803 protein-coding genes, 12 tRNA genes, 1 other RNA gene, 2 pseudogenes and 4 riboswitches (1 of these 822 only partly in view) are annotated in these 922,746 nt (G+C 39.5%); of the genes and pseudogenes, 331 read left to right on the top strand and 487 right to left on the bottom strand.

Features of this window, described 5'->3' with window-relative positions; genetic code table 11:
- From HWV00_RS08085 to HWV00_RS08075, 3 genes are all read right to left on the bottom strand, one after another.
- Positions 1 to 180, bottom strand: partial view of a GTP cyclohydrolase gene (locus HWV00_RS08085; protein WP_211685587.1) — the 5' portion only. The gene continues 390 nt to the left of window position 1, outside the view; only the first 180 of its 570 coding nucleotides appear in the window; its start codon is at positions 178 to 180; its stop codon lies beyond the left edge, outside the window.
- Between the two features lie 655 nt (positions 181 to 835).
- A complete protein-coding gene (locus HWV00_RS08080) occupies positions 836 to 1,204 on the bottom strand; it encodes a VOC family protein (RefSeq protein ID WP_006030681.1) in 369 nt (122 codons plus the stop codon).
- A gap of 64 nt (positions 1,205 to 1,268) precedes the next feature.
- Entirely contained in the window at positions 1,269 to 1,970 is a 702-nt protein-coding gene (locus HWV00_RS08075; protein ID WP_211685586.1) for a YafY family protein, read from the bottom strand.
- 426 nt (positions 1,971 to 2,396) lie between these two features.
- Between HWV00_RS08075 and HWV00_RS08070 the strand changes: the two genes are divergently transcribed.
- Positions 2,397 to 2,876 carry a GNAT family N-acetyltransferase gene (locus tag HWV00_RS08070; RefSeq protein WP_211685585.1) on the top strand — a complete coding sequence of 160 codons (480 nt, stop codon included), beginning with the start codon at positions 2,397 to 2,399 and terminating at the stop codon, positions 2,874 to 2,876.
- 390 nt (positions 2,877 to 3,266) lie between these two features.
- On the opposite strand, the gene HWV00_RS08065 is transcribed toward HWV00_RS08070, so the two are convergent.
- On the bottom strand, positions 3,267 to 4,649 hold the full coding sequence (locus tag HWV00_RS08065; RefSeq protein ID WP_211685584.1) for a GIY-YIG nuclease family protein: 1,383 nt from the start codon (positions 4,647 to 4,649) through the stop codon (positions 3,267 to 3,269).
- A 518-nt stretch (positions 4,650 to 5,167) separates the two neighbouring features.
- Between HWV00_RS08065 and HWV00_RS08060 the strand changes: the two genes are divergently transcribed.
- The gene (locus HWV00_RS08060; RefSeq protein WP_211685583.1) at positions 5,168 to 6,403 is read left to right on the top strand and encodes a hypothetical protein; all 1,236 of its coding nucleotides are present in this window, start codon (positions 5,168 to 5,170) and stop codon (positions 6,401 to 6,403) included.
- A 154-nt stretch (positions 6,404 to 6,557) separates the two neighbouring features.
- Here HWV00_RS08060 and HWV00_RS08055 read toward each other — a convergent pair whose 3' ends face one another.
- The 5 genes from HWV00_RS08055 to HWV00_RS08035 all read right to left on the bottom strand — a co-directional run bounded on the left by HWV00_RS08055 (position 6,558) and on the right by HWV00_RS08035 (position 9,456).
- Positions 6,558 to 6,848: a hypothetical protein gene (locus tag HWV00_RS08055; RefSeq protein ID WP_211685582.1), complete on the bottom strand. Its 291-nt coding sequence runs from the start codon at positions 6,846 to 6,848 to the stop codon at positions 6,558 to 6,560.
- 99 nt (positions 6,849 to 6,947) lie between these two features.
- The gene (locus HWV00_RS08050) at positions 6,948 to 7,103 is read right to left on the bottom strand and encodes a hypothetical protein (RefSeq protein WP_211685581.1); all 156 of its coding nucleotides are present in this window, start codon (positions 7,101 to 7,103) and stop codon (positions 6,948 to 6,950) included.
- Positions 7,104 to 7,130: 27 nt separating this feature from the next.
- Positions 7,131 to 7,463: a DUF2442 domain-containing protein gene (locus HWV00_RS08045; RefSeq protein WP_211685580.1), complete on the bottom strand. Its 333-nt coding sequence runs from the start codon at positions 7,461 to 7,463 to the stop codon at positions 7,131 to 7,133.
- A gap of 59 nt (positions 7,464 to 7,522) precedes the next feature.
- On the bottom strand, positions 7,523 to 8,920 hold the full coding sequence (locus tag HWV00_RS08040; RefSeq protein ID WP_211686438.1) for a DEAD/DEAH box helicase: 1,398 nt from the start codon (positions 8,918 to 8,920) through the stop codon (positions 7,523 to 7,525).
- Positions 8,920 to 9,456, bottom strand: coding sequence for a hypothetical protein (locus HWV00_RS08035; protein WP_211685579.1), 537 nt, complete (start codon positions 9,454 to 9,456; stop codon positions 8,920 to 8,922). Before HWV00_RS08035 ends, HWV00_RS08040 begins: the two co-directional genes overlap by 1 nt.
- A 110-nt stretch (positions 9,457 to 9,566) precedes the next feature.
- Here HWV00_RS08035 and HWV00_RS08030 point away from each other — a divergent pair, with 110 nt between their 5' ends.
- From HWV00_RS08030 to cas6f, 5 genes are all read left to right on the top strand, one after another.
- A complete protein-coding gene (locus HWV00_RS08030) occupies positions 9,567 to 9,773 on the top strand; it encodes a helix-turn-helix domain-containing protein (RefSeq protein ID WP_211685578.1) in 207 nt (68 codons plus the stop codon).
- Positions 9,774 to 9,936: 163 nt separating this feature from the next.
- Entirely contained in the window at positions 9,937 to 11,118 is a 1,182-nt protein-coding gene (locus HWV00_RS08025; protein ID WP_211685577.1) for a TniQ family protein, read from the top strand.
- Entirely contained in the window at positions 11,119 to 13,056 is a 1,938-nt protein-coding gene (locus HWV00_RS08020; protein ID WP_211685576.1) for a type I-F CRISPR-associated protein Csy2, read from the top strand. It begins immediately after the preceding gene.
- A complete protein-coding gene (gene csy3 / locus HWV00_RS08015; RefSeq protein ID WP_211685575.1) occupies positions 13,040 to 14,095 on the top strand; it encodes a type I-F CRISPR-associated protein Csy3 in 1,056 nt (351 codons plus the stop codon). The genes HWV00_RS08020 and csy3 overlap by 17 nt, the downstream gene beginning before the upstream one ends.
- 4 nt (positions 14,096 to 14,099) lie before the next feature.
- Positions 14,100 to 14,696 carry a type I-F CRISPR-associated endoribonuclease Cas6/Csy4 gene (gene cas6f / locus HWV00_RS08010; RefSeq protein ID WP_211685574.1) on the top strand — a complete coding sequence of 199 codons (597 nt, stop codon included), beginning with the start codon at positions 14,100 to 14,102 and terminating at the stop codon, positions 14,694 to 14,696.
- Between the two features lie 469 nt (positions 14,697 to 15,165).
- Here the strand turns inward: cas6f and HWV00_RS08005 are convergent, their stop codons facing one another.
- Positions 15,166 to 16,368: a hypothetical protein gene (locus HWV00_RS08005; RefSeq protein WP_211685573.1), complete on the bottom strand. Its 1,203-nt coding sequence runs from the start codon at positions 16,366 to 16,368 to the stop codon at positions 15,166 to 15,168.
- A 501-nt stretch (positions 16,369 to 16,869) separates the two neighbouring features.
- Here HWV00_RS08005 and HWV00_RS08000 point away from each other — a divergent pair.
- Both HWV00_RS08000 and yidZ read left to right on the top strand, forming a co-directional pair.
- On the top strand, positions 16,870 to 18,069 hold the full coding sequence (locus tag HWV00_RS08000) for an MFS transporter (protein WP_211685572.1): 1,200 nt from the start codon (positions 16,870 to 16,872) through the stop codon (positions 18,067 to 18,069).
- Positions 18,044 to 19,003 (top strand): HTH-type transcriptional regulator YidZ, encoded by a 960-nt coding sequence (gene yidZ / locus HWV00_RS07995; RefSeq protein WP_211685571.1) that lies wholly within the window; start codon positions 18,044 to 18,046, stop codon positions 19,001 to 19,003. The genes HWV00_RS08000 and yidZ overlap by 26 nt, the downstream gene beginning before the upstream one ends.
- A gap of 93 nt (positions 19,004 to 19,096) precedes the next feature.
- Here yidZ and HWV00_RS07990 read toward each other — a convergent pair whose 3' ends face one another.
- From HWV00_RS07990 to HWV00_RS07965, 6 genes are all read right to left on the bottom strand, one after another.
- A complete protein-coding gene (locus HWV00_RS07990) occupies positions 19,097 to 19,606 on the bottom strand; it encodes a GNAT family N-acetyltransferase (RefSeq protein WP_211685570.1) in 510 nt (169 codons plus the stop codon).
- A gap of 25 nt (positions 19,607 to 19,631) precedes the next feature.
- Positions 19,632 to 20,375, bottom strand: coding sequence for an SDR family NAD(P)-dependent oxidoreductase (locus HWV00_RS07985; RefSeq protein ID WP_211685569.1), 744 nt, complete (start codon positions 20,373 to 20,375; stop codon positions 19,632 to 19,634).
- A gap of 478 nt (positions 20,376 to 20,853) precedes the next feature.
- On the bottom strand, positions 20,854 to 21,315 hold the full coding sequence (locus tag HWV00_RS07980) for a hypothetical protein (RefSeq protein ID WP_211685568.1): 462 nt from the start codon (positions 21,313 to 21,315) through the stop codon (positions 20,854 to 20,856).
- Positions 21,316 to 21,468: 153 nt separating this feature from the next.
- The gene (locus HWV00_RS07975; RefSeq protein ID WP_211685567.1) at positions 21,469 to 21,855 is read right to left on the bottom strand and encodes a nuclear transport factor 2 family protein; all 387 of its coding nucleotides are present in this window, start codon (positions 21,853 to 21,855) and stop codon (positions 21,469 to 21,471) included.
- Positions 21,856 to 21,949: 94 nt separating this feature from the next.
- Entirely contained in the window at positions 21,950 to 22,681 is a 732-nt protein-coding gene (locus tag HWV00_RS07970; RefSeq protein ID WP_211685566.1) for a bifunctional 2-polyprenyl-6-hydroxyphenol methylase/3-demethylubiquinol 3-O-methyltransferase UbiG, read from the bottom strand.
- A 456-nt stretch (positions 22,682 to 23,137) separates the two neighbouring features.
- Entirely contained in the window at positions 23,138 to 24,049 is a 912-nt protein-coding gene (locus HWV00_RS07965) for a LysR family transcriptional regulator (RefSeq protein WP_211685565.1), read from the bottom strand.
- 127 nt (positions 24,050 to 24,176) lie between these two features.
- Here HWV00_RS07965 and HWV00_RS07960 point away from each other — a divergent pair, with 127 nt between their 5' ends.
- A complete protein-coding gene (locus HWV00_RS07960; RefSeq protein WP_211685564.1) occupies positions 24,177 to 25,169 on the top strand; it encodes a zinc-binding dehydrogenase in 993 nt (330 codons plus the stop codon).
- 876 nt (positions 25,170 to 26,045) lie between these two features.
- On the opposite strand, the gene HWV00_RS07955 is transcribed toward HWV00_RS07960, so the two are convergent.
- From HWV00_RS07955 to folE, 4 genes are all read right to left on the bottom strand, one after another.
- Positions 26,046 to 27,035: a TniB family NTP-binding protein gene (locus HWV00_RS07955; protein ID WP_211685563.1), complete on the bottom strand. Its 990-nt coding sequence runs from the start codon at positions 27,033 to 27,035 to the stop codon at positions 26,046 to 26,048.
- A gap of 9 nt (positions 27,036 to 27,044) precedes the next feature.
- On the bottom strand, positions 27,045 to 28,862 hold the full coding sequence (locus HWV00_RS07950) for a Mu transposase C-terminal domain-containing protein (protein WP_211685562.1): 1,818 nt from the start codon (positions 28,860 to 28,862) through the stop codon (positions 27,045 to 27,047).
- On the bottom strand, positions 28,855 to 29,544 hold the full coding sequence (locus tag HWV00_RS07945; protein WP_211685561.1) for a TnsA endonuclease N-terminal domain-containing protein: 690 nt from the start codon (positions 29,542 to 29,544) through the stop codon (positions 28,855 to 28,857). The genes HWV00_RS07950 and HWV00_RS07945 overlap by 8 nt, the downstream gene beginning before the upstream one ends.
- Positions 29,545 to 29,680: 136 nt before the next feature.
- Positions 29,681 to 30,331, bottom strand: a complete 651-nt coding sequence (gene folE / locus HWV00_RS07940; RefSeq protein ID WP_211685560.1) for a GTP cyclohydrolase I FolE — start codon at positions 30,329 to 30,331, stop codon at positions 29,681 to 29,683.
- A gap of 186 nt (positions 30,332 to 30,517) precedes the next feature.
- Between folE and moeA the strand changes: the two genes are divergently transcribed.
- On the top strand, positions 30,518 to 31,750 hold the full coding sequence (gene moeA, locus HWV00_RS07935; protein WP_211685559.1) for a molybdopterin molybdotransferase MoeA: 1,233 nt from the start codon (positions 30,518 to 30,520) through the stop codon (positions 31,748 to 31,750).
- Complete coding sequence (gene moeB / locus HWV00_RS07930) at positions 31,750 to 32,535, top strand: molybdopterin-synthase adenylyltransferase MoeB (RefSeq protein ID WP_211685558.1); 786 nt, start codon at positions 31,750 to 31,752, stop codon at positions 32,533 to 32,535. Before moeA ends, moeB begins: the two co-directional genes overlap by 1 nt.
- A gap of 93 nt (positions 32,536 to 32,628) precedes the next feature.
- Here the strand turns inward: moeB and HWV00_RS07925 are convergent, their stop codons facing one another.
- Complete coding sequence (locus tag HWV00_RS07925; RefSeq protein WP_255554968.1) at positions 32,629 to 33,327, bottom strand: hypothetical protein; 699 nt, start codon at positions 33,325 to 33,327, stop codon at positions 32,629 to 32,631.
- A 567-nt stretch (positions 33,328 to 33,894) separates the two neighbouring features.
- Between HWV00_RS07925 and HWV00_RS07920 the strand changes: the two genes are divergently transcribed.
- On the top strand, positions 33,895 to 34,161 hold the full coding sequence (locus tag HWV00_RS07920) for an acyl-CoA-binding protein (protein ID WP_211685556.1): 267 nt from the start codon (positions 33,895 to 33,897) through the stop codon (positions 34,159 to 34,161).
- A gap of 701 nt (positions 34,162 to 34,862) precedes the next feature.
- Positions 34,863 to 35,072 (top strand): cold-shock protein, encoded by a 210-nt coding sequence (locus tag HWV00_RS07915; protein WP_006030497.1) that lies wholly within the window; start codon positions 34,863 to 34,865, stop codon positions 35,070 to 35,072.
- Positions 35,073 to 35,232: 160 nt separating this feature from the next.
- Here the strand turns inward: HWV00_RS07915 and can are convergent, their stop codons facing one another.
- The 5 genes from can to HWV00_RS07890 form a co-directional block, all read right to left on the bottom strand.
- On the bottom strand, positions 35,233 to 35,856 hold the full coding sequence (can, locus tag HWV00_RS07910; protein ID WP_211685555.1) for a carbonate dehydratase: 624 nt from the start codon (positions 35,854 to 35,856) through the stop codon (positions 35,233 to 35,235).
- Positions 35,857 to 36,075: 219 nt separating this feature from the next.
- Positions 36,076 to 37,266: a Na+/H+ antiporter NhaA gene (nhaA, locus tag HWV00_RS07905; protein WP_211685554.1), complete on the bottom strand. Its 1,191-nt coding sequence runs from the start codon at positions 37,264 to 37,266 to the stop codon at positions 36,076 to 36,078.
- 631 nt (positions 37,267 to 37,897) lie between these two features.
- Complete coding sequence (gene pgl / locus HWV00_RS07900; RefSeq protein ID WP_255554965.1) at positions 37,898 to 38,617, bottom strand: 6-phosphogluconolactonase; 720 nt, start codon at positions 38,615 to 38,617, stop codon at positions 37,898 to 37,900.
- 22 nt (positions 38,618 to 38,639) lie between these two features.
- Entirely contained in the window at positions 38,640 to 40,121 is a 1,482-nt protein-coding gene (gene zwf / locus HWV00_RS07895; RefSeq protein ID WP_211685553.1) for a glucose-6-phosphate dehydrogenase, read from the bottom strand.
- A 291-nt stretch (positions 40,122 to 40,412) separates the two neighbouring features.
- Positions 40,413 to 40,919 carry a type II secretion system protein gene (locus HWV00_RS07890; RefSeq protein ID WP_211685552.1) on the bottom strand — a complete coding sequence of 169 codons (507 nt, stop codon included), beginning with the start codon at positions 40,917 to 40,919 and terminating at the stop codon, positions 40,413 to 40,415.
- A 166-nt stretch (positions 40,920 to 41,085) separates the two neighbouring features.
- On the opposite strand from HWV00_RS07890, the gene HWV00_RS07885 reads away from it, so the two are divergent.
- Positions 41,086 to 41,751, top strand: a complete 666-nt coding sequence (locus tag HWV00_RS07885) for a glutathione S-transferase (protein WP_211685551.1) — start codon at positions 41,086 to 41,088, stop codon at positions 41,749 to 41,751.
- A 71-nt stretch (positions 41,752 to 41,822) separates the two neighbouring features.
- Here the strand turns inward: HWV00_RS07885 and HWV00_RS07880 are convergent, their stop codons facing one another.
- The 5 genes from HWV00_RS07880 to HWV00_RS07860 all read right to left on the bottom strand — a co-directional run bounded on the left by HWV00_RS07880 (position 41,823) and on the right by HWV00_RS07860 (position 46,830).
- On the bottom strand, positions 41,823 to 42,212 hold the full coding sequence (locus HWV00_RS07880) for a hypothetical protein (RefSeq protein WP_255554964.1): 390 nt from the start codon (positions 42,210 to 42,212) through the stop codon (positions 41,823 to 41,825).
- Between the two features lie 157 nt (positions 42,213 to 42,369).
- Positions 42,370 to 43,131, bottom strand: a complete 762-nt coding sequence (gene udp, locus HWV00_RS07875) for a uridine phosphorylase (protein ID WP_370630519.1) — start codon at positions 43,129 to 43,131, stop codon at positions 42,370 to 42,372.
- Positions 43,132 to 43,326: 195 nt separating this feature from the next.
- Positions 43,327 to 44,469 carry a BamA/TamA family outer membrane protein gene (locus tag HWV00_RS07870; protein ID WP_255554963.1) on the bottom strand — a complete coding sequence of 381 codons (1,143 nt, stop codon included), beginning with the start codon at positions 44,467 to 44,469 and terminating at the stop codon, positions 43,327 to 43,329.
- 20 nt (positions 44,470 to 44,489) lie between these two features.
- Complete coding sequence (locus HWV00_RS07865; protein ID WP_211685548.1) at positions 44,490 to 45,764, bottom strand: DUF4056 domain-containing protein; 1,275 nt, start codon at positions 45,762 to 45,764, stop codon at positions 44,490 to 44,492.
- Positions 45,765 to 45,813: 49 nt separating this feature from the next.
- Positions 45,814 to 46,830 (bottom strand): virulence protein, encoded by a 1,017-nt coding sequence (locus tag HWV00_RS07860; protein WP_255554962.1) that lies wholly within the window; start codon positions 46,828 to 46,830, stop codon positions 45,814 to 45,816.
- Between the two features lie 298 nt (positions 46,831 to 47,128).
- On the opposite strand from HWV00_RS07860, the gene HWV00_RS07855 reads away from it, so the two are divergent.
- The 3 genes from HWV00_RS07855 (at position 47,129) to HWV00_RS07845 (ending at position 50,119) form a co-directional block, all read left to right on the top strand.
- A complete protein-coding gene (locus HWV00_RS07855) occupies positions 47,129 to 47,698 on the top strand; it encodes a type II secretion system protein (protein WP_211685547.1) in 570 nt (189 codons plus the stop codon).
- 113 nt (positions 47,699 to 47,811) lie between these two features.
- A complete protein-coding gene (locus HWV00_RS07850) occupies positions 47,812 to 48,840 on the top strand; it encodes an endonuclease/exonuclease/phosphatase family protein (protein WP_211685546.1) in 1,029 nt (342 codons plus the stop codon).
- A gap of 70 nt (positions 48,841 to 48,910) precedes the next feature.
- A riboswitch (yybP-ykoY riboswitch) is annotated at positions 48,911 to 49,013 on the top strand.
- Positions 49,014 to 49,096: 83 nt separating this feature from the next.
- Positions 49,097 to 50,119 (top strand): calcium/sodium antiporter, encoded by a 1,023-nt coding sequence (locus tag HWV00_RS07845; RefSeq protein WP_211685545.1) that lies wholly within the window; start codon positions 49,097 to 49,099, stop codon positions 50,117 to 50,119.
- Positions 50,120 to 50,178: 59 nt separating this feature from the next.
- On the opposite strand, the gene HWV00_RS07840 is transcribed toward HWV00_RS07845, so the two are convergent.
- The 3 genes from HWV00_RS07840 to HWV00_RS07830 are packed head-to-tail and all read right to left on the bottom strand — an operon-like array spanning position 50,179 to position 52,339.
- Entirely contained in the window at positions 50,179 to 51,558 is a 1,380-nt protein-coding gene (locus HWV00_RS07840) for a hypothetical protein (protein WP_211685544.1), read from the bottom strand.
- Positions 51,559 to 51,563: 5 nt separating this feature from the next.
- Complete coding sequence (locus HWV00_RS07835) at positions 51,564 to 51,905, bottom strand: DUF2249 domain-containing protein (RefSeq protein ID WP_211685543.1); 342 nt, start codon at positions 51,903 to 51,905, stop codon at positions 51,564 to 51,566.
- Entirely contained in the window at positions 51,905 to 52,339 is a 435-nt protein-coding gene (locus HWV00_RS07830) for a hemerythrin domain-containing protein (RefSeq protein WP_211685542.1), read from the bottom strand. The genes HWV00_RS07835 and HWV00_RS07830 overlap by 1 nt, the downstream gene beginning before the upstream one ends.
- 137 nt (positions 52,340 to 52,476) lie before the next feature.
- Here HWV00_RS07830 and HWV00_RS07825 point away from each other — a divergent pair, with 137 nt between their 5' ends.
- The 3 genes from HWV00_RS07825 (at position 52,477) to HWV00_RS07815 (ending at position 54,415) form a co-directional block, all read left to right on the top strand.
- Positions 52,477 to 53,280, top strand: a complete 804-nt coding sequence (locus tag HWV00_RS07825) for a sterol desaturase family protein (RefSeq protein WP_211685541.1) — start codon at positions 52,477 to 52,479, stop codon at positions 53,278 to 53,280.
- A 34-nt stretch (positions 53,281 to 53,314) separates the two neighbouring features.
- Positions 53,315 to 53,719: a hypothetical protein gene (locus HWV00_RS07820; protein ID WP_211685540.1), complete on the top strand. Its 405-nt coding sequence runs from the start codon at positions 53,315 to 53,317 to the stop codon at positions 53,717 to 53,719.
- Positions 53,720 to 53,944: 225 nt separating this feature from the next.
- Complete coding sequence (locus HWV00_RS07815) at positions 53,945 to 54,415, top strand: type II secretion system protein (protein ID WP_211685539.1); 471 nt, start codon at positions 53,945 to 53,947, stop codon at positions 54,413 to 54,415.
- A 78-nt stretch (positions 54,416 to 54,493) separates the two neighbouring features.
- Here HWV00_RS07815 and HWV00_RS07810 read toward each other — a convergent pair whose 3' ends face one another.
- The 11 genes from HWV00_RS07810 to HWV00_RS07760 form a co-directional block, all read right to left on the bottom strand.
- Positions 54,494 to 55,849, bottom strand: coding sequence for a PKD domain-containing protein (locus HWV00_RS07810; RefSeq protein ID WP_211685538.1), 1,356 nt, complete (start codon positions 55,847 to 55,849; stop codon positions 54,494 to 54,496).
- Positions 55,849 to 56,148 (bottom strand): hypothetical protein, encoded by a 300-nt coding sequence (locus HWV00_RS07805; RefSeq protein WP_211685537.1) that lies wholly within the window; start codon positions 56,146 to 56,148, stop codon positions 55,849 to 55,851. Before HWV00_RS07805 ends, HWV00_RS07810 begins: the two co-directional genes overlap by 1 nt.
- Before the next feature lie 386 nt (positions 56,149 to 56,534).
- Positions 56,535 to 57,878 carry a lipopolysaccharide assembly protein LapB gene (locus HWV00_RS07800; protein ID WP_211685536.1) on the bottom strand — a complete coding sequence of 448 codons (1,344 nt, stop codon included), beginning with the start codon at positions 57,876 to 57,878 and terminating at the stop codon, positions 56,535 to 56,537.
- Positions 57,875 to 58,489 (bottom strand): energy transducer TonB, encoded by a 615-nt coding sequence (locus HWV00_RS07795; RefSeq protein WP_211685535.1) that lies wholly within the window; start codon positions 58,487 to 58,489, stop codon positions 57,875 to 57,877. The genes HWV00_RS07800 and HWV00_RS07795 overlap by 4 nt, the downstream gene beginning before the upstream one ends.
- On the bottom strand, positions 58,489 to 58,893 hold the full coding sequence (locus tag HWV00_RS07790) for a biopolymer transporter ExbD (protein ID WP_211685534.1): 405 nt from the start codon (positions 58,891 to 58,893) through the stop codon (positions 58,489 to 58,491). The genes HWV00_RS07795 and HWV00_RS07790 overlap by 1 nt, the downstream gene beginning before the upstream one ends.
- A complete protein-coding gene (locus tag HWV00_RS07785) occupies positions 58,890 to 59,426 on the bottom strand; it encodes a MotA/TolQ/ExbB proton channel family protein (protein WP_211685533.1) in 537 nt (178 codons plus the stop codon). Before HWV00_RS07785 ends, HWV00_RS07790 begins: the two co-directional genes overlap by 4 nt.
- 3 nt (positions 59,427 to 59,429) lie before the next feature.
- The gene (locus HWV00_RS07780) at positions 59,430 to 60,887 is read right to left on the bottom strand and encodes a MotA/TolQ/ExbB proton channel family protein (RefSeq protein WP_211685532.1); all 1,458 of its coding nucleotides are present in this window, start codon (positions 60,885 to 60,887) and stop codon (positions 59,430 to 59,432) included.
- Positions 60,884 to 61,684 (bottom strand): DUF3450 domain-containing protein, encoded by an 801-nt coding sequence (locus HWV00_RS07775; protein ID WP_211685531.1) that lies wholly within the window; start codon positions 61,682 to 61,684, stop codon positions 60,884 to 60,886. Before HWV00_RS07775 ends, HWV00_RS07780 begins: the two co-directional genes overlap by 4 nt.
- A 156-nt stretch (positions 61,685 to 61,840) precedes the next feature.
- Positions 61,841 to 63,937, bottom strand: coding sequence for a TonB-dependent siderophore receptor (locus tag HWV00_RS07770; protein WP_211685530.1), 2,097 nt, complete (start codon positions 63,935 to 63,937; stop codon positions 61,841 to 61,843).
- A 250-nt stretch (positions 63,938 to 64,187) separates the two neighbouring features.
- Positions 64,188 to 65,585 (bottom strand): ATP-binding protein, encoded by a 1,398-nt coding sequence (locus tag HWV00_RS07765; protein ID WP_211685529.1) that lies wholly within the window; start codon positions 65,583 to 65,585, stop codon positions 64,188 to 64,190.
- Positions 65,582 to 66,253, bottom strand: coding sequence for a response regulator transcription factor (locus tag HWV00_RS07760; protein ID WP_211685528.1), 672 nt, complete (start codon positions 66,251 to 66,253; stop codon positions 65,582 to 65,584). Before HWV00_RS07760 ends, HWV00_RS07765 begins: the two co-directional genes overlap by 4 nt.
- A gap of 230 nt (positions 66,254 to 66,483) precedes the next feature.
- Between HWV00_RS07760 and HWV00_RS07755 the strand changes: the two genes are divergently transcribed.
- On the top strand, positions 66,484 to 66,840 hold the full coding sequence (locus HWV00_RS07755) for a PilZ domain-containing protein (RefSeq protein WP_211685527.1): 357 nt from the start codon (positions 66,484 to 66,486) through the stop codon (positions 66,838 to 66,840).
- Positions 66,841 to 66,919: 79 nt separating this feature from the next.
- On the opposite strand, the gene HWV00_RS07750 is transcribed toward HWV00_RS07755, so the two are convergent.
- The 12 genes from HWV00_RS07750 to HWV00_RS07695 all read right to left on the bottom strand — a co-directional run bounded on the left by HWV00_RS07750 (position 66,920) and on the right by HWV00_RS07695 (position 82,666).
- A complete protein-coding gene (locus HWV00_RS07750) occupies positions 66,920 to 68,179 on the bottom strand; it encodes a glycosyltransferase (RefSeq protein WP_211685526.1) in 1,260 nt (419 codons plus the stop codon).
- Between the two features lie 103 nt (positions 68,180 to 68,282).
- Entirely contained in the window at positions 68,283 to 69,488 is a 1,206-nt protein-coding gene (locus tag HWV00_RS07745; RefSeq protein WP_211685525.1) for a hypothetical protein, read from the bottom strand.
- Complete coding sequence (locus tag HWV00_RS07740) at positions 69,485 to 70,867, bottom strand: DUF3131 domain-containing protein (protein ID WP_211685524.1); 1,383 nt, start codon at positions 70,865 to 70,867, stop codon at positions 69,485 to 69,487. Before HWV00_RS07740 ends, HWV00_RS07745 begins: the two co-directional genes overlap by 4 nt.
- Positions 70,868 to 70,900: 33 nt before the next feature.
- On the bottom strand, positions 70,901 to 72,286 hold the full coding sequence (locus HWV00_RS07735) for a DUF3131 domain-containing protein (protein ID WP_211685523.1): 1,386 nt from the start codon (positions 72,284 to 72,286) through the stop codon (positions 70,901 to 70,903).
- A gap of 24 nt (positions 72,287 to 72,310) precedes the next feature.
- Entirely contained in the window at positions 72,311 to 73,627 is a 1,317-nt protein-coding gene (locus tag HWV00_RS07730) for a DUF3131 domain-containing protein (protein WP_211685522.1), read from the bottom strand.
- The gene (locus tag HWV00_RS07725) at positions 73,617 to 75,467 is read right to left on the bottom strand and encodes a glycosyltransferase (protein ID WP_211685521.1); all 1,851 of its coding nucleotides are present in this window, start codon (positions 75,465 to 75,467) and stop codon (positions 73,617 to 73,619) included. The genes HWV00_RS07730 and HWV00_RS07725 overlap by 11 nt, the downstream gene beginning before the upstream one ends.
- A 21-nt stretch (positions 75,468 to 75,488) precedes the next feature.
- Positions 75,489 to 77,147: a glycoside hydrolase family 9 protein gene (locus HWV00_RS07720; RefSeq protein ID WP_211685520.1), complete on the bottom strand. Its 1,659-nt coding sequence runs from the start codon at positions 77,145 to 77,147 to the stop codon at positions 75,489 to 75,491.
- Between the two features lie 9 nt (positions 77,148 to 77,156).
- The gene (locus HWV00_RS07715) at positions 77,157 to 79,361 is read right to left on the bottom strand and encodes a glycoside hydrolase family 2 protein (RefSeq protein WP_211685519.1); all 2,205 of its coding nucleotides are present in this window, start codon (positions 79,359 to 79,361) and stop codon (positions 77,157 to 77,159) included.
- Positions 79,362 to 79,423: 62 nt separating this feature from the next.
- Positions 79,424 to 79,879, bottom strand: a complete 456-nt coding sequence (locus HWV00_RS07710; RefSeq protein WP_211685518.1) for an ATP-binding protein — start codon at positions 79,877 to 79,879, stop codon at positions 79,424 to 79,426.
- On the bottom strand, positions 79,854 to 81,110 hold the full coding sequence (locus tag HWV00_RS07705) for a sugar phosphate nucleotidyltransferase (protein WP_211685517.1): 1,257 nt from the start codon (positions 81,108 to 81,110) through the stop codon (positions 79,854 to 79,856). Before HWV00_RS07705 ends, HWV00_RS07710 begins: the two co-directional genes overlap by 26 nt.
- Positions 81,111 to 81,122: 12 nt before the next feature.
- Positions 81,123 to 81,455, bottom strand: a complete 333-nt coding sequence (locus HWV00_RS07700; protein WP_211685516.1) for an STAS domain-containing protein — start codon at positions 81,453 to 81,455, stop codon at positions 81,123 to 81,125.
- Positions 81,407 to 82,666 carry a PP2C family protein-serine/threonine phosphatase gene (locus tag HWV00_RS07695; protein ID WP_211685515.1) on the bottom strand — a complete coding sequence of 420 codons (1,260 nt, stop codon included), beginning with the start codon at positions 82,664 to 82,666 and terminating at the stop codon, positions 81,407 to 81,409. The genes HWV00_RS07700 and HWV00_RS07695 overlap by 49 nt, the downstream gene beginning before the upstream one ends.
- Before the next feature lie 242 nt (positions 82,667 to 82,908).
- On the opposite strand from HWV00_RS07695, the gene HWV00_RS07690 reads away from it, so the two are divergent.
- Both HWV00_RS07690 and HWV00_RS21570 read left to right on the top strand, forming a co-directional pair.
- Positions 82,909 to 83,907, top strand: a complete 999-nt coding sequence (locus HWV00_RS07690) for a hypothetical protein (RefSeq protein WP_255554960.1) — start codon at positions 82,909 to 82,911, stop codon at positions 83,905 to 83,907.
- A gap of 184 nt (positions 83,908 to 84,091) precedes the next feature.
- Positions 84,092 to 88,951, top strand: coding sequence for a calcium-binding protein (locus HWV00_RS21570; RefSeq protein WP_211685514.1), 4,860 nt, complete (start codon positions 84,092 to 84,094; stop codon positions 88,949 to 88,951).
- Between the two features lie 236 nt (positions 88,952 to 89,187).
- Here HWV00_RS21570 and HWV00_RS07680 read toward each other — a convergent pair whose 3' ends face one another.
- The 4 genes from HWV00_RS07680 to HWV00_RS07665 are packed head-to-tail and all read right to left on the bottom strand — an operon-like array spanning position 89,188 to position 93,260.
- On the bottom strand, positions 89,188 to 90,003 hold the full coding sequence (locus tag HWV00_RS07680; RefSeq protein WP_211685513.1) for a hypothetical protein: 816 nt from the start codon (positions 90,001 to 90,003) through the stop codon (positions 89,188 to 89,190).
- Between the two features lie 13 nt (positions 90,004 to 90,016).
- Positions 90,017 to 90,256, bottom strand: coding sequence for a hypothetical protein (locus HWV00_RS07675; RefSeq protein WP_211685512.1), 240 nt, complete (start codon positions 90,254 to 90,256; stop codon positions 90,017 to 90,019).
- Positions 90,257 to 90,271: 15 nt separating this feature from the next.
- On the bottom strand, positions 90,272 to 91,567 hold the full coding sequence (locus tag HWV00_RS07670; RefSeq protein ID WP_211685511.1) for an HlyD family type I secretion periplasmic adaptor subunit: 1,296 nt from the start codon (positions 91,565 to 91,567) through the stop codon (positions 90,272 to 90,274).
- Positions 91,560 to 93,260 carry a type I secretion system permease/ATPase gene (locus HWV00_RS07665; protein ID WP_211685510.1) on the bottom strand — a complete coding sequence of 567 codons (1,701 nt, stop codon included), beginning with the start codon at positions 93,258 to 93,260 and terminating at the stop codon, positions 91,560 to 91,562. Before HWV00_RS07665 ends, HWV00_RS07670 begins: the two co-directional genes overlap by 8 nt.
- A gap of 350 nt (positions 93,261 to 93,610) precedes the next feature.
- On the opposite strand from HWV00_RS07665, the gene HWV00_RS07660 reads away from it, so the two are divergent.
- From HWV00_RS07660 to HWV00_RS07650, 3 genes are all read left to right on the top strand, one after another.
- Entirely contained in the window at positions 93,611 to 95,059 is a 1,449-nt protein-coding gene (locus tag HWV00_RS07660) for a DUF3131 domain-containing protein (RefSeq protein WP_211685509.1), read from the top strand.
- A gap of 68 nt (positions 95,060 to 95,127) precedes the next feature.
- A complete protein-coding gene (locus HWV00_RS07655) occupies positions 95,128 to 95,925 on the top strand; it encodes a family 16 glycosylhydrolase (RefSeq protein WP_211685508.1) in 798 nt (265 codons plus the stop codon).
- Positions 95,926 to 96,313: 388 nt separating this feature from the next.
- Positions 96,314 to 96,901: a family 16 glycosylhydrolase gene (locus tag HWV00_RS07650; protein WP_255554959.1), complete on the top strand. Its 588-nt coding sequence runs from the start codon at positions 96,314 to 96,316 to the stop codon at positions 96,899 to 96,901.
- Here the strand turns inward: HWV00_RS07650 and HWV00_RS07645 are convergent.
- A complete protein-coding gene (locus HWV00_RS07645) occupies positions 96,898 to 97,677 on the bottom strand; it encodes a DUF4377 domain-containing protein (RefSeq protein WP_211685506.1) in 780 nt (259 codons plus the stop codon). The genes HWV00_RS07650 and HWV00_RS07645 overlap by 4 nt on opposite strands.
- Positions 97,678 to 97,763: 86 nt before the next feature.
- Between HWV00_RS07645 and HWV00_RS07640 the strand changes: the two genes are divergently transcribed.
- Positions 97,764 to 98,933, top strand: coding sequence for a transporter substrate-binding domain-containing protein (locus tag HWV00_RS07640; protein ID WP_370630499.1), 1,170 nt, complete (start codon positions 97,764 to 97,766; stop codon positions 98,931 to 98,933).
- Between the two features lie 155 nt (positions 98,934 to 99,088).
- Positions 99,089 to 99,787, top strand: a complete 699-nt coding sequence (locus HWV00_RS07635) for a hypothetical protein (RefSeq protein ID WP_211685505.1) — start codon at positions 99,089 to 99,091, stop codon at positions 99,785 to 99,787.
- A gap of 84 nt (positions 99,788 to 99,871) precedes the next feature.
- On the opposite strand, the gene HWV00_RS07630 is transcribed toward HWV00_RS07635, so the two are convergent.
- Complete coding sequence (locus HWV00_RS07630) at positions 99,872 to 100,315, bottom strand: MarR family winged helix-turn-helix transcriptional regulator (protein WP_211685504.1); 444 nt, start codon at positions 100,313 to 100,315, stop codon at positions 99,872 to 99,874.
- Between the two features lie 376 nt (positions 100,316 to 100,691).
- Here HWV00_RS07630 and HWV00_RS07625 point away from each other — a divergent pair, with 376 nt between their 5' ends.
- Complete coding sequence (locus tag HWV00_RS07625; RefSeq protein WP_211685503.1) at positions 100,692 to 101,588, top strand: methyl-accepting chemotaxis protein; 897 nt, start codon at positions 100,692 to 100,694, stop codon at positions 101,586 to 101,588.
- A gap of 39 nt (positions 101,589 to 101,627) precedes the next feature.
- The gene (locus HWV00_RS07620; protein ID WP_211685502.1) at positions 101,628 to 101,927 is read left to right on the top strand and encodes an MGMT family protein; all 300 of its coding nucleotides are present in this window, start codon (positions 101,628 to 101,630) and stop codon (positions 101,925 to 101,927) included.
- A 1-nt stretch (position 101,928) separates the two neighbouring features.
- Here HWV00_RS07620 and yccX read toward each other — a convergent pair whose 3' ends face one another.
- The 4 genes from yccX to HWV00_RS07600 all read right to left on the bottom strand — a co-directional run bounded on the left by yccX (position 101,929) and on the right by HWV00_RS07600 (position 105,461).
- The gene (gene yccX / locus HWV00_RS07615; protein WP_211685501.1) at positions 101,929 to 102,201 is read right to left on the bottom strand and encodes an acylphosphatase; all 273 of its coding nucleotides are present in this window, start codon (positions 102,199 to 102,201) and stop codon (positions 101,929 to 101,931) included.
- A gap of 201 nt (positions 102,202 to 102,402) precedes the next feature.
- On the bottom strand, positions 102,403 to 103,341 hold the full coding sequence (locus HWV00_RS07610; protein WP_211685500.1) for a Gfo/Idh/MocA family protein: 939 nt from the start codon (positions 103,339 to 103,341) through the stop codon (positions 102,403 to 102,405).
- A 14-nt stretch (positions 103,342 to 103,355) separates the two neighbouring features.
- A complete protein-coding gene (locus tag HWV00_RS07605) occupies positions 103,356 to 103,895 on the bottom strand; it encodes a sugar O-acetyltransferase (RefSeq protein WP_211685499.1) in 540 nt (179 codons plus the stop codon).
- A gap of 438 nt (positions 103,896 to 104,333) precedes the next feature.
- On the bottom strand, positions 104,334 to 105,461 hold the full coding sequence (locus tag HWV00_RS07600; RefSeq protein WP_211685498.1) for a M14-type cytosolic carboxypeptidase: 1,128 nt from the start codon (positions 105,459 to 105,461) through the stop codon (positions 104,334 to 104,336).
- A 345-nt stretch (positions 105,462 to 105,806) separates the two neighbouring features.
- On the opposite strand from HWV00_RS07600, the gene HWV00_RS07595 reads away from it, so the two are divergent.
- A complete protein-coding gene (locus HWV00_RS07595; protein WP_211685497.1) occupies positions 105,807 to 106,394 on the top strand; it encodes a TetR/AcrR family transcriptional regulator in 588 nt (195 codons plus the stop codon).
- 99 nt (positions 106,395 to 106,493) lie between these two features.
- On the top strand, positions 106,494 to 107,339 hold the full coding sequence (locus tag HWV00_RS07590) for an alpha/beta fold hydrolase (RefSeq protein ID WP_211685496.1): 846 nt from the start codon (positions 106,494 to 106,496) through the stop codon (positions 107,337 to 107,339).
- A gap of 101 nt (positions 107,340 to 107,440) precedes the next feature.
- On the opposite strand, the gene HWV00_RS07585 is transcribed toward HWV00_RS07590, so the two are convergent.
- Positions 107,441 to 107,644 carry a hypothetical protein gene (locus HWV00_RS07585; protein WP_211685495.1) on the bottom strand — a complete coding sequence of 68 codons (204 nt, stop codon included), beginning with the start codon at positions 107,642 to 107,644 and terminating at the stop codon, positions 107,441 to 107,443.
- Between the two features lie 195 nt (positions 107,645 to 107,839).
- On the opposite strand from HWV00_RS07585, the gene maoP reads away from it, so the two are divergent.
- From maoP to HWV00_RS07560, 5 genes are all read left to right on the top strand, one after another.
- Positions 107,840 to 108,217: a DUF413 domain-containing protein gene (gene maoP, locus HWV00_RS07580; RefSeq protein ID WP_211685494.1), complete on the top strand. Its 378-nt coding sequence runs from the start codon at positions 107,840 to 107,842 to the stop codon at positions 108,215 to 108,217.
- A gap of 319 nt (positions 108,218 to 108,536) precedes the next feature.
- Positions 108,537 to 108,758, top strand: a complete 222-nt coding sequence (gene pspB, locus HWV00_RS07575; RefSeq protein WP_211685493.1) for an envelope stress response membrane protein PspB — start codon at positions 108,537 to 108,539, stop codon at positions 108,756 to 108,758.
- Positions 108,755 to 109,141: an envelope stress response membrane protein PspC gene (pspC, locus tag HWV00_RS07570; protein WP_211685492.1), complete on the top strand. Its 387-nt coding sequence runs from the start codon at positions 108,755 to 108,757 to the stop codon at positions 109,139 to 109,141. The genes pspB and pspC overlap by 4 nt, the downstream gene beginning before the upstream one ends.
- Before the next feature lie 168 nt (positions 109,142 to 109,309).
- Entirely contained in the window at positions 109,310 to 111,277 is a 1,968-nt protein-coding gene (locus HWV00_RS07565) for a bifunctional 2',3'-cyclic-nucleotide 2'-phosphodiesterase/3'-nucleotidase (protein WP_211685491.1), read from the top strand.
- A 125-nt stretch (positions 111,278 to 111,402) separates the two neighbouring features.
- Entirely contained in the window at positions 111,403 to 112,224 is an 822-nt protein-coding gene (locus HWV00_RS07560) for an alpha/beta fold hydrolase (protein ID WP_211685490.1), read from the top strand.
- 53 nt (positions 112,225 to 112,277) lie between these two features.
- Here the strand turns inward: HWV00_RS07560 and HWV00_RS07555 are convergent, their stop codons facing one another.
- The gene (locus HWV00_RS07555) at positions 112,278 to 114,527 is read right to left on the bottom strand and encodes an ATP-binding protein (protein WP_211685489.1); all 2,250 of its coding nucleotides are present in this window, start codon (positions 114,525 to 114,527) and stop codon (positions 112,278 to 112,280) included.
- Positions 114,528 to 114,810: 283 nt separating this feature from the next.
- Positions 114,811 to 117,981 (bottom strand): EAL domain-containing protein, encoded by a 3,171-nt coding sequence (locus HWV00_RS07550; RefSeq protein ID WP_255554957.1) that lies wholly within the window; start codon positions 117,979 to 117,981, stop codon positions 114,811 to 114,813.
- A gap of 314 nt (positions 117,982 to 118,295) precedes the next feature.
- Here HWV00_RS07550 and HWV00_RS07545 point away from each other — a divergent pair, with 314 nt between their 5' ends.
- From HWV00_RS07545 to HWV00_RS07535, 3 genes are all read left to right on the top strand, one after another.
- Entirely contained in the window at positions 118,296 to 119,150 is an 855-nt protein-coding gene (locus HWV00_RS07545; protein WP_211685488.1) for a PfkB family carbohydrate kinase, read from the top strand.
- A 145-nt stretch (positions 119,151 to 119,295) separates the two neighbouring features.
- Positions 119,296 to 120,921, top strand: coding sequence for a DUF1566 domain-containing protein (locus tag HWV00_RS07540; RefSeq protein WP_211685487.1), 1,626 nt, complete (start codon positions 119,296 to 119,298; stop codon positions 120,919 to 120,921).
- A complete protein-coding gene (locus tag HWV00_RS07535) occupies positions 120,921 to 123,491 on the top strand; it encodes a cytochrome c peroxidase (protein ID WP_211685486.1) in 2,571 nt (856 codons plus the stop codon). Before HWV00_RS07540 ends, HWV00_RS07535 begins: the two co-directional genes overlap by 1 nt.
- An 89-nt stretch (positions 123,492 to 123,580) precedes the next feature.
- On the opposite strand, the gene HWV00_RS07530 is transcribed toward HWV00_RS07535, so the two are convergent.
- From HWV00_RS07530 to HWV00_RS07490, 10 genes are all read right to left on the bottom strand, one after another.
- The gene (locus HWV00_RS07530) at positions 123,581 to 124,228 is read right to left on the bottom strand and encodes a hypothetical protein (RefSeq protein WP_211685485.1); all 648 of its coding nucleotides are present in this window, start codon (positions 124,226 to 124,228) and stop codon (positions 123,581 to 123,583) included.
- 233 nt (positions 124,229 to 124,461) lie between these two features.
- A complete protein-coding gene (locus HWV00_RS07525) occupies positions 124,462 to 124,986 on the bottom strand; it encodes a glycoside hydrolase family 108 protein (RefSeq protein WP_211685484.1) in 525 nt (174 codons plus the stop codon).
- 181 nt (positions 124,987 to 125,167) lie between these two features.
- Positions 125,168 to 126,625 (bottom strand): hypothetical protein, encoded by a 1,458-nt coding sequence (locus HWV00_RS07520; RefSeq protein ID WP_211685483.1) that lies wholly within the window; start codon positions 126,623 to 126,625, stop codon positions 125,168 to 125,170.
- An 858-nt stretch (positions 126,626 to 127,483) separates the two neighbouring features.
- Entirely contained in the window at positions 127,484 to 128,392 is a 909-nt protein-coding gene (locus HWV00_RS07515; protein ID WP_211685482.1) for a DUF726 domain-containing protein, read from the bottom strand.
- Between the two features lie 212 nt (positions 128,393 to 128,604).
- Entirely contained in the window at positions 128,605 to 128,853 is a 249-nt protein-coding gene (locus HWV00_RS07510; protein WP_211685481.1) for a hypothetical protein, read from the bottom strand.
- Between the two features lie 136 nt (positions 128,854 to 128,989).
- Positions 128,990 to 133,090, bottom strand: a complete 4,101-nt coding sequence (locus HWV00_RS07505; RefSeq protein ID WP_211685480.1) for a DUF3320 domain-containing protein — start codon at positions 133,088 to 133,090, stop codon at positions 128,990 to 128,992.
- Positions 133,091 to 133,114: 24 nt separating this feature from the next.
- Positions 133,115 to 133,792 carry a DUF4011 domain-containing protein gene (locus HWV00_RS07500; RefSeq protein WP_211685479.1) on the bottom strand — a complete coding sequence of 226 codons (678 nt, stop codon included), beginning with the start codon at positions 133,790 to 133,792 and terminating at the stop codon, positions 133,115 to 133,117.
- Positions 133,793 to 133,894: 102 nt separating this feature from the next.
- Positions 133,895 to 134,023, bottom strand: a complete 129-nt coding sequence (locus tag HWV00_RS21430) for a hypothetical protein (protein WP_255418839.1) — start codon at positions 134,021 to 134,023, stop codon at positions 133,895 to 133,897.
- 315 nt (positions 134,024 to 134,338) lie between these two features.
- Positions 134,339 to 136,063 (bottom strand): methyltransferase domain-containing protein, encoded by a 1,725-nt coding sequence (locus HWV00_RS07495; protein WP_211685478.1) that lies wholly within the window; start codon positions 136,061 to 136,063, stop codon positions 134,339 to 134,341.
- 81 nt (positions 136,064 to 136,144) lie between these two features.
- The gene (locus HWV00_RS07490) at positions 136,145 to 136,339 is read right to left on the bottom strand and encodes a YwbE family protein (RefSeq protein ID WP_211685477.1); all 195 of its coding nucleotides are present in this window, start codon (positions 136,337 to 136,339) and stop codon (positions 136,145 to 136,147) included.
- A gap of 298 nt (positions 136,340 to 136,637) precedes the next feature.
- On the opposite strand from HWV00_RS07490, the gene HWV00_RS07485 reads away from it, so the two are divergent.
- The 4 genes from HWV00_RS07485 to HWV00_RS07470 all read left to right on the top strand — a co-directional run bounded on the left by HWV00_RS07485 (position 136,638) and on the right by HWV00_RS07470 (position 141,315).
- The gene (locus tag HWV00_RS07485; protein WP_211685476.1) at positions 136,638 to 137,147 is read left to right on the top strand and encodes a hypothetical protein; all 510 of its coding nucleotides are present in this window, start codon (positions 136,638 to 136,640) and stop codon (positions 137,145 to 137,147) included.
- A 15-nt stretch (positions 137,148 to 137,162) separates the two neighbouring features.
- Positions 137,163 to 138,860, top strand: coding sequence for an LruC domain-containing protein (locus HWV00_RS07480; RefSeq protein ID WP_211685475.1), 1,698 nt, complete (start codon positions 137,163 to 137,165; stop codon positions 138,858 to 138,860).
- Between the two features lie 224 nt (positions 138,861 to 139,084).
- Positions 139,085 to 140,599 (top strand): methyl-accepting chemotaxis protein, encoded by a 1,515-nt coding sequence (locus HWV00_RS07475; protein WP_211685474.1) that lies wholly within the window; start codon positions 139,085 to 139,087, stop codon positions 140,597 to 140,599.
- Positions 140,600 to 140,820: 221 nt separating this feature from the next.
- On the top strand, positions 140,821 to 141,315 hold the full coding sequence (locus HWV00_RS07470) for a methylated-DNA--[protein]-cysteine S-methyltransferase (RefSeq protein WP_211685473.1): 495 nt from the start codon (positions 140,821 to 140,823) through the stop codon (positions 141,313 to 141,315).
- Between the two features lie 123 nt (positions 141,316 to 141,438).
- Here the strand turns inward: HWV00_RS07470 and HWV00_RS07465 are convergent, their stop codons facing one another.
- Entirely contained in the window at positions 141,439 to 142,293 is an 855-nt protein-coding gene (locus HWV00_RS07465) for an RNA polymerase sigma factor RpoD/SigA (protein ID WP_211685472.1), read from the bottom strand.
- A gap of 406 nt (positions 142,294 to 142,699) precedes the next feature.
- Here HWV00_RS07465 and HWV00_RS07460 point away from each other — a divergent pair, with 406 nt between their 5' ends.
- Positions 142,700 to 144,154 (top strand): HD-GYP domain-containing protein, encoded by a 1,455-nt coding sequence (locus tag HWV00_RS07460; RefSeq protein ID WP_211685471.1) that lies wholly within the window; start codon positions 142,700 to 142,702, stop codon positions 144,152 to 144,154.
- Between the two features lie 8 nt (positions 144,155 to 144,162).
- Positions 144,163 to 145,215, top strand: a complete 1,053-nt coding sequence (locus HWV00_RS07455; protein WP_211685470.1) for an aldo/keto reductase — start codon at positions 144,163 to 144,165, stop codon at positions 145,213 to 145,215.
- On the opposite strand, the gene HWV00_RS07450 is transcribed toward HWV00_RS07455, so the two are convergent.
- The 5 genes from HWV00_RS07450 to HWV00_RS07430 all read right to left on the bottom strand — a co-directional run bounded on the left by HWV00_RS07450 (position 145,190) and on the right by HWV00_RS07430 (position 153,078).
- Positions 145,190 to 146,497 carry a HAMP domain-containing sensor histidine kinase gene (locus tag HWV00_RS07450; RefSeq protein WP_211685469.1) on the bottom strand — a complete coding sequence of 436 codons (1,308 nt, stop codon included), beginning with the start codon at positions 146,495 to 146,497 and terminating at the stop codon, positions 145,190 to 145,192. The genes HWV00_RS07455 and HWV00_RS07450 overlap by 26 nt on opposite strands.
- A complete protein-coding gene (locus tag HWV00_RS07445) occupies positions 146,494 to 147,177 on the bottom strand; it encodes a response regulator transcription factor (protein ID WP_211685468.1) in 684 nt (227 codons plus the stop codon). Before HWV00_RS07445 ends, HWV00_RS07450 begins: the two co-directional genes overlap by 4 nt.
- A gap of 83 nt (positions 147,178 to 147,260) precedes the next feature.
- Entirely contained in the window at positions 147,261 to 150,467 is a 3,207-nt protein-coding gene (locus HWV00_RS07440; RefSeq protein ID WP_370630498.1) for an efflux RND transporter permease subunit, read from the bottom strand.
- The gene (locus HWV00_RS07435; protein WP_211685467.1) at positions 150,464 to 151,708 is read right to left on the bottom strand and encodes an efflux RND transporter periplasmic adaptor subunit; all 1,245 of its coding nucleotides are present in this window, start codon (positions 151,706 to 151,708) and stop codon (positions 150,464 to 150,466) included. Before HWV00_RS07435 ends, HWV00_RS07440 begins: the two co-directional genes overlap by 4 nt.
- A complete protein-coding gene (locus HWV00_RS07430) occupies positions 151,705 to 153,078 on the bottom strand; it encodes a TolC family protein (RefSeq protein ID WP_211685466.1) in 1,374 nt (457 codons plus the stop codon). The genes HWV00_RS07435 and HWV00_RS07430 overlap by 4 nt, the downstream gene beginning before the upstream one ends.
- A 232-nt stretch (positions 153,079 to 153,310) precedes the next feature.
- Here HWV00_RS07430 and HWV00_RS07425 point away from each other — a divergent pair, with 232 nt between their 5' ends.
- Positions 153,311 to 153,766 carry a GAF domain-containing protein gene (locus tag HWV00_RS07425; protein WP_211685465.1) on the top strand — a complete coding sequence of 152 codons (456 nt, stop codon included), beginning with the start codon at positions 153,311 to 153,313 and terminating at the stop codon, positions 153,764 to 153,766.
- A gap of 45 nt (positions 153,767 to 153,811) precedes the next feature.
- Here HWV00_RS07425 and HWV00_RS07420 read toward each other — a convergent pair whose 3' ends face one another.
- A complete protein-coding gene (locus HWV00_RS07420; protein WP_211685464.1) occupies positions 153,812 to 154,615 on the bottom strand; it encodes a GGDEF domain-containing protein in 804 nt (267 codons plus the stop codon).
- Between the two features lie 327 nt (positions 154,616 to 154,942).
- On the opposite strand from HWV00_RS07420, the gene HWV00_RS07415 reads away from it, so the two are divergent.
- Complete coding sequence (locus HWV00_RS07415; RefSeq protein ID WP_211685463.1) at positions 154,943 to 156,637, top strand: sensor histidine kinase; 1,695 nt, start codon at positions 154,943 to 154,945, stop codon at positions 156,635 to 156,637.
- A gap of 3 nt (positions 156,638 to 156,640) precedes the next feature.
- Complete coding sequence (btsR, locus tag HWV00_RS07410) at positions 156,641 to 157,354, top strand: two-component system response regulator BtsR (protein WP_211685462.1); 714 nt, start codon at positions 156,641 to 156,643, stop codon at positions 157,352 to 157,354.
- Between the two features lie 473 nt (positions 157,355 to 157,827).
- On the opposite strand, the gene HWV00_RS07405 is transcribed toward btsR, so the two are convergent.
- Entirely contained in the window at positions 157,828 to 158,160 is a 333-nt protein-coding gene (locus tag HWV00_RS07405) for a PBPRA1643 family SWIM/SEC-C metal-binding motif protein (protein ID WP_211685461.1), read from the bottom strand.
- Positions 158,161 to 158,423: 263 nt separating this feature from the next.
- Here HWV00_RS07405 and HWV00_RS07400 point away from each other — a divergent pair, with 263 nt between their 5' ends.
- Positions 158,424 to 160,340, top strand: a complete 1,917-nt coding sequence (locus HWV00_RS07400; RefSeq protein ID WP_211685460.1) for a methyl-accepting chemotaxis protein — start codon at positions 158,424 to 158,426, stop codon at positions 160,338 to 160,340.
- A 70-nt stretch (positions 160,341 to 160,410) separates the two neighbouring features.
- Here HWV00_RS07400 and HWV00_RS07395 read toward each other — a convergent pair whose 3' ends face one another.
- The 3 genes from HWV00_RS07395 to HWV00_RS07385 form a co-directional block, all read right to left on the bottom strand.
- On the bottom strand, positions 160,411 to 160,812 hold the full coding sequence (locus HWV00_RS07395) for a hypothetical protein (RefSeq protein WP_255554955.1): 402 nt from the start codon (positions 160,810 to 160,812) through the stop codon (positions 160,411 to 160,413).
- Between the two features lie 254 nt (positions 160,813 to 161,066).
- Positions 161,067 to 161,603: a DUF1439 domain-containing protein gene (locus tag HWV00_RS07390; RefSeq protein WP_211685459.1), complete on the bottom strand. Its 537-nt coding sequence runs from the start codon at positions 161,601 to 161,603 to the stop codon at positions 161,067 to 161,069.
- 18 nt (positions 161,604 to 161,621) lie between these two features.
- A complete protein-coding gene (locus HWV00_RS07385; RefSeq protein WP_211685458.1) occupies positions 161,622 to 162,323 on the bottom strand; it encodes a DNA-3-methyladenine glycosylase I in 702 nt (233 codons plus the stop codon).
- Between the two features lie 247 nt (positions 162,324 to 162,570).
- Between HWV00_RS07385 and HWV00_RS07380 the strand changes: the two genes are divergently transcribed.
- The 5 genes from HWV00_RS07380 (at position 162,571) to HWV00_RS07365 (ending at position 166,747) form a co-directional block, all read left to right on the top strand.
- Complete coding sequence (locus HWV00_RS07380) at positions 162,571 to 163,356, top strand: ABC transporter ATP-binding protein (protein ID WP_211685457.1); 786 nt, start codon at positions 162,571 to 162,573, stop codon at positions 163,354 to 163,356.
- A 26-nt stretch (positions 163,357 to 163,382) separates the two neighbouring features.
- Positions 163,383 to 164,342 carry an ABC transporter substrate-binding protein gene (locus HWV00_RS07375; RefSeq protein ID WP_211685456.1) on the top strand — a complete coding sequence of 320 codons (960 nt, stop codon included), beginning with the start codon at positions 163,383 to 163,385 and terminating at the stop codon, positions 164,340 to 164,342.
- A complete protein-coding gene (locus tag HWV00_RS07370) occupies positions 164,343 to 165,449 on the top strand; it encodes an iron ABC transporter permease (RefSeq protein ID WP_211685455.1) in 1,107 nt (368 codons plus the stop codon).
- An 82-nt stretch (positions 165,450 to 165,531) separates the two neighbouring features.
- Positions 165,532 to 165,861 (top strand): hypothetical protein, encoded by a 330-nt coding sequence (locus HWV00_RS21425; RefSeq protein WP_255554954.1) that lies wholly within the window; start codon positions 165,532 to 165,534, stop codon positions 165,859 to 165,861.
- A gap of 19 nt (positions 165,862 to 165,880) precedes the next feature.
- On the top strand, positions 165,881 to 166,747 hold the full coding sequence (locus HWV00_RS07365; protein ID WP_255554953.1) for an alpha/beta hydrolase: 867 nt from the start codon (positions 165,881 to 165,883) through the stop codon (positions 166,745 to 166,747).
- Between the two features lie 42 nt (positions 166,748 to 166,789).
- On the opposite strand, the gene HWV00_RS07360 is transcribed toward HWV00_RS07365, so the two are convergent.
- The 24 genes from HWV00_RS07360 to HWV00_RS07245 all read right to left on the bottom strand — a co-directional run bounded on the left by HWV00_RS07360 (position 166,790) and on the right by HWV00_RS07245 (position 189,903).
- On the bottom strand, positions 166,790 to 167,425 hold the full coding sequence (locus HWV00_RS07360; RefSeq protein WP_211685454.1) for an outer membrane beta-barrel protein: 636 nt from the start codon (positions 167,423 to 167,425) through the stop codon (positions 166,790 to 166,792).
- A 68-nt stretch (positions 167,426 to 167,493) separates the two neighbouring features.
- Positions 167,494 to 167,994: a hypothetical protein gene (locus HWV00_RS07355; protein ID WP_211685453.1), complete on the bottom strand. Its 501-nt coding sequence runs from the start codon at positions 167,992 to 167,994 to the stop codon at positions 167,494 to 167,496.
- A gap of 386 nt (positions 167,995 to 168,380) precedes the next feature.
- Positions 168,381 to 169,583 (bottom strand): MFS transporter, encoded by a 1,203-nt coding sequence (locus HWV00_RS07350; RefSeq protein WP_211685452.1) that lies wholly within the window; start codon positions 169,581 to 169,583, stop codon positions 168,381 to 168,383.
- A 208-nt stretch (positions 169,584 to 169,791) separates the two neighbouring features.
- Positions 169,792 to 171,015: a beta-ketoacyl-ACP synthase gene (locus tag HWV00_RS07345; RefSeq protein WP_211685451.1), complete on the bottom strand. Its 1,224-nt coding sequence runs from the start codon at positions 171,013 to 171,015 to the stop codon at positions 169,792 to 169,794.
- Positions 171,015 to 171,740, bottom strand: a complete 726-nt coding sequence (gene fabG / locus HWV00_RS07340; protein WP_211685450.1) for a 3-oxoacyl-ACP reductase FabG — start codon at positions 171,738 to 171,740, stop codon at positions 171,015 to 171,017. Before fabG ends, HWV00_RS07345 begins: the two co-directional genes overlap by 1 nt.
- Positions 171,733 to 172,194: a hotdog family protein gene (locus HWV00_RS07335; protein WP_255554952.1), complete on the bottom strand. Its 462-nt coding sequence runs from the start codon at positions 172,192 to 172,194 to the stop codon at positions 171,733 to 171,735. The genes fabG and HWV00_RS07335 overlap by 8 nt, the downstream gene beginning before the upstream one ends.
- A complete protein-coding gene (locus HWV00_RS07330) occupies positions 172,194 to 173,408 on the bottom strand; it encodes a beta-ketoacyl-ACP synthase (RefSeq protein WP_211685449.1) in 1,215 nt (404 codons plus the stop codon). The genes HWV00_RS07335 and HWV00_RS07330 overlap by 1 nt, the downstream gene beginning before the upstream one ends.
- A complete protein-coding gene (locus HWV00_RS07325) occupies positions 173,405 to 174,073 on the bottom strand; it encodes a DUF3261 domain-containing protein (protein ID WP_255554951.1) in 669 nt (222 codons plus the stop codon). Before HWV00_RS07325 ends, HWV00_RS07330 begins: the two co-directional genes overlap by 4 nt.
- A complete protein-coding gene (locus HWV00_RS07320) occupies positions 174,070 to 176,475 on the bottom strand; it encodes an MMPL family transporter (RefSeq protein ID WP_211685448.1) in 2,406 nt (801 codons plus the stop codon). Before HWV00_RS07320 ends, HWV00_RS07325 begins: the two co-directional genes overlap by 4 nt.
- Positions 176,462 to 177,154, bottom strand: coding sequence for an outer membrane lipoprotein carrier protein LolA (locus HWV00_RS07315; protein ID WP_211685447.1), 693 nt, complete (start codon positions 177,152 to 177,154; stop codon positions 176,462 to 176,464). Before HWV00_RS07315 ends, HWV00_RS07320 begins: the two co-directional genes overlap by 14 nt.
- A 16-nt stretch (positions 177,155 to 177,170) precedes the next feature.
- Complete coding sequence (locus HWV00_RS07310) at positions 177,171 to 177,599, bottom strand: thioesterase family protein (protein ID WP_211685446.1); 429 nt, start codon at positions 177,597 to 177,599, stop codon at positions 177,171 to 177,173.
- Positions 177,600 to 177,639: 40 nt separating this feature from the next.
- Positions 177,640 to 179,187 carry a histidine ammonia-lyase gene (gene hutH, locus HWV00_RS07305; protein ID WP_211685445.1) on the bottom strand — a complete coding sequence of 516 codons (1,548 nt, stop codon included), beginning with the start codon at positions 179,185 to 179,187 and terminating at the stop codon, positions 177,640 to 177,642.
- Positions 179,188 to 179,200: 13 nt separating this feature from the next.
- A complete protein-coding gene (locus HWV00_RS07300) occupies positions 179,201 to 180,145 on the bottom strand; it encodes an acyltransferase (RefSeq protein ID WP_211685444.1) in 945 nt (314 codons plus the stop codon).
- 6 nt (positions 180,146 to 180,151) lie between these two features.
- The gene (locus HWV00_RS07295) at positions 180,152 to 180,889 is read right to left on the bottom strand and encodes a glycosyltransferase family 2 protein (RefSeq protein ID WP_211685443.1); all 738 of its coding nucleotides are present in this window, start codon (positions 180,887 to 180,889) and stop codon (positions 180,152 to 180,154) included.
- Positions 180,889 to 181,308, bottom strand: a complete 420-nt coding sequence (locus HWV00_RS07290; RefSeq protein WP_211685442.1) for a hypothetical protein — start codon at positions 181,306 to 181,308, stop codon at positions 180,889 to 180,891. The genes HWV00_RS07295 and HWV00_RS07290 overlap by 1 nt, the downstream gene beginning before the upstream one ends.
- Positions 181,301 to 182,704, bottom strand: a complete 1,404-nt coding sequence (locus HWV00_RS07285) for an AMP-binding protein (RefSeq protein ID WP_211685441.1) — start codon at positions 182,702 to 182,704, stop codon at positions 181,301 to 181,303. The genes HWV00_RS07290 and HWV00_RS07285 overlap by 8 nt, the downstream gene beginning before the upstream one ends.
- Before the next feature lie 3 nt (positions 182,705 to 182,707).
- Positions 182,708 to 183,310 carry a hypothetical protein gene (locus tag HWV00_RS07280; RefSeq protein WP_211685440.1) on the bottom strand — a complete coding sequence of 201 codons (603 nt, stop codon included), beginning with the start codon at positions 183,308 to 183,310 and terminating at the stop codon, positions 182,708 to 182,710.
- Between the two features lie 37 nt (positions 183,311 to 183,347).
- On the bottom strand, positions 183,348 to 183,599 hold the full coding sequence (locus HWV00_RS07275; RefSeq protein ID WP_211685439.1) for an acyl carrier protein: 252 nt from the start codon (positions 183,597 to 183,599) through the stop codon (positions 183,348 to 183,350).
- Positions 183,600 to 183,612: 13 nt separating this feature from the next.
- Positions 183,613 to 183,876: a phosphopantetheine-binding protein gene (locus HWV00_RS07270; RefSeq protein ID WP_211685438.1), complete on the bottom strand. Its 264-nt coding sequence runs from the start codon at positions 183,874 to 183,876 to the stop codon at positions 183,613 to 183,615.
- Positions 183,869 to 184,642 carry a 1-acyl-sn-glycerol-3-phosphate acyltransferase gene (locus tag HWV00_RS07265; protein ID WP_211685437.1) on the bottom strand — a complete coding sequence of 258 codons (774 nt, stop codon included), beginning with the start codon at positions 184,640 to 184,642 and terminating at the stop codon, positions 183,869 to 183,871. The genes HWV00_RS07270 and HWV00_RS07265 overlap by 8 nt, the downstream gene beginning before the upstream one ends.
- Complete coding sequence (locus HWV00_RS07260; protein ID WP_211685436.1) at positions 184,635 to 185,420, bottom strand: beta-ketoacyl synthase chain length factor; 786 nt, start codon at positions 185,418 to 185,420, stop codon at positions 184,635 to 184,637. The genes HWV00_RS07265 and HWV00_RS07260 overlap by 8 nt, the downstream gene beginning before the upstream one ends.
- 217 nt (positions 185,421 to 185,637) lie before the next feature.
- On the bottom strand, positions 185,638 to 186,708 hold the full coding sequence (locus HWV00_RS07255) for a class I SAM-dependent methyltransferase (RefSeq protein ID WP_211686417.1): 1,071 nt from the start codon (positions 186,706 to 186,708) through the stop codon (positions 185,638 to 185,640).
- Between the two features lie 167 nt (positions 186,709 to 186,875).
- Positions 186,876 to 189,500 carry an alkaline phosphatase D family protein gene (locus HWV00_RS07250; protein ID WP_211685435.1) on the bottom strand — a complete coding sequence of 875 codons (2,625 nt, stop codon included), beginning with the start codon at positions 189,498 to 189,500 and terminating at the stop codon, positions 186,876 to 186,878.
- Positions 189,501 to 189,827: 327 nt separating this feature from the next.
- Positions 189,828 to 189,903, bottom strand: a tRNA-His gene (locus tag HWV00_RS07245).
- Between the two features lie 345 nt (positions 189,904 to 190,248).
- Here HWV00_RS07245 and HWV00_RS07240 point away from each other — a divergent pair.
- Complete coding sequence (locus tag HWV00_RS07240; RefSeq protein ID WP_211685434.1) at positions 190,249 to 191,028, top strand: hypothetical protein; 780 nt, start codon at positions 190,249 to 190,251, stop codon at positions 191,026 to 191,028.
- 5 nt (positions 191,029 to 191,033) lie between these two features.
- Here the strand turns inward: HWV00_RS07240 and HWV00_RS07235 are convergent, their stop codons facing one another.
- From HWV00_RS07235 to HWV00_RS07220, 4 genes are all read right to left on the bottom strand, one after another.
- Positions 191,034 to 191,447, bottom strand: coding sequence for a biopolymer transporter ExbD (locus HWV00_RS07235; protein ID WP_211685433.1), 414 nt, complete (start codon positions 191,445 to 191,447; stop codon positions 191,034 to 191,036).
- Complete coding sequence (locus tag HWV00_RS07230) at positions 191,444 to 192,217, bottom strand: MotA/TolQ/ExbB proton channel family protein (protein ID WP_255554950.1); 774 nt, start codon at positions 192,215 to 192,217, stop codon at positions 191,444 to 191,446. Before HWV00_RS07230 ends, HWV00_RS07235 begins: the two co-directional genes overlap by 4 nt.
- Positions 192,218 to 192,219: 2 nt before the next feature.
- On the bottom strand, positions 192,220 to 192,975 hold the full coding sequence (locus HWV00_RS07225; protein WP_211685432.1) for an energy transducer TonB: 756 nt from the start codon (positions 192,973 to 192,975) through the stop codon (positions 192,220 to 192,222).
- 180 nt (positions 192,976 to 193,155) lie between these two features.
- Positions 193,156 to 195,297: a TonB-dependent hemoglobin/transferrin/lactoferrin family receptor gene (locus HWV00_RS07220; RefSeq protein ID WP_211685431.1), complete on the bottom strand. Its 2,142-nt coding sequence runs from the start codon at positions 195,295 to 195,297 to the stop codon at positions 193,156 to 193,158.
- Positions 195,298 to 195,886: 589 nt separating this feature from the next.
- Between HWV00_RS07220 and gltS (HWV00_RS07215) the strand changes: the two genes are divergently transcribed.
- Entirely contained in the window at positions 195,887 to 197,110 is a 1,224-nt protein-coding gene (gene gltS / locus HWV00_RS07215) for a sodium/glutamate symporter (RefSeq protein ID WP_211685430.1), read from the top strand.
- Between the two features lie 68 nt (positions 197,111 to 197,178).
- On the opposite strand, the gene HWV00_RS07210 is transcribed toward gltS (HWV00_RS07215), so the two are convergent.
- The 5 genes from HWV00_RS07210 to HWV00_RS07190 all read right to left on the bottom strand — a co-directional run bounded on the left by HWV00_RS07210 (position 197,179) and on the right by HWV00_RS07190 (position 202,044).
- On the bottom strand, positions 197,179 to 197,391 hold the full coding sequence (locus HWV00_RS07210; protein ID WP_211685429.1) for a hypothetical protein: 213 nt from the start codon (positions 197,389 to 197,391) through the stop codon (positions 197,179 to 197,181).
- 18 nt (positions 197,392 to 197,409) lie between these two features.
- Positions 197,410 to 197,838 carry a hypothetical protein gene (locus tag HWV00_RS07205; protein ID WP_211685428.1) on the bottom strand — a complete coding sequence of 143 codons (429 nt, stop codon included), beginning with the start codon at positions 197,836 to 197,838 and terminating at the stop codon, positions 197,410 to 197,412.
- An 87-nt stretch (positions 197,839 to 197,925) separates the two neighbouring features.
- Positions 197,926 to 199,416, bottom strand: coding sequence for a sigma-54 dependent transcriptional regulator (locus HWV00_RS07200; RefSeq protein ID WP_211685427.1), 1,491 nt, complete (start codon positions 199,414 to 199,416; stop codon positions 197,926 to 197,928).
- A gap of 65 nt (positions 199,417 to 199,481) precedes the next feature.
- Positions 199,482 to 200,885 carry a lipopolysaccharide biosynthesis protein gene (locus HWV00_RS07195; RefSeq protein WP_211685426.1) on the bottom strand — a complete coding sequence of 468 codons (1,404 nt, stop codon included), beginning with the start codon at positions 200,883 to 200,885 and terminating at the stop codon, positions 199,482 to 199,484.
- The gene (locus HWV00_RS07190; protein ID WP_211685425.1) at positions 200,878 to 202,044 is read right to left on the bottom strand and encodes a glycosyltransferase; all 1,167 of its coding nucleotides are present in this window, start codon (positions 202,042 to 202,044) and stop codon (positions 200,878 to 200,880) included. The genes HWV00_RS07195 and HWV00_RS07190 overlap by 8 nt, the downstream gene beginning before the upstream one ends.
- A 130-nt stretch (positions 202,045 to 202,174) precedes the next feature.
- On the opposite strand from HWV00_RS07190, the gene HWV00_RS07185 reads away from it, so the two are divergent.
- Entirely contained in the window at positions 202,175 to 202,978 is an 804-nt protein-coding gene (locus HWV00_RS07185) for a class I SAM-dependent methyltransferase (protein ID WP_211685424.1), read from the top strand.
- Here the strand turns inward: HWV00_RS07185 and HWV00_RS07180 are convergent.
- The 7 genes from HWV00_RS07180 to HWV00_RS07150 form a co-directional block, all read right to left on the bottom strand.
- Positions 202,964 to 203,869 carry a metal ABC transporter permease gene (locus HWV00_RS07180; RefSeq protein ID WP_211685423.1) on the bottom strand — a complete coding sequence of 302 codons (906 nt, stop codon included), beginning with the start codon at positions 203,867 to 203,869 and terminating at the stop codon, positions 202,964 to 202,966. The two genes, HWV00_RS07185 and HWV00_RS07180, sit on opposite strands and share 15 nt — an antisense overlap.
- A gap of 14 nt (positions 203,870 to 203,883) precedes the next feature.
- A complete protein-coding gene (locus tag HWV00_RS07175) occupies positions 203,884 to 204,774 on the bottom strand; it encodes a metal ABC transporter permease (RefSeq protein WP_211685422.1) in 891 nt (296 codons plus the stop codon).
- Positions 204,768 to 205,622, bottom strand: a complete 855-nt coding sequence (locus HWV00_RS07170) for a manganese/iron ABC transporter ATP-binding protein (protein ID WP_211685421.1) — start codon at positions 205,620 to 205,622, stop codon at positions 204,768 to 204,770. The genes HWV00_RS07175 and HWV00_RS07170 overlap by 7 nt, the downstream gene beginning before the upstream one ends.
- Positions 205,619 to 206,536, bottom strand: coding sequence for a metal ABC transporter substrate-binding protein (locus HWV00_RS07165; RefSeq protein ID WP_211685420.1), 918 nt, complete (start codon positions 206,534 to 206,536; stop codon positions 205,619 to 205,621). The genes HWV00_RS07170 and HWV00_RS07165 overlap by 4 nt, the downstream gene beginning before the upstream one ends.
- A gap of 86 nt (positions 206,537 to 206,622) precedes the next feature.
- Positions 206,623 to 206,892, bottom strand: a complete 270-nt coding sequence (locus HWV00_RS07160) for a nickel-type superoxide dismutase maturation protease (protein WP_211685419.1) — start codon at positions 206,890 to 206,892, stop codon at positions 206,623 to 206,625.
- 32 nt (positions 206,893 to 206,924) lie between these two features.
- Entirely contained in the window at positions 206,925 to 207,428 is a 504-nt protein-coding gene (gene sodN / locus HWV00_RS07155) for a superoxide dismutase, Ni (RefSeq protein WP_211685418.1), read from the bottom strand.
- Between the two features lie 9 nt (positions 207,429 to 207,437).
- Positions 207,438 to 207,647: a hypothetical protein gene (locus tag HWV00_RS07150; RefSeq protein ID WP_211685417.1), complete on the bottom strand. Its 210-nt coding sequence runs from the start codon at positions 207,645 to 207,647 to the stop codon at positions 207,438 to 207,440.
- 265 nt (positions 207,648 to 207,912) lie between these two features.
- On the opposite strand from HWV00_RS07150, the gene HWV00_RS07145 reads away from it, so the two are divergent.
- Together HWV00_RS07145 and HWV00_RS07140 are read left to right on the top strand one after the other, a co-directional pair.
- A complete protein-coding gene (locus HWV00_RS07145; protein ID WP_211685416.1) occupies positions 207,913 to 208,206 on the top strand; it encodes a nitrogen fixation protein NifW in 294 nt (97 codons plus the stop codon).
- 51 nt (positions 208,207 to 208,257) lie between these two features.
- Positions 208,258 to 208,473 (top strand): acetyltransferase, encoded by a 216-nt coding sequence (locus tag HWV00_RS07140; RefSeq protein WP_211685415.1) that lies wholly within the window; start codon positions 208,258 to 208,260, stop codon positions 208,471 to 208,473.
- Between the two features lie 90 nt (positions 208,474 to 208,563).
- Here HWV00_RS07140 and emrD read toward each other — a convergent pair whose 3' ends face one another.
- Positions 208,564 to 209,784: a multidrug efflux MFS transporter EmrD gene (gene emrD / locus HWV00_RS07135; RefSeq protein WP_211685414.1), complete on the bottom strand. Its 1,221-nt coding sequence runs from the start codon at positions 209,782 to 209,784 to the stop codon at positions 208,564 to 208,566.
- A gap of 418 nt (positions 209,785 to 210,202) precedes the next feature.
- Here emrD and HWV00_RS07130 point away from each other — a divergent pair, with 418 nt between their 5' ends.
- Entirely contained in the window at positions 210,203 to 210,541 is a 339-nt protein-coding gene (locus HWV00_RS07130; protein ID WP_211685413.1) for a universal stress protein UspB, read from the top strand.
- Positions 210,542 to 210,828: 287 nt separating this feature from the next.
- Positions 210,829 to 212,427: an AMP-binding protein gene (locus tag HWV00_RS07125; RefSeq protein ID WP_211685412.1), complete on the top strand. Its 1,599-nt coding sequence runs from the start codon at positions 210,829 to 210,831 to the stop codon at positions 212,425 to 212,427.
- A gap of 83 nt (positions 212,428 to 212,510) precedes the next feature.
- Here the strand turns inward: HWV00_RS07125 and HWV00_RS07120 are convergent, their stop codons facing one another.
- Genes HWV00_RS07120 through HWV00_RS07110 form a run of 3 tightly spaced genes read right to left on the bottom strand, consistent with a single transcriptional unit; the run spans position 212,511 to position 215,863 of the window.
- A complete protein-coding gene (locus tag HWV00_RS07120) occupies positions 212,511 to 213,872 on the bottom strand; it encodes an ATP-binding protein (RefSeq protein ID WP_255554949.1) in 1,362 nt (453 codons plus the stop codon).
- Positions 213,873 to 213,909: 37 nt separating this feature from the next.
- The gene (locus tag HWV00_RS07115) at positions 213,910 to 214,608 is read right to left on the bottom strand and encodes a response regulator transcription factor (RefSeq protein ID WP_211685411.1); all 699 of its coding nucleotides are present in this window, start codon (positions 214,606 to 214,608) and stop codon (positions 213,910 to 213,912) included.
- A gap of 52 nt (positions 214,609 to 214,660) precedes the next feature.
- Positions 214,661 to 215,863 carry a hypothetical protein gene (locus HWV00_RS07110; protein ID WP_211685410.1) on the bottom strand — a complete coding sequence of 401 codons (1,203 nt, stop codon included), beginning with the start codon at positions 215,861 to 215,863 and terminating at the stop codon, positions 214,661 to 214,663.
- A 504-nt stretch (positions 215,864 to 216,367) separates the two neighbouring features.
- Here HWV00_RS07110 and dinG point away from each other — a divergent pair.
- The 3 genes from dinG to priC are packed head-to-tail and all read left to right on the top strand — an operon-like array spanning position 216,368 to position 219,812.
- Complete coding sequence (gene dinG, locus HWV00_RS07105; protein WP_211685409.1) at positions 216,368 to 218,431, top strand: ATP-dependent DNA helicase DinG; 2,064 nt, start codon at positions 216,368 to 216,370, stop codon at positions 218,429 to 218,431.
- Positions 218,431 to 219,210 (top strand): TSUP family transporter, encoded by a 780-nt coding sequence (locus HWV00_RS07100; protein WP_211685408.1) that lies wholly within the window; start codon positions 218,431 to 218,433, stop codon positions 219,208 to 219,210. Before dinG ends, HWV00_RS07100 begins: the two co-directional genes overlap by 1 nt.
- Complete coding sequence (priC, locus tag HWV00_RS07095) at positions 219,198 to 219,812, top strand: primosomal replication protein PriC (RefSeq protein WP_211685407.1); 615 nt, start codon at positions 219,198 to 219,200, stop codon at positions 219,810 to 219,812. The genes HWV00_RS07100 and priC overlap by 13 nt, the downstream gene beginning before the upstream one ends.
- A gap of 42 nt (positions 219,813 to 219,854) precedes the next feature.
- On the opposite strand, the gene HWV00_RS07090 is transcribed toward priC, so the two are convergent.
- Positions 219,855 to 220,004 carry a hypothetical protein gene (locus tag HWV00_RS07090; RefSeq protein ID WP_211685406.1) on the bottom strand — a complete coding sequence of 50 codons (150 nt, stop codon included), beginning with the start codon at positions 220,002 to 220,004 and terminating at the stop codon, positions 219,855 to 219,857.
- 145 nt (positions 220,005 to 220,149) lie between these two features.
- Between HWV00_RS07090 and rsmS the strand changes: the two genes are divergently transcribed.
- Positions 220,150 to 220,314: a pleiotropic regulatory protein RsmS gene (gene rsmS, locus HWV00_RS07085; protein WP_211685405.1), complete on the top strand. Its 165-nt coding sequence runs from the start codon at positions 220,150 to 220,152 to the stop codon at positions 220,312 to 220,314.
- 18 nt (positions 220,315 to 220,332) lie between these two features.
- On the opposite strand, the gene HWV00_RS07080 is transcribed toward rsmS, so the two are convergent.
- From HWV00_RS07080 to HWV00_RS07065, 4 genes are all read right to left on the bottom strand, one after another.
- Entirely contained in the window at positions 220,333 to 222,474 is a 2,142-nt protein-coding gene (locus HWV00_RS07080) for a UvrD-helicase domain-containing protein (protein WP_211685404.1), read from the bottom strand.
- Positions 222,475 to 222,502: 28 nt separating this feature from the next.
- On the bottom strand, positions 222,503 to 223,939 hold the full coding sequence (locus HWV00_RS07075) for an O-antigen ligase family protein (RefSeq protein ID WP_211685403.1): 1,437 nt from the start codon (positions 223,937 to 223,939) through the stop codon (positions 222,503 to 222,505).
- A 95-nt stretch (positions 223,940 to 224,034) separates the two neighbouring features.
- On the bottom strand, positions 224,035 to 224,556 hold the full coding sequence (locus HWV00_RS07070) for a hypothetical protein (RefSeq protein WP_211685402.1): 522 nt from the start codon (positions 224,554 to 224,556) through the stop codon (positions 224,035 to 224,037).
- An 87-nt stretch (positions 224,557 to 224,643) separates the two neighbouring features.
- Positions 224,644 to 226,068, bottom strand: coding sequence for a hypothetical protein (locus HWV00_RS07065; protein WP_255554948.1), 1,425 nt, complete (start codon positions 226,066 to 226,068; stop codon positions 224,644 to 224,646).
- A gap of 17 nt (positions 226,069 to 226,085) precedes the next feature.
- On the opposite strand from HWV00_RS07065, the gene HWV00_RS07060 reads away from it, so the two are divergent.
- Both HWV00_RS07060 and HWV00_RS07055 read left to right on the top strand, forming a co-directional pair.
- Entirely contained in the window at positions 226,086 to 227,261 is a 1,176-nt protein-coding gene (locus tag HWV00_RS07060; RefSeq protein ID WP_211685401.1) for a hypothetical protein, read from the top strand.
- 155 nt (positions 227,262 to 227,416) lie between these two features.
- Positions 227,417 to 230,278: a methyl-accepting chemotaxis protein gene (locus HWV00_RS07055; RefSeq protein WP_211685400.1), complete on the top strand. Its 2,862-nt coding sequence runs from the start codon at positions 227,417 to 227,419 to the stop codon at positions 230,276 to 230,278.
- Here the strand turns inward: HWV00_RS07055 and HWV00_RS07050 are convergent.
- The 4 genes from HWV00_RS07050 to HWV00_RS07035 form a co-directional block, all read right to left on the bottom strand.
- Positions 230,275 to 230,772 carry a redoxin domain-containing protein gene (locus HWV00_RS07050; protein ID WP_211685399.1) on the bottom strand — a complete coding sequence of 166 codons (498 nt, stop codon included), beginning with the start codon at positions 230,770 to 230,772 and terminating at the stop codon, positions 230,275 to 230,277. The two genes, HWV00_RS07055 and HWV00_RS07050, sit on opposite strands and share 4 nt — an antisense overlap.
- 82 nt (positions 230,773 to 230,854) lie before the next feature.
- Entirely contained in the window at positions 230,855 to 231,616 is a 762-nt protein-coding gene (locus HWV00_RS07045) for a DsbA family protein (RefSeq protein ID WP_211685398.1), read from the bottom strand.
- A gap of 145 nt (positions 231,617 to 231,761) precedes the next feature.
- Positions 231,762 to 233,846: a protein-disulfide reductase DsbD gene (locus HWV00_RS07040; protein ID WP_211685397.1), complete on the bottom strand. Its 2,085-nt coding sequence runs from the start codon at positions 233,844 to 233,846 to the stop codon at positions 231,762 to 231,764.
- Between the two features lie 198 nt (positions 233,847 to 234,044).
- Complete coding sequence (locus tag HWV00_RS07035) at positions 234,045 to 234,458, bottom strand: hypothetical protein (protein WP_211685396.1); 414 nt, start codon at positions 234,456 to 234,458, stop codon at positions 234,045 to 234,047.
- Positions 234,459 to 234,794: 336 nt separating this feature from the next.
- On the opposite strand from HWV00_RS07035, the gene HWV00_RS07030 reads away from it, so the two are divergent.
- A complete protein-coding gene (locus HWV00_RS07030) occupies positions 234,795 to 235,061 on the top strand; it encodes a DUF3622 domain-containing protein (protein ID WP_211685395.1) in 267 nt (88 codons plus the stop codon).
- A 63-nt stretch (positions 235,062 to 235,124) separates the two neighbouring features.
- On the opposite strand, the gene HWV00_RS07025 is transcribed toward HWV00_RS07030, so the two are convergent.
- The 3 genes from HWV00_RS07025 to HWV00_RS07015 form a co-directional block, all read right to left on the bottom strand.
- Positions 235,125 to 235,784, bottom strand: coding sequence for a glutaredoxin domain-containing protein (locus tag HWV00_RS07025; protein WP_211685394.1), 660 nt, complete (start codon positions 235,782 to 235,784; stop codon positions 235,125 to 235,127).
- 467 nt (positions 235,785 to 236,251) lie between these two features.
- The gene (locus HWV00_RS07020; RefSeq protein ID WP_255554946.1) at positions 236,252 to 236,482 is read right to left on the bottom strand and encodes a hypothetical protein; all 231 of its coding nucleotides are present in this window, start codon (positions 236,480 to 236,482) and stop codon (positions 236,252 to 236,254) included.
- A gap of 165 nt (positions 236,483 to 236,647) precedes the next feature.
- The gene (locus tag HWV00_RS07015) at positions 236,648 to 236,986 is read right to left on the bottom strand and encodes a DOPA 4,5-dioxygenase family protein (protein WP_211685393.1); all 339 of its coding nucleotides are present in this window, start codon (positions 236,984 to 236,986) and stop codon (positions 236,648 to 236,650) included.
- 284 nt (positions 236,987 to 237,270) lie between these two features.
- Between HWV00_RS07015 and HWV00_RS07010 the strand changes: the two genes are divergently transcribed.
- From HWV00_RS07010 to HWV00_RS06985, 6 genes are all read left to right on the top strand, one after another.
- Entirely contained in the window at positions 237,271 to 238,176 is a 906-nt protein-coding gene (locus tag HWV00_RS07010; RefSeq protein WP_211685392.1) for a siderophore ABC transporter substrate-binding protein, read from the top strand.
- Positions 238,177 to 238,188: 12 nt separating this feature from the next.
- Positions 238,189 to 239,124, top strand: a complete 936-nt coding sequence (gene vctD / locus HWV00_RS07005) for an ABC transporter permease (RefSeq protein ID WP_211685391.1) — start codon at positions 238,189 to 238,191, stop codon at positions 239,122 to 239,124.
- Positions 239,117 to 240,073 (top strand): iron chelate uptake ABC transporter family permease subunit, encoded by a 957-nt coding sequence (locus HWV00_RS07000; protein ID WP_211685390.1) that lies wholly within the window; start codon positions 239,117 to 239,119, stop codon positions 240,071 to 240,073. Before vctD ends, HWV00_RS07000 begins: the two co-directional genes overlap by 8 nt.
- 36 nt (positions 240,074 to 240,109) lie before the next feature.
- Entirely contained in the window at positions 240,110 to 240,871 is a 762-nt protein-coding gene (locus HWV00_RS06995) for an ABC transporter ATP-binding protein (protein ID WP_211685389.1), read from the top strand.
- Positions 240,872 to 240,892: 21 nt separating this feature from the next.
- The gene (locus HWV00_RS06990; protein ID WP_211685388.1) at positions 240,893 to 241,711 is read left to right on the top strand and encodes a siderophore-interacting protein; all 819 of its coding nucleotides are present in this window, start codon (positions 240,893 to 240,895) and stop codon (positions 241,709 to 241,711) included.
- A gap of 109 nt (positions 241,712 to 241,820) precedes the next feature.
- Complete coding sequence (locus tag HWV00_RS06985) at positions 241,821 to 243,059, top strand: leucine-rich repeat-containing protein kinase family protein (protein WP_211685387.1); 1,239 nt, start codon at positions 241,821 to 241,823, stop codon at positions 243,057 to 243,059.
- 117 nt (positions 243,060 to 243,176) lie between these two features.
- Here HWV00_RS06985 and HWV00_RS06980 read toward each other — a convergent pair whose 3' ends face one another.
- A complete protein-coding gene (locus HWV00_RS06980; RefSeq protein WP_211685386.1) occupies positions 243,177 to 244,667 on the bottom strand; it encodes a SulP family inorganic anion transporter in 1,491 nt (496 codons plus the stop codon).
- A 305-nt stretch (positions 244,668 to 244,972) separates the two neighbouring features.
- The gene (locus tag HWV00_RS06975; RefSeq protein ID WP_211685385.1) at positions 244,973 to 245,413 is read right to left on the bottom strand and encodes a YccF domain-containing protein; all 441 of its coding nucleotides are present in this window, start codon (positions 245,411 to 245,413) and stop codon (positions 244,973 to 244,975) included.
- 310 nt (positions 245,414 to 245,723) lie between these two features.
- Here HWV00_RS06975 and HWV00_RS06970 point away from each other — a divergent pair, with 310 nt between their 5' ends.
- Positions 245,724 to 247,001 carry a diguanylate cyclase domain-containing protein gene (locus HWV00_RS06970; protein WP_211685384.1) on the top strand — a complete coding sequence of 426 codons (1,278 nt, stop codon included), beginning with the start codon at positions 245,724 to 245,726 and terminating at the stop codon, positions 246,999 to 247,001.
- A gap of 40 nt (positions 247,002 to 247,041) precedes the next feature.
- On the opposite strand, the gene yddG is transcribed toward HWV00_RS06970, so the two are convergent.
- The 6 genes from yddG to HWV00_RS06940 form a co-directional block, all read right to left on the bottom strand.
- Positions 247,042 to 247,929, bottom strand: coding sequence for an aromatic amino acid DMT transporter YddG (gene yddG / locus HWV00_RS06965; RefSeq protein ID WP_211685383.1), 888 nt, complete (start codon positions 247,927 to 247,929; stop codon positions 247,042 to 247,044).
- A gap of 244 nt (positions 247,930 to 248,173) precedes the next feature.
- Positions 248,174 to 248,452 (bottom strand): peptidylprolyl isomerase, encoded by a 279-nt coding sequence (locus HWV00_RS06960; RefSeq protein WP_211685382.1) that lies wholly within the window; start codon positions 248,450 to 248,452, stop codon positions 248,174 to 248,176.
- Between the two features lie 90 nt (positions 248,453 to 248,542).
- On the bottom strand, positions 248,543 to 249,895 hold the full coding sequence (locus tag HWV00_RS06955) for an SPFH domain-containing protein (RefSeq protein WP_211685381.1): 1,353 nt from the start codon (positions 249,893 to 249,895) through the stop codon (positions 248,543 to 248,545).
- A 151-nt stretch (positions 249,896 to 250,046) separates the two neighbouring features.
- Positions 250,047 to 250,556 carry a GNAT family N-acetyltransferase gene (locus tag HWV00_RS06950; protein ID WP_211685380.1) on the bottom strand — a complete coding sequence of 170 codons (510 nt, stop codon included), beginning with the start codon at positions 250,554 to 250,556 and terminating at the stop codon, positions 250,047 to 250,049.
- Positions 250,557 to 250,620: 64 nt separating this feature from the next.
- Positions 250,621 to 250,926, bottom strand: a complete 306-nt coding sequence (locus tag HWV00_RS06945) for an NIPSNAP family protein (RefSeq protein WP_211685379.1) — start codon at positions 250,924 to 250,926, stop codon at positions 250,621 to 250,623.
- Positions 250,927 to 250,991: 65 nt separating this feature from the next.
- Complete coding sequence (locus tag HWV00_RS06940; RefSeq protein ID WP_211685378.1) at positions 250,992 to 253,826, bottom strand: HD domain-containing phosphohydrolase; 2,835 nt, start codon at positions 253,824 to 253,826, stop codon at positions 250,992 to 250,994.
- 266 nt (positions 253,827 to 254,092) lie between these two features.
- On the opposite strand from HWV00_RS06940, the gene HWV00_RS06935 reads away from it, so the two are divergent.
- On the top strand, positions 254,093 to 254,773 hold the full coding sequence (locus HWV00_RS06935) for a glutathione S-transferase N-terminal domain-containing protein (protein WP_211685377.1): 681 nt from the start codon (positions 254,093 to 254,095) through the stop codon (positions 254,771 to 254,773).
- 80 nt (positions 254,774 to 254,853) lie between these two features.
- Here the strand turns inward: HWV00_RS06935 and HWV00_RS06930 are convergent, their stop codons facing one another.
- From HWV00_RS06930 to sbcD, 9 genes are all read right to left on the bottom strand, one after another.
- Positions 254,854 to 255,447, bottom strand: coding sequence for an HAD-IB family hydrolase (locus HWV00_RS06930; RefSeq protein ID WP_211685376.1), 594 nt, complete (start codon positions 255,445 to 255,447; stop codon positions 254,854 to 254,856).
- 155 nt (positions 255,448 to 255,602) lie between these two features.
- A complete protein-coding gene (locus tag HWV00_RS06925; RefSeq protein ID WP_211686407.1) occupies positions 255,603 to 256,040 on the bottom strand; it encodes a YtoQ family protein in 438 nt (145 codons plus the stop codon).
- Positions 256,041 to 256,142: 102 nt separating this feature from the next.
- Complete coding sequence (locus tag HWV00_RS06920; RefSeq protein WP_370630493.1) at positions 256,143 to 256,604, bottom strand: isoprenylcysteine carboxylmethyltransferase family protein; 462 nt, start codon at positions 256,602 to 256,604, stop codon at positions 256,143 to 256,145.
- 36 nt (positions 256,605 to 256,640) lie between these two features.
- Positions 256,641 to 256,859 carry a DUF6500 family protein gene (locus tag HWV00_RS06915; protein ID WP_211686403.1) on the bottom strand — a complete coding sequence of 73 codons (219 nt, stop codon included), beginning with the start codon at positions 256,857 to 256,859 and terminating at the stop codon, positions 256,641 to 256,643.
- Positions 256,860 to 256,861: 2 nt separating this feature from the next.
- Positions 256,862 to 257,401, bottom strand: a complete 540-nt coding sequence (locus HWV00_RS06910) for an MAPEG family protein (protein WP_211685375.1) — start codon at positions 257,399 to 257,401, stop codon at positions 256,862 to 256,864.
- A 54-nt stretch (positions 257,402 to 257,455) separates the two neighbouring features.
- Positions 257,456 to 257,824: a VOC family protein gene (locus HWV00_RS06905; RefSeq protein WP_211685374.1), complete on the bottom strand. Its 369-nt coding sequence runs from the start codon at positions 257,822 to 257,824 to the stop codon at positions 257,456 to 257,458.
- A 129-nt stretch (positions 257,825 to 257,953) separates the two neighbouring features.
- Positions 257,954 to 258,391 carry an NUDIX domain-containing protein gene (locus HWV00_RS06900; RefSeq protein WP_211685373.1) on the bottom strand — a complete coding sequence of 146 codons (438 nt, stop codon included), beginning with the start codon at positions 258,389 to 258,391 and terminating at the stop codon, positions 257,954 to 257,956.
- A gap of 277 nt (positions 258,392 to 258,668) precedes the next feature.
- Positions 258,669 to 262,340: an AAA family ATPase gene (locus tag HWV00_RS06895; protein ID WP_211685372.1), complete on the bottom strand. Its 3,672-nt coding sequence runs from the start codon at positions 262,338 to 262,340 to the stop codon at positions 258,669 to 258,671.
- Positions 262,340 to 263,578 (bottom strand): exonuclease subunit SbcD, encoded by a 1,239-nt coding sequence (sbcD, locus tag HWV00_RS06890; protein WP_211685371.1) that lies wholly within the window; start codon positions 263,576 to 263,578, stop codon positions 262,340 to 262,342. Before sbcD ends, HWV00_RS06895 begins: the two co-directional genes overlap by 1 nt.
- Positions 263,579 to 263,776: 198 nt before the next feature.
- On the opposite strand from sbcD, the gene HWV00_RS06885 reads away from it, so the two are divergent.
- From HWV00_RS06885 to HWV00_RS06875, 3 genes are all read left to right on the top strand, one after another.
- A complete protein-coding gene (locus HWV00_RS06885) occupies positions 263,777 to 264,535 on the top strand; it encodes an MBL fold metallo-hydrolase (protein ID WP_211686401.1) in 759 nt (252 codons plus the stop codon).
- Positions 264,536 to 264,649: 114 nt separating this feature from the next.
- Positions 264,650 to 266,047, top strand: a complete 1,398-nt coding sequence (locus HWV00_RS06880; RefSeq protein ID WP_211685370.1) for a BamA/TamA family outer membrane protein — start codon at positions 264,650 to 264,652, stop codon at positions 266,045 to 266,047.
- Between the two features lie 142 nt (positions 266,048 to 266,189).
- Positions 266,190 to 267,515, top strand: a complete 1,326-nt coding sequence (locus HWV00_RS06875) for a DUF1214 domain-containing protein (protein ID WP_255554945.1) — start codon at positions 266,190 to 266,192, stop codon at positions 267,513 to 267,515.
- A 144-nt stretch (positions 267,516 to 267,659) separates the two neighbouring features.
- Here the strand turns inward: HWV00_RS06875 and HWV00_RS06870 are convergent, their stop codons facing one another.
- From HWV00_RS06870 to HWV00_RS06855, 4 genes are all read right to left on the bottom strand, one after another.
- On the bottom strand, positions 267,660 to 268,436 hold the full coding sequence (locus tag HWV00_RS06870) for a M48 family metallopeptidase (RefSeq protein WP_211685368.1): 777 nt from the start codon (positions 268,434 to 268,436) through the stop codon (positions 267,660 to 267,662).
- Between the two features lie 103 nt (positions 268,437 to 268,539).
- Positions 268,540 to 268,623: a DUF4250 domain-containing protein gene (locus tag HWV00_RS06865; RefSeq protein ID WP_255555022.1), complete on the bottom strand. Its 84-nt coding sequence runs from the start codon at positions 268,621 to 268,623 to the stop codon at positions 268,540 to 268,542.
- 16 nt (positions 268,624 to 268,639) lie between these two features.
- The gene (gene wecA, locus HWV00_RS06860) at positions 268,640 to 269,710 is read right to left on the bottom strand and encodes a UDP-N-acetylglucosamine--undecaprenyl-phosphate N-acetylglucosaminephosphotransferase (RefSeq protein WP_211685367.1); all 1,071 of its coding nucleotides are present in this window, start codon (positions 269,708 to 269,710) and stop codon (positions 268,640 to 268,642) included.
- Positions 269,711 to 271,045: 1,335 nt separating this feature from the next.
- Positions 271,046 to 271,222, bottom strand: coding sequence for a hypothetical protein (locus tag HWV00_RS06855; RefSeq protein ID WP_211685366.1), 177 nt, complete (start codon positions 271,220 to 271,222; stop codon positions 271,046 to 271,048).
- Positions 271,223 to 271,651: 429 nt separating this feature from the next.
- Between HWV00_RS06855 and HWV00_RS06850 the strand changes: the two genes are divergently transcribed.
- The 3 genes from HWV00_RS06850 (at position 271,652) to HWV00_RS06840 (ending at position 278,858) form a co-directional block, all read left to right on the top strand.
- The gene (locus HWV00_RS06850; protein ID WP_211685365.1) at positions 271,652 to 272,857 is read left to right on the top strand and encodes a polysaccharide export protein; all 1,206 of its coding nucleotides are present in this window, start codon (positions 271,652 to 271,654) and stop codon (positions 272,855 to 272,857) included.
- Between the two features lie 336 nt (positions 272,858 to 273,193).
- Positions 273,194 to 275,416, top strand: a complete 2,223-nt coding sequence (locus HWV00_RS06845; protein WP_211685364.1) for a polysaccharide biosynthesis tyrosine autokinase — start codon at positions 273,194 to 273,196, stop codon at positions 275,414 to 275,416.
- 790 nt (positions 275,417 to 276,206) lie between these two features.
- On the top strand, positions 276,207 to 278,858 hold the full coding sequence (locus HWV00_RS06840; protein ID WP_211685363.1) for an Ig domain-containing protein: 2,652 nt from the start codon (positions 276,207 to 276,209) through the stop codon (positions 278,856 to 278,858).
- 209 nt (positions 278,859 to 279,067) lie between these two features.
- Here the strand turns inward: HWV00_RS06840 and HWV00_RS21625 are convergent.
- Positions 279,068 to 279,194, bottom strand: a pseudogene (locus tag HWV00_RS21625) (IS481 family transposase); the annotation flags it as partial.
- 164 nt (positions 279,195 to 279,358) lie between these two features.
- Here HWV00_RS21625 and HWV00_RS21420 point away from each other — a divergent pair.
- On the top strand, positions 279,359 to 279,502 hold the full coding sequence (locus HWV00_RS21420) for a hypothetical protein (protein WP_255554944.1): 144 nt from the start codon (positions 279,359 to 279,361) through the stop codon (positions 279,500 to 279,502).
- A 382-nt stretch (positions 279,503 to 279,884) separates the two neighbouring features.
- Here the strand turns inward: HWV00_RS21420 and HWV00_RS06830 are convergent, their stop codons facing one another.
- The gene (locus HWV00_RS06830; protein WP_211685362.1) at positions 279,885 to 283,574 is read right to left on the bottom strand and encodes an Ig domain-containing protein; all 3,690 of its coding nucleotides are present in this window, start codon (positions 283,572 to 283,574) and stop codon (positions 279,885 to 279,887) included.
- Between the two features lie 471 nt (positions 283,575 to 284,045).
- Here HWV00_RS06830 and HWV00_RS06825 point away from each other — a divergent pair, with 471 nt between their 5' ends.
- Genes HWV00_RS06825 through HWV00_RS06810 form a run of 4 tightly spaced genes read left to right on the top strand, consistent with a single transcriptional unit; the run spans position 284,046 to position 288,128 of the window.
- Positions 284,046 to 285,044 (top strand): glycosyltransferase family 2 protein, encoded by a 999-nt coding sequence (locus HWV00_RS06825; RefSeq protein WP_211685361.1) that lies wholly within the window; start codon positions 284,046 to 284,048, stop codon positions 285,042 to 285,044.
- Positions 285,045 to 285,097: 53 nt separating this feature from the next.
- On the top strand, positions 285,098 to 286,258 hold the full coding sequence (locus tag HWV00_RS06820) for a LegC family aminotransferase (protein WP_211685360.1): 1,161 nt from the start codon (positions 285,098 to 285,100) through the stop codon (positions 286,256 to 286,258).
- Between the two features lie 11 nt (positions 286,259 to 286,269).
- On the top strand, positions 286,270 to 287,457 hold the full coding sequence (locus HWV00_RS06815; protein WP_211685359.1) for a UDP-N-acetylglucosamine 4,6-dehydratase: 1,188 nt from the start codon (positions 286,270 to 286,272) through the stop codon (positions 287,455 to 287,457).
- Positions 287,458 to 287,459: 2 nt separating this feature from the next.
- Positions 287,460 to 288,128: a sugar transferase gene (locus HWV00_RS06810; protein ID WP_211685358.1), complete on the top strand. Its 669-nt coding sequence runs from the start codon at positions 287,460 to 287,462 to the stop codon at positions 288,126 to 288,128.
- Between the two features lie 465 nt (positions 288,129 to 288,593).
- Here the strand turns inward: HWV00_RS06810 and HWV00_RS06805 are convergent, their stop codons facing one another.
- The 10 genes from HWV00_RS06805 to HWV00_RS06760 all read right to left on the bottom strand — a co-directional run bounded on the left by HWV00_RS06805 (position 288,594) and on the right by HWV00_RS06760 (position 299,109).
- Positions 288,594 to 289,697: a glycosyltransferase family 4 protein gene (locus HWV00_RS06805; protein ID WP_211685357.1), complete on the bottom strand. Its 1,104-nt coding sequence runs from the start codon at positions 289,695 to 289,697 to the stop codon at positions 288,594 to 288,596.
- Positions 289,698 to 289,764: 67 nt separating this feature from the next.
- Entirely contained in the window at positions 289,765 to 290,754 is a 990-nt protein-coding gene (locus tag HWV00_RS06800; RefSeq protein WP_211685356.1) for a hypothetical protein, read from the bottom strand.
- 196 nt (positions 290,755 to 290,950) lie between these two features.
- On the bottom strand, positions 290,951 to 292,153 hold the full coding sequence (locus HWV00_RS06795; RefSeq protein WP_211685355.1) for a glycosyltransferase: 1,203 nt from the start codon (positions 292,151 to 292,153) through the stop codon (positions 290,951 to 290,953).
- A complete protein-coding gene (locus HWV00_RS06790) occupies positions 292,146 to 293,390 on the bottom strand; it encodes a lipopolysaccharide biosynthesis protein (RefSeq protein ID WP_211685354.1) in 1,245 nt (414 codons plus the stop codon). Before HWV00_RS06790 ends, HWV00_RS06795 begins: the two co-directional genes overlap by 8 nt.
- 64 nt (positions 293,391 to 293,454) lie before the next feature.
- Complete coding sequence (locus HWV00_RS06785) at positions 293,455 to 294,519, bottom strand: DegT/DnrJ/EryC1/StrS aminotransferase family protein (RefSeq protein WP_211685353.1); 1,065 nt, start codon at positions 294,517 to 294,519, stop codon at positions 293,455 to 293,457.
- A gap of 2 nt (positions 294,520 to 294,521) precedes the next feature.
- Positions 294,522 to 295,103, bottom strand: a complete 582-nt coding sequence (locus HWV00_RS06780) for an acyltransferase (RefSeq protein ID WP_211685352.1) — start codon at positions 295,101 to 295,103, stop codon at positions 294,522 to 294,524.
- Between the two features lie 23 nt (positions 295,104 to 295,126).
- Entirely contained in the window at positions 295,127 to 296,071 is a 945-nt protein-coding gene (locus HWV00_RS06775) for a Gfo/Idh/MocA family oxidoreductase (RefSeq protein WP_211685351.1), read from the bottom strand.
- Positions 296,072 to 296,083: 12 nt separating this feature from the next.
- Positions 296,084 to 297,364: a Vi polysaccharide biosynthesis UDP-N-acetylglucosamine C-6 dehydrogenase TviB gene (gene tviB / locus HWV00_RS06770; protein ID WP_211685350.1), complete on the bottom strand. Its 1,281-nt coding sequence runs from the start codon at positions 297,362 to 297,364 to the stop codon at positions 296,084 to 296,086.
- A gap of 859 nt (positions 297,365 to 298,223) precedes the next feature.
- Positions 298,224 to 298,418, bottom strand: coding sequence for a DUF4250 domain-containing protein (locus HWV00_RS06765; RefSeq protein ID WP_211685349.1), 195 nt, complete (start codon positions 298,416 to 298,418; stop codon positions 298,224 to 298,226).
- A 73-nt stretch (positions 298,419 to 298,491) separates the two neighbouring features.
- Complete coding sequence (locus HWV00_RS06760; protein ID WP_211685348.1) at positions 298,492 to 299,109, bottom strand: tetratricopeptide repeat protein; 618 nt, start codon at positions 299,107 to 299,109, stop codon at positions 298,492 to 298,494.
- Positions 299,110 to 299,373: 264 nt separating this feature from the next.
- On the opposite strand from HWV00_RS06760, the gene queC reads away from it, so the two are divergent.
- Positions 299,374 to 300,102, top strand: a complete 729-nt coding sequence (gene queC, locus HWV00_RS06755) for a 7-cyano-7-deazaguanine synthase QueC (protein WP_211685347.1) — start codon at positions 299,374 to 299,376, stop codon at positions 300,100 to 300,102.
- Between the two features lie 118 nt (positions 300,103 to 300,220).
- On the opposite strand, the gene HWV00_RS06750 is transcribed toward queC, so the two are convergent.
- Positions 300,221 to 301,483 carry an HAAAP family serine/threonine permease gene (locus HWV00_RS06750; RefSeq protein ID WP_304610857.1) on the bottom strand — a complete coding sequence of 421 codons (1,263 nt, stop codon included), beginning with the start codon at positions 301,481 to 301,483 and terminating at the stop codon, positions 300,221 to 300,223.
- Between the two features lie 412 nt (positions 301,484 to 301,895).
- Between HWV00_RS06750 and HWV00_RS06745 the strand changes: the two genes are divergently transcribed.
- The 4 genes from HWV00_RS06745 (at position 301,896) to HWV00_RS06730 (ending at position 306,570) form a co-directional block, all read left to right on the top strand.
- Positions 301,896 to 303,419 carry a DUF1800 family protein gene (locus HWV00_RS06745; protein WP_211685346.1) on the top strand — a complete coding sequence of 508 codons (1,524 nt, stop codon included), beginning with the start codon at positions 301,896 to 301,898 and terminating at the stop codon, positions 303,417 to 303,419.
- 5 nt (positions 303,420 to 303,424) lie between these two features.
- The gene (locus HWV00_RS06740) at positions 303,425 to 304,771 is read left to right on the top strand and encodes a DUF1501 domain-containing protein (protein ID WP_211686397.1); all 1,347 of its coding nucleotides are present in this window, start codon (positions 303,425 to 303,427) and stop codon (positions 304,769 to 304,771) included.
- 124 nt (positions 304,772 to 304,895) lie between these two features.
- Positions 304,896 to 305,753, top strand: coding sequence for an AraC family transcriptional regulator (locus tag HWV00_RS06735; RefSeq protein ID WP_211685345.1), 858 nt, complete (start codon positions 304,896 to 304,898; stop codon positions 305,751 to 305,753).
- Positions 305,754 to 305,898: 145 nt separating this feature from the next.
- On the top strand, positions 305,899 to 306,570 hold the full coding sequence (locus HWV00_RS06730; RefSeq protein ID WP_211685344.1) for a LysE family translocator: 672 nt from the start codon (positions 305,899 to 305,901) through the stop codon (positions 306,568 to 306,570).
- 55 nt (positions 306,571 to 306,625) lie between these two features.
- Here the strand turns inward: HWV00_RS06730 and HWV00_RS06725 are convergent, their stop codons facing one another.
- Complete coding sequence (locus HWV00_RS06725; RefSeq protein ID WP_211685343.1) at positions 306,626 to 307,084, bottom strand: GNAT family N-acetyltransferase; 459 nt, start codon at positions 307,082 to 307,084, stop codon at positions 306,626 to 306,628.
- Between the two features lie 204 nt (positions 307,085 to 307,288).
- Between HWV00_RS06725 and HWV00_RS06720 the strand changes: the two genes are divergently transcribed.
- Genes HWV00_RS06720 through HWV00_RS06710 form a run of 3 tightly spaced genes read left to right on the top strand, consistent with a single transcriptional unit; the run spans position 307,289 to position 308,341 of the window.
- Complete coding sequence (locus tag HWV00_RS06720; protein ID WP_211685342.1) at positions 307,289 to 307,618, top strand: hypothetical protein; 330 nt, start codon at positions 307,289 to 307,291, stop codon at positions 307,616 to 307,618.
- Complete coding sequence (locus HWV00_RS06715; protein WP_211685341.1) at positions 307,618 to 307,911, top strand: hypothetical protein; 294 nt, start codon at positions 307,618 to 307,620, stop codon at positions 307,909 to 307,911. Before HWV00_RS06720 ends, HWV00_RS06715 begins: the two co-directional genes overlap by 1 nt.
- A gap of 49 nt (positions 307,912 to 307,960) precedes the next feature.
- Positions 307,961 to 308,341: a hypothetical protein gene (locus HWV00_RS06710; RefSeq protein WP_211685340.1), complete on the top strand. Its 381-nt coding sequence runs from the start codon at positions 307,961 to 307,963 to the stop codon at positions 308,339 to 308,341.
- A 95-nt stretch (positions 308,342 to 308,436) separates the two neighbouring features.
- Here the strand turns inward: HWV00_RS06710 and HWV00_RS06705 are convergent, their stop codons facing one another.
- From HWV00_RS06705 to HWV00_RS06695, 3 genes are all read right to left on the bottom strand, one after another.
- A complete protein-coding gene (locus tag HWV00_RS06705) occupies positions 308,437 to 308,856 on the bottom strand; it encodes a hypothetical protein (protein WP_211685339.1) in 420 nt (139 codons plus the stop codon).
- 74 nt (positions 308,857 to 308,930) lie between these two features.
- Positions 308,931 to 309,443 carry a hypothetical protein gene (locus HWV00_RS06700; protein WP_211685338.1) on the bottom strand — a complete coding sequence of 171 codons (513 nt, stop codon included), beginning with the start codon at positions 309,441 to 309,443 and terminating at the stop codon, positions 308,931 to 308,933.
- 30 nt (positions 309,444 to 309,473) lie between these two features.
- A complete protein-coding gene (locus HWV00_RS06695; RefSeq protein WP_211686395.1) occupies positions 309,474 to 309,785 on the bottom strand; it encodes a cupin domain-containing protein in 312 nt (103 codons plus the stop codon).
- 148 nt (positions 309,786 to 309,933) lie between these two features.
- Here HWV00_RS06695 and HWV00_RS06690 point away from each other — a divergent pair, with 148 nt between their 5' ends.
- Positions 309,934 to 310,887: a D-2-hydroxyacid dehydrogenase gene (locus tag HWV00_RS06690; RefSeq protein WP_211685337.1), complete on the top strand. Its 954-nt coding sequence runs from the start codon at positions 309,934 to 309,936 to the stop codon at positions 310,885 to 310,887.
- A gap of 68 nt (positions 310,888 to 310,955) precedes the next feature.
- Here HWV00_RS06690 and HWV00_RS06685 read toward each other — a convergent pair whose 3' ends face one another.
- From HWV00_RS06685 to HWV00_RS06665, 5 genes are all read right to left on the bottom strand, one after another.
- Positions 310,956 to 311,855: an FAD:protein FMN transferase gene (locus tag HWV00_RS06685; RefSeq protein ID WP_211685336.1), complete on the bottom strand. Its 900-nt coding sequence runs from the start codon at positions 311,853 to 311,855 to the stop codon at positions 310,956 to 310,958.
- Between the two features lie 30 nt (positions 311,856 to 311,885).
- Entirely contained in the window at positions 311,886 to 313,166 is a 1,281-nt protein-coding gene (locus tag HWV00_RS06680; RefSeq protein WP_211685335.1) for a DUF3570 domain-containing protein, read from the bottom strand.
- Entirely contained in the window at positions 313,157 to 313,369 is a 213-nt protein-coding gene (locus HWV00_RS06675; RefSeq protein ID WP_211685334.1) for a DUF4266 domain-containing protein, read from the bottom strand. Before HWV00_RS06675 ends, HWV00_RS06680 begins: the two co-directional genes overlap by 10 nt.
- A 41-nt stretch (positions 313,370 to 313,410) precedes the next feature.
- Positions 313,411 to 314,016, bottom strand: coding sequence for a TlpA disulfide reductase family protein (locus HWV00_RS06670; protein WP_255554943.1), 606 nt, complete (start codon positions 314,014 to 314,016; stop codon positions 313,411 to 313,413).
- A gap of 188 nt (positions 314,017 to 314,204) precedes the next feature.
- Positions 314,205 to 314,295, bottom strand: a tRNA-Ser gene (locus tag HWV00_RS06665).
- A gap of 305 nt (positions 314,296 to 314,600) precedes the next feature.
- Between HWV00_RS06665 and nrdD the strand changes: the two genes are divergently transcribed.
- The 4 genes from nrdD (at position 314,601) to HWV00_RS06645 (ending at position 320,786) form a co-directional block, all read left to right on the top strand.
- Positions 314,601 to 316,736 carry an anaerobic ribonucleoside-triphosphate reductase gene (gene nrdD, locus HWV00_RS06660; protein WP_211685333.1) on the top strand — a complete coding sequence of 712 codons (2,136 nt, stop codon included), beginning with the start codon at positions 314,601 to 314,603 and terminating at the stop codon, positions 316,734 to 316,736.
- Between the two features lie 84 nt (positions 316,737 to 316,820).
- The gene (gene nrdG / locus HWV00_RS06655) at positions 316,821 to 317,324 is read left to right on the top strand and encodes an anaerobic ribonucleoside-triphosphate reductase-activating protein (RefSeq protein WP_211685332.1); all 504 of its coding nucleotides are present in this window, start codon (positions 316,821 to 316,823) and stop codon (positions 317,322 to 317,324) included.
- Positions 317,325 to 318,150: 826 nt separating this feature from the next.
- Positions 318,151 to 320,148 (top strand): SDR family oxidoreductase, encoded by a 1,998-nt coding sequence (locus HWV00_RS06650; RefSeq protein ID WP_211685331.1) that lies wholly within the window; start codon positions 318,151 to 318,153, stop codon positions 320,146 to 320,148.
- Between the two features lie 182 nt (positions 320,149 to 320,330).
- Positions 320,331 to 320,786 (top strand): GspH/FimT family pseudopilin, encoded by a 456-nt coding sequence (locus HWV00_RS06645; protein ID WP_211685330.1) that lies wholly within the window; start codon positions 320,331 to 320,333, stop codon positions 320,784 to 320,786.
- 109 nt (positions 320,787 to 320,895) lie between these two features.
- On the opposite strand, the gene fadJ is transcribed toward HWV00_RS06645, so the two are convergent.
- Positions 320,896 to 323,028 (bottom strand): fatty acid oxidation complex subunit alpha FadJ, encoded by a 2,133-nt coding sequence (gene fadJ / locus HWV00_RS06640; RefSeq protein ID WP_211685329.1) that lies wholly within the window; start codon positions 323,026 to 323,028, stop codon positions 320,896 to 320,898.
- A complete protein-coding gene (fadI, locus tag HWV00_RS06635) occupies positions 323,028 to 324,338 on the bottom strand; it encodes an acetyl-CoA C-acyltransferase FadI (protein WP_211685328.1) in 1,311 nt (436 codons plus the stop codon). The genes fadJ and fadI overlap by 1 nt, the downstream gene beginning before the upstream one ends.
- A gap of 374 nt (positions 324,339 to 324,712) precedes the next feature.
- Here fadI and HWV00_RS06630 point away from each other — a divergent pair, with 374 nt between their 5' ends.
- The 10 genes from HWV00_RS06630 to HWV00_RS06585 all read left to right on the top strand — a co-directional run bounded on the left by HWV00_RS06630 (position 324,713) and on the right by HWV00_RS06585 (position 338,134).
- On the top strand, positions 324,713 to 325,669 hold the full coding sequence (locus HWV00_RS06630; protein ID WP_211685327.1) for a MoxR family ATPase: 957 nt from the start codon (positions 324,713 to 324,715) through the stop codon (positions 325,667 to 325,669).
- 13 nt (positions 325,670 to 325,682) lie between these two features.
- On the top strand, positions 325,683 to 326,603 hold the full coding sequence (locus tag HWV00_RS06625) for a DUF58 domain-containing protein (protein ID WP_211685326.1): 921 nt from the start codon (positions 325,683 to 325,685) through the stop codon (positions 326,601 to 326,603).
- Between the two features lie 5 nt (positions 326,604 to 326,608).
- Positions 326,609 to 327,142: a DUF4381 domain-containing protein gene (locus tag HWV00_RS06620; protein WP_211685325.1), complete on the top strand. Its 534-nt coding sequence runs from the start codon at positions 326,609 to 326,611 to the stop codon at positions 327,140 to 327,142.
- The gene (locus HWV00_RS06615) at positions 327,135 to 328,130 is read left to right on the top strand and encodes a VWA domain-containing protein (protein WP_211685324.1); all 996 of its coding nucleotides are present in this window, start codon (positions 327,135 to 327,137) and stop codon (positions 328,128 to 328,130) included. The genes HWV00_RS06620 and HWV00_RS06615 overlap by 8 nt, the downstream gene beginning before the upstream one ends.
- Positions 328,123 to 330,039, top strand: coding sequence for a VWA domain-containing protein (locus HWV00_RS06610; RefSeq protein WP_211685323.1), 1,917 nt, complete (start codon positions 328,123 to 328,125; stop codon positions 330,037 to 330,039). Before HWV00_RS06615 ends, HWV00_RS06610 begins: the two co-directional genes overlap by 8 nt.
- Positions 330,033 to 331,754: a BatD family protein gene (locus HWV00_RS06605; RefSeq protein ID WP_211685322.1), complete on the top strand. Its 1,722-nt coding sequence runs from the start codon at positions 330,033 to 330,035 to the stop codon at positions 331,752 to 331,754. The genes HWV00_RS06610 and HWV00_RS06605 overlap by 7 nt, the downstream gene beginning before the upstream one ends.
- 332 nt (positions 331,755 to 332,086) lie before the next feature.
- The gene (gene fbp, locus HWV00_RS06600) at positions 332,087 to 333,097 is read left to right on the top strand and encodes a class 1 fructose-bisphosphatase (RefSeq protein WP_211685321.1); all 1,011 of its coding nucleotides are present in this window, start codon (positions 332,087 to 332,089) and stop codon (positions 333,095 to 333,097) included.
- A gap of 550 nt (positions 333,098 to 333,647) precedes the next feature.
- The gene (locus tag HWV00_RS06595) at positions 333,648 to 334,967 is read left to right on the top strand and encodes an outer membrane protein transport protein (RefSeq protein ID WP_211685320.1); all 1,320 of its coding nucleotides are present in this window, start codon (positions 333,648 to 333,650) and stop codon (positions 334,965 to 334,967) included.
- Positions 334,968 to 335,093: 126 nt separating this feature from the next.
- Positions 335,094 to 336,386, top strand: coding sequence for an OmpP1/FadL family transporter (locus HWV00_RS06590; protein WP_211685319.1), 1,293 nt, complete (start codon positions 335,094 to 335,096; stop codon positions 336,384 to 336,386).
- A gap of 341 nt (positions 336,387 to 336,727) precedes the next feature.
- Entirely contained in the window at positions 336,728 to 338,134 is a 1,407-nt protein-coding gene (locus HWV00_RS06585) for an OmpP1/FadL family transporter (protein WP_211685318.1), read from the top strand.
- A gap of 67 nt (positions 338,135 to 338,201) precedes the next feature.
- Here the strand turns inward: HWV00_RS06585 and HWV00_RS06580 are convergent, their stop codons facing one another.
- The 9 genes from HWV00_RS06580 to sohB form a co-directional block, all read right to left on the bottom strand.
- Entirely contained in the window at positions 338,202 to 338,792 is a 591-nt protein-coding gene (locus HWV00_RS06580; protein WP_211685317.1) for a histidine phosphatase family protein, read from the bottom strand.
- A gap of 2 nt (positions 338,793 to 338,794) precedes the next feature.
- Complete coding sequence (locus HWV00_RS06575; protein ID WP_211685316.1) at positions 338,795 to 340,000, bottom strand: glycosyltransferase family 4 protein; 1,206 nt, start codon at positions 339,998 to 340,000, stop codon at positions 338,795 to 338,797.
- A complete protein-coding gene (locus HWV00_RS06570) occupies positions 339,987 to 341,216 on the bottom strand; it encodes a glycosyltransferase family 4 protein (protein WP_211685315.1) in 1,230 nt (409 codons plus the stop codon). The genes HWV00_RS06575 and HWV00_RS06570 overlap by 14 nt, the downstream gene beginning before the upstream one ends.
- A gap of 88 nt (positions 341,217 to 341,304) precedes the next feature.
- A complete protein-coding gene (locus HWV00_RS06565) occupies positions 341,305 to 342,450 on the bottom strand; it encodes a glycosyltransferase family protein (protein WP_211685314.1) in 1,146 nt (381 codons plus the stop codon).
- A 55-nt stretch (positions 342,451 to 342,505) separates the two neighbouring features.
- The gene (locus HWV00_RS06560; protein WP_211685313.1) at positions 342,506 to 343,684 is read right to left on the bottom strand and encodes a glycosyltransferase family protein; all 1,179 of its coding nucleotides are present in this window, start codon (positions 343,682 to 343,684) and stop codon (positions 342,506 to 342,508) included.
- Positions 343,685 to 343,801: 117 nt separating this feature from the next.
- On the bottom strand, positions 343,802 to 346,159 hold the full coding sequence (locus HWV00_RS06555; protein WP_211685312.1) for a mechanosensitive ion channel family protein: 2,358 nt from the start codon (positions 346,157 to 346,159) through the stop codon (positions 343,802 to 343,804).
- A 262-nt stretch (positions 346,160 to 346,421) separates the two neighbouring features.
- The gene (locus tag HWV00_RS06550) at positions 346,422 to 347,375 is read right to left on the bottom strand and encodes a porin (RefSeq protein WP_211685311.1); all 954 of its coding nucleotides are present in this window, start codon (positions 347,373 to 347,375) and stop codon (positions 346,422 to 346,424) included.
- Positions 347,376 to 348,073: 698 nt separating this feature from the next.
- Positions 348,074 to 350,740 (bottom strand): type I DNA topoisomerase, encoded by a 2,667-nt coding sequence (gene topA / locus HWV00_RS06545; protein WP_211685310.1) that lies wholly within the window; start codon positions 350,738 to 350,740, stop codon positions 348,074 to 348,076.
- 322 nt (positions 350,741 to 351,062) lie between these two features.
- Positions 351,063 to 352,139 (bottom strand): protease SohB, encoded by a 1,077-nt coding sequence (gene sohB, locus HWV00_RS06540; RefSeq protein ID WP_211685309.1) that lies wholly within the window; start codon positions 352,137 to 352,139, stop codon positions 351,063 to 351,065.
- 114 nt (positions 352,140 to 352,253) lie between these two features.
- Between sohB and HWV00_RS06535 the strand changes: the two genes are divergently transcribed.
- The 9 genes from HWV00_RS06535 to HWV00_RS06495 all read left to right on the top strand — a co-directional run bounded on the left by HWV00_RS06535 (position 352,254) and on the right by HWV00_RS06495 (position 362,698).
- Complete coding sequence (locus tag HWV00_RS06535) at positions 352,254 to 352,997, top strand: YciK family oxidoreductase (RefSeq protein WP_211685308.1); 744 nt, start codon at positions 352,254 to 352,256, stop codon at positions 352,995 to 352,997.
- Between the two features lie 217 nt (positions 352,998 to 353,214).
- Positions 353,215 to 353,955: a 5-oxoprolinase subunit PxpA gene (locus tag HWV00_RS06530; RefSeq protein ID WP_211685307.1), complete on the top strand. Its 741-nt coding sequence runs from the start codon at positions 353,215 to 353,217 to the stop codon at positions 353,953 to 353,955.
- A 3-nt stretch (positions 353,956 to 353,958) separates the two neighbouring features.
- The gene (locus HWV00_RS06525) at positions 353,959 to 354,690 is read left to right on the top strand and encodes an allophanate hydrolase subunit 1 (RefSeq protein ID WP_211685306.1); all 732 of its coding nucleotides are present in this window, start codon (positions 353,959 to 353,961) and stop codon (positions 354,688 to 354,690) included.
- On the top strand, positions 354,690 to 355,637 hold the full coding sequence (locus tag HWV00_RS06520) for a biotin-dependent carboxyltransferase family protein (protein ID WP_211685305.1): 948 nt from the start codon (positions 354,690 to 354,692) through the stop codon (positions 355,635 to 355,637). The genes HWV00_RS06525 and HWV00_RS06520 overlap by 1 nt, the downstream gene beginning before the upstream one ends.
- A 453-nt stretch (positions 355,638 to 356,090) precedes the next feature.
- Positions 356,091 to 357,074 (top strand): TAXI family TRAP transporter solute-binding subunit, encoded by a 984-nt coding sequence (locus tag HWV00_RS06515; RefSeq protein WP_211685304.1) that lies wholly within the window; start codon positions 356,091 to 356,093, stop codon positions 357,072 to 357,074.
- 258 nt (positions 357,075 to 357,332) lie between these two features.
- Positions 357,333 to 359,915, top strand: a complete 2,583-nt coding sequence (locus tag HWV00_RS06510) for a TRAP transporter permease (protein ID WP_211685303.1) — start codon at positions 357,333 to 357,335, stop codon at positions 359,913 to 359,915.
- Positions 359,916 to 359,998: 83 nt separating this feature from the next.
- Positions 359,999 to 360,433, top strand: coding sequence for a universal stress protein (locus tag HWV00_RS06505; RefSeq protein WP_211685302.1), 435 nt, complete (start codon positions 359,999 to 360,001; stop codon positions 360,431 to 360,433).
- A gap of 165 nt (positions 360,434 to 360,598) precedes the next feature.
- Positions 360,599 to 361,678: a response regulator gene (locus HWV00_RS06500; protein WP_211685301.1), complete on the top strand. Its 1,080-nt coding sequence runs from the start codon at positions 360,599 to 360,601 to the stop codon at positions 361,676 to 361,678.
- A gap of 63 nt (positions 361,679 to 361,741) precedes the next feature.
- Positions 361,742 to 362,698, top strand: a complete 957-nt coding sequence (locus tag HWV00_RS06495) for a GGDEF domain-containing protein (protein ID WP_211685300.1) — start codon at positions 361,742 to 361,744, stop codon at positions 362,696 to 362,698.
- A gap of 69 nt (positions 362,699 to 362,767) precedes the next feature.
- On the opposite strand, the gene HWV00_RS06490 is transcribed toward HWV00_RS06495, so the two are convergent.
- From HWV00_RS06490 to HWV00_RS06470, 5 genes are all read right to left on the bottom strand, one after another.
- Positions 362,768 to 362,971, bottom strand: coding sequence for a DUF2986 domain-containing protein (locus HWV00_RS06490; protein ID WP_211685299.1), 204 nt, complete (start codon positions 362,969 to 362,971; stop codon positions 362,768 to 362,770).
- Positions 362,972 to 362,978: 7 nt separating this feature from the next.
- Complete coding sequence (locus HWV00_RS06485; protein WP_211685298.1) at positions 362,979 to 363,446, bottom strand: DUF1456 family protein; 468 nt, start codon at positions 363,444 to 363,446, stop codon at positions 362,979 to 362,981.
- A gap of 178 nt (positions 363,447 to 363,624) precedes the next feature.
- On the bottom strand, positions 363,625 to 364,863 hold the full coding sequence (locus tag HWV00_RS06480) for a triacylglycerol lipase (protein WP_211685297.1): 1,239 nt from the start codon (positions 364,861 to 364,863) through the stop codon (positions 363,625 to 363,627).
- 79 nt (positions 364,864 to 364,942) lie between these two features.
- Positions 364,943 to 365,839: a DMT family transporter gene (locus tag HWV00_RS06475; RefSeq protein WP_211685296.1), complete on the bottom strand. Its 897-nt coding sequence runs from the start codon at positions 365,837 to 365,839 to the stop codon at positions 364,943 to 364,945.
- Between the two features lie 124 nt (positions 365,840 to 365,963).
- Positions 365,964 to 366,815 (bottom strand): alpha/beta fold hydrolase, encoded by an 852-nt coding sequence (locus tag HWV00_RS06470; RefSeq protein ID WP_211685295.1) that lies wholly within the window; start codon positions 366,813 to 366,815, stop codon positions 365,964 to 365,966.
- Between the two features lie 247 nt (positions 366,816 to 367,062).
- On the opposite strand from HWV00_RS06470, the gene HWV00_RS06465 reads away from it, so the two are divergent.
- Together HWV00_RS06465 and yegD are read left to right on the top strand one after the other, a co-directional pair.
- Positions 367,063 to 368,775: a formate--tetrahydrofolate ligase gene (locus tag HWV00_RS06465; RefSeq protein ID WP_211685294.1), complete on the top strand. Its 1,713-nt coding sequence runs from the start codon at positions 367,063 to 367,065 to the stop codon at positions 368,773 to 368,775.
- A 166-nt stretch (positions 368,776 to 368,941) separates the two neighbouring features.
- Positions 368,942 to 370,294, top strand: a complete 1,353-nt coding sequence (gene yegD / locus HWV00_RS06460) for a molecular chaperone (protein ID WP_211685293.1) — start codon at positions 368,942 to 368,944, stop codon at positions 370,292 to 370,294.
- Between the two features lie 92 nt (positions 370,295 to 370,386).
- Here yegD and HWV00_RS06455 read toward each other — a convergent pair whose 3' ends face one another.
- Together HWV00_RS06455 and HWV00_RS06450 are read right to left on the bottom strand one after the other, a co-directional pair.
- Positions 370,387 to 371,526: a conjugal transfer protein TraF gene (locus HWV00_RS06455; protein WP_211685292.1), complete on the bottom strand. Its 1,140-nt coding sequence runs from the start codon at positions 371,524 to 371,526 to the stop codon at positions 370,387 to 370,389.
- 138 nt (positions 371,527 to 371,664) lie between these two features.
- Positions 371,665 to 372,816, bottom strand: a complete 1,152-nt coding sequence (locus HWV00_RS06450) for a PLP-dependent aminotransferase family protein (protein WP_211685291.1) — start codon at positions 372,814 to 372,816, stop codon at positions 371,665 to 371,667.
- A 209-nt stretch (positions 372,817 to 373,025) separates the two neighbouring features.
- Between HWV00_RS06450 and HWV00_RS06445 the strand changes: the two genes are divergently transcribed.
- Positions 373,026 to 373,925, top strand: a complete 900-nt coding sequence (locus HWV00_RS06445; protein WP_255554942.1) for a GyrI-like domain-containing protein — start codon at positions 373,026 to 373,028, stop codon at positions 373,923 to 373,925.
- 82 nt (positions 373,926 to 374,007) lie between these two features.
- On the opposite strand, the gene HWV00_RS06440 is transcribed toward HWV00_RS06445, so the two are convergent.
- From HWV00_RS06440 to HWV00_RS06430, 3 genes are all read right to left on the bottom strand, one after another.
- A tRNA-Ser gene (locus HWV00_RS06440) sits at positions 374,008 to 374,098 on the bottom strand.
- Positions 374,099 to 374,225: 127 nt separating this feature from the next.
- A complete protein-coding gene (locus tag HWV00_RS06435; protein ID WP_211685290.1) occupies positions 374,226 to 376,070 on the bottom strand; it encodes a ricin-type beta-trefoil lectin domain protein in 1,845 nt (614 codons plus the stop codon).
- Between the two features lie 253 nt (positions 376,071 to 376,323).
- Positions 376,324 to 376,414 (bottom strand) — tRNA-Ser (locus HWV00_RS06430).
- Positions 376,415 to 376,701: 287 nt separating this feature from the next.
- Here HWV00_RS06430 and HWV00_RS06425 point away from each other — a divergent pair.
- Positions 376,702 to 381,378, top strand: coding sequence for an Ig-like domain-containing protein (locus tag HWV00_RS06425; RefSeq protein ID WP_211685289.1), 4,677 nt, complete (start codon positions 376,702 to 376,704; stop codon positions 381,376 to 381,378).
- A gap of 75 nt (positions 381,379 to 381,453) precedes the next feature.
- Here HWV00_RS06425 and frdD read toward each other — a convergent pair whose 3' ends face one another.
- From frdD to HWV00_RS06350, 15 genes are all read right to left on the bottom strand, one after another.
- Positions 381,454 to 381,831: a fumarate reductase subunit FrdD gene (frdD, locus tag HWV00_RS06420; RefSeq protein WP_211685288.1), complete on the bottom strand. Its 378-nt coding sequence runs from the start codon at positions 381,829 to 381,831 to the stop codon at positions 381,454 to 381,456.
- Positions 381,832 to 381,841: 10 nt separating this feature from the next.
- Positions 381,842 to 382,231 (bottom strand): fumarate reductase subunit C, encoded by a 390-nt coding sequence (locus HWV00_RS06415; RefSeq protein ID WP_211685287.1) that lies wholly within the window; start codon positions 382,229 to 382,231, stop codon positions 381,842 to 381,844.
- Between the two features lie 11 nt (positions 382,232 to 382,242).
- Positions 382,243 to 382,998, bottom strand: coding sequence for a succinate dehydrogenase/fumarate reductase iron-sulfur subunit (locus tag HWV00_RS06410; protein WP_211685286.1), 756 nt, complete (start codon positions 382,996 to 382,998; stop codon positions 382,243 to 382,245).
- Complete coding sequence (gene frdA / locus HWV00_RS06405) at positions 382,998 to 384,785, bottom strand: fumarate reductase (quinol) flavoprotein subunit (protein WP_211685285.1); 1,788 nt, start codon at positions 384,783 to 384,785, stop codon at positions 382,998 to 383,000. Before frdA ends, HWV00_RS06410 begins: the two co-directional genes overlap by 1 nt.
- Positions 384,786 to 384,937: 152 nt before the next feature.
- On the bottom strand, positions 384,938 to 386,068 hold the full coding sequence (locus tag HWV00_RS06400) for a M20 family metallopeptidase (protein WP_211685284.1): 1,131 nt from the start codon (positions 386,066 to 386,068) through the stop codon (positions 384,938 to 384,940).
- A gap of 10 nt (positions 386,069 to 386,078) precedes the next feature.
- Positions 386,079 to 386,546, bottom strand: coding sequence for a YjiG family protein (locus HWV00_RS06395; RefSeq protein WP_211685283.1), 468 nt, complete (start codon positions 386,544 to 386,546; stop codon positions 386,079 to 386,081).
- Entirely contained in the window at positions 386,546 to 387,280 is a 735-nt protein-coding gene (locus HWV00_RS06390) for a nucleoside recognition domain-containing protein (protein WP_211685282.1), read from the bottom strand. The genes HWV00_RS06395 and HWV00_RS06390 overlap by 1 nt, the downstream gene beginning before the upstream one ends.
- A 449-nt stretch (positions 387,281 to 387,729) precedes the next feature.
- Positions 387,730 to 388,284 carry a type II secretion system protein gene (locus HWV00_RS21565; protein WP_211685281.1) on the bottom strand — a complete coding sequence of 185 codons (555 nt, stop codon included), beginning with the start codon at positions 388,282 to 388,284 and terminating at the stop codon, positions 387,730 to 387,732.
- Between the two features lie 213 nt (positions 388,285 to 388,497).
- On the bottom strand, positions 388,498 to 388,890 hold the full coding sequence (locus HWV00_RS06380; protein WP_211685280.1) for a DoxX family protein: 393 nt from the start codon (positions 388,888 to 388,890) through the stop codon (positions 388,498 to 388,500).
- Position 388,891: 1 nt separating this feature from the next.
- Entirely contained in the window at positions 388,892 to 389,311 is a 420-nt protein-coding gene (locus HWV00_RS06375; RefSeq protein ID WP_211686389.1) for an organic hydroperoxide resistance protein, read from the bottom strand.
- Between the two features lie 245 nt (positions 389,312 to 389,556).
- Positions 389,557 to 390,096, bottom strand: coding sequence for a DUF3332 family protein (locus tag HWV00_RS06370; protein ID WP_211685279.1), 540 nt, complete (start codon positions 390,094 to 390,096; stop codon positions 389,557 to 389,559).
- Positions 390,097 to 390,160: 64 nt separating this feature from the next.
- Positions 390,161 to 390,997, bottom strand: a complete 837-nt coding sequence (locus HWV00_RS06365; RefSeq protein WP_211685278.1) for a YbaY family lipoprotein — start codon at positions 390,995 to 390,997, stop codon at positions 390,161 to 390,163.
- Between the two features lie 159 nt (positions 390,998 to 391,156).
- Entirely contained in the window at positions 391,157 to 393,484 is a 2,328-nt protein-coding gene (locus HWV00_RS06360) for an amidohydrolase family protein (RefSeq protein WP_211685277.1), read from the bottom strand.
- Between the two features lie 91 nt (positions 393,485 to 393,575).
- Positions 393,576 to 394,658, bottom strand: a complete 1,083-nt coding sequence (locus tag HWV00_RS06355; protein WP_211685276.1) for an alpha/beta hydrolase — start codon at positions 394,656 to 394,658, stop codon at positions 393,576 to 393,578.
- A 188-nt stretch (positions 394,659 to 394,846) separates the two neighbouring features.
- Complete coding sequence (locus tag HWV00_RS06350; protein WP_211685275.1) at positions 394,847 to 396,010, bottom strand: flagella assembly protein FlgT; 1,164 nt, start codon at positions 396,008 to 396,010, stop codon at positions 394,847 to 394,849.
- A gap of 234 nt (positions 396,011 to 396,244) precedes the next feature.
- On the opposite strand from HWV00_RS06350, the gene HWV00_RS06345 reads away from it, so the two are divergent.
- The 3 genes from HWV00_RS06345 to HWV00_RS06335 are packed head-to-tail and all read left to right on the top strand — an operon-like array spanning position 396,245 to position 397,705.
- On the top strand, positions 396,245 to 396,514 hold the full coding sequence (locus tag HWV00_RS06345) for a hypothetical protein (protein WP_211685274.1): 270 nt from the start codon (positions 396,245 to 396,247) through the stop codon (positions 396,512 to 396,514).
- Between the two features lie 39 nt (positions 396,515 to 396,553).
- The gene (locus HWV00_RS06340; RefSeq protein WP_211685273.1) at positions 396,554 to 397,237 is read left to right on the top strand and encodes a FlgO family outer membrane protein; all 684 of its coding nucleotides are present in this window, start codon (positions 396,554 to 396,556) and stop codon (positions 397,235 to 397,237) included.
- Positions 397,238 to 397,246: 9 nt separating this feature from the next.
- Positions 397,247 to 397,705, top strand: coding sequence for an LPP20 family lipoprotein (locus HWV00_RS06335; RefSeq protein ID WP_211685272.1), 459 nt, complete (start codon positions 397,247 to 397,249; stop codon positions 397,703 to 397,705).
- Positions 397,706 to 397,790: 85 nt separating this feature from the next.
- Here the strand turns inward: HWV00_RS06335 and menA are convergent, their stop codons facing one another.
- Positions 397,791 to 398,657 carry a 1,4-dihydroxy-2-naphthoate octaprenyltransferase gene (gene menA / locus HWV00_RS06330; protein WP_211685271.1) on the bottom strand — a complete coding sequence of 289 codons (867 nt, stop codon included), beginning with the start codon at positions 398,655 to 398,657 and terminating at the stop codon, positions 397,791 to 397,793.
- 136 nt (positions 398,658 to 398,793) lie between these two features.
- On the bottom strand, positions 398,794 to 401,010 hold the full coding sequence (locus HWV00_RS06325) for a transporter substrate-binding domain-containing protein (RefSeq protein ID WP_211685270.1): 2,217 nt from the start codon (positions 401,008 to 401,010) through the stop codon (positions 398,794 to 398,796).
- A gap of 105 nt (positions 401,011 to 401,115) precedes the next feature.
- Here HWV00_RS06325 and HWV00_RS06320 point away from each other — a divergent pair, with 105 nt between their 5' ends.
- On the top strand, positions 401,116 to 401,262 hold the full coding sequence (locus tag HWV00_RS06320) for a hypothetical protein (protein ID WP_211685269.1): 147 nt from the start codon (positions 401,116 to 401,118) through the stop codon (positions 401,260 to 401,262).
- A gap of 249 nt (positions 401,263 to 401,511) precedes the next feature.
- Complete coding sequence (locus HWV00_RS06315) at positions 401,512 to 402,771, top strand: dicarboxylate/amino acid:cation symporter (protein WP_211685268.1); 1,260 nt, start codon at positions 401,512 to 401,514, stop codon at positions 402,769 to 402,771.
- Between the two features lie 134 nt (positions 402,772 to 402,905).
- On the opposite strand, the gene HWV00_RS06310 is transcribed toward HWV00_RS06315, so the two are convergent.
- Both HWV00_RS06310 and uraH read right to left on the bottom strand, forming a co-directional pair.
- Positions 402,906 to 404,270, bottom strand: a complete 1,365-nt coding sequence (locus HWV00_RS06310; RefSeq protein ID WP_211686387.1) for an NCS2 family permease — start codon at positions 404,268 to 404,270, stop codon at positions 402,906 to 402,908.
- 74 nt (positions 404,271 to 404,344) lie between these two features.
- Positions 404,345 to 404,698, bottom strand: coding sequence for a hydroxyisourate hydrolase (gene uraH, locus HWV00_RS06305; RefSeq protein ID WP_211685267.1), 354 nt, complete (start codon positions 404,696 to 404,698; stop codon positions 404,345 to 404,347).
- A gap of 388 nt (positions 404,699 to 405,086) precedes the next feature.
- Here uraH and puuE point away from each other — a divergent pair, with 388 nt between their 5' ends.
- The 7 genes from puuE to HWV00_RS06270 all read left to right on the top strand — a co-directional run bounded on the left by puuE (position 405,087) and on the right by HWV00_RS06270 (position 410,790).
- A complete protein-coding gene (gene puuE / locus HWV00_RS06300) occupies positions 405,087 to 406,001 on the top strand; it encodes an allantoinase PuuE (protein WP_211685266.1) in 915 nt (304 codons plus the stop codon).
- A 1-nt stretch (position 406,002) separates the two neighbouring features.
- Positions 406,003 to 406,530: a 2-oxo-4-hydroxy-4-carboxy-5-ureidoimidazoline decarboxylase gene (gene uraD / locus HWV00_RS06295; protein ID WP_211685265.1), complete on the top strand. Its 528-nt coding sequence runs from the start codon at positions 406,003 to 406,005 to the stop codon at positions 406,528 to 406,530.
- A 14-nt stretch (positions 406,531 to 406,544) separates the two neighbouring features.
- A complete protein-coding gene (alc, locus tag HWV00_RS06290; protein ID WP_211685264.1) occupies positions 406,545 to 407,540 on the top strand; it encodes an allantoicase in 996 nt (331 codons plus the stop codon).
- Positions 407,540 to 408,064, top strand: coding sequence for an ureidoglycolate lyase (locus HWV00_RS06285; RefSeq protein ID WP_211686385.1), 525 nt, complete (start codon positions 407,540 to 407,542; stop codon positions 408,062 to 408,064). Before alc ends, HWV00_RS06285 begins: the two co-directional genes overlap by 1 nt.
- 63 nt (positions 408,065 to 408,127) lie before the next feature.
- Complete coding sequence (locus tag HWV00_RS06280; RefSeq protein WP_211685263.1) at positions 408,128 to 409,279, top strand: urate hydroxylase PuuD; 1,152 nt, start codon at positions 408,128 to 408,130, stop codon at positions 409,277 to 409,279.
- 131 nt (positions 409,280 to 409,410) lie between these two features.
- Positions 409,411 to 409,983, top strand: coding sequence for an undecaprenyl-diphosphatase (locus HWV00_RS06275; protein WP_211685262.1), 573 nt, complete (start codon positions 409,411 to 409,413; stop codon positions 409,981 to 409,983).
- Positions 409,984 to 410,451: 468 nt separating this feature from the next.
- Entirely contained in the window at positions 410,452 to 410,790 is a 339-nt protein-coding gene (locus HWV00_RS06270) for a hypothetical protein (protein ID WP_211685261.1), read from the top strand.
- Positions 410,791 to 410,943: 153 nt separating this feature from the next.
- Here the strand turns inward: HWV00_RS06270 and HWV00_RS06265 are convergent, their stop codons facing one another.
- Entirely contained in the window at positions 410,944 to 412,125 is a 1,182-nt protein-coding gene (locus tag HWV00_RS06265; RefSeq protein WP_211685260.1) for an HD-GYP domain-containing protein, read from the bottom strand.
- 91 nt (positions 412,126 to 412,216) lie between these two features.
- A complete protein-coding gene (locus HWV00_RS06260) occupies positions 412,217 to 413,212 on the bottom strand; it encodes a TDT family transporter (protein WP_211685259.1) in 996 nt (331 codons plus the stop codon).
- A gap of 97 nt (positions 413,213 to 413,309) precedes the next feature.
- On the opposite strand from HWV00_RS06260, the gene HWV00_RS06255 reads away from it, so the two are divergent.
- From HWV00_RS06255 to HWV00_RS06245, 3 genes are all read left to right on the top strand, one after another.
- The gene (locus tag HWV00_RS06255) at positions 413,310 to 414,212 is read left to right on the top strand and encodes a LysR substrate-binding domain-containing protein (RefSeq protein WP_211685258.1); all 903 of its coding nucleotides are present in this window, start codon (positions 413,310 to 413,312) and stop codon (positions 414,210 to 414,212) included.
- Between the two features lie 133 nt (positions 414,213 to 414,345).
- A complete protein-coding gene (locus tag HWV00_RS06250) occupies positions 414,346 to 415,053 on the top strand; it encodes a FimV family protein (RefSeq protein WP_211685257.1) in 708 nt (235 codons plus the stop codon).
- A gap of 374 nt (positions 415,054 to 415,427) precedes the next feature.
- Positions 415,428 to 416,066 (top strand): TetR/AcrR family transcriptional regulator, encoded by a 639-nt coding sequence (locus HWV00_RS06245; protein WP_211685256.1) that lies wholly within the window; start codon positions 415,428 to 415,430, stop codon positions 416,064 to 416,066.
- A gap of 2 nt (positions 416,067 to 416,068) precedes the next feature.
- Here HWV00_RS06245 and HWV00_RS06240 read toward each other — a convergent pair whose 3' ends face one another.
- The gene (locus HWV00_RS06240; protein ID WP_211685255.1) at positions 416,069 to 417,001 is read right to left on the bottom strand and encodes a glycosyltransferase family 2 protein; all 933 of its coding nucleotides are present in this window, start codon (positions 416,999 to 417,001) and stop codon (positions 416,069 to 416,071) included.
- A gap of 193 nt (positions 417,002 to 417,194) precedes the next feature.
- Here HWV00_RS06240 and HWV00_RS06235 point away from each other — a divergent pair, with 193 nt between their 5' ends.
- Positions 417,195 to 418,358 (top strand): glycosyltransferase family 4 protein, encoded by a 1,164-nt coding sequence (locus tag HWV00_RS06235; protein WP_211685254.1) that lies wholly within the window; start codon positions 417,195 to 417,197, stop codon positions 418,356 to 418,358.
- Positions 418,359 to 418,521: 163 nt separating this feature from the next.
- Here HWV00_RS06235 and guaD read toward each other — a convergent pair whose 3' ends face one another.
- From guaD to HWV00_RS06205, 6 genes are all read right to left on the bottom strand, one after another.
- Positions 418,522 to 419,829, bottom strand: coding sequence for a guanine deaminase (gene guaD, locus HWV00_RS06230; protein WP_211685253.1), 1,308 nt, complete (start codon positions 419,827 to 419,829; stop codon positions 418,522 to 418,524).
- A gap of 100 nt (positions 419,830 to 419,929) precedes the next feature.
- Positions 419,930 to 420,769, bottom strand: a complete 840-nt coding sequence (gene xdhC, locus HWV00_RS06225) for a xanthine dehydrogenase accessory protein XdhC (protein ID WP_255554941.1) — start codon at positions 420,767 to 420,769, stop codon at positions 419,930 to 419,932.
- Positions 420,770 to 420,793: 24 nt separating this feature from the next.
- Complete coding sequence (gene xdhB / locus HWV00_RS06220) at positions 420,794 to 423,220, bottom strand: xanthine dehydrogenase molybdopterin binding subunit (RefSeq protein WP_211685252.1); 2,427 nt, start codon at positions 423,218 to 423,220, stop codon at positions 420,794 to 420,796.
- Complete coding sequence (gene xdhA, locus HWV00_RS06215; protein ID WP_370630518.1) at positions 423,213 to 424,631, bottom strand: xanthine dehydrogenase small subunit; 1,419 nt, start codon at positions 424,629 to 424,631, stop codon at positions 423,213 to 423,215. The genes xdhB and xdhA overlap by 8 nt, the downstream gene beginning before the upstream one ends.
- Before the next feature lie 511 nt (positions 424,632 to 425,142).
- Positions 425,143 to 425,868 (bottom strand): GntR family transcriptional regulator, encoded by a 726-nt coding sequence (locus HWV00_RS06210; protein WP_211685250.1) that lies wholly within the window; start codon positions 425,866 to 425,868, stop codon positions 425,143 to 425,145.
- 167 nt (positions 425,869 to 426,035) lie between these two features.
- Positions 426,036 to 426,524 (bottom strand): VC2046/SO_2500 family protein, encoded by a 489-nt coding sequence (locus tag HWV00_RS06205; RefSeq protein WP_221344650.1) that lies wholly within the window; start codon positions 426,522 to 426,524, stop codon positions 426,036 to 426,038.
- A 201-nt stretch (positions 426,525 to 426,725) separates the two neighbouring features.
- Between HWV00_RS06205 and HWV00_RS06200 the strand changes: the two genes are divergently transcribed.
- From HWV00_RS06200 to HWV00_RS06175, 6 genes are all read left to right on the top strand, one after another.
- Positions 426,726 to 426,810: transfer RNA gene (locus tag HWV00_RS06200), tRNA-Tyr, on the top strand.
- Positions 426,811 to 426,911: 101 nt separating this feature from the next.
- Positions 426,912 to 426,996: transfer RNA gene (locus HWV00_RS06195), tRNA-Tyr, on the top strand.
- 117 nt (positions 426,997 to 427,113) lie between these two features.
- Positions 427,114 to 427,198, top strand: a tRNA-Tyr gene (locus HWV00_RS06190).
- A 117-nt stretch (positions 427,199 to 427,315) separates the two neighbouring features.
- A tRNA-Tyr gene (locus tag HWV00_RS06185) sits at positions 427,316 to 427,400 on the top strand.
- Between the two features lie 105 nt (positions 427,401 to 427,505).
- Positions 427,506 to 427,590, top strand: a tRNA-Tyr gene (locus HWV00_RS06180).
- Between the two features lie 96 nt (positions 427,591 to 427,686).
- Positions 427,687 to 427,771: transfer RNA gene (locus HWV00_RS06175), tRNA-Tyr, on the top strand.
- Positions 427,772 to 427,997: 226 nt separating this feature from the next.
- On the opposite strand, the gene HWV00_RS06170 is transcribed toward HWV00_RS06175, so the two are convergent.
- The gene (locus tag HWV00_RS06170; protein ID WP_211685249.1) at positions 427,998 to 428,513 is read right to left on the bottom strand and encodes a type II secretion system protein; all 516 of its coding nucleotides are present in this window, start codon (positions 428,511 to 428,513) and stop codon (positions 427,998 to 428,000) included.
- 296 nt (positions 428,514 to 428,809) lie between these two features.
- On the opposite strand from HWV00_RS06170, the gene HWV00_RS06165 reads away from it, so the two are divergent.
- From HWV00_RS06165 to HWV00_RS06155, 3 genes are all read left to right on the top strand, one after another.
- Entirely contained in the window at positions 428,810 to 430,459 is a 1,650-nt protein-coding gene (locus HWV00_RS06165) for a response regulator (RefSeq protein WP_211685248.1), read from the top strand.
- A 141-nt stretch (positions 430,460 to 430,600) separates the two neighbouring features.
- Positions 430,601 to 431,425 carry an exodeoxyribonuclease III gene (xthA, locus tag HWV00_RS06160; protein ID WP_211685247.1) on the top strand — a complete coding sequence of 275 codons (825 nt, stop codon included), beginning with the start codon at positions 430,601 to 430,603 and terminating at the stop codon, positions 431,423 to 431,425.
- A gap of 124 nt (positions 431,426 to 431,549) precedes the next feature.
- Complete coding sequence (locus HWV00_RS06155) at positions 431,550 to 433,058, top strand: lytic transglycosylase F (protein ID WP_211685246.1); 1,509 nt, start codon at positions 431,550 to 431,552, stop codon at positions 433,056 to 433,058.
- Between the two features lie 100 nt (positions 433,059 to 433,158).
- On the opposite strand, the gene HWV00_RS06150 is transcribed toward HWV00_RS06155, so the two are convergent.
- The 4 genes from HWV00_RS06150 to HWV00_RS06135 all read right to left on the bottom strand — a co-directional run bounded on the left by HWV00_RS06150 (position 433,159) and on the right by HWV00_RS06135 (position 436,449).
- Positions 433,159 to 433,869 carry an ABC transporter permease gene (locus HWV00_RS06150; protein ID WP_211685245.1) on the bottom strand — a complete coding sequence of 237 codons (711 nt, stop codon included), beginning with the start codon at positions 433,867 to 433,869 and terminating at the stop codon, positions 433,159 to 433,161.
- A gap of 1 nt (position 433,870) precedes the next feature.
- Positions 433,871 to 434,635: an ABC transporter permease gene (locus tag HWV00_RS06145; RefSeq protein ID WP_211685244.1), complete on the bottom strand. Its 765-nt coding sequence runs from the start codon at positions 434,633 to 434,635 to the stop codon at positions 433,871 to 433,873.
- A gap of 100 nt (positions 434,636 to 434,735) precedes the next feature.
- Positions 434,736 to 435,509, bottom strand: coding sequence for a transporter substrate-binding domain-containing protein (locus HWV00_RS06140; protein WP_211685243.1), 774 nt, complete (start codon positions 435,507 to 435,509; stop codon positions 434,736 to 434,738).
- A gap of 169 nt (positions 435,510 to 435,678) precedes the next feature.
- Complete coding sequence (locus HWV00_RS06135) at positions 435,679 to 436,449, bottom strand: ABC transporter ATP-binding protein (protein WP_211685242.1); 771 nt, start codon at positions 436,447 to 436,449, stop codon at positions 435,679 to 435,681.
- Positions 436,450 to 436,941: 492 nt separating this feature from the next.
- Here HWV00_RS06135 and focA point away from each other — a divergent pair, with 492 nt between their 5' ends.
- The 4 genes from focA to rlmA all read left to right on the top strand — a co-directional run bounded on the left by focA (position 436,942) and on the right by rlmA (position 442,001).
- The gene (gene focA, locus HWV00_RS06130; RefSeq protein ID WP_211685241.1) at positions 436,942 to 437,793 is read left to right on the top strand and encodes a formate transporter FocA; all 852 of its coding nucleotides are present in this window, start codon (positions 436,942 to 436,944) and stop codon (positions 437,791 to 437,793) included.
- 67 nt (positions 437,794 to 437,860) lie between these two features.
- Entirely contained in the window at positions 437,861 to 440,140 is a 2,280-nt protein-coding gene (gene pflB, locus HWV00_RS06125; RefSeq protein ID WP_211685240.1) for a formate C-acetyltransferase, read from the top strand.
- A 150-nt stretch (positions 440,141 to 440,290) separates the two neighbouring features.
- A complete protein-coding gene (pflA, locus tag HWV00_RS06120; protein WP_211685239.1) occupies positions 440,291 to 441,067 on the top strand; it encodes a pyruvate formate lyase 1-activating protein in 777 nt (258 codons plus the stop codon).
- A gap of 100 nt (positions 441,068 to 441,167) precedes the next feature.
- On the top strand, positions 441,168 to 442,001 hold the full coding sequence (rlmA, locus tag HWV00_RS06115) for a 23S rRNA (guanine(745)-N(1))-methyltransferase (protein ID WP_211685238.1): 834 nt from the start codon (positions 441,168 to 441,170) through the stop codon (positions 441,999 to 442,001).
- Between the two features lie 139 nt (positions 442,002 to 442,140).
- Here rlmA and yfbV read toward each other — a convergent pair whose 3' ends face one another.
- Positions 442,141 to 442,578: a terminus macrodomain insulation protein YfbV gene (yfbV, locus tag HWV00_RS06110; protein WP_211685237.1), complete on the bottom strand. Its 438-nt coding sequence runs from the start codon at positions 442,576 to 442,578 to the stop codon at positions 442,141 to 442,143.
- A 411-nt stretch (positions 442,579 to 442,989) separates the two neighbouring features.
- Here yfbV and HWV00_RS06105 point away from each other — a divergent pair, with 411 nt between their 5' ends.
- On the top strand, positions 442,990 to 444,183 hold the full coding sequence (locus HWV00_RS06105; RefSeq protein ID WP_211685236.1) for an acetate kinase: 1,194 nt from the start codon (positions 442,990 to 442,992) through the stop codon (positions 444,181 to 444,183).
- Positions 444,184 to 444,287: 104 nt separating this feature from the next.
- Entirely contained in the window at positions 444,288 to 446,417 is a 2,130-nt protein-coding gene (gene pta, locus HWV00_RS06100; RefSeq protein WP_211686379.1) for a phosphate acetyltransferase, read from the top strand.
- Positions 446,418 to 446,471: 54 nt separating this feature from the next.
- Here the strand turns inward: pta and HWV00_RS06095 are convergent, their stop codons facing one another.
- The 11 genes from HWV00_RS06095 to smc all read right to left on the bottom strand — a co-directional run bounded on the left by HWV00_RS06095 (position 446,472) and on the right by smc (position 461,476).
- The gene (locus HWV00_RS06095; protein ID WP_211685235.1) at positions 446,472 to 447,173 is read right to left on the bottom strand and encodes a tellurite resistance TerB family protein; all 702 of its coding nucleotides are present in this window, start codon (positions 447,171 to 447,173) and stop codon (positions 446,472 to 446,474) included.
- Positions 447,174 to 447,846: 673 nt separating this feature from the next.
- A complete protein-coding gene (locus tag HWV00_RS06090; protein ID WP_211686265.1) occupies positions 447,847 to 448,749 on the bottom strand; it encodes an IS3 family transposase in 903 nt (300 codons plus the stop codon).
- Positions 448,689 to 449,192, bottom strand: coding sequence for a helix-turn-helix domain-containing protein (locus tag HWV00_RS06085; protein ID WP_211681831.1), 504 nt, complete (start codon positions 449,190 to 449,192; stop codon positions 448,689 to 448,691). The genes HWV00_RS06090 and HWV00_RS06085 overlap by 61 nt, the downstream gene beginning before the upstream one ends.
- A 735-nt stretch (positions 449,193 to 449,927) precedes the next feature.
- Positions 449,928 to 450,866, bottom strand: a complete 939-nt coding sequence (locus HWV00_RS06080) for a class I SAM-dependent methyltransferase (RefSeq protein ID WP_211685234.1) — start codon at positions 450,864 to 450,866, stop codon at positions 449,928 to 449,930.
- A gap of 116 nt (positions 450,867 to 450,982) precedes the next feature.
- Entirely contained in the window at positions 450,983 to 452,023 is a 1,041-nt protein-coding gene (locus HWV00_RS06075; protein WP_211685233.1) for an AI-2E family transporter, read from the bottom strand.
- 188 nt (positions 452,024 to 452,211) lie between these two features.
- Positions 452,212 to 452,736, bottom strand: a complete 525-nt coding sequence (locus tag HWV00_RS06070; RefSeq protein ID WP_211685232.1) for a hypothetical protein — start codon at positions 452,734 to 452,736, stop codon at positions 452,212 to 452,214.
- A 268-nt stretch (positions 452,737 to 453,004) separates the two neighbouring features.
- Positions 453,005 to 453,080: transfer RNA gene (locus tag HWV00_RS06065), tRNA-Ala, on the bottom strand.
- A gap of 114 nt (positions 453,081 to 453,194) precedes the next feature.
- Complete coding sequence (gene gltX / locus HWV00_RS06060) at positions 453,195 to 454,607, bottom strand: glutamate--tRNA ligase (RefSeq protein WP_211685231.1); 1,413 nt, start codon at positions 454,605 to 454,607, stop codon at positions 453,195 to 453,197.
- A gap of 200 nt (positions 454,608 to 454,807) precedes the next feature.
- Entirely contained in the window at positions 454,808 to 456,835 is a 2,028-nt protein-coding gene (ligA, locus tag HWV00_RS06055) for an NAD-dependent DNA ligase LigA (RefSeq protein ID WP_211685230.1), read from the bottom strand.
- Positions 456,836 to 456,954: 119 nt separating this feature from the next.
- Positions 456,955 to 457,974 (bottom strand): cell division protein ZipA, encoded by a 1,020-nt coding sequence (zipA, locus tag HWV00_RS06050; protein WP_211685229.1) that lies wholly within the window; start codon positions 457,972 to 457,974, stop codon positions 456,955 to 456,957.
- A gap of 19 nt (positions 457,975 to 457,993) precedes the next feature.
- Positions 457,994 to 461,476: a chromosome segregation protein SMC gene (gene smc, locus HWV00_RS06045; RefSeq protein WP_211685228.1), complete on the bottom strand. Its 3,483-nt coding sequence runs from the start codon at positions 461,474 to 461,476 to the stop codon at positions 457,994 to 457,996.
- A gap of 185 nt (positions 461,477 to 461,661) precedes the next feature.
- On the opposite strand from smc, the gene cysZ reads away from it, so the two are divergent.
- Positions 461,662 to 462,402 (top strand): sulfate transporter CysZ, encoded by a 741-nt coding sequence (cysZ, locus tag HWV00_RS06040; RefSeq protein ID WP_211685227.1) that lies wholly within the window; start codon positions 461,662 to 461,664, stop codon positions 462,400 to 462,402.
- A gap of 113 nt (positions 462,403 to 462,515) precedes the next feature.
- On the opposite strand, the gene HWV00_RS06035 is transcribed toward cysZ, so the two are convergent.
- Positions 462,516 to 463,637 carry a beta-ketoacyl-ACP synthase III gene (locus HWV00_RS06035; protein ID WP_211685226.1) on the bottom strand — a complete coding sequence of 374 codons (1,122 nt, stop codon included), beginning with the start codon at positions 463,635 to 463,637 and terminating at the stop codon, positions 462,516 to 462,518.
- Between the two features lie 461 nt (positions 463,638 to 464,098).
- Here HWV00_RS06035 and cysK point away from each other — a divergent pair, with 461 nt between their 5' ends.
- From cysK to crr, 4 genes are all read left to right on the top strand, one after another.
- Positions 464,099 to 465,067, top strand: coding sequence for a cysteine synthase A (gene cysK / locus HWV00_RS06030; RefSeq protein ID WP_211685225.1), 969 nt, complete (start codon positions 464,099 to 464,101; stop codon positions 465,065 to 465,067).
- A gap of 345 nt (positions 465,068 to 465,412) precedes the next feature.
- Entirely contained in the window at positions 465,413 to 465,670 is a 258-nt protein-coding gene (locus HWV00_RS06025) for an HPr family phosphocarrier protein (RefSeq protein WP_211685224.1), read from the top strand.
- A 48-nt stretch (positions 465,671 to 465,718) separates the two neighbouring features.
- Positions 465,719 to 467,446: a phosphoenolpyruvate-protein phosphotransferase PtsI gene (gene ptsI / locus HWV00_RS06020; RefSeq protein ID WP_211685223.1), complete on the top strand. Its 1,728-nt coding sequence runs from the start codon at positions 465,719 to 465,721 to the stop codon at positions 467,444 to 467,446.
- A 120-nt stretch (positions 467,447 to 467,566) separates the two neighbouring features.
- Positions 467,567 to 468,079 carry a PTS glucose transporter subunit IIA gene (crr, locus tag HWV00_RS06015; protein ID WP_211685222.1) on the top strand — a complete coding sequence of 171 codons (513 nt, stop codon included), beginning with the start codon at positions 467,567 to 467,569 and terminating at the stop codon, positions 468,077 to 468,079.
- Between the two features lie 152 nt (positions 468,080 to 468,231).
- On the opposite strand, the gene HWV00_RS06010 is transcribed toward crr, so the two are convergent.
- The 4 genes from HWV00_RS06010 to HWV00_RS05995 all read right to left on the bottom strand — a co-directional run bounded on the left by HWV00_RS06010 (position 468,232) and on the right by HWV00_RS05995 (position 473,346).
- A complete protein-coding gene (locus HWV00_RS06010; protein WP_211685221.1) occupies positions 468,232 to 469,404 on the bottom strand; it encodes a GGDEF domain-containing protein in 1,173 nt (390 codons plus the stop codon).
- A gap of 150 nt (positions 469,405 to 469,554) precedes the next feature.
- Positions 469,555 to 470,403, bottom strand: coding sequence for a magnesium transporter (locus HWV00_RS06005; protein ID WP_211685220.1), 849 nt, complete (start codon positions 470,401 to 470,403; stop codon positions 469,555 to 469,557).
- A gap of 388 nt (positions 470,404 to 470,791) precedes the next feature.
- Positions 470,792 to 471,349: a hypothetical protein gene (locus tag HWV00_RS06000; RefSeq protein WP_211685219.1), complete on the bottom strand. Its 558-nt coding sequence runs from the start codon at positions 471,347 to 471,349 to the stop codon at positions 470,792 to 470,794.
- 17 nt (positions 471,350 to 471,366) lie between these two features.
- A complete protein-coding gene (locus tag HWV00_RS05995) occupies positions 471,367 to 473,346 on the bottom strand; it encodes a methyl-accepting chemotaxis protein (protein ID WP_211685218.1) in 1,980 nt (659 codons plus the stop codon).
- 500 nt (positions 473,347 to 473,846) lie between these two features.
- On the opposite strand from HWV00_RS05995, the gene HWV00_RS05990 reads away from it, so the two are divergent.
- Positions 473,847 to 475,298 (top strand): dihydrolipoyl dehydrogenase, encoded by a 1,452-nt coding sequence (locus tag HWV00_RS05990; RefSeq protein WP_211685217.1) that lies wholly within the window; start codon positions 473,847 to 473,849, stop codon positions 475,296 to 475,298.
- Positions 475,299 to 475,340: 42 nt separating this feature from the next.
- Here HWV00_RS05990 and HWV00_RS05985 read toward each other — a convergent pair whose 3' ends face one another.
- Positions 475,341 to 475,550, bottom strand: a complete 210-nt coding sequence (locus HWV00_RS05985; RefSeq protein WP_211685216.1) for a hypothetical protein — start codon at positions 475,548 to 475,550, stop codon at positions 475,341 to 475,343.
- 433 nt (positions 475,551 to 475,983) lie between these two features.
- Positions 475,984 to 476,862, bottom strand: a complete 879-nt coding sequence (locus HWV00_RS05980; RefSeq protein WP_211685215.1) for a LysR family transcriptional regulator ArgP — start codon at positions 476,860 to 476,862, stop codon at positions 475,984 to 475,986.
- 207 nt (positions 476,863 to 477,069) lie between these two features.
- Here HWV00_RS05980 and lysE point away from each other — a divergent pair, with 207 nt between their 5' ends.
- Positions 477,070 to 477,681 (top strand): L-lysine exporter, encoded by a 612-nt coding sequence (gene lysE / locus HWV00_RS05975; protein ID WP_211685214.1) that lies wholly within the window; start codon positions 477,070 to 477,072, stop codon positions 477,679 to 477,681.
- 1 nt (position 477,682) lies between these two features.
- Here the strand turns inward: lysE and HWV00_RS05970 are convergent, their stop codons facing one another.
- On the bottom strand, positions 477,683 to 478,588 hold the full coding sequence (locus HWV00_RS05970; RefSeq protein ID WP_211685213.1) for a LysR family transcriptional regulator: 906 nt from the start codon (positions 478,586 to 478,588) through the stop codon (positions 477,683 to 477,685).
- A gap of 143 nt (positions 478,589 to 478,731) precedes the next feature.
- On the opposite strand from HWV00_RS05970, the gene HWV00_RS05965 reads away from it, so the two are divergent.
- A complete protein-coding gene (locus HWV00_RS05965; protein ID WP_211685212.1) occupies positions 478,732 to 479,331 on the top strand; it encodes an FMN-dependent NADH-azoreductase in 600 nt (199 codons plus the stop codon).
- 126 nt (positions 479,332 to 479,457) lie between these two features.
- A complete protein-coding gene (rsuA, locus tag HWV00_RS05960) occupies positions 479,458 to 480,147 on the top strand; it encodes a 16S rRNA pseudouridine(516) synthase RsuA (RefSeq protein ID WP_211685211.1) in 690 nt (229 codons plus the stop codon).
- 74 nt (positions 480,148 to 480,221) lie between these two features.
- Here the strand turns inward: rsuA and HWV00_RS05955 are convergent, their stop codons facing one another.
- Positions 480,222 to 480,926 (bottom strand): metalloregulator ArsR/SmtB family transcription factor, encoded by a 705-nt coding sequence (locus tag HWV00_RS05955; RefSeq protein ID WP_211685210.1) that lies wholly within the window; start codon positions 480,924 to 480,926, stop codon positions 480,222 to 480,224.
- 200 nt (positions 480,927 to 481,126) lie between these two features.
- Here HWV00_RS05955 and HWV00_RS05950 point away from each other — a divergent pair, with 200 nt between their 5' ends.
- The 3 genes from HWV00_RS05950 to HWV00_RS05940 all read left to right on the top strand — a co-directional run bounded on the left by HWV00_RS05950 (position 481,127) and on the right by HWV00_RS05940 (position 485,063).
- Positions 481,127 to 481,744: an NADPH-dependent FMN reductase gene (locus HWV00_RS05950; protein WP_211685209.1), complete on the top strand. Its 618-nt coding sequence runs from the start codon at positions 481,127 to 481,129 to the stop codon at positions 481,742 to 481,744.
- Positions 481,745 to 481,804: 60 nt separating this feature from the next.
- Positions 481,805 to 482,221, top strand: a complete 417-nt coding sequence (locus HWV00_RS05945) for a VOC family protein (RefSeq protein WP_211685208.1) — start codon at positions 481,805 to 481,807, stop codon at positions 482,219 to 482,221.
- A 301-nt stretch (positions 482,222 to 482,522) separates the two neighbouring features.
- Complete coding sequence (locus tag HWV00_RS05940) at positions 482,523 to 485,063, top strand: EAL domain-containing protein (protein WP_211685207.1); 2,541 nt, start codon at positions 482,523 to 482,525, stop codon at positions 485,061 to 485,063.
- 4 nt (positions 485,064 to 485,067) lie between these two features.
- Here the strand turns inward: HWV00_RS05940 and HWV00_RS05935 are convergent, their stop codons facing one another.
- Positions 485,068 to 485,367, bottom strand: a complete 300-nt coding sequence (locus tag HWV00_RS05935; RefSeq protein WP_211685206.1) for a hypothetical protein — start codon at positions 485,365 to 485,367, stop codon at positions 485,068 to 485,070.
- 312 nt (positions 485,368 to 485,679) lie between these two features.
- Here HWV00_RS05935 and HWV00_RS05930 point away from each other — a divergent pair, with 312 nt between their 5' ends.
- Positions 485,680 to 486,948 (top strand): hypothetical protein, encoded by a 1,269-nt coding sequence (locus HWV00_RS05930; protein WP_211685205.1) that lies wholly within the window; start codon positions 485,680 to 485,682, stop codon positions 486,946 to 486,948.
- A 98-nt stretch (positions 486,949 to 487,046) separates the two neighbouring features.
- Here the strand turns inward: HWV00_RS05930 and gltS (HWV00_RS05925) are convergent, their stop codons facing one another.
- Together gltS (HWV00_RS05925) and HWV00_RS05920 are read right to left on the bottom strand one after the other, a co-directional pair.
- The gene (gene gltS / locus HWV00_RS05925) at positions 487,047 to 488,282 is read right to left on the bottom strand and encodes a sodium/glutamate symporter (protein ID WP_211685204.1); all 1,236 of its coding nucleotides are present in this window, start codon (positions 488,280 to 488,282) and stop codon (positions 487,047 to 487,049) included.
- A gap of 103 nt (positions 488,283 to 488,385) precedes the next feature.
- Positions 488,386 to 489,243 carry a TIGR01459 family HAD-type hydrolase gene (locus tag HWV00_RS05920; protein WP_211686376.1) on the bottom strand — a complete coding sequence of 286 codons (858 nt, stop codon included), beginning with the start codon at positions 489,241 to 489,243 and terminating at the stop codon, positions 488,386 to 488,388.
- 202 nt (positions 489,244 to 489,445) lie between these two features.
- Here HWV00_RS05920 and HWV00_RS05915 point away from each other — a divergent pair, with 202 nt between their 5' ends.
- From HWV00_RS05915 to HWV00_RS05900, 4 genes are all read left to right on the top strand, one after another.
- Positions 489,446 to 489,796 carry an ArsC family reductase gene (locus HWV00_RS05915; RefSeq protein WP_211685203.1) on the top strand — a complete coding sequence of 117 codons (351 nt, stop codon included), beginning with the start codon at positions 489,446 to 489,448 and terminating at the stop codon, positions 489,794 to 489,796.
- An 88-nt stretch (positions 489,797 to 489,884) separates the two neighbouring features.
- The gene (gene dapE, locus HWV00_RS05910) at positions 489,885 to 491,021 is read left to right on the top strand and encodes a succinyl-diaminopimelate desuccinylase (RefSeq protein ID WP_211685202.1); all 1,137 of its coding nucleotides are present in this window, start codon (positions 489,885 to 489,887) and stop codon (positions 491,019 to 491,021) included.
- 408 nt (positions 491,022 to 491,429) lie between these two features.
- Positions 491,430 to 492,374 (top strand): citrulline utilization hydrolase CtlX, encoded by a 945-nt coding sequence (gene ctlX / locus HWV00_RS05905; protein ID WP_211685201.1) that lies wholly within the window; start codon positions 491,430 to 491,432, stop codon positions 492,372 to 492,374.
- An 83-nt stretch (positions 492,375 to 492,457) separates the two neighbouring features.
- A complete protein-coding gene (locus tag HWV00_RS05900; RefSeq protein ID WP_211685200.1) occupies positions 492,458 to 493,309 on the top strand; it encodes a dimethylarginine dimethylaminohydrolase family protein in 852 nt (283 codons plus the stop codon).
- An 84-nt stretch (positions 493,310 to 493,393) separates the two neighbouring features.
- Here HWV00_RS05900 and HWV00_RS05895 read toward each other — a convergent pair whose 3' ends face one another.
- Entirely contained in the window at positions 493,394 to 494,014 is a 621-nt protein-coding gene (locus HWV00_RS05895; RefSeq protein WP_211685199.1) for a TetR/AcrR family transcriptional regulator, read from the bottom strand.
- Between the two features lie 238 nt (positions 494,015 to 494,252).
- On the opposite strand from HWV00_RS05895, the gene HWV00_RS05890 reads away from it, so the two are divergent.
- Positions 494,253 to 495,257, top strand: a complete 1,005-nt coding sequence (locus HWV00_RS05890) for an ornithine cyclodeaminase (RefSeq protein ID WP_211685198.1) — start codon at positions 494,253 to 494,255, stop codon at positions 495,255 to 495,257.
- A gap of 479 nt (positions 495,258 to 495,736) precedes the next feature.
- Positions 495,737 to 496,777, top strand: coding sequence for a GMP reductase (locus HWV00_RS05885; RefSeq protein WP_211685197.1), 1,041 nt, complete (start codon positions 495,737 to 495,739; stop codon positions 496,775 to 496,777).
- A gap of 195 nt (positions 496,778 to 496,972) precedes the next feature.
- Here HWV00_RS05885 and HWV00_RS05880 read toward each other — a convergent pair whose 3' ends face one another.
- The 3 genes from HWV00_RS05880 to HWV00_RS05870 all read right to left on the bottom strand — a co-directional run bounded on the left by HWV00_RS05880 (position 496,973) and on the right by HWV00_RS05870 (position 499,343).
- A complete protein-coding gene (locus HWV00_RS05880; RefSeq protein WP_211685196.1) occupies positions 496,973 to 497,401 on the bottom strand; it encodes a hypothetical protein in 429 nt (142 codons plus the stop codon).
- Between the two features lie 37 nt (positions 497,402 to 497,438).
- On the bottom strand, positions 497,439 to 498,518 hold the full coding sequence (locus tag HWV00_RS05875) for a cell division protein FtsZ (protein WP_211685195.1): 1,080 nt from the start codon (positions 498,516 to 498,518) through the stop codon (positions 497,439 to 497,441).
- Positions 498,519 to 498,731: 213 nt separating this feature from the next.
- Positions 498,732 to 499,343, bottom strand: a complete 612-nt coding sequence (locus HWV00_RS05870) for a hypothetical protein (RefSeq protein ID WP_211685194.1) — start codon at positions 499,341 to 499,343, stop codon at positions 498,732 to 498,734.
- A gap of 269 nt (positions 499,344 to 499,612) precedes the next feature.
- On the opposite strand from HWV00_RS05870, the gene elbB reads away from it, so the two are divergent.
- Entirely contained in the window at positions 499,613 to 500,263 is a 651-nt protein-coding gene (elbB, locus tag HWV00_RS05865; protein WP_211685193.1) for an isoprenoid biosynthesis glyoxalase ElbB, read from the top strand.
- A gap of 994 nt (positions 500,264 to 501,257) precedes the next feature.
- Positions 501,258 to 501,887, top strand: a complete 630-nt coding sequence (locus tag HWV00_RS05860) for a PEP-CTERM sorting domain-containing protein (RefSeq protein WP_211685192.1) — start codon at positions 501,258 to 501,260, stop codon at positions 501,885 to 501,887.
- Positions 501,888 to 502,713: 826 nt separating this feature from the next.
- Here the strand turns inward: HWV00_RS05860 and HWV00_RS05855 are convergent.
- The 3 genes from HWV00_RS05855 to HWV00_RS05845 all read right to left on the bottom strand — a co-directional run bounded on the left by HWV00_RS05855 (position 502,714) and on the right by HWV00_RS05845 (position 504,617).
- Positions 502,714 to 503,040, bottom strand: a complete 327-nt coding sequence (locus HWV00_RS05855) for a hypothetical protein (RefSeq protein WP_211685191.1) — start codon at positions 503,038 to 503,040, stop codon at positions 502,714 to 502,716.
- 358 nt (positions 503,041 to 503,398) lie between these two features.
- Positions 503,399 to 503,602: a YaeP family protein gene (locus tag HWV00_RS05850; RefSeq protein ID WP_211685190.1), complete on the bottom strand. Its 204-nt coding sequence runs from the start codon at positions 503,600 to 503,602 to the stop codon at positions 503,399 to 503,401.
- 277 nt (positions 503,603 to 503,879) lie between these two features.
- Positions 503,880 to 504,617: a hypothetical protein gene (locus HWV00_RS05845; RefSeq protein ID WP_211685189.1), complete on the bottom strand. Its 738-nt coding sequence runs from the start codon at positions 504,615 to 504,617 to the stop codon at positions 503,880 to 503,882.
- A 442-nt stretch (positions 504,618 to 505,059) separates the two neighbouring features.
- Between HWV00_RS05845 and HWV00_RS05840 the strand changes: the two genes are divergently transcribed.
- A complete protein-coding gene (locus tag HWV00_RS05840) occupies positions 505,060 to 505,683 on the top strand; it encodes a heme-binding beta-barrel domain-containing protein (RefSeq protein ID WP_211685188.1) in 624 nt (207 codons plus the stop codon).
- 175 nt (positions 505,684 to 505,858) lie between these two features.
- On the opposite strand, the gene HWV00_RS05835 is transcribed toward HWV00_RS05840, so the two are convergent.
- Positions 505,859 to 506,482, bottom strand: a complete 624-nt coding sequence (locus tag HWV00_RS05835) for a hypothetical protein (protein ID WP_211685187.1) — start codon at positions 506,480 to 506,482, stop codon at positions 505,859 to 505,861.
- Between the two features lie 338 nt (positions 506,483 to 506,820).
- Here HWV00_RS05835 and HWV00_RS05830 point away from each other — a divergent pair, with 338 nt between their 5' ends.
- Entirely contained in the window at positions 506,821 to 507,660 is an 840-nt protein-coding gene (locus HWV00_RS05830; protein ID WP_211685186.1) for a delta-class carbonic anhydrase, read from the top strand.
- Between the two features lie 558 nt (positions 507,661 to 508,218).
- Positions 508,219 to 509,727, top strand: a complete 1,509-nt coding sequence (locus HWV00_RS05825) for a peptide MFS transporter (protein ID WP_211685185.1) — start codon at positions 508,219 to 508,221, stop codon at positions 509,725 to 509,727.
- Positions 509,728 to 509,938: 211 nt separating this feature from the next.
- On the opposite strand, the gene HWV00_RS05820 is transcribed toward HWV00_RS05825, so the two are convergent.
- The 4 genes from HWV00_RS05820 to HWV00_RS05810 all read right to left on the bottom strand — a co-directional run bounded on the left by HWV00_RS05820 (position 509,939) and on the right by HWV00_RS05810 (position 513,017).
- Positions 509,939 to 510,310: a hypothetical protein gene (locus HWV00_RS05820; RefSeq protein WP_211685184.1), complete on the bottom strand. Its 372-nt coding sequence runs from the start codon at positions 510,308 to 510,310 to the stop codon at positions 509,939 to 509,941.
- Positions 510,311 to 510,536: 226 nt separating this feature from the next.
- Positions 510,537 to 511,376, bottom strand: coding sequence for a hypothetical protein (locus HWV00_RS05815; protein WP_211685183.1), 840 nt, complete (start codon positions 511,374 to 511,376; stop codon positions 510,537 to 510,539).
- A 275-nt stretch (positions 511,377 to 511,651) separates the two neighbouring features.
- Positions 511,652 to 511,786 carry a hypothetical protein gene (locus HWV00_RS21410; protein WP_255554940.1) on the bottom strand — a complete coding sequence of 45 codons (135 nt, stop codon included), beginning with the start codon at positions 511,784 to 511,786 and terminating at the stop codon, positions 511,652 to 511,654.
- 88 nt (positions 511,787 to 511,874) lie between these two features.
- Positions 511,875 to 513,017: an RNA-guided endonuclease TnpB family protein gene (locus tag HWV00_RS05810; RefSeq protein ID WP_211685182.1), complete on the bottom strand. Its 1,143-nt coding sequence runs from the start codon at positions 513,015 to 513,017 to the stop codon at positions 511,875 to 511,877.
- A 112-nt stretch (positions 513,018 to 513,129) separates the two neighbouring features.
- Here HWV00_RS05810 and HWV00_RS05805 point away from each other — a divergent pair.
- A pseudogene (locus HWV00_RS05805) lies at positions 513,130 to 513,654 on the top strand (methyl-accepting chemotaxis protein); the annotation flags it as partial.
- Between the two features lie 1,052 nt (positions 513,655 to 514,706).
- Positions 514,707 to 515,309, top strand: a complete 603-nt coding sequence (locus HWV00_RS05800; RefSeq protein WP_211685181.1) for a PEP-CTERM sorting domain-containing protein — start codon at positions 514,707 to 514,709, stop codon at positions 515,307 to 515,309.
- Between the two features lie 284 nt (positions 515,310 to 515,593).
- Here the strand turns inward: HWV00_RS05800 and HWV00_RS05795 are convergent, their stop codons facing one another.
- A complete protein-coding gene (locus HWV00_RS05795; protein ID WP_211685180.1) occupies positions 515,594 to 515,776 on the bottom strand; it encodes a hypothetical protein in 183 nt (60 codons plus the stop codon).
- Positions 515,777 to 515,974: 198 nt separating this feature from the next.
- On the opposite strand from HWV00_RS05795, the gene HWV00_RS05790 reads away from it, so the two are divergent.
- A complete protein-coding gene (locus HWV00_RS05790) occupies positions 515,975 to 517,810 on the top strand; it encodes an SgrR family transcriptional regulator (RefSeq protein WP_211686374.1) in 1,836 nt (611 codons plus the stop codon).
- A 57-nt stretch (positions 517,811 to 517,867) separates the two neighbouring features.
- Here HWV00_RS05790 and HWV00_RS05785 read toward each other — a convergent pair whose 3' ends face one another.
- From HWV00_RS05785 to fdhF, 3 genes are all read right to left on the bottom strand, one after another.
- Entirely contained in the window at positions 517,868 to 518,419 is a 552-nt protein-coding gene (locus HWV00_RS05785; protein ID WP_255554938.1) for a type II secretion system protein, read from the bottom strand.
- A 361-nt stretch (positions 518,420 to 518,780) separates the two neighbouring features.
- The gene (locus tag HWV00_RS05780; protein ID WP_211685179.1) at positions 518,781 to 519,011 is read right to left on the bottom strand and encodes a hypothetical protein; all 231 of its coding nucleotides are present in this window, start codon (positions 519,009 to 519,011) and stop codon (positions 518,781 to 518,783) included.
- A 206-nt stretch (positions 519,012 to 519,217) separates the two neighbouring features.
- Positions 519,218 to 523,420, bottom strand: a complete 4,203-nt coding sequence (gene fdhF, locus HWV00_RS05775) for a formate dehydrogenase subunit alpha (protein WP_211685178.1) — start codon at positions 523,418 to 523,420, stop codon at positions 519,218 to 519,220.
- 576 nt (positions 523,421 to 523,996) lie between these two features.
- Here fdhF and HWV00_RS05770 point away from each other — a divergent pair.
- Positions 523,997 to 525,325: an anaerobic C4-dicarboxylate transporter gene (locus HWV00_RS05770; RefSeq protein ID WP_211685177.1), complete on the top strand. Its 1,329-nt coding sequence runs from the start codon at positions 523,997 to 523,999 to the stop codon at positions 525,323 to 525,325.
- 70 nt (positions 525,326 to 525,395) lie between these two features.
- Here the strand turns inward: HWV00_RS05770 and HWV00_RS05765 are convergent, their stop codons facing one another.
- The 3 genes from HWV00_RS05765 to HWV00_RS05755 all read right to left on the bottom strand — a co-directional run bounded on the left by HWV00_RS05765 (position 525,396) and on the right by HWV00_RS05755 (position 530,104).
- Complete coding sequence (locus tag HWV00_RS05765) at positions 525,396 to 527,306, bottom strand: methyl-accepting chemotaxis protein (protein ID WP_211685176.1); 1,911 nt, start codon at positions 527,304 to 527,306, stop codon at positions 525,396 to 525,398.
- 317 nt (positions 527,307 to 527,623) lie between these two features.
- Positions 527,624 to 529,090, bottom strand: coding sequence for a tryptophanase (gene tnaA, locus HWV00_RS05760; protein WP_211685175.1), 1,467 nt, complete (start codon positions 529,088 to 529,090; stop codon positions 527,624 to 527,626).
- A 570-nt stretch (positions 529,091 to 529,660) separates the two neighbouring features.
- Positions 529,661 to 530,104, bottom strand: a complete 444-nt coding sequence (locus tag HWV00_RS05755; protein ID WP_211686370.1) for an Lrp/AsnC family transcriptional regulator — start codon at positions 530,102 to 530,104, stop codon at positions 529,661 to 529,663.
- Between the two features lie 110 nt (positions 530,105 to 530,214).
- Between HWV00_RS05755 and HWV00_RS05750 the strand changes: the two genes are divergently transcribed.
- From HWV00_RS05750 to HWV00_RS05725, 6 genes are all read left to right on the top strand, one after another.
- Positions 530,215 to 530,802 carry a LysE family translocator gene (locus HWV00_RS05750; RefSeq protein ID WP_211685174.1) on the top strand — a complete coding sequence of 196 codons (588 nt, stop codon included), beginning with the start codon at positions 530,215 to 530,217 and terminating at the stop codon, positions 530,800 to 530,802.
- Positions 530,803 to 531,142: 340 nt separating this feature from the next.
- Positions 531,143 to 531,355, top strand: a complete 213-nt coding sequence (locus HWV00_RS05745) for a hypothetical protein (protein ID WP_211685173.1) — start codon at positions 531,143 to 531,145, stop codon at positions 531,353 to 531,355.
- A gap of 157 nt (positions 531,356 to 531,512) precedes the next feature.
- Positions 531,513 to 531,896 (top strand): MmcQ/YjbR family DNA-binding protein, encoded by a 384-nt coding sequence (locus HWV00_RS05740; RefSeq protein WP_211685172.1) that lies wholly within the window; start codon positions 531,513 to 531,515, stop codon positions 531,894 to 531,896.
- A gap of 252 nt (positions 531,897 to 532,148) precedes the next feature.
- The gene (locus HWV00_RS05735) at positions 532,149 to 532,829 is read left to right on the top strand and encodes a TetR/AcrR family transcriptional regulator (protein ID WP_211685171.1); all 681 of its coding nucleotides are present in this window, start codon (positions 532,149 to 532,151) and stop codon (positions 532,827 to 532,829) included.
- A complete protein-coding gene (locus HWV00_RS05730; RefSeq protein WP_211685170.1) occupies positions 532,816 to 534,144 on the top strand; it encodes an efflux RND transporter periplasmic adaptor subunit in 1,329 nt (442 codons plus the stop codon). Before HWV00_RS05735 ends, HWV00_RS05730 begins: the two co-directional genes overlap by 14 nt.
- Positions 534,145 to 534,146: 2 nt before the next feature.
- Positions 534,147 to 537,251 (top strand): efflux RND transporter permease subunit, encoded by a 3,105-nt coding sequence (locus HWV00_RS05725; RefSeq protein ID WP_211685169.1) that lies wholly within the window; start codon positions 534,147 to 534,149, stop codon positions 537,249 to 537,251.
- A gap of 43 nt (positions 537,252 to 537,294) precedes the next feature.
- On the opposite strand, the gene HWV00_RS05720 is transcribed toward HWV00_RS05725, so the two are convergent.
- Both HWV00_RS05720 and HWV00_RS05715 read right to left on the bottom strand, forming a co-directional pair.
- The gene (locus tag HWV00_RS05720; RefSeq protein ID WP_255554937.1) at positions 537,295 to 538,098 is read right to left on the bottom strand and encodes an EAL domain-containing protein; all 804 of its coding nucleotides are present in this window, start codon (positions 538,096 to 538,098) and stop codon (positions 537,295 to 537,297) included.
- A 247-nt stretch (positions 538,099 to 538,345) separates the two neighbouring features.
- On the bottom strand, positions 538,346 to 538,678 hold the full coding sequence (locus HWV00_RS05715; RefSeq protein ID WP_211685167.1) for a hypothetical protein: 333 nt from the start codon (positions 538,676 to 538,678) through the stop codon (positions 538,346 to 538,348).
- A gap of 437 nt (positions 538,679 to 539,115) precedes the next feature.
- On the opposite strand from HWV00_RS05715, the gene HWV00_RS05710 reads away from it, so the two are divergent.
- The 3 genes from HWV00_RS05710 (at position 539,116) to HWV00_RS05700 (ending at position 541,906) form a co-directional block, all read left to right on the top strand.
- Positions 539,116 to 539,466, top strand: coding sequence for a phasin family protein (locus HWV00_RS05710; RefSeq protein WP_211685166.1), 351 nt, complete (start codon positions 539,116 to 539,118; stop codon positions 539,464 to 539,466).
- A 343-nt stretch (positions 539,467 to 539,809) separates the two neighbouring features.
- A riboswitch (purine riboswitch) is annotated at positions 539,810 to 539,911 on the top strand.
- A 90-nt stretch (positions 539,912 to 540,001) separates the two neighbouring features.
- On the top strand, positions 540,002 to 541,327 hold the full coding sequence (locus tag HWV00_RS05705) for an NCS2 family permease (RefSeq protein WP_211685165.1): 1,326 nt from the start codon (positions 540,002 to 540,004) through the stop codon (positions 541,325 to 541,327).
- A 15-nt stretch (positions 541,328 to 541,342) separates the two neighbouring features.
- A complete protein-coding gene (locus HWV00_RS05700) occupies positions 541,343 to 541,906 on the top strand; it encodes a xanthine phosphoribosyltransferase (RefSeq protein ID WP_211685164.1) in 564 nt (187 codons plus the stop codon).
- 66 nt (positions 541,907 to 541,972) lie between these two features.
- Here the strand turns inward: HWV00_RS05700 and HWV00_RS05695 are convergent, their stop codons facing one another.
- Positions 541,973 to 542,527 carry a type II secretion system protein gene (locus tag HWV00_RS05695; RefSeq protein WP_211685163.1) on the bottom strand — a complete coding sequence of 185 codons (555 nt, stop codon included), beginning with the start codon at positions 542,525 to 542,527 and terminating at the stop codon, positions 541,973 to 541,975.
- Positions 542,528 to 542,855: 328 nt separating this feature from the next.
- Positions 542,856 to 542,991: riboswitch (cobalamin riboswitch) on the top strand.
- Between the two features lie 112 nt (positions 542,992 to 543,103).
- On the opposite strand from HWV00_RS05695, the gene HWV00_RS05690 reads away from it, so the two are divergent.
- The 4 genes from HWV00_RS05690 to HWV00_RS05675 all read left to right on the top strand — a co-directional run bounded on the left by HWV00_RS05690 (position 543,104) and on the right by HWV00_RS05675 (position 548,086).
- On the top strand, positions 543,104 to 545,143 hold the full coding sequence (locus HWV00_RS05690) for a TonB-dependent receptor (protein WP_211685162.1): 2,040 nt from the start codon (positions 543,104 to 543,106) through the stop codon (positions 545,141 to 545,143).
- Entirely contained in the window at positions 545,144 to 546,349 is a 1,206-nt protein-coding gene (locus tag HWV00_RS05685; protein ID WP_211685161.1) for a cadherin repeat domain-containing protein, read from the top strand.
- 180 nt (positions 546,350 to 546,529) lie between these two features.
- Positions 546,530 to 547,465, top strand: a complete 936-nt coding sequence (locus tag HWV00_RS05680; RefSeq protein WP_211685160.1) for a LysR family transcriptional regulator — start codon at positions 546,530 to 546,532, stop codon at positions 547,463 to 547,465.
- 108 nt (positions 547,466 to 547,573) lie between these two features.
- Positions 547,574 to 548,086 carry a DUF481 domain-containing protein gene (locus tag HWV00_RS05675; protein ID WP_211685159.1) on the top strand — a complete coding sequence of 171 codons (513 nt, stop codon included), beginning with the start codon at positions 547,574 to 547,576 and terminating at the stop codon, positions 548,084 to 548,086.
- A gap of 16 nt (positions 548,087 to 548,102) precedes the next feature.
- Here the strand turns inward: HWV00_RS05675 and HWV00_RS05670 are convergent, their stop codons facing one another.
- The 6 genes from HWV00_RS05670 to HWV00_RS05645 form a co-directional block, all read right to left on the bottom strand.
- Positions 548,103 to 549,353, bottom strand: coding sequence for a carboxylesterase (locus tag HWV00_RS05670; protein ID WP_211685158.1), 1,251 nt, complete (start codon positions 549,351 to 549,353; stop codon positions 548,103 to 548,105).
- A 79-nt stretch (positions 549,354 to 549,432) separates the two neighbouring features.
- Positions 549,433 to 549,717 carry a hypothetical protein gene (locus tag HWV00_RS05665; protein ID WP_211685157.1) on the bottom strand — a complete coding sequence of 95 codons (285 nt, stop codon included), beginning with the start codon at positions 549,715 to 549,717 and terminating at the stop codon, positions 549,433 to 549,435.
- An 83-nt stretch (positions 549,718 to 549,800) separates the two neighbouring features.
- Positions 549,801 to 551,327, bottom strand: coding sequence for a YdiU family protein (locus tag HWV00_RS05660; RefSeq protein ID WP_211685156.1), 1,527 nt, complete (start codon positions 551,325 to 551,327; stop codon positions 549,801 to 549,803).
- A 141-nt stretch (positions 551,328 to 551,468) separates the two neighbouring features.
- The gene (gene msrB, locus HWV00_RS05655; protein WP_211685155.1) at positions 551,469 to 551,900 is read right to left on the bottom strand and encodes a peptide-methionine (R)-S-oxide reductase MsrB; all 432 of its coding nucleotides are present in this window, start codon (positions 551,898 to 551,900) and stop codon (positions 551,469 to 551,471) included.
- A gap of 19 nt (positions 551,901 to 551,919) precedes the next feature.
- Positions 551,920 to 553,758, bottom strand: a complete 1,839-nt coding sequence (locus HWV00_RS05650; protein WP_211685154.1) for an ABC transporter ATP-binding protein — start codon at positions 553,756 to 553,758, stop codon at positions 551,920 to 551,922.
- Between the two features lie 59 nt (positions 553,759 to 553,817).
- Complete coding sequence (locus tag HWV00_RS05645) at positions 553,818 to 554,396, bottom strand: VOC family protein (protein ID WP_211685153.1); 579 nt, start codon at positions 554,394 to 554,396, stop codon at positions 553,818 to 553,820.
- A 205-nt stretch (positions 554,397 to 554,601) separates the two neighbouring features.
- Between HWV00_RS05645 and HWV00_RS05640 the strand changes: the two genes are divergently transcribed.
- The 3 genes from HWV00_RS05640 (at position 554,602) to ygjK (HWV00_RS05630) (ending at position 558,850) form a co-directional block, all read left to right on the top strand.
- A complete protein-coding gene (locus HWV00_RS05640) occupies positions 554,602 to 554,904 on the top strand; it encodes a DUF496 family protein (protein WP_211685152.1) in 303 nt (100 codons plus the stop codon).
- A 469-nt stretch (positions 554,905 to 555,373) separates the two neighbouring features.
- Positions 555,374 to 556,426 (top strand): protein YgjJ, encoded by a 1,053-nt coding sequence (ygjJ, locus tag HWV00_RS05635; RefSeq protein ID WP_211685151.1) that lies wholly within the window; start codon positions 555,374 to 555,376, stop codon positions 556,424 to 556,426.
- Between the two features lie 15 nt (positions 556,427 to 556,441).
- Complete coding sequence (gene ygjK, locus HWV00_RS05630; protein ID WP_211685150.1) at positions 556,442 to 558,850, top strand: alpha-glucosidase; 2,409 nt, start codon at positions 556,442 to 556,444, stop codon at positions 558,848 to 558,850.
- A 162-nt stretch (positions 558,851 to 559,012) separates the two neighbouring features.
- Here ygjK (HWV00_RS05630) and HWV00_RS05625 read toward each other — a convergent pair whose 3' ends face one another.
- The 6 genes from HWV00_RS05625 to HWV00_RS05600 all read right to left on the bottom strand — a co-directional run bounded on the left by HWV00_RS05625 (position 559,013) and on the right by HWV00_RS05600 (position 568,780).
- A complete protein-coding gene (locus HWV00_RS05625; RefSeq protein WP_211685149.1) occupies positions 559,013 to 560,995 on the bottom strand; it encodes a lipopolysaccharide biosynthesis protein in 1,983 nt (660 codons plus the stop codon).
- A 1-nt stretch (position 560,996) separates the two neighbouring features.
- Positions 560,997 to 561,785: a hypothetical protein gene (locus HWV00_RS05620; RefSeq protein ID WP_211685148.1), complete on the bottom strand. Its 789-nt coding sequence runs from the start codon at positions 561,783 to 561,785 to the stop codon at positions 560,997 to 560,999.
- A gap of 815 nt (positions 561,786 to 562,600) precedes the next feature.
- The gene (locus HWV00_RS05615; protein WP_211685147.1) at positions 562,601 to 564,826 is read right to left on the bottom strand and encodes a polysaccharide biosynthesis tyrosine autokinase; all 2,226 of its coding nucleotides are present in this window, start codon (positions 564,824 to 564,826) and stop codon (positions 562,601 to 562,603) included.
- A 1-nt stretch (position 564,827) separates the two neighbouring features.
- Complete coding sequence (locus HWV00_RS05610) at positions 564,828 to 565,937, bottom strand: O-antigen ligase (protein ID WP_211685146.1); 1,110 nt, start codon at positions 565,935 to 565,937, stop codon at positions 564,828 to 564,830.
- 219 nt (positions 565,938 to 566,156) lie between these two features.
- Positions 566,157 to 567,257: a glycosyltransferase gene (locus HWV00_RS05605; protein WP_211685145.1), complete on the bottom strand. Its 1,101-nt coding sequence runs from the start codon at positions 567,255 to 567,257 to the stop codon at positions 566,157 to 566,159.
- 41 nt (positions 567,258 to 567,298) lie between these two features.
- The gene (locus HWV00_RS05600) at positions 567,299 to 568,780 is read right to left on the bottom strand and encodes an undecaprenyl-phosphate glucose phosphotransferase (RefSeq protein WP_211685144.1); all 1,482 of its coding nucleotides are present in this window, start codon (positions 568,778 to 568,780) and stop codon (positions 567,299 to 567,301) included.
- A gap of 667 nt (positions 568,781 to 569,447) precedes the next feature.
- Here HWV00_RS05600 and HWV00_RS05595 point away from each other — a divergent pair.
- Together HWV00_RS05595 and HWV00_RS05590 are read left to right on the top strand one after the other, a co-directional pair.
- On the top strand, positions 569,448 to 572,036 hold the full coding sequence (locus HWV00_RS05595; protein ID WP_211685143.1) for a hypothetical protein: 2,589 nt from the start codon (positions 569,448 to 569,450) through the stop codon (positions 572,034 to 572,036).
- 86 nt (positions 572,037 to 572,122) lie between these two features.
- Entirely contained in the window at positions 572,123 to 573,658 is a 1,536-nt protein-coding gene (locus HWV00_RS05590; protein WP_211685142.1) for a hypothetical protein, read from the top strand.
- 309 nt (positions 573,659 to 573,967) lie between these two features.
- Here the strand turns inward: HWV00_RS05590 and HWV00_RS05585 are convergent, their stop codons facing one another.
- On the bottom strand, positions 573,968 to 576,739 hold the full coding sequence (locus HWV00_RS05585) for a right-handed parallel beta-helix repeat-containing protein (protein WP_211685141.1): 2,772 nt from the start codon (positions 576,737 to 576,739) through the stop codon (positions 573,968 to 573,970).
- 576 nt (positions 576,740 to 577,315) lie between these two features.
- On the opposite strand from HWV00_RS05585, the gene HWV00_RS05580 reads away from it, so the two are divergent.
- Entirely contained in the window at positions 577,316 to 578,485 is a 1,170-nt protein-coding gene (locus HWV00_RS05580) for an MFS transporter (protein ID WP_211685140.1), read from the top strand.
- Between the two features lie 170 nt (positions 578,486 to 578,655).
- Positions 578,656 to 579,042: a 3D domain-containing protein gene (locus tag HWV00_RS05575; protein ID WP_211685139.1), complete on the top strand. Its 387-nt coding sequence runs from the start codon at positions 578,656 to 578,658 to the stop codon at positions 579,040 to 579,042.
- A gap of 148 nt (positions 579,043 to 579,190) precedes the next feature.
- Here the strand turns inward: HWV00_RS05575 and HWV00_RS05570 are convergent, their stop codons facing one another.
- Positions 579,191 to 580,099, bottom strand: a complete 909-nt coding sequence (locus HWV00_RS05570; RefSeq protein WP_211685138.1) for a LysR family transcriptional regulator — start codon at positions 580,097 to 580,099, stop codon at positions 579,191 to 579,193.
- Between the two features lie 131 nt (positions 580,100 to 580,230).
- Between HWV00_RS05570 and HWV00_RS05565 the strand changes: the two genes are divergently transcribed.
- A complete protein-coding gene (locus tag HWV00_RS05565; RefSeq protein WP_211685137.1) occupies positions 580,231 to 580,674 on the top strand; it encodes a PACE efflux transporter in 444 nt (147 codons plus the stop codon).
- A 124-nt stretch (positions 580,675 to 580,798) separates the two neighbouring features.
- Here HWV00_RS05565 and HWV00_RS05560 read toward each other — a convergent pair whose 3' ends face one another.
- Together HWV00_RS05560 and HWV00_RS05555 are read right to left on the bottom strand one after the other, a co-directional pair.
- Positions 580,799 to 582,382: an ABC-F family ATPase gene (locus HWV00_RS05560; RefSeq protein ID WP_211686368.1), complete on the bottom strand. Its 1,584-nt coding sequence runs from the start codon at positions 582,380 to 582,382 to the stop codon at positions 580,799 to 580,801.
- Between the two features lie 224 nt (positions 582,383 to 582,606).
- The gene (locus tag HWV00_RS05555; protein ID WP_211685136.1) at positions 582,607 to 583,251 is read right to left on the bottom strand and encodes a LysE family translocator; all 645 of its coding nucleotides are present in this window, start codon (positions 583,249 to 583,251) and stop codon (positions 582,607 to 582,609) included.
- 327 nt (positions 583,252 to 583,578) lie between these two features.
- On the opposite strand from HWV00_RS05555, the gene HWV00_RS05550 reads away from it, so the two are divergent.
- Positions 583,579 to 584,472, top strand: a complete 894-nt coding sequence (locus HWV00_RS05550; RefSeq protein ID WP_255554933.1) for a VWA domain-containing protein — start codon at positions 583,579 to 583,581, stop codon at positions 584,470 to 584,472.
- Between the two features lie 82 nt (positions 584,473 to 584,554).
- Here the strand turns inward: HWV00_RS05550 and HWV00_RS05545 are convergent, their stop codons facing one another.
- The 4 genes from HWV00_RS05545 to HWV00_RS05530 form a co-directional block, all read right to left on the bottom strand.
- Positions 584,555 to 585,457 (bottom strand): LysR family transcriptional regulator, encoded by a 903-nt coding sequence (locus HWV00_RS05545; RefSeq protein WP_211685135.1) that lies wholly within the window; start codon positions 585,455 to 585,457, stop codon positions 584,555 to 584,557.
- A 152-nt stretch (positions 585,458 to 585,609) separates the two neighbouring features.
- On the bottom strand, positions 585,610 to 586,323 hold the full coding sequence (locus HWV00_RS05540; protein WP_211685134.1) for a lactate utilization protein C: 714 nt from the start codon (positions 586,321 to 586,323) through the stop codon (positions 585,610 to 585,612).
- 2 nt (positions 586,324 to 586,325) lie between these two features.
- Entirely contained in the window at positions 586,326 to 587,816 is a 1,491-nt protein-coding gene (locus HWV00_RS05535) for a LutB/LldF family L-lactate oxidation iron-sulfur protein (protein ID WP_211685133.1), read from the bottom strand.
- A gap of 1 nt (position 587,817) precedes the next feature.
- Complete coding sequence (locus HWV00_RS05530) at positions 587,818 to 588,609, bottom strand: (Fe-S)-binding protein (RefSeq protein ID WP_255554932.1); 792 nt, start codon at positions 588,607 to 588,609, stop codon at positions 587,818 to 587,820.
- A gap of 786 nt (positions 588,610 to 589,395) precedes the next feature.
- On the opposite strand from HWV00_RS05530, the gene HWV00_RS05525 reads away from it, so the two are divergent.
- Complete coding sequence (locus HWV00_RS05525) at positions 589,396 to 590,988, top strand: L-lactate permease (RefSeq protein ID WP_211685132.1); 1,593 nt, start codon at positions 589,396 to 589,398, stop codon at positions 590,986 to 590,988.
- 129 nt (positions 590,989 to 591,117) lie between these two features.
- Here HWV00_RS05525 and HWV00_RS05520 read toward each other — a convergent pair whose 3' ends face one another.
- The 6 genes from HWV00_RS05520 to HWV00_RS05495 form a co-directional block, all read right to left on the bottom strand.
- Entirely contained in the window at positions 591,118 to 591,459 is a 342-nt protein-coding gene (locus tag HWV00_RS05520; protein WP_255554930.1) for a hypothetical protein, read from the bottom strand.
- Between the two features lie 85 nt (positions 591,460 to 591,544).
- Entirely contained in the window at positions 591,545 to 592,558 is a 1,014-nt protein-coding gene (locus tag HWV00_RS05515; protein ID WP_211685131.1) for a hypothetical protein, read from the bottom strand.
- A 187-nt stretch (positions 592,559 to 592,745) separates the two neighbouring features.
- Entirely contained in the window at positions 592,746 to 593,471 is a 726-nt protein-coding gene (locus HWV00_RS05510) for a metallophosphoesterase (RefSeq protein ID WP_211685130.1), read from the bottom strand.
- A 164-nt stretch (positions 593,472 to 593,635) separates the two neighbouring features.
- The gene (locus HWV00_RS05505) at positions 593,636 to 594,328 is read right to left on the bottom strand and encodes a hypothetical protein (protein WP_211685129.1); all 693 of its coding nucleotides are present in this window, start codon (positions 594,326 to 594,328) and stop codon (positions 593,636 to 593,638) included.
- A 373-nt stretch (positions 594,329 to 594,701) separates the two neighbouring features.
- Positions 594,702 to 595,631 carry an NAD(+) diphosphatase gene (gene nudC, locus HWV00_RS05500; protein WP_211686360.1) on the bottom strand — a complete coding sequence of 310 codons (930 nt, stop codon included), beginning with the start codon at positions 595,629 to 595,631 and terminating at the stop codon, positions 594,702 to 594,704.
- Between the two features lie 67 nt (positions 595,632 to 595,698).
- Positions 595,699 to 596,604: a LysR family transcriptional regulator gene (locus HWV00_RS05495; RefSeq protein WP_211685128.1), complete on the bottom strand. Its 906-nt coding sequence runs from the start codon at positions 596,602 to 596,604 to the stop codon at positions 595,699 to 595,701.
- 187 nt (positions 596,605 to 596,791) lie between these two features.
- Between HWV00_RS05495 and HWV00_RS05490 the strand changes: the two genes are divergently transcribed.
- Positions 596,792 to 599,641, top strand: coding sequence for an FAD-binding and (Fe-S)-binding domain-containing protein (locus HWV00_RS05490; protein WP_211685127.1), 2,850 nt, complete (start codon positions 596,792 to 596,794; stop codon positions 599,639 to 599,641).
- A 74-nt stretch (positions 599,642 to 599,715) separates the two neighbouring features.
- Here the strand turns inward: HWV00_RS05490 and HWV00_RS05485 are convergent, their stop codons facing one another.
- From HWV00_RS05485 to HWV00_RS05470, 4 genes are all read right to left on the bottom strand, one after another.
- Positions 599,716 to 600,135, bottom strand: coding sequence for a GNAT family N-acetyltransferase (locus HWV00_RS05485; RefSeq protein WP_211685126.1), 420 nt, complete (start codon positions 600,133 to 600,135; stop codon positions 599,716 to 599,718).
- Positions 600,136 to 600,168: 33 nt separating this feature from the next.
- A complete protein-coding gene (gene catB / locus HWV00_RS05480; RefSeq protein WP_211685125.1) occupies positions 600,169 to 600,813 on the bottom strand; it encodes a type B chloramphenicol O-acetyltransferase in 645 nt (214 codons plus the stop codon).
- 90 nt (positions 600,814 to 600,903) lie between these two features.
- Positions 600,904 to 601,443, bottom strand: a complete 540-nt coding sequence (locus HWV00_RS05475; RefSeq protein ID WP_211685124.1) for a GNAT family N-acetyltransferase — start codon at positions 601,441 to 601,443, stop codon at positions 600,904 to 600,906.
- Positions 601,444 to 601,913: 470 nt separating this feature from the next.
- A complete protein-coding gene (locus HWV00_RS05470; RefSeq protein ID WP_370630517.1) occupies positions 601,914 to 602,483 on the bottom strand; it encodes a helix-turn-helix domain-containing protein in 570 nt (189 codons plus the stop codon).
- A gap of 165 nt (positions 602,484 to 602,648) precedes the next feature.
- Between HWV00_RS05470 and HWV00_RS05465 the strand changes: the two genes are divergently transcribed.
- Positions 602,649 to 603,854: a benzoate/H(+) symporter BenE family transporter gene (locus HWV00_RS05465; RefSeq protein ID WP_211685123.1), complete on the top strand. Its 1,206-nt coding sequence runs from the start codon at positions 602,649 to 602,651 to the stop codon at positions 603,852 to 603,854.
- Between the two features lie 195 nt (positions 603,855 to 604,049).
- Positions 604,050 to 605,588 carry a PAS domain-containing methyl-accepting chemotaxis protein gene (locus HWV00_RS05460; protein ID WP_211685122.1) on the top strand — a complete coding sequence of 513 codons (1,539 nt, stop codon included), beginning with the start codon at positions 604,050 to 604,052 and terminating at the stop codon, positions 605,586 to 605,588.
- Between the two features lie 62 nt (positions 605,589 to 605,650).
- Here the strand turns inward: HWV00_RS05460 and aqpZ are convergent, their stop codons facing one another.
- Together aqpZ and HWV00_RS05450 are read right to left on the bottom strand one after the other, a co-directional pair.
- Positions 605,651 to 606,352: an aquaporin Z gene (gene aqpZ / locus HWV00_RS05455; protein ID WP_211685121.1), complete on the bottom strand. Its 702-nt coding sequence runs from the start codon at positions 606,350 to 606,352 to the stop codon at positions 605,651 to 605,653.
- 212 nt (positions 606,353 to 606,564) lie between these two features.
- Positions 606,565 to 607,194 carry an outer membrane beta-barrel protein gene (locus HWV00_RS05450; RefSeq protein WP_211686356.1) on the bottom strand — a complete coding sequence of 210 codons (630 nt, stop codon included), beginning with the start codon at positions 607,192 to 607,194 and terminating at the stop codon, positions 606,565 to 606,567.
- Positions 607,195 to 607,337: 143 nt separating this feature from the next.
- Between HWV00_RS05450 and HWV00_RS05445 the strand changes: the two genes are divergently transcribed.
- Positions 607,338 to 609,251 (top strand): ATP-dependent DNA helicase RecQ, encoded by a 1,914-nt coding sequence (locus HWV00_RS05445; RefSeq protein WP_211686354.1) that lies wholly within the window; start codon positions 607,338 to 607,340, stop codon positions 609,249 to 609,251.
- 121 nt (positions 609,252 to 609,372) lie between these two features.
- On the opposite strand, the gene tpx is transcribed toward HWV00_RS05445, so the two are convergent.
- Positions 609,373 to 609,870: a thiol peroxidase gene (gene tpx / locus HWV00_RS05440; protein ID WP_211685120.1), complete on the bottom strand. Its 498-nt coding sequence runs from the start codon at positions 609,868 to 609,870 to the stop codon at positions 609,373 to 609,375.
- A 278-nt stretch (positions 609,871 to 610,148) separates the two neighbouring features.
- A complete protein-coding gene (gene nagE / locus HWV00_RS05435; protein WP_211685119.1) occupies positions 610,149 to 611,603 on the bottom strand; it encodes an N-acetylglucosamine-specific PTS transporter subunit IIBC in 1,455 nt (484 codons plus the stop codon).
- 292 nt (positions 611,604 to 611,895) lie between these two features.
- On the opposite strand from nagE, the gene nagB reads away from it, so the two are divergent.
- The 4 genes from nagB to yciH all read left to right on the top strand — a co-directional run bounded on the left by nagB (position 611,896) and on the right by yciH (position 615,601).
- Positions 611,896 to 612,705, top strand: coding sequence for a glucosamine-6-phosphate deaminase (gene nagB / locus HWV00_RS05430; protein ID WP_211685118.1), 810 nt, complete (start codon positions 611,896 to 611,898; stop codon positions 612,703 to 612,705).
- 4 nt (positions 612,706 to 612,709) lie between these two features.
- Positions 612,710 to 613,846 (top strand): N-acetylglucosamine-6-phosphate deacetylase, encoded by a 1,137-nt coding sequence (gene nagA / locus HWV00_RS05425; protein WP_211685117.1) that lies wholly within the window; start codon positions 612,710 to 612,712, stop codon positions 613,844 to 613,846.
- A gap of 2 nt (positions 613,847 to 613,848) precedes the next feature.
- Entirely contained in the window at positions 613,849 to 615,075 is a 1,227-nt protein-coding gene (locus HWV00_RS05420; protein WP_211685116.1) for an ROK family protein, read from the top strand.
- Between the two features lie 184 nt (positions 615,076 to 615,259).
- The gene (gene yciH / locus HWV00_RS05415) at positions 615,260 to 615,601 is read left to right on the top strand and encodes a stress response translation initiation inhibitor YciH (RefSeq protein ID WP_255554928.1); all 342 of its coding nucleotides are present in this window, start codon (positions 615,260 to 615,262) and stop codon (positions 615,599 to 615,601) included.
- A gap of 116 nt (positions 615,602 to 615,717) precedes the next feature.
- Here yciH and HWV00_RS05410 read toward each other — a convergent pair whose 3' ends face one another.
- Positions 615,718 to 615,897 carry a hypothetical protein gene (locus tag HWV00_RS05410; RefSeq protein ID WP_211685115.1) on the bottom strand — a complete coding sequence of 60 codons (180 nt, stop codon included), beginning with the start codon at positions 615,895 to 615,897 and terminating at the stop codon, positions 615,718 to 615,720.
- Between the two features lie 183 nt (positions 615,898 to 616,080).
- A riboswitch (FMN riboswitch) is annotated at positions 616,081 to 616,307 on the top strand.
- A 109-nt stretch (positions 616,308 to 616,416) separates the two neighbouring features.
- Between HWV00_RS05410 and ribB the strand changes: the two genes are divergently transcribed.
- Positions 616,417 to 617,070: a 3,4-dihydroxy-2-butanone-4-phosphate synthase gene (gene ribB, locus HWV00_RS05405; protein ID WP_211685114.1), complete on the top strand. Its 654-nt coding sequence runs from the start codon at positions 616,417 to 616,419 to the stop codon at positions 617,068 to 617,070.
- Positions 617,071 to 617,158: 88 nt separating this feature from the next.
- Here the strand turns inward: ribB and HWV00_RS05400 are convergent, their stop codons facing one another.
- The 3 genes from HWV00_RS05400 to HWV00_RS05390 all read right to left on the bottom strand — a co-directional run bounded on the left by HWV00_RS05400 (position 617,159) and on the right by HWV00_RS05390 (position 620,561).
- Complete coding sequence (locus HWV00_RS05400) at positions 617,159 to 617,602, bottom strand: hypothetical protein (RefSeq protein ID WP_211685113.1); 444 nt, start codon at positions 617,600 to 617,602, stop codon at positions 617,159 to 617,161.
- Between the two features lie 240 nt (positions 617,603 to 617,842).
- Entirely contained in the window at positions 617,843 to 620,230 is a 2,388-nt protein-coding gene (locus tag HWV00_RS05395; RefSeq protein ID WP_255554926.1) for an EAL domain-containing protein, read from the bottom strand.
- Positions 620,231 to 620,405: 175 nt separating this feature from the next.
- Entirely contained in the window at positions 620,406 to 620,561 is a 156-nt protein-coding gene (locus HWV00_RS05390; protein ID WP_211685112.1) for a hypothetical protein, read from the bottom strand.
- Between the two features lie 273 nt (positions 620,562 to 620,834).
- Between HWV00_RS05390 and HWV00_RS05385 the strand changes: the two genes are divergently transcribed.
- The 3 genes from HWV00_RS05385 to HWV00_RS05375 are packed head-to-tail and all read left to right on the top strand — an operon-like array spanning position 620,835 to position 623,188.
- A complete protein-coding gene (locus HWV00_RS05385; protein ID WP_211685111.1) occupies positions 620,835 to 621,611 on the top strand; it encodes a hypothetical protein in 777 nt (258 codons plus the stop codon).
- Complete coding sequence (locus HWV00_RS05380) at positions 621,581 to 621,973, top strand: VOC family protein (protein WP_211685110.1); 393 nt, start codon at positions 621,581 to 621,583, stop codon at positions 621,971 to 621,973. The genes HWV00_RS05385 and HWV00_RS05380 overlap by 31 nt, the downstream gene beginning before the upstream one ends.
- Positions 621,974 to 621,982: 9 nt before the next feature.
- Positions 621,983 to 623,188 carry an MFS transporter gene (locus HWV00_RS05375; protein WP_211685109.1) on the top strand — a complete coding sequence of 402 codons (1,206 nt, stop codon included), beginning with the start codon at positions 621,983 to 621,985 and terminating at the stop codon, positions 623,186 to 623,188.
- Positions 623,189 to 623,291: 103 nt separating this feature from the next.
- Here the strand turns inward: HWV00_RS05375 and HWV00_RS05370 are convergent, their stop codons facing one another.
- The gene (locus HWV00_RS05370; RefSeq protein ID WP_211685108.1) at positions 623,292 to 625,808 is read right to left on the bottom strand and encodes an ABC transporter permease; all 2,517 of its coding nucleotides are present in this window, start codon (positions 625,806 to 625,808) and stop codon (positions 623,292 to 623,294) included.
- Positions 625,805 to 626,491, bottom strand: a complete 687-nt coding sequence (locus tag HWV00_RS05365; protein ID WP_211685107.1) for an ABC transporter ATP-binding protein — start codon at positions 626,489 to 626,491, stop codon at positions 625,805 to 625,807. The genes HWV00_RS05370 and HWV00_RS05365 overlap by 4 nt, the downstream gene beginning before the upstream one ends.
- Here HWV00_RS05365 and HWV00_RS05360 point away from each other — a divergent pair.
- A complete protein-coding gene (locus HWV00_RS05360) occupies positions 626,490 to 627,116 on the top strand; it encodes an arylesterase (protein ID WP_211685106.1) in 627 nt (208 codons plus the stop codon). The genes HWV00_RS05365 and HWV00_RS05360 overlap by 2 nt on opposite strands.
- 158 nt (positions 627,117 to 627,274) lie before the next feature.
- On the opposite strand, the gene HWV00_RS05355 is transcribed toward HWV00_RS05360, so the two are convergent.
- Positions 627,275 to 629,707: a DNA polymerase II gene (locus HWV00_RS05355; protein ID WP_211685105.1), complete on the bottom strand. Its 2,433-nt coding sequence runs from the start codon at positions 629,705 to 629,707 to the stop codon at positions 627,275 to 627,277.
- A gap of 236 nt (positions 629,708 to 629,943) precedes the next feature.
- On the opposite strand from HWV00_RS05355, the gene HWV00_RS05350 reads away from it, so the two are divergent.
- Complete coding sequence (locus HWV00_RS05350) at positions 629,944 to 632,085, top strand: MFS transporter (protein ID WP_211685104.1); 2,142 nt, start codon at positions 629,944 to 629,946, stop codon at positions 632,083 to 632,085.
- 396 nt (positions 632,086 to 632,481) lie between these two features.
- Here the strand turns inward: HWV00_RS05350 and nhaD are convergent, their stop codons facing one another.
- Entirely contained in the window at positions 632,482 to 633,918 is a 1,437-nt protein-coding gene (gene nhaD / locus HWV00_RS05345) for a sodium:proton antiporter NhaD (protein WP_211685103.1), read from the bottom strand.
- 305 nt (positions 633,919 to 634,223) lie between these two features.
- Between nhaD and HWV00_RS05340 the strand changes: the two genes are divergently transcribed.
- Positions 634,224 to 636,731 (top strand): cache domain-containing protein, encoded by a 2,508-nt coding sequence (locus HWV00_RS05340; protein WP_211685102.1) that lies wholly within the window; start codon positions 634,224 to 634,226, stop codon positions 636,729 to 636,731.
- Positions 636,732 to 636,841: 110 nt separating this feature from the next.
- Here HWV00_RS05340 and HWV00_RS05335 read toward each other — a convergent pair whose 3' ends face one another.
- The 6 genes from HWV00_RS05335 to HWV00_RS05310 form a co-directional block, all read right to left on the bottom strand.
- Positions 636,842 to 637,390, bottom strand: a complete 549-nt coding sequence (locus tag HWV00_RS05335) for a hypothetical protein (protein ID WP_211685101.1) — start codon at positions 637,388 to 637,390, stop codon at positions 636,842 to 636,844.
- A 200-nt stretch (positions 637,391 to 637,590) separates the two neighbouring features.
- Positions 637,591 to 638,592 (bottom strand): 23S rRNA pseudouridine(2605) synthase RluB, encoded by a 1,002-nt coding sequence (gene rluB / locus HWV00_RS05330; protein ID WP_211685100.1) that lies wholly within the window; start codon positions 638,590 to 638,592, stop codon positions 637,591 to 637,593.
- A 100-nt stretch (positions 638,593 to 638,692) separates the two neighbouring features.
- Positions 638,693 to 639,259, bottom strand: a complete 567-nt coding sequence (scpB, locus tag HWV00_RS05325; protein WP_370630489.1) for an SMC-Scp complex subunit ScpB — start codon at positions 639,257 to 639,259, stop codon at positions 638,693 to 638,695.
- 15 nt (positions 639,260 to 639,274) lie between these two features.
- Positions 639,275 to 640,060 (bottom strand): ScpA family protein, encoded by a 786-nt coding sequence (locus tag HWV00_RS05320; protein WP_211685099.1) that lies wholly within the window; start codon positions 640,058 to 640,060, stop codon positions 639,275 to 639,277.
- Between the two features lie 3 nt (positions 640,061 to 640,063).
- Entirely contained in the window at positions 640,064 to 640,684 is a 621-nt protein-coding gene (locus tag HWV00_RS05315; RefSeq protein ID WP_211685098.1) for an L-threonylcarbamoyladenylate synthase, read from the bottom strand.
- Positions 640,685 to 640,690: 6 nt separating this feature from the next.
- A complete protein-coding gene (locus HWV00_RS05310; protein ID WP_211685097.1) occupies positions 640,691 to 641,533 on the bottom strand; it encodes a PHP domain-containing protein in 843 nt (280 codons plus the stop codon).
- Between the two features lie 150 nt (positions 641,534 to 641,683).
- Here HWV00_RS05310 and HWV00_RS05305 point away from each other — a divergent pair, with 150 nt between their 5' ends.
- From HWV00_RS05305 to ybaK, 9 genes are all read left to right on the top strand, one after another.
- Complete coding sequence (locus tag HWV00_RS05305) at positions 641,684 to 641,905, top strand: hypothetical protein (RefSeq protein WP_211685096.1); 222 nt, start codon at positions 641,684 to 641,686, stop codon at positions 641,903 to 641,905.
- The gene (locus HWV00_RS05300; RefSeq protein WP_211685095.1) at positions 641,880 to 643,514 is read left to right on the top strand and encodes an anthranilate synthase component 1; all 1,635 of its coding nucleotides are present in this window, start codon (positions 641,880 to 641,882) and stop codon (positions 643,512 to 643,514) included. The genes HWV00_RS05305 and HWV00_RS05300 overlap by 26 nt, the downstream gene beginning before the upstream one ends.
- A 10-nt stretch (positions 643,515 to 643,524) precedes the next feature.
- A complete protein-coding gene (locus HWV00_RS05295; protein WP_211685094.1) occupies positions 643,525 to 644,109 on the top strand; it encodes an aminodeoxychorismate/anthranilate synthase component II in 585 nt (194 codons plus the stop codon).
- A gap of 24 nt (positions 644,110 to 644,133) precedes the next feature.
- Positions 644,134 to 645,156 (top strand): anthranilate phosphoribosyltransferase, encoded by a 1,023-nt coding sequence (trpD, locus tag HWV00_RS05290; RefSeq protein WP_211685093.1) that lies wholly within the window; start codon positions 644,134 to 644,136, stop codon positions 645,154 to 645,156.
- Between the two features lie 40 nt (positions 645,157 to 645,196).
- Positions 645,197 to 646,585 (top strand): bifunctional indole-3-glycerol-phosphate synthase TrpC/phosphoribosylanthranilate isomerase TrpF, encoded by a 1,389-nt coding sequence (gene trpCF / locus HWV00_RS05285; protein WP_211685092.1) that lies wholly within the window; start codon positions 645,197 to 645,199, stop codon positions 646,583 to 646,585.
- 11 nt (positions 646,586 to 646,596) lie between these two features.
- Complete coding sequence (gene trpB / locus HWV00_RS05280) at positions 646,597 to 647,787, top strand: tryptophan synthase subunit beta (RefSeq protein ID WP_211685091.1); 1,191 nt, start codon at positions 646,597 to 646,599, stop codon at positions 647,785 to 647,787.
- Complete coding sequence (gene trpA, locus HWV00_RS05275; protein ID WP_211685090.1) at positions 647,787 to 648,629, top strand: tryptophan synthase subunit alpha; 843 nt, start codon at positions 647,787 to 647,789, stop codon at positions 648,627 to 648,629. The genes trpB and trpA overlap by 1 nt, the downstream gene beginning before the upstream one ends.
- Before the next feature lie 177 nt (positions 648,630 to 648,806).
- Complete coding sequence (locus HWV00_RS05270) at positions 648,807 to 650,723, top strand: monovalent cation:proton antiporter-2 (CPA2) family protein (RefSeq protein ID WP_255554923.1); 1,917 nt, start codon at positions 648,807 to 648,809, stop codon at positions 650,721 to 650,723.
- 7 nt (positions 650,724 to 650,730) lie between these two features.
- Positions 650,731 to 651,201 carry a Cys-tRNA(Pro) deacylase gene (ybaK, locus tag HWV00_RS05265; protein WP_211685089.1) on the top strand — a complete coding sequence of 157 codons (471 nt, stop codon included), beginning with the start codon at positions 650,731 to 650,733 and terminating at the stop codon, positions 651,199 to 651,201.
- A gap of 125 nt (positions 651,202 to 651,326) precedes the next feature.
- Here ybaK and HWV00_RS05260 read toward each other — a convergent pair whose 3' ends face one another.
- Complete coding sequence (locus tag HWV00_RS05260) at positions 651,327 to 652,694, bottom strand: sodium-dependent transporter (RefSeq protein ID WP_211685088.1); 1,368 nt, start codon at positions 652,692 to 652,694, stop codon at positions 651,327 to 651,329.
- Between the two features lie 934 nt (positions 652,695 to 653,628).
- On the opposite strand from HWV00_RS05260, the gene HWV00_RS05255 reads away from it, so the two are divergent.
- Positions 653,629 to 654,969, top strand: coding sequence for an HAAAP family serine/threonine permease (locus HWV00_RS05255; RefSeq protein ID WP_211685087.1), 1,341 nt, complete (start codon positions 653,629 to 653,631; stop codon positions 654,967 to 654,969).
- 116 nt (positions 654,970 to 655,085) lie between these two features.
- Here HWV00_RS05255 and HWV00_RS05250 read toward each other — a convergent pair whose 3' ends face one another.
- From HWV00_RS05250 to HWV00_RS05240, 3 genes are all read right to left on the bottom strand, one after another.
- Positions 655,086 to 655,280, bottom strand: coding sequence for a hypothetical protein (locus HWV00_RS05250; RefSeq protein ID WP_211685086.1), 195 nt, complete (start codon positions 655,278 to 655,280; stop codon positions 655,086 to 655,088).
- Positions 655,281 to 655,465: 185 nt separating this feature from the next.
- Positions 655,466 to 655,693, bottom strand: a complete 228-nt coding sequence (locus HWV00_RS05245; protein ID WP_255554922.1) for a DUF2933 domain-containing protein — start codon at positions 655,691 to 655,693, stop codon at positions 655,466 to 655,468.
- Positions 655,694 to 655,752: 59 nt separating this feature from the next.
- Positions 655,753 to 655,947, bottom strand: coding sequence for an SHOCT domain-containing protein (locus tag HWV00_RS05240; protein ID WP_211685085.1), 195 nt, complete (start codon positions 655,945 to 655,947; stop codon positions 655,753 to 655,755).
- Positions 655,948 to 656,177: 230 nt separating this feature from the next.
- Between HWV00_RS05240 and HWV00_RS05235 the strand changes: the two genes are divergently transcribed.
- From HWV00_RS05235 to HWV00_RS05225, 3 genes are all read left to right on the top strand, one after another.
- Complete coding sequence (locus tag HWV00_RS05235) at positions 656,178 to 656,420, top strand: hypothetical protein (protein WP_211685084.1); 243 nt, start codon at positions 656,178 to 656,180, stop codon at positions 656,418 to 656,420.
- A 50-nt stretch (positions 656,421 to 656,470) separates the two neighbouring features.
- Positions 656,471 to 656,839 carry a cation transporter gene (locus tag HWV00_RS05230; protein WP_211685083.1) on the top strand — a complete coding sequence of 123 codons (369 nt, stop codon included), beginning with the start codon at positions 656,471 to 656,473 and terminating at the stop codon, positions 656,837 to 656,839.
- A gap of 405 nt (positions 656,840 to 657,244) precedes the next feature.
- Complete coding sequence (locus HWV00_RS05225; RefSeq protein ID WP_211685082.1) at positions 657,245 to 659,500, top strand: heavy metal translocating P-type ATPase; 2,256 nt, start codon at positions 657,245 to 657,247, stop codon at positions 659,498 to 659,500.
- 199 nt (positions 659,501 to 659,699) lie between these two features.
- Here HWV00_RS05225 and HWV00_RS05220 read toward each other — a convergent pair whose 3' ends face one another.
- On the bottom strand, positions 659,700 to 660,032 hold the full coding sequence (locus HWV00_RS05220) for a tRNA-binding protein (RefSeq protein WP_211685081.1): 333 nt from the start codon (positions 660,030 to 660,032) through the stop codon (positions 659,700 to 659,702).
- A 131-nt stretch (positions 660,033 to 660,163) separates the two neighbouring features.
- Here HWV00_RS05220 and HWV00_RS05215 point away from each other — a divergent pair, with 131 nt between their 5' ends.
- Positions 660,164 to 661,162: a substrate-binding domain-containing protein gene (locus tag HWV00_RS05215; RefSeq protein ID WP_211685080.1), complete on the top strand. Its 999-nt coding sequence runs from the start codon at positions 660,164 to 660,166 to the stop codon at positions 661,160 to 661,162.
- 120 nt (positions 661,163 to 661,282) lie between these two features.
- On the opposite strand, the gene galM is transcribed toward HWV00_RS05215, so the two are convergent.
- From galM to galE, 4 genes are all read right to left on the bottom strand, one after another.
- Positions 661,283 to 662,371, bottom strand: coding sequence for a galactose-1-epimerase (galM, locus tag HWV00_RS05210; RefSeq protein ID WP_211685079.1), 1,089 nt, complete (start codon positions 662,369 to 662,371; stop codon positions 661,283 to 661,285).
- Between the two features lie 40 nt (positions 662,372 to 662,411).
- Positions 662,412 to 663,572, bottom strand: coding sequence for a galactokinase (gene galK / locus HWV00_RS05205; protein ID WP_211685078.1), 1,161 nt, complete (start codon positions 663,570 to 663,572; stop codon positions 662,412 to 662,414).
- A 143-nt stretch (positions 663,573 to 663,715) separates the two neighbouring features.
- A complete protein-coding gene (locus HWV00_RS05200) occupies positions 663,716 to 664,795 on the bottom strand; it encodes a UDP-glucose--hexose-1-phosphate uridylyltransferase (protein ID WP_211685077.1) in 1,080 nt (359 codons plus the stop codon).
- 4 nt (positions 664,796 to 664,799) lie between these two features.
- Positions 664,800 to 665,810 carry a UDP-glucose 4-epimerase GalE gene (gene galE / locus HWV00_RS05195; protein ID WP_211685076.1) on the bottom strand — a complete coding sequence of 337 codons (1,011 nt, stop codon included), beginning with the start codon at positions 665,808 to 665,810 and terminating at the stop codon, positions 664,800 to 664,802.
- A 206-nt stretch (positions 665,811 to 666,016) separates the two neighbouring features.
- Between galE and ebgR the strand changes: the two genes are divergently transcribed.
- The 6 genes from ebgR (at position 666,017) to HWV00_RS05165 (ending at position 674,659) form a co-directional block, all read left to right on the top strand.
- Positions 666,017 to 667,012, top strand: a complete 996-nt coding sequence (ebgR, locus tag HWV00_RS05190) for a transcriptional regulator EbgR (protein WP_211685075.1) — start codon at positions 666,017 to 666,019, stop codon at positions 667,010 to 667,012.
- A 297-nt stretch (positions 667,013 to 667,309) separates the two neighbouring features.
- Positions 667,310 to 670,393, top strand: coding sequence for a beta-galactosidase subunit alpha (ebgA, locus tag HWV00_RS05185; protein WP_211685074.1), 3,084 nt, complete (start codon positions 667,310 to 667,312; stop codon positions 670,391 to 670,393).
- Positions 670,393 to 670,845: a beta-galactosidase subunit beta gene (locus tag HWV00_RS05180; RefSeq protein ID WP_211685073.1), complete on the top strand. Its 453-nt coding sequence runs from the start codon at positions 670,393 to 670,395 to the stop codon at positions 670,843 to 670,845. The genes ebgA and HWV00_RS05180 overlap by 1 nt, the downstream gene beginning before the upstream one ends.
- Before the next feature lie 141 nt (positions 670,846 to 670,986).
- On the top strand, positions 670,987 to 672,417 hold the full coding sequence (locus HWV00_RS05175) for an amino acid permease (protein WP_211685072.1): 1,431 nt from the start codon (positions 670,987 to 670,989) through the stop codon (positions 672,415 to 672,417).
- Between the two features lie 213 nt (positions 672,418 to 672,630).
- Positions 672,631 to 674,061 (top strand): amino acid permease, encoded by a 1,431-nt coding sequence (locus HWV00_RS05170; protein WP_211685071.1) that lies wholly within the window; start codon positions 672,631 to 672,633, stop codon positions 674,059 to 674,061.
- A 220-nt stretch (positions 674,062 to 674,281) separates the two neighbouring features.
- Positions 674,282 to 674,659, top strand: a complete 378-nt coding sequence (locus HWV00_RS05165; protein WP_211685070.1) for a nucleoside 2-deoxyribosyltransferase — start codon at positions 674,282 to 674,284, stop codon at positions 674,657 to 674,659.
- 123 nt (positions 674,660 to 674,782) lie between these two features.
- Here the strand turns inward: HWV00_RS05165 and aroC are convergent, their stop codons facing one another.
- Together aroC and prmB are read right to left on the bottom strand one after the other, a co-directional pair.
- Positions 674,783 to 675,871 carry a chorismate synthase gene (gene aroC, locus HWV00_RS05160; RefSeq protein ID WP_211685069.1) on the bottom strand — a complete coding sequence of 363 codons (1,089 nt, stop codon included), beginning with the start codon at positions 675,869 to 675,871 and terminating at the stop codon, positions 674,783 to 674,785.
- 193 nt (positions 675,872 to 676,064) lie between these two features.
- On the bottom strand, positions 676,065 to 676,994 hold the full coding sequence (gene prmB / locus HWV00_RS05155; RefSeq protein WP_211685068.1) for a 50S ribosomal protein L3 N(5)-glutamine methyltransferase: 930 nt from the start codon (positions 676,992 to 676,994) through the stop codon (positions 676,065 to 676,067).
- 76 nt (positions 676,995 to 677,070) lie between these two features.
- Here prmB and smrB point away from each other — a divergent pair, with 76 nt between their 5' ends.
- Together smrB and HWV00_RS05145 are read left to right on the top strand one after the other, a co-directional pair.
- Positions 677,071 to 677,706, top strand: a complete 636-nt coding sequence (smrB, locus tag HWV00_RS05150) for an endonuclease SmrB (RefSeq protein WP_211685067.1) — start codon at positions 677,071 to 677,073, stop codon at positions 677,704 to 677,706.
- Positions 677,706 to 677,972, top strand: coding sequence for a hypothetical protein (locus tag HWV00_RS05145; RefSeq protein WP_211685066.1), 267 nt, complete (start codon positions 677,706 to 677,708; stop codon positions 677,970 to 677,972). Before smrB ends, HWV00_RS05145 begins: the two co-directional genes overlap by 1 nt.
- A 161-nt stretch (positions 677,973 to 678,133) precedes the next feature.
- Here the strand turns inward: HWV00_RS05145 and HWV00_RS05140 are convergent, their stop codons facing one another.
- Entirely contained in the window at positions 678,134 to 678,331 is a 198-nt protein-coding gene (locus HWV00_RS05140; protein ID WP_211685065.1) for a DUF1107 family protein, read from the bottom strand.
- A gap of 159 nt (positions 678,332 to 678,490) precedes the next feature.
- Positions 678,491 to 678,958 carry a phosphohistidine phosphatase SixA gene (sixA, locus tag HWV00_RS05135; RefSeq protein WP_211685064.1) on the bottom strand — a complete coding sequence of 156 codons (468 nt, stop codon included), beginning with the start codon at positions 678,956 to 678,958 and terminating at the stop codon, positions 678,491 to 678,493.
- Positions 678,959 to 679,332: 374 nt separating this feature from the next.
- Here sixA and HWV00_RS05130 point away from each other — a divergent pair, with 374 nt between their 5' ends.
- Positions 679,333 to 682,131, top strand: coding sequence for an insulinase family protein (locus tag HWV00_RS05130; protein WP_255554920.1), 2,799 nt, complete (start codon positions 679,333 to 679,335; stop codon positions 682,129 to 682,131).
- Between the two features lie 96 nt (positions 682,132 to 682,227).
- Here the strand turns inward: HWV00_RS05130 and HWV00_RS05125 are convergent, their stop codons facing one another.
- The 5 genes from HWV00_RS05125 to traF form a co-directional block, all read right to left on the bottom strand.
- Positions 682,228 to 682,839 carry a LysE family translocator gene (locus HWV00_RS05125; protein WP_211685062.1) on the bottom strand — a complete coding sequence of 204 codons (612 nt, stop codon included), beginning with the start codon at positions 682,837 to 682,839 and terminating at the stop codon, positions 682,228 to 682,230.
- A gap of 68 nt (positions 682,840 to 682,907) precedes the next feature.
- Positions 682,908 to 683,834, bottom strand: coding sequence for a LysR family transcriptional regulator (locus tag HWV00_RS05120; protein WP_211685061.1), 927 nt, complete (start codon positions 683,832 to 683,834; stop codon positions 682,908 to 682,910).
- Complete coding sequence (locus HWV00_RS05115) at positions 683,827 to 686,280, bottom strand: bifunctional acetate--CoA ligase family protein/GNAT family N-acetyltransferase (RefSeq protein ID WP_211685060.1); 2,454 nt, start codon at positions 686,278 to 686,280, stop codon at positions 683,827 to 683,829. Before HWV00_RS05115 ends, HWV00_RS05120 begins: the two co-directional genes overlap by 8 nt.
- A gap of 17 nt (positions 686,281 to 686,297) precedes the next feature.
- The gene (locus HWV00_RS05110) at positions 686,298 to 687,119 is read right to left on the bottom strand and encodes a crotonase/enoyl-CoA hydratase family protein (protein ID WP_211685059.1); all 822 of its coding nucleotides are present in this window, start codon (positions 687,117 to 687,119) and stop codon (positions 686,298 to 686,300) included.
- Between the two features lie 220 nt (positions 687,120 to 687,339).
- Positions 687,340 to 688,431 carry a conjugal transfer protein TraF gene (gene traF / locus HWV00_RS05105; RefSeq protein ID WP_211685058.1) on the bottom strand — a complete coding sequence of 364 codons (1,092 nt, stop codon included), beginning with the start codon at positions 688,429 to 688,431 and terminating at the stop codon, positions 687,340 to 687,342.
- 288 nt (positions 688,432 to 688,719) lie between these two features.
- Here traF and HWV00_RS05100 point away from each other — a divergent pair.
- Positions 688,720 to 688,807: transfer RNA gene (locus tag HWV00_RS05100), tRNA-Ser, on the top strand.
- A 149-nt stretch (positions 688,808 to 688,956) separates the two neighbouring features.
- Here the strand turns inward: HWV00_RS05100 and HWV00_RS05095 are convergent.
- A complete protein-coding gene (locus HWV00_RS05095; protein WP_211685057.1) occupies positions 688,957 to 689,556 on the bottom strand; it encodes a hypothetical protein in 600 nt (199 codons plus the stop codon).
- Positions 689,557 to 689,961: 405 nt separating this feature from the next.
- Here HWV00_RS05095 and HWV00_RS05090 point away from each other — a divergent pair, with 405 nt between their 5' ends.
- Complete coding sequence (locus HWV00_RS05090; protein WP_211685056.1) at positions 689,962 to 690,504, top strand: hypothetical protein; 543 nt, start codon at positions 689,962 to 689,964, stop codon at positions 690,502 to 690,504.
- Between the two features lie 132 nt (positions 690,505 to 690,636).
- Here the strand turns inward: HWV00_RS05090 and HWV00_RS05085 are convergent, their stop codons facing one another.
- The 3 genes from HWV00_RS05085 to dsrO are packed head-to-tail and all read right to left on the bottom strand — an operon-like array spanning position 690,637 to position 695,626.
- A complete protein-coding gene (locus tag HWV00_RS05085) occupies positions 690,637 to 693,726 on the bottom strand; it encodes a tetrathionate reductase subunit A (RefSeq protein ID WP_211685055.1) in 3,090 nt (1,029 codons plus the stop codon).
- An 11-nt stretch (positions 693,727 to 693,737) separates the two neighbouring features.
- Positions 693,738 to 694,856, bottom strand: coding sequence for an NrfD/PsrC family molybdoenzyme membrane anchor subunit (nrfD, locus tag HWV00_RS05080; protein WP_211685054.1), 1,119 nt, complete (start codon positions 694,854 to 694,856; stop codon positions 693,738 to 693,740).
- Positions 694,853 to 695,626 carry a sulfate reduction electron transfer complex DsrMKJOP subunit DsrO gene (gene dsrO / locus HWV00_RS05075; RefSeq protein WP_211685053.1) on the bottom strand — a complete coding sequence of 258 codons (774 nt, stop codon included), beginning with the start codon at positions 695,624 to 695,626 and terminating at the stop codon, positions 694,853 to 694,855. The genes nrfD and dsrO overlap by 4 nt, the downstream gene beginning before the upstream one ends.
- A 178-nt stretch (positions 695,627 to 695,804) precedes the next feature.
- Here dsrO and HWV00_RS05070 point away from each other — a divergent pair, with 178 nt between their 5' ends.
- Positions 695,805 to 697,631 (top strand): sensor histidine kinase, encoded by a 1,827-nt coding sequence (locus tag HWV00_RS05070; RefSeq protein ID WP_255554919.1) that lies wholly within the window; start codon positions 695,805 to 695,807, stop codon positions 697,629 to 697,631.
- Between the two features lie 13 nt (positions 697,632 to 697,644).
- A complete protein-coding gene (locus HWV00_RS05065) occupies positions 697,645 to 698,262 on the top strand; it encodes a response regulator transcription factor (protein ID WP_211685052.1) in 618 nt (205 codons plus the stop codon).
- Positions 698,263 to 698,355: 93 nt separating this feature from the next.
- Here HWV00_RS05065 and HWV00_RS05060 read toward each other — a convergent pair whose 3' ends face one another.
- Positions 698,356 to 699,210, bottom strand: coding sequence for a crotonase/enoyl-CoA hydratase family protein (locus HWV00_RS05060; protein WP_211685051.1), 855 nt, complete (start codon positions 699,208 to 699,210; stop codon positions 698,356 to 698,358).
- A gap of 351 nt (positions 699,211 to 699,561) precedes the next feature.
- Here HWV00_RS05060 and HWV00_RS05055 point away from each other — a divergent pair, with 351 nt between their 5' ends.
- The 6 genes from HWV00_RS05055 to HWV00_RS05030 all read left to right on the top strand — a co-directional run bounded on the left by HWV00_RS05055 (position 699,562) and on the right by HWV00_RS05030 (position 705,817).
- Complete coding sequence (locus tag HWV00_RS05055) at positions 699,562 to 700,470, top strand: hypothetical protein (protein ID WP_211685050.1); 909 nt, start codon at positions 699,562 to 699,564, stop codon at positions 700,468 to 700,470.
- A 70-nt stretch (positions 700,471 to 700,540) separates the two neighbouring features.
- Positions 700,541 to 701,725: a DUF5692 family protein gene (locus HWV00_RS05050; RefSeq protein WP_255554917.1), complete on the top strand. Its 1,185-nt coding sequence runs from the start codon at positions 700,541 to 700,543 to the stop codon at positions 701,723 to 701,725.
- A gap of 435 nt (positions 701,726 to 702,160) precedes the next feature.
- Positions 702,161 to 702,964 (top strand): hypothetical protein, encoded by an 804-nt coding sequence (locus HWV00_RS05045; RefSeq protein ID WP_211685049.1) that lies wholly within the window; start codon positions 702,161 to 702,163, stop codon positions 702,962 to 702,964.
- Positions 702,965 to 703,075: 111 nt separating this feature from the next.
- Complete coding sequence (locus tag HWV00_RS05040; RefSeq protein WP_211685048.1) at positions 703,076 to 703,639, top strand: chalcone isomerase family protein; 564 nt, start codon at positions 703,076 to 703,078, stop codon at positions 703,637 to 703,639.
- Positions 703,640 to 703,734: 95 nt separating this feature from the next.
- Entirely contained in the window at positions 703,735 to 705,186 is a 1,452-nt protein-coding gene (locus HWV00_RS05035) for a methyl-accepting chemotaxis protein (RefSeq protein ID WP_211685047.1), read from the top strand.
- Positions 705,187 to 705,331: 145 nt separating this feature from the next.
- On the top strand, positions 705,332 to 705,817 hold the full coding sequence (locus HWV00_RS05030; RefSeq protein WP_211685046.1) for an ATP synthase subunit I: 486 nt from the start codon (positions 705,332 to 705,334) through the stop codon (positions 705,815 to 705,817).
- Between the two features lie 60 nt (positions 705,818 to 705,877).
- Here HWV00_RS05030 and HWV00_RS05025 read toward each other — a convergent pair whose 3' ends face one another.
- Together HWV00_RS05025 and HWV00_RS05020 are read right to left on the bottom strand one after the other, a co-directional pair.
- The gene (locus HWV00_RS05025; protein WP_211685045.1) at positions 705,878 to 706,537 is read right to left on the bottom strand and encodes a DUF2913 family protein; all 660 of its coding nucleotides are present in this window, start codon (positions 706,535 to 706,537) and stop codon (positions 705,878 to 705,880) included.
- Between the two features lie 18 nt (positions 706,538 to 706,555).
- A complete protein-coding gene (locus HWV00_RS05020; RefSeq protein WP_211685044.1) occupies positions 706,556 to 706,798 on the bottom strand; it encodes a hypothetical protein in 243 nt (80 codons plus the stop codon).
- Between the two features lie 191 nt (positions 706,799 to 706,989).
- On the opposite strand from HWV00_RS05020, the gene HWV00_RS05015 reads away from it, so the two are divergent.
- From HWV00_RS05015 to HWV00_RS04995, 5 genes are read left to right on the top strand one after another with little or no spacing between them, the layout of a single operon-like run.
- Entirely contained in the window at positions 706,990 to 707,433 is a 444-nt protein-coding gene (locus HWV00_RS05015; RefSeq protein ID WP_211685043.1) for a YHS domain-containing (seleno)protein, read from the top strand.
- A gap of 51 nt (positions 707,434 to 707,484) precedes the next feature.
- Positions 707,485 to 707,988 (top strand): hypothetical protein, encoded by a 504-nt coding sequence (locus HWV00_RS05010; RefSeq protein ID WP_211685042.1) that lies wholly within the window; start codon positions 707,485 to 707,487, stop codon positions 707,986 to 707,988.
- Positions 707,989 to 707,992: 4 nt separating this feature from the next.
- The gene (locus tag HWV00_RS05005) at positions 707,993 to 708,865 is read left to right on the top strand and encodes a hypothetical protein (protein WP_211685041.1); all 873 of its coding nucleotides are present in this window, start codon (positions 707,993 to 707,995) and stop codon (positions 708,863 to 708,865) included.
- Complete coding sequence (locus tag HWV00_RS05000; RefSeq protein ID WP_211685040.1) at positions 708,825 to 709,733, top strand: cyanophycin synthetase; 909 nt, start codon at positions 708,825 to 708,827, stop codon at positions 709,731 to 709,733. Before HWV00_RS05005 ends, HWV00_RS05000 begins: the two co-directional genes overlap by 41 nt.
- Positions 709,733 to 710,908: a hypothetical protein gene (locus HWV00_RS04995; RefSeq protein ID WP_211685039.1), complete on the top strand. Its 1,176-nt coding sequence runs from the start codon at positions 709,733 to 709,735 to the stop codon at positions 710,906 to 710,908. The genes HWV00_RS05000 and HWV00_RS04995 overlap by 1 nt, the downstream gene beginning before the upstream one ends.
- Before the next feature lie 137 nt (positions 710,909 to 711,045).
- Here the strand turns inward: HWV00_RS04995 and HWV00_RS04990 are convergent, their stop codons facing one another.
- Positions 711,046 to 711,915 (bottom strand): NRDE family protein, encoded by an 870-nt coding sequence (locus HWV00_RS04990; protein ID WP_211685038.1) that lies wholly within the window; start codon positions 711,913 to 711,915, stop codon positions 711,046 to 711,048.
- Positions 711,903 to 712,445 carry a hypothetical protein gene (locus tag HWV00_RS04985; RefSeq protein ID WP_211685037.1) on the bottom strand — a complete coding sequence of 181 codons (543 nt, stop codon included), beginning with the start codon at positions 712,443 to 712,445 and terminating at the stop codon, positions 711,903 to 711,905. Before HWV00_RS04985 ends, HWV00_RS04990 begins: the two co-directional genes overlap by 13 nt.
- A 229-nt stretch (positions 712,446 to 712,674) precedes the next feature.
- On the opposite strand from HWV00_RS04985, the gene HWV00_RS04980 reads away from it, so the two are divergent.
- The 3 genes from HWV00_RS04980 to HWV00_RS04970 all read left to right on the top strand — a co-directional run bounded on the left by HWV00_RS04980 (position 712,675) and on the right by HWV00_RS04970 (position 715,979).
- Positions 712,675 to 713,016, top strand: a complete 342-nt coding sequence (locus HWV00_RS04980) for a HopJ type III effector protein (protein ID WP_211685036.1) — start codon at positions 712,675 to 712,677, stop codon at positions 713,014 to 713,016.
- Between the two features lie 238 nt (positions 713,017 to 713,254).
- Positions 713,255 to 713,935, top strand: coding sequence for a hypothetical protein (locus HWV00_RS04975; RefSeq protein ID WP_211685035.1), 681 nt, complete (start codon positions 713,255 to 713,257; stop codon positions 713,933 to 713,935).
- Between the two features lie 214 nt (positions 713,936 to 714,149).
- Positions 714,150 to 715,979, top strand: coding sequence for a methyl-accepting chemotaxis protein (locus tag HWV00_RS04970; protein WP_211685034.1), 1,830 nt, complete (start codon positions 714,150 to 714,152; stop codon positions 715,977 to 715,979).
- A 111-nt stretch (positions 715,980 to 716,090) separates the two neighbouring features.
- Here the strand turns inward: HWV00_RS04970 and HWV00_RS21560 are convergent, their stop codons facing one another.
- From HWV00_RS21560 to HWV00_RS04955, 3 genes are all read right to left on the bottom strand, one after another.
- On the bottom strand, positions 716,091 to 716,696 hold the full coding sequence (locus HWV00_RS21560) for a type II secretion system protein (RefSeq protein ID WP_304610854.1): 606 nt from the start codon (positions 716,694 to 716,696) through the stop codon (positions 716,091 to 716,093).
- A gap of 138 nt (positions 716,697 to 716,834) precedes the next feature.
- On the bottom strand, positions 716,835 to 717,374 hold the full coding sequence (locus HWV00_RS04960; protein WP_211685033.1) for an acyl-CoA thioesterase: 540 nt from the start codon (positions 717,372 to 717,374) through the stop codon (positions 716,835 to 716,837).
- Positions 717,375 to 717,535: 161 nt separating this feature from the next.
- Entirely contained in the window at positions 717,536 to 718,147 is a 612-nt protein-coding gene (locus HWV00_RS04955; protein WP_255554916.1) for a LysE family translocator, read from the bottom strand.
- 112 nt (positions 718,148 to 718,259) lie between these two features.
- Between HWV00_RS04955 and HWV00_RS04950 the strand changes: the two genes are divergently transcribed.
- From HWV00_RS04950 to HWV00_RS04940, 3 genes are all read left to right on the top strand, one after another.
- A complete protein-coding gene (locus tag HWV00_RS04950; protein WP_370630487.1) occupies positions 718,260 to 719,270 on the top strand; it encodes a GlxA family transcriptional regulator in 1,011 nt (336 codons plus the stop codon).
- Between the two features lie 157 nt (positions 719,271 to 719,427).
- Positions 719,428 to 722,178 (top strand): EAL domain-containing protein, encoded by a 2,751-nt coding sequence (locus HWV00_RS04945; RefSeq protein WP_211685032.1) that lies wholly within the window; start codon positions 719,428 to 719,430, stop codon positions 722,176 to 722,178.
- Between the two features lie 373 nt (positions 722,179 to 722,551).
- Positions 722,552 to 723,844, top strand: a complete 1,293-nt coding sequence (locus HWV00_RS04940) for a serine/threonine transporter (protein WP_211685031.1) — start codon at positions 722,552 to 722,554, stop codon at positions 723,842 to 723,844.
- Positions 723,845 to 723,961: 117 nt separating this feature from the next.
- On the opposite strand, the gene HWV00_RS04935 is transcribed toward HWV00_RS04940, so the two are convergent.
- Entirely contained in the window at positions 723,962 to 724,564 is a 603-nt protein-coding gene (locus tag HWV00_RS04935; protein WP_211685030.1) for a hypothetical protein, read from the bottom strand.
- A 111-nt stretch (positions 724,565 to 724,675) separates the two neighbouring features.
- On the bottom strand, positions 724,676 to 725,362 hold the full coding sequence (yjjG, locus tag HWV00_RS04930) for a pyrimidine 5'-nucleotidase (RefSeq protein ID WP_211685029.1): 687 nt from the start codon (positions 725,360 to 725,362) through the stop codon (positions 724,676 to 724,678).
- A gap of 480 nt (positions 725,363 to 725,842) precedes the next feature.
- On the opposite strand from yjjG, the gene HWV00_RS04925 reads away from it, so the two are divergent.
- The 6 genes from HWV00_RS04925 to HWV00_RS04900 all read left to right on the top strand — a co-directional run bounded on the left by HWV00_RS04925 (position 725,843) and on the right by HWV00_RS04900 (position 730,722).
- Positions 725,843 to 726,010 carry a hypothetical protein gene (locus HWV00_RS04925; RefSeq protein ID WP_211685028.1) on the top strand — a complete coding sequence of 56 codons (168 nt, stop codon included), beginning with the start codon at positions 725,843 to 725,845 and terminating at the stop codon, positions 726,008 to 726,010.
- A gap of 1,122 nt (positions 726,011 to 727,132) precedes the next feature.
- Complete coding sequence (locus HWV00_RS04920; RefSeq protein ID WP_211685027.1) at positions 727,133 to 727,936, top strand: ABC transporter permease; 804 nt, start codon at positions 727,133 to 727,135, stop codon at positions 727,934 to 727,936.
- Positions 727,937 to 727,943: 7 nt separating this feature from the next.
- Positions 727,944 to 728,702, top strand: a complete 759-nt coding sequence (locus tag HWV00_RS04915) for an ABC transporter ATP-binding protein (RefSeq protein WP_211685026.1) — start codon at positions 727,944 to 727,946, stop codon at positions 728,700 to 728,702.
- Positions 728,703 to 728,722: 20 nt separating this feature from the next.
- Positions 728,723 to 729,175, top strand: coding sequence for an outer membrane lipid asymmetry maintenance protein MlaD (gene mlaD / locus HWV00_RS04910; protein ID WP_211685025.1), 453 nt, complete (start codon positions 728,723 to 728,725; stop codon positions 729,173 to 729,175).
- 22 nt (positions 729,176 to 729,197) lie between these two features.
- A complete protein-coding gene (locus HWV00_RS04905; protein WP_255554915.1) occupies positions 729,198 to 729,878 on the top strand; it encodes a phospholipid-binding protein MlaC in 681 nt (226 codons plus the stop codon).
- Entirely contained in the window at positions 729,868 to 730,722 is an 855-nt protein-coding gene (locus tag HWV00_RS04900; protein ID WP_211685024.1) for a VacJ family lipoprotein, read from the top strand. Before HWV00_RS04905 ends, HWV00_RS04900 begins: the two co-directional genes overlap by 11 nt.
- 36 nt (positions 730,723 to 730,758) lie before the next feature.
- Here HWV00_RS04900 and HWV00_RS04895 read toward each other — a convergent pair whose 3' ends face one another.
- Positions 730,759 to 731,238 (bottom strand): hypothetical protein, encoded by a 480-nt coding sequence (locus HWV00_RS04895; RefSeq protein WP_211685023.1) that lies wholly within the window; start codon positions 731,236 to 731,238, stop codon positions 730,759 to 730,761.
- Positions 731,239 to 731,391: 153 nt separating this feature from the next.
- Between HWV00_RS04895 and HWV00_RS04890 the strand changes: the two genes are divergently transcribed.
- The 6 genes from HWV00_RS04890 to HWV00_RS04865 all read left to right on the top strand — a co-directional run bounded on the left by HWV00_RS04890 (position 731,392) and on the right by HWV00_RS04865 (position 735,769).
- Positions 731,392 to 731,709 (top strand): DUF6172 family protein, encoded by a 318-nt coding sequence (locus tag HWV00_RS04890; protein ID WP_211685022.1) that lies wholly within the window; start codon positions 731,392 to 731,394, stop codon positions 731,707 to 731,709.
- 170 nt (positions 731,710 to 731,879) lie between these two features.
- Positions 731,880 to 732,557 carry a DUF3313 domain-containing protein gene (locus tag HWV00_RS04885; protein ID WP_211685021.1) on the top strand — a complete coding sequence of 226 codons (678 nt, stop codon included), beginning with the start codon at positions 731,880 to 731,882 and terminating at the stop codon, positions 732,555 to 732,557.
- A gap of 111 nt (positions 732,558 to 732,668) precedes the next feature.
- Positions 732,669 to 733,340, top strand: a complete 672-nt coding sequence (locus HWV00_RS04880; protein ID WP_211685020.1) for a site-specific DNA-methyltransferase — start codon at positions 732,669 to 732,671, stop codon at positions 733,338 to 733,340.
- Positions 733,340 to 733,630: a YkgJ family cysteine cluster protein gene (locus HWV00_RS04875; RefSeq protein WP_211685019.1), complete on the top strand. Its 291-nt coding sequence runs from the start codon at positions 733,340 to 733,342 to the stop codon at positions 733,628 to 733,630. Before HWV00_RS04880 ends, HWV00_RS04875 begins: the two co-directional genes overlap by 1 nt.
- Before the next feature lie 418 nt (positions 733,631 to 734,048).
- Entirely contained in the window at positions 734,049 to 734,609 is a 561-nt protein-coding gene (gene phnN / locus HWV00_RS04870; protein WP_211685018.1) for a ribose 1,5-bisphosphokinase, read from the top strand.
- Positions 734,610 to 734,914: 305 nt separating this feature from the next.
- Complete coding sequence (locus tag HWV00_RS04865) at positions 734,915 to 735,769, top strand: RNA polymerase sigma factor RpoD/SigA (protein WP_211685017.1); 855 nt, start codon at positions 734,915 to 734,917, stop codon at positions 735,767 to 735,769.
- Between the two features lie 109 nt (positions 735,770 to 735,878).
- Here HWV00_RS04865 and HWV00_RS04860 read toward each other — a convergent pair whose 3' ends face one another.
- On the bottom strand, positions 735,879 to 738,017 hold the full coding sequence (locus HWV00_RS04860) for a peptidase inhibitor family I36 protein (RefSeq protein WP_211685016.1): 2,139 nt from the start codon (positions 738,015 to 738,017) through the stop codon (positions 735,879 to 735,881).
- Between the two features lie 568 nt (positions 738,018 to 738,585).
- Between HWV00_RS04860 and HWV00_RS04855 the strand changes: the two genes are divergently transcribed.
- Positions 738,586 to 739,509, top strand: a complete 924-nt coding sequence (locus tag HWV00_RS04855) for a patatin family protein (protein WP_211685015.1) — start codon at positions 738,586 to 738,588, stop codon at positions 739,507 to 739,509.
- A 313-nt stretch (positions 739,510 to 739,822) separates the two neighbouring features.
- Here the strand turns inward: HWV00_RS04855 and HWV00_RS04850 are convergent, their stop codons facing one another.
- Positions 739,823 to 740,770 carry a YeiH family protein gene (locus tag HWV00_RS04850; RefSeq protein ID WP_211685014.1) on the bottom strand — a complete coding sequence of 316 codons (948 nt, stop codon included), beginning with the start codon at positions 740,768 to 740,770 and terminating at the stop codon, positions 739,823 to 739,825.
- Positions 740,771 to 741,053: 283 nt separating this feature from the next.
- Here HWV00_RS04850 and HWV00_RS04845 point away from each other — a divergent pair, with 283 nt between their 5' ends.
- Positions 741,054 to 741,377: a hypothetical protein gene (locus HWV00_RS04845; protein WP_211685013.1), complete on the top strand. Its 324-nt coding sequence runs from the start codon at positions 741,054 to 741,056 to the stop codon at positions 741,375 to 741,377.
- Here HWV00_RS04845 and HWV00_RS04840 read toward each other — a convergent pair.
- Together HWV00_RS04840 and HWV00_RS04835 are read right to left on the bottom strand one after the other, a co-directional pair.
- Complete coding sequence (locus HWV00_RS04840) at positions 741,346 to 742,464, bottom strand: HD domain-containing phosphohydrolase (protein WP_211685012.1); 1,119 nt, start codon at positions 742,462 to 742,464, stop codon at positions 741,346 to 741,348. The genes HWV00_RS04845 and HWV00_RS04840 overlap by 32 nt on opposite strands.
- A gap of 192 nt (positions 742,465 to 742,656) precedes the next feature.
- Positions 742,657 to 743,304 (bottom strand): hypothetical protein, encoded by a 648-nt coding sequence (locus HWV00_RS04835; RefSeq protein WP_211685011.1) that lies wholly within the window; start codon positions 743,302 to 743,304, stop codon positions 742,657 to 742,659.
- Between the two features lie 252 nt (positions 743,305 to 743,556).
- On the opposite strand from HWV00_RS04835, the gene HWV00_RS04830 reads away from it, so the two are divergent.
- A complete protein-coding gene (locus HWV00_RS04830) occupies positions 743,557 to 743,820 on the top strand; it encodes a YdcH family protein (RefSeq protein WP_211685010.1) in 264 nt (87 codons plus the stop codon).
- 69 nt (positions 743,821 to 743,889) lie between these two features.
- On the opposite strand, the gene HWV00_RS04825 is transcribed toward HWV00_RS04830, so the two are convergent.
- Both HWV00_RS04825 and HWV00_RS04820 read right to left on the bottom strand, forming a co-directional pair.
- Positions 743,890 to 744,039: a hypothetical protein gene (locus HWV00_RS04825; protein ID WP_211685009.1), complete on the bottom strand. Its 150-nt coding sequence runs from the start codon at positions 744,037 to 744,039 to the stop codon at positions 743,890 to 743,892.
- 316 nt (positions 744,040 to 744,355) lie between these two features.
- On the bottom strand, positions 744,356 to 744,502 hold the full coding sequence (locus tag HWV00_RS04820) for a hypothetical protein (RefSeq protein ID WP_211685008.1): 147 nt from the start codon (positions 744,500 to 744,502) through the stop codon (positions 744,356 to 744,358).
- 269 nt (positions 744,503 to 744,771) lie between these two features.
- Here HWV00_RS04820 and HWV00_RS04815 point away from each other — a divergent pair, with 269 nt between their 5' ends.
- The gene (locus HWV00_RS04815; RefSeq protein ID WP_211685007.1) at positions 744,772 to 745,422 is read left to right on the top strand and encodes a glutathione S-transferase; all 651 of its coding nucleotides are present in this window, start codon (positions 744,772 to 744,774) and stop codon (positions 745,420 to 745,422) included.
- Between the two features lie 70 nt (positions 745,423 to 745,492).
- Here HWV00_RS04815 and HWV00_RS04810 read toward each other — a convergent pair whose 3' ends face one another.
- The 3 genes from HWV00_RS04810 to HWV00_RS04800 form a co-directional block, all read right to left on the bottom strand.
- Positions 745,493 to 748,657, bottom strand: a complete 3,165-nt coding sequence (locus HWV00_RS04810) for a multidrug efflux RND transporter permease subunit (RefSeq protein WP_211685006.1) — start codon at positions 748,655 to 748,657, stop codon at positions 745,493 to 745,495.
- Positions 748,657 to 749,721, bottom strand: a complete 1,065-nt coding sequence (locus tag HWV00_RS04805; RefSeq protein ID WP_211685005.1) for an efflux RND transporter periplasmic adaptor subunit — start codon at positions 749,719 to 749,721, stop codon at positions 748,657 to 748,659. The genes HWV00_RS04810 and HWV00_RS04805 overlap by 1 nt, the downstream gene beginning before the upstream one ends.
- Positions 749,722 to 749,980: 259 nt before the next feature.
- Positions 749,981 to 751,048, bottom strand: a complete 1,068-nt coding sequence (locus HWV00_RS04800; protein WP_211685004.1) for a linear amide C-N hydrolase — start codon at positions 751,046 to 751,048, stop codon at positions 749,981 to 749,983.
- Positions 751,049 to 751,208: 160 nt separating this feature from the next.
- Here HWV00_RS04800 and HWV00_RS04795 point away from each other — a divergent pair, with 160 nt between their 5' ends.
- A complete protein-coding gene (locus HWV00_RS04795; protein ID WP_211685003.1) occupies positions 751,209 to 752,111 on the top strand; it encodes a LysR family transcriptional regulator in 903 nt (300 codons plus the stop codon).
- 5 nt (positions 752,112 to 752,116) lie between these two features.
- Here the strand turns inward: HWV00_RS04795 and HWV00_RS04790 are convergent, their stop codons facing one another.
- The gene (locus tag HWV00_RS04790; protein ID WP_211685002.1) at positions 752,117 to 753,643 is read right to left on the bottom strand and encodes a GGDEF domain-containing protein; all 1,527 of its coding nucleotides are present in this window, start codon (positions 753,641 to 753,643) and stop codon (positions 752,117 to 752,119) included.
- A 250-nt stretch (positions 753,644 to 753,893) separates the two neighbouring features.
- Here HWV00_RS04790 and HWV00_RS04785 point away from each other — a divergent pair, with 250 nt between their 5' ends.
- Entirely contained in the window at positions 753,894 to 755,072 is a 1,179-nt protein-coding gene (locus tag HWV00_RS04785; protein ID WP_211685001.1) for a monodechloroaminopyrrolnitrin synthase PrnB family protein, read from the top strand.
- Positions 755,073 to 755,096: 24 nt separating this feature from the next.
- A complete protein-coding gene (locus HWV00_RS04780) occupies positions 755,097 to 756,218 on the top strand; it encodes an aminotransferase class V-fold PLP-dependent enzyme (RefSeq protein ID WP_211685000.1) in 1,122 nt (373 codons plus the stop codon).
- A 118-nt stretch (positions 756,219 to 756,336) separates the two neighbouring features.
- Here the strand turns inward: HWV00_RS04780 and HWV00_RS04775 are convergent, their stop codons facing one another.
- From HWV00_RS04775 to HWV00_RS04760, 4 genes are all read right to left on the bottom strand, one after another.
- The gene (locus tag HWV00_RS04775) at positions 756,337 to 758,223 is read right to left on the bottom strand and encodes a methyl-accepting chemotaxis protein (RefSeq protein ID WP_211684999.1); all 1,887 of its coding nucleotides are present in this window, start codon (positions 758,221 to 758,223) and stop codon (positions 756,337 to 756,339) included.
- Between the two features lie 166 nt (positions 758,224 to 758,389).
- Positions 758,390 to 758,929: an HD domain-containing protein gene (locus HWV00_RS04770; RefSeq protein ID WP_211684998.1), complete on the bottom strand. Its 540-nt coding sequence runs from the start codon at positions 758,927 to 758,929 to the stop codon at positions 758,390 to 758,392.
- 2 nt (positions 758,930 to 758,931) lie between these two features.
- Positions 758,932 to 760,053, bottom strand: a complete 1,122-nt coding sequence (locus HWV00_RS04765) for a TauD/TfdA family dioxygenase (protein WP_211684997.1) — start codon at positions 760,051 to 760,053, stop codon at positions 758,932 to 758,934.
- Between the two features lie 108 nt (positions 760,054 to 760,161).
- Entirely contained in the window at positions 760,162 to 761,172 is a 1,011-nt protein-coding gene (locus HWV00_RS04760) for a putative 2-aminoethylphosphonate ABC transporter substrate-binding protein (RefSeq protein ID WP_211684996.1), read from the bottom strand.
- Positions 761,173 to 761,363: 191 nt separating this feature from the next.
- Between HWV00_RS04760 and HWV00_RS04755 the strand changes: the two genes are divergently transcribed.
- Positions 761,364 to 762,050, top strand: a complete 687-nt coding sequence (locus HWV00_RS04755) for an ureidoglycolate lyase (RefSeq protein WP_211684995.1) — start codon at positions 761,364 to 761,366, stop codon at positions 762,048 to 762,050.
- 39 nt (positions 762,051 to 762,089) lie between these two features.
- Here the strand turns inward: HWV00_RS04755 and HWV00_RS04750 are convergent, their stop codons facing one another.
- The 6 genes from HWV00_RS04750 to HWV00_RS04725 form a co-directional block, all read right to left on the bottom strand.
- Positions 762,090 to 762,725: a hypothetical protein gene (locus HWV00_RS04750; protein ID WP_211684994.1), complete on the bottom strand. Its 636-nt coding sequence runs from the start codon at positions 762,723 to 762,725 to the stop codon at positions 762,090 to 762,092.
- 51 nt (positions 762,726 to 762,776) lie between these two features.
- A complete protein-coding gene (locus tag HWV00_RS04745; RefSeq protein WP_211684993.1) occupies positions 762,777 to 763,163 on the bottom strand; it encodes a DUF3859 domain-containing protein in 387 nt (128 codons plus the stop codon).
- Between the two features lie 104 nt (positions 763,164 to 763,267).
- Positions 763,268 to 765,169, bottom strand: coding sequence for an ATP-binding protein (locus HWV00_RS04740; RefSeq protein WP_211684992.1), 1,902 nt, complete (start codon positions 765,167 to 765,169; stop codon positions 763,268 to 763,270).
- Entirely contained in the window at positions 765,159 to 765,452 is a 294-nt protein-coding gene (locus HWV00_RS04735) for a hypothetical protein (RefSeq protein WP_211684991.1), read from the bottom strand. The genes HWV00_RS04740 and HWV00_RS04735 overlap by 11 nt, the downstream gene beginning before the upstream one ends.
- Positions 765,442 to 766,644 (bottom strand): EAL domain-containing protein, encoded by a 1,203-nt coding sequence (locus tag HWV00_RS04730; RefSeq protein WP_211684990.1) that lies wholly within the window; start codon positions 766,642 to 766,644, stop codon positions 765,442 to 765,444. The genes HWV00_RS04735 and HWV00_RS04730 overlap by 11 nt, the downstream gene beginning before the upstream one ends.
- The gene (locus HWV00_RS04725; protein WP_211684989.1) at positions 766,644 to 767,603 is read right to left on the bottom strand and encodes a helix-turn-helix domain-containing protein; all 960 of its coding nucleotides are present in this window, start codon (positions 767,601 to 767,603) and stop codon (positions 766,644 to 766,646) included. The genes HWV00_RS04730 and HWV00_RS04725 overlap by 1 nt, the downstream gene beginning before the upstream one ends.
- A 335-nt stretch (positions 767,604 to 767,938) precedes the next feature.
- Here HWV00_RS04725 and HWV00_RS04720 point away from each other — a divergent pair, with 335 nt between their 5' ends.
- Together HWV00_RS04720 and HWV00_RS04715 are read left to right on the top strand one after the other, a co-directional pair.
- Entirely contained in the window at positions 767,939 to 769,360 is a 1,422-nt protein-coding gene (locus tag HWV00_RS04720) for a lytic polysaccharide monooxygenase (protein WP_211684988.1), read from the top strand.
- 99 nt (positions 769,361 to 769,459) lie between these two features.
- Complete coding sequence (locus HWV00_RS04715) at positions 769,460 to 769,978, top strand: cytochrome b (protein ID WP_211684987.1); 519 nt, start codon at positions 769,460 to 769,462, stop codon at positions 769,976 to 769,978.
- A gap of 77 nt (positions 769,979 to 770,055) precedes the next feature.
- On the opposite strand, the gene HWV00_RS04710 is transcribed toward HWV00_RS04715, so the two are convergent.
- The 3 genes from HWV00_RS04710 to HWV00_RS04700 all read right to left on the bottom strand — a co-directional run bounded on the left by HWV00_RS04710 (position 770,056) and on the right by HWV00_RS04700 (position 772,544).
- Complete coding sequence (locus tag HWV00_RS04710; protein WP_211684986.1) at positions 770,056 to 771,501, bottom strand: glutathione synthase; 1,446 nt, start codon at positions 771,499 to 771,501, stop codon at positions 770,056 to 770,058.
- A 261-nt stretch (positions 771,502 to 771,762) separates the two neighbouring features.
- Positions 771,763 to 772,086 (bottom strand): helix-turn-helix transcriptional regulator, encoded by a 324-nt coding sequence (locus HWV00_RS04705; RefSeq protein ID WP_211684985.1) that lies wholly within the window; start codon positions 772,084 to 772,086, stop codon positions 771,763 to 771,765.
- Positions 772,087 to 772,166: 80 nt separating this feature from the next.
- Positions 772,167 to 772,544, bottom strand: coding sequence for a DUF2237 family protein (locus HWV00_RS04700; RefSeq protein WP_211684984.1), 378 nt, complete (start codon positions 772,542 to 772,544; stop codon positions 772,167 to 772,169).
- A 173-nt stretch (positions 772,545 to 772,717) separates the two neighbouring features.
- Between HWV00_RS04700 and HWV00_RS04695 the strand changes: the two genes are divergently transcribed.
- Together HWV00_RS04695 and HWV00_RS04690 are read left to right on the top strand one after the other, a co-directional pair.
- On the top strand, positions 772,718 to 773,365 hold the full coding sequence (locus HWV00_RS04695) for an alpha/beta family hydrolase (RefSeq protein WP_211684983.1): 648 nt from the start codon (positions 772,718 to 772,720) through the stop codon (positions 773,363 to 773,365).
- Positions 773,366 to 773,490: 125 nt separating this feature from the next.
- Complete coding sequence (locus tag HWV00_RS04690) at positions 773,491 to 774,240, top strand: hypothetical protein (RefSeq protein WP_211684982.1); 750 nt, start codon at positions 773,491 to 773,493, stop codon at positions 774,238 to 774,240.
- 56 nt (positions 774,241 to 774,296) lie between these two features.
- On the opposite strand, the gene HWV00_RS04685 is transcribed toward HWV00_RS04690, so the two are convergent.
- Complete coding sequence (locus HWV00_RS04685; RefSeq protein ID WP_211684981.1) at positions 774,297 to 775,343, bottom strand: ChaN family lipoprotein; 1,047 nt, start codon at positions 775,341 to 775,343, stop codon at positions 774,297 to 774,299.
- Between the two features lie 110 nt (positions 775,344 to 775,453).
- Positions 775,454 to 775,639, bottom strand: coding sequence for a hypothetical protein (locus HWV00_RS21405; RefSeq protein WP_255554914.1), 186 nt, complete (start codon positions 775,637 to 775,639; stop codon positions 775,454 to 775,456).
- A 250-nt stretch (positions 775,640 to 775,889) separates the two neighbouring features.
- On the opposite strand from HWV00_RS21405, the gene HWV00_RS04675 reads away from it, so the two are divergent.
- Complete coding sequence (locus tag HWV00_RS04675) at positions 775,890 to 777,008, top strand: cytochrome-c peroxidase (RefSeq protein WP_211684980.1); 1,119 nt, start codon at positions 775,890 to 775,892, stop codon at positions 777,006 to 777,008.
- A 79-nt stretch (positions 777,009 to 777,087) separates the two neighbouring features.
- Here the strand turns inward: HWV00_RS04675 and HWV00_RS04670 are convergent, their stop codons facing one another.
- The 3 genes from HWV00_RS04670 to HWV00_RS04660 form a co-directional block, all read right to left on the bottom strand.
- Complete coding sequence (locus HWV00_RS04670; RefSeq protein WP_211684979.1) at positions 777,088 to 777,780, bottom strand: pseudouridine synthase; 693 nt, start codon at positions 777,778 to 777,780, stop codon at positions 777,088 to 777,090.
- A complete protein-coding gene (yqfB, locus tag HWV00_RS04665; protein ID WP_211684978.1) occupies positions 777,781 to 778,104 on the bottom strand; it encodes a N(4)-acetylcytidine aminohydrolase in 324 nt (107 codons plus the stop codon).
- 108 nt (positions 778,105 to 778,212) lie between these two features.
- Complete coding sequence (locus HWV00_RS04660) at positions 778,213 to 778,635, bottom strand: PACE efflux transporter (RefSeq protein WP_211684977.1); 423 nt, start codon at positions 778,633 to 778,635, stop codon at positions 778,213 to 778,215.
- Positions 778,636 to 778,961: 326 nt separating this feature from the next.
- On the opposite strand from HWV00_RS04660, the gene HWV00_RS04655 reads away from it, so the two are divergent.
- The 4 genes from HWV00_RS04655 to HWV00_RS04640 all read left to right on the top strand — a co-directional run bounded on the left by HWV00_RS04655 (position 778,962) and on the right by HWV00_RS04640 (position 781,168).
- Entirely contained in the window at positions 778,962 to 779,324 is a 363-nt protein-coding gene (locus HWV00_RS04655; protein WP_255554913.1) for a hypothetical protein, read from the top strand.
- A 10-nt stretch (positions 779,325 to 779,334) separates the two neighbouring features.
- A complete protein-coding gene (locus HWV00_RS04650) occupies positions 779,335 to 779,649 on the top strand; it encodes a hypothetical protein (RefSeq protein WP_211684975.1) in 315 nt (104 codons plus the stop codon).
- Complete coding sequence (locus tag HWV00_RS04645) at positions 779,649 to 779,969, top strand: hypothetical protein (protein WP_211684974.1); 321 nt, start codon at positions 779,649 to 779,651, stop codon at positions 779,967 to 779,969. Before HWV00_RS04650 ends, HWV00_RS04645 begins: the two co-directional genes overlap by 1 nt.
- Before the next feature lie 260 nt (positions 779,970 to 780,229).
- Positions 780,230 to 781,168: a VirK/YbjX family protein gene (locus tag HWV00_RS04640; protein ID WP_211684973.1), complete on the top strand. Its 939-nt coding sequence runs from the start codon at positions 780,230 to 780,232 to the stop codon at positions 781,166 to 781,168.
- A gap of 30 nt (positions 781,169 to 781,198) precedes the next feature.
- Here HWV00_RS04640 and HWV00_RS04635 read toward each other — a convergent pair whose 3' ends face one another.
- The 5 genes from HWV00_RS04635 to HWV00_RS21395 form a co-directional block, all read right to left on the bottom strand.
- A complete protein-coding gene (locus HWV00_RS04635) occupies positions 781,199 to 781,720 on the bottom strand; it encodes a GNAT family N-acetyltransferase (RefSeq protein ID WP_211684972.1) in 522 nt (173 codons plus the stop codon).
- A gap of 42 nt (positions 781,721 to 781,762) precedes the next feature.
- Positions 781,763 to 782,083, bottom strand: coding sequence for an AzlD domain-containing protein (locus tag HWV00_RS04630; protein ID WP_211684971.1), 321 nt, complete (start codon positions 782,081 to 782,083; stop codon positions 781,763 to 781,765).
- Positions 782,076 to 782,804: an AzlC family ABC transporter permease gene (locus tag HWV00_RS04625; RefSeq protein WP_211684970.1), complete on the bottom strand. Its 729-nt coding sequence runs from the start codon at positions 782,802 to 782,804 to the stop codon at positions 782,076 to 782,078. The genes HWV00_RS04630 and HWV00_RS04625 overlap by 8 nt, the downstream gene beginning before the upstream one ends.
- A gap of 44 nt (positions 782,805 to 782,848) precedes the next feature.
- Positions 782,849 to 783,124 carry a helix-turn-helix transcriptional regulator gene (locus HWV00_RS21400; RefSeq protein ID WP_255554912.1) on the bottom strand — a complete coding sequence of 92 codons (276 nt, stop codon included), beginning with the start codon at positions 783,122 to 783,124 and terminating at the stop codon, positions 782,849 to 782,851.
- Positions 783,125 to 783,191: 67 nt separating this feature from the next.
- Positions 783,192 to 783,695: an AraC family ligand binding domain-containing protein gene (locus tag HWV00_RS21395; RefSeq protein WP_255554911.1), complete on the bottom strand. Its 504-nt coding sequence runs from the start codon at positions 783,693 to 783,695 to the stop codon at positions 783,192 to 783,194.
- A 244-nt stretch (positions 783,696 to 783,939) separates the two neighbouring features.
- Between HWV00_RS21395 and HWV00_RS04615 the strand changes: the two genes are divergently transcribed.
- Together HWV00_RS04615 and HWV00_RS04610 are read left to right on the top strand one after the other, a co-directional pair.
- Entirely contained in the window at positions 783,940 to 784,317 is a 378-nt protein-coding gene (locus HWV00_RS04615; RefSeq protein WP_211684969.1) for a cytochrome c, read from the top strand.
- 141 nt (positions 784,318 to 784,458) lie between these two features.
- A complete protein-coding gene (locus tag HWV00_RS04610) occupies positions 784,459 to 785,436 on the top strand; it encodes a zinc-dependent alcohol dehydrogenase family protein (protein ID WP_211684968.1) in 978 nt (325 codons plus the stop codon).
- 112 nt (positions 785,437 to 785,548) lie between these two features.
- Here HWV00_RS04610 and HWV00_RS04605 read toward each other — a convergent pair whose 3' ends face one another.
- Positions 785,549 to 786,157, bottom strand: a complete 609-nt coding sequence (locus tag HWV00_RS04605; RefSeq protein WP_211684967.1) for a LysE family translocator — start codon at positions 786,155 to 786,157, stop codon at positions 785,549 to 785,551.
- Between the two features lie 85 nt (positions 786,158 to 786,242).
- Positions 786,243 to 787,193, bottom strand: a complete 951-nt coding sequence (locus tag HWV00_RS04600) for a LysR family transcriptional regulator (protein WP_211684966.1) — start codon at positions 787,191 to 787,193, stop codon at positions 786,243 to 786,245.
- A gap of 177 nt (positions 787,194 to 787,370) precedes the next feature.
- On the opposite strand from HWV00_RS04600, the gene HWV00_RS04595 reads away from it, so the two are divergent.
- The 3 genes from HWV00_RS04595 (at position 787,371) to HWV00_RS04585 (ending at position 788,992) form a co-directional block, all read left to right on the top strand.
- Positions 787,371 to 787,892 (top strand): peptide-methionine (S)-S-oxide reductase, encoded by a 522-nt coding sequence (locus HWV00_RS04595; protein WP_211684965.1) that lies wholly within the window; start codon positions 787,371 to 787,373, stop codon positions 787,890 to 787,892.
- 139 nt (positions 787,893 to 788,031) lie between these two features.
- Positions 788,032 to 788,403 (top strand): hypothetical protein, encoded by a 372-nt coding sequence (locus HWV00_RS04590; RefSeq protein WP_211684964.1) that lies wholly within the window; start codon positions 788,032 to 788,034, stop codon positions 788,401 to 788,403.
- A 25-nt stretch (positions 788,404 to 788,428) separates the two neighbouring features.
- Positions 788,429 to 788,992 (top strand): YceI family protein, encoded by a 564-nt coding sequence (locus HWV00_RS04585; protein ID WP_211684963.1) that lies wholly within the window; start codon positions 788,429 to 788,431, stop codon positions 788,990 to 788,992.
- A 72-nt stretch (positions 788,993 to 789,064) separates the two neighbouring features.
- Here HWV00_RS04585 and HWV00_RS04580 read toward each other — a convergent pair whose 3' ends face one another.
- Positions 789,065 to 789,754, bottom strand: a complete 690-nt coding sequence (locus tag HWV00_RS04580; protein WP_211686335.1) for a helix-turn-helix domain-containing protein — start codon at positions 789,752 to 789,754, stop codon at positions 789,065 to 789,067.
- Between the two features lie 191 nt (positions 789,755 to 789,945).
- On the opposite strand from HWV00_RS04580, the gene HWV00_RS04575 reads away from it, so the two are divergent.
- Positions 789,946 to 791,196 (top strand): CynX/NimT family MFS transporter, encoded by a 1,251-nt coding sequence (locus HWV00_RS04575; RefSeq protein WP_211684962.1) that lies wholly within the window; start codon positions 789,946 to 789,948, stop codon positions 791,194 to 791,196.
- A gap of 142 nt (positions 791,197 to 791,338) precedes the next feature.
- Here the strand turns inward: HWV00_RS04575 and HWV00_RS04570 are convergent, their stop codons facing one another.
- Both HWV00_RS04570 and HWV00_RS04565 read right to left on the bottom strand, forming a co-directional pair.
- Entirely contained in the window at positions 791,339 to 791,863 is a 525-nt protein-coding gene (locus HWV00_RS04570; protein WP_211684961.1) for a type II secretion system protein, read from the bottom strand.
- 105 nt (positions 791,864 to 791,968) lie between these two features.
- Positions 791,969 to 792,892 (bottom strand): permease, encoded by a 924-nt coding sequence (locus tag HWV00_RS04565; protein ID WP_211684960.1) that lies wholly within the window; start codon positions 792,890 to 792,892, stop codon positions 791,969 to 791,971.
- 357 nt (positions 792,893 to 793,249) lie between these two features.
- On the opposite strand from HWV00_RS04565, the gene HWV00_RS04560 reads away from it, so the two are divergent.
- Positions 793,250 to 794,095 (top strand): DUF417 family protein, encoded by an 846-nt coding sequence (locus tag HWV00_RS04560; protein WP_211684959.1) that lies wholly within the window; start codon positions 793,250 to 793,252, stop codon positions 794,093 to 794,095.
- 207 nt (positions 794,096 to 794,302) lie between these two features.
- A complete protein-coding gene (locus HWV00_RS04555) occupies positions 794,303 to 794,914 on the top strand; it encodes a hypothetical protein (RefSeq protein ID WP_255554910.1) in 612 nt (203 codons plus the stop codon).
- Positions 794,915 to 794,969: 55 nt separating this feature from the next.
- On the opposite strand, the gene HWV00_RS04550 is transcribed toward HWV00_RS04555, so the two are convergent.
- From HWV00_RS04550 to HWV00_RS04540, 3 genes are all read right to left on the bottom strand, one after another.
- Positions 794,970 to 796,160: a sensor histidine kinase KdpD gene (locus HWV00_RS04550; RefSeq protein ID WP_211684958.1), complete on the bottom strand. Its 1,191-nt coding sequence runs from the start codon at positions 796,158 to 796,160 to the stop codon at positions 794,970 to 794,972.
- Positions 796,157 to 796,852, bottom strand: a complete 696-nt coding sequence (locus HWV00_RS04545) for a response regulator transcription factor (protein ID WP_211684957.1) — start codon at positions 796,850 to 796,852, stop codon at positions 796,157 to 796,159. The genes HWV00_RS04550 and HWV00_RS04545 overlap by 4 nt, the downstream gene beginning before the upstream one ends.
- Before the next feature lie 284 nt (positions 796,853 to 797,136).
- On the bottom strand, positions 797,137 to 798,759 hold the full coding sequence (locus tag HWV00_RS04540; RefSeq protein ID WP_211684956.1) for a methyl-accepting chemotaxis protein: 1,623 nt from the start codon (positions 798,757 to 798,759) through the stop codon (positions 797,137 to 797,139).
- Between the two features lie 284 nt (positions 798,760 to 799,043).
- On the opposite strand from HWV00_RS04540, the gene HWV00_RS04535 reads away from it, so the two are divergent.
- Positions 799,044 to 799,349: a hypothetical protein gene (locus HWV00_RS04535; protein ID WP_211684955.1), complete on the top strand. Its 306-nt coding sequence runs from the start codon at positions 799,044 to 799,046 to the stop codon at positions 799,347 to 799,349.
- A 17-nt stretch (positions 799,350 to 799,366) separates the two neighbouring features.
- On the opposite strand, the gene HWV00_RS04530 is transcribed toward HWV00_RS04535, so the two are convergent.
- Positions 799,367 to 799,837 carry a hypothetical protein gene (locus HWV00_RS04530; protein ID WP_211684954.1) on the bottom strand — a complete coding sequence of 157 codons (471 nt, stop codon included), beginning with the start codon at positions 799,835 to 799,837 and terminating at the stop codon, positions 799,367 to 799,369.
- Between the two features lie 181 nt (positions 799,838 to 800,018).
- Between HWV00_RS04530 and HWV00_RS04525 the strand changes: the two genes are divergently transcribed.
- Positions 800,019 to 800,528: a DUF2165 family protein gene (locus HWV00_RS04525; protein ID WP_211684953.1), complete on the top strand. Its 510-nt coding sequence runs from the start codon at positions 800,019 to 800,021 to the stop codon at positions 800,526 to 800,528.
- A 92-nt stretch (positions 800,529 to 800,620) separates the two neighbouring features.
- Here HWV00_RS04525 and HWV00_RS04520 read toward each other — a convergent pair whose 3' ends face one another.
- A complete protein-coding gene (locus HWV00_RS04520; RefSeq protein ID WP_211684952.1) occupies positions 800,621 to 801,235 on the bottom strand; it encodes a LysE family translocator in 615 nt (204 codons plus the stop codon).
- A 249-nt stretch (positions 801,236 to 801,484) separates the two neighbouring features.
- On the opposite strand from HWV00_RS04520, the gene hflX reads away from it, so the two are divergent.
- Positions 801,485 to 802,828 carry a GTPase HflX gene (hflX, locus tag HWV00_RS04515; RefSeq protein ID WP_211684951.1) on the top strand — a complete coding sequence of 448 codons (1,344 nt, stop codon included), beginning with the start codon at positions 801,485 to 801,487 and terminating at the stop codon, positions 802,826 to 802,828.
- Between the two features lie 66 nt (positions 802,829 to 802,894).
- Here hflX and HWV00_RS04510 read toward each other — a convergent pair whose 3' ends face one another.
- The 4 genes from HWV00_RS04510 to ygjK (HWV00_RS04495) all read right to left on the bottom strand — a co-directional run bounded on the left by HWV00_RS04510 (position 802,895) and on the right by ygjK (HWV00_RS04495) (position 807,838).
- The gene (locus HWV00_RS04510) at positions 802,895 to 803,689 is read right to left on the bottom strand and encodes a leishmanolysin-related zinc metalloendopeptidase (protein WP_211684950.1); all 795 of its coding nucleotides are present in this window, start codon (positions 803,687 to 803,689) and stop codon (positions 802,895 to 802,897) included.
- 172 nt (positions 803,690 to 803,861) lie between these two features.
- Complete coding sequence (locus tag HWV00_RS04505; protein WP_211686265.1) at positions 803,862 to 804,764, bottom strand: IS3 family transposase; 903 nt, start codon at positions 804,762 to 804,764, stop codon at positions 803,862 to 803,864.
- Positions 804,704 to 805,207, bottom strand: coding sequence for a helix-turn-helix domain-containing protein (locus tag HWV00_RS04500; protein WP_211681831.1), 504 nt, complete (start codon positions 805,205 to 805,207; stop codon positions 804,704 to 804,706). The genes HWV00_RS04505 and HWV00_RS04500 overlap by 61 nt, the downstream gene beginning before the upstream one ends.
- A gap of 84 nt (positions 805,208 to 805,291) precedes the next feature.
- Complete coding sequence (gene ygjK / locus HWV00_RS04495) at positions 805,292 to 807,838, bottom strand: alpha-glucosidase (RefSeq protein ID WP_211684949.1); 2,547 nt, start codon at positions 807,836 to 807,838, stop codon at positions 805,292 to 805,294.
- 457 nt (positions 807,839 to 808,295) lie between these two features.
- Between ygjK (HWV00_RS04495) and HWV00_RS04490 the strand changes: the two genes are divergently transcribed.
- Positions 808,296 to 808,691, top strand: a complete 396-nt coding sequence (locus HWV00_RS04490; RefSeq protein WP_211684948.1) for a hypothetical protein — start codon at positions 808,296 to 808,298, stop codon at positions 808,689 to 808,691.
- Between the two features lie 204 nt (positions 808,692 to 808,895).
- On the top strand, positions 808,896 to 809,267 hold the full coding sequence (locus HWV00_RS04485; RefSeq protein ID WP_211684947.1) for a hypothetical protein: 372 nt from the start codon (positions 808,896 to 808,898) through the stop codon (positions 809,265 to 809,267).
- 110 nt (positions 809,268 to 809,377) lie between these two features.
- Here HWV00_RS04485 and HWV00_RS04480 read toward each other — a convergent pair whose 3' ends face one another.
- Positions 809,378 to 810,331, bottom strand: a complete 954-nt coding sequence (locus HWV00_RS04480) for an AEC family transporter (protein WP_211684946.1) — start codon at positions 810,329 to 810,331, stop codon at positions 809,378 to 809,380.
- 306 nt (positions 810,332 to 810,637) lie between these two features.
- Here HWV00_RS04480 and HWV00_RS04475 point away from each other — a divergent pair, with 306 nt between their 5' ends.
- Complete coding sequence (locus HWV00_RS04475; RefSeq protein ID WP_211684945.1) at positions 810,638 to 811,984, top strand: YjiH family protein; 1,347 nt, start codon at positions 810,638 to 810,640, stop codon at positions 811,982 to 811,984.
- 228 nt (positions 811,985 to 812,212) lie between these two features.
- The gene (locus tag HWV00_RS04470; protein WP_211684944.1) at positions 812,213 to 813,775 is read left to right on the top strand and encodes a phospholipase D family protein; all 1,563 of its coding nucleotides are present in this window, start codon (positions 812,213 to 812,215) and stop codon (positions 813,773 to 813,775) included.
- Between the two features lie 77 nt (positions 813,776 to 813,852).
- Here HWV00_RS04470 and HWV00_RS04465 read toward each other — a convergent pair whose 3' ends face one another.
- Positions 813,853 to 814,866: a DUF2235 domain-containing protein gene (locus HWV00_RS04465; RefSeq protein ID WP_211684943.1), complete on the bottom strand. Its 1,014-nt coding sequence runs from the start codon at positions 814,864 to 814,866 to the stop codon at positions 813,853 to 813,855.
- 239 nt (positions 814,867 to 815,105) lie between these two features.
- Between HWV00_RS04465 and HWV00_RS04460 the strand changes: the two genes are divergently transcribed.
- The gene (locus tag HWV00_RS04460) at positions 815,106 to 815,507 is read left to right on the top strand and encodes a hypothetical protein (RefSeq protein ID WP_211684942.1); all 402 of its coding nucleotides are present in this window, start codon (positions 815,106 to 815,108) and stop codon (positions 815,505 to 815,507) included.
- A 242-nt stretch (positions 815,508 to 815,749) separates the two neighbouring features.
- On the opposite strand, the gene HWV00_RS04455 is transcribed toward HWV00_RS04460, so the two are convergent.
- From HWV00_RS04455 to rsgA, 4 genes are all read right to left on the bottom strand, one after another.
- Positions 815,750 to 816,817, bottom strand: a complete 1,068-nt coding sequence (locus HWV00_RS04455) for a macro domain-containing protein (RefSeq protein ID WP_211684941.1) — start codon at positions 816,815 to 816,817, stop codon at positions 815,750 to 815,752.
- On the bottom strand, positions 816,817 to 817,518 hold the full coding sequence (locus tag HWV00_RS04450; RefSeq protein ID WP_255554908.1) for a DUF4433 domain-containing protein: 702 nt from the start codon (positions 817,516 to 817,518) through the stop codon (positions 816,817 to 816,819). The genes HWV00_RS04455 and HWV00_RS04450 overlap by 1 nt, the downstream gene beginning before the upstream one ends.
- A gap of 234 nt (positions 817,519 to 817,752) precedes the next feature.
- Positions 817,753 to 818,001, bottom strand: a complete 249-nt coding sequence (locus HWV00_RS21620; RefSeq protein ID WP_370630483.1) for a hypothetical protein — start codon at positions 817,999 to 818,001, stop codon at positions 817,753 to 817,755.
- Positions 817,965 to 818,678: a ribosome small subunit-dependent GTPase A gene (rsgA, locus tag HWV00_RS04445; protein ID WP_370630482.1), complete on the bottom strand. Its 714-nt coding sequence runs from the start codon at positions 818,676 to 818,678 to the stop codon at positions 817,965 to 817,967. Before rsgA ends, HWV00_RS21620 begins: the two co-directional genes overlap by 37 nt.
- A gap of 454 nt (positions 818,679 to 819,132) precedes the next feature.
- On the opposite strand from rsgA, the gene HWV00_RS04440 reads away from it, so the two are divergent.
- Positions 819,133 to 820,791 (top strand): hypothetical protein, encoded by a 1,659-nt coding sequence (locus HWV00_RS04440; protein ID WP_211684940.1) that lies wholly within the window; start codon positions 819,133 to 819,135, stop codon positions 820,789 to 820,791.
- Between the two features lie 179 nt (positions 820,792 to 820,970).
- On the opposite strand, the gene HWV00_RS04435 is transcribed toward HWV00_RS04440, so the two are convergent.
- The 3 genes from HWV00_RS04435 to HWV00_RS04425 form a co-directional block, all read right to left on the bottom strand.
- Positions 820,971 to 821,285 carry an SHOCT domain-containing protein gene (locus HWV00_RS04435; protein WP_211686742.1) on the bottom strand — a complete coding sequence of 105 codons (315 nt, stop codon included), beginning with the start codon at positions 821,283 to 821,285 and terminating at the stop codon, positions 820,971 to 820,973.
- A gap of 56 nt (positions 821,286 to 821,341) precedes the next feature.
- Complete coding sequence (locus HWV00_RS04430) at positions 821,342 to 821,731, bottom strand: hypothetical protein (protein ID WP_211684939.1); 390 nt, start codon at positions 821,729 to 821,731, stop codon at positions 821,342 to 821,344.
- 397 nt (positions 821,732 to 822,128) lie between these two features.
- The gene (locus HWV00_RS04425) at positions 822,129 to 822,743 is read right to left on the bottom strand and encodes a hypothetical protein (protein ID WP_211684938.1); all 615 of its coding nucleotides are present in this window, start codon (positions 822,741 to 822,743) and stop codon (positions 822,129 to 822,131) included.
- 1,054 nt (positions 822,744 to 823,797) lie between these two features.
- Between HWV00_RS04425 and HWV00_RS04420 the strand changes: the two genes are divergently transcribed.
- The 3 genes from HWV00_RS04420 to HWV00_RS04410 all read left to right on the top strand — a co-directional run bounded on the left by HWV00_RS04420 (position 823,798) and on the right by HWV00_RS04410 (position 826,603).
- Complete coding sequence (locus tag HWV00_RS04420) at positions 823,798 to 825,240, top strand: DUF2971 domain-containing protein (protein ID WP_211684937.1); 1,443 nt, start codon at positions 823,798 to 823,800, stop codon at positions 825,238 to 825,240.
- Between the two features lie 97 nt (positions 825,241 to 825,337).
- A complete protein-coding gene (locus HWV00_RS04415; protein WP_211684936.1) occupies positions 825,338 to 825,919 on the top strand; it encodes a hypothetical protein in 582 nt (193 codons plus the stop codon).
- 63 nt (positions 825,920 to 825,982) lie between these two features.
- Complete coding sequence (locus HWV00_RS04410) at positions 825,983 to 826,603, top strand: hypothetical protein (RefSeq protein ID WP_211684935.1); 621 nt, start codon at positions 825,983 to 825,985, stop codon at positions 826,601 to 826,603.
- Between the two features lie 110 nt (positions 826,604 to 826,713).
- Here the strand turns inward: HWV00_RS04410 and HWV00_RS04405 are convergent, their stop codons facing one another.
- The 3 genes from HWV00_RS04405 to HWV00_RS04395 all read right to left on the bottom strand — a co-directional run bounded on the left by HWV00_RS04405 (position 826,714) and on the right by HWV00_RS04395 (position 828,370).
- Positions 826,714 to 827,673 carry a DUF2971 domain-containing protein gene (locus tag HWV00_RS04405; RefSeq protein ID WP_211684934.1) on the bottom strand — a complete coding sequence of 320 codons (960 nt, stop codon included), beginning with the start codon at positions 827,671 to 827,673 and terminating at the stop codon, positions 826,714 to 826,716.
- Positions 827,674 to 827,708: 35 nt separating this feature from the next.
- Positions 827,709 to 827,921, bottom strand: coding sequence for a hypothetical protein (locus tag HWV00_RS04400; protein WP_211684933.1), 213 nt, complete (start codon positions 827,919 to 827,921; stop codon positions 827,709 to 827,711).
- 98 nt (positions 827,922 to 828,019) lie between these two features.
- Positions 828,020 to 828,370, bottom strand: a complete 351-nt coding sequence (locus HWV00_RS04395; protein WP_211684932.1) for a hypothetical protein — start codon at positions 828,368 to 828,370, stop codon at positions 828,020 to 828,022.
- Positions 828,371 to 828,874: 504 nt separating this feature from the next.
- On the opposite strand from HWV00_RS04395, the gene HWV00_RS04390 reads away from it, so the two are divergent.
- Positions 828,875 to 830,128 carry a hypothetical protein gene (locus HWV00_RS04390; RefSeq protein ID WP_211684931.1) on the top strand — a complete coding sequence of 418 codons (1,254 nt, stop codon included), beginning with the start codon at positions 828,875 to 828,877 and terminating at the stop codon, positions 830,126 to 830,128.
- Positions 830,129 to 830,268: 140 nt separating this feature from the next.
- Here HWV00_RS04390 and HWV00_RS04385 read toward each other — a convergent pair whose 3' ends face one another.
- From HWV00_RS04385 to HWV00_RS04365, 5 genes are read right to left on the bottom strand one after another with little or no spacing between them, the layout of a single operon-like run.
- A complete protein-coding gene (locus HWV00_RS04385) occupies positions 830,269 to 831,870 on the bottom strand; it encodes a TnsD family Tn7-like transposition protein (protein WP_211684930.1) in 1,602 nt (533 codons plus the stop codon).
- A 1-nt stretch (position 831,871) separates the two neighbouring features.
- Positions 831,872 to 832,822, bottom strand: a complete 951-nt coding sequence (locus tag HWV00_RS04380) for a TniQ family protein (protein WP_211684929.1) — start codon at positions 832,820 to 832,822, stop codon at positions 831,872 to 831,874.
- Positions 832,819 to 834,315 carry an ATP-binding protein gene (locus HWV00_RS04375; RefSeq protein WP_211684928.1) on the bottom strand — a complete coding sequence of 499 codons (1,497 nt, stop codon included), beginning with the start codon at positions 834,313 to 834,315 and terminating at the stop codon, positions 832,819 to 832,821. The genes HWV00_RS04380 and HWV00_RS04375 overlap by 4 nt, the downstream gene beginning before the upstream one ends.
- An 8-nt stretch (positions 834,316 to 834,323) precedes the next feature.
- Entirely contained in the window at positions 834,324 to 836,516 is a 2,193-nt protein-coding gene (locus tag HWV00_RS04370; protein WP_211684927.1) for a transposase, read from the bottom strand.
- Entirely contained in the window at positions 836,506 to 837,381 is an 876-nt protein-coding gene (locus HWV00_RS04365; protein ID WP_211684926.1) for a TnsA endonuclease N-terminal domain-containing protein, read from the bottom strand. Before HWV00_RS04365 ends, HWV00_RS04370 begins: the two co-directional genes overlap by 11 nt.
- A gap of 413 nt (positions 837,382 to 837,794) precedes the next feature.
- Here HWV00_RS04365 and HWV00_RS04360 point away from each other — a divergent pair, with 413 nt between their 5' ends.
- Positions 837,795 to 838,550 carry a hypothetical protein gene (locus HWV00_RS04360; RefSeq protein WP_211684925.1) on the top strand — a complete coding sequence of 252 codons (756 nt, stop codon included), beginning with the start codon at positions 837,795 to 837,797 and terminating at the stop codon, positions 838,548 to 838,550.
- A gap of 103 nt (positions 838,551 to 838,653) precedes the next feature.
- Here HWV00_RS04360 and HWV00_RS04355 read toward each other — a convergent pair whose 3' ends face one another.
- From HWV00_RS04355 to HWV00_RS04290, 14 genes are all read right to left on the bottom strand, one after another.
- Positions 838,654 to 839,202 (bottom strand): SLATT domain-containing protein, encoded by a 549-nt coding sequence (locus HWV00_RS04355; RefSeq protein ID WP_211684924.1) that lies wholly within the window; start codon positions 839,200 to 839,202, stop codon positions 838,654 to 838,656.
- Positions 839,203 to 839,222: 20 nt separating this feature from the next.
- Complete coding sequence (locus HWV00_RS04350) at positions 839,223 to 839,429, bottom strand: KTSC domain-containing protein (RefSeq protein WP_211684923.1); 207 nt, start codon at positions 839,427 to 839,429, stop codon at positions 839,223 to 839,225.
- Positions 839,430 to 839,443: 14 nt separating this feature from the next.
- Positions 839,444 to 841,219, bottom strand: coding sequence for an ATP-binding protein (locus HWV00_RS04345; RefSeq protein WP_211684922.1), 1,776 nt, complete (start codon positions 841,217 to 841,219; stop codon positions 839,444 to 839,446).
- Complete coding sequence (locus tag HWV00_RS04340) at positions 841,212 to 842,411, bottom strand: SIR2 family protein (RefSeq protein ID WP_211684921.1); 1,200 nt, start codon at positions 842,409 to 842,411, stop codon at positions 841,212 to 841,214. The genes HWV00_RS04345 and HWV00_RS04340 overlap by 8 nt, the downstream gene beginning before the upstream one ends.
- Positions 842,412 to 842,702: 291 nt before the next feature.
- Positions 842,703 to 843,638 carry an SIR2 family protein gene (locus HWV00_RS04335; RefSeq protein ID WP_211684920.1) on the bottom strand — a complete coding sequence of 312 codons (936 nt, stop codon included), beginning with the start codon at positions 843,636 to 843,638 and terminating at the stop codon, positions 842,703 to 842,705.
- A gap of 200 nt (positions 843,639 to 843,838) precedes the next feature.
- A complete protein-coding gene (locus HWV00_RS04330) occupies positions 843,839 to 844,774 on the bottom strand; it encodes an FRG domain-containing protein (protein WP_211684919.1) in 936 nt (311 codons plus the stop codon).
- Between the two features lie 338 nt (positions 844,775 to 845,112).
- Positions 845,113 to 848,019: an aminomethyl-transferring glycine dehydrogenase gene (gene gcvP, locus HWV00_RS04325; protein WP_211684918.1), complete on the bottom strand. Its 2,907-nt coding sequence runs from the start codon at positions 848,017 to 848,019 to the stop codon at positions 845,113 to 845,115.
- 90 nt (positions 848,020 to 848,109) lie between these two features.
- Positions 848,110 to 848,496 (bottom strand): glycine cleavage system protein GcvH, encoded by a 387-nt coding sequence (gene gcvH, locus HWV00_RS04320; protein ID WP_211684917.1) that lies wholly within the window; start codon positions 848,494 to 848,496, stop codon positions 848,110 to 848,112.
- Between the two features lie 142 nt (positions 848,497 to 848,638).
- Positions 848,639 to 849,733, bottom strand: coding sequence for a glycine cleavage system aminomethyltransferase GcvT (gcvT, locus tag HWV00_RS04315; protein WP_211684916.1), 1,095 nt, complete (start codon positions 849,731 to 849,733; stop codon positions 848,639 to 848,641).
- A gap of 437 nt (positions 849,734 to 850,170) precedes the next feature.
- Entirely contained in the window at positions 850,171 to 851,388 is a 1,218-nt protein-coding gene (locus HWV00_RS04310; protein WP_211684915.1) for an FAD-dependent 2-octaprenylphenol hydroxylase, read from the bottom strand.
- Positions 851,389 to 851,443: 55 nt separating this feature from the next.
- Positions 851,444 to 852,649, bottom strand: a complete 1,206-nt coding sequence (gene ubiH, locus HWV00_RS04305) for a 2-octaprenyl-6-methoxyphenyl hydroxylase (protein WP_211684914.1) — start codon at positions 852,647 to 852,649, stop codon at positions 851,444 to 851,446.
- Between the two features lie 79 nt (positions 852,650 to 852,728).
- Complete coding sequence (locus HWV00_RS04300; protein WP_211684913.1) at positions 852,729 to 853,496, bottom strand: tetratricopeptide repeat protein; 768 nt, start codon at positions 853,494 to 853,496, stop codon at positions 852,729 to 852,731.
- A gap of 213 nt (positions 853,497 to 853,709) precedes the next feature.
- Positions 853,710 to 854,276, bottom strand: a complete 567-nt coding sequence (locus HWV00_RS04295; RefSeq protein ID WP_211684912.1) for a UPF0149 family protein — start codon at positions 854,274 to 854,276, stop codon at positions 853,710 to 853,712.
- A 154-nt stretch (positions 854,277 to 854,430) separates the two neighbouring features.
- On the bottom strand, positions 854,431 to 855,333 hold the full coding sequence (locus HWV00_RS04290) for a LysR substrate-binding domain-containing protein (protein WP_211684911.1): 903 nt from the start codon (positions 855,331 to 855,333) through the stop codon (positions 854,431 to 854,433).
- A gap of 142 nt (positions 855,334 to 855,475) precedes the next feature.
- Between HWV00_RS04290 and HWV00_RS04285 the strand changes: the two genes are divergently transcribed.
- The 6 genes from HWV00_RS04285 to serA all read left to right on the top strand — a co-directional run bounded on the left by HWV00_RS04285 (position 855,476) and on the right by serA (position 860,247).
- The gene (locus tag HWV00_RS04285) at positions 855,476 to 856,408 is read left to right on the top strand and encodes a DMT family transporter (RefSeq protein WP_211684910.1); all 933 of its coding nucleotides are present in this window, start codon (positions 855,476 to 855,478) and stop codon (positions 856,406 to 856,408) included.
- A 315-nt stretch (positions 856,409 to 856,723) separates the two neighbouring features.
- A complete protein-coding gene (gene zapA, locus HWV00_RS04280) occupies positions 856,724 to 857,056 on the top strand; it encodes a cell division protein ZapA (RefSeq protein ID WP_211684909.1) in 333 nt (110 codons plus the stop codon).
- A gap of 4 nt (positions 857,057 to 857,060) precedes the next feature.
- Positions 857,061 to 857,245: non-coding RNA, 6S RNA (ssrS, locus tag HWV00_RS04275), on the top strand.
- A gap of 69 nt (positions 857,246 to 857,314) precedes the next feature.
- Positions 857,315 to 857,932 (top strand): 5-formyltetrahydrofolate cyclo-ligase, encoded by a 618-nt coding sequence (locus HWV00_RS04270; RefSeq protein WP_211684908.1) that lies wholly within the window; start codon positions 857,315 to 857,317, stop codon positions 857,930 to 857,932.
- Between the two features lie 122 nt (positions 857,933 to 858,054).
- On the top strand, positions 858,055 to 858,711 hold the full coding sequence (rpiA, locus tag HWV00_RS04265; protein ID WP_211684907.1) for a ribose-5-phosphate isomerase RpiA: 657 nt from the start codon (positions 858,055 to 858,057) through the stop codon (positions 858,709 to 858,711).
- A gap of 306 nt (positions 858,712 to 859,017) precedes the next feature.
- Complete coding sequence (gene serA, locus HWV00_RS04260; protein WP_211684906.1) at positions 859,018 to 860,247, top strand: phosphoglycerate dehydrogenase; 1,230 nt, start codon at positions 859,018 to 859,020, stop codon at positions 860,245 to 860,247.
- 227 nt (positions 860,248 to 860,474) lie between these two features.
- Here serA and HWV00_RS04255 read toward each other — a convergent pair whose 3' ends face one another.
- The 8 genes from HWV00_RS04255 to thrA all read right to left on the bottom strand — a co-directional run bounded on the left by HWV00_RS04255 (position 860,475) and on the right by thrA (position 872,022).
- The gene (locus tag HWV00_RS04255) at positions 860,475 to 861,989 is read right to left on the bottom strand and encodes a Na+/H+ antiporter NhaC family protein (protein ID WP_211684905.1); all 1,515 of its coding nucleotides are present in this window, start codon (positions 861,987 to 861,989) and stop codon (positions 860,475 to 860,477) included.
- Between the two features lie 376 nt (positions 861,990 to 862,365).
- Complete coding sequence (gene fbaA / locus HWV00_RS04250; RefSeq protein ID WP_211684904.1) at positions 862,366 to 863,442, bottom strand: class II fructose-bisphosphate aldolase; 1,077 nt, start codon at positions 863,440 to 863,442, stop codon at positions 862,366 to 862,368.
- A gap of 138 nt (positions 863,443 to 863,580) precedes the next feature.
- On the bottom strand, positions 863,581 to 864,747 hold the full coding sequence (locus HWV00_RS04245) for a phosphoglycerate kinase (RefSeq protein WP_211684903.1): 1,167 nt from the start codon (positions 864,745 to 864,747) through the stop codon (positions 863,581 to 863,583).
- A gap of 44 nt (positions 864,748 to 864,791) precedes the next feature.
- Positions 864,792 to 865,811 (bottom strand): erythrose-4-phosphate dehydrogenase, encoded by a 1,020-nt coding sequence (epd, locus tag HWV00_RS04240; RefSeq protein WP_211684902.1) that lies wholly within the window; start codon positions 865,809 to 865,811, stop codon positions 864,792 to 864,794.
- 193 nt (positions 865,812 to 866,004) lie between these two features.
- Positions 866,005 to 866,871 carry an acyl-CoA thioesterase II gene (gene tesB, locus HWV00_RS04235; protein WP_211684901.1) on the bottom strand — a complete coding sequence of 289 codons (867 nt, stop codon included), beginning with the start codon at positions 866,869 to 866,871 and terminating at the stop codon, positions 866,005 to 866,007.
- Positions 866,872 to 867,154: 283 nt separating this feature from the next.
- Positions 867,155 to 868,429: a threonine synthase gene (gene thrC, locus HWV00_RS04230; RefSeq protein ID WP_211684900.1), complete on the bottom strand. Its 1,275-nt coding sequence runs from the start codon at positions 868,427 to 868,429 to the stop codon at positions 867,155 to 867,157.
- A 174-nt stretch (positions 868,430 to 868,603) separates the two neighbouring features.
- Positions 868,604 to 869,560 carry a homoserine kinase gene (gene thrB / locus HWV00_RS04225; RefSeq protein WP_211684899.1) on the bottom strand — a complete coding sequence of 319 codons (957 nt, stop codon included), beginning with the start codon at positions 869,558 to 869,560 and terminating at the stop codon, positions 868,604 to 868,606.
- 2 nt (positions 869,561 to 869,562) lie between these two features.
- Positions 869,563 to 872,022, bottom strand: coding sequence for a bifunctional aspartate kinase/homoserine dehydrogenase I (gene thrA, locus HWV00_RS04220; RefSeq protein ID WP_211684898.1), 2,460 nt, complete (start codon positions 872,020 to 872,022; stop codon positions 869,563 to 869,565).
- Between the two features lie 330 nt (positions 872,023 to 872,352).
- Between thrA and aceK the strand changes: the two genes are divergently transcribed.
- A complete protein-coding gene (gene aceK / locus HWV00_RS04215; RefSeq protein WP_211684897.1) occupies positions 872,353 to 874,074 on the top strand; it encodes a bifunctional isocitrate dehydrogenase kinase/phosphatase in 1,722 nt (573 codons plus the stop codon).
- A 120-nt stretch (positions 874,075 to 874,194) separates the two neighbouring features.
- On the opposite strand, the gene HWV00_RS04210 is transcribed toward aceK, so the two are convergent.
- Positions 874,195 to 874,674 (bottom strand): putative 4-hydroxy-4-methyl-2-oxoglutarate aldolase, encoded by a 480-nt coding sequence (locus HWV00_RS04210; protein WP_211684896.1) that lies wholly within the window; start codon positions 874,672 to 874,674, stop codon positions 874,195 to 874,197.
- An 871-nt stretch (positions 874,675 to 875,545) separates the two neighbouring features.
- Here HWV00_RS04210 and arcA point away from each other — a divergent pair.
- Entirely contained in the window at positions 875,546 to 876,262 is a 717-nt protein-coding gene (gene arcA, locus HWV00_RS04205) for a two-component system response regulator ArcA (protein ID WP_211684895.1), read from the top strand.
- 112 nt (positions 876,263 to 876,374) lie between these two features.
- Here the strand turns inward: arcA and HWV00_RS04200 are convergent, their stop codons facing one another.
- Complete coding sequence (locus HWV00_RS04200) at positions 876,375 to 877,256, bottom strand: chemotaxis protein (protein WP_211684894.1); 882 nt, start codon at positions 877,254 to 877,256, stop codon at positions 876,375 to 876,377.
- A 217-nt stretch (positions 877,257 to 877,473) separates the two neighbouring features.
- Positions 877,474 to 881,367 (bottom strand): phosphoribosylformylglycinamidine synthase, encoded by a 3,894-nt coding sequence (gene purL, locus HWV00_RS04195; RefSeq protein WP_211684893.1) that lies wholly within the window; start codon positions 881,365 to 881,367, stop codon positions 877,474 to 877,476.
- Between the two features lie 288 nt (positions 881,368 to 881,655).
- On the opposite strand from purL, the gene mltF reads away from it, so the two are divergent.
- Positions 881,656 to 883,125 (top strand): membrane-bound lytic murein transglycosylase MltF, encoded by a 1,470-nt coding sequence (mltF, locus tag HWV00_RS04190; RefSeq protein ID WP_211684892.1) that lies wholly within the window; start codon positions 881,656 to 881,658, stop codon positions 883,123 to 883,125.
- Positions 883,126 to 883,416: 291 nt separating this feature from the next.
- Here mltF and tadA read toward each other — a convergent pair whose 3' ends face one another.
- Both tadA and HWV00_RS04180 read right to left on the bottom strand, forming a co-directional pair.
- Entirely contained in the window at positions 883,417 to 883,962 is a 546-nt protein-coding gene (gene tadA / locus HWV00_RS04185; protein ID WP_211686329.1) for a tRNA adenosine(34) deaminase TadA, read from the bottom strand.
- Between the two features lie 119 nt (positions 883,963 to 884,081).
- Positions 884,082 to 886,877, bottom strand: coding sequence for an ImpA family metalloprotease (locus HWV00_RS04180; RefSeq protein ID WP_255554906.1), 2,796 nt, complete (start codon positions 886,875 to 886,877; stop codon positions 884,082 to 884,084).
- Between the two features lie 270 nt (positions 886,878 to 887,147).
- On the opposite strand from HWV00_RS04180, the gene HWV00_RS04175 reads away from it, so the two are divergent.
- Positions 887,148 to 889,328: a hypothetical protein gene (locus tag HWV00_RS04175; RefSeq protein WP_211684891.1), complete on the top strand. Its 2,181-nt coding sequence runs from the start codon at positions 887,148 to 887,150 to the stop codon at positions 889,326 to 889,328.
- On the top strand, positions 889,325 to 890,527 hold the full coding sequence (locus HWV00_RS04170; RefSeq protein WP_211684890.1) for an outer membrane protein transport protein: 1,203 nt from the start codon (positions 889,325 to 889,327) through the stop codon (positions 890,525 to 890,527). The genes HWV00_RS04175 and HWV00_RS04170 overlap by 4 nt, the downstream gene beginning before the upstream one ends.
- Before the next feature lie 81 nt (positions 890,528 to 890,608).
- On the opposite strand, the gene HWV00_RS04165 is transcribed toward HWV00_RS04170, so the two are convergent.
- The 13 genes from HWV00_RS04165 to HWV00_RS04105 all read right to left on the bottom strand — a co-directional run bounded on the left by HWV00_RS04165 (position 890,609) and on the right by HWV00_RS04105 (position 902,796).
- Positions 890,609 to 891,070 (bottom strand): hypothetical protein, encoded by a 462-nt coding sequence (locus HWV00_RS04165; RefSeq protein ID WP_211684889.1) that lies wholly within the window; start codon positions 891,068 to 891,070, stop codon positions 890,609 to 890,611.
- Complete coding sequence (locus HWV00_RS04160) at positions 891,063 to 891,746, bottom strand: winged helix-turn-helix domain-containing protein (protein ID WP_211684888.1); 684 nt, start codon at positions 891,744 to 891,746, stop codon at positions 891,063 to 891,065. The genes HWV00_RS04165 and HWV00_RS04160 overlap by 8 nt, the downstream gene beginning before the upstream one ends.
- Positions 891,747 to 891,926: 180 nt before the next feature.
- Positions 891,927 to 892,952 carry an L-threonine 3-dehydrogenase gene (gene tdh, locus HWV00_RS04155; protein ID WP_211684887.1) on the bottom strand — a complete coding sequence of 342 codons (1,026 nt, stop codon included), beginning with the start codon at positions 892,950 to 892,952 and terminating at the stop codon, positions 891,927 to 891,929.
- A 34-nt stretch (positions 892,953 to 892,986) separates the two neighbouring features.
- A complete protein-coding gene (locus HWV00_RS04150) occupies positions 892,987 to 894,177 on the bottom strand; it encodes a glycine C-acetyltransferase (protein WP_211684886.1) in 1,191 nt (396 codons plus the stop codon).
- A 241-nt stretch (positions 894,178 to 894,418) separates the two neighbouring features.
- On the bottom strand, positions 894,419 to 896,107 hold the full coding sequence (locus HWV00_RS04145; protein ID WP_211684885.1) for an NAD-dependent malic enzyme: 1,689 nt from the start codon (positions 896,105 to 896,107) through the stop codon (positions 894,419 to 894,421).
- Positions 896,108 to 896,295: 188 nt separating this feature from the next.
- Entirely contained in the window at positions 896,296 to 897,150 is an 855-nt protein-coding gene (locus HWV00_RS04140) for an RNA polymerase sigma factor RpoD/SigA (protein WP_211684884.1), read from the bottom strand.
- Between the two features lie 437 nt (positions 897,151 to 897,587).
- Entirely contained in the window at positions 897,588 to 898,043 is a 456-nt protein-coding gene (yciA, locus tag HWV00_RS04135) for an acyl-CoA thioester hydrolase YciA (RefSeq protein WP_211684883.1), read from the bottom strand.
- A gap of 76 nt (positions 898,044 to 898,119) precedes the next feature.
- Complete coding sequence (ltaE, locus tag HWV00_RS04130) at positions 898,120 to 899,130, bottom strand: low-specificity L-threonine aldolase (protein ID WP_211684882.1); 1,011 nt, start codon at positions 899,128 to 899,130, stop codon at positions 898,120 to 898,122.
- Positions 899,131 to 899,400: 270 nt separating this feature from the next.
- Positions 899,401 to 900,615 (bottom strand): serine/threonine transporter SstT, encoded by a 1,215-nt coding sequence (gene sstT / locus HWV00_RS04125; RefSeq protein WP_211684881.1) that lies wholly within the window; start codon positions 900,613 to 900,615, stop codon positions 899,401 to 899,403.
- Positions 900,616 to 900,765: 150 nt separating this feature from the next.
- Positions 900,766 to 901,203, bottom strand: coding sequence for a hypothetical protein (locus HWV00_RS04120; RefSeq protein ID WP_211684880.1), 438 nt, complete (start codon positions 901,201 to 901,203; stop codon positions 900,766 to 900,768).
- Positions 901,204 to 901,617: a hypothetical protein gene (locus HWV00_RS04115; protein WP_211684879.1), complete on the bottom strand. Its 414-nt coding sequence runs from the start codon at positions 901,615 to 901,617 to the stop codon at positions 901,204 to 901,206.
- Between the two features lie 53 nt (positions 901,618 to 901,670).
- The gene (locus HWV00_RS04110; protein ID WP_255554905.1) at positions 901,671 to 902,273 is read right to left on the bottom strand and encodes a type II secretion system protein J; all 603 of its coding nucleotides are present in this window, start codon (positions 902,271 to 902,273) and stop codon (positions 901,671 to 901,673) included.
- A complete protein-coding gene (locus tag HWV00_RS04105; protein WP_211684878.1) occupies positions 902,260 to 902,796 on the bottom strand; it encodes a prepilin-type N-terminal cleavage/methylation domain-containing protein in 537 nt (178 codons plus the stop codon). The genes HWV00_RS04110 and HWV00_RS04105 overlap by 14 nt, the downstream gene beginning before the upstream one ends.
- Positions 902,797 to 903,020: 224 nt before the next feature.
- Between HWV00_RS04105 and HWV00_RS04100 the strand changes: the two genes are divergently transcribed.
- Entirely contained in the window at positions 903,021 to 903,242 is a 222-nt protein-coding gene (locus HWV00_RS04100; protein WP_211684877.1) for a hypothetical protein, read from the top strand.
- 140 nt (positions 903,243 to 903,382) lie between these two features.
- Here the strand turns inward: HWV00_RS04100 and carB are convergent, their stop codons facing one another.
- From carB to HWV00_RS04060, 8 genes are all read right to left on the bottom strand, one after another.
- Positions 903,383 to 906,601: a carbamoyl-phosphate synthase large subunit gene (carB, locus tag HWV00_RS04095; protein WP_211684876.1), complete on the bottom strand. Its 3,219-nt coding sequence runs from the start codon at positions 906,599 to 906,601 to the stop codon at positions 903,383 to 903,385.
- A gap of 27 nt (positions 906,602 to 906,628) precedes the next feature.
- Positions 906,629 to 907,774 (bottom strand): glutamine-hydrolyzing carbamoyl-phosphate synthase small subunit, encoded by a 1,146-nt coding sequence (gene carA, locus HWV00_RS04090; RefSeq protein ID WP_211684875.1) that lies wholly within the window; start codon positions 907,772 to 907,774, stop codon positions 906,629 to 906,631.
- A gap of 169 nt (positions 907,775 to 907,943) precedes the next feature.
- Positions 907,944 to 908,762, bottom strand: a complete 819-nt coding sequence (gene dapB, locus HWV00_RS04085; RefSeq protein WP_211684874.1) for a 4-hydroxy-tetrahydrodipicolinate reductase — start codon at positions 908,760 to 908,762, stop codon at positions 907,944 to 907,946.
- Between the two features lie 542 nt (positions 908,763 to 909,304).
- Positions 909,305 to 909,922 carry an FKBP-type peptidyl-prolyl cis-trans isomerase gene (locus HWV00_RS04080; RefSeq protein WP_211684873.1) on the bottom strand — a complete coding sequence of 206 codons (618 nt, stop codon included), beginning with the start codon at positions 909,920 to 909,922 and terminating at the stop codon, positions 909,305 to 909,307.
- 144 nt (positions 909,923 to 910,066) lie between these two features.
- Positions 910,067 to 910,999 carry an ROK family protein gene (locus tag HWV00_RS04075; protein ID WP_211684872.1) on the bottom strand — a complete coding sequence of 311 codons (933 nt, stop codon included), beginning with the start codon at positions 910,997 to 910,999 and terminating at the stop codon, positions 910,067 to 910,069.
- Between the two features lie 300 nt (positions 911,000 to 911,299).
- A complete protein-coding gene (dnaJ, locus tag HWV00_RS04070) occupies positions 911,300 to 912,427 on the bottom strand; it encodes a molecular chaperone DnaJ (RefSeq protein WP_211684870.1) in 1,128 nt (375 codons plus the stop codon).
- A gap of 95 nt (positions 912,428 to 912,522) precedes the next feature.
- On the bottom strand, positions 912,523 to 914,451 hold the full coding sequence (dnaK, locus tag HWV00_RS04065) for a molecular chaperone DnaK (RefSeq protein ID WP_211684868.1): 1,929 nt from the start codon (positions 914,449 to 914,451) through the stop codon (positions 912,523 to 912,525).
- A 270-nt stretch (positions 914,452 to 914,721) separates the two neighbouring features.
- Positions 914,722 to 915,609: an ABC transporter substrate binding protein gene (locus tag HWV00_RS04060; protein WP_211684866.1), complete on the bottom strand. Its 888-nt coding sequence runs from the start codon at positions 915,607 to 915,609 to the stop codon at positions 914,722 to 914,724.
- Positions 915,610 to 915,781: 172 nt separating this feature from the next.
- Here HWV00_RS04060 and HWV00_RS04055 point away from each other — a divergent pair, with 172 nt between their 5' ends.
- Entirely contained in the window at positions 915,782 to 916,243 is a 462-nt protein-coding gene (locus HWV00_RS04055; protein WP_211684865.1) for a cytochrome c, read from the top strand.
- A gap of 123 nt (positions 916,244 to 916,366) precedes the next feature.
- Here HWV00_RS04055 and HWV00_RS04050 read toward each other — a convergent pair whose 3' ends face one another.
- Positions 916,367 to 918,673 carry a response regulator gene (locus tag HWV00_RS04050; RefSeq protein ID WP_211684862.1) on the bottom strand — a complete coding sequence of 769 codons (2,307 nt, stop codon included), beginning with the start codon at positions 918,671 to 918,673 and terminating at the stop codon, positions 916,367 to 916,369.
- A gap of 80 nt (positions 918,674 to 918,753) precedes the next feature.
- Here HWV00_RS04050 and HWV00_RS04045 point away from each other — a divergent pair, with 80 nt between their 5' ends.
- Entirely contained in the window at positions 918,754 to 919,509 is a 756-nt protein-coding gene (locus HWV00_RS04045; protein ID WP_211684861.1) for an ABC transporter substrate-binding protein, read from the top strand.
- A gap of 70 nt (positions 919,510 to 919,579) precedes the next feature.
- Here HWV00_RS04045 and ribA read toward each other — a convergent pair whose 3' ends face one another.
- From ribA to HWV00_RS04030, 3 genes are all read right to left on the bottom strand, one after another.
- Positions 919,580 to 920,632, bottom strand: coding sequence for a GTP cyclohydrolase II (ribA, locus tag HWV00_RS04040; RefSeq protein WP_211684859.1), 1,053 nt, complete (start codon positions 920,630 to 920,632; stop codon positions 919,580 to 919,582).
- A 214-nt stretch (positions 920,633 to 920,846) separates the two neighbouring features.
- Positions 920,847 to 921,518 carry a cytochrome b/b6 domain-containing protein gene (locus tag HWV00_RS04035; RefSeq protein ID WP_211684857.1) on the bottom strand — a complete coding sequence of 224 codons (672 nt, stop codon included), beginning with the start codon at positions 921,516 to 921,518 and terminating at the stop codon, positions 920,847 to 920,849.
- Positions 921,519 to 921,587: 69 nt separating this feature from the next.
- Positions 921,588 to 922,556 carry a DMT family transporter gene (locus HWV00_RS04030; protein WP_211684856.1) on the bottom strand — a complete coding sequence of 323 codons (969 nt, stop codon included), beginning with the start codon at positions 922,554 to 922,556 and terminating at the stop codon, positions 921,588 to 921,590.
- Positions 922,557 to 922,746: the final 190 nt, after the last annotated feature.

Here is a 922,746-nt window from a genome sequence, read left to right as displayed (position 1 = left end):
CGATAGTTTGTCTATATCTTTCGCATAAATATTATTGGTATTAGCCACAATTAAGCTTGCGGTAACAGCCAAACAAACAAAAAAGCAACACAGTAATAATTGTTGAGAAAATGGCATGATAGCGTTATAGAAATCGTGCCTAACTTTCCATGATAGGTGCTGTTTTAATACTGTATTCATCTCAATGTGCTCATTAGTGATTAATGAAACCATTAAAACAAACAACTATGACGATTAAATTTCACAAAAATGATGAAAGAAGATGAATTATGACAAAATGTGACAATGTTGAAATGAGGGGTTACAAAATAATACTCAAACTACAGAAAGGAAGCTTTCGAGAATTGTAGTTTGAGTATGAATACACTTAACTAATCAGTCGTGTTGAAACAACCATAACTTGGTTTTTTCAAAATAATTATTCATCAATCAATTAGAAAAATTACAACCATATCTTAATTTTGACTAAAACAACCATAAGTTAATATTCTTGTAAAAATACACTTATGACAGTTCATTTATGTAAGAAACATTCTTTCAGTATTCGCTATGAACGAAAATGCTCACACCCAATATACAACTACTGGATGGATATACCGAAAGTGAAATATTAGCTTTTTACAAAGTCCCTTGGTGATCACATAGCTTAGGGTGATCGCTCTAAGCCGAAATTGCCCCGAAGTGAGTTAGAGCTTTAACTCTCTCACAATATGTTCATATCGATTTACCATACATTTGTTCATACGATGATTGTGAGTTGCTTTTCACATAACATGATTTACAAGAATGAACCGAAAATAGTGGCCAATATTACTTAGCCACGGCACACCGTTCTTTATTTATTCTGCGTAAAGACCCTAATTCGATGTCCATCAGGATCAATCGCAACAAATGTAATACCAAAAATTAACTCTACAGGAGTTTGAATGAATTTAACTCCTTTGTTTTCCCATTGTTCGTAAAGGTGGTGTAATACTTTTGAATTATCTACCATTAAGGATAGTTCTGTACCGCCACCAGTAATATGAGCTTTTGGAGAAACTTGTGCGAGTTGTTTTAACTCAACACTAACACCATCGCCTAATGAGAAAGAGATAAATGTTGGCGATAAAACCTCACCGTCACATTCAAAAGTATTGGTGTAAAAATTTTTGCTGATTTCAATATTTTCGACATAAAGAACAAAGGAATCGATTTTAAACATATAAGTTCCTAAAAAGTACAACTGATTGAGTTAGTAATATAATGAATGTGAGTGACAGTTTTTGTCAGTAGCGAATTTCTTTCTCACTAATCCCTTCTATTTCCTGCCATTGTTTCAGTAAATCACGACGATTAGGTCGGTACTTTTGCTCAAGGGACTGCCACTGTTCTATTCTATCGAGCCTAAAATTACGAAATGTATCTCTTGTCTCACACCAAGCCACTAGAACATAATGGTACTGGAATAAACCAATAAGAATAGGCCATATTATCCGTGAGCTAGGATTCCCTTGAGAATCTTGATAGTCAATCTCAGCTTTATACTGATGTTTGATGGCATCTCTAATATATGATAGCTCTGTCGTTAATTCTGGTACTTCAATGATAGAAGCTACACGCATGATATCCGGGCTTCGCTTCACAATGTGATTTTCTGGTAATACTGATGATATTTTAGCAATAGCGTTTTTTGCGGCTTTATTCAACTCACCATTGGCCTGTTTTCCAACCCAATCAGCTCCTAACAGGAGAGCCTCTAACTCTTCTGTTGAAAACATTAATGGAGGTAGCGTAAACGTCGGTTTCAATACGTAACCAAGGCCAGCTTCGCCTTCAATCTCCGCACCTTGTGCTTGTAATGTCGCTATATCACGGTAGATAGTACGAACACTTACATTCAGTTCTTGAGCTAAGTGTGCAGCTGAGACTGGGTATTTATGACAGCGTAACAGTTGGAGTAAGTCAAAGAGTCGTTGGCTTCTAGACATGAAATGAATCCATTAAAATAAATAGGAAGGCTACTGTATGGGTAACGGTGTACAGCTTAAGATACATTTTAAGTAATGCAACCCTATTCTTTGAAGCTTAAGTCCTAAGACACTTTGTCCATCAATGGCTTAGGCTGACAGCTCTAAGCCGAAACTGCCCCTTTCTGGCTTAGAGCTGTAACTCAATTGAAATATGACTATATCGATTTGCCATACATTTTTTCATGTATAACATTTGATAAATTGAGTGTGATAGACCATCGTTATGATGAATGGGGGATAGCATAATGAGAGGTTTTTATACTGTATTATCAATCTTTAGTAAGGCAGTTATTTCATATGATTATATTAATATAATCAGCTGTATAGATAGTTTATGATGTAAATGAAAGGACTCTATTTTATCTAAAATAAGTAAAGTAAATTATGAACCTCATACAACTAAATGACATCCAGCTTAAAATGCTTATTCAGTCTGGTGATAAGCCTAAAGATCTTACGTTTATTGAACATTCTATTCCGCCTATACATGTTTTGGTTCGCTCAATGGATCTTCGCCATAATTTAGTAGACGTAATTTGGGCGTTTCCTTACTTTATCCAAAAAAACACGCAAATTATTGGTGCCTGTGGCTTCAAGGATGACCCAAAAAACAGCCGTATTGAAATTGGCTATAATGTGGCTCCTGATGCCCGAGGTTTGGGTGTCGCGACTTTTGCGGTTAAACAACTCAGCCAAATTGCATTTGGTTCTACTTTAGTTAATACCGTTTTTGCTCTGATTGCGTCAGATAACAAAGCTTCGCTAAATGTCGTTCACAAAAATGGATTTTCATACAAAGAATTAGTCGTTGATTCAGATGGTGAACAATTGGAATGCTGGGAATTAAATAAAGGTTTCAGTTAATTGAGCTAATCCAAATTTAGTCATATTTTCTGTAATGCGAACCATGCCCTTGAAAGCTTAAGCACTAAGCCATTTTTGTCCAGAACTGGCTTAGAGCAGAAAGACTAACAGCGATCACCCTAAGCTATCTATAAACATAAACGTGTTAGAGAATCGATATGAAATGGTACGGTATGCATTATTAATAGTATATCTATATCAAAATTAACGCCCAAATCTGGTACGCCGTAGGCGTCACCTAGATTTTTTGGTATGTGTTTAGGCTCACTTCTTGATTAATTGTACAAAGTAGAAAAATTTGGTGCCGCAGGTAGTATGGGCTAAGCCCCCCTTGTTACGCCTTAACACCATGTAATATACTGTGTTTATTCAATAAACCATCTTGTCTTACTATTCAATGGGTTGTTGTAAATTCGGTTCAGTTTCCACTTTGGAAGTTGAACTGGCATTTAATAGTTTTGAATTGATTTTTTCTTGTAGCTCATCAATACGGTCTTGGATTGAATCAATTTTCATTTCTTCAAGGGCTGCTTCGTATTCGGTTAGTTCATCTTCGTATTTTACTTTCTTAAAGTGATTTCGAAGAAGATTGATTACCTTTTCATAGAATTTATTTGATTCATACTTAAAACCTTTATCTTGTAGTGCTTTGTTAAATCTCATTGATCCTAGCTTCTGGCCTTCCTTGAACCAAAAATTATAGATGTCTTCTAACTCGTTCCAAATTTTTAAGCGTTGTAGATACTTTTCATCAGAATCTTGCCACTGGTGCTTCCACCAGCGTTTTGACTTTCTAGCAGCGTCAGCACCAGCTTTTTTAGCTTCTTCAGTTCCCGTAACTTTAGTATTGGTAGGGTCTTTACCTTCACCGCACCAGTTAATGTAGTACCAACCAAGAAATGTAGTAGAACGAATGCGTTGTCCACCAGTGCCAGATGATAGTTTATAGTACTTTTCAGCAGTATCGATAGATGTAAACTCTTTGCCGTCAGCCATTACGTCACCTTTGTACTGACCTGACCTACGACCACTGTTAGAACGGTCTTCTGTTACATCAATGCCTTTCCATACATCAATCATTTTGATCTTTTTTGTATCAAGGAAAGTATCGATACCGATTTCATTAATGTATGACCAGTACTTAACTTCTAACTGTGTGCGTTCTTCACTTGGTAGCTTATTTTCATCACAAAACTTCCTGATTGCAGCAATACGACCACCGACCAGACCTGCTTCCCGTCCATTTAAACTACGCCCAAAGCGCTCTTCATTGGTAACAAGCTGGGTGTATTCAATGCCTAAATGGTCAGCCATAACTTTATTAAACGTCTTCCAAGAATCGATGTAATTTTCTTTGTAAAGTCGATTAGCTAATTCAAACCATGCTTCTTCCCCCATTTTGTTTTTGAACGGTTTAAAGAAATCGATAGTGCGGCTTTTCATTTCTGTTAGGGCGCTACGGTTCTTTTTATAGCCCGTGATATTAACGCATGGTTTAAAGAAATTTTGGGTGTTTGATCCCCTAGCTTTGTTGTAGGCAGGGTCGTATAGAATGATTGCGAATGATTCAACGGAAATAGCCTGATCTTCTGAAATATTGATAGCCAAATATGAATGCGTTAGACCATCTTCTTGAATAGCTTTGTGCAAGTCATCATTGTGAGCATGCTTACCATAATGCGAATCAACCCTATCACCAACACCCCTACCAATATAGACAACTTCACCATTTTCATTAGTGAAACAATAAACGTAATTGTCAGTTAAAATCATGTTTTCACCTGAGTTTTTAAGATGCCTTATTATGCCATGTTAATGGTATTCTGTTCGCTTTTGTTGTGGTGAAGCATTATTAGCCACTGTTTTAGGCTCATTCCTGAAAATTATGCATAATAAGAACTATTTAAATCACATATTATTTCAGGGTTAAATTATAACCCTAACGTACTTCGGGAAAACTGGATTAGATTCATCGTACTAGTCGATAGTAGTATTCATTAGACTTTTGGAAAAAGTAAAAGATTCTATCTGATACCCATACTCCACATAAGATCCACTGTGAAGTGGTTTATTACATTTGAGGGTATGGCTAAATTCATTGTGCCACAGCAATGTTCAATGACCTCTTACATAGTGGAAAAATTTATAGTTTCACTATAAGTTTATTTTTATGTATTACATTTCACCACTAAAACAAAAACTGATATAATTTAGTATCTTAAGAACATTGACATTGTATTTAAGTACCAGCGTGAGTTTTAACTTCTTTAAAACTACCTACGGAGCTAAAAATGCCAGAAAACAAAAAGCTTTATCAAACCAAACTCTTTAAGATTGCCATTGGTTTTCCCATTGTTTTAGCCATTACGGTCGGCCTTGCAATCCACTTCTGTACGGACGCTCCTCAATTCCTAGCAGACATTTGGGGAAACTATAAAATCCCTATGACCATAGCGTCGTTGAGTATGCCTTTGGTTGCTTGGGTCACTGCGAATCATCGTTCTGAGCAAACTGTAAAGGGACTAGAACTACAACGAGAGAAGCGCCTATATGAAATGTATTATGAGCAGCAAAAGCACTTTGAAAAAGTAATGGGTAGACGAATAAAGAACGCTAAATTCAAATACATTACAGAGGATGATTTACCTGTAATATTTTCAGAATTATATGAGTTCAACCGTCTCCAGCAGAAAAAAACAGTCTCTCTTAAGCCTGAAGCTGCAGAGCAGATAAAAAGATTTCTCTCAGAAACGAATGAAATCATTTATGGATTCTATGATAATTTTTCGAAGCATAAAGAGCAGGACCCAAGCCAAAGACGAGTTTTAGATGGATACATTCATCAAATGTATCAATTTTTACAAAGCAACTTGCATCAATTAAGTGATGAAATTGGTGTTCGCTATATAGATTTATCGGATGCAAGTGTTGAAATTTTCACAAGAGCCTATTCAGAGATCCCTCATCTTATCTACTATATGGGGGATGATTTCAAAGACGTTTGGGATGATCCTATAGAAGAAGACGGTAATACACGAAATCAAAATGCACTATATACTTTCAGTGCAATTGAAAGCGTAATTCAGACACATATGGGCATAGTCGGCAAAGCTAACTTCAGCAACCTACAGCACGATATATCATCTAGAGAAGTAATTAAAATGGGGGCCGAAACCCCTTTACAACAAATAGTTACAAATTTTTCCCGTAAGCTAGTAGATGACCTTAGAGTGCACTTAGAATTTAACGATATAAACCTATCGGAAGGTAAGTTCGAAAAATATCAATTTCCAACTAGAGATGACTGTCCTACCTTAGAGTTATGGTTTAATGAAACATCAGATACAGAGGGGCACTTAGTTATGACAACTCCTGAAACAGAACATAAAGCTAGATTAATAATTCACGATAAGAAAATAGAAGTTGATGGCGAAGAGAAAACTAAGTATACGATTGATGATGATATGGGTGTAACTTTTATCAAGAACTGTTTCGAATCGACATATATAGCACTACACAAGGTTTAATACTGAATGGATGATTTTTAACACGGCGTTAAGCCTAAGGGATTTGTCTTGTACTTTTTGTATTAACTGATAGTGATAAAGTTTATACATTCCAGTACAAATAACTAAATCCAAAAAATAAGCCCTATCAAAACCAGGTTAATAGGGCTAAACATTATTTATAAAATTGAGAACGTCTGTTTGAATTATGCTTCCAGCTTTTAGCTACATCATAAACATAAGATGGATAGTCACTCCAAGGATCTGCTAATACTTTCCCTCTAGCTGCTCTTAGCTTTATAGGATAACCTTCACATTCAATCAAATGCATATAATAAAAGCTTTTTTCTTGCTTTGTACTAAAAATTTTATGCATACCACTTCGCACATTTGGGTAGACATTCCACATATAATCGATTTTTTTATGTTTTTCAGAATTTCGATATTGTTGTTTAAGTTTCTTCATTTTCCCTCCAGGTTTAAATACCTAGAAGGGATCCTTTTCAAAATAATTCATTAAATTGTCCTCTTACATAACAAAATTAATTTACCAACATGCCTAGTATTAAGGCAAGTTAACACGCGCTGAATGATATCCTTTTCTTGTTGCATTAATAATCTCACGGATAGTTATCATCAAGCCCGAGCGAGTTTCTAAGCGTATTGCTTCTGATTTATTATCAGTAATAACATCAAAAATATTATTACATTCTAGTTTCATAGAGCCTCATTAATGCTTTCCGGTAGTTTATAATAGATCTTTAATCGTACATTCACGTTCTATCATAAAATCATCAGAAGCACTTTCTTCAGCCTTAAAAAACGAATCCCAAATATGACTATTTATAATGTCGAGTTCACATTCCAGTGTATCAGCACTAAAATCTTGACCATTTGGCCAACAGATACCCATACTTGAGTCATCAACTTCAACCAACTTTAAGTATGTTTCATTAGATAGTTCTTTAAATGTACCTTTTATGATGTAGTTACTTACATCAAACAAGCCCGTCGCTCCATCAGACAAACTTATCTGCAATTTATATGAACCAACATATCTAACACTATTCACTGTCAACATAACGCCTCACATGGTCAAAGAAATCCAAGCCTCATTTTAACTATACATACAAATATAACTTAAAATGGTGAACTAAAAGTACTTATTACCCTCTCCCTAAAATCGCCTTTAATCTCAAATGTAAGATCATCTATACAACTTTTATTTTGACCGGTTGAATAAGGTGATAATTGATGTACCGAAGCACTATCAATACCCATGCCTAGTGATAATTGTCCATTCCTTTTCCCTACGAAACCCCGTTTGTGTAACGCCTTAAAGTTAGGCTCTTTTTTAATATTGCTGTCCAATATAACTTCCACATCAGGGATCTCTTGCTGAATTCTCAATGCGAACTCACTAAGTAACGGCTCTGCAAACGTATAAAGCCATGCATCTTTATTTTTAGCATTATTCATACGTAAAATACGACCTAACACCTGTCTAAAATATAATTCAGTTTTAACGTGACTTAAGTGACAGCATACCTGCAACCGAGGTAAGTCTATGCCTTCAGATACCATATTGACTGATACGATCCATTCCGTGTCACTATGACGAAATTGATTGATAAGATACTGAGAATCGGGTTGCTTATAAGTCACTAATATCGCACTCTGCTTAAATTCAACCTCCAGAATATTCATAATATATTCTGCATGCTCAACTGAAGAGGCGACAATTAAACCGGCTGCATTTGGGTTAATACACCTTATTTCCCTTAACTTGCTGCATGATAGGCTTAATGCATAACGGATCGCAGTATCGTTAGTTATAATCGCTTGATAGGATACCGAAGGATCGTCTAATAGAGTCTGAAAGCTTGAGAATACTTTTGAAGCTTTATTTTCTTGAGTCACAGTGAGTTTTTCATTATCAATTAAAACAATTTTAGGATTTCTGCAGACCTTGTCTCTCACGGCCTCACCAAGCCCGTAGGCGTAATCACATTGAATAGCACCATCTGGCTCGATGTAATTAGAAAGAGCGATAGGAGCTTTATCTGAGCGCCATGGCGTACCTGTTAATGCTAAGGTATAGGCAGCCTGAGATTGAATCTTTAATATAATTTCCTCACCCCATGCATTTGCGTTTTCAATTGTCGAACCAGAGCAATGATGGATCTCATCAAAAATAACCAATACGCGATGATTATTCATGATTTGCCAAAAATCATCATTAAAAAACAATAAACTTTGGTATGTATATGAGCAACCTAATGCCCCGATAACACCATCAAACCGGCAGTTTAAACGTTGAGAAAACCTATCTCGAATGCTGTGGGCGACATTGATTGATGGTGAAAAGCATAAAATAAAGTCGATAAGATTAGACTCATGCAGACTCGCAGCTAGTTCTGCAGCCATCATAGTTTTACCAGCCCCAGGCGTGGCTAAACATAAAAAATGCTTGCTGGAGTGTTTAAAATGTTCAACAGCTGTAAATACACACTCTTCTTGCCAAGGCCTCAATTTCATCATTGCTTCTTCTGATATGAGATAACGCTTTTTATCGCTTTGATTTGCCCTAATAACTTAGAACTATGTTCGCGAGACTGCAGGTAATTTGACTCTAAATGCTCTTTCAATTCAGGGAGTGACTTGTATAAAGCCATGTACTCTTCAGACTCAGCAATACTTGCAATCAGGTCCACTTCACACTGCTTTAAACGTTCATCGAGTAATGATCGAGTTACCTTTTTAGGACTTTTTACAAGCATTGGACTTACTTGTTTATTCTTAATCTTCTCAGTTGTTAAACCTGCCTGGTAAAATACATTTGTTTTATTATAGCGATGCTCTTTTACGTTATCAGAATCAACCTTTTCAAGCATTCCAAGTTTTTGTAGACGCAAAATTTGTCGATAAACCATCTTTCGTGAAAGAACAGGATCTGCTTCACCGGTTGCTTCCATATAAGCACTTCTCATTTCACTGACTGTAAAATTATTCAAATCATCTGTAATAAAAATTGTATATATTGGCGTGGTAACTTTTATCGGTTTTTTAGGCATCGTTTAAAATCCAAGGGTCGCACTTAAAGTGCAGAACAAAATGCGGATTATAGTCCGTTGTTTTTGGTGTGACAAGAGCGGATAGTCTTTCATTTTTAGAATGATTTAAAATGAAAGACTTAGCGATTAATGTTGGATTGAAAATTAAAGTTAGAAGAAAAGAAATGCGTGTATCTCAAGATAAACTCGCGTTATTGGCTGATATAGATCGTTCTTATGTTGGCCGCATTGAACGTGGAGAAGTAAACATTACATTAGAAAAATTATATGAAATAGCTGAAGTATTAGAATGTGATGCTAAGGATCTATTGCCTTAAGTTTCACCTTTTCTCTAAAAATAACCACGGTATTAGATTAAAAATAAATCGCACAAGAAATATGTATTTATTCAAAGCCCCATACTACAACGTTGGTATATAATTATTTTGGTACTATATTTCTGAGATGACTTAACTATTAATCATCTAATATACAAAACTTATGTTTCGACAAAGGCCTGCCCCACACCACGATGAAAGCCTCGAGAGTTTCGTTATTCGGATAGCCAATAAAAATGGGTATGATGATGTAACTCGCTTTTTAATGGCCGTCAAGCGTCTCTTACAAAATATCGACACATATAAATTTCAAACCTTTCCAACAAATATTAGTCTACTCAATCCATTTTCTTCAAAAGCTCATTCAACCGCAAGAACAGCCGCACTTCATAAACTAGGTTCCTTAACGTTCAATGAGCCAGTAGAACTACTCGGTATTGCAATTAATAGAACATCAATTGCCTACTCTCCTAGTACTACTGGACTGATTAGAGGTTCTGAAGTTATACCTCGTTCATTGCTGCGTAAAGGGAACATACCTTGCTGCCCAGTATGCCTTCATGAGAACGGATATGCCTCCTACTACTGGCATTTTACAGCTTATGAAGCATGTCATACTCATAATGTAAGTCTCATTGATAAATGTACGTGCGGTGCTAATTATGATTACCGAAAAGATGGGTTGAGTGGTGTATGTAATCAGTGTTGTGAACCATTAGAAATTAATCAATTAGATCCAAGTGATAACTTTATCATGATTAGTAAATGGCTTACCGGCGGCATTAACCCCCCTTTACCAAATATCCCAATCTCCTATCGGTGGGGACTATTACATTGGTGGGAAAAAAATCCTGAATTAAAAATCAAATTAAATGATTTTGTACATTTATGGCACGAATGGCCTTTGGCATTTCATATTCACATCAATGATAAAATAACATTTAGCATTGAACATGCTGTAGTTAGCAAAAGTGAACTTCGTGTAAAAGATGTTTTTGATACATTACTTTTTAACGCGATACGTCTTCCTGACCGAAGTTTACGCCATAACCTTATCTTGCGAGAATTGGTTCAATTCATTGATGATCATTTATGGGAACAAGATGGCCTTATTGCTAATTTACATATGAATGCAATTGAGATCTCAGTTTTTCTAAATTGCACTCTAGAACAAGTGGCATCAATGGTTGAGCAACGTCTTATTAAACCATTTAAGCGAGTCAAACCTGGTTCCCCTCTCAATGTTACTGATTACCAGTTCTATTTAGGTGACGTATTTTGTCTTTGGCTTGCAGAATTTCAAACTGATGAATTCAACCGTTCATTTTATGTATCTAGGTGTTAAATGAAAAAAATCAAAGATTTCAATGCCGAAGAATACGAAGATCTCAACGCAGCTTTACGAAATGCTTTCAGGCCATTAAGTAAACCTATTAATATTTCTGATGATATTACATTAGCTTTAATAATATTGACTAACTTAACAGAACCAATCAAAAAGCAAAAAAACTTATTCGATAAAAGTACCAGCAAAGAAATGTTACGCTGTGATAAATGGTGGGCTTCATGTATCACTGCGTTTAAATATCGTCAGAGCCATAACGTAAAATTTCCTGATATTCGAGCCCAAGGTTCAATACGAATACAATCATTGACTGAAGTTCCTCCATACCTACTTTCTTCTGTTAAACTGCCAACAACAGATTGGTGCTATGCTCACGACTCAAAGTATATGAATACTGCTGTTTTTTTCACAAGTGAGTTTATTTGGGAAGATAAAATCACCTGCCTTGGTGACCTTCTTTCTGATTTTGATCATCCGATATGGCAACAGCTCAAAAATCTCGGTTGTTATCAAAAAACACAGCGTTCAGTGTCCAACCAACTTAAAAAAATTTCCAAAGAGATCATAGATGTAGATCTTACTTCAAACTATCTATCTCAAATCTCACTTCCTGATAATAAAAATAGTTATATCAGCCTTTCTCCTGTTGTATCACAAACCATGCAAGCTGACTGCTATCAATCACTTGAAGGCAAGTATCGAGTTCAATGTATAACAAGATATTCCCGTGCAACTAATATGGGAGTACTGCCAATGACGTGCGGAGGAGCAATTCGAATGATTCGCTCATTTCCTCAAATAGGACAAAAAAAACACAATTCTGTTAACAATACGAATCAATGGCTTAATCATCAACGCACCAGAGCTATGCAGCAGTATTTAAGTTCATATCAGTGGCTTTCACCTATTACCAAGATAAAAATTCAAAGAAAGTTATTCACTAACGAAATTAACCAAATGATTCGAGATTGGCTCATGCTGCAACCTGATTCAACACTCTCTGCACAACAGTTAACTGAATCATTAAATTACGAATTATCATTAAAAAACTATGCGAACCGTTTTGCTTATGAGCCCAAGCTAACAAGACTATTTAAGAATCAAATAACGGGCATAAAAAATACATATAAAGAGTCGAAAAAAACTGATTCTCAACCAGAAGGAAGTTGCCTTACCATACCAAATCTTAGAGTTTGTAGTGCCAATGCAATGAGCACACCTTATAGCATTGGGTTACCTTCATTAATGGCATTTTTTGGATTTATTCATGCTTTTGAAAGGCGAGTGAAAAATAAAATCGCTAATTTCAAAATACTAAGCTTTGCTATTTGTATTCATACTGCTCATGTAGAGAATAGAGGTTTAACGAAAGAGCCAGTCCAAAAAAACTTTCCTAAGCAAACAGATGTTATTAAAATCTCTACCCCTGCAACATATGATAATTGGCAATGCGATTTACAATTCAGCCTCATTCTGCATTGTGATAAGCACCAACATTTAACCTCGGAACAAATTTGTCAGCTGATTCCTAAACGTTTTGCTAGAGGGAATTTAAGTTTTGCAATCAATAACATTCATAATTTCATATATAAAGCATCCGAACAAGCTGCCATAGAGTCCATTCCCGAAACAATAGGTCAATGGATTACATCTGATACCGCTCACTCTTTAAGTGATTTTAAAGACATTATCGCGGTACTAGAAAACGATCATAAAGCAAAGGTCAATTGCTTAGGCTATGCGTTGTTAGAAACGCCACACGATAAGCCTGGTAGTTTAAGAAGTTGGCCACACGCATTATGTGAAGCAGTGATTGCAATAACTAAATTGAGCACAATCAACAATAATACCAACCTAGACTCTATTTTTTGGGAATATGAATTATCTAGTTTTGGGCCAATGCTAAAAACAAGGAAATCAAATGGAACTACCAATTAGCCTCTCTTTCACTGGCTCTATTAAGCCTACTGATGTCACGTTTCATGTATGCTGGCCTGATACTATAAGAACACCTCTAAAAAAAACGACTCGTAAAGTGTTAGGATTATTTGATGGTTCTTCTGACGGGTATGAAAGCTCAGGTAAAGTAGATGAATCGGTTAGTGAATATAAGTTAGCACAAGGTAATCCACACGAAGTCGATTTCTGTTGTGTCCCATATGGTTGTAAGTACATCGAAGCAGAATGTTCAATTACAATATCTCCAGAACTACTCAACCCTTTAAAATGCTCAGATACATACGTTAAATCCATGATTAATCAATTTGTAGAAAACTATAATTCCAGAATTGGTATGAATGAAGTTATAACGCATTATTTAATTAATATGTGTAATGGTGATTGGCTATGGAACAACAAAAAATATGCTAAGACCTTAAATATTGAAGTAATACTTTGGCCATGGAACAAACAACCATTTCATTTCAATGATATTCGTAGAAATTACTATGACGGTGAACATTTCAAACAGACACCACATTGGAATGCTCTAGTTGAACAGGTTATAAAAAGTCTCACAGTATCAGATGAACTCACGATCCTTGAGATCAAAGCAACATTGACATATCCAACAAATGCTCAGCTTTATCCTAGCCAAACATTCACAGAAAAAAACAAAAATAAAACGAGTAATCAATCCGATAATAATAAGAAGTATCAAACGACCGACATCGAAGGGATAACTTCACCAATCATAGGATGCTATAAAGTTGGTGCAGCTATCGCAACAATAGACGACTGGTATCCAAACGCGGAAAAGCCCCTGAGGGTTGGACGATATGGAGTAGACAAACAAGATGTTATTGCACGTCGTCACCCTTCTTCTGAAAAGGACTTCTTTTCTCTTTTAAGGCGTTTAGATAGCTTTAATGAGCTTCTTTTAAAAAAAGAAAAGCTTAATGATGCTGACGTAGCTGATATGCATTTTATTATAGCAAATTTGATCAAAGGTGGTCTGTTCCAGCATAAGGGGAAATAAAACAATGAATTGGTATTACATAAATATCGGCTTTTTACCTAAGCATTGCAATAATGAAGTATTGGCCGCCAAATGCATCAGAGAATTGCATCGATTCAACTATAAATATGATACCAGAAATATTGGGATCTCATTCCCACAATGGAATCAAGAGACCGTGGGAGGGACAATTACATTTGTCAGCACTAACCGAATTGAACTGGAGTTCATTATCAGTCGACAATATTTCAAAGAAATGAATGAATTAAAGAATTTTCAGATATCACAAGTTAATGAAGTTCCTCCAAATTGCTCTTTTGCTTTATTTAAACGAAATCAAAGCATTGATAAATCGACAGCTGCTGGACAAACACGTACTTCAATGCGCTTAGAAAAAAGAGCGCTAGCTAGAGGAGAGATATACAATCCTCGAAAACTTCAAAAAGATGTAACGGTTACAAAACATTACCACTCACTTGCTGAAACCAGTTCCACGAAACAAAGAAATTTCAGATTAAATATACAAATGTCTGCTAGCTCTACAATGCAAGGGTGTGGTGTATTCAGCAGTTACGGGCTTTCAAATGGCGATAAAAGATTCCAGTCCGTGCCTCTAATTTAACCATTTTTTATAACTTGAGTTTAATTCATTCATTTTATTATGGTTTTTTAAAACTTCAAAAAATTAGTTATTTTACTGAAATTTTGCTAACCACATAAAAAATAATAGCTATATTTAATTAAGTAATAGTGCACTACCGCACAGGTAGTTGATCAAGATTATGCAGTATAAGAAAGGCCGCTGGATTGGTGCACTACCGCACAGGTAGTTGATCAATATAAACGCCGACGTAATAACCCATTTGAAACATGAACTACCGCATAGGTAGCAAGGGCGATTAACTCTTTCTAGTTGAAAAAATATGAAAACAAACTGATTGAGTAATTTATACAACTGAGCAATAAGTTAATTACTCAGTCAGTTTTTAAAGACTTATTCTGTTTATAGTTATTCAGATAAGGTTTTGTATTGAAAACGTCGAAGCAAGTGGTCAAAATCACTCTGCCATACCACTCATGACGACCACTCTTTAAGATTTAATTAAATCATTCTCGAAAGTATCATATATGTCACCTAAAAGCTTTGTAAGCGGCCCAATGTCTTGTATCTGAGTATCAATATTTCTTAGCGTTTCTCTAGGCACAGCCAACTCAACTACATACCCAATGGCAAAATTAATTACTGTTCTGTTGGAATCAAGTATCTTACTTTTCCAATCACATTGTTTTCGCCAGTCATAATCTAAGTGCTCATCAAGAAGTGCTTCAATCTCGTGCCAGTTTTCTTTCGAATAACGACCTGTTTTATTCTGAAAGTTCTTCTGTGTATACAACTTCTTCTTTAGCTTATCTTCATCAAACCAAAGACCTGTCACATAACCCTGCCCTGAAAACTTGATGTGACAACCGATAGAAACAGGATATGATTTGCCATTCAAGACTACCTCTTGATTGAATTCAGGATCTTTATGGAAGATATGCCATCCCTGACCTTTCGTGTTACCAGGGTAGATAGAAGCTACTAAGTCTTCTTCTTTAGTTACGTGAAACAGCACTTCATTTGCCCAGCTCTTCGAAAAGGTTGTGCCAAGACGATCATTGTAACTAAGGAGCTCTAACCCCACTTTAGATGTCTCAAAATGCTCTACAGCCATGCGAACACGACGATATATGGCATCAGCATTAATTGAGTTAAGTGAACCGATAGGCGTAGCTGGGAGCCAATTTGGATTATGATCTTTTATTAGCTTGATGAAGTCGGTCAAAAAACGGTTCTTGTTTCCACTCATCCGCTCGAAGCTAGATACCTTTACCGCAACCGTCATTAACTTCGACCAGTTCAAATCTCTATCTGTCACCTTATCTCTGCAATCGTCGAGATTCAGACCATCCTTACGGAGGATGTTGAAGATTTGATTATACAGCTGAGCGGTACAGTCGATACAGTCCCTCTTTGCTTCAATTACTATACAAACATCGTTGATGGTGAGCACTAAATCACAAATCGGGTCGTACTCATCCACCCTTGTTTGAGCCCAGAAGTCGGTCATCTCGGTTTCACTCAAACTAACTGCATAGATATGCTTAAAGCCCTTAATATCTTTAGAGTTCTTTTGAATCGCGATTTTAAGATTCGGGAAACTATTTAAGTCTTCAAATAGTTGGTTGTAAAGCTCATCGCCAGCAAAAATAATCTTAAGTACTTCATGCAGAAATAATGCATCTTCTTGCATACATATCGCCAACGCACGAGTTAGATCGTTTTCCAATTGGTAGGCTCGTTCAGTCTTTGCGTAGGTTCTAAAGATATTTAGATGTTTATTCATATGAGAGGAAATCCTTAATATATTGCAGCGATAACTGTACCAGATACACCATCCATCCTAGAATGATGTACGCATCATAACAGATACAAAAACGCTGGTCGTATTGCCTTTTTACCGAAGATCAATATTGTGTAATTACGCCCGAAACACACCGAAAAAACGATGTTGTCAGAGTCGCTTGGTGATCACATGAGTTAGCCAGATCAGCTAACTCGTTAGTGGACATAAGTGAGTTAGAGTTATTGTACTAGCTGATAGTAATATTCATTAGATTTAGTATCAAAATAACCAAAGCTTATTTTAGTGTTTGTCGTGAATGGAAATACCTGATGTCATAAAACTCACTCGTCAGCCAATATTTACAGCACTATCATACTCATAACTAATTAATTAATTTATGAGTATGATATGTTCCGTTACCTTCTTTGTTGTTTTACGCTTGTACTACTTTATCCCACTGCCATCGATCTTTATCTTGTTGGCCTGCCACAAATTGCAGCGGATCTTCACGCAACTGAATTCCAACTGCATTTTGCTTTTTCTATCTATTTAATAGGTATGGCAACGACAATGCTTATTGCTGGGAAAGTGGCCGATTCAATAGGTCGTAAACCTGTAGCTATTACGGGAGCCATCATCTTTACAGTATCATCAATACTTGCTGGAATGGCCGAACATAGTACGCAGTTTCTTATTGCTCGATTCATCCAAGGGATTGGTGCAGGTAGCTGTTACGTGGCTGCCTTTGCAATTATCCGAGATACTTTGGACGACATCCAACGTGCTAAAGTACTTTCTATGCTCAACGGGATCACTTGTGTTATTCCTGTTATTGCCCCCGTGATTGGTTACCTTATAATGCTCAAATTCCCATGGCCAAGTCTATTTATTACGATGGCACTGATGGGGTGCGTGGTCAGCCTATTATCTTCACTGATATTAAAAGAAACTAAGCCACGCAAGCTAACTGCCATTAATAATATTCATTCAGACTGTAACCTTGTGCAAGAATCATTTTTAGAGCGCTTTTTTATCAGCCGCGTGGTTATAACTTCGCTCGGAGTGATGACCATTTTAACGTATGTCAACGTATCGCCTTTATTGATAATGGGAGAAATGGGGTTTGATAGAAGCGAGTATTCTACTATTGTGGCAGGTACCGCTTTAGTCAGTATGCTTACCTCGTTTTCAGCACCTTTTGCATTATCTATATTTAAAGAACGCAGCTTACTACTAGCATCGCAAATATTGTTTGCACTAGCTGCTGCGATGATAGCACTCACACTCTATTTGAATTTAAATAATCATTTGTATTTACTCAGTTTTGGACTGTTATGTGCGGGTTTTGCCATTGGTTTTGGTGTATCTATGAGTCAGGCTCTTAGCCCGTATTCTGTACGCGCAGGAATGGCAAGTTCATTGCTTGGTATAACTCAAGTATCTTGTTCGGCTTTGTACATTTGGTTAATGGGAGCTGCAGACATAAATGCACTGAATATGCTACTTACAACCTTGATTATAGGTAGCGTAATTAGCCTTGCTCTAATATTATGGATACCTAAACCTTCTCACGGTCATCAATATGAAAAAATCACTTGCTCAGCTTGATTTTAACTTGCTGTATACATTACAACTATTATCTAAAGAACATAGCGTATCAAGAACAGCAAAAAAGTTGAATGTCACGCCATCTACAGTGAGTAAGTCGTTGAGAAAATTACGAGATTGGTTTGATGACCCTCTGTTTGTTAAAACCCCCAAAGGATTAGCACCAACCCCTTTCACACAGAGCATGGAACAAGATCTTGCAGATTGGCTACAGATAAGTAGCCAATTACTGGAAAAACATAGTGGTGACTCGCCAAAAGGGATTCAATTTGATTTAGCGATAGAATCTCCGCTTCTGCTAACCATGCTAAATGAACTAGCTCAGAAGATTCAACAGCATTATACAGACGCTAAAATAAAAACGCATAACTGGGATTACGATTCCTTAGAATCAATTATCCGTGGTGAAACTGATATTGGTCTCACGGGAAGAGAAAGTCATCCACGCTCTAAAGAGTCATTGCATCTACTCCCTTACTTCATTGACTTTGAAATTCTTTTTTATGATCTTCCGGTTGTATATTTGCATAAAGATCATCCGGCCTTGCAAGAAAAATGGAACCTCGAGACATTCCTCAAATATCCACATATCAATATTGTTTGGGAAAAGTGTGAAACTTGGGCGTTAGATGAAGTATTAAGTGAACAGGGATTGAAACGAGATATCACGCTTACTATGGCTAGCTTTGAGCAATCATTATTCATGTCAGCTCAACCAGATCAAAATATGATCACTACAGCCCCCGCATATTGTCAACATTATACTAAGCAACAGCATCCAGATTTGTTGTGTTTACCTATCCCAGTAGACAAAACTTATCATGATAAGCTATTAATTCCCTTCACGTTGATTTGGCATAAACGTAACGCTCACAATCCGAAGTTGCTGTGGTTAAAGGAAACTATTAAATCACTTTATTGCATTAACCAATAAGAATATCGAGTTAACTCGTTTGTGGACAGAAATGGCTTAGAGTGGTCACTCAAACAAGCTTAATTAGCATTATAAAAATAAGGTAACGCCTCATTATAAAGTGAGATTTAAGGGGAGTACCTTCTCCAACCAAATTGAACTGATGTATTTTCCATTTTTCTGAGCATATTCGTTGAATACACCGACTTCTCTGAAGCCAAAACGCTTGTGTAAAGCAATGGATGCGTCATTGGGTAACGCGATGCCTGACAAGACTCTATGAACTCCTTGCGCTTCCAACTCGACAAAAAGTCGACTATATAGTGATGAACCAACTCCCTTACCTTTAGCGTTTTCGTCGAGATAAACAGTAACTTCCACTGTGCCCTCAAATGCTGATATTGACCTATATGGTTGAGAGCAAGCAAACCCTAAAACCGAATCATTCTCTATTACCACATAGATTTGATACTTTGAATTAGACTCAAATTGCTGAAACCATTCCAATCTATCTTCGTAAGAAAAAATCTGTTCTTCGAAACGAGCATTTGTGTTAATGATGTAGAAGTTAAATATGTCTGTAATAACGATTACATCGGATAGCTTTCCAAACCTTATTTCCACGTAATATCCTTATATATTTGAAACATTAAGTCAGAGATAAACCTCCGTCGACAACGAGAGTATGTCCCACAACATAGCTTGATTTATCAGAACATAACCACTCAATAGCATTCACAATTTCTGATGGAGCTGCAAACCGATTAATTGGAACTACACCTTCGACTTCACTGCGAATACTTGGATTTTGTGTTGCTTGTCTCTCCTCCCAGCGAGGTGTCCAAGTAACCCCAGGCGCAACAGCATTTATTCGAATACCATCCTTAATTGCTTCAAGTGCGACTGAATGAGTTAAACCCTCTAAGCCATGTTTTGATGCGCTATACATCGATGCATTTGGTGTTGGACGTATGCCGTTCACTGAACTGACGTTGACGATAGATGCACCTTTAGACATAAGTTGAAGCTCATGCTTTAGACATAATGCATGTGACCAAAAATCACTGACTAAGGTTTTAAATAGCGCATCGACGGCCACTTCTGAAAACGTACCACCAGAGCCTAATGCCGGAGAAGCATTATTAACCGCGATATCTAATTCACCATAGGCTGATTTAATATGAGTAAACAGGTTATCAACTTGGCTATTGTCGGATAGATCAACAATTTGAAAATCGACATCAGAAAGCTCGGGATTAGAAAAAATAACTTCACGCCAAGTCTCTATAGAGCGAGCGCACGTAATAACTGTATACCCTTGAGCAAAAAAGGTTTTAACCGTTTCTAACCCAATACCTTTGCTACCACCTGTAACCAATACTTTTTTCATCATTGAATCCTTTCATAGAAGGTTAGTCATGCGCATTACGCCGTTTTCAGCAGCGCAGTTAAATGCCACCTAGAAAAATTTGTTAAATGCTAATATTATAATTTAGTCTTGTAAATTATAAACAAGCCTAGCTATGTGATTGAGTATATTCTATTTATTTTTAGGTACAAGGCAAACCTAAGGTCTTTTGTTAAATCGTGATTCTTTTCACCAAACTACTAAAACTACAGTATAAAACCGCCTTATCTAACCATTTTATTATGTATAATATGATCAGCTCAGTTGGTCAATTTTTCATGATAAAATGTATAGTAAACCGGTATGCGCATAACGTGAGTGAGTAGAAGCTCTAACGTAATATGGGGCAATTTTGAGTTAGCCCTATTAGCTAACTCGTTCGTGGACAAAAATGGCTTAGAGCTTAAGCATCAGAGAGGACGTTTCGCATTACTGAAAGTATAGCGAAGCAGTTACAACAAGTTTATTTATGAAATTTATCAATAAGCTTTTGTAAATTAATTCCCTCAATTATAAATTTAAACTTTTGTTCATATTCCTTTTGTATTTCAAATTTTAACCTTTTGTGTAGCTGTATAGAGATAGGGTTACTCATATGTACGTAGCTTATTAACGCATTTGGCTTTTCTTTATTTAATTCTTTTGCGAATGATTTAAAGAGAGTCTTAAGTACAGCACCATCTCTATGTAAAGGGTGAACTTGTAGAGACAAAATGAAGCAGTTTCCATTTTCTAAAAAATCATACTGAATATAACCTGCTAACTGTAGACCGTTATTATATTCAACAATCTTAATCCCATCAGATATCTCTTTAATTAGCTGATTTTTTCTGGTGTCATAGGAAAACTCATCCTTAGAATTTAAAAGGATATTACTCATATTGAGTTTATCTAATTCAACAATGCCTTTGATGTTTACTTGCATGCGTACACCTCCTACAGAGCAAAGACCAACGCCATTTTAAGCGACGGGTAATAGCTTACTAAAATGTAAAACGAAGTGGAACCGAGCAAGCTGTTACGAGTCCAACTTGAAAACCCTTGTTAGATTTTGTGCACTAAACTCAATTCTACAATGTTAAGCCAGCGTTTTAGCAACTAATGCTGAATCTAAATATGCACGAACCCGTACTATTTGGCTATTCTCAAATTCGCAAACCCAACAATAACGATTATGAAACTCAGCCCCTTTTTTTGTTACTGAATTGGCAACCAATTCAATTGAAGCTGAACTCCCATCAGTAATACAAGAAACTAATTTCAATGATAAAGGTGACTCTAATACTTCATTCAATTTTGAAATTGTCCCTGAAATGAAGTCTTGCTTAGATGTAAAGATACCAGCAAGCGGATGAGTTCCAGTTACTTCCCATACAACATCATCATGGACATGTGCAAAAAATCCTTGGGGGTTTCCATTTTCCAGATGCGAAAACAATTCAATTAACCATTCACGATTGATCATAATTTCCTACTAATAATGTACAGAATTCAATAAAAATATAACGCCCAAATAATGGGTGAAAAGTGGCTTAGCATCTTGATTTTCTCATTGTAATCTAGCTTGATTTTACAGCTACGATTGTTTGGAAGCCGTTCCTATTACTTGATTCTTCAATTTTAAAGCCAATATTAGAAAGTTGTTTTTCTACCCACTCGACAGAGAGTCTGATCTTACGATAAGAACTTTTATTAAGTTCCCATTTATCATTTTTTTTGATGTAAACAATGTCATGTATCTTAACTGTTTCACGCTCATATTCTAAAAAACAGGTGAAGATGATATTTTCGTCACTTCTCACCGGAATAAACCTATCTGTATCTTTAAGTTCTGTAGATAAGTCACGAAAAGTTAGAATTAACTTCCCACCATCCTCAAGCGAACTAAATGAGTTCTGGAATATAGTTAAAGCGTCATTCTTCGATTTTAGATGCGTAATTGTATCAGTCATACAGACTATCAATTCACAATTAGTACTAAGATGGTCCCTGAAATTTAAAATATCATCATTGATGGTAACGAGTGACTTATTATTAGAGTTCGACCTTAGCTCATCCAATAATTTTGGGCTAAGGTCTATTGCTGTTACATTAAAACCGAGTTCTGCCAAAGGGATAGATTGAAAGCCAGATCCCGCACCTAAATCAAAAGCGATACCAGAAGATGAAGGAGTAATGTTTCTATTTTGAAAGAACACTAAATTACTTCTTTTTGCTTCATCAAATCCACCCATTAGCCATGTATATACATCAGATAATAGGCTTTCATAATGTTCTTCCACACTCACCATTAGTACTTCTCCTGTAGATACTTACCATTACACTCATAAATAGGTAGTTTAAATTACAGTACATTGTATTTAATTAATAGGAAAATTTAAGACTCAGTGGTCAATTTTGATGAGTAACTTTGATATACCAAATTACTCCCATTTTTCACATGATAAAATGTATGGCGAACTTCCATGAATAAAACATGCGGGAGTAAAACTCTAACTCGATTTGGGGCAAGCTAGGGTTTAAAATTGCTGCAAGACTATTGGTTCATCAACAAGGGCGTATTAACTAACGACTAGATTAAGTCGAATTCTTACGCAACTTAAGAATTCTTAAAATAATGAAGATAATCTAAGAATTCTTAAAGTGGCTAAGAACTCTATATCTAAGATGATCACGAACATCTTAGTCACAAGACTTTGATAAACAAAGGCCGTTAAGGGTGAAAAATTGAAGATGGGAACACTTTTCTATAAAACTGGCACTTGTACATGTTTAATTACAAAATCAATAAACACTCTTACTTTAGCCGCTAAGTTTTCTCTATTGGGATAATAAAGATGATAATACCTATCTTGGTCTAGGCTATGATATTGAGGTAATAAGTAAACAAGCTTGCCTGAATCTACATAGGGCTTTAAATTAAAAACATCCAAAAAGCCAATCCCCATATGTGCTAAAATTGCGTCACACATAGCGTCTTGTGTATTTACCGTTAGTACGGTGTTTTCAGTCACTGTAAAAGTCTCTTCACTTTTTTCAAATGTCCACTCTTCAACCTTACCATTGCCCGTTAACCGAAAACGTACTTGCTGATGCAAGACCAAATCTGCTGGCGAAGTTATTCTTGGTTTAGAAGCTAAATACTCAGGTGTTGCACATAAGAAGAACTGCATTGGCACCAATTTACGTGCGATTAATCCGCTTGAAGGCATACCACCACCACGAATACCGACATCGAATCCGTGGCTTATCGGATCCTTTACATTATCATCAAAAAATAGTTCGACCTCAATATGAGGAAACTTCGTTTTAAATTTAGGGATTAATGGCATTATTACATGTAGCCCGATACTTTGCGGCATACTCACGCGCAACTTTCCCGAAGGTTGCTGCTTTCTCAAATCTAACCAATCACTTGAAGAATCTAACAGCGCTAACGCGGCACGATATTTATTATATAAGTATTTACCCTCATCAGTCAGCGATAAGCTGCGAGTGGTTCTATTTAATAAACGCGTACCGAGTTGCTGCTCAAGTTTTTTTACCTGCTTACTAATCGAGGCAGGAGTTTGTTCTAAATCTTTTGCTGCTGAGGCAAAACTTCCCAATGATGCGGTTTTGACAAAGGCAGTGATTGCTTGAAGAGAATGTCTCATCATTATTCTTAACTTTTAGTTAATATAGAACGTCAATAATACCCCCTAGTGTAACTAATAGCAATTTACTACACTGTCAAACATCGAGTAAATAAGTCAGTAAGTAAGCAACTAAAATAGAGGGAAAACAATGAGAGCAATGGCGATTAATGAATACGGAAACGCAAGTGTATTTCAAGCAGTAGAGATGGCTAAACCTGACGCAAAGGTTGAGCAGTTATTAGTTAAAATTCATGCAACAAGTTTAAACCCCAAAGATGTTATGCAAAGAAGCGGTGCTTTTTATGATGCGCTACCCACAGTTCTGCATTCTGATTTTGCAGGTACTGTTGAAGTCGTTGGCGATTCAGTTGAAGGCTTTAACGTGGGTGATAAAGTTTATGGTTGTATGGGTGGTATTGCAGGCAACCAAGGCGCTTTAGCTGACTATATGGCAGTAGATGCCGTACAAGTGGCGAAAATGCCTTCAAATCTATCTTTTTCCCAAGCTGCAGCGTTACCGCTCGTTGCTATTACGGCTTGGGAAGGCTTAGTCGATAAAGCCAATGTACAACCGGGTGAACAAGTGTTAGTTCACGGTGGTACGGGTGGTGTAGGCCATGTTGTTGTTCAATTGGCTAAAGCTAAAGGTGCGATTGTTACCACGACTATTGCTAATGATGGTGCAGTCAATCTTGCTCAAACATTGGGGGCAGATAATGTTGTTAATTATAAAAATGAAAAAGTAGCTGAATACGTTGAAAGATTAACTCATGGTACTGGTTTCGATATTGTATTTGATCCTGTTGGTGGTGCTAATTTTGCTAGCTCTGTAGAAGCAACAAAACTCAATGGTCAATTGGCTAGTACACAGCTATTTGGAGAGTTTAATTTAGCAGGTGCTGCTTCTAAAGCGCTGAGTTTACACCTTATTCTAATGTTGATCCCGTTAACACAAGGCGTGGGGCGTGCTCATCATGGTGAAATTCTTAATGAAATAACCCAGTTAGTTGAAGCAGGAAAGATTAAGCCTTTAGTTCATGACGAAGTGTTTAGTTTTAGTAATGTATCCGCTGCACACCAAGCATTTGAAGACGGAAAAGTCAGAGGCAAGTTAGTGTTAGAAAACGATAGCTGGAAATAACACAGCGATTAAAGAGCAAGCTGAATTAAGCCTCTGTCTGCGACAGAGGTAACTTTCAGAGGCTCTGATGTAATGGATGTAGTGGTTTAGTGAAATTTGCTTCCTAACTGGAGGCTTTTTTGATCTTAGAATACAAATCGTTACAGTTTTACTTGACCACTACACAGGGACAAAAGCGAGTGTGTAGTCGTGATATGACAAATTCCTCACATGAGTAAATCTATTGAAAATCGACATGAACATATTATTAGTGAGTAACGACTCTAAGCCAAAAAGGGGCAGAAACGTGTTAGCGTAATCAGCACGAGTATTCAGTTAAACGGTGTTTTTCAACTTAGCCTTTTCTACAAATGTGCCATTCAAGTGTTATTACCTTCATCATTCCAATCCACCTTTTCTTGTCAGCAAATGAGCTGCTTATTTGCAAGCAACTAGTGACAACTATCTTGAAAAACACCGAGAATAATATTACTGAATTTTAATACTGTTGATAAGTAAATATAAAGCACAATCAAAAATGAGGACTATAATCCCTATTAACTACTGATAAAAGTAGTTGATAAGGATTAATGGCACACTACTGAAAAAGTAGTTGATAAAACCACGACCTCACTTGGAGGTATTTTTAAATCGAGCACTACCGAATAGGTAGATAATCACTGGGGAAATTTTAACACTTCATTCAAGAGTAAACGTTAATGCGCTTACGTTCTAGGATGAGGTGCTTAGAACTCTATTCAACTTATCCACTGATGAATCAGTTGGTTAAGACTAAATATAAGGTTTTACTACAACTATACTCGTGCAATACTTTTACTACCTAGAAAATAATATGAAATCAACTCATTTCATCAATACCTTGAAATAGGTTTTAATTCAATTAAACGCCTTACTAGGATCAAAAGGTTTACCACCTCGTTTGTTGTGTTGAATGTAGTCCTCATAGCCTAGTTCTTTCGCTGGGTCTGCTAGCATATTATCGGTAATTGTTACGCCTTTTTGGAACGGATTTTCCCAACTGGCCAATTTATTTCCTGATGTAAGTTCAGAAGCATCGCGGAAATCATCGGTAATAATAGACTCTCTCTCAGACTCTATCGCATTGACTGACGCATGAAATACTAAATTTCTCAGTGAGCGCATATTACCTCCAGAAAATGCATACAGCTTTTTAGCTAATCGGTCCTCTCCTAATCCGGACATATTATCAAACGGCAAAGCTTCATCTAACCGTTTGAGAAAACCTATAAAAACATCCTTATTATAAGCATAACTGAACGGTCTAAGATGAAACTGTATTGAAAAAAGACCATTGAGCTGACTGTTCGTGGCAAAAATAACTTGTGAATATGGCATACCAAAAAGAGCTATTGGGCATTGCGTTTTTTTTATTATAATCTTTAGCCAATCTCCGACTCTAGCTAGGATTCGATTTGATATTTTTTCAATCAGGTGTTGAAATTCGTCTATGATAATCATCTCAATTTTAAGCAAAGACACCAAGTCAATGATTCGTTTAGTTAAAATAGTAACATCGGTTTCATGCAAAGCAAGGGGGTCATTTAGCTGCAACAACATTTCTCTAGCCACATCAACTGGCTTTGCATTATCGGGGAGCTCTATATAAAAAACTGGAACGATATCCCCCCTTAATGATGAACTCCCTTCATTTGATTTTAGATATTTACGAATAATTGAAGATTTGCCTACCCCAGAAGCACCGTAAACCATCATGCATGAGGGTTCCGCATCGAAACGAGATAACTGCCTACACCGCTCAATATTTTTCAGTATTTTGGCCACGTCAGGAGTGGTGATAAACGCTTTTTTTGCCCTTTCTATTCGTTCCTGTTTATTAAGTAGCATAGATAACTCCTAAACGTAATCGATATCCCAACCAGAACTATCCTCTTGATTAGGATCACTTATGTCTTCCGATTTAGCTTTATCAAGAATATTCGGCTTTCTCGCATTTTGAGCCCTTTCAGCATTCTCTTGATATCTAGCTGCGCGGCGTTTGTTTGTTATCGTCGTTTTTTTCATCGAAATCGAAGCATCAACCATTCTATCTATGCGTAACTCAGCATCTAACTCTGCGTCTTCATCGTACTCACTGCTATTAATCATCTGTTTTAATTCTATGTTTTTCTCATGCTGCCACAGAGTAACCGTGCTAGCATATTCATAATCTACGGCTGGTACTTTAAAATATGATTCATTATCTTCGTCGAGCACCCAAATGAATCCCATATTGTCTGGATTATATTTTATTGTAACTTTATGATTTCCCTTTTTGCCTCGGTATTCCGCTAAGCGCTCGCTGCTGTAATACAACTCAGTTTTAAGTCTAATCCCTTCTTTTCGCAGAGCAACTAGAACTAACTTCGCGAAACAAAAATCTAATTCCTCATCAGTGCCTTTGAATTCATCAGGCGGCCACATTCTAGCAGCTTGTTTCCAAGCAACATTAGGGCAGTTGGTACCTCTTGTGTTTGGCTTTGCGTGAAAAATATCTACAAGCCAAATCAAGTAAATCTCTTTGATTTCATCTAACGTAAGAGAAGCTTCACTAATCGCATCATAACCCTCTCTTTGTAAATAGTTACTAAATGCTTTACCTGGGAGATCATTAAGTAAAGAGGTATTTGTAGTTCCAAATTGACGTTCGGTATGAGGTTTATTATCTGGTGTTTCAACCTTATTCTGGTGCACATTGATAAAAAGACTGTCGCATGCTCTATGAAAGTCAGCAGACAAAAATTCTTTCCCATTGTCTGTAACAAGAAGATCTGGAATACCATAACAAACCCATTCATTCTGCACCGATGGAAATAACTCTAGTAATTCCGTTTTTGGCTTAATTGCATTCTTCAGCGCAAGTGCCACTGACATATAACTTGGAGGTTCAAACCCTAAGTAGAAACCGACTACCGCCTTACTATAACAATCTACAAGTTGGGTTAGATAAGGCCGACCTATAGCTACTCGATACTTAAAATGAACTGCAAACAAGTCTAGCCAAGTATGATCGACTTCTACTCGTTCCAAAACCCTCTCTGTAAGAATCTTTTTACCCATGCGGCGAAACTCACGTTTGGCAACTCGCGTTCCCTTCTCTGCTTCAAGTTTTTCGTAAGGTGTCAGCTTTTTTACTCGCTTTCGAATAGCTTCATAAGTAGGGTATTTGTGACTAGCGCTATGAGTAAGGTTGTATTGCCGTACTTTTCTTCTAACTCGTTTAAATGCCGCATAAACATTAATTTTTTTTGCTGAAATTACCTGTTCAATAGCCTGATTCATATACCCTGATACAATTTCAGGTACCTTGATGGTTCGGTTACCACGCTGTTTAACCTTTGGAACCAGTGATGTAATATCAAACCCCGAACGTCGAAAGCACAGCCACCATCTATAAATGGAACTCGAACTAGGTATTGAACGACTTTCACCAACCTGAAGTTTAACTCTGAAAGGTTCAATACTATCTAAGCTGATATTTGCACATTCTCGAGATATTACCTTCAAAATTTTCAGTCTAAAAAGAGCTTCAGCCACGCACTTTTCATTAAATGCGGATAAATCTTGTAAATCGTCACAGTCCGCAAATTCAATGTCTTTCAATTCACCCGATAAAGCAGAGGTATTATCAGAATTTGCGCTTCCATAAAATTCAGAAAATGAATTTCTAGGCACAAACCACACCTAATTTTGTACTTTTATTAAGAGGAGAATAAAGATCTGTCTGAAACAAAGATCTAGACAGTAAGTCACAAACCATAGGGAATATACTTTGGCAGGAAAAACCGGTTAAATACATAAGATCTTCAATTTTTTTGTCCCTATTCTTCTGTAAAATACTCAATAATATTTTTTGATGTTCAGTTAATTCTTTTCGAGATGAATACCTATGCATCAACTTTAAGTTTTTGAGTAAAGGTACAATTCTTATAGCTTTTTCTTTGATTAATTCGAGGTCAACGCCAAGCAGTTTTTGTGCAGCCAACTTTTTAGCCTCAAACTCCAATTTGAAACGCTGTGAATTTGCTTCCTCATCTGTTTTCACTTCATAAAGTACGAATTCACCACAATCAAACTGAACAAGAAAATCAGGTACATAAGTATGTTCTTTGCCGTTAAGTTCGTATGAAAATCGAATTGGCTGAGAACAAAAACGAATTATTTCCTTTTGAAAATCAAAGTGGAAACAAGAGTCAAACTCAAGCGTCGACTCTACAGAAATAATACACCTCATTTTGATACTCGCGTATCGATGAATATTTTTTCCGCGTGATTTGGTTAGGCTTCTTGCTGGACAAGTAAACGCCTTTTCTAAAGCGTTGAATAGCTGATATGAAGATAAATAAGACATTGGCATAAAATTGCCTCTTTCACCATTTGTAGTAAACTTACAGAAGTATGGTAGAAAAAGAGACAATTTCAAGTTATGGTTGTGACAATTATTAGGTTATGGTTGCAATTATTAAGTTATGGTTGTTTCAACAAGTCGTACACTATCGGCAATGTAAAAACTCTGCTCTTGTTTCAGGGCGAGATTTAAAGATACCACCAAGAGATGTAGTTGTTGTTTCACTTGTTGCATCCATAACACCACGCGCCTTAACGCAATAGTGTGTAGCAGTAATACTCACTGCTACATCTTGTGAATCAAGTAAAGTTTGCAGTGCGACTAAAATTTGCTGAGTTAAACGCTCTTGAACTTGCGGACGACGTGAGAAAAACTGCACAATGCGGTTGATCTTTGATAAGCCAATCACTTTACTACGAGGAATATATGCAATTGTTGCTTTACCATCAATAGTGATAAAGTGGTGCTCACAAGTACTTGTTAATGTAATATCACTTACCTTAACCATTTCATCCACTTGCATCTTATTATCAATAAGCGTTATCTTTGGAAATGAAGCATAATCTAAACCTGAAAATATTTCATTCACATACATTTTTGCTATTCGGTGTGGCGTTTCAGCCAAGCTGTCATCACTTAAATCAAGTTCTAACAGTTTTAGAATCTCGGTAAAATGTGATTCAATACGTTCTTTCTTCTCTGCGCTGCTTAGCCCAGTTCCGATCATCGGTGTTTCTAACCCTCGCTCTTCCAAGACTGAACGGACTAATAAAGCTTCTTTACTTAGGCAGGTCATTAATTACTCCACAAACGGATCGACATTTAAAAATATGGCGCATAATAACATCTAACAATTAATAATATAAACAAATTAGCTGAATTAACGTTAATTAAGGATTTTATTGTTATAGATCCTATCGTCAACCTGCTGAGTTTGTCATAATTAACAACATAATTATAAAATAACCAACAAGGGTATACGATGGGATGTTGTGACGTACAAGGGCTAAAACCTCTGGATTTAGCTATGGAAGAAATGTTATCAAATATCAACGCAGTAACAGAAACGCTAACCGTAGATTTAGCTGATGCGCTTGATTATATTTTAGCTGAAGATATCGCCTCTCCAATTAATGTCCCACCTTTTGATAATTCAGCAATGGATGGTTATGCCGTTAGAATCTCAGATCTGACAACATCAATGACACTGCCACTTGCAGGTAAAGCATTCGCTGGTCAACCATTTAATGGCGAGTGGCCAATCGGCACGTGTATTCGTATAATGACTGGTGCGCCAGTACCAACTGGTTGTGAAGCCGTTATTATGCAAGAGAGTACGCAGGTCGACGGCGATTTAATTACTTTCGACAGTCTACCTCCAATGCATGACAATATTCGTAATGCAGCTGAAGATATCGCTATCGGTCAAGCAGTACTAACCAAAGGTCGTCGCCTTACTCCACGTGATATCCCAATGTTAGCATCCATTGGCATTGATAAAGTATCCGTTTACCGCCGTTTAAAAGTCGCTATATTCTCAACGGGTGATGAACTTAAAAGCTTAGGACAACCTTTAGCTAACGGTGATATCTACGACAGTAACCGATATAGCATTAACGCGATGTTGTCACGATTGAATTTAGATATCATTGATTTAGGCATTATTCCCGATGATGAAGCCCTACTTCGTGAAACATTTATCAAAGCAGATGCAGTCGCAGATGCAGTGATCACATCAGGCGGCGTATCTGTTGGTGAAGCCGACTATACGAAAGTATTACTTGAAGAACTTGGCGAAATTGGTTTTTGGAAATTAGCAATTAAACCGGGTAAACCTTTTGCGTTTGGTACATTACCAAATAGTAAATTCTTTGGCTTACCTGGTAATCCTGTTTCTGCAACAGTCACCTTTCACCAACTCGTAGTACCTGCATTAGCAAAAATGACCAATCAAGTTTACACACCAACACCGCGTTTTAATGCTGTTGCGGCAACCAAACTGAAAAAAGTACCAGGTCGTATGGACTTCCAACGTGCAATTTATAGTGTCAATGCCCAAGGCCAACTTGAAGTTGTTTCTACAGGTAGCCAAGGTTCTGGTGTATTCAGTAGTATGAGCCACTCAAACTGTTATGCGATTCTAGAACAAGATCGAGGTAACGTAGAAATTGGTGAAACAGTGACTATCGAACCATTTAATGAGATCTTAAATTAATGACGAACTCACCAATGGATAACAATTTGCCTTCTGAGGATATTTTATCTTCCGAAGAGGAGTTACGCTATAACCGTCAAATCGTCCTTCGCCACTTTGATTTTGATGGTCAAGAAGCGTTAAAGCAAGCTAACGTACTTATTATTGGTGCAGGTGGTCTTGGCTGTGCAAGTAGCCAATATTTGGCTTCCGCTGGTATGGGTAAGATGACATTAGTCGATTTTGACCATATCGAACTGTCTAATTTACAACGTCAATTGTTACATCGCGACAGCCGTATTGGTGAATTTAAGTCAATGTCAGCCAAACATGAACTTCAGCAGATAAACCCGCACTGTGAAGTGCAAGCTATCACGACGAAACTATCTGAAGACGAGTTAACTGATTTAATCAAACTGCATGATATTGTGCTTGATTGTACTGACAATGTGGACACCCGTGAGCAAATTAATCGCGCTTGCTTTGCATCACGAACGCCACTGGTATCCGGTGCTGCAATCCGTATGGAAGGACAGATTAGTGTCTTTACTTATGCTGACGACGAGCCTTGCTATCAATGTTTGAGCCAATTGTTTGGTAGTGGGACATTAAGCTGTGTTGAATCAGGCATCATGGCACCGATGGTCGGTATTATTGGTGCCATGCAGGCTATGGAGGCAATTAAGGTGGTTGCTCATTTTGGAGAGCCAATGACAGGAAAGGTTTTACTTGTTGATGGTCTTACCTTGTCATTTCAACAAATGAAATTGCCAAAACTACCAAGTTGTAGCGTATGTAATAACTAGCCAATAAAAATAATGAGTAGCGCGTTAACTCTGTTAATCGCGCTATATTTCATTCACTTTACTCAGATTAATACTTCAATCGCCACCATCAAACTACAAGAATATGTGCGCCAAATAAGACACGATTAAGCAATACACCACGTTCGCAATTACGCTTGCCTCTAGTCCTACAAACCAATACAGTAATCCTAACGTCGCCGATGAAATTACCGTGACGATCACACAAAAAATAATAACATTGATAGAGAATGTTGATGTCACAGCCATAATAACAAGCGCAACAAATAGCGATACGACCAGTGACGATAATCCAATCGCGCGAGTGGTCAGGTTAAACTGTGACAGCTTATTATCGTTAGCTGATAACCGAGTTATCAACAGAGATAGCGGTAACATAAATAACCCTAAATAAATTGAGCTTAGCAAAACAGCCGTCAATAGAATCAAGGGAATATCTAATGAACTAAAGATCTGGTGATATACAAGAAATGATTGTGGTAAATGAGGCTCTGCTATCACGAAAATCAAACTGCATAAAATAGCAGTCAATAAGCCAAAACAAGCACCGAATACTAACGTAACGCGTAATTCAGACAAGAAGGTCGCATTATTTTCTTCTGCTGACAATAATGGTTTCATTTTTATCGTTGAAATAATACCAAAATAAGCCGCACTCGATAACGCGAGAATGCCAATAACGGTCAACGGTGCAACGAAGTTACTCGTTAGCCCAAGTCCCATTGGTAAGTTAGAGAAGAAGAACGATGCGATATTTGCTTTTTCAGCAAACATAACTGTACCTATCACTATTAAAGCGAAAGTAAACATCAAGCAGCGTTGTAAGGTTGAATAATTATTCAATATATCCTCGAATAATGATGTCTGTGTTTGTGTTTGTTGTGCGATCATATCTTATTTTACAATAAATGAGTTTAGCGTTACTTCGTTTATAAGGTAAATAAAACTGCCACCCAAAAGGTCGTAACTACAAATGGGTAATGATATATATTATTCCGTATATATCAAGTTTAATTAACATTTTTTAACTAAGACCCCCTTCAAGCATGCGCTATATCAATATACGGCCAATGTTCATCTATTTTATACATTTCCAGTATAGTGATTAATCAGATTAGAAAAGTCATACTTAAACTTAAGTTATTAGATTGAATAATAAGGATTTTTCATTATTTAAATTCATACCTAAAATTGAAATTAAAGGGTGTAATCATTTAAAAAAAAATGTAAGATTCGCTTGTAACTTAACTACTCATTAGTAGGTGTATTGCAGCGCTAGAACGCTGTAATGATATAAGTACTTTAATTCAACAATAGAATAGCTAAATAAAGGAATATAAAATGACAGACCTACGCGCTAAATTTGAAGCTACAGTAGACCAAGTACAGAATGGCACAGCAAAGAAAAAGCCTTCTCAAGAATTGAAATTAGAGTTTTACTCATTATTTAAGCAAGCAACAGAAGGCGATGTTGCTACTAAAAAACCATCTATCTTTGATATGGTTGCTTTTGCTAAATGGACGGCTTGGAATAAATTACGTGGTTTATCTTCAGATGCTGCAATGGAAAAATACATTGCACGTGTAGAAGAAGAAAATGCAGCTTAATTGAAGAAACGTTCTATATTGTCAGTAAATATACCTATTTACTGACAACTTTTTTAATTTACCCTACTCACTAAGAAATACTTTTAAATCATTCCTCATTATTTATGAGTGAAATGTTTTTCTACTTTCTTTTGACTAAAAAACCACTGTCTACGAACACTCTTACTCATAATCATTCCTTAATTTCATCTCGAATATCGTTTATCCACCATTACTTGGTGCTCTAGTCTTACCTGCTACCATCACCAACTATAATGCTTCTACATTTAAAATAGCTCTTTTATATCAAATTCTTATACATTTAGACTGATGATTAGCACAGTCCTAAATTAGCAACAAATAATAAGTTATCAATCATTACAGCCGACAGTGATTAAAAAATCAGATGGTGCTATGGATTGGCTGTTATATGAACTAATATCGCATAAAATAAGAGTCACAAAGGCTACAAAGGCACCAAGCAAGTCCATTCTTTGTTGATTTTGCTAATGAAAACAACAATTTTATAAAAATAACGGACGAGTGTGTTGCTATGAGGCTTCAACCATGTATAATTCGTCTTAAGAAATTAGGCTAGTTTATATCGGTAGAATAATCTTTAGTTGGTACTTGTTATCTATTATTGTTTTGTATTGTTTATATAAGTTATACCCTGGTTTTTTACAATTTTTTTTAATAACGCATTTACAGGGTTTTTTAATATGTCTAATACAGTAATCGGTAAAGTAAAATTCTTCAACGAAGCTAAAGGCTTCGGTTTCATCGAACAAGAAAACGGCCCAGATGTATTCGTACATTTCAGCTCTATCTTAGTTGATGGCTTTAAAGTACTTACTGACGGTCAAAAAGTTGAGTTCACAGTAGGTCAAGGCCAAAAAGGTCCACAAGCTGAGAACGTTAAACCTCTTTAATAGTTTACTATTAATCGGTTAAACAGTTATCAAAAAAGGTGAACTTAGTTCACCTTTTTTATTACCTAAAATTTACTCGATAATATATCAATTAAAATTTAGGTAATAAAAAAGCCAATGAGTTATCTCATTGGCTTTTTTTATATCTGTATCATTATACTTACTTAGCAATAACTTCCAGTTGCTTCTCTCTAGATTCAATACTGTCCGTTAAACTTTTCAATACACCATTACTAATATTAAAGATCCAGCCATGAATCGTTAACTCAGCACCATTACGCCACGCTCGCTTCACTACTGTTGTATTACAGACATTACGCACTTGCTCAATAACATTAAGCTCACACATACGGTCAATTTTATCTTCCCCACAGACACCTTCTAGGTCATCCATATGGAAGCGTTCTACATCTTTGATATGACGAAGCCAGTTATCGATTAAACCATGCTGGCCATCACCCATAGCGGCTTTAACACCACCACAGCCATAATGTCCGCAGACAATAATATGCTTAACTTTAAGCACCTCTACAGCGTACTGGATCACTGATAAGCAGTTTAAATCTGTATGCACAACAACATTTGCAATATTGCGGTGAACAAAGACCTCCCCTGGGGGCAGAGCCATGATCTGATTTGCAGGGACACGGCTGTCAGAACAACCTATCCATAAATAGTCAGGTGTTTGTTGTTTAGAAAGTTGCTCAAAAAAGTCAGGGAACTGTTCATTAATCTGTTCTGACCATGCGCGATTACGTTCAAATATCGATTTAATTGTACTCAAGACTACGCTCTCTGATTATGAAGACTACACTTTGAACCTTTAAACTATCTTGTTTAATCAATATATTCAACTGATAAATAAGTAATCTTCGGATATAAGCCACTGGACTTATGAGTGTAACAATTGAAAAAAACACTGTACAAGCCAGATATAAAAAAAGCACCCATAGTGGGTGCTTTCTATTATCTTACGAGGTTATCACAGCTACACAGTCGTCGGTTATTTCGCTTTCTCTTGATTCGATAAGCATGATTTCAACATGAAGAAACCAATAACACCTGACAGTAATGAGCCTAAAATAATACCAAGGCGTTCATCAAACAATAAGTTTGTACCTGTTGCTTCGAAGGCAAGTGAACCAATGAATAAGCTCATTGTAAAACCAACACCACATAAGACAGCAGTACTATATAAAGAACACCAGTTCATACCTTTAGGCATTTGTGCAATTTTACATTTAATTGCTAACCAGCATAATCCAAAGATACCAATTTGCTTACCAACAAATAGACCTAGTGCGATACCCATTGGTACAGGGTGTAAAATCTGTTCCAGACCAACACCTGATAAGTTGATACCAGCATTAGCAAATGCGAATACAGGTAAGATAACAAAGGCAACAACAAAGTGTAAACCGTGTTCCATCTTCTTCAATGGTGAGAATGATTTATCTTTTGACTGCATCGGAATAAACAAAGCAAGAATAACACCCGCTAATGTCGCGTGAACACCCGATTTCAACATTGCTACCCACATCACGATACCGACAAGGATATAAAGTGTTTTAGAGTCAACATTACGTTTATTCAAGTAAGCAAGCACTGGAATACAAAGTGCTGTAACGATTAGTGCCGAGATTGAAATTTTCGATGTATAAAAGAAAGCAATAATCAAAATCGCACCGATATCATCAAAAATAGCTAATGACGTTAAGAAAATCTTCAAGCTAATTGGCACTCGAGAACCAAGTAGACTTAAGATACCTAGCGCAAATGCAATATCTGTTGCAGCAGGGATCGCCCAACCACTTAATGCTGCTGGATCATCTATATTAAAATATACATAGATAAGAGCAGGAAATAACATACCACCAATGGCGCCAACACCAGGCAAGATGATGTTACGTGGATCAGACAACTCGCCTTCCACTAATTCTCTTTTTAACTCAAGTCCAACTAAAAAGAAGAACACAGCCATTAAACCATCATTAATCCAAAGCAATAATGGTTTCGCAATTTCTAAACCACCTAGTTTAATCTCAACAGGCACTTCTAAAAATAATGCATACAATCCTTGTGCAGGGCTATTCGCTAAAATCATAGCCAAGACAGCTGAGAACATTAGAACAATGCCTCCTGCTGATTCTAGTTTAAAGAAACTAGTCAAAAATGATTCTTGTGTGTTGTTCATACTTTTCCTTTATACCAATACATTCATCTATAGACGGTCGCTCAATACTGTACAACGCTAATCCATTACACCTAATATAGAGTGAAAATATTCAAGTATTATATAAATTAATAATTATATTTAATGCAGCTAAGGCGCTTTCTAATTTAAAACGCTCTTAATGAATTCCATTATTATGCAAAATGATCAGCAGGTCGTATTTACCTTGTCATATATTAAAATTATTAATCGACTAAAACGCCTGTCTGACCCGACATAATATGACACATAACAATGAAATATTACACATATATATATCAAGGAAAAAACATAAATTAGCCATAAATGGTTATTTTATTTCAGGAATACAGCTAAAAAAGACAACTAAATTAAAATGGAACACGAAATGCAAAAAAAACATGCGTACAGACCAACCAAAAACGAGCTGTAATGACATAACTGCACAACACACAGACTTAAGTTAGCTGAAATGAAATTAACTCCTTAAATTCACTTTAAACTACTTTTCATGTGAATTAAACTTTCAGTTTATGTATAAAAAACAAACAAACGAACAAAAAAAGACCTGCTAGCGTCAACTAGCAGGTCTTTTACTCTAAGTCCTTTGGACTATAGCGATTACATATCAGTGTTAAGCACGAATTAACCTTGCAGCGGCAGCATCTAAAATCCACTCAGTTTGACCCTGAGCCGCTTTTACTTGTGCAGCTGGATAAGCAAGAGCAGCATCATCATTATCATGAATCTGCTTAATAACTTCCGCTTTACCCTCACCCATTACTAAATAGCTAATGCGCTTTGCGTTTGCTAAAAGTCGTGCCGTTTTTGAAATTCGGAACTGACCCGATTCAGGGTGCTGTGCAATAATGGCAATATTTTGATCATTATAATCCGTTTGTCCTGGAAATAATGATGCAGTATGGCCATCACCACCCATGCCTAACAAAATCCAATCAAAACATGGTAAGCCATTACTCGCAGGAATACTGTCTTTCATCTCTTGTGCAAAACGAACAACTTCTTCTTCCGGTGCATCTTCACCTAAAATACGGTGAATATTTTCTGCAGGTAATGCAACTTGAGAAAATAATAACGCCTGTGCTTCACCAAAGTTACTTTCTGCATCAGTAGGGGCAACACAACGCTCATCACCCCACCAGAAGTGTAGATTCGCCCATTCAATACTTGTAGCAAATGGTGCCTTTGCTAATACCTTGAATAGAAGTTTTGGTGTACTACCACCTGATAGCGAGATATGTACAGGTTTATCTTGCTTGCTATATTCAACAAGCGAATTAGCTAATGACTCAACAACTTGCTGAGGTGTTTCAAAAGTACGATAGTCCATCATAGCTCCACTTCTAAAGTTTAAATTAATTAATCACTTCTTCACTAGAAAAGCGCCACTCTCGACCATCCTTCTCTAGCATTTCATCTGCTTTGTTTGGACCCCAAGTACCGCACTTATAACCAAATAAAGATTTCGCTTCTTTCTTGTAGTCTAAGATTGGTTGCACATATTCCCAACATGCTTTAACAGCATCTGAACGAGCAAATAGTGTCGCATCACCCTTCATACAATCTAATAATAATCTTTCGTAAGCTGTTAACAGGTTATTTTCTTCTAAGCTATTGTAGTCAAAGTTCATTGATACTTGCTGAGCAGTAAAACCTGCACCTGGTTTTTTCAAACCAAAGTCCATCTGAATAGATTCATTTGGTTGAATACGTAAGATTAATTTATTTTCAGGTGCATTTTCACCAAAAATAGGATGTGGTGTTTTCTTAAAATGAACCACAATTTCTGTCAGACGTTCAGGCATACGTTTACCCGTTCGAACATAGAAAGGTACACCGTTCCAACGCCAGTTATCGATCATCATTTTCATGCCAACATACGTTGGTGTACGCGAGTCTTCCGCAACGTCTTTTTCATTACGGTATCCAGGCATAGCCGTACCATTAACGATATTTTTGGTGTACTGGCCTAAAACTAAGTTATCTCGTAAGTCTTTTTCTTCAAGAGGACGTAAGCTTTGAATCACTTTCACTACTTCGTTACGCATAGCATCAGCGTTAATAACAGCAGGCGGTTCCATTGCAACAAGTGCTAATACTTGTAATAAATGATTCTGTAACATGTCACGTACAGCACCAGAATGGTCATAATAACCACCACGCTCTTCTACACCTAGACTTTCAGCCGCTGTAATTTCAACATAATCAACGAAACTACGGTTCCAAAGAGGCTCAAACAAGCCATTAGAGAAACGATATACTAGCAAGTTTTGTACTGTCTCTTTACCTAAGTAATGATCAATACGATAAACCTGACGTTCACGGAAGCAAGTATGCAAATGTTCATCTAGCTCGTTTGCTGACGCAAGATCATAACCGAATGGCTTCTCAACGATTAATCGCTTCCAACCGTTACGATCTTTATTTAATTTGTGTTTTGCTAAATTAGCTGAAATCGCTGCATATAAGCTCGGCGGTGTAGCCATATAATAAATAGCATTACCAACGGTATTATGTGTCTCAGATAATGTTTCTAAGCGCTCTTTAAATGCAACATAACTGTCAGCATCTGTCATATCCATTGGTATATAATATAAATGTCTACAGAATTCTTCAGCTTGCTGCTGAGAAATACCTTCACTTAGGATTAAATCATTAGTTACTTTCTCACGGAATGAATCATCCGTGAATGCTGTTTTACTCGCACCCAAAATAGAGAAATCTTCAGGTAACAGTTCATTGACATAAAGGTGGAAAAGCGCGGGAAGTAACTTTCGTTTTGTTAAATCACCCGAAGCACCAAAAATGACAATACTGTTATTCTCAGGTTTTACCATGGTTTTATTTCCTAAAGATTTTATCGAAAAGATTAGAATATATGGCTCTAGTTTGTTTGCATCACGGCTAGATAACAGACTAGGCGCGGCATTATCACTCAAAATGACCAAGAATTAAAATGGTTTAAGTAATATACCCACTAAATACCTATAAATAGGCACTTCATTAAAGGGGCAATGCTATTTAAACGGCACTAGACTTTCGTATGAAAGAAAGAATCGAAAGTTTAGAAAGCTGTAAGGGTATCCATCTTATTAACAATTGAGTGCATTGTCAGTGCCTGTCATACCCTATTCCAAACACTCACCAACAAGTTTAATATCCGCTGATGTAATAATATCTTCATTATATCGAACCCTATAAGATAGCGTACATTCAGTCGATTCCAGCTTGTTCATTTTAATCCACGAATAACTCTTGTTTACATTCTTACAGGTATAATTACCATCAGTAGAATCCACTTCAATACCTTCGAGCAGCGCGCGACTTCTCAACCCTAAAATATGGCATATTTCTGTTGGATAAAGTGTTTGCCCTGACACGCGGTAGCTTTTTTTCGAGTCGTATTGGACAAAGACAAGCCCGTTAGCGAGAGTTTCTCTTCTAGAGTCTATATTAGATGCTGTTTTCAAGTTATCTACCGCATTCGTTAACTTACCGCGCATATCATTAAGCACCGCAATTTTAGCTTCACGATGCGTCTTGGTATATTCCGGTATAGCAAACATAGCGAGTATTGAAAGAATCACAATGACGAATGTTAATTCCAGCAATGAAAAACCCATTTTTCCATTCATTAAAATCTAATACCTTAAAGTAATCCATCAACCAACCAAATACTAACATCCATAAAAGACTAATAATACAATCATTTTGATGTATAGATCGTGATGATTTGATACAGTAAAAAAAAGGATATTAATTAATCTCAATATCTTAAATGTTTTATATTGGAGTCTATCAATGCGACCTACTCGTCCTGCTATTTTTTATTCATTTCGTCGTTGCCCATATGCAATGAGAGCTCGACTTGCGATTCACTATAGCCAAGTTGAAGTAGAACTAAGAGAAGTAGTATTAAAAGATAAGCCAACAAGCTTACTCGCTTATTCACCAAAAGGGACTGTGCCTGTTCTTGTGACGCACGATAAAAAGGTAATAGATGAGAGTCGAGACATAATGCAGTGGGCTTTATTACAAAGTGACTCTAATAATTGGTTACGTACTGAACAACCGCATTTACAGAAGCAAATCAGTTTATTGATTGATGAAAATGATAACGAATTTAAAGCTATTTTAGACAAATATAAATATGCGGATCGTCACCCAGAATATACCGAAGCAGAATATCGTGAACAGGGTAATCGCTTTCTTAACCAATTAGAGTTGCTGCTTAGTTTGCACGACAATCTCATTGATGACAAAGTGAGCCTCGCTGATATTGCTATTTTCCCTTTTATCCGTCAATTCGCGAGTGTTGATAAAGCTTGGTTTGAACAATCGCCTTACCCTAAATTACGCGAGTGGTTAACACGCTATACGAACTCAGCCTTGTTTATCGATATCATGTACAAATACCCACAGTGGTCAGCTGGTGATAAAGCGGTTTACTTCGCAAAAGTAAGTTAAAGAAACGAAAAAGCCAGACTTACGTTCGTAAGTCTGGCTTTAATATCATCGCTTTAAAATAAGTCTTTTATTTATTTCATCACAAGATAAACAGTGTCATCTTTTTCATATACTTTTGAAAGTTCATCACCTTCGCCAAGTACAACGACATTCTGACCTTTTTCAGTTGTCGGTTGACCAGTCACGGCATCAATGATGATAGCAGCACCAATCGCAGCTAATAATGGATTTTGATACCACGATGGACGTTGATAGCCATTAACAACTACCACAGGACGTCCACGATAAACTGGCGCTCTATAGTTAGGTCCACGAACAACTTTTGTTGGTTTACCAATACGTCCGTATTCACGACATTCAACGCCACCAGCACGTTTACAGCCTACAGCAGCGTCTGCAGTCGTAATTGCAGATACGTTAAGAGTAAAAAATGCAGTGATCATTATAAGTAGCTTTTTCATCGTAAATCCTCAATTGATTTGATGATGAAATAGTACTGGATAAAGCGAGGTGGGAATATTCCGTTTGAAATTTAATTATTCCAAACGAAATATTTAGTCTAATTATTTATAAGGTTCTTTATATATCAATAATTAAACCTTTAACTGAATACAGAGACTATACAGCTAGCATACGGCGCGCTGCATCAACAACGACTTTAATCGATCTTGTTTCAACAAGTTTCATTGCCGCTTCGTCAGGGATCTCTTTTTGGGTACGATTAATGATAACACCTGCAACACAACCCGCTTTCAAGCCTTGACTTGCACACATAGTAAAGAGTGTCGCAGATTCCATTTCAAAGTTTAATACGCCCATGTCTTGCCATTCTTGCATTGAACCTTGGAAACGACGTGTAACACGACCAGAGAATGTATCGTAGCGCTCTTGACCTGGGTAGAAAGTATCACTTGATGCAGTAACGCCCATGTGTACTTTAATACCTTCTGCGTCAACAGCTGCTTTCATTTCTGTTGCAACAGCAAAGTCAGCAACCGCAGGGAATTCCATTGGTGCGAAGTGAGAACTAGCGCCATCAAGACGTACAGACGCAGTTGTTACAATCATATCACCGACATTGATGTGCTCTTGAATCGCACCTGTTGTGCCAACTCTTAAAAATGTAGTCACGCCAAGTTGAGCAAGTTCTTCAACTGCAATTGATGTTGATGGACCACCAATACCTGTTGAACATACAACTACTTTTTTTCCTTCCAACTCTGCTAAATAAACTGTGTATTCACGATGGCTTGCTAAAAATTTCGGGTTTTCCATTTGCGCGGCGATCTTTTCAACACGCGCAGGGTCACCGGGAATGATTGCCAATTCGGCACCTTGTAAATCAGATTTATTAACGCCAAGGTGAAAAACATTTGCAATAGTCATAACGTATTCCTTAAAACAGGAGAAACCGTCACTATAAATATCAGTATAGAAATGACGGTGAATAATAAAGACCAATCATATCGCAGGAAACACACTCACAAAGTGATAGCTATCACATATGCAGCACTTATTAATACTATATCTTACAAAAATTACATTTTTCAGGTGATAAAGTTAATTGGCACTAAATCAAAATGCTTCATTTACATTAAAATAGAAGCCCGAATCACCATTACCAAATCCCATATCTAAACGTAGATTAACCTTAGGCTTAACTTGGAACCGATAGCCCACTCCAGCAGTAGGTAGGAGCTCATCCGTTGATAGATGTGCGAACTCATCTGCAAGTGCACCGGCACCAGCCCAAAATACCATGCCATGACGACCAGTTAAGTTTAAGCGATATTCCATTTGAGCTAATAACATTTGCTCATCTCGATAGCGGCCAGAATTATAACCACGTAATAACCCACCACCACCTAGCATAGACAATTGGTCCCAAGGCACATCCCCCTGCGTAAAGCGACCATGAACTTGCCAGGCGAATACATCCCCGCTATCACCTATACTCAGATACTCGCTATACAATAAAGATTGAACATTAAAGTCCGTTTCACTACCAAATTCTTGGCGATACCACGTAGAATCAAGTTCAACAAGACGCCCTGAACTTGGACTCAGCACGCTGTCACGACTATCATAATTAACTAATAAGTTAATCCCGATACTGCGACTACTCTCTATTAAGATACTGCTATCAACGACCGATTCTCCGCTATCAATATCATCTGTGGCTGTATAATTAAAGTCCATGCCAACACCAATAAAGCTTTGTTCAGAAATTCGTTTACGTAATGAGGGAGTAAGAGATAATTGATAGCTATCAAATGTCACCTTATTCCCGTCTTGCCTATTATCGTGATAACCCGTGCCGTAATATACATCCGGTGCATCAGCGATAACCGCATCAACATAAAGCCGTAATGAATCTTGCTGCAAGAACGTTTTATTTTCGACCGCAACCCCCAGCGCACCATTCGCAGAAGTAAAACCATTAATAATTAATGATGATAATTGACTTACTTCATCATCTTTATCAACTTGATATAAGCCAATTGCGGAAACACCAATACCAAATGACATTTCAGGGTTATAAAATGGACCCGGTAAGACACTAAAATCAATAATTTTATCTTGATTATATTCACCGTCAGCACCTAAGTTTTCTAATAAACCATCAAGCCAACTTGTTTCATTTTCTTTTGTATTAGTACCTGCATCTGCGGTTGATAACAAACTAGAAACCATCAATATAGCTGGTATGAGTAACATAATGTGTTGCTTGCTGAGTATCATGGATTATCACCGACGCGCTTTGCTTTTAACTGTTTATCATCTTCAATTTTGTTATAAGCCGAGAGTGCTAAAAACATATTACTAGTAAAGCCATTCGACCACATATCACTCGGGATGTGGCTAAAGTTAGCTTTAAACTCCTCTCCAACAAATAGCCACAACTGGGCTACTTCATCGATATCAATGCCATGGCTATATCGCGGGAGTGATAAGGACTTAGCTTTACTATCCTGTTGATAGAGCGATGCAAGTAACGGCCAATGATCATGCTCCATAGCAGCTTGTTTATCTATTAAGTAGGGTAACTGCTGGTCACCGAGTGCATAATGACGTTTCAATAGCATAAATTTATTTGGCAATGGTTCATTCGAATCCCACCAATCGCCATCAATTACATCAAATAATGCATTGGTTTGTGCGGTGGTCACTGGTTCAAGTTGATTGATTGCCGCCGTTAACCATGTATTCATGTGCTGATTAAATAAGGTTTTATTCATGGCTAAATTATTACTAATTAACGCCAATGCTATTTTTGCCCCAAGCATATTTGAATAGATGTCTTCAGGTGAGTAAGCAGACACTTCTTCAGACCAAAGCGCCCAACTGCGGTAGCCATGCCACTGCGCAATCTCATGGGATTCAGCCATAAAGTAACCCAACCTTGCCGCTATGTCTGCCGCTAAGTTCCAACGCTGTAATGGGTCAAGATTTTCTATATCAAAGGGCTTTAATTGGATATAACGAGGGCCGATTTCAGGTGGTAACTCGATTTTTGCTTCTGCGCCTAGCTGCTTATAAATTTTATAAAACAAGATAATGGTATTATCTGCAGTATCTCGTACATGCGCTAAATCAATAAACCCGCCAAGCCGCGTGTATATCTGCCCATTGTTTTCACTGCTACTCCCTCCATCTGGTGACGCTTTTACATAACTAAACGATCCGGCATCAAAAGCATGTGGGCCTATATCACTGGCATTGAGTGTATTTGCATAACGGAAGAAGGGCACCTGTAGAGTCCCTACTTTCACTTTTTGCGCATTACCAAAAGCACAACAAGGTCTTACATCTTCAGGCATGTTCAAACTTGAAAATGCATTTAGTTGCGTACTTGCAAGCACACGTCTATCAGGCTGTTTAGTTAACGCTTCAGCGACTGCTGCATCTGTCGGCAGTGAACGAATTTGCCAATCTTGACTGCAAGCGGCTAATAAAAAAATGCCAAGCGAAAGCATCGACAATTTAATCAATTGAATTACATTGAACGGCATAGATTAGCCTTAAATAATAAAAATAAGTGGCGTAGAACGAGTGACGAAATCAGAAACGATAGCCAAGACTAACCATCATGCTACGGCGAGTACCAACACCCGCCTCTAATAATAGATCGACATTATTGGTAATAGCAGCTTGACCACCAATTAAGGTATTCCATTTATCTTTAAGGTGTTGTTCGACTCTGAACTTACCATTACCAAGTGCATCAACACCATCAAGAGAAATACCAATGTCTTTTAGGTTACCAGCAAAGGTTTGTTCCACATTCTGGTACATGGTACCGGTCCATAACTGCATATCACGGCCTTTAAATTTCCAGCGATAACCCACACGTGGCGAAACTACGATTGAACTGATCTCACCATCTAAAATATCTAATGCTGTATTGGTGTAATTGACATCTAGCAACGCAAACCAATTATCAATCCCCCCTACAATCGTAGTGCCTGCACCGTAGGTAATGCCCTTAAAATTCAGTTCAAAATCGTGTGAACCTAAATCAATCGGAGGCCGATTAGGGAAGTTAGGAAATCCAAGTGTTGGGTTAACGACTGCAGTACTACTGCCCTGAGTATAACCGAGGATGCCATAGACATTTAAGAATGGCAGCACCCAAACATCACCACGTAATGTGAGTGTTTCAGACTCCTGCTGTGCCGTAGAGGTCCCAACTTTGACCCTATCATCAATAGGACCTAAGCCACTAAAGGCAACCGAATCAACAATCAAGGGTTGCTCCATTTTCATATAGGTCATACTAAAACCGTATGGCTTTGGTAGCTCGTAGCCTAAGTCGATAGCTTCTTGTGCCCAAATCGGAAAATTGCGTTCGTACCTGTCATATTCTTCAGTATTCAGTAATGCACTTTCAGGCTCAGTTAATGCCGTAGAGGATACAGCGGTACTCTCAATGCCAACGATATAGTTAATTGGGTTGTCATTAGTGGGAGCTAAGTTAGAAGGTAGCTGAGAGAATTCACTTTCACTCGTAGATGCTGCAAATACGCTACTTGGAATAAGTGAAAATGCGACTAAAAAAGACCAATTACTGTTCATCATACTACCTCTAAAGACTAACTAGGCGCGGAGTCTAACAAACAAGAACAATAAAATAATCAAGCAAGGATATAAATTACATTAAATTACAATAATCATAGATTATATAAACGCACTAACAACAATGCACTGTTTCAATTTAAACCAAAACAATGACTAACCAGCCAATCACTGTTCACAAATCAAACCGCGACTTTAACGCTATCAATTTATTTTATTCATCAAAAAGGCTACAAATCCATTATGATTCAATAGGATATTGATATAAGATACCAACAATTGAATAGTGTGGAGTAATGAAATGAAGATTAAAAGTAGTGGTTTCACCTTAATTGAACTTGTTATCGTCATAATTGTTCTTGGTGTGCTTGCTGCAACAGCATTACCAAAATTCTTAGATATAGGTCAAGATGCGCATGACGCCACAGCAAAAAGCTCATTTGCAGCTTTCGATTCGGCAGTCAAACTTTATCATAGCTGTTGGTTAACAAGTGGTGAGAGTGGTGTATCTAAAAATTTAGCGTGCTTTGGTGAAGGTAACGTAGATTCAACTAAAACAGGCTATCCTCTTGCGGTATCACCAGTAAATGACAGTGGCGCTCAATTACAAGGTAGTTATTGCGAAGAAATTTGGGGTGCGTTGTTAAACAACAACGATTTCAAACTGGAAAGTCATAATAATTCAGGTGGTTATACAAGCGATACAAGTGTTGTTTATTGGTATGCGGGACGTTTTACAGATCTTCCAAATACATATTGCTACTACAACTATATTGCCGACGATCGTACTAAAGGTGCAGTCAATTGGCAATTACGTTACTACCCAGGAGATGGTCGCACAGAAGTACATCGCAGTGCGCTCTCGTATTAATACTACCCACAATACCTCTGTCACCAGAGGTATTGTAATACTTACTTGCCCCATCCTGCTAAGCTTGTTATAACCGTAATAGTTATTTTCTTTCTATCTGGTATTTCTTACCTATGCTAAAAATTGCCACCTTTAATCTTTTCAATTACATCGAACCACCGTTTGCTTGTTATGACTTTGACCGTATTTATGACGAGCATCAATGGCAAAAAAAGCAAAAATGGATCCGTGATTACCTTGCAGAGCATCAACCTGATGTGATCGGTTTTCAAGAGGTATTCAGCCCTGACTCTTTAAAGGCATTAGTTGCTGAATGTGATTACCCCTATTTTGAAGTTGTCGACGGTGCAGATGTTATCGAAGACTATATTTATCGTAGTCCCGTCGTGGCAATTGCATCTCGTTATCCGATAACCGCTATTACCGCAGTCACACCAGATACAGCCCTTGCTGTTGATATGGGGCTAACTGCAGAGTATCAATTTAGCCGTAAGCCATTACGCGCAAGCATTGAGCTTCCTCACCTAGGGACTACCGATTGCTACGTTGTCCATTTCAAATCTAAACGCCCAATGTTAGAAAGTGAAGATACTGAACTTGCAACAACCAAAGCTGTACTTGATGCCTTCACAAAGCAGATGTGTGGCAGCTGGGGATCATCAATGCAACGCGGTTCTGAGGCTGCATTATTATTTCAGCAAATGATCCAACGCCGTCAAGAAACCAAAAATCCAATGATGTTGATGGGCGACTTTAACGATGTGCTCGACAATGACCGTGACGGTGTATTATCACACCTCACAATGAATACATTACGTTTTAATTCAGACCCTCAAGCACAAGACATTGTTAAGCAATTTAGCTTACAAGATAGTTGGCATTTATATCAACATGCAACAAATGCCTTGGCAATAAGTAATACTCCCGCCCCTCGCCCTGCGACGCATTATTTTTATAATAAAGGGTCAGTATTAGATTACATTTTATTATCGTGTGAGTTTAATGCCGAATATCAACGTAGCCTTTACGAAGTCAGTGACTATCATACTTACGATCGCCACCTCATAAACCCGATCTACGAACGCGATAGCGAAAGTACCGATCACGCTGTCGTTCAAATCAATTTACAACTAAGACATTAATCACATAATAAAATGACATATTATGCTTGTGTTCACGTCATTCTATCTTATAATGCGCCAATCTATTCGAGGGAGTAGTCGCTTCATGCAAGTGAAGGAGTACATCAACATAACTGACCCGCAGGTCATGGTGTATTCAACCTAGTGGAAGGCTAATAAGCCAAAACTAAGTTTGATGAGACTTGAACAAGTAAACACCTACTTTCGAGGGCGGGTGTCGCTTGTTTATGTCTAAAAGCCCTCGAACGAGAAAACTATGTCTTTATTACTACCTATCATCGCAGTGTTAGTTGGCTTTATCTTACTAACCCTCAGCGCCGACCGTTTGATCTTAGTATCATCAACACTCGCTAAACAATTTGGCGTTTCAGTCATGTTTATTGGCATGACAGTGATTGCGTTTGGTACGTCATTCCCAGAATTAGTTGTTAGTGCAATCGCCTCATTTAATGGTGCGGAAGGTCTTGCTGTTGGTAATGCCATTGGTTCTAACATTATTAACTGTGGTCTAGTACTAGCGCTTTGTGCTCTATTCATGCCGCTGGTTATTCAAGTACGCTTTATTAAACGTGAATTACCAATTTTAGTTGCAGCATTACTTGCGACTATCGCACTCATGTCGAATGGCTCAATTACAATGTGGGACAGCCTTGTACTTATCGTATTACTTGCGCTGTACTGTGTATATCTCGCTAAATCATCATCAGATGAAGATGTTGAAAACGAGTTAGAGTTTTTGGATATAAGCCAAACACGCGCATTAATCGAAACAATTGCAATGCTTATCATGCTATTAATCAGCTCACAAATCATGGTTTGGGGTAGTGTTCAGCTGGCTAAAGCAATGGGTGTTAGTGACTTATTAATCGGATTAACGATTGTTGCATTTGGTACGAGTCTGCCAGAGTTAGCAGCCGCTATTGCTGGTGTTCGCCGTGGTATGCCTGAAATCGCATTTGCAACTGTGATTGGTTCGAACACGTTTAACCTGTTAGGTGTACTTGCATTTCCAGGGTTAATTGGTGATGGTCTACAACTGCCAGCAGAAGTACTAAATCGTGATATTCCAATGTTATCGATTATGACAGCATTTATGGTTATCTCATTTACATTTACGTATTTTGCTGTAAACAAGCGCCGTTCTGCGTTAAAACCTGAACAACAAACAGAAGAACTGATCGCAGCGGACAGTAAATTAAACTACCAATTTGGTCGTGTTTCTGGCGCTATATTATTGGCGATGTTTATTGGCTATAGCTGGGTACTATTTACAGCTTAATCGCTTTATTTAAAATTTAGCAGTCCATACGATAACGCATCATGTACTCACGTGATGCGTTATGTTAACAACGCAACATCAATCTCTTTAGCAATAACATGATAACGATAGCTCACCCCCAGCATAAGTCCAAGTAGATAACCAAACTGCACAATGATAGCCAATGCCAACAACCCGTAATAAGCAGGGTTATATAACGTAATCAATAAAGTGATAAGACTTAATATATGGCTATACATCAAGACTTGCATACGCTGCTTACTTAATAACGTATGCATGTTCGGTAACAATGCAAATGCTTGCATATGAAAACCACATTGTCGTTGTAGATGAAGATAAGCTAAAAAAGGAACGATTTTAATGATCATCGCCATGATCACACTTAATACCCAACCATAAATAAATACAGACGCCAATGTTAACGGTGACCAACCCAATCTAAATAGCAAATCTCCCGCTGCAGGGTCGGCAGTTGTAATAACACTCATCACTAGACTCACAGTGCAACAAAATAACAAACAACTGAGTGCAATAAACCAACACCTGACGCTGGTATCTTTAATTTTTCGCTTTCGTTTGAATAGGCAGTGCATTGCTGTTATTGCATAGGCTATCAAGCCGAGTTTTAATAAACTGACACAAATAGACTGGGCTACTTGTAATATCACGGTATTTGTCAAAGTAAGTTGAGTAATAACGAATGTCAGCAAGGTGTGCAAGAGTAATACGCTGAATAGAAATACGGGTAAATAACGCGTGCACCACACTGGAAATGCTGGGGCTACGTGAAACATAGGTAATACTTGAAAGCTCACACCGATAATCACTAAGCTAACCCAACCGATGAGCCCCCAACTGGCATGGCTATCGGTCAGTTTTTTCGTGATATTGAATTGCCCTACAAATAAATAGTCCGCGAGTAGTAAACTTGCAATGATCCCGACTATCAGCACAGCAATAAAACCTAATCGCATGGCATTAATTGATACGCTAACATTATTACGCTGCCGTATTAACCATAATATCGTACCAATAAAACCGCCAAAACCAAGCGTAAATGCACCACCCGCTAGGCTAAAAAATAAATCACTATTCAAACCAAACATACTGGCTAAAAATGCAGTCATTAATGACAATGTACCCATCGATATAGAGACTAATGTTAACATTGAAATCAGAGAAACCTGAGGTAACGACTTCCCTGAAAGTACAGGTAACAGCTGGAAAATAGCGCCGCACATGATCATAGAAATAATACCAATCACGACGGCATGAGTCACAGCAAGAGTGGCAGGATGCCAGCGCGTTAACCACATAGACTCCCCTGCAAACGCAATAATAAGCGCACTAATAAATGCAAATAGTGGTGCAGCAAAAAAGAAGCGCATTGGTATTGAAAATTTAGGTATCCTTTCAAAATCTAATCCAGCCAGATTCATTACGCTTATACCTCTGCCAAAGCTGAAAGAGCCAACTCGTCTACTTTCAACGCAACACTAATCACAACAGCCAAATCTTCACAAGTGCCATCGTGATTGCTGTATTTATTCATCTGTTCATCAAAAAATGTTGATAAATCACGCTCACGACTATTTATATCAACACGATAAACGAATCCCAATTCGGTCAATTTAGGGTACAAAGGTATTGGATTTTTACGATGATAAATAATCAAACACTGACCTTGAGATAATGTCGATAATGCCAACAACACTTGCCGCATCGGTTCCGGTGCTTCTAACTCACTAACATCAAGAGAGATAACCTGCAATCCACTGTTCACCATTATAAGTGCGCTTTAACTTGCGTTAACACCATATCGGCATCAGGAAGATGGGCTTGTGTCATAGGGTATAACATCTGCTCTTCTTTCATATTGTGCTGTTGCATTAAAATCATTAAGGTTTCAGAAAGGCCTAAGAACTGAGTTTTATTCTCTACACTCAGTTGCTCGTTCATCTCTACGATCAATTGACGCATCTGTTCATGCTCAGCACGCATAACTTGGGTTGGCCCCATTGTCATGCCCGTCGCTTGCTCAAAGGCCGGAAATAAAATCATCTCTTCTTGCGCGAAATGAATATCAAGATCAGCAGTAAATATCATCCATAGGCAATTAGCCTGTGACCAGTTACCTGCAGATACAGCAAACTCGGTCGCAATAAATGAATCATCACAATGACGATGCTGTGCAGTCATAAAACTTGGAATTGTGTCCATAATAGCCTTAAAATCATAAACTGTAAGTGTATGCAGGTTATATTACTGAGCCACAATTTAGTTGTAATTGATATATGTCTATTCCAGCATAAACACCGTAAAATAAACTGCTTAAATATGATAATAAGGAATAATGTATGAGTGAATGGCTTATCGCTAACGGTAATACGCTTAGAGCAAGTGCATTTATTGGCTTGCTTATTCTACTCGCTATCAGCGAATACTATAAACCTAAGCGTCCTTTAACAAGGTCAAAATGGCAGCGCTGGAGCAACAATCTTGCAGTTGTATTCATCAACAACCTTGTACTTAAATTATTTGTTCCTTTTGTTGCGATTGATGCCGCTATTTTTGTCGAACAGCAGCAATGGGGGTTACTCTCATTAACAAGTTTAAATAGCGCTGTGATCATCGTCACTTCAGTTATGCTTCTTGATGCGGCAATTTATTTTCAACATAAAATTTTTCATCAAATACCTATGTTATGGCGTTTACATCGGATGCATCACAGTGATCTCGATATTGACGTAACGACAGCGATCCGCTTTCACCCCATTGAGATTATACTGTCGATGTTCATCAAGGTTGCAGTCATTATTGCCTTCGGCGTGCCTGTTGTTGCTGTTGTGCTATTTGAATTATTGTTAAACCTCACTGCAATGTTTAACCACAGTAATATACGTTTACCAGACAAGATCGACCGCTTTATTAGAACAATTTTAGTTACACCAGATATGCACCGAATTCACCACTCAACAGACAGTCATGAGACAAATCATAATTTTGGTTTTTGTTTACCTTGGTGGGATAGATTGTTCGGGAGTTATCAAGCACAACCTAAATTAGGTCATCAGAAAATGGAAATAGGTTTGCCTTATTTCCGCGACTCAAAAGAATGTAAAATTCAGCACATGCTCACGCAACCGTTTAGAAATAAATAAAGTAATATTAACAACATTGAAAGGTATCAATAACGTGACAACTCCTACTAACTCTTCATCAATAATCTCTAATGATGACGCTCGTAAACTCAGTCGTAAAGTCACGGCTGATATAGCAACAAAACAACTTGATGAGATTTTTATCGACAATAATGTGTCTATCGATGTACAAATCGCTGTGACTGAATATCAAGGCAGAAATCCTGAACAATATTTAACAGTGTTAAGTACTCACCTACGTCCAGCCTATTTACGGGTGATAACAGAGTCATTACAAACTCAGAACTTGACCGCATTAGATGCTAACAGCCATTATCTAAAGCTCAGTAAAACGCACAAAAACATGCTTGAAGCGTTAAAACAACAAGCTAAGTACAAACAATTAAGCGATACGCAGATTATTGAATTCGCGTTATTAGGTTTATTAAAAAATAAGTAGATTTTTATACACCTAAACATATATAAATTACACAATCATTATGTAAATTAATTGACGTATTCACATACTATAACTTTAAATAATAAAATATTAAAACAACTAAAAATCAGTGCCTTACATTTAATTTGTCTTATTTTAAAATACGTATTTTACATGTATAGTCACCAATATTCAGTCAGCGTACGTGCGCATTATCAATATTTATAATTTAAAGGTCATTTAAAAATGAAAAAGAATATAGGTTTTACACTAATTGAATTGGTGATTGTGATTATTGTTCTAGGTATCTTAGCCGCAACCGCTGTACCCAAATTTATCAATCTGCAAGATGATGCTAAAAAAGCGGTTATCGACGGTGCTGAAGCAGCATTTCACGATGCAGCAAAAATTGTCTATTCTAAAGCGGCGATCAACGGTGTTGAGCGCGACGCTAAAACGACAATTGATGGAATTAACATCGTATACGGCTCTCCAGAAGCAACATCAGACACGTTATCAAATTTAATGGAATTATCTGGTTTTACATTCGCCAACGGTGGCATTGGGTTTATTGGCATATGGGCTGATAATGCGGGGCATAATGATCCTTGCTTCGTTTATGCAGAGGCTACAGATACGACCCCTTATACAATAACAAGAAAATCGGTTGATGCGAGAACATCTACTTACGTATGTAATGGCACACCACCTAACTAAAAATAACTAAGCCCTGCATTATGCAGGGCTTATCACTATTTATTTCATGTTATATCAGTAATAAATATAACCCCATATTTATGGACACGCAGTTTCTAATACGTTCGCAGTTAGCGTTGGACGAGTACGTCTAAATGGCATATCCGTAATAAACGTACCCACTTGTTCCGCACACCAAGTCCCCGCCTGCTTCTTATCTAAAATAGGTAAGTCACTGACAAAACAACTTGCAAGTTCTTCTTCTCTGTTTGCACCACTAGAGGTTGACGTCGAGGTAACTTGACACGCAATATATTCAGGCTGCTCTATCACCGGAGCGAATACTTCGATGTCTCGAGAAACGCTATTTTCAATACCTTCTTCTGAAGTAACCGTCAGCGCGATAGTATATAAACCCGCATCAGCAAACGTATAAGTAGGATTAGCCTCACTTGATACGCTTAAGCTATCGAAGTCCCATGCATACGTCGTAATTGGACTTGTTTCATTTGATGCATCAGCCCTAAAGTTAACAGTTAAACTTGGTGACTCTTCAAGCGCATCAGAGGTAAAAGTAACGACTGGTGTTGTAGGCTCTACAGCAGGATCATAAACCGTTACCGCTTTACTATTGCTTGCCGTTGTTCCATCACTGCCCGTTACATCTAATTTTACGGTATAAGTACCACCAACAGTATAAACATGAGTTGGCGAAGCAAGCGCAGAGGATGCACTATCACCAAAGTCCCACAAATAATCCGTAATACTGCCGTTATCAACACTGGTTAAATCTGTAAATGTAGCTTCTAAGTCTGTCACTACGACACTGAAATCAGGTTGAGGATTAACAGGATCAATCACATTATCCGTGATTGTAATTGGATAAGTCACTGTATCTGTTTTATTACCCAACTCAGAAATAACACTTAACGTAACGTTATAATCACCCGATACACTATACGTATGCGAAGGAGACGCTAATGTCGATGTATTACCCGGTGCTACATCGCCAAAATTCCAACTATAACTATCAATAGTGTCATTGCTAACCGTTGAATTATCAGTAAAGGTAACCGTTAAACCATCTGAACTATAAGTAAACTCAGCCGTTGGCATACCTGGTATTTTAGCGACTGTCACATCACGCGTGATACTGGCAGTACCACCATCTTCAGTCGTGACAGTAAGTAGTACACTATAGGTGTCTGCTGTTGCGTAGGTATACACAGGATTAATATCAAAGCTATTGTCCGAATCATCACCAAAATCCCACAGATAACTGTCTATCGGACTATCTGCACTTGTCGATGTATTTGTGAAGGTTACTTTGAGATTATCTTTTTGTGTTGAAAAGTCAGCCGTTACCGCTGATGAGTTCTGATCGTCACTATCATCAGAATCACCAAAACAACCAGATAATGCACCTAATGTCATTACGAGTAATAATTTTTTCATTATTCAACCTCCTCAATCGTAACAAACACCGGACAAGTGACTTCTTCATCATAAGCAGCTTCAAGAACAGTCACTTGCACTTTTTTAGGAAACCCTATAACTGGAGAGCACGGTATAATGTAATTACTATCAACAAGCTGAACAGCATCCCCGTCTACAACAATATCAACAGCCCCGTTAGTTGCATTAATAACACCCAATACATTTTTATCATAACTCGCAGAGGTCACTTGAAGTTGTGCGATAGCAATAGTACTCGCACTCATCAATGTCACAGCAAGCAGTAACTTCTTCAACATGGTCAATATCCTTATTTAATTTTGACGATAACGTATTTAACTTTGAAGATGAACAGTCCCTATCCACCCGCAGAAAAGGTTAGCATTTACGGTAAAAGTTAAAGTGCGAACGGCATGTAAGCAGTATGATATTGAAGATAAAAGAAGTATTAGAAATGCAATTAATGGGCAAGAACAAAGTCAATCATAGCAAGTAGTTAGTTACTAAGCGTCATAAACTTAAGTAGTAAAAAGTGAATTAAAGAGATTCGAGAAGTAAGTTTAAAAACGTGACCAATCGCATCAAATAGTAAGGATAATACCGGTAATAAAACCGGTATTCCTTAAAAATAGAACGATTACTTAAATAAAGTGATTAATGACATCACAGCAAACACATACAGCGATTAACTGTTAATCTGTCGTACCTGCTGTAAGTATTTAAGCCAGCCTTTTGCACTCGCTGATGGTGCAATATGCTGTGCAAGCTTGGCATGTGTTATCGCACGATCATATTTTTCAAGTTTGTAGTAAGCACGTACTTTCGCTAACTCTATCGCGGCTTGCTCTTTTTTACTTCTATATTGCTGAATTTGCTTGTGGTTAAGTTCCACTAAAGCCGCTTCATAACGCCCTTGCTGTAATAACAACTGTGCTAATGGCCAACGATACTCCGCAGATTGGCTTTCTGACAAGCTAAGAACATCACGCCATGTGCTAATCGCACTATTCCACTCTTTCGCCATTTGCCAATACTGCGCTTGCTCTACTAACATTTTTTGACGTTCAGCATTATCAGTCGCCTCTTTGGCCAACAAGCCTAACTCACGAGCGGCTTGCTCAGGGATACCTTGTTGAGCATACAATTGCGCTAATGTACGGCGCTCTTGTACACTTAATTCAAGTCCTTGGCGTTGCGCTAAAATCAATGTCGTTAACGCCGCTTCTGGCTGTGATGTTCGTAGCTGCAAACCAGCCAATTGTTGCCACCACAATAATTTATCTGGTTCTACAGCAATGATGCGATCTAATGTATCAATTGCAGCAGGCCAGCGTTGCAGTTGCGATTGCGCTGTCAATTGTAAATTTAACGCCTGAACTTGATCGCCTTGCGTATTTAACGCGTCATAAGACTCAATAGCACTCAACACCTTATTCCATTCGCGTAATTGATAATGCGTTTGCGCGATACGTAGCCACAACTCAGTAAACTCTTTAGGCTTAATATTTGATGCTTTTTTCTTACGCGCCGATGATATTTTACCGCTATTTTCATGATCCTTTACGCTTGTATTGAGCAATACATCATCTATCAACACATAACTATCCACGAGCACATAATAGTGCGGCAAAGCTTGTTTATATGCTTGCTGACTCAATAAGATATCCGCAACCATACGCTGCGTCATCCAAGTCTGCTCAGTCGGTAATAACTGGCTTTCAACAGCTAAGGATAAATACTTTACCGCTTGTTCGGTATTTTCTTGTTGCCAATGAAATATACCCAATACACGTTGAACAAAAGCTTTGTCGTACGCTTGTCGCGGGGTCAGTTCTGCCAATAAATCAATAGCATCACTGTAACGTTCTTGCTGCTGTAACGCTTGCGCTGCTTGTATTTTACCTGCTATAAACTGCGTTAACTGTGGAGGGTTAGCATAGACAGATGATGTAAATAGCGTTGATGAAAGCAATAAGGTTAAACCAAATGCCAGCTGTACTTTTAACTTGTTTAAATAATGTAAGTTCATCGTTCTAATTTAAACTCCAAGGTCACAGTCTGGTTAACTTGCATAATCGCTTTCCCCTCTTCCAATTTGGGTTGATACTTCCATTTTCTTAATGCTTTTACTGCAGACCTTTCAAATAAACGTCTCGGTTTCGCATCCATCACTTTAATATTTGTAGGACGACCCAAGGTATCAATCGTGAACGACATTTTAACCCAGCCTTGAGCACCTTGTTTCATTGCTCGCGACGGGTAACGCGGTTCAACACGATACAATGGCATCGCTTGCTGATTCGCACTAAATTCACCAATCGCAGGTAATCCAACTTCAACACCAATACCAGCCATATCAATACCTAATACTGGCATATCAGGTAAAGCTAGAGCTTTAGTTTCAGCATTTGCAACAGGTACACTATCTGTTGGTGGTGGCGCATTTTTAGGTTGCTCAGGTAATGCTCTTTGACGACGGTTAACATCACGTTCTTGCTCAACCATGACGATATCAAATGCTTGTGCGTTTGATTCTTCAGGTTTACCAGAGTGACCATTATCAACCATCCAAGCCATTAACGTAAACAAACCTAATGTCATGCCTAAAGCTAAAGGTAGAGCAAGTAAAAAACGTAACATTAAGACTTCTCCGCCGCCAATGCGATACCTTTCACGCCTGCGCCATTTGCAGCATCCATTACTTTCACTACAGTGCCATTAAAGGCATGCTCATCAGCTTGGATAACTAACGACGCATCAGGTTGAGAGAGTAATAAGTGCTCTAATGTCGCCTGTACACGCTCAACATCCACCATACGTTTATCAATATAAATGTCATTGTTAGATGTAATGGCAATAAAGATACCCGCGCCCGCTTGGCTTACAACATTACTTGCTTGAGGACGGTTAACTTCAACCCCTGATTCACGCACAAATGAGCTTGTTACAATAAAAAAGATCAGCATGATAAAAACGATATCTAACATAGATGTCATATCAATTTGTGCATCTTCACGCGCGGCTGAGCGACGATTAAATCTCATGTTCTATTCCTCAATAATTTTTCTAATCTGTTATAGCGTATATCACAAGCTTTCGTTAATCGTGCGTGCGCAAACATACCAGCCAGTGCTGCAACCATGCCTGCCATTGTCGGTAATGTCGCTAATGAGATACCCGATGCCATTAGCTTAGGTTCACTACTGCCTAATGTCGCCATGACATCAAATACACTGATCATGCCCGTTACTGTTCCTAACAATCCCAGCATAGGGCAAATAGCCACCAGCACTTTCAAAAAACTAAGGTTCTGCTGTAATGCTTGCTGCGCCTGTAGTAACCACCCACCACGTATAGCTTGTGCATGCCATGAACCCTGTTCTGTACGAGCTTGCCAACGAATTAACAAGTCGCGCTGTAGCGAGGGAAAATAGCAATACAAATACAGCAAACGTTCCATCACGCAGAACCAACACAACATAACAACAGCGGCAAGCCAATAGAGTATTGGCCCCCCTTGTTGCATAAATTGATTGACGCTTTCGAGCCAATCAACTGACGTTATATCAAAGTGCATAACTTAGCCCACTTGTTGCGTAAGAGGTGTCACATTCGTATTATTAACAGCGGCAACAGCTAACTTTTCAGCTTCTTCTGCGACTAAGCTAATGCCCTGTTTTTCTAACGTATCGCGAATGTTATCGGCTTGCGTACTCAATATGTTATGTGCAAGTAATAACGGCATTGCGGCAACTAAGCCTAATACTGTCGTGATTAGCGCCATAGAAATACCACCGGCCATCACTTTAGGATCACCATTACCAAATTGTGTAATAACTTGGAATGTTTCAATCATGCCTGTTACCGTACCGAGTAGCCCTAACATAGGCGCTAGCGCTGCCAGTAACTTCAGCATAGATAAACCTTTCTCTAAACCTTGCTGCTCATCAACAACAACTTCCATCAAACGCAGTTCTAACGCTTCAGTACTGTTATGCAATGCCGATTTAACATTACTATCTACATACACTTGCAGAATACGTCCTAATGGGTTGTTACCTATATTGCTTGGGTTCGCTAGTTGTTGCTGGATCTTACGACGAGCAAGCAACAATTTCATGCCTTGTACCAGCGCAATCAATAAACCAACCACAAGTAATGACATGATCACGTAACCCACAGTGCCACCATTTTCTAAACGGTCTTTTAATGTTGGGGTATTCTCTAATTGTGCTAGCATCACACCACGTGACGGGTCTAATACCACAACATTACCTGTTACATCAGAGTTGATAAGATCTGCCGCAATAGGTCCTTGTTCTGGTTGTTTTAAATAAGCCGTTGCAGTTTGCTTTTCAGCACTCCAAGCGAGATAACCTTGCTCACCAACCAAACCAATACTACCCAAACGTACAGCTTGTTTATCAGCAACGACCCCAGAGCCATCAATCACAGCCACATTGACTGATTTAATTTCAGCACTTGCTTTAATTTGTTCTGATAGCGCCGACCATAGACCAGTTAACTGCGTCATTGACGGTAATTTTTTCGCAGCAACAATATCTGTCACTATCGGTGAGAACGTTTTACTGTCGATACTGGTAACAGAGCTATTTATTTCACTGTTTAATTGCTTTGCCGATTGGCGTACAACACCAAATAGCTCACCTAAGCTGCCCGTTTCCAAACGTAAGCGCGTTTCTAGTTTTGCTAGTTTTTCTTCATTGCCAGTAAACTGCTTACTTAATGATTCAGTTTCTTTTTGTAATTGACGTTGTTTAGTCAATAATGCCTGACGCTGCTGCTTAATCTCACGTTCAGTTAATTTAAATCCAGCTTCACGCTGCTTTAATGCTTTTGTGAGCTGTTTATTATCTTGCTTGGTATCACTTAATAAGGTTGCACTGACAACGTCAGCCTCATTACTAACAACCGTGTTATTCGCCGCGATAGATTGTGCACTAAAGGTTAATGCACCAACAACCAATGCCTGTGTTACCAACGATTTAGCTTGATTCATTGCTGTATATGTTTTCATTGAGCATTACCTACACGTTGAGCCGTTGTCACAGGAAGAGAGATTAAACTTGGAGCGATTTGTTTATTTGCCATTTTGAAGGCTTTATCAATTTCACTAGTGTGTTCTGAAATGACCACCCACGCCTGATTTTCATCATGCCACTGCCAATAATTTTGACTGTCTAAGCTACGTGCAATAAAGGTAATTCGACCAAGGTGCAGTAAATCAACCGTGATACGCTGTTCACCAGCAGCAAGAGCTATTTCGCTTTGGTATACACCCAACTTAGTACCGTAATCGATTTCGATTTGGTACGCTTCTAAGATACGGCGGTATTTCTCTGCATCGCTCACATCAGCCTGACCCATCATGGTATTTAACTTGGTTAAGCGTGCTAAACGTTGCTCTTTTTTAATTGGTTTACCGGTATTAATGATACTTTCTAGTCCAGTCAGCATTTTGTACATCAAAGGTACTATGCCTTGGCGTGTACTTTTTATGCCTGCTAACTGCTCATCTAAGCTCGTCAACTCTTGATTTTGATTGTTAACTAATTTAGCCAAATGGTCGCGATATACGGCTAGATTGTCGACTTCTTCTTGTAAACGTTCGATTTCAGCCTGCATGCTTAAAGTACGGTCTGCACTCTTATCAATTTTTAACTGGCTGTTAGTCGCAGTGTTATTCATCTTTTGAGTCAACGCTTGCGCATTTTCAATACTATTTTGGCTATCACTAGCTACTGCTAAATTGCTAAACGTTGCACTACCAACCGCAGCTACGAGTATCAGAGAGTAAGATTTTTTTAAAAGCATAATTAATCAACATTCGAGTTAAAATTTAAAAGGGATAAAACCACAAAAAGCAACAACCGACATCTATGGGATCCAAGAGTCGATTGCTGCTGTTTAGTAAGGCTTTAACTATCTCGCTTAAGCTTATATTTGCTTAGCATATAGCCGCCTGTATTATTAATAACGTAATTGGATTGAAGCCATGTAGTTACGACCTTCACCAATGATAGTTTTCTCTTCACCACCACCCGCTAAGTAATCTGTATCAAACAGATTTTCAATATTGAAACGTAATACCAAATCCATGTCCTTATCATAATTAATGGTGTGCGCAATACCTGTATCAAAGCGTGTATAACCATCTTTTTTATAAGTATTACCTTCATCACCAAAACGTTCACCAACATAGATAGCACCTAAATTCACATCGGTGTTGTTCGCAAACGAGTAACGACTCCATACACTTGCTGAAAATTCAGGTACATCCGCAGGACGATTACCATCAATATCACCATCAAATGCATCATGAATTTCAGCATCTAGATACGTCATTGAACCACTTAATGAAAATGCTTCTGTTACATAACCCATCGCACTGAATTCAGCACCACGGTGAACTTGTTTACCAGCTTGTGTTGTTTCAGAATCATAATCAGGGTTATTTTTAATCTTTTTACTAATCACTACATTTTCTTGAGTAATGTCAAAGATCGCACCAGATACAAATAGCTGGTTATCCATTAATTCCCATTTAGTTCCAAGCTCATATAATGTGCCTTTAACAGGATCTAGCTCCGCCCCTTCATTCATATCCTTCTCAGTTTTAGTACTAATAGGATCTTTAGGTTCAAAACTTTCAGAGTAAGTAGCATAAATAGAACCATTTTCTAGTGGATGATAAATCACACCTAATTTTGGTAATACGTTGTTATAAGTATGTTTTTCATTAACTTCACGGTCAAAACGTAAACCAGCGAGTACTTGCCACTGATCGTTAACCGTTACCATATCCTGAACATAGATACCGAATGAATCTCGCTCAGTAATACTCTTAGTACCGTTGCTATAATGAGTGCCATCAGGCTTATCAAAAGGCTGGCCAACAGTTCCTTTATAGCCTTTAGTACTATCACTTAGTTTTGAGTAGTAATAACCTAACCAGTTCGCACCAATTAATGTTTGGTGTTGCATACCTAACGCATCAAATTCACCAACAAAGTCAATAAATGCTGTATTAAATACCCAGTGATCCATACGATCATAAACCTGATAATCGACTGTACCGTCATTATTTTTAAGGTAACTTTCAGGGTCTGTGAAACTCTCGGTATCATGACGTCTGAAGTCTTGGTTGTTATAACCTAATTTCATGTTCCAGCTGTCAGATAGCTGTGCTGCGATATCAAAACCAGCATTCTCAACGTCATTCTCAATCGTTGACCACTGTGCATCCCAAATATGCTCTTCACCGAGAATTGGTTTACCGGTGTCAATATCAATATAAGCACCTGAGTCAACATTACCGTTGTCGTTTGTTTTATCGTAATGAACTGACAGTGTCACTTTGTCATTTAAGTCGTAATCAACAAATAAACCACCAACAAAACGCTCTGTCGACGGTGTGCTACCATCACCATATGTACGCCATGAGTCGTAACTTTGTTTTGAAACAACAGCACGTGCACGTAGCGTTTGTGCATCATTCAACGCACCACTTACATCAACAGTCGTGCGAGAGTCGTTATTAGAGCCTAAATCTTGGCTAATATTCACTTGCGTTTCATAAGTTGGTTTTTTAGCAACCATGTTCACTAAGCCACCTGGAGCTGACTTACCGTAAAGTAGGCCTGCAGGGCCTTTTAATACTTCAACGCGCTCTAACAGCTCAATCGGTTGACGGTAGTGCGACCAATGCTGCTTACCATCACGTAAGAAACCACTGCTACTTTCTAAATCAAAACCACGTAATTTGAATGATTCACGGTTACGGCTTACACCACCAGCAGAAATACTTGAATCATTTTTCAGTACATTACCTAATGTGCTTGCTCTTTGCTCATCAATTAGCTGTTCGTCAATAACCGTTACTTGGCCCGGAGTCTCAAGCTGAGTCGCTTCAACACGCATTGCAGTACTGTTAGTATCAACTTTAAAGCCATAGTCACGACCGACAACTTCCATGTGCTCATCTGTTTCTACCGTTTCAGTAGAGTAAGCACTTGGCGCTGCAAGTACTGTCGCAATTACGACAGCTAATCGAGTTTTACAAAACATATTCCGTTGTCTCCGATTCATTTTAATTAATTTAAATTTTGCGCCGACGACTGTAGGTCGACTTGATGAACAGGATTCTAATTGATAATCATTACCATTTGCATGAAATTTACATTCTTTGCATTAGTCATAAGTTGCCGTTTCAAAAAATTGGGCTAATAGGATATTAATTGACCAATGCTGCATATAAAAAGCGCCTATTCCATATTGAAATAAGCGCTTTCTATAAATACATTAAGATATATATCAACTAAGGGATAGGAAATCGCAATTTTACCGTGACGCCATTATTTACATTTAGTTCCGCAATCGCTTCACCGCGCATAATCAGCATAGCCTCCTTTACAATCGCCAGTCCGAGTCCATAACCGCCAGACTGTTTATTCCTTGCTTGCTCAATACGAACAAACGGATCAAAAACTCGTTCTAATTGCTGCAAAGGTATACCAATGCCATTGTCTGCAATAATGATGTCTACAAACTCCGCTTGTTCGCAGACTCTAATATCAATCGTCGCTTCATCTCCTGCGTACTTAATTGCATTCTCAAGCACGTTTTTTATCGCTCTTAAGCATAATCTGTTGTCAGCTAACACCATCGCTGTCGCATTATCTAATTCAACATTTAGCGACTGCTGTGGCTTTAAATCTATTTCATTTTGCATGACTTGGATTTGACACAAAGATTCGAGCTGTGTCGGTATCAGTTTTACTGACACATTCTCATGCTCCAAACGGCTAAACTCAAGTATCTCACTCACTAAATTATTCATTTCTGAAGATTGGCTTTCAAGTTTATCTAATAAGTCACTCACGTCATCAGGACAACGCTTACGTAACAAATGTAAAACCAAACTGTGCCTTGCTAATGGCGTTCTTAATTCATGCGATACGTCAGTGATCAGCTTCTTTTGTTTACCAATCAATTGGTGGATATGCTCAGCCATATCATCTAAATCTTGTGCAAGCTGATTAAATTCAGTAACGCTCTTACCGACTTGGTGAGATGCGCGAATACTAAAGTCACCTTCGGCTAAACTTCGACTAGCGGCTTGTAAACGATGTAGTGGCTGTTGTAAATGCCGAGCGAGTAATAATGAAAAGATTGCGAGTAATATACTGGTGATAATAAATTGGATAGCGGCGAAGTAATAAGGAAAGTTATGTGCCGGATGTTCCTTATCGGAAAACTGAACAACTAACTGATAACCCGGTCGTAGAGGCAAAGAAATGACGGGCTTACTAACACGTTTGTCTAAGATCGTATCAAGTGGGCGGAGATAACGTAATTTAAACTTAAAGTGTGGGTGCATAATACGCGTGCCCACCTCTTCAAGTTCATCATTAAGTACAAATAAATAACTCGATTGCGCCTCTTCCCACTCTGCGAGCTGATTACGGTCTAGCTTCCCTTCTGCGTCTTTATTATCAAGCAGCTTATTCGCCTGTTCGGCAAGATCTAGCATTTCAGTTTTGACGGTAGCAGGCAAATGCAGCAGCACACGGACCAACGCCATTTCTGCAATACTTTGCAAACTGAGGATCAAGATAAGGGTAATCGCAAAATAGCTGAATAAACGAAATGCCAATCCTTGGCGATCACCTAAAAAAAACCACCTTCTTGCATTTTTTACACAACTCAGGTTCATGTTGCCATACTGCCTACGTGTTCAAAAAAGCTATAGCCTTTACCGCGCACTGTTTTTATGTGCAATTTTGATAAACCTGATTGCACCATTTTTCGACGGATATTACTGATGTGCATATCAAGGTTACGATCAAACGGGCACAAGTCTTTCTTTAATACTTGTTTTTGTAATTCACTTTTTGATACGACGATTTCGTGGCGAGACACTAGATATTCAAGTAACTCCGCTTCCGTAGCGGTGAACGATAGACGCGACAGTTGAGTCAACAGTGAGCTCTCATTACCTAGATTTTGTCTTTGCTTTTCTAAGCCTACACGACGTAACATCACTTGAATACGCGTTAACAGCTCAGGTACATGATAAGGTTTAGCGATATATTGGTCAGCCCCCGCTTGTAAACAGTCAAGCATCGCGGTTTCATCAGCTAATGCAGTCAACATTAAAATCGGTGTAGCAAAGCGCTGACATATACGTCTTGCCACCTGTAATCCATTAATGTTGGGTAACATCACATCAAGTAATACCAAATCAACAGGATTAGATTGTATATAGTCTAATGCCGTTTCACCACAATGCACGCTATGCACCTCGTAGCCATCTTCAAGTAAAACTTCAGTGAGTAGTTCACACAGCTGTATATCATCATCGACAATAAGAATTTGCGACACAGTTAAAAATACCTTAATAATAACAATTCGTATTAGTATTTTAATGAAGATCGCTTGTAATCACAACAAACATTCAACTACACTTGATTAAGATCAACGTCACAAAATCGAGATAAGTGAATTACAGCTGTATTTTGTCCTGCTAACCGATTAATTTTAAGCTAAATTTAGAAGAGATAACGCCATTTTATTTGCTAGCTTGCAAATCTACATAAATATATGGATATACTATGTTTAATGTAAAAAAAGACCTCTCTTTAAAAGTAAACCGTGAACATGCACGCTTTAATTATTGGGAGCAAATGCCCATATTGTATGTGAATAAATTAGGATTTTTTGACATATTTAAGATCCCGATTGAGGTACAAAATATATCTAAATCAGGGCTACTTGCAAAAGTGAAAATAAAAGGTAAAAAAAAGGATAGATTCACCGTAAACGAAAGCTTAGTTATTGAATTTGACAACTATTTCACAGACGTAATACCGACATCTGTCGTCCGCTGGGATCCTGAGAGTCAATTACTTGCGGTGAAGTTCTGTCGAGACATAAAGTTGATAGAAAGAATTGCACTGAATATTGCGTAATATCGAACAGTACCATGAACTAAAAACCTCAACTTTTCCTTTCAATAAAGTTCATGAGGTTTTTATTAGTATTCGTTAATCAAGCTGCTTGAACTGCTTTTAACCATGCCTCTATTTCTGCTGGAGACATGACATCAGGGTCTCCGAGTTCAGAATCAGGGGTATTTTTAAGTTCCAACGGCAAGGTATCAATAATTTTCTCTAATACTTCGTGAGATGACACTTGCTGTTCGAATACTGCCGCCATTTCTTGGCTATGCGTTGCATTACGTACTCTCACCGCTTTAATTAACCCATCTAACAATGTAAACCAAGTTGTCATTGGTCCTTGGACTATCGAAGCAGACTCTGCAGCTGAATCAATAAATGCAAATGGTACAGTTACAATATCCGTTTTTAGCTCCATTGCCGCCAAAATCCAATCTGTATCAAATGAAAAGTCATACACTGTTGGTGACGCCATTATTTTTACCAGAACCTCACGACTGTATAGTTTAAATGCGGCCTGCGTATCTTTAATACCTTGACTAAATATTTGCTGACCTATCATTCTTTGCATATGGCGTAACGTCTTAATACCAACGCCCCAGCGTTCTTCTTGCTTCACTAAGATTGAATCAGAATGTTTGCGATTACCCAATACAACTTGATAATTTTCAGTCAGGTATGGTTTAAGCAATAAACCTAACTGACCAAGGTGGACTGAATTATCTGCATCTGTATAAACGACACAGTCGACATTATTCGCAAGTGCTCGCTCACAACCATAGACAATCGCGCCGCCCTTTCTAGAGTCATCCACATGTTTTAAATTTTGAAGCGGCCCTCTGTCTGTCGGAATGACATCAGCTAAACTCAATACAGATACGTTTGCTTTATCTGGATGACTCGCTAATATTTTACTTGCGATACTTGCGCTACCGTATGGACAACCATCATCAACAGGGTAAAGCTTCCAAGTCACCGGAGTGCCATTAGTGATCCAGTTTAATTGATTAATTTTTACATTAAGCGAATCTTCACCATGAGGATTATCACTGCTTTTCTGCAGAAGACGATTATGTTCTCCCCACATTGCAAAAACAATCCCTACCGTCATTGGTTTAGAAACCGTTAATAAATAGCGTTTAGATTCAACTAGCTTGATTGCTAATCGAAATTCGAGAGGACAATCATTTTCTCTCGCTAATGTTTGATAATAATCAGTTGAAATATCTTTCAAGCAATAGAGAGTATTAGCTAAACTGAGAAGGTTTTTTTGGTGTGAAGGCGCTGTTAAATCAAATTCTTGGCTTGAATTTAACAGCGCATTTTGTATGAGTTCTTTTGATGTAGTCATCGCTAATCCTTTATTAACTATGGTCCTTGGGCTTAATAATAAAGGTAGTATTTAGATGACTATCGCACATAAACATAATGAAGAAATTTGAAGTGACGCGTATTTAATTTTCACTCATTGGGGCAAAGCTACGGCGTTGTAAAGCCTCAACATTTTTATCTTCTATCGTTGCCATCGTGCCTCTTGATAACGGATTAGGCTGGCTTATTTTAACATCAACCTTTTTTACGCTATCAGAAGTAATATCAGATGTAATAGGTGTCGTAATTTTAGGATCGAACTCTTTAATTTCAACTAAAGGGATACTTTCAAATGATTCTACTTCAGCACTATCGCTCACCGATTGAGACAAACCAGAACCCACAATACGGCTAGGTATAAAGTTAGGTTGACTACTCGCTGAGGTTTTTGGCTTTGATAAAGAATCAGGCGCTATAATACGAGGAGAAATACTTTTTACATTATCCGATATAACGTCAACATCATCGACTTCAGTATTCGCAGTTTTAAGCTTAGTAGCCTCGGAAGGCTGCGCTGCTACATCTTTATCTTTATCTTTATCTTTATCTTTATCTTTATCTTTATCTTTATCTTTATCTTTATCTTTATCTTTAGGCATCACAATAATCGGACTTGGTACAACAGGTAGTGAAATAACTTTAGTCGGTGTTATTTGTTTGCCATGAAACGTTGATGTACCTAAACCTGATAACTTTTTATTCGGCTGAAAAGCCCCTTTGTAATTAACGGAAGGTTCTTGAGATAAGACCTTAATCGGGGCTGGTTTACCACTCAAACCTAACTTTGGTGTTGTAAATGCAAACAAAGACAGTTTGTCATTCCAGACTTGTAACATAGACAAATCTTGCTGCCAACGATCACTTTCATTCATAGAAAGATCATTCACCTGCATAAATGCAGATAGCTGTGTATTTGTCGCTTCAAAACGTCGATGTAGTTGTTTTTGTATTAGCGGCCAATTTGTTCCACCAGTCATTAAATAGCGCGTACTATCCGCCCAGTATTGATATGCGATGACATCATTGGCTTTATCTGCAGACATCGCAGCGAGTGCTTCTGCGAAGCCTGCATATTGCCACATTTTACGACTACCAAGCTTGGCTTCAGAGCGCAAAAATACCACACTTAACTGATGCCACTGGCTTGCTGCTAACTTAAAATTACCCTGACCAAGATAATAACTGGCTTTACTGTAATACTTTAATTCGATATCAACAGGTTGCGCACTAACGGAAGTTTGATAAAAACAGCTACATATCACTATTATCTTCATCCATGTTTTTATCATCTAAATGTCTCCACATGACATTTACCTGGGTGGTTAAAGCGAGAATTAAAGCGTACATCCCGGTATTCTTTTGCTTTACTCGGTTTATATAACTTACCATTCGCTTTATACAATAATGCTTCAAGCACACCTGCATTGGTCTTTAAGGTAATAATTTTTTCATAACTACCATTCACTTCATAACGCCCTTCATACCAACCTCGGTCTGGGTCGTACAACTCTCTTACCAACACCATTAAATGGTCTGTATAGTTCGTTTTCCATAACGCCCACATCTGAAAAGCCACACGTGTAGACACTAAAGCAAGTTCATCATAGACAGAGCCATCTTCAGCAACCGTAAGCCAAGGCGTACCTAACGCATAAATACTGTCATAAACAAAATAAGGTTCACCTTCAACTACATGTTCACCACGTGCAGTGTAAATACGTTCTTCATCCCAACGAGACTCCTGAACACGGTAAACAGAATCAGCCATTGCCGACAATACATCGTCGGTATGATAGCTATCAAGTGAAGCAGTATCACTAATGCCATCCCAGTTGAACTCGAGCCCAAGTTGTAAATAAGGCGTGCTCATGATCGGCCTGAGTACGTTATATTTACGTGGATCTCGACCATCAAACAGTAAATCAATACCATTAATTGTCGCGACTTCATAAGGATTAACATTCATACTTTTAGCCGGTACAATTTGCCAGTCTAAATAACCGTAAGAACTATACTCCTCGATGCCCAAGCGCCCCTCTTGAAAACGTTGAGGTTGCCCGTTTACAATTGAACCTGCAAATAATGAACCTTCTTCATTCACTAGCTCACAAAAATTCCAACGTAATACCGCTTTATCAATGTATTCTGAAAACTCTTGATTACGTTGCTTAACCAACGCGAGAGCGATCAACAATCGACCAATATCAACAGATGACCAGCCAATGTCATTTGGTTGCATGCCATAATCAATCATTTCACCAGAACTTGTTGAATACGCTAAATTAGGTACCGAGACTTGGCTTAGTGGCATCTCAACTAAGAACGTAATAACCAATGATAAACGCTCATCATATTCTTTACTGGTGATTAATTCGAACTCCTGTGCCGCAATTAACGCAATCAAATAATCTGCTAATGCACTCATATTTGTACTTGGAAAATTATCGAGCGAATTCACTAATCCTGTTTTTAACTGGGTATTATTTTCAACATATAGCCATGCAGTTTGCGCCCACTGCAATTCATCTTCATTTAATTCACCAAAGCGTCCCTGTCGGATGATTTGAGATGCATTAAATGATGTAATCCCCTCTTCCACGCTTTGGTATACAACCCCACATGAGGTTAATAATACTGCAGAGCATGCCACCATTAGTTTGCTCAACATGTAAACTCGTTCCTTAAGTCACCCACCACGGTATTATATTTTACGAGGTAAGCACTGCCCCTCATAACCAAATGGTGATTCTAATGCTTTATCCCATAAACTTGGTAAAGGCTTGCTCTGGTATCTCATCAATTTACCTTGTTGTTTAAACAATAATATTTCGAGTAAAATACCGTTATTATTTGATGTGAAAGTATTAATTAAGCCAGTACCGTTTTCAAAGATACCTTCATAGAAGCCTTTTTCACGATCATATAAGTGAGAAATGTGATCAAACAAGAGATCTGTATACTCTGTATCCCATAATGCCCATATCCCCATCGCACCTTTCACTGCAACCGCTGAATATTGCGGTAAAAAATCACCGTTTTCTGAGATAGTGTTCCATGCATAACCATCAGTATAAATCGTGTCATAAACAAAGTAAGGCGCGCCAGCTAACTGATGCTCCGTACGTGCGGTAATGATACCAGTCGCTTCATATCTCGCTTCCTGTACACGATATATCTGTAGTGCAAACTCTGCCATCCATTCATTTGAGTAAGACGTATCAGGACCAGAGTGATCCGTCGATAAATCCCAACCCAACTCAATCCCATCAAGTACGTAACTCTCTGTTACTACATAACTATGGGCCTTTAATTTTCGTGGATCGCGAGTATCATAAGGCACATCATAACCATATAAATTAATAGTGTTATATGGTTCTGGCATTGATGCGCGTTTGGTATCGAAGCCCCACAATTGGAATCCTTTTGCCGCATATTCTTCGTAGCCTAAACGGCCTTCTTGCAGATACTGAACAGGCTTGTCTTTTTCAAGTAATGCACCAAACATTGTGCCAGTATCGTCAACGATGTTGCAGAAATTCCAACGTAACACAGCAGAATCAATACCAGTTGCGTATTCTGGATAACGATTTTTAATTAAATGTAACCAAATTAATAAACGCCCTAAATCTAAAGCTGAATAGCCAATTTCACCGGGCTGATTGGCATAATCCACTTTTGCCGCATTTTGGGTGTTATAAGCCTTATTTGGCATCTCGCCACGGAATAAATCCATCGTATTTAGCGTGGTAACAAAACGAATGATACGACGATCAAACTCTTCTTTCTCAATAATGCCAAGCTCTAACGCACTCGTCATCCCAGCCAAATAAGAAGCGGCATCCCACCAAGTAACAGAAGGGTAATCATTTACCGCATTCACTAAACCAGTTGATTCTTGATAATTATTCTCAAAATATTTCCAGGCAATTCGCGCCATATCCATTTCTTTTTCAGTCAAGTCGCCTTGACGTGCAGGTGGGATCGACCAGTGATTTTTTCTATCAACGATGTCATCTGAAAAATTATTATATTTACTGCCACAACCAGAGACCAGTAACCCAGTCAGGCAAACAATCGCTATCCGCATATTAAACTCCCTATGATATGCAAACTATCTCGCACCAACACGTAATAAAGTACCATTTTGAACATAGGCGAGAGATTCTAGAATAATACCATTGGTATTTGCTGTAATCGCCTTGTTAAGACTGCCATCGCTTTCGTAACGACCTGAGTACCAACCTTTTTGTACTGAATACAGGTCTTTGACGCCACCTATTAATTGCTCGGTATATTCAGTATCGTACAATGCGTACCAACCGAAGGAAGCTTTTGTAGATAAAGTCTTTAAATGTGACGCATCTTCACCTGAATCTGAAATAGCATTCCATTCCTTACCATCAGAAAACACGGTGTTATAAACAAAGTAAGGAGCAACGTCGACATTATCCTCACTTACCGCGGTTAGAATACCTAAACGTTCGAAACGATTTTCTTGCGCTTTATAGACACGATAAGCAAAGATTTCTGAAATACTATCAGCGCCAAACTCTAAGCTATCCAAGATATACGATTCACTGACCACGTAGTTGTGCGCGTGATATTTAGCGGGGTCACGGCGGTCGGTTGGAATATCAACACCATCAATGTTAACCATTTCTAAATAATCAATATATTTCATTGCATTAAAAACATCTAATCCCATTAAAGATAAGGCTTTTGATGCATATTCTTCATAACCGATACGGCCTTCTTGAACCAATTCTAATCCACCTGTTTTAGCAGGACGAGAACCGTACAGATAACCTTTATCGATGAGTGTACTCACATGCCAGTGATTCAAAATATCATTCACTTGCTTGTTATAATCAGGGTATTGCCAAATAAGAATGTTCAGAGGAACTAAAATACGGCCAATATCAATAGCAGACCAACCGATACCCTCTGCAACAGGGTTATTGGCATAATCCACCATCTCTAATGTTTTCGTGTTATAGGCTTTATTTGGTAACTTGCCTTCGATCAAAGGTAAACGTGCTAATGTATGTAGTACTTTTTCCATTTTTAAATCGAATTCAGCTTGGCTAACAATATTTAACTTTTCAGCACCAATAAGTCCCATTAGATAAGACGCGGTATCCCACATTGTTGTTGACGGATAACCATCAACTGAATTAACTAACCCTGTATTTGGCTGAACATTATTATCAAAATAACGCCATGCTGTTTTTGCCCATTCATATTCTTCTTCAGTTAGAATACGGCTCTCACGTAATGGAATAGGCTCTTCTGTCGTAAAAGATAAGTTACCTAATACTTGTGTGTATTCACGTGTTTCAATCGTAAAAGCAATGACTAATGCAGTCACTAACCCACCAATAAATACAAAATGGTGGCGCGCCTTAAGTAAATTCTGTTTAAACGCCATATTCAAGTCCCTCTGCTTCTTGTTCTTGTGTTTTTTCTGTTGGTGGTGTCCAAAATGCTGCGGCGATCATGCCCCACATCGCCATCATATTATTAATAATCCAAAAACTGTTCAGTACTAATCCTCCAAATGAGTAATCTCCATAACTACCCGTTGTATAACTAATCCACGCAAAACACATACTAAATAAACTTAATACAAACACCCCTATTTGCGGTGCAACTAACTTCCAGAAGTTACCGGTCTGACGCTCTTTTGGCGTTGTAGGGAAACTAATTTTACGTCCTCTTAATACTGTCCATAACGCCCGTAAATTGACGGGGAAGAAGGATAAGAAATTGGTTTTACCTTTATAACCCGCAACCCCCCATGTACCGAGTAGCATGGCAATTTCAGCAGTAATAACAAATGGTAAGAAATGCATATAAAACGTTGTATCATATGCGCTTACCGGTGCAAGACTGGTAAGGAAATAAACGATTGGACAAAGTAAGAAAATAATATTCCATACCGCGGATAGATTTGACCAGAAACTCGCTAAGTACATCGCCTTTTGCTTTAACGACATGCCTTTTTTAAATAACGGGTTATCGTTCATAAAGATATCAATCGAGCCACCCGCATATTTGAAACGCTGAACAGTCCAGGTTTGCAGATCTTGTGGTGATAACATTTTACTTTCGACTTCAGGATGTTGTACCGAACGCCAATTACGCTCTGTATCAGAATGTAAAACAATTGATGTGTAAATATCTTCTGATACATGGAACTTATAAGGTGTAAAATCAGTATCAAAGAGGATCTCTTGACGTAAGTTAGCCGAAATATCTTTGTCGACTTCTTTTTCTTTCGTCAATTTACGGATCTGTTTTTCAATCTCATCTTGTGACTGGCTAATTTGAGCACTATAACTACGCAATGCAGCTTCCATTACAGCTTCGCGGCGGTGAATAGAACCAGCACCACAGCAGAACGATGCATTTACCCAGTTACGACGACGTTGGATCACGTCATAAAACATCTGTGGATCATTAACAAAAGGGTCTTCCCCTAATCTTACTGGTCCGTAACATTTTTCAACTAACTTACCTAGACCATAACCAACACGGCCAGCTTTACCTTGTAACCAATCAGGTAGTCGTTGTCCTTCAGGTAAATCAAAGAACCATTGCGGAGTTTGCACCCAAGCAACATCAGGGTCACGAAAGTAGCCAAGCGTATGTTCTAAAATAGTCGAAAATGGGCGTGTATCTGCATCACAAATAACAATAAAATCACCGTAACTTTGTTCTAATGCATTTTTAAGATTACCCGCTTTAAAACCTTCGTTCGTTTGACGAGTGATATACTCAATATTATATTCTGCCGCTAACGCTTCCATCGACGGTCTACGCCCGTCATCTAGAATGTAAATTTTAGTCTCAATTTCAAAAGGATAAGTAATACTTAACGCATCTTCGATACTCAAACGCACAAGGTCTGGATCTTCGTCATAAGTAGGGAAGAATACATCAACGCTAATAGGACGATCCTCTTCTGTTTCGGTCACACACTCCGCAATCTTAAATGGGGGTGATTTTTTTGGTTCATCCTGCGTTTTCCATAAGTTGAACGTAAATAATACAGAACCAATAAACGCACAGGACTCTGCAAATGCTAACGGTAGCGAAAACCACAATGCATCATAATTAAGCGCAAAACTCCAGCGCCACCATAAATACCAAACCCCCAGTGTTAAGTTACACGTCGCTAAGTATTGATAAGCCAGTTCACGGCTAAAACTATATTCAACAGGTTTTGGCGGCTTACGATGCTCAAACTCTTTGAAATAAAAATCCATCTTCTCTAACTCCAAATAAGATTAATTAAAGTACGTATGATGTACAGCCAATAAGCCGATCAGACTGGCGTTATAATCAATCGCAAATTCATTCACTGCATAGGATTTTTCGCTATCAACATAACTCATCATCCCTTCCCCTTTTGGCGCGACACCCGCTTGTGCTTTTTCATTCGGTCCACCGACCATAAAGCCAGGTAAACTAACACCCGTAGAGATCCTGTATAGATGATGTAAATTACGCACGGCATAAGTGCCTGTGTTAGTCACAAAACTCATGTTAAATGCGTTCGCACCAAGCAAATAATCAATTTGAGACTGTACAACACTGCGATAATTATTCGTGTGTGATGACGCATCGGCAGAAGCCATTAATACACCTGCTTCAGCCGTCATTTTATTTGACCCCCAGATGAACTGCTGGTTTGCTATCGAAAAAGGTGAGTTTGCTGACTGGTCAGAATAGCGTTTAGCAACCGATTGTAAATCCGTCATTAATTGCTTAGTTAGTTCCGTGCCTTCAGACGCGATAAGGTGAAATATACCCATCAAAGCTGGATTTTTCCATTCAAAAATCCCCACTAGCTCCTTGTCGTATAACTCATTAAAACGAGAGCGGTATTTGCTTTGTCCTGTGCTTAAATATAATTCAGCAAGCGCCCATAAACGATCATCGACATCCGTATCTAAAGATGCTTCGCTATCCTCGGCGTTTTTGATATAAGGGCCAGAACCACTGTCATCACCCTTCTGCCAATCAATATATTGTTCTGGTTGTTGCTCTAAATAGCGCCAAGCATGAATTGCTGATTTCAAATAATCACGTGCTAAGTTAGGACGTAGCGGCTTTAATACACGAGAAGCAAATGCCATTGTCGCTGCAAATTTAGCTGTTTCAGGTGTGCTGATACCATAGATGTAGCGTACTTGAGTATCTTGCCAAGGTACTATTTTACCAGGCCACTTAGCGCCAGAGACTTTTCGATATACAGCGCCATCTTCACGTTGCATTTTACTTAACCAATCTAATCCATAAATAGCTTCGTCAAGTACCGCAGGTAACTCACTTCCGGTGTTATTTTTAGCCGTGAACAAGTCTGGTGCTTGATTATAAGCTTCAAGTAAGCGAGCCACTGTAATAGTTGTGGTTGCTACGTACTTGCCATAGTCACCCGCATCGTACCAGCCCCCAGTCATATCTAATTGGGTACCCACTTTATGAAAATCGTCAGTACGGAAGATAACAGCATCTTGGATATGACTTTTAGGTCTGCTCATGCCCGTCGCTTGATCCTTAATAACACTACCAGAGCGTTGTAAATACAGCGCTTTAACTAAACGGTCTGTTAGCCCTTGGTAAACATTATCAACAATTTGAAAAGGAGCGGATGTTGTCGAATTACTTTGTAATTGATACCAACCAGGTTGCGTTATATCAGAGAAGTTAATCACGTTTGATTGTGGTTCTGTAGATACGGTAAAGACTTGCTTTTCGGCTTGTCCTTTAGGATCCATTGAAACCAAGCTAACCAATTCGTTAGAAGGGTTTAACCAATATGCTTTTTTATCACCATCCGGTAAATAACCTAATTGATTAACAACTAATTGGTTGCTCGTTTCACTCATTGCAGAGCTAGAAAATGCTAAACCTAATAATGTAACGATGACGGTCCTTGCCATGGTTATCTCCTAACGATCTTGAGGTAAATACTCATTTCTACTAATTTCGTTATCATTTTGATCATATAAAACAATCGTGACCCAATCTGATAAACCCACTAATGGCTGTTTTCTTAGTACTTGATGCAATGTATTCGCACCGATGTTTAAGTTATTCATGACCCAAACATCACCTTGTTTATTATCCTTAATCATCATTTTTACATGTTGATAAGCCAATAAACTGTCGTTACTAATAGTCACTGAAATCCGACTATCTTCGCCTTCATTATTACGCTGTAAAATAGCTAATAGAGGCTGATAAGCACGTTGCATTGCAACATAACCGGGTTTGGCAATACGTTCGACATCAAGTACAGACCAAGTGATTGCATTCCAACTATCGTTAAACATAAATTGATAAATTGCAGCAAGCCCCAGCCCTTTATTTAATCTTAGTTGCTCGATTGCGTACTTGGTTACTAATCGTTGATATTCCTGACTATTTATCACAAATTGTGACAGAGATTCACCTTCATAAATTTTAGCTATTTGAAGGCTTTCGCGTGGTTGATAATTGTGGTAACTGAGTTGCTCAATAACCTTTGTTGAAAGCGGCCATTCAGGTTCTTCGCCTAACATATCGATTACAGCAGCATAATCGGGCATAGCTTGAGCGCCAAACTCACTAATAATAGCCGTTTTAGGTTTATTACTATAATCCTTGTATTTGCCTGAGTACCAGCCTAACCAAGGGTGTTCTGCAGTATAGGACGCTTTACGTACAATACGACCATCGTTTACTGTTGATAATTGCTGATAGACAGCTTCTGTTAATACACGGTTCTTATCTGATTTGTATGATGGATATTTGTATTTCATCCACGTCGCATCCCAAGGTGGCTCGTTCTGCCCACACCAAAATGCAATCGACGCATGATTATAGAGCATATCGGTCATGTCTTTTGCTTGTGATACCGCTTCGTTTCTGAATTCTGGCGTGTCGCTATAACCCCATTGCAGCGGAAAATCTTGCCACACAACCATACCAAGTTTGTCAGCTTGTTGATAAAATGCTTTTCCTGCTACATGCGCATGAACACGAATACTGTTTATATTTGCTTGGCGCATTAACGCGATGTCATTGGCATAATCATCTTCACTCACACCACCAAGCCACTGACTCGCAATATAATTAGTTCCTCGAATAAAGTAAGGAAGATCATTAACGTAAAATACCCCCTCTACTTCATCAAACCGTACTTTTTTAAAACCGATATTTTGCTGACGACTATCTGATATATTGTCATTAATATTCACGTTGACTGTCAACGAATACAAACTAGGATTACCCCAGTCCCACGGCCACCAGAGTGCTCGATCTACTCGTGGTAGTTGCCAATCAATCACTTGTTTTCCTTTGATGACTTTGGCTGTTATTTGGTACTTTTCGATATTACTGTGGCGACTAAGCGCTTCTTTAGTCCCCTGTTCAAGGTTATCTAAGTTAGGTCTTAGCGTTATCTCGAATGTTATAACCCCTTGATAATCACTGTCTAATACGATAGCGACACGACCTTCTGTTTGCTGGCTGTTTACATCAGCAACTTGCGCCGTTACTTTTATGTTGTCAATCGCAACTAAACCAGTTTTACGTAATATCACATCTCCCCAAATACCACCAGAATTGCGCTCTTGTCCACGATCAGACCATGCCCCACCCGGCCGTGTATCATGGTGATTAAGTACACCTTTAATCAGGGTTTTATTTAATGACCAATCTTGAGTTAACGTTTCATTAGGGCTATCAACTAATACCTCCAATTGATTACTACCACGCTTAACCGTATCTGTAATATCAAATGAAAATGGGGCAAAATAGCCCTTATGTGATCCAACTTCACGATTATTAATTCGTACAGTGGCTGCGTAATCGACAGCAGAAAAATCTAACCAGTAGCGATGAAGATTAGTTGAAGAGGTTGTTGGTGAAATCGATTCTTTACTGATAATTAAATGAGATGTGGGGATATTAAACTGCCGACGATATACAGCCTCACCTGCATGTTCTATACCTTCATTAGCCCAGTTATTTGGTACTCGAACACGATTATTTACGTGAGTGTTATCACTTGGATTTATCAATTCGAGTTGCCAATCACCGTTAAGTGATTGGCTATATGGCGTGATGTTATTACTGAATTTAAATGTGCTACATGATGTCAATAAAAGCATTATTGACATCATAAATGCAACTTTAACGCTCACACTCATCTTTTTATTACAACCACAGCTTTTTATTGAGACCACAGCTTTTTGTGAAACTCAAAGGTGTTTTTATTATCTTCACACGTATAAATTAAACTATCCGTTAGCTCTACGATGATGATAAAACCTCTTCCAGATGTAGTCCAAGTAGACTCATCATCAGGGTCTGGCACAACAAATTCAGCATTAACAGCCGCTTGAAATTCATTGCGATCCATTGCCTGACCAAAATCAGAAACCTCAATGACTAGTTCTGAACTGTCTTTAAAGTAACAAGTCACTTCAATAGGACAGCCATCTGCTAGTTCATAAGCATGTTCGTATGCATTATTGACTAATTCAGCAATGCACAATTCGATTTGCCCCATGACATCTTCTGATACGCCACTTTCAAGTGCAAATTTATTTACATCATTGGCAATGACTCTCGCTACATCATCAGAGCTATCGTAGCACTGCCTAAAAAGCTGCTGAAGGTTCGTCATCAGTTAACTCCTTATGCGTTAATTTTGTATCGGCCAATTTATTATTTTTCTTTAGCTCATCCGCTTTTAACTGGTCTCTAATCTGAGGGAGATACAGTGCAACTTCATTACGAATTGGAATTGGGTGTTGTGTTAAACGGCGATCTTTAACAATATTAATCGCGCCCATTTCAAGTAACGATTGCGAGAAACCATCATGACTAATGAAGTAATCACCAAACACCGTTTTGTTTTCAATATGTGCAGCACTCGAGATATAAATGTAGTCACATAATAAGCTATGCTTAACAACAGCCTCTGCTTCAATTGTACAGTTTGCACCAATCACCGCAGGTCCAACGATCGTACTACCCGGTCTAATATCACAACCACTACCTATTATTAATGGCGGGGTAATATTACATTTCTCGATATCAAAGACCGTGTTAATACCAAGCCAAACACCCGGTTTAACCTGTGTCCCTGGAATAGGGTAACCCGCAACTTTTCCATTCAGGATATCTTGAGTTACTTGCCAGATATCGCTAATATTGCCTACATCTAGCCATTGAAAATCCATATCCACGGCGCAGAATTTTATTTTATTTTCAACCAATAAAGGGAATAACTGGCTGCCAATATCAAATTCTTCATTATTAGGAATATAATCAAAAATAGCGGGTTCAAAAATATAGATACCGGTATTAATTCGATTCGATAATGCATCTTCAACTGCAGGTTTCTCTTGGAAGCAAGTAACCATATCAAAATTATCTGTTACTACAACGCCATATTTATCTACTTCTTCAGGTTCAACCTGACGCGTTATAATCGTCGCGATAACGCCTTTTTCTTTGTGTCGGCGCACGGCTTCTGTTAAATCTAAATCAATCCAAGCATCACCACAAACCACAACAAATGTCTCATCAAAAAAACCTGAGAATTGTTGAATTTTATTCATGCCACCAGCAGAACCCATGGCCTTAGTTTCAAACTTACCATCCCGAACTTCACCTTCGTATGAATACGTTAATTGCACATTAAAATGATGTCCATCACCAAAGTAATTTTCGATAACTTCAGCTAAATGACTCGTATTTACCGCGATCTTATCAATACCATGAGACGCAAATAACTGGATCATAGATTCCATCACCGGCTTACCTAAAATTGGTATCATCGGCTTTGGTATCATCTGTGTGATAGGTCTAACACGGGTACCCTTACCCGCGGCAAGAATCATTCCTTTCATTTTAAACCTCCATTAAGCATCGACAGCAACTGCATCATCAATGGTTTCATAACACGTGATTAATTGATCCATACGCGTCAGCTTTAATAATTCTTTTACTGCACGTTGCGGATTAACGACACTGAGTTTTTTACCTCGTAGCATTTTATAACCCGCCATAACGGCGCCTAGTCCACTGCTATCCATAAAGCGAACTTGAGTTAAATCTAATACTAAATGTGTATCCACATTTTTAGTTAACTCTGTTAACTCTGTTCTAAAACTTGGCGCTAAACGCGCATCAAAACGTTCTTCATTTATTTGAAGAACTGTGCATTGACCTTGGTTGATAATTTCGTGTTGCATGCGTGTTTCCCTTCTGAATAACCTGTCCATTCCACTGCTAAGACACTAACATCGTCATCAAATTGTGCTGATTCTTGCCAATCTCTGACTCTGTCAACGAGCAGTTCTGTTTGGATCGTTGTTGGATGATGTTGAAAATCGATTACTGCGTTTCTAAGACCTTCTTCTGAAAATTGTGTCGTTCCTTTTTCTGCCTCCGTTAAACCATCTGAATACATCCATACTTTATCTCCCGGCTCTAACTGAATATGCGCCGTTTTATACTCAACAAAATCAAAAGCGCCCACTACAAAGCTATCTTGACCGATAAATTCTGCTGAACGCTCTTCATTGTGTAACCAAACGAGCGGCGGATGTCCTGCGACAGAAAATGATAACAAGCCTGTTTTTACATTTAAGACTGAATAAATCATAGTGAAATAAAGTAAATTCTGATCATCGGTAATATAGATGTCATTTAACTGTTTAATCACTTTATGAGGTGGTGTAATTTCATAATAAGGTGCTTGAGAGGTGGTCGTTTTTAATCGTACGCCACTGTCCGTATTAGCGGTGATACTCTGCTGGATTGAGAACGACATTAAAGCAGAAGAGACACCATGCCCCGCAACATCAAGTAAGTAAAATGCAATGTTATCTTCATCTAATTGCATATAACCCAGCATATCACCACCAATTTGAGCGCTGGGAATTGAAACATAACTTAACTCTACACCTGTAAATTTACGCTTTGTCGGGAGTAAACGTTTTACAAGTTCACCCGCTGATTCCAAATCTTTCTTAATCGTTGCATAAGCCGTATCGAGTTTATTATTTTTCTCTGTAATCTCATTATGTAAAGATAGTGTTCTAAATCCCGCTTTTACACGTGCATCAACTTCATTAATATCTGCGCTTTTAACAAAGAAATCATCTGCTCCAGCATTAATGCCTTCGATAATGGACGTTTGATCATTTTTACCTGAAAGCAAAACGAAAAAAATATAACGATTATATTTTCCTGATTTAAGTGCTTTACAAAGCTCTATACCGTCCATGTTAGGCATAATCCAGTCACTCAATACAAATTGTATCTCTGGATGTTCAGCAAGCACTTCTAGCGCTTTCACGCCATCGGCTGCTGTTATAACATTGTAGCCACGCTTTATCAGAATTTGTGTCCAAACCAATAACATAGTTCGGTTATCGTCGACTAATAATATATTTTTCATTGAAAACCTGACCACTCTGATAATTTAAAATGCCAATAAACAAAGGAGTATATCTACACCAATAGTATTAATATTCGGCTCTTAACATCAGTCTAGTTAAGCACTTAATAGCTGCATACAAATAGATCTGAAGTTTGATCTGCTCCACAAATATAATTTTTGCAAGTAAGATTAACTTGATGTTATTACTCAATTAATAAGAGGATAGGACTCGTTTAAAGCTGTCAGTATGAAATCTAACAATGTATAGAATATTATCGCTAATCATCATGATTAGTTTTACGGTGCAATCAACAGGCTATGAAACAGAATCCTCAAGACGTGCACCAGCGGCATCCTCCCCAAGCATTAGTCCCTCGGCGTCATCAACGAGGTCAAACAAAAATACAAGTGAAGATGATTTAGATGTGATTTGGCAAGGAGTGAGTAGCTCATTCGCATTGCCGTTTGATAGCTGGGTTTATCAAGAAGGCAGTAATAACGATAGTTTGTTGCATGGATTAAGCGGTAATGTGGCCCTTGGAATTCCCTTATTAAAAACAGAAGCAGCTAACCTCCCTCCTGATGTGACCAATGGGCCAACAACAACGAATGCAACGGCAACCTTGTCATTAAAATACAGTATTTTAGGTAATTGGTTTGTTTCTGGCACCGTTTATTACTATATAGATCAAGAGCAACAGCAGCCTTGGAATCCTGATTTTACCTATGTATTTGGATACAGTGATTGGCGTCCCTATACTGTGAGTCTCATGTACGCTAACTACGGCGGTAACCGTTTTAAATCAACGCCAGACCAAGCTGTCACTAATTTTGATCAAGGTACCTGGTCATTAGGCTGGAAGTTTCCCATCACGAAACCGTTTGTTAATTGGTTATCCTTTACCGACGAAGGTGCAATAGGTTGCCAAGCAAATTATAATTACACCAAAGAGTATTTTGATCTCGCATCGACAAGTTATAAAGCCAACCATCAAACCGTCAGCCTTGGCTGTAAGTACGCTATTATTGGTAATTGGTATGTCAATGCGACGGCATTCTATTACTTTGACAGTGAACAAAAACAACCTTGGAATCCAGATTTTACTTATGGCTTTGGTTATTTTGATTGGCATCCCGGGACGATTACACTGCAATATAATAACTACTCTGGTAATAGATGGAGTTCAGCCGACCGTGCAGAAGGTACTGGCCGTTTCATTGATGGTGCAATTTCAATTTCATACTCTTTTACTTTTTAAATTTCATCATTTAAGTGTTTACTATTCCCTACTTTAGCTTGTATTTTTTAATTACCTCACACTTTCAGTTTTCCATTAAAAAAATTCGCTACAACAACAAATTATCTAACTATGTTTAATAATAACCCGCAAATTTAGTATGTAAATTTGGGTATACATTATTGAACAAATAGTAGGAGTTCATATGCAAGGAACGAATAGCAACGATAAAGTCATTGGTACATCAGCAGACGATAGCATCAACGTACTTTCAGGCAATGACCAAGTTAATGCCAAAGGAGGTGATGATTTCGTCACCGGTGGTGAAGGTAGCGATCGCTTAGCAGGTGGTGAGGGTAACGACACAATCTTCGGTGATGTGGATTACGCGACAGCCCCCGCAACACAACCCAGTGCAGATGATACTTGGGGTAACTCTCAATCTGTTTATAGCTTCACAGCATCAGAAAATACCTTACCTGCTGAGGAGATTAATCACAGTGTTCGCCTTAGCAACTATTTAGTTGATGACGTAAGCTCAATCACAGCCAAATTTACATTAGAACAACAAAATACCTCAGTTTTGGTCAATCTCACTGATAGTGACGGCACAGTCATCACATCGGTGCCTGCGACAGTAAATAACAGCGGCGAACTAGAAATTGATCTTGAACTCACAGCCGAGCAACTCGCGGCAGGTGAACTCGTTACTTTTACAGTGACAGAACCAGACGGAACCCCAATTACAGCAATTGAAAGCGTTGAGTTTCTCGCTAACAATATTTATGACGATACGATTAGTGGCGGTGATGGTAATGATAGCCTTTTCGGTCAACAAGGTTCGGATTCTATCTATGGCGGCGAAGGCGATGATTTTATCGATGGTGATATCAACGATGACATCCTGCACGGAAATGAAGGCAACGATGTATTAATTGGTGGTAATGGTGACGATACGCTTTATGGTGACTCAGGTAACGACACCCTACTCGGCAGCGACGGTGATGATAAACTTGACGGAGGATCAGGTGATGACTTACTACTTGGTGAGCTAGGTGATGACATCATTGTTGGTGGTGCGGGTCACGATACATTAATCGGTGATGACGGCGAAGACCAATTATTTGGTGGTACAGGTAATGACAAACTGTTTGGTGGTAATGACAACGATACCGTTTCAGGTGGGCTCGGCGATGATGAGATTCAAGGTGAATCCGGTGATGACCACCTTGAAGGCAATGAAGGTAACGATTTCATCTTAGGTGGTGACGGTGATGATTTCATTGACGGTGGTGCCGATGATGATTTACTGCTCGGTGGCGATGGCGATGATACCTTAATCGGCGGCCAAGGTCATGATCAAGTATTTGGTGAGGTTGGTGATGATCGTATTGGCGGTGGCGCGGGTAACGATCAATTGTACGGTGGTGAAGGCAACGATCAATTAGCTGGTCATGTGGGTAACGATCAGCTATTTGGTGGTGCCGGTGACGACCGATTAGATGGTGGTGATGGTGATGATATTCTCCACGCCAATGAAGGTAATGACACCATCATTGGTGGTGCCGGTGACGACACCGTTTACGCAGGTAGTGGTGACGATTTAATCTCGACAGGTGATGGTGACGATACCGTATTTGGTGAAACAGGTAATAATACCATCCGAACCGGCGATGGTGAAGATACTGTTTACACTGATAGCGGCAACGATATCATTGGTACAGGAGCTGGTAATGATACCGTTTTTGCTGGTGAAGGTGATAACAGCATTAGTACCTTAACCGGTGACGATACTATTTATACAGCATCAGGTGCAGATTCTATTGATAGTGGCGAAGGTAACGACATTATTTACGCTGGTGATGGTGATAATACTATCTTAGCGCAAAGCGGTGATGACCAAGTATTTACCGGTTCTGGTAATGATAGCATCCAAGCCGGCATTGGTGACGATGAGGTATACGCGGGTGATGGTGTTGATACGATCAGTGCGGGTTCTGGTAATGACATAGTATATGCGGGTGCGGGTGATGATCAGATAACGGGTGATCACGGTAACAATCAACTGTACGGTGAAGACGGTAACGATACAATCATCGCGGGCAGTAACGCGAGCGCTTTATTTGGTGGACAAGGTGACGATACCCTCACCGGTTCATCTGAATCAGATCAACTATTCGGGGGGGCAGATAATGACACCCTGCTTGGTCTACACGGTGATGATTACCTCGAAGGTAACGCTGGTGATGATAATTTAGATGGCGGAACAGGTAACGATACTATCGTGGCAGGTAGTGGCGATGATGTGCTAATCGGTGGCCAAGGTAACGACATTCTTATTGGTGGCACTGGCGCAGATACCTTAACAGGTGATGCTGGTGACGACATTCTTGTCGGTGGTGCTGGTAACGATAGTCTTGATGGCGGCACTGGTGTGAGTGAATTATATGGTGATGCCGGTGATGATACATTAATCAGTGCGAATGAAAACGACATACTCGGTGGTGGCGAAGGTAACGATACGATCACTGCTAATGGTGGTGATGACACTATTTATGCCGGTACAGGTAATGATGTCATTGATGCTGGTGACGGTGCAGATACTATTTATGGTGAAGCCGGTAATAATACCATCACAGCCGGAACGGGTGACGATATGATATACGGTGGTATCAACCAAGATACCATTGATGCTGGCGATGGTAACGACAGTATTTTTGCGGGTGATGGACACGATACAATCACCGCAGGTAAAGGCGATGACCACATTGACGCTGGTGCAGGTGCTGACACACTACTTGGCGGTGAAGGTAATGATGCCCTATTTGGCGGTGCAGGTAACGATACACTTATCGGTGGTGAGGGTTACGATTTCCTCGCAGGTGGCGACGGTAATGATACCTTGGTTGATGACGGTCAAGATACACTACTTGGTGAAGGCGGTAACGATACGCTAACAGCTGCCGCAACAGGTAGTCATCAAATATACGGTGGTGCTGGTGATGATACGCTCATCGGTAGTGCACAAGCAGATACACTTTACGGTGGTGAAGATCAAGATACCATTCAATCTGGCGCGGGTGATGATATTGTTTTTGCTGGTTCGGGTGATGATAATATTGATACTGGATTAGGCGATGACATCGTCTACGGTGAAGATGGCACGAATACCATTAACCTTGGAGAAGGAGATAACATCTTATTTGGTGGTGCTGGCGCAGATACAGCCGTCGCAGGTAGTGGTGATGACCAACTCATGGGCGCAGGTGGTAACGATAATCTATCAGGTGGGACTGGTAATGACCAACTGGAAGGCGGAGCTGGTAGTGATACCTTATCGGGCGATATTGGTGATGATATCCTGCTCGGTGGCGATGGTAACGACACCCTACGCGGCGGTGATGGCGCAGATAAATTATTTGCAGGTACTGGCGATGATCAACTCTTTGGTGGTGCAGGTGCCGATGAACTGCATGCAGAAAGTGGCAATAATACGCTTTCAGGTGGTGATGATAACGACACGCTTTACGGCGCAGAAGGTAACGACGTTCTAAAAGGTGATGATGGGGATGACAGACTCGAAGGGTTCGATGGTAACGATACCCTAGAAGGCGGTGCTGGTGATGATACATTAAACGCAGGCAGTGGTGATAACCAACTTGACGGCGGCGCTGGTAACGATGAGCTGACAAGTGAAGGTGGTAATGACACCCTCTCCGGTGGCGAAGGTCACGATACTATCAACGCGGGTAACGGTCACAACACGATTAGTGGCGGTTTAGGCAGCGATATTATCACAGCAGGTGCAGGTAATGATATTATCAGTGGCGACGCTGGCAACGATACCATTAATGCAGGGAATGGTGATAACCAAATCACAGGTGGTATCGGTAACGATGTCATTTCCGCAGGGTCAGGTAACGATGCTATTAGCGGTGGCGCAGACAATGATCAAATCACCGTCAGTGGCGGTAATAATCAAATTCACGGTGATAGCGGTAATGATCAAGTCAGAACCGGTGCAGGTAGTGACCAACTATTCGGCGGTGAAGGTAACGATAAGCTTTACGCTGGTAGTGGCGATGATCTACTTGAAGGCGGGATTGGCGACGATAAGCTCTATGGTCAAAATGATAACGATCAACTTTCTGGTGGTCTTGGTGATGATTACCTAAGCGGTGGTTCAGGTACTGATACCCTACTCGGTGGCGAAGGTGATGATTATCTTCGTGGCGATAATGGTAACGATACCCTGTATGGTGGTGCTGGTGATGATACTCTCCGTGGTGCCAACCAAGATGATATCGTCTTTGGTGAAGAGGGTAACGATAGACTAACGGGTGACAACGGTAACGATCAACTTTACGGTGGTATTGGTGATGACCAACTACAAGGTGGTAGCGGTGAGGATATTCTTTCCGGTGGTCTAGGTGATGACTCACTTGATGGCGGTACCCAAAACGACAGTCTCGATGGTGGTGCTGGTAACGACCGCTTACAAGGTGGCAGCGGTGATGACCTGTTATTCGGCCAATCAGGTAATGACATATTAGATGGCGGTACCGGTAGTGATCAACTTTTTGCTGGCGCAGGTAATGATACCCTCATCTTCGATGTCACAGAAACAGAAAATACCGATGGTTCAACCGTTCACTTTAGTGGTGGCGCAGGTTTTGATGTCTTGGCGGTTGGTAGCGATGCTGATAACCAAATAATTGATATGACGCAAACAGCTTTCCAAGAGATTGAAGGCGTCGTCGTCAATGCCAGCGATGCGCAACTGAAGATATCCCTTGATAAAGTATTACTCAATGAGACTGCCGATGTAAGCAATAGCCAATTTGTTTGTACGGGTGCTGACAAACTGGATCTAAACGGCTTTAACTGGGAAGTATCCAACAGCAATGCAACTCTCAATGATGACCTACGCGATGCCTACGAAGCAAGTAACATTAATACAGATTCATTGTTCGGTTATACCTTTGCAAATAATGACGGCCAAGAAGTGACTATTTGGAGTGACAGTGAACAAGATAATATCAGCTTTAACGGTGCTGATGTTTAATCTTCAACAACAGCCTTAATCAATAATTTATTGACTAAGGCTACAGGTTATAAACTAAAAGCGGAGATATCATTCTCCGCTTTTTATATTCTCACTCCTCATACAAACTACAAACTACAAACTACAAACTACAAACTACAAACTACAAACTACAAACTACAAACTACAGGCATAAAAAAACACATAGAACCGCAATGAAAGCTGTTATATGTGTTAATTTAAAATTTCTATAGCGATTAACTACCTAGGCATAACTTCCGATTCTTCGCGGTAATCAAACTGTCATTTGAAATAACATAAAAGTAGTAATCATCTTTCATATTATTTGACTGAATATAAGTGCGAATATGATTTAAGATACTTTTGGCTTCATTATAGCGATATAAATAAGCTTTATCACATTCGTTCATGACATCTAAATCCACTTGTAAGCCATTAAACTGATTCATTAAGTCATCGACACGGGTTACATGAACAGCTTCCTTCGCTTCACTTGCATAGAGTATATCAAACGCGGCTTTTTTCTTTTCCCACGCCTCGACATCCCCTACTCGTGCTAATACTTGTTCTTCTTGTTTTTGAAGACGAGCTGACTCTAATTTCAATTGATCTCGTACTATCGCAAGCCCCGCTTGTTCAGCTTTAATTATTTTGTGCTGTTCAGCAACCGTTTTATCTAATTCTATTTGGAAGGAATTACGCAAGCGCTTAATATCACTTTCCTTTCGAGTTAACTGCGCACTCTGATACGACGATTTTAATTGCAATTCCTCAATCGTCTTACTCTGAGATCTAATTTTCTGCGTTAATTTATTATGTTCAACAGTTAATGCTTGCTTTGAACCTTGATTCGCTGACGTCAATGAGTCAATCAACACCTGCTGCTCAAGGATAATATTACTTTTCGCCACAAGTAGATCTTGGTCAGTGCTACGTTGTGAATAGTGCCAAATTGTACTACCCGCTAAACCCAAAAAAACGACCGTCGTTGTCGCCGCAAATGCCAATGCTTGATTCATTGGCATCGATAATCGATTCTGTTTCCTTTTCATCCTCACCCTCCCGTTAAGCGACATACAATTGCTTCGTTTTACATTGCGGACAGAAATAAGACTGAATATGAATACTCGAGTGGCAATGTTGGCAGATCATATGCTTTCGATCTTTACTAAAATACATACAAATAACACCGACAGGCCCCAATACGTACCCCAATAAAATACCGGCAACCAAATTACCTTTTTGATAGCCGATGTAAGTTGATAATAAGAAAAAGAATAAATAAAACCCTAACCAAAATAACATGCTACATCCTTATAATTATGTTTCTCTAAAAGCACGGTAATACGAAGTAAACAACGGGGCAGTAAAGTAATCCCACAGCGTCCTATCTTCTAATAAAATTAAGACTTCTGTCGGCATGCCGGGATACAAACTAATGTGTGTAAGCGCTTTTAGTTCCGCGTCATCCAATTTAATTTTAATACGGTAACCCGATTTTCCTTCATTATTTTCAGGGATCCGATCTGCAGCCACATAAATCACCTCCCCTGTTACAGGGGCTGTACTACGAATACTGTAAGCTGACAATCGTACTTTTGCTTTTAACCCCTGCCTGACCATATCAATGTCTTCGGACTTCACGATGGCATCAATAATCAAATTATCCCCTTCCGGAACAATCTCCATCAATACCGCACCAGCACCAACCACACCACCAACACTGTGTACATTAAGACCAACAACAGTACCTGCATGTTCACTACGTATTGTTACTTTTGAACGCGCATCACGTGCTACATTTAACGCTTGTAATACATCTCTTAGCTCTTTATTTATCACTTCCATTTGCATTGTGTATTGTTGTTTTAATTCGATATTTTCTGCTTTAAAGTCTTGCTTTAATGAGATAACTTGGCGCATCATCACTTCACTCTGAGCACTAAGCCCAGCTCTTTTCGCTATCACTTCTGCTTTATTGCGCTGCAATGCCATCACACGCGTTTTTGACACGTAACCCTTATCTAATAATCCAGATAACATCGTTAATTCTTGGTCAAGTAAATCCAATTGATTATCAATAGCAATGAGTTGATAACTCGTGCCTTTAATTTTTTCTTCTAACAATATTTTGCGTTGCGAGAATTGTTCAATACGTAATTCATTACGTAACATTTCTTGCTGATACTGCAATTGCTGACTAGCCATAATATTACTGTATTCAATACTTTCGATATCTTGAATAGTAGCTTCGGTCCACACCAAGGTACTGCTCTCATTTAGCTCCGAGGATAAACGGTCGTGCTGGGCCTGTAAAAAGGTGGCGCGTTGCTGCAATCGGAGAAAATCAGAATCAACTTGCCCACTCGCAAGCTCAAGTAAAATATCGCCCGCTTGCACTTTTTGTCCTTCAACGACATGAATTGATTTAACTAAACCACCATCAAGATGCTGCACCTTTTTATGCTGAGACTCAACAACGACAGTACCCGGAGCAATGGCTGCTGAACTCAATTTCATTGATGTGGACCAAGCTAAAAATCCACCAATAGTGACAGTAATACTTATACAGCCAGCAATAATGAGGCTACGCGTATCAAATAATTGTTTATCCATGTTTTTTCGCCTTTGTTGCTTCCATTGCAGCAGTTCCATTCATTGCACCAAGAAATTGCTCACACGTACCTGCTTTTTCTACTTTGCCGTCCTTCAATACAATGACCCAGTCCATCTGTCTTAAAAAGCCTGGACGATGACTGATCATGACGACAGTAATGTCATTTTCTTTACAATATTGCAGCACAATAGACAAAGCAACTTCACCTTCAGGATCAAGGTTTGAGTTCGGTTCATCAAGCACGAGTAATCTAGGATTAGAAAAAATAGCCCTTGCCAAGCCAATACGCTGTTTCTGACCACCAGATAACTGCAAACCTCCTTCACCTAAGTAAGTATCATAGCCCTTGGGTAACGAAATAATCAGTTCATGAATACAAGCAAGCTGTGCAGCCTGAATTATTTTTTCTGAAGGCGCATTCGAATAGCGACAGATATTTTCAGCAACAGTGCCAGCAAGTAACCCAACTTCTTGCGGTAAGAAGCCGATATGTTCACCAATTTCAAGTTCAGGCCATAACTCCATTGCGGCACCATCGATCTTTATGGATCCTACCGATGGTTTGTGTATACCCATGATCAGCGCGGCTAATGTGGATTTTCCCGACCCCGTATTCCCCATAATGGCAAGAGCCTGACCAGCTCCTAACTTAAAGTTAATATTCTGCAACACAGCTTTCTGTTGATTTGGAAATTTTAGCCCAACGTTCTCTAACCGTAATTCACCTTTAGGGACTGGTAAACTCGTTTTAGTACCCTCATCAAGCGCACCATCATTTAATAACTGCAGTCGCTTAAAGGCTTGCCAAGCACTGTACCAACCTTTCCAGCCCGCGACGGCTTGTTCAAATGGAGACAATAAACGTCCCATAATAATCGAACTCGCAATAATTGAGCCGGCACCCAATTCTTGCTGTAAAACTAACGTCACACCCACAGTCAAAATTGATACTTGTAAAAGGGTTCTAAAATAACGGCTTATCGCTAATAACTGACCTGTTCTTGCGTTCACTTGCCATTGTAGGCCCAATACTTGTTGATTCTTACCATCCCAGACTTTACCAATATTATCCGCCATTCCCATAGCTCTAAGCATCGGCGCATTTCTTAAAAAATCATTCAGTTCCATGCTTGTTTTCATCGCTAACTCTTGCGATTTGCCACTTGGCTTGCGTGCTGCATACATCATTAATAAGGCTAAAACGACAAACACCGCACTGCCAATTAAGGCCACAATGCCAAGGTAAGGGTGTAACATAAACAAGATCACAAGAAATACTGCAATCCAAGGAATATCAAAAATCGCAGATGTAGAGGGACTCACTAAAAAGTTTCTCAGCTCGGTGAGGTCTTGTAACCCTTGCTTGTGAATACAGTTATGTTTAGAAGATTGACGGATACTGTCTGCAAGTAACAATGGACTAAGTGTGAGGTCTAGATTTAGTCCTGTTTTTTGTAAAAGCAATGTACGGATGTGCTCAATCACAGCCTGCGCTGTTAATAAAACAAACGCGATAGTGAGTAACGCATACAGAGTATCTAAACTTGCGCTGCTTAGTACGCGGTCAAACAACTGTAAACTGTATATTGGTAGCGTTAGTACCAAAAAATTAATAGCGAGGCTAAATACAACAACATATACGAGGTTTTTTTTGCACGCATTAAATGCACTTTGTAGCTCATTTTTCAACAAGATAGATATCCTTAACAGCCTAAATCCCTTTTAAAAAGTATAGTAAATAAAATCGTACTATTTAATAAAATTCAGTGTTTTAAGATCAAGCTCACGTTTATGATTACTCACGAATGAAGATAGTAGGTAAAATTAAATGTCTATTCTAATATCGACATAATAAACTTTGTATTACAGGTAATTAAGAGCATTTTATATATGCTTAAGAGGTGTTTATATTCGCGCTTAATCTGAGAGTTTTCGTATTATCGATTAGCTTATGTAGCCTTAGTTCCCCTATCGCTGCAGAATCAAAACAAAACGAACAAACAAGCGAACCCGAAAAAATAAGTTTTTATGGGGGAAGAGTCGTGCCTCATATATCGGATAATGACAACCCAGTTGAAACATCAGTACCCGACAAAAAAGTCTCAAACCAACGCCGCGTGATACACCAGAATAGTGCTGTCGTGAGTACCGTCGCTATTGACGTTGATACTGATACTGATACTTCCAAGGTTACCGCACAAAAAAACAGAGTAATATCACCTACCCTATCTAACACCGACCCTACAAGTCGAATTAAAATCAACTCTGTAGTAAGTAATTCACTTAAAATTACAGTGCCACAAGTCACTTTAACGCAACAAAAAAATAGCGTCACAACAATGGCATCCACAACAGTCGTTGTTGAAAACAAAACACCATTAGATCGTAAAGAATTATTATTAGCCAAAAAAGCGCAATACTACATCGAACGTAATTGGAATAAAAAAACAGGGTTAATTGATTCAGTACAAGGCTATCACCATACAACCCTTTGGGATATAGCTAGCGGTATAGGCGCAATTCTCGCGTTAGATAATCTCGGCTTAATCACCAGTTTCGATGCAACCTCTCGACTGACCAAAACTTTAAAAACAATGATTAACATGCCACTATATAACAACGAATTACCAAATAGGGAATACAGCACGCAATCAGGTCGCCCTTCTGGTTCGCTGAGCAAAACAGCGTCTAATGGCAATGGCTGGTCTGCGCTAGACCTTGGTCGGCTACTTATCTGGTTAGAAATAACCAAACAATATAAGCCTGAATTAGCCCCGCTAATCAGTTTAATTACTGACAAATGGCAACTGAGTCGTGCCGTCGATAAACAAAGCCTATATGGTGAACTCAAAACGAAAAGATCTACATCCTACCGACAAGAAGGCCGTTTAGGTTATTTACAATATGCAGCACAAGGTTATCAATTTTTAGGACTCGATGTATCTGCCGCGTTTGAACCGAATAATGTCAACGTCATCTTGCAAGATGGTATTTCACTATATGTTGATCAACGAAACCTCCCTTTTTTCACTAGTGACAGTTATGTCCTACAAGCAATAGAATTAGGAAGTTCAGTATCCTGGTGGAATCAGCTAGATGCTGTCTATGAATTGCATAAGCAGTACTATCAACAAACCAGCACGCTGCAAATATTTGCTGAAGATTCCATGAACAGAAAACCATGGTTCTCTTATAATAATATTAATATCTATGGGCAACCTTGGCTTAGTACAAATACAAGAGGTAAACCAATATCCAACCCACAAATATTCAGTAATAAAATTGCATTTGCTTTTAGCGTATTATTTAGTGATGATTTTAGCCAACAGCTATCAGCGAAAGTTGTCTCAAATAGTTTGTCTACACGTGCAATACCAACAGGTCTATATCAAGATAGTACAACTAACACAGCGTTAAATATCAATACTAACTCGTTAATATTGGTGACATTATGGTTTAAATCACGCGGTAACATACCAATTTATCAATAGCCGGAAAGGCCAGTAATACAGACAACTGCTATACTTTTCGGTATTCAACATACATCAATTGGTGCCCCATGCCTTTCCCTGTTTTACATCAATATAAGCTTCCTTTAATGCTATTACTTTGTGGTGCTACTTTTCCGATAACGAGTCTCGCAAAGCCTGTTAGTTTTTCAGACCCACTAACCGAACTTAACTCACCAATATGGTGGCATTCAAACGGTTGGAGTAATGGCTTTCCCTTCACCAATAGTTGGGAAGATGAAGCGATTAGTTACAGTGACGAAGGCATGGCAATAAGCCTAATACCAACAAATTTCCCCGAAACAGGTTATCCCTATCAATCTGGTGAGTTACGCAGCCAAGAGTTTTACGGTTATGGTTGCTTTGAAATTGACATGAAACCAATATCTGAATCAGGTGTCATCACTTCTTTTTTCCTCTTCGCAGGTCCCTTTGATAAACCTGCGAATGGTAATAGTCAGCATAACGAGATTGATATTGAATTTTTAGGTAAGGACACTAGCATGGTTCAAATCAATTTCTGGACTAATGATGATCGTTATGAATTTGCCCACGAGCATATTATACCACTGGGGTTTGATGCATCAGAGGCGTTTCACCGCTATGGTATTGAATGGAAAAGAAAGTCCATCTCTTGGTATGTAGATGGCCAACTTGTACATAAAGTTAAACACCATAGAAGTGATCCAATTCCCCAAGTATCAAGTAGCAAGCTAAGAATCCTTGCAAATGTATGGGCGACAGACAATAGAATATCAAATTGGGCTGGATATTTTGAAGCAGATAACTTCCCACTTACGGCACATTATCGAAATGCTTCTTATCAACGAAAAGCAAGCTGTCAGTAAATCGATGTGATTGTTAGCAGCACGAAGGAAAGCGTGCTGGCAATTGCAAACACCGATAAAAATGATAGCGAGATCTTGTTTTTTATAAAAATAATCGTTAGCAACCTGCTACATATCATTTCTGGCTATACTAATGTGTACCATAAACTATTCCGTAGCGTTACCCATTATGACTATAAAAGTGACAAATTTAATTAAGTTTAGCCTCCTCATATTATGCTCAGGGTCATTGTTATTCTCCGCCTCTAGCATCGCTAAAACCGTTTCATTTGTTGATCCACTTAACAAACTAAATTCCAATCTCTGGTGGCTTTCTGATAACTGGAGTAACGGCTTTCCTTTTTTAAGCTCTTGGTCAGACGACACGGTTAAGTTCGACGAAAATGGCATGAATATCAGCATAAGAACCACATCATCCCCTGAAAGTGGATTTCCTTACGAGTCTGGAGAGCTACGTAGCCATGATTATTATGCTTACGGTTGTTTTGAAGCCGAAATAAAACCAGTAAGAGAATCTGGTGTTATCACCTCATTTTTCCTGTTTGCAGGCCCGGACGATACACCTGAAGGAGGTAACGGTAGACATAATGAGATCGATATTGAGTTTCTAGGCAATAATACCCAAATGCTACAAATTAATTACTGGACCAACGATGACAGATACGAAAATGCACATGAAGTACTTATTCATATGAACTTTGACGCGGCGGATGATTTTCATCGCTATGGTATCAAATGGACGGAAGGTGCCATATTTTGGTACATTGACGGTGAGATGGTCTATAAAGTACATGATGATAATTATGATCAAGTACCAAAGGCAAGTGACAGTAAGCTTAAAATCATCGCTAATACATGGGTTACGGACTCAAGAATTTCAGATTGGGCTGGTGAGTTCGACCCTGAAAGTTTACCACTCACCGCCTATTACCGAAATATAAGTTACACCGAAGAAGCTGAATGTAGCTTAAATTAATCCCAATCTTCAGCAACAAATTGGATCATCAGTTCATCATTTTGATACATATTTAAAAATGGCCATTGCACCTGAATCGCATTTACAACACCCAGCGCTTGCTGCAGCTTTTGCTCGACCGCATTGCTATTTTGGTCAGAACAAGCCATCAACGTTGAACCAATAGGCCCTAATTTCAATAGCGTGTTTTGTAATTGTGCATCTTCAAATAAATGCTGAACTTGACCAAACATATTATTACAGCCAGAGAACCCTGAAAAACGATCATCTGCAATAGTAATATTGGCTGGTTTATCCAGCATTAGCGGATTCACTTTACCCAAACCAACAAGCTGCTTTAGATTCCATTTTCTATTCTCAGTCAACATCGTATTATCAGCATAATGGCGTGGTGTTTTATCCACTTCTGAAATTAACTTATACGACAAGCTTGAACTGTCGGCAGCAGGGTTAGCGACTTCAGACGTTTCAACAAATAACTTATAAAAATAACCCAGTTCAAATTCAAAACCTGATATATCATTATAAAACAACTGCCATCCATTCGTTTCACCATCAATTTCTTGATTAACAACCAAACACTGCATGGGTACAACCCCCTGGCAAGCCACGCGTTCAGGCGCAACCCAATAAGTTTCAGTTACCACTACATTCGTATTTGATGCATCAACAGCAGTATCACCAACGACGCTCTGCTCACTGGTATTAGAACAGGCGCTAAGTAACCCACTAACAATTGCGGTGAGCAACAAAGGTGCCGACAATTTAAATTTCATATTGATAAACCTTCTTCCTAGATGATTTTCCACTAAACTTAATAAACAAATAGCAACACACACCTTAAAAAATACTAGGGATTGTAATGCAACCACTCTCATTTCGGATCATAAGACTGTGTGTACTCTGTTACTTATGCAGTATGGCAACATATAGTTATAGTAGTTCCGTTATTGAAAACTATAATGATCCCCTTACTGAAAACAATAGTAGTCTCCTTATTGAAAAAAATCGCCCCACGATGAACGTTGGTACCTACCATTGCCCCCCCTTTGTAATGAGCCTCGACGCAAACGGCATTCAGCAAACCACCAGCACAGGGTTAAGTATTTTATTGTGGCAACGCATCGCCAGTAGTATCGATTTACAATATAAGATGCAAGATTACACCCTAAAGGGATTATTAACCGCGGTTGAAAATGGCAGTGTCGAAGTAGGTATATCGTGTATATCTATTACACCAGAGCGCGAATTACTCATGGATTTTTCGCATTCATTTTACGAAACACACCTTGCTATCGCCGTTAAGGATAAAGGATATTTATCTTCTTTTATCGATTTAATCACGAATACAACACTACTCTTAATCGTCGGGTTAATCTTCGTCGCTGCTGGTATTATTGGTTGGGTATTTTATTTATTGGAGCATAATATTAACGATAAGCTCTACTCCATGCCAACAAAAGGGGCACAATGGTTAGAAGCCTTTATTTTAGGTTTACTGTTTATCACTAAAGGTCCCTTTAATTACTTTGAATTTAAGACCTTAAGTGGACGTGTACTGACCGTATTTTTAGCTATTACGTCAACCCTCTTTATTGCTAGTGTTACCGCAATACTTGCCAGTACCTTTACGTTGGGTTTAATGAACTCAGATATCAAAGGTCCGTACGACCTAATTAATCTTAATGTAGGCGCAAAAGTGTCTACAACATCGTCGATATACCTTGATAATCTAGGTATCGTACATCAAAAGTTTTCCAGTATCGATGCCATGCTTATTGCATTAAATAATGGTGTTGTTGACGCAATTGTTGACGATGACGCCATATTGAAATACAAGCTAAAGCAAGCAAAACAAGCAGGTCGCTATCAACAGATATCGGTACTACCTTACCAATTTGAAAAGCAGAACTATGGTTTAGCAATCAAAGGGAATAGTCCCTACACAGAACAGTTAAACCGAGCCCTCCTTAACGTGCGTCAAAGTTCAGAGTGGCAACAAGCACTTAACCAATACCTCTCAGATTATTAGCGTAGCAGTCACTTAATCCTGTTGTCATTACAACATCAGCAGCTTACACCTCCTTACATTTTATCGCCTAGCCAAACCAGACTTAGTGTTTGTTTATATGGATAATACGCCCATCGATAATTCCAGTTATTTCTCGAATTTATAATGGGTATATTATGAAAAAGTTGATTCTTTCGATACTTGCAGTAAGTGTACTTTCAGGTTGTGGTAGCGTTGCGCTAATGACTAAAACCAGTGAACTTAACGCTCAACCAGAAATGTTAATTAAAACAGAAGGGGATTTTTGGGGCCTAGGGCAAGAAGGTAGCTTTGATATTGTCGGTCAATATACCGGTAAATATGACCGTAGCTCATCTGGCTCAACTTGGTTTAATACCATCAGTACCAAAGAAGGTGACATGGTGGCTGAAATCACTCGCACCGATAACGGTAAAAAGTGGACACTAGTTTGTAGTGGTGGCGGTACAAGCATCAACGTCGGTGGTTTATCGTTTGGTGGCAATAAACCTTATCGCTGCGATATTAACCGAGACGGCGTCATGATTGGTGAATACGAAATGAAACCATCGAGCGCTGCAATTTCATTGGATGTTGCAAAATATGAATCAGGCACTGTCCGCATCAACAACGAACATTTAAATGTAAAATCAGTGCACAAATCAGATGACTTATTCATGACGGTTGAAAAGCCACTTGGTTATGTTTTTGAACAAGGGACGCAAAGTGTCGCAGCAGTACAAACCAATGGCTTATTAAGCTTACAAATGCTGCCAGATTTATCTACGGATAAACAAGATCTTATTATCGTCGGTTCAATCGCAAGTGCACTAAGCTGGCGTCCAGAAGAACATTAATTAAGATAAGATGAATAGAGCACATAAAATAAAGGGCTGTCATATTGCAGCCCTTCTGTCATTTTATAATCGTGTTCCGTTAAATTATTCCGTTAAATTATTCAATAATGCTTCACAGCTTGCTTTCATCATTAACAGCTCTTCTTTCGGTAAGCCCGCCTGACAAAACATATTAATTGGAATGTCTTTCGCTTGTTCTTTAAGCGTCAATCCTGCCTCTGTTAAACATAATATACGCGCACGCTCATCTTCTTTACTGCGATCTCGACGAATTAATCCTTTCAACTCTAATCGTTTTAGCAAGGGTGTTAATGTACCTGAATCTAGGTGCAATTGTTCACCCAAAATTTTCACACTAATTTCATCTTGCTGCCAAAAAACCAACATCGCTAAATACTGCGGATAAGTAAGATCAAGCTGTTTTAACAATGGCCTATATGCTCGAACCATCGCGTTAGTGGCGCTATACAAAGCAAAACAAACCTGATTATCTAAGTGTAACATCGTCTCTTCATTCATTTTTGACATCAGGGTAACCCTCGTAACTGTCTTGCGCACAATATACTTAGTATATACCCAAACCATTACAAGATGCTATATCTGAGACGTACAAGCTCATTCAAGTAAAAACTATTTACTCCCCTCTTCCACAAATAGTCACATTATCGTTAAATAAACGAGTTACGCTGCCGATAACATAAGAAGCAATAAATAATAAGACCTAATGAGTCGTCACATCGTCGTACCGAATATAAAAAGTAACTATATAATTAATAAGAAAAATAAATCATCTCTTATTACAATTTACGGCCTAATTATTGCTTACTAATGATTAATAGAACTCAGCGGGATCAAACTTTGCCGCTATAAATTATAAACGACTAAAATAAGGCAGATCTAAGCTATGTTTAATTTTTTCAACTCGAATAAAGTCCCTCTTGGACAAACTCTGATTTCAGAAACAGACTTAGCAGCGCTGCAAAGTAAAGCACAGCTTTTAGACCGACTACAAGATAGTGGCGCATTAGCAATGGCTCAAGAAATAACTCAAAACGCACATAGAGTGAATAAGTCATCAGCAAGTCGCCTTAATAACATTGAACAAAACTTCGATTTAATTCAAGGTTTTATGGATCAATCAAAAGGTATCGAAAACCTTTCTAATGACTCTTTTCATTCAGCGCAAAGTACAGCGAACATATCTCAAACAGGTATACAGCAACTTGAAGAATTAACGGGTAACATTACTGGTTCAGCACAATATATTGCAGAATTTACAGTACTGTTAGCAAACCTAGACGAAAACAATAAAAATATTGGTCAATTAGTTGACTCTATTAAAGGGATTGCCGACCAAACTAACCTACTTGCACTGAATGCGGCAATTGAAGCTGCGCGTGCGGGTGAACATGGCCGTGGTTTTGCCGTAGTTGCCGATGAAGTTCGTGCACTTGCGAATACAGCAAATCAATCAGCTGATCAGATCCAAGGTGAAATGAAAAAAATCATGGATATTTCTGCCGCTATCATTGATAAGCAAAAACAAGTAACCAGTATTATTGATGACAGTGTTGATATTGCGACAGTGACAATGCAGAGCCTACAAGAATTAGTATCACAAGCAAATTCGAGTTCAAGCTTAGTTGAACAAACAATCACGCAAGTTCAGCAGCAGCTAAGCCACTCCGACAATATTCGTCATGGTATGGAAGCATTAATTAGCGATACTCGTGAGGCCTTAGATGGTTCGTCAAATAACGTAAACCTTGGCGAACAACTTGTGACTAAATTACGTTTATAAGTATTAAACAATAAGATATTAAGGCCGTAATCAATAAGTATGGACAGTTTTGCACAACAGGTTTTTGCTCTCGTATATCAAGTGCCTGAAGGCAAGGTTGCAACTTACGGAGATATAGCAAAATTAGCTGGTATGTCTCGCCATGCTCGTCAGGTTGGTAAAGTGCTTAGTCGCTTACCAGCCGACAGTAAGCTGCCTTGGTATCGTATTGTTAATGCGAAAGGTCAGATATCCCTTCAAGGTGAGCGCGGTGACTATCAAAAACAACGCTTAATGGCAGAAGGGATTTCGATATCAGAACAAGGGACAATCTCACTCAAAATCTATCGTATGGTATAAATTACCCTTGTGTAAAATCTTGTATTGGTTGGTAATCAATCGTAGTGATTTCGAGTGCGTCAACCTGTGCAGTATCAGGGCCTTCACGTAGCCATAAGATTAACTTATCTCGTTCATTCTTTTCACCAAATACCTGCACTTCCACATCACCATTGACCAGATTAATTGCATGCCCTGTTAACCCTAATTGCAGCGCTTGCTTTACAGTCGCATAACGGAAGCCCACCATCTGAACTTTACCATGCACAATTATCTGACTACCTTGCTGTGACATAAACCTTATTCCTTCATCAAATTAGCCCAATCCCATTGAGTATATGACTGCATTCGCGATTTCGGCCAAATTTATTTATTCAACAAGCTGATATGCTTCACAAACTCGGTTTATTGCTGGCGCCAGATATAATAAAACCTCTATCACAGAGGCTTTATTATCCATATCACCTACTCTTAGCGTGAAATATCAACGAATAGATTAACTGATTTTTTGAGCAATAAACTCAGCTAAGAAATGAGAATGTAAATTACGCTGAGTATAAGTCAGCTCTTGCTTACCTGATTTAATAACAGACAACCAGTGATCAGTCATGCCATTAAAACCTTTACTTGTCAGCATGTGCGTCCAATCAGCGAGCTTTACTTTACGCTCAACATCATCTTGCCAATGAGTCCCTTCAACAAAAGAGTCAAACCTGTAATTCTGGTTATGATAATGAACGGAAACAGTCTCATTAGTTGCACCATTAAGCCTATTCATTGATGCATGAAAAATAGCATTGTGCTGCTGCCATTGCACATCAATACGCGCTAACTGATTTGAAACCAGACCTTGTTTATCGAACTGCGCCATTATGTGTAGGTCATCAGCTTGAACTGAAGCGTGAATGTTTACGCTATCAATAGGGTGTATAAAATCGTCAAAGATAAACGTGCGAATATCCCCTGCTAAGTTAAGGCGGTTTTTCTCCCAACGAAGAGACAGTAACGGATTATCAATATTATCCGTGCCAGATAACGTAGGTATATATTGCTTATAAAGCGGAATATACCGTCGATTAAATCCCATAAACAAAGGGGTACCCTTCTGCTCTGCAAGGTTATGAAGTTGTTCACAATGAGCATATGTTGACGCGAGAGGCTTATCTACAAATACTGGAATCCCGTGATTTAGAAAGAAACTTGCAATCTCAAAGTGAGAAGACGTCGCGCTGTGTATCATCACCGCATCCACAGAAGACTTTAATACGTCTTGGTAATGCGTATAGTAATCAGTAATACGATATTTATCCGCTAACTGCTTTAGTTTTTCTAGGTTACGAGTACAAAAAACCAACTCAACATTTTCAAGCTGAGTAAGTACCTGTAAGTGCGCTTTTTCAGCGATAGACCCTAATCCTATAACTGCTATTTTCATTTTACTCTCCATGCCTATATCTCTTTCACTGGTTTAGCAGGCGAACCCAAGCAAACCGTGTTATTCGGTAAGTTTTTAGTCACGACAGAACCCGCACCAACCACGACGTTATCTCCAATGTTAACACCGCCAAGCACGGTTACATTTGCACCCAACCAAACGTTATGACCGATCGTAATGGGCTTGGCAATCTCATAGCCTTTTACTCTTAAATCAACATCTAACGGGTGGTTAACCGTGCTTATCACAACGTGAGGAGCAAGAAGACAGTTATCACCAATCGTTACTTTTGCGCCATCTAATATCGTGCAGCCGTGATTAGCATAAAAATCTGCTCCCACGCTTATGTGTATTCCGTAATCACAATTGAACGGGCTTTCAAGGTGCGCGCTTGTTGAACTAAGTAGCGCCTTAATAATGATTTCACGTTCAGACTTATCGTTAGTCTGATTGAGCTTAAAGCAGAGGTCTTTAGCACGCCCTCTCATGGCCGTCAGTTCAGCATCAAAAGCTAAGTGAAGATCACCATTAAGCATTTTATCTAATTCCGTCACTTTTAATTTCCTTTAATAAATACAAGCCATAGCTATATTCAAAATGGACACATTGCCCAACATATTGCAGATGTGGCGAAGCTTCGCCGTAAGCGATAGTTCAAGTGCAGGTTGTATTCGGTTTGAGTAATCGAGGGGGAGGAATGGAATAGAGAGAGGAAAGTTTAGTTCGTTAACCTCGATTTTTCTTTACCCACATAATCTTCTCCGTTAAACCTTGCATTGAACATCGATTTAACGGCGTTACTTTTCCAATTTGCGACTGCTGCGTGCGCAAAAACACCGCCCAAGCATGGTCCTTTATCATTAATTAAGTTCATCATTGTATTCTCTAATTATGACTATGTATTTGTATAGTCCATATGAAACATCCCTGCAAAGGTCGCGAACAACTCTTTACAGGGATACAATTTAAAGCACTACATTATCACACTAAAATTAACGTAAATCGTCAACCACAGCTAACATAGCAACTAATGATGCTTCACCAAGCTTAATAGAACGCTCTGGTGACCAACCCATCATAGGATCAGGCAAGTTATCATTGTCTTTAAATGGCATTTCCATGGTATTAGCTAAACAGTCAAACTCTTCAGCTACCCAGTTAGTTGCCACAGTCATGTTCGCTGTACCTGGTGCGTCGATGTCATAGCCAAATTCAGATTGGAAATCTGCACTTGCCAGTTTGAACACATCAGAAAAACGATCACGTAATTTAGCTAAACGGTCGTTATAACTTGGCGTACCTTGTGAACCCGCAAGGAATACAAAAGGTAGAGCTTCATCACCGTGTACGTCATAGAATAAATCAACGCCAGTTTCTTTCATCTTGTTGATGGTATGGAATACTTCTGGGCTTTTTTCTAAGCTTGGGTTTAACCATTCACGGTTAAGGTTCACACCTAGGGCATTGGTACGTAGATGTCCACGCGCACTGCCATCTGGATTCATGTTTGGAACAATGTAGAAGTTAGCTTTGTCTAATAATGCTTTACCCGTTGGGTTATCACTATCAAGTAAGCTATGCATTAGACCGTCAACCAACCATTCCGCCATTGTCTCACCCGGATGCTGACGTGCAGTGATCCAAATGTTACGCTTGTTTTCAGCACCATCACCGATTTTAACTAATGTAAGATCACGCTTATCAATCGTTTCACCAAGGTGTTCTAGGCTTACTAGTGGGTGCATTTGCACTGCTGCAAGTAGATCTTGATGACGCTCATAGCTGTACGGTGCGAAGTAAGCAATTTGCATTGACTCACAATCCATATCAGCAATGATAGTCAATTTACCGTCTTTATAAAATGTTGGAATACGGAACCAGTGCTGGCGATCGTATGATGCAACAGCTTGATAGTTTTCCCAGCCTTCCAAATAAGCCGCTTCACCCGCATTAAGAATGTTCAGTGTATATTGTTCACCGACTACACCTTCAACACGAAAGTTAAACCATTGGAAAAACTCTTCACCCACATCAGGACGAATTGCAAGTTGAACGTCATTTTTGTCATCTAGATTAATGACTTCAATATTACCAGCATCAAAATTAGCGGTGATCCGCATACGACTTCCTTAATTCATTTTTGAAATTAACGTAAGCATAAACGATCCCAGTATAACTAGGTAGAGCAGATGTTTATTAAAAACGATAAATCACTTATTTAATACCCGTATCAGAGTAAAAATGTGACTAAATACATAAATAGTGTGTTGATAAATCGCAACAGCCTCGCTAACTAGAGAAATGACGACGTGTATTTACACTTATCAAATATTTAATACCACCTTAGTTATAAATTAAATGCTTAGTGAATATGGCGCTAGCTTTAAAAGAACGGTCGTGCTAAAAATACGTTTCAATTTGAAATATAACATTAATCACCACACTAACGGCGTAAAGTAAAACATATGAGTAAAGGTCGAATTACCCGAGAACATATTTTAAATATTGCCTTTACCATTGCCAGTGAAGCGGGATTGGATAGCTTAACGATCGGTGTACTTGCCAAGGCTTGTAGTATGTCTAAAAGTGGCTTGTTTTCGCATTTTAATTCGAAAGAAAACCTACAAGTCGCGGTAATTGAATATGCTGGAGCATGCTTTACCGAACGTGTCATTATGGCGGTAAGACGTGAAGAACATACCAACGTCAGTGAGCGTTTACATTCACTTCTACACCATTGGTTAGAGTGGAACCATTCATTCCAAGGCAGTTGTATGTTTATGGATGCTTGGCGAGAAGGTAATAACAGCCAAGATTTGTTACAGCAAGCCTTACGTAAGCAATTACATACCTGGATCAGTTATTTAGAAATGCAGATCAGCAAAGGTCAGCAAAGTGGTTTGTTCCGTGATGACTTAGTACCAAGGCAGGCTGTTTTTCAATTTTATGGTTTGTATTTAAGCAGTCACCTATTTCATTCTATTGAGCTTGAAACTGACGAGCGCACACTATTTTGGCAAGGTGTAAAACAGCTTTATAAGCAATGGCAATAACGATCTAGTAATACCCACATTAGCAGGGCGTAATGCGCCTTTTAAACACTATAAAATAGCACGACCGTTCGTTTAAAGGGTGTTATTTAAGGAATTATCATGAGCAGCAATATCTATTTCAATACTCGACGCAAGTTTACTATACGCCATAGCATGATTAATATCGGCACGCGATTACACCATAGCATAGCGCCGACCCATGCCCTGAAAACAGCCCGAAATATATTACTCACGCCAGTTCGTAGTACCTCTAATAACGAGGATCCAGTTGGCTTATTACGATCTACACATCTGACATCTGAAGGACGTCTCAATACCTATCAAATAGGTAATGGACCCGTTTGGATCTTAAGCCACGGTTGGTCAGGCAGTGCAAGTCAGTTTTTTCCATTAATGGAACACATCGCAGAACAAGGTTTTACGGCACTCGCCTATGATCATCCTGCGCACGGTCAAAGCGAAGGACGTCACGCTCACCTACCCGCGTTTGTAAAAGCATTCGATGAAATCGTTGAGAATATTGATGACGTAGCAGGCATCATTGCACATAGTATTGGGTCGACCGTTGTTTTAGAAAGCCGTCACCCGAAAGTAGAAACCTTACCCTTTTTATTAATTGCTCCTGTCTTAAACTATGTTGAAAGCTTGTATGACACCGTTGGTAGCTCTGGATATTCAATGAAATTATTTGGAGAGATGATTGAAGAAATTGAAAACCAATATGACTATAGACTCGAGACAATAAAACCTTATCAAACACTAATTTCTCGTCAGCACAAAACTATCATAGTTCATGATAAGCGAGATAGGTTTGCCAACTTTAGTACCTCAGAATTAGCGGCGAAAGAAGCGAATACTATCGACTTAGTCACAACACAAGGGCAAGGACATGGCCGAGTGATTAACTGTGATTCAACACTAGCTGCATTTGAACGTCTGGTTTAATCACCACATAAACGAACATAAATAAAAGAACACCATCAATGAAAGATAGGTCATGAACGATTAACTCATTACCTATCTATTCAATAATATTATTCCCATCATTAAAAGTGCATGTTGCTTTCGTGTGCAGACATACTTTGCTCATGCCCATACACTGTCGATGTTTCCACTAACGCATAGATATCGTCTTTTTGGCGGCTATCACGACGTGCTCGTTTATTCGCTTTACGATCAGACATCATGATCTCTTCATCATCAAAACGCTGTGCTGATTTCTTCTTAAACTTCTGATCTAATTTAGCCATGTTCATTCCTGATTATTTCTTTTATTAAAAATATAAAATTAAAATTGTGACGTCTGATTACAAAAATATTTATCGTTGTCACTAAACTGTCAACATTCACCGTTAGTTTAGAGACCAACTAAGTCTGTAGTTAAAATTATAAAGATTGAATATGACATTGCTGTTACAAAGCTGATTTAACGAAAGGTAAACGATATGAGAAGCATGGGATTATTTTTAGATGAAGTGCATTTTCCGCTAGGTTTTCAACAACAAAATGCATTTAATGACGATGAAATACAGTTACTAGAAAACTATGGTTTAACTATGCAAAAGCTGCAAGAAGGTGAGTTGTTACCGACAACAACTGACGAGCATTATTTTTTAGCTGAGATGGATGGTGAATTCGAACTCACTTCTGACTTTGCTCGCTGCTGGCGCAAATATAATCATAAAATTACGCATCCGAACACGCTACGTAATGTAAATACAAAACGTAGCGCAAAAGAGCCAAGTCGTGATTATTTTATTGATGAATTATCGACAATTGAAGACGTGGACGCGACATATGATGAACTAAATCTGGACTCATAATCGCGCACGAACTAATTCAGAACACTAGATTAGCATTTAGAATAAGCTTATTTAGATTTCAATTCGCACCTTAAACGAGGTGCGCCTTACCTTATTTAAAATTAACTACGCCGCAAGATTAATCCGACCAGCCCACTGCCTCTATGCATTCATCGTTAAATACCACAGTAGCAAGCTCGACCAAATAATAAATGTAAGACATCGCCATTTTAGGCAATACAAACTTTCAATATATGTATAAAATACAGTAATAAACTATATGTAGTTATATGCTATCCCATTGCTAAACAGTTGTTATCTGTGCACATAAGGAATTACCATGGATTTTATTCAAATACCCCTCACTGTATTTTTAGTCTTCGTCGCGCCGTTGTGGTTAATTTTAGCCTATCGTAGTAAACGTCAAACAAATCAGGGACTATCTAAGAAAGATCAAGCGAACTTAGAAACTTTGATTAGCCGAACGGAGCAACTACAAGACCGTATTATCTCACTCGAATTGATTCTAGATGAAGAGTCGCCTAAATGGAGAGAACGATGAGTCCAAAACCCTTATATCGTGATACCGAAAATGGAAAAATAGCTGGCGTTTGCGCAGGTTTGGGCGCAACCCTTGGAGCCGAAATTTGGCTAGTTCGCTTACTGTTTGTATCCTTATTTTTATTTACAGGCTTCTTTCTCGCCATTCTCATTTATGTTATCGCTTGGCTGTTATTAGAAAAGATGCCAATCCAAAAACAACAGAGAAATAGTATCTACGCGAACCATTCAATGAAGAAAAAATCATGGCAGCAAGGACATTCAGCTGAAAAAATACTGGAAAATATCACCGCAGAACTTGACGATATTGATACAGATCTCCAAAAGATGGAAGACTACGTGATCTCCTTCTCATTTAAAATGGAACGTGAATTTAAAAAATAATAAACAATCATAATATCAGTTCAATTATCCAGCTAATTATATAAAAGTAGTAATTAATATTAAACATGATAAATAAAACAATATATTATTGATGGAACGACGCTGAGCTATAAGCATAATGATCTTGGCGTTTTCTATATCTACTTCTCATCAAACTTGGAGACAACCATGTCGTTATCTATCAAACCAGTAGCTATCGCAGTACTCGGTGGCCTACTTACAATGGCAGGCCCTGCTTATGCAGAAACCATTAAACTACGTATTCTAGAAACGACGGATATCCATACCAATGTCATGGATTATGACTACTACAAAAACAAGCCGACAGCAAAAACAGGCCTTGTTCGTACAGCGACATTGGTAAGAGAAGCTCGCGCTGAAGTAACAAACAGTGTGTTGGTTGATAATGGTGATTTATTACAAGGTAGTCCAATGGGCGACTACATGGCTGATAAAGGCTTAAAAGCGGGCGATGTACATCCTGTTTACAAAGCAATGAACCAACTTGGCTATGAAGTAGGTAATTTAGGTAATCATGAATTTAACTACGGGTTAGACTTCTTAAAAGAAGCGACAAATGACGCTAACTTCCCGTATATTAACGCGAACGTTATCGATCTTAAGACCGGTAAAAACATGTTCACCCCGTACATCATCAAAACAAATACGTTTACTGATACTGACGGCGTAGAGCACCAAGTAAAAATTGGTTATATCGGCTTTGTTCCACCACAAATTTTAATCTGGGATAAGAAAAACCTAGAAGGTAAAGTTGAAGCGTTAGATATCAAACAAACTGCAGAAAAATTTGTACCACAAATGAAAGCTGAAGGCGCAGATATCATTCTTGCGATCCCACACTCAGGTGTATCTGCAGACCCGTACAAGGTAATGGCTGAAAATTCAGTTTATTACCTAACGCAAGTTCCGGGTATTGATGCGATTGCTTTTGGTCATTCACACGCAGTATTCCCAAGCGCATCATTTTCTAAGTTACCCGGTGCAGATATCGAAAAAGGTACCATCAACGGTATTCCAGCTGTGATGCCAGGCCGCTGGGGTGATCATGTTGGTATCATGGATCTTGTATTAGACAAGCAAGGTGATTCTTGGAAAGTAACAAACGCACAAACTGAAGCGCGCCCTATTTTTGATAAGTTCACTAAAAAACCATTAGTGGCTGCAGATGAAAAAATGGTTACCGCTGTAGAAGCTGACCACAAAGCAACGCGTAACTTTGTTAACCAACCGATCGGTAAAGCAAATGACGTTATGTATAGCTTCCTCGCGCTAGTACAAGACGACCCAACAATCCAAATTGTTAACCTTGCGCAAAAAGATTATGTAGAACGCTTCATCCAAGGTGACCCAGATTTAGATGGTATTCCTGTACTTTCTGCTGCTGCACCGTTTAAAGCAGGCGGTCGTGGTAATGATCCAACTAACTTCACTGAAGTTGAATCAGGCCAATTAACATTCCGTAATGCAGCCGATCTATACCTTTACCCTAATACACTTGTTGCGATGAAAGTAACCGGTAAAGAAGTAAAAGAATGGTTAGAATGCTCTGCGGGTCAGTTCAATCAAATCGACTTAAATAGCACTGCGCCACAAGGTCTGATTAACTGGGATGGTTTCCGTACTTATAACTATGATGTGATAGACGGTGTTAAATACAGTATCGATTTATCTCAACCTGCACGTTACAACGGCGACTGTCAGCTAATTAACCCTGATTCAAACCGTATCAAAGACTTAACGTTCAATGATAAAGCTGTTAACCCTGCACAGCCATTCCTTGTTGCGACTAATAACTACCGCGCTTACAGTGCTAAATTCGCTGGTACTGGTGAAGCATTTGTTGCATTTGCATCTCCTGATGAAAACCGTACCGTACTTTCTGACTACATCAGTCGTGTAAGTAAAGAAAAAGGCCAAGTAACGCCAAGTGCTGATAACAACTGGCACTTCACACCGTTACAAAGCGATAAGAAGCTAACCATTACCTTTGAAACAGCACCGGGTGAAAAAGCCGCGCAGTTCATCAAAGATAAAGGTCAATATCCAATGAAGCACGTTAAAGAAGACAAGCTTGGTTTCGCGGTATACAGCCTAGATTTACAAAACAAAAAGTAATACGTTTTGTTATTCACGTAATGAGAAGAACGTAAATAGAAATACCGCAGCCAGCCTGCGGTATTTTTTTATCTCAATTTTGCTACACTTGAATGATTACAATTCAAATTAAGACAGGACGTCATATGAATAACAAGCTAGACAATAATAATAACGTCTTACCCTGCTACTATGAACAACAAGGTAGCGGCAGCCCAATTGTGTTTATCCACGGTTCCTACGCAACGACATCAACATGGAAGAAGATAGTCCAACAGCTAGCTGAAACACACCATTGTATTTCCATCAAACTACCCGGGCACTGTGGTACACCAGATCCGAATGACTTCGCAGCACCCGATATCAATACTGAACTGCGTATTATAGAGTCAGTCGTTGCTGAGCTAACTGAACAGCCTATTCATCTTGTCGGTCATTCCTTTGGCGGCGTAGTAGCATTAGCGCTCGCACTCAAAGGGGCTGTTTCGATACGAGAGTTAACCCTATTTGAACCAGTAGCAACGTGGGTATTTAAATCTGTTGGTGATCAAGCGATGACGGCTAAGGTGAATACCTTCGTTCAAGGTTATCGTAAGGCTATTAGTAATAATGACGCTTATGTATGTGGAAAAGTGATCGATTTCTGGGGTGGTAAAGGGTCATTTGATCCCCTACCCGATTTCATCAAAGATGGGATGGTACCATTAACAGCGAACAATCATCGTCACTGGACATTATGTGAAAATACGCATAAAGCACGTGAAAACCTTAACACATTAGCTATTCCAACAAGGCTTGTTTGTGGCTCAAAATCAAACCCTGTAGCACAGGCTATTACTCGTTATTTGGGACAAGAAATCCCTAACAACAAACAATATACCATATCAGGCGCAAGTCACTTTTTAGTCACAAGTCATGCCGCTGAGTGCCTCAATATTATTGCCGATAGTTTATCAATTAAGAAGTGATATGTACTTGTAGACAATGGCAGTATCGCCTACAAGCATTACCTAACTTTTAGTTAGCTATATTTATTAATTTTCTCTCTAAATATTTCTTTCTTAAACGGCTTAGGTAAATAGTCATCCATACCAGAATCAAAACAGCGCTGGATGTCGTCTTCTAAGATACTCGCTGTTAACGCTACGATTGGAATGCGAGATAAAGAATATGTTTCTTCATATTTGCGAATACCGATTGTTGCATCAAAGCCATCCATTACCGGCATCATGCAATCCATCAAGACTAAATTAATGTCTTGATGGCGCTCAGCGTAGATATCTATCGCTTCTTGGCCATTTTTGGCCACCAGCACATCAAGCCCTAATTGATTGATATTAATCGATGCCACTTTTTGATTAATGAGATTATCTTCAACCAATAAAATCGCGCGATTGGTTTTCGAAGACACTTCATCTACATCGGATTCAATTATTAGATTAAGATCATTAATCATATTTATTAATCGAAGACCCAGCAATGGTTGCGTTATATAACCATCCACCAAATGACCATAATTAACGTGTTCGTGATGATTATGGCGAGATAATAAAATAGGCGTTTTACCGACCTTCTGACGTAATACCTGTAATTCTATTTTCGCGAGCTCAACTTCCTGCTGATTATAAATAATAATTGAGTTTGGTTTTACGCTTGCAGCGACACAATTAATATCAGCGCACTGCGTTAACGCCAAGCCACGCTGTTTTAATTCAAATTGCAAAAAATCAGTATTTTCAGCATGAATAATAATCGCACTATACTGTGATGTAGTATGTTTAGGTTGTACTTTTTCAATACCCACTTCGATGGTAAAATAGAAATCACTGCCTTCACCCTTCGTGGATGTGATAGCAATATTCCCCCCCATTAAGTTGATAATTTTTGCACTAATCGAGAGTCCTAGTCCTGTGCCGCCAAAATGACGAGTGGTATCGTTATCTTCTTGCTGAAACGCTTCGAATACTTTTTCATGCTTACTTTTATCAATACCAATACCTGTATCTTTCACCGAAAAAGACAGTGCAATATTCTCAGTATCAATCGATTTAGTCGTTAATGAGAGTACTATCTTACCACTCGCTGTAAACTTAACCGCATTAGAGGCAAGGTTCATCAGTACCTGTCTCAGTTTGTGCTCATCTAACGTCAATAGGTCTGGTAAGTCAGGGCTGATTTGTATATCAAGTTCAATCTCTTTTTCTTGTGCTTTTGCAGCAATTAATGACGCGGTATCGAACAATATTTCTTTTACATTGGATGTATGCGGCGAAATAACTAAATTACCCGACTCAATTTTTGATAAATCGAGCACATCGTTAATCAACATTAATAATGTCTGTGACGATGAATCAATCGTCGTCAGATAGTCTTTTTGAATAGGCGATAACTGCGAATCTTTTAAAATTTCAGACATCCCAATAATACCGTTTAATGGCGTTCGAATTTCATGCGACATATTCGCCAAAAATGTACTTTTTGCACGGTTGGCTTTATTGGCATTATCTTTTTCTTGCGTAATTATCGTAATATTTTGTTTTAGTTGAGTTTGCAACGCGGCAAGATGTGCAAAAGAATCTTTCATTTCATCATCGGTATTATTCTTAATACGCTTATCGTAATCACCTGCAGCGATATAACCTATATTGCGATTTAAATCATTAAGACGTGCAATAATACTGCGTTTAATCAATACATAAATACAAGTAATTGAGATGAACAAAATGGTAAATACAATTAACAGCCAAGTGAATTTTTTAAACAAGTGAATATGAAAATCATTCACCGCTTGTTCAGATGCTGCATTGATCTGATCGTACTCTTGGTTTAAGCGTTCTCTTAAAACTTGAAACTCTTGCGTAATCGCCCACGCGATAATCACTTTTGCTTCAGGGTCAGTTTCTTTCATATAATCGTCTGTTAACTGACGCCATTGAGACATTAACGAAAGAATATTATAAGTGTCCTCTTTATCAACTAAGGCAGCGTACTTATCATAACGGCTTTTAACTTGATCTAAATTATCATTGATCACCGTAAAAGACACGTCGTTAGCGTCAATCACATATTGCTGAAAAGCAGAATAAGCTTGATAGGCATCGCGGTCGGCATTTAGGATAAGGGTGCTGGCATGACGGTAGGTATTCGACTGTTGATCAACCGCTGTTTTTCCATAATCAATAAGGCGAGAGCCTTCATAAATAGAAAACAATAAACAGAATACAAAAATCCCCATAAGCAAATTTAATTTAGCGCGTATAGATATAAACATAAAAATCCTTTTAATTACACTTCTTCGCTTTGTCGGTATTTAACCTCGCTACTGTACTGCAAGTCTATGTATGACTCTGCATGCATCATGCTAAAGTATGAGCGTGAACCTAATGCTTGATGCGGTTAACTACTCTAGCATAATTTTTACATGACATAGTTGATTAAACTTACAATAGAGTTCTATTTCGAGTCATGACCTGAACCTCATCACTAATTTCAGTATAATTTATAAGAACGGAGCATTAATGGTGATTAAAAAATACTACCATCCCATTCATCAATTATATTCTTTCCAGAGGTTCAATTTCAGTTATATCTATATCAATTATCTCTATAGATGAAAGTTCTAATTTTTCAACCGCTACGGGTCTTGCAAACCAATAACCTTGGCCAAATTCGCAGCCTAATTGTGCTAAGAAATCACACTCACTTTCTTCTTCAATACCTTCTGCTACCACTTTAAGATCTAACTCTTTTGTCATTGCCACAATCGACTTAATGACTTTACGCGCATTTTCATTATCACCTATTCGAGAAATAAAACTGCGGTCAATTTTCAAATAATCAACGGGAAAATTAATCAAATATTTCAGCGATGAATAGCCCGTACCAAAATCATCTAAATGAATACGAATGCCTAGGTTGCGCAATCTAACTAATGTTTCAGCGACCAAATCGGTGTTGTCCATAAACACCCGTTCAGTGATTTCAATATGTAAGTATTCACCCGCTATATCATATTTTTGTAACTCACTCTCCACCAATTTGACTAAGTTATCAGCATGGCCAGGCGCAAACTGTTTTGACGATAAATTAATCGCAGCATGAATATAAATACCTTGCGACTGCCAAGCTTGTAACTGGATTAACGTTTGCGTGATCATCAGGTTACCAAAATCAATGACAATGCCCACTTCTTCGGCAAGATCAATAAAGTCCCCCGGATACACAAGTCCTTTTTCGGGGTGGTTCCAGCGAATTAGCGCCTCGACACCAGTAATTCTCTTGCTGTCTATTTCGAAAATTGGCTGGTAATACGAAATAAATTCATCTCGCATTAAACCACGATACAAGTCTTGCTCAAGCGACATTCGAGCCGTCACTTTTTGGTTTAATTGATGTGTGTAAAACTGGCTATTATTGCGCCCTAATTCTTTCGCGTGATACATCGCGGTATCCGCATTTTTTAGCAACGTCTCGAAATCGGTACCATCATCCGGTGTGAGTGTAATTCCGATACTCGCAGAAATAACACCATCATGCTGATTTTGTAATAGGTAGGGCTTGGATATTTCAGTGATTAACTTATCAGCTAAGACCTTCGCTTCATTAACATATTTAATCTCAGATAAGATCACGACAAATTCATCACCACCAAGTCGGCAAACGATATCAGTTGCACGTACGTGATTACGTAATCGCTCACTCACATGGCATAAGAGTTCATCGCCAGCACTATGCCCCAAACTATCATTAATCAATTTGAAGTTATCAAGATCGATAAACATAACAGCCGCCATGATACGATAGCGCTTAGAATGCTCAATAACCTGCTTTAACTTTTCCATCCCCATGTCACGGTTAGGTAGATTAGTTAATGAATCAAAGTTCGCCTTTATCCAAATCTCTTCTTCGTATTTTTTCCATTTATCTAGATTCTTTAATAAATAGATATAATGGCTGATACGATCATCTTTATCTTTAACAACCGCGACCGACATAAAAACAGAGCTATTACGGTTCGATTTATCTTTAATCTTAACTTCGCTTTCCCAGCAACCTTTAGTCAAAACAGTTTGTTTGATCAGACCATGAGTCAATTTATTATCATATTTATCAGTCAAAAAATGTAAAATGCTTTTACTTAATACATCCTGTTTTTTAAACCCTGTCATACGCGTAAAGGCAGGGTTAATCATTTCGATATTATTGTATTGATCACTAATCACCATTCCCTCGCCTGCACTATTAAAAAATGCAGTGGAAAGAAAATGCTCATGCTGGGTGACATCAATCGAGGTTACAATGTCATTAAATGTATCAACAACATCTGTTATGAGGTGCGATTCACTGTGAATATCGAGTTTTTTATTACTGCTTGCCGAATTGATTTTCTTCATTTGCTCGGTAAACATATACAGTTCTTGTAGTACTTGATGAATAGTACGATAAGCTAAGGCAACACCAATAAACACGACTGCGAATATAAGACTAACCTCAATAAGCAACTCTTGGTGTTTTTCACGTTTTACCTGTACCACCATTTCAATATATTGTTCACTTGTCGAACTAATGATTTCATCAATAATATCAATACGCTCTGTCGCCCCCTTCCACCAGTCTGCAAAACTGATATTCAGAATATCTTGACGAATTAACTCAATATTTTTTAGTGCTCGACTTTCAAGGTCAATAAAATCGTTATCAATTCTATTGACCTCTGCATTATCAATAACGTGTTTATCTAACCCATCCATCACCTGCTTGTAATGGTCCAAGATATCAAACAACACATTAATCTGCTCATTCGCATAATCCATGCTTTTATAAGCTGATAAGACGCGATATGAATCTTGGTATTGAGTCATAAACTTTTGGTAATAGACTTGGTCGCGACGTAATAAATAACCTTTAAAATAATGATTAATTAGACCAAAATAAGAGCGTGCTTCATTTAAGACGTCTTGCTTTTTACTTTCAAATTTTGCTTGGCTTATAATCTGATTTAATTTGCCATTGCGGGCATACTCTGTGATACGACTTAAATCTTGTTTAAATGTATTTGGAATCAATCGCTGTAGTTGCAAAAAAATAAGGTCTTGTTTATCACGTAGACTAAATAATTGCGAAAGTGTATTTTGATTAAAGCGGTCTGATTTATAAATACGGTGGAATGAGCCCCTTTCGATACTGGCAAACTCTTTAAACCAAACTAGCGGAATATAATAGTCCATATTAAATGACAACTGTTCACTTCGAACCTGTTCTTGCATTGCACTCACAAAGTTAAGGTTTTCAGCAATTAACTGAGTATAACGATCAAACCTAACACTATTTACACTCTCGGCTGATGTACGTATATCCGTAATAATATCTTGTTGGTTGATAATGTTTTTTTGTTGCGACAATGCTTTTACAAATGGGTGGTCTTGTACTAATTGATTAAATAAGAAAAGTTGTTGATCGGTTTGTTGGCGTTGAACAAATAGCTGCTCTTTTAGTCGAGAGCTCGGGTCAATAGTATATGCAGCACTCAATCCTCGCTCGGCCTGTATATCGTGGACAAGGGCGTTAATCGACATCGATTGCTGAATCACTAAAATAGCATTATCAGCCTCTTGAGAAGATTTAATATACTGCCAAATATAAGCACCCATAAAAACACAGATAAATACAGTGGGAAGAGCAAGCGATATAATCAACTTAGCTTTAACAGATAAGCTTCTCATCATATAATTTATAATCCTTATACAAAATATTTTAATACCTAATCCATTGATATTAAATCGTAATCAATACTCAAGATTCACTTCATACTAATACAGCCCGCATTACAAATGCAAAGTATAAAACGCTCGTTTCAATCTACAATAAAGATAATTATCAGCAAGTAACTTACGCAATGATACTTAGTGACCAAACAGTTTCAATACGCTATTTTATTGTGCTATATCACTCAATTTTATATGGTTAATGACGCTTTTACTTTCTTTTATATTTCAATAAGAGACAATTACGATCAATGTATTATTAAAGGCCATTAGTCATGTCAAATATCCTATTACTTGCCAACTTAAACTGTGATCGGGTATTACAATTAGATCGGCAGTTAGTTACAGGCGGTCGCCATTATTATGCTGACAACGGTCGACGATTAGGCGGTGGTGGGGCCAACACCGGATTGGGATTAGTCTACGCGGGACATAAAGTCGCGTTGGTGAGTCAAGTCGGTAATGATAAAACAGCAGATTGGTTATTGGCTGAAGCCAGTATTCAAGGGCTCGATTGTAGCTTATTACAACGGAATGAACTTGATACACCTGAATTATTATTAATCATGACACCGGATGGTGAGCGCACGATTATTCGTCCACAGCGACCTATTTTTACATTAGGGCCAATACCAGACTTTACACATTGGCAAGCACTCTATATTAACTCTTCTGCCGTCGGAACAGAACGCTGGGCACATGCCGCTCTAACACACACTTTAGTTATAGCGCAATTAGCAAAAGACAGCCGTGTACGCCCTTGCCACATTTTAATTTCATCTCAATCTGATATTAAACATCATGGACTAGACAATAATGACCGAGATGGTATTTGGCAATATGGACTACAGATTGCAGGACCACAATTACGCTATTTTATCATCACCAACGGAGACAAAGGCGCAATAGCTTATAGCAAAGAGACTCCTATCGTGGTTTCAGCCCTCGCAGCGAAAGTGATTGATACCACAGGTGCAGGTGACGCATTTGCCTCTGGTTTAACCCATGGGCTCTTAGCGAAGCAAGATATTGATCAAGCGATGACAACAGGTTCTGAATGGGCAGCAATCGCGGTTGCAACCTCAAGTTCAATACCAGGCAAAGAATTACAACAGCACTTAACCAAATAACCTCCCTTTCTCAAACAGCTCATCTTTCGAAAGTAGGCAATCAATTAAATGCAAATGATAACAGTTATCACTTGCATTATCTTTTATAAGTAATTATCATCCCCCACCCAATTTCCATAAAAATAAATAAAATAAACCAAATAAAATGAAAAAAACAACATTATCTATAGCTTGCATCAGCCTACTGCTCACAGCTTGTAACGGTTCTAGCTCAAATACAACACAAACAACTAAACCGGTACCTAAGCCAACGACAACAATCGCACACATTACAGCTGCGGATATAACAGCCGTATCAGCGACAGAGGTTACTTTTACAGCGCCAGGTGTTACCGCTACCAATATGAATACGGTCTCTAAGATCACCACTAATTTCGGTAGTGCACAGCTTGATATGGCTACAGGACATATTGTTTTCAAACCCTATGCTGACTTAACGTCAAGCCCGTTAAGTGCTGAAATCATTGCCGCTCAACTTAATTATAAATTTGAAATTAGTTATCAAGTAGATAACAGTATTTATAAGCTTGATGGTTCCGTATTACCGTTATATAACGATAAATCGAATACTCCTGTCATACGTTTCAGTAAAGTAAGCTTAGATGGCACCGTGTTATCGCCAGAAGATCAGGCTCGACCAGCCAATACCAGTGACTGGAGTTGCGTCACCGATAATAGCAGTGAACTCATGTGGCAAGCACCGCAAGCAAATGGCCCATATGCATTTGATGCAACTTATTACTGGGGCGATCGCGTCATTAATAACCGAGACTATGACGAATCAAGCTGCACACTTGATGGTAACTGTAATACCGATAACCTCGTCGCCGAAGCAAACAAGCAACAACTTTGCGGCCGTTCAGATTGGCGCTTAGCAACACGCACAGAATGGCAGACGCTGCTCGATAAAAAGTTATTTGATGAAGACAGCAAACAGTCTCCAATCAACAATTTCTACTTCCCTTATGTTGACTCTAATTACGATGAAGCATATTGGACTAATTCATTCACCATTTATCCAAATGGCCATGATACAAATCCTGCAGATAATGATTGGAAAGGTTCAAACGCGCTTGTAGGTGATGCTCATGTGATGTGGATGGGTGAAGATTTTGACTTTGCAAATATGCCGCCACGTTCAACAAACGAACCCCATTTTACAATGTTAGTGAACGGCACTGTTATTCCAGATAAAAAAGACAATGACGTACCGCCTTTAACGACGACATTATCACCACAAGATGTAGCAAAAGATATTGACGAAAATAGCACTTGGACATCTCGCTTTGTAAAGCATGGTTCACTTGGCCAAGTACTCGCGACACAAGAAGCGACAACATGGGGTTGTACATCAGATCAAGCATATAAATCAGCGTTACCAAACACGCAGATTTTATGGCAACGCATTAATAAAAATGCTCCGCTGAAAACCTATGCTGAAGCGGTTAAATACGTAGATCAAGTTAACCAAATTGCCTCTTGTGGACAAACAAACTGGCGCTTACCAACAGAAAATGAGTTAAAAAGCCTACTTGTAAATACACCTGCATGGGGTTATCCAAGTTTACGTGCAAGCTATGTGACCAGTGTACTTGATGATACAACCGTTGATTACGACAGCTATTACTGGACCTCGACAGCTGACACATACAAACCAAAAACAAAACAAGTCGCCGTGGCATTTCAAGATTCGTTCTCTGAAAGCAGCGGTTTAGCAAACACAGAAGCGCATCGCGTACGCCTAATCTCAACAACGAGATTACAAAAATAATGAAAATCAGTACATTAAAAAGCATAAAGTGTCAGCTAGTGGTTATCACTAGCTGTGCGCTATTGGTTGCATGTGGCAGTGATAACAATGGATCGAGCAACAACAATAGCAGCAGTACCCCGCTACAACTTGCCCCTCGAATACAGTTAACACAAGGGCAGACGACAACAAAACAGTATGCCTTAACGTCAACGCAAACGTTACAGCTTATTCAACCTGGCCTATACGGTAAGGCCAGTGTACAAGGCAATACCTTTACTTATCAGGCAAACGCAGATGCGCAAGGGTCAGACCATGTCAAAATAGCCGTGGTATCAAATAATAAAGTTGAAACCGTTAATTGGCTCATTAGAATCAATAAGCCAACACCGCGTTTTACGACATTATCACTGAAAGACAAGACTAAAAGTAAAGAATGGCAGTGCATCGCCGACAGTAACATTCACCAAGGTGTCGTGTGGGCAAGTCCATTACAACCGACAATGCAAACCTATGCATGGGGTGATTGGCAGCCGACCTTGCCAGATTTCCAAGCACAATGCCAATTCACTGATCGTGATGGAAACAGCCAAGCATGCACGACAGATACACTGGTTGATTATGCGAATCAGCAAAATTGGTGCGGCCGCAATGATTGGCGTTTACCATCAAGCTACGAAATAGAAGGACTAGTCAGTGAACAAGATTATGCGTTAGATACTAACCAAGCTGCGGTTGACCCTTATTTTTTTAGTGCGACAGGCTTTGAAACTTACTGGTTAGCGGATGATGATAATCAACAATCACATGCCGACAATATTGCGCCTACGCGAGATTTTGCAAGCGGTCGCCATACTGCAGTAGTACAAAACAAGCGTAAACCTAAATCTGTCATGCTCGTGAGTGGTGTCAAACGTGATACGACACTGCCATCAGAGCAGAAAGAACCAAAAGCAGAGAAAGATAGCTTTATACGCTTAGATAATAGTGGCTTGCCATTACCTAAATCGCAACAATCTGATGACTACGCTGATGCTCCTTGGCGTTGCTTAGATGATATGCGTGGGTTAGTACGTGATAATCTCTATTTACGTGACAAGCAATTTTCAAATGTATATTGGCTAACACCAAACCCACAAGATATGACGAACACCAATCAGCAGCTATCAATACAGACAGGTGTGCCAAGTGTGCTTGCTGATATCAACCAAGCGCAACTTTGTGGCCGTCATGACTGGCGACTACCAACAGCCGATGAACTCGCAATGTTGCTCTATAAAGGCGAGCAAGATTCTGATTATAGCTTGCTATATGAAACATCGCTCAATCAACCTGAAAGTGGAGATTACTGGGTAAAAACAACGTCTGGTTATGGTTTGTATAGCTTACCTTCCACAGTGGATTTGCAACCAAAATCAACCACCGATATTGATACTGGGCGTATTTTGTTGATTGCCACTACGTTTGAAAACAGAGCGACAGAAGACCCTCGTTCGGTCAACAACCATGGTCAACCCAACTTCAACCGTTTAAGACAAGCTTACGCAAGCAATAGTGATTATTGGCCACAACCTTTTGTTGATGATCTATCAAGTTACCAAGAGCTAGGTGTTATGCCGAAGCCAGATTTTCCTAACGATAATCCTTATAGTGAATTAAAGGTAACGTTAGGCGAAAAGCTATTTTTTGACCCCTTCTTATCCCAAGCTGGTGATGTAGCATGCTCAAGTTGTCACGACCCTAAATTAGGCTGGGGTGATGGACAAGAAGTTTCTATTGGTCATGATCGTCAACGTGGTAAACGTAATGCGCCGACTATTGTAAATAGCGCGTTTTTGCCTGTTTTATTTTGGGACAGTCGTGCTGCGACATTAGAGCAGCAAGCATTAATGCCAATTCAAGACCCTCTAGAAATGGCAGAAAGCTTGCCGCGTTTACTTTCGCGACTTAATTCGCATTCAGAATACCCTGCATTGTTCAAACAAGCATTTCCCGAAAACACGGACATAACAGAACTGCAATTAGGGATGGCACTGGCGACCTTCCAACGTACCATTATTAGTAACCCAAGTCGTTTTGATACCTTTGTTACTCAGGCTGATAATTCTGGTGATACCACAGCATTGTCTGATAAAGAGTTATGGGGGTTAGATATCTTCCGTCGTAATGGCCGTTGCGTTAATTGTCATATGGGTGCTGAATTTACAGACCATAAAATGCAAAACGTCGGGCTGACTTATTACCAAGGATTTTATGAAGATTTGGGATTGTATAATGTCGATAACAACCCAAGTAGTGTGGGTAAATTCAAAACGCCGTCATTACGTGATGTGATGAACAACCATCCGTGGTTCCACAACGGCTTACTGGATACGATGGAAGGCGTTATTTCCATGTACTCTGCAGGCATGGCAGATAACGCACCTTTTGGTTGGAATAAATATGATCCGACTTATCCGGTATTATCTGAACAGATTCGCCCCTTAAATCTAACCATAGCCGAAGCGGAAGCGCTGCAAGATTTTCTTGCTACGATCACAGCGCCAACTCGCCAAAACCCTGCAACTAAAATTGAATTAGGAATTCACTAATTCCCGCAGGTTAACGATTAGGAAATAGAGGTCCTATAAGTAGGTGCTTATTATTAGCACCTACTTATTTATTTTATAAACAACGCTGATTAACGTTCGCCAACAAGGTACAGATAAGTGTGTTTAGCACTGTACTTAGGCGACATATGCACACCGTAGTAACACGGTACTTTGTGCTCACAAACCTCATTAATGACTTCAAACCCGGCATTAATTTTTCGAATCGAAATAGGTTCTTTTGTGACAATAATCATTGCAGCAGAATCCGCAATCGAATCGTTCGCAGCAAGCGTTAATGAAGAATCTTCGCAAGAGGTTTCAAAGAAACGTAATGATTTAGAATGCGATATCAATGACGAAATATCACTAATATTAAATTTGAGCAATTGATTCTGATTAAGCATGGTTGCCATATGATAAACAAAGCGTAATGCTGTTAAACTGTCACGTTTATCTAACTCATCGATATTCAACCAAATCGTCGCAATAAAGTTATCTTCGATGATCATTCGTCTGGAAAGGTAACTCGCTTTATTTTCGTGTTTTTTCTGATAAATAACGACGATCAAGTCTGATTTTAGTAAATGTGCATCCTGCGAAATTCCATCTTTCGCGGTAACATATTGCATATTGATATCATCATTATTGGCAATATCAACTAATAATGGATGTGGTTCTATGAACGATAATACGGTGATATTTGACATATTATCATTATGACGCATCGGTTGGATCATGATTATTCCCTTTTCATATTCTCAACTGGTATGAATATTATGGGATAAAAAATAACAGCTTGTCAAAAATTATACATTAAAATAGATATTCATCTCTTTAGAGGCATGTTTTTGATGGTTTACAGAATAAAATTGAGATTTAAGTGGTAATATTGACCGATAGTTAATCATTCTTTATAGTATTTTAGTGCCATCGACTGCGTTCATCATTATGACACATAGCTACAAACTATTTACGCTAAGCTCTGTAGTGTTCTATTAATCCAACCGAGTAAAAATTTATTCTGAGTTTCATTATTGCTTACAATTTTTGCATAGCGTGTAATTTTAGCTAACGCATAATGAGAAACAAAGAAGGATTCATTACAATGATTCAGTTTAGATAACGTATTTGGTCCAACAATGCCATCAGACTTGGCATCAACGACATCCTGCGCAAGCTTTATCGCAGTATAAAGGCCCGTATTAACAGAAAAATCGAATACGCTTTCTGCTATTTTTTGACTCGCGATCATGTCGCCATTTATTTTATCCCAGAAGTGACTACGATAAAATTGGTAAACTAACTCCGTAACCTGTGGGTTTTGTTGTCCATCAACCCCGTGATTTTTTAATAATCGCCAACCCGGCCATTGAGGATGTGCATTAGCAGAAATACCAGCAAACGTTAACCCCCCACGATCACCCGCTACATGATGTAGCTTGTAACCCCCTTCATTACTTAACATTTTTTCAAACCCAAGTTTAAAATCAGCCATATATACCACTCTTATTATTAACCGCTTGTACATTAAGAATATAAAGAATGACATTGATATAGAAAAACTACTATCGGAGAAAAGTCGGAATTTAGCATTAAATTTAGTCATGAAAAAGCCTACGCAAATAATGTTAACTGCGTAGGCTAGTCTGTGTTGGAAATGTTACTGGTCGCTTAACTTAAGCGTCGTTAGCAATATATACTCTCGCTTTTTCTTCTCGTTTTCTCGCTAAGCTATTAAGATGCAATCCTGATAAGGTTAAAGCAATACCGGTAATAGAACCAATCAGTGCTAATGAGCCAAACCAAACTAAACCTACCAGCGTTAATGTTTCCGTTTTCACTTCTTTATAGTGATCCACATTATCAATGTAAGAAGCCATGCGATAAACCTGATTCGACAATGCTATCGTGTTCGCTTCAATTTCAACGACACGAATATCATAACGTAACTTCATATTAGCTTGCTTGATCTCTTTGATATAATCCTTCTCGCTAGAGAATTCTATATCCGCTTTATCACGCTTACTTTCTAACTCACGCAATGCCGTCACTTTGTCTTTGACTAATCGACTTTGTTTCACCGCTAAGTTTTTATTACTTGCACTTACTGCATTTCGATAGCTACGAGAAAGCTGTTTTACTTCCTCATTTTTCTGCTGGATCATGTCATCTTTTAACGCTAACAAATCAGCATAATAATTATCTAAGAACTTCACCGATTCTAAATTAGGGCTTTTCTCTTTACCAATAATCGTTTTGTTATTAATGTTATTGACCTGCTCTTCTACATAGCGGATCTTTTCATCGTAGTCTTTCTTAATCGCAGGTGAGGTAAAGAAGTTAGAATCATCTAAAGCCACTTTCCTATCAGCTGTCAACTTATCAAGCTGTGCAAGTAAACGGTTACGCTCTTTCTGTACTAGATCTGCGCCACCTTGATTACGCTCTATCGTTGACTTAAATCGTTGCTCTTTCTTCGCTGATAGCTCTTGTAACAGCTCTGACTTTTCAACTTTAAGCTGATTTAACTGCTCTCTTTTTTCTGCAAGAGAGCGTCTTAGCTGCGGCACATTTTTAGATAAACGCTGACTTCGTTTTAATTCACTCGCATATTCTGATTTATAATTCGCATTAACTTCATTTTTGTCGTTTTCAATTTTTTGCGTCTTAAGATTATAATTCTGTAATGCTATCGCAATATTTTCGTCATTAACTTGGATCTGATTTTCAATTTTACTGATCTCAATTTCACTTAAGTTAATTTTGCTATTAATCGACGAAAACGCTCTCTCAAAGCCATTCAGCAAGGTTTCAAATGTAATCAAGCACAAGAAAGCAATGATAAGCAGATACATTGGAAATGATTTACGTGAATGCCAAAGCCCAATAACAAATGGGATTTTGGTTAGTTCCACCAATGAAATCATCACAAATGGAGCCGATAAAGTGAAAGAACTCACTAAATTATCGCCACTTGACATTAATGATACCGAAATACAAAGACCGATAAATACGACGATAATCTCTACTAACCAGGCGATTTTACGTAAAAATCGACTATGTTTGCCTAGTTCATCGCCCTCATCATCCCTAATTTTACTGGTATTTGGACCAGTTCCCATGATATCGCTCATTTGTTTATAACACCTCAATAATAAATAAAATAATACTTCCACTTAGCTACTTCGATGTAACTGTTCAGCGTGAAGAATGACCACTGAATTTTCATTCATTAAAGACATAGTTAGACTACAGGTTGACTATAAAAATAAATTAACATGTATAAAACCATAACTCTATGCGCGCATACTAACGCTTACATAATCGTTACACTATGTCGTTTACGACAAAATTAGAAAATATAATATATTGATAAAGATCACGGTGAATATGAAAAACAACAACAAAAACTTATATTACAACGCAGTAAATATGTCATACCTATCCAAGTGATTGATATTCAGAATTCATTTTTATTACAAAAAAAACCATATAATTTTCGAAAAAATAAAAAGTGAACATACAATTGATAGTAGAGTAAAACTAAATCTTTGCACGCTCAAACATACACACCAACCAAATATAAAGTATAACTAACAATTTTATGTGCTTAGTGTGATATTAGCCAGTTCAAAATCCCGTAGTTTTCATTAGCGCCTATAGAAATCTTTAAACTTAAAATAATTCATTTATTATAAAAGAAAAAACTCTAATAAATCAATACGATAGAAGTACTACAAAACAATGGTAATAACTTTACACTCTGCTGTGATGATGGTGATACGAATGCCTAAAACCAAAATTTAATCGTATTAATGAAGATGGATGTGCTGATTACAGGTTAGTAATCAGATTGATATGATTAACAAATTTGTTTAATCGCCCTTTTTAGGAGCGATTAAAAACACATGAATAAACGTCAAATACAAAGTTTCGTCGAACGAAGGAGAGGAGACTTAGCTCTGTTACAAGATTAAATACTATTTTTGAGGTTATAGACACAGCATTGTTTTATTTTTAATGTTAGCCAATGCGCTGCCTAGTTTTTCATTTTTAAAATTCATATGCCCGAATGTAAATGTTGATACATCTAAGTTCATCACTTGCTCACTATGCTGATTTTCGATGCATGCAAGACCTGCGGGCGCATGATCAAATAACATCCCAGCACCATCCGCACTTTTTAATATGTCATCGTTATCGCTATAGCAGTTAATGAGCTGTAGTTCTGTATGTTTATTTAAAATAGACGACCATTGTTCAGCCTTTGCAGACACAGCGCCAGCCAGTAGGTAGCAAGTGGAAATTTGATTCGCGTCGAGGTGATTCAATGTCTGACAAGCAACCTTTGCGCCTAATGAATAACCCATGACAATTGAGCCATGTAAGCACGGATCATGCTGTATTATTTTTGCTAAATCATGCCCTGCGTGAAGTGTTTCATTAAACGATTTTTTCCAATGCCCGACGAGCTTGTCTGTCACGAGCTCCCCCACCAAGGCTGCGACACCTTCAGGTGTCATATTTATGGCTAACTTTGCAGCTTCAAGCAGTTTATCTGCGGCACTATCATCACGTGTCGCAATGCCATCGTCTCGTACTATGTCGGTAAAATACCCTGCATTCCAACGCACATGAATCACTTTATTGTTTGGATATACTTTATCAACAACACTCAGCCAATCTAATACTTCTTCACCGTCTTGCGATAAAAAACCATTAATAATAAGTACACTTGGTAACAGCCCTTCCCTCACTGTTACTAATGTAATAGATGATGATTCTCTTGCAATAAATTCTACGTCATTATTTTGAGTCAAAAAACCTTTAGCTTGTTCAACCACTTGATTTTGTTTTACGTCCTTGCCTGCACTAAATGCACCATCAAATAAACTTTTCACTATTAACTCATCCTAATAAGAACCTCACATCGAATAACGACAGAGATGTACACATCATGTGTGAATAGCAAAATACTACAAAATGAAGATTTATTCATATATCGTTTATAAATTAGTGTCTTAAAATGATATATTTCCATGCTACATCCCATTTTTTCATGGCGTATGGGAACGTGTAATGGTGGGGGGAGGTTTACAGATTTTTGATATTGTTAGATCTGTATCCACATATCGTCAATATCTGCCCCATTCCAGATCTCAACGACACGCTTTAGCGGAATATAATTCACTTCCATTATATGAGTATCCGGTACCATATCAGCAAGGGCGTCAATAATACTACCTGGGCACATACCATGATTTTCGCGCCAATAGACCTCAACCTCATCAAAGAACAATGCGCGCTGTAAATAATCGACGACTTCAGGGTCTGTTATTTGGTTATGCGAGGAGCGATTCATACAATAATCCTTAAAATTAAAAATTTATTATCTGTTCACACGTATTGAAAATAAAACAGCCTCTACATGAGGCTGTTTTAAACTAACTTAATGACTAACTTAATAACTCACTTAATAACTAGCCGCTAAGCATGACTTACGCTGTTTCTAAACTTAATACATCACCGCGAGAGTTAAGTATATTGTCCTGTACCATTTCATCCACCAGCTGGGTTAAGCGTTGTTTCATTTGCGCACTTAAATTACCAAAGCCGAGTAAGTCGATTGCTGACGCCATCGTGTCTTGTGTTAATATCGAGTAAGCGCCTTCAACAACAGTACGAATAGCTGCTTTTATCTCATCATCATGGATCAGGTCTAGTTTACGCTCACTGTTCGGTAATTCACCACGGTGACGAACAGTAAATGTGCGTAGGTCGTTTGCAATTTGAGAGCTATTTATTGCCGTACTGTTTATTACCGTACTGTTTATTACCGTACTGTTTATTTTCGTGCAGTGTGCTGCAGATAAAAGGTAATCACCATCTAAGATTACGTCACCTTTGCCCACCAATAATTGTGTCGCCGCTACGATAGAGCGGTTAATTTTAGCCCCCGAACGCGTTGAACCAACTGCTGATAGTAATCGCTGACCCACTTGCTTAATATGAATAGGTGACTCTACACTCACAATCTTAGCAATGTCTTGCGCAAGAACGCTGGTAGATACTTCAGGAATGGTATGATTCACCGTTAAATAAAGTTCAGCTAATGCACAACAGGTATAATTAACCTGATGATTAGTGCGCTCAACAGTTACACGCTCAATCGCTGCTTTCTCAACGACATGATTGTGATTAACGACAACAGCCGTATCTTTAGGTTGTACATCTAGCGCCTGATAAAAGGCAATGGATGCTTTAATGCTGTCATCTAATCGTTGTGTTTCTTTATGCGCATTACGAAACCAATCAGTACTCCAGATACGATGGAAACGCCAACCTAATCCCTCTAAAACATTTTGGCGAATACGATCACGATCACGAGCAGTTCGAGAACTATGATACGTCGCACCATCACATTCAACAGCGAGCATATAACGTCCCGGATTATTTGGGTCTCGCACTGCTATATCAATATAAAAGCCTGCACAGCCAACTTGCGGCTCTACCTTGTAACCCAATTGCTGTATCGCGTAGATAACTTCTTCTTCGAATGGCGAGTCTGGCGCTTTGCCGGTTTCTTCCTGTTTCACTAACACGCCTGTTTCAGCATATTGTAAGAAGTGTTTTAGGGCTCGCACACCAAATGGTGACGCATCACTGGTTCCCATATCGGTTGCAGTAAAGTTAGCAAATACTTCCATGGCCATGCGTGCACGTGATATCAATACGTTTAAGCGACGTTCACCACCATCACGGTTGAGTGGACCGAAGTTTAAGCCTAAGCGCCCTTCTGCTGTACGCCCATAACCAATACTAATGAAAATAGTGTCACGCTCATCACCCTGCACATTTTCCAAGTTTTTCACGAAAAAGTGCTCACCATCTTCACGGTTAGCAAAGAAGTGCTCTAACTCTGGTTGCTCCTTACGTAAGCGCTCAACTTCAAATAAGATCGCATTGCTTTGCGCGGTACTAAAGGCCACAACACCTAAGGTCATACTCGGCTTCGTTTCAGCATGTAACATGACGGCTTTTGCTACTGACTGTTCCTCACCTAAGTTAGTACGCGAATTACCCTTATCGTAACTGCTGTCAGCATCATGATTAAACGATAAACCTTTCGCCATTGGGTTAATGCCCGGCGATGGAAAAATCAATAACTGATTGTTATAAAATTCTTGATTCGATACCGCAATCAATGACTCGTGGCGACTACGATAGTGCCATTTCAACATACGTTCGGGAGTACCTGCCGATAAAAACATGCCCAAGATACTTTCCATATCAGCTGTTACACTGTTTTCAGCCTCTTCGTCATCCATCTCGAGTTGTTTACCAAAGAAGTCTGTCGGTGGCATCTGTTTAGTATCACCCACAACAATCACTTGTTTTGCTCGTAATATGGCACCAAGTGCATCTGCAACTTTGACTTGTGATGCTTCATCAAACACCACTAAATCAAACTCTACAACACCTGGCTGTAAGTAAGTCGCAATAGACATTGGGCTCATCATAAACACAGGTTTAATCTGTTGTACTGCTCTGCCCGCTTGGATAAGCAAACGACGTAACGGCAGTTGGCGACGCTTCTTATTAAATTCACGACGCAGTATTTCCACTTCACCTTTTGCGGTTGCATCAGGCTGATTTTCAAATAGACGACGGACCAACGCTTCTTGTGAAAAAGTGAACAACTGACTATCCACCTTTTTGTATTCTTCAATCACCTTTTCATGAGCAACACGATCGAAATAACGGATCTCGTCAATATTACCGTAAGCATAATTGATTAATTCACGGTAATAACTCAGTTCGAATTGCTGCTTGAGTAGCACTGGTTCATGCTGCCAATCTGCTGCGTTTAATACCCACTCAGCCAATTCAAGAGTCTGACATTCGGCTTTTAAACGATTGAAACGCGTCAACGCATAGACGTTATCTAAATCAACAGCCCACGCATGAGCGTCACCTGCAATCATCTTATCAATCGATGTTAACTGTAAACGAGACATCAGTAATGGCGCATCAATGTGCAATTGCACCGCTAACTCACTCAGGAGTGCTGTTATATCCGTTTGCAATCCCGTCAAACGCGCTACAAGTGCGTCGTCAAATTCTGCGGGTAATGGCGTTGAGACGTACGACTCCCATACATCACCATCAGTTTGTGTATTGGTTTGTTGATAACATTGCTGCAACCACCTTGCTGCGGTTTCGACATGTAGCCATTCTGTTTGGCTGCCTTGCCAATCGTTACCGATAGTGGTCACTAACACGGTGTTTTGTTCATTAAAACGTGTAGATGCACTTTTATACGCCAGTAAAGCATCAACTTGATTCAGCCAATCAACCGCATTACCTTGTAAGCCCTGTTTCATCATGCCAGCAAAACTTGCTTTTGCATTACGGTAATTGCCTGAACAGAATCGCCACCATTTACTGCCGTAATTAACCAGTGCAGCACGAACAGATAACCAATCAAAGTCGAACGCTGCATCAATAAAGGTCTCAGCCAACGTTTGTTTTTGCTTATCTAACTCAATACCTTGTGCAATAAGCTCGATTAATTTATCGCAATGCTTTAACCATAAGGCTTTACTGCAATCGATATCACCAAAATCTGGTTTTTCAATCATTGCAATAGTTTGTGCGATAACGGCATCGCAATCAGCCAACGATACGGGAACAGAAACAGATAACGTCGAAGTAACCTGCTGTACTTCCGCTATTAATTTGTTGGTATCAACAATCGCTTTATTTAAAGTACGCTTTGCTTGTTTTTGTAATATAGGTGAAAAATCATCAAGGCTAGTCGCACTGAAGCTGTTATGACTCGGTGCCTTATGCGCTTCTAAATGCGTGACTAGCTCTTGGATCTTACCTAGTGCCTGACTGTATTCACGTGCAGTCCATTGTGTCGCTAATGGTAAAGGCTGAGCCTCAATATCCATCGTCAAACGTTCAAACTTTAATGACTCGCCTAATGCTGTGACATATGATTTTTCACTGGCAAGAATAGAGGTATTCGCGGCTTCGCAATATTGGTCTAGCTTGGCACGCAGTTCCGTTAATTTGTGAATATCGTCGTGACGCGAAGGGCTTAATGGCTCGTCTTGTAATAAGCTTGATTCTAATGCTGATAACACTGATTTCTTATTGGCTTTATGGCTGTGTAGTTCCAGCACTGCATCACCCAAATGACAATTATCTAATCGACGTTTTACCACCTCTAACGCAGCCATCTTCTCGGCAACAAACAATACTTTTTTGTTATCAGCCAACGCTTGCGAGATGATGTTCGTAATAGTTTGTGATTTACCTGTTCCCGGAGGTCCTTGTATCACCAAGTTACTTCCCGCTTTCGCTGCGAGTACCGCTTCTGTTTGGCTTGAATCCGAATCCAAAACCAGATGTAACTTCTCGACGGTGTTTACATCCATATCTGCACTAGCAAGTTCAGTACGGTCAACTTCAAAACCCTCACCGAACAGTTTTGATATTACCCCGTGTTGGTGCGGTTTTTTTCCTTCTGGCCATGCTTCATCAGACAAGTCTTGATACATCTGGAATTTACCGAATGAGAAGAACCCCATTGCAATCTTGTTCGGTTCAAGTACTCATCTCGGTTCTGTTTTAATGGCTTTACTCACCTCATCAAAATATCCTTCTAAAGTAAATGCCTCATCCACTTCAAATGTAGGTAATGTAATCCCAAATTCAGATTTCAACTTGGCGGCTAAAGTTAGATTTGGGCCGAGGTCAGCATCCGTAAAGTTGATTTTAAATGATTCACCTGCTGCATTACGGGTCATCTCGACAGGGATAAGAACCAAAGGTGCATAACGCGGTTTATCTGATACATCACTTTCAAACCATTTGATAAAACCAGTCGCAAGGTAAAGCAGGTCGACGCCTTGCTCTTGAATAAAAGTCAGTGCATCTGCATTTAAACGAATCAGTTGTTGCTCTAACTGTCTTGTGGTTAGTTGCGTTTGTAATGAAGCATCAAGATGACGATCGTCCCCTTTGCTTTCTTCTAAATGTGTTTGCAGTGCTTTTAGTGTCAAGCCTGTGCTGTCATCAGCATCTTCGTCATCCAAGTCTGACGGGATAGGCAAAAAGTTCATTGCCTTCTTTTTCTCAACTAATAAATCGAATACTTGCGTTGATTTTTCATCGACAATATCTAAGGTTTTCGCTGATTTATTAAAACTGAGTAAGGTATTCCCCCGCAGTCCCATATCAAGCAATTCTTTACTGCTTTGTTGAAACTGCGCTTGGATGTCTTTTTGCATTAATGAGGCTCTTTGTTATGTATTTGCAGGTTGATTGGTCGCGTATTCTAAACGAACGGTACTAATTGCACATTGATGTAGTCGGTATTGATAAAGTATTCGCTAATCTTCTGTTAATAGATAGCCACAACCAAGGCAGTTAGCCATCAAATTAGGTGGCATGCAGATAATTAAGCCACATTTAGGACATAGATCACCTTGATTTAGGCTTGTGATTGATTTGATGTTCATCGATTTAATCTCCGTTTTCACTGAGCGTGATTACCATAAAATAACTCCCATAGTATATTTGATGCTGATCTTACTCTTTACAGGCTATTTGCCTATTTCGTTTATACAATAAATAGTTAAGAGGATATATTTAGAAAAGATAGCTTAATCAGATGTGTCATTTGTAAAAGTTTTAATACTAAACGACTTTTTAACACACCTTACTTTCATAAGCTTATAAAAATGAAGTGACCGAACTTGATGGCAGAGTACTCATCAGAACAAAGTTCATTAATATTGATTTAAATGATTTAGTACTAATGAAACTTTGGGATACTATCCCCACTCCCTCAACTGCTGCATTTCTTTCAGTCGCCCACGCTGTAACTCTAACGCTTCGAACAGATCATCGATTGAGGTGTTAGTCGTAGTGAGCCCAGGTAAGGCTATATTAGCTTCAGCAAAAAAGCGTATTGAGTCTGCTTGGTCATTATTCCAAGCTTGCTGCCACCATTCGATAATCAAAGGTTTCGCATTCTTGAGCTTTCTAGCAGTGGGCAGGCTATCACTTTTTTGGCCGTTAACTTTGCTGTCACTTGGCAGTAGATTCCAGAGGTCGTTATTCGGCCAGCGTGCGAATGGCATGCAGTGGTCAATAGCAAATTCTTGCTTTAATACTTTACCAGACCAAACACATTGCTGACTTTGTGTTTGCTGTAACAACTCAAGACGATTACGAATCTCGGTGGTATTGCGCTTTGCCTCTAACCAATCTAATGAGTTAACAATTGCTAGTTGCTGCTCAGGACTTTGGTTACCTTGATAGCCTTTCATCGTTTTCATCCATTCACTGACAAGCACAGGTTCAACCCAACACGCATAACGTGCAAAGGCATTCCATACTGTTTCAGGTAGTGAAAACTCACCCCATTGCGATAAAGACTCCATATCTAAAAATAAGCTGTCTTTGGCTCGTACCGTTTTACTTTCCACTTCAAATACACTGACATCACTGTTAGGCAAGGTTATATATTTACAGGGCATGTTTTTAATATTACTTACAGCCGCTGTTAACGTCCGGTGTAATGCATTTGCATCCTTTCCAACAAAGAGATGGCCAATACGATAATCTGTCGCTGAACGATGAGTTAATTGATGCCAACCATCCTCTTTCATGAATCCCATATTCGGTTTTTTATTTGGGGTTTGGTATAAGCCATGCTGGTCAATAAGGATCTTGTATTGATGACACCAATATAATGCCACCAGCCCCACAGGTAATATAACTCGGCTACCTTGCAAAGTATGCTCTCGGCGGATGACTGCCCCCGGGTGACCATCAGCAATACGTAATAATACGCGCATTAATGCCAATTTATGTGTCGCTGCTTTACCATCATTCAATGCTACATGACGAATAAAGGGAAATGCACCCGAACCATCGTCAGGTAACTGTAATACCACTGTTTGCCAATGCACAGTATCACGACCAAGTTTGTCGCTATCATGCTCAGTTTTAAGTACAACAGATAGCCCAACGGTCTTCGCCAATAACTCTAACTCTTCGGTGCTAACATCATGCATTTTACGTTCATCACCACTAGGGCCATGACGCAGAGATATAACTAATTTCGCACCTGGCTTAAGTAGGTTAGCTAATTTACGAATCGCACGAGATCGTTCGCTTTTAGGGATGTGCATCCACACAGCGCTGAGTAGGATTAGATCAAAACTGACTTCTTGGCGGCTAACAACATCTAGTGCAGGTAATGAGTCTTCTACCCACTTTACATTTAAACCTTGCGTTTGTTGCTGACCAATTTCAGCTAATAGCTTAGCTGGTTCCACAGCAACAATGCTGATGTCGTTTACTTGCCCCTGCTCAGCAAGATATTTACTATCACGCCCAGCTCCAGCACCTAAATCAAGAATACGCGCGTTAGATTTTTTTAAAATTGGAGGTAAGAATTCAGCCCATGCAGCATGTACTTCTTCGAAGGATTTTGATAGATATTGATCTGCTAACTGTTGAGCATTAACATCATAAAAATTGGCGTGCATAGCTAATCTTAACCTCAGATTTGAATGCGTGGAGACTGAGGTAGATTAGCATAATCAGTATTCTAAATATAGGTAAGGGCCCTACTCCTTAACAATCTTAACCCTACCCACATCGCCATTTTCTAAACGCACTTTAATACCGTGTGGATGATTTGGCGAATTAGTTAAAATGTCTTTTACTATCCCATCAGTCAAATTACCACTGCGTTGGTCTTGCTTTAATACAATCGATACCGCTAAACCTTTCTTAATATTCGTTCTGTTTGTGCCGTTCATAGTCATTTCCAATTAGATTTACTTAATGCGTTATTTTGTCTTATGCTTTAACACTACGTCAATACATGATCATTTCTTCTTTCTCCGATATTTGCATCCAACTTTGCATTGCAAAATGCGAATCAATAAAGCACAAATCCACACTAAAAACATAAGTCATTGTTTAATATAGCAATGACAAACTGGCACCCGCTTTGCAATAACCCTTACAAGATTCGGGGTAAACGTAATATGGATTTTCAATTTCTAAAATCTTGAGTTTTGCATTTACCGAAAATGATGAAATAAGGTGTAAACTATGAAGAAAACTCCCCTTGTATTATTTGTAACATCTATATTACTGGCCGGTTGTGGCAGTGGTGACTCTAGCCCAAATGGGAATGCAAGCAACTCCGGTACAGGTGGCCATGTAAATGGTAACTCAGGGTCTGCGCCAGCTGCTTTTTCAGATACGATAATTCCGACAGGCTTTGATTGGTCAATGGAAAACTCAGAAGTAATTAATTTAAAACACGTCAGCACAATTAGCCAAGCAAGTGGTATACCGCTTGATTACGCCGGTGAATTTTACATTGAAGTCTACAGCATAGATGAAAACAACGACACAAGTGCAGATCCCATCTTAAAAGCAATGACCAACAGAGAAGGTGAAGCGAAGGTACTGCTAACACTTTTAAATTCATGGAAAGGCATTACAGTCAAAACTAAAATAGAAGACTCCGTTTGCATTAATACAGTATATAAAGAACAAATAACAACAACGCTGGCGTTAGGTTGCGATGTGGTTCTTGATTCTGACTTATTATAAAAGGTAGATATAGATATGCATAAATTTAAATTAAATAAGCTCTGTTGTCTTGGTCTACTTGCATTATCAGGTTCAGTATTAGCAGCTGCAACAGAAGAAGGTACGGTTAATAATAGTGGTACGTATACCTACACACAAAAAATTAACTCAGCAAGTACAGCCCCACACTATACACAATCAGGATCGGGTGGTTTTGGCATTTCATCTGGACATAGCGCAGATTTCGGTTGGCAACACAGTTTTGCAGAAGTAATGAGTAATCCTTTAGTCCAAATTCAAAGTGCGACATTACTCATTCGTGCCTATGATGTAGATTCAGAAGCGTTTCATGGCCTTAATGGTGAATATGATGGTATCAGTGTTGATGGTGTCGATTTAAACCCCGGTCTATTACAAGGAACAAATGGTACTTGGTCTGAAACCTCATTTGATCTCCCAATCTCCTCCATTACCGATGATGGACTTATCAATACATTCGTTGATATTGATATGAATGCAGCAGGCTGGATCACCACCCTAGATTACAGCTTGTTAACGATTACTTACATGGAAACCAGTAACCTACCACCGTCGAAACCGACGTTATCAATGACACCGAGTACCTGTACTTTAGTTACCGATGATCTTGTTGTTGGTGTAACAGGCCCTACACCTGCTGATCCCGATGGCGACAGTGTGACCTACTCATATCGTTGGTTTGTTGATATTGGTCAAGGCAGCGTAGTAGATGACGAAGTAGCCGGTAAAACAGACCACACTGGTAATACCGTATTAGCCGCTGAAACCGTCGCAGGTGAAACATGGCGTGTACAAGTCACCGCAACAGACTCTAATGGCTTAGCGAGTGACCCAGAATTTGCAACATGGGAAGATGTGGGCGTCGATTGTGACCAAGATGGTGTAACAGATGCGAACGATGATTACCCAACCGATCCAGATCGTGCCTTTAATAACTACTCAACACAATCAACATTAGCGTTTGAAGATCTATGGCCAAACAAAGGAGATTATGATCTAAATGACTTCGTACTTCAGCATACATTTAATCGTATCACCAATGCTGCAGGCCAAGTTAAAGAAGTTACATTCACAGGTTCAGCCGTGGCTCGTGGTGCAAGTTATGCAAATGCATTCGCGATTAGTTTCCCAGGTACTGAAGCCGCGAATGTAGAAAGTTCGACCTTTATTGTTGATGGCACCCCAAGCGCAATTACGCCAGAAGCAGGTCATGCGGGTGAAACAGTCATGGTACTATTCGAGAATATTTTCGATGTATTACCTGCAAACGCTTTCCCTTATTATAATACTCAAAGCGGAGATGATAGAGCGCTCGTACCAGTCGCATTTACAATGGTATTCACAACACCTGTAGATAGTGCATCACTTGGTAGTGCACCATTTAATCCATTTATCTATCAAGTGGGTCAACGTGGCAAAGAGATTCACCTTGTTGATAAAGCACCAACAGACTTAGTTAACGTAAGCTTACTTGGCTCTGGTGATGATGCAACAAACACAGGTACAAGTACTTATTATCAAACAGCAACAGGTCATCCTTTTGCATTGAATATTCCAACAGCATGGAGTCACCCATATGAATATATCGATGTGTTACTTGCTTATCCACAAATGCAAGCATGGGCTGAAACAGGTGGTATATCTAACCCAACTTGGTATAACTTCCCTACTACAATTCATTGTTGGAAATGTTAATCATTAATTAATCAACTTAAAACTAAATGCAGCCTAGGTTAATCCCTAGGCTTTTTTGTTCCCTTCGTAATGTCCCTATCATATTAACCCTGACTGTTAATACGCCTCAATTACCATCAATTAGTTATAATTACCGCATAAACAAGAACAATCAGATGACTAACAGTAAGTTCAATGTTATTTTGTTTTTTTAACCAATTTTTTACATATAAATAGGTAACTTGATGACTGACAACTCTGCGCAATTAATTTCATTAGTAAACTGCAAGGGTGAATATACTTATGCGAACAAAGATTATTGTGATGCATTAGGCTATTCACAAGATGCATTATTAGGGAAAAGTAGCCGCGAGTTAGATTCGTCAACCATGCCTGCAGTCGTCATCGAAGAAGTCAGAAAAACCTTAGCTCAGGGCTTCTCATGGCAGGGTGTCGTTTGCAAAACGAATAAAAATGGTAAAGATTTTTGGCTTGATACCTTTATTACCCCACAATTTGAAAAGGGTAAAATTACAGGCCATCAAGAAGTCAGCACACCAGCAACGCCACAAATGATTAGCCGTGCGAGTAACGTATACAAGAAATTACAAGGAAAAAGCTTTTTGTTTGAATTCACTCGAACACAACGCTTCGCCTTCTTAACGTTAATCAGCCTTATTTCTCAAGTATTCATTTATAACTATTTAGGCTTTGCAGCATCATTAATTGCTTTCTTCTCAGCTGTCACACCCATGCTGGTTTTTTGGCAAGATATCATTCCAATGGCACAAAAAGCACAGCGTATGCAAAGCACGTTTGACAGCGTTAGTCGCCAAGTCTACTTCGGTAAAGGGACCGCCAGTGTTTTTGATTTCAATATGGGACTGCTTAAAACCAAAATTAAAGCCATTTTAGAGCGCACCCTCGATTCAACAAAACCCGTTCAAGATGTGATCATAACCGTATCGAAAGGAACAGATCAAATCAGATCGAACTTAGTTCACCAACAGCAAGAGTTAACCGAAGTCAGTACTGCAATGTCACAAATGTTAAGCTCTACAGATGAGATTGTCCGTAGTAGCGTGACGACATCTGATGAAATTGACGCGACATTTAAACTGTGTGAAACAGCGCAAAGTGGCATCAACATCACCACAATTGAAGTAAGACAATTAGCGAATGAAGTTGAACAAGCTTCGACTGCAGCAGATAAGCTAAACACCGAAGCACAAAATGTTGGTAGCTTGATGACAGATATTCAAGCCATTGCCGACCAAACCAACCTACTCGCCTTAAATGCAGCAATCGAAGCAGCCCGCGCTGGTGAACAAGGCCGTGGTTTTGCGGTTGTCGCAGACGAAGTACGTACGCTATCTTCACGAACTCAAGATACGGCAGAGCACATTCACACAAGTTTATCGACGATGTTGGAAACCATTAATGATTGGCTAGTGATGATGAAGCAAAATAAAGACAATGCGGACCAATGTGTAATAAAAGCAGAGCAATCAGATCAGGCTATTGCGATTATTCATGAAAAAATGCAGCAACTGTCACAACTATCAATGCAGATCGCAACCGCTGCTGAAGAACAGAGCGTCGTATCAAACGAGATAAATAATCACGTTATCGATATTAAACAAGGTTCTGAACTAAACTGGCAACATACCGAAACCGTTGTCACGCAAATGGATGAATTGAAAACAGACATAGATACAATCAGTAATTTAGCAAAAACCTTTATTCCGACTGCATCATAATTCCACATAACAGTGCCACATAACAGTGCCACAATAGTTTAGTCTCATCGTTAAGTATGAGACTAAACAAACCAGCAAGTTAAACCATTGGTCTGACTTGCTGGTTATGTTCATTATTATCTAGCACACTTCCATTTATCCGATCCAGATAACAATAAAATTTGTAACTTTAAACTAAACTTTAACTATCTATATTTAAAAGTTTAAGTTGTAACGTCCTTATGTATTACGATAAATTCACCGTTCAAATAACTACGCCCTCAGGTGAAGAAGATTGCCATATCATTCTAGTTGGAAATGAAGACGGTATTACGCAATTACTAATTGATAATGGCACCAAAACGATTGATATTGCGACAGGCTGGCATCACTCCAGTACTTTTTTTAATGATGCTAAATTACAGTTACGCGAATATTTTAATGGTAAACGTCAAGAATTTGATCTGAAATTAAATCCAGTGGGAACTGTATTTCAGCGTCATGCATGGCAGCAATTAACTAAGATACCTTACGGGGAAACACGCCGTTATAAAGATATTGCATCCGGCTTAGGAAATCCAAATGCATCGAGAGCTGTCGGAATGGCAAACAACAAAAACCCAATCCCGATTATCATTCCTTGCCACCGTGTTATTGGCGCGAATAACAAACTCGTTGGTTATGCTTATGGCTTAGCGCTAAAACAACAATTACTCTCGCTTGAAAACAGCCATTAATAACAGCTAAAATAGCAACGAATGCGCCATCTAAAGCAACAACAAGTCATCAATATAAACACCACATCATCTTGATATCGCTTGCCACATTCAGTCGCAAGCGATTAACTAAGACACTAGAGACTAAGAAATATAATCGTGCTGTTGCACACTATTCATTAATAACTTTGGTTTTAATTTTCTTAAACTAGTACGGATGATAGTACGGGCTTTTTCTCGAGAAATAGATAAACGCTCACCAATACGCAATAAACTCAGTGGCTCTTCGCCTGTTAGACCAAATCTAAGCTCAACAACATTCCGCTCACACGTCGGTAAGTTGTCCAATAAAGCGAGAAGATGATCACGTGTATTTCCCCCTTCAAACTCATCACTTGGGGTTACCGTTGATACGTCTTCAATAATATCGGACAGTGTTGTGACTGAATCATTATCGGTAACAATATTTTTATCTAAACTGAGTTCGTTAAAGTAATAAGATAATACGTCCATCACTTCATCAATTTCAATTTCTAATACCTTAGCAATAACAACCAGATCATTATCACTGCCCACATCAAGCCCGAGTTCTCTTGCTACTTTAGCGATGCTTTTATACATCTTACCCACGTGAATGGGAATACGGATCGTCCGAGAACTATTCATAATACAACGTTCTATATTATTCTTAATCCACCAAATAGCATATGTTGAAAATCGATAGCCTTTACTCGCATCAAATTTTTCAACCGCGCGAATTAATCCTGTATTTCCTTCTTGGATGATATCAACCAAAGGAATGGAACTGTATTGATAACGTTTAGCGACGTTAATAACTAAACGTAAATTTGCTTCGATCATGCGATTTTTCGCGCGTAAATCACCATTACCTACAGCGACCGCAACCTCGTACTCTTCTTCCTTTGTAAGTAAGGTGCTACTTCTGTTCACTTGCTGCATATATGCATCTAAAGCATTCGATTCGTGAGATAATTCCATTTCTCTGTCCTATAAAGTCTAAACGGCTTAACCTTATTTAAATACTCAACGTTCATACTGTAATCTCAGTACAAAATCATTAAAACACTCAAAGCTACCAATGACTAGGTACTCACAATGGAATAAACGAATAATGCGACAATGTTTCACGTTTATGTGCAGCGCTTCAAAGAATACAGATTAAAAATGTCTGGTCAGAGCATTAAGCCCTAGCGGATTGATCATTTAAAGCATACGAATTTACATATAAGAGCATGATTAATATAGATATAATTTACAACTAAGTATTTTATCAAGTTAGCGGTAACTAAATAAGCTATGTATCCGATTATATACAAATTGGGGGAATAGTATCTCAATCAAAACTAAGTATACTAAATGCTGTTAAACGCCAAGGAATGCACCTATGACTATGTTACTACTGACAAAAAAAACCGCAGCATGGCACTATTTTACGGCTGCGCTCGTGTTCAGCATTTATGGTGGTCGCGTATGTCCATTTATTGATTCTATTTCAATTTGGCAAACTAGCCTCTATTCTTTTATCACTTTTAGCTGCATGTTTATCGTGAGAAATAAGCTACTCCCAGATCACGCTGATTTTAAAAATGTGCTACTCGAATTAGCCATTTTCATTCTCGGTGCATCCGCGCTTGCCGCTTGGTACATAGGTTATTATGATTTCCCCATAGAGAGCAGTTTGAAAGTGCTGTTTGGGATTGGCTGTTTAGGTGCCTTAATTAGTCTCGATTTAGCCTTGCAAGCACAAATAAGACATTATCCACACGCTAAGTTCAAACAACTGCCTGAAAACATGACTCACCTGCGTCATTCGATAGCCAGTCAACTTGCAGCCTTAGTTGTATTCATCGTGATAATGCTAACAACAATCCTCGCGATGATTATGATCAAAGATGTACGTTGGTTAACCGAAAATATGGGGCGCTATGACGAGCAAGCTGCACTGATTAGTATTGTAAAAGAGTTTGTATTTGTCGCCGCAGTACTCATTGCTTATACCTGCACGATTATGTATCACTGGTTACAACTGCTGCGCTTATTATTAGATAATCAGCAACGGGTATTAATCGCTGCTGCTAAAGGTGACCTTAATGCGCGCGTACCAGTCTCACACCAAGGTGAGCTCGGTATTATTGCTTATTACACTAATGAAATGCTTAATAAACTATCACAAAGCAAAGCCGAAATTATACAAACACGTGATGTGGCAATTGTCGGATTATCAGCATTAGCCGAAGCCCGCGACAATGAAACCGGTGGTCATATTTTACGTACCCAAGAATATGTGCGAGCCTTAGCAATTCAATTACAAAATCACATCAAGTATCAAGCCTACCTCACCAATGACACTATCGAATTGCTTTATAAGTCAGCGCCTTTGCATGATATCGGTAAAGTGGGTATCCCTGATAGCATATTACTAAAACCAGGTAAACTCACTGACGACGAATTTGAAATAATGAAAACCCATGCCACCATAGGCGCAGAATCAATTGCAGTCGCCGAAAAACAGATGGGTTCAAATAGTTTTCTTGCTATTGCACGAGAAATTGCCCTCAGTCACCATGAAAAATGGGATGGTAGTGGTTATCCCTCTCAGCTAAAAGGCGATGACATTCCACTCTCTGGTCGATTAATGGCATTGGCTGACGTATATGATGCGCTCATATCAAAGCGAGTATACAAACCCGCGTTTAGCCACGATAAAGCAAAAGAGATCATCTTAGCCGGAAAAGGAACACATTTTGATCCCGCAGTTGTCGATGCATTTCTTAATTGTGAACAAATGTTTGTTAGTATTGCCTTAACCTATAATGATAATGAGAAAGAAGTAGCATAAGGATGACAATGCAATTTTCAACACTAGGTAGTAGCGGCTTATCTGTGTCACGCGTTTGCTTAGGCAGCATGACATGGGGATTTCAAAATAATCAGCAAGACGCGAATCAACAAATCGAATACGCACTCGCACAGGGCGTCAATTTTATTGATACGGCAGAGATGTATGCAGTGCCACCGTCAGCAGATACCTACGGTAAAACAGAAACCATTATCGGTAATTGGTTGGCAGCAAATCCGCATCGCCGTAAAGATATTGTATTAGCAACCAAGATAGCTGGCCCCGGCTTACCTTGGGTTCGTAACGGCGATCCCATTACTGGCGATTCGGTCGTACAAGCTGTTGATGCCTCGCTAAAACGCTTACAAACCGATTACATCGACTTATTTCAATTACACTGGCCAAACCGCCCCAACCCGCATTTTAGCCGAAACAAGCCTAATGACATTCGATTCAGTGATATAAATAGTGCTGATCATACTGCACAAATGCTTGATATATTACTTGGCTTACAACGCTGTGTAGACGCTGGTAAGATCCGGTTTTGTGGATTATCTGACGATACAACGTGGGGTATTAATACCTACCTAAAACTCAGTGATCAGCACAATTTACCACGCATGGTATCGATTCAAAATGAGTTCAGTTTATTACACGCGAAAGATTGGCCCTATCTAATCGAGAACTGTGTACATGAAGATGTTGCCTACTTACCTTGGTCACCGCTCGCCACAGGAATGCTATCAGGTAAGTATCTAAACAATGCTCGTCCTGAAGGCAGCCGATGGACGTTCTCACAACGCAACAAACTATTTAGAGATACTGAAGCAGCCCAACTTGCGACTGCTGAATACGCTGACATTGCCCGCCAATGTGGCATTACACCAGCCCAATTAGCATTAGCTTGGTGTGATCAAGTTGACGGTGTAACGTCCACTATTATTGGCGCAACGACGCTACCACAACTTACAGAAAATATTAACGCCTTTGCAACCCAACTAACACCACAGGTACTTGCAGATATCGAGTCGGTATTTAAACGTTATCCGGCACCGTTTTAGTCTCGTTCAGGGTGGTAAAGTGAACCGTTACTTTATGCCCTGAAGATTCAACTAACCGTTCGTGAGGCCAATTAAAGCGAGCGGTCAGTTTATCAGTTAGTTTTAGTCCCAACCCAAAACCGAGATCATTCGTGCTATCAGTATCGCTTGTTTCATCATCATTAACATTACGAATAATCACTTGACCTTGCTGTTGAGTAATCGTCACTACACCACGGTAAGTATGCTGAAATGCATTACGAACCAAATTAGCTAAGACAATACGACAGGCCGTTGCAGGCACCTTGACTTGCCACTCACTTGTATTGAGTTCAACACAAACCGACTTCCCGCGTAATAAATAACTTAAATCTTCAACCGTTTGCCTAATTTGAACGTCTAATTTTACCGACTCTGGTACTAACAATAAAGATTCGTCACGGCTTAACCACAACAAGGTTTCCGTTAAATGACTCATGGTAAAACCAGCACGTTCAACACGTTCTATCACTTGTTGCTGTTTTTCCGTCATCGGTGATTTACTGTTTATTTTATTGAGTAACTCTACATTAGTACGAATAACCGCAATGGGTGTACGTAATTCATGACTGGCATTGCGTAAAAACTCATGTTCTCGGTCAAGGCTTTCTTGTACTGAGTTAAGGCTGTTATGAACAATTGTAGCTAACGTATTCAGTTCTTTATATTTAAACTCCGGAGGTGGTTGCTGTAAACTCTCGGCATTTAATGATTTGGCCCAGTCACGCAATGCCTCAACAGGTGAAGCGACACGGCGCATAACCATGATCAACAATAAAGCAAAAACAACAATGCCACTTAAACCAAAAACGGGGATCCAGACAAATTGCGAACCCGGCCCATCAGATAATCGCGCATGTAAATCGCCTTTAAAAGACTTATAAATATACAATAACTGCCCCGGCTTTGTTTTCATTACCATGACAAAATGCACTTCACTAGGAGGAGAAAACAGTTCTTTTTTCACTATATGTTTATTTAATTCAAACATCTCAGTCGGTGGTTTTCCAAAGCTATCTCTCGCCTCGCGAGGTAAGTCTTGCCAACGACTCGCCACATGAAAGTCTAACAACATAATCGGTTGATTATCTTTTACTTCTATCCCTTCTGTGTCTGCAACTTCGACCATAGTGCCACGCAATACAGAATCCATTCCCTCAACAAAATAATTCACAGTCAATGCTGAAAAAGTAATGGCCATACTCACACCTAAAAACAGCATCGCGCCAAGAAAATATAATCGTAAACTAGGTCTTAGTTTCATGATGCAGTTCCATCATCATGACGCAATGCAAAACCTAAGCCTGTCACCGTATGTAACAAAGGCGGCACATCACCTGCATCCAGTTGTTTACGTAGATTATAAATATGCACTTTTAAGCTATTGCTGTCCGGTTGTTCATCACCCCACACCGCCTGCATTAATTTTTCTCGAGATACGGGATTGGGGGTCGCGCGCATTAATGTTTCAAGGATTTTCCACGCGGTGGGCGACAACTTTAATAACTGCGCTGCGCGATAGGCTTGTTTTTGCTGTAGGTCGAGTTCTAAATCGGCCAAGGTTAGACGCTTCACTTGACCACTTCGACGACGCGCTAATACTTGCATACGTACGATTAACTCCTCCATCGCAAACGGCTTCACCAAGTAATCATCAGCACCAGCATCAAACCCCACCAACTTATCGCCCAAACTGTCACGGGCGGTAAGCATCAACACTGGTGTATCAATGCCCTGCTCGCGCATATGCTTACACACCGTTAATCCGTCCATTTTTGGTAAATTAAGATCTAAAATAATGGCGTGATAGTCATTACTAATAATCATGTTTAAACCTGCCTGTCCGTTCATGGCATGATCACATTGAATGTCTTCTAATTCTAAATAATCAACCACAGCGGTCGCTAAATCTAAATCATCTTCCACTAACAACAGGTTTAACATTTTTACTTACCTTAAATTAATTATTAACGCACGACACAAATAACAGAGTTAACGTCTATTCAAGGGAGAGTCCATATTCCCCACTACCCTAAACTCGCTTCGTTACTCCCTATCATCTTAACGAAAAACTGTTTAATTTCATATTGAATGAACAGTAAAGCCGGTATCAATATCAAGGTGATCAAGGTAGCAAACAAAATACCATAACCCAATGAGGCAGCAGCAGGGATCAAGAACTGCGATTGCGTTGACGTTTCACCGAGTAAAGGAGCCAGTCCCGCAAACGTGGTCACCGATGTCAGCAATACCGCACGTAAACGACTACTACAGGCAGTTACAATCGCATCATGCAATGATAGTTTAGCGTCTTTCATCAGCTCATTAAAACGTGATACAAGCAGTAAACTGTCGTTCACAACTACCCCGCTTAACGCCAAAATACCGTTGAGAGACAAGATACTAATCGTAAGGTCATTTAGCCAATGCCCTAATATCGCGCCCACGATACCAAAAGGAATAGCAAACATGATCAGCACTGGTTGCACATACGATTTAAGCGGAATCGCTAGCAGTACGTAAATCGCGAGTAACGCACCAACAAACACAGTAACCATCGAACTAGTTGTCTCGCCTTGCTCTTCTGCTTCACCAGCAAAGTGTATATTTAGTTCTGGGAACTGACGCATTAACACGGGGACTAAGTCCTGCTGTAAGTTAACCACCAGCTCGTTTGATGCCAGTATCGATTTATCCACTGATGCGGTTAAGTACACAGTACGTAAACTATCAATACGCGTGATTTCGTCTTCTTGATATTCACTGCTAATCGTCGCAACACTGCTAAGTGGTACAACCGTACCATCCGGTGTTCTAACACGCGCCTGCATAATATCAGCTAACGTTTGGCGTTGTGCTTCTGGATAGCGAACACGCACCTTCACTTCGTCTTTATTACGTTGAAAACGCTGTACGATATCACCACCAAATGCTTGCAGTACTTGCTGTGATAATGTCGCGGTATCCATGCCTAAGCTACGGCCTTGCTCTGTTAATACAAAACGCACCTGCGGTTGACCGGGGTTAAGGTTGTCATCAATACCACTCACACCCGGTATTGATGTTAATGCTGTTTTAAATTGTTCACCAGCCGCTTTCACCGTGGCATTGTCCCACGATTTCAATTCAACCTTAAAGTTATCAACCATATGTTTACTAGAAAGAAATTTAAGTTTTTTAACCCCTTCAGGCGAACCTACTAATGCTTGCCATTCTGCCGTAAATTCATTTGATGGGTAAACAGATTCAGAGTCGAGTTCTACCGTTAATTTACCAGAACTGTCATCGTCCGCTATCACCTGCAAGCTGTTAATTGCGCTATTTTCAGCGTCGTCATACCTTGCTTGTAAGTTTTTATCTGCTTGTATTGCGGCTTGTTCTAACAACAATAAGTTAGTATTAGTCTGTCCAAAACTGGCATCATTTTGCATAACAAGATCCGCGCTCACTACTTCACCGGGAATATCAGGGAAGAAGGTCACACGAACACTACCCGTTAACGGCAAGCCAACAACCAAAATAAATAAGGCAATAAATCCTAAAATAATGGCATACCGTAATTTTAATGACCACTCAATCACATTGCGATAGATACGGACGTTGAACCACTGTAAACCTGCGTCTGCGGCACCTTGAATTCGCGCCCACAGTCCTTTAAGACCAACCGTCGATTGACGGGCCGTGTTAAGGTGCGCTAAATGTGATGGCAAAATCAGTTTAGACTCCACCATTGATAGCAATAAACAAATAGTCACCACACCCGCAAACTGCGCATAGATCTTACCGAGATTACCGTCAACATTAGCAATCGCGACAAATGCAGCCACCGTCGTCAATACACCAAACAATGTCGGTATCGCTACTTTCATCGTACCTTTAACTGTATTCGCTAACGTATCGCCCTCTTCCTTACGCGTGGTATAGATGCTTTCGCCAATCACAACCGCATCATCAACGACAATACCCAACGCCATAATAAAACCAAAGGTCGTCATTTCATTAATCGTTAAACCAACGAACGCGTCTTGCATAAAGAACAAGGTACCGAATAATACAAACGGTAAACCAGCTGCCACCCAAAATGCCACGCGAAAGTTCAAGAACAGCGCTAATACGATAAACACCAGTGCGATACCCGTTAACGCATTTTTGGTTAGCAGTGACAGGCGGTCAGTGATCGTATCGCTTTGATCGTACCAAGTAACCAGCTCTACATCTGCAGGCAGTAACCCGCGTTCATGCCATTCATCAACCACCTCTTGCGCTTGTTTTACAATCTGGGTGATATCACCGTAGTCGTCCATCACAATCTCGATTGCCATGCCATTTTGTTGGTCATAACGCGATAAACTGTAGCTGTCATCTGCAAACGTATCTGTCACAGTTGCAACATCCGCTAACGTCACCACACTGCCGTTACTGCTCGTGATAACCGGAATATTGGCAAACTCACTTTGCTGATAAGCTTGTGACGACGCTTTTAAACGCATCACTTTTTCACCGTTACGTAAACTTGTCGTTAATGGTGTTGCCGATTCGGCATTAATCACAGCTGAAATATCAGCGATAGTCAGTCCATATGCCTGTAATTTAGCCTCATCAACTTCGACAGAGATCATCGGCTCTGTTTTCGCTTTAATCTCTAAATCACGAATACCTGATTTTGCTAATAGGTCTGATTTTAGTTTTTCGGCTAAGGCCTGTAACCTTGTACGATCGGCATCACCATACAGCTGTACCCATAATGCATGATCTTGACGTCGCGCTTTGTCGATGACTGGATTTTCAGCATCGCTAGGGAAGTTATTAATCGCATCTACATTGGTTTTTACATCAGTGAGTAAGGTATCAAGTGAATAACCACTGGTTTTTTCAATACTAACGGAGCTACCATTGGCATTAGATGTCGACGTTATACGTTTAATACCTGCTACGGTTTCCAGTGCATCTTCGATTTTAATCGCGATGCCTTCTTCCGCTTGCTTCGCATCACCACTATCGTAATTAACCGATACGCGAATGGTGTCAGGTTCAATGCTTGGGAATGCTTCTTTACGTAAATTACCTAACGCCATCACACCCAATAAAATAATACTGATCAATAATAAGTTCGCTGCAACAGAATTACTGGCAAACCAACTGATCAGCCCTTGTAAAGGATTCATGGTCGTCTGCACTTGCGATTGTGATAAATGACGTTGCGGCTGTGATAACGGGTTATTGTGTTCACTCATAATTTCACACTCACATGATTGGCCGCCACACTGGAGGTTTTAATGTCTAAACGAGTAACGTCAGCAAGCTGCATGTCACTTTGATTTTTGTGCTTTGCGATAACTTGCATCCCCTGCACATAACTGTTTAACGGTCGAATGATAATATTGGCACTCTCCATCCCTTCAGCTGGCGTGATATAACTTAACTCGCCTTGAGAAAACTGTTTTTTCGCGGTGAACGTTGCTAAGTATCCGTCTGCACCGATGTACCACACGTCACCATTTTGTGAGATTGCAGTTGCAGGTAACTGCCATAAATTATTCAGCGCTTTACCTTCCACGGTGGCAGTAACAAATGTACCTGGAAATAACGGTGTTTGTTGCGCTAACGGCTGTTCGACAACAACAACTAATGAGCGCTGACGACTCGCATTATCAAGGTGTTGCTCTACACGTTCTACATAACCTTGCCACTGCGCATCTCCGGTGGTATTCGTTAAAGTAACGGGCCACTGCCCTTCTACCGCACCACTGATATCAGGTAAACTTGTCCATTGGTGCGCCGATAAGGGGATCTCAATTTCCATACGATCAGTACTGTATAGCGTGCCGATGGTATTTCCCACTTGCAGATAACTGCCTAATTGCACATCTCTACTGACCACTAATGCAGAAAAAGGGGCTGCAATCGCAGTTTTATCTAGATCGCGCTGCGCTTTTGTTAACTGACTTTGTGCATTTTTCAATGTAGCCTGTGCCGCGATTAACTGTGGTTCACGTAATACTAAAGGCGACTCTGGTTCACCTGTAATACCCGAATTCTTCCATTCAAGACGCGCTTGTTGACCTTGACGCTGTTCCTCTAACAAGGCTAATTTAGCGTCTGCCACTGTCACTTGTGCACTAGTCAAAGCTTGCTGGTAATCAATGTCATTAATTTGAATAACCGCTTCGCCCTGTTTAAATTGTTTACCTGTTGCAAAGTTCTGCCCTATTGATTCAACCTGACCACTCACTTCACTGGTTAAAGTTAACTGATAACGTGATTTTGCTTCACCATACCCAATCACTTCCGCTTGGTAGTTACCTTTCGACACAGCCATCACTGCTACTTCAGGTAACTGCACAACCGCTTTCGCTGCAACACCATGGTTCGCGTTACCCGCCGCGTCCATTTTCGCGCTGTTGTAACTAATCACAGCAAAAATGCTTGCAGCGGCGGCTAATGTGATTGCGATAGTAATAACATTTTTTTTCATGATGTCTCTCCAGCGTTGTCAGTGGTAATGCCAAGCCCTAAAGCCAGTCCTAAATCTATACGGTTAACAAGTCGGTTATATGTTGCTTGTGTTAATTGTGATTGCAGATCAAATGTTTGTTGCTGTACGGTCAGTAAATCTAAGATATCCACCAGCCCTTGACGGTATTTGGTTTGATAATTCGCTTCACTGCGCTTTGCACTGGTTAAAGCATCGTTTAAATGCAGTTGCTGACGCGCAAGGGACTTTTCTTGCCCTAGCGCATTATCAACTTCATTCACAGCTGTTAATAAACGTTCTTGATATGCCCAGTAAGCTTTCTCTGTATTCAGTTCGGCAATATCAATCTGGCTACGTAACTTCCCCCCTTGGAAGATAGGCGCAGTCAACTGACCTAACAGACTCCATGCGGGACTGGTGAATAACGCTTCACTGGGTGAGTTAGCAATGTCAGTCAAAGAAGCTGATAAACTAATGGATGGGAGTAACGCTTTATACGCCACATCTGTGCGATATTGCGCGGCACTAATTGCTGCGTAAGCCGCTTGCAAATCTGGTCGACGAGCTAAATCTTGATCCGGTAAACTCGCTAACGGCTGTAGCACTGTTGGAAATTCACTATTTGCTTCAATGGCTGTCGTTTGTCCAAGTAGCAAACCTAAGTTACGTTGGTTCTGTGCGAGTGTTTCTTGCTTATCAACTAAGGTGGCGCGAGTCTGTGCACTACTTGTTCGTGCGTTATCTAGCTCTTCAAGTGCCCCTAATCCACTACGGTAGCGACTTAAAATAAAACGTTCATTATTTTCTAATACCGCCAATCGCGATGTTTCAATCGTAATTAACTGCTGTTGTAAGTTTATTTGTAGCCAACTACGCATTATGTTCGCAGCCAATGCATCACGTGCGCCTTGATAAACAGCCTGCTCATTAGCAATATCCATATCCGCCGCTTGCACTTCATCGCTAATCTTCTGCCACAAGTCCAACTCCCAACTTACGCTAACATCCGCTTGATAGTTATCACTCTCCTCGTTAGTCTCAGCATTAAAGCCTGCGTTCACTTGTGGTATGCGTCCGCTTGTTGTTACACCCCGTTGTGCATAAGCAATTTGCAGAGTAATCGCCGTTTGTTGCAAACTTGGGTTTTGCAATATCGCTTGTTCGACTAAACTTGTCAGCTTAGGCATCGCAATAAGCTGGGTTAATTGCGTCAGCTCAACAGCATCTTGTTGCTCATATTGCCAATCAGTAACCGCTGTACGTGCTAAATCGGCATTATGTTGGTAATCAACAGCGGTGTTACTGCAACCAATAAGGGTTACTAACGTCAATGCTAATACTGAATATCGTAATGGACTCGAATAAGCCATTGTTTATCTCCTCAATTCTACTGAGGTCAGTATAAAAAATGGAGGGTTAAGGCAGGGTTAAGATGGATAAACAAAAAACAATGAATAAACACAGTTAAACATATATATAGATGATGCTTTTACTGACAGTTATTTACCGTTATTATTCAAAAAATGAGATCTAATCAACTAAAAAAACACACTTAATACGTATAATCAAAAGTAACTCCAAATAAGGATATAAGGAATCAATATGCCATTTGTTAACATCAAACAGTCATTCCCTGAATGGCAAGAGCGTTTAAACACGCTTGCAAGTAATTCAGGCTTACATTCAATCCTGATCATGGAGTCAAAACCCGACACAATGGAAGTTGTCGTTGCCAATGAACAACCTATTTATAATGTGGGTGACTGTGGTCCTAAAAGTAGACAACCAGGCTGCCACGAACTCTATTGCGAACGCGTTGTAGATACGGCACAACCAGTATTTATTCCAGATGCAAGTATTGACGATGAATGGAAAGGTAATGAAGATTACGTTAAATTTAACTTAGGTGTTTACCTTGGTTTTCCGTTAGTCGCTCAAGGTGTCGTAGTCGGCACAATCTGCGCTTTAAATGATAAGACGTTTGATTTTAATGCTGGTGAACCATCGGTTTGCAGTGAGTTAGTGCAATTGAAAACAGATCTTGAAATGGCGTTCTAGTCATTCGGTAGTTAGCAGTATGAGGTTATACTGCTAACTTTCGTATTAGCGCTTGTTTTGACGCTGCTGCTTATTCATATACAATTGTTTGTCTGCAACGCCTAGCGCGGTAGGCAAGGTAATATCTTGATGCATGACTTGCATGCCAAAGCTAAATGACATACCTAAAAATTCAGTATCTTGTTCTATCCTATCTCGTATTTGCGTCAATCGCTCAGCAATCATATTTTCATCAACACTTTCAAACACGACAACAAATTCATCTCCACCAACACGATAGACTATGTCTGAATCGCGTAATTGGTTACTAATGAATGAGGCGAACTTAATCAGCATTTCATCTCCTGTTAGATGACCATACGTATCATTAATCCGTTTAAAATTATCTAAATCCAAATACACAACAGTATTATGACTAAAAGTACGCTGCATTAATGCCGTTTTATTCGCGATCCCAGTCAAGTCATCACGCTGTAAACGTGCGGTTAAATTGTTTTCAGTCTTCACTTTCTCGGTAATGTCCCATGACAATAACGCCATAAACTCATCACCATTCTCTTTCATTATATAACGAACAGATTCGAAGCTAGTGTCATTGAAAGTTTCAATACTAGTAATGACCTTGGTTGGATCACATAAAGCCACATCATCATTCGCTTTGCACTGTAATAATAAAGCGATCACATCTTCATTTTCGATTTTACTTATAATGTCATCAAGTGTTAATCCATGCACATCAAATGGAAAAAAATTCTTATAATTCTCGTTGACGACAATATGTTCGCCACTTAATTTTTTCACCGCGATTAATCCGGGGAAGTTTTGAATAACCTGATTTATTAATGACATACTAATTCCATTTACAGTCGCGATGAATGAATTATACCTATTAGTTCGTATAAAGACTATGTATATATGGTTGAAAGTATTAACTTTATAGTGTCAGAAATGTAAAAAAACATCATCAAACTGTTTCTGATTTAGGCTAACCGCCACTTTTCGTTCGAAAAACAATTAAAACATAGCTAAACGGTTATATTTAATAGGTTTTTTTGCTAAGTGTGTAGTATGCTGCCTAACTCATAAATAAACAGCGCATTTAATACCTTACTTCTACTAATATTTCGATAAGTATCGTTACTGTTTGTTATTCATATATAAAATTGAGATGACATTATGGATTTAATCCCCTCTCTATTACAACAAATGTGTGTTTATCTGGTGCTTGCTTATCTACTCAGTAAAACACCTATATTTACACCGCTATTAAATATATCGACCCGTTGGGAAGATAAGTTTAGCTGTTACTTAATCTTCTCGATGTTTTGCATTATGGGTAGCTACTTTGGACTACAGTACCAAGATGCAATTGCGAATACTCGCGCTATAGGTGCAGTAATGGGCGGATTGTTTGGTGGCCCTCTTGTCGGATTAGCAGTGGGAATGACAGGCGGTATCCATCGCTATTTTATGGGCGGCTTTACCGACCTTGCTTGCGCAATTTCAACATCCGTTGAAGGCTTAATCGGCGGTTTACTCCATGTATATCTGCTGCATAAAAATAAAATTAATTATCTATTCAAACCGCACATTATCTTTCTAGTCACTTTATTTGCAGAACTGACACAAATGGCGATCTTGCTCGCTGTCGCGAAGCCTTATGATCAAGCCTTTCTACTGGTAAGCCAAATTGCAATCCCGATGATCACCGCTAATACAATTGGCGCGGTATTGTTTATGAGTATTATCGAGGACAGAAAATCTATTTTCGAAAAGTATTCCACCTCATTTTCGCAACGCGCATTGAGGATAGCCGATCGCAGTGTCGGTATTCTAAATCAGGGACTTAACCCCGAAAGTGCAAAAACGATTGCTCGTATCGTCTATGAAGAGACGAATGTAGCAGCTGTTGCGATTACAGATACAAATAATATATTGGCATTTATAGGTATTGGAGAACGACATCATACCACGGTCGAAATTTCCGATTACACTCAACAAGCGATTAATGAAAACCGTATCATCGATTTAAATAGCACAACCAATGTCTACCAATGCCAAATTGATAGCAAGTGCCGTTTGGGTTCAGCCTTCATTTTGCCGCTGCGCAACGGTGACAATGAAGTTGTAGGCACAATCAAATTATACGAACTACACCAGAAGCTACTTTCTAATATCAACATATCAATGGCAAAAGGGATAGCGCAATTACTCTCTAGTCAGATCCTATTGGGCCATTACCAACAGCAACAAACATTATTAACACAAGCAGAGCTAAAACTATTACAAGCCCAAGTAAACCCTCATTTTCTATTTAATGCATTAACAACGATCAGTGCGGTTACACGCCGAGAACCCGATAAAGCCAGAGCCTTAATTCAGCATCTATCGCAATTTTTCCGCAGTAACCTTAAACAGAATATTGAATCCGTGACCTTGCGAGAAGAGCTCTCCCATGTCAATGCCTACCTCACAATAGAACAAGCCAGATTAACCGACCGACTCACAGTTAACATTGATATTGAGCCTGAGTTAATGGATATAAAACTGCCTAGCTTTACCCTGCAACCTCTCATCGAAAATGCGATAAAACATGGTATTTCCACCATGTTAGGTGCCGGTAAATTAGAAATCTACAGCCAAAAGACAGAAAACGGAACACGCATATTTGTCACCGACAATGCCGGTACATTCATTACGACTGAAGAAGATAAAGCGAAAGATGGTTTAGGGCTAAAAATAGTAGATAAAAGACTGATTAATCATTTTAATGAAAACTCAAGCTTACAAATTTTAACAACAGCAAACAAACTCACTGAAGTCTCATTTTTGCTGCCAACAAGCACAATAACAACGAATAAGGAAAGCTAACTCATGCTTAATGCTATTGTCATTGACGACGAACAATACGCTCGTGAAGAGTTAATTGAATTATTACATGAAACAAAGCAGATACAAGTAATAAAGCAGGCAGAAAATGCGATTGAAGGATTGCAGTTTATTAATAAACTAAAGCCTGACATTATATTTTTAGACATTCAAATGCCGCAAATAACGGGTATTAAAATGTTATCTATGCTTAATCCAGATACCATGCCTAAAGTTGTATTCACAACCGCTTATGATCAGTATGCTTTACAAGCTTTTGAAGAAAACGCTTTTGATTACCTGCTTAAACCTGTCGATCCTGCACGTCTCGAGAAAACAGTTGAAAGACTGGTTAAATCAACAGAGCAACCCAATTATAATGCCCTCATACATAAGCAATTAGAGCATGTGCCTTGTGTAGGCCATAATCGAATACTGATCATCGCAACCGAAGACATTGAGTTTGCATACAGTGGACTATCTGGTGTGTATATTAATACCGGGCAGCAAGAAGCAACCAGCCAATTGACCCTAAAAGTATTAGAAGAAAAAACACCGCTGATTCGTTGCCATCGCCAGTACCTTGTAAACCTAAAAGCGATTAAAGAAATCCAACTTTTGGATAATAGCTTAGCTGAAATCGTAACACTCAGCGGAAAAACGTTACCAGTCAGTCGCCGCTATCTAAAGCTATTAAAGCAAAACTTAGGCATTTTATAATTTCGTTATAATTTTCCACAAAAAAATAGCCTTACCACAAATGTGAATAAGGCTATTTTTATGCTAAAGACTGAATATAAAGAAACATTACTTAAATGTGTAGAAGCACTTCTTTCACCCCTGCCAGGCTGATCTATATTCAATCTCCTTTGCATCCTTGTCAGCAACTGTGCTGTACGAGTTTAGTTGATGGACGCAAGCCACCAAAAAAAATACAACAAACTCATATAGACCTCCTTATTTATATGACCGTAATTTTAGTAACATAAGGCTATATTAATAGTACTGATTATGTCAGCGGTTGTATGGCGACTTAAGTGGCCGATGTTACCGGTAATATTGGCCGAAAATCGAAAAATGCGGATACTTTGTATATTCAGTGTCAGGGATATAAAGAAGCCTTTAATTATACAATTAAAGGCTTAATAGAAAAGACTGTAAACAATATTTTAAAATGGGGTCAGCGCGAGGGCTTAAGCACAGCACTTTTTATATTTTTTACCACTACCACATGAACAAGGCTCATTGCGGTTAGGTGTTTTTTCGAATCTTGTTGTCTTTGGCTTGTTTAACATTCCATCCAGATCAACCGTGTTTTCTTCTTTGTCTGCATTAACTTCAATGTTAGCAACAAATGTTGTTTCAGCTAAAATAGCTTCAATTTCAGCTTTACGCTCTGCAGTTTTAACAACCAAGCTTAGTGGCAACTCTTCTGTGCCAAGTTTGATATCACGCTTTGTGTTATAACCTGATTTAACGTGGTTTAGTCGCGCGTCAATACGGCCTTTGAAAAACATTTTAGACATCTTCAATTCCTAATTTTTGATTATTCTCACTTCAACCCGCTCTTATACTATAAAAATGATCAATTTTATACACAATACCACTTAATAAATTAAAACAGCACACAAACCTAGCTTATATCACTAAAGGTTTAACTAACGCTGCCGTTAACCAAGTTAGTTAACGCATAATGTTAAAAATTAATTATAATAATTCAAATTAAGGTGCTAAATCTAAAGCACTTTTTCATTTGAATCACCTATTTATCGGCCAGGACAACTACCGGATGAATTTCAGTCAATTTAGTATTAAGAAAAAACTAATCTTTACGATGATTAGTGCCGTCATTACAGCGACCTTACTTGTTGGATTTGTTAGTCAAAACCTAGCAAGAGAGGTAATAGAAACACGCTTAACCACGTCAGAGTTACCTGCAAAGTTAATGCAGATCCGTAATGAGGTCGATAAAGAAATATCAACATTACAACAAGCGGCTCAACAGTTAGCGACTAACCGCTTTGTTATCGAACGCCTGCAAGGTACAACAACACCCTCTCAAGAAGCGTTGTTAGTACAGAGCCTGAATGATGTTAAAAGCCAATATCAATTGATTGATGCATCCATTGCTAACCGCACGGATGGTAACTATTGGAATCAAAATGGTTTTTTACGTCAGCTTAATCGCCAACAAGACAACTGGTTCTTTGATTTTACCAACGGTAATAAAGCACAATCGGTTAGCATCTTTAAAGAACGCAGTGGTGAAACTAAACTATTCATCAACTACCAGCAGCTAAACGGTGTGGCAATGGCTGGACTATCAAAATCACTCGATGATATGGTTGATTTTATTAACCAGTTCAAACTTGAGCAAACGGGTTTTGTTTACCTGGTTGATGCAAATGGTACGGTACGTTTACACAACGACAATGCACAAATCGGTAACACAGATTTAAGTCGTATTTATAATCCTGAAGTTGCAAATGCCTTGTTGCAAGCAAACACTTTTAATATGAGTGAAGCGACTATTTCTGGACATGAAAGTATTATTGCCAGTAGTTACATTCCTTCTATGGATTGGTATGTAATCGCCGAACTGCCAACAAAAGAAGCCTTTGCTAGCTTGTCAGAAGCCAATAATAAGATCATGTTATGGACGCTGATGATTGCCCTTGCTTTCACGTTCATTGCTATCTGGTTAGGTAATAACATCACACGTCCGATTCAGCGTATTGCTACTGTATTTGCTGAACTTGGTCATGGTGATGGTGATCTACGCCAGCGTATTGATGTACAAGGTCAGGATGAAATTGCTCAACTATCACTAGGCTTTAATAGCTTTATTAGCAAGATTCATGATTCAATGATGGAAGTATCTCGCACAGGTGAAGCACTACAAGAAGCAGCCGCAGAGGTTGCTAGCAAAGCGCAGATCACCTTAGATAATAGTCATGACCAACGTGATCGTACCTTCCTTGTGGTAACAGCCATTAATGAAATGGGTGCGACTGTGAATGAGATTGCAAATAATGCCTCTAACGCGGCGAGTGAAGCCCATAACGCCGAGTCTGAAACTCGTGATGGTCAACAGGTAGTGACACAAGCGAGTGACGTTATTCACCAGCTTGCAGGTGATGTGGATGAAGTAAGCCAAGTTATCGATTCACTGGCCAATAATACCCAAGCGATTGGCAGTATTTTAGAAGTAATTAGCAGTATTTCAGCACAAACAAATCTACTTGCACTGAATGCCGCGATTGAAGCTGCACGTGCAGGCGAGCAAGGCCGTGGTTTCGCAGTTGTGGCTGATGAAGTACGTAATTTAGCAAGTCGTACCGATCAATCAACCAGTGAAATTCAAACCATGATTGATAATTTGCAAAATGAAGCCACAAGTGCCGTGACAGCTATGCTGAAAAGCCGTGAGCTCACCAACCAAGGTACGATTGCAACGACAGATACCTCAACAGCGTTGGTATCAATTGGTGAACGTATTTGCCTTATTTCAGATATGAACACGCAAGTTGCAACTGCAACGGAAGAGCAATCAACAGTGGTAAATGAAATCAACCAAAATATTGTAGAGATCAATGAAATCACACAGTGTACTGCGGATACAGCGGAAGGCTTAGCGAAATCAAGTCATGCGTTACGAGATCTATCTGTACGCTTAGGTGACATGGTGGGTGTATTCAAGCTATAGAGAGTTAACCGTCAGTCTTTGCTACTATCAGTCCTGCTTTAAAAGGGCTGATAGTCGTGACATTAAACGCTTACTGCAGCGTCATTACCGCCCATAAGACACTGGCGAAAATACTACTTAAAATCAATTTATTTTCTACTATTCGTTTTTTTTGTTTCGATAATAATACCGCAGCTTGTTCTTCATTCGCTATCGTGTCTATTTTTAAAGCCGCGACTTTAGCTGTTTCATGATGAGGTGTGTTATTCGCTGCATTTATCTTTTCTAAACAAATCTGGCGTGTTTCAACATCACAAGCATCACATTTATGCTTTATATCATCCATACCTAAATGCGTTAATAGCTGCGCTATATTTTCAATTTTATCACCTTTGCAGTTCACTTGCTGTGCATTATTAATGCCATCAGAATTATCACCAACACACATACCTTCTAATGCGTTAGTTGAATCTACAGACGGTTTAATTTTCACGATAAAAGCTCCTTCCATTAGAATTTAAATTCACGATAAACGAGTGTTTTTTATTAACAATCGACAACAAATACCTCAATAGGGATAATAGCGTATAGATCACAAAAATCTCAATCTTATTATGTATAAAAGTTAATTATTATTGACCATGAATAATAATTAACCATTTGTGAGTAGTTTTAGTATGTTAAGTCCAAAAAAAACCGCATAACAAGTCGCTATGCGGTTTTCAACTTTCGTTATAAATATGTAAATTAAATCACTTTAAGTGTCGCAATCAGTTCTTTATTACGTACTTCGATTGATTCGAGCACCGCTTTTAGCATTGTTTGTGTTAAATCATCTTGAAGCTTATATATTGGCATCTTATTTAATACCGGATTAACCACCTGCTCCGCCATGCTCATCACTTGTGGAGTAAATATATCAGGCATGCCTTCGACTTTAACTTCATGTACTTTCATATTCGTTACATAAAATGCAGCATCCTCAGCCTTGTAGCTCAGCGAACCGGTTAATCGTGTATACCCCCTGCTTTCTAAACCTGCCGTTAATAGTTTCACGTTTAATCGCAACTCAATGTCATTCTTGTCTTTCGCTAACGTCAGCACTGGATTGCTCAACTCAACAGATAAGAATGACGTTTGTTTAACAAGTGGCATCACAGCCAATACTTTCTCTTGCAGTTCTGCTTCAGTAAATTTAACCGTTAACGCCTGTACCGGTAATGCGAAGGTGAAAAACAACAGTAATAAAGTAAACACTGACTTACTTATTGGTTTAATCATCATTTAATATTCTCTTTAATGTTATTCAGTTTCGGCACTAAATCCAACACGGTTATCGCCAACCGAATAAGCCACGATTTGACTGAGTTCTTGCAAACTATAGCCCGACTCTTGTTGCCATTGATTAAACGTATTCTGAATTGTCGTTAAACTACGTTTTGTCATTAACCCACCATCAATAAGTTGATGTCCTCGGAAATAAGCTTCAACGTCAGTACTTAACACAAAGGTGTCTTTACCTAATCGGCGTAATGCATACGGTCCCGTATTACCGCCTAAACGACTGCCGTGTTTTTTCATGTATTGCCACAAGCCAACAACATCATCCGCTGGCCATTGCGCTAACCACTTAGCAACCGAGCCGTATTCATCACCAATTTCTTTCAACCATAGTGCATTATCACGCACTGTTTTTACCTTGGTGTAGTTACGAATAATCTTCGTATCAGCCGCTTTACGCTCTAGCATATCATCAGGCATTAATATTAACTTATCGATATCAAAGCCCCAGAACACTTCTTCAAAGCCACTCCACTTGTGCTCGATAATTCTCCACACAAATCCTGATTTGAAAATGGCGCGTGTAAATTCAGCCAATACATCTCTGTCTGCGACCGTAGCAAGCTCAGCATTGGTCAGAGGTTGCGATATTAAATACGCTAAGGCCTCTTCTCCGCCTTTTCGTTCAGCAGCTCGGTGATATATTTTGTCGAATGATTCCATGAGTCTTTATAACCTGTATTGATATATGCCTGTAGTCTATCGCAATTTTAATCTCGCTAACAAGGTTGATAGAAAATCAGTAAAGGATACCAATAGCAGAATAAAACTAAATGACAACAAAGTAGTATTAAATCAACAGTTAATGATGGTTTTATGACGTACCTCTTTGTGATTAAATTTGAGTAATGATAAGATCTAGCATGTTATGCTGCGAACGCATTTAATCTAACTGTAATGGGAATAATCTATGCATCTGCAGATTAATCAACTTCACTGGTCTGTTGCCGATAAAGCCATATTAAACAATATCAATATGACCGTTGAACAAGGTCAATTTGTCGGGCTTATCGGGCCAAATGGTTCTGGTAAGTCCTCACTATTACGCTGTGCTTATCGTCGAAATAAACCCGATTCAGGGCATGTATTATTAAACAACGTCAATATACATCACCTATCAGCCAAGCATGTTGCTCAGCATGTCGCCGTGGTATTACAAGAAATGCCCGCTGAATTCGGCTTCACCGTTAAAGAAGTGATCGCAATGGGACTAACACCTCACAGTGGCTTATTTTCAAACCCGCTCACATGCAAGAATCGAATTGATGATGCTTTACATAAAGTCAATTTGACTGCGAATAAAAACCAATGTTTCGACCTCCTCTCCGGTGGGGAGAAACAACGCTGCTTATTAGCAAGAGCCTTAGTTCAAAAACCACAATTACTCATTTTAGATGAACCAACAAATCACCTCGATATTCATTATCAATATGAGCTGTTAGATCTGATCACATCGCTTGGTATTTCGGTGTTATGCACCTTACATGATTTAAACATTGCCGCTCGTTATTGTGATCATTTATACCTGATCAATAACGGTGAAATCGTAACACAAGGCACACCAAAGCAAGTGCTAACACAGCCTACATTGAAGCAGTATTTTGCGATGGATACGATTGTGCAACAGCAAGGTGATAACAACATCCCCTACATTCGTTATTTAACACCGATTAAATCAACAACGGCCGTGTATTAACGTCACGGTGATAAGAAGAGTTAACTATGACAATAAAATTATGCTCAAGCTTAAAACAGATTTTACTCATCGCATTATTCATTCCATCATTCTCAGCGGTAGGCGTATCAATTAACGTATGCGGTGATATGGTTGACTATCCAAGCGTTCCAACACGTGCTGTACCCAACGATATTAACATGCTCAATATCATGCTCGCGCTCGACTTAAAAGAGAGCATGGCGGCCTACTCCGGCGTCACTGCATACAATAAAATATCACCCGCACTTGCAGCAAAGCTAACAAATTTATCAGAACTGGCGGCGAAGCAACCATCAGTGGAAAACCTACTGAATATCGACGCTGACTTTTTCTTTTCCGGTTGGAATTACGGTATGCCTATTGGGGGACCGACAACGCCAGACTCACTAGCGCGATTTGGGATCAAAACTTACCTGATCAAAGAATCTTGTGCACACGTACAGAACAAAGCAAGCAGCAGCCTAGAAGATACCTTTTACGACATTGATGCATTGGGTAAGATATTCAATATTGAATCTAGAGCTGACCGTTTAATCGCTTCTTTTAAGCAGCGTTTATCTGTCATCAGCACACGGTTATACGGCGTTAATAAGCCCGCAGTATTCGTTTATGACAGTGGTATAGATAAACCCTTCTCTGCCGGTGGTCTTGCTACGCCAAATGCCATTATTGAAGCCGCGGGTGGCATTAATATTCTCCATGATTTGGCTGTCAGCTGGGGAGCGGTGAGCTGGGAAACGGTTGTCGATGCAGATCCAGACCACATCGTTATCATTCACTATGAATCATCCAAAGCAGAAGACAATATTGCCTTCTTAAAACGCTTCCCTATCACAGCAAATTTAACCGCAGTCAAACAAAACCGTTTTACTATCATCAATTATACTGCGGCAACCCCCGGTATTGAAAATGTCGATGCGGTTGAACAACTCGCCCATGATTTACATCCAAAGCGTTTTAAATAGATGAATAACCCACTTTGTAGCAAAGCTATCAGCGCTGAATTACAGCCGGGCAGCCAAGAGCAAAATAAACCGCGCTTAAACAAGCAGGTCATCACCCTCGATTTTATCGTCTGTGCTTTGATATGCGCTTTACTTGTATCAATCGCAGTCAGTACAACGCTCGGTTCAACCGCCCTTGAAATAAAAACGATCACATCGATTGTCGTTAACAAATTAATACCGGACACTATTGCCGTCGATTGGAGCAAAGGGCAAGAGTCCATTGTATGGTTTATTCGGCTACCTCGAATTCTGCTTGCGGTACTTGTCGGTGCTGGTTTAGCCTTGGTAGGTACTTGCTTACAAGCCGTCACCCGCAACCCAATGGCTGACCCTTATTTATTTGGTGCATCGGCAGGTGCATCACTCGGCGCAGTATCAGTCATCTTACATGCAGGGACGTTCGCTGCGGTATTTAGCAGTGCCTTAAGTATCCCTATTGCCGCATTTATTGGTGCATTAGCGTCGATGCTAATGGTTTTGTATTTAGCAAAACAAGGGCAATCGTTATCACAGCATAAACTGATTTTAAGTGGTGTTGCCATACACTTTATGCTGATGTCTATCACCAATTATTTGATCTTTGTTGGCGATCAAAAAGTGGCAGGCTCCGCTATTTTCTGGATGTTAGGTGGCTTAGGGGCTGCGCAATGGTCACAGCTTATTTATCCATTTATAGCGTTATGTTTGGCGTTGCCCATTATGCTCTCTTGGGCAAGTGCACTTAACGCCATTATGGCTGGAGATGAAACAGCGATCACCCTTGGCGTGAACGTGAATCGCATGCGTTTTATGGTTTTCTTATTATGTGCTCTCGTCACTGGCACCATGGTTGCCTTTAGTGGTGCTATCGGATTTGTCGGTTTAATGGTGCCGCATATCGTTCGTATTTTTGTGGGCGCTGATAACAACAAAGTACTACCTATTAGTGCGTTGGTTGGCGCTTTATTACTCGTTTGGGCTGATGCGCTTGCGCGTACCTTAATCGCGCCTCAAGATTTACCTGTTGGCATTGTAACGTCTGTCATTGGCGGTGGTTTTTTTGTTTATCTTATGGCAAAAAAATAGTGTTCTCTTCTCAAATGACATTTATTCGACATTCATAACATTATATTAACGATACAACTCAAGGTTTAGGGATATAACTATAATGAGAAAATTAATCCTACCATTGCTCATGTCGTCAATGGTGACGTTTACAGCTCAAGCTGAAGACACCAATATCAACAGTCACGAAAGCTTTAAAAATAACCTAGATGTAAGCCAGAAAGATTTTTATCGTGGTTTGCGTTTTGAAGACTGGACAACATCCGGTCTCACAGAAGCTGAAATCAAAGCTGTGATGCAAAATATTAAGGGTAACGGGGAGTTAAGAGATCAGGATAATCTTAACAAACCTCAATTTTGGACTTATGAATTTTCACAAGCCGCTGATTTACTTTTAGCTCAAGCAGAACAGATCTCAGAGCCTAGAGCCTAGAGCTGCATCAGCAGCCTACATGAAAGCGTCGACTATGTATCTGATTGCCAGTTATCCTAATTTAAAACGTCCAAATGAATTATTAGCGTTAGAAAATGCGGTAAACAACTACGTTAAAGCGCTGAAGTTAGCAGGTGATAATGTCTCTTTGGTTAAATTGCCTTTATCTGGAGGTGATACAGTACCGGGGATCCTGCATCTACCAAAACAAGGTGGTCAATTTCCTGCTGTGATCTGGTCTGGTGGTGTCGATAAAACATTAATCGAACATCATGAGTCGGTATCAAAACTCATCGCAAAAGGTTATGCCGTATTAACGTTTGATATGCCCGGTGGCGGATTAGATTACAAACATGCCTTAACGGTGGGGGAACTCGACGTGTCACACCAAGCTGCATTTAAATACCTAGCAGCAAACCCTGATATTGATAATGACCGTATTGGTGTTCTCGGGTCTTCAGGTAGTGGCCCTGCATTATTGGATTTTGCGCTTAAGCAGCCAAAACTAAAAGCTGTTGTTGCACGCTGCTCACTGGTTGACGGCCCACTGCGTAACTATGGGTTATTAGACTTTATCCCAAGCATGTCTGTCGATGCCTTAATCGCACGTTTGGGTGGCGATCCGGGTGATAAAACTTATTATAAGAATAACGCCGCGCAATACTCATTAGTCACAAGAGGATATTTTGATGGGGTTGCTAAAATCGATACTCCCCTACTTGCGATCAATACCAATAAAGACCCAGTAGCTATGCCTGAAGACGTTAAAAAAACCGCGGCATTGTCATCGCAAGGTAAAGCCGTCTTTTTTGGTAAAGCAGGTCATTGCCCTGAAGGTGAAGAAGCCAGTGATTACATTATTAACTTCTTAACCCAAAATATCTAACACCTACCCTATTGCCTATTGCCTATTGCCTTAAAGCATAACCTAAAGCATAAATAGCGCAACGGGTTCTAAGTTAAGCCTGAATGATAATACAACATTGTTCAGGTTTAGCTTATCAGCTTCAGTTGCCGTCCAGTGATAACCTGCACCAACCGTCATAGCTGAATTGATGTGATATTTAACACCAACTTTAAATGCGGTTGCGTTGTACATGGATTGAATTTTATCCACTTCATGATCAAGGTTTACAATATCATAGGATACGTTGAAATCAATTTCATATACCGGTGAGGTTGAATAAGTCACACCCAATACCGAAGAGGTCAGTATCGCGACAGATTTGTCTTTTTCATGTCCGTCTACTCTTGCCACTAATGCACTGACACCAAGATTAATGGAACCGTATAGCTCCGTTGAATCACTGACTTTCAATGTTTTTGCTAATCCAACCACCATATCAGTCGATTTAGCCGATGCATCACTGACTTCTGATATATCACTTTTACTATCAATCAATGTTTTAAAATGCAGATTTTCAGACATTTCATTTTCGGTATTAAGCGTCCATGTATTCTCAGCATAGCTCAACTCTACATTGCTATGATAGAAAGACTCCGCCGCAACAAATGGGCTTAATGTCACTAAGCCTAGCGCAGATAAAATAGATTTAATCGACATCAATGTCTACTCGTAATTTCATTATAATACGAACTATTATCCACACTTAGAGCTATTACTCCATATCTTTATTCGAAGTTTAGTCGAACCGATAGCAGTACATTACCTAAATCTAATACTTTATCTTCATCAAAAGACCAGTTATAAGCAGCACCTACAGTTAGCGCTGGTAAGACATGGTAACGAACCACATCTTCAAACACTGGCGTATTGAAAACAGCTTGATCATCGTGTACTTCGTCTTCTGTATCTGCAAAATTATAAGCAGCACTAAAACCGACTTCGAGACGTTCAGATAGTGCTAATGCAACGCCTAGTTTTGGGCGGTACGAAAAGAAACGGTTCTCTTTAGCAGAAGTATTTTTAACAACTGTGCGAATACTATTTTGGCCAAAATCAAAACCGCCATAAACTTGAATATTACTACTGATTTTGTCTGCATAATACAAACCAGCACCAAAAGTCGTCACTGTTATTTTGGTGTCTTTTATTTCAGAGATGTTATCACTGCGATCAATAAAGCCTGTACCATAAACATTATCATTAAACGCATGCTCCGAATCGAACATCCAGTTATTTTCAGCGTAAGTTAGTTAATTGTGCATTAGTATGATGAAAAACTTCAGCTGATACAGTCGGGGCAATAAGAAGAAGACTTAATAGAGGTAACGAAAATTTAGTAGACATAATGCTCATTTCAAAATAAGTGCGAATATGTCAGCTATTATCGTCAGTTAAAATGATTTCTCCAGCGTATATACTCTAACTTTAGGGTTAAAACACAACATTGGATATTTAACCTGCAAACCCACAAGTTAACAGGTAAATAATTCAAACCTAGAGACTGGAAAGAAAAATTTTAGCATATAACACATAACTACATTTATTAATGATAACCACCTTTAGGTAGTTATCATTAATTGAATCTTATAATTTTTATGCTATTTATATTTCGTTAGTGTTTCACTTTAATTAAAACAATAAGTAAAGCGCTACCACCGAGTACTGCTACTGCAACTGTCCATAAACCATGATATTCCAGTGCAACAGCGCTTGCTGCTGCGATACCAGCTAGACCCTGCTGTAAAAACCCACATAACGCCATTGCATGAGCACCATTTTGTGGATGGCTATTTACCGCGATAGCCATACTGTTAGGGAATAATACTGCTTGACCAAAAATAGTGAGTACATAAAGCGTCAGGTAAATTGAAAGTAAAAATTCATACTGGTATTGCTCGCGAGCATACCAAAATAAGCTAAGCGTAAATGTTGAGATAAACACAATGATAGCCCCAATACGTAGCATTCTTTTGCTACCTATTCGTTTTATCGTTCTATTTACTAGCAATGCACCAAAAAAATAAGAAGCACCAATAAACAAACCAAATGAACCTAAGTGTTGCGCATCTAGATTAAACTGTTCTTTAAACACAAAAGGGCTCACCGCTTGCAGAGTGACTGTTATTGCAAACCCTAGACCGCCAACGAGGCAGGGCCAAAGAAACGCAGGGGTTTTAAGGATATTGTAATAAGACATCCACATACTGCCGCGATGACTGTCAATACTCTTATCTACCGGTGCATATCTCGCGAGTAAAACAGCAAGTAATCCCAATATAGACAAGATCACAAACCCTAATCGCCAATCAGAATAGTGATGAATAACACCACCAAGAAATTGACCACCACCTAAAGCAACAATAAAAGCGATAGAAAGTAGTGATAATCGTTTCGTTAATTCTTCATGTTGCCAATTATCTCGAACAAGGATCCGAGCAACAATGACGGTGCCACCAGCAGCAACACCTTGTAACATTCTTAGTAGCAGTAACTGAGTTTCAGATTGGCATAAGCTAAGAAGAACACTGGTAGTGATGAAAAGAAATAGCGATATATTTAGCGGTAATCGACGCCCATATCGGTTAACAGCTTCCCCCCAAAAAAGGGCTGGGATAGCAGCGCCAATAACAAATAACGAAATAGAGAGTTCGGTTGCGCTTCTAGTCATCCCTAACTCAGACATCACCTCAGGTAAAGAAGGCAAATAAATGGTTGTTGCCATCTGAGCCATCATCACAATAAGGCATGCTAACAGCATCACGGCTGACTTAGATTGAATATAGGGAAACTTTTGAACAATCGTTGCGTTAAACATACTAGCCTCTAAATTTACAATTCTTAACATCCATTGTTAAGATTTTGTTAAACTAGCATAAATAACGAACATAAATCATCACTTTTAGAGTAATGCAACTAAATCAATAATTTACTATAAAAAAACGCGCCACTTAATAAAAGTGAAACGCGTTTTGAATATGCCATGTATTTAACCATCACTGATTAAATACGACTTTATTTAAACATTATGACCAGCGCTTAAAGATCAATGATGTATTAATACCACCAAACGCAAAGTTGTTGCTCATGACAACATCGGTCTTGATTTCACGTCCTTCTCCGCGAATGTAATCCAGATCACCACACTCTTCAGCGACGCTATCAAGATTGATTGTTGGCGCAAACCAATTATCTTGCATCATATTGATTGATGCCCACGCTTCAATCGCACCACACGCACCAAGGGTATGACCTAAATAGCTCTTTAGTGAACTAATCGGTTTTCTACCTAAGGCATTAGCTGTTGCGTTGGTTTCAGCAATATCACCACGATCTGTCGCGGTACCATGCGCACACACATAACCAATTTCAGCAGTGTCAATATCCGCATCTTTCACCGCCTGCTCAATAGCGATTTGCATTGTTTCAGCAGTTGGCTGTGTCACGTGTTTACCATCCGAGTTACAACCAAAACCGATAATTTCAGCGTAAATCGTCGCGCCACGTTCAAGGGCATGATCTAACTCTTCTAGAATTAAAGTACAAGCACCTTCGCCAATCACTAAACCATCACGTTCAGTATCAAACGGTCGAGGGGTTAACTCTGGAGTATCATTTTTAACACTGGTTGCATATAAGGTATCAAATACTGCCGCTTCAGTAATGCAGAGTTCCTCTGCGCCACCAGCAACCATCAGATCTTGACGGCCAAATTTAATCGCTTCATACGCATAACCAATGCCTTGAGAGCCCGACGTACACGCAGAGCTCGTGGTGATAACACGGCCAGTTAAACCAAAGAATACACCCACATTCACAGGCGCTGTGTGTGACATTGTTTGAATATAACTTGTCGCAGTCACGCCAGACATATTGCCCGTGTCCATCATGCGGCTAAAGTTAACCAGTGGCTCTGTTGAACCCACCGATGAACCGTATGAAATACCTGTGCTACCATCTTTTAATGCTGGGTGATCTAATAACTGTGCTTGTTCTAACGCCAGCTCTGTTGCACGTGTCGACATCAATGATACACGGCCCATAGAACGGACTTGCTTGCGCTTATAGTGTTTTGGCTTTTCAAAATGCAATACTGGCGCAGCTAAACGTGTATTCAGCCCGTCAAGATAATCCCATTCTGGCATCACTTTAACCGCATTTTTTCCTTGTTCTAAACCTGCTTTAAACGTCGCCCAATCATCACCAAGTGCGGTAATAGCAGACATACCTGTTACAACAACTCTTCTCATTAGATAAGTCCACCGTTTACAGAGATAACTTGGCGCGTAATATACGCAGCACAGTCAGACATTAAAAATGACACCGTACCAGCCACTTCTTCTGGCTTACCCATACGTTTTAATGGGATCATTTTTTTGATTTCATCAATAGGTAAATCATTGGTCATATCAGATTCAATTAAGCCTGGTGCCACACAGTTTACCGTGATCTTACGTTTAGCCAGTTCCAGTGATAATGCTTTTGATGCCGCAATAATACCGCCTTTCGCAGCACTGTAGTTTACTTGCCCACGGTTGCCCATGATGCCAGACACTGAAGCCATCGTGACGATACGACCACCTTGTTTAGCACGTACCATTGGCATCACAGTTGGGTGAATCACATTATAAAAACCATCTAAGCCAGTACGGATAACATCATCCCAGTCTGCCCCTTCCATTGATGGAAACGCCATGTCACGGGTAATACCAGCATTACAAACTACGCCATAATAAGCACCATGCTCTGCGATATCCGCTTCAATGCTTGCTTTTGCTGCGGCTCTGTCGCAAACATCGAACTGCAATAAACTACTGCTCTGACCGAGTTCTGCAATTTTAGCGCACGTATCTTGTGCCGCTTCAACACCTGAACGGCAATGCACTGTAATATCAAACCCATCTTTGGCTAATTGCAGTGCGATTGCTTTGCCCAGTCCACGACTTGAGCCAGTTACTAGAATACGTTTACTCATGATTATCCTTTAAAAATTGTGCGGGATCTTGCGGTTGAAAAACGTTGATTTTAGCTTTTGCTAATACCGCATTATCTTCATCTTTTATAACGCAATCAAAAACACACAGTCCTGATTCGTCTTGAATTAGTTTTTTGGCTTCAATTAACAAGGTTTGTGCTAATTTGAATAGACCGACTTCTGCTTGATATTTACGAGAACCGAGTAGAAAACCGATTTTAATGCCCGCTGCATTATCGAGTGCATGCGCGCCACCATAAGCAGCAATGGTTTGAGCCATGTACTCACAACCAACGTAACTGGGTACGCCTTGTTTTGTCGTATTAAAAAATGCACTTTGTGGTGATATTGTCACACGACAACTGACGTTTTCATCGTCGTAACTCACCAATTCATCAATCAATATCATTGGTGCACTGTGTGGCAATATACTTGCTATCGGGTATGCGTTCACTACTGCTTTCCTATCACTAAGCTGATATTATTACCACCAAAAGCAAATGAATTACTCATGCAGGTTTTTAATTTTTTATGTTCCGTACGGCTTTCACTGATATCCTGTAAACTCGTGTCCATACCCGCTAAGTTAATATCAGCAAGGGTACGATCACGTTCTCCATCACTGACATTTGCAGGGATCTTTTTATCCGGATTATATTGCTCATGAAGTAATAACCAACAAATACCCGCTTCTAAAGCACCCGCAGCTCCTAATGTATGGCCTGTCATGCCTTTTGTCGATCCGCATAGAACATCGCTACCACACGCGTTAAACATGGCTTGAGATTCCATCTCATCATTTTTCGGTGTACCCGTCCCGTGCAAATTAACATAATCTATTTGCGTGCCGTCTAAATTTGCTTCTGCTAATGCAGCTTGCATTGCACGTAATGCGCCTTCGCCTTCTGGGTGTGGCGCCGATAAATGGTGTGCATCAGAGGTTTCACCCGCCCCTAATAACTGAATACCACCCAACTCTTTCGTCACAACAAATAATGCAGCGGCTTCGCCAATGTTAATACCATCACGATCTGCTGCAAACGGGTTAGTCTGAGCACTCGCTGTTGATGCCAACGCCTTAAAACCATTAACAGTCAGTTTTGCTAAACTATCTACACCACCCGCAATCACTACATCGGCCAAATCAGCTTCCAGTAATGCTTGCGCACTTACCAAGGCTTTACCGCTTGATGAACAGGCTGTAGAAATACTGTAAACAGGTCCTTTAGCTTGGCATAAGTCAGCAATAAACTGCGCTGTTGTTCCCATTTCTTGCATGCTGTAATGATAGTTCTCTGGGTATTCACCAGTCGCTACTTTATGCTTTAAAGCTTGCTCGCCATATTCAATACCCGAGGTACTGGTACCGATGACAACAGCAATACGCTGCTGACCAAACTCAGCAACCAGTGGCGCGAGAGTATCCGTTATCTGTGAATAAGCGAACTGACCCAATTGATCGTTACGCGTCAACGTCTTAGCATTACTGCTCTTTAAGCTAGCAAGTACTGAATCAGGTACACGACCGACAAATTGTGGTTCTGCGATAGGTAAATCAGCATCGAGCTGTAATCCATCGCGGCTGCCTTTTAACAGCCCAGCGATAACAGATGCTTTAGAATCACCTAGCGCACAAACGACACCAAAGTCTTTTAGACAGATACTCACAACGCCACCTTACTTAATTCTGTTATTGTTATTTGATAATCACGCAATAAATGCGTCAGGATATAACGATTATCAAATTTCTCTACAGTCAGAATAACCTGACCATTTTTTGTTAATGTACGCGTCCAGTCAGCGGCGCTTTGCACAACATCACTATCATGTTTATCTAAACGATCAACCGATGTTGCAGTCGATACTTCGGTCAATGTGTTGGCCGACGTCTCAATAAGGAGTCCCGTTGTTGCAGACTGTAATTGTTCAACCGGCCAGTTAACCCACTGCAGGTCGGCAATAACATAACTGATGTCTAATCCAGGAACCGGCACATATTGATTGATAACAGCGTCTTCAGTAACACTCCACAATACATCAAATAAAGGAATACCTGATGGTGTCATCGCGACTAATTTAATCTGTGAGTCCGTAAATTCGACTTGTGCTAATAAACTTTGTGTTTCACCATTAAACGTTGCTTCAATTAACTGGGTTTTTGCCTGCATCTGCAACGCTTTTGGCGGCGCAGTTAACTGTAACGTTACGTTGGGAGCCATTGTCACTAAATGACTTTCAGGCAAGCTAATACAGCCACTTAATAATACCGCGAATAAGACAATACAGGTTCGTCCTATCATACGCTTTAATTGCGATAAACAAGTCCACATCATTTTGCTACCTCAATACTGTTGTTATAACGATTACTGCTATTATTTTCGTCATTATCCATTTCCACACTGTCGACCTGCTTCGCACTAAGTGGAGCCAATAGAAATACTAGCAAGATCCCAAACATAACAGTTAATCCGAAACTTTCTACCGCGGGAGTCACACTTAACGCAAGTACACCAAATACCAATGCCGATGAAATAGCAGATAAGGTGATAGCTAATACGGTATTACGTTGCAACCCATGCTCTTGATAGAAGATGACATAATCAATCGCCAATGCAAGGATCAGTAACACCGCTAATAAATTGAAAATATTCAAATGCCCTAAACTTAATTGTGTTAACAATAACGCCCCACCCGCACTGACAATAATACTTAACAAGCCCAGCAAACCTTGTACTAGCCCAAAGCGAATACACAGAACGATAGTAACCACCAATACTGCACCCGCAAATAACAATAATAATGCTTGGCGATAATGGCTTAATGCGGCCGTCACTTCTGCTGGCTTATTATCAATACTCATGTCTGTTTGTGCTTCAATCCACTGCTGTAAATCATTGTTTAGCGCGACACCCGACGTTTCAACCCAAAGCGCGTACTTACGATTACCAGTGTTGTTAATCGCATGACTGCTCGTTGCATCATCCGCTTCATATTGATAAATATATATTGATGACAGCGCCTGTAACGGGCCAGAATTAAACTCTGTAAGCGTTAACGGTGTGAAATTATCAACTGAATCCACCAAGCCTAAATTGGCTAAACCTAATTCAAAACGCTGTTGTTGTTCTGCATTTTTAAGCAAGGTATTGTTGGCTTTCTGCTTCGCTATTGATGGTAATAGACTGGCGATGCTTTTCACTGTTAATTCTTGCTGTGTCTCTAGCTGCGCTAATAAGATCTCTTGACGTTGTAACAAGGATTCACTGTCACCAGCAGTAATAACAATACGCTGGCTATGCTGATAGCCCATCAACTTCGCCATACTGATCTCATTATCAATTAAAAAGGCCGGACTGGAATTAAGTAAACGAATATCATCATTGAAGTTAACATCATCAATCACAGCCACCGACACTAGCCCTAAGCTCAGTAATACAAATACGAATCGGCGCTGCTGATGTAAATGCGAAAGCCAAACATTGAGTTTATCTGTTAGTGTCCAAACACTTGGAGTAACACTAATTTTTCCACTCAGGTTCAAATAAGGCAGCAACAAAAGTACAGTTAATAATGCGCCCAGCAGACCAAAGATCATAAACACAGCCACTTGGCTAAGTAATGATAATGGCGACATAATGAGTGCAGCATAACCCAACGCAGTCGTCATAAAGCCTAAGCATAATGCGGTACGAATTGATTTGATCCCCCCTTGAGTATGCAAACTCACAAAGGCATGGAAGCAGTAATCAATCACAATACCAATTAAGGTCACTGCAAACACAAGCGTCAGTAAATGCAGTTGATTAAATAACGTCACCACTGCAGTTAATCCATAAACAACAGAAATAGCCAACACAACCAAGGCGAGGTTAACTGGTTTGGCACTGCGAAATACCATCAATATCATGAGTAGCACAGCTAACAGTGAGATAACGCCAAACGTCGACATTTCAAACTCAGCTTGCTGACTTGATTCAGCAGTATGGAATAATACGCCGCTGTAAAGTACATCTACATCAAACTGAGCTTCTAATTGTTTAAATTCGGTTTGCAACTGCTGCGAAAACGCTTGAGTTTGTTTTACAGAGAAACCATCGACAGCAACTTTGATTGGCATAATGTAATGCTTTAGTGCATTTTTATTAACGACTACAATGCCTTGTTCGGTTTCAAACGACTGTAATTCGGCTAAGCCAGAAGCTAAAAAATCAGCAAGGTTTAAACGGGGTGATATCGCTAAACTAGCACTCACAAATGGATCGCTGACCTGCGTTAATTTAGCTAAGACAAATTGACTAATCGCGTTTGGGTCTGCTAATAAAGCTTGATAACTAGCGGTAATAACACTGTCACGGTAAGGTTGGTAAAAAGCAATCACCTCATTGATATCAGGCACTGTCATTGCTTCATTTTCAATACCATCAAATGCTTTGATCGTATCTGCTAATTGTCTGTATGCGGGAATAGCTTGAGCGCCCGAAATAGCCACCAGCACACGTTGATTCGCTTGTTGGAATAACGCTGACTTGGCTTGCTGCACATTTTTTTGTTGATTTATGTGTTTCTGGCTTGTTTGGCTGTCTGACGGTAATAGGGACAAAATATTGGTCTCTATTTGCCATTGACCCCAGCCCAATTGATAGCCAGCTAGTAGCAACACAGCAACAAGTTGGATCAAATAAAATGTTAACCCAAACTTGTTACTCGATTTTTTATGGTATTCAGAATTGCGCACGTATCGCCTCTGGTAGTTCAGTCACTTCAGTTAAGTTAATATCAATCTCGGTACGATTTCCTGAAGTTTCATATAATACCAAATGGTCTACAGTCTCTTTACCGCATAGCTCAATCACACGCATCACCTTGGCTATCATCGCGTCTTTTGGCGTCAGCTCTAAACATACATTTTCTGATGTCTCTTGCGATAGTTCTGACTCTACTTCTGACTCTAACTCTAGCCCTAACTCTGGCTCTGACAATACTTTTTCGACTAACGTAAACTCGCTTTCTAACGCGGTCACATCACCTGATAACGCACTCATTAATACGGTGGCAATTGGCGTGGCATTATTGATCTTTTTCTGTTGTTGGCGATGGTCAATAGAATATAAGCCATCCTCTTTTAACAACAAGGTTGACGCTATCGGTTTACTGGTATGCCACACAAAACCCAGTGATTGATCTAAGTACAACTCACCTGTTGAGGTCACCGGATTTTTAAGTACGGTGAAATACTTATTCTGCACAAATGTACCACTGGCGATCGTCAGTGGTTTAAACTGAGATAATAATGCCAGCGGTGTTACTGGTGCTGTTGATTTAACGCTGCTTAGGCTTGAACCTTTGATATCATCGGCCGCAAATACATTGCCGGCCAATGACACTAAAAGCAGTAGGCGTAACAGATTTACCATACAAGATCCCATACAACTAGCCATTCAATTCGCCGTGTAACTTTTCAGTGACGATAGCAGGTGTTACAAACTGTAGTTCTTCGGTTTCTAAGTCCACAGCAAGTTGAATCGTTGACGCTTTAGTTAACTTCTTACCCGACTCTAAACAAGTGATCAGGTATTCCATTTTCAAGCGCGACTCCACTTCAACTAAGTGCGCATCAACTTTAATTTTCTGCGCATAACGCGCAGAACCAATATACTTCACTCGCATATCAACAATCGGCCACACATAACCTGATTTACTCATATCTTCATAATCGTAATTCATTTTACGTAGTAACGCGCTGCGCGCCACTTCAAAATAGCGCGCGTAATTACCATGCCAAACCACATTCATCGGATCGCAATCATGGAATGGAACATCAATAATCACGGATTCTGATAATAAACTGTTTTTACTCATTTATTCGACTTCCTTATGGTAAACCGTCTTATTACTCTGTTTACTGATAGAGCGCCCAACGCTGGGTTTGAATAGCGTCAATTGTAAAGCGTAATAAGCTTTCCATTGGTCGATCTTCTACTAATGGTTCGAAGAAACTACAAATGTCGTTATACATATCTTGAACAGCAATTGGTAAGCTCGTTAAGTCCAATTCTTGACGTTCAATACGAATACGTAAACCTTGCACTGTTGCCAATAATGTCGTTGCTAATACTTGTTCAGTCAACTGTAACACACGCATTGCATCACGTGACGCGATAGTACCCATGCTTACTTTGTCTTGGTTATGACATTCTGTAGAGCGTGAGAACACACTTGCAGGCATGGTTTGTTTCAATGCTTCCGCAGTGTATGCTGACGCACCAATTTGCATCGCTTTAAAACCATGGTTGATGTAACGACGAGACTCATCACTCATCGATAAGTTAGATGGCAAGCCGTTGTTATATTTAGTATCAACCAGTGATGCTAATTGACGATCAGCAAGGTCGGCTAAGTTAGCCACGGCCGTTTTCATGCTGTCCATTGCCATTGCAATATGACCGCCATAGAAATGGCCACCGTGAAGTACATGCTCACCTTGACCATCAATAATCGGGTTATCGTTAGCAGAATTTAGCTCGTTCTCAATCATTTGACGGAACCAAGGCAGTGAGTCTTGTAGTACACCGATAACGTGTGGTGCACAACGAATAGAATAACGATCTTGTAAGCGGTCTGCATTACGTGGGTGTTCCGCGTGATTTAAATCATTACGGATCCACGTAGCCACTTGCTGTTGACCTGGGTGCGGTTTAACAGAGAATAAGATCTCGTCAAAATGATGACTGTTGCCTTTAATAGACAAACTCGCCATTGCAGTAATACGCGCCGCTAGTTTAGTGAGGTACTCTGCACGATCAAAAGCTAAACATGCAACCGCTGTCATTACCGCGGTGCCATTCATGATCGCCAAGCCTTCTTTTGGTCGTAACACTAATGGTGTTAGGCCCAATTCAGCCATGACTTCACCACTGTTACGGATCTGGTCTTTATAATAAACATCACGTTCGCCCACAAGTGCGCCTGCAACATAAGATAATGGCGTCAAATCACCACTTGCTCCTACAGAACCTTCTTGCGGGATAGCAGGAATTATATCGTGTTCTAAATAGGCCGCGAGTAAATGCAGCATTTCCCAGCTTACGCCAGAATAACCTTGTGCTAAAGAATTCAGACGTGTCGCCAAAATAGCGCGACCTTCTACCGTACTAAACAATTGACCTAAACCACAGCCATGAAAACGGGTAAGGTGTAATGGTAATTCATTAACTAAACTTAGCGGTACCTTAACCGTTACCGAATCGCCATAACCCGTTGTTACACCATAAATAACGCCATCTTCTTTTAATAAGCTATCTAAGAAAGCTAAAGCAGAATCAATCTTATTGGTTAATTCTGGTGCATCACTGATGCTGACATGTTTTTCTTGTTTCGCAATTGCAACGATATCTTCAATCGTTAAACGTGATTCGCCAAACTTAATTGTTGCTTTAGTGGTAGCCACTGACTTCTCCAAACTATTTCTTACGTTCTACTTTATGGTCTTCTTGCCAAAAATCAAAAAAGTTAAACCATTGATACGGGTATTGCAGGCAAAAGTGTTCTAACCTTTGTGCATATTGATTAATTAACTCGCCAATTTCGGCTTGTCTGGTTTTTCGTGCAAACTTCAATTTATCTGATACATGTTCGAAAATAAGGCGGTATTTATCACCGTCTTTCAAACAAAACAGGTAGTACACAGGACACTCTAACAACGAGGCTAAAATAAACGGCCCTTGTGAAAACGGTGCTTGCTGACCTAAAAAATCGGCATAAACAACGCGGCCTGGCGTACTGGTGCTCGTGCGGTCACCCACAATCACAACCTTCTCACCCGCTTCAACACGTTGCTTTAGTAAAATAGCGAGATCAACACCGACATCTGTCACTTGGATAAAGTTAACATTCACATTCGGGTTAATTTTTTGCATGATCTTATTAAACTCGATCGCATGATGAGTAAACACTAACACATTAATACGGGTAGTATATTTTCCCACGCTTAACGTTCGGCATACTTCTAAATTACCCAGATGCGAGCCAATAAATACTGCACCGCGATCGTTTTCCAGTACTTGCTTAAACTTATCGCAATAATTATATTCCACTTGTTCTATGCTGATCTTGCCAGTCCAAGCGTCTATCTTATCAAATGCGCCTTGCGCAAAAGTATAGAAATGTCTAATACCTTCTCGATGCCCCGGCTGTTTTGCCCAGCCCTTACGCTTTGCTACTTTACCAAGGTAATTTAAAGATGCATTTTTACTTTCACCGCCCGTGAAATACAAATACACGATGACAGGATAAAGAATCATCGAGAAGCCAGTACGACCTAAAACACGATAGCAAAAAAGCAGTATTTTCATTCCTAAAAACGTACCGCGCTCTTGCATTTTTGACCAATGAACAGTGTCTGACATAACCCGCTACTTCCTAAATTTACGCAATAATAACTGCGGTAAACGTTTTAACATACCGAACACTAACCGTGTGTGCATCCATGAAATAGCCACATTATCTTCCCATAAACGGAAATGTGATACGCCATTTTCAGGGTAGTTCACCTTCGTTGGTAAGAATGTCGTATTCACACCATCCCAATACAAACGCACAATTATCTCGGTATCAAATGACATGTATTTCGCCATGTTTTCATTCTTAGCCAAGACGTTTAACGTTTCAGTGAGGGGATATACCCTAAACCCACACATAGTATCTTTGATATCAAACGATAATGTTTCTATCCATACCCAAACATGAGTTAAATAGCGGGCGTAATAGCGATGCTTTGGCACTGATTCATTATAAATAGGACAACCACTAATAAGTACCTGAGGTTCTGCCTGTGACAATTCAACCAGTTTATTAATATCACGAATATCATGCTGGCCATCAGCATCCACTTGGATTGCATGTGTAAAGCCCATGCTCTTCGCGTATTTTAATCCTGTGTGTACTGCTGCGCCTTTCCCTTGATTACTCTGATGATTAACCAAGGTTAGATAGCGATACTTGTCCGCCAATGTCTGCATAAATGCGGCATTGTCTTTATCACTACCATCATTCACCATGATCACGGGCAAGTTGTAGCTTGCCAATGATGCTAATAACGTATCAATGACTAATACATGGTTATAGTTGGGTATAACGATGCAATAATTCATTATTGACCTTCCAAAATCGCAGGTGCATCAGCAAAAATAAGTCGTCCTGATGAGTGAGATTTAATCGCACCAGATTGACTGTCTTGTTCCGCAGATTGATAACTAAATAGCACTTTCTCGGCTGTCTTTTTCGTTAGTTTAAGCACGATATCTTTACCCGGTAAAATCATCTCTTGGAATTTCAATACCTGTATATCCATCACCTCACCAGTATTCACATCCAAGTACTGTCTCGCAAATTCCGCAGCCCAATGCAGTTGCACAACACCCGCTAAGATTGGCGCTTGATCGAAATGACCTTTAAAGTAATCCAGATCTGTTGGGATATGCAGGCTTAATACAACCGTATCATCAAGACTCTCGACGCTAACTCGCTCTACATTCAGAATCTCTGCATTCACTTTTACTAATTCAGTCAAACAATCTCTCCAATTCTTTTATCACTAATTTGCCTTGAGAATTAAATGGCATTTGCGCTGGATAACGCCATTTCTTAGGTAAACAAATACGTTCAAATTCACCCAGTAAATGTAATTTAAAACAATCATTCAAGGTTTTCTTACCCTGCTCAATCACTAATACTTGCCCTGCCGCTGATAGCTCAATGACAGCCGCTAATACTTGTTTTTTTGCACCATTTAGCACAATAACACGTACTTCGTTTACCAACGGGTGTTGCTTTAAACAACGTTCCATGTGGTCAAGATTAATACGCTTTTCTTCATGCTTCACGGTACGGTCTGCACGACCTAGCATTTCAAAATGTCGATCATCAATACGCCTAACACGATCTTCAGTCACATAATCAGCATCGTTAATATACGGTGATGTTAAGACCAACTTTGCCGTTTCAGCCATAATGCGATAGCTAATATCAGGGAAAACTTGCCAAGGACTCGGTGTTGCCTGTTCGCATTGTCGCCATGCTATCCCACCGGTTTCGGTACTACCAAAAACTTCGATAGGTGCTTGTGACAGTTGTGAAAACAGCATTTGTGCCGTTTCAAAAAGTAATGGTCCACCCGAGCTAAACACACCTTGTAACTGCGCTTTATTCTTCATCAACACATTATCCATACTCAGCCGTTTTAAATGCGCAGGGCTGGAGATCAATAATGCGGTTAAGGTGTCATCTTCAGCTAACTTTCTATCTCGCTTTTTATTTAATTCTTCTGTTAAAAGCTGACTAATATGCTCTGGGTATTCAAAGGTATCATTAACAATCGTTAAGCCTGATTTTAGTGGCAATAACAATTTAAATAACAGCCCATAAATATGCTGATGAGAAACAGTACTTAATAACAGCTCTGAGGAATTTAAACGCGCAGTGAAAGTATTGATTAATACATCTACTTCGCAATTAAGCTGTGAAAACTGTTTTACTATCGGTTTGTGTTGACCTGTTGAACCTGAAGTAAAGAAGGTAATTTTACACGCTAATGGTGTAAATAGTTCAGCCCTACTTTTTAAGTCATCAACCGCTGTAGTGGAATCATGAGTTTCGGCGGTATTAATACGAACAAGACCGTCCACATGTATATCACCAAATGTGGCCTGACATTGTGGCGCAATATGCATGAGCGTTTGCTGCTGTGCATTTGGCGGCATTACAATATCGCGCCCTTCAAGTGCGAGCGCAAAAAAGCCTACACCAAAATGATAACTTGATTGGTGGAAGAGTAATACGCTGTCAGCATCTGTTTGACGGATAGCCAGTCGAGCATGGCTGATATCAGCACTAAACTGATTAAAACTAACGGTTTGCTTATTAATATGAAAGCAACTATCACACTGGCTGAGTGACATATTCGTCATTGCTTATGCTTCCTTTTCGGCATTATGGTCAACATCGCTATGTTTTTCGTGTTGACGCTGCACAATTAAACGTACAACAAATTCAATCGCACAAAGGCTGCCAATCAAAATATACGCAATAAAACCGTTATAGAGCGTCCACACTTTAAATGAACTATATACGGCCGTATACAATGAAATACTGGCATTAATAATGAAAAAACCACACCATACGAGCGTTACTTTGCGGATATAACTCAATGCATGATCAGGTAAATTAGGATCTTGTAATCGAGCAAACGTTTCAATAACCGTAGGAGGTTTAAGATACGAATAAGCAAATACAGCGAACATGGCAAAGTTAACCATGAGCGGATAGAGCTTAAACCCAATATCAGAATCACTGAATAACGAAGCCGTAATAGCCAATCCACCGAGCGCAGTCGCAGGTAATAACCAAGGCATTTTATCCAATACACCACGCAACATGACTAAACGTGATAGCAGCAACACTAATAAACCTAAAGCAAGCCAAAAAGGACTAACATAGTTTAGTCCGAAATAAACAGCAAAAGGGTATAGCAATAAGCATAACCCTAAGATCAATGTGAATAGTTTTTTCATCATTTATACAGTTTTCATCATTAACAAAAGTAATCTGTGATTACTTTTCTGATGTTAACTTTTCAATTTCATTAACAACATCTTCAACAGTACGCACTAATTTGAACACTTCTGGTTCGATTTTCTCGTTCGTAATGTCACGTAATTTGATCACTAAATCAATTGCGTCGATACTGTCTAAATCTAAATCTGTGTATAGATTTGCTTCTAAGCTAATATCGTCAGCTTCGATTTCAAACTCTTCAACTAAGATATCGGCTAATGTTTGATAAATCTGTTCTCTTGATTTCATGGTGAATCCTTAATTAAGCCGTTGCACGAGTCTGAGTGATAAATGCACTTAGTGCATCGATAGATGAAAAGTGATGTTTGATTTCATCAGAATTTGCATCGATCTTGATATTGTAATGTTTCTTTAAAATCAGACCCAGTTCCAACGCATCAATGCTATCTAAACCTAAACCTTCAACAAATAATGCATCTGCATCGTTAATATCTTCAACTTCAATATCTTCAAGATCTAGTTCAGCAATAATAAGCTGCTTTAGCTCTGTTTTTAATTCACTCATGGGGTAGTAGTTCCTGTTTAAAATAATTTTCAAGTTCACGGCAATAATGGCGGACTTGTTTACTCATTGGTGTTGCTTCTGCAATTGAAATTAAGGGTACATTTCGTGTTAATTGCAGCGTAAATTTAGCTTTTTCACTTGGAATTTGATACCAAGACTCAGCTTTTGTTAATGTTGTTGGCGTAACATTAATCAGTACCGTTGTAATTGGTACCTCACAACGCAAAGCGATATTCGCTGCGCCGCGCTGAAAAACGACTTCTTTTCCGGGAACAGTACGCGTTCCCTCAGGGAAAATAATCAAGTTATTACCCTGCTCTAACGATGACTTGCAGGCACTAAGCAGCGATTCAGGATCGGCATTACTGATATACCCGGTATTCTTAATGACACCGCGAATAAACGGATTACTAAATAAATGCGCTTTAACCACACAATCAGCATTCGGTATAATAGAAAGCAATACAACAACATCGATCAACGAAGGGTGATTAGCGAGAATTAACTGGCCTTGACGCTGAGCAAGCTCTGCTTTATCACGCAGGTCAAATTCGAATATTCGAGTAAATGCCATCGTGGCAATAAAAAAACGAAAGCTATAATGAACGGTTTTACGCGCCGTACGTTTTTGCGCTTGTTCACCACGAATACACAGTTTTTGAATTGGAAATACGAACAAGGTTAAAACGAGAGCGCCAGCACCAAACAAACTAAAACACATGGCCGTCGCAAATAAACGCCAAAGGTAATTAACGGATTTAAGCATCTGCAGAACCTGAAACGCGTTCGCAAGTCCAAAAGTGACGTTCTGAATTATATTGCAGCGCTGAATCTGCCGTACCTTCAAACCAATGAATAAAGGACAAGGCCGCAGGTAAGTTTAATTCAAGTAACTCAGGCTTACTTACTGCCGATTCTGCTGCTGAAAAACAAAGGTCGATACCCGCTAATGTTGTCGCTGTTGGTGTTAACGTAACGACCATAGCAACTGCATGATCAACTTGTTGTTCATCTTGAAACTGCGAATATAATGCAGGTAGCTCACGATCGACATGTACGAGAAGTATTTTATTCGTACGTCCTGATTTTAGGCGTGCATACGCATCCACAATTCCATAGAAAAAACTATCCTTTCCGGCAGAGACTGCATTAATCGCTTGCTTATTTTGTTTTAAAATACTGTATAAACCCGGTACGGCGTTATGTACCGATGTGCTAAACGCGGTCGGTGAAATATCGTTATCAGCCGTTAACTCGGTAAGTAATTCTGCGGTTTTATGTAGGTCACCATGGCGACTAGAAAAAACAATATCAACTTGATCGCTAGCTTCTGATAATCCTGACGATCCAGAGAGAGCTGACAACACATTTTCAGCCGTATAAAGCGCAATCTTAGCGAAAGGGCTTAAACGTCTACGTTGCATCGCAGGCACAAATTCTAATTTTGGCCAAGCTGATGATTTAGTTTGTGTTTTATCTAACTTATTCGCTTGTTCAGCGCAAGAGGTAGACCAAGAGCTAATACTTTCTATATATAACTTCAATGGTTTCTCCTAAAGCTAAAATGGCGACTATTTATATAGCCGCCATTTTAGTTAATCATCAATAACAAATCAACAGCTAAATTTAAAGCCAATTTATATCAATAGGTTACAATGTAAGCGTTATTATATTTTATAAAACAATAACAACTATCCGATTGTATAATCAACAATATAAACGCTTACCTTCGCTTACAAAATAACTGTTTAATTTATTCGATTATTTCTTCTTACAAGCAAGAAGTGTATGACCAAGGCCTAAATCATCAGTATCTTGATCAACATACATACCTGCTTCTTGAATTAAACGCATCATATCTTTAGAGTGATACATACGGCTATTACCATTCGCCATAGCAGTAAAGTAGATAGACGTAGCATTAACACAATAAGCACCCGCTTCGTATGGCTGGCGATCCCAGAAAGTTTCTAAGATATACAAACGACTATCAGCAGTCATTACATCAGCAGCACGCTTAAGAATACTTAAAATTTCACTTTTACTGAAACAATCTAAAAATTGACTCATCCAGATCGTGTCTGCGCCATCAAAGAAGGTACGGCTTTCATCAAGTAAATCCGTTTCATGACCATGCACACGATCAGCAACACCCGCATCTTTCGCGTTAGCCAGCGCAACATTAAGCTGCCCAGGTAAATCCATAATAGTAACATTGACGTTTTCATCGTGATTAGTACACGCTAATGACCATTTACCCGTGTTGCCACCAACATCTAGGATATGCTTTGGCTGATGTTCGAATAATAACGCCAACACTTCAGGGAACGCATGATCAGAATAGTAATGGTCAAATTCAAACCAGCTTCTTTTCGCTTCTTCTGGTAATTGACTTAGACCTGGGTAAATTGTTTTCCAATCACCAAACACATGTAAACCCGCAGGGGTACCAGTTTCAATGGCTTTATCCAAATCGAATAAACCCTGATAACAAACATGATGAGTAAAATCGAGATTCTTTAACGCCATGTCATCGTTAAGCAAAAAATCACCGACTTTATCTAAAATAAAGTTGTCACCTTGTTGCCAAACCAAACCCATGCTTAGTCCCATATCAAGCAATACACTAACGCCGTATTCACTGGTATCCAACGTATCTGTCAATGCAGATAAACTAATACCTTTGTTACCCGCTTCGTCTACTGCTTTTAAAATACCGAACTTTAATAAACAGCGCGCGACCTGAAACGCGACTGGTGCGAATGCGATTTTCTGCGCTTCAAATTTTGCATTAAACGCTGATATTTCAGCCGGTTTGTTATAAAACGTCATCATTACTCCGTGAATGAATTCAATTTTGAAAATATTTAATATAAATTACTTTATTAGTCTAACTTATTTAAGTTAAGATTTCCGATTAAAATCATAGCTATATACAAAAGCAAAAAAGCCTACTCAAAAATGAGCAGGCTTCAATTAACAGTATATTTTGTCAATCGTTAGTTATAACGCTGACCTTTTGTTAATTCCATTTGACGATTAGCGGCATCACCAGAAATTCTAAATTGGCGATGATTAATATTATCTTCAATAAAGGCTGCTGCATTATCATAATGACATTCAGTCACAAATTCAGGCTTATAAGTATAATAATTTGTTTCTACTTTTTCTGAACTTGCTTCAATGATCACAATACCGTGTTCGCTGGTATTTTTATGATGTAGGTTAGTGTTGTTTTCAATGTACTCACGTAACTCTGGTTTCATCATGGTTTCATCATCATCTTGGAATGAATAGCTAGCACCACCCGGTTGATCCGGTACTAACATTGGGTCAAGCACATCAATAATAAAGTTTTTTAGCTCTGTCAAATCTTGACCAGTGCCTTCTTCAATGCTTTCGATAATCCCTTCAATTAAGCCCGATGCTGAAGCTGAACTAATTGATGCACCGGTAAATTCAAATAACTTACCTGCATCACTGTTATGCTCTGCTACCCACGATGAGTGAATATCGCCAGACAATAAAATTGTATTATTATTTTCATTTTTATACACATTTTCTTGTAGATACTTACGTGCTAATGGCAAACCATCCCACTGATCTATCGAGATAAGTAACTTGTCATCACCCATCACTGACGGTAATACTAAACCCAGCGCTCCAAGGATAGTTTGCGCAGCTTCAATATGTCCATCTGTTATACCATTAGGATAATCACCATTTGGATATGTCTCTAGAAACCTGTCGATAGACTCAGTGCTTAAATCTACAACCATGGCTGCATTTGATACTGAGTTAGCAACGAAACGCCACTTAGCCTCAGTCATCAGCTCTTCTTCAACCCATGTTTGCTGACCTTCACCCCAAGCATTTTGCCAATCTTGTAATTGGTCTAAACCTGAAGCATCCCACTCTGTTTTATTTGTTGGCATTGAAGTACCAAATACTTTCTTCTTATTACCGCCAATACCTTCTTCTGTATAACGGCCTGCACGCAATAGCGTATATAGCTCATACCATTTTGGAGATGCAGCATAACGGGTACCAAATGAGGTAACCAGAGAACTTTTACCCATGGTGACAAATGGGATGCCTTGCGTGTCGCCGATTGTGATAGACGAACGATCAAATGACACAGAACGATCAATCGTCAGACCTAAATGGCTAATCAATCCATCTAAATACGGCACTGATAATAAACCATTAGAAAGCGCTTTTTCTGCGTTATCTTGCGCAAGAGATGGTTCAAATCCAGCTTCGATATAACGTTTAACAAGTTGTCCATAGATTGACGATTTTAAGTGAGCATTAGGATTCTGTTCTTCATCATCTTCAGAGCCTAAGTCACTCCATAAGCAATAACTAACACAATTCTTCACAAATTTCTTTTGATCACCTTTCAAGCCAGAAGCCGACATTTCAAAGCCCATCACTTCATTTAACTCAGCTTCAATCGCCATTATATGACCAGGGAAAGTATCTTCAGCAATCGGGTGGTCAGGACGGAATGAACGGTAATCGGTTGCAACCAATTTCATGGTATTACCGAAGTCAAACGAACGATGGATACGAGGATGATATTCACCAGAACCACCAATCGTGCCTTCAATCATATTTTTACCCGCAGCGATGCTATTTTCATGTCCAGATGTATCAGCCCATTCACTGTCATCAAATGGAACATATTCAATAAAAGCTTTCATCGCATTAGTACAACGATCAATAGCCTTATCACCAGTGCCCTTGCCTTTCAGTGTTGCTAACTCATCATATGTTGAATACATCTGCCACGCATCATCGGTAAACTCATGATCGTCCCAGATATCAATGATTGGAAATTTAGCTAATACTTCCTGCAAAATTTCATCATTACGATATGTTTTATAAATTTCACGGTAGTTATCTAATGATTGTGCAGCTTGGTATTCAGATTTCTCACCACCATTAATGGTAATCGCACCGTCACGGTCAGTAAATTCAATTTTACGGTCATCGGTTGAATCTTGGAATGATGGATCACCCGTTGTTTCATAAATGAAATCACCAATAAATAAAATGAAATCAGTATCATCATGATCTTGTAATAAAGTCAGGTATGAATTGTAATAACGACCGATGAAATCTTGGCATGATGCGAGTGCAAATTTTACTTTAGCATTCGATGACGTCGCTAATGCCGTTTTAGTTCTGCCCTGACGTGAAGTGTTTTGTACACCGTCATTATTGGTATATATAAACTTATAATAGTAAGTCGTGTAAGAATCTAGTCCTTCAACTTTAACACGCAGACAATAATCATCATCACTGCTCACTAATAGGTTATCGACAGCGACCGTTGGTGAATCTTCTTTACCCGCTTCCCAGACAACTAAACCAACATTTACATCAGCAGCTTCAGCATACTTCTCACTTAAACGAGTCCAAAGAATAATTGAATTTGGTTTTGGATCACCAGAAGCTACGCCATGTGGAAAGTAACTTGCTAGTGGGTCTGTATGTGGATCAGTACCTGGTGTAGTACTGCTATCAGAATCACTAGTACAACCCATTAATTGCATTGCAGCCACTGAACCTGCACCAACAACTAACGTACGTAAGAACTTTCTGCGAGAAACTATCATTTAAACATCCTGATTAATGAGCTGAGTTATTTTTAACCCGCATAATAAGGATGGTTTATGTCTAAACTGTGACAGTTTCATGTCGTTTAGATTAATTGTTCTATTTATTTAAAATTTCTTATACATTGATATGTAAATATATATATTTAATGGAAACAGTAATGTGAAACAACTTGTTGCCTTTAGATAATGCAATATAAGGGGCGTGAGAGATAGAGATAGAGATAGAGATAGAGACAGGCAGAATAGATGATATTAATAGATATGATTTATTTTACAGGAAGTAAAAACCAAAAAAGCCTGCTTATATAAGCAGGCTTTTTAATATGGGGCGACTGAAGGGATTTGAACCCTCGACAACCGGAATCACAATCCGGGGCTCTACCAACTGAGCTACAACCGCCATTAACTGTCGACATATCTCGCTAAGCATTGTTAGCCAGACCGTCTGTTGTTTCGATGGAGAGATTATGCAGTAGTTAGATTAAACATGCAAGCCTACTTATTTATCATGAACACTTTACGCCCCCTTCGAGTTAATTTTAAACAAACAAGCTAAAGTAAGTACAAAACGACCAGAATTCAACGGCATTACCCTCTATTAAACAGTAGATTATTTGGATTTACTGTCATGAACTAGCAGCAACATACTCAATTAGATATATAACTCTAGTTTTATCTAGTATAGCTATCATCATAAATAATGATTTTTCGTAAAATCTAAGCTGATATTGAGGTAACAAAGCTCATGAGTGAACAAATTCTAAATATTTCGGAGAACTTTTGGAACATACGAGGCGACTTTAAGATTGGCGGCATCTTAAATATAGGCACTCATGCCTCAATAGTTCGCTGTGCAAATGGTAAATTTGTACTGCTCGATGCCTACACACTACAGGGAAAACTAAAAAACCAAATCGATGCATTAACAAACAATGGGGCGGATCTTGAGGCTATTATTAATTTGCACCCTTTCCACACCATACATGTGAAGAAAGTGCATGAGCAATATCCCAATGCTAAACTTTATGGCACGCAGCGACATCAAGACAAATTTCCAAATCTGCCTTGGCAATCACAGTTAACCGAATCAAGCGAGTTTGCAGCACTGTTTGCAGATGATTTCGAGTTTTCAGTTCCCGCTGGTGTTGATTTTATTTCGAGTAATGAAAACCTGCATTTTTCATCGGTTCTTGCCTACCACAAAACGTCTAAGACTATTCATGCCGACGATACATTAATGTACTTGAAATTCCCGAGTATCATTGGCGTACTTAAGAAACCAGAAGTCTCATTTCACATGACGTTACCACAGACATTAGAAAAACGACCTGGCGCTGCAGCAGACTTCCGTAATTGGGCTATTCAATTAACCAAACAATGGGCTGATGCTGAAAATCTGTGTGCAGCACATTCATCAACGTTAATAGGTAACAAGAGTGTATCCCCATCGGTCGCAGAGAAAATCACACAAGCATTGCAGAAAGTAGAAAAAACACTGAAAGCGCATGAGAAGAAGTTTGGTTAACAACGCTACTCTTCTTCAATCAACAACTGGGTCGCGCTAATTTTATTTTCTTGTAAAAAGGCGAGTAATTTAACCATATGTTGAATTTGGGCAGTTTTATCTGACGCGATCACAATTTCAGCATCTGGTTTATCTGTCACCAATGTAACGAGAGCTGCTTTAAAGGAGTCCCAATCACTAAATTGCTCACCTTGCAGCGCCCAGTAAGGTGCTTGCGCTAAAATATTAATAGTCACCGATTTATTATCGACTTCACTTGTCACGGCATTATCTGAAGTCGGTAGTTCCACTTCTAACGTTTGCAACTTAATGCTAGCCGTCAGCAGTAAAAATACCATGACAATAAAGATGATATCTAATAACGGGGTTAAATCTGGCAAGATTCCGCCAGCATCATTATCTTCGCTAACTTTAATCATGCTGCATTACCTAAACCTTTATTGCTAGAGACCATATTAGTCTGCTTTGCATTTCGACATACAGCTGCAACTTCAGGGCTTGCCGTACATTGCTTATCTACAAGCTGCAAACCTTCTAACCATAGATTACAAAAATTTAAACCATGTTCTAATTTATTAATTACTTTATCAGCCCACAGCCCTAACAATTGTGATGCAGCAATCGCCGGTAACGCCACTAATAGTCCCGCTGCTGTCGTATGCATCGCAACACCCAAGCCATCTGCAAGATCATTGGGAGTCACAGCACCCGTACTTACTGCGACAGCTTTAAACATATCGATTAATCCAATGACTGTGCCTAACAGACCTAATAATGGGCTTAATACACCAATCAAAGCCAGCAGTTTTAAACCTGCACGCAGTTGTTGACGTTTTTGTTGTAGCCACATACCAGCAGCATCTTCACGTAATGACTTGGTAAAGTGACGGTGTTGAATCAGCATCGCAACACCACGGTTCATCAACCCTCGTTGCTTGCCTAATCGCTGTGCTAGTTGTGCCAATTCGTCATCATTCGTTGGTTTGTGCTGACTCAATAACTTATTAATTCGCAGCCGACCCACACGGGTAAAAACCAGAAATTGTACCAAACGCTCAAGTACTAAAGTTAACGTTATTGCTGAACATAACAATAATGGCAACGTCATTAAGCCTAACTGGCTTTGTAGGTCTAGAAAGGCTTGCGTCATTAACGCCAAGTGACTTTGTAATTCGGGAAAATTTTGCATACTTAATCCAACTTAAACTTTACAGGAACATAAACACGATGAGCAACTGCTTGACCATTAACTTTTCGAGGTAAAAACTTCCATTGTGCGATAGCTTTTGAAGCAGCCTTATCTAACATCTTCGTACCAGATGAGTCTTTTAATTTAATCTTCATTTGCTTGCCATTTTCATCAAGCCAAACCTCATATACAACAGTTCCTTCGATTCCCTTACGTTTTGCGAGTCTAGGATAACTAGGTGGTTGCGGTGGTTTAGCAAAACGTGATTCACTGACTAATTGTGGTACATCAGTCACCCCCGCTTTCGCGTCTGCGCTGGCTTGTTGTTTTACTTTAGATTCTGGTTCGGTTATTTTTTTTGATTCAGGCTTAACAGGCTGAATTTTTGGTTCTTTTTTCTCAATGATTTCTGGTTCGAGAGATTTAGACGCAACAGGATTTTGCTCTTTCGGGATAGCTGTTTTTTTCTTTTTCACGTCTGATTTTACAGGATGTGGTTTTGCTTTTTTGACTGGGTTAACTTTAGCCTCAGACTTCGCTTTAGGCTCTACCTTTTTAACTTGTTTGATCTTCTCTACTGGCGGTGTTTTTGTTTCAACAGCAGGAACGACAGGCGCTTTCATAAAGTTAACTGATACGCTATTAGATTTACTACCTACAGGCATAGCAAACATTGTGTTTTCAGGTGCTGACCACAGCATTGCACTATGCAATGTTAGTGATAACGCCCCTGCGACTAAATAACGGTTTAAATTCAAACTAATCGTCCTGAAATACTAACTTGGAATAACAATGAGAGTCATTATCATTCACATTTATAATAATAGCAATTATCATTTGCATTAAATATTCAGGACGATTTCACCTTAATTGTTTTTATATTCGTAACTTTATTAATACATAAAAATATATATATAAATAACGTTTATAGATGAATATTAAAACTTCCAATCAACCGTTACACCCCAGTTACGACCAGCTTCAGCTTTGCGATCAACACCTAGATCACCAGGTTTTACGCTACTTACGTCATCGTATAACCAGTATTGTTTATCAAAGGCATTAAATAGCCCCGCAGTAAGCGTTACATCAGTCATAGGACGGTAATATGCAGTAACATCAACAACGGCATAACCAGAAACAGATGCAATCGCGTCATCAGCCCAATCATCTTTACTTGCTACCATGTTAATATTTAACAATGAACCAAATTGACCGTTCTCAGCATCATAACCTAGACCTAAATCACTGGTTAATGGTGCGATAGTATCTAACGTTTCGTTGGTGTCTTTGTTATAACCTTCTAAATACGCAATGCTAAATTTAGTGTACATGCCTTCAGGTGCGTTAATCGCTTCGTCCAGTAATAATGTAGAACTAAATTCAACACCATAAATTTCAGCACTTGCTATATTGTCTTTCGTCGTATGGTCCTTATTACCAACTTTACCTAAGTTAACCTCAGCAATCAGATCTGTATAATCATTATAGAAAGCAACAAACTCTGTACGAACTGCATTATGTTTAGTTCGGATACCCATTTCATACGACACACTTGATTCAGGTTTAAGATCTGGATTGGCATCCACAATCGCACCCGTATTATAAAAGTAATATAGGTCATATACAGTCGGGGCTTTAAAGCCTTGACTGATTTGTGCAAAACCACTGAAGTTATCAGTAAAGTGATAAACAGAACCAAGCTTCGCAGTGAATGCATCGCTCGAGCTATCTACATATTCAGTATCAAAACCATCATTCGTTTCTGGCGACGCATCAAATGAGTCATAGCGTAAACCCGCAGTAACAATCAAACGCTCATCTAAGTAGAAACCTTGGTCTTGAACAAACATTCCCCACTGGGTTAGAGTTGCATCTGGCATATCAGTATGACCAGGCTTAGAAGTCCCATCAAGATAACTATAATCAACATTTTTAGTGCTGAAATCATTTTGTAAGAAACTAGCCCCATAAGTGATCTCGTGGTAACTACTTTCCAACTCAATTAACTTATCAAACTGCGCATCAAATTGAATTGATTCATCGTTAGCATCACGCTCACGCATGCGAGAACCTTTTGCTGGCGTAGTATCATAGTTTTTAGATAATGAATTGGTTTTTTGGAAATTAATTTTCCAATCTAATGAATCAAAAATAGCATTATTCGATACCCACTCATGTTCAACACCAATACGTAATCGCGTAGTTAGATCTTCATTATAATTATCCGTATAGACATAACCAGGCATCATTTTATAGCCTTCATTAGAAAGCTCATCTTCATCATACGTATTTGTATAATACTCAGTTATCAAACCTACGCGATGCTGGTCGTTTAATTGATAGAAAGCTTTTGCTAATAAGTTACCTACTTGCTGATCAGCTGGATTGGCAGCACCACGATCAGGGCCATTAATATCGGCGCCATTACTGTGTGTTTGATATTCGTTAGCATCTTTGTACGTCAGCATAACTAAGGTTTCGAGCTTATCTTTACGCATTGCCCAAGTGCCAGTTGTTTTGAAACTGTTATCAACACTCTTATAACCTGTTTTAATACCAAATGCGTTTTCATCACTCTTAGTTTTTAACACATCATCTGGATTTTTAGTACGCATCACAACTGCGCCACCTAGTGCATCAGAACCATATAAGGTTGACGACGGACCTTTATTTACTTCGATACTTTGCAATGTATCAACTTCAATTGAGCTCGGGAATTTGCGCTGCTCATTTGAACCGGGATTGTAAGGTACAGGTTGTGCTACCCCATCCACCATTATTTTCACTCGGCTATCATCCATGCCTCGAATATTAATACCTGACATACCAAAACGACCAGAACCATTAACCGAAACACCCGGTGTTGCTTTTAGCGTTTCTTTAATATCCGCGGCCATCGTGCTATCAATACTATCAGCTGAAACACTACTAATAGAACTTGATACATCATTAATACTCTGCTCAGTACGTGTTGCAGAAACCACAACCTCATCTAAAGATGTCACGGCTGCTGCGTAACTATTCGTTGATATGGCAAGTAAAATTGCGCTAGTTAATACATTTATTTGAGCTGACATGTTTCTTCCTTCAAGTGTCATAACTGATTTGCGAGCATACTACCAAGATCAAATGAGAATTACTATCATTCTCATTAGTATTTCTATTTATTTTTCACTAAAAGTGCACATTTAAGATAAGTAATAAAGTATTTTATTGTAATTAATGGTAAGCACATATTTTATGTGGTTTTTTAGGTGTTATTAGAGAGTCTTCTAGTTCAAATATTGTTCTTTGGCTATAAATAATGAATAAAAATGAAAATATGGTATATTCAGCAACTATTTTTTATTAAACCTATCCATAATAGATAGCTATACTGCAAACCTAACCGCTCACAGGGTTAACGTTTGTTTACGAACTTAGGTATGGCACCTAAGGTATTTAATAGGCGATTTGACACTCTGAACAAACAATCCGGTCATCACTCATGAGACTGTTGATATCAATGTCAGGATTTATTCTGTCATACAATATGTTCGGTGTTAAATCTCAACTTCAATCATAAAATCAGCATGATAGTCTGCTTACTCAATTCGGTTTCATTTCGATTTAATGTACTTTTGATTTAGTGCAGATGAGTAAGGCTGATAAAAACCAAGAGGTAATATGAATACTATTTATTCAATTGGTGAACTAGAATCTTTTTTAATCGCATTTTTAGTCTTATTTTTAGGGCATCTCGTTAATAAAAAAGTCCCCGCACTACAACGATTCAATATCCCCGAACCGATTGTCGGCGGTTTGATCGTGGCGATTATAATTACTATTTTACACTTTCAAAACATTACACTTGAATTCTCTCTTCCCTTGCAAAGTACATTAATGCTTATGTTCTTTAGCACGGTAGGACTTGCCGCTAGTTATACCCAACTACTAAAAGGCGGCTCTAAGGTTTTCCTTTTCTTAGCTGTCGCATCACTCTACATTATTATTCAGAACGGTATTGGTGTGAGTTTAGCGACAATGCTTGGCCTAGAACCTATCCTCGGGTTAATAGCTGGCTCGATTACATTATCGGGTGGTCATGGTACAGGTGCTGCGTGGTCACAAACATTCAGTGACATGTACGGAATGAATACCCTTGAACTTGCTATGGCTGCGGCAACATTTGGCTTAGTTATTGGTGGCATTATCGGTGGCCCAGTTGCACAGCGACTTATTGCCAAGAACAACTTAGAGTCAGAGTATGGCATTGGTACTAATCACCATGAGCAATTCCCGGAATTAGTGACATACAATGAATTAGAAGAAGATCGTATTACCGGTAAGAGCATCATTGAAACACTGTTCATTCTGTTAACTTGTGTCGTTGGTGCAGGTTATGTTGAACAAGCCGTTTCCTTACTTAACATCACGTGGTTAAGAATTCCTGACTTTGTATACGCATTATTTTTAGGTGTGATCTTCACAAATACAACCGAAGTAACCAAAAGTTATAAAGTAAACAGTGAAGCGGTTGATATTCTTGGTACCGTCGCCCTCTCGCTATTTTTAGCAATGGCACTCATGAACCTTAAATTGTGGAACATATTTGATTTAGCGCTACCTTTGCTTATCATTTTAGCGGTTCAAGCAGTCGTGTTAGCTATTTTTTCGTATTTTGTCACCTTTAAAATCATGGGTTCAAATTACGATGCAGCGATTATCGCTGGTGGTCATTGTGGTTTTGGTCTAGGCGCAACGCCGACAGCTGTAATGAATATGGGCTCGCTCGTATCTCGCTACGGTCCATCACCACAAGCATTTATGGTCGTACCGATTGTTGGTGCATTCTTTATTGATATCGTGAACTTAATTATCCTGCAAGGCTACATTAGCTTTATAGGGTAGATTAAATATTTATCAGGTCTGTCAATCGCAGGCCTGATAATCAGCTAACCCTTCCATTATCAACCCAACTACTTACTTTGTTTTAGTGTTATTCGATTAGCACGTCGAACACATACCGCAATATAAAGCACCGCTAAAATGACAGGGAAACTCCACAATAATTGCGTTAAACAAAGCAATACCTTATGGCTACCATAACCCGCATAAGCAAAACCTAGTGGATTAACCAAAGATAATACGAATACTAAACACACCCTTTGTAGCGCAGATATAAATCTCATATGACCTGCCAAGTATAATTAATGGATAGTTGGATGGGGATCTTTAAGCCAATCTGGCGATATTTGTAATGCGTCAAAGCAAGATTCACAAATAGGATGGCGATGACTAAAATCCAATAGTGGTATTAACGTCGTTTTTACAGCTTGCGTTGCTAAAGCCTTAAAAGAATTTGATACTGATTCGCCACGTAGCAATGACATCATCCATTGATGCGGCATGGTTAAATACCGTAGTGCGGTGTAATGCTGGCCCTGTTCTTCATATAAAGCCGCTAAGTTATGCTGACCAGATATCCACCCCATAAGCAGTTCTTCATTCTCGGGATCACTTTCCCAACTCACCGTTATCTGCTCAATTGCGTTCTGATAACAAAGTTCAGCATCAAGCCAAGATTTTTCATTAAAACAGCGGTTGCCATTTTCCATTAACACTTTCCAAGTTTGCATAAAACACCCCAAATAATAATGATTCTCATTTATATTTGAAAATCATTATCATGTAAAGCACTATTTAAACAAAAAGGATATATATTATTAATTAGCGTTAATCGAGGTTAACTGCGCCCAACTCTGTCGTTTACGATAAATAGTCGAAGCGCTAATATCAAGCAATGCAGCGGCTTTCGGAACATTACCATCACAATGTTCAATTGCATTTTCAATGATCTGTTTTTCACTTTGCCACAATGGAATGATATCCACCTCAATATCTCGGATCAGCCTTACTTTGTCTGATTTAAAATTATCATGCTCGGCAGGCATTAACGTCGATAAGTTATCACGTGGAGGTAATAAGTTTAAATAACCATCATAAGGTAACAGCTGGGCATTTTTTTTCTGAGTATCAGAGTTATTCTCTTGCAGCATTTCTATTGGTAACATGCCGACCGTGACTAATTCCGAATTATTTAAGACAACAATTTGACGAATAACATTTTGTAACATCCGAACATTACCCGGCCAAGAATAGTTCGTAATTATTTCAATCGCTTTACTATCAAAGCCCTTAAATTTTTTCCCTTCTTCGCTACTGTAATCAGCCAATAATTTCTGCGCGATAAGAAGACAATCATTATTACGCATACGTAGAGGTGGTAATTCAACAGGGATAACATGCAAGCGATAAAAAAGATCTTCACGAAAACGCCCCGCAGTTACTTCATTCCAAGGCTGTCTATTTGTTGCACTAATGAAGCGCACATCAACGCATTCTTCTTGTGAACCACCAACGCGCTGAAATACGCCGGTTTGAATGAATCGTAACAATTTACTTTGTAAATCAAGGTCCATTTCACATATTTCGTCCAAAAATAGTGTGCCACCATGAGCTCTCGTCGCTGCACCATCTCTGTTAGACGTCGCCCCTGTAAAGGCGCCTTTCATATGACCGAATATTTCACTTTCAATTAATTCTTTTGGTATTGCGGCACAATTAAGGGCAACAAAAGGTTTATTTTTACGTATACCACTATCATGTACAGCTTGTGCACACACCTCTTTACCAGTGCCACTTTCACCAACAATAAAAACAGATGCTTTACTGCTGGCAACGCAATCAATCGTTTTATATACCGCCTGCATTGCCAGTGATTCACCAATGAAGCCTTGGTAGTTGTTCTTAGGTAAACTACTTTCATAATTCGCAACCAAACTCAGTAGCTGTCGCTGCTTGAGCGCATTACGCACTGTGATAGAAAGGCGCTTTGCATCAAAGGGTTTAACAAGAAAATCAAATGCCCCTGCTCGCATCGCGTCAACAGCAATATCAATAGAGCCATAAGCAGTAATCATAATAATACTAATATCAGGATGCCGCTGCTGGACTGTCGCTAAGATATCCATGCCAGACATATCAGGTAATTGTATGTCTAAAATCAGTAAATCAGGTTGCCACTGAGTCAATTCGATTAACGCATCTCGCCCAGATTTAACATGAGTAACTTTTGCTCCTTCAGTGCGTAAATAAGCACTATAAATTGCACCAACGGAAGCGCTGTCTTCGACTAATAACGCAGTAAACCCCATGTTATGACTCCTTGTCACCTATATCTTATGATACATACCTACAACGCTAGACTCTCATAAAACGTTTAATTAGAAATGTGTCTTTGCCATTTGGTAAATTGAACTCCGCGCCACAAATCTCGATAAAAATACAATAATAACAATAAATTGACAGCGAGAAGAAGAAATTCGATAACACGATATCCTTCAACTTTACTCATATTGACTACTAGTAGCATAGTAAATATTATCCATGATGTAGCCAAATGTGACTTACAATAAGGTAAATACACCAAACGCTGACTAATCACATAAAACAGCACACCACGAATAAATACAGTCAACACCATCGTATTCAATAAACCGATAAGACCAAATTCACCAACCGCCCAATAGCCAAGCGTTAACAAATGAATTGCACAAATACCATCAATAATCGATGTCCATTTAGCACTCTGCTTCAAAAAACAGCCAATGTTCAATAACTCTGAGTGAAATCGCAATGCCATGATCAAGCACATCCAAGGTATTAAACTGATACTGTCTCGGTAACTTTCAGGTAGCATGAAATCCATTAAAACAGGAGCCATGAACAACATACCACCAGCGAATAACATGCCGACTTGTACGCCTAATATGGCATATTGAGCGCCTTGTTTTGAATCTGTTTCATGCACTTGAAACCGCCTTGCATACCACCACATTCGGAAGGGTTCGAACGCGACCGAAATCATGAGTCCAAATTGTCCTGCAGCAAAAAAGATGGCTAATTGTTGCTTACCCAAATGAATTACCACCAGCCAATTTTCAGCGCCATTAAGGCAGTAAACGAAAATGCCCGAACACACAATAAAGGCGATATATCTGTAATGGTATAGAGAGAAAGTAGCACGTGGCCCTAGCAGGTGAGAACGGAAATAAATTAATACCACAATCGCGATTGTTGAGCTACTGATCGCACTTGATAGCATCATCCCCGTTACGCCATAACCAGCAAAAAGCAGCCCTATCGAAAGTGCTGTTTGTAATATGCCTTGAGCAACCGAAAAAACCATAAAAGGCACAGCTCGGTGGGTCATTCTAAAATAACAATAAGGCACGGTAAGCAACGAAGATAACGATAAGCTAATTAACAGTAGTTGCAGATCAAATAAACGTAACGTAACGGGCAACCAGGTTAATATTAATCCACTTAAAGGGAGTGCTAAACACAAGAAGGCCGTCGCACATAGCAATGATAACCTAAAGCATTGGCGCATCACTGCATCGTTATCTTCTTTAATCTGACTGCTGGCAAAACGAAACAAGATATCACCTAAACCTAACGTCAAAAATAAGCTCATCATTGACGCAATACTCACTAAAAAATTCAGTTCTCCGTAGTCAACCTGCGTTAGCATGCGGGTGACAATTGGCATCATAATGAAGCCAAGTCCTTTCAATACAAAGATACCAAGTCCATAAATAAGCATCTCTTTAAGACTATTCATTTATTCTGGTTCCTTCGATTAACTTAGATAGCCGATGCGCTTGCACTTGTGCATTAAAGTATTGCTCGACTCGCTTCCTAGCAAGTAGTCTCATTTGCTCTCTCACGTTATGCTGACATTGTATGAAGGTTTCAATCGCAAGTTTTAAGGCGATGATATCCTTCGATGCAACAATATAGCCCGTGTCTTCAGTTACAATTTCACTACACCCCATCAAATCACTTGTAATAACAGGTAAGCCCATTGCCATTGCTTCTTTTAATACCATTGGCCCCGTATCACTATCACCATTTGCTGCAACACAAAACGGGGCGATAAAACCATCGTAATTAGCCCCCTCCTGTGCAATCCAATGTGGTGTTTTATAACCAAGCAAGCGTACAAATGCGCTTAATTTTAATTTTTTAATTAAATGATAAAGTTGCTTCTGTGAGGGGCCTTGCCCTACGATATCTAAATGAGGTCTTTTGTTCTCAGCAATAAGTGATAACGCTTCAAGTGCATAATTAATGCCTTTCTTTTCAACTAAATGCCCGACGAATAACAGCTCCAATTGCTTATGCTCAGTGCATTTATGTGACGAAAATCGGGATATATCAACACCACTATGTAACAAGTGCGTGTGCTTTGCGCCTAATTTTTGAAATGTTTCAACCATGTCTTGGCATACCGCAATACTAAAATCACAGGCTGATAACTTAAATTGAATATCAGCATTATTGGCATAAACGTCATGGCCGTGCCCTACACTTGATGTCGTAATATCAAGCCATCGACTAGCCACTAATGTATACGCCAAACTACAATGCATAAAATGACAATGAAAATGTTCACAACCATGCTTACTGGCAAGATAAGCTAACTTAGCACCGTAGAGTAATAATGATTTAGTTGAAATGGCATGTTGATTTTGGGCACAAATTAGCGCCTTCGTCATCGCCACAGGTCTTTTAGCGACAAATGCGGATACATCCTTATTTGATGCACTATTAATATCGACCACATTGACATGCTCAGGTAGTGTGATGACTAACTCTCGCTTAATGAAGCAAAACACGGTTATCTTATGCCCTGTTTTTGCCAATGCTTGAATCTCGGTGACAATAAATGTTTCAGAGGCAACTGGAAATTCGGGAACAACAATCGCGATATGTTTCATTGCTATACCTTAAATAAGAGAGTTAAAATTAAGTATAGAAATAATAATGATATTGGCATTGTTGAAGTGAATTATTGGTAGCTCTACCGTATAATATTCTGTTTTCTAGTTTGAGTGAGTGTTTCTGACCATGTATATTGATCCGCAGTGGCGTATTTTAACCGTTGGCGATGGTGACTTATCATTTTCCAATGCTTTATTTCAGCATCATGCTCCGCAGCACCTAACTGCCACTATTTATGATTCACTCAGTACTTTGCAGTCAAAGTACGGTGATGATTTTCATCAGCAATTACTCGGTCGCCATTGCCAAGTATTAACAGGGTTTGATATTACAAAACCAGAGACTTGGTCGACAGTCAGTAAGCACAGCTTTGATCTGGTTATTTTTCAATTTCCATTAGTACCAGGGTTCACATCAAAAACAGAGTTTAATGAAAAATGTGGAAACATCGGCATCAATACGCTCAATCGTCGCCTTTTACGTCACTTTTTGATTAACGCGAGTGAGCAATTATTAGATCCAGCTGGGCCACAACTCTGCTACATCACCAGCAAAGATGTTAAACCCTATTCAGAATGGAATATTGAGCACTCGCTAGTGCTTAATACCGACATAAACTATCTTGGTGAAATGAATTTTGACATTACACGTTTTCCGGGATATCGCATTCGTAATGTCGATCGTGATAAGCATGTTAAAGACACCAAAGGCATTACCTATGTGTGGAGTCCCCGCACTGCAAGTCAGCTACCAGATCCGCTCTGTTCGCAGTTAACACAACAACCAGCGCTTGGTGATGACTGCTGTCATTACTGTCAAGCAGGCCCATTTACGTCAGCAGAACACAAACAGGCCCATGAAGCCTCCCGTAAACACTTACGGATGAAGGATTTCGAACAGCAATGGCTTGCTGACTTACAAACAGCTTAGCTCCGCCACATCGTCACTCTGTAGATATTTTGATGCAGTTACCTTCGCTTGGTAACTGCTATAAATAAACACCAAAATAAAGGTGATACTTAGCAGCATAATGATCGTGGGAGCAGGTGCACTATCAAGGTAAAAGCTTAAGTAAACCCCAAAAAATGACGTCGATAACGAGATCAGCAAGGCAACGAACAACATACTTTGAAACTTACGCGTCAGTAAAAATGCAATGGCTCCCGGCGCAATGAGCATCGCAATAACCAAAATCATCCCAACTGCTTTCAGCGCACAAACGATAGTCAATGACAAAAGCGATAACAAACCATAATGAAGAATGCCAGTCGGCAGTCCAATCGCTTTCGCATGTTGATGATCAAATACGAATACCAGTAAATCTTTCCCCTTAATCAACATAAAGGCAACCACCAAAAAGGCAATAAAACTAACCTCTAATATGTCACTCCACGTAACACCAAGCACGTCACCGAAAAGGATATGATCTAAATGCACTCCCGATTCAATTTTAGTCATCAATACCAAACCTAAACCAAACATACTCGAAAATACCACCCCCATGACGGTGTCTTCTTTCAGGCGGCTATTGTCCTTAATAAAACCCGTTGCAAGTGCACAAAACATCCCCGCTACAAATGCACCTATCACATAGGGGATCGCGAGAACGTAAGCAATAACAACCCCCGGTAAAACAGAATGAGAAATAGCATCACCCATTAAGGACCAGCCTTTTAATACCAAAAAACACGACAGCAACGCCGTGGGTATAGCAACTAACATCACAATAACGAACGCTTGTTGCATAAAAGTAAATGAGAAAGGCTCTAATACAACGTTTAAAATTGTTTCAGATAACGAATCGAGTAATGTAATCATCATAGCTTCCTTGTCTATCAAGATTTGTTTTCAGATATAGGGTTTAAAAGCGCATTGCTAGCCAATGTTTGTCTCGCCTTAAACCTTGAAGCCAGATAACCATGCTTAGGGGCAAATACAAACGCAATCATAAATACGATGGCCTGTAACACCACAATGATTCCCCCTGTAGCACCATCAATAAAGTAACTAAGGTAAGCACCCACAAACGAACTTGTCGCACCAATAAGCACACTGTAGATAATGACCCGAGAAAATCGGTCACTTAATAAGTAGGCTGTAGCCCCTGGAGTCACCACCATTGCAATCACTAAAAATGCACCCACCGTTTGCAATGCAGCAACAGTGCACGCACTGAGTAACGTAAAAAATAGGATCTTTAATGCGTGTGGATTTAAGCCAATGCTACGAGCATGGTTTTCATCAAAAAATACCACCATTAAGTCTTTCCATTTCAGTATTAATACAAACAGTGAAATACCCGCGATAAGGAGTAGCTGTACAGTATCCTCAGGGGTGATCGCCAAGATATTACCTAAAACGATGGTTTGAATATTCACAGATGTCGGTGCCAGCGATACCATAAACAGGCCTAGACCAAAAAATGACGTAAAGATTAAACCAATAATGGCGTCTTCTTTTAATTTTGTACGTTGGTTCAAAAACAACATAGTCGTCGCAGCCAATCCTCCAGAGAAAAATGCCCCCAACGCAAAAGGTAAGCCCAACATATACGCTGCAGCGACACCGGGTACAATAGAATGTGATAATGCATCGCCAATTAATGACCAGCCTTTAAGCATCAAATACGCAGAGAGAAAAGCGCAAACACCACCAACCAGCGCACTAATAAAAATGGCATTAACCATATACCCATAGCTAAACGGCATTAATAATGAATCTAGCATCGTTCTCTCACCAAAGGGGTTTGTTCATCCTCACCGTAAAGCACAACAGGGCGTTCGTGATCAGATAACACTGTTACCTGCCTTGCATCATCATCGTCGTGTAACTCATCGCCAGCAAGAATGAAATGGCGTAATACACCTCCAAACGTTTTTTGCAGGTTGTCTTGAGTAAATATTTCACTCGTTAACCCTGCACCTAATATCGTGCGATTAATTAATACCGTTCTATCACAAAATTCCGGCACACTGCCTAGGTTATGGGTTGATACTAAGATCACTTTACCTTCTGCGCGTAATTCACGTAGTAGTGCCATGATCTGCTCTTCCGTTTTTACATCAACACCAGTAAAAGGTTCATCAAGTAAAATAACTTGGCTCTCTTGTGCCAAAGCTCGCGCGAGGAACACCCTCTTTTTCTGACCGCCAGATAGTTCGCCAATTTGACGGTGTTTAAATTCGCTCATGTTGACACGTTCAAGTGCCATATCGACCTTGTCATGATCATTTGTTTTTGCCATACGCAACATATTCATGTGCCCATAACGTCCCATCATCACGACATCTTTGACCAAGATAGGGAAATTCCAATCAATCTCTTCGCTTTGTGGCACATAAGCGACTAAGTTGCTTTTTAATGCCTTCTTCACGGGTAAATCTAAAATATTAACAGAGCCCTTAGCCAAGGTAACAAACCCCATAATGGCTTTAAACAAGGTTGATTTACCACTGCCATTGATACCCACCAGCGCAGTAATCGAGCCCTTAGGTAAACTAAAACTGGCATTAAATAATGCAGTATGACCATTGCGATAAGTCACACTAATATCATTTACTTCTAATCCCATCATGATTGATTTAGTCCTTTTGCTATCGTACTTAATGTCACCTTAAGCAAATCAATGTAAGTGGGCACTGGTCCATCAATCGCACTTAATGAATCAACATATAATACACCCGCATAACGACTACCCGTTTCACGTGCGACTTGCTGCGCAGGTCGGGCAGACACAGTGCTTTCACTAAAGATGGCGACAATATTATTGGCTTTCACCTCATCAATAACTTTACGTACCTGTTGAGGCGTCCCTTGTGCATCCGCATTAATTGGCCAAAGGTATAACTCTTGCAAATCGTAATCTCGCGTCAAGTAACTGAATGCACCTTCACTACTCACCAGCCAGCGCTTAGATTTTGGTACCGCTGCAATTTGTTGCTTAAATGGTTCAACAGCCGCAAGGATCTGCGCACTGTAATTTTTTGCATTTTTGTTATAAACAGCAGCATTTTCACTGTCATGTTTAACTAATGCTTGACGTATATTCTCTACGTAAACCAACGCATTAGACGCAGACATCCAAGCATGTGGATTCGGTTTACCTGAATATGGACCTTGAGAAATACCCATCGGCACTATCCCCTTCGTCACAACAACACTAGGCACATCGCGTAGATTATGGAAAAATTTATCAAACCATAACTCGAGGTTTAAACCGTTATAAATGATTAAATCAGCACCTTGTGCACGACGAATATCACCTGGTGTGGTTTGATAGTTATGAATTTCAGCATCTGGTTTGGTTATTGAAGTCACAATCGCAGCATCGCCAGCAACGTTTCTAGCCATATCAGCAATCACGGTGAACGTAGTAACAACTTTAAATGGCTTTGCCACTGTTGAAGACGAACCAGCCCAAACTGTGGTAGATAAAATAAATGAGAAGAAAAGTAATAGTGATGTTGTAAAACGAAACTGATAGAGCATGTTTATTCCTTGTTAATATTGATCCTATGCAGACAATACTAACAAGGAATAAAAAACATCTCAATACAAATGAGAATTATTATCATTTAATTATTTCTAATGCGAGGTTTGATAATAAACCAAACAACACCAATCAATTGATACTGACTGACAGGCCCCATTTCAAGCATAGATACACTACTTTCATGCTCTCCACGTAACCATAAAAACCCTTGTTCATCAATATGATCAAGGGTTTTTATTATGTCGCCATAACGCGTATGACGAACTTTAATAATCTGTTCTGGCTTTACTGATAACAAGGAAAGCCAGCCATTAACCAGCACATAACTTCCTTCGGGGATACAAGGTGACATACTTGTTCCCCGCACTCGGCTAATATGAAAACCTAACAATCTAGCTTTGGATAAATAAGTTGTTGTGCTGGCGGATATGGCGATGTGGCAGTAAAGGTATCGATGCCTTTTGTTGCCCAAAATATTTCAGCAAATCGATTTACTTTTTCCAGTAAATCCAACGTCGCCTCTTTATCAATATGTTGCTTCGCTTTTGATGCCGCAAGCATAATACTGTGTGTCAGTGCGTGTAACTCTGGAAACTGGTCCAATTGCGGTTGTTTAATATAGTCGCCCCAAATAACCCTAATTTCTTCTTTAACTTTTAAACCATGTACTTCTTTTTCGGTGATCAAACGACTAAATTGCGCTTGATCATTTAAACTAAACGAATCTTTGCAGCCAAATTCATCTAACAAATCAACCATACGTATCATAGTGAGAACAGCTAACTGTGCCGAGATTGGATCATAAATCTTACATGGAATATCACAATGGGCCGATACTTGGCTAAATGACAGTTTCTTATCCATCGCTGAAACAAGTTTGAATAACATATATTTCCCCTACTTTTTTGTTGTTTTGTTACGATTAGCACGACGAATAACAATCGCTGCATATCCAGCCGCTAATACAATTGGTGCAATCCAAGTGAGATGAATTAATCCAGATAACGGATCACTGTGATCATGTCCTGAATGTGCCAAAACCAACGGACTGGCTAGAGTAAGGGTTAAAGTAGTTAATACTTTATTTACGGTGAGAGATTGAGTCATAAACATCCTGTTTAATTGTGATTAATTACACCTAAATGATAATAAGTCTCATTTATATTTCAATTCATTTACGATGTAAAGAGATATTTATGCAAAATATAAAAAACCATACTTACTTGATCCACTGCAATCAAATCGTTAGTTTCGATTTACGCAGAAATAGAGAAGTGAGAAAATCAGCATCATTAAATGCGTTATAACTGTTATTAAATGCGTTATAACTGTTATTAACCCCCTTTCTATTTTTAAAAATACAAAAAAAACCATGCAAACAACAAAACAGATCATGACTATTGAAGATAAAATAAAACAATTAAACAGTGTTTCCGCGTTATTAGATTTTTTTGATATCGGCTTCGATAGTGGATTAATTCATGAGTGGCAAAGCGATCTACTTAAGCGATTTAATGGCTATGTCATATTAACAAAACCAGAAGATTGGTTTGATTATCGTCGCTGCTTAAAGAATGCGTATTGTAAGGTTCAACGTGGACGATTAGATCGGACTAGCAAAACACGTTCCGCTTGTCGCGGCTGTACTTCTTGTGAAAGGCGTTAACTTGCAAGCTATACTTTACTAGTATCAATCAACTAATAAGTGGAGCTAGTCATGTTTTTTAAGCATAGAGGCAATAACGATATGATAGAGGTGATAGGACAAGATGATCTTACTAATCTATTTCATAATACAGTATTAGGTCGTTATCAAGTTGGTGAAGAACAGCAAGATCCTGAATCGTTTAATAAGTCAGATTTACTCTTCCTATCAGGTGAAGAACTACCTCGTTGTTGGACTGATCCCCATTACCGACAACACAATCACTAATTTAGGCGGGAACAACCTTGTTCCCGCACTATCTATATCCAAATCTCGATACAAGCTAGCCGTTATAAACTATCTATTACAAACTATCTATTACAAACTAGGCGTCATTGCTGCATCGTTAGAGAAACGACGACGAACCCATAAAATACTAATAACCACTAAGATAGCAGCCACCAGCATGACAGAGCCCAAGTTAAATTGGTCTTTCGCCCCCATTAACGAGGCTGATAAGGTCACAAGTCCGGCACCTAAGTTTTGCATACCGCCCAATAACGCCCCCGCCGTACCAGCATGATGAGGAAAAGGTTGAATTGCAGCAGTTGTCGCTGCCGGAAATATGATCCCAGCACCAATAAATGAAACAAAGCCACCTCCAATCAGAGAGACCACAGTCACCAATCCAGCCATTCCCGGAATAAAGATAATCAATGCTCCAATGATCAGCGTTGCCATGCCAACATTAAACAGGTTGCGTTGACCGATACGTGCAGATAGCGTTGCAGACAACCATGCACCTAATAAATACCCCGGTAAAGGTAATACAAACAACCAGCTTATTGTTGTTGGATCTAATTTTAAGACACTGCCCAATAATACCCCAGCTGCGGCTTCAAATACTGCAATACCAGCAAATGTCGCGATCAAACAAAATATATAGCCTTGGAATTGACGGTTACTCAATACATAGCTATAACTTGTCCAAACTCGTTCATGACGGCGATTTTCTTTAGGTAATGTTTCATCAAACATAGTGAACATCGATAACGTCACCAAAGCACCAAAGATCAGTAGAAAAACATAACTTGCCTGCCAATCAAATGCCATTGATAAGTAACCACCAATAACAGGCGCAAGTAATGGCGAAAAAATAACCCCCATACTCACTAAACTATTTGCTCTGTGTAAGGCCGCACCATCATAACAATCACGCGTGACCGTACGTGACATAGCGCCAGCACAACCTGTACCAGACCCTTGGATAAAGCTCGCTAATAGAAAAAGTTCGAACGATGGTGCAAATAAAGCCGCTAACGTACCAAGCATAAATATCATCATGCCCATCATGATCACTGGTCGTCGACCAATGCGATCAGAGAGTGGACCATAGATAAACTGTGATAATCCATACGGGATCAAATACGCTGCCATAACGGCCTGCAAATACGTAGGTTGAACAGCAAAATCTGTGGCCATTGCTGCAATCGATGGCACATACATTGTTTGTGTCATTTGACCGACAGCAGTCAGTATTATAATTAGAAATAGTAACTTTGCCATATTGGCAGAAGACGATTGTTGTAGCACAACCATACCCTCGTAATAGTATATGAATAAAAAATCGATGTTTATGACTAAACAACGTAGTTATTAGAGTTAAACTCTATTGGATTGATAATGAAAAGATGGGTGACAGGCTAAATCCATATACGCGATATCTTACTCTGCATTTCGGGCGAGATGATAGTCTTGAAAAAACAACATAGCAAGTAATAATAGTGTATTTACACCTTACTTTTTTACGTCCGCTTGCATTAGTTTATCTAATGTATTATTTTTAATGATTCGATAGAAAATTCAAAGATTTGAAATGCCTATTACTGACCGTAAATAGTACCCTTAAGTGATATTTCTAGTTTCTGGCTACCGAAAACTAGAATATATATTAAACTCATTAAAGTAAGGTGGATTATCAGTTAGGTACAGTGAAAATAGTCACTGAGGAGATAGTATGAATAATAGTGATCTAATTTTTATCGCATTCTCTATTATTACTCTAATTAATGTCGCACGAGCAGTGTCCTCATTACGCTGCTTACTGTATAGAATGAAAGATATCGATCCGCTACTCTACCAGCGTGTGAATGGACGTGTATTCTTTAGTACTGAGGGTAACTATACAAAGCAAATGCAACTATTTCATTACATTCGTCGTGATGAACATTTGCATCATTTTGATGAGTATTTTATCTATCGCTGTAATAAGGTTAAAAAAGTATTCACCTTGGCAACCTACTTCATTGCACTTAATATCCTACTTATCCCTGTATTGATGTATCTTGATTTATAGCCAGCGACTCAAAGCGAGTATGCTTAAACGCCTAGACTCGCTACTTCTTAGCCTCTCCTTTCTGCACAGATAAACTCTGACCAGTTACCTTATTTTCAAAAACAACGAGTTGATCGTAGCAATCAATAAATCCGATAGTAATATAATAAATCATACGTATGTTTAAATTTATCATTCGAATATTTTTTGTTTAAACTATCAACTTGTAACAAGTATGTTGCAACGAATACTGTAAACAGGTGTCACCTTATACTCACAATACAACTTAATGGAATAGGAATAATTATATGTTATCGAATGCCGCTGTAGAAAAAGTCGAATTGAATGGACTCAATTGTATTGCTGATTTAATACAAGAAACATGTGAAAAATTTGCTGATAAACCTGCTTATACTTGCTTAGGTAAAACACACAGCTTTAAAGAAATCGATCAACTATCTGCCGCTTTTGCATCTTACTTACAAAATCATACCGAGCTAAAACCCGGTGATAAAATTGCGATTCAATTACCAAGCATTACGCAATTCCCAATTGCTGCCTATGGTGCAACACGAGCAGGCTTAGTACTCGTCAATACCAACCCGCTTTATACACCAAGAGAAATGTTACATCAGTTTAATAATTCAGAGGCAACGGCACTGATTATTCTATCTGACCTGCTACCAGTGGCTGAAAAGGTACTGCCTGATACCAACATAAAGACAGTCATTACCACTCATGCCGCAGACTTACTCGCACCACAGGAACAGGGTTCTGCGCAGTTAAGCACTATCTCACTACTTGATGCCATTGCATTGGGTGAAAGTACAGCTTACAAGCCAGTTACCGCTCATCTTGATGATTTGGCTGTTTTACAATACACAGGTGGCACAACAGGGTTATCAAAAGGCGCAATGCTAAGCCAGAGCAATGTACTCAGTAATACATTTCAAACAAAAAGCCGATTAACCGATGTGATCAGCGAAGGCAAAGAAACATTGGTATCGCCCCTACCGCTTTACCATATCTACGCATTTAACATTACCCTGCTACTTTATTTCAGCACGGGTGCACATTCAATATTAATACCGAACCCTCGAGATATGCCTGGCTTTATCAATGCGATTAAGACGATTAAGTTCACTGCATTCTCTGGCCTTAATACGCTATTTGTAGGTTTGTGTACGCAACCTGAATTTAAAGCGCTCGACTTTAGCCAATTAAGAATTACGACATCAGGCGGGACCGCGCTGACAACATCAACAGCGGATTTATGGAAAGAAGTCACGGGATGCGATATTTGTGAAGGTTATGGTTTATCTGAAACAGCTCCAGTTGTTACCTTTAACCGCCCAGGTGAAACCTTAATTGGTTCTATTGGTGCTGCAGTTCCAGGTACCGAGATTAAATTACTTGATGAAAATGATAACGAAGTTGGTGCTGAACAAGCAGGCGAATTAGCCGTTCGAGGCCCACAAGTCATGCAAGGCTACTGGCGCAGTGATGCCGCAACAGCAGAAGTCATGACAGCCGATGGGTACTTCAAAACAGGTGATATTGCAGAACAGCTTGATAATGGCTATTACAAAATTGTTGACCGTAAAAAAGACATGATCATTGTGTCTGGCTTTAATGTGTATCCAAACGAAGTCGAAGAAATTTTATCAAGTCACACAGGTATTTTAGAAGCAGCTGTCATTGGTGTCCAGTCAGAGAAAAGTGGTGAAGCCGTGAAAGCTTTCATTGTCAAATCTCCACAAAAACAAGATCTTGCTGAAGGCGATGTTATTGCACACTGCCGCGACTTCTTAACCTCATATAAAGTACCGAAACAAATCGTCTTTATAGATGAGCTACCAAAAACAGCCGTTGGTAAAATCTTACGTCGTGAATTACGAACCTTATAAGTGAGCATACCATTCGCTAACTAGTTCAGTGATGAAAGAAATAAAATGGCGACAATTATCCTGTCGTCATTTTATTTTACAACTCAACCTTCGTGTTTAAACTCAATAACAAACATTGCCCCGCCCAATTCGCTGGTTTCAATCCGTATTTCACCATGCATCGTTTTAACAATTGTATTCACTATCGCTAAACCCAATCCAAAGCCACCCGTTTGCCGACTTCGGCTGTTATCTAAACGTGTAAACGCATCAAGTACTTGCTCACGTTGCTGAGGGGAAATACCGTCACCATCATCTTCAACAATAATACGATAACGCAGTTCATCACTTTGAAGACTCAACTTAATTTTAGTATCCGCGTATAAGCACGCATTCTTCACTAAATTATCAACGATAAGCTGTAGGTAACGCGGGTTCGCGTCCAGCATGACTTTCTCACAGTTTGACGAGATCGATACATGAGGATATTGATGCTGAAATTCCACTTCACGGGTTTTCATCAACGCACTTAAATCAAATTTCTGATGAATTGAAGAAGGATTATGCTCTATCGTTTGAAGCATTAATATATCATTCGCTAATGCTTCCATTTCAACCGTATAACGACTCAAATCATTATGTAATTCGGTCGTATATTGATTGTGAGCTTCATCACTGAGCAAGCCCATCACTAATTGGATACGCGTTAACGGAGTACGTAATTCATGCGCAATTGCATTTGCCATTACTCTTTGCTGATGTTGTGAATGCTGTAACGAGGCCGCCATTTCATTAAAGCTTGCAGCCATCTGATTTAGAGGCGCAGGAATTCGATCATTTACCCGAGTATCCAATTGCCCGTTCGCGAGCGCTAAACTTGCTGAACTTAATCGATAAACGTGATTTGAGATATTTCGAACTGAAGAATACAGCACTAATGCGATACTTAAAAAGATAAAGCCTAATAAGAATAATTCCACGTTATCATCGACAAGATCATCAGGTCCATCGATCGGATAAAGAATTTCAGCGCTATCAATAATAAGTAATAACCCATCATTATGCGGCAAAATAACGGCAAGGCGATCATCTTCTTCATCATGTTCGTAAACAAATACGCCCCACTTACCAATACCAGCTGGTAAGGGTGGGTAGTTTTTATTCGGCTCTATGTCAACGACATCCAACAATTCATGCGCTTGGTGATACAGTAATGCATTCTTCATTGAGATATTTTTAATCGTAAAACCGGTAAACCGACTCAATAAATCCACTTCCATATTCCAACGGTCCGTATCTTCAACAAAATCATCAAGTAACTTTGCCGCAAAACTCGCATCATGAACGAAGGTGACGTCATCGAGGTTATCGTAATAATAATCCATAGAAATACTGACAATAACAATGCTGCCAATAATCACAGCAGTAATACTGAGATAAAGTTTGAAGAACAGTGTATTAGCCATATTCCGGTTAATTATTTTATTCAGATTTAAGAACATATTATTGTTTAACAAACAAGTAGCCCTTACAGCGAATCGTTTTAATGATTTGATACGGTGCGATATCATCTTTAATTTTTTTGCGTAAGCTTGATAAGCGCATATCTAACGCTCTATCCAGACCATCAAACTCAATGCCTTTTAATGCGCGATAGCACTCGTCACGACTCACGATGGTGCCAGCTTGTTTCGCTAAGTATTCGAGCATTTCATATTCAGCGCCCGTTAAAATAACTTCTTCATCATTACACTTCACTTGACGCTTTAGGGTATCGATAGTTAAACCACCGGTATGATTCAGTTCATTGTCATTTTTCTTACTTCTGCTTTCTCGACGTAATAACGCTTCAATATGAGAGAGTAAAATATGTGGTCGTAATGGTTTATGCAAATAGCCATCAGCTCCTGTATCCAAAGCAGATATTTCCGATATTTCTTCGCTACAAGCCGTCAGCATAATGATAGGACCGGTATAAGTTTCACGGCTTTTTTGACATACTTCGATACCGTTCATGCCCGGCATCATAATATCCAATACCACCAGATCAGGTTCTAACCTGATGATATCGGCGAGTCCTTCTGTACCGCTATTACTTAATGATACTTGGTACCCTTTACTGCGTAAAAACATGTCGAGAAGACGACAAATCTCTAAATCATCTTCAACAATTAAAATGTGTTTGTTGTCATTCTCTAACATGTTCAAGGAAACCTTATATCATTATAAATAAGTTAAAATATAGCGCTAATATTTACCGTTTAGATAAATTTAGCTTAATATCATTAAATTCAATCGTTTGAATATTCGTTAACGTATCACTACCGTTACGTGCATTTACTCGATCTTGAATCAAGTACCCATCACCATGATGTTCAACATCAAAATCGGCTCTTAATCCATTCACTTTATAGGTGTTTCGACCAGCTTTACCGTCAATGTTATTATCGCCTTGGTTACCCATTAAGATATTATCTTGAGCATTACCAACAATATTACTGTCGTTTGTTCCTGTTAAACGTACTGACGTTAAATACTGTGACTTGGCGGTATAAGGTAAATCTTTATCACGGCTCAAATGGAAAGTACGACCAGCTGCAAAGCTAGCGTCGATATCCATCATTGTTGTTATATACTCAGGCAAGAACTCGTGAACAATCGCAAGACCTTTCTCGTCCATCTCTGCTTGTGACTCACGAGAGTTAGCAATATAACCATCCATGCCTGTATTCTTGTGTTCCCACATACCGTAATATGCTTCAACAATAGTTGCAAAATATTCGTGAGAAGTCGTATAACCAGTTATCTCATCGCCTTCGAACTCCCAGTCATCGAGCTGGTTCTGTGTTGGATTCCAAACGCCACCTTCTATCGCAAGATTAGTTTCTTTTGCAATTATATTTTGGAACTTAGGCATAGCAGGTGCGATACCTTGAGCTTGAGTGATGTGTAACACTTCTTCAAATGTGGCATCACGTCTATTCGATGATTCAGCTAAATAATTACGATCGCCTTCAACAAATATTTCGGTCCCATAAAGAACCTGCATATTATCAAAGATAGGGTCGCTAGTAATGTCGTCATTATTTGCTACCTCCTCCATTGCATCTTCATCATCAAATATGAATAATGCTGCATTTCGATTAGCCATACTATCCGCGATGACGTCTTTATTCATTGCCATTGTGTCAGTTAAAAAAAACTGAAGTGTATTACGTGCTTTAAGCAGCTGTGCTACAGACACACCAGATTGTGAAAATATATGGATCGTCCCATCGTTTGGCGTTTTCACCGCGATATAGCGATTAAACAGACCAGTGACAACCGGACCAAACTCACTTGGTACAGTATAAGATTCACTATCTTCTGTTTTATCAGATGAGCCATTCTCAGTAGAACTATTACAGCCAGTGAGTAATATTCCAATCAACACACCGATACTAACAAACTTACGCATTTAAACCTCTTTGTTTCATAAAAATATATAAATAACTTGCGTATTATATAAAACGAAATAAAGCTTAACTTTAAGGCTCCCTAAGCTTCTTTAAGCGAAGGTAAGCTTGTCACATCAAGTTAGCCGTACTGCCTGGTTCCCGCAAACGACATGAGTGGGGTTCCAATAAAGCATAAGAGATCTAATAGTAATACTCACAAACCTCCGCATATAGACTTCTTATTTCAATGATGTCGAATTACAGCGTCATCATATAAAATGACATGTTATGTTTCAGTCGCATATTTGTCAGGTTTGTAAGGTTTGTAAGGTTTGTCAGTAACAACAAAGCGTAATTCGATATTTTAATAAACTACTGTAATTTTATCAGTGTTCTCTCTCTTAATACCTATACAGACGACATAATTACGCTAAAATAGAATAACGATAAATACAGTGCTAATAACCTTGGCTTTAAATCAAGCTTGCAGATAACAGTAAGCGAACTTGTAGATAAGAGTAAACATGCTTTCAGATAAGAGTAAAAAAGCGATTCGTGATGTTTATCAGAACATCCGTGATTCACTACCTGACTTCGCAGTCCGTCGTTCACAAAATATTCTTGTGGCAGAAATGGCAAAAACCCTCGCAGGTAATTTCGATAAAAACCGCCGTTTAATCATTGCTGAAGCGGGTACAGGTACAGGTAAATCATTAGCTTATTTGATAGCAGGTATTCCCTTAGCCACTGAAGCAAAAAAGACATTAGTCATCTCAACAGCAACGATCGCACTACAAGAACAGCTACTGCATAAAGAGCTGCCTTTCTTTCGTCGTCAATCAGGCCTAAAGTTTGAATTTGCATTAGTCAAAGGCAGACAGCGCTACTGCTGTGAACAAAAATTATCCATGCTTTCGCAAGCAGACGACCAGATTGAACTCCTTGCCGATTTAGCGACAGTCCCTAAAAAACGTGATTTACAGCTTATCAAGCGTATGTTTACCGCTTATGCAGCAGGTAAATGGAAAGGCGATATCGACAGCTGGCCAACACAAATTCCTGATGATATTTGGCAGTTAATCGTTTCAGATCGTCACAGCTGCAGTAAATCATTTAGTGCACACCGTAACTGCCCTTTTCATAAAGCCCGTGAAGCCTTAGATCAGTGCGATGTATTAATTGTTAACCACGCGCTACTACTTGCTGATTTAGAACTGGGTGGCGGTATTATTTTACCTAAACCTGAAGACTGTTATTACGTCATCGATGAAGCACATCATTTACCGCGTATTACACGTGATTTTTCATCTGCGCACGCATCCGTGTTAGGTGCAAAAGCATGGCTGCAGACAATGACCGTATCCATGAAGCAGTTAACCCAAACTATTGCCTCAAGTGAAATATCCGATCCGGTCACCAAACTGCTTAGCTCAATCAATAGCATCAACAAAGAATTAACCAAAATCCACAGCTTAATGTCTGCTAACGACCGCCAGTTTAGTGATGACTCTTGGCGTTTTGCCGATGGCGAACTCCCTGATGCACTAGACGAAAACGCCGCTAATATGAACCACGAAACGAAACGAGCCGTTTCACAAACAGCTAAAATTGTTGATATCCTTGCCGAACAGTTGAAACAAGATCAGTTACCACAAACCAAAGCGAATAAGCTCATTGCCGAAGTTGGTTTCTACTTACAACGCATCGAAAACCTCCATCAAGTATGGAACATGCTCATTAAAGAAACCAAAGGTACTCCGCTGGCTAAATGGGTAGAAAAAAGTGGTTCTCGCCAAGACGATCATATCTTTGCTGCAAGCTTGATTGATGTTGATAGTAAACTCGAACACATGTTGTGGTCACAATGTGGTGCCGCGATCCTAACATCAGCAACACTCACCTCCCTTGGTAACTTTAATTATTTCCGCCGCCAAGTAGGCTTGTTAAATGATGAATCAACACAGCACCTACAACTCAATTCACCGTTTGAATTTGAACAAGCAGAACTGTATATCCCGAACTTAGCATTGGCACCTAACGAACAAGGCTTCACCGAATTACTCGGAGAGAAACTGCCGAGCTTGTTGCCAGATAAAAAAGCATCATTAGTTTTATTTAGCTCTTACCGCCAAATGAACCAAGTGGCGGAAATTATCCGTAGTACGACTAAGCTCGAATTATTAGTACAAAAAGAGAGTTCACGCAGCGAGCAACTAGAAAAACACGCTGAAAATGTCAAAGCCAATAAAACCAGTATCTTATTTGGTACCAGTAGTCTCTCTGAAGGACTTGATTTACCAGGTGACCTGCTCACAAACTTAATTATCACCAAAATTCCATTCTCAGTGCCGACCTCACCTGTAGAGGAAGCACAGTCAGAATGGATAACTAAATCGGGTGGAAATCCATTCATGCAGGTATCAGTTCCTGAAGCCAGCAAAAAATTAATTCAATCTTGTGGCCGATTGCTGAGAAAAGAGAAAGATTCTGGTAGAATTACGCTACTTGATCGTCGAGTTGTTAGTAAACGCTATGGACCAGCATTGCTTAATTCGCTTCCCCCTTACAAAAGAAATATAGAATTTTGATGTTAGAGCTTGGTTTAGAACCTTCAGTTTTTATAATTTTATGCAGCGTTGCATTGGTCGCAGGCTTTATTGATGCGATTGCTGGCGGCGGTGGTCTGTTAACCGTACCCGCATTACTTAGCGCAGGTCTTCCACCACACCTTGCATTAGGTACAAATAAACTGGCTGCGAGTTTTGGTTCGTGTGCAGCAGCCATTACCTTCTATAAAAAGCGTTTATTTAATCCTAAGTTTTGGTGGCGGTCCTTCTTATTTACAGCCATCGGGGCAATATGTGGCACCTTAGTGGTGAATGTCATTAGTACTGCTTGGTTAGATAAGCTATTACCTGTCATCATCATCTTTACTGCTATCTATTCTATCTTTAGCAAAAGCCAAGAGCACACAGGTGAAACCCTGCCTGATGATAATCCTGCATTACACAAAAAACAGGGCTTACAAGGCTATATTATTGGTTTTTATGATGGTGTAGCAGGCCCAGGCACTGGTGCGTTTTGGACTGTGTCGACAATGGCACTATACAAACTGAATATTCTATTTGCTTCCGGTGTTGCCAAAGCAATGAATTTCACCAGTAATTTCACCTCGCTCCTGACCTTTATCTATCTTGGCCACATCAATTGGTACTTGGGATTAAGCATGGGTGTATCAATCATGATTGGTGCCATTATTGGCGCTCATACCGCGATTCATTTTGGTGCTAAATTTATTCGCCCCTTATTTATTACGGTAGTGATCATTATCGCTTGTAAACTGGCTTATCAAGCATGGCTACAATAAGTCACCAACAGCAACAACTAAACCAACTCGCTCAGCGTATTCAACAGCTGAGTGCGTTGAGTATGCAGGTTAACTCTAGCCATACCACAACCATCAACTATAAATTACGTGATAGATTCTTATTTTATCCCGGTCTATTTATCTATCGTAGCCAAGATATACACCAATATGTGAGTGAACTAGAGAAAAATATGGTTCGCCTGCAAGATTACTTTAATAAGCATAACACCCAGTCTAAACAATCACGTTCATCGGTGGCAGATAGGTTATCGATAGAAGCAGTATTATTAGAAAAAGTAGCACATCAATTTAGAGCAATTAATGGGGTATTGCAGCATTGTCATTTTAGGCAAGGCGAAGTAAAAGAAGAGCAAAAGAATTACGATGTTATTGCGAAGAAATTATTACAAAAGTCACACTATTTATATCAAAAACTCGCACAACAAATGGAATATGAACGCCGTTTGCAAGCAATGGTAGATCAACAAACCGATCCACTCCAATCACAGCAAACGAAGCAAAGGTTACAGCGTTGTCAAGCTGCGACAGCGAAAGTTCGTCAGCAATTACAACGCTATGAACAAAAGAAAGACATTAGTTAATTTACACCTAATGATCAATCACTTGAACTATAACCACATGAATTAAGCTTCGATTTGAAGAAGATCCATTACCATTAATTTACGAATCACACTTACGTACATTACGTTAATTTTTGCGATTTTAGTAATGTCAGTTAATGAGTAGCCATCACGTAGTAATTGGATAACCTGGTGTACTTGTTCTTTGTTCATATTAGCCTCAGCGTTAAGTTGTTAATCAATGAATATGGGCTAATAATACCAGCTTGATTGTATTATAATATTTCGTTACAAATTAAAAATCTTAATACGTAATATTTAACTAAAATAAGTACTAAATAATTAAGGATTCTTTATTATGTCGCTAGAAAATGCGCCGAAACATATAAAACTTGCCGTAGACCTTATCCAATTACTTGAAGAAAACCAATTACCTACTAAGACTGTACTGGACGCGTTAGCTATCGTACAACAAGATTTCCAGCGTAAGGTTGAAACTCAAACGGTTAATAGCAACAAGTAACGTGGCTAATAAGGCAAGCTATTTTGCAATTGTGATGGGGTAATCACCCGCCACAAGTTCTTCAACAAAGCTCGATGGGTTGTCTTTATTACACAATAAATAAACTTGCTGACGAGCGCGTGTGAGCGCGACGTAAAATAAACGACGCTCTTCTGCATCTGGACAAGCTGACAAATCAGGCTGTAGCATGACAGCAAAGGGATGGCGTTGTTTATGACTTGGAAAACCATGCTCTCCCGCTTCCATCGCTAACACCAGCACATAATCAGCCTCTTGCCCTTTCGAACCATGAACCGTCATTGCTTTTATATTTAACTGCGGATATTGCAAAGATAATGCAGTTAGCGTTTTGCTATCAGGTAATTGAAAATTAAAACGTGCTAACAAGAGTACAGAGCGTGTTGTGCCTTCGGCTTTGATACCTGTTGCTATTTTCGTTAGTTTTTTCTCTAGTAATAACGATATTGCATCATCATTTTCCTGATAATAGTCGATCTGAACACACGCTTTCTTGGCTTTACTGTGAGTGGTGATCTGCTTACTTATCTGTTCGGGGTTATGCATTACAAATTGCGTTGCAACCGCACTTATCTGGTCATTAAACCGGAATGTCGTATCTAAGGGTAACGTACTAGCAACGCCAAAATAGTCACTAAAGCGTGTCGTCACTGCAATATCGCTGCCTGCAAATTGATAGATAGCTTGCCAATCATCACCCACACAGAATAACTTACTGCTATCGTGTTGATTTTGTAGCTGCTTGACTAAATGTGCGCGCGCTTGTGATATATCTTGAAACTCATCGACCAATATATGCAGCCAAGGTGAACTAAACTCACCACTGCTCACATAATCACTCGCCTTTGTTATCATTTCATCAAAATCAATTTCATTATTTTCGTCTAAATACCCGTGATAATGTTCAAGCAATATAGAAACAATGTCGTGAGTGAGCGCAACAAAATTAGCATCTGGTAACGCATTCAACCTTTTTACTATTTTAACTGTTCGCGTATTTTTATATTGCATTGTTAACTCAACAAGTTGGCTTAATAATTTCTTATAACCGCCCTTGCCCGCCAACAACCGGATCACTTCTTGTTCGTGTTTCTCGCTAGGTAACTTATCCAACCATGTCAGATAGGCATAACAATACTGACTGAATAACGCTTTAAAGTCTGCATCAAGTAATAATGTGGTTAGAGTCGTTTTAAAAAATTGCTGTTTGGCATTATCACTGCTTGCCAACTTACTCACTTGTGGTTTACTGCTGTCGGCTTGCTTAATGATATCTAACGCCAGCGCATGGAATGTCTTAACGGTGATCCTAGCCCTTGGCAATTGCTCCTTTAATCGTGCTTTCATTTCTTTAGCGGCATCTTTTGCAAAGGCCAGTATTAATATCGAATCAGCTGTTGCTTGCTGCGACTCTAACAAATAAGCACAACGTCCTAACATTACGCTGGTTTTACCACATCCCGCGCCCGCGAGTACTAAATTCGCATCATTAGCCACAACACAAGCATCACGCTGCTTCTCAGTCAGTGGATGTGTTTCAAGACTATCAAATAGCGTTTTATAATGTTGTTTTTGCTTACCCATTACCGCTTGATTGTATTTATCTAAATTTTCAACCTGACTTTGCTGCCAAAAACGTAACCGCGCAAGGGGAAGTTTCAGCGATGGTGGGATCTTATTTATTTGCGGTAATATTTCAAACCAATCAGCCCAAGGTTGTAACTGAGTTTGTAGTGCAAGCCATTTTGAATGGGGAATATAACCGCGTTCAATAACTTGTGTGAGCTGTTGGTATTGTTCGAGTAACTCGGCTTCTTTTCCGGTTAAAGCATGAAAATACAAATCATCAATAAGTCCTGCGACCTCTGCTTTAGCTACGCCGTTTAAGCGCACACGCTGATCCTCCCAATTAAGCACTAAGGTATCAAAAAAAGATCCTCTAAAGTGCCTCAATTTAGGTTCGAATGAGCCCCAAGGATAATGATAAGTCTGTTGCTGCTTAGTGGTAAACACAGCGCCCTCGGGTTGAAATGATAGCGTGCGGCAATTAGCCCCAATTAGCTGAGCAAAAGTAGAAAAAGAATAGTCAGGCAATGCAGATAAACTCAATAATAAAAAGTAAAGAAAACATAGCACAAACATACCTGTTGTTTAATACTAATTACTCACTTTATCTATTATTTCCTACTTCTTTAAGCCACTTTTTTGGATCTTCGTTTGGGGTATTATGTGAAACATTAATTGCGAGTTTTTCAGATAGAATCTTAGCCAGTGCCACATTCATTGACAATAAAATGTACAACGGCCAAGTAAAGCCCTGAGTCAAAAATGTCCCTGCGATACAGAAAGCGATTAACCCTGCAAAAATACCATCATTACACGTCACAATCGTATTACGCTCGCCAATCGGCAAAGCGCGACTGTTTACTTCTGTCCGCCACAACTGTTTAAAGGTCACCGTAATAAGCGCAATAAGTAATCCTAACCCTACAAAGCCTGTTTCACCTAATACCTGAAACCACGTACTGTGTACCGCGTGGTTTTTCCCATCCCAAAAAGGACTAAAAAGATAATAGTTAAGATAAAAATTATTAATGCCCACACCCGTTAATGGATTCTCCACCGCCATTCCCCATGACGCAATCCAAGCATAAATACGCCCCATCGCCGATTCATCAATCCCTTCTTCCGCAGCACCACCAGACGAACGACCTGCAATACCAGCCACTAATAATAAAATAGGTAATAACGCTGCGGCCCCCGCTAAAACATATATCTTATTTTTGATTCGTTTAATCGCAAAATAGCCCGTCACCGCCATGATCCCCATTAGCCCGCCTCGACTTTGTGTTGCAATAATTGCCCAAAATAAAATAACGTAGGCAACCGCCAATAAGAATCGGTGAAACTTACCAATATTAGGCTGCAGCAGATTTGATAACGTAAATGACATAGGAAACAAAAGCACGAGTGAAAGATCATTTGGATCACCAATCATTGACCCTAATTCCCGTGAAATAGTCACTCGTGTTCCTTCTACAAGTCCAATGCCCTGCAGTTTATTACTGATCGCTTTTAACCCAACTAATACCCCAGCCACTACATATAGATAAGTCGCAATACGGAAATGGTGAATCGTACGTACCAACCAGCAGATCGCAATCGTCATTACCCAAATTTTAATAACAACATTTGAAAATAGTGTAATAGAAGCACCAGGGTTATAAGAAAAAAAGATCCCAAAACCAGCCCAGCCTAGGAACAAACATACAAAGGTCAGCTCTGTTGACCAATAAACTTTAATGTTGTTACTCAAATATATATGCCAACCCAACACAAAAAACGACATCAATGAAAATGCTAAAGGAATACGGAAAGGCATCAATATTGGGAAGGCTTCATGAATGCGAAAATAAGAGAAAATAATGAAGGTAATTACAATATAAAAAGGGACTCTCAATACTAAAATCAAAAACAACGGGGCAATGACTAATACTGCAGGCACCGCCCACATTTTGGTTTTATACCAAAGTAAGCCAATAGCCAGCGTAAATATGAAGCTTAATAACAATTGTAAACGCGGACTAACCGCCTCGATATTTATCATTAAACATCCCTGCTTATTGATCTAATGCTAGTGCAACATAATAAGTAAAGCAGGGATATAGAAAAATGAGGTGAGGTACGTTGAAAAAATACTGTTTATTTACTATCAAGCGCCAGCGGTATTTCTTCTAACGTCATGGTGCCTTTCGTCACGCCATCCGCCAATTTTAAATATTCACGAGTAAATATAGGGCGAAATTTCTCAGCATCCATCGCCATATAACGATTTAATTGACGATATAGTGTATACACAAAGTTATCACCGGTCGCAGCACGTTCAGCAGGACTCTTACGCTTAAACTTAAACAAACGATCATAGGCTTTATCATGGTCGGAATGACCCATGAGTACGATAGACTCACGCATAACCATATCAGCAACAACAGGCAAGCTAGGTGGAAAATCATAAGGCAGTCCATTGCTACGGCGTAATGTTGGGATCTGCTCTGCAACCTTGATGATGGCTTCTGGTGCGTATTTTGTGAATGTTAATTTCCAAATATTAAATTGCGCCGAATCATAGTCATAATTAAATGACGGAAAGCTACTCGCAAGCATGGTATACATAGTTGCAATGGCTTCTGTTTGTGGCTGAGTTAAATTAATTGTTTGTTCCATACACCCTACTCTATTTTTTTATTTTTTATTTTTTATTTTTTATTCTTTATTCTTTATTCTATTGTAGCCATATCGTGTTTTAACACGTTAGTCTTCATCATAATCGGAAAAACCCGGATCAATGAATCGCGGTGGTAATTTTTTTAAAGGTGATTGACTAACTGTTCGCTCATTCATTTTAGGCTGTGAAAAACCGCCATTTTGCTCTGTCATGCCAACCGTTAATTTACTGATACCCATATCCGCTAACGCTTTATTTAAGTTACTGTCTTTACGGCTAGCCTTACTGACATCTTGCTTACCATTTAGCGCGAGTGAAATAAGGCTGTGGACACTAGTATCATCTTTAAATAACAAGCCAAAAGCAAAATTAATCGATTGATAATAAGGGTCTACTTGTGCACCATCAATGGCTAATTTAAGATCTGCTTCAGTAAAAACCTCTAAACGTAGCAACAGCTTATCACGCTGTTCTGCTGTCATACGCAGATTAATCCCAACAGCCGTTTGCGTGCGTTCAAGCCAATAATTAAAGAGTCGTAACGCAGGGGAATCAGCTTGGCTTACTTCCATGCTATCCGCTAAGCTAATCAAACTTTCAATATTACCTGAATTAGTAAAGATATCATTAAAATTACGGCCTTTATTCACCAGGTCTCGACGGTGATCAACACCATCGACCGCACGCTTAAGTTCTGCAATAGAATGTAGCATTAACAAACTGTGCAGTTTCTCAAAATGCGCTTGTTTGGGTGCAATATACTGTGATTGCTGTAAGCGTTTAGAGCTAAACCAGTAATCATAGACCTGTTTAATATCAGCCATTTTTTGTGGGTCTTGCCTAATTTGATGATAATTCGGCATGAAACCACTTTGATTTTGGATATGACGCACACCTTGTCGATTGATTGTCGGCTGAAAAGGCTGACGCTGTTCAAAAGCAGGGTTACTCATAGGCTGAACACTTGCAGGTGCATTGACTCGGTTCACCGCTGATACATCTTTAATGTGTTGCAGTTCAGTACTATCAAGTTCATACCAATCAAACGCCGGGTTACGACTATTAAGCTGAATGCAAAGTACTTTAATATGTTCAACAGTAAAGCCTTGGCGCATAAATTCATCACACCGAACACGGAATTTACTGTTATTAAAATTAAGGCGTTTTTGCGAATACTCAGCGACCAAATCAAATACTTGCTGAAAATATTGTAAGCTTGGATCTTGTGCAGGAGCAGTCACTTCAACTTTCTCGTTAAAGTCTTCATACATAATTGCATTATTAATATACAAGCCAGTATCATCTTGCTCGAGATAGTTTTTATTAATCAGTTCAGTAATGCTATGCTGCTTATCTAATTGCAACGAAAAACGCGAAAAATCTGCAATTCGATCTTTATTCTTTTTACATAACATCCATACTAATAAGCGAAATGCAGCATCAGAAAGTGATGATGATTGCGCGATATGATCGGGCACGATAAAGTATGTGCTCTCCATTTTTCTATTCATAACTGTTTAACACCACAATGCCATATTTAATTACAACTGAGCAATACGCTAACCTAAAGTCTACCATAGAAGACTTACTTGCACCTTTTGATTCCTTTGCTTTTTCAGACTTTGTCACTGCGAATCCAGTATCTGAACTGACAGTTAAAAAAGCAGATCAACTGGTGACTGCTCAAGGTTATGAAATTACATTAGATTTATTGGAGCAAAGCGATGAGCGATACATTATCGAAGCCTATTATGATATCACTGATAACAAAAATATCTATGCGATAAATGAATATGCACAACCTATCAATTTATTAAAAAATCCCAGTTTCACCCGTACTTGTAGCATTTGTAATACCACGACAAATCGTAGTCAGGGACTTATATTTAGTCATCCACAACAAGGTGACTTCTGTGCACATTTGGCCTGTGTAAAAAAACGCTTACCCGAGCTAATGCCCTTTGTGAATTACTTGCAAAAACTACCGGCTATCGTGACTCACCTTGAGCAATTACAAAACAGTGTATTTAACCAAGCGTATTCATCTGGTGCCCCACTTCGCCTCTATTTAGCGATTGTCGAAGACGAGATCCGCCAACATGGTTTTGTTAGTAAACAAGACGCTATCCAGTTTCATCATGACTTCAAGCATGCCAGTTATAAAAAGGCTGCAACACGATATCAGTCATCTTCTTACCCTAAAGACCTGAGTTTTGAGTTTGTTGAAAAAGCGATTTTGTATACGAAACAAATGAAGTCAACCGGCTTAAATGACAAATTAAAGCAGTTATGCGAACAAAATGTATTGGCTGAAAATGAACTGGCGACAGCCGCGCTCATCATCTCTAACTATATCGTGAATAATCAAGGTTTACTCAGTCACAAATCACCACTCGCAACCAATAAAAAGCTCGCATTACATGATGATGGTAGCCATATTAGCGAGACATTACGCTTAAAAGGCAAACTTGGTGACTATATCCGTTGCCGTATCACCGTAAATAGTTGTAAATACCAAATGGTCACGAAACGCTATGATGTACGTGGTAAAGATGACCTTGGCCGCGTGGTTCAGTTTAACCACAACCAAGCAATTACCGAAAAGTCCTATATATATATTAGTGGTTTCATATCTAAATTTTATCAAAACCAATACGGCTATACAGTGTCAGTACTTAAAGGCGTTAAGCGATTATCTGCATAGCTGATATTCAGCTCAATACAATCTCCCTCTTTTTATACACAAATTATCTGTTTAACAAGATCCAGCTCGCAATAATATGATTTCTATTACTAAAGTTTCTCCAATTACCAATTTATAGCTAGTGTTGTTCATAGGAACTTATTCAGCTGGAGGCGATGGCAATGAAAATCAACATGCCAATTACAGATACAGAACAATTTATGAAAGAAGGAGACATACTTGTTTCCAAGACCGATTTAAAAGGTTCGATTACCTTCGTTAATCGTGCCTTTATTGAATTAAGTGGATTCACGGAAGCAGAGTTATTACGCAAAAGCCACAGTATTGTACGACACCCAGATATGCCACCAGCCGCCTTTAAAGATCTCTGGGAAACAATTCAGCAAGGAAACCCTTGGACAGGTATTATTAAAAATAGAGTTAAAAATGGTGATTTTTACTGGGTAGTCGCTAACGTTATTCCGATTAAGAAAAATGGTCAAGTAATAGAGTATATGTCGGTGAGAACCAAACCGACTCTGCAAGAAATCAAAAATGCAGAACTCACCTACCAAGCAATGAACGCTGATAATCAGCCCCGTAAAAACCCACTTGTTACGCTCAATAAATTATTTGTTAACGCTGGATTAAAAGCCAAGCTGTCAATATTAACCCTGTTCATCGCCTTTATTTTAATTGCAGGTGCGCTCGTTCAATATGCCAGCGTGAATAAAATTGATACAACATGGGACAACTACCAAGCGAATGTCGCGGAACGCTCATCACTCATTAAGCACATGACAGCCTCATTAGGGTATGGCGGCATCATTCACCAATTTAAAAATTATGTGCTACGCCAAGATGATCGTTACCGAGAACAGTTTATTCAAAGTTACACTACCTTGTTAGATCAAATAAACCGCTATCAAGCACTCCCTAATATCAGCTTAGAAGAACAAAGTGCATTAAAATCGATTTCCGACGTAGTTAATGAATATCGTCATAATCTGGATAATGTCCAGTCTCTCATCGCGAATAACGCCAGCGTCAGTCAAATTGATCGTAGTGTAAAAATCGATGACAAAGTGGCACTTAATGCACTTTCAGAGTTGCTACAAAGTCACACAGACCTCACTCAAGAAACAGCAAGTACACTGCATGCTCAATTGACAGACTCACTAATGAGCATTGCAATTGAACGCTCAATCACCTTCCTCATCCTCGCATTTCTTGCGGCAATGGTACTCCGTAGAGCAGTGATAAAACCTGTAAAACAACTCATCGGTATTTTCAATAACATTAATGAAGGTAAGTTTGAGAACAAATTTGAAATTCGTAATAACAATGAATTTGGTAAGCTATTTCAAGCCCTCTACACTACTCAAACCAAACTCAACTTTGATATTCAAGAGTCACGCTTAACCGCGGAAGAAGCATTACGGATCAAGAATGCGCTAGACAACGTGTCAGCGAATGTCATGGTTACAGATGGCCAACGTAATATTATTTATTTGAATGAATCGGTTCGTAAATTACTTAAGAATGCCGAAAACGATATCAAAAAAGAGTTACCTAACTTTAATGCGGATACTTTACTCGGCGATAATATCGATATATTCCACAAACAACCACAGCATCAGCAACAGCTGCTACAGGGACTCTCATCAACTCACCAAGCTAGTATTAAGATTGGAGGCAGAACGATGCAGCTAACCTTTAACCCCGTAACAAACTCAGCCAATGAGCGTTTAGGAACTGTGGTGGAATGGAATGATAAAACAGCCGAATTAGCCATTGAGCAAGAGATCGATGCGATTGTTGCCTCTGCAGTAAACGGGGATTTATCTAAACGAATTAACCTAGAAGGTAAGAATGAATTCTTTACTAAGTTAAGTAGCGGCTTGAATGAATTACTCGAAAGTTCATCATTATTTGTCAGCGATGTTGGAAGCCTGTTCTCTCGTATGGCCGAAGGTGATTTAACCCAGTCAATCGAGCAAGAGTACAATGGTGAATTTCAAAAAATCAAAAATGATGCCAATAATACTATCGATAAACTAACGACTATTATCAACCAGATCCGCACCTCTGCAGATACGGTAAATACAGCATCACACGAGATTGCATTGGGTAATACAGACCTGAGCCAACGCACAGAAGAACAAGCTTGTTCTCTAGAGCAAACAGCATCGAGTATGGAAGAAATCACGGCAACCGTGAAACAAAGTGCAGCCAATACCGACGAAGCAAATAAACTAGCCACAGAAGCTAAAAATAAAGCACAGAACGGTGGTAAAACGGTGCAAGACGCGGTTTCTGCAATGAAGGAAATTCTCACGGCGAGTAACCGTATCAATGATATTATCGGCGTCATTGATGAAATCGCATTTCAAACTAACCTACTCGCACTCAATGCCGCTGTGGAAGCAGCCCGAGCAGGTGAGCAAGGCCGTGGCTTTGCAGTGGTTGCCGCTGAAGTGAGAAATCTGTCACAGCGTTCGGCAGATGCAGCAAAAGAAATTAAAGATCTAATCCGTGACAGTGTTGAAAAAGTAAAAATAGGTTCATCACTGGTTAATGATTCAGGTGAGACTTTACAAGAAATTGTGCATTCAGTTGAACATGTAGCTAATATGATTGCAGAGGTCAGTAACGCTGCAACAGAGCAATCTAGCGGTATTGAACAAGTGAACCAAGCTGTCAATCAAATGGACGAAGTGACACAACAAAATGCATCACTGGTAGAGCAAGCGTCAGTAGCAAGTTCGGCCATGTCGGAGCAGGTTAATCATATGACGCAATTAATTCAATTCTTTAAGCTCGAACAAGCGAAGCAAGAAGAACATATGCAGACTATAGCGTCTACCTCGCAAAGACATAGACTACCCAATCAGCAGGGCTCACACCAGCAAGCAACAAATGCGAACTACAACCAAGGTCACGGACAGTCTACGGCGCCTATCACAGCGCAACAGCAGCAGTCCAATAACAAGGCAATAGCCGCATTATCAAATAACGACAATTGGGATGAATTTTAAGTAAACATTAAACGCCACCAGATCCCAGGTAAACTGGTAAATCCGGTGGTAAGCCATTTAACCTCATCATCTTTAACAATTAAGATGGTTGGGGTTACTTTTACTTTCCAAGCATTACCAAGATCATAATTTTCATCATTAATCACATCAAAATTATACTCATTGTGTTGTAAGTATTTCTTAACGCGTAGGTCTTCACCTGAACTTAATGCCACAGTAACGACAGGATAATATTCAGATAATGTATCAACCGCAGGGCTAACAAAGCTACATACAGGGCACCACGTTGCCCAAAAATAGACCACTACAGCTTGATCTTTACTTAACGCGGCAAGATCAAACTCTTCTCCTGCCAACGTTTTCCCAACTAACGCAGGTACGTTATCTTTAGGAAAGTCTTTACCACGCCATACATCGACAACAGCAGTAATAATCAAGGCTAATAATAAGAATATGACTAATTGTTTAATCCAACCAAGCAGTCGTTGTTTCATGCTCATTCCTTACTAATGATATATATAACAATCACACTCAATAACCTACCGTTATGGAATGTGATTGCCCATTACATGATTATTATTTCTTACGTTTAGCCGCAAGCGCCGCTTTAACTTGTTGCTCTAGTTGCGCATAAGGAACCAGACCACCCACAATTTGATCTGCAAAGATAAGACCCGGTGTACCACTTAAACCAAATTCACGCATCAACCCCATGCTACCATTGATAGTTGTTTCAACACTTGCAGCCGTATTATCTAACCACTCATCGGTATCTGTGATCTTACCTACTTTAGCGATAGCACCACTGTCTAAACGACTTGGGCGTGACATCAGTTTACGGTGTAATTCAGCAAACTTCTCTGGTTCATTTTCCCATACCGTCAATGCTAATTCTGTCGCTTCTTTCGAGCTTGGACCTAAGATAGGAACAAGTTTGTAAACTACACGAACTTCTGGGTATTCTTCAACTAAACGGTCTAACAGTGGTTCGATTTTTTTACAGTAAGGGCAGTTAAAATCTGTAAAGTAGGCGATTGTGAGTTCTGGGTTTTCAGCACCCATCCACGGATCCATTTTGTTATTAAATAAAGCTGCAGAATTATCTCCTAAGCTTTGCGCTTGCTGTTCTTTCACTTTATTTTGCTCGTGTGCTTGCAGCGCAATAATTGCTTCTTTTAAGATCTCTGGGTTGTTCACCAAGGTTTCTTTCACCATTTGGTTAAACTTATCCTGCTGCATGTCAGTCATATCCATCTGTGCAGGTGCAGCCCACGCCATTTGCGTTGCTAAAAGAACGGCAGAAATCGAGCTTGAGAGTGCGAGTAATTTAGTTTTCATTATTATTCCTATAATTAAATTTGTTTGATCCGTGAATGTATATTTCGATCAATTTTTTATAATTTGATCCATTACTTTATAATTTGTTCAATTTCTTTATAAATAGTCCTACCCCACGCAGTTGCGCAGGATAGAAATTAAATGATTATTCACCGCTAGCTTGCTTAATTGCATTCATCACAGCATCGTCTGTTAATATGACCGGAAGTGGTATACCGTTCGGAGACTTCGGACCGTAAACAATATTAAATGGCACGCCAAAACGACCGTTATTTTGTAAGTAATTAGTCACCTTTTCAGACCTAACCGTCCAATCACCTTCCATTGTCACCATGTTTTCAGCCTGCAATTTGCTATACACAGGATCCTGTAATATCACACCTATCTTATTGGCTTTACAGGTAATACACCAATCAGCAGTGATATTTACAAATACTGTTTTACCTTCTTTTACTTGTTCCTCGATACGTACCGTGTCAAGGTCTTGCCACACTAAATCATCAGGTAAGCCTTTTGACCATTTACTCGTCGTCAATGAAGCACCCAATACCACAACACTCCCAGCCAATAAGCCTACGCCCATACTTATCAGCACAGCACGCTTACCTTTTAACTTGACCATAAAGCCTAAGAATACCAAGCTAATCAGGGAAAAAATGCCATATATAACCAGTACCGGTAAGAAACTCGCTAATAATGTCACTAACCAAAGGCAAGTAAGCATCAGTAAACCAGCAAATACAGTTTTGACTGAGCCCATCCAACGACCCGGCTTAGGCAGTAAACCAACAAGACTTGGGAAGGTTGCAACTAATAACCATGGCAGCGCCATACCGACCGCTAACGCAGTAAAGATGACGAATAAGCTTACCGTATCAGCACCTAGTGCATAAGCAACTGCCGTACCCAAAAATGGTGCACTGCAGGGTGTAGCCAACAAGGTTGCGAACATACCTTGCAAGAAATGGCCTCGATTACTGTCATCACCCGCTGTCGCTAATTTCGTTTGTAGATTTGACGATAAACTAAATTCAAACGCACCTAGCATATTCAATGAGAACACAGCGGTAATAATCACCATGGCTGCAATGAACCACGGGCTTTGGAATTGAATACCCCAACCTATCGCTTGGCCAGATACTTTCAGCGCAAAGATGAACGTAGCAAGTAACCAAAACGACACGATGATACCGGCTGCTGACGCAAGGAATTGCTGTCTGATTTTGCCTTTCTCAACATTTGGTGCGTCAATAATTGTACTTAACTTCATCCCTAGTACTGGTAATACACAAGGCATCACATTCAGGATCAAACCACCTAGCAATGCAAATAATACGATGCCGAATAGCGATTGTCCCGCGATAGTGACTTGTCCTGAAATAACAGGTGTCGAAAATTCAAGCGCTTGATCAGCGTCTATAACGGTGAAATTTAGCGGTTTATCAATTAGCTCAACTTCACCTAACCAGCTACTCGCATTAAATACCGCAGTTAACCGATCCTCAGTATGCTCAACAGTCGCCAGTTTAAAGCTGGTATCGAGATCACCATCAATCAATAGCGTCGGATTGTCACCCCAACTGTAGCCCGATACAGTCGCTTGTAGTTGGCTGTTAGCTTGATCCCATAACAGTTCAATCGCGTTATTATCATCTACTTTTCTTGGTACTTGGGTGATGCTTTTATTATATAAAAACATTGCTTCAGCATCAGCTTGCAGATTCTGGATATCAACCGACATATTAATATCGTAATCTGTTAATACACAAATAGTCGTGCACGAAGATAACGTCAATTTACCTGACAATATTAACGGTTTGCTAAGGTCTTCTAGCTGTAATTGCATTGGAAAGCTAACCGCGTCGGTATAGCCATACGTCTCTAACCCAAGTAGTGAAAAATGCTTTGGTACCGGCCACTGCCAATCGCTATCCACAAGGTTTTCAGAATCTTGCCAATCAATGCTGGGAGCAATACCACCTTCACCTGGTGAGCGCCAATAAGTTTTCCAATCGTCAGAAAGTTTAACCTCGAGCACAGCCGGAACCGTTTTAGAAGCTTCATCCACTTGCCCTGTTAGCATAAAGCGTAATTGGATTGGTGGGTGTGATGGGTCTTGTAACCAGCCTGTTGTTTGCGCTGAAATGCTTGCTGAAATAAACAGTAAGCAAGTTACAAATAACGTTTTTAATATTTTCAAATCGTGTCTCCAAAAAGTAGTTGAAGTCATTATCTCAATGCCCCAATACCAATTGTATTTAGTCGGTTGTCAATAAACGGGTCATGCTAAGCGCACATATCATGTTTACAGATAATCATAATAGTTTTTCAAAATATCCAAGTGACCACAAATACATCAATACTATTTAATATCAAATAGTTATTAACTTATTAGCATGTAAATTATGACTTAGATATAAAAATAATATTACTCGTCGAACTTGCACAAAATGAGATGACGGCGTTGCGAGGGAACAAATGTATTGGTGAGATAGGTAAAATTCAGTGTTTGGCGCGTAAAATAATGACTAAACAGAATGATCATTAAAATGACCATCACTAGCTCATCCATGTGGGTACTAGCTTTTTGCAATAGTTTTTCAGTCAACTTACAAACACCATCACTGCTGTCTAGATAACTGGCTTCATAAAGTTCGACGTTTGTGGCCGTAGGAAAATTAGCCGTATTACCACTCTGGCTAATGAGGGTCTGGTTGTTTAACGCTTTACTATTAATAGGCTGATTAAACGCATAAGCATTGTTAACCATACAAGCAATCAAAAACACCACTATTAATAGCAGGCTAATATTGGCATTGTTTGTTGGCTTAGTGATGCGCATACGGTCTTATGGTTAAATTAATAATAGGGCTACTTTTTACCGACAATCATGAAATATAACAAGTAAGGCTAATTAAAATTACCCTTCTTTACGCAAATGCGGCTACAAATCACGGTTATATACTAAAATGTAGTGATGAATTTAATTAACTGCTGGTGTTTTTGTTATTTTAGCCTAGAATCCCGCCTTCTAATTCATTTCACTTTATCCAGTGTTGATAACAAAACGTATCGCGATGATTAAGTAGAATGAAAAAGCATAAACAAGTTACCTGAGCTAATCTTTGATAAAGTCGCTTGGGTATATAACACTGAATAATCGCTAGGAAATAGACACATGGCTAAAGGTAAAAAGTACGATTTTAATTTGGTATTAGTAGACGGTTCTTGGACTGCTGAAATCGTTAGAAAAATTACATCTAAAAAAACAGTTGTATCAAAAAGCCAAGCTGGTTTTGCTTCAGAAGCAGAAGCACAAGTTTGGGCTGAAACTGAACTAAAGGGTTTCTTAGAAAACCAAATCGAACGTAACAAACGTCGTGTTCGTCTCGTTGCAGAAAGCGTTGAAGCTGATACTGAAGAATCAGAAGAAGACGACGCTTAATATCGCCTGATATAAGCAACGCCTTTGTTCCATCGCTAATGACACTGAATTAGCGATGGAGTATCACATCAAATCATCTATCGCTTGAGATACCAACCCCATATCAAATTGCTCTATACGCCTCGTACCCACGTATAATAATGACCCATTTGACCGATTATATGCTGGCGCTAAAATGTTATACCGCGTTTTTGCTTCATTATCTTTTTCGATATCCCATTCAATATACTCAATACCATTTGAGTCGAAATCATCGCGTAAGTCATCACAATTATCGCAACCTCGACCACTGTAAATAACGACCTTTGGTTGATTAAACTCATTGAAATGCTCTTTGTAAACACGCTTATCTTTCCAGCTAAAGATGTTATCGCCTTCAACTTCATATAAAAACTCGTTATAACTACGAATATTAAAGCCGTTATAAATATTATGACCCACCACCAGTACTGGTAATGTTGTCGTATCAACAAACTGCTGTAACAGCTTTCGCCCTTCGGCATTATTTTTAACATCAATAATTTCTGCATTAACAGATTTACTTTGTAAGTGGTCTAACGCCGCATCACATGGTGCTCCGCATTCACTATGAACAAATAATATCGCTTTTGCAGACCCGCTGGCATTAAATGCCCCACCCTTTTGCCACATAACGGTAAACAGACTTGGATTATAGTGATTTACAAATGTAATCGCGGCGACAAGCACAATAAATTTAGCCATCTCTTTTAATCCTTTTCTGTGTTTATGATAATTTCCCTTATTATTAACGGTTACGATTTTGGCTTTGATTACATGAGATATAACATCAAGCAGTCAGGGCAATATCTTACAAACCGTTAATGTGCGAAAGTGTATCGAATTATAAGCAGCACAGGCAATCAGCAAAAAGTATGAGATGAGCATTAACTTTCTGTAGGTAGTATATAACTAGAAATATCGCTCTAATAACGAAGGAAATACTAACCATTTATCGAGATATATTGGCTCTAATACTCGGTCAAGGGAGAGGGAGAAGGAAAGTAAAAGGGAAAGTAAAATAGTAGTCGAATCATCAAATTGATGTGAGAAGTAATTTAGACAGGAAAATAACCGCTGGTCATCGTCATAACCAACAGTTCTTTGCGCTTAGCCAGAGGTCACGTTAAAACGACCTCATATTTGGTAGGAGCTAAGTTTGTAGTGTGTGATTAAGCTTCTTTGTCTGAATGAGTCAGAATTAAATCACTGCCGTCAATTTTGACGTCTTTGTAACCCTTTAGACTTTCAGCAAGTACATCAAGTACTTTTTCAGTAAGGGCTTCATCAGATAATTTATAAGTAGTTGTATTTTTACCAGACGTAGCATCATTTTTAACTTCAGATTGAATGCTGTTTAATAAATTTTGAAGATCATCATTATTCATATTTATACTCCACATAGACTATACGCTGTTTAAGTTTTCTTAATATCTGCATGGTAGGCTCTTTGTTCTTTTGTTTCAATATATTGTTGGAAGCAGCAAGGCCATCACGCGGCAATAACTTAAATATAGAAGAACATTAAAATATGAAAGAGTGCTAAAGCACTCACAATACCAGAGATACTAGAAACGCGATAAATCGAGTGTAATGGGCGTACCTAACCATTGCACATATTCGGTGTGATCGAGTAAGTCATCACCTGTAACTGCGTGTAATAATACTGATAGCTCTTTTCTGTTTTCAATACACCAAGGTACAAATACATCAAAATCGTCTGCAGTGAACGAAGCCTGAAAGCTCCACTGTGGATGAGGCCCTACTGGTTTAGTATTGAAATTACCAACATACAAACCCAGCTCTTTATTAATACTTGTTCTTAAGGCCTCGGCGTGTGCTTGCGATGACGCATCGAAATAAAAATGCGCATGATAGTCTGCATGGCTGTTAACGGGCGTATCCATAAATACCTCATAAATAGAGCGATAACCCTCTGTTATAAGAATGGGTTATAGAATAAAGGCTCAACATAACACAATTCGTGTATTGCTTAATATTACCTTTACGTTCTTCACATTCGGCATAAACACGTTATCACAACGGTATTTAAAACACTAAATGACGTTAATTTACAGTGCTTTACATTAATATTTACTTTACATTATTTACCTTCAATTTACTGGTCACAGCGCTTTGTTTTATATATGATAACGAAATACGAACAATTATCATTTGGATTTCGATTAATATGAAACTATCAGTTGTAGCTACTTTCTTTGGCCTATTATTCTCTGCGAATGCATTATCAGACACGATCACTGTCACTCATCAATTAGGTAAAACAACATTAGACACTAAACCTGAGCGTGTTGTCGTGATTGGCACAGGGTCGCTAGATGCCTTAGATTACTTTGGTATTAAGCCAGTTGCAGTAAGTAAAGCGACAACGATGCCAAATTACTTATTGAAGTATAAAGGCAAAGAGTTCGCGTCGTCTGGTAGCTTAAACGAACCTGATTTTGAAACCATTTACATGCAAAAACCAGATGTAATTATTATTGGCTCTCGCGCTGTCGAATCTTATAAAGAGCTGTCCAAAATTGCTCCAACAGTGATGTTCGCACCAGAATCAAATGGCTACTGGCAGAGTACCCAACAGCAATGGCGTATGCTGGGTGATATCTTTGAAATACAACCAAAAGTAGAAGCTAAGATTGCCAGTGTTGATACTCAAATCACCGAAATTGCTAGCTACAATAAAACCAACGACGTGAAAGCATTAACGGTAATGAGTGCAGGCGGTAATATCACTACGTTTGGTGCACAGTCTCGCTTCTCTGCCATCTACCGTGACTTTGGTTTCCAAGAAGCGGTACCCAATATTAAAGAATCTCGCCATGGTGATTTGATCTCGTATGAATTCATTAGCAACGTGAACCCCGCTAACCTGTTCATTATCGACAAAGACAAACTGATTAATAAAGACAAAAGTCGTACCCGTGAAGAGTTTGCCAACCCGCTGGTTAAATCAACCAAAGCCTATAAAAATAATAATCTAAATTACCTTGATATTAACGCCTGGTATATTGCACTTTCGGGCGTCACAGCTACCGATAAAATGATCCAAGATATGCAGCAATCACGCGCACTGTAATTGAGGCTCACCTTGAAAAAATTACTCTTTGTGCTGGTGTTACTCAGCATAGCATCGGTATTTATTGGCGTGGCAGACTTATCGTTAGCTGCCATTTTAGCGGACGATACGGATGCTATCGAATTACTGCTAATCAGCCGCTTACCCCGCTTACTCGCTATCTTACTCTCGGGTGCAGGGCTGAGTATTGCTGGGCTTATCATGCAGCAGATCAGTCAGAACCGATTTGCGTCACCGTCGACATCTGGCACCATTGAGTGTGCCATGCTCGGCTATGTATTAAGTTTAGTCTTTCTGGGTCATGGCGATAGTCTATTGCTTATTTTTGGCATGGCGATCGCCGGTACACTGGTATTTATTCAGTTTATCCATCGCACTCAATTTAAGAACGCTGTTTATGTGCCATTAATCGGTATCATTTTTGGCAATGTGGTGTCTTCTGCCGCTAGCTTTATCGCTTATAAATATGATGCTATACAAAATTTATCAACTTGGAAGGTAGCTAACTTTGCCAGCATTTTGCAAGGTAACTATGAGCTCCTGTATATCGCCCTACCTATTTCTGTTATTAGCTATTGGTATGCAACCCGTTTATCTGCCGTTGGCATGGGTAAAGACTTCGCCACTAATATTGGCCTGAATTACAAACAAGTGCTGTTCATCGGTATTATGCTTGTGTCTATAATGTCAGCCTCAGTGGTGATGATTGTCGGTCAACTGCCCTTCTTAGGCCTTATCGTGCCGAATTTAGTAGCGCAATTCTACGGAGATAATTTACGTAAGAATATTCCGCTTACGGCTATCATCGGCGCTATTTTGATTTTACTTTGTGATGTCATTGGTCGCGTGATCATCTTCCCTTACGAGATCCCCATTTCAATGATCATCAGCATGCTTGGTGGCGTGGTCTTTATCTTCTTCATTGTAAAGGGGAAGCAAAATGTCTGATTCCATGAAGCTCACCGCGCTGGCCGTTATCACAGTACTGTTTACATTTTTATTCATCGGGATTGGCTTAGATGCTTCAAACTATGAATACTTTTTATCTCGTCGCGTACCGAAAGTATTAGCCATGATCATTGCTAGTATTGCCATTGCGCAGTCATCATTGGTGTTTCAAACAATTACCCATAATCGTATTTTAACCCCGAGTATTATGGGTTTTGATGGCTTGTATTTGCTCACCCAAATTTTGGTCGTAGTTATCTTTGGTAGCTTTAGTGTGCTGTTATTAAATCCCTTTGTTAACTTTGCCTTGTCTGTTGCCATTATGATCGGATTTTCGTTATTACTGTTTGGTTTCTATTTCCGTAGTAACAGTGGCCAGGGTAACGTCATTACACTATTACTGCTTGGGGTTATCTTCGGCCAACTGTTTGATAATGTTTCATCGTTTTTCATGATGCTGGTTGACCCCAATGATTTTTTCACCATTCAATCAAGTATATTTGCCAGCTTTAACAATGTGAACCAAGAGCTCGTGTACTTCTGCGTGATCCCACTGCTTATCGTCAGCGCCTTGTTATTCAAACTAGCGCCTGTGCTAGATGTATTTTGGTTAGATAACGACAATGCAATTAGCTTAGGTGTTGATACTCAACGCGTCACCAAACAAGTATTGATATTGGTGGCAATCATGATCTCACTATCCACCGCCTTGGTTGGTCCCGTGATGTTTTTCGGTTTACTGGTCGCTAATTTAACCAAGGAGTTCTTCCACACCTATCGCCATCACACGCTACTTATTGCCAGCAGTTTAATGGCGATGTCGATGTTGTTATCGGGACAATGGATCATCGAAAATGTTTTTAGTTTTTCAACCACGCTTAGCGTCGTCATCAATTTCGTGGGTGGTTTGTACTTCTTATCACTGCTTGTTCGACAAAAAATTCACTAGCATTACGCTTTAATAAAGTAAGTAGGACACATAAACGTGATTTCATTAACTAATTTATCTAAATCCTTTGGCCAACACAAAGTTGTCGATCAGGCTTCAGCCTCTTTCATTAAGGGCGAGGTAACATCAATTATAGGTCCTAACGGCGCAGGTAAAAGCACCGTGCTGTCGATGGCAAGTCGCTTATTAAATAAAGACAGTGGTAGCGTCATTATCGACAACCAAGACGTATTAGATTGGGATACCAAAGCACTGGCAAAAAAACTCGCGGTATTACGTCAGTCTAACAATCTTAATATGCGCTTTACCGTACGAGAATTAGTGGCGTTTGGACGCTATCCTTATAGTCAAGGTAAGTTAACAGCTAACGACAATGACGTCATTAACAAAGCCATTGGCTATTTAGATTTAACACCGATTGAAAATAAGTATCTTGATGAGCTCAGTGGTGGCCAACGTCAATTAGCCTTTATCGCCATGGTTGTGGCACAAGATACTGACTATGTATTTTTAGATGAGCCACTCAATAACCTCGACATTAAACATTCATTACAGATCATGAAAAATATCAAAACCTTGGCGCACGAGTTAGGCAAAGCGGTTGTTATCGTGATCCATGATATTAACTTTGCGTCTTGTTATTCAGACAATATCGTCGCGCTCAAAAAAGGCAAAGTTGTCGCAAATGGTACTGTTGCAGAGATCATAAACCAAGCAACATTGTCAGCGATTTACGACACTGATTTTGATATTCACGAAATCAACGGCAAGCGAATTTGCATGTACTACGGGCAATAACGGATCATTAGGGGTAAATATATGAGTAAGAAACCAAACAGCAGATTATTAACCGTCATAGACAGCCAACAGTTAACACCGAACATGCAACGTATCAGTTTTCAGGCTGACGACTTGTCTGATTTTCCCGCTGATGCAGCAGGTGGCTACATTAAACTTCTGTTCACAGAGCAAGGTGATACTGATATTTCAACGCTTAGGGCAGATGAACGTCCAAAAATGCGCACTTATACCATCCGTCATTTACGCCAATCGCTCAATCAATTAGATGTTGATTTTGTGCGTCATGAGCACGCAGAAATTGATAATTGCAGTGGTGGGTTTGCAGCAGCATGGTCACAATCTGTAAGCATCGGAAATACTATTTCGGTTGCAGGGCCAGGAATGCTTAAACCTGTTAATATTGATACCGATTGGTACTTTTTAGTCGCAGACATGACTGCAATCCCAGCTCTATCTGCACAGCTCACTAAACTACCAACAACAGCCAATGGTTATGCGGTTATCGAAATTAACCATGAAGATGACAAGCAAGTCTTAATTAAACCTGATGGTATTGAGATAATTTGGGTTGTCGCTAATAAAACTAAAACAAATTTACTTGATCAAGTGAAAGCGTTAACTTGGCAGAAAGGTGAAGTCTCTGTTTGGTGTGCTTGTGAGTTTTCAGATATGCGCGCCCTACGTGCTTACTTCAGAAATGATAAAGACGTGGACAAAGGTAATATTTACATCAGCAGTTATTGGAAAGCAGGCTGTACTGAAGATGGACATAAGATTGCCAAACGAGATGACAACGAAGCTGAAGACTCTTTAGCTAAAAACAATGCCGTATCATAACGGATGTAGCCATGCTACTTTTGCCTAAATATCGCAGAGATTCCCCTTTTCAGTCATTTTCGAGTAAACTAGCCCGGTTTTGTATCTTTCTAACACGGGCTAAATTATTTTGCATACTCTATCTCAGCTAAAATCGGGTGAATTAACAGGTATTAAGCGTTTAGCTTTATCTGAAAACCTAACAACGTTCCCACTCGAAATCTTGTCACTGGCCGATAGCTTAGAGATCCTCGATTTATCAAATAACCAGTTAACCACGCTACCTGCTGAGATTGCCCAGTTGACTAAGTTGAAGATCTTGTTTGCATCAAACAACTTATTTGTAACCCTACCAGAAGTACTTGGTCAATGCCCGAACCTAGAAATGGTTGGCTTTAAATCAAACCAAATTAACCAAGTACCTGAAAATTCACTACCCGTGAAATTACGCTGGTTGATCTTAACAGATAACCGCATTGAGGTTTTACCAGATTCATTAGGTGAACGTCCACGCTTACAAAAGTTAGCATTAGCAGGTAACTGTTTAACAGAATTGCCTCAAACTATGTCTCAGTGTCATAACCTTGAACTGGTACGTATCTCAGCGAATCGACTAACCGCATGCCCAGAACAGTTGTTTGGCTTGCCTAAACTAGCTTGGTTTGCATTCTCGGGTAATCCGTTTAGCCAATCAGATGTATGTATTGATACTGTTCCGCAGTTAGTATCATCAAGCTATACATTACAAAACGTACTGGGCCAAGGCGCATCAGGCGTGATTTCAAAAGCCGTGTGGAATGAACAACAAACGCAATTCCCTGATGAGATCGCGGTAAAAGTATTTAAGGGCGAAGTGACCAGTGATGGTTATCCAGAAGATGAGTTACAAGCTTGCTTGAAAGTCGGTAACCACCCTAGCCTAGTACAGTCATTGGCACAGGTAAAAGAAGACGGTTACTTAGCACTGATCATGAACTTGATCCCTGCTCACTACGCTAATTTAGGTCTGCCGCCATGCTTTAACAGCTGTACGCGTGATACTTTCCCAACTGACTTTACTTTATCTATCACTCAAATTGACAAGATCGTCTCGCAAATGGATGAGGTGTTTACCCATTTACACGACAATCAAGTTTGTCACGGTGATCTGTACGCGCACAATACCTTATTTGATGTGGATGCGAATATCATCTTTGGTGATTTTGGTGCCGCAACCATGTATCACATGCTAACTGAAACACAGCAAGCGCAAGTGAAACAAATTGAGAATCGTGCTCTATTGCACTTTATTGATGATTTATTAAGTGTGTGTGCTGAGGAAGATAAAGAAAATGATGTGTTTAAGCATCTGAAACTACGTGTTGGTTAAAAATTAAAAGGGCGCTATTTTCGTCTGATATAATTATTTAATATAAAAGTGCAGCCTGATGGCTGCACAAAATAATCGATAGTCTGGTTTGTTAGGCCATTATCGAAAATAACACCACTAGTGACTCATCGCAGTGCTATTTTGTAGCTCTGGTTTATCATAAATTGCGAATTTACTGATCAGTGTTTCACTACTATCATTCATCCCTATTATGTCTACAACCGCGCCCAACTTCCTAAATTTAAATATCACCTTATCTAATGCTGCAACCGAGGTAATATCCCAAAAGTGTGCATCAGACAGATCTAGCGTGATCCTATTGGCCATCTTTTCAAATTCAAATAACCCGATAAAATGATCTGCTGAAGCAAAGAATATTTGGCCATGAACCTTATGGGTGACATGCTCATCCTCTATAATCACATCGTCTCTAACTGCCAATATATGTCGGCTTTTATTCGCATAAAATAGCGATGCCAAGACTACTCCAGCTAATACACCAAGCGCCAAGTTATGAGTGACCACAACCACTACCATCGTTGACAACATAACCATATTGGTCGATAAAGGGTGATGCTTAAGATCTGAAATCGAGTTCCAAGAGAAGGTACTAATAGCCACCATAATCATTACAGCCACCAGCGCCGACATTGGAATCAGCTTCACCCATTCACCTAAAAACACGACCATAATCAGTAAGAATATCCCTGCAGCCAAACTAGACAATCGACCTAGCCCACCCGATTTGATATTAATAATAGATTGACCAATCATCGCGCAACCAGCCATACCGCCCATTAAAGACGCACCAATATTCGCAATACCTTGGCCTTTACACTCTCTACTCTTGTCACTTAATGTATCCGTTAAGTCATCGACAATACTCGCCGTCATCATAGATTCAAGTAGTCCGACCGTCGCCAACCCTAAAGAGTAAGGTAAGATTATCCATAAGGTTTCAAGCGTGATAGGTACATCAGGCCAAAGAAATATGGGTAATGAATCCGGTAAACTCCCCAAATCACCGACAGTGCGAATATCAATACCGGTATACATGACAATAACAGTCAGTAATACGATACACACAAGTGGAGATGGGATCAGCTTACCAAGCTTAGGTATTCTCGGAAATAGATAAAGCACAGCTAACCCGAGCCCCGTCATAGCATAGACATGCCAACTTACATTGGTCAATTCAGGAAGTTGTGCCACAAGGATAAGTATCGCCAACGCATTAACGAAACCAGTAATCACAGAACGAGAAACGAACCGCATCAAGTCTGCTAATCTGAGATAGCCTATCGCTATTTGAATAATACCAGTGAGAAGTGATGCGGCCAGTAGATATTCCAAGCCATAATCTTTGACTAAAGTAACCATTAATAAGGCCATCGCACCAGTTGCTCCGGATATCATGCCAGCTCTTGCGCCAGTAAACGCAACGATAACGCAAATACTGAATGAAGCGTATAAGCCAACCTTAGGGTCAACGCCAGCAATGATAGAAAAAGCGATAGCTTCGGGAATAAGTGCAAGTGCAACGACAACGCCAGACAGCAAGTCGCCGCGGATGTTAGACATCCAATCGGTTTTGAATTGTTTAAACATTAAATCTCTACTTTTCATCAGGTAGCCGAAAGCGATTCAGGGACCTGAAAAATTAAGTTATAAATTTAGGGCGCAGGAAGTCACTGAAAAACAGTAAGACAGAGCGCGAGTGCAAGTATGATACTTGGTAGCTATAAAGCTAAAAGAGGGAAGTTCAGGGGCTAAGGCGGCGTAATTATCACGTTATTTAACAACTCCTTTCATCGTGTTTAAAGTGGATCGTATTGTAGAGCCAATATTCTACGCCTTTTACACTTAATTTCACGCCTTTTATAATATTTTATTCATTATGCTATGTATTTTTATTAAAGCTTAAATTTATTGTTTTTATAGCGCGCCATTGCCGCAACGTCTTTATCTACAATAGTTTGGCCTATTGGAGCAAGCGAGATAACCGCTAACTTCAAATGCTGTAGTGCAAACGGAATACCGATAATCGTCACGAAACATGCGATCGCTGATGCTAAATGCCCTAACGCCAACCAAACTCCCGCAAAGATAAACCACAACGCATTACCAATAAAACCGAAGCTGCCAGTACCGATATCTTCTGCACGGGTTAATTCATCACGAAATATCGCTTCTTTACCAAATGGGAAAAATGAGAATCCTGCGATTACAAAACAAGAACGTCCCCACGGAATACCAATAATACTGATAAACGCGAGTAAGCCGAAGAAAACCCACGCAAGTCCCATTACCGCACCACCAAATAAAAACCAGATTATATTGCCAAGTGTTCTCATGTTATCGCCTATTTGTTTGTTTTAACGTAACGGTTGAAACCATTAGACTGCAAAAATACGCTAAGATTCAATTTATATATTATTAGCATTTACAAAATATAACCAACAAGTGATCAACTCACACTGTCTTTTATTTCACCACTAATTTAATTGATAACAAGGTATCACAACATAATTTATGACTACGCTGTAATACCAAACAAAACTGTGTTGTCTGTCACCCCATCTGTCATCTATTCAATAATTCCCCGCTGAATCAATTACCATTGAATCAACATAATCACTTAGCCCTAAAGCGGTAACAAATAAAATGAAGATAACCCAAACTCATGCTATCGCTTTTTTCAGTATTATTTTTATGCTGATGGCCAGTATTTCTCTATTTGCAGTACAAAAATTTCAATACTCAACGACGGCCGTATTAGCAACTCGAACAGCTGAAATATTAGCGACAGCAGTCAACCAATCTCGTGTTTCGTACAGCGCACGTATAACAAAATTAAGAGCACACCCAGATATTACTGTTGAGCCCTTATATCACGGCAAGCCACTTTCAATTCCAAACCCTGCGACATTTGCAATTGAGCTAGGTGAAGACATCTCAAGTGCTGAAACAGGTATGATTGTACACACATACAGTCAGTATCCATTTAAAAGTAGAGCCTTAACCGGTGGCCCAAAAGATAGTTTTCAGCATGATGCGCTTGCCAAACTAAGTGCATCAAATCCCGTTTTTGAGCGGATTGAAACACAGGAAGGAAAATCAGTACTGCGCTACGCCAAGGCTATTTTTATGGAACCAAGCTGTGTGAATTGTCATAATTATCACCCTGACAGCCCTAAAAAGGATTGGCAAGTCGGCGACCTTCGTGGCGCGATTGGGGTAACGGTACCATTAAATGGTGATAATGAAGAGCTCACCACAATAGTTCAATACTCCTATATTATCTTCATGGCGTTTTCCGTTATTAGCTTGGTGTGCATGTTCATCACGCTAAAACGAACCCACCACCTGTCTCGAGAATTAGACCAAAAAGTTAAATTGAGAACGACAATACTCAATGAAATGGCACACACGGATTCACTCACATTAATTGCGAATCGTCGGTCATATGAAGAGTTCTGTGACGGCATCATGAATCAACATAGCCAAACACATCTACCGATGGCGATCATCATTTATGACTTAGACCACTTTAAACAAATCAATGATCGTTATGGCCACGACGTCGGTGATGAATGCTTAGTCGCAACCGTAAATGCAGTATCATCGACACTCCGACAAGGTAAAGATTTTCATGCCCGTATAGGTGGGGAAGAGTTTGCCATTATTTTAACAAATGTATCAAATAGTGAATTAGATAAAATAATTGAACGTGTACTGGTGAGCGTCAGAAAAATAGAAATACCACAGCATAAGGACATTAAAATAACCTGTAGCATAGGGTCTACTTTAGTGACTGATTTTGATGGTTCTACGATGAAAGACATGGCGAAAACTGCTGATAACGCACTCTATGAAGCAAAGAGTTCAGGCCGTGACAGATGGTGCCATCAGCCTTACAATAAGAACCGTAAACAATATTAACTACCGAACTATTAAGTTTAATGAGAAGTCCAGAATGAACCTAAGACTTCTCTCGCGTCAACCACCAGCAAATTAACGACGCGATTGTCACCATAATGACCCCTTGCCAGAACTTAGTCGTCAATTCGATATCTAATATCATGGCCGAAAAGAAAGTCGATAAGATCGGTGTGAAATAAGATAACGTGGCTAAAAACACCATATTGCCACCAATAATACCGATATTCCACAGTGCATAGCCGCTGCCCATCACAATACCCGCGAGTAACAAGTCGAAGCTAGCTTCAGTGGTAAACTCCATCGCAGGTTCATTGCTGATTAAATACTTGATCCACAACGCTATCGCAGTGCCAATAAAAAACCACGTAATACCATTCATACCGTTAGCAAGTTTCTTAGTTATATTGCAATACAGCGCCCAAATAAACGCGCCAATAAATGCCATAGAGTAACTCGCCGGATTCGTTGCTATATTACTGGCTAATTGGCTAATCGAAATACCTTCATCACCACCCACTGTCCATGCTACGCCAAAAAAGGATAAGGCAATTGCCGGATAAAGTAGTTTGTTGACGGGTTTGTTACTGATAAATACCGCAAGTAATACCGTAAGTGAAGGCCACAAATAATTAATCACGCCCATCTCTACCGCTTGGGTACCATCGTTTGCCATACCCAATGCTAACGACAAGCAAATTTCATAACTAACAAACAGTCCACCACCAATGACTAAATATCGAGGCGGGAAAAGCTTTAACTTCGGCGCACCTAAAACAATCAGCAAAAACACTGAACTAACAGTGTAAATCATCGCTGCGCCACCAATAGGTCCTAACTGTTCTGCAACGTTACGGATAAGCCCAACAATGGTGCTCCAAAGTAAAATAGCGAAGCAACCTGCTAGTGTGTATTTATGGGAGTTAATCAAAGAAATGCCTTTAAAAATAATTAAGTAGTTAGAGTAAAACTCAAAGAACGGTAAACATGCACAATAGGAAGTAATACCGTAAATATTACCCAGCTAGCATCGTTATACAAGCGGTATAGATAGAAACAAAATACGCTTTATCTTGAAACAGGGAGGCAATAAAATATCGTGCGAAGTTTAATCTTGATTTGAATAGCAGGTATATTCCTCGCATCACGAACGATGCGAGAAACATAATTTATTATTAGCTACGGCTAGTAACTTCTAATAAATGATAACCGAATTGTGTTTTCACTGGGCCTTGAACTGTGTTTACAGGCGCTGAAAATACAACTTTATCGAACTCAGGTACCATCATACCAGGACCGAACTGACCTAAATCACCGCCTTTAGCGCCTGAAGGACAGTTTGAATTTTGCTTCGCAACGTCAGCAAAATCAGCACCAGCTTCAATTTGTGCTTTTAGTTCATTACATTTTGCTTCGTCGTTTACTAAAATGTGTCGTGCAGTTGCTAGAGCCATGTTTTTTCCTTTGTTTTACTTGGGGGTATAAATTCAAAATCAGTGTAAGACAAAAAAATAAAAAAGGCGAGAAATGGTTAATATCCACCTCTACTCTTTCACTAAATTACGCTCATAACTTAACCTTTTAGCTGCGTCTAACGTAAGCATTTGCATAAAGGCTTTGGTTTCATAATCATTACCGACTGGCGCACCACCTGCACCACCACCGCTACCAAAGACATTCGTCGGTACTTGTCGCTTAGCATAAGCTTGTGCCCACAATTGTTGGATCTTAATCTCCGCATCTAGCTTTTGTGCTAACGCATTATCTGCCTGTAAGATCACCTCTTTTTGATATGCCTCTGCGTCAGCCAGTGTGCGCTGTGTTTTCGCTTCGATGATGGCTTTGTCGAAATTGATTTGTGCTGTTTCTCGATGAATTTCTGCTTCTGCTTTTAATTTTTCAGCCATCGTTATAGCCAGTTGCTTATCCGTTTCAGCTTCTGTTGTTTTTTGGATTTGATCTACTTTTGATTGTGCTTGTCGTTCAGCAACTTCACGCTCACCACGTGCTATAACGAGTAAGCGCTGTTCTTCTTCTTGTACACGTTGTTCGCGCGCAATCGCTCTGTCTGCTGATGCTTTTTGCTTCAATTGCATACGCTCGATAAACTTCTGATTCGGGTTCATGTCCGTAATTAGTGCAGATACAACCGTAATACCAAAATCAGTAAATCGCTGAGTTTTTCGCTGGGGTAAACCATCTGTATCCAGTACTTTACGAACCACAAATATCGTTTTTGTATCTTCTCCGTACTTTTCCTGATCACTACCTAATGCAGCGTTTGCAGACGCAGAAGCTGTCTTCTGAGAGCTAACCACCACCTCTTCACGTTTTACTAAATAAATTCCATTATTCATTTGATGTTCAAATTCAGAGTTAAACTCAGTACGTCCACCAGCATAGTATTCTTCGGCAGTCATTAGCGATGCATTAGCTTGTAATGTTTCCTTAAACGCAGGCAGTAACGCCGTTCGTAACAAGTTTTCAGGAGATCGATACTCATGGGCCAACTCGAGGAATCCTTCTTCATCGGAAGGAATAGAAAAACGCACGGTGGCTTCCGCTTTAGCATCCACTTGATCTAAAAACATGATACTCATTGGCGGTAAACTTGCAGATGCTGCATCTGGGTCTCTTTCAGCAGTTATTGCATGTTTAATCGAGCCTGAAGCAGCCTGTACAGTCATAGCACGCTTCCAAGAGTTATAACGACCAAATGGATAGAATTTGTAGCCAATCTCTGTGACGACAGCTTCATTACCCGTGACAGTTCGTACATGGTAGATATACCCAGGTTCGGCATAAAAGAATGATTGAGAAAGTACATAAATCATGACTAATACAACAAGTCCTGCGAGTGTACCTTTAATTATTTTTGGTTTTAATTCTGCATCCATTGCGAAGTATTCCTTGTCCGTTTGTTTGAGTAAAAGTCGAAACGAAACTATCAACATAGTGTTGAAATCACAATTGAATGGCAATAAAACCATACTTTATTGAGCCTATTAAAGGGCCGCTTAAAATATCAATATATAGGGATCATGTAATTTAACCGAGAGGATGAAGAATACACTTTTCAAAATACTGGATAGGCATGCCTTGATATACACCTTTCTCTCTCGATTCAAAACCGAGTTTGAAAAGTATATGTTGAGAAGTGATATTTTCTGATTCAGTTAGCGCTAAAACCTGCTGATAACCCAACTCACGAGCAAATCCTAATACCGCTTGGCAGGCTTCAAATGCATAACCTTTACCTCTCGCTGAAAGTGCTAAACGATAACCGAGCTCTACAGTGGCAACATTTTGATATTCGAACGACTCAATACCACAATAGCCAATTAAATCATTCGTCGATTGTTCGATCACGGCCAATTTACCAATACCGTGATACTCAAAGGCATTAAGAAGTGATTCAAAGCGGGATTCGGCTTGCGATTCGTTCATCACACCTGTTGGAGAATACGCCATAAAATCCGCATTTTTCAATAGGGAAACAACAGCACATTTATCACTTTCTACAAACAGTCGTAATATAAGTCGCTCTGTCAGTAACATCTACATTCTCCCGCGTGATCCCCTTATTATAGAACGCGCCATCTTGAATAGATGACGCATCCTGCTAATCAAATACAGGTCTAAAAAAGCTACGTTCGTAACTCACGATGCAGCTTGTTTCTTCTGCGAACTTAAACGCATTGATACACGCTTGGTCATCAAAAGATTTAATTCGATATTCTTCGTACGTGGCTAAACTTGGGAACGTAAATAACGCTAAAGCAATATTGTTCGCCCCCTCTGATGGTAAGAAGTAGCCATTATGTTGGCCCCCAAACTTTTCAACCAGTGGGATCCACATTTTTGCGTACGCTTCAAACTCTTTTATCTTCGATGCGTCAATCACATACCTTAAATAACAAGTAACCATCTATACTAACTCCTTTTAGTTATGTTGATGCTTTCTTTTTATAACAACATGTTAACAATTGTTTATCAAGCGGTTAGACACAGATAAATACAACGAATCTTATCAATGTCCACACTGTCAATTTGTTGCGCAGGTAAGTACTCCACTGCATATTGGTTATACACACCCGTTCTCAAAAACAAATCAAACAGCTCTTTATCAAGATGTCCATCCTTTACCATATTCGCCATAATGGTTAGCGCCAAACTTAACGTTTTCGCTTTCTTATACGGCCTATCAGATGCTGTTAATGCTTCGAATACATCAGCAACAGCAATAATACGACCTTGTAATGGTATCTCTTCACCTGCAAGTTCTAAGGGATAACCTTTACCGTCAATACGTTCATGATGACTGCCCGCTATAATGGGTAAATTCTTTAAATGTTCTGGATACGGCAGTTGATCTAACATGATATACGTTTGAACAATATGCTCGTTAATATTATAACGATCTTCTGCAGTTAACGTACCCGCTTTGATCCCTAGGTTGTATAATTCACCACGATCGTATTGGTACTTAGGCTGCTTAAGTTTAAACTCACGCAAGCCATTTATTTGCAGTTTCTTCTTATCCCACGCATATAAATGCTCCACTTTGTTTGCTAATACCATTTCTTTCGCTGGTAGCGATTGAGGGATTTTTTTCATTTTTTCTTGATGTGAAATACCAATATCATCAGGTAACGTGCGCATCCACGAACGTCGAGATATCTGCACTAATCGCTCAATTTTATCTTCCCCCATCAATTCACAACCCAAATTACATTCCGCAATAAAAGCAAACTCATTATCAAGAATTTGTTTTAATTGGGCACACGCTACTTTAGCTTGAGTTTTATTCTCACCTTTAAGTAATGCCTCTAAATAACAAATATCAGCATCCCGTTTCAGTACTTCATAACGCATACGAATCTCATGAATTCGGTCATAAACGGTTTCTAACTTGGTCGCTTTATCCATAATGAAATCGGGGGTGGAGACTTTACCGCAGTCATGTAACCAAGCAGCAAGCACCAACTCCTCCCACTGTTTACTGTCCATATCAAAATCAGAGAAAGCATGCTTATCTGCAACCACCTGCGCAGCTAACATTTTGGTAATCTCAGGGACTCGCTTGCAATGTTCACCGGTATAGGCTGATTTAACATCCACAGCTCTCGCCATCATGATGACAAAAGAATGGAATAACTTCGTCATCTCTTCCATCGTTTCTAGGTGCTCTAATACAATTTCATTGAAGCCAATAAACTCTTGTACAAAGTCAAGTCGACTACGCGTATCATCATCAACCTCGGCGCTAAAACAAATCAATAATGCGCCTGTGTTTTGACTATTTCTGTTCATTAAGGAGACCATAAAACAGGTGTGATGATGTTTGGAAATAAGCGCAGTTTCATCAGGCGTCAGTTCATAAATAGGCTGTGTAAATACGTCTGGGTTGGTATCGAAAAGTGCCTGTAAATGCAACGAGTTCTGCTTGCCAATATTAGCAACGAGCGAAAATTTAGATCTCGATTCGCGAGAGTTTATAAACAAGAAGCAGTCATCTGATTCTAAGATATCTTGCACCTGCGACACTAACGACAGTGAAACTTCCTTAGGGGCTGTTGAACGCGCCACACTCTTTAAGTTGTTAACGAAATCAAGTAATACCTTCTCCATCATCAACACAGTTTCATTTATCTGATCAATCTCTCTAATACCCGAACGATAATAAGGCCGAGGTTTAAAGTTAAACCGTTGAATACTTTTTAATGATTTAACTAAATACATCAAAGGGCTTACTACACGGTGAGTAGCACTAATGACAATGATTAATGACAGAACTACAATCACAATCGAGATCACTATCAGTTTGCTGTGAAACTTATTTGAGTCCGCAAGCATGTCACTCATGGAAACAACATTCACTAAATACAGCACCTCATTCTTACCTATGATCATAGGGGTTATGATCAATTGCCAAGATTGATCCTGCCATTCAACACGCCTGCTTTCCCCTTCGTTAATATTAACGCGACTTAACTGGGGGATAAGCGCACTGAGGTCTAAATCCTGAAGCAACGTCTCTTTTGTCGGGTCATCTATTTTAATCTCTTGATTACTCGCAAGTAAGCTACCTTTTTCTGTAAACAAATACGTTTTAGAATTGACTGAATAAGCCAGTTCTTTTAATGAATCGTTAAATGAATCAAGTGTGAAGTCAGCTGCAATAACACTATTTCCATCTAGCGTACGGCGTGAAAACGTAATACCAAAATGTTCAAAGAAATAGAAATAATAAGGTTCGGTAACGTTAATTTCACCATCTTGTTCCGTTTCAATAAACCAAGGTCTCACCCGTGGATCAAAATTATTATTGTCATAAAGAAAATCACGGATCACCAACATCTCTTTATCAAAAAAGATGCGTTTTTGGTCTCCATTAAATTGATTGTAATCAACCATAATGGCCGTATTTTCAGGCGCACTGAGTCTTTCTCTATCCCCTGCATCATAAATGGGTCTGACAACAAACGAGTTTCCTTGTTCATCACCAAAATACAGCGTAGAGAGATGCGGACTATTGGCTAAAATTTTAGCCAAGGTGCCAAGCCAAACCGGATCATTAACTTTTAATTCAGAGTGGACGAAGTCAGTAAACGCCAGTGTATTTAAAATAGTGGCAAGAGGCGTCGCCAGTAAATCAATTTTCCCTTTAAGCGCTTCTGCGTGACTGGCAATAATATCTTTTGAAAGGCTCGTCGCAACCTCACGAGAATGATTAATACTGACTCTAATCAGAATAACGCTTAACAATAGAACAATGGATATACAGACAACCAAAATAAATGTTCTAAACGATACCGACATTTTCATAATTAAATACTCAAATTTTGTAAAAAACAATATTAATGAGTGAAATAACATGGCAATAAAGAATAATAAACACCTAATACAAGTCTTTGTAACCTTTGTGATAAAAGCCATTATTAAAGTGAGAAAGTGTTAACTAATAGCATAAAACAGGTGGACAAATTAACTTTTGCATAGAACGCAAAACTGATGTGTTTACACTGGCTGTTCTATAATATTTTGAGCTATATAGAATAAGTGAAATCAGACACTAATTTGGATAAATAAACATGGCTAATATTCAACTGTATTCTCTCGGCTCACCGAATGGCATTAAGATACCGATTGCATTAGAAGAAATGGGACTCGATTATGATGTACATACCGTCGATATAACAAAAGGAGAGCAACACAGTGATGAGTTCAAGAAGATTAACCCGAACACAAAAATTCCCGCGATTGTTGATCTCGCAGCAGGCGAAGATATGGGCCATCCGATTATGGAATCAGGGGCTATCTTACTTTATTTAGCGGAAAAATCAGGTAAGTTACTATCTAAAAACCCAATAGCGCGCAGTGAAACGATCCAATGGTTATTTTTTCAAGCCAGTGCTATCGGCCCTATGTTTGGCGCTTTTGGTCATTTTCATACTTACAGTAAAGATAAATGTGATCATCCCTATCCAGAACAACGCTTTACCAACGAAACAACACGCTTATTAGGCATTTTAAATGATCGACTTCAACATCAAACTTATATAATCGGTAACGAATACAGTATTGCCGATATCGCTATTTTTCCTTGGGTTATATGGCTTGATGTGTTTTATAACGCATCAGTACAGCTGGAATTAAATTCATTCCCTCATGTGCTGCAATGGCTTGAGGTATGTAAGCAAAGACCTGCGACAATAAGAGGGTTTGATGTGTACGGATTTTCAGAGATAGGTAAATCGTCGTTTAAAAAGTAAGTAAGTAAGTAAGTAAGTAAGTAAGTAAACCAAGCTGTGTTATACACTAAAATACAGCTTGGCTAATGTCTATTAAATCACTACGCCACTTCACGCCATTGATAGTATTTTGTTTGCGCCAAGCCCAGCATAGGAAAATCCTCTTCGGTGTCTCCGTATGCAAAAACGGTATCAAATTCGGATAAATCAACATGGTTATTGATTAAAACCACCTTATTTTCACCACCGCAGTCACCGTGCACAAAATTACCCGTCAGCACGGTTCCTTTTGATTCCAGTTCACTGCATATCAACTCTAAACCATGTGTTTTGCACCAATGAGAGAGGTATGGATTAAGTGAAGCCGAAACGACAACAATTTTATCACCGCGTGCTTTATGCCAATCAATCCGCTTCATTGCAGTTTGTCTTGTAACTGACGGTAAATACTCGTCAGCAAACCGCTCTGCAATATCAAACACTTGTGCTTTGTTACGATTCCAAAAAGCAACTTTCGCTAATATCGGTCTTATCTTCGCAGCAGGAAATAAACCTAGCTTGTGTAATAAGATGATAGGCGATAGCAGTAACATACCAGTAATTAAGCGATGTTTTGGTGTTGCGTAGAAGATAAATTTGGTAAACGCATCTTCGTTGGTAATTGTGCCATCAAAATCAAAAAAAGCGATATTCACTGACGTTCCTTTAAATATTATTTTCCAGCGCAGTCGACTATGCAATCAAAGCCAAGTTCGTCATTAAAATATGCTTAAGCATACTGACTAGCACCCAAAAGTTAACACGCCTAAGTTCATAATAAAAACTCAAGCCTAGGTAAATATAACCTTAATTATGACGTCAGATACTCTAACACTTCAACAACTTGTGCCGGTGTCGTCGCCCAAGATTGCGCTGAACCATCAACTTCTTTTAACGCATGAATTAGAGACTCATCGTGCAGGGTAATATAAGGCTTTCCTAATGCAGCACAAAAGCCGGCATCAAATGCAGCATTCCATTGCTTGTACTTTTCACCAAATCGTATAATTGCAAGATCACATTGCTTAATCGCTGTTTGAATACGGATTGCATTTACTTTCGATGACTTATGATCTCGCCAAAATGAAGTACTTTCCTCACCTAAACAATCGCCAGCGGCATCACTTGCTTCGTGATTTGTGACAGCTGAAGTAAACTGAATATTCAGTCCTTTTTGCTCGCAGCCAGTAATAATTTGTTCACGCCAATCACTGTGTATCTCACCTGACAGATAAACAACATATTTCATCATATTTAACCTCTTATATTCCGTTATTTATAACGCTTATTCTAGAAAATCGCATACCCATATTATGGGCAACACCCTATTGTAATAGCGAGTAATAACAGATCACAACCACCGACGAACTTTTGCCTGATACTGGGTAAATTCAGGACCAAATATGCCTTTCAGTGCTCGCTCTTCAGGTACAATCTGAAATCTGTTCATATACATGACAAAGCCTAACACGCCGACACTCACCCAAGGCGACGATAAGTACACAGCCCATGCGAGTAAAAATAAGGAAAATCCAACATACATTGGATTACGTGAAATGGCATAAATGCCAGAATCGACCAACGCTGTCGTTGTTTCAGGTTTCAACGGGTTTACCGTTGTTTTAGCCTGACGAAAAGACACTACGCCAGCGAGACAAAAGAACACACCCGTAGCAATAACAACCACTGATAATACCCATCGAATAGCAGTACTCATCTCAACCGTTGGTAATAGCAATGAAATGCACCACATTACAAACGCAAATAACGCCGCGACAATAGGGGGTGGGATCTTATTTTCAAGCACTCGCATATTACTCTCCTTGTTTACATACCTTCCGATATCGCACTACAATCCGGTTTGAATCATCTTTTTAATGACTACTGCCTTAACGAAATGATCTAATTTATGCGTTTGAATCCACCAAGTCGCAGCTTCCATCAACAATTCCGGATTATCATTTTTATTCGCGAAGAAGGCGTAGAATGAAAGCCCGACATTATCGCCTTTAGTCTCTATTTTCTTATTACAAACATCGATTATTTTACTTCTTAATGCTTCTCTCATCATTAACCCATCAACTGTAGTAACTGGTAGCCTAGTAACACTAAGAACAGTATCACTGTAGAATAAAACGTAAGTGCAAAGCCAAATGCTCTCGCAGGCGCGCCATGACTATAACCAATGAAGAAACAGCCTCGCCCAATAGCAAATAATAATGAACACAAAGGGACAGCAGATAGCCAAGCAGTCGGCATCAATAGACTCCAAGCAGTGTAAACACCAAAAGCAATAACCAACTGTTCTAATGTATTTTGCAGTAAACTCTGAAGTACAGTCGCTTCATTTGTCGCTGACGTTAGCCCGCTACCATCGATATCTTCAGGGCTAAAAAATCGGAATTTAGCCAATCGACCTATGGATGCAATTAAAAATAAAGTGGGAAAAATCAGTGATAGTCCTAAGACCGTTAACCTTTCAGATACCTGAGTAATTAAATGGTAGTTAAGAGGATCAAATATAATGGCCATCACAATCGTAAGTATTGAGATCAACATTGCTGCAGACATTCCCTTAAATACACCACTTTGTTTACTTGATAGCGCCATGCTTATTCCTTTAATTCGTGAGTGCTAGACTGGGGTTATTCCGTGATTAATGCTTTAAGGCTTGCAATGAAAATTCAGTTTATTGCCATCGAGATCTCTAAAGTAAGCACAATAGAAACCACCTGAACGCACACCCGGATCACCTTCATTCTGTCCACCTAAAGCTAATGCTTTTTTATGCAGCTTATCAACCTCTTCAACCGAAGCGACATTTAAAGCAACCATAGTGCCATTGCCATAACTCGCGTCTTCACCGTCGAAAGGTGTGCCGACTGCAAGCATAGGTTTGTCTTCACCAAAGCTCCACGCTAAGAATTTTTTTGAATCCGCGACTTTCTTAGCACCCATCATATCCATTAAAGCGCTGTAAAAATAACGCGAAACGTCGATATTTTGTGAGCCTAACATTACATATCCAATCATTTATATACTCCTATTCGGTCTATTTTTGTATTACACATATTTATAATTTTATTGTTTTATGCCGGTTTAATTATTTACTCATTATCAGCATAATTTTCAATTTCGACGCATATTGTTCAAGGCTTTTCGTCATGCCTCGACCTGAAATAATGATTCTGCATTTATAACATCCTGATGATAAAGAAGGTATTTATTTAATTCGGCAATGACAGTATAAGTGGTTGGAATACAGTTACTAGGCAGATTGTCGATATCAAACCAGCAAACCTCTCGGCATAAGTGTGGTTCTGCATTTTTAATCTCCCCCTCCCAGTCATTACATATATAAACATTATGTTGAAAATTAACGTGAGGATCAGGTAGTTCAATGAGGAAATCGAGTGAGATAGGCTCAACAGCCACTTCTTCTAATGACTCACGCTTAGCACTGTCTTCAGGGGATTCCCCTAACTCCATTCTACCTGCAGGAAAAGCCCATAGCTTATTGTACGCTTCGGTATTTTGACGAAATCCAAGTAACACTTGAGAACCTCGAATGAAAATGATTTGAACGACATTCTGAGCCATTACTGATCCTTTAAAAAACATTCCATATAAGACATATAATCAAGTACTAGAAAGTAAGCCAATAATACTAACCACAAGGTTAAGACCAACAAACAGATCAAGTTCATATAAATAATTGTACGCATGATTCGAAGCTCGGTATGACGCACAATAAGCAAACATAGCAATAATGTATAACTAAACACAATTGAATGATTGGTGAAATTAGACATGAGACGACAGACCAAATCTATCGCCATTCATATCACCGCCAACTAAAACAACTAAACTAGCTAAACTAACTCACCACTTCAAACGAACTTAGCCCTAAACCACTCCCTTTGTTCACTTTAACTTGTACTGGAATACGTTCTTTCAATGCTTCTACATGGCTGATTACGCCAATCATCTTGCCTGATGCATTTAAGTTATCCAACGCATCCAAAGCAATATCCAACGTCTCAGCATCGAGCGTACCGAAGCCTTCATCAAGGAATAGCGAATCAATGCTGGTCTTGTGGCTAACCAAGTCTGATAAGCCTAATGCCAGCGCTAAACTGACTAAGAAGCTTTCACCACCCGATAGTGTTTTAGTATCACGTACCGCATCCGCTAACCACGTATCAACCACCTGTAAAGCCAGCGCTTCACTGCCAGAAGCGAGTTTACGTTGTAATTGGTAACGGCTGTGTAAACGGTCTAATTGTTGGTTAGCTAAGGTAACAAGATGATCTAATGTGAGCCCCTGCGCAAAGCGGCGGAACTTGCTACCGTCTTTCGAACCAATCAAACTTTGTAGATATGCCTTATCATCATAGTCCGCTTCACACGCTTTAATCTGCTGATAAAAATCAGCTAAATCTGTACTACGTGCGGCATCATCAGCAAGGCGTTGTTTTAACTCACCTTGGCGCTGTAACCCTTGGTTTAACTGTGCTGATGCCTCATCTAACTGAGTAACCAGAGCGGCAATATCCAATTCAGTTAATGGTGTCTGCTCCAGTGTTAGTAAACGTTCATTGGCTTGTTCAAGCAGCGCCTGACAACGAGTGAAATTAGCTGTCAATTGTGATTTTATCGCCAATAAACGTTGCTTTTCATCTGCAGGTAATAACGCCTGATTAAACTCAGCTTCAGTTACAAACGGACTCGTCGCTAACGCTTTCTCCCAAGTCACTAAACAGTCATTAGATTCTTGCTGTTGCTGCGTCAAACTTTGTTCTAATGTCGTTAACTCACCTTGCTGTGTATGCAGTTGATTCGATAATGTATTACTTTGCATTAAACAGGCTTGGTGTGCTTGTTCCGCTGTCGTTAATTGTTGCTGCATAGTTTGTCGTGCATCTGCCACGCTACACAGCCCAAATAACTGCTGACGCAGCTGCTGTTTCGCAATAAGGTCATCAGACAAATTAGATAAGGACTCTAGGGTCAGTGCTAGTGCTGACTCTAGTTTCGTCAACTGTTCACGTAATGGCATTAACTGACTTTCAGCCGCGACATATTGCTCATTCGCTGACTGTAATAACTGTGCTTGTTGTTCCCATGTTTGTAGGGCTTGCTGACATTGTTCTAACCAGTTATCAAACTGCGTCCATTCTGGTAATGTAAGGCCTAACTCGGCCACGCTATTAGCTAATACCTGTCGTAATTCGGTTAATACTAACGTTTGTTGCTGCGCTTCTTGTGTTAGTTTCAGCTCAGCGTCTTGTGCTGATTTGACATCACGATTTACCAATTCAATTTGATGTTGCAACTGTGCACTGCTCTTATCAAATTCAGTCAATGCCTGTTGCGCACGTTGTAATTCCATGTTCGCTGTTTTCAACGCTTGAATACGTTGTGACAACTGCGTTAATTGCTGGCCTTGCTGCTGGATAAATGCCTGAGTATTGGCGCTATCCGCGATCATAAGGTTGGCATTCAGTTGTTGAGCATAATCCTGCCATTGCGCTATTAAAGACGTTAACTGTGGCTGTAGTGTCGCATTACGGCAATTAAAGTTATCAAGCTTGGTATTTGCTTCTACCAAGCTGTTTTTAAGATCTCCACCATCGATTTCAATTTGTTTTAGATCCAGCTCTAATTGTGCTTTACGCTGCACAGTTAGTGAGTCGGCAATATGTTGGTATTCTTCTATTAGTGGATGCGCTGTCGAACCACATAATTGACACGCTTGCCCCGGTTCTAACTGACTACGTAATTGTTCTAGGCTAGCAATCTTCTGTTCTTGTTCTAGTAAACGCTGAACATCATTTAACTCATTCTTTTTGGTTTTAAATAGATCACGTTTGGCTGTTATCTCAACATTAATACCAGCAAGTTGCTGTGTTAATGCAGCCATATGGCCTTGATTGGCCTCAAACTCTTGCGACTCAGTTAAGTAACGCTGTTGTAAACTTGGTAGTTGTTCAACAATACCTTGTAAACGAGATTGCTGACTAAAGGCCTGTTCAAGCTCTGCTAAGTCGTCACCCGCTAGTAACTCGGATACTTGTTGCTGCGCCTGATTAACCGCGTCTTTCACTGACTGTTCACGTTCAGTATTGGCCGTCACGTTACGCGTTAACTGTTGCTGCGCTGTTAGGTTTTGCTGTAATGACTGCTGATTAGCAATCACTTGCTGCTGCAGCGTCGATACATTCGTTTGCTGTTGATTACATTGCTGTATCTGGCTTTGCCATAATGGTAATCGAATACTTAACTGCGCATCTTGTGCATGTTGCTGTTGATACGCTTGGCACGCGTTCATCGTCGTTTTGGCTGCTTCTGCCGTTTGCATTAATCCAGCTAGGTTCTGCTGGGTAGTTTGCAGTTCAATATTTTGTTGTTGCTGTTGCGACTTCAATTGCAGCTGATCTTTGCTTAGCTGCGCACATTCATTATCCAATGGCATGATCTGTTCATTGATTAATGTCTCCTGTACTTGGCTTTGCTGTTTACTGGCATCGAGTTGTGCTTGGCTAGACTGCAGTTTCAATTGGTTATCCGCGACCGCTGTTTGCGCAGAAGCCACTGACGCCTGTAATACGTGTTGCTTTTGTTCTAGCTCCACTCGCTTGGTATTTGCCTGCGTTAAATGCGTAAAAGGTAAACGCAACGCTTCTGCTGGTTCCGCCTTTTCTAGTCGCTCTAACGCTGGTTGTTGGGCTGCTGTATCTTGCTTTGCATTCGCTAAACTAGTTTGTGCATCGCTGACACTGACTTGTGCTTTTTCAAGCTGTTCTCGCCACTGTTTTTGTTGCTGTAAACTAGTTTGCTGCTGAGTAAAGTCAGTCACTAAGCTTTCTACTGTCGTTTGCTCACTGACGATCTCAGTACGCTGCTCATCACTGAGTAAGTTAACCCCATCCGCTTTCGCACGTAATTTATCTAATTCCGCTTTAGCAAGGTTGTGGCTTTCAAATACCGCTTGCGAGATCTGCCCGTAAATTTCAGTACCGGTTAATTCTTCTAATAGTTCCGCACGATCATTAGCAGGTGCATTCAAAAACGCGGCAAACTCACCTTGCGATAACAGCATTGATTTACGAAAACGAGAAAAATCTAATCCCGTGATCTCCGCTACCATCTGCTTTTTCAATTTAACTTGGCTAGCGAGAATGTCACCCGAGACAACTTCCGCCAGTTCAACTTTCATTTCTTGTAAGTTACCCTGCGCACTGTTTTTAGCACGGCGTTGACTCCAGCTAGCACGGTAACCTTTACCCTGCACTTCAAATTCAACTTCTGCGGCACACTCAGCCGTATTGCGCGTCATAATTTCATTTTGAGATTTAGATATCGCGAGGCGTGGTGTCTCATGATACAAAGCCAAACAGATCGCATCTAAAATCGTGGTTTTACCCGCCCCCGTTGGCCCAGTGATAGCAAACAAACCATTACTTAAAAACGGTTCTTGATCGAAGTTAAGCTGCCACTCGCCTTTTAACGAGTTAATATTTTTAAAGGAAAGACGTTTGATCTTCATTATTTGTCCTCCTGTGTCGCATGCTCTACTTGCTCTACAATCTGTTTAAAGGCTAATTCAATACGTGATTTACGCGCAATTTCTGCATCAGTACTAAACTCGACCCCCTCTAAGCAACGCTGAAAAACATCGTTTACCGACAATTCTGATAAGGTTTCTTTTACTTGAGTATGTAAATGTTGCTCTCTGTCTTTACGTGCGCGGCGAACTTGTAATACTTCGACAGGTAAGTCGGTTGTCATGGCTTCAATGCGCGTTTGTAGGTCGGTCAGGTAATCTTGCTCCTGCACTTCAATACTTAGCCACACGGGTAATGGATCTGTATGCGTTTTGAAATCGGCTAATTGCGCTTCGATACTTTCAAGGTTTCCTTTAATAACCTGCATCGGTTGAAACTGTGGAATAGTTAATTCCGTCACCGTATCTAGTTTACCGTCAGTAAAACTCACTAAGTTCACGCTTTTAGACTGTTTAACTTCGTCAAAACTTAATGGGATTGGCGAACCGCTGTAACGAATGTGTTCTGATTTAGCGACTTTCTGCGCACGGTGTATATGGCCAAGGGCAATGTAATCAGCGGCAGGAAATTGATTCGCCGAAAATGCTTCAAGCGTACCGATGTAAATATCACGTACCGATTCAGTTACCGATACGCCAACCGCAGTTAAATGACCCGTCGCGATAATAGGTACCGCAGACCCCTGTTCTTCACGCTTTTGCTCTGCCAATTGATATAAGTTCGCATAATGTTCGGTAATAGCCAGACCTAAGCGCTGCTGCTTTTCGCTACCTGATTGCCACGCTTCACTTTGCATCACGTCACGAGGACGTACAAACGGTACAGCGCACAATAATGCCCCTAATTCACCTTGGCGATTTTGTAATGCCAATACTTGCTGGTTTAAATCAGGCGATACGCTAGAGATTACTTGGGTATTGAGTTGTGACAATAATTGCTTTGATTCATTGAGTGTTGCCACTGAGTCATGATTACCTGCTAGAATAATTAACTGACACTGCACTTTGCTCATCGCAACAACAAAACTATTATAAAGCTCACGCGCATAGCTTGGTGGAGTACCTGTATCAAAAATATCACCCGCGACAATCACCGCATCCACTTGGTGTACTTCTATTTGTTCGAGTAACCAAGCCATGAAGCAACTGTGTTCATTAGCGCGACTTTTAGTGATGAAATGCTGGCCAAGGTGCCAATCGGAGGTGTGCAGTATTTTCATGAAACGTCGGTTTCCTAGCGGTAGAAGGTAAGCTATCGCTAGTGTAGATAAATACTGGTTTTACTTCCAGTTGTTTTGACCTTATTCAGTTAAGTTACAAAAAATTAACATCACTGTGTTTTATCAGTACAAAACTGTGCGAGAATGGTCGAATAATTAAGTACTTTAAATAAGCATTTTCTAAGGTTTGGTCACGTGATGCAAATACACCACATCGAAGGTTATATTCAAACAATTTTGTTAGTCGAATATCCAGACAAGCTATTATTGCTTGATGGCGGCTGTCGCTGTGATGTACCTGTCATAGAAGCTTTCATTACCGACACGCTACAACGTAATGTCAGCGACTTAAAGTTGGTATTGGTATCACATATGCACCCTGATCACGCAGGCGGTGCACATTTATTACGTAAAAATATTGGCTGTAAGATTGCTTCCGTTAGTTTCGACCGACAGTGGTACCAAGGGTTTAATGGCCGTGTTGCACATACGATTGACCTCATGTTGTCCTTATACGTGGCCAGTCGTAAAGGTAAGAAGTTTAAGAACATCTATTATCATCCCGATCTGAAACCCGATATTATCTTACAAGACCAAACTTGCGTGCCTGAGTTTGATGATTGGATAGTTCACTTTACCCCAGGACACACAGATCGTGATCTATCATTTTTACATCAGCCAACTCAACAGATGTATGTGGGTGATCTCATCTTAAAATTGAAAAACAAGTTTACTTCCCCCTTTCCTATCTATCAGCCCGAGACATATAAGCAATCTCTCAACAAACTGCTCGAACTCAATATCAACAAGATATTAATGGCGCATGATGGTTTCTCAGAGATTAGTCCTGATGACATCCAGCGCCTCATCGTTAAGAGTACCGTTCGACCACTAACTGTTGGAAAAGTAGTTAAGCATAAATTAAAAGGTCTAATAAAAAATAAAAAAAGTCACTAAAACCATAATAAAACATAAAAATATTTCATCTTCAGATTTTTTTTCATAAACAACATATGTTGAAGCATATCTAAGCACTATTATCGCCACTCTAAAATTCTTAGTGGTGTTATTATGAAATTGCATAATCCAACGATATTATTACTTTCTATCACTTCCGTTGTAGGTTGTGCGACTAGTCCGATCCCTTCAAGTGAAGAGATAAACCAAGCAGCAAGTGAAATTAAAACGCGATTAACAACTCAATCGCCAGATACCCTCCTTGCCGCAAAGCGTACACAATTACCCACTTTGTATGCAGAATTACCACGTTATCAATCTGAAGATGATGTACAACAGATCATCGCTAACTATAACGATGCTCAAACGTATGTTAGCAATTTAGCCGATCACGCTGAAGAACCTGAAGATAAGGCAGTATTAACGCAATACGCTGACGATCTCGATTACGCAATCAAGCCGTTACGTGAAAAGAATGGCGATAGCATGTTTAGCCTATTGGGTGGTCCAGCTTATACCCCAGAGCAAGGTGCTTTACTTGCCGGTGGTGGTTTATATTCTTTTTCTACAGACCGTACAGACCCCGACTTACAACGTTCGAGCATCACAGGCTTTTTGATGATGAACTTCCCGAACAACGGCAACATGGGTTATGGTTTTCAATCAAAACAAAACATCTTCTTTAACGAGAATAAATTTAAATACGAAGGTGTCGTTAATTTCGGTCAACAATCATCACAATATTTTGGTGTTGGTTATGATAAAGGCTCAACAGTCGAGCTAGGTGACGACACAACCTATAATTCAAACCGCGGAGAATACATAGGTAGTCTTGCATATCGATTTTTAGGTGATTGGTACTTTGGTGCGAACGCTGAAATGAATTATGTCGACGTGACTGAACAGTCAGACTACATTTTAGCGGATGATGATTTTCAAGCTTATGCTGATAAACCATTTACGCTGGGCCTAGGTTTAGTATTGGAATATGACTCTCGTGATTTTGCAGTCAATGCAAAAGAAGGCATTTACTTCAAAGCAAATTATTTGAACTTTAACGAAAAAATCGGTTCTGACAGTGATTATTTTAAAGCTAATTTCGAGTTCCGTTCGTACTATAGCTTCAATCCAACCAACACGATAGCAAGCTTTACCCAGTTCCAATCAACGAAAGGCGATGTTCCTTTTTATGATTTAGCAACAGTCGGTGGTGCAAATTCGATGCGTGGTATTTTTAAAGGTCAATTTATTGATAAGAGTGCCTTTGAAACAACGGTTGAATGGCGTCATACATTCAGTCGCTCAAATGGATTACCGTCTAATCACGGCATGACATTGTGGTCTGGCATTGGTAGTGTCGGTGAAAGTGTCGATAAACTCTCTGAGGATCTATTCTTAAGTTACGGTGTGGGTTATCGCTATCAGATCCAACCTAAAATGAATATCCGTTTAGATTTAGGCATGAGTGAATTTGGCAACGGCTTTTACTTTAATTTCACAGAAGCTTTTTAATACTATTTATAATTCCTTATAAAGGCAGCTATAGATCACACTGTAAGGACACAGAGCTGTAGTTAATCATATTTACATTGGTTAAATTGAACGAATAGGATCAATTTAACCAATGTTATTTAAAGCAAGGTTACTCAAAACAATGTTATTTAACTTAATAAACCGTCGAAAAACTAAGGCGCTAAGCAGCTTATTACTTGCAGGACTGCTCACTGCATGTGCAAACACAGCAGATACGCCATCACAAGACGAAGTCATTGCCCAACAAGAATTAGAACAAGCGTGGACTGAATTTTATAGCACACTTCGGGATGTCGAACAGCAATTCCGTGACAGTAGTATTTATCAACGTGATCCACAGCATCGCATTGAAGCGTATGAATTATTGGCTGCAATCACCAATGCAGCGATGAGCGGTGCTATCGCAGGTGGTGACGGCAGTTATCCGCATTTCCGTAACTTACTTGATCCGGGTAAACGTGTTGGTATTGATAATCCAGATACTTATTACCGCGCTGCAAATGTCAGTAATAAAGACGGTGAAAATGTATATATCGTGACAGGTAATCGTGGCACAACAGCTGATTTCTTATTAGAGTTATTTGAAGCGGCAAATCCACAAGGTGCCGTTTCTGTACTCGATGACAACAATATGACATTTGATGCAGACGGTAACTTCACCGTGACACTCAGCAAGAACCAAGTACCAGGTAACTGGATGGAACTACCACAGCAACAGCAAGATCTCATTGTGATTGCCCGTTATACCCATGCAAACTGGAACACTGAATCTGCCGGTAACATAACCATCAAACGAGTGGGTAGTGAGGGTGTGGCGAGTAAACCTTATAGTGCCGCAGGGTTAACCGAACGCATTAAAAACGCAACTTCAATGGCTAAACGACAAGGTACATTCTGGCCCGACTTTGCGGATAAAATCTCATGGTTATCAGATAATACGCTAATTTCATTCCGTCCAACGGGTGAGATCGGTATTCTAGGTCAATATAACAGTGTCGGTCATTATGATCTGAAAGAAGATGAAGCACTGATTGTTAAGTTACCTGAAATTGAGTCAGACTATAATGGTCTGCACACGATGAATTATTGGGCAGCATCACCTGATTGGGTAAATAAACAAACCAGCGTATCATGGGGTTTAAACGGTAAAGCACAAGCATACAAGAGTGAAGATGGTTACTACTATATAGTAGCATCACCACAAGATCCGGGTATCCAAGACTGGATTGATACGAGCAGCACACCAACGGGTGTATTGATGTTACGTATTCAAAGTGGTGTTGATGAGGAATTCATTACCTCGACCACACCAGAAACAACATTAGTAAAACTCAGTGAGTTACGCCAGCACCTACCCGCTGATATCCCAATGTTTACTGCTGAGCAACGTAAACAGCAAATAATGCAGCGTCAGCAACATGCGGCGAAACGTTATCAAACGTGGTAATAACAAACTGTATTAACACATAGCAATAACTTTAATACACATACAGAAAGGGCGATGATTACTTCAATAAAAAGTATTCATCGCCCTTTTCTATTTCTATCTTTTACCTTTTCGCTTTATCTTCTCGCTTTTATTAATAACCACTTAATAGGCGCAACTCAGTTCTTTAGGTTGGCGGTATTCAGCAGGTAGTTTTGCGATTGCTTTACGTAAATCTTTGATACGGGTATCGTGTGATGGATGTGTTGACAATAATTCAGGTGGTTGCTTTCCGTCTGATGCTGCAGCCATATTTTTCCACAATGCCACACTTTCTTCTGGATCAAATCCCGCTTTCGCCATCAATTCTAAACCTACAATATCGGCTTCTGATTCTTGAGTGCGTCCATAAGGCAGTACCACACCATATTGCAACCCTAAGCCAAGTGCTTGCATTGCGGTATCTTTATATTCTTGATTTTGTAATGCGTAATCGGTTACCTGCAAACCTAAGTTAGTAATTTTTGATTGCGATAGACGCTCATTACTGTGGTTCGCTGTTACATGGACGATTTCATGCCCCATTACCGCCGCTAATTGCGAGGGTGTTTTCGCCACTTTTAGCAAACCGGTATAAACACCAATATGACCACCCGGTAATGCAAAGGCATTCACTTGCGGACTGTCAAAAATAACCACATCCCAACTTGTAGGTTGATCGACATAATGCGTCAAAGTATCCGCAATACATTGCACGTAATTGTTCAGCTTAGGATCGGTATTAATTTTTTCTTGTTGTTTGATTTGATCAAATGATTGTGCGCCAAGCTGTGACATATCACCAGTCGAGTACAATAGTACTTGATTACGCCCTGTTGGCGATGCGGTGCATCCAACCACTAAGGTTGATAATACAGCTAAAGGTAAGATTGTTTTTAACATGCGCCCTCCATATTGGCTTCTGCTATTTGATAATGTATTAACTAGCATGAAACCAGTATAAGGAGGGTGTTAGGAATAGTAAAACCTAACAATCGTATCGAGACTAAAAACTTTTAAACTGATTAGTTTTTGTGTCGTAATGATAACCAAGTGTGTCTAGTTTATTTGCGAGGGCTTCGCTGGGCATGTTGTATTTACCTATCTCAGCGAAAAATTTTGACTAGCTTCCAGACATGTGAAAGAGATCGTGTATACAGAGAAAATAATATCAAAAATGATATTAATTGGATCCAATCGGGTATAGCGTACGCTGTTGTTATAATAGCGATAATATTAAACATAAGAGCTAAAAATGTAATGATAATTAGTGTCTCTGTAGAGCTAAAACCAGCTCTCAAGCAGATATGGTGTAAATGGTCTCTGTCTGGCTGAAAAGGTGAATGTCCCTTTTTAATTCGTCGAACCATAACCCCGACCATATCCATTAATGGCAACGCAATGATCCATAATGCTACAACAGGAGAAAATGAAATTACACCATCATTTAATGAATTACTTTGTGTACCGATAGCAAGTAACCAAACAATAGTAAACCCGATAAACATACTACCCGCATCCCCCATGAATATTTTTTTACTACTGAAAGTTGTTAATTGTAAATTGTAAAATAAATATGGGATGAGAACAACAAGCCAAAGAATACAGAAACACGCTGCTTCGATATTTCCAGACATAAAAAACAATACTGTTAAAGTGAAGAATGTTGCGGCACTAATTCCACCAATTAACCCATCAATTCCATCAACCATATTGTAAGCATTGATGGAAGCTAGAACTGCGAAAATAGTAAAAGGGTAACTAAAATAACCAAGATGTATTTCTCCGAAAGAGAAAAGATCACCCAAACTAAAAATTGCATCACCAGCATAGAATATCATAATTGACGCTACTGCGATTTCAATGGAAACTCTAACTTTTACACTTAAATCATAACGATCATCTAGTGCGCCAGTAATAACCATTATTAATGATGTCATTAAATAGATAACAAATTTATTTGTTTCAAGCGGATAAAAAATAAGAATCAAAATTCCTGTTATAAATAGAGATAAATAAACAGCAATCCCACCAATTAATGGAATTTCGCCCTGATGATTTTTACGTGTAGTTGGCTTATCAGTTAAACCTATTTTTACAGCTACTCTGTTTAATACCTCAATTGTAGGAAATGATACAAAAAATGCGATTACAACAAGGTAAAGATAAAGATTCATCTGATAAACCCCTCAAATTATACTAATCAAAGATACCTATACTATTAATTTAATAGCGTATTCTGATCATTTTAAATAAATACATCTATTTTATTAATCCGCCTAACTCACAATTAAATATGCTATTATCTCACATTCCCAACCACGACAGTGAATACATACAAAACGGTACCACTCGGGTTGTTAATAATTGTAAAACCTTGCCCCCCCCCTGTATATTAATAAAGGGCCCCATAACAATCCTTAGGGAAGAATAACGTCTACATTAATAATTACATTTATTTTCCAATAGCTTTGATAGAATAGGTTACCATCAAAATATTCAGTAAAATAAATGACAGTTTATTATTCATGCCATTTACCATTAGTAAATATTTAAATAGTTAGTTACAGTGATAGGAAAGTTTTTTGCGCGGGAAAAATATGGGTATTTGGTTAAAATCTATTTCTGATATTCGAGATGCGAATAATTTGTATCGTAAATCATATAAAAACATGTAGCTTCGCAAAAATATACCAAGCGGAACTAAAACATAATAATTAAATGAAAACGTATTCATCATCAGTTCCATTTTACAAAGTATTACCTGTAAATATCTCATCTTTACACCTTGAAATCATAATATTACAATATAAAATCCTTATGTTAATTCGGTCTCGACCATGGGACCGCTGAAGCCTTTTTAATAACTAATATTAAGACGCTTTATGATACTGTTCTGAACACTAAATGTTAGGCTCAGTTCCATAATATTGTTGCTACCTATACGCAGTCACTAATATTTACCTAGAATCCAACTTAGAATAGAGCACATTTTTACATTTGCCACGGGTTATGAAAAGTTACTTAATTTTTCGATAAGTTATATGTAATGATTCACTAAGAAAATGTTAAATGTAAGTATAATTTGTATTTCAATTTCAAATTAGAAAAGTTAAACCAATGAACGCACAGCTTTGCAATTAAGTTATCAAAAGGTAAACAACAGTATCAATAATGCCTAAGATCACACTCAATACCTATCATTCTACTTCTTACTGGTATCTACTATAGAGAAAACGCGTAAACAGAATAGACGTTTCCACTTGTCGAGCCAATTATAACTGGCACACGGTTCTGTGATTGAAATACTGGTAAATGTGTTACCCTATATATATATAAATGTAACCTTTATGTTAGCAAGTTAAGCTTTAGTAGGCTTTTAACTTTTAATTCTGAAATGGCATGAGCCTGCCAATACGCTGATGGATCAGAGAAATTTAGAGGGTGTTAGGCTAGTTCAAACTACTACTTTAACTGTCATTTTATATAACTATTATTAATGATAAAAATTATTACTTTATTTTACAAGTGACATCTGAAATTTCGAGTTTCCGTTGTTCTATATCTTGTCGATTCAAAGTTTCATAGTCAACCTCCCCTAAACGATCTTCTCTCCTCATCTTTTTTTTCTCGATATTAAATTTTTCTAAATCTTCAATCAACACCCATAATTTTTTAAAAACATTCATAAGTCACTTCCCTTTAACCAATTTTATAATTATTTCAAGAAACATAAAACATATGGTAATATGTAAGTTCAAGTAAAATATAGAATATCTTACTATTACAATCATCCTATATTTTTATGATTAAAAATTACAATCTAATTGTAATTTTCTAAAAGTATACTACATCTATCTTTCCGCACCTATTTAAATCGGTTATATTTTATAAAAATTAATAGCTTTCTTAATAAAGTTTTTACGTGAATATCTATATTTGATCTATTGTTTAAATTTTAGTGATAATAATCAGCTAGATATTATATAACTCAAGCAAAAACAAGAAAGTCATGCTAATAATACATATCACAAAAATAACGAATAAATTAATTTAAATTTGCACATTTCATTTTATGCCTATAATTGTTTTATGTTCCTCATTGAAAAGAACAAAAAATGAAACAAATCTATAAACATTTATTGATGATAGTATCATTTCTTATTTTGACAGCTTGTACCGTACCCGGTTCAGATTTACCTATCGGTAATAAACATGTTGTTGAAATAAATGCAGATCAATCTCAATCAGGTGGATTATCAAGTGAGCAAGTAACTATATACCCGCTGTCTCCGTCTTTTGTCGCAAGATATAATACTTTCAATTATGCTGGCGCAATCAAAACAAAAACCAATCCTAAATTGGATAAACAACTAGCAAATTACGAATATCTTATTGGTCCTAGCGATATTTTAACGATCACTATTTGGAACCACCCTGAATTAACTATTCCAGCGGGTTCATTTCGTAGTGCCCAAGAGTCTGGGACTTGGGTTCATTCAGATGGAACAATATTTTATCCTTATATCGGCTTTGTTAAGGTAGAAGGCAAGACTGCTGTTGAAATTCGTAAACTTATTTCAACCCGATTAGCGACGTTTATTGAAACTCCACAAGTGGATGTTAATCTTGCTGCATTTCGTTCCCAAAAAGCGTACCTTGTTGGCGAAATAAAAACCCCGGGGAAACAACCAATTACAAATGTGCCATTAACTCTGCTTGATGCAATCAATCAAGGAGGTGGTTTAACTGCAGATGCCGATTGGCGTAATGTTTCAATTACCAGTAATGGTAAGACTGAAATCATCTCTTTATATAAATTAATGCAACTCGGTGATCTGACTGAAAATCGCTTAATGCGTAGCGGAGATATTATTTATGTACCCAGAAATGATGCACTGAAAGTGTTTGTACAGGGCGAGGTCGTTAAAGCAGGCATGCTCACTATCGATCGAACTGGAATGACCCTAACCGAAGCTCTAAGCGCGGTCGGTGGTATTAATGAATTAAGAGCCAATGCAACTGGAATATTTATTGTTCGGAGTACTTCAAGAGATGTTAAAAACCAAACTTTCTTAGACAAATTACAAGCACAAGAAAAATTTCAGCCCCAAGATCAAACTCTCGCAAATATATATCAATTAGATCTGCATGATGCTTCAGCATTAATGACCGGAACAAAATTTGAATTAGAGCCTTATGATGTGCTGTATGTCACTACCGCTCCCATTTCACGTTGGAATAGAGTCATGGATCAATTGTTACCAACGATCTCCGCATTTAATCTGCTAACAGGAGGCGTTTTAGACGTGAAAAAATTCTAATCCAGTTTAGTATGCGTGGCGAGTATTTACGTCCCCACGACGAGAAGCTCGTACAGCACAATTCATCCACACGAGAAATAAACTTGGCGGGCACAGCCCACCTAGTCAGTAACCCACTTATAAATATTTTATTGAAATAACAAAAATGCAACTTATCAACATGTCCTTGTATGTTGCAAAAATTAATTCGATAGAAAAAGAAAAATTTCATCTCACAGAGCTTATTGAGCAAGATATATTATATAGAGCAACTTTAGCTGTTTATTCATATGTACCTAATAATGTTTTTTTATATCTCCATCAATTCAATGTAAAAATAAATGATGAGTGCTAATAATGACAAATAAAAATATACCATTCCGAAACAATCAGTCTACTAACAAGAGTGATGTTATTGACCTCGGTAAACTATTATGTATTTTACTAGATGGTAAATGGGTTGTTATTTTTGCAACTATTTTATTTATGATAGTCGGTGTTATCTATGCTTTGTCAGCAACACCGATTTATAAAGCAGATGCCTTAGTACAGGTAGAGGAAAAAAGTCGAGGTGTACCATCATTAGGTAATGATGTGGCAGATATGTTCGCGCAAGAATCATCTTCAGTGACTGAAATAGGAATCATTAAGTCTAGAATGATCTTAATCCAAACCGTTGATAAATTTAACCTTACTATATTATCTTCAGCTGATTATTGGTCTTCTGTATATACAAATATAGAAAAAATATTAAAGTTAGACTCGTTTCTTTCTTTCACACAATTGTTAGCAACAAAAACTTCAATATCTGTCTCAAAATTTGAGATACCTGAATATGCTGCGCAAGCGAAACATCAAATAGTTTTACTTGATAACGCAAAAGGTACTTATCAATTAATCAATGACCACAATATGGTTATTTTATCTGGCACGGTTGGAGTATTAGTAGAAAAAGAAGGTTATCAGTTGTTGGTTACACAGCTTAAAGGAGAGAAAAATCAAAAATATAATATTGGTAAACGCTCGCAATTAGCAGCAATCAGGTGGCTAAAAAAGTCTTTATCTGTCAGTGAAATGGGTAAAAAATCGGGTCTTTTATTATTTTCTTTTACAGGTAAAAGCAAAGCACAAATAAAAGACATAGTATACGACATCAGTACTAACTATTTTTTACAAAACCTAGCTCGCAATGCAGAAATGGCAAAAAATAGTTTAGATTTTGTAAACACACATTTACCAAAAATTAAAAATAAATTAACGGAATATGAAAATAAATTAAATAACTTTAAATCAATGAATGACTCCGTTAATTTGGGAATGGAAGCGCAATCAACCTTAGATGTGATCGTATCCTTAGAAGCACAGCTTAATGATATCACCTTTAAAGAAAGTGATATCTCGAAACTTTTCACTAAAAAACACCCTTCATATATTGCTTTATTGGATAAACGAAAAACGCTCCAAGAAAGACGTAAAGTTCTTAATGCTAAGATTCAAGCATTACCAAAAAAACAACGCGAAATATTACGTATTATGCGTGATGTAGAAGTCAATCAAGCAGTCTACTTACAGCTATTAAACAAAAAACAAGAGTTAAGTATTGTACAGGCCAGTACTGTAGGTAATGTTCGAATTTTAGATAACGCAGCAGTTTACGACGCACCAATTAAGCCTAAAAAAACGATCATAGTTGGGTTAGCGACTATGTTAGGCGGCATGTTCAGTGTTGCTTTTCTAATTGTAGCATCAGCTTTCAAGCGAGGAGTCGAGTCACCAGAGCAGATTGAAGAGATTGGTTTATCTGTTTATGCAACAATACCTAAATCCGCTCAGCAAATTGATATAAATCATAAGATAGAGCAAAATAAAAAATATAATCAAAAGACACAAATATCTCAAACTTTATTAGCAATAGCAAACCCTGCAGATCTATCCATTGAGGCACTTCGAAACCTACGTAGTAGCTTGTATTTCGCATTGATGGATGCAACAAACAATATCATTATGATATCCGGCCCATCACCCGATATTGGCAAGTCATTTGTTGCAACTAACTTAGCTGCAGTTATCTCAAAGGTAGATCAGAAAGTATTAATTATTGATGCAGACATGCGTAGAGGACGAATTGAACGGATCCTATCTCAACCTCATAAAAATGGCTTATCTGATATTCTATTAGGTGACATTTCGGTTGAACAAGGCATAAAAACATTAAATATCAAAAATGTAGACTTTATTTCTAGAGGTAAAACATTACCTAATCCATCTGAATTATTAATGCATCAAAGATTTAAACAGTTGTTAGATTGGGCATCAGATAATTACGATATTGTGATAATTGATACCCCTCCTCTGCTGGCCGTAACAGACAGTAGCATAGTTGGAAAGCATTGTGGCACAACATTGCTAATAGCTCACTTTGGGAAAACATCCATTAAAGAAATTGAAGTCACAGTGAAACGATTCGCTCAAAACGGTATAAATGTTAAGGGGGTAATCCTGAATTCGGTTGAAAAAACAGCGAGTAGTTCATATAGTTACGGCTATTATAACTACAACTATGACATTGATAAGTTCTAGGATAGAGTATGATAAGCCGCATTTAACCAAGACATCAACAGGGTTGATTGGTAATAGCCATCTAGCCCTGCCATTTATACCTTTACTTCATATCACATAAAATTGATAGCCTTGATTTTAGGTATTCAAATTCGACGCTGTCTGCTATCTGTTTCCGTACGCTCTGCATAATGTTGTTCTCCCTGAACATACATGTCATTAACGGCATTACTTTCATTACCCCTCACACACTGGTAGTTCACTTCATCTAAACAATCTTCCCCCCTCATCTTATTTTCTCTAGGTTAAACTCCTCTAACATATTTACTTATTCAGATTTAAAAATCATAATTTCGCACCTAATTAGTCAACACTTAACAAGCACAAAAAAGACCTCAGGTAAACAAAAAAAATTGCTATTTTATTACAATGGTCTATATATAGTGAAATAACCTTAAAGTTCAATAAAATACCCCCGAAAACTGATCGAATATCAAACGAAATGGACATCTAAAAGTATAAAATGCCGTGCATTCGCATAAATTTTAAGCTTTAATGCATTTTCAAGAAAGAACACATAATGAATGTTTCTTTCCTTTGAACTGGGACGTTTTAATATTTTAATGTAATAGAATATTCTCCTACATTAATTATTAACCTACTAATTGCTAAAACCACATACAGGAATTCTTTAAATTGAGTGATTTAAAACAGTTATTTATAAAACAGTTGGGATCGATCGGTATCATTAACGAATGGATAAAAATATCTAAAAACTCAATATCGTTAGATATTATTGACTGGAGAAATCATGGATAACTACAACCACGGAAGATCTTTCCTATGTTTGGGACTTTTATTTTTCAGCTATGTAACGACGAGTAATGCTGAGCAAGCATCCTTCGATGGTTTTGGTGCAGCAGAGTTCTATGGACAGTCTTGGGGCTCAGCAGCCCTTGGACCACAACGGCTTGGTGGTCCGCTAAATACATACAAGCAATCCTATCGCTTTGAAGCGACCAGTTCCAGCGCACCCGTAAAATTTCTATGGGAAAACCAAAACGGGACTGGCGGCACAAGTAGCTTCTACCATGCTGGTGATTTAGTGCCGGTTACCTTTGAAATTAAAGGAGACGATGGGTTCGGTTTTCCTGATGAAAATGGTCCTTCGTTCGGTATTGCAAAACGAGACAATCTCCTTTCGGATCCTTCGTTTTTACCTGTGTTTTTTTCGAATACTTCAGCTTTAACCGCTGGGAATATTTATCATATTGTACTTACGAATACCTCACCAGATCCTGTAAATAATTTTGTGAGCACAAATCACCTTTGGCTTCAACACGCAGAATCAGAGGTCGATACCCCGGCGTCTGGAACAGGCGGAGGAAATGATCAATACGCGGCAACCGATATGCAATGGGGACTTACCTACTTCGGGGAGGGCTACAATGGATCTTCAACTGGCGATGGAGATTTGAGATGGCATAATCGTGAAGATTATATTATCAGCAAGGATTGGGATTACCGCACCGCACGCAATACTCCAATAGGTGAGATTTGTTTGGCCAACGGTGATTGTATGGGGCAAGGGTACATTAACGGATTATCCCATGAAGCGACGCAATACAAACATCAACAACATGTGCAAGGATCTGAGATGGTGCGTCAAGTTTTCACACCTCAGGACACTCTCGATGTAAACAGCGTAGCTCTGCACGGCTGGCGAGACGGCAATCCATCAGGTCCGTTGACCTACACGCTTAAAGAATGCAGTGGTGCTGTACTCGCAACTGGATCAATGCCAGCATCTGAGTTTGATGAACCCATCATCTGGCACAATGGATCAGCTCCAAGTAATCCGACTTGGGGAGAAGCGCAAATGACTCAGGTCACATTGAATGCTGGTACGCAATATTGCTTAGAGTTTTCTGCTCCTCCGGGAGATGCCTATATGTTCCACGCGATGGAACAAGGAGGTTCTGGAGATTTATTCAGTTGTGAAACTATTTTTTGTGATGGATATGCGCAGGAATCTGATACGAATGGGTCTAACTGGAATGATTGGCCAACGTGGGGAACACCTTCTAAAAATGCTGACTTAGCTTTCTTTCTTAGGGTTGTTGATGGTTCGGATACCCCGATTATCACTCCCCCCGATGACATCGGCAGTTCAACCTATGAGGATGCAGAAGATGGAAACACATTAGGTTGGAAAATTTATGATGCGGATCCGACTGGGGCGGATATTAGCAATCTGTATGATACAGTCCGAGATAGTCGTGTGATTTCTCTGAAAGGATCGAGCACGGACAACGGTTATCGGTTGAGTAATGCTGATGGTAGCACATGGCAAAACAGCGAACAATTTGTCATTGAATGGTCGATGCAGTTCAGTGAGTCATATACAGTTTTCATCGATGTACAAACGACTGATGGACACAAATTCCTGAGTTACAAACCCGATGATAACGATCGTCTGGGGACGGGTGAATATATCTATCACGGTTTGGGAACGTCATCGATAAACGGACTGTGGCAGACTTTTACCCGAGACTTGCAAGCGGACTTGGAGGAAGCTCAGCCAGGAGTTGTTATCGAGGAGGTTAATGGGTTCCTAATTCGCGGTAGCGGTCGCTTGGATGATGTGAAGCTATTGAATACCGAGAATGCGGGTCCATTGGCGATTGAGACGGCTTCGTTATCCACGGGTTTGCTTTCAGTGCCTTATAATGCCTTTATCCAGGTTTCGGGAGGCAAGGCTCCGTATAATTGGACACTCAGTAATGGCAGTTTACCGACCGGACTGACATTAAATAGCGCAACGGGTGAAATCAGCGGTATCCCTGATGCCCTTGGCAGTTCAACGTTTAATGTGACAGTGGCTGATGACTCTCAGGGCAGTATCAACGCTTCCTTTACTATGGAGGTTGATTCTGGCCCCATCGATACGGGAGTTATCTATGAGAATGCTGAAGATGGGGACACATTAGGTTGGCGTATTTACACTGGTAATTCGGCTGGAGCGAATATTAGTAATGAGTATGATACTGACTGGGGTAGCCAGGTGATCGTTCTGAGCGGGTCAGGCCAGGATCATGGTTATAGGTTGGATAATGCCGATGGCAGCATCTGGTATAACCGAGAACAATTTGTCCTGCAATGGTCGATGCAGTATAGTGAGTCATATACAGTTTACATCGATGTGCAAACGACTGACGGACATAAGTATTTGTATTACAGACCCGATTATAACAGCCGCCTGGGGACAGATGAATATATTCATCACGGTTTGGGAACGTCATCGATAAACGGTCAGTGGCAAACCTTTACCCGGGACTTGCAAGCGGACTTGGAGGAAGCTCAGCCAGGAGTTGTTATCGAGGAAGTTAACGGGTTCCTGATCCGCGGTAGCGGTCGCTTGGATGATGTGAAGCTATTGAATGCAGAGTCAGTACGACGTTGAGACAACTTGGTTACCCAGGGCTCGTTTCCGATTCTTATTGTGTATAGTGGCACAATAATTTATGCAGTCTAATTTGTAATATTTCAGACTTTATCTGGCAGTCACTCACTTTTCTCATAGTGCCTGTCAGTTTAAATTTGAGATGAACTTTTCTCGGTCCAAATCGGTTTCCCATCAAATTATGTTCCTAGCGGTGTTCATCCAGCGCTGAAAAGTTTCGTTCTAAACGTTATTTGATAAAATTCATTGATAATCTTGATGTTCAACCCGTCCACAATATTCAATCCCTCGAACTGTCCAAATACGCTGCATAGGAAGATCATACTTCTCGAAATAATCCCCCCCGAAACACTTTACGTCTATGTATACTGGCATTATCTAAAGCGATATAAATTGGTTATCATCCTGAGTCTTTATAAACTGTTCAAACACATCAACCACAACATCTTTGTCGACCCATTACATAAAATGGTGAGAGTAACAGCGAAACCCTTGACTTTGTGCCCGCTCATATTAAAGTCATCAAAACCATTCTCCCGACATATACGCGCCGGCATTGTGAACGAAACGGTAGTGAATTGAATCCACAAGCTATATGTGGGTATATTACTGTGGAACAAATGTATTCGGCAGTAACACCATAGGAGTCGTTGCACCTACGCTTACGTTTTGTCTGCACGCAGCCAGACATAAGGAAGACTTGCTACTAAATAGAATCCATATTCGTCATAATTGGTAGTAGCCCTGAGTCTATCGCATCAAAAATAGCGACCAACCGTTTTGTTCCTTATCATTAGCTCCAGTAAGAGATCGTATCCCAAACAATATCAAAGATGTCCGCCAGCTGAGTAAGCGGCTAATTGGCGTAAATACCTGACAATTTATATGTGACAACTTAGCTCAGACTTGATCTGACACCAAGCTTGAAAAGAGAGGGTTACCAGTTTCAATGGAGGTATAAACCAAACCAAAAAACTAGTAATCCTCATGCTCAATGGTAACGGAATAATCACCGGAGCATCATATTCACAATAGCTTCACATCATCCAAGCGACCGCTACCGCGGATCAGGAACCCGTTAACTTCCTCGATAAGAACTCCTGGCTGAGCCTCCTCCAAGTCCGCTTGCAAGTCTCGGGTAAAAGTCTGCCACAGTCCGTTTATCGATGACGTTCCCAAACCGAGATGAATATATTCACCCGTCCCCAGACGGCTGTTATCATCAGGTCTGTAATACAAATACTTATGTCCGTCAGTCGTCTGCACATCGATGAAAACTGTATATGACTCACTGAACTGCATCGACCATACAATGACAAATTGTTCACTGTTCTGCCAGGTGCTGTTATCGTCATTACCCAACCTATAACCATGATCCTGGCCAGACCCGTTCAGAACAATCACCTTGCTATCCCAGTCAGTATCAAACGTATTGCTAATACTCGCTCCAGCCGAATTACCACTGTAAATACGCCAACCTAATGTGTTCCCATTCTCAGCATCCTCATAGACAACTTCTGTATTGTCAAGTTCAGTATCAACTTCCATCGTAAAGGTAGCACTGATACTGACCTGCGAGTCATCAGTCACTGTCACATCAAATGTTGAGGTTCCAAGGGTATCAGGGGTTCCGCTGATTTCGCCCGTAGCGCTATTTAATGTCAGTCCGGTCGGCAAACTGCCATTACTAAGCGTCCAATTATACGGTACCTTGCCTCCCGATACCTGAATAAACGCACTATAAGGCACGGAAAGCAAGCCACCGGATAACGAAGCCGTCTCAATCCCAAGTGGTTCTGCATTCAATAACTTGATATCATCCAATCGACCGCTGCCGCGGATCAGGAACCCGTTAACCTCCTCGATAACAACTCCTGGCTGAGCTTCCTCCAAGTCCGCTTGCAAGTCCCGGGTAAAGGTTTTCCACTGACCGTTTTTCGATGACGCTCCCAAACCGTGATGAATATATTCCCCCGTCCCCAGACGGTTATTATCATCAGGCCTGTAATACAAATACTTATGTCCGTCAGTCGTCTGCACATCGATGAAAACTGTATATGACTCACTGAACTGCATCGACCATTGCAGGACAAATTGTCCACTGTTCTGCCAGTTGCTGTTATCGTCATTACCCAATCTATAACCATGGTCCTGCGCCAATCCACTCAGAACGATCACCTTGCTACCCCGGTCAGTATCAAACACATTGCTAATAATAGCGCTGGCCGAATTACCACTATAAATACGCCAACCTAATGTGTTCCCGTCTTCAGCGTCCTCATAGACAAGTCCATTTCCAGCCTCAAGAACCGCCACTGTAAACGTGGCGCTGATACTGCCCTGCGAGTCATCTGTCACTGTCACATTAAACGTTGAACTGCCAAGGGCATCAGGGATACCGCTGATTTCGCCCGTCACGCTATTTAATGTCAACCCGGTCGGTAAACTGTTATTACTGAGCGACCAACTATACGGTGCTTTACCTCCCGAAACCTGAATAAACGCACTATAAGGCACGGAAATCAAACCACCGGATAACGAAGCAGTATCAACCCATAATGCCTCTGCATTCAATAACTTGATATCATCCAATCGACCGCTACCGCGAATCAGGAACCCATTCACCTCCTCGATAACAACTCCTGGCTGAGCTTCCCCCAAGTCCGCTTGCAAGTCTCGGGTAAACGTTTGCCACTGTCCGTTTATCGATGACGTCCCCAAACCATGATGAATATATTCACCCGTCCCCAGACGGTCCTTATCCTCGGATGTGTAATACAAATACTTATGTCCGTCAGACGTTTGTACATCGATGAAAACCGTATATAACTCACTGAACTGCATCGACCATTGCACAACAAATTGTTCACTGTTATTCCACTTAGGATCACGAAAATCATAACCGTGGTCCTGGCCAAACCCACTCAGAACAATCACCTGGCTACCTAGGTCAGTATCATACTCATTGCTAATACTCGCCCCGGCCGAATTACCAGTGTAAATTCCCCACCCTGTTGTAGTCCCATCTTCAGCATCCTCATAGGTAAGTGCCGCATCAACCAACATCGTAAAGGTGGCGCTGATATTAGTCTCTAGGTCATCAATCACTGTCACATCAAACGTTGAACTACCAAGGGCAACGGGGGTGCCACTGAGTTCGCCCGTCGCACTATTCAACGTCAGACCAGCTGGCAAACTGCCATTACTGATAGCCCAGGTATACCCAGGTTCACCACCTAAGACCCGAATAAAGCCGCTATAAAACGAACCTATAACACTATCTGGTAAGGCATTGTTTTTGAAAGTTATTGGTAACATCAGGTTAGAGAACTCACTAATTACATTGTACGTAATTTGGCTAACAGCGGCATCTGCAATTGTGTTTTGTTCGAGAGACCAAAGGCCATCTGCCCAATCAACTGTTGCGGCATTAAATACGAAGCCACCACCATTCTGGCCCTGAAATATACCCATAGTGGAATAACCTATCCCTTGTGGATCCCACCCATTAAATGCTTCCGAATAACCGAGCACTGTAAAACTCAAGGGCGTATCGTCAGTCCCCGTAACAACAGGTGTACCAACAAGCTTACCGTCAGGCCAGTCAAGTACAGCACCATCAGTTTCGTGCCCTACTATTGTGTTTTCCTGACCAAAGGAATCATAGTCTTGAAGATTTGTTCCATCATAAATCCAGTGGTAGGAATTGACGACAGTATAACCACCGTACCCATCGGCCTCAGTAAAGTAACCATGGCTATTAACATACCCCCCATTTCGCCAACTTACACCCGTCGAGGTATTTTCTGGTTCGTTCACTGGTGAAGCAAACCACAGGGTTGTAACCAGAGAATTATCAACGTCATACATAGGGTCATCTTGATAATTAGACTTATAACAAATAAGACGATCCCCTTCTATTCGTACCTGCCACCACATTGTATTGCCGCTGAGTATCACGGCATTGCCACCTCTGGAAACAAAACTATCGTAATTGTCGCGCATTTCGCGGGTCCAATACTCATTATGACCGACGAATACAACTACATTGTAATTATCGAGTAATGCAGGATCATGGTGCAGGTCAAGCATTGATGCCCATTCAACAGGAAGCTCCTGAAATTGGATCCACCTGCTCAACTTTGGTACTTCATTGCGAGTAACATTTTGCCCAGGTCTTTTTAAAGATACAAAATCAGCCTCTCCAGGCTCATTCTCAATGGTACTGGCATAAAAGGATTTCCCCCCCCAAATATTGTAGGCAACCCGGGTCGGAGCACTATCGAACACCAAAATATTAGAGGTAGACCCAAAGTCATTCTCTTTAACAACTACAGATAATTCCTCAGAAGAGCCGTTGCTCTTGAGCTTGATAAGGTAAAGACCACTTTCCCAATCAAGGGGGATACTGAGCGTATAGGCGACAGGCCAATCAGGCCCTAACCAAGCATCCTCTTCAGGTGTTGAATGATTATGATTACCTGTTATTTGCGCTATAGTTGAAATGAGTTGAAAGTCATTAATACTATCTTTGTAGATTTCGATAGAAAAGGCAGCATCACTTGTTGATGCATGAATATCTATACTCTCTCCTTGCGCAACACTAAAGGAAGATAAGTAACCTTCAATTGCCGCGGCATTACTAGCCGGTATATAACTAAATACAAAAAGTACCCAGCATAGAAGAGAATAATTCGTTCGATTATTAAGAGGCATAAGCCACTCCTATCAATTATATCCGGTCTGTGTGAGTCTTGGTTTTTAATGAACAGGCGATAATGTAACTCACTATCATGTCTTTCAAGGAGTCTAGTTGGTACACAAGGTTTTAGCCCTAAATTCGATAAGATATAAGAAATATAATTCTGTGATTAAACATAATTCAGCACTAAAACAACGACAATGCTAAACAAACAAAATATTTCCCACGGCTATGTCCTAAAACTAAACCTGAAATACGACTAACGATGATATAACCTAATAATCATCAAGCTGCACCTATTATCCAGCCCTGTACGACCTTTTTATATTTTCAACAAAATATTAAAAGTGTGATCTAGGTGCTGAGTTAGGATACTTTCACTATGCTCATAGTAACCATCATAAATAATGAGGTTACCGTTATGAATAAAGTTACTTTCTTTTCCTTTATGGAAAATTGACTTCATGCATGTAAAAGAGAAAGTTATGAAATTATCAATATTAATGCCTACATACAATGAAGAAAAATATATAGAAAACACAGTGTTAACTATTTTGAATTCAGACTTAGATATTAATGAATATGAATATGAATTACTTATTATTGATGGTAATAGTGAAGATAATACGTTGGAAATACTTAACAATCTGAGTATTAAGTATAAAAACATTAAAATATTACATAACCCTGACAGAACAGTACCCTATGCAATGAACCTAGGCATAAAAAAATCTAAGGGTCAGTTAGTTATATTACAGGGCGCTCATTCCGAATACCCTTCAGATTATTATTCAAAAATGATCCAATATCATGAAAAACTTACTGCTGATTTAATAGGTGGTGTTTTAATCACTCAAGTCAAAACTAAAAATAAAAAATCAGAATCTATAAAGAATGTTTTATCTGATAAATTAGGTATTGGCAATTCTATTTTCAGGTTGGGTGTTGACGAGATAACCAACGTCGACACTGTTGCATTCGGCTGCTATAAAAGAGAAACTTTTGAAAAATATGGCTTGTATGATGTTCGATTAGATAGGAATCAGGACATTGAATATAATAAAAGAATTGTTAATGGTGGCGGCAGCATTCTATTAGTACCGGATCTTGAACTGACCTATTTCGCCAGAGAGACTTATAGCGAGTTAGCAAGTAACAATTATTCAAATGGTAAATGGAATGTAATAACGGCTTATTGTACTAAGAGTTTAAAATCATTAAGTATACGCCATTTTATTCCGCTTATTTTTTTATTATCATTAATCATACCCTTACTATTACCTTCTGTTTTTACGTTTATTTATTTATTGTCACCATTAAGCCTTCTCCTGTATTTAATCGCAGTCATTATAAGAAGCTTTTATCTTTCCACTAAAGAAAATTCATTTATTTATCTCCTCTTAACATTTGCAGTATTACATTTCTCTTACGCGATTGGATCTTTGACAGGTTTAATCAAACTAAATTATTTATTTAGAAAATAAAAGCTTAAAACTTAGAGATATCTTATTGAAAATTTCTTATTGGAGATAATTACATGATCAATTTTGATAAATTAAACCATTACATAAAAAATGAACTCTTCGCCTACGATAGTCCAATTCTCCTTCATCGCCCTGTATTTTCTGGAAATGAAAAACAATATTTAATCGATTGCATAGACTCAAATTTTGTTTCTTCGGTTGGTCAGAAAGTCGTAGATTTTGAAAATCAGATTTTAGAATATATAGGAATTGATCATGCAGTCGCGATTGTAAATGGTACATCTGCATTACATATAGCGATGCAATTAGTGGGAGTAACCCATAATACAGAAGTAATCACTCAACCTGTTACTTTTGTGGCAACCTGTAATGCAATTTCATATTGTAATGCATCTCCTGTATTTGTAGATGTAGATAAAGATACTCTAGGATTATCCCCTGAAAAGCTGGAATCATTTTTAAAAGATAATACTAAACAAACGAGAGAAGGGCCTGTTAATAAAATCTCAGGTAAGAGAATATCAGCTTGTGTCCCTATGCATACCTTTGGTCATCCCTGCCGTATTGAAGAAATCGCAGATATCTGTAAAAAATATAACTTACCTTTAGTTGAAGATGCCGCCGAATCACTCGGTAGTTATTATAAGGGTAAGCATACTGGATCATTTGGTGACATAGGTATAGTCAGTTTTAATGGAAATAAAATAATCACAGCAGGTGGTGGCGGTATGCTGGTAACAAATAATCAGGATTTAGCTGTAAAAGCTAAACACATAACGACAACGGGTAAAATACCTCATCCCTATGAATATTATCATGAAGAAGTGGCTTACAATTATCGCTTACCCAATCTTAACGCAGCTTTAGGCTGTGCCCAAATGGAACAACTTACCGGTTTCCTTAAAGAAAAAAGAATACTCGCTGATAAATACAATGACTTTTTTCAAGACCTGGATATTCAATTTATCCGGGAACCTGAATCTTGTCATTCAAATTACTGGTTAAATGCAGTTTTACTGGCAAACCGTGAAGAGCGAGACCTATTTTTAGAATCTACAAATAAAAATGGAGTGATGACACGACCGATCTGGGCATTGATGAATAAGCTGCCCATGTTTTCTAAATGTCAGACTGGTGATCTATCTAATGCAGAGTGGTTGGAAGATCGCGTAGTAAATATTCCCAGTAGTATACCAACACCAAAAACGAAATAAAAAGGATTATTATGAACGATATTTTATCCTTAATTGGACGAACACAACCTTTGCTTGATAAAGACATCACTTCATATGAAGAACATCTTAAGGAAGTCGTTCGCAACAACCGGTTCCTTGTCATAGGTGGTGCCGGCTCGATAGGCCAGGCAGTCACTAAAGAAATATTCTCCAGAAACCCTAGCGTTCTTCATGTTGTGGATATCAGTGAAAATAACATGGTGGAACTTGTGAGGGATATTAGAAGTTCTTACGGATATATTGACGGTGACTTTAGAACTTTTGCTATTGATTGCGGTAGTAAAGAGTTTGATTCATTCTTTGAAAATGAAGGTCCTTATGATTATATTCTTAATTTGTCGGCATTGAAGCATGTCAGAAGTGAAAAAGATCCCTATACACTAATGCGAATGGTTGAAGTTAATATACTAAATACTGTTAAGACGCTTAATCATGCCATTAAATCCGGAGCAAAGAAGTATTTTTGCGTTTCAACTGACAAAGCCGCTAACCCGGTGAATATGATGGGTGCTTCAAAACGGATCATGGAAATGTATTTAATGGAGAAAAGTCTCGAAATCTCTATTTCAACCGCAAGGTTTGCAAATGTAGCCTTTTCTGATGGTAGCCTCTTACACGGTTTTAATCAGCGGATTAGTAAAAATCAGCCAATATCAGCACCGAATGACGTAAGAAGATATTTTGTTACGCCTAAAGAAGCCGGAGAGCTTTGTCTCATGTCGACAATCCTTGGAGAAAATAGAGATATATTTTTCCCGAAACTGAGTCAGGAACTGGATCTTGTGACATTCTCCAGTATTGCTGAGCGGTATCTGGAGTCCATTGGTTATAAAGCAAATCCCTGTGTTTCAGAGGCTGAAGCGAGAGAAACAGTACTTGCTCTTAAAAAACAGAAAGAGTGGTCCTGCTTCTTCTTTGAATCTGATACAACCGGTGAAAAAGATTATGAAGAATTTTTCACCGACAATGAAATTCTGGACTTTGAGAAATTTGAGAATCTTGGAGTGATAAAAAATCAACCGGATTATGATAAAAATAAATTAGAATTTTTCTCTAACTCAATTAAGGAACTCTTAGATTCGAATTGGACGAAGGAAGATATAGTACATTTGTTTTTTGAAATGCTTCCGGAGTTTAAACACAAAGAAACTGGAAAATATTTAGATGGGAGGATGTAATAATGCAGAGATTTTTTGATATTTTATTTTCAGGTTTGGCTCTCTTGTTTTTTTCACCACTTTTAGTATCTATCGCTATATTACTAAGGTTTACTGGAGAGGGTGAAGTCTTCTTTATACAACCGCGTGTAGGAAAAAATGGCAAGATGATTGGCCTTATTAAATTCGTCACTATGGTAAAAGATAGCCCGAACATGGCAATGGGAACCGTTACTGTCAAAGATGATCCTAGAGTCCTGCCAATAGGTAAATTCTTACGTAAGAGTAAAATCAACGAATTGCCGCAACTTTGGAATGTTTTTAGAGGTAATATGAGTGTAATAGGGCCAAGACCACAAGCTGAGCGTTGTTTTAATGCTTTTTCTGAAGCTGCACAAATTGCCATTAAACAAGTAAAACCAGGTCTTTCAGGTATTGGGTCTATCGTTTTTCGGGATGAAGAGTCGATCTTGGATAATCCGGATATAGATCGTCTACAATATTATGATGATGTTATTGCCCCTTATAAAGGTGAGCTTGAACAGTGGTTTATACACAATCAAGATCTTTATACCTATTTCATGCTAATCGGGCTAACGGTATGGATGTTGCTATTCCCTAAAAGTGAGCGGTACAAAGAAATGATTGTAGGTCTTCCTCAAGTACCGGAAGATTTAAAGTGTTACATTTAAAATGGTCTCGGTAGGAATATCAGTTTCCCACCACCCTGCACAGATCCGTACGCTAGCTAATAACCCGTATAAAGTGGCCAACTGATTTTGGCCACGTTTTTTATTCTAACAAGTATCTTATTTCTGTTCATTTGGGGTTAAACCACCGTTATATTGATGTGGTCTAACCTGACTCTAATATAATTCGAGATAACTCTTTTAGCTTCATCAAAACTTGAATACCCTTTAGTTATGAGCAAGTAGTTAAGCGATGAAGCCTGATATCATCAGGCATATAGCTCCCGCATTCCAAGGTAATAAATCGCTTAACTGAGCGTTTACCATTACACTTAAACGCTTTTTGGAGGCCGAGGGCTGAATTTTTCAGCCCTCGCATAGAATATGATACTGTCATTTTATAGACGCCACGTGATTTCGCTCAGTGAGAGAATGCGTCACGCTGAAAACAAATGTCTTATCGTCAATTTATAGATTTGTATACAAATATAAAAGCTTTTCTTCTTCAATCGCCCAATTGTACTTTGCTAATACTGCTTTTCTACCATTACTTCCCATTTCCATAGCTTGAGATTCATTTTCGGATAAATAATTGATTGCAGTTACTATCTCATTTATATCAAAAGGATCAACACAAATACCACAGTTAGCTTTTGAGATTATCGAGTTCCATAAAGGAATATTAGAAGCTATAACGGGGATTCCTGCAGCCATATATTCGAACATTTTTACAGGTAAAGCGTCTTGGTAATTAATAATTGGATGCAAAGTGACGATTCCTGCAATTGACTCTTTAAGATTGCGGCTAATTTCATTTCGACCTAACCAGCCTTTCTCATCAACACGCGACCATCCATTCAATGATACAACTTCTTCCCTGAGTTTGCTGCTAAAGAAAGTGCCAGCTAGAGATAATACAATATCACTATTAACATGACCCATGGCATTAACAATCTCAACAATCCCTCTTACCTTAGTAATTCCACCAACATATGTGACCTGCTTCAATTTATTAATTCCATCGTATTTCGAATTAAATTCATCAATTATCGGGTAATTATTAATATCAATTGTATTATTGTTTATTGTCGAAAATTTTTCGGCAATATGTTGCGTTGCAGCTATCACTGCATCAAACTTACTTAGGTAATAACGTTCAAACATTTTTACAAATTTAGACAAAATTCTTGCTGAATACTTAGAAAGGTACGGTTTACTAAGTAGTTGCAGTGGTAAGTCTTCATGTGCATCAAATATGACTTTAAAACCCTTTTGTTTAAGCTTTAAGCCAAGAGGCATTAGTTCTGGATCATGTAAGTGATAGATCCTTGCTCTCTGCTCTAATGCTTTATCGAAAATCAGAGCGACTGTTTTAGTCATGCGAGAGATGCGACTGCCAGTGTTTTTTCCAACATCAACTATATGAACATTATTTTTAACTTCATTGCCTAGCCCATCGGCAACAATCAAAGAAACAACATAACCATTGTCAGCTAGCGATGTGCACATTTTGATGAATATTCGTGTATCGTAACGGGGATGTACAGATGTAAGATGGCAAACATTAATCATTTTTTAACCTACTATTTTATTATAGAGTAATGAAAATATGTACTAGAGATTGGATATTTCCGACCAATTAACTAGGCGAATTGCTATAATTAATGTTTTTTTGATCAGCAACTTGTCCAGTAAAACTAGTCAGCATAAGAAAAAACCATAGCCAAAATGTAAAATCCCAATAGAATAATTTGGACAACAATATGGGGGCAGATAAAATAAGTTCGAAGTATCGTCCTTTCTTTAAGCATATATAAATTAATAATGCCATGAATAAACCTGTAAATACCAACCCAAAAACAATCGCAAAGTTCACTAACAAACCTGCATCCTGAACCGCAACTTTCCCTTTTCTGAATGTTCGACTAAATCCCTCTCCTGATAGAACGAATTGGTCTATGTCTATTAAAAAATCATTATAAACATCGTGTTTAGAAATTACAGATGTAGATTCTCCAAGTAATTTTTTTTCTGCGAAACTAAATAAATCATGATTTAAATTATTAATGAACACAGATGACAACACTATGAGGGTTAACCCCGTAAATATAACTTTACTGGTCTGAGATGAAAATTCCAATGATTTCAACCAAGCACAAAAAATAAATATTGAAATATAAATGCCAGAAAAAAGCCCCCAAACAGATGCGGTTAGTATTATTGACAATCCACCAACAATCAATAATACATTATACCTATCCCCTGAGACTAATATATACATTACCAGAAGAACATATGTCCAATTTGCATATGTACCAGGCTCAATAAATATACCTCCAGAACGATACATGTTTTCTAATATACCTGTAGGAATTTCGACTCTAGATTCACTGAACGGAAATAATATATCATGAGGCCGAAAGTCAAAGTTAAAAAAGTTATAAACTAATATTTGAACAACCAGTGCTATTATCGACAACCAAATTATATTCCCTAAGGACTTAATGAAAATAGATTTCAAATCATAATTTATGGATACAACACTAGAAACAACAAAGCCTAGTGTAATAGAAATTAAAAACACTAAATAACGAAAACTAAAACTATTAAACAAAGCAATCGTGGCCATACATATCAAAATTAAATACAGAGAAATCAAGTCATCACTAATAACTATAACCGCCCTATTTAAATATAGAAACAGAATCGTGATCAAAATTGCACTAAAACTTCTAATTATAAGCGGCAACACTCCAACCAGGCTATTTTCAAATGGAAACAAACAATAAACAAATAAGCAGCTAAGAACTATATTAAATCGCATATTAAAAAAAGTCTTTTATTATATCAGCACAAAAAACATTATAATTTTTATGTGCATCATAACTTTCAGACCAAGAATCAAATGCAGCAATTCTTTTTTCATAATCATCAAAACATTTAAAAATAGCTACGGTTATATCCTGTGCAGTAGGATTTGAACTTAATAAGCAACCTGTTTTTTCAGAAACTATTTCACTAGTACCCCCAACATCAGTAGCAATAACTGGTATTCCAAAACTTTGAACTTCCATAATGCTAACCGGTATTCCCTCAGATGCACTAGCATTAATAAATATATCTACTGGATTACATTTGTAAAACGCTAAAACATTTTTATTGCTGATACGTCCCAGAAAATTACATTTGATATTATCTTTATTAAGATTAGAAGAACTAAGAACTAAATCATCCATCAAACTACCACCTCCAATATGAGTCCATTCAACACTGATATTATTAATCAGTTTTAATGCATCAATTATTAGATGAATTCTTTTTACTGGTATCATGTTAGAACAAGATACGATGCGAAGAACCCCATCGTCGGAGCCGTAATTTCGCCCGCCAGTCAAAGTAGAACCAAGTTTGGCCACTTTCATTTTATCAGCACATTTATACTTATCCCTTAAGAATTCGTATCCATTTTCAGATATGGGGTAAATCATATCAATATTTTTAATAACTTCACTTCTGCACGGAAATTTATTAAAACCAACTACATTTGGATATAGATCACCACCATGTACACGAGTAAAAAAAGAAATTTCCTTTCCTTTATTTTTAATTTCAGAAAGTGCTATAGTTGACGCTGAAAACCAATATGTATAAAAAACGTGCATCTGTTCTTCACTCTCACAGGTGAATTTTTCAATCCAATTTTTGTACAACCCTATATAAATAGTGATTCTACTTAAATATATAGCTTCATTTAGGTTACGACAACAAAAAATATTTTTAATAAAAAACAAACTAAAGAGAGAAAAAAGCCTTTTGATATAACCTTTATTCGAATTTGCTATAGACTCATCAATTATCACATTGATAGGAATATTTCTTTTTTTATTTTTATTTTTATTTTTATTTTGGGCAGGAACAATAATTATTGTATCAAAAGCGGATGCTAAATAATTTATTTCAGTTTCTAAAAATTGTTCCCCCCCTTCGAAAGGAAACGTTGTTGTGAAAATAATGATTGTGTTAGACATTTTTATTCCCTGATAGATATATTATCCAATAAATATAAATTGAAAAATATATCATAAATACAAATGATAATAGCTGCAGTGTATCTGTAATGTTATTATGGATAATCCCACCGACAACAAATACACAAATGAAAATACCACTTTCCAGTACCCCCCAATAAAAAGCCTTAACTTGAGCGCCTATAATCAAGGGTACCATTCCAAGCGGTGACACAATAAAATGAAGGTAAATATAAGGTAACAATGCATGTGCATACCCCCCCATCTCAGACCAGGAAGGGCCAAAAACTAATACAAATAATGGTTCGGAAAAAAAAAACATTAAACATGCAGGCAACGAACTAAAAATAACAAGCTTTAAAATCATTTGCTTTACTAAGTGTTGTATATTATTACCTTTTTTATACTCTACACTTGCATCTCTATAGAAGACTTGTGCAATAGAAGCTCCGATTAATGCAGATGGAGCTTGCATAATTTGAAGTACCATAAAGTACTGACCCAGAACAGTTTCTGTGAAATTTTTAATCAAAATTATATTTACAACATTTAATTTAAATACATTCACAAATGCGTGTATAGAATTAACCATTGGGAATGTTTTATATTTTTTTGCAAGCGAATAAACCGTTTTTAATTCGCAACTTTTTAAAGTATAAAAATTAAATTTCCGACTAACACTTATTACAGACAATGATTGACCTACAATATAACCACTTACAAGACCGTATTTCGAAAGAGAAAAAGAAGGGAGTGAAAGATTGACCGCTGACATGCCTGCAGAATTAGAAAACCTACTGATAGCTATTGCTTTATACTCTTCGCACCTATTATTCCAACAACGTAAGCTCTGCACAAAACCAGAAAGCATAATAGAAACAGGTATACAATATAACCACTTTTCAATGGTACTATTCCCCAAGTATATTATTATCAAGTCACCAAATAAAAATATCACCACAAAACATATAACTGAGATCACACAAGTTATAAAAAACGACAGTAAAACTAAATGTATTGCGTCTGATTTTTTTTGAGGTAACATTATTGCTAATTCATATCGACCAGTTGCTATTACTGATATCAAAGATACTATACTAACGTATAGGGCAAAAACACCAAATGACTCTGGTGTATATATTCTAGTAATAATTGGCGTGATAGCAATCGAAATACCTTGCGCCAACGCAGTCCCTGTGATTAATGTCAAAACATTTCTTCTACTACTTGAAGCCATATTTGCTACCTTTCAATTACTAAGGGTGTAGCTCCTTTAAGTCATCGACACCAAATGACTAATACTATAAGTATGGATGCATTGGTAAACTAAATACGGACGCAGACAATTTTTGTGCAACTGGAAAAGTAACCTTCTTGTTGTTCTGGTTTAAAAATGCAGTTTGTTGATGCATACAGGTTTGATAATAAATCATAGTTGGCACCCCATGTATTTTATAGTTCAGCATTTCTTGCTCACGGTTATCCGTCAAAACTGTATATTGAGCCCAAGAACTTACATACCCCTCTGGTACTTTAGGTGTAATGAATTTGCTAGATAACTCTTGCTCATATTGATCTGCTAATATATTCCTTTTTATTAATTCTTGTGGGAATTCAGCCAGTTTCTCTAATAACACCGCTGCTTGAATGGTGTCTAAGCGACTATTCATACCGATGCGTACATTATCGTATTTATCATTGCCTTTACCATGCACTCGAAAAGAGCGTAATAGCGCTGCATATTCATCATCATTGGTAAACACAGCACCGCCATCACCATAACAACCAAGCGGTTTTGCAGGAAAGAAACTGGTTGTAGCCATATCACCAAAACTACCCGTTTTTTTTCCATTAATTGAGCCACCAAAACCTTGTGCAGCATCCTCTATTAACTTAAGGTTATATTTTCGAGCTAAACGCTCTAATTCAGGATAATTAGCCGGTAAGCCAAATAGATCAACAGCAATAATAGCTTTAGGTCTCAACAACCCATCGTCAATAACTTTCTTGATTTGTCTCTCTAAATCGACAGGGCAGATATTAAATGTTTGTTCATCGGAATCTACAAACACAGGAGTAGCGTTAGCAAAAGCGATAGCCTCTGCAGTTGCAAAAAATGTGAAGGTGGGGCAAAAAACCGCATCCCCTTTATCAATGCCTAACACCATCATACAAAGCGTTAATGCATCAGTTCCATTTGCACAGGTCACTGCATGCTTAACACCAACATACTCTGCTAACTTATCTTCCAACTCAAATACTTCCGGCCCCATGATATATTTCCCATGGTTTAAAACAGTTTGAATTCGATTATCTATTTTGTCTTTTAAATGCTGATATTGCGCAGCCAAGTCTATAAATTGCATTGTTATTTCACCAAACGGGTAAGTGTGTCACCTTCAATAACATAAGTTTCATTTGTGTACGGGCAAACGGTTGACGCTTGGCCAGATAGAGGTAAATCAAGTTTTTCACCGTAAGCACTCATCCAACCGATTTGTTTAGCGGGTACGCCGACCATAAGTGCAAATGGTTTCACATCTTTATTAACAACGGTACCAGCACCTACAAAGGCATATTCACCAATCGTTATTCCACAAACAACAGTACAATTAGCACCTAATGTGGCGCCTTTTTTAACCCGCGTATCGCGGAATTCTTCCTTTCGTTCAATCAAGGAACGTGGATTATAAACATTGGTAAATACCATGCTCGGGCCACAGAAAACCCCCTCTTCAAGATATACATTGTCATAAACAGATACATTATTTTGAACCTTGCACATATCGCCGATGGTCACTTTATTGCCGACAAAAACGTTCTGCCCTAATGACACTTTTTTACCTATAAGCGCCCCAGCACAAACGTGCACCCAATGCCATACTCTAGATTCATCACCTATCACAGCACCATCATCAACAATCGCCGTTTCATGTTTCATATAATTCATATCTATACCTGCATAAATTTCAATTACAGTAATTTATTCATTAGGGGGTGGTAATGCTCTGGGATAGCAACAACCTCTTGCACTCGAATTTTCTCCACCGTCTCAATTGCAGTTCTATTATCTTCTAGCCCGTAACCATTCCCCGCAAGTACATGTGTATAACTTTGCGTGTGTAAATCTGTAAAACCACCTGAAAACTCAAGCTCTTCATCGCCTATCATAATACTACGGTAGGTTTTCTTTTCACCTTGCACGGCATTTTCTGGTAGGTTATTCGCATCAATAGACAAGAACCATTTGACCCGTGCACGCTCATATACTAAGTAACCCGACACTGTCTGTTCATCTTTATAATGAACTTCATTCTCTTTTATCTCACCAAAAATAAAATGCAACATATCGAAGAAATGCACCCCCACATTAGTAGCGACACCACCCGACTTTTCATCAACACCTTTCCAAGATTTAAGATACCATTTACCACGCGATGTCATATACGTAAGTTCGACATCAAAAACTTCATCTTTAGCGGCCTTTTGGACTTTTTCGCGCAAAGCAATAATTGAAGGGTGAAGACGGAGCTGTAAAATACTATTCACTTTCGCGCCGTACTTTTCTTCATACAATTTTAACTTATCAATTTCGGATGAACTTAAGACCAAAGGTTTTTCACAAATAACATCAATACCATTTTTAAGGGCGAACTTCATTTGCGGTGCATGCAGGTAATTTGGAGAGCAGATGGAAATGTAATCTAATTTGTTCCCTTTTAATGCTTCGTCTTCAACATAGGCTGCAAACGCCTCAAACTCAGTAAAAAATTCAGATTCAGGAAAATGCATATCCATAATACCTACAGAATCATTCACATCCATAGCGGCCACTAACTCATGACCAGTCTCTTTAATAGCATTTAAATGTCGAGGTGCGATATAACCAGCGGCACCAATAAGTGCAAATCTTTTCATTTACGACCCCTTTTATAACCGAATATCTGACTCATTTGATGCTAATACATGTTTCACATCGTATAAAACATGTTCTTTTTTGCCAAGCATACGAAGTCTAGACTCGCCCATTTGTTTAAATTCACTGTGATCGACAGCCAACAAAATCGCATCATACTTCCCTGGTTCCAACGTATCTATTAGCTCAAGATTATATTCTCGACGGACTTCTTCAGCAGATGCCCAACAATCATATACATCGATTTCCATGTTGAAATCTTCAAGCTCTTTAATAATATTGGTGATTTTAGTATTACGGACATCAGGGCAATCACCTTTGAAGGTAAAACCTAAAATCAATATTTTTGCTGCATCAATATTGATTTTTTGACTAGCCAATTTTTTAACTAGTTGGGTTGCTATATATTCGCCCATGCCGTCATTGATACGACGTCCCGCCAAAATAACTTCTGGGCGGTAACCCATTTCTTGCGCTTTATATGTTAAATAGTACGGGTCAACACTAATGCAGTGACCGCCGACTAAACCTGGTTTAAAGGGTAAAAAGTTCCATTTAGTGCGTGCTGCCATTAATACCTCTTCTGTATCAATGTCTAATTTGTTAAATATTTTTGCAAATTCATTAATGATTGCAATATTCAAGTCTCGTTGTGTGTTTTCAATTACCTTTGCCGCTTCGGCTACTTTAATTGAAGGCGCTTTATGGGTACCCGCGGTAACGATAGAGGCATATAAATCATCCACAAAATCTGCAACCTCAAGAGTCGAACCTGAGGTGATTTTCATGATGGTTGTTAAACGATTAACCTTATCACCAGGGTTGATACGCTCCGGACTATAACCGGCAAAAAAATCTTGGTTGAATTTTAACCCTGATATCTCTTCGATAATTGGTATGCAGACTTCCTCTGTCGCACCTGGATATACTGTCGATTCAAAAATGACAACATCATCTTTTTTTATAATTTCCCCTAATGCTGCAGATGCATTCTCCAATGGAGTTAAATCAGGTACATTACTATCTGTAATCGGCGTAGGAACAGTTACAATGAAAACGTTACACCTAGCAATATCTTGCAACGTATTCGTATAGTTTAAACGGAACGCTTTAGATAACTCTTCAGGAGAGCATTCAAGTGTAGAATCTACACCAGATTTTAGCTCTTCGACACGCGTCTGTTTAATATCAAAACCAGTCGTTTGATATGTTTTACCAAACTCTACGGCTAAAGGTAACCCAACGTAACCCATACCGATAATTCCAATTTTTGTATCAACTATATTTATATTCATAATTTTTCCCAACACCCTTTGTATACATTAAAGCTATCCCATCAATAGAATGATCAAGATCTTTAAATTCTGTGTGATCAAGCAATAAGACTGCTATATCAGTTTTCATAACTAAGCAATTGTACATTTACAGCAAACTTACTTGGAAGTGAGCTAATACTTTCCATCAATCATCGATATCGAGTTTAAAAGCCAGAGCAAAAATGTAATTAGATCATCCGAGGCAATAAACAAACCGATATAGCCAGATCGATAATTAAAATTATTTAGAATAGTGCTAAATTAACGAGGTAACATTGGGGTAATTACGGGGAAATCCATTTACTGTTTTGCTCCTTTATCCATAGTTACATAAAAGTGCGATCCGAAGTCATGTTCTATAAGTACCTATTTAGATTAATTATTAAGACAATTCAGCTTAATAATCTGCTCAACCCTACTGGTTAAAATAATAAAAAACCTAAAATAAACATGCTTCACTTCACAGTATTGTACAGGTTTTCTTTTATGCAACGTGAAAGCCTAGGACTATAAAGCAGAGCTAGTACATTTAAATTACAGATATTAACAAGGTTAGAATTTACAATTCAGAGTAATTAACTAAAATATAAGATTTAGTTGGATCTATATAGGATTATTTAAAAGGGAAATAAAGTGAGTGTGAATCTGATTTGTTGAACTTTTTTGTTTCTTTATATAAACTTAAAGCAGAATAATAATCTGCATATAAAAATATCAAACCTTACATAATTTTCCACATGCTCAAACTCCTGTTGGTGATATAAAGAAACACAAGTAAATACTCACTCCATAATGAGAAGTGTGCTAAGAATAGTAAAACCTAACAATCGTATCGAGACTAAAAACTTTTAAACTGATTAGTTTTTGTGTCGTAATGATAACCAAGTGTGTCTAATTTATTTGCGAGGGCTTCACTGGGCATGTCATAGGTGGCAGACAGATCATGTAGATCCGAACATTCAAGGCGAAGTTTTTCGTTCACAATACCGAGTAGGATCGCGGTATCCATTTGTTCAAAATTACTTAAGTCCATCTTACTTACCTATCATCTAAATATTGGTATGTTAAGTTTAGAAGACTTAAGTAATTTTAACAGCTAAAAACGTTTAGGCTGACTTTTTAAACCAACTGCTGATAAAAGCAAAGCGGGTTTTCTTACGTTGTGCGAGTTTTTCTAAAATAGCTTCGTCGACCCATTGTTCCGAGAGTTTTCTGGCGTTATCGAGCGCTTTACGATCCATTTTACCTTCGATCATTTTTAGCACTTTTTTCACATCTTTACGACTTTCGCCATTGAGCTCTGCTGCGTATAACCACGCATAACCTAAACCATAATGCTGCTGAATACCTTCGGCATAAACATACATCATACCAAGTTGTACTTGTGCTTCGATATGACGCTTACGCGCAGCTTCTGCATAGAGCTTAAATGCTTGTTTTTTATCTGAGTCAGTACCTAAACCATTAAAAAACATGCTTGCAAGATTACACTCTGCAGCTGACACTTCATATTTTATCACTTCAGCTGAATACGCATTTGGATTACTGGTAAATGTGCGAACTGCAATGCTATACCAGTAAAATGCATCATCATAATCGCCTCGCGCATAAAACATATCCGCGGCAGCCAACTGAGAAAAAGGACTTCCTTGCTCTGCTTCTGAAATAATTTGTAAGCGAGGATCTTGTCGCTCTACTTGCCCGTTTTCAATATTATCTGACATGTTTGTACTTACCAATAAAAACAAAAAGTCAGCAAAAGCCGACTTATACATAAAATTGAGCGCTATATAACTATATTTTTATACAGCAGTAGATACATTCTACCGAAACAAAACCATCCTGCATAGTTGCTATTACACCGTTGTTTTTTAACCACTGCGCGGTAATTGTTTAAGCTATTTTAACAACCGATTTACCCTAGTTAACATCCAGCTGTGCTATTATCGCCTCATTAAAGCTTTACTAAGATAGATAAAGGATAAGAGATGTCACAGCAGACGACAAACAAAGCCGTTTTGGTTTTTAGCGGTGGACAAGATAGTACTACGTGTTTAGTTGATGCATTACAACGTTATGATAGCGTTGATTGTATTACCTTTGATTATGGTCAACGTCACAGCCAAGAAATAGATGTAGCGAAAAAAACAGCCGCTTATTTCGGTGTTAAAAATCATAAAATCATTAATGTTGATCTGCTCAGTGAATTGGCTATTAGCTCACTAACACGTGACGATATCGCCGTTTCTCACGAGTTAATGGACAATGGTTTACCGAATTCGTTCGTACCTGGTCGTAATATCTTATTCATGACTCTTGCTAGCATCTATGCTTATCAAGTTGGTGCAAACACAGTAATAACAGGTGTATGCGAAACAGATTTCTCTGGTTACCCTGATTGCCGTGATGAATTTATAAAATCAATTAACCACGCCTGCAACTTAGGTATGGCGAAAGACTTCAAATTTGAAACACCGTTAATGTGGTTAAATAAAGCGGAAACATGGGCACTTGCAGACTTGCATGATGAACTTGATTTTGTGACACACCAATCACTGACTTGTTATAACGGCGTTGTGGGTACAGGTTGTGGCGACTGCCCAGCATGTCTATTACGTAACAACGGGCTAAACGATTACCTCACTAACAAAACACTGCACATTACTGCGTTAAAAGAAAAGCTACCTCGACTAGCGGGTTTTAAAACGACGTCATAATATCGGTGTCACCTATTTAAAATACAAATTAGGACTCAACTGTATGTGCGATATAAACGCATGCAGTTGAGTCCTGTTTCAAGAAACTAAACATTCCTTATTTTATATACAGCTCCCTTTATAAAAACACGCTAAATAGCAGTGCAGAGATAGCTATCAATCCCATGATAGTGACGAAAATATTACTTAACGCACCACGATATTGAGCTAATGCTTCGACTTTATGCACCGCGTACATTGGCATCACAAACAAAATCATTGCAATAACTGGCCCCGAGAACATTTCCATCATATTTAAAATGCTTGGGTTCATTACCGAAACAGCCCAGATACTGGTAAATAATATAAAAATAGTCAGCTTGTTAATAGCCGCAGGTTTCATATTGACTTGTTTACGTATCAGACCATTTAGACCTTCTCGAGCACCTAAGAAGTGACCAAAAAATGAAGATGTAATAGCAATGAAAGCAATTAAAGGACCTAAAGAAGCAATTAAGGCATTATCTTTCGCATTTGCTAAGTACGATAAAACAGATATGTTTTGTATTTTAGCTTCCAACAACTGCGCTGGCGTTAAACTAAATACACAAGAAAATACAAAGAAAATAACAAATGAAATAAGCATGATTGACGTATACTTCAGGATTTGCTCTGATTTAGCACTAGCTTCTTTACCGTAATGACGCTTTTGCGCTGTGGTGAAACTTGAAATAGCAGCAGCATGGCTAAACGCAAATACGGTAACAGGTACAGCTAACCATAATGTACGAGAGAACTCAGCCATGTCCGTAGCTACGGATATATCAGGCACTTGCCAATCTTGTATCATGTAAATTGACAGTCCAGCAAGAATCAACACCAATGGATAAACAATAACTCCAAATGCTCTGAGCACTAATTTTTCGCCACCCATCATCACACCAACCATGCCTGCAACCAATACACCAGATAATAATACGCGTGAAGGAGATGCGAGATCGAGCTGATTAACGATAAAGCTATCGACTGTATTAGTCAGTCCTACACCGTAAATAAGTAAGATTGGATAAATCGATAAGAAATAAAGAACAGAGATAATGCGACCCGCATTAGAACCAAAGTGCTCTTCAACAACATCGGTGAAATCAGCATCAGGGTTATTCGAGGAAAGTACAAATCGAGACAAGCCTCGATGTGCCAAGAACGTCATAGGTCCAGCAAGCAGGGCCATAATGATAAGTGGCCAAAATCCACCAGCACCAATATTGATAGGTAAAAATAATATGCCTGCCCCTACAGCAGTGCCGAATAAACTAAGTGTCCACTTTGTATCATGGGCATTCCAGCTGCGAGAAGCTGAATTTGATTGAGAATGAGATTGACTATTTTTAATATTTAACACGTATTAATCCTTGATATGTGGAATGCAGTGTATTTGACTGGTTTTTAACTCAAATGCGGATTTCTTAACTACTTATGATCTTAAAATCAGTGTTAGGGACAATACATAGGCTTCATATCGATGTAAAGTATTGTTAACCATAATACAACATAGGTCACATCAAATTTACATCTTTGTGGGTATAAAGACATATATGGCTATGAAATAACAGTCAAATAATGGCATCATAATAAAACAATCATTATAAAAAGTTACATTCATGCTTAAATACGAACTAACCTGGCGTAGACAAAAATAAGATTTATACCATTATTTATTATTACCTCCTACGTTCGCTGTTAACATGCTTGTGTAGCTTTTATCATTTCCTTATACTTTTTAGTATGTTCCACTGTTCCTCAGGTAGCCACTTATGTCTCTAAGCACCACTCAACTCTCTCACGAACAAGCAGCACGTTTTTTATCTCGTGCAACATTTGGTGTGAAAGGCAATGATATTAACGATCTCGTTAATCTTAATATTACTGATTGGTTTACGGCACAGTTTGCGTATCCAGTAAAAAGTCACTTAACTAAAATGCGTGAATTTGCAGATGCTACAGGGGATGCCTATAACGAGAATCCCCGCATGAGTGCTTGGTGGTATTTCACCATGAATAGTCAAGATACACTACGCCAACGCCTTGCGTTCGCCTTAAGCCAAATAGTGGTAGTATCCAAAAATGGCGGTCCTAATTCTGAGGGGCTGGCTGAATACTATGACCTGTTACTTACCCACGCTTTTGGTAACTTTAAAGACCTACTCAAAGCCGTTACGCTTAGTCCTGCGATGGGGAAATTTTTAACTCTATCAGGTAGTCGTAAAGCCAATCCTACGAAAAATACATTTCCTGATGAAAACTATGCCCGTGAAGTCATGCAGTTATTTAGCCTTGGTTTATGGCAACTTACAGATGATGGGATAATTGCGACTGATGGCAACGGGGATCGTATTCCTAATTACACCCAGACGGACATTGAAGAACTTGCCCGTGTGTTAACGGGTTGGAAAATACAAGATTACCACCAATCTATGTATGCCGACGAAAAGCAGCACGATACTGATGAAAAGCAAGTATTAGGGCATACCTTCCCTGCGGGACAAACAGCAGCGCAAGACGTAGACCAAGCGGTTGAGGTACTATTCCAACATTCAAATACCCCAGTCTATATTGCAACACTACTCATTAAGCGCCTTACAATCAGCAACCCACGTCGAGAATATATCCAACGCGTTGCCAATACGTTTAAAGATAATGGCGTCGGTGTTCGCGGTGATATGCAAGCTATCATCAAAGCCATTCTGCTTGATGACGATTTATTAGCGGGCGTAGCAATGCAAGATCACCAACAATTGGGCAGCAGTCAACGGAATTTTGGTAAAATTAAAGAGCCATTAATCGCCATGGCAAACTTAGCTCGCGCATTAAATATTCAGAGTAACCACCCTGCCCGTTGGTATGATTGGATAGGAACGCGTAATAACTTTGGTCAAGCCCCATTATGCGCACCGAGTGTGTTTAATTTTTATGACCCTGACTATGCGCCAAATGGTGAGATAACCGACGTCGAACTTGTTGCTCCGGAATTCGCAATTTTAAATACCGATATTATGCGCCGAATTAACAACGCCATGTGGAACAGTATTCTATCTTATCGTAATACAAAGGAAACGCAGTGGACGTGGGATGAGAGTGAATTCATTAATAATATTGATGATGTAGATGCCTATCTTAACGTGGTCAATCAACGCCTCTTTTCAGGCTTAATGTCAGCAACGACAGCCGCAGAAATAACCCGTATCTTTCTCAGTTATAGTGCATCGAAAACCAAAAATCGCCTTCACGACACGTTATTTGTCGCTCAATGTTCCCCTGAATTCCGCTGCCAAGAGTAAACAATATGAAAGTAAGTAGACGTAATTTTATTAAAGGCAGCTTAGCACTAAGTGCCACCCCTGCACTTAGTGCCTGTAACAGCGAAACAGAGTCTTCGCCAACAAGTGATAATACTGGCCCTAAAGCATTAGTCGGTATTTTTCTATTCGGTGGTAATGACGCTTACAACATGATCATTCCACGCACGGATAATGCGTATGCACAATACCAAGCAGCTCGTCCAAATATTGCTATCGACCAAAAACAATTAATTGATACCGGTTTAAAAACTAAAACTGGACCTTTTAATGAATCGGTTGAAATAGGCTTACATCCAGCGATGTCAGCGCTAAAACCGATATTTGCACGTGGTAATGCCAATGTCATTGTCAATTCAGGCCAGCTTGTTCAACCCCTCATTAATCATGATAAAAGTAGTGCTTTATATCCTGAATTTCTCATGGCGCATAACCTGCAACAAACGATGTGGCAATCAGGCGCATTAAATATGTCTGATCGCCAAGGCTGGGCAGGTCGAATGGTAGATAAGATGAATATGGCAGGCATGTATTCACCACTAATTTCAATTAATGGTGATAAGAAATGGTTACGGAGTAACAGCCATGAACAAATGCAAATGGCGGCATCGGGCCCCGGTGATTATAAAGGCATTAACACCCAAACATTTGAGTCGATGACGACACTTTGGGATCAGTCTTATCGCAATTTATACCCTGATAATTACGGCCCCCACATGCGTAGCCGCTATTTGGAAAATGAAAACCTAAAAGACATTTTATCAACCGTTGATGCAGACAAATACGCTTACCCCGACTCTAAGCTTGGTGGTCAGTTGAATATGGTAGGTCGTTTATTACGGGCTCGTGATCAACTTGATCAAACCCATCAAATTTTTATGGTTGGTATTGGTGGTTTTGATACACATAACAATCAACTCGTCGATCATGATGCGCTATTAACACACGTAGCTGAAGCCATGGCTGCATTCCAGCAGGAATTAGAGCAAGAAGGCATTGCCGAACAAGTAACGACGTTTACCATGTCTGATTTTGGTCGACGCATCATGGCAAATAACTCAGGGACAGATCATGGCTGGGCTGGACATCAACTGATTATGGGTGGCGCTGTAAAAGGGATAAATCAAGATGACTTAGCGATTGGTCGATGGCCTGATCTTGCCCCAAACAGTGAATATGATCATAACAAAGGACGCTTGATTCCAGAAATAGCAGCAGATCAAGTCAATGCTGAATTGGCTAAGTGGTTTGGCTACCCTACCGATTCAATCAACGATCTATTTCCCAACTTACCCTATTTTAAAGATATAGAAAAACCAATACTGTTTAGATAATGACGTCGAGAGGTCGTGCAATTATTTACTATAATCAACTAGCCACTAACTGTTAAGATACACGGCAAATGGTATAGCCCATACGAATTAAAGACCGTATACCTTACATAATATGAGTGTTAAGATGAGTGCCAATGATAAAAAAATAGAACTAATCGAATATTGGCACAATCCGGCATTGCCGAATATTGAACTCAGTTCAGCAAAGGTTGAGAAATTTTCTTTTGAGCGCCATGTGCACCTTGATTACCACATTGGCATTGTGACAAGTGGCTGCCAGCAATATCTACATCAAGGCAAACAGTATCATCTTGCACCCGGTTTTATCTCCACGCTAAACCCAGATGAAGCGCACAACGGTGAAAATATTACATTAGGTGGCTATCAATCCCATGTAATGGCTTTGCCTGTTGATTATATGAATGATATTAGTCGCGAGATGAATCAAGCTGAAACCTTCTTTAACGCGCCCTTAATCAACAACACCGTGTTATCTCATGCATTTTTACATTTGCATAAACTGTTAACTACAGATCAAGAAACCGATGCACAACTGCACATTGAAACAGCCATGATGGCATTTATCACTGAGCTTTTTATACAAAATAGCGGTACACACAATGGCAGCATGCCATCACAGAAACACACATCAACAAAGCAATTATCGGCGCTGCAATTAAACTACATTAAAACGTTATTTCACGATGAACCCGGTCAAGCGTTCCAACTAGATGAATTGGCACAAAACCTTGACCTCAGCAAGTTTCAATTTTTACGCCAATTCAAGCAATCGATGGGAATGACACCGCACGCTTATTTGAAAAGGGTGCGTTTAGAGTATGCGAAAAAAGCCTTAATGAAAGGAGGAAACTTGTCTGATGTTGCCTATCAAGTTGGTTTCTTTGACCAAAGCCATTTTAATAAAGCATTCAAAAGTGCTTATCTGATTACCCCCTCTCATTTTCAGCGCCGTGTGCTTTAATACCGATGATTAACGATCTTCAGTTTTAAAAACTGCACTTTAACGACCAAAATAACGCTAAATTAATAAATACTGCAATTTTTTCCTATAGCTAACCTCTTTTACCCTGCAATATAGCGACATAATTATTATTAAAGGTTAACCCATGAACATTGAACTGCTTTTATCTCTCGCTATTATTCACGCTGTTGCATTAGCCAGCCCAGGTCCAGACTTTGCTTTAGTGGTTAAACTCGCCAGCCAAGAATCAAGAAATACAGCCATCGCCTCTGCCGTGGGCATTTCTATCGCAATTTTAATTCATACCATTTTGAGCTTAACAGGCGTTAGTTTAATTATTAAAAGCTCACAAACCTTATATATCATTGTACAAATGGTAGGTGCGAGTTATTTAGCATGGATGGGGTTTGGTGCTGTAAAAGGCGCGCTACAACATTGGAAGGCGAAAGTATCAGTAGACAATAATATGTCAAAGCTTAATCAATTGACGCCAACACAAGGCTTCATGCAAGGTCTTTGGACTAACTTATTAAATCCGAAATGTATGGTGTTTTTCATCATCTTATTCTCAGCCATGATCACGCCCGATGTGAGCTTTATGACTAAGCTGGTCGCAACCGTTATCATGCTAGTATTATCACTCATTTGGTTTGTATTTATCGCGTTAATCTTATCGAAACCAGCCATTCAACAACGTGTAAAAAAAGCAGCACCAGCAATCAATTTATGTACTGGCCTGCTCTTTATCACTGTATCAAGCGCAATCATGTATAACTTACTCGCAAGTGCGATGATATTCAGTGAAAGTACTATCTAGATCAGTGACAGTACGATCTAGATCAGTGAAAGTACTATTTAGATCGTCGATATCATTAAGCGATCTGTTTCGTCATATATAAGCTGTACGGGTCTTCACGATAGTTTGCAAACGGCGCACACTCATTAAAGCCAAAATCTCTATATAATTTTTGAGCGCGTATAAATGAATCTGGAGTGCCCGTTTCTAAACTTACTTTGGTGATACCTTGGTTTTTTGCTTCCGCCAAGATATGCGTTAATAGTCGTTGAGCAACGCCTTGTCGTAAATGCGTACTAGAGGTACGCATTGATTTTAGTTCAGCATGCCCTGCTTCAATCACTTTAATCGCACCACACCCGGCAAGTTCACCCGCGATCCACGCACTCCAAAATGTCACATCAGGTGCTTGTAATCCTGTTAAATCTAACGCGTGTACACTTTCTGCTGGTGTATGGTCTAACATGTCTTGGTGATGCTCCTGAAGTAATAAAGCAACCTCTTCGCCTTTTAGGTCATCAATTCGAATTTCCATTTCAATCATCCTTTATCGTTAACTAACAGTGAAGTATTAAGCACTGTAACACCAATAAATTAATCACGTAAGCATTCATCATTATACCTCTATATACAATGCGTTAAGTAAGTATGAAATTGAGGCTAAAAGCTGTCTGAGTGATTGTGGTACGCCGATTTTATTGTTAGTTTTTTGTTAAATCTTATATAGCAAGGAATTATCATGAAGCTTATTCAGAAGTTAACTCTTATTCTAGGGTTTGTATCATCAGCAGCGTTCGCAGTTGAATACAAGTCTCCACTTGAGCATGTAAAAGTACTTAGTACGGAATTACAAACGCTATCAATTCAAAACCTTTCCAGTGAAACGCTTGAAATAAATATTTACGGTGAGCCTCTAACACTCCCCCCTGCTTCTGGCAGCCAAATTGATTGTAAAAGTCATCACAATTTAGAACTTCAAATCATAAATAATAATCAGGATTACTTTGAAGTCCCGTGCCAATCACGAGTGATATTTACCGAACTATTTATGAATGAAGGAGAATACTAATGAAAAAATTACTCATTTTAAGTTTTGCTTTAGCGTTAAGTGCTTGTGACAGTAACGATGACGGATCATCTAAGTCAACTTATTCATCTTGTCAAATAATAGGCTCAGACGCTTCAGATGCTGGTGATAGAAGCCATGATTTAGCCCAATGCTGGAATGCCAGTGGCGATGGTTATAAAGACCTAAATGAGGCGATTCAGTGGTGCGAGCAAAAAATCAGCACCTATATGTTCGACACATATACGACTGTACATTCAATCACTTATGCAATTAAATCAACCTACTGTCCTTAGCCATTAGCTCAGTCCCTTTACTTTAATCACGAATAAGAAGGTATTTAAGTTGCTAGATAAATATAGAGAGTCAATTTACATCCGTGTAAAGAAAAACAGTTTTCATGTTTTAAATTGTAAGACCAGTTGTGAGCATACTGAAATTGCAAGTAAACCATTTTCTAGTCAGCGCTTAGCTATCGGTGATTTTTTCCCTGCGATTAAAACGCTCAATATCGCGATATCAAAAGTTGCCAAAAAGTCCATATTCAAATTGCTGCCAATCATTATTATTCAGCAGCAATATTTATCCGAAGGTGGGTTATCTCGTGTTGAAGAGAGAGTATTACTTGAGATAACCCATAATATAAAACCGTATAAAGTATATGTATGGCAAGGTGCTGAATTATCTAAACAAGATATTTTAAATAAAGCGTATAAAGAGGCATAACTGGGTATAAACCTATTTATTTGGTGGTGTGGACAAAATCAAATATGTCCTCACGCTCCAATTTACTTACATCATCCATTTGATTATTGAACAGTTTAGCGAGAATACGATCGACATCGCAGCGTTTCTCTATACAGATTAAATATCAAAACAATTGCAAAACAAGCAATGAAAGTTACAACCGCAGTTTGTATTTGATATGTCGTCACGAAACGAGTGGGTAAACCATTTAACGCCAACGCAGCCATAAACAATGGAACTTGCATAACTAGCGATGCTTTAAAATTAAATGGTGACGTCTTAAAAATAGCCTTGTAACAAGCGATACCTAGCAATGATGTCGACCCGATTATAATAAGGTCGTGCAATGCTAAGATCCAATAAGCATGACTATTGGAATCGAGTGTTGAGGTACCGACGAGATAGAAGAAAAAATCCAACTTCATCGACACCAATATTAAGTACTGTACGAAAACAATAACAAATCCTGTCAATAATGCTGATACGTACTTCATTAGAGCCCCTTGCATTTCATTACAAAAAACAAAACCATAACATACTTTATAGTTATTCCTTAAGTAATAAAAACTCAGCTGTTCATGTCTTTCAAAATACTATTATGTAAACAATCATAGGCTATATCAAGTGCTTGTTTATCAATAGACTCACCGGTAAACATCCCTTTTTTATCAACCATCTGCTCACAAGCATAATCATTGATGCTGGTTTTTAGTTGGGTCTTTTCATGCTCCCTGCTGTTTACTGAGAAACATACTTGCATAAAGTGCATATAGCACTGAAAAAACTCAACTGACCAATAAGGTTTATTCACATAAATGGATGCATCTAGCTTTAACTTAATATCTAGTATTTCATCAGGAGATAGCTCCCTCCAGTTCCCAACTCGGCGATAGAATTGATATAGTTTATGCAGTTCGGGACCGACGTCATCATAAAGCGCGATCCTTTTCTCAATCAGTTTTACGTTGATTGTCAGTTTACTGCGATAACTAGCCAGCTGCCGATTAATTAAAAAACCAAAAAAAGCTAATACCAAAGGCATTGAGATACTGCTAATAAAGTTAAGTGCGAGTTCCATCATACTCCCTATAAAATGAATAACGTCCGAATCCTAATAAAAAACAGCTAGCCAAACTGTTTCAACATCAGGATCTGTCCATGCTACTTTGTGTTTTTGGTGTGCAGGAATATTGAGATAATCCCCCGCTTTTAACGTCACAGATGGTTTGTCATCAAAGCCAATTATCGCGCTACCTGCGATAATAATCACCCATTCACTTTGTTCTTGATCGTACCAACCAACATCCGGTGACGTATGCCCTTTGGATATAATGCGTTCTATTTTAACCTTGTCACTGCTAACCAAATCTTCAAATACTTCATTGCTAAGATCTTTTGGTATCGCATCAAAAATATTATTCATCACTTATATCTCCTCATTTATACAGTTCGACTTAAAACCCTAGAGGTCATTAACCTTATCTTTTTTAAATGAAAAGATATATCATTTTGATAACGAGTTAAGTTAAATTAATCATAAATATCAGCTTTAAGGCCAAGGACTCACCTGCATGGAAACTATTGTCTTTCTCGACCGCTCTACGATCCCAGAACATATTACTATCCCCCAACCTGATACTGACTGCCACTGGCAAGAATATGCGACAACAACGCCAGAACAGGTGGTTGAACGTCTGAAAGATGCCAGCATTGTGATTACTAACAAAGTCATTTTAGATGCGCAGGTATTAAGTCAGTGCCCGCAGTTAAAAATGATCGCGGTTGCGGCGACCGGCACCAATAATATCGATTTGGATTATTGTCGTCAGCACAACATCACCGTCAGTAACATTCAAGGCTATGCCACCAATTCCGTGCCGGAGCATGTATTAGCCATGATGTTTGCACTAAAACGCAACCTAGTCGGCTACCATCAAGATATTCAAGCGGGTGTTTGGCAACAGCAAAAACAGTTCTGTTTCTTTAGCCATCCCATTTCTGATATTGCGGGATCTACGATAGGTATTATTGGCAAAGGTAGCCTAGGAAATGCTGTGGCTATATTAGCAAAAGCACTTGGGATGAAGGTTATGTTTGCAGAACGTAAAGGTGCAACTCAATGTCGTGATGGCTACACTCCATTTGAAACCGTGTTACAGCAAGCAGATGTACTTACGTTACACTGCCCACTTGCAGATCAAACGCACAACATTATCGGCAGTGACGAATTTAAGCTAATGAAAAGGTCGAGCGTGTTAATTAATGCAGGACGTGGTGGTTTAGTTGATGAAGAGGCGTTGGTAAATGCGTTACTTACTCAGCAAATCGCTGGCGCGGGTGTTGATGTATTCACTCAAGAACCTGCTGATGACAGCAACCCACTCATTGCAAATGCGCATTTGCCTAACCTGATCTTAACACCTCATGTTGCTTGGGGGTCTGACTCAGCAATTCAGACATTAGCAAATCAGTTAATTAATAATATTGAGCAATTTGTTGCAGGCACACCACAAAATCAAGTTTAAGTTAATCGCTATAATCACCCTATTCCAATAGCACTAAATAAGTATTTGGCTGTTTATCGTGATGACTATTACAGCCAATATCGGCAATCTTGCGCTTTCAAGAAGTCTTCAGCAAACTCGCCTTGTAATAACGCAATGGTTGCCAACATACCTGCTTGCACACAGTTTTGAGCATAAACGGTGACTTGAGATGGACCACCAACAATCGGGTAGCCTGTTTTGGGATTGAGAATATGGCTATAACGTTGACCATCCACTTCAATATAGCGTTGACTGTCACCACTACTAGCCAAACCACCTTGAGAGAGATTAACCATTAACTTACTGTGACCAAGATGTTTAGGGTCTTCAATAGCCACTTGCCAAGCCTCGCCATTACTGCGTAATTTATTGGCGTAAATATCACCGCCAAAATTAATCAAAAACGCACTATCAATTTGCAACTGCCCCATTTCATTTTGCAGTAACTGCGCAACCTTATCGACGGCATATTCTTTACCTATACCTCCGAGGTCAATTTGCATGCCTTTTGATAACGTTAATAACGGTGCCTTCCAATGTGCCTTTTGCCAACCGATATGCGGTAATAACGCTTGAATATCTACATCACTCGGCAGTTGTGTTTGCTGTTTAAAATGCCACAACTTACCCAAGACGCCAGAACTGATATCAAATACCCCCCCACTTAACTGAAAACATAAATCAGCTAAATTAATAAGGCGAATGCTTTCTTCATCAAGTGATATAGCACTACCCTCGGCATTGTTGAGTTGAGCCATAATATTGCCATCACGAAAACGGCTATACTTTAATTCAATACGTTTTGCTTCTGTATATGCTTGTGCGGTGAGATTATCCGCTAGTGCTTCATCTACGTTATCTAATAAGATCTGACAAGGGCTGGCCATGACGGTAAACTCACCGATAAAATAGCCAGATTGTCGCTTTAAGGTATAGTTTTTTTTCAAGCCTTATTCCTACTTGCATTCATGTCGACATTAAAAGCGATAGAAACTCTGTAACATGATGGCACTTTTGTCGGGATAAAGATCTAACCCTGCCATGCCAGCACCTTTCGCTAATGAATCATCACCCGATACCTGCGTAAGATAATATTCAAGTCGAACACTAAATTCATTCCCTGCAATCGGTAAACCGTATTTCAAACCAAAAGTATAGGTCTGCAATTCACCTAAACGGTAATCAGCCGTCATATATTCCGGTATTGCCACCCCTTCATCAAGATACACCTGATAAAAATCTACAGCTTGCTGATTGTAATAACGAATATGCGGTTCAATAAAATGACTTTTCGCTAACGGTATACGCCACTTACTATCGATAGTGTGCGAGGCCATACCCCAATCATCCCAAAAATAACGGTAACTAACATCGAATACTTGTCCAGAGGGTTGCAGGTTATATTTAGTGCGCCAAAATAAACTTTGCTTTGTACGCTGGTCAGGTCGGCTTTCGTAAACATAATCATTAGCCCAACCATCCGTATCAACTACCGATAGGATCTTAAAAGGGTCTGTTTGATAACCGCTGACATCACTTATCGAGTAATTGAATTGCATCAAGGTTTGACGGTTAATCACTTGAGTAACACCAAAAAGTAAATCAAGGGTTTGTTTGGTATCAGAATCCGTTAAACGGTTATCAGGATCGTTAACCGATACACCAGAAGCAGGAATACCACCTTCCGGTTCAATCGTATCGTAAGCATACGCAAAACCAACTGATGCAGTGGTATTGCGATTATTAAAATCACGCGCCAGTGCACTATTTATCGACAAGGCAAGATAATCATATTCTTTAGAAAGGTAAGCACCACCAGAATATAACCAAAGGCGGCTCAACTGCTGTTGGTATTGCGTGCTCAGTGCAACGCGAGTATCACGGAAGGTATCATCAAGTGGGGTTTCACCAGCGGCAGTGGTGTAAGATCCATTACCTGATGGCCGCGTAAATGTTTGCGCTCTATTTTGTGCAACAGCACCGTTGGGAGATGCACCAGTCAGCACATCAATAACACCTTTTACATTAATGCTGCGCTCATCATCAATTTGTTTAGTGATAGAAAGCGCACCTTCATAAGCCTGTACTTGGTTATTATCTTCTGCATAAATCAATAGCCCAGCATCAACGTCCCAACTATCAGCATCTGATGTTTCAGCCATGACAGGAGTAGCAAGCGCGCAAGTAGCCGCAGCAAGTGTCAGTGAAATATTAGTAAAGGTTTTGCTTTTATTTTTTATTTTGCTATTTAGTTGCATCCACAACCTCCACCAGCAAAACTACCACCGCCACTCGAACCTTCTTTACTAAAATAGGTGTGGTCATCAAACCCTATTTCCATCGGGTTCTCTGCAAGCTGCATTTCAGGTTTCGCCAACAAATCACGTTCCCAAGGTTTTACTCCCAAAGATGAACACGCTGTTAAATTCAATATGCAGGCTAATAATAAAATCCGTCTCATAAGCCACTCCAAGTATTAACTAGATACGATTATTGCAATATTTAAGGTAATAACGACAAGATTTCTGCTTCATACTTATCCAGCTCTTTTAATCTAAAGCCGACATGCTTATAAACAATCTCACCTTGTTTATTAAGTATAAATGAATTTGGTAATCCCATTATTTCGTACTGTTCAGCAACAACACCTTGCGGATCAAATGCAATGGTTAGCTTGTTTGGATAACGCTGTAGAAACTTCTCAGCTAAAACGGCTTCTTGATCCATATTAATCGCTATAATTTCAAAACCTTGCTCACCATATTTTTCAACCATTTCATCCATCCACGGGAAAGAACGAATACAAGGCGTACACCAGGATGCCCAGAAATCCACCAGTACGACCTTGCCACGATAATCAGCAAGATTTACTTGGCTATTATTTACGCCGGGTAATGAAAAGTCAGGTGCGAGTTTTGTACTACTTTCAGCAAATACCGCCGCTGAAAAAATAACGCTAAAAAGAATAGAAGCCGAAATAAAAAATGCGCGAATACTATTATGGCTACGACTATGATGGATAGTACTGTTATAGCTAGTTCTGTGATGGATAATACTGTTATGGATAGTACTGTTATAGCTAGTTCTGTGATGGATAGATTGGTTCATAAGCTAAATTCTCAAAGGGTATGGATAATATTAATTATATGCATACTAACTTAGCAAGCTAAGTATAAATGTTCAGCTATGATAATGAGTTAATGTAGAAATAGTAAAGAAAATGTCGAAATTGAGATATAAAAAAACGCTAATTGACTACTTTTATCTAGTAATCGATTAGCGCTCTCTTGAATGGATGGCGGAGGAGGAGAGATTTGAACTCTCGAGGAGCTATTAACCCCTGCTGGTTTTCAAGACCAGTGCATTCGGCCACTCTGCCACCCCTCCGCAGCAATGGAGCGAATATTAGAACAACCTCTTAGCGTTGTAAAGCTTTATTAATCATAACCCTTGTGTTGCTCATTTTACGTTTAAATATCGCTCAAAAATAAACTTACAAGAAAAATGATGCCATTTATTGATCGAGAATATATCCCGAATAAATCCTCGTTAAGGCGTAATAATTCTTGATCGAAATCAATACAACAAAAACAAACTTCAAGCCTAATACACAACATCTTGTGCCACTGGTTAATTTAACACCTATATATAGTGTCACATTATGATTTCAATTTTGCCTTAAGGAGTATTTTGTGGATTTATTTGTCATTAAACGAGATGGTTGTCGTGTGCAGTTTAACATTCGATGCATACAAGACGCCATATTCGCTGCAGCTAAGTCAGTGCAACAAGAGAGCCGCGATTATGCGGCAGAAATGGCAACTAAGGTTCATCAAGTACTCATCGAACAAGATGTATCTAGCGAACATGCTATTGAGATCCACACGATCCAAAACACCGTTGAAGATGTGTTGATGCGAGAAAGTAACAAGCTGATTGCCCGCGCCTATATCGAATATCGCCACCAGCGTGATATTGCCCGTGAAACTCAAAGTATCTTAACGAATGAAATTAAGGGACTGATCGAGCAGAGTAATGAATCATTACTTAACGAAAATGCGAATAAAGACAGTAAAGTGATCCCAACACAGCGTGATTTACTGGCTGGTATTGTTGCTAAGCATTATGCCAAACAGCATATTTTACCCCGTGATATTGTCCACGCACATGAATCGGGTGATATCCATTATCATGACCTCGATTATGCACCCTTTTTCCCGATGTTTAACTGCATGCTAATCGACCTTGATGGCATGTTAACGCGTGGATTCAAAATGGGTAATGCCGAAATTGAAACACCAAAATCAATTACGACAGCAACGGCAGTAACCGCTCAAATTATTGCACAAGTGGCGAGCCATATTTATGGTGGAACCACGATTAATCGTATTGATGAGATCTTAGCACCTTACGTAACAGCGAGTTTTCATAAAAACAATTTACTCGCAGACGAATGGTCAATCCCAAATAAAGCAGAGTTTGCACGCTCACGCACAGAAAAAGAATGTTTCGATGCCTTCCAATCACTAGAGTATGAAGTAAACACACTGCATACCGCCAACGGTCAAACTCCTTTTGTGACGTTCGGTTTTGGTTTAGGTACCAGTTGGGAAGCACGCTTAATTCAGCAATCAATTCTTAAAAATCGTATTGCTGGTTTAGGTCGAAATAGTAAAACAGCAGTGTTTCCAAAGTTGGTATTTGCAATTAAAGATGGCTTAAACCACAAGTCAGAAGATGCAAACTATGACATTAAACAACTTGCGCTTGAGTGTTCAACTAAACGCATGTATCCAGACATTCTAAATTACGATCAAGTAGTAAAAGTAACTGGATCATTTAAAACACCAATGGGCTGCCGCAGCTTCTTAGGTACTTATGAAGAAGCCGGTGAATTAATTCATGAAGGCCGTAACAACCTCGGTGTTGTCAGTCTTAATTTACCGCGTATCGCCATTCAAGCAAAAGGTGACGAGTCACGTTTCTATCAATTACTTGATGAACGCTTGATTCTGTGTAAACGCGCACTACAAACGCGAATTTCACGTCTAAAAGGTGTAAAAGCACGTGTTGCGCCAATCCTATACATGGAAGGTGCTTGTGGTGTTCGCCTGAATGAAAATGATGACGTATTAGATATTTTCAAAAATGGGCGTGCTTCTATTTCTTTAGGTTATATTGGTTTACACGAAGCAATCAATGCCCTATTTGGTAATAGTACACACCCTTACGACAGTAAAGAGTTACAACAAAAAGCCATTGCAATGCTGACCTATATGAAAGAGAACACTGCACAATGGACAGAAGAAACAGGCTATGCATTTAGCTTATATGCAACACCAAGTGAAAACTTATGTAGTCGCTTTGCGAAATTAGACAAAGTAACCTTTGGTGACATCCAAGATGTGACAGATAAAGGTTACTACACAAATAGCTTCCACCTCGATGTTGAAAAGCAAGTTAACCCATACGATAAAATTGATTTTGAAATGCCTTACCCTCCAGTAAGTAACGGCGGGTTTATCTGTTATGGCGAATACCCGAATATGCAGCATAACATTGAAGCATTGGAAGATGTATGGGACTACAGTTATTCTCGAGTGCCTTATTACGGCACTAATACACCGATTGATGAGTGTTACGAGTGTGGCTATACCGGTGAGTTTGAATGTACCAGTAAAGGTTTCACTTGTCCGAAATGCGATAATCATGATGTGGCCAAAGTATCAGTAACACGTCGAGTGTGTGGTTATTTAGGCAGTCCAGACGCACGTCCTTTCAATGACGGTAAGCAAGAAGAAGTAAAACGTCGGGTTAAACACTTATAAACGATCACTATTTATAGTCATCCGACCTCAGATTAATTAACTAGCTAGCCAATCTACATGTTGGCTAGCATTTAAGAAGTAAAAATGCACTATTCTCAATATTACCCCCTCGATGTTATCAATGGCCCAGGTACCCGAGTAACACTGTTTGTCAGTGGCTGCGAACATCAATGCAAAGGTTGCTACAACCAGTCTACATGGTCTCCAAGCAATGGTTCACTCTTTACTCAAGAAGTAGAAGATAAGATAATTAGTGACTTAAATGATACTCGCATACGTCGCAGAGGACTCAGCCTCAGTGGGGGAGACCCTCTCTTTCCTGCAAACTTAGATAGTATGTTAAAACTAGTAAAAAGAGTTAAAAAAGAGTGTGTTGGAAAAAACATTTGGCTATGGACAGGTTACACGGTAGAGCAATTAACACCGCAACAAAAACGCGTTATCCAATATATAGACTGCCTTGTAGATGGTAAATTTGAAAAGCAGCACGCCGACCCAGCCTTAGCATTCCGCGGCAGTCGCAATCAGCGCATCCTCACCATCAAAAAAAGTGATAATCCAAACGAATTTGAGTTCGCTATTAACTAAAATCTGTATTTAGTAACCACAATATATTTAGCTACATTGCAGATGACACCGCTATCACAGGCAAAAGTTAAATTTAAAAACAATAAATTGTAAAAAGATTAAATTCAGAATTTAATACTTTATGGATAGAAAGTGGGTACTGAATAATTATTCTAATATAAAAGTTCTACTATGCACGATTACTTAATTAGTAATATATGTTGAAGGGTATTTTACCCCACTCTCTCCAAGCAATATAAAATTAAGTTTATTTGACTTAAATCACGTAAAAACTATCAATCGTAACGTCCTAAAATAATGATATTTTATAATCTGTAATACAAAAGTATCACTTCCAGATCTAATTAATTAATACCTTAACTCATACCAACCAAGCATAACAAGATAAGGCACTGATTAATATCGTAATTATAATTATATTATTCACATTTCAATTCATACTAAAACACAAATTCATCACTGCCATAATAATTTAGATCTAACCACCTAAATTAAGCATTACTTTGAACGATACACGCCAATACTTGTTAATAAAATGTAACAAAGTAGACTTTAAACTTGTAAAAACTCAACGTAATTATCATTGATAAAAATGCAGCTTTTACTCTAATTGTTAATTTTTAGTTAGCAGGATCTTCAAGCCAAAAAACCGAACAATGCGTCATAAAATACTGACAACGTGTTGTTAGAAATGCTTAATATCCAGTTACGTTAACGGAACATCATTGACTTTTTTTTTAATACAAATACTATAAATACCAAATTAGTGGTACCCACTTTTAAAGATTTAACAAATATCAAACATAGTTTAGTTGAGGATAATGGAATGAAATACTTAGTTACCGGTGGTACAGGGTTTATTGGTCGATTCTTAATTGAACGTCTAGTAGAGAGAGAAGATGCACTAGTTCACGTCTTAACTCGTAAGGGCTCAGAACACAAATTCAATGCACTGCAAGACCGCGTGCATAAAAGTGTTAAAAATCGTATCAAGATGGTTACTGGTGATATCACTAAAGAAAACTTAGGGATTGATGAACAGTGGTTAGCTGAACAAACTGACCAAATTGATAACGTTTATCACCTTGCTGCAATCTACGATATGAAAGCAGATGCAGAATCTCAAGAAACGGCCAACGTTGTTGGTACACGTAATGCTGTTGAAGCATCAGTTAAAATCAAAGCAAAAAGCTTCCATCACGTAAGCTCTATTGCTGCAGCTGGTTTATTCAATGGTACTTTCTACGAAGACATGTTTGAAGAAGCTGAAAATATGGAAAACCCATATCTTCGAACTAAACATATCTCAGAGAAAGTTGTACGTGATGAGTGTTCTATCCCTTTCCGTATTTACCGTCCAGGTATGGTTGTAGGTCACTCTAAAACAGGCGAAATCGACAAAGTTGATGGCCCATATTATTTCTTCAAACTATTGAAAAAAATCCGTGAAACAATTCCAGCATGGATGCCAATGATTGGTGTTGAAGGCCGTCGTCTTAATATCGTTCCTGTTGATTACGTTGCCGATGCAATTGACTTTATTAGTCATAAAGAAGACGTTCACAGCAACTGCTTCCACCTTGTTGATCCAAAACCGTTTAAGGTTGGTGAAGTACTTAATATCTTCGCTACAGCAGGTAACGCACCAAAAACAGCATTCCGTATTGATTCACGTATTGCTAATTTCTTACCAGCGTCAGTACGCCAAGCAATTACGCATTTACCAGCAGTAAAACAGCTTACTGAAGGTGTATTAAATGACCTTGGTATACCAAAAGACGTATTAAACTTCCTAAACTACCCAACCAGCTTCGATGACCGTGAAACAGCACGTGCACTAGAAGGTTCAAATATCAAAGTGCCTCGCTTAGATGCTTATGCACCAGCGGTATGGGATTATTGGGAACGTAACCTAAATGATGATCTAATCAATGACATGACCCTGAAAGGTAATGTAAGTGGTAAAACGATTGTTATCACAGGTGCAAGTTCTGGTATTGGTGAAGCGACAGCATTAAAACTAGCACCAACAGGCGCTAAATTAATTCTTGTAGCACGTGATGTAACAAAACTTGAAGCAACACAGGCTCAAATTAAAGAACTTGGTGGTGAAGCACATATCTACTCATGTGATATTTCAGATATGGAATCATGTGATGTATTAGTTAAAAGTGTACTTGAAGAGCATAAATTTGTTGATGTGTTAATCAATAATGCGGGTCGCTCAATCCGTCGCTCAATTGATTTATCATTTGACCGTTTCCACGATTACGAAAGAACAATGCAGTTAAACTACTTTGGTTCAATTCGTTTAATCATGGGCTTCTCACCAAGCATGTTAGACCGTAAGCAAGGTCATGTTATCAACATTTCTTCAATTGGTGTGTTAACTAATGCACCGCGTTTCTCTGCTTATGTTGCATCGAAAGCAGCACTTGATGCATTTACACGTTGTGCAGCGTCAGAGTTCTCTGACCGTAACGTAAACATGACGACAATTAACATGCCGTTAGTACGTACACCAATGATTGGTCCAACAAAAGTATATGACAATGTACCGACGTTAGCGCCATCGGAAGCAGCTGACTTAATTGCTCAAGCGATTATCCGTAAGCCAAAACGTATCGCAACGAAAGTTGGTATTATGTCTGAAGTGCTTTACTCACTCTTCCCTAAAGTAAGTGAAATCATCATGAACACGGGCTACCGTATGTTTAATGATTCAGCAGCTGCTAAAGGTAAGATAGAAGACAAGGAAGAACCAACACAAGCGAGTACTGAGCAAGTTGCATTTGCAGCTATCATGCGCGGTGTGCATTGGTAATCTAACCAGTAAAAATCTCCAATAAGATAACGTAAAGGGACCACTCTATATATTCAATAGTGGTCCCTTTTTTTGATCTTTAGCTCATCGAGAACTCAATAACCTAAAACCTAATTAAAATACTTAATGCAAGCAGTCTTAACATGTTAATCTATTGTTTTCTTTAACAAGGATGTCTAAGAATGAAAAAAAATGTAGGTTTTACTCTCATCGAATTGATGATCACCATCGCTATCTTCGCCATACTCCTCGGCATTGGTATTCCTAGCTATCAAAACACCGTACAGCAAAATCGTATCGATGATGCGAGTGCATTGATTAATAGCGCTCTGAGCCATGCTAGAAATGCGGCTATTGCACATAATCGACCTTTGTATATGACTGCATCTAATAACACGCTGACCTTGGCTACAAACACTGTAGGTGCAGTTGAGATTATCAATAAAGTAACGATTGACCCTGCAAGTGATTCATATTTATCATTTAGCGATCCTGCTAAGGCAATTGTTTTTCGCGCCAACGGCACTATTAAAGCGGGAAACACGATTAACTATACTCCCGGTGATGACGGGATTAGTATGATAGTAAGTACTGATGGTAGTACAACCATGAAGAGTGCAAGTAGTACAGGTTATTAATTTTATCGTTTAACGCGTCCCGATTAAATACGGTCTCGTTAAAATAAAAAACGGCGTTAGATTAATATCTAACGCCGTTTTAAATTATATAAGCTAATGCATAATACGATTAGTTATAGAATTTTTTACCTTCTTTCGCCATTGCTGTAAGCAATTCACACGGTGCAAAACGCTCACCGTATTTATCTTGATGACGTTCAAGTTTGTCAACAAGTTCAGCAATACCGATTGAATCCATATAGTGGAATGGACCACCTAGGAATGGAGGGAAACCAATACCGAAGATTGCACCGATGTCACCATCACGCGCACTACGTAGAATACCTTCATCAAGACAACGTGCCGCTTCGTTCAGCATTAATAATACCGCACGTTCTGCAAGTGCTTTAGGATCCATTGTCGCTTCAGGTTTCAGATTGAATAGCTTGTAGATTGATTCATCAACTTGCTTTTTACCCTTCTTCGCTTTCTTACCGTAAAGGTAGAAACCTTTCTCGTTCTTACGACCTTTACGATCATCAGCCAGTAACTTATCGAATGCTGCAGGCGCTTCAAAACGGCTACCTAGCTCTTTCGTTAAGATTGGACCAATCTTAGCACCCACATCGATACCGACTTCATCAAGAAGCGTTACAGGACCAACTGGGAAACCAAAATCAACAAGGGCTTTATCAACCGCTTCGATTGGCTCTTGTTCTAAGATTACGCGTGCAGCTTCGTTCATGTAAGGCGCAAGAATACGGTTTACATAGAAACCTGCACCATCTTTAACAACGATTGGCGTTTTGCCTTGTTTACGGGCAAATTCAACAGTTGTAGAGATAGTTTGGTCAGACGTGCCTTCATGCGTAATAATTTCAGCAAGTGGCATTTTGTCTACAGGGCTGAAGTAATGCAAACCAATTACATTTTCAGGACGTTTCGCTTCAGACGCAATCTGAGTAATAGGCAAAGAAGACGTGTTTGATGCGAAAATAGTATTTTCGTTACAGTTAGCTTCAATATCCGCTACCATTTGGTGCTTCAATTTAAGATCTTCAAATACCGCTTCAATAACAATGTCAGCACTCTTCACGCCAGTATACTCAGTCGTACCAGTGATCATAGCCAGTTGACTTTGCATTTCAGCCTTAGACATAAAGCGACGTTTAACTTTCTTATTTAGAATATCATACGTGTACTTTTGTGCGTTAAGCAGACCTTGTGGTGCAATATCTTTAATACGCACAGGTACTTTCGCTTTAGTTGCAGTAACGTTAGCGATACCGCCACCCATTAAGCCGCCACCAAGTACGATTGCTTTTTTCACTTTCTTCGGTGCAACACCTTCAACACCATCTTCTTTCTTCATCTCTGTAGTAGCAAAGAAAATGCCACGTAGTGATGCTGATTCAGATGTCATTGCAAGTTCTGCAAAACGTTTTGCTTCAAGTTTTAAACCTGCTTCAAAACCTTTTTCTTGACCAACTTTAACCACTTCTAGAATAGCTTCTGGCGCTGGGTAGTTACCACGCGTTTTAGAAAACGTTTGCTTTGCAGCTTGATCGAACATGATGTTACGACCAAATTTATTCGTTTCTAATAGCTTACTAGTCAGATCACGTTTCAGTTTACGCTCAATCTTACCTTTTTTAGCAAGCTTAACAGCAACTTCAAGTAGAACTGTATTAGGTACAACTTCATCAACAAGGCCCATTTTAAGCGCTTGTTTAGCACGGATTTGTTTACCCGTCAGCATCAAATCAAGTGACTTAGCCACGCCGATTAGACGAGGTAGACGCTGTGTACCACCACTACCAGGTAATAGACCTAGCATAACTTCAGGTACACCCAATGCTGTTTTAGTACTTTCTGTACATACACGAATATGACAAGCAAGTGCTAATTCTAAACCACCACCTAAGCAAGGTCCGTGGATAGCAGCAACAACGGGAATGTTTAATGCTTCAAGTTCACCCATAACGCGGTGACCTTCAAGTGATAACTTCTCTGCATCTGCAGCCGTTTCACACGCATCAATCATAGTAACGTCAGCACCAGCAACAAAGCTGTCTTTCTTGCCACTGATCAAAACTAGACCTTGAAGGTCTGAATTTGATTTGATTTCTTTCATCAAATCAGAGATTTCATCAGCGAACTCTGCACGTAAAGTGTTCATCGTTTCGCCGGGTACGTCCATTGTTAGAACGCCAATTTTATCTTCACGGATCTCAAGTGAAAATGTTTTATCTTGCTGACTCATTACGCACTCTCCACAATCATTGCTACACCTAGACCACCAGCAGCACATGCAGCCGTTAACCCTAGACCACCACCACGACGTTTCAATTCATGCAATGTTTGCGTGATCATACGTGCGCCAGTCGCTGCAAATGGATGACCATATGCAAGTGAACCACCAAGTACGTTGAACTTACTTTCGTCGATGTTAGCAACGCGTTCTGGACGACCTAGTTTTTCCTGTGCAAACGTGTCTGACTCTAGACATTTTAGGTTTGCTAATGTCTGTGCAGCAAATGCTTCATGCATATCAAATAACGCTAAGTCGTCAAATTTAATACCTGCACGATCTAACGCTTCTGGTATCGCATATGATGGGCCGATTAGACCATCAACATCAGCAGGTACTGCAGCGTAAGCATAACTGCGAATATAACCAAGTACTTCTAGACCTAGTTCTTTCGCACGACCTTCACTCATTAATAATACCGCAGAAGCGCCATCTGTTAGTGGGGTACTTGTTGCTGCAGTAACAGTACCGTGTTTACGGTCAAATGCAGGACGCAATTTAGCGTAACCTTCAACTGTCGAGTTTTTACGAATGTTGTTATCTTCAGAAATAAATGACTTCATTGGCTCTGGATAAGCTGTCATTACTTCATCTTTTAACTTACCTTCTTCCCATGCTTTAGCTGCAAGAGAATGAGAACGGTGAGCAAATTCATCTTGCGCTTGACGCGTAATGCTATAAGACTTAGCCATTTGCTCTGCAGTTTGTCCCATCGTGATACCAGTACTGTATTCTGAAACAGCCGGAGCGACAGGTAGTAAATCTTTCAAGCTTAGCTTACGGGCAATTTTTAATTTATCACTCGTCGTCTTCGCTTTACTCAAGTTAATTAACTGATGAGCTAATTTTTTAGATACACCAATTGGCACAACTGAAGATGAATCTGCACCACCAGCAACACCACAATCAATCGAACCAGCCATAATAGACTCGGTCACATTTGAAATAGCTTGGAAACTCGTCGCACATGCACGCGACACACTGTATGCATCGGTACTTATGTCCATGCCAGTGCCTAATACGATTTCACGCGCGATGTTTGGCGCTTCTGGCATTTGAACTACTTGTCCAAATACAACTTGCTGAACAATCTTAGGATCAATGTCGTTACGAGTAAGCATCTCATTAACAACCATTTTGCCTAAATCTAATGCTGGAACCCCATGATACGCTGTTGCTTGTTTAGCAAACGGGGTACGCAATCCAGTGACCACCGCGATACGATCGCCGTTGCGGGTGGTTAGGCTTTGTACTTTAGCCATCACTTATCCTCATTCCGTTAAGTAAAAGAGGTCAGACCTCATAAAATTAAGTCAATGTTAACCTTTTAGTCACAATATTCAAACATTAGTTTGAAAATTGAGTCTTTCATCTTAGATATGTGTTCTAAAAGATAACGTTGTGTAAAAAAATAATACTAAATAATAGTCATATCAACCTAAAGAGGTTTTGTATGTAGAGATATTACTCATCATTTGTATTATAAAGTAGTCATAACCAGTAAAGTTCTGTAAAACATTTCATAAAAATCTCTATAAAATGTTTGTAAATCTTTCTAAAAAATAAATTGGAACTTTTACAGTCGCAGCATTGTCGGTAAAGTAATGTTTAAATTAACTTTATACGATAGATAATTATGCCAAAAACGAACTTTAATCAATTAAGAGGCTATCTTAACAGCCAAATCCTTGGGCAAGCTAAGCTTGTCGATAATTTATTAATAGCGCTACTCGCAGATGGTCACATATTAGTTGAGGGACCACCTGGGTTGGCTAAAACACGTGCAGTAAAAGCACTCGCCGATAGCTTAGAAGCCAATTTCCATCGTATTCAATTTACACCCGATTTACTGCCTGCGGATTTAACTGGTACTGACATTTACCGTGCCGAAACCGGCACCTTCGATTTTCAACCCGGTCCCCTATTCCACAATATTGTACTTGCAGACGAGATTAACCGTGCACCTGCTAAGGTACAGTCTGCACTGCTAGAAGCTATGGCCGAACAGCAGATAACCGTTGGCAACAAAACCATGTTATTGCCAAAGCTATTTATGGTAATGGCAACGCAGAACCCAATTGAGCAAGAAGGCACGTATCCACTACCAGAAGCCCAGCTCGATCGCTTCATGCTACATCTGGAAATTGACTACCCAGATAAAGACACTGAATTACAGATTTTACGTTTAGCAACACAAGAAGCACAGCAACATACCAGTGCTCCAATAACCCAAATAAGCCAACAAGCAATCATGCAAGCGCGAGAAGAAGTGCTCAATATTCACCTTGCTCCCGCACTCGAACATTATCTTGTTGATTTGATCATGGCGACTCGACACCCTGAAACATTAGATGCGCAACTGGCCAGCTGGATCACCTTTGGTGCAAGCCCCCGTGCAACGATATCCCTTGCCCGTTGTGTGCGTGCTCGCGCATGGTTACACGGTCGTGACCATGTATTACCAGAAGATATTCAAGCTTGCCTCTACCCAATTTTACGTCATCGCTTGTTATTAAGTTTTGAAGCAGAAGCCGATGGTATTACAGCCAATCAAGTCATTGACCGTATTTTGTCATTAATTGCACTTTCGTAAACTGAGTTAGCCTATGTCAGCAATCAATGTCACGATAAAAGAATTACAACAATACAGCTATCAAGCCAACAGTATCTTAGCGAACAAAACCTTAGCGAAAGCAAAGTTGGCGGGCGGTCATTTATCACCAATAAAAGGCCGAGGCATGGAGTTTAACGAATGTCGTCAATACCAACCCGGTGATGATATTCGCAGTATTGATTGGCGCATTACCGCTCGCACAGGTAAAACCTACTGTAAATTATTCAGTGAAGAAAAAGAACGCCCTGTTTATATGCTACTCGACCTTTCTTCAAGCATGTATTTTGGTAGTCAGTATCGATTGAAATCAGCTCAAGCTTGTCATTTGACAGCACTACTTGCGTGGGCAACAAAACATAAAAGCGATCGTGTGGGTGGGGTAATCATTGGTGCTTTTGGCCATAAAGAATTAAAACCACAGCGCCAACAGCGTGGCATTATGCAATTATTGAGTGAAGCAGTCACTTTACATAATCTACAACTAGAACCGTCATCTATAAATGATAATGAACCAAGCTCTGCAGAATCCCTTTCGGGTGCGCTCACTCGTTTACGCTTGCTGTGTAAAACCGGTAGCCATATTATGATCATCAGTGATTTTCTGAATCTTGATGACAAAGCACAAAAGCAACTCGCGTTGTTAAAACGCCATAACGAGGTTGAAGCTTGGCAGATTTACGACCCTTTAGAGCTTTCTCTCCCTCACATTTCTGGTAACGTGCGCCTCGCTGTTTCTGATGGTAAACAACAAGGCTTTGTTAGCCCGAGTAATGCAGAAAACCGTCTGAAATATCAACAGCAAGCCGATTTAAAACAACAAGCATTAAGACAAATAATGAATAGATATGGTATTCGCCACCACAGAATAAGTAGCGGTGAGTCATTATTAAGTCAAATTAAAGGTAATAAATAAAGCACATGGATCCGTTAGCACAATTAAAAGATATTCATTTGCCTGCCCCAGTATCGGCTTGGCCCTTATCATTGTATTGGTGGCTCGTTATTATAGCAGTACTATTGATGATAGGATTAACAGCCTATGGCATATCTCGCTATATCAAAAAAACACGATTAACACGCCTAGCTTTAGCTGAGTTACTCCAAATGCAACAACAGGGTTGTGATGTTAATGACCTGCATCACCTGCTTAAACGTATTACGCTAACCAGTTATTCGCGTGAAACAGTCGCCTCTTTACACGGTGAAGCCTGGCTAAACTTTCTCGACCAACAAGCCAGTTCTAAAAAGCATGTCTTTACTGCATTTTCAGAAAATACAGCATTATGGACACTTGATTTATACAGCGCAAAACCAAACGTAATCGCTAATACATTACATTTTAAAACGTGCCGAGACTGGATAAAGAAAACACCACTTATGCCTGTCGATTGCAATGTGAACAACAAGCTTAAGCACAGAGTGGAAAAAAGTGTGGAGAACAGTAATGTTTGAACTTAACTGGCCTTGGCTTCTAATTTTATTGCCATTACCCCTGCTTATTCGTTTTTTTAGCCGCGCAGGTCAACCTCAGTTACCATTAGTGTTGCCCAATCTACCTTATATTGATACAAGCACAAATACGACAGCAAAAAAGCCCCGTTCTATGCTGATTTTGACATTAGTATGGTTATGTCTTGTTATTGCATCAGCTCGACCTATGTGGATAGGTGAACCACAGTCTATCCCACAAAAGGGACGTGAAATGATGCTTTCAGTCGATTTATCGGGTTCAATGCAAATTGAAGACATGCAAATTAATAACCGGATGGTCGATCGGTTATCGTTAGTGAAAACGGTCGTTGCCGACTTCATTCAACAACGTAAAGGCGACCGTGTGGGCCTTATCTTCTTTGCTGATAATGCCTATTTACAGGCCCCGCTCACTTTTGATTTAAAAACCGTCAGTGGTTATATGGAACAAGCGGTTCTCGGGCTTGTTGGTGAACAAACTGCGATCGGTGAAGGGATTGGTTTAGCATTAAAGCGCTTTGATGCCGCAGACAACCCACAAAAAGTATTAATATTACTTACCGACGGTCAGAATAATGCTGGTGAAGTAAAGCCACTTGAGGCCGCTAAGTTTGCAAAAGAACAAGGTGTTAAGATTTATACCATTGGTATCGGTGCTGACTCTTATTACAAACGTACACTCTTTGGTAATCAAAAAGTGGACCCTTCACGCGACCTTGATGAAAAAACATTAAAAGCAATCGCTGCACAAACAGGCGGACAATACTTCCGTGCTCGTGACGCAGAGAGTTTAATGAACATCTACGCTGAACTCGACAAACTTGAGCCTGTAGAACAAGCACAGCAACAATTTAGACCCCAAACAGATCTGTTTCACTGGCCACTAGCAATCGCCCTATTATTGTCCATTTTCGCCTGCTATTTACGTCAAGGCCCACTATTTACAGCAAGGAATAAGAGCCATGACTGATTTTATGTTATTACGTCCATTATGGTTATTAGCCTTATTGCCACTTGTCGCACTTGCTTGGTATTTCCGCAAAAACAGTCAAGATAAAGGTTGGAATACAGTACTATCACCTGAAATTGCTCAATTTTTACTTGCGCAACAGCAGCCAACAACAAAAACGAATCATTTCTTTATACCGTTAGTGTCTGTTTGGGTACTGACGACCCTTGCGCTGTCAGGCCCTAGCTTTAGTTATACCGAGCGTCCGGTAGCCAGTATCTCACAAGCAAAAGTAATGGTATTAGATATGTCGCTATCAATGCGAGCAACAGATCTGAAACCAAATCGATTAGCGCAATTACGTTTTAAAAGCACAGATATTCTCAATAGTGTCAAAGAAGGCGAAATCGGCTTAGTGGCTTACGCTGGTGATGCATTCGTGATCTCCCCCTTAACAACGGACACCAGCACACTGCTTAACTTGTTACCCAATTTATCGCCTGAAATAATGCCAATAAAAGGTTCTAAACCCGAAGTTGGTATTAACCAAGCAATTGAATTATTAACAAATGCAGGCTATCAGCAAGGACAAATACTACTGATTACTGATGGCATTAGTGCTGCTCAAGCAGATAGTATCAACGCAATATTAAAAGACAGCGATTACAGTTTGTCTATTCTTGGTGTAGGTACAGCACAAGGGGCACCGATTCAGCTGAAGAATGGTCAGTTGCTCAAAAACAACCAAGGTACGATTGTTGTTCCTCAACTAGATGCTGCACTATTAAGAAAAACAGCACAAACTAACTCAGGGCAAGCGCAAGTAATTACACATGGCAGTCAAACCTTGGTAGACCTGTTTAATCACCCTTCCAGTTTTAAAAGTAGTCAAAATAGCCAAAAAACAGATCTTACAACTGTTCAACGAAATGATGATGGCATTTGGTTGCTGCCTTTAATCGCACTGCTCGCTGCCTTTAGTTTTCGTAAAGAGTTGTTTTTTAGCTTTTTATTGGTTTTTTTATTACAGCCTGAATCAAGTTATGCCGCTGAAACCTCTATTTGGAATAACAGTAACGAAAATGCTTCACTGTTATATCAAAATAAGCAATATCAACAGGCCGCGGACTCTTTCTCTGACTCAAATTGGCAAGCCAGTGCGCTATATAAGGCAGGTGAATATCAGCAGGCTATCGATCTGTGGGCAGATGAACCAAGCAGCGACGCTTCATATAATCGAGGTAATGCTTTAATGCAACTAGGTAACATTGATGATGCTGCTAAAGCCTATGAACAAGCATTAACGCTAAACCCAGAAAATACCGATGCAAAAGAGAACCTTAAACTTGCTAAGAAGATGAAACAACAACAGAAAAAACAGCAAGGCGACAAAGACAGTCAGAGCCAACAAGACAGTCAGAGCCAGCAAGACAGTCAGAGCCAGCAAGACAGTCAGAACCAACAAGACAGTCAGAACCAACAAGACAGTCAGAACCAACAAGACAGTCAGAGCCAACAAGATAGTCAGAGCCAACAAGATAGTCAGAGCCAACAAGATAGTCAGAGCCAACAAGATAGTCAGAGCCAACAAGATAGCCAGAGCCAGCAAGACAGTCAGAGCCAGCAAGACAGTCAGAACCAGCAAGACAGTCAGAACCAGCAAGACAGTCAGAACCAGCAAAAGGATCTGGAACAATCTGCCTTAGCAGAACAAAGTGAAACAGATAATGCTCCAGAAGGAAGTAGCGGTCAAAATTTGTCAGCAGCACAGCAAACACCGTTAGAAAAAGAACAACAGCAACGCTTACAGAAATGGCTACGGAATATTCCAGATGATCCTTCTCTGTTATTAAGAAATAAAATGTATATCGAAAGTCAGCAACGTAATGCTGAGTCAAATCTGAATAATAGTGCGGAGCAAATATGGTAAAGGTAGTGCACAGTAATCACCGTGCTTTTAAATTCTCATTCATGACAAATTTTCTCGTCATAGCGAGCTTGTTATTCTCGATAAGCTTTCAGGCAAATGCGGCATTAAAGATCACGGCATCTGTTAACCAGAATCCCGTTGTACAAGGGAACAGTTTCATACTTGAACTCCGTGCGAATGAAAATATTAGTGCAAGTGACTGGGATAGCTCAGCGCTACTTGCTGACTTTGTTGTGGGCAGAACATCCACAAACAGCCAAACATCCTATATGAACGGTAAAAAATCACATCTTACAACCCTCTCAACTGTATTAATGGCGAGAAATATAGGTCGTTACACTATTCCTGCATTTACAATTGAAGGAGCTAAAACACAACCAATAAAAGTAAGTGTCATTTCACCATCTACCGCGAGTAGTCGCGGGCTGGATAATCGGAATATCGAATTAAAAGTTGATGTAACAGAACAAGATATTTATGTAGGTCAGCAGTTTATTTACACTACGACTTTATATATAGCTCAAAATACAGAGATGCAAACTGGTAACTTAACCGAACCAACGACTGAAGACGGAACAATCAAACAAATTGGGAAAGATGAAAATGCAAGCCAGGTGATTAACGGCCGACGCTTCCAAACCATCACTCGCCAATATGCAATCACAATCAACTCTGCCGGACTAACAACAATATTACCAAGTCGCTTTGAAGGTCAAGTCAGCACCGCAAAACGCGGCTATCGCTTTGGCCCTTCGACACCAGTAATCATCCAAGCAAAAAAATTAAATTTGAACATCAAACCTCAGCCTATTGATTATAAGGGTGAATGGTTAATCAGTGATTTTGTGCAACTCGATGAAGAACTTCAACCATCACAAAATAGCTACCCGCAAGGAGAGCCAATCACACGAACTGTAACCCTCACTGTTGCGAATGTAGATAAGTCAGCCCTACCCAATTTAGCGGTTCACTGGCCTCAAACTGTCAAGGTCTACCCAGATAAACCACAGCTCACTAGTTTTGCACAGCAAGAGAATTACTTCTCTCAACAGATACTCAGTTTTGCTATCATTCCCAATCAACTGGGCGAACTAACACTACCAGAAATATCAGTACCTTGGTTTAATAGTAAAACGCAGCAACAAGAATGGGCAAGACTACCCGCTAAAACAATCACAATAATTGCGAATGAAAATGCCCAAGTAAGTAACCTTCCAGCGATCACCGTGGCAGATAACGAGATAAGTGCACAGAACTTATCGACAGCACCAACCGAATCTCCGATATGGCGCTGGCTGACATTTATTTTTGCTATTTTATGGTTATTAACCTGCGCCGTTTGGTTTATTTTTCATAAACAGAGTCAACAGAACCCTAAACAGGAAAAAGTCGTTACCGCTAAAACAGATAATATTTGGCCACAGTTACAAGCCGCGTTGAAGAACAATGATGCGAATCAAAGCTGCCAGCTATTAAACTTATGGTTTAAACAGCAATGGCCCGAAGTCAAAGACTCACAACTTAACTTGTTGCCAATAAGTCAGGAATGCCAACAAGCTTGCCAAGTATTATTTACATTTACTTATGGCCATAACACTGAGGCAGCGACTTGGAATGGGCAGCATTTATTAACGCTATTAAGTAAAGTTAACCGAGTTAAAGGGAAAGTAACAAAAAACCAACAAACCAACATTAAGTCACAACTTAACCCATAATATTTCCGTCTAAAAATAACGAAACTGATTTAATTAACACAAAATCAGTTTCGTTTACGAAAATAAGGTTTCACATAAATGTTCGATATGAAGCATTAAAAACCCAGCAACAAGTGCTCGAACATTAACCATCCGCGTTTAAACATGAAAATGAAACGTTCATATGAGCATTTACACCTTTCAGCTGAAAGTATTTACACGTTAACTGAAAGTTAACAAGTAAAACCACAAATTACATACATTTATCTATACTTCACACTAGAAATCCATTCTAAAAAGGCGCAAAATAGATTTAATTATCGGATTCAATTAATGCTTTATTAAGGAATGAGATGTCAATACATAAAACTCTTGGTGAATTCATCGTGGAAAATCAGTCTGATTTCCCACATGCAAAAGGTGAATTAACAGCACTATTAAGTTCAATTAAACTTGCAGCTAAAATTGTAAACCGTGAGATCAATAAAGCTGGCCTAGTTGATATAACAGGTGCGAGTGGTATTGAAAATATCCAAGGTGAAGAGCAGCAAAAACTGGATATGTATGCGAACGAAGTGTTCAAAAATGCATTGATCGCTCGTGGTGAAGTATGTGGTATCGCTTCTGAAGAAGAAGACCATTATGTATTTTTCGACAATCAAAATAGCCGTAACGCAAACTATGTAGTGCTAATGGATCCACTAGATGGTTCATCAAACATTGATGTTAACGTATCTGTTGGTACTATCTTCTCTATTTACCGTCGTGTATCACCTGTTGGCGGTCCAGTTTCGATGGATGACTTTTTACAGGTTGGCCGTAAACAAGTAGCCGCTGGTTATGTTGTATATGGTTCATCGACGATGCTTGTATTTACAACAGGTAATGGTGTTCATGGTTTCACATATGATCCATCAATCGGTGTATTCTGCTTATCGCACGAATCACTGACTTTCCCTAAATCTGGTAAAATCTATTCAATCAATGAAGGTAACTACAGTAAGTTCCCACTTGGTGTGAAGAAATACATCAAACATTGCCAAGAAGAAGATGAAGCAACAAACCGCCCTTATACTTCTCGCTATATTGGTTCTTTAGTATCTGATTTCCACCGTAACCTGCTTAAGGGTGGTATCTACATTTACCCACAAACAGCACAAGCACCAACGGGTAAATTACGCTTACTATACGAATGCAACCCGATGGCTTTCCTTGCTGAACAAGCAGGCGCGCTGGCTACAGATGGCTATACTCCAATCCTAGATCTTAAACCGACAGAATTACACCAACGTGTACCTTTCTTTACTGGTTCTATTGATATGATGGAAACAGCACACCAATTTATGGCTGAATTTAAAGAATAAGTTAAAGAAGAGGCATAGCCTGACCTCTGAAAATAAATTTAGATAAATATATTAAAGCCATTCCTATTAAGGAATGGCTTTTTGTTATATCCATCTGTATGTATTATAAACACCATTATAATAAAATGTGACGTACGTGACACTTACATAAAAATCGTCTCAAAAAACATTGACATCAATATTTGATGTGGATCACAAATTTAAACATTAACTTTGACACGATCAACATCAGAATAACTACTCTAATTAATTTGGATACCGATAACAATTTAATAACAACACGTGTACGCTCAAATATACCCAGCATTATCAAAGTCTTACATAAAATCATTCTTTAACTATTTTTTCTATTAAACGTCAAGCCTTAATAATCAAACATTACACCTTGTGATTATTATTAATTACAAAGCATGAACAAGCAGTTACTATTTACTAATACTATCTACTACTGGTCAGATGAGTGCTCAACAAAAGGAACTTTGTTTATCACTTCAACGCACTGCACCAGTGGCAACTACTTATAAAAAAATTATAAAAATGAGTGCTAACTATGTCTAAATTTCAAAAAACAACGCTTGCTACAGCCCTACTACTTGTAACTGCACAATCTTCTGCTGCAGGTTTCCAAGTAAGCGAACATTCAGCATCTGGTCTTGGACGAGCTTTTGCTGGTGAAGCTGCCGTTGCTGACAATGCATCTGTTCTTGCGCGTAACCCTGCCGCAATGTCACGCTTCAAACAAGCTGAATTATCTTTTGCTGGCTCTTACGTTGAACCTAATGTTGATATTACGGGCACGAAAGATGCGAGTATAGGTGCAGTTTTAGGTCGTGATGTAAGTGAACTGGATGCAGATGATATAGTACATAGTGCTTTTGTCCCTGCTACATATTTTATCCAACCGATTAACGACAAATTCGTTGTAGGTCTTGGAATATTTTCAAGCTATGGTGTAACAACTGAATTTTCAGATGATTACGCTGCGGGTGCTGCAGGTGGGACTACAGACTTATTAACTTTAAATATAAACCCAAGCCTTTCTTTTAAAGCAACAGATAAGCTTAGTTTAGGCTTTGGTGCTAGCCTTGTTTATGGTACTGCTACTGTTGAAAGAAACTACGGTGATTTAGCAGCTGCATCTGCTTATAAAGAATCTTTAAAATCTGGCGATAATCAATTAACAGCAATAGGTAAAGCAAGAGCAGCAAATGACCCAAGTAAATCTCTTTTCCTTTTAGAAGGTGATTCATGGGGTTTAGGTTGGAATACTGGTGCATTATATGAATTTAATGACAGTAGTCGTATCGGTATCGCTTATCGTTCACAAGTAGACCTCAGCTTTGAAGGCGACTTCACAGGGGCTACAAGTGGTGGTAAGACAGTAAGTGCTTCACTTGATCTACCATTACCAGCAACGGCTGAATTCTCTGGTTATCACGCATTAACAGAATCATTTGCTATCTCATATAGTGCTCTTTGGACTCAATGGAGTAAGTTTGAAGAACTTAGAGCTACAAGCTCATCTTGCCAAGCTGGCGAATGCTTCTTAAAAGAAGAAAGCTTTGATGACAATATGCGTTACTCAGTTGGTGCAGAATACACAATAAATAAAGTTGTATTACGTGCTGGTTTCGCTCTAGATGAGTCTGCAGGTGAAACGACTCTAAGCATCCCTGAATCAGACCGTCTATGGTATACAGCAGGTGCAACGTACAATGTAAGTAACAGCTTAAGCGTTGATGTAGGTGTTGCTTATATCGATGTTGAGACTGTTGAGTTTACTGAAGTTACAACACCAGGTGTTGAATACGGCTTTAAATCTTCAGGCGATGCAATCATTGCTTCAGCTCAAGCAAACTACCGCTTCTAAGCTGCTTAGCTAAAGTGTAGAGTTAAGTTCTATAAATAATAAAATACAGTAATAAAAATAGCGTCTTATGGCGCTATTTTTATTTTCGTCTAACCTTAAAATAAAACATTATTTTAAGGGACAAATATGAAACATAGTTGTAGTCATCATTCTACTATCACCTATCTAGGCGCCTTGCTAAGTTTCATTTCATATTATAGTCCTTCGGTACAAGCCGCATCATACCAGTCTTCAACAACGTCAGCGATAGAACTCAGTAACGCAGGCGCAGGAGCTGCAGCAGACACCAGTAACCTCGCTAATATCGCTGTGAACCCCGCGATCATCGCTGCATTTTCTTACCCCAGTATTACAATCGCAGGTATCTTCGTTAAACCAGAAAAAAATGTTAATGGTGAACATTATTCCAATGGAGCAGCAGAAGCACTCGACAGTTCAAATATTGCCGAAAATTACATCGTCCCTTCTGCTTATTTTGCATTCCCAATTAATGATAAATGGTCTTTTGGCTTTGCTACATTTTCGAACTACAACGTGCGTAACGATTATAATACTGAATACCCCGCTGGCATGCTTGCAGGACGACGCTCTTTATTTACCTATGAGATGAATCCAAACATTGCATTTAAATTAACAGAGGATATTTATATCGGGGCTGGAGTAAGTGCTATTTACAGCAATTACCAACTAACGACAAATTATGGTGCACAAAATCCGACTAATCCTAGTCAAATTTATCAAGATTTTAATGGCACAGGTCTCGGCTTCAGATTTGATCTAGGTATGATCTATAAGATAAATAAGTACCATCAATTTGGGCTGGCTTATCGCTCTGCTAGCGATATAGAAACAGAAGGTACATTCACAACACTTGCAGGAAATAACGATTTAATTTTTCAAGATACAGCAACTCTTAGCATGGCAGTACCGAGTGAATTAACGTTATCAGGGGTTCATCAGCTTGATCAGCGACTATCGATTCAATACTCATTCGCTTGGTACGGCTGGGAAAATCTAGACTCTATTTCCGTATCAGACCCGAACTGCCCTGCAAATTCAAGTTTCAATTTACCACAAGGGCAATGCTTATCAGAATCAATTGATGCTGAAGATAGTATGAAATTGGCATTTGCGGTGAACTATAAACTAAACGATGTTATCTGGTTACGTAGTGGCGCCTCAACCGAAACAAGTACAGAAAGTGCGAGTTTTTCAATGCCTTTTGATAAGAAAACAAGTTTCAGCTTTGGCCTCTCTTATTATGCCAGTCGCTCATTAAGTTTCGATATAGGCCTTACTTATGCCAAATATGAAAGTTCACGGATCAAAGATACTATTGGCCTTGACTCCTTTGATGTAAGTACCGAGGGCAATAGCACTATGCTTGGATTACAGCTAAATTATCTATTAATAGATTAATTGACGATTAAACAAAACAAGTTAGTGCATGAGCTCTAATTTATTTTAGTTTAAAATACAGTTACAACTATTATCACTAAAACATATTAGATTATATTAATACTAAATAAGCATCTTATTTACCGCACACACAAAGCATAGTAAGTACTCACTTAAAACACCTATTCAAATATCTGTAACAAGCTTATATTACTTTCTCTTCTGTCTCACATTAACCTACCACTAAATCCCTATAATAACGCCTACTCAGATAACAAACGTGTATAAGCACGCTTAGAGTACATCTGGACAGGACATGGACGTATTAACTTTAAATTCTTTATATAAGACAGGGATTAGTCATGAAAAAAGCGAGTTTATTCAAAAAAAGTGTGATATCTAAAGCTGTTATAGCAGCAACAATCATGGCCAGCGCGCAAGCATCTGCCGCTGGATTCCAAGTAAATGTACAATCAGCATCAGCCCTAGGTAATGCTAACGCAGGCTTTGCAGCGAATACGGATAACGCTGCAGTAATCGCGACAAACCCAGCTGCAGCAGCTTCATTTGATAAGTTTGCCTTTTCATTTGGTGGTGCGTATGTTGAGCCAACAGTTGAAACAACTGGAGATAACGCCCCACTAGCTCCAGGCTACAATGCTTTAAATCAACTCGTTGATAATGATTACGCAGTACCAACTAAATCAGATTATGATGTTGAAAATTCAGTAAATGCTTCCGCTATCCCATCTGTTTATGCCGTGATCCCCGTTGGTAGTAAAGTGGCAATTGGTTTAGCCGGATATACTAACTATGGTACTAACACCGAATTTCCTGACGATTATGCGGCTGGTTTACTCGGTGGTTCAACACAACTAACAACATTTAATTTAAACCCAAGCTTAGCATTCAAAGTCGGATCGAAACTACGCTTAGGTGTTGGTGCTCAAATTGTTTACGGATCTGCCGAACTAGAGCGTAATCTAGGTGATGGCGCTGCAGCGACTGCGCTTAACACCGTATTAACGGCAGCCGCTACATCTCCGGCCCCTGCCGCAACAGCGAATACCTATGTTTCAAACCCAACGGTAGATGATGCTTTATCTGGTATGGGCGCTGGCACTCAGGCATTCATCATGGAAGGCGATGATATTGGTTTTGGTTGGAACGCAGGTGTTTTACTTGATCTAAATGATAATCATAAAATTGGTGTGAGCTACCGCTCTGAAGTAGAGCTGACATTTGAGGGTGAATACTCAAACTACGTAGGTGACAATTTAACAGGCCAATTAGATCTATCACTACCAGCAATGGCTGAGTTAGGTGGCTTTCACCGCTTTGGTGATATCGCACTACAATACGGGGTTGTTTGGACAGAATGGAGCAGCTTCAGCGGTCTTAAAGGCGTATCGGCTACTGATAATAGTATAGAACTCTTTGAAAAAACGTATAACTACGAAGACAATATCCGTTATTCAGCGGGCCTATCATACTACTTAGGCGACAAAGTTATTGTACGTGCCGGTTATGCGCTAGATGAGACGGCTGGAGATACCACTATCAGTATTCCAGATTCAGAACGTCAATGGTATACAGCAGGTCTAACATTCAAAGTAACTAAGTCACTGTCTGTTGATCTTGCTGCGGCTTACATTATCGGTGAAGAAACATCATTCACTGAAACAGATAGCAATACAGGCTTAACGTATGCGTTTACGAATAAAGCCGAAGCTATAGTTGGTTCAGCACAGGTTAATTTAGTTTTCTAATAAACGGGGTTAATACCTTCAGCTAGGGCTTACGTCGAAATAGATGTAAGTCCTTAATCATCGTTCTTTAAGGGTTTTGTAACCGAATATTAAGCTCACCAATAGACCAACGTCCGTCCTCGAAGCAAAAGTACTGAGCACAGTGAAAATCTAACTTATCTCGTGGTTTACCTAGCATGTTCCAATTTGTAGCAAGCGCATAGATAGCACGAATAATACCTTTATGGCTTACACAGCCTATATGCTGCTCTACGCCATTTATATCTAATGATTGGGCCCAAGCACTGACTCTCTCAGCAACTAACCGTGGAGACTCTCCTCCTTGTGGCTGTAAATCTAATCCTCGTGCTTCCTGTTTTGCAAAATCCAGCGGATCTTGATTGCGTAACTCTTCCAGTGTTTTACCTTCCCATGCTCCCCAGTTCATCTCTATTAAACTATCTTCGGCATGAGAATCTATATCAAGTAAGTCAGCCGTTTGTCGTGTTCTTGATAAAGGACTGTGAAACCATTTTATAGACTGGAGATTACTGGATAATTGATAAGTGCTGATTTGATGTTTACCGACCTCATTTAATGGAATATCAGTACGACCTTGCAAACGCTTTTCACTATTCCACTGTGTTTGCCCATGACGAATAAAATAAACATGGATCATATCTACACCACCTTATTTGATATCGCATCTTGAATAACATCATTTAATTGAATCGCACTTGCTGCAATAGAATGATGTTGAATAACATAATGCGCTGCGGCCTGCTTCATCTGTTTTAATTGTGCAGGATTCGCCAGTAAAGCATCTATCGTGACAGACATTTCTTCAGGGTCATAAGTATCAACTAATATCCCTGTAACTTGATGCTTCACAATCGACCCCACGCCACCTTCATCACCAGCAACAACAGCTACGTTAGATTGCTGTGCTTCTAAAAATATCATGCCTAACGCTTCATTTATTGCAGGCCAGACGAGCAGGTCGAAATGAGGTAATAGCTGTCGTATTTGTTGATTATCAAGCGCACCAGCAAACTTGACCTGTTTGTGTGGTGAAAATATAGTGTGTACATCCGTTTTCATCACACCGTCACCAATAATTAATAGCTGATAAGGTTGTTCTGATTTATCAACCACACGACTTAATTGCTGATAAGAGTGATGTTTATCACCAACACGCATCATTGCGATCGTGATCAACCAAGGCAGTTTAGTGTTTAATCCATATTTACGCGCAATATCATCACGTGAAAAAGCACTTGTAGCCAACATGCTATCAGAGCCTATAACATGATTAATATTTGTAGGTAAATCATCAATGAATGCGTTCAGTGAGATTAAACGAGAGTACCTAATCGGTGGCTGATCCGCATAAAAATCAGTGAGTGCGACCTTATCTTTAGGGTTGATAGAGATCACTTTAGAGGCAATCTCTAACGCACTAGCTACTTGCCGATGATAAATAGCCCAAGGTCCATTCGCACGTTTTTCAGCCCACGAAGCTTCAGCTACAATATAAGGAATATCAAGCGCTTTACAAATAATAGGTCCGAGTAAGTCAGGCGCTTTATAATATAAATGATAACAAAACCAAGCTTGTGGCCTAAAACCTTGTTTCTGCCAACGGCGCATGACCCTTACAGCTTCTTTCTCAGCAAGGGCAATTAAACGTTGTTGTCGATGGCTATCACCTGTTTTATCAAAAGTACGTAACTGACTTGCAAGATCGACATGGAAACCGCCCTGCTCCAACGCTGCAATGAATAATCGTGCAATTTTACGATCACCTGACGGTGTCGGGTGTAATGGTGATTTCAGCGGCGCATAAAATGCAACCGCTGTTTTTGGTATCACATTAACCAAGTTCATCAAATAACTTTTCTAATTGGTCGATGCCGATTTTGACATCAAAACGTCGGTGAAGTTGCTTTTGTCCTTCCACCCCAAGACGCTCACGCTTGTCACCATCTCGTAATAAGTCTTCCAATGCGCTCGCAAGTTGATCAACATTATTTGATTTAACCAATACACCATTTTCACCACTATCAATCAGCTCTGGAATACCTGATATATCCGTTGCAAGACAACAAACAGATTGGCTTTGTGCTTCCATCAACACATTTGGCATACCGTCTCTATCTCCATCAGCAACAATCTTACTCGCTAATACAAATAAATCACTTTCACGATAGGCTTCAAGTACTTTTAACTGCGGTTGTGCACCTTGCCATTCAATGTGCTTATCAATCCCTAAATCTTGCGCTTGCTGCTGTAAACCTTTTAAGATCCCACCACCGCCAATGTGTATCAACTGCCAATGTAAATCTTGTGGTAATTTTGCTAATGCATTTAATAAATCATCGTAACCTTTTTTAGGCACCGCTCTACCTACACTGATTATTTTAACGGGGTTATCTGCAGAACTGCCATTCACACTCGCGCGAGAGATACGCTCAACATGCTGAAAACGGGTAAAATCGAGTCCATGATACACAAGGTGAACTTTACTCGGATCTTTAGCAAGGGATTGTAAGTATTCATGGTTAGCGGCTGTACAAGTTGATAACCATTGTAATTCCGTTAATTTTTCAGCGAGGTCCCATTTTTCGGTTGTCCAAATATCTTTTGCATGGGCAGAGCACGACCAAGGTAAATCATTCACTAATGCTGCATAACGGGTGACCGAAGCGGGTGTATGTAAAAAATGTGCATACATTTGCTCAATACCATCAGGCATTTCAGCCGCGAGCACTAAGCCTTGACCAAAACGACGCACTCGTCCACGACTCGTATCGCGCTTCAAGTCCAGTACAAACTGTTTAAACACTTTGCTTAACGAATAACGCTTAGCAACATGATAGAATGCTATAAGTACTCGTAATGGCTCTACATGTAAATATTCAGGTAAATACAATACATCAGCTTCAATTTGCTGGTGAATTGGGTGTGTACTGGTGTCAGTCGGATGACGTAATGAAACTAACGTAATATCAAACCCACGCAATTCTAGCGCTCGGATCTCTTGTGCGATAAATGTTTCAGAAAGGCGTGGATAGCCTTTAAGTACTAATGCTATTTTTTTCACTGCAAACTGCCTTAAACTTTATAATTCAAATGTTAACGAAACAGCACACTGCAATACATCATCAATGGTGTATCGAGTGCTTCTTTAACTAATCTCTGGCAGTTGCCCATTCAATAAGTAGTTTCGCACTTTGTGTCGCGCCCTGATTATCGATATTAACCGTCTCGGCTGTATTGGCTAATGCCTTATTAATAGCAGTCTTTAACGAGTCGATACTCAACTCATCATTTTTAACGAATTGTAATACTTTGTTTTCTGCTAATACTTCACTACGCGCTAGTTGCTCTGTTTCGCCCTCACCTTCAAATGGAATGACAACAGCAGGTACTGCGGTCAATAACAGATCCATCACCGTGTTATAACCCGCTCTTGAGATTGACACGTAGGCATGACTCAGTGCTTTTAAAAAGTCATCAGCAAGATCGACGACTTGTAAATTAGACTGCTCTTGCGCTTTAAAATAAGCTTTATCGGCAGTGTCCATATTTGGGCCCGTTATCAACAACCATTTTTTATCCGCTGCAAAGCCACTGTTATATAGCGCCATGACCGCGATTAAAATATCCTTGCCTATGCTACCACCACCAACAGACACAACGATCGTATCTCGTGTTTTTTCAGTGTCATCAGCGTTAAGTGTTGGGCAAACATAACCTGAATAGCTGATTTTATCTGCGATGAGATCAGCGACAGGAAAACTTCGTTCTAATGGATAAAAATCTTTATCACCATGCACTAATACATGTTGGTAGTATGTCTTTACAAGCTGAACGTATTCTTGCTCTCTGACAGACGAACGTCGCTGTAAAATATCACGGATAGAAGAGACAAGAACCGGAGAATTAGGTTGCGCCTTAACCCAATCAAGCAAAGGCAATAGCTCAAAACGCATTTGCCTGCGACCAAAAGGGTATGTCTCAGTCACAATAAGATCGGGCTGTAGTGTTTCACATAACCCTAACAACGCCTGTGTTCGTTCTTTTTTATCATCATCACTAACAGGGCTATTATCCGCTTTAACTAAACCACTAAATCCTGCATCAGCACTTTTTACCGCTGTAAGTTGGTGCATCGTCGCGTTACCAAAAGACATGCTAGGAACAGCCATGCCACCGAAGATGACATCAACATGAGCACCTTGTTCACATAGTGCTTGAACAATAAGAGAAGAGCGACGAACGTGACCAATACCTAATAGATACTGTACGTAAAACATAATACGCGGAGCTGACATATAAGCGGATCCTTGCAGAGAAAAATGAATAAAATACTATAGAGGCAGCTAGAGTCTAATCTGAAACCAGCTCTCCAAATCTCGCAGTAACAAAGTCTAAACCATTGAGTAATGCATCGAGTTCTTGGCTGCTTGGTTTATCTTGCTTTAGCAGATTTTGAATACCGATGACCATGGTTTCTGTTTCTCGATCTGACTCTAAATCTTGCATTGATAATAAACCTGCTTGTTCGGCATTACGCGCTCTAATCAACTGCTCTTCTCGAGGGTGACTACGTGGTAAAATCAATGCGCGTTTATCAAATGATAAGATTTCACAAAATGTATTATACCCGCCCATTGCAATAACCGCTTCAGCTTCAACCATTAAATGCTCAAGGTGATTACTAAACGTCATCATTTCAACATGCGATAATAACTCCGCACGGTGTATAAATGCGTTACGTTCAGCAGCGGCCATAAATGGACCCAGTACAAATAATGCAGGCATCAGAGTGTCACATGCTTCATAAGCACGCAGCACCCAATCAATCATCTCGACACCGTCACCACCACCACCAGGCGTAACCAGAATATAAGGTTTATCTGGAAAGTGAATAGAATCAATATCTACTTTTTTAGGCAGTTGCCTTGGTAAATACCCTGTAAATAACGTTTTATCTTTGACCACCTGCTTAATATCAAGCCCATGCAATGGATCAGATATTCCAGCAGGCCCATAGACCCAAAGCTCGTCATACAGGTTTTCTAACAATGGAAGTACATTTTTTTTCTTCCATTCTTTCTTTAATAATTCAGGCGAATCCATTACATCACGTAAGCCAAGAATACACTGGGTATCCGTATCTTGAAAATACGCGAGTGTACTAATCACTTCGTCTTTTAATCCACCCGGTTCTTTATCCACAAGAAAAATATCCGGTTTGAATACTTTTGAAGTGTTCAGGATAATAGATTCACGTAACGCAAGCGTGTCCGCCAAATCAATATGTAAGCCTAACGACGTATATTCGCCATTATGCAATTTAATGACTCCCGGTATACGAATGAAATCAACTCTGGCTTTAAAATCAAAACGCCCAATAATAGGCGAACCAGTAATAATTAAAACCGACAATCCCTTGTACCTATCAACAAGTGCATGCGCAATGGCTCTACAGCGACGCAAATGTCCAAGACCGAAAGAGTCGTGGCTGTAGATAAGCAAACGGCTATTATTTAATTTACTACGCACTCGGACTCTCTTTTACTAAATACGACAAAGACGAATAAGATTACCAAAAAAGCATAGGCTAAGATACCGCCCTGCTCACTTAACAACCCACTAATACTATTAAATATAAACACGTAATTAATTATAATCCGAGTCTATTTTATCATTCTTTTTTATCTCCGCAGATACACTCATCGCAGCTGCTGCACCTAACGTATCAGCTAATTCTTCATTTTTTTCAATCATATCTTTAATATCACCTTTCTCTTCATGCTGTGTTAACACATGTACAGAGCGATGCGCAAACTCAATGCCATTGGCTTTTAATGATTCTTGAACAAGTCTGAATGCTTCACGACGAATGACCCACTGCTCACCAGGTACACACGTAAACTTCATCCGGAAGATAAGTGCAGATTCTTCTACCCTTGTCACGCCTTGTGATTTTAACGGTAATAGGAAATGTTGCCCGTATTCAGGGTGTAATAACATCTTCTGTCCCACTTTTTTAATCAGCTTACGTACCTTTTCAACGTCGGTTCGGTAGTCTAGTCTAAATTCTAATTTCTTGGTGATCCAATCACGCGATAGATTACTAACGGTTGCGATCTCACTGAAAGGTATCGTTTGTACAGCGCCAAGGTGGTGGCGTAATGTAATTGAACGGATAGAAATACGTTCAACCGTACCACGTAGATCCGCTGCCTCAATATACTCCCCGCGACGGAATGCATCATCGAGTAAAAAGAAGATACCTGAAATAACATCTTGTACTAACTTTTGAGCACCAAAGCCGACCGCGATACCGACGATACCCGCACCAGCAAGCAGCGGGGCTATTTCGACTCCCATAATACTCAAAATCATTAATACAACACATGAGAACAAAAATACTAATAAAAACGAACGCACTAAAGGTAACAAAGTTTCAGAACGAGAAGCACCAGCGCCACCACCTTCTCCTTCTAGTGTAGAAGTACCGTTATTATCTTCGCAAATCATCTCATAAGGCAGATGGCGTTCAATAGCAGATTGAATAATCTCCCAAATAGCATAAGCACATATAATGACAATAATAATATCAACGAACATTTGAATAAAACCGCCAAGACTATTAGCAAGTTTCTCCCAAGCATTATGATCAAAGCTAGCATCGATATGATAGAAGATAACAGCCACAAATATCACTCGCAGGGCAATGATGACTCGATTAATAAATTTATCGCAACGCATTTCGAAAGAATGGCTCTGTAACCAAGTAATACGCTTTAGCTGACCAAGCATAACAAACGCCAAGCGGTCTAATATCGGATAGGTGAACGTTAGCCACCAAATCGGTGTGAAATTATCTGCTTGTTCGTAATAACCTAAAAATTCGTACGTTGCCCAAAATACCCAAGCGACAAACAACCAAATAGTAAATACTGTTGCCCAAGTTTGGCGTAAAAAGCGAGTAAATGCTGAACAGGCTTTCTTTTCATCAATAAACATACCTTCAATGGTTTTACGATTAAACCAAATAAAAGCAATCGATAAAATATTCATTATCATACCGGTCGAAGGAATGATTAATGCGAATAGAATGGTGTCTAATGAGAACAGTATGAGGATATACCAAAATGTCGTTATCGTAAGATATACAACCATGAAACTCAAAATTGACCAATATAGGCGCGTTGCAGCAGAACAGTCAATTTTAAACAAGCGATTACCTTTCGCATAAGGCGCAAAGATAAGTCGTAATATGATCGCTAATGCACGTATTTTAACAACAAGCCCTAATCCATGTAGGCTTAACACTCGAAATGGGTCTGTTTCACTATAGTTATAAATCGCAATAAGTGCGGCGGTTAAGGCAAAGATAGCAATCCCCACATATTGGAAAAAACCACGCATTAATATGTAATCAAGATTTTCTCTAAAACTAGAGTCTTTTTCGTTTGCGACTCGGTCTGAAAAAGCATCCATTTTTAAACTAACAACACGCTCAACAATGAAGCCAGATGCAAGCATCAATATAAAAATAGTAAACAAAGAGGTGAAACGCCCTACACCTTCTTCGTTCGTCAGGTTGTTTATCAATTGTTCTTGGTGTTGGGGCCACAGGGCTAAGCTGGCAAGTAATTTTTGTTTACGGTCTCTGGCATCCATTAAAAAAATAAAACGCGCCATTTCATCATTTCGATAACCGTATTCTTTTTTACGATTATGTTGTTCTGACGCCTCTACGACACGCCAGTTTCTAGCCTTATGCGCGTTTTTTCGGTCTGCAACGAAAGGTTCATCATTGTTTACAGGTTGGTAATCAGCCGACAGGTAATCACTCTCCTTACTGACAGCGCTGGTATCTACGACATCCATTGTTCCCTGCTTTAACGATAAATCCGCCGATTGCGCATAAGCAAGGCCTGTATTACTCAGCATCAAGAGCATATAAATAAATAATGTAGCGACGAATGCACGGCTAAAGACGCTTAAGGTAATACGCTGAGGCATAGTGATGACCAATTATTGATTGATAAGAATAACTATAGTATCAAAACTTTATGAACGAATGATATGAAATCAGCACATTATTAATTCATTTCATATATATAGAATTTGATTGATAAAATAAGTAGGCAGTAATAGATAGGGTTAAAATTATTTAACTGTAAATTTAGCACAGCAAGGTAATTAACAGTTGAAAAAAAACCGCTCACTTAAGTGAGCGGTTTCATTAATCAATGTTGTTATATCAACAAATCAACAGGGTTGATTAGAAGTATACACGTGCACCGATTACTAAAGCTTCATCTGAGTCAGATGAAGCTACGCCATCAGCATCAAAATCAGTTGAACTGAATTCAGCGTATGCTTTCACATCTTTAACAAGTTCATAATCAGCACCAAGAACTATGATAGAACCGTCACCAGCAAGAACACCATTAATTGATTTAGTATTAAGCTTACCATCTAATGCGTCATACATAGCGTACACACGCGCTTGACCTAGTGCGTATTCAGCACCTACACCGTATGCAGAGAAATCAGCATTACCAACTTCACTAGACTGATATTGAACACCTAACGTTAGTGCGTCAAGTGAATACTGAGCACCTACAATATATGTAGAGTTATCAGAAGTCATGTTAACAACACCAGACTCAACTTTACGGTCATTAGCGATGTTGTAAGAACCACCAAGCGTTAAGCCAGCAACTTCATACGTACCACCGATAGCGTAAGTATCTTGATCCATTAATGAAACAACTACTGTAGCGCCAGCGAATGCTTTAGAATATTTAAGTTGATCTTCAGAGTTCGAACCAAAGAAATCGTTATCTTCGTTATAAACACCTTGCTCATAAGAGAAATCATTCATAACTAAGTCATCGTTTAGACCCATTTGCTTACCAAGTGACGCAGTACCGTATACGTCATGTGATAGACCAACAATAGCTTTTTGCATATATAGTGTATCGCCGTCGCTGCCACTATATTTAACTTCTAATTCACCAAATGCTTTAAGACCATTATCTAATTCTTTTGTAGTTTTAAGATCAAAACGTGAACCAGCATCTTCAAATACAACGTCGTCAGAACCATTAATTACAACGTGACCACGGAAAGAACCACCTAGAGAGATTGAAGTGCCTTCGTTGTTATAAACTTCAGCAGCGTTTGCAGCGCCAGCTAGTAGAATTGCAGAAGCAAGAATAGTCTTTTTCATTTTTGAAATCCTTTATGATTTATAAGTTAACTCGTTCATTACTTGAATCTATCTTTAAGATGACTCTTTAAGTGGTAATGATGGGTTAAACCAAGAGTTAATGTATTCTAACAAGTAGCGAGTTAAACCAAGTATCTAGTTTAATAAAGATTTAACAACTACGCTTAAAACTTGGATTAGATTATAGTCACAATAAATTTGGTAAAACTATAAAGAAAATCAATAAGAGATCAAAAACAAGATCGCGGACACATAAATAGGTACGACAAGCACAAAGGGCTTGACATAAAAAATAATAAATACCCACTAGGAGGGGCGGATGCGACCGAAATGATTAAAAAAGAATCACTTCAGTAAAAACACTTATAGAAGAGCTCTTTTATTTAATTCCACTGTTAATCAGAGTACCCAAATAACCAAAAGTTCAATTAATACGCATCTAATTACTTAGAGTTAGTACTTAATGGTAAGGAATAGCATAGTATGAATTTTTAATAAGGCTTGTTTCTGCTATATATAGGTAACTAACAATATTGATATTAAGATCTTGCTCACGAAAACAAAAATATATACAGCGAACTTTAATGGGAAGGTCCCGTAATTAGCAGGCAAAAAAATACCCCAGCATGGCTGAGGTATTGAATAAATATAGAATAGGCTTAATCACAGGCTCAAAGCCAGATACACTAAACTATGAATTACTTTTCGGTCGCAGGTTTTTTCTTCTTCACTGCTTTCTTTTTCTCTTCTTCAACCCATTTGCCATCAATGTAATGAGCAGTCCAGCCAGTGGCTTTCTTTTCGACCTCGGTCATTACATATTGTTCTTTGGTCTTACGACTAAAGCGTACAATCGCTTTATTACCTGCAGGATCTTGCGCTGGTGCATCTGCTAAATAATAGAACTTCGATGAGATACGATCTCGGAAGCGAACTAACTCTTCAATCAGCGGAGCACGGGTCTCACGAGATTTAGGGAAAGTATTCGCCGCTAAGAAGATACCAGCAGCACCGTCACGTAGCACAAAGTAAGCATCTGACTTTTCACATTCCAATTCAGGAAGGAAAACAGGATCTTCTTTTGGCGGCGCAACTTCACCACTTTTCAGGATCTTACGAGTGTTTTTGCATTCTTCGTTAGTACAGCCCATATATTTGCCAAAACGGCCATTTTTAAGCTGCATATCAGACATACAACGATCACACTCAACCACTGGGCCATCATAGCCTTTTAGTTTGAATTCACCTTTTTCGACTTCGTAGCCTGTACATTCAGGGTTATTACCACAAACGTGCAATTTACGTGTTTCGTCAATCAGGTAGCTATCCATTGCAGTACTGCATTTAGGACAACGACGTTTTGCCATCAGCGCTTCAGTTTCAGCGTCTTCATTGAGCAAATCAATCGCTTCTTCGCCTGATACAAGGTTAATGGTTTTCTTACAACGCTCTTTCGGTGGTAAGTTATAACCAGCACAACCAAGGAATACGCCTGTCGTCGCTGTACGGATACCCATCTCACGTTGGCATGTTGGACATTCGATGTCCGTAATAACCATTTCGTTCGAGCGCATACCGCCTTCAGCTACTTCAGCACCAGCCGTTACCAACTGCTTCTTAAAGTCACCGAAGAATTCGTTAAGTACATCAATCCAGTTCAGCTTGCCTTCAGCAACGCCATCTAATTGAGACTCCATGCTCGCAGTGAAATCGAAGTTCATTAGCTCTTCAAAACTTTCGGTAAGACGTTCAGTAACAATCTCACCCATTTTTTCAGCAAAGAAACGACGGTTTTCTACTTTCACATAACCACGATCTTGAATTGTCGAGATAATAGAAGCATACGTCGATGGACGACCGATGCCACGTTTCTCTAATTCTTTTACTAACGACGCTTCATTAAAACGCGCAGGCGGCTTAGTGAAGTGTTGTAGTGGATCAACAGTAATCAGGTCAAGCGCTTCACCCACTTCAAGCACAGGTAAATTACTTTCGTCTTCAGACTTCTTGCTCATTGGTGGTAACGCTTTAGTCCAACCAGGGAAACGCATAGTACGTCCCTTCGCGGTAAGCTGATACTCGCCAGCAGCAATCGTCAATTTCGTTGAATCGTATTGTGCAGGCACCATTTGACAAGCAACAAACTGACGCCAAATTAATTCATATAATTTCTTCGCGTCATCATCCATGCCTTGTAAGTCACCAGACATAACATTGACATCAGAAGGTCGGATCGCTTCATGGGCTTCTTGCGCGCCTTTTTTAGAACCATATAAATTTGGTTCTTCTGGTAAGTAATCTTTACCGTATTTTTTTTCAATGAAGCCACGTGCACTTTCTACTGCGTCTTTACTCAAGTTTGTTGAGTCAGTACGCATATAGGTAATGTAACCACCTTCATATAAACGCTGAGCAAGTCCCATCGTACGTTTAACACCATAACTGTGACGCGTACTTGCGGCCTGCTGTAATGTAGACGTAATAAAGGGTGCTTTAGGTTTACTGCTTGTCGCTCTGTCATCACGTTTTAATAACGAGTAACTTGCGTTTTGTAAGTCAGTAACCGCTTTCGTCGCTTGCGCTTCATTAACGGGTTTAAATGCTTCACCGGCATATTTAACCGTTTCAACACGTAATGGTTCACCCAATGAAGTCACTAAATCTGTATGGACATCCCAGAATTCTTCAGGAATGAAAGCTTTAATATCTTTTTCTTTGTCTACAATCAAACGCACTGCTACCGACTGAACACGTCCAGCAGATAAACCACGTGCGATTTTTTGCCAAAGCAATGGCGACACCATATAACCAACAACACGATCGAGAAAACGACGTGCTTGCTGTGCATTTACACAAGCAATGTTCAGTTCAGATGGCTGTTTAAATGCTTCTTGGATCGCTGTTTTTGTAATTTCGTTAAACGTAACGCGCTGGAAACGTGAATCATCACCACCAATAATTTCCCGCAGGTGCCATGCAATAGCTTCCCCCTCGCGGTCTAAATCGGTTGCGAGATAAACAATATCTGCTTTTTCAGCAAGTTGTTGTAGCTCAGCAACGACTTTTTCTTTACCAGGTAAAATCTGATAGGTTGCTGCCCAGTCATTTTCTGGGTCTATTCCCATACGAGAATATAGCGCTTTTTTATCACGTTTTTGTTTAAATGCAGCTTTAGCTTCTGGCGTCATGCCTTTAGTTTGTTGAGCAAGTGTCGGAGCACCGGCTCGTTTTTTGGCTGCACCACCACTTGTCGGTAAATCACGTACGTGACCCACACTTGATTTAACAATGTAGTCTTTACCGAGATATTTATTAATGGTCTTCGCTTTTGCTGGCGATTCCACAATTACCAGAGATCTTCCCATACAGACGGATTCTTTTAATTTATGAATAATATGAAATTGATGAACACAATTGATAATTTATCGCTTAAGGATAGTCAAAAAGCATCATCTTAAATTTGTACTCTATTTATATATATACATTGAATATACTTATAGTAGTCAATAATTTTTTAATTATTTTTTTTATGTCTAGATTTCATACAAAAATATCACGCAAGCGTATCAATAATTATACAAAATAAAAGTTCACAAAAAAGATAGTTATCAAACAAATAAACTACACACTATCAAAATATGTAGTTTATATTTCAATGTATTATTTACAACATTCGTAACTTATAAACTAAAGTTGCGGGTACTTACTTTGCTGTAAAAACTTATTTAAGCTTGTCGAAATTGCCATTGATGCCGCTTGCGCTAACTTTTCAGCTAGTTTTTTACGCACTACATATTTAACGGTGTATATTGTTTTCGACTTATTCGCTTTTAATAAATAGTCATCACTCGTTTGCAATGTATCAACTAGCCCACGTTCGTGTGCATGTGTACCAAACCAATGTTCACCAGTCGCTATTTTTTCGATATCCATATCAGGTCGGTGAGCACTCACAAAATCTTTAAATAATACGTGAGTCTCTTCAAGTTCTTGCTGGAACTTTTCACGCCCTGCTTCGTCATTTTCACCAAACATCGTTAACGTACGCTTAAATTCACCCGCAGTCAGTTGTTCAACGTCAATATTGTTCTTTTTCAATAGGCGGTTGAAGTTCGGGATCTGCGCAACAACACCGATAGAACCGACGATAGCAAATGGAGCCGCAATTATGTGGTCCGCAATACACGCCATCATATAACCACCACTCGCAGCCACTTTATCGACCGCGATTGTTAGCTTAATATTAGCTTGTTTTAAACGTTCTAGCTGAGAACTAGCCAGCCCGTAACCATGTACAACACCGCCGCCACTTTCTAAACGCACCAATACTTCATCATGCTCGTTAGCAACAAACAAGATAGCTGTGATCTCTTCACGCAGTGATGCAACTTCTTTCGCATCAATACCAGCGGTAAAATCAAGCACAAACAAACGTGGCTCAACTTCTTCTTTCGCTGCATCTGCATCATTGGCTTTATCTTTATGGGCCTTTTTAAATGCTTTTAATTCTTCTTTATGTTTTTTCTTTTCTGCTTTGTGCTGCTCTTTTTCTAAAATTTTAGCTTCATCTTCAGACACAAGATGTAACTGAAGTTCATCTTCAACGTCTTTAAATTGCTCCGATAAATTGGTGATCTCTAAACGTCCATTACTCTTCTTTTGCTTAGACGTAAGACTGATAATACTGACCACTACAAATAATAATGCCAAAACGAATGTTAGCGTTTTCGCTAAAAAAATACCGTATTCATTTAAAAATTCCAAATTCTAATCCTCGGTCGGTTATATCTATTTTTGCTCTTTATAGCATTTACAGCATCGCATCTACAAGCTTTGCAGGTTACAATATTGCGAGATATGTCGATATGGAACCCAAAAATGGATTATCAAGCAGAAAAAACTTTATTAGAAAATAAAACAATTTTAGTTACAGGTGCGGGTGACGGTATTGGTCGTCAAGCTGCTTTAACCTATGCAGCACATGGCGCTACCGTGATTTTACTCGGTAAAACAGTGGCTAAACTTGAAGCTGTTTATGACGAAATTGAAGCACTTGGCGCGCCTACGCCTGCGATTATTCCGCTTGATATGAAAGGGGCCACCGTTGAAAATTATAAAGACATGGCAGATACCATCGACGCGCAATTCGGTAAACTAGATGGTTTATTGAACAATGCAGGACAATTAGGTGTGTTAGGTCCATTTCATCAAATCGATGAAAAAAGTTATGACGAAGTAATGCAAGTAAATGTTAAAGCACAATTATTTATGACAAGTGCACTTTTACCTGTACTTAAAAAAGCAGATAAAGCCTCTATTATTTTCACATCATCAAGTGTTGGTGTAAAAGGCCGCGCTTATTGGGCTGAATATGCAATTTCTAAATTTGCAACAGAAGGCATGATGCAAACACTTGCTGATGAATTCGAAAATACTAACGTGCGCGCTAACTGTATTAACCCTGGTGCAACACGTACTGGTATGCGTGCAAAAGCATTCCCTGGTGAAAACGCTGAAACACTTGTAACAGCTGAAGATATTATGCCGCTTTACCTTTATTTAATGGGTAACGACAGCGTAGCTGAAACAGGTAAGACATTCAAAGCACAACCAAACAGATAATCTATTGACTTGATTTCTCAGGCCCCAAATAATAATTTCTTATTTGGGGCCTTTTATCCTACTCACTCCTCGTTATCCCCACTTTTATTCTACGACCTTATCTATCTTCATCATAAAATAACGCGATCATATAAAACGCTTGCTATCATAAATATTTACTGCAATAACTAATCATTACTTAGTTATAAGTTCCCTTTGTTAATAAGGATATTAACCAGTGAAATTGAATTGTGATATGGGCGAAAGCTTTGGCCAGTGGCGACTTGGTATGGATGAATCTGTCATGCCATACGTTGATATGGCCAACATAGCTTGTGGTTTTCATGCTTCCGATCCACTTATTATGCAGCACACTGTCGCTCTCGCAAAACAATATAACGTCGAAGTCGGTGCACACCCCGGATATCCAGATCTAGTTGGTTTTGGTCGCCGTTCTATAAAGTGTACTCCCAGCGAAATCGAAGCACTTATTCTTTATCAAATAGGTGCGCTCGCCGCGTTTTGTCGCCAACAACATATACCTCTCAGTTATGTCAAACCTCACGGTGCGCTCTATAACGATATGATGAAAAATGAAGATATACTGGTTGCCATTCTAAAAGGGATTGCTGCTTTTGATACAGGGTTACCCCTTATGTTAATGGCCCAAGCAGATAATAGCCGTAACGAATTACTCGCTGCACAGTTTAATGTCCCTCTACTTTTTGAAGCCTTTGCAGACCGCTGCTATACCGATGACGGTTTATTACAAGATAGACAGCAGTCAGGCGCAGTATTCACCGATCACGCTCACATTATTAGCCAAGCGCTACAACTTGCGCAACAAGGTAGTGTTACAAGTAATAACGGTAACGTCATCACGTTAAATGCAGACACACTGTGTGTTCATGGTGATAATCCACATTCTATTAAAGCCATCGAAAAAATAAAGTCTGCACTGTCAAAAAATAAGAGGTGAAGTATGCAATATCAGCTCGATATCATTGGCTATGATGCCATTCTGATTCGCTTTACAGGTGCTGATAACACTCAGCTATTACCTATTATTTACGCTTTAAACCTGCGACTTAAAAACGCCGCGGATTTAAGCGCCGTAATCATTGATATTATTCCTTCATATCAAACATTACTGGTGACGTTTAATATACTTAACATTGACGCCTGTCAGATAGCAAAGATAATTGACGCTCATGTTAAGCAACAATTAAAACAGTCAGCACAAAACGTCATGAGCCCGCCTTCGTCCCCCTTATCGACAAAATATAACCATGCTCATTCAATGGCATCCCGTTTGCGCAACATTCCGGTTTGCTATCATGAAAGTCTGGCACCTGATCTTGAATCTTTATCCCAACATGCAGCAATGAGTATCGATGAAATTATCCAAATTCATTCTTCTACTATATATAGTTGTTACGCCATTGGCTTTATGCCCAATTTTGCTTATTTAGGCGATGTCGATAAACGGATACAAATACCTCGACATAGTAGCCCAAGGGCACAAGTTCCTGCAGGTAGTGTTGGTATTGCTGATAATCAAACTGCTATTTATCCTAAAACTAGCCCAGGTGGTTGGCAAATAATAGGTCAGAGCCCCGCTCTACTTGATACTTTATCGGTTGGTTGCCAAGTTAAGTTTCAACCTATCTCGCTTGATGACTTTAATGATTACAACCTAGAGGCTAATGCGTAATGACCACGACTCCAGCATTTGACGTTATCAAACCGGGAATTCACAGTTTAATTCAAGATCTTGGCCGTTTTGGCTATCAACATTTAGGTATCACACCCGGTGGTCCAGCAGATCTTCAGGCTTATTTATGGGCAAATAAGTTACTTGGTAATAGCAGTAACATGGCAAGTATTGAAATACATTATGGATTAATGACATTACAGGTATTAGCAGATACCAGTATTGCTATTTGTGGTGCCGAATTTGGCGTGAATATTAATGATAAACCTGCTTTTAATTGGCAAACACATCATGTGAAGAAAGGCGATATAATTCAGTATAACGGGGCTAAAACAGGTAAATGTGGATATTTAGCTGTTTTAGGTGGCTTTCAAACAGAGAAACACCTCAATAGCCGTAGTACCGTTGTCCGAGATAAGCTTAGTGAAGCTACAAGCACTCCCTTATATGTAGGCCAGTACTTACCTATCACGACGAGATGCACCAATGACCCTACAGCAGAATCACCAACATGTATTCGGGTTCCACGACATTATATTCCAAATTACTCAGCGCCATTAACCTTAGCCTTAATGCCTTGCTACCAATGGCAGATGCTCACATCAGAGCAGCAACAGCAACTACTCACCAATACATATCAAATAAGTACCCAAGCAAATCGCATGGGTTATCGATTAACCGGTGACAGAATTACCAATTTACCTACGTCCTTAACCTCTGAAGGTATTGCTTTGGGTAGCGTACAATTGCCAGCAGATGGACAGCCTATTATCTTACTTCAGGACAGGCAAACGATCGGAGGTTACCCGAAAGCAGGTGTGATTTCAGCGCTCGATTGCAGCAAATTATCACAACGTCAGCAAGGCTCCAACATTAGTTTTAAACTCGAAAGCCCTATTGTTTCACGTTATAAAATGCACGCATTTAAGCAATTTTTCGACTTTTAGTGAGGGTGAAATGCATTTTTATATGAGAATATTTTTATAAATGAACACAAAACACCCAATCACTTCAGTGACGAGTATCACGTTTTTAAGCATGAATTTAAATAATTAAATTATGTTATGAACATTTAACAAAATATCATATCCCTCAAAAAACGAGTCTTTCGAATTTACAAATATGTATTTTTATAAAAAAAAATCTATCTAAGAGCCCAGTCTGTACTAGAATTTAGCTTAAATTCTCTTAAAACTATAGAATGTTTGTTTTTTGTTAACCTGGTGTCACAAAGTATGGTCTAAACAGATAAAATTGGGTTATTTTGCTGTATCATAAGTATTGCATTATTTATTTTAGCTGATTAAATACACCCACTTGAATTTACGGATTCAATTTCATGGCCATAGAATGCCCTGAAGTAAAACAAGCGACTAATGACTTATAAAAAGGAACACAACATGTCTATTACAAAAACAATTGCAAAATCACTTGCTGTAGCAAGTTTAACAGTAGCTGCGGCGGCACCAAGTATCGCAACAGCAAAAGCAAGTGACTTTATTACAATCGGTACTGGTGGTGTTACAGGTGTTTACTATCCTGCCGGTGGTGCAATTTGTAAATTTGTAAACCGCAACCGTAAAGAGCACAACATCCGCTGTTCAGTAGAAAGTACTGGTGGTTCAGCTTATAACATCAACACAATGCGTGCTGGTGAACTTGATTTCGGTGTAGCACAATCTGATCAACAGTTTTATGCTTACAAAGGTTTAAACCAATACAAAAATCAAGGTGCTTACACTGACCTACGCGCAGTATTCTCACTTCACGCTGAAGCACTAACAATTGTTGCTCGTAAAGATTCAGGCATTAAAGACTTTAAAGATCTTAAAGGTAAACGTGTAAACGTAGGTAACCCAGGTTCAGGCCAACGCAGCACAATGGACGTTGTAATGAAAGCTTACAACTGGGATAACAGCGCGTTCTCACTAACATCAGAACTTAAAGCTAACGAACAATCTCAAGCACTTTGTGATAACAAAATCGACGCATTCGTATTCTTCGCTGGTTTCCCAAATGGTTCAATCAAAGAAGCAACAACAACGTGTGACGCTGTACTTGTAACGGTAAACGATTCAACTGTTGAAAAACTAATTGAAGAAAACCCGTACTACAGCCAAGTTGTTATCCCTGGTGGCACTTACACTGGTACGCCGAAAGACACAGTAACATTTGGTGCACGTGCAACAATCGTTACACCAAAATCTATGTCTAACGAAATCGTATATGAAGTAACTAAATCTGTATTCGAAAACTTCAATACGTTCAAACGTCTACACCCATCATTTGCATCGCTAACAAAAGAAGACATGGCGACAGCAGCACTTAGCGCACCAGTTCACCCTGGCGCAGCTAAATACTACAAAGAAGTTGGTCTAAAATAAAACGGCCTTAACTAAAATAATAAAGGGGACAGCGTCCCCTTTATTATTTATCGCAGATTATTGCACCCAGCTTTATAATCATAATTTAATTTTTACAACTCTTACTCAGTTACTGACTATTCTTACACTACGGACTAGTTAAGCTAATAAGCAGTACAGCCTTTCTTATATTAAGAGTTCTGTAATTATTAATTATTCTACTAACGAATAACCGAGCCACTTCTTGTGATAAAAATATCGCAGAATGATGGAGGACAAATGTCTAAAACAGAAAATCAAACCACTAGCATGGATGCTGAACTGCAGGAAATGCTTGCACAATCAGATACTGGTGCGCGCGATCCTAAAGGTATTGCTAAAAAGATATTGTTAATAGTGCCATTTATTTGGGCATTATTTCAATTATGGTATGCCTCTCCTCTGCCGTTCATTTTAAATTTTGGTATTATTAACGATACTGAAGCTCGCTCAGTTCACTTAGCCTTTGCTATTTTCTTAGCATTCACTGCATACCCTGCAATGAAATCGTCACCGCGTGACCATGTACCCTTGGCCGATTGGGTATTTGCATTAGCAGGCGCGTTCTGTGCTGGCTATCTTTTCTTATTTTATAATGAATTGGCAGATCGTGCTGGCGCACCAACTATCTTTGATACTGCCGTTGCAACAACTGGTATGTTATTACTGCTTGAAGCAACCCGCCGTTCATTAGGTCCACCACTGATGATTGTGGCAGCGGTATTTTTAACTTATACCTTTGCCGGCCCATACATGCCCGACATCATTGCCCATAAAGGTGCAAGTTTAAACAAAACGATGTCTCACCAATGGTTAACAACCGAAGGTGTATTTGGTGTGGCAGTTGGTGTATCAACGTCATTCGTATTCTTATTTGTACTATTCGGTTCACTGCTTGATAAAGCGGGCGCTGGTAACTATTTCATTAAAGTTGCATTCTCACTACTTGGCCACATGCGTGGCGGCCCTGCAAAAGCAGCCGTGGTTGCATCCGGTTTAAGTGGTTTAGTATCAGGTTCTTCAATTGCAAACGTTGTAACAACAGGTACATTTACCATTCCATTGATGAAGCGTGTTGGCTTCCCAGCAACGAAAGCGGGTGCAGTCGAAGTTGCGGCATCAACCAATGGTCAGCTAACGCCACCAATTATGGGTGCAGCTGCATTCTTGATGGTTGAATATGTTGGTATTCCTTATATCGAAGTAATTAAAGCGGCCATTTTACCTGCGCTTATTTCTTACGTAGCATTGATCTACATCGTGCATTTAGAAGCATGTAAAGCGGGTATGGAAGGTTTACCACGTCGTCACAAGCCGACGCTAGCGCAGAGCTTATTCTCGTTTATGTCTGTAGTGGTGCTCATCATCGTACTTAGTTTTGCTGTTTATTATGGTATTGGCTGGACGAAAGATGTCTTTGGTGATTCAGCTACTTGGATTGTCGGTATTGCGACTGTCGCGATTTACATCGCCTTAGTGAGATACTCAACAAAATTCCCTGAACTTGAAATTGATGATCCAGACAGCGAGCTACTTGAGTTGCCAGCTCCGGGTCCAACAGCAAAAGCAGGTTTATACTTCTTACTACCAATTGTTGTATTAGTATGGTGTTTAACAGTTGAACGTTTCTCTCCTGGTCTATCAGCATTCTGGGCAACCGTATTCATGATCTTCATTGTGATCACGCAACGTCCATTACAAGCTTACTTCAAACAAAGCCAACCAATATCACGCGCTATTAAAACTGGTTTTGTTGAATTGTTTGACGGTATGGTAACTGGTTCTCGTAACATGATCGGTATCGGTGTCGCGACAGCTGCTGCAGGTATTGTTGTTGGTACAGTGACGCTGACAGGTATCGGTCTAGTAATGACTGAGTTTGTTGAGTATATCTCTGGCGGTAACATCATGCTGATGCTGGGCTTTACTGCGCTTATTAGTTTGATCTTAGGTATGGGTTTACCGACAACAGCAAACTACATCGTTGTATCTACGCTAATGGCACCTGTTATTGTTGAATTAGGTGCTCAAAATGGCTTAATCGTACCCTTAATCGCTGTGCATTTATTTGTATTCTACTTTGGTATTCTGGCCGATGATACTCCGCCAGTTGGTCTTGCCGCTTTCGCTGCAGCCGCCATTGCAAAAGCAGATCCAATTAAAACAGGTATCCAAGGTTTCATGTACGATATTCGTACCGCGATCTTACCTTTCATGTTCATCTTTAATACGCAATTATTATTGATTGGTGTGGACTCGGTTGGTCACCTGTTACTGACAATATTCTCGGCGACAACCGCGATGTTAGTCTTCTCGGCTGCAACCCAAGGTTACTGGTTAACGAAATCAAAATGGTATGAAACGATCGGATTATTATTAATCACGTTTACCCTATTCCGCCCAGGCTTTTGGTGGGACATGGTATACCCACCAATTGAAGAAGTAAGCCCACAACACATTGAGCAAATACTTGCAGACTTACCTGTTGGCACAGATGTTCGATTACGTGTCGAAGGTGAAACTCTCGATGGTGCGTTCCAAACTAAGATTGTACAGCTACCTTTTGCTGAAGATGCGATCACAGGTGCAGAACGATTATTAAGTACTGGTTTAGAGTTACGTACTGAAGGTGATAAAACGATTGTTGATATGGTTGGATTTGATTCTCCTGCTGAAAAGTCAGGTATTGATTTTGACTGGGGTATCCTGATGGTCGAACGTCCACTAGACCGCCCAGCGAAAGAGTTCCTATTCATTCCAGCATTACTACTGCTTGCCGGTATTGCACTTGGTCAGCGTCGCCGTATTGCTAACAATAAGTAATCTTCATAGGTAACGAAGCATATATGCGGTGTACTTAGGTGCATCGCATATATACCCAAACCACTTTAAATAAGTAATTCATTATGTATAAAATTATCTTACTACCTGTTGATTTAAACGAAGAAGGCTTTAGCCATATTGCTGCTGAGCATGCCTGTGCACTAGCAAAAATGTCTGGTGCTACTATTCATTTATTGAATGTATTGCCAACTTCTCAACTACCTATGGTATCAGCGCACTTCCCTACCTCTGTTTTACAAGAGATCCGTAAATCAGCACATGCATCATTAAAAGACTTCGCCGAAAAACACATTGATGATGGTATCGCGACACAGATACATATGATGGAAGGAAAGCCGTCAAAAGAGATTATTAAAGCCGCTAATAAATACAATGCTGATTTAATTGTCATGCCAAGTCACAAACGCGCTAAATTGGAACTTGCCGTTATCGGTTCCGTTGCAGCAAAAGTCGTAAGTTCGGCTTCAATAAACGTTATGGTAGTTAAACCACAATAAAGATATTTATGGGTGGTGTTATTCACTGCCCTTAATGAATAAATCGATATGTTTATCCCCCATTATTTTCGCTTTATCCTTTCTAATTCTTTTACTTCCCTCATTTTTTAGTTATTATTGCGATCCAATTCTTTGCTATTTCACTGAAGATGAAAAAGGATATTCATGTCAGTTTCCGTACTAATCTGTGATGACTCAAACCTAGCCCGTAAACAAATGGCCAAAACACTTCCACCCTATTGGGATGTGGACGTTAGTTTTGCATCTAATGGCGCAGAAGGTCTTGATGTAATCAAAGCGGGTAAAGGTAGCATTGTGTTTCTCGATCTTAATATGCCTGTAATGGATGGTTATCAAGTTTTAGAAGCAATTCAAAAAGAACAATTAAATGCCCTTGTGATTGTCGTTTCAGGAGATATTCAAGCTGAAGCCCTGCAACGCGTTACAGCACTAGGTGCACTTGCATTTATCAAAAAGCCTGTTACCTCTCAGCAAATTGAAACCATTCTAATTAATTATGGTATTGTCGAAAAAGACGAGTTTGCACAGGCTGAAGCGCTATTCATTTCTCAGCAAGCCGCTGAAAAAAGAGAGCAAGAGTTAATAAAATCAATTCCGGATACGCTACCAACATTAGGCAACGAACTCGAACTACCACCTGAGTTTCGTGATGCGCTACAGGAAGTCGCCAATGTCGCGATGGGCCAAGCAGCAGACTTGCTCGCACGTTTACTTGATGTGTTTGTATTATTACCAGTACCAAACGTCAATGTCTTTGAAGCCAGCGAACTAACGATGGCATTATCGGCCGCATCCGAGCAAGCATCTATTTCCACTGTGTGCCAAGGCTTTATTTGTTCTGGTATTTCAGGTGAAGCACTATTGTTATTCCATGACTCAAGTTTTGATGACATGGCTAAGCTCATGGGTATTGAAGATCAGAACTCAAACTTCCAAGAGAAAGAGATTCTCATGGATACTGCCAATATCCTTATCGGTGCATTTTTACAAGGCTTTAGCCAACAACTGAATGTGAGCTTTAGTCAGGGTCACCCTTCTGTTCTTGGCCAACACAGCACAGTACAAGAGATGATTAATGCGAATAACTTCCGTAAACAAAAAACGGTTGCTATTGAGATCAATTATCAAATCGAACACCACAATGTGCAGTGCGATCTACTATTACTCTTTACTGAAAAATCGTTACCAAGTTTACTTAACAGTCTTTCTTACCTCATCGATTAACTGGTTGTCTTTTGATGATTTATTTAAATACAAATAACAATACAGTTACAAGGAATTGTTAACATGGATAATCAACATTCATTGAATGAGTTTCACTGGATCATGGATATGGTGCAAACCATTGATGCTGGTCTCGTGGTCCTAGACAGAAACTTCCAAGTTCAACTTTGGAATGGCTTTATGAGTAATCATAGTGGGTTGAGTCCAAGGTCTATACAAGACTCAAACCTGTTTACGCATTTTCCAGAGTTACCTGAAGCATGGTTACGCAGTAAAATTGAGTCCGTATTTTTATTAAAGAATAATGCGTTTACCAGTTGGGAACAGCGGCCGTATATTTTTCGCTTTAATAATTATCGTCCCGTAACAGGTATTTCTGAATTTATGTTTCAAAACATGACCATTATACCGCTGGCATCGCTGACAGGTGAAGTCACACACGTCAGCCTGATCATTTATGATGTAACCGATATTGCGATTAACCGTTTACAACTTGATAAAGCAAATGAAAAACTGGCTCGTCTAAGCCAGACAGATGCCCTAACACAACTGAATAACCGTCATCGTTGGAATGATCTTATTGGTCATGAATTTAAACGTGTGAAACGTTATGATCAGACTTCAACATTGATGATGCTCGATATTGACCATTTTAAAAATGTGAATGATACCTATGGTCATGTCGCTGGTGATAAAGTGATTGCGGCAGTATCTAAAGTAATGAGAGATAACGTCAGAGAAACTGATTTTTCAGCACGGTACGGTGGTGAAGAGTTTGCGATCTGTTTAACGAATACTTCAGCAAGCAACTCTGTGATATTAGCGGAGCGTCTACGTAAAGCGATTGAGGAAACATCGATAATAGATGATGGTAACACCATTAAAGTCACTATATCGATTGGTATGGCAGAGTTTACTGCGTCAACCGGCTGTGTTGATACTTGGACTAAGAATGCCGACTGTGCACTATATAAAAGTAAAGAAAGTGGACGAAACCAATTTTCTATATTTACCTCATAGCAGAAACAAAAAAGGTATAGCAACGCTATACCTTTTTTATATTTATCATTCTAACATTTAAGCTAAAACTTATTCTGCAGTCGCTTGCTGTTGTTCAGCACTTGATTCTTCCTGAATCTTCTCTTCTGACTGTGTAGCCTCTGCTTCTAATGCCATTTTTTCACGTTCAGCTTTAGAAATGTAACGTGGCTTATTAGAATTTGGCGCTAATTTAGCATTCGCTTTTTTAGCTTTTTTCTTTAATGTTGTAACAACTTTTTTCTTTCTATTCATTATCTTACTACTTTTCTTCAGGTCGATGCTTAATTTGTAAACCAGCAAGGAAGTTACGTAACACTTGATCTTTACATTCACGGAAATGTTTGTGATCAGGCTTACGGAAAAATGCACTTAGCTCGTGTTTGCCTAGACGGAATCCAGCAATTTCTAGTAGTTCAAGAACATCTTCATTCTTAAGGTCTAACGCAATTTTTAACTTACGTAAAATGATGTTGTTATTGATCGCGTGCTCAGGTTCAGGTTGTGGACCTTCTTTTTTACCGCGATTTGCATTAATTAGACCATTTAAAAAAGTAGCCATCTGCGTATCATTACAACGCACATATGCTGGATCATCATCTTTTTTTAACCAATCGCTGATTTCGCCACGTGTAACATTTGCTTCAGCGTGTTTAAACAAGGCAATCATCTTGTCGTCACTGAAGTTAAAAGTGTAGCGAATACGACGTAAAATATCATTATTGGTCATTAATTGGTCCTAATAAGGCTAGCGTGATGTCATTATGACTCACAATATAAGTTTATGGCGCGCAGTATAGCAGATAACCGAGAGGTAATAATAGGCAAGTTACTCTTCGATACTAATTGCATCACTCTGCCGTAATAATCACAAAGCAGAATGACACCAAAACATCACGACGTTACGTCTAAGAATCCAGTAACCATTGTTTTATTTTTCGATAGACATCAGGATGGTATAATAAATCCATGTGGTTCATATCACGTCCAATCCACTGATGCTGTTCTGGAAATTCAAGATGCAATAAATCATCGTTATGACGGCCTAATGCACTGTCTACATTCACTAAACCATCACCAATTAAGCCATCACCAACGACCGTCGATTCTTTGCTTTTAACCGCTGCAACTGTATAACAATGTACACCGTTTGGTAACGCTAATGTGCCGCGGTTGTCGATTTCATAGCGGAAGCGATCTTTGCCTTGCCAATCTTCGTCAATGATCGAGCCATAACGCAAATCAGTAATACCCGCACTGCGTATTTGTCCTAACTTAGCAAACGGTAAACTATAAGGGTTTGAACCAAGTAATACATCAATCAAGTTCCCCCCTTTTTCAAGTGCCGCACCATGATGTGGGGTACCTAAAAATACCATCTTATTTACTCTGTCTAACCAAGAATGTCCTGCTTCAGCACCATAATGGAAAGCACTACGAGAGACTAAACCACCCATGCTGTGGGCAAGTATCGACAATGATAGAGGTTGAGGTGATAGCGTCACTAAGTATTCTAATAATGCCGCAAAATCGCGTCCGTTTTCAGAAATATGGCGACCGGTATTATAATGTAAATAGATTGGTTCATAACCAAGATCACGTGCTAATTCAACACCGTGATCATGTTCATCTACCTGCCATTGTAAATCGTTCATACATAGGCCATGCACCATTAATAAAATTTTACCGTCTGACTGTTCAATCAAATGACGTAATGCAACATCAGATAACGGTTTACCATCTCGACGTAATTGCATGATAACAGCAAGCGGATTTTCGCGTTCAAGCAAGTAATCACCTAGTACACCATTAAGCATAGAGATCGCTACTTCGCGTTTTAGTGATGATTCATGTTGCCCAAATGCACTGCTTAATTGGCTTAACGAAAAATCGACTTTATCACCGACGAATGCGGTCATACTTCGAATATTACGATAAACAAAACCAGTCACTCCTTTGGTTCTTGGTTTTACTTCTTGCTTATTAAGCCCTAAGTGTAAAATAGTATAATGAAGCGCTTCAACGATATCAGTTAAACCCGTAACTGCGTCTACAGTGAGTTGATTTATACCGCGTATATCATTTGCGCGTTCTGAGTGGGATGCTTTAACTTCCAACTTTTTTGATTTTCTGCGCGTGTTAAACATACGGCACCCTTTCTATTTAGCGTTAGCAACAAATTAAGATTCTAGTTCTGTTTTAACGCTAAATATTTGAATGCACAATCTAGGTTTTGTTCGCGCTCGCCTGACGTTGTAACAATAGCGTCGCCATTGATGACAATAGAATACCGGGAATCACTTGCATACTAATAGTTTGTCCATTCACCAAAAGCGATAACAAAGCAACAACAGCAGGGTTCATGTAAATATATGCCATCACACGTGTAGGCCCTAATGCAACTGTCGTTTTTTGATACAGATATACAGTCATCAATGTAGCACCTATAACAAGATACGCCATATAAAATACAGATTCACCTTTAATCAAGTGCCACTCTAGCGGTAATCCAGATAGCAATAACGCAAGTCCCATCCAAATACAGCCACCGAGTAACGTACTAAACACCATCACGATTAATTCATCACCACGGTATAAACGTTTCATCGAAATGGAGTAACAGCACATAGAGACACTGCCAGCAATGAATAATAGATCACCATTGTTAAGTGAAAAACTCAATAATTGCGATAAATCACCATTAAAGATAACCCAGCAAGTGCCTAACGCACCCAGTAAGTAAATCATCAATTGCTGCATTTTAATTTTATCTTTAAATACAACAACACATAATAAAGCGGTAATAAAAGGAACCAGTGTATATAGCGTGCCTGTATTTAAGGCCGTGGTTATTTTTAATGATTCAAACTGAAAAATAAAAAATACTGAATAAAATAAACTAATCACCATCGAACGAGGCAATGTTCGTAATACCTTATTTCGCCATTTCTTCGTCACCAAAATAAAAGGCAGCAATAGACAGACCGCACCAGTAAATCGCAATAACGTAAGAGAAATTGGATTAACAAGCCCTGCAAGATGCGATGAAGCCAAGAATGAGCCCGCAACTAACGTAGTTGCAAGCATCACAAGAAAATGAAATTTTATATTGGATTGTGCCAAGCCTAGACCTTACTTTATAATGATAGAGCGGTATTTTTGGCAAGGTTAGCATGCAAACAACACTTGTAAAGGCTTTCTATTTAAAATTACTTTTTGTTTGATTAAAAATAATGTCTCTTCCCTATTATGAAGAAGACAATAACCAATCCGATGTTTCTTGCCATACTGACTCAGCCATTGAACGTTTGAAAAAACCAAAATGATCAATAGACTTCATACCAACTTGTTTCGGTTCAACGACAACCATATCTGATGGGGCATTTTTGAAATGACGTTGCAGTGCTTTAACACAACTCGGAGGTGAAAATCGATTATCATCAGCCATCGCATAAAACCGCATATTCCCCGTATATTGATGGTAACCGTCATGTAACTCGTTACCCTGTTCATCAGTATAGAATGGTTTACGACCAAAGCGACTCCAATCTCTGATCACATTCTTTGGTAAATACTCTGACCCTAATACCCACTTAGGTAATCCTTTGTTCAAACCATAAAACAAAGGTAGAACACAGAAAAAGAACACAACAGATAACGGCTGATCTTTCAGAACCCAATTTTTCCAATGGATTTGTTGTGCAGCGATATTTAAAAAAGACTCATAGCGATTATTATCGGGCGTCATACCAAGTAATTGACCACCAATAGAATGGCCAACACCTGACATCTTTAAGGTCGGATATTGTGCTTTAGCCCACGTTAATACCGCGTCCATATCCAGTTGACCCCAATGTACCATACTCGCAGGTTTTGCATTATCACTCGCTTTCTTGCTATCGCCAATGCCCCTAAAATCATACGTGACAAGTGTAAACCCTTGTGCACATAAGAACTCAGCGTAGGGTTTATAGTACTTACGCAATACCCCTGTCGCACCATTAATAATAATCACACGACCATTACACTTCGTCGGTATAAATTCGCTAGCCGCTAACTGGTAACCATCAGTAGTCTTAATCTCGACGGTATTCATCATGATATAAATCCCTTTACTGCAATATTCTTATTAGATACATATTATTAAAGCAAACCCTGTTCAATTTGGCATTGGCTGTAATGACAACGCAATTATCAGACTTTTTTGACCTAGATTAGAGAATAGCGCTAACACAATACGAACATCTTCTTATCTTCAATCATTTCCCTTATTATGCGCTAATCAAATACGGTTATTTAGATCTATTCATACACGACCTATAAAATAAACCTATTAGGAAGATATAATGCTCACGGATATCGAAATTTCAAATCAAGCAAGTCCTCAACCTATCTCAGATATCGCCAATGAATTAGGTATTCTTACAACTGAGTTAACATCGTTCGGTAACGCGAAAGCAAAAGTAGACCTAGCCTTACTTAAGCGCCTAACCGCAAAAGAAGAAGGTAAATTAATCATTGTAACGGCTGTGACGCCAACACCACACGGTGAAGGTAAAACAGTAACCACCATTGGTTTAACACAAGGACTTGCACATATCGGCAAAAAATCCTGTGCCTGTATTCGTCAACCAAGTATGGGACCTGTTTTTGGTGTAAAAGGTGGCGCTGCCGGTGGTGGCCATGCGCAAGTTATTCCAATGCAAGAAATGAACTTACACTTAACGGGTGATATTCACGCAGTTAGTAGTGCGCATAACCTTGCTGCTGCAGCTCTAGATGCACGCCTGTATCATGAAACACGATTAGGTGAAGCTGAATTTACACGTCAATCAGAGCAAGCAGCCCTCAATATTGACCCTGCGCAGCTTCTTTGGCGTCGAGTCATTGATCATAATGAACGTAGTCTACGCAGTATTACCGTTGGCTTAGGGCCAATAAATGGACCAGTGCACGATTCAGGTTTTGATATTACTGCCGCATCAGAATTGATGGCTATCTTAGCGTTAAGTCAGGATTTAGCCGATATGCGTAAACGTATTGGTCGCTTAGTGCTGGCGCTAGATATGTCTTCACAACCAATTACAGCAGAAGATCTTGGGGTTGCAGGTGCAATGACGGCCATTATGGTTGAAGCCATCAAGCCAACGTTAATGCAAACTCTTAATGGTCAGCCTTGCCTTATTCATGCAGGACCATTTGCGAATATCGCCCATGGTAACTCCTCGATAATCGCTGACAAGATCGCACTTAAGCTAGCGGACTTTGTTGTCACTGAAGCGGGTTTTGGTTCTGACATGGGCTTTGAAAAGTTCTGTAATATTAAAGTCAGAGAATCTGGTAAACAGCCAGATGCAGCTGTACTTGTTGTCACGTTAAAAGCACTTAAAGCGAACAGTGGTATCGCGAGTGATGCTGATATAAACCAACCAGATATGCAAAGACTGCAAGCAGGATTTGCAAACTTAAATTGGCATATCAATAATGTTGTCAAATATGGCGTGCCAGTGGTCGTTGCTATCAACCACTTCCCTACTGATACACAACAAGAGTTAGATTGGTTACAACAAGCCGTCGCTAACACGGCTGCATTTGGTTGTGAAATCAGTCAATCATTTGCACATGGTGCGAGTGGTGCAGAAAAACTTGCAAAGACAGTTGCACAGGCGACAGAACAAACAAGTCACTTTAAGTTTTTATATGATGTAAATACACCCATTATCAGTAAATTACTCACGCTAGCGGAGAGTGGTTACGGTGCAAATAGCGTCAAGCTAACACCGCTGGCCACTGAACAAATGCAGCAATTCGATGCCCTTGGGTTTTCTCATTTACCCGTGTGTATTGCAAAGACGCCAATGTCGATTAGTCATGACCCTAGCATTAAAGGTGTACCTGACAATTTTGAACTGCCAATCACTGAGTTAAGGCTAAATGCAGGTGCTGGTTTTATTACAGCACTTGTTGGCAAGGTAATGACAATGCCCGGACTCAATATTAAACCAAACTACCGTAATATCGATATTGATAATACGGGTAACATTATTGGCTTAGATTAATACAAACTGCTTATCCCTGCTACTTTAGCTATTTCTAGTGATAACAAGTAACAGGGATAAGCCCCCTAAGTTATAACTGAGCATAAACAGCCTGACATTTCAATCTGGTTTCACTTATCACAGCAGTGTACAATGCGCGGCCGGAATGATTTTATTGGAATGATTTATGTTTGTCGGTTTTGATTACGGTACTTCTAACTGCGCGGTTGGCTATGTTAACAATACTAACCCTGAGCTTGTCTCTCTTGACCAGAACAGTTCTTATCTCGCCTCTACGCTATATGCCTCACATCGTAATATGATCCCGAACTGGGTTGCACGCAATTTACCAGATTCAGTAGCAAAACCAAATTATCTACAATTACGTCGCGGTCCAATCCAAGCTGGCCGTAACTTGATAAATGATGGCTATGAAGACCAGTTATTTTTTGGCCAAGAAGCGCTGGATACTTACCTAGAAGATCCAGAGGAAGGCTATTACATCAAGTCACCAAAATCATTTTTAGGCGCAACAAGTTTAAGCTCTTCACAACTCGGTCTTATGGAAGATGTTGTAACGGCAATGATTTGTAACATTAAAAATAAAGCCGAAGCACAGTTAGATAAGCAAATTACACAAGTTGTAATGGGTAAGCCAGTTAACTTCCAAGGGCTTAAAGGCGAAGAAAGTAATCAACAAGCATTATCATTATTAACGACAGCAGCGCAACGCGCAGGCTTCAAAGATATTGAGTTTTTATATGAGCCACTTGCAGCAGGTTTTGATTATGAGCAAAGCTTAACGGCAGAAAAAACAGTGCTTGTTGTCGATATCGGTGGTGGTACAACGGATTGCTCATTACTTAAAATGGGGCCTGAAAATTACGGCCTTAGCGATCGTTTTCAGCATGTTTTAGGTTACTCAGGTGAGCGTATTGGTGGTAATGACTTCGATATTCATTTCGCTCAAAAATCATTAATGCCACTTTTTGGTCTCGGCTCTCACCTAGAAAGTGGTCTGCCGATGCCAGTAACCCCGTTTTGGGAAGCGGTTGCCATTAATGATATTGGCTGTCAGACTAACTTTTATAGTCAACGTAGCTTGATTGGCTTAAAAGACCTACACAAGAACGCAGAACAGAAAGAATTGATTGCCCGTTTACTCAATGTTCAGCAACAGAAACAAACGTATCAAGTGGTTAACCTTGCAGAACAAATGAAAAAACAACTGTCACAAGATGCCACTGCGATTGCCGATCTTAGTTTTGTTGAAAATGGATTAAGTTTACAACTAGCACGTCAAGCACTTGAAACAGCGAATGCGCCACAACTCGCTAAAATAAAAGCATTGATGGATGAAACTATTACGCAGGCTCAAACTAAGCCGGATGTTATTTTTGTGACAGGTGGTACTGCGAAATCACCGATTATCTTCCAATATATCCAACAGCATTATCCACATTGTGAAATTATTATTGGTGATCATTTCGGCAGTGTAACGAAAGGTCTAACACGTTGGGCTGAAAAGATTTTTGCTTAATGAATAGCCGTTGTTATAAGTAAAAATAACAGATAAAAAAAGGGCTGTGTCATACAGCCCTTTTTTATTGATATTAAAATGTACAATCTAGCTTAGAATGTAAAGCTTAAACTCGCAGATGCGCCAACTTGGTTATCACTACCATAAGAACCTGCAATATCAAGGTTCAGCGTACCGAATGGACTAATGCCAATACCCGCAGTTAAAGAATCTTCCATAGTACCTTGGATATCATGCTCATAACCCGCGCGTAATTGCGCCCAGTGCCAAGCGTTAAACTCAACACCAACACGTGCAAACTGGGTATTATCTTCTAATTCAACGTAACGTGTTTGTTCTGTTAAATCAACATCAACGCCAAACGTGAAATATTCCGCGGCATAAGCAAGACCCAACGTCGCTTGTGGATTTAGTTCATAGGTCATATTTGTTGTTGTCGATTGTATTTCTTGTGCTAAAACATCTTTAACTACTAATGCTGTGCGGAAGTTATTTTTCATCCAAACAGCACCTAAATCGAAGTTAAACGCAGTTACTTCAGCGTCAGCATCTTCTAACTCCACATCAAAATCATCGACATTTGTAATATCTGAATACGTTTGTAATATTTGATATTTTGGTGTCACACCAAATGAGAACGATTCACCATAAATTGTATACTGTTTAGCTAAAGCAACGCCAAATTCAGAATAACCAAAACCAGTTATGATGACATCCGTATTTCTATATCGTTGCTCAACTTGACCGTAGCTGTTACCTTTATTCTCAGCAACATCTGTATTGGCAATAGCTTCAACATAACCACGGCCAAAAATGTTAACTGAAATCACTTTACTTGGGATCGCAACAGCGAAAGCAACACCAGCTGTAACGTTAACAGGCTTATCACCTTCAAGATCATCTAAATATTGATTCATCTGATCTAGATCCGCTTGCGATGAATTCAGATTCAAAGTATCCGCAGTATCTTGCAAATCAGTAATCGTTTCTAATGAGCTGTCAGCATCCTTTACGTTCGCGCCAATAGCAGGTAATAAAATACCTACATCGTCCGACTCATGAAACACTGCAACCAATGCTGGATTGTATAATGGTGCCGCTAAATAATCAGCTGTCGCCACGCCCACATTACCCATCGCATTAGAACGACCATCAGGTGCATAACTTGCGGCTGATGACGCTAAAGATGTAAACGCGAGTGCGAGACCAAGTGAAATTCCGTTTTTCGACATATGAACAACCATTACCTATCTAATTAAAAGTAGGTACATTGTAATCCGAGATCGCACTCGATGACACCAGTATTAATGCTTTAGTTCAAATTTTTATCAAAATATCACAAAGTAATTAATACGAAAGTATTACAGGCACTATTTTACGGCTTCTAATACTTGTGCCAAGCGCTCTACAGCTAAGGCCAAGTCTGAATCACAGGCATTAGTAAAGTTTAATCGAAACGCTGATTGCTTCCCTGCTGTTGATTGATAAAAAACAGAGCTAGGTACAACGGCAACCCCAACATTAAGCATTTGTTTAGCAAGGCTATCAACATCACAATCAGGCAGTTGAAGCCAAATAAACATCCCGCCTTCAACTTGCTCAAATTGGCAGTTATTCGGTAGTTTCTCAATTAACTGATTTGCTAAATACTGACAACGCTTACGATATAGCTCTCTAAGATTGTTTAGGTGGTTCGGAAAATCATCATGCTGTAACAGATCCAATAACACCGCTTGCATTGGCTGACTCGAATGTAAATCAGCACCTTGTTTCACTCGCTCTAACGCCGATACCCACGCTTTAGGCCCTGACACTAAACCAAGACGAATACCCGGTGTCGCAATTTTAGAATACGAACGTAATACAATAGAATGTTCAGGACAAAAACTTGATACTAACGGTAATTCAGTACCTGAAAAGCGGAGTTCTCGATAAGGTGCATCTTCAATAAGTGCCACATTATACTGCTGACATAACTGCGCTACTTTTTGACGCACTTCCAGTGACCAACATACGCCAGTCGGATTATGAAAATCAGGCACCGCATAAAACATTTTGATTGTTTTATTTGCAAAGCATTGCTCTAACTCTTGTAAATCAGGACCGTCTGCACGTTGCTGAATACTTTCAATACTCGCCTGCGCTAATCCAAATACCTGTAAAGCACCTAAATAGCTAGGAGCTTCCATTACCACCTTATCGCCAGCATCTAAGAATACACGGGCAATTAAGTCTAGCCCCTGTTGAGATCCCGTACAAACGAGCGCATCTTGCTCTTTAGGTAATTGATAACATTCACGGAAATAGTCTAATAAAGGACCATAACCTGCGGTGCTGCCGTATTGAAACAATTCAGCGCGTGAACTCAATCGCTGAATGCTCTGTTCCATTAAGGCTAATGGGAAATGATCACCGTCTGGTAATCCCCCTGCTAATGAGATGACATCTGCAGAGTTAGCGACACTCAAAATTTCTCTTATATAAGATGGTTTAATTGCTTGTAATGATTGCGCTAACTGCATAGTGTATCCCTCTGGGTTATTTCTTTTAAGTAGTGTAAGTATCTAGGTTCATACGTTATAACTAGTTTTTTAGTTAACCTGACTGTTTAAGTTAATAAAAAAGTGATTAATAAAAATATGCTATACAACAATACTACGGAGATAAACTTGACATAGCATGTCCATTTATGCGCTTATAGATGTCCATTTATGCTTTTTGTAAGTCCACTATGCCTATAACTACAGCGATGAGTCAGTCTTCGAGTCAACAAACATCTCGAATCAATGATGTACTTAATTTTATCCATCGTGATATCAGTGCTGAACTACCTGCTAAACAACTTGCAAAAATAGCAGCTTATTCTGAACAGCACTTCCATCGTGTGTTTAAACATGTCGTAGGGGAATCGGTACACCAATATATTCGTCGTAGCCGTTTAGAGTTTGCAGCCAATCAATTGATGTTTGATAGTAGTAGTTCCGTTGTTACCGTCGCGACTAAATCAGGGTTTGCATCGGTTTCTTCTTTTAGCCGCGCTTTCAAAGCCACCTTTGCAATGTCTCCGGGTGAATGGCGTAGTAAAGATTTAGCAACTACCACTCCGCCCTATTTACGCGATCCTGAAATTGCAGCCGCTTACTCACGTATACAAAACCGCGAACTGCCTCCTGTACAAATCATTGAATTACCACAAAGACATGTCGCTTATGTTCGTCATCAGGGTTATGGACGTTCAATTAGGCTTGCTTGGCAAACATTGGTCGCATGGGCAAATGTCGAAGGTCGTAGTTATCAACAGCAATTTGGGTTACATCATTCTAACCCTGCTTTTGTTGGCTTAGAGCAATGTCGCTATGTCGCTTGTTTAGAAATAGATAAGCCGTTATTACGTCGTGGCACAGTGAACAGTATGGTGATACCAGGTGGCTTACATGCTGTATTCAAGTTAACGGGGAAATACGGAGAGTTATTGCCATACTTAAGTAAGATCATTGAACAGTGGCTACCCTCATCAGGGTTTAAACTACAATCAACACCTGCATATGTGCATTACCGAAAGAATCATTTTTTAGATGATGATGAGCAATTTGAATTACAGTTTTGCTTACCTGTTTCAACATTCTTTTAGTATGGCGCTTTTCAGAAAAATAAAGCGTTAGAAAGCAAAAAGCCGGAACTTAAATTAATAAGTTCCGGCTTCTCTAAATAGATGGCGGAGGAGGAGAGATTTGAACTCTCGAGGAGCTATTAACCCCTGCTGGTTTTCAAGACCAGTGCATTCGGCCACTCTGCCACCCCTCCGCAGCAATGGAGCGAATAATAGGGTAAACACCGCTGTTTGTAAACACAGGTCACAGAATTAATTATAAATTCATTTCAAATAGTTAAATAAGCAACCGATTGTATAAAAACAACACACAACATAACACTATTGCACTGTCACCGCTGATTGATACCGACCATTTTGCGAGTTTAGTTTTGCTTTCGGCCAACTCTGGAATGCAGAGCCTAATGCATCAGCCTCTTCAATCGCCATTGCTTCACTAACCTCCCCACCCTTAATCACTTTAAAGTCACCCGATGACGTTGTTGTATACAACAAGGTATTGTCATAGATGTTATTGCTTAATGGTGCGGTATACCACATCCATGTTTGATTGTTACTGCCGTAGGTTTTACATGGTGCAACCTTCAACTTCGCTTGCGAACTGTCTAAGCACAGTGCTTTATTATTCACATACACGTATTTCCTTTCCGGTGTATAAACAAATAACTGATTGGTATTCGATGAGTCACAAGGTTCGGCGGTAACATCATGGTTACTATTAACGGTAAAGCAATGCGCAGTATTGTCAGATAGATATGGATAGGTAATAACACTTGGCTCAGTACCTGCGAATATCGGGCTATCCCAGTTAACGTTTAATTGAAGCGATAATGTATAAGCGTTCTGGATATAGTCATCACCATAACCTTTGCGGCTATTCACCCCACCCCAATATAAATTGCCAATCCACCACTTTGCAAAACCTTGTAATGACATGCCACGTATATCTGTCAAGACAGTCAAAACAGACTGACCACTTGCACTTTTGTTAGTAGAGTAAGTAACCGAATATTTTGGTAAAAAACCATTACTATACGGTGTTGAATTCAGGTTATGGAACGTTTTAAAAGGCGGTTCTATGCCATCTAAATAATCCCATTCGTCTCGCGAATTATTCACTAAACCGTAATATCGATGATTATCAGAGCCATACTCTTTATTTTTATATTCAACGCTGTGTGCGGTACGTGCTGAATTAGCGTAATAATCAAAGTAGTTACCATTTTGGAACGTCATTGATTTCGATGATTCAAAACCAATTTCATTAATCGGTACTTTAGGTATGCTCACACCTAAGCTAAAACTGATTTTAGAATTATAAGTAAAACCCGCTCTGTCTTGATCATTATTACGTGGAAATGAGTCGTATAATTCAGCCTTGCTATCGCTCCAGCTTGTTGATATTTTGACTTTATCTAAATATTCCCGATACGAATATTTGAGTAACTGATGAGGGGCTGAGCTTGTTCGAATCGTCTTGTAATCAGTGCCCTCTGTTGGGTTAAAATTAATCCCACTACCGCCGACTAACGTAACGCGAACATATTTCGCATTATCACTGTTTTGATAATACGTTGGTTTAGACGCGATGGTTTCCACTTCATAATTTAAGATGGCAACATCGTTCTTTGTTGGATAAAAACCTTGATTTAATTTAACGACTTGTCTGAATCGCCAGCTATAATTTGATGATGTATTACTGGCGTCACTAAATGCCTCCCCCGCGTTACTTCTCAAACTTTCCGCCCTTGGCATATTATCAACAGTAGATAATTGCGTAGGGTTAGACACCCAGTCTGATCCCGCACTATTAATGAGGTCGACAATGACACCTTCTTCATAGGTATCAAATGTTGTGATTATTCTTTTTGATTCCACATTCGGATTACTCACTAAAACGTATGGACTCATAACGCCAATATTCAATAACTGAGTTGTAGCAGTGCTTCTAACTTGTTCTTCAACTTTCGATAGGTTGATAAAAACATACTTTTCGCACTCTGTCGTATCAAGATCAGCATTAATATCATCTGGCTCGATGTAACAGGACTCGTTATAAAATTGACTCGACATCAATCCAGCTTGGATCGTGTCTTTATTTTCAGTAGCTAAAGCGGGTAAGCAAGCACTAGAGAGTAATGCTAATACAATAACGTTTTTTTTCACGATAACCTCTATGTAAATATATTGAATAATACTAGGGCGTCGGAATGATCAACCGTTACTGAACGACGAACAAACAAAAAGATGCTGATTAATTGTTACACATTGGTTAATCACGACAAGATGTCTTAACAATGTATATTGGGTAGCTCATTATGGGTATTAGTTTAATGTAAGGGATGGGTTTGAAAAAAGAAGATTCTTAAAAGCAAAAAGCCGGAACTTAAATGAATAAGTTCCGGCTTCTCTAAATAGATGGCGGAGGAGGAGAGATTTGAACTCTCGAGGAGCTATTAACCCCTGCTGGTTTTCAAGACCAGTGCATTCGGCCACTCTGCCACCCCTCCGCAGCAATGAAACGAATAATAGGGTAACTTAGGCGGCATGTAAATACTGTTTTGTTAATTAGATCATAACTGATTCAAATACGCCTCTAATATGCCAAATAACAAACACTTTGTATAAAATTCATAAAGTCATCAAATAATTCATTTATCCATAAAACATATTAGTGAATTTACCGTCATGACCAAAACTAACCTAAAAGGGTTGTTTTATATCGTAATACAATGTTAATTATTTAATGTGACAATGTGTTCCAATGAAAAATAGACATAAGTATAAGGAAATACTCATGATACGAAATAAGTTCACCTCCTGTATTGCTCTCAGCTTCATGTTAACCGGTTGCGGCAGCGAAAAAGATACTTCACCTAACCAAAACTCAGCAATTAATCTGTCCGAAAGCACGCAACTATCATCACAAAATACGCCTATTGACCCCAACCTAGACAGTGACAACGATGGTTGGACTGACGAATTTGAACTAAACCAAGGTTCTGATCCATATATTCCAAATCTAGTCACTATCTACCCTACTATTACTGAAAATTTTCAAGAGATACAAGCTGCGGATACCAGCATCGTTGACGATACGATTTTTAATATGGTCTCGCGTAAACAGAGCGATAGACTCGCAATACAGTGGCAAAGCTATTCAGGTTCACCACTCTATGATGATGACATGGATGAATCTATTTTTGGTGACATGACATTAAGTTTTAGTACTGAATTACTTGATGCCCAATGTACAGACCCCAAATTAGATATACGTTACATGCGTTCTTCAGGCTCTGGTACGCGAACTATTGAAATTTATCAAGAGAGTGATGGATTACGATTAAAAGATTTAACAGGTATTGGCTCAATTAGTAGTTTTGTCGAAGAACAGCTCCGCCTAAATATTACCAGTACCGCCAGCGACAATATCATCTTTGTCGGACAACGCATGCTGTTAAATGAAGTCAGTTTATCTGCAACCTGCCTTACTTATGATACTGACCTTGATGGCTTGATTGATGAATTAGAAATTACGCACGGTACTGATATCCATAATCCAGATTCTGACGCAGATGGACTAAGCGATTATGAAGAAGTCATCAACCAATTAAACCCATTAGACCCTATCGACGGTGCACTTGCCGACACAGACAACGATGGTCTTAATAACGCACAAGAAATAAAGTACGGCTTCAACCCGACCAACCCGAATGATGGTGCTTATGCCGATTCGGATCACGATACAATGACAAACCTTCTTGAAATAGAGAATGGTTTAAATCCAAATAAAGATGATGCGCAAGCTGATAACGACAGTGATGGATTAACCAACGTCCAAGAAGTTTTTAATGCTTTAAATCCACTTGACCCAAGTGATGGAACAACAGATACCACTGACAGCGATAATGATGGCTGGTTTGATATCTTTGAACAGCAACAAGGTTCAGATCCATTAACATCAAATAAAGTGGCTATCACTCGTAGCATCACGGAAAACTTTCAAGAGATACAAGCGCCAGATAGCAGCAGCGTTAACGATACAATCTTTGCGATGGTAAGCCGCAAGGAAAGCAACCCACTCGCTTTACAATGGCAAACATACAGTGGCAATGTGAAATATGATGACGATAATGGCGAATCTATTTTTCACAACATGACACTTAGCTTTAATACTGAAATCTACTACGCGGATTGCCAAAATCCAAAGCTAGATATCAGTTATCAGCGTTCATCAAGTTCTGGTACGCGCAGTATTGAAGTTTATCAAGAAAGTGACGGGCTCAGATTAAAACCAACAACGGATATTCGTTATATCACCTCGTTGATAACGGAAACATTACCGCTATCAATAACGAGCGCTGTTAATGACAATATTGTCATCGTCGGGAAAAAGTTATTACTTAATAAACTGACACTATCTGCAACGTGTTCAGCTTATGATACCGACTTGGATGGTTTGATTGATGAATTAGAGCTAGTACACGGTACTGACAAGTTAAACCCTGATACTGATAATGACGGGTTATCAGACTATATTGAAATCAACAACGGCCTTAATCCTCTCGACCCAAGCGATGGCGCGACAGCTGATACCGACGGTGATGGCATTAATAACTTGCAAGAAATTAATCACGGTCTTGATCCATTTAATCATACTGACGGTGCCACATTTGATACTGACAATGACGGTATCACTAACCTTCTTGAAATCGAGAATGGTCTAGACCCACTGGTTGCTGACGCAGATTTAGATAACGATAATGATGGGTTAACAAACTTACAAGAAGTCCTAAATGGCTTAGACCCTCATGATCCAAGTGATGGCTATAATGCCGACTCTGATAATGATGGCTATAGCAACGGCTACGAAATCGAAAATCAACTCGACCCTTTATTTGCTTCAGGCCCTAATGGTGACAGTGATAATGATGGTATCAGTAACCAAGACGAAATCGCCAATGGGTCAAATCCAAATGACGATAAGATCCAACTTCCCGATAGTTTAACGGTGACACTTAATGATGGTGTAGTGGTAAACCTGAGCCGTTTCTCTTTACGTAGTGAAAAATTCACCGTCAATTTATACGACCCAGCCATAGGGACTGTACCAATGGATTACGTGCCAGAAGTACGTAGTTTCCGCGGTAAGGTTGATGGTATCCAAGATAGCACCGTCATTGCGAGCATCCGCCCTAGTTGCGAAATGTATTACCATGTATTTTATGGTTACAACGCCAAACCTAACCGGGTATATGGTGCAGATGTCAGCTTCGGTCTAGAACGTATCGATCTAACGTTACAAGGTGCATGCCAGCCAACGACATCAAGCAGTAACGCACGCTATCAGCAAGGAGATAAGCTAGACCTCTCTGACCAATCAAATATCGGAGGCTGGCCTGAAATTGATCGTAACTACTGGCCTAAAAATGGCAGTGAATATCATTTCTTTGAGTTTTCATTAGCGATGCAAATTTCTTACAGCACACTAATGGATACCAATGGTGGTGACATTTTAGATGCAGTCGCATTTGCCGACCATCAAATGAATGTCCTAAACCATGCTTACAGCCGACAATTCAACATGAAAGCGGTGATGTCTGATTTAGTGATTGAGACTGACGGAGTATCAAAAGACGATGCACCGGAAGATCGTGCCGAATACAGCAAAGCGTGGAATGACACTAACCCGAATTTCTGGCAACCAAGACGTGAGCAAAATTACTACTATGAACATTTGTATTTTGTCATACCAAAGAAAGCGTATGGTCTTGCATGGGGGACACGTGCTCAGTGTACACCAAGCTGGGCAAGTTGGTGTATGCAGCATGAATTAGGTCATAACCGTTCATGTACACATAACTGCTTTCCAGACCGCTACAATGGTGTTAACCCGATGGCGATTGTTAATGGTGTTGCATCTGCCCCGCTCAACTTACAAAATCAAATGGCAAGAGACGCTGCCAATGATGTTCGAGGTGGTAAAAACATGTTGGATCTTAGGGTCCCTTACGCAAACTGGCCTACCCACCCCGTGGCACAGCCTGATAAAGTCAGTATGCAACGAGATACCAGTCGTATCATCAACGTATTAGCTAATGATGAAGACCCTAACAACGAGGCGATGCAGGTTACTCATGTCGAATTGAAAGCAGATTCATCTTCTAACGGTGCTGACAATACGCTATTCATTATTAACGCTGATAATACCATTACGGCTACGCCACCCAATGGGTTTAGCGGATTTATCGATGCATTTTACGTTGTTGAGGACAGCACAGGTATGTCTACACGTGGGATATTACGCATTAATGTTGAAACGACAGGCATCAGTAACTATTACAACCTGGACCATAATACTTGCGGGCAAACCAGTGATAATGAAGCCTATCCACTACTCTCTGAATTAACAGCAGTTAATCCACTTGCTCATTATGTAGAAAACACAAACTGCGATGCTATCTTATCCAGTTCAGAAAATGGAGAAGCCCTAACTCAAGTACAACTGATCCAATATCCAAAGACCATTAATAATATTAAGCAAGAAGCGTTCACACCAGTATGGGAAGTCAACGACCTTAACTTTAGCTTTTCATTGCGCTTTAAATATCAAGGTGATGGTACGAGCACTTATCGTTTAGCAAGTCGCGGGACCTACCAAGATTCTGGTTATGAGCATGCAGGCTGGACGATCAAATTGAAAGGCGATAAAGTCGTCGCGTCAATGGCAACCTCAGATCGTGAGGTTGATACTAACGTGCTTGTACTCGATCCCGTTATAACAGCTATTACCGATTCATCAAGCTGGCAACACCTTGCTATCACAATAGATTGGGATACGAGATTATTCTCGCTTTATCATGAAGGCAGCTTGGTAGACCAAGTAACAATCCCTGATTACTTCTTACAGATAAATTCTGGAGGCACTAAACTTTCCTATCGAGGTGGCGCACCTGCAAAAGTGGGTGATATAGGCTTTAATGTAGACGATGTTATCGTTGCCCATGAAGCATTCACTGCTCAGCAAATTCAAACGTTAGCTCAGCAAGAATACCCAGCATTAACGCCTCAACCTTTGGTGGGGGAAACGTTAGATACAACAGCACTGAATACACTGTCGTGGCAGCTACATAACAATATGCTACTGCAATTCAAATCTTTTGATGTTTATCTATCTCAAGATCCCGAATTAGTTAAATCCTCAGCACCTGAAACGCTTATTGCAGATGCGATAGTAACAACGGATACCCTTGCTACCGTCGGCGATTTAGGCAGTTATTACTGGCGTGTAGACCTACGCTTACAAGACGATAGCGTGATTACTGGTGACCTATGGAGCTTTAATAATAGCGGTGCAACAATGGGAGTTAGCAGTATGGGGATTATGCTTTTTTCTGACCACAACATCGATGCCGAAAATACAATTGGTGAGTTGAGTGAATTTGATATGGAAGAGGACATGATTATCGAGTAATAAATCGACCACTTAATCAAAAGGCGCAACTTAAAGTAAGTTGCGCCTTTTTTATTTAAGCGTTAACGCGTTAGCTTAAGCCATCTGTAACAGCACTGTAAACACAAACACACTTACTGCAAATGCAAAACCATAGCTAATCACTTGCTGTAAATCTCTGCCACGCTTAACACCTAAGTCATGAAGTGCATGAAAAATACGGTGTAAGGTATGCCATAGCGGTAATGCAATCAGCACAAGTATCGCTGCAGCGCCATACCAAGTTGTCGCAAAAGCATGTAACGTTTCATAGTTAAAATTACCTTGCTCTATGATTCCGAGTGGGATTAACAAACCAGTAATCAAAATCATCACAGGTGTTAAGAAACCAGTTAACATGCCACCAGCACCAAACAATCCCCAAAAAATAGGTTCATGAGAGCGAATGTACGTTTTTTTGTTCATTTCTGACATAACGAGTTCCTTACAACATAATAATTAATAGAGATAAAGCTGTTGCTACGGCAAAGGCTACATAATGTCCCGATACAATAATTTTATCATCGAGGCGTTTTCCTTTTATCCATAAATCAACCGCTTTAGGCGCTAATGAAAACCATGTTACGGTATGATATAACGCAAACGCTAATGCAATCAGATGGAAAATAATCGCAACCGGATGCTCTAATGATGCTAACCAACCATTAAACGCGACTTCACCTTGGCTCAGTCTCAATACACCCCAAGCAAGTATCAAACTATAAATAGTAATGAATACACTACTCCCTTCGCGAAGCATATATTTAGTATAAAAAAGTTGTTTCATCCACCAATCAGTGGGTAGTTCTCTTGTATAAGGCTTACGTTTACTCATTGCTTTATTCCTTATGCTTCCGGTTTAAACATGCCAATTAAGTAGTCTTTACTGCTCTCAACTTTTAACAGCTGGATTGCTGCTGCTGGATCAACGCCTTTTGGACAAACCACTGAACAGTAACCAACAAACGTACAGCCCCAAACACCTTCCTCTTGATTCACGATTTTCATTCGTTCAGCAGAACCAGCATCACGACTATCACGGTTATAACGTGCCAGTAACGCAAGTGCCGCAGGACCGGTAAAGTTAGTGTCTAACGCATATTGTGGACAGGCTGCATAACAAAGGCCGCAATTAATGCACATTGAGAATTTTTTGTATTTTTCCATTTGCTCAGGCGTTTGCTTATAAGCGCCATCAGATAAGCATTTCTTCTCTTGAGAGCCTGTTTTTTCAGGAATGATATACGGTTTTATCTCTTCAAGCTTTTTAATGAAATCATCCATTACCACTACTAAGTCACGCTCAATAGGGAAATTAGCCAATGGCTCAAGCGTGATGTTATTAGGGTAATAATCACGTAAGAATGCTTTACAACCTAGTTTTGGCACACCATCAACCATCAAACCACAGCTACCACAGATAGCCATACGACAAGACCAACGGAAACTGATCGTACTGTCCATATGGTCCTTGATATATTGCAGCGCTTCTAAAATAGACATGTCTGCTTTATAAGGCAGTTCAAATGTTTGTGTAAAAGGTTTGTCATCCATTTCTGGACGGTAACGCATAATGTCGAGTTTAATTGTTTGCTGACTCATTACTTATTCTCCTGAGCGGCTTTTTCACCAGCGGCGCCATAGGCACGTACTGCAGGTTGACTCTTCGTGATCTTAACGTCGCTGTAATCGATTTTTGGTGCTTTATCTGCTTGATAGTACGCAAGTGAGTGTTTTAAGAATTTCACATCATCACGCGCTTCAAAGCCATCAATACGTTGATGAGAACCGCGAGATTCTTCACGTAAAATCGCACTGTGTGCCATAGCTTCTGCCGTATCAAGTAAGTAACCAAGTTCAATTGTGTATAAGAAATCAGTATTAAATACGCTAGATTTGTCTTCAATTTTGATGTCTTTATAGCGCACTTTAAGTTCAGCTAATTTATCAATCGTTTTTTGCATAGACTCTTGGGTACGGTAAATACCAACGCCCTCTTCCATGCAGTCGCCCATTTCTTGACGAATATCAGCCGGTTTTTCAGAACCATCACTGTGTAGAAGGTCATTCATACGTTTGATCACCGCTTCAGCTTGTGCTTTCAGTGGTGCAATATCTTTATGCTGATTATTACTCGCATAATTAGCCGCTTCTTGACCTGCAAGTTGACCAAATACAGCAAGCTCTGTAAGCGAGTTCGAACCAAGGCGGTTAGCGCCATGTAAGCCAACAGATGCACATTCACCAATGGCATATAAGCCTGCTAGTGACGTTGCAGTTTTAGCATCCGTAGCAATACCACCCATTGTATAATGTACTGTTGGACGAACTGGAATTGGCTCATGAACTGGATCAACACCAACATACGCTTTTGCGAGTTCACGAATAAACGGTAGACGTTCATTAATTTTAGCTTCGCCTAAATGACGTAGGTCTAAGTGGATATAATCACCACGCTCACCTTGGAAAACACGCCCTTTTTGCTGCTCTTGCCAGAAACATTGACTAAGCTTGTCACGCGGGCCTAATTCCATGTATTTATTCTTAGTTTGGCCAACCGGTACTTCAGGTCCTAGACCATAATCTTGCAGGTAACGATAACCATCTTTATTCACTAAGATGCCACCTTCACCACGACAGCCTTCGGTCATTAAGATACCGCTGCCCGGTAAACCTGTTGGGTGATACTGTACAAACTCCATATCACGCAGTGCAATACCATGGCGATAAGCCAGTGACATACCATCACCAGTCACAATGCCACCATTTGTGTTGTAACTGTAAACTCGGCCTGCACCACCTGTCGCCATAATCACTGATTTAGCTTGGATAAGCTTGACTTCACCCTCGGCAATATCAAGAATAACCACACCTTGGATCTTGTCATCTTCAATGATGAGATCTAAGCAAAAGTGTTCATCAAATCGTGTAATTTTTGGGTGCTGAACAGAGGTTTGAAATAACGTATGTAGAATATGGAAACCGCTCTTATCCGCAGCAAACCAAGTACGTTCAATTTTCATTCCACCAAAAGCACGGACATTGATAGAACCGTCTTCTTTACGGCTCCAAGGACAACCCCAATGCTCAAGTTGAGTCAATTGCTTCGCAGCATTTTCAACGAAATACTCAACAACATCTTGTTCGCATAACCAATCACCACCAGATACCGTATCGTTAAAATGGTTATCTAGAGAGTCGTGATCTTGCGCGACACCTGCAGCGCCACCTTCAGCGGCAACAGTATGACTACGCATCGGATACACTTTAGAAATAAGTGCGATATCCAGCTCAGGATGATTTTCTGCTATTTCAATCGCAGCACGTAAACCTGAACCACCCGCGCCAATAATGGCGACATCTGTTTGAATTATTTTTAATTTTTGCACATTTAACTCACATCAAAAAGTTATGAACCTTGCATTACAAGGTTGATCTAATGATTAAATAACGCATCGACTTAATATCGTATTCAGATAGCGAATATAGATAGTGCTTAAATCGCACGTTATTATTCTTTTTATATTATTTTTATTATTCGTTATTTATCTTCAGCCAATTTGGTTAACACACGCATCAATAGCTGAATACGGGGTTCAATAGACTCAAGCAGTAAATATTCATCGGCACTGTGGAATCCAGCACCAATAGGTCCTAAGCCGTCTAGCGTAGGAACATCAAGAATGGCGGTATTATTTGCATCAGAACCGCCACCGACTTCTTTCCAGTTAATATTGATTGCTAATTCTTGAGCTGATTGATCAACCAACGCCATTAGAACTTTTGTTTTTTCTGTCGGTACCATTGAAGGCTTATAAGCTTCACGCTCTAACGCTATCGACACACCATCAACAAACGGGGTTTGAATCATGCCATTTAATGTCGTATCAACTTGGTCGTACTCTGCGTTATCCCAGAAACGAACATCGACAATCGCAATTGCTGAATCAGGGACAATGTTTGCCCCCGCACCACCTGACACAACACCGACATTTAACGTAGTGCCTGACTCAAAGTTAGTCATCGCATTGGTTGCTAAGATCCAGTTCGCCATCTCAGTGATCGCACTACGACCATTTTCAGGTTCATTACCAGCATGAGCGGCTTTACCACTAAACGTCATTTTGTAACGCGCCATCCCTTTACGCGCCTTCACTAAACCACCATCTGCACGAGCGGCTTCTGCTACTAATACATTTTTTGCTTTCTTCGCCGTTTCTTGGATCCAATCAACTGAATATAATGAACCCGTCTCTTCATCTGGATTCATACAAATACAAATCGACAAGGTATCTAATACTGATTGCTCAATATTGCGTAACGCATAAACCACATTCAACAAGCCTGATTTCATATCTGATACACCAGGGCCATACGCTTTTTCAGCATCCGTTGACATTGGACGTTCAGCCGCAGTGCCGACAGGGAAAACCGTATCCATATGTCCTGCCAGCATCACATCAATGTGTTCTACTTCAGGTTTATTACGAATTTCTAACCCCACGCCTGCTTTACCACAGTCAACGCGTTTAATCGTCCAGCCATTCATTTCTTCGTATTTCTCTGCCATTTTATTAGCAATAAATTCAATACCGTCTGTGGTGTAAGTACCACAATCAACATTAATCAGTGGACGAAGTTCTTCTAGATAATCAGTTAACGAAAATTTCATTTCATACCTCTTATAAAATAAAGTTCATGACAAACATCGCACCAAATGCGTTCAGTACTGAAATTGCGATCATGACAGGAATATAGCGACCTTCTGTGCCAATTGGACCCATGATTCGACCCATGTATTGCACTTGAGAGCCCATAAGATAAATAGCAGGCGCTAGAATTGAAATGTGTGCACCATTCAAAATGCCTTGGTCAAATAAGGTGATAACGACACCGACAGCACCACCCATTGACATCCATGCGCCAATTAATACGGCCGCTGCTTCACCGGGCAAACCAAACACCGCCATAATGGGTGAGAACACAGTGCCCATTAATCCGAGAGCACCTGTAATTTGTAACGCTTTAATGATAACGAATGCCATTAATACATTTGGAACGGTTGACGTGGTGGCAATCACCCACCCCTTTTTAGCCCCTTCAACAAAGATGTCCGTTATCATTGGTTTTTTTACTGTTACGTTGCTCATTACGCTGTCTCCTCAATCATCTTTTTGTCATTGTCTTTACTGCTACCTTCTTTACCTTCAGTAATATTGAGATAGATGCGGAATAAATTGGCACCAACAAACTTAAAAGCAAACATGACGATAACGGCTAAACCAATAGAAGAAGGAACAGCAACAGAACCATCTGGATTCGTTAAGGTAAATAGCACTGCACCTGAAGAGAAAAAGTTAACAATGGCGGCACCAGCAGTGAATTGGAACATCGTAAATATATCGACTTCACGCTTGGTTAAATGCTTTTCATCTTTTAACTGGCGGGTCATCGCTGCACCCGCATCGGTACTTTGCAATGATGCAATTAACGCTAATCCAGAGTTTCCAGGAATGCCCATTAAAGGACGTAGAAGTGGTGTCAGTAATTTACGTGCCGCATTAAGAGCACCGTAATGTTCAAGAACATTGATCATGCCTAACGCAAACATAACCGTTGGAATTAATGTTAACGCAAAAATAAAACCATCACGTGCGCCACTGCCGCCTTTACCACGAAGTGATGTTGTTGCTGCTTGAACACCGTCTGCCGTTTCAGATACTGAGTAAGCCACTTTACCGAACGAACCATTAAGCGTTGTAAAATCAAATACGCCATACCATTCGGTCGACTTCATAAAACCAGAGAAAAAGACAACCGCAAAAGCAAGCGCGATATACCCTCCTATCGTGACCTTCTGATCAATTTCAGCTGATTTACTCATAAACAAACACCTCGATTATAGTTTTAGATAGGGGCAGAAATACGCCTCAAAACAGCGTAACCATTAAGGGGTATTCTGAATGAACTGCTATTTAAAAAGTTGATTTAAATCAATAAGAACATCTAAAAACAAAGAAGATTTGATACGGGGTAATATTTTGTGACAAGCCTTTATATTCGGAATTTTATATCTAAAAGAGGGTATATTGAAGAATATTATCAACAACCTAGAGATTTGATAACAATAAATCACTTTGGTTGTCATTTATTGAGTAAAACGGCGATAACCCGTTATCAATGTAATATGAAACTGAGCTTAACGTCACTTTTGCTACCGGTCGTATTTAATAGCTAACTAATGGTCTCGCCTAAAAAACAAGCAATATAGCGTTAGTCAAGTGGCGTGTAAGGCGTTAAATTATAGCTTTCGGTTTCAAATTAGAGTGTCGATTAACAACCTGAGATAACAGAGCCGATTGTAGGTGGTGTTCCATCACTAAGATTATAGTAATAGGCATAACACTCATCCTTAACGTATGAGTCTTTTAGCCACAAGACAACAACTCTTGTGTTAACTGTTGGAGGGCTTGCTACTTGAGTAGGGAGATGGGGCATTTTTGTTGCACTGTAGCGACTACCAACTCCGCATATCGCATTAATAGAGCATATCGAAGCAACTGACGTATAACTGATATCTTTACCTATGTTAAGCGCATAGCGCCAAGCGTTATTCCAGTGCCCTGCAATATAGCCACTATCCATACTGACATTGTTACCCTCAATTGGAATAAAGCCTGTTTCAATATCATCAATCTGCGCTTTTTGAGCAAGCAATGATGATGTCGAATGTAACGAAGCTTCAATATTTAAGATAACCGATTTTTTAGCATCAGAAGATAACCCAATAAAACGAGGTACAGCAGTCGCGGCAAGAATACCAAGTACAATAATAACAATGACAAGTTCAATGAGAGTAAAACCAGAATGTTGATGCTGCTTGCTCATGCTAGCCCCCATAAAATAGACATTAACGATTGTACATAAGTACACTGATACCCTTGATAATAACCCTATAAATAACAGAAGCAATAAGTTTATCTTATTGTTTACGTTAATATAAATATCAATAAAGTAATATATTGGGAACTGTAAGTGGGATGCATGAAGTACTAAAATATCGATTAAAATGTTAGTACTTCATGATCATAAATTGCGAGGTTACTTTTTATTATCCTCAGTACTCGGCGGCCAGTAATGGCCTGATAAAACCAATAACCCAGCGAGGATACCCAAGTTTTTAATGAAGTTCTGCATTTCATGCGCCCCTTCAAGACCCGTTAAGTTCCAAAAATCGTGTAAGCTAACATTAATAACTAATACTAATCCAGCCAGCAGTAGCGCAACGATAGCAGTATAACGATTCGCAATGAGTAATATCGCGGCAACAATCTGGAATACACCAGCCGCGGCTAACAGCACAGGTACAAATGGCATATTATGCTTTTCCATTAAACCAATATGCATATCCCAAGACACAAACTTCATGATGCCTGGTATTAAGAAGTACAGCGCGAGCATAATACGGCCAACAGTGAGTAACACAGTATTCATCTTATGCTTGACCCTTTACGCTAAGTTGAACATCAATATTACCGCGTACCGCGTTAGAATAAGGACAAACCTGATGTGCAGTCGCCACTAATGACTCAGCTTCCGCTTGCGGTAATGCTAACTCAATCGCTAAGCTTACTGTTAACCCAAAGCCACCCGTAGTGTTAGGACCAATCCCTACTTCAGCTGATACAGGTGCCGCTGTTATTTTAATTTTCATTTCACGCGCTACATGTAAGATCGCATTCGAAAAGCAAGCAGCGTAGCCAGCTGCAAATAACTGTTCAGGATTAGTCGCAGCACCCGTACCACCCATTGCCTTTGGATAGCTTAATTCTAACGATAACATGCCATCATCTGTTGCTACTTGGCCGTTACGACCCGCTGATGCAGTTGCTGTTGTTGTATAAAGAGTTGTCATCATAAATTCCTTAATTATCCAAAGTGGTGATTAGGTACATCACATATTCATTTTTGTTGCCGGCACAATGATATAAGTTCAGCACAAAGTACATTGTGCACAACCTAGTTTGATAACTATAATCCCATTAATATTTAATTACAACTATATTGTGCACAATATATTTTCATTTTCAGAATTAAGTCCATAAAAAAGCCCCTTATCATGAATACACGATAAGGGGCTTAATTAAATAAATCTAAGGTTTATAGACCTACAATATGATCCAGTAACTGCTGGTTATTCCCAATAGCAACCAAGCGACCTTCATTATAAAAAGCCACATCATTATTGACTAACCGTTTGCCAATAATGGATTGTTCACTACCATCCACATAGGCCACCGTTAACTGCAGGCTATCATCGTCCAATATTTCCATTGATGTTGATTGTACAGATACCTTTAGATCTTTTAAGGGCGCACTTCTCAATGCAGGGTCAATATCATCGTTAACTTTCATCCATGCTTCAACAGGTGTATCGGCAACTGCAGGACCCTTCCTAGTAATTGGGTTCGTACCGGTCCAAAACTCAATGCTATTAATCACCATCAAATCAACTAATGAAGTAACCGCATAAACAGGTGCCGCAACAACATAAATTCCTGCGCGGCCATAACGGTTATCAACCATTTTCAAGTTCACACCCATTGCTAGCTGCGTCAGTCCCATCTGACCAATACAACCCGTTAACCCAGATATCGAGCCGACGATAAGTGTTGTACAAATCAATTTCTTAATTTTCATTTTTACTTTCCATTCGCAATTAATAGCGCGATTATTTTAATAAATACAAATTGCTAATATAGTATTAATTGTTCACTTGTGCAGTAAATTGGCCTAAAGCAATACCGCCATTACTGTATAGCGTTAACGTATTATCAATCACGTTATAATTGCCCGCTTCAGATAATGCTGTTAAGAATTTTGTTTCTAAATTCATTTGTTGAAAACACAATTTTTTAGTTGTTACTAATTGCGTCAAACTTACGTTATTCGCTAATGCTTCATAATTGCCACTAAAACGATTACAACCAGCAAAACCGAACACCTTATTATCGTCTTGATTAAATGTTAAATATGGCTTTTGCGTCGTCACTTCAGAAGTAATTTGCTGTGTACCTAACATCGACAACTGCCAATGCGTGTTTGCAAAACTCGCCTGTCCATCCTCTTTCACTTCTGCACGTACTTGTGATACCAAGACTTCTGTTGATTTCGCGCCCTGATTAGCAAAGGCATCAATATGCTCTGTATTGGTAAATAATAGCTGGCCATTGTGTTCAATTTTGGCACGTAAAGCATAACGGTGTTGCGGCTTTATTTGCGCAGCGTTGTAACGCAGTTCCATTTTATAAGGTGGCGCACCCACTGCTGTGATAGTTTGTTGAGTAATAACCCCAGCAGCTGTATCCATTTTTGATACATCTTCTAATACAAGGCTAACCTGAGAGCCGGGTGGTAAAGCAATGCGTTGTAGATAAAAGACATTCGCGATCATCGTCTGCTGCTTAATAGTAGCGGCTTGTTTCACTTTCGCAGTACTCTGCTCAGTGGTTGCACAGCCACCTAAGCCCACTAACAAGCTGGCAATAACAGAAGCGGTTAATACCGATTTACGATTGAGTCGACGTCTATTTTTTTGCATATAAATAACTACCTTAAAAGAATATTTCAGATTTATCACTATCTCGAGATTAGAGCTAACCGTATTAATTAGCAAACAATAAAACCATGTCCTTATCTAAAATCGGCATTACGTTTACGATTGAGATCACATTAGTCTAAACGCCTTAATGCACTTTCGTTATTCCTTAATCTTAACTTCCTGCTCTTCTAATACTACCTGAGGTTGCTGTGGAATAGCCTTAACCATAAGCTCAAATAACTGACCTGATAATTTGCTTAACTCAGGTAATGCCAGTGTCGCTGAATACAAGGGTTTACCATTACTTTCAATTCTGGCTCTAACAACATATTCCCCATTAACATCAAGTTGGGTTGGATCATACTGAAGCGAAATATTATAAGGAGGTGACGTTGTCGCGGCGATCGTTTTTTGGCCTAGCATTGAACTGCTTATATCCGTTTTAGATATATCTTCTAACGTCACCGTCACCGTCGAAGATGGTGGTAAACTTTTACGCTCTAAATAAATAACACGCGTTTCCAAACTCTTCATTTTCGGTGCTGACACAACAGTATTAACCTGATCTTCAAACACAACACCCCATACCGGAATATCCTTAATTTGCATTGGCATTACTTTCAGCGGGTTTTGCTCAAGCAACGTAAAGTTGGCTTTTTTACCCACAACAATCGAACCAATACTCTCTTCTAATCTAAGAGTGTGTGCAGCATTAATTGTAATCGCCTGCATCGCTTGATAAGCAGTAATACGTTCTTCCTGTGATACTTTATTACCTGCCGATGTCTCTCGATTAACCGCAGTCCATGCCAGTGTTAATGGTTCCATAGGTGCCATTGAAAAATCAGAATGGAATGACACGGGTATATTTTTCTTCATCAAGCTATTCACTCGCACTAGGCTTTCAGCACGCTTACTACCTAACCCGACTTCCGAGTACTTATCTGCTAATGCCCATAAATAATAAGGGTTTACAGACGTTTCAATATCTAATTTATCCATTTTATTCACTTGGTCTTTTGTAAAATATCCCATGTGATGTAATGTAAATCGATGGTCTTCACGTGCTAATTTAGTTTGATCAGCTTGATTAAAATCCAATACTTGCTGAATGCCTAAATCGCCATTCGCATGAACATGGATCTGATAGCCTCTTTCCCAATAAAAGCTTAGTTGTTGCTGAAATAAATCCAATGGCGTCATCCACTCGCCTTCATGACCATCCAGATAACCCTCTTTCATCTGCATCAACTGAGAATAAATAGCCCCATCCGAAAACAGCTTAACTTGCTTAGGCAAAAATTTAATATTCTCTGTATTGTATTTCTCTTCTAAGGTTTCTATGAACGCTAATGCATTTTCATTACTCTGGCTTTTGGCATTATATAAGTAAGTACCACTCGGAATTAAGAAAACATCATAGGGTGGTTTTTGCTCCATCTCAGATTTTAATAACCCGTATTCCAAGTCAAAATTAGAGCTAGGAAACCCCGGTTCAGCAATGGTTGTGATACCATTTTTAAGCACGAGCTTAGACATGATATTCAACCCTAATTGATAGCTTTCAGGATTAATTAAATCCGCTGCAATTTTTGGGACTAATGCGAGCCAACCACCTTCATAAAAATGCCCTTTTTCCCAATCTACTTGTGGATTATCACTAAAATCTTCTTTTTTAAGACCAAACTTTTTAATCGCAGCATCATTCAAGAATACTTCATGAAAAGAACGATGAATAATGGCAACTGGTTTATCTGGAGATAGCTCGTTTAATATTTCACGGGTTAATTCACCGTGCCAAAGTTGATGATAACCCCACACAAAAAAGACATTATCTTTATCTGCATTATCATTAATGGATTGCTTTAAACGCTCAAGGTAAGCGAAGTGACCAGTCACCCCTTTTTTAACTTCGTTAGGTAAAACCCAATCATACGGTGCAATAATTTCATTCGGTAGCATGATGGCTGCAATTGAGGGGTGTACATGGGGTTCGATAAAACCCGGAAGCATGGTTTTGCCACTAATATTAATGAGCTTGGTATTATCACCACTGAATGTCATCGCTTCAACTTTGGCACCAACAAAGATGATCTGTTTGTCTTTCGTTACAACCGCTTCTGCATAAGTCGGTGCATCCCCTGCCATCGTCAAAATATCACCGCCAAAATAAATGGCATCCGCAATAATAGGCAATGCCTTTACAGGTAAAGTAACGGGAAAAACGTCTTGAGTAACAACGCGCTTGGGTACTTCTGGCGTCGGGGCTGGATCTGTTTTAGTCAGTGCTGCTGGCGTACCTGTGACGTCATCCGATAATACTTTTGTTTCAGCAGTGCTAATAGCGGGGACATCTGTAGCCGTCGCATCCGTGGTTGCATTGACTTGTATACTGAATAACAGGCCACACAAAAGTAACATTTGCATAGCCCATTGGACAAAAATAGGAAAAAATCGAATAGGACTCGCGAGGCCTTGAGTTGACATTTAGCCACTCCTTTAAACACCATAAAATTATGAATAAAATAACATAACAACTGCTATAAAACCATAAAATCATATTTCGCTTATTCGGTTCCTAGCTCGCTGCCTGCTCTAATTTATCATCACATTGTTGCACAAATTCGCGAATTTCAGCATACGCTTCATCCGCCTCGTCTAAATCAAATAAATGCCATACATGCAACATATTAGACCATGTTTGCAAACGTACATCAGACCCTTGTGCACAGGCTTTATTAGTATAACGTCGAGAATCATCCACCATCATTTCTGTGTCACTTGCATGTATCAAAATCGGCGGTAAACCTGATAAGTTGGCAAAAACAGGTGATATTTGTGGATCTCGTGGATTTATACGGAAAAGAATGGATACCCAAATAAGCAATATAAATCGAGGGAAGCGATGAAACTTACCCATGAACGGATTTAATAAAAAGTCCGTTTTAGCATTATAGCTTAAGCTGTCATAACTAAAGGTACTATCAATACAAGGACATATCGCGATTGCAGCATCCACTTGACGTATTTGTTGTAACTTAAGCCACCCAATTAAAGACAATGTTAAGTTACCCCCCGCAGAGTCACCTGCAACATATATGTGATGACATTCTTTTTCTTCAGTCGGGTTATTAGCGAGTAACCATTGGTATGCATTACGGCAATCAAGTATCCCTTGTTTACGACGTCCATCAGGTATCATGTCATAATTAACCGAAAATACAGCCGCACCAAGCTCTCGAGATAAGCGGTCAGTGACAACGCGGTGACTCTTCGCACTCCCCACAGCAAAACCACCACCATGAATGTAAAGTAAGCGCTTATTCACATCACAATGTTTGCTCAGAACCCATTCACCTTGAATGGCGTGACCCTGAAAATTTGTTGATACAGGAATTATGTCACTCTCTAATTCAACATCACCTAAACGATCAATATTTTTACGTAATGCATAGAGATACTTATTCGGCTTAATAAAATCAATTGGCTCTTGAATACTTTCGATCAATTCCAATGCTTGAGGATACTTATACGAAGGGGTTGGACGATAAAACGTCGCACTTAAATCAGTACTATCATACTGGCGTAGATCTTCGCCATATAAATTACGAATAAAAAAGAAAAGTACCAACACGATAATAGCAACAATAAAAAACCACATACCTTCACAACTCCTTGTATTTAAACAACAGCTCAGTTCAAGCAGTTAACCTGAATTACAGCGATAACAATATTATTGAAAAAAAGCAATTAAGCAGTGATTAAAATATGGAATAACAGCGATATAGCCTCAAAATACTCATGCTAATATGAAGCTATATCACAAATACAGTGACCAATTAAAATAGGCTAATTTAAAATAACTAAATCATCGATTTGTACATTCGCCGTTGGCTGTCTATTCACTGTCATCAAGCTAGCTTGCTGATCATAGAGTTTCGTCACTTCCACTTCACTACTGCTGTTTGTTTCTTTTTTACGACTAATGCCAAACTGATCAACATAACTACCTGTATGCTTGATCATAAATTTGTCACCTAATTTGAGGCCATTATTACGACCAATATTAATATCGACTGCGTTACCATCAACCGCAATAACACGGGCTTCAACTAATTTACATTGTAAGCTTGCGTCGAGATCAAAAAGTATATCGTCAATAATTAACTGCAAAGAGATACCAAATTCAGAACGCCAAAATTTAAGCGCGTCAGTGTCTACAACTCGGTGCTTAGCAAATTCCCATTTAGTCACTTTGCTGTAATTACGGTCAAACAATAAGGTACCATTAAAACCATCAAAAACTTGTACATTTAATCTGAAATTACGCTCTGGCAAATCATCCGCTAGTATTTTTGCAATACCACGAACAGCGGGTTTAAATGTCGACAGGTCGGTAATTGAGCCAACAATAATATACTGACTATCCGCAGATTTACTGATTTGCTTCATTTCTTGTGAAGTTAAGTTTCCACGCAGCGGCAAAGAACTGCCGCTAAAACCGATGTTTTGATTAATGAATTCACGCGCATCGAAGGTTTGGCTATTTTTACGTAAACTTTGATACAACAAGCGACTAAACGATTCGTTAATATTGTAAATGCCACCATAGCTGGCTTGTTCACGATGTCGTATGTCAAAGCGCAATAAAGACACTGATTTTTGATAACCCGCACTTAAACATTTATTACGGTCTGCCACAATATCAGTAACAATTTGTACTGTTATCTTATCTAGTTTTACCGACTCACTCTTTAGTCGGATGTCCCTCACTTCACCATCCATGCGGATTTGAAAGCTATCAGAGAGAATTTTCCCTCCGTTAAACGATTGTAAACTCGAAACCGACGCGCCTGCATATAATAGCGCTTGTTTCAATGCGTTACGTACCGCTAATTCCCGTGCAATATCAACATCACCGTCAATAATAATCGCCTCACCCTCAACCTCATACCATTCTGCATGTAAGGTGAACGAGCAACAGACCAGTAATAGTAATAGCACTTTTTTCATTTTTTAATCGCATATGAGTTCTGAAGATGCCTATTAAAAAGCAACATTTGTACCAGATCAATTTTTTTTTAATATAAAACCATATCTTGGTTAATTTAACCGTTAAAAACGGTATCATTATAATAAAATGAAGCATATAGATTTATTGGCAAGTAATTTGCTTAATTAATCGATGAGCACGCATAATCGTTATGCATCTCTCTTATCACGCATCGCGTAAATTTAGGATCGAATATGAAGCGTTTTTTACTGCCGTCTTTAGCGGTTGTGTTGACTTCAGCATGTACCGTGATTGAAGAACCTGGACACGTGTTACTGACAGGCGCAAATACGAAAGTACAGCCAGTCGTTATTAAACAAGTGATCGTTCAGCCGATTTATCAGCCAAATGGCCATAATGCAAATATGGCACAGAGTGTGCTTACTAAAGAACAGTACAATAATATATTTAGAAGTCCTTATACCTATCCTTACCGCCGCAACGTTTCGACAGGCAGTAAATAACGGTTTAACGACAATAATTAAAGCACTTAAGGAAGTAATATGAAAAAGGCAGTCATAGCTATCAGCCTAATTACCCTACTCACTGGTTGCGCATTAAAACAGCCCGTACAGCCAGAAGCAGAGAAGGAAACACCACCTCACTCTACGTGGGATGGTAATTCTTATGAACCAAAGTACCCAAGAAGTTTGTTACCGAATCAACCGATAAACTATACCCAAGAACTTAGTTTTATCGTACGTGGTTTAGCGGATCAGCTGATCGTCAATGATTTGTCTATTATCCCGAATAATGAACCGATTGCCGTCACTTCCTTCGTAAATCTTGACGATCTATCGACAACAAATTGGCTCGGCCAAACGTTATCAGAATCGTTTATACACGAATTAACAATCCGCCGTATACCGGTTATTGATTATAAAACGACGGGTACAATCAGCGTGACAGGTCAAGGTGACTTTGTATTCACACGTGATTGGAAAAAGCTACGTGGTCAATTACCTGTATCTCGAATTCTAACCGGCACAATGTCGCGTAACAGCGAAGGCGTTATTGTTAATATGCGCGTGATTAATATGGAATCAGGTTTTGTTGAATCAACATCACAAGGCATTATTCCGAATCACCTTGTGATTGGTGGTTCAAACAGTATGGGTCCATTAGAAGGCCGTGGTCGCTATATTTATCGCACAGGTTCAGCGCCTTCAGTTCGTATTACAAATTAAGGTTTATCAATGAAATATCTGCGTTTACTTATGCTTGCAACCCTAGTGAGTTTAACAGGCTGTTCACTATTAGAGAAAAATACGGTTTATGATATCAAGGAACCAAAAACATTCCCTGTGCTTAAAGCAGTTGGCTATGCTGCGTTGAGTTCTCAGCCGGGTAATAGTGAAAGTGAGCGCATGCTTAATGCAATGCGAGCATCTAAATTAGATGCTTATCGCGAACTGGCAGAACAAGTGAGTGGTCAAGAGATTTACAGTGACACCAACTATAAATCACGCACACTGCAAGGCGAGTCAATGGAAGCGTCAGTATCCGGTATTATCCGTGGTGCTCGTGTTGTTCAGACTTACCCTGTCAATGAAGATGTATACGCAACAGAGCTAGAACTTGATTTTAAGCGTGTGTTTGAGTTATACGAAAATACATCATCAATGCCAACTCGAGTACAAAGAACGCGTTATTAAGTATTAATAGAACACAAATAAAAATACCGAGTTAGCCTCTAACTCGGTATTCCTGTTACTTCAGTGCGTTAGCACCCAATCTGTATTACCTTACCATCAAATCAATCGTGTACACCCCTGCCCACAATAATACGAGCATTGATGTTTGCGCCAATTGAGCATTTAATTGTTTACCATCACGTTGATACATCGCGATACATAACGCGATTTGAACAGGTAATAACAACACCATGATTAATCCTTGATAACTATCTGAAATAAGCAAGATAGAAGGCAGTAAGATCATGATGCTATAAAGATTCTTACTTGCTTTAACCCCAAGGCGAGTGGCTAGCGTAAACTTTTTAGAACGTCGATCAGAGGCGATATCACGGATGTTATTCACTAGCATAATCGCGACAACTAAAAAGCCAACTTGACTCGCAGGTATAAATGTATCGATAGTCAGTGCTTGCGTCTGTAAATAGTAACTACCAACAACAGCTAGCCAACCAAAGTAAAGAAAAACAGCGACTTCACCCAGTCCATGTGACGCAAGTGGTCGAGGTCCACCACTATAAATATACACACCAACAAGAGATAAAATACCGAATAGAACATAAGCCCAACCACCGACATAAATAAGGTAACTGCCAGTGATAATAGCCAGCGAGCACATTGAAATGATGCCCAGTCGTAAATGTTCTGCTGATATAAGCCCTTTCTGTAATGCACGGTCAGGACCTAATCGGTCATCACCATCGACACCACTTTTACCATCAAAATAGTCATTAGAAAGATTAACCGCAATTTGTAGTGCCATACAACAAATCATACAAAGTATGGCGATATAAAAGCTAAAGTTAAACGGAGAGTCGACCCAAGCAAGTGTTTGCCCTAGCAGAATAACAGCAAGTGCAACCAATAATGTTTTTGGGCGAGTGGCAAGAAACCAAGAGGATAATGTAGTCATGAAATTTAGCGGTATAAAAAATAGATGAAATTAGCATAAAATACCCCTTTAGGAATGTCTAGATTTATTGTGAAGATAAAAAAGGTCATTCCAAATGGAATGACCTAACGCAATATTCTAGCTAATAAGTTGTCGTTTAATTACGCACTACAACCTCTTCTTTTAAAATATTCTTATATGTTTGAAATCGACGTCTGATCTCACGAATATAATTTACTGGTTCTTGCCCACGGACGTAACCGTAACGGGCTTTTGCTGCATACTTAGATTGAGACAATAACAACATGGATTTTTCAACATTATCGAACCACACATCACCACGTAAACCTTTTTTCTTCGCTAAACGAATGGCATCTCGAACGTGTCCAGCACCTGCGTTGTATGATGCTAACGTAAACCAGATCAACTCGTCCTCTTGCACTTTATCTTTACGCATACGTTCACGAACCCAGTTCATATACAGCACACCTGCTTTGATACCTTGCTCAGGGATATGCACATCAGGAATACCCAATTCTTTCGCTGTACGCGGCATTAATTGAAATAAGCCTTTCGCACCAGCCATTGATTTAGCTGTCGGGTTAAAACGACTTTCTTGATGCATCTGAGACACTAATAAACGCCAATCAAAATCATATAAACTTGCATATTTTTTTACTATGTCATCGTAAGGTGAAAGAACCCCTGAATTATTTTGAAGCACATAATCTTTATAATGCGTATCTAATCGTTTTTGATTTTTGAAATATTTATTGTAAATAACATTATAAAATAACCCCTTGTAATGCTTCTTGATAAAGGCATTTGATTTCGCTAATAATTTATTATTACCCGATGCAATTGCCCAACTTTGCGACTTAGGTGCGCCAAGCGCCATTAAAGACTGGATATCATCACGGAAGGTCATTTCAATATCCACAATATGACTATCTGCGATCGTCAATTCATATTCTTTATCGCCTACTTTATCAATAATTGATTCTGTTTCCTGACTTTCAGGCACTCCTATCAGGTTAATATTGCTCACTGTTTTTTTCAGTGCAACCGCACTTTCCCAATACGAACTGGATGGTCTAATATAAATATTACTATTAGCGAGATCGGCTTCAGAGGTTATTTCCGCACGGTCCTTACTTGCAACAACCAGTTCTGACGCGTAGTGATAAGGACGAGAAAATGCGATGCCCTTATTTCTTCGCTGTTCGGTTGGCGTTAAGAAGCCCAATGCAATATCAGCTTTATCTTCGAGTAGGTAATCCAATAACGCAACATTATTGGGTGCGACGATGATTTCATAACGCAGCTTGTGTTCTTTCGCAAAACGTTTAGCTAGTTCATAGTGAAAACCAAGTAATTCGCCACGCCAAATATAATAAGAGGAGAGGTTGTTACGTAATACAAACCGCACGGTTTTGGTTTCTTGAATTTTTTGCCATTGGGTTTTATGTGTTCGGCTTGTTTTGGGTTTACTTTTCGCTATTAAATTTTGTTCTTTTAAAAATTGATTTAATTCTTTTAATAACGTTTTATTGCTAGGCGCTACACCCCATGCAAGCTGACGAGTCGCACTTGCTTGCAAGCTCATTTTGATATCATCACGGTAGGCACTTGCAGACTTAATTAAATTTTTATCTTGGATCGTAATATCATACTCACCACTCGCTAATTTATCGTACAAAGCTTCGTGGCTCAGCGCACTGTCAATTAAACGCACCTTCAGTTTAGGGTACACTTTTTGTAATCCAAGCGCTGTCGATTCATAGCTTTTCCCTTTTTGGATAACAATTTCGCGACCATTTAAATCTTTACCTGATTTTAGACTTTTAGCTTGCTTGCCCATCACTAGATATTCTTTAGTCAGTAAAAAAGGTTCACTAAAGCTCACTAATTTAGCACGGGCTCGCGTCTTCGTCAGGTTGGCCGCAATAAGATCGCCCTTCCCTGCTAATAACATAGGAATAAGATCTACAAATTTCTTTACCCGAATTTTTTCAATCTTTAAATTCTTGTCATCAGCAAATTGCTGTAGATAATCTAATTCGATATCTTGAGGGTGCCCACGGCGCGGAAAAATGATTTCACCACCAGCCCACGTTAATACACGTAATGTTTTCTGAGAAGCTATGGCTGGTACAACAAACATAGAAGAGGGCTGAGATGCAAGTTCACGGGGTTGCTCTGCACTTGTGCTGGTAATAGGGGCTGCCAGACTGACCAATTCTGAGTGAACCTTAGGGTTTGAACTTGCAACCGCATTAGACTGTAAAGATACAATAAACGTATCTAGAAGAAACACTGTAAGCAGCACAAAATACACTTTTTGGGCTGTCTTTGTTATTAAAAATTTATACATTACATTCCTTTATAATGTTTATAGTACAACTCGAGTATTTTACGAATATCTGATTATGTTACTATAGAAATCCTAAATTCCACTCTCTATATAAGGGCTATCTCTATGCTTATTTCTTTTTTTGTTGGTGTTACCTTGGTTGTTTATATTAAGCAAAAAGCACAAAAACCACATTCAAACGATACGATAGTTGTATTAATTACCGATGGTTATAAAGCACTTATCGATGACGTGAAAAAGATAATGAAATAATTACACACTAATAACAGAATCGTCAACAGTATCTCACTTTAGTTAAACAAAGCTCATTTAATCGACAGGAAAACCAATTAAAAAGCACGGTATAGTCAATATAACTAAGTATTACTCAAAATTAAGCATGAATGGCTTTACATTTACAACTTGGCCGATAGACTGACCCCTCTTAGCTAGGCTGACTGACGCTAAATATGCATCAAGTTATGCTACACAATACGATACAGAAAGCAGAGGACGTCAATTTTGAGTAATACTGAATCAGTAGGTACCCCCACTTTAAGCCAAAAATTATGGTTTAATTTACCCCTTTGGCAAAAAATTGTTATCGGTATGATCCTCGGTATTACCGTAGGTATTATTTTTGGTGAAGATGCTGTCGTACTAAAACCAATCGGATCATTCTTTGTTAACACGATTAAGATGTTAATTGTGCCACTGGTTTTCTGTTCAATCATTGTTGGTATCACCTCAATGCAAGACACCAGTAAAATGGGTCGCATTGGTTTTAAAGCCGTGTTGTTCTATCTCATCTCAACAGCCGTTGCGATCACGATTGGTCTTGTATTAGGTAATGTATTACAACCTGGTGCTGGTTTAGAGCTTGTTGCTCAACAAGCTGAAGTGGTAAAAGCAACACCATCGTTAGCAGACACCCTTGTTGCGTTAGTACCAACTAACCCAGTCAGTGCGCTTGCTCAAGGTCATATATTACAAATCATTGTATTCGCGGTTGCACTTGGTGTATCGCTGACATTGATTGGCGAAAAAGGTAAACCTGCTGTGGCAGTGTTCGAAAGCCTTGCTGAAGCGATGTATAAACTGACAGACCTAGTGATGAAGTTAGCACCCTACGGTGTATTCGCATTAATGGCATGGGTCGCAGGTAAATACGGTTTAACCTTATTATTACCATTGATGAAAGTAATTGGTGCCGTTTACCTTGGTAGTATCTTACATGTACTTGGTGTTTACAGTGCGCTGATTGTATTTATCGCGAAGCTAAGTCCGGTACAGTATTTCCGCGGTATTGTTGATGCTCAAGTTGTTGCATTCACGACAACATCAAGTGCAGGTACCTTACCTGTATCAATGAAATGTGCGCGTGAGAAACTGGGTGTATCAAAAGGCGTATCAAGCTTTGTACTACCACTTGGTACAACCATTAACATGGACGGTACAGCGCTTTACCAAGGTGTGACAACATTATTTGTTGCGCAAGCATTTGGTATTGATTTAGGTATGCCTGAATATATTACGATTGTCTTAACCGCAACATTGGCATCGATTGGTACAGCTGGCGTACCGGGTGCAGGTCTAATCATGTTGACGTTAGTACTAACGACGGTAGGATTACCAGTTGAAGGTGTGGCATTAATTGCTGGTATCGATCGTATTCTTGATATGGCACGTACTACCGTTAATATCTCGGGTGATATCGCTGCGTCAGTGATTATTGCTAAGTCAGAGAAAGAATTAGATACGACAATTTATAACGCAAAATAGTCATAGTCTGATATCACAGTACGATTAATCTAAATCGTACAAGCTTTTATCTAAGCTGTGCAAACAAAAAGCCACTGATTGTTTCCCATTACTGGAGACAGCATCAGTGGCTTTTTTATTGGGTTAACCCGTGTTTACATAAATGCTAATTTAGCCACGAACACTGCTGTTAATACCCAAATACTAATTGATATCTCGCTCGCTTTGCCTGAACCTACTTTTAAGAACGTATAAGCAATAAAACCAAGTGCAATACCATTCGCAATCGAGAAGGTAAATGCCATCATTATCGCAGTAATGCAGGCAGGTACATAATCGGTAAACTCATCCCAGTTAATTTTACTCAAACCGCTCATCATTAAAAATGATACAAAGATAAGTGCGCCTGCAGTCGCATAACTTGGAATAATTAACGCCACATCAGTAAAGAAAGTCGCCGCTAAGAATAATACGCCAACAGTGACCGCTGTTAAACCTGTTCGGCCACCAGCAGCAACACCAGATGCACTTTCAACATATGACGTAACAGGCGGGCAACCAACACACGCACCTAGCACACTTGATACAGAATCGGCTTTTAATGATTTTTTCAGGTTTTCAATCTCACCTTTTTCATTAATCAGATTCGCTTTATCCGCGACACCCATTAACGTGCCAGCCGTATCAAACATGTTCACAAACAAGAATGAAATAATAACACTCGTCATGCCGACATTAAATAAGCCTTCTGCGCTATAAAACAGGTGCTCAAAATCCATCGCCATGAATAAAGGTGCAATGCTTGGTGGTGTAGAAATAATAGTAGCAGGCGCAGAAACTAAACCTAGTGGAATACCAGCAAGTGTTGTGACTAACATACCCACTAATACCGCACCAAATAAGTTTCGGCGGAATAATGAACCAATAATAAGAAAAGTTAATCCGGCAAGTAAGACGCTTGGCTCTTTAAAATTACCCATCGTCACTAACGTAGGTTGAGAGGCAACAACGATCCCTGCACTTTTAAACCCAATGATACCTAAGAATAGACCAACACCCGCGGTCATTGCATAGCGTAAACTTTGCGGAATACTGTCTAATATCCATTCTCGGATCTTATAAAAGCTCATCATCGCAAACAGTACGCCTGACACGAATACCGCCGCCATCGCAACCTGCCATGTATAACCCATGTCAAATACAACAGTATACGTAAAGAAAGCATTAAGCCCCATGCCCGGTGCAAGGCCGACAGGCCAGTTAGCATAGAGACCCATCAACATACAACCAATTGCCGCACCGATACAAGTTGCAACAATTAGCGCATCCTTATCCATACCAGTTTTTGACATAATGTCTGGGTTTACAAAAATAATGTAAGCCATAGTAACAAAGGTTGTTAACCCTGCCATCAGCTCGGTTTTCACTGTTGTGCCATGCTCAGAGAGTTTAAATAACCGCTCTAGTAAACCACCTTTAGGTGATCCCTGCAGCTCAGTTCCTTGTTGTGTTTTATCCATCATACTTCCCTTGTTGTATTCGGCTTTACCGATTTTACGTTTTTATCATTGATTCTTTCATGCTTCGCCTTTTGCTAACTACCCCGATAAGTTGAATAGCTAAATGGCGATACTAATAGCGGCACATGATAATGCTCTTCAGTATTGTTAATGCCAAAACGAATAACAATATCATCTAAAAAAGCGGTTTCAGGGACAGGTGCGCCACGTGAACGAAAATAATCAGCCGTATCAAATTGTAGTTGATACTGACCAATACGCAGTTCATCACTGGTTAATAGCAATGCATCGGTACGCCCATCGCTGTTTGTCACTGTTGAGACGAGCAAATGTAATTGATCTGCTTCTACCCTATATAATTTAATCGTAATCCCTGCACCGGGTACGCCATTCGCTGTATCAAGTACATGTGTACTGAGTCCACTCATAATCAAAAATACCTTACTGTCATCATTAAATATCACGGTTTAAATATCGTCTAAATTAAAGGTTGCACACATAGATCGATACAAAATGTTAAATTTATGTTTCATATGATTACAGAAAAACACACAAAAGTTAAATTATTAATCACCTTTTTATTTTAAAAACACAACAAACATCCCTTAATACCGAGGAATAATCAGTAATAAATGATCAAATATAGTCATACATCATTAAATAACCTCCAATTAGGTATGAAATAAGTTATTACAATCTTGTTACATAAAGTTATGGATTTTGTACACAATAGTTGTAATAATTGTATAACAACTTAATTACTTATCTATAATCTAAAGAGTGATTAGCAAAACATACTCGTTACAAGGAGTCATAATGACTGTTGCCTATCCCAGAAATCTTATTGGTTATGGCCAAGATGTGCCACGTGCCAATTGGCCTAACAAAGCACGTTTAGCAATTTCATTTGTACTTAATTACGAAGAAGGTGGCGAACGTTGTGTATTGCATGGTGATAGTGAGTCAGAAGCCTTTCTATCTGAAATGCCCGGTGCAGTACCATTACAGGGTGTGCGTAATCTCAGTATGGAATCTTGTTATGAGTATGGCAGCCGTGTCGGTGTTTGGCGTCTATTAAACTTATTCGATGAATATCAAATACCACTGACCATATTTGCAGTCGCAATGGCCCTAGAAAGACACCCTGATGTAGCAAAAGCCTTTGTTGCTGCTAATCACGAGATCTGCAGTCATGGTTATCGTTGGCTGGATTATCAGTACACCGACGAAGCCGAAGAAAAAGAACATTTATATAAAGCCATCGATATTATCAAAGCACTAACAGGCAAACGTCCGACAGGCTGGTATACCGGTCGATTGGGACCAAATACACGTCGCTTAGTCGCAGAAGAAGGTGGTTTTTTGTATGACTCTGATGCGTATGACGATGACCTGCCCTATTGGGTCAAAGCCAACAACAAGCCCCACTTAGTGATCCCTTATACATTAGATGTGAATGACATGCGCTTTGCCACACCACAAGGCTTTAACAGTGGCGAGCAGTTCTTTCAGTACTTAAAAGACAGCTTTGACACCCTTTACGAAGAAGGCGCGACATCACCCAAAATGATGTCTGTCGGTTTACATTGCCGCTTAATCGGTCGCCCGGGACGAATTGCATCACTCAAACGTTTTTTAGATTACGTTAAACAACATGATGATGTGTGGTTATGCACTCGAGAGCAAATCGCCAATCACTGGCTTGAAAATCATCCTTATCAGGAATCATAACATGACACATTTTAGTACCTGCATTCCCACTCAATTATCTCAGCCTGATTTTATTGCTGTGTTTGCTGATATATACGAACACAGCCCTTGGGTTGCAGAGGAAGCCTATCAACAATACCTGCATCAAGGTATCGATGGCGATATTAATGAAATAGCGATCTTACAAGAATGTATGGCCAATATTTTATTAGCCGCAAGCGATGTTAAAAAGCTTGCTTTAATCAATGCCCATCCCGATTTAGCTGGGCGTGCCGCGGTGAATGGTGAATTAACAGCAGCCTCAACATCAGAGCAGTCAGGTGCCGGTATTGATCAATGTACTCCTGAAGAATTTACCCGTTTCACGCAACTCAACGATGCTTACAAAGCGAAGTTCAACTTCCCTTTTATTAAAGCAGTGCGTGGCGCAAACCGCTTTCTAATCTTAGCGGATTTTAAACGTCGCATTCAAAACGATATCGACACCGAATTCAAGCAAGCGCTAGTAGAAATAAACAAAATAGCCGCATTTCGCTTAAACGATTTATAACAAGGACGACAACAATGACAACAGTATTAAACTTTGACCGCCATATTAACCTTGCCGATGAAAACCTAGGCGCTGAAGCTATTTTTGCAACGGATGATTTTTTCGCAGATAAACAACGCATGCTAAAAAAAGAAGCGGCGGTATTTGTACCCGACTTGTACGATGAAAATGGTAAATGGATGGACGGTTGGGAATCTCGCCGTAAGCGTCATGAAGGTTATGACTATTGTGTTGTTCGTCTTGGTTTACCCGGTTCGATTGAAGGCTTAAACATTGATACATCAAACTTCACAGGAAATTACGCACCTTCAGCGTCTGTTGATGCCTGCTTTATTGCTGATGGCCAAGACCCTCAAGAAGATACAACATGGACAGAGATCTTAGGGTCTGAATCTTTGCAGGGAGATAGCGAACATTTATTCAGCCTAACCAGTGATACTGTTTATACCCACGTACGTCTTAATATCTATCCTGACGGTGGCGTGGCACGTTTACGTATTTACGGTAAACCAAGTATTAACTGGAATGACATCAGCGCGGATCAAGAAATTGACCTTGCAGCAACCGTTAATGGTGGTCGTGCGATAGCCTGTAATGATGAACATTTTGGCGTAATGGGGAACTTATTAAACCCAGGTCGTGGTATCAACATGGGTGATGGCTGGGAAACTGCTCGTCGTCGCACACCGGGTAATGACTGGGTAATTATCGCGTTAGGTAACAAGGGCTCTATTAACCGTATTGAAATTGATACTGCACACTTTAAAGGTAACTTCCCAGACTCAGTAAACATCCAAGCAGCCTGTGTCGCTGGCGGTACAGAGGAGCAGATCCAAGCGCAGAGTTTATTCTGGCGTGAACTGTTACCAGCACAAAAATTATCTGCTGATAATATTCACCATTACCAAGAACAAGTGAACACGCTCGGTGATATCACGCATATCCGCGTTAACATTTATCCTGATGGCGGCATTAGTCGTGTTCGTTTGTACGGCACTGTATCAAAATGATGACTAGCACCATTACACTTGAGCCATTAACAGCCGAGGCATTTAAACCTTACGGGGATGTGATCGCAACGGCTGATCGTGATTATTTCATGATCAACAATGGATCTACCCGTCGTTACCATCAACTTGCCAATGTCGATACTGAAGGTGGAAGTGCCATTATCAGTATTTTTCAAGCAACACCGCTTGTTTATCCATTATCGGTAACCATGATGGAGCGCCACCCATTAGGCTCGCAGGCTTTCATTCCTTTGCTTGGTAATGCCTATTTAATTTTAGTCGCAGCACCAACCCGAGATCTAAATAGTGATCGGTTAGACAGTCAGACTATACGTGGGTTTATCAGTGATGGTTCACAAGGTGTTAATTATCACAAGGGTGTATGGCATCACCCTATTCTTGCATTAACAGATCAAGACCAGTTTTTAGTGGTTGATCGTGCTGGCTCAGGTAATAACTGTGAAGAAGTGCATTTTAGTGATGCTGAAACTCGTGTACTTGAAATACCAGTCAGTAGGCTTTAAACACTAACGCATATATTTAATAAAAGCGTACTTGGTACGCAACGATAATAACAGGGAGTATTTATGGATCCGCATATTACGGAATGGCTGAATCTTGCGATTCGATGGATGCATATGATTTTTGGTATCGCGTGGATCGGTGCCTCATTTTATTTTGTTTGGCTAGAGAATCACCTTAATCGTATTAACCCAAAAACCGGTTTAGCGGGTGATCTTTGGGCTATTCATGGTGGTGGTATTTATCATTTAGAAAAATACAAACTCGCACCAGCAAAAATGCCAGAAACACTGCATTGGTTTAAGTGGGAAGCCTATACAACGTTCCTCAGTGGTATTTCACTATTAACGGTCGTGTATTACTTTAATGCGCAATCCATGTTGATATCACCCGAGTCTGGCTTAACAGAATGGCAAGGTATTGCGATTGGTATCGCGACAATTGTTGTGGGCTGGATTGTTTACCATCTATTATGTGAATCACCATTAGCACAGAAGCCTGCATTAATGGGACTCGTATTACTACTGATGATTATTGCCGTCGCCTATGGGTTATCGACTGTCTTTACAGGTCGCGCCGCTTACATTCATGTGGGTGCAATGATAGGTTCAATCATGGTGGGTAACGTGTTCTTTGTGATCATGCCGGGCCAGCGTAAAATGGTTGCAGCAGTATCAAAGGGTGAACAACCAGATCCAAAAGATCCAGCGAAAGCATTATTACGTTCACGCCATAATAACTACCTGACTTTACCAGTGTTATTTATCATGATCAGTAATCACTTTCCAAGTACGTATGGCAGTGAGTACAATTGGTTGATATTAGCAGCTGTGTCTATTATTAGTGTGTTAGTACGCCATTACTTTAACACCCGTCATCAGCACCAGAAATATGCGTGGACGTTACCGTTTGCCGCTTTCGCGATGATCACGTTAGCGTATGTGACTAAACCGACAGCTGACAATAGCGCACCACAAGTGGCATTTAGTGAAGTACAAAGTATTGTCGCAGAGCGTTGTGCAATATGCCATGCAACAAGCGGTGTTGCTCCGATGGCAGGTGTACATCTGAATACACCAGAAAACATCAAACTGAATTCAGATCGCGTATTATCAGCAGTACGTAATCGAGTAATGCCGCAAGGTAACATTACTAAGATGACAGATGATGAACGCACAGTCGTGATTAATTGGATTAACCAAGGTGCTAAAATATAAGCCCTCCACATAATATATCCAACCTTTAGTATCCCTATTTACAGCAATGTAAGTGGGGATATATCAATTAAGTGGAACAAAACCCTGCCAGTACTGTCTTATCGTCGAACTAACACAGATAAGACATTACAATGGAACAACTAAATACCGCACTTTTTAACAGCATTAATCAATTTGCTGGGCAGAATCAATTACTTGATTACATTTTCATTATTGCAGCCGAAGGGTTTCCCTATTTCTTTATCGCATTCGTCATTGCGGTCTGGTTTCGCAGTACGGAACAATCTAAGCGTTATCTGATTGGTGCAACACTGGCATCGGTTGTTGGTATTAGCATCAATTCGCTTATTGCAAAGGTGTACTTCCACCCTCGCCCATTCATGAATGATCTTGGTACAACACTTGTCGAGCACACTGCAAACTCGTCATTTCCATCAGACCATACGACGTTTATGTTTTGTATCGCAATCAGTTTACTGTTCTATCAAACAACAAGAAAAATGGCACTTGGGTTGACTACACTAGCCCTAATTGGCGGTCTTTCCCGTGTTTATATTGGTGTGCATTTTCCTTTTGATATTGCAGGCGCGTTCATCGTATCAGCCTTATCGGCCCTGATAGTACATAGCGTAAGACACAAGCTGCTTACTGTTTATGACATGATTATCATCACGGGTAATCGATTAACAAATAGCGCATCGTAAATGTTGTGAATATTCAGCGTTAAGAAAAGCTAATTCGAAATAGACAAACTAAGGTTTGTCTATTTTTTTACTCAGTGATGCCCAAGAGTTAGTCATTGTTATGACCCACCCACGAAATACTCATATTAGTTTGTTAACATTTGAACATATAAAATTAACCCTCTGATAAACAATATTCATACTTAATAAAAACCTTTAAATAGTATTGTTTCATACAATATCATTAGCCTTTTGGTAAGCAATCTCAAATCGCTAGAAGACAATCAGATTTATCTTGCCAGTGAAATTAATATCAATATAATCAGTTGCATAACTAGTCTTACTTATAAAGTGCAAGACACTCTACTTGTCAGAAACAGACTATAAAACAATTTCTAATACAATTTATTTTTCAATGGGTTAATTGCTCCTTGTAATAGTAAATGGACTAAAGAATCCTAGACGTCCTAATAAGACGATGGAGCAAGTATGGTTACTGTGAAAAGGATTAAGGCGGGGCAATATTCTGTATCAGATGGAAGATACATAATTAGAGATGGTTCAAGCTGGTATGTATTAAATAGCGAGCAAGAACATGATTTAGGCCCATTACCGACTTTATCAGCTGCAAAACAATACGTTACTGATGGTAAAACTCCTCTTGGTGAACACAATATGGCTTCAAGCCATGGGCGAAGACAAAGTAAAAAGGAATTTAATGCTTATTTAGCTTCTGAGGTAAAAAACGGAAACTCTGGCCCTGCAATTTTATATTTTTTGGCTATGGCAGCTATATGTGTATTTTTCTTAGTTTTTCGAGGCTATTAAATATTATACTTTCCAGTAATATGGAGCATAAGTTCTTTAGCTAATACAACATACTTAATATGACACCATAGAAAGCAGATAGCAGTTAGCAGTTAGCAGTTAAATATTACAGGCTTTTGAAAGGTTATTTGGGGTAAACTATTAACTGTAAACCTACGCTTCGCTAACTAAGAAACGCATTATTTCTTCCATATCTAAGTCAAAATCATCTGCTCTGACAGAGCTTGAAATCTCGTCTTCTACCATAGATAAATCGATCTTATTTGATAATTCAAAATCTTTTGTATTTAAACAGTAAAACGAGTTCACTTTCGGGCGAATTGGGTCTGCATGATTATAACCTTCGACGATGGCTAAACGATTAGAGTTTAGTTTAACCAGTGAGCCTACCGGATAAATCCCCATACATTTAATAAAAGCATGAACCAAGCTCAGATCTAATTGCCCATCTTGCGCAAGGCTACGCAGAATACCAAATGCTTTTAGCTGGGTTGAACCTTCTTTATAACAACGGTTTGCCGTTAATGCGTCATAAATATCGCAAATCGACAGCATCCTGCCGTATTTAGATATCTGTTGACCTGAAAGACCGAGAGGGTAACCACCGCCATTCAGCTTTTCATGGTGCTGCGCTGCCACATCCAAGCTGGTTTTAGAAATACCCGGTATTGATTTAATAATATCGATAGAGTGATTAACATGTAATTTCATCACTGCAAATTCATCAACGGTCAATTTACCCGGTTTATTTAAAATTTCATCTGGTGTGCGTATTTTGCCAATATCATGCAAGAAAGCACCAATGGCTAACTCTCTAATCGTTGCTTTTTCAATCCCGATATAACGAGCAAACAATGCCATGAGCATCGATACCGCAAATGAATGCTCTAACAAATACTCATCTTTATTACGAATATTAATCGCACACATCAATGCATCTGAGTTAGTAAATAAGGTATCGATTAATTCAGTGGTGAGGGTTTTGACAGAACAAAGGTCGATTTCCAACCCTTCTTCAATATGCTTGAATAGTTTTTTCTGTACATCTTTAGAGGTTGAAATAAGCGCTTTAGCTTGTGTCACCCTCTCTTTATATTTATGCTTTTCGTCATTTTTTGTTGAGTTACCACGAGCAACAGCACCTGCAGCCATTTGTGCATCAAACTTTTCGGTATCCACGAGTACGCGTTTAATACCTAATTCAATCAGCTTATTAATCACTATTTCACTTTTAACCCACTCTGCTTGAGTAAGTCTGAAACTGCCTGTTTGAAATGTTATCTTCTCGATGTATGCACCAACAGCAACATCAGTAATATCTTGTTCTATATACATAACTTTTGGCTCGAGAAGGATGGTCAGTTTCAACAAACGCTACTTTATCACCATATACATTATAAATATACCTTATAACCCATACCGTATTTTATACTAATACCGTAATCTGAGCTTGGCGTGCGGTATACATAGCGTGTAATTTAATGACTAAACATTTTAAGTAACATACAGCAACCCAAGTCACGACGGCTGTAGTTGCTAATAATTCAAATAAAGCAACTGTATGCAATTGAGAGATATAGTGCGAGGCAATGCCAATACGTTCGAACCAATCACCGACGCTATAAAGCGCTTTAGCACTAATCACTAACGGGAATGTAAAGGCTGCAAAACCAGGATTAAATGTTAAGCGAGCAAGATGCAGTAACGCCATGTAAGTAACGACCGTCATCAGTAATGCAATACCGAGTAATACCGCAACAATAATTGGCGATGGTTGTGACATAAAATCTAAATACCCTGTTAAACAAAGACTCGCAGGCGCCGCTAATATTGCAATTGATGGTTTTGCTCCCGCTTGAATTTTGTCACCAAAAATAAGACGATTGAGCATCACAGGTAATAACAATGCATAATTGACGATACCAAATGCTAAAATCGCATAACAAATAGATTGAAATTGTTCAGGTTGAGGACAGGTAAATACAGCAACAACTAAACCAATAGGTGGCACAAACCAGCTTGGAACCATATGATGTAGCTGCATATCTTGAAAGCGGTGGTAAAGAAACAGCACTAAAAAGACCAAATGTACTGCGATTGCAGTCAGCCAAATACCTGTTGATACCACAGGGTATGACGAAAATAACGAATTTGATACAACCATTGTTCCCATCGCAAATGTTGGAACGACACTACCGACAACGTGATGAGACAAGTCATTCCAAAGTGTTTTGGGATGAATAATAAAGCGTAATAACAATGAGATAAGAATCACAGCAGCAATAATTGCAGTCACTATTTTGATATAACCATGAAAGCCATATTCTGACTCCCACAATGCGCCCAGTGATGATATACCTAAAGCAAGACCTGCTGCTGGCGTTGGTAAGAGTTTAAAATTACTTCTAATTTGGTTTAACATAATGCACCTCACTTGTTGATAAAGCTATTATATGCCTAGCCTAATGTTAATAAAATCTATATGTTTTTAATGTGTAGTTAAGGGAAATTGAACAAACATGAATTTATCATTAAAACAATTACGTGTATTTGTTGCCGTGAGTCAACAGCAAAGTATTACTCATGCTGCTAAGCATTTATTTCTAACCAAAGCAGCCGTGAGCATGGCATTAAGCGAGCTTGAAAATCAGCTAGGGCAGCAACTTTTTGACCGTACAAATAACCGCTTGCACCTTAATCCATACGGCCAACGCTTATTACCTGTCGCCGATGAACTACTGCACCGCGCAGCAAGTATTGATACCCTGTTTCAACAATCTGGTCAGCTTATTGGAGAGTTAGCCATAGGGGCAAGTGAAACCATAGGAAATCAAATATGTCCTTGGTTAATTGCACAATTTAGACAGCAAACAGCACACACGCAGCAAACCTTACACATCAGTAACAGCGCGAAGATTGCCGAGATGATATTACACTACCAACTGGATATGGGACTGATTGAAGGTGACGTAAACCATAATGACATCGAAACTATTCCTTGGATAAAAGATGAAATGTGTATCATTGCGGCCTCTGATCACCCGCTACTGACAAAAACAGTATTACAGCTCGCAGACCTCACAGATAATCCATGGGTTCTACGTGAAGTAGGCTCTGGTAGTCGTGCTTTCTTTGATGGCCATATTGCCCCAAGCATTCCGCAATGGCAGCTTGCTTACCAGCTCAACTCTATCGAAGCACAACTTAACTTTGTTGCAGCAGGACTCGGACTCGCTTGCGTATCTAAATTCAGTGCAACACATGCGTTAGCAAACAAGCGCGTACGTATATTACAGCTCGATAAAAAATTAGAGCGGCAGTATAAAATTATTATGCACAAACAAAAATTCAAAAGTGAATTAATCACCGCATTTACCGAGTTTAGCCAACAATGGGATAGCACCGCATTAATTAGCACATAAAATAGCCTTAAATCAATGTCCACCAGCAGCTACAAATACAAAAGTACACTAGTATTAACAGTAAGGTAGCAAGATAATTTAAGGTAGTTAAATGTTGAATGGATGCAAATTATATACATTATTATGGCTCGGAATGTCAGTAACAACCCACCAAGTACAAGCGCATAACTCTCCAGAGCATGCGCTACAAGGCAACCCCTCGCAAGACATTATCGTGAATCAATTAACAGTAGGCATTAGCAGTAAACTCAGACACGGTCCGGTGCGAACAGGAGAAACGCTGTCTTCGATAGCGAAACAACGAGCACCAGAGAACATGTCACGTGACCACTTCATGAATTTAGTTTTTGATCTCAATCCACAGGCATTTATTAACCAAGATAAAAATAGACTAAAAGTAAATAGTTTACTTATTTTACCTGGTTACAACGATACGCTTAATACCAATACGGCATATCCTCGTACACAATTTAATGAGAAAAAAATTGAATTAACAGAATATGGGCCATTGCTACAAATTAAGGATAAGTCAGCATCCGCTCTTTTTTTACCAGAAGTACCTATTAAAGTCATAGAGCCGAACTCACTAAATCAAATAGAAAAGCAAAACCACCTGCAAGAGCAAATACAACAAAATGTCATTCAAGAACAAGTGTCGTTACTGCAACAACTTAACGAACTCGAACAGCAACTCACCACAAGTCAGCAAACAATTTCCCACCTTAACAATAGCCAGCAACAGCTCACGTTAAAAAATAAAAACTTACTGCTACAAATTCAAGATTTACATGTAAAATACGATCATATTATCAATAACTATACTTTTATTCCTAAACACTAGGCAAAAAAAAGGAGTAGCAATTGCTACTCCTGTCGTAATATTTAACCAAATAATTACGCCTGGACTTATAACCAACCTAGCTGGAAATTTCAGGATAAAGTATACTTACTTCTTTGATATAAAATATTCAAATAGCGGTAGCTAGGCAATAAGTCGAAAGGAATAAAGTACCATTGCCAAATAAGTAAACATCATATTCAAACTGTGTGCGCAGCTTGAATATTCGTGCTATCACTATTAGATAAAAACCTGACCCAAAGGTCAAGTTGTTTTGTAAAATTATTGTATGATTTCTGTAATACCAACTGTATTAAATAAATGGTCATCTATTTATTGTCATTGATGTAAGTAACTGCGAAGGGATGAATAAAATAATGTCGACCATACGGAAGAAAAACGAAGGCAAAATTTTAAAGGCTGCCAGTCAAGTATTTGCCAGTGAAGGTTATGCTGCAACGAAAACTATTGATATAGCAAAACTTGCCGGTGTACCTAAAGCCAATGTCTATTATTATTTTGGCAATAAAGAAACCTTGTACACTGCGGTATTGGAAACGATCATCGAACCATTACTCAGCGCAACCCATCCCATGATCACGATTAATGATCCCGCTGTCGCGTTGACCGAATACATTAAAACGAAGCTACTCATCTCACGAGATTATCCTTATGCATCAAAAGTATTCGCAAATGAGATCATGCGAGGTTCGCCTCTCTTGTCGCCAGAGATAAGACAACGTCTAATGAATCAGAGTACCTTTTTACTCGACAAATTTACGCAGTGGATTGATGCAGGCCAAATGGACAATGTATCGCCGCATCACCTATTATTCATGATCTGGTCTTCAACACAGACTTATGCTGATTTTAGTTGGCAAATAAATGCAGTGATGGGAAAAACATCACTGACCGCGACGGATTATGAAGACGCTGCACACCTCATTAGCCAACTGGTATTAAAAGGCTGCAACGTCAAATCCAGCAGCGATACTGCAAAGGTACTCACCGAATAACATTAGGCAATTGGACTTAAGATCATTTTCTTTATGTCTCCAAGACCATTTTTAATACGTCTAATTTGAGGGTTAAGCAAAAAAGCATAGCCCTCATAACAAAACGCATTAATGAATTTCTTTTGCGTACGGTAATAATCAGCATAGCCTTCTTTCAACTTCGCATCAGCCAATGCAAAAGTATGCTTACTTAGTCCTGTATCTCGCTGTTTATACGCAGTGATAATATGTTCAATACAAGCTAAATGTTGCAAGCGTTTACTATCTGTTTGAGTAATGGAATCGCTACGCATAAGGTAGCCAGTATAGCTTTGAGTTAATACCGCCACCTCAAAGTGTTCGCATATTTTTAGCCATAGTTGCCAATCTTCACAATAACTCATTTCAACATCAAATAAGCCTACCGTTTCAAATACCGACGCCTTCACCATCACAGTCGATGTGCCAACGACATTGTGAGCAAACACTTGTGCTAGAGGTTGGTTAATATGATGGGAAGGTGTCGTAATATGTGTAAATTGATTCCAGTATCCAAAACAATCCACAATATATTGATATTGCTCATTCACATGATCATAGTTAGTAAATGACATGGCAACGCTCGGGTTAGCCGCATGCAGCGCCAATTGCGCCGATATTTTATTTGGATACCAGTAGTCATCGGCGTCTAGAAAAGCAATATACTCACCCGTCGCTTGTTCTATACCAATATTGCGCGCACCTGCGGCACCTACGCCATTTGTCGTTATGATTTTAATACAAGATTCTTGCAGGCTTAACGAAGCAAGATATTCAGCGCTGCCATCACTGCTGTTATCGTTAATAATGATGATTTCAATATCTGACCGATCTTGATTCAAAATACTGTTTATCGCTTTCGGCAAATATTCCAAACAGTTATAGCTAGGAATAATCACTGAGACGCTATATACCATAACACTACTCCTTATGTCATCGACTAACATTCCATTTTCAGTTCCGCTTAGAACCAATCACATTTATCTATACTATTATTTACTAAAGCTTTGTTTTATTTTAGCGATGCAATTAAGAGTAGTGAAGAAATCACTTTTTGGATGTAGTAGCGATGGAATAACATCCATTAGGATAAGAAATAAGGACATTAGAATGAAAAAAGTGGCATTTTTAGCCCCTTCATATCCCGTGCTCAGTGAGACATTTATTCGAACAGAAGTTGATTCAGTGAGCGCCTATGGTCATGAAGTTTGTGTCATGACCTTTACCAAACATAATAACTGTGAAAAATTTAACTATGATATTCATGTTATTGGTGCAAAATCTTATTTTTCCTTACTGACAACACTCAGTCCCATCGGCATGATAAAAGCGCTGCGGTTTATTACGATGCAGCATTCTATGCCTAAGCTCTCTCTATTTCGCTATAGCCTCCAACTCGCCTTACAAATGCGTAAAGAAGGTGTGAATCATGCGCATGCACATTTTGCACAGCATACCTGTGCACACGCCATTGCTGCCGCTAAAATGATAAATATAACATGCTCCTTTGTTGCTCATGGCCATGATATTTACGAAACACCTTACGATGTCAATTTAAAAGTAAATAGCAGTGATTTTGTCGTCGCTGTGTGCAAAGACATGGAGGCCGATTTAAAAAAAATCAATCATAAAAAAATAAAGCTATTACATTGCGGAGTCAAAACCAACGAATTTAAACCTCCCGTGTTAACACCAGAAAATAATAACGATTTGGCACCGATACGCTTGGTTTTTCTTGGGCGACTAGTGGAACAAAAAGGGATACGCTACCTTATCCAAAGCCTGCATGAATTACATCAAAATTACTTAGTGACATTGGATATTATTGGTGATGGTGACCAACTATTAAATTTACAACAGCAAGTTGATACCTTGGGCTTATCGCAATTTGTACGTTTTCTTGGCGCTAAATCGCCACACTGGGTGAGTAATAATCTGCCTACATTTGATTGCTTAGTTGCTCCCTTTTGTATCTCACAATCAGGTTGTGTCGATACAGGTCCCTTGGTACTAAAAGAAGCAATGGCCGTTGGCATTCCCGTTATCACAACGGATTTAATGGGTTGCAAAGAGATTGTTGCGCCTGGCACCGGACTTATTGTAAAGCAAAAGAACACACAAGCATTGAGCCAAGCAATTTCTGAGTTCATCAATTACCCTAAAGAAAAACGTCAAGAAATGGGTCAATTAGCACGATTAAATGTAGAGAATAATTTTGATGCCAGTCAACAAGCAAAAAGCCTGTCTAATTGGATTGAAAACTGCACGAATTAAGTCAATAAGCAGATAAGACAAGTGAGTCATTAATATTGAATAGAGAGAGTTAGAGAGAGTTCGGTTAAGAGGTAAAATAAGGTGAGGAGTACTTAATAACAACAGCAAACACTGAGGCTTGCTGCTGCATCATTATTCTAAATCGATAGATCGCGCTTATGGCTTAAAGGCTACTATAACGATTTTCACCAAACACATAAGTTTCGCATACAACACGATCATCACCCATCAGCATTAATGCAAACAGTGTTTCTTCTAATGACGTTGAGTTATCCATACGGAATTTAAGTAACGGTGTTGCTGCTAAATCTAATACAACGAAATCAGCTTCTTTACCCACTGCAAGATTACCAATTTTATCTTCTAAGCGTAATGCATTCGCACCGCCTAATGTAGCAAGATATAAGGATTTAAACGGGCTTAGCGCTTTTCCTTGTAATTGTAATACTTTGTACGCTTCATTCATGGTTGATAATAATGAGAAACACGTACCTGCGCCCACATCCGTACCCATACCTACATTAATACCGAATTTTTCTAAACGCGGTAAATCTAATAGGCCAGAACCTAAGAATAAGTTTGATGTTGGGCAGAAGGCAACAGCCGAACCGGTATCAGCTAAACGCTGACATTCGCTATCACATAAGTGAATACTGTGTGCAAATACCGAACGTTCACTTAACAGGCCATGATGATCGTATACATCGAGGTAGTTAGCACGTTCAGGGAACAACTCTTTAACCCACTCAATTTCTTTTAAGTTTTCTGATAAATGCGTATGCATGTATAAATCAGGGAACTCACCTAACAAGCGTTTTGCAACATCAAGTTGTTCTGGTGTACTTGTCGGGGCAAAGCGAGGCGTAACCGCATAATGCAATCGACCTTTTTGATGCCAGCGTTCAATTAGCTCTTTACTGTCTTCGTAGCAACTTTCAAGCGTATCCGTTAAGAAATCAGGAGCGTTGCGATCCATCATCACCTTACCGCAAATAATACGTAAATTACGTAACTCAGCTTGGGTAAAGAAGCTATCAACCGATTCTTTATGCACAGTACCAAATACCAATGCAGTCGTCGTACCGTTACTCATTAATTCTTGTATAAAGATCTCTGCCACTTTTGTTGCGTGCGCAGGATCATTAAACTTACTTTCTGCAGGGAAAGTATAGTTATTTAACCAATCTAATAATTGCTCGCCGTAAGACGCGATCATCCCCGTTTGTGGGTAATGCACATGGGTATCAATAAAACCCGATGTAATGATCTTATTTTCATATACTTTAACGTCAATATCGCTGCGTTCATTCGCAAGAATATCGTCTGCGTTACCAACCGCTTGCACAATACCATTTTCAATAATCATGGCACCATCAGCAAAATATTCGTACGAATTTTCCATACCGACTTTATCGGGATCACCAATACTATGTGCTATTGCTGATCGGTATGCTGTTCGAATTGTACTCATTTAACTCATCCTTCGTTATGCTTTTGCATCGTATCTCACGCTATCCTAATACTCTCGAGATTGCGTGTCTATAATATATGTTTACAAAACACTACCTATATTAGGCTAGCTTCGCAATTTCACTATTTACCTGCGTTAAATTAGGTTTTTGTTTGCTCTCTAATGTCCTGCCTTGGTATGTGGCGATTAACTCACCTGCGACCGAAATGGCAATTTCAGCAGGATGTTTACCAACAACGGCACTAATACCAATCGGACAAACCATTTGATTAATCTGAGTATCAGTGAAATCACGCGCACGTAATCGATATTGAAAGCGTTTTTTCTTGGTTTGCGAACCAATCATGCCAAAATATTTCGCATCTCCTCGCTTTAAGATAGCTCTCGCTAAATCAAAATCAAGTTGGTGGTTATGCGTCATAACTAAATAGTAACTGTCTTTCGGCATATCACGAACATCACCAACTGGATCATCACTGACTAGCTTGGTGACATTATCAGGTAACTGATTTGGAAATTGGTCTTCACGCTCATCAATCCAAGTTACTCTAAACGGCAACGTAGCTACAACATGTAACAAAGCCTTTGCCACATGCCCAGCACCAAATACCACCAAGTGATGCAATGACTGGCCTATCGGTTCAAACATCAAGGTCGCGCTACCACCGCAGCATTGCCCGAGTCTCGCACCTAAATCAAAACGCTCGACGGTTAATTTATCCGTGCCATCAACTAACATCTCGCGCGCCATTTTCGTGGCTAAATGTTCTAAATGCCCGCCGCCAATCGTCGCATATTGCTGATCTTGTGTGATCAACATTTTGGTTCCAGCATCACGCGGAGTCGACCCATGATGTTCAAGTACCGTGACCATGATACACACTTCACCACGCTGCTTTAACTCCGCAAGCGGATCAATCCAATTGTCTTCAAACATCATAATCCCTCCTCGCTAAACACGCCGTTAAACAGTCTCGCTGAGTATTTCAGTCTCAGTGATTCGCGTGTTTTCTGCTGTACCTTTGTTCGCGCTACGCTGAAAATTTTCAGCGTCTTGCACCGCCCATAGCACCCGTTCAGGTGTTGCAGGAGTATCTAAATGCGGTACATATTGATGCTCTGCAACACTTGCGGCTGCATCTCGTAATGCGCTCCACACAGACATGCCCAGCATAAACGGTGGTTCACCAACGGCTTTCGAGTTATAGACGGTTTGTTCTGGGTTGCTGCGGTTTTCAACCAAATGCGTTCTGAAATCAATTGGCGTATCGGCAATCGCAGGGATCTTATAACCCATAGGGCCATTCGTCGCGAGTTTACCTTTATCATTCCAAACCAGTTCTTCGGTTGTTAACCAACCCATACCTTGAATGAAACCACCTTCGATTTGGCCTATATCAATATCAGGGTTTAGTGACGCGCCCACATCATGTAGAATATCCACACGTAAGGTTTTATACTCACCCGTTAATGTATCGATAAGAACTTCAGAGCACGATGCTCCATAAGCATAGTAATAAAATGGGCGGCCCTTTGCGGTCGCATGATCGTAATAAATTTTAGGGGTTTTATAGAAGCCAGTACTTGATAGAGAAATCTGATTAAAATAAGCGAGTTGGATCAAATCGGTAAACGTCATAATTTGTTCACGAATCGTCACGGTATTATTACTGAAAATAACCTCTTCATCGGTGACACCAAAGTGGGCGACACAAAAATCAATCAGACGTTGCTTAATAGTACGAGCAGCATTTTGCGCCGCTTTACCATTTAAATCGGTACCCGACGATGCCGCTGTCGGTGACGTATTGGGTACTTTACTGGTATTCGCTGAGGTGATTTGAATATTATCAATATCCACTTGGAACTCTTGTGCAACAATTTGCGCAACCTTGGTATTAAGCCCCTGCCCCATTTCAGTACCACCGTGGCTTAATTGCATACTGCCATCGGTATAAACATGCAGTAATGCACCAGCTTGGTTTAAGAAGGTCGCTGTAAATGATATACCAAATTTAACCGGGGTTAACGAGATACCTTTTTTCAGAATTGGACTGGTTTTATTGTACTCATCAATTGTTTTACGACGTGCTGCATACTCACTTGTCGCTTCAAGATCTGCAACCAAATCATGAATAAAATTATCTTCTACTTTTTGATAGTAGTGCGTCACATTACGCTCGTCGATACCGTAAAAATTCACTTTACGTACATCTAATGGATCTTTACCTAGCTTTCCGGCAATTTCATCCATAATGTGTTCAATCGTCATCATACCTTGCGGGCCACCAAAACCACGGAATGCAGTGTTTGATGCGGTATTGGTTTTACAACGATGGCCTGTAATGGTCGCATCACCTAAATAGTAGGCATTATCAGAATGGAACATGGCACGGTCAGTGATCGAGCTTGATAGATCCGGTGAATAACCACAGTTACTCGCTACGATAATTTCAATGCCGTTGATTTGGCCATCATCATTAAAGCCAACTTTGTATTGGTTAAAGAAGGGATGGCGCTTACCTGTCATCATCATATCTTCAACACGCGGTAAACGGATCTTAGTTGGTCGTCCTGTTAACTTCGCAAATACGGCACATAAGCATGCGGGGCCTGCAGCTTGCGTTTCTTTACCACCAAAGCCACCACCCATACGACGCATATCAATCACAACCTTGTGCATCGGTACGCCTATCACTTCAGCAACGAGTTTTTGCACTTCGGTTGGGTTTTGCGTGGACGCATACACGATCATGCCACCGTCTTCAGTTGGCATCACTGACGCGGCTTGCGTTTCTAAATAGAAATGCTCTTGCCCACCAATGTGAATACTGCCTTCTAAAATATGCGTTGCAACAGATAAGGCTGCTGCCGAATCACCGCGTTTTTGTTGATGCGACTCAGTAACAAAACTTTTCTTTGCGAGTGCTTCTTCAACACACAAAATAGCGGGTAGCTCTTCGTATTCAATGATCGCGGCTTGTGCAGCTTGACGTGCAATTTCCATCGAATTAGCCGCAACAGCGATGACTGCTTGACCCAAGTATTCAACCTTACCGTCGGCCAATAATGGATCGCCAGGTAAAATGGCCCCGATATCTAACTCACCAGGTACGTCCTTAGCTTCAATCGCTAATTCAACCCCCTCAAATTCATAACAAGGCGTGAGATCAATCTTGGTGATGTTGGCGTGTGCCACATCGCTCATACGCACATAGACATGTAATTGATTGGGATATTCGAGGCGATCATCCACATAAATAGCTTCGCCTGTTACCTGAATACCCGCACTGTCATGCTTTACATTTTTACCGACACCCGTTTTAATCGACTGATTCACTTGTGCTAACAATTGCGGCTGTGATAATTGCACTTTATTGTGATTAGACATAAGACGTTACCCGCGTTTCAATTGTGGTGTTTTGTTGTTCTAAATAAAATTTCTTCAGTAGGTTCTTCGCTGCAAGTGAACGATATTCTTTACTGGCACGAAAATCTGATAATGGAGAGAAGTCTTTTGCTAATGCTTGCATTGCTGCATCCACACTTTCATATTCCCATCGCGCTCCTAACAAGATTTGCTCGGCATGTTGAGCACGCATAGGTGTTGCTGACATCCCACCAAAAGCAAGGCGTACATCCATCACGACATTATTTTTTAAGGTAATGTTAAACGCACCTAATACCGCTGAAATATCATCATCAATACGTTTTGATAATTTATACGTACGGAATACTTGGTCTTCGGTCGGTAAAGGAATAATAATTTTAGTAATAAACTCTGCTGCTTTTTGGGCTGTCACTTTATAGCCCACAAAGTAATCTTCTAAATCCATCAAGCGCACAGCATTACCACAACGTAATTCAACCTGTGCATTAAGTGCAATTAATGCTGGCGGTGTATCACCAATCGGCGATGCGTTACCTATGTTGCCACCAATAGTGCCTTGATTACGGACTTGTAATGACGCAAATCGATGTAATAAGTCACCAAAGTCAGGAAAGTATAATGCTAAGGTGCCATAGCTATCCGTTAAACTGCGTGCGGCACCAATTTCAATATGGGTATCAGTAACAGAGATATCTTTCATCTCAGCCACATGACCAACAGAGATCAAGGTATTAATAGGACGGTGGAACTGTGTTACTTCTAATGCTAGATCAGTCCCCCCCGCCACAATTCGTGCATCAGGGTGCTTCACTAGTAGCGCAGCTAAGTCAGCTATATTATCTGGTGAATAAGCCTGTTGACCGTCCCCTATTAATACTTGTGTGCCGCTTCGCTCAATCGTATTAAGTTTTGCGACGGTTTCAGCCTCTAGTCGTTCGAATGCATCAACCACATGGGGTTGCTCTGCTAACGACAATGCTGAATCAATAATCGAACGATAACCCGTGCAACGACATAAGTTACCCGCTAATGCTTCAAAAATAGCGTGCTTGTCTGCTGACGGTGTATTTTTGCTTAACGCAAACATCGACATTACAAACCCAGGAGTACAATAACCACATTGCGTACCATTAAAATCGACAAGTGCTTGCTGCACTTGATGTAACGAACCATCTTTCGATTTCAAATCTTCGACAGTGATAAGTTGCTTACCGTGTAAAGCGGATACAAACGTAATACACGCATTTACCGACGTATAACGGATCCGCCCATCGACAACATCACCGAGTACAACAGTGCAAGCACCGCAGTCTCCTGATGCACAACCTTCTTTTGTCCCTTTCTTCGCCTCTTCTTGGCGTAAGAAATTAAGTACTGTGGTGTTGGGTGAAAGGTCAGATACCTGACACATCTTTTGGTTAAGTAGAAACTTAATCAAGTCGTACCTCCTGCGTTATTCCGTAACATTGACATTGATTGCTCGTGTTTTTTTATAATTAATCGTGTCTCTAAAATCAAATCCTGACCCGAGAGTCAACTTATTGTTACATAAAAATAACAATTGAGACACAATTTAATGCAATCTTTATGGTGATATATATACAATTATAGTGAAAATTAAATAAGGCATTAATCATCAGAACCATTTATAAGCGCCACTAAAACTGAAAAAACAATACAAAAATATCTATAACAATGAGAATTACTTAATATAGATCAGTAAGTAATAAGTAGAATAATGGCGAAAGCCCTCGCTGAGATGTTAAATAATAGGCTCTAACGAGCTGATTTATGAATTAGTATTTTTGATAAGATTTAACTCTGCTTTTGTAAAATGCAGAAACAAAAATGCCAAATCACTGTGGATTTGGCATTGTTTGTATACAATTGAATAAAATAATAGACCTGATTTATTTAGCTTATTACTTTTTACTTAACACATTTGAAAAAACAACATGCAGATCACTCGACACCGTTTCACCATTAAAATTTAACTTGGATTCAATATGCGCTAAATGTTCGCGCATTAATAAGCAGGCTTTCTCTGTATCCTTCGCTTCAATCGCATCAAGCAAGCCACTGTGTTCATCTAATACACAGTGTGTACTGGTCGCAACTTCATATTGCGCAATGATTAACGAACTTAATGACACCAGACTACGTTGAAAGTTAAATAAAGGGACATTACCTGACATAGCTGCCAATTCGAGGTGGAATTCACCCGATAATCGAATCGCTTTACCTAAATCACCTTGTTTCGTCGCTTCATTTTCTTCTACTATTAACTTACGTAAATGAGAAATCTGTTTACCCGTCGCATTCTCGACTGCCAGTTTGGTGATCGCATCTTCTAATGTATGCCGTGCTATAAACACTTGTTTTGCTTCGTCGACAGACGGTGACGCAACAATCGCACCACGATTAGGGCGGATAACAACAACTTGTTCATGTGATAAACGTAATAAAGCACGACGTATAATAGTGCGACTCACACTAAAAATATCACCCAGTGCTTCTTCATTTAATTTTGTTCCCGGAGGGAGACGTCGTTCAAGAATGGCATCAAAGATATGCGCATAGACGATATCGTCTTGAGCCATTGAGCCTGACTTGCCTTCTGCTTCTACAGAACTACTTAGACCAGACATGATTTTCACCTGTTAAATGAATGACAATAAACAGAACAATGCTTATTAAATACGATGGCGTATTACCTATAACCTGACGTTTATTACTATAAAGTCATAATATGTTAACACCGTGTAACAATCTAGCCTTATCTTGTGTACTATCTTAAAAATATTTAAAACAATCTTTAGCTATATTCTGTAATTTTGAGCGGCTTGTCTGCGTCATAACTATTTAATACATCTAATAAACTGGCTGTACTTGATTGGTTTTCAAATGGTAATGCAGGATTTTGAAGGGAATGCTCGGGCTGAGTAGCTTGCGCTAGCTCATTAGCCGTTGGTTTAATCAAAGACTGGTGTGCTAATTTTTGCTGTAATAGGTGAGAACTATTATGTAATACAGACTCAGCAACATACTTAGTATCTCCGACATCAACACCGACTTCAGATGCAAAGCAAATTTCTAAACGCATTGCGGCCATGTTATTCGTTGCAGCATATTCATTTAACCTGACCATACGCGCAGCATCATACGCTGACGTATCAACGACAGTTTCTTTCACTTCGATCTGTTTTTGATCTGATATATCAGATGACAACATACTTAATAACAGAGAAAATTTAGCTCTATCACCATTTAAAGTACATTTATTTAATTGTTGGCCGAGTTGCAGCTCATCAATTAAGGCATGTTGTCGTATCGATTGAACGTAAATAAGTTACCTCTTGAACAATATTGCGCGCAGAACAACCAAATTTTGCCGCGAAATAATCAACTAGTAAGTTATCGGCCTGTTTTTCTAAATATTTAGCTGTTTATTCGAAATTTTTATTCACATACAGACTTTTTCTGATATTATCCGTTCCGTACTTGTGGAGGGGTTCCCGAGTGGCCAAAGGGATCAGACTGTAAATCTGACGGCTCAGCCTTCGAAGGTTCGAATCCTTCTCCCTCCACCACAATATTTAAATTATGTTGATAGCATCATTACTTATGTAAATGAAAAATGTCGACATGATACAACATCTACCATTGCGAGTAGATGAAAAAAGCATTACGTGGAGGGGTTCCCGAGTGGCCAAAGGGATCAGACTGTAAATCTGACGGCTCAGCCTTCGAAGGTTCGAATCCTTCTCCCTCCACCATCATTTAGCTTTACTGATTAGTTAAATTAATTCGTACATTGTGGCCAATGATACTTATTATAATCATTAAAGTGAATACAACATCTACCAATGCGAGTAGATGAAAAAGCATTACGTGGAGGGGTTCCCGAGTGGCCAAAGGGATCAGACTGTAAATCTGACGGCTCAGCCTTCGAAGGTTCGAATCCTTCTCCCTCCACCATCATTTAGCTTTACTGATTAGTTAAATTAATTTGTACATTGTGGCCAATGATACTTATTATAATCATTAAAGTGAATACAACATCTACCAATGCGAGTAGATGAAAAAGCATTACGTGGAGGGGTTCCCGAGTGGCCAAAGGGATCAGACTGTAAATCTGACGGCTCAGCCTTCGAAGGTTCGAATCCTTCTCCCTCCACCATCATTTAGTTTTGCTGATTTTATTTATTCCTAAACGAATAATTTGAATGAATCATCAAAGCGATACAACATCTACCAATGCGAGTAGATGAAAAAAGCATTACGTGGAGGGGTTCCCGAGTGGCCAAAGGGATCAGACTGTAAATCTGACGGCTCAGCCTTCGAAGGTTCGAATCCTTCTCCCTCCACCATCATTCTACTTTGTTGATTTTATATTGTGGCCAATATAATCACAGTCATCAGGGTAAAATAACATCTAGCAATAGATGAAAAAATAGAGAAAATGTGGAGGGGTTCCCGAGTGGCCAAAGGGATCAGACTGTAAATCTGACGGCTCAGCCTTCGAAGGTTCGAATCCTTCTCCCTCCACCACTCTCTAACTCTTCTGATAATACCTTCTTTTTTATACTTCCAGTTCTTATTACCTAACTACCCTATTTATTCTTTGTCTTTGTAATAGAATAATTAATACCCTTATCAAATAATGTATTACTCATTCTTATTTATTTCTTCGTTTCATCATTACCTACATGTGAAATAACGAGATTAAAAAGGACGAATACGTCGCCCTTTATATTATCTTCAATGTTCATACAACCTAGCAGCTACTATCAAAAAGAATAATTTGATTCACACTGTATGGCTGGTAAAGTACTTGGCAATAATCTCCCGTTCCATTTTCTTTATATGTATACGAATCACCGATAGCAATCACTAATACACGGTGAAGTTCATCATCATAAGCCCTACTTGCATTGGTCACGGTAAACTCATCACCCAAATTAAGTAGCTGTTTCATGGCGTCTTGATAAGCGATAGGATAACCCTTACACGTAAAATAACCTTCAACTTTCGCAGACTGATCTTTATCTACAATATTGTCATTGTCCGCTTTTGTGTCGTAGCATTTATCCTCTACACCCAAAATCACAGACTTATAATAAATCAAATCAATGGCGATACGTAAATCAGCAGCCACACTGGCAATCTTAGCTTTTTTAGCGTCACTCGAAACGTCAATGAACTTAGGTACAGCAACTGCCGACATAATCGCCAGGATCACAATAACAACCGCCATCTCAATAAGCGTAAACCCTTTATCCCTAAACCTCATACATACCTTTATTTTTGATTAAACACTGCGTTTATCATGATTAAATCCCATAATTAAGGCATTATAATTCAACCAATGATAACCATAAAGTATTTTATAGGTATCTTTTTTTTACTTATTTTTCGTTTATATCAATGATTTAAAATCCACGATTATTCGCACAAAAAATATCCAGTTAACAGTGCTAGCCAACAAAAATAAGCACCTCTTAAGACAGCTTTATGCATACCTGCTATTGTGGCTAGCATAAATAGTGAGTGACTAAACTATCCATCACCTTTGAGTATTGAATAAACATGAATCAGAATTTTGACTATCGAAATAAACGCGTACTCATTGTGGATGACCAACGTGCTTTTCAGATCATGCTCAAAACCATGTTACTTAACTTTGGTGCGAAAGATGTTACGCATGTGGGTAGTGCTGAAGATGCATTAAAGCTGTGTCGAAATGATAGCTACGACTTACTTCTCGTTGACTACAACCTTGGCTCAGGTCTTAATGGTCGTCAGTTATTCGAAGCATTAAAAGTCAATAATCTATTGCCTATTCACACGGTATTTTTCTTAGTGACGGGTGATAACTCTAAAGCGATTGTATTAAGTGCAATTCAAATGAGTCCTGATGATTATTTGATGAAACCATTTTCGCAAAATGAATTAAATTTACGCATTCAAAAAGCCTTTAATAAAAAAGAAGCGCTTTTACCTATCTATCAAGCGATCAAAGACAACGATTTTACGCAAACAATGGACGAGTGTGATAACGCTATCATCTATTCTGCACGCTATCGTAATTTTTGTCGTTTGTTTAAAGCTGAGCTATTAATTGAAAAAGAAAAATATGCCGACGCGCGTATTATCTTAGAAGACTTTATTGAAGATCATCCACATACTCAAGCACAACTACTGCTTGGGCGTGTTTACTACCTAGAAAAAAACTACCAACAAGCAATACCACTACTCTCTGATATCGTTAAATATACGCCAATGCTATTAGAAGGTTATGACTGGTTAGCACATTGCTTTAGAGATGGTGGTGATAGCGAAAAAGCCCTCGATATTGTACAACGCGCAATCAAGCACTCGCATTTATCGTTAGACCGCCAAGGCTTATTAGCTGAACTCGCACTTGATACCAATATGCCCGCGATTGCCAAAGAAGCATTTTTCGCTATTTTGATGCAGACAAAAAATACGATACATCAAGATCCTCAGCATTTAATTAATTATGTACAAGCGATCATCTTAGTGGCAAAAAGCGAAGAAGATCAGTTTAAACAAGGTCGATTATTACAAGAAATCAGTGGGTTATTTCACCGTTCTTCTCAACAACACCCGTACGTTGAAGAAGATGAGCTATTAGCACTTGAAGGCTACAGTTTAGCATCAATCCACAATGTAAAAGGTAATCAGGTTAAGGCCAAGCACATGTTACTTAAGAGTAACGAAGCATACCTGATAGAACCAGAAGAAACCCCTGAATGGCTGGGCCCACAGCTCGCGAACCTACTCATTGAGCTCGAAGAGTTTGAGTTTGCCGAAAAGCTAGAACCTTACATCCAGCACAATAATAAACACAGTGAAAAACTACTTGCCTGCATCAGTGGCAAGGAAGACAGTAAAGAAGTTGAATTTAAACACCACAATAAGTTGGGTATTGAAGCATTTACCGAGAACAAACTTGAAGTTGCACTTAAACACTTTGAAACGGCGCTCTCTATCGCACCGCTCAATACTGGTGCAGCGTTAAACAAAATACAAGTATGCTTAGCGCTACTGGCTAAAATTGAGCGACCTTGGCCTGAAATAACCAAGAAGATTTCGGAGACATTGGCTGAACTCGAAGACTTCCCGCTATCAGAGCAACAAGCAGAACGTAAAGCTGAACTTAAAAAAGAGTTTAATATTCAGCGAATGCATGAAAAGAAAAGGTTTAGCCGTTAAAAGCAATCTTGTATTTTCATTGTTAAAAACGTCCTATTTCTGCACAAATGACAAAAAGTTTAAAATTTGCCTCGCAACTGACGCGTGAATAATAGAAGCTATAGGCATAAGAATTTGCAGCAAATAAAGGGTTCAAAACCAATGAAAATAATCTCGTTTAACATTAACGGCCTTCGCGCTCGATTACACCAATTACAAGCTATCGTAGATAAACATTCGCCTGATGTTATCGGTCTACAAGAAATCAAAGTACATAACGAAATGTTCCCTGTTGCTGCGGTTGAAGAAATGGGCTACCACGTATTTTTCCATGGTCAAAAAGCACATTACGGTGTGGCTATGATGGTAAAAAAGAGTACGGTTGCTGACGTAGACGCGATGAAAGTGCAATACGGTTTTCCTACCGATGACGAAGAAGCACAAAAACGCATGATCATGGTGACGTTTGACCAAACGTCAGGCAAGCCTATCACAGTGCTAAATGGCTACTTCCCACAAGGCGAGAACATCAGCCACGAGACGAAATACCCATACAAGCGTAAATTCTATCAAGATCTTAATATCTACCTGAATGACAACCACACAGCCGAAGACGATGTGATCGTGATGGGCGATATCAACATCTCTCCTGCAGATAAAGATATCGGTATTGGCGCACCAAATGCCAAACGCTGGTTAAAAACAGGTAAGTGTAGCTTCCAACCTGAAGAACGTGAATGGTTAGCAAAACTACAAGGGTTTGGTTTACATGATACGTTCCGTACGATTAAACCTGAAGTAACAGATCGTTACAGCTGGTTTGATTATCGTTCAAAAGGTTTCCCAGACAACCGCGGACTACGTATCGACGTGATCTTAGCGACTGCAACACTGAACGAAAAAGTGATTGAAAGTGACGTTGACTACGAATTACGTGGTATCGAAAAACCATCTGATCACGCGCCGATCTGGACAACTTTTAAATAATAAATTTATAACTATATAACAATAGCTTAGCTTTAAAAGCTAAGCTATTAAGTATCACAAAAACGCATTTTATAAATATATGTCTAATCTTAGTATTACCCCAAACTCCAGATGCGGTGATAGCATGAAGTGGACTAAGATATGCGCAAAGACCAACACATTAATATTCTGTGTTCTCGTAAACATATCACCCGCTAATGCCCAGTATTCAGCTAATATTAACGCGTCCTCTCCAGATTCAATATCCTCTAGCACGGTCGCACAACAACAACTGACTATTCACAGCCAGCCAAGTTTTGAAGACCTTCCCCTGCTATTAAAGAAACGCTCTATCCGAGTACTCGTCGTTAACCATCCTGCTTATTATTTTATCTATCAAAGTCGACCACGCGGTATGGCTTATGACATGATGCGGGAATATGAAAAACGCCTTAATCGTCAGTATTTCAAAAACACCAAACTAAAACTTAATATCCTCTTTATCCCGGTACCGAGTAGTCAAATCATTAACATGCTCGCACAAGGCTATGGCGATATTGCCATTGGGCCATTGATGATACTTAAAGACCAAGAAAAAAAAGTGACACACACCGAGCCGATATACAAAAGCCATCAATTATTATTAGTTAGCCATCATTCTGTTGCTGAATACAAAAATATAAATCAACTCTCGGGCAAAGAAATATGGATACGACGAAACAGCATTTATCACCAACAACTACAGCTCATCAACCAACAACTATCCAAGCTCAATAAACTACCGATTTACATTAATATTGTCGCAGACGAACTCGAAGATTATGAGTTACTTGATATGGTCGATAATAAACAAATATTCATGACCATGGTGTCGAGTCACAGCTTACGATTATGGAAAAAACTGTATAAACGTATTAAATTACACCCACAACTCGCGGTCGGTAATCATATTCCGAGCACATGGGCAGTACGTAATAACACCCCCAAATTAACGCACAGTTTAAATCGATTTATTCATCAACATAAAAAAGGCACCAAAATAGGTAATATCCTTCATCGTCGCTACCTTGTTGCACACCCTTGGTTGAAGAAGGTTATCCATCAAAAGTTTGAACGTCGCTATTTAGAAACAGAGAAGATCATTAAAAAATATGCCAAGCAATATAAATTCGATTGGCAGCTGATACTCGCACAGGCGTATCAAGAATCACGTCTCAACCAAAAAGCCATTAGTCACCGAGGAGCTGTTGGGGTTATGCAAGTATTACCCTCTACCGCCAATGAGCCTTATATTAATATTAAAAATATTGGCAATATAGATGATAATATTCACGCCGGTGTGAAGTACTTACACTTCATGAAACAGCGTTATTTTAGCCATCAAGAGATCACAAAGTTAGATTCATTATTATTGAGTTTTGCCGCCTATAACGCAGGACCCGCAAAGTTAAGACGATTAAGAAAACGAGCGCAGGAAAGAGGATTAAATCCAAACGTATGGTTTAACAATGTAGAAAAGGTTGTCGCCGAAACCATAGGAAAAGAAACCGTTAATTATGTCAACAATATATACAAATTCTATATTACCTACTTGCTTGCATCACGCTATAAAATTGATGATACGCAACTAGCCAAGCAGCGTGTTAATCAATAATTTAATCGTTATATTGTTAAATAAAAAGGCCGTTATGCATGATACACAACGGCCTTTCATTTATTTATTGTAATGAGTTCAGTACATACTCAATAATGCGTTAAGCAAGATGTCTAAATGCACGCTTTTCTAATTTTTTGAATACTGCAAAAATAGCAAAGCATAAACACAGGTAAATACTACCAGCGAAAATAAACGCTTCAAATGGCGCATAAAAACGTGAATACACATTATAACCCGCACCAGTAATATCGACTAAAGTAACCACACTCGCGATGGATGTTGCATGCAGCATAAAGATCACTTCATTACTATAAGCAGGCAATGCTCGGCGGAATGCTGACGGTAAAATAATACGTCGCAAAATCTGCCAATAGCTCATACCATAAGCCTGCGCGGCTTCAATTTCACCTTTATCTGTTGTGACTAACGAGCCACGAATGATCTCAGTACTATACGCAGCTGTATTTAATACAAACGCCAGTAGGCAAGGATAAAACGCATCTTCAAGTAAGAACCAAATTGAACTGTCCTGAATACCATCAATCATAGTCACGCCATAATAGATCATATACAGTTGGATCAATAACGGTGTACCACGGAACACATAAGTGAATAACCAAATACTACGTGATAACCACACATACTGGCTAGTGCGCATAATCGCTAACGGTACTGCGAGAAAGAAACCAATAACTACAGATAAGAAAGTCAGTTGTACTGTTAATACCGTACCGTCCCAATACTCATTTAAGGTATTCGGGGTAAACATTTCATTTTGCTCAAGCAAAGCAACAAGTTGATCTAACATATTAATGACCCTCTACACCTTTGCTAAAGTGACGTTCTAAATATTTAAGCACTATCTCACTAACGGTTGTAATCGCTAAATATACAAACGCAACAGGAATAAAGAATAAGAACGGTTCGTAGGTTGTCATTGCAGCTTCTTTAGCAAGCTTCACCATGTCAGACAAACCAATCACCGATACCAGTGCTGTTGTTTTAACAAGTACCAGCCAGTTGTTACCAATACCCGGCAAGGCAAAACGCATCATCTGCGGGAACATCACGCGACGAAATACTTGCCAATCAGACATACCATACGCTGTAGCCGCTTCTAACTGACCTTTATCAACAGACAATAACGCACCACGGAACGTTTCGCCCATGTACGCACCAAAGATAAAGCCAATCGTCACAACACCAGCACTAAATTCATCGATAGTAATATACATACCATCTTCATAAAAAGCAGATAAGGTTAGCCAACCGTGTTCAATATAAAACGCATTAATGGCATACGTTTCATGTAATTCATATAACCACTCAGAAAAGTTATTTAGTCCTACTTGCAAGCCAAAGTAAATCAGCATCATCAAGACCAGATCTGGTACACCACGCACGAGACTGGTATAAGCAAGCGCTAACGAAGAAGATATTTTACCGCCAGAATAACGTGCCACGGCAGTAATAAGCCCGAGCAACACAGCGATAATGAGTGAAAAAATGGCGAGTTTAACGGTCAATATAGCGCCATTAAATATACTTGGCCCATAACCTTGAAGATCTAACATAATATTCCCAGAAAAGCAGTGGGTGCCTAGTCTTAGCTAATAACCTAAACTAGGCCCCCATTTTTATCATCTATAATTCAAAAACGAGATGATAAAGAGACTACATTTTAATACTGTAGCTGAAGTATTTAGCTTGGATAGTTTCGTATGTACCATCCGTTTTAATTTCTGCTAATACTTTATTAAACGTCTGCGCAAGTGACTTATCACGTTTACGCAATGCAACGCCCATGCCATTACCAAGTTGGAATGTATCGCCAACCGCTGCATAAGCACCTTTTTTCTCAGGGATAAGCAACGTCGTATCACCGACTGGGAAATCCAGTAATACCATGTCTAAGCGACCACCTTCGAGATCAAGCAGTAAATCACCACTTGTGTTATAACGCTTAATTTTGTTTTTGCTAGCAAAATGGTCTGTTACGTAAGTATCTTGCACAGTACCGCGCTGTACACCAATACGTAATTTTTTAAATGCAGCTTTATCTGTTACATCAAGTTTAAAGTCTGCCGCTGCAAACCAACCACTTGGTGTATTGTAGTAAGGTTCAGAGAATAATACTTTCTTCTTACGTTCTTCAGTAATCGACATTGAAGAGAAAATAGCATCGTATTTACGTGATAATAAACCAGGAATAATACCGTCCCAAGATTGCACAACCCAAGTACAATTCCAGTTAGCGCGTTTACAAACTTCATTACCTAAATCGATTTCAAAGCCAGTTAGCTCACCATCTGGTGTTTTATACTCAAATGGTTTATAAGGTGAATCAACACCTAAACGGACATCAGTCCATTCTTTCGCTACAACAGCTGAAGAAAGTAATAAGCTTGTCGCAACACTTGCTGCAATAACAGTCGCTAATTTTTTCATAAGTATTTCCCTATTATTATAATGAGATCAATCACTGATCTGTGTTTGTATTTTTCTTTTTATAGTTTTTATTTTTATACGGTCAGCGTGGTGTCACCACTCACCGTTAGTATCTTGATGCAATGAAATTGTATTTCGCTGCTAACCCTTCATATTTTGGGGCTAGCCCTTAATATTTGGGCGCTAAAAATTGCTTCACACGTTCTGATTTCGGATTATCAAATAATTCTTTTGGATCACCCTGCTCTTCAATTTGACCTTGATGCAAGAAAATCACCTTAGTTGATACATCGCGCGCAAATGCCATTTCATGGGTAACCACTAACATCGTACGGCCTTCCTCAGCCAAACTTTGCATCACCCGTAATACTTCACCAACGAGTTCTGGATCAAGGGCCGATGTAGGCTCGTCAAATAACAGCACTTCAGGTTCAACCGCTAAAGCGCGTGCGATTGCAACACGCTGTTTTTGACCGCCAGATAGCTGACTTGGGTAATAGTCTTTTCTTTCCCATAAATCAACTTTCTTCAGATATTGTTCTGCGCTCGCAATTGCGTCACTACGTGAGATACCCAAAACATGAATTGGAGCTTCGATCACATTTTCAATGACTGTCATGTGCGACCATAAATTGAAGCCTTGAAATACCATTGCCAAACGCGAACGAATGCGTTGAACTTGCTTCTTACAAGCGATATCTCTCTTACCGTGACGATCGTCAATCATACCGATTAACTCACCATTTACAGATATATCACCAGCTGTTGGCATTTCTAATAAATTAATACAACGTAAAAAGGTACTTTTACCAGAGCCTGATGAACCAATAATAGAGATTACATCACCTTTATTTGCAGTCAGGTCTATGCCTTTAAGGACTTCATTGTCACCAAATGATTTATGTAAATTTTTGATGTCTAATGTGGGACTGCTACTCATTCTATTCATCCTAAATACGATTTATAACAATATAAGACATGTGCAAGGCGTTAATTCAAACTAGTATTAAAGACTGCAACATAAAAACAGCAATTAACATAGCAAATTAGTCATTCAGATAACATAAAGCCAGCCAAGTTTAGTCATTAACTCCACATCAGAGTTGACGTTAGGTCTTATAAACCGAATAAACAAAAAATACAGGATTAACGTCCAGTGACATATAACACTGTAGAGTACCGCCATATTGGTATTTATGATGGCTTATCTTACTATAAATAGTTTTTTAAACTTTTCGTGTTATTTTTAAAATAAAGTTAATAAAAACGTCGATTTATTGTAATTAAGTTACAACTTGAGCGGAGGCTTCAGATGAAACACCTTACTTTTCGTAATAAAAAAACACAAACAACCATAAAATTGATCTGGATCACTTTATAAATACTACTAGTTAGGTAATAATGTGTACGAGTTATTGATTGAGACCAAACAATGAAAACAGTAAGCCCATTTGATGCAATCCTACCGCCAGAACTGCTAAATAAAGCAGAAACTATCGGGGTAGCTAAAGCAACTAAAGCTCCTAAACAAGCTTTCATGCTTGCCATTACTGCAGGTGTATTCATTTCTATCGCATTTGCTTTCTATACTACGGTAACAACAGGTACTACCGATGTTGCTTATGGTTTAAAAAAATTCATCGGCGGGTTTGCTTTTAGCCTTGGCTTATTATTAGTCGTTGTTTGTGGCGGTGAACTATTCACAAGTTCAATCTTAACTATTATTGCGCGTGCCAATAACAAGATTACGACAATGCAATTAGCCAAAAACTGGGCCGTTGTTTACGCCGGAAACTTTGTTGGTTGTATCTTCTTTGTCTTACTCATGTTTTTAGCCAAACAACATCTCGTCGCAGATGGTGCTTGGGGCATCAATGCGATGAAGATTGCTCAACACAAATTACATCACACCTTTATTCAGGCTGTCACACTCGGCATCCTTGCAAACCTACTTGTTTGCCTTGGTGTATGGATGAGCTTTGCTGCACGGTCTATTACCGACAAGTTTATTGCTGTGGCATTGCCAGTCAGCATGTTCGTTGCATCAGGCTACGAACACAGTATCGCTAACATGTTTATGATCCCACTCGGGTATGTTATTGCGAACTTTGCTGGCCCAGAATTTTGGCTAGCAACTGGCGCTAATCCAGCCGACTTTACAGATTTAACGCTCACTAACTTTGTATTTAATAACCTTATCCCTGTGACCATCGGTAACATCATTGGTGGTGGCTTGTTAGTAGGTTTGACGTACTGGGCGATTTACTGCAAAAAAGAATCTTAATGTCTGTTGTGAACACAGCAGATAGCAAACTTTGGAATTACATTTTTTTAGATTAGGTGTACTTATTATGACTGAACAAACAATATTTGATCAAGCGTGGCAAGGTTTTACAACTGGCGAATGGACTAACGACGTTAACCTACGTGATTTTATCCAGAAAAACTACACGGAATTTACAGGCGATGAGTCTTTCCTAGCAGATGCAACTGAAGCGACAGATACGCTTTGGAACAATGTAATGGAAGGCATTAAAATCGAAAACAGCACACATGCGCCGCTTGATTTTGATACATCTGTACCATCAACAATTACATCACATGCCGCTGGTTACATTGACCAAGGTTTAGAAACAATTGTTGGTCTACAAACTGAGAAACCATTAAAACGTGCAATTATCGCTAACGGCGGTATCCGTATGGTTGCAGGTTCTTGTAAAGCATATGGTAAAGAACTTGATCCAGTAACAAACAAAATCTTCTCTGAATACCGTAAAACACACAACCAAGGCGTATTTGACGTTTACACAAGCGACATCATGAAATGTCGTAAGTCAGGTATCCTAACAGGTTTACCTGATGCATATGGTCGTGGTCGTATCATTGGTGATTACCGTCGTGTTGCTGTATACGGCATCGACTTCCTAATGAAAGACAAATTTGCACAGCAAAAATCATTAGAAGCGAAGTTCTACTCAGGTGAAGACCTAGAAGCAACAATGCGTTTACGTGAAGAAATCTCTGAGCAGTACCGCGCATTAGCACAAATTAAAGAAATGGCGGCAACTTACGGTTTCGATATTTCTGGTCCAGCAACAAATGCAAAAGAAGCGATCCAGTGGACTTACTTCGGCTACCTAGCTGCAGTTAAATCACAAAATGGCGCAGCAATGAGCTTTGGTCGTGTAACAACGTTCCTCGATATCTACATCGAACGTGATTTACAAGCGGGTATCATTACTGAGACTGACGCTCAGGAAATGATTGATCACCTAGTAATGAAACTACGTATGGTTCGTTTCTTACGTACACCAGAATACGATGAGTTATTCTCTGGTGACCCAATCTGGGCAACAGAAACTATCGCAGGTATGGGTACAGATGGCCGTTCACTAGTAACTAAATCATCATTCCGTGTACTACACACACAATACACTATGGGTCCTTCACCAGAGCCAAACATCACTGTATTGTGGGCTGAAAATCTACCATTAAACTTCAAACGCTACTGTGCGAAAGTATCAATTGATACATCGTCAATCCAGTACGAAAATGATGACTTAATGCGTACCGATTTCGACAACGATGACTATGCAATTGCATGTTGTGTATCACCAATGATTGTTGGTAAACAAATGCAGTTCTTCGGCGCACGTAGTAACCTTGCTAAAGCATTGTTATATACAATCAATGGCGGCGTAGATGAAAAACTAAAAATCCAAGTGGGTCCTAAATCAGACAAGATCACTGATGACGTACTTAACTACGAAGATATCGCAGCACGTTTAGACAAGATGATGGATTGGTTAGCAACGACTTATGTTACTGCACTTAACTCAATTCACTATTCACACGATAAATACTCGTATGAAGCATCACTAATGGCATTACATGACCGTGACGTTGAACGTACAATGGCATGTGGTATCGCTGGTCTATCTGTTACAGCTGATTCACTTTCTGCAATTAAATTTGCAAAAGTTAAGCCTATTCGTGACGAAGACGGCATCGCAATCGATTTTGAAATCGAAGGTGAATATCCTAAATTTGGTAACAACGATTCACGTGTAGATGAAATCGCTTGTGACCTTGTTGAAACGTTCATGAAGAAAGTTGCTAGTCACAAAATGTACCGTGATGCGAAACCAACACAGTCAGTACTAACAATTACTTCTAACGTTGTATACGGCAAGAAAACAGGTACTACACCAGATGGCCGTCGTGCAGGCGCACCATTCGCACCGGGCGCAAACCCAATGCATGGTCGTGATGAAAAAGGCGCTATCGCTGCCCTGACATCAGTAGCAAAACTACCGTTTGAATACGCAAAAGATGGTATCTCTTATACTTTCTCTATCGTACCAAACGCACTAGGTAAAACAGACGATACTCGTCGTACTAACCTAGCTGGTTTAATGGATGGTTACTTCAAGCACAGCAGTGCAATTGAAGGTGGTCAGCACTTAAACGTAAACGTGATGGACCGTTCAATGTTGTTAGACGCTGTTAAGCACCCTGAAAAATACCCACAACTGACCATTCGTGTGTCTGGTTACGCGGTACGTTTCAACTCGCTAACACCTGAACAACAACAAGATGTAATCACTCGTACTTTCCAAGAGTCATTCTAACTTGATTGATTAGGACACTATAAAATAACATTCGCTTATTTTTATAGCGTCATATAGATAAAAGCCTTACACATGTAAGGCTTTTCTATTTATAATTACCTGTATAGATCTGTTTATAATAAATGTATAGCCCTATCTTTTGGAGATATTATGTCGCTTATCAAACCTATTGATTCTACTGAATTATGTAGCACAGTAGGACGCATCCATTCTACCGAATCTTGTGGTACCGTTGATGGGCCAGGTATTCGTTTTATTGTCTTTATGCAAGGCTGTCTAATGCGTTGCCAATATTGCCATAACCGTGACTCATGGGATCTGCATTCAGGTAAAGAAACGACCGTCGATGAATTAATTCGTGAACTGATTTCGTACAAAGCATTTATGCAAGCAACCGGTGGTGGCGTTACCGCATCCGGTGGCGAAGCAATGCTACAACCTGAGTTTGTACGTGATTTTTTCGCTGCCGCGCAAGCGCAAGAAGTGAATACCTGTTTAGATACCAATGGTTACATCCGTAAATACACAGATGTCATTGATGAAGTGCTCGATGTATCAGATTTAGTGATGCTAGATCTAAAACAAATGAATAATGAAGTACACCAAAAATTAGTCGGTGTTAGCAATAAACGTACCCTCGAGTTTGCCGAATATTTAGCAAAACGTAATCAAAAAACATGGATACGTTATGTCGTTGTTCCGGGTTATACCGATGATGACGAGTCTGCACATGAACTGGGTAAATTTATTCAGAACATGGATAATGTTGAAAAAGTAGAATTGCTGCCTTATCACCAATTAGGCCTGCATAAATGGAAAACAATGGGCTTTGATTACCCATTAGACGGTGTTGCGCCACCAAGCAAAGAAACAATGGACCGTATTAAAAACATATTATCAATCTACAAAGATAATGTGCTTTATTAATAGCCCAAACGAATTCTATTTCAAACCGATCCTAGCTCTATGCTATGATCGGTTTTTTGTTTTAGCCTGTTGCTAACTTTTACCTGAATAACGAGATCACATGAACCACCTTTGCCCGACCTACCTTTGCCCCATCTGCGCTCGCCCTTTATCCGCACAAGACAAAAGTCTAGCTTGCGAGCAACGCCACCAATTTGATCTAGCAAAAGAAGGCTACGTAAACTTACTGCCGGTACAAAACAAAAAATCAAAGAACCCAGGTGACAATAAAGAGATGATGCAAGCCCGTCGTGAATTTCTCGATCAAGGTTTCTACCAGTCATTATCTGACAAGGTAAACAGCATTGCTGAGCAAACCTTAGCAAGCGTAGATACACCAAACATCCTCGACTTAGGCTGTGGCGAAGGTTATTACACGCATCGCTTAGCGCAAGTTATGGCGAATGCAGCACCACAGATTGCAGGTCTGGATATTTCAAAATCAGCGATCCGTTATGCCGCAAAACGCTATAAAAGCATCAGCTTTTGTGTAGCAAGTGCGTACGCAACACCGTTCGCAGATGCGAGCCAAGATTTAGTCACTCGTATTTATGCTCCATCACAAGACAATGAGCTAGCGCGCATTATCAAAACAGACGGTTACTTACTGACCGTGACCCCCGCTGCCGAGCATTTGTTTGAGCTAAAACAAAAGATTTATCAAACACCAGAAAAGCATGACATGAAGATTGAAGAGATTGCAGGGTTTGATGTGGTTGAACAGCAGCGCTTAACGGATGAAATAACGCTGACACAAGCAAAAGATGCTAAAAATTTATTAGAAATGACACCACTGGCTTGGAAAATGAGTGATGAACAAAAAGCGGTTATATACGCAGCCGATTTAACACTCACACTGGACTTCAACATCACGCTTTATAAACGTACTGCATAGTTATTGCATCAATAACGGCGCCCATCCTCGTTTTGAAGACAAAAAAATACCGATAGTAATCTTACTATCGGTATTTAATTAAGCGTTATTGGTATAAACCGACCACACCACAATATGCATATTCATAATAGATCGTGTATTACTTCGCCATAAAGGCTTTATCCATACGCTTAAATGCATTTTCTAATACGTAAGCTAATTCACTATAATGCGGATTTTTTGCTGCTGGAGCAAGCTCGCAACCTTGCGTAACGAGACCTTGATATAACTCATGATACCAAGTAGCTAGGGACACGGGTAATAGCTCACCCGACCGCTTACCTAACCAAAACAAACCTTGCATCGGCAGCGTGATTAACAATAATGCAATCGCAATACTTGCTGGCAATTGTTGCATATCACCATAGAGATACTGCATCATCACCGTCAAAATAGCTAATGGTGGCATAGTTTTAAAGCCAAGCTTCGTTGCAGCAATAATTCTATTTTCAGGAAAAAGTGCCGCCAATTCTTTTTTCATCGGCCAGCGCTGCATATAATGTTGACCTTTATAAAGCGTATCTTTAAACACACTCATCAGCATCCTCCCGTAAAAACATAAATTTTCTATAATTCAAACCATACACTATGTCATGGTGGACGTAAAATAGTATATGAATGTTAAGTTAATGGTTTAGATCAACTTTATTACAAATATACTTTGAGAAATCGTCTCATTGCAAGTAAACTATGAGGCAGTTAACACTTTAAGGGAAAATGTGAGTGACATAACTCACAGTTTAAGAAAGTTGTCATTTCTTTAAGATGGATACTTAGTAACGAACATTCGTCGTATCAACTACGACATCGTACGTAAAAATGACAGTGTCAGCCAATTTACAAAGCACAGACAACGTCTCTGCTTTAATAAAGATACGATACCTAAGCGAAAATCGCTAGGGATTGTTATCAGTTATTTTATTGATTATTTCATAATAGGTTTTTACGCATGAATAAACTCGTTCTAGTTCTAAACTGTGGTAGCTCTTCTCTTAAATTTGCAGTTCTTGATTCAGTATCAGGTGATGAAAAATTATCTGGTCTTGCTGAATGCTTTAATTTAGAAAATGCACGTATCAAGTGGAAACTTGACGGCAATAAAGGCACAGCCGATCTAGGCGCAGGCGCTTCACATAAAGAAGCTGTAGCGTACATTGTAAATAACATTCTTGAAGACCAAAAAGAAATGAGCGACGCTATCGTAGCGATCGGTCATCGTGTTGTACACGGCGGCGAAAAATTCACTTCATCAGTAATCATTGATGACGCTGTAATGCAAGGCATCGAAGACTGTGCAACTTTAGCACCGCTTCATAACCCTGCTCACCTTATCGGTATCCGTGCTGCACAAGCTGCATTCCCAGCACTTCCACAAGTAGCTGTATTTGATACTGCGTTCCACCAGTCTATGCCTGAAAAAGCATACCTATACGCTTTACCATACAAACTATACCGCGAAAATGGCATCCGTCGTTACGGCATGCACGGTACTAGTCACCTATTCATCGGTCGTGAAGCTGCTGCACTTCTAGGTCAAAAAGTTGAAGAAACTAACATCATCAACTGTCACCTAGGTAACGGCGCATCAATCTGTGCAATTAAAGATGGTAAATCAGTAGACACAAGCATGGGTATGACTCCGCTTGAAGGTCTAGTAATGGGTACGCGTAGTGGTGATCTTGACCCAAGTATCATCAACCACCTAGTTACACAGTGTAACTACACGCTTGCAGAAGTTAACAGCATGCTAAACAACGAAAGTGGTTTGTTAGGTATTTCTGAAATTTCTAGCGATTGCCGTGCTATCGAAGATGGCCACGCAGAAGGTCAAGTTGGCGCAGTTCGCGCAATGGAACTTTCTTGCTACCGTCTAGCTAAATACATCGCTTCATACGCTGCTGCTTTAGGCCGTATCGACGCTATCGTATTTACTGGTGGTATCGGTGAAAACTCTGACGTTATCCGTTCACTAGTTCTTAACCAACTTTCTATCTTCGGTATCGAAGTAGATGAAACTGCAAATACAGCAGCACGTTTCGGTTCTGAAGGTACAATTACTACAGCAAACAGTAAAATTAAAGCTATGGTTATTTCTACTAACGAAGAACTAGTAATTGCACAAGATGCAGTTAGCTTAATCTAATTAGCTAGTTAACTTACTTAGTTAAATTTAAATAAGAAAGGTGTGATAACACCTTTCTTTCTTCTCAATCCCAATATAAGGGGACGCTAGTGGCTCGCACTATAATGCTTATCCCAGTTGGCGTAGGCGTAGGCGTAACTTCTGTTAGTCTAGGTATGGTTCGTGCGTTTGAACGTAACGGCCTAAACGTTAACTTTTTCAAACCTGTTGCTCAACCTCGCCAAGGCGAAAAGGGCCCAGAGTTATCAACTGAAATCATCCGTCAAGGAACTAATACTTCTCCTGCGACTCCGTTCACTTTATCACATGCTGAAAAATTAATCGGCGCTGGTAAAACTGACGTGCTTCTTGAAGATATCGTTGAACGCTTTGAATCTCACATGGTTGATGCTGAAATCGTTGTTGTTGAAGGTCTAGTACCAACATCAAAACAACCATTTGCTAACAGCTTAAACTACAATATCGCTAAAGCACTTGATGCTGAAATGGTATTTGTAACTAACCCTGGCACAGACTCTTCAGAACAGCTTAAAGATCGTTTAGAAATTGCTTGTGCTAACTTCGGTGGCAGCAAAAACAAACGTATCATCGGTTGTGTAATCAACAAAGTTGGCGCACCACTTGATGAAGCTGGTCGTAACCGTCCAGATCTTGCAGAAATGTTTGAAGCGACTTCAGGTAATGCTAGCCATAACCTAGAAGTGTTACAAGTATTTGGCAAAAGCCCAATGCCTATCCTGGGTTGTATCCCATGGAGCGCAGAGCTAATTGCACCACGTGCAAAAGATCTAGCGAAACACTTAAACGCTGAAATCCTAAACGAAGGCGAAATCGAAGAACGTCGTCTAGTTGGTATCACTTTCTGTGCACGTTCTATCCCGAACATGCTTGAGCACTTCCGTCCAGGTGGCTTATTAGTTACTTCTGGCGATCGTGCTGACGTTATCGTTGCTGCATGTCTTGCTGCAATGAACGGCGTTAAAGTTGGCGCATTACTATTAACTGGTGATGTTCGTCCAGACGAAAGCGTATTAAAACTTTGTAAGCAAGCAATGGCTACAGGTTTACCAATCATGTTGACGCCAACGAATACTTGGCAGACTGCATTAACGCTTCAAAACTTCAATCTTGATATCCCTGCAGATGACAAACAACGCATCGAAGCAGTTCAAGATTACATCGCAAGTCATATCGACAAGCAATGGATTGAAACGTTAACTATTGGTACTCAACGTACTCGTCGTTTATCACCACCTGCATTCCGTTACCAGTTAACTGAATTAGCACGTCAAGCGAAGAAACGTGTTGTTCTTCCTGAAGGTGAAGAACCGCGTACAATTGAAGCAGCTAACATCTGTGCTGAACGTGGCATCGCTACACCAGTACTTGTTGGTAACCCAGCTGAAATTAAACGTGTTGCTGAAAGCCAAGGTATTACCTTGTCTGAAGGCGTTGAAATCGTAGATCCAGTAACATGCCTTGAAAAGTTTGTTGCACCTATGGTTGAACTACGTAAAGCGAAAGGCCTTACAGAAGTAGTTGCACGTGAACAGTTACAAGACAACGTTGTACTAGCAACTATGATGCTAGAACAAAATGAAGTTGATGGTCTTGTTTCTGGTGCAGTACACACAACAGCAAATACAATTCGTCCAGCACTACAATTGATTAAGACTGCACCAGGTTCAAACCTAGTGTCTTCAATCTTCTTCATGTTATTGCCTGACCAAGTATTAGTTTACGGTGACTGTGCAATTAACCCAGATCCAAATGCTTCTCAACTAGCTGACATCGCGATTCAATCTGCTGATTCTGCTAAAGCATTCGGTATCGACCCTCGCGTTGCTATGATCTCTTACTCAACTGGTTCATCTGGCCAAGGTAGTGATGTAGAGAAAGTACGTGAAGCAACTAAAATCGCACAAGAACGTCGTCCTGATTTAGTTATCGACGGTCCATTACAGTACGATGCTGCTATCATGGAAAATGTTGCGAAAAGCAAAGCGCCAAACAGCCCTGTTGCTGGTAAAGCGACTGTATTTGTATTCCCAGATCTTAATACTGGTAACACAACTTACAAAGCGGTACAGCGTTCTGCAAACTTAATCTCTATTGGTCCAATGCTGCAAGGCATGCGTAAACCAGTAAATGATTTATCACGTGGCGCATTAGTAGACGATATCGTTTACACAATCGCGCTTACAGCGATTCAATCTAAGCAATTAACGTCTTAGTCTGAAAACCTGTTAACGTGTAATAAGGCTCCTTAGGGAGCCTTTTTTATTAGCTTAAATCTGCTGTTTCAATTTCTCAATTAACGTAGCGGGTAAATTCAGATGTTTCTCTAGTTCCTGTAGGTACGCTTTTTCCATAAAGTGGTCAACGTCGATAACCGAATAAGAAATCAAATACACTTCACACGCTTGTTCAACCGAGGTAACTCTTGCTGCTAAACCAGCTGGGTCTAACGGTTTAGTCAGTGCAGCCTCAATAAGCTGATTCGAGCCTTGATCAATCCCTAACGCACTTAATTTACTAATGATAGCTTGATGTTCTTGCGCATCAACATGCCCATCTGCTTTTGCAGCACCGATCATGGCATCAAGTAAAAGGTCGGTATTGCATTGTAATTCAGGTTCTGTAATCACATCTGTCGCACTCGGCAATGATGCTACATTCATATTTGTAGAAGACTGAGTTGGCGTGGCCGCTTTCTGTTCTGACTGCCATTTTTGATAAGCATAATAAGCAGCACCACCCAGCGCGGCGACACTACCAACTTTAGCGGCTTTACCTGCGTAGCTGCGCCCTTTTTTACTGCCTAGAATCGCACCTAAAATACCACCTGATGCCAATCCTCCGCCAAACCCTGACGCCATTTTTTTTGCTGATTGAAGGTTCATATCTTGATTCTTCAACTTATCACTATTTTTATCTAACAACTGTTTGCCTTCACTAAGCAACTGCTGAAATAATTTACTGCTATTCATATGCGGCGTTCCTTATTAATTAGCTCAAAATCAATATAGGGTATAGCCTTGTATTTCCAAAGACAGTTGACAGTTATTTGCCAAACCAATGCATTAATTTACATTTAGCGCCTCTTAATTATAAAACGCAGCACAATTATCACAGGGCTCAACTTAAACTAAGTAACCCTGTGGTAGCAGCTGTGAATAACTCGCCTTAGCGCGCTGTTTTTATATAACAAATACAACTAAAACCATCAGTCTTTAGTTGTATTTAATTTCTAATTTTTCCTTGATTTTTCAACATATTTAAAAACATTGAAGTAAATACGTTTAAATACAATATCTTATAAAGGCAACTCAAGTTCACACACATGGTTATCCACAGAAAATGTGGATAACCTAGCAAAAAGGTAAGCTATGCTGAAAACAGTGCAAGAATATCACTATTTTAATCCACAGTTCGGTTTTAAACATCAAAGTTATGCACAGGCAAAGTAATTATAAGGAGATATACACGCCGTATAACGCTTCTTGTGTATAAACTGATGAATAATAACAAAAGTTGTAAATCAGAGAGAGAAAAGCAACATCAAGCGACTCTCTTAGTCCCTGTATTAGTACTCATTTACCTGAATAGCAGGCATAAAAAAAGCCTCTAATTGAAGTGACCCCGTTAAGTTGGACATTTTAGTTAAGCGGCTTGTAAGGCCTGGTTTCGATATTCTATCGGAGTCAGGCCTTTTAATTTGACCTTGATCCGTTTCGTATTGTAATACTCGATGTACTCGTCGAGCTTTTTTATTAATTCATCGGCATCGTTGAATTTTTGCCTATGATACATTTCTGTTTTTAATAAGCCAAAGAAGTTTTCAGCTACTGCATTGTCTAAACAGTTCCCTTTTCTGGACATGCTCTGCGTTAGCCCATGAGCAGCTAGTTGTTTTTGATATCCCCTGTGGCGATAGTGCCACCCTTGATCGCTATGCACTATTGGCTTCGAATGCTTATCTAAGCTATTAATGGCATCTTTTAGCATATCTGTAACTAATGGTAAGCGAGCATCTTTAGCTATCTTATAAGCGACTATTTCTTTGGTAAATAGAGCTATAACTGGTGATAAATAAACTCTTTGATCTCTCACCTTAAATTCAGTTACATCAGTTGCCCACTTTTCATCTGGCTTTGTAGCATTAAAATTTCGCTCAAGTACATTCGGTGCCGTAGTTCCAGCTCCGCCTTTATAAGAGCTGTATTTTTTAGGTCGAACGGTCGACTTTAGATCCAGTTGAGCCATCAACCTTTGCACCGTTTTATGGTTTAGCGTAATACCTTGTCTTTTCAGTGTTAGCTGGATCCTACGGTAGCCGTAGCGCCCTTTATGTTCGTGATAAATATCTCTTATAAGCGCCAGTTCACGTTCATAGGTATCCGGTTTTTCATTTACTTTAATTTGATAATAAAACACACTTTTAGCCAACTCTGAGGCTTGAAGAAGGTGCTTTAGTGCATGTTTATTTTTAAGAGCTAAAACCGTTATCGCTTTTTCTTTGTTTTTCGGCGCTTTGCTTGGTCTAGCTCTTCCAACTTTTTTAATACAGCATTCTCGGCTCGTAGATAGGCTAACTCTTCCTTTAACTCTGCTGTTGTCATTTCACTATCTGGTTTTTGAGTTGTATTAGATTGTGTCATTTTAGGCCTATTTATCGAGGTGTGTTGAAGCCCTCTGAAGCCAGATTCGTTATATGTTTTTAGCCATACAGAAAGCGAACCGGGAGAAGACAGGTTTAATACGGCACTAGTGTGAGTGAGCGACCAACCATTTGTCCACATTAATTTTAATGATTGCAGCTTTGTTTTGGCACTATTTGCATGTGAATTTGGTAGGAATGAATTTGTGCTATGAATAGCAAAGACTTGAGTCCAATATCGAATCTGTCGAGATGATATCGATAGTTCATTTGCTAATGTATAAGATGATTTACCACCTAGACACTCTTTCGCGATAATGAGTTTTAACTCACGACTATATTTGGACATAAAAAAGACCCCCAATAATTGGTTGTCCAACTATTGGGGGTCACTTCAAATAGAGGCTTTTTTATAATCAGTTTGTATCGTCACTTATTCAGCTTTTGCTAATTAGTTAACGCCTGACTCATCATCAAGTTGGTCGCGTAGTTCAGCTTCCATTTCTTGTTTTAATTCGTCTTGAAGTTGATAATACGATAAATCGTTTTCATTATAGTCCATCATAACCACCTTAATAGTACTTAACAGTACACCGTTAAAATATGTCGATAATCGATAACCCGCTTATCACACTTCTCTGAACAACCCTTTGCTCAGCTCATGTATTAATCCTAACACACGTTTTTGAGACCGCAATATTTGTAGTTCTTGGTAAAAATATTGATCGACATCAAAAAAATCATTTTGTAATTATTTATCAACATTTTGATGATGGCGTATTCATATGAAAGCAAACTAACGAAACAATAAAGGAATCGCGACCTTGAAATACAACAGTTAGACTAAAACTGAACAAAAATAAACAAAATAGAACAACTTGATATAAGGTATATCAAAAAGTAATATAAGGGTGTTTTGGCGTTAAAATCAGCCGAACAACTGAATATAGGTAAAATAAGATAATATTAAGAAGTGATTAAATATGAAAGTTTTACGCAACGATGCGATTTATTGTAGTAATAATGACTAATATAACCTGTCATTCCGTTTTAATTAGCGAAATGACAAGTTAAACGAACGATATTAATCAGCTTTAGGCAAGTATGTAAAGATCAACACTTTAAGGCCTTTACCAGCTTCAGCTTCTTTAAATACAGCTGGCGGTGCAAGTTGTTCTTGGAACACACAGTCCGGACAATGCTCAGCAACATTATCAAATAAGAACTGTTCACCAAGCTCAGGGGCATTCAAACATAACATCACTTTGCCGCCCGGTTTCATCAACTGTGGGATACGTTTAATGATCTTACTGTAATCACGTTTGATATCCACACTACCCTTTTGGAACGACGGTGGATCCGAGATCAACAAGTCGTAAGGACCATGTTTACGTAAACGGCCGTATGACTTAAAGATATCAACACCTTCAAATTTCACACGTTTAAGGTCATGTCCATTACTGCGGTGATTATCACGGCCCATGGTTAATGATGTACGGCTTAGATCAACGTTCATTACTTTATCTGCACCACCCGCTAAAGCAGCAACAGAAAAGGCACATGTATAAGAGAATAAGTTAAGTACGTTTGCGTTCTCAGATTGTTCTTTTACCCACTGACGACCATTGGCCATATCAAGGAATAAGCCGGTGTTTTGCGCACGACCAAACTCAAGATTAAAGATCATGCCATTTTCAGTGATTTCTGTACGGAAACATTCTTCACCTAAGAACAGCTCTGTTGGCGCACGTTCACGACAACGGAATTGCACAAGTACCGTTTTACATTGTTCGCCAAGCTCAGCTTTAAGTGCTTGTGCTAACAGTGTGAGGTAATCGTTTTCTTCTTCTTTGTATAGCGTGATAAGTGCAACAGGCGATAACCAATCAATGTTCATGTGCTCAAAGCCTGCATACGTGTGTCCACGTCCATGAAACAAACGACAAGCATCTTCTGCAACCACAGAAAAATCAATAAACTCAAGTGGCAATTTCACATCTGCCTCAGACATAGCTACAGTCACAATCTTATTCACCTTAATCAATTTTGCAAAATAAAAAGGGATGCACACAGTACATCCCTTTCTTCAATGTCACGCATTATACCTGACAACAGGTAAAATGCGATCGAGCCGTTCGGTTATTTTTTTACATCAACATCACTGCTGATCAGTATCGACATCCAGTTGTGATCATTAATGGTTTCTAACCCTATTTTAACAATCATGGTCAGTGGTACTGCAAGTAACATCCCCACTAGACCAAGTAACCAACCCCAGAAGATTAATGATAAGAATACAATCAAGGTTGATAGACCAAGGCCTTTACCCATGAAGCGCGGTTCCACTATATTCCCCATAATCAAGTTAATACTGACATAACCAATAGCAACCGCACCAGCTTGTGGTAAGCCTAGCTGTAGCGTTGTTAATATCACCGCAGGTACGGCTGCAATTAAAGAACCTATGTTGGGTACATAGTTCAGCAAGAAGGCAATTAATCCCCACAGTAGATAGAAATCAACCCCCATTAAAAATAGCATTAAGCCCACAGATATACCTGTCGCGATGCTGACGAGGGTTTTTATTGCAACGTACTTGTTTACTGAGTCTAAGAACTTATCTAATTGTGCTAATTTAAAATCTGGGTCTTTAAACATGAAGTGCAGCTTTTTAGGTAATACCTCACCTTCAAACAGCATAAATACGACCGTTAATAAGATCAGAAAAATATTAGCCATAACCCCTGATAAACTGCTGACCATACTCGATACCATCGTCACAGCAGTTCCCGGATTGAAGTATTCCAGTAATGTGTCTGACGATATTTGAATATTGTATTTATTTAAAAATGTAACTAAGTCGCCGTAGTGACTACGGATCTGATTTTGATAATCACCAATATTACTCGTTAGTTGTTGCACACTCGAGCCAATCACGCTGGTGATAGTCAGGCCAATTAAGATAGCGGCAATAAGCACGACAAAGATAGCTAACGTACGCGGAACACGACAACGGGTAATAATGTTAACTAATGGGTTACAAATAATCGCAATAAATACTGCAAGCAAAAATGGAATGATAATAGGCGTGGCAACTTTAATACCACCTAAAATGATGATTACCGCGGCTACCATCACCAAATTTCGCATTTGGCTATGTTCGTTCAAAATTAGTTTCATATGGACTCATTAAGGGGCTTTGATTCGTCAATATTCTATGACGTGATTGATGAATATAACCTTAACCAAGTAAAAAAACTAATACTATTATAAATATGGGATGCAGGTAGGATATGCAAAACCCGTAACGTGTACGGGCTTTCATTGGCAAGGTTTTATATTACTAAGTTTAAAACCGTGTAATGTAATTAGAAAGAAATGCGCGCGCCAAGTTCTGAAAAGTTCTTATTTGAACCCGAGATTGTCATCATGCCTTGATTGAAGTAAACACCAACAGTATCAGTTAAGCGGATCTCACCACCGACAAATACTTTAGTGAAAAATTCAGAACCAGATGAATATGAATCTTCATTCACATCAGCGCCAACTGACACACCAACATAAGGGATCAGTTGTATCACTTGTCCAGGAACATTATTAAATGAATAACCTAGTTTGCCTTCTGCGCTGACTAACACTTGCGCTTCGTCATCCGGTAAATCCATATTGATACCCGCTTGACCACCAACAGACCAAAAAAGGTTATTTATACGCGTTTCTTGATAACCAACACCAATATTTAATATTTCGAAATTATCACCAATCGAAAACTGACCTGCGTTAATATAAACGCCATTACTTTTTTCTTTTTGAGTATCAGTAATGATGCTTTCATTAGCGAATAAAGAGGTTGATGCAAGAACAAGTGATAATGCCAGAATAGGTGTCTTCATTTTAATTCCAAATATATTAGTTTCGCACAGTCTATACATCGCTTGATTCGCTAGGTATATCATTTGGAACAATTATTCTAAAGACGATATATTTTTATCTTTAATAAAAAGTATTGTAAGTCTGAAGCATAACGAAAGACGGTAGTGACGAAGATATTTGAAATATAATGATCTGTTTGATAATTTGCGTGCAAAATGAGTGCAAATGTCATTACGAATTGAACTGAAGATGATTAAGTGATTTATAATCATATAGTTGAAGCAGAAATGGTGGAGCCAAACGGGATCGAACCGATGACCTCGACACTGCCAGTGTCGCGCTCTCCCAACTGAGCTATGGCCCCATTTCTACAGTAGCTTCCGCTACTGCAGGGATAATATGCATCTGCCGTTTTAGTGTCAATATCTACAATATAAAATTAAGACTAAACGACAGAAAGGTTATTATTTACACACCCTTAGGCGTTTTCACGTGCAGCAATGAATGCTAACGCTTTGTCGATACCAGCAAGGCTGCGCTCTTTGCCGATAAGCTTTAATGTTACATCTAATGACGGTGATTGACCGGCACCAGTGATAGCAACACGTAATGGCATACCAACTTTACCCATACCAACTTCAAGCTCAGTCGCAGTGTCGTTGATTGCAGCATGTAATACTTCAGCATCGCTCCAATCAGCAATCGCAGCTAGTTTCTCTTGAACTTTAACTAACGCTTCTTTTGCTACTGGACGTAAATGTTTCTTCGCCGCAGTTGCATCAAATTCAGCGTAGTCTTCAAAGAAGTAACGGCTTGATGTAGCAAGTTCTTTCAGTGTTTTAGCACGTTCAGCAAGTACTTTAACAATTTCAGCTAGCTCAGGACCATTCGTCGTATCGATGCCTTGGTCTGCCATGTGCCACTCAAGGTGAGATGCAACATATTCAGGTGCTAGTGTTTTGATGTAATGTTGGTTTACCCATTGTAGCTTCTCTGTATTAAACGCTGAAGGCGCTTTGTTTACATCGTCTAAGCTAAATAGTTTGATCATTTCTTCAGTGCTGAAGATTTCTTGATCGCCATGTGACCAACCTAAACGTACTAAGTAGTTTAGTAGTGCTTCAGGTAGGTAACCGTCATCACGGTATTGCATAACACCTACAGCGCCATGACGCTTAGATAGTTTAGCGCCGTCATCACCCAAGATCATTGCAACGTGAGCGTACTGTGGTACAGGTGCGCCTAGTGCTTTTAAGATGTTGATTTGACGTGGTGTATTATTTAGGTGATCTTCACCACGAACAACATTTGTAATACCCATATCCCAGTCATCAACAACAACACAGAAGTTGTATGTTGGTGAACCGTCAGTACGGCGGATGATCAGATCATCTAATTCAGTGTTAGCAAATTCAACTTTACCGCGGATCTTATCATCAACGATAACTGAACCTTCTTTCGGGTTACGGAAACGTACAACGAAATCAGCACCAGTATCAGCAATGTCACCATGGCTACATTTACCATCGTAACGTGGGCTTTCTTTTTCAGCCATTTGCTTTTCACGTAACTCGTCTAGACGCTCACGTGAACAATAACATTTGTATGCTTTGTCTTCTGCAAGTAGTTGATCAACTAACTCGTTATAACGATCGAAACGTTGAGTTTGGAAATAAGGACCTTCATCCCAATCCAGACCAGCCCATTTCATGCCTTCTAAGATCGCGTCAACCGCTTCTTGAGTAGAACGCTCTAAATCAGTATCTTCGATACGTAATACAAATTCACCGCCTTGGCTTTTTGCATGTAACCAAGAATAAAGCGCTGTACGTGCGCCGCCTACGTGCAAGTAGCCAGTTGGGCTAGGTGCAAAACGAGTCTTAACAGTCATAAGTCTCACAATACCTTTTACATTATTTGATTCGCCTAACCTACCAACAGGTTAAGCACATGATGCTGCGCATTTTACCACTAAAGCAAAAACTAACAACAAGCGAACTAAAATTAACTAGCCGAAGCTAAAACTATTGTGTTCACATTCAACACTAAATGCGAACACACATCAACGTATTAGCTATTTGATGCTATTAACTAATTATGTGCGGCTAAGAGTGCCAATAAATCATCTTCTGTCAGAATATCGATTCCCAATTCTTGTGCTTTAGTCAGTTTAGAACCTGCAGCAGGTCCCGCCACTAAAGCAGACGTTTTCTTCGATACGCTACCAGCCACTTTCGCACCTAAGTCTTGTAAGCGTGTTTTCGCATCTGCACGCGAAATATTGACTAACGTACCTGTTATCACATAAATAGTGCCTAACAACGGCTGCTGACTTTCTTCTTTAACCGCGACATCATCCCAGCTCATGCCCGCGTCAATTAACTGGTCAATCACTTCAAGATTATGTTCTTCACGGAAGAAGTAGTAAATATGCTTAGCAACAATGTCACCCACATCAGAGATCAACACTAAACGCTCAACAGAGGCTTTTTTGATTGCATCTAAGTTAAGTAAATCATTTGCAAGGTTAGCGGCCGTTGCTTCCCCTACTTCACGAATGCCCAGTGAATATAAAAACTTCGCTAACGTGGTGTGCTTCGCCACTTTTAATGCTTCGAGTAAATTTGTTGCTTTCTTTGGCCCCATACGATCAAGCAGGGTTAATTTACCAAAAGTCACTGTAAACAAATCAGCAGGTGTTTTAATTAAGTCGGCATCTACAAGTTGCTCAACTAACTTATCGCCTAAGCCATCCACGTTAAGTGCTTTACGTGAGGCAAAATGTTTAATTGCTTCTTTACGTTGTGCGCCACAATACAAACCAGCTGTACAACGAACCGTTGCTTCGCCTTCAATGCGTTCTACTTCAGAATCACATACAGGGCATGTAGAAGGGAATACAATATCTTGAGCATCATCAGGACGGCGCTCTAGCATTACACGTGCAACTTGTGGAATCACATCACCCGCACGACGAATAATCACCTGATCTTTCACTTTAATACCTAGGCGAGCAATTTCATCCGAGTTATGCAATGTCGCATTACTCACCGTCACACCACCTACAAAGACAGGCTCCAAACGTGCTACAGGCGTAATTGCGCCAGTACGTCCAACTTGGAACTCAACATCAAGCAACGTCGTAATTTCTTCTTGTGCAGGGAATTTATGCGACGTAGCCCAACGTGGTGCACGCGCAACAAAACCAAGTGTTTTTTGTAATTCTAAATCGTCGACTTTATAAACCACGCCATCAATGTCATAAGACAGCGAATCACGACGCTCACCAATGCTCTCATAGAAATCTAAGCAACCTTGATAACCCATAGCAACGGTAACATCAGCACAAACAGGTAAACCCCATTGCTTCAATTTTTGTAGGTTTTCAGCATGTGAATTAGATAAACCTTTACCTTCAACCTCACCCTCTACAATACCGAGTGAATAAGCATTAAAGGCTAACGGACGGCTTGCTGCGATCTTAGGGTCAAGCTGACGTAAACTACCGGCAGCAGCATTTCGTGGGTTAACAAAGGTCTTTTCACCTTTCTTTTTAGCATTGATATTTAGCTGTTCAAAACCCGCTTTTGGCATGAATACTTCACCACGCACTTCTAAACGCGCAGGAAAATCATCGCCACGTAAACGTAGTGGAATTGATTTGATGGTTTTTACATTTTCAGAAATGTCTTCACCAATTTGACCATCACCGCGCGTAGCAGCACGTACAAAGTGACCATTTTCATATAAGATACTCGCCGCAAGACCATCTAGTTTCGGCTCACAGCTAAATTTAATCTCTGTTTTAGTCAATAACCGATCTTGTAAACGTTTTTCAAACGCCAGTAGCTCTTCTTCAGAAAATACGTTGTCTAATGACAGCATTGGCATTTCATGTTTAATTTGAGCAAAGCCAGTCAGCGCTTCACCCCCTACCTTTTGGGTTGGAGATGTAGCGAGTGCAAGTTCAGGATATTCAGTTTCGAGCTGTTTTAATTCACGTATTAAACGATCATATTCCGCATCAGGCACAGTCGGGTTATCTAATACGTAATATTGATGATTATACTCTTCAAGTTGAAGTGTTAAGGTTTGAATTTGCTTTGCTTGTTCTGTCATCTTTACTTCCAAAGATAAAAATTCCGAAGATCAAAAAAAGCCCCACCGAAGTGAGGCTTTTTTCTGGATAGTGTTATTTACTCACATTATTTATCTAATATTGCTTATTAGTCATAAATTTAGTGAGGTTTTTTAGCTAACGCTTTATTTTCTAGCTTACGAATAAACGCTTGTTCTTGCTCGATAGCGTCTTCTAATAATGGGTTGCGTGATGCATCCATTAACAAACCATCGACGCCTTCAGCAATGCGTTCTGCCGCACTCAGCATCAGACTATAATTATGAGACGCTTGACCAGCACACGGGAACATCATAAATAATGATACACCAGGTGATTCAAACTGTTCCATCGTATCTATATCAAATACGCCAGGCTTAACCATGTTCGCTAAACTAAAGATAACAGGGCCTTTACCTGCGGCATCAACATGACGATGGAAAATATTCATCGCACCAAATTTAAAGCCAAACGCAGATAATTCTTGTAATAATTCAGCACCGGCAATGTTTTTACCTTCACGCGCCATAATATTAATGACAAACACCGCTTCGTCTTCGTTAACAGTGTCATCTACTGGCGCATTTGTCTCTGTTTTCGCAGCCGGGTCGTTAACATTGCTTTCGTCATTAGTATCATTAGCAGCGATATCATTAGGCACGTTTTGGACTTGGTGTGTCACAACCGTGTCATTGTGTACAATAGGCTCAACAATACTTGGAGCAGCCGCTTCAACAACATCATAGCTAACATCATTCATTATCACGTCATCAGCAGTGAGCGGTGATGCAGCGATAGGTTCATCGATATCAGTCGCAGAAAAAGAACCCGTGATCACGTTTTCTTCTTGCATGTTATTCGAACTAAACTGAGGTTCGATCTTATCAGCTGTCACTGGCGTTGGTTTTTCAGTATCAATAACGTTAATCGTCGGTTCAACTGACTTAATAACAACACGTTTTTCACCGATACCGTCAAGGTCAAAACCCTGTCTATCTTTAACGTTGTTATCTACCTTGCCAAGTGGCTTATCTTTTAATGGTTTTACTTGATTCTTTTTATTTGACCAAAGGCCATGGGCAATTAAAGCAACAATTGCAATAAACCCTAGAATGATGAGAACAAGTCGCAAATCTTGCATAACAGCCTATCTCTTAATGTTAATTGTCTGTAAGTTCTACCGCAGCCGAAATATCGACGGCGACTATTCGAGAGACCCCTGGTTCATGCATGGTCACTCCTATTAATTGCTGAGCCATTTCCATGGCTAACTTATTATGACTAATATAAATAAATTGTACTGTTTCTGACATCTCCTGAACCAGTTTACAAAAACGCCCCACGTTTAGTTCATCCAGTGGCGCATCCACTTCATCTAGCATACAAAATGGTGCAGGGTTTAACCTAAATATCGCAAAGACTAACGACAATGCCGTTAATGCTTTTTCACCACCGGAAAGCAACGAGATTCGTGCATTCTTTTTCCCTGGCGGTCGCGCCATAATCGTTACTCCTGTGTCCAGTAAATTGCTTGATGTCAGCTCTAACCAAGCGGCACCACCACCAAATACTTTAGGGAATAACGTTTTAAAATCATTATTAATTTTTTCAAACGTAGTCGCAAAACGCGCCTTAGTTTGTTTATCAATTTTAACAATAGCAGCTTCTAACGTTTCGATGGCTTTTTCTAAGTCATCCGTTTGTTCATCTAAATACTGTTTACGCTGCGATTGTTGTTCGTATTCTTCAACTGCAGCTAGATTTACTGCACCTATTTTTTGCAGTTGTGCTTCAAGCTGTTTAAGCTGCTGTTGATATTCTTTAAGCGTTAATATATTAACACACTCACGTTTCAATGTGTCTATATCAACATTATCATCCGCTATTTGTTGATATAATAGCTGCTCTTTCGCTTTGTTGTTAGCCTGTTTTAAATCAAGCTGTTGTATTTTGTCTTTCACTTTTAAACCACTAGTCATTATCCTAGCACGTTTTTCTTCAACATCGCGCTTGTCATTAGTGAGTTTAGCCCGTGTTAATTTTTTCTGATTGTTATCATTTTCAATCGCCATTTGTTTCTCAGCGGCAATCGAACGTGCTGTTTCTAACTGTTGTAAGTTTTCAGCATATAATGAGTTATCACCTAATGCAGCAATATCTTGTAAAATAGTTTGATATTGTGATTCTGTTTTAGCAATCAACTGCAGCTGCTTCTCTACTTCGACCGTAAACTTGGTTTTAACGAGTAGTAACTGCTGAACTTGTTTCTCAAGTACTTGCTGTTCTTGTAAAAACTTCGCTTTATCTGCTTTTGCGGCTTCCGCTTTCTGTATCAAACCATCATCATTAGCTAACTGCGTAATTGCTTCTTGCGTTGATATAATCTGCGCATTAAAGCGCTGAACTTCTTCGGCTTCAATCGCTAATAGATTTTCAACGGTCAATAATCGTGTATTAAGCTGATCATGGTTTAACTGCCACTGAGCTTGCTGCTGTTGTAACAAACCAAGTTCAATTGTTAGCTGCGACACTTCACTTTGCTTTTCGTTAAGGCTGGCTTGAACCTGTTCAATATGAGTTTGGTAATCACCTTGCGTTACCGACAGCGCAATTAACTGGTTGTGTTGGGTTGTTAATAAGCGCTCAATCGCAACTAAACGGGCCTGTTGCTGAGAGGCTTGCTGTTGCATTTCAATACGGCCTTGCACTGATGATTCGCTGGCTTTCGCATGCTGAGACAACCACACACCTTCATCAGTAAACCAATCGCCATGCGCGGTGATATAGCTAAATTCACCATTGTTATCAGCACCTGCTTTCGCATCATCAATACTAGCAGCGCACATCACTTGATTTAATTGGCGATTAAATAAGTTATTTCTAACCTTACCTGCAAGCGAACCCGCACGAACAGCACAATTACTTGATTTAAACCATTGCAATGCAGGTAGTTCAGTCAAGTCGAATTGGGCAAGTTGTTCATCACTAATACAGTAAGCATCAAGCCAATTAGCAAGTACCTTTTCTACAGCCGCTTCCCAACCGGGTTCTACATCGAGTTGTTGGAGTAATTTTAGCGGTATAGAATCGAAATTACATTCTAACCAAGTATGCGCGTGATCGGCATGCTCCGATTTACGTAATAGCTCAGTGATCACACTCAATGATGCGTTAACGTCGGTTTGCTCAGCGACATTTTTATTTATGTCTGCTTCCAATGTCGAAACTTGTTTATTAATGCCTTTGAAACCGTTATTCAAACCAGCAAGTTCATGAGCAAGTTCTGTTTCTTGTGATTGTAACTGCTGCTGTTGCGTTATTTTATCTGAAATTAGCGCTTGTTTGCTGTGTGACCCATGCTGTTGCTGTTCTTCTTGTATATCTGCCCGTTGCTGTTTACTTTTACCTAATACTGACTCTGCACTTTTTAAGGCACCAGTCAGTACATCAAGCTTGCTACTAAAGCGTTGTACTTTATCAAGGTATACCGCATGTTGTGCAACGGCCTGCTCACTGCTAACGGTTGCAGATGCTAATGACTGCTCAATCACAATTAACTCAGCAGCAAGACGATTGTAGTCCGTTTCAGTCAATGAAGCTTGCTGTTGATGCGTTTGTAATTGCGTCTGCTCTTGTTGTAGTAACGCTTTTAACTTTACACTTTGATCCTGATATTCTTGCTGCTTTCCGGCTGACTCTTGTTTACGTGCTTTATGGTGCAGTATTTTCTGCTCAATCTTAGCCAGCTCTGTGCCTTGTAAATAAAACGCTTGTTGCTGATTTTCAATGAGGATCGTTAATTCACCTAACTGTACATCAAAATCTGTAATTTTAGTTTGGAATTTAATCGCTGTAGCTGTGAACTTCTCTTGTTCATTCATTAATACTAATTTTTGTTGCGCAAGCTGATTAATAGAACGCTCGACATCATAAATTTGCACTAATCCAAGGCGGCTTTTTGCTTCTCGTTGCTGTTGTTTTAAGGTTCTAAATTGTTGTGCAACGACAGACTGTACTTTTAGCTTGTCGATTTGCGAGCCCAGTTCAATACGGATATCAGCAAGTCGATTAAGGTTGTCTTTGGTTTGATTAATGCGCAGTTCGGTTTCGCGACGCTTTTCTTTATATTTAGAAATGCCTGCCGCTTCTTCGATGAAATGACGTAACTCATGGGGTTTCGATTCAATTAAACGTGAGATCATCCCCTGTTCGATGATCGCATAACTGCGTGGGCCTAAACCTGTTCCTAAAAACAGCTCTGTCACGTCTTTACGACGGCATTTCTTACCGTTGAGATAATATTGATTCGTTCCGTCACGGTATAATTCACGACGAATAGACACTTCATTATATTGTAATAAAGCATGGTCAATACGTTGTTGAGCATTATCAAATAACAATTCAACACTGGCTCTTGAAACAGGCGAACGTGCAACTGAACCGTTAAAAATAACGTCAGACATTGCATCACCACGTAAGTGCTTTGCAGAACTTTCGCCCAGCACCCAACGCACGGCATCAATAATATTTGATTTACCACAACCGTTAGGACCAACAACAGCAGTCATATCGTGCGGAAAAAGCAATTCAGTGGTATCAACAAATGACTTAAAGCCAGATATTTTGATCTTTTTAAGGTACATATCAAACAACGTATATAGAATAACCAGAAAACTTTAGCAGATGTGTATGCAATATTAAAGATTCGTCTGAGTAGAATAGAAAAGCTGTTGCTTTTTACTGCACTTTTTACGGTAATCATAGTCGTACCACAGTAACCACATGATAGAATACTCCACATAAACCACTTACATAGGCACCATCAAATATGCTTTCAGTAAAACCATCGTTATCGGGGTTTCAATATTTCTTACAAGGTTTTGACTTAATCCGTCAGCCTAAGCTAAGACCTTTTGTATTGATCCCATTATTAGTTAATCTTATTTTATTCTCGGTCAGCTTTTACTTTTTGTTTCAACAAATCGATATTTGGTTAGCACAACTAGAAGCAAGTTTAGACTGGTTTAGCTGGTTAGTTTATATTATTAAGCCCCTCGCCTTTATTCTGATACTGCTACTATTTGGATTCTTTTTTGGCACCATTGCGAACATTATTGCCGCGCCGTTTAATGGCTTATTAGCAGAACAAACTGAATTACTGCTAAGTAATAAACCCTTGCCTGAAAGCAGTATTAAAGATGTGTTATTAGATATCCCGCGCGTGATGACGCGAGAACTGAAAAAGATAAAATACTACATCCCCCGTGCCATTGGCCTACTGCTGCTATTTTTCGTGCCTGTTGTTGGTCAAACTGTCGCACCGATTATCTGGTTTATCTTTACTGCATGGATGCTAGCGATTCAATATGCCGATTACACGTTTGATAATAATAAAGTCGGCTTTGACGAAATGCGCAGTGAACTGTCTTCAAACCGCATGCAATCATTAAGCTTTGGCTCAATGGTAGCCTTATGCCAATCAATTCCAATTGTGAACTTCATGATTATGCCTGTTGCCGTATGTGGCGCAACAGCGATGTGGGTTGATAATAGCGATAACCAAGTTTGAAATAAGCACAAGTAAAAAGTTATCGTAAAAAAAGACCCCGTTAATGTATTAACGGGGTCTTTTCATTTTATATAGAGGGTAATCATTTACACATGATCAGCCATGTATAACGATTAGCAACGCTTAAGCACTAGTGAGCCAACGGAATAACCAGCACCAAACGAGCAAATTAATGCTAAATCACCACTTTCAATATCATCTTGATGTAAATGGAACGCAATAATCGAACCTGCTGATGCTGTATTAGCATATTCATCCAGAATAATTGGCGCTTCGGCTGCTGATGGATCACGACCCAACAACTTCTTCGCTAAATAATTATTCATATTGATATTCGCTTGATGTAACCACAAGCGTTTAAAGTTACTTGCTTGTAGATCTAAACCACTGAGTTGTTCAGTGATCAAGTTATACACCGTTGGTAATACTTCTTTAAATACCTTACGGCCATTTTGCATAAAGAAGCTAGAGTCAGCGTTAATATCTGCCCCTTCACTACGGCTTAAGTAACCTAAGTTATTACGAATGTTATTTGAATATTGCGTAAACAATTTACTATCAATAATTTCATAACAGCTATCGCTCGTTGCAGTGGCTTTATCTTCAATCACAACCGCCGTACACACATCACCAAAAATAAAGTGGCTGTCACGATCTTTAAAGTTTAAATGCGCAGAACAAATTTCAGGGTTAACCACTAACGCTGCTTTACTACGCCCTGACTTAACCGCGTCCATGGCACTCGCAATAGCAAATGTAGCCGATGAACACGCCACACTCATATCATAAGCAAAACCGTTAGCGCCAAGGAAATGTTGCAATTCAACAGCCATTGCCGGATATGCACGTTGGAAACCAGACGCGGCAAAAATAATTAAATCGATATCTTGTGCTTCTTTATTGGCTGCTGCTAATGCTTGTTTTGCGGCAACTAACGCCATTTGTACCGTAATACTTGGTTCATCATCTTCAATAGGTTGAAATACCGGACGCATAATCGCAGGATCTAAAATGCCCGCTTTACTCATCACAAAACGACTTTTAATGCCTGATGCTTTTTCAATAAATTCACTGCTTGAATGTGCTTTAGCAGTCACTTCTCCCGCTTCAATTGCGGCAGCATTCTCGGAATTAAAATTATCGACGTAACAATTAAAACTAGTTACCAGCTCATCGTTACTGATCGAATCAGGAGGGGTAAATAAACCGCTACCACTAATTACTACATTATTCATGACATTGTCCTTTAGCGGCTAGTTTACATCGTCCTTTAAGAACGTATATGCATAGCCACTATCAGCTAAATTGGGATACAGTGACCACTAAACTAAAGCAAACTGTTAACTAGATCTAGTTACACATCCGACAAAAATGAAAAAAATAACCCTCTGTTATCAAATAAGATGCGCCAAAAAACGGGGCAAACGCTAAATTATGTTATTAAGAAGGAACTAATCTATCGCATTTGGTCTATATATAGAGTTGACTCAACGCCATACACGAATCAAATTAATAATTTATACAAATAAAATTAATTTGTAGCAAAAACAAAATTTAAGCACTATGCATAACTAATCGTTATAAGTTCTTATCATTTTAGAACCTAACGATATAACAAAACATCATTTTCAATTTTGAAATTGATCAGTATGCTTAAGCTATAAGTGACGAGTATTCATCTATATAGGGAAATCCCATGAGCCAAATTTTACAAGACAACACGCTTTCTATTGGTAATACACCTTTAGTTCGTTTAAACCGAGTAACGACAGGTAACGTATTTGCAAAAGTAGAAAGCCGTAACCCTAGTGCAAGTGTTAAGTGCCGTATCGGTGCTAACATGATCTGGCAGGCAGAAGAAGACGGTATCTTAAAAGAAGGTATTGATATCGTAGAGCCAACAAGTGGTAATACAGGTATTGCATTAGCATTTGTTGCTGCGGCTCGTGGTTATAAACTAACCCTAACAATGCCAAACACAATGAGTCTTGAGCGTCGTAAACTACTTAAAGCATTAGGTGCAAACCTCGTATTAACAGATGGCGCTAAAGGCATGAAAGGCGCAATCGATAAAGCGACTGAAATCCGTGATGCGAATCCTGAAACAACGATTTTATTACAGCAATTTGAAAACCCAGCAAATCCAGCGATTCACGAAAAAACAACCGGTCCAGAAATCTGGGATGCAACCGACGGTCAAGTAGACGTTTTAGTATCAGGTGTCGGTACTGGTGGTACGATTACAGGTACAAGCCGCTACATTAAGTTAAATAAAGGCAAAGAACTTTTATCTGTTGCAGTTGAACCAACTAACTCTCCTGTTATTAGCCAAGCGAAAGCTGGTGAAGCGCTTACACCTGGTCCACATAAGATCCAAGGTATTGGTGCTGGCTTTATCCCTGGTAACCTTGATTTAGAAATGGTCGACCGTGTAGAACTTGTATCAAACGAAGATTCTATCGAGATGGCACAGCGTCTAATGAAAGAAGAAGGTATCTTAGCGGGTATTTCATCTGGTGCTGCTGTTGTTGCTGCTGCACGTTTAGCTGCATTACCAGAATTCGCAGATAAAAACATAGTTGTTATTCTACCTTCATCGGGTGAGCGCTATTTAAGTACTGCATTATTCGATGGTGTATTTACTGAGCAAGAACTACAACAATAGTTACAAGCGTATTGTTCTAGTTACAATCACGATTTTGTAGTTACATACAATTAACAAGATTAACAAAAGCCGCACTAGCGGCTTTTTTTTATACACCCGAGTTTTTTTTCTGCTATTGATAGCGGTCACACTTTGCTATTTTTGTTGTAATTAAACTACAACTTGGAGTGAAATTAGGGGTAATATACTTACATCGCATTGTTTTGTCGTAAAACTTACGAAAACATGATCTATACCCATTTTTTTTATGAAAAATAGTTATTTTACTCTGTAAAATTAGATTACAATTAGACTTATGGTTATAGTGAAACACTCTTTTTAGAATCGTTATTTAAGGAATAAGTTATGTATCAAAAATCAGTTGAAATTATCGCACCAAACGGTCTTCACACTCGTCCAGCTGCACTTTTCGTAAAGAAAGCAAAAGAATTCGAATCAAAAATTTCTGTTGAAGCTGGCGGTAAATCTGCAAGCGCTACAAGCTTATTTAAACTACAAACGTTAGGCCTTTCTAAAGGTGTAACTATGACTATTTCTGCAGAAGGTACTGATGAGCAAGCGGCTGTTGACGCTCTAGTTGCTCTTATGGATATTTTAGAATAGACCCCATCCGTTATTAACGTATTTTTTGTATTGAAGTAAGGAAAGGTTATGATATCAGGCATTCTCGCCTCACCAGGTATTGCTTTTGGTAAAGCACAATTATTCATTAACGAAGAAATTGTACTTAATAAACAAACTATTGAAACTGCACAGATCGATGAACAAATAGCTATTTTTGTAGCTGCTAGGGATAAGTCTGCGACACAGCTTGAAGCTATCACGGAAATGGCACGCCAAACATTTGGCGACGAGAAAGCTGAAATCTTTGAAGGGCATATGATGCTACTTGAAGATGAAGAGCTAGAAGAAGATATCGTAACCTTTATTAAGAAAAATAAAGCATCGGCAGATCTTGCTATTCACAGCATCATTGAAGAAAACGCTGAAATGATGGCTGCTTTAGACGACCCGTACTTAAGAGAACGTGCAGCTGATTTCCGTGACATCGGTAATCGTATCGTAAAAAATGCACTAGGTATGGAAATCGTATCATTAAGCGCAATCGAAGAAGAAGTAATTCTAATCGCAAGCGACTTAACACCATCAGAAACAGCACAGATTAACCTAGATAAAATCTTAGGTTTCGTGACTGACTTAGGTGGCCGTACTGCACATACATCAATCATGGCTCGTTCATTAGAACTACCAGCGGTTGTAGGCACAGGTAACGTAACTGAAATCATCAAATCTGGTGACTTCGTTATCCTTGATGCAATTAACAACAGTGTTATTGTTAATCCATCAGAAGACGTAATCAAAGAATATAAAGCGACTCAAGCACAGTATCTTGCTGACAAAGCTGAGCTGCTTAAAATGAAAGACTTACCTGCAATTACTCTAGATGGGCACCATGTTGAAGTATGTGGTAACGTCGGTACAGTAAAAGATTGTGCTGGTGTAATTCGTAATGGCGGCGAAGGCGTTGGTCTTTACCGTACAGAATTCCTATTCATGGATCGCGATAGCTTACCAACTGAAGATGAACAGTTTGAAGCATACAAAGCGGTTGCAGAAAGCATGAATGGTCAGTCAGTGATCATTCGTACAATGGATATTGGTGGTGATAAAGACCTTCCGTATCTAAACTTACCAAAAGAAATGAACCCATTCTTGGGTTGGCGCGCGATTCGTATCTGTTTCGACCGTCCAGAAATCATGAACGCACAGCTACGCGCTATTTTACGTGCCTCTGCATTTGGTAAAATCCGCATTATGTTCCCGATGATTATTTCTGTAGAAGAAGTTCGTCGACTTAAGGACATTCTTACGACACTGAAAGCTGAATTAACCGCTGAAGGTCACGCTTTCGATGACGCAATCGAAACAGGTGTAATGGTAGAAACACCAGCAGCTGCAGCTATTGCGCATCACCTTATTAAAGAAGTAGATTTCTTTAGTATTGGTACTAACGATTTAACGCAGTACACACTTGCGGTAGACCGTGGTAACGAAATGATTTCAGACCTATATAACCCACTTACTCCAGCGGTACTAACGCTGATTAAACAGGTTATTGATGCTTCACATGCTGCAGGCAAGTGGACTGGTATGTGTGGTGAACTTGCGGGTGATGAAACTGCAACACTACTATTACTTGGTATGGGCTTAGACGAGTTCTCTATGAGCGGTATCTCTATCCCTAAAGTGAAGAAAACAATTCGTAATGCTAATTTTGCTGACGTTAAAGAGTTAGCAGACCAAGCATTAAGCTGTGCAACTGCAGGTGAAATCCAAGAGTTAGTCGCTCAATTCACTAAACAGCACGTTGCTTGCTAATTATTTCAGTTGTCATAGCATCAAATCTTGAAAGATAATGTTATGATAACAACGTAAAGTCATTGGTTATGCACACGTTCATGACCGATGGCTATGTCTACCAAATTCTAGGAGTTAAAAATGGGATTATTCGATAAATTAAAAAAACTGGTTTCAGACGACAGTAAAGACAGCAATACGTTAAACATTGTTTCTCCACTTGCCGGTGAAATCGTTGCTATCGAAGATGTGCCAGATGTTATCTTTGCTGAGAAAATTGTTGGTGACGGTATCGCTATCAACCCAACTGGTAACAAACTAGTTGCGCCAGTAACAGGTGAGATCGTAAAAATTTACGAAACTAACCACGCATTCGCAATCCGTTCAGACGAAGGCCTAGAAGTTCTTGTTCACTTCGGTCTAGACACAGTTGAACTACGCGGTGAAGGCTTCACACGTATCGCTGAAGAAGGTCAACATATCAATGCTGGTGAAACTATCATTGAATTCGATCTAGCGCTACTAACTGAAAAAGCTAAATCAGTAATTACACCTTGCATCATCTCAAACATGGATGAAATCAAAAGCATGGAAAAAATCTCTGGTTCAGTTGTACTAGGCGAAACTATTGTTCTTAAAGTAATTAAAGACTAGTTCTTAACATTATTTAAGACCAGTACTTAGCGTTATCAAAGATTCGTTCTTAACGATAACGTAAGTATGCAAAAAAGAGCTATTTAATAGCTCTTTTTTTTCGACTGCATTTTCCTATCAAAACGCTCTATCCCATATTCAACCATCATCCCTTACGAAACAAATAGCTGCATCACAGTGCAATTTCGGCCATCCCTCTTAGCTTGATATAACGCTTTATCCGCTTCTTCTTCCAATGCAAAGATATTATTGCTTTGACCAATACCGACACCAATACTAGCAGTCACATTAATCAATACGTTTTGTTTTTCAATCGTGTGTTTCATGATTGTAAGACGAACAGACTCTGCGATGCTTTCTACTATTTTGGCTGATATTAAAGGTGAATAGATACTAAATTCCTCACCACCTGTACGCGCATATATACAAGAGCTATCACACTCTTTCGCAATAATCATCGCGATATCTTTAATCACTAAGTCGCCAGCTGCGTGGCCATACTCATCATTAACGGCTTTAAAGTGATCGATATCAAGAATCATCACCGCTGCTTCTTTATGTGGCGCTAAGGCCGCAATAGCATGCTGATAACCGCGGCGGTTATAAATATTGGCAAGTGGATCAATAAAAGACATATGCTGCAATGAAAATGCATTACGCTGAGTGCAAAACATCAAATAACAAAATGTCAGAAAGCACTGTCCCATTAACAAATTAATACAAGCGATTGCCGTAGAGAGTTCGATGCTATTAACAATACTCGGCGCCCGTAGTAACAAGATGATACGACTGATGTTTAACACTAGGGCTAATACGCACGTCAATATACAAATAAGACGTGTAACACCGTATTGCTTTGCTTGGTAACTAAACAAGTAATAGCAGTTAAAAAATAAGCTTATTGTTACTGATAAAGAGAGTACGATGATGCTGAATAACATCGGAGTGTCAGCTAGTAACCCGTAGGCATACAAGGGGGCAACAATCAAAAACTGGCTCGCATAAAGCCAAAATAAAGATTGTTTAATCTGTAGAAAGCGATGGAAACCATGAGGGATTTGACACACACCAAAACATAATAATATATTTGGGAGCATCACATTCAGCCATTCATTACTGATATAACCATCGAGTTTCAAGAACCACAGTTTTTCAGCAATAATAAACGCAAAAGCTAATATGATAAAGCTAGAAATGAGCCAATTATTCACGCCATCATAACGGCGATTACCAATCCAAATACACACCATAATTATCGCTAGAAATGATAATCCAATTGCGGTAAAAATAGCGATAGAAAACAGGTCTAATAAAGCTAACGGCATCGTGAAAATTGAACTCTTAAGTTTATGATATTTTACTATATAATTAGCGAGCAAATTTACCGTACAACTACATATTAAGCAAGTCGATTACAGTCGCTAACCGGCCACAGTACGATGATGGCCGATTATGCGGTATTAATTATGTACGCACTAGGTAAATCCAAGAATACTGTTCACCGTTTTGAAGTAAATAATCATCCCGGTAATATCAACTAATGACGCCAGCACAGGGCTTACGAGTACCGCAGGATCTAATTTACAAATTCGCGCAACAAGTGGCAGTAAACCACCGACGGTTGTCGATAATACGACTTGCAATAAAATAGAAATACCAATCGCTAATGCAATATCTTCAAGCAATATCCCCTCTGGTAATGCACTGCTATCACTAAAGAACATCACACGGCCAATGATGACAACAGCTAGAATACTCGCGACAACCAAAGATATACGGAACTCTTTCCACAGTACAGCAAACCAATCACGACCACGTATCTCCTCCATCGCTAACGCTCTCACTACTAATGTAGCCGCTTGTGATCCGGTATTACCACCAGCAGCCGCAATCACAGGCATATATATGGCTAACAATACCAATTGCGATAACGTATCTTCATAGTGAGAGATAATAAGTCCTGAAACAATACCGAGTAATGCCAAACCTACAATCCAGCCCACGCGTTCACGTACATGGTTCAATACACCATTTTTCAAATAATGCCCTGCGGGCTCGACTTCCGAACATAATAGCCCTAAGCCACTCGCGAGATGCCGCACCCTGACTTCTTCACCCATCTCATCAAGTAAATCTAATAACGACTGCACATGACGTAATGGAAAATCATGTAATAGCATGATCGCGTCAGGTATTGATATCTGAATTAATTGTTGCGCTTGGGACTCAATATCTTGTACTAAGAATATATTTTTTAACGCTAATGCTTCTGCCAGGTCTGTATTTTCACTGACAATATCTGCTCTATAGTTCATTACTGACATAGTTAATCTCCCGATTAGCTGAGTAACGACCACCTTAAGTAGTAAATAATAATTTGAGATTTAGGAAGGAAATAACGTATAACGCTCCCGCGATTAGGATAGATATACTCAGCCAGAGACGGCTTAAAACAATAACGATTCGATACCATCAATTACGGGTTATTTCCCACCTTTATACTAGGGGGATGGTCGCTATCGTTCATTTAAAACTCCAAGGAATATACCGCTATTTACGGCGGGGTAATACTACGAAATTAATGCTCGAAGACAAAGTAACTTTAAGCTACTTTACATTTACAGCCGGTAATAAGTGATAGGCAAATAGAGGACAATAAAAAAGGAAGCCATCATGCTTCCTTTTCTATTTTAAACTCAGCTAAGCAAGTTATTACTTAACGATTTTAGATACTTTGTCTTGCTCAAATTCGTAAACAATCGTACCAAATCTGTTTTGCCAAAATCTCCAACTATCCTGTTTCAAACTTGCCGTTCTATGAGCAGGTGGGAAACCTCGACTAGTGATAACAGCATGTTTAGTCATGCCAAGAACAACATCACCTTTCTCAATAGCCGCTTTCTCTACTTCACTAAACGCCGTTAAATTCACAGGCTTCAATGCAAAAGTACGCGACAATAATGCAGGAGTATCAATCTTAGTAAATTTATCGATATTTTTCAGTTTAATCACACGTTCGTCATAACTAAAGGTAATAGTCGATGCATCAACACTCATAATCGTCACAGCAGAGTTAACCGGAATATGCTCACCACGTTTATAGTTTGTGGCAATTACATTACCTTTTTCTGTCCACATACCCACTTGCGTGTAAAGCGTACTGTTGTTGTCGATCATAGTTTGCTGCTCTGCAGGTAATTGTACAGTTGCACAACCACTCACTATCACGGCAATCATTGCTAAGCCAACTAATTTAAGTTTATTCATCATTATTACATTTCTCCTGATTATATTTTAAATACTTTAGCGACATCTTGCAGCGATGTTGCCAATTGCGCCTGCTCTTTTGCTGTCATTGCAATTTGAGTTGCCCCCGTTGCAGACTCCATCGACTTTTGTTTTATCGTGACAACGTTCTGAGCTACATCTTGAGTTACGACCGATTGCTCTTCAATTGCAGTCGCAACTTGTTCGGTCATTGAGAATATCTCGTTAACCGCCCCTGTAATATCTTGTAATGTTTGTGCAACCTGTTGCGAGTTATTCACCGCTTCTGATGCTTTTGTTTGACTGACTTCAATAACATTAAACGCTGCATTCGCATCTGCTTGTAATGCACTAATGAAGCTCTCAATTTCTGCAGTCGATTCTTGCGTTCGTTTTGCTAATGTACGAACTTCGTCGGCAACAACAGCAAAACCACGACCTTGCTCACCAGCGCGAGCCGCTTCAATTGCAGCATTTAATGCCAATAAATTGGTTTGGTCTGCAACCGATTTAATCACATCGACCATGTTAGTAATATTATTGCTACTCGCGTGTAAATTATTAATACGTTGTGCTAAACCATCAATTTCACGGGCTAAATCTTCAATAGATAATGATGACTGTTGCACTATTTCAAAACCATTTACCGCCTGTGCATCCACACTTTTTGCTGAATCTGCGGTTAATTGGGTATTCAGCGCGACTTCTTTCACGGTTGCCGATAGCTCTTCAATCGCAGTGGCAATAAGACTGATACCGTCCTGTTGCTCAGACAATGATTGAGAACTGTAATCACACGTTTGTGCAGTTTCTTCTGCTGCCGATGCTAGCGTAATACTTGACGTAGAAATATTGTCCATCGCACCTGCAAACTGTGACAAAGTCAGATTTAGCGCAGTGGCGATTTGTCCAAGTTCGCTGTCACCTGCCAAGTTGGTTTGTACCGTCAGATCATTGTTGTCACGTACTTCGGTCATCACATCCATAAGCTCTTTCACTCGTGACATTAAATCGCGAACAGTCACAAAGCTAATCACACCAGCAATAACAATAATCAATACGCTAAACACAACATTCATTATCAGCGTGTTCATCGCGCTATCACGGTTTGCTTTAGCAAGCGTTAATAATGATGCTTCAAGAGTGTCTTGGATCTTTTTTAACTGACTAATGCGTTGTGTCGCTTGGCCAAACCAATATTCCGCATCAATATCAAAATCGCTCGACTGCGTTTCAGCGGCATGTCTTAATTTCATTACTTCTCTAACAGCAGCTGTATTTAACTGTTGAGTGAAAAAGTTGCGATTAGCTTCACTCGCAAAAGACGTAAAGTTGTCAAAGTAAGTATCTTGTTCAACCACCAGCCCGATAAATTTAACAAATTGCCCCGCTGCAAACTGGTCTTTTGAAAATGCATTACTTAATACCGCACGCTCAATCCCCGCACGTTCCTTACCTTGTAAGAAATTATAATATGCGATCGTTTCATTTGTTATTTTTGCATCTGTACTAATATCAGTAATGACTTCAGATACACTTAATAGTTTGGCATTCAATTGAGTATAGTATTTTAGTGCCGCCGCTAACTGAATATTTTGTGCATTCACTTTATTACGAATACCCGTCAGCATATTTAGGCTTTGTTCAATACTGGCTTCTAATTGTTTAATATTATTATCGCTAAACGAGGCCTGCTGCCAAAACTGCATCATCTTCGCTTTTTTAGCATCTGTGTCTGCACGTTGCTGACGTAATTTACTTGCAAACTTTTCGCCATTCGAACCAATAAATCCAGCCGTCATACCTCGTTCTTTTTGTAATTCATGCACTAATTCACTGTACTGAACAGACAGTTCCGTTAACTCCGTCAAAGTAGACATCTCATTACTGGTTTTAATACTTTGAGTAAGAGAGGCGACACTCAACCATAAAAACCCCAACATGGGTAAAGCTAACAACATAAAAATTTTATGTTTAAACGAAACATCTGAAAAATTCATAACTATTCCTGCATACGAAAATAAAAATCAAAACATGCCGAATAGAGTAAATACGACAATCATCACAATAAATCATACCCATATGTACAATATATTGTATATATGTTTATTCTACACAGCGAGAAACATCACACTAACTTACTCTAGCGCAATGAAAAACCAGTGAACAGACTGAATAATACGCAATAAAATGGAGTATTTAAAATGGAGTAGCATAAATTTTTATAAAAATAATTAACATCCGCTAAATATTTCTTATATTATCAATAAAAACAGTTATATATGATTTTTCACACTTACCTTTAATGAAGTAGATAAAAACACCAATTAATAGCAACTACCTATCAAACTAAAAATAACAATCAATTATACCTATCACTGTAATATTTGCATAATAACTACATCAAGACGAGGCAGATGCTTCGCCTCTCCAAATTTGAATATTAATGAATGCGACAAACGACATACGTTTTCGCCATAACGCTTTCTAAGGTTTAATTATGAATATGATAAATGTAGATGTAGCAGTAATTGGTGGTGGTACAGCAGGCTTAGGCGCATACCGTGCAGCAAAAGCACATACCGACAGTGTAGTCATTATTGAAGGCGGCCCTTATGGGACAACGTGTGCTCGTGTCGGCTGTATGCCATCTAAGTTACTTATTGCAGCAGCAGAAAGTGTCCACCAAATTGAAAAAGCACCCGGCTTTGGTATTCATCCACAAGGTGAAACATTGATAAACGGTGTTGAAGTCATGGCGCGTATTAAACGTGAACGCGATCGCTTCGTGGGTTTTGTTGTCGAAGGTGTCGATGAGATTCCAGCACAAGATAAAATTTCTGGTTACGCGACATTCTTAAATAATACGACATTGTTAGTTGATGACCATACACAAATTAATGCTAAACGTATCGTTATTGCAACGGGTTCACGCCCTGCTTACCCTGCGGTATGGAACGAGTTAGGTGATCGTCTCGTGATCAACGATGATGTATTTGAATGGGATGATTTACCAAAATCAATCGCAGTGTTTGGTCCCGGTGTGATCGGTCTTGAACTAGGACAATCATTAAAACGCTTAGGTGTTGAAGTCATCATGTTTGGGTTGGGTGGCCAAGTTGGTCCATTAACAGACCCTACAGTGATGGCGTATGCGAACAAATCATTCAACGAAGAGTTCTATCTAAACGCAGACGTCCAAGTTGAAAGCATGAAACGTCAGGGCGACCATGTTGAAATAAAATATGTAGATGATAACCAAGCATTACAAACCATCAATGTTGAGTATGTGCTCGCAGCCACTGGCCGTCGTCCGAATGTCGATAAAATTGGGTTACAAAATACCACACTAGAATTAGATGAACGTGGTGTACCAACAGCAGATTATTACACATTACAAACATCGGTCGAGAATATCTTTATTTCCGGTGATGCAAGTAATCAGATCCCGTTATTACACGAAGCTGCCGATCAAGCTCGTATTGCAGGTGACAATGCCGGACGTTTCCCACAAATTAGAGCAGGTCTACGCCGCAGCGTTATCTCAGCTGTCTTTACAGACCCACAAATTGCGATGGTTGGTGAAACGTACAAACAGATCATTGAACGTTTAGGTAACTGTGGTTGCTTTGAAACAGGATCTGTATCGTTTGAGAACCAAGGTCGCTCACGTGTGATGTTGCGTAATAAGGGGCTATTACATGTTTATGCTGAACACGGGACAGGCCGATTCTTAGGCGCTGAAATGATTGGTCCCGATGCAGAACATCTTGCGCATTTATTAGCGTGGGCACATCAGCAAAAAATGACTGTATCAGAAATGTTAGACATGCCATTTTACCACCCTGTTATTGAAGAAGGTGTGAGGACAGCACTACGAGACCTAAATGCGAAACTACACTTAGGTCCTGATATGATTAAACATTGTATGGATTGTGGCCCAGGCTGCTAATTACCCCTTATTTTGGCTAAGGTGTAAAACCGTTAATTCACTTTAGGCTTGGCGGGCTAGATTGGCCACCAAACTGTCGCGATAACGCATCGTAGCTTTTAATGTATTATGCAACGCGGCAGTATTTGACTGGCTATGTAGTTCGACATAGTCCGTCATGCGCTTAATTTGTTCACTTAACTCTGCAATCGTTAGTTTTACATTTTCATGCTCAGTACTGCTGACTGCACTTTTTATCGTCGAATTATCCATAATATCCCTCTTCGTCCTTGCCGATTAAGTTCTAAATCTCACCTAATCCTAGATTATCTTATTAAAAATCCAAGATGAAATAGCAAAAAATTATAATTTATATCAATATACTTTAATGACCTTCGGTTCAAAAAAGAGGTGAAATGTTCAATATGGATTATAATACCGACAATACCAATTATAATTACTGACAACACTAATAAAAATACCAGCTAATATATTTACTGCTGTAGAGGGCATTTTATGGTTAGATCATTCACTATCGCTATTTTTCCTCTTTTAATTTTATCAGGCTTCATCGTACTTTACTGTTATAGCACCAACCAAACTATATACGACCTTATTATCACGTTAGTGAATATCGCTAAGCATTTGATTCAATTCGTCATCGAACTAGTAAACCGCAGTTAATCTAGTCACTGTAATCTTGCTACTATAACGCGCTCTGAGCAGCATTAATAATCTGATCAGAGACTTGCTTATATAAGCCTTTTAGCAACACCCAGCGGTGCCAATATAAAGGATTTGTGAGCTGAATATCGGTTAACTTAACCAACTTACCCGATGCTAATTCACCTTTAATTTGTAATTCAGGGATCAAACAATACGCCACCCCCGCATTCGCCATCGCAACAAATGCTTCTGACGAGCGGACGATATGACATGGATATGAACCACCCGCTAAGTCAAAATGTTGCTGAATAAACTTAATATGCATGTCGTCTTTATGATCAAACGACACAGCAGGCGCTTTACGTAACGCCTGCTGCGTAATACCTTGTGGTAAATACTGCTGAACAAACTCCGGTGTTGCGACCAAAGCATAATTAAGATCACCCAATAATGTCGATTCACACCCCGGTAAAGGCTTATCTTGTAAACTCAATGCACCAAATGCCTCGCCTGCTTTCACCTTTTCAAGGGTTCTCGCCTCATCCATGATGTGTAAATTCAGTTCAATCGGATATTGCTTTAATAACGGTGCCAGTGCCGGAATAAACCAAGTAGCTAAGCTGTCGGCATTGACTGCAATAGCCATCACGACGGCTTTATCTGTCGATGTGACACTGATACTTGGTAGTAACTCCGCTTCTAAATGCTGTACTTGTTTATAGTGTTTTAACAAACGCTGACCAATATCCGTTGCAACAATAGGCTGACTGCGGATTAATACCGGTTGTGCCACATATTCTTCTAACAACTTGATACGCTGCGATACTGCAGGTTGCGAAATACATAATACATTCGCTGCACGCTCAAAGCTTTGCTGTTCAATAACAACTTGCAATGCATGCAATAATTTATAATCCACGACCTACCCCTATCCTGTTATTCAACAATGCGACTCAACAATACCGCTCAATAATACGCTCTAATAATACGCTCTAATAATACGGTCTAATAATACGGTCTAATACTACACGCAGTATAAGTTTGATTTATAAGTCATAATAATTATTAATTATACTTATCACTTGGATTTTTGTAATCTCTAAACCCTATTTTCTAGAGGTGCATTATGCTATTAGCAACAATTCAAGGACTACTGCTTGGCGGCAGTATGATCATTCCTATCGGCGCACAAAATGCGTATATATTAAATCAAGGCATTAAACGTAATCATCACTGGTTAACAGCTACCATTTGCATTTTATGTGATGCCTTACTCATCAGCGCAGGTGTATTCGGTGCAGGAAGTTTACTGGCGCTAAACCCTGATTTACTGCAAATGATCACATGGGGCGGAATTGTTTTTCTAACCAGTTATGGTGCGATGTCATTTCGTAGTGCATGGCAATATAGATATGCCAAAACCGAGTTAGATGGTGGCCATAAATCACGAAAAATGGTGATTATAGCAACATTGGCAGTCACCTTACTTAATCCACATGTGTATTTAGATACTGTGGTTGTACTGGGCAGTGTCGGGAACCAATTTAGTGGGGATAATCGATTAGCTTTTGCCGCGGGGACAATTCTCGCTTCAATACTGTGGTTTTATGGGCTTGCCTTTAGCGCTGCGAAGTTTTCTAACTGGCTCAATCAACCAAAAATACAGCGTATTATCGACATTACTGTCGGCTGTATTATGTGGGTAATTGCCAGTAGTTTATTCCGTAATTTAGCGTAACCTAAACATCGATTACGTATTGCTTGGCTTGCTGTTTTAGCAATGTAGCGAACAACAAGCCAGCAGGGCCTAAGGTTTTCTTGTTGGCATAAATCAAATATAACGACAAATCAAGACGCACATGATCTTCGATGATGAGTTCCACCAACTCACCACTCGCTAATTCATCTTGAATGCGACTAACTGGTAACGTCGCATGCCCTAATCCCTGTTTAACTAAACTAAGCGACTCATTAAAATTATTCACCGTCCAACGCTGCTGCGAGCCCAACCAACCAACATCGACACTGCGATGTGCACTCGAATCACTCATCACAATTTGGGCATGGGGTTTTAATTCTGCAAGCGTTAATGATCTATTTAACAAGGCTAACGGGTGTTGATAATGTACAAAGCGCGATAACTGCCCATAACACAATTTCTCTCCTGTAAATCCGGTGGGAATTTGGCTGCTAATAATCAGATCTGCCGTGCCATACGTCGCGGCATCCGTCACTCCTGATAACGAACCTTGCTGAAAATCAATGCTGGTCACCGTACACTGCCGAGCAAACAACGCCAGCACATCCGTTAATAATTGCGGCGGAAATAGCTCTGACGTCATCACTTTTAACAACGGCTCCCAACCAGCACTATATTCCCCTGCCAGCTGCTCGATACTTGCCGCTTGCATTAATAACTCATCCGCTTGGGTCAACATTTTCTTACCCATTTGAGTCACAACCGAGCGACGTCCCTGCTGTTCGAACAAACGTACACCCAGATTATCTTGCAACTTCTGGATAGCATAACTAATCGAACTTTGGCTCTTGATTAAGTAATCTGCCGCGCCCTGAAAACTGCCCTGCTCGACCACGACCTTAAAGATATACCATTGCTCTAAACTCACCGTTGGCTCTTTCATCATGCTCCTTAACGCGTCATTAAATTAAAAGTAAAATAACCGTTTTAATTCATCTAAAATTTCGATGATATAGATTTAATTGGCCCGGTTAATTAATCTCTAAATTCCCGTAAGCTTAACTAAAGCATAACGAGAGGAATCTAAAAATGAAAGTATTACATATAGACAGCAGCCTACAAGGCAACAACTCAACATCATCAAAGATTGCAAAGAAATTAATCGAAAAATTAGATATAGATAATACTAAACAGCAACAAATCACTTATCGAGATCTCAATGTATCGCAAGTGCCACACTTAACCGATGCTATTTTTAATGCGTTTCATACAGCAGAAACTGAACGAACAATAGAGCAACAAGCAGCGGCGGCAGTATCAGACCAATTAATTGATGAAATGAGCAATAGTGATGTTCTTATTATCGCCGTACCTATGTATAACTTTGGCGTACCTTCTACACTAAAATCTTGGATTGATCATATCGCACGTGCAGGTAAAACATTTGCCTACACAGCTGAAGGGCCAAAACCATTACTGAAAATGCCAAAAACCTATGTGATAGCAACACGTGGCGGACTGTATGCCAACACCCCAGCAGATACCCAAGCGCCTTGGTTAGAACAAGTCCTAAAATTTGTCGGTGTACAAGAAGTCGAGTTTATCTTTGTTGAAGGCATGGCAATGAACTCGGCAGATGACGTATTTAACAACGCAGATACTCGAATTAACGAATTACTGGGTGCTTAGATAGATTTATTGTTCAGTATACTTTGCGCTTATAGCGAAAAAGGCAGATAATCAGCCCACCTATCCAAACAGCACTCAGCGCAGTTTGGATATATCCCTATAACACCAGACAAAAGTTGAACATAAATGCGTTTAGATAAGTTTATTTGCCAAAGTACTAACCTGACCCGAACTCTTGCAAAGCGTGAGATTGCACGCAGCAACGTTAAAATTGATGGCGAAGTTGTACGTAAAGCAGACCATAAAGTAACGGCAGACATGGATGTTTGGTTTAGTGGTAAATCATTAAGCCAACGCCCACCGCGTTATATCATGATGCATAAACCATTAGATGTAATTTGCTCAACAGTAGATGAAGAACATCAATCAGTAATCAGCTTAATCGAAGCAGACAAGCGTGATGAACTACACATCGCTGGTCGTCTTGATGTTGATACAACGGGTCTAGTATTGATCACAGATGACGGCCAATGGTCACACCGTGTTACGTCACCAAAACGTGAGTGCAACAAGCGCTACCGTGTACAACTTGCCGATCCAATTGCACCAACAGCAGTTGCAGACTTCGAAGCTGGTATTCAGTTACGCAGTGAAGACAAACCTTGTCTTCCAGCGAAACTTGAGATCTTAAGCGACACAGAAGTACTGTTAACTATCCAAGAAGGTAAATACCACCAAGTTAAACGCATGTTTGCAAGCCAAGGCAACCGAGTTGTTGGTCTGCACCGTGAACAAATTGGTGACATCGTATTAGATGAAAACCTAGAATTAGGTGAATGGCGTTTCCTAACTGACGAAGAAGCTGCAAGCATCTAATCGTTTAGTGACGCAATGAGAAAGCCCACATTAATCACCTTAATGCGGGCTTTTTTATTGACGTAAACACTTATCTATTCAGTCTCTAGCGCCGTCACCTTATACGCGCAACGCCTTGCCCCTTCGATAATATGTTCTTCACGCTCAACCGTTGCAATACCTGCTAACAAGGTTTGAAATAAATTCAATTCTGAACGACAAAAATTAAGACATTTCGATGCCGCCGCGCAAATTGGACAATGATTTTCCATCAACCAATACACATCGCTCTTCTCTGAATCACTCATATCAGCATCGTTCAAAGCTGTAGCATTTAAAGTTGCGTCATTTAAAACAGTCTCATTTAACACAACCGTTGCCATATAACCTTCTTCACTGCGTAATTCAGCAAGTGCTTCAAGTTTACTCCGTAAATCGGACTTCTCCGCTAGCCTTTCGCTATACAAGGTAAAAGCAGCTTGCTCTCGATGTGCGATCAGTTGATCAAGCCCTTCATCACCAAAGATGACTTTTACCGAATCAATCAATTGTACGGTGAGTTCTTCATGACGGTCAGAAAAATGACTATTACTTTTTGTAGTCAGTGACCAATAACGGGTTGGGCGTCCTCGGACTGCTTTTTTGTCCTCAAAACTAATATCGCCCTCGTCTTCTAATGCTTGTAAATGCTGACGCACCCCCATGGTCGTTAAGCCTAACTCACTCGCGAGTACTTTTGCGGTTAACGCCCCTTCAACCTTCAATAAGCTAAGGATTTTTTCACTGGTTTTTTCTTTCATTGTAGCTCCGACTTATCCAAGCCCAATTGCATTTACGATGACAATCGAGAATACACTCAGATACATTTCATCTCTGTATTATTACCGATACAAATATTAAGTAAACTTTTTTATTTACTTTATTTCGTCATCTGCCTTTACAAACTTAAGTAAAGAGTTTACTTTATTAAACAATAAATAAACAAAAAGGTTTACTTAATATGAAATTAGTCATTATCAGTGGTAGTCAACGAGCACATTCAGAAAGCGCAAAAGTCGCCCGTTATATTGCAAGTGCAGCAACACACTATAAAGCGGTTCGTCATATCGAGTTATGCAAATACCAACTACCCTTTTGGGATGGCAGTAACGACAGCAAGTTTGCACCAGGGTGTGACTGGCCACTCATTCGCGAAGAACTAGTCACCGCAGATGCATTAGTACTAATCACACCAGAGTGGGATGGAATGGCAACGCCTATCTTAAAGAACTTCTTATTGATGTGTGACGCTGCAGAAACAGCCCATAAACCTGCACTATTAGTGTCAGTAGTAAGTGGTATTAATGGTGCCAACCCTATTGCAGAATTAAGAATGAATGCCCTGAAGAACAATAAACTGGTTGCGATACCCGATCATTTAATTATTCGTAACGTCGGAGACATCTTAAATCAAGACAAGAAAAACGATGAATTAAGCGAACGTGAAACAGGTATTCAGCACCGCATAGGTTACAGCTTACATACACTACATCAATACAGCCAAGCGTTAAAACAGGTACGTCAACTACAGCAGCAACAGCCCTATCCAGAGCAAGCACAATACCGTTACGCAATGTAGCTTATAACGAATTTAGAACGATATGACGAATCTATAACAATAAAAATGAAGGATATTATTATGATACATTTAGAGCATGTTAACTTAATTGTACGAGACATCGACGAGGCACTTACGTTTTATCGCGCGGCATTCCCACACTGGTCTGTACGCGGTGGTGACAAAGGTGAATGGTCAGGAAAACCAAGAAATTGGGTCCATTTTGGTGACGATTATCAATACTTAGCATTTGGCGATAACGGCGTTGGCGAAAATCGAGACTTAGCTGGACACCAAGTTGGTCTTGCCCACTTTGCATTTGTGACAGACGATATTACCGGTACAATCAAACGCTTAAATGATGCGGGTTTTGAAATTGCAAAAGACGGCGCTGAAGATGAATACCGTCAAAATGTTTATTTCATCGACCCGAACGGATACGAGGTCGAGTTTGTTCAATATAATACTGACATCCCTAATTTAAGAAATCGTTATTAATGCCAAACGCCTTGCTTATATATTAAAAATAGCGGTATTACCGTATCAGTGAGGCGTGAAATCACTAGGTATAAAATAAAACTATAAACACATAAAGTTAAACAACAATAAAGTACTTTAGTCGATACTCGTAAGTCGTATAGGGTGCTAATCCACTGTTAATAGCAGGTTAATTTTATCGTCATCTATAGTCTATTTTTGTGATTTATCTCTAATTCTAAATCTGAACCTTTGCATAAAAATCAAAATTAAGTAAACATAAACTGTGTATTCAGCCGCTTAATGATCAAAATTCACAGCAATGATAGAATCAAAACCTCAAACACTTCGTAATGCGGTGATGCTCCCTTTTACTTTGTTACTTTTGCTGACAGTGGCCGTTCTCACGTTTGTTCAAAATAGCAATTATGAACGAATGCTCGATGAAATAAGCGATAAATTATTGAGCGCATATTCAGAAAATACCAGCAATAATCTCGATCGTTTTCTAGAACAACCTTTTAATACCACTCTCACCATTGCCGACAGCATTCAGCGTAACCAACTTTATCAATCAACAGATACGCGTAAAGTAGAAGATTACCTCTATGCCGCACTTACCGATATTTATAGTCAACAACAGCAAATAAGTACCATCTCGTTTGGCAGTGAGCAGCAAGATTATATCGGCTTTCGTCGTCATTCCAACAAAAACGTATCGCTGATTCTACAAGATCAACGTACCAATTACGCATTACAATTTTATGAAGGCGTTTCTACCAATAGCCCCCTTAAACACAGCATTTCAGAATATGATCCTAGAGTACGTCCTTGGTATCGCTCATTTGCAGAAAGTAAAAAACCAGGCTGGGCAAAAATATACACCAATGTGGATGCTGAAGAGACTTTCACTATATCCAGTGCGGTACCCGTAATACGTAACAATGAATTATTAGGTGTTGTATCAACCGATATTGATTTATTACAGCTATCGCACTTTATTAAACCAGAAAGCAGTAAGTTTGGTGGATTAACCTATATCACCAACGGTGAGGGCGCATTGATTGCGAGTTCATCATATGCCCCCTTATTTGACGAACAAAAAGATCACATCATCGCAACCAACAGCAGCGACCCGCTTATCGCAACTAACTCTCAAGAAATCATTAAACAGCAATTACAATTACATAATAAATCTGCCACCTTCGAGTTTACTAAGGACGGTATACGTTACTTTAGCCGTATTAGTGCGTATAACAATAACAACTTACAGTGGTTTACTGTTGTCACTCTACCCGAAGATGTACTGCTCGGTGGATTACCTAGCCAACAACGTTTAGGTTTGATTGCCGCATTAACGCTGGCACTGTTCGGCTTGTTAATGGGATTGTATTTACTGCGTATAATCACCCAACCGATTATGGATATTGCACAAGCATCACAGCAGATTGATCATGATAACTGGGATATTACGGTTAAAGAAGACATCAAATTACATGAAACAGGCCAACTTATTTCAGCCTTTCAATCAATGTCATCTCGATTAGAACATTCATTTTCCACATTACGCAATCAACTATTATTCGATAGTCTTACGGGCTTGTTAAGTCGTGATGGTTTTGTTGAAAAACTCAATAACCCTGCATCTCAAAATCACGGTATTTTAGTGTTATTGGGACTCTGCTCATTTCGTCGTACTAATAACAGCTTAGGCCAACACAAAAGTGACCAATTACTGATTGCGATCACCGCACGGCTAAAGCAAAACCTATCAGATAAAGTCACGATTAGTCGTATAGATAAAGATACATTTGCGATCTTTACTCCCCACTTTAAAGATCTTGAACACAGTGATGACTTTGCAGAAACACTGCTAACCTACTTTGAACTCCCCTTCATAATTAATGGCACTGAAGTGTTAGTGAGCGCTAACGCAGGGATCATGAGTGGCCAATTCCATAATATTGATATGGAAGAATGGTTACGTAATTCTAGCCTTGCGCTTACCCATGCTTTCAAGCAAGAACAAATACAAAGTAGCCATTATCAAGACTACATGATCACAGCATCAAAAGAACAAACCCGCTTAACCGCTGAACTACGACACGCAATCACAAATCGTGAATTCCAAGTTTACTACCAACCAGTTATCGACCTAACAACCGATGAAGTCAGCGGCGCTGAAGCCTTAGTGCGCTGGCACAGTCCTGCGCGAGGATTAGTATCCCCACTGGACTTTATTCCACTCGCAGAAAGTACCGGTATGATCATCGAAATTGGTCAGCAAATTTTAATGCAAGCTTGTGCTGATACCAAGCAACAGATAGACAAAGGGCTATGGCCTAATACCTTTGCCTTGCATGTTAATCTATCTGTCCGTGAACTCGTACACTCAGGTTATGTTGATGCTGTTAAACAAATTTTAATGACCACACAACTACCCGCAGAAAACCTTACATTAGAAGTCACAGAATCACGCTTAGTGAGTCAGCCAGCGCTGACAAACAAAACATTAGAACAGTTACGTGGCTTAGGAATACACATTGCGATTGATGACTTTGGTACAGGCTATTCATCATTAGCTTATTTGACGCAACTTCCCTTTGACTCATTAAAAGTCGACCGTTCTTTTGTTAGCCAAATGCTAGAAAGTAAGCGACATACCTCAATCATTGCCGCGATTGTGACAATGACAGATGAATTCGATGCTGAGATCGTCGCAGAAGGTGTTGAAACCGCCGAGCAAGCACAACGCTTAAAACAACTAGGTTGTCGCTATGCCCAAGGTTTTTACTACTCTCGTCCAAAACCATTAGCGGACTGGAACAGTGAGCATATTTGTACCTACTCACACAGCAGTTAGTTGATCACTTTCCGGTAAACGCTTTACCCATACATAAAACAAAAGGTTCAAGCGCTTGAAAAGCAGCTTCTTGATCTGCATCTGAGGGCTCATATTCAGGTGACCATTCAACACCAAAACTCGTATTAATAACTGGTACAGCAGGCGTTGTATCAATCTGATATTCCAAAGATACGTTATACACCTTTGCTTTTGGTAATAACGATGCACATCGCTCTACGTCAGTATTAAAACCCGTATTCGCAGCAATTGAAGTACTCGAAAACAACGCGACAGACAACAGTAATAGCTTCATTTTAGACACTTATCCCCTTTTTAATATAAAAATACACGCTCAGCATAATACACTACTAATAGACTTTGTTAATATCAATAAACCTATACATAATATTATTAAATACAGGTGTAAGCTTAATTGTTCTTATAGCTCACAAAACGCTTACAAATAGAACGACATGTCACATATTGCCAGTGAATTACGTAAAATTGAGATCTAGATTGAAAAAATAATGATATAAACGCGCTAATCTGCCTCCCTGTCCAACAACAGTTAATTAACATTCGTCGTCGTCAATAACAGTTATTCGACCATGATACATAATACTTGGAGTTTTAAATGCGTACTATTTTTACACTATTAATATCAGTACTGAGTTTTAACAGTTTTGCCCTCGATAGCACCTATTTGCAATGTTATGGCGTGAAAGATAGCTTCGCATCGCGTTCAGATTTAATCAAAAAATCATGGGCGGTCAATCCCAGTAATCAGTACTTAAAGCTAGAGGGATATTGGAAAGACAACAGCTATTCAGCTGACACCGAAAACTACTTTGTCGTTAAAAAGATTGATTCTGTCGCGGTAAACTCAGACCAGGTGCACAGTACCTTAGCGAGTATGTGCAGCAATACCCTCGTCAATAAATACTCAGCAGAATTTATTAGTAATATCACTTACTTTGCTTCTGATAATTCTTATGGTTATGAATACCCAGTGATGACAGAAGTTGACGCCCTCGCCATTAATAACACTGAATTACCGGTCGCGTATAACAACATGCTGCGTTACGCATTTGCATCAAGTTATGTCTACAGCACAGAGCAAGGTGCTGGACCGTTTGCATTTACTGACAACGAAACCTTTCAACAGTTGATGCTCGACGAAAACAGTGCAGAACTGAATGTGATTGCAACCTATGTTGGTGACAGTGGCGTTCACGGTGTCGCGATTAAAGTACCCGCAGTCCCGAGCAAAAATTTAGAAGAAGAAGTTATTATTTCTTTCAAAGGTACCAGCAGTAACGGTGATGTAATGCAAGATATTGAACTCATGCTTGCTAACCTTTCTGAAACAGATGAAGACTGGCAGGTTGATGCGTATAACTTTACCCAACAGATCTTAGCGCAATATCCAGCAAACACAGCGTCATTAACGCGTGGTTATAAAGCCTCAAATGCGGCTAAAACTTATAACGTCGTACTGACAGGTCATTCACTCGGTGCTTATACCGCCATTGACGCAGGCGTAAGAACAGGTGTATTAACACGTGTATTCTCGTCACCAGCAACCCGTATTATTGAAAAGTATATCCATGCGTTTGCTAACAAAATGCGTTACAACAACGTAATCAATATGGTGCGAGAAAAAGATCCAGTAGCAACGATGTCAGGCCGCCATAACGAGAACATGATTTATTTCCCGAAAGCACCGGGTTCAAACCCAGCAAACAGCCATTACTTAACACCGTTCATTAACGATATTTTAATGCCATTAGCAAATGGTCAAGCAAGTGCTGCCAACAAGGCAAGCCATGTTTATATCACGCCAGACACTACCGTTGGCGCAGGTTTAACAGAGCTCGTTAATATGTGGGATCATACCAACTAAGCGGACTAAGCGGACTAAGCCAGAATACGTTAGAAGATAAACAAAGGGCATATCCTTCATGGTATGCCCTTCTTCATGATGACATTATTACTTTGCGACTAGGTTGCAAAAATATCCAACAAAAACTGAATAATAAGCGCATTGGCAATATCAATAAAAAACGCCCCAACTAATGGCACCACCACAAAGGCTTTTGCTGACGCACCAAACTTCTCGGTTACAGCTGTCATATTCGCAATCGCTGTTGGGGTCGCGCCTAACGCTAATCCCGCATAACCAGCCGACATCACCGCAGCATCATAATCCTTACCCATCAAAGGAAAAACCACAAAGATTACAAAACCAGTAACAATCACAACTTGTGCGGTCAACATGATTAAAATTGGCCCGCCTAATCCACCCAGAGTCCAGAGTTGCAGACTCATTAATGACATGGCGAGGAACAAGCCTAAACTGAGATCAGAAATAAGTGCTAATGAACGACTGCGTTCTGGCCAAGTTAACTTTGGCATAATCAATGGCCCAAAGTTAATAACGATAATGCCTGCAAATAGACACGTTACAAACTCAGGTAAATATAAACCTAAGTTAGCGAACACGATATTCAGCCCCAGTCCCAAACCAATACTAATACTGATAATCAGTATGGAATTAAGCATATGATGATAATCAATTGGCGCGATACAGGGCTGAGTCTCTGCGATGTCTGCCGATTTTGTCTTAGGTTTATGTAACGTACCAACGGTCAATTTAGGTTCTTTACTGGGCTCTAACTTATAATGACCAATCAAATACTTGGCAATTGGCCCACCAATCACACCGCCAAGAATCAAGCCAAATGTCGCACAAGCAATACCAATTTCCATTGCATTACTGATATTGTACTTGTCGACAAACAACGGTGCCCACGCAATCGCAGTGCCATGCCCACCACTCAGTGAAACGGAACCACCAATAATACCGACCTCTGGTAATTGCTGGGTAAACTGCGCAACCGTTAAGCCTGTGAAGTTTTGTAAAAACAGGTACACCACAGCAATAATCAATAAAATGATGAGTGGTTTCCCCCCTTTAAGCAGGGTTGAGAAGCGGGATGACAGGCCAATGATGGTGAAAAACACAATAAGTAAAGTATCACGCACAGCTAAGGAAAACTGTAATTCAATATCAAAAACGCCATAGAGAATGGCAAATAGAATAGAGGCAATCAATCCGCCAGAGACAGGCTCGGGGATATTATATTCTTGTAAAAAAGCGACTTTGTGTGTCAGGTACTTACCTATAAACAGCACCAAAATCGCAACAATAACAGTTTGTCGAACATCCAACTCCATTAGATACCCCTTTAGTTAATTATTAGTTACCTATTTAGACATAGTCTAATCGTTAACTAGAGATTAACTGCTGGAGTTTGAATGCACAAACCATAAATATCAATTAATCGACTTGAAACCAATCAATGTAGTAACTTGGTTTAACGTCGAATTCTGCACTTAATTCAGCCACCAGCGAAGATTCATCCATCTCTGATTTTTCTGCTTTTTTCGCGTTCAAATCATCAGCATGAATACCAGTTGTGAGAAACAAACTCGAGATACCTGCCGTATTCGCACCACGGATGTCATGTTCTAAACTATCACCCACAGCAATGGCATTATCCCAGCCACCGAGTAATGTTTTACACATACCATATACTTCTACTTGTGGCTTACCATGCCAATGCACCTTGCCACCCATTTCAGCATACGCATTAGCAATCGATCCCGGACACAGTTTTAATGCGCCATCAGGACTCATCGCAACAAGATCTGGATTACTCACGACCATTTCTAAACCACGGGCATAGGCGATATCCAGCTCATATTGATAATCTGCAACCGTCGCGCGACCAACACCGTAGCACAGGATCAGAGAAGCATCGTCAATATCCACACTGGTTAAGCCGCAATCTTCAAGCACAGTGCTTTGCACACCATCATCCCAACCAAGTACCAAGGCATTGGTTCCCAACTCAGTAAACTTACCTTGCTTAAAATTATGACGCATGTGATCGCCCGATGTCAGCACATCAATATACAAATCACGGCTGATACCCGAATCAGTTAAACGTTGATAAGAAAAATTGTGGGTATTACCACTGTTCGATAAGATCACGACTTTTTTGTCATGTTGCTTTAACAACTCTAATGTCGCGATCGCACTTGGAAACGCCTCACCGCCATTATGTAATACACCCCACTGATCTAAGATAAAGGTATCGAACTCGTTAATAATGTCTTTAAGACCGGAAATCATTTTCACTTCGTCATTACTCCAACAGCATCTGCTATTAATTTAAATAGTTAATAGCCTGAACAAGATAGATCAACTATATACCGAAATTGAATGGTGAAATAACAATTTCTGTTAATTAACGCTAGCACTACCAATTATCCACCAGTTATTTATACTGACAGCATTACGTTTAAAGAAAAAAACCAAGAAAATAGGAATTAAAATGACGACTGTGATGTATGGAATTAAAAACTGCGACACCATTAAGAAAGCTAAAAAATGGTTAGAAGCAAACGAACTGGAATTCACATTTCACGATCACCGCGTTAACGGTTTAGATAAAGCACAACTGATCACTTGGTGTGAAACACTGGGTTGGGAACAAGTGTTGAATAAACGTGGTACGACTTACCGTAAATTAACCGATGAACAAAAAGCGGGATTAACAGAAGCGACCGCAATTGAATTGTTAATCGAACAGCCAGCTATGATCAAACGTCCGATTCTAGAGGTTGATGGTGCATTAACGCTAGGCTTTAAAGCTGATGACTATGCTGCTATTTTCTCAAAGTAAATAACGTCAAAAACAACACCAAAATACTTACAGCATTGGCCTACAAGGTAAGCCAGTGCTAACAATATGCTGTAAAAAGGAATTACTCATGTCAGACAGTTTAGTACTACAACTTGCCAAAGACCTACTTAGCCGTAAATCAGTAACACCTGAAGATGCGGGTTGTCAGCAAATGATGATCAAACGTCTTGAAGAACTCGGCTTTACCATCGAAACAATGGTATTTGAAGATACGACTAATCTTTGGGCTCGTCGTGGTACCACCGCTCCTGTGTTTTGCTTTGCAGGACATACCGACGTTGTACCAGTAGGTAAGATTGAAGATTGGGACACAGACCCATTCGTACCAACGATCATCGATGGTTACTTACACGGCCGTGGCGCAGCAGACATGAAAGGTTCTATCGCATCATTTTTGGTCGCGGTTGAAAACTTCGTTAAAGCACACCCAGACCACCAAGGTTCGGTTGCACTCTTAATCACTAGTGATGAAGAAGGCCCGTTTATCAATGGCACAACCCGTGTAATTGATACCCTTGAAGCACGTAATGAAAAAATCGACTGGTGCATTGTTGGCGAACCATCAAGCACAAACAAAGTTGGCGACATCGTTAAAAACGGCCGTCGTGGTTCACTGACAGGGGACATCGTTGTTAAGGGTATTCAAGGCCATGTGGCTTACCCACACCTTGCAGAAAACCCGATTCACAAACTGGCACCCGCATTGTCTGAACTAAGCCAAGCAGTTTGGGATCAAGGTAATGACTACTTCCCTGCTACAACGCTACAAATCACCGACATCCGTAGCGGCGCAGGCGCAAGTAACATCGTACCGGGTGATGCAACTTGTCAGTTTAACTTACGTTATTCTACCGAGATCACTGCTGATTTAATTAAATACCGCATTGAAAACATCTTTGAAAAACACGGTTTAAACTACGAGATTAGCTGGATCCACAGTGGTCAGCCTTTCTTAACGGAACCGGGTAACTTGTTAAATGCCATTACCGATTCAATTGAAAGTGTGTGTGGTTATGCTACTGAGTTATCAACTTCAGGCGGCACATCTGATGGTCGTTTCATCGCACCAACAGGCGCACAAGTTGTAGAATTAGGCCCTGTAAATGCAACAATTCACAAAGTAAATGAATGTGTAAAAATCTCAGATATTGAGCAATTAGCTGAAATATACGAGCAAACACTCGTTAAACTATTAGCTAAATAAGCATTTATTTGACCGAATTAATGGCTTGAACCGACCTTGTTCAAGCCATTTTTTATCGCTTTAAAATCTTAAAACATGAACTTTTAATGACAAAAAAAACCATATTTGCATTCTAATTACCTATTAACATCCCTGCTCACACTATAAAAAACCGATAACCCCATCACATTCCATAACAAATTTTATAATTCATTAACAAACTTTAAAATCTAGTATTTACAACGTATTAACATATATTAAATACTGATTAGCGTATTTTTATCCCCTTTTTTAAAACCCGTTCTCTCCGCCCATTAATTGACTTTAATCAATGTCTGGCATATTGTTTATGCAGTTGCATAGTTTTGCAAAGATAAGTATTTGTTAATACCTTGTTCGTTAAGACATGGTTTCATAAAAGGAAGTTATATGGCTTTAATCCAAGCGCCAAATTCTGTTGTAATGGTTCGACCGTGGAAATTCTTCTCGAACCCAGAAACAGCAGTCGATAATGCTTTTCAAAAAACCGGACTCGACGAGCAAGATTCTCTTGAGTTAGACCGCACAGGCATATCACTACAAGCAAAAAATGAATTCAATGTTGTTGTCGCAGGATTAAACGAAAACGGCATTAACGTCCATGTATTTGATGATTTTGGTGATCGTGAGACACCAGACTCTGTATTCCCAAACAACTGGTTCTCGACCCACAGTGGCGGCCATGTTGCTTTGTACCCAATGTTTTCACAAAACCGACGACGCGAACGCCGCAGCGACATTATTGAAATGTTAAAAGCCCAGTATCGCGTGCAAGACGTTATCGATTTCTCTGGTTTAGAGTGGGATGACCTGTTTCTTGAAGGTACGGGGGCAATGGTATTAGATAACGTGAATCGTATCGCTTATACCGCTAAATCAAACCGTTCTAACGAAGTGATCCTCGAACGCTTCTGCGCTATTTTTCAGTACGAACCAATGGCGTTCGAAACAGCTGATGCGACAGGTAATGCTATCTATCACACCAATGTGATGATGTGCGTTGCGTCAAAATACGCGCTTATTTGCTTAGACATGATCCCAAATGAAGCACGTCGTGCCGCGGTTAGACAGCGTTTAGAAGAATCAGGCATTGAAGTTATCGAACTTAGCTTTGACCAAATTGATAACTTTGCTGGCAACGCAATCGAACTAACAGGTAACGGCAAAAGCCACCTTGTTATGTCTCAACGTGCCAAAGATGCGCTAACCAGCGATCAGATAAACCGTATCGAACAATATTCAACAATTTTAGGCTTTAGCGTACCCACTATTGAACTAGCCGGTGGCTCGATCCGCTGCATGATCGCAGGGATCCATTTAAGCCCAAGAAGCTAGTTTAAACAGCTACTTGGCATTACGCTATTTCAGTCAGTAACAAATTAATTAAAAAGATATGACTTATGGAAAAGGAAAAGGTTATGGAAACCAGTTATGTAAAATCAGCGACAGGTGAACTGAAACAAGTATTACTTTGTTCGCCAACTTACCTCAATCTCTCGCCAATTAACAAAATTGCAGAAGATTGGTTAGAAAAAGGTGAGCGTATTGACCAACAAAAATGTTTAGCTGAACATCAACAGTTGATCAGTATTTACGAACAAAACGGCATTAATGTCGAAGTACTTGCACCAACAGAAAATTTATCAAGTCAGGTTTTTGCCCGTGATTTTGGTTTTAACATTAAAGAAGGTTATGTACTTGGCCGCTTTAAAGAAGAAATCCGTCACGCAGAAAGCCTACTTTACGCAGAAAAACTCGCCGAACTGGGTGTGCCTATCATTGCGACTTGTCATGAAGGTGTACTTGAAGGTGGTGACTTCTGGCAGCTTGATGAAAAAACCTTAGCGATTGGTACATTACAGCGTTCTGACGAAAAAGGCATTCAAAGTATTCGTGAACAGCTTGAACCTCTAGGCTATACGATTATTTCGGTTAACTCGAAACCAGAATACCTGCATCTTGATATGATTTTTAATATCGTTGGTGAGAAAACAGCCGTGACTTACTACGACGGTTTACCACCAGAGTTCCAAGCTTACCTGAATGAAGCGGGTTACGATTTAATTAAAATTGAAGAAGCTGGCGTGTTTAAACACTTCTGTAACCTACAAGCATTAGGTAACAAAAAAATCATCTCGTTAAGCGCAAATACCAAAGTAAACGCGCAATTACGTGAGCGAGGCTTTACCGTGTTTGAATTACATTCGACCGAAATTTTAAAAACTGGTGGTGGTCCACACTGTATGACCTTTCCACTAGAAAGACACTAAATATAAGACTACAGTGCCCTTATCTAATGAGATAAAACGCGATGCTTTCTAGTGGTTTAGATCAGAGTTTATTGACGACCTCAATCAAAGCTTGTCTAACGAAATAGAAAGGATCGCAGAGGCGCTGTCAATACCGATATTGACCAGTTCATTCTCTTTGAATTTGTACGAGGCCATGCTGCCTTCAAGCCACAAACCATCAATCAATGCATTGATTTTTATGGCAAGTACCTCACATTCATGATTATCAACGGTGATATCTTCAGTGGCTAATGCCGCACGAATTAACGGTTCTAAAATTTTGGTTGTTTTCGCATATTCATTCGTTCGAATGGCCGCCATTTCTGGATCGATATACGTCATTGGCAAAAAATTAGCCCATAACAATACGGTACGTGGCGATACGATAGGCGCAGAAAGTGTTGCATGAATAAAATGCTGTAATCGGGCTTTGGCGCAAACGTCTTGATCGTTAATTTCGACACGGGCGTTAACGTACATGATCTCGAGTAATGCAGAATACGCAGCGCGGATAAGTTCGTCTTTACCAGAAAAGTAAAAACGGATCAGACCATTGGTCACGTTCGCATATTCAGCCACATTACGTACTGTGGTTTTTTGTAAACCCTCGTTAGCAATGCAATCAAGTGTGGCATTGATTAACTCTTGTTTACGGTTTTTACCTTTAGTTCCTTTTGCTGGCATAGGCAGGTATTGAATCCGTATTCTGTAAAACGAAAATTAATCATACCCCTAGGGCGTGATGCTGGCAATTTAATAAACTAAACCTAATAAAAATAGCACTTAACCGATGCGCATTACACATGGGCATCTCATTATGAAACGTATTAGATAAACCACTCATTGATTTTTATAATCATGACTGTAATGGAAAAATTCGATTTTTCTCTTTTACCTTAGACGGAATTTAAAAAGGATCACCATGATTGTTTTAGAGATAAAAGATATTAAAGCGGTAATTGCAAAAGTTGGCTACAAGGCATTTTTTGCACAGCTTAATGATACATTGACTGAAGATTATAAAAACTGGCAGGACTTTGATAAATGTCCACGAGTAGCCAACCATGTACAAGATGGTGTTATCGAATTAATGCCAATTTCAAATGCTGAAATGTACTCGTTTAAATACGTAAATGGTCACCCAAAAAACCCTGCACAGAACAAAATGACAGTGATGGCGACGGGCCAATTATCATTAACTGAAACTGGCGAACCGCTGATGTTTTCAGAAATGACCTTGCTTACTGGTTTCCGTACTGCGGCAACGTCAGCAATGGCTGCAAAACACTTAGCGAAAGCTGATTCAGAAGTATTAGCATTAATCGGTACTGGCGCACAAAGTGAATTCCAGTTCCTTGCGTACTCGTTCATGTTTGATTTAAAAGAAGTGCGTTTCTTTGATACTGACCCAGCAGCAATGCGTAAGTTTGAACAAAACATGGCGCGTTTCGACATTCGCCTAACGCCGTGTAAAGACGCACGAGAAGCGGTTCAAGGCGCTGATTTAATTACGACATGTACAGCCGATAAGAAATACCAAACAGTATTAACCAAAGACATGATCAGCAAAGACGTATTCATTAACGGTCTTGGCGGTGATTGCCCAGGTAAAACTGAAATCGAGAAAGAACTTGTAGAAAGCGCAACAATTGTTGTTGAGTACCTACCACAATCACGCGTTGAAGGTGAAATTCAACAACTGGGTGCAGACTTTACTTGTACTGAACTGCACGAGATTGTGAAAGGCGAGAAAACCCTAAACGTAGCAACAGACGGCACTATCTTGTATGACTCAGTTGGCTTCGCACTAGAAGATTACTCTGTACTACGCTTAGTCTACAAGCTGGCTAAGCAGCATAACATCGGCAGCGAAATGGAATTAATTCCAGAACTGGATGATGTGAAGAACTTATTCTCACTACTGTAGAGATAATTTGTTCTCACAACGTAAATAAAGACCCTGTTTTTAAATAAGCTCCCTTGGCCAAACTCCCACAGTTCGCATTCAATGCTGTGGGTTTTGGTCTTTTTTCATATTAGCCAGTTATTTTTCCACTTGGAAAAGATGATTATCAGTGCAGAAAAATTATTTTAAACTTTTTTAACACCGCCTAGAGCCGCATAAATACTGACTTTCGAGTCAGGAAAACGACCTTTCAGCCCTCCCCGATGAAAATAAAGCCTTTACAAGATAACGACCCTTGGACTAGTATCTACCCGTATAAGCGCGTTGGATAAACGCGGCTTACCCGCACACACGATTCGCTTGTACCGCTTAAACTAAAATCCTTATAATTTTTTGCACAGTACCATCCATGAACCCATTGAATTAGGGTTTTCCTTGCGCCTGCTATATAGCGACGCGTAAGAATAAGAGCCTGTGCAAACAAACAGAAGATAGATGTCATGCGTATAGAACAAGAATTGAAGCTAGGTTTTAAAGATGTACTTTTCCGCCCAAAACGTTCAACTCTAAAGAGTCGTTCACAAGTAAGCTTAGAGCGTACATTCACTTTCCCTAACAGCAAGTACACTTGGACAGGTGTACCGGTTATTGCTGCAAACATGGATACTGTAGGTACATTTGAAGCAGCGAAAGAACTTGCTGCACACAAAATGCTAACAGCTGTACATAAGCATTACACTGTAGCTGAATGGAAAGAGTTCCTAGAAGCAAACCCAGAAATCTTCGACCACGTTTTTGTATCAACTGGTACATCGGACGCAGATTTCGAAAAACTTCAACAAGTTCTAGCATTAGATGAGCGTTTACAGTTTATCTGTATCGATGTAGCTAATGGTTACTCAGAATTTTTCATTGATTTCGTACGTAAAGTACGTGCAGCATACCCTTCTAAAACGATTATGGCTGGTAACGTAGTTACTGGTGAAATCACAGAAGAACTTATCCTGTCTGGCGCAGATATCATTAAAGTTGGTATCGGTCCTGGTTCAGTATGTACGACACGTGTTAAAACAGGTGTTGGTTACCCACAACTTTCTGCAATCATCGAATGTGCTGACGCAGCACACGGTCTTGGTGGCATGGTAGTTGGTGATGGTGGTTGTTCTTGTGCTGGTGATGTTGCTAAAGCATTTGGCGGCGGCGCAGATTTCGTTATGTTGGGCGGCATGTTAGCTGGTCACGACGAAAGTGGCGGCGAGCTGTGCGAAGTTAATGGCAAGAAAACGAAAAAATTCTATGGCATGAGCTCAACAACTGCGATGAACAAACACGCAGGTGGTGTTGCTAAATACCGTGCTTCAGAAGGTAAAACTGTAGAAGTACCTTACCGTGGTCCAATCGAAAACACTGTTTTTGATATCCTAGGTGGCGTTCGCTCTACTTGTACTTACGTTGGCGCAGCTTCATTAAAAGAGCTAAGCAAGCGTACTACCTTTATCCGCGTACTTGAGCAAGAAAACAACGTATTCGGTAAAGAATAAATTAGTTATTAAATATGTAGGTCTAGAACTACATATTTAAGCTAAACAAAGGTGAGCATTGATATGGGCATGTCCATTATCGTGCTCGCCTTTTTGCGTTTTAGGGCTGAGGAAAATTGATTTACTCTAAGTGTAGTTCAGTTACTTAAGTATTCAATTTACATCCATATGATAAAATCACCCCAAGATATTAAACTAACCAGAGCGGTTAAAAGGTGGAAGCTCTCCGTATTTATCTACGTACGCTGCTAACCGTTTTCCTTCCATTATCCCAGCATCTTTGCTGGTATCTGCAACTATCAGCTCCAAATAAAGCGTTTCATATGGATACTTAGTTTTCAAAATGTCATTAGCTTGATAACGAACACCAGCAAGATGTCCTTTTGTAGCTTGCTTTGGTGCTAAAGATTTTTTCAATTCAGACACTCGCCCCCCAGTCAAAGGAGAAGATATGCCTATATATAAAATCCCATCTTTGTCTTCTCCGCAAATACGTGAAACAGGCGTAGGACTATCTTCACAACCAGAACGTAAAATATAAATACCCGGCTTATTTTGAAATAGTTTCTTTCTCGCAGGTATATCATTTTCATTTACTTTTGAAAAATATCGTTCCACTAACATACTCCTTCTTAATGATTTATTAAGATAACGTGGTCATTCACATTCCCTTATTACGAATAAACGCTGGAATATTAAGATATTCATGTGACTTATCTACATTAGCATTATCTGGTTCTGGAATCAGAAGCTCCGTCTCAAATTGAGAATCAAGTTTATTATCACAAGCAGATAAACCGGTACCGATAACAAGTACTTCAACATAACAATCAAGGTATTCGTCTTTAGCAATACCACAAATCATAATTGCGTGATCATCTAACATATTGTGAACTAGAGTCGTGATTTTATTATATTCCGCTAACGTGATTTCATCTTTGCAATTAACCTGAACAATCGCACCTTGCGCCTTACTTATATCTACATTTTTATAAAGCGGATTTTTAAGAGCTTGCTCAACAGCTCCTTCAACATTATCTGAACTATCGCTACGCCCTATTCCCAAGATCGCATCACCTTTTTGATTCATTATTTTACTAAAGTCATTTAAATCAACATTAATAAACCCTGTAGTTGTGAGCATATTAATTAACGCACTGATGGTATTTTTCAGAGCTGTATTGGAGAATTTAAACGCATCAAAAATACCAACTGTTTCACCTAATACTTCAACCAAATTATCATTCGGTAATGTAATCAACGCATGTGCACGTTCACGTAATAGCTCAACACCGTCCGTCGCATAGTTAGATCGCATTTTACCTTCAGATTGAAACGGTAGGGTTGCAACTACGATACAAGGTATAGCAAGATCTCGAGCCATCTTAGCGATAAGTGGTGTTGCTCCTGTACCTGTTCCGCCACCTAATCCAGTGGTTAAAATCAAAATATCATGACCAATAAGTAATTCTCGTAATTGCTTTTCATTTTCCTGAGCAGCGGCGAAGCCAATTTCAGGTGCCGAGCCTGCACCAAAACCATTAGTTAAATTTTTACCGATTAGTACATTTTCGCCTGAACTACAATGTTCAAGCGCTGCAGCATCAGTATTGATGTTAATTATGCTTAATTCGTCAGATTGGATATCAGCGCCAAGTAAACTAGAGGTATTACAACCACAACCTCCTACACCAGCTAGAAGAACTGTCATTTTTGAACTTTTTGATTCAGGTAAAAACATAAAATAGCCCCTTAATTTGTATGAAGATCTAGTGAATAAATCGAAGATCTTTTAAGTCTTCGCATACACATAGGGGTCGAACGAACCCTTGAGGGGAAATTATTTTAAACTAAATGAAAAACATCCTAAGTTACAATGACTTGAACGTTAAATAAATCATGTACTTGAGAGGTATCCTCACAATATTAAATTTATAGCACTTCTACACTTCATTTACATACCTTGATATTTAATCAATTTAGTCGGTGTTACATCATCAATAGTAAGCGTTAACTCTACTGTTTCACTTGGTGCTTCAGCATATGCCTGTTTATCACCATGTTGATTGAATGATAAGTCGACGCTCGACTCATCAATACGCATTTCATTAAGCTGAATACGGTCGCCAATAAAATAAGAATCGACATGTCGTATGCGGTTACTGTCAAAATCTTGCTCAAACAACCCAATATAATGAAATAAACCACTGCCTTGATTGCTTACGCTAAAGGGGGCAACAAAATATAATCTGCCATTAGATGCCGTTAAGTTTAAAGGGCTGATATGCCTATAATCCAATAGTACTTCACCCCGATCTTGCTCTACCTGATAATCTCCTTGCGCTTTACCTTCCGGTGTACCTAGCCCAATAATCTTTGTTAATTTAACGTCTACCCCAGTGTCAGGTAAGGTCACGATAAAATCATTGCTGGTCTTCATACTAAACAACGTCAGCATAACTTCAGAATCATCACCTTGCACCGTATCGTTATTACTATCACGAATATAACTAATCACAGCAAGCACACTGATACAAATGAGTGCGATATATATTAACTTCTTCATTATTAACACCTTTATTCTACGGTTCATTTTCCATAATACATTGAAATAAACGAACTGATTCATGCTATCCATTTAGCCTCAAAATAAAGATTCATCGCAGTTCAGAAGCTAAAATTTCAAAACAAAAGTAATAACCCATTCCAAAACAGATATTTAAATAATAAACCCTATTGATTCATAAAGAATATAATACTATAAGTATCACTAAAGGAATAAACCAATACGCGTTCAGCGTCTGGTAAACATATGAAAAACCAAAGGATACAATAATGACTAAATTAGCAGTGATATTATCAGGTTCGGGTGTATACGACGGCTCAGAAATAAATGAAGCTGTATTAACCTTGCTGTCGATTGAAGAAAGCAACGCATCATATAGTTGCTTTGCACCAGATATTAATCAAATGCATGTTGTTAATCACCTCACAGGTGAAGTAGCACCAAACGAAGTGCGTAACGTGTTAGTCGAGTCAGCAAGAATTGTAAGAGGTAATGTGCAGCCATTAAGTACATTAAAGGCTGATGACTTCGATGCTTTAATCGTCGTTGGTGGCTTTGGTGTTGCTAAAAATATAAGTGACTTTGCGATTAACGGAGCTACGTTTTCGGTTATTGAAGAATTTATCAATGTGGCGACTGAGTTTAAACTTGCGAAAAAACCAGCTGGTTATATGTGCATCGCACCTGTGTTATTAACGAAAATATATGAAAATGTAACACTCACTATCGGCAGTGATGCAGACACAGCAAATGTCTTAACTACGCTGGGAGCAACACATGAGAATAAAACCGTCGATGATGTATCAATTGACCTCGAAAACAAAGTTGTAACCACACCCGCTTACATGCTTGCAGACAGTCTTTTAGGTGCTAAATCTGGTATCTCTAAGCTTGTTAATTCAGTTATCACGTTGTGCTAGTTAAACATGAAGCGTTATTAACTATCGCTTAATCCGAATAGCTAATCAAAACCAAACTTTAGGGTTCGCCCTTAATTAATTCTTAAAATAGTAATTAGTCGCGCTTGTATTTAGAATACAGCTATCTTATTTAAAAGCATATTCACCAAAATGATACAAAATAACCTTGATCATATATGGTTTTTTAAAAGGTTAAACTATAAGAAATACAACTCTGATATGGTACTTTAATCGAATGCAGTTTTGATTCTGTACATTTTCACCTTTATGTTCAATAGGCCGCATATTGGTGATTTCAAAATAAACCGTAAAGTAAATCGACACCATTAGATTTCCAATAAATATGAAAAACTAATAATATCAATACATTATTTATACCTTCTCTCTATTTTAACTGTAAAATATATCATTATCAGTACTTTATAATGGTAATTCAGCCACAAGCTAAGAGACTACTACGTATTACACATGCTATGTAAATGCAGATAAAAACACCAGCATACTTGAGCAAGTAATTAACTTTTAGCACTTCAAATTCATTATATTGATATGAAATTTTATCGTACCATCGGAATTCGGGATTATTAAAAAAACCAAACATCGGGGGGAGGTAGAGTTACGACAGCTACAATTTATCCGGATGAATGCTAAGCGTCACCCGGATAAATCACTACCAACTTTCAATTAGACACCTGATTTATAAAGGTAAATTTAAACCACACCTAATTTCATAAACTCATTGGACTTACGATATAAGCCTCTGCACATGTGACATGCCCCTGTCGGCAACGACCAACTCAATTAGGTGCACATATAAAATCAAACCTCTTATCATTACTGTCTAAGCGCAGTTGGATGCTAAGTATTTTTTAAAGTAGATGTGTCAGTGAATGTTACATTTCGAACATCTTATTTATTTATCTAACTATTATTTTTATGTTGGAATAGTTATTGCTGTGATTATGGGGTACTTATCAAACGATAGAGAAAAACTATGACATTAATTAAAAATAAAATAGCACAGGCCCTATTATTTACGACTTGCACTTTTTGTTCGGTGCAGGCTAGTGCTGTATTGATCAATTTCGAAGCTGATACAGCAGGTGCCAAAGCTAATGGATTTTCGCCAGTAGGCGATCCTCTAGTAACCTTTACCGACAATGTCGGTTCAGGATTGCAAATTGGTAATTTTGGTGTTCAGGGGAATGGTAATGCTCTAGCTGTATTCTCTGATGGGGATGGAAGTGGTGTTTTTATCAACTTTGCCTCTGATATCATGAACTTATCTCTAAGTTTCGGTAATGACGATCCAAATTATTCTAATCCTGGAGATTTAGCATGGCTGGATTTGTATAAGAATGGAAGTTTGGTGGGACACACTGATGTTCTTTTGAACAGGGATGACATCATGAATCAAACTATCGGTTTTAACGGCCTTAACTTTGACCAAGCATTTTTCGCCTATACCGACGGTTCGGGGAATCCCTTTACTGGTGGAACAGGTACTAACATAGGACTAATCGAAATCATTGATGACATCAACTATACGGTGCCAGAGCCCTCCGCTATGGCTTTTATCGGTCTAGGCTTATTAGGACTTGGATGGTCCCGACGCAAAGCATAAGCCAGTGCTGTTAACTAACAGGCTGCATTTAGCAGATAAGATAAAGTATGCTAAATGCAGATTAATACCATGCCATCACAAAAATGAGCATAACATCTTATTTTTCTATAAATACGTAAATTTATAGTTCTTTAAGCTCGTTATATAAAAGTGGCATTGTGTGGATCATTGCGTATAACGCATGCTATGTGAAGTCTAAATAATCCTGTAGTTCGCTATGTGAATATAGCGAACTAATTAACCCTATATCTATTCAACATACTGAAAGCTAATCCTATCAACTAAACTTCAACGATTCAGACCCTATTTAACATATTGTCACAACACGCCATCCCCAAAGTACACTCACGTAAAATCGTCACCTCAAGGGTTATTTATCGGTGTTCAATTAGCTATTACAGGCTCTTCGGCGATTCGATATTTCTTCGGGATAGTTTCAATCGATTTTCCACCAACTCTTACGGGGTCAAACACAAGAACAGTAAGTCAATTGTAATTGGTGGTAACTCTTGTGCCGGAATTAGTCTCAATTCATTTATAAGCTCTTCTTGGTGATGGAATACATTGCGTAAAGCCTTAAGTGCAACGAACTCATCCCAATCAAAGAAATCAAACTGTTTGGCCTTTGTTAACTTATCATTAAGGCTTTGAATTGTATAATCTAAATACTCTTTCACTTGCAGGTATAATTACATTCATCGGGGCACCTTAAAATTGAGTTACATAGACGTCCGCTTAAGCGGACAAAAATAATTGGCTAAAATTTTGTAGCGAAGCGAAATATAGCTAACTATGTTTTTCCCGTTTTAAAGCGCTTGCTATGTATTTACAACACAACAAATACAGCAGCCCAAAGTGCAAGCATGAGCCAATATTTTTCGATTCTATTTACATGTAATAAGTGTTTCTGTCGAAGTTCATTAACTCCTGGTATGGCAAAACTTCCTGTTTGTTTAAGTAAACCAAATGCTGACTTATGAAACCAATTAACAAATAGAACTGAAACAGTAGGAACTATCAACTTATATTGGGAATCAAAAGATCCAAACTCATATATAGTGAGAACTAAAGGAGTACTAACACCAATAAGCAGAAATACATAGAAGCCAACTAAATTTAAAATTAATTTATATTCTCTTTGTTTACGAGTCACGAACACTCCTTAATTGACACCTAAAATTTGCATAGCAAGACAGTTCGATTACCCAAATTCATTTACCCTAATCAATAACGACTAATCAAATGAAAAATAAGATAAAATATCAATCTGACATTTAAATCTTGTCTGATAAAGTGTGCAGTCCTGTTATTTATTATTCAAGTCTTAAAAATTATTTACAATCCACTATATACAACTGATTCTATTGTCTTTTTATTTTATATCAAAGGAAAAAAGACTTTTACCTGACAAACTGAGACTTAATGCTAGAAACAAATAATATCTTATAGAATCATAATTTATTATTTCAAAAGGCGGCACTTTGGCGGCATAAGAAAAGAGGAATTAAACACTAATCTTCAAAGTTTGAAATAAGTAAGTTTGCTGCGGCAAAGGCGGCTTTGGCGCGCACTTCTTCAGCTAATGATTCATCACCAGCGATATCATTTAACGCTTTAACCGCGCAGCTAATAGCTTCTGGAATATACCCCTGATCACCACTGCCAATTAATGAATACAGTTCACGGACTTTGTCACAACATTGATAAACATTCATGGTAATACCTTATATAAAATAATCACTTAAAAATATGAGACTATTTTATCCTTGGTCATAAATTAATGTCGAGGCTTAAAATAGCCTGATTGGATAGGTGTTGATCTTGGTTAATTCAAGTTCGAATTTAATCACAATTAACGATTTCAATTACCCCTTTAAACCAAAATGTAACTGCGTAACAAGTCCATTTGTTACATATACTTGCATTGATGTTATCAGTGCAACTTGATGGCGAATACAATGTAATGATTGTCTCGCCTCTGTATTCGACAGTTTATAGATTTCGAGGAAATACAGTTGGTTTCACGTTACACTTTTTAAAATAATTCTTAACTGAGCGTTTAAGGCCATCTCTATGCTTGGCTACTTCCACTGTGACCTTGATATGATTGTTAGAGATTTTCATGCTTCCAGCCGTCTTATATGATGGATCATTGGGAATGTTAATTTCAGCTAACAATTCATCTTTACACCTAAGCGCTTGTTTTCTTACGTTAGCTTTTCGATATGCCACCCTTTTAGCCTTAAGCTCTTGCTCTTTTCTGTAGTCTTTTTCTTTTTGTGCTTTGCTATCGACTATTGTCTTGGTTTCAAGCGCTTTCTTTTTAGCTGTTTCCTGCTTTATTAATTGCTCATCTTGGATTTTTTTTGCTCTCTTTTTTTCTTGGTTCTGTTTTAATATTAGATCGGACTTTTTCTTTTCTTCAGTGCGAAGATCACAGTGTAGCGGCGTATACTTCATCCACTTACCGCGTGTATTTTTCATTGTCATAAACTGGTAGCCATTACGCTGTTTTTGCATACCTTTAATGACAATATCCCCTTCAGAGGTTAGCTTGCGAACCTGATTGAGAAAGCTACTGTCTTTCTTATAACAATCCTTTACTTGAACTCTTTGAGACTGAGTAAACCCTTTTGCATAAAGCAGGTCGCCAGCCTGAACATATGTAGATAATGCAACGGCACAAGATGCAATGGCGAGAATAAGGCGAGCTTTCGCTTTGTTTTTCATTTCTATAAAATCCTAGTCAGGGCGCAATACAAATAGTGAGTAAAGCCTAATGATAATAAGTGCTTATTATGACAGGCATGACCTTGATGAGAAATGGTTATCCATTGTTGAGCGTCTAAGCTTGAGCAATACCGAACAAAGTTGCAGATTTTAAGTAATTTATTTTAATGACTGTTCGCATAGAAATACTTCTCTCTCGTTGAATGACATAAATATTCTGATTGTAATATCGACTATTTACCCCCTCCGCTTAAGGCTTCAAAAGGTTTTAACAATCAAACTAATCGGCCAAACTTATCAAGTTAATTCAATAACTTACAAATAACCACAAAGTGTAATAAACACAAATCATGTTTGTTCTAGATCAACATCCCTCCTAAGTTAACCAACTATATTAGCCGCAGAAAATAACATCGAATTGGATTAATCGAGGATAAAAACCATGAACAAACTACTTGTACTTAGCCTAGCAACAGCAATGTCTTTTCCAGCAATGGCAAATGAAAATATAATTAACGGAATGGACTTTGGTCCGCTTGCTCAACTTGTTGGCACTTGGGAAACAATGGAAGGAGCGGGTGTTGATGTTGCACCTGCGAAAATCGGTTCTGAGCAAGGAGCAGGCTCTCTTGCAGTAAGTCCTTTTTTCGAAACGATGACGTTTGAAGCTGCGGCAGATGCTGAGAATGCAAGTGATCAATACTTAGTGGCTTTATATTACAAACAAGAAGTATTTAGAAAATCTGATGGTTCTAAATTCCATGATCAACGTGGTTATTTTATCTATGATGCTAAGAATCAAATGGTCTATAACTCATTTTGTGTACCACGTACTACCTGTGTTACCGCAGAAGGCCCAGCTGGTAAAACAATGACACTAACTGCACCTGCACGAGGAATAGCTGAAGGCGCATATATGACAGAAAAAGCCTCAACAACGGGCTTTAGCATGAACATCAAAATTGAAGAAAATAAACTAACTTATTCACAAAATACGATGTTAAACATTTACGGTCAGTCAATGTCTCATGCCGATAGCAGTACACTAATCAAAATAACAAAATAACAAAATAACAAAATAATTTAACCACAAGTTAAACGTGAATAAAGCTACCGTGCATAACAGTGTTATGTAGGTAGCTTTATACCAATCAGGGCTTTACACCCGTTAAACTCTTACTTTACTGCTCGTCCTATTCATTAAATATGATTAACGAAGTCATGCTCTACGCTTAAATATTTCATCGTGGCCGACCTACGATTGCATAATATTCATTTAACTCTTTCAAATACTTTTTCAATTCTTCAGGCGTACTAAAACTTTCAGGCCGACTCGGTGGTGCTAAAGATGTATTAAAGCTCTCAACCTTAGGTTCTGAAGCAGCATTTACAGGGTCATCATTCAGAGACTCGGTACCATGGTTTTGTGATACTAGCTCGTAGGTAACCCAACCCGATGAGTTACTATCCGGCGTACTATCTTCAGCATACCCCTCATTTCCTGGAACCCAACAAAACCCAGACTTATCCGCACACACTTTCGTTACCTTAAAAAAACTACCTTGTACGAACTGTCCCTTAGAAGCCGTTTTTTCAGCAAAAGAAGATTTCCCCATATCTTTAGCGACAGCCTTAGCCGACGTATCACCGCTATCGTTATCGTACGCATAGGTCCATCTAACCCTCTCGCTTTGTATCAATCTTGCAGAAGGATCTTTAAACCATAAATGCGGACAACGCATCTCACTATTGGGACCACATTTAAACATGCCTATTTTCACCTCGGCACTGGCATCATTTGCAGCAAAACTCCCCGCGCTGAAAAGTGGTAAAGAAGAAAGTAAGAGTGCGTTATATAATTTCATTGTGTACTGTCCTTATTCACATATTAATTATCAATCCACAGTACCATCGATAGCTATTTTGCTTCATGAACTACATTCAAAGTCCCTACTAACATTCTTATGTTGTGATTAATACGCGATAAGTAATTTAATATTTATGAAGTATGTTCAGTTTATTTCCATCTAGATTAGCCTGATATTTCTCCCCCAATCTCTTAGATATAATAATTAATATCCATGCCAGAATTACCACTAACAGGTCTGACCTTAGGTGACGCTGCAATACTGTTATCGTATCTAATTCTTTGAATTTATATCGTTTATATCACTTATAACTACGCCCATAAAAAGAGAACTATATGAGAAACAAAATTTTAGCGTTATGTATAACAGCAGTATTTCTGCCAGCTTTAGCGAATGCAGCAGTCACAGATAAAGTCATAGAAAAGCAACGAAGTGAACTCGCCGCTAATAGCCAAGGTAAAGGGTTTGGCCCGCAATCACCACGAGATATCGACACACTTCAAGGTACAAACAAACGACTATTTTCCCTTGCTCCCGCGTCTACAAAAATGAACCTCTGTAATATTCATATCCACAAGAATGCAGAACACAAAGGCGGTGAATTCACTCAGTATGCAGGCAATGGTGACGGACATGGATATCAAAGCGGTTATGAATACTCAGGTAAATTAACCCCACAAGAATTATCACCTTTTCAGCATAAAGTCGGTACCAGCAAACACGATAGCCTTTCCTCGGGCGATACGATTGAAGCGCACTACGTCTACTCAACGGCTCAAGTAGAACCCGGTGCCACTTTAGGCGCGTGTCTTAGCGATGCAAACAACAACCCTCAGTTAAGAGTAGAAACCCAAGTTTACGTATTAGTGAACGACACTAAGGCGATGAATTTTGTCGAGCTAACTAAACTCGGTATGATTAATGGGTTTCATCAGGCGGTTAACATTCCAAACAATACAGGTACACCGATACAGTATGCGGGATCAACCACAGGGCCAAGTTATAACGAAGTATCATCGCCATTTCAGGTTAGTTGGAGCGTTCGCCCACAAGTCATGAAAGTAGATATAAGCAGTGTTGATGTGTGGCTAAAGGATAATGATTTTGATGAAGATCATGCTCACGGCGTCAGAAACTTAGTCATCAACCCTGCTCTATTATCTAATAATCAATAACTTATTATGTAGCGTTAAGTTACTTATGGTACAAAATTGAACTGCTTATGATACAGAGTTGAATTACTTATAGTATGAAAGTTAAGTCACTTATGGCGTAAGCACTAAATAAACCTGTAGTTCGCTATGTCGATCTAGCGAACTCATTACCACTATATCGTTTAACGCTTTTTCCATACCCTATAGCGTCTCAAATATCCCTCCGCTTATCACAGCCAATTAATGAATACAGCTCACGACAAAAAGCGACGAAAAGTACCAACCAGAAAAAATGAGAGTAATTATCCTAGAAATAATGACATAGATCATAGGATCTTGAACAAGCTAAAATAGAACTAAAATTTGATACCCCCGTATCAATATCAAACATGACGGGTGGTATACTTCGCTCAAATACACATCTATAACAGTTAGTTACACTCAACACAGTAACAATATTAAACAGCGCGTTGAACGTGACAATCCACAAACTTTATCCAGATGTTTGTATTGATAAATAGATAGTGCCTCACAGATAAGGCACAGCCTACACAATCAAGTCCATACTTGGAGAGCAATATGCAAGACCATAATTCACGATTTCCCACCATTTCTAAAGTCCTTTTCTTACGGCAATTTCTTTGGGGCGCAGCCTTCTACGGAACGTTCGTACTCTTAACTAAATTCTTTTTAATTGACTTAAATTACAGTGAAGCAGACACCATTATGATGATGGGTGCTTTCGGTGCTGTTGGTCCGGTTTTCTCGGCCGTTGGTGGGTTTGTTGCTGACAAATATATTGGTGCTTTTCGCGCGGTCTATATTGGCTACGCTGCTTATTTAGTTGGTTTTGTATTATTAGGTATTGGTGCAAGCCATCTCAATATACCGCTAAGTATCTTTTCAATTGCATTAATCGGTTACGCTCGTGGTTTATCTGCGACTTGCCCGACTGTTCTTTTAGGTAACTCCTATTCAGAAACCAATCGAGGGGCATTTCAACAGGGCCTGACAATAAACTACTCCATCAATAATCTTGGGTCTTTTTCTGCTAAGTATTTATTCCCTTTTTTAATCGCTTACCTTGCATATCAAGGCGTTTTCTTTGTGTCTGGTCTACTGATGGCTTGTAACTTGATCTTGTTTTTCAAGTTTCGCAGAGAGCTTGCAGATGTGGGTAACAATTTAGACAAAACACCTTTGCCACTCATGACATGGGCACTCTTTATTGCTGGTTCAGCAGCGGCTCTGGGATTAATATTTTGGATTTTCTCAAACCTAGATATCGGTAAATACATTCTTTACTCTCTCGGCTTTGGGGCAATTGGCTACTTCATTTATGAAATATCGAGAGCAACTCGCGCTTATCAATTCAAAATGACCGCAGTACTGATCATTGTTTGTATTCTAATTGTTTTCTACTTTTTCTATGGCCAAATGTTCACATCAATGAACCTGTATTCCATTAATTTGATGGGCGGTACACTACTTGGTTTCATCCCTATTTTTCCTGAATCTAATATGGCGTTCAACCCATTATGGTGTTTTGTTTTGGGTGGACCAATGATCCAAATATACGCTTGGTTAGACCGCAAAGGCTATTCTCCGACGATCCCAACGAAGATCGCAGGTGCATTCGTTCTAAGTGCTATCGCCTTTACACTATTAGGATTGTCGTCAGAAAATATAGGGCCTGATGGTAAAATATCAGCAAACTGGATCCTATTAGTACACTTCTTCCAAGCGGGTGCAGAGGTCATTGTAGGTGCATTAGGGGCTGGTTTTATCTTCGAGATGGTACCTCGTCATTTAGCAGCGTTCTCTATTGGTTTACGTGCAGTGGCAATTTCGTTAAGTGGTATTTTAGCCGCTGTGATTGCAACTAAAATTGCCTTGCCTAAAGACATAATATTCACGCCAGAAGTTGTCGAAGCCGTCTATACAAGTTACTTCTATATGTTAGCCCAAATTGCAGCATTCATGTCGATTTTAACCTTCGCGTTATCACGCTTTATTCAAGGATTGCTTGCACGCGGAGAAGCACTTGAAGCAGAAGAAAATGCAGGAAAAGAAGCACTGTTGAACTAAGTGATTAAAGTCATGATTGTAATGATGAATAACGTATATTTAGCATTGCGTATTTAAACGAATAAGGCGAGCATTGATTTATTATCGTGCTCGCCTTTTCGTTGTCAGCGTTAATGTTCAGCGCGTGAAGTAACTCAATTAGCTTCTGGAATAAAGCTCGATTACCACAGCACATTTTAATCTACATGCCTTGGTTAATATTCCTCTAAATTCAGAAACAAATAAAAGAACAATTAATTGGGCCTTGGCTTGCTGATACCTCTAGAATAATCCTTTTCTCTTCTACGGTGGCAGTACATAGTCCTTGGCCTTTACTGAAATCAATACCTGTAAGCGTACAATATTTAAATTTATCTTCTGGGAGTTGTGCTAAGCACTGATATCTATCACTTTTATTCTTTGTCATCGTGATGCTTTTCATTATTAACTTTCGCTGTTGTTCACTACCATCAAAAAACTCGCATGAACTAGCTTCATTGTCGCTTGTTAAATTCAGCATTACACTGGATGACTCCTCACTAGAAAATGCTGAAAATGAAAATAATATAAATGAAGCGATAAAGTACTTAACTTGCTTTCCCATAATCCGTCCTTTGATATCGATATAGTAAGTTACATTTTATTAAATAGTCTTAATCAACATAACACCATGAATAATTCACTCAATTAAAGCTACTCAATTAGAGTTACTTAGACACATTATAGTTATGTATTGCGATTAATGACTTTTCAATCCATTAACTCTCGATATATCTCACAAAGTTCTCATCGAAGATAAAGTCGTTGTTCATATTACATTTGTACTGAAACTATAACGCTAACTTAAGATCCAAGTACTTCTTAATGATGATATCGATACGGATCCAATTGCTGTTCGGCTGCGATCTCGACACTTTATAGTGACTGCGCTGATCAAGGGTTGAAAACTCCGCTCTTTCTAATTCTTTTAGCCCGCCTTTGTAACCAACGAATATCTCTTCACTGGCGATAAGTTCAGGTAACGTCTTAAGTAATTCCTCAATATTAGCGACGAGGCGATAATCATTATTACTCTTACTTAGCTCTTTTTCACTTCTTTTAACTGCATTTTCAATGATCTTAAAGCAATAATCAATATTGCTTTGATAACCCTCACCTAATGCACCTCGTAATATATCAATCACGCCAGACCAGGTTAATAGCAACACGTCAGGCAACAAATTATCCTTGTCTCGCACTTTATTAACTGTCAACAAAGCATACTTAATCTCGCACTCACGATATTGCGTTTCGCTGAGTACCAAATCAATTGCTTCACGCTGTTTAGAGACTTGTGCATCAAGATCTTCTACCGTTGGCGCAGTAAAGAACTTCGCCTCGATAACAAGAATACGCTTGTCCCATCTTAGAAATAGATCGGGAACAGCCATACGCCCTTCGTGTGCAAATATTGACTCTATATTTTTATTCGCCTTGGCACCGTCTCTTAAAGGATCAAGCTCAGTCACGATTTCGATATCAGTTGAAAGCGAATCAGCAGGGACAATATCAAGGTCTTTGAACAGCGCTTTTAGCCCTGCAAATTCATTCACCATTAATAGGTGTGACAGTAAGGTCGCAGAAAAATAACGCTCACTTCGAGCGGTTTCATCAAATCTAATTTTAGACATCTGTTTTCTCTTATTTTGCGTAGCATTTATGTGGGGGTAGCAAGGAATATTACCTCACTATTAACAACCCCACCTTATACCTATTTATAGGTGCAACAAAGTTAAATTCAGGAATTATTCAATGAAATATGCAATTAATAGAAAACAGCATAATACGATATAGAATAGTTACTTATAACTAAAAGGGTATGGTTAACGACGACTAAGTTGTAACGGTGTCGTGGTTGAAAAACACTCAACACGATATTCAATATCAATTCAGCAAACAGTAAGGCTCAAAATGCACTCCAAACAGCAACAAGTACCCAAGTCGCAAACGATGACGCACAAGCATCAAAAGTGACGGTTACCGAAGCATCAAATAGTGTCATGTCATTAGTGTCTGAAATGAATGATACAGCGAAAAGCATACAAGCAATGAATGAAGGCAGTGACTACTCACCGCCCTATCGGGCGATGCTTCTTATTTCGTTAGCTAATGCTCGATAGTATCGAGTCTTACGCAGCTTCCATAAGCAGAAACGACTGTCCAGCCGCTTTTAATTCTAGAATACCTTTGTCACGGATATTAAGAGCGGCATTTAGATCCCGATCTATATCCGTAGTGCCACAAGAGGGGCAATCCCACTTCCGAACCGATAAATCCATTTCTTTCATTTTGTAACCGCAACAGTTGCACGTCTTAGAGCTGGCATACCATTGATCGAGCTTAACAAGGTGTTTACCTTTCTCTTTCAACTTATACTCCAACTTAACGACAAAGCTATGCCATGAGGCATCCGCTATGTGTTTAGCCAGTTTGCGGTTTTTCATCATATTGGCTGATTTCAATGTCTCTATAATCACAGCGTGGTTTTTGTCTACGAGTGTTCGAGATAGTTTATGTTGAAAATCAGCACGAGAATTCGCTGTCTTTTCATGACACTTAACGACAAGCAAACGAGCTTTAGCTCGGTTTGCACTGCCTTTTACCTTACGCGAAAGCTGCTTCTGTTTACGCCTGAGGTTTTTCTCAGCACGCTTTACAAATCGCGGGTTAGCCTCTTTCTTGCCATTCGACTGAATGGCAAAGTGTGATAACCCCAAATCAATACCAGTAACTTTATTAACAGAGTGGAGCAGATTAGGTACTTCAATACCATCATCCACAAGAATGGACGCATAGAACTTGCCCGTTTTACTCAAACTGAGCGTAATGCTTTTAACCTTGCCAATGATTTCACGATGGATATTAGCCTCGATTGGCTTCATCTTTGGCAGTTTAATAGCACTATCAAGCACTTTAACACCGACGCAGTGATAGCTAGATTGCTTTCCATGTCTGCGTTTAAAGGTTGGGTATTTGGCTTTCAACTTTGGATTGAAGAAGTTGTCAAAAGCAGTGTGCAAGTTGATAACGGATTGCTGCAATGCGATTGAATCGTACTGCTTTAACCAGTGATATTTTCGGGATTTCTTAGCGACAGCAAGCAGTGGCTTGATGTCCTTTCTAGGGTTCAGTGTCACACCATGCTTGCGGTACATATGAGACTTTAAATGTAGAGCTTTATTATACGCAAAGCGCACAGCGCCAAACTGAGCTATTAAAAACTCAGTTTGGTCGGCTGTAGGGTAAATGCGTACTTTGGTGGCTCTTAACATAATAAACCTCTGTATATATGTACAGCATTATAACACAGAATAACAAAGATCAAAGTGCTATACACTTTCGCCTTGTATCCCCGCCATATCAGGGTTTACGGCGTCAACAGCTAAGAATATAGCCACGGTATTAGAAGTGATTGGTGGTATTGCAGACCAAACAAACTTGTTAGCACTGAACGCCGCGATTGAAGCTGCGAGAGCGGGTGAACAAGGGCGTGGTTTTGCAGTTGTGGCTGATGAAGTGCGTTCTTTAGCTGCTTTAACCCAAGACAGTACAGCCAAAATTAATGATATGTTGCAAAGCCTCACTGTTCGAGCTGACTCAGCCGTTTCAGCAATGCACAATACGACAGAGAGCTGTCAAAAAGTGTCGGAAAACACATCATTAGTCACAAATAGCCTAGACAGTATGACGGGGTCTATCGTTGAAATTAACGATTTAAGCGCTCAAATCGCAACCGCGTCAGAAGAACAAAGTTCGGTGACAGAAGAAATAAACCGAAATATGCATACCATTCAAGAAATGGTGCAGGAGTTAAGCAAAAACGGTCAAGAAACAAAGATAAGCGTAAAAAACCTAACCGGAGAAAACGACACACTGGCCGCATTGGTTGCTCGCTTTAAATTAAGCTAACAAAAACGAGCATGATATAAAGAAGTTATCTCATTATCATGCTCGTCTTGTTTAAATATTTCATCGTGGCCGACCTACGATTGCATAATGTTCGTTTAACTCTTTCAAATACTTTTGCCGCTCTTTTGGCGTGCTAAAACTGTCAGGCCTACTCGGTGGCGCTAAAAATGAACTAAAGCTCTCACTGTTAGTCTTCTATTCTTTCTATGGACATATTCCCATACGAGATAGTAATCGCACTTTCGGTTGCAGACAAGATACCAATAACGATAATCTAGATCGTAAATTCTATGAGTATAAAACTTTTCTTTTTCATTCTGACCATTCTTATATTATTTCATCAGTAAGTGAACTCTAGCTTAACCATTCCATAATAAATCAGAATGTTTCGTCAACTTTATTTTCGTGTAAACGGCTTAAATGGAAAGAAAAACGGGAAACATTGGAGTGTCAGGTAAACAAATAATATCATCTCAGCATTTGTGTTCTATCACTGGTTTTATCACTGGTTTTATCATGGATATTCTAAATGGGTCGAAACATTTTACTATATTATATTTAAACAATACGCGTAGCCCCGCGACACCTACAGTATTATAAATCAATATCTTAACCTACCAATTTAAATAGCCTCGATATAAATAATATCGTTTCACCTGTAAAAATAGCATTTTCACCGTCGAAAATATTGACACTTAATACTTCCCTGCTCGCTCAAGATAAAGATAAAGATAAAGATAAAGATAAAGATAAAGATAAAGATAAAATTATCCTAGCTAAACCTGAACAATAAAATAAAGTTATAAAATAATTGCTTTACTACTTATACAAAAATATATAATTAATTGATTATTAATAACTAAGTTTACATCACAGCTATATTTTCATAATTAACTGGTTATTCTAAATGCTACAGAGCAGCGTTATATAAAATTCGGCATCATTTTTGCTCTTGTTGTAACTGTAGGATTAGATATCGATACTGCTTTATTTACTGCTGGTGTCACAACTCGACACATTTTCTTAATATAGTTTGAGAAGGACAGTTAAAAATGAAAAAAATAACTTTATTGACCACAGGAGCAATGAGCCTATTGCTCGCAACAACAGCAAGCGCACATATGGTTTCGATCGGCTTTGAAAACTCAGGCCCAGGCTCTGTAAATTTTTGGGGCGGTAACTATTCTCACGGCTCACCAGGTAACGTACCTTTAGAAGGTAGTATGACGCTTGAAGGTATCAATGGGACTCTATTTGCAGCAACGACCTTACCATTCAATATGAATACTCTAGTGAAACCAGCAGGATTAATTGACGGTATCACAAATTTCTTTGTTACAGGTAACGCTAACCAAGCAGGGAATCCTCTGTCGAATGACGATACAGCATACCTTGCAATATGTCCCGGATGTGGACCAGTTACAGCGTGGCAAGGGGTTACTTTTAATGGGCTAACCGCGGGTGATTATCAGTTTACCTACGTACCACAAGCTAACCCTACTTTTGATTGGAGACCGTGGAATGACAGTTTATCGAGTACATTAACACTGGCTGGTACAGTCGTTAATCCTGTCCCAGAACCTAGTATGTTTGGACTGCTCGGTTTAGGACTAGTACTACTGGGTATTCAACGTAGAAAACGTCAAACGGTATAAGCTCTTATTGAGCATTAACAAAATAGCCGTTTCACACGGCTTTTTGATGTTTCAAACTGAAGTAAAAATGATCATCGCACCTAAAAGGCACCTTATAGGTTTACAGCATCACCCGTCCTACGAGTGACCATCAGATCACTCTCAGAAAAGAAGAGCTGAAACATTTAGTTTGATTCTCGTATCTATCATTAATTTGGCATTAAATAAGTGAGCATAAAAGTTATTAATATCTTCCAAATCGTTATACCAACCTGTATGTTCAATGCACATTACCACCCCTCACCTTACTTATCTTCAATATCCTCAAATGTCATTAACGCATTCATGCTAAGAATGGCTTCGACTTCAACAACACAGTTTGTTTTCTGCAACCGAGACTGATAATACTCAGCAAGTGTATTGCTTGATCCATTTCCAGATGAAGTGTCTGATATATTCAATAAAATGTTTTTGATAGTCTCTAGCATGTTTATTCCTCTGTCTGCTTCTTATGTTGTGGTTTAAGCCTTGGTTATTTGCTTAAACGATGAGGTAAGTATCACTTAATAATAGGAAGTGAAAAACAGAGTTAATTATATTGTTTACTTCCGCATTAAGTCGTAATCTTGGCTTTGATGTCTTTCAAATTCTGTTTATGCACTAAACGAGGAAGTTACGGTGATAATATGCTGCCTATTTTGAACAATGATAAAAAAATACTGTATTTCTCTCGGTTAAGTAAGCTAGGTGTTAAGCAAGAAATAGCGATTACCCTGCATGCAGTGGCCGAGGTTATGTTTACCAGCACTCGACATTGCCGCACCTTGTTAAATGAAATGCGAGATTTAGGCTGGTTAGAATGGACACCGAAAGCGGGACGTAACCAACGCTCTCAGCTCTATCTGATTTATACTGTCGATGAACTGAAAGCAGAACTGGCGCAAAAGATGATCGCGGTCGGAAAATATGAAAAAGCACTGGCCCTTATCGAACACGACCAAGTGTTATTTGGACAATTACTGCAAAACACATCCGGCGCAACCCAGCGTGAAGGCCGCTTACACATTCAACTGACTTATACGCGCTCTTTCTCTGCTCTACTTCCACATATCGCATTAAGAAACAGCGAACGCTTCCTGTTACGTCAGGTTTATTGCTGCTTGGTACAATGTGATAAAAATGGCATTATCAGCCCCCAACTTGCCCATCATTGGGTTTACAACGCAGAGTTACAACGCTGGCGCTTTTATCTTCGCCCTGCGCTGACCTTCCATGACGGAAGTACCATTAATGCCGAGAAGATAGCTGAATTATTTAATTGCCTAAAACAACTTCCAACCTACCAGATTGAACTGGCGCATGTTACCCAGATATCAGCGGTCAACCCGCTCTGTATTGATATTCAATTAGATCAACCAGACCCTGGGTTTGCCGGACTAATTGCAGATGTGAAATATTCGATTCAGCCGCCCCTTCAACTTCAATCGCAACTTCAATCGCAACTAAAGTCTCAACTGCATTCACAGCTTAAAGCAACAACAGCCATCATCGGCAGTGGCGCATTTCGAGTACAGGAGCACACACAGCAGTATTTGCGATTGCAGGCATACGATAACTATTATGGCCATCGTGCTCTAACCGATACAGTGACAATTTGGCAAGTTGCCACGCGACACTCCAGCTTACCGTGTACAACCGAGATACAGGCTAACGTGGTACATAAAACCAGTCAGATCCGTTCAAACTATGGTGCAACTAACCTTGTTCAAGAAACAGATAAACTTGTTTCAGATGTTGAAAGTGATCAAAAAAGTAGAATTGAATATGGCTGCTTGCTGGCAATGATAAACAGTAAATCCAAGCTTTCGCTATTGCAGCGTAAATACCTGAGCCAACTACTTGCAGCGGATAAATTAATGGCTGAATTAGCTAAATCAGCGAATCCGATTGAAGCAATTCCAGCATATAACCTACTGTCTAGCTGGTTAAAAGTCATTTCGGTAGGGGCTACAGAACAACCTTTGCCAAGTAAACTGACTATCGCCATATTCGAGCACCATACTCTAAAAGAATGCGCGCAGGCGATGGTCGCTTTACTTGAACAAACAGGAATCGAGTGTGAGGTTAACGTTTATTCCTTTGAAGAATTAGTGCAAAAGGCCAGTGCTAATACGCTGATAGAAGATCTTATCTTGATTAGTCTGGATTTAGACGACAACCTACCGACCTCGGTATTTCACTGGATGTTATCTAACGCCATATTAAATCAAAGCCTGTCTGCAGAAGCGAGTGACTGGTTGCAAACAAAGTTAATCAGTATTCGCCAACAGCAGTCTTTAACAAACTATCTTGCCGAGTTGGAATCGATTAGCACAGCCATGATCACCGAGCACTGGCTCATCCCTATGCTGCATCATAAGCAGACCTTGTATTTTCAAGGAGTGCTAAAAGGTGTGTCAATAAATGTGTGGGGTTGGCCAGAAATACAAGATGTTTGGTCGGAAGAATTTCTTGAGGTTTAATACGAATATATGATGATCATGTATCTTATACAAAGTGCTGTATAAGATACTTACTGCTTAATCACATTTCACTATTTCAATTAATGGTTTCTTAGGTTCTTGATCATAACTCGTATATTTCACATAACATTTATCGTCGATCAAGACTGGGTAATTATTTGCCAACCTTTTAGCATTGCTGGTTGGCGTGACTAGCACAACTGCCCCACCCCATATTTTTGTCCATTCAACTAAAGCGAAACTGTCATTATCTTCAACAATTCCGATACCATTGACTAAATATTTTAGCGTTAATGTATCTGCAACCGGATAGCCATAATCAAAAGAACACCACACGCATCCTTCGTAGAACGCAGCTGACTCTTTATAACTTAGCGCAGCTTGGTCTTCTATTCCTGCAATTGCCATATTCCCATAAGAGATATTAATCGCACTTTCGATTGCCCCTTTTAAGCCAACTAATGATGCGTTTTTTGCATCGTTTTCAATATTGATAAATCGAGGAATTGCCGTTGCACCTAAGATAGCGATTACGATAATCAAAAGCGTTAATTCTATGAGTGTAAAACCTTTATTTTTCATTCTGACCATTTTAAGATTATTTAACATTACGGAACATCTCGTGATCGATGCCTACATCGATGAGAATATTATGTTAGCTTAATCTTAGTGTAAACGGCTTAAATGTAAGTACATGTAATGGCAGCATTAACATCACAAAACGGATATAACATAACGAAGTAAACTAGCCTTAGAATACAATAAATGCTCTGATTGTCCGCGATAAGATACAGTCAGTGTTAACAGGCTGTAGTCATGGCATAAGAACAAGTATCCCCAGTTCTTTTAATCAAAAATTGTCTTTTTATGTACGTTCGAAAGTGATTAATCAGATGCCAGAACAGCGACAAACATGGCTAATACAATCAAATACCGAGTTGTTTCTTTCATAATTTACAATTCCCTTTTGTTATTGTTTTTGCTCACTTTCACGTTTAACCAGCACAAAAGTCAGGTACATTTTTGTTGGTAACGAGAACGCAAACCCTAAGGCAATACAACCCGCACTAATCATAATGCCCGTTACACCATGTTGCTGGGTAAAATCCGTGTACGACAATAAATAATGACCAAATAATATGAGTGAAATACCGATAACAATAAATACTTTCAAAATACGAATAAGCTTTTTATCTGTCATATCAATACAACCATCATTGATTCAATTGCCAATACCCCTATTGTTCAACTAAGCGAGTATGAGCACAATGATCTAGCACAAACAGTATCACAATATAGGTAGTAGCTGCGTATTTCTTTCACAAAAAAGCCATCAAAGGTTACCCTTGATGGCTTTATAACGTATTAGATTAACGAATTAAATCCGTTAATCTCATCTAACTAACCCTACATCTTGGCTTCTTCAGGTTGTTTCTCTGCAACTCCATTTGCGTTCGACGCCATTGTGGCCACCAGCGACTTTTCAATTTTCACTGCTGCAACCTTAAACTCTGGGATCTTAGCATGTGGATCTGTCGCAGTTGTCGTCAATCGGTTCGCTGGTGACTCTGCAAAATGGAATGGCACAAACACCACGCCCTCTTGCATTCGCTTCGTCACAAACGCAGGTGTATCAATGCTACCTCGACGTGTCGACACTGTCAGCATTTCACCATTACGCACACCTAATCGCTCTGCATCAGCCACCGAGATCATCGCACGCGGACCAGCTAAGTTGTCTAAACCTTTGGTTTTACGTGTCATGGTGCCGGTATGGAACTGCTCTAGTAAACGGCCAGTGGTCAGAATCAACGGGTACTCATCATCCGGTAATTCAGCCGCATAACGGAACGGAATTGCAGCCATCTCGCCTTTACCACGGGTAAACTGTTCAGTATGCATCACGCGTGTGCCTTTATCTGCGCCATCAGCACAAGGCCATTGCACACCATCTTTACCTACACGATCCCAATGGATACCAGCATATTGCGGTGTCAGCTGGGTGATCTCTTTCGTAATATCACGTACAGATTTATATACCCAATCACTGCCCATCGCATTAGCAATATCTTGAATAATCACCCAGTCTTCTTTCGCTTCACCCGGAGGATTAACCGCTGGCGAAATACGTTGAACACGACGTTCTGTATTAGTGAAGTGGCCCGATTTTTCAGCAAATGAACATGAAGGTAATACCACATCCGCATATTGTGCCGTTTCTGTTAAGAAAATATCTTGTACTAACAGGAAGTCCAGCTTCTCAATGCCTTCAATCACATGGGCTTGATTTGGATCACTCAGTACCGGGTTTTCTCCCATGACGTACAGACATTTCACTTCATCATGACACGCTGCATCAATGATTTCGGTGAGCGTTAACCCAGACTCTTTTGGCAAGTTAGGTTTATTCCACGCTTTCGCAAATTTGGCATGAATCTCTGGCGTATATACTTTCTGATAGCCGGGGAAATTATTTGGCAATGCCCCCATGTCACAAGCACCTTGCACGTTAGATTGACCACGTAACGGGTTAATGCCGCCACCTTCAATTCCGATGTTGCCACACAACATTTGCAAGTTAGCAACAGAACGTACATTGTCATGTCCTGTGGTATGTTGCGTAATACCCATCGAGTAATACACCGCGGTTCGCTCCGCTGTACCGATCATTTCAGCCATTTTAATCACATCTTGAGCTTTCACGCCCGTGATCAGTTCGACTTTGTCCGGAGCATAATTGTCTGACATAACCTCCGCTTTTAACGCATCAAATCCTTCAGTACGATTTGCGATATAAGCTTTATCATGCCAATCGTTCTTAATAATTTGCTGCATGATGCCGTTCATCAACATCACATCAGTACCCGGACGGTGCGCAACATACAATTCGGAATGATCAGCAATATCAATGCGTTTTGGATCAGCAACAATCAAACGTGCTTTACCGTGACGGATCGCGTTTTTGATGTGCGATGCAATGATGGGATGCGCAGAGGTTGTATCAGAACCAATAATAAACACCACATCCGAATGTTGAATACTCGGAATATCGTTGGTCATTGCACCACTGCCAATGGATGCTTCTAGACCTGTCACCGTTGATGCGTGACACAAACGAGCACAGTGATCGACATTGTTGGTTTCTAATTCACGACGAATGAATTTTTGAAATGCGAAGTTATCTTCATTGGTTGTTTTCGCAGACGAGAATCCCGCCAAAGCATTACCACCATGCTGCGTTTTGATGGCATTAAATTTAGTCGCCACCAGCGACAGAGCCTCTTCCCAACTTGCAGGTTGTAACTCACCATTTTTACGGATTAATGGCGTGGTAAGACGTTCTTTACTGCTAACAAAGTCAAAACCAAAACGCCCTTTCACACACAGCATACCTTGATTAACCGGTGAATCTTTGGCACCTTGCACATAACGGATCTTATTCTGTGATTCATCAACGAACATCGTCAACTTACAACCCACACCACAATAAGTACAAATGGTATCGACAGGTTTTAGCATTTCAATACGACCTTGTGATTTATCACGACTATCGACCAATGCACCCGTCGGGCAAACTTGCACACATGTACCGCATTGCACACAGTTAGAATCCCCCATGCTAAACCCGTTTTCAAAACCAGGTCGGCATTGAGGACTAGCAGCTGAGGTGCCATCATCATTTTTCATGAAGCCAAGTACACCATGAACAGCTTTCTCGTTACAGGCATCGACACACTGCCCACAGCTAATACAACGGTTCGCATCAAACACGATAAATTCTGAACTGTTATCTACGACAAACTTCTGGCAACCTTCTTGACTGACTTCTGTATCAGCAACGGTATACTCTGTCGCATAATCTCGTAATTTACAGTCGGTATTGGCTTGGCAGGCACACTCTAAACAACGAGCGGCTTCGCGCACTGCCTCGTCATTGCTAAAGCCAGTTTCCACTTCATCAAAACTTAACTCACGTTCTTGTGTGCTTAACTCTGGCATGACAGAGCGCATGACTTGTTTAATACCTTCGAACTGCGCTGAATCGACCTGCTTTAATTTACGGGCCTTTTGCGCGTTAAATTGTTTAACCGGAATGTTTTCCATATCGCCATCGAAATAACGGTCAATCGCTTCTGCGGCAATACGACCATCCGCTACCGCTTCGATTGCTGTGGCAGGCCCACGACGAAAATCACCAATACTAAAGACATTACCAACACCCGAGTGCATGGTTTCAGGGTGGGCATCTTGAGTATTCCAACGCGTGAGTGGTAGGTCTAAGGTTTCTTTGTCCATGAAGCTTAAGTCAGGCTTTTGCGATACCGCAGCAATCACAGTATCAAAGGCTTCGATAAAGAACTCCCCTGTTTTTTCTGGACGGCGACGGCCCGATGCATCGGGTTCACCCAAAGCCATTTTCTCTAGTTTAACTTCGCATACACGGCCGTTTTCATTCGCGATGTTTTCGACTGGGTTCGTCAGGAAGTGGAATTTAACCCCTTCATGTTCAGCTTCTAAAATTTCATAATCTTCAGCTGGCATTTCAGCACGGGTTCGACGATAAATCAAAGTCGTATCAGCACCATCACGTACTGCCGTTCGCGCACAATCAATAGCGGTATTACCACCACCAATTACCGCTACTTTTTTACCTGTCGTGTAGTGGCCATCAGTAACGTAATCTTTAAGGTAATCGACACCTAAATAGCAACCGTCAAAGTCACTACCCGTATATTGCATATCAACCGCTTGCGACGCACCAACCGCCAAACATACTGCATCGTAGTCCTCAGTCAGTTGTGTCAGTGTAAAATCACGCCCCAATTTTTTATTGGTCAGCAACTGCATGCCGTTACGACACATGATCTCGATTTCTTTATCAAGAATGGCTTTCGGTAAGCGATATTCAGGAATGCCATATCGTAGCCAACCACCTGCATCAGGCATAGATTCGAATACGGTAACATCATAGCCTTCGTTAGTAAGGTAATAACCACAGGTCAAGCCACCCGGCCCACTACCGACCACCGCTATCGATTCACCTTTTGTCGGTTTCTTCGGCGGCACGTATTGTTCTTGCGAGTCCAGATCGATATCAGCAGAATGTCGTTTTAATTGGCGAATGGCTAATGGCTCATCGACGAGGCCACGACGACATTCTGTTTCACAAAATGCAGGGCAAACACGACCAATAGACAGCGGCATCGGCAGCGTGCGCTTAATCACTTCAACGGCTTTAGCATGGTCGTTTTGAGATATATGATAAAGGTAAGATTGAATATCGACACCAGCAGGACACGCTGTCTGACAAGGTGCTTCACAATCGGCATAGTGATCAGAAAGAATGCGGTTTAACGATTTTTGACGCAGTGCAGACAAGGCTTCAGATGCAGTTGTCACAGCCATCCCCTCTACAGGATTTATTTCACACGCGCGTTTAATACCTTGCCCTGCAATATCGACGACACAAAGGTCGCAAGGAATTTTCTCGCCACCTTTATTCAATCCACACAATGATGGAATTTCAACATTACAGTTTGTTGCCGCTTCAAGTAAGGTTTGATGCGCATTGACGGGAAATGCTTGCCCGTTGAACATGACATTTATCATTGATTGCCTCTTTAAAGTTCTCTGCACTGCATCATTTTAATTGTCGAACTCAATCATATTTCGCTATGCTGCTAGATCTACGATCAAACACGTTTTATTCTTCGCGTTAAGCGAATGGCAGTTGCTAGAGGGTGATGAATAAAATCATCGATTTTAATTATTCAACCAGTCTACCTCTAATGGAATAAAATGCTTTGATGTGGAACACTTTCACTTTATTAATTCGGGCATGTAGACGACACAGTGATAGCACAAATGAAATTACAAGCTAACCACGCTCTGATTAGCACGATCTTCGGCAGTGCTTAACTCTCTAGAGTCAATAGCGGTATAGCAACAAAGTCCTTACGATTAAAATAATTTATCTAATATGTGTTTCAGTCTGTGAATGACGCTCGAATTGTTATTAGTCGGTCACATTACTGAGTCACTATTTCATTATTAATCAAAACCTTATTTAACATCAACTCAGCATGAGATAATTATTCTCTGTATCCAATATGCGAAACAGCTCAATTTAACCAGCTTATTTATACGATATTTTCCACCCAACGGAATTAACCATTAGGTGGTAGTATGTTGTATTTTGAATTTCTATTTTTATTGCTCGTGCTCTATATAGGTTCTCGATTTGGTGGAATAGGTCTAGGCGTTGTATCAGGGATTGGTTTGGTGATTGAAGTGTTCATCTTCAAAATGCCACCAACGTCTCCACCAGTGACCGTGATGCTGATTATCTTGGCGGTTGTCACTTGTGCATCGATTCTCGAAGCCGCTGGCGGGCTTAAATACATGCTGCAAATTGCGGAACGCATTTTAAGAAAGAACCCAAAACGAGTGACACTCATAGCCCCTTTTGTTACCTATACCATGACATTTCTGCTTGGAACGGGTCATGCGGTTTATTCCATCATGCCTATCATCGGTGATGTGGCACTTAAAAATGGCATTCGCCCTGAGCGTCCAATGGCTGCAGCATCAGTAGCATCCCAAATTGCGATCACGGCATCCCCATTATCAGCAGCCGTCGTCTTTTATTTAGCACAATTAGTGGATATCGATTCTTCTATTACCCTCATTTCTATCTTAATGGTGACAGTACCGTCGACTTTATTTGGTACGTTAATGCTGTCTCTTTATAGTCTACGTCGTGGTAAAGAATTAGAAGATGATGAGGAATACCAAGCGCGCTTAAAAGATCCTATCTGGCGTGAAAAAATCTTAAACACTACATCAACTTCTTTAGATGAAAAGCTGCCAGCTAAAGCACGTAATGCGGTACTTATCTTTTTAAGTGCGATCTTGTCTATCGTTGTGATTGCGATGCTGCCAGAAGTAAGGACTATCACCGAAGGCGCTGCGCCAATCAAAATGTCGGTGGTGATCCAAATGATGATGTTAGCGTTTGGTGGTGTAATTTTACTTGCCACTAAAACAGACCCGCGCGATGTGCCTAATGGCGTGGTGTTCAAATCTGGTATGGTCGCTGCGATTGCTATTTTTGGTATTGCATGGATGTCTGATACCTACTTCCAATACGCGATGCCGCAATTCAGAGCTGGTATTGTTGATATGGTAACACTACACCCTTGGACGTTTGCACTATCACTGTTTATCGTGTCGGTCGTGGTCAACTCACAAGCAGCAACAGCGCGAATGATGTTACCCGTTGGCTTAGCGTTAGGACTCGAACCTGCGTTAGTGATTGGTTTAATGCCTGCGGTATACGGTTATTTCTTTATTCCAAACTATCCATCAGATATTGCGACCGTAAACTTTGATAGCTCAGGCACAACGAAAATTGGTAAGTACTACTTTAACCATTCATTCATGTCTGTCGGCTTAATTGGTGTTATTTCTGCGTGTCTTTTAGGGTATGCCCTAGGCCAAGTCGTTATTGGTTAAAATACAGGTAATAAAAAAGCCATTAAGCATTGATACTTAATGGCTTTGTCATCAGATTAGAACAGCTAAATTATCTTAATTTAAATTGACTCACAATTGATTTTAATTGCTCATTGGCAACAGCAACATTAACCGATTCTTGCGCAGTAGATTGACCGTTTATAGCAAGCTCTTGCGCCATTTCACGGATCGCAGTCATATTACGAGTGACTTCACTAGACACACTACTTTGTTCTTCCGCCGCAGTTGCTATTTGCGTATTTAAATCATTTATCTGCGTGACAGAGCTGGCAATATTATCTAAATCCTCAGCGACTGCATACGTACTTTTGGCTGCTTGTTGGCACGTTGTTTGTGTCATATCCATCGCTAAAATAGCAGAACTTGAACCCGCTGTTAATGCATCCAATGTTTCTTTAATTTCAGCCGTACTGACCTGTGTTCTCGCCGCTAGCGCACGTACTTCATCTGCGACAACAGCAAAACCACGACCTTGCTCACCAGCGCGTGCGGCTTCAATTGCAGCGTTAAGCGCGAGTAGATTTGTTTGTTCAGCAATCTCACCAATCACATTAAGCACTTTCGTGATAGCTTGTGTATCTTTTTCAATATCTTGAATACTTTTTGATGAGTTTTCTACATTTTCAACCAACTGAGAGACTGTTGATGTGGTCGTTGTAACCGTCACTTTTGATGAACCAACCTGCTTATTCATTGCATCGGTAAATTGTGACGCTTCCCCAGCATTACTCGCAACATCATTGGCCGTAGCACTCATTTCTTCTACTGCGGCTGCGATTTGGTCTGTTTCAATTGAATGCGCATCCAATACTTGATTGTTGCTTGTCGTTTGCTGTTCTAGTTTGCCTACACTTTCTGAAATATGCTGTGAAGAGTTCTCGATCTCTAACATCAAGGTTTGCAGGTTCGTAATAAAGGCATTAATACCGGCCGAGATGTCACCTAAATCATCGTTACTTTCTACCGGTAAACGACGCGTTAAATCGCCATTACCTTTTGATAAATCCATCACCACTTCTTTCAATGATATGATTGGGCGATATGCTCTGTTCAGTATCGTGATAGTCAAGAACAGACCTACTGCAAGCATGATAGCTGACACGAGCAAAGTAGTTTCTAACGCCTCATCAACTTCGGCATAAGCAACTGATTTATCAACACCAATAAATAAGTACCATCGTTTACCATTAATCAGAGTAATTTCTTGCGTAAAGGCTAATTTATCAACGCCACCTAACGTATAAGCGGTTGTGTTCGCATGCTGACTTAACATGCCGGTTTTAACATTACCCATACCGATATCTGAAAAATTCACTCCCGTTTTCAAAGCGAGTGAATTAGATGCTAATGCATTACCATCACTATCCATAATTGCGGTAACAGAACCTGGGTAATTCACATTTTTAACTGTTTTTTCAAGAATTTCTAAACCAATATTACCTAATAACACACCGTTACCGATATTACGCACGACTGAAATAATCGGAAGACCCGTACTTCTAGCATTATAAACATCCGTTACATCTAGCGTTGCAGTGTTCTTACCTTTGGTATACCAAGGGCGTTTACGTGCATCATAACGAGCCGTAATCGCCACGCCATTAACCCAGTCTGCGTTTCGAGCGGTAGAATACGTAACACCGTCATCAAATGAGAAAAATACGCTCGCAAAACCACTGGTTTCTTTTATAAGTCGCGCAATTGTGACGTAATCATCACCAAGGCTATTTGATTTATATTTTTGAGAAATAGCATTAAGCGCATTCGTTTTTGTTGTAAACCAATCTTCGATTTTATTCGCTTCGTAGTTTACGATTGAACTCGATAGCAGGTTCACATCTTCAATCGTTTTAGATTTAATTATATTATAAGAAATTACATTAGAAACCAGTAAAATAGCGGTCAGCAAGATGACAACTGACAATATGATGACTTTTTTGAACCCTAAATTTTTTACCATTATTTTATTCCACAATTAGATAGATTTGAGATTAACTGCTGAGATAATTTGCATCCATAAAATTAACAGCGGTTGTGTCTAACAACTTAGAATATGATTTTAATTAACCCCATATTCCTCGTTACTGTCTTCATTCTCTATTTATTACGTCCTAATAATAAGAATGCTCTGAATAATCCATCAATGACACAAGGTAGCGTATCGACCATTGTTCGTGAAACATGAATAAAAAATCATAAAATAATTAGTGTTACTTAAACAACGAAAAAAGCGCAAACAAATGTTTGCGCTTTTTAGTCATCTTCGATAAGTGATTGTTAAGCTTCTTCTAAAACTCTAACCTCTACCTTCTTTGTTTTTTGTACTGTCTCAACTTCTTTAAGTAATGCAGTAAAATGACGAAGTACTGGTGGCTCGTAAGTAAAATCCAGACCCTTCACGTTTGCCGCATTTTCTTTCACTTTTTGAAAGGCTTCAATAACGAAGTCCATATGCGTTTGCGTATAAGTCGCACGTGGAATAGTAAGTCGAAGTAATTCCGCAGGACAAGCCTGTTGCTTGCCTGTCGCTGGATCACGACCTTGGAGCAGCGAACCGATCTCAACCGCACGAATACCCGCTACTTTATATAACTCGCAAGCTAAGGCGTGTGCAGGAAATTGACCCGCAGGGATATGTGGCAGTAATTTACCTGCATCAACAAACGCGGCATGACCACCAGCTTGCTGACAGACGATACCAATACCTTCTAGTCCATCGACAAGATATTGCACTTGACCAATACGATAGGCTAGCCACTCTTGACGCATACCATTATAAAGACCAACAGCAAGACGTTCCATTGCCCCGCCCTCTAGACCACCGTAAGTAGGGAAACCTTCTTGAACAACACACAGAGTACGACATTCTCTATAAGCATCCATCATCGAATCGTCTTTAAAGCAAAGCAGGCCACCCATTTGTACCATGGCATCTTTTTTCGCTGACATGGCAAGGGCGTCTGCATATTTGTACGACTCACGCGTGATCGCTTCAATTGTCCAGTTTTTATAACCTTCTTCGCGTTGTTGAATGAAGTAAGCATTCTCTGCATAACGTGCAGAATCCATCACCACAGGGATGTCATACTTTTGTGCTATCTCGTACACCGCTTTTAAATTTGCAATAGAAACAGGTTGGCCACCCGCAGAGTTACACGTAATCGTGCTCACAATATAAGGTACATTGACCGCGCCAGCGTCTAGGATAGCTTCTTCTAGTTTAATAAGGTCGAAGTTACCTTTAAAGTCTGCACTTACCGCGGTATTAAACGCTTCTGCTGTATATACATTTTTCGCCACACAGCAATTTACTTGTGTATGCCCTTGCGTAGTATCAAAGAAATAGTTAGACAGGGCGACCATCTTAGTACGATCTAACCCTTTTTCCATTTCACGTTTTTTGATGAGCACTGGAATATAAATTTGTTCAGCACCACGACCTTGGTGAGTCGGAATCGTGTGTTCATAATCAAAAATATCTTTCACTGCATTCGCCAATGCATAATAGCTACGACTACCACTATATGCTTCATCACCAAGCAACATTGCCGCTTGCATCTGTTGTGTAATAGCACCTGTGCCACTGTCAGTCAGTAGATCAATAAATACATCTTCACTGTCGAGTAAAAATGGGTTCATACCTGCTTTTAAAATTGCTTGTTCGCGATATTCACGCGTCGTACGTTTCACTGGTTCAATCACACGAATACGGAATGGTTCTGGTAGGTGTTTAAAGTTTTCCATAATAATACCTTATATATTTAATGGGTGTTTTCACCGCAATTAAACAATTCATGCGTGGTTTTATTAATTATAGGACGAGCTTAGCCACGCTAAAAAATAACGACATATTAAATGCTCAAATTAAACGTGAATAAAAAACAAAGACGAGAATACAACGCGTATGCATATTTTGAATGTAGCAATATAATCAATACATTCTATTTAATGCAGACAAAGACTTTGCGTTTAGTTATTTAATTTAAACTTAACAAGTTGAGGTTGGGACAAAACCCAAAGTATTAAATATGGAAGTAATTATTCTGAAGACAGACGGCAAGAAAGCTGATGATCAATGTTATACCAGGCTAACAATGTTAGCGCTGCAGTATATTTAATTTGCAGGTATACGTTCATTTATATGCTTCTCTTTAATAAAAAGTAACACGCTGAATTTATGTATGATTATATTTTACATAGGTTAACAAATATATACTTGTACCTCTAAAGTGTGATTTAGAGCTATTCACTTTATGCACTCTATACCGAGCAATTTAGCTATGGACCGAGTCTCTTTTTCAGCAGAACATTCTATTACGTCCGCTCATCCTTAGCCGTCTCCATCACCACTAAGGTCGTGATTGAGTTTACCTGTGGGATCTCACCTAACACATCAGAGTGAAAACGCTTATAAGCAGTCAAGTCCGCAGTCTCGACGCGTAGCAAATATTCATTAGCACCAGTGACATTGTGGCACTCAGTGACCTGCTCTACATCCATGATTTGTTCTTCAAAACCGCTTTGTGATTTTTTACTGTGACTCGACAGACCAATCGTGACATAAGCAATAAAGCCAATACCCAACTTTTTGGCGTTAAACACGGCGCGATAACCCTGAATAATATCGGTGCGTTCCAATTCTTGCACACGGCGTAATGTCGCTGAAGCAGATAATCCGATCCGTTCTGCAAGCTCTACATTAGACAATTTTCCATTCAACTTAAGCTCACGCAATATTCTTTCGTCAAACCTATCCATCGCGACCATTCCTTGTGTATTTTCGTTAATCTTAGCAAATATAGGCACAAAATTTACCCCATATGTATTTAAAATACAACTATAAACAATAACTACAACATGGGTTTAAAATGGAATATCAACAACTTATAGCACTAATAACCTTCGCGTTTGTTTCAACTGTATCACCAGGGCCAAACAATATTATGCTAATGACATCAGGTGCTAATGTCGGTTTTATGCGTACGATTCCCCATATGCTGGGTATTACTTTTGGCTTTAGCTTGATGGTTTTTTTGGTTGGTTTTGGTCTGATGGGGTTATTTACCGCCTACCCAATTATTCAACAGAGCTTACGTATCGTGAGTATGATGTATCTTGTTTATCTCGCGTTTAAGATCGCCAAAAGCAAATCAATGACAAGTGAAGTGTCTGATTACACCCCAATGACGTTTATGTCAGCAGCTTGCTTTCAATGGGTAAACCCAAAGGCGTGGACGATGGCACTTACTGCAATCAGTGTCTATGCCTCATCGACGGCACAGCAAGACATTTTGATCGTATCACTCATATTTGGGTGTGTGAATGTACCCTCTGTTAGCTTGTGGACTGCAGCGGGAAAAAAATTACAGACGCTCTTACAAGTACCAGCCCGTATTAAGATATTTAATTACTGCATGGCAGGCTTGCTAATCGGGTCTATTGTGCCGATGGTATAATTTGATAGTAATAGCGATTAGAAAGAAGCTTTAGACAAGATCTTGATTTGTGGGTAGGTGATATCTACAAATCAAGTTAACAAAGACAAATCAAAAACGCGCCCCGATAGATAACACAGATTGACGTATTTAAAATCAAGGTTTATAAAAACACTCAACTTCCATAAAGATTAGGTGATATTCTCTAATATTAAGCACTAACCTATGCAGAATTAGCAAAGCGAATCAATAACACTCACCCCCACCGATTCAACGCTCTACATTTTTTCATGCCATTAATAAGTAAGACTACTAATGTTTAAATATGGATATAACTAAGCATTACAAATAGGAGTGGATTATGGATGATTATGATTTTGAAGTATTTATAAATAACCTAAACCACCTTAAATTCAACCCTGCACAAATAACAACGATTTGTAACCGACTCGGTCAGCAGATCAATAAAGATCATGCGTATACGATCACAAATGATGAAAAAGAAATGATCTTAAAGCTATTCAATCAAAGTAATGAAGAAGACATTACTCAGATCCATGACGAATATTTTTAACCCTAGCCTCACACCTAAAGTCGCCATAATATACAATCCTGTAATATCGTATCGAATACAGGAATACAGGAATACAGGGCTCAATAAATTATAAACAAGACATGATGTTATACCATTGAAAGGTTTATAAAAGTCTCAAACCATAAGGAAATAAACCATGACGTATGATGAGTTTAATAAATTTTGTGGTTCATTACATGCAACAACGTATGTGATGCAATGGAACAACGCGCATGTTTGGAAAATTGGCCCTAAGATATTTGCGATTGGCAGTTTAGGACAAGGTAACTTAGAAAAAGAAAATCAACCCGCGTTCATTTTTAAAACTTCAGACCTTAACTTTGATTTTTTAAGTGACCTGTCAGGTTATAAACCTGCGCCCTATTTCGCGTCCCGCGGCATGAAATGGATACAGCACTACGACAGTTCAGCAAAAACAGACGAAGAATTAACATATTACCTCAAAGAGTCGTACAAAATTGTGTCGCTAGGTTTAACAAAAAAACTGCAGAAACAGTTAGGGCTAAATCAGGTCAAATAAGTATAATCTCTTGTTTATAAAATCCCATCAGAAATGTACTTAACTGTATTTTATGTACTATTACGTCCTGCAATTTTATCCACGATATGACTACCTGAAAATGTAGCACCTAAGTCGATACATTAATATCTCATCACTCACTCTGATTAACTTAATTTATCCAAAACTGTAAAAATGGGAAATTAATCATCTGGATAATTTAACCAAACAGGTTCAGAATTATCCAAATGAATAATTAATGATGGTGCAGAGATGGATAATAACAATAGCAAAGACGAAACCTTAATTCGCCACATCGGCAGACCAACAAAATCTTCCGATACCAATATTCGCCAGCATTTAATGACAGTGGCATTTGAGCTATTCGCAGACAATGAATACAACCAAATTAGTACCCGAAAAATTGCTGCTGCGGCCAATACGACACCAGCTATGATCCGCTATTACTTCCAAAATAAAGAAGGCTTGTTTCATGCGGCAATGTCTCAATATCGTCAGCCTATGTTAGATATTTTTAAACAGCACGTCGCCAAGCCTAAACTACAAAACCTGCATGACATATTTTTGCTTTACTACACGACGGTTGAAGAACATAAAAGCCTGCACCACATCATTCGACGTAATATGGTCAGTAATGATAATCCGCAAATTAAAGCGCAAATTATTCAAGAAGGGCCCCAGCAATCATTTCGACTAATCAAAATGATGATCATTAAACTGCAAACAAAAGGGGATATAAAGCCGGAACTGGACCCTGAGTTATTAACCGTTCAAATTCTCAGTTTATGCATCTTCCCTTGTGCATTTAAGCCTTTGTTACAACAATTAACACCAACAGATTTAGACATGCAGTTTTATCATAAATTAGCGCATCAAAATTATACTTTATTAATTAATTCAATTACAACGGAGCAATACAATGAAGAAATCTAAACTACTGTGGCTACCAATCGGCGTTGCAACAGGATTAGGTATCATGGCAATTAATAATGCCATCATGAAAAATGACGTTGTATTAGAAGTGGTTGAACCCACACAAAGTGTCTATGTGACCCAAATTAAAACCCAAAATATTGCACCCGCAGTCAAAGGCTACGGTAACGTGGTAGCCAAAAATAAATGGCAAGGCATTGCCGAAGTCAGCGGTAAAGTAATTTACAAAAATGAAAAATTACAACGCGGGACGTTTATTAATGCAGGGGTCGAATTACTCCGTATTGATCCAACGTCTTATCAATTAAGTCTGAACACGGCACAAGCAAATTTAGATAATATTAACTCGGAAGTTGAAAAACTCGACATTGAAGAAAAACGTTTAACACGCTCATATCAAGTCGAAGGCAAAACCCTTGCCCTAGAAGAAAAAGAATACCAACGTAATATTAAACTAAACAAGAAAGGCACCATTTCGGCATCCAGTTTAGAGAAGCAAGAACGTATCGTTTACAATACACAACTACAACTCAATGATCTTAAAGCACAGCTAAATCAAATTCCCGCTCGTCAGAAAGCCCTACAAGCACAAATAACCCAAGCAGAAAGCCAAATAGACCAAGCGAAACTGGATTTAGAACACACAATAATTACCATGCCATTTAATGGCCGTATTATTGATGTAAGCGCTGAACTACAGCAATTTGTATCAACAGGTAGCAGCATCATCTTGGCACATGATGTTTCTAAGCTCGAAGTTGAAGCGAAAATGCCCACTAGCCAACTAAGTCGTTTAATACATAGTTTGAAACAAGACAGAGAAGTACTCGATAACCTGAATGCAGTACCTGATATTGCAATCGCTAACTTAACGGCACAAATCACCCTACGCAACTCATCATCAGAAACTCACTGGCAAGGTAAAGTCACCCGTATTTTAGGGGAAATTGATGCACGTTTAGGCACCGCTGGGTTAGTCGTTGAAACAGACTTCGATTTCCTTGAATTCATCAAACGCAATGATCCTAATGACAGCCCTATTATCTCGGGCATGTTTGTCGAAGTCACCGTTAATGGTCAAGCACAACCGCAATTAACCGTGCCATTACAAGCATTACATAACAACCGTTTATACCTTATGGATGAAGACAACCGCTTGCAATTACAAGACGTAGATGTACTGTTTATTCGTGACCAAGTGGCGGCAATCAAAGCTGATGGTCTAAAAGCAGGTCAACAAATTGTACTATCCGACATTATCCCTGTTGCCAATGGCTTAAAGCTTGCGCCAACAGTATGGACAGAGGATAAATAATAATGATCCATTTCTTTACGAAGCACCCGACTGCTGCCAATTTAGTGATGGTGATGTTTCTCGCCTTAGGCGCGATCACACTGCCCGACATGAAACGCGAGACATTTCCCGACTTCTCGGTAACGATTGCACAAATTACCGTGCCCTACCCTGGCGCGAGCCCAGAAGACGTAGAGCAAGCCATTTGTTTACCGATTGAAGATGCCCTTGATGGCATTAACAACCTTAAAAAACTCATCTGTAGCGCCAGTGAAGGGGTTGCCGTCACGACCGCAGAGATGACGCATGACGGTAATGGCACAACCTTTATTTCGGATATAAAAACCCAAGTAGATGCGATTGACCAATTTCCTGAAGAAGCTGAAACCACCATTGTAAAAGAACTCATGACTTACGATGATGTAGTGAGTTTGGTCATTTACAGTGATATGGAAAAGCAAGAACTAAAGTTGTATGCCGAAGATGTGAAACGTCGCCTTAAGCGTTTAAAAGGCATTGCCCAAGTTGATATTAACGGTTTCTCCGATCCGCAACTGCGTGTCGAGCTTGATTTACTTGCTCTACGTCAGCTGAATGTATCTGTGCAAGATGTTGCTAACCAAATTGCTAAACAGAACGTAAAAATGCCAAGTGGGAGCTTAAATACCCCAAGTAGCACAATTTTATTACGTTTTGATGCTCAGCGTTATACCCCCCGAGAACTGGGTGAGATAATTGTATTGAGTCATGAAGATGGCAGTAAAGTACAACTCAAAGACATTGCGACAATCACGCAACGTTTTGAATTAGACGAATCTAAGATATCGGTGAATGGTAAAGAAGGCACCATGCTTGATATCAAAAAATCAAAAGCTGATGACTCGCTTGATGTTCTTGAAGAAGTACAACAATTTATTGAAAATGAAAAATTACGTACACCTGACACCGTCGAATTCTCACTCACGAAAGACATGGCATCTGTCGCTAAAGATCGTCTTGACCTACTGTTATCAAACGGTTGGCAGGGCTTCATTCTTGTGTTCTTAGTCATGTGGTTATTCTTCCCTTGGCGCTATGCGATCTGGGTGGCAATGGGTTTACCCGTTTCCTTCCTTGCCAGTATGTATGTGCTGTCATTAGTTGGTATCAGTTTAAACCTCATGTCGATGGTGGCGCTGTTGGTGGCAATTGGACTCTTAATGGATGATGCAATTGTATTATCCGAAAGTGTCGCTCACGAACTCTCTAAAACCGAGGATAAACTTGCAGGTATCGTGAAAGGTGTAAACCGCGTTAAAAACGGTGTGTTCTCATCATTCCTTACTACCGTCGCAATCTTTGGTTCACTGGCGTTTCTTGAAGGTGATATGGGCCAAGTACTTAAAGTTATTCCGATAACCTTAGTGATCACTCTAAGTGTATCCTTAGTTGAAGCATTTTTGATTTTACCCCATCACCTTTATGCATCCGTTAAAGATACCGACGACAGTGTGGCAGAAAACAGCTTCAAAGGCCGTTTCAATAAGAAATTTGAGCACTTTCAATTTAACATTTTACCTAAAATAATTGGCACGGTTGTCGATCGTCGCTACATGGTTACCGCGGGTGTGATTGCTTTGTTTATCGGCACAATATCGCTGGCGTCGAGTGGGTTGTTACGTTTTTCAGCCTTTCCAGAAGTCGAAGGTGACTGGGTACAGATAACGGTGATGATGCCACCGGGTACCCCCTTAGAAAAAACCGATAAAGTGGTGTCCCGTATTAGCGATAATATTAAGACAACCAGTGCCACATTTGGTGAGCAACCTGATAATGAGTCACTGTTAAAATACATTACAGTGCAAAGTGGCGCGAACCCAGATGCAGGTGAAACAGGTGAGCACGTAGCAACTATCTTTGTTGATTTACTGACGTCAGAAAAACGAACGACGCGTATGGCCGATTACTTAGCCGAACTACAGCAACAAATTGGGACGATTCCCGGTGTCACAAACTTAATCATTCGTGAACCAGCAATTGGACCCGCAGGCCGTGCTATTGATATTGAACTAAGCCATCCTGACATTCAGACGTTAAAAGATGCAGGTAATGAATTAGCGCACTACCTTACCCAGTTTAACGGGGTGAGTAATATCATTTCTAACCTTCGAGATGGTAAGCCTGAACTGCGTATGTCACTGCTGCCTGGCGCTGAAACATTTGGTGTAACCGGACAAGATATAGCGATGCAATTACGTGCTGCATTCTTTGGTATCACGGTGGATGAATTACAAATTGGCAGTGAGAATGTGGAATTAGATGTGAGACTGGCTGAGCGTTACCGTTCAGATCTGGCTTACTATGAAGATTTCCCGTTTACCTTAGCTGATGGTAGCCAAGTACCTCTTGCCAGTATTGTTAAAGTTGAGCATGGACGTGGTGTAAGCCAGTTAAACCGCATTAACAATATTCGCACTATGTCATTAAAAGGCGATATCGACAAAACAAAAGCCAATACGGTTGAATTGATGGCGCAAATGAAAAAAGACTTCGTGCCGATTCTGACACAGAAATACCCAGGTATTGAAGTGCGTTTAGGTGGTGAAGTTGAATCGACAGCAGAAACTGGCAACTCGATGGTGAAAAGTTTCTCGATTGGTTTGTTCGTGGTATTTGCCATCCTAAGCTTCCAGTTCCGCAGCTACGTCGAACCGATTATCGTCATGCTTGCCATTCCATTAGCGCTTATCGGTGTGTTCTGGGGCCATTATATGCTGAATTATGACCTCACTATGCCGTCAATGCTTGGCTTTACGTCACTAGCGGGGATCGTGGTCAATAATTCCATCTTACTGGTGCAGTTTATCAAAGAGAACTTGGTAAAAAGTAATGATATTCGACAAGCCGCAATACACGCTACAACCAACCGTATCCGTGCAATTTTAATCACTACGGCAACAACGGCAGCGGGACTCATGCCGATACTACTGGAACAAAGTATCCAAGCGCAGGTCATCATCCCACTTGTTGTCGCGCTGATCTTTGGTTTGTTAGCATCAACACTGTTAGTGATCCTCATCTTGCCCGCCTTCTATGGCATCTTAGATGACTTTGGCTTGACTGAACGCCATAAAGAGCATCACGCATAATAACCAAGGGCCGTACGAATCAATGAGTGTTTGATCTTGCTTGTTATCGTATGGCCATTTTACTTTGCTTTAAGGGTGCTTTATGTGGTCTTGCTAAATAGAAACCCTGAAAATAATCTGCGCCCGACTCCATACAACACTCAAAAGTCTCTTTGGTTTCTATCCCTTCGGCAATGGTTTTTGCTGCAATCGCTCGGCTAATCTTCATCGCATGATGGAATTTACTGTATTTAAATGCCGCTAATAAATCGACAATACTTTTATCAATTTTTAAATAATCAGGCGTTACCGCTTTCGCCCTGCTTTCTGTCGAAAACGCACTGCCGTAATCATCCAATGCTATCTCAATACCAAAATTAGATAACTTTTTGATGCCCTTTAATACAGAGGCTAAGTTGCGCCCTTCAAACTCAATAATCTCGTAAACTATCTGTGTTGGCGACAGGCCTAACATCTTCAAACGTCGAATTAATGTATTCACTGCAATGTCGTTGTTTGACAGGATTTCAAATATAGCAGGCGTGACATTGATGAATAATTTCTTATCGCAATAACATGAACGCGCAAAGTTTAAACCATGAATAATGGCACAAATTAAGGTCGATATAACACTGCTTTTATCGTCATTACGGATTGCATCAAAGTAACCATATGGATTAACTGGCATGCCATTATCATCAGTGATCCTCACTAATGCTTCAACACCGTAAATATTACATTCACGGTCAAAAATAGGCTGAAATACACTGGTGAAAGTAAAACCTTTGTAGGATATATAGAAGTAATTATCATCGTCGATACGAAGTAGATCAATGATCTTTCGATGAAGCATAGCGTAGTTATTCATGAATTCCATTTTATAACACCATTATCCTTTACTAACCGTAACTCTATGATTATTTGGATAACATTAACATGGATAACATGACACCTAGCCCAACTCTTACTCGAGCTTACAATACGGTATTCTGCGCATACAGAAAGGTGGTATGAAGGATGAAATGAAGAATTAAATAGTTCGATTTAAACGGAAAAATGATACAAAAAAGCCAGTTACAATCTGCACTGGCTAATTAGGTCTAACTTTAATGAGACTAAGCACAAATACCAATAGTTGAAGTAACATCTTCAAACCAAGATTGGCTTTCACATTCTAATTCGGCATCGAACTGACGTGATAACATAGACTGGACATTTTTGATGGCATCACAAGCAATTAATACTTTTTCTCCCGCGACATCATCATTCTTTAATGCCAATTCATTTGCATAATTAAGTAAATCTTCAGCTGACGCTAAATTAAAAGAAGCCGTGTGCAAAAAATCTAAATTTGCTTGCGTGTAATTACAGGCACGAATAAAGTTAATTTCTTGTTTTACACGTGATACAAGTGCCAACCCATCATTTACTAATTGTTGAAATTCCACTGTTAGCCTCTCAATTAATTTAAGTCTGCCAAATTATAGCTACGATCGTCAAAAAGTGACGCTAAAAATGATTAAATCTCACTTAAAACACGACAACAGGTCATAAAGAATAGTATATGGTCATTAATAATAAGATAGTTGTTCAATTAACAACTGCCAATGATGGATGAATATAAATAATTTTATTATCTAAAAATACCATCAGTAACGAATACTACAAATCCATTTTTGGCTTACTATCACAGAAAATACACATCTGAATTAATCATTTGCAAAATATTTTCATAAACAAGTGGAACACAGTAAAACTGAAAAACCACTCTAAATAACTCCTTATTTTTTCTCTAAAATTAAATCCACAATTTGTATGCATTTTCTAATTTAAAACCATATTCTGGCTCCATCAAATCGAAACGCACCCAGAAAGGATAAGTACCATGACACAATTAAACGTAGTTGACACAGCCAAAAAACTTTGGAGCAGCAAAGACGAAATCGCTAAGAACATTTGGCTAGCAGGTCTTGGTGCATACGGTAAGAGCATCGATGAAGCAAACAAAGTTTCAGACAAATCTTCAACATTATTCGAAGAACTTGTTGCTAAAGGCACTAAGATTGAAGAATCAGCAAAAGAAAAAATTTCTGATAAAAAAATCTCTACAGACGTTTTAGAAACGCGTGTAAACCAAGTTTTCACTAAAATTTCTGGTGTTGATAACACTAAAGTTGACGCACTAAATGCTAAAGTTGACGAACTAACTAAAGCAATTGCTGAACTTAAAAAGTAATACTGACCTTTCAGTACTCTTTTGAAGTGAATAGATATGGTGAGCCTCGGCTCGCCATTTTTGGTTTTAGAGGAAAATAAAGCCCAAATTAACGGCAACTACGCCACTTTTCAAACAAAATAATACATTAAAGAATATTATACCTACTGTTCAAACATTGACCACTGAGTCAATTAAATGAAAAAAGTTTACTATAATCCGTTTTGATACAAAAAACCTCTGAAGACCCCATAAGTAATACTCCTACATAATAATATCGTCCATTTAGTGCATGGATATCTGCCTCTTTTAAACTCACGACCTTCGTAAAAATAATTGACAACCGCGTCAACATCTTTAAGATGCCCCGCAAGCAATGTGACGTTGTATAATTTTGGCAATATGGGCCTTAAGTCTCTACTCTGAAACCGTAAATTTCAGACCTACAATGAAGCAGGATAACTGTACCTTTTTTCTGGTATGGTTCCCCTACCCAAGTTTATACTTCGGAATATTGTCATTTTAAATCAACCAACTTAATAGTAATGGATGTTTAATGGACAAGTACTTCCTCCTGTCTGCGCGTGGCGCAACTGTAAAAAATGAAATCTACGCGGGTTTAATTACCTTTTTAGCGATGAGTTATATCTTAGCAGTGAATCCGGCAATCTTAGGAAGCATCGAAGGGATAGACAAAGGCTCAGTCTTCACCGCAACAGCACTATCAGCTGCGATTGCAACATTCATTATGGGTGCGTTTTCTAAATACCCTATTATGTTAGCACCGGGCATGTCGATGAATGGCTTCTTTAAAGCTATCTTACTTGGTGGCGGTATCTCGTTACTTTGGCATGAAGCACTGTTTGCTATTTTCCTTTCTGGTTGTCTCTATTTAATTTTAAGCTTAACACCCGCACGTAAGGTGATGATTGAAGCGATTCCAGAAGACTTAAAGCTCGGTATTGCTGTTGGTCTGGGTTTATTCGTGTCGTTCTTAGGCCTTAAGAATGCAGGCATCATCGTTAGCAACCCGTTTATTCTCGTTAGCATGGGCGATGTCTACGATCCGAAAGTATTTATTGCACTTGTCAGCATCTTCATTGCGATTGGCTGTTTAGTCCGAGATATGAAACTAGCGACTGTTATTTCGTTTATCTCGTCGATTATTCTTAGCTTATTAAGCGATTACTTTCTTGGCAGTAACTTAATTACTGTGCCAACCGAAGTATTTTCAATGCCACCAAGCTTAGCCCCAACATTTGGTGCTATCTTTGACTTATCACAACTGACAATGCCAAAACTAAGTGACTTAATCTTCTTAGTTATTATCTTCTTTATTGTCGATTTTTTCGATGGCTTAAGTACCATTGTTGGTGTCGGTCGTGACGCGGGTATTATCGGTAAAGACGGCAAAGTGCCAAATGCAAAATCAGCATTAATTGCGGACTCAGGTGGTACGATTATTGGTACTGTATTAGGTACAACGTCTATTACAGCTTACTCTGAATCTGCGGTTGCCTCATCACTTGGTGCTAAGACAGGTATCAGTGCGATCACAGTGGCGGCGCTGTTCTTAGTCTCTATGTTCCTATTCCCTGTATTCTCAATCTTTACCAAAGCGATTGTTGCACCAGCATTAGTTGTAATCGGTATTTACATGATTAAGAACTTAGCAAACATCAGCTGGGATAAGAAAGAATCAGCCATTCCAGTATTCTTTATCATGGTATTTAGCTTGTTAACCTTCTCGCCTGCAAATGGTATGGCGATGGGTTTCATCAGCTACTGTTTCGTAATGTTAGTACAAGGTGATGGTAAAAAAGTACATCCAATTATTTACTCACTAGCACTACTATTTATTGTTTATTTAGCACTTTCATAATTTAGGGACGAACACATGAACTTATTAGAAAAAGCGATTCTAGCGCACGGTAAATCTGTTAACAACGTAGCCCTAGACGCAAGTAGCTTTTTAACAAAGCAAATTGATATTCAGATTCTAGACTGGTGTGCATCGCAATTGGCTATCCATTTTCAGGACGCTAAAATCGACCGTATTCTGACTATCGAAAGTGGTGGTATTGCTATCTCGACATTAGTGGCATTAAAACTGAATGTGCCATTAGTTGTAATGAAGAAAAAGCGCAGCATGTTAGATCCAGAAAACGTACTTACAACCAATGTTTTCAGCTTTACTAAAAATTCATCATACGAATTAAACTGTAATGTTGAACACATTAATGACAACGACCGCGTATTATTCATTGATGATGTACTCGCTCACGGTAATGCCGTTGAAGGGACATTAGCTATCCTTGCGCAAACAACTGCTACATTAGTTGGCGTGGGTATCTTGTTTGAAAAATCGTTCCAAGCAGGTGCAGAAATGCTCGCAGAGAAAGGCATTGATACGTTGTCGTTAGCTCGTATCAGTTCGTTAGAAAATGGCATCCATTTTTAATTAAATAGCGACTAGCAGGTAAAAAGTAAACGAAAGGGGAGAAACAGTCTATGTTTCTCCCCTTTTTTAGTTACAACCACTTTCTACGGTTGAAACCTCACTCGATGTCACCGCAGTACCATTCTCGCTAAACGCATAAAATGCAAAACAGAGATCGTTGACCGACTTACCATTAGGAACAAAAAACATCCCCCAACCTGGATACCCAGAAATAACGCCAGCCACTCTCGTTTGATCAACAACACATACCGACGACTCTGTGCATTCTTTATCTAAGACTGTAGGTGTCTTGTAACCATTACCTAAGTAATGAACGTTGCTATTCATTAAATTTCCGAGCGCATCATCCCAAATTTCTTGTGGCTTACCAAAATAGGTATTCACCTCGACGTCACCAACGCTCACTTTAACAGCTCGCTGGCCCTCTAACCCTTGCATAATGCTTGCGTAATTAACCTGTTCGACAACAAAGCTAAAGTTACCTGCAATACCTTTAATAGTCGCGATTCTGGCATCTTGTTGCACGTTAATAAATCGAGGAATCGCAACCGCGGCAAGGATGCCGAGCACTATGATCACAATAACCAATTCGATAAGTGTAAATCCTTTATTCTTATGCATAATTAATTTCATCGTTCTCAACATTAAGGGACTGGTAAGCGGGATCATGAAGGATAAGACCCTACCTACATCTATAAAGTATATTATCGCCAAACTCGATAAACTAAAAGAAAATAAGCAATAATTATTTGTCTATTTTTAGTTTTTCATGCTTTTTAAATGGATGTGATACAGATAATTACAATAACTTAAAATGATGAATAAGATTATCGAATATGAATGAATAAGCTAATTAGTCGTACAAAATTTGTGCAGCAATGCTTCAATATGATTAACAGCGTTGCTTTTATGATTGTTTATCATTAAAGTGCCGCGACTTACAGTAGGTGCTCAATATTAAACAGCGTGTTATCGCATTAAGGATTGAGTTAAACGGGAAGTTTGGTGTGAATCCAACGCTGCCCCCGCAACGGTAATCAACGCATGTTGAAAGCCCGATACCGGCCTATTGAAATATTACCGTATTGCGGAGGGCGATAGCGGAATAGAAAAATCCTATTCTGTTTTGCTTTTTGGCAATAAACACATTCATGGTATTTTTTGTATTCTGCCATCCCCAACATCATTGGGGAACCCATGTTATTTCGACGACCAACACCTGTATTACCGGTGTGCTTATTACTGCTACATTTATCTTCTGCACAGGCAGAAAGTGCCGTCATTCGTGACACAGAGACGACTGTCGTGACCGCGACAAAAGAAACAGATCTCAATGCACTTAACACACCAAACTATCAGATTTTGCATCGTGAAGATTTTATCGATTCATCACAAACCCTTGGCGATCTACTCCAAAAAATAAACGGTATTCAGATCCGACAAATCAGTGGACTGGGTAATCCAGCATCCGTTTCTATCCGTGGTTCAAGTAGCAAACAAGTGCAACTGTACATTGATGGACAACTTATTAACGACAGTCAGTTTGGTGGCTTTGACGTTAACCAATTGCCCACAGAGCAAATCGACAGTATTGAGATCAGTAAAAGTCAGGCGCTAGGCACTGGCTCAACCCCCATTGGTGGCGTGATCCGTATTAATACTTACAACCCTCAAATAGACAGTGCACGAATTAGCCTTGCTAGCGGTTCATTTGGCTATCGTGAAGTAAACCTAATGGCGAATAAGCTTTTCACCAACTACAGTCTTGCTGCGGGCTTTAGCCATGTCCAGAGTGATAATAACTACAGTTATCAGGTACCACAGAATTTTGTGGTTCCTTCTATTTCAACAAAAGAAAAGCTGGCCAATAATGCCTATGAAAAAAACGCATTGCATCTCAATAGCGAGATTTACCTTGGTCAGCATTTATTACGATTTAATATGCAGTACACTGAACAGCGTAAAGAGCTCGCTAATTATCAAAATAATTCACCAGAAAACACCAGTGAAATAAGCAGCGACAGTTGGCGATTCGGTTATCTACATAATTGGCAATCATCTCATGTTTGGTTAGCACAGGTTGAATTGGAAGCGTATACACAATTCACTGATGAGATCTATTTAGAACAACCTACTGGCGTGATGAACAAACGTGCTAATTACCAAAGTGTGAAAAGCTTCGCAGGTATAAAGCCGACGCTGAATGCGGGCGATTTAGTCATAACCCCCTTTATCAACTTTAATCACCAAATCTTCGAATCAACGACAGTTTTGAAAGGCCAAGCAACCCCCTGTAACGGTATTAATAGTTGCGATGTCACCGCGAGTCAGCAGCAGCTTAATTATGGAACACGGTTAGAATGGCCAATTGTACAGCTTGCGCTTACTCCCTATGCGTTAATCAGCCAATCACAAGAGCAAAATGCAAATTCTGTTTTGAATAAAAGTGGATCTAAGCATATCGATGAACAAGATTATACGACCCAAGAACTCGGTATTACTTACCAACCAAATAAATTCAATGCAGTAGTTGATGACCGTTTTGATTTCTCCGCATTTTTAACGTGGAGTAATGGTGTTCGAGCCCCGACACTATTTGAAATGTTTGGTGATCGAGGCAGCTTTAAAGGCAACCCGAACCTACAACCTGAAGAAGCTAAAACCTTATCATTGGGCAGTACGGTCAGCTACGCAAATCTATCCTTTACAGGTGCTTTTTATCAGCAACAATTAGTTAATTCTATTGTCGCTATTTTCAATTCAAGTAACGTTGGCAGCTACAGTAATGTCAGCCAAGCTGAATTAACAGGGTTAGAGTTACAAGCCAATTATAAAGTCAGTAGCGATCTGTCATTGATGCTGCAAACCAACCTTATCGACAGTAATACCCAATCAGAATACACCGCTTATCACAACAAGCGACTACCCGGTATTTATCATCAGCAATATAGCGCAGGTATACGCTATGCAATCACTGAACATTGGCAAATTAACCTCAATAGCAACATCGACAATGAGCTGTACTTTAACCGCGCCAATGTTTTCGACAGTGTCGGCAACAGCACTGAAAATCCAGCTAATCGTTTGACTACCGATCTACAACTGGGCTGGAAAAAGGAACGATTCACCGCGCATTTAGCGATAAACAACCTGTTTGATGATGAATATCAGGATCTCGCCAACAGACCCGCACAAGGTCGAAATATTCAATTTAAAATAGCAATAAAGGAAATATAAATGCTAACCGTAATGAAAAAACACTTAATCACTCTCTTAGCAAGCACCGTTCTACTGACCGCTTGTAATCAGAATGACACCGACAATAACCCGTTTATCCACGCACCAGCGGCATCCGCGATCGTGCAGACCATAGATCCGGGTTACATCAGTTCTGAAGTACTGTTCTTAGATCCTGCAAACCAACAAGTGAGCAGTCCTTATTACAGTAAAACGAAATCTGATTACACACTGGCTACTAACAACAGTGATATCTACCATATTGGTCGTTACAACATTGATACCATCGATAAGTACGCCGCTCAAGATTATAATAATTCAGCGTGGTCATTTACGACTCAAGACAGCAGTGATTCCATTAGCCGTAATCCCTATAACCTCGTTTTTGCAAATGCTAACAAGGCCTATTTAATTCGCTACGGGTCAGCCAAAGTGTGGGTTGTAAACCCGAATGCGACAGACTTCGCGAGTTTCAAAATAGATGAACTCGATCTCTCTGCTTATATCCCAGCCAACAATAGCAGTGGTACGCCAAGTCCTGCTGCTGCAGTGATAAGTCAGGGAAAACTGTTCATATCAATGCAACGATTATCAGATTATTTTTCAGCTAATCCCGCGTATGTGGCCGTTTTTGATGTTGCGACAGATACTGAAATTGAAACCAATTCAGCACCACTTGATAACCTTAAAGGTATTTTACTTAAAGGGATAAATCCGCTTAAAAACAGTCTATCGACGAGTCCAAATGGTAAGATCTATGCAAGTACCCACGATGTCTATGGCTCTACAACGCTTACCAATAGTCGAATTGAAGAAATAAACCCAAATACCTATTCACTACGTACAGTTTTAACGGCTGCTGATATAGACAGTAATGTAAGTAAATTCATCAATACCAGCGTGCAAGTGTCAGCAGAAAAAGGTTATTTTTATGCAGGTAAAGTAGTCTACACGCCTGTGTATGGTGAAATATCAACACTGTATGAGTTCAACCCGACAACTGGCGATGTGGTTGAAAGCGAAGTAGCAAACACAGGTAACGAACATATCAATTACCTAGGCTTAGATAAGAAAGGTTTTTTATGGCTTAGCATGATTAACCCTGCGACACCGGGCGTTGATATTATTGATAGTGTGGATAACACTATCGTCGGCGGTCGAATGTTAACAACGCTTAATCCGAATGTGATCCGTTTTCTTAACTAATTAAACCCTATGCTGCTTAATCATCAGTAGCATACCTAGGGCCGTTCATTTGATGATCGGTCCTTATATTTCCTCTGCCCCTCCTATTAAGATGCCACCAGCCTCCTCATAATAACTGTCTTATTTATACAAACTTGATTAGACTAGAAATTATTCTCTCTTTAGTACAGTAGGATAGGCATGAAAAAAGATCTCTACACGACGTTAGATCTCAACTTGTTAAGGGTATTTCAGGTTCTTTCTCAAGAGTTAAATATGCGGAAAGCATCAGAACGGCTTTTTGTTTCTCAACCTGCGATTAGCCAATCATTAACAAAACTACGCCATCACTTTGACGATGAACTGTTTGTAAAAGTACCAAAAGGCTTAAAGGCAACGCCATTTTCAGAAGCGCTGGCAGCGTCTATTTATCCTTATCTAAACGGATTAGCAAACAGTATTAATCATTGTGCTAAATTCGATCCTGCAACTCTCGATAGATCACTTAAAATTGCCCTCTCCCCCATTGTTCTTTCTTGTTTATCCGGCTCACTTTACCAAGCCTTTAAAGCTTCAGCACCAAATGCCACCGTCGAATTAGTGAGCTGGTCGCGTTCGACGGTAGAGGATATACAAAAAGATGATGTTTACCTCGGCATTAACTACGAAATAGACACGCCAGCTGAAGTTTACAATAAGAAGCTAGCCGATTTATGTGGACAAGTCATCGTCAGAAATGCCCACCCAATAACAAAGACAATCACCACGCCTTATGATTATTCAGGTTATGAGATTGCATCCATCATTTCTCCGGGTTGGAATGATACGTTTAGTCTCGCTGCTAATACAATGAAAGAGCATGGCTTAGAATACAAAATTGGCTTTCGCTCTGAGTTCATTATGGTGTTACTTGATATTATTCAACACTCGGATATGTACATGCCGCACACTAACCTATTTCCTGTTCATCAGCATCCAAATTTACGTGCTTTGAACGTCGAGGTTCAAGGTGAAGCCTATCACATTGGAGTTTATACTTATTGTCATACTCGACATCGAAATAGCGCCCTCTTAAATTGGTTACACACACTTATATCCAATGTCATTCAACAGCAATTAACTCTCAATAATAAGTAATGCTTATCAGCGATATAAGGCATAGTGTTTAGCCTCAGAGCGCTCATTTTTATAATATTCATAACAGATTATTACATTTTATGGATATTATAAAAATGAGTGCTCCCTATGAATAAGATACTTCTCCCGTTACTACTACTTAGCTCAACAACTGTGCTGGCTAATACAATCCATATATCACCAGAAATGAAAATTGGCCCCTATGAAGGTTCTGGTATTTCTGGTGCGGGTATGCAACTCGGTTTAACCGATACTTTAGGCATGGATGCAATCTACATATCTTACAGCCATACCTCTGCAGAGTTTTTAGATATCCATAAAGACAGGCTAAAAACATACCGAATAGGCGCGCAAAAACAACTGGTTAATAAACCTAAAATGTCATTGCAACTAGAAGCTGGCGTGGTTGAATATGCAGGTCAGAAAGGATACTACTGGAGCCAAGAGGTAGAAACAGCGAAAGCGACAGGTGCGAGTATTTCAGCCTCTTGGGTGATTGCGGTGACTGACAATATCGCGTTCAGAGCAGGGACTGATTTTAACTATATTAATCGCGATAAAACATTTTTGCCTTATGATCTGACAGCCACCATTTCCACTGGTGTCGTGTTTAGCTTTTAACTCGCACCAAGCACGACTACAGATGTAACGTGAGCGGTTCGATAAACTGCTCCGCCAATATCACAGGTGATTGCAGCGTCTTTTGCTGCATTACCTTATCAAGTAATGACATACTTTGGGTAAAGTACGGATTCCAAGTTAACCTTGCATGGATCTTTCCTGGCTCTTGATAACCGTAAGCCGAATACCATACGTTTTCACCAGCCTGACATTTGGCTTCATCCGCTGCTTTCTGACCATTGCCACAGATCATGATCTCGCCACCGCGACCATAAACTGGATTTTTCGGTGAGAATAACAAGCTTAAATGCGAACCGTTCGATATCTGTTGCGCAGGTAAATCCATGCTAAAACTAATCGCTCGGGGATCCACAGGTTGCACTTCCCCTGCCCAAACAAGTTTATTACTGGGGTTGGTCATCACTTGATTAAAGGCGTTCTGCGCATATTTGGTATCAATGACACTTTCACCTTCACTCATCATCATAAACACAGGTTTGTTATAATCCGCTTTTGCCAAATCATCACGCACTATCTGCGATGTTTTATAATAGATGGATGCCGCATTCATCGGTAGTGAATTATAACGCGTATAATTATCCTCTGGATCACGGTCTGCCCAAGTAATAAAGTGACTCACTACCGGCGCTAAAGACACCATAAATGAATCGGGTTTAAATGCCGGAGAAAAGAGTAATAACCCTGCAATGTCATCATCACGGATTGCCTGAGATACAACCAAGTTAGCCCCCGTCGAATAACCGCCAAGCCAAACTTTATCGACATCCTGTTTGAGTAATTTAGTGTGATGAGCAACAACCCCTTGCCAGTCAGCGAGTGTCGGCAATATCAAGTCTCCGACTTTACTACCATGCCCCGGTAATAATACGGTTCGCACCAAATAACCCTGTTGCGCTAAGTGCTTGGCAATATCGATAAACGAGAATGGTGAATCAGCAAGACCATGAACGAGCAATACGCCTTGTCCGTTAGGATTTTCAGGTTTAATTTCATAAGGTAGGTTGGCTTGGATTTCTTTCTCTTCATCAGCAGAGTTAAATACTCGATTAGCACGTAACCAACGTTGCGTTTCTTGTAAATAGGTATCAAAGTCAGCTTGATTGTAATCAGGTAGCGCATCGGCAGTAAGATAATTAGGATCTGTAGGGGTATTTTTACAGCCTGTTAGCGCAGCGCCATATATTAATATAAAGGCCAATGCGCTCAGGCTGAAACATAATCGATACTTTTTCGTAGATGTACTCATCTCACTATTCTCTTGTTGGCTCAGTATAAATAAGACGTATTATATGGATGAGCGCTGAACGTAAGATGAATAAATATCTTTATTTGATAATCGAAACACCGTCAACAACAGCCACAGTACTCGCATCTGTGCGCTCAATCGTTTTCACAAGTACAGATTGAATTGTTTCGTCTTCGCGAGCATCACTTTTACTGACAAATTTTTGTGCTTGTGGTGCTGCACTTTCGTCTAGTTTGAACGTCACAACGACTTCGGTTGCTGTATCAGCAGTGGCGCCAAAGTACTCAAACGATAAAGATGGGTAGCCTTTAAAGCCTCTTTTAGCCAATTTTTCGATACGTTTTTTTGCTTTATCCACGTTCATAAATGGGATCCTTGTGGTAATGAAATCTAAGAAAATATAACCTGTATAACCTATCTTATCATGCCTCTAAAAAAACAGCCCGATTAAGACGAACAGCTCAATACCATCTTACGTCCCCACTCTGGAGGTAATGCCGCTAATGCTTCAAATTCAGAGTGTTCATCAAACGGATTTGCGAATACGTTAAGCAACTCATTCACCAAGCTATAATCATAATCTGCTGCTTGTTCAATCGCTTGCTGGGCTAAATAATTACGTAAAATAAACTTTGGGTTAGCGCGATTCATTTGCACTTTACGGTCATCATCCACACTTGATTCTAGTGCTAAACGCTGTTGATATTGCACAGCCCACGCATCAAACACCTCACGGTCGATGAATTGGTCGCGAATAGCTGAATTCAACGCGACTTCCGCACCGTCTAATGTACTATCAAAGCCACTTAATAAACGGAAGAAGTGGGTATAGTCCACCTCATTCGAGGCTAATATTTCTAGCAGGTTTTTAATCAACTCACCATCACCATCTTGCACTTGCTGTAACCCTAATTTAGCCCGCATTAGCTGACGTAATTTAGCCAAGAAAATATCATCATAAGTTTGCAGTGTTTCATTTAGTGGCGCGATATCCATGAAGGGTGTTAATGAACGACCCAATGCCATTAAATTCCAATAGCCCACTTGCGGTTGCTGGTTAAACGCATAACGGCCTGAATAATCAGTATGATTACACACGTAAGCTGGATCGAAATTGTCCTGAAACGCAAACGGGCCATAATCAAAGGTTTGACCTAAGATCGACATGTTATCGGTATTCATGACTCCGTGAACAAAACCAACCGCCTGCCAATGTGCCATCAGCTCTGCCGTGGTGGTAACAACTTGCTTATAAAAGGCCAAATAAGGTACTTCTGCAGTTAACGCATCAGGAAAATGCTGGGTTAAAGTATAATCCAACATCAACTTTAAATCGTCTAAACGCTGAGTATAATAAAAGTGTTCGAAATGACCAAAACGCACATGAGACTCAGCAACACGTACGACCATGGCTGCTTGTTCGACTTGCTCACGCATAACCGCATCACTACCCACAACAACGCTTAACGCCTGTGTCGTTGGGATACCTAAACCTTGCATCGCCGCACTGCATAGGTACTCTCGAATACTTGAACGTAATACCGCGCGACCATCTCCTTGACGACTGTAAGGTGTGCGTCCCGCGCCTTTCAAATGCAGGTCCCACGTCGGGCTATCCGCTCCATCTGTATCGACACTGGCAGGTTTAACTTGCGCGAGTAGTAAGCCACGACCATCACCTAAATCTGGATTGTAATGACCAAACTGATGACCCGTATACTTCATCGCAAGGGGTTCAAAACCTGCGGGTAAATAATTACCTGAACACAACTGTAATAACGCATCACTATATACGTCACTATTTACTTCACTATCTAAACCTAGTAATGCTAACACCTGTGGATTTAGGCTAACCATTTTCGGGTCACTGATCCCATCGGGCATTTGCTTATTATAAAAATGCGCAGGCAACCTTGCATAATGATTATCACAATTTAGAGATTCAATACCGTCTTTATTTTTAGCTATGCTCACGGGTTATTCCTGCAGTTAAAAGCTGTATATAAATATACCCAAATAATTGCTTGGTATTACATAAACACCAGACAACGCTTTGGGTATAAGATTTATTTTATTCGTTAGCGATTTACTCGTTTAACGCGGTGACGTCACCGTTTAATCTTTGCTCTCTGCATGACTATTTTTATTAAATGCCATAGAGATAGAGTTAATACAAAAACGCTGACCTGTCTCGGTCGGTCCATCAGGAAATACATGCCCCAAATGAGAGTCACAATGACTGCAAGTCACTTCAATACGTTGCATCGCTAAACTGTTATCTTCGGTATAAATAACCGCACCATCTTTGATTTCTTTATCAAAACTTGGCCAACCGCAACCCGAGTTAAATTTACTGTCGCTGGTAAACAACTCGCTACCACAGCATTTACAGTGATATACACCAACGTCATCATTGTTAAGTAAAGTACCGGTATACGGATGTTCAGTGCCTTTTTTACGGCACACATAAAACTCTTCATCCGTTAACTGTGCTTGCCATTCGGCATCTGTTTTCGTCATGGTATGTTTCATACTATCTTTGTCCATAATCTTGTTTTCCTCACGGTTAATGAGTTGATTGTAAGCGGCCGTACAACGTTTGATAAAGCCCTTCAACCTGCAATAATTCATGATGTTGTCCTGACTGGCTAATTTTGCCATCGTCTAGCACATAGATTAAATCAGCTTGTTTAATCGCACTGAGTCTATGGGCAATAATTAAGGTTGTTCTATCTTGTAAAAATTCGCTCAGGTTATGGTGTAAACGACTTTCGGTTTCGGTATCTAATGCCGATGTCGCTTCATCAAAAATAACCATTTGCGGTTTGCTTAATACCATTCTAGCAATGGCTAAACGCTGGCGTTGACCACCAGAAAGACGTACACCATTACGTCCGACTAAGGTATCTAATCCATGACCCAGTTGTTTGATTGTGTCTGCCATTTCGGCAACTTGCAATGCTTGCCACAGTTCATCGTCACTAAATTGATGACCCATAGATAAATTCTCACGAATCGAGGTATTAAACAAGATAGGCTGTTGCAATACTGTCGCGATATTCTCACGTACTTTATCATAACCAATCTGGTTTAACGGCACATCGTTAATCAAGATATCACCCTGTTGTTTCTCGTATAAACCAAGAAGCAGTTGTACTAACGTGGATTTACCTCCCCCGCTCACCGCCACAATGGCGACTTTTTTACCTTTCGGGATCACCAAGTTTACATCGCTAATCACCTTATTTTCCGTGTTATAAGCAAAGCATACGTCTTTAAATTCGACGCTAACGCCGTCCTGTTTCGCAAACGGGTCAATCACACACGGATGTTGTGGCTCTTGCGTTAATGCAAACACACTGTTTAATCGTTTCAATGCCGCTGACGCTGCAAAATAAGTATATTGAATACTCAATAATTCTTGTACAGGACCCATCATAAACCACAGGTAACCAAATACCGCAAAGATCTGACCGATGGTCAAATCGGCAAATACCACCATTAACATTGCAATGGCGCGGAACACTTCAAACCCAATTAAGAAGATTGTGAAGCTTAAACGGTTAACAGCATCCGTTTTCCACTGCGACTGGATCGCGCTATTACGTAACTCACTCGCGGCATCAATCACGCGGCTAAAATATTGCTTTTCACGCTGTGCAGTACGTAATTGCTGAATTGCATCTAAGGTATCAATTAACGATTCTTGAAATGCTTCAAACGCTGCATTTTCACGTGTTTTTAAATTTTTAACACGCTTGCCAAACGAACGAGAAAAATAAATAACCGCCGGATTAAGCAATAAAATAATTAAGCCTAGCTGCCAGTCAATCCATAACAAAATGGCTGCAGTACCAATAATGGTTAACATACTCACGAGGAACTTAGACAAGGTTTCCGCTAAGAATTTATCGATGGTTTCAACATCGGTAATACACCGTGAACTGATTGCTCCTGACCCTTGGGTTTCATATTCGGTGAGTGATACCAACGGTAAATGATGCATCAATTTATCACGAATATAAAAACTTAAGTTCTTACCTATAATGGTAAATTGCCTTGCTTGCCACACAGACAACACCAAACTAGACAAACGCAAACACATCACAAAACCAAGTATTGCAAGAATGTAAAGCTGTGGTCCCCACCATGATTCAGGAAATATATTCTGCATTGCCTGTACCGCAGCACCGGGCTTTTCTAATAATACTTCATCGACGAGTAAAGGCATCATCAGTGGAATAGGTACACTCACCAACGTCGCGAAAACAGCAATGATGTGTGCCGTAATTAACGGTTTCTTTTGGCGTAGAACACGCTCACGAATTAACTGCCAACTAATACGTGTGCCTTGTTTTTTTTGTAACGAGTCTTGCGGTTGAGATTGAGCGCTGTCTTTTATCATAATATATATAAAACCAAATACACCTTGATGCTGTTACGAATGATTATCAATTGCGGTTATTATGCCGTAGATTCACTTTCAACAACAGCTTTAATACCTGCACTGTGTACCTTAATACAGATATCGCCCTGTTTAAATGCAATGGTTGGATTAGCCAATGTTTCGCCTTCAGCTTGTGGCGATGACCGTTTAATTTTGATGCTGCTATCTGCTGCTAACACCTGCTCAATATTAGGATTAATTAAACGTAACGACTGTTCTAATTCAGTCATGGTAGCCGCATTTCCCGGTAGCACTAATTCAATATGTTCCCAGCCTTGCTGCGGATAATGCTTTGCTGGAAACGGAAGCTCGACACAATCAATTTGCCAATTTCCTAATCGTAGCGGCTCAGCCAACACAATAATGTAAATAGGTCGTCCGTTAATAATACTGTCTGAAATCACTTCACCGCGTTGTTTAAATTCAGTAAGTAACGACTGTGCAGAGTCAATATCATTCACTCTTAATGCAACATGATCACACCATATTGCCTCACCGGATTCATCATGTTTACCGAGTAAACCAAGTTGTTCTGAGAATGCTAAAATCGCTTGAGTGAACGCTGGCCACTGTGGTGTTAAATCTTGATATTGCATGATAATTCCTTCAATAAGTTATCCATTAATAATACCACAAGCGGCATTTTTACTGTGCGGTTTATAAAATAACCATTTTTGATTCAGTGCAAAAATTTGAAAGTTGGCGCTAATAAGGTCAAAAACACAGAGCTTTTAGCGCATTATCCTGTTAAATTAACGATGGTTTCTTTTTCATAAATTTTCATAAGAATAGGGTGTCATAATGAATAACGCTTTTGATGTAGTAAAAAGTGCTCGTCGTAAAAACAAGCTAAAACGTGAAATTCACGATAACGATAAGAAGATCCGCGATAACCAAAAACGTGTTGATCTACTTGATAACCTGCTTGATTATCTTAAGCCTGAACTAACGCAAGTTGAGATTGTTGAAATCATTGCAAACATGAAATCAGACTATGAAGACCGTGTTGATGACCACATCATTAATGGTGCTGAGCTGTCTAAAGAACGCCGTGAAATTAGCAAGAAAATTAAAGCTATCACGAAAGCGGTTAACGAAAAGTAATAATTCAACTGAAGCAAAAATTAAAATATAAAAAGAAATCGAACGCTCTACCCCTACACGATAATCCGCGCCCTAAATTATCATAATAAGCGGATATCAACATTGAGATGAAGTATCAGACAAGCTGACATGCTCTGTTTGGTACTTTACCTTAATACGCACTTCCTCTGTTATCTCCTTCTTATTGTTACAAAATCACTATTTTATATACAATTTCTTGCGCTGTGCAGTTATTCACGTATGCCTATAAATCATAATATCTAGCCATGATTTACCTTTTAATGTAACAAAGTGCAACTTTACTAAAACGGATCACACTTTAGTAAAACTTTAGTAAATGAAACCTAAAATAGGTTAATTAAAACTAAAATTGACTGTAGACTCCATTCAAACTTGCAAACTTAGTCAGTCTTATTGCATTGGCTATCTTGCATCATCTTCATTTGTTAAACAAAGAGAAGCGAATAAAATGAGAGCAACCTTCACTAAATTAACAGTCCTTACTAGTTGTATTTTTGCAGCTTTACATGCCAATGCAGAAGAAGTTACTTCTCCTGCACACAATTCAAATCAACCACCAGAAATAAGCTCACCAAGCTTTAATTTTTACGGTGAACTCGGTGTCGGTGGGCACTCAGCACTAGAAGGTGATGACAAGGGTCGTTACAGCGATGGTACTTATATTGAAGCTGGCCTTGAAATGGAGATGGGTAATTGGTTTGGTTTACTTTATGCAGAAGGCTGGACTGTACAAGTTGATGGCGAGGGTGAACCATGGGCAACAGGGCATGGCTGGGGTGGTTTTGAAGGCGGCTTTAACCGTGCTTACGTTGGTTACCGTACAGATGGAAAAACAGAAATCATCGTTGGCCGTAATGACTCCTCTTTAGATGATATTCAATGGTGGGGTGATGCAACAGTTGAGTATGGTTATACGGTACCAAACACACGTGACCTAAACTTCGCAGCTAAAGTACAGAACCTAGAAGGTAAATTACGCTATAGCATCTCTGCTGCGCCAGAAGGCAAGTTTGATGAAGATGATGCGATCGTTAACTTTGGTAAATACGACCGCTACGCTGACAAATACACATACGCAGCAATGGCAAATGGTTACGTACAATATGACCTATTTGAAAACCTGACCTTACTCGGTGGCGCTGAAGTTACCGATGGTGCGGGTGAAATGTTCTTAATTGGTGCTGAATACAAAAATGTAGCAGCACGTGTATGGCATCATACAGACCAAGGTAATGATGACAGTGAAGGCACAGAAACAGGTTTCATGGCCAGTACTTGGTATGAAGCGACAGAAGGTGTTTATCTATCTGCTGGCTATAACTATGCAAATAATGAACTAGAGAGTGCCGACAATGAAGTAACCTCATACATCAATGCTGGTGTGTGGTGGGAATACGGTAATGGTAAGTTTGCAACCGCAATGGACAGCAAATTTTACTTAGGTAACGACACATCAGACTCTGATAACCAAGTGTTTGTAATGCAGTACTTCTACTGGTAATAAGGAATATAAATCATGAACTTAAATAAATCACTTATTGCGCTAGCGATTGGCGCAGCAGTACTGACAACTGGTTGCACAACAACATCGTCATCATTTTTTTCAACAGACAGTGGCTCTTTATCAGCAACGGCGCTACAAGCAACAGAATTTAAAAATGTTATCGACCGCTCTGGTTCTCCAGAATATATGCGCGATTACGATTTTGATGACCACCAGCGTTTTAACCCATTTTTTGACCTAGGCGCATGGCACGGACACCTACTACCAGATAATGACGACGGCATGGGCGGTTTCCCCGGTACTGCGTTGTTAACTGAAGAATACATCAACTTTATGTCGAACAACTTTGACCGCTTAACGGTATTCAAAGACGGTAAAAAAGTCGCGTTTACGATGGACGCATATAGCTTACCGGGCGCATTGGTACAGAAGTTAACATCAGACGATGTGACGGTTGAATTAACACTGCGTTTTGCATCAAACCGTACCTCATTACTTGAAACAAAAGTAACATCAGCATCGCCTGTTGAATTAGTTTGGGATGGTGAATTACTTGAAAAATATCATGCTAAAGAAGGTAAATCACAATCAGATAAGACCATCGATCAAGCATACCCAGATTATGATCGTGCACTTGTCGCTACAAATGACGGGTTAACCGTTACTTTTGGTAAAGTACGCGCAACATGGTCGCTGTTAACATCTGGTGATTCTGAATATCAAATTCATAAATCAATTCCAATGGAAACAGTCATAGAAGATCACGCGTTCACTTCAACGGCAAAAATTGAAGGTTCAACGACATTCTATACAACTTACTCGCATGTATTAACAGCTGAAGAAAACCAGGCTGAACAAGCAAACATTCAAGCAATACTAGCGGATCCGACTGAGTATTTAAATGCTTCAGAACAACGCTGGGAAGGCTACTTAAATAAAGGTTTAACCAATACGCACGCAACACCAGAACAAGAGCGAGTTGCCGTGAAAGCAATGGAAACATTAAACGGTAACTGGCGTGGTGTCGCTGGTGCAATGAAGTTTGATTCTGTTACGCCTTCTGTAACAGCGCGTTGGTTCTCGGGCAACCAAACTTGGCCGTGGGATACGTGGAAACAAGCGTATGCAATGGCACACTTCAACCCAGAAGTCGCTAAAAACAACATTCGCGCCATGTTCGCTTATCAAATTCAAGCCGATGACCAAGTTCGCCCTTGGGACGCTGGCTATGTTCCAGATTTATTAGCCTACAACACGAGTCCAGAACGTGGCGGTGACGGTGGTAACTGGAATGAACGTAATACCAAACCAAGTTTAGCAGCATGGTCTGTTATGGAAGTCTATAACACCACGGGTGATAAAGCCTGGATCGAAGAAATGTATCCGAAGCTAGTGGCTTACCATAACTGGTGGTTACGCAACCGTGATAACAACGGTAATGGTGTACCTGAATACGGGGCAGCACGCGATAAAGCCCACAATGATACTGACGGTAACATGTTATTCACGGTTAAACGTGATGGTAAAGACACGACTTACGCGGGCATTGAAAAGTACAATAAGACCCTTGCTGAGGGTAACTTTGAGCATATCGAAGTACCAGCACAAACAGCTGCGTCTTGGGAGTCTGGTCGTGATGATGCTGCCGCATTCGGTTTCATCGATAAAGATCAGCTAGATGCTTACGTAGCAAATGGCGGCAAACGCAGTGATTGGGATGTGGCATTTGCACAAAACCGCGCTGAAGATGGCACCCTACTTGGTTACTCGTTATTACAAGAGTCTGTTGACCAAGCAAGTTACATGTATAGCGACAATCGCTATTTAGCTGAAATGGCTGACATGTTAGGTAAAGATGATGAAGCGAAAGAATTCCGTGGCAAAGCGGATAACCTAGCAACTTATATCAATACGTGTATGTTTGACGAAAGCACTGGTTTCTTCTACGACATCCGTATTGAAGACAAAGCATTAGCCAATGGCTGTGCCGGTAAACCTATCGTTGAACGTGGTAAAGGCCCTGAAGGTTGGTCACCATTATTCAATGGTGCAGCAACACAAGACAACGCTGATGCTGTAGTTAAAGTAATGAAAGATACTAGCGAGTTCAATACTTACGTGCCACTTGGTACTGCCGCGATATCAAGTCCTGCTTTTGGTCCTGACATCTACTGGCGTGGTCGTGTATGGGTTGACCAATTCTACTTCGGTCTAAAAGGCATGGAGCAATATGGTTACCGTGAAGATGCAGTTGAAATGGCGACAGCCTTCTTCGACAATGCCGACGGTTTAGTACAAGACGGTCCGATTCGTGAAAACTACAACCCGCTAACTGGTGAACAACAAGGCGCGCCAAACTTCTCGTGGAGTGCTGCTCACTTGTATATGCTTTATAATGACTTCTTTACTGAAAGCAAATAAAGCTAAAATGACGCGTAAATAACAACGCTGTCAAATAGCACTAATAAAGGCCATCATTTCAACGTGATGGCCTTTTTGTTATATTGTTTGTCACACTTATCAAATTATTTCCGTCAGTTTATGGTTGTCCATTGCTGTTCTCACGTAATGATGACGCAACCATCAAACCTCAACGTTACGTGCACGCCAATTTGACATAAGAACACCCGCCACATCGTGTGCTAGTGAGATAATTTCCCCCTCAGATTCAGTCATGTCCAAAAAAAGTTCTGGGTTGAAACGCATTGATAGTTGTTGAACAGGCTCGCTAACCAATAAATGAACACCCGGCGTTACCTGTGCTTTTGAAACAAGTTCTCCGAAAGCCAACAAAGAGACTACACTAACCAGCACATTATTTTGTACCTCGTTTTCGGAACCAATGATCATCAACATTTCATAAAGGGTGACCCGCGGCGCACGTTTAACGGCCTGAAAAACTAGGTGTAAACAACTTATATAATAAATAATCAATGATTTTTTTTGGCTTAGTGGCTTTAATATGTCAGATGCAGGTATATCATAGCTATTTAATTTATTTACAACAATTTGAAGCAAATTTCTTTGTTCTTCAGGTGCTAAACCACTAAGCTCAACAATGATTCCCTTATTCCTCGAACTTGAAGGTAGCTCACCATTCGATTTTGGCTTAATACGTCGAGCGACTAAGCTTACAAACCAGCGTAAGTCAGACCCAAATATTATCGCTGGTCTGACGATTGCTATAACACTAACTGCAATACAGAACATAGCAAGAACACCGAACAGAACTCCCAGATAGCCAGTCTCAAAAAAGCGTAATATCGATGCAGTCCCCTGCAATAAAGGGAAAAAACACAAAACAAAAACTCCGGCACGAATATGCTTTGAGGCAAACCATCCCCAGGTAGCTCCCAGCCATCCGAGTGTTAACTGAGTCATTAAAAAAAAATTAAGGACAATGGCAAATGATACTCCTACAGCTATCCCCGGCAGTCCCCACGGCACTCCCACAAAGGCACCACCGGCAACCGCACAGGCATAAATGGCCAGCCGCAATACTCTCTGATAAACCAAACCGGATGCCTTGGTTAATGAGTCATTCAACTTATACCCCATTCGAAACATTATTGTGCATGCCAATATCTGTAATGGAATCACGGCACCAGACCAGTCAGGTCCGAGTATGACTCGAACAATCTCCGGACCCAGCACGACAAACAGAACAGACATAGGTGCCATGACTATTGCGCTGAGTGCCACAACATGACCATAGTGAACTTTTGCTTTTTGTCGATTATTTTGAAGCCGAGAGTAGATAGGAAACATGATCCGCTCCAGCACCTGACCAAACAACATAGCAGGCATACCAACTAACTGATAAGCTCTACCGTATATTCCGACTGCAGCTGAATTCATCGTTCCCGCAACAACTAGATAGTCAACTTGAGTGGCTATATATCCCAGTAATTTGGCGATACTAAATCCACCAGACATGCGCATAATATGGCGAAAAGAACAATAATCAAATCTAGTTATCAACGTCTTAGGCTTCTGCCTGACAATAACAATACATTTGATCCCAACCTGAGCCAAATATGCCCATACCAAAGCCCATACACCGAACCCTTCCAGCGCTAGGCTCACCCCAACTAGGGTATATCCCAGCAAAAATGAAGTCACTTCCGAAAAAGCGATACTTGAAAACTTTAATTCTCGATGCAGTAATCCCTCTGCAACCAGGGATGGAGCCTGAATTAAAAAGATAAATGAAAGAGCCTTAATAACCGGCACTATATCTGGCTCTGAAAATAAATTTCCGATCGATGAAGCAGATAAAAACAGTGAGGCAAACGCAACAAATGCAAAAAACCACGAAATGAGCGAGGCTGTTCCGATATCCTGCACAGAAAGGTGTTCTCGTTGGACAATCACAGGCCTGATCAACGCTTCCGTAAATTGACGCCCTAATCCGATCACTACCAATGTCGCCGTTACTAGGCCAAATTCTGCCTGACTAATATGTCGGGCCAGTACCGCAAGCAACAAAATTTGACCGATGCCTTGTATGATTACTGCAGCCGTTGTTAACGCAGCACCATCAAGTACACGGGAATAACGCGACATTTCAGCCCCCATATAATGTACTCTCAATAGCCTCAATAGCATGCTTTACTGTATCAACAAAAGGCTGTTCAGTATCGATATAGTGAATCACCTCACTTCCCATGCAATGCCAGTCTTGTATCTGCCTGCGACGAGATTCAATATATCCATCGCCCTCTTTATCGACTTTGACTCGGTCTCGGTTTCGCTGTTTTGCTGTCTCTAGTGAAACGTTTAGCTGCAGAACAATATCCGGTGCCGGAATCTGCTGGTAAATACGACTTTCCATGCGTGCTAATTGATTGTAGAGCGCAGAAATAATCCCTTTCTGCTCCCGTTTGATAGTAAGCCTAGTACTATCCACTGCTCCTACTCTATACGATGGGTAACGGTCGCACACAATAAAAATTTGGTTATTGGCAGCCTTTTGGCTCCAAACTAGAAGCTGACGTCGCTCCCAAGCAACGCAGACAGCCCAGAAAGCATTTACCAGTAATGATAATCGAATGGATCGGCGTGACTTATCACACTGATCACTATTGCTCGTTCCGGAGGCTGATTGAGTAACAACATGCCCCTTTAATCGTGAAGTCCGGATCTTCGGAAATACTGCTTTTATTAGAGGCAACAAGATATGCACTGGACGAGTGAGCCAGGTTGTAGGCGGCTTACCGGCATGAACAACTCGGACCTTATACATTAACGCCAGCCAGTTTTCTAATTCCAAGGCTATGGTTGACTTACCTGTAGCTTCAGGTCCAACCAGCGCAATAACCGCTGCACGACCATTGACCAATTTATGTTCCAACATATCTTTATCCTTCACCAAGATCTTAGTATTTCCATCACTTTATAAATCGTAGGCCTGTAACCTTCGTAAGCCGCACTCTTAACATTTCTGTCAGAGTTAACTAGTAATAGCCTATCTCTAATTTCCGGACATGTTTCCAGGCATTTAAATACTGTGATAGCGTGACTAATAAAGGACTCAACAGATTCAAGCGAACCTCCTGTGACCCGTGCATGTCCCCGAACTATGGTGCGTTCAATAAGTATTTTCTTAGATATAGACAAGTGCACTACCGCATCCGGACTAGGCACCAGTGACACAAATTCCTTAAGTTGTTCAAGATCAGGAGTAACTTGTTCGTAAACAAACAGGTAATGTGCAATATGTAACGTACCTTCATCAAGAATGATGATACAACCCGTCCTGTCATAATGTTCTATAAACTCATAAATCCCGATATTTCGAGACAATATACGGGCAATTTTAACGCGCGTAAGTAGACTGACTGACGGAGGCAATCGTTTAAGATGGCGAACTGAAAAGCATAACAAAATCAAATTCTTACGACTTGAAAGAAAACAGCAAACCAGACCAATTAGATTCATAGCTACCCGCCTCAATATACCCCATGATAGCCACGTCAAATGCATTTCCCGTAAAACAAACGCCTCAGCAGATATCACTTCAGGATTCTTCCCTCGATGGCTTTCTACTATTTTTTTCAGCAGCGTCGACTTCCCCGAACTGGTACATCCTACTAACTCAATTATCAAGAGCATCTCCCTGCGAAAGAATGACAAAAAACGTTGTCATTTACACACATCACTACACCAAATTTATCGCTCATAGACGTCATCGTAATAATTGCGATAACCACTATATTTTTCGGCAGAAGGCACATCAAGTCCGTTAACAACAATCTTAATCGGCTGATCTTTTATCCTGGCCAGTTTCTCCAATCCATTTTTGATTTGGCTTATTTGAGTAGAACCGGTACGAACCACGTAGATCACCATATCAGTATATGTGGAAATAAGTTCCGAATCACTGACCAGCAGAACTGGTGGACAATCAAGAATGATCCTGTCAAACCTTGAAGCTAACGACCTCAGCAGTTCTTTAAACTGGGGCGAACCCAAGATCTCTCGTGAATCCGAAGTATGGCTACCGGCTGTAATAACATGAAAGTTTTCACGCTCTATCAAGCAGTCGTCCAAACATCGCTTGCCTTCTATGAGCTCCGTTAGCCCCTGTGTATCTGCATCAATTTCGAACTCGTTAACCAGTATCGGATGGTACAAGTCGCACTCAACAAGAACTACCCGTTCCAATAAACTGCAGCTGTAAGCTAGATTAATTGCCATTTTGGATTTCCCTTCATGGCTCAGGCTAGATGTGACCATAAGAGTCTTATTCGCCTTTCCGCTAAGAACGATTCCAGTATGTAAAGAACGCATAGCTTCGATAAAAGAGTGCTCTTGAACTTCTTTAAACGGTTTACTGATCAATTTATGCTCACCGCCGGAATTGCCTGATTTAAGCAAAGGAACAACACCTAATAACTGATATCCGAGCTTTAGTTCTACATTGCCAATATCCCTCAGGCTGTTATCCATTGCATCACGGACAAATGAGACAATAAGCCCAACCAATAAACTGATAGCAAAAGCCATTGTAACTGTTAACGCTTTCAGTGGTTTAACTGGCTCAAGGGGCGCTATTGCAGGAGATATTATCCTAGCATTCACGGAGTGCGCAAAGCCCATCTCAGCGGTTTCCTTAATTCGCTTGAAAAATAGCTCATATAACTCACGGTTCGCTTCAACCTCCCGTTTCAACGCGCCCAATTCCGACGTCTTCCAGCCCAATTCATGATACTGATTTTTTGTAATATTAATTGCAGCCAAAATAGCGTTTTCATTAGCTATGTCGACTTCATACTTTTTCTTGATCCCCTGAATAACGCTAGCTACCTGACGTAATAAATTATCTTCAACCGTTTTCAGATTCTCTCTAGCCACAACCATTTCTGGATGGAGCGGGCCATAACGTATTGCCAATTCTTTGAGTTTTTGTTTAGCTACGCCCAGCTGATTCTTAAATTGCTGGACCAATGGATCATTGAGCACCTCTGGTATGGAAGGCATAGAATCAATAGCACCCGAAGAATCGCGCCCCCAACCTGCAACCTGCCAATAGGTATTTTTTGTCGAAGACAATTCTTGTTGAGCATCGACTAGATTCACCGTCAATTCATTCAGTTCCAGAGAAGGCAGATGCTGCAAGCCCTCTGAATCAACCAAATTTTCCTTCTCCCGAAAAGCTTGAAGGCTTTGTTCCGCCTCATCAAGATTACTTTTTAAGTTATCAAGCCGCGTTAACATCCATTTTTCAGCAGACTTAGTAATGGAAAGTTTTGCATCTAGGATACTCTGGAAATAGGCGTCAGCATGGCTATTCGCGACAGCAGCAGCCAACTCAGGATCCGATGAACTGAACTTTATTTCCACTAATTGTGTATTCTTAACTGGCGAAACCTTTAGATTTTCAAAATATTTCTTAACAGCAAAGTGCATACGCTCTAGTGGCTGCTCAGTTCTAGGTTCTGCCGAGCTTATACCGAAAGTTTGAGTCAACCAGTCCCAGTCGCCAAGGGGAAAAGTGGAGCTGTTATGCGGATTAATATCGCCACTGAGATTGTCGTTTTCGTCGTTATCCAAATGATCAACCAAATTCAAAGTGGTAATAACCTGCTCTGCAAGAGGTCGAGATTTCAATATCTCATATTGAGTCTTATAATACTCTTCACTATCTCTAATATCCGATGTATATACTTCGTCAATGGAGGTCAGCTTCGGAGCCTGAGGTTCGAATATAATCATGACATTAGCCTGATAAATAGGCGTCATGACTGAGACAACTATTGCCGCAACCAAGCTAACACTAATAGCCAGTATTAATATTCTCCGCCATGCACGCTGAACCACCATCAGGTAGTCCCGAAGTGATACCTCATTTTCTCTACTCCATGGAGTGTCATGATCTGGTCGTAGTATTTCCATATTATTGCATCTCTCTAATGGCGTTACTTTTTCTTACTTCTTTTATAGTAGTAAGATTAGTGAACATAGACGAATGGACTGATAAATAAGAAACAAAAAAAGCTAAAAAAAACACTGTTTGAGGGCCCATGGAGTCACTCATCATATTGGCAAGAAGGTAAGCGAATATGGAGTACTTACAAACTTTTGCTCTTTGGTTACCTGACTGATTATCAGGTATATATATTCGGTAAGCGACTAGGGCGTACATGAAGGAAATGATTCCAACCATACCGGCAGGACCAAATATACGCAGATAGTCTATAGCCATATTATGACTGTGAGAAATAGGACCGGGCAAGTCACTGTTTAACCCTTCCCCAAGATATGGATAACTGACACCAGCGTTCCATGAGTAATCCCACATTTCAATTCGTGAAGCGACAGTTCGGTAATCAAGAACGTTGTCGAGCGACAGTACTGATAAAATATCAAAAAGCCGTGGATTAACATCCATTAAAATACCGCTTTCCTTGATAATAAATAACGATATAAACAAGAAAATAAGCCCGAAGAGAAAATGGATGATAGTTTTCTTTGTTACTGAAAAAATAAAAAAGGCAATGAATATGACGAAGGAAACAATAATATTCGTTTTAGAACCAGCCAAGAGCTGCAATATGAAACAAACACCTACCATTCCGATAGCAAAGATTATTTTCAGTGGGCGTTTATGTATCTCAATTTTGTCTATATAGTATATAAATGTTGTAGATGCAGTGATTGCTAGTTGATTCGGATTCGAAAAAAGACCAGTATAGCGATCATCACCATCATAGAAAGAAGTGCCCAGATCAAAGCCTATTTTCTGCAGTAAAACCGCAATAAGATTGAGTATCAAACCTATTGTAATGAAATAATAGCAACGTTCGAAAAGCTTACCGTCATTGTAGAACATAAATGAAAAATAGAGATAGCTGGTTACGAATATAATCAGTGAAATCAGAGTCCTGGATACTATCCCATCATTAGGACTGGTCATAAAACGTAATAAATGAAATAGAAAAAGGGCCAGTAAAGAGATGAATAACGCCCTGTTTTTTCGTGCTTCGTAATGGTAAAATGACAACATAGTTTTATCTTTCAATATTGTAAATATTAACAAGATGAAGCATATCAATATATAAATATAGGTCAGGCTTATATTCGAGCTACCAATCCTCATAAGGCTCGGCATGCAAGCCAGTACTATACCAATAGCCATTAATACTGTGAATGTATTCGCTAGATAATGTCTATCCATTATTAGTTACGTATCCTATAAAGATTAATAGAGAGAGATATATTCACTCTAAAACTCTCCTTTATATAACTTTAGCCATTTTATTTTTGTGGTATTAATGTCGAAATAATTTTTTGCAAGTGCGAAAGAAGACGCCCTCATTTGTGAAACCAATTCCGGATTATTTTTTAACGTTTGGATAGCACAGATATAGTTTTCAACACTATTACATGCAAATCCATTATTGTATTCGCCAGATACATCATCATCTCGTCTTGGGTACAAGCAATCAAGATTCTGATGGCAAGTTGAAGTTACTATGGGCATACCTAATGTCAGCGACTCAATAAGAACCCGTGACAAACCTTCCCAACGAGATGGATGAAATAATAATGAAGACTCGCTTATTTGTTTAAATAACTCAGATTGCTCAATATATTCAATGATCGTGACATTCTCAGGCAGTTTTCCGTATTTACTCATAATCTCCTCGAAATAGCTCGGGTCGGATGAACCAATCCAAGTAAATTCGCTATCTTTTAATTCAGTGGCGACTCCTAGAAAAGTATCAAAGTTTTTCTGATAACATATTCGTCCAACAGAAATTACTTTGAAATCCCGACCATTTGGAAGAACTGGTCTGTTTTTGGTTGTTACCGAATTGTTAATATTAGAAATGCGTCTGGTGAATTTTTTTCCAACTTTAAATTCTCCCATACCGCAGGTAACTGTATGCCCTAGAAAAGATAAGAATATTTCACCAAGCAGAAAAATGAACCTAGTAATAATGCTCAGGTCCTGTCGAAGAAATGCGTAGCCCCTAGGAGAATAAAACACAAAACGTAGATTCTTACCTATTGCTGCCAGACGTGCATATAGGCCTCCGTAGCTGCTATGCCCGTGTATTGCAAAGGTATTTTGATCAATAAACTTCCGTACCAGAAGTATATTCCTTAGATGATGAAAAGGTCCGTCAGAAGTCATTTCAACCCATGTTATATCAGAGTCGATATCCTTAAGTTCTGATTCTGTTCCGTCACGGCGGCAGTAGAAAACCGTTATTTCATAATCACCCTTAAGCAGACCGCATAACTGCTTCAACGACTTGGCTGTTCCATAAGCAAAACATTCCGTAACCTGAATTATCTTTTTCCGGTTATTCTTAGCCACAGTTAACCTCCAGCTGCTTATCATGTTGTTTTCTGAATTAATTAATATGCGTCATGTGAGAATATCTTAAACGGTGTAAGTAACAGAATTTTCAGGTCGAGTAGCAGACTCCAGTGATTTATATATTCAATATCATAGGCTGCTCTTTTTTCCATGATGTCCAGAGTTCTGATTGTGCAATCATCACCACCTCTGAACCCACAGATCTGCGCAAGTCCGGTAATTCCGGGCTTGATACGATGCCGCAGCATAAAATCTGGAATATGTTGCCTGTAAAATTGGTTGACCTCAACAGCATGAGGTCTTGGTCCAACGAGTGACATATTACCCTGTAATACATTGAAGAGTTGTGGCAGTTCATCGATGCTCGTTTTACGAATAAACATGCCTACAGTGGTTACTCTCTGATCGTTACGCTTAACCAATTCAAACTTATTGTCGGCTTTTGGTGTGTACATTGAACGGAATTTCCAAATTTCGATATTTCTTCCATCCCAGCCATGCCGTTTTTGCTTAAAGAATACCGCGCCCGGCGAAGTGAGCTTAATAGCCACGGCTGTTACAATAAATAAAGGTAGTAACAGGATCAATAAAGTAAATGCAAGAATTCTATCCATCAAGGATTTGAACAGCACCGCTTTAACATTTCTCATCGGACTTCCGGATAATACAAGTAGTGGAAGTCCTGATAACTCTCTAATACTTTTATCAATTGTAGTGATTGATAAAATATCTGGTACCCAGATGATATCTACACATTCGTTATCTAATAGGCTGATTATATCTTCTATTTTGTTCGACTCACTTAACAATAGTGTTATATAAACGCGCTTAATATTGTAATGCTGGACAATTTCACGTATTTCACTAATTTTTCCAACAATAGGCGATGAGCTATCCCATGATACGGTAGCACCCGAGGAGTCTTCTACAACGCCAACAACTTTTTCAGTTAGCCAAGTATTACTATGAAGTTTCGTTATCAGTTGCTTACCAAGATCATTGGCGCCAATGATCACACTGATAATCGGCTTTCTAAAGTAAGACTGATATTTTTTAGACCCAAAATAAACAAAACCGTATAGTCCAGCTTGAGCAAAAAATCCAGATATTGACCAAGTGATAAAGACGGTTATTTCAAATTCAGTTGACGCTTTGATAAGGTATGTGAAAAAGACCATGGACAGGATGACCATAAACCAAGCTTTACTTAGTACCCAGAGTCCGAATAAAAAGTTTCTGCGACGTCCTAATAAGATACCGTTACATTGATGGTAGACACCAAAGAGTTGATATATGATATAAATAATAAGGCAATTAATTATAGCTAGGGTTTTATACGACTCAACATTTGATTCTTGGAGCCAATAAGCCGCTCCTATCATTATTAAGCTTGAAGAAGCAATACTGGAAAATAGCTGCCCATGAGCTAACAGAGTTTGGTGATAGCGATACAAGCGTTTATGAGTGTGTTGTTCCGCAAAATACCTGTTTTTTTTGTCTCGCGACCACATATTACGCATAATTATTCAATATCATAGACTGCTCTTTTTCATAATGTCCGGAGTTGTGGCTGTTCATCGATATTTGTTTACGAATTAACTTGCCTACCGCGGTTACTCTCGAATTGTTGCACTTAGCCAACTCAAACTTATTGCCGACTTTTGGCGTGTGCATTGGACGGAATACTCAAATTTCGATCGGCCTTCCATCCCAGCACAGCTATTACAATGAATAAGGTTAGTAGCAGGATCAATAAAGTCAATGTAAGAACTCTATCCATCCAGGATTTGATCAAAACTGCTGTAACATTTCCCACCGAGCTTTCAGATAATACAATACATTACAGTTTATAAATGCTATGGCATTTGATTTAAATAGCATCACGGTATCCTTATCGCCAAACAGATAAAGTTTAGGGGTTAATCTAGATGACGGATGAATGTAGCTGTTAAGGTCGTAGCGTGCTGATTTATTTCTATCTAATTACACTAAAAAAAGAGAATACATCAATAAATTAACTTAGGGAGCTAAATTTTTATTGTTAAATATTATGAATGAGTACGTTATTTGAGGTAATCACAAATTTACTGTCAAAATCTGAACTATATTTATGAGAAGTGCCATCTAAAAACTATTATCTTTATGCATTCTTATTGAAGAGATAACAATAATGAAAGGCGTCACAATATGTTTATCAATAAAATAGTGAGTATGTCAACTAGGGTTAGTGTTCCATTTTACGTTGTAACTATCGCACTAACTAGCATATCGCTAATGTTAGCTCCTCTGTATCTGATGGCGAATGAAGTTGAGGCTAATCTCATTCAAGCATTTGACACTTCTAATTATCCTAGCCCCGATACTGCGGGCATTGTTTATTTACCATCAGAAGATAGCTTGTTAATTACAGACTCTGAAATCAATGAGATGGCTATTTTTCCCAACTCAAAGGTAAACGTATTTAAAATAGACCGCAACAGCGGTAGCCTACTCGATAGCTATTCAACAATTTCATTTTCTGATGAGCCTACCGGTATAACAATCAACACTTCGAATCAACATTGCTTTATTTCAGATGATACAGGTACGAAAACAGTTTATGAAATAGATCCAGGGAACGATGGTGTTTGTCTTACATCTGATGACATTGTAACGTCGTTTTCTACAAGCGATTTTAACAGTAGTGATCCAGAGGATGTGAGCTATGGCTTGAGTTCTCTGTTTATAGTGGACGGGGTAACCGATACGGTCTACAGAGTTGCTCCTGGAGCTAACGGTTTATTCGACGGTGTAGCCGTCGATGATCAGGTTACTAGCTTTAATACCAGTAGTTTAGGGATAATAAACCCAGAAGGTATCCATTACGATATAACTACAAATAATCTATATATTGTAGGAACTCCCAGAGACTTAATAATACAGACTACCATAGACGGCCAGCTAGTTCGCTCCATTGATATTTCTATCATTGACGCTAAAAAACCATCCGGGCTGACAATTGCACCTAGCAGCCTAGACTCTGCTGTAAACAGTTTATTTTTAACTGCACGCGGTGTGGATAATGACAGTGATCCAAATGAAAATGACGGTATGGTATACGAGCTGGAACTACCTCCCTTCACAATCGGTAACGAGTCTCCAGTGAGCACGGCAGGTGCAGATCAGTCAATAACCATGCCTCATTCAGCGACTCTGACAGGCAGTGTTTCTGACGACGGGCTTCCCGACGGCACATTAACTATTAGCTGGACTAGCATTAGTGGAGAAGGAGATGCTACCTTTACCGATGCCAACGATCCACAAGCTATGGTTTCGTTCTCTATGGCGGGAGATTACGTGTTGCGCCTTACAGCCAGTGACGGAGAGCTGCAGAGTTTTGATGATGTGACTATCAGTGTAGCCATCCAGGACGGCGTCTATGTTTTGAGCCGGCGTATCGAAGTCAGTTCTGATGATGCAGAAGAACTAGATACAGGAAAGGTAAGAACAACCAGCAGTGATTTAGAACTCGTCTACGATGGCTCTGATCAGACTGTTGGATTACGTTTCAATAATATAAATATTCCGCAAGGAGCAACCATTGTTAATGCTTATATCCAGTTCCAGACCGATGAAGTGAAGTCTGTAGAGACATCTCTCATTATTCAGGGAGAGCGCTCAGATAATGCAGAGTTATTTTTGAAAGATTACGGAAACATCTCATCACGGCCGCGTACTACAGCATCAGTAGCTTGGAACCCAGACCCATGGTTGTTTGTTGGAGAGGCAGGGATAAATCAGAAAACCTCTAATATTCAGCCAATAATTACTGAAATTATCAACCAAGATGGATGGGCAAGCGGAAATTCACTTGCGATTATCATTACAGGAACAGGTGAACGGGTAGCCGAATCATATAACGGTGAACAAGATGGATCACCGCTGCTATATGTAGAGTATTCCTATACTCCGGGTAACGAGCCACCGATAGTTTCGGCTGGTCCGGATCAGTTAATAATTATACCTAATTCAGCCATACTAGAAGGTAGTGTTTCTGACGATGAAATTCCGGACAACACACTAACAATGAGCTGGAGTAAAATCAGCGGTGAAGGAGACGTTACCTTTACCGAGACCAATGGGCCGCAGACCACTGCTTCGTTTTCTATGGCAGGAGATTATGTGCTGCGCCTTACAGCCAGTGACGGGGAACTACAGGATTTTGACGATGTTGCCATTACAGTTACCCAAGAAGGTATCCAAGTTTTGAGCCAACGTATTGAGGCTAGTACCGATGATGCAGAAGAGAAAGCTGATGGACGGGTAAAAAGGACCAGCAGCGATTTAGAACTCGTCTATGACGGATCGAATCAGATAATCGGAATGCGTTTCAATAATATCAGCATTCCGCAAGGTGCAACCATTGTTAATGCTTACATTCAGTTCCAGACAGACGAGGTGAAATCTGTAGATACAGCGCTCACTATTCAGGGAGAGCGTTCAGAAAATGCAGGGACTTTCCTGAAAGAAAGCGGAAACATATCGTCACGTCCACTTACTACGGCATTGGTGGCCTGGGCTCCTGATTCTTGGGGAACGGTTGGCGAGGCGAATCATAAACAAAAAACGTCTGATATCAGTACATTAATTACTGAAGTCACAGGCCAGAGTGGATGGGTAAGTGGTAATTCACTGGTTATCATTATAACAGGGACAGGTGAACGGATAGCGGAATCGTATGATGGTGACCAATATGGTGCACCGTTGATATATGTGGAATATACGCTGAATGACTAAATTATTTTATGAGTGAAGTACAACGCAGATAAACGTTAAGGCCAATCCATTTTGGCATTCATATAAATAATAGGAACCAATAGAAAATGTATATCAGAAATTTTGATTTGGAAACCATTTATGGACTGGATGTAATCACAAAGTTCTTCCGTGAAATGGAACGATTGGATATCTTCTATTGCCACTGGAAGAGTAATGAGCACTTGCGAGAAGGACTACTTGGCATTACTGATCTCGATGTTTTGGTCGAAAAAGGCAAAACCAGTGAACTGAATAAAGTCCTGTTTGATTCCGGATTCAAGCTTTTTAATGCGATGGCAACGCATGGATATCCAGCGGTAGCAGACTATTTGGCGGTTGATAATATCACTGGAAAAATGGTTCATTTACATCTTCATTACCAACTGATTTGTGGTGAACCGCATCTTAAAGGATACCGACTACCCTGGGAGCATCAAATTCTTGCCAGCCGGCAGTACGATGAGGAGGAAAATGTATATGTAGTTGAGCCCAATATGGAAATGCTTCTTCTCATAGTGCGATCCGTAATGAAGCTCCGAGCCAGAGACTGGATTCTTGATAAGTTAGGTAGACACTATTTTAGCTCCGATAGGCTAAGGGAGTTTCAATGGTTGAATGAACGTATTTCTCCTTCATGTATGATTGAGCTGACTGATACCTTGATAGGAAAAGAGGCAGCTGCACAAATAGAAGACATTATTACGACACCTACCCCATCGCTTAAGCAGATTCTTCGCTTTCAAAAGAGTGCAAAACAGACTATTCAACTTTTCAGAACTTATTCCCCCCTATATGCTAGATGGCGTAGAACGGTACGTGAGCTGTATTGGTTATGCGGGGGCGTCAACAAGCGGTATATTCATGCCCCCGTTCCACTGCGTCGAATAAGTGCAAGTGGCGGTCTGCTTATTGCGCTGATGGGATGTGATGGTTCAGGTAAATCGACACAGGTACAGGCTATTACAAAATGGCTATCTTGGAAGGTTGATGTCATTCCTCTTTATTTTGGCAGCGGGAATGGTTCAAGCTCTCTACTACGTTGGCCATTAAAGCTGGCTGCTAAACTCTTGCATAAAGTACCTGTGAATGGCTCTGCTCGGGATCAAGTTGATACATCCATGGATTACAAAAGCGTCCAGCCATCATTATTCAAGATGTTACCAAAAGCGATCTGGGCTGTCACCTTAAGCATTGAGAAGCGCCGCAAGCTCCGACAAGCAACAGCAGCTCGCAACCGTGGAATGGTTGTACTCTGTGACCGCTATCCGCAAAACCAGATGATGGGATTCAACGATGGACCTCTGCTCAGCGCATGGTTAAATCATCGGTGGCAGATACTTCGTGCGATTGCAGTATGGGAGAGTCAACCTTACCGTGAGGCAGAAATTTACCTTCCTGATGTTGTGATCAAGCTTAATGTTTCATCCGCTGTTGCGACAAAGCGAAAATCAGACATCAGTCTTGAGGAGTGCAAGCGACGAGTAAACGCTATCGACAACCTACAGTATCCAGCACCTACACGAATTGTGAATATTGATGCTAACCAACCATTAGAACAAGTCTTACTTGAAGTTAAACATGCAATCTGGCGCGAGTTCTAAGAATAATTTATTCTAATTTGTTCGTGCCAGTTTAGATCTTACTCGTAAAAATTCATATATGAGTATATCACAGCAATGAATACAGCAATGAATACAGCAATGAATACAGCAAAAATCATTCCGCTAGGAGAAAACAGAATCAATGAAAAAAATAGGATTAATCTGCTGATTTAAATGATTTTTCTTGAGATTCCAATTAAGAAGCCTGACGATATCAGGCCTCACCGTTTAATTAAGTGTTAATTCAGAAACACGGCTCCACGATGGCTGAATCAACCATACTTATTGACTGATCCGAACCTGCCAAAACTATCGCTGGCTTGTTACCCGCGGAATGTAGGAATACTCTATATATAGCAGCGGTGCACCATTCTGGTCTGCATCGTACGCTTCCGCTACCCGTTTGCCAGTCCCTGTTATAATGATAACCAGTGAATTACCACTTACCCATCCAGTTTGATCGGTAACTTCAGTAATTAATATACTGATATCAGACGTTTTTTGTTTATTATCCGCCTCGCCAACCGTTCCCCAGGCATCAGGGTTCCAGTTAACCGATGCAGTTGTACGTGGACGTGACGATATATCTCCATCTTCGCTCTGAAAAGTCCCTGCATTATCTGATAGCTCTCCCTGAATAGTGAGAGCAGTCTCTACAGAGTCCTTCTCTTCTGCTTGAAACTGAATGTAAGCATTAACAATGGTAGCACCTTGCGGAATATCGATGCGATTAAAGCGCATACCAACTATCTGAACCGTCTTTTCATAAACTAGTTCTAAATCGCTGCTGGTCCTTTTTACCCTTCCATCAGATCTCTCTTCTGCATCATCCTTACTGGCTTCAATACGTCGGCTCAAAACTTGAGAGCCTTCTTGAGTAACTGTAATGACAACATCATCAAAACTCTGTATTTCCCCATCACTGGCTGTAAGGCGCAGCGTATAACCTCCCTCAGCAGAGAATGATACCTTGGTCTGAGGTTCGCTAGTATCGGTAAATGTAGCGTCTCCTTCTCCACTAATTTGGGTCCAGGTCATCGTTAATGCGTCGTCAGAAACACTGCCCATCAGAATAGCTGAATCAGGCATCATAATGGACTGGTCCACACCTGCTGAGACCATGCTGATCGGTGCAGTGACTACAAATGGAAACATAGCGTAATCACTGGGTGAAGCCGTATAAGGAATGGCACCAATGTCCTCCCCCATTTTCGAACCGACTAAGACTCCATCGTTACAAATACTGACCCCGTTTTCGTCGGTACCACTGATATTTCGACAGGTCACCATTTTAGATTTCCCCTTGGCCGGACTCGCGTCCCTGAGAATAAAGTCACCAAAGCCAAATACCTCTGATATAGGCTTCAATTCCCAATAATCTTCAGAATTATCAACAATATTAAGAGTAAAGTTAGTAAAATTAGGATCGGAGCCACGCTTTGGCGTATTACCAATACTATTCTCCTCTACCCCAGTAAGAGATAAATCACCTACAGTGTCCTCACCATCCAGCAAAGGTTCATTGTCTTGAGTATTAACTTTCCAATATAGGTTCGCGTCTATAAGTTGGTCTTTACCCAGATTATAGGACTCTATAATTTCACCGTTAACCATCACCACTATATTATTAGCAAAGGTACTCCCATCAGGGAACCTTGGAATCGGGACAATACCATCATCTGAATTAAGCATCACTAACGTATTATGATAATAGTGAGCATTTCTCGTAGCATAGTCGCTACCAGCTTGCTTAAACATTTTTCCATAACCAAACTGCCCCCCTCCGTTCCATGAATTTATTCCGGACTTACGATTAACTGGGTGGTCACGAAGCAAAATAACTACATTTCGGTAAAAGAGCAAAGGGCCTGTCATTTTTTCCGTATCCTGCCCAATCGCCACCGCGACTAGGCAATTTATGATAAGGTTGTCATGAATCACAATCTGACCAATATCGGCTGTTCCACCATATTTTTTAACGCCTTCGATCTCAAAGGCATCATCGCCACAGTTTTCGATACGATTATGATGTATAAATATCCTGTCTTCGCCGTTACTGGTACCGATCAAATCCTGGCCTGAACCTCGAATCAAATTCCAGGAAATAAACCAATATTTTGAGCCCCCTTTCAAGTTAATAGATGTTCCTCGGGCGCGCGTTGCCGGGACAGGATCATCTTTCATATCACTCCAAAAAATCCAGTATGGATCATCACCGAGTATCTGTGAGTTGGTGATAGTAATGTGATGTACATCAGTATCAGTAGTCGAGATTGTAGTATTACCCATCCATGCGGTTATACCATCGAATGTGACATGGTGTGCACCATCATCAATATCGATACTATCTTTAGCTTGATTAATAGTAAGGTTCTTAAAAGTTAGATAATTCCCCTTAACTTCTAACGTATTAGACTCTTGAGATAAGATAATTTGATAATTGCTCGGATCGGCATTTTCAGTTTCAAAAACCTGGACATAGAGAGCCTCTGCTTTACGCATCGCTTCTGTTTTAGATAAGCGAATATGGCATCGGTCCATTATTTCCATCGTGCCGGGGCCAACGTAAAACTCACTTCTGCTACCGTCATATTTATCTGTCGTTGCACGAAAATGATCCTCTTCTTCATATGGAACAAGTTTTACCCTCTCATTCACATAACCTGGAATCCCTAATACATAGCCGTAAATATCTTTGCTTTTACACTTTCTCAAAGAGCGATATTCACCAAGTTCAGCATTGACCAATTCCCAATCCTTGTTGCCCGGCTCCCGAAATTCCTGATGGCCAGAATCAATGACTGCAGTCTCACCAACAACAGAAGAAATTAAAATAGGTGCAGCTTCGGTACCACTAACTTCAACTTCCACAGATTCATAATAGATTCCACCGTACAAATAGAGAGTATCACCCGGTTTCAACTTTTTAATAGCATAGTTAACACTATAAAATGGACTATCAGCAGTACCAGAATTAACATCGCTCCCATAAGGAGCTACGAAATAAGTTTTAGCCGATATACTGAAAGACACACCTAAACAGATAGATATGACAAACATTAATATAATTTTGATATTCATTGCCACTCTCCTTGATATTTTTAGTTATTTAAAAAACTAAGCTGTCTCTTTGTCAAAAGATCGCCTAACGTTTCACCTACCAAAATGGTACCTTTGCCTCCGCGTGATGAAAAAGGATATAGTTAAGATGATTATTTAATTTTAAAAAGGCCAATCGTTATAATTTTATCAACCAAGTGTTAAGCATCAACGTCCTCTATTACCAGCTTTAATTATAGTCTGAATAACAACCCTTTCCTCCCCAAATAATTGATTTGAAAAGGTGTTTTGTTTCATGATATTACAACCGATAAAAGGCCTTATCAGAGTTTATTATTCTTCGTAAATATCTGTGTATCGGTGTTTTCAAGACAAGTAGCCCTCGATTATTTCACAGAGTTACCATTACTCATTCTTGCTCTTTTCTATGATTTTGTTGCACCAAGTTGTTCCACTTTAACTTTAATTGTCATTGCAACAACCTCCATTAGGGTGCCATTCTCCGAATAAAGGCCATCATTTCAACGTGATAGCCTTTTTATTTTCACACCAAGAATGCTAATCTAACCATCCCCTAGCCCATTAGCCGTCATCACCATGAAAAAGTTATCTAAATCACTCTCTACATCCTTGTCTAAAGACAGTCCATTTGTTTTCCTCGCCCTTGCTGGTATCGTTATGTCGATGACCTTTTCAGCATGGAATGCACTGTTAAATAATTTTGCCATCGAGAATGCCGCATTTACCGGCGCTGAAATTGGCACCTTACAATCGATACGTGAGATCCCTGGATTACTTGCTTTCACAGCTGCGTTTGTATTGCTGATACTAAAGGAACAAGTATTTGCCATTATAGCCTTATCCTTACTCTCGATTGGCGTGGCGATAACAGGATTCTTCCCTTCTGTTTATGGCTTGTATGCCACAACCGTACTGATGTCTGTGGGCTTTCATTACTACGAAACCATCAACCAATCATTAAGCCTGCAATGGTTCAGTAAAGCTGAAGCCCCTGCACTATTAGGTCGGTTACTCGCAGTTAAATCATTTGCAGCCCTCTTTACCTTTGCAGGTATTTGGCTGGCGTTCACCGTGCTCGATGCCGATTACATCACTGTATATATGGTCTGTGGATTACTTGGATTAGCGATCACCGCTTGGCTCGCAACCCATAAACCTAAAACCCAAAACACCCATGTACAACACAAAAAACTCATCTTACGTAAACGCTACAGTTTGTACTACTTACTGACTTTTTTATCGGGTGCGCGCCGACAAATATTTGTGGTCTTCGCAAGCTTCCTTATGGTCGAAAAATTCGGTTACGGTGTATCTGAAATCACCGCACTATTCATGCTCAATCATGTCATTAATCTGTATTTAGGGCCTAAAATTGGCGCATGGATTGGCCGAGTGGGTGAGCGTCGCGCGTTAACATTCGAATATACCGGACTTATTTTTGTGTTTATTGGTTATGCTTTGGTGGAGTCAGCTGAGTTGGCTGCCGTACTGTATATTGTTGACCACCTGTTTTTTGCCATTGCTATTGCATTAAAAACCTATTTCCAGAAGATTGCCGACCCGAAAGATATCGCAGGCAGCATGGGCGTTAGTTTCTCAATTAATCATATTGCCGCAGTAGTTATCCCCGTTATTTTCGGCCTTATTTGGTTACAAAATCCATCATTAGTATTTTACGCTGGAGCTGCGATCGCTTGTTTATCTTTGATATTAAGCCGTTTTGTACCCGTAAATTATTCACGATGACATATTAACGAGAACAATTTTTAATGATAAATAATCAGTTACAAGATAGTGAGTGGAAAAAACAAAGCGGTACTGTACACTTGCTACATTGTGCTGTTATCAGCATTATATCGATGACAAAATAGTAATAAACACCAATAAATATTAATAAATTAAAGGACTAAACTATTATGAAATTTCGTTTTCACCTTATCGCTGCACTAGCCATCACTTCACTATTCGGGTGCAGCGGTGGAGAGCAATCCCTAAAAGTAACTGCTAGCGCATATACCTCAAGTGTTGGCGAAACAGATTCTACGCCAAATCTTGCGGCTTGGGGCGATATACTTGAGCCGGGTATGAAATCAATTGCAGTATCGAGAGACCTACTCAAGATGGGGCTTACTCACAATCAAGAAGTGAGAATCGAAGGATTTGACGGTACATACAGAGTACTAGATAAGATGAATAAGCGCTGGGAAAAGAAAATCGATATCTACATGGGTAACGATGTTAAAAAAGCAAGACAGTGGGGTAAGCAAGAAGTTGTTATCTATTGGACTGTGGAAGAAAAGTAGCGACTAGCGCCCTGCTGATTTGATTCATAGTACATTTATGTAAATAAAAACCTGAGTAGCCTTACTTAGGTTTTATCAGCATATCCCTAATACTTTCTATAGCTCCCAGTTTGATCTGACTAACAACTGTTAACGCCACAACGAGTTCTCATTTATCGCTTAATTCCCAGCGTTCATCATTAAAATGATAACGCTGTAACAACTCAATCAAGCTTTCTAATACAGGCCCTCCAGCATGACTTCGAGAAACGAGACAGCCAACAGAAGTTAACCAGCCATGATATTCGTGAGCAACAGGTAAAGAGATTATTTTACCTTGTTTAATACCCTCTTTGACTCGCAGTTCTGGGACGTTAGCCCAGCCAATACCTTGCTGTACAAGTCCAACAAGTACTTGATGCGAATTCGCATACCAAATCATCGCGCTAATGCCGTAACTAAACCAAAGTTCCTTTTGTTTGGCACTGCGATGCACACATTGACGATACCCTTTTAAATCGGCATCTTGAACTATAGATAGCTGAGCTAACGCATGCTCGGGCGATGAGATTGTAAGAAAGCGAGCTTGGCCAAGCAGAAAAAAGTCCATATCAACTTTCAGTTCACCATCAGCGTAAACGATGCCTACTTGGGCTTGTCCAGAGCGAACTAACTCTTCAATATCAAACGTTGAAGCGGTGATTATTTCAAAATTAGTGATCGGAAACTGGTTTGCTAGCGGTACCAGTATTTGTAAAAAATCATCACTCATTAAACTCTCATCTATCGCAATCACCAACTCATGCTCATACTCTTTGGCTAAAGCCTCGACCTTCTGATCAAAATATCTCTGTTGATGCAGTAATGATTTAGCTATCGGTAATAGTGCTTTGCCGTTTTCAGTTAACGCTGGCGTATTTTTTTCGCGACTAAATAATGGCTGATTGATTGCGATCTCTAGATTTGAAATCGCTTGGCTTACGCCTGACTGTGCACGTTTCAATTTACGTGCCGCTGCCGAAAAGGAGCCACTTTCACATACGGTGACAAAAACCTTTAATTGTTCAAAGCTATACATAGCAACTCTATGACTGAAGAGATTTTCCTTAGACTATCACCATTCGTGATAGCTGTTAACTTTATCTATTCATTTCCGCTGCCATAATTGCCACTTAATTATGTATTAGCAATGTTTTATTGGAGAAGTTTATGAGTACGTTAGAAAGAGTTTTTCATGCCGTATTATTTGAAGTATTAGCTTTGATCCTATCAATTACAGGTTTGGCTGTATTTACAGATCACGATATTAACTCACTATCAGGAACAATGCTCGTTGTCGCAACCATTGCTATGATATGGAACTATTGCTTCAATTGGTTCTTTGACCGATTTGCCACTGGAGACAAGGATAAGCGCTCATTTTCACTGCGTATCATTCACGTTATTCTGTTTGAAGCTGGTTTGTTATTTTTCACCATTCCCGTAATGGCTTACCTTTTAAATGTGGGTATTTGGCAAGCCTTTATCATGGACCTGAGCGTTACTATTTTTATTACTATTTATGCATTTATGTTCAATTTAACTTACGACCACATCAGGGTGTTTGTACAACAAAACCGTAATATTAAAGCTCAAATTAATTCGCCTTTATAATAGATATATAGCCAGGTACAAAAAAGGCCATCACATAATATGATGGCCTCTTTACTCGCTAAGTTATTTATAACTCAACGACTCACTCACTAAAAACAAGCTCCGATTACTCGGTTAGTGCTTATTATTTGCTTGCGATGTATTCTTCGTAAGTACCGTCAAAATCAACGATGCCGTTTGGCGTAATATCCCAGATACGTGTAGCAACTGTAGATACGAACTCACGGTCATGAGAGATGAACAGTAAAGTACCTTCATATTTCTCAAGAGACATGTTCAATGCTTCGATTGATTCCATATCCATGTGGTTAGTTGGTTCATCCATTAATAATACGTTTGGACGTTGCATCATTAATTTACCGTAAAGCATACGGCCTTTTTCACCACCAGAAAGAACACTTACTTTCTTGCTAATGTCATCATTAGAGAACAGTAAACGACCTAGGAAACCACGAACAGTTTGATCGTCATCGCCTTTTTCTTTCCACTGGTTCATCCATTCCATTAGCGTTAGATCTTCTTCGAATAATGCTTCGTGATCCTGTGCATAATAAGCGATGTTTACGTTTTCAGACCATTTGTACTCACCCGCATCTGGAGTAAGTTCGTCTGCTAACATACGCATTAATGTCGTTTTACCAACACCATTGGTACCGATAATTGCGATACGCTCGCCAACTTCAACCATACTCTTGAAGTTAGAGAATAACGGACCTTCATCAAAGCCTTTTGTTAGACCTTGAATTTCTAATGCGTTACGGTAAAGCTGTTTTTCTTGCTCGAAACGAATAAATGGCGTTTGACGGCTAGATACTTTAACTTCATCAAGTTCAATTTTATCAAGACGTTTAGCACGTGATGATGCTTGTTTTGCTTTCGATGCGTTTGCAGAGAAACGAGCAACGAATGCTTTAAGCTCTGCCATTTGTGCTTCTTTTTTCGAGTTACTTGTTAGCAGTTGTTCACGTGCTAGTGCAGCAGCAAACATGTAATCATCATAGTTACCTGGGTAAACGCGTAGTTCACCGAAATCAAGGTCAGCCATGTGAGTACAAACACTGTTTAAGAAATGGCGATCATGCGAGATGATTACCATTGTACTTTGACGTGCATTTAGTGTTTCTTCTAACCAGTCAATCGTTGCGATATCCAAGTTATTCGTTGGTTCGTCAAGTAGTAAGATATCTGGATCAGAGAATAGTGCTTGTGCTAGTAGTACACGTAGTTTCCAACCTGGAGCAACTTCGCTCATTAGGCCGTAATGCTGCTCTACAGGGATACCAACACCGATTAGTAGTTCACCCGCACGAGATTCAGCTGTGTAGCCATCCATCTCTGCAAATTCACTTTCTAGATCGCCAACACGCATACCATCTGCTTCAGACATATCAGGGTTAGCATAAATTGCATCACGCTCTTCTTTCACTGCCCACATTTCTGCGTGGCCCATGATTACTGTATCAATTACAGTGTTCGTTTCGAATGCGAATTGATCCTGACGTAATTTACCTAGACGTTCGTTCTCATCAAGCTTCACGTTACCAGAGCTTTGATCTAAATCGCCACCTAGGATTTTCATGAATGTTGATTTACCACAACCGTTAGCACCGATTAAACCGTAACGGTTACCGCCACCGAACTTAACTGAGATATTTTCGAAAAGTGGCTTGGCACCGAACTGCATTGTAATATTTGCTGTGCTAATGATAGGGAACGCTCCTGTCCAAAAAATGGACTAAATATAGATTACTGAATTTTAAGTTGGCGGAGTATAGCATCTAATGTGATGTAAATCACGTAGTCTGATTGGGAAAAGAAACGAAAAGGAGGATATTTTATATTAGGGCTTATTTAACACTGGGACTGACTGCATCCATGCAATCAAGTTAGCCTACTTTATATTACTGTAGACCTTTATATCATCAACTGACTTTAAACAACTGCAGCAGGTACTTGCGAAAATAACAACCACGCGCCAAGTAATACAAATACAGAACCCATGATCTTATGTTGGTAGATATGGAAACGTTCATTAGTTAATAATGATTTACCTAAAGTACCCACTGTAACCACAAGTAATAAGTTAAACAACAAACCTAATACATTAAGTAATAAACCAAGGGCTAGCATTTGTTCACCCGATGACGTCTCAATATTTGATGATACAAACTGCGGCAAGAACAACACAAAGAACAACAAGGCTTTTGGGTTTAATAGATTACTAAATACGGCCTTGCGGTACAGTGAACGTGCCATTTTACTTGTTTGATCCACTTCAGGTGCAACAACCGAATTTGTACGTAAACAATCCCAACCCATTTTTAATAAATACAAACCACCCAAAAAGTGCAGCGCTTTAAGCGCCATCGGGCTCATGGCGATCATCGCAGACACACCCATTGCCGCTAATAACGTTAAAATAATGCCTGATGTTGCATTACCTAAACTGGCAAACAATCCCACCTTGCGGCCATAACTTAAGCTTGAGCTCGCAATTAATAGCATATCAGGGCCAGGGATCAGCAATAACGCCACAACAGCAGTTAAGTACACGGGTAAAATAGAGAAATCAATCATGAAAGGTTCGCATTACAAAAAAAGGAACTGGATTGTAATACAATAAGCAATATTTTCACCTAAAATTTAGCTAAAAGTGCAGTTAATGATATCAAGATGACGTTGAAGTACAGGGTTAACGCTAATCAGCCCCATCACCTACGATACTGAATACCTCAAAAAAACTGTCGGTGATTTTTACACCATCGTCATAAACAGCTTATCGATAAAAACTACTATTCTGATTTTAAACACAAAATACAAGGTGGCATAAGCGATGCAAGATGCTAAGTGCTAGTAAATAAAAACTCACGTTAACTTTATAAAATTGTATCAAGGATAAACCTAATGAAACATAATAAAGTATTTAAAAGCATATTATCAACAGTCACATTATCGACAATGGCCGTGATGGTAACACCAGCACTGGCAACCCCAATTAATACGAATATCGTCGCTGTTGTAGATGAATCCGGTTCAATGGGTGGTGAGCACGCTTGGTTACCAAGTATGATTACAAGTTTGAATGCTGCGTTATTAACTGCAGCAGGTGTAGATGCGTTTAGTGCTACCTATGGCTTAACAGGCTTTGGTGGCAATGGTGGGCATAGACCTGGACATAAGCATCTTGTCGGGGGCGGGGACTTTGGCACTGCAGGTCAATTCGGTGCAGCCGCGGGGTCATTAAATACCAGTGGTAGTCATGAGAATGGTTTCCAAGCTATCAACTATGCTTTAAATAACTATGGATACACAGCTGGTGCAGTTAAAAATCTAATCTTAGTCACCGATGAAGATAGCGATGGGAATACTCCTCAAGCAAGTGTTATTGCAAATTTATCCCGCAACAATGCATTACTTAACGCTGTTATTGATGTATCTTTTAAATGTGGTGACGGTACTAAAGCACTTGGTATGAGCGCTACAAAAGGTTATAAAGCAGATGGTTCCGGAGGATTTACCACCTGTTTAGGTGCAACGGCATATGGGGGGTTTGTTAATTCACTTGCTGATTACGTTGATTTAGCACTTAATACTGGTGGTGCAGCATGGGATTTAAAAGAACTTCGAGCCGGAGGTAATAGAGCGGTTTCATTTACCAATGCTTTTGTTGATGTGAAAGTAGAAGAAATTATTACACATGTGCCAGAACCAACAACTGTAGCGTTCTTAGGGCTAGGTGTTTTAAGCATGGGAATGCTAAGAAGACAGAAAAAAAACAATATGGATAATTTAGCGTAGTCACTACCTGCTCTATTACTCCATTTTGATTAGGTCATCGGTCTATAATATAAATTACGCGTTATGGATCGATACCTGCTATTTAAAAGTTCTCTTTCATTTCCAAATAACTACTACGTATATGTTCAATCAGCAGCTGTACTTTTTTGGCTGGTTTACGGGTATACGGATACACAGCATAAATACCAATTACTTTCGCCGTTTGCTGTGACAGCACTTCCACCAACTTTCCGTTACTTAATTCATTGTAGATAAGACATTTTGGTAGATAGGCCAGTCCCTTCCCTGCTATCGCGACTTGCTTTAACGCCACTGCATTATTCGAACTAAAATTACCGGATACTTTGACATTGTACGGTGCATCATCACGTGTGAATAACCAATTAAAAGCACCGCTGGTTTGGCAGGTATAACCAAGGCAATTATACGGGGCTAACTGCTCAGGAAATTGCGGTTCGCCTTGTTGTGCTAAATACTCAGGGCTTGCGCATATCATCCAACGAGAATTAAAGATATGACGCGCAATCAAACTTGAATCTTCTAAATGGCCTGTTCGGATCACCAAATCATAACCATCCGCCACTAAATCAACGAAATCATTATTCATTGACATATCGACGGTTAATCCTGGATGTTTTTCACAAAACTCGGCCACGGCCCTTGCTAATAATAACTCACCCGAGATAGTGGGTACTGACATTTTAATGTGACCAGCTAACGTTTCACTATAACTACTCACGGTATCAAAGGCATTTTTTGCGGTTTGGGCAATGCCTTTAGCACGATAAAACAACATTTCACCGGCTTCGGTTAAGGTCAATTTACGGGTTGTTCTGAAGATTAACTGCACACCTAAATCTTCTTCTAATCGGCTGATACGTTTACTCACCACAGACTTAGTGACCTTGTTCGCCTCGGCAACTTTACTAAACGAACCTTGTTCTATTACTTGGGTAAATAACACTAAATCATCAATTTGCGGCATGCAATTCTCGGTTTACTAAAAAGAAAGGGGTTTGGTAATTATACACGTAAACAACTGCAGATAACGAGGTCTATAACAATGTAACCGACACTGCGATTAACAGTGCCATTAACATTAAAACAGACCTCGTCTCTGTTTAGCTTATGTAGTCATTACATATCTGCAATCACAACATAGGCGGCATGAATAGGGCCATGTACACCCACAACCTTAATTAACTCAATATCTGCCGTTGAACTTGGGCCCGAAATAAAGTTAACACAAGACGGTAAACGTTCACCCGCTTGAGCTTTATCGTGCAACTGTTTAGCTGCTTGCGTCATACGTGGCACAATTTGGCTTTGTGGGATCAGAAATACCGATGTTTCTGGTAATAAACTCACCGAACGGCCATGTGACGCAGCACTGTGTAACACCATAGTGCCCGACTCTGCTAATGCTTGCTCTGCAAACACAATACCCACTTTCGCTTGCTCGGCGTGTTTAATGTTAATGTCATTTGCTTGGTCAACATCCCACATATATACATCGTTAAAGTGCAATTTTAAGTTGTTGGAAACTTGCAGTTCAGCTAAACGTATATCGCCAGAAACAATAACTTTACCCGCGCCAAAACCATTACAAATACTGCTTAATGTTTCATTTAACTCATCTTTCGTACAGCTAACACCCAACGAATTTAAGTTAGTCTTGGTGTATTCTAAAAATACATCTGCCAGTTGTTGCTGACTAAGCTCAGCCATCACATCATGATGCGGGCTATGCGGTAATAATGGACGTACTACGCCTTGAGTATTCAGTTCACGACCTAACTTAGCGGCGAGTGAACCCATAAAACTATCGCGATTATATATCTTGCCTTGCATGATTATTTCTCACTCTTGTTAGCAGTCGATTTAACTTTTACTATACCTGTAACAGCGGCTTGTTCTGAGCCAGAAACAGTAGCGCCATCACGGTTAGCAAACCAGCTACGGAATGATTCACCATCCGGTTGTGGTAAATCACGGGCTTCCGTCCATTCTGCAATCGCACCAACATTAATTGGTAGCTTGCCATCTTTAATCACTTTAGGCGCAACTTTACCACCAATTTTCATGCTCAAGTTCCATAACTTAGGACTTGAGTTTAGGTAGTTAAATGCCGATACCGTTAATCGCTCACTCAATGGTGTTATCTTCTTAATCACCATTTTTTCACGGTGTTTTAAGATTAAATCAGACAGTGGGATCTTAACCGGACACACATCATTACAACCTTGGCATAATGAGCAAGCATACGGTAAGTCTTGGAAATCATCATAACCACCCAGTAATGGTGACAAGACTGCACCGATAGGTCCTGAGTAGATAGAACCATAAGACTGACCACCAATATGACGGTAAGCAGGACACGTATTTACACATGCTGCGCAGCGGATACAGCGTAAGATAGATTTAAATTCTGACGCTAAAATATCTGAACGCCCATTATCTAAGATCACTAAATGGAACTCTTCAGCGCCATCCATATCATTCGATTCTCTTGGGCCTGTAATTGCGGTCACATAACCGGTTAATGGTAAACCAACTGCACTCCGGCATAACAAGCTGACCATAATATCCAACTCTTCAAATGTCGGTACAATACGTTCCATGCCCATTACCGCAATGTGCGTTTTTGGTAATGACGTTGCTAATCGCGCGTTACCTTCATTCGTCACTAAGCTGATTGAGCCAGATTCCGCAACTGCAAAGTTACAGCCAGTGATGCCAATGTCAGCCTCGATAAAGTCATGACGAATGTGTTCACGTACAAAGCGTGTCATTTCTTCAGGATCAGAACTGCCTTTATAGCCAATCTTGTCTTCGAATACATCACGGATCTGCTCGCGGTTTTTATGTAATGCAGGCACAACAATATGTGACGGTGGATCACAATCATCCACTTGTAGAATGTATTCACCTAGGTCGGTTTCAATGACTTCACAGTTATTACGCTGAATAACTTCATTTAACCCAATCTCTTCGGTCACCATCGATTTCGATTTAACGACTTTTTTAGCATTTTTTACTTTGATAATGCTTTCAATATACTCAGTCGCGTCTTGCGCTGTCTCAGCAAAAAATACATGGCCGCCGATCTTCTGTACGTTTTCACTTAATTGATGTAAGTAGTAATCAAGGTTGTCTAACACGTGATTACGGATCGCCATGCCGTTTTCACGCCATTCATCCCAGTTACCAAGTTTGTCTGCCGCTAATTGACGATTAGTAAACATACGCTCTTGGGCATTCGCCACCGATTTACGCATGAAGCCATCTTGCATTTGTTCTTTAATACGCTGCTTAAAGATCACATCACTGGTTTTCATCGACATATTATTTAACCTCCACGGCAAGGTTATCGCCATTATGATGGGCAGTAGTTGACTGACTAAGGTCATCTGCAATATTGCTCATTAACACATCAACGATATGTAATACTTTTACCGTTTTACCTTCACGCGACAAACGCCCTGCAATGTTCATTAGGCAACTTACGTCAGCACCAATTAAGTAGTCAGGTGTTACCGCATCAATATTCATTGCTTTCTCTTTTACCATTTCACCAGAGATCTCTGACATTTTGATTGAGAAAGTACCGCCAAAACCACAGCACGTTTCTTGGTTTTTAATACCAACCAGCTCTAGCCCTTCTACATTACCCAATAATTTAAGCGGCTCCTCACGCACACCTAATTTACGAATAAGACTGCAAGATGGGTGATAAACACCGCGTCCAGGCAGTTTAGCACCGACATTTTCAATATTAAGTTCATTAACAATAAACTGGGTTAATTCAAATAAGCGGTCAGATACAGCTTGTGCACGCGCTGCCCATTCAGGTTCATCCGCTAGATACTCAGGGTATTTTTTTACCGCTGCAGCACATGAACCCGCTGGCGTTACGATTGGATACTCATTACCTTCAAAAGCACGTATTAATGATTTCATCGCTGGCTTGCTTGATTCGATATACCCGCTATTCAATGACGGTTGACCGCAGCAGCCTTGCTCTTTAGGGAATAATACCTCGCAGCCTAACTGCTCTAGTAATAGCACTGTTTTTTTAGCGACGTTTGATTTAACGACATCACATAGACAGGTTACAAAAAAATTAACTTTCATCATCTCACCTTGCTCACCGAGCTTATTTTTTGCAGCATGATATAAGCAAGCACGACAAAAAACGAACGTGATTACAGCCAATAAATATATTAATAACAGTGTTTATGTGATCTTAAATTTCACCAGGTACAATGTATTTATTAAAAAACAGTTAGTTATACTTAAGCAAACAAAAGTCAGCGCCTTCTATTGGTTCAAATATGGAAACAATGAAGTTCGACATTAAAGGTAATGAATCATTTTTAGGTTTAGTGTAATTAGTCAGCAGGCTAACGATATAGAAAGGTGCGTATCGTAATAAAATAACGAAATATGATTAATTTAACAAAAAACCTTAGTTTTTGTAGTTGAATTTCACCAAAGAAAATCTCTAGCATCATAAGAACGAATCAATGACTTCATTTTACGATAGTGACGCGCTGTTTTATTACTGTGCATTATGACAATCACTGTTTCTAATACCGCTACAATCATTTATAGGTCATTATATTCAACTTTATAAACCATTGATTTTTATAGGTTTGTAAATTTGCAGTTTTTTACACTCTGTTATTTACATCACATTTATTACCCATATTCACATTTACATACCTCAAAGGAGGTGTGGAGTTTAAACCTTAAGCTCTTACAATCCATTCCCCACACGATACGGGTATTAGCGATAACACAGGTATTTACTTACTTGTACTTTATTAACAATACATTTAAACAATACTATAAATAGACTCATGCATCGTTCTCCGCACATAGCGATAACCAAATACATGAGCACAAATGGAGTGGGTAGCAATGACATCCCTAATCTTGGCAATGATGCCAATTATCGTCTTAATATGGATGATGACTAAAAAAAATGGTGTACCTTCGTACATTGCATTGCCTGTGACTGCGTTGTTTGTGGCAGCACTACAGATCTTTTACTTCCAAACTGACCTGACACTTATCTGGGCGAATGTCGTCGCAGGTAGCTTGTCAGCCATTACCCCAATATCGATTATTGCCGGGGCAATTTTAATGAATCGCATGATGTGTCTATCGGGGGCTGAAAATACGATCAGCCGTTGGTTAGAAGGCATCAGCCGTAATAAAGTTGCTCAGTTAATGATCATTGGTTGGGCCTTTGCCTTTATGATTGAAGGCGCGTCAGGCTTTGGTACACCAGCAGCAATTGCAGCACCTATCTTAGTTGGCCTAGGCTTCCCACCGCTACAAGTTGCGATGCTAGCGCTCGTGATGAACTCAGTCCCCGTATCATTTGGAGCGGTTGGCACGCCAACGTGGTTTGGCTTCTCAGGTTTGGGATTAACAGACAACCAGTTATTAGAAATTGGTCAACAAACAGCGATGATTCACTTCTTTGCAGCCTTTGTTATTCCGGTATTGGCATTACGCTTTGTGACATCGTGGACTGAAATTCGCCGTAACTACGTATTCATTCTACTGAGTACTCTGTCTTGTACTATTCCATATTTCTTGTTCGCACAATGGAACTATGAATTCCCAGCATTAGTTGGTGGCGCAATTGGTCTGACTATCTCTGTTGGCTTAGCTAAGTTAAACATTGGCCTTGGAAAAGTAGCCGCGAATGATAATGACAAGAACGTAACATTAGCGACAGTAAGCCGTGGTGAGATCTTTAAAGCCATGACACCAACGCTGCTATTAATTGTTATCTTAATCGTAACCCGTATCAAGCAGCTTGGTATTAAATCTATGCTAACGGATGCAACTGAAGCATTTTCGGTATCACTAGGTAGCTTCGGCGACTTTAGTATTAGCCAGGCGTTGATTTTCAAACTGAGTAATATCTTTGGCACAAACGTGGCATGGGCATATAAAGCACTTTATGTTCCTGCGCTTGTACCTTTCTTATTAGTGGTATTAATCTCTATCCCACTTTTAAAAATCAAAGGCAGCATGGTTAAGCAAGTATTTAGCGAAACAGGTAGCCGTATCAAAATGCCATTCATCACGCTCATTGGTGCATTGATCATGGTGAAACTGATGATGGCTGGCGGTGAAAACTCTCCTATCCTTATCATCGGTATGGCGTTCTCTGATTTGATGGGTACTAACTGGCAGTTTGCTTCCGCTTACCTTGGTGCCCTAGGTGCATTCTTCTCGGGTTCAGCGACGGTATCTAACCTAACATTTGGTGGTATTCAACAAACGATTGCAACAACGGTTGGTTTACAAGAAACGACTATCTTAGCACTGCAATCTGTTGGTGGCGCGATGGGTAACATGGTATGTATTAACAATATCATTGCTGTTTCGACTATCTTGGGTATTTCGAACAAAGAAGGTTATATCATTAAACGTACTGTTATTCCGATGATTATCTACGGCCTAATTGCAGCGGTAATGAGCACGTTAATCTAACCATTTTCCTAGGGCTCATGCCCTTTGAGAAACGTTTGAAATAAGAAACCAACAGCGACGGCTGTTGGTTTCTTTGTTTGAAACATAAATGATGAAGTAACTATTAAGCATAAATTAGCTCTGCTTACATTACTCTGGTAAAAATGGCATGAAAGTACGTAGAAGAAAAACAATGAACAGTGATAAACCTAACGTGATGAGTGAATTCTTTCGATGGTCATAATAAATCTTATCGACAATAAAGACCCTTATGTTAATCACGATTAAATTTAATACGAGAGCAATTGGTACTTCTATGATATGGCTTAAACTCTGCTGACCATATCCAGTGTAAGTCACCATAATCCAAAACAGAACAATAAATATAGGGCCGTAGGCATCACTCCAAAACAACGCATTTCTCGATTTAGCCGCAATCCACGTAAGTAGTGTCAACATGCCATATAGCAGTAAAGAAAAAAACAATTCCAAAGTACATTCTCCGATAAGCTACACGTGTGTATCGCTATTTCAGCGATGTAAAAATTGCGCCGTATACGACGCAATTACGAACGACCTAAGGCGTGGTTAATGTATATTTCACCATATCTGCAACACTCATTAAGTGTATTTTATTTGCAGGTGCAGCATTAATCGTATAGAAATAAAACTCAGGACCTTTCTCGGTACCCAACATCTCTCTAAAGTAAGTTAACTGCGCACCGTGTGCTTTATCACCTTTACTTAACTGACCCGCATCTTTACCGTCTGCAGTACAACACCAAGAATGAACACCAAGCTTGCCGCCTGTTTCAAAAATACGTTGCGCACCAGCGGCAAATAAATCAACGCCACCAGAATAGGCTTCACCACCTTTTGGCATTAACGTGGTGAGACTTGCATTGCGAATGAGTCGGCCTGTGTGCATATTAATAGCATCATTATCTGAACCAGACACATTACTCAGTATTAACGTATCAACACTCGTGGTGTTAATCATCTCCTGAATTTGGATATATGTAGATGTGCCTAAAGTCCCTGCCAATGTTGCTTTTTTTCCGTTAATAATAAGCTTGCTATCACCAGCGCCCATTAGATGTTCGTTCAATTGTAAGCGAATAGAATAGATACCGCCGGTGACTTGATCTTTCACTGAACCGCTATAAATCGACGTGTCATCATCTTCGCTTATTTTAATATCAACACCAGTTAACATACGTGTTGCTTTAAAATCACCTAGATCCGAAGTATCCCCTTCATATAATGTAAGAGAAGCAGTTGGCTCATTATTTTTAAAATCGAAGCCAGCATGCACTAACCCTTTATCATATTTGATAATAATGGTGTCTTTCGTCTTATCAACATAAAATATTTTTGATTCAGCGCCTTCGAAGGTAAATTTTAAATTCTCTTTCGCTAATTTAAACTCTGCAATGTAATTAGCAACTTCGCTTGGTTGTATTCCATGTACTGCTGTTATTACTGGTTTTGTAGGAAGGACAGGTTTTGTTGTTGATTTTGACTTATTTGAAGAGTTACAACCTTGCAACCCAAGTATCGCTGTTAATATTAGTAACGAAATTCTTTTCATGATTAATTTCTTATTTAATAGTGAATTATTTGATAACGCTATTATCCAGAAATAAAATTGATGTGGGGTAAGGTTAGGTATGCGCTTGTAAACGGTTTGTCGTTAATTTGTCACTGTTTGTCATCTTTTTGAGACTCACAGCGACAGTGGAAAGGTTGATAAAGGCGATTTAAACTAAGTTTTGCCGTTATTCATGTTTTGAAAGATGAATAATCTTATATTTAGGCTGCGCGCCTTTCGCTGACCCACCGGGATTACTTATAGTGGTTTGCCATTTACTTTCCACATGACAGTGAGGACGGTGAACGTGACCACAAAGTAGATATTTCGGAGTGATAATTCCTAAGCTTAATGCAAATTCAATCTCTGAACATCCCCAATCCTCGCCTGTCTGTAACGCAGTTTCCGTTCCTGTGGGTGGGACATGCGCTAACAAAATATCGCAATCGCGAAACAAAGAGTAATCCCTTGTATCATAACGCGTACAACCAAATTTCCAGCCCTTGAGCACATTAATCGTACCGTCGATATGAATATTCGGTGCCGCTAACTCTGTTACCCAGTTCTTTTCACCAATGGCAATACTGTCTGGCATGAAGTCAATCTCATCAGATTCATAACAATCGGTATCAAAATCAACATTATCAGTGGGCATCTGCCATGAAACATCATCTTGTTCGATATCGTGATTACCCGAGCAAACATACACAGGTACAGATAATGTCATCAAGAACTGACGGTACCATGTCGCCTGTTCTGATAAAGAAAGCACAGCGTTAGTACTGTCGTCAAACAAATCACCAGAAATACAGATCGCATCGACTGCATGCTCTTCGCTCAACCATTCACAAGCAATCTGGTTAAAATGTAAATCTGTTACGTGCAGAATACTTAGGTTATCTCTTTTCATCATGTGGGATCGCCTCTTTAAACTGTGACTATTTAAAATTCGCCTCTGTTTTTAACATTTCTCATTGTCTTTAATCTTGAACTATTCATATTAACGAACGCTTGTTACACAAATTTGATTCTTTTGTAGAACGTATTATCTCGTTCATCAAGTCAGGTTTATTCAACTTATGAGCTTACTGGCGCTAAATAGCCACGACCGTCTTTCAATACATTACTCGTTCCCATCGTGTCGTCATTTAGCGCACTGCCATAATTATCACGACAGTGAGTACAAGGGCTCATTTTATTAACGAAGCGCCCTTTACGTGTATATTTTCTCACATAAGCATGTGAAATAGTGACATTACCACGATGTAATGCGATAGCATTGTCGAGTTTATGCCTCAAGTCACTTATCGCCGCATCTTCTGCACACATATCGTCATTTGCACGGCCCCAACCAGTCATTTCTTCACAAGTTTCGCTGTTTACATATCTTGCCGCAGCCCAAGGTCCAGCGTGATCCCCTGTTGGAGAACCATCTGGGAAATTAGAGGGTTTGTTTGCTAACAAGTATGCGATTGCTTCCAGCGGATCTGTCGGGGCGTCAGCACTGACTTTATCATGAGTCGATATGCTGCCGGTCGTGACAAAATAATGATGATTGTGACTGAGTTTTAAATCAGGACGATACAATGGATCTGTTATCTTATTAATAGATAAAACCTCGGCCACAGCACCATCGCAGGCAACTATTTTATCCGCCACATTAAGCCTATTAGCCTTTTCCCACTGTTTGGCAGTAAGGTAAAAAGAGTGATCATCTGCGACAAACATCGACGTTTTTATTTCACCAATAGCGTATTCAATCTCTAGCATATCTTGAGCAACATTTCCAAATATCAGTTAAACAGGGTTCTGTTGTCGTGGATTCTATGCATATTTTAATTTAGGGCAAGGGAAAACAAGATTATTTTCAGATAAACAGGATACGACAGTGAGGCGACTGGGGTTTCGGTATTGCACGATCAAAAAAAATCCCACTTACTGCAAATAAGTGGGATTTCACATAAAAGGTAACTAATGTCTTCTATGATTTAGACTTCTATTCCCGCATGGCAGGTATATCTTGCTTCTACGGTGTCATTATATTATTAAAGCGAATACGCCATAACTAGTAAAAATACCTGATAATCGTCGTCGTCCATTGTCAAATATGATTCAAATCAAAAACGACAGCATATTATTTTATTTAGTCCCCTAGACTCACCCAATGATTAATCAAATAACCAGAAATAGAATCTCGTCTTGGTACTTTAAAACCACTCCCATCATCACCCCAACTCCCAAATGATTGTAGTTCTACGCGAGAGAACCAGCGGGCATCATCAATTTCATTCTTATCAACTTCGATCTCATCACTGCTGGCATCGGCAATAAAACCCAACATAACTGACGATGGAAACGGCCACGGTTGGGATGCTAGATATTGCACATTAGTCACTGCAATACCAGACTCTTCCATCACTTCTCTGACAACTGCTGTCTCTAATGTTTCACCGGGATCAACAAACCCAGCGAGTGTCGAGTACACACCTTCGGGCCATTCAGCTTGGCGGCCTAACAAACAGCGCTCAATGCCGTCTGCAAACAGCTTGCGCACAACCATTATCACAGCAGGATCAGTTCGTGGAAAGGTTTGATGTAAACAAGCTTGGTTCGTGCATAAACGAGCATGCCCCGCAGATACCAACGTATTAGCCGAGCCACAACGTCCACAAAAACAATGAGAACGATGCCAAAAACATAACCCACGTGCTAATGCCAATAATGAGGCGGATGGATTATCTAATCCCATTGCCACTTTACGCAAATCACTAAACTCTCCATCAACCAAGAATGCTGCAACTAACGCATCATCAATATGGGTTAAGTCCAACGCAAAGTAAGGGGTACTATCATTATTTTCATCAAGCCCTAAAAATACGGCAACGTCTAAATCAAGATGCTGAACAGCATCAAGGGTTAAAAATAGTGGAGCGTGATCTACTTGGCTAAAATAGTTTTGATCTGTGTGAGTGAGTACCCACAGGCTATTATTCTGTTGTTGCTCTGCTAACCATTCTGGACTTTTACGTTGATTAGATGCTCGATTAAGCTCCATCTCACTGTATTTAAGCATCATAATCTTCCTTGTTGATGAATGTATGTCGTGTTTGTTTTTATGCGCTTTATTCGCTCATCGCTGCTTAACTAAAATTATCAGACTGGCGTTGATAAAACTGATAAATGTGTTCGATAAACAACTTCACTTTTAACGGCTGTAATTTAGTGTAGGGATAGATCGCATAAATACCTAATGATTTAGCGACCTGTTTTGGTAATACTTCCACCAAGGTTCCTGCTTGTAAGTCATCAGCCACCAGCACTTTAGGCACATAGATAAGCCCTAAGTTAAACAAGGCCGCTTTACGCAATGCTGCCGAGTTATTAGTACTGAAATTACCAGATATCTTGACGCTGTAATCTTCTTCACGGCCTTTGAACAACCACTCATTGGCGCCACTTTCTTGCTGGCTATAAGCAAGGCAATTGTACTTATCTAAATCTTGCGGTCGTTTTGGTGTGCCGTTTTTATCTAAATAAGCAGGAGATGCACAAATCACCCATTGTGCTTGCACTAATCGACGCGCAATATAGCTCGAATCTTGTAATGCACCCGTACGGATAGCCAAGTCAAAGTTGTTATCAATTAAATCAACAAAGCTATTATCCAGATCCATGTGTATATGGATATCAGGGTAATTAGCACTGAAATCAGCAATGGCTTCAGCTAAGATAATTTCGCCTGACACAGTCGGTACAGTTAACCGAATAGATCCAGACAGGCTATCCCCTAGTCCATTCATCGCATCTACTGCACCTTGCACCGATTGATATATGGTTCTGGCATGCTCAAAAAACACCTTACCTGCTTCGGTTAAAGTCAGTTTACGCGTAGTACGGAAGATCAGCTGTACGCCCATTTCTTTTTCTAAACGGGTTATGTGTTTGCTCACCACAGACTTAGTTAAACCAACAATATCAGCCGCTTTACTAAAAGAACCTTGCTCTATAAGGTGATAAAAAATTAAAAAATCATCGGTACTTCGCATTATTGGTCCACTTTATGAAACAGTCATGTGTAATCGAGCTAGTATATCAAATAGTGCGATGACGGTACTATATCTAAGATCACATAGGTGCTATGTCCGTAATCGCATCATTACATAATTAAATAAACATAATGTGGCGCATAAATAACAAAATAAAAATAACAAAGCCGTATTATTAGGAGCCGCAATGTCTAACCCTTACCACATTCTGATTAGCAAGCTACGCCAGTCTATTGATGAAAAGCGTATTATTACCGACCCGACACTCACCTTAGCTTACGGTACGGATGCCAGTTTCTATCGTTTAGTGCCAAAGCTAATCTTACAACTCGCTAATTTAGACGAGGTGGTATTGGTGATTAAGACTTGCTATGACATGGCGATCCCAGTGACATTTCGCGCGGCAGGCACCAGCTTATCAGGGCAAGCACTGTCAGACTCAGTACTCATCACGCTCACTTCTGATTGGCGTGAACATAAAGTATTAAACAACGGTGAACAGATCTGGTTACAACCGGGTATCATCGGTGCCGAAGCCAACAAGATCTTAGCTCCTTATCAACGTAAGATCGGGCCAGATCCAGCCTCTATCAACACCTGCAAAATTGGTGGTATTGCCGCTAACAATTCATCAGGCATGTGTTGTGGTACTGCGCAAAACAGTTATCAAACCTTAGCCGGTATGACGGTGGTACTCGCCGATGGTACCGTACTGAATACCTTAGACAGTTATAGTGTAGCGCAATTTAAAATCAGTCATCACGAGATGCTCGAAGATCTGACTCAACTGGCGCAAGCCTGTAAAGACAATACCGCATTAGCAGACAAGATCCGCCACAAATATCGCCTTAAAAACACCACAGGTTATAGTCTTAATTCATTAACCGATTACAGCGACCCGATTGATGTATTACAGCATTTATTTATTGGCTCAGAAGGCACGTTAGGTTTCATTGCTGATGTTACTTACAATACGGTGATCGACCATAGCTTTAAAGCCACAGGTCTGTACTTATTCGCCGATATTGAGCAAACCTGTTTAGCCGTGAGCGAACTTGCTAATACCAGTGTTGCTGCAGTGGAGCTAATGGATAATCGCGCGTTAAGCTCAGTGGCAGATAAACCGGGGATGCCAGGTTTTATTACTCAACTTGCTGCTGACAATAATACCGAAGCAGCAGCGCTACTCATTGAGATCCACGCCGAGAGTGATGCAGATTTAAACCAGCAACTGATCCAAATTAACACCTTAATTGACCAACTTAACCCAACCGAAGCGGTCGAGTTTAGTACGGATACCAAGGTATATAATCAACTGTGGGCGATCCGTAAGGAGTTATTCCCAGCCGTTGGTGCCGTTCGCGAAGTGGGTACGACCGTTATTATCGAAGATGTTGCATTCCCTATCGAGCAATTAGCACCAGCAGTACGTGATTTAGAAGTTTTATTTAAGAAGTATCACTACGACGAAGCAATCATCTTTGGCCATGCTTTAGCAGGTAACTTACACTTTGTATTTACCCAAGCATTTGAAACAGAAGAAGAGATCAATCGTTACAGTGGTTTTATGGATGATGTGGCACAGTTAGTCGCGGTTGAATATCAAGGTTCATTAAAAGCCGAACACGGTACAGGCCGTAATATGGCACCGTATGTCGAGCTTGAATGGGGCTGCGAAGGTTATGCCTTGATGCAAGATATCAAACGCATCTTTGATAAAACCGGTATTTTAAACCCAGGTGTAATATTAAACGACAACGAAAATAGCCATATCACTGATTTAAAAATCATGCCAGCAGCGGATGACATTATTGATAAATGTATTGAGTGTGGTTTTTGTGAGCCAGTGTGTCCATCACGAGAATTATCACTGACACCACGTCAGCGTAATACTGTGTATCGTGAAATTAGCCGCTTGCAACGCAGCCAAGAAGATCCCACGCGTCTTGCTGAATTAGAAAAATCGTTTAAATATTTAGGCATTGATACCTGCGCGGCAACGGGTTTATGTGCCGAGCGTTGTCCTGTGGATATTAATACTGGCGATCTTATTCGTAAACTACGCCAAGAACATTCTCCTATTGCCAATGTCATTGCACGTTGGAGTAGCGATCACTTTGCTGGGGTAACCAGTGCCACACAAGCTGGTTTGAGTGTTGCTAACGGTATACATACTGTTTTAGGCACAAAAACCATGCGTACTGTGACTAAAGCAACACATAAAATCAGTGGTGGCGCAGTACCATTATGGACGCCGAGCATGCCGAAAGCAGCGGGCAAAGTGAAGCTATTAGCAAGTACTAATGATGATATAGGTCTAGCGCATAAAAAGGTCGTTTATTTCCCAAGCTGTGCAGCGCGTAATATGGGTACTGCGAAAGATGCCATCGATAACCGCCCTCTTGCCGAAGTAACCCAAGCAGTATTACAAAAAGCGGGTATTGAAGTGGTGATGCCAAGTAAGTTATCAGAAAAATGCTGTGGTATGCCATATAAAAGTAAAGGTTTTGTTGATACAGCCTTGAGTAAATCAGAGCAATTAGAAGCCGCATTATGGGAAGCGTCAGAACAAGGTAAACTGCCAGTATTAATGGATACTAGCCCTTGTGCGAGTACCAGTATTGAGCTGATGACCAAAGATATCGCGATTTATGAACCCTTCCGTTTTGTCGCGGAGTTCGTGATGCAACATGTTGATATTACCCCACAACCAGAGCCTGTGATGTTACACGTGACTTGTACTTCACGTAAGCAAGGTTTAGCGGGTGTAATGGAGCAAGTAAGTCGAGCATGTGCAACAGAGGTGATTATCCCCGAAGATATTCTATGTTGTGGCTTTGCGGGTGATAAAGGCTTTACCACGCCAGAGTTAAACGCATCGGCCTTGTCACCTTTAGCACGCCAAGTACCAAGTAATTGCAATGAGGGTTATTCGAATAGCCGAACTTGTGAGATTGGTTTATCGGAACACAGTGGTATTGAATACCGTTCAATATTGTATCTGGTAGATAAAGTCAGCGAAAAGCGTATTAGCTAAAAGGTAAACAGTTAAACAGTTAAATAGGTAAATAGTTAAATAATTAAGTGATGAGTAAGCAGGTTTCAGCCAGCTTACTCATTTCGTAATACCAGATAATCACCAACAACTCCGGTGCCTTTACCGACTTCCACAAATCCTCTCGAAAAATAAAACTGCATCGCTTTTTCATTTTTAACCATGCACTTCAATACTTGCGGTCTACCATTTAACTCTGTCAGCATAGTGAGTAATTTGGAACCCACGCCTATCCCCTGCGCATCATCGGCAACAAACAAATGATGGATGAAATTGTCCGGTTCATAGACTGCAATAAATCCAAGCACCTTGCCTGCACTCACTGCGACATAGATAGTATCTTCAGTGATATGTGCATCAAAGTCCGTTAACTGATAACCGCTACTATCTAACCAAGTAAAAGTCGACATTCTTGATGCCATATAAAGCGCACGTAACGCGGGTAAATATGACGCTGAAAATGCAGTAATTTCCATCTATTTGTTATATCCCTATCGTAAATATCTATCCTAAATCCCTATCGTATTTCTAACCTGACTTTTCCAGTATTCGTGTAGCCCTTCAATGTCTTCAGAACACATCAGAGACATCGCACCTTTTAGTTGAACTTCAGTCCATGTCCACCATTGCATTTCAAGTAGCATAGTAATTTGCTGCTCGCTAAATCGATACCGAATGTGCTTTGCTGGGTTTGAACCAACGATAGAATAAGGTGCAACGTCCTTCGTCACCACAGCGCGGCTGGCAATAATAGCTCCATCACCGACTTTAACACCACTCATGATCATCGCTTCGGTGCCAATCCAAACGTCATTACCAATCACTGTATCACCAGCACGTTGAAAGCCATCTTTGGCATTCGCAAAGTTTTCATTGTCTTGATAAAAGAACGGAAAACTACTGACCCACTCGTGCTGATGGCCTTGATTGCCCGCCATCATAAATACTGCGCCAGAACCGATAGAGCAGTAACTGCCGATAATTAACTTATCGATGTCAGTACGGTCAGGTAATAAATAACGCGCGCAATCATCAAAGCTATGATTATGATAATAACCAGAATAGTAACTGTGCTCACCGACAATAATATTCGGGTTTGTTACTTGTTCTTTTAGAGATTTCCCCACAAATGGGCTTTCAAAATAATTCTTCAACCGAGATCCTTTACTGATGTACTTTACGTTATCTTTATAATAAGCCAAGCAAGCTTATGCACTAATGACCCCATTATAGGTCAAATCACGCTAACGTAAATCAGTACGATGGATACCGTAGATTGCATGAGCAACAATATCATTATGCAGGCTTTCATAATTACTCACGATACCCTCTAATGTCATATTCAAACGCTCGCACAATCGTCGACTTGGTCCATTCTCAACAGCAGCGCATATTTCTACTTTATCCATGCTTAATTCCGAGAAAGCATATTCAATTAAAAAGCTCACTGCTTTTGTCATGATGCCCAACCCTTGGTATTTTTCACTTAACCAATAGCCTATCTCTACTTTTTTTAATTGCTGATTAATACTGTTAAAACTAATATTACCAACCACAGTTCCTTGATAAATTAATGTGCAAGTCATTGACTTACCTTGAGCATAATCCTGAAGTGATTGCCTAATAAAAGAGAGGAAAAATGCTTCGTCATTGGCGTTATTCGCCCACGGTAACCATTTTGATAAATAGGCGCGCTCGGTCGTGACAATATCTAAATACCGTTGCGCAAATGAGGGCTGTACAAGCGCCAAGTTTAAATCTGGACATATATTTAATGTGAACATCAACTCTCCTTAATATAGTTTATATATTACTATATTAAGTGTTACACATACCCCAAACAAGGTATTAGATCACAGATGTAAAATAAAAGCCCCTGCATCAATGTTGATTATCACGATAATCAGATAACTTAAACAATGTGGCTGATAAAGGCTCAATACAGCACTTTTTACACACCTTTTGCTGTCGTCTATTAATGTATTTATAGTGGTGTTTTTTACGATGCAATGACAGTTTTTTATCACACACAGCACAATGCGGTTTGTAGGGTAAAATAACTAATTCGAATATGATCACAGGTAGCATTAGCAAAGTAATGACAATGATTATGACGACGTTTTCCACAAGTTCTATCTCTTTATCTAAATCTGTATAAAGCAATATTTTCCCATAGAAGCAAGCTGACGAATGTCCGCAAGTGGACACTCGATGATTAATGGTGGTGAAATTTAGACGTCCTTTCTATTCGTTTTTATTCCGGCGAATCTTTGGTATAGCTAATGATGTTATGCATAGTCATCGACCTATCCGTCATATTACGGTAGCCGTGTGGCTGGTCAGCATTAAATTTAATATTCTCCCCTTGCTCCAAGGTATGCCATTCTTGCTCAAGGCCCTCAGCTGACAACTCCAAGTAATATTCCATCGAACCATCGACTGCAATAATATGCTCTACCACGCCAGCGTTATGCGGAGCCGAAATATGCTCACGCTGTGGATCTAGCGTTATTTGAAAGACTTCAAGTTTAGTCAATGCATCATAAGGAAACAGCGTAACAATATGAATATCACGTTCACTATTTTGCAGCGTATTAACGGGTGAATGAGACGTTGTTTGCGCCAAGTCGGTCAGGAAATAAGACAGCGGTAATTCAAATCCATTGGCAATATTCCATAATCGCACCACGGTAGGACTGGATTCGCCCCGCTCTATTTGACCAAGCATCGCTTTTGATACCCCCGTGTGCTGATTGGCTTTATCTAAGCTCCAGCCTTTCTTGCTACGAGCCGCTTTAAGCCGTGTGCCTAACGATGTATGAATACTGATAATAACTCCTTCCTAATCAGAAGCGCGATTCTAAGAGAGACGCAAGTAATGACAATAGCCCTTGTGCGTTATAGCGCACAATGCTATTTTACTCGACATGCTGTGCGTTATTACGCACAACTCACTTTAACATGGATAGTATGAAGGAAGAAGTACGGTATGAGAGGCATCATTTTAAATCGAATTAACATGGGATTCATTGCTGCTTTGGTGGGTTTCACTAGTTCCATTGCATTAATCTATCAAGCCGCCTCTAATTTAGGTGCAGACCTCGTCATGGTATCCAGTTGGATCTTTGCATTAGGCTTAGGCATGGGGATCACCTCAGTGGCCCTGTCTCTCTATTATCGCACGCCTTTACTAATCGCATGGTCAACACCCGGGGCGGCATTACTTATCACTAGCACCCAAGGTTTTAGTATTAACGAAGCAGTAGCCGCTTTTCTCTTCTCCGCCTGTTTAATTACACTTTCTGGACTATCAGGGTTGTTTGAAAAACTAATGAACCGTGTTCCCTTACAGATAGCCAGTGCCATGCTTGCAGGGATATTACTGTCTTTTGGTATTGATGTGTTTAATGTAATGGCTGACTCTCCCCTACTTGTCGGCCTGATGTTTATCACTTACTTGATCACTAAAGCCATCATTCCTCGCTTTGCCATGTTAGCTATTTTAATCGTAGGGATTACATCTGCTTGGGCACAGGGCTTGTTTATAGTACCAGAACTAGAATGGCGTTTAGGAGAGCTTGTATATATTGAGCCAGAGTTTACTCTTGCCGCCTTAATCAATATTGGCTTTCCTTTATTTATTGTCACAATGGCAACACAGAATATGCCCGGTATTGCCATTTTGAAAGCCCATGGTTATCACGCCCCCGTATCCAATGTAATGACAATAACAGGCATCACCAATATGCTCATCGCCCCTTTCGGCGGTTTTGGTATTAACTTAGCTGCAATCACTGCGGCAATCTGTATGTCAGAAGAAGCCGATGAAGATCCAAAGAAACGCTACTGGGCAGCAGTAAGCGCAGGTGTTTTTTATCTGTTAATGGGAATTTGTGCGTTAAGTTTAATGACCCTATTTCAAGCCATGCCATCAGCCTTAATTATGGCGCTTGCAGGTATCGCGCTGTTCTCAACAATTGGTAATAGCCTACAACACGCATTAATTGAGTCATCTTATAAAGAAGCTGCACTTATCACCTTCTTGGTCACCGCCTCAGACTTTTCCTTATGGAATATCGGTTCGGCATTATGGGGGGTTGTGGCAGGATTAATGACGATAGTAATATTCTCTTTCACTACTTTAATAAAGAAATCGAGTCACCACAAAAAAGAAGACAGCCTGTCAAGTAATTGAAAGTAAATGATTTAGGCTATATATGTTACATACCGATGATATAGATCATGAAATATTATACCTCATAAGTGTAATCATGAGATAGATCATGCTTTATAATTTGAAGTGTGACCTAGATCGTTGTGTATTGATTCTCATTAACTATTATACGCTCCGCATATTTAACTATGCGGCATTATGATTTAAAGGGAAACAATGGCTCATATAACAAGTAATGAAAGAACGTTCTCATCATCAGAGCAATTAGTCTCTATTACTGATCTTGATGGCAGGATCACTTACGCAAATAATGCATTCTGTGAAATTGCGGGTTACACACTTGAGGAATTAGTCGGCCAACACCACAATATTGTTCGTCACCCATCAATGCCAAAAGGCGCTTTTAGCGATTTATGGGATAAATTAAAGCGAAATGATTCATGGCGAGGAATGGTTAAAAACCGTTGTAAAAATGGCGATTATTATTGGGTAGATGCCTACGTAACACCTGTATATGACAATGGTAACGTCGTCGGTTACCAATCGGTTAGAACACAGCCCAGCAACGAACAAAAACAACAAGCCAAACAACTGTACGATACATTAAACAACGGCAAGTCAGTATCTGACTTTCAGGCTAACATTAACTTACGCCGACTCATGGCTACCGTGGTTATTATCACGGCTTTTTTAACTAACTTTATCTACGCTGAATCACTTTTACCATCAATTTTCTTACTCGCATCTGTTTGCCTTATTGCACTCATTTTTGCTCAAGAGTTATTCTTGTTTCCAAATTACGCAGCCAAAACGAAAGCTTTATTCGATAGTCCGTCACGCATTATTTTTTCAGGTAATGGCTTATTAAGCATTATCTCTTATCCATTAGAATTGTATAAAGCACAGATTAGAACGATATTGGGCCGAAGCCACGACTCTGGTAAGAAACTGGCAAAAGTAGCATCTAAATTAGAGCAAGCATCTCAAGAAATGCTAGAAGGTATACAAGAAGAAAGTGATCAACTGACCCAATTTTCAACCGCAATTACCGAAATGAGCTCAACCATTCAAGAAGTCAGCTTAAATACCAGTCAAACCCATGATAAAGTCTTGCTGGTACAACAAGAGTGCCAAACCAACATTCAGGTTATCGATAAAAACCAAGATAAAATTAATAGCTTGGTTGGTGACGTTGATAAAGCCGCCTCCAATGCCCTTGAGCTGGTTGATGATGTTAATAATATTTCAACAATTATGAATGAAATTCAAGGTATTGCCGATCAAACTAACCTGCTAGCCCTAAATGCCGCAATTGAAGCTGCCAGAGCCGGTGAACAAGGTCGAGGCTTTGCAGTAGTTGCTGATGAAGTCAGAAATTTAGCCAGCCGAACTCAAGGCGCAACAATTCAGATCCAGCGTTCAGTTGTTGAATTGCAAGACACTTTAACAACATGGAGCCAAGTCATGCTAACCAGTAAAGTGAATGCTGAGGAATGCTCTGAAGATAGCTCAAATATAAAACAAGCAATGGAAAATATTATCACCAATGTGGATGATGTCAGTGATATGACCTCGCAAATAGCAACAGCAGCTGAAGAGCAAAGTATCGTGGCTCATCAAATGACTCAAAGTATCCATACAATCGATACTATTTCGAAGCAAAATACTTTACATGCCAACCAAGTTAATCACTATGGCATTGAAGTAAACAAAAGCGCGGAAGATATTGAAAAGTTAAGTTCGACGTTTAAATAATACATAGCAGTAGTCCACTTACTCTCTAACAAAGTGGACTACTTACATAAAATTTTATTAAATTAAGCTTTCTCTTCAGCCTCAAACCAACGGTAAACAATACCCGCTAATATCGCACCAACAATCGGCGCTACCCAGAATAGCCAAAGCTGAGACAGAGCCCAATCACCTTGGAAAATAGCAACACCCGTACTACGAGCTGGATTAACCGACGTATTTGTTACAGGGATGCTGATCAAGTGAATTAAGGTCAAACCAAGACCAATCGCAATTGGTGCAAAACCTGCTGGTGCACGTTTGTCTGTCGCACCTAAAATAATAATCAAAAACATAAATGTCATGACAATTTCAGTCACTAATGCAGCGACTAACGTGTAACCACCAGGAGAGTGTTCACCATAACCATTTGACGCGAAGCCTGCTGTCGCATCAAAGCCAGCTTGACCACTCGCGATAAGGTATAGTGTTGCAGCACCCGCAATACCACCAAGCACTTGAGCAAAGATATAAGGACCTAGTTCTGCCGCAGAAAAACGACCACCAGACCAAAGTCCGATTGAAACAGCGGGATTAAGGTGACAACCTGAGATATGACCAATAGCAAACGCCATTGTTAATACAGTAAGACCAAACGCGAGTGATACACCCAATAAACCGATACCTACATCAGGAAAAGCCGCAGCAATAACAGCACTACCACAACCACCTAATACCAACCAAAATGTACCGATAAACTCAGCAGCTAACTTTTTTGTTAATGTCATTATTTATTCCTTTATATATTTTGCACATGATTGAAAAATCAATATCCTGCACGACCACCTATCGTCATTGAAGGTAGTTTCATTCGAAACTAACACTCGAATATACAAGGGTCAAGAAGGATACTGCATCCATTTGAAATACATAAATTAATATCACTTAAACACTAAATGATTAATCAATATAAATGATCTAAAAACATTATTAGCATAGCTTAAAACGTCAGTTTTGCGCCCATATTCACTTGCCCTTGCCACATTAATTCGGCATCGACTAACCACTTACAATTCCCGCCACTACAGAACAGGGATTGCGAACTACCAATAAAAGTGGCGTAACCTCGCACATCCGCAAACAATGCAAAACGCGGGGTTAATTGATATTCAGCGCCACCCCCAACGCCCATTGAAAAATGCGTTTCATTAGAGAAGCTACCACCTGGACGCATTTGCGTTAAACCAACACTGGTGGTGATGTACGGTCGAAATTTACCTTGTGGAAAATACAGCGCACCGCCAAGGTGTAAATAGTCGGTAGCAAGATCGGTTACTTCAGCTTGATTCAAGTTATCGCCAATACTAAATTCAGTGGATTGATGACTATACAGTAAATAAATACTGCCCGGGTCTGGGGTTGTCACGCCAGCCATCACGCCCCAATAACCTGATTCTGCAATTTTGACTGCGCTTTCTTCTTGCGTATTAACGTCAATTGTCGAAAAGTCACTTGTCCCAAAACCGTATCCACCAAATGGCGCGATAAATACCTCGGCACCAGCGATACCAACATGCAGCAGCGTACTCATCGCGATCAGACTAGTACCAAGTCGTTGCTTATACTTCATCATACATCCTGTAATATCGTGATTAACTGTTGAAAATATAGCATTCACCTTTGTTTAACTACAGAAACGGGATCACTTTTTTAACAAAAAACTATATACTCCCCTGCTTAACCGCCCTTAGTTTCATAATGCGAGATATAGATATGCTGCACCAGACGTTACAACACTACTTTGGCTATGATCAATTTAGAGAAGGCCAAGAAGCTGTAATTAAGAGTATTGTCAGTGGCAAATCAAGCGCAGCCATTTTTCCAACTGGTTCGGGTAAATCGCTATGCTATCAAATGTCAGCGTTACACTTGCCTAACTTGACTCTCGTTATCTCGCCATTACTTGCCTTGATCCAAGATCAGCTATTGTTCTTAAAGAAACATAATATTGCTGCGGCTAAAATTGATTCGAGTATGTCTGTCGATGACGTCAGAGATACCATGTCGAAAGTACGCGAAGGTGAAGTAAAGATCTTAATGATCTCGGTTGAGCGTTTGAAGAATGAGCGCTTTCGTAAGTTCATTAAGCAAATCCCGATTTCATTATTAGTGGTTGATGAGGCACACTGTATTTCAGAATGGGGTCATAACTTTCGTCCCGATTATCTGAAACTACCTCAGTACCAAAAAGAATTGAATATTAAGCAAGCCTTATTACTCACGGCAACGGCAACTCCTTCCGTGATTAAAGACATGGAAACCAAGTTTAATATCAATCCAGAAGACATTGTTAAAACTGGTTTTTATCGCTCTAACCTTAGCTTGCTCATGCACCCGATTGCACAAGAGAAAAAGCTGAATGCGCTAACCCGTTGGTTAGGTAAAAAATCAGGCCAAGCTTCTATTGTTTACGTTACCCTGCAAAAGACAGCCGAAGAATTAGCGAGTGCCCTGCAACAAACGGGTATTGAAGCGGTAGCCTATCACGCGGGTATGCCAACTGAGATTCGTGAAGAAGTGCAGCAAAATTTCATGCGTAATGGCATTGATTGTATTGTGGCAACCATTGCTTTTGGTATGGGCATTGATAAAAGTAACATCCGTAACGTCGTGCACTTTGATTTACCAAAATCTATCGAAAATTACAGTCAGGAAATTGGCCGTGCAGGACGTGACGGTAATGATTCGCAATGTTTAGTATTAGCCAATTTAGACAACCAAAGTATTCTCGAAAACTTTGTTTACGGTGATACGCCTGAACAACACGGCATTGAAGCGGTATTAGCTGAAATTCAAGCTGCGGGCACAGAGTGGGAACACACTTTATACGGCTTATCAATGAGCAGTAACTTGCGCCAAGCACCTTTAAAAACCTTACTTGTGTACTTAGAAATGCAAGGCATCATCAAACCCTTGTACTCTTACTTTGCTGAATATCGTTTTAAATTTCTCAAAGATCCGGCCCAAATACTGAATCAGTTCAGTGATGAAAAACGCGTGTTCATTGAAGAAATATTTAACGCCTCTCCAGCTAAGCGCACATGGGCAACGGTTAACTTCGAACGCATGAGTGAAGGTTATCAGGAACAACGCAGTCGTGTTATTACTGCACTTGAGTTTTTGCATGAACGCAATAACATCGTGCTTGAAAGCAAATTAATGACGGATGTATATCAGATACTGAACTCACGTTTTGATAGTCAGCAGTTAGCGGAAACTCTCCATCAGCAGTTTGCAAATAAAGAAACAAGTGAAATTAAACGTGTGCATGCCGTAGGTCGCTATATTCAAAGTTCACAATGCTTAAGTAAAGGACTCTCAACCTATTTCGGGGATGATAAAGCACCAACACAATGTGGTACATGTTCAGTGTGCCAGGGACGGATTGCACAACTACCACAACCAGCAAGCATGCCACCGTTATCGGTAGAACAAGTCACCGAGCTAAGCCAAGCGTTTATTCATGCCTGTGACAAGAAACCAACCCCAGTGTTAATTACACGTTTCTTATGTGGTATTAGTACGCCACTATTTATGAAGATGAAAGCGAAGAAGATCAGCAACTTTGCGGCACTACAAGCGTATCCTTATCAGGTCATACTCACGCTGCTTACAAACGAAAAGTAAGTACCAGCATCAATCATTATTCCGCATAAAAAAATAGCGCGACAGAAAGACTGCCGCGCTATTTTACTTCTGACTTTCTAACACAATATTAATAATATCGAGTCAGAAACACCAACACTTATTATAGTGCTTTAAGTGCTAGTTCGTAATTTGCTTCGTCAGTAATCTCTGCAACTAATTCACTGTGTGTTACAACACCTTCAGCATTGATACATACTACAGCACGTGTTGTTAAACCACGTAATGCGCCATCAGGGATAGCTACACCGTAAGCTTCTGCAAACTCAGGGCTACGGAATGTTGATGCGTGTTGCACGTTCGCAATACCTTCAACTTCACAGAAACGGCCTGTTGCGAAAGGTAGATCTGCAGAAACACATACAACAACAGTGTTTTCTAATGTTGCAGCAGCTTCATTGAATTTACGTACACCAGCAGCACATACAGGCGTATCGATACTCGGGAAGATGTTAAGAACAACCTTCTTACCCGCTAAGCTTGCTAGTGTTAATTCAGATAAGTCTGCAGCCGTTAATGCAAATGCAGGTGCTAATGAACCCACAGCTGGAATTGAACCTGAGATATTTACAGCATCGCCTTGAAAAGTTACTTGAGTCATATTGTTATCCGTTACATAAATGAAGAGATTAATGAACAATTGAAACAACCAATAAATATTGATTTAGTTCAACCACTTAAAAAACCATACAACAAACACTGATCTAGATCAACGCTTACCAGCTATTAATACTGTAAGGATTTGTAAACATAGTCAATGCTATAAACATGTTATTTTAATAATAAGGATACATAAACAAAAGGGGATAACACTCAGTGTTATCCCCTTTTCATTCTTTAGAGTCTAACTACAAAGTAGCTAGCCTCACGATAAAGATATTAAACAAGTTTTTTAAGTGCGTTAGCAACGAATTCAACTTGTGGACCAATTACTACTTGAACAGCAGTTTTACTTGGCTTGATTACACCTGGTACGTGACGTTTAAGTTCAGCGTCATTTACTAGTGATGAATCTTTAACATCAAGACGTAGACGTGTTGCACAGTTATCAACATGTACTAAGTTGTCTTTACCACCAACAAGTTCGAAAACTTTAGCAGCAACTTCAGTGTGTGATGATTTACCTGCTTTAGCAGGAGCAGCAGCTTCTTCGCCAGCGTCTTCACGACCTGGAGTTTTAAGGTCAAACTTAACAATGATAGTACGGAATGCAACGTAGTAGATTACGAAGAATGCAGCACCTTGAACAAGTAGCATGTACCACTGTGTTGCAAGCGGGTTACGTGAAGATAATACTAAATCAACAAGACCTGCACTGAAACCGAAGCCTGCAATCCACTGCATAGAAGCAGCGATGAATACAGAAACACCTGTTAAGAATGCATGTAGAGCGAACAGTACTGGTGCAACAAACATGAATGAGAATTCTAGTGGTTCAGTAACACCTGTGAAGAATGTTGCGAAACCAGCAGCCATCATGATAGATGTTACTTTCGCTTTGTTTTCAGGTTTAGCTGTATGAACGAACGCTAATGCAGCACCTAATAGACCAAACATCATGATTGGGAAGAAACCAGCTTGGTACATACCAGTAACACCAACAGTACCGTTACCGTTAGCAATTGACTGTGCGCCACCTAGGAAGTTAGGGATATCGTTAATACCAGCAACGTCAAACCAGAATACTGAGTTAAGTGCATGGTGAAGACCAACAGGGATAAGCATACGGTTAAAGAATGCGTAGATACCAGCGCCTGTAGGACCCATATCTTTAATGCTAGTACCGAAAGTTACTAGACCATCAAAAATCATTGGCCATACGTACATAAGTACGAATGAAAGACCCATCATTACAAAAGAAGTAACGATTGGTACTAAACGACGACCACTGAAGAATGTAAGTGCTTTAGGCAGCTCAACTTCACTGAAACGGTTATACAGCTCAGCTGAGATAACACCTACTAAGATACCAACAAATTGGTTGTTGATTTTAGCAAATGCAGCAGATACTTGGTCAGCGCCAACACCTTGGATTGCAGCAACTGCACCCGGTGAAAGTAGCGTTGTCACAACTAAGAAGCCAACAAGACCAGCAAGCGCGGCTGAACCGTCTTTGTCTTTTGACATACCGTAAGCAACACCTACAGCAAATAGAAGCGACATGTTATCAATGATTGCAGCACCAGACTTGATGAAGAATGCTGCAAGCATGTTTTCGCCGCCCCATGCGACTGGATCAATCCAGTAACCAATACCCATTAATACTGCAGCAGCAGGTAAAACTGCCACTGGAACCATCAGTGCGCGACCGATTTTTTGTAAATAGCTAAACATACAGCCATCATCCTTATTTAAGTTTAAAATCCAAAATTGTTATGTTCTTGTTATGAAACTGCATCAGTTCCATTAAAAGAACAGACTTCGTACTTACTTACCCCATAACTTATTTCGTAATGTAAAGTAAGAGCGCTAAAATGACAAACCAAATTCCGCTTTAATTCGTTGCAGTGTGATCTAATTCAACCATTTGAGCATAAAAAGACAAGTTTTGATGGCTGGTTCTGAAAACTTAATTTACAATTAAAAAAAAGTATCGCTTATCATTAAAAACTATAGAGAGTATCGCATGAGATTAATTCCTTTACTTACCCCTGCTCAAGTTGGCCGCTGGAGCGCAACTTACATCGTTAACAAGATTAATGCATTCAAACCAACAGCAGACAAACCGTTTGTACTAGGTCTACCAACAGGCGGAACTCCTCTAACAACCTATAAAGAACTAATCAAATTACACCAAGCTGGTGAAGTTAGTTTTGAACATGTTGTTACTTTCAATATGGATGAATATGTAGGTATAGATAAAGATCACCCAGAAAGCTACCGTACATTTATGTACAGCAACTTTTTCAATCATGTAAACATTCAAGATAAGAACGTTAACTTATTGAATGGTAATGCAGACGACCTTGAAGCTGAATGTCAGCGTTATGAAGATAAAATTAAGAGCTACGGCCAAATTAACCTATTTATGGGTGGCGTAGGTGTTGATGGTCATATCGCATTTAACGAACCAGCATCGTCACTAGCATCACGTACACGTATTAAAACGCTAACTGAAGACACACGTATTGCTAATTCACGTTTCTTTGATAACGATATTAGCCAAGTGCCAAAACTAGCACTAACTGTAGGCGTTGGTACACTATTAGACTCACAAGAGATTCTAGTATTAATCACGGGTCACAACAAAGCGCTTGCTCTTGAAGCCGCTGTTGAAGGTAGCGTAAACCACCTGTGGACTATCTCTGCATTACAATTACACGCTAAATCAATCATTGCTTGTGACGAACCAGCAACAATGGAATTAAAAGTAAAAACTGTACGCTACTTTAAAGAGCTAGAAGCACAGAATATTCAAAGTTTTATTACGGAGTAAGCCCATGTATGCACTCACTAATTGTACTATCTACACAAACGACAGTGTGTTGACTGAGCACTGTGTAATTGTCGATGGTGAATACATTCATGATCTTGTTACGCTTGCGGATTGCCCTGCTGATATTGAAAAAATTGATCTTGCAGGCGCGAACCTCACTGCCGGTTTTATTGATTTACAACTGAATGGTTGTGGTGGCGTATTATTTAATACTGATATCAGTGTTAACACGCTTGAAATCATGCAACAGACCAATGAACGCTTTGGTTGCACGAGCTACTTACCAACATTAATCACAGCGACAGATACAGAGATGAAGTCTGCGATTGATACAATGACGGCGTATTTAGACAAGCACAGCAATCAAGCGCTTGGTTTACATTTAGAAGGTCCTTATCTGTCTACAGCGAAAAAAGGCATTCACAGTATTGACCTAATTCGCCGCAGCGAACAAACGATGATCGACCATATCTGTGCAAACAGTGCAGTTATTAGTAAAGTAACCTTAGCACCGGAAAATACGGCAGCGGCACATATCGAACAGCTTACCGCTGCAGACGTTCTAGTATCAGTTGGCCATACCAATGCAACATATACAGAATGTATGCAAGGATTTGAAGCGGGTGCACGCTTTGCTACGCATTTGTTTAACGCGATGAGTTCAATCACAGGCCGCGATCCAGGTGTTGTTGGTGCTATTTACGATCATAAAGACGTTTATGCCGGTATTATTGTTGATGGTCACCATGTTGATTACGCCAATGTGCGTATGAGTCATAAACTAATGGGCGAAAAATTAGTCTTAGTAACGGATGCTGTTGCGCCAGCAGGTGCTGACATCAAATCTTTTGACTTTGTTGGCACAGAAGTATTCTATCGTGATGGTAAATGTGTGGGTGCCGATGGTACACTAGGTGGTTCAGCATTAACTATGATCGAAGCGGTTGAAAATACAGTGAAACATGTTGGCTTGCCGCTAGCAGAAACACTGCGTATGGCAAATCTATATCCTGCAAAAGCAATTGGTATAGATGATAAACTTGGTAGCATTGCAAAAGGCAAAGTTGCTAATTTAACAGCCTTTAATGCCGACTTCGCAGTGATCAAAACGATCGTAAACGGACAAGTGAAAAGCTTCTAATTATGAAACATAGCCCAGTCGCCAATATTGAATTTATTAAACAAGTAAATACAGCTTCTGTTTATCGTCTTATCGATGAACAGAAGCAAATTTCACGTGTCGCTTTAGCAAAACTGAGTGAGCTAGCGCCTGCCAGTATTACTAAAATGACGCGTCAATTAATGGCGGCAGGGTTAATTAAAGAAGTTGCACAGCAAGCATCTACTGGTGGACGACCTGCCATATCACTAACGTGCGAGATAACACCGTTTGTCTTTGTTAGTTGTAAACTTGGTCGTAACAATTTAACGATCGCCTTGCATGATATTGCAGGGACGATGCTGACATCTTACCGAGTGCCGCTAAATGCCGCACCAAACAACGATGTTATCGCCTTCTTATTAGTCGAACTCGCTAAATTCATTAGCACGAATATAAATGCTGATACACAACGTTTAATTGCCATTGCGGTGACATCACCCGGCTTAATCGATCGTGAATCAGGCACCATTGTATATCTACCAAAACACAATTTAAAAGATATCCAACTGGGTAAAATGTTAACCCAAGATTTTAACGTACCTGCCTATATTGGTAACCACACACAATCATTGTCATTAGCAGAACTGTATTTTGGTGCTGCGCAAGATTGCCAAGACAGTGTGTTGCTGTCCGTTCATGACGGCGTCGGCTCGGGTATTATTAATAACGGTAAGATCTTTACTAACTACAACAACCAAGTTGGTGAAATCGGACACATCCGTATTGACCCATTAGGTTTACCTTGTCATTGTGGTAGCCATGGTTGTTTAGAAACAATCGCGTCTAATGAAGCAATTCTAAAACAAATAACGTTACTGATTCAGCAAGGCCACGACACTTGCTTAACACTTGAAAATCTAACGATTGAAAATATCTGTGATGCAGCCAATAACGGTGATGAACTAACCGTGCAAGTATTACAACGTGTGAGTAAATTAATCGGTCAAGCAATTGCAATTATTGTTAACTTATTTAACCCACAAAAACTGTTAATCAAGGGCGAGATTGTTGCAGCAAAAGAACTTATCTTCCCAATCATTGAGCAAAGTGTTCAGCAGCATGCATTGCGTAGCTTCCTGCCAAACCTCGTGATTAGCGAAGCAAAATTCCAGAACGAACCATCTATGGCTGGTGTGGCTTTGGTTCGTAAATCGCTACTCGAAGGCAGTTTACTTAATTATATTATCCATGAGCATGATAATAAATAGTACACATTAAGCTTTAACCCCCACCTCCAAGCGTATGAATATGGTTTGGAGGTCATAGACTGCAGCGTTATCATTTCAACTTTTATTTGCTATAATCCTTTCTCAGCGTTGCTTAATCTACCTATGTATTAAATAAGTAAATCGTCATTTATTACACACGGTATAACCCTTTTATTGACTGTTAATGAGTATTGATATGCATTTCGATGACAATATCCGCATGGTTTTCTCAACCGAAAGCGGCCGTATTAAAGAAGAAAAACAAGTTGAAACGGCACCGGAAGGTGATGGTATTGTGCGAATTCGCCGCGAAACCAAAGGTCGTAAAGGTAAAGGTGCAACAACCATTAGCGGTATAGCACTACCAGAAAAAGAATTAAAAGCACTCGCTAAAGAATTAAAGAAAAAAAGTGGTGTTGGCGGCAGTGTGAAAGACTTCATCATCGAGATCCAAGGTGATCAACGTGATATGGCAAAAGAGTTTTTAGAGAAAAAAGGCTATACAGTGAAACTTGCTGGCGGCTAACCTCCCTGTTGCTATAAGATTTATCATCAACATAATATAAAGTCGTTAATCAATGTACTACAGGTTAATCAGGTAGCACATTGATAACGCCTATATTTACAAGCCAATTGCTTATTCTAGTGTTCTAATGAGTGCGGATATAAATTGGGATAACCGTTATTCTCTATTTTCCCATCAAAATAATGTCCACGCCCCTGCGTAGTACCCGGCCAGTCAGGGTCAGCGGGTTCCAACTGACTATTGCTACAACCTGCCAAAAAACCTAACATAACGATGATCATCATAAATTTTTTCATTATTTATTCCTCATGTTATTACGAATACCTCTAACGGTAAATCAGTTATAAATTAACGATAGTGCCTAGCGCAATGACCGTCATGCCAATACCAAACAGCAAGCTATTTTTAAACTCTTGTCATTTGTATAAAATCAAGGCAACATAACCTTATCGACAGTAATCAAGTGATTAGCTGTACGATTAAATTCTCAGGGCGGGGTGTAATTCCCCACCGGCGGTAATAATCAGGTGGTCGATTTATTCGTCACCTATTTCAGCCCGCGAGCGCCTCAGTTGCATACTTTAATAAAGTAATCACTGAGGGTCAGCAGATCTGGTGAACGCTATGCCATATAGCCTAGTCCAGAGCCGACGGTAATGCATATACGAATAATGGTATATCTAAGTCCGGATGAGAGAGAATATAAGATGCGTTAACGTCTACCTCGCTAGACGGTTAATCACGCACCTCTATTTCTGCACGCCCTGATTCTGGAACCCAATATTTTATATAGCTGTATATTAAGGATTTAAACCATGAATCAGTCTTTACTTTCTCCTTTTGGCGACGCGATCACACGTGTTGAAACTGCACTTACTGCACTACGTTTAGGCAAAGGGGTATTAGTTGTTGATGATGAAGATCGCGAAAATGAAGGTGATATGGTCTACGCGGCCGAATCGCTTACGAATGAACAAATGGCATTACTGATCCGAGAAGGCAGTGGTATTGTTTGTGTTTGCCTACCTGACGAACGTGTTAAACATTTAGAACTTGCACCTATGGTTGAGAATAACTCAAGCCAATACGGTACAGCCTTTACGGTGAGTATTGAAGCGGCTGTTGGGGTGACAACGGGTGTATCTGCTGCCGATCGCGTAACAACAATCAAAGCCGCAATTGCTGACAACGCAATGCCAAGCGATCTCGCACGTCCCGGTCATGTTTACCCATTACGCGCACAACCCGGTGGTGTATTAACACGACGTGGTCATACAGAAGGGACTATCGACTTAATGAAACTAGCAGGACTTAAACCCGCTGGCGTATTATGTGAAGTAACGAACCCAGACGGCACAATGGCACGTTTACCAGAGATCATTACCTTTGGTGAGAAACATGACTTACCAGTATTAACCATTGAAGATATTGTGACTTACCGTAACTCACTGTTAGAACAAGTAAGTTAATCATTAGATCAAGTAAACTAAGCACTCATTCATAAACTGATGAATGCGTAAAGGCACTGCTGTTATCACGGACAGTGCCTTTTTAATGCTAATTAACCTCGGCTGCTGTTACGCTATTCGCCTTCATTTTCACTTCGCCAGACTCGCTTTTATGCATTGCTACTTTGATGAAGAACACCATAAACAACAAATCATTTAAACCATAAATGGTATAGAAGATACCTGCGAATAAATCTGTTTCGTACAAGGTAAATAAGTTATTTGTTGCTAACCAATACACCCATGCACACACGTATACCAGCTTTTCTATCGCAAACGCTGACACAAGCACACGAATATTACCTTTAATCATCGCCGCGCCAAAATATGCAAGTCCCCACACCATAATCATGACTAACCCAAAGTTAGACATCACGATAGGATCAGCATCATTAATCGCGGTATTGCTAAAGAGTTTCGAGAACGTCAGTACTCCACCAATATTCACCAACGCCGCTAATATAAGTCCATACTTAACTACTTTGCTATTCATTACTGTTTCCTTATTAAATATCTATATGAATATCTCGGTTTATGACAACAATATAAAACATAAAATCCGAATTTATTTATAATCATGGTTAGAATTTAATAAAGATCACAGTGATAATATTATTAATGTTCAGTTCATATTTGGTTCATCTAACATGCTTTAAGATGTCGAATAACAAACCGCAACACGATCTAGGCTAAGTAATAAATTGAACGGCAGGCTTTTATTCCACCTTACACCTTACACTTTACGCTGACTGTGCAAAAAATCAGTTATTGCACTCGCCTCAAGTGGCTTACTAAAATAATAACCTTGCCCATATTCACAGTGTATATTTTCCAAAAAAGATAATTGAGGCAAAGTTTCAATACCTTCAGCAACGACAGCAAGATTCATGCTGTGAGACATCGTCATAATCGTTTCAATTAGAATATTGTCCCGAGTATTACCAATCTCATTAATAAATGAACGGTCAATCTTAATTTTATCCAAGCGAATCCGAGATAAATAACTCAAACTTGAATAGCCCGTACCAAAATCATCTAAAGCAATTTTAATACCGACGTCTCTAAACTGGATTATTTTTTCTAACGCCTCTTCACCGCCCCCCAGTAACACTGACTCTGTAATTTCCAGCGTTAATAATTCAGGTGCAATGTCATGTGCTGTTAACGCACTGGTTATTATTTCAATCAACCTATTATCTTGTAGCTGTATGGGAGATAAATTAACCGCGACTTCTTTTATCTCAACACTGTCGGTCTTACGCCACTGTGCCAACTGACGAATTGCCTCACACACAACCCAACGGCCAATATGAATAATCAGCCCCGTTTTTTCGGCCAATTCGATAAATTGCAGAGGTTGCACTAACCCTCGAAGTGGATGCTGCCAACGTACTAATGCCTCAGCTAGCTCATACTTACCCGTATTTAAATTAATAATCGGTTGGTAATGTAAACGTAATTCATCACGAGAAATTGCGTGGCGTAATTCAGCCTCTAATTCGAATAATTCATGACCTGCCGTTTCCATTTCTGGCTTGAAATAATTAATTTGACGCGCCTTGTTATCACCCACTTTAGCAACAGCCAAGTCAGCAAAATGCATCAATTTACTCGCTTCTTTTATGCTCACTTCATGGCTGAGTACAACACCACAGCGTACCTGACAAGCATGAGAAATAACGTCCAACTGAATCGGTGCAGAAAGAGACTTTAAAATCTCATTAATACGATTATCTAATCGCTCGCGTTGCTGATAAGGCATAATATAAACAAATTCATCACCGCACCAACGCCCCGTCTCTTCATCGTATTGGCATAACAATCTGAGTCGATTCGCAAGTTCAATTAATAACATGTCACCAATATCATGGCCAAAATGATCGTTTAACGTGCCAAAATTATCAATATCAAATAATACCAGCGCAAACTGATCATGTGGATACGCTAATTTACTCTCGATGCTGTTTAACAATGCATGTCGATTAGGCAGTTGAGTCATTTGATCACAGTAGACTAAGTTGTTTAGCTCTTGTCGCTGTTTCTTTTGTTCTGCAATCACCAAATTAAAATGGTCGGATAGAAGGGATAGTTCACTATTATATTGAGACTTATTATCTAACGCCTTATGTTTACTTTCAGAATCAGTATGTGCGACATGCTCTGCAATCAAACTATTTGCAGTATCTAGCAATTGATAAATCGGTGTAATAATTTTAATCCGTAATCCCCAGAACAAAATTAAACTTAATGTCGCGAGGCTAAATAGCAGCATGAATATATTTTTCTGTAACTCTGCGTAGGCATTGGCGTAAGCACTTTCTAATGGTAATGCAATAATAACGAAAACATCACTACTGCTATTTGCGAGAAGCATCGGCTTATAGGCAATAAGACGGCGTATGTTGTCTTCAGATGTGACTTCATAAACCCCCTCTTGCTGCGGTGATAAACCCGCAATAATCACATCTAAATATTCTTTCGCCGTCGCAGCATTATTCTGAGACGCGACTACTTGATCATTATTATCAATAATAAAAGCAGCACCATCTTTGGGAAAAAAGCTATCCGTTAACTGCTTTCCCCACCATTGTAGCGATACAACTGCGACTGCCGCTGCAATAATATGGTTACCTTTATCGTAAATAGGGACCGAAAAATTCATTGAGGCCAGCTGGCTTGCTCTATCAAATTGAAATGTACTAATCGAAAACACGCCATTTTCAATGGTATTGCGAAAGTAGGGGCGGTCATATACATTGACTGGTTGCTGTAATGGCAATGCATTACAAAGCAGATCACCATTTGCTAATGGCACACCGATATTAATAAAGAGTGGATTCATGCGTTGAACACGCGAAAGAAAGAGAGAACATTCAGGATCAGCGGGGTCAAGAACAACGCTTTCCTGTGCTAAATTGAGCAATATTTTTTGCGTATACTCTATTTTATTTTGTTGTTGTGAAACGACTTTTTCTGCAAATCGAAAAGCTTCATTTCGAATATTTTGTTTATCTGTTACAAATTCATTCCAGATATTATAAGACATCAGTAATAACACTGGAATCAATGCCATCATTAAAATAATAAGAAATCTAGATACCATAGGCCGAATTATTGGCAAACCTGTCCCCTTGAATACAAAGTACTAAAGCCTTAAAAGTACTAAAGCCTTAATAGCTAAAATCATTAACTATTAATCATTTAGGGTTATAGTCTACCGATAGAAATTACATATGTGAATGCTAATTGAACATTTAATAACCACTCGTTCACATAAGTAGGGTGAATAAGACGAATTAGAACACCTTACTGCGCTTAACTTTAATGACACTATCTTGTTTATCACCGCTATTATAACTACCGTAATAGCTAACAATGGCGTTAATAAACAGTAAACATGGCATAATCAACATAAAAGCTGCAAATATTGCGTAATAATACAAAGTCATCATATTTCCCTTTATCTGTACTTTATCTGTACTTTATCTGTACTTTATCGATTCTAACACTGTGTTAAATCCATTAATTGACATATATCATACCAACTATCAACTACCTTAATAGTGGTAGTTATTGCATCTATATTTTCTCATTATAATATGTTATGAGACAAATTAAGACGATCTGTCACATACGTTGTTAAAATAACAATAGCTCAAACGTATTCCTTTTTGAGTAATTATTAGTGTTATTCATCCCATTTTGTGGGTATGATCGAGTGCAAAGTGATTAAATTGAGAGATACGAGCTTGGATGTGCGTAATTTAGACCACGAAAGACTATGTAAAAATTTTGCCGATCAGTTTTCGTATCAAAACAGTAACGAAAATATAAGTTTTTCTAGGATAGATACAAAAAAGCGCTCAATTCTAACGCTATCGACTCAATATGGTTGGCATTTACAATACTGGGATTCGGGTCTATATCGTCGCTTAGACGAACGTCTTAACCACGGTATTCATCTGTGGGATATGTTTAGCGATGAACACTGCCATATAGCTCGCAGCATTCAACATAATACGAATAAAGTCGATATTTGCACACAACATGGTCACCACTTTGAGCTGTTTTCATTTACAAGTAATAAGTATTTATCTCCTGCGCTGATCATGGAACTCGGACAGCTAAAGCCGAAGGTAAGTAAAGTTGCGAATAAGATTTGGTTGAACGAAAAAAATATAACCTTACCATTTTACGAAAATAAGAATATTAATATCAATAAATTACCAACACTTGAAATCGAAGGCTGCAACAAGATACGATTTGGCGACGTTATTTTAACGTCTAAGGAAATGGCGACAATCCATTGCTTACTTGAGCTTAAAAGCATTAAAGAAATCGCTCGATTTCATCATTGTAGCGAAGCGAATGAACGTAAACGGATTAACGTCATTAAAGAGAAATTTAGCTGTGAAAACTTACCGCTTTCTTTCTTATTTAACGCACTCAAAACACAGGGAGTTACACTGGCATGCCTGGACGCCTACATCATGTCTCACTAACATGCGCTTCGCTAACAGCCAGCCTTGCATTTTATCGCCAGTTTGGTTTTGCTATTGAACAGCAATATCAAGACGAGGCTTGCTCGATTGTATTACTCCACAACCAGAATACACGTATTGAACTGTTCGTTTTTTCTGACGATGTCACCCCACAAGATCATGAAACATTAATCTACCTTAAAGCCATTGGTATTCGTCATTTAGCCATTGAAGTCAGTAATCTAACAACAATGCATGACCTATTATCGCCAACCACAACCGTCACCTCTATTAAACAAGCGCGATTAGGTTCGTTTAATTATTTTTTCTGTTATGACCCCGACGGCAATCAAATTGAAGTACTTGAAACGAACAAACGTTAAGGGAATAAAATGATCAGACTCACATGGAAACAAAAGATAGGGGCTGTCACCGGGAATGCCTTAGAGTTTTATGATATTGCAGTTTTTGCTTCAATATCAGGTTTCATCTCCGTCTTATTTACCCACCAAGGTATTGAGCACGCAGAATATGTTGTGTGGGGTATATTCGCATTACGCTTTTTAGTTCGCCCACTCGGAGGCTTGGTTATTGGTCACTATGCTAAAAACCATGGTGTACGAGCAGCGTTAATATTAACTAATTTCATGATTGGCCTTGCAACATTAAGCATGGCCTTTATGCCTGTCGAAGCACTTGGCCAATATATTGTCGTGGTGTTTTTATTACTACAAATCGTGCAAGCATTCAGTTTTGGCGGTGAATATCCAACACTTATCTCTTATTTACACCAAGGGACTGACAAAGTAGATAAATCAAAAACCAGTAGCCTGATTGTTGCGAGCTCAATCGTTGGCGTAGTCGTCTCACTCGTTGTGGTTTACGCCCTTAAAGAAATACTAACCGTCGAAGAAATGAATGATTATGGCTGGCGATTGCCGCTATTAGTAGGTGTATTAAATACCCTCATGAGTCTGTACTTCCGTTTATCACTGCCATCGTTGCCCTCGATTAAAACAGTTAAGATGCCAATGAAACGTTCGACGTTAACCTTACGTATTTTCATGGTCACTATCATCGGTGCTGTCATTTTCTATACCCAAAATTTCGCCAGTAAAATGATAGGTGCAGAGCTCACGATTGAAAACCTGCCGTTAATTAATTCATTGTTATTACTATTTACACTCGCGTTAACAGGGTGGTTAACAGATAAATATAGCTCTGCCACCCAAGCATTCCGGTTAGCCAGCATTGCATTAGTTTTCTGTTCTATTCCCCTATTCCTGATGCTATCAAGTGGTAACCCAATTTACATGGCGCTATCGATTATCTTCTTTACCCTTATTTCAGGCTTTTTATTAGGTAACTTAGCGGCTGTACTATGGCAGGAATCAGAAGGGGATATTATTTCTCTTGGTTTTGGTTATAACATTGCGTTGTCATTATTTGGAGGAGCAACACCGCTCATCGTGGGGTTACTCATTCCAGAAGGGTTTACGTTTGTAGGTCTGTACGTGGCATTAGCAGCGGTTCCCGCATTAGTGATACTTTCACGCCCAAATACCCGTATAAACACTAAAATACGTTACGCACGATAATCCAGATATAAAAGTGCCACGATAAATATCATGGCACTTTTATTACTTCACAAATAAAGCTTACTTCCCTTCCCTGCAACTCGCCTTAAGCAACATAGATGAATTACATGGTGCGTCGTATTAACGTAACGCTCGACATATTCAGCAAACGCCAACAACTCAGCAAGCCAATTAGCCCTACAAAGCTCGCACCTGCACCAATGCCTAACAACCAATATTGGAAATGGAACGCCCCCGGCATATCAAAGATCCGACTTTGTAAAATATACACACCAAGCTCCATCGCGATGCTTGCCATTAATCCAGCAAGGGCACCCAAAGCCACAAATTCGAATAACACACTATTACGAAGTAAGCGTCCACTCGCGCCAAGCGTACGTAATATCGCTAATTCACGCTCACGTTCTTCCATGCTGGCTTGTACTTGCGCGACTAATACCAAACTACCAGCAAGTACCACCAGCACTAGAATGAACTCAATAGCGATAGATACTTGGCCAATGACACTTCTAAGCTGAGTAATAATCGCATCAACATCGATGAGCGTGATGGTGGGATACTGCGTTAGAAAGTCCTGCAATGCTTCCGTGGCATCATCTGGTACGTACAAAGACGAAATATAAGTCGCAGGAAAATCAGCTAATACATGCTGGTTGAAGATCATGTAAAAGTTAGGCTGTAGCGTCTGCCAGTTTACCTTACGCACACTGCTCACAATAACCTCGACTTCCTCACTGCCTAGCTGGAATGTTAAGTTGTCACCCACAGTAACGTCTAACTTCTCTGCCAATGTTGACTCAATCGATACCAAGGCCCTAGTATCATCTGGTTGCCACCAATCGCCAGCAAGCAGACTATTTTCATATGGCAATGCATCGCGCCACGTCATGTTTAACTCACGCCCTACACCACGTCGGCCATTATCCGCGGACTTGGTTTCTTCCTTACTTACACGTTTGGTCACTTGGTCATTATTAATTTTGGTTAAACGACCGCGCACCACAGGAAACAATCCGCTTGATTCAATATTGAGCGTATCAACAAAGTGATTTACCTGCTCAACTTGACTTGCCGTCACGTTCACTAAAAAACGGTTCGCACTGTTATCCGGTAACTGTTGCTGCCAATCATCAATCAGTCCATTTTTCATCACCACGATAATAAGCAGCAGTTGGATCGCAATAGTAAAGCTAATCAATTGCACCGCATTTTCATTGGCGCGACGCTTTAAGTTCGCTAAGGCAAGATGCCAAGACTTACCCGCTTTACTGCCCGCCGATCGCCCCGCTAACATAAATAAGCGACCAATAACTAACAACACCATTGCCACCAGCACACCACCGATAAGTAGTGAGGCACTAAGCACTGCGTCTTGGCTGAACAAATACAATAGTGTAAAAATCGCAATCAAGGCAGGTAATGGGCTGACTAAACGTGATAACAAGCTTGCATCTTTACCATTATCACGACCACGCAACAGCGTCATTGGCGAAGTATGTACTAACTCTTTTAATGGGGTAATTGCAAAGGCAAAAGCACAAATGATCCCAGTGACAACAGCGACAATGAAAGGATAAGCCATATTGCCAGTGTTCGATGTATCAAGATAATCACGCATGGCATACAAACCAAGGTTCAATATCAGGTAACCCACAATCAGCCCCAAACTAATGCTTAATACACTGAGCAATGACCAGTGTAAGCAATACAGTTTAGCGACATAACGCTTTGATGCACCCATGGCTTTAAATACAGCCACAACAGGTTGATGACGTTGACTATAACGACGACTGGCCACCGCAACAGCAACAGACGCTAACACGATCCCCAACATACTCGCCAACGACAGGTACTTGTCTGCTTTGGTTAGCGCTCTAGCAAGCGGTGAGTTTTGTGATTTAATGTCATACCAACGTTGGTTATCACTTATTTGCGGTTTAAACCATTGCTCAAATGCGGCAATATTGTCGCTATCTCCTGCGAACAGGTATTTATAACTTAATCGACTACCCGGCTGGATTAACTCTGTTTTCTGCGCATCGAGAGTATTAATAAACACGACAGGCCCAGAGCTAAACACACTAAACGAAGCATCAGGGATTTGCGTAATAACGCCTGTCACTTTAAAGCGCATAACACCCACTTCAATACTGCTGCCCACTTTAATGCCGAGCTGTCTGAGTCCCTTTGCTTCTAACCAGGCTTCACCGGATTTTGGTGAGTTAGCCGCAACAGCTTGTGACACATCAAGTGTCGGACTCACCAATAATTCACCACGTAGTGGATATTCAGGCGATACCGCAGATAGTGCCGCTAACGCCATCTGTTCATCGGTAAAGACCATGGATGACATTTGTATTTGTTGCGCTTGTACTAACTTAAAACTGCTTGCTTTGGCTAACACGGCAGGATCAATCACGCTGCCGGTATCCAGCACCCTATCCGCGGCAATAAAGGTACTGCTCTCCGCGGTTAGTGCTTGTTTCACTCGACTCGAAAACCCTGATAACGCAAATACTGCCGACACAGCTAAGACAATCGCCAGCAAGATAATGGTCAGCTCACCGCGCTTTAATTCATGCTTTAACAGGCGCAGTGAATGCTTATGCCAATAACTCATACAGCCTCACTTAGCTGACCGCTTTCCATGATCACCTGACGCTGACAACGTGCAGCTAACTTCGGATCATGTGTCACTAAAATCAGTGTCGTACCCACTTGTTGATTTATTTCAAACAATAAGTCAGCAATGTGTAAGCCCGTTTTGGTATCTAAGTTGCCTGTTGGCTCATCGGCAAATAAAATATCCGGTTTCGAAATAAACGCACGGGCAATAGCTACACGTTGCTGTTCACCACCAGAAAGCTGTGACGGATAATGCTCCGCCCTATCGGTTAAATCAACTTTAGCTAATAACTCACGGGCTAATTCTTCAGCGTTATCCATACCCGCTAGCTCTGCAGGTAACATGATATTTTCCAACGCGGTTAAACTATTGATAAGTAAGAATTGCTGGAAAATAAAACCGACATGTTTCGCACGCACAGCACTACGCTGTTCTTCATTAAATTGGTGCAATGGCTGATTTTTAAGAAAAACTTCACCACTCGACGGTAAATCTAATCCCGCGATAATAGACAATAGGGTAGACTTACCTGAACCAGACGCGCCAACAATCGCTAATGAATCACCTGTGTTAACGGCTAAATCCATCGGATGTAAAATATCGAGGGTCTTAGCATCTGTTTTAACTGATTTAGTTAAGGCACTTACTTTTAATATTATATCGGAATCTAGTTTCATGTTTAAAAATGCCTTTAAAGTATTGTTATTGATGGTTATCTTGTTTCCTGCAGCGCATGCGACAGCGAACCATAAAATTTTGTTATTGGGTGATAGTCTAAGTGCCAGTTATGGTATGACACAAAAAGAAGGCTGGGTAACCCTGCTTAACCAACAGTTATCAAAGCAAAATGCGCCGTATAACATCATTAATGCCAGCATCAGTGGTGAAACAACCGCAGGTGGACTTTCTCGCTTACCAGGTATTCTAGCTAAGCAATCCATTGATGCACTAATCATTGAGCTGGGTGGTAATGACGGTTTACGTGGTTTCCCACCTAAATTAATCAAAAGTAATCTAACGCAAATGGTTGATTTAGCACACGCAAAGAATATTCCTGTCTACGTGATGAATATTCGTATTCCACCTAATTATGGTCCACGCTACAGCAAAATGTTCACCGATGTATTTACCCAAGTCGGCAACGAAAAAGACATTCAAGTATTGCCATTTTTCATGGAACAGATCGCGATAGATCCAAGCCTAATGCAAAATGACGGCATCCACCCTAACCGTATCGCACAACCTAAGATTGCCGATATCATGTCGAAGCAATTAGCCACTATTTATGCGCATCAGAACTAAAAGATAACGTTAACGCGAAGCATTGATATGCCATGCGTTAACGTATTGATAAATGTGTAACTGATTAAGATAAACCAGTTTAATGAAAACTGTCAGGATGGGTTTCACAAATGCAGGTAAAGTATTGTCAGGATAATTGTTTTAATCCGTTGTCGTGATTAAAACAATCCCATTTGCTGATCGGTTATCAAATCAAAACTCAGCCCAATAAAAGGTAAGATACCATCGGCAATGGGTTTTAACTGTTTTTCAATATAGTGCTCAAAATCCAATACCGAATGTTGATGCTCCACCGCTTCAGGTCCACTGAGTGTCAATACATAACTGATCCATGCTTTGTGTTGATAACGTAGTGGTTGACCTAACTGGCGATTCTTCTCATCCGCAGCGCGCGCTGCTTTGACATGTGGCGGTACATTCTTCACATAAGCAGACAACTCTTGGCGTAAACGCTTACGATAAACTAACTTGTCGTTAAACTCACCCGCTAAGGTTTTCTCGACAATCTCAAGCACGTAATCTTTCACTTCCAAATCATGGAATACCCGATGGTATAGCTCCATCTGGAACATTTTGGCTAAATCAGTCCAATCAGTACGTACCGTTTCTAATCCTTTGAAAATCAGCTTTTCACCGTCTTTGGTATTCACCAAACCGGCATAGCGTTTTTTACTGCCTTTATCTAATCCGCGAATCGTCGGCATTAAGAATTTGTGATAATGCACTTCATATTCAATATCTAAGAAGCAATCAATGTCGTAATCTTCACGCAAGTGTCGTTGCCACTGCTGATTGATATATTCCGACAACTCAGCGCCCATACGATCCGCTTGTTCGCCACGATCTCCCTCTGTGAACTTTGAGCGATCAAGCAACACAAATGTGGAGTCGGTATCACCGTAAATAACCTTGTAACCTTTGGCTTCGATCCAGCCTGCGGTCGTCTGCATGATCTCTTGACCACGCATAGTGATCGACGACGCTAAACGGGTATCATAAAAACGGCAACCGCCCGATCCTAACACCCCATAAAACGAGTTCATTAAGATCTTAATTGCTTGAGAACGCGCGGCATCCTTATCTATTTTAGCTTGATCACGCTGCGCCCATAACCCTGAGATCACTTCAGGTAAATAATGCTTTTCACGATCAAACAAACCGCCACGGAAACCCGGTATTGCTTCAGTGGGATTTTGCACACCTTCTAACAGTCCTACGGGATCAATTTTAAAGGTGCGGATGATCGACGGATATAGGCTTTTAAAATCTAGCACGATCACATGATCATACAAGCCCGGAAATGAGTCCATTACATAGCCACCGGGACTCGCCGTTACTCCACTCTCACGTAGGTTGGGAGCTATATAACCCGCACGATGTAACTTAGGTAAATACACATTGGTAAATGCCAGTACCGAACCACCGTTACGATCTAATTCTAATCCTGTTAGTTGTGAACGTAATAACAAGAAATCCAGCAAACGGGTCTTAACAAAAATATCCCATACTAATACGCAATCTTGCAGATTGTACTTCGCTAGTTTTGGCTTGTTGAAGTGAAAATCATGATTAATTTGATCCATACGGTTATCAACATCATCAGTATCTTTACCTACACCTAGAATTTCTTGCGCTACGTTTTCTAAACTGAAACTGGGGAAGCTATAGGTTGCCGTTTTTAGACTATCAATGCCATCAACAACCACACGGCCATGTAAAGTAAGAAAACCGGGCTGTTGCGGTGTGCGACCATCACGCCAATGTAGGTTTTGACCACCACGACCCAACGCTAATTTTATATTATGGAATGTGGCACGCACAGCCAATAAACGAAAATCAAAGTTAATGACATTCCAACCAATAAAGATATCGGGGTCGTAACTGATCACAAATGCTTGTAGCGCCAATAACAGGCTTTTTTCGTCTGCTACCCAATGAATCAAGGGAGCATGTTTAACGTCTTGTTCTGTGTCAGCTTCTGGTGCTTCACCAATCATGTATACCCGTTTAAAGGGTTGACCATCAGGGCAGTATGCGGGACTTAATGAATACAAACCGATAGAGTAAAGCTCACCGTGTTCTGAACATTCGATATCTAATGAAATTTGTTTAATTTTGTCGACTAAGTTATCTGGCAGCTCAGCAGGTTTAAGCTGCGCCTGTTGAAACTCAACATAGCCTTTTCGTTGTACAGGTGTGCCCGTGAACTCCACTGCCCCTTTCACAAAACGCTCCATTAAGTAGCGCTCTGGCGGGCGAATATCTGCTTCTAATACCGTCACGAGTTTGCGTCTTAATAACTCTTGCGCGCGGTGATAGTCATGGGAAGTACGAAAATAAAACGCACTCATCAGTTCTAAATCAAAGCTACGCAGTTTCAGATCTTTAAACGTAAAGCGCGGATTTAGTTCACTTAAGCAAGCTAATGCAGTCGTCAATTGATCTTGAGGAATAAACATGACAAGCGGCTGGGTTGTTGGGATCAGTTTAACCGCACCCATTTCAGATGCTAACCAGTAACTTAATTCGTTGTTACCATTACGGTCACGACTATGGCGCGATAATAAAAAACCCAGATATGTAGCAGACAAAATTAACCAAAAAAAGTAGTGTAAGACTGGTTAAGTGTACAGCATTTTTAGAAATGTGAAAATGCCATGCTGAAAATGACAAACACTTATCAAATCGATAAGCAGCAGTATCCTCAAATGCGTTATATACTATTGCATTGATGTAAAAGCGTAATCAGATCTCGTAATTTGTTAGTTATATGTTATAAAGCTCTCAATAATCATCAACGACTTTAAATTCAGAAGAGAACACGACTGTGATAACGACCCTTAAACCATTTATATTGCTGCTAATCAGTGGATTTTTACTCATGCTAGGTTATGGCCTGAGTAATATTTTATTGCCTGTTCGTATGCAAAATGACGGTATCAGCGTCGATAACATTGGTATTATCTTATCTATGCTATCAGTTGGTTTCTTACTGGGTGCGATCTATAGTCGAACGCTGTTACAACGGGTTGGTCATATTCGCATATTTGCCATGTGCGGCAGCTTAACCTCGGTGGCTATTTTACTTTCAGGACTCTATCCTGAACCATTGGTATTAGCATTAATGCGGATGTTAACTGGTTTTTGTATGGCCTGTGCCAATGCGACGCTCGATAGCTGGCTTAGTCACAGCGCCACTGAAGAAAGTCGAGGACGCATACTATCGATTAACCAAATGGTGATCATGTCTGCACTTTTTTCAGGCCAATTTTTATTAAATATCGCGCCGATAACCGACGTCACCTTGTTCGTTATCTCAGGTATTTTATTCAGTCTTTCTATCACCCCAATGGTGATCAGCAAGCATCAAGGTCCACAGATTGAAGACAGCCAATCCATGTCCTTAATGACCATTTTAAAACTGTCGCCACTGGGAGTGATCTGCTGTTTCTATGGTGGTTTTCTTTATGCGGGCTTGCTCAACATGCTGCCAATTTTTGCCAATGATAACGGCATCCACGGCTTCAGTCTCTCCATCTTTATGGGCGCATCCATTTTTGGCGCTATCATCTTTCAATACCCGATAGCTTATTTATCCGACCGCTTTGACCGTCGTAAAACAATGATATTTATGGTCCTCATCATTGCGGCATTATCTTTATTAGTACCCCACTTGATCAGTACATCACAGTTTAATCTTTCGCTATTAACCATTGCGATCATCATGGGGTTAACAGCTTGCCTCTACCCAATGAGCATGTCAGAAACCTTTGATAAAGTGTTAAGAGAACAGATCTTAGCGGCAATGGGAGCCCTACTACTGATTTATGCACTGGGGAGTATTCTCGGACCCAATCTCGCGTCTATCGCCATGAACTTATTTGGCAGTGCAGCCTTATTTTCCTTTATGAGCCTAACAGCGATTAGCTTGCTGGGATTTATTCTCGGGAATATGATTAAACAGACCGCATTACCACGGGATGAACAAGAAAATTTCATCATGCAAACCCCATCAGGCGTAGTATCAGAGCTGGATCCTCGTACTCAGTATGCGCACCCTTCTTTTGAACAAACGTCAGAAGTCGAAGTGGCGATTAGCTTAGCGGCGAACAATCCTGCCGCTGCGGTAAACATGGCAAAAACCCTCGCTATGCGCGATCCTAATGATGCCTCAAATTTAGCCGCGGCATTGAGTACAATTGAGGAAATTGATATCAGTCGTCTGTATCGCGCTATCACAGCAGCCGCTCCAGAGATGAGTATTCATATTGCCGAAGCGTTAACAAATGCCTCACCAGAACAGGCCGAAGAATTAGTCGACTGGATCACCACCGAACGTCCTGATCAGTTTACAAATATTATTGTTGCTATCGCCAACTCGATGCCAGACAACGGTATTGATATGATGGAAATCGCGGCTGAAAACATGGTTGACGATCACCAAGACGAATTACTCGAAATGACCGACCAGTACATGATCAGTCTTTCTGATTCATTAGATGATATGCGTCCTGTCGATCGTACCGCAGCGGCTTCTGAACAAACTGCAACAGAGCTATATAATCGTTTAACCGATGTCTCTCCGACCCAGTCAGCCGACTTCGCCTTGGCAGTATCTGAAGCGTTACCAGAGTCATCAAATGTGGTCGCAGAAGCCTACGTCAGCAACCTAATTGAAAGTGAAGAAGCAACACCGGGTGATGCCACTGCCAACATTGAAAGCGCGGTGAATGAATATGTGAGTCAATTAGCTGAAAGTATTCCTGAATATGCAGTAGATATTGCTAGTACCATGATTGATTCTGTGCCTGATATTGCTTCGGACATGGTTGAAATATTGCAAGATTCAGACGTATTTGATGACAGTGACTTAAGTACCTCAATTAAAGATAAACCAGAACATGATGAGCTAGAAGAACAACTGCAATACGCGGTACAAACGCAATCAGATGAGATTGATAAGAATTGATTTAATAGCGCCGGTATTACTGAGTATCGGCGCTGTCAGACCAATGCTTTAAACCTCAGATAATCATTTTATTTCACCGTTTCTAGACTCGAATTATAGTCCATAACCGACTTAGCAGTCACAACGCCAAGTGCAACACAGCCAGACATCTGTGAAGCAAGTAATAAAATAATGAGACATCTCTTCATAATCATTTCCTTTCAATATATATCGGCCGAAATATAGCATCGCCGATATAAATATCTATAAAAATAATTATACAGTGACCGTGATCTATGCCCATTTGAGTGTGTTCTGATGAATGTATTCAGAAATGCAGAGTTCACTGCGCACGACATGATGTAATCAAATTTCACCAATAGATTGCACAATGAACTCTGTTTTTAGATGTGATAATTAAAACAAATTACCGTTCAGCCATAAATGGCAAAGAATTGAAGCGATATAACCTAATGCGATTACTGGCGCCCAACGTAAGTGACCAGCAAACGTGTACAGACCACGTGCTTGGCCCATTAGTGCGACACCCGCAGCTGAACCGATAGATAACAAACTACCGCCCACTCCCGCTGTTAAGGTAACAAGTAACCATTGTCCTAACGACATATCAGGTTCCATGCTTAATACCGCAAACATCACCGGAATATTATCAACAATCGCAGACAATACACCCACCGCAACGTTTGCCATTGTGGTATCCCACGTGCCGTACATGATGCCCGATGCCAGACTTAGGTAACCCATAAAGCCTAAACCACCCACACACATGATCACACCGTAGAAGAATAACAGAGTATCCCACTCCGCTTTTGCTACTTTATTAAATACGTCAAATGGCACCACACCACCAAGCTGTTGCAAGGCTTTTTCGTCCTGAGCAAGCTCAGCTTTCGCACGCTTACGCTCTAACGAAATTGGCAGGGTTTTACGTAAGAAGTAACCAAAGAATTGCAGATAACCCAAACCTGTCATCATACCCAGTACTGGTGGCATGTGTAATAGGCTGTGAGCGGCTACGGCAGAGGCAACTGTCAGTAGGAATAACAAGACAATACGCTTAGCACCACGTTTAGTGATAACCGTTTCCTGTACGCCTGATAGTTTTTCACCTTTAGGAATAAATAATGTCATGATCGCAGCAGGAATAATGAAATTCACTACAGATGGTAAGAATAACGCAGCGAATTCATTGAACTCAACCATGCCTTTCTGCCAAACCATTAACGTTGTAATGTCACCAAACGGACTGAACGCACCACCCGCATTGGCGGCAACCACGATATTAATACAAGCAAGGTTGATGAACTTTTTATTTTCACCTGCCACTTTTAGTACCACTGCACACATAAGCAGTGCCGTGGTTAAGTTATCTGCAATCGGTGAAATAAAGAATGCCAGAATACCGGTTAACCAAAACAATCCCCTTAAATCAAGACCCTTACTTAACATCCAACTGCGTAATGCATCAAACAACTGACGCTCTTCCATCGCGTTGATATAAGTCATCGCGACCAGTAAGAACAACAAGAGTTCGGCATATTCTAACAAGTTGTGTCTAAACGCAGCTTCGGCAATATCAGACATACCTAAGTTAGCGTAATGCCAACCGATAAGCGCCCAAATAACACCCGCTGCCACCAGCACAGGTTTTGATTTTCGTAAATGTAAATGCTCTTCCGCCATTACCAACAAATATGCGCAGGTAAAAATGATAATAGCAAAATAGCCTATATTGGACGCAGTAAGATCAACGATCTCCTCACCACCAGATGCAAACGCAAACGTTGCAGGTGCTAATCCAAACAAAATAACTAAAATAAGCTTCATTGCCATGTTATGTGCCTTCCCTCTCAAAATGATAAAAACCTGTGTAATGTATGTTAAAAATTTGTGTTTCGCTATAAGCAAACGCATTTTTAGTGAAGTAATGTCTATTTTTATGTTCTTTATCAATTCACTTTTAACTAACTATTCAAGGTAGCTACATTTAAGTCATTACAGCGTTCGTTTATATTGATATTCAACGTATTGGTTTTTATCGCGACATATATCAAAATGGTTAACTATAACGTATTCCTTTCTTCATCTATTTTGACTATATTAGACTTATCTAATCACTACCATTCGTAAATAATTCAATGACAAAAAGCGTTAACTTTAAGATACTGAGGTTGGTCAAAATACTTCCCCCTAGTATCGTTATTTTGTTTGCAGTGTTGGTTAACATCATTGTAATAAACAACAATAAAACAAAGTTAACTAATGATATAAAAACGCTTCGTCAAGATTTCATAGCAACAGAAAAAGAACTCGTAAGATCACAGGTTAAACAGCTTGTGCAACAAATTACTTATGAAAAAAGTAATACAAAGTCCCTATTAAAAAGCAATATTAAATCCCGTGTCGAGCAAGCCCACCGTATTGCGACAACTATCTACGAAGCCAATAAAGATAAATCAGAAGCCCAAGTAACTAGGTTAATTTCCAATGCTTTGAGAAGTATTCGCTTTAACCAAGGGCGTGGTTATTATTTCATTTATAAAACGAATGGTTTGAATGTCATGCACCCCACCCTGCCAAATTTCGAGGGCACCTCGAAGTGGGATATCCAAGATGAAAGGGACAATTATATTATTCGGGATATAGCCAACGTAATAAAAACCAAAGGCGAAGGTTTTACTCGGTGGTGGTTTGTGAAACCACAAGATAACAATCAAGAGTTTGAAAAAATTGGCTTCAGTAAACACTTTGCGCCTTATGATTGGTTTATAGGCACGGGTGAGTATGTGGTCGATGTTGAAAATGATATTAAACAACGTCTATTAAAACGTATTTCACAGATGAATTATGGCACTAACCGTTATATCTTTGTTATCGATTATCAGGGCAACTATTTATCTCATTACACTAAAAGCCCACAAGAAAACAACCATCAATCACTTACAACAAAAAGAATTATAGATGTAGCTAAACAGGGAGAAAACTACCTGCATTATACTAGCTCTGTAATGCCAAGTAGCTCAAAACCAGCCGATAAAATTAGTTACATTGTCGGTTTACAAAACTGGGAATGGGCAGTCGGTTCTGGGGTATATATTAGCGAAATTGAACGCTATCTTACAGCGCGTGAAAAAGGGATTAGTCTACAAAATAAAAAGGACCTAACCGAAATTTTGTGGTTAAGTTTATTCGCTACCTTTTTCTTTGTCACTTTATCGCTTGTCTTAGCTAACTATTTAGCTCGCCGCTTTGCCTTATATGAAACTCAAATAAAGACCGATTTTTCTAAATTAAACCAAGTTAAAGAACAACTACAACACCAAGCATTACACGATTCCTTAACTCAATTACCGAACCGCGCATTACTCGATATCCAAATAGAAAAAGGGATTAATCTATCTAAGAAAAAGAATAAAAAATTAGCGGTTATGTTTGTCGACCTCGATGATTTTAAAAAGATAAATGATATGTATGGGCACTCTATCGGAGATAGTTTACTCGCGACCCTAGGCAATATATTCCATAACATATTATCACCTAAAGATAGTGTGGCTCGTTTTGGTGGTGATGAGTTTATCTTCTGCTTCCCAGAGCTAGACAGCCAAGTCGATGCAGAGCAAAAAGTGGAGAACATACAGGCGATCTTTAAACAAAACTTTATCATTAATGGAAAATCAATTCATTCAAGTTGCAGTATCGGGGTTGCGATGTACCCAGATGATGGCGAGAAAAGCGAACAACTGATTAGTAAAGCCGATATTGTTTTATATAAATCGAAATCGTCTCAAAAAGGTAATTTTTTATTCTTTAATGAAAGTATCAATACCCAAGTACAGCGCGATCTATTGCTTGAATCTGAATTGCATTCAGCTGTCGCAAACAATGAATTGAATGTGCTTTATCAGCCGCAAATTAATGTAGCAACAGGGCAAATCTACGGTGTTGAGGCATTAGTTCGTTGGCATAATGCCAAGTTGGGCCATGTATCCCCTGTCGAGTTTATTCAAGTTGCTGAAGATATTGGCCTTATCAATGAAATAGGCCGCTTTGTTATTGAAAGATCGTTACATGATATTGTGCAATTTAATCACCACAGTGCCATTCAGCTACAACTATCAATTAATATTTCACCCAAACAACTGATGGAACCTGACTTTCTTAATCAGTTAATCAATATCACTGATGATGTGGATCTTGATAACAGCCTTATTACCTTAGAAATAACAGAAAACGTACTCATTAATGATTTAGCTAAAGTGCAGCCCATTTTGCAATCGATTAGAAGGTGCGGGTTTAAACTATCACTTGATGATTTTGGTACTGGATACTCATCGCTGAGCTATTTAAGCAATCTACCAATCAATGAAATAAAAATTGACCGTTCATTTATCGATAAATTTTTAACGAACGATCAAAGTGAATCCTTAGTTAAAACAATTATCGCCATTGGCCAACTTAGTGATTTGACTGTTATTGCTGAAGGAGTCGAAACCAAAGAGCAGTATGAGCGTCTTCGCCATTACCGTTGTGATTTAGTCCAAGGCTATTATTTTGACCGACCACTGGCGCTAACAGACCTCATATCAAGGTATCCGTTGAACCAAGTTAGTCATGGCGCAGAGTCTGCTGTTACCGAGACCGAATAGCCGTTAGCTTGTGTTTAATGAAAGGTATATTGCTGAACTGAGAAATAAAAAGTAGAAGTGAGAAGTGAAATAGTAGCCCACTTCTCACTTCTCATTTTAATATCCACTCGTTAGATATTATGCTTTTGCTTAAATTCAGCCATTAACGCATCTGGGCGTTGTTTTTTATTTTTGCTGTTTAATACATAAATAACTGTTTTACCATCTGGACCAGCGCCAATATCACTGAAACGTAATGCAGCTTCACCAGAGTCACGTGTTAATTTCATGTCAGCCCATGAGCTAAATACATAATAACGATTGTCCATGAACATTTCGCCATAGAAAGGACCTGTTGCTTCACGCTTACCTTGATATAAGTCGACATGTTTCACGCCTTCAAGTTTCTTTTTCTGCTCGCCTGTTAAACCAAACTTAAGCGTTTCGCCATGTGGGCCTTCGCCAATGAATGCTTTAAAATAAGCGGTATGACCAAGTTGCATGAAATCTTCATAAAGATCAAAATCACTGAATAAATAAATACGGCCATCTTTGTGAACTTCAAAAAATTGCTCCGTTTGTGCATTCGCAACTTGAACAGCAGGTGTTGTCGAAGCCGTCTCAGTTGTTGCACAACCGCCAAGTAAAATAGCCATCGTTAGTACAAGCGTTTTCTTCATTCTAGGATCCTTCCAATTATAATAATTTTCATCAATTAAAAGGATTATATTAAAGTGTGTTGATGACGAGGGCATTGCAGTTTATTGACAGTATGATGACAAACGCGATAACAAAAAGCAGGCATAAAAAAACGCGCTACCCCAGAGCTGAGTGACAGCAGGGATAACGCGTTAAGCAATAAAGAATAGGTTAGTCGTAATTAGATACGAGTACGCTTCTTCACTGGACCTTTTTTAGGACTACGCTGTTTAGTTGGGCGTTTCTTACCATGAAGTGGCACACCAGAACCAGCAGGCTTAGTACGACCTTTACCGCGAGGTTCATTGGTTTCTTCAATTTCTTTACCTAGTCTACCCGACTTTTGACGTGCTTCATTGTTTTTCAATGAACGGCGGATACGACCTTGACGAATACGTGTTTCTTTACGATCTAAGTTACGTGCAGTTGTTTCTGGTGCTAGTGAAACGATTGCGCGTAAGTAGTTAATCTCATCAAGTGCAAGTTCCGACCAACCACCACGTGGTAAACGGCGATCAAGTACTAAAGAACCATAACGGATACGGATAAGACGACTTACCTGAATACCTTGAGATTCCCATAAACGACGAACTTCACGGTTACGACCTTCACTCAATAATACATTGTACCATTGGTTAAGACCTTCACCACCAGTACCGGCAGCAACACCTTTAATTTTTTGGAATTTTGCAGGACCATCTTCTAATTCAACACCCATACGCAAGTTTTGAATGATTTTTGGCGTTACTTCACCAAAAATACGACAAGAGTATTCACGTTCAACTTCGTGGCTTGGGTGCATTAGGCGGTTAGCAAGTTCACCATCTGTAGTAAACAATAGTAGACCAGATGTGTTGATATCTAGACGACCAATCGCGATCCAACGGCCACCTTTTAGTGGTGGTAGACGGTCAAATACTGTCTTACGACCTTCTGGATCTTTACGTGTACATAACTCACCTTCAGGTTTATGGTACGCAAGAATACGACATACGTTTTCTTCTTCTGTGATTATTTGAACTGGGTTACCGTCAAAACGCACTTTGTCCGTTTCTTCAACACGGCTACCTAATGTCACAATGTCACCATTAACGCTGACACGGCCTTCAACGATCACAGCTTCCATCTCACGACGGGAACCTAAACCAGCACGTGCTAGTACTTTCTGTAGCTTTTCACTCATCAGTTTTCCTAAATATTAAGTTACGATCTTATTTCGCAATTATAAAATGTTGTATCTGTTAGATAAACTTAGCTATCCAACAATGTTCTTCTTGATACCGTTAGATATCTAATACAGTTTCTTCGTCCATGGCGGCTAATTTAGCCAATAACGCTTCATCCAATGGGGGTAATTCTTGAATACTTTTAATCCCAAAGTAATCCAAAAATTGCGTTGTTGTCGCATATAAAGCCGGACGTCCCGGTACTTCTTTACGGCCAATCACTTTTATCCACTCTCGCTCTTCAAGCGTATGGATAGTTTGGCTGCTGACAGCAACGCCACGAACTGCTTCAATATCGCCCCGACTAACGGGTTGACGATAAGCAATCAGTGCTAATGTTTCTAATGTCGCGCGCGAATATTTCGGTGGCTTATCTTGCAACATACGCTGTAACCAAGGAGTCAAGTGCGACCTTGCTTGGAACCGATAACCACTGGCAACTTCCACCAGCTCAATGCCTTTACCTTGATAATCTGCGCTTATCTCGGCAATATATTCGACGACTTGCTGACGCGATAAATCTTCATCACCAAGTACATTACGACATAAAGCCGCTAATGATAACGGTTTCTTGGCAACAAAAATAGCCGCTTCAATAATCTGTTTATAAGGTGTTGTATTCACACTCAGGTCTCATACTTATTCAGCTAAACTTAAGTATATCTCACCCAAGAAATTATTCTGGATAAGACTAATTAAAGACTCTTTCAATAACTCAAGGATCGCGAGAAAACTCACAACAATACCACGTCGCCCCTCTTCAAGATCGATCACTTGATGAAAGGTACGCACTTTACCATCTTGCAATAACGCTAGAATATGGCTCATTTTCTCACGCGTCGTTAATACTTCACGTTGAATTTGATGATGCTCGAAATGCTCAGCTTTCTTGAGTAATTTTTGCAGATTATACGCCAAGTCTCGCAGAGATACTTCTGCTAATAATGGGGTTTCGGTAATATTTTCTGGTAGCATTGCATTAGCAACAAAAATATCACGCTGAATTCGAGGATGCTCATCCAAATTTTCTGCCGCATTCTTAAATATTTCATATTCTTGCAACTGACGGATAAGCACTAAACGTGGATCGTCTAGCTCTTCTTCTGTAACCACTAGCTTTGGTAATAGTAACCGTGATTTAATTTCGGCTAATAATGCTGCCATCACCAAGTATTCACCCGCAAGCTCAATTTTTAACGTGGTCATCAAGTCCACGTATTCCATGTACTGCGCAGTGATCTTTTGCATAGGTAATTGCAAAATATCGAGTTTTTGCTTTTTAATTAAATACAGTAATAAATCTAACGGTCCTTCAAATGCGTCTAAGAATACACTTAACGCATCTGGCGGGATAAACAAATCCTTTGGTACTTTGCGTAATAGTTCACCGTTAACCTTGGCAATCGCACTACTAGACTCTACCACTGGTTACACAAAAGCGGATGCATCACCGGCACCTTGACGAAGAATGACAGCATCACCTTCTGAATAATCAATCACGGTTGTCGCTTGCTCACCTAAGTAACCACCATTAATAATCAGGTCAACTTGGTTTTCAAGACGGTCACGGATCTCTTCAGGATCAAACTCTGCGCCTTCATTACCCGGTAAGATTAATGATGTCGACATCATAGGCTCACCCAGTGCTTCTAATAATGCTAGGGCAATATTATTATCAGGTACACGAATACCAATCGTTTTACGCTTTGGATTCACTAAACGACGAGGCACTTCTTTTGTACCTTTAAAGATAAACGTAAACGGACCTGGGGTATTATTTTTAAGCGCGCGATACGCCTGATTATCAACACGTGCATATAATGATAATTCAGATAAGTCACGACACAACAAGGTAAAGTTATGTTCTTTATCTAACTTACGAATTTGACAAATACGCTCTAACGCAGTTTTATCACCAATATGACAACCAAGGGCATAGCCAGAATCGGTTGGATAAATGATCACACCACCATTGCGTAAAATCGCAACAGCTTGACTAATTAGGCGAGCCTGCGGGTTATCAGGATGCACATAGAAAAATTGACTCATAAAATATTACTCCTTAGCTTCAGGCCAAGACGACCACACTGCGGTACAGTCTTTGGGAATATATAAATTTCGACCTAATTCAGTCCAGCTGCTTGGTCGATGAAAATCAGAACCAACAGACCCTAATAAAGCATAATCACGGCTATAACTTGCTAATAATATACGTTCGTTAATGCCTTGTTGTGGTTGTCCCACTTCCATGGCATCACCACCCGCTTCTTGGAAGGCTGCTAGTAATCTTTTAAACCATTTAGTTGATAGTTTATACTGCAGCGGATGGGCCAGTACAGCTTGCCCACCTGATTGATGAATTATTTCGATCGTTTGTTCAATTGTTGCCCAGTTGGGTGGCACATAGCCGGTTTTGCCTTTGGCTAAGAAACGTTTAAATACATTTTGAAACGTATTTTCGATACCTTGTTCAACTAAGTATTTAGCAAAATGGCTGCGGGTAATACTCGCATCACCAGCCAGTGCTTTTGCGCCTTCATACGCGTTAGGAATGCGTGCTTTGGCTAAACGGTTACCCATTTCAATTGCGCGCTCTTCCCTTTTATTACGTTGATCGGCTAAGAATGCCTGTAATTCAGGATTTGTAATGTCGACATTCAAGCCAACAACATGAATTTCATGGTTTTGCCAATTCGTTGAAACTTCAACACCATTAACAAGCGTCAGCGGTAAGCTAAGCTCTGCAATAGTATCGTGCCCTTCTTGTAAGCCATCAATCGTGTCGTGGTCTGTGATTGCCAGTACATCAACACGATTTTCAACCGCACGTTGGACTAATTCAGCTGGACTTAAAGAACCGTCAGAAGCTGTGGTATGAGAATGTAGATCGTAAATCATAAAAATAGTGCGTATCCAGCGGTAAGAAAGTCAAAAAAGAAACAATAAGGCCCTAGTATAAGTTTTATTTAACAATTTCAAACAAAAATTAATAAATGTATTGACAATAATAGGCCTAACAGCCTAAATTTAACTTAATTAGATAACTTTATGGCTCAGACGCAATGCAAAATATTACAAACCAAACAATTAGTTGGTGGTGGCACATCCCTCATTAAACGGGCATGTGATTTTGTGATATCTGCAGTAAATGTAAATCTACAAAAAATAACAAACATTAAAGCCCGTTTCATTGAAACGGGCTTTTTTATTGGAAATTTAGACTCACTACAGCAAGGAAAGTGCGATGACGCAATTATTAGCGCCAGGTAAATTACATTCGATTCAGCAAGATTGTCCTCATATTGACGATCCTCTTGCATTCTATCGCCACATGTATCGCCCAAGCGGTAACAGTCTATTATTAGAATCGGCAGACATCGTCACCAAAACGGCATTACAAAGTTTAATCTTGCTTGATGCCGCCGTTAAGATTGCCTGTTTTGGCAGAACCGTGGAGTTCACCGCATTAACCCTGAATGGCGAAAATGTACTCCCCTTTTTAGCCGATGAATTTAAAACCCAACTTGGTAGCGATGCTATCACCTCTCTGAGCCAAAACGCATTATCCTTAACATTTGCACCAACCGATGACAGTCTTGATGAAGATTCACGCTTACAGTCATCATCACCTTTCGATGCACTGCGTACTATCATCAATCGCGTTATGCCAGAAACACCATTCCATGAAGCATTATTTCTCGGTGGCTGTTTTGCCTATGACATGATCGCGAGTGTTGAAGAATTACCAAACGTGCCAGATGGCGCCAACATCTGCCCTGATTTTGTTTTCTATATTGCTGAAACCTTAATTGTGATTGACCGTCAAACCCAACAATCAAAATTAATCGGTAGTGTTTTTGGTGGCGAGCATTTCGCTAAAGCGCTCACTGAAACAGAAGCGAAATTAGCTCGAATTCAAACAGAATGCACCACCGTTTTAACCGCTAACTCAGTAATTAAAACCGCAGACCTAACACTCAGCGTCGATATTAGCGATAGTGAATTCTGTGCCACAGTAGAAGATTTAAAAGACTACATTCGTAAAGGTGACATCTTCCAAGTTGTACCGTCACGTTGCTTTAACTTGCCTTGCCCAGATTCATTAGCGGCTTATGAAAAGCTCAAGCAGACTAACGCAAGCCCGTATATGTTCTACCTGAACGATTCAGACTTCGTGCTATTTGGTGCATCACCAGAAAGTGCATTGAAATACGATGCACAAAGCAATGACGTTGAAATTTATCCTATTGCAGGTACACGTCGTCGTGGTTTCCGTGCCGATGGTTCAATCTGTCCTGATTTAGATGGTCGTATCGAATTAGAATTACGCCAAGACAAAAAAGAAACCGCTGAACATATTATGTTAGTTGATTTAGCCCGTAATGACGTAGCACGTATTAGCCAACCCGGTACACGTTATGTAGCCAACCTATTAAACGTTGACCGCTACAGTTACGTGATGCATTTAGTGTCTCGTGTAAAAGGTAAACTGCGTAACGATCTTGATGCTTTACATGCTTATCAGGCCTGTATGAATATGGGTACGTTAGTAGGTGCACCAAAAATTCGCGCAGCTGAACTCGTTCGTCAAGTTGAACAGCAACGCCGTGGTAGTTATGGTGGTGCTGTGGGTTACCTTACTGGTGATGGCACGATGGATACTTGTATTGTTATTCGCTCTGCGTTTGTAAAAGACGACACTGCTTACGTACAAGCAGGTGCTGGCGTTGTTTACGATTCAAACCCACAATCTGAAGCAGATGAAACGCGCAGTAAAGCAGCCGCAGTATTAAATGCAGTGGCACTCGCACAGGGCTCGTCATTAGCAGCAATAATGGCAGCAGAAGCTAATTCAAACACAACTAACAGCACTAAGTAACGGAGGCAACATGAGCAATACTTTATTTTTACTAGACAATTTTGACTCTTTTACTTACAACCTAGTGGATCAATTCCGCAGCCTAGGCCATGACGTTAAAATTTACCGTAACAGCATTAGTGCCGAAGCGATTAAACAGCAAATTGACCAATGTGAAAACAACCCTATTGTCGTGCTTTCACCTGGCCCAGGAAACCCTTCTGAAGCGGGTTGTTTGCTGGAACTAATTCGTTTATGCCGAGGTCAATATCCAATGATTGGCATTTGTTTAGGCCACCAAGCCTTAGTACAACAATATGGCGGCGTTGTTGGTCGCGCAGAAGAAATCATGCACGGAAAGGCATCTGCAATTAACCATGACGGTAAACTGATGTTTGCTGGTTTAAGTCAGCCGCTACCTGTGGCACGCTATCATTCATTAGTCGCAACGCAAGTACCAAGCAGTTTGACCGTGAACGCCGAGTTTAACGGTATGCCTATGGCCATTATTCAGCCTGAAGATAAAGTAATTGGATTTCAATTTCACCCAGAATCAATATTAACCAGTGAAGGCGCTGAGCTGTTAAAAAACACCCTAGCATGGGCAACAGCGTAAGTAGTAAGCCAAAGGAGTAGGTCAATGGAACAAGTTATTATAAATATTTTAGATAAGTTATACGCAAACCAAGTACTGACAACCGAAGAATCAGAAGTACTTTTTACCCAAGTAGTACAAGGTGAAATGGATCCAATCGTACTTTCATCTGCGTTAACGGCACTCAAAATACGTGGTGAACAACCGGATGAAATTGCTGGTGCTGCACAAGCATTACTGGCTGCGGCAACCCCTTTCCCAACAGTTGATGAGCTACATGCCGACTGTTGTGGTACGGGTGGTGACAACATGAATACCATCAACATTTCAACAACCGCAGCATTTGTTGCCGCAGCTTGTGGATTGAAAATGGCAAAACATGGCAACCGCAGTGTATCAAGCAAATCAGGTTCGTCAGACTTGCTTGAAGCGTTTGGCATTAACTTAACTCAAACACCCGAGCAAGCAAAAGCCTGCCTTGATGAATTAGGCATCTGCTTTTTGTTCGCACCACAATACCACGCCGGTATTCGCCATGCGATGCCTGTACGCCAGACACTAAAAACACGCACCATCTTTAATGTATTAGGCCCGCTACTCAACCCGACTCGTCCACAAGTACAGTTAATGGGTGTGTATGATGAAAGCCTCATTCGTCCAATTGCTGAAACAATGGATAAACTGGGCGTACAACGTGCATTAGTCGTTCACGGCAGTGGTTTAGACGAAGTAGCACTGCACGGTGAAACAAAAGTTGCCGAGCTTAATAGAGGCATGATCACCGAGTTCACATTAAGTCCAGAAGACTTTGGTGTGGAACGCTATGATGTCAGCGAACTACGCGGTGGTGATGCAGCAGAAAACAAAGTTATTATCGAACGCTTGCTATCAGGCCACGGCACTGCAGCACAACAAGCAGCGGTTGCAATTAACGTGTCAGCATTATTAGTTGTAGCAGAAATAGCAGAAGACTTTAAACAAGGTACAGCATTAGCCATGGCCGCAATTAACGATGGTCGAGCATTAGCCTTGATTAACCAACTAGCAGCCAAAAGTCAGCAAGCTTAGCATACCGTTAATAACCGAATCTAACAGGAAGGAAGCATAAATGTTAACGCAAGAGTTACAGCAAACCATTCTCGGAAATATTGTAGACGATAAAGTGACTTGGGTTGCTACGCGTAAAGCTAGCCAACCACTAGCGAGTTTTATTGCTGAACTAGAACCAACAGATCGTGATTTTTATGCCGCACTGTCCGGTAAACCAACCAAGTTTATTTTGGAATGTAAAAAAGCATCACCATCAAAAGGCTTAATCCGCCCTGAATTTGATTTAGATTTGATTGCGGGTGTTTACAAAAATTATGCAGCAGCCGTTTCTGTACTCACGGATGAAAAATACTTCCAAGGTGATTTTGAATACGTTACTAAAGTACGTAGCATCGTCACTCAACCCGTCATTTGTAAAGACTTCATCATTGATGAATACCAGATTTACTTAGCGCGTTTACACCAAGCAGATGCAACATTATTGATGCTTTCTGTACTTGATGATGCGGAATACATTGCGCTAGCAAAAGTCGCTCATAGCTTAAACATGGGTGTACTAACAGAAGTCAGTAACGAAGAAGAATTAGTACGCGCGATTGCATTAGACGCGAAAGTGATTGGTATTAATAACCGCGATCTGCGTGACCTGTCTATTGACTTGAATCGAACGAAAGTCATTGCACCGCAAATACCAAGTGATCGCATTATCATTTCAGAATCTGGCATTTACAACAATCAGCAAGTTCGCGATTTAGCCAACTACGCAAACGGCTTCTTAGTGGGCAGTTCATTAATGTCACAGGACAATGTCGATTTAGCTTGCCGTCGTTTGATTTTAGGTGACAATAAAGTCTGCGGTCTGACCCGTCCTGAAGATGCGAAAGCGGTATATGAACAAGGCGCGATATATGGCGGCCTTATCTTTGCACCAAAGTCTCCGCGTTGTGTTAACTTAGCAACAGCGCAAGACGTAATCGCTGCAGCGCCATTGGCTTATGTGGGTGTATTTGTGGACGAACAAGTATACCTTGTGGCTCAGCTAGCGAACCATTTAGGTTTAGCCGCTGTACAATTACACGGTAGCGAAGACGAAAGTTACATTGAGATGCTAAAAGTCTTACTCGACAACGATACTCAAGTTTGGAAAGCGCACGGGGTTAACGAACAAGCTCCTAACTTAACTCAGACCAAAGTTGATCGTCATTTAGTTGATAGCAAAATTGCGGGCCAATCAGGTGGTACAGGACAGACATTTGATTGGTCATTACTAACGCCTGAAGATTGCAGCCAAATCATGCTGGCAGGTGGATTAACGCCTGACAACGTACAAGACGCTGCAAAACTTGGTTGCTTAGGGCTAGATCTAAACTCAGGATTAGAATCAGCACCCGGTATTAAAGATACAAACAAAATTATCGCGGCATTTAGCGCGCTTAGACATTATTAAAGGAACTTATCATGGCAAAACTTAATGCCTTTTTTGGCGAATTCGGCGGCCAATACGTATCGCAAATCTTAATACCTGCATTAGATCAATTAGAAGATGCATTTATCGATTCACAAAATGATCCTGAATTTGAAGCAGAATTTCAACAGCTATTAAATGAATACGCAGGCCGTCCAACACCGTTGACGTTATGCCGTAACATTACTAAAGGCTCAAAAACAAAAATTTACCTAAAGCGTGAAGATCTATTACACGGTGGTGCGCACAAAACTAACCAAGTACTTGGTCAAGCACTGCTGGCTAAACGCATGGGTAAAACAGAGATCATCGCTGAAACAGGCGCAGGTCAACACGGTACTGCATCAGCGCTAGCGTGTGCGTTGCTGGGTCTAAAATGTCGCATCTACATGGGTGTAAAAGACATGGAACGCCAAAAGCCAAACGTATTCCGCATGAAGTTAATGGGTGCTGAAGTTATTGGCGTTGATTCAGGTGCGGGTACATTAAAAGATGCCTGCAATGAAGCATTACGCGACTGGTCTGCAAACTACGAAAATGCCCATTACCTATTGGGTACTGCGGCAGGTCCTCACCCATTCCCAACGATTGTGCGTGAATTCCAAAAAATGATTGGTGAAGAAGCGAAACAACAAATCTTAAAAGCAGAAGGTCGCTTACCCGATGCAGTGATTGCGTGTGTTGGCGGTGGTTCGAACGCGATTGGTATGTTCAACGACTTTATCGAAGAAGAAAGCGTAAAACTGTACGGTGTTGAACCTGCAGGTAAAGGCATTGCTTCTGGTGAACATGGCGCGCCAATTGCTGAAGGTACTAATGGTATTTTCTTTGGCATGCACTCACTATTGATGCAAGATACCTACGGTCAGATCCAAGAGTCATACTCTGTATCTGCGGGACTTGATTTCCCATCGGTGGGCCCTCAGCATGCACACTTGTATACATCTGGTCGCGCTGAATATCCTTCTGTAACCGATGAAGAAGCACTGGCGTCATTCCAGTTATTATCATCACAAGAAGGGATCATCCCTGCGCTAGAATCATCTCATGCATTAGCTTATGCAATACAGATGATGAAGCAGGATATGGATAAAGAACAAATTTTAGTGGTTAACTTATCAGGACGTGGCGATAAAGATATCTTCACCGTTGCCGATATTCTTGAAGGTGAAGGAGCATTATAATGAGTAATGTAACGGGAAATGTAGTGAGCAATATAGCGGGACGTTATCAACAAGCTTTTGCAGCGCTAGCAGAAAAAAATGAAGGCGCTTTCGTACCATTTGTAACGATTGGCGATCCAAACCGTGAACAATCAATGGCTATCATCGAAACATTGATTGCAGCAGGCGCAGATGCGTTAGAACTGGGGATTCCATTCTCAGATCCAGTGGCTGATGGTCCTACAATCCAAAAAGCGACGTCTCGCGCATTAAATGCAGGCATCAATCCAGATATCTGTTTTGAAATGCTGACAGAGATCCGTGCTAAATACCCACAAATGCCAATCGGCCTACTCTTGTATGCAAACCTTGTATACGGTAATGGCACTGATAAGTTTATGGCGAAAGCGGCAGCGGCTGGCGTTGATTCATTATTGATTGCCGACGTACCAGTACAATACGGCCAGCAGTTTAAAGAAGCTGGCGACAAAGTAGGTATCGAAAGTATCTACATTGCACCGCCAAATGCTGATGACGCAACACTGAAACAAGTTGCAGAACAAGGTTCTGGTTATACTTACCTACTTAGCCGTGCGGGGGTAACAGGCGCAGAAACGAAAGCAGAAATGCCAGTGGGTCCATTATTGGAAAAACTAAAGTCGTTTAATGCCGCACCGTGTTTACTTGGTTTTGGTATTTCATCTCCAGAGCAAGTTAAGCAAGCTGTAGCGGCCGGTGCAGCAGGCGCAATTTCAGGTTCTGCCATTGTAAATATCATCGAGAAAAACCTGAATGATAATGCACAAATGCTACAAGAATTATCTGAATTTGTAACGCCAATGAAAGCAGCGACACGCGCTTAATATTGTTACGCAATAGAAGATAAATATATAAAGCTTTACCGATTAAGCCCTTAGTGCCTATTATTATGACTATTACAAATACCATAATATAAGCGTACTGGGGCTTTTTTCATGCCACATGATTACGACTCTACGATTCATATCAAAAATTAAAACTTTTAGGAACAAGGAAGCACCATGACAGGTTATTTCATTCAAGCATTCATTTATCTGTTTGCAGCCGTTATCGCAGTACCCATTGCCAAACGCCTCGGGCTAGGTTCAGTACTCGGTTATTTAATTGCAGGTGTTATTATCGGCCCCGTTATTGGCTTAGTCGGCAGTGAAACCGCAACAATTCAGCATTTTGCTGAGTTTGGTGTTGTCATGATGCTATTTTTAGTTGGTTTAGAGCTTGAACCTCGTATGTTGTGGGACATGCGCCACCGCCTTATTGGCTTAGGTGGACTACAGGTTGGTTTGAGTACTGCAGGTGTCATGGCTATCTGCCTTGCGCTTGGTTTAGACTGGGGACTCGCCCTCACCATAGGGCTAGTGTTCTCTCTTTCCTCTACTGCAATCGTGTTGCAGACCTTTAATGAAAAAGGCCTAACTAAAACCGAAGGGGCACGGTCTGCGTTTTCAGTATTGCTGTTCCAAGATATTGCCGTGATCCCAATGCTCGCGTTAATCCCATTATTAGCGATACCAGAATTGGTTGAACAAGCACAAAATGCAGTGCAAGCAGCCAGTGCACAACATGAAGAATTATCATTAGTCGCAAACATCTCAGGTATTTATTATGCGTTAGTGATCATTGTTGCTATCACAGGCGTAATTGTCGGCGGCCATTATTTAAGTCGCCCACTGTTTAAGTTTGTCGCTAGCTCGAAAGTGAACGAGATCTTCACTGCCACATCACTAATGCTCGTGATAGGCATCGCTGCAATCATGAATTTAGTCGGCTTGTCCCCTGCCCTTGGTGCATTCCTCGCGGGTGTGGTACTGGCAACCAGTGAATTTAGACATCAGCTTGAAGCCACCATCGAACCTTTTAAAGGTTTGCTATTAGGCTTGTTCTTTATGACTGTTGGCGCAGGCATCGACTTCACAGTCTTATTTAGCGAAACCACGACTATCTTTGCTATCACCCTTGGTTTAATGCTAGTAAAAGCATCAGTGCTGTTAATTTTAACGCTGATATTTAAAATCAAAGGTAGCGACCGTTGGCTATTGGCGCTGAGTTTGGCGCAAGCAGGTGAATTCGGCTTTGTACTACTTGGCTTTACCGTTAACAACCATGTGTTACCTGTTGACCTCGCGCAGACATTATCATTGTCCGTTGCCCTGTCGATGTTCCTAACACCTGCGTTATTCATATTCTACGAACGCGTGATCTTGCCGCGTTACATGGGTAAAACAAATCAACAAGAAAATGATGATATTGAAGAACACGGGGATGTGATTGTCGCGGGTATTGGTCGCTTTGGCCAAATCGTTAACCGTTTATTAGTCGCTAACGGTGTTAAGACAGTAGTGCTGGATCACGACGTGAATATGATCCAAGGTGTTCGCTCATTTAATATGAAAAGTTACTTCGGTGATGCAACCCAACCAAGCTTACTGGAAACAGCAGGCATCGCGAACGCCAGTTTATTCATCGTCGCGATTGATGACAAAGCCAGAGCAGTTGATTTAGTGCGTTATATCAAACACCATTATCCGCAAGTAAAAGTGCTTGCCCGCGCTTACGATCGTGGTCACGGCTATTCATTACGCCATGCAGGGGCAGATCATGTTGTCAGTGAAACCTATCATTCGGCATTAATCCTAGGTTCTCACGCATTGATCAATCTTGGATACAGTGAACAACAAGCAAAAGACGTTAAGCTTACGTTCAAAGAAGTTGAAAAACACAGTAAGGACACGCTTTATCAAACATGGTTGAATAATAGTGAAGACGATAAATTTAATACCGCTTATCGCGATCTCTATTTACAACTTGAAGATAGCTTAGCGGATGTCATGAAAAAGGATAAATCAGCCACATCAGTCTCTACTGAAACAACCGAAAGTAACGATTCGGGAATCCACAACGAACCAAATAAGGCATAATAAGCGCATGACTCCGGCAGTAAAACTCGCTAAAAAAGCAAAAATAACGCATAAAACTCATGAATATAAACATGATTCAAGTGCAGAATCTTACGGTTTAGAAGCCGCAGAAAAAATGGCAGTGGCAGCTGAACGTATATTCAAAACGCTAGTGGTTGATGTCGGAGATAAAAAACTCGTGGTTGCCGTTGTACCTGTGACTGCAATGTTGAATTTAAAAGCGATTGCTAAAGCAGCAAAAGCTAAAAAAGCGGTGATGGCAGATAAGAACGATGTCATGCGCTCAACGGGTTACGTGCTTGGTGGAGTCAGTCCGTTGGGACAAAAGAAACGCTTACTCACTGTCATTGATAGCTCAGCACAAGCACATGAGACTATCTATGTCAGTGCGGGTCGTCGCGGCTTAGAGATTGAACTAAGCCCGTTAGATCTAAAACAACTAACCAATGCCGAGTTTGCTACGATTAGTAGTGAGTAACGATTATCGACGAGTATAAACGTGCTAACATAAAAAACTAAAGGCCCAGTAGATTGCGCTACAGGGCCTTTTTACACTCTCTGTCAGTCCTAAATATGCTTACACATTTAGATACTGATTTTCTATTAAAGTGTTGTGCTAATTAATACGATGATTAAAGCAGGACAAACGAATTTCACATAAACAGGCCATACTTTCCAGAAAATACCATCTGCGTCTGCGCCGTCTTGGCCTTTAATCTCAGCCAATAGGTTATTACGATTCCATACCCAACCAACAAAGATTGCTAAACCTAAGCATACAAGCGGTTGTGTGATTTCAGTCGCTAGCTTAATCATAAAGCCAAACATAAAGTCGAAGTTACTCACAACAGACATTGCTAATAGCGTTAACGCTGCGCCCACAATCCAAGTTACTTTCTTACGTGGCATTGACGTTTTATCCACAATATAACTCGTTGGTACTTCAACGACTGACATTGCCGACGTTAATGCTGCAACAGACATAAGAGCAAAGAAGATAATCGCAACAACATGCTCTGCAGCACCCATCGTCGCAAACAATGCAGGTAATACTGTAAACACTAATGTGTCAGAACTAAGTAAGTTACCGTCCGCATCAAAAATCGTCACACCATTATGCTTAGCAACATACATAGCAGGTAAGATTAACATTGCAGCTAAGAAGGCTACACCTGTATCCATAAAGGTTACGTGTACCGCTAGCTTACTGATGTTTTCATTTGATTTAAGGTATGAACCGTAGATCATCATTGCGCCCGTACCGATCGATAACGAGAAGAATGTCTGACCAAGTGCACCAATGATCACATCTGGGTGCATTACTTTTTCAAAATCGACAGTGAATAACGCTTTAACACCTTCACTTGCACCTGGTTGGAACAAGATATAAATAACACTCGCAATCAAGATAGCGAACAATAGTGGCATTAGACGCTTCGACCATTTTTCAATACCGTCTTGTACGCCTTTTTGAATAACGTAAACACACATCAATGCAAATACTAAGGTAAATACGATATTACGCGATAGCGAGAAATCAATTAACCAACGGCTTGCTTCATCAGCACCTACCATAGTAGCAATCGGCGCTAGCGTGTTACTCACGAACCAGCCAGAAAGCACAGCGTAGAAGCTGAAGATCATTGCAGCACAGATAATAGAAGCAAGACCAATCAAGCTACCAACCATTTTAGTCGCAGGTGAACGACCTAATTTAGCCATCGCGTCAGCTGGATTAGTTTGGCCGTGACGACCAACCATTAGCTCCGCAACTAACATTGGATAACCCAATAAGAAGATCAGGAACATGTACACCATTAAAAAGGCGCCACCACCATTACTTGCAGCTTGCGTAGGGAAACCCCAAATATTACCAACACCAACAGCAGAGCCTGCCGCCGCCATTATAAAACCAAAACGCGAACCAAAATGTCCTCGAGATGCCCCATCATTATTCTGTATTGCTGCCATTTATCCGTACCATGTTTGCTAAATCCAATTAATAAAGGATTTATACCTAAAAAAACAGTAAAGGCAACAATTAAAAACTATAAAATTACATAAAAGATAGGTTTTAAAACCAACATTCATACAATTCAAGCAATCAAAAGCTACAAATTAAACCTACGTTGAAATTAAATTGCTAAAACAATGAGGTCACACACTAATAATGGTAGACCCTGCTAAAGCATTAAAATAAAAAATAACTCCTGTTTACTTACGTGATCAAATCAACTGGTTACTATTTATACTTAATATCTTTCTGAATACATTATCCTCATCATTTAGTGCATTTTAAAATCCAGTCTATAAATAGAGAAGGTTTGATGTCTGAACTAATAAATATCGATTTTCAGCACAATCAACTTCTCGATGATATTTCAGCGTCAATACACTATAAATAAAGAAATAACCGCTGAAAACTCGATAACACCACTAATTAAGTACTCAAAACTAGGCATTTAATCCAATTTTGTAATGAAAGTCTCAAAACCAGCGCTCAAATATAGTTGAGCCCCATGATTACTAGTGTGATCTACATCCATAAAAAAATGATACCAAATTGTTAAAAATCACAAAACTACCCACAAATGGCTATAATCGTACTTTATCAAACTTTATAGGAACAAGCATTCAACTGAACACCACCAATACCACAGGATAAAACACTCCAGAAACACTTCAGACAAGCAAAACACAGCACAAATACAATCACAAGGTTAATAAATATACTAATATAACTATTGTTAATAAAAAACACGTAAAACATCAAATTATTTTGATAAATACGGGTTATTTTTTAGGTTCAGAGCCAAAAAGAGATCTGCATCACTTTAAATAATACTCAGATCATTATCCTATGCAGCAGTTGAGATTAAGCACAAAAATAAACAGGTGAAACGATATGTCAGAGCAAGCAACTAAAACGATTAAGGACAGCACTACGAACGCTGCTAAATGGAACGCAGCAGACACAACATGGGTATTAAGTTTATTCGGCACAGCAGTAGGTGCTGGTGTTTTATTCTTACCTATTAAAGCAGGCTTAGGTGGTTTTTGGCCATTAGTAGCTCTAGCATTGCTTGCAGGTCCAATGACGTGGTTAGCGCATAGATCACTTGCTCGTTTCGTTCTATCATCAAAAAATCCAAATGCAGACATCACTGATGTTGTTGAAGAACATTTTGGTAAAGGCGCTGCAAAATTAATTACATTTGCTTACTTCTTTGCTATCTACCCTATCGTATTAATCTACGGTGTTGGTATTACAAATACATTTGAAAGCTTCATTGTTAACCAACTTGATATTTTCACTGAAATCCCACGCCTAGCGGCTGATGGCGCACCAATGCTTAATGAAGCGGGTGTTCAATTAATGGATAAAGTAAGCGGTATCCCACGTTGGTTACTATCTGGTGGTCTAATTTTAGCAATGACTGCACTGATTCTATTCGGTAAAGAGTTAATGCTTAAAGCAACATCTGCATTAGTTTACCCACTAGTATTCATCTTATTCGGTTTATCACTATTCTTAATTCCAAGCTGGAATACAAGTATGATCACAGTGGTACCTGAAGCATCATCTTTCTTACCAGCTATCTGGTTATCGATTCCACTGATTGTGTTCTCATTCAACCACTCTCCAGTAATCAGCCAGTTTGCTAAAGCACAACGTGCAACTTACGGTGACAACGCAGTACAAAAAACTGACCTTATCTGTAAACGTGCTGGTCAAATGCTACTTGGTTTCGTAATGCTATTCGTATTCTCTTGTGTGTTATCACTATCACCAGAGCAACTAGCAGAAGCGAAGGCACAAAACATCTCAATCCTGTCTTACCTTGCAAACGTACATGACTCAGTATTAATTCAATACTTTGGTCCTTTCGTAGCATTCGCAGCGATTACGTCTAGCTACTTCGGTCACTACTTAGGTGCTCAAGAAGGTCTAAACGGTCTAGTTAAGCAAGTTGCACCAAAAGCATCTGAAGGTAACATTAATAAATTCTCTATCGTATTCATCGTACTAACTACATGGGCTGTAGCGATTATCAACCCAAGTGTACTAGGTCTTATCGAAACAATTGGCGCACCAATGATTGCAGCTATCTTGTTCCTAATGCCAATGTACGCAATCAAGAAAGTACCTGCGATGCAAAAATATGGTAGCTCTAAAGCAGCAAACATCTTCGTTACTATCTGTGGTCTAATGGCTATCACTTCAGTAATCTACGGTTCATTCTAAACCGTAAGTAAAAAGTACTGTAAGTAACAGTTAAACGAACAAAACCGGCGAGTCACCTCGCCGGTTTTTTTGTATCTGGGTTTTATGTATCACTTAATTATTCTAGAACTCAATGCCTACGATTTTTTCTTTATATCATCTAACTCTTCAACACTAGCGTCACTGTCGGCAAATTCTCGAGTGGCAATATCAGTAGACGACTCAACGCCCACTTGTTTATCTATAGTAGAAAATAAAAGGTAAATAATTACCCCCCAAAATACCGCTATTGAAATAGGCATGACCGAATTAAACGCATAAAAACCAAACATATATATTCCACTCCAAAAATTGACGCTAGCTGCTAGATACTTTGTAGCAAACTTGACTTGATACAAAGATTAAGGTTTTCCTTAACCGTAAGGTCAATAATATTTTAAAACTAAAACCAAATTAAATAGTGAACGAAACCAGTGACCTGCCGCACCAGCTTCTGTATCGGTATTTCATCACGTCGTTAATGCTTATCGCGTTCAACATCTTTACTTTGATCATCTTTTTCTTTCTTACTGTCACAGCCCATCATTTTCATCATAAAGAACATCATCACCACACATAGAACGAGCGGTACAAGTAAACTACTGCCTATCGCCACAAGTGATATATTCCCCACGAAAGCAAAATAAGCTAACGGCAAACCTAGACACAGCACTAACATCAATTTACACAGTTTATTCATTTTCATAATTTTTCACCTTTTATAATTTCAATTTTTAGCTAACGTCGGATATATGGCCGAGGCGCCTACAGTTTTTTCTTTATTTCATCTAACTCTTCAGCAGTGATATCACCATTAGCGAACCGTCGCTTTGCGATATCAACGGGTGACTCCACACCCACCTTCTTCTCTAAACCAGAAAATAAGACATAGAAAATTAATCCCCAAAATATCGCCATTGAAATAGGCATTAACCAATTAAATTCATGAAAACCAAACATATGTAACCTCCAAAAGTTTAAATATATTACTGCTACCTGCTACCAATTACCTGTTTCAGGTTTGACCTTGAGACAAACGATAAGCTTTACCTTAGCTGTAAGGTAAAGCTTATTTCTTGAATATTTTTAAATTAATTTAATTACCACAAAAGCTTTACCTTACAGCTAGGGTAATAGTTAATCTTTATCTCGTTAACTAAATAAACAACACAACTCATAAAGGTGAAAATATGAAACGCTCAATTCTTATTGTTACAGCTGCACTCATTGCAATCCCGACTCTAGCGCTTGCTAATGTAAACATGCCAATTAAAGAAAACACCCACACGCAATCGATAACAGAAATGCCATGCTCTGACACCCATCAAGAAATGATGACGAAAATGGCAGATCCACAAGTAAAAGCAAAAATGATGAATGCAATGGAAGATCCAAAATCAATGATGAAGATGCAGGAAATGAAACACAATTAAGGAGATTGAAATTACGACTAATGAATAAATGTTAATATGAGGATAATGAAATGAACAACTTACAGCATAGACCTGACGTCAATGAAGCTAATCTCGTCACTCGTAATCTGCGTTTAAGTAATGTAGTCAATCGTAATGAGCTTATCAATGAAATAGATCAGCTCACTGGAATTGATGACGTATCATATAAGGATGAAGAAAATAAAATATACCTCGCCTACGATGCCAGTAATCTTTGTTTAGACGATATTGAAGACATTATTCGAAAACATGGGACTGATATTCACGACGATTGGTGGACTCATACCAAACAGAGTTTCTACAAATTTGTCGATCAAAATGTCAAAGACAATGCAGAACACACAGCAATATGCTGTCACAAACCACCATTAAGAACCACAATAAATAAACCCAAATGATCTCAAAATAAAAATGATACAGACCACCCTATTTGCCTATTCAAGCGTCATTCAAAATATCTATAATTGCTTATCTTAAGTTTAGCCATATTAAAGATAAGCAATTATGACCGAGTACTATCCCTACTACTATCTCTAGTACTATCTCTAGTATTAATTTTCCTGTCTTCTTTTCGCCACACTCTAAATTAGCTTTCATGCAATGCTAACGTTTACCACTATATCTCCCCCTCCCACTTTCAATTATTCCGTTCCGCATATTTAAGCCTTTATTTCGATATATTCAATTAAATGCCAAACAAGATTGACCTTACGGTTAGGGTAATGGTTACTCTTAACTTAATCCATGAATTTAACTCGCTAAATAAGCGAACAATATTTAAATCACATAAAAGGATACTGCTAATGAATAAGCCCAAAGACAGTCTCAATTGTCATGAGTTAGTTGTAGAAGGCGCTAGCTGCGCAAGTTGTGTTGGTAAAATAGAAGAAGCACTAAAAACAATTAATGGTGTTGAAAGTGCACAAATGAACTTCGCACTAAGAACCGTTTCAGTAACAGGAAACGTTAGCCCTGACACGCTAATTAAAAAAATTCAGTCGTTAGGTTATGACGCAAAAAGCACAAGTGATGCAACAGATGAACAATTATTGGATGAGAAAGAAGCCGCGGATCAAACATATTATCGCCTGTTATTAAAACAGGTAACAATCGCCCTTACTCTGGGTGTTCCCCTTATGATTTATAGTCTGCTCGGGGGGCCAATGACCGTCGATACCACTTTGGAACGTGGTATTTGGTTATTCATCGGTCTGTTGTGTGCAGGCATCATGTATTTCTCTGGTAAACACTTCTTTATCGGCGCCTGGAAATCCTTTGTTAATCATAACGCCAATATGGACACCTTAATTGCATTAGGTACCGGCACCGCTTGGCTTTACTCCATGGTCGTTGTTCTTTTCCCATTTATCATCCCCGAAATGGCACGCCATGTTTACTTTGAAGCAAGTGCGATGATAATCGGTTTAATTAACTTAGGCCTAGCATTAGAAGTGAAAGCCAGAGGCCGAACCAGTGACGCTATCAAACGCTTAATCGGCTTACAAGCCAAAACAGCTCGCGTTATTCGTGACAATAAAGAAATAGATATTCCGATTGAAGATGTGGTTTTTGACGATGTATTACGTGTTAGACCCGGAGAAAAAGTACCTGTGGATGGCACCGTCATTCAAGGGGATACCTCAATCGATGAGTCGATGCTAACTGGCGAGCCAATGCCTGTTGAAAAGCGAATTGACGATGAAATCATTGCAGGGACAATCAATAAGTCGGGGTCAATATTATTCAAAGCGACCCGAATTGGGAAAGACACGGCGCTAGCACAAATCATCAATATGGTTAAAAAAGCGCAAAACTCTAAACCACCGATTGGTCGTTTAGCTGATGTGATATCGGCATACTTTGTACCTGCGATTATGATCATTTCAGTTGTCAGCGCATTGGTATGGCTTAACTTTGGCCCTGACTCTGCTGTTGCATTTGCCATTATATCAGCCAGTACTGTACTTATTATTGCTTGCCCTTGCGCACTTGGCTTAGCGACACCTATGTCTGTCATGGTTGGGATTGGCAAGGCAGCTGAAGCCGGTGTTCTTATCCGTAATGGCGAAGCACTGCAAACAGCATCAAAGATTACAACAATGATTTTGGATAAAACAGGCACTATTACCGAAGGATCACCAAAAGTGACCGATATTGTAGTCACAAATAACATCTATACCGAAGACGCTATATTAAATATTGCCGCCAACATTGAACAAAGTTCTGAGCACCCTTTAGCGCAAGCGATTGTTGATTCAGCCACAGAGCGTAACCTTAGCTTAGAAGACGTGAATAATTTCGAGGCTATTTCAGGCCGCGGCATTAAAGCGGACTTTAAAGGACAGCAGTTACTTTTCGGTAATGAAAAGCTCATGACTGAAAATAGAATAAACCTTGATAAATACATAGAAACAGCACAAGAGCTTGCTAACGATGCAAAAACACCTATGTATCTCGCGGTTGATAATAAACTGAGTGCGATTATCGCGGTATCCGACCCAATCAAAAAAGATTCTATATCAGCGATAAAACGTCTTCAAAACAATGGTATTCGCGTGATTATGTTAACCGGTGATAACAGAGCGACAGCCCAAGCTGTTGCAAAACAAGTTGGGATCACTGAATTCGTCGCTGAAGTACTACCTGAAGATAAATCGAATAAGGTAGCAGAGTTACAAAGTCAGGACGAAATCGTTGGTATGACTGGCGATGGCATCAACGACGCACCTGCATTAGCACTCGCAAACGTCGGATTTGCCATCGGCACCGGAACAGATGTCGCGATTGAAAGCGCGGATATTACCTTAATGCGCGGTTCGCTTCATGGTCTGGCCGATGCCATCGCAGTCAGTAAAGTAACGCTAAGAAATATTAAACAAAATCTTGTTGGTGCTTTCGTTTATAACGCTGCAGGTGTACCGATTGCAGCGGGCGTGCTCTACCCATTCTTTGGTCTATTACTTAGCCCAGTAGTCGCAGGTGCGGCAATGGCCTTATCATCATTAACCGTTGTGATGAATGCAAATAGATTACGTTTATTTAAACCACAAAATCACTAGAACTTAGAAAAGAGAGCTTAATATGATACTTATAAACACGTTAGGATTAGGGCTAATTGCATTCATTGTTTGGTGGTTTTGGATTTACAAACCTACCAACGCGGCAGAGTTAACCGAAAAATAAATAATGACAAAAATGCCCATCAATATATTACTGATGGGCATTTTTGTATCTTAGTTTTATTGCAACAATACAGGATTAAACGACCTTAATACCCGCTGACATTAAACGCTCAGGTGCCAGCAATACACTTTCTGATTCATCTTCAGTCTCTGCACACAGCAACATACACTCTGACGTTTCGCCACGCATTTTAGCTTTAGCAAGGTTGCATAAAACCACGACTTGTTTACCCAATAACTCAGCTTCTGTGTAATAAGGGACTAGGCTGGTTACTGTCTGTAGGCTCTGCTCACCAACATCAATTTGCACAATATACAGCTTATCCGCATTGTCATGACGTTTAACGTCTGTGATATTTCCGACACGAATATCTAATTTTGCAAAATCACCGTATGCAATTGTTTCCATTTTACTTTATCCTTAATTCCAATTTAGTGTTAACGTTTACATTATCAGCACTGTGTTATTGTTCAAGCAAAGTAAGTAAAACATTTACTAAAGTTTTAACCAGATCAAATTAAAGGATTAAAAACACCATTATGGCAACGATTAAAGATGTAGCAAAAGCAGCTGGCGTATCAGTTGCCACGGTTTCCAGAGTCGTCAACAAATCACCGAAAGCAAGCAAAGCAGCGATTACTTCAGTTAATGCGGCAATGAAACAACTAAGCTACCGCCCTAACGCCAATGCGCGTGCGCTGGTAAATCAAAGTACCAATACAATCGGTGTTATGGTGGGTGATGTGGCCGATCCTTTTTTTGGCGGTCTGATCAAAGCTGTAGACAGTGTCGCACAAGCCAATAAAAAGCATTTACTGATTGGTAATGGCTACCACGATGCAAAAATAGAAAAAGAAGCACTGGAATTATTAATTAATAACCGCTGTGACTCCCTTGTTATTCACTCAAAGGGACTGAGTAATCAAGAGCTGATTCAATTTGCAGAAGAAGTTCCCGGCTTAGTTCTCATTAACCGCCATATACCTGAAATAGCAGATCGCTGCATTGCCCTCGATAATCAGCATGGTGCCGAACTCGCAACAAGGTACTTGCTTGAGCAGGGTCATCAACATATTGCTTATATTAATTCATCCCATGATATTGACGATTCTCATGATCGTAAAGCAGGCTATCTTCACGCGTTAACCCGCAATAATATCACCCCAAATCAAGATTATATGATTGCAGCACAACCGACAGATGAAGGTGGTGAGATGGGCATGAACACACTATTATCACGCAACCTACCGATTACAGCCGTGGTTTGTTATAACGATTATATGGCTGCGGGAGCATTATCTGCACTCGAAAAAAACAACATCACAGTACCAAGTGAGATTTCTCTTATGGGGTTTGATAACGGCCTGATAGCCAAATATCTTCATCCAAAACTGAGCACGATTGACTACCCTATTCAACACATGGCAAAGCAAGCCGCAGAATTATCATTAGCACTTGCCAAGGGAGATAATAGCGACATTAAAGGGCAGATATTTGAAGGGACATTAGTAGAGCGATTGTCTGTAAAACAACAATAATGTGGCGATTAAACCAAATAGTATGACCAATAAATAAAAAGATTAACCTAATAGTTAACCTTTTTTATTACTTACGTTATTAATACTTCTTTACGTAATCAACACCTACAAAACAGAATGTTAAACAGTAAACTGATAACACGTTCGGTGCTGATAAGTTTCTGTCGGTTGCAGGATCGTACTTGGGTGATCCCAATGCGGGTTGTTAATGGCATCAGGTAAAAACTGAGTTTCTAACGCAACACCCGCATAGTCTTGATATTCACCACCGATACGATCAGGTGTGCCAGCTAACCAGTTTCCTGTATACAACTGCATCGCAGGTTTCGTGGTAAACACATCTAACGTCATTGTATTATCAGGTGCAGTTAAACGCGCAGCCCGCTCACCAGTGATACATGCTTTCTTTAAAATAAATGCATGATCATAACCTTTCGCCGCTTGCTGATGACTATCTTGCATAAAGTCTTGTTCGATGACTTTCGCTGTATTGAAATCGAAATGACTGCCTGCAACTTGTTGTAGTTCACCCGTTGGAATACCAACTGCATCAATTGGTAAAAAGGCATCACTATTCACTGTTAAGCTATGTCCTAAAGCTTGCTGGCGATTATCAGCGCCCAACAAGTTAAAATAAGCATGGTTGGTCAAATTAATCGGCGTTGCTTGCGTTGTATTGCCACTATAACTGATCACGACTTCATTATTATCAGTAAGCTGGTATTTGACTCGAACCGTTAGCTCTCCCGGAAAACCTTGATCGCCATCGGGTGAAACGAGTTCAAATTCAACACTATTTTCTTGAATACCTTCTGCGGTGTGTTCACATGGATTAATCACTGTCCAGCGACGTTTATCGAAACCAATCGGGCCACCATGCAAGGTATTACCGGCTTGATTTATGTCGACTTGATAATCAACATCACCAATAGAAAATTGACCTTTATTGATACGGTTAGCAACACGCCCGACCGTCACGCCCATATAACTTTGCTGCTGTTGAAAGTCTGCCATATTATGTTGACCAAGCAGTACCTCTCGCAATGCACCGTCTACGGGGACTTTACAGCTTAACCATGCACCGCCAATATCCATTAAGACGATACGCATACCACTCTTATTTATCAGTTCAAACAACTGGGCTGGACGACCATCAAAAGCCGCCTCTGCTGTCATGCTGTCGAACAAACTTGATTGTTCAATCATCATACCTATACCTATACCTATGCCTATACCACAGAAACTAAGCCTATACAGCTGATACTAATCCAGCACCATTTTTAGCTTGGCACACATAAATAGATTCTTTTAAGCCCGTTGCTGGTTCATACAATTCTTCAACTGCACTACGCACAGAATCAACCAATGCAGGTGGCACTAATGCAACAATACAACCACCAAAACCACCACCAGTCATACGCACGCCACCTTCAATACCAATAACGTCTTTCACGATATTAACTAAGGTATCCACTTCCATAACCGTGATTTCAAAATCATCACGCATAGACGCATGTGATTCTGCCATCAATTCAGCCATGCGTTTCATATCACCAGACGCCAATACTGTAGCCGCTTCCTCGGTACGATCATTTTCGGTGATCACATGACGCGCACGCTTGGCAACCATCTCATCCAGTTCATGCTCTTTAGCATTGAATGTCTCAATAGATACATCACGTAGTGCTTTCACACCAAAAATACGCGCAGCTTCTTCACATTGTTCACGACGTGTATTGTATTCAGAATCCACCAGCCCACGTTTTTTGTTCGAGTTAATAATGACCACAGACATATTTTCTGGCATTGATACCGCTGTCGTTTCAAGGCTGCGGCAATCAAGTAACATGGCATGGTTTTCATTGCCTTGTGCAGACACCATTTGATCCATGATGCCGCAGTTACAACCGACAAATTCATTTTCAGCTTGCTGGCCGTTTAACGCCACTTCGGCTTGGCTAATATCTAAATTGTATAGCTCTTTAAATGTTTGACCGATAACCACTTCCAACGCGGCAGATGAGCTTAATCCCGCGCCTTGTGGCACATTACCTGATACCGAAATGTCAGCACCTTTAAATTCAAAACCACGTTCAAGCAAACATTTTACTACGCCACGAATGTAATTCGCCCACATTTTATTGTCTTGAAACTCAATAGGCTGCGTAATATCAAACTCATCCGTTTCATTACCATAATCAACAGATACCACACGTACAATATTGTCATCACGCGTTGCTGCGGCAACGACTGTTTGGTAATTGATTGCACACGGTAATACAAAACCATCATTATAATCTGTGTGCTCGCCAATCAAGTTTACACGACCAGGTGCTTGTACAATATGAGTTGGTGCGTAGTTTAATACTGAGTTAAATGCATTCGTTACGTTTTGAATTAAATTGGTCATCGGTGCCTTCCACATTTTGTAGGGTTCAGAGTGTCTCGTCGAGCGCAGTGTCATCACACTGCGTTTGCCGAGCCTCATTACGATCTTTTTTTTGTAATGACGACGCTTGCTCATCACTGTTATTTTCCATCAATCATCGTTGTTTATAAGTGTTCTTTATAATGTACATCGCTGACATCACGCAGTTTTTGTGCAGCTTGTTCAGCAGTTAAATCACGCTGGCTTTCGGCTAACATTTCATAGCCCACCATGAATTTACGCACCGATGCCGAACGCAGTAATGGCGGATAGAAAAGCGCGTGTAATTGCCAATGTTCAATATCCGTCCCTTCATCAAAAAACGGGGCATAATGCCAACCCATTGAGTAAGGGAATGAACATTTGAATAAGTTATCGTAACGGCTGGTGAGCTTTTTAATCGCTAACGCTAAGTCATCACGCTGCGCTTCACTTAACTCACTCATACGACGAATGTGTGTTTTTGGCAGTAACATGGTTTCGAACGGCCACGCAGCCCAATACGGCACAACAGCAAGCCAATGTTCTGTTTCAACGACTGTACGTTCACCGTCTTTTAATTCTGATTCAACGTAATCAGCTAACAAGTTCGAACCGTGTTCTTGCTGATACGCTTTCAATAGCTTTTCTTTACGTTCGATTTCGTTAGGCAAAAAGCTATTCGCCCATACTTGTCCGTGTGGATGCGGTTGTGAACACCCCATCGCAGAGCCTTTGTTTTCAAACGCTTGCACCCATAAGTAATCTTTACCTAGTTCTTCAATTTGTTCATCCCAAGTATCAATCACACCACGGATCTTTTCCGTTGGTAGCTCAGGTAATGTCTTGCTGTGATCCGGTGAAAAACAAATAACACGGCTTAATCCACGCACACCTTCCGTCTTAAATAACGGGTTCGTTGATTTAGGTGCTTCAGGCGAATGAGGCATCAGCGCAGCAAAGTCATTGCTAAACACATAAGTACCGTCGTAGTCAGGATTATCATCACCCGAAATACGTTTATTGGTTGGACATAAAAAACATTCTTTTTCATACGTCGATAACACTGCTGTTTCAGGTGCTTCGTCTTGGCCACTCCACGGGCGCTTAGCACGGTGTGGTGATACCAGGATCCACTGACCTGTTAGCGGGTTATAACGACGATGCGGATGATCAATCGGATTAAATTCTTGATTTAATTCAGAGCTATATTCTTGCGTAGACATAAGATTAGTATCCTTGTGGATTCGTTGACTGCCAGCGCCATGTATCAGCACTCATTTCCATTACGTTGCGGCTGGCTTTCCAACCTAATTCTTTTTCTGCTTTTTCAGTATTTGCCCAGCACTCCGCAATGTCACCCGCGCGACGTGGGCATAACTGGTAGGGGATCGGCTGGCCAGAAGCTGCAGCAAAGGCATTCACCATTTCTAATACACTCGACCCTTTACCTGTGCCCAAGTTATAAATGTGTAAACCTGACTTTTTACCAACAGCAGTTAATGCCGCAATGTGACCGTCGGCTAAATCCATCACGTGAATATAATCACGAACACCAGTGCCATCTGGCGTTGGGTAATCATCACCAAACACCGATAAAGATTCGCGGCGACCCACTGCAACTTGAGCAATGAATGGCATTAAATTATTTGGGATACCTTGTGGGTCTTCTCCCATGGTGCCAGAGGGATGCGCGCCAACAGGGTTGAAATAACGTAATAAAGTGATGCTCCAATCATTTTCGGCATCGAACAAATCAGAGAAGCATTCTTCAACCATGAACTTACTGCGTCCATAAGGATTGGTAGTGGCACCTGTTGGTGAGTTTTCAGTAATAGGTACGATCTCTGGATCACCATAAACCGTCGCTGACGAACTAAATACAATGCTTTTTACATTGGCTTTTCGCATTGAACGCGCAAGCACTAATGAACCATTCACATTGTTATCATAATATTCCAGTGGTTTTTGTACTGACTCACCGACTGCTTTTAATCCAGCAAAGTGAATAACCGATGAAATAGCATGTTCATTAAAAATACGGTCAAGAAAGACTTCGTCACGTACATCGCCCTGATAAAAAGTCGGACGTACCTTGGTTAACGCTTCAATACGATCGAGCACGGCCAATTTACTGTTATCTAAGTTATCGATAATAATTGGCTCAATACCAGCCTCAATCATCTGTACGCACGTATGGCTGCCAATGTAGCCCATTCCACCTGTTACCAGTACTTTCACAACTAATTCTCCCGTAATTTATAAACACGACGTAAGTGAATCCATAAGATATTTGTGTACCCTACGCCTCAAATGTAAACGTTTCCACAAAAAGTATTACCCATTGGTAAACATTTTACTAAAAGTGAGATTTAGGTATCAAAAACTTTATTTATTAAGTAAAATAAACACTAAATAAATTATAATCATCAATGGCGGGAGGATGAATGGCAACATTAAAGGAAATAGCCTACGAAGCTGGCGTTTCATTAGCAACTGTATCGCGTGTACTAAATGAAGATCCGACACTCAGTGTCAAAGAAGACACGAAACGACGTATTTTTGAAATCGCTGAAAAGCTAGAATACAAGACCAGCGCGACGCGTAAACTTGCGGCCGTGCTACCAAGTAAAGCAAAAGAACAATTACATTTTCTTGCCCTGTATAACTACAAACAAGAAACTGAAATCAATGACCCGTATTATCTGGCTATTCGTCACGGCATTGAAACACAATGTGATAAGTTTGATATTAGCTTAACCAATAGCTATGAAAGCAACCTTGATATTAAGAACTCAAAAGTAGATGGGATCTTATTAATCGGTCGTCAAACTGAAGAACAGCTAAAAATAATCAAAAAACTGACGAAGAATATTGTTTATATTGATTACACGGATCATGAAGAAGAATTTGACTCTGTGGATATAGACTTGGTTAGAATCAGCAAAGAAGTGATTAACTTCTTTATTAATCAAGGGTATGGGACCATTGGCTTTATTGGTGGTCAAGATGATGAAGCCACTCCCGATATTCGTGAACAAGCATTTATCGAGTATGGTCAATTAAAAGGTGTGGTATCAGAAGCCGATTTATACCGCGGTGATTTTTCCAGTTCTTCAGGTTATAAGCTTGCGAAGAAAATGCTAGAAACAGATCACCCAAGTGCTTTCTTTATTGCATCAGACTCCATTGCGATTGGTGTGTTACGCGCGATCCACGAGCAAGGTCTATCAATACCAAAAGATATCGCATTAATTAGTGTTAATGATATTCCGACGGCTAAGTTTACTTTCCCTTCTCTATCAACAGTACGCATTCATTCTGAACTGATGGGTAGTCAAGGTGTGAACTTGTTAATTGAACGTCGCCGAGATGAACGCGTGATCCCAATTCATGCCTATATACCAAGTAATTTAAGATTACGTGATACCACTAAAAAATAACGTGTAATAAAATCTCCCCAGATTATAGTAAAGCAGCATAGTAATATGTTGCTTTTACTTCTCCTCTCTTTCTATATCCTTATCTTATTCCCAATTTATCAGTTCAAGCAGACAAATACGTTACATTGTAACCCTTAATTAACGTTATCCAGCTCACAAACCTATGCATCTATTGTGATCGAGTTAAAAATAAAACAACAGATCTATTTGTTTTACTAAAATTTTAGTTAATATGTTTACCAAAGTAATTCATCAACATTTTAACTCGCATTTTCGGCATCGCCCTGGAGGCTACACGTGAATAATTGGGAAAACTTCTTCCGCCTTAATAAAAATAGAATGGCACCACGTGCTTACTTTTTCTCATACGACTCAATTCAGACAGCAAGAACATTTCAACGTGAATTAAGCAGCCACTATCAGCTATTAAGTGGACAATGGAATTTCAATTTTTTCACGAACCCGTTACTTGTACCTGAAGAATTCTACTCTCAATTTATGAATGATTGGGGAAATATTACAGTACCAAACATGTGGCAAATGGAAGGCCACGGCGATCTTCAATATACAGATGAAGGTTTCCCTTTCCCAATTGATGTACCTTTTGTACCAAGCGATAATCCAACAGGCGCGTACCAACGTACATTTACGCTTGGCGACACATGGAATAACAAACAAACCATTATCAAATTTGATGGTGTTGAAACCTATTTTGAACTGTACGTTAACGGTCACTATGTTGGCTTTAGTAAAGGCAGCCGCTTAACTGCTGAGTTTGATATCTCAGAATTTGCACAACAAGGTGAAAACCTGCTTTCTGTTCGTGTAATGCAATGGGCTGACTCAACGTACATTGAAGACCAAGACATGTGGTGGACAGGCGGTATCTTCCGTGATGTTTACTTAGTGGGTAAAGAACAAGTACACGTTCAAGATTTAACAGTACGTACCGACTTCGATGAAACTTATCAAAGTGCGACACTTTCTTGCAAAGCGGTACTTGAAAACTTAAGCGCAAACCCAGTGAACAATTATTCACTTGAATATACTTTATTTGATGGTGCAAGAGCACTGGCACAAGGCAATGTAGAATCATTGGCTTTTTCATCGACTCAAGATGTAAACGTTGCCATTGATGTTGTGAACCCGACACACTGGACAGCTGAAAACCCATACCTTTATCAATTAGTGCTAACACTAAAAGACGAACACGGTAAGGTTCTTGAAATCATTCCACAACGTGTTGGTTTCCGTGACATTAAAGTGCGTGATGGTCTGTTCTATATCAACAACAAATACGTGATGCTGCACGGTGTTAACCGTCACGACAATGATCATCTAAAAGGTCGTGCTGTGGGTATGGATCGTGTTGAGAAAGACATCATCTTGATGAAGCAACACAACATCAACTCAGTACGTACGGCTCACTACCCAAATGACCCGCGCTTTTATGAACTGTGTGATGTATACGGTTTATTTGTAATGGGCGAAACCGATGTTGAAACACATGGCTTTGCTAATGTTGACGACTTAAGCCGCATTACCAATGATCCAGCATGGGAACACGTATTCGTTGAACGTATCGAACGCCACATCCATGCACAGAAAAATCATGCATCAATCATCATGTGGTCACTGGGTAATGAATCCGGTTATGGCTGTAACATCAAATCAATGTACGCGGCTGCAAAAGCCATTGATGACACGCGCTTAGTGCATTATGAAGAAGACCGTGATGCTGAAGTGGTTGATATCATCAGTACTATGTATTCTCGCGCACAATTAATGAATGCATTTGGCGAGCATCCTCATAACAAACCACGCATCATTTGTGAGTACGCTCATGCGATGGGTAACGGCCCTGGTGGCTTAACGGAATACCAAAACGTATTCTACAAACACGATGCAATTCAAGGTCACTTTGTTTGGGAATGGTGTGACCACGGTATTCTTGCTAAAGATGAAAACGGCACTGAATTTTTAAAATACGGTGGTGATTACGGCGATTATCCAAATAACTATAACTTCTGCATGGATGGTTTGGTTTACTCCGATCAAACACCGGGCCCGGGACTAAAAGAATACAAGCAAGTAATTGCACCCGTTAAGATCCGTGCGAAAGATGCTGCCAAGGGTGTTTTCACTGTTGATAACAAACTGTGGTTCTCAAACCTTGATGACTACACCATCACAGCTGAAATCCGCGCTGAAGGTGAAACGCTACAAAGCACGACACTGAAAGTTGAAGGCTTAGCAGAAAACAGCAGCCGTGATATTGAAATTACCTTACCTGAATTAGATGGTCGCGAAGTCTTCATTAACTTCACTGTACGTAAAGATTCTCGCACACGTTACAGCGAAGCAAACCACGACATCGCCATTTATCAAGTGCAATTAAAAGAGAACACCCAACAATTACCGACATTCACGAATAGCAATGCAATTGCATTAGACGTTGTTGAATCTCGCTTAGATTATGTGGTTAAAGGGTTAAACTTTGCGGTTAACTTCTCGAAAGTGAACGGTAAATTAACATCATGGTTAGTTAACGGCGAAGAACTGATTGCCAGTTCACCAAAACTGAACTTCTTCAAACCTATGGTTGATAACCACAAACAAGAACACGATGGCCTGTGGGAACCAGCTCACTTGCAAATTATGCAAGAGCACTTCCGTTCAATCAATCTTGAAGAAGTAAACGGCAAAGCTGTTATTACAGTAACCAGTATTATTGCACCACCGGTATTTGATTTTGGTATGCGCTGTACTTACGTGTACGAAGTGAATAAAGAAGGTCAAGTAAACATCCAACTTGCTGGCGAACGCTACGGTGAATACCCGCATGTTATCCCTGTACTTGGGTTAGATTTAGGCATCAATAATGACTTTGACCAAGTGCAATACTACGGTCGCGGTCCTGAAGAAAACTACCAAGACAGCCAACAAGCAAACATGGTTGATGTGTACAAAACGACAGTGGCGAATATGTTTGAGAACTACCCGTTCCCACAAAACAACGGCAACCGTCAACATGTACGCTGGGCATCATTAGCAAACCGCCAAGGTACTGGTTTGTTTGTGAAACCAGAGCAAGAAATTAACTTTAGCGCTTGGTTCTACACCAACCAAAACATCCATGAAGCACAACATACTATTGAGCTTGAGAAGAGCGGTTACATCACCGTTAACCTTGACCATAAATTAATGGGGCTAGGTTCTAACTCATGGGGTTCGGAAGTATTAGATTCATACCGTGTTTACATGGATAAGTTTAATTATGCACTCACGCTTGTGCCATTCCATCAAGGTGGCTGTACGCCAAGTACATTAGCAAGTCACTCGTTCACTTCTGCAAACCAGACTGAAGGCGGAGATAAGTAATGATTATTTTAGAGAACCTAGACCAATTCAAAGTGGTATATCGCGATGGCCGTAAATGGAACCGTTGCATCGAAGCAATCGAGAACATTGTTAACCTGAAAGATGGCGTGATGTATTCAATTGGCGATTCACTGGTTTACATGATTGAAGATGGTGTTGCACGTAATACCGAAACATTTGAAGGTAATCGACGTTACTTTGATGTGCATTACTACTTAGCAGGCCGTGAAACTGTAGAAGTAGCAGATAAATCAGAACTTGAGTTAGTACAAGCTTACTCCGATGAAACTGACCGTGAATACATGACTGGTCACGGTGAAATAAAGCAACTTTGTGAAGGCCAAGTCGCTGTATTTGATAACACCAAAGCGTACCGATTCCACGGTGATAACACGGTGCGAAAAGTGGTACTGAAAGTCACTATCGAAGACGGCTATTTCTTGAATAAGTAAATAGTTGAATAGATAGTTAAAAAATTGAATAAAAATAAAATCTGGGCACGTATCCAGAACTAAAAATGAGAGAGGGGTTGGACCCTAACCGTCCAAATCCCTCCTTACCTACATTTGAAACACGAAACATCGGAGTACCTTATGTCAACATCTACACGAGGCACGATAGGCAAATTTGCCCTACTGTCCATGACTTTTGCAGCGGTTTTTAGCTTCAACAATATTATCAATAATAATATTGAAATCGGCTTATCCTCTGCCCCAATGTTCTTTCTTGCAACCATCTTTTATTTTATCCCGTTCTGCTTGATTGTGGCTGAGTTTGTATCACTCAACAAAAGTTCTGAAGCGGGTGTTTACTCTTGGGTAAAAAGTTCGTTAGGCGGTCGCTGGGCTTTCATCTCAGCTTATACTTATTGGTTCGTTAACCTATTCTTTTTCACGTCTCTGTTACCACGAATCATCGCTTACGCGTCGTATGCATTCTTAGGGTTTGAATATATATTCACCCCAATGACAACGGCAGTTTTAAGTACCCTGCTTTTCGCTGTTGCAACACACGTATCAAATAACGGTGCTAAATTACTAGGTCCAATTACAACAGTAACATCGTCATTGATGCTGTTACTCACTCTGTCTTACATCATCCTATCTGCTGGTGCCTTGATGGGCGGGATTGTACCTGCTGACCCAATTACAATTGAAGCGATGACGCCATCGTTTAACTGGGCATTCCTCGGTGTGATCACTTGGATCTTTATGGCAGCGGGTGGCGCAGAATCTGTTGCTGTTTATGTCAATGATATTAAAGGCGGCCACAAGTCATTCGTTAAAGTCATCATCCTTGCAGGTATCTTTATCGGTGCCCTTTACTCTGTTGGTTCTATCTTAGCGAACGTCTTTGTAACGCGTGAAGAGCTGAAGTTCACAGGCGGCTCAGTACAAGTATTTGAAGGCCTTGCGAGACACTTTGGTTTACCTGAAATCATGATGAACCGTTTTGTTGGGATCGTCTCGTTTACTGCCATGCTGGGTTCATTATTAATGTGGACAGCAACACCTGTAAAAATCTTCTTCTCTGAAATTCCAAAAGGTATTTTTGGTGAAAAGACCGTGGCACTAAACAAACAAGGTGTACCAGTACGTGCAGCATGGATTCAATTCTTAATTGTTATCCCACTGATGTTTATTCCAACATTAGCGTCAGACACGGTTCAAGACTTAATGAGCACAATCATCAACATGACAGCGGCAGCATCAATGCTTCCACCACTGTTCATCATGATTGCTTACCTCAACCTACGATTAAAATTAGATCATCTAGAACGTGATTTCCGCATGGGTTCTCGCTTTACCGGCATCGCTATTGTGTCTGTTCTTATCGCTATCTTTACTGTTGGGTTCTTTGCTTCAACCTTCCCAACTGGCGCAGACATCATGACGATTATTTTCTACAACGTTGGCGGGATTGTTATTTTCCTTGGCTATGCGTGGTGGAAATACAACAAGTATGAACAATCACTAACACAAGAAGAACTTGCTGAAGAAGCAAAACCAGCGATTCAATTATAGGAGTTGGATTACATCATGAAGCACCTGTGACATCGGTGCTTTCCTTTGTTAAATGCAGATAAATAAGCACGGCCAGTTGTTCTATTATACTCATTTGGTCTGTTGCTTATTTTCTGTTTAATGATTTTAACCACAGTAATTTTTAGTAAAGCTAACGATTAGACATTTACTAAAGATCACTTAATAATTTAATTAATATAGGATGCGTTAATTATGTCTCAATCTGTACGTGGCACGATAGGAAAGTTTGCTTTGCTATCTATGACTCTCGCGGCGGTATTTAATGTCCGTAACATTGTTAATAATAATATCGAATTAGGCTTAAGCTCGGCACCGATCTTTTTACTTGCTACGCTGGTCTACTTTATCCCGTTCGTGTTTATTATTTCTGAATTTGTATCTGCCAATAAAGACTCAGAATCAGGTATGTACGACTGGTTGAAAAAACCACTGGGTACGAAGAATGCTTACTTAGGTTCGTTCTTGTATTGGTTCGTTAACCTGTTTTGGTTCGTTTCGCTACTGCCAAACGTAATCGCTTATGCATCTTATGCAATGCTGGGTTATGAATATAACTTCTCGCCAGTGGTGACATCTATAATCTCAATTGTGTTATTTGCTGCTGCAACGCACATTTCAACAAAAGGTGCATCTTGGTTAGGTAAAATTTCTGAAATGGTGGCTTACGGTGTATTCGCACTTTTCGCTATCTATGTCATTGGCGCGGTAACGGCACTTAGCGGTGACCATGTACCAGCACAACCAATCACAATCGAAGCAATGACACCAACAATTAACTGGGCAACAATCGGTATTATGTGCTGGATCTTCCAAGCAGCCGGTGGTGCTGAAACAGCTGCTGCATACTTGAAAGATGTGAAAGGCGGTCAGAAGACCTTCATTCGCGTGATCATCGCTGCTGGTATCCTAATTGGTGCTATGTACGCTGTTGGTTCACTACTTGTAAACGTATTCGTTCCACGTGAGTCACTGACTTATGCTGGCGGTATGGTTGAAATCTTCACAGGTATGGCGCAATACTTCAATATCTCTGAAAACTTAGTAGGTCGTTTTGTAGGTGTGATTCTATTCATCGCGATGTTCGGTTCGATGATGATGTGGACTGCTGCACCCGTTAAAATTCACTTCTCAGAAATTCCAAAAGGTGTTTACGGCGAGAAGACAACTGAACTTAACGAGCACGGTGTACCAGTACGCGCAGCTTGGTGGCAGTTTGCGTTCGTTGTAATCATGCTAGTAGTAAATGGTTTCGGTTCTGAATCTGTACAAGAAATGATGAGCACTGCGATTAACTTAACAGCTGGTACAGCGATGTTACCACCTATCTTTATTATGGTTGCTTACTTCATCTTCCGTCTTAAATACGATGATACTCCACGTGATTTCCGCATGGGTTCTCGTAAAGTAGGTATGACTGTTGTTTCAATTCTTATCGTTATCTTTGTGGTAAGTATGACAGCGTCTGCATTCCCAACAGGTGTTGATCTAGTTAATGCATTCTTCATCAACGTGTTCATGACCATGGTGTTCTCTGCACTAGCATGGTGGTGGATCTCTCGCTTCGAAAAGAAGCAAGCACAAGGTGAAACGGCTACGAAGCAAACATTAGCTTCTGCTAAATAAACCTGATTAGAAGTAAACCTGAATTTAAAATAGGTTAATTCTAAATAAACGTAAAGGCACTGATATTTATTATCAGTGTCTTTTTTGTTTGGTTATACACGACAAGTAAAACGCCCACTTCCCTACCGTACCTTTCAAAAGAAACGCTAAGTCTCGAATGGTAAGCTAATTCTTATATATACTCTTGTATTTACAGTGAAACACATTAAATGGAGCCTTAATGAAACGTGTATATTTTGGTATTAAATATCATTCCAATAATTCAAATAAAAGCGTTATCAATGAATTTGAACTGTGTTTTTCTAAACATAATTTAAAGTCATATTGTGTTGTAAGAGATATGGAAAAATGGGGTAAACAGACATTCTCTGCTACACAAATAATGCAAGAAACATTCGCTAAAATAGATGAATCAGACATCGTTGTCATCGATATATCAGAAAAGGGAGTAGGCTTAGGTATTGAAGCTGGATACGCCAAGGCAAAAGGCAAAGAACTTATTGTGACAATTAAAAATGGCGTTGAAATCAGCACAACTATTCAAGGCACCGCTGATAAAATCATTACATATAATGAAATATCAGATATTAGGCTTTAGAAACATCATGCTCAGAAAATAGAACAGACAAAAAAATACCCATCAACCTAAGCTGATGGGTATTTATCGATTAGCTGTCTAGCCATTACTAGTCCCTGAAAAACTAAGCTAGCCAAGCAAAAACTACATATTTGGAGTATCTGTTACTACATGTAGATTCTGCGCACGGTGTCTTAGCAAGTGGTCCATTAGCGTGATAGCAAGTTGTGCTTCAGCAATTGGCACTGCGCGGATACCTACACATGGATCGTGACGACCTTTAGTAACTACTTCAATCGCGTTACCAAACTTATCAATTGATTTACCTGGAATGGTAATACTTGAAGTCGGTTTCATTGCAATGTGCGCAATGATATCTTGGCCACTTGAGATACCACCTAGTACGCCACCAGCGTGATTAGAAAGGAAACCATCTTCAGGTGTCATTTCATCACGGTGTTCGCTACCAAGCTGTTCTACAACGCCAAAACCATCACCAATCTCAACGCCTTTCACTGCGTTAATGCTCATTAATGAATGTGCGATGTCCGCATCTAAACGATCAAATACAGGTTCGCCTAAACCAACAGGCACACCTTCAGCAACAACTGTTACTTTAGCGCCCACTGAGTCACCTGATTTCTTTAGGCCGCGCATGTATTCATCCAGCGCTTCTAATTTAGATGTATCAGGGAAGAAGAACGGGTTTTGTTCAACTTGATCCCACTGTAGAGCTTCTGCTTTGATTGGACCCAGTTGTGATAAGAAACCACGGATAACAATACCGTGTTGTTCTTTTAGGTATTTCTTCGCAATGGCACCAGCCGCTACACGCATTGCCGTTTCACGTGCCGATGAACGACCGCCACCACGGTAATCACGATGACCAAATTTCTGATGATAAGTATAATCAGCATGGCCCGGACGGAAGGTATCTTTAATGTTTGAATAATCTTGTGAACGTTGATCGGTATTCTTGATCATTAGACCAATCGAAGAACCAGTGGTTTTACCTTCAAAAATACCCGAAAGGATCTGAACTTCGTCAGCTTCACGTCGTTGAGTAGTATAGCGAGATGTGCCAGGCTTACGACGGTCAAGATCAAACTGTAGATCTTCTAGTGAAATTTCGAGTCCTGGAGGGCAGCCGTCAATGATGCACCCAAGTGCTGGTCCATGGCTTTCTCCGAATGTGGAGATCTTAAATAATTGCCCAATACTATTCCCTGCCATAACAGCGTTTCCTTTATATAATGCTTACTAATACCTTCGAGAATACAAGACCAACGGCTTAGCGACAATAGCAAATAGAGAAAAAAGAGGAATAAAAAAAAACCTGCGACCATCTAAGATGATCACAGGTTTTTCGTGGGCTTTAACACCCTATAACAACACGCTACCGACCTATTTGAACGGTGCGGACTATTTATTTAAACGGTGCGAATTCTGCCATTGAAGCAACGATCTGCTCTTTGCTGATCACGAAGATACCGTGGCCGCCATTTTGCATTTCTAACCATGTAAATGGTACTTCAGGGAATTTCTCTTGCATGTGAACCATGCTGTTACCGATCTCAACAAACAGTAAGCCACCGTCGTTTAGCATATCTGGTGCTTGTGCTAGCATTTTAAGCGTTAGCTCTAAGCCATCAAAACCAGACTGTAAACCGATTTCAGGTTCATGTTTGAACTCATCAGGTAGGTTATCAATATCTTCTTGATCAACATAAGGAGGATTCGATACGATCATGTCGTAGCGTAAACCCGTTAAGTTTGAGAACAAGTCAGACTGGATTGGTGTTACTTGTTGCTCAACACCGTGATCTTGAATGTTGATCTCAGCAACTTCAATCGCGCCGTGTTCAATATCAACTGCGTCGATTTCTGAATCAGGGAATGCGTGAGACAGTGCAATCGCGATACAACCACTGCCCGTACACATATCAAGTACGCGCATAGGTTCGTGCGTTAACCAAGGCTGGAAACCGTTCATGATCAGTTCTGCAAACGGAGAACGCGGCACTAATACGCGTTCATCAACGAAGAACTCTAAACCAGCAAACCAAGCTTTGTTAGTAAGGTATGCAGCAGGGATACGTTCGTTTACACGACGAACAATCAGCTCAACCAATTTTTGGCGTTCAGAAGTAAGCAGTTTCGCATGACGAATTTGAGGATCAATATCCAATGGCAGGTGTAACGTCGGTAAGATAAGCTGAACAGCTTCATCCCACGCGTTATCAGTACCGTGACCATAGAAAATACCTGCGTCGTTAAAACGGCTAACCGCCCAACGGATGATATCTTGTATTGTAGTTAACTCTTTGACTGCTTCGTCAATAAAAATCCTGTCCACAATTGACTCCAATTTTGGTAAAATAACAAAATGTTTAATCAACTGATTTTCACAGCTGAATTTGGGTAACTACATTATGTTTAATAAACAAATGAAAAAAAAGATGTTGCTGCAAATGGATGTAGCAAAGGAACAGGCACAGGCTGAACAAGTTAAAGTATCGCAAGCAGCGCCTAAACCAGATGAACACGCTCTTTTCTCTGATAGTATGAAAGGTATAAAACCTTTGTCACAGGATACCATACGCACAACAAAAATCAGGGCTAAAAAACCGAAAACTCAGCCAAATGATTCAATCAGACAAGAATCAGCACAACGTGAACATTTTTTCTCCGATCAATTTGAACCGCATATTGCCGATGAAGGACCGACTCGCTATATACGCGAAGGTGTTTCACCGTACGAATTGAAGAAGCTACGTCGTGGTGATTACGAACCAGAATTACTGCTAGATTTACATGGTTTAACGCAAGAAACAGCAAAGGTAGAAATATCAGCGCTCATTGCTGAATGTCGTAAACAGCATATCCGTTGTTGTAATGTGATGCATGGTCATGGCAAGAATATTCTTAAGCGTCAATTACCAATGTGGTTAGCGCAACATCCCGATGTCGAAGCGTTTCATCAAGCAACGAAAACTTGGGGTGGCAGTGCCGCCTTGTCGATCTTGATAGAACTAACGAATAAAGAAGACTTTCTGCAAGGTAGTTAATGATGGCTGATGACCAAGAACAATGGCTTATAGCGTTAGAAGAAGAAAATAACGAACGATTGGCGATACATGACAAAGCCATGCGTGAGAATGCGAAATTAGAGGTTATTAAGGCCGCGCAAGCAAAGAAAAAGGCGCTTGCGGCCGACAGGCTAAAAGCCAACTATCCACTGCTGAGCTTTCTAAAACGCAACAGTATCATTATCACGGTATCAATTATTTTTTTCATTACTCTCGGGTTTAATATTTTCATGTTTATGCATTAAGTTTCGCATATTAACCCGCCGTAAGCAGTGTTTGGCCATATCGCCGCTCCTTAATCCGAGTGGCTTTTTTATACCTACCCATCTCAACAATCAGGTATTTACTTGATTTTCAGGCACAAAAAAAGGTTAGTGCATAACACTAACCTTTCAAGCGAGTTTTGCTAAGCAGTAAACCGCTTAATTTCACGATTTACTTCCGAGACACGCATTTTAACAGTGTTACCTGCATCGCTCGGCATGACTAACAAACCTTGCTGAAACTCTAATAATCCCAAACCTGTGACATATAGGGTTCCATGAAAAAAACTCTTTACATATTTTGCAATTCGCAATGAGTTAAACTGTTTAAAACTACGCATTTAGCACTCCTTTATACGCTTATATAGGTACCATCCAAGTACCCAAACAGAGGCGGCATAATATACTAACAATAGGGTAATGCAAAGATATTTAACACTGCATTAACCGTTGTATAAAGTGTAAGCACTAGTTATAAACTTTATTAACAAACCAGTGAATTACTTTATACTTGCTGGTGTTTCTAACCACTTAAAATTAAAGCTATTTTTTTCTAATTCTAAACAAGCTATCGCAGATGTTGCGAAAGCTGGCATATGTTTGTTTGCCGTCAGTACTGAAGTCAAATAACTCACTACTGGCAAATGTGAAACAAGTAAGACTGTTTCGTAATTATTTTGCTCAACAAGTGCACGAACATAATCAGCAATAAACTCAGCATCCCCATAAGGGGTTATGTCTTCACAAACTTCGACCTTGTTAACGGTAAAAAAGTTCCCGATAACATTCCAAGTTTGTGCAGCTCGTATATAAGGACTGTGTAATACACAATCTAAAGTTGGTTCAATCGCACTTAACCAACTGGCCATATCGGCGGACTGCTGTCGTCCAGTACCAGTTAATTCACGTTCAGCATCGCTATTGGCGTATAACCCTGCTTGCCCGTGTCGCATAATATAAATCTTCATACCACCACGCTATATTATCTATTGAATTCTTTATAGATATTAACACAGCCTAAAAAAACGATTGCATGGTAACGTGATTTGATGACAAAAGTATGACAAAGCTTAACATTTTGAAATTTATTCGATGCTCAAAAAAGTATTAAAAACCACGTTTAGCTTATGTTTTTAAACATTCTTTTCAAAAAATAATTACTTACCGCTATTTTCGCGCCATACTGACTTATATTACGAGTAAAGCGTATCGTTATCGCACGATGCGTTTCTACTCAATAAGAGTAAACCTCAGCATTCATTACTGCATTTTAGATTCGCTATTCTTTGACGCTGATCTACTTTAATTTGACCCTATGCAGTCAGTACATGGAGCATACGCCTTGATAACAAGTCCTAATGATTATAAGCAATATCGTCACATCACGCTCCCTAATGGTTTAGCTGTCTTGTTGATCCAAGATGATCAATGTAAAAAATCAGCCGCTTCTATGTCAATTTCGGTCGGTCACTTTGATGATCCGAAACAACATGAAGGGCTCGCCCACCTTCTCGAACACATGTTATTTTTAGGCACTGATAAGTACCCTAAACCCGGTGAATACCAATCGTTTATTTCCATGCACGGTGGCAGTAATAATGCGTGGACAGGCACTGAATACACCAATTACTACTTTGATATTAACAATAGCTTTTTCCATAATGCGCTTGACCGTTTCGCTCAGTTTTTTATCGCTCCGAGTTTCAATGCAGACTTACTCGAACGTGAACGCCATGCTGTTGATTCAGAGTACAAACTAAAGATAAAAGATGATGTTCGTCGCTTCTATCAAGCCCATAAAGAAACAGTAAACCCGACACATCCGTTTAGTAAATTTTCGGTGGGTAATTTAACCACCCTAGCGGACACAGAAAACTATACGTTACGTGACGAGTTATTACGCTTTTACGAGCAACACTATTGTGCTTCATTGATGAAACTGGTGATCCAGTCTGAACTGTCACTAGACAAGCAAGAGCACATGCTTAAAGACATGTTTTCGGCGATTCCTAATCGGGGCATTAATGCGATCCCGTTGGCAACTCCGCTCTATACAGAGGCCCAGTTACAACAAACAATCTGGGTTGAATCAATTAGCGGGCATAAGAAATTATACATTTGCTTCCCGCTAGGTGATATTAATCCCTACTATCAAATTAAACCATTGGGCTATATCAGCCAACTTATCGGCGATGAAACCGAAGGTAGCTTACTGTCGTTATTGAAAAGCAAAGGTTGGGTAACGGCGCTCTCTGCTGGTAGTGGCCAAAGTGGGGCTAACTTTAAAGATTATAATGTCATCATGGGCTTAACCAGCGAGGGTTTTAAGCACATTACTGAAATTGTTGAGTTCTGCCTTCAATACATTAAATTAATCGCTGAGCAAGGCTTACAAGCGTGGCGTTATGATGAAAAGAGAAACTTCTTAGAACAAGCTTTCCGCTATCAAGAAAAAATACCTGCGATAAAAAACGTCTCTCACCTCTCTCAAAATCTACATATCTATCAGCCAGAACATGTCATTTACGGTGATTATATGATGACAGGGTTTGATATTGAGGCTTGCTGTTTTTTCTTAAAACAGTTTAATCCGACGAATATGCGCTTGATGGTATCTGCTCCTAATTTAGAAACCAATAAAAAAGCAGCTTGGTATGATACCCCTTATCGCGTGGATGTCTTTAGTGACCACCAGCAACAACGCTGGGCAGATGTTAATATCGATGCGTCACTTTCATTGCCAATTGCGAATCCGTTCATAAGCGCGTCTTTAGAAGCCTTAGCACTGGATAAAGCCAACTTAACGGAACACCCGACTTTAATTAATAAAAGCGAAGGGTTTAAAACGTGGTTTATGCAGGAGCATCAATTCCACCTACCGAAAGGCAATATCTTCATTTCAATTGACAGTGAGTATGCCATTGCCGATACGCATAATATCGCTATGACACGTTTAGCGGTTGAGCTATTAATGGAGCAACTCAACACCTTGACGTACCAAGCTGAAATCGCGGGTATTAGCTATCACATTTATGCGCACCAAGGTGGCTTCACATTACACATTGCTGGTTTTGCTCAGAAACAACTTGAGTTATTAAAGCTGATCATTGGTCATCGCCATTTACACATGGTGGATAATGACACCTTCTCAAGTATTCGTAATCAGTTACTTATCTCTTGGGAAAACCAAAAACAAGCGAAACCGATTAACCGCTTATTCTCAGAGCTAACCTCTGTTTTGCAACCGAATAATCCATCAAGTGAACGACTAGCCAAAGCACTCGTCAGTATTAAACAAGAACAGCTGCCTGAGTATTTGGAACAAGTGTACAAGAACATCAGCGTTGAAGTATTGGTACACGGTGATTGGCATCAATCACAAGCACTGGAAATTGGCCAGTATGTGAAAGATAAACTGAAACCGTTTAGTTCACCGGGCAAAGAGACAATACGTAAGCTGGTTGATATTCGCCATACCGGTTCATTGGTACACGAAGTGGATGCAGAACATAATGATGCCGCGCTGATTGTGTATTACCAAGCACCCAAAATATCACCTAAAGAGCTGGCCTATTACAGCTTGGCGAATCACGTGATGTCATCGAAATTCTTCTATGAATTACGTACACAGCAGCAATTAGGTTATGTGGTCGGTACGGGAAATATTCCGCTTAATCGTCATGCGGGTCTCATGTTCTACGTGCAATCACCACATACTCAGCCGACCAAGCTACTGGATGCGATTAATGATTTCATTGATTTCTTTCCGTTCGGGATGATTTCGTTTACCGAACAACAATGGCAATCAAGTAAGCAAGGGTTAATCTCTAAATTACGTGAACCGGATACCAACATAAACAGTAAAAGTAAGCGTTTGTGGCATTCGATTGGGATCAAGGATAAGACATTTAACAAGTCGCAGAAAATCGCAGAAGAGCTCGAAAAAATCGAACGTGTCGATCTTATACGCTTTATGGTGGAATTAAAATCTCGCACATCTGACCGCTTGATCATGTCAACAACCAGTAAACCACATGAACACGACGATGAGTACGAAGCACACAAAGTAGAGAAGCTTGAAGGAACCTACATCGCTGATGTTGAAACCTTCCAACAACAAAGTAATGTCTTTGAACTCTAACTGATAATACAAAACCCCATTAACGCAAAAAGGCGCTGTCGGTAACTCCCATTTAACGGGGTAACCAACAGCGCCTTTCTTTTTAAACTTATTTGCTTAGCTGCTTAAACCAATGAAACCACCCAAGGTAATTAACAGGCCACCAGTGGCTTTATTAATTTTGTCTTGATAACGATTAAGCATTTGTTTTAGAGAACCACGGTTAAGTAATATGATGAAACATGACCACAGTACCGCTGTCTCTAAAAAGATAGATAAGCTGATCAACAATTTATCTGATGTTGGTGTCTCAGGAGCGATAACCTGACTGAATGCCGCCACCATGAACATCAAAATTTTCGGGTTTAATAAATTACACAGTAAACCGTCTAAATACGCTTTGCCCGGGCGATAGTTTAACGTACCCGCGTCAACTTCAATTTCACTCTTACCTGCGCGCAGTGACTTAATACCAATATAGATAAGATAAGCAGCGCCTAACCAACGAACCGCATCAAACAGCATTGGTTGACTTGAGATAAGTAATGATATGCCGAACAGACCTAACATCATGTGTACGGCCAAACCAGAAATAATACCACCGACACAGAACCACGCTGCACGTTTTGCGTTAAGGCTTCCGTATTTTAAAACTAACATCATGTCAGGCCCAGGGCTGAGCATGCCAAAAAAGTTAACAATTAATAAAGACACTATTACTTCGTACATATTGATTACCACTCCATTGCGTTGCGGTAATCATAGAGTGCATATCTAAATGAATAAAATGACTTCTTTTACTCTACTGTAGTCCCATTAGGAATACTGCTACTTAATTGAGCATGTAGTTCATCACGCAGCCATTTATGCGCCAAATCATGGTCAAAACGGGGATGCCAGATAATTGCAGCCTGTAAAATAGGTAATTCAATGGGTAATTTTTTTCGGATGAATTGTTCTTCGATGATTAATTTATCAGCAATCGAGTTAGGTATCGTTAATAAATGGTCTGTTTTAGCGATGATACTAAAAGCTGATGAGTAAGACGGAATACGTAAAGCGACCTCTCGAAACAGTCCTTGAGCAGATAATGCCACGTCAATATCGCTAGACTTATCTGCACCTGAGGTAATAATACCGTGCGGATATTGAGTATAATTCGATAAGGTTAACACCTCATTTTCGAGCGGGTGTCCTTGGCGCATAATACACACATAATTGTCTTGTTCTAATGGCAGATAAGAAAGGTGCTTATGCTCGGGACGAATGATCGTCGCCCCTAAATCAATTTCTCCGCGTTCCATTGCCGCCAACGTAAATTTATCCCAATAGGTGAGATTAAGTTTAATGCTGGGTGCATGTTGATACAAATGCGCAAGGGCGACAGGTAAAATATAGTCGGTCACGTAATCGGTTGATGCAAGCGTAAATTCACGTTGCGATAATAATGGATCGAAACCACCAGTCACCAATAAGCCATCAATGCTATTTAAAATCTGTGCTAATACCGGTTTTAACTGCTTGGCTTTTTCTGTTAGCTGGCTTTTATTGTCTATTTTTATCAGTAATGGATCAGCAAATATCTCCCGTAATTTAGCAAGGTTTTTACTCATTGCCGATTGGGTGATGTATTGACGTTGTGCTGCGGCAGTCACTTGCTGCTCTTGCAACAAGCATTGTAAACTGAGCAATAAATTTAAATTGATGCGTTGTAAATTAATCATTTAGCTTTAATTTCAAGTCTGCGTTGCCTTCACGATAATCCATTGTCACTTTAAAGCCACAATATTTTGCTAAGTTAATCATGCCGGAATTGGTCGGCATGGTAAAACCAACCATGTTTTTTAATCCTACTTGACGACAAAATTCAACGATTTTCAACATCAGCGCTTTACCGAGTCCCTGCCCTTTTAAATCGGAGCGCACTGAAATTGCAAATTCAGCTTCGCTACTATCCCAATCGAAAATAGCACGTACAACCCCTAATGTTTCCGGCTGGCCCATTGGGTTTTTAGCACTGGCAATAAATGCCATTTCACGTTCATAATCAATTTGCGTGAGCATCGCCATTTCAAAATGACTAAACTTAGAACGCGCACCGAAGTAACGTAAGTAACGATCATCCGCAGTAAGTGACGAGTCAAAAGCCTGATGTTGTGGTTCATCTTCATGACGAATCGGTCTTAACAATACCGCTTTACCATTTTTCATGGTGTAGATACTTTCAAGCTCTTTCGGGTACGGTAATATCGCTAATTTTTGCTGTGAACGTCGACCACGTAAAACAATATTCACGTTTTCGATTTTAACTTTGTATCCGCTTCGACCTAATTCTAATGGATCAATCGATATCGATTTAATCATAGGGAAGTTAATGATCATCTGCGATATACGCGTTAATATTTCACACAAGTCATGCATGTTTAAGCGAACACTTAAACTACGTTCGCGAATAATCCCTTGCTTGATCGAGCCAACGACAAGGTAACGTGACAGCGCCATGTTTAATGGTGGCAATGCAACGCCAGCATCTTGCTCGATATCCCAATCACCGCCCGCTTCACCGAGGCAAATAATCGGGCCAAATGCGGCATCATCAACCACTTCGATACGAAATTTATTCACTTCGTCTTTTGATAATGTGTCATCTGACATAATACCGAACGCACTGAGTAAAAGGTTAACCCCTTTCTCATTAACCTCTTTCACCCCTTTGCGCATCGCTTTGTCGATCATCATTTTAGCATCAGCCATTAAACCTGGATTTAAATCTGCTAATGCTTCAGGTGTTTGGATAAGTTGTTTTTGGTGACGTCTAAATTTAACAATATAGTTAAAGGCATTTACCGCAACTTCGGGGGTACCAAATGAAGCAATACCAGCTTTAATCATCGCTTGGCGTGCAATTCGACCACTGGTTTCACCCATCCAAGACGTGAATATAATAGGGCCTTTCTTATTATATTTAACCAACTGCGGTATTAATTTTTCAGCCATAACATGGCAGGGTTCTGTTACTTGTGGCGCATGAATAACAAGTAACGCATCGTATTGAGGATCTTCCATCACAATATCAATGACTTTACTGTATGCCTCTGCATTAACACCGCCAAGGATATTAATCGGGTTCATGCTAGTGACTTTATTAGGCAATGCTTTTAATAATTTTTGCTCTGTTTCGTAGCTCAACTCGGCTAGTTTACAACCCGATTTGATCAGTACATCTATCGCCATGTAAGCGGGAGAACCACCATTAGAAATGATCAACATTTTATCACCACGAACAGAACGCTTGATCGTCGCGACCGTTTTAATGGCAGATAATAGCTCAAAGGTATCATTCACACGTAGCATACCAGAGCGTTGGAATGCGGCCGTATACGCACTATTATAAGAGATCTTATTTTTTCTATTTTGCAATAAAGCAGCGGCACCGGTTTTGTTGGAGCTTGAACGAACCACCACGATTGGTTTTTTAAACGCTGCGGCTCTCGCGGCAGACATAAAGCGACGCGTATCGATGATGTTATCAACGTATAACGCAATTGATTTGGTGAAACGATCTCGGCTTAAATAATCAATCAAGTCAGCAAAGTTGACGTCTATTCGCGTGCCAATAGAAATAAAGCATGAAAAGCCCACACCACGGGTTTCAGCCCAGTCTATCATCGATGTCGCAAACGCAGCGGACTGCGAAATAACAGCAACATCACCAGCTGGCGGAGCAACATGCGCTAAACTAACATTCAACTTTAAACGCGGGTTTAATACACCTAGGCTGCTTGGTCCTAATACACGAATATTATACTTTGCAGCAAGTAAGCCAATTTTCTCCCACGTATCGGCATTCCCTTCATACGGTTCATCACTAAATAAGATGACGGCTTTACAACCGACCTCTCCAAGTTCTTTAATGATCTTGCCAGCAAAACGAATTGGTGTACAAATAGCCCCTAAATCAGGGGCTATTGGTAATTCGCTTGGCTTCTCATACGCTAAAATCCCACACACATTATTAGCTTTTAATGACACTGGCATAATTGGACCATCATACTGGCTAGCAATCAGGTTTTTAACAACACAATAGCCTATGCTGTCTGGGCTATTTTTAGCGCCAATAACGGCAATTGATGAAGGTTCTAATAATGCTTTTATATTCAGTTGGGACATAGTTATAAGACCGCCTGTTAAATACTACGTTTTCTATAGGGTAATGATTTTGAGATAAAATTGCGAGCTACTGCAATGAGTTGATTCCACTTTCCCATCACTTTTCGTTGGGTTTGAGTTTCTAATTCCAGTGCAGCTTGCTCTGATGCTGCCCAAGAATCATTAAGTAATGATTTGGCCGCTACAATCGCATCGGGAGATCGCGTTTTTAAACTATCGACAAACGTCATCGCAGCAGCCATTGGATCGTCACAAACATGGGTCACAAGCCCGTATTTTTCTGCTTCAACACCACTGAATTTACGTCCTGTCATCGTCAGTTCTTTTGCGATATCAATGCGCGTCAATTCTCGCATTGTCACCATACCGCTCATGTCTGGTATTAATCCCCATTTAATTTCCATCACTGAAAACTCACAGTCTGCTGTGCTGTAGCGAAAGTCAGCCCCAAGGGCAATTTGTAAGCCGCCACCAAAACAGACACCGTGCGTCACAGCAATCACAGGTACAGGGATTTGACGCCAAAGATAACCGACCTTTTGCGCAATATTAGCAAGTTCGTTTTCTTCTCGTTTTAGTAATGTACCGGGATTGAGGGGGTTTTTGATGATACTTTTGACATCAAGACCAGCGCAGAACACCTTACCATCACCCCGAACAATGACTGCTCGGATGGCTTTATTATTAGCAAGGTCTGTTGCTGCTTTATTTATTGCGTAAAACATATCCATGTCTAACGCATTATATTTGCGGCCTCGATTGAGGGTAACAATTGCGACATCATCGTTAATATCGACGATAACGCGTGGCGATTGCACCACAGGTTGATCACTTGGCATTTTTCACTCTCCTTGTATTTTACCGATCACAATAAATAGATAAGCATTATTTAATGCAATTGTATTAGATTTAATAATAAATCTTGTAACAAAGATAGTAGAATAAAGGCTCCTTTTTGTTCATGACTTATCTCATACTTCCAAGTTATTAGAGAAAAGACACAAGTTATATTGCAATATAATGTTCTGAATCAAATATATAACGTATTAGAGTTGTTATTTAAAACCACACCATTGTTTGTGCTACAACGCCATATTTATTTTCGCCACCGTAGCTGCCACCAATATCAAGTTGAAAAACATTAAAAGGTGATAAGCCAATACCAGCAGTAAATACCTGTCTTTTATTACCTTGTAAATCTTTCGCATAACCAGCACGCAATTGAATGGCAGACTCTAAGCCTATTTCACCACCAATTTTCAGCATTTGGGTATCATCAAAGTCATCCTTGATAGAAGATAACGTGACCATATCTTCATAGCGCTGCGTCGCATTCACATCAATATCCATCGCGAGCATTGCATAGTCACTACTCCAGCTCAGTCCCGTGGTCATCACTGGATGAATATTATAGCTAGCACTTGATCCCGTCATCGGTTTCAAATCCACCGCTTGTGGGATTAAATTTTTGACCGCTGCACCAACACTTAGCCCGTATAACAGCCCGACTTCCATACCCAAATCAAGATTGAAGCCTTTTTCGTCGCTAGAAGTCCCCTCTTTATATTTATCAGGGTCAAATGAACCGACTGTATTCGAATAGTTATAAGTAGACATCACATTGTATTTAGGTGAGATACCGAAATGCATACCACCGTAGCGAGTATCAAATTTACGCGCGAAAGTCATCCCCAGTTCAACAACAGAAATGGCATATACACTCATTTTAGACGCGGAATTACCAAGGATGATATCGGAGAATGCCAGTGAGTCGGCATAACCTTTAATAAATACATTCGTGGAGTAATAACGTGTTGGCACTGACGCTACAAGACCAAAACCAGCCTCTGAATACGCTTTATCACCAATCAGGTCCGATGGATTAGAGGATAGATCACCAAATAAATTATCTTCATCATCAATTTGAAGGCCTAGAACAGGAGCGAGTAAACCAAAGTCATCACGCACATCATGTTTAGCAGCCATTGCAGGATTATGAAATGAAGCCGTGACATAATCAGCAGAAGTAACACCGACACCACCCATTGCATATGCGCGCGCATCAAACTCAGTCGCAGATAACTGACAGCTTGTGCTGGCAAGAGTAAGTGTTAAGGGTAGCAGCAATGATTTGGAGAGTTGAGCCTTCATCAGATCATGAATCCTTATGATATTTAATAGCGATGCGTTCCATCACCAAAATTATAAGGTTTATATCGTCATTACCGCTAACAACTTTAGTTAATTTCGTGGTGTCGTACGAAAAAACAACAAAACATGCTACTTATGGGTTAATTAATAGAGGCCTTATAGTCACTAAATATAGATAGCGATGCTCAGTATTGCAGCAGTCAAACCCTAAACAAGAGTTTTTCATTGACCTTTACAGGGGGATTACCTAAAGTACGTTTCGTTATATATCATATAACGATCTGATTAGGTGACGTGTCCGAGTGGCTGAAGGAGCACGCCTGGAAAGTGTGTAAGGGGCAACCCTTCGAGAGTTCGAATCTCTCCGTCACCGCCATTCTCTTGTTTTTCAAAGTATCAAATCGTTAAAACATCACTGCAAATCTAGTTCAAAAAATACCTATATCTCATTTGCTAATCCAGCTGAATTACTCGCTACCCTTATTTCGGATAACAAGTAACCCAAACTCGTACCGATTACATTATTTAGTCAAACACTGACTTTTCGTTCAAACTATCAATTGGGAAGCTAAAGAAGGGCGTTGAGAATTTATCACTTCGAGATCTGGCAATACTTCCAGCATGTGCAGAAGTTACGCCTGTTGCTTTATCTTTAGTGAAGTAATACATCTCACTGACACCGTGATACATACGTACAGCAAGAATATCCAATGATGGCATTTCCCCGTCAGTACTCACCCAAAATACCGGTACGCTTAGGCCATATACATCTTGGTCTGTCCCTAAAGACGTGAAAAAGAAATCAAATTCAATATCTGCGTCTGCAGCCGAATCGACTAGGTTCAGCTTAAATCGACTAGTCAGCTCCATTTTTAAACGCTGCTCAGCATAAACAAGTGCCTGTGATTTGCTAATAAAATGCGTGCGTACAAAAATGGATTGTGAGTCAAACTCAGTAAAACTATTATCAGGTAGCTGTGATACTAATTCATTAATACTGTAACTCAGCAGCCTCTGACTCGTAGAGCCTCGATATTGGTCTGCACTCTCTCGTGTCGAGCAAGCACTCATGGTTAAGCAAGCCGCTGAAATGAGCAAAGCACGCGCCAATGTTGAATTGAACATAGACATCCTTGTGAATAATACATAGCCTTAGGCTTATGCGAAAATATTAGTTAACTCGTTTTATACTACACATTGTCATGTAATACCAAGACCTTAACTTATTTAAGTTATTGCGCACTAGACAATAAATGTAGGCATGCTGATCAAAACACCAATGACAAGTATATGTTTCATTATCGCCTCTGAAATGAAATTAAATCCAAGCATTAATAAAATATAGCCTGTCTATATCACCTCGTCCTTAAATCTGTATAATCCAGCTAAATTTGTCCGTTCTCATTAAATGAGCGTATACCGAGTATGATGGTACGCGCATTATTTAGTATTAAGTGACCAGCGTCTATTTCATGTGCGCTGATAAGTTACATCGATTAATGTTTAAATTGTAATATGTAGGTACAAAGGTTGAGTGAAAAAAACGAATCACATTTAGTTTCCGGTCGAGAGTGTGGCGAATGCACAGCATGCTGTGTTGTACTTCAGATTGACGATGAACATTTTAAAAAACCTGCCGATCAAGTTTGTTCAAATTTGATGGAAAAAGGTGGTTGTAAAATCTATACCAAAAGACCTTCTGTATGCCAAGACTGGCATTGCGCATGGCGATTCATGCCACAGTTGGATGAGAGCTGGAGACCAGACCTATCAGGGATAATGGTGCGTTCAGATGAAAACGGTCTTATTTTCCAACCGATTCACGATCCTAAAACCGTATTAATTACAGCACAAGCAATCGAGTTAATTGGTGGCGGTGTCGCTCAGGGCATTCCAATGTCAATGTCGATTCCAATTCGCAAAGGTTATCGCAGTTATAGCACGCCTCTTAACGAACCTTTAGAGGCTGCAGTAGAAGCAAGAAGTCTGCCGATGATTCAGGATAAGATGCTAGAACTTATTGAATTTTCACTTGCACAGAATACAGCGATAATCCCAATCATCGAGAATTAAGCGTAAGCATATTCAGAACGATATGAATAATATGACCAAGTTTACGTAAACGCTAAATCCTTACGTAAACTTGGCCTTACTCTATTCATATATACTTTTAATATTAGTTATTGATATTAAATCGAATTAGACTTAAACAAGGCTAATTTTAGCGGGCAGCGCTTGCCTTGCAGCCGCACCAACCACCCAATCAAGTAATACGCCTTTACCTTGGCGAGTGGGATCAATTAAGCCCACATCATTAATATTTACTCCATCACTTGATTTCATTTTCACTGGTTGCTGTTTATCACCAATCCAATGAGCTCGTTCACCCAATTCTTTATGACCAAAACCATGTTCAAACCCTAACGTCCCCTGCTTTACACCATCGACTAATAAGGCAACGGCTTGGGTTGAACTTGCAGGCGTAGTAATAGTGAATAGCGCCCCTGTGATTAAGCCAATTTTTGCTGCATCGTTCGGGTGTATATAAACCGGATTCACCCCTTTAATTGAATTTAATCGTGGTGACAGATTTGATACCGCACTGTGAATGTTCGACTTAAAATTCGTTAACGTAAATGGCCATTCTGTTGCTGGGTATTTTTCATCTAGCGCAGTCCCATCCGCTAACTTTTGCGGATGCCAAGTAGGACAACCAGAATAATATTCACCCGTCATGGTATTACGTGATGTACCGACTTTTTCATTCCAGATCGCTAATGGTTTTTTCCATTTATGCTTCATCTCTTCGCCTTTATAGGCTTCTGTCGCATCTTCAAAGCGACCACCGCGGGCAAAAATAAACGCGACTTTACCTAACTCCTCAGCAGTTAATACCCGCTGCATATCAGGTAGTAAACGAGACAGCCCTGATAGCACCATATCTTCAGTACTTGCAGCGGGTACGCCATTGGCGACATAAGCTAAGTTAGCCGCTGCACGTAGATAAAAATCTTCAGCACTGTGAATGCCGTGCCAATTACCTTGGCTATCAGCAATCGCGTTATCGCCAAAGCCACCCAACTTCATTTTTTTCGCTATATCAATTAAGAAGTTTTCTAAATTAATGCTACGTCCGTCAGCTGTTTTCTCAGTCAACGCGCTAACAATCGGCCAGCGGGCGGTGACTGATTTAGTCGGTACGCCATGCCAAGGCGTTGCCATTCCCCAACTTTCATAAGTAACTGTATCAGGCACGATATAATCGGATAATGCCGTGGTTTCGTTAATAAAAGCATCTACAGAGACAATCAATGGAAGCTGTTTTGGATCTTTTAATTTATCACTCAGTAAATGAGCTAACCCGGGTACACCGTACATCGGATTGGCCATGTGGTTGATCCACGCTTTAGCGCGATACGGATAACCATCAACCGCAGCAGATAAATGCTCTGTTAATAATGGTGCAGAGATCGGATACCAAGGTGATCGTGTTGGATACGGCGATTCACCCGCAGCAACACGACGTTTATACTCACTGGTTTTGTGGTACGGGAATTTACTGCGAGATAAAAATACCCCTTTTGGCTTTACCTTATTTTTAAATTTAGTGAAGTCATAACGAGGACCATTACCTGATGTTGGATAACCACCCGATTTTGCCATCACTCCACCTTTTAGATTAATGTTCCCAATTAAGGCATTAAGCATCAGGATCGTATAAGCATTATAGAAACCATTACTGTGCATGTTACCGCCATGACTATCAACGACAGCTTTAGTGCCATGACTCGTAAAACGTTTTGCCAGTGCAGTGATCGTCGCGACAGGGATATCACATTGAGCACTGTAGAAATCAAGATCATGCTTAAATGCTGATTCTTTTAAATGTTGAAGTGATGATTTAACCTGAACAGAACCCTGCTTTGTGACGACTTGGCGATCGACAAAGATGTGTGCAGGTTGAGATTGAGTATGGATAGATAAATCACCGCTGCTGGCATCAACAACCACATACGGGTCTGTTTCTGAAAGAGGCTTGCCCGTAAACGGAAGATCCATTTCTGATGCACGTAAAAATGCGCCATAACGAGGATGCGTTTTGTCACTGATAACCAAATGCGTCGCGTTACACCAGTGGGCCGTACCGGCAGTTTTCATCGCGTTAGGTCCGGGCTGCGATAAGAAAGTTTTATTAAATTTATCGTTCGCGAGGATCCATTGGATCATACCTAAGACTAATGCCGAGTCAGTACCGGGTTTAATCGGTAACCACGTATTGTTATCACCCGAGGCTAAGCTTGATGATGCTGGTAAGGCTGGTGCGACAACCGTATAACTAAAGTTGCCTTTGCTACGCGCTGTTGCTAATTGACGTGCTTGGCGCTTAAACGGATTACCGGCTTGCGCTGGTGACATACCTATATACAAAGCGAACTCACAATTTTCCAGATCAGGTTTCACATGGGCAAACTTTTTCAAATCATTCATTAACGCCCCCGATCCAGCACGGAAACCATAACCACAATAAGATCCATGATGACCAAAATTACGCGTGCCATAACTATTAAAAGCAAAACGTTTAAATAGATCGTCGCGACCTTCATTACCCGCATTAGTCATTAATAACTGGTTGGATTTAGGGCCATATTCAGGGTTGAGTGGATCAAGTGGGGTTTTAACATCCCGGATCACGCGTAAACCGTCAACATGACCTTCACCAAACAGATCACCACCTTCAACCACTTCTTCTAATAATTGTTCATAACTGATCGGTACCCATTTACCTTCACCACGGTTACCGACACGCTTTAGCGGTTGCGTGATCCGATACGGACTTTTACGAATTTCCATCATGCCATTACCACGGGCACAAGCAGTTGAACGACCAGCAAGTCCAGCTTCACCAGCCATGCCGATATACGCCTCTTTAACAGGGGTATTGAATGGGATCTGATGTTCATTTGATAACGGGTGATAGGGATTGCCTGAAATACGTAAGATCTCGTCACTGGCGTTATCAACACGCACACGCAAACCACACAAAGTCCAGCAGCCAAAACACATTGAAGGAGCAACACGCTGTGCAGGGTTATTGATTAACTTCCCGCCCTCCGTCACCTTGTATTCAGGTGTTAATGAATTGCCAAAGTGCGGGTGTTTGGTTTTCTCACCAGCAGTACCTTCGAGCATGCCATGTACTGCATGTGATGTCGTTGTTGCGTAGCCTGCGGCAAAAGCGCCTGCACCACCAACAGCAAGACCTGATTTAAGAAATTGACGACGTTTGTTATCCATAATTAAGTCCCTTACTGTGTGTATGATGTTTTGCTGATTGACGTGTTAATTGATTTATTAGTACGTATCGCAACGATTTCTGATGCCGCGAGTGCCAGTGCTAGCCATAGACCTGCCATCCCGAGAATGCCAAGTAACCCTGCCGACCCCATCGGTAATTCATACGGATAAGGTCCTTGGTCAAATTTAGGAATAGTTTGTACATCCATGATGGTGACCCAGCGTAAGTACCAACAACAAATCAAGCTAATCGCGCTCATTATTAATAATTGCAGGCGGTTATATAAGGCAATGTTAGAGGCTAATAACGCAATACCTATACAGGCAATAAAGCTCACGCTTAAACTGCCTAAACGAACCAGCCATTCTTGACTATCGTAGAGTGAAAACGAGGGATTATTCGACGCCCAAATTGGCAATAAGATTGCGGCTAATATCGCACTGAGTAATAACGCGCGTTTAATCAAGCCTTGGTCGCTCAAAGTAAAGGCATTGGCTTTTGCAGGAATCGGAAATAAGCCTAATAGTAATAACGTAAAACCAATCGCGCCAATAAATGCAGTCACAAACCATAATAACGGTGCCGCAGGTTGATGCCATAGCGGGCGGCTTTGTATCACGTAAATTTCAGCACCTGTGTAGAGCGCAATGGTTAAACCAGATAGACACGTTAATACCGTTACAGTCATCATTTGCGTGCTAGATGTTTTCCAACTACCTAAACTGAACAAGGCAATTTTTTTTGCTATAGCACTGCCACTCTGTTTCAATTCAATCAAATCATCACGTAAATATAACCAAGCAGTCAGTACCGATAAAGTTGAAAATAACGGTAAGAATACAGAGCCAAGCGACATCCACGACCAAGACGTTAGGTTGGTATAAAAATGCCAAGCCCGCCCCGGTTGATGTAGATCGCCGGTTAACGCTAATGGACCGACAACCGCACCAATCGACATGGTTAATACCAAGGCTGCACGTAAATAATGACTGGTGTGGTCACGGAATAAATAACTTAATAAAAATAAGATGGCTGCCGCATACGCAGAACCAATGTAGAAGAAGTATTGCACCGCCCAAGGGAGCCAAGCGACCGCTTGTGGTTGCACTAAAATTTCGGTGATATTCATGCGTTATCTCCTGCTGGATCATAGATAGCAACATTGCCGTTAATCTTACTGGTAAACGCGTCATCCATGCCGATGTAAAACACATGTGGTTGGGTATTCTCTTCCGGTTTTAATACCTTGATGTCATCTTGGTGTTCACGCATCAGATAGCTAATATGACTGTTAGGATCTTTAATATCACCAATGATGCGGGCACCACCAACACAGGTTTCCACACAAGCTGGCAGCAAGCCTTCTTCTAAACGGTGAGCACAGAAAGTACATTTGTCTGCGGTGAGGGTTTCTTCATTGATAAAACGCGCATCGTAAGGGCAAGCTTGCACGCAGTAAGCGCAGGCGACACAACGCTCATTGTCCACCATCACAATACCGTCGTCGCGCTGGAAAGTGGCTTGTACAGGACACACTTTTACACAAGGCGGGTTTTCACAATGGTTACATAAACGCGGTAGGGTAAATGATTTCACATTTTGTAATTCACTACTGCCGTCATCAAGGGTCACTTCATATTGTTTTACCGTTGTTCTAAATTGACCTATCGGGGCTTGATTCTCAATGCTACAACCGACTGTACACGCTTGGCAGCCAACACATTTACGTAAATCCACCACCATGGCATAACGCTTACCGTGATGCCCTTTACGGTCTGGCGTTTCGTTATTTCGAATGATGGCAGTCGTAAGTGGGTTAGCCCCTGAAACAGGGATAATAGCGGCGCCTGCGGTTAATGCACCGAGTCGGGTCATTAAGCGTCTTTTACTTGAGTCCATGAGAACACCTTGTGGTTGATAGTGATTAAGGCTATTGTCTGGAAATAAAGTGGTAGTTTGTATTGTGGTTTTCCACATACCAAGAACTGGATTGATCTAAAACAACTAATTTTTTTGCTTAATAGTTATTTTGTTATTGTCGATATGCACACGCGGAGTTTTATTTGGAGTCGGTCACATGAGCTGTAGGAATAACATTGGGTACATATTAATACGCCTTATCACCAGCTTATTCCTGTTGGTTTCGAGTAACGTAAATGCCAATGTCATGAATAACCTTGATAAGGTTAACGATAAGATTGAAGCAACGATTGTTGATGTCGGAGTACTGGCGACGCGTGGTGTATTGGAAGCAAAGCAGCGCTGGCAACCAACCTTGATTTGGTTACAAGAACAGATCCCAAATAGTGAGTTTAGATTACACCCTTATACACTGGCAGAAATGGAGACTGCGGTACAACAGCAGCGTGTTGATATTCTTGTTACAAACCCAGGCCAAGCGGTTCGGTTAGGTCGGCAGTATCCCCTTTCGTGGTTAGCAACATTAAACAGTCAGTTAGGTGACGGTACTCATGTTATTGGTTCTGCATTAATTGTACGCGCCGATTCACACTATCAACACTTGGTTGATGTCAGTGGAGGTAAAATTGCAGCCGTCGCAAGTAATGCCTTTGGTGGCTACCTCACCATGTTATTAGCAGTTCAAAATCAAGGTATTAATCCGACTGCTTTTTTTTCTGATGTGTCTTTTTTAGGTTTTCCTGTCGATGCTATTATTTATCAGTTACGCGATGGCTATTTTGATGCTGCAGTGGTGCCAGTCTGCCAACTAGAAAGTATGTTGGAGGAAGGATTAATTGTTGAATCGGCTTTTCGAGTGCTGAATAATATCAGCCCGAGTGACTTTACTTGCGCCGTATCCACACGACTTTATCCCAATTGGTCGATAGCTAAAACCAGTGCTATTTCAGCTACATTAGCTAAAAAAATAACCCGTGCATTATTCGCATTACCAGCAAATCATTCTGCAAGTATTGCCGCTCATTCGACAGGTTGGATCCCATCTATCAGCCAACTGTCTGTTGATCAGTTATATCGTGATTTAGATATACATCCGTTACAACGACCATGGTGGCAAGAAGCCGTTGTGTGGATCAAAAAAAACCAGCAATGGGCTTGGGTAGTATTTTTATTTGTGCTGCTATTAAGCGTCTACCACTTAATTTTGGAATACCGTTTTAGCCGTAGTGAGCGCGCATTAAAAGCCACCTTAAACCGCCTAAAAGAAAAGAATGCCATGTTAGAGCACGCCCAACGTGTCGCTATTGTTGGCGAGTTAGGAAGCAGTTTAGCCCATGAAATTAATCAACCTTTAACAGCGATTCTCAATTATAGCCAAGGTGGTTTATTACGTATTAAGAAAGGCGTCGCCACCACTGATATTGTACCAGTCCTCGAAAAAATTCAGCAACAAGTAAAACGCGCTGACGATATCGTGCAGCGGTTACGCACGCTAATTAATAAACGTGCGGTGGCAAAATCAAGTTGCGATATCGAAACATTAATAAGCGATACGTTAGAGCTGGTTGAATATGATTTTCATCAAAAAAACATAACCGTCAACCGAGTTTGCTTAGGTAATACAGTCATACTCAATGCCGATATAGTCGGTTTACAGCAAGCTTTATTAAATATTTTAAATAATGCCGCAGATGCTTGCTTGATGCGAAAATTACCGCAATCGATAGATAATGAAATAAAGATAAAAAGCCAATACACCGCGGATAAATTAACCCTAACATTCACCGATAATGGAGTTGGTTTAACAGCGACAAACGCTGAATTACAAAATGCCTTTTTTACCACTAAGAAAGATGGTTTAGGTCTGGGATTAGCCATTTGTAGAGATGTGATCGATGCGCATCATGGACAATTTACCTTAACACCTGCCGATCCAGTCGGTTGTTGTGTCACGATCACTTTACCGTTAACCCATACTGTATAGCCAAAGGAATGAAATGAACAAAACAATTGAAAAGTCATTTATATCAGTGCCTACTTATGTCGTTGATGATGACGAATCAGTAAGGGATTCATTGGCGTTTATGCTCGATAGTTATGATTTAAATGTCACGACTTATACTGGCGGGCAAGTATTCTTAGATAATGCAGATATTATGCAGCCCGGTTGCGTGATTTTAGATAGTCGTATGCCTGAATTACGCGGACAAGATGTGCATGCTATTTTGAGTCGATGTCACAGTCCCTTATCTATTATCTACCTGACCGGTCATGGCGACATATCGATGGCGGTGCATGCATTAAAATCGGGTGCAGTCGATTTTTTTCAAAAGCCCGTTGATGGCGAAAAATTAGTGCAGGCTATTTCTATTGCAGCAAAAAAATCAATACAGCGCAGTGAACAGCTCAAGGCGTTACTGTCTTACCAGTCTCTGACTGATCGTGAGCGTGCTATTCTTTTATTATTAATTAAAGGAAAACGGAACCAACAAATCGCAGATGATTTATGTATTGCCGTGCGTACTGTTGAAGTCCATCGTTCAAATTTGATGAAAAAGTTTAACGCTAAAACCATTGCCGAACTCGTGTTGCAATATGGCATGGTGGTGAATTAATTCACGCAGATTTTGGTAGGCTATATTCACATAAGAAAACGTATTTCAGTTCAATAAAAGACCTGCTATCAGGCCTTTTTCATCCGACTTATTCTAACTTTCAAACAGCCCTGTCACTTTACGTAACGGCGCTAACACAGGCGCTTTACGTTGTGCCTTAGCTTGTAAGATAGTCACTGTTTCATCTAAACATAACATGCCCGCTTGCCACGTTGCCATGTACTTCAAGCTGTCATCGACACCGTGGTCACGACTGTAATTTAACATTTCTTTACTGCCTGTCACTGCCAATGGAGAATGTGCAGCAATTTGACTGGCGATCTGTAATACCCCATCAAGCATGGCTTCCTGCGTTTCAAATACTTGATTAACTAAACCAAATTTATCTGCTTCTGCGGCACTAAAATTACGGCCTGTATATGCTAATTCACGCACAATACCTTGTGGTAAAATACTCGGTAAACGCTGCAATGAACCTAAATCTGCTGTAATTCCTAACTCCACTTCTTTAATCGTAAAGAATGCATCTTGCGTACAGTAACGCATATCAGATGCAGCGATTAAATCTAATGCACCACCAATACACCCCCCTTGAATAGCGGTTAATACTGGTATGCGCAGCTGTTCGAGCTCAGTAAACACTTGCTGTAATTGCATTACAAAACGACGCATAGCTTCACTGGCACGCGCTTTATCTTTACCTGCAGGAAAGTTACCTGGACTTTGAAAAACGTCTAAATCCATACCTGCGCAAAAATGAGGCCCTTGTGCTGAAATAACTAAGACACGTAAATCATCACTCATCGAAAGCGCTGCAATAGCGGCTGGAAACTCACGCCAGAAGTCCAAATTCATTGAATTTAATTTACTAGGACGATTAAATTGCAAATGCGCAACGCTGTTATCTATCGTTAGCGAAAAAGTTGTGTAAGTAGATTCGACTGCCATTGTTATCAGCTCCTTGATAATGATTACTTCATGCTATCAAAATGCGCCTCTTCCAGCATTATCTTTACGTTACATATTATTGTCTATATCTGACAACCCAATACCAATCAATGTTAAACATGCCAATAACGCCCCTACAAAGACAAATAACACTGCGCATCATCGCAAAAAAAAATAACAAATGAGAGGTCAACCTCATAATCATAAAGTAGTAGTGCATTATCGCTCATCTGTTTAAAGATCGTGATCAACGCCGTTTAAAAGATAACTCCAAATAGGTATGATCGACCCATCTTAGAGCTATTACTCTAAAACCTGATTATGACATTATAGAAAGTTATTGGAGGTATTATGAATATTCCTGTTTGGCAATATGTTGTATCCATGAGTGGCTACATATTATTTCTCATCTTGATGGTCGAAGGCATGCGCCGCACACCAAAACTAACCGCAGCCTTTTGGTTGCTATCATTATTAACTGCCCCATTATGGGCTGAAAACTTAGATGGCTGGTTCCGCTGGGCTAAAACTGTCAGTGTGCTGATTCCAACAGCGATTATTGTTGGTGGTGCGCGAATTGCGTGGCTATATCAAGATAATCCAAATAAGTTTTTATCATTCTTCCGTGGCGACTGGGTCTTAAAAGTACTTTATGCCGTGCTTTTCCTTAACATCGCTGAAGCAACCGCGAAAGACTTTGCAACTGCGAATTACTTCAACGCGATCTGTGGTGTGATCCTGTGTATCACCATCCCATTCCCACGCTACAAAAATGGCGAGCGTATGTATTGGGTGATCGGTCGTGATAAACCTAACGATCTGCTTTTCTACTCAACAGCAGCATGGAACTTCCTCTATACAACATGGAACCTCGCTTTCGTATTCGGTGAAAACCCAGGCTTCTTCGCAAGTTCGTTCTGTATCTTAATGGCAGCAGAGCTATATCCACTCATCAAGGGTCGACCAGAGCTATACATCATCGCTCGTGTATATACCTTGGCATTCCACATCCTTGTACGTGCAAACGGCGATATTTTCTCTCCGGTCATGGATTCATCTAGCTGGGCAAATGATCAAGTACTGTGGTTCTGGGGTGCGGCTAACCTTGTATTGCATGTTCCATTCGCAATTTGGTACTTCAATAAAAAACGTAACAACCCAACTGGCGAGCCACCTTGTGGTGAAAACCAACCATTAATTAGTGAATACGCAGGTACTGAATTAAATCCGACTCAGAAAGGAAAGTTAGCAAACGCCTGATGATATCCATTAACAAATAGCGTTCACCGTGTGGGCGCTATCCCTGACCCGAATAATAGAGAGAAGTAACATGATGAAGAATAGGATTAACTCTGCATTTATGGCGATGTTCGCATTGCTACTCATGCTCAGTGCTGGCGGCGTCAACGCAACCACAGTGAATAATGACATGACTTACGTCACCGATGTCACAGACACCGTCTGGCAAGGCACCCGAGATGGTAAACCTGGCGAAGGCAGTATGCTCTATCGCTTCGAGTTTTCTGATAACAACCAAGTTCAAGTGATCAAGCAATCTGGTGGCTTTAACCACAGTGGGCAACAGACTTGGAGACAAGAAGGCAACCGTATCATTATCAATAGTTACGCTAATTCAAAAATCACTGATTTTGATGGCGCAACACTGACTTTTTACGCAGATGATCGCGTTAAGTTTAATCTTGACGGTGATTCGTTTGTTATTCATAAATGGTATGAATATCGCTCTTATAGCCATGTAATTTTCATATTATTGGGTCTGATGCTACTTAACGAACTATGCCGTCGCGTAGTATGGAGTAACTACTTACTTTTCTTCATCTTACCGATTGTACTTATCCCACTATGGTCTAGCTATGAAGTGACCTACTGGTTTAAATGGGTAAAACTGTATTCCGTTGTTGGTGCCGCTGCATTATTCACCCTGATACGATTTACCAAAATCGGGAATATGAAATGGGCCAAATTTGGTGCCGCTGCATTCCTCGCCATTAATATCTCTGAAGCCGTGATGCAAGATTTCAGTATGGGCAACGCTGCGAATGTACTGAATGCGATTGGTGGTATCTTATCTATTATCACGTTAACAGGTTGGCTTAGTATTCAAGCAGATAAGACCAAAGAACGAGACATGGTTTGGCCTGCAATGACAACCTTCTGGATCATCGCATACGATGTATGGAATATTGTTTTTGTATACTTAAACTTCCCCGGTTCTGCCACGGCGCAATTGATGGTATTGATATCAGCAACTCTGCCTGCCCTATTCATCAAAAAAGGCACTTGGTTACAAGCCCGTGCATTTACACTTGCAGGTTCATTTATGTATTACTTCACGAACCCTGCGATGTACGAAAGTAATGTTATTGCAATGCCACGTAATGACGAGCTAATGCTTGCCGCTGGTGCTGCGAGTTTCATTATCAATAGTGTCTACGCTTACATCTTCTTCAGCAAAAAATGGCAACAACGTAAACTGACTAAAGCTGCTATATAACACGCACTATTAAGCACAAATATAGCCTTGAAATACAGGGGCTATATTTGCTTAAAACCCAATCATTACCAAATAAGCGTAAGGCTTTCGTGCGCCTGTTTTTAGCTTACAAAGCCAAATAGCGACCTAAAGCACACAGTTAAAACAAATACCCATTTAGTGTTAATTAAAATGTATTACGTGACAAAAATCACGTAACACAAGCTTAAAAAAGAATACTATAAACCCAAGTTAGAGCTAATACTCTATAGCAAACAAAGATTCCAAGTCATTATTTATAAAAGATAAATTATCGATTTAGAATACGGTTTGCAAATAAAAGAGCAAAAGACTCTATATAAATAAATCATAAATAAATCATAAATAAATCATAAATAAATCATAAATAAATCATAAATATCTTATTTTAAAAAATAATGACCAACGGAGTCAATTATGAAAAAAACAATTATAACTCTTGCAATTTTAACCTCTATGTCTTCAGCAATGGCAGTCGCTGAAGAAGCGAAAGCTGACATCGACATGTCAGATCCAACAGACGTATATACCACGCTAGGTCTTGCTTACGGTGATGCTGGATTAGACTTTAAAGGCATGTTGATGCTTTCAAGCACAGATACACAAAAAACAGGTGTCATTTTTGAAGCTAAAAATATGCTTGATGAGCACGCAGACACAATTCACGACGTCACAGGTGACGAAGTAAGTGCACGATCTTATCGTTTACGTTGGGGTACTATTAATACTCAAAATGGTTTAGGTTGGTCAATTGATGCAATTAATGCTGAACACCCTTTCTTTGGAAATATGACTGTCGTACAAACCGGTCCAAACATGACTATTCCAGTGGGTGACAGCTTCTTAATTTGGCCTATTGTTTATGTTGGAGGTGTATTTGTTGAAAACAACGGAGATAGCCCTCTTACCCCTCGCGATAGCAATTATTCAAGTGAAGGTATTAATGTTTCCTCAGCAATCGTAACCGGTATGGTTTACGCCCGTTATGCAATTACAGACCAATTATGGGCATTAGGTAGTTACTCTTACACAACAGACATTCAAGGTAAATCATGGAGTGACGCAGTTGGGGATGGTGGTTTACAAATGGCTAACTCTAAATACGATCTGACTATTGGTTATCAGTTTACTGACCGTCAAAATGTAACCTTAATTTATCGCGGTGATGATAGCGATGATACTGATGATAGCTTCGCGGTTGGTTATAACTACGCATTCTAATTCAGTTTATACCCCGTTAATTTAAGTAGAAAACAGAGGCTATATCGACATTCAATTCGAGATATAGCCTTAATCACATAGCCAAATAAAAATACATTCAGGGATAATGCAATGAAAAAAAAGGCGTTAGTACTATCAACCCTATTAATGATGAGTAGCAGTGTTATGGCTGCAACTGAAATTTCAGGCGTAAGCGTTCCAGACAGCATCACACCACAAGGTGAAAATTTACAATTTAATGGTGCTGGTATTCGTAGTAAATTTTTTATTGATTTATATGTTGGATCCTTGTTTACCAGCGAACAAATGCATAAAGGCGAAGCGGTAATCAACAGCACAGAAGCCGTTGCGATTCGCTTGAATATTACGTCAAGCATGATCACATCAGAAAAAATGATCAACGCAATGCAAGAAGGCTTCGAACTTGCAACCGCAGGACAAGAACATAATCTAGATGCAAAAATAAAAGACTTTATTAATACCTTTGCTGATCCAATCCAAGAAGGCGATCAATTTACATTATTGAGTGTGCCTGACGAAGGGTTAATTAGTTATAAAAATGGCGAATTTCTGTCTATCACATCCGGTGAAGACTTTAGAAAAACAGTACTCGCTATCTGGTTAGGTAAAAAACCAACCGATAAGTCACTAAAAGAAGACATGCTTAATAGCTAGTTCAAAATTAAATATCGGCTGCCAATCTAACTTGGCAGCCTTCCTACCCTCTCGACAAACGCCCCGAATACGAGACGCATCAAGGAATCAAGACCATGAACCCATTTTCACTATGGCGAACCCTATTTTTTCCAGTACAAAATGATTGGGATGACAATCAACATCAATGCGTTGAAATCATCCTTTTTTTTACGTTACTGTCGTTCGTTACCGGGATTTATAGTTTTGTAAAATGGTATAACCATGATCACCAGGCGCTGATCTATACCGCCCTCCTCCTCACCAGTGCAGAACTCATTGCCGCACTGGTATTACGTTTATTTAAAAGCATTAATCTAGCCCTGCATATTGGCTTTGCAGGCATGGTGATTAACGCGCTAAATTTGGTTTATCAAACAGGTGGCGTGATAGCCTCTCCACAAGCATTTTGGGTTCCTCTGCTCATCATTTCTTTTTTCCTCACAGCAGGTCTAACAATGGCAATATGTTGGAGTGGTGTGGTGATCGCAGCCACAGCTTGGATGGTCAATCAATCTGTAAATAACATCGATTTACCTAATTTAGTCTTATCTCAATCAGGTAGTGTCGGTGAAACGTGGTCAGGTATTATGGTTCCCCTCGTTATTATTTGTATTGCCCAAGCGTATATTGCAAAACAACGCCAAAAATCAACGATGATGTCTTTACTCGCACAACAAGAAAGCCAAACAGCCGCAGAAAATGCACAAAAAGAAGAACAGAATCTAAGTCGAGTATTAATGTTAGCCGGAGATAACGCGAACCAATTAACAAACGTCGCAGAGCAACTGTCACAACAATCGAATGAACTCTACCATCACGTTGATGAACTGAATATCACCTGCGATACACAAGCTAACGCCGCAGAAAAAATGACGAACCGCCTGAAAAAAATGACACTAGATGTTCAACAGTCTGCACAGTTTGTTGAAGAATTACAGCAGCGTAGTGAACACATTAACAATCAGGCCCAAACGAGTGCTTCATCTCTGACCGCATCTACAGACGCCATCAGCCATATTTTACATAGTAATCAAGAAATGGTTGTCGTTGCTGACCTCATCACTTCAATAGCAGAGCAAACCAACTTATTAGCTCTGAACGCCGCCATAGAAGCAGCACGAGCAGGCGAACAAGGCCGTGGTTTTACCGTGGTCGCAGATCAAGTAAGGGAATTATCTGCTCGAAGTAATAAAGCTGCTCGTGAAATAAGGCAACTACTTGAACGGAGTTCAAACGAAGTGAACAAAGGACAAATCGTAATAAAAGGCACAGTGACTGAACTATCCGAAATTATTCATCACGTTGGCGGCACACTTACCGATGTGCAAGAGCTTGCAAAGATAATGGCAAAACAAGTGGATGTTTTATTAGAGCTAAACCTTGCCAGCCAAGATGTCGCCGAGGGTGTTGATAAAACAAATCAAGTCTCTGAATATGTTGCAACTCAAGGCACTCAGTTATCACAACAAGTCGTCATTTTAAAAACGCTGGCCGGAGATCTAAACACGGTCATCGAATTATCTTAATGGTAATAAGTAATTAGCGATAAATATTATTTCTTTACACTATTTTGCATCACTTAATCAAAGATTAGCTGTGCATAGAGGAGGATAAAAAGGTAAAATGGGGTGATATAATTCATTTAAACAGAGTTGGAGGGGGATGTTGTAAATGCCACATAATGCATATGAATTAGCCATCAGAGGTTATGCACTAAAACTCATTTTAGGTCAGTTGTTACTAGTATTATTTGTTGTGTCAGCAACTTACTTAGGTGAAGACCAAAAGTCTGCACGTTCTGCTGCGCTGGGAGGTATGATCTTTTTAGTACCACAATATATTTTTACTCGACTCTCATTTTTATATATCGGCTCTAAAAATCTTATGCGTGCAAATACTTTTATGATCCTTGGTCATGCTTGTAAATTTGCCCTCGTATTTATGTTGTTTAGCGTTATATTACCCTTGCCCGGTATCCAACATTTTAATTTATTTATCACCTTTGTTATTGTGATGTTTTCACAAATATTCAGCTTATTGAAACCATTACCAGAGCAGTTTGTTACAGCAAAACCTAACGTAACGAACAAACCTGAAGTGGCAAATAAAGACAGCATGCAAGCACATCATTCAAAAGAACAACTAATACAGGGATAATCACAAGTTCAATCCCCTGTATTATACGGGTTAATAACACGCGCTATTAACCCGCCATACTTAGTCTGCTAATGTCGGTAAAATCGCGAGCTTTTTAGCATGATTAAACGGACGTAATATATAACGATTATGACGTTTCACAATCGAACGATTAGTCGAACCAAATACCAAGTAGCCATGTGAGAACATTTTATCAATAAATGCTTGATCACCATGACGAATAAAGACTGAAAGTGGACTTTCTAATACGCCATCAGTATCAGAAAAAGCACGATCATAAACTTCAGCACAAATAACCAGTGAATTTTCACCACTTGAGCTTAATTTAAACTTAGGCGTGACGTTACTTTCTGTTTCGATCAACCAGCCTTCGTTATCAAGCTCAGTCAAAATGTCTTCTAAAATAAACTGAGTTAAATTTTTATATTCCAGTTCGCAAATCTGCGTATACACTCGTTCAATTTTCTCAAAACGTAGTTTGAAGTCAGCTTTAGGACCTAAAGTGCGGCTTTCTTGCAACCAAAGATTTAAATCACCCGCTAATATAATATCAAAACGCTTTTCTTTTAACGCAGTGATAATCCAGTTACCCAGAAAGTGTGTTTCAGATACTGGATTTTGTAAACTACGTTTTTGTTCTTGAGCATCAGAAAGCGCCGATAAGCCCTCTCTAACTAACTTCAACATATTAATATTATATGATTTTTCTTGTTCAGACATGTTTGTTCCTAAAAACTTTTAACCAGCAAATAATGCGCTCAGGGGCACATTATTGATACCTGCGTACGATATATATGCACCAAAACCAATTGGTAGGATGACATAAATAAGAGAATAAATGGTAAAACCAAATGGTCGACCTAGTGCTTTAATCATAAAGTCTAAACGCGCTTTTTGATGTTTTGCTTTCGCTCGCGTTAATAAAATATAACTACCATGGCACAACATAAATAGACCTAAGGCCAATGTATAAAAATCCATAAAACTACCTTTAATAAAAACTATAAACAATAAAGAGTGGATACGAACAGAGCAAAAATAAACACAGTGTTCTTTTTTGCTATTAAATTGTGATAACTTCGTGATAATTATAAATCTAATTACCGCTATAGTATATACAACACCTAGTACATACATAACTAGATCAACTCAACGCAGCAGGATGAACCGAGATGAAATATATAATAAAATTATTAGTTATCAGCAGCCTAGTATTCTCATTTAACAGTTTTGCAAAAGCGCCTATTTATACAGGTTATTTTAGCAGTGAAGCGGTAAGTGGCTACGATACCGTTGCTTATTTCACCCAATCAAAAGCAGTTAAAGGTTTAAAAAAATTCAGTTTCGAATATAAAGGTGAAGATTGGTATTTTAGTAACAGCCAACACCTTGCTTTATTCAAACAAGATCCTGAAAAATATGCACCACAATACGGTGGTTATTGTGCCTATGCAGTAGCGAATAATGATACCGCATCTTCAGATCCGACACAGTGGACAATTGAAGACGGTAAGCTTTATTTAAACTACAGCGCCGATATTAAAAACCAATGGTTAGAAAACAAACTAGATTTCATAGAAAAAGCAAACCAAAACTGGCCTAACGTATTAAACTAAAGAATAATAAACTGAGTGATACTATAAAATATAATTAAAAGGACTCTTAATATGCCAACACAAAAACGTATTTACACTGCAGTGAGCTGGATTATCGTTCTATGGATAGCAAAGGTTTTTCTCACATCTATCCCGTATAAGTTTTCTGGCCACCCAGATACAATGCATATTTTCTCTACAATCGGTTCGTGGATGGCAACGACCTTATCTGTCGATTTAGGCTCTTTCTTTGCTCAATACGGTGCTATTGTTGTGGGTAGTGCGGAGTTAGCAACAAGTTTACTATTACTCAGTCCTTTAGTTTTGTTAGTAAAAGATAAAATGTCAGGTCAAAGTAGCGCAATATTACGTTCAAAAATACACGCAGTCGGTGGGTTAGTATCTTCAGGTATTATGGCCGGAGCCGTATTTTTCCACCTGTTTACACCACTGGGAATTGAAGTACTACATGAAGGTAAAAGTGATGGCGGTTCATTATTCATGGCAGCATTTTCAATCTTAATTTTAGGCTTAGTGTTATGCGCTATTAACTTAAAATTAATTAAAGCAGAGTAATCATATGATTATACGTGGATTATTAATATTACATTATCTCGTATTTTGCTTTCGCTTTCTGACTATCCCATGGCGTTACTTTCAGCTTAACGCTCGGTATTTTAATAACACAAAAAAGATATTCTCAAAGCAAGATTTAGATGCCATTACACCTGTTGAATGGCGTTTAAATCAGTATATTGACAACACTGACGTACTGCCTGAACATTATCCTGTATTCGCAAAACCAGAATGGGGACAAAATTCAACAGGCGTCAGCTGTATCCATAATTATGCTGAGCTTAAAGCATTACGAGAAAGCCCTGGTTATCAGGTTCAAAACTATTTAATTCAAGAGGCAGCAACAGGCAGTATTGAATTTGAAGTATTTGTTGTTAAAGATCCTCAACAAGCCAATCAATTTTCGGTCATGTCGATAACGCAGGTCATTAACAGCAGCACTGATAAATTTCCGGTTAATGGTATTTATAATACCGAAACCCAATATCAGGATATTACAGAACAGCTCTCTTCCACAGAGCAACAAGCCTTGTGGCAAGAGTTAAGTCGTATGGGTGACTTTACGATTGCACGATATAGTTTAAAAGCAGATTCATTGGTGGAACTGCTACAACGACAGTTTAAATTAGTCGAGGTTAATCTCTACGTCCCGATGCCTTTAAGTCTATTAAGCTACAACTTGACCCGATTGCAGAAATACCAGTTACTGTATAAAACCACGCATTCTCTTGCTCAATTAGCGCAACAGCTAAACAGCACAAAAGTAACGCAAGGTATATTTTTTAATAAGTTGATCGCCGCCAAACGGGGTCGTCATACAAGGATTTTGAATCAAGATGAAACTAATAAAACAAGTAATCTACAAATGGATCAGTAGCAAATTCATGGGCGGTTGCAGCAATTATAACAGCCTTGAAGTTCGCCGCGGTTGCCGCTCTAAAAAACAAGCTCGTGATAAATTTGCTGAAGGGAATATTCCTCATGCTCAAGGCGCGATCTTTTTTAATCCTTTCACTGCGGTTAAATTTGCGAAAGAACATGGTTTTCCATTAGTCATCAAACCGAATGTAAGTGGTTTCTCTCGTGGTAGCCATTTTCCTATCCGTAATTATAAAGAACTTTGGCGTGCTATCTTTTTTGCTAAATTATGGTGGCCAACAACAGTCGTTGAACAGTACCTACAAGGTAAAAATTATCGCGTCGTAATTACGAAGTCAGGTGTTATCTCTGTTTTACAACGCTACCCTGCATTTGTAAAAGGTGACGGCGTAAACACAATCAGCACCTTGATAAACACAGAAAATAACGTGCGTGAAAAAATGGGATTATACCCGTGTAACAATCCTATTTCACAAGGTAAGCAAACAATTAATTATCTTGCAAAACAAGGTTTAACATTATCTTCGATCCCAGATACTGAACAACAAGTTGAACTGTTTTATCGTATATCCCTAGCACCCGGTGGTGTCGTTGAAACAATACAACGTGATCTTATCCCTGCTTATAATAATGAATTATTTGCAAAGGTATTAGACCTGTTTGATGCCGAAATTTTAGGTATCGATGTGATCATGGAACAAGGTATTGAACATGATGCGCGTGAGCAAAAGTTAATCTTCCTCGAAGTAAACTCGCGCCCTTATCTAAATATGCATAACTTCCCACGTTATGGACAAGCAGATGATCTCTCTGAGCACCTTGGTTTAATTACGGTCTCAACAAATCAACAAGCAGACATATTCTAATGTCTCGCTCCGTACCGACGCTGGCACCTGCCAGCTATTTTACTTTGTTCTCAGCCATTCACAGCTTTGTGATTGGCTTGCTGCCCTTCTATCTTCCCATTCTTATTTGGCTGCAATATCAAACGCTGGCCCCACTCACTGAGTTTATCGCTTGGACTGGTGTTGGTTATATTTTGGCGTTATGGGGATGGCACCATTTATTCATTCGAGGGTACTGGCGCACACTCATTGCTCTCTCTTTCGTTTTAGAGATCAGTCTCATTTATATCGCGTTATTTCATGTCGCCGATACGCACTTAATGATACTGGGTTTGCTGAACGGATTATTTAATTGCAGCTATTGGATGATGCAGCGTGTTCTCTTCAACAGCATCAGTGGCAGTAATAATACCGGTCGATTATTTGGTAATTTACAACTTATATTAGGACTGAGCTTAAAACTGGGGATCTTGTTTGGTGGCTATTTTATGCAAACACAACCTTGGGTTATCTTTACGTTAAGCATAATAGCGGCTCTAGCTTTCTGTGTAATGGCATTTACCTCACTCACAACACAGACATTCGTTTATGAACGCAGTGACCACCAGCAGGCTAAATCTAATATTAGTATTCGAGATAAAATAGTTTTTCTGGTTGATGGGCCTTTTTTATACCTTGAAAGCTACTTATGGGTAGTGAGTATTTTCCATTTAACCAACAGTGATACCAGCCAATTTAGCTTAACGGTAATAGCACTCTCTCTGGCATTAGCATTCATCTTTTATTTCATTAAAAATACTATCGATAAACAATCACAATATCGATTATACCAAGTAGCAACATTACTTTATCTTGGTGGTTGGCTGATGCGTGGTTGGATATCTCCAGATTGGGGCAGTTTTGCAATCGGTTTAGGTTTGCTCAGTATTGCATTTGCGACAGCGTTATTTCGTTTGTATTTTAATAAACGTTTTTACGACAAAGCAAAACAGCAGGCAAATTATCACTATTTAGTCAGCAAGAGTCTTTATTCTCAACTTGGTATTGTCCTCTTTTTTACTGCGTTAACCGTAACGCTTAACCTTACAGTATTCAGCTTAAGCCAAATTTACTGGGGTGTATTACCACTCATTATTGTTTATGTGCTTTACCAACAAACCAGTACACCGGTAAACAACAATGTTTTAAGCTCATAACATATCTCGCATTATAACCGTTCCTGAACTCGCTACAGCAACAGGTGCATAAACAACAAAGCCTTATCACCTTTCAAGGTAATACGGCTTTGATTTAGTTAGCAGCTAATCGCCTTAGCGAGCCATTAATATCTATATCAAACAACTTCGACGTAAGTTTCTCGCTGTGGATACAAAGCGTAAGACTTATGTTGCTTAGATGAACACGGACAACCACAAACATAGTTCATTTTAAGCTGCTTACGCGTCGCAATAAGATGCGTAAAACTGACTGTGTGCGCATCCTCTCTATGCATACAAACAGAGAGATAAGACGGTGACGGTTCATGACTGGCATGGAATCGCGTGAGTGCTACGCTATTTTTATCATCAATGCAGCGCTGATTCGTCAATTCAATAATGCTGTCTTCAACGGGATCAACGTCAGTTAAAATAAGGGGTTCTTTCGCTTCAATATCATCATTACAACCTTCTCCGGAAAACAAAACCTGATGCTGTAATAAAATCGAATTATGGTGATCTTCTCGATAATTTGTCACTTCAGTCAAGGCAACAGATGATGACACCATAGGTGATATCGCCTTTATTGTTGTTAACGCATGACCATCCCAACGTACCGCATAAACATCACCTGTTTGCGCCGTTAAGTGACTTGGAAATACCAACAATGTAAATGCAGCATAACGCTGTAGAGGCAGCTTATTTAGTGCATAACGGATCTTAGTCAACGAGGTATGGCTCACTAATGACTTAACTAATAAACCACGACTGATTAAATCTTTCTCGGGGGGCTTTTCTTGATAATAGTTCAGTAAGCATATCGATAAACCAGATTGATTCATCGCGATCCAACTTCCCCCACCAACAGGGTCTACAGGCATTAAATATTTGATCCCAAGATCATTAAAGTATTTAGGTGAATGCGCTAATGCCCGTCCCTTTTGTTCATCTCGATTAAAGAAAACCTGATAACCATCATTTGCCAACAACCAACTTACTGTACACATGATGAATCATTCCTTAACGCCGTGAGTGTTGCAGGAGCAAACCCCATATTTTTCGGCGTATCAAAATCACAGAATTTAGCAGATACATCCATTAACGCATAATGGTGAATGGCATGCATACTGACAAATATCAACTCACGAATTAATGATGTTTCGACCTGTACGACTAACGTATCAACCACAGACACTTCTGTAGACATGATCACTTTATTATTCATCATATCTGGGTCTAATGTGAGTAGCCAAGTTTTAACTTGTTCTAATTCAGACAAACCAGTCATACGACAAGATTCAACTAACGCACCACGACGACGCATATCATAATCAATCATATCGACATTACTTTTTAGCGCATAATAGAGATCCAATACATGGCGTAAGTGTTCACCAATACTGCTATTAATATAAGGTTTTGCGCACATACAATACTGTTCGTTTGTCATCGAAGTCAGTAAGGCGACACCTTGATCTAACCCCTCTATATTTCCTTTAATTACTTTCCTAAATTGTTCAACTAGATCTATGACCATAATCAGTCCTTTTATTACCGCTTATTTCTAAGTAAAGCATACATCAAATACTAGGTTTGACTTATCACAAAAAAATCACAATTTGAGTGAGAAAGCGTACCATATCATTCTGTTTTTTTGGTATAAATAGGTGAACATTGAAACTAATTGGTAAATTATTACTCATTTAACTAACATTTATGATAAATTAGGGGAAGATAGCAAATACTTTAAATTAATGGGACACTCCATGTTAAATGATTTTTTAAACAAACTAACAGCACAGCCAACTACTATTCAGTTCGATGATGTCATTGCTGTTATTGATGCAAGCTATGATTTCACTCCCACTAAATTTTACAATGGCTACCTAGTAAACGAAGCAACAGAAAATACAGGCTCATGCAAATTATTTGCATTAGGTCGTTTAAACAAATTCACTAAGCAGCAAATGCTAGAATGTTTCGGTGCTTATTACCGTGATGACGTACTAAATAACCCAGATGGTGATGATCATGCCAACATCCGTTATTTCATGCGCACAGGCTGGTCTGGCATTCAATTTGAAACGCTACCACTAAAATTAAAATAATGTGAATTAATACACATTAAGCTGACGCAGAGAAATCCTTACTTTCTCTGCTCATTTTCTCATGTTATATAACAATGAATACCCTATCTTTATTGCTCACCATTTTCTAAATTAACACTCTTTTATCTCACTTAATTCACAATGATTAATCTATCTTACTAACTAAACATAACCCGTTATACTTATAACAACTGCGTTATTTCTCCCCGGTTTAGCAAACTGCTAGCAAGGAGTTGATATGTTTATTCATTTAAATGGTTTTGACTTTGAATTTTCAAAGCAAGTGATCGCCTCTTTCATCAACAGTGATAATTACCAAAAGCAATCATCAGACATTGCAGGAATCCACCTTGCCGATACATATCAGCAAATGCTGCATGCTGGGGTAAATAAAAATGAGTTAATAAACGCGATACTCAACTATCATGTGAGTGCTTTAAATGATGACGGTATTAGTGTTGACGCAATTAAAAAATCGACATATCGCGATATCAATGTCAGTTTTTTAATTGATGTGAAGAGCGACAGTTTTGCTCGCTTTATCAATTTCAATGATAATAAAAAAGAAGATACCGTGAGTATTAACATCCGTAATTTTGATCACCAATTCACACTCACCTATTCGCAATTTATTCAACTTGAAGAATCTTACAAAGACAACTCACAAGAACAGCTACTCTTACTTTTTTTAGACACCTTTAAAACGATTATGGAAACCGCTGATGCAACCTCACAGCAATATAATTATGCAACACTAGTCAGTACTGGATTATTATTATTTGCAGATAAACTCAATCTTCTTGATGCGATCCAATTTCATGAAATTGAATTTGAGCTTAATACCGACCGCTTATTATTAAATCTACCCGCGGGTCTAGATACTTGTTTATTCGAAATCGAATTTAATCGTTATGATTAAAAAAAGACAAGCTAGGCACACATCATCATGTCTCTTTATGAAAATAAATTTTCACTTTTGTAATTTATAACCTTCTAACTTTAAACATCTTTATAGCTTAAGCATCCATATAGCACTGCTGAGGCTGATATTTCATTAAAGATATTACTGAATATGCCGAATATATAGACCTAGCCATAGGGTTGGCAATATTAATTAGTTAGGATGTTTAAACATGAAAATCAGAGATAAATTATTAGGCCTTACTGGTATTTCAGTTAGTGCACTCCTGCTAGTACTTGGCATGTCGTGGGTTGCCAATGAACAAGTGATGAATATTAACCATGCAGCGACCGATGTTAAACAACTCGAAGTCACGCTGCTAAATTTACGCCGTAATGAAAAGGATTTTTTACTACGACGGGATACCAAGTACCTCGATAAGTTTGAAGCTAACTACGCGCTATTTCAAACGGAGTTACGTGAATTAGAAGGCGAGCTCACCAACCTAAATATTAGCGTGCCAAGTGTTGCTACCTTGCCAAGCTCTATGGAAGATTACAACCGTAGCATGATAGCTTTAGTTAACAGTTATCGAGCGCTGGGGCTCAGTACTGAACAAGGATTGCTGAAGCGCCTCAATAATCGCTATAAGCAATTATTACAAACTGCAGACCGACACAACCGCAATCTCTTGATCACGACAGATCTTGCCCAGACAGCTAAAATGTTCGCTTTATTAGGTAAACAAGAATACCACCTTGAATATCAAGCTAAGTTTGAGTTGTATGACCAACAACTCACTCTCGATTTTGGTAGTAGCTATACCAATTTCCGCGCCACGATGACTGAGATCATCAGACAATACGATGTCATTGGTGATACACCAGAACTCGGCCTACGCGGTGAAATGCGAGGGTACTCACATCAAGTTGAGGGCATATTTAAAGAGGTTGGTCAGCAACTTAATATTGAAATAGCCAATCAGCAGCAGCAAACCATGACGCTTATTATGATTGCGGTTATCATCGTCATCGTCGCCTTACTTACGCTATCTTGGTTAATCAGTAACTCTATCCAACGCCGTATACAAAGCCTGAGTAACTTAATGGCCACCATTGCTAAAAGTCATGATTTAACAGCGGTTGCAGATGAACAAGGTAATGATGAACTCTCTTTGATGGCCGGTAACTTTAATTACTTATTAACAAATTTAAGAGAGCTAGTAAGTAACGTTAAAGAAGCGGTTCATGAACTTGGTTCAGCATCAAGTCAATTACAAGATCGCAGTGTTGATTCAGAAACAGCAATGGCTCGTCAGCAAGCCGAAACCGATGCTGTTGCAACAGCGATAACCGAAATGGGTTCGACGATTAGAGAAATTGCAGGCAATACAGAAAGTGCTGCCAGCAATGCGGATAATAGCCATCATGGGGCAAGAGAGGGACTATCAGAAGTGAGTGCAACGAAAGAACGTATTCGTGTTCTATCTGATGACTTATCTAAAACCAGTAGTGAGATAGCTAACTTATCATCACTGTCTGACAACATTGGTTCTGTGCTTGATGTTATTCGCTCAATTGCAGAGCAAACCAACCTACTCGCACTGAATGCAGCCATTGAAGCGGCAAGAGCGGGAGAGCAAGGTCGCGGCTTTGCAGTCGTGGCAGATGAAGTACGCTCACTTGCGTTAAGAACGCGTCAATCAACAGAAGAGATCACCAGTATTATTGCGACCCTACAGGAGCAAACAAGTCAGGTTGTACTTCATATCGGACGCTGTCACGAACAAGGTGAATTAAGTGTTGAGCAAGCAGACAGTGCTGAATCTAAAATTGGTCAAATCATGTCTGATATGCAACTGATTATGGATACCAGTACGCAAATCGCAACAGCTGTTGAGCAACAAACGGTGGTATCAGATGAGATTGGTCGTAACGTGACTTCAATTCGTGATATTACCAGTGAAAATTCACACATCGCCCATGAAAATGCGCAAGCTGCCAGTTCGGTTGCGAGTCAAGCACAAGGCTTAGATAAAGCTATTGCCTTATATATCGTTTAATCATGCTGCCTATGTTTTATTAGCATAGGTGACATAATCAATTGCGTAGATACAAAAAGACCGAAGTCATCGCTTCGGTCTTTTTTTATTTATATCAACCACAGGAATAAACTAATTATATCGTAATAAACTATCAGCCCACTTAACACCACCAGTTACATCTGTTACACCTTGAGCCATTTTTCCATTTTCACCATCAATAAAAAGATAAGGTGTTTCTGTCAAATCAACACCATCAAGATAATAAAAATGGCAATAAGAGTGATATGTCCCTGCTTGATGAATAAATACTTTATAATTTTCAGTTTGTGATTTTGAAAAAAATGTTGAATTAATATCAGATTGATTTGAACTGCCTGTTGTCTCTGTCCAACTGTATTTCATATAGGGTAACTGACCTGCATCTAATAACGAGTTAAACATTTCAAAACATTGATTCGCATTCGATACTTTTCGACTTGATTTTAGTGCAGGGTAACAACTCCCTGAATAGCCTGATCGGATTCCATCTATTTCAAATTTTTCTTTACCATCACCAAGAGGTTCTTCGATATCGCCACCACGAACTATGCACCCAGAACGATATAGATTAATGCTATCATGAACTGAAGCAAGTATTTCACTTCCCGTTACCGTTGCCGCATCATCACGTAAATTGATAAATTTAGGTATGGCAACCGCAGCTAGAATACCCAGCACTATAATAACAATGACCAATTCTATCAGGGTGAACCCCTGCGATTTTAGTTTATTTAACTTGATGATAACGCTTTACTCACTCTCGATAATATGAAATAAAATATCTACATTTAATACATATTGTTGCATTTTATTTACATAAATAAAATAGGAAAACTACGTGTTTTCTTTTATCGCTTTTTGCATCGCTAGCCAGTTTTCTACCACAGGATGCAATGCTTTATCATCACTACTATCAATAACAGAGCCATTAAGCGCAGAATCAGCCGTTAATAATGAAAGTGGTGTCACCGCCTTTCCTGATTTCAACGCAATTTCTTTAACGAGCCCAATCGCCACCAACTTATCACCACAAAAAAACAGATGCTGATAATAAAAATATTTTTCATCCCAACTCAAAATTTCAGTGGTCATCGTAAATGCTTGAAATGGGCGTATCGGTTTTAGATAAACAAAATCTTGGGCGGCAATCATACGTAAACCATAACGGCCAGATAATGCAAGTCGAGAAGAATGCCAAATACCGAAGCGACCTAACTCCATAAAACTAAAGACACGATAATTAGGTAAATGATCACGCCAACCGAGATCATGTAACCATACTCTAAAACCATCACTGCGCTTATTAACAAGTGCCACTGCATCCTGCTTACGGGCACTAAAAATGATAATGAGCATTCTAAAGAATAAATTCATGTTACTCCCTTCCATAAAATAAATAGAAGTAACATACTGACCTCGCTTCATTAAATGTAAAGTAGATGTAACGATAAAGTTGTTTTTACTATCCTTTTTATGCATAAACCCTACTTGAGTCTAATAAGTACGGGTTATATATGCGGTTAAAGTGATACACGTTAAGCCAGTGTCATCGATATACCGAGAACAATAAAAAGCATTCCACAGCACTGGTTAAACACTTGGCCACTGTGCATTAACTTAGGTCTAATATAATGAGCAATACGTGCAACACCGTATTCAGCTAAGAATTCAACACAAATAAAGGTCATCGCAATCACCACAAACTGTGGTAATAAAGGTTTCTGTGGTTCGATAAATTGCGCTAAAAAAGCCGTAAAAAATAGCAGCACTTTAGGGTTTGATAATGCAGCAAAAAAACCTTGGCGGAATAAGTTAGCTGGGCTCTGCATTTTACAGTCTCCAAGCTCGGTCAATTCAATAGCGGGTGCATAACATAATTTAACCCCAAGCCAGACTAAATAAGCCGCACCAATCCATTGCAGCGCAGTCATCGCATTAGGCTGCGCTTGCAGTACCGCCCCTAAGCCAAACATCGCAATGGCAATTAAAATTAAAAAACCCATGACGCCACCACAAATGGTAAACAGTGTTCGTTTATGTCCATAACGTGCACCATGACTCAACGCCAATAAAGAATTAGGCCCAGGCACCATGGCTAAACCAGCCGCTGCAACTAAAAATACTAACCAAAGATTAAACGCCATCATATTGTCCAAAGTAACTATAATTGCACCTAGTATAAAATCGGTCACAAAATACATTAGGTAAAATTAAGACGTAATATGGTAATATTTAGACAAAGTCATGATTGAGCCTACTATGATTAATTCAGCTGAAGTACGTTTCTTACTATTACCATTACCCGAATTTAACATGTTACCGTTAGGTGGTTTTTTGGACAAATTGCGCTTTTCAGCAGATGAGGCCGATCATAGCCAACAACGGCATTGCTCATGGAAAGTGGTTGGATTAGAAAAAAATCATGTCACATCAAGTAGTGGTATTCCAATTGCCATACGGCATACTCCAGCAGATATTAATTTATGCAATTATGATTATGTCGTCATTTTTGGTTGTCGCACTGCACGCCAGTCACAACAACAAGCGCAATATTACGGAGCCTTCTTAAAACAAGCAGCCGCACTCGGTCTTACACTCGTTAGCATTGATAACGCCTGTTTCACACTTGCTGAGTTAGGTTTGTTAAACGACTATAAAGTCGCAGTTCATTGGCGTCATGTGAATGAGTTTAACACTGCTTACCCACGCTTAGATGTCATCGAAGAAAAGTTATACTATATAGATAAAAAGCGGATTAGCTGCTCAGGAGGCAGCGCGGCAATTGACTTAGCCGTTGCGATACTCAGTCGACATCTTGGTCAAACATGGGCAATAAAAGGGCTTGCAGATATGCTCGTGGATGAAAACCGAGATCAGTTACATCAATTGAAATCTCGCCAGCAAACAATACATCATGATCGCCATATCAGCCGCAGTATTGCATTAATGCAAGAACGAATAGCAACAGATACATCAACAGAGCAGCTAGCCGCTCACATCGGATTAAGTCGTCGACAACTAGATAGACGTTTTAAATTACATTTTAAGATGTCTGCGCATCAATACTGGAATGAAATCCGCCTACAACATTTACATTGGCGTTTACTTAATTCTAATCATTGCTTAGCCAGTCTTGCAGACGAAGTTGGATTTAAAGACACGAGTTATTTGTGCAAAGTATTTCGACAACGATTTAATATTTCACCAGGTCAACTACGTCGAGACGCCGATAACAAACGTAATTTAAAACGTAATTTAAAAACCAGTTAATCCTATATAAGCGATACCGCAGCACCTTAAAATTAATACTTAAGTAGTACTAGCGGTACTTATACCCTAAGAGGTAGGATAAATCAGTTTCATATATTGCAATCAATATCCAAAAAAGGCATATTGAAAAGACATTAATCATAATAGTTCACTAAAAATGCAGCTTGTTGAATCAAACAAACGAATTTATATTTCAATATCCATCTATATTTTATCGATTGTTAGCTTAGCCACTTATAGTTATTTCCAAGAAAAAAACCATATTTATACCGAATTAGATCTAAAATTAAAAACAGCTGCTTTGGCCATTTCTTCATTATTACCAGCAAACTTTCATCACAATGATATGGTCGCCAACGACAAGATTGCTAAACTGGATGCTGTAAATCGTAGTTTATTAACCAGCTATGCCAACAATGTAGGTATTACAAATTTATATACACTTATTTTACGTGATAACCAGCTTCTCTTTACTTCCACCAGTGAAGGTGAAGATACAGATAATGACAAAACATCACCTGAATTCTTAGCCATTTATGATGATGCAAGTGCTGATTTATACGATCTTTTTTCTCAATCACAACCTCTATTAATCGAATACCAAGATAAATGGGGTCGCTTCCGCAGTATTTTTATTCCGCTACATGCCGAAGATGGCAGCATTTACATTGTCGCAGCAGATATCAGTATTGATACGATTTCTTTTCAGCTTAATCAGCATTTCAACAAGACAATGTTAATCTCTACCATTTTCATGTTTAGTGTTTTTCTGCTGTTTCTAATGCAAACCGTCAGCTATCGTCAACAAGTCAAAAATTTACGCGACAAAGTGGCACAACGAACCGCAGAATTGATACAAAGTGAAGCAAAACTAAACTCTATTTTTGAACATTCACCCGTCGGTATTTTTCATTATGATAAGCAAGGCGTGTTATTAAAAACGAATCGCCATTTTGAGCATATTATCGGGGCAAATAAAAATGGGTTAATTGGCTTTAACATGCTGAAAAAGGTCCAAAACGACAACCTTTCCAAAGCCATAAAGTCATCATTAAAAGGACAAGTAAGTACCTTTGAAGGAGAGTATATTTCCGTATCACACCGCAAAAAATCTTATTTAGAAGTCGATTTGGTGCCGCTTTATTCCAGCACCGGCGAAATCGATGGCGGGGTTGGTGTATGTGACGATATAACCTTACAACAAAAAAACACATCTAATTTACAAAAATTATCACGTGTTGTTGAGTGCAGCTTAGACGGTATTATCATCACGAATACCAAAGGTATTATTGAATATGTTAATCCTCGATTTACGAATATCACAGGCTACTCGTCTAAAGAGTCCGTCGGTAAAAAAGCCAATTTTTTCAGCTCTCCCGAAACCACAGATACAACTTATACCGACCTATGGCACAGTATCTCAAATGGCTATGAATGGTCTAACGAAGTTAAAAATCAGCGTAAAAATGGTGAATTATATTGGGCTAAAGTCACTATCATTCCAATGACCAATGCGACCGGTAAAGTCACTCACTTTATTGGTATTCAAGTTGATATTACCGAATCTCGAATAATCTCAAAACAAATAGCCTATCAAGCAAAGCACGACATGTTGACGGGACTGATTAACCGTTATGAATTTGAGCATCAACTGACAGATGCAGTATGCAGCGCACAAGGTAGTCAACTCACCCATGTATTGTGTTTCTTAGACTTAGATCAGTTTAAAATAATTAATGATACTTGCGGTCATGCAGCGGGTGACGAATTATTGCGCCAAGTTGCAGGCTTAATCGATGAAAACATGAAACCAAACGATATATTGGCGCGATTAGGTGGTGATGAATTTGCGATATTAATGCGTAATACCCAACTTACAGACGCAGTGGTCGCTGCCAATAAAATATTAGAACGAATTAAGACATTCCAATTCATATGGAAAAAGAATTGTTTTAGCATTGGCGTCAGTATTGGCGTGGCAGAAATCAGTCGTCATTCAGGTAACACGAGCGAAGTGCTTATTCATGCCGATTTAGCCTGTTATGCCGCAAAAGATTTAGGCCGAAACCGAGTACATACTTACCACGATAACGATGAACTACTCACGATACGCGATGGTGAATTTCGCTGGGTTAACGAAATTAAAGAAGCACTGAATGAAGACCGGTTTGAGCTTTACGCACAGCCGATTCTCGCCTTATCTAATCCTGATCATAAGTTTATTTTTGAAGTGCTATTACGTATGCAGGATAAGAATGGTCAGCTAATTGCTCCAGGGATCTTTTTACCGATTGCCGAGCGCTATAATTTATCACAGCCCATTGACCGTTGGGTGTTCGAGCGGACACTTACTTGGATGCAAACAAACAGTAAGCAACTCACAATGTTTGATCATATCAGCATTAATCTATCCGGTGCCTCACTGGGTGATGATGAATTGCTACAGCACATCATGTATAGAATCACCCAAGCAAACGTATTACCAAAACAGATCATGTTTGAAATAACAGAAACAGCCGCAATTAGTAACCTTGCTAACGCAACAGTGTTTATTAATACCTTAAGTGAATTTGGCTGCCAATTTGCATTGGATGATTTTGGTAGTGGCTTATCTTCATTTGCCTATCTAAAAAATCTACCAGTAAACACCTTAAAAATTGATGGCATCTTCATTAAAGATATCTTAACGAACCCAATTGATGCCGCTATGGTTAAATCTATTAATGAAATAGGTCACCTAATGAAGTTGAAAACAGTTGCCGAATTTGTAGAGAATGACGCGATAAAGCAAGAGTTAGAGTCGATTGGTGTCGATTATGCGCAAGGTTACGGAATTGGAAAACCCCAACCCATTAATAACATGTTGAACTTACATAAACAGGTATTAAGTACACAATACAATAATTAATGTTTCCTGTATTTCACTTCAATATTCTTCTATTTATAGCTAAATATATTTCAATACCTGATCTTATTTAGCTATTTTTTGATTAATTCATAATCACTACATTCTGCCCCTAAAGGCTTATAACGAGCGCCAGATCACACAATTCAATCATCCTATCCAACACGCCTGCTCACCGTTAAAATATATTTGACAGATTAAACTATATTTTATAACTTGCATTCCAAGGTAAGATTTATAGTACTTAGTAGGTATTAAAATAGAGAAGCGCTAAATAATAATATTGCGATGCGCTTGTTCGCCTTTACGGTGAAGCACGGAAGAACGATGACTATAACTCTTTGTAGATTTATTATTTTTACAGGAGATATCCAGAGTGGATACGTTAACAGCAAATATTTCGACTTCAAATACAACAAAAAAATCAAGTTCAAGCTGGACCAAAAGTGACATTGTTTGGGTACTTGGTTTATACGGTACCGCCGTTGGTGCTGGTACACTGTTTCTGCCAATTACCGCTGGTGTAGGTGGTTTAATTCCTTTATTAGTCATGGCTGTACTCGCCTTGCCAATGACATTCTTTGCTCACCGCGGCATGACTCGCTTTGTGTTATCAAGTGCGAACCCTGGTGCAGATATTACCGAAGTGGTTGAAGAACACTTTGGCGCAGGCATGGGTAAACTCATCACCCTATTATACTTCTTTGCAATCTATCCAATTCTACTTGTTTACAGTGTTGCTCTTACAAATACAGTGCAAGACTTCATGCTAAACCAATTACATATTCAGCCACCACCACGTGCGATTTTAGCATTAGCACTTATCCTTGGTTTAATTGCGATTGTGCGTTTAGGCGAACAATTAATTATCAAAGCAATGAGTGTCTTAGTATTCCCGTTTGTAGCAGTATTATTAATGCTTGCTTGCTACCTTATCCCTTATTGGAATACCGCTATTTTTGAACAAGTTGTACCTGCCGATGGTGGTATGAGTTCAATTATGATGGCTATTTGGTTGATTTTACCTGTGATGGTTTTCTCTTTTAATCACTCACCTGTTATATCTTCATTCGCTGTTGCAAAGAAAAATGAATATGGTGATGACGCAGAGAAAAAATGCTCACGTATCTTATTGTGTGCACATGTAATGATGGTTGCAACGGTGATGTTCTTTGTATTCAGTTGTGTGTTAAGCCTATCACCAGCCAACCTTGCAGAAGCAAAAGAAATGAACGTGTCTATTTTAACGTATCTCGCTAACCATTTTGATACACCAGTGATTGCGTATGCAGCGCCAATCGTAGCTATCATTGCTATCACTAAATCTTTCTTAGGTCATTATATTGGTGCGAGTGAAGGCTTAAATGGACTTGTTGTTAAAACTGCACGTAGCCGTGGTAAAGAAGTAAGTAAGAAAACGTTAAACAGCTTCACTACCGTATTCATGCTGGTAACTGCATGGGCTGTTGCAACAATTAATCCAAATATCTTACATATGATTGAAAGCTTAGGCGGTCCAATTATTGCGTTATTACTTTTTATCATGCCTATGTATGCTATTCATAAAGTACCTGCTATGCGTCAGTACTCAGGTGCCCTAAGCAATGTATTTATTACATTAATTGGTGTTATTTCTATCTCTGCTATCTTCTACTCATTAGTGCAATAGTCACCCATTGATTAATGAATAGTTTTATATTCATACACTAAATAATCGAAGACAATAAAAAAGACGAACTCAATGTTCGTCTTTTTTATATATAGTCGTGTTATTGTCTCGTTCGTATTATTCGAAATACAAACTAAACGACACCCCAATATTATCCCAACTAATTGCTTTATCTTGCTCTTTCATCCACACGTAAGATAAACCCAACGCCATTGATTGATCAATGAAGTATTTACCACCGATGGTAAAAGACGTGGTATCAAGATAGTCATACGTATAATCGCTACTGCTAAAACCACGGTTAACATTAAAATCTGCTTCAAACTTCTCATTCGAAGATAGCTTGATACCTGCAATGACACTCGGATAAAAATTAGATTCAGGTGCTCGTTCATTGCCATTTTCCCATGACTTAATTGAGCTCTGAATGAGGTTAGCCCCCGCATAAAACTCAGTCATGTGGCCAATGTTTGTAGACGTCATCAACCCTGCGCCAAGGATCTTAGCTTTAGCTTTTACATTAGGGCTTAGAGCGATGTCATCAGTGTGATGATAAAAACCCGTAACATAAAAATCTTCCGTTAACGCTCGTTCTACATTTATAGCCCAATGCTTCGCTCGATAACTTAGCTGCGCATTATTATGACCAAACGGTTCGGCCATGAGTGTTGGTGCAACAATGAATAACGGTATGCTTGCAAGCGTTGACACTTTAAACATGTATTTTTCCCTATAAACTAATTAGATACGACGTTGATAACGGAACTGTATCTATAATAAAACCGTATCTCTTATAAAAACATATCGGCAAGATACCAAAATAAATAAGTACTATTTTGATTCAACTGGTAATAACAAGGCTTCTAGTTGCGTCAACGAGGTTACTTCATAGCTTGGCTTAATGCCTTTAGGTAACGCTGCGTTTTCACTATTAAGCCAACACGTATCAAAACCTGCATTCATTCCACCCAAAATATCAGAATGTGGATTATCACCCACCATCAATATATGTTCACGCTGAATTTCGCCCATGTGAGAAAGAGCATGTTCAAATATAGCAACATCAGGTTTAGCAATACCGACTTGCTCTGAGATAACAAGTGGTGAAAATACGTCTTTCAAACCGGTTTTTTCTAAGCGTACACGCTGTAATTCAGTAAAACCATTAGTGATAATACCCATATTTACTTTTCCGGTTAACGCCGTAATCAAGGATTTAGCACCCGGAAGTAAACTGCATATATCAGCCATTGCAGTCATAAACGCACTGTTTAACGTTTGCGTTGTCACCTTCAATTTATTGGCCCATGATTCAAAACGTTTATTTTGTAATTGCGTTGCAGTAATACGACCATCTTGATAATCGACCCATAAAGGTAAATTTACCTTTTGATAATGGCTAAAATCATCTCGACTAAAATCAACACCAAAACGAGAAAACATTAGTTCCAATCCTTTAAATGCATCAAAATGAAATAAGGTTTCATCTGCATCAAATAAGATCCATTGATACTTCATGTTATTTTCTCTCCTGCGGATTACCGCTACAATAAATAAAATCGGTGAGATTAAAACACAAACAGTCAGTAAAACATCATGTTATCTTAATCATTAAGGGGTGGTATAATAGCGGAAAAATGAGACGTAGCTAAACAATAAATAAAAATAATTAACAATAAACAAAAATAAACTTGCTACTTATAAATCTGACTGCTAGTATCCACTCAGATTTATTTAATAACAATCCTCGAAATAAACATCAGCGATTAAGCCTTACCTAGAAAACTTCCGTAAGCCAGATTAAAGAATCCAACATACAAAGCTAAATTATTGAACAACGAAATACAGCAAATGTTGCGTGCTGTAAACACTTCTTACTCAATCAACTATTTATAAAATAAAGATAGTTAGATTTCAGAATATTATCGTTATACGGTAATGAAGCTTATTACAAATAATGCGATAGCCTTAAGCTACGCCTATATAGTGAGTTTTATTATGACTATTATTTTTAATGGTACACAGATCCAAGTTAAACAACCGGTACACTCGATTTCAGTTCACAAGAACCGAGTAGCATTTACTGATTCACAAGGTGAGAAAACAGCTCAACTTGCAACAGTAACTGAACGCCGTAACTTTATTGATATGCTAGTAAATAGCTAATTTACAGCTGCTAACATAATCAATACTAATTCCCGATATTAACTAATATCGGGATATTATCCCCCCTCTTCACAATACCTAATCCTTCTATCTTCTATCTTCTATCTTCTATCTTCTATTAAATCGACATATCTAACTCTATTACAACATCAAATAACAATATCATTCGTATACGGCGAACTCTAAGATCTATTCATTGCTCATTAAGTGCGATTTGAATTAATTTGAGTGGATTGGTGGATTAGTGGATTAGTGGATTAGTGGATTAGTGGATATAAATTTTAGACAAAAAAAAGCCAGGTTGTTAGCCTGACTTACATATATGGGAAAAGAAGGTCGAACGAAACACTCACTTCTATCTTCACAGTATTTTTCTTACATTGACTTACTTTCTTCACTTACTAACTTCCTTACACTTACACTTTCTTTTTCACTTACACGCATCTGTCACATACGTTATTCGTCTTCATTTACACTTACTTTCACTAACACGCATCTTTCACATGCGTTATTCGTCTTCATTTACACTTACTTTCACTAACACGCATCTTTCACATGCGTTATTCGTCTTCACTTACACTTACTTTCACTAACACGCATCTTTCACATGCGTTATTCGTCTTCACTTACACTTACTTTCACTAACACGCATCTTTCACATGCGTTATTCGTCTTCACTTACACTTACTTTCACTAACACGCATCTTTCACATGCGTTATTCGTCTTCATTTACACTTACTTTCACTAACACGCATCTTTCACATACGTTATTCGTCTTCATTTACACTTACTTTCACTAACATTTATTCACTTACTCGTATCTGTCACATACGTTATTCGTCTTCATTACGTTTTCACTTACACTTCATACTGCAAAGGTAATTGGAATAAGAATCCCGCCGACCTAATTACTAATATAGTACACCTTCGTTTATTTGTGCAGTCATGAACTAAAATAAATTATATATATTTAACAATATCCACATCCTAACTATATTTAGGTCGCTTTTTCAGTTCATCTTTGACACATTAAATATTTGACACTATTCTAAATTTTCTTACTTGATAGCAATTAGTTGCAATAAACATCAAGTTGGAGCTAAACATAGTAAGGAGTATGTATGCCTCAAGCTATCTTTTCGACGAATCCAGTAGCCCAACTTGGCCGCGCATTTATAGCGCTACTCCAAGGCTTTGGTAAAGCGGCATTATTCCTATTACATGCTGTCGTACATATGTTTTCTCGCCCGTGGCAATGGAAAAGAGTCATTGAACAACTCTACTTCATTGGTGCAAAATCTATTGTCGTTATTTGTGTGACAGGCCTATTTACCGGGATGGTACTTGGACTACAAGGCTATTACACCCTCTCTCAATTTGGTTCTACTGGACTACTTGGTTCTGCCGTAGCGCTGACACTCATTCGAGAGTTAGGCCCCGTGTTAACCGCGATCATGATTATAGGCCGTGCGGGATCAGCAATGACCGCAGAGATTGGCATTATGCGTATTTCAGAACAAATTGATGCGCTTAAAACAATGACAATTAATCCAATTCGCTTTTTAATCAGCCCCCGAATCATTGCCGCACTCATTAGTTTTCCATTATTAACAGCCATTTTCGATACTGTCGGCATCTTTGGGGGTTACCTTACAGGTTCTCAATTATTAGGCATCAACCCTACTATTTATTTTTACCGTGTAGAAAGCAGCGTCAGCATGGCTGATGTCATGGAAGGATTTATTAAATCATTATTTTTCGCTATTACGGTGATCACCGTGTGCTGCTATCACGGTTATTACACACATACTCGCCGCAATAACTTCGGAGCCAAAGGCGTTGGCTTATCAACAACAACAGCTGTCGTGCAAGCAAGTATCCTCGTTCTTGTTATTGATTATGTTTTAACGTCTTTTTTATTATAGGAGCCTTATGAATACACCCCTTATTCAATTTTGTAATGTCAGTAAATCATTTGATGGCACGACAGTATTAAATGATATTAACCTGAGTGTTTTTGAAGGCGAGATCACCACAATTATCGGTAAGAGTGGAGAAGGTAAAAGCGTATTATTAAAACATATTATCGGCCTATTACGACCTGATTCAGGGTCAATACTGTTTAATGGGAAAGGATTATCTCAACATGCAAAAACAGAACAGCGCACTTTAAAACAAAAATTCAGCTATATGTTTCAAGACTCTGCACTATTTGACTCAATGACTGTATATGACAACATCGCCCTACCATTACAAGAAGCCAGCAAACTAAATAAAGAAGAGATACAACAAAAAGTTGAAAAGCGCATGTTGCAACTAGACATAACAGGGACAGAACAGCAATATCCAGGGCAGCTCTCTGGTGGGATGCGCAAAAGAGTCGCTTTAGCACGCGCACTTGTCACGGATCCTGAAATAATTTTATTTGACGAGCCAACCACAGGTTTAGACCCAATTCGAAAAAAAGCTGTTCATCAAATGATTGCTGATTATCAACGAACTCTCGGTTTTACCGGGATCATCGTCAGTCATGAAATCCCCGAAATATTTACCATTTCCCAACGTGTTGCCCTACTCGATAAAGGTGACATCATTTTTCAAGGCACTCCAGAACAGTTAAATAAGGAAGATAATCCCATTATTTCAACATTTGTTCATGGCCATGAATCTCCCTTACTCAATATCGACTAATTCCATTAGTTGGAGCTATTATGAAAAAATCATCTATTGAAACGTCTGTCGGTATATTTGTATTAATAGGCATACTCTGCGTCGGTTACCTTACAATTAAACTCGGGAAAATGGAGCTATTAAGTGATAACTACTATAGTGTTTATGCAGACTTCAATTCCGCAACGGGATTAAAAGGCGGTGCAAATGTCGAGATGGCAGGCGTGAGAATAGGACAAGTAGAAAACATAGTCTTGTTGCCTCATATTAAAATTGCGCGTGTAAAATTAAAAATAGAAAACGACATCAGCCTTGCTGTTGATGTCATTGCATCAGTGAAAACGGCGGGCTTACTCGGTGATAGATACCTTTCTCTAACACCTGGCGGTAGTGATGAATTACTACTTGCTGGTGATAGCATTGAAGAAACAGAATCTGCTCTCGATATTGAAGATCTTATTAGCAAATATGTATTTAGTGGCGACAATGAATAACAATACGAAAAGGAACCGCGATATGTTTAATAAGTCTATGATAAATCATTATATAAAAACGGTTAGTACACTCTGTATTTCGGCATTGATGTTATTCAGTACATCAGTCAATGCCAATACACATAATGTCGGTCAAGCAACCACATTGATTGCCAATGCAATGCAGGCATCACTCAGCATTATCAACGATCCAGCACTCAGCACTAAAATTAAACGTCAAAAACTATGGCCAATTGTCACCACCTATTTTGATTTCATGCTAATTTCGGAATTAACACTAGGTAAATTTGCAGCCGATGCGAAGAGTCCACTGGGTGATTATAGTGACCGCCGCTTCACAGTTGAACAACAAGCGCGGTTTACCGATGCTTTTACTATTCACCTGGGTAACTTATATTTAGACCGCCTTAATAACGACAGTCAGTTCTCGGTGTCACTCACTCAGTCGTCGGCCATGAAACCGATCCGCAACATGCAACGCGCACGCGTCAATAGTCTCATTAACGGTAAAACAGCCATCGATTATTCCTTACGCCTAAAAGATAATGAATGGCTAATTTATGATATTAAAGTTGAAGGTCGAAGCCTAATCAGTTCATTCCGTAAAGAATATGCGGCATTATTATTGAAAAAAACACCCGATGAATTATTAACACTACTTAGCGATAAAAACAGAGCTCACACGGAAAATAATGCGGAATAGTCATTACTCATCCGTTGTATTACCAGTATTTTTATTGTTCATCACCCTTGTTATGGGTGGCTGTGCAAACAAAAATGGTAATACAGCTCTCAACCCACAAACTCAAACAGAGCAGCCTTTAGACACAGCACCAGCAGTGACGTCTGAAATTGTCTATAGCGATGATGATGGACTCTTTTCCGAAGATGACGATGACTTATTCTCCGATGATACGCCATTTGAATTAGATGAAAGCGCAGAGATATCCGATCCCTTTTACTACTTTAATAAAGCGATGTTTCATGTCAACGATAAGCTTTATTTCTGGATACTTCGTCCTACAGCATTAGGCTACAAAGCCATAACACCACAGTTTTTTCGCGTTGGTGTGGCTAATTTCTTTCACAATATAACCATGCCGATTCGGTTTACCAGTAGCTTATTACAAGGTGACTTAACATCGTCAGGTACTGAGTTAGGACGTTTTGTCGTTAATTCGACGGTCGGTATTTTGGGCGTGATGGATCCTGCAGAAAATTATTTAGATTGGCAGCCAAATAATCAAGATATGGGGTTAACCTTAGGTAAATACGGTATCGCTAATGGGCCGTATATTGTCTGGCCTATTTTCGGTCCATCAACTTTGCGTGACACGGTTGGACGCAGTACAGATTATTTCCTTAGCCCACTCACCTACTTGCAACCAGATAAACTATCTATCTCAGTGCAAGCAATTGATAAAGTAAATGCGACCTACTTTAGCTTAGGTGATTACGAGGCCTTTAAACAGGCTTACATTGATCCTTATGAACGAATGAAAGAGTTTTACATCGAATACCGTGAAAAGAAAATCGCAGAAGAATAAAGCAGTTGATGTATACGACAATACACACGATCACGACTAAGTCATATTGCGACCATCATTAACAAGTTCGATGATTTTAAAAAATCGTAGCCTTAAGAGACGAATTCGAGATAATAAATCATTCACTTCTTGTCGAGCAATGTCTGCACCTTGTGCATTTTCAATTGCTTTACGATTATAATCCAGCTCTTCATCAATTAAGCAGTGCTCGCTAATTAGCTGCCATAGTTGCTTTACTCGATTAAATTTAACCTCTAATACTTCCACATCAACGCTCAGTTTATCTAACTCTTCAACCGCTAATTTAGCCATCATATATTCATATTTAACATCACTCATATCCGGTGAACTATTTTTATCTAGTACTATGTTATAGCGATCAATTTGCGCGTTAAGATAGTCAATATTATGTGTATAAAACTGATAAGCATCCTGCCAATTTTTACCGCTACAATAACTCGCTTGTGCAGCAGAAGTAAGAAAAACGAAGATCAGTAAGAAGCTATATTTCATCATTAACTCCGCGAGAATTAGCACCAAGAATTAAGGGATAAAAGACTTAACCCGATTAAAAGTGCAGACAAAGTGTACTGTTTGCCACATTTATTCTTTTCCCTGATATAATTAACCTATGTTATGAAATATTCCGTAATTCCTTAAAGGGTAAAAATGAAAAAAACGTTTGTATTAAACCACCCAAAAATTGTTCCTGCTCGTCAAGTTGATTCGATTAAAAGCGAAATCAGAAAATATATCAAAAGAGAGCGTAACAAGACCTTACCTAAAGGCGTGGATTACTGGGACTTTGATTGTAAGTATGGCGCAACTGAACAAGAAGCGCAGGTTATCCACCTATCAGAAATCAATAAGTCAATTGATAGTGGCGACCTAAGCAAAGATGCATCTTTTTATATCGAAGTATTAGTAAAAGATGGCATTCGCGTAATCAGTGAAGAAGATGAAGATTTAGATTACGGCGAAGAATAATAATAGTAACAAGGGGTATTATACTCCTTGTTCTTTCTCCCTCTGATATTTCCCCACCCCGCTACACCCCTCTGTAATATTATTAAAATCTTAATCTACAAGCTTGATAAATAAGTGTATATTCACTCATTCTGAATAAACTACGACGCCATATATATCAGGACTTCTACATGACTTTCAAATCACGCTATATCATTACGCTTCTTTGCTTCTTATTTTTGACTGGCTGTGCGAAACAAAATCTATTCTCAGCAACTAAGTTCACCTCTTACGAGGATTTTAAAGCAGGCCCTGAAGATGGTGTCGATTTAGTATGGGCGAGAGTAGGCCTACGAGACAAAACGCGATTAAAAAATAAATTACAACAATATGATAGCGTTATTTTAGAGCGTGTTTATGTGTTGGTCGAAGATGACAGCCTATCCGATGAAGAAATCAAAACCATCACTGCTTATTTAACTGATAGCTTAATCAAAACGATATCGCCATATAAAAACATTGTCGAAAAACCAACAGACAAGACGTTGCGTTTAAGCATTGCTATTAGTAATGTCGAAACACCTAATCCCATACTTGCGATGACAAGCAGTATTATCCCTGTTAGCTTTGGTATTTCTGTTATTTCAAAAATAACCACCGGAAATCATACTAATGTAGGCAGTGCCAGTATCGAACTCATGATCAGTGACGAAAATAGTAAACCCTTAATAGCAGCGATTGATCGCCGCTCTGGTAATAAAGATTTTGGTACGTTAATCGACTCTTTGGATGATACAAAAGACGTCATTGATTGGTGGATAGAACGCTTAGCAGATACATTTATGCAAGGTAATAATACCAGCGAATAAACCTGTCATTAACCGCTTAAATTCACGCGAGACTACTGTTTAACGCAGTTACCTGATAACATGGCCGCCCTAAGCCATGCAGGTAACTGCGAACAGATTGAAATAACATAAATGAAGCTACATAAACTTGATGCAGTAGACTGGTTAAAAACGCTTCCTAGTGAAAGTATTGATTTAGTCATCACAGATCCCCCTTATGAATCCTTAGAAAAACACCGAAAGATTGGTACGACGACGCGTTTAAAAAACAGCGCAAGCTCGAGTAACCAATGGTTTGATATTTTTCCGAACAGTGATTTTCCTGCGTTAGTTGAACAAATATATAGAGTACTAAAAAAGAACAGTCACTTTTATTTATTCTGCGATCAAGAAACTATGTTTGTCATAAAACCTATCGCTGAAGAGCTCGGGTTTAAATTTTGGAAACCTATCGTTTGGGATAAATGCGCTATTGGAATGGGTTACCATTATCGCGCACGTTATGAATTTATTTTGTTTTTCGAAAAAGGTAAACGTAAACTGAATGATTTAGGCATGCCTGATGTATTGCAAGAAAAGCGTGTTTGGCGTAGTTACCCGACTGAAAAACCAGTCCCTTTAATTGAGAAACTCATTAGTCAGAGTTCACAAGAAGGTGATCTTGTTATCGATCCTTTCTTTGGTTCAGGTTCAACCTTAATAGCCGCTGCTAACTTAGCGAGAAAATCAGAAGGGGCAGATATTGCATCATCGGCTCACGAATTTATTAAAAATCGCATTAAACCAACAGAAAAGGATATTTAATGACGATTGATATCAAAAATATACCAGAACCGGAAGTAACTTGCGCCAATTGTGAAGCATGCTGCTGCCGCTTGGAAGTCATGATTTTAACTGATACAGGTGTGCCAAAACGCTATATTTCAACAGATAATTGGGGGAGTGAAGTGATGGCACAGGGTCATGATGGTTGGTGTGCCGCCCTCGATAGAGACACATTGATGTGTACGATCTATGAAAATAGACCTTGGGTATGTCGTATATTCGAAATGGCATCATATGAATGTATTGCCGAACGTGAAGAGCATATGTAGCCCGCATTTATTTAATAAATACTCGCCTATTCAATCTTAATTTAGGTTTTTAGATTGATTTAGGTACCTTCCGACTCGCTATTTAATGTCAAAATCACATAAATAACTTATCGATACAAATACCTATCCAATAAAAGCATTCCTCCGAGCTGCGATGAAAGGCTTTACTCTGCAACGAATATCTACATTTTCAGGTGCCAACAACAGCACATGAATGAGCATCTCTAGGTGTATTCGCGATTATCTCTTCCGATTATTCCCCTGCTAGCCTACTCGATGCTATTTTTAAGAGGCCTCAAAATAAAACTAATACCTTTTATTTGTCGACATCAATGCAGCCTTAATCCAGCGATAGTATTAGGCTTAGATGATTCAGGCGTGATTAGCGAAGGAAATAACCTATTTAAACAGGACTGTTATGAATAAATTATTTTATATTATAGGACCATCAGGCTCTGGCAAGGATACCTTTATTCAAGCACTACGCCAGCAATGGCCAAATAATTTGCTGGTAGCACACCGTTATATCACCCGTTGCGCTGATTCGGGTGGTGAAAACCATATAGAGCTATCATTAGCTGAATTTATGCTACGTCAACAGTCACAATTATTTTCTATGTATTGGCAAGCTAATCAACATTCTTATGGATTAGGATATGAGATTGAAACTTGGTTAGATAAAGGGTTTGATGTCGTTGTGAATGGTTCTCGTGCTTATTTACCCACCGCGCAAAAAAAATTTGGTACGCAATTAGTCCCAGTTTCGATCCAAGTAGAAATGAATATTCTGGCACAACGATTACGTTCGCGTGGCAGAGAAAATGAACATGAAATTAAACATCGACTACAACGAGCGCGGAACTATCACAGTAACTTGCCCGACAATGCCATCTGTATTGATAACAGTGACACTATCACGTCGGCATTGATACAATTCAAGCATCACTACCAACCTCAATCAACAGCCTCAAATTCATGAATAAATTAACGAGAATAGGGAGATGAAGGGATTAAAAGAACATATGATGATCTATTACATATTAAATACTTAATTCTAGATAGAAATTACTAAAAAGTGGTCTGACATCACCACTCTTCGCCCCATTCTTTTAACCTATTCACAACATGACTCTTTTTTAAATTATATAACTATCTATCTCAATCAATTTGAATGATTATAATTAGACAAGTTGTCACGAGTTGTTTTTTCTTCATCTGTCATAGAGTTACGTATTTTACAGGGATCAGTAAATATCGCTAATAGAATACGTTGAGGGTTAAAAAATGGAATTATTTAACGAATCAAACGCATTAGATCTTTACATGCAACAAGTAAATAAAAAAAGTGTCTTACTCACAAAAGAGGAAGAATACGATACTGCCGTAGCTGCGCATGAAGGAGACTCAAAAGCGCGTCAACGTATGATCCAATCTAATTTACGTTTAGTGATCAATATTGCTAAACGCTACCAACACACGTCACTATCACTTGTCGACATCATTCAAGAAGGTAATACCGGATTAATACACGCAGTTGAAAAATTCGATGCGAGTAAAGGTTTCCGCTTCTCAACATATGCAGTATGGTGGATTAAGAACAATATAGAACGCTTTATCATGAATCAATCGCGCACAATTCGCGTGCCAATTCATGTTGGTAAAACCTACAAACGTATTCTAAAAAATGCGCGAGACGAATCATTCGACTTGAAGTGTAATCATGATTTACAAAAAATTGCCGAAAACTTAGATATTGAGTTTGAAGAAGTTGTTGATGTTCTATCCCACTACTTTGCTGAAACAAGCTTAGATAAAACTATCGAAACTAAAAATGACTCAAGTACCGCGCTCGTAGATCTCATTGAAGACAGCTCTATTTGCAAGCCGAACGATGAAATAGAAAATACTGATACATCGAGTTATTTAACTGAAATTCTTAGTCACTTGACTGATCGAGACAGAGAGATCATTGAATTAAGATTTGGTTTAGGCCGAGAAGAACCGCAAACACTGCATGCAATTGGCGAACGTCTATTCATGTCACGCGAACGCGTTCGTCAAATTATTACTGCAAGCTTACAAAAAATTAAACCTGAATTATTAGTGAATAGCGTAAGTCAGCAAGATTACCTAAACTAACCAATAACATAACATATAATCTAATCAAAAAGACTATATGTAAAAACAGCCCTAACTAGGGCTATTTTTTTGCGTATAACAATCTAGCTATAGCGATGAGTGCCACACGTTATGGGGCACTCATCTTGATACGCGATACTTTACCATCTAAGCCATTATGGCGATGAAAATTAACACGTACATAATCATCACTGTAACTGTCCTCATAACTGTCTATATCATAAGTTCCCAAAATATCTTGTAGCACCGTTATCTGGGTATAATCATCACCCTTGTCACCATTTGGAGAATCATAAACCGTAAACTGTGCACCCGCACTCACGCCAACTAATTTAGCTGAGCGCGTTTCATCATTATCACAACTTCCTGAGTTCTTAAAATTAAACTCACGGTCATACACATTCAGGGTACAGACGATATTTTGCGTCGCGTTATTCCCTTCATAAAGCATTATTTCAGGCGTGGTTTCATAGTCACCGGGCTTAAATACTTCAAAATATGAAATCTTTCCATCTAAGCCGTTATTATGAAATGCCCACTGATTAACCGCTGCGTTACTGACATTGTTTTCGAATGAATCAATCACATATTCAGACAAGTTATGCTTAACCTGAATAACCGTATAGTCATCATTAGTGTTACCAGAAGGGCTGTCATATACGACAATCGTGGTGCCAGCTTGTACATCAACGAGTTTAGCAGAGCGTGCTTCATCATTTTCACAACCATGCTCACCACTCGTAATATAACGGGTTTGCTCTCCACCAATACCACAAACTATATTTTGTGTCGCACCATTACCTTCATAAAAGATTACCCCGCCTTCATTTAGCACTTCCGTTATTTCCTGTACATCGCCTTGCTCAATAAAATCAACAGCGATAAAGTTAGGCTTTTTGTCTAACAAAGTTGCAGGCATACATGTATCAATGATTCTTGGATACAGGCCATCCCAGTTATTATCTGATGCCGCGATACCTGAATGTGGCACGCTAGGGAAATGATTCATACTGAATAATCTAGACCAGGTTTTGTGTCCCAGTATATTTACCGTTGGCACACCGTATTTATGTCGTTCTTCACAACTATCATAATCAGTGACTGCCCACATGTTTTCCATAGTGACATCTTTTCTATATAGCACGTAATAATCACCATAATCACCCGACACATCATACTTGTCTATATAGAAGAGTATTCGCTGATTAGCCGCAGCCATCTCTTCCAATGTCGGCCATTCTTGCTTACCATCCCATACAGGATCTCTTGGATCAAACATCATCGCAGTGAATTCAGGCATTTTATCCATCGCCTCTTGCAACTGCTCTTTCGTTAAGACGTTATTGGTCACCTCAATATCAAAAGTGAGCACCACATCTGGATTCGCTTTCAAAAATGGAACGATCTCATCATTCATTCTATCGATGAATTCACCGGCATTATCGGTAGCATGCGTTAACTCAACACGACCATCTTCATAACGAATATCAATCAATAATGAGCGAACATTATGATCACGTAGTTGCTCAGGCATATCGAGCCATTGATTCATATAACCAATTTCAAAAACATAACCTTGTGAAGCATGCGCATTATGCGCACCTACCCAACTATATTCGTTAAACGTTTTATCCGCTTTGGTCAGTAAAAATGAAGATGTTTTGTTATCGAAGTTAATATTGGCTAAACGCGATTGCCCTACATCACTAATCTCAGCACTGCTACCGTTGTAATGATCATTTTGATAAATCGTCAACTTATAACCAGCAGGGACGGTAACCGAAGACCAAGAATCATTCGCTTTACCGATAGATTGATGGCTTGCACTATAGCAAGATTGAGTACCTTGGAAGTCCGTATTCCCATAAAAACAAATTAATGGGTCGATGCTAAATGAAGACACGATATCGTTAAAGTTATAGCTTGAAAGGCTCGCATACTCACCCGGATAAAGTGTCCATTGTTTACCGCCATAATCATCATGTTCAAATAACGTTAACAACGATCCGCTTGGCACTTTTACCGATGACCAAATATCATTTTCACTGCCGACTGTGTGCTCTGTCGAATCAAAACAGTTTTGCTGACCCGTATAATCATCATGTTCATAAAAGCATACCTGAGGAAGGGGCTCAGCCTGAGCGCTTACCTGCGCATATACAAATGGTTGAAATGACAGCGCAGAAATCACTACCGCACCTTGAATAAATCTACTTTTTACAATTGTTTTATTGTTAATTTTAGACATATAACTTCTCCAACCAGATTATTCGAAACAAATATAAACTGTTTATTAAGCTCAATATTTGCGACTCGCATGAATTACTTTGCACTATCTGACAGAAAGATAAGCATTAATTAAGTACTAAGTTGGAGAAAAACTGCCATTGTCTATTCAGTATTTATATTGGTTAAAAGTTGATTTAGAAGACAATTAATTCAGCGGTGACATACTGCGATAATTTCAAATACGAAAGTTAATATCAAATAGACACAACGAATAAAAACAATTAAGCAATTGTAATAAAGGGATTATTTTCAATTAATAACATGTTAACAATGACATAAAACTATATTTTCATACACTTAATACCGATCACTCAGTAAATCGAAAATATCGCCCAAGCATTATAAAAGCATGAGAAAACAGAATTAAAAATAACTACTCAAAAGGTAGTAACTTGATGTCAAAAACAGTAAATAGACTCGATAAAAACAAATCAATCAGAAATAACTATCAATATTTAATATTCAATCGATTTTATAATAGTTAACTCATGCGTTAAATTTAGCACTTACCGTCTTAGGAGCTGAATATGAAGCGCACAACCAATAATACCCTCACTAATATTGCGAGTTGCACCGCGAGTACGCCAATCAAAGACGCAGCATTGGTCGTTGAAGGTGGTGGTCAACGCGGTATTTTCACCGCAGGGGTATTAGATAGTTGGTTAGCACAAGATTTTAACCCCTTTGCATTATTAATCGGGACTTCAGCTGGCGCTCAAAATCTATCAAGCTACATGACGAGACAGTCTGGGCATGCCAAACGTTCCATTATGACATTATCAAAACATCCCGAATTCTTTAATATGAAACGCACATTAATGGGACGCAATACCGTCAATCTCGATTGGTATTTTAAAAAAGTCGGTGATCCAGACTATCAACTCAATATGGATTGCGCCCAGGCACAACTTAAAAATCGCCAGCTCCTTTTTTCAGCCACGGACATTAATGGTTTGATGCCAACCTTCTTAGAGCCTAACGTCGATAACTGGCTTACAGCGTTAAAAGCATCGAGTGCACTGCCCTATTTGTATAAGAAAGGTGTCGCTATTGGTGATGGTCATTACGTGGATGGTGGTGTCGCGCTGCCGATCCCAATTCAAGAAGCATATCATCGTGGCGCTAAAAAAATAATCGTGATTCGCACGGTACCTGCACATCAAAATGCACGATCTCCGTGGGCACATAAACTCAAATCTTGGGTATGCAGCTCACAACGATGCCCTAGAGTACTCGATATTATCACTGGTCATGAGAATGCGTATAATGACGCTATCGATTTTATAAATTCACCACCAGAAGATACTCAGGTTATAGAAATTGCGCCACCACAAATACTATCGAGCCGACTGCTTGGTAGCAGTGATGAAGCATTGGCGAACGATTATAAGGTGGGATATGAAATGGGAATGAAATTTTTAAGCAGCACTCAAGCCCACTTATTTCTCTAATTAGTTATGAGTTATATGATTACGGTATTTCCTATTTCCGCCTAATTACTCCAATAATATACCTAGTGACTAACCCAAAAGGAGCAAACATGTTGGTTAATAGGCTAATAATTCTACTTGTATGCACGTGCATATTATTATCTGTATTCACCCAAGGTCTTACATCATCAGCACTTGATCTTGTGGCATTCTCATTATTAATTAGTTATCTATTTCGAGTGAAAAAAAATCAGCTCACCGTATAGAAAAAGGAGGTACTCAGACCTCCTTTTTCTTAATCGTAATATGACTCAGTCTCGCTATTTATCGCTTATTACATAAAGTATAAAATATAAATAAGTGAACTGACACTGATCGAAATCCAAAGCAATATACCTAATAGCAGTGGTTTGATACCCGCCTCTCGGACTTTTTTAACCGTTATACCCGCGCCAATTAAGAATAGGCACATCACTAATACTTGTTTCGATATATTGAAAATACCTTGATATAAAGACTGATAATCTGGCAACACATACGCGGTAAAAATAGCGAAACAGTAGAATAAAATGAAAAATGGAATCGTTAGTTTTTTACTGTCACCTTTAAATAATAGCGCACTAATAAACGCCACAGGCACAATCCACAGCGCACGCGCCAGCTTTAATGTAGTCGCCGTTAATAATGCTTCATCGCCATAAGCTGAAGCGGCACCAACAACCGATGATGTATCATGAATAGCAATCGCGCTCCATACACCAAAAGCATGTTGACTCATTTCGAGTAAATGCCCAATCACCGGAAAAATAAATAAAGCCACCGAATTAAGAATAAATACTGTCGCTAACGCTAATGAAGTTTGATCATTTTTCGCATTAATCGCGGGCGCAACGGCAGCAATCGCGCTTCCACCACAAATAGCGGTACCTGCAGAAATGAGATATCCCGTTTTCTTTTCAATCTTTAATGCTTTGGTGAGTAACCAGCCTAAAATTAACGTGCAGAAAATAGACGTAACAATAATGCCAATACCGTCTTTCGTCGCTGTAATAGCTTCGTCTAAGTTAATACCAAAGCCTAATCCAACAATCGAGTATGCAAGTGCTTTTTTGGTAATTGTACTTAGATTAATACCTTTAGGAACAAGTCCCAATGTCGCTAACGTAAAACCCAACACTAAAGCAACAGGCGATGAGATAAGCGGCGTTAAGCACAGTAAACCGATCAGAATAAATAATAAATCAGTTTTTTGAAAAGTATAATTTGTCAGTGATTTAAACATGGGAACTCTCTATTTTGAAGAACAGACAGTATAGCTCGTCACTTAAGTTAAAAACATTAGAATGAAATTAACCCAGCGTTAACTAGAATTGAACGAAGATGAAAAAATAAAATCACAGTTAACTTGCTCACACTTATGAGTATAAAAACCAATAAAATCGAACTTTTAAGGATAAATACAGACTTACTACCAGTATTAACGTGAATGACGCTAAAAAATTAAATTTAATCACGGCTGTGATCACGTTATCTCGTAATAGCTATTTTATCTAACGAGGTTGACGATGAAAAAACCAATAAATAGATCAGTACTCAACACCGACAGTCAAATTTTAACTGAGATTGAACGAACTGCGTTACGAGAAGAGTTTGGCATAGGTAAAACACATTATGATATTCACGATTTAATTCTGGCAGATATCCCTGCTGAAATGCTTCAAATCTTGTTACAAGCAGACTCTATTTCCATTACCGCAAGACAGGGAAAGCAAGAATTACACTTCCCCCTGCACTTAGCAAACGATGGTTATCAAAATCGTTTACAAGGCTCTACTCCGGCTGATAATAGCCAATTGATTAATCTGCATGAGCTTCATAAATTTCAATAAATTCAGACAAATTAGATACTAAAGCATGGATACAATCTGGGTCAAACATCGTACCAGCATTTTTTTTCATGTAGTTAACGACATCATCAATATGCCAAGCACCTTTATATAGGCGCTTACTTAATAACGCATCAAACACATCAGCAACCATAACAATACGGGCTTCTAGAGGAATTTCATCCCCTTTTAATCCCTCAGGATAACCATGTCCACTAAACTGTTCATGATGATAAAGAATAATATTTTTTAGAAAACGGTATTCCTCTATATGCCGTACATTCGCAGGAAAATGACTCAGTACATCATTAATGATATCAACACCATGTCGACAGTGCTGATTCATGATTTCGCGTTCTTTCACTGTAAAGATAGAATGGCTAAATAATACTTCATCAGGGATCTTATACTTACCTATATCATGAAATGCAGCATAAGATTCAATACGGCGAATAAACTCATGTGTAATGCCTTTTTCCTCACTCAATAGATAAGCCAGCTTGGAGCTATATCGCTCCATCCGTGTAAGGTGCCCTTTTGTTTCCGGATCCTTAGCGTGCCCCATATTGAGTGCAATCCCGAGTGAGATACTAATAAACTGTTTTTTCTCAAACTGTCGTACCATCAACGAATGTATCACTGTCGATAAAAACAACATATCTTGCTGCACCGAGACATCCGCAAAAAAGTTACATTCTGATGCATTAAAAAAGACCATCGCTATAGCATCACCCTTAAAAATCAAAGGATAAGAAAAGCTACTGCGATGACCATTATTTAATAAAAAAAGTGTTCTCGGATTCAATTTCAATGTCGATAAATCATTCACAACACGCTCTGATTTTGACTTGATCATTCTCGGAATACCGCCATCCTGATTCACTTTTTTGGTAAAAAGTTCACCGTTGTTATCAGCCGAGAGTTTATCCCGTACAAAATAATTAGACGCTTGGTCATCTTTAATCAGAATCACAGAAATGCGAGACAGTCCTTCATAGCTATTAATAGCCATTCGATAGAGCATATCAAGATAGATGCTTGTATCTTCATCCTCATTAAACATTTGATTTATTTTACTATAGTTAAGCATACATCAATCCTATTACACATGAATCAACGTAACTGCCGATCCTATTTCAACCTAGCTATTAAGATATAGGTAGGAATTAGATTAATATATACAAATAGCTATAATACCGCTGCCATTTAATAAGTTTTTGCCTGTAACATCAAATAATTAACTTTATAATTCACCGTTTACACGCAAATTAACCTGTTTTAGTTAATTCGCAGATTTCGAGTTACGTTTAATACGACGAGCATAACCAAAAGCATTATAAAAAAGTAAGGAATATCCTAATAATTCAACACCTTCCTCTACCGTGTTTTTCGCTAAACGTACATAATTATCAGCGAGGATCGTTTCCCACAGCTCTCCCATGCCAAACAGACGAGAAAAAACAAGAATAATAACTAACGCAGTACTGATGCCTTGAAAATAGCGATTTTGAGTAAAGTGAACAATCCCTGCCAACGTACCCTGTTTATCTTGTAATGCGTAAGTTGTGCAGACAATAAAAACACCTAACGCAGGGTAAACCCAAAAACCATGAACAACGAGTTCGTCAAAAAAAGCATCAAACTCTCGAATTAACATACAGGTAAAAAATCCGATCACTAACAAATGAAAATGGCGTTCTGAGTGATCGACTTTGAATACATAAGCAAAACAGCACACCACTAAAAAAAGTAATATTTGCTGATAAAACTCTGTTAAAGAATGTTCTCCAATACCATGGTCCAATAGCATGACATCTGAAAAAATAGCCAAACAAGCAGTGAGTACAATTGTTATGAGTAATAAAAATTGCAACAATTCCTGCTGAACAACTTTCAATATCGGTGATGAAGAATAAGTAAATAAGGCCATATCTGTTCCTACAAAGTTATAATGTATTTTATCTATGTTAGTAATATTTAATGTGAGGGCGAGTACAGTACTCCAAGTCGCATTGAATGCAATACCTAATAACCAAACTAGCGAGAACCCCGTAAATCCACTAGTCTCTCAACTAATCCATTAGAGATAAAAAAAACTAAAATCACGATCAAATCAATTTCTATCACAAATTCAAATGCTATATTTACTATAGACGTTTACTTTCATTATTAAGGAAGCCCTATGTTAAATGAGAATCACGCGCTTATTTTTGACTTTCCAGAATTGAAAAAAGATATCGTTTATTTGAATTATAAAAATGAAGTATTTAGAGAAGAATCGAAAAAATATCACATACTAGATTATGATATTCGTCAATTAGAGATCAAAGGATGCCCAACGAATGATGAGCATATGACGCAGTTAAAATTACAACGAGCGAACTTAAAAGATTTTCTATATCAGCAGTTAAAGCAACACCATGACAGTGTTTCATCAACATCATAAAAATAATAATATCAAATGATTAGTAGTATAAAGCACTCAATACTGATAGCGCTTTATACTGCGCTACTCTCAATCTTCAAGCTTCAATAAACCCATCACCATCAATTTACGAATAACACTCACATACATCACATTAACTTTCGCCAACGCCGAAATATCAGTCAATGTGTGACCTTCCTGTAACAATACAACCACGTGTTTCACCTGTTCTTTATTCATAACAATCTCGATAAGCTATAATTTATCAAAGCATACTTTAAGGCGCATTTAAGGCAATTTTTAATATTGGTTTTAGTGAAGAACCCGTAAAACCACTAGTCATAATTTTAATCCAGCCTAACTATCGAGCATTAAAATAGAAGTAGAGATAGAGCTAGGAATAGAAATATTAGAAATGTAGACGTCGCGGATTAAGATTAGATAGTGAGTTATCTATGATTGATTGACCGAATTTGAGCGTTTATGGGGGGAGAAAGAAAGGAAAATATAAAGCGCTAGAGACTGATAGCGCTTTATCATGTTTACAACACTACGATTAGTTAGTTTGTAGTAAATCCATAACCATTAGTTTACGGATAACACTAACATACATCACGTTGATTTTTGCTAACTTAGTAATTTCAGTTAGTGAGTGACCATCGCGTAATAATTGGATAACGTATTGTACTTGTTCTTTGTTCATAATAGCCTCGATAATTAGGTTTCTAATTTATAAATTCATCTATAAATTAATATGTTTATAAGTTGATATGGGCTCATAATACGTCTTTATTTTTCATATAATATTGCGTTTTAAATTAAAAAAACGAATGTGATATAATTTATAATAAAATATATATAATTAGGTATTAGAATTTAGCACAATAATCTATGTTAACGAACGAAAATACTGTTAAACCATAATTTGGTCATGCCGTCGCATACAATAATAAAAATAAAAGAAGATACTTAATGTCACTACCTATTCTGTACTCATTACAAAATTGTCCATATGCCATGCGTGCAAGACTTGGCTTATTACTGGCACAACAGACCGTTATACTCAGAGCCGTGCTTATGAAAAATAAGCCTGAAGAAATGCTAGCCGTTTCACCTAAGGCGACAGTGCCCGTATTAGTACTCAATAACGACACAATCATTGATGAAAGTTTAGATATTATGATTTGGGCACTGCATCAACACGACCCTTTAAATTTGCTGCACAGTGAAAACCCGAGCGCTTACCCTGCGATGCTAAGCTTGATTAGCACCCACGATACAGTATTTACCGCTTCACTAAGTCAGTATAAATATGCTGTGCGTTATCATGAAGGTAATGAAGTCGAGTTACGAACGCAATGCGCCAACTATGCAACAACGCTAGATGCACGTCTGAGTAAACACAAATATTTAATGGGAGATAATGTCAGTCTAGCGGATTACGCAATCCTTCCTCTGATCCGTCAATTTGCTCGAGTTGATCGAAAGTGGTACCGACAAGCACCTTTTCCACACCTCAAAAACTGGCTTAATAACCATTTACAAGATCAGCGTTTTGCTAAAGCAATGACAAAGTATCCTGAATGGCTAGAAAATAGAGAAGAATTTCTGTTTCCAGAATAAAATATGACAAGCATAAAAAAGGGCAAGTACATCATCATATGTACTTGCCCTTTTGCCTTACATCAATTTGTTAAGCGACGTCTTTCACCACTCGAACATCTTTTGTAACACCCTGCTTATCTAATAATTCAGATTGTATTGCAGCTGACTGTTCGGCAAGTTCGGCTTCTAACATAGCTTCAACATAACCAGGAGAATGAGTCGTTCCCGAGATCAAGCGATACATTGCTGGAATAACCAATAAGGTCACTAACGTCGCAAACGCCATACCGAAGAATACAACAGTACCTACAGCTATACGGCTTTCTGCACCCGCTCCCGTTGATAAGATTAACGGAATCGAGCCTGCTAATGTCGTAAATGCAGTCATCAAAATAGGACGAAGTCGACGTGCTGACGCATCGATAATAGCTTGTTCTAACTCAACACCACGGTCACGTAATTGATTGGCAAATTCAACAATTAAAATACCATTTTTCGTTACCATACCAATCAACATGATCATGCCAATCTGACTGTAAATATTCAGCCCGCCTCCCATGGCATAGAGGCCTAAGAATCCACCGAGTACACCCATAGGAACCGTAAACATCACCACCATCGGGTTAATGAAGCTTTCAAACTGTGCAGCGAGTACTAAATAAGCCACCAGCAAAGCTAAACCAAACACTAACAAAATACTGCTTTGATTTTCTTTAAAATCTTTTGACTCACCCGAATAAGCAATCGAAATATCACTCGGCAGTAACTCAATAGCTTGTGCATCTAAGAAATCGAGCACTTCCCCTAAGGTATAACCTTCGCCTAAACTACCGCTTAACTTAATCGACTTTTGCTTATTGTTGTGTGACAAACGACTTGCAGAAGCGACTTCTTCGATCGTTGTGATTGTATCTAATGTGATCAAATCACCCTTTGCACTGCGAATATAAATTTGGCTTAGGTCATTCACATTGTTAAAGCTGTTTTCATCACCACGTAAGTACACGTCATACTCTTCACCACGTTCGATATAGCTGGTTTCAGTACGACCACCTAACATTATCTCTAATGTTGTTGATACTTCATCGACACTAATACCCAGTTCGCCAGCACGCTCTTTATCAATACTGACAACAAGCTCAGGCGTTTTTTCAGAGTAATCTAAATCACCACCAACGAGTACACCCGCATCTTCCGCTTTTTGCTTTAACAGCTCAGCCCACTTTTCTAATTCTGAATAATCTGAACCACCCAATACATATTGAACAGGATCACTCGAACCGCCACGGAAACCCGGCATTAATGGACGAACCATCACATCTGGAATATTTTTTAGCGCTTTAGCTACCATACCCAATGCTTCACCAGCGCTAACACTGCGATCAGCCCAGTCTTCAAGAATAATGATCACAAAACCCGTTTGATCTCCGGCACGCCCACCAAATGCTGGCGCTTGTGTACTAAATGACTTAATCACACCTTGGCCAACAAGCGGTAATAAACGCGCTTCAACAATGTCCATGTTTGTCGTCATACGGTTAAAACTAGTACCTTCAGCACCTTTCACAAACGCAAACAATACCCCGCGATCTTCTTGCGGAGACAGTTGAGATGGCACCTGTTTCATCAATAGGAAACTACCCACCACACAGGCAATAATAACCACAGGCGCTGCAAGTCTGTATTTCACCGCTTTAGTCACAACACGACGATATGCGCTTTCTAAACGTTGAAATAACCCTTCCATAAACAAACTAAAACGGCTTGTTTTTTGCTCTGACTTTAACATTTTACTCGCCAGTACAGGCGTCAATGTCAGTGCAATCAACGAGGAGAAAATCACTGACATTGCCAGTAATACCGAGAACTCAGTAAAGAGTAAACCAACCATGCCATCCATGAAGGAAATAGGCAGGAATACCATAACGAGTACCATCGTCGTGGCTATCACAGCAAAACCAACTTCTCGCGTGCCCTTATAGGCAGCAAGCAAGGGTTTTTCACCTCTCTCAATATGATGGAAGATGTTTTCGACCACAACAATGGCATCATCAACAACTAAGCCGATTGATAAAATCAGGGCCATTAAAGTAATCAAGTTAATTGAAAAACCAAAATAATAAGCAGCGATAAATGATGAAATTAGCGATACAGGTACAGTAACCGCAGGAATTAATGTCGCACGTGCTTGACCAATAAAAATATACAACACCAATACTACTAAGCCACCGGTGATAAATAACGTGCTATACACTTCCTTAATCGATTGATCGATAAAAACAGTCGAGTCATAGTCCACTTCAAGGCTCATACCTGCAGGTAAAAAGTCTTGGATCTTATCCACTTCACTGTGTACTGCTGTGGCAACTTCCAGTGGATTAGCATCTGACTGAGCGACAATACCTAAGCTCAGATTAACGATACCGTTACTTTTAAACGACGAATTTTCATTTTCAGCGCCAACATAGACTTGTGCAACATCGCGTAAGTAAACCGGAGAGCCATCACTCGTGGTACGCACAACAAGGTATTCAAAGTCTTGAGGCTCAGCATATAAACGCGCCGTACGCACTGACATCACAGTGGTATCATTACGGACTTCACCACCCGGATTTTCGACATTTTCAGTTTTTAACGCATCGATAATATCACTGGTCGTTACCGCTCTACCCGCCATGAGATCAGGGAATAACTTAACGTACATCACCTGATATAAACCACCGGACAAGTCCACCGAACTCACGCCCGAGATCAAGCTAAAACGATCTTCTAATACCCGTTGGGCATAATCAGTAAGCTGTGTCCGGTCCATCTCTGTGGAGTTTAAGTTGATATAAACCGAGGGTTCACCGCTGCCATTATCTTTTGATACAATCGGATCGTCCGCTTCATCTGGCAAGCTACGCTGCGCTTTTGCAACCGCATCACGAATATCGCTCACGCCCTCGGTAAGATTCCAACCTAAATCAAACGTTACCGTTACACGCGACATACCATTACGTGTTACTGATTTAACCTCATCAATACCACTGATACCCGTAATTTGGTCTTCGATAACAGACGTAACTTGGCTTTCCATAATCGTAGCTGCCGCGCCTTCATAACGCGTCATCACAGTAACGACAGGACTTTCAACATCCGGCATTTCACGAACAGCAAGTTTACTAAACGATACGGCACCAAAGACACAAAGTAATAAACTTAATACAATCGCAACAACCGGTCGTTTGACAGAGACATCAGACAACCACATTAGTTAGTCTCCTGTTCATCAGATAAATCTTTCACTGTTAATCCATCACGCATATTCACTAAGCCTTGCACCACGATACGATCGCCAACGTCTAAACCTTGCTCAATCAACACTTGATCAACAATTCGCGCGCCTAACTGCACTTGTGTTCGCGCAACTTTATTATCCTGACCAACAACATACACAAAACGTTTCGTGCCCGAATACTCAAGGGCTTGAACCGGAATGATAGGTTCATTTATCGCAGGGAAAACAACACTTGATGACATCATCATCCCTGGTTTAAGGCGGTTCAAATTGTTCTCAAAATTAACGCGTACACGTAAATTAAGTGTTTCTGGGTTAATACGAGAATCAATCGCGACTACTTGCCCTTTAAAGCTATCATCAGGCCATGCACGGCTGGTTGCGGTTACCGACATACCCGTCGATAATTGCGATAAATAACGTTCTGGCACTTCAAGATCCAGCTGCATCGTCGATAAATCATCAAGGGTAAGTAACTCAGTACCTACAGACACCATTTTACCGCGACTAAAATCAAGTAAACCAACGGTGCCAGAAAATGGCGCCGTTAAATAATGATCATCTACATTTGCTTGAGCGGCCGCTAAACGCGCTTTGGCAATATCCATTAATGCGGTTTGTGCGTACACTTCTGTTTGCGTGATCGCATTACTTTTTACCAGCGTTGAATATTCATTTAGCTTACGCTTCTCATCATTAAAATACGCTTTCGCCTCTAATAAGGCAGCCTGTGCTTTGCTGTCATCCAGCTGTACTAATAACTGTCCCGCTTTCACGGTTTGATTCGCATTAATGTTAATGCTATCTACTTTACCCGCAACTTCAGGTGCCACACTCACAAATTGGTCTGACTGTAATTTACCAATTAATGAAATTGATTGTGACACTTCATGGTATTGCACAGTGTCCGTATATACAGAAACTACACGTCCAGCACCTTTCCCAGCATTGCCGCCTTTGGCATGTACTGGAATCGTATAGCTAGCAAAACTGAACATAAGCGCGCTAATTACCGCGAGGGAAGTACGTTTATTCATTGTATCTCTTCTATAAAAATGAGCGAGGCAGCTTTCATCCATGAATAGCGGTTCTAAAATTTTGATAGCATATAATAACGTAAAAGAGACTGGGAAATATGGAGAAAATGAGGAGATTAAGGTCAACAAGTGTAAAGTTTGTCAGTTTAGCCATGCAGATAAATAATACGAAGAAAGTAATGCCAACAAACAGCAGTTTTAACGCCCCTGTTTGCCAGCATTGTTTATGTTAAACACACTTACGATACAAAAACAGTGATTATTTATTCACTCGATATTGTGCCATTACACCGTTTTTCTGTTCGAACTTACTCGTCATATCACCAACATTATGTTGCTCATCGGCTTTTAACGTGTAATTTTTACCGTCATTTAATTTATTAAAATCAACTTTAAACTGTGTGTACACATCACCGTATTGATAACGCATATTCAGCTCTTTCTGCTCTAAATTATAAGTAAGCGTATATTGTGTCGCATAGCCCGTCATCTTGCCAGCCACGACTCGATTAGCCGCATCTAATGGCACTTTATAAGTCGAGCTATCCAATTTTGCTAAACCATTAATCACACTACTCGGCTCTTGCAGTTGCGCTAACATATACTTATTCCACACAAAACGTTCTACAGGGCCAACATTACCATCCAAAGGATATTCACTTGAGAATTGTGATTGCTGCGTCGGTTTTTTTGCTTCCCAGTTATTCAAGTGTTCATGAAACTCAGGGCTATTGGTCAGTACGTTATATTGTTCACCATGGTAAATCTTCCACTTACCATCGATGAACTCTAAAATTGCAGAATCACCGCTCGCATCTTGTAATGAATAGTGCCCAGTTAGAATACTACCGTCATGTGAAAACAACTGTAATTGAATATCTTCCAAGCCAATTAAGGCCTCTTTTACCGAGCTAAAATTATCTAAGAAATACGGTATCACGCGAGAGTTTTCTAGCTGTACTTTATCTGCATTATACTCCCCGCTACTTTCTTCACCTAAGTATAGCGCATTGGCTGCAAGGCCAGCTTCATTGAAACCATCAATACCCGCTTTGCCATAGAAAGTCGTCAAGATCGATGCGTATTTCGATGTCCACATCATCACCTTTTCTCCCGATTCCGCACCACGATAGCTGATGCCTTTCGCTCGAACGTCAATCGTAGGGTGGGTTTCAACCATCCAATCCATGGTACGAGACACAAACACACCGTAGTCTTCTGTCTCCCAAATTAATCGTGAACACGCTTGAACAGCAGAGATTGCAGACGTGAATAATGCAGCACCTATTGCAGCATTAACCAATGATTTTTTTGTTAATAAAGCCATACTTTTACCCACCTTGTGACATGTTACCGCCGAAACGAAATAATTCGGGGCTGTAGCTATTTACTTACCTCCATAATAACGATTTAATTGAACAGGTAATCTCACTTGTGTTGGGAATTTCCCAACACGTTGAATGTTGATACGACGAATGGAGTAAATAATGCTTAGATTTAGCTTTGAACAATTGACATCATTTGTCGCGGTGGCTGAAAAAGGTTCATTTAGTAAAGCCGCACAATCACTCAGTAAAGATCGATCGACCTTGCATCAGCATGTAGGAAATTTGGAAATAGATTTAGGTATTACCTTATTCGATCGCAGTGGCAAATTTCCGAAGATAACGCTTGAAGGGGAAAGTTTATTGACCCAAGCACAGCATATTTTATATCACGCGCAAGTGCTTCAAAATAGCGGAGATAATTTAGCTGAAGGGCTAGAAGAAAGTCTCACTATTTATCATGATATTTCATTGCCTATTTCGGTCATAGAACAAGTGCAACTTGCCGTCCACCAGCACTACCCACAAACCCAATTACATTGGATACACCGCGGACGTCAGGACTCCATCGATGCCCTCGCAGCGCAAAAAGCAAATATATCAATTATCTTAAGTAAAGGTTCTGGCGTACTCCCTAGCAAAGGCTTAACCTTCACGAATTTAGGCTATTTACCTTTTTCCTTTTTTGCACATAAAAATTCTACTTTAGCGCAGCAAAAAAGTTGTTATTTAGAAGATTTAGAAAAGCAGCAACAGTACACAGCAGAAAATTACACGGAAGTAGAATTAGGGAAAAATACCAGAATATCGGGGCGTATTGCCACCATCAGCAATATGGATATTATTTTGTCATTATTAAAACAAGGCGGCTGGGCATTGCTACCCAACCACTTTGTGAGCTCATCATCCTATACCGATGAAATAGTTAAACTTAATATTAATTTCATGACCAATGATGGGCGTTGGAGTTTAGTGCTATTAACCCGAACTCACCAAAGCACGGGGAAAGTACAGCGTTATGCTATCGAGCAATTTAAAGCAGCCTTTAAGATAATCACGCAATAGTGTGATTATCTTTCGTTAAATTCAAAACCAACAATTCTATTACGGCCATTATTCTTCGCCTTATAGAGGTGTTGGTCTGCAACTGATACCAGGTTTTCAATATCTTCGTTCGGTGCCACTGAACAAAACGTATAACCACTCGAGATAGTAAATCCAATATGCTCACCCACTCGGCCCCCGTCTTTAATAATGCTAATCGGCAACGTAAAGTTTTCTGTCGCGAAGCGTAATCGTTCTAATAACGTCGCAAATTGCGCCTGCTTTATACCAAAACATATCACCAAAAACTCCTCGCCACCAAACCGTACTAAGCAATCTGTATCTCGTTTAAAGACGGTCTTTATTAATTTACTAAACTCCACTAAACAATCATCACCAATAGCATGACCGTAATGATCATTAATCTGTTTAAAATGGTCTATATCAAGTATCGCAACCGCCATCGACGTATTATTACGGCTTGCCATATCAATCAAAGTCGGTAAACGTCGATTTAAAAAATGACGATTTTGAAGCTGGGTTAAACCGTCGGTTTCACTCAAACTGGCTAACTTTTTATTCGCATCATCCAACTCTGTGTTAATCGTGCGTAATTTATTATTCCAATAAATAATCAATAACATAACAAAAATGAGCAGCAGCACGTATTTGATCCATTTAGACCAATCAACCTTCACGTCATATTCTATCTTGACCCATTGTGATAAAAGTTGATTTGAAATAGTCTGATTCATGCTGCTAAACACTTTATTTAAGATCTGCACTAATTCAGGCATATCACTGCGCACAGCCATGACCGTCGGTAAATTCAAATCTAAGTGCCCTGCGACTTTTAAATTAGTGAGCCCTTGTTGTTCTATGGAATAGCTAATAACAGGCAAGATATCGATAAAAGCAAACAGCTTACCCTGCGACACCCACAACACGCCCTCATTGATGTCTTGCACTTCGACAAAGTTAATATCTCCATAGCGTTCGTTCATAAGCGCAATGGTAGGATAACCTTTCGGTACACCAATCCTGTGATTCTTAATCTCAGAAAAATCTAGTTCAAATAGCGCTTCTTTTTGAGTGATATACACATGTTGTAGATATAAGAATGGTTCGGTTTTGATATAAAAATCAGGCGGTACACCATTTTGAAGATCGGACGTCACAATGTCACACTCTCGACTGGCCAGTTTATCTAATGATTCACTCCAATCTTCTGTTTCAACCAACGTAAAAGGCACATTAATCTGCTGTGTGACTAATGCTAATATCTCAGCAATCACACCAATATGCACTTTGTTTTCACTGATGCCTTCCAAGGGCATCCAATACGGGTCAATACATTTTTTAAACTCGGTCATGCTACTTAAAAATTCAAGATCATCTTGATCGAGCAGATCTAATTTGAGTTTTTTGACGTCACTCCAAGAGTCAACCACATCCGACTTTATCATCACGGGTTGTGAATTTTGTGCAGTGAAAACGTTGCTGGTAACGGCACCAAACAAAAAGAAAAATAACGCGGTTAATAATTTTTTCAATGCAAAATCCTTATTAATATTCATCCTTAAGTACATTCTATAACATACTAACGCTCAGTCTAGTCGACATTGTCTCGTGATTTAATCAAATTATAGCTACCTCAACAAAACAACAATAAACAACTATATAACTTATGAATGATTAAAGTTAAATCTATTTCAATAAAACGCTCATGTTTTAAACACACCTACTCCGTATACCTAATGCGTTAATATTTATATCGAATATTCATAACCAAGAGGTAATACAATGAAAAACACGAGTCACGCAACCCATGCATTTGATCAGTGGATTAGAGGTCCTTTTGTCGAGATTAACACCGCGTTAGAAGCGTTATACTGGCAACAGGAAGACAGAGATAACGTGGCCGGTATTGGTAAATCATTAAAACACCAACTTGAATCAGAAGGGCGGTCGCTAATTAAAGTCTTGCTTGCAGAAGGGAACACCAGCCAAGACTTTAATCGTGCATTTAATTTACTCGGCAGCGTAGGGTTATATATGGCGGCATGTCGCCGTCACGACCTCACAGAGCCCTCGCGAGAAACGCGTTCACCACTTATCGAAGCATCAGCACTCGCGATGCATATCGGCCCAACCATTGGTATGGCTCCTCGATTTTCCACTGCTCACCTAACCACACATAATATTGCTGTTAATGGTACTTACAAATGCTTCACCACCCTACATGATGAAACTTTATTTATCGATTACAACACACGCAGTATTTTGGCATTTAAGCGGGCGGCCGAAGCATTAACAAAAATCTATGCGATGGGTATCTCCCACCCACTTTGTTACGATTTGTTGCTCACCGCAAAGCAGTCGCTTAATGACGTTATCGAATCAAATAATATCTTATTCAGCGAGCTCGACACCGACCGTTTCTTCCATTGTGTGCGTCCTTATTACAAATCTTACCGTGTCGGGTCGCAGATTTATCGTGGTGCAAATGCGGGTGATTTTGCAGGGATCAACATTGTCGATATGCTGCTAGGGCTATGCCGCGCCAATGAACCTTTCTACTCACAAATGCTCGTAGATAAATTCACTTATATGATGCCTGAAGATCAGCTGCTATTACGTGATGCGATGCAAAAAACAAACTTGATGGATGATTTTCTTAATCAACGACAACATAAAAACCAAATGTGGTATCAACGTAATTTAGCCTTGTTTTTAGAGGTTTGTAAACTGCATGGCGCCACCGCGAACCAACATCATGATCAACTGGTTAATAAATACATCACACAACCCGCTAGCCATATTCAATCTCAGCACATGGATAAATTAACAGCCAGTGGCCCCCCGCTACACATCCTACTGCGCTCATTAGAAAAACTGAGAGATCTTCGAGTCGGCAACCAACGTGATGATATCGCAACGCGCCATCACGACATCCTAACCCTGCACGAAACATTAAATTAAGCGACAATAAAACAAGGAACGGTTATGTATAAAAAAGATTTTTTACTTAACGATAATATTTATTTATTGAATCACTCGGTTGGGCGTCCACTAAAAAATACCGAGCAACAATTTAAAACACACTTTCTCGATCATTGGCAAGATGCAAGCAGCGAACCTTGGCCACAGTGGATCAGCGCAATAGAACGCTATCAGATTGCCTTGGGGTCGCTCTTTAATGACGATGCAAATCATTTTTGCCCACAAGTTAACCTCTCTAGCGCATTAACAAAGGTATTAATGTCGGTCGATCGTTTACAGCAACCACACACCAAAATATTAATGAGTGAAAGTGATTTTCCCAGTATGGGATTTGTTATGCAACGCGCAATCGCCAATACAGCCAATATTACCTACATCCCTAATAGCCTTGATATAACCGACCCCACTATTTGGGCTAAATACCTTAATACCAGCATTGATTTAGTCTTTATCAGTCACGCCTATTCTAATACCGGTCAGCAAGCGCCAGTTAAAGATATACTCGCCCTTGCCCGTGAGCATCACGTATTGTCTATCGTTGACGTTGCTCAGTCTGCTGGCATTATTCCACTCGATCTAAGCACTACACGACCAGACTTTATGATTGGATCTTGTGTTAAATGGTTATGTGGCGGCCCAGGAAGCAGCTACTTATGGGTTAATCCAGATCAACTCAAACATTGTCAGCCCAAAGATGTTGGGTGGTTTTCACATCAACAGCCGTTTGAATTCAATATTCATCATTTTGAAAACCATCAAGGGGCGTTGCGATTTTGGGGAGGGACACCGTCTATCATGCCCTATGTTATTTCAGCGAATAGCATTGAATATTTTGTAAGAATTGGTATTGAAAAACTGCGTCAACATAATCAAATATTGTTAGCTATGTTAGCCGACGCTTTTCCTCAAGCACTTGTCTCACCACAGCAGGAGGCGCAACGTAATGGCACCGCTATCTTGCACTTTGGCTCACAACAAGAGGCTGTGTTATCCGCATTATCAGCACATAGCATCAGTATTGATAATCGTCAGCAAGGCATGCGTATATCACCGCATATTTATAATGACCGGATAGAAATAATGCAATTAATCGAAGTGATTAACACGGTTTATATCAATGAATAGGCTGTAAGCGACATTCGTAAGCCGTAAAAATAAGAAAGCCTCCGCCTTTGTTTATTCGAGTTCTTCTTCAAGGACTTATATAAACAGGCGGAGGCTTTATCAATTAACTTAACTTAACTTAACTTAACTTAAAGAAGTTTAATATCGTTTTTTGCTCTTCCGATAATCGAGCAAGTTCTTCACTGGCTTGATTACTTTGGTCAATACCCGCGACATTTTGCGTAACCATATCTGACGCTTGCATCACATTTGCGGCAATATCTTGGGTCACTGCAGATTGTTCGTGAGAGGCTGTCGATACCAATGTATTCATGTCTGAAATTAAAGACACGGAATGAGAGATATCCGTAAAGCAATGACTTACTGTTTGCGCAATCTCGCGTGAACCCTGAATAAGTTCAACGTTACTGTTCATATAGCTGTCTGCTTTTTCAGATTGCTCTTGCAGTTTCGTAATGATTTCCTGAATATTAACCGTCGATTCCTGCGTTTTAGCCGCTAATGCGCGCACTTCATCCGCAACAACAGCAAAACCACGCCCTTGCTCACCAGCTCGTGCAGCTTCAATCGCCGCATTCAAGGCTAATAGATTAGTTTGCTGAGAAATAGTATTAATCACATCAACAACGCTACCAATTTCAATCGAATATGCTCTTAACTGATTAACCATTAAGGTTGACTCTTGCACCGATGTTTCAATTCGTTTGGTGATCGCATCCGACTCTTGCAACGCATCATTACCACGACTCACACTGTCGATGGCATTGTTGGCAGCATCCTCAGCATTGCTGGCATTTAAACTCACTTCCGCCGCTGTACTTGATAATTCATTTACCGCTGTTGCTACTTGTTCTATTTGTGCAATTTCATGTTGAGAATTAGTCGCAGCCTCACCCATCACAGCCGCAAGTTCTACTGATGCAGATGACACATTATCAGAGATCGCATGGGTTTTTTGCACCACATCTTGTAACTCATGTAGCAAAATTAACATGCTAGCATAAATACCAGTCGTCTCTTGACCCGTAGTGCTCACAGCACTCAAATCACCACGCGCCATTTTTTCCATTAAGTTAGAAATATCTTCCGGTTCACCACCGATTGGTGCGTAGATATATTTCACGATAAAGAAGTAAAAAATGATAATCGCAACAATAATGGCAATTGCTAAAAATACTAATGAGCCAATCAGGTTCGCATTGCTTGCTGCATTAATGTCTTTCTCATATTCATAACTAGCGACGATCCAATCACGTACCGACAGCTTATTTGTTACTACAGATACAGTTTCACCGTTAACGTCATACTTAAAACGACTAATACCATTATTCACTTGCTCATACTGCGGGCGTACTTGAAACATATTTTTGCCCAACAACGCAGTATCTTTGCTCGACATAATATAGCCGTCATCGCGATAAACAAAAATGTGATTAGCGCTGGTTAGCGAGGTAATAAAGCGGGTAATATTGCCTAACTCGATATCAATCGACAACGCTGCGACGGTTTGATTATTATGATAAATAGGCACAACCAAAGAGATAATATTTTTTTTGGTTAGGGCGTTTTGATAAGCCTTAGTGATAATTATTTTTTCGTTGTCATAGAAAATACGGCTATACCATTCACGGTTAAGATCTTTCGCATTGAAATTAGCAACATAACCTCCGCCTTCAATTGCACGTCCGTCTTTTAAGCCAATAAATATATTTTCAATACCATCGATACTGTTAATAAAATGGCGGGTTTTCGCTACCGCACGATCTACCGATAATGGCTCACCATTGTCACCAAATTCAAAAGAAACAGCATTCAGAGCATCGAAATAGCGCATTAATTTTTCATCTAATGCTTTCGCGATTAACTGCGACTGGCTATCCATTTTATCTTCATAATTACGGTTACTAAAACTATCGAATGCGCTATAGCCAAAAAAGGTAATAGCACCACAAATAGTAATAACTAAAGAAGCGAAAAAAACTAGGATTCTATATTTCAACGTCATGATATGCTCAAATCTACAAATTAGCCGCGCATTTTATGCTTAAATACCCTTTAGGGATAGACTTTATTTGTCGATTTGAACGAATACAAGATAACTGACTAAGTGTGATACAGATCACAGCGTTAAGTGTTCCGACTTCTCCCCTTTTACACTGATAATCCACTCTTTATAAAACAAACTGCGTAGCAATACGTAAGTAATAATCTAAATCAGGGTGATCTAACTCAGTATGTTTACCGAGATCATCAAACAGACGGACTTGCAACGCATCTTTATAAAAAGGTTCTTGTTCAAAATCTGCAACTTGTTGCGTATTCATCGGCCCTCCTTGTACTGTCAGTGTCTCTTGCGATGCTTGACTCAATTGTCCATGATAATTCGGTTTAATCGCACACAGATAACGCTTGGCTTGCACATGTAATGCAATGCCATCAATAATCTGCTTTGGAAAATAAGGGGCTAAGAACTTCGCCCCAATATCTTCATGATAACCATCAATACCATTCGCGGTAATATCTTCCGGTAGTTCTAAAATCAAATGGCCAAAATCATGTAGTAACGCAGCGGTAATAATCGCATCATTACTCTTTTTTTGCTCCGCATAGTAGGCTGATTGCAACATATGCTCACCCATCGAAATATGCTCACCGTAAGCCACGTGACCGTTTTCTTCAAATTGCTGTTTAATAAATTGAATAATATCCATTTCTATTTCTCCACCTGATCCGCTAATGTCATTCCTAACTTAGTCTCGAGTACGGCTAAGGTACTTTTTAATGAATCAATATCGGCATAACAACCTTGTAAATGGCGTGCACCTTCTGCGGCAACTTCTCGACCGTGTAAAATACGTTCATTATTAAAAATCATTAATTCACCCGGTTGCAAGGTACACAAAAACTTACACTCTTCACTGTGTAAAATACGGCTGAAATTTTGATACGCTTCATAAAATGCAGCCATCTCTGCAAACGGTAATTTAATTGCTTGAATAGATCGATTGTTTAAGCGAATGCGAGCCAGTTCACCATTGTTCTCTAATTCAATAATGTAGCCGGTATGTTCAAGATGAGTATCCTCATTCTTAAAGCGGTAAGTGACAGGTGTCGAGGTCAATAATTGATATTGTTCAGGAAAACGTTGTTGCAATAATTGTGCAGCATAAAATCCATCTGTTAATGCGGTTATCCCGCCTTTTTCAGCACTGACTAAACAATGTAATAACTGTAATGTGGGTACCGGATGGCGGTAAGCATTGTCGGTATGCAGACTGAGCGGCTTAGGGGTGTAAGCTAAATTAACCGGATTCTCTTCCGAAATCACCTCAAAATGACTGCCATAATTGGTTTCGCGCACAAAACCAAATTGTGCAACTACTTCAAATAGCTGCTCACTGATATTTGGTACATCTTGTAAAAATGCCAAACCAAATTGATTGATCGCACCTAACCAAGCTCGTTTAACACGATCCTGATTTTTCACCGCTGGATAATTAAACGTAATGTTAGCGGCATCAAGATCTGCCCCCCAACGAGTTACCCTATCCGTGTCAGTCACACTATCCGTATCAGCCACACAGTCAGTGTCTCGCATACTGTCTAAAAAGTCTTGGCTGTAATGACTATGATGCCCATCTTGCCAAGTGATGATGATGTTCCCTTCTTCAAGTTTCACGACTTCAGGTTTGATCGCTAAGTCCAAATCGAGGACCTCTTGTAATCGTTGTCCTGATGCGTGTAAACATTCACCGCAACGGCAATTGTCTTTCAACCAAAAATAGTGGAACGGTTGATTATTATAAATAAGATAAGAAGCACGGAGTGTTAACATAAATACGTCCTAATATACAAAAAACCAGTGCAGCAAGGTCATCATAATCCCTCACTGCACTGGCTTAACTCAATGGTAGAGTCTAAAAATAAATTTAATCACTATCGATTAACTTTTTGGTTCTGATTTATTGTTAAATTTATCAGACCATGTCTTTAATACCGCGCTTCGGTCATTGGCCATCTTACCAAAGTCCATATCCACAATTGCGTCTTCTACATTTGGATAATTAGCAACTTCGCCGCTCACATCTTTGTGACCAACGACAGGATAAATAGTGTTGTACATTTTGTTTGCATCCAACGACAACGACCAATCGATCAGTGCTTTTGCCGCGTCAGAGTTATTATTCACAAGACCAACAGACTCGGTATCCCAACCAATGCCTTTTGGTAAAATAAGATCAATCGGCGCACCTTTCGACTTCAGTTTAGATCCTCGGATCGCCACAGAAATACCTATCACGGTTTCACCCATCGCAGACTGAACACACGGCTTAGAACCTGAATGCGTATAATGGGCAATATTCTTATCCAATTTATCCATATATGCCCAACCCTGCTGCTCACCCATTCCCTGTAACCATGCAGTAACTTGAATATAACCGGTACCTGACGAACCTGGGTTTGGCATCACAATGTGACCCTTATAAACAGGATCTAATAAGTCTTCCCATGTTTTCGGTTTCGGTAAGCCCAGTTGTTTAGCCACAATCGTGTTAAAACAAACCGTGTTAAAGAAAGCATCATTACCAAACCACGCTTTATTTTCTTCTGGATCAACCATGCTCGCTTTTATGCCATCAAGGTTAGCGGGCGTATAAGGCTTAACAATGCCGCTATCTTTAAGCAATGCTAATGATGAACCAGCCAGTCCCCACACTACGTCTGCTTTTGCATTTTTACCCTCAGCGAGTAACTTTGCAGTCATTACACCAGTAGAATCTCGTACCCATTTAATATCGATATCAGGGTGGCTTTCTTCAAATGTGTTTTTGAATAACGCTAAAAGATCCGTTTCAAAAGAGGTGTAAACGGTCAGTTCTTCTTTCGCTAACGCAGTAGAAGAAGCACCCAGAATAATGGCAGTAGCAAGCATTGACTGTTTAAAAATGTGCATCAATAACATCCTTTATTGATTAGTTGATGTATACCTATCAACACAAATAGATAGGTATTTAGAAGGCGTATTCTAGAGGGACTATATTGCAGTTTTATGCGGTTATTATTTCGATAAGATGAAACAGTGTCATTAAAATTAAACAATGAAATGCTAATTTACGCGTATATTCAACTAGCGCAGACACGAACATGACCTCTTCAGCTTCAAATACGACCATTACAAATACGGTTCAAGATTACCTCAATCCTGATATTGCCTCTGATCTTGCTTTATTCGATATTCCAATTGTGAAAGCAACGCCTGAATCCTTAAAGGGTTACGGTGTTTTTGTTGATGACCCAGAAAATTTTGATATTGAAATAACCCGCTGGCCAGCACAAGGGTGGCGTAAAGTGGATGAAGATACTGGCGACGAAGGCGGTGTAACTCAAGGTACTTTTATTAGTAGTTGGAAAGGTGATTACCTGTTTGGCCGTAATAAGGCCGTCGATGGGCATTACATTATCGGTTATAACCAACGCCCTGAAGTGGCTGTAGATACCCACAATGATAAACCGACGCAACTGATTTTATGGCATGCAAACTACCACCCCGATGGCGGTCAGATGTTTTACCCAAAATCGAATAAACCTTTTTTATTGCCGTTAGCCTTACCCGGTGATGACGTGAAGCCAAAAGATTTTGTGTGCTTTTATTTTAGTGGTGAACAAGGGGCTGCGATCCATGCTGATATTTGGCACGAGGGGGTATTTGCAATTTCAGGGGAAGAAGAATTTGACGATAAACAAGGCGCAGTACACGCCCGAGTATCAGTTGATTTTGGCAAAGAGTTTAACTGTTTATTACGCGTTGATTTAACGCAACTGCCAACATAATACAATGTAACTTACACAATGTAACTTACACGGTGTCACTTAATAATAAAGCGCGTCAATCTCGCCATTTTTAATGCGCATATTCACACGTAGCAGAGCATGTTGGGCAATAGCCAAAACGTCTTTCATGCTCCCATAACAATCTTGCTCATTCTCGCCATAAGCAAAGAAATTTAACGTTACCTGATAACCCATACCACCGGTATCAGGCTTATCACCTAGCGCAAGATAGCAAGTTGGTGATTGCGATAAACCCATCGCACCTGCGTTAAAACTCGGCTTCATTGATGATGCTAGTGACTGGATCGTATTCATTAACCAATCGATGCTTTTTTCCTGACAATTTTCCGGAATATCGCGGAATAAAATCATCAATCGTGCACTGCATTTTTTGGCATGCGGATACTGTTGGTCAGTATTATCTTCCACGGCATTAAACACACAATCGTTACTTTCCAGTAGTGAGCTTGAACCATTCACCCATTCAATCAAGGTATAAAACTGTTCAACAAAGTCCCACTGCGTAAACGGTAACAGATCTTCTAATGCTGTTCGGATCAATGCAGGCTGCTGTTTAAAATCCATGTACACACTCGATTCATCCGATACCATACTCGTCCAAGGATGTGATCTTAATGTTGAGCTATCAATTTGTTTGGAAATAAACGTATCCACAGTGACTACCTTTGTTGGCTATAGTTGATCATGAGGGCTGGATTTTAGCAGCTATACAGCGACATTAAAGGTTTTATCCGCTAATATTTTGTTATCTAATTCAATCGTCATACGCCATGCACCGCATTTATCTGCAATGGGCTCCCATACTGTATCTCCGAGATAAAAATCCCAGTCATTATTCGTCACATGCACTTCGCCTGTAAATGGTGCTCGAACCTTACCATCACTATCGAGAATACCGGGATGATCAATACAAAAACGGATCTTGGCGCCACGGGCTTTTTTGATATTGACGATAAAACCAAATTCAATATCAATCTCAGCAGGTATATCAGTCGTGAACTGCTGAATACTCGGTAAGTCTTTTGATTTACTCTGCCACTGAGAATGAATACCGTATGTTTGCATTTTAGTGACGGGCTTATATTTAGCCATTGTTTCACCTTGATATAGTCAGAAATTAATACATTCAATAATGCCGTATCATACCCATGACAAACGCCTGTGGGAAGATGTTAAATCCCTCGCCACAAAACGTGTTATTTGCTGTTTACCAAACAACTTAAAAATATCGCGATGTTAAACGGCTTTTGCATAAAGTAAATATCAGTGTGAGGTTCACTACCTACTATCTCGTTTTTATCACTCGCCGATAAAATAAAATATTGAGTTTGCGTATTCGCTTGAATACATTTCATTTTGGCGATTAATTCCAATCCATTCATTTCATCTAACTGATAATCCACAATCACAACATCGGGATCAACATTCACAAATTGGGCTAATGCCACTTTCGAATTGTCCGCACAAACAGTATTAAACTGTTTTTCTTCCAACATCGCATTACATATTTCAAGATTAAAGCTATTATCATCAACGATTAAAATATCTGTATTACGGTAATTAATGGGCTGCAGCTGTGGGGATGATACTGAACTATCAAGCTGACATGGAAAGTGCAGCATAATTTTAGTGCCTTCATTGACCACGCTATGTAACCTTAATTTACCACCTATCTGTTTCAGCAGTTGGTTAGAAGTATAAAGCCCCAAACCAATACTCGACACTTGATTCAGCTTAGATTCTGCATCGACAGTAAAAGGATTAATGAGTAATTCTTTAGTGGATTTGGACATGCCGAGCCCAGAGTCTTGGATCAAAATACGCAGGTAATCACTCCGAATATTTAAGTCGTTAAACCCCGAACGCTGACAAATATCAATGTGGCAATGAACTGCGTGGCCAGTGCTATATTTCAAGGCGTTATTGATCATATTCGTCATAATTTGAAATAATTTAGCGCTGTCTAAGCGGATCATTTCAGGTAACTTATCGCTCACATGAAAATGAAGCGACTTACCCGCTGGCATGCTTAACTCACCATAATAGTTTTTAATATTATCAATATATTGGACAACATTTATTAGCGCGTCATTCAGTATCATACGACCGATTGTCGACTTACTGTAATTCAACGTATTTTCAGCGACTGAGTATAATAAGTTAGCTGACCACATCATTTTATCAATCACAGCATTATGATCATCACTAATCTTTGGCATATCCTTCAGCATTTTACTGTAGCCTAATAACGCATTGATCGGGGTTCTGATCTCATGATTAATACTCGATACCATCGCCACACTCAGCTTGTTTTCTCGCTCAATACGGTTAAATAGATGCTTACTGACTAACTTGAAATACAGCAAAACAGAAATCAAAATACAAAGGAATAAGATAGATAATACCGTGCAAGTGAATTCAACCAACTTTACCGAAGAGACTTGAGAATCAATACCTAACGTATAATAAAAATTATATTCAGGAATACTGATATCTAAGTCCGTGCTGTAGCGAAAAAACGACGACAACATATTAGCAGGCCATAACGCACAATCATTACGTTCAACCGATAATTGGGATGATGAGTATTGTAAACAAGAGTCTTGTAATTTGTTGATTTTAAATAATAGATTTTCTAATGGTATGCCATAAAACAAATACGGCATGTTAGGCTCATCAATACCGATAGAGACTAACTGATAACGAGGTAGACGCCCACTTACGCGACCATCCGACGCAATACTCGTTTCTAGCATATCTAACTGACTAACAAGCGCCTCATCAGAGATATAACCTAACGCCAGTTCAGGCGTCAGTGTAAAGAGTAATGCGTTTCTTTTACCGAGTAATTCTTGCGTAAAAACCTCAAATTCTATCTGCTTCACCCCTTCAGATGACTTAAAGAAAGATCTAAGCGCATTTATAATAAGTCGATGCTGCAAATAATTTTCTTGATTAAATGCCATAAGCGTCGCTACTTTTTTATCATGATTAAGCTTAAATGTATTCAAGCCATCATTAATAAATACAGCAAGGATCAGCGCAGTAATAAACAAACAACAACACACATAATTACGGATATTAAAATTATAATTCATCTTTAATCGCAACGACTTGCTCGTAAATATGACCAACAACATCAAGCAGTTGTTCCGCTGAGATTATCTGTGCCATTTGCATATCAAACTCAATCGCGAGATAACGGCAGATGCCTTTAAATTTATGTTTTACAGCATTTAACTGCTCATCACTTTCAACAAACTGCGCTTGCACTTTAATGCTAACAAGTTCATCGAGTAGTGCTTGCCACAAAGATAAACGCCTTTCTTCATTATAACGAGTAAAGAAATGGCGTAAGTTATCGCTAATATCAATGCGCATTAGCGACAGTATCCTTATTTATATAGCTGTTTATCCAAGCCTTTAAATAACGCCCTTCCATTGGTGGGCTATATAAATACCCTTGTGCGATATCACAACCCAATTCGCTTAAAATGTTAAGTACACTTTCAGTCTCAATACCTTCAGCTACCACACTGACGGACATTTTTTTAGCTAAGGCTATCGTTGATTCAACAATGAGATGATGCTGTTCATTGGTATCAATATCACACACAAAAGAACGATCAATTTTAATTTCATTAAAAGGAATGGTATCTAAACGTTCGTAAGTTGAATAACTTTTACCAAAATCATCCAGTGAAATACCGATATCATTAATAATCAACCGCGCAATGGAATTTAAGGCACTGGCTTCATTAATTATTGCTTGAGATTCGGTTAACTCTAAGGTGAGTTTAATATGAGAATGCGCTTGCTTAAGACTAATAATGTAGTCAATCAAACTCTCGCTAATTAAGTCTTCGGCGGTAACATTAATGGATAATGTATAAGGTGATAACATCTCTTCACTCGCCCAAAACTTAAATGCTTTAGCAATAATGAGCTTGGTGAAATCAACATTTAATCCCGCTTTATCAAGCAAAGGCAAAAACGTATCGGGGTAAATATAACCATTTTCGTCGTACATTCTCGCGAGCACTTCAAAGCCGCTAATGCCTTTACTCTTCATATCCACTTGAGGCTGAAAACAAAGTAAAATATGATCATCAGCCAGCAGTTGGGTAATATCATTATCCGACACGCTTGCTAGCGCTTTTACTTCTGTCGCATTACGATGTTGATTCTGTAAACGAGTCGCTTCCGCTAATATGAAGTCCACATGAATCGGTTTTTCAAACACGCCAACAAGATTTAGCTTCAAACTACTGGCAATACTGCTCACTAAACCCAACGTACGCTTATCAGCAGAGCTAATCACAGCAAGCGGAATAGTGGCATAATGGGCATGTTCAGATAAGAAATTAATGACTTCCATCCCGTCACTGTTATCCATTTTTAAATCTAGGATCAGTAAATCAACATGGCCTTCAATAGCAACAATAGCGTCAATACCTTGATTAGCATCTTCAGCTTCAAACGTCTGGAAGTCATTCACTAAGATACTTGCAGCAAGATCGGCTTTAATTGCCTCTCGGATAAACACTTGATCATCAATAATTAAAATATTCATCACGACTCCGTTATACCGCTATTCATCGGTTTAATATTTATTGTTGGTATAACAGAAAGCATAAGCATATTTCGGTTTGCCATCACTTCAGAACGACTCATAATAAACGAGTAGTTTTGAATGGTTTTAGACTGGTGTTCAATTGGTTTTACTTTAAACATAGGGATCTTCATTTGCATTAATTTCTGTTTCAATTTGCTATCACACGTACTAAAACTCAGATATTCAATCGTTTTATCCATCGCTAACTGATTCAGATAAACAGACATCATATGATTATCAATTTGCGGCGAGACACCAAAGGAAGAAAGCACAACCAGTACGTTCGCACGATCTTGCTTCGCGACATTCAATAATTCCATAATGTCGATACTGCAATTCATAAATTCAAATAATGCTTTTGTATTTACCTTACAAAATAAGCAATGCCCCACTAATTGACTAAAACTGCAAAAAGCCGAGACTAAATTGAGCGGTTTTAATGATGTAGTTGAGGCTATTTCTTGATGTGCAGGAAATAAACGCGGATTACCTTCATACATTAAGCAGAGCTTTAACATAGATGAAAAATTAGCGTGGTCAGATAGCATCGACTTAGTATGGTATTGTTCATAGTTATAATAAGGGTGCGCTGCTTTATCACTTTTCCCGCTGCTCGAAAGCTGAATAGAATACACACTTTCTTCTACAAAACTCGCATCTGAACTATAAATATTAAACAGGTCCTCACCAAACACTTCCGCAATTTCAGACTGCTTAGTTAAGGATGGAGTGTTAATACCGCGTTCCCAACGACTGATTGATATCGTATCTAAGCTATCAAAAGAGTGACTTCGTTCCGCTAATAAAGCCCGTAGACCTTCTTGCGAAAGACAATGCTCTGATCGTATCTTTCTTAAAAAACTTGAGAATACCTTCATTATTACTGTTTTCTGATAAGCGTATTTTTTATATCCCATTTCCACATCCACATTATATCTACGCCCTTATCATTGCTCTTGAATAACGTCATTAAACACTAAGTTTAAAATAAAAACACAACTAATTATTATATTTTGAAATATATGTTTATGTAGACACTAATTCCACAGTAATAGTTTTAATTTTATTTTAATAAATGCCTACATTGCCAGTATATGTGTATTGCTGGCACGACTAGGCACATTTTCATAAACGCTCATAAAGCATTACTCTGGTGGTAGATGTGACATCTAGTTATGCTAACTAAGCAGCAATGGGGCACTCACAGCTCTATGTCAGCATGCTTAAATTAAATGAACATGGAGTTTATGATATGAAAAAAGTAATATTAACGTCACTCAGTGCCTTGGCTGTATCAGCCGCTTTCATCCCTTCGGTTGCCACCGCACACGGATATATAGCAGGAGAGTTCCCTTCACGCGTTAATTTATGTCATTCAGACAATGGTTCTAAGAATGATTGTGCGAGTGCGTCATACGATAGACAAAGTTTAGAAGCACCAAAAGGCTTTCCAGCTGCTGGCCCTGTTGATGGTAAGATCGCATCAGCACAAAAAGGCGGTTCATTTGATGTGCTTGACCTGCAATCATCAAACAAATGGTATAAAACCAAAATCCAGGCGGGTTCAAATGACTTTCACTGGTTCAGTACTGCCAATCATAAAACCACGGATTATGTTTATTACATCACTAAGCCAGACTGGGATCAAAATGCGCCATTAACCCGTGCATCTTTTGATTTAGAAAATCCGTTCTGTGTTATTGATATGAATGGTCAGCAACCACCAAAGAATTTAGGTAACGCACACACCTGTCATGTTCCAGAGCGCAGTGGCTATCAAGTTATCCTGTCGGTATGGACCATCGACGATACTGCAAACGCGTTTTACAATGTCATCGATGTCGAGTTTGAAGACGGTGTAACGCCACCGCCACTACCGGATGTTTGGCAGCAAAGTACCACCATCGCGCCAAAAGAAGATTTAATCGTTGGCGATAAAGTGAAAGCTCGCTTCTTTGATTCATCGACAGGCTCATTCACAAGTGAAACAAGTATTGAAATTGGCTCTTTAGCGAACGGTAAAAAGAATACTTGGTCGTACAACCTCGCCACAGCGATTAATGCAACGCAAAGCAATGCGCAAGCCGGAACAAAAAACAATAAAGATGAATTCACCCCAATTTACGGCAATAACCCTGTCTACCTGAAAACAGACTCAAGCCTTAGCTCTGTTGAAATTGACATCATTAAAGGTGATATCCCTGTTGACGATAGCATTACCGTTTTAGGCTTAGAAGATGAATACGTACTTAATAACAATACGGTTGATGTGACCTTTAGCATTGAAGCTGTTGGTAATTTAAATGTCACTAACACCATCTTTGACGCCAATAATAAAGCTATCGCATCTGAATCTAAAAATATAAATGACACGGTTGGGCACTTTACAATAGCACTCCACAATGCGACAGCGGGCACATTTAAATTGGTTTCAATTGCCAACTCAAATGATGACGCTAACCTATCACTGCAAGAATCAAATAGTTTCAATATCGTCGATGCTGAAGTCCCGGGTGATTGCCAAGATATCCAAGAAGTTGATATCAGCAAACAATACAAACCGGGTGAAGAAGTATCTTACCAAGGGAATGTTTACCGTGCAGAGCGCTGGACTGATGTAGGTAGAACACCTGATACACAGTATTCAGGTTGGGTATTAGTTGGTCCTTGCTAACAGCCACATATTAGCCACCGCTGGAAAAAGCTCAGTTTAAATCAAACAGCGTAAATCATATTTACGCTGTTTTTTCATCTCTGCGATATAGGAAAGCATATGAGCAAAGTAATCATTCAATTTGATACCACCGCAAAATACCTTCATTGGGTATCTGCACTTGTTATCTTATGGGCAAGTATATCGGGGTTGTACATCGCCTACTTCGAACTAGAAAGTAATATAAAATCCCGCATTTTAAGTTTCAATGTGTCGATAACCACCCTGTTTATTCCGCTGTTTTGTTGGCGTATTTACTACCGAATAAAACAAGGCATCCCCCAAGCACATCCCGCAATGTCAGCATTAGAAGTCAAACTAGCTCACGCCGGACATACTCTACTCTATGTATTGGTTTCATTAGTTTTAGTAAGCGGTGTATTGATGATGGATCATGATGTAAATGTATTTCAGTTATTTATAATTCCACAATTACTGCAACAACCAAGCAATATTCATTTTTTTGAAACGCTACATTTGTATACCTGCCGATTATTAGTTGCATTAATCGTGTGTCACTTAGGCGCATTAATAAAGCACGAAATGATGGGTAGGCGTATTTTAAAAAGAATGATTTAGTCAAAAATATAAACCACGCGTGATGCTCAACATTACGCGCGGTTTAATCCCTGACTTGATCCATTTTGTGATCAATATTAACGATAAATCAATGAATCCACAGCGCCTTGCCCGCTATGCACCCCGCCTTCCATCACGTTAGCAGGCTTACTTCGAACCAAATAGCCGGACAAACTATTATCAATCGCTACATCGTCGATATTGATAGTAAAAATACCAATTTCACTGATAATATCGCCAATCATGCTTGCTTCACCATGTCGGATAATCATTGAGGGATTCGTTCGCGGCAAGGGTACTATTTTGCGCATTAATGACCAAGACTCATATTCAAGTTCATCAAGAGTTCTCAGTTTAGTCACGATATCTTCACCAAACACGCAATGCCCACCGCCCTCACCCTGATTCTTCAGCACCCAATTATCAAGTCCTGTTGCCATTAAATGGTCGATAGAATCCGCATGTAGTGGCAACATCTCACCAAAAAATGGTTTTATGGTTAATGCTTCTTGCTCAGTTAACCCAAATTGAACTAGCGCTTGCGCAGAAAGATTAGATAATAACATCTGAACTCGTTTACTTGATGCTAACTGCTGAGCGATTGTCGCATTCATCGCAATATCATGCTGTTCCAGCATCAGGCGTACTGACATCAATGTTCTGCAACAATATTTTTCTATAATGGTTTTATCATAATAATCACACTGTTGATAACCCGCACGCAGGTACACCACATCAACAGCCTCGCCATTTAATAACAAACGGTGATTATCGCCAGTCGACAATTGACTGTGCAGCTCGGTAAATGTTTTTCTTAATGTCCGAATACCTTTTGCATGTAGCGCATATTCCAATAAATGCTGGTCATAAACATTATCTTCATTCGCTTGTACCACCATGACAAACGTCGGTTTACCTGCATCCTTGTGCTTTTGTTTAACCATGAATGCAGATTTAGCAATGCCATCAGCGAGTTGTTCTATCGCCTCATTGTTAATAAATTCAGGCTGTATTGGCGTATCAGATTGGCGCTGTAAATCATAACTATCAATATAACTATGAAATAAATTCGCATGCTGTGCGGCAATGTAAGTATGTAATTCAGATGCTCGTTGACCAAAAGGCCCCATGCCTGCAGCAATACCATTAAATTCGATCAGCTTAGGTCCTAACTGCTGATCATCCATAAAATCAGTTCTCATGATCAGTAAAGGTGTTGCTCTACGGGATTGCGTTTGCGATAACTTATTATGTAACTTTAATAAGGCCGAAAATAAAGGATCAGTATCAGCAATGGGCTCAATGGCTTGTTGAATAAAAGCATCATTTTTAGAAATAGCATGTAATAATTTACCAAATAATCCAGCCGCCAGTTGCAAGTTCTCAAATCGGTCCTTATCAATGTTGCAGGGCGTTAATGTGAACGGACAATGCAAACTACTGGCATTACTTTTTTTGAATATGAGTGAATGCGCCAATGCCCATTCGACACTATCAGTAACTGCTATTTCTACATTTTTCATACTACCGACCCTATCTAAAATAATGTTAAGCACGCTGTATAAGCGTTCAATCGATTAACGAGCGTTAACTAATGGCTTTTAATTCCATAAAACTAGAAATATAGATTAATAGATTTTAACTGTCAATTATATTTCTGGTTTCATGGAAGTATAATTGACACAAAAGACAGGTACTAAAAAGGCACCACTCAGAACAGGTGGTGCAAAACGATATTACAAAGTAAAGATTAAGATGTAGTTGTAGTTGTAGTTGTAGTACTTTTAGTTACAACTGCTTTCCTTACAAGAATTACTTTTCACTTCATCAATACAGCATTCGTCTTGTAAAAAACCAATCACAGATTGTAATTTGTCGTATTCAGCTACGCAGTATAAGGTGCGTCCTTCACGGCGTTGAGAAAGCAACCCTGCCGATGCCAAACTAGAAATGTGATGCGATAATGTCGATCCTGGAATGGATAATTGCTCTTGTAGACCACCAACCGCAATGCCTTGATAACCGGCGCGGATAATACTTTTAAAAATAGTTAATCGTGTTGGATGCCCAAGCTCTTTTAGTGCTTTAGCAATAATATCAATATCCATTTATTTAACCCACCTTACAACATATATTTCGATATTAGCAGAAACATATATAGATGCCAATCAGGCTCATCATTAATCCGCTAGCTCAAATCCATTGCATAGCGTTTTAGTAATTCCATTGGCACGATATCTAATGCACGGATATGGGTTCTTTTTAAATATACTCTGGGTGCCATATTATCTTCTAACGCCTGCAACCAACGTACTGCACATAAACACCAACGATCGCCCGCTCGTAAACCTTTAAAATCAGAGTCCGGTACAGGTGTTGATAAATCATTACCTTTAAAACGCGAGTATTCTAAAAATTCGGCCGAGGCTTCAATACACACCGTATGTGAGCCAATATCTTGACTGCAGGTATTGCAGGCGCCGTCACGATAAAAACCGGTGATAGGGTCTTCACCACACAATTCCAACCTCTCGCCAAATACATTAACTGAATCATACATTTCCATTGCAACCGCCTTTTATTGTTAGCATTAGTTCAAGCTTAATAACACTAGCACTTATTATTTTAATCGTCTATTAAGCTAATCTGATGATCTAATAACGGTTCCATAAGCAATCGCGTATAATGCGCTTTTAATGCGTCATCTCGCATCAATACTATTCACGGCATAGGATAATTATGGAACTCATTTATAACGGCCCAGTTGATGGCCCATTATTCGTATTTGCTCACGGTGCTGGTGCGCCTGCAACATCTGATTTTATGGAAGCCATTGCTAAAGGGCTTGCGCAACAAGGTATTCGTGTCGCACGTTTCAATTTTCCTTACATGCAACAGCGTATTGATAACGGTACTCGCCGACCACCAGAACGTGCACCTAAGTTAATAGCTCAATTCCAACAGTTGATCGCCAGTATTGATCAGCCTATGGTCATTGGCGGTAAGTCGATGGGTGGGCGCATGGCAAGTTTAGTGGCATCCGATCCAACGACTGATGAGATCACCGTGAACTCGAAAATAAAAGGTATCGCGTGTTTGGGTTTTCCTTTCCATCCCGCTAATAAACCTGAATCGCTACGTACCGAGCATTTTCCACTGATTAAACAAGCTGTTTTTATTGCTCAAGGTGATCGCGACAAGCTTGGCACAAAAGAAGAAGTCGCCAGTTATGGCTTGCCAGATGTTATTGAATGGCTCTGGCTAGCAGATGGTGATCATGATTTAAAACCAAGAGTAAAAAGTGGTTTTAAACATGCAACACATATACAAACAACAATTGATCACATGGCTAAATTTATTAAGCAAGCGCTAAATACAACGCATTAACTGGCCGTGAGCAATATATTTTTCTTATTTTATTCGCCTCTAATGTAAAAGTGCTAATGTTAAATAGGTACGGTGTTTTATTGTGCCTATCATTGAATTTTGTTAGTCCTTCATGGAGGTTTAACATGATGATTAAAATAATATATAGCCTAATTATCTCTGTATTAGTGGCAGTACTGATTTCTTGCGGGAACGATGAAAACTCAAATAAGCAAATACCTAGTGGAGTATTTAATGGGATATTTGCGAAAGAAGAGGTAATGATATTAACTTGGGGTAATACTGCCCATGTATTATCAAATAATGATATTACTTCTATATTATCAAGCAGTAATACACAAATGGAGATTAATTTTTTAATCTCCGATTCTGAACCAATTGATAACGACCTTGATATTGGATCTGCCGATACGGTTATGCACATAACGGGACTCGGTCGTCTTTACGATAGCCATATCGATACACTCCGCGAAGTTAATGTTTTTGGCTGGTTTACAGAAACAAGCTTTATACTCACCATTGCTGACGCTGACAACGATGGAGATAAGATGCTCTTATCCGCTTCAACTACATCCAATAATAACGCCACTCTCGCACAATTAAAGGGTACATACTTCATACTGGATATAGGCGGATCAATGACTATTGATAATACCGGGCTTATAAGTGGTTCCGATAACAATGGTTGTGAATATGAAGGAGATATCAATATTCCAAATACGGACATCAATATTTATAAAATATTTTTGACTGTATTTAATTGTTCATCGAGTGGTCACTATGGAGGATTAGGGACATTTGATCATTCGAGCGATAATTTTATATTTAGTGTCAGTAATAAAAAACGCTTACTTCAGTATCGCTTACTAAAATGACTGTCATCACGATTTAAGCACCTTGAATCAAACAAGATTTAAGGTGCCTTACCCTATTATTCAATACAAACTAACTTGTCATTACGTTTAGATAAGTCTTTAAATGACGCCATCATGTTAGCTTCTTTCACGAACTGCTTGGGTGGCGTAATTACCTGTAATCGATAATCGTTTGTTGTTTCCTTGTTACCAATAAGCGCACTGTTACCAATAAGCGCACTATTCACATCCACGGGCGTGACAATAACCACTTTTAATTCAGGTGCGCGAGCAAGGATACTCGCCGCCGTTCCCAAACCATTCTCGGTATGGAATTTACCGGCGATATGCATCACTTGTTTATTCGGATTATCCGCTAAATAGTTAACAATACTCTCAGCCATGGTTTCATCCCACGTCACTTGCGAAGCAAATTTATTCTCATTTTGACTTTCATCACCATGATGCATCGACGCCATAAAATGCGTTTTGTACGGTGATGCTTGGGTATTAATATTTTCTGCTAACCACAGGCGTTCATCAGTCGGTAATTTATCAACATAACCAATACCTTCTTTAGCGATACAGCGAATGATATTTTTAGGGGCATTAGCGGCAATAATATCAATCTTGTTAGTCTTCGCTAGTTCCACTAACGGGCGATAGTCACTGGTATAGTTTGGCCATGCATTACCTTGTTTAATTAATGTGCCTTCCCCTATTTCACTCGCTAAGTAAGCATTCACAATCGCTTGTTTATCACGGGTAAACTGCTCCATCGACAAGGTTACATTATCATTCGCTGCAATCATGCTTTGTAATAGTTCAGTTTGAAAACGATGAATACCCGTATGCGTATGCCATTCACCCACCAGCACAACATCGGCATCTTGAATGTCTGCAACAAAGCGTTTTAAATTAATATCCTGACCAGAAGGAGACTGTAAATTATAATTAAAGTAAGTAGTCACTTCCTGTGAAACACTTGATTTATTAATGTCATCTAAGGATGGAGAAGCCGCACACCCCGCAAGTGCGGAAGCAAGCAGGACACTCATCAAACTGCGCTTATAATTTTTGAATACACTTGCTGACGGAGAAGGTAACTGAGAAAAAGTAAACATATAACACCCTAATAATAACGACCACCAATAGTAATACATCTCATTTGCAATAACAAACAATGTATTATATCGATCTTTAAATAATCAACGTGCGATTTAACATACGTTTATTACAGTAAACATTGCTTCGCGGCCACTATCACAGTGTTAACACGACTCGGCATCGATTTATTAAGATGTACACCAAGATACAAGGTTTCAGTCACTGGTATTTCAAGGTAATGGATCTTAACTTTCTCAAGCGACGGGAAAGCCGCAACAGCATGAGCAGGTAATACGGTGAAACCAAGTCCCATGCTAACAGGCTCTAAAATCAAGTTAATCTGATTAGAAAAAACCGCTTTTTTGAACTGATTACAATGCTTAAATTCAGGGGAATTAGCCCCTAATAATAGACTAAAATATCAGTACCCTACCTTGATATTACCAGCTAAAATTGCTTCATTGCCACCAGAGAAACGCCATTCACAAACCTATTTTTTATACCTTTTTTTCACAGCCTCAATGTTTAAATTATTTGATAATTAATCATATAAGGCGCTAGTAATGAGAATCCTATTACCTTTAATATTTGCCGTATTTATCACGGGTTGTGAAGATGCAAACGAATTAGGTTCAACACCTACTCAACCTTATTCCGACTTTTTTTCAGCTTTACCTAACGAGCCCATCTACCCAGCAAATAATCCTTATAGTGAAGACAAAGAAGCCCTCGGAGAACTATTATTCTTCGATCCAATTTTATCTGGCGAGCAAGATGTAGCGTGTGCAACGTGCCATCATCCAGACTTAGGTTGGGCGGATGCTCGTCCTTTTTCTATTGGTGCCGGTGGTGTCGGTTTGGGTCCTGATCGTGATGACCAAAACCGAGGTAACATAACCCCGATTCATTCACCCACGATTATGAATGTTGCTTTTACTGGTTTAGGACTCGAAACCGATATGATCGGCGATGACTTTGTTTCTGGTGGTTACTTCTGGGATCTACGTGCAGATACTTTAGAGCAACAAGCTGTAGGACCAATTGTTAATCCTATTGAAATGCGTGGAGATGCACTACCGGAGATTGAAGATGATAAAGAATATTTAAAAGCAATTGTAGAACGCCTGAAAGATATACCTGAATATGTTGATTTATTTGATGCTGCTTTTATTACTCTTGATCCAGTCACATTTGCACCGATCGATTCGGTAACCACTGACAATTTAGCCAAGGCGCTAGCAACATTCCAACGTCGCGTTATTACTAGCGATACCCGTTTCGATGACTTTATCCGTGGTGATACCAATGCTTTGACAAATAATGAAATAACAGGACTGAACAAATTTATCAATGGTGGCTGTGCCCGTTGTCACTCCGGTCCCATGCTATCAGATAACCTTATTCATGAAACCCAACCTATATTAATTGGGTTAACCGCGGTAAGAACACCATCATTACGTAACATCACAAAAACAGCACCGTATATGCACAATGGTTCATCGCCATCGCTACGCCATGCGATTGCGGTTTATGAAGACAGAGAAGATCTGCAAGTTAACCTTGAAGATGAGGATTTTGCGGACATTGAATTATTCTTACGAACCTTAGACACAGATAATTTTTATCGAGAGATACCAGAATCAATACCAAGTAGTTTAACTATTGCAGGTGAAATACACTAATAATATACAGCCCCCCTTTAAAAGTATGGCAATACATTAGAGGGGGCGTTTCAATACGGTTATACTCGCTAGGCGTTATTTAACTAATAACAAACGAATTCACTTCATCATCGGTTAAATAACGCCACTGCCCGACTTCGACATCCAATTGTATCGCGCCAATTTTTTCACGGTGTAAACTCACCACTCTATTTCCTACCGCCGAAAACATACGCTTTACTTGATGAAACTTACCTTCGGTAATCGTCAGTAATACTTCTTTCGGTGATACAACAGTTAAAATTGCAGATCGTGTTAATTGTTGCTCACCTTGTAGTTGAACGCCATGGGCAAACTTAGCAGCGACATCATCCGCAACAGGGCGAGATAAGCCCACACGGTAAACTTTCTGACAATGTTTCGTTGGGGTTATAATATTAAATGACCAACGCCCATCATCCGTGACTAATACGAGTCCAGTCGTATCGGCATCTAAGCGTCCTGCTACATGTAATTCGGATGCATTCGCAACATCGATATAATTAAATAATGACGGATAAGCTTCATCGATATTAGAGCAAATGGTATCAGCGGGTTTATGCATGAGGATATAACGGGACGCTCTTGCTGTCAGCGTAACGCCATTTAAACTGATATGATTGTTTTCATGCACCTGTGTGGCCACATCGCAAATAACGTCGTCATTCACCGCAACACAACCACCGTTTATCATAGCAGTTGCTTCAACTCGAGTTAACTCAGTACTTTTACAAACAAATTTATCAAGGCGCATTTATGGCTGACCAACGAGCTTATAAGACACGACGTATAACTGTTCGATACCAGGATAAATATCTTGGATCACCGCTTTAAGTACAGTTAACGTCATGTTTTCTTGCTCGGCATGAAAATCAGTTAAATCAGCAAATAAAATTGGCTTAACAGAAAGGATGGTTAATTGGCAAAATTCACGGCCATCTTCAAATGTAGAGACAGTGACGGTTGTACCGGGTACATAGTCTTTTTCTGCATCATCACGGATAGTGATCGTCTTTTTTCCAGAACAAATATCAGCTTCAAAGCGGCCGAAAAAAGTCATTGTGGTAGGCGCTGTCATGGTAACTCTTAGAGGTGAAAATAGAATAACGACAGTATATCAAGATAAACCAAATGAAGAAAAACAAAGTAATGAATAGCGGGCCACCACTTTGTTCATTCGATGACGTTATTTATCGAGCGTCATTGGTATTGGGAACACTCTGTCATACGCCAAATTATAAATGTATGCATAAAACAGATAGAAAACAACCATGCCGATATCAAGCACAAATGCATCCCATAAACTTAAGTCTAAGAACCATGCCATAAATGGGATAGTTAAAAACAATAAACCACCTTCAAAGCCAATACTGTGAACAATACGAACAAAGGTTGTTTTAGTCAGCGTACCTAATTTGCTCAGCATGTACTTATCAAAGCCAATGTTATAAACATAATTCCAACCCGTCGCCACAACCGAGAACAACACACCCATTGCACCGACATGACCCAACTCAAAACCTAATTGACTTAATACTCCCATAATTGCGATCAAGCCAATGATTTCAAATAAAACTGCGTGTCTAATACGGTCTAATCTTGTTCTCATTTGTCGTTCTCCACGTCATCATGCTTTTATTTATATTGATTATGCCGTCTATTCTATCGTAAAAGATGAAGGTTAAAAGTTAGCTTCCATCTGTTTTTCGGATGAGTTAAAAAACTACACAGTTAGATTTGTTGACAAATGCATACACAAACTTACCCCTAAAGACCGCCAGGCTGTTTACCTACGCCCTATATAAATAGAACTAACAACTGCATATATCAACATCAAATCGTTGCATGTAATGCATTAATGTGACCGATGGGAAACTCACAATGAAAAAGTATTTGTTGCTTACCCCCATACTACTGCTCTCGGCCTGTGCCCGGATGGATCATATCCAGATCGGAGATATAGACCAAAGCCAGGGGAAGCTAACACCGATTTCAGTCAAGGTATCTGAAAATACGGTCAATGTAGACACAGCGCTCGCTGTCACCGACGCAATCGTAACCAATGGTTCTGGCAGTGATGAAGTCGAAGCACTAAGAACGATCTGGGCACTCATGAATATGGGCCCTAGAACAGGCAATCCGGTATTTAATGATACCTACGCCCAAGATGTACTAAACCAACTTCACGCCCAATGCCGCTCTGGCAGAATAACGGCAATTAGAAGCGTTCGAGAAGCCAATGATTATGCCATTGCCAGTGGTGAAATTATTCGTATCGATGCTGATTGTATAATGTAAGGAATTAATCATGATCCGTAAATTTTGTTTGCTACTTATCGTACTCACACTCAGTGGCTGTGTTGGTTTAAACACAGTATCAATGACACAAATACCAAAAGATAAAGGCCAGCTTGTTGAAGCGAATGCACATGACTGGGTATTCCTGAATTTCACGACTCAAAATGACTTTGCCGACAAAGCGGTAGAGAGCTTAAAAGCACAGTGTGTTGACGGTAAAATTAGTGGTGTATTCACGAAGCACCAAACCACAAGTTATCTCTTGGTCTTTAAACGCGAGATCATTGTGAGTGGGTATTGCGACCTACCTCAAGGTAAATTGTGATGAAAAATCAAATTAAAACATTCGCATTACTGTCAGGCTTGCTGCTACTAAATGGCTGTACCAGTAGCATCCACATGGTAAGCAACGCTGGATTTAATCAAACGATACCAGTCAATAGTAGCTATCGTTATGTCGAAGCAAGCACCAAGCAACACGTTATTTTAGGCTTCGCGGCTAATACAAATTATGTTGATGAAGCACGTCAATTACTCATTTCGCAATGCGATGGTGAATTGAGCGCGGTCAGTACTCAATATTCAACAGACCACGGTTTTTTAAGTTGGAACAATAAAATCTTAATGAAAGGTATTTGTATCTAACTAGCAGGAGCCAATTGCTTAACGACACCTATTTTGCGATTGGTTCCTCTAAACGACTTACAAAGTCTTACAAGCCTTCTCTCTACCATTTTTAATTAAAACGTATAATCAAACGCTAGCTATAAAGTATTTTATTGCCACGGTACCTTCGTCATCAAATACCTGATTGTCACTGACCGGACAGTACTGTGATTATATTTACAATATAGTACCGCTCAATTAACACGCTTAATACCTGCTTCACTAGGAATAAAAGACCGATGTCTACTATAAATATCTCAGCACTCGCAAACCAAACCTATCCTGATGTAAAAGGGATGAAAAAAATAAAAAAGAAAGTAAGATTCTATGTTTGGGCTGCAACGAATAGTAACGCGATAAACGCAATGACATCTCTCTTTGCTAATGAAAATTTAAAGCCCGTATTAAAGAATAATCCATGCATTCTAGAAAAACCGTTAAAACCATACCTTTGTGTAAACTGGTCGAGTAAAGAGCGCGTTAAGCACTTAGTTGAACACTTTCAGTTTATTGACGACACTTTTGGTGTACACGCTCATGCGGTTATTTCATCTAAAGGCGTGACAATTTTAAGCTTCGAGAGTTTAAGCGAACAGACATTTCGAATTCAGTTATATCAAGGCGCAAGCCGTGAAGGTAGCCTTGGTATTCGGTTAGTAAATGATAAAGGCCAAAGTGTCTATTCATTAGCATGCAATATATCTGGAACACATACCAAAACAATGCATATCGGTATGTTACAAGGCCCGAGAGATTCAATCGAAAACCGTCACGCATTAATTAAAGAACTCACCAAATCATTACACGGTTTACGCACAAAATCATTATTGGTTGAAATGGCATTAATGCTGTCTCGTATTTTAGGTATTAGTGAAGTTAAATCGATTTCGAATAAAGGGCATATCTATCAAGCTCTGCGTTATATCGGCTCGAAACGAAATGCAGTGACCTTTGATTATGATGGGTTATGGGATGAATTTGAAGCAACGAAACTCACCCCGTATTTTTTTGGTTTACCTGTATTTACACCACGAAAAGATCCATTAACGTTAAAGAAAACGAAACGAAAAATGTACACCAAAAGATACCAATGGTTAGATGATACAGAAATCGAAATGGCAGAAAATTTAGCGCCATGGCTCATGGATACTACGATAGATAGCAAGCAAGCTGCTTAAATATATGCAACATCTGAATACAGCGTCACATTAATCGAGTGAACCTGTATTCAGTGTGTAAATGCGATCAGCATACAACGTCCCCCCTATACTATACGCATCCGCTATCCGGTGATTAAATACAAAACCACATTTTTCAAGTACCCGCTCTGAGGCGATATTACCCTCGGTCACAATACCTTGATAATGCGTAATAAAATACGTATGACTCGCCCAAGCGATAACTGCACTTAATGATTCACTCGCATAACCTTGACCGAAATATTCAGGTAAAAATAAATACCCTACTTCAGCCGTTCTGCCATCATATTCAATCCCAGTAATACCCACAGCTGTATTTGTCTCAACATCAGTAATAACCAAGCACAACCAAGCACCGGATGTCACCGACCACTTAGGTAAACGGGATTCAAATTTAGCTCGAATGTCATCACGACTTGGTTGATCAAAACATTTTTCAATCACACGTAACTCTGTGTGTAAGCGCAAAAATAACGGCCAATCTTGCTCTGTTATTTGACGCATACTTAAACGTTGACTGATAACTTTCATCTAATTCCTTATCGCTAATTTTATACTATGTGAATTATACGTTTATAACGTCAATCGAAGCACGACAAAAGCGCACATGCCAATACAAACGACGGCTAAAGTATTTTTAATCTTTAAACTTAAAAATACCGTCAATAATCCTGCATATAAAAAGGGACTACTTAACAAAGCAATGTCACTGCTTTTATGTCCTAGAAACACAATAGGAACCCACATTGCCGTTAATACCGCAGGTGCTGTAAAACTTAACGCTCGCTTTATTTTCGGGCTTAATTCAAACGAAACAGCACGAGATAAAAACAAATACCGACATGAGAATGTAATACATGTCATCACACCTAACACGAGCCAAAAATCATCCATTATCAGACTCCTTTACAGGGGTAAAATAACCAGCCAGCATGCCAAGTAGCGTAGCAAAGATAAGCGCATAATCGGGAGTATACATAGATAAGATTAACGCACTTAAGCCACTCACAAGTACGGATATTAATATCGCTAACTCTTTTATTAAAGGGATCACGATTGCGATAAACGTCGCTGCTATCGCAAATTCTAAACCTAAACTTTCCAAATTAGGTATGTATTGCCCCGCAACAATCCCAGCAAATGTAGATAGATTCCAAATAACGTAAAACGTCATACCAGCACTCATTGAATATAACGCAGAGAAGGTTTTATTTTTCTCGATGTAGGCACTCGTAACAGCAAACATTTCATCCGTTAGAAAAAAAGCCATGCCACTTCGAGATAAAAAAGACCGCTTTCTCACATGCTCTCTAAATACCGCTGAATATAAAAGGTGGCGTGAGCTGATCACCAACGTCGATGAAAAAATCGATGTAATAGAACCAGCAGCGCCCATGATCGTGATACTAGTCAATTGCGCAGCGCCAGCAAAAACCAATAACGACATGAGTTGGGCTTGCATTGTACTCAGTCCAATTTTAATGGATAACGAGCCACACAATATACCCCAAGGAATTGTGGCGAGGGCCAGCGGCATAATGTCGATCATAGCCTGATTGATTGTTTTTACATTGTTTGTCATAGGGCGATAAACAACATCCGTTTCATTTAACATAAGTAAGCTCCTTCACTATAGAGAAGTAGCTTAAAGTTAAAATACTAAAGTAGCTTGTACAAAATTGCTTGTTTTTGGAACTTACTTGGAGAGGTGCCCATCGACTTTTTAAAATGTCGATTTAAATGGCTTTGATCGTGAAAGCCACAATCGGTTGCGACTTGAACAGGCTTAATGCCTAACAGTAACAAGGCCTTTGCCTTCTTGAGTCTTACTTGAATCTGATAGCTGTGCGGCGCAAGATGAAACAACCTTTTAAATTGACGAATAAAATGAAATTGACTGAGTCCAGACATCGTCGCTAGCGTGGTCAGCGACACATCTTCTTCCGGATACGCATCAAGATACTCTTTAACGAGTTGTAATCTTTGCCGACTACCTGACAGATCAGCGGGGGGTATTCTTCATTGATGAATGACGAAGAGTCATATTCATCATAATGCTATATAAAATCGTTTCAACCAGTAACTTCGACGCGTTATTGTCGATTTGCTCAAAGAGCAATCTTAACTGATTAGATAGCTGCAGATCATTAATAACAGCATTGGTAAAATAAGGGGCGTGTGATTTACCGCCATAGAGATCCTGTGTAATACGCTCAAAGTGTTCAGGATGCGGATACATTGCACGGTATCGCCAGCCACCTTCCGTCGCAGACTCCCCGTTATGCACATCGTCCGCATTCACTAAAATCATCGAGTTTTCATCTGCAATATGCGTATTACCACTGCGATAAAAGCGTTGCGCACCTTTATTAATCACGCCTATTGTATAACCCTCATGCACATGTTTTGAAAATGACTGTTCTTGATAATCAGCATCAACAATTTCTAGTCCATTAAAGGCATCTACAATTTTAAAGTCAGCTTTCTCCTTGCTGATTTTAGGCATCTTTTCACTCATCCTATTGAAGTATTATTTTATAGTACAATATTGCGTATGTTTTTTAAGTAATATCATTCAGCTAAAATGAAAAATAACTGAAATGAGTGTCCTATTACGCACTTAATAACGTAAGCGTGAGTCCGACAAAACATCGATTAATTAAAGATAAATAACAATAGATTTTTACATTTTTTATACAGCTAATGTCATATAAATACGTTATACGAGTAACGATAATAAAGGATATAATATGAAAAAATTCGCACTGTATTCAATTGCTTTAATCACACTGTCATTATCTGTATTTTTTGCCTTTAAACTTTATACCGATAACCAATATGGCGAACCAAATCTCACTAACGGTCAAGCTAAATTCAACTTAAATTGCCAATCCTGCCACGGAGATAAAGGCGAAGGAGATGGTATTATCGCCAACAGCCTACTCGTCAGCCCTGATAATATTTACACTGAATTGACCAATCCACTTGGCTTGAAGCTTGAATTAATTAACTCTGTATTAGAAGGCGATAACGGCCAAGATGGTATTATGCCTGCGTTTAAAGGCTCACTATCAGCGAGTGATGTAAATGATATTTTTGCATATATTAAAACGATTAATGAAACTTAAGCACAACGATTTACCCAACCGCGTTGTCTAAAAAGCAAAAGTGGTTTGCCTTTCAGGTTATTGTTAGCGAATAAAACAAAACATAGAATAGCGCCATCTTGTTAAGCAAGTTCCAAACAATTCTATAAAAAGGCATCAATCATGAAAGCAATGATCATCAAAGAAATCGGTTCAAGCGACGTTTTTCAATTAGTAGAAAAAGCAAAACCAACATTAAAATCAGGCCACATGATTGTTGAAGTAAAAGCAACAAGCGTTAACCCACTTGATACAATGTTACGCTCAATTGAACTACCTTGGTCTGCAAATTTACCAGAAGTATTACACGGTGATGTAGCTGGTATCGTTGTTGAAGTAAGTGAAGACATAACAAACTTTAATGTAGGTGACGAAGTTTACGGCATGGCTGGCGGTATTAATGGTGTTGACGGTGCATTAGCTGAATTCATGTTAGTTGATGCTCGTTTAATGGCGCAAAAACCTAAAACGCTAACAATGAAGCAAGCGGCTGCATTACCACTTGTCGCTATCACATCATACGAAGCGCTTGTACAAAAAATGAATGTACAAGCAGGTGATAATGTTCTGATTCACGGTGCGACAGGCGGCGTTGGTCACATTGCAGTACAACTTGCAAAAGCATTAGGCGCAACAGTGACATCAACTCACTCACCTGCAAACGTTGAACTAGCAAAAACAGTTGGTGCAGATAACTTAGTCGATTTCACAACAGAAACCGTGGCTGATTATGTACAAGCACACACGGGCGGTACTGGTTTTGATAAAATTTTTGATACTGTGGCTGGCGACAACATTCAAAAATCATTTGAAGCAGCAAAATATAACGGTCACGTTGCAACAATTCTACCTATTGAAAACGTGCTACAAGTGGCGCTAAAAAGCTTGTCTTTCCACAGTGTATTAATGCTAATTCCACTATGTCACGGCATTAACCACGAGTCACACGGCCGTATTTTAACGGAGATTGCTGAACTAGTAGATGCAGGTAAGATCACGCCAATCATTGATGAAAGCAACTACTCTATCTGGGAAGTAGCGCAAGCACACGATCATTTAGGTTCAGGTAAAGCGGTAGGTAAAATCACGCTAACAGTATAATTATTCTTATACGCGTTATATTTTGACGTGTTTCAGAAGCACCACCTCTATTGTTCTCGGCAGGAAAAGTGGTGCTTTTGTATTTTTAATTATTGGTATTTTTATTAGAACGCTACATCGCGACACGCGCTGCAACAGCTAACAATACTACCCCAGTTACTTTATCAATCATATGTACATTCTGTCTTAGCTTATCCAACATCATCGACTGCGATAACACCACAGCGATAAGGCAATACCACAAGGTATCAATACTAAGTACTGTTCCCACCATGATCAGGTTTTGTTGCCAAGAGGCATCCGCTTCGACAAATTGGCCGAATAACGCCAAAAAGAAAATCGCTAATTTAGGATTCAGAAAAGCAACCATAAAGCCTTGTACGATACTGTCTTTTAAGGTCACAATCTCTTGTTGCTGATCCACATTATCTAATGCAGGTTTTGACGTTAGCGCCTTGTAAGCCAAGCGTAATAACATCGCTACACCCGCATACTTAATAACATTAAATAACCACGGTGTTTGTTGGATTACAATCGCCAAACCGAGCACTGTTAACGTGGCATAAACTCCAATCCCTAAACCATGCGCAATACTTGCTGCCACGCCATTAACACGTCCACCAGCAATGGTATGCTTTAATACCACCGCGAGACTTGGCCCCGGCGTCATCGCCCCCATGACACAAATTAATGCCAAAGATACCCACGCTGTTAATTCCATACCCACTTCCTACTTTATGTTTTCTTCCACTTAATCAATGGCGTTAATCTTAATAGAAATTAAGTATGAATTAAAATTGTATTATCTACTTATCGGCATGAAGTAATTTCATACCAAATTCTTTAGTTCGCGCGAGATGGTTTTTAAGAAAAGGGTAACAGCACTCTCGAAACCACGTATGCTCTGGATCATGATGGTGTTTTGCATGCCACAATAAATAATATTGTTGTGGTTTGATATCAACAGGCAAAGTCATTATCTGTAAATCATGTGTTTGCGCAAAGTCCGCAGCTATGTGTAATGGTGTCGTTAACAAGGTATCTGTTTTTAATAGCAACTCAATCGCAGACTGAAAAAATGGCACAGAAGCAAATACCTGACGCTTTTTACCAAGTACAGTCAACGCATGATCAACAGGGCTGTCTTTATCACCACCGCCACTGATTAATATATGTTTCGCGTTAACATAATCGACCAACGACAATGTATTTGAATCTCGTTTCCGTTGATATAATGGATGCGAGTCTCGACACACTACCACCAACTTATCTTCACCAATACTTTTTCCATGCAGGTTTTCAGGCACCATATCAGTAATGGTACTCACAAGGTCTAACGGCATATCCGCTAACTCTGTTAAGTTATCTTTATGCCATAGTTGATACTCAATACTGGCATTGGGTGCATGATTCGCTAAGTCCCAACAGATAGACGGTAAGATAGCTTGCGCAACATAATCACTTGAGGCAAGGGTGAACTGACGGCGGCACAAATTAGCATCCATTGTGTTTGGTAAATATAAATTATCCAGCGTCTGCATCAATGTCGGTAATTGTAATTTTAGCTCTTCGCCCTTATGCGTGAGTACAAATTGATTAGCCTCTCTGATCACTATTTTGTCGTGGAATGCCGTACGAATTTGCTGTAACGTTTTACTCATCGCCGACTGAGTCACATTTAATTGTCGTGCCGATTCAGTCAAATTACGAGTTTGTAATATCGAAATGAGCGCAGGTAATAATTTGTAGTTATTCAAAAGATAATCGCCATGCCTGATAGTTAGCAGACCATCATAGCGTGAATAACAAAAAATAATTTAACTAAACTTCATTAGCTCACATTTCTATAGTCCATAATTAAACTGACTTTGGCGTTACTTCGTATCTGATAGCCGCAAGTTTGTCATATGGAAAATGTTAATTAAGGAATAAAAATGGATAACACAGTTAAAAAAATTGGCCTAAGTGGTACATGTTACTGGTGTACAGAGGCAATCTTTTTATCCCTCCGCGGTGTAACAAAAGTAGAACAAGGCTGGTTATCTTCTGTTGGCGAGCAAGATTGGTTTTCAGAAGGTATTATTGTGACTTATATGCCCGAAGTGATCAGCTTAAAAAGTCTCATTTCTATTCATTTACACACCCACAGCAGTACCAAAAACCATACGATGCGAGACAAGTATCGCAGTGCCGTTTATGCGATGGACCCATATCAAACAACTGAAATAAAACATAACCTAGCCTTATTGCAACAAGACTTCGATACACCGCTTATCACCCGCGCTTATCAATTTAATCAATTCAAACTGTCTGACGAATCCATTCAAAATTATTACGACAGTGACCCACAACGACCATTTTGTGAAAACATCATCACCCCCAAATTAAAAAAATTACTCGACAGTCATGGTAACTTAATGGATAAAACAAAGCTGCCAACAGCAATCAGGCTTTAAATTAGTCATGGTCAGTCATGAAAATATCCCTTATTCTAAAATCGTAATAAATATGTGATAAACACGTGAGGAATACAATTTAATTAAGCGCGATATTATTGATAAAACAAATTAACCATTGAGTTACAAGGGGTTTTATATGAAAGTTTTACCAATAATTAGCATTATTTTCTCGGTATCAGTATTCACGGTTACAGCAGCAGAAGTAGAATTAAAGACAGCTGAAATCAAGCAGTTAGTCAATGGAAATACACTTGTCGGCGTTCACCACAAAAAAAAGACCGTACAATATTTTTCAAAATCAGGGCTCACACTATGGCAAGCTGAGGGGGATGAACTACCATCAGAAGGCCAATGGAAAGTCGAAGCGAATAAATATTGTTCCGATTTTGGTAGTGGATGGAATTGCTACAAGATAGTCAACGATGAAGAACAGGAAATCTATTATTTCATGGCTGATAACTTCAGAGCCCCCTTCATTGTGCAACCCGGATACAACTTTAAGTTTTAAACAACGTTAATTAAGGAAAATAAACATGAAAACTAAAATATTTTTATCGCTGGTACTGCTCTCATTTCAATCGTTTGCCGCAGACACTTTTACTGTTGCGTCTGAATTTTCATCTGTCAGTTTCGCCACTATCAAAAAACAATTTGTGGTAGAACCTGCAGCAATTAATGGACTAACGGGTAATCTCGATAGCAGTGGTAAATTTAATGTATCAGTACCTGTGGGTAACATTAATACAGGTGTATCAATCAGGGATGATCGAGTTAGTGGATTATTCTTTAATGCCGCATATTACCCAACTGTCAACATTACAGGACAGTTTGATTTGTCAGGATTAAAACAGGATATTACAAAAGTAACCGTACCTGCGGCCGTGTCTTTTCATGGTAACTCAAAAACATTTAACTTCCCGGTTATTGTGACTAAAACAAAAAATGCAATAACAGTGAGTTCGCATACACCCGTTATTGTTCAAGCCAGTGATTTTGGCATTCCAGCCGAAAATATTGCTAATCTAGCTGCAACCGTAGGTGGTTTAGCACTGTCTGACAAAGTGCCATTAACGGTTAACTTAGTCTTTAAAAAATAGTGCCATTAACGATTAATTTAGTCTTTTAAAAATAAAGGTTAAACGAGGGTGCTCATAAGAGTGAGCACCCACTTAATCTCGCGACTGCTTCATATATTGCTTCGGGGGACGGCCTAATGTCTTCTTAAAAAACGTAATAAACGCACTCACAGACTCATACCCTAAATCTTCTGATACACGTTGCACCGATTCGTTCGATGACAATTTTTGTAATGCCATCACTAAATGCAGTTGTCCACGCCAACGGCCAAACGTCATTCCAGTTTCTTGCTTCACGAGTCGAGAAAATGTTCTTTCACTCATTGCAAGTAACGACGCCCACTCCCCCACTGTTTTACGATCGGCAGGGTTATCTAATAACTGATTGGCTATTTTATTAAGCCTTGGCTCTACAGGTATCGGAAAATCGAAGTGTTCTTTAGGCATACAAATAAGTTCATCAATCAATACTTGCGCTAATCTGACAGCACTTTCATCAGATGCATAGTGTTGGTTTTTACTCGCCAAGCTAATAATTAACTCACGTAATAAAGGCGACACAGACAAAGTACTTATTTTATCAGGGATCCCCAATACGCTTGGATCAACAAATAACATACACACATCATCACAAATAGAAATGTGATTGCTGTGTGGCACTTGACTCGGGATCCACACGGCACAATTCGCAGGCACCATCCATATTGCATCAGCAATAGTACAGCGAACGTAGCCACTGAGAGGCATAACGAGCTGGCACTTTACATGCTGATGCACAGGCATTTCATGATCCCTTTCAAGCCCCGTTGTTCGCAGTGCATTTACCTTTTCAATATATCTGTCTGAATCAAAATGCGTAGTGTCGTTGTCTAATTCCATCATATGGCTGTTTTTAGCAATAAAATGTCAATATACATAAATTCAGAATTGTTCGATATGGGTAATATGAGGAATTGCTTCAAGAGGACACAAATATGCCACATAACAACAAACCAAATATCGTGCACCCCGTACTGGTCATTATGAGTATTTTACTCATCGCCAGTAACTTACGAGGACCAATCACTGGTATCGGACCTATTTTAGAATTTATCTCTCACGATCTTGCTTTATCAGCCACTCAGGCTGGCATGCTCACTACCTTACCTTTACTGGCATTTGCTCTTTTTTCACCGCTATCATCAGGATTAGCACGAAAAATAGGACTCGAACCATCATTAATGCTAGCACTTGTTGCTATCACCAGTGGTATTGTTATTCGCTCAGCTGGCTCAACTGTCACCTTGTTTTTAGGTACCTGTATCATTGGTGTCGGCATTGCGATTGGCAACGTACTTCTACCTAGCTTGCTAAAACGTGATTTTCCAAAAAAAGTGCCTACGTTGACGGCTATTTATGTATTAATCATGGGGATCGGCGCAACAATTAGCGCAAGCACGACAATTCCGCTACTTAATGCGGCCGACACGTTTAACGTGCTAGTGATACCAAATTGGGCGTTTGCACTCGCGGGGACAATAGTACTGCCGATAATCACCATGCTGGTTTGGTTACCACAAATGAAACGTCATACAAAGCCAACCGCCGATACCGCTGAAATAGACAGCCATAGTTATTTATGGCGTTCAATCACAGCTTGGCAAGTTACAGGTTTTCTCGCTCTTAATTCTTTTATCATGTATTCATTCATCGCCTGGTTACCGAGTATCTTGGTTGATAACGGCTACTCAAATCATCAAGCTGGTTACATCCACGGGATCTTACAACTTGCTTCTGCGGCACCCGCGATTATTTTAATACCGCTAATGGGGAAAATGAAAGATAAACGCGGTTTGAGTTTAGCCATGACACTGCTTGCACTCGTGGGGATTACAGGTCTTCTCACGTTGCCACAATACGCAGTACTCTGGGTGGGCTTATTAGGTTTCAGCTGTGGTGGTGGCTTTATTCTAGGCTTGTCTTTTGTGGGGTTACGTACACACAATGCTCACCAAGCCGCAGCTTTATCGGGTATGGCACAGTGTATGGGCTATCTATTCGCGGCCAGTGGCCCACTTCTTTTTGGTTCATTACATGAAGCAACTGGCAGCTGGAATATACCCTTAATTATCACCGCTGGTATCAGTATTATATGGGCAAGTTTCGCTATGCTGGCAGGTAGAACAGCGATCATCACGCCACCAATCAATATGTCGAATAATAGACTTAATGCACAGCCGAACTAGAGAAAAAGTAATTCATCTTAGGTGACTATTTCACGCATACCCTTTCACTGCATAACCTTTCATTTCTAACAATGTAAGCAATCAGGGGGCTAAGTCGTTAACGACCCCGATTGCTTGCAATGACTATCCGTTGAATCAAAAATTAGCAGCCATCCGTTTTCACAGTAAATGTTTGCGTTGAACTTGTGTGGTTGTATTCTGCATAGCACAGATCACTTAGTAAATTGCCAGTCCCATAACCAATACGCGAGAAGTCATTGTCTTCATAAACACTCACATTGGCATAAGTCGCAATTCTTGATGTACTTGTTCTAATATCTAAATCAGGTATGCCTAACGCTAAAAAAGTTTCAATAAAGTAGGCACTTGGACTTGTCGCTTCACTTCTTGTTTCAGGATACCCGCGGTAGAATTGATAATCACCATAATCCGTGGTGATCGTGACATCATCACCGAGTATATTCTCAATTTGCGCTTTCATATGCAGCAATCTCACGGTTTCCTGAAGGCTACCGTGAAAATTTTCTACCGCTGATTTTTTAGCATCCCCCTTTAAATTAATAAACTGTGGGATCGCTGTGGCAGCAAGTACACCCAGAACAATAATCGTGATCACTAGCTCAATAAGTGTAAAACCACCACTCCTTTTAGACGCAATTAAGTCCATCTTTTCTCTCAATTAAAATTTTTCTCCAGTATGCCCCATAAAATACTTAGTTACACAGAGTTAATTAAAAAAGATTAATTAAAAAAGAGTTAAATTAACGCAAACTTAAAAAATAAACTGATAAAGGAAACCAGCGCCAACAGCCATACCCAAGATTACAAATAAGAACGCAGCGATCATTTGGTTTTTGAAGATAGACTTAAGCAATATTACTTCTGTTAAACTCGCGCCAGCACTCCCTATAATCAACGCCATTACCGCACCTAGACTCATACCTTTTGCTGCTAATGCTGCGCTTAACGGAATAACCGCTTCTGCACGAATATAAAGAGGAATGCCAATAACAGCGGCTACCGGTATAGCAAACGGATTATCTTCACTGGCAATACGAGCCACAAATTCTGTAGGCATAAAGCCATAAATCATAGAACCTAACGCGATACCACCAATTAAATAAGGTAATACTTTTGTGAAGTCAGTCCATGTACTACGCCAAATACGTTTCCATTTACTGACCGGTGCAGGCTTGCTTCCACATGTACTACCACAACCACTCGATGCTGTTTCTGGTGCAATATAGGCTTGTGGTTTTACGTATTTCTCAAATCCCAATTTCTCTAACGTGTAACCCGCTATCACGGATACACTCATGGCGATAACAAAATAGAACACGGTCACTTTCACGCCAAACGTCACCGCAAATAATCCTATGATGATCGGGTTTAATAATGGGCTTGCAAACAAGAACACCATCATGGTGCCAAACCCAGCTTTTGCACGTAATAGCCCTTTTAAAAAAGGAATCGTTGAGCATGAACAGAACGGTGTAATCGCCCCTAACAAACCAGCAATGATATAACCCTTACCGTTTTTACCACTCAAAATACGTTGGATCTTAGCTGGCGGAATATACTCTTGTAGTACACCCACAGCGTAACTAATTAATAAAAAAAGTACTGTTAATTCGGCGGCTAAGAAACCAAACATACCTAAGGTATCCATCACCATTTCATGTGTAATGTTGAACATAATTAATATCTCTATATTTCTGGAATATTCGAAATATAATCTTTGAGAGAGATTAAGTCAAATTTATTTCCATATTTATCGAAATAAAAATAAGTCTATTCCAATTTATCTCGTCGTAAATAATCTAAATATCATTAGTAGTATGAAGTCCAGTGTGAACAACAAAGGTTCTATCCACAGAAGTTAAGAGACTTTATTAATGCCGTTATAGCGTGGCGTGATGATAATTCACGTTGGTTCATTAAATAAGATATAAACCCTTAACGTTGTTTGACATTCCAGAAAGGAGAAGCTTTAAAGTTTTCAGTGATACTACTCACTTTAAACCTTTACAGGTGATATGACTTGGAGACTAATATGTTAAACATCAGATCAACACATGCCTTAGCTATTTCAAGAATGCTATTAGGTATATTTTTACTGACGACTGCATTAAATCGCTTTACTGATGCGGATACCAGTTACTTCATCACTCAACTATCGGTCATTGGTTTTCCTGAATGGCCTTGGTTATCAGCTCTGTTAGGTATTTTACAGTTAACGGTTGTCGCTACACTCATCTTTCCAACACAAAGATTTAGCTCCCACGTTCTTTATATTTATGCGCTATTAGCCTTAACACCTATGCTGATGTTATTAACCCATCCTGTTTGGATCGATAGCTTAGGCGGCTTTCCAGCCATTGGAGCAGGCCAAGGTCTAATTAAATATTTAGCTATCGCAGGTGTCAGTGCGTATATTGCATCCCATTACGCAGGCCACCTGCGATTAAAGCAATGGTCACTACATATTGTATGGTTGGGGATCATCTTAGTGATGCTGTGGATTGGTGGGATGAAGTTCACTCAAATCGAAGCAAACGGTATTGAGCGACTTATGTCGACAAGCCCATTCTTCAGCTGGATATACGCCGTTTTTAGTGTACTTCATGGTTCTTATTTTATTGGTGTCGTTGAATTACTGGCTGTATTTGGACTTATTTTAGGATTAAAGTATAACAGCGCAAATACATTCGGGTTATTCATCGGTGGCTCAACTTTCCTCGCGACGCAAACATTCATCATCAGCCTACCCGCTTATGAGCTAAGTCATGGATTCCCCTTACTCACCAGCAGCGGTCAATTTATTATAAAAGACCTCGTTTTATTCGCTGGCTGTATCTTAATATATAGCACTAGAAACCCGCAAGATAACAAAGCGTAGGTGTATCATCGTAATAACCACTAGTTGCTCTTATTTTCCCAGCTAAAGCAGGCGTAACGTCATTATTCACGGTACAGGAAGCTCCCTGTATCGTGATAATTTAAGCCTTTTGAATAAAAAAGTAAGCTTACACTCTCTTAAAGACTGGTTATAAATGGTTACTTACACTCTAGCGTTCTAGCTACAATGAACGCACCAGAGGAAATTATGAAACGAGTATATGTAATAATAAAATCAATATTGACCGTGTTGATATTATGTCAGGCAGTGGGTGCGTATGCTGCACCACAGAAAGGTAAACATTACGATAAGGTAGAAGATTGCTTTACTCAGGAGAGTCTTGGTGTAGAGAAGTTTTTTTCTTTAACGTGTCGACCTTGCTGGAAGTTAAGTACAATATTACCCACTATCAGCGAGCAGAGTAAGCAACCTATCTATCAAACTCACGTTGTATTTAATGATGTGACACGCGCAGCGGCAACCCTCTACTACTCAGCTGCGATTCAAGTAAAATCATTGCCTCACGACTTTGTGAGTGCGCTATTCTTACTCGTTCAAGCAGATGCATCCGTTGCAGGGAGCACTTTAACCAGTCTGTTCCATCGCTATCAGTTAACACCGATCAATCAACTCACTGCAGAGCAACAGGCTCAGGTAAGGGTACAACTGGTACGTGCCGAAAAACTAACAGCACAAGCTCATATCATGCAAATACCCACCATCGTTGTTAACGGCCGATATAAAATAAATATGCGTGCTCATAAATCAATTCCTGAATTATCAGAAACGATCAAACAATTGGCAGAACGATCAAGTTAGACAAGTTCAGCGTTTCCCTCTACCTGCAATGCGATTGTGAATAGAGGGAAACGAGCTAACGATTCATCACAATCGTCACCTGACCACCATCGCGATGATTATCAAGAATCACTCTTCCATCTAATAATTTAGTCAATTCAAAAATCAACACTAAGCCGATTCCAAATCCATCTTTACTGAGAATATTAGCGATATCACCGTCGTTAAATGCCGATATTATTTGTGCTGAAAACCCCTTCCCGTCATCCTTCACTCTCACGACATCTTGATGGGGATAAGACGTAAATGAAATCGTAATCGTGTCATTTGCATACCGCTCAGCATTAGACAAAAGATTAAGAAACAGCACACGAAGTAGCTTCGCATCACTGTGAATTATTTGATTACAATTAAAAGTATTGAATTGTTTTCGACTGCCAAATGTTGAAATAGTCAGGTTCAACACATCAGCAAAATTAATTGCATCTTTAGCTAAAAGTACTTCTTTATTGAGTAACTTAAACAGATGAAGACTGCTTTCACACAAGGTATTTAAGCTACATACTTGCGCGTCTAAACGCTCTAACAGAAAATCATTATTCCCTTGGTGCGAAACTAATATATCGCTCGTTAACTGAATAGCAGCCAAAGGCGTTCTAATATCATGAGGAAGTGTGGCGTAAAGCATTTTTTGCTTCGTCACAAGTTCATCAATCGTACTTGCCATTTTATGTTGATTACGAATCAGATTTCGAATTGACTCTGGCCCAACTTCGTTCACCCGACTCTTAAACTTACCTTCAGCGTAACTCTCCGATAGTTCACGCAATGACATGATGCCATTACTCCAAGCACGAAGTGACATCAACAAAATGATTAACGTGCATAGCACTTGAATTGCATCATCAATTAAGTCAATTGTCTTTAGCTCATTCACAATGTCGTCATTGGCGTAAGCGTCACTATTAAACGTCGCACGAATAAACTTTACATCATCATAACTGCGAGTAATTGAATGCAGGTTATCTTGCGGGTAATGGTCAACATAATCAGTATCGGCATTACATTGAAATTCCCACACAACGGCATCGCTATGGGTATGATTGTCATGATTAACAAAACCATTAATCACCATTTCGACACGGCTTAGGTTAAGTTTCTCTTCCAATGCTTTTTTTTCTGGCTCAATGAAAAAGACTGAAATAATAGAGCTGACAACATAGCCCAACATAACAGAGGTAAATACCTGAGCAACAAATGTTTTCATCGTTTTATAATAGAATGAGCAAGGTAAAAACCTTTCGCGCGTCTATTTTTAATCAGCATTATATCCGGCAACTCAAGACTCAGTTTCTTTCTTAATGAAGAGATCCGCATGTAGATTGAACGATCTTCTTCGTGGTAATGAAAACCATGAATTTTTTCGAATAATGTCGAGACAAGCACAGGTTTCTCGGCATCAGATAAAATGTCTAATAATTCGAATTCAGACGGGATCAGTTTTATCTGCTGCTTATTGTAAAATAAACTCGACTCTTGCGCGTCTAAATAGAATTGATTTGTGCTTAAGCCACAATCTTGCTGTTCAGTAACCAAATAGCGATCGAATTGACGCTTAATACGTTCACTTAATACCTTGGTTCTAATCGGCTTGGTCACATAGTCGTCAGCCCCTAAAACCAATGAATTTGTTTCTGTTAGCTCTGTATCATTTGCGGTCATCATCACGATTGGCGATGCAAATCCTTGCTCTTTTAATGTCTTGAGCACACTTAAGCCTGAAGTATGTGGAAGTTGTATATCGAGGAGTACGAGCTTGGGTTGTTTTTCTAGGATAAATTCAACAGCGCCCTCACCGGTATCAAGGCTGTCGATATCATAACCTTCAATTGCAGAAAGAAAGTAACACAACATTTCTCGCAATTGCTGATCATCTTCGATGATCACAATGTCTAACATATAATACCTATTTCTTTGATTTAAAAGCAAAGTTAGTCACTACTTAAAACATGAACCATTGAGTTTAGTAATAAATACAATGACTCACATAATGAGATATTACTTAATTATAAATAAAATCATCATTAAACGCTTAAACATACCTTACAAAGTCAATAAAATAACATATACATCAATAAAATTCGAGACGAAAACACGAGAGACCGATACGCTGGACTGGGTTTTGACAGAGAGAGAAAAAGAGACAGCCAAACATCTGTCTGGCCATCACCCCCTTAGAATAATTACCTTACTTGAAACTTATCTAGCTCTCTCACCAGATCATCCATCAATTTAACCAATACTTGCGAGCTTTGAGTGCCACCAGCAACGGTTGTAGATAGCTGACAACTACTTTCTTCAATCATATTCACTCGCATCGCGATGTCTTCACCCACTTCTTTTTGCTCGGCTGACGCTGTCGCTATTTCATGACTCATAGTTGAAATGGTTTCCAGCACAACAACGATTTTAGCTAGTGCTTCAGACGCATGTTGTGATTCACCCACCGTATTGGCACTGGTTTCGGCACAAATATCCATGGTTGAAATAGCATTACGAGAGCCTGTTTGCAGGTTCGTTACCATCTGCTGGATCTCTTTAGTACTGTCTTGCGTTCGTCCTGCAAGGTTACGCACTTCATCAGCAACAACTGCAAAACCACGTCCTTGTTCACCAGCACGAGCAGCTTCAATAGCGGCATTCAATGCCAATAAATTAGTCTGCTCTGCAATGTCACCAATCACTTCTAAGATCTTCGTAATTTTGTTTACGTCATTGTCTAACGCGGCAACAGCTGTACTTGCAGTATTCAGTTGCTGAGCAAGTCCTTGAATATTATTCACAGTCGCATTAATGATGTTATGCGTATCGACACTTTGTTTATCCGCATCTACCGTATTTAATGCGGTAGCCTGTGCAGAGTCGGCAACACCATTAGCTGACGATGCCATTTCGGTCATCGCAGTGGCAATCATTGCTGTCGATTGTCGCTGTGTTTCGGTTAATTCGCTAATCACTTTAGAACGATTATCCGATTCAATCAGTTCAGCTTTTAATGAATTGGTTGCTTCACTCAAATGTTGGATCAGTTGGCTTAACGACATATTCATTTTTTGCACTGCACCGTAGATACTGTCTTGTGGTGCGTAATCATTAAATGACGTCGTAATATCCCCCTTGGCAACGGATTGGATAGCAAATAGCACATCTTGTGGTTCACCACCAATAACTGCAATCATACGTTTTATCGAAAACATCAACAGAGCAAAAATGAGACTCGCAATAACGAAACACACACCAAACTGCAATTGTGCACTTGACCAAAAGCGCGCATTGACTTCATTTTCACCAATACCAGTACCAACGATCCAACCCCAGCGCGTTGTTCGTTGTGCGATTGACTGTTTTTCTTCTACAGAGCCGTCAGGTAATCCAAACGTCCAGGTATAATTAGCGATTCGGCTTGGTTGACTATCCACTGCATTTTTCAGAATTTGCCCAACGCTTCGCCCTTTACTGTCTCTAAAATCATTAAAGCTAGTGCCGTGCAATTGCGGGTCGAGTGGCGCAGCAAGAAACATCAAGTTCTGGTCTGCCACGTACACATATTCATTATCTTTATAAATATTATTTTGAAGTACACGAATCGCAATTTCTTTTGCTTTGCTTTCTTCGATCACTCCTTCTGCAGCCATTTTTTCCATATCATTAATGAAATTATAAGTCGTTTGGAACACTTCGGTCACACGAGATTTGTTATCTATCGTGCTCGACGATTTTAACGTCCAAAGACCCATCGCTGTGAGCGCGATAAGTGCAGACAGAATAATGCCAGCCAGTAAGTAAGATTGTTTTTTTAAATTCATGGTTTGTACTTCTATCAAAAAATGGAGAGAACATAGCTATTATCGGCACGTTATAGCGATACTTTACGATTTCGCGCTATTAAAGCATATCGACAGCGATAGATTTGAACAGAGATCAATGAAAATGTTAAAAAAAACAATAACCAACGTCTATTTCATTCGAAAGTAATAATTATAAATAATATCCGTTCATTAGGGAAAATAGGGGCTAAAGACAAATACCCACAGTAATAGAAATAATTTTGATGTAGACTATTTGTCTCTTTCTTATATGAGCGCTTTTAATGTCAACTACCAGTCAAGATAATCAATCAATTGCTAATACTTCTCTCGTACAATTAACACAACAACTCGATGCTATGCACGTTGCACAATTAGCTTCATTTGCTTATGGTCTACCCCCGCTGTATTTTTGCCGCGAATATTTAGAGCAAGACGAGCAAACAGCGATTAACCATTGTTTACAACGTCTAGAGAATGGGATCAACAACGAAACATTCACATTCGACACCTTGACTGCATTGTTAGCAGATAAAGATTATTACGACGACTATGAAGCGCGTTTACGTTTAGGGCCAGAACCTGCGTAATTTAGTTTGGCCGCTTATTAACGCCAAACCAGATTCAGAAAATCCTGCCCAGTTATCGATACTTGCGTTTGTTCTACTGCAATGAACTCGCCAGTGTCGATATTAACCAACCTTGCACTCACAGATACGAATGCCGTTTTACTGGTGTTATCCAACACATGAATTCGTAATGTCACATAAGTATTGTGCACAGTCGATTGCACATAACGCTTATCATGCCAATACGCAGAGATAGCAATATCAGCATTATTATTGGCACTCGCGGTGATCACTGATTCCGCTGCAATTAAGCGTCTCTGGGTACTAACCTCGACAAAATCCTTTGCTGTATCCCCTATCGCAATACCAACCGCGGGTCCGTTATTCAACGTAATGTCAAAGCCCGTCACACCAATCAGTTGTGATGCCTCAATAGTTGCAATCTTCGTACTACACGCAGATAAAAAGACGGAGAGAACCAGTGCCGTGAATAATCGTTTCGTTGTCATATTAGTAAAGTATCCTCGTGCATCGCGATAATCCATTTTTAAAGTATATAAAACTAAACTAGCACGCAACTGGGGTAAATAGATCTATTTTACTAATTTTTATCGTTAGAATCCCGAACCAAAATGAATCTTAACTGAGTAGATATTCATTCAATCGCCACATAAAATGGAATTTAATAACATGATAAACCTTACCCTCTCACACCGAATTTCCAAAGTAACACTAAGTACTTCTATTAGTATTTTTTGCTTACTTGTAGGCAGTGATAATTTGATTAACTTCAACGCTAACTATCAATTTGTTCAGCATGTTTTATCTATGGATGCGATGGAACCTTGGTTCGATGCGAGTGCTTTTGAATACCGCGTTATTACAAACCCAACCTTTCACCTTATCAGCTACTATGTGATTATATTTGCCGAATTACTGGCGGGTACATTGGGTTTAATCGGTAGTGTTTTAATGGCAAAGCATATTAATAACCCACGTTTTTCACAGGGCCAAGCCTTTTTCTTACTCGGGGGAACGGTAGCAATTTCACTTTGGTATTTAGGTTTTGCCGTTATCGGTGGCGAGTGGTTTTCGATGTGGGCAAATCAATGGAATGGTCAGATGAAAGCATATACCTTTGCCACTTTTATACTTATTTCGATGATTTATGTATTAGTACCGACGCCGGAAGAAAAGTAATACATTCATATTACCCCAGCGTCTGTCATCTATTTTAGGGTACATTTGAGTGCCCTTTCATTTATCGTGTAACATATTATGTTCACAATTGGTTACGATCTTACCGCGACTAGCGCGCCCATAGACACCATTACAGTACCTGCTGTCTTATTGATGACGTTTGATGCATTTGGTGATTTAAATACCCCTCTCGCTTTCACCGCCAGAAAAGCATAACCAACATTCACACTGCCAAAGGCCACCGTCGCCGCCAACATGATAGACGCTACATCAGAATAAGAAACATCGCCAATATTGACAAAAGCGGGGAAGAATCCCACATAAAACAAAATAGCTTTAGGGTTACCTAGAGTCACTAATAGACCCGCCATCAAATTAGACAATAATGATGATTCTTGTGTGGTCGCTATATCAACTGCGGTCGCTTTGGTCTTCAGCAATTTATAACCAAGCCATATTAAGTAAGCAGCACTGATATATTTGATAACAAAAAATGCAGTCCCCATTATTTCAGCCAATGCCGACAGCCCAAATAAAGCCAATATAATAAACACATAATCTGCGAGTAGCATCCCGATGACCATATATACGCCACGCGAAAAACCCGATGAAAACGAGCGTGCGATAATAGCGAATACACCGGGGCCAGGTACGATAGCCAGTAACAACATAGTGCCGAATAATGTGAGTAAACTGATAGTAGACATCCATTTCCCTTCTTGAAAATCAAAAACTAAATAGCTTTAATTGAGTGAGTTAATAAGGATACATGAAAATCGAGCTGCACTGCTATTTAGCGCTTCATATATCAATCAACAGTCTATAAAAATGCTTGTTCTTACGGACATATGATTAAGGTTTCTAACACCACTAACAATAGATATTAGAAATACATATATAAGCGAGGCACAAACGGGTAGGATGCACCCCATATAACTTTAAGCAATGAGCACAACATGTCGATCGCAACAACAGAACACTCCGTTAACCGCGCCTTATTAATCGCTATTCGCACGCCTTGTGTTAGTCAGCAAGAAGTAGACGAATCATTATCAGAACTAAGCCGCTTGGTTAGCACCCTCGGTTTCTCTGTGGTTGGCGCTAAAACCCAACGTCAAAGATCGACCAAACAGTTGTCTGTATTAGGCTCGGGTAAACTAGAAGAATTAGCCTCATTAACAGGTGAAAGTACATTTTATGAAAATGATGTGCAGATTGAATTAGACCAAGACGAGTTAAGCCAATTATTAGCAACCACAGATATTAAATGCCAAGCCAACGTGGTGGTATTCGATTGCGAACTAAGCCCGAATCAATTAAGTAATGTTGAAGCAGCATTAGGGGTTGAGGTTTATGACCGTACCCGCGTTATTATCGAAATTTTCAGCAAACACGCGCGTACACGTACCGCCAAGCTGCAAGTTGAAATCGCCCGCCTAAACTACCTAACACCGCGCTTACGTGATGAAAGCAGTGGCGATCGCGAACGTCAAAAAGGCCGCTCAATCAGTGAAACTGTATTTGAGATTAACCGTCGTCGTGTGCGTAATCAAATTGCCGAACTAAGACGTGAACTCGTTAAACTACAACGTGAAATGGAAGGCCGCAGCAGTGGTCGTGTTGAGCAACTAACCGTAGCTCTAGTTGGTTATACCAATGCCGGTAAGTCATCATTAATGCGCGCCTTAACAGACACCGAAGTCTTAGTAGAAGATAAACTGTTTGCAACCCTAGACACCACAGTGCGAACGTTACAGCCGCCAACACAACCGCGTATTTTAATCTCAGACACAGTGGGCTTTATTCAAAAGCTGCCCCACGATTTAGTTGCTTCTTTTCATTCGACATTAGAAGAAGCAAAAAATGCCGACTTATTACTTTACGTAGTAGATGCATCTGACGAAAACTTTACCTCGCAGTTAGCCATTGTTGACCATGTATTAGATCAGTTAAATATTGATTTAAACAACAAAGTATTACTGCTGAATAAAGTCGATTGTTTAACTGAAGAGCAGCAATTAGATCTACTTGAACGTTACCCAGATGCATTGCAAATTAGCGCTCATGATAAAGCCGACGTTGCATTCGTACATAAAGAAATTCAGGCTCGACTAGAAAAGAAAATGTGCGCAGCCTGTTTTGATATTCCCTACACAGCCAGTGGCGTAATGGGCGAGATCCACAGTAAAATGCAGGTGCTTGAAGAGGAATACCATGAAAAAGGTATTCGCATTACCATGAAAGCCAGCCCGGTTGCATTAGAGCGTTTGCATAAAATGCTACAGCTTACTACTTTCTAATACGCTGTTATAAATGCCACTCCTGTACTCATGACAAGAGTGGCATTTATTATTGTCAGCCCCATATTAAGGCTTATAACGCTCCGCCCCACTATAAGAAACTTCGTAACCAATATCATCTAACACCCCTAACGTCACCGCACCAAACGACACACCATTTGCCATAAATTCTTTAGTTAATGGCGGTAATACTCGGCCGTTATCTAACACGCGTTTTTTATCTTCTTGCTGTACATAATCGTACAAGTGACCACCATCATCACTGATTGGCACATACTGATAGGTGTTACCGTATATCGCATTATATTGCTTCGCCGCCATGCTATTTGGCACTTTTAGCACATTGCCTTTGTACTCTTTACTGTACTCGGTAAACGCTTCTGTATACGACCCGATGCCAAGAATATGTCCCATTTCATGACGGATATTGGCTTTAAACTCAACCTGATCAAATCCTTGTTCGTAGGTATGATTACCGATCGTCAGCGAACCACTCGTTGGGATCTCGTAGTCACCAATTTGAATTTCTGAATCAGGGCCAGCGAAGCCATTACAGCATGCCATTTCATGAACAGAGATACTCATGTGTATGGTGTGCTCTTCTCTCCCATCAACACCGACTAATGCTGTTAACCATTGGTTTGCCGCATCGATATAAGGTTGTTGTAATGCTTCACTCCATCTTAATACCCTGCCATTTTCTAATTGCAGTTTATCTTCAAATTCAAGTTCAAAAGTCAGCGCACCATTGGAGACTGTTTTAACAACATTGTTGGCTTGGGCGGTATTGCTGCATCCCGTTAAATATAGAATGGTAGCGATAGATAAGATCGCAAAGTTTTTCAATGTAAAAAAGCGCATAACATGGTTCCCTAAGTCCTGATGAGTACGTTCGATTATAGGGATAAATATATTTATGACTGTAAGAGTTTGTATGAGAAGTAGAAAGGTTCGAAGGTAATATATATCCATTAACCTCTAGATCAAAAAAGCCTCCAATTATGAAGTGACCCCGTTAAGTTGGACATTTTAGTTAAGCGGCTTGTAAGGCCTGGTTTCGATATTCTATCGGAGTCAGGCCTTTTAATTTGACCTTGATCCGTTTCGTATTGTAATACTCGATGTACTCGTCGAGCTTTTTTATTAATTCATCGGCATCGTTGAATTTTTGCCTATGATACATTTCTGTTTTTAATAAGCCAAAGAAGTTTTCAGCTACTGCATTGTCTAAACAGTTCCCTTTTCTGGACATGCTCTGCGTTAGCCCATGAGCAGCTAGTTGTTTTTGATATCCCCTGTGGCGATAGTGCCACCCTTGATCGCTATGCACTATTGGCTTCGAATGCTTATCTAAGCTATTAATGGCATCTTTTAGCATATCTGTAACTAATGGTAAGCGAGCATCTTTAGCTATCTTATAAGCGACTATTTCTTTGGTAAATAGAGCTATAACTGGTGATAAATAAACTCTTTGATCTCTCACCTTAAATTCAGTTACATCAGTTGCCCACTTTTCATCTGGCTTTGTAGCATTAAAATTTCGCTCAAGTACATTCGGTGCCGTAGTTCCAGCTCCGCCTTTATAAGAGCTGTATTTTTTAGGTCGAACGGTCGACTTTAGATCCAGTTGAGCCATCAACCTTTGCACCGTTTTATGGTTTAGCGTAATACCTTGTCTTTTCAGTGTTAGCTGGATCCTACGGTAGCCGTAGCGCCCTTTATGTTCGTGATAAATATCTCTTATAAGCGCCAGTTCACGTTCATAGGTATCCGGTTTTTCATTTACTTTAATTTGATAATAAAACACACTTTTAGCCAACTCTGAGGCTTGAAGAAGGTGCTTTAGTGCATGTTTATTTTTAAGAGCTAAAACCGTTATCGCTTTTTCTTTGTTTTTCGGCGCTTTGCTTGGTCTAGCTCTTCCAACTTTTTTAATACAGCATTCTCGGCTCGTAGATAGGCTAACTCTTCCTTTAACTCTGCTGTTGTCATTTCACTATCTGGTTTTTGAGTTGTATTAGATTGTGTCATTTTAGGCCTATTTATCGAGGTGTGTTGAAGCCCTCTGAAGCCAGATTCGTTATATGTTTTTAGCCATACAGAAAGCGAACCGGGAGAAGACAGGTTTAATACGGCACTAGTGTGAGTGAGCGACCAACCATTTGTCCACATTAATTTTAATGATTGCAGCTTTGTTTTGGCACTATTTGCATGTGAATTTGGTAGGAATGAATTTGTGCTATGAATAGCAAAGACTTGAGTCCAATATCGAATCTGTCGAGATGATATCGATAGTTCATTTGCTAATGTATAAGATGATTTACCACCTAGACACTCTTTCGCGATAATGAGTTTTAACTCACGACTATATTTGGACATAAAAAAGACCCCCAATAATTGGTTGTCCAACTATTGGGGGTCACTTCATTAGGAGGCTCAAGTATTGCTATTAACTGCTCTTATCTATTTAAAAAAACCTCTGTAAAGCATGTACATATGAGCTGAGCTCCATGAGAAATTACTCGCACCTTGCACTGCACCAGTCTCAGGGTTGTAGTTCTCGCGAATCGTCCCGTTGCCAACCATACCCTCTGCATTATTAAATAAGTCATCAGCGATACGGAATGCATCTGGGCCATAGCCATATGATTCCATCGATTTAACACCAAAATAGAACTGATCTAACCAAACTCGACCACGCCAGTAGATATCTGGATCATAAGCCGGATTTGACTGAGCCGCAGTTGGCATTGAAATCCCTTCACCAGGGAAATCAGATGATGAATCAAATTCACCTTTTTTAAGGATCGTAGCAACCACAGCATCGGCATTATCTTGAGTGGCAGCGCCATTGAATAATGGCCCCCACCCTTCAGGTCCACGTCCACGCTCTACGATTGGCAATCCAGCACAACCATTTTCTAGTGGTGCAGCAGTCGTACCATCAGCTTCAACGTTCATCTTAATGTCGTAGTAGAAACCAGTGCCTTCATCAAACATACATTTATTTATGTACTCTTTGATCTCTGTTGCACCAGTTAAGAATTCAGTAGCACGGTCTTTACCTTCAACGCTAGGTGAAACCAGTCCTGCCATTTCAGCAAGAAATTTGTTATCCGAATACATATAAGATGCTTGGTCTACAGACTCTTGAAGCATTGAGAACCCTAACAGCGTATCATCAGCAGAACGGTTTTCAGCAAAACGCACTTGCCAATCTTCTTTGTTACCGCCAGAAGCGATATAAGCGGCTAACTGTTCGTCATTAATAAAGCCAAATCTAGCCGCGTTATCCATGCCAGATTCCCAACCAGCAGCTTCTTGAGCACCAACAGATAGATCAGTATAAACAACATCGTCAAGAATAGAGTTGTAGTTATCCATACCAACAACTTTATACCAATCGCCATTTTTAGTGACACTATCGGCACCAAATTTAGCAATCAGATCTTCTTTTGTTTCGACCTGAACATACATATGACCATCATCGGTATTATGAGCAGGATCTACAGCAGCACCATATTCTGGAACACCATTATTATTGTGGTCACGATTCGTTAACCACCAGTCATGATAAGCAACGAGATTTGGGTACATCTCATCAATAAACGCTTGTGCATCTTGAGGGCGATCAAACTCTGTAATCAGTGCGTTATATACTTCCATAACAGACCATGCTGCAAGCGAAGGTTTAGTGTTACGCTCATTCCAGTTTTCAGAACCCGCACCATTACGCGATTCAGGCAAGGTGTAAGTAAGCACATCAAGCAGATAACCCGCGTCTTGTGGGCGAATAATATCATCCGATTTAATTTGATTTTGGAATACAGAACGAATGTTATCCATTGCTACATCTGGATTAAAATGAGCCATTGCATAAGCTTGTTTCCAAGTATCCCAAGGCCACGTATTGGCACCAGAGAACCAACGAGCCGTTACTGATGGTGTTACTGTTGCCTGAGTTATATCACCTGCAGCAGAACGCCAGTTACCATTCAGCGTCATCATAGCTTTGACACCTACACGTCGCTGTTCGGCTGTCGCATTTTGATTAGTAAGGCCTTTGTCTAAGTATTCAGCCCAACGCGCTTTCGACTCATCCATATATTGCGTTGGATTAGCAAGAATATTGGCTACTTTTAGTTTTTCGCTATTAACTTCTTCAACGTTGTGGAGATTAGAATAAGCAGTGTAAATAGTTTCAGTTTCGCCAGCAGATACCGCTTGGTTACCAGTTGAAGAAAAATTAGTTTCATTAACCGAAGATATTGTTTTGATCGAACGTACAATGCGGAACTCTGCATCTCCGTCATTCATAATTGCCCAGTTATTTTTCATTTCACCAAAGTTAATCTTAATACCATTATCGATGGTCGACATTTGGCGATTATATCCGGGATAATACTCGTCAACGGATTTAGTTTCATAGCCCTCAGTTGAGCGCGCTTTTTGAACTAACTCACCGCCCCATGCAACTGCAAGACTTAAATCTTCGTCTGTTAGGTTAGTGATTTTAGTTTCAACAAGTGATGTTCGGTCTGTTACAAATCGAAGTACCATCTGAACACTTAATTCGTCGGTCGTCAGCACCTGAACCAGAGAACCCGGTGTACTATAAATATTTGCCTTTGCAGCAGAAAGATCTATTTGTTTACCCGTGACAGTATTTGTAAGTTCCATCTTGTCAAACTCTTGACCTGACATGAAATGAGCATACTCTTGCGTTACCTGCATGATGCCACCAAATGAACCATACCCTTTTGCATCTTCAGGCAGTAAATGACCATGCCATGCACCGTTATCGATAAATGCATTGTATTCAAGGTTAGAATACTCATCATAATCACGAAGATATTCGGGATTACCCGTGCGATCAATAACGTCTTTATATTCGCTTGAAGGTGGTGTTGGTAGTTGAACTGTTTGATCAACAGTATTCGAATCATTACAGCCAGAAAGCATTAGAATCGATGTAATCGTCGCTGCTAGCAAGGTTCTTCTCGTATTCATTTCATTTCCTTTTAGACAATCATTTATGGCCAACTGCTATATTAAGAGTGAGTCCATAATAAGTGATTTACCTACCGCAAAAGGGATGGTAATTACAAGTGAGAAAGTTTTATTTGGTCGTATAATAAAATATACTTACGCGATAATGACTTTAAAAATAAATATTAAAAACATCACCTTGAAAGTACTTACCTACCAAAAACTGTCAGAAGTTTTAACCCCTGCATCATAGCGATATAAAATAACAAAAATGGTGATGGAACTGCTGCTTGTTGCACTTCGTTACATTTGGATACAATATTATAACGAAGTACCTATTTTTAAATATGATTAAACATATGTGGAGTTATGTTATATCATAACAATACTAGATAGCGGATACCGATTCAGGATAAAGAGACTATCAAACACAACACCTAAAATAATCACAAGGAATCGAACTTTTTAAGGTGGAAATATGAAAATTGTAAGGCGTATCTTTAACGATTACATTGATAACGGTAAATGTGAAAAGCTATTTGATGAACGAACAGCAGAATTTTTTAGCTTAATTTATTTTGCTCATGTTGATAGTGATGAAGATTTAAGTGAAGCATTCAGTTTTAAATTAAGTGATTCAGAATCAAAAGCAGCAATAGACATCATATTAAAAAATGCTTGTAACAAACTTAGCGTGCCTGAGTTAACAAGCAACGATCCCCTATTCTATTGCTCGCTTTGTCATTGTTATGATTCTGCAACAGTAAGACATGCTACAAATGTACCTACAATTTCAGACATTAAAGCGCTTGGTGGTTTTAATGCGTTTTTTAAACTTTTTCAAACGGGAAAGTGGAAGCCAAAATACGACTAATAAGTAATAAATAATCATCAAAGCCACGGTCTAACAGCCGTGGCTTTTTTGATCTATCTTGCGTCTGTTAATCACGATTTTACTGAACAGCTATTTATAATGATAAATTTATTTTCTCTGGAATTATATTTCTAAATAAAATCAATATGATTAACTCAGCTGGAACAAACCTTAAGCTAAATAATTTAACTAGGAGTGATTATAATGACTAACTTACTAAACCAAGCAAAAACTATCTGCAACGTCGCAAAAGACACTGCAAAAACATCAATCACTGCTGGTTTTGGTGTTTATAGCACCATCATTGATGAAGCATCAAAATCATCAGATAAAGCAACGCAACTTTTTGAATCTTTAGTTGAGCGCGGTGCGCAAGTTGAACCTAAACTAAAAGAGCAAACATCTGCAATTCTTGCTAATAAAATCACATTAGAATCAATTGAAGCTAAAGCGCAGAATATCACTAGTCGTTTTACTGGTGTTAAAAGTCAAAAATTGGATGAAGTAGAAGACAAGATTGACCAACTTACTGCGATTATCAGTGAACTAAAAGCGAAACCTGCAAAAGCATCATAATACTGCAGCGTTGAATTAAAAAAGCCTCCTTAATGAAGTGACCCCCAATAGTTGGACAACCAATTATTGGGGGTCTTTTTTGATCTTAAGGTATGGTCCCAATTATCTTGCTATGGGAAAAAATTAAAACGATGCAAGATTGAAATACCTAAACTACAAGTAATGAGTGACCCAGCAGTCGTCGTAGCAATAATGTTAGCGGCTAGATTGGCATTACCACCCATTGAACGCGCCATCACATAGCTCGCAGCGGCAGTCGGTGCAGCAGTCATAAAAAATAATAACCCGATTTCTAGCTGACTAAAGCCCCACAAATAAGCACTACCAGTGATCAATATTGGCGCTAACAGTAACTTAAAGACACTCGAAAACCAGGTATTAACCCCTTCACTACGTAGCTCCCCTAAATTAAGTGTCGCACCCGTGCATAATAACGCTAACGGCAAGGTCATATTGGCAAAATATTGTCCTGTACTAATCAATACAGGGGGCATTTTTATGCTTAACGTTAAAAACAGAACACCAAGCAGAATACCTATAATTAACGGATTTTTAGCAATCGAGCTCAAGAGATCTCTAAGCCCTGCCAAACCTAGCTTTGATTGTGTCGATGTTAAACATATAACGGCTAAAATATTATACAACACAGTAGTAAACGCAACATAGATCGCCGCTAAAGCAACGCCAGAATCACCATATACATTGGCAACGTAAGCAAGCCCTATGATCGCCGTGTTAGACCGGAATCCCCCTTGAATAATAACGCCATGGTTTTGTTTGTCTTTAATGAATAATTTGCAGGCAAAGGTGATAAACAAGAAGAAAGCAATATTCGCGACAAGGCCAAAGGCAATATAACTTGAGTTTATTTCGACAGATTGATCAGAATTTATAATGCTTAAAAACAGTAGCGTCGGTAAGGTCACTTTAAAAACAAGCTTGGAAGCGTTATCCACAAAAGCATCGTTAATAAATTTAATACGTTTTAGAAAATAACCCAAAAATAATAATATGCAGATAGGTCCTGTCACAGAAAACGAGAAAGAAAGTGATTGCCAAAACATGAGTTACCCCTACTCTCAAATAACTTTATTATGCAGTAAGCGAATATATTTTCCTAATCAATGTCTTATTAAGTATGAGCCATGGTGCAAATCTTTATTCTCCACCTTACTAGACGCTATTCTAATACTTTTAAGTGAGAATCTAGCTGCAGTTTTTTAGCTTAATAATAACCACGAAACCAAAGTAGAATATGGTCACGGTCAATACATTTAGAATTATGTGTTGACTACTTAGCATATAAAAGTAAAATCGCCCACTCAGAATAAAAACTCAGTTTTAATGAATAAAAAATCAAGGCGACTTTAATGAGTACTACCAGAAAAAATATATTAGTGTTTTTAATCCCTTCTTTATTTGGATTATTTTTCTTTCTTGCACCATTAAGCGTGAACGGAAACTTTACCTTCCCACTGGCTTTAATGGCAACAGGCGTAAAAGGTCTGTTAGGTGACGCAATTCATCCATTAATTACTGCCATTATTTGCTTTTCAGCAGTGGCTTCAGTATTCGCTAATACCATTAAACCTGACTTTATTGTTCGTTCTGAATTATTAACACGCTTATTTATTATGACCCCAGTTTGGGTTGTGATCCGCGTACTTGGTGCCATATTCACACTGTTAGCACTTTATCAAGTTGGCCCAGAGTTCATTTGGGATGCCAACACTGGCGGACTCGTATTGCATGATCTATTACCATCATTGCTTGTGACCTTCTTCTTTGCCGGTTTATTACTGCCATTACTATTAAACTTCGGCTTACTCGAATTTTTAGGCACAATGTTAAGTAAAGTAATGCGCCCTGTATTTCGTTTACCGGGTCGTTCAGCAATTGACTGTATTTCATCATGGCTTGGTGACGGCACCGTTGGTGTAATTTTAACAAGCAAACAATACGAAGAAAAAAAATACACAGAAAGAGAAGCAGCGGTTGTTGCAACTATGTTCTCACCCGTTGGTATTTCATTTTCGTTAGTCGTATTAACACAGGTTGGATTAGAAAATTATTTCGTGCCTTTCTACGCAACAATTTGTCTGTCAGGCATTATCGCAGCAATGATTATTCAGTTTCTGCCACCACTAAGCTATAAAAAAGACACCTATATTGACGGTAGCAAGCCCGATCTTGATAGCGAACTTATCCCAGAATCAATGTCAGCAGCTAAATATGGTTACCAACTGGCACTAGAAAGAGCAAGTAAAGTAAAAGGCGTAAAATCAACAATCGCTGAAGGCCTACAAAATTCATTAGACATGATGTTCGGGGTATTACCTGTGATCATGGCCGTGGGTACAATGGGTTTACTTATTGCAGAAAACACACCGTTATTTACTTGGTTAGGTATGCCGTTTGTACCGCTTCTAAACCTATTAAATCTACCTGAAGCACAAGCAGCAGCAGAAACAGTACTCGTTGGTTTTACTGATATGTACGTACCATCAATTATCGCTGCATCAACTATCGAGAGTGACATCACTAAATTTGTGATTGCCGCATTATCTATCTCTCAATTGATTTTCATGTCAGAAACAGGTTCGGTTATCTTATCAAGTAAGATCCCTGTGAACATTATTGAATTAATGGCAATCTTCGTTCTACGTACCTTAGTGACACTACCTATCATCGCGCTCTGCGCGCACATGATCTTCTAATGTGAATATTTGAATGCGAATGATCTAATGTAAATCGCGTTGCGGCAGCCCTGCCGCAACGCTTTGTTCGTCAATATGATACCGATAAATAACATCCCCTTGATTGTATCTCGGCTCATCGTCTTACTCTTCTTAATCAATCCCACTTAATCATTACTGAATAAATAAAATAAGCAGAAAATAGCCCCTAATGATATGGTGACTTAAATAACAAAAGGAAGTGTCATCATGCCAGTGTTGCAACGGATCAGTATCCCCCTCATTTTAATCACCGCTCTCACAGGATGTGCGTCACTTCCCGAAGAGATCAAACACGCGACAGAACAGTTAATCACACCACCAGCCAGTTCATTGGCCACATTAATTGATACTCATCGACCAGAACAAACGAAAGCTGAAATGAGCGGAGTCCTGTTGCTAGATAGCGGCTGGGATGCATTAGCCCAGCGCTTGGCATTAATTGAAACCGCAGAGCACAGCATCGACATCCAGTATTACATTTGGAACAGTGATGTGTCAGGCAGCTACCTCGCAACTCGCTTGATCGCAGCGGCAGATCGTGGCGTTAAGGTCCGCCTCATGCTTGATGATATCAACCTTAACGAACGAGAGGATCTGCTCGCGACACTTGATCGTCATCCGCAAATAGAGATACGTATATTTAATCCAATACCCACTCGTCGCGGATTCGCAAAGTGGGTTAATTTTATGGATGACTTTTCTCGCCTAAACCGTCGTATGCACAACAAATCATTTACCGTCGACGGTGCTGTATCCATTGTTGGGGGTCGTAATATTGGCGATGAATATTTTGATCTTTCTGATCATATCAATTTTCGTGACCGTGATGTACTAACGTTAGGTCCGGTGGTTAATGATATTGAAACCAGTTTTGGCCAATACTGGAACAGTCGCTGGTCTTACCCAGTTAACTTACTCAACGATGATTTACCAACAGGCGATTTACCAACAAATAAGGCCGCGGTAGAACAGACCATACTCGATGATGTACAGATCCCCCGCTACAAACATTATCCCGTGTTACCAACAGGAAGTGAGACAGCTAACCGTTTATTAAAAGATGCGATGAATAAGCTATCCTGGGTTCAGGCCAGTTATGTTTCTGACCATCCAGTACCAGTAGATAGCGCAGATACCAACAAGCCCAAGGTGACAGCCAGAACACTCGGTAAGCTGGCAACTCAATCAAAACAAGAAGTAGTATTAGAATCTGCCTATCTGATATTCGATGATCGTCAATTGGCAAAGCTACAAACATTAACAAGCAAAGGCGTACAGGTAAAAGCACTCACCAACTCACAAGCGTCTAATGACTTAATCGCTAATCACTCAGGTTACGCAGCGCGACGTGAAGACATGTTAGAAAACGGCATGCAGTTATTCGAGCTAAAGCCCGATACAAGTCTGTGTGAAGTTTCGACTAAAGACTTATCTAAATGCGCACCGACTGCAGCGTACGGACTTCATGCTAAGTCGGCTGTTTTTGATAGAAAGATTGCCGTTATCGGGTCGTTTAACTACAACTTACGCTCAACTTACCTCAATACAGAATCTATTTTGATTATTGAAAACCAAGATGTAGCAATAAGTCTTGCGAATGATATCGAACAGGCGATGAGTGAAGATAACAGCTGGCGTTTAAAATTAGATGATGGTGATATTCGTTGGTACTCAGGTACAGAAAGCTGGAACAGCGACCCTGAGACAGACCAATGGGAACGTTTTAAGTCCGGTTTTTTACAATTATTGCCTATTGAAAAGTACTTGTGACACAAGCTCTATTTACTGCACACAACAAGTCCTATTCACTAAAGACTACCAAGCCGATGCCATGATAGGTATTAGCGTTACTTTACAGCATGATAGGGCGCGAGTCCTATTCTGTTGTTAAGATCAACTAACGCGAGCGGTGTGTAATGCTGAATTAACTTTAATTTTTTGAGTACAGATGAATGGACGCTTGGGGTATTTATATCCGTTACTGGTGCGACCCGACGCTCCCTTCCCCCGTAATAAAATTTATATGATTCGTGTATTTTTCTCGATACATCTTCAGGATAAGGATAATGGCGAGTATCTAACGCCACTTTATGTTTTATTTTTTCAATCATCCAATTAAAGGCAATATTAGAGTGGTGCCTTTCTTTGTACCCTCCGCCCACATCCGCATGAACACCTGAAAACCAAACCTGTTCTATCACTTGCTCATCAGTACCTGAATTCGTGTCCCATAAGGTGGGTTTAAAGGTTGATCGTTGCTCATCAATTGAAACGGCATGATAGGCATGCAAAGCATCTTTATTCAGTTTTGTATCATGAAATTGAACGTATTTATTTGTTAGTTTTTTTAAGAAACCGATGGGAATACCAAGTGAGCCAACAGTATCCCATACGCCAATCACTTCGATCTGACATGCCGTATTATTTTGTTTAAACCTTTTTCTGTCGAGCTTATTTGCATCTTTATAAACATCAAAGGCATGTTGAATCGACTCTTCAGTGAGTTGATTTTGCTTTAACAAGCCACAACTGTAGATCATGCCAGCGAGTGAACGCGCGGTATATGCCCCTCGACTAAAACCAAAAATAAAGATTTTATCGCCACTCTCATAATGTTTACATAATTCGAAATAGGCCTCTCTTATGTTTTTAGCCAAGCCTAATCCTGATATTCCACCAATAATGCGACTGTACCAGTGCGAGCCAACCCCTTCATCGTAATACACCACTTGCCGACTTGGCTGTGCTTTATCTAAGATTTCCCATAAATTTCGTACGTTGGTTTCTTCGTTCTCCTCATGCCCATCTTCGTCTGGTTTGTTCCATGTACCATCTAAACAAAGAATAATATTTTTACTCATATTTCCTCCTATATGATGAGTATTCCGTTCTATTATCGTTTTTAAAATCGCCTTTTAATCACCAATTACAGCTACCGATAAAGGTCATAATTAATGAGAGCAATACGACAATGATGAACTGTTATTTATCATTCGGAGTTTATTTGTTTGCTATGGAATTATATTTCTAAATAAAAATAATACGATTAACTCAGCTGAAACAAACCTGAATCTACATTATTTAACGAAGAGTGATTATCATGACTAACTTACTTAACCAAGCAAAAACTATCTACACTGTTGCAAAGAACACAGCAAAAACATCTGTTACTGCTGGCTTTGGTGTTTACGGCACTATCTTTGATCAAGCTGCAAAATCATCAGATAAAGCAACGCAACTTTTTGAATCTCTTGTTGAACGCGGTACGCAAGTTGAGCCAAAACTAAAAGAGCAAACGTCTGCAATCTTTGCTAAAAGAATCACATTAGGATCAATTGAAACTAAAGCACAAAGTATCACTAGCCGTTTAACGGGTGTTCAAGGTTCAAAACTAAATGAATTAGAAAGCAAAATTGATCAGCTTACTGCAATGATTAGTGACCTAAAAACGGCACCTAAAAAAGTAACTAAAGCGAAAGCAACTGCTGAAGCTCAAGCATAATAATACGTTAACTGTCGTAGTTAATTGAAATGAGCCTCCTGATTGGAGGCTTTTTTGATCTTGGGGTAAAGTGGTATCATATCAACATTATGGCGTACTTCTTTAACGTCTACTGCATCAAATTTATGTATAGTGGCAGCTTCAGTATTACCTTCAGAAAATTAAATTGCTTCCATTAAACCTTGCTGAATACTCTCAAATACACTACTCATCGTTACCTCTGTAAGTACCAATTAATGTTTCTACAGCTTATTTATCGCCAACTGTTCCAAAGCAAAAAGAATACTTCTATCATCAAATAATTTTGATTTTCGTAACGCCCATTTATTACCAGCAGGCCAATTATTCATCCCTTGTCGAATACCTGAAAGTGTAGGTTCACAGCCTTCTTCAACAATTAACCAATCCACTGTTGAAAGCAGTTCCATACCAAATGGAGATTCAAAACCATCAATGATTTGAGTCGCTTTTTTAAGTGCAGGCAAATACGCTTGGGCTTCAGTTTTAAGGTATAAGCTCAGTATGTCTTTTTTTGAATCATCAAAGCAAACGACATCAAGCGGACTAGCATCAGGGATCCGCTTATCTGATTTCAAATAACTGCCATCGATTGCGTTTAACAAATGACTTAAATTATTCGCATACGGTCCATAAAGATGTGGTTCAAATTGTAACTTTAAAGGATCCTTAATTTCCATCGAGTTAATAACGCGTTGTAAAAACCAAGCAAGCTTTTGAATTTCTAATAAACTGCACTCCATACCTAAAACCCAATACTGACGTATTAATTCAGCGATCATAGCTCTTGCTGGTGTCAGTGTTTCCACACCTTCTTTTTTCACTACGTTTTGATATTTAGTGGTTGGTGTAAATATTAGAATTTCAACATCTTCTAAATCACTTAATTTATTAACTATACGTGTTTTTACATCTTCCCACTGTAACCCACCATGCCCAGCTCCCAAGGGTGGAATAGCTATCGATTTAACATTATTGGTTGTGATGAAAAGCCTAAGATCATCAAGTCCATCTTCAATCCATTCCATTTTAGATTTAGAGCGCCAATGTTGCTTCGTTGGAAAATTAACTATCCACTGCGGACCAAGAAAATCATGCGTTTGAGTAACGAACATTTTACCTGTAACAACATCCTTTGCTTTACAGGCTTGCGCATATTCTTTCATGTTTTTCGGAAAGCTTTCTTTAAACATTAACGCGATGCCTTTCCCCATGACTCCGACGGTATTAACCGTATTAACTAAAGCTTCAACAGGGGCTTCGAGTAAGTTGCCTTCTACATATTTAATCATTAGAAGTACCATCCCGTTCTAGCATAAACATCTAAATTCATATTTCTTTCTATCAGTAATTTATCAATATCTGTTTTGGTTTTTTCTGAATAACAAATAATGCCTAAAAGCGCGTCAATAGGACAAGATCCATGTACTAATGCTTCAGCTTGATAGCGCTCGAATTTGGCCGGATCATCCGCGTCTCTTTTGAAATCCCGCTGCTGCAATAAAGACCAATCTATTTTATCCAGATCTTTAACTTCATTATAGTAAGTAGCCCAACGATAATAAGCATGGCTATCTGTAAAAACAAAGTCTAGCCCTAGATTTTTAATTTTGTGAACACTCGATACAAGGATTACGATCTCATCATTATGGCGTTGTTTAACACCACCTCTACCGCCATGAATGTTTTTCAGCATGACCGAAAATGGAGTGAAATAAAATGGCACATAATCATTTAAAAAACCGTTTGGCACTATAGGTACTGGATGCGAGGCCCGCTTGCTAGTTAACTCAGGGTTACCAATATGCACCCATTTTTTTGACTGTGTTGAGCTATTACCACTATGCAAACCATTAGCGAAAATCCAAGGTAAATTATCACGGTGGACAATACGCCATATAAGTGCTTTTTTTGGATTGATACTTTGAGAGTAGTCGTAGCTCATTATTTTCCTATAAACAGCTTTTTGTTCACAATCTGGCAATTGTAGCAAACCTCAACAACCTTGTCGCTGACTGGAAATAATAGTATTTCAACGCTTATATTATAAGGTGCGAATCCGTCCCTACAATGAAGTTCCACTAATGCAAACAGAGTGTAATCATGAATAACTTACTGCTGAATTCAGCCATAAGAGAAACTATCTTAACTGTAGTAAAATACACGGCTAAAACATCTAACAGCCCACTTAACCTCAGCCCCCTCTTTTAAAACGCTTAGCCTCGTTTTACGCATTATTAATCAGTTTTCCGAATGCTTTATCTTTCGATCTTTTTTCTACTAATGTCGCGCTATTCATGGCTTGTTCGCGATTCAGTTTTTGATAGCTAGTCAGGCGTCTCAATGACAGGCTGCCATCGTCAATCGCGGCTCTAACAGCGCAATGGGGTTCACTGTCATGCGAGCAATTACCAAAACGACACTGCTGTGCGATAGCTGTTATTTCGCTAAAGGTTTCACCACGCCTGTCTCGCAATGACTTAGCTGTAATTCGCGCATACCAGGGGTATCCATCAACATGCCGCCTTGCGGTAACATTTTGAGGGCGCGATAGGTGGTCGTATGGCGACCCTTACTATCATCCTCGCGAATGCCGCCCGTCTGTTGTGCTTCAATGCCTAACAGCCCATTCACTAAGATCGATTTGCCCACCCCAAATGAACCTAAAAAGGCAACCGTTTTACCTGCTTGGCAGAAGGTATAAAGTTGTTGAATATCTTGGCTAGCTAATGCATTCACTGAATATACCGCAAGCAGTAGATCCAGCGCCAGCACTTCAGCTTGCTTACCTTCAACGTCGTCACATAAATCGGCTTTGGTTAAAATAATCACAGGTTCTACCTGCGCTTCCTTGGCAATGGCAAGGTAACGCTCAATACGGCCAAGGTTGAAATCATTATTCAGCGAACAAACGATCATGACACTGTCGATATTCGCGGCGATCAGTTGCGTTGCTACCTTTGAACCCGGTGCCTTACGCTCAAACAATGATTGACGCTCTAAGCTTCTATAAGCTCTTAAGGACGCGTCAAACAATATCCAGTCACCAAAACAAAATCGCACGCTGTTTGGCGATAAGGTTAACGTGACTTGGCCTTGTTCTGCCATCACGATAATACTGCTTCGGTGTTGTTCAATAACACGACCTATCATGAACTAAGTCAGTTCTTCTAACGTTAGCTGTTGCTGGAAAAAAGGTTTCCACCCTAGCTGATGAAGTGTTGGCGTAATGTTCATGGCTGTACTCATGATGATGATCTCGTCTATTAATATTGATTCTGTTATTTAGTGCGCGCACCAAATGGATGAGTTAATAATAAGGGGATCACATAGGGAAAGATTGAACATTTACGACATAGTTGGGTTTTAGTGTTTATGGTCTTATCATTGATGAAGCATCAAAATCATCAGATAAAGTAACGCAGCAGCTTGAATCGCTTGTTGAGCGCTACGCGCAAGTAGAGTCAAGACTGAAAAAGCAAACGTCTACATCATTTCTAATACATCGTATTACGCTACTAATTGTGAATATTATCTCACTAGCCAACAGTTGCAATATGATATTATTTACATAATTTCATGCCTTTAAATCAACTTACGAGTCTAAATGATGCCCAAATCAATAAATAATGATGTGACAGGCAAATTACTTAAGGTTAACCAAGCTAATGCTTTTTATAACTACGTTCTTGGTTTTGATTCAGCAAATATTGATCTACTACAAACGGGATCGAGGTTTCTGAAAGAAGGAGTATCTACGTCAGTATTCTTTTCAGATTTCAAGTGTATGTATATTGATGAATCAGGTAACAAAAAGATTGAGGTAATTTCACGAACAGGCCGTGATTTCGATTCAAATTGGAAATTAGAGTTTAGTGATGAAATGCCCAAATCTGTTGCTACCGAACTACTGCACTCTTGTGAGATTGCATTTCATGAAAATCGAATTCAAAATGAAGAAGTTCCATATTTACGTGTTTGTTTACCACCAATACTCTTGGATAATGAGGAATATCAACTTCCCCTTTTTACATCTATAAAAATTTATTCTGACGGTATTGCAATACTTAGTTTTCAGCTTGATGCTACATGGGATGGGCTAGATGAATCGCATTTTTTGTCTGACATTGTAAACATGTATAATTACTACTTTAAGTCAATATGGATAGATTCTAGGCTGCAAAAACTTGATGCAAAAGTTGTTTTAAATAATGCATATGAAGAAAAATTTTCAATTGGCGGTAAATATTTAACTAACTGGAAAATTAAACAACTCATAAAGAAAAGTAAACAAGACACCCAAAAATTTCTAGATGAAGCTCTAAAGGTTGAGGGGCATTATTTTGACTTTGGTGATGGGGGTGGTAACTGTACGCTACATCAGATAGTCGGGACTGAGAATAGTGAATCCGAGGAACTTACTGTAGATCTATGTCGCTCCATATACTGTAATGCCATCAGTAGGCTTTTAGTAAGTGAAAAAAATGAAAGAAAGACATCTCTCGGTCATTTTATGTGGCAGGGGCGCCCATCGATCACATTACTTCGTTTCGAAGACCAGCCAGAAAATAAAGAAGAATTATATAAAAGTTTTTCTCATTCTATTTCAAAAATCCTCCTTCGAGCAAATAACGTGGCCAAGAACCCTAATTTGCCCCCTGACTTAAGGGTCTTTGACGATTTTTGTCTACACGGCAACAGATCTATATTGCTATGGACGTGGTTGAAATCTGAAAATAGTTCTGAGAATGTTTGGGATGATATTAACACTGCCTCTACGATTTTTGGAAACCAAGCAAGAACAGAGCTAATAGAATACTACAACTTGAAGGTTGCTAGGGCATGCACTTGGGCTCAAAACCCTCGTAGTAACGATCACTTGCTCTACGCTTATAAAATTCTTGCAAGCTCAGATAGCATGATTCATCAAAGTAGTTGCTCAGGGGAAATCGTAGATTCTCTTTCATACCTTATGGAAATATTTGGAACTACAGGGTTAATTAATTCAGGCAAAGAATCAGCAAGATACCATCTTGATGAGTTAAGATATAATGCAGATAAAGCTAAAAGTCGGAGTGATAGCTCTCTTGCCCTTATCTTTGGCTTGGTGGGGGCAGCAAGCCTTGCCCAATTTGTTGTTCATCCTTTTGTTAAAGAAACATGGCCATTACTAAGTGAAATTCAGGGGCCAGTTGTATCTTTTGGAATGTCAGGGGGAGGAATTATTTTATTAGCAACACTTATTAGGCTCATAAATGATAGATAAAACTAGCATTTTCAATAATGCCAGCCCAACGGGAGATAAAAAATATTTTAGAATTTTGAAGTAGTGTAGTGGAACAATGTATTTGCCCTCCAATTAGGAGGCTTTTTTAAGTTTAAGCTTTAACTGGTAGTGATCTCTTAGCATGTGGCCAAATTAGTTACGCCACTTCAATTCTACATTTACAGTAATTTCTTTTTTAAATTGTTAGCTTTTTCATCAAATTCGTCTTGAGTTAGTATCCCTTCATCAAGAAGCTTTTTATATTTTAATAGCTCATCTTGTGCCTTTGCACTTTCTCTATCGAGAATAATCTTATTAAAAAAAGGAATACACTGCTTTAACGAAATTATTCCAACACTCAAAATCCCATAAAATATACCAGCCCATATAACAAACTCACCTAACTGTCTGATTCCAACAAGATTATATATTAGTGAACCGACTATCATTATAACGACACCAATTATAATATTATTAATGACTTTCTTTAGCATTTAGAGCCCTTAAATAGCTTTAACCTTATTTATCAATAATATTAACTACAAACAAGTTATAGTTCCGCACTAAACTGTACCGCTTTACCTGTTTTAAAGTTTCCGTTCTTATCAAAGAATTTACTGTAAGCAGCAGTCTGTGAAGCTTCAACCTTTGTTATTTGTTCAGAACTGAGAATATCTCCAAGTACTACCAAGCAATCCTTGTGACTTCCATCAACATAATTAGCTACACAAGTATTGGTAATCAGCACCTTATCAATAATCACTTCCTGTTTTAGGGCGTCTGCATATTTTATTACTATCGCATTATCACCAGGTCTTGCATTATTTTTAAGAACTTTGTAGCTGAAGTCACTTGGATTTAAGTGTCGATCATATACAGCATTAGGAATACCAAATAATTCTGCGTGTTTGTAGTTTCTTGTGTTCATCATATATAACATAATCAGCCCTTAAATTAGTTCCACCCTTTGCTATTTCGATATACGCATCGAAATAGAAAAATGATTTATATTATAAATACAGGCAAATTTAAAAGTATATCATTTTAGACATAGTCATTCTAAACAACATATTATCTCTCAAATAATTTACCAAGCAGGTCTTTTTTTAACATATATTATACCTAACACGCAGAACCCAAAGCATACTCCTTAAGAACGCAGCTAAAGAGCTTATTTGTACATATTAAGTAAGCTATAACGGGTTAAAAATAGTCATATAATTTGCACTAAATTAGGGCATCAATGTTTCAGCTAAAATAAGTCTGAAACATCGGTTTTGTCCGTTAATACTGACTAAATGGAAAGGCTACATGTACCGTTAATAATACTTGCTAGCTTAATTTCCAAAGATCTGCGATTGGTCTACTTTTGAACTAAATGGCATTTTAAATTTGACCCATTTTCCAAATATATTTGTAGCCCCCTCATAAGCACATGACTCAGCCAACACATATTTTTGAGATGTTGTTGCATAAAGTTCATCTTGATATAACGAGATATAACAAAGGGTAACAGGTAGCGATTTAATAGCAAAAGCTACAGCTTGGTAAGATTCAGACTCATCATTTTTCATGTGCAATGTTGCAACTTCTAATTTATCCCCAGCTTTAATAATCGTACGAGCAGATAGCTTAGTCGTAAGTAAAGAGAACTCATCACCTTTAAGATCATTATCTTTAACAAATTTATCAATAACTTGCCTAACTGAATCAGCTCGTTCTCCAGCAACTTCAAACCCAGTTACAATTGCAGGTCCATTACCTGCATTTTCAAAGTAAAGTGCGACTCTACCGTCTTTAAACATCACGATACTGGATTGGACTAATGGAAGAGAGCTAATTCGATTATGGTAGTTAGTTGAAAATGATTGATATGTCGTAAGCACTAATGCGCATAGAGCTATAAAAATACTAGTAATACTTAATGTATTCTCTTTAATAAATTTTTTCATAATTTCATAATTAAGATAGGATTTATGCTCTTGATTCTATTGCTTTTTGAATTTACAGCAAGAGAAATTGATTCTATTTTTTACGAAATAAATATCAATACGAAAGCAAATAGTATTATATAAAACCATAATTTATAATTGATAACGGCGGCACTTTGACGGCATACGATGGGTAGTATTGGATATATATGGATAAGGCTACCGATTACAAAAAATAAACACTGTAATTCCACTCAGTAGAGTTTTAGGCTTCAACTCCCCCCTTGCATCTTGTAGTCGCGCATAAAAAAAGCGAGCCCTACTTTCGCAGGACTCGCTCTTATCACTTCATGTCTTTAACGTTTTAACACGCTAAATTCACCTGAGTACGAACAATAGAGTTGGATACCCATATACCAGATAATCAATAGCTTACTGATACAGGCTATACCAATAGAGTTGGAAATTAATACTCCAACACACCAATAACTTTTCACGAAATAAGTCAAAAGAGTTGGAAACAGTGGATTTCAATATATCAACGCTATATTGCGTTAAAAGTTGATCTATTTTTTATAACTAACTTTGTCAAATTCTGGCTTAATACGATAGTTTTCAACCAAATTTTCTTCCTTGTTAGAGTTTTAACCCATTCACATTTTAAACATAACAGTTCGTGATACATTTGTTATATTTAAACCTCAAAAACTTTAATTTATTGATCATATTTGGCTTAATGAAAACCGTACAATGGAATAATTTTATACAGTATTATTGGTATTTAGCTTAAAGCCGTCACAATTTATAAAAAGACAGTCAAGCTTATCTTGAAGAATGAAATAATACCTTTACAATCATTAACATAGGCATTTCAATATATAACTGACAATACTAAACGCATAGTCACAGAACGATCTTCCACCTAAAATAGATAATCAATCTCTAATATAATCTTATTTTTTAGTCGATTAGTCACTCTCCGTAACGGTAAGTAAATTTGACACATTGAATTATCATACTAAACAAATTTTATATCATAGATAATTTTAAATTTTCAGATTAAGGAGAACAATAAATGTTTTATAAATATAGGAATGACTCGCAATATACAGAGATGATTTTCACCACAGGAAAAGTTCATCTTTCGACCGCAAGTGCACTAAATGATCCATTTGAATGCTCTCTCCAAGAGATTGGTAAAGATTGGATAGATGAACAGATAGTTACAATGAAGTCTGCCGCAGTTTCTGGCTTTGTAATGAGTGCACATAGAGCTATAAAAAAGAATTCTTCTTTTTTCGGATTATCATCTAATGAAATAAAAGATGTATTAGAAAACCTTTCGAGAGAAAAAAACCTAAAGTCTAGCTATGATTATTTCAAAAACATTATGATCAAACTTAATGGTAACCCTCCATCAGACTGTGATAATTTTTTCTCAAATATAGATAGTCAACTAAATGATGTTGGAATATTTAGTTTATCTACTTGTCCTTTGACTCAGTTACTTTGGGCACATTATACCGAAGATCACAAAGGGGTTTGCATTGGGTTTACTCCTACTGAAGGAAAAAAACTGAATGACCCAGCATATTGCCTTCAAGTATCATATTCTGATTCCATCCCGAAAATGTCTCCTGAAGGTTTCAAATCACAGATGAGCTTTAGTATGACTGAGTCTGGAGGTATGTATGCATCTTCATATCAATTAGCATTTTCCGATGAGACATTTCGATCTGCGATCAGTACAAAACCAACTTGTTGGTCATACGAAAAAGAATGGCGATATGTCGAGCCTATTGGTGGCGAATTTCCATGGCCAGGTAAATTATCAGAAATTGTATTCGGATTAAAATGTCCAGAAGAACGTCGTGAATACTATATTAAACTTGCTGAAAGAAATGTTCCAAATGAAGTTTTTCTTTATGAGATAGTCATAAAAAGTGGAAGCAATAAGATTGAACGAATTCCCTATAAATTGGAGAAAACGACACCTTTAATGCCACTTGAAACCGAGCATATAAATCAAGACGGTAATAAAGTAATAAAATTAAGCATTGAACAGTTTTCGCATGAGATAATGGAATTAATTAAAAAAGGTGAAATAGACGAGGCTTTGTATCAAGTAGATAACAACTTAGAGGTGTCACCTGATGCTCCTCATTTATTAAATTTAAAAGGGATGGCATTAGGTTTTAGTGGTAGACATGAGGCTGCATTATCTATGTTTCAAAAATTAGATAAACAGTTTCCAAATATCGCTGATAATTTATATCAACAAAGCTGTGCGTTAGAGGCATTAAACCGCGATTCTGACGCTATCGAATTACTTAGAAAAGCAAACGAATTAGATCATAATGACCCTAGTATCCCATTCAATTTAGGGGTGATAATAATCAAAACTGGCGGTGACATAAATGAAGCAAGATTATTTTTGAATAGTGCAAAATTAATGGGACATCCAAGAGCTGGTTTGGTAATTAAAGAACTGCCTCATTTAATAACTAATCAAGCCTAAAAAAGTTGCTTAAACGGACGCAAACAATCATCTAACGTTCGTTCCTCACTTATTATAGATAACCTGTTAACAGGACATTAGTTTTACGGAGAACGCAGTGACAAAGATTGAAGAAATACGACTGAAAATTAGAAATAAAAAAGAAGCTGATTTTAACAAGCTTACATTCACTTTTTCTAACGAAGATATTGAACTCGCACATGAGTTAGCAAAAATTGACTTTTCGTATTACGAAAATAAAAATAGTTCTCAAGTCAAAAGTTCAGTTGAAAGCTCCATGGTTGGAATTTTAGGTGAAGTCGCAGTTTATCATGAACTGTCATCACTTAAAGAGTTTACTGATATGTCTTGGCTTGCAGGGAAGGAGCGTGCATCTATTCTGGATGGCCAACTTGTTTATCAAAAATCAGATTTGGAATGCAAGCAAAACGGCGAAGAAAAAAGTATTGAAGTTAAAACTATAAAATTTGGAGATCCGGAGGGACAGATTCTGGTTGGTCATGCGCATAAGTATAAAAATAACGGAGCTGACTTTGTTGTTTTCGTCCACGTCATGGAGCTAGATGATAGCTGGAAAGCGAACATCTATAATATAGTTGATTTAGATGACATAATATCCTCTAAAATAACGACTAATTGTTTTGGGGTCCCTTGCTATACAGTTCCCCCCAAACAGTAATAAATTCGCTCAATTTCACGCTTAAAGCAAATTTTAAATTTATTATTCATTGACGGAAAAATAATGACCGTTTTAAACGAAACAAAAACGGTTGGGTTTGTTTCGTTCCTAAACAAGTATAGCCAACCATTTTTCCGCTTAAGCGGGCGTTATAGGTTTTCGATGACTTCACATAGAGATTTAAACAATAAGCATGAAACTAGTGTTCTAGCTTCATATAAAAATCACCTTAAAACTGAAGATAAAATTCTCGAAGTTATAAATAGACCAGATCCTCCAGATGCATTCGTAACAATAGATGGGAAAAATACTTGGGTAGAAATCACTGATGCACATTTTAGCCGCGAGACGGCTATTAGCATAACTTCGTATGCAGCTGATGATAAAACCCATATACCATCGAAAGAGGGCTTGATTGGTGATCCAGATTCAATTACAACAGAAAGAGTTGAATCAGCTATCAGAGCAAAATTAAATAAGAATTCAATGATAGAATTAGCTGCTTCTAATGAACCAGGAATTCTTCTTGTTGGGTTATATGGGCCATTCTTTGATATAAAAGATGTTGAAAATAACTTATCTGATAGTTTTAAAATAGAGCTTGAAATTCAAGATGTTTTTAGATCTATTTATGTGTATCAAACATGTAGAAAAAATGTTCATATTTACAAAAAAATCAGGTGAAAAATCAATAGCAAGGCTATTTAAATGGTAATACAATACCTATGCTTCGGCATTTCGCCTTAAACACTTAACCCTACGTAGACTAAAAATGTCTTGTGTTACGAATCGTTCTAGAACGCTTTGTCATATTTCAGATTCCAGCCAACTATCTGATATTTAGTTACTTTCACATGAGGAATCCTACGGGATATTAAGAGTTTCAGCCTCTTTGCTCGATGTGGAGTAACTGAAGAGCCAATAATAACCGACTCTATATCTTTTTCGTCAAACTTGACCACGTCCAAGTTATCGTTAATATTAACTATTCTTTCAGAACATTTTCTGTACACGATACGGTATTCGTTTTCATAAGACCACTCAGCCCTTTTCATAAAAAAGTATTTAAACATAGCTCGCACGGTTAATTCTGAAGCTACATTAGAGTGGGAATCAGAAAAACCAGACCTAGCTTCTTTTTTAATTATCAATGCCATCATATTGTTAAAAAAATTATTAAGCGACTGATGTCCTTTGAAATAGTCAACTTTTTTAGGAATGCCTATCGATGGGTTACTTTTAAACTTAACAACCACCCCTCTATGTTCATCAGCATAATGTGACCACATCAAAAGGTTATCATTCTTAGCTGTTAAAGAAAGAATACGGTAATGACTTATTATTTCAGGCCATTTATCTCTTAGCTCGTTACTGAATTCGCTAAAATCACGTTTCAATTTTGGTAAATCTCGAGTTATTTCTTTATCAATTTCAGACTTCCGTTCATTTAAATCATCACCGAACTGACTTTCAAGTTCCCGAATCATAGCTTTCTTAAGTAGATTTCCATTAATTTGAATATCTGGAACCGCTGAATCCATTGGGTCATTAAATTTTAGTGGGTCTGTAAATTTTATTGTCTTATTTTTCAACAACAACAATAAAGTTCTTTGATCCATATACTTATAGTATGCAGAAGGTTGAGGTTCGATAACTTCATGTTTATCAATCTGCTTTCTTGTCAGAACTCGTATTTTCGATTTCAAACTCTTAATTCTGTGCTTTAGTTTTTTTACTTGTTTATGCCTGCTCATCTTCCTACCAAAATATAACACCTTGCTATGTATGTTTATAATCTACTAAAAGATTCAGCTAACATGATACCTTCAGCATCTAATTTTGAGTATGCTTTAAATACCGGAGTGTGCTGCATATCTCTAGCCCGCATATTTTTTTTATGCTCCTTAGCTTCATTATAAGAAGTAAATGGCCCTTCTAAACATTTATGACCTGGGTTTGTACCATCCAATTCCACACAACGAAATCCATACCAATATTTCATATTATCCTCTGACACATAACGCCCATTTAAGGGAGTGAACATTATTATCTAAAATTTTGTAGCTATGAAAAATAGAGCTCTCGATTGGCAATTCAGCTTTAAATTCTTAGTTTGATAAATCTATCTAATAATTTTGGTTTTAATATACGATCACACTCTGAAATGACTTTCTTATATTCTGTAGAAACCATTTCTTTATACTCTCGATAATCTTCATCTTCTGTTTTTGCACTAACGGTAAGGTTACAAGCATGAACAAAACCTCTGATAGCTTTTGCTAACTCAGGATAACGAGCAAATTTTCCTGCAACATATCCTAAATTTTCATGTAGAGGTACAAAATCAGATCTTAATTTTTCGACACAAGAGTATACAGAAACAACGTCTTCGGCAATCCCAATTTGTTCCTCTAGATTTTGTAACCTTTCAATTTCCTTATTCCAACGCAAAGTGCTCTTACCTCTATTAAAAGTCAACCTAACCCCAAGACTAGAAATAATATAGAAGTGAATACAGCTAATATTGCAGCAATTAAAGTTAACTCTTCCTTAGTCATAGATTCGATACCTTCGAAAAATAAATGCCTTACTAATCGGCGTGAAATAGTCGGCTAAGATGTGTGATGAACGAACAACAGCCAACTGTGATTCGTCCGTTTAAGTAACTTGTTTTTGAGGTACCAAGGAAACAGGATGAGCTATAGGGAAATTGAATTAGATATATCGATCCTATAACTACATTGATAAGCCCACCGCCATAAAGTTTAATCCCCGTAAAATTAATCAAAGTTCTTATAGCAACAAGTCCGGCGTCTATAGCTAGATTAACAAATCACTTTAGATGCATATCAAAACGCCACATACTGTATTTGAAATGATTTGTCTAAATATAAGTAAGTAACTGTATACAATGATATTATAATCGTCTTCATATTATCTAGCGCTGGTACTATTTTGAAAAAAGTTCTTTTATTAGGGGCGGGGTTCTCTTATGACCTTGGTATGCCACTTTCCCATGAGTTAACCGATGTATTCCTTAGTGTACTCAATAAAAAAAACGCTAGGCTACTTGTAGAAGCTGTATACCAAGCAAATCAGAATAGTGGGTCTAGACCAATAAATAAAAAAGCTTTAAATGAGGCTATGCAGCTAGTACTTGATTATAAAGGTCATAACTATGAAGAATTGCTTGCAAGCATAGAAGCTCTAAAGAATATCTACAGTAACAAATCCCAATCCGATAGAGATTCTTATCATCATTTATTTGGAGCTCTTTATAGCTTGATACATATGATATTAAACTGCTACCAGCAACTATCCTATGCCATGATTTATCCTAAAAATAAGCAATGTTTCGGTAATTTAGGTAATCTTCTTTCAGATGAAGAAACATGGGTCTTTACATTAAATCATGATATGTACTTGGAATGCTTAGCTTTAGATCTTGGAATCCCAATTACCTACGGCGATGAGCATCTTATAACATTCCCTAAAAGCAATCTCGAAATGAGAACAACAATAAACCTGACATACTCATTCAGAGACAAATTAACAAGCGTGGGCGGATTTTTAAAAAATCAAAAAGGAATAAATCTGGTTAAGCTCCACGGAGGCTTGTCGGAGCTAGAATATAACGATAATCAGCAGCTTTGTAATCAATCTTTAAATGTTCCAAATTCAATGGAGTTAATGCTTGATTTCATGAATATTCAGGCGATGGGTTACTACGCTAACGGTAAAAAAGTACCGTCAGGAAGAGACCGAGTGATAACCGATTTAAAAGGTGAGCTAGATATAATATGCCAATCAATGCTAACAGGCGGGGGGAAATACAGCCTTACAACTAATGATAAAAAAGGTGAAGAAAAACTAAAATTACTTACTGACCAATTAAAAAATACTGACGAATTAACTATTATTGGTTATGGGTTTGGGGATAAACACATAAATAACAGAGTGTCCAATTCAATGGTTTCCAACGAAAAATTGAAGGTCAGGATTGTAGATGCGATTCATAAACCGATTCCCGAATCCTTAGAGCAATTTAATTATGATGGTCGAATAAGGCAGTCCACTTGTGGTGCAGCACATTGGATGGATTATGTAGAAAACGAAGTGTGGAATAGAGATCAGATGTCGATGTTAGAACAAAATAAACACATTCGTGGTGATATATTAATAGCTGTTAAACGAATGCTGCCTTTTTGATTACAAGAGGCAGTAAAAACTAGCCGTTATCGTACTATAACTATTAAAATCAGTTTTTTAGATATGCATAAAGATCATAGGAAAGTTATTGAATTACGAGAAGTAACTAGAAAGATTATCGACTACCATTATGAAAAATATCATTTATGGTATCTCGATATCAATAACCCCTGCGCATAAGCCACCGAACGAGGAAGCTTCAATCTATCGTGCAATAACCATCCATGCCCACCCAGTTTTCGATCAATTTCAGACATAGAGTAATATTCATCATTAAGTCCCATCAATTGTGCAAGTACAGCAATATCTCTAGATACCCAATTAACTGATTTACCCTGGCCGCATTGTCGCGGTGCCGGCAAGTTCTCATATAACCATTCTTTGTCATTCTTATAGAGCCACATATAAGCGCGACACTGTTGTTTAATTGTATTGCGGGATAATGATGGGTTAGTTGATATAAACTCGACTAGAGCTTGCCTGTTAACTCTTAGACGATTAGCCATAATAAGATGGTGACGCCATTGCGAAAGTCCTTTATGGCTCTGTATGATTTGCTCAACAGCTGCGACTGAAATATCAAATTCATCGGCTATCGATTGTCGATGCGATCCGATAAAAGCTTTACGCCAAACGTCACGTTCAATACCTGACGTTATGTACTGCCGTCTACATTCAATACAAATTTGGTTACGAAGTGCTAGCTGTTTAATAAAACCCATGCTACATCTAAATTTTGCTGACACCTGCCGCATTGAACAGCCGTCTCGAAGCATACTCAACAAAGCCTCTTCATCAACAATAACCTCTGCGGTAACGACAGGGCTTGGAATAACTTCGCGAAGCGGCCCTCTAAAAAATAACACAGGAGTTCGAGCCAAAAACGCCATCAGCAACACATGTTTAATGTAATGCGTATTATGATTGCTATGTACCAATGATGGTACGAATACAAACTCACTCAACTCTAGAGGTAATACAGGCTCAATCTGATTAAACAACGTTTGCCAGAAATAAATTAAATCTGTTTTAAGTATTTTCCAACGCAAATTACCGCCCTGGGTTAGATAGCCTTTAGACTCCAACCAACATCGATAGTGTTCGCTTAATACCTCAACCCTAGACATTCGACAAAGATAGGTTTGTAGCTCAATAACAAAAGAAGACAGGTATAACTCTTTTTCCACGATATCTAGACCCGGCATCCCCTTGTCAATAAAAGGTAATTTTAGACTATGGTTAATTCCCCCATCACCGGCTGGTATCTTAATTAATTTCAAACAGTGCACGGGGCATACTGACACTCCTGCTAATTGGTGAGATGTATGCCAATATCCAGAGCCAAATTTCACCTCATCAGCAAGAAAGCATTTTGCACAAAATGAAAAATAGTGACCAATATTTATCTTACAGGATGCTTGCCTGGCACTTCCCCCAATCAAAGATCCTTTACTCCCCAGCATCGTATGCATTAGTTTAAACTTAGCTGATTTACTCGTTAACCCCATTTCAAATAGAGGGTAGCCCGTTGCATAGGTGAGTAGGCTCGCGATATCAGTTTTTGTTGCCTCGCTAATTTGTTGAAGGTGTGCCGGTAACAAAGAATGCAATCTTACCGACTCTGCATCAAATATAATTTTATTCGTTTCTTTCCAGCTCATACTAGTCGAGAACCAGTGTATTCTTGCAACATAGCTGTAAACCGACTCGCCTTGAATATACTTAGTAAAGAGCTGGGCCATGCTAACCTACTGTCTCAAGATTTAACGATGAGGCTACCGTAGCCAAATCAATCCCTTGATGCTGCAAAGCAATCATATGCACAAGTGGTATAAGTGGGTCGCCACTAGATAAGCGCAAGCGAGCTTTCCTTATCAAGGGCGAACTCACACCGCCAAAATATGGTTTCGCATTATTGAAGTAACTCAGCAAAGCATTATTATCAAATTCATTTGCCAATGATTTATGCCAACTGCTAATGAGACGATTGGAACTCAAAGTGCCTAATTCACTCTTTTTCAATCCTATTTTTTTACACAGTAAATCGCTTAAAATTTCTAACGATAACGCATTTTCATTCATCGAAAGCCAAATGCTCGTATTCTCAATACCAGCCATCGTCTTAGAAAAATAGCCATCGTAACCCGGCATCCATGCTGCACAATTTGGACAGGCGTTATTCATAGGAGGAAGTACTAAATCTTGTATTTTATTAGCATGGAAACCACACTGTATACAATGCCCAGATAAACCGATGCCATGACGATAACAGTGATAAACGCCAGGTAGCTGGTGTTGATGATGATAATATTCAATACCGTACTTAGCCTCGTCTTGCTCAACACAATCAATACACCAGCGCCAGTGTCTAACATTCAAATTGCTAACACCACTAATCCTAAGGTGGGAACCTCCACTTGATGTATTAAGATATTGTTGTTCATTAATATTCAGAAATGGAGATAAATACTGATTTAAACTATTCGTGTATCTACATTTTTCATTTTCAGAAGTATGAAATATCTCATCTAACTTAACGTCATCACCATGCAAAAACCGTAAAGGACTTATCACTTGATTATTCAACCCTAACTGATTGGCCGTCGAGGAAAATGCCGGTGATAAAGCTAATGCATGATAGCGGCCAACGGCCCCATTCAAGCTCTCACCAGGAAGCAAGTTAAAGCGCTTCATGATTGAGTTCCCTTTTCTATCGTATAACCAAGGTTAGCTAAGACATTATTAGGTTTAAGATTACTTGAAGATTGCTGAACAATACCATCTTGTAACCTCTTTTCCCTATCAGCAGCAACAGCCAAAGTCCCTTGAAGCGGTAAAGATTTAGACTTCTGAGTATTAGTTACCTCTTGATCCTTAATGATACTTTCTGCTACATCTTTAATTGAGTCATCGCCTGATATGACCTCTGCTAGCAATAGAAGAGGACGAAGGTCTTCAAACAGATGATAATCCCCAGAACGAAGTGCATCTAATGAAGGTTTTAAAACCTTAAACTGCTCATCAAAAATTTGATCTAATGCAGCTACACTTAAATCTTGTTCAATGGGATCTAAAAAGGTCAAATAAGATAATGTAGCTTTAATAATACTCGCTGCTATAGCAGGGACCCCGCAAGTTATAAAATGAATTCTGTCACGAATATCTGCAATGGCAGTTTGTTGATTAGCCATAAAACTTATCTGGCACATTTCTTTAATAAAGCGATTCCAAAAAGAGCTATTTACATCACAACTTCCTAATATTAATGAGCCACTAGCTGTCGCTCTTCGGCTGACTGTTGCCTCTGATTTAAATAAATTCAACATAGATAGTGTGCCAACAAAACATAGAGGTACACCGATGACATTAAAGATTTCCTCTATAAATTTCATCGATGCTTGTTCATTTGCACCCAATGTTTCAGTTTTTGATGGTCGAGATAAATTCTGTGCTTCATCAATAAAAATAAGGCCTATGGCATGTATAATGACTGCCTTTCTAACAATACTCATAAGCTCACCTGTATTACTATTACGATATTTATAGCTGTAATTTTCTTTGGTAATATTATCAAGTGCTTCTAAAATACTTATAAGTACAGCTTTTTTACCCCGACGATTATGTACTTCAATATACAAATGAGTAATTTGAACCTGATCCAATTCAACTAACTCACCGTTACTAACTTGATAACTAGAGTGGAAGATAGACTGAGGTATCAACTTTAAAATATTCTTAATCATGGTGGTTTTACCGATACCACTCAAACCAGAAAGAAATGTACACAATTTAGCATCCACGAGTTCAAGTGAGTTGATATGAACTGCTTTCATTGGGTCATTTTTATCGCGTTCAACAGCAACAAGTAGACGGTTGGTGTCTGGGCCAATTGGGTTTCGACGAACGTATCCAGCTTCTATCATTCTCCTCAGTAGATCATAAAATTGATGAGCTTCATCTTTTACCACGTAGGATAATAATAAGCCGTCAATAGCCGTCCTTGAATAATAGCTATGTAACTCAGCTGGGGTTTCACTTAAATCTAAATCGCTTGTAAAAGGGACATTAGTGGCCGCTACAAATTGTGTAAGCGATAAAGGAAAACCTAAACTTTCAATAAATGGATTACCGCGATATGCTTTGTTAGGATGAACAATATATTTTGCAGTGTGAGTTTCATTAGACATAATAATTCCTAGTAATCGATGATGTTGGGATTGGATAAATTTTGGACTCTTTTCTCGGTCTTAGAAATTGGCTTTTCGGAAGCATCCTGATTCGACTTAGATGACAAGTCTTGAACAATTTCATTATATTCCTGCGCCTTTTGAACCCCGGCCTCAAGCTGTTTCATAACCTTCATATTTGGCTGAATACCTTTGGCTTCTGAATGGTTACGTGCTTTTGCTGCTGACCGTAATTCTTTCTCCATCTCTTCCAGAGATAACTCCAAACTTGCACGTTCCATAAAGCTACGATCACGAATACGCGCAAGCTCATCTTTAGCGATTTCTACACGATGTAATACATGAGCCCACTGCTGATTTTTGTATGCTTCACTACGGGTCGTAAGGTCGATTTGAATCAATTCTTTAGTCTCTTCATTACGCCACCAAATATGACTAGTAGAAACATCAGAATAACGAATCTTAATGTTGCAGCGCTTTTCAACTCGGGCTTTAGCTAGCCAGTCGTCATTTTCAATTTTTTTACAACTGTAATATAAACCCTGAAATAAAATGCCTTTAGTTTGAACAGAAGCTTTGCCTTCAGGTAGTAATGAATATCTAAGCTGATCTTTACTCACACTTGGACGCATTACCGCATTTTTAACACCCCACAAATAAACAGCTTGCGAAGTAAACTCAACTCCATCACGAGACATCTCAAAATTATGACTATCGATACGAGGTTGATAGTTATTTAGATAAATAATGCGTTTAATTAATCGATGCATAAACTCATCGAGGGTGTAAACTGATTTACGGGATGCATGCTGAGCATCCTTGTTCGGAATTTTAAGCACTTTTCCCGCTTCGTATTTCACTTCCTGCGTTTGAACAGTGTCGAATGTTTTTTCAACCGTACCTTTGGCATCGCCACGATGATAAGCATTAAAATTACCAGCTGTAATGCCCGTGTTAATTTTAATCATGCTTTCAATATGTTTGTCTGTATTCTCGCCTCCACGGTCAAACGTCACTTCACGACATGGATGATTACAAGGCCACTCCTCAGGAGTAATATCAACACCATACTTTGCACAAAACTCAACTTTATCTGTCATTGCATTAAATAATGCTTGAGCAGCACCGTGCCATTTAGGGGCATCAAACCCCACATGTAAACCGACAATCATTCCGCTATATGTATCTATGACCAAATAAATATTGGGTCTACCGGTTGCAAGATGCTCATTGTTCGAATAAGGGTAACGAATGTATAAATCAGCCGTGGTCGAGTCTATTTCATATCGGCAAGTAGGGCCTCGAAGGCCTTCTCTAGCAACGCCTGGTTTACCAGCTAAATCTCGTGCACTTCCGATCGATCCTTTTTGCTTTCGCATCAAATCTAATTTACTAACAAACTTCTTAAGGTGATATTTAAAAGCCCGTTGCGATACTCGGTATTGCATCGGCAATATCATATGTATAGAAGAAACCATTTCTCTGTTTTCATCTGATTTTTTACGACCCTTTGGCTTAATATCAACACGAAAATATTGCATGTTAAATTTAAGATAAAGATCCGCGAGAACGACTTTGTCTCCTGACGGGATTTTTTTCGAAAATGCTTGGATATTTCTAATATCAGACAGGTTGATTCCTCTATGGTGCTCACCATATTTTTGATGCCGCCCTCTCTTCGATGCTATGCATACCTCACCACTACCAGTAACAGTATGGATAACAGGTAACTTATAATTCGAACCACTCGCAAAATAGTGCGGTAATAGAGAATTATTAATTCCTCCGTGAGAAAAGAATCGATTTATTGAGCCTGTAACAAACTTTCGACTACGTCCTGAGGATGCTATTAGTGACGTCAATATTCCCGCGCTATCACCAAATAAATAACGAAAACGTAATTCATGATCATCAATCATTGGGGACAATGCATTGACTGCTGAATCTCTTTTTTCTAACCAGTCAGGTGGAATTTTTTCATCATGCAACTGGATAGCATATGGAAAATGATGGTGTGTGATAATAACTGAGCCTTCCTCTAGCCAGTCATAGACTTCGCTAATTGTCTTGGTGAACGGACGCTTAGGCGGAACAGTTAGTAAATCACTGAATGCAACAAGATCAAAATCCTCCGCTATCTCTACGATTAGCCACTCAAGTTTATTTTTATTATTTGAAATTAATTTTTGATTAGGCAACATGAGAAGTCCCCTTATTTAATAGAGCAAGAGGACGATAAAGTTCAATTCGCTCTGATAAATCAAGTTTCAAATCATTGTGGTATACAGCTTCTTGAAATAAATATAATACTTGAAAGTTTGAGGTATTAAGGTCATCAGCAACAGCATCAATATGCTGTCTTAATGTGTCTTTCGGCTCGGATAGGAATCGCTTTTGTAGACGACCCAAAACAATATTTTTAAATTGTTCGCCAACATCTAGATACTCGGGGTAATCAAAGCATTCACGAAAAAACTCTAAATTATAGATAACTGTTTTATCAAAATCACATTCAGTCAAAAAAACTATTTGTAATCCTAGAGAAGCCCAATAAAGCTCTTCAATCTTGAGCTTTTGCTTCGTTCGTTGGTATTTTCGTATGTCATGTTTTGTAATATCCAGCGCACCCGAATATTTAAAACTGTAGGGGCTTAAAACAACCTTTCCTGAAAGTAATCTTTTCACAATGACAAAATCTGTTGTCATCACTTTAGCCGGGATCTGGTTATTATATTTCTTACGCTGCTTATAGGCTCCGGGATGAACAACATTAAGCTCTTCAGCAATTTTCATCGTCTCAAAAATTGGTAGAGGGTACTGTTCAAGAATATCGACCACTGTAGAATCTTGCTCAAACATAAAAAACGGTAAGCGCTCTCCGCGAGAAAGTAAATGGTGATTTCTGTTAGTTTTAAAGCTATGAATTATGTGCCCCTGTCCATGGGTATGAGACCCTCGAACCGTCACCCATGGGCGATAGCCATTCTTTTTTATATCCCGATTAAAATTATCCATTTTATTTATTTCGGTTTGGGTGATAAGTGGTTGCTTTACGCTCTTTTTCATTGGTAATCCTAAATGTAGTTAAATTTAAGCTCTAGATTAAAAATGGATATCAACTATCAAGTTGTCAAGTTTTCCACACAAATAAAACCAACTTAAACCATTGAATTAGTTAGTGTTATAATATGTGACGAACGATTTAACGCACGACTGACATCCCGTTTATATTTAATAAAATATATAAAATTTCATTTCACATACTTAATCCAACGACCTAGAAAAAACGGACAATTATTTTTCTATTTTTTTAAATTCAATAGATTAGCCAGCTAATTTTGTTTTATGATGGTTTCTAATGTATTGCTTACTATTGACATTAAATGTGAAAAAAAATTATGTTCAGTAATACAATCCATAAATTTAAAATGGCTTTCCATATAAATTGATTCAAAAATCGGAAAAGGAATTTGAGTACGATGAGTATTAACCAGAAACAAATCTTGGAATTTGAAACTGCTGTTGCACATGAAGGTGCGAAGGTGATAGAAAAAGCTAAAAATATAGTCAGAAAAAAGTTAGTCGTATTCATCGGAGTACAATCTACTGAATATACTCAAATGGCTGAAGATTTTGTGGCTAATGCTCAACTTAGCTTGCTCCAAGGTATCCGTAAGAAACAAACTGAAAAATTTACGACTGTAGATGCCTGTCAAGCTAGACAAGCCAAACTATGGGATCAATTTAAAACTGAAAAGAATCACCTTGAACGCTACATTATTGGCGTAGTAAGCAAAGAATGTGACACTCGCTGTATTCGTTGGTCTCATGACATTAACACCAATAAAATAGATAAAGGTGAGCGAGAGGAGCAATTCCCAATTGAGGAAGATAGAACTAAGGAAAACGGCAAGCGATTTGCAGTAAGAGCTCGGCATTCTAGAGTAAATTTCGATACACAAACTGACGAAGATTGGATGGCAGTGAACTCAGAGGTTTTAAGATCTGATATTGAAGATTATGAACCTGAGGCGATTAAAAAATTAAACGATTACTTATCACAAAAAAAACTCACTAGAGATGAATATACATTAATCATGCAGCGCCTTGATGGTAATAGGTTTAAATATTTAGCCGAACTGTATAACGAAAAACAAGACACTGTTAGGGTTAGATATAAACGAGCTCTTGAGAAGTTAGGCTTGAGTCCTAGTGATTTAAAAATTAAAAAATAATTTTCCTCAATATCAATGCAATATCAGAGACGTAATTAGAAAAGCTACTCCCGAAAAGAATAGCTTAATATTCAACTACAATTAAAAGACTTAATTGTTATATTTATTTTAACTTCTTTTTTTGTTCCTCCTTTAACTTCATCACTTTCTTAAGAGCTGAATATGGAGTTAAAGGAGCATTCTGAGAAGTATACTCCCACTCTATTCTTAATATTTTCAATTGTTTATCAAGGTCATTATCATTTAAGCTTGATTTAATTGTATTTAATTTTTCTAGCTGCCTTCTCAATTTACCATAACAGCCTGCGGCAGAACGATGCTGTTCTGCTTTTTCGGCAAATCGAGAAAACGATACAACACCTGAAAGCGTGGCGGATGAAATACTCATAATAACTAACAATAACTTCCATGCCCCTACAGCGTTCATAAATAACATAGCAGTTACAATCGTTGAGCTAGTAATCAAAGCATAACCACTTATGTTAGCTTTAAAGTAAAGCCTTTCTGACTGGACATAATGAGCCATTTGGGCATCAGCCAATCTTACTAACCAATTCGATATTAACTCATGAATACTCGAACGGTTACCTGCGTCCACAACCTCAAGCTCAGCTCTGTCGTCATTAGCTTTTTTCTTAATATTTTCACTCAAGTAACAATCTCCTCCAAGCCTTAAATTTGTGCGAACGAATACGCGGTTTTAATATTTTGATGATGAAATGCCCCTTTTGAACCGGAGTTCATAAGTTCTTCATATATATAATGTGGCACATCAAAATATTGATAAGTACTTCTTCTAAACTCTATTTCCAGAGTAGAGCTATCGTGGTCATATCCAACTGATACTAAATTGCTCGATTCTACAAGTTGCCTTTCCATAAGTTCTCCATCAATTATTTGTTAGTAATATTCTGCGATCTCCATGAGCTCACTAAATCTTTGAAATCATGTTTTTCTTCTTTCTTTGACCAACTATCTGTAACTTTAGGGTCATGACTATTAGGGAACTGATCTTCTTTTGGAATTCTAAATTTGAATCGCATTGGTAGCTTTGCGGCCTCACCTGTCACTATCGCTTCACCCGTTCTTAAAATAGGAAGGGAGTCGACTATTCCTGACAGGCTATCTGACATAGCTGACTTCACTCTACTTCTGTCCGCCGCATTGCTGATACGCAGAGAGAATAATGTCCCACACTGAGATAGAATTGTTTCATCAATTTCCGAAGGTCTTTGACTAATTAACATTGAGCCTACGCCAAATTTCCGTCCTTCCTTAGCGATCCTTCTAACCATTGATTTAGATAAGCCTGTATTATCTGTCGATAGATAACGATGAGCTTCTTCCATAACTAAAAGTAGAGGAATTTTCTTCATTCCAGAGTCAAGGTTTCGCCCCCAAATGGCTGACTCAAAGAGAATATCTAGCATAGATCCAAGTAAAAGATCTAAACGCTCAGATGGCATACCTGAAAGGTCAAGAATCGTGATAGGTTTCTCACCACCAATCCAATCTTTTATTAGCTCGGGTAAATCTTTTTCTATCTTAAAATCGTTACTTGGAGTCCATTCTCCCGGGTTTAGAAAAAAAGAATATTGATTATCCAAGAGCTTAGATCGCATTGCGTCTAAATTCTTTTTCCATCGATTATCACCTCCTTTTTTTACAAAACCTTCTATTGTAGTTTTCGGCGGACAAAAACGAGGTGCGACAAGCCCTTCAGCATTACCTTCACCATCATCAGAATATGCCGGATTTATCATTTCTTTCTCTTTCCAATTCATACTATCCATATAGTACAAATCGTACCAAATATTTTTAAGCCGAAAAGGGATTGGAGTATATGGTGTTATTTTTTCGACATCTAAATTTAAATGTTTATTTTTTTCTGCAAACTCAATTTTCTCTCGAACAATCAAATCTATAAATTTATTTTTAAGGTCTGAATTTGGTCCACACAAAAAATCAATCAAGCTTTCAGGTGCAACACACCAATATGGAATGAACAATTTTTTTGTTCCTTCTTCCTCACCAATTGAAAATACATCAGCAATGTCATTCAATGCAGATGAATACTCTCCATGTAAATCAAAAATAACGATCCTTGCAGATGGCATTAAGACTTCAGTTGTATGCGAGGTGACGATAGATCTCATTAGGCTTGCAACGCTGGTTGATTTTCCTGAGCCTGTTGAACCTAAAATAGCACTGTGTTTATTGATCAAGCTATCCAAGTCAATACTGACATTAATGCTATCGGAGCTCGATAACCTACCAATAGTAATCTGACCATTTTCATAAGATCCGTAAATATTCTTAAGATCATCTTCAGTAACAAGATGAACATCTTCAGATATCGATGGAAATTGACTTATCCCTCTTTCAAAATCAGGTCCTATAGCTTCACCAACTAATTCAACTTTTATTTGCCTGCTTGATATTTTTTTACCTCTAACATCTCCATCAGATTGCTCTGACGTTTCCGAGATTACTCCAAAAAGATTATTGTACCCTTGTGGAATCCGAACAAAACTACCTACTTGGCCAATTCGATGTGTTTTACCTTCAATTATGAGTAACCCCGATTTCACTTGAGGTGTTAGTTCGACATAAATTGATGCTCCAGAAACAGAAGTAATGGTCCCTAGAAAAGTGGGCATTTCATTCATTTCCCAGTCCTTCTGTTTTTTCATCAATTAACTCAGGCGTCATCGATAATGATCCTCCTGAACTAGCTAAAAACTTAGCAAAAGACACAAAATCCCCAAGACCAAATTTATTATCTTGAGCAGTCCAGTATTCGTTTCGAATAATATTCCAGTTCTTACTTGGCGGCTCACCAATAGCCCAAGGTGCTGCTACGCCATTTATAACTGCGCCATCGGAACAATAAACACTTATATTAGGATTCCGACTTGCAGCTTGAGTGGCATGTATTTCTTCAGCCAATGTCTTAAACTGAAATGCAAAAATTGCTGAAGAACGGTTTTCAGACAAACATTCATCAAGCTTTGCGGTAATGTGGGCATCGGCAAAAGAAAAGCCAGAAGTTAACAAGAGAGTATCAGGTTCTAATAAAAAATTTTTAAGTCTATCAAATAATGAAGAAAATGGTGCAGATTGAGTCTGATCATATTTTATATGTGATGGGTAAACCATAGCGCCTTCAGAATCACAATCACCTCTTACAACCTCACCTTTTTCATTTTTTAACCAATTTATTGAGCCATGCAATTTCCACAGCCGAATCCATTTAGCAGGTAAATCATTACTAGATATACTCGATGGGTCAAAGAAAGCACTTTTTGAACCAGAAAATCCATCAAAGTACGGAGTTCTAGCTCTCTCCATAGCTTCCTCTAAAAGAAGGTCATAATTTGTTGTGAATATTTCGACTGCAAAATCTCGATTAATACCGTTAATCCAAGACACTAGGTGACTATATGGGTTCTCACCTTCAGGTAGCTCTTTGTTTACAACCTCTTTGATTATAAGACATATTTTTTTAGATAATTGATTATATCCAGTGGCATCTAAACCATGAACTTCAAACTGACCAATCACTTCTGCGAGAGAACGAACCCTTGAAAGTATTAGCTCAATATTCGTATCCCCAAGTTCGGCGGCTAATGCATCAAACGCAGGTTTCTCTTTAAGCTCATCTAAACCTTGATAGACAATCTTTGTTAAGCCTGCAATATCAGGTATTAGCGGAATTCTTGGATTATTTAGTTCTGCAATATTAATACTAACAGGGGCTCCTGCACCTATAAGAATCCCAATCTTTTTTTTATTATGCGTGAGCAAGTGGCGAAAATCATACATGTACTGATCTGGGTTATGCACCGTAGTGGTTGGCATATATTACATTCCCTTAATAAAAAATAGTATTATCTGGCTTATGCCTATTTTCTTAGGCCCTTTTCAACAGTCAGGATTCTAAGAGTTCAGTTTTAACGCAAATGATAGCTATCAACACTATCATACAGATACCTTTAAGTCATTGACATTAAACACAACTATTTTAAATCAAGCTTCGGGAAAAGGATATATTGAGGTTAACTAGGCAGTACCACATTAAAACGTTTAAATCACCTCAAAGCTACTAATATCGACTGTAATTATCGCCGGTTTGATTCTGTTACTGGATGTTTACTCCAGTGCAAACCAATCGACAAATTCTAAAATTGATTCAGGTTGATGCAAAGTAATATTCATATTAGGTAGTTTACGTGCCCAATATACTCTTCGTTCTGCCCGTGTTCCACTTCCTAAATATTCAATAATATGAATATTTTTTTCACGGCTATGTTCCAATATTTTTCTATTTAAATGAACATCTTCGCCAGAATAACCAATCAAAACAACACAGCTAACTTCATTTAGTGCTGTTGGCAACCTCCGCCAATATTCACTAAGAATTGGAGATGAGTCAATAATCATTGGCTTATGCTTCACATGAGTTAATACAATATGACTTTTCTCATGTCCCTGCACATTATTTCGTTCTTCACACAGTAGCTTACGATTTCCTTGATATAAAGGCGAACCGTGTAGATGCATATACCATGCTTGAGTTCTAGGTCTGTGCCTATCTAAGTTGTGACTAGAAAACCCTAACCCTCTTGTAAAACCATCAATTAGTAAATCAAATCCACTTAGCACTCCGTGATCTTTAAGCCCATCATAGAGCAAGTTATCATAGTTCAATGTAGCTATATGAGATTTAGATTCTCTAATATAGTTAGAAAGCGATGCAAGAAAAGGGGCTGGTAAATACGAATCCGATTGATGAAAATAAAAAGCTACCTCATGCATGAATTTTTTATAAGCAACAGGTAATTGAGCAGCATCTTCAGTGAGCCAACTAGGTGAATCTTCTGTTTCTAAAGATTTCAAATAATCACTGGCAACAATTGCGATTTGTAGTTTTTCTAATTGATGTTCACCTTGTGGTGATTCATGCTCACCAACATCTTCGATTGACCCGATGATTAACCTTTTTTTAGCATCATCAAAATGTTCAGTGCCCTGCCAAACAGTTGCCAATCCTCTAGCTAAAGAAAAATACTGATGATTAAGAGCCATTCCTAATCCATTACCAAAAATCAACAAATTACGAATCAAATTTATCCCTCCTATATCTTACATACTTACAAAGTTACAAAGTTACAAAGTTACAATATCATACCTTAAAACTGCTATATTCAGCCATAAACAGTAAGTAATAGCCTGATTTCAAATATAAAATCATTCAAGTAAAATAACACTTAACTACAGCAGAGTATTTATAGGTTAAACCTATCCTTAGTTAATCGAACAGCCTCTCTAATAATTTCTAAATTCGGGTCCTCACTTATATTTGGATATATATAATTTTTATTGATTCCATATTTTTCATCTAATTCTCTAATAATCTGTTTTTTGAGACTTCCTTTGATTTTGTATATTCTACGCCCTTGATAGGATGTCTCTGGAGAAGCTGTATACATAAGCTGATCAAAAGGAATTGTTGATAAATTATAAACAAACACTCCTTTTTGATTACGAATACGCTGACTGTATTTTATTTCATCTAGCTCAATTATGGGTGTTATAGTAACGCTATTTTCTGGAGGACTTCTCGTAATTGTTGTACAACTTTTTATAGCATACGCACTTGCTTGCTCTGGACTCATACGTGTTTTATCTTCATTAAACAGATTAAACCCAAGGTCACCTGGATCACTACAAGCGTTTATCATTCTTTTTACATGGGCATAAATATCACACATATAAACACTACAATCTTTTTCTGGATATTCAGAACAAGCAAAATATAGTGCCACTTTAGGATCTAAGGTAAAATCTATTAGGTCGGTAGGTAGCCCATAATGCTGGGCTAAATATGCAATTGAATTTAAGTTTAACTCCTTGGAACCAAGAGTTAATAAGTTATCATAAAACACATCAAGAATTTTAAAAGACAAGTCTGAATAGTCTTGAAGGTCAAATTCAGGTAGCATGATTTGTGTATTAAAACCAACTTCTTGCTTAGACCAAAGTAAGTTTCTTGAGTTTATAAAATACCTATAAAGCGTCGAAATACAAACAAAGTCATAATTAGACATCCCTCGATAATAACGATCTTCATTAAAATCGACGTCAAAAAGCATCTTATTTAACTCATCCATGGAGTTAATTTCTGTTTGATACCACTGTCTATAATCAAAAGTTGGAAGCACAATACACTCCTTATTTTTTCAATCTAAATATCCATTAACGTGATAGTACAGAGACATAATCACTCAGACCTGTTTAGCTTAATCGCCACAGCTCCGAGCAACATTAACACTTTTGCTAGTAGTAGCTAGCGTTATAAATAATTAGCCTATGTAAGCAACTACGCATCTACAAAATATAACGTATTCATAACTCTACATCATATTTATTTAATATAAAAAAGCGAGTTCCACTTTCGCAGAACTCGCTTTTAAATCAGTTGAAGTTTCCAACTTTATTTGTCAGTTTCCAACTCTTTTGAATCGGTTTCCAACTCTATTGATCGTACTTATCACCAAAATTAATCGTTATACGATTCAACAGGTGGGCATGAGCAGAATAAATTACGGTCACCATACACATCATCGATGCGGTTTACTGTAGGCCAGAACTTGTCTTTCTTCACGTAAGCAACAGGGTAAACTGCTGTTTCACGATCATAAGCACGATCCCAGTTAGCGTCAACAATATCAGCTAGTGTATGTGGAGCGTGATGTAATGGACTTTGTTCTGCAGTCAAATCACCCGCTTCAATCTTAGCGATTTCAGCACGGATGCTTGTCATTGCTTCGATGAAACGATCTAGTTCAGCTTTAGATTCTGATTCAGTTGGCTCAATCATTAACGTACCCGCAACTGGGAAGCTCATTGTTGGCGCGTGGAAACCATAATCCATTAGACGTTTAGCAACATCAGACTCTGTAATACCAGTCGCTTCTTTAAGTGGGCGTAAATCAATGATGCACTCATGAGCAACACGATCATTACGGCCTTTATAAAGCACTGGGAACAGTGGGTCTAAGTTTTGAGCTAGGTAGTTAGCGTTTAAGATAGCTGTCTGTGTAGACGCTTTCAGGCCCTGTGTACCTAACATGTTGATGTACATCCACGTAATAGGCAAGATGCTTGCGCTACCGAACTGTGCAGCAGATACCGCACCGTTGTTACGGCTTTCTTTACCAGTGTCTGCAACAGCGTGACCAGCAACAAATGGTGCAAGGTGTGCTTTCACGCCGATAGGACCCATACCTGGACCACCGCCACCGTGTGGGATAGCGAATGTTTTATGTAGGTTAAGGTGAGAAACGTCAGAACCCATAGAACCCGGTGAAGTCAGTGCCACCTGTGCGTTCATGTTCGCGCCGTCCATGTAAACTTGGCCGCCGTTGTCATGAATTATTTCACAGATTTCTTTAATCGTTTCTTCGTATACACCGTGAGTCGATGGGTACGTGATCATGATGCAAGAAAGGTTGTCTTTCAGTTCAATCGCTTTTTCACGTAAGTCTTCAACGTCAACGTTACCGTTTTCATCACACTTAGTTACAACAACTTTCAGACCCGCCATTTGCGCTGATGCAGGGTTAGTACCGTGCGCAGAGCTAGGGATAAGACAAATGTTACGATGTGATTCACCACGAGACTCATGGTATTTGTGGATTGCTAATAGACCAGCATATTCACCTTGCGCACCCGAGTTAGGTTGCATACAAATTGAATCGTAACCTGTGATGCTAACTAACCAGTCTTCTAGCAGGTCAATCATCACTTTATAACCAACCGCTTGATCTGCTGGGCAGAACGGGTGCATGTTGCTGAATTCAGGCCATGTTACTGGGATCATTTCTGCAACTGCATTCAGTTTCATCGTACAAGAGCCTAATGAAATCATTGAATGGTTAAGGGCTAAATCTTTATTTTCCAGAGATTTAATATAACGCATCATTTCTGTTTCTGAATGATGAGAGTTAAATACTGGGTGTGTTAGGAATGCAGATTCACGCTCAACTGACGCAGGGATAGATGTGCTACCCGTTGCCGCTAATTCAGCTTCTAGTACATCAATCGAGATACCGTGGTCATCGCCAAGTAATACGTCGAATAATGTCACTAGGTCAGCTTGCGTGATTGTTTCATCAATGCTGATACCCACTTGATGTTCAGCGTCAAGACGGAAGTTAATGCCTGCAGCAAGTGCGCGCGTAACAACTTTTTCTTTGTTGTCTAACTGGTCGTTGTCTAGCTGTACAGTGATTGTATCGAACCAAGTGTTGTTTGTTAGGCTTAAACCACCTTTAACAAGACCTGCTGCTAATAAATCAGTGAAACGGTGTACACGCTTAGCAATATCTTTCAGGCCTTCTGGACCGTGATATGTTGCGTAGAAACCAGCCATGTTCGCTAGTAGTACCTGCGCTGTACAAATGTTTGAGTTCGCTTTTTCACGGCGGATGTGTTGCTCACGCGTTTGCATCGCCATACGTAGTGCTGGTTTACCATGTGTGTCTTTAGAAACACCAATGATACGACCTGGCATAGAACGCTTATGCTTGTCACATGTAGCAAAGAAAGCCGCGTGTGGACCGCCATAACCCATTGGAACACCAAAGCGTTGTGAACTACCAAACGCCATGTCTGCGCCAAGTTCTGCTGGTGATTTAATGCGTGTAAGCGCTAATAAATCAGAACCAACTGCAACAACACCTTTTTTAGCTTGGATAGCAGCAATAATATCGCTGATATCTGTTACGTCACCGTTCGTACCTGGGTACTGTAGCACGGCACCAAACAAGTCATGCTCAGGCGCTGTTTCTGCTGGGCCTTGAATAACAGTGAAACCGAAGTGCTCTGCACGTTCGATCATCACGTCAGCTACTTGTGGGTGTACGCTGTCGGCGATAAAGAAGTTATCGCATTTTTTGTTTTTAGAAACACGCTTACACATTGCCATTGCTTCAGCTGCTGCTGTTGCTTCGTCAAGTAAAGATGCGCTTGCTAAATCCATGCCTGTTAAATCACAAGTCATGGTTTGGAAGTTAAGAAGAGCTTCTAAACGACCTTGTGCAATTTCTGGTTGGTAAGGCGTGTATGCCGTGTACCAGCCTGGATTTTCGAATACGTTACGTAGGATAACATTCGGTACATTGGTACCGTAATAGCCCATACCAATGTAGCTTTTGTTTACTGTGTTCTTGGCTGCGATGGCTTTTAATTCTTGCAGTGCTGCAACTTCTGATAACTGGCGGCCAGCAACAACGTCTTCTGCCAATAAGATTGAGCTTGGAACGGTTTGTTGAATAAGGTCTTCTAAAGATTCAGCGCCAACTTTCGTTAACATGGCTTTAGTTTCTGTTTCGCAAGGGCCAATGTGGCGACGGGCGAAATTATCAATCTGCTCTAACTGGGCAAGTGGGGTATGGGTTTTCATGCAATTCCCTGTATTTATACTATTAACAAATAATAAACTTAAATTAGTACTAAAAAAAACCCCGAGGCAAGCTCAGGGTTTCAACAACAATTAGTCTTCGATTGACGCAGCGTAAGCATCAGCGTCTAGCAAGTTTTCTAACTCGCTCTCGTCAGATGCTTTGATACGGAATAACCAACCTTCAGTGAATGCATCCGAGTTTACTAACTCTGGAGAATCTTCTAATTCTTCGTTAATTTCTACAACTTCACCTGAGATTGGCGCGTAGATGTCTGATGCAGCTTTAACAGATTCGCCTACTGCGCAATCTTCGCCTGCTTCAACTTCATCACCTACGTCTGGTAAGTCAACGAATACCATGTCACCCAAAAGGCCTTGAGCATGGTCAGAAATACCGACAGTGTAAGTACCGTCGCCTTCGTTACGAACCCATTCGTGTGAAGATGCATATTTTAGTTCAGCTGGGATATTACTCATTGTTGAAATTCCTTTTGTCTTTTACTTAAATGATTATGTTTTTATTTGGTAACGCTGTAGACACTGAATTACTGTTCCTTATAAGTAGAACTTGTGTAATCCAGCTGACGTCATACAATTTTCAGTTAAATCAAACGTAGCACTAAACTAGTTTTTTACCATTACGAACGAACGCTGGTTTAGTCACTGCAACTTGTACAAACTTTTTACGCATTTCAACTTCAGCCGTTTCACCGATTGATGCTGGAACACGTGCAAATGCAATACTAAAACCTAACGTTGGTGAGAAGCTACCACTTGTGATAACACCTTCACATGCTTCGCCTGCTGCATTAGTGAATACGACTTTTTGACCAGTACGTAATACACCTTTTGCTTCAAGCACTAAACCAACAAGTTTGTCAGTACCTTCAGCTTTTTGAGCTGTTAGTGCTGCGCGACCAATAAAGTCACGTTCTTGTGGTTCCCAAGCAATCGTCCAGCCCATGTTAGCGGCTAGCGGCGATACAGTTTCATCCATATCTAAACCATAAAGGTTCATACCAGCTTCTAGACGTAACGTATCACGTGCGCCTAAACCTGCTGGTTGAACACCTGCGTCCACAAGCTTCTGCCATAAATCGCAAGCTTCTTCTTGTGGAACGACAATCTCATAACCTGCTTCACCGGTATAACCCGTTGTAGCAATAAACAAACTACCCGCTTGTACACCAAAGAAAGGCTTCATGCCTTCAACAGCAGCGTTTTGCTCAGCTGTGAATACAGTAGCGGCTTTTTCTTTTGCTTTCGGGCCCTGCACTGCAATCATAGACAGTTCAGGTAATTCAGTTACGTTTACAGAGAACTCTGCAGCTTGTTTGTTGATCCATGCTAGATCTTTAACACGAGTAGCTGAATTTACCACGAGGCGGTAGTATTCATCATTGAAGAAGTAAACGATAAGGTCATCAATAACCCCACCATCTTGTTGTAACATTCCGGTATAAAGAGCTTTACCAGAAACAGTTAATTTTGCCACATCATTGGCAAGTAAATAACGTAAGAACGACTTAGCGTCAGAGCCTTTGATATCAACGATGGTCATGTGTGACACATCGAACATACCCGCATCTTCGCGTACAGCATTATGTTCAGCAATCTGGGAACCGTAATTGATTGGCATATCCCAACCATGAAAGTCCACCATTTTTGCCCCTGCTTCTACGTGCTTCGGGAACAGTACTGTTTGTTGAGCCATTCTATAATTCCTTTAATTGACAGTTATTAATCAAGACTTTGGGATCAAGTAAAATTGCTTTGTTGTCTTTCATGTAAAGCCTATTACATGATAATAATTTGATTATACCCTTAGATAGCATCCGTTAAAAATATTTAAAGAATAGAAAATCTAATGATTAAACAAATAATAATGCGCGCAAGGCTAACACTTAAATAGAGGAAAAAGTTATTTGAGGGGGCTAATGACGTTGTAGATCACAAAAAAATGAACAAAAGCAGTTGGTATTACCAAGTAAGAGCTATATTAACAATTATTAGACTAGTATTATGATTAAAACCAACACCTTTCACATTATTATAACTAATGCAAACAGGGCGTTTACATTAGTTATTCTCATTTCAAGTCGAATAATCGACGCTGATTAATTACACTATTTAATAATTATGTGAACTGGCTCAGCGAGTGCGATCTGATTTCGCGAGATCAGGTAGCTCACCATCCAAACCCATCGCACGTTTAATGAAAGTTTGCTTTAGCCCAGGTAATGTATTCGATAGCGTTAAACCAATATCACGGAAAATACGCTTGGCAGGATGACCACCACTAAATAAGCGTTTTAGTCCTTCCATACTCGAAATCATCACTGCTGCTTCAGCTTTACGCCAGCGTTCAAATTTACGCAAGTTAGCATGTGTTCCTAAGTCTTTATTGGCAAGGTGGTTTTCAAGTACACATTGCGCCAGACTCGCGGCATCGAGTAAACCAAGGTTCACCCCCTGCCCGGCTAATGGATGAATGGTATGGGCTGCATCACCAATTAATGCCACACGCTCGGCAGCAAAGCTACGGGCATAACGCATTTTAAGCGGGAATGCTTGACGCTGACCTTCCACTTTACATAAGCCTAAACGACCATCAAAAGCCACGGTAAGCTGTTTGTTAAACTCAGCGTCGTCCATTGCCAATAATTCTGTTGCGCGTTCGGGTGGTAATGACCATACGATCGAACACAGATCCGGTTGCCATAACGGTAAAAACGCTAATGGGCCTTCTGGATTAAAGATCTGACGAGCACAAGATTGATGCGGTTCAACAGTACGAATATTCGCAACGATTGCATGGTGATTATAATCCCATGTCGTCAGCGGAATTTTCACTTGTGAACGCGTCCACGAATTCGCACCATCAGCACCCACGATTAACTTCGCATAAACTGGTTCTTGACCTTCTAGCGTTAACCAACCAGCGTTATCGCCACGGCTTAGCTTACTAATACGTGTACCTGTTAATAAGGTAATGTTACTGGCTTTTTCAACTTGCTCTAACAGTGCTAATTGGATCACTTTGTTTTCAACTAAATGACCTAAGCTGTCTGTCATCAATGCTTCTGCGTCAAAATCGATATGACCAAAGCCATTGCGATCCCACACTTGCATTGCGTCATAACTTTGATGGCGGCGGCTTTCGATACCAGACCACACATCTAAGTTTTGTAATATGTTTTGGCTTGCACGACTTAGCGCGCTCACGCGTAATTCAGGCGATTCACCTAATTCACGATTAATCTCATTACCTTCAATAACCACGATCTTAAGGGTGGTTTCCTTTAACGCTGCAGCAAAAGCAAGTCCAACCATGCCACCGCCAACAACCGCAATATCATAAGATTGCATATAAAATCCTAATTCTAATACTAAGCTCTAAAAGAGTTAAATAACGTTAAAGCGCTTAAAATAGCTTGAACGCGCCAAGTGCTTGGCGTGCTAATACGCGTTTATATTCTGGTTTATAACCCATGGTATGCAGGGCTAAATTACGACCTGCCACCAGCGGTGCATAGTTATTCGCAAATAAGGTCGCTAATGACGTCGTCATCCAAATCGTTGTTTGATGATCGCCTTGACGTTTTTTCCAATAACCTTTAGTCACGGCTTGGTCGCCCAAGTCTTGCTCGGCTAAAAACGCTTGTTCAATTTGGTGATGCAATACTGCCACATCGCGCAGGCCTAAGTTATAACCCTGCCCTGCAATTGGGTGTAAGGCATGTGCTGCATTACCAATCACAACACTACGATGTTGAGTTGGTTCTAACGCTTCTGTTAACAACAGCGGATAAGAAAAACGTTGGCCCGTTTTAATAAATTTACCTAAACGATAACCAAAACGCTGTTGTAAGCGAGATAAGAATGCATCATCACTTAATGCCATGATCGCGCCAACTTCATCTGTACGTACAGACCATACTAATGAACTGCGTTGATCTGTCATTGGTAATAATGCCAATGGCCCCGTGTCAGTAAAACGCTCGTAAGCTTTACTTTCATGGGCTTTACTTGTGGTCACATTGGCAATGATCGCTGTTTGTTCAAAATCAGTGACTTCAATTGGCACATTCGTTAACTGACGAACCATTGAGTTGTTACCGTCGGCACCGACTAATAACTTACAGCGTAATTGCTGGCCGTCATCAAGGGTTAGGTCGGTATGATCGATTTGACGATCTAGGCTAACGAGCTGGTTTGGGCAATACCATTTTATATTGTCAGTACTAGCCAGATCTTGTTGTAAAATGTGCCCAGTGGTTTGCAGCTCAATAACTTGCCCTAATGCGGAAATATTATATTCACTGTGATCAAGACGTGTAAAACCCCAGTGACCACGATCAGACACATGAATATGTTTAATGGCTGTCGCTGTAGGAGCGATCTTATCCCACAAGTTAAACTGCGTTAAGATCTGTTGTGAACCGTAAGATAGCGCAATGACACGTGCATCAAAACCAGGATGGTTACTGGTTGTAGGCGGATTTGCATCAATTAATGCAATAGATAACTGACACCCATCTTCGCGTTTAATTTGGCTTACTGCGTGCGCAAGTGTCGCACCGACCATACCGGCCCCAACAATTGCAATATCATATTCAACCACTGACATTTCGATCCTAACAAGTTATTGAAATTAAAAAACGATGACACTATAACAAAAGCCGATAAGGTCGAACAATCAAACGCTGTTAACCTTCAAATCGGGTTTCGATTGGCAAGTAAGCTAAAAAGCCTTGCTGTAAGTGATCAAATTGCGCTTTACCCACCAATATTTCGGTCGAGTTTAACGCTTGTGTCATCTCTGGTTCTGCAGCAACCGCTTCTTCAACACCTGCTTTTGCTGCTAATAATGTCCAGGCATACGCCTTTAATTTATCTTTATCAACGCCTTCACCACGGTAGTACATCACCGCAATGTTCTGCCACGCTTGGGTAAACCCTTGCGCAGCCGCTTTGTTGTACCAATCAAATGCCGCTTGTTGATCTTGAAAACAACCAGATCCCTGATCCAACATACTGGCCAAATTATACTGTGCCTGTACTAAACCTAATTTAGCGGCTTGCTCAAAATAGCTAAATGCACGGACTGAATTTGGTTTACCCAGTTGCCCTTGTAATTGCAATAACGCTAAATTAAACAACGACTCAGGATGATCACAATCAGCTGCACGTTGATAACAGTTAACCGCTTGGCTTAAATACGTTTGCTGACCATCACCTTGCTCATATTGCAGCGCTAATAAATACAGGGCCATAACAACACCTTCATCGGCTTGTGCTCGACAAAATTCAAAGGCTTGTTGTGGGTTGGTATAAGCGTGGTAACGCTGGCTAAATTCTGTATTACGCTGTGCATGCTGTTCGTGGGTAAAAGCCGTTTCTGGCAAGATGATAGGGTCTGCTGAAGCGGGTGACTTATTGCTCAGCTTTGCCGTTAACTTGTTTATTAAAGACATAAAACACTCCTTGTCCTATTTACCTAAATCTATCTACAACAATCTATCATTAATCGTTATCACTACAAATAACGATAACAACGGGCGGCAGCCTAACCTCATCATAACACCTGTTATAACAAGTATCCTTTTAGGTGCGCTTGCGATAAATCATTTTTTTATCTGATAACGGCACTATCGTTACCGTTATCAGTAAATCACAACAACTAATGATTAATGTAGCACAGGTGCAGCTTTAACGTCACCGTCACTTAATTCATTAAAACAATATGTTGCACCCATACGAACGTATTCTACGATCTCGTAAAAGGCTTCTTCCGCTTCGTTGCTGTCATCGTCAGTATCAACGTCCATTTGCGCGATACTAGCGAAGTCAGCAATCAGTTCTTTTACGTCATCGCTGGCTTTCGTTGATGTTGAGTGCACCATACCAAAACCGCCAAGGAAACCTTGTACCCATTCAGCTAATGCTTCCATACGCGTTTCTAACGGTTGGTCCATATCAGGGATCAACAGTTCAAAGCCTAATGTCATGTCTTTTAGTGCTGCTTCACTGCCGTTATAAACGTCAGCCAGTATTGATTCAAGTGAATCAGGAATACCAAGGCCTTCGTTGATTAACTCGTCAAACGGAGCCAACCATGCTTTGCTGTCTAGCTTAACGCCGCCACATAATAGACCACAGATCACACCGTGCACATCGGCAGGGTTCACTAATAAATCACTTTGTTGTAACTGCGCATTTACGTCAGCAAAAAGAGGAAGTTTAACTTTATCCATGTGAGGACCTTACCAATAGATTAATGTATTTAGAATAATGACTATTATATTAGCATTTCACCCAGATCAAGACCATAGCCAAACGAATGCCTCTGCCACGCTGCCCAGTCCTTAATCACTTTTAACCATTATGGGTACGTTACCTTATCCTGCCCTACTGTTCTTGGTCATAGCATTGTTGTTCAAGCCAGCGACCAAGTTTCAAAATATCCGTTTGTTTCGCCCGTGATTTTTTGTACACAAAATAGAAGTTATCACCCGTTAAGATCTCGTGCATAGGGATACGCACAAAGTTATGCTGTCTATCCTGATCGTTCATCAAATAATGATTAAGTAAAGTTATGCCCTGATCATAGCGCGCTGCTTCTGCCGCCATAAGCATGTGACTAAAGTAGTTCATCTTGGCTTCTGCGGGTAACGAAAATCCGCCTAACTCACACCAGCGTTGCCAATCTTCTCCAAGTTCATCATCGGGAAACACAGATTGCACCGACAATAACGGGTATTGCCATAATGCTTCGGGTAGCGATTGATCTTGGATCTGCTGCCAGATCTTTTTACCACACACTGGATACAAACGTTCGGCATACAAAAACTGACTCACAAAGTTACGTTTCGGCGGGTTCACGGTAATAAAACAATCGGCCACTTGATCACTGCAATCAGGTTCATCCGCAACCATGTTTAATGACAAGTCGATCTCGGGATATTGTTGTCGTAAATTGTCTAACCGTGGGATCAGCCACTTTACTGCTAATGAACTATATAAGGCTAAACGGATCTTGCCCGACTTACCCTCTCGGATCTGTTGGCTGGCCGTGGATATGTTCGCTAATGACTGACTCACCTCTTCGTAATAACGCTCGCCCATATTCGTTAATGACAAAGTCCGTCCCTTGCGGTGAAACATAGATTCACCCAAGTGCTCTTCTAATAAACGTACCTGATGACTCACTGCACTTTGCGTAATATTAAGTTGGTCAGCTGCTTTTGAAAAACTGTTAAAACGGGCTACCGCTTCAAAACATTGCAGTGCACGTAACGGGGGAAGTTTCATTATTAGTTTAGCTCATACTAAAAGTATTTTTATCATTATACTTCATCATCGGTTTTGGAATATGCTAGCCAGGTCACACTTTCTCTTTTCAATAACGCAGCCTTGTTTGCTGTATATTACTTTATATAGGTAGGAACTCCCCATGCCCCAAATGACTGTCGGCTTAGCAATGACATTGCTAATTATTGGTAACGTAATTGCTATTTTTTCTGATGCCTTAATCAAGACATTATCGGAAGATGTTGCTGTTTATCAATTTGTATTTTTCCGACAGTTCACTGCGGTACTGCTATTAATTCCATTTTGCTTAAAGAGCAGCAAGAAAAGTCTGGTTGATGGACTAAAATGGCATGCGGTACGTGGTCACATCTGGCTACTAGGCGCTATCTTCATGGTTTACTCGCTTAATGCAATGCCACTGGCAACCGCAAATGCGATCTTTTATGCTGCCCCTTTAATCATGCTGCCAATGGCAATGATGTGGTTTCAAGAAAAACTCACCGTGCATTCTATTGGTGCGGGTGTATTTGGTTTTATTGGTGTGTTGATCGTGATCCGTCCGACCGAAATTGACTGGGCAGCCACAGCAGCGATCGTGGTGGCGTTTACGCTTGCGGCAAATAACTTACTCATCCGTAAACTGCCAAAACATCAAACTGTATTTCAAACACTGCTATTAACGAATTTAGTCGGTATGCCTGCGTCACTTGGACTCGCCGTATTCGAAGGTAAACCGTGGGATTTAGCACCAATGTTAACCGCTGCTGGTTCAACTTTGTTTATCCTTATTTATGCAGGTTTTTGTGTCATGGCTTACCGTTCAGGCGAAGCGAGCAAAATTGCCAGTGCAGAATACAGCGGTTTGTTAGGCGCTGTTGCTGTGGGTCTGATTTGGTTTGATGAAATTCCAGATATGGGGATGGCGATCGGTACAGCGTTCATTGTTTTGCCTTTATTGTGGTTAGCTAAAGTTGAAGCAAAAAATAAACGCCTCACGACACAAAAAAATGCTGAACAAGAAATAGACATTACATTGCCTAAACCGATTTTAGCGACAAATACAACCGGGTCGTAGCCATTCCTGATGGCCGTTATTCTGTGTTGTGATAACGGTCAAATCGCTGGGTAAATTAGAGTAAAATAGTTAACTTCAAGGACTAGTTTTACACTGTAAACACCCGAATTACATACCGATTAACCCACGTATACACTCGAATATATATACTAAGCTGCTGGATTTATGGACAACTTGATTAATCTCGATCCGCAACTCAAAATTTCGATTCGATAAGCCCTTGCAATGCTCACTATTGCAAGATATAGTCATTCCAGACGTATCAGCCGAGGTGCTTGATATAGCCCTTGTAGCCAGATAACTTAGAGCATAGCCATGAGTACAACTGCGGTTGATATTGCAATATTGGGTCGCCACTTTAAAGTAGGTAGTCCAAGCGAAGAAGTCGATGAACTTCATCAAACAGCTGCTGTGCTCAATAGTAAGTTAGAAGAGATACAATCGAAGACGAATATCAAAAATTTAGAACATTTAGCTGTAATGGCGGCGTTAAATTTTTGTCATGAACTTCGTAAAGAACGCCAAAAGACAACAGAATATACAAATACCGTAGATGATCGTATTCAGTTATTACAAGACACGATTGAACGTGCCTTGGTTGATAACAAAATCAATAATAATATTGATAAAAAGCCATCTGCAGTATAACCAAATAACCCTGGGGTGATTGGTATGCGGGTTATGTCCCTGAGCCGATAATCACACTTTATAGGCTTTCATTCCTGTTGCCATTGTGCAAGCTCAGCTCGTACTGAGAAGCCTGACGCAATAGCTTGAATAGCCAACCTGAACCTTCTGGTTCAGGACTAAACCTTGTAGCCGCACCCTGGGGCCCTTTTCTTGTGTTAACATAATCTATTACCGAAAGTATCCATCATCGATTTTAATGAGTATGGGCTCTTGTTTATGTCAGATATAACACACACTATCGCAATCACTCGCACTGAAATAAGACAACAAATACGCCATCGCCGCCAGCAACTTTCCACTTTGCAGCAGCAACAGGCTAGTCATGATCTTGTTAGTCAGTTTAGCCAGCATATCCACGTTCAATCCGCCCAACACATTGCTATTTATTTACATAATGATGGCGAACTTGATACCCAAGCGGTCATCAACTGGTGTTGGCAGCAAAACAAACACGTTTACATTCCTATTCTACATCCATTTAGTCACAAGCAATTATTGTTTACCCGTCTTACCCCTACTACGCCATTAATCAAAAATAAATACGGCATCAGTGAACCTAAGCTCGATGTGACTCAAGTGATCCCTTATCTCGACTTAGATTTAGTGTGCAGCCCGTTGGTGGCTTTTGATTTAGTCGGTAATCGTTTAGGTATGGGAGGCGGCTATTATGATCGCACGTTTTCACAACACCAATTTGTACGTCACAACCAGCAACCACCTTACGTCATTGGCTTGGCACACGATTGCCAACAACATGACAACTTGCCTATTGCACCTTGGGATATGCCAATTAAAGAAATAATGACACCATCAAGAACATTAGCCTTTAATTAACTTCTATTATTGCCATTTTGTTATGTATAGGTCATTGGCATATTAGGGGATTTTAAGTATATAATCAGAAGCGTAAACTACGCGATCAAGTATCACGCCACTCAATAAAAAATGGATATAACATGACTCAAGATGAATTAAAAAAAGCAGCAGGCTGGGCAGCATTAGAATATGTTGAAAAAGGCAGTATCGTTGGTGTGGGTACCGGTTCAACCGTTAATCATTTTATTGATGCGTTAGGTACTATTCGCGAAGACATTCAAGGCGCAGTTTCAAGTTCAATCGCATCAACTCAGCGTTTAGAAGCGTTAGGTATTGAAGTGTTCGATTTAAACAGTGTTGCACAACTTGATATCTATGTTGATGGCGCAGATGAAATTGATGGCGGCAACAACATGATTAAAGGTGGTGGCGCAGCGCTAACACGTGAAAAGATTGTATCTGCGGTTGCTAAAACATTTGTATGTATTATTGATGATACTAAAAATGTAGATGTATTAGGTGATTTCCCACTGCCTGTGGAAGTGATCCCAATGGCACGTTCATACGTAGCACGTGAATTAGTGAAACTAGGTGGTGATCCGGTTTATCGTGAAGGTGTTATCACAGATAACGGTAATATTATTCTGGATGTTTACAACATGCAGATCGCTGATCCAAAAGCATTAGAAATCGCAATCAACGCATTAGTAGGTGTAGTAACAAATGGTCTATTTGCTGCTCGTGGCGCTGATGTTGTGCTAGCTGGTACGCAAAATGGCGTTAAAGTAACTAAGTAATAATTTTGGGTTGGTGTTATCTAACGACACCAACTCGATCTCCCTTCAAACAAAATCACACGAGATATTATATAAGTATAACAATTAGTTATATTCAACAATATTTGATAGATAAACATTTTTATAGCCTTAAAGTACAAATCCTGAAGCAAATCAAGCAGCAGTAAATCACAAATTAACTATTTTCTTTGATTTTCGTCACAAACATTCACTAATGAAAAAAAACCTGCTACTTTAGCAATTAGTTCTATTTATAAAATAAATAAAATTAGTGCGATTTGCGAAATATGTGATAAAGGAATTTACATGACCAACTTCTCTCTTCAGAAAGATAAGATCAAGATATTACTGCTTGAAGGACTACACCAAAGTGCAGTAGATACATTTACTAATGCCGGTTACACCAATATCGAGTCTATTAAGACAGCATTGAGTGAAGAAGAACTGTGTGAAAAAATTAAAGATGTCCATTTCGTTGGTATTCGCTCCCGTACACATTTAAATGAAAACGTCATTGCTGCTGCAGAAAAGCTAGTTGGTATTGGTTGTTTCTGTATTGGTACTAATCAGGTTGATCTTGCTGCAGCTCAAAAAGCAGCGATCCCTGTATTTAATGCCCCGTTCTCTAATACCCGTAGTGTTGCTGAACTCGTACTTGGCGAGATCCTACTATTATTACGTGGCATCCCAGAGAAAAATGCAAAAGCACACCGTGGCGAATGGCTAAAATCAGCAACCGGTTCTTATGAAGCGCGTGGCAAACAATTGGGTATTATTGGCTATGGCCACATTGGTATTCAGTTAAGTATTTTGGCAGAAAACTTAGGTCTTCGCGTTAAGTATTATGATATTGAAACAAAGCTTTCTTTAGGTAATGCTGAGCAGATCATGAATTTACAAGATCTATTAGCAACGTCAGATATTATCTCACTACATGTACCAGAAACCCCTCAGACTAAACTGATGATGGGTGAAGTTGAGTTCGCTCAAATGAAGCAAGGTGCTATTTTCATCAATGCTTCTCGTGGTACGGTTGTTGATATTGATGCACTGGCGTCTGCGCTAGCAAGCAAGAAAATATCAGGTGCAGCAATTGATGTATTCCCTGTAGAACCATCATCAAATAACGATGAGTTTATCTCTCCATTACGTGAATTTGATAATGTGATCCTAACACCGCACGTGGGTGGTAGTACGCAGGAAGCACAAGAGAATATCGGCTATGAAGTAGCAGGTAAACTAACGAAATATTCTGATAACGGTTCAACCCTGTCTGCAGTTAACTTCCCTGAAGTATCACTACCGGCACACGGTGGTTCAAGTCGCCTCATGCATATTCACCATAACCAACCGGGTATCTTAAACCAGATCACGCAAGCATTTGCTGAAGAAGGTGTGAATATTTCTGGTCAGTATCTACAAACAGTTGGCGATATTGGTTACGTGGTCATTGATGTTGAAAGTGACCATGCAGAACGTGGTTTAGCAAAACTAAAATCAATTGACGGTACTATTCGTGCGCGTTTATTACGCTAGGTAGACCCCTGCTTTCCGATAAAGGAAAGTATAAAAAAGCCTGTCAGTGTGCGCTGACAGGCTTTTTTTATTTATATTTATATGACGACATTGTTTTATTTATATGACGACATCTTAGTTTTTATATTCCCGAGCAACATGGTTTACCTGCTATACAAGTAAACCGCATTTACACACTACAGTAGGTAAGAATATACCTTCTCACCACTAAGGAAGCAGTGAAGTAATTAAACTTCGCTTACTTGTCCTTTACCTTCTTGCTTATGTTCGTGCCATTGCGCTAATGAATACACAAGGCACATTTGCAATAATAACGCACCAACAAGCACTAACGCTGTTTCAAATATTCCCGCTATAACAAAACTAATTAACGCAATACCACCGTTTAATAACGCATACGGCAGTTGCGTACGGAAATGTTCAAACTGATCACAACCTGCGCCCGTTGATGACAAGATCGTAGTTTCTGAAATTGGAGAACAATGATCGCCAAACAAACCGCCCGATAATACTGCGCCTATGCATGCATATAGTGGTGCATCAATCGCCACTGCCGTTGGTATCACCAGTGGCATCATGATCGCGAATGTGCCCCACGATGAACCAGTCGCAAACGAAATGATAGCCGCAAGTAAGAACGCGACAGCAGGCACTAACCAACTCGGAAAACCGCCTTGTGCTTGCTCTGCAATATATGCTGCTGTCCCTAAATCTTTACCGATGCCACTTAATGTCCAAGCTAATACTAATATGATCGCCACTTGCATCATATTCCCCATACCTTTTAAGTACACAGCAACACCATCCGTTAAGCTACGCACACCGTATAAAGCCATTAAGATTAATAATGTCATTGCAGCAAAGAAATACGAACTTGATAACGCAGCACGGAAAGCAGAACCCGATACTTTTTCAAACGGGAAACCTAATGGGCCTAACATACTAATCAAGACAACCGCCATGACTAATAGCGGTGCCCATACAAATGATGGTTTGGCATTTTTATGGGTAAACGCCGTCAGTGTGTTTTCACTTTGCCCTGTAAATACACCCTTTTGCGCTTGTGCTTCCGCTTCTGCCATTGGTCCAAAATCGAGTTTTTTAATCGCGACTAATGGCACAATGAAAATGGCTAAGAATGCATAAAACTGAAACGGAATAGCATTAATAAATGCCTGCCAATCAGATGTTTCTAATGCAAGTGCGGTGAACTCTTTTTGAATCAACCCCATGATATATACACCCCAACCAATAAATGGGATTAGGATCGCCACAGGTGATGATGTTGAATCAATGATGAATGCCAGTTTTTGACGAGACAGTTTTAATTTTTCAAACAGTGGACGGAACACAGGACCAACAATCAGTGGTGTACCAAGATCCGAGAAGAAGATAAAAATACCACCAAACCAAGCAGATAATTGCGCTTTGCATTTAGAGCTGATCCAATGCATGACTTTTTGTGCAAAAGCCTGACCACCACCCGACTGTTCCATTAAGGCAACAAAGCCACCAATAAAGACTAATAGCACGAGTACACCCGCATTATAACCGTCTGTTAATTGTGGCACTAAATGGTCTTTAACCATAATACCAAATGAGTCGAGAGGCTGTAGTCCATTAAGCATGAATACACCGGTGAGCACACCCGCAAATAAACCAATCACTACATTACGTGTAGAGAGTGATAATACGAGGGTAATTACAATCGGCAGCAGTGAGCTAATATCTGTTTGTTCCATCTTGTTATCCGTCCTTGTTCACGCGGTTAGCATGACACATTAAAATTAACTAAATATTCATTAATACTGAATATACATTCAAAATATATATTTTCATAGTTAAACCGAAAAATTAATAGTTAATGATGATAATTAAAGATAAACAATTAGAAGATATAGCTAAAAATAACAGGGATAAGATAACAGCATAGCGTATTAACCGCTTAAGGTAACGGATCGTATTAACAGATTTGCATAATATCTAAAGCGTTGATACTAGGTATAAGGGGCAGGAATGATAGATAAAAAAATGCCGTTCAACAAGTGAACGGCATTCTCAATAACAACTATTAACGCGATTTAATCTTTATAAGATTAAAGTACGTTGCTGTATAAATTAAAGTACGTCTACACAGTTTAGGTCTTTGTGAGCTTGTTCTAGACGAGCTACAAGACTTGTTTGACCAGCGCGTAACCAAACACGTGGATCATAATGTTTCTTGTTTGGCGCATCATCGCCAGTCGGGTTACCGATTTGACCTTGAAGGAATTCTTTTTTACCTTCGTAGTAGTTCTTGATACCTTCCCAAGTAGCCCACTGTGTATCAGTATCGATGTTCATTTTGATAACACCGTAACCGATTGATTCTTGGATTTCAGCTTCTGAAGAACCAGAACCACCGTGGAATACGAAGTTTAGAGAGTTAGCTGGGATGCCAAATTTCTCTGAAACGTATGCTTGAGAATCACGTAGGATAGTTGGAGTAAGAACAACGTTACCTGGCTTGTATACACCGTGTACGTTACCGAAAGAAGCAGCGATAGTGAAACGTGGGCTGATAGCGTTTAGTTTCTCATAAGCGTATGCAACGTCTTCTGGAGAAGTGTAAAGCTCAGATGCGTCCATATCAGAGTTATCTACGCCATCTTCTTCACCACCAGTACAACCTAGTTCGATTTCGATTGTCATGTCCATTTTAGCCATGCGCGCTAGGTATTCACCACAAGTCGCGATGTTTTCTTCTAAAGATTCTTCAGAAAGATCTAACATGTGTGAACTGAATAATGGCTTACCAGTTTGTGCGAAGAATTCTTCACCAGCGTCTAGTAGTCCGTCGATCCAAGGAAGTAATTTCTTAGCCGCGTGATCTGTATGGATGATAACTGGAACACCATAAGATTCAGCCATAACGTGTACGTATTTAGCACCGGCGATAGCGCCCATGATAGAACCGCCGTGACCTTCAAGACCAATACCTTTACCAGCGAAGAATGCTGCGCCGCCGTGTGAGAACTGGATGATCACTGGTGATTTAGCTTTTGCAGCAGCTTCTAAAGTACCGTTGATTGAGTCAGTGCTTACCATGTTTACAGCTGGTAAAGCGAAGTTGTTTTCTTTAGCAATTGCAAAAACTTTTTGCACGTCATCGCCTGTTACAACACCTGGTTTTACAACATCAAAGATCTTAGACATAATATTAGCCTTATTGTTTACATATTTAAGTACTGAGTCATTCAGCACGAATTTTTAAAATATTTTTTGCCGCTACAACCCGTAGCAGCAAAACAACGATTAGATATTAATTAATACTTGTTAGCGTTTAATTAGTCGTTATGCGTTTTTTGCACGTTCTTCTAACATCGCTACTGCAGGTAGTACTTTACCTTCTACAAATTCAAGGAACGCGCCGCCACCTGTAGAGATATAAGAGATACCATCAGTTAGACCGAATTGATCGATAGCTGCTAATGTGTCACCGCCACCAGCGATAGAGAATGCATCGCTTTCTGCAATTGCACGACCAACGATTTCAGTACCTTGTGCAAAGTTAGCGAATTCAAATACGCCAACTGGGCCATTCCAGATAATTGTTTTAGCTGCTTTGATCATTTCAGCAAGTTTGTGTGCAGATTCAGGACCTAAATCGAAAATCATGTCTTCGTCACTTACGTCTGATGCTGCTTTTAGTGTTGCTTCAGCAGTTTCTGAGAACTCGCTTGCAACTAATACGTCTGTTGCTACAGGGATTTCACATTTAGCCATTAATGCTTGTGCAGTACCTACTAGGTCATGTTCACATAGTGATTTACCTACGTTGTGGCCTTGTGCAGCAATAAATGTATTTGCGATACCGCCACCAACAACTAGCTGGTCAGCAATTGTTGATAGTGAATCTAACACTGTTAATTTAGTTGATACTTTAGAACCACCAACAATCGCTAGCATTGGACGAGCAGGCTTGTCCATTGCTTTACCTAACGCTTCAAGTTCTGCACTTAGTAGTGGGCCAGAACAAGCGATTGGTGCGTACATGCCTACACCGTGTGTTGATGCTTGTGCACGGTGAGCCGTACCGAATGCATCCATTACGAATACGTCACATAGTGCTGCGTATGCTTTTGATAGACCTTCTTCGTTTTTCTTTTCGCCTTTGTTAAAGCGTACGTTTTCTAGTACAACTAATTCACCTGCGTTTAGTTCTAAACCGTCTAGGTAATCACTTGCTAGTACAACGTTATTTTCTAATGCTTCTTTAAGGTAGTTTACAACAGGCTCTAATGAGAACTCTTGTGCAAATTCACCTTCAGTTGGACGACCAAGATGTGATGTAACCATCACTTTAGCGCCAGCTGCTAATGCTAGTTTGATTGTTGGTAATGATGCGCGGATACGTGCGTCTGATGTTACTTTGCCATTTTTAACTGGCACGTTTAAATCAGCACGAATTAATACACGTTGACCTGCAAGATCAAGATCTGTCATTTTAATAATATTCATCGTTCAATCCTTAAATCTATCAATTTTATAAAATTTATTTCAATCTATTTTTTCGCTAGCATAGCGACGTAATAAGTCGTATCAAGTAGACGGTTCGCAAAACCCCATTCGTTATCACACCAAGCTAACAATTTAACTAAATGGCCATCACTCACTCGAGTTTGGCTACCATCAATGATGCTAGAGCGTGGATCATGGTTAAAGTCTATCGATACCAACGGAGCCTCGGTGTAACCCAAGATCCCTTTTAATTCAGTGTCTGCAGCAGCGTGTAAACAATTGTTAATATCTTCAATTGTCACCTCTTTGCTAACAGTAATGCTCAAGTCCATTGCGGTCACGTTCAACGTTGGAACGCGCACTGCAATCGCTTCGAATTTATTGGCAAACTTTGGCAAGATACGTTCAATACCTGCCGCGAGTTTTGTATCAACCGGAATAATAGAATGACTTGCGGCACGCGTACGGCGCAAATCAGAATGGTAAGAATCAATAACAGGTTGATCATTCATCGCTGAGTGAATGGTGGTGATCGTGCCGCATTTAATATCAAATGCCGCATCTAATGTTTGTATCACAGGCACCATGCAATTAGTTGTACAAGATGCGCCAGAGATAAATGTTTCTGCACCCGTTAATTGCTCATGGTTAACACCAAACACAACCGTAGCGTCAACATCTGCACTTGCAGGATGAGAGAAAATAACTTTTTTAGCGCCCGCTGCAATGTGCGCGTCGGCGTCAGCTTTAGTGCCGTAGATACCAGTACAATCCAGTACGATATCAATATCATGTTCATGCCAAGGTAAGTCAGCAAGTTCAGGATGGCGAACTAAGTGGATACAATCATTTTCAATTTGTAGTAAATTATCGCCCAGTTGAACAGGGAAGGGAAAACGACCATGCGTCGAATCATATTGAGTTAAGTGTACTATCGCTTCAGGATCCGCGAGTTCGTTAATAACAACGATCTGTATTTCATCCTGACGGTTACTTTCATACAACGCTCGGACAACACTGCGTCCAACTCGTCCATAACCATTAATGGCAACTCTAACTGACATAATCGGGGTTGAATTCCTAATAACAAAAAACGAACTTCATTGTAGAGGAAAACTTTGCATAAGCGAATATGCTGGGATAGGAAATGTTTATAAATTTCAGGAAAGCATGATCCCGACCACAAATTTTCGTAATAAAACAACATTTCGGCGTTTTTTAGCGAAATGTTGTCCTATTAGGTAATTAAGTACGTAATTAAGCGATCTCGCGGTTACGAATTAACCCTTCTTGCATTGTGGTTGCGACCATTTTGCCATCTCGGGTGAAAAAACGACCACGAACCAAGCCACGAGAACCAGACGCACTTGAACTATCAACAGCATATAATAACCAATCATCCATGCGGAAATCACGGTGAAACCACATTGAATGGTCGATTGTAACCACTTGCATATTGGGACTCATAAAGCCTTTGCCGTGTGGCTGCAATGCTGTTGGCAAGAAACAGAAGTCAGATGCATAGGCAAGCAAGTATTTATGAATACGTGCATCATCCGGCATTTGACCATTAGCTTTAAACCAAATGTAACGCTCTGGCGCAGATTTCTTTTCATTAAGTGGATCAAGATAATGCACAGGGCGCATTTCAATTGGTCTTTCACACACAAACTTCGCACAAATGTCATCAGGCAGTTCATCACGCAATGACAAAACATGATCTTGTTCTGACATTAACTCTTCTGGTGGTGGCACATCAGGCATCTGATCTTGATGATCGTAACCATCGCGCTCAATTTGAAAAGAAGCGGTCATGTAGAAAATAGATTTACCATTTTGAATCGCACGAACACGACGCGTCGTAATCGAACCGCCATCACGAATACTCTCAACATCATAGATGATGGGTTTTTTCACATCACCAGCACGCAAAAAATATGAATGGAAAGAATGTACCTTACGATCAGCTGAAACTGTTTCTTTTGCTGCCGATAATGCTTGGCCCATGACTTGACCACCAAACACAGCACCAAAACCTAAATCTTGGCTTTGACCACGATAAATACCCTCTTCGATTGTTTCTAATGTTAACTGTCCAAGAAGATCTTTTAATACCTTACCCATAAATGCCTTATTTTGAATTCAGCTTGATTTAAACTACAAAAATGTAACGCTACCCCTGTTATCAAAGATATTCAAGCGCTAATTATTGGTATTGCAGTACATCCTTTACATATTTTTTTAATACATTTGTGTTTGAATCGCATTCATACGCATTTGTAATCTTAAATTGAACACGTTAATGACCTTAAATAAAGGCAAAAAAAAACCCTGTTTTAGTGCCATCAATAATGACATTAAAACAAGGTAAACCCACTAATGTGAGAACACACAACTTAAAGCTAGACTACGCCATTAAAAATGCACGCAATGCCGCAAAATCATTTGCCATATCAACAGATAAGTTTGGTTTATCAGCACAATCAGCCAATTCTTTTGGTAAACCGATGTCGTGACCAAGAATATCTTCAACAGATTCTTTGAACTTCGCAGGGTGCGCAGTACATAAGAATAAACCGAATTCATCATCACTTAATTGTGCATTAAGACGATCATAAGCAATCGCACCATGCGGTTCGCATAAGTAACCTTGATCAGATAACGCAACCACCGCACTTTTTGTATCGTCATCAGATAAGAAGTCAGATGCGAGCTCTGATAAATCCCAGCCTTTAACACGCGCGAGTTCTTCGATACGTGGCCAGTTACTTGGTACGCTCACATCCATCGCATTTGATAACGTTGCTTGTGTTGCTTTTGGATCCCACTCACCGCTTTGTAAATAACGCGGCACAGTATCATTGATATTCGTCGCAGCAATAAAGCGTTTAACTGGTAAACCTAATGCTTTAGCCAATAGACCCGCAGTTAAATTACCGAAATTACCACTTGGTACTGATACCACAGTTTGTGCACGTTGTGCTTTTGGTAATTGTGCGAATGCTTCGAAGTAATAACAGATTTGTGCCATAAGGCGGCTGATATTAATTGAGTTCGCCGAGTTAAGGCCAATTGCTTGACGCAGTTCTGCATCATCAAAAGATTGTTTCATTAACGCTTGGCAAGCATCAAAGTCACCATCGACAGCGATCGTGCGGATGTTGCCACCTAAGGTGCAGAACATCTGCTCTTGTAAGAAGCTGATCTTACCTTTTGGATACATGACTACAACTTCGATATTTTCAATGCCGTAGAAAGCATGTGCAACCGCAGCGCCAGTATCACCAGACGTTGCAGTTAAAATTGTAATTTTCTCACCCGATGTCAGACGAGATAGACATTGCGCCATGAAGCGGCCACCAAAGTCTTTAAATGCTAATGTTGGACCGTGGAATAATTCTAATGCGCTGATCTTGTCATTTACTTTCACGACAGGCGCAGGGAAGTTAAACGCACCCTCAACAATCTCATGTAATACTTGTTCACTAAATTCATCACCAATCAGTGATTGTAAAATAACACGACTACGATCGACTAGGTTCATCTCTAGTAACGCATCAATATCGTCAATCGGGTTAATTTCTGTTGGAAAGAACAAGCCTTGATTTTTACCCATGCCTTGTTTTACAGCTTGTGAAAAGCTTACTGTCTCTGCGTGATCTTTAATGCTATATAATTTCATTGTTGTTCATTCCCTAAAACATCATTTGTGCTACCTGCATGATAATCTTGATAACCATGTCCTTGACAACTAAGCCCTGAACATAAGTAGAGCATATAGCCCTTATTACTCGGATTCAATAGAAAATCATGCAGTACTTACTTGTTTATTACAGCGCTTCGTTACGACCTTTTATTACAATTCAGTGCCAACAATACGGGCACCTTCTTTATCCAGTTTACAGATATGGCTGAAACCATCACCGTTTTGAATAAAGTTAGCGTCTAACCACGCTTGTAGTTTTTCCGCTTGTGCTAAATCAGTCATAACGTTAAATACCGTTGGACCCGATCCAGAGATACCCGTCGCCAATGCACCGAGATCTTTTGCATATTCACGCACTTCATCAAACTTTGGAATAAGCTGAGCACGGTATGGTTCAGCAATCACGTCTTTCAACATTGCAGCCGCTAAATCTTCTTGTTTGCTATAACAAGCGTGGATAAAACCAGCAAGGTTGCGTCCATACGTTAAGCAATCAGCACGGCTGTATTCTTTCGGTAAAATGTCACGTGCAGCAGCGGTAGAAATACTGATACCCGGATAAGCAACAACCCAATACCATTCATCAAAACAAGGCACTGCTTGGCTCACAACGCCATTGGCTTCAAGCATCAACTGCAATCCACCTAAGGCACACGGTGCGACATTATCATAATGTACACTACCGCTGATCTGCCCTTCTAACTCGCCCATTAACAACACCATTTCGTTGTCATCAAGTTCGTTATCATGAAAGGCGTTTAACGCTTCTAGGCCAGCAACAATCGACGCCGCACTCGAACCGAGTCCACTACCGATTGGCAGGTTTTTTTCTAATTCCATAACCAGTGATTTTATTTTTAAACCACGTTTTTCTAATGCTTTTCCATAACCTAAAAAGCAATCGTAAATAATATTTTCACGGAAATCATCTGGTAATTTATGTGCAAAACGACCACTTGATGTTAAGTCAAAGTCGCCATCTGTAGCAGCGATATAAACACGATCACCCACCAAGGTGCCATCAATAGGTGCTAACGCAGCACCCAACACATCAAAACCGACACTTACGTTACCGATCGAAGCCGGTGCATATGCAACAAGACTCATGACTAAACCTCCTGCTTCCAGTTAAGTGTACGTAATACATCAGCAAATACGCCTGCTGCAGTCACTTCTGAACCTGCACCATAACCACGTAATACCATTGGGATTGGCTGATAATAACGACTGTAAAATGCTAAAGCATTCTCGCCATCTTTTACTTTGTTTAGCGGATCAGAGGCTGGTACAGCTGCGATTGATACTTTACATTTACCGTCTTCAATTTGGCCGATGTAACGTAACACTTTATCTTCAGCAGCAGCGGTCGCTTGCAGGTCTGCAAAATAAGCATCTGCTTTTGGCAAGTTAACCATAAACTCTTCATTCGTGCCCGTTGCATCAAAGCCAGCAGGAATTGCTTCTTCAACTTCAACTTGGTCTAACGTTAAGTCCATGCCCGCTTCACGTGCAATAATTAACAGTTTACGAGCGATATCCATGCCGCTTAAATCTTCACGCGGATCCGGTTCGGTAAAGCCATTATCACGCGCTTGCGCTGTTGCTTCAGAGAAACTCATACCTTCATCTAGCTTACCGAAGATGTATGACATAGAGCCTGATAAAATACCGTTAAAGCGTTCTAGTTGATCGCCTGCACTTAGTAGGTTCTGTAAATTTTCGATAACAGGTAGACCAGCGCCAACGTTAGTATCATATAAGAAACGACGACGTGTTTTTAACGCTGTTAAACGTAACTCGTGGTAGTAATCCATGCTCATTGTATTGGCTTTCTTATTCGCCGCAACAACGTGGAAACCACTACCAAGGAAGTCAACATACTGGCTTGCAAGATTATCGTTGCTTGTACAGTCAACAATCACAGGGTTAATGATGTGGCTGTTTTTAACTAAGTCTTCAAGCACTGTTAATGAGAATGCAGTATCACTCGCAGCAAGATCATCTGCCCAGTTTGTTAATGACAGACCTTCTGAATCTAACAACATCTGACGGCTATTGGCGATACCGCACACGCGGATCTCAATTTGACGTTCTGCTAAGAATTCTTTTTGACGTTTAATTTGTTCTACTAATGCCGCACCGACACCACCACAACCTAATAAGAACAGGTCGATGTATTGTTGTTTACCAAAGAAGATATTGTGTGATGCTTTAATGGCTTCATTTGCTTTGCTTTCGTCAATAACCGCAGAGATTGAACGCTCTGATGAGCCTTGTGCAATGGCAACAAGGTTGACCGATGCTTGTGCTAATGCAGTGAAGAAGCGTGCAGCAATACCATTGGCTTTGCGCATACCATCACCAACCAGTGACACAATCGCTAAACCATCACGCATTTCGATTGGTTCAAGCAACTGGTTACTGATCTCTAAATTGAATTCATTATTCAATGCCAGTTTCGCTTTACCTGCATCATAGCTGTGGATACAGAAACTCACGCTGTATTCAGATGATGATTGCGTAATCAAAGCAATTGATACACCCGCACGCGATACCGTTTCAAATATACGGCCAGCCATGCCAACCATACCCTTCATACCAGGGCCTGATACGTTAATCATCGTCATGCCACTTAGCTCTGATAATGATTTCACTTCAGCTTGCGTTTTTGACATTAAGCCACCGATTAACGTGCCTTCGCCTTCTGGATTTTTAGTATTCTTAATCAAACAAGGAATGTGATGCTGAGCAATCGGTGCAATTGTTTTTGGGTGCAATACTTTCGCGCCAAAATAAGACAATTCCATTGCTTCAGGGTAGCTCAATGTTTTAAGTAACTTCGCATCTTTTACTAGGCGAGGATCACATGCATAAACACCGTCTACATCGGTCCAAATTTCACAACAATCAGCATACAAACAAGCTGCAAGTACTGCCGCTGAATAATCTGAACCGTTACGGCCAAGTACTACCGTATTACCTTGTTCGTCACCCGCGGTGAAACCAGGCATTAAATAGATATGATCTGCTTTAATTGGGTCTTGTTCGAAACGAGCACGTGATGCATCAATATCAACAGATGCTTCTAATACGCTACCTTGTCCAACAAGCTTGTCTTGCGGAATAATCACTTCAACTTTAAAGCCTCGCGCTAATAACAGTTGCTCCATGCAAGCAATACTTAGCTTTTCACCTGTGCTTAAAATTTTAGCTTCAATATTCTCAGGGCACTGTGATAACAATTTAACGCCATGTAAGTATTCTCTTAATGTCGCTAATGATGTTGCAACCTGCGTTAATGCCAGTTCGTCATTGAAGTTGGTATATTGTACTTTTAAGCCCGTGATTAACGCCTTAAAAATACTGTCGATTTCTTCAAGTGATGACTCTGCATCAAGGCCACGAACCGTTTGTTGTACAGCCGCAACCAAGTTATTAGTCACTTTTGCTGGTGCAGATAACACGAGTGCAACTTGTGATTGCTCGATGTTACTGACTGATATATCCGCTGCACAGGCAAATCGTTCAGCATTTGCTAACGACGTACCGCCAAATTTTAAAACTCGCATCCTTTGCTCCTTGTTGATACAAAAAAGCCCGTTCCTAAATGGTAACGGGCTTTTTTATCATTACTGTCTTAGCCCTACGTGTCATCCCACCGTTGTAATAACAGTGTTAATAATCGTGGTGGTAATGAACGCTAAGCAATAAGTCATAATATTATTTATATAATCGTTAATAATTTCAATACCTATAGCAATATCAAAAAATACGACGTTAATCAAGTTTAAAATAGAATTAGTTGTTTAACTCTACCTCGCTAAATCGGCGTAAAGATGTTGAAATAATGTAAAAAGGTTGCGATATTGAGCCATGTCTGAAGTTCAAGGATTTGTCGAATGGAAAAAGTGTTAGAAGCCCAAATCGCGGGTTCATTATTAGAATCATTTGATGCTTTTTATAGCCGGTTTTTAGAAGTTACGCGTGGCGCAAAATTACGTTTTGAAAACGCAGATTGGCACGGCGTCCAAATAGCAGCAAAAAAACGTATCAGCCTTTATGATTATCACGTCGGTAAAACCGCACAAAAAATGCAAGATATTGCCGCTGAAACAGAAGCAAATCAGGTATTTTTACAAGGTATTAAGCGCGAGTACGAAGCACTGTTGCAGCATTATCCCAATTTTGAGATTGCAGAAAGTTTCTTTAATTCCGTTTATCGCCGAGTGTTCAAACACACGAATATATATAAAGACCAATTATTTATTACCAATGCGAATCGTGTTCGCGATCCTGCCTATCCCAATAATTTTTATCGCAGCTATACGCGCGGTGGGAACTTCTCTGTTATCTTACGTAAAATCATTTCGGGTTATACATTTACTGCTCGCTGGGAGAACTTGGAACGAGATCTCGAAAATGTAGTGAGTTATCTTAATGAACATGCGCCAAAGCAACTCACCGATGCAAAACACATCGAAGTACATATGCTTAACGAGGTTTTTTACCGGAACAAAGGGGCTTACCTCATGGGTAAGATCTTTGCTGATGGGCAAATGTATCCACTGGTATTCCCGATTTTAAATAATGAAGAAAACGAGATCTATTTAGATACGGTGATTTTTGAAAAAGAAGAAACCAGTATTCTATTTGGTTTTGCCCGAGCCTACTTTTTTGTTTATGCACCTGAGCCTGGCGCTATCGTTCAATTTTTAAAACCTATGATCCCGAATAAAACTAACTTTGAGATTTATTCAGCGATTGGTTGTCAAAAGCACGCGAAGACCGAACTATTCCGCCACTATATAAAACACTTAGATAACTCTGACGATGAGTTTATTATTGCTCCGGGTATTAAAGGCATGGTGATGAGTGTATTTACCCTGCCTTCTTATGATGTGGTATTTAAGATCATTAAAGATAAGTTTGCACCACCAAAACAAATCGACCATGCAACGGTAAAAGAAAAATACCAGATCGTAAAATCTCATGATCGTGTCGGTCGTATGGCAGATACACAACAGTTCAAAAACTTTGCATTTCCCAAAGAGCGTTTTAGCCAAGACTTGCTTGATGAGTTATTAGCAGTTGCACCGTCAATCGTGAAGTTAACCAACAGTAAAGTCGTGATCAAGCATCTTTATATAGAACGTAAAATGATCCCACTCAACATGTATCTTGAACAAGCAAATGAAGAAGAGCTTGATAACGCGATTGATGAATATGGTAATGCCATCAAACAATTGGCGGCTGCGGATATTTTTCCCGGTGATATGCTGTTTAAAAACTTCGGAGTAACCCGACATAATCGTGTTATTTTCTACGATTATGATGAGATCTCATATATGCATGAGGTTAATTTCCGCTACATTCCAGCGCCCCGCTACCCTGAAGATATGATGATGGCGGAACCTTGGTATGCAGTTGCGCCTAATGATGTATTTCCTGAAGAGTTTGAAACCTTCTTATTATCGCGACCTGAGATTAATAAGCTGTTTAAAAAGTATCATTCAGATTTACTTGATGCAGATTATTGGAAGAGTTTGCAAAATAACATTAGTCGAGGTCAATACAGTGATGTATTCCCTTATCGTCGCGCACGACGCTTTGAACGAGATTAGTCGCCGTTAATATGCAATAACAATTAACGAAGACGTAAATACAATGGGGTGAATCAAATCGCCCCATTATTAATCATCACCGTAAAGAAGGCCCCTAATAAATCTATACGTACAAAAACGCTAGATTAAGGCTTCTTTAGCGACAACTACACCGTTTAAATCCGCATAAATGTAATCACCGTCAGCAATATTCACACCCGCGAACTGTAAATCAATGCCGCTATCACCGAGCCCCCGCTTTTCTGTTTTTACAGGACAAGCTGTTATCGCTTTTACACCGAGTTTGAGTGTATTAATTGTCGCAACATCACGAATAGCACCATAAATAACAAAGCCAGCCCAACCATTACTGACTGCATTTTCGGCAATCATATCACCCAGCAACGCCCGTCGTGTTGAACCACCACCGTCAACGACCATCACCCGACCATCACCCGGAGTGCCAGCCAATTCTTTAACTAACGAGTTATCTTCAAAACATTTCACCGTCACTGCGCGGCCACTAAAAATAGTCGCGTCACCATAACTTTGAAAAAGCGGGTCCATTACAGACAATTCATTAAAATGCTGATCACAGAGATCAGGGAGTAGGTCTAACATAGTCCATCCTTAGAGTAGTCATTATGTTCACGAACAATCGAGTAACAATGCCGTAAGATTCTTAATCACAACGATATTTGTTATCGCCTCTAACATATTAACGCAGATCAAATATTTCAATCTATAATTAATTAACAAAGTAAATACATTAATAGTGATGTTTCAATAAAACTTACCAATTTGTAATTTGATTACACTTTTATGGATACAAGTTCTGCGCCATAGCAGTTGATGCTTAATTAACTGATATAAGCGACTTAAATAACTAACCTCACGTTAGATTCAACTAAATAGACTCACTGGATAGACAGAATAAGGACCATTCCCTATAAAAAACACGGTTATTCTGTACTGAAAATACCGAATTAATAAGATTTTAAAAAATAAATTTTATCTTTAATCCCTTATATAACGCGTGCAAATTAACAAATATGAACTAAATATAACCTTAACAAATCAAATTTAAAACAATATAAAAGATAAGGAATAAATACATAACACGCTGTTTTATATAACTTAAAGTGTTAACTCAAGGTTTTATTGTACCACTAAGTATAAGTTGTAAATAATTGAAATCTTGTTTATATTACTAAAAACTAACCAATGAGAGTTATTTGATAAATATCAAATCATGTTGAGTTATTACGTAACATAATTACATTAGGTTGTTATACTGCTGTTAATAACATATAATCCTATAGTTAAGGAAGCCGTAAAACTAGATATCCTGCCGCTGTCAGCTGTTTTAGATAAATAGTCTTATATTTCATGGATGTATTACTCTTACTCCCGAATCCATTGATATCGCATTTAAATTAATCATATCAATAATCTGGGCACTATTTGATCCAAAGCGAAACTAGGTACGTTTATGCAAACCCCAAACATTCTTATCGTAGAAGATGAACTCGTTACACGTAACACCCTAAAAAGCATCTTCGAAGCTGAAGGTTATTCAGTACATGAAGCAAGTAACGGCGATGAAATGTATGAGATCATTACCAATAACCCTATCAGCTTGGTAATCATGGATATTAACCTTCCAGGTAAAAATGGCTTACTGTTAGCACGTGAACTACGTGACCAACACAATGTAGCATTAATGTTTTTAACTGGTCGCGACAATGAAGTTGACAAGATTTTAGGTCTAGAAATTGGTGCTGACGATTACATTACTAAGCCATTTAACCCGCGTGAATTAACTATTCGTGCGCGTAACCTACTAGGCCGTACTTTTACAAAGATCCCTGTAGCTGACGAAGAAAAAGCAATTGTTGAAGAGTATGAATTCAATGGTTGGCGTTTAAATATCAACAGCCGTTCTTTAATTAGTCCGCTGGATGATTCATTTAAACTGCCACGTAGTGAATTCCGTGCAATGCTACACTTCGTAGAAAACCCAGGTAAAATTCAAACACGTGCAATGTTATTGAAGAAAATGACTGGCCGTGAGCTAAAACCACACGATCGTACTGTAGATGTAACGATTCGTCGTATCCGTAAGCATTTCGAAAGCATTGCTGATACGCCAGAAATCATTGCAACAATCCACGGTGAAGGTTACCGTTTTTGTGGTGAATTAAGCTAAGTAATTATATTACTGGTGATGCATTAACGTGCAACGAATAATAAAAAAGCGCTAATTAATTAGCGCTTTTTTTGTGTCTAAAATCTTTCATCTAAAATAAATAACATTCCGATTACTCGACTTTGTCTCGTCCTTTAACGCCACGCAGAATAGCTTGTAATAACTCACTTGCATCAAACTTCGTTAACGCTTCATCTGCACCAATTTGCTGTGCACGTTCAGTGCTGATCTCACTCGATAGTGACGTATGCAAAATGATATAAGTGGCTGAAACATTCGGTGTACTACGTACTTCAAATGCAACTTCATAACCGTCTAATCCCGGCATCTCAATATCACTCACCAATACATCAATTGGTTTACCAGACTCGACTGCCGACTGCATCACTGTTAATGCATCTTGGCCATTCTTAGAGACTTGGTAATGAATACCTGCCGCATCTAACGCGCCACCCAGTTGATTACGAGCAACCATTGAATCATCAACAACGAGGATCTCTTTCGTGCGCAGTTCTTCAAGTTCAAGATCGGTAAACTGAGGCAGTTCAACTTCATCATCTGGATAAATATCAGCGAGCAAGCGCTCAACGTCCATGAGTTGAACTAACTGCTCATCAACATGCATGACGCCTGTGGTATATATATTCGCTCCCAGCGTCGCACTTGGCGCTGAAATATCTTTCCAATCACAATTCATAATCTTGTCGATGTGACGAACCAAGAAACCCACAATTTGACGACTACAATCCGTGATAATGATATTACACGAAGCATACTCTTCTTTACTCACTGCACGGTAACCGACGGCTCTAGCCATATCAATAATAGGGATAGTTCGACCACGTAGTGTTGCCGCGCCCATCACCATAGGGTGAGAACCAGGTAACGAGTAGAGTCGTGTAGAAGGCACAATTTCTTGTACTTTTAATGTACCGATTGCAAATTTTTGCTGGAGGTTCAATTTAAATAATAATAAACCTTGTGACTGACTCATTACCCTTCCTACTCATTAATTAATATATTATTAGACGATGGGACTATAACATAATTAAGCATTTATATTGTTTTACATACCAAATATAAACTTAAGAACCTTAGTATACACAATCAGTAACCCAAAAATAGAGAGGTTGAAGACAAAAAAAGGCCGCAATAATTACGACCTTTCATTCATCAATACGTCAACAGCGTGACGAGTTACCTAAGTACGATTAACCTAAGTTCACTCGTGCGTTGCGGAACATACGCATCCAAGGGCTATCTTCACCCCATTCTTCTGGATGCCATGAGTTGCTCACACTACGGAATACACGTTCCGGGTGTGGCATCATGATAGTTACGCGACCATCTGTTGTCGTTAGACCCGTAATACCTAATGGCGAACCATTTGGATTAGATGGGTATTGAGTCGTCGGTTGACCGTAGTTATCAACGAAGTTAAGCGCAACTGTACCACTGTTTTGCAGTGCTTGCAGATGTGCATCATCGCGTAATTCAATACGACCTTCACCGTGAGATACAGCGATAGGCATTCTTGAACCAGCCATGTCACCTAAGAATATTGACGGATTTTTCGGTACTTCAACCAAGCTGAAACGTGCTTCAAAACGTTCTGATTGGTTAGTCACGAAACGTGGCCATAATTCTGAACCTGGGATAAGTTCACCCAAGTTAGATAACATCTGACAACCATTACATACACCCAGTGAGAAACTGTCTTCACGTTCGAAGAAAGCAGCAAACTGATCACGCGCTTGTGGGTTAAACAAGATTGACTTAGCCCAACCTTCACCTGCACCCAGTACGTCACCGTAAGAGAAACCACCACAAGCAACTAAGCCCGCGAAGTCTTCTAGGTTAACGCGACCGCTAAGAATATCACTCATGTGAATATCTTGAGCAGCGAAACCTGCACGATCAAATGCAGCAGCCATTTCCGTTTGCGAGTTTACACCCTGCTCACGTAAGATTGCCATTTTAGGTTGAACACCCGTTGCGATGTAAGGAGCCGCAATATCGTGGTTCACATCGAAGCTTAAGTTAACGTTTAGACCAGGGTCTTTCACATCAAGTTTAAGGTCGAACTCTTCTTGAGCACAACTTGGGTTGTCACGTAGCGCTTGCATTTTCAGCGTTGTTTCTGCCCACATAGCACGGTAATGAGTACGCGTTTCCGCTAATACATTTTCACCGTTACGCGTGAAGCGAATCATGTCATCTTCATTTGTAGAACCAATCACATGACAACATGCAGCTAGACCGTGGCCTGCTAATGTTGTTAGTACTTGTTCTTTTAATGCTGAAGATACTTGAATAACGGCACCTAACTCTTCAGAGTAAAGTGCAGCAAGATCATCATTACCTAACATATCAAGTTCAACATCAACACCACAGTGACCAGCAAATGCCATCTCTGTTACTGTTGAGAATAAACCACCGTCACTACGGTCATGATAAGCCAGTAAAGATTGCTCTTTCACGAGTACTTGCATCGCATCGAAGAAGCCTTTCAACTGCTCAGCGCTATCTACATCTGGCGTCTGTTGACCCAGTTGCTTGTATACTTGTGCTAATGAAGATGCACCCAGACGGTTTTGACCATTACCTAAATCGATAAGGATAAGGTCTGTCGCGCCTTTGTCAGTGCGTAACTGTGGAGTAACTGTTTTACGTACGTCAGTCACACGACCGAATGCAGTAATAATCAGTGATAATGGCGAAGTAACTTCTTTGTTTTCACCTTCATCTTCCCAGCGTGTCTTCATTGACATTGAATCTTTACCGACTGGAATAGTCAGGTTCAATTCAGGACAAAGTTCTTCACCAACGGCTTTAACCGCTGCATATAAACCAGCATCTTCACCTGGGTGACCAGCTGCAGACATCCAGTTAGCAGAAAGGTTGATGCGAGTTAAATCACCAATCTCTGTTGCTGCGATATTTGTTAATGCTTCAGCAACCGCCATACGGCTAGATGCAGGGAAGTTTAACAATGCTAATGGCGTACGTTCACCGATAGCCATTGCTTCACCAGCGTAAGTATCAAAACTTGCTGCTGTTACTGCGCAATCGGCTACAGGAACCTGCCAAGGACCAACCATTTGATCACGTGCAACTAAACCCGTTACCGAGCGGTCACCAATCGTAATCAAGAATGTTTTTTCAGCAATTGCAGGTAAACGTAATAAACGTTCAGCGGCATCTTTCACCGTTACACCAGTAAAGTCTAATGCTTCACCTTCTGTAACAAGTGTTGTAGCTTCACGGTGCATTTTAGGTGCTTTACCTAATAATACTTCCATTGGCATATCAATTGGCGTTTCGTCTAATAACGAATCCGTTACTGATAAATGCAACTCTTCAGTCGCAACACCAACCACTGAGAATGGCGTACGTTCACGTTTACAAATAGCTTCGAATGTTGCCATGTTTTCTGGCGCAACAGCCATAACGTAACGTTCTTGTGATTCATTACACCAAATTTCAAGCGGTGACATGCCTGGTTCATCGTTGTTAATATCACGTAATTCAAACTGAGCACCACGACCACCGTCATGTACTAGTTCAGGGAATGCGTTTGATAAACCACCCGCGCCCACATCGTGAATGAAAGCAATTGGATTGTCTTCACCCATCTGCCAACAACGGTCGATAACTTCCTGACAACGACGTTCCATTTCTGGATTTTCACGTTGTACAGAAGCAAAATCTAAATCTTCGTGTGATTGACCTGAGTCCATTGATGAAGCAGCACTGCCACCTAAACCAATGTTCATTGCAGGACCACCTAGTGCGATTAATTTCGCGCCAACTGGGATATCACCTTTTTGAACGTGCTGGTCACGGATATTACCTAGACCACCAGCAAGCATAATTGGCTTGTGGTAACCACGTACTTCCACACCATTATGGCTGTTAACTTCAGCTTCATAAGTACGGAAATAACCTAATAGGTTAGGACGACCAAATTCGTTATTAAATGCAGCGCCACCCAAAGGACCTTCTAGCATAATGTCTAATGCACTAACGATACGACCTGGTTTACCAAAGTCGGTTTCCCACGGCTGTTCAAATGCTGGAATACGTAAGTTAGATACCGAAAAGCCTACTAAACCTGCTTTTGGTTTCGAACCACGACCCGTTGCGCCTTCATCACGGATCTCACCACCAGAACCTGTCGCGGCACCAGGCCAAGGAGAGATTGCAGTTGGGTGATTATGCGTTTCCACTTTCATCAGAATTTGAATATCTTCTTGGTGATATTCGTACTGTTGAGTTTGTGGATCAGGGAAGAAACGGCCGGCTTTTGAACCTTCCATTACAGATGCATTATCTTTATACGCAGATAAAACATGATCACCCGTTTGTTCAAAGGTGTTCTTGATCATCTTGAATAATGATTTATCTTGGTCTTGGCCATCAATAGTCCAATCCGCATTAAAAATCTTATGACGACAATGCTCTGAGTTTGCTTGGGCAAACATCATTAATTCGATATCATTTGGATTACGATTTAACTGAGTAAAGCTCGCAATCAAATAATCAATCTCATCTTCAGCCAATGCTAAACCTAGTTTAACGTTCGCTGCTTCAAGTGCTTCTCGACCGCCTTCTAAAATATCAACAGACTTTAATGGACGCGCTTGTGCTTGCACAAATAACTGCTCTGCTGCATCTAAACGATCAAACACAGTTTCCATCATACGGTCGTGCACAAGTGTTGCTGCAGTTTGTAGTTGGGCTGGTGTTAGAGGAGTAGTTGAAGAGATGTAGTACGCGATACCACGTTCAAGACGTTTTACGTTAGAAAGACCGCAGTTGATTGCGATGTCGGTAGATTTTGAAGACCAAGGAGAGATAGTGCCGGGGCGAGGAGTGACGAGAAGGAGAGTTCCTTCGGGAGCGTGCTCTGCAATTCTTGGCCCGTAGGTCAACAATTTTTCCAGGACACTCCGTTCATTGTCACTGAGCGGGGTAGTTACATCAACAAAATGGATGTACTCCGCGTAAATTGTTATATCCGATAATCCTACATCATTACATCGTTCGACTAGCTTGCTAGTACGAAACTCAGAAAGCGCTGGCGCTCCTCGCATTATATGCATTAACTTTTTCTCACTAAAAGGGTTACTGGGGAAAAATCCCGAGTATTATATGCAAATTATGACAATAACGATAGCGTTACATGAACAACAAGTTAATTTACTAATAACTTTTTTTTATCTTTAGCCGATAACATCGTTAACACTATTGATAACATTGTTATTTAACATAGACATAAGTACTGTTTTTTTGTACAGTTAATTATCATTAAGTATTGTGTAATCACAACTAAAACGCTATAAAGATAGATCCAATATATATATTTATACTTTCATACTAGAGGTTATTACTTGCAGGTATTTTTCGCACGCTTTCAATTTTTTTTAAAAGCCAGCTTAGTTATTACGCTAAGCCTGGTTGTGTCTGGCTGCATCCAAGAAAAAGATGACCGAACCCAGTTAGAAAAAATACAAGACAAAGGCGAACTACACGTAAAAACCATCTACGGCCCTGCTAACTACTACCTTGAGGGTAACAAACCCACGGGGCTAGAGTATGAATTATTAAAACAGTTTAGTGATTACCTCGGTGTCAAATTAGTGCTTCACCCGCATCATTCTCTTAAAAATATGCTTGAAGCAGAAAGTACGGAAGATAAACCAATTGCATTATCTGCCGCCGGTTTAACACGTACCGAAAAACGCTTAACCGAATATCGAATGGGTCCAAGCTACTATCAAGTAAAACAATTACTCATTTATCGTAAAGGCAGTTTAAGACCGCGTAATTTACAGCAAGTAGTCGATCCTATTTATGTGGTAAAAAGTTCAAGCCATGAAGAGTACGTGCAAAAGCTGCAACGTGATTACCCAGAATTGAATCTGACTTACAAAACCTTACCTGACGAAGATATTTTATTCAGTAATTTAGAAGCAGGTAATATCAAGCTTGCGATTGCCGATGATACGTCATTATCTCAACATCAATATTATTACCCACACTTAAACAAAGCGTTTGTATTAGAAGATGATCTCGATGTGGTTTGGTTAATGGATAAAAACAACGATGATTCGTTAGCCAATGCTGTACTCGCCTTCTTCACCTTGCAACAAGTCACCGGAACAATGGAACAGCTGCAAGAGAAATATTTTGGCCACATTGATACATTTGATTTTGTTGATACACGTACATTCTTACGTCGTGTTGACTCTCAACTGCCTAAGTATGAAGGGCTGTTCCGTCAATATGCTGGAGAGTTAGACTGGCGTTTACTGGCTGCAGTCAGTTACCAAGAGTCCCACTGGAATCCAAAAGCCCGCTCTCCCACTGGTGTACGCGGTATGATGATGCTGACTTGGCCAACAGCCAGAGAATTTGGTGTGACCTCTCGTATTGATGCCGAACAAAGTGTTCGAGCTGGATCAGCCTACTTAGCAAAATTAATTAATCGTTTACCCGATACAATTTCTGAGCATGAAAAGCCTTGGTTTGCATTAGCCGCCTATAATATAGGTTATAGCCACCTTATCGATGCAAGGAAAATCACCGAAAAGCTAGGTGGTAATGAAAACAGTTGGGCTGAAGTAAAAGAGATTATCCCTCTACTGCAAAAGCCTAAATGGTATAAATATACGCGATTTGGTTATGCTCGAGGAAACGAGGCGGTTAAGTATGTGAGTAACATTCGTAAGTATTACGATAGCTTACGTTGGTTTGATGACCAAATTAATATGACTGAGCAAGTCGCGCGTGATGTCAGCTTTGAAGTTTCAACGAAGACAGAACAAATGCTAGACACCAAAGAGGTAGAACAACAGTAACCGTGTGTCACATTATGTATATAAAACTGACATAAAAGTTTCATGTGCATATTATTTATATTACTGTAATGTTAATGAAAATAAAGATTACGATAAAAAATACGCCTAGGACTAGGCAGAGAAACTTAAGGATAACAAGATGCTAAAGAAAAGAGCAAGATTAAAAATAAAAACACCGAGACGCCAAATATCACGTTCAAGAACAAATCGATCGCTATTCAATCGTCAGCGAGCATTCTTTTTACAAAATGAATGCCCAACTGAATATAGCGCGCTACTACCTATACTAAGCTAACCTTTCTGTAATAACTTCAGGGCTTTTTTCTCTTTCCGGCGACGCTTAAAGAATTGACTCAATAAAGCACCGGTCTCAGTAGCAAAAACCCCTGAACGCACATCAATTTGATGATTCAACTGTGGATGTGCGACCAAATTAAATACCGACCCCGCCGCACCTGTTTTTAAATCTACCGCACCGTAAACCAAACGCTTCACTCGACTATGCACCATTGCACCTGCACACATAGAGCAAGGTTCTAACGTCACATACAAGGTCGCGTCAATAAGTCGGTAGTTTTCCACTGCTTTACCCGCTTCACGTAATGCCATTATTTCGGCATGTGCTGTCGCGTCATGTAAATTAATCGATTGATTCCAACCTTCACCAATAATTTCGCCGTCGAGTACAATCACAGCACCGACAGGTACCTCATCAATTGCTTCCGCTTTCCCTGCTAACATCATCGCGTGTTGCATCCATCGCTCATCCGCTTCGATCTGCTCGGGACTAAGGGCTAAGTGAATATCTAAATCGGATAAAGGGCTACTATTTTCCATGACGGTTTCAGTAGTGGTTACAAGGGTGGCTTTGGTAATGTCTTCAGTCATGACTATCTACAATGCAGTGTAATTTATAGAGATAATAGCATAAATCACACCGCATCAAAGAGATGAGATTAGTAAGGCCACACCATATCAGCACTCAGCGCTATTTTCGGTTGTGCTAAGTCCATACAATAGCCACCATTATTGTCTGAGGCGTAGAAACTCAACGGTAGTTTATCTGTGTGCGTTGCAGCGAGCTGCGCCTTGGCTTTATCGTCTATAGCAAGGCCCCACATAGTACTGAAGTCAACGACATCACGTTCAATCGCCGTTGATATGGCAATCGCTAACCATTCATTCTTGCCGATTGATTTCGCTTCTGACTGACTATATTGACTGAAGCCAAGTACATCACGCGCAGCTAACCAAGTTGTCTCTTTCTTCACTGCAGTCGTAAAATTACGATCCAGTACGTGCAATCGAGCAATCAAATGCCAGCCAGTCGTCAGCGTACCTTCATTTTGTGCGCCCATCATTGCTTGGATCATAATCATGGCACCATTCGACCAACTGTTTAAGGCTAAATCCTGCATATATTGGTATGAATCAACTCCCTGCTGTTTACTCGCCTTTAAATGGTTAAACATCGTTTCAAACTTCAGCTTTTGACAAGTAGGCGCATTACCCGTTTTTTTATAGTTCATGAACTTAGTGAAGTAAGAGTAATAATTGGTGGTTGAATGTGAATCCCAACCCGTGAACCGAAAACGGCCACTTTCCTGTGTATGGCCAATCTCATGTAAGTCACCGTGGCCTAATGGATTAAACTGCCAATTCGCATCGTAAGGGTTACCCGAGCACCCCGAACCGCAAGTTGCGCGATCTGCATTAAAGTGATGAATTTGATCTTTATATGCAAGTGCTAACCCTTTCGCATTGGCAAAATTAACAACTTCGCTTAACTCTTCAATATTCGGACCTTCAAAACCACCCAATGCTTTTTCATAACCGTGAGTATATTTTTGAGTCGTTGATGCCAACAGGGATAAATCAGACCAAGTTGGGTCACTCATCGTCTTTAACATTTTACTGCGGGTTGAATGCACTTGAAAATTAGCGGTAATAAACTCAGCCCAGTCATATTGATTGGCAGCTAATTGCTGTACAAATGATTCACTATCACTGTCATTACGCCATACTGGATGTAACCCGACATTGGCAAAGATAAAATTAACCTGCGCAGTTGGGTCTTGCGCCTCAACATTTGTTTTAGTATCAAAACCAACTTGCAATAGGCCCCCGTAGGCAGATGTCAGTGTCAACGTTTCTCCAGATGCAATACTGTAAGCCTGAGATTTAATGAACTTTGGACGGCTATAGCCATCTTTTAGTAAAAACTCATGAGTTGAACCACTACGTAGCGTATTAATAAAAATACTGGTATTAACGTCAAGGCTATCATTACGGCTGATCGTCACCGTTTTCCCCGGCAACATGTAAACACCTGCGGCTTGAAAAGCACCACGTGTCGTTAAACTTATTTGCTTATCCACTGGTGTTATATGTGAAAAATCACTACGACTAAAATTACCTAAATCAGCTTGCGCGGCATTAATAAGACGGTTGTTAAATAACACGTAATCGCTGAATAATGAGCGTAAGAATACGTTAGCATTCGTATCTGCTCTATTCATGGGGAATACGGTATCTTGGCGATATTTATCTGCGAGTAATATCTGTAGTTTTTGATATTTAAAATCGTCTGTCGTAAACAACGCTTTTTTACTTTTATCAAAACTATCTATTTTGGCTTTAATACTGCTTGCCGCTTGATAAAACTGTTCATCCATCAGTGACTCTGGTTCACACTTATGATCATCACATAGCGATAAATCAACAGTAAAGCTATTCGTATCCAGACGATTGAATAACGCTATTTGTTTCTCAATATCAGCAGGTATCGTTTGGTAAGTATCCATAACATTAAAGGCGTTAGTACCAAACTTTCGCCAATAGTTATCGCCTATATAGGTAATATTCAGTAACTCAAATAACGCTTTTCCTAATGGTTTAAGGTTACCGTCGTGATGAACATATAATACAGGTGTACCCTGTGCGAGTAACGTCTCTACTTGAGCGACATAATCCTCTACTTGCTCGTCAGTTAGTGACCCCATATACTGCGACAGAATAACTAAATCAGTCTCTTCTGTAATACAACTCGCCAATGTTGGTCCATCACAGGATTGCCCAGCATTATAAGTCACCTTATCTGGATACTGTTCATCAAACCATTTACGCGTCAGCGTTCTATCTTTAAAATAATAGGAATCATCTAGTTGAGACATCACAATATTAAGCGGTGTATCTGACGAAAAATCATCACGTTGAGATAACCAACTCACGGTGTTTTTTAGCCATGATTCCATCTCTGTATTCAGTGCATTTTCATTTCTCCCCACATTACGAAACGGATTTGAATTTAATGCTAAGTAACGACCTTGCTGTTTATATTGTCCTGCAATTGCGACAGGTAAAGCTTCAGGGGTTCGGCTGCCATCATCATTTTCGGGAATAATCGCGTTCGACTCAATAACAGAGTAATTAACGCCATAGGTATTTTTAAATGCTGCGGCATCATGGGTTGGCCACCACGTTAAATTCGTCAATGAATCGCCATTCACGACGCCATTAGGAATATTAAACAGGGCTTGTTTTATGGCCTGCTCCGCTTGCAATTCTTGATTAACAATACTGTTCATTTCAAGCACGATAGATGAAGCATCATCAATATAGCTAACATCAGCCGTTGCTAGCGCTTGCTCAATTGCCGTCGGCGGAATAGGTGCATTTTCTTCACCTGAGTCAGAGTTACAACCGGCCACTAAAGTAAAAACAAATCCCATACATACTTTCGAATAATTCAATCTGAATCCCTTCCTATCCATTTAAAACGTGCTTATTCCCATATTAATCACACTCGCGGCAGTCAAAATAACAATGTTGATATTGATATTTAACAAAGCAGCCAGAAAAATGTAAATCAATAATAAACAGTCGGTTACACCATAAATACTCGTAACACAATAAAGCATTAATAACCTTAATTATACATAATAATACTTAATTATTAGGGTGTTTGTGGTTTTTGAGCAAAAGTGACGACCTGACACGAAACTCAACATGGAACAATGACAATGACGTTAATAAATTTAAGGCGCTATGCTGGTGTCTTTATAGGCTGCATCGCAATAAGTGCATGCCAATCAGATGAAGAAAGCCACCAAGCACCTATTGATATGTATGTGCCATTCTCAGTTACTGCACTACCTATGCCTAACGACGGTTATGGCTACGATATTGACTCAACAATATCATTACCAGGTGAAGACGAGGTAACCGGAATCGATAGAGAGAATTTTTATCGCAGTTCTGACACCGTTTATGCTGCGCTCGATGGTTGGGGGTTATGTACAGAGCCAATGCAAATTCCAATTTCGACCTTAAGTGGTAAAGAAAGATACCCACTGAATTCAATGACATTAGCGAATAATGTCATCTTAATAAAAGAAGATGGCACCCCTGTTGAAACGAATATATCTTCAACCAGTGAAAATATCCAAATTGAATGTACCGCGACACTAGAAGAAAAAAGTACATATTTCTTACTCGTCAATGATCAGATAGAAACCTCAGATGGCACACAACTACAAGCCGACCCTGCATTTACAGCGTTAATGAATCCCGATATAGCACCAGCAACATTAACGGAGCAAGAGCAACGCGTACAAGCACAAATACAGGCAGCAAAAGCAGCGGCTGGCACCACTATCCAAGGTGAGATAGTTTACGCAGCGCAATTCACGACTCAAAATACTTATGCCATATTAGATAGCATCATTGAAAATAATAAATCCGCAGCACTCGGAGACCTCACGCCTGTCAACACTGATGGACGTAACTATGATACCTATACTGCTGAGCTAACCCTGCCCTACTACTTGCCTTTTCACGGTGGCACTCCAGAACCATTGAGTGAAAAAGAAGCCTGCTTAGTGGATGAGTTTGATCCTATCGGTTCATGCCCAGATCTATACCGTTGGATGAGACCTGAAAATGATACAAGTGAACACTTAACACAGGATAACAGCCTACCCTCTTCTACAGAGTTAACGATTAATGTCGATATTTATGCACCGAAAAACTGGGGTTACCGCAAGCTACCTGTCGTGCAATTTATCCATGGCGTAACAGCCAATAAAGGCACTGCATCATTAATGGCACAAGATTACACCGATGCTGGTTATTTGGTTGTTGCTATTGATATGCCTTACCACGGCGAACGGATCTTACTTGATGATGAAGGAAATGAGATTGGCGCTGAAATTAACAAGGCAGACTTTATTAATATCAGCTCCCCCCTCACTCTCAGAGGTAACTTAAACCAAGCGGTATCTGACAACCTCAGTTTACGTAATGCATTAATCAACGCACCTTGGGCTGATGAAACCAATACTCATCTTATTGGTCATTCTCTTGGTGGCATTGTGTCTGTGATGGTGACCGAGATGTCGCAAAGCACTATCCAGCCATTAGCGAGAACGGTGGACCTGTCATATAAAACAGTTAACTTTGTCGTTCCCGGACAAGGCTTAGTAAACCTCGTTTTAACCTCAGATCTACTTGGACCAGAGACTGAAGAATCAGTAAAAAAATCACCCGATATTCAACGCGGTATTGCTGAAACAGTTATTCCTGAACAATGCGATATCACTAACACCAACGAAGAGTGCATTTTAGCATTACGAGAATTCAGTGCACAATCAACACATAACGCTAACGTCGTTACCCAGCTTGAAAATGATATCTACGCATTAATTATGCCGAGCTTTAAACAAGGTGTACAAAGCAGTGTTGATAGTGCAGATCCTGCCAACTTTACCCGTCGTCAGGTCGTAAACCAACAGCCAACATTATTAATCGAAGCTGTCGGTACTTGTGGTGACACCTGCGAAATTGGTGAATATATGCCTGATTACGTGGTACCAAACAATAGCCCAGATAATACGTTAACAGGCACAGATCCGCTCATCAAAGCACTGCAGCTAGATGATATCCGAGATAGCACCCAAGGTGGTTCAGGCGAACTAGGTAAAATTCGAGGAATTATTCGCGCAACCGTTGGTGGCCACGGTACTTACCTTTTCGCTTATGAAGGTCCAATGGACGAAAGTGGCGCACCAGGAGTATCTGATTTAGGTGAGGTGCGTAAAGCCACAACCACACAACAAATAGCGATTAGCAGCATGATCGAGTCAAATGGTTATAAGACCGATATTGACGATCTCACCCATATCGAAGCAGAGGTTACCCAATGAGACACTTACGTCGAGCTTATCCAATCATTTTGTTAGCCTGTATAGGCAACCAAGCTTACGCAGCAGGTTTTCAACTTAATGCACAATCCGCAACAGGCTTAGGCCGAGCATTTGCAGGTGATGGTATTATTGCCGACAATGCTTCAGTGATGGCAAAGAATAGTGCAGCAATGGCTTTATTTGATCAGCCTTCACTTTCTGTTGGTGCCATCGGAGTGGTAACAGATGTGAATATCACGGACGCCTCTTATACACCTATGTTTGGTGATACTGTGGATGCAAATGTTGATGATATTGCCAATAACGCCTTCATCCCCAACTTTTATTATGTACATCCCATTGCGGATTCCGATTTAACGCTCGGTGCAGGCATCTACTCTAACTTTGCCACTAACATCGCATTTCCTGATGATTATGTTGCCAGTGAATTTGGTGGTGAAACATCACTAACTAGCATCAATATCGCACTTTCTGCTGCCTATCAGGTGACAGATAAACTGAGTCTAGGTGCTGGACTTGATATTATTCACGGAGAAGGACAAATATCTCGAGATGCCCTACTTGCTGTTGAAGCGGATGGCGTCGCTTACGGCTTTAATCTTGGCGTCGCTTATGAGTTTAACGCAAATAATCGCCTTGGTTTAAGTTACCGTTACAGTCCAGATTTAGAAGCCAATGGCGATGTAGATATGACCGGTGAAGGCAGCGCTAGCAGTATCAATATCCCCTTGCCCGATATGATCGAACTGTCTGGCTACCATAGAGTTATGCCACAATTAGCATTTCATTACAGCGTTCAATATGTGCAATGGGCTGAGTTTGACTCGTTAACATCGGATGAATTCGACAGTAACATTAAGGATTATGAATGGGCTGATGCGGGACATATATCCATTGGTAGTACTTATTATGTGTCCCCTGAATGGGAGTTACGTGCAGGCTACATGTACGACCATGCACCCACCGATACATTAGAGTCCCTTTCGATTCCCGATGCTAGCCGTCATTGGTTATCACTGGGTAGTACTTATAAAATATCGCGTTCACAAAGCATTGATTTAGGGGTTAGCTATATTCTCGCCGAAGATACGACGGTCGAAGAAAGCCTCACCACCATACCGGGAACAGAATCCAGTATTAATGGTGTTGTAAAATCGAGTGCTTGGTTGTTTGGTTTGCAGTACAACCACTCGTTTTAACGATTTACTCCTGCCTTAAGAACATACTAACTAGCTTATATTGTGCATCCGGCTAGTTAGTATGTATTCCACTCACCGCTCTTATCGCGGCTTAAAATAAAACGCTCCACGCTCTGAAAATAGTAGCAAAGCATCCTTATTATGTTGCGGTCTAAACGCCATCATATTCTCAGTGGTATGCATTTCAGCGCGGCTGACTAATTTCTCATATAACTGCAATGGGTCTTTACTACTCGATTCACCTAATAAAGGTTCGCTGTTCGTGATGTTTAATGACAATAACCCATCATCAAGCTGGTAATCACCGACCGCAGAGAAACCAATATCACGCGGTATCACGATATAATACTCAAATTGACCAGTGTCTTTTAACTCTAACCCTGCATTAATATCAATATTTAAAGATTTACCAAAGCTCGTGGTTACATGTACTCGCGTATCAGAACTCAGGCGTTCACTCACCAGCGAGCTTGTATTCTGATTCATTAAAAAACCTGTTAATAGACCACCTAGAGTCACACCCAATAATGCTAATTTATTCACAGTCCACCTCCGAATCATCCTGATAACTAATAGAAGTTTCGGTTGTATCGATTAACAAAGACAAGCCATTGGCATGGTAAATCGTCACGTCCTGAAATATGGTTTCGGTTGCTGTTGCCGGATCAGTAAAAACACATTTAGCAAACTGCTCAATATAATAATACTCTGCAGAACGCCATGGCGATGAAAACTGACGCCAAAGCATAAATGAAGAGACAGTTATTAATAAATACACCGCAAAATAGCGCCACCATGAATTAACATTGTTGGTGTTTTTTAAAGAAGTAGTATTCGCAGGCCCTGCATCAGTGATAGCATTTTCATGTTTTTCTTGCTCACTGTCTTCAAGGGGCTCGGTAGAATACGGTTCCACTTTGCCTAAAAAGATATAACCTTTACCACGTTGTGTTTGAATAATTTGCGTGTCTTTATCTTCGAGTGCTTTTCGACAATTAGAGATCGCATGTAACAAGCTACTATCTTCAACAATAATGCCTTTACTTAGCCACACTTCCTCCATCAAGTCTTGACGAAGTAACAACTTGCCTTGTTGCTGGATCATATAGCGTAATAATGCCACCTCATTACTGCCTAAACTTGTGCGTAATCCAGTACTTAAACTCAAAATCATTGCATCATCGAAATCTACAACATAATTTTCATTGACGATCATCATGGGTAATTACTATTCACTCTAAATAAATCACAGTGTTATATTATAACATCTTCATCACGACACTTTCCCAAAATATAATACTGTTTTATAAAAATAAACGTATTAAAGACAATAAAAAAGGGTAAGCCTGATTATTTCAGACTTACCCTTTCATCGTTAATCTATGTGATTAGCGTTATATTATTCCCAGTCTAGAATAACTTTACCAGACATACCTGAACGCATAATATCAAAACCTTCTTGGAATTGATCAATTGGGAAATTGTGCGTGATGATTGGTGTTAGGTCTAAACCTGACTGAATTAATGCAGCCATTTTGTACCAAGTTTCAAACATTTCACGGCCGTAGATACCTTTAATAACTAAACCTTTAAAGATAACATTGCCCCATTCGATGCTCATGTCATTTGGTGGAATACCTAGCATAGCAACTTTACCGCCATGGTTCATCTTATCTAGCATATCGCTAAATGCAGATGGTACTCCTGACATTTCAAGACCCACATCGAAGCCTTCAGTCATTTTAAGCTCATCCATCACGTCTTTAAGTGATTCTGTTGCTACGTTTACAGCGCGAGTCACACCCATTTTACGAGCTAGATCTAGACGGTATTCATTCACATCTGTGATCACTACATTACGTGCACCAACGTGCTTACATACTGCAGCAGCCATGATGCCAATAGGACCAGCACCTGTGATTAATACATCTTCACCAACAACGTCAAATGATAATGCTGTGTGTACAGCGTTACCAAACGGGTCAAAGATTGCAGCCATATCATCAGAAACATCATCTGGTAATTTGAATGCGTTAAATGCTGGAATCACTAAATACTCAGCGAATGCACCTTCACGGTTAACACCAACACCCGTTGTGTTACGGCATAAATGTGTGCGGCCTGCACGACAGTTACGACAGTGACCACAAGTAATGTGACCTTCACCAGAAACACGATCACCTAACGTGAAGCCACGAACTTCTTGGCCGATGCCAACAACTTCGCCCACGTATTCGTGACCGACAACCATAGGTACTGGAATTGTCTTTTGTGACCAATCATCCCAGTTATAAATATGGATATCAGTACCGCAAATCGCAGTTTTACGGATCTTGATTAACAGGTCATTGTGTCCAAGCGTTGGCTTTTCCACATCTGTCATCCAAATACCTTGTTCAGGTTTTAATTTTGCTAGTGCTTTCATTTTCTTCAATCCACTTATTTAGATGATATTAAGTTTAGATAATGCCAAGATCTTTACCGATACGGGTAAATGCGGCAATTGCAATATCAATTTGTTCTACGCTGTGCGCTGCTGACATTTGTGTACGGATACGTGCTTTACCATGTGGAACCACTGGGAAAGAGAAACCAATTACGTAGATGCCTTCTGCTAATAAACGATCTGACATTTCAGCAGCAAGGGCTGCATCACCAATCATAACGGGTACGATTGCGTGGTCAGCACCAGCAAGTGTAAAGCCTGCTGCACTCATTTCACGGCGGAAATGCTCTGCGTTAGATTTAACTTTTGCACGCAGTTCATGACCTTCTTCCATCATTTCGATTACACGAATTGATGCTGCAACAATTGTTGGTGCTACAGAGTTTGAGAATAGGTATGGACGTGAACGCTGACGTAACCAATCAACAACTTCTTTTTTAGCTGATGTGTAACCGCCTGATGCGCCGCCTAATGCTTTACCTAGTGTACCCGTGATGATATCAACACGGTCCATTACGCCACAGTGCTCAGGGGTACCACGACCGCCTTCACCGACGAAACCAACTGCATGTGAATCATCAACCATTACGAGTGCGTTGTATTTGTCTGCAAGGTCACAAACACCTTGTAGGTTAGCGATAACGCCGTCCATTGAGAATACACCGTCAGTTGCGATTAGCTTATGACGAACACCAGCCGCATCAGCAGCAATAAGTTGTTCTTCTAGTGATGTCATGTCGTTATTTTTATAACGGAAGCGTTTTGCTTTACATAAACGTACACCATCAATAATTGATGCGTGGTTTAGTTCATCAGAGATAATTGCATCTTCTGCACCTAATAATGTCTCAAATAAACCCGCGTTTGCATCAAAGCAAGACGTATACAGAATCGTATCTTCCATACCTAGGAAAGTACTGATCTTGCTTTCTAATTCTTTATGTTTGTCTTGTGTACCACAGATAAAGCGTACTGACGCCATACCAAAACCATGACTATCTAAACCAGATTGCGCCGCCGCAATTAGGTCTGCATGGTTAGCTAAGCCTAAATAGTTGTTCGCGCAGAAGTTAACAACTTCATTTCCCGCCACTTGAATGTTGGCATTTTGGGCAGAAGTAATCACTCGCTCTTTTTTATAAAGGCCATCAGCTTTAGTTTGTTCTAGCTGAGATTGAATTTGCGAATAAAATGATGTGGTCATCTGGCCAACTCCTAAGGTTAATGTCGATTTGATAGAGAAACGCCACGCATTCTACTAAACATAGCTGATCAAGCCAGAAGTATATGTCAAATAGGCAAGTATTTTTTGCAAAATTGTTACTCAGCACCACTTATTGCAACATATAACCAATAAAATCGATAAAAAAAACCAGCTAAAGTAGCTGGTTTTTTTTAATATCAGTAGGTAATACCTATATGGATTACATATTTAGGGGTATTAACTAGTTAGCAACACGCTTATATTGACGATATTCTGGTAACCAGAAATTCTTTTCAATATTAGCGCGGATAGCTTCATCTGATGTTTGTAAAGCAACACCCTGCAGCTGTGCTGTTTTCGCAACCCAGAAAGCAATCTCTTTACTTACTGAATGAATATCCGCTAATGGCGGTAATAATGGACCTTCACCATCACGACCTAATGGAGAACAATCTGCTAATGCACGACTTGCAGCCATTAACATTGCATTTGTTACACGCGTTGCTTCTGCTGCTAGTACACCTAAGCCGATACCAGGGAAAATGTAACTATTGTTACATTGTGCAATGGTAATCAAATCATCACCATAACTTACAGCTGGGAAAGGGCTACCCGTTGCGACAAGTGCACGACCTTCAGTCCAACGGATGATGTCTTGTGGTGTCGCTTCTACACGTGATGTTGGGTTACTAAGCGGGAATACAATTGGATGCTCAGTATTTGCAGCCATCGTTTTAATCACTTGCTCAGTAAACAGACCCGGTTGGCCAGATACACCGATCAGAATAGATGGTTTAGCATGTACCATCACGTCAAGTAATGAGATCACATCACTGTCGATATTCCATTCATCACGTAAACCTTGATGCTGCACGAGCTTCTGTTGGAAGTCGAGTAAGTTTGGCATTTTGTCAGTCAACACACCAAAACGATCAACCATGAATACACGAGCACGTGCAGCACTGTCAGATAAACCTTCAGATTTCATTTGCGCTACGATTTGCTCAGCAATACCACAACCAGCAGAACCAGCACCTAAGAAGGTAACCTTTTGTTCGCTCAGTTTTGTTTTAGCAGCACGACATGCCGCCATTAAACTACCAAGTGTCACTGCAGCTGTACCTTGAATATCATCATTGAAACAGCAAATTTCATCTTTATAGCGCTTCAACAATGGCATTGCATTTTGTTGTGCAAAATCTTCAAACTGTAATAATACATTTGGCCAGCGGCGTTTTACTGCATCAATAAACAGATCTAAAAATTCATTGTATTTGTCTTGATCGATACGCGGTTTGCGCCAGCCCATGTACATAGGATCTTTCAAGCGGTTTTCATTATTAGTACCAACATCAAGCACGATTGGTAGGCAGTTAGCAGGGCTAATACCACCACATGACGTATACAATGACAGCTTACCAATTGGAATACCCATACCACCAATACCTTGATCGCCTAGACCAAGAATACGCTCACCATCCGTTACTACGATTACTTTTACATTCTGCTTGTTCACATTATGTAAAATATCATCAATATTTTCACGTTCAGGATAAGAGATAAATAGGCCACGAGCACGACGATAGATATCTGAGAATTGCTGACATGCAGCGCCAACCGTTGGGGTATAAATAATTGGCATCATCTCTTCAAGATGATCGTCAACTAAACGATAAAAAAGGGTTTCGTTAGTATCTTGAATATTACGCAAATAAACGTGTTTATCCATCGAATTCTCAAAACCAGAGAATTGCTTGTAAGCACGTTCAGATTGTTCTTGGATTGATTCAACCATCGGCGGAATTAAACCAGTAAGATTGAAACTTTGACGCTCAATAGCACTAAAACCACTGCCTTTATTTAATAAAGGAGTTTCTAATAGTGAAGAGCCAGCGTAGGGCAAATACAGAGGACGATTTGTTGTGCTCATTGATATCTCATATATATGAAAAAGTGCAGTATGCTATCAGTCGTAACTACTGGACGGGCTAAAATGACGAAGGAATATACCCGGCTAAACTATCATAATCTAAAGAAAAAAACTAAAGATAACGATAATAGCTGAAAATATATTCCTTTGTATATATACAGAAAATCAGTGAGTATGCTGTCGATTACTTAATTGAGATAATCTTGTTTTTGTACTGTATTTTGCAGTAACTCAGGCTGAATTTTCTGTAAACTTAAATTAATAATTTGGCGGATTCGTTCTCTCGACATAGACAAACGTTCACCAATAACATGTAACGTTAACGGGTCTTCTTCACCTAATCCGAATCTCAGCTCAATAATTTTTCGATCTCGTTCAGATAAATGGCCTAACACTTCATCCAAATAACATAAAGTATCCGCATCTTCGAGTTCATCATTGGGCTTACAGATAGAGTAATCTTCTAACATGTCAACTAAGGCTGTACTCGAGTCACGATCGGTGACAATCGTTTTATCTAAACTCGCTTCATTAAAGTAGTAGGATAACACTTCGGTAACTTGTTCGTGCTGCATTTCCAGTAATTCTGCCAATGCCATCACATCCTGATTACATTGCAAGTCTAATTCTTGTTCACGTGCTGTTTTTAAAATGCGTTTATAAACCTTACCAATATGAATAGGCACTCGAATTGTGCGAGACTGATTCATAATAAAACGTTCGATATTGTTTTTAATCCACCACACTGCGTAAGTCGAAAAACGGAAACCTTTTGTTGCATCAAACTTTTCGACCGCGTGAATTAATCCAGTATTCCCTTCCTGAATAATATCAACGAGTGGTAGCGAAGTATGTTGATAGCGCTTGGCAATATTTATCACTAAACGTAAATTTGATTGGATCATACGTTGCCGTGCTTTTTCGTCCCCTTCATGAGAGGCCATCGCAGTTTCGTACTCCTCTTCTTTTGTCAGTAACTTACTACTTTGATTAACTTGAAACATGTAGACATCTAGTGCATTTGACTCGTTAGATAATTCCATTTTTCTATCTCCCCAAGCGAGTCTCTCTACCTGAAACAGCGCTTACAAATTAAACATACCTAGCAACAACTATAAAACTAACTAGAAACAATTTTTTATTAAAATAAATTCAGTAGAAATAAGGTTAGTCTGGAATTCAATTTTAGAAAGGTTATTCTTAAAAAAAACAGTAACATTCTTAGATTAGTAATAAAATACCATAAAACCAAACGTGGTCTGACCAGATACTTGTACTTAGGATCTATTGTTAATAAGTTTGTATTAAACCTTATTATGATGAAAATGCTGTATTTAGTGCGTATTAACGAGGTGCAGAACGGATAATATGACGTGATTTCGCGAGTGAAATAATGTTAACTCAGGAATGAAATTAAAAATAACGGAACACTTCAAACAAGAATGTTCCGCTGGTACGCTGATATTATTTATCAGGTAAATTATTCAACTTCGCATGTACGCTCAATACTGCGTGACTTACCATCGTTATCAATCGCAACATACGTGAACGTTGCCTCGGTAACAATATAACGGTAGTTGAACTTTGGCGCATCGATCACTGGTTTAACCCAGATCTCTAACTTAATTGTCATCGATGAATTACCAATACGCGTACACGAACCATAGCAACAAACAACATCACCAACCGTTACTGGCTGATGGAATGTCATACCATCAACAGAAATCGTCGCAACCCTACCCTGTGCGATCTCTTTCGCTAAAATACCACCTGCAATATCCATTTGAGACATAATCCAGCCACCAAAAATATCACCATTTGCATTGGTATCAGCTGGCATTGCTAGCGTACGTAGAATCAAGCTGCCTGTTGGTATTCTTGATTTATCTAATTGCGCTTTTTGCTTATCTGCTACTGCAGTTGTTTTATCTGTCATGATAACTCCGACACTACCTTTATTATTATAATAATTATATTTTATCCGCCTCATTTACACAAAATAAGGCTTCACTTTACATTGAATGAAAATGCTTAATTTCAGCAATTAATAAGTCGATTGCGTCGACACTGATATCTTGATGAACAACAAAGCGAATAGCAGAACTGGCACTAATGATGATCCCTTTAGTACGTAAATAAGCCGATAATGCTTTACCGTCTTTACCCGTGTACTGAGTAAAAATCATATTGGTTTGCACACTGTCTAAATCAAACGTGAACTCAGGTAACGTCAATAATTGCCGAGCTAGATACTGCGTATTATCATGATCAATCGCGAGCTTGGCCACTTGATCTTCTAACGCTAGAATACCTGCAGCCGCAAGAATACCCGCTTGGCGCATTCCCCCGCCCAACATTTTACGCCAGCGTCTTGCACTGCGAATTAATGATTCTGAACCGAGTAATAACGAGCCAACCGGTGCAGCAAGTCCTTTCGATAAACAGATAGAAGCTGAATCAAAATACTGCGTAATTTCACTCGCATCTACATCAAGTTTAACCGCAGCATTGAAGACACGCGCACCATCAAGATGAATACGTAATCCATGTTCAAATGCGAGCGCTTGTGCTTGTGCTAAATACTCAAGCGGTAATACTTTACCGCCAATGGTATTTTCTAATGATAATAATTTAGTTTTAGCATGATGATCATCATCTGGTTTAATATTGTCGCGAATCGCTTGCAGGCAAATAGTGCCATCCGCTTCGTTAGCAATTGGCTGTGGTTGTACACTGCCTAATACTGCTGCACCGCCACCTTCCCAACGATAATTATGTGCATTTTGGCCACAAATATATTCGTCGCCACGCTGACAGTGCGCCATAATCGCGAGTAAATTAGCTTGTGTACCTGACGAGCAAAAGATCGCAGCATCAAATCCATAACGATCAGCAGCCATTTCTTCCAGCTTATTTACCGTTGGATCATCTCCATAAACATCATCACCTACAACTGCTGTTGCCATCGCATTACGCATATCAGCCGTTGGTTGTGTGACAGTATCACTTCTAAAGTCAAACATGTGTTTCTTCCTTTCGCCACAATTCATACAAAACTAATACAGAAATCTACCTTTATCATTAAATCGATAATGACTGTTTTAATCCACTGCTATTTCGGTTTGCGCATTGTAAATGAGTATAACATCCGACTAACAAGAATCAGTCTAATTTCGCACTTTGTTACGGATTGTTACGTTCTTATAAAAAAGCAGCCAGTTATCGCTAACTGGCTGCTTAATTAAGTACTATATGTGGCTCACTACGTCAGTAAATCACTTAATATATGATTTTTATACGTCTGTTTTTCTTTCATGAGCGTGGCTTACAGCAGCAGTAAATACCACATCAGTTGAGCTGTTTAATGCAGTTTCAGCCGAGTCTTGCAATACGCCAATAATGAAGCCCGTTGCAACCACTTGCATCGCAATATCGTTATCGATACCAAATAAGCTACAAGCTAATGGAATTAACAATAATGAACCACCGGCAACACCAGAAGCACCACACGCCGAAATAGCCGCAATTAAACTCAGTAATAATGCAGTTGGTAAATCAACTGCAATACCTAACGTATTAACCGCTGCAAGCGTTAGCACTGTAATCGTAATCGCTGCACCACCCATGTTAATCGTTGCACCCAGAGGGATAGATACCGAGTAAGTATCTTTATGTAAATTAAGCTTTTTACACAGTTCCATATTGACAGGAATATTTGCCGCAGATGAACGTGTGAAGAATGCAGTAATACCACTTTCACGTAGACACTGGAAAATTAATGGATATGGATTTTGACGCGACATAACAAACAAAATGATTGGATTAACCACTAATGCTACAACCGCCATCGACGTTAATAGTACCGCTAATAAATGGGTGTAACTTGCCATAGCCGAGAAACCAACAGTAGCAAATGTTGATGATACAAGACCAAAGATACCTAGCGGTGCAAAACGAATAACAACATGAACAATCTTAGATACACCATCGGCAATATCTTTGATCACTTTCTTTGTTGTTGACGAGGCATGTTTTAGTGCTGCACCAAAACCAATACCCCAAGTTAATACGCCAATAAAGTTACTTGTTACAATCGCATTAATCGGGTTATCTACAACTTTGTAAATAAGGTTACGCAGTACGTCAGTAATATTACTTGGCGCAGAATTGGTAGCAGCTTCAGTCATCAAGCTAAGTTGTATTGGGAATAAAAAGCTTAAGCTAACGGCTACGATAGCGGCTGCAAATGTACCGAATAAATACAAGGCCACAATTGGTCGAATATTAGCATTGGTGTTAGATTCTTGATTTGCAATTGCAGAGATAACTAATACAAATACTAATAAAGGTGCGATAGCTTTTAGTGCGCTAACAAACAACCCACCAAATAAGCTTGCTTCCTTAGCGATTTCAGGTGCTGCATACGCTAATGCAATACCTGCAACAATACTAATAATGATCTGCTTAACCAAACTCAATTGAAAAAGCCCTGCTATTTTACTACCCATATCACGTCCTAAATATCCATAAAAACCAATAAAGGCAGGATAATATCAAATTAAATGAAAAAGATAATATAAAACATTAGTAATTCGTCACAAAATAACAATAAATATTGAGTTTAACGTAAATTATAGTTCACAACACTTACATTGTTTTTATCTCACTATCACATTCCGGTTTAATGTCGTCATATCACTAATCGTCCGAGAAATATTATTTCTCTCAACCCAGCTAATTTTAACTATCACCTCTTTTAGTAAACTCGATGTCGCCTTCGTGGTGGTTTCCGTTACCTGCCAGGTTAAATTAAACTGATATTGATCGTAATCGATATTACCTGCCACTAAGCCACCACCACTATTTGAACTTAAGGCATTAAATTCATCAATTGAATCGATTAAATAACGTAATTCATTCTGCTTATACTCCATCAATGCCCATGCTGATTTATATTGTGACTGCTGCAACACAATATGAGCCTGCGTTAACTTTAGTGCTGTCATACCAAATATAGGAAGAATTAACATGAATAAACAGATCATCACCTCAAATAAAGTACTCCCCTGCTGCAAAGCATGCCCACTAAGCCGCATTTAAAATCCCTGTAAAGAACGAGGTTGCCAAACCCAAGGGGTTGATAACGTAATAATTTGGCGCTCCATGATCAGTCGCTCTGTATCATTATATGAGACTTCGATTGTGATATTAAAATACCCTTCTTTTTCTATACATAAATAAAACGGCTCCAACAAGCTATATTGACGCATCATATCGTTTGGTATAACTAAATGCTGCTTATCTAATTCCAAGCCCGAACATGGTGTCGCCAGTGCTAATAACGCTGGAGAGTCATAAAGCACAATATAAAATAAATCTAATTTGTTGGCCGCTGCCATTCTCGTTTTAAGGTAATTAAGTTCAAGCTGATTACGTTGGATTCGCTGCTGCTGAATATGCGCAAATGACAAACTGGCACTCATTGAAATTAAAACTAAAATAAGTGTCATCGATAATAAAGCAAAGCCACGAATCGCTATACCAGCAGTTTGTATACGCCTAACTATAGAAAAGCCCTCGCGCTGCTATTGCGAGAAAAGCTAAGCTCAATATCTGTTAACTGTCGATGCCCTATGCGTAGTTTAATAATGACATAACCTTTTACCCGATACGGAGACGTCTGAATCTGTTCAGAAATGATAAACTGCAGCGCGCTAATCTTGGTACTCGCCGAATCAGAAATCATCTCCCAACCTAATCCTCCTTCACAACTGACTTCACTACCTTTACGCTGTTGCAATCCACCATTATGTAAACGAAATCCAAAACTTTCATGGCTAAACACACCATCTTCATTACGATCATAGCGATACATGATGCAATCTTGCCGAGGGTTCAAAATATAAATCTCATCATTGTTATAAATAAAAGGCTTCACACCTTCACCAGCTAATGTATAGCCCGCTCTAGCTAACTCTCGTTGCATAATCGTGAGTATATTATGCGCTTCTTGTTGCACTATATAATATTGCTCTGCTCTGTTCTTTTGTATTTCATGATTGCTAAATACACTATAAATACCAGTCAAAATAACACCAACTAATGTAAGCGAAATCATGGTTTCGATAAGTACATAGCCCGCGTTCACAGACCTAACATGCGGCATATAACGAACTATCTCCATGGACGGTGCAAACTCGAATACGGCCTTGGGAGCTCACGATGATCTTAGTTGTAAAGCGACCCAGTGAAAGTAAATAAGTAGCACCATTTGTCATGCCTAATAATGGCGAGAAAGACAATTTAGGTCGATTGCTACTGACATCAATATCACCGAATACAACACTAACCTGAGCATATTTAGACTGGCATAGGTTTTTTGATACTAAGCAATCACAACTGCCTACATGACTAATAACCCAACATGATTTTTCCGAACTAATAGCGGTATTATTTACCTGTAAGTTAAGATAATGGGGAGCACCTCGGATTATCGCGAGTTGCTTTGTGGTATTGAGTGCTTCAACAAGTTGACGGGTGAGATTGCCTATTTTATTTTTGTTCGCATATGCACTATATGAAGGTAGGCTCAACGCCATTAATATCGCCAGTATTGAAATTGCGATTAGTAGCTCAATTAACGTTAGGCCATGCAGTTTAAGTTTAAGTTTAAATTGATACTGTATCATTTACATTAGATTCATCTGGAGATAGCGAATAACACTAACCCTAGAATAAAATGTAATCACTGATACTTTTATGCGAATAAACAGGTAAAATGTTCCACAATTATTGAATATAAACACACTGGTTACTTGTTCGCTTTGATTATATAAAGCAAAAAAACAAGTAAATAACAGGTGTAATTATATCAATCACAGTAAATAGAAAAACGAACAACTAAAGAGTTATTATGTCAAAAATAGATTTTTCAGAAATCAATAAAAGCAGTTCAAAATCATTTCATGAACAGCGTAATACCATCAAGAAAGTATGCCTTGGAAAAACGGTGCTATGCCCTGTTTGCCAGCAAGCATTAAAGTTATTACCGCCAAAGAATAAAGCTGACGAATCTAAAACAGGCGTAAGCTGCGTGAAAGGTTGTACGTTTATTGAATTGGAATTTGAACTGTAATTACAATCGCCTTGTAAGCGGTAATTGAAACTATCAAGATTTCAATTACGCCAAATTGCAGATATAAAAAAACCTCGTTGCTTCTGTTATTAATATAACAAAAACAACGAGGTTTTTTATTAACTATAAATACTTACAGCTTACTTAATACGAGTATGTAACTCTTGTACTGAGCGAACTGTACCGCGGTCATCAGCAGAGTGCGCTTGGCACGTTGCAAATGCAGCATTCATTGTTGTTGTGTAGTTAACTTTATAACGTAAAGCAGCTGCACGTAGTTGACGAGAATCTTCAATCGCAACACGACCTTCAGTCGTATTGATGATGTAGCTGTATTCGCCATTTTTGATACGGTCAAGAATATGTGGACGACCTTCATGTACCTTGTTTACTAGACGAAGATTAATACCTTCTTCACCCAGTGCAACAGCAGTACCGTGAGTCGCATCAATTTCAAAACCAAGTGCAATTAATTGCTTAGCTAGGTCAGCTGCGCGAGCTTTATCACCGTTACGCACAGAGATAAGTGCACGACCAGTCTTAGCAACTTCAGCAGAAGCACCAAGCTGTGCTTTAGCGTAAGCTTCAGCGAATGTATCACCCACACCCATTACTTCACCAGTAGAACGCATTTCAGGACCTAGTAACGGGTCTGAACCTGGGAACTTAGCAAATGGAAGTACTACTTCTTTAACAGAGTAGTATGGTGGGATAACTTCTTCAGTGAAACCAAGTTCAACTAACGTTTGACCAGCCATTACTCGAGCAGCAACTTTTGCAAGTTGTACACCTGTCGCTTTTGAAACAAAAGGAACAGTACGTGCTGCACGCGGGTTAACTTCAATAAGGTAAACGTCATTATCTTTAACAGCGAACTGCGTATTCATCAGACCGATAACACCTAGTTCTAATGCTAATGCACGTACTTGAGCACGCATCACATCTAGAATTTCAGGGCTTAATGAATAAGGAGGTAATGAACAACCTGAGTCACCTGAGTGAACACCTGCCTGTTCAATGTGCTCCATGATGCCGCCGATAACAACATCTTTACCATCACAGATAGCATCAACGTCAAGTTCGATTGCGTTATCTAGGAAACGGTCAAGTAGTACTGGTGATTCGTTAGAAACACTTACCGCTTCTTTAAAGTAACGACGTAAATCGATTTCGTCATATACGATTTCCATTGCACGACCACCAAGTACATACGAAGGACGTACTACAAGTGGGTAACCGATTGCTTCAGCAGAGATAACTGCTTGTTCAGTCGTTGTTACCGTGTCATTTTCAGGCTGTAATAAACCTAGACGGTCAACAGCTTGTTGGAAACGTTCACGATCTTCTGAACGGTCAATTGCATCTGGTGATGTACCGATGATTGGCACGCCAGCCGCTTCTAAATCACGCGCCAGTTTAAGTGGTGTTTGACCACCGTACTGAACAATAACGCCTTTAGGTTTTTCTACACGAACGATTTCTAATACATCTTCTAATGTAATAGGTTCGAAGTATAGACGGTCTGATGTGTCATAGTCTGTTGAAACAGTTTCAGGGTTACAGTTAACCATGATAGTTTCATAACCATCTTCACGCATTGCTAATGCTGCGTGTACACAACAGTAATCGAATTCGATACCTTGACCAATACGGTTAGGACCGCCACCGATGATCATGATCTTATCTTTATCTGTTGGTGCCGCTTCACATTCTTCATCATATGAAGAATACATGTAAGCAGTATCACTTGAGAACTCAGCCGCACATGTATCAACACGCTTATAAACCGGTAAGATTTCTAAACGGTGACGTAATTTGCGTACTTCATTTTCACTTACACCAGCAAGTTTAGACAGACGTAAATCAGAGAAACCTTTACGCTTAAGTTGGCGTAATAGTGTTTCATCTAAGCCTGATAGGCCTATTTTACTTACGTTTGCTTCAGCGTTGATGATGTCTTCAATTTGAACAAGGAACCAATGGTCAACACGTGTAATTGCATAGATTTCATCGCGAGACATACCACTACGGAAAGCGTCTGCAATGTAGAAGATACGCTCTGCGCCAGCTTCAGTTAATTCATGACGAATTTTAGCAGTTGCAGTATCATCGTTTAGATTCACTTCTGGATCAAAACCGTTTTTACCGATTTCTAAGCCACGTAATGCTTTTTGCAGTGACTCTTGGAAGTTACGGCCAATTGCCATTACTTCACCCACAGACTTCATCTGTGTCGTAAGACGGTCATTTGAACCTGCAAATTTTTCGAAGTTAAAGCGTGGAAGCTTAGTTACAACGTAATCAAGTGTTGGTTCGAATGATGCTGGTGTAGCACCGCCAGTAATGTCATTTGACAATTCGTCTAGCGTGTAACCTACCGCTAGTTTTGCAGCAATTTTTGCAATTGGGAAACCCGTTGCTTTTGATGCAAGTGCAGATGAACGAGATACACGTGGGTTCATCTCGATGATAACCATACGGCCATCTTCAGGATTAATACCAAACTGTACGTTTGAACCACCTGTTTCAACACCAATTTCACGTAGAACAGCCATCGATGCATTACGCATGATTTGGTATTCTTTATCCGTTAGTGTTTGTGCTGGTGCAACCGTAATTGAGTCACCCGTGTGGATGCCCATTGGGTCAAAGTTTTCAATTGTACATACGATAATGCAGTTGTCGTTTTTATCACGCACAACTTCAGTTTCGTATTCTTTCCAACCGATTAATGATTCATCAATCAATAGTTCAGTTGTTGGAGAAAGATCTAGACCTAGCGTACAGATGTCGATGAACTCTTCCATGTTATAAGCGATACCGCCACCCGTACCACCCATAGTGAATGATGGACGAATAATACATGGGAAACCAACTTCAGCTAGAACACCTTTAGCTTCTTCGATTGTGTGAGCAATACCAGCACGCGGTGTTTCAAGACCAATTGCTTTCATTGCTTTATCGAAACGACTACGGTCTTCCGCTTTATCGATTGCATCAGCTGTTGCACCGATTAGCTCAACACCAAATTCAGCTAAAACACCGTTGCTTTCTAATTCAAGTGCACAGTTTAATGCTGTTTGACCACCCATCGTCGGTAATACCGCATCTGGACGTTCTTTTTCAATGATGTTACGTACAACTTCCCAATGGATCGGCTCGATGTAAGTCGCGTCCGCCATTTCTGGGTCAGTCATAATTGTAGCTGGGTTTGAGTTAACTAAAATAACTCGGTAGCCTTCTTCACGAAGCGCTTTACAAGCTTGAGCACCGGAATAGTCAAACTCACATGCTTGACCGATTACGATTGGACCTGCGCCCAAGATTAGAATACTTTTTATATCATTACGTTTTGGCATAGTTTAATTCTCTACTAGGTATCAGGCTTAGGCGTTACTTTTTTCCATCAATTCGATAAAGTGATCGAAAAGAGGAGCTGCATCGTGTGGACCAGGACTTGCTTCAGGGTGTCCTTGGAAGCTAAATGCGGCTTTATCAGTACGATGAATACCTTGTAAAGAGTCATCAAATAATGACTTATGCGTCATTACTAGATTTTCAGGTAATGTTGTTTGATCAACTGCGAAACCATGGTTCTGAGCCGTAATCATTACTACGCCACGTTCCATGTCTTTTACAGGGTGGTTAGCACCGTGATGACCGAACTTCATTTTTAATGTTTTAGCACCACTTGCTAATGCAAGTAATTGGTGACCTAAACAAATACCAAATACTGGAATATCTGTAGTCAAAATTTCTTTAATTGCTGCGATTGCATAATCACACGGTTCTGGATCACCAGGGCCGTTTGATAAGAACACACCATCTGGTTTTAACGCTAATACTTCTTTCGCTGTTGTTTGAGCTGGTACAACCGTTAGACGGCAACCACGGTCAACTAACATACGTAAGATATTTCGCTTAACACCATAATCATAAGCAACTACGTGGAAACGTGAATCAGTTGCTTCTGCAGGTAAACCACCCGTTAACGTCCAGCTACCTTGGTTCCATTCGTATGACTCTTTAACAGTCACTTCTTTTGCTAAGTCCATACCTTTAAGGCCTGGGAATGCTTTAGCAAGCTCTAATGCGTGAGTTTCATCTAGGTTCTCACCTGCGATGATACAACCCGCTTGAGCACCTTTTTCACGTAAGATACGTGTAAGTTTACGTGTATCAATATCAGCGATACCAACAACATTACGTTCTTTTAGATAGTCAGTAAGTGATTGTTGATTACGGAAATTAGAAGTGATTAAAGGAAGATCTCGAATGATTAGTCCACAAGCATGAACATCTGAAGATTCTGCATCTTCATCATTTGTACCGGTGTTACCGATATGTGGGTAAGTGAGAGTAACGATTTGGCGAGAATAGGAAGGATCGGTTAATATTTCTTGATAACCAGTCATTGAAGTATTAAAAACTACTTCACCTACCGAATGACCTTCTGCACCGATAGACACACCACGGAATACTGTTCCGTCTTCCAACACCAACAAGGCGATATTACTCAAGACAACCTCCAAAAATAGATAGAAAAATAATAAAATAAATCAACTATTTACCCCAGGCTGTCACACAGCATAGTAATTCGAGCTTAAACAAACAACCTCTGAATTACTAAATTTTGGCAAATTCCGCGCATAATACAGACAAAATAAATGTTACGCAACTGTTTTATTTTACATTTTGAATTTAAGATTTAAGATCAAGTACATCTTGCATCGTGTACAGACCCTGTTCTTGGGCAAATACCCAAGCAGATGCGCGTATAGCACCTTTTGCAAATGTCATGCGACTTGAAGCTTTATGCGTAATTTCAATACGCTCGCCAATGTCAGCAAACATAGCTGTGTGCTCGCCCACTAAATCACCTGCGCGAATAGTGGCAAAGCCAATTGTTTCGCGATCGCGTTCACCGGTATAACCTTCACGGCCATAGACAGCTACTTTTTTCAAATCACGGCCAAGTGTATCGGCAATCACTTCGCCCATACCAAGTGCCGTACCTGAAGGCGAATCAACTTTATGACGGTGATGACCTTCAATGATCTCAATGTCAGTGTAGTCACCCATGACCTTCGCAGCCATTTCAAGCAACTTAAACATGACATTAACACCAACACTCATGTTAGGCGCAAATACCACGCCTGTCGTATTACCAGCATCGTGAATCAGTTGTTTTTGTTCGTCACTAAAACCTGTTGTACCAATGACTATTTTCTTATTGTTCGCCACAGCAAATTCAAGATGTTTCAGTGTTGCATCTGTCGTCGTAAAATCGACTATCACATCAAAATCATCAACAACATCAGTAAGGCTACTCACGACTTTAACACCCAGTGAACCTAGGCCAGCCAATTCACCAACATCTGCGCCTAAAAAGTTACACTCAGGACGTTCGATTGCTGCACCAACAACAGCCACACCATCACTATCTTGAATGGCTTCTAAAATGGTACGGCCCATACGACCATTACAACCCATAACCGCAATTCTTACTGCTTGTCCCATCTAGACTTCTCCCTGTGTTTATCATTAATCAAATAGTTAGAGTACTTTGATGATAACACTCCTCGAAACACATCAACAATGCCTACTTACGTTTCTTTCACATAAAAATCAGGCATAAAAAAACCCGCTATTCTAAGTGCTAGAATGCGGGTTTTCTTATACTGAATATTAGCAATCAACCGAAGATACCAAATAGGCCAGCCCATAGGTGCATCGTTGGTATTGTTAAAAATACAATTAAAAATACTAATGCATATTTCCAGTTAAAATCGTTATACGTTGCCATTACTCATTATCCATAATTGATCTAAATCAAAAAACATCTTACCTAAATAATAATAGCTCAGCAGCAATTATCTCAACCACACTATTAATTTATACCTTTATAGGTAGTGCCAATCTAAGATTTAACAACTAAAGAAAAAGCGTAGCGTATAGTGATGTAATGCCAAAAGATTAACTGAAAGCATATTTTAGACATAAAAAACGCCTTGTTCATATTGCTATAAACAAGGCGTTTAACTAGTCTGTAATGGGACTGATTAGATAATGTCTAATAGTTCTACTTCAAATACTAGTGCTTGGAATGGACCGATTGCAGCGCCTGCGCCCTGTTCGCCATAAGCAAGGTTGTGTGGGATAGATAGTTTAAATTTATCACCAACGTTCATTAGTTGTAGTGCTTCAGTCCAACCAGCGATAACACCGCCAACTGGGAATTCAGCAGGTTGACCACGTTCAACAGAGCTGTCGAATACAGTACCGTCAGTTAGCATGCCATGGTAGTGAACACGTACTGTAGATGCTGCAGTAGGCTTTTGCTCGATGTCGCCACGTGCGATAACTTCGTACTGTAGACCAGACTCAGTTACAGTAACTTCTTCACGCTCTGCGTTTGCAGTTAGGAACTTTTCACCTTCAGCAGCAAAGATTTTTGATTTTTCAGCTTTTTCAGCTTCTAATTTCTCATGGATTAGTTGGAAAGCTTGGTTTAGCTCTTCGTTGCTAACTTTGCTTTCTGCACCAGCGAACGCATCAGCAAGACCAGCTTGAACAGCTGAAATGTCTAGACCTTCGAAAGGGTTAGCAGCAAGCTGTTGACCCATTTGAAGACCAATACCGTAACTACCTTTTTGTTCACTTGTTGCAAATTCAGACATAATTAAACTTCCATAATTCTTAATGATAAACACAGTTACTGTGTTGCTTAAATAACTAGGTATGGGCGATTTATTTAAAAACAAGGGAGAGAATAAAAAAAAATGCCTTAATTTATATTCCCCCGTCAAACCGCATTAAAACGACTATTTATAATTCAGTAGCGCAGCGCCACGAACACCGCCTTCACCACCAAATTCAGCTTGTTTTAACGCCGGTATCTTCATATTGCTAAATACATAAGCTTTAATTTGTTCTGGCAACTTCGTATATAACGCATCAAAACGCGCTAAACCGCCACCAAAAACAATCACATCCGGATCGAGGATCATCATCAGATTACCTAATGCAGAAGCGAGAATATCTAAAAATACAGAAATAGTTTTCACCGCAACAGCTTCATTCGCATTATACGCGGCAATAATATCTGGGCCTTTGAGGGCTTGTTCTTCACTGCATGATCCATCGATATGAAGCTTATAAAATTTGTATAAGGCAGCAAGTCCTGTTCCAGAGCAATACGTTTCTAAACAAGAATGTCCGCCACAACCACAGTGAGTCACAGGTAATTCAGGGTGACGTTGTAACATGGTACCCGGTATAGCCATGTGTCCAAATTCACCAGCACCGAAGTTATGCCCTGACAAAATTGTTTTATTAATACAAATAGCACCACCGACACCAGTACCTAATGTCACTGCAATCGCAACATCTGCATTTTCAGCAGCGCCTCTGAAGCACTCTGACAATGCAAAACAGTTCGCATCATTTTGAACTTTTACATCTCGACCAATACGTTTTTCTAAGTCGTTCTGTAAATTTTGACCATGCAGGCTTGGTAAATTAGAACACACCAATGTATTCGTCTCAGAATCCATTACACCGGGATAGCCAATACCGACTAAGCCTTTACATTCAAACTGTTTATCAGCTTCAAAAATAAATTTATCAAGTGCATCAAGCAGTTCCTCATAGTCTTCAGCAGGAACAGGAATACGTTCATTAAAAACACATTCAAGTGCGGTGTTATATACCGAAAACTCTATTTTAGTACCACCAATATCAAAGCCGTAATACATTCCATCTCCACAACCGTTAAATAACAGTAAGTTAATCCATAAAAATTTTATAAATTATTAATACTAATAGTTTAATCAAGACAATGGTATTTAACTAAGCTATATCTGTGTAATCAATCACACATCCGCAACTCACTACCATTAAGTGGTAGTTAATTAGGCAAAATAGAGTTTCAATAAGTTACAGGACAGGTGTTAGTTTGACTGGTAAATAAAATGACAGATAGAAAAAAGCCGCGATTAAAATCACGGCTTAGAACGACTAATAAATAGAGTAGCTAAATCAATAAGCTGACTGAATTATTTAGTTAAATCATCAAAGAAGCTTTTAACGCCATCAAAGAAACCTTCAGACTTAGGCTTATGTTTCTTTGCTGATGCATTATTTAATGATGCATCGAACTGTTGTAGCAATTCTTTTTGTTCAGCATTTAGCTTAACAGGCGTTTCAAGTGTTACTTTACAAAGTAGATCACCCGTAGCGCCACCACGAACTGACTTAACGCCTTTACCGCGTAAACGGAACATGCGACCAGTTTGTGTTTCAGCAGGTACTTTTAATTTAACGCGACCATCTAAAGTTGGTACTTCAATTTCGCCACCAATAGCTGCATATGTGAAGCTAATTGGCACTTCACAGTAAAGGTTGCTGCCATCACGTTCAAAGATCGCATGCTGACGCACACTTACTTGAACATAAAGGTCACCCGCTGGAGCACCCATATCGCCCGCTTCGCCTTCGCCTGTTAGACGAATACGATCGCCAGTATCAACACCTGCAGGGATTGTTACTTTTAGATCTTTGCTACGTTCGTAACGGCCTTCACCATGACATTTACGGCAAGGATCTTTAATGATTTTCCCTTTGCCATGACACGTTGGGCAAGCTTGGTTTACAGCAAAGAAACCTTGACGCATTTGTACTTGGCCTTGGCCATGACACGTGCTACAAGTTGTTGCTTTACTGCCTGATTTAGCACCTGAACCATTACACACTTCACAGTGGCACTGGCTAGGAATACGGATCGTTTTGCTTACGCCACGAACCGCTTCTTCAAGTGTAAGTTCCATGTTATAACGCAGATCACTACCACGTGCAGCACGTTGCTGACGACCACGGCCGCCTCCGCCGCCAAAGATATCACCGAATACATCACCAAAGATATCGCCGAAGTCGCCTTGACCGCCGTGACCACCTTGTTGATTTACGCCTGCATGTCCATATTGGTCATAAGCCGCTTTTTTCTGTGCATCATTTAGCACTTCGTAAGCTTCTTTAACTTCTTTGAATTGCTCTTCCATCGCTTTATCACCCTTGGTTCTGTCTGGGTGATACTTCATTGCAAGGCGTTTATAGGCCTTTTTAACATCTTTTTCGCTAGCGTCGCGTGATACACCTAGCACTTCATAAAAATCGCGTTTTGACATAATAATCAGCTTAAATTGAAATAATTTAGATACACGAAAGGCGTTGGTGCAGCACCAACGCCTTTGCTATTTAAAAACTAATAACTCAGGCGTTATTATTTTTTGTCGTCTTTCACTTCTTCGAACTCAGCGTCAACAACATCACCAGCCACGTCTTTTTCTTTTGGCTGTTCAGCACCAGCTTCAGCGCCAGCTTGTTGTGCTTGAGCTTGCTGTTGAGCAATTTCCATCAATTTTTGAGCGGCTTCCATTAGCGCTTGAGTTTTAGCTTCAATTGCTTCTTTGTCATCGCCTTTAATTGCTTCTTCTAGTTCAACAATTGCAGCTTCAATTTTTTCTTTTTCGTCAGCAGGTAGTGCTTCGCCAGCTTCTTCGATTTGCTTACGAGTACCGTGAACCATTGCATCAGCTTGGTTACGTGCTTGTACTAGCTCTTCGAATTTAGCATCTTCAGCAGAGTTTGCTTCAGCATCACGTACCATTGCTTCTACTTCTTCATCAGAAAGACCAGAAGACGCTTGGATTGTGATTTTTTGTTCTTTACCAGTATCTTTATCAGTTGCAGATACGTGTAAGATACCATCAGCATCGATGTCGAATGCAACTTCGATTTGTGGGATACCACGTTGTGCAGGACGGATACCTTCTAGGTTGAATTGACCTAGTGATTTGTTGTCTGCAGCACGTTTACGCTCACCTTGGATTGCGTGAACAGTTACAGCAGCTTGGTTATCTTCAGCTGTTGAGAATACTTGTGATGCTTTAGTCGGGATAGTTGTATTTTTCTCGATAAGCTTAGTCATTACACCACCCATAGTCTCAATACCTAGAGATAGAGGTGTAACGTCTAGAAGAAGTACGTCTGTTTTGTCGCCAGAAAGTACCGCACCTTGAATCGCTGCGCCCATTGCAACTGCTTCATCAGGGTTAACGTCTTTACGTGCTTCTTTACCGAAGAATTCAGTAACAGCCGCTTGAACCATAGGCATACGTGTTTGACCACCAACTAGAATGATGTCATTTACGTCACCAACAGCTAGGTCTGCATCTTGTAATGCAATACGTAGTGGTTCCATCGTTGCTTTAACTAGGTCTTCTACTAGAGATTCTAATTTAGCACGTGTAACTTTGATGTTTAAATGTTTAGGACCTGATGCATCAGCAGTGATGTAAGGTAGGTTTACATCTGTTTGTTGTGCTGAAGATAGTTCGATTTTCGCTTTTTCTGCAGCTTCTTTAAGACGTTGCATTGCTAGCGGATCGTTTGTTAGGTCGAAGTTTTGTTCTTTTTTGAATTCTTCTACTAGGTAGTTGATTAGACGTGTATCGAAATCTTCGCCACCTAGGTGAGTATCACCGTTAGTTGCTAGTACTTCAAACGTCTTTTCGCCATCCATTTCATCAATTTCGATGATTGAGATATCGAATGTACCACCACCAAGGTCGTATACAGCAACAACGCTATCGCCTTTAGCTGTGTTTACGCCATATGCGAATGCAGCTGCAGTTGGTTCGTTGATAATACGTTTAACTTCAAGACCAGCAATACGACCAGCATCTTTCGTTGCTTGACGTTGTGAATCGTTGAAGTATGCAGGTACAGTGATTACAGCTTCAGTTACTGCTTCACCTAAGTAGTCTTCTGCAGTTTTTTTCATTTTTTTCAATACTTCAGCAGAAACTTGTGGCGGAGCCATCTTTTCGCCTTTAGCTTGAACCCATGCATCACCATTGTCAGCTTTAACAATTTGGTAAGGCATGATTTTGATATCACGTTGGATCTCTTCATCTTCGAAACGACGACCGATCATACGTTTGATTGCAAACAGCGTGTTCTCAGGGTTAGTAACAGCTTGACGTTTTGCAGGCTGTCCTACCAAAGTTTCACCATCAGCAGTATACGCGATGATTGACGGGGTAGTACGATCACCTTCAGCATTCTCGATTACACGAGCAGTGTCGCCATCTAAGATTGATACACAAGAGTTAGTTGTACCTAAATCGATACCAATGATTTTACCCATAGTCGTTATTCTCCAATAAATACTTTCATTTACAAATTTGATACAGAATAGATGGTGACGGTGAAAACATATTTCAAGTCTATTAAAAACTTTTCCGTCACTGATAACCTGCACCTTGCAAGGTTATCTCTGCGATTGAAAATAAATATGGGGACGAAATGATAGGCTTCAAGCAGAAAAATGAATTAAATAAAAAAAAATTGAATATATTCGATTAAGTTGACCTGAACAGGTCGCGAAAACAGCTGTTCAAGTCGATAAGTACACAAATCACTCGATAATATAATTCGCTTTATCAATCACTTCACTCGACAACTCAACCCCCATACGAGTAGCTGCGTCTAAATTAAGAGAAAGTACTGGTTGAGCAAGATAATTATCGGTGTATCCATTTTCAGCCAAGCGAACGAGTAAATCAGCGGTATCTCGGCCAACTTGCACGTAGTCTATGTTGTAAACCGCGAATATACCTTTATCAATACTGCGATGGTCTTCGCCAATCAGAGCCACATTATTACGTTCGGCAACGGTAACAATGTCATTAAGCTCGGGCATATCAGTAATATGGCAAGGTAAATAAATTGCATCCACTTGAGGGGCTAACTCACGTGTCGAAGATCTTAACTCAGCACTACTTTCAATATAATGATAAATAATGCGTACACCTTTATACTCTTGCTCTGCTAAAAACTCTTCGACATTGTTGATATCCGTTGCGTTTCTATCAAGAATCACACCCATAATGTTAATACCAGGCAATAATTTCTTAATGAAATTAGCTTCATAGCTTTCGATTACGTCACTGTTGTTATTAAGCTCACTCTCATCAAGATAAATGTCAGTTGATAGACCTTGTTGACTCACTAATGTAATAAAGGGGCTGCTTTGCGAGATTGAAATCGTCATATCAACATCTGCGATCCGAGTCTTATTATTCCCCCCCCACGACAGATCCGCTTCAGTAACATAACCTTGTCGAATTAATTCAGACTCCATCCCCGACTGCACATGGGCGACGACCATACTTGGACTTAATGTTGACACTGTATTTTTTAGTTGCGTCGCTTGAGCAACAAAAGAGAATAGGTAAATAACAATAAGCATGACAGTGGGAGTAAAAATTAGATGTGATCGTTCCATGATATGACCTTCTCGCATTACGCTTTCCTTAGCTATTTAATACTGCCGAAGTGAACTAAATAACTTAACACACTATTTTTTAATAAATAATGCAATGCGTCACATTTTCTAATACCTAAAAATAGGCTACTATCAAGCATATAATAATAACCATTTAAACAATGGCCTAACATAAAAATAAGGAAGCAATATGTTCTGGAGCAAAACACTGAAATTAGCTGGTATTACATCATTAATGATGTTTACAACTGCACAAGCGGCTACATTTGACAAACCAGAAACTGATATTAAGTATCGTCAATCTGCATTTTCAATGATTGCTATCAACTTTTCTGATATGGCAGATATGGTGAAAGGCAAGAAAGAATGGAATGATGCACAATTCCAACTTCGCGCAGAGCAATTAGCACAGTTAGTACCAATGGCACACACTGGTTTTGGTTCTGCTGATAGCAAAGAAGGTGATACGAAAGCCAAAGCTGCGATTTGGACTGACGCTGATGGGTTCGCAACTAAATTTGCTAAGTTTACTAAAGACACACAAAACTTAGCGAACGTTGCAAAAGAAGGTAACCGCGGACAAATCAAAAAAGCATTTGGCCAAGCAGCTAAAAACTGTAAATCATGTCATAGCGATTACAAATCTAAATAATGAACAACGTGCATCAATAACGTTAGTTCACAAACCAAATACTAAAAAGGCGAACAAATATATTTGCTCGCCTTTTTTATTCCATTTATAACCCTTTACGACAACAACGCTGCATTATGATAACTAGACGATATCATTTATATTAATATGTTCTTTCTGCGGAGCATTCGCCAACCAAGGCGATAAATGTTTTTGGAGCATTAAGGTTAACACCTGCTTACTGACTGGTTTTGCCATAAAATCATCCATACCAGATGCAAAACATTTATCTTTCTCTGTCTGTAATACGTTCGCCGTCAACGCCACGATAGGGATATGCTGACCATTAGTTTCACTTTCTCGAATAACCTCCGTCGCCTTAAAGCCATCAAGCACTGGCATCTGGCAATCCATCAAGATTAAATTAAATTGTTCATCTTTGCACAGGTCTACCGCTATTTGCCCATTTTCGGCCAGAGTGACCTTAATACCTAGTTTTTGTAACATCATGGTCGTTACTTTTTGATTGATAAACGTATCTTCAACTAACAGTACTTTCATCACATCAATTGGTATCTGTTTTTCTTCTCGCGCTCCGGCCTTATCTGATTGGTCGTTGGTCATCAAATTAAGCACGATTGTTTTTAATGTATCTGCTTTATATGGGCGACTAAGAAATGCTTTAATACCAACTTCTTTTGCTAATACATCATCACCAACTTGTGCATCAGCAGAGATGAGCATTAACCTTGGTGTTAGCTCTGCAAACTCATGCTGCAATTGCTTAGCAACAGTAAATCCATCTAAATGTGGCATCACTTTATCAATAATAACTAAGTCATAAGGCTTACCTTTATCTAACGCATCGAGTACAAATGTTTTAGCTAAACAAGGATCATTACAAGAGACTGAAGTCGCACCAAAATTTTTCAATTGCGCAGACGTAATACGCATATTCAACATACTGTCATCGACAAGTAATATAGAGAATCCGACTAGGCTTTGCTCGGGGTCAGAACCAAGTAAGTGCTCATCAATACATTCAAAATCTACGGTAAATTCAAACCGGCTGCCATTACCCGGTTTACTATAAACAATGATGTCACTGTCCATTAAATTAACAATGCTACGACAAATAGCGAGCCCAAGTCCGGTACCACCATAATTACGCGTCGTACTACCATCTGCTTGCTGGAATTTTTCAAATATCTTTTGCTGACTTTCAGCTGCAATACCAATCCCCGTATCGATGACTTGAAATAACACCCCTGCACTGCCGTCTTTTTTCTCAATGAGTTTAATATTTAAATGCACATAACCAATAGCGGTAAATTTAATCGCATTAGAAATTAGATTATTTAATACTTGGCGTAACTGTGTAATATCACCAAGTACCATATCAGGCACTTGTTCATCAATGTGGCACACCAAACCGATCTGTTTTTGCCCTGCGACAATAGAAAAATTAGCTTCAACTTCTTTACACAGTTCAAATAAATTGAGTGGATTTTTTGCCAGAATTAACTGACCAGATTCAATTTTTGAGAAATCGAGAATATCGTTAATTAAATCAAGCAATGTAATTGAAGAAGAATAGAGCATATCAACAAATTCTTTCTGCTCTCGTTCCATTGGCATATCTTGCAACAGTGACGCGGTGCCAATAACACCATTCATTGGCGTTCGAATTTCATGGCTCATATTTGCCAAGAATTCACTTTTCTTCAAGTTAGCGTCTTCAGCCTGATGTTTGGCCGTTTCAAGTTCTCGATAATTATGACGGATACGCTTAATAGAGGCATTATAACTGACGTTTAAGTTAGTGATTTCATCGTCAAATGAACGTGGCGTTAGCTCTAGCGGTTGTGGCAATTTATCACTATCAAACTTACTCACCGAGTCTGACATTTCAGTCAGAGGTCGAACAACTATCTTATACACCACAAAAAGAATAAATAAAGCGACAATGAAGGTTTTTACTGTTTGGGACAATAATAGAAAAATGAATTTATCCCATAAACCTTTATAGATAGGGTAAAGATCAGCCTGGATTTTAAATGTAGCGAGTTCAAAGGTCTTACTTCCAAAATCCTGCTGCATCGGCCAAGACACTTGGTATTGATATTCAGACAGCGGTTTACCTAACTGTAAAATCACATCACTACCATCTCTAATTTCAAGATAGTGAACGTTAGGTAGTTGCATGATCCCTTCAGCCTGTAAGTTTAGCTGTTCTCGATCTTCAACCCACAGACTGGCTGTTAAACTAGATAAATAGCTCTGCTTTACCTGATCAAGTTGTATCTCGATACCAGAAATATCTTCTTTATAATCAAGGTAGACATTTAGTCCAGTAATAAGTAATGTAAAAAAAGAGCTGATAAGTATGATCAATACGAGTAACTGCCTCGCTATACCTACTTTTTTCTTGTGCAGAGTCGCGTTATTCATCCTTAAGCTCACATCCTGTTGCTAATCGACTAATCTAATCATAGACACTACTACGGAATTACGACTATAAGGAAGTAAAAATGAAACGGTTTATTTCAATAATGTTAACTCTACAACTATGTATTGTTAGTTTTACCTCAAATGCTGAACCAATCAATTACTATGTCATTGCAAATCAAGCAATGCCTTTTCAAATAACCACTGAAAACAATAAACATTCTGGTATCGTTTCAGACATTATATCGCGTATATTTATTGAAAATTATACAGTGAATTATCATACCTACCCGTTTAACCGAATGATTTCACAATTGGAAGCCGGTGGTGAAAAAAATTGGATCACGTATGGCAGCCCAGATTGGGGTGGAGTACAAGCGGCAAATTTATCTGATATGCCGATTTATACTGTGAGTCATAGTATATTAACCAATGCAAAGTCTGATTTTTTATATCGTGACATTAAAGATATCGATGACAAAGTATTTGTATTGCTTTATGGTTTTGATTACCCAACCTTACAACCATTAATTGATAATGGGCAGATAAAAGAACTAAGAGTTAAAGATTACGGCGCAGCTTTTCGTATATTAGATAAAATGCCCGATGACGCAGTTTTTATTGAAATGACATCGCGTATTAAATACAACTTGAAGATACAGTCTCGAGAACTACAAAACTATAACTTGCAGGACTTTTCGACATTAATACCAAGTTACCCTATTTACTTAGCACTTGACCCAAATATGGATAGCGATATTCAACGCTTTATTAACGAGCAGTTATCGATACTCTCTGATTCTGGTACGTTGACCGCCATTATTAATCGTTATATTTAAAAGCAAAAATGCAGGTAACTGTAATAAGTTACCTGCATAATATCCTACAAACCAATGTTGATTTACCTGTTTAATTAATAAAGTCAGATTCAAACATATGCCCTAACTTACTTGCTTTTGTTTTAAGATAGTCTGCGTTATAAGGGTTATTACCTTCCTGCAGTGGCACGCGTTCTGCGATATTAATTCCAGCTCGAAGTAACGCATTAACCTTACGGGGATTATTCGTCATTAAGTTAACGGTATTAATGTTTAAATGCCCTAACATGCCTTTGCAAAAAGTGTAATCTCGCATATCCGCAGCAAACCCAAGACGCTCATTCGCTTCAACAGTATCAGCACCGTCATCTTGTAAATGATAAGCTCGAATCTTGTTTAATAAACCAATTCCTCGACCTTCTTGGCGTAAATAGAGAATAACCCCGCTACCTTTAGCGACAATATTTTGCATTGCTTTCGCTAATTGAAAACCGCAATCACAGCGCGCACTAAATAAAGCGTCGCCTGTTAAACATTCTGAGTGTAAACGAATTAACACCGGTTCATTGGGATCAATCTTGCCATACACTAACGCTAAGTGCTCTTTACCTGTGGCTTTTTCAGTAAAGCCATTCATCTGAAATGTACCGAATTTAGTCGGCAATTTTGCGCTATCAACATAAGATACGAGATTATAAGGTGTTTGCTGCGCTAAATCATTTCGCACAGCCATTAATATTTTACCTAATTCATTACGCCCGCTACCGTCACCGCCATCCCCCCAATATGCATCTTTATGGGAGTGCTCAGTTAAAATTTGTTCGCCAGTGGCAACAAGTTGATATGCATATGACGGGTTCTGACTGAACTTTTCAAGTACGATATCCCGCATAACATTATCACGTTCATCTAACCAATCTAACTTAATGAATTGCGCATACTCTCGACTTAAACGGAATGCTTCATCTGGCGTGGGTGCGTTGCGAATAACATCCTGTAGTTGTGGGTCACTAAATTTCTGAGCTTGATAAAAGTGTTCGCTGCTTGGCCATTTCACCCCTGCGATATTAATTGGTGCTAATGCAAAATTAGACAGAAAACCAAAATCATCGTTGGGTTCGTAAAATTGTATTTCATCTATCATTTATTTCGACTCCTTGAAAATAGATATATCAGACATTAGAACGTTAATGTCATGCATGAAAAGGAGTATAGGATTGATAGTGATGAATGAGAGGTCAATGGGAGATGCTGATTTCAATACTGCTACATGCTTAAAAGATTCAGACATTAAAGCTGAAAATTTAGCTTTAATGTCTGCAAGAATACACTTTATGTATTATTTTAAATAACCGTGATCAATAAATCAGGTAGCCTAAGTTTTCATGCCCCCATTGCCACCAAATCAAACCTGCAATACAGGCATAGATGACCCAAGCCAATAAACCATTCATCATAGTTGGTTGTACAATAGAGCTAACTAATTTGTATTCTGCAAAACCTGTAAACATCGCCTTCACTAATGGCTGTTTCTTCAATTTATAAGCTAAAATAGCAATCACATGTAAGCCAATTGCCCACAGTAACAAATCAAAATTGAGGCTATGTAACCATGTCATCACGCTCACTGTGTCGGCAGAAAAATATTGCGCGAGTGGACCTTCAGATAAAATGTCATCACTGGCACTTAATCCGGTAAATAACTGAGTAACAATCAAAGCTAAGAACAATACCACCATGCATGCACCAGCGGGATTATGCCCAAATTTAACACGGTCAAATTTATTTTTATCGCGAAGATAGCTGATTAATGCTTTTGGATTCTTTATAAAATAACTAAATTTAGCGGTATCACTACCAATAAAGCCCCAAATAAAGCGCGTTATCCACAGTGCTAACAGTGCATAACCAAATACAAAATGCCATTCCATTTCGTCATTATCAGCGCAGTACCATAATGCAAATAACAAGCATACTTGTAACCAATGGTATCCACGAATAAATCCGTCCCAAACTTTAACCTTAACCATACAACCCTCAGCAGATGCCCTCTGCAGACAATAACGGCGTAAATGCCCAACTCATATAGAGATAATGCGCTATTTTCTAACACTTAACCAAACAATAGCAACAATTACCATCAACATACCTAAAAAATGGTAAATAGTGAATGCTTCTCCCAATAAAAAAACCGCCATTAGTGCCGTTAATACTGGGCCACTTCCGCCTACAATCGAGGCTTGTTCAGGGCCAACTCTAGCAATCCCTTCACTCATTAGAAACGACGGAATAACAGTACAGCCAATCGCTAACCATAATGATATAAAAAAGACCGGTAGAGGAATACTCAGATCCTGAATATCATGCGCAACAGAAAAATGCACAAAGATCATAAAGCTGGCGCCAAACATGGCAATGCAGGTAAATACTAAACTACCTAATTTCTGAATTTTAGTTTTACTGAACAAGAGATAACAAGCAAAGGTAAAACAAGCTGTTAGCACCAATAAAGAACCAGTTATTACACCCTCACCCTGCTTACCTAAATCATGATAAAACAGCACAAATACTCCAGCATAGGCCAAGATAAGCGCACCTATAACTTGTTTGCTTATTTTATTGCCAAACACAATCCAACTGAGCAATACAACAACCGTTGGATAAGTAAATAACAATAATCGTTCTAGCTGAGAGCTAATATAGTTAAGTCCTTCCAAGTCAAAATAACTCGATAAGTAATAACCCAAAAAGCCAATACCCATAACAGGAATAAACTGTGCTTTTATCGATGGCGAGAGTGCCGGTGTTTTCCTTAGCATCCATATAAATACAGCAATATAGAAAGGTAACGATAAGATCATCCGATACGTCATTAGCGTGATGCTATCTACACCATATTGATAAGCGAGCTTAACGAAAATACCTTTTGTTGAAAATAAACAGGTCGCAAAAAATGCACACAATAAACCAATTTTGTGGTCCGATAGTTTCTTACGTAAAGCTGAACGCATAGTTCGTTGAATTGTTCGTTTAATAGTGCGTTGAATGTTGGTATTAGTCTGTTCCATGACCCCTCCAAGGTAAAAATGGAGGCTAGGAATAAGTAGAATAAAACGAAAAGCAGGCTACAGATCCCGTAGCCTCGCCAAAATTAGTTAGCTGCTACTCTGGTTTCCAGAGCAGCCATAATCGTGTCGCAAAGTGATTAATAAAATAAATTGTCATATAACCCCCTAGCCACACGTTTAAAATTGAATG

The organism is Moritella sp. 24, assembly GCF_018219155.1.
In the GTDB taxonomy this organism is placed as follows: domain Bacteria; phylum Pseudomonadota; class Gammaproteobacteria; order Enterobacterales; family Moritellaceae; genus Moritella.
The sequence above is the reverse complement of the archived record's forward strand: the minus strand, read 5'-3'. Positions and strand labels throughout refer to the sequence as shown.

What these genes read in the sequence shown, in the direction of transcription:
- HWV00_RS08080 (WP_006030681.1), bottom strand. Translation starts at nt 1,204, where the DNA reads ATGTTTAAAATCGATTCCTTTGTTCTTTATGTCGAAAATATTGAAATC.
- HWV00_RS08075 (WP_211685586.1), bottom strand. Translation starts at nt 1,970, where the DNA reads ATGTCTAGAAGCCAACGACTCTTTGACTTACTCCAACTGTTACGCTGT.
- HWV00_RS08070 (WP_211685585.1), top strand. Translation starts at nt 2,397, where the DNA reads ATGAACCTCATACAACTAAATGACATCCAGCTTAAAATGCTTATTCAG.
- HWV00_RS08065 (WP_211685584.1), bottom strand. Translation starts at nt 4,649, where the DNA reads ATGATTTTAACTGACAATTACGTTTATTGTTTCACTAATGAAAATGGT.
- HWV00_RS08060 (WP_211685583.1), top strand. Translation starts at nt 5,168, where the DNA reads ATGCCAGAAAACAAAAAGCTTTATCAAACCAAACTCTTTAAGATTGCC.
- HWV00_RS08055 (WP_211685582.1), bottom strand. Translation starts at nt 6,848, where the DNA reads ATGAAGAAACTTAAACAACAATATCGAAATTCTGAAAAACATAAAAAA.
- HWV00_RS08050 (WP_211685581.1), bottom strand. Translation starts at nt 7,103, where the DNA reads ATGAAACTAGAATGTAATAATATTTTTGATGTTATTACTGATAATAAA.
- HWV00_RS08045 (WP_211685580.1), bottom strand. Translation starts at nt 7,463, where the DNA reads ATGTTGACAGTGAATAGTGTTAGATATGTTGGTTCATATAAATTGCAG.
- HWV00_RS08040 (WP_211686438.1), bottom strand. Translation starts at nt 8,920, where the DNA reads ATGAAATTGAGGCCTTGGCAAGAAGAGTGTGTATTTACAGCTGTTGAA.
- HWV00_RS08035 (WP_211685579.1), bottom strand. Translation starts at nt 9,456, where the DNA reads ATGCCTAAAAAACCGATAAAAGTTACCACGCCAATATATACAATTTTT.
- HWV00_RS08030 (WP_211685578.1), top strand. Translation starts at nt 9,567, where the DNA reads ATGAAAGACTTAGCGATTAATGTTGGATTGAAAATTAAAGTTAGAAGA.
- HWV00_RS08025 (WP_211685577.1), top strand. Translation starts at nt 9,937, where the DNA reads ATGTTTCGACAAAGGCCTGCCCCACACCACGATGAAAGCCTCGAGAGT.
- HWV00_RS08020 (WP_211685576.1), top strand. Translation starts at nt 11,119, where the DNA reads ATGAAAAAAATCAAAGATTTCAATGCCGAAGAATACGAAGATCTCAAC.
- csy3 (WP_211685575.1), top strand. Translation starts at nt 13,040, where the DNA reads ATGGAACTACCAATTAGCCTCTCTTTCACTGGCTCTATTAAGCCTACT.
- cas6f (WP_211685574.1), top strand. Translation starts at nt 14,100, where the DNA reads ATGAATTGGTATTACATAAATATCGGCTTTTTACCTAAGCATTGCAAT.
- HWV00_RS08005 (WP_211685573.1), bottom strand. Translation starts at nt 16,368, where the DNA reads ATGCAAGAAGATGCATTATTTCTGCATGAAGTACTTAAGATTATTTTT.
- HWV00_RS08000 (WP_211685572.1), top strand. Translation starts at nt 16,870, where the DNA reads ATGTTCCGTTACCTTCTTTGTTGTTTTACGCTTGTACTACTTTATCCC.
- yidZ (WP_211685571.1), top strand. Translation starts at nt 18,044, where the DNA reads ATGAAAAAATCACTTGCTCAGCTTGATTTTAACTTGCTGTATACATTA.
- HWV00_RS07985 (WP_211685569.1), bottom strand. Translation starts at nt 20,375, where the DNA reads ATGATGAAAAAAGTATTGGTTACAGGTGGTAGCAAAGGTATTGGGTTA.
- HWV00_RS07980 (WP_211685568.1), bottom strand. Translation starts at nt 21,315, where the DNA reads ATGCAAGTAAACATCAAAGGCATTGTTGAATTAGATAAACTCAATATG.
- HWV00_RS07975 (WP_211685567.1), bottom strand. Translation starts at nt 21,855, where the DNA reads ATGATCAATCGTGAATGGTTAATTGAATTGTTTTCGCATCTGGAAAAT.
- HWV00_RS07970 (WP_211685566.1), bottom strand. Translation starts at nt 22,681, where the DNA reads ATGGTGAGTGTGGAAGAACATTATGAAAGCCTATTATCTGATGTATAT.
- HWV00_RS07965 (WP_211685565.1), bottom strand. Translation starts at nt 24,049, where the DNA reads ATGATGAGACATTCTCTTCAAGCAATCACTGCCTTTGTCAAAACCGCA.
- HWV00_RS07960 (WP_211685564.1), top strand. Translation starts at nt 24,177, where the DNA reads ATGAGAGCAATGGCGATTAATGAATACGGAAACGCAAGTGTATTTCAA.
- HWV00_RS07955 (WP_211685563.1), bottom strand. Translation starts at nt 27,035, where the DNA reads ATGCTACTTAATAAACAGGAACGAATAGAAAGGGCAAAAAAAGCGTTT.
- HWV00_RS07945 (WP_211685561.1), bottom strand. Translation starts at nt 29,544, where the DNA reads ATGCCAATGTCTTATTTATCTTCATATCAGCTATTCAACGCTTTAGAA.
- folE (WP_211685560.1), bottom strand. Translation starts at nt 30,331, where the DNA reads ATGACCTGCCTAAGTAAAGAAGCTTTATTAGTCCGTTCAGTCTTGGAA.
- moeA (WP_211685559.1), top strand. Translation starts at nt 30,518, where the DNA reads ATGGGATGTTGTGACGTACAAGGGCTAAAACCTCTGGATTTAGCTATG.
- moeB (WP_211685558.1), top strand. Translation starts at nt 31,750, where the DNA reads ATGACGAACTCACCAATGGATAACAATTTGCCTTCTGAGGATATTTTA.
- HWV00_RS07925 (WP_255554968.1), bottom strand. Translation starts at nt 33,327, where the DNA reads ATGTTTGCTGAAAAAGCAAATATCGCATCGTTCTTCTTCTCTAACTTA.
- HWV00_RS07920 (WP_211685556.1), top strand. Translation starts at nt 33,895, where the DNA reads ATGACAGACCTACGCGCTAAATTTGAAGCTACAGTAGACCAAGTACAG.
- HWV00_RS07915 (WP_006030497.1), top strand. Translation starts at nt 34,863, where the DNA reads ATGTCTAATACAGTAATCGGTAAAGTAAAATTCTTCAACGAAGCTAAA.
- nhaA (WP_211685554.1), bottom strand. Translation starts at nt 37,266, where the DNA reads ATGAACAACACACAAGAATCATTTTTGACTAGTTTCTTTAAACTAGAA.
- pgl (WP_255554965.1), bottom strand. Translation starts at nt 38,617, where the DNA reads ATGATGGACTATCGTACTTTTGAAACACCTCAGCAAGTTGTTGAGTCA.
- zwf (WP_211685553.1), bottom strand. Translation starts at nt 40,121, where the DNA reads ATGGTAAAACCTGAGAATAACAGTATTGTCATTTTTGGTGCTTCGGGT.
- HWV00_RS07890 (WP_211685552.1), bottom strand. Translation starts at nt 40,919, where the DNA reads ATGAATGGAAAAATGGGTTTTTCATTGCTGGAATTAACATTCGTCATT.
- HWV00_RS07885 (WP_211685551.1), top strand. Translation starts at nt 41,086, where the DNA reads ATGCGACCTACTCGTCCTGCTATTTTTTATTCATTTCGTCGTTGCCCA.
- HWV00_RS07880 (WP_255554964.1), bottom strand. Translation starts at nt 42,212, where the DNA reads ATGAAAAAGCTACTTATAATGATCACTGCATTTTTTACTCTTAACGTA.
- HWV00_RS07870 (WP_255554963.1), bottom strand. Translation starts at nt 44,469, where the DNA reads ATGTTACTCATACCAGCTATATTGATGGTTTCTAGTTTGTTATCAACC.
- HWV00_RS07865 (WP_211685548.1), bottom strand. Translation starts at nt 45,764, where the DNA reads ATGCCGTTCAATGTAATTCAATTGATTAAATTGTCGATGCTTTCGCTT.
- HWV00_RS07860 (WP_255554962.1), bottom strand. Translation starts at nt 46,830, where the DNA reads ATGATGAACAGTAATTGGTCTTTTTTAGTCGCATTTTCACTTATTCCA.
- HWV00_RS07855 (WP_211685547.1), top strand. Translation starts at nt 47,129, where the DNA reads ATGAAGATTAAAAGTAGTGGTTTCACCTTAATTGAACTTGTTATCGTC.
- HWV00_RS07850 (WP_211685546.1), top strand. Translation starts at nt 47,812, where the DNA reads ATGCTAAAAATTGCCACCTTTAATCTTTTCAATTACATCGAACCACCG.
- HWV00_RS07845 (WP_211685545.1), top strand. Translation starts at nt 49,097, where the DNA reads ATGTCTTTATTACTACCTATCATCGCAGTGTTAGTTGGCTTTATCTTA.
- HWV00_RS07840 (WP_211685544.1), bottom strand. Translation starts at nt 51,558, where the DNA reads ATGAATCTGGCTGGATTAGATTTTGAAAGGATACCTAAATTTTCAATA.
- HWV00_RS07835 (WP_211685543.1), bottom strand. Translation starts at nt 51,905, where the DNA reads ATGGTGAACAGTGGATTGCAGGTTATCTCTCTTGATGTTAGTGAGTTA.
- HWV00_RS07830 (WP_211685542.1), bottom strand. Translation starts at nt 52,339, where the DNA reads ATGGACACAATTCCAAGTTTTATGACTGCACAGCATCGTCATTGTGAT.
- HWV00_RS07825 (WP_211685541.1), top strand. Translation starts at nt 52,477, where the DNA reads ATGAGTGAATGGCTTATCGCTAACGGTAATACGCTTAGAGCAAGTGCA.
- HWV00_RS07815 (WP_211685539.1), top strand. Translation starts at nt 53,945, where the DNA reads ATGAAAAAGAATATAGGTTTTACACTAATTGAATTGGTGATTGTGATT.
- HWV00_RS07810 (WP_211685538.1), bottom strand. Translation starts at nt 55,849, where the DNA reads ATGAAAAAATTATTACTCGTAATGACATTAGGTGCATTATCTGGTTGT.
- HWV00_RS07805 (WP_211685537.1), bottom strand. Translation starts at nt 56,148, where the DNA reads ATGTTGAAGAAGTTACTGCTTGCTGTGACATTGATGAGTGCGAGTACT.
- HWV00_RS07800 (WP_211685536.1), bottom strand. Translation starts at nt 57,878, where the DNA reads ATGAACTTACATTATTTAAACAAGTTAAAAGTACAGCTGGCATTTGGT.
- HWV00_RS07795 (WP_211685535.1), bottom strand. Translation starts at nt 58,489, where the DNA reads ATGTTACGTTTTTTACTTGCTCTACCTTTAGCTTTAGGCATGACATTA.
- HWV00_RS07790 (WP_211685534.1), bottom strand. Translation starts at nt 58,893, where the DNA reads ATGAGATTTAATCGTCGCTCAGCCGCGCGTGAAGATGCACAAATTGAT.
- HWV00_RS07785 (WP_211685533.1), bottom strand. Translation starts at nt 59,426, where the DNA reads ATGCACTTTGATATAACGTCAGTTGATTGGCTCGAAAGCGTCAATCAA.
- HWV00_RS07780 (WP_211685532.1), bottom strand. Translation starts at nt 60,887, where the DNA reads ATGAAAACATATACAGCAATGAATCAAGCTAAATCGTTGGTAACACAG.
- HWV00_RS07775 (WP_211685531.1), bottom strand. Translation starts at nt 61,684, where the DNA reads ATGCTTTTAAAAAAATCTTACTCTCTGATACTCGTAGCTGCGGTTGGT.
- HWV00_RS07770 (WP_211685530.1), bottom strand. Translation starts at nt 63,937, where the DNA reads ATGTTTTGTAAAACTCGATTAGCTGTCGTAATTGCGACAGTACTTGCA.
- HWV00_RS07765 (WP_211685529.1), bottom strand. Translation starts at nt 65,585, where the DNA reads ATGAACCTGAGTTGTGTAAAAAATGCAAGAAGGTGGTTTTTTTTAGGT.
- HWV00_RS07755 (WP_211685527.1), top strand. Translation starts at nt 66,484, where the DNA reads ATGTTTAATGTAAAAAAAGACCTCTCTTTAAAAGTAAACCGTGAACAT.
- HWV00_RS07750 (WP_211685526.1), bottom strand. Translation starts at nt 68,179, where the DNA reads ATGACTACATCAAAAGAACTCATACAAAATGCGCTGTTAAATTCAAGC.
- HWV00_RS07745 (WP_211685525.1), bottom strand. Translation starts at nt 69,488, where the DNA reads ATGATAAAAACATGGATGAAGATAATAGTGATATGTAGCTGTTTTTAT.
- HWV00_RS07740 (WP_211685524.1), bottom strand. Translation starts at nt 70,867, where the DNA reads ATGTTGAGCAAACTAATGGTGGCATGCTCTGCAGTATTATTAACCTCA.
- HWV00_RS07735 (WP_211685523.1), bottom strand. Translation starts at nt 72,286, where the DNA reads ATGCGGATAGCGATTGTTTGCCTGACTGGGTTACTGGTCTCTGGTTGT.
- HWV00_RS07730 (WP_211685522.1), bottom strand. Translation starts at nt 73,627, where the DNA reads ATGGCGTTTAAACAGAATTTACTTAAGGCGCGCCACCATTTTGTATTT.
- HWV00_RS07725 (WP_211685521.1), bottom strand. Translation starts at nt 75,467, where the DNA reads ATGGATTTTTATTTCAAAGAGTTTGAGCATCGTAAGCCGCCAAAACCT.
- HWV00_RS07720 (WP_211685520.1), bottom strand. Translation starts at nt 77,147, where the DNA reads ATGGCAAGGACCGTCATCGTTACATTATTAGGTTTAGCATTTTCTAGC.
- HWV00_RS07715 (WP_211685519.1), bottom strand. Translation starts at nt 79,361, where the DNA reads ATGCTTTTATTGACATCATGTAGCACATTTAAATTCAGTAATAACATC.
- HWV00_RS07710 (WP_211685518.1), bottom strand. Translation starts at nt 79,879, where the DNA reads ATGACGAACCTTCAGCAGCTTTTTAGGCAGTGCTACGATAGCTCTGAT.
- HWV00_RS07705 (WP_211685517.1), bottom strand. Translation starts at nt 81,110, where the DNA reads ATGAAAGGAATGATTCTTGCCGCGGGTAAGGGTACCCGTGTTAGACCT.
- HWV00_RS07700 (WP_211685516.1), bottom strand. Translation starts at nt 81,455, where the DNA reads ATGCAACACGAAATTATCAACCAAGGTCAATGCACAGTTCTTCAAATA.
- HWV00_RS07695 (WP_211685515.1), bottom strand. Translation starts at nt 82,666, where the DNA reads ATGAAAAATATATTATTAGTCGACGATAACCGAACTATGTTATTGGTT.
- HWV00_RS07690 (WP_255554960.1), top strand. Translation starts at nt 82,909, where the DNA reads ATGTATAGAATATTATCGCTAATCATCATGATTAGTTTTACGGTGCAA.
- HWV00_RS21570 (WP_211685514.1), top strand. Translation starts at nt 84,092, where the DNA reads ATGCAAGGAACGAATAGCAACGATAAAGTCATTGGTACATCAGCAGAC.
- HWV00_RS07680 (WP_211685513.1), bottom strand. Translation starts at nt 90,003, where the DNA reads ATGAAAAGGAAACAGAATCGATTATCGATGCCAATGAATCAAGCATTG.
- HWV00_RS07675 (WP_211685512.1), bottom strand. Translation starts at nt 90,256, where the DNA reads ATGTTATTTTGGTTAGGGTTTTATTTATTCTTTTTCTTATTATCAACT.
- HWV00_RS07670 (WP_211685511.1), bottom strand. Translation starts at nt 91,567, where the DNA reads ATGGATAAACAATTATTTGATACGCGTAGCCTCATTATTGCTGGCTGT.
- HWV00_RS07655 (WP_211685508.1), top strand. Translation starts at nt 95,128, where the DNA reads ATGCCTTTCCCTGTTTTACATCAATATAAGCTTCCTTTAATGCTATTA.
- HWV00_RS07650 (WP_255554959.1), top strand. Translation starts at nt 96,314, where the DNA reads ATGAATATCAGCATAAGAACCACATCATCCCCTGAAAGTGGATTTCCT.
- HWV00_RS07645 (WP_211685506.1), bottom strand. Translation starts at nt 97,677, where the DNA reads ATGAAATTTAAATTGTCGGCACCTTTGTTGCTCACCGCAATTGTTAGT.
- HWV00_RS07640 (WP_370630499.1), top strand. Translation starts at nt 97,764, where the DNA reads ATGCAACCACTCTCATTTCGGATCATAAGACTGTGTGTACTCTGTTAC.
- HWV00_RS07635 (WP_211685505.1), top strand. Translation starts at nt 99,089, where the DNA reads ATGAAAAAGTTGATTCTTTCGATACTTGCAGTAAGTGTACTTTCAGGT.
- HWV00_RS07630 (WP_211685504.1), bottom strand. Translation starts at nt 100,315, where the DNA reads ATGTCAAAAATGAATGAAGAGACGATGTTACACTTAGATAATCAGGTT.
- HWV00_RS07625 (WP_211685503.1), top strand. Translation starts at nt 100,692, where the DNA reads ATGTTTAATTTTTTCAACTCGAATAAAGTCCCTCTTGGACAAACTCTG.
- HWV00_RS07620 (WP_211685502.1), top strand. Translation starts at nt 101,628, where the DNA reads ATGGACAGTTTTGCACAACAGGTTTTTGCTCTCGTATATCAAGTGCCT.
- yccX (WP_211685501.1), bottom strand. Translation starts at nt 102,201, where the DNA reads ATGTCACAGCAAGGTAGTCAGATAATTGTGCATGGTAAAGTTCAGATG.
- HWV00_RS07610 (WP_211685500.1), bottom strand. Translation starts at nt 103,341, where the DNA reads ATGAAAATAGCAGTTATAGGATTAGGGTCTATCGCTGAAAAAGCGCAC.
- HWV00_RS07600 (WP_211685498.1), bottom strand. Translation starts at nt 105,461, where the DNA reads ATGCGGATCACCGCTAATTTTGATGCTGGTAATATTGAAGTCATTAAT.
- HWV00_RS07595 (WP_211685497.1), top strand. Translation starts at nt 105,807, where the DNA reads ATGAGTAAAGGTCGAATTACCCGAGAACATATTTTAAATATTGCCTTT.
- HWV00_RS07590 (WP_211685496.1), top strand. Translation starts at nt 106,494, where the DNA reads ATGAGCAGCAATATCTATTTCAATACTCGACGCAAGTTTACTATACGC.
- HWV00_RS07585 (WP_211685495.1), bottom strand. Translation starts at nt 107,644, where the DNA reads ATGGCTAAATTAGATCAGAAGTTTAAGAAGAAATCAGCACAGCGTTTT.
- maoP (WP_211685494.1), top strand. Translation starts at nt 107,840, where the DNA reads ATGAGAAGCATGGGATTATTTTTAGATGAAGTGCATTTTCCGCTAGGT.
- pspB (WP_211685493.1), top strand. Translation starts at nt 108,537, where the DNA reads ATGGATTTTATTCAAATACCCCTCACTGTATTTTTAGTCTTCGTCGCG.
- pspC (WP_211685492.1), top strand. Translation starts at nt 108,755, where the DNA reads ATGAGTCCAAAACCCTTATATCGTGATACCGAAAATGGAAAAATAGCT.
- HWV00_RS07565 (WP_211685491.1), top strand. Translation starts at nt 109,310, where the DNA reads ATGTCGTTATCTATCAAACCAGTAGCTATCGCAGTACTCGGTGGCCTA.
- HWV00_RS07560 (WP_211685490.1), top strand. Translation starts at nt 111,403, where the DNA reads ATGAATAACAAGCTAGACAATAATAATAACGTCTTACCCTGCTACTAT.
- HWV00_RS07555 (WP_211685489.1), bottom strand. Translation starts at nt 114,527, where the DNA reads ATGTTTATATCTATACGCGCTAAATTAAATTTGCTTATGGGGATTTTT.
- HWV00_RS07550 (WP_255554957.1), bottom strand. Translation starts at nt 117,981, where the DNA reads ATGATGAGAAGCTTATCTGTTAAAGCTAAGTTGATTATATCGCTTGCT.
- HWV00_RS07545 (WP_211685488.1), top strand. Translation starts at nt 118,296, where the DNA reads ATGTCAAATATCCTATTACTTGCCAACTTAAACTGTGATCGGGTATTA.
- HWV00_RS07540 (WP_211685487.1), top strand. Translation starts at nt 119,296, where the DNA reads ATGAAAAAAACAACATTATCTATAGCTTGCATCAGCCTACTGCTCACA.
- HWV00_RS07535 (WP_211685486.1), top strand. Translation starts at nt 120,921, where the DNA reads ATGAAAATCAGTACATTAAAAAGCATAAAGTGTCAGCTAGTGGTTATC.
- HWV00_RS07530 (WP_211685485.1), bottom strand. Translation starts at nt 124,228, where the DNA reads ATGATCCAACCGATGCGTCATAATGATAATATGTCAAATATCACCGTA.
- HWV00_RS07525 (WP_211685484.1), bottom strand. Translation starts at nt 124,986, where the DNA reads ATGGCTGATTTTAAACTTGGGTTTGAAAAAATGTTAAGTAATGAAGGG.
- HWV00_RS07520 (WP_211685483.1), bottom strand. Translation starts at nt 126,625, where the DNA reads ATGAGCGATATCATGGGAACTGGTCCAAATACCAGTAAAATTAGGGAT.
- HWV00_RS07510 (WP_211685481.1), bottom strand. Translation starts at nt 128,853, where the DNA reads ATGAATCGCTCCTCGCATAACCAAATAACAGACCCTGAAGTCGTCGAT.
- HWV00_RS07505 (WP_211685480.1), bottom strand. Translation starts at nt 133,090, where the DNA reads ATGGGGTTCTTCTCATTCGGTAAATTCCAGATGTATCAAGACTTGTCT.
- HWV00_RS07500 (WP_211685479.1), bottom strand. Translation starts at nt 133,792, where the DNA reads ATGCAAAAAGACATCCAAGCGCAGTTTCAACAAAGCAGTAAAGAATTG.
- HWV00_RS21430 (WP_255418839.1), bottom strand. Translation starts at nt 134,023, where the DNA reads ATGAACATCAAATCAATCACAAGCCTAAATCAAGGTGATCTATGTCCT.
- HWV00_RS07495 (WP_211685478.1), bottom strand. Translation starts at nt 136,063, where the DNA reads ATGCACGCCAATTTTTATGATGTTAATGCTCAACAGTTAGCAGATCAA.
- HWV00_RS07490 (WP_211685477.1), bottom strand. Translation starts at nt 136,339, where the DNA reads ATGAACGGCACAAACAGAACGAATATTAAGAAAGGTTTAGCGGTATCG.
- HWV00_RS07485 (WP_211685476.1), top strand. Translation starts at nt 136,638, where the DNA reads ATGAAGAAAACTCCCCTTGTATTATTTGTAACATCTATATTACTGGCC.
- HWV00_RS07480 (WP_211685475.1), top strand. Translation starts at nt 137,163, where the DNA reads ATGCATAAATTTAAATTAAATAAGCTCTGTTGTCTTGGTCTACTTGCA.
- HWV00_RS07475 (WP_211685474.1), top strand. Translation starts at nt 139,085, where the DNA reads ATGACTGACAACTCTGCGCAATTAATTTCATTAGTAAACTGCAAGGGT.
- HWV00_RS07470 (WP_211685473.1), top strand. Translation starts at nt 140,821, where the DNA reads ATGTATTACGATAAATTCACCGTTCAAATAACTACGCCCTCAGGTGAA.
- HWV00_RS07465 (WP_211685472.1), bottom strand. Translation starts at nt 142,293, where the DNA reads ATGGAATTATCTCACGAATCGAATGCTTTAGATGCATATATGCAGCAA.
- HWV00_RS07460 (WP_211685471.1), top strand. Translation starts at nt 142,700, where the DNA reads ATGACTATGTTACTACTGACAAAAAAAACCGCAGCATGGCACTATTTT.
- HWV00_RS07455 (WP_211685470.1), top strand. Translation starts at nt 144,163, where the DNA reads ATGCAATTTTCAACACTAGGTAGTAGCGGCTTATCTGTGTCACGCGTT.
- HWV00_RS07450 (WP_211685469.1), bottom strand. Translation starts at nt 146,497, where the DNA reads ATGAAACTAAGACCTAGTTTACGATTATATTTTCTTGGCGCGATGCTG.
- HWV00_RS07445 (WP_211685468.1), bottom strand. Translation starts at nt 147,177, where the DNA reads ATGTTAAACCTGTTGTTAGTGGAAGATGATTTAGATTTAGCGACCGCT.
- HWV00_RS07440 (WP_370630498.1), bottom strand. Translation starts at nt 150,467, where the DNA reads ATGAGTGAACACAATAACCCGTTATCACAGCCGCAACGTCATTTATCA.
- HWV00_RS07435 (WP_211685467.1), bottom strand. Translation starts at nt 151,708, where the DNA reads ATGAAAAAAAATGTTATTACTATCGCAATCACATTAGCCGCCGCTGCA.
- HWV00_RS07430 (WP_211685466.1), bottom strand. Translation starts at nt 153,078, where the DNA reads ATGGCTTATTCGAGTCCATTACGATATTCAGTATTAGCATTGACGTTA.
- HWV00_RS07425 (WP_211685465.1), top strand. Translation starts at nt 153,311, where the DNA reads ATGCCATTTGTTAACATCAAACAGTCATTCCCTGAATGGCAAGAGCGT.
- HWV00_RS07420 (WP_211685464.1), bottom strand. Translation starts at nt 154,615, where the DNA reads ATGTCATTAATAAATCAGGTTATTCAAAACTTCCCCGGATTAATCGCG.
- HWV00_RS07415 (WP_211685463.1), top strand. Translation starts at nt 154,943, where the DNA reads ATGGATTTAATCCCCTCTCTATTACAACAAATGTGTGTTTATCTGGTG.
- btsR (WP_211685462.1), top strand. Translation starts at nt 156,641, where the DNA reads ATGCTTAATGCTATTGTCATTGACGACGAACAATACGCTCGTGAAGAG.
- HWV00_RS07405 (WP_211685461.1), bottom strand. Translation starts at nt 158,160, where the DNA reads ATGTCTAAAATGTTTTTCAAAGGCCGTATTGACGCGCGACTAAACCAC.
- HWV00_RS07400 (WP_211685460.1), top strand. Translation starts at nt 158,424, where the DNA reads ATGAATTTCAGTCAATTTAGTATTAAGAAAAAACTAATCTTTACGATG.
- HWV00_RS07390 (WP_211685459.1), bottom strand. Translation starts at nt 161,603, where the DNA reads ATGATGATTAAACCAATAAGTAAGTCAGTGTTTACTTTATTACTGTTG.
- HWV00_RS07385 (WP_211685458.1), bottom strand. Translation starts at nt 162,323, where the DNA reads ATGGAATCATTCGACAAAATATATCACCGAGCTGCTGAACGAAAAGGC.
- HWV00_RS07380 (WP_211685457.1), top strand. Translation starts at nt 162,571, where the DNA reads ATGCATCTGCAGATTAATCAACTTCACTGGTCTGTTGCCGATAAAGCC.
- HWV00_RS07375 (WP_211685456.1), top strand. Translation starts at nt 163,383, where the DNA reads ATGACAATAAAATTATGCTCAAGCTTAAAACAGATTTTACTCATCGCA.
- HWV00_RS07370 (WP_211685455.1), top strand. Translation starts at nt 164,343, where the DNA reads ATGAATAACCCACTTTGTAGCAAAGCTATCAGCGCTGAATTACAGCCG.
- HWV00_RS21425 (WP_255554954.1), top strand. Translation starts at nt 165,532, where the DNA reads ATGAGAAAATTAATCCTACCATTGCTCATGTCGTCAATGGTGACGTTT.
- HWV00_RS07365 (WP_255554953.1), top strand. Translation starts at nt 165,881, where the DNA reads ATGAAAGCGTCGACTATGTATCTGATTGCCAGTTATCCTAATTTAAAA.
- HWV00_RS07360 (WP_211685454.1), bottom strand. Translation starts at nt 167,425, where the DNA reads ATGTCGATTAAATCTATTTTATCTGCGCTAGGCTTAGTGACATTAAGC.
- HWV00_RS07355 (WP_211685453.1), bottom strand. Translation starts at nt 167,994, where the DNA reads ATGTTCGATTCGGAGCATGCGTTTAATGATAATGTTTATGGTACAGGC.
- HWV00_RS07350 (WP_211685452.1), bottom strand. Translation starts at nt 169,583, where the DNA reads ATGTTTAACGCAACGATTGTTCAAAAGTTTCCCTATATTCAATCTAAG.
- HWV00_RS07345 (WP_211685451.1), bottom strand. Translation starts at nt 171,015, where the DNA reads ATGAGAAGAGTTGTTGTAACAGGTATGTCTGCTATTACCGCACTTGGT.
- fabG (WP_211685450.1), bottom strand. Translation starts at nt 171,740, where the DNA reads ATGAGTAAACGTATTCTAGTAACTGGCTCAAGTCGTGGACTGGGCAAA.
- HWV00_RS07325 (WP_255554951.1), bottom strand. Translation starts at nt 174,073, where the DNA reads ATGATGTGGACTTGTTTATCGCAATTAAAGCGTATGATAGGACGAACC.
- HWV00_RS07315 (WP_211685447.1), bottom strand. Translation starts at nt 177,154, where the DNA reads ATGGTAAATCTGTTACGCCTACTGCTTTTAGTGTCATTGGCCGGCAAT.
- HWV00_RS07310 (WP_211685446.1), bottom strand. Translation starts at nt 177,599, where the DNA reads ATGAGTAAAAACAGTTTATTATCAGAATCCGTGATTATTGATGTTCCA.
- HWV00_RS07300 (WP_211685444.1), bottom strand. Translation starts at nt 180,145, where the DNA reads ATGTCAGACACTGTTCATTGGTCAAAAATGCAAGAGCGCGGTACGTTT.
- HWV00_RS07295 (WP_211685443.1), bottom strand. Translation starts at nt 180,889, where the DNA reads ATGAATTATTGCATCGTTATACCCAACTATAACCATGTATTAGTCATT.
- HWV00_RS07285 (WP_211685441.1), bottom strand. Translation starts at nt 182,704, where the DNA reads ATGACGAATATGTCACTCAGCCAGTGTGATAGTTGCTTTCATATTAAT.
- HWV00_RS07280 (WP_211685440.1), bottom strand. Translation starts at nt 183,310, where the DNA reads ATGATGAAAAAACTATTCACATTGATCTTAGGGTTATGCTTATTGCTA.
- HWV00_RS07275 (WP_211685439.1), bottom strand. Translation starts at nt 183,599, where the DNA reads ATGAAATCAAGAGAACAGATTTATCAAACATTAGCCGATATCTTAGTT.
- HWV00_RS07270 (WP_211685438.1), bottom strand. Translation starts at nt 183,876, where the DNA reads ATGAGTGAATTAAAAACAGAGCTAAAGCAGCTTATTATTGCTGAACTA.
- HWV00_RS07265 (WP_211685437.1), bottom strand. Translation starts at nt 184,642, where the DNA reads ATGCTTAAATCCGTTAATTACCTTTGGCGTTTATTTGCGACGGCCATG.
- HWV00_RS07255 (WP_211686417.1), bottom strand. Translation starts at nt 186,708, where the DNA reads ATGACGTTTTATAACAAACCGGCTGAAATATCAGCGTTTAATGCAAAA.
- HWV00_RS07250 (WP_211685435.1), bottom strand. Translation starts at nt 189,500, where the DNA reads ATGATAGTTTCTCGCAGAAAGTTCTTACGTACGTTAGTTGTTGGTGCA.
- HWV00_RS07240 (WP_211685434.1), top strand. Translation starts at nt 190,249, where the DNA reads ATGAGTGAACAAATTCTAAATATTTCGGAGAACTTTTGGAACATACGA.
- HWV00_RS07235 (WP_211685433.1), bottom strand. Translation starts at nt 191,447, where the DNA reads ATGATTAAAGTTAGCGAAGATAATGATGCTGGCGGAATCTTGCCAGAT.
- HWV00_RS07230 (WP_255554950.1), bottom strand. Translation starts at nt 192,217, where the DNA reads ATGCAAAATTTTCCCGAATTACAAAGTCACTTGGCGTTAATGACGCAA.
- HWV00_RS07220 (WP_211685431.1), bottom strand. Translation starts at nt 195,297, where the DNA reads ATGTCAGCTCAAATAAATGTATTAACTAGCGCAATTTTACTTGCCATA.
- gltS (WP_211685430.1), top strand. Translation starts at nt 195,887, where the DNA reads ATGAATACTATTTATTCAATTGGTGAACTAGAATCTTTTTTAATCGCA.
- HWV00_RS07210 (WP_211685429.1), bottom strand. Translation starts at nt 197,391, where the DNA reads ATGAGATTTATATCTGCGCTACAAAGGGTGTGTTTAGTATTCGTATTA.
- HWV00_RS07205 (WP_211685428.1), bottom strand. Translation starts at nt 197,838, where the DNA reads ATGCAAACTTGGAAAGTGTTAATGGAAAATGGCAACCGCTGTTTTAAT.
- HWV00_RS07200 (WP_211685427.1), bottom strand. Translation starts at nt 199,416, where the DNA reads ATGGGGTTTACTGCGTTATTAGTCGAAGACAGCGCTTCCGTTGGTGCA.
- HWV00_RS07195 (WP_211685426.1), bottom strand. Translation starts at nt 200,885, where the DNA reads ATGAATAGTCTTAAAGAGATGCTTATTTATGGACTTGGTATCTTTGTA.
- HWV00_RS07190 (WP_211685425.1), bottom strand. Translation starts at nt 202,044, where the DNA reads ATGAAACATATCGCGATTGTTGTTCCCGAATTTCCAGTTGCCTCTGAA.
- HWV00_RS07185 (WP_211685424.1), top strand. Translation starts at nt 202,175, where the DNA reads ATGTATATTGATCCGCAGTGGCGTATTTTAACCGTTGGCGATGGTGAC.
- HWV00_RS07180 (WP_211685423.1), bottom strand. Translation starts at nt 203,869, where the DNA reads ATGATGATTACATTACTCGATTCGTTATCTGAAACAATTTTAAACGTT.
- HWV00_RS07175 (WP_211685422.1), bottom strand. Translation starts at nt 204,774, where the DNA reads ATGCTAGATTCATTATTAATGCCGTTTAGCTATGGGTATATGGTTAAT.
- HWV00_RS07170 (WP_211685421.1), bottom strand. Translation starts at nt 205,622, where the DNA reads ATGATGGGATTAGAAGTAAATGATATTAGTGTGACTTATCGCAATGGT.
- HWV00_RS07165 (WP_211685420.1), bottom strand. Translation starts at nt 206,536, where the DNA reads ATGCTCTATCAGTTTCGTTTTACAACATCACTATTACTTTTCTTCTCA.
- HWV00_RS07160 (WP_211685419.1), bottom strand. Translation starts at nt 206,892, where the DNA reads ATGTCACCTTGTATCCCCGAAGGAAGTTATGTGCTGGTTAATGGCTGG.
- sodN (WP_211685418.1), bottom strand. Translation starts at nt 207,428, where the DNA reads ATGTTATTCAAACTTGTTTCAGCGATGGATAAGAAACTGTCATTTAGC.
- HWV00_RS07150 (WP_211685417.1), bottom strand. Translation starts at nt 207,647, where the DNA reads ATGACTCAATCTCTCACCGTAAATAAAGTATTAACTACTTTAACCCTT.
- HWV00_RS07145 (WP_211685416.1), top strand. Translation starts at nt 207,913, where the DNA reads ATGCAAACAACAAAACAGATCATGACTATTGAAGATAAAATAAAACAA.
- HWV00_RS07140 (WP_211685415.1), top strand. Translation starts at nt 208,258, where the DNA reads ATGTTTTTTAAGCATAGAGGCAATAACGATATGATAGAGGTGATAGGA.
- emrD (WP_211685414.1), bottom strand. Translation starts at nt 209,784, where the DNA reads ATGGTTGTGCTACAACAATCGTCTTCTGCCAATATGGCAAAGTTACTA.
- HWV00_RS07130 (WP_211685413.1), top strand. Translation starts at nt 210,203, where the DNA reads ATGAATAATAGTGATCTAATTTTTATCGCATTCTCTATTATTACTCTA.
- HWV00_RS07125 (WP_211685412.1), top strand. Translation starts at nt 210,829, where the DNA reads ATGTTATCGAATGCCGCTGTAGAAAAAGTCGAATTGAATGGACTCAAT.
- HWV00_RS07120 (WP_255554949.1), bottom strand. Translation starts at nt 213,872, where the DNA reads ATGGCTAATACACTGTTCTTCAAACTTTATCTCAGTATTACTGCTGTG.
- HWV00_RS07115 (WP_211685411.1), bottom strand. Translation starts at nt 214,608, where the DNA reads ATGTTAGAGAATGACAACAAACACATTTTAATTGTTGAAGATGATTTA.
- HWV00_RS07110 (WP_211685410.1), bottom strand. Translation starts at nt 215,863, where the DNA reads ATGCGTAAGTTTGTTAGTATCGGTGTGTTGATTGGAATATTACTCACT.
- dinG (WP_211685409.1), top strand. Translation starts at nt 216,368, where the DNA reads ATGCTTTCAGATAAGAGTAAAAAAGCGATTCGTGATGTTTATCAGAAC.
- HWV00_RS07100 (WP_211685408.1), top strand. Translation starts at nt 218,431, where the DNA reads ATGTTAGAGCTTGGTTTAGAACCTTCAGTTTTTATAATTTTATGCAGC.
- priC (WP_211685407.1), top strand. Translation starts at nt 219,198, where the DNA reads ATGGCTACAATAAGTCACCAACAGCAACAACTAAACCAACTCGCTCAG.
- HWV00_RS07090 (WP_211685406.1), bottom strand. Translation starts at nt 220,004, where the DNA reads ATGAACAAAGAACAAGTACACCAGGTTATCCAATTACTACGTGATGGC.
- rsmS (WP_211685405.1), top strand. Translation starts at nt 220,150, where the DNA reads ATGTCGCTAGAAAATGCGCCGAAACATATAAAACTTGCCGTAGACCTT.
- HWV00_RS07080 (WP_211685404.1), bottom strand. Translation starts at nt 222,474, where the DNA reads ATGTTTGTGCTATGTTTTCTTTACTTTTTATTATTGAGTTTATCTGCA.
- HWV00_RS07075 (WP_211685403.1), bottom strand. Translation starts at nt 223,939, where the DNA reads ATGATAAATATCGAGGCGGTTAGTCCGCGTTTACAATTGTTATTAAGC.
- HWV00_RS07070 (WP_211685402.1), bottom strand. Translation starts at nt 224,556, where the DNA reads ATGGAACAAACAATTAATTTAACTCAGCCACAAACAGAAGCCATTGCA.
- HWV00_RS07065 (WP_255554948.1), bottom strand. Translation starts at nt 226,068, where the DNA reads ATGAATAGAAAAATGGAGAGCACATACTTTATCGTGCCCGATCATATC.
- HWV00_RS07060 (WP_211685401.1), top strand. Translation starts at nt 226,086, where the DNA reads ATGCCATATTTAATTACAACTGAGCAATACGCTAACCTAAAGTCTACC.
- HWV00_RS07055 (WP_211685400.1), top strand. Translation starts at nt 227,417, where the DNA reads ATGGCAATGAAAATCAACATGCCAATTACAGATACAGAACAATTTATG.
- HWV00_RS07050 (WP_211685399.1), bottom strand. Translation starts at nt 230,772, where the DNA reads ATGAAACAACGACTGCTTGGTTGGATTAAACAATTAGTCATATTCTTA.
- HWV00_RS07045 (WP_211685398.1), bottom strand. Translation starts at nt 231,616, where the DNA reads ATGAAAACTAAATTACTCGCACTCTCAAGCTCGATTTCTGCCGTTCTT.
- HWV00_RS07040 (WP_211685397.1), bottom strand. Translation starts at nt 233,846, where the DNA reads ATGACTTCAACTACTTTTTGGAGACACGATTTGAAAATATTAAAAACG.
- HWV00_RS07035 (WP_211685396.1), bottom strand. Translation starts at nt 234,458, where the DNA reads ATGCGCATCACTAAGCCAACAAACAATGCCAATATTAGCCTGCTATTA.
- HWV00_RS07030 (WP_211685395.1), top strand. Translation starts at nt 234,795, where the DNA reads ATGGCTAAAGGTAAAAAGTACGATTTTAATTTGGTATTAGTAGACGGT.
- HWV00_RS07025 (WP_211685394.1), bottom strand. Translation starts at nt 235,784, where the DNA reads ATGGCTAAATTTATTGTGCTTGTCGCCGCGATTACATTTGTAAATCAC.
- HWV00_RS07020 (WP_255554946.1), bottom strand. Translation starts at nt 236,482, where the DNA reads ATGTGGAGTATAAATATGAATAATGATGATCTTCAAAATTTATTAAAC.
- HWV00_RS07015 (WP_211685393.1), bottom strand. Translation starts at nt 236,986, where the DNA reads ATGGATACGCCCGTTAACAGCCATGCAGACTATCATGCGCATTTTTAT.
- HWV00_RS07010 (WP_211685392.1), top strand. Translation starts at nt 237,271, where the DNA reads ATGAAACTATCAGTTGTAGCTACTTTCTTTGGCCTATTATTCTCTGCG.
- HWV00_RS07000 (WP_211685390.1), top strand. Translation starts at nt 239,117, where the DNA reads ATGTCTGATTCCATGAAGCTCACCGCGCTGGCCGTTATCACAGTACTG.
- HWV00_RS06990 (WP_211685388.1), top strand. Translation starts at nt 240,893, where the DNA reads ATGAGTAAGAAACCAAACAGCAGATTATTAACCGTCATAGACAGCCAA.
- HWV00_RS06980 (WP_211685386.1), bottom strand. Translation starts at nt 244,667, where the DNA reads ATGTTTAAACAATTCAAAACCGATTGGATGTCTAACATCCGCGGCGAC.
- HWV00_RS06975 (WP_211685385.1), bottom strand. Translation starts at nt 245,413, where the DNA reads ATGAGAACACTTGGCAATATAATCTGGTTTTTATTTGGTGGTGCGGTA.
- HWV00_RS06970 (WP_211685384.1), top strand. Translation starts at nt 245,724, where the DNA reads ATGAAGATAACCCAAACTCATGCTATCGCTTTTTTCAGTATTATTTTT.
- HWV00_RS06960 (WP_211685382.1), bottom strand. Translation starts at nt 248,452, where the DNA reads ATGGCTCTAGCAACTGCACGACACATTTTAGTAAACGACGAAGCAAAA.
- HWV00_RS06955 (WP_211685381.1), bottom strand. Translation starts at nt 249,895, where the DNA reads ATGGATGCAGAATTAAAACCAAAAATAATTAAAGGTACACTCGCAGGA.
- HWV00_RS06950 (WP_211685380.1), bottom strand. Translation starts at nt 250,556, where the DNA reads ATGTTACTGACAGAGCGACTTATATTACGACTGTTTGTAGAAAGTGAT.
- HWV00_RS06945 (WP_211685379.1), bottom strand. Translation starts at nt 250,926, where the DNA reads ATGGTTACTTGTTATTTAAGGTATGTGATTGACGCATCGAAGATAAAA.
- HWV00_RS06940 (WP_211685378.1), bottom strand. Translation starts at nt 253,826, where the DNA reads ATGAAAATGTCGGTATCGTTTAGAACATTTATTTTGGTTGTCTGTATA.
- HWV00_RS06935 (WP_211685377.1), top strand. Translation starts at nt 254,093, where the DNA reads ATGGCTAATATTCAACTGTATTCTCTCGGCTCACCGAATGGCATTAAG.
- HWV00_RS06925 (WP_211686407.1), bottom strand. Translation starts at nt 256,040, where the DNA reads ATGAAATATGTTGTTTATCTGTCAGGTGAGATACACAGTGATTGGCGT.
- HWV00_RS06920 (WP_370630493.1), bottom strand. Translation starts at nt 256,604, where the DNA reads ATGCGAGTGCTTGAAAATAAGATCCCACCCCCTATTGTCGCGGCGTTA.
- HWV00_RS06915 (WP_211686403.1), bottom strand. Translation starts at nt 256,859, where the DNA reads ATGAGAGAAGCATTAAGAAGTAAAATAATCGATGTTTGTAATAAGAAA.
- HWV00_RS06910 (WP_211685375.1), bottom strand. Translation starts at nt 257,401, where the DNA reads ATGGCGCTATCAAGTAAACAAAGTGGTGTATTTAAGGGAATGTCTGCA.
- HWV00_RS06905 (WP_211685374.1), bottom strand. Translation starts at nt 257,824, where the DNA reads ATGATTGGATATGTAATGTTAGGCTCACAAAATATCGACGTTTCGCGT.
- HWV00_RS06900 (WP_211685373.1), bottom strand. Translation starts at nt 258,391, where the DNA reads ATGGCTCAGAATGTCGTTCAAATCATTTTCATTCGAGGTTCTCAAGTG.
- HWV00_RS06895 (WP_211685372.1), bottom strand. Translation starts at nt 262,340, where the DNA reads ATGAAGATCAAACGTCTTTCCTTTAAAAATATTAACTCGTTAAAAGGC.
- sbcD (WP_211685371.1), bottom strand. Translation starts at nt 263,578, where the DNA reads ATGAAAATACTGCACACCTCCGATTGGCACCTTGGCCAGCATTTCATC.
- HWV00_RS06885 (WP_211686401.1), top strand. Translation starts at nt 263,777, where the DNA reads ATGCAAATACACCACATCGAAGGTTATATTCAAACAATTTTGTTAGTC.
- HWV00_RS06880 (WP_211685370.1), top strand. Translation starts at nt 264,650, where the DNA reads ATGAAATTGCATAATCCAACGATATTATTACTTTCTATCACTTCCGTT.
- HWV00_RS06875 (WP_255554945.1), top strand. Translation starts at nt 266,190, where the DNA reads ATGTTATTTAACTTAATAAACCGTCGAAAAACTAAGGCGCTAAGCAGC.
- HWV00_RS06870 (WP_211685368.1), bottom strand. Translation starts at nt 268,436, where the DNA reads ATGTTAAAAACAATCTTACCTTTAGCTGTATTATCAACCTTAGTGGTT.
- HWV00_RS06865 (WP_255555022.1), bottom strand. Translation starts at nt 268,623, where the DNA reads ATGCCCAGCGAAGCCCTCGCAAATAAACTAGACACACTTGGTTATCAT.
- wecA (WP_211685367.1), bottom strand. Translation starts at nt 269,710, where the DNA reads ATGAATCTTTATCTTTACCTTGTTGTAATCGCATTTTTTGTATCATTT.
- HWV00_RS06855 (WP_211685366.1), bottom strand. Translation starts at nt 271,222, where the DNA reads ATGAATGTTTTTAAAAAATTATGGGTGTTGATTGAAGATTTAGAAAAA.
- HWV00_RS06850 (WP_211685365.1), top strand. Translation starts at nt 271,652, where the DNA reads ATGAAACAAATCTATAAACATTTATTGATGATAGTATCATTTCTTATT.
- HWV00_RS06845 (WP_211685364.1), top strand. Translation starts at nt 273,194, where the DNA reads ATGACAAATAAAAATATACCATTCCGAAACAATCAGTCTACTAACAAG.
- HWV00_RS06840 (WP_211685363.1), top strand. Translation starts at nt 276,207, where the DNA reads ATGGATAACTACAACCACGGAAGATCTTTCCTATGTTTGGGACTTTTA.
- HWV00_RS06830 (WP_211685362.1), bottom strand. Translation starts at nt 283,574, where the DNA reads ATGCCTCTTAATAATCGAACGAATTATTCTCTTCTATGCTGGGTACTT.
- HWV00_RS06825 (WP_211685361.1), top strand. Translation starts at nt 284,046, where the DNA reads ATGAAATTATCAATATTAATGCCTACATACAATGAAGAAAAATATATA.
- HWV00_RS06820 (WP_211685360.1), top strand. Translation starts at nt 285,098, where the DNA reads ATGATCAATTTTGATAAATTAAACCATTACATAAAAAATGAACTCTTC.
- HWV00_RS06815 (WP_211685359.1), top strand. Translation starts at nt 286,270, where the DNA reads ATGAACGATATTTTATCCTTAATTGGACGAACACAACCTTTGCTTGAT.
- HWV00_RS06810 (WP_211685358.1), top strand. Translation starts at nt 287,460, where the DNA reads ATGCAGAGATTTTTTGATATTTTATTTTCAGGTTTGGCTCTCTTGTTT.
- HWV00_RS06805 (WP_211685357.1), bottom strand. Translation starts at nt 289,697, where the DNA reads ATGATTAATGTTTGCCATCTTACATCTGTACATCCCCGTTACGATACA.
- HWV00_RS06800 (WP_211685356.1), bottom strand. Translation starts at nt 290,754, where the DNA reads ATGGCCACGATTGCTTTGTTTAATAGTTTTAGTTTTCGTTATTTAGTG.
- HWV00_RS06795 (WP_211685355.1), bottom strand. Translation starts at nt 292,153, where the DNA reads ATGTCTAACACAATCATTATTTTCACAACAACGTTTCCTTTCGAAGGG.
- HWV00_RS06790 (WP_211685354.1), bottom strand. Translation starts at nt 293,390, where the DNA reads ATGGCTTCAAGTAGTAGAAGAAATGTTTTGACATTAATCACAGGGACT.
- HWV00_RS06785 (WP_211685353.1), bottom strand. Translation starts at nt 294,519, where the DNA reads ATGCAATTTATAGACTTGGCTGCGCAATATCAGCATTTAAAAGACAAA.
- HWV00_RS06780 (WP_211685352.1), bottom strand. Translation starts at nt 295,103, where the DNA reads ATGAATTATATGAAACATGAAACGGCGATTGTTGATGATGGTGCTGTG.
- HWV00_RS06775 (WP_211685351.1), bottom strand. Translation starts at nt 296,071, where the DNA reads ATGAAAAGATTTGCACTTATTGGTGCCGCTGGTTATATCGCACCTCGA.
- tviB (WP_211685350.1), bottom strand. Translation starts at nt 297,364, where the DNA reads ATGAATATAAATATAGTTGATACAAAAATTGGAATTATCGGTATGGGT.
- HWV00_RS06765 (WP_211685349.1), bottom strand. Translation starts at nt 298,418, where the DNA reads ATGGACTTAAGTAATTTTGAACAAATGGATACCGCGATCCTACTCGGT.
- HWV00_RS06760 (WP_211685348.1), bottom strand. Translation starts at nt 299,109, where the DNA reads ATGTCAGATAATATTGAAAACGGGCAAGTAGAGCGACAAGATCCTCGC.
- queC (WP_211685347.1), top strand. Translation starts at nt 299,374, where the DNA reads ATGTCACAGCAGACGACAAACAAAGCCGTTTTGGTTTTTAGCGGTGGA.
- HWV00_RS06745 (WP_211685346.1), top strand. Translation starts at nt 301,896, where the DNA reads ATGTCTCTAAGCACCACTCAACTCTCTCACGAACAAGCAGCACGTTTT.
- HWV00_RS06740 (WP_211686397.1), top strand. Translation starts at nt 303,425, where the DNA reads ATGAAAGTAAGTAGACGTAATTTTATTAAAGGCAGCTTAGCACTAAGT.
- HWV00_RS06735 (WP_211685345.1), top strand. Translation starts at nt 304,896, where the DNA reads ATGAGTGCCAATGATAAAAAAATAGAACTAATCGAATATTGGCACAAT.
- HWV00_RS06730 (WP_211685344.1), top strand. Translation starts at nt 305,899, where the DNA reads ATGAACATTGAACTGCTTTTATCTCTCGCTATTATTCACGCTGTTGCA.
- HWV00_RS06725 (WP_211685343.1), bottom strand. Translation starts at nt 307,084, where the DNA reads ATGGAAATTCGAATTGATGACCTAAAAGGCGAAGAGGTTGCTTTATTA.
- HWV00_RS06720 (WP_211685342.1), top strand. Translation starts at nt 307,289, where the DNA reads ATGAAGCTTATTCAGAAGTTAACTCTTATTCTAGGGTTTGTATCATCA.
- HWV00_RS06715 (WP_211685341.1), top strand. Translation starts at nt 307,618, where the DNA reads ATGAAAAAATTACTCATTTTAAGTTTTGCTTTAGCGTTAAGTGCTTGT.
- HWV00_RS06705 (WP_211685339.1), bottom strand. Translation starts at nt 308,856, where the DNA reads ATGAAGTACGTATCAGCATTATTGACAGGATTTGTTATTGTTTTCGTA.
- HWV00_RS06700 (WP_211685338.1), bottom strand. Translation starts at nt 309,443, where the DNA reads ATGATGGAACTCGCACTTAACTTTATTAGCAGTATCTCAATGCCTTTG.
- HWV00_RS06695 (WP_211686395.1), bottom strand. Translation starts at nt 309,785, where the DNA reads ATGAATAATATTTTTGATGCGATACCAAAAGATCTTAGCAATGAAGTA.
- HWV00_RS06690 (WP_211685337.1), top strand. Translation starts at nt 309,934, where the DNA reads ATGGAAACTATTGTCTTTCTCGACCGCTCTACGATCCCAGAACATATT.
- HWV00_RS06680 (WP_211685335.1), bottom strand. Translation starts at nt 313,166, where the DNA reads ATGCAACTAAATAGCAAAATAAAAAATAAAAGCAAAACCTTTACTAAT.
- HWV00_RS06675 (WP_211685334.1), bottom strand. Translation starts at nt 313,369, where the DNA reads ATGAGACGGATTTTATTATTAGCCTGCATATTGAATTTAACAGCGTGT.
- HWV00_RS06670 (WP_255554943.1), bottom strand. Translation starts at nt 314,016, where the DNA reads ATGAACCAATCTATCCATCACAGAACTAGCTATAACAGTACTATCCAT.
- nrdG (WP_211685332.1), top strand. Translation starts at nt 316,821, where the DNA reads ATGCACTATTCTCAATATTACCCCCTCGATGTTATCAATGGCCCAGGT.
- HWV00_RS06650 (WP_211685331.1), top strand. Translation starts at nt 318,151, where the DNA reads ATGAAATACTTAGTTACCGGTGGTACAGGGTTTATTGGTCGATTCTTA.
- HWV00_RS06645 (WP_211685330.1), top strand. Translation starts at nt 320,331, where the DNA reads ATGAAAAAAAATGTAGGTTTTACTCTCATCGAATTGATGATCACCATC.
- fadJ (WP_211685329.1), bottom strand. Translation starts at nt 323,028, where the DNA reads ATGAGTCAGCAAGATAAAACATTTTCACTTGAGATCCGTGAAGATAAA.
- fadI (WP_211685328.1), bottom strand. Translation starts at nt 324,338, where the DNA reads ATGGCTAAAGTACAAAGCCTAACCACCCGCAACGGCGATCGTATCGCG.
- HWV00_RS06630 (WP_211685327.1), top strand. Translation starts at nt 324,713, where the DNA reads ATGCCAAAAACGAACTTTAATCAATTAAGAGGCTATCTTAACAGCCAA.
- HWV00_RS06625 (WP_211685326.1), top strand. Translation starts at nt 325,683, where the DNA reads ATGTCAGCAATCAATGTCACGATAAAAGAATTACAACAATACAGCTAT.
- HWV00_RS06620 (WP_211685325.1), top strand. Translation starts at nt 326,609, where the DNA reads ATGGATCCGTTAGCACAATTAAAAGATATTCATTTGCCTGCCCCAGTA.
- HWV00_RS06615 (WP_211685324.1), top strand. Translation starts at nt 327,135, where the DNA reads ATGTTTGAACTTAACTGGCCTTGGCTTCTAATTTTATTGCCATTACCC.
- HWV00_RS06610 (WP_211685323.1), top strand. Translation starts at nt 328,123, where the DNA reads ATGACTGATTTTATGTTATTACGTCCATTATGGTTATTAGCCTTATTG.
- HWV00_RS06605 (WP_211685322.1), top strand. Translation starts at nt 330,033, where the DNA reads ATGGTAAAGGTAGTGCACAGTAATCACCGTGCTTTTAAATTCTCATTC.
- fbp (WP_211685321.1), top strand. Translation starts at nt 332,087, where the DNA reads ATGTCAATACATAAAACTCTTGGTGAATTCATCGTGGAAAATCAGTCT.
- HWV00_RS06595 (WP_211685320.1), top strand. Translation starts at nt 333,648, where the DNA reads ATGTCTAAATTTCAAAAAACAACGCTTGCTACAGCCCTACTACTTGTA.
- HWV00_RS06590 (WP_211685319.1), top strand. Translation starts at nt 335,094, where the DNA reads ATGAAACATAGTTGTAGTCATCATTCTACTATCACCTATCTAGGCGCC.
- HWV00_RS06585 (WP_211685318.1), top strand. Translation starts at nt 336,728, where the DNA reads ATGAAAAAAGCGAGTTTATTCAAAAAAAGTGTGATATCTAAAGCTGTT.
- HWV00_RS06580 (WP_211685317.1), bottom strand. Translation starts at nt 338,792, where the DNA reads ATGATCCATGTTTATTTTATTCGTCATGGGCAAACACAGTGGAATAGT.
- HWV00_RS06575 (WP_211685316.1), bottom strand. Translation starts at nt 340,000, where the DNA reads ATGAACTTGGTTAATGTGATACCAAAAACAGCGGTTGCATTTTATGCG.
- HWV00_RS06565 (WP_211685314.1), bottom strand. Translation starts at nt 342,450, where the DNA reads ATGTCAGCTCCGCGTATTATGTTTTACGTACAGTATCTATTAGGTATT.
- HWV00_RS06555 (WP_211685312.1), bottom strand. Translation starts at nt 346,159, where the DNA reads ATGCCTCAGCGTATTACCTTAAGCGTCTTTAGCCGTGCATTCGTCGCT.
- HWV00_RS06550 (WP_211685311.1), bottom strand. Translation starts at nt 347,375, where the DNA reads ATGAAAAAGACTATTCTTGCTTCTGCAATTCTACTAGCTGGCGCTGCA.
- topA (WP_211685310.1), bottom strand. Translation starts at nt 350,740, where the DNA reads ATGGGAAGATCTCTGGTAATTGTGGAATCGCCAGCAAAAGCGAAGACC.
- HWV00_RS06535 (WP_211685308.1), top strand. Translation starts at nt 352,254, where the DNA reads ATGGATTATCAAGCAGAAAAAACTTTATTAGAAAATAAAACAATTTTA.
- HWV00_RS06525 (WP_211685306.1), top strand. Translation starts at nt 353,959, where the DNA reads ATGCAATATCAGCTCGATATCATTGGCTATGATGCCATTCTGATTCGC.
- HWV00_RS06520 (WP_211685305.1), top strand. Translation starts at nt 354,690, where the DNA reads ATGACCACGACTCCAGCATTTGACGTTATCAAACCGGGAATTCACAGT.
- HWV00_RS06515 (WP_211685304.1), top strand. Translation starts at nt 356,091, where the DNA reads ATGTCTATTACAAAAACAATTGCAAAATCACTTGCTGTAGCAAGTTTA.
- HWV00_RS06510 (WP_211685303.1), top strand. Translation starts at nt 357,333, where the DNA reads ATGTCTAAAACAGAAAATCAAACCACTAGCATGGATGCTGAACTGCAG.
- HWV00_RS06505 (WP_211685302.1), top strand. Translation starts at nt 359,999, where the DNA reads ATGTATAAAATTATCTTACTACCTGTTGATTTAAACGAAGAAGGCTTT.
- HWV00_RS06500 (WP_211685301.1), top strand. Translation starts at nt 360,599, where the DNA reads ATGTCAGTTTCCGTACTAATCTGTGATGACTCAAACCTAGCCCGTAAA.
- HWV00_RS06495 (WP_211685300.1), top strand. Translation starts at nt 361,742, where the DNA reads ATGGATAATCAACATTCATTGAATGAGTTTCACTGGATCATGGATATG.
- HWV00_RS06490 (WP_211685299.1), bottom strand. Translation starts at nt 362,971, where the DNA reads ATGAATAGAAAGAAAAAAGTTGTTACAACATTAAAGAAAAAAGCTAAA.
- HWV00_RS06485 (WP_211685298.1), bottom strand. Translation starts at nt 363,446, where the DNA reads ATGACCAATAATGATATTTTACGTCGTATTCGCTACACTTTTAACTTC.
- HWV00_RS06480 (WP_211685297.1), bottom strand. Translation starts at nt 364,863, where the DNA reads ATGTTTAACACGCGCAGAAAATCAAAAAAGTTGGAAGTTAAAGCATCC.
- HWV00_RS06470 (WP_211685295.1), bottom strand. Translation starts at nt 366,815, where the DNA reads ATGATGAATACCGTCGAGATTAAGACTACTGATGGTTACCAGTTAGCG.
- HWV00_RS06465 (WP_211685294.1), top strand. Translation starts at nt 367,063, where the DNA reads ATGCTCACGGATATCGAAATTTCAAATCAAGCAAGTCCTCAACCTATC.
- yegD (WP_211685293.1), top strand. Translation starts at nt 368,942, where the DNA reads ATGTTTGTCGGTTTTGATTACGGTACTTCTAACTGCGCGGTTGGCTAT.
- HWV00_RS06455 (WP_211685292.1), bottom strand. Translation starts at nt 371,526, where the DNA reads ATGTCGAAAAACGGAATTTCACTTGGTCTCGCACTCGCGTTTACATCT.
- HWV00_RS06450 (WP_211685291.1), bottom strand. Translation starts at nt 372,816, where the DNA reads ATGCAGTTAGCGCAATCATTACAAGCAATTAAACCATCTTATATAAGA.
- HWV00_RS06445 (WP_255554942.1), top strand. Translation starts at nt 373,026, where the DNA reads ATGCCTATAACTACAGCGATGAGTCAGTCTTCGAGTCAACAAACATCT.
- HWV00_RS06425 (WP_211685289.1), top strand. Translation starts at nt 376,702, where the DNA reads ATGATACGAAATAAGTTCACCTCCTGTATTGCTCTCAGCTTCATGTTA.
- frdD (WP_211685288.1), bottom strand. Translation starts at nt 381,831, where the DNA reads ATGTCAGAAATGAACAAAAAAACGTACATTCGCTCTCATGAACCTATT.
- HWV00_RS06415 (WP_211685287.1), bottom strand. Translation starts at nt 382,231, where the DNA reads ATGAGTAAACGTAAGCCTTATACAAGAGAACTACCCACTGATTGGTGG.
- HWV00_RS06410 (WP_211685286.1), bottom strand. Translation starts at nt 382,998, where the DNA reads ATGAGTCAGCAAACAATTAAACTCGACATTATGCGTTACCGTCCAGAA.
- HWV00_RS06400 (WP_211685284.1), bottom strand. Translation starts at nt 386,068, where the DNA reads ATGAAATTTTCGTTAACTGATTATCTAGAAGAACTTCGTCCACTGATT.
- HWV00_RS06395 (WP_211685283.1), bottom strand. Translation starts at nt 386,546, where the DNA reads ATGAGCAACGTAACAGTAAAAAAACCAATGATAACGGACATCTTTGTT.
- HWV00_RS06390 (WP_211685282.1), bottom strand. Translation starts at nt 387,280, where the DNA reads ATGAGTAAATCAGCTGAAATTGATCAGAAGGTCACGATAGGAGGGTAT.
- HWV00_RS21565 (WP_211685281.1), bottom strand. Translation starts at nt 388,284, where the DNA reads ATGAGCAAGCAGCATCAACATTCTGGTTTTACTCTCATTGAACTTGTC.
- HWV00_RS06380 (WP_211685280.1), bottom strand. Translation starts at nt 388,890, where the DNA reads ATGAATACTGTGTTACTCACTGTTGGCCGTATTATGCTCGCGCTGTAC.
- HWV00_RS06375 (WP_211686389.1), bottom strand. Translation starts at nt 389,311, where the DNA reads ATGACAACTCTTTATACAACAACAGCAACTGCATCAGCGGGTCGTAAC.
- HWV00_RS06370 (WP_211685279.1), bottom strand. Translation starts at nt 390,096, where the DNA reads ATGAAAATTAAGAAATTGATTTGTACAACACTTATCGTCGGCTCGATA.
- HWV00_RS06365 (WP_211685278.1), bottom strand. Translation starts at nt 390,997, where the DNA reads ATGCAAAAAAATAGACGTCGACTCAATCGTAAATCGGTATTAACCGCT.
- HWV00_RS06360 (WP_211685277.1), bottom strand. Translation starts at nt 393,484, where the DNA reads ATGTCAACTCAAGGCCTCGCGAGTCCTATTCGATTTTTTCCTATTTTT.
- HWV00_RS06355 (WP_211685276.1), bottom strand. Translation starts at nt 394,658, where the DNA reads ATGTGGTTTTTTATTGTTGCTATTATCGTGTTGGTACTTTTCTTTTTT.
- HWV00_RS06350 (WP_211685275.1), bottom strand. Translation starts at nt 396,010, where the DNA reads ATGAAAAAAGTGCTATTACTATTACTGGTCTGTTGCTCGTTCACCTTA.
- HWV00_RS06345 (WP_211685274.1), top strand. Translation starts at nt 396,245, where the DNA reads ATGAAGCGTTTTTTACTGCCGTCTTTAGCGGTTGTGTTGACTTCAGCA.
- HWV00_RS06340 (WP_211685273.1), top strand. Translation starts at nt 396,554, where the DNA reads ATGAAAAAGGCAGTCATAGCTATCAGCCTAATTACCCTACTCACTGGT.
- HWV00_RS06335 (WP_211685272.1), top strand. Translation starts at nt 397,247, where the DNA reads ATGAAATATCTGCGTTTACTTATGCTTGCAACCCTAGTGAGTTTAACA.
- menA (WP_211685271.1), bottom strand. Translation starts at nt 398,657, where the DNA reads ATGACTACATTATCCTCTTGGTTTCTTGCCACTCGCCCAAAAACATTA.
- HWV00_RS06325 (WP_211685270.1), bottom strand. Translation starts at nt 401,010, where the DNA reads ATGTATAAATTTTTAATAACAAAGACAGCCCAAAAAGTGTATTTTGTG.
- HWV00_RS06320 (WP_211685269.1), top strand. Translation starts at nt 401,116, where the DNA reads ATGCTTATTTCTTTTTTTGTTGGTGTTACCTTGGTTGTTTATATTAAG.
- HWV00_RS06310 (WP_211686387.1), bottom strand. Translation starts at nt 404,270, where the DNA reads ATGGATAAAACACAACAAGGAACTGAGCTGCAGGGATCACCTAAAGGT.
- uraH (WP_211685267.1), bottom strand. Translation starts at nt 404,698, where the DNA reads ATGAGTGGACTCAGTACACATGTACTTGATACAGCGAATGGCGTACCC.
- puuE (WP_211685266.1), top strand. Translation starts at nt 405,087, where the DNA reads ATGACTGTTGCCTATCCCAGAAATCTTATTGGTTATGGCCAAGATGTG.
- uraD (WP_211685265.1), top strand. Translation starts at nt 406,003, where the DNA reads ATGACACATTTTAGTACCTGCATTCCCACTCAATTATCTCAGCCTGAT.
- alc (WP_211685264.1), top strand. Translation starts at nt 406,545, where the DNA reads ATGACAACAGTATTAAACTTTGACCGCCATATTAACCTTGCCGATGAA.
- HWV00_RS06285 (WP_211686385.1), top strand. Translation starts at nt 407,540, where the DNA reads ATGACTAGCACCATTACACTTGAGCCATTAACAGCCGAGGCATTTAAA.
- HWV00_RS06280 (WP_211685263.1), top strand. Translation starts at nt 408,128, where the DNA reads ATGGATCCGCATATTACGGAATGGCTGAATCTTGCGATTCGATGGATG.
- HWV00_RS06275 (WP_211685262.1), top strand. Translation starts at nt 409,411, where the DNA reads ATGGAACAACTAAATACCGCACTTTTTAACAGCATTAATCAATTTGCT.
- HWV00_RS06270 (WP_211685261.1), top strand. Translation starts at nt 410,452, where the DNA reads ATGGTTACTGTGAAAAGGATTAAGGCGGGGCAATATTCTGTATCAGAT.
- HWV00_RS06265 (WP_211685260.1), bottom strand. Translation starts at nt 412,125, where the DNA reads ATGTATATAGAACAAGATATTACTGATGTTGCTGTTGGTGCATACATC.
- HWV00_RS06260 (WP_211685259.1), bottom strand. Translation starts at nt 413,212, where the DNA reads ATGTTAAACCAAATTAGAAGTAATTTTAAACTCTTACCAACGCCAGCA.
- HWV00_RS06255 (WP_211685258.1), top strand. Translation starts at nt 413,310, where the DNA reads ATGAATTTATCATTAAAACAATTACGTGTATTTGTTGCCGTGAGTCAA.
- HWV00_RS06250 (WP_211685257.1), top strand. Translation starts at nt 414,346, where the DNA reads ATGTCAGTAACAACCCACCAAGTACAAGCGCATAACTCTCCAGAGCAT.
- HWV00_RS06245 (WP_211685256.1), top strand. Translation starts at nt 415,428, where the DNA reads ATGTCGACCATACGGAAGAAAAACGAAGGCAAAATTTTAAAGGCTGCC.
- HWV00_RS06240 (WP_211685255.1), bottom strand. Translation starts at nt 417,001, where the DNA reads ATGGTATATAGCGTCTCAGTGATTATTCCTAGCTATAACTGTTTGGAA.
- HWV00_RS06235 (WP_211685254.1), top strand. Translation starts at nt 417,195, where the DNA reads ATGAAAAAAGTGGCATTTTTAGCCCCTTCATATCCCGTGCTCAGTGAG.
- guaD (WP_211685253.1), bottom strand. Translation starts at nt 419,829, where the DNA reads ATGAGTACAATTCGAACAGCATACCGATCAGCAATAGCACATAGTATT.
- xdhC (WP_255554941.1), bottom strand. Translation starts at nt 420,769, where the DNA reads ATGATGTTTGAAGACAATTGGATTGATCCGCTTGCGGAGTTAAAGCAG.
- xdhB (WP_211685252.1), bottom strand. Translation starts at nt 423,220, where the DNA reads ATGTCTAATCACAATAAAGTGCAATTATCACAGCCGCAATTGTTAGCA.
- xdhA (WP_370630518.1), bottom strand. Translation starts at nt 424,631, where the DNA reads ATGTGTCAGGTATCTGACCTTTCACCCAACACCACAGTACTTAATTTC.
- HWV00_RS06210 (WP_211685250.1), bottom strand. Translation starts at nt 425,868, where the DNA reads ATGTCTGGTCTAAGTAGTTCTGTAGAAGCAGAAGGCAAGTCAGGCTCA.
- HWV00_RS06170 (WP_211685249.1), bottom strand. Translation starts at nt 428,513, where the DNA reads ATGAGGTTTAGGGATAAAGGGTTTACGCTTATTGAGATGGCGGTTGTT.
- HWV00_RS06165 (WP_211685248.1), top strand. Translation starts at nt 428,810, where the DNA reads ATGAATCAGAATTTTGACTATCGAAATAAACGCGTACTCATTGTGGAT.
- xthA (WP_211685247.1), top strand. Translation starts at nt 430,601, where the DNA reads ATGAAAATAATCTCGTTTAACATTAACGGCCTTCGCGCTCGATTACAC.
- HWV00_RS06155 (WP_211685246.1), top strand. Translation starts at nt 431,550, where the DNA reads ATGAAGTGGACTAAGATATGCGCAAAGACCAACACATTAATATTCTGT.
- HWV00_RS06150 (WP_211685245.1), bottom strand. Translation starts at nt 433,869, where the DNA reads ATGTTAGATCAACTTGTTGCTTTGCTTGAGCAAAATGAAATGTTTACC.
- HWV00_RS06145 (WP_211685244.1), bottom strand. Translation starts at nt 434,635, where the DNA reads ATGTTAGATCTTCAAGGTTATGGGCCAAGTATATTTAATGGCGCTATA.
- HWV00_RS06140 (WP_211685243.1), bottom strand. Translation starts at nt 435,509, where the DNA reads ATGAAAAAATTAGCGACTGTTATTGCAGCAAGTGTTGCGACAAGCTTA.
- HWV00_RS06135 (WP_211685242.1), bottom strand. Translation starts at nt 436,449, where the DNA reads ATGAGTAGCAGTCCCACATTAGACATCAAAAATTTACATAAATCATTT.
- focA (WP_211685241.1), top strand. Translation starts at nt 436,942, where the DNA reads ATGAAAACAGTAAGCCCATTTGATGCAATCCTACCGCCAGAACTGCTA.
- pflB (WP_211685240.1), top strand. Translation starts at nt 437,861, where the DNA reads ATGACTGAACAAACAATATTTGATCAAGCGTGGCAAGGTTTTACAACT.
- pflA (WP_211685239.1), top strand. Translation starts at nt 440,291, where the DNA reads ATGTCGCTTATCAAACCTATTGATTCTACTGAATTATGTAGCACAGTA.
- rlmA (WP_211685238.1), top strand. Translation starts at nt 441,168, where the DNA reads ATGAACCACCTTTGCCCGACCTACCTTTGCCCCATCTGCGCTCGCCCT.
- yfbV (WP_211685237.1), bottom strand. Translation starts at nt 442,578, where the DNA reads ATGAGTGTGTTTAAAGATACGCTTTATAAAGGTCAACATTATATGCAG.
- HWV00_RS06105 (WP_211685236.1), top strand. Translation starts at nt 442,990, where the DNA reads ATGAATAAACTCGTTCTAGTTCTAAACTGTGGTAGCTCTTCTCTTAAA.
- pta (WP_211686379.1), top strand. Translation starts at nt 444,288, where the DNA reads ATGCTTATCCCAGTTGGCGTAGGCGTAGGCGTAACTTCTGTTAGTCTA.
- HWV00_RS06095 (WP_211685235.1), bottom strand. Translation starts at nt 447,173, where the DNA reads ATGAATAGCAGTAAATTATTTCAGCAGTTGCTTAGTGAAGGCAAACAG.
- HWV00_RS06085 (WP_211681831.1), bottom strand. Translation starts at nt 449,192, where the DNA reads ATGTCCAAATATAGTCGTGAGTTAAAACTCATTATCGCGAAAGAGTGT.
- HWV00_RS06075 (WP_211685233.1), bottom strand. Translation starts at nt 452,023, where the DNA reads ATGAAACTAATTTTGAACGAACATAGCCAAATGCGAAATTTGGTGATG.
- HWV00_RS06070 (WP_211685232.1), bottom strand. Translation starts at nt 452,736, where the DNA reads ATGAAGACACCTATTCTGGCATTATCACTTGTTCTTGCATCAACCTCT.
- gltX (WP_211685231.1), bottom strand. Translation starts at nt 454,607, where the DNA reads ATGACTGTTAAGACTCGTTTTGCACCTAGCCCAACTGGCTACTTGCAC.
- ligA (WP_211685230.1), bottom strand. Translation starts at nt 456,835, where the DNA reads ATGACAGAACAAGCAAAGCAAATTCAAACCTTAACACTTCAACTTGAA.
- zipA (WP_211685229.1), bottom strand. Translation starts at nt 457,974, where the DNA reads ATGCAAGATTTGCGACTTGTTCTCATCATTCTAGGGTTTATTGCAATT.
- smc (WP_211685228.1), bottom strand. Translation starts at nt 461,476, where the DNA reads ATGTACCTTAAAAAGATCAAAATATCTGGCTTTAAGTCATTTGTTGAT.
- cysZ (WP_211685227.1), top strand. Translation starts at nt 461,662, where the DNA reads ATGCTTTCAGTAAAACCATCGTTATCGGGGTTTCAATATTTCTTACAA.
- HWV00_RS06035 (WP_211685226.1), bottom strand. Translation starts at nt 463,637, where the DNA reads ATGAATAATGTAGTAATTAGTGGTAGCGGTTTATTTACCCCTCCTGAT.
- cysK (WP_211685225.1), top strand. Translation starts at nt 464,099, where the DNA reads ATGAGCCAAATTTTACAAGACAACACGCTTTCTATTGGTAATACACCT.
- HWV00_RS06025 (WP_211685224.1), top strand. Translation starts at nt 465,413, where the DNA reads ATGTATCAAAAATCAGTTGAAATTATCGCACCAAACGGTCTTCACACT.
- ptsI (WP_211685223.1), top strand. Translation starts at nt 465,719, where the DNA reads ATGATATCAGGCATTCTCGCCTCACCAGGTATTGCTTTTGGTAAAGCA.
- crr (WP_211685222.1), top strand. Translation starts at nt 467,567, where the DNA reads ATGGGATTATTCGATAAATTAAAAAAACTGGTTTCAGACGACAGTAAA.
- HWV00_RS06010 (WP_211685221.1), bottom strand. Translation starts at nt 469,404, where the DNA reads ATGCCGTTAGCTTTATTAGACCTGTTTTCTATCGCTATTTTTACCGCA.
- HWV00_RS06005 (WP_211685220.1), bottom strand. Translation starts at nt 470,403, where the DNA reads ATGTCAGTAATGAACTATAGAGCAGATATTGTCAGTGAAAATACAGAC.
- HWV00_RS06000 (WP_211685219.1), bottom strand. Translation starts at nt 471,349, where the DNA reads ATGATGAATAAACTTAAATTAGTTGGCTTAGCAATGATTGCCGTGATA.
- HWV00_RS05995 (WP_211685218.1), bottom strand. Translation starts at nt 473,346, where the DNA reads ATGAATTTTTCAGATGTTTCGTTTAAACATAAAATTTTTATGTTGTTA.
- HWV00_RS05990 (WP_211685217.1), top strand. Translation starts at nt 473,847, where the DNA reads ATGAATATGATAAATGTAGATGTAGCAGTAATTGGTGGTGGTACAGCA.
- HWV00_RS05985 (WP_211685216.1), bottom strand. Translation starts at nt 475,550, where the DNA reads ATGGATAATTCGACGATAAAAAGTGCAGTCAGCAGTACTGAGCATGAA.
- lysE (WP_211685214.1), top strand. Translation starts at nt 477,070, where the DNA reads ATGCTATTAGCAACAATTCAAGGACTACTGCTTGGCGGCAGTATGATC.
- HWV00_RS05970 (WP_211685213.1), bottom strand. Translation starts at nt 478,588, where the DNA reads ATGATGAAAGAGCCAACGGTGAGTTTAGAGCAATGGTATATCTTTAAG.
- HWV00_RS05965 (WP_211685212.1), top strand. Translation starts at nt 478,732, where the DNA reads ATGAAAGTATTACATATAGACAGCAGCCTACAAGGCAACAACTCAACA.
- rsuA (WP_211685211.1), top strand. Translation starts at nt 479,458, where the DNA reads ATGCGTTTAGATAAGTTTATTTGCCAAAGTACTAACCTGACCCGAACT.
- HWV00_RS05955 (WP_211685210.1), bottom strand. Translation starts at nt 480,926, where the DNA reads ATGAAAGAAAAAACCAGTGAAAAAATCCTTAGCTTATTGAAGGTTGAA.
- HWV00_RS05950 (WP_211685209.1), top strand. Translation starts at nt 481,127, where the DNA reads ATGAAATTAGTCATTATCAGTGGTAGTCAACGAGCACATTCAGAAAGC.
- HWV00_RS05945 (WP_211685208.1), top strand. Translation starts at nt 481,805, where the DNA reads ATGATACATTTAGAGCATGTTAACTTAATTGTACGAGACATCGACGAG.
- HWV00_RS05940 (WP_211685207.1), top strand. Translation starts at nt 482,523, where the DNA reads ATGATAGAATCAAAACCTCAAACACTTCGTAATGCGGTGATGCTCCCT.
- HWV00_RS05930 (WP_211685205.1), top strand. Translation starts at nt 485,680, where the DNA reads ATGCGTACTATTTTTACACTATTAATATCAGTACTGAGTTTTAACAGT.
- gltS (WP_211685204.1), bottom strand. Translation starts at nt 488,282, where the DNA reads ATGGAGTTGGATGTTCGACAAACTGTTATTGTTGCGATTTTGGTGCTG.
- HWV00_RS05920 (WP_211686376.1), bottom strand. Translation starts at nt 489,243, where the DNA reads ATGATTTCCGGTCTTAAAGACATTATTAACGAGTTCGATACCTTTATC.
- HWV00_RS05915 (WP_211685203.1), top strand. Translation starts at nt 489,446, where the DNA reads ATGACGACTGTGATGTATGGAATTAAAAACTGCGACACCATTAAGAAA.
- dapE (WP_211685202.1), top strand. Translation starts at nt 489,885, where the DNA reads ATGTCAGACAGTTTAGTACTACAACTTGCCAAAGACCTACTTAGCCGT.
- ctlX (WP_211685201.1), top strand. Translation starts at nt 491,430, where the DNA reads ATGGCTTTAATCCAAGCGCCAAATTCTGTTGTAATGGTTCGACCGTGG.
- HWV00_RS05900 (WP_211685200.1), top strand. Translation starts at nt 492,458, where the DNA reads ATGGAAACCAGTTATGTAAAATCAGCGACAGGTGAACTGAAACAAGTA.
- HWV00_RS05895 (WP_211685199.1), bottom strand. Translation starts at nt 494,014, where the DNA reads ATGCCAGCAAAAGGAACTAAAGGTAAAAACCGTAAACAAGAGTTAATC.
- HWV00_RS05890 (WP_211685198.1), top strand. Translation starts at nt 494,253, where the DNA reads ATGATTGTTTTAGAGATAAAAGATATTAAAGCGGTAATTGCAAAAGTT.
- HWV00_RS05885 (WP_211685197.1), top strand. Translation starts at nt 495,737, where the DNA reads ATGCGTATAGAACAAGAATTGAAGCTAGGTTTTAAAGATGTACTTTTC.
- HWV00_RS05880 (WP_211685196.1), bottom strand. Translation starts at nt 497,401, where the DNA reads ATGTTAGTGGAACGATATTTTTCAAAAGTAAATGAAAATGATATACCT.
- HWV00_RS05875 (WP_211685195.1), bottom strand. Translation starts at nt 498,518, where the DNA reads ATGTTTTTACCTGAATCAAAAAGTTCAAAAATGACAGTTCTTCTAGCT.
- HWV00_RS05870 (WP_211685194.1), bottom strand. Translation starts at nt 499,343, where the DNA reads ATGAAGAAGTTAATATATATCGCACTCATTTGTATCAGTGTGCTTGCT.
- elbB (WP_211685193.1), top strand. Translation starts at nt 499,613, where the DNA reads ATGACTAAATTAGCAGTGATATTATCAGGTTCGGGTGTATACGACGGC.
- HWV00_RS05860 (WP_211685192.1), top strand. Translation starts at nt 501,258, where the DNA reads ATGACATTAATTAAAAATAAAATAGCACAGGCCCTATTATTTACGACT.
- HWV00_RS05850 (WP_211685190.1), bottom strand. Translation starts at nt 503,602, where the DNA reads ATGAATGTTTATCAATGTTGTGACAAAGTCCGTGAACTGTATTCATTA.
- HWV00_RS05845 (WP_211685189.1), bottom strand. Translation starts at nt 504,617, where the DNA reads ATGAAAAACAAAGCGAAAGCTCGCCTTATTCTCGCCATTGCATCTTGT.
- HWV00_RS05840 (WP_211685188.1), top strand. Translation starts at nt 505,060, where the DNA reads ATGAACAAACTACTTGTACTTAGCCTAGCAACAGCAATGTCTTTTCCA.
- HWV00_RS05835 (WP_211685187.1), bottom strand. Translation starts at nt 506,482, where the DNA reads ATGAAATTATATAACGCACTCTTACTTTCTTCTTTACCACTTTTCAGC.
- HWV00_RS05830 (WP_211685186.1), top strand. Translation starts at nt 506,821, where the DNA reads ATGAGAAACAAAATTTTAGCGTTATGTATAACAGCAGTATTTCTGCCA.
- HWV00_RS05825 (WP_211685185.1), top strand. Translation starts at nt 508,219, where the DNA reads ATGCAAGACCATAATTCACGATTTCCCACCATTTCTAAAGTCCTTTTC.
- HWV00_RS05820 (WP_211685184.1), bottom strand. Translation starts at nt 510,310, where the DNA reads ATGGGAAAGCAAGTTAAGTACTTTATCGCTTCATTTATATTATTTTCA.
- HWV00_RS05815 (WP_211685183.1), bottom strand. Translation starts at nt 511,376, where the DNA reads ATGTCTAAAATTAGATTTGATGAAACCGCTCGAAGTGAGCGTTATTTT.
- HWV00_RS21410 (WP_255554940.1), bottom strand. Translation starts at nt 511,786, where the DNA reads ATGCTTTTCGCTGTATCATTCATTTCAGACACTAATGACATGACACTA.
- HWV00_RS05810 (WP_211685182.1), bottom strand. Translation starts at nt 513,017, where the DNA reads ATGTTAAGAGCCACCAAAGTACGCATTTACCCTACAGCCGACCAAACT.
- HWV00_RS05800 (WP_211685181.1), top strand. Translation starts at nt 514,707, where the DNA reads ATGAAAAAAATAACTTTATTGACCACAGGAGCAATGAGCCTATTGCTC.
- HWV00_RS05795 (WP_211685180.1), bottom strand. Translation starts at nt 515,776, where the DNA reads ATGCTAGAGACTATCAAAAACATTTTATTGAATATATCAGACACTTCA.
- HWV00_RS05790 (WP_211686374.1), top strand. Translation starts at nt 515,975, where the DNA reads ATGCTGCCTATTTTGAACAATGATAAAAAAATACTGTATTTCTCTCGG.
- HWV00_RS05785 (WP_255554938.1), bottom strand. Translation starts at nt 518,419, where the DNA reads ATGTTAAATAATCTTAAAATGGTCAGAATGAAAAATAAAGGTTTTACA.
- HWV00_RS05780 (WP_211685179.1), bottom strand. Translation starts at nt 519,011, where the DNA reads ATGACAGATAAAAAGCTTATTCGTATTTTGAAAGTATTTATTGTTATC.
- fdhF (WP_211685178.1), bottom strand. Translation starts at nt 523,420, where the DNA reads ATGATAAATGTCATGTTCAACGGGCAAGCATTTCCCGTCAATGCGCAT.
- HWV00_RS05770 (WP_211685177.1), top strand. Translation starts at nt 523,997, where the DNA reads ATGTTGTATTTTGAATTTCTATTTTTATTGCTCGTGCTCTATATAGGT.
- HWV00_RS05765 (WP_211685176.1), bottom strand. Translation starts at nt 527,306, where the DNA reads ATGGTAAAAAATTTAGGGTTCAAAAAAGTCATCATATTGTCAGTTGTC.
- tnaA (WP_211685175.1), bottom strand. Translation starts at nt 529,090, where the DNA reads ATGGAAAACTTTAAACACCTACCAGAACCATTCCGTATTCGTGTGATT.
- HWV00_RS05755 (WP_211686370.1), bottom strand. Translation starts at nt 530,104, where the DNA reads ATGGATAGGTTTGACGAAAGAATATTGCGTGAGCTTAAGTTGAATGGA.
- HWV00_RS05750 (WP_211685174.1), top strand. Translation starts at nt 530,215, where the DNA reads ATGGAATATCAACAACTTATAGCACTAATAACCTTCGCGTTTGTTTCA.
- HWV00_RS05745 (WP_211685173.1), top strand. Translation starts at nt 531,143, where the DNA reads ATGGATGATTATGATTTTGAAGTATTTATAAATAACCTAAACCACCTT.
- HWV00_RS05740 (WP_211685172.1), top strand. Translation starts at nt 531,513, where the DNA reads ATGACGTATGATGAGTTTAATAAATTTTGTGGTTCATTACATGCAACA.
- HWV00_RS05735 (WP_211685171.1), top strand. Translation starts at nt 532,149, where the DNA reads ATGGATAATAACAATAGCAAAGACGAAACCTTAATTCGCCACATCGGC.
- HWV00_RS05730 (WP_211685170.1), top strand. Translation starts at nt 532,816, where the DNA reads ATGAAGAAATCTAAACTACTGTGGCTACCAATCGGCGTTGCAACAGGA.
- HWV00_RS05725 (WP_211685169.1), top strand. Translation starts at nt 534,147, where the DNA reads ATGATCCATTTCTTTACGAAGCACCCGACTGCTGCCAATTTAGTGATG.
- HWV00_RS05720 (WP_255554937.1), bottom strand. Translation starts at nt 538,098, where the DNA reads ATGAATAACTACGCTATGCTTCATCGAAAGATCATTGATCTACTTCGT.
- HWV00_RS05710 (WP_211685166.1), top strand. Translation starts at nt 539,116, where the DNA reads ATGACACAATTAAACGTAGTTGACACAGCCAAAAAACTTTGGAGCAGC.
- HWV00_RS05705 (WP_211685165.1), top strand. Translation starts at nt 540,002, where the DNA reads ATGGACAAGTACTTCCTCCTGTCTGCGCGTGGCGCAACTGTAAAAAAT.
- HWV00_RS05700 (WP_211685164.1), top strand. Translation starts at nt 541,343, where the DNA reads ATGAACTTATTAGAAAAAGCGATTCTAGCGCACGGTAAATCTGTTAAC.
- HWV00_RS05695 (WP_211685163.1), bottom strand. Translation starts at nt 542,527, where the DNA reads ATGCATAAGAATAAAGGATTTACACTTATCGAATTGGTTATTGTGATC.
- HWV00_RS05690 (WP_211685162.1), top strand. Translation starts at nt 543,104, where the DNA reads ATGTTATTTCGACGACCAACACCTGTATTACCGGTGTGCTTATTACTG.
- HWV00_RS05685 (WP_211685161.1), top strand. Translation starts at nt 545,144, where the DNA reads ATGCTAACCGTAATGAAAAAACACTTAATCACTCTCTTAGCAAGCACC.
- HWV00_RS05680 (WP_211685160.1), top strand. Translation starts at nt 546,530, where the DNA reads ATGAAAAAAGATCTCTACACGACGTTAGATCTCAACTTGTTAAGGGTA.
- HWV00_RS05675 (WP_211685159.1), top strand. Translation starts at nt 547,574, where the DNA reads ATGAATAAGATACTTCTCCCGTTACTACTACTTAGCTCAACAACTGTG.
- HWV00_RS05670 (WP_211685158.1), bottom strand. Translation starts at nt 549,353, where the DNA reads ATGAGTACATCTACGAAAAAGTATCGATTATGTTTCAGCCTGAGCGCA.
- HWV00_RS05665 (WP_211685157.1), bottom strand. Translation starts at nt 549,717, where the DNA reads ATGAACGTGGATAAAGCAAAAAAACGTATCGAAAAATTGGCTAAAAGA.
- msrB (WP_211685155.1), bottom strand. Translation starts at nt 551,900, where the DNA reads ATGGACAAAGATAGTATGAAACATACCATGACGAAAACAGATGCCGAA.
- HWV00_RS05650 (WP_211685154.1), bottom strand. Translation starts at nt 553,758, where the DNA reads ATGATAAAAGACAGCGCTCAATCTCAACCGCAAGACTCGTTACAAAAA.
- HWV00_RS05645 (WP_211685153.1), bottom strand. Translation starts at nt 554,396, where the DNA reads ATGCAATATCAAGATTTAACACCACAGTGGCCAGCGTTCACTCAAGCG.
- HWV00_RS05640 (WP_211685152.1), top strand. Translation starts at nt 554,602, where the DNA reads ATGAATAACGCTTTTGATGTAGTAAAAAGTGCTCGTCGTAAAAACAAG.
- ygjJ (WP_211685151.1), top strand. Translation starts at nt 555,374, where the DNA reads ATGAGAGCAACCTTCACTAAATTAACAGTCCTTACTAGTTGTATTTTT.
- ygjK (WP_211685150.1), top strand. Translation starts at nt 556,442, where the DNA reads ATGAACTTAAATAAATCACTTATTGCGCTAGCGATTGGCGCAGCAGTA.
- HWV00_RS05625 (WP_211685149.1), bottom strand. Translation starts at nt 560,995, where the DNA reads ATGTCGCGTTATTCCCGTGTACTTGATGGTGCTGCGTTAACAACGGCT.
- HWV00_RS05620 (WP_211685148.1), bottom strand. Translation starts at nt 561,785, where the DNA reads ATGTTGGAACATAAATTGGTCAATGGTCGTGCAGCGGTTATTGCGCTG.
- HWV00_RS05615 (WP_211685147.1), bottom strand. Translation starts at nt 564,826, where the DNA reads ATGGAAATACTACGACCAGATCATGACACTCCATGGAGTAGAGAAAAT.
- HWV00_RS05610 (WP_211685146.1), bottom strand. Translation starts at nt 565,937, where the DNA reads ATGTTGTCATTTTACCATTACGAAGCACGAAAAAACAGGGCGTTATTC.
- HWV00_RS05600 (WP_211685144.1), bottom strand. Translation starts at nt 568,780, where the DNA reads ATGCGTAATATGTGGTCGCGAGACAAAAAAAACAGGTATTTTGCGGAA.
- HWV00_RS05595 (WP_211685143.1), top strand. Translation starts at nt 569,448, where the DNA reads ATGTTTATCAATAAAATAGTGAGTATGTCAACTAGGGTTAGTGTTCCA.
- HWV00_RS05590 (WP_211685142.1), top strand. Translation starts at nt 572,123, where the DNA reads ATGTATATCAGAAATTTTGATTTGGAAACCATTTATGGACTGGATGTA.
- HWV00_RS05585 (WP_211685141.1), bottom strand. Translation starts at nt 576,739, where the DNA reads ATGAATATCAAAATTATATTAATGTTTGTCATATCTATCTGTTTAGGT.
- HWV00_RS05580 (WP_211685140.1), top strand. Translation starts at nt 577,316, where the DNA reads ATGAAAAAGTTATCTAAATCACTCTCTACATCCTTGTCTAAAGACAGT.
- HWV00_RS05575 (WP_211685139.1), top strand. Translation starts at nt 578,656, where the DNA reads ATGAAATTTCGTTTTCACCTTATCGCTGCACTAGCCATCACTTCACTA.
- HWV00_RS05570 (WP_211685138.1), bottom strand. Translation starts at nt 580,099, where the DNA reads ATGTATAGCTTTGAACAATTAAAGGTTTTTGTCACCGTATGTGAAAGT.
- HWV00_RS05565 (WP_211685137.1), top strand. Translation starts at nt 580,231, where the DNA reads ATGAGTACGTTAGAAAGAGTTTTTCATGCCGTATTATTTGAAGTATTA.
- HWV00_RS05555 (WP_211685136.1), bottom strand. Translation starts at nt 583,251, where the DNA reads ATGATTGATTTCTCTATTTTACCCGTGTACTTAACTGCTGTTGTGGCG.
- HWV00_RS05550 (WP_255554933.1), top strand. Translation starts at nt 583,579, where the DNA reads ATGAAACATAATAAAGTATTTAAAAGCATATTATCAACAGTCACATTA.
- HWV00_RS05545 (WP_211685135.1), bottom strand. Translation starts at nt 585,457, where the DNA reads ATGCCGCAAATTGATGATTTAGTGTTATTTACCCAAGTAATAGAACAA.
- HWV00_RS05540 (WP_211685134.1), bottom strand. Translation starts at nt 586,323, where the DNA reads ATGCAAGGCAAGATATATAATCGCGATAGTTTTATGGGTTCACTCGCC.
- HWV00_RS05535 (WP_211685133.1), bottom strand. Translation starts at nt 587,816, where the DNA reads ATGTCGATGAAAACCAGTGATGTGATCTTTAAGCAGCGTATTAAAGAA.
- HWV00_RS05530 (WP_255554932.1), bottom strand. Translation starts at nt 588,609, where the DNA reads ATGATGAAAGTTAATTTTTTTGTAACCTGTCTATGTGATGTCGTTAAA.
- HWV00_RS05525 (WP_211685132.1), top strand. Translation starts at nt 589,396, where the DNA reads ATGACATCCCTAATCTTGGCAATGATGCCAATTATCGTCTTAATATGG.
- HWV00_RS05515 (WP_211685131.1), bottom strand. Translation starts at nt 592,558, where the DNA reads ATGAAAAGAATTTCGTTACTAATATTAACAGCGATACTTGGGTTGCAA.
- HWV00_RS05510 (WP_211685130.1), bottom strand. Translation starts at nt 593,471, where the DNA reads ATGATGAAAAGAGATAACCTAAGTATTCTGCACGTAACAGATTTACAT.
- HWV00_RS05505 (WP_211685129.1), bottom strand. Translation starts at nt 594,328, where the DNA reads ATGCTAGAGATTGAATACGCTATTGGTGAAATAAAAACGTCGATGTTT.
- nudC (WP_211686360.1), bottom strand. Translation starts at nt 595,631, where the DNA reads ATGCTTAAATACAGTGAGATGGAGCTTAATCGAGCATCTAATCAACGT.
- HWV00_RS05495 (WP_211685128.1), bottom strand. Translation starts at nt 596,604, where the DNA reads ATGCGAAGTACCGATGATTTTTTAATTTTTTATCACCTTATAGAGCAA.
- HWV00_RS05490 (WP_211685127.1), top strand. Translation starts at nt 596,792, where the DNA reads ATGTCTAACCCTTACCACATTCTGATTAGCAAGCTACGCCAGTCTATT.
- HWV00_RS05485 (WP_211685126.1), bottom strand. Translation starts at nt 600,135, where the DNA reads ATGGAAATTACTGCATTTTCAGCGTCATATTTACCCGCGTTACGTGCG.
- HWV00_RS05475 (WP_211685124.1), bottom strand. Translation starts at nt 601,443, where the DNA reads ATGTTCACATTAAATATATGTCCAGATTTAAACTTGGCGCTTGTACAG.
- HWV00_RS05465 (WP_211685123.1), top strand. Translation starts at nt 602,649, where the DNA reads ATGAGAGGCATCATTTTAAATCGAATTAACATGGGATTCATTGCTGCT.
- HWV00_RS05460 (WP_211685122.1), top strand. Translation starts at nt 604,050, where the DNA reads ATGGCTCATATAACAAGTAATGAAAGAACGTTCTCATCATCAGAGCAA.
- aqpZ (WP_211685121.1), bottom strand. Translation starts at nt 606,352, where the DNA reads ATGACATTAACAAAAAAGTTAGCTGCTGAGTTTATCGGTACATTTTGG.
- HWV00_RS05450 (WP_211686356.1), bottom strand. Translation starts at nt 607,194, where the DNA reads ATGAAGTATAAGCAACGACTTGGTACTAGTCTGATCGCGATGAGTACG.
- HWV00_RS05445 (WP_211686354.1), top strand. Translation starts at nt 607,338, where the DNA reads ATGCTGCACCAGACGTTACAACACTACTTTGGCTATGATCAATTTAGA.
- tpx (WP_211685120.1), bottom strand. Translation starts at nt 609,870, where the DNA reads ATGACTCAAGTAACTTTTCAAGGCGATGCTGTAAATATCTCAGGTTCA.
- nagE (WP_211685119.1), bottom strand. Translation starts at nt 611,603, where the DNA reads ATGTTTAGCTATTTACAAAAAATCGGTCGCGCACTGATGGTTCCAGTG.
- nagB (WP_211685118.1), top strand. Translation starts at nt 611,896, where the DNA reads ATGAGATTAATTCCTTTACTTACCCCTGCTCAAGTTGGCCGCTGGAGC.
- nagA (WP_211685117.1), top strand. Translation starts at nt 612,710, where the DNA reads ATGTATGCACTCACTAATTGTACTATCTACACAAACGACAGTGTGTTG.
- HWV00_RS05420 (WP_211685116.1), top strand. Translation starts at nt 613,849, where the DNA reads ATGAAACATAGCCCAGTCGCCAATATTGAATTTATTAAACAAGTAAAT.
- yciH (WP_255554928.1), top strand. Translation starts at nt 615,260, where the DNA reads ATGAGTATTGATATGCATTTCGATGACAATATCCGCATGGTTTTCTCA.
- HWV00_RS05410 (WP_211685115.1), bottom strand. Translation starts at nt 615,897, where the DNA reads ATGAAAAAATTTATGATGATCATCGTTATGTTAGGTTTTTTGGCAGGT.
- ribB (WP_211685114.1), top strand. Translation starts at nt 616,417, where the DNA reads ATGAATCAGTCTTTACTTTCTCCTTTTGGCGACGCGATCACACGTGTT.
- HWV00_RS05400 (WP_211685113.1), bottom strand. Translation starts at nt 617,602, where the DNA reads ATGAATAGCAAAGTAGTTAAGTATGGACTTATATTAGCGGCGTTGGTG.
- HWV00_RS05390 (WP_211685112.1), bottom strand. Translation starts at nt 620,561, where the DNA reads ATGATGACTTTGTATTATTACGCAATATTTGCAGCTTTTATGTTGATT.
- HWV00_RS05380 (WP_211685110.1), top strand. Translation starts at nt 621,581, where the DNA reads ATGCCTGGACGCCTACATCATGTCTCACTAACATGCGCTTCGCTAACA.
- HWV00_RS05375 (WP_211685109.1), top strand. Translation starts at nt 621,983, where the DNA reads ATGATCAGACTCACATGGAAACAAAAGATAGGGGCTGTCACCGGGAAT.
- HWV00_RS05370 (WP_211685108.1), bottom strand. Translation starts at nt 625,808, where the DNA reads ATGAGTTATTGGCATAAGCATTCACTGCGCCTGTTAAAGCATGAATTA.
- HWV00_RS05360 (WP_211685106.1), top strand. Translation starts at nt 626,490, where the DNA reads ATGTTTAAAAATGCCTTTAAAGTATTGTTATTGATGGTTATCTTGTTT.
- HWV00_RS05365 (WP_211685107.1), bottom strand. Translation starts at nt 626,491, where the DNA reads ATGAAACTAGATTCCGATATAATATTAAAAGTAAGTGCCTTAACTAAA.
- nhaD (WP_211685103.1), bottom strand. Translation starts at nt 633,918, where the DNA reads ATGGCAATGAAGCTTATTTTAGTTATTTTGTTTGGATTAGCACCTGCA.
- HWV00_RS05340 (WP_211685102.1), top strand. Translation starts at nt 634,224, where the DNA reads ATGACAAAAAGCGTTAACTTTAAGATACTGAGGTTGGTCAAAATACTT.
- HWV00_RS05335 (WP_211685101.1), bottom strand. Translation starts at nt 637,390, where the DNA reads ATGAAGAAAACGCTTGTACTAACGATGGCTATTTTACTTGGCGGTTGT.
- rluB (WP_211685100.1), bottom strand. Translation starts at nt 638,592, where the DNA reads ATGAGTGAAAAGCTACAGAAAGTACTAGCACGTGCTGGTTTAGGTTCC.
- HWV00_RS05315 (WP_211685098.1), bottom strand. Translation starts at nt 640,684, where the DNA reads ATGAGTCAATTTTTCTATGTGCATCCTGATAACCCGCAGGCTCGCCTA.
- HWV00_RS05310 (WP_211685097.1), bottom strand. Translation starts at nt 641,533, where the DNA reads ATGATTTACGATCTACATTCTCATACCACAGCTTCTGACGGTTCTTTA.
- HWV00_RS05305 (WP_211685096.1), top strand. Translation starts at nt 641,684, where the DNA reads ATGGCTCAGACGCAATGCAAAATATTACAAACCAAACAATTAGTTGGT.
- HWV00_RS05300 (WP_211685095.1), top strand. Translation starts at nt 641,880, where the DNA reads ATGACGCAATTATTAGCGCCAGGTAAATTACATTCGATTCAGCAAGAT.
- HWV00_RS05295 (WP_211685094.1), top strand. Translation starts at nt 643,525, where the DNA reads ATGAGCAATACTTTATTTTTACTAGACAATTTTGACTCTTTTACTTAC.
- trpD (WP_211685093.1), top strand. Translation starts at nt 644,134, where the DNA reads ATGGAACAAGTTATTATAAATATTTTAGATAAGTTATACGCAAACCAA.
- trpCF (WP_211685092.1), top strand. Translation starts at nt 645,197, where the DNA reads ATGTTAACGCAAGAGTTACAGCAAACCATTCTCGGAAATATTGTAGAC.
- trpB (WP_211685091.1), top strand. Translation starts at nt 646,597, where the DNA reads ATGGCAAAACTTAATGCCTTTTTTGGCGAATTCGGCGGCCAATACGTA.
- trpA (WP_211685090.1), top strand. Translation starts at nt 647,787, where the DNA reads ATGAGTAATGTAACGGGAAATGTAGTGAGCAATATAGCGGGACGTTAT.
- HWV00_RS05270 (WP_255554923.1), top strand. Translation starts at nt 648,807, where the DNA reads ATGACAGGTTATTTCATTCAAGCATTCATTTATCTGTTTGCAGCCGTT.
- ybaK (WP_211685089.1), top strand. Translation starts at nt 650,731, where the DNA reads ATGACTCCGGCAGTAAAACTCGCTAAAAAAGCAAAAATAACGCATAAA.
- HWV00_RS05260 (WP_211685088.1), bottom strand. Translation starts at nt 652,694, where the DNA reads ATGGCAGCAATACAGAATAATGATGGGGCATCTCGAGGACATTTTGGT.
- HWV00_RS05255 (WP_211685087.1), top strand. Translation starts at nt 653,629, where the DNA reads ATGTCAGAGCAAGCAACTAAAACGATTAAGGACAGCACTACGAACGCT.
- HWV00_RS05250 (WP_211685086.1), bottom strand. Translation starts at nt 655,280, where the DNA reads ATGTTTGGTTTTTATGCGTTTAATTCGGTCATGCCTATTTCAATAGCG.
- HWV00_RS05245 (WP_255554922.1), bottom strand. Translation starts at nt 655,693, where the DNA reads ATGAAAATGAATAAACTGTGTAAATTGATGTTAGTGCTGTGTCTAGGT.
- HWV00_RS05240 (WP_211685085.1), bottom strand. Translation starts at nt 655,947, where the DNA reads ATGTTTGGTTTTCATGAATTTAATTGGTTAATGCCTATTTCAATGGCG.
- HWV00_RS05235 (WP_211685084.1), top strand. Translation starts at nt 656,178, where the DNA reads ATGAAACGCTCAATTCTTATTGTTACAGCTGCACTCATTGCAATCCCG.
- HWV00_RS05230 (WP_211685083.1), top strand. Translation starts at nt 656,471, where the DNA reads ATGAACAACTTACAGCATAGACCTGACGTCAATGAAGCTAATCTCGTC.
- HWV00_RS05225 (WP_211685082.1), top strand. Translation starts at nt 657,245, where the DNA reads ATGAATAAGCCCAAAGACAGTCTCAATTGTCATGAGTTAGTTGTAGAA.
- HWV00_RS05220 (WP_211685081.1), bottom strand. Translation starts at nt 660,032, where the DNA reads ATGGAAACAATTGCATACGGTGATTTTGCAAAATTAGATATTCGTGTC.
- HWV00_RS05215 (WP_211685080.1), top strand. Translation starts at nt 660,164, where the DNA reads ATGGCAACGATTAAAGATGTAGCAAAAGCAGCTGGCGTATCAGTTGCC.
- galM (WP_211685079.1), bottom strand. Translation starts at nt 662,371, where the DNA reads ATGATGATTGAACAATCAAGTTTGTTCGACAGCATGACAGCAGAGGCG.
- galK (WP_211685078.1), bottom strand. Translation starts at nt 663,572, where the DNA reads ATGACCAATTTAATTCAAAACGTAACGAATGCATTTAACTCAGTATTA.
- HWV00_RS05200 (WP_211685077.1), bottom strand. Translation starts at nt 664,795, where the DNA reads ATGTCTACGCAAGAATATAGCTCTGAATTAAATCAAGAATTTAATCCG.
- ebgR (WP_211685075.1), top strand. Translation starts at nt 666,017, where the DNA reads ATGGCAACATTAAAGGAAATAGCCTACGAAGCTGGCGTTTCATTAGCA.
- HWV00_RS05180 (WP_211685073.1), top strand. Translation starts at nt 670,393, where the DNA reads ATGATTATTTTAGAGAACCTAGACCAATTCAAAGTGGTATATCGCGAT.
- HWV00_RS05175 (WP_211685072.1), top strand. Translation starts at nt 670,987, where the DNA reads ATGTCAACATCTACACGAGGCACGATAGGCAAATTTGCCCTACTGTCC.
- HWV00_RS05170 (WP_211685071.1), top strand. Translation starts at nt 672,631, where the DNA reads ATGTCTCAATCTGTACGTGGCACGATAGGAAAGTTTGCTTTGCTATCT.
- HWV00_RS05165 (WP_211685070.1), top strand. Translation starts at nt 674,282, where the DNA reads ATGAAACGTGTATATTTTGGTATTAAATATCATTCCAATAATTCAAAT.
- aroC (WP_211685069.1), bottom strand. Translation starts at nt 675,871, where the DNA reads ATGGCAGGGAATAGTATTGGGCAATTATTTAAGATCTCCACATTCGGA.
- smrB (WP_211685067.1), top strand. Translation starts at nt 677,071, where the DNA reads ATGTTTAATAAACAAATGAAAAAAAAGATGTTGCTGCAAATGGATGTA.
- HWV00_RS05145 (WP_211685066.1), top strand. Translation starts at nt 677,706, where the DNA reads ATGATGGCTGATGACCAAGAACAATGGCTTATAGCGTTAGAAGAAGAA.
- HWV00_RS05140 (WP_211685065.1), bottom strand. Translation starts at nt 678,331, where the DNA reads ATGCGTAGTTTTAAACAGTTTAACTCATTGCGAATTGCAAAATATGTA.
- sixA (WP_211685064.1), bottom strand. Translation starts at nt 678,958, where the DNA reads ATGAAGATTTATATTATGCGACACGGGCAAGCAGGGTTATACGCCAAT.
- HWV00_RS05125 (WP_211685062.1), bottom strand. Translation starts at nt 682,839, where the DNA reads ATGTACGAAGTAATAGTGTCTTTATTAATTGTTAACTTTTTTGGCATG.
- HWV00_RS05120 (WP_211685061.1), bottom strand. Translation starts at nt 683,834, where the DNA reads ATGATTAATTTACAACGCATCAATTTAAATTTATTGCTCAGTTTACAA.
- HWV00_RS05115 (WP_211685060.1), bottom strand. Translation starts at nt 686,280, where the DNA reads ATGTCCCAACTGAATATAAAAGCATTATTAGAACCTTCATCAATTGCC.
- HWV00_RS05110 (WP_211685059.1), bottom strand. Translation starts at nt 687,119, where the DNA reads ATGCCAAGTGATCAACCTGTGGTGCAATCGCCACGCGTTATCGTCGAT.
- traF (WP_211685058.1), bottom strand. Translation starts at nt 688,431, where the DNA reads ATGAAGGCTCAACTCTCCAAATCATTGCTGCTACCCTTAACACTTACT.
- HWV00_RS05095 (WP_211685057.1), bottom strand. Translation starts at nt 689,556, where the DNA reads ATGTTCAATTCAACATTGGCGCGTGCTTTGCTCATTTCAGCGGCTTGC.
- HWV00_RS05085 (WP_211685055.1), bottom strand. Translation starts at nt 693,726, where the DNA reads ATGGATAACAAACGTCGTCAATTTCTTAAATCAGGTCTTGCTGTTGGT.
- nrfD (WP_211685054.1), bottom strand. Translation starts at nt 694,856, where the DNA reads ATGAATATCACCGAAATTTTAGTGCAACCACAAGCGGTCGCTTGGCTC.
- dsrO (WP_211685053.1), bottom strand. Translation starts at nt 695,626, where the DNA reads ATGGACTCAAGTAAAAGACGCTTAATGACCCGACTCGGTGCATTAACC.
- HWV00_RS05070 (WP_255554919.1), top strand. Translation starts at nt 695,805, where the DNA reads ATGAGCTGTAGGAATAACATTGGGTACATATTAATACGCCTTATCACC.
- HWV00_RS05065 (WP_211685052.1), top strand. Translation starts at nt 697,645, where the DNA reads ATGAACAAAACAATTGAAAAGTCATTTATATCAGTGCCTACTTATGTC.
- HWV00_RS05060 (WP_211685051.1), bottom strand. Translation starts at nt 699,210, where the DNA reads ATGGCAGTCGAATCTACTTACACAACTTTTTCGCTAACGATAGATAAC.
- HWV00_RS05055 (WP_211685050.1), top strand. Translation starts at nt 699,562, where the DNA reads ATGAATATTCCTGTTTGGCAATATGTTGTATCCATGAGTGGCTACATA.
- HWV00_RS05050 (WP_255554917.1), top strand. Translation starts at nt 700,541, where the DNA reads ATGATGAAGAATAGGATTAACTCTGCATTTATGGCGATGTTCGCATTG.
- HWV00_RS05045 (WP_211685049.1), top strand. Translation starts at nt 702,161, where the DNA reads ATGAAAAAAACAATTATAACTCTTGCAATTTTAACCTCTATGTCTTCA.
- HWV00_RS05040 (WP_211685048.1), top strand. Translation starts at nt 703,076, where the DNA reads ATGAAAAAAAAGGCGTTAGTACTATCAACCCTATTAATGATGAGTAGC.
- HWV00_RS05035 (WP_211685047.1), top strand. Translation starts at nt 703,735, where the DNA reads ATGAACCCATTTTCACTATGGCGAACCCTATTTTTTCCAGTACAAAAT.
- HWV00_RS05030 (WP_211685046.1), top strand. Translation starts at nt 705,332, where the DNA reads ATGCCACATAATGCATATGAATTAGCCATCAGAGGTTATGCACTAAAA.
- HWV00_RS05025 (WP_211685045.1), bottom strand. Translation starts at nt 706,537, where the DNA reads ATGTCTGAACAAGAAAAATCATATAATATTAATATGTTGAAGTTAGTT.
- HWV00_RS05020 (WP_211685044.1), bottom strand. Translation starts at nt 706,798, where the DNA reads ATGGATTTTTATACATTGGCCTTAGGTCTATTTATGTTGTGCCATGGT.
- HWV00_RS05015 (WP_211685043.1), top strand. Translation starts at nt 706,990, where the DNA reads ATGAAATATATAATAAAATTATTAGTTATCAGCAGCCTAGTATTCTCA.
- HWV00_RS05010 (WP_211685042.1), top strand. Translation starts at nt 707,485, where the DNA reads ATGCCAACACAAAAACGTATTTACACTGCAGTGAGCTGGATTATCGTT.
- HWV00_RS05005 (WP_211685041.1), top strand. Translation starts at nt 707,993, where the DNA reads ATGATTATACGTGGATTATTAATATTACATTATCTCGTATTTTGCTTT.
- HWV00_RS05000 (WP_211685040.1), top strand. Translation starts at nt 708,825, where the DNA reads ATGAAACTAATAAAACAAGTAATCTACAAATGGATCAGTAGCAAATTC.
- HWV00_RS04995 (WP_211685039.1), top strand. Translation starts at nt 709,733, where the DNA reads ATGTCTCGCTCCGTACCGACGCTGGCACCTGCCAGCTATTTTACTTTG.
- HWV00_RS04990 (WP_211685038.1), bottom strand. Translation starts at nt 711,915, where the DNA reads ATGTGTACAGTAAGTTGGTTGTTGGCAAATGATGGTTATCAGGTTTTC.
- HWV00_RS04985 (WP_211685037.1), bottom strand. Translation starts at nt 712,445, where the DNA reads ATGGTCATAGATCTAGTTGAACAATTTAGGAAAGTAATTAAAGGAAAT.
- HWV00_RS04980 (WP_211685036.1), top strand. Translation starts at nt 712,675, where the DNA reads ATGTTAAATGATTTTTTAAACAAACTAACAGCACAGCCAACTACTATT.
- HWV00_RS04975 (WP_211685035.1), top strand. Translation starts at nt 713,255, where the DNA reads ATGTTTATTCATTTAAATGGTTTTGACTTTGAATTTTCAAAGCAAGTG.
- HWV00_RS04970 (WP_211685034.1), top strand. Translation starts at nt 714,150, where the DNA reads ATGAAAATCAGAGATAAATTATTAGGCCTTACTGGTATTTCAGTTAGT.
- HWV00_RS04960 (WP_211685033.1), bottom strand. Translation starts at nt 717,374, where the DNA reads ATGAATTTATTCTTTAGAATGCTCATTATCATTTTTAGTGCCCGTAAG.
- HWV00_RS04955 (WP_255554916.1), bottom strand. Translation starts at nt 718,147, where the DNA reads ATGATGGCGTTTAATCTTTGGTTAGTATTTTTAGTTGCAGCGGCTGGT.
- HWV00_RS04950 (WP_370630487.1), top strand. Translation starts at nt 718,260, where the DNA reads ATGATTAATTCAGCTGAAGTACGTTTCTTACTATTACCATTACCCGAA.
- HWV00_RS04945 (WP_211685032.1), top strand. Translation starts at nt 719,428, where the DNA reads ATGCAGCTTGTTGAATCAAACAAACGAATTTATATTTCAATATCCATC.
- HWV00_RS04935 (WP_211685030.1), bottom strand. Translation starts at nt 724,564, where the DNA reads ATGTTTAAAGTGTCAACGCTTGCAAGCATACCGTTATTCATTGTTGCA.
- yjjG (WP_211685029.1), bottom strand. Translation starts at nt 725,362, where the DNA reads ATGAAGTATCAATGGATCTTATTTGATGCAGATGAAACCTTATTTCAT.
- HWV00_RS04925 (WP_211685028.1), top strand. Translation starts at nt 725,843, where the DNA reads ATGACTATTATTTTTAATGGTACACAGATCCAAGTTAAACAACCGGTA.
- HWV00_RS04920 (WP_211685027.1), top strand. Translation starts at nt 727,133, where the DNA reads ATGCCTCAAGCTATCTTTTCGACGAATCCAGTAGCCCAACTTGGCCGC.
- HWV00_RS04915 (WP_211685026.1), top strand. Translation starts at nt 727,944, where the DNA reads ATGAATACACCCCTTATTCAATTTTGTAATGTCAGTAAATCATTTGAT.
- mlaD (WP_211685025.1), top strand. Translation starts at nt 728,723, where the DNA reads ATGAAAAAATCATCTATTGAAACGTCTGTCGGTATATTTGTATTAATA.
- HWV00_RS04905 (WP_255554915.1), top strand. Translation starts at nt 729,198, where the DNA reads ATGTTTAATAAGTCTATGATAAATCATTATATAAAAACGGTTAGTACA.
- HWV00_RS04900 (WP_211685024.1), top strand. Translation starts at nt 729,868, where the DNA reads ATGCGGAATAGTCATTACTCATCCGTTGTATTACCAGTATTTTTATTG.
- HWV00_RS04895 (WP_211685023.1), bottom strand. Translation starts at nt 731,238, where the DNA reads ATGATGAAATATAGCTTCTTACTGATCTTCGTTTTTCTTACTTCTGCT.
- HWV00_RS04890 (WP_211685022.1), top strand. Translation starts at nt 731,392, where the DNA reads ATGAAAAAAACGTTTGTATTAAACCACCCAAAAATTGTTCCTGCTCGT.
- HWV00_RS04885 (WP_211685021.1), top strand. Translation starts at nt 731,880, where the DNA reads ATGACTTTCAAATCACGCTATATCATTACGCTTCTTTGCTTCTTATTT.
- HWV00_RS04880 (WP_211685020.1), top strand. Translation starts at nt 732,669, where the DNA reads ATGAAGCTACATAAACTTGATGCAGTAGACTGGTTAAAAACGCTTCCT.
- HWV00_RS04875 (WP_211685019.1), top strand. Translation starts at nt 733,340, where the DNA reads ATGACGATTGATATCAAAAATATACCAGAACCGGAAGTAACTTGCGCC.
- phnN (WP_211685018.1), top strand. Translation starts at nt 734,049, where the DNA reads ATGAATAAATTATTTTATATTATAGGACCATCAGGCTCTGGCAAGGAT.
- HWV00_RS04865 (WP_211685017.1), top strand. Translation starts at nt 734,915, where the DNA reads ATGGAATTATTTAACGAATCAAACGCATTAGATCTTTACATGCAACAA.
- HWV00_RS04860 (WP_211685016.1), bottom strand. Translation starts at nt 738,017, where the DNA reads ATGTCTAAAATTAACAATAAAACAATTGTAAAAAGTAGATTTATTCAA.
- HWV00_RS04855 (WP_211685015.1), top strand. Translation starts at nt 738,586, where the DNA reads ATGAAGCGCACAACCAATAATACCCTCACTAATATTGCGAGTTGCACC.
- HWV00_RS04850 (WP_211685014.1), bottom strand. Translation starts at nt 740,770, where the DNA reads ATGTTTAAATCACTGACAAATTATACTTTTCAAAAAACTGATTTATTA.
- HWV00_RS04845 (WP_211685013.1), top strand. Translation starts at nt 741,054, where the DNA reads ATGAAAAAACCAATAAATAGATCAGTACTCAACACCGACAGTCAAATT.
- HWV00_RS04840 (WP_211685012.1), bottom strand. Translation starts at nt 742,464, where the DNA reads ATGCTTAACTATAGTAAAATAAATCAAATGTTTAATGAGGATGAAGAT.
- HWV00_RS04835 (WP_211685011.1), bottom strand. Translation starts at nt 743,304, where the DNA reads ATGGCCTTATTTACTTATTCTTCATCACCGATATTGAAAGTTGTTCAG.
- HWV00_RS04830 (WP_211685010.1), top strand. Translation starts at nt 743,557, where the DNA reads ATGTTAAATGAGAATCACGCGCTTATTTTTGACTTTCCAGAATTGAAA.
- HWV00_RS04825 (WP_211685009.1), bottom strand. Translation starts at nt 744,039, where the DNA reads ATGAATAAAGAACAGGTGAAACACGTGGTTGTATTGTTACAGGAAGGT.
- HWV00_RS04820 (WP_211685008.1), bottom strand. Translation starts at nt 744,502, where the DNA reads ATGAACAAAGAACAAGTACAATACGTTATCCAATTATTACGCGATGGT.
- HWV00_RS04815 (WP_211685007.1), top strand. Translation starts at nt 744,772, where the DNA reads ATGTCACTACCTATTCTGTACTCATTACAAAATTGTCCATATGCCATG.
- HWV00_RS04810 (WP_211685006.1), bottom strand. Translation starts at nt 748,657, where the DNA reads ATGTGGTTGTCTGATGTCTCTGTCAAACGACCGGTTGTTGCGATTGTA.
- HWV00_RS04805 (WP_211685005.1), bottom strand. Translation starts at nt 749,721, where the DNA reads ATGAATAAACGTACTTCCCTCGCGGTAATTAGCGCGCTTATGTTCAGT.
- HWV00_RS04800 (WP_211685004.1), bottom strand. Translation starts at nt 751,048, where the DNA reads ATGGCTTTATTAACAAAAAAATCATTGGTTAATGCTGCAATAGGTGCT.
- HWV00_RS04795 (WP_211685003.1), top strand. Translation starts at nt 751,209, where the DNA reads ATGCTTAGATTTAGCTTTGAACAATTGACATCATTTGTCGCGGTGGCT.
- HWV00_RS04785 (WP_211685001.1), top strand. Translation starts at nt 753,894, where the DNA reads ATGAAAAACACGAGTCACGCAACCCATGCATTTGATCAGTGGATTAGA.
- HWV00_RS04780 (WP_211685000.1), top strand. Translation starts at nt 755,097, where the DNA reads ATGTATAAAAAAGATTTTTTACTTAACGATAATATTTATTTATTGAAT.
- HWV00_RS04775 (WP_211684999.1), bottom strand. Translation starts at nt 758,223, where the DNA reads ATGACGTTGAAATATAGAATCCTAGTTTTTTTCGCTTCTTTAGTTATT.
- HWV00_RS04770 (WP_211684998.1), bottom strand. Translation starts at nt 758,929, where the DNA reads ATGGATATTATTCAATTTATTAAACAGCAATTTGAAGAAAACGGTCAC.
- HWV00_RS04765 (WP_211684997.1), bottom strand. Translation starts at nt 760,053, where the DNA reads ATGTTAACACTCCGTGCTTCTTATCTTATTTATAATAATCAACCGTTC.
- HWV00_RS04760 (WP_211684996.1), bottom strand. Translation starts at nt 761,172, where the DNA reads ATGCACATTTTTAAACAGTCAATGCTTGCTACTGCCATTATTCTGGGT.
- HWV00_RS04755 (WP_211684995.1), top strand. Translation starts at nt 761,364, where the DNA reads ATGACCTCTTCAGCTTCAAATACGACCATTACAAATACGGTTCAAGAT.
- HWV00_RS04745 (WP_211684993.1), bottom strand. Translation starts at nt 763,163, where the DNA reads ATGGCTAAATATAAGCCCGTCACTAAAATGCAAACATACGGTATTCAT.
- HWV00_RS04740 (WP_211684992.1), bottom strand. Translation starts at nt 765,169, where the DNA reads ATGAATTATAATTTTAATATCCGTAATTATGTGTGTTGTTGTTTGTTT.
- HWV00_RS04735 (WP_211684991.1), bottom strand. Translation starts at nt 765,452, where the DNA reads ATGCGCATTGATATTAGCGATAACTTACGCCATTTCTTTACTCGTTAT.
- HWV00_RS04730 (WP_211684990.1), bottom strand. Translation starts at nt 766,644, where the DNA reads ATGAATATTTTAATTATTGATGATCAAGTGTTTATCCGAGAGGCAATT.
- HWV00_RS04725 (WP_211684989.1), bottom strand. Translation starts at nt 767,603, where the DNA reads ATGGGATATAAAAAATACGCTTATCAGAAAACAGTAATAATGAAGGTA.
- HWV00_RS04720 (WP_211684988.1), top strand. Translation starts at nt 767,939, where the DNA reads ATGAAAAAAGTAATATTAACGTCACTCAGTGCCTTGGCTGTATCAGCC.
- HWV00_RS04715 (WP_211684987.1), top strand. Translation starts at nt 769,460, where the DNA reads ATGAGCAAAGTAATCATTCAATTTGATACCACCGCAAAATACCTTCAT.
- HWV00_RS04710 (WP_211684986.1), bottom strand. Translation starts at nt 771,501, where the DNA reads ATGAAAAATGTAGAAATAGCAGTTACTGATAGTGTCGAATGGGCATTG.
- HWV00_RS04705 (WP_211684985.1), bottom strand. Translation starts at nt 772,086, where the DNA reads ATGGATATTGATATTATTGCTAAAGCACTAAAAGAGCTTGGGCATCCA.
- HWV00_RS04700 (WP_211684984.1), bottom strand. Translation starts at nt 772,544, where the DNA reads ATGGAAATGTATGATTCAGTTAATGTATTTGGCGAGAGGTTGGAATTG.
- HWV00_RS04695 (WP_211684983.1), top strand. Translation starts at nt 772,718, where the DNA reads ATGGAACTCATTTATAACGGCCCAGTTGATGGCCCATTATTCGTATTT.
- HWV00_RS04690 (WP_211684982.1), top strand. Translation starts at nt 773,491, where the DNA reads ATGATGATTAAAATAATATATAGCCTAATTATCTCTGTATTAGTGGCA.
- HWV00_RS04685 (WP_211684981.1), bottom strand. Translation starts at nt 775,343, where the DNA reads ATGTTTACTTTTTCTCAGTTACCTTCTCCGTCAGCAAGTGTATTCAAA.
- HWV00_RS21405 (WP_255554914.1), bottom strand. Translation starts at nt 775,639, where the DNA reads ATGGGACTTGGTTTCACCGTATTACCTGCTCATGCTGTTGCGGCTTTC.
- HWV00_RS04675 (WP_211684980.1), top strand. Translation starts at nt 775,890, where the DNA reads ATGAGAATCCTATTACCTTTAATATTTGCCGTATTTATCACGGGTTGT.
- HWV00_RS04670 (WP_211684979.1), bottom strand. Translation starts at nt 777,780, where the DNA reads ATGCGCCTTGATAAATTTGTTTGTAAAAGTACTGAGTTAACTCGAGTT.
- yqfB (WP_211684978.1), bottom strand. Translation starts at nt 778,104, where the DNA reads ATGACAGCGCCTACCACAATGACTTTTTTCGGCCGCTTTGAAGCTGAT.
- HWV00_RS04660 (WP_211684977.1), bottom strand. Translation starts at nt 778,635, where the DNA reads ATGAGAACAAGATTAGACCGTATTAGACACGCAGTTTTATTTGAAATC.
- HWV00_RS04655 (WP_255554913.1), top strand. Translation starts at nt 778,962, where the DNA reads ATGGATCATATCCAGATCGGAGATATAGACCAAAGCCAGGGGAAGCTA.
- HWV00_RS04650 (WP_211684975.1), top strand. Translation starts at nt 779,335, where the DNA reads ATGATCCGTAAATTTTGTTTGCTACTTATCGTACTCACACTCAGTGGC.
- HWV00_RS04645 (WP_211684974.1), top strand. Translation starts at nt 779,649, where the DNA reads ATGAAAAATCAAATTAAAACATTCGCATTACTGTCAGGCTTGCTGCTA.
- HWV00_RS04640 (WP_211684973.1), top strand. Translation starts at nt 780,230, where the DNA reads ATGTCTACTATAAATATCTCAGCACTCGCAAACCAAACCTATCCTGAT.
- HWV00_RS04635 (WP_211684972.1), bottom strand. Translation starts at nt 781,720, where the DNA reads ATGAAAGTTATCAGTCAACGTTTAAGTATGCGTCAAATAACAGAGCAA.
- HWV00_RS04630 (WP_211684971.1), bottom strand. Translation starts at nt 782,083, where the DNA reads ATGGATGATTTTTGGCTCGTGTTAGGTGTGATGACATGTATTACATTC.
- HWV00_RS04625 (WP_211684970.1), bottom strand. Translation starts at nt 782,804, where the DNA reads ATGTTAAATGAAACGGATGTTGTTTATCGCCCTATGACAAACAATGTA.
- HWV00_RS21395 (WP_255554911.1), bottom strand. Translation starts at nt 783,695, where the DNA reads ATGCCTAAAATCAGCAAGGAGAAAGCTGACTTTAAAATTGTAGATGCC.
- HWV00_RS04615 (WP_211684969.1), top strand. Translation starts at nt 783,940, where the DNA reads ATGAAAAAATTCGCACTGTATTCAATTGCTTTAATCACACTGTCATTA.
- HWV00_RS04610 (WP_211684968.1), top strand. Translation starts at nt 784,459, where the DNA reads ATGAAAGCAATGATCATCAAAGAAATCGGTTCAAGCGACGTTTTTCAA.
- HWV00_RS04605 (WP_211684967.1), bottom strand. Translation starts at nt 786,157, where the DNA reads ATGGAATTAACAGCGTGGGTATCTTTGGCATTAATTTGTGTCATGGGG.
- HWV00_RS04595 (WP_211684965.1), top strand. Translation starts at nt 787,371, where the DNA reads ATGGATAACACAGTTAAAAAAATTGGCCTAAGTGGTACATGTTACTGG.
- HWV00_RS04590 (WP_211684964.1), top strand. Translation starts at nt 788,032, where the DNA reads ATGAAAGTTTTACCAATAATTAGCATTATTTTCTCGGTATCAGTATTC.
- HWV00_RS04585 (WP_211684963.1), top strand. Translation starts at nt 788,429, where the DNA reads ATGAAAACTAAAATATTTTTATCGCTGGTACTGCTCTCATTTCAATCG.
- HWV00_RS04580 (WP_211686335.1), bottom strand. Translation starts at nt 789,754, where the DNA reads ATGCCTGTGCATCAGCATGTAAAGTGCCAGCTCGTTATGCCTCTCAGT.
- HWV00_RS04575 (WP_211684962.1), top strand. Translation starts at nt 789,946, where the DNA reads ATGCCACATAACAACAAACCAAATATCGTGCACCCCGTACTGGTCATT.
- HWV00_RS04570 (WP_211684961.1), bottom strand. Translation starts at nt 791,863, where the DNA reads ATGGACTTAATTGCGTCTAAAAGGAGTGGTGGTTTTACACTTATTGAG.
- HWV00_RS04565 (WP_211684960.1), bottom strand. Translation starts at nt 792,892, where the DNA reads ATGTTCAACATTACACATGAAATGGTGATGGATACCTTAGGTATGTTT.
- HWV00_RS04560 (WP_211684959.1), top strand. Translation starts at nt 793,250, where the DNA reads ATGTTAAACATCAGATCAACACATGCCTTAGCTATTTCAAGAATGCTA.
- HWV00_RS04555 (WP_255554910.1), top strand. Translation starts at nt 794,303, where the DNA reads ATGAAACGAGTATATGTAATAATAAAATCAATATTGACCGTGTTGATA.
- HWV00_RS04550 (WP_211684958.1), bottom strand. Translation starts at nt 796,160, where the DNA reads ATGAAAACATTTGTTGCTCAGGTATTTACCTCTGTTATGTTGGGCTAT.
- HWV00_RS04545 (WP_211684957.1), bottom strand. Translation starts at nt 796,852, where the DNA reads ATGTTAGACATTGTGATCATCGAAGATGATCAGCAATTGCGAGAAATG.
- HWV00_RS04540 (WP_211684956.1), bottom strand. Translation starts at nt 798,759, where the DNA reads ATGAATTTAAAAAAACAATCTTACTTACTGGCTGGCATTATTCTGTCT.
- HWV00_RS04535 (WP_211684955.1), top strand. Translation starts at nt 799,044, where the DNA reads ATGTCAACTACCAGTCAAGATAATCAATCAATTGCTAATACTTCTCTC.
- HWV00_RS04530 (WP_211684954.1), bottom strand. Translation starts at nt 799,837, where the DNA reads ATGACAACGAAACGATTATTCACGGCACTGGTTCTCTCCGTCTTTTTA.
- HWV00_RS04525 (WP_211684953.1), top strand. Translation starts at nt 800,019, where the DNA reads ATGATAAACCTTACCCTCTCACACCGAATTTCCAAAGTAACACTAAGT.
- HWV00_RS04520 (WP_211684952.1), bottom strand. Translation starts at nt 801,235, where the DNA reads ATGTCTACTATCAGTTTACTCACATTATTCGGCACTATGTTGTTACTG.
- hflX (WP_211684951.1), top strand. Translation starts at nt 801,485, where the DNA reads ATGTCGATCGCAACAACAGAACACTCCGTTAACCGCGCCTTATTAATC.
- HWV00_RS04510 (WP_211684950.1), bottom strand. Translation starts at nt 803,689, where the DNA reads ATGCGCTTTTTTACATTGAAAAACTTTGCGATCTTATCTATCGCTACC.
- HWV00_RS04500 (WP_211681831.1), bottom strand. Translation starts at nt 805,207, where the DNA reads ATGTCCAAATATAGTCGTGAGTTAAAACTCATTATCGCGAAAGAGTGT.
- ygjK (WP_211684949.1), bottom strand. Translation starts at nt 807,838, where the DNA reads ATGAATACGAGAAGAACCTTGCTAGCAGCGACGATTACATCGATTCTA.
- HWV00_RS04490 (WP_211684948.1), top strand. Translation starts at nt 808,296, where the DNA reads ATGAAAATTGTAAGGCGTATCTTTAACGATTACATTGATAACGGTAAA.
- HWV00_RS04485 (WP_211684947.1), top strand. Translation starts at nt 808,896, where the DNA reads ATGACTAACTTACTAAACCAAGCAAAAACTATCTGCAACGTCGCAAAA.
- HWV00_RS04480 (WP_211684946.1), bottom strand. Translation starts at nt 810,331, where the DNA reads ATGTTTTGGCAATCACTTTCTTTCTCGTTTTCTGTGACAGGACCTATC.
- HWV00_RS04475 (WP_211684945.1), top strand. Translation starts at nt 810,638, where the DNA reads ATGAGTACTACCAGAAAAAATATATTAGTGTTTTTAATCCCTTCTTTA.
- HWV00_RS04470 (WP_211684944.1), top strand. Translation starts at nt 812,213, where the DNA reads ATGCCAGTGTTGCAACGGATCAGTATCCCCCTCATTTTAATCACCGCT.
- HWV00_RS04465 (WP_211684943.1), bottom strand. Translation starts at nt 814,866, where the DNA reads ATGAGTAAAAATATTATTCTTTGTTTAGATGGTACATGGAACAAACCA.
- HWV00_RS04460 (WP_211684942.1), top strand. Translation starts at nt 815,106, where the DNA reads ATGACTAACTTACTTAACCAAGCAAAAACTATCTACACTGTTGCAAAG.
- HWV00_RS04455 (WP_211684941.1), bottom strand. Translation starts at nt 816,817, where the DNA reads ATGATTAAATATGTAGAAGGCAACTTACTCGAAGCCCCTGTTGAAGCT.
- rsgA (WP_370630482.1), bottom strand. Translation starts at nt 818,678, where the DNA reads ATGATAGGTCGTGTTATTGAACAACACCGAAGCAGTATTATCGTGATG.
- HWV00_RS04440 (WP_211684940.1), top strand. Translation starts at nt 819,133, where the DNA reads ATGATGCCCAAATCAATAAATAATGATGTGACAGGCAAATTACTTAAG.
- HWV00_RS04435 (WP_211686742.1), bottom strand. Translation starts at nt 821,285, where the DNA reads ATGCTAAAGAAAGTCATTAATAATATTATAATTGGTGTCGTTATAATG.
- HWV00_RS04430 (WP_211684939.1), bottom strand. Translation starts at nt 821,731, where the DNA reads ATGTTATATATGATGAACACAAGAAACTACAAACACGCAGAATTATTT.
- HWV00_RS04425 (WP_211684938.1), bottom strand. Translation starts at nt 822,743, where the DNA reads ATGAAAAAATTTATTAAAGAGAATACATTAAGTATTACTAGTATTTTT.
- HWV00_RS04420 (WP_211684937.1), top strand. Translation starts at nt 823,798, where the DNA reads ATGTTTTATAAATATAGGAATGACTCGCAATATACAGAGATGATTTTC.
- HWV00_RS04410 (WP_211684935.1), top strand. Translation starts at nt 825,983, where the DNA reads ATGACCGTTTTAAACGAAACAAAAACGGTTGGGTTTGTTTCGTTCCTA.
- HWV00_RS04405 (WP_211684934.1), bottom strand. Translation starts at nt 827,673, where the DNA reads ATGAGCAGGCATAAACAAGTAAAAAAACTAAAGCACAGAATTAAGAGT.
- HWV00_RS04400 (WP_211684933.1), bottom strand. Translation starts at nt 827,921, where the DNA reads ATGAAATATTGGTATGGATTTCGTTGTGTGGAATTGGATGGTACAAAC.
- HWV00_RS04385 (WP_211684930.1), bottom strand. Translation starts at nt 831,870, where the DNA reads ATGGCCCAGCTCTTTACTAAGTATATTCAAGGCGAGTCGGTTTACAGC.
- HWV00_RS04380 (WP_211684929.1), bottom strand. Translation starts at nt 832,822, where the DNA reads ATGAAGCGCTTTAACTTGCTTCCTGGTGAGAGCTTGAATGGGGCCGTT.
- HWV00_RS04375 (WP_211684928.1), bottom strand. Translation starts at nt 834,315, where the DNA reads ATGTCTAATGAAACTCACACTGCAAAATATATTGTTCATCCTAACAAA.
- HWV00_RS04370 (WP_211684927.1), bottom strand. Translation starts at nt 836,516, where the DNA reads ATGTTGCCTAATCAAAAATTAATTTCAAATAATAAAAATAAACTTGAG.
- HWV00_RS04365 (WP_211684926.1), bottom strand. Translation starts at nt 837,381, where the DNA reads ATGAAAAAGAGCGTAAAGCAACCACTTATCACCCAAACCGAAATAAAT.
- HWV00_RS04360 (WP_211684925.1), top strand. Translation starts at nt 837,795, where the DNA reads ATGAGTATTAACCAGAAACAAATCTTGGAATTTGAAACTGCTGTTGCA.
- HWV00_RS04350 (WP_211684923.1), bottom strand. Translation starts at nt 839,429, where the DNA reads ATGGAAAGGCAACTTGTAGAATCGAGCAATTTAGTATCAGTTGGATAT.
- HWV00_RS04345 (WP_211684922.1), bottom strand. Translation starts at nt 841,219, where the DNA reads ATGAATGAAATGCCCACTTTTCTAGGGACCATTACTTCTGTTTCTGGA.
- HWV00_RS04340 (WP_211684921.1), bottom strand. Translation starts at nt 842,411, where the DNA reads ATGCCAACCACTACGGTGCATAACCCAGATCAGTACATGTATGATTTT.
- HWV00_RS04335 (WP_211684920.1), bottom strand. Translation starts at nt 843,638, where the DNA reads ATGGCTCTTAATCATCAGTATTTTTCTTTAGCTAGAGGATTGGCAACT.
- gcvP (WP_211684918.1), bottom strand. Translation starts at nt 848,019, where the DNA reads ATGAAAACCCATACCCCACTTGCCCAGTTAGAGCAGATTGATAATTTC.
- gcvH (WP_211684917.1), bottom strand. Translation starts at nt 848,496, where the DNA reads ATGAGTAATATCCCAGCTGAACTAAAATATGCATCTTCACACGAATGG.
- gcvT (WP_211684916.1), bottom strand. Translation starts at nt 849,733, where the DNA reads ATGGCTCAACAAACAGTACTGTTCCCGAAGCACGTAGAAGCAGGGGCA.
- HWV00_RS04310 (WP_211684915.1), bottom strand. Translation starts at nt 851,388, where the DNA reads ATGCAATCTTATGATATTGCGGTTGTTGGCGGTGGCATGGTTGGACTT.
- ubiH (WP_211684914.1), bottom strand. Translation starts at nt 852,649, where the DNA reads ATGTCAGTGGTTGAATATGATATTGCAATTGTTGGGGCCGGTATGGTC.
- HWV00_RS04300 (WP_211684913.1), bottom strand. Translation starts at nt 853,496, where the DNA reads ATGTCTTTAATAAACAAGTTAACGGCAAAGCTGAGCAATAAGTCACCC.
- HWV00_RS04295 (WP_211684912.1), bottom strand. Translation starts at nt 854,276, where the DNA reads ATGGATAAAGTTAAACTTCCTCTTTTTGCTGACGTAAATGCGCAGTTA.
- HWV00_RS04290 (WP_211684911.1), bottom strand. Translation starts at nt 855,333, where the DNA reads ATGAAACTTCCCCCGTTACGTGCACTGCAATGTTTTGAAGCGGTAGCC.
- HWV00_RS04285 (WP_211684910.1), top strand. Translation starts at nt 855,476, where the DNA reads ATGCCCCAAATGACTGTCGGCTTAGCAATGACATTGCTAATTATTGGT.
- zapA (WP_211684909.1), top strand. Translation starts at nt 856,724, where the DNA reads ATGAGTACAACTGCGGTTGATATTGCAATATTGGGTCGCCACTTTAAA.
- HWV00_RS04270 (WP_211684908.1), top strand. Translation starts at nt 857,315, where the DNA reads ATGTCAGATATAACACACACTATCGCAATCACTCGCACTGAAATAAGA.
- rpiA (WP_211684907.1), top strand. Translation starts at nt 858,055, where the DNA reads ATGACTCAAGATGAATTAAAAAAAGCAGCAGGCTGGGCAGCATTAGAA.
- serA (WP_211684906.1), top strand. Translation starts at nt 859,018, where the DNA reads ATGACCAACTTCTCTCTTCAGAAAGATAAGATCAAGATATTACTGCTT.
- HWV00_RS04255 (WP_211684905.1), bottom strand. Translation starts at nt 861,989, where the DNA reads ATGGAACAAACAGATATTAGCTCACTGCTGCCGATTGTAATTACCCTC.
- fbaA (WP_211684904.1), bottom strand. Translation starts at nt 863,442, where the DNA reads ATGTCTAAGATCTTTGATGTTGTAAAACCAGGTGTTGTAACAGGCGAT.
- HWV00_RS04245 (WP_211684903.1), bottom strand. Translation starts at nt 864,747, where the DNA reads ATGAATATTATTAAAATGACAGATCTTGATCTTGCAGGTCAACGTGTA.
- epd (WP_211684902.1), bottom strand. Translation starts at nt 865,811, where the DNA reads ATGTCAGTTAGAGTTGCCATTAATGGTTATGGACGAGTTGGACGCAGT.
- tesB (WP_211684901.1), bottom strand. Translation starts at nt 866,871, where the DNA reads ATGGGTAAGGTATTAAAAGATCTTCTTGGACAGTTAACATTAGAAACA.
- thrC (WP_211684900.1), bottom strand. Translation starts at nt 868,429, where the DNA reads ATGAAATTATATAGCATTAAAGATCACGCAGAGACAGTAAGCTTTTCA.
- thrB (WP_211684899.1), bottom strand. Translation starts at nt 869,560, where the DNA reads ATGAGTCTTGTTGCATATGCACCGGCTTCGATCGGTAACGTAAGTGTC.
- thrA (WP_211684898.1), bottom strand. Translation starts at nt 872,022, where the DNA reads ATGCGAGTTTTAAAATTTGGCGGTACGTCGTTAGCAAATGCTGAACGA.
- aceK (WP_211684897.1), top strand. Translation starts at nt 872,353, where the DNA reads ATGGAAAAAGTGTTAGAAGCCCAAATCGCGGGTTCATTATTAGAATCA.
- HWV00_RS04210 (WP_211684896.1), bottom strand. Translation starts at nt 874,674, where the DNA reads ATGTTAGACCTACTCCCTGATCTCTGTGATCAGCATTTTAATGAATTG.
- arcA (WP_211684895.1), top strand. Translation starts at nt 875,546, where the DNA reads ATGCAAACCCCAAACATTCTTATCGTAGAAGATGAACTCGTTACACGT.
- HWV00_RS04200 (WP_211684894.1), bottom strand. Translation starts at nt 877,256, where the DNA reads ATGAGTCAGTCACAAGGTTTATTATTATTTAAATTGAACCTCCAGCAA.
- purL (WP_211684893.1), bottom strand. Translation starts at nt 881,367, where the DNA reads ATGCATATAATGCGAGGAGCGCCAGCGCTTTCTGAGTTTCGTACTAGC.
- tadA (WP_211686329.1), bottom strand. Translation starts at nt 883,962, where the DNA reads ATGGAAAATAGTAGCCCTTTATCCGATTTAGATATTCACTTAGCCCTT.
- HWV00_RS04175 (WP_211684891.1), top strand. Translation starts at nt 887,148, where the DNA reads ATGACGTTAATAAATTTAAGGCGCTATGCTGGTGTCTTTATAGGCTGC.
- HWV00_RS04170 (WP_211684890.1), top strand. Translation starts at nt 889,325, where the DNA reads ATGAGACACTTACGTCGAGCTTATCCAATCATTTTGTTAGCCTGTATA.
- HWV00_RS04160 (WP_211684888.1), bottom strand. Translation starts at nt 891,746, where the DNA reads ATGATGATCGTCAATGAAAATTATGTTGTAGATTTCGATGATGCAATG.
- tdh (WP_211684887.1), bottom strand. Translation starts at nt 892,952, where the DNA reads ATGAAAGCACTAGCAAAATTAAAACCTGAACAAGGTATTTGGATGACA.
- HWV00_RS04150 (WP_211684886.1), bottom strand. Translation starts at nt 894,177, where the DNA reads ATGACCACATCATTTTATTCGCAAATTCAATCTCAGCTAGAACAAACT.
- HWV00_RS04145 (WP_211684885.1), bottom strand. Translation starts at nt 896,107, where the DNA reads ATGAGCACAACAAATCGTCCTCTGTATTTGCCCTACGCTGGCTCTTCA.
- HWV00_RS04140 (WP_211684884.1), bottom strand. Translation starts at nt 897,150, where the DNA reads ATGGAATTATCTAACGAGTCAAATGCACTAGATGTCTACATGTTTCAA.
- yciA (WP_211684883.1), bottom strand. Translation starts at nt 898,043, where the DNA reads ATGACAGATAAAACAACTGCAGTAGCAGATAAGCAAAAAGCGCAATTA.
- ltaE (WP_211684882.1), bottom strand. Translation starts at nt 899,130, where the DNA reads ATGTTTGACTTTAGAAGTGATACTGTCACACAACCAACGGCTGATATG.
- sstT (WP_211684881.1), bottom strand. Translation starts at nt 900,615, where the DNA reads ATGGGTAGTAAAATAGCAGGGCTTTTTCAATTGAGTTTGGTTAAGCAG.
- HWV00_RS04120 (WP_211684880.1), bottom strand. Translation starts at nt 901,203, where the DNA reads ATGCGGCTTAGTGGGCATGCTTTGCAGCAGGGGAGTACTTTATTTGAG.
- HWV00_RS04115 (WP_211684879.1), bottom strand. Translation starts at nt 901,617, where the DNA reads ATGACACTTATTTTAGTTTTAATTTCAATGAGTGCCAGTTTGTCATTT.
- HWV00_RS04110 (WP_255554905.1), bottom strand. Translation starts at nt 902,273, where the DNA reads ATGCCGCATGTTAGGTCTGTGAACGCGGGCTATGTACTTATCGAAACC.
- HWV00_RS04105 (WP_211684878.1), bottom strand. Translation starts at nt 902,796, where the DNA reads ATGATACAGTATCAATTTAAACTTAAACTTAAACTGCATGGCCTAACG.
- HWV00_RS04100 (WP_211684877.1), top strand. Translation starts at nt 903,021, where the DNA reads ATGTCAAAAATAGATTTTTCAGAAATCAATAAAAGCAGTTCAAAATCA.
- carB (WP_211684876.1), bottom strand. Translation starts at nt 906,601, where the DNA reads ATGCCAAAACGTAATGATATAAAAAGTATTCTAATCTTGGGCGCAGGT.
- dapB (WP_211684874.1), bottom strand. Translation starts at nt 908,762, where the DNA reads ATGGGACAAGCAGTAAGAATTGCGGTTATGGGTTGTAATGGTCGTATG.
- HWV00_RS04080 (WP_211684873.1), bottom strand. Translation starts at nt 909,922, where the DNA reads ATGTCTGAATTTGCAACAAGTGAACAAAAAGGTAGTTACGGTATTGGT.
- HWV00_RS04075 (WP_211684872.1), bottom strand. Translation starts at nt 910,999, where the DNA reads ATGTATTACGGCTTTGATATTGGTGGTACTAAAATAGAGTTTTCGGTA.
- dnaJ (WP_211684870.1), bottom strand. Translation starts at nt 912,427, where the DNA reads ATGTCAAAACGCGATTTTTATGAAGTGCTAGGTGTATCACGCGACGCT.
- dnaK (WP_211684868.1), bottom strand. Translation starts at nt 914,451, where the DNA reads ATGGGTAAAATCATTGGTATCGATTTAGGTACAACTAACTCTTGTGTA.
- HWV00_RS04060 (WP_211684866.1), bottom strand. Translation starts at nt 915,609, where the DNA reads ATGCGAGAAGGTCATATCATGGAACGATCACATCTAATTTTTACTCCC.
- HWV00_RS04055 (WP_211684865.1), top strand. Translation starts at nt 915,782, where the DNA reads ATGTTCTGGAGCAAAACACTGAAATTAGCTGGTATTACATCATTAATG.
- HWV00_RS04050 (WP_211684862.1), bottom strand. Translation starts at nt 918,673, where the DNA reads ATGAATAACGCGACTCTGCACAAGAAAAAAGTAGGTATAGCGAGGCAG.
- HWV00_RS04045 (WP_211684861.1), top strand. Translation starts at nt 918,754, where the DNA reads ATGAAACGGTTTATTTCAATAATGTTAACTCTACAACTATGTATTGTT.
- ribA (WP_211684859.1), bottom strand. Translation starts at nt 920,632, where the DNA reads ATGATAGATGAAATACAATTTTACGAACCCAACGATGATTTTGGTTTT.
- HWV00_RS04035 (WP_211684857.1), bottom strand. Translation starts at nt 921,518, where the DNA reads ATGGTTAAGGTTAAAGTTTGGGACGGATTTATTCGTGGATACCATTGG.
- HWV00_RS04030 (WP_211684856.1), bottom strand. Translation starts at nt 922,556, where the DNA reads ATGGAACAGACTAATACCAACATTCAACGCACTATTAAACGAACAATT.